843 protein-coding genes, 6 tRNA genes, 1 pseudogene and 1 riboswitch (1 of these 851 running past the window's edge) are annotated in these 905,882 nt (G+C 68.6%); of the genes and pseudogenes, 354 read left to right on the plus strand and 496 right to left on the minus strand.

All coding sequences use genetic code 11. The features are described from left to right. The 3 genes from sbcD to MRBLWH11_RS00015 all read right to left on the minus strand — a co-directional run. Positions 1-910, minus strand: a 910-nt coding sequence (gene sbcD, locus MRBLWH11_RS00005; RefSeq protein WP_341946258.1) for an exonuclease subunit SbcD, incomplete at its 3' end; no start/stop codon positions are given. 258 nt (positions 911-1,168) lie between these two features. After that, positions 1,169-1,636: a DIP1984 family protein gene (locus tag MRBLWH11_RS00010; protein WP_116634423.1), complete on the minus strand. Its 468-nt coding sequence runs from the start codon at positions 1,634-1,636 to the stop codon at positions 1,169-1,171. Between the two features lie 51 nt (positions 1,637-1,687). Further along, positions 1,688-1,996, minus strand: coding sequence for a GNAT family N-acetyltransferase (locus MRBLWH11_RS00015; RefSeq protein ID WP_116634422.1), 309 nt, complete (start codon positions 1,994-1,996; stop codon positions 1,688-1,690). Positions 1,997-2,324: 328 nt separating this feature from the next. Between MRBLWH11_RS00015 and MRBLWH11_RS00020 the strand changes: the two genes are divergently transcribed. The 3 genes from MRBLWH11_RS00020 (at position 2,325) to MRBLWH11_RS00030 (ending at position 4,316) form a co-directional block, all read left to right on the plus strand. Next, on the plus strand, positions 2,325-3,044 hold the full coding sequence (locus MRBLWH11_RS00020) for a winged helix-turn-helix domain-containing protein (RefSeq protein ID WP_116634421.1): 720 nt from the start codon (positions 2,325-2,327) through the stop codon (positions 3,042-3,044). Positions 3,045-3,120: 76 nt separating this feature from the next. Then, positions 3,121-4,080, plus strand: coding sequence for a DNA-3-methyladenine glycosylase 2 family protein (locus tag MRBLWH11_RS00025; protein ID WP_116634420.1), 960 nt, complete (start codon positions 3,121-3,123; stop codon positions 4,078-4,080). A 38-nt stretch (positions 4,081-4,118) separates the two neighbouring features. After that, positions 4,119-4,316 carry a hypothetical protein gene (locus MRBLWH11_RS00030; protein WP_116634419.1) on the plus strand — a complete coding sequence of 66 codons (198 nt, stop codon included), beginning with the start codon at positions 4,119-4,121 and terminating at the stop codon, positions 4,314-4,316. A 16-nt stretch (positions 4,317-4,332) separates the two neighbouring features. Here MRBLWH11_RS00030 and MRBLWH11_RS00035 read toward each other — a convergent pair whose 3' ends face one another. The 4 genes from MRBLWH11_RS00035 to MRBLWH11_RS00050 form a co-directional block, all read right to left on the minus strand. Further along, a complete protein-coding gene (locus tag MRBLWH11_RS00035) occupies positions 4,333-5,088 on the minus strand; it encodes an ATP-binding cassette domain-containing protein (RefSeq protein ID WP_116634418.1) in 756 nt (251 codons plus the stop codon). Next, positions 5,085-6,128 (minus strand): iron chelate uptake ABC transporter family permease subunit, encoded by a 1,044-nt coding sequence (locus tag MRBLWH11_RS00040; RefSeq protein WP_341946259.1) that lies wholly within the window; start codon positions 6,126-6,128, stop codon positions 5,085-5,087. The genes MRBLWH11_RS00035 and MRBLWH11_RS00040 overlap by 4 nt, the downstream gene beginning before the upstream one ends. Next, positions 6,121-7,107 (minus strand): iron chelate uptake ABC transporter family permease subunit, encoded by a 987-nt coding sequence (locus tag MRBLWH11_RS00045; RefSeq protein WP_341946260.1) that lies wholly within the window; start codon positions 7,105-7,107, stop codon positions 6,121-6,123. The genes MRBLWH11_RS00040 and MRBLWH11_RS00045 overlap by 8 nt, the downstream gene beginning before the upstream one ends. 90 nt (positions 7,108-7,197) lie before the next feature. After that, positions 7,198-8,187, minus strand: a complete 990-nt coding sequence (locus tag MRBLWH11_RS00050) for an ABC transporter substrate-binding protein (RefSeq protein WP_341946261.1) — start codon at positions 8,185-8,187, stop codon at positions 7,198-7,200. A 103-nt stretch (positions 8,188-8,290) separates the two neighbouring features. On the opposite strand from MRBLWH11_RS00050, the gene MRBLWH11_RS00055 reads away from it, so the two are divergent. From MRBLWH11_RS00055 to MRBLWH11_RS00065, 3 genes are all read left to right on the plus strand, one after another. Beyond that, a complete protein-coding gene (locus tag MRBLWH11_RS00055) occupies positions 8,291-9,058 on the plus strand; it encodes a siderophore-interacting protein (protein WP_341946262.1) in 768 nt (255 codons plus the stop codon). A gap of 33 nt (positions 9,059-9,091) precedes the next feature. Further along, a complete protein-coding gene (locus MRBLWH11_RS00060) occupies positions 9,092-9,496 on the plus strand; it encodes a VOC family protein (protein WP_341946263.1) in 405 nt (134 codons plus the stop codon). Positions 9,497-9,771: 275 nt separating this feature from the next. Next, a complete protein-coding gene (locus tag MRBLWH11_RS00065) occupies positions 9,772-11,001 on the plus strand; it encodes an RtcB family protein (RefSeq protein ID WP_341946264.1) in 1,230 nt (409 codons plus the stop codon). A gap of 81 nt (positions 11,002-11,082) precedes the next feature. Here MRBLWH11_RS00065 and MRBLWH11_RS00070 read toward each other — a convergent pair whose 3' ends face one another. The 3 genes from MRBLWH11_RS00070 to sigJ are packed head-to-tail and all read right to left on the minus strand — an operon-like array spanning position 11,083 to position 14,841. Beyond that, positions 11,083-12,543, minus strand: coding sequence for an MFS transporter (locus MRBLWH11_RS00070; RefSeq protein ID WP_341946265.1), 1,461 nt, complete (start codon positions 12,541-12,543; stop codon positions 11,083-11,085). Between the two features lie 50 nt (positions 12,544-12,593). Continuing rightward, positions 12,594-13,934, minus strand: coding sequence for a M20/M25/M40 family metallo-hydrolase (locus MRBLWH11_RS00075; protein WP_341946266.1), 1,341 nt, complete (start codon positions 13,932-13,934; stop codon positions 12,594-12,596). A gap of 25 nt (positions 13,935-13,959) precedes the next feature. Next, positions 13,960-14,841 (minus strand): RNA polymerase sigma factor SigJ, encoded by an 882-nt coding sequence (gene sigJ / locus MRBLWH11_RS00080; RefSeq protein WP_341946267.1) that lies wholly within the window; start codon positions 14,839-14,841, stop codon positions 13,960-13,962. Positions 14,842-14,948: 107 nt separating this feature from the next. Between sigJ and MRBLWH11_RS00085 the strand changes: the two genes are divergently transcribed. The 6 genes from MRBLWH11_RS00085 to MRBLWH11_RS00110 all read left to right on the plus strand — a co-directional run bounded on the left by MRBLWH11_RS00085 (position 14,949) and on the right by MRBLWH11_RS00110 (position 18,459). Next, positions 14,949-15,689 carry an NAD(P)H-binding protein gene (locus tag MRBLWH11_RS00085; RefSeq protein WP_341946268.1) on the plus strand — a complete coding sequence of 247 codons (741 nt, stop codon included), beginning with the start codon at positions 14,949-14,951 and terminating at the stop codon, positions 15,687-15,689. A 29-nt stretch (positions 15,690-15,718) separates the two neighbouring features. After that, a complete protein-coding gene (locus MRBLWH11_RS00090; RefSeq protein WP_341946269.1) occupies positions 15,719-16,729 on the plus strand; it encodes an FUSC family protein in 1,011 nt (336 codons plus the stop codon). Between the two features lie 107 nt (positions 16,730-16,836). Continuing rightward, a complete protein-coding gene (locus MRBLWH11_RS00095) occupies positions 16,837-17,196 on the plus strand; it encodes a hypothetical protein (RefSeq protein WP_341946270.1) in 360 nt (119 codons plus the stop codon). A gap of 2 nt (positions 17,197-17,198) precedes the next feature. Next, positions 17,199-17,597, plus strand: coding sequence for a DUF1801 domain-containing protein (locus MRBLWH11_RS00100; RefSeq protein WP_341946271.1), 399 nt, complete (start codon positions 17,199-17,201; stop codon positions 17,595-17,597). A 91-nt stretch (positions 17,598-17,688) separates the two neighbouring features. After that, positions 17,689-17,955: a thioredoxin family protein gene (locus MRBLWH11_RS00105; RefSeq protein WP_116634404.1), complete on the plus strand. Its 267-nt coding sequence runs from the start codon at positions 17,689-17,691 to the stop codon at positions 17,953-17,955. A 93-nt stretch (positions 17,956-18,048) separates the two neighbouring features. Continuing rightward, entirely contained in the window at positions 18,049-18,459 is a 411-nt protein-coding gene (locus MRBLWH11_RS00110) for a VOC family protein (protein WP_116634403.1), read from the plus strand. A gap of 24 nt (positions 18,460-18,483) precedes the next feature. On the opposite strand, the gene thrC is transcribed toward MRBLWH11_RS00110, so the two are convergent. From thrC to MRBLWH11_RS00125, 3 genes are all read right to left on the minus strand, one after another. Continuing rightward, entirely contained in the window at positions 18,484-19,887 is a 1,404-nt protein-coding gene (gene thrC / locus MRBLWH11_RS00115; RefSeq protein WP_341946272.1) for a threonine synthase, read from the minus strand. An 82-nt stretch (positions 19,888-19,969) separates the two neighbouring features. After that, positions 19,970-20,464, minus strand: a complete 495-nt coding sequence (locus MRBLWH11_RS00120) for a methylated-DNA--[protein]-cysteine S-methyltransferase (protein ID WP_341946273.1) — start codon at positions 20,462-20,464, stop codon at positions 19,970-19,972. 53 nt (positions 20,465-20,517) lie between these two features. Continuing rightward, positions 20,518-21,447 (minus strand): LysR family transcriptional regulator, encoded by a 930-nt coding sequence (locus tag MRBLWH11_RS00125; RefSeq protein ID WP_341946274.1) that lies wholly within the window; start codon positions 21,445-21,447, stop codon positions 20,518-20,520. Positions 21,448-21,539: 92 nt separating this feature from the next. Between MRBLWH11_RS00125 and MRBLWH11_RS00130 the strand changes: the two genes are divergently transcribed. Both MRBLWH11_RS00130 and MRBLWH11_RS00135 read left to right on the plus strand, forming a co-directional pair. Continuing rightward, positions 21,540-22,790, plus strand: coding sequence for a hypothetical protein (locus tag MRBLWH11_RS00130; protein ID WP_341946275.1), 1,251 nt, complete (start codon positions 21,540-21,542; stop codon positions 22,788-22,790). A gap of 19 nt (positions 22,791-22,809) precedes the next feature. Then, positions 22,810-23,622 (plus strand): alpha/beta hydrolase, encoded by an 813-nt coding sequence (locus tag MRBLWH11_RS00135; RefSeq protein ID WP_116634399.1) that lies wholly within the window; start codon positions 22,810-22,812, stop codon positions 23,620-23,622. 37 nt (positions 23,623-23,659) lie between these two features. On the opposite strand, the gene erm is transcribed toward MRBLWH11_RS00135, so the two are convergent. The 3 genes from erm to MRBLWH11_RS00150 all read right to left on the minus strand — a co-directional run bounded on the left by erm (position 23,660) and on the right by MRBLWH11_RS00150 (position 26,468). After that, positions 23,660-24,427, minus strand: coding sequence for a 23S ribosomal RNA methyltransferase Erm (erm, locus tag MRBLWH11_RS00140; RefSeq protein ID WP_116634398.1), 768 nt, complete (start codon positions 24,425-24,427; stop codon positions 23,660-23,662). Between the two features lie 239 nt (positions 24,428-24,666). Then, a complete protein-coding gene (locus MRBLWH11_RS00145; RefSeq protein ID WP_116634397.1) occupies positions 24,667-25,269 on the minus strand; it encodes a response regulator transcription factor in 603 nt (200 codons plus the stop codon). Further along, positions 25,266-26,468 (minus strand): histidine kinase, encoded by a 1,203-nt coding sequence (locus tag MRBLWH11_RS00150; protein WP_341946276.1) that lies wholly within the window; start codon positions 26,466-26,468, stop codon positions 25,266-25,268. Before MRBLWH11_RS00150 ends, MRBLWH11_RS00145 begins: the two co-directional genes overlap by 4 nt. A gap of 157 nt (positions 26,469-26,625) precedes the next feature. Between MRBLWH11_RS00150 and MRBLWH11_RS00155 the strand changes: the two genes are divergently transcribed. From MRBLWH11_RS00155 to MRBLWH11_RS00180, 6 genes are all read left to right on the plus strand, one after another. Then, complete coding sequence (locus tag MRBLWH11_RS00155) at positions 26,626-27,168, plus strand: small multidrug efflux protein (protein ID WP_341946277.1); 543 nt, start codon at positions 26,626-26,628, stop codon at positions 27,166-27,168. A gap of 297 nt (positions 27,169-27,465) precedes the next feature. Continuing rightward, positions 27,466-28,980, plus strand: coding sequence for a sigma-70 family RNA polymerase sigma factor (locus MRBLWH11_RS00160; RefSeq protein ID WP_341946278.1), 1,515 nt, complete (start codon positions 27,466-27,468; stop codon positions 28,978-28,980). Positions 28,981-29,029: 49 nt separating this feature from the next. Continuing rightward, entirely contained in the window at positions 29,030-29,365 is a 336-nt protein-coding gene (locus tag MRBLWH11_RS00165; protein ID WP_116634394.1) for a metalloregulator ArsR/SmtB family transcription factor, read from the plus strand. Further along, on the plus strand, positions 29,365-30,039 hold the full coding sequence (locus MRBLWH11_RS00170) for a cation transporter (RefSeq protein ID WP_341946279.1): 675 nt from the start codon (positions 29,365-29,367) through the stop codon (positions 30,037-30,039). Before MRBLWH11_RS00165 ends, MRBLWH11_RS00170 begins: the two co-directional genes overlap by 1 nt. A gap of 17 nt (positions 30,040-30,056) precedes the next feature. Continuing rightward, the gene (locus MRBLWH11_RS00175; RefSeq protein ID WP_341946280.1) at positions 30,057-30,962 is read left to right on the plus strand and encodes an SDR family NAD(P)-dependent oxidoreductase; all 906 of its coding nucleotides are present in this window, start codon (positions 30,057-30,059) and stop codon (positions 30,960-30,962) included. Between the two features lie 33 nt (positions 30,963-30,995). Then, positions 30,996-31,901, plus strand: coding sequence for an arginase family protein (locus tag MRBLWH11_RS00180; RefSeq protein ID WP_341946281.1), 906 nt, complete (start codon positions 30,996-30,998; stop codon positions 31,899-31,901). 148 nt (positions 31,902-32,049) lie between these two features. Here MRBLWH11_RS00180 and MRBLWH11_RS00185 read toward each other — a convergent pair whose 3' ends face one another. The 4 genes from MRBLWH11_RS00185 to MRBLWH11_RS00200 form a co-directional block, all read right to left on the minus strand. Further along, positions 32,050-33,123, minus strand: coding sequence for a TerC family protein (locus MRBLWH11_RS00185; RefSeq protein ID WP_341946282.1), 1,074 nt, complete (start codon positions 33,121-33,123; stop codon positions 32,050-32,052). Between the two features lie 225 nt (positions 33,124-33,348). Then, on the minus strand, positions 33,349-35,328 hold the full coding sequence (locus tag MRBLWH11_RS00190; protein WP_341946283.1) for an alkaline phosphatase family protein: 1,980 nt from the start codon (positions 35,326-35,328) through the stop codon (positions 33,349-33,351). Positions 35,329-35,570: 242 nt separating this feature from the next. Then, entirely contained in the window at positions 35,571-35,981 is a 411-nt protein-coding gene (locus MRBLWH11_RS00195; protein WP_341946284.1) for an arsenate reductase ArsC, read from the minus strand. Between the two features lie 59 nt (positions 35,982-36,040). Continuing rightward, complete coding sequence (locus MRBLWH11_RS00200; RefSeq protein ID WP_341946285.1) at positions 36,041-37,348, minus strand: NAD(P)-binding domain-containing protein; 1,308 nt, start codon at positions 37,346-37,348, stop codon at positions 36,041-36,043. An 83-nt stretch (positions 37,349-37,431) separates the two neighbouring features. On the opposite strand from MRBLWH11_RS00200, the gene MRBLWH11_RS00205 reads away from it, so the two are divergent. Next, positions 37,432-37,773 (plus strand): metalloregulator ArsR/SmtB family transcription factor, encoded by a 342-nt coding sequence (locus tag MRBLWH11_RS00205; protein ID WP_341946286.1) that lies wholly within the window; start codon positions 37,432-37,434, stop codon positions 37,771-37,773. Here MRBLWH11_RS00205 and MRBLWH11_RS00210 read toward each other — a convergent pair. After that, positions 37,732-38,112: a CHY zinc finger protein gene (locus MRBLWH11_RS00210; RefSeq protein ID WP_341946287.1), complete on the minus strand. Its 381-nt coding sequence runs from the start codon at positions 38,110-38,112 to the stop codon at positions 37,732-37,734. The genes MRBLWH11_RS00205 and MRBLWH11_RS00210 overlap by 42 nt on opposite strands. Further along, positions 38,105-38,878: a TetR/AcrR family transcriptional regulator gene (locus MRBLWH11_RS00215; protein ID WP_341946288.1), complete on the minus strand. Its 774-nt coding sequence runs from the start codon at positions 38,876-38,878 to the stop codon at positions 38,105-38,107. Before MRBLWH11_RS00215 ends, MRBLWH11_RS00210 begins: the two co-directional genes overlap by 8 nt. A 73-nt stretch (positions 38,879-38,951) precedes the next feature. Here MRBLWH11_RS00215 and MRBLWH11_RS00220 point away from each other — a divergent pair, with 73 nt between their 5' ends. Next, a complete protein-coding gene (locus tag MRBLWH11_RS00220; RefSeq protein WP_341946289.1) occupies positions 38,952-39,350 on the plus strand; it encodes a VOC family protein in 399 nt (132 codons plus the stop codon). 35 nt (positions 39,351-39,385) lie between these two features. Here MRBLWH11_RS00220 and MRBLWH11_RS00225 read toward each other — a convergent pair whose 3' ends face one another. Further along, complete coding sequence (locus MRBLWH11_RS00225) at positions 39,386-39,934, minus strand: VOC family protein (RefSeq protein WP_341946290.1); 549 nt, start codon at positions 39,932-39,934, stop codon at positions 39,386-39,388. Positions 39,935-39,996: 62 nt separating this feature from the next. Beyond that, the gene (locus tag MRBLWH11_RS00230) at positions 39,997-40,839 is read right to left on the minus strand and encodes a helix-turn-helix transcriptional regulator (RefSeq protein WP_116634384.1); all 843 of its coding nucleotides are present in this window, start codon (positions 40,837-40,839) and stop codon (positions 39,997-39,999) included. Positions 40,840-40,963: 124 nt separating this feature from the next. On the opposite strand from MRBLWH11_RS00230, the gene MRBLWH11_RS00235 reads away from it, so the two are divergent. From MRBLWH11_RS00235 to MRBLWH11_RS00250, 4 genes are all read left to right on the plus strand, one after another. Further along, complete coding sequence (locus MRBLWH11_RS00235; RefSeq protein WP_341946291.1) at positions 40,964-41,944, plus strand: SDR family oxidoreductase; 981 nt, start codon at positions 40,964-40,966, stop codon at positions 41,942-41,944. 9 nt (positions 41,945-41,953) lie between these two features. Further along, a complete protein-coding gene (locus MRBLWH11_RS00240) occupies positions 41,954-42,145 on the plus strand; it encodes a hypothetical protein (RefSeq protein ID WP_133192783.1) in 192 nt (63 codons plus the stop codon). A gap of 24 nt (positions 42,146-42,169) precedes the next feature. Beyond that, positions 42,170-43,258 (plus strand): acyl-CoA desaturase, encoded by a 1,089-nt coding sequence (locus tag MRBLWH11_RS00245; protein ID WP_116634381.1) that lies wholly within the window; start codon positions 42,170-42,172, stop codon positions 43,256-43,258. Positions 43,259-43,336: 78 nt separating this feature from the next. Then, positions 43,337-44,122 (plus strand): DNA/RNA non-specific endonuclease, encoded by a 786-nt coding sequence (locus MRBLWH11_RS00250; RefSeq protein WP_341946292.1) that lies wholly within the window; start codon positions 43,337-43,339, stop codon positions 44,120-44,122. 18 nt (positions 44,123-44,140) lie between these two features. Here the strand turns inward: MRBLWH11_RS00250 and ykgO are convergent, their stop codons facing one another. Further along, positions 44,141-44,263, minus strand: coding sequence for a type B 50S ribosomal protein L36 (gene ykgO / locus MRBLWH11_RS00255; protein WP_036311902.1), 123 nt, complete (start codon positions 44,261-44,263; stop codon positions 44,141-44,143). An 81-nt stretch (positions 44,264-44,344) separates the two neighbouring features. Here ykgO and MRBLWH11_RS00260 point away from each other — a divergent pair, with 81 nt between their 5' ends. Further along, positions 44,345-45,349: a GTP-binding protein gene (locus tag MRBLWH11_RS00260; RefSeq protein ID WP_341946293.1), complete on the plus strand. Its 1,005-nt coding sequence runs from the start codon at positions 44,345-44,347 to the stop codon at positions 45,347-45,349. A 40-nt stretch (positions 45,350-45,389) separates the two neighbouring features. Here MRBLWH11_RS00260 and MRBLWH11_RS00265 read toward each other — a convergent pair whose 3' ends face one another. Next, positions 45,390-46,268, minus strand: a complete 879-nt coding sequence (locus MRBLWH11_RS00265; protein ID WP_341946294.1) for a helix-turn-helix transcriptional regulator — start codon at positions 46,266-46,268, stop codon at positions 45,390-45,392. A gap of 91 nt (positions 46,269-46,359) precedes the next feature. On the opposite strand from MRBLWH11_RS00265, the gene MRBLWH11_RS00270 reads away from it, so the two are divergent. The 4 genes from MRBLWH11_RS00270 to MRBLWH11_RS00285 all read left to right on the plus strand — a co-directional run bounded on the left by MRBLWH11_RS00270 (position 46,360) and on the right by MRBLWH11_RS00285 (position 49,704). Beyond that, positions 46,360-47,232, plus strand: a complete 873-nt coding sequence (locus MRBLWH11_RS00270; RefSeq protein WP_341947868.1) for an aldo/keto reductase — start codon at positions 46,360-46,362, stop codon at positions 47,230-47,232. A gap of 129 nt (positions 47,233-47,361) precedes the next feature. Then, positions 47,362-48,030 (plus strand): sigma factor, encoded by a 669-nt coding sequence (locus MRBLWH11_RS00275; protein WP_341946295.1) that lies wholly within the window; start codon positions 47,362-47,364, stop codon positions 48,028-48,030. Between the two features lie 18 nt (positions 48,031-48,048). Next, positions 48,049-48,459, plus strand: coding sequence for an NAD(+)--rifampin ADP-ribosyltransferase (gene arr / locus MRBLWH11_RS00280; protein ID WP_341946296.1), 411 nt, complete (start codon positions 48,049-48,051; stop codon positions 48,457-48,459). A gap of 138 nt (positions 48,460-48,597) precedes the next feature. Further along, positions 48,598-49,704, plus strand: coding sequence for a GNAT family N-acetyltransferase (locus tag MRBLWH11_RS00285; protein WP_341946297.1), 1,107 nt, complete (start codon positions 48,598-48,600; stop codon positions 49,702-49,704). A 12-nt stretch (positions 49,705-49,716) separates the two neighbouring features. On the opposite strand, the gene MRBLWH11_RS00290 is transcribed toward MRBLWH11_RS00285, so the two are convergent. Together MRBLWH11_RS00290 and MRBLWH11_RS00295 are read right to left on the minus strand one after the other, a co-directional pair. Then, positions 49,717-50,268: a DUF6611 family protein gene (locus MRBLWH11_RS00290; protein ID WP_341946298.1), complete on the minus strand. Its 552-nt coding sequence runs from the start codon at positions 50,266-50,268 to the stop codon at positions 49,717-49,719. Between the two features lie 107 nt (positions 50,269-50,375). Continuing rightward, positions 50,376-51,398 (minus strand): DUF389 domain-containing protein, encoded by a 1,023-nt coding sequence (locus MRBLWH11_RS00295; RefSeq protein ID WP_341946299.1) that lies wholly within the window; start codon positions 51,396-51,398, stop codon positions 50,376-50,378. Between the two features lie 120 nt (positions 51,399-51,518). Between MRBLWH11_RS00295 and MRBLWH11_RS00300 the strand changes: the two genes are divergently transcribed. Beyond that, entirely contained in the window at positions 51,519-51,743 is a 225-nt protein-coding gene (locus MRBLWH11_RS00300; protein ID WP_341946300.1) for a hypothetical protein, read from the plus strand. A 43-nt stretch (positions 51,744-51,786) separates the two neighbouring features. Here the strand turns inward: MRBLWH11_RS00300 and MRBLWH11_RS00305 are convergent, their stop codons facing one another. Continuing rightward, complete coding sequence (locus MRBLWH11_RS00305) at positions 51,787-52,053, minus strand: hypothetical protein (RefSeq protein WP_341946301.1); 267 nt, start codon at positions 52,051-52,053, stop codon at positions 51,787-51,789. 122 nt (positions 52,054-52,175) lie between these two features. Between MRBLWH11_RS00305 and MRBLWH11_RS00310 the strand changes: the two genes are divergently transcribed. Beyond that, positions 52,176-52,769 (plus strand): XRE family transcriptional regulator, encoded by a 594-nt coding sequence (locus tag MRBLWH11_RS00310; protein WP_341946302.1) that lies wholly within the window; start codon positions 52,176-52,178, stop codon positions 52,767-52,769. Positions 52,770-52,800: 31 nt separating this feature from the next. Here the strand turns inward: MRBLWH11_RS00310 and MRBLWH11_RS00315 are convergent, their stop codons facing one another. From MRBLWH11_RS00315 to MRBLWH11_RS00325, 3 genes are read right to left on the minus strand one after another with little or no spacing between them, the layout of a single operon-like run. Continuing rightward, on the minus strand, positions 52,801-53,481 hold the full coding sequence (locus MRBLWH11_RS00315) for a response regulator transcription factor (protein ID WP_341946303.1): 681 nt from the start codon (positions 53,479-53,481) through the stop codon (positions 52,801-52,803). After that, on the minus strand, positions 53,478-54,593 hold the full coding sequence (locus tag MRBLWH11_RS00320; protein WP_341946304.1) for a histidine kinase: 1,116 nt from the start codon (positions 54,591-54,593) through the stop codon (positions 53,478-53,480). Before MRBLWH11_RS00320 ends, MRBLWH11_RS00315 begins: the two co-directional genes overlap by 4 nt. Positions 54,594-54,597: 4 nt before the next feature. Continuing rightward, positions 54,598-55,293, minus strand: a complete 696-nt coding sequence (locus MRBLWH11_RS00325) for a DUF2306 domain-containing protein (RefSeq protein ID WP_341946305.1) — start codon at positions 55,291-55,293, stop codon at positions 54,598-54,600. A gap of 131 nt (positions 55,294-55,424) precedes the next feature. Between MRBLWH11_RS00325 and MRBLWH11_RS00330 the strand changes: the two genes are divergently transcribed. Both MRBLWH11_RS00330 and MRBLWH11_RS00335 read left to right on the plus strand, forming a co-directional pair. Then, entirely contained in the window at positions 55,425-56,432 is a 1,008-nt protein-coding gene (locus MRBLWH11_RS00330) for an NAD(P)-dependent alcohol dehydrogenase (RefSeq protein ID WP_341946306.1), read from the plus strand. A gap of 25 nt (positions 56,433-56,457) precedes the next feature. Next, positions 56,458-56,949 carry a DUF6326 family protein gene (locus MRBLWH11_RS00335; RefSeq protein WP_341946307.1) on the plus strand — a complete coding sequence of 164 codons (492 nt, stop codon included), beginning with the start codon at positions 56,458-56,460 and terminating at the stop codon, positions 56,947-56,949. Positions 56,950-56,997: 48 nt separating this feature from the next. Here MRBLWH11_RS00335 and MRBLWH11_RS00340 read toward each other — a convergent pair whose 3' ends face one another. Beyond that, positions 56,998-57,342, minus strand: coding sequence for a DUF1801 domain-containing protein (locus MRBLWH11_RS00340; RefSeq protein ID WP_243408831.1), 345 nt, complete (start codon positions 57,340-57,342; stop codon positions 56,998-57,000). 121 nt (positions 57,343-57,463) lie between these two features. On the opposite strand from MRBLWH11_RS00340, the gene MRBLWH11_RS00345 reads away from it, so the two are divergent. Further along, positions 57,464-57,928 (plus strand): GNAT family N-acetyltransferase, encoded by a 465-nt coding sequence (locus MRBLWH11_RS00345; protein WP_341946308.1) that lies wholly within the window; start codon positions 57,464-57,466, stop codon positions 57,926-57,928. Positions 57,929-58,384: 456 nt separating this feature from the next. Here MRBLWH11_RS00345 and MRBLWH11_RS00350 read toward each other — a convergent pair whose 3' ends face one another. Further along, entirely contained in the window at positions 58,385-60,160 is a 1,776-nt protein-coding gene (locus MRBLWH11_RS00350) for a hypothetical protein (protein ID WP_341946309.1), read from the minus strand. Between the two features lie 427 nt (positions 60,161-60,587). Between MRBLWH11_RS00350 and MRBLWH11_RS00355 the strand changes: the two genes are divergently transcribed. Continuing rightward, positions 60,588-62,126 (plus strand): SIR2 family protein, encoded by a 1,539-nt coding sequence (locus tag MRBLWH11_RS00355; RefSeq protein WP_341946310.1) that lies wholly within the window; start codon positions 60,588-60,590, stop codon positions 62,124-62,126. Positions 62,127-62,188: 62 nt separating this feature from the next. Here the strand turns inward: MRBLWH11_RS00355 and MRBLWH11_RS00360 are convergent, their stop codons facing one another. From MRBLWH11_RS00360 to MRBLWH11_RS00370, 3 genes are all read right to left on the minus strand, one after another. Continuing rightward, entirely contained in the window at positions 62,189-62,350 is a 162-nt protein-coding gene (locus MRBLWH11_RS00360; RefSeq protein ID WP_341946311.1) for a hypothetical protein, read from the minus strand. A 108-nt stretch (positions 62,351-62,458) separates the two neighbouring features. Beyond that, complete coding sequence (locus MRBLWH11_RS00365; protein ID WP_341946312.1) at positions 62,459-63,481, minus strand: hypothetical protein; 1,023 nt, start codon at positions 63,479-63,481, stop codon at positions 62,459-62,461. Beyond that, the gene (locus MRBLWH11_RS00370; protein ID WP_341946313.1) at positions 63,481-65,595 is read right to left on the minus strand and encodes a hypothetical protein; all 2,115 of its coding nucleotides are present in this window, start codon (positions 65,593-65,595) and stop codon (positions 63,481-63,483) included. Before MRBLWH11_RS00370 ends, MRBLWH11_RS00365 begins: the two co-directional genes overlap by 1 nt. A 501-nt stretch (positions 65,596-66,096) precedes the next feature. Here MRBLWH11_RS00370 and MRBLWH11_RS00375 point away from each other — a divergent pair. The 3 genes from MRBLWH11_RS00375 (at position 66,097) to hrpB (ending at position 70,978) form a co-directional block, all read left to right on the plus strand. Continuing rightward, entirely contained in the window at positions 66,097-66,525 is a 429-nt protein-coding gene (locus MRBLWH11_RS00375; RefSeq protein WP_116634326.1) for a MarR family transcriptional regulator, read from the plus strand. A 95-nt stretch (positions 66,526-66,620) separates the two neighbouring features. Continuing rightward, complete coding sequence (locus MRBLWH11_RS00380; RefSeq protein ID WP_341946314.1) at positions 66,621-68,216, plus strand: SPFH domain-containing protein; 1,596 nt, start codon at positions 66,621-66,623, stop codon at positions 68,214-68,216. 209 nt (positions 68,217-68,425) lie between these two features. Continuing rightward, positions 68,426-70,978 carry an ATP-dependent helicase HrpB gene (hrpB, locus tag MRBLWH11_RS00385; protein WP_341946315.1) on the plus strand — a complete coding sequence of 851 codons (2,553 nt, stop codon included), beginning with the start codon at positions 68,426-68,428 and terminating at the stop codon, positions 70,976-70,978. A 112-nt stretch (positions 70,979-71,090) separates the two neighbouring features. Here hrpB and MRBLWH11_RS00390 read toward each other — a convergent pair whose 3' ends face one another. The 5 genes from MRBLWH11_RS00390 to MRBLWH11_RS00410 form a co-directional block, all read right to left on the minus strand. Beyond that, positions 71,091-71,825, minus strand: a complete 735-nt coding sequence (locus MRBLWH11_RS00390; RefSeq protein WP_207769912.1) for an ABC transporter permease — start codon at positions 71,823-71,825, stop codon at positions 71,091-71,093. Next, positions 71,822-72,604 (minus strand): ABC transporter ATP-binding protein, encoded by a 783-nt coding sequence (locus MRBLWH11_RS00395; RefSeq protein ID WP_207769911.1) that lies wholly within the window; start codon positions 72,602-72,604, stop codon positions 71,822-71,824. The genes MRBLWH11_RS00390 and MRBLWH11_RS00395 overlap by 4 nt, the downstream gene beginning before the upstream one ends. A 180-nt stretch (positions 72,605-72,784) precedes the next feature. Continuing rightward, positions 72,785-73,381, minus strand: a complete 597-nt coding sequence (locus tag MRBLWH11_RS00400; protein ID WP_341946316.1) for a TetR family transcriptional regulator — start codon at positions 73,379-73,381, stop codon at positions 72,785-72,787. A gap of 30 nt (positions 73,382-73,411) precedes the next feature. Continuing rightward, positions 73,412-74,170, minus strand: coding sequence for an AAA family ATPase (locus tag MRBLWH11_RS00405; protein ID WP_341946317.1), 759 nt, complete (start codon positions 74,168-74,170; stop codon positions 73,412-73,414). Positions 74,171-74,320: 150 nt separating this feature from the next. Beyond that, positions 74,321-75,817 carry an L-serine ammonia-lyase, iron-sulfur-dependent, subunit alpha gene (locus MRBLWH11_RS00410; protein WP_341946318.1) on the minus strand — a complete coding sequence of 499 codons (1,497 nt, stop codon included), beginning with the start codon at positions 75,815-75,817 and terminating at the stop codon, positions 74,321-74,323. Positions 75,818-75,941: 124 nt separating this feature from the next. Between MRBLWH11_RS00410 and MRBLWH11_RS00415 the strand changes: the two genes are divergently transcribed. Then, positions 75,942-76,253 (plus strand): hypothetical protein, encoded by a 312-nt coding sequence (locus MRBLWH11_RS00415; RefSeq protein WP_341946319.1) that lies wholly within the window; start codon positions 75,942-75,944, stop codon positions 76,251-76,253. Between the two features lie 112 nt (positions 76,254-76,365). Here the strand turns inward: MRBLWH11_RS00415 and MRBLWH11_RS00420 are convergent, their stop codons facing one another. After that, positions 76,366-78,096, minus strand: coding sequence for an FAD-binding protein (locus tag MRBLWH11_RS00420; protein ID WP_116634319.1), 1,731 nt, complete (start codon positions 78,094-78,096; stop codon positions 76,366-76,368). A 77-nt stretch (positions 78,097-78,173) separates the two neighbouring features. Between MRBLWH11_RS00420 and MRBLWH11_RS00425 the strand changes: the two genes are divergently transcribed. Both MRBLWH11_RS00425 and MRBLWH11_RS00430 read left to right on the plus strand, forming a co-directional pair. Next, complete coding sequence (locus MRBLWH11_RS00425) at positions 78,174-79,103, plus strand: LysR family transcriptional regulator (RefSeq protein WP_165808004.1); 930 nt, start codon at positions 78,174-78,176, stop codon at positions 79,101-79,103. A gap of 85 nt (positions 79,104-79,188) precedes the next feature. Beyond that, positions 79,189-80,529, plus strand: a complete 1,341-nt coding sequence (locus tag MRBLWH11_RS00430) for a hypothetical protein (protein ID WP_341946320.1) — start codon at positions 79,189-79,191, stop codon at positions 80,527-80,529. 102 nt (positions 80,530-80,631) lie between these two features. On the opposite strand, the gene MRBLWH11_RS00435 is transcribed toward MRBLWH11_RS00430, so the two are convergent. Together MRBLWH11_RS00435 and MRBLWH11_RS00440 are read right to left on the minus strand one after the other, a co-directional pair. After that, a tRNA-Arg gene (locus MRBLWH11_RS00435) sits at positions 80,632-80,704 on the minus strand. 77 nt (positions 80,705-80,781) lie between these two features. Next, positions 80,782-81,366 carry an asparagine synthase gene (locus MRBLWH11_RS00440; protein ID WP_116634316.1) on the minus strand — a complete coding sequence of 195 codons (585 nt, stop codon included), beginning with the start codon at positions 81,364-81,366 and terminating at the stop codon, positions 80,782-80,784. A gap of 131 nt (positions 81,367-81,497) precedes the next feature. Here MRBLWH11_RS00440 and MRBLWH11_RS00445 point away from each other — a divergent pair, with 131 nt between their 5' ends. Then, the gene (locus MRBLWH11_RS00445) at positions 81,498-82,337 is read left to right on the plus strand and encodes an SDR family oxidoreductase (protein WP_341946321.1); all 840 of its coding nucleotides are present in this window, start codon (positions 81,498-81,500) and stop codon (positions 82,335-82,337) included. Positions 82,338-82,353: 16 nt separating this feature from the next. Here the strand turns inward: MRBLWH11_RS00445 and MRBLWH11_RS00450 are convergent, their stop codons facing one another. From MRBLWH11_RS00450 to MRBLWH11_RS00475, 6 genes are all read right to left on the minus strand, one after another. Continuing rightward, positions 82,354-83,202, minus strand: a complete 849-nt coding sequence (locus tag MRBLWH11_RS00450) for a hypothetical protein (RefSeq protein ID WP_243408828.1) — start codon at positions 83,200-83,202, stop codon at positions 82,354-82,356. Positions 83,203-83,222: 20 nt separating this feature from the next. After that, positions 83,223-83,468, minus strand: coding sequence for a hypothetical protein (locus MRBLWH11_RS00455; RefSeq protein WP_116634313.1), 246 nt, complete (start codon positions 83,466-83,468; stop codon positions 83,223-83,225). 105 nt (positions 83,469-83,573) lie between these two features. Next, positions 83,574-84,233, minus strand: coding sequence for a GntR family transcriptional regulator (locus tag MRBLWH11_RS00460; protein WP_116634312.1), 660 nt, complete (start codon positions 84,231-84,233; stop codon positions 83,574-83,576). An 88-nt stretch (positions 84,234-84,321) separates the two neighbouring features. Further along, positions 84,322-84,963, minus strand: coding sequence for an NAD(P)-binding domain-containing protein (locus MRBLWH11_RS00465; RefSeq protein WP_341946322.1), 642 nt, complete (start codon positions 84,961-84,963; stop codon positions 84,322-84,324). Positions 84,964-85,033: 70 nt separating this feature from the next. Next, positions 85,034-85,468, minus strand: a complete 435-nt coding sequence (gene sufU / locus MRBLWH11_RS00470; RefSeq protein WP_341946323.1) for a Fe-S cluster assembly sulfur transfer protein SufU — start codon at positions 85,466-85,468, stop codon at positions 85,034-85,036. Continuing rightward, on the minus strand, positions 85,465-86,772 hold the full coding sequence (locus MRBLWH11_RS00475) for a SufS family cysteine desulfurase (RefSeq protein WP_341946324.1): 1,308 nt from the start codon (positions 86,770-86,772) through the stop codon (positions 85,465-85,467). The genes sufU and MRBLWH11_RS00475 overlap by 4 nt, the downstream gene beginning before the upstream one ends. 161 nt (positions 86,773-86,933) lie before the next feature. On the opposite strand from MRBLWH11_RS00475, the gene MRBLWH11_RS00480 reads away from it, so the two are divergent. The 3 genes from MRBLWH11_RS00480 (at position 86,934) to MRBLWH11_RS00490 (ending at position 89,053) form a co-directional block, all read left to right on the plus strand. Beyond that, complete coding sequence (locus tag MRBLWH11_RS00480; protein WP_116634308.1) at positions 86,934-87,824, plus strand: RNA polymerase sigma-70 factor; 891 nt, start codon at positions 86,934-86,936, stop codon at positions 87,822-87,824. After that, entirely contained in the window at positions 87,821-88,201 is a 381-nt protein-coding gene (locus MRBLWH11_RS00485; protein WP_133192778.1) for a siderophore-interacting protein, read from the plus strand. The genes MRBLWH11_RS00480 and MRBLWH11_RS00485 overlap by 4 nt, the downstream gene beginning before the upstream one ends. Positions 88,202-88,300: 99 nt before the next feature. Next, positions 88,301-89,053, plus strand: a complete 753-nt coding sequence (locus tag MRBLWH11_RS00490) for an NAD(P)H-binding protein (protein WP_116634306.1) — start codon at positions 88,301-88,303, stop codon at positions 89,051-89,053. Between the two features lie 90 nt (positions 89,054-89,143). Here MRBLWH11_RS00490 and MRBLWH11_RS00495 read toward each other — a convergent pair whose 3' ends face one another. Then, complete coding sequence (locus MRBLWH11_RS00495) at positions 89,144-89,905, minus strand: SDR family oxidoreductase (protein WP_116634305.1); 762 nt, start codon at positions 89,903-89,905, stop codon at positions 89,144-89,146. 91 nt (positions 89,906-89,996) lie between these two features. Between MRBLWH11_RS00495 and MRBLWH11_RS00500 the strand changes: the two genes are divergently transcribed. Beyond that, the gene (locus tag MRBLWH11_RS00500) at positions 89,997-90,644 is read left to right on the plus strand and encodes a LysE family translocator (protein ID WP_116634304.1); all 648 of its coding nucleotides are present in this window, start codon (positions 89,997-89,999) and stop codon (positions 90,642-90,644) included. Positions 90,645-90,657: 13 nt separating this feature from the next. Here MRBLWH11_RS00500 and MRBLWH11_RS00505 read toward each other — a convergent pair whose 3' ends face one another. The 3 genes from MRBLWH11_RS00505 to MRBLWH11_RS00515 all read right to left on the minus strand — a co-directional run bounded on the left by MRBLWH11_RS00505 (position 90,658) and on the right by MRBLWH11_RS00515 (position 93,128). Then, entirely contained in the window at positions 90,658-91,458 is an 801-nt protein-coding gene (locus MRBLWH11_RS00505; RefSeq protein ID WP_116634303.1) for a DUF1206 domain-containing protein, read from the minus strand. 61 nt (positions 91,459-91,519) lie between these two features. Then, positions 91,520-92,170 carry a GyrI-like domain-containing protein gene (locus tag MRBLWH11_RS00510; protein WP_116634302.1) on the minus strand — a complete coding sequence of 217 codons (651 nt, stop codon included), beginning with the start codon at positions 92,168-92,170 and terminating at the stop codon, positions 91,520-91,522. A 94-nt stretch (positions 92,171-92,264) separates the two neighbouring features. Beyond that, positions 92,265-93,128 (minus strand): GyrI-like domain-containing protein, encoded by an 864-nt coding sequence (locus tag MRBLWH11_RS00515; protein WP_116634301.1) that lies wholly within the window; start codon positions 93,126-93,128, stop codon positions 92,265-92,267. Positions 93,129-93,293: 165 nt separating this feature from the next. Between MRBLWH11_RS00515 and MRBLWH11_RS00520 the strand changes: the two genes are divergently transcribed. Further along, complete coding sequence (locus MRBLWH11_RS00520; RefSeq protein WP_116634300.1) at positions 93,294-93,809, plus strand: hypothetical protein; 516 nt, start codon at positions 93,294-93,296, stop codon at positions 93,807-93,809. A 7-nt stretch (positions 93,810-93,816) separates the two neighbouring features. Here MRBLWH11_RS00520 and MRBLWH11_RS00525 read toward each other — a convergent pair whose 3' ends face one another. After that, positions 93,817-95,145 (minus strand): aspartate aminotransferase family protein, encoded by a 1,329-nt coding sequence (locus MRBLWH11_RS00525; protein ID WP_116634299.1) that lies wholly within the window; start codon positions 95,143-95,145, stop codon positions 93,817-93,819. Between the two features lie 121 nt (positions 95,146-95,266). On the opposite strand from MRBLWH11_RS00525, the gene MRBLWH11_RS00530 reads away from it, so the two are divergent. After that, a complete protein-coding gene (locus tag MRBLWH11_RS00530; protein ID WP_165808003.1) occupies positions 95,267-96,793 on the plus strand; it encodes a PucR family transcriptional regulator in 1,527 nt (508 codons plus the stop codon). Between the two features lie 34 nt (positions 96,794-96,827). Here the strand turns inward: MRBLWH11_RS00530 and MRBLWH11_RS00535 are convergent, their stop codons facing one another. After that, on the minus strand, positions 96,828-98,393 hold the full coding sequence (locus MRBLWH11_RS00535; protein WP_116634297.1) for a CoA-acylating methylmalonate-semialdehyde dehydrogenase: 1,566 nt from the start codon (positions 98,391-98,393) through the stop codon (positions 96,828-96,830). 184 nt (positions 98,394-98,577) lie between these two features. On the opposite strand from MRBLWH11_RS00535, the gene MRBLWH11_RS00540 reads away from it, so the two are divergent. From MRBLWH11_RS00540 to MRBLWH11_RS00560, 5 genes are all read left to right on the plus strand, one after another. Continuing rightward, positions 98,578-98,961: a hypothetical protein gene (locus tag MRBLWH11_RS00540; RefSeq protein WP_116634296.1), complete on the plus strand. Its 384-nt coding sequence runs from the start codon at positions 98,578-98,580 to the stop codon at positions 98,959-98,961. A 53-nt stretch (positions 98,962-99,014) separates the two neighbouring features. After that, the gene (locus MRBLWH11_RS00545) at positions 99,015-100,016 is read left to right on the plus strand and encodes a LacI family DNA-binding transcriptional regulator (protein WP_116634295.1); all 1,002 of its coding nucleotides are present in this window, start codon (positions 99,015-99,017) and stop codon (positions 100,014-100,016) included. A 115-nt stretch (positions 100,017-100,131) separates the two neighbouring features. Next, positions 100,132-101,052 (plus strand): NAD(P)-dependent oxidoreductase, encoded by a 921-nt coding sequence (locus MRBLWH11_RS00550; protein ID WP_116634294.1) that lies wholly within the window; start codon positions 100,132-100,134, stop codon positions 101,050-101,052. Further along, the gene (locus MRBLWH11_RS00555; protein WP_116634293.1) at positions 101,052-101,951 is read left to right on the plus strand and encodes a 5-dehydro-4-deoxyglucarate dehydratase; all 900 of its coding nucleotides are present in this window, start codon (positions 101,052-101,054) and stop codon (positions 101,949-101,951) included. Before MRBLWH11_RS00550 ends, MRBLWH11_RS00555 begins: the two co-directional genes overlap by 1 nt. Beyond that, positions 101,948-103,018 (plus strand): mandelate racemase/muconate lactonizing enzyme family protein, encoded by a 1,071-nt coding sequence (locus MRBLWH11_RS00560; protein WP_243408827.1) that lies wholly within the window; start codon positions 101,948-101,950, stop codon positions 103,016-103,018. Before MRBLWH11_RS00555 ends, MRBLWH11_RS00560 begins: the two co-directional genes overlap by 4 nt. Positions 103,019-103,046: 28 nt before the next feature. Here MRBLWH11_RS00560 and MRBLWH11_RS00565 read toward each other — a convergent pair whose 3' ends face one another. The 5 genes from MRBLWH11_RS00565 to MRBLWH11_RS00585 all read right to left on the minus strand — a co-directional run bounded on the left by MRBLWH11_RS00565 (position 103,047) and on the right by MRBLWH11_RS00585 (position 109,257). Beyond that, positions 103,047-105,077, minus strand: coding sequence for a beta-galactosidase (locus MRBLWH11_RS00565; RefSeq protein ID WP_116634292.1), 2,031 nt, complete (start codon positions 105,075-105,077; stop codon positions 103,047-103,049). Between the two features lie 10 nt (positions 105,078-105,087). Next, positions 105,088-106,026 carry an aldo/keto reductase gene (locus MRBLWH11_RS00570; protein ID WP_116634291.1) on the minus strand — a complete coding sequence of 313 codons (939 nt, stop codon included), beginning with the start codon at positions 106,024-106,026 and terminating at the stop codon, positions 105,088-105,090. Beyond that, positions 106,023-106,940, minus strand: coding sequence for a carbohydrate ABC transporter permease (locus tag MRBLWH11_RS00575; protein ID WP_243408825.1), 918 nt, complete (start codon positions 106,938-106,940; stop codon positions 106,023-106,025). The genes MRBLWH11_RS00570 and MRBLWH11_RS00575 overlap by 4 nt, the downstream gene beginning before the upstream one ends. After that, positions 106,937-107,890 (minus strand): sugar ABC transporter permease, encoded by a 954-nt coding sequence (locus MRBLWH11_RS00580; protein WP_341946325.1) that lies wholly within the window; start codon positions 107,888-107,890, stop codon positions 106,937-106,939. Before MRBLWH11_RS00580 ends, MRBLWH11_RS00575 begins: the two co-directional genes overlap by 4 nt. A gap of 68 nt (positions 107,891-107,958) precedes the next feature. Next, entirely contained in the window at positions 107,959-109,257 is a 1,299-nt protein-coding gene (locus MRBLWH11_RS00585) for an extracellular solute-binding protein (RefSeq protein ID WP_116634289.1), read from the minus strand. A gap of 167 nt (positions 109,258-109,424) precedes the next feature. Here MRBLWH11_RS00585 and MRBLWH11_RS00590 point away from each other — a divergent pair, with 167 nt between their 5' ends. Next, positions 109,425-110,579: an ROK family transcriptional regulator gene (locus tag MRBLWH11_RS00590; protein ID WP_341946326.1), complete on the plus strand. Its 1,155-nt coding sequence runs from the start codon at positions 109,425-109,427 to the stop codon at positions 110,577-110,579. Between the two features lie 114 nt (positions 110,580-110,693). Next, positions 110,694-112,856: an alpha-galactosidase gene (locus MRBLWH11_RS00595; protein WP_341946327.1), complete on the plus strand. Its 2,163-nt coding sequence runs from the start codon at positions 110,694-110,696 to the stop codon at positions 112,854-112,856. Between the two features lie 46 nt (positions 112,857-112,902). On the opposite strand, the gene MRBLWH11_RS00600 is transcribed toward MRBLWH11_RS00595, so the two are convergent. The 7 genes from MRBLWH11_RS00600 to MRBLWH11_RS00630 all read right to left on the minus strand — a co-directional run bounded on the left by MRBLWH11_RS00600 (position 112,903) and on the right by MRBLWH11_RS00630 (position 122,735). After that, positions 112,903-114,942: a beta-galactosidase gene (locus MRBLWH11_RS00600; protein WP_341946328.1), complete on the minus strand. Its 2,040-nt coding sequence runs from the start codon at positions 114,940-114,942 to the stop codon at positions 112,903-112,905. Continuing rightward, positions 114,932-117,127 carry a glycoside hydrolase family 36 protein gene (locus MRBLWH11_RS00605; RefSeq protein WP_116634285.1) on the minus strand — a complete coding sequence of 732 codons (2,196 nt, stop codon included), beginning with the start codon at positions 117,125-117,127 and terminating at the stop codon, positions 114,932-114,934. Before MRBLWH11_RS00605 ends, MRBLWH11_RS00600 begins: the two co-directional genes overlap by 11 nt. Next, the gene (locus MRBLWH11_RS00610; RefSeq protein WP_116634284.1) at positions 117,120-118,016 is read right to left on the minus strand and encodes an ATP-binding cassette domain-containing protein; all 897 of its coding nucleotides are present in this window, start codon (positions 118,014-118,016) and stop codon (positions 117,120-117,122) included. The genes MRBLWH11_RS00605 and MRBLWH11_RS00610 overlap by 8 nt, the downstream gene beginning before the upstream one ends. Further along, positions 118,013-118,909, minus strand: coding sequence for an ABC transporter ATP-binding protein (locus tag MRBLWH11_RS00615; protein WP_116634283.1), 897 nt, complete (start codon positions 118,907-118,909; stop codon positions 118,013-118,015). Before MRBLWH11_RS00615 ends, MRBLWH11_RS00610 begins: the two co-directional genes overlap by 4 nt. Beyond that, positions 118,906-119,919 (minus strand): ABC transporter permease, encoded by a 1,014-nt coding sequence (locus MRBLWH11_RS00620; protein WP_341946329.1) that lies wholly within the window; start codon positions 119,917-119,919, stop codon positions 118,906-118,908. Before MRBLWH11_RS00620 ends, MRBLWH11_RS00615 begins: the two co-directional genes overlap by 4 nt. Before the next feature lie 61 nt (positions 119,920-119,980). Continuing rightward, a complete protein-coding gene (locus MRBLWH11_RS00625) occupies positions 119,981-120,970 on the minus strand; it encodes an ABC transporter permease (RefSeq protein ID WP_116634281.1) in 990 nt (329 codons plus the stop codon). A gap of 61 nt (positions 120,971-121,031) precedes the next feature. Then, positions 121,032-122,735 (minus strand): ABC transporter substrate-binding protein, encoded by a 1,704-nt coding sequence (locus MRBLWH11_RS00630; RefSeq protein ID WP_243408824.1) that lies wholly within the window; start codon positions 122,733-122,735, stop codon positions 121,032-121,034. A 156-nt stretch (positions 122,736-122,891) separates the two neighbouring features. On the opposite strand from MRBLWH11_RS00630, the gene MRBLWH11_RS00635 reads away from it, so the two are divergent. After that, positions 122,892-125,114 (plus strand): alpha-galactosidase, encoded by a 2,223-nt coding sequence (locus MRBLWH11_RS00635; protein ID WP_341946330.1) that lies wholly within the window; start codon positions 122,892-122,894, stop codon positions 125,112-125,114. 58 nt (positions 125,115-125,172) lie between these two features. Here the strand turns inward: MRBLWH11_RS00635 and MRBLWH11_RS00640 are convergent, their stop codons facing one another. Next, positions 125,173-126,126 (minus strand): Gfo/Idh/MocA family oxidoreductase, encoded by a 954-nt coding sequence (locus tag MRBLWH11_RS00640; RefSeq protein ID WP_341946331.1) that lies wholly within the window; start codon positions 126,124-126,126, stop codon positions 125,173-125,175. A gap of 76 nt (positions 126,127-126,202) precedes the next feature. Continuing rightward, positions 126,203-128,701, minus strand: a complete 2,499-nt coding sequence (locus MRBLWH11_RS00645; RefSeq protein ID WP_341946332.1) for a glycoside hydrolase family 2 protein — start codon at positions 128,699-128,701, stop codon at positions 126,203-126,205. Between the two features lie 127 nt (positions 128,702-128,828). On the opposite strand from MRBLWH11_RS00645, the gene MRBLWH11_RS00650 reads away from it, so the two are divergent. Beyond that, positions 128,829-129,983 carry an ROK family transcriptional regulator gene (locus MRBLWH11_RS00650; protein WP_116634276.1) on the plus strand — a complete coding sequence of 385 codons (1,155 nt, stop codon included), beginning with the start codon at positions 128,829-128,831 and terminating at the stop codon, positions 129,981-129,983. Between the two features lie 32 nt (positions 129,984-130,015). Here MRBLWH11_RS00650 and MRBLWH11_RS00655 read toward each other — a convergent pair whose 3' ends face one another. Genes MRBLWH11_RS00655 through MRBLWH11_RS00670 form a run of 4 tightly spaced genes read right to left on the minus strand, consistent with a single transcriptional unit; the run spans position 130,016 to position 135,049 of the window. Further along, entirely contained in the window at positions 130,016-130,864 is an 849-nt protein-coding gene (locus MRBLWH11_RS00655) for a carbohydrate ABC transporter permease (RefSeq protein WP_341946333.1), read from the minus strand. Further along, positions 130,861-131,784 carry a sugar ABC transporter permease gene (locus MRBLWH11_RS00660; RefSeq protein WP_341946334.1) on the minus strand — a complete coding sequence of 308 codons (924 nt, stop codon included), beginning with the start codon at positions 131,782-131,784 and terminating at the stop codon, positions 130,861-130,863. Before MRBLWH11_RS00660 ends, MRBLWH11_RS00655 begins: the two co-directional genes overlap by 4 nt. Positions 131,785-131,839: 55 nt before the next feature. Next, entirely contained in the window at positions 131,840-133,120 is a 1,281-nt protein-coding gene (locus MRBLWH11_RS00665; RefSeq protein ID WP_341946335.1) for a sugar ABC transporter substrate-binding protein, read from the minus strand. Between the two features lie 57 nt (positions 133,121-133,177). Beyond that, positions 133,178-135,049 carry a beta-L-arabinofuranosidase domain-containing protein gene (locus MRBLWH11_RS00670; RefSeq protein WP_341946336.1) on the minus strand — a complete coding sequence of 624 codons (1,872 nt, stop codon included), beginning with the start codon at positions 135,047-135,049 and terminating at the stop codon, positions 133,178-133,180. A 108-nt stretch (positions 135,050-135,157) separates the two neighbouring features. Between MRBLWH11_RS00670 and MRBLWH11_RS00675 the strand changes: the two genes are divergently transcribed. Next, positions 135,158-136,162: a LacI family DNA-binding transcriptional regulator gene (locus MRBLWH11_RS00675; protein ID WP_341946337.1), complete on the plus strand. Its 1,005-nt coding sequence runs from the start codon at positions 135,158-135,160 to the stop codon at positions 136,160-136,162. Between the two features lie 35 nt (positions 136,163-136,197). Here MRBLWH11_RS00675 and MRBLWH11_RS00680 read toward each other — a convergent pair whose 3' ends face one another. Beyond that, complete coding sequence (locus MRBLWH11_RS00680) at positions 136,198-137,193, minus strand: nitrilase family protein (RefSeq protein WP_341946338.1); 996 nt, start codon at positions 137,191-137,193, stop codon at positions 136,198-136,200. A gap of 95 nt (positions 137,194-137,288) precedes the next feature. On the opposite strand from MRBLWH11_RS00680, the gene MRBLWH11_RS00685 reads away from it, so the two are divergent. The 4 genes from MRBLWH11_RS00685 (at position 137,289) to MRBLWH11_RS00700 (ending at position 143,763) form a co-directional block, all read left to right on the plus strand. After that, positions 137,289-138,173 carry a LysR family transcriptional regulator gene (locus tag MRBLWH11_RS00685; protein ID WP_341946339.1) on the plus strand — a complete coding sequence of 295 codons (885 nt, stop codon included), beginning with the start codon at positions 137,289-137,291 and terminating at the stop codon, positions 138,171-138,173. A 194-nt stretch (positions 138,174-138,367) separates the two neighbouring features. Beyond that, positions 138,368-142,348: an Ig-like domain-containing protein gene (locus tag MRBLWH11_RS00690; RefSeq protein ID WP_341946340.1), complete on the plus strand. Its 3,981-nt coding sequence runs from the start codon at positions 138,368-138,370 to the stop codon at positions 142,346-142,348. A gap of 89 nt (positions 142,349-142,437) precedes the next feature. Further along, entirely contained in the window at positions 142,438-143,043 is a 606-nt protein-coding gene (locus MRBLWH11_RS00695) for an SGNH/GDSL hydrolase family protein (RefSeq protein ID WP_116634273.1), read from the plus strand. Between the two features lie 39 nt (positions 143,044-143,082). After that, complete coding sequence (locus tag MRBLWH11_RS00700) at positions 143,083-143,763, plus strand: GntR family transcriptional regulator (RefSeq protein WP_116634272.1); 681 nt, start codon at positions 143,083-143,085, stop codon at positions 143,761-143,763. Here the strand turns inward: MRBLWH11_RS00700 and MRBLWH11_RS00705 are convergent. From MRBLWH11_RS00705 to MRBLWH11_RS00735, 7 genes are read right to left on the minus strand one after another with little or no spacing between them, the layout of a single operon-like run. After that, positions 143,742-144,563: an amidohydrolase family protein gene (locus tag MRBLWH11_RS00705; protein ID WP_341946341.1), complete on the minus strand. Its 822-nt coding sequence runs from the start codon at positions 144,561-144,563 to the stop codon at positions 143,742-143,744. The genes MRBLWH11_RS00700 and MRBLWH11_RS00705 overlap by 22 nt on opposite strands. Further along, the gene (locus MRBLWH11_RS00710; protein WP_116634270.1) at positions 144,560-145,516 is read right to left on the minus strand and encodes an aldo/keto reductase; all 957 of its coding nucleotides are present in this window, start codon (positions 145,514-145,516) and stop codon (positions 144,560-144,562) included. Before MRBLWH11_RS00710 ends, MRBLWH11_RS00705 begins: the two co-directional genes overlap by 4 nt. Then, positions 145,495-146,277: a ribonuclease activity regulator RraA gene (locus MRBLWH11_RS00715; RefSeq protein WP_341946342.1), complete on the minus strand. Its 783-nt coding sequence runs from the start codon at positions 146,275-146,277 to the stop codon at positions 145,495-145,497. The genes MRBLWH11_RS00710 and MRBLWH11_RS00715 overlap by 22 nt, the downstream gene beginning before the upstream one ends. A gap of 50 nt (positions 146,278-146,327) precedes the next feature. Beyond that, positions 146,328-148,250, minus strand: a complete 1,923-nt coding sequence (locus MRBLWH11_RS00720) for a hypothetical protein (protein WP_116634268.1) — start codon at positions 148,248-148,250, stop codon at positions 146,328-146,330. Between the two features lie 4 nt (positions 148,251-148,254). Further along, positions 148,255-149,178 carry a carbohydrate ABC transporter permease gene (locus tag MRBLWH11_RS00725; RefSeq protein ID WP_116634756.1) on the minus strand — a complete coding sequence of 308 codons (924 nt, stop codon included), beginning with the start codon at positions 149,176-149,178 and terminating at the stop codon, positions 148,255-148,257. A gap of 29 nt (positions 149,179-149,207) precedes the next feature. Beyond that, the gene (locus tag MRBLWH11_RS00730) at positions 149,208-150,140 is read right to left on the minus strand and encodes a sugar ABC transporter permease (protein WP_116634267.1); all 933 of its coding nucleotides are present in this window, start codon (positions 150,138-150,140) and stop codon (positions 149,208-149,210) included. Between the two features lie 60 nt (positions 150,141-150,200). Continuing rightward, the gene (locus tag MRBLWH11_RS00735) at positions 150,201-151,457 is read right to left on the minus strand and encodes an extracellular solute-binding protein (protein WP_116634266.1); all 1,257 of its coding nucleotides are present in this window, start codon (positions 151,455-151,457) and stop codon (positions 150,201-150,203) included. A gap of 90 nt (positions 151,458-151,547) precedes the next feature. Here MRBLWH11_RS00735 and MRBLWH11_RS00740 point away from each other — a divergent pair, with 90 nt between their 5' ends. Continuing rightward, positions 151,548-153,926 (plus strand): glycoside hydrolase family 95 protein, encoded by a 2,379-nt coding sequence (locus MRBLWH11_RS00740; RefSeq protein ID WP_116634265.1) that lies wholly within the window; start codon positions 151,548-151,550, stop codon positions 153,924-153,926. Between the two features lie 376 nt (positions 153,927-154,302). On the opposite strand, the gene MRBLWH11_RS00745 is transcribed toward MRBLWH11_RS00740, so the two are convergent. The 9 genes from MRBLWH11_RS00745 to MRBLWH11_RS00785 form a co-directional block, all read right to left on the minus strand. Continuing rightward, entirely contained in the window at positions 154,303-155,169 is an 867-nt protein-coding gene (locus tag MRBLWH11_RS00745) for an NAD(P)-dependent oxidoreductase (RefSeq protein ID WP_341946343.1), read from the minus strand. A 4-nt stretch (positions 155,170-155,173) separates the two neighbouring features. Next, positions 155,174-156,250: a LacI family DNA-binding transcriptional regulator gene (locus MRBLWH11_RS00750; protein WP_341946344.1), complete on the minus strand. Its 1,077-nt coding sequence runs from the start codon at positions 156,248-156,250 to the stop codon at positions 155,174-155,176. Positions 156,251-156,394: 144 nt separating this feature from the next. Further along, on the minus strand, positions 156,395-157,651 hold the full coding sequence (locus MRBLWH11_RS00755) for a Xaa-Pro peptidase family protein (protein WP_341946345.1): 1,257 nt from the start codon (positions 157,649-157,651) through the stop codon (positions 156,395-156,397). 249 nt (positions 157,652-157,900) lie between these two features. Further along, positions 157,901-158,290, minus strand: coding sequence for a RidA family protein (locus tag MRBLWH11_RS00760; protein ID WP_341946346.1), 390 nt, complete (start codon positions 158,288-158,290; stop codon positions 157,901-157,903). A gap of 40 nt (positions 158,291-158,330) precedes the next feature. Continuing rightward, a complete protein-coding gene (locus MRBLWH11_RS00765) occupies positions 158,331-158,894 on the minus strand; it encodes a flavin reductase family protein (RefSeq protein WP_341946347.1) in 564 nt (187 codons plus the stop codon). 57 nt (positions 158,895-158,951) lie between these two features. Next, positions 158,952-159,635 carry an acyl-CoA dehydrogenase family protein gene (locus tag MRBLWH11_RS00770; protein ID WP_341946348.1) on the minus strand — a complete coding sequence of 228 codons (684 nt, stop codon included), beginning with the start codon at positions 159,633-159,635 and terminating at the stop codon, positions 158,952-158,954. 70 nt (positions 159,636-159,705) lie between these two features. Then, positions 159,706-160,155, minus strand: coding sequence for an acyl-CoA dehydrogenase family protein (locus tag MRBLWH11_RS00775; protein ID WP_341946349.1), 450 nt, complete (start codon positions 160,153-160,155; stop codon positions 159,706-159,708). A gap of 161 nt (positions 160,156-160,316) precedes the next feature. Beyond that, complete coding sequence (locus MRBLWH11_RS00780) at positions 160,317-160,985, minus strand: GntR family transcriptional regulator (protein ID WP_341946350.1); 669 nt, start codon at positions 160,983-160,985, stop codon at positions 160,317-160,319. Positions 160,986-160,992: 7 nt separating this feature from the next. Then, positions 160,993-161,535, minus strand: coding sequence for a VOC family protein (locus tag MRBLWH11_RS00785; protein ID WP_341946351.1), 543 nt, complete (start codon positions 161,533-161,535; stop codon positions 160,993-160,995). A 155-nt stretch (positions 161,536-161,690) separates the two neighbouring features. Here MRBLWH11_RS00785 and MRBLWH11_RS00790 point away from each other — a divergent pair, with 155 nt between their 5' ends. Genes MRBLWH11_RS00790 through MRBLWH11_RS00800 form a run of 3 tightly spaced genes read left to right on the plus strand, consistent with a single transcriptional unit; the run spans position 161,691 to position 166,595 of the window. After that, positions 161,691-163,868, plus strand: a complete 2,178-nt coding sequence (locus tag MRBLWH11_RS00790) for a thiamine pyrophosphate-dependent enzyme (protein ID WP_341946352.1) — start codon at positions 161,691-161,693, stop codon at positions 163,866-163,868. A 2-nt stretch (positions 163,869-163,870) separates the two neighbouring features. Continuing rightward, positions 163,871-165,181, plus strand: a complete 1,311-nt coding sequence (locus tag MRBLWH11_RS00795) for a dihydrolipoamide acetyltransferase family protein (protein ID WP_341946353.1) — start codon at positions 163,871-163,873, stop codon at positions 165,179-165,181. 40 nt (positions 165,182-165,221) lie between these two features. Continuing rightward, on the plus strand, positions 165,222-166,595 hold the full coding sequence (locus tag MRBLWH11_RS00800; RefSeq protein ID WP_341946354.1) for an aldehyde dehydrogenase family protein: 1,374 nt from the start codon (positions 165,222-165,224) through the stop codon (positions 166,593-166,595). Positions 166,596-166,767: 172 nt separating this feature from the next. On the opposite strand, the gene MRBLWH11_RS00805 is transcribed toward MRBLWH11_RS00800, so the two are convergent. Further along, positions 166,768-167,391 (minus strand): NADPH-dependent F420 reductase, encoded by a 624-nt coding sequence (locus MRBLWH11_RS00805; RefSeq protein WP_341946355.1) that lies wholly within the window; start codon positions 167,389-167,391, stop codon positions 166,768-166,770. Positions 167,392-167,512: 121 nt separating this feature from the next. After that, the gene (locus MRBLWH11_RS00810; protein ID WP_341946356.1) at positions 167,513-168,757 is read right to left on the minus strand and encodes an acyl-CoA dehydrogenase family protein; all 1,245 of its coding nucleotides are present in this window, start codon (positions 168,755-168,757) and stop codon (positions 167,513-167,515) included. 311 nt (positions 168,758-169,068) lie between these two features. On the opposite strand from MRBLWH11_RS00810, the gene MRBLWH11_RS00815 reads away from it, so the two are divergent. The 5 genes from MRBLWH11_RS00815 to MRBLWH11_RS00835 all read left to right on the plus strand — a co-directional run bounded on the left by MRBLWH11_RS00815 (position 169,069) and on the right by MRBLWH11_RS00835 (position 174,891). Continuing rightward, on the plus strand, positions 169,069-170,232 hold the full coding sequence (locus MRBLWH11_RS00815; RefSeq protein ID WP_341946357.1) for a sugar ABC transporter substrate-binding protein: 1,164 nt from the start codon (positions 169,069-169,071) through the stop codon (positions 170,230-170,232). 35 nt (positions 170,233-170,267) lie between these two features. Then, positions 170,268-171,779 (plus strand): sugar ABC transporter ATP-binding protein, encoded by a 1,512-nt coding sequence (locus tag MRBLWH11_RS00820; RefSeq protein ID WP_341946358.1) that lies wholly within the window; start codon positions 170,268-170,270, stop codon positions 171,777-171,779. Between the two features lie 37 nt (positions 171,780-171,816). Continuing rightward, a complete protein-coding gene (locus tag MRBLWH11_RS00825; protein WP_341946359.1) occupies positions 171,817-172,878 on the plus strand; it encodes an ABC transporter permease in 1,062 nt (353 codons plus the stop codon). Between the two features lie 200 nt (positions 172,879-173,078). Further along, positions 173,079-173,894, plus strand: coding sequence for an alpha/beta hydrolase (locus MRBLWH11_RS00830; RefSeq protein WP_341946360.1), 816 nt, complete (start codon positions 173,079-173,081; stop codon positions 173,892-173,894). Positions 173,895-173,937: 43 nt separating this feature from the next. Further along, positions 173,938-174,891: a DMT family transporter gene (locus tag MRBLWH11_RS00835; RefSeq protein WP_341940285.1), complete on the plus strand. Its 954-nt coding sequence runs from the start codon at positions 173,938-173,940 to the stop codon at positions 174,889-174,891. A 453-nt stretch (positions 174,892-175,344) separates the two neighbouring features. Here MRBLWH11_RS00835 and MRBLWH11_RS00840 read toward each other — a convergent pair whose 3' ends face one another. The 4 genes from MRBLWH11_RS00840 to MRBLWH11_RS00855 form a co-directional block, all read right to left on the minus strand. Then, on the minus strand, positions 175,345-176,727 hold the full coding sequence (locus tag MRBLWH11_RS00840; RefSeq protein WP_341946361.1) for a Xaa-Pro peptidase family protein: 1,383 nt from the start codon (positions 176,725-176,727) through the stop codon (positions 175,345-175,347). A gap of 145 nt (positions 176,728-176,872) precedes the next feature. Beyond that, positions 176,873-178,156: an acyl-CoA dehydrogenase family protein gene (locus MRBLWH11_RS00845; protein WP_341946362.1), complete on the minus strand. Its 1,284-nt coding sequence runs from the start codon at positions 178,154-178,156 to the stop codon at positions 176,873-176,875. A gap of 258 nt (positions 178,157-178,414) precedes the next feature. Then, entirely contained in the window at positions 178,415-179,008 is a 594-nt protein-coding gene (locus MRBLWH11_RS00850; protein ID WP_341940288.1) for a helix-turn-helix domain-containing protein, read from the minus strand. Positions 179,009-179,101: 93 nt separating this feature from the next. Next, on the minus strand, positions 179,102-179,437 hold the full coding sequence (locus tag MRBLWH11_RS00855; RefSeq protein WP_341940289.1) for a RidA family protein: 336 nt from the start codon (positions 179,435-179,437) through the stop codon (positions 179,102-179,104). A 182-nt stretch (positions 179,438-179,619) separates the two neighbouring features. Here MRBLWH11_RS00855 and MRBLWH11_RS00860 point away from each other — a divergent pair, with 182 nt between their 5' ends. From MRBLWH11_RS00860 to MRBLWH11_RS00870, 3 genes and pseudogenes are all read left to right on the plus strand, one after another. Further along, entirely contained in the window at positions 179,620-180,582 is a 963-nt protein-coding gene (locus tag MRBLWH11_RS00860) for an N-acyl homoserine lactonase family protein (RefSeq protein ID WP_341946363.1), read from the plus strand. Between the two features lie 134 nt (positions 180,583-180,716). After that, positions 180,717-180,923, plus strand: coding sequence for a hypothetical protein (locus MRBLWH11_RS00865; RefSeq protein WP_341942594.1), 207 nt, complete (start codon positions 180,717-180,719; stop codon positions 180,921-180,923). Between the two features lie 52 nt (positions 180,924-180,975). Next, a pseudogene (locus tag MRBLWH11_RS00870) lies at positions 180,976-181,209 on the plus strand (4-hydroxybenzoate 3-monooxygenase); the annotation flags it as partial. A 187-nt stretch (positions 181,210-181,396) separates the two neighbouring features. Here the strand turns inward: MRBLWH11_RS00870 and MRBLWH11_RS00875 are convergent. From MRBLWH11_RS00875 to MRBLWH11_RS00885, 3 genes are all read right to left on the minus strand, one after another. Next, positions 181,397-182,140, minus strand: coding sequence for an SDR family oxidoreductase (locus tag MRBLWH11_RS00875; RefSeq protein WP_341946364.1), 744 nt, complete (start codon positions 182,138-182,140; stop codon positions 181,397-181,399). Positions 182,141-182,181: 41 nt separating this feature from the next. Continuing rightward, complete coding sequence (locus MRBLWH11_RS00880; protein ID WP_341946365.1) at positions 182,182-184,317, minus strand: acetate--CoA ligase family protein; 2,136 nt, start codon at positions 184,315-184,317, stop codon at positions 182,182-182,184. 126 nt (positions 184,318-184,443) lie between these two features. Next, positions 184,444-186,093, minus strand: a complete 1,650-nt coding sequence (locus tag MRBLWH11_RS00885; protein ID WP_341946366.1) for an ABC transporter substrate-binding protein — start codon at positions 186,091-186,093, stop codon at positions 184,444-184,446. A 209-nt stretch (positions 186,094-186,302) separates the two neighbouring features. Here MRBLWH11_RS00885 and MRBLWH11_RS00890 point away from each other — a divergent pair, with 209 nt between their 5' ends. From MRBLWH11_RS00890 to MRBLWH11_RS00900, 3 genes are all read left to right on the plus strand, one after another. Then, positions 186,303-187,571 (plus strand): acyl-CoA dehydrogenase family protein, encoded by a 1,269-nt coding sequence (locus tag MRBLWH11_RS00890; RefSeq protein WP_341940294.1) that lies wholly within the window; start codon positions 186,303-186,305, stop codon positions 187,569-187,571. Continuing rightward, entirely contained in the window at positions 187,571-188,056 is a 486-nt protein-coding gene (locus tag MRBLWH11_RS00895; protein ID WP_341946367.1) for a flavin reductase family protein, read from the plus strand. The genes MRBLWH11_RS00890 and MRBLWH11_RS00895 overlap by 1 nt, the downstream gene beginning before the upstream one ends. Before the next feature lie 83 nt (positions 188,057-188,139). Beyond that, positions 188,140-188,766, plus strand: a complete 627-nt coding sequence (locus tag MRBLWH11_RS00900) for a helix-turn-helix domain-containing protein (protein WP_341946368.1) — start codon at positions 188,140-188,142, stop codon at positions 188,764-188,766. A gap of 6 nt (positions 188,767-188,772) precedes the next feature. Here MRBLWH11_RS00900 and MRBLWH11_RS00905 read toward each other — a convergent pair whose 3' ends face one another. The 11 genes from MRBLWH11_RS00905 to MRBLWH11_RS00955 all read right to left on the minus strand — a co-directional run bounded on the left by MRBLWH11_RS00905 (position 188,773) and on the right by MRBLWH11_RS00955 (position 199,548). Continuing rightward, a complete protein-coding gene (locus MRBLWH11_RS00905) occupies positions 188,773-189,573 on the minus strand; it encodes an ATP-binding cassette domain-containing protein (protein WP_341946369.1) in 801 nt (266 codons plus the stop codon). After that, positions 189,570-190,580 (minus strand): ABC transporter ATP-binding protein, encoded by a 1,011-nt coding sequence (locus tag MRBLWH11_RS00910; protein ID WP_341946370.1) that lies wholly within the window; start codon positions 190,578-190,580, stop codon positions 189,570-189,572. The genes MRBLWH11_RS00905 and MRBLWH11_RS00910 overlap by 4 nt, the downstream gene beginning before the upstream one ends. Continuing rightward, positions 190,577-191,440 (minus strand): ABC transporter permease, encoded by an 864-nt coding sequence (locus MRBLWH11_RS00915; protein WP_341946371.1) that lies wholly within the window; start codon positions 191,438-191,440, stop codon positions 190,577-190,579. The genes MRBLWH11_RS00910 and MRBLWH11_RS00915 overlap by 4 nt, the downstream gene beginning before the upstream one ends. Next, entirely contained in the window at positions 191,437-192,378 is a 942-nt protein-coding gene (locus MRBLWH11_RS00920; protein ID WP_341946372.1) for an ABC transporter permease, read from the minus strand. Before MRBLWH11_RS00920 ends, MRBLWH11_RS00915 begins: the two co-directional genes overlap by 4 nt. A gap of 74 nt (positions 192,379-192,452) precedes the next feature. Then, complete coding sequence (locus MRBLWH11_RS00925) at positions 192,453-193,880, minus strand: amidase (RefSeq protein ID WP_341947869.1); 1,428 nt, start codon at positions 193,878-193,880, stop codon at positions 192,453-192,455. Then, a complete protein-coding gene (locus tag MRBLWH11_RS00930; protein ID WP_341946373.1) occupies positions 193,880-194,362 on the minus strand; it encodes a hypothetical protein in 483 nt (160 codons plus the stop codon). The genes MRBLWH11_RS00925 and MRBLWH11_RS00930 overlap by 1 nt, the downstream gene beginning before the upstream one ends. Positions 194,363-194,455: 93 nt before the next feature. Then, positions 194,456-195,049: a TetR family transcriptional regulator C-terminal domain-containing protein gene (locus MRBLWH11_RS00935; RefSeq protein WP_341946374.1), complete on the minus strand. Its 594-nt coding sequence runs from the start codon at positions 195,047-195,049 to the stop codon at positions 194,456-194,458. A gap of 32 nt (positions 195,050-195,081) precedes the next feature. Further along, positions 195,082-195,546, minus strand: a complete 465-nt coding sequence (locus MRBLWH11_RS00940; protein ID WP_341940303.1) for a DUF3237 domain-containing protein — start codon at positions 195,544-195,546, stop codon at positions 195,082-195,084. 65 nt (positions 195,547-195,611) lie between these two features. After that, positions 195,612-197,297: an amidohydrolase family protein gene (locus MRBLWH11_RS00945; protein ID WP_341946375.1), complete on the minus strand. Its 1,686-nt coding sequence runs from the start codon at positions 197,295-197,297 to the stop codon at positions 195,612-195,614. A 38-nt stretch (positions 197,298-197,335) separates the two neighbouring features. After that, a complete protein-coding gene (locus MRBLWH11_RS00950; protein ID WP_341946376.1) occupies positions 197,336-198,949 on the minus strand; it encodes an ABC transporter substrate-binding protein in 1,614 nt (537 codons plus the stop codon). Positions 198,950-199,101: 152 nt separating this feature from the next. Then, positions 199,102-199,548, minus strand: a complete 447-nt coding sequence (locus tag MRBLWH11_RS00955) for a MarR family winged helix-turn-helix transcriptional regulator (protein ID WP_341946377.1) — start codon at positions 199,546-199,548, stop codon at positions 199,102-199,104. A gap of 121 nt (positions 199,549-199,669) precedes the next feature. Between MRBLWH11_RS00955 and MRBLWH11_RS00960 the strand changes: the two genes are divergently transcribed. From MRBLWH11_RS00960 to MRBLWH11_RS00990, 7 genes are all read left to right on the plus strand, one after another. Next, entirely contained in the window at positions 199,670-200,602 is a 933-nt protein-coding gene (locus tag MRBLWH11_RS00960) for an SDR family NAD(P)-dependent oxidoreductase (RefSeq protein ID WP_341946378.1), read from the plus strand. Continuing rightward, positions 200,602-201,495, plus strand: coding sequence for an amidohydrolase family protein (locus tag MRBLWH11_RS00965; RefSeq protein WP_341946379.1), 894 nt, complete (start codon positions 200,602-200,604; stop codon positions 201,493-201,495). Before MRBLWH11_RS00960 ends, MRBLWH11_RS00965 begins: the two co-directional genes overlap by 1 nt. A gap of 19 nt (positions 201,496-201,514) precedes the next feature. Beyond that, positions 201,515-201,967, plus strand: a complete 453-nt coding sequence (locus MRBLWH11_RS00970) for a MaoC family dehydratase (RefSeq protein WP_341940309.1) — start codon at positions 201,515-201,517, stop codon at positions 201,965-201,967. Between the two features lie 79 nt (positions 201,968-202,046). Further along, entirely contained in the window at positions 202,047-203,576 is a 1,530-nt protein-coding gene (locus MRBLWH11_RS00975) for a long-chain fatty acid--CoA ligase (protein ID WP_341946380.1), read from the plus strand. A gap of 205 nt (positions 203,577-203,781) precedes the next feature. Then, the gene (locus MRBLWH11_RS00980; RefSeq protein ID WP_341940311.1) at positions 203,782-204,795 is read left to right on the plus strand and encodes a LacI family DNA-binding transcriptional regulator; all 1,014 of its coding nucleotides are present in this window, start codon (positions 203,782-203,784) and stop codon (positions 204,793-204,795) included. A gap of 185 nt (positions 204,796-204,980) precedes the next feature. Then, entirely contained in the window at positions 204,981-207,332 is a 2,352-nt protein-coding gene (locus MRBLWH11_RS00985) for a glycoside hydrolase N-terminal domain-containing protein (protein ID WP_341946381.1), read from the plus strand. A 100-nt stretch (positions 207,333-207,432) separates the two neighbouring features. Beyond that, entirely contained in the window at positions 207,433-208,977 is a 1,545-nt protein-coding gene (locus MRBLWH11_RS00990) for an alpha-L-fucosidase (RefSeq protein WP_341940313.1), read from the plus strand. Positions 208,978-209,215: 238 nt separating this feature from the next. On the opposite strand, the gene MRBLWH11_RS00995 is transcribed toward MRBLWH11_RS00990, so the two are convergent. After that, positions 209,216-212,314, minus strand: coding sequence for a putative Ig domain-containing protein (locus MRBLWH11_RS00995; protein ID WP_341940314.1), 3,099 nt, complete (start codon positions 212,312-212,314; stop codon positions 209,216-209,218). Between the two features lie 234 nt (positions 212,315-212,548). Between MRBLWH11_RS00995 and MRBLWH11_RS01000 the strand changes: the two genes are divergently transcribed. The 6 genes from MRBLWH11_RS01000 (at position 212,549) to MRBLWH11_RS01025 (ending at position 220,573) form a co-directional block, all read left to right on the plus strand. Next, complete coding sequence (locus MRBLWH11_RS01000) at positions 212,549-213,481, plus strand: sugar ABC transporter permease (protein ID WP_341940315.1); 933 nt, start codon at positions 212,549-212,551, stop codon at positions 213,479-213,481. Continuing rightward, positions 213,478-214,359 carry a carbohydrate ABC transporter permease gene (locus MRBLWH11_RS01005; protein ID WP_341940316.1) on the plus strand — a complete coding sequence of 294 codons (882 nt, stop codon included), beginning with the start codon at positions 213,478-213,480 and terminating at the stop codon, positions 214,357-214,359. The genes MRBLWH11_RS01000 and MRBLWH11_RS01005 overlap by 4 nt, the downstream gene beginning before the upstream one ends. A 71-nt stretch (positions 214,360-214,430) precedes the next feature. Beyond that, entirely contained in the window at positions 214,431-215,771 is a 1,341-nt protein-coding gene (locus tag MRBLWH11_RS01010; protein WP_341940317.1) for a sugar ABC transporter substrate-binding protein, read from the plus strand. A 73-nt stretch (positions 215,772-215,844) separates the two neighbouring features. Further along, complete coding sequence (locus MRBLWH11_RS01015) at positions 215,845-217,605, plus strand: beta-galactosidase family protein (protein ID WP_341940318.1); 1,761 nt, start codon at positions 215,845-215,847, stop codon at positions 217,603-217,605. Beyond that, positions 217,598-219,598 carry a beta-galactosidase gene (locus MRBLWH11_RS01020; protein WP_341946382.1) on the plus strand — a complete coding sequence of 667 codons (2,001 nt, stop codon included), beginning with the start codon at positions 217,598-217,600 and terminating at the stop codon, positions 219,596-219,598. The genes MRBLWH11_RS01015 and MRBLWH11_RS01020 overlap by 8 nt, the downstream gene beginning before the upstream one ends. Then, positions 219,599-220,573: a glycoside hydrolase family 43 protein gene (locus tag MRBLWH11_RS01025; RefSeq protein ID WP_341940320.1), complete on the plus strand. Its 975-nt coding sequence runs from the start codon at positions 219,599-219,601 to the stop codon at positions 220,571-220,573. It abuts the gene before it with no gap. A gap of 225 nt (positions 220,574-220,798) precedes the next feature. Here the strand turns inward: MRBLWH11_RS01025 and MRBLWH11_RS01030 are convergent, their stop codons facing one another. Then, positions 220,799-221,740, minus strand: a complete 942-nt coding sequence (locus MRBLWH11_RS01030) for an aromatic alcohol reductase (RefSeq protein WP_341946383.1) — start codon at positions 221,738-221,740, stop codon at positions 220,799-220,801. 122 nt (positions 221,741-221,862) lie between these two features. On the opposite strand from MRBLWH11_RS01030, the gene MRBLWH11_RS01035 reads away from it, so the two are divergent. Further along, a complete protein-coding gene (locus MRBLWH11_RS01035) occupies positions 221,863-222,246 on the plus strand; it encodes a MerR family transcriptional regulator (protein WP_341946384.1) in 384 nt (127 codons plus the stop codon). Positions 222,247-222,298: 52 nt separating this feature from the next. Here the strand turns inward: MRBLWH11_RS01035 and MRBLWH11_RS01040 are convergent, their stop codons facing one another. Genes MRBLWH11_RS01040 through MRBLWH11_RS01070 form a run of 7 tightly spaced genes read right to left on the minus strand, consistent with a single transcriptional unit; the run spans position 222,299 to position 228,930 of the window. Next, positions 222,299-222,997, minus strand: coding sequence for a substrate-binding domain-containing protein (locus tag MRBLWH11_RS01040; RefSeq protein ID WP_341946385.1), 699 nt, complete (start codon positions 222,995-222,997; stop codon positions 222,299-222,301). Further along, positions 222,994-223,965, minus strand: a complete 972-nt coding sequence (locus tag MRBLWH11_RS01045) for an aldo/keto reductase (protein WP_341947870.1) — start codon at positions 223,963-223,965, stop codon at positions 222,994-222,996. The genes MRBLWH11_RS01040 and MRBLWH11_RS01045 overlap by 4 nt, the downstream gene beginning before the upstream one ends. Next, on the minus strand, positions 223,965-224,918 hold the full coding sequence (locus tag MRBLWH11_RS01050) for a Gfo/Idh/MocA family oxidoreductase (protein ID WP_341940324.1): 954 nt from the start codon (positions 224,916-224,918) through the stop codon (positions 223,965-223,967). Before MRBLWH11_RS01050 ends, MRBLWH11_RS01045 begins: the two co-directional genes overlap by 1 nt. Further along, positions 224,915-226,225 carry a protocatechuate 4,5-dioxygenase subunit alpha/beta gene (locus MRBLWH11_RS01055; protein ID WP_341940325.1) on the minus strand — a complete coding sequence of 437 codons (1,311 nt, stop codon included), beginning with the start codon at positions 226,223-226,225 and terminating at the stop codon, positions 224,915-224,917. Before MRBLWH11_RS01055 ends, MRBLWH11_RS01050 begins: the two co-directional genes overlap by 4 nt. A 2-nt stretch (positions 226,226-226,227) precedes the next feature. Further along, on the minus strand, positions 226,228-227,193 hold the full coding sequence (locus MRBLWH11_RS01060; protein ID WP_341946386.1) for an amidohydrolase family protein: 966 nt from the start codon (positions 227,191-227,193) through the stop codon (positions 226,228-226,230). 1 nt (position 227,194) lies between these two features. Continuing rightward, the gene (ligK, locus tag MRBLWH11_RS01065; RefSeq protein ID WP_341940327.1) at positions 227,195-227,887 is read right to left on the minus strand and encodes a 4-carboxy-4-hydroxy-2-oxoadipate aldolase/oxaloacetate decarboxylase; all 693 of its coding nucleotides are present in this window, start codon (positions 227,885-227,887) and stop codon (positions 227,195-227,197) included. A gap of 11 nt (positions 227,888-227,898) precedes the next feature. Continuing rightward, positions 227,899-228,930, minus strand: coding sequence for an amidohydrolase family protein (locus tag MRBLWH11_RS01070; protein ID WP_341940328.1), 1,032 nt, complete (start codon positions 228,928-228,930; stop codon positions 227,899-227,901). Positions 228,931-229,034: 104 nt separating this feature from the next. On the opposite strand from MRBLWH11_RS01070, the gene MRBLWH11_RS01075 reads away from it, so the two are divergent. After that, complete coding sequence (locus MRBLWH11_RS01075; RefSeq protein ID WP_341940329.1) at positions 229,035-229,958, plus strand: LysR family transcriptional regulator; 924 nt, start codon at positions 229,035-229,037, stop codon at positions 229,956-229,958. On the opposite strand, the gene MRBLWH11_RS01080 is transcribed toward MRBLWH11_RS01075, so the two are convergent. Continuing rightward, complete coding sequence (locus tag MRBLWH11_RS01080) at positions 229,955-230,614, minus strand: hypothetical protein (RefSeq protein WP_341940330.1); 660 nt, start codon at positions 230,612-230,614, stop codon at positions 229,955-229,957. The genes MRBLWH11_RS01075 and MRBLWH11_RS01080 overlap by 4 nt on opposite strands. Positions 230,615-230,674: 60 nt before the next feature. Between MRBLWH11_RS01080 and MRBLWH11_RS01085 the strand changes: the two genes are divergently transcribed. Further along, positions 230,675-231,421, plus strand: coding sequence for an IclR family transcriptional regulator (locus MRBLWH11_RS01085; RefSeq protein ID WP_341940331.1), 747 nt, complete (start codon positions 230,675-230,677; stop codon positions 231,419-231,421). Between the two features lie 96 nt (positions 231,422-231,517). Further along, entirely contained in the window at positions 231,518-232,696 is a 1,179-nt protein-coding gene (locus MRBLWH11_RS01090; RefSeq protein WP_341940332.1) for a 4-hydroxybenzoate 3-monooxygenase, read from the plus strand. Between the two features lie 535 nt (positions 232,697-233,231). Here MRBLWH11_RS01090 and MRBLWH11_RS01095 read toward each other — a convergent pair. After that, entirely contained in the window at positions 233,232-233,399 is a 168-nt protein-coding gene (locus MRBLWH11_RS01095) for a hypothetical protein (protein ID WP_341946387.1), read from the minus strand. Between the two features lie 971 nt (positions 233,400-234,370). Beyond that, complete coding sequence (locus tag MRBLWH11_RS01100; protein WP_341940334.1) at positions 234,371-234,688, minus strand: hypothetical protein; 318 nt, start codon at positions 234,686-234,688, stop codon at positions 234,371-234,373. Between the two features lie 280 nt (positions 234,689-234,968). On the opposite strand from MRBLWH11_RS01100, the gene MRBLWH11_RS01105 reads away from it, so the two are divergent. The 12 genes from MRBLWH11_RS01105 (at position 234,969) to MRBLWH11_RS01160 (ending at position 246,398) form a co-directional block, all read left to right on the plus strand. After that, positions 234,969-235,703: a hypothetical protein gene (locus MRBLWH11_RS01105; RefSeq protein ID WP_341940335.1), complete on the plus strand. Its 735-nt coding sequence runs from the start codon at positions 234,969-234,971 to the stop codon at positions 235,701-235,703. Between the two features lies 1 nt (position 235,704). Further along, complete coding sequence (locus MRBLWH11_RS01110) at positions 235,705-236,322, plus strand: M23 family metallopeptidase (RefSeq protein ID WP_341940336.1); 618 nt, start codon at positions 235,705-235,707, stop codon at positions 236,320-236,322. 16 nt (positions 236,323-236,338) lie between these two features. Beyond that, on the plus strand, positions 236,339-236,626 hold the full coding sequence (locus MRBLWH11_RS01115) for a hypothetical protein (protein WP_341940337.1): 288 nt from the start codon (positions 236,339-236,341) through the stop codon (positions 236,624-236,626). Further along, the gene (locus MRBLWH11_RS01120; protein WP_341940338.1) at positions 236,626-238,086 is read left to right on the plus strand and encodes a hypothetical protein; all 1,461 of its coding nucleotides are present in this window, start codon (positions 236,626-236,628) and stop codon (positions 238,084-238,086) included. The genes MRBLWH11_RS01115 and MRBLWH11_RS01120 overlap by 1 nt, the downstream gene beginning before the upstream one ends. Continuing rightward, entirely contained in the window at positions 238,083-239,576 is a 1,494-nt protein-coding gene (locus MRBLWH11_RS01125; RefSeq protein ID WP_341940339.1) for an SCO6880 family protein, read from the plus strand. Before MRBLWH11_RS01120 ends, MRBLWH11_RS01125 begins: the two co-directional genes overlap by 4 nt. Beyond that, entirely contained in the window at positions 239,576-241,156 is a 1,581-nt protein-coding gene (locus MRBLWH11_RS01130; protein WP_341946388.1) for a hypothetical protein, read from the plus strand. The genes MRBLWH11_RS01125 and MRBLWH11_RS01130 overlap by 1 nt, the downstream gene beginning before the upstream one ends. Then, positions 241,153-242,382 (plus strand): ParA family protein, encoded by a 1,230-nt coding sequence (locus tag MRBLWH11_RS01135; protein WP_341946389.1) that lies wholly within the window; start codon positions 241,153-241,155, stop codon positions 242,380-242,382. The genes MRBLWH11_RS01130 and MRBLWH11_RS01135 overlap by 4 nt, the downstream gene beginning before the upstream one ends. A gap of 18 nt (positions 242,383-242,400) precedes the next feature. Continuing rightward, complete coding sequence (locus MRBLWH11_RS01140) at positions 242,401-244,239, plus strand: TraM recognition domain-containing protein (RefSeq protein WP_341946390.1); 1,839 nt, start codon at positions 242,401-242,403, stop codon at positions 244,237-244,239. Further along, positions 244,236-244,628 carry a hypothetical protein gene (locus MRBLWH11_RS01145; protein ID WP_341946391.1) on the plus strand — a complete coding sequence of 131 codons (393 nt, stop codon included), beginning with the start codon at positions 244,236-244,238 and terminating at the stop codon, positions 244,626-244,628. Before MRBLWH11_RS01140 ends, MRBLWH11_RS01145 begins: the two co-directional genes overlap by 4 nt. Further along, complete coding sequence (locus tag MRBLWH11_RS01150; protein ID WP_341946392.1) at positions 244,625-245,143, plus strand: hypothetical protein; 519 nt, start codon at positions 244,625-244,627, stop codon at positions 245,141-245,143. The genes MRBLWH11_RS01145 and MRBLWH11_RS01150 overlap by 4 nt, the downstream gene beginning before the upstream one ends. Next, positions 245,140-245,586, plus strand: a complete 447-nt coding sequence (locus MRBLWH11_RS01155; RefSeq protein ID WP_341946393.1) for a single-stranded DNA-binding protein — start codon at positions 245,140-245,142, stop codon at positions 245,584-245,586. Before MRBLWH11_RS01150 ends, MRBLWH11_RS01155 begins: the two co-directional genes overlap by 4 nt. Before the next feature lie 107 nt (positions 245,587-245,693). After that, positions 245,694-246,398, plus strand: coding sequence for a DUF3800 domain-containing protein (locus MRBLWH11_RS01160; RefSeq protein WP_341946394.1), 705 nt, complete (start codon positions 245,694-245,696; stop codon positions 246,396-246,398). 215 nt (positions 246,399-246,613) lie between these two features. Here the strand turns inward: MRBLWH11_RS01160 and MRBLWH11_RS01165 are convergent, their stop codons facing one another. Together MRBLWH11_RS01165 and MRBLWH11_RS01170 are read right to left on the minus strand one after the other, a co-directional pair. Then, positions 246,614-247,960, minus strand: a complete 1,347-nt coding sequence (locus MRBLWH11_RS01165) for a hypothetical protein (protein WP_341946395.1) — start codon at positions 247,958-247,960, stop codon at positions 246,614-246,616. Positions 247,961-248,007: 47 nt separating this feature from the next. Further along, positions 248,008-248,727 carry a hypothetical protein gene (locus tag MRBLWH11_RS01170; RefSeq protein WP_341946396.1) on the minus strand — a complete coding sequence of 240 codons (720 nt, stop codon included), beginning with the start codon at positions 248,725-248,727 and terminating at the stop codon, positions 248,008-248,010. 914 nt (positions 248,728-249,641) lie between these two features. Here MRBLWH11_RS01170 and MRBLWH11_RS01175 point away from each other — a divergent pair. Next, on the plus strand, positions 249,642-249,905 hold the full coding sequence (locus MRBLWH11_RS01175) for a hypothetical protein (RefSeq protein ID WP_341946397.1): 264 nt from the start codon (positions 249,642-249,644) through the stop codon (positions 249,903-249,905). A gap of 14 nt (positions 249,906-249,919) precedes the next feature. On the opposite strand, the gene MRBLWH11_RS01180 is transcribed toward MRBLWH11_RS01175, so the two are convergent. Genes MRBLWH11_RS01180 through MRBLWH11_RS01190 form a run of 3 tightly spaced genes read right to left on the minus strand, consistent with a single transcriptional unit; the run spans position 249,920 to position 254,449 of the window. After that, the gene (locus MRBLWH11_RS01180; protein WP_341946398.1) at positions 249,920-251,155 is read right to left on the minus strand and encodes a hypothetical protein; all 1,236 of its coding nucleotides are present in this window, start codon (positions 251,153-251,155) and stop codon (positions 249,920-249,922) included. A gap of 4 nt (positions 251,156-251,159) precedes the next feature. Continuing rightward, positions 251,160-251,423, minus strand: a complete 264-nt coding sequence (locus MRBLWH11_RS01185) for a hypothetical protein (RefSeq protein ID WP_341946399.1) — start codon at positions 251,421-251,423, stop codon at positions 251,160-251,162. Beyond that, the gene (locus MRBLWH11_RS01190) at positions 251,420-254,449 is read right to left on the minus strand and encodes an AAA family ATPase (RefSeq protein ID WP_341946400.1); all 3,030 of its coding nucleotides are present in this window, start codon (positions 254,447-254,449) and stop codon (positions 251,420-251,422) included. Before MRBLWH11_RS01190 ends, MRBLWH11_RS01185 begins: the two co-directional genes overlap by 4 nt. 180 nt (positions 254,450-254,629) lie before the next feature. On the opposite strand from MRBLWH11_RS01190, the gene MRBLWH11_RS01195 reads away from it, so the two are divergent. Continuing rightward, a complete protein-coding gene (locus MRBLWH11_RS01195; RefSeq protein ID WP_341946401.1) occupies positions 254,630-256,765 on the plus strand; it encodes a hypothetical protein in 2,136 nt (711 codons plus the stop codon). 537 nt (positions 256,766-257,302) lie between these two features. Next, complete coding sequence (locus tag MRBLWH11_RS01200; RefSeq protein ID WP_341946402.1) at positions 257,303-258,397, plus strand: zeta toxin family protein; 1,095 nt, start codon at positions 257,303-257,305, stop codon at positions 258,395-258,397. A gap of 46 nt (positions 258,398-258,443) precedes the next feature. On the opposite strand, the gene MRBLWH11_RS01205 is transcribed toward MRBLWH11_RS01200, so the two are convergent. Continuing rightward, positions 258,444-258,698 carry a glutaredoxin family protein gene (locus MRBLWH11_RS01205; protein ID WP_341946403.1) on the minus strand — a complete coding sequence of 85 codons (255 nt, stop codon included), beginning with the start codon at positions 258,696-258,698 and terminating at the stop codon, positions 258,444-258,446. Positions 258,699-258,771: 73 nt separating this feature from the next. Between MRBLWH11_RS01205 and MRBLWH11_RS01210 the strand changes: the two genes are divergently transcribed. Beyond that, positions 258,772-259,407: a hypothetical protein gene (locus tag MRBLWH11_RS01210; protein ID WP_341946404.1), complete on the plus strand. Its 636-nt coding sequence runs from the start codon at positions 258,772-258,774 to the stop codon at positions 259,405-259,407. A gap of 246 nt (positions 259,408-259,653) precedes the next feature. Continuing rightward, positions 259,654-260,805 carry a tyrosine-type recombinase/integrase gene (locus MRBLWH11_RS01215; protein ID WP_341946405.1) on the plus strand — a complete coding sequence of 384 codons (1,152 nt, stop codon included), beginning with the start codon at positions 259,654-259,656 and terminating at the stop codon, positions 260,803-260,805. A 22-nt stretch (positions 260,806-260,827) separates the two neighbouring features. Here the strand turns inward: MRBLWH11_RS01215 and MRBLWH11_RS01220 are convergent. Both MRBLWH11_RS01220 and MRBLWH11_RS01225 read right to left on the minus strand, forming a co-directional pair. After that, positions 260,828-260,916: transfer RNA gene (locus tag MRBLWH11_RS01220), tRNA-Ser, on the minus strand. An 86-nt stretch (positions 260,917-261,002) separates the two neighbouring features. After that, positions 261,003-261,731 (minus strand): FadR/GntR family transcriptional regulator, encoded by a 729-nt coding sequence (locus MRBLWH11_RS01225; RefSeq protein ID WP_341946406.1) that lies wholly within the window; start codon positions 261,729-261,731, stop codon positions 261,003-261,005. A 122-nt stretch (positions 261,732-261,853) separates the two neighbouring features. Here MRBLWH11_RS01225 and MRBLWH11_RS01230 point away from each other — a divergent pair, with 122 nt between their 5' ends. Genes MRBLWH11_RS01230 through MRBLWH11_RS01255 form a run of 6 tightly spaced genes read left to right on the plus strand, consistent with a single transcriptional unit; the run spans position 261,854 to position 267,862 of the window. Continuing rightward, positions 261,854-263,212 (plus strand): MFS transporter, encoded by a 1,359-nt coding sequence (locus MRBLWH11_RS01230; RefSeq protein ID WP_341946407.1) that lies wholly within the window; start codon positions 261,854-261,856, stop codon positions 263,210-263,212. Beyond that, positions 263,209-264,948, plus strand: coding sequence for a dihydroxyacetone kinase family protein (locus MRBLWH11_RS01235; protein ID WP_341946408.1), 1,740 nt, complete (start codon positions 263,209-263,211; stop codon positions 264,946-264,948). The genes MRBLWH11_RS01230 and MRBLWH11_RS01235 overlap by 4 nt, the downstream gene beginning before the upstream one ends. Then, entirely contained in the window at positions 264,941-265,411 is a 471-nt protein-coding gene (locus tag MRBLWH11_RS01240; protein ID WP_116634261.1) for a ribose-5-phosphate isomerase, read from the plus strand. Before MRBLWH11_RS01235 ends, MRBLWH11_RS01240 begins: the two co-directional genes overlap by 8 nt. Beyond that, the gene (locus MRBLWH11_RS01245; protein WP_341946409.1) at positions 265,411-266,202 is read left to right on the plus strand and encodes a triose-phosphate isomerase family protein; all 792 of its coding nucleotides are present in this window, start codon (positions 265,411-265,413) and stop codon (positions 266,200-266,202) included. Before MRBLWH11_RS01240 ends, MRBLWH11_RS01245 begins: the two co-directional genes overlap by 1 nt. After that, a complete protein-coding gene (locus MRBLWH11_RS01250; protein ID WP_341946410.1) occupies positions 266,199-266,993 on the plus strand; it encodes a TIM barrel protein in 795 nt (264 codons plus the stop codon). Before MRBLWH11_RS01245 ends, MRBLWH11_RS01250 begins: the two co-directional genes overlap by 4 nt. Further along, positions 266,990-267,862: a phosphogluconate dehydrogenase C-terminal domain-containing protein gene (locus MRBLWH11_RS01255; RefSeq protein ID WP_341946411.1), complete on the plus strand. Its 873-nt coding sequence runs from the start codon at positions 266,990-266,992 to the stop codon at positions 267,860-267,862. The genes MRBLWH11_RS01250 and MRBLWH11_RS01255 overlap by 4 nt, the downstream gene beginning before the upstream one ends. Before the next feature lie 117 nt (positions 267,863-267,979). On the opposite strand, the gene MRBLWH11_RS01260 is transcribed toward MRBLWH11_RS01255, so the two are convergent. The 6 genes from MRBLWH11_RS01260 to MRBLWH11_RS01285 all read right to left on the minus strand — a co-directional run bounded on the left by MRBLWH11_RS01260 (position 267,980) and on the right by MRBLWH11_RS01285 (position 274,229). Further along, entirely contained in the window at positions 267,980-269,059 is a 1,080-nt protein-coding gene (locus MRBLWH11_RS01260) for a Gfo/Idh/MocA family oxidoreductase (protein WP_341946412.1), read from the minus strand. Further along, positions 269,056-269,844 (minus strand): ThuA domain-containing protein, encoded by a 789-nt coding sequence (locus MRBLWH11_RS01265; protein ID WP_116634256.1) that lies wholly within the window; start codon positions 269,842-269,844, stop codon positions 269,056-269,058. Before MRBLWH11_RS01265 ends, MRBLWH11_RS01260 begins: the two co-directional genes overlap by 4 nt. Before the next feature lie 59 nt (positions 269,845-269,903). Further along, a complete protein-coding gene (locus MRBLWH11_RS01270; RefSeq protein ID WP_116634255.1) occupies positions 269,904-270,764 on the minus strand; it encodes a carbohydrate ABC transporter permease in 861 nt (286 codons plus the stop codon). A gap of 12 nt (positions 270,765-270,776) precedes the next feature. Next, entirely contained in the window at positions 270,777-271,625 is an 849-nt protein-coding gene (locus MRBLWH11_RS01275) for a sugar ABC transporter permease (protein ID WP_341947871.1), read from the minus strand. Between the two features lie 167 nt (positions 271,626-271,792). Continuing rightward, the gene (locus MRBLWH11_RS01280) at positions 271,793-273,010 is read right to left on the minus strand and encodes an ABC transporter substrate-binding protein (RefSeq protein WP_341946413.1); all 1,218 of its coding nucleotides are present in this window, start codon (positions 273,008-273,010) and stop codon (positions 271,793-271,795) included. 34 nt (positions 273,011-273,044) lie between these two features. After that, positions 273,045-274,229 carry a Gfo/Idh/MocA family oxidoreductase gene (locus MRBLWH11_RS01285; RefSeq protein ID WP_341947872.1) on the minus strand — a complete coding sequence of 395 codons (1,185 nt, stop codon included), beginning with the start codon at positions 274,227-274,229 and terminating at the stop codon, positions 273,045-273,047. Positions 274,230-274,396: 167 nt separating this feature from the next. Between MRBLWH11_RS01285 and MRBLWH11_RS01290 the strand changes: the two genes are divergently transcribed. Continuing rightward, complete coding sequence (locus MRBLWH11_RS01290) at positions 274,397-275,428, plus strand: LacI family DNA-binding transcriptional regulator (protein WP_165808002.1); 1,032 nt, start codon at positions 274,397-274,399, stop codon at positions 275,426-275,428. Between the two features lie 91 nt (positions 275,429-275,519). Here MRBLWH11_RS01290 and MRBLWH11_RS01295 read toward each other — a convergent pair whose 3' ends face one another. Next, the gene (locus MRBLWH11_RS01295; RefSeq protein WP_341946414.1) at positions 275,520-277,613 is read right to left on the minus strand and encodes a beta-galactosidase; all 2,094 of its coding nucleotides are present in this window, start codon (positions 277,611-277,613) and stop codon (positions 275,520-275,522) included. 3 nt (positions 277,614-277,616) lie between these two features. Beyond that, positions 277,617-279,119: a DUF4038 domain-containing protein gene (locus MRBLWH11_RS01300; RefSeq protein ID WP_341946415.1), complete on the minus strand. Its 1,503-nt coding sequence runs from the start codon at positions 279,117-279,119 to the stop codon at positions 277,617-277,619. Between the two features lie 155 nt (positions 279,120-279,274). Here MRBLWH11_RS01300 and MRBLWH11_RS01305 point away from each other — a divergent pair, with 155 nt between their 5' ends. Then, complete coding sequence (locus MRBLWH11_RS01305; RefSeq protein WP_116634249.1) at positions 279,275-280,255, plus strand: sugar-binding domain-containing protein; 981 nt, start codon at positions 279,275-279,277, stop codon at positions 280,253-280,255. A gap of 22 nt (positions 280,256-280,277) precedes the next feature. On the opposite strand, the gene MRBLWH11_RS01310 is transcribed toward MRBLWH11_RS01305, so the two are convergent. The 4 genes from MRBLWH11_RS01310 to MRBLWH11_RS01325 form a co-directional block, all read right to left on the minus strand. After that, positions 280,278-280,940, minus strand: a complete 663-nt coding sequence (locus MRBLWH11_RS01310) for an aspartate/glutamate racemase family protein (protein WP_341946416.1) — start codon at positions 280,938-280,940, stop codon at positions 280,278-280,280. A 4-nt stretch (positions 280,941-280,944) separates the two neighbouring features. Then, complete coding sequence (locus MRBLWH11_RS01315) at positions 280,945-281,859, minus strand: carbohydrate ABC transporter permease (protein WP_116634247.1); 915 nt, start codon at positions 281,857-281,859, stop codon at positions 280,945-280,947. A 2-nt stretch (positions 281,860-281,861) separates the two neighbouring features. Then, positions 281,862-282,743: a sugar ABC transporter permease gene (locus tag MRBLWH11_RS01320; RefSeq protein ID WP_116634246.1), complete on the minus strand. Its 882-nt coding sequence runs from the start codon at positions 282,741-282,743 to the stop codon at positions 281,862-281,864. A 63-nt stretch (positions 282,744-282,806) separates the two neighbouring features. After that, the gene (locus tag MRBLWH11_RS01325) at positions 282,807-284,144 is read right to left on the minus strand and encodes an extracellular solute-binding protein (protein ID WP_116634245.1); all 1,338 of its coding nucleotides are present in this window, start codon (positions 284,142-284,144) and stop codon (positions 282,807-282,809) included. A 209-nt stretch (positions 284,145-284,353) separates the two neighbouring features. Between MRBLWH11_RS01325 and MRBLWH11_RS01330 the strand changes: the two genes are divergently transcribed. Genes MRBLWH11_RS01330 through MRBLWH11_RS01340 form a run of 3 tightly spaced genes read left to right on the plus strand, consistent with a single transcriptional unit; the run spans position 284,354 to position 288,859 of the window. Further along, complete coding sequence (locus tag MRBLWH11_RS01330; RefSeq protein ID WP_341946417.1) at positions 284,354-286,345, plus strand: beta-L-arabinofuranosidase domain-containing protein; 1,992 nt, start codon at positions 284,354-284,356, stop codon at positions 286,343-286,345. A 5-nt stretch (positions 286,346-286,350) separates the two neighbouring features. Then, complete coding sequence (locus MRBLWH11_RS01335) at positions 286,351-287,607, plus strand: RuBisCO large subunit C-terminal-like domain-containing protein (protein WP_341946418.1); 1,257 nt, start codon at positions 286,351-286,353, stop codon at positions 287,605-287,607. Continuing rightward, positions 287,600-288,859 (plus strand): four-carbon acid sugar kinase family protein, encoded by a 1,260-nt coding sequence (locus MRBLWH11_RS01340; protein ID WP_341946419.1) that lies wholly within the window; start codon positions 287,600-287,602, stop codon positions 288,857-288,859. The genes MRBLWH11_RS01335 and MRBLWH11_RS01340 overlap by 8 nt, the downstream gene beginning before the upstream one ends. 22 nt (positions 288,860-288,881) lie before the next feature. Here MRBLWH11_RS01340 and MRBLWH11_RS01345 read toward each other — a convergent pair whose 3' ends face one another. From MRBLWH11_RS01345 to MRBLWH11_RS01365, 5 genes are all read right to left on the minus strand, one after another. Continuing rightward, positions 288,882-289,163 (minus strand): helix-turn-helix domain-containing protein, encoded by a 282-nt coding sequence (locus MRBLWH11_RS01345; RefSeq protein WP_116634242.1) that lies wholly within the window; start codon positions 289,161-289,163, stop codon positions 288,882-288,884. After that, complete coding sequence (locus MRBLWH11_RS01350; protein WP_341946420.1) at positions 289,160-289,564, minus strand: VOC family protein; 405 nt, start codon at positions 289,562-289,564, stop codon at positions 289,160-289,162. Before MRBLWH11_RS01350 ends, MRBLWH11_RS01345 begins: the two co-directional genes overlap by 4 nt. Before the next feature lie 62 nt (positions 289,565-289,626). Next, the gene (locus tag MRBLWH11_RS01355) at positions 289,627-290,868 is read right to left on the minus strand and encodes a Fic family protein (protein WP_341946421.1); all 1,242 of its coding nucleotides are present in this window, start codon (positions 290,866-290,868) and stop codon (positions 289,627-289,629) included. A gap of 77 nt (positions 290,869-290,945) precedes the next feature. After that, positions 290,946-293,939 (minus strand): glycoside hydrolase family 2 TIM barrel-domain containing protein, encoded by a 2,994-nt coding sequence (locus MRBLWH11_RS01360; protein WP_341946422.1) that lies wholly within the window; start codon positions 293,937-293,939, stop codon positions 290,946-290,948. After that, a complete protein-coding gene (locus tag MRBLWH11_RS01365; RefSeq protein ID WP_341946423.1) occupies positions 293,936-294,859 on the minus strand; it encodes an aldo/keto reductase in 924 nt (307 codons plus the stop codon). Before MRBLWH11_RS01365 ends, MRBLWH11_RS01360 begins: the two co-directional genes overlap by 4 nt. Before the next feature lie 77 nt (positions 294,860-294,936). Here MRBLWH11_RS01365 and MRBLWH11_RS01370 point away from each other — a divergent pair, with 77 nt between their 5' ends. Then, on the plus strand, positions 294,937-295,821 hold the full coding sequence (locus MRBLWH11_RS01370; RefSeq protein ID WP_341946424.1) for an SMP-30/gluconolactonase/LRE family protein: 885 nt from the start codon (positions 294,937-294,939) through the stop codon (positions 295,819-295,821). Between the two features lie 3 nt (positions 295,822-295,824). Beyond that, positions 295,825-296,784 carry a DUF4862 family protein gene (locus MRBLWH11_RS01375; protein WP_116634236.1) on the plus strand — a complete coding sequence of 320 codons (960 nt, stop codon included), beginning with the start codon at positions 295,825-295,827 and terminating at the stop codon, positions 296,782-296,784. Positions 296,785-296,822: 38 nt separating this feature from the next. On the opposite strand, the gene MRBLWH11_RS01380 is transcribed toward MRBLWH11_RS01375, so the two are convergent. After that, positions 296,823-297,686: an NAD(P)-dependent oxidoreductase gene (locus MRBLWH11_RS01380; RefSeq protein WP_341946425.1), complete on the minus strand. Its 864-nt coding sequence runs from the start codon at positions 297,684-297,686 to the stop codon at positions 296,823-296,825. A gap of 92 nt (positions 297,687-297,778) precedes the next feature. On the opposite strand from MRBLWH11_RS01380, the gene MRBLWH11_RS01385 reads away from it, so the two are divergent. Then, complete coding sequence (locus tag MRBLWH11_RS01385; RefSeq protein ID WP_341946426.1) at positions 297,779-300,415, plus strand: glycoside hydrolase family 78 protein; 2,637 nt, start codon at positions 297,779-297,781, stop codon at positions 300,413-300,415. A gap of 33 nt (positions 300,416-300,448) precedes the next feature. On the opposite strand, the gene MRBLWH11_RS01390 is transcribed toward MRBLWH11_RS01385, so the two are convergent. Both MRBLWH11_RS01390 and MRBLWH11_RS01395 read right to left on the minus strand, forming a co-directional pair. Continuing rightward, complete coding sequence (locus MRBLWH11_RS01390) at positions 300,449-301,456, minus strand: LacI family DNA-binding transcriptional regulator (protein WP_341946427.1); 1,008 nt, start codon at positions 301,454-301,456, stop codon at positions 300,449-300,451. Between the two features lie 57 nt (positions 301,457-301,513). Continuing rightward, positions 301,514-304,051: a family 78 glycoside hydrolase catalytic domain gene (locus MRBLWH11_RS01395; protein ID WP_341946428.1), complete on the minus strand. Its 2,538-nt coding sequence runs from the start codon at positions 304,049-304,051 to the stop codon at positions 301,514-301,516. Between the two features lie 289 nt (positions 304,052-304,340). On the opposite strand from MRBLWH11_RS01395, the gene MRBLWH11_RS01400 reads away from it, so the two are divergent. The 3 genes from MRBLWH11_RS01400 to MRBLWH11_RS01410 all read left to right on the plus strand — a co-directional run bounded on the left by MRBLWH11_RS01400 (position 304,341) and on the right by MRBLWH11_RS01410 (position 307,549). Beyond that, positions 304,341-305,657, plus strand: coding sequence for an ABC transporter substrate-binding protein (locus tag MRBLWH11_RS01400; protein ID WP_341946429.1), 1,317 nt, complete (start codon positions 304,341-304,343; stop codon positions 305,655-305,657). Between the two features lie 72 nt (positions 305,658-305,729). Then, the gene (locus MRBLWH11_RS01405) at positions 305,730-306,641 is read left to right on the plus strand and encodes a sugar ABC transporter permease (protein ID WP_116634231.1); all 912 of its coding nucleotides are present in this window, start codon (positions 305,730-305,732) and stop codon (positions 306,639-306,641) included. Between the two features lie 68 nt (positions 306,642-306,709). Further along, a complete protein-coding gene (locus tag MRBLWH11_RS01410; RefSeq protein WP_165808027.1) occupies positions 306,710-307,549 on the plus strand; it encodes a carbohydrate ABC transporter permease in 840 nt (279 codons plus the stop codon). A gap of 6 nt (positions 307,550-307,555) precedes the next feature. Here MRBLWH11_RS01410 and MRBLWH11_RS01415 read toward each other — a convergent pair whose 3' ends face one another. Next, positions 307,556-308,338: a nucleotidyltransferase domain-containing protein gene (locus MRBLWH11_RS01415; protein ID WP_341946430.1), complete on the minus strand. Its 783-nt coding sequence runs from the start codon at positions 308,336-308,338 to the stop codon at positions 307,556-307,558. 107 nt (positions 308,339-308,445) lie between these two features. Here MRBLWH11_RS01415 and rhaI point away from each other — a divergent pair, with 107 nt between their 5' ends. The 3 genes from rhaI to MRBLWH11_RS01430 are packed head-to-tail and all read left to right on the plus strand — an operon-like array spanning position 308,446 to position 313,112. Further along, positions 308,446-309,612, plus strand: coding sequence for an L-rhamnose isomerase (gene rhaI / locus MRBLWH11_RS01420; protein WP_341946431.1), 1,167 nt, complete (start codon positions 308,446-308,448; stop codon positions 309,610-309,612). A gap of 40 nt (positions 309,613-309,652) precedes the next feature. Further along, the gene (locus MRBLWH11_RS01425; protein WP_341946432.1) at positions 309,653-311,689 is read left to right on the plus strand and encodes a bifunctional aldolase/short-chain dehydrogenase; all 2,037 of its coding nucleotides are present in this window, start codon (positions 309,653-309,655) and stop codon (positions 311,687-311,689) included. A 22-nt stretch (positions 311,690-311,711) separates the two neighbouring features. After that, positions 311,712-313,112, plus strand: coding sequence for a rhamnulokinase family protein (locus tag MRBLWH11_RS01430; RefSeq protein ID WP_341946433.1), 1,401 nt, complete (start codon positions 311,712-311,714; stop codon positions 313,110-313,112). Between the two features lie 13 nt (positions 313,113-313,125). Here MRBLWH11_RS01430 and MRBLWH11_RS01435 read toward each other — a convergent pair whose 3' ends face one another. Then, entirely contained in the window at positions 313,126-315,450 is a 2,325-nt protein-coding gene (locus MRBLWH11_RS01435; protein ID WP_341946434.1) for a glycoside hydrolase family 3 C-terminal domain-containing protein, read from the minus strand. 93 nt (positions 315,451-315,543) lie between these two features. Here MRBLWH11_RS01435 and MRBLWH11_RS01440 point away from each other — a divergent pair, with 93 nt between their 5' ends. After that, positions 315,544-316,125, plus strand: a complete 582-nt coding sequence (locus tag MRBLWH11_RS01440; protein ID WP_116634224.1) for a TetR/AcrR family transcriptional regulator — start codon at positions 315,544-315,546, stop codon at positions 316,123-316,125. Here the strand turns inward: MRBLWH11_RS01440 and MRBLWH11_RS01445 are convergent. The 14 genes from MRBLWH11_RS01445 to MRBLWH11_RS01510 all read right to left on the minus strand — a co-directional run bounded on the left by MRBLWH11_RS01445 (position 316,122) and on the right by MRBLWH11_RS01510 (position 330,758). Further along, on the minus strand, positions 316,122-317,069 hold the full coding sequence (locus MRBLWH11_RS01445; RefSeq protein ID WP_341946435.1) for a carbohydrate ABC transporter permease: 948 nt from the start codon (positions 317,067-317,069) through the stop codon (positions 316,122-316,124). The genes MRBLWH11_RS01440 and MRBLWH11_RS01445 overlap by 4 nt on opposite strands. Continuing rightward, entirely contained in the window at positions 317,066-318,031 is a 966-nt protein-coding gene (locus MRBLWH11_RS01450; RefSeq protein ID WP_341946436.1) for a sugar ABC transporter permease, read from the minus strand. The genes MRBLWH11_RS01445 and MRBLWH11_RS01450 overlap by 4 nt, the downstream gene beginning before the upstream one ends. Before the next feature lie 3 nt (positions 318,032-318,034). After that, on the minus strand, positions 318,035-319,405 hold the full coding sequence (locus MRBLWH11_RS01455) for an extracellular solute-binding protein (protein WP_341946437.1): 1,371 nt from the start codon (positions 319,403-319,405) through the stop codon (positions 318,035-318,037). Between the two features lie 43 nt (positions 319,406-319,448). Next, positions 319,449-321,113, minus strand: coding sequence for a glycoside hydrolase family 13 protein (locus MRBLWH11_RS01460; protein WP_341947873.1), 1,665 nt, complete (start codon positions 321,111-321,113; stop codon positions 319,449-319,451). A gap of 173 nt (positions 321,114-321,286) precedes the next feature. Continuing rightward, entirely contained in the window at positions 321,287-322,291 is a 1,005-nt protein-coding gene (locus tag MRBLWH11_RS01465) for a LacI family DNA-binding transcriptional regulator (protein WP_116634220.1), read from the minus strand. 60 nt (positions 322,292-322,351) lie between these two features. Continuing rightward, positions 322,352-323,575 (minus strand): LCP family protein, encoded by a 1,224-nt coding sequence (locus tag MRBLWH11_RS01470; protein ID WP_341946438.1) that lies wholly within the window; start codon positions 323,573-323,575, stop codon positions 322,352-322,354. Positions 323,576-323,600: 25 nt separating this feature from the next. Beyond that, a tRNA-Ser gene (locus tag MRBLWH11_RS01475) sits at positions 323,601-323,685 on the minus strand. A 42-nt stretch (positions 323,686-323,727) separates the two neighbouring features. Next, positions 323,728-324,549, minus strand: a complete 822-nt coding sequence (locus MRBLWH11_RS01480) for an HAD family hydrolase (protein WP_116634218.1) — start codon at positions 324,547-324,549, stop codon at positions 323,728-323,730. Next, the gene (gene serS / locus MRBLWH11_RS01485; RefSeq protein ID WP_341946439.1) at positions 324,546-325,862 is read right to left on the minus strand and encodes a serine--tRNA ligase; all 1,317 of its coding nucleotides are present in this window, start codon (positions 325,860-325,862) and stop codon (positions 324,546-324,548) included. Before serS ends, MRBLWH11_RS01480 begins: the two co-directional genes overlap by 4 nt. 30 nt (positions 325,863-325,892) lie before the next feature. Further along, positions 325,893-327,086: a PLP-dependent aminotransferase family protein gene (locus MRBLWH11_RS01490; RefSeq protein WP_341946440.1), complete on the minus strand. Its 1,194-nt coding sequence runs from the start codon at positions 327,084-327,086 to the stop codon at positions 325,893-325,895. Between the two features lie 15 nt (positions 327,087-327,101). Beyond that, a complete protein-coding gene (locus tag MRBLWH11_RS01495) occupies positions 327,102-328,064 on the minus strand; it encodes an FAD-dependent oxidoreductase (protein WP_341946441.1) in 963 nt (320 codons plus the stop codon). Continuing rightward, a complete protein-coding gene (locus tag MRBLWH11_RS01500) occupies positions 328,061-328,735 on the minus strand; it encodes a methionine ABC transporter permease (RefSeq protein ID WP_116634214.1) in 675 nt (224 codons plus the stop codon). The genes MRBLWH11_RS01495 and MRBLWH11_RS01500 overlap by 4 nt, the downstream gene beginning before the upstream one ends. Continuing rightward, positions 328,729-329,754 (minus strand): methionine ABC transporter ATP-binding protein, encoded by a 1,026-nt coding sequence (locus MRBLWH11_RS01505; protein WP_341946442.1) that lies wholly within the window; start codon positions 329,752-329,754, stop codon positions 328,729-328,731. The genes MRBLWH11_RS01500 and MRBLWH11_RS01505 overlap by 7 nt, the downstream gene beginning before the upstream one ends. Before the next feature lie 44 nt (positions 329,755-329,798). Continuing rightward, positions 329,799-330,758, minus strand: a complete 960-nt coding sequence (locus tag MRBLWH11_RS01510; RefSeq protein ID WP_341946443.1) for a MetQ/NlpA family ABC transporter substrate-binding protein — start codon at positions 330,756-330,758, stop codon at positions 329,799-329,801. Between the two features lie 205 nt (positions 330,759-330,963). Here MRBLWH11_RS01510 and MRBLWH11_RS01515 point away from each other — a divergent pair, with 205 nt between their 5' ends. Continuing rightward, on the plus strand, positions 330,964-331,962 hold the full coding sequence (locus MRBLWH11_RS01515) for a diacylglycerol kinase family protein (RefSeq protein ID WP_341946444.1): 999 nt from the start codon (positions 330,964-330,966) through the stop codon (positions 331,960-331,962). Positions 331,963-331,986: 24 nt separating this feature from the next. Here the strand turns inward: MRBLWH11_RS01515 and MRBLWH11_RS01520 are convergent, their stop codons facing one another. From MRBLWH11_RS01520 to MRBLWH11_RS01530, 3 genes are all read right to left on the minus strand, one after another. Continuing rightward, a complete protein-coding gene (locus MRBLWH11_RS01520; RefSeq protein WP_341946445.1) occupies positions 331,987-332,724 on the minus strand; it encodes a hypothetical protein in 738 nt (245 codons plus the stop codon). Between the two features lie 63 nt (positions 332,725-332,787). Continuing rightward, positions 332,788-334,248 carry a cardiolipin synthase gene (cls, locus tag MRBLWH11_RS01525; protein WP_341946446.1) on the minus strand — a complete coding sequence of 487 codons (1,461 nt, stop codon included), beginning with the start codon at positions 334,246-334,248 and terminating at the stop codon, positions 332,788-332,790. A 91-nt stretch (positions 334,249-334,339) separates the two neighbouring features. Next, on the minus strand, positions 334,340-334,513 hold the full coding sequence (locus tag MRBLWH11_RS01530) for a hypothetical protein (protein ID WP_165808000.1): 174 nt from the start codon (positions 334,511-334,513) through the stop codon (positions 334,340-334,342). A gap of 112 nt (positions 334,514-334,625) precedes the next feature. Here MRBLWH11_RS01530 and MRBLWH11_RS01535 point away from each other — a divergent pair, with 112 nt between their 5' ends. Beyond that, the gene (locus tag MRBLWH11_RS01535; protein ID WP_341946447.1) at positions 334,626-335,744 is read left to right on the plus strand and encodes a DUF4192 family protein; all 1,119 of its coding nucleotides are present in this window, start codon (positions 334,626-334,628) and stop codon (positions 335,742-335,744) included. Here the strand turns inward: MRBLWH11_RS01535 and lysS are convergent. Beyond that, a complete protein-coding gene (gene lysS / locus MRBLWH11_RS01540; RefSeq protein WP_116634206.1) occupies positions 335,737-337,269 on the minus strand; it encodes a lysine--tRNA ligase in 1,533 nt (510 codons plus the stop codon). The genes MRBLWH11_RS01535 and lysS overlap by 8 nt on opposite strands. A gap of 80 nt (positions 337,270-337,349) precedes the next feature. On the opposite strand from lysS, the gene MRBLWH11_RS01545 reads away from it, so the two are divergent. After that, complete coding sequence (locus MRBLWH11_RS01545) at positions 337,350-339,260, plus strand: DUF2207 domain-containing protein (protein ID WP_341946448.1); 1,911 nt, start codon at positions 337,350-337,352, stop codon at positions 339,258-339,260. An 18-nt stretch (positions 339,261-339,278) separates the two neighbouring features. Here MRBLWH11_RS01545 and MRBLWH11_RS01550 read toward each other — a convergent pair whose 3' ends face one another. The 10 genes from MRBLWH11_RS01550 to hpt form a co-directional block, all read right to left on the minus strand. Then, positions 339,279-339,971: a DUF2520 domain-containing protein gene (locus MRBLWH11_RS01550; RefSeq protein ID WP_116634204.1), complete on the minus strand. Its 693-nt coding sequence runs from the start codon at positions 339,969-339,971 to the stop codon at positions 339,279-339,281. A gap of 4 nt (positions 339,972-339,975) precedes the next feature. Further along, positions 339,976-341,979, minus strand: coding sequence for a PH domain-containing protein (locus tag MRBLWH11_RS01555; protein ID WP_341946449.1), 2,004 nt, complete (start codon positions 341,977-341,979; stop codon positions 339,976-339,978). Next, positions 341,976-342,557 (minus strand): PH domain-containing protein, encoded by a 582-nt coding sequence (locus tag MRBLWH11_RS01560; protein ID WP_116634202.1) that lies wholly within the window; start codon positions 342,555-342,557, stop codon positions 341,976-341,978. Before MRBLWH11_RS01560 ends, MRBLWH11_RS01555 begins: the two co-directional genes overlap by 4 nt. Beyond that, a complete protein-coding gene (locus tag MRBLWH11_RS01565) occupies positions 342,508-342,990 on the minus strand; it encodes a DUF3180 domain-containing protein (RefSeq protein ID WP_116634201.1) in 483 nt (160 codons plus the stop codon). Before MRBLWH11_RS01565 ends, MRBLWH11_RS01560 begins: the two co-directional genes overlap by 50 nt. Next, positions 342,987-343,526 (minus strand): 2-amino-4-hydroxy-6-hydroxymethyldihydropteridine diphosphokinase, encoded by a 540-nt coding sequence (gene folK / locus MRBLWH11_RS01570; protein WP_341946450.1) that lies wholly within the window; start codon positions 343,524-343,526, stop codon positions 342,987-342,989. The genes MRBLWH11_RS01565 and folK overlap by 4 nt, the downstream gene beginning before the upstream one ends. Then, on the minus strand, positions 343,523-343,918 hold the full coding sequence (gene folB, locus MRBLWH11_RS01575) for a dihydroneopterin aldolase (protein ID WP_341946451.1): 396 nt from the start codon (positions 343,916-343,918) through the stop codon (positions 343,523-343,525). The genes folK and folB overlap by 4 nt, the downstream gene beginning before the upstream one ends. A gap of 31 nt (positions 343,919-343,949) precedes the next feature. Beyond that, positions 343,950-344,759, minus strand: a complete 810-nt coding sequence (gene folP, locus MRBLWH11_RS01580; RefSeq protein ID WP_116634198.1) for a dihydropteroate synthase — start codon at positions 344,757-344,759, stop codon at positions 343,950-343,952. Next, a complete protein-coding gene (gene folE, locus MRBLWH11_RS01585) occupies positions 344,756-345,415 on the minus strand; it encodes a GTP cyclohydrolase I (protein WP_243408818.1) in 660 nt (219 codons plus the stop codon). The genes folP and folE overlap by 4 nt, the downstream gene beginning before the upstream one ends. Before the next feature lies 1 nt (position 345,416). Then, the gene (ftsH, locus tag MRBLWH11_RS01590; protein ID WP_116634197.1) at positions 345,417-347,417 is read right to left on the minus strand and encodes an ATP-dependent zinc metalloprotease FtsH; all 2,001 of its coding nucleotides are present in this window, start codon (positions 347,415-347,417) and stop codon (positions 345,417-345,419) included. Between the two features lie 128 nt (positions 347,418-347,545). Then, positions 347,546-348,097: a hypoxanthine phosphoribosyltransferase gene (gene hpt / locus MRBLWH11_RS01595; protein WP_341946452.1), complete on the minus strand. Its 552-nt coding sequence runs from the start codon at positions 348,095-348,097 to the stop codon at positions 347,546-347,548. Between the two features lie 86 nt (positions 348,098-348,183). Here hpt and MRBLWH11_RS01600 point away from each other — a divergent pair, with 86 nt between their 5' ends. Next, positions 348,184-348,777, plus strand: coding sequence for a DUF937 domain-containing protein (locus tag MRBLWH11_RS01600; protein WP_116634195.1), 594 nt, complete (start codon positions 348,184-348,186; stop codon positions 348,775-348,777). On the opposite strand, the gene tilS is transcribed toward MRBLWH11_RS01600, so the two are convergent. The 3 genes from tilS to MRBLWH11_RS01615 are packed head-to-tail and all read right to left on the minus strand — an operon-like array spanning position 348,778 to position 351,950. Next, positions 348,778-349,770 carry a tRNA lysidine(34) synthetase TilS gene (gene tilS, locus MRBLWH11_RS01605; RefSeq protein WP_341946453.1) on the minus strand — a complete coding sequence of 331 codons (993 nt, stop codon included), beginning with the start codon at positions 349,768-349,770 and terminating at the stop codon, positions 348,778-348,780. A gap of 36 nt (positions 349,771-349,806) precedes the next feature. Continuing rightward, positions 349,807-350,580 (minus strand): 3-hydroxybutyrate dehydrogenase, encoded by a 774-nt coding sequence (locus tag MRBLWH11_RS01610; RefSeq protein ID WP_341946454.1) that lies wholly within the window; start codon positions 350,578-350,580, stop codon positions 349,807-349,809. Then, on the minus strand, positions 350,577-351,950 hold the full coding sequence (locus tag MRBLWH11_RS01615; protein ID WP_341946455.1) for an MFS transporter: 1,374 nt from the start codon (positions 351,948-351,950) through the stop codon (positions 350,577-350,579). The genes MRBLWH11_RS01610 and MRBLWH11_RS01615 overlap by 4 nt, the downstream gene beginning before the upstream one ends. A 155-nt stretch (positions 351,951-352,105) precedes the next feature. On the opposite strand from MRBLWH11_RS01615, the gene MRBLWH11_RS01620 reads away from it, so the two are divergent. The 3 genes from MRBLWH11_RS01620 to MRBLWH11_RS01630 are packed head-to-tail and all read left to right on the plus strand — an operon-like array spanning position 352,106 to position 354,288. Further along, positions 352,106-353,035 (plus strand): LysR family transcriptional regulator, encoded by a 930-nt coding sequence (locus tag MRBLWH11_RS01620; RefSeq protein WP_341946456.1) that lies wholly within the window; start codon positions 352,106-352,108, stop codon positions 353,033-353,035. Positions 353,036-353,066: 31 nt separating this feature from the next. Continuing rightward, positions 353,067-353,753: a TMEM175 family protein gene (locus MRBLWH11_RS01625; RefSeq protein WP_341946457.1), complete on the plus strand. Its 687-nt coding sequence runs from the start codon at positions 353,067-353,069 to the stop codon at positions 353,751-353,753. 43 nt (positions 353,754-353,796) lie between these two features. Next, a complete protein-coding gene (locus MRBLWH11_RS01630; protein WP_116634191.1) occupies positions 353,797-354,288 on the plus strand; it encodes an inorganic diphosphatase in 492 nt (163 codons plus the stop codon). A 118-nt stretch (positions 354,289-354,406) separates the two neighbouring features. Here MRBLWH11_RS01630 and MRBLWH11_RS01635 read toward each other — a convergent pair whose 3' ends face one another. Beyond that, positions 354,407-355,756 (minus strand): M23 family metallopeptidase, encoded by a 1,350-nt coding sequence (locus MRBLWH11_RS01635; protein ID WP_341946458.1) that lies wholly within the window; start codon positions 355,754-355,756, stop codon positions 354,407-354,409. 210 nt (positions 355,757-355,966) lie between these two features. Between MRBLWH11_RS01635 and MRBLWH11_RS01640 the strand changes: the two genes are divergently transcribed. The 3 genes from MRBLWH11_RS01640 to MRBLWH11_RS01650 all read left to right on the plus strand — a co-directional run bounded on the left by MRBLWH11_RS01640 (position 355,967) and on the right by MRBLWH11_RS01650 (position 356,283). Continuing rightward, positions 355,967-356,039, plus strand: a tRNA-Glu gene (locus tag MRBLWH11_RS01640). Between the two features lie 29 nt (positions 356,040-356,068). Next, positions 356,069-356,142, plus strand: a tRNA-Asp gene (locus tag MRBLWH11_RS01645). A gap of 68 nt (positions 356,143-356,210) precedes the next feature. Then, positions 356,211-356,283, plus strand: a tRNA-Phe gene (locus tag MRBLWH11_RS01650). Positions 356,284-356,520: 237 nt separating this feature from the next. Here the strand turns inward: MRBLWH11_RS01650 and MRBLWH11_RS01655 are convergent. Then, entirely contained in the window at positions 356,521-358,119 is a 1,599-nt protein-coding gene (locus MRBLWH11_RS01655; protein WP_341946459.1) for a hypothetical protein, read from the minus strand. 573 nt (positions 358,120-358,692) lie between these two features. Between MRBLWH11_RS01655 and MRBLWH11_RS01660 the strand changes: the two genes are divergently transcribed. Next, on the plus strand, positions 358,693-360,006 hold the full coding sequence (locus tag MRBLWH11_RS01660; protein WP_341946460.1) for an SIR2 family protein: 1,314 nt from the start codon (positions 358,693-358,695) through the stop codon (positions 360,004-360,006). Positions 360,007-360,551: 545 nt separating this feature from the next. On the opposite strand, the gene MRBLWH11_RS01665 is transcribed toward MRBLWH11_RS01660, so the two are convergent. Further along, positions 360,552-361,058: a DUF5946 family protein gene (locus tag MRBLWH11_RS01665; protein WP_341946461.1), complete on the minus strand. Its 507-nt coding sequence runs from the start codon at positions 361,056-361,058 to the stop codon at positions 360,552-360,554. A 45-nt stretch (positions 361,059-361,103) separates the two neighbouring features. On the opposite strand from MRBLWH11_RS01665, the gene MRBLWH11_RS01670 reads away from it, so the two are divergent. Both MRBLWH11_RS01670 and MRBLWH11_RS01675 read left to right on the plus strand, forming a co-directional pair. After that, a complete protein-coding gene (locus tag MRBLWH11_RS01670) occupies positions 361,104-361,433 on the plus strand; it encodes a hypothetical protein (protein WP_341946462.1) in 330 nt (109 codons plus the stop codon). A 9-nt stretch (positions 361,434-361,442) separates the two neighbouring features. After that, on the plus strand, positions 361,443-361,805 hold the full coding sequence (locus MRBLWH11_RS01675; protein ID WP_341946463.1) for a bleomycin resistance protein: 363 nt from the start codon (positions 361,443-361,445) through the stop codon (positions 361,803-361,805). Here MRBLWH11_RS01675 and MRBLWH11_RS01680 read toward each other — a convergent pair. The 4 genes from MRBLWH11_RS01680 to MRBLWH11_RS01695 form a co-directional block, all read right to left on the minus strand. Continuing rightward, entirely contained in the window at positions 361,786-364,842 is a 3,057-nt protein-coding gene (locus MRBLWH11_RS01680; protein WP_341946464.1) for a hypothetical protein, read from the minus strand. The two genes, MRBLWH11_RS01675 and MRBLWH11_RS01680, sit on opposite strands and share 20 nt — an antisense overlap. 63 nt (positions 364,843-364,905) lie before the next feature. Continuing rightward, positions 364,906-365,751, minus strand: coding sequence for a transposase (locus tag MRBLWH11_RS01685; protein WP_116634188.1), 846 nt, complete (start codon positions 365,749-365,751; stop codon positions 364,906-364,908). 48 nt (positions 365,752-365,799) lie between these two features. Next, positions 365,800-367,122, minus strand: a complete 1,323-nt coding sequence (locus tag MRBLWH11_RS01690) for a VCBS repeat domain-containing M23 family metallopeptidase (RefSeq protein WP_341946465.1) — start codon at positions 367,120-367,122, stop codon at positions 365,800-365,802. A 132-nt stretch (positions 367,123-367,254) separates the two neighbouring features. Beyond that, positions 367,255-367,536 (minus strand): hypothetical protein, encoded by a 282-nt coding sequence (locus MRBLWH11_RS01695; RefSeq protein WP_341946466.1) that lies wholly within the window; start codon positions 367,534-367,536, stop codon positions 367,255-367,257. A 128-nt stretch (positions 367,537-367,664) separates the two neighbouring features. Between MRBLWH11_RS01695 and MRBLWH11_RS01700 the strand changes: the two genes are divergently transcribed. From MRBLWH11_RS01700 to MRBLWH11_RS01725, 6 genes are all read left to right on the plus strand, one after another. Further along, entirely contained in the window at positions 367,665-367,970 is a 306-nt protein-coding gene (locus MRBLWH11_RS01700) for a hypothetical protein (RefSeq protein WP_116634185.1), read from the plus strand. Positions 367,971-368,192: 222 nt separating this feature from the next. Further along, positions 368,193-369,563, plus strand: a complete 1,371-nt coding sequence (locus MRBLWH11_RS01705) for a cell division initiation protein (RefSeq protein WP_116634747.1) — start codon at positions 368,193-368,195, stop codon at positions 369,561-369,563. A 145-nt stretch (positions 369,564-369,708) separates the two neighbouring features. Beyond that, positions 369,709-370,578 carry an ABC transporter ATP-binding protein gene (locus MRBLWH11_RS01710; RefSeq protein WP_341946467.1) on the plus strand — a complete coding sequence of 290 codons (870 nt, stop codon included), beginning with the start codon at positions 369,709-369,711 and terminating at the stop codon, positions 370,576-370,578. Continuing rightward, complete coding sequence (locus MRBLWH11_RS01715) at positions 370,575-371,417, plus strand: ABC transporter permease (RefSeq protein ID WP_341946468.1); 843 nt, start codon at positions 370,575-370,577, stop codon at positions 371,415-371,417. Before MRBLWH11_RS01710 ends, MRBLWH11_RS01715 begins: the two co-directional genes overlap by 4 nt. 22 nt (positions 371,418-371,439) lie before the next feature. After that, on the plus strand, positions 371,440-372,633 hold the full coding sequence (locus MRBLWH11_RS01720) for an ATP-binding protein (protein WP_341946469.1): 1,194 nt from the start codon (positions 371,440-371,442) through the stop codon (positions 372,631-372,633). Continuing rightward, positions 372,630-373,253 (plus strand): response regulator transcription factor, encoded by a 624-nt coding sequence (locus MRBLWH11_RS01725; RefSeq protein ID WP_116634181.1) that lies wholly within the window; start codon positions 372,630-372,632, stop codon positions 373,251-373,253. The genes MRBLWH11_RS01720 and MRBLWH11_RS01725 overlap by 4 nt, the downstream gene beginning before the upstream one ends. Positions 373,254-373,281: 28 nt before the next feature. Here MRBLWH11_RS01725 and MRBLWH11_RS01730 read toward each other — a convergent pair whose 3' ends face one another. From MRBLWH11_RS01730 to MRBLWH11_RS01745, 4 genes are all read right to left on the minus strand, one after another. Continuing rightward, positions 373,282-374,400 carry an acyl-CoA desaturase gene (locus tag MRBLWH11_RS01730; RefSeq protein ID WP_207769928.1) on the minus strand — a complete coding sequence of 373 codons (1,119 nt, stop codon included), beginning with the start codon at positions 374,398-374,400 and terminating at the stop codon, positions 373,282-373,284. Positions 374,401-374,539: 139 nt separating this feature from the next. Further along, positions 374,540-374,827: a hypothetical protein gene (locus tag MRBLWH11_RS01735; protein ID WP_133192776.1), complete on the minus strand. Its 288-nt coding sequence runs from the start codon at positions 374,825-374,827 to the stop codon at positions 374,540-374,542. Positions 374,828-375,031: 204 nt separating this feature from the next. Continuing rightward, positions 375,032-376,006: an intradiol ring-cleavage dioxygenase gene (locus MRBLWH11_RS01740; RefSeq protein WP_116634179.1), complete on the minus strand. Its 975-nt coding sequence runs from the start codon at positions 376,004-376,006 to the stop codon at positions 375,032-375,034. 90 nt (positions 376,007-376,096) lie between these two features. Beyond that, positions 376,097-377,251, minus strand: a complete 1,155-nt coding sequence (locus MRBLWH11_RS01745) for a low temperature requirement protein A (RefSeq protein ID WP_116634745.1) — start codon at positions 377,249-377,251, stop codon at positions 376,097-376,099. Positions 377,252-377,586: 335 nt separating this feature from the next. Here MRBLWH11_RS01745 and MRBLWH11_RS01750 point away from each other — a divergent pair, with 335 nt between their 5' ends. The 6 genes from MRBLWH11_RS01750 (at position 377,587) to MRBLWH11_RS01775 (ending at position 386,338) form a co-directional block, all read left to right on the plus strand. Further along, the gene (locus tag MRBLWH11_RS01750) at positions 377,587-379,119 is read left to right on the plus strand and encodes a sugar transferase (protein ID WP_116634178.1); all 1,533 of its coding nucleotides are present in this window, start codon (positions 377,587-377,589) and stop codon (positions 379,117-379,119) included. A 4-nt stretch (positions 379,120-379,123) separates the two neighbouring features. After that, the gene (locus MRBLWH11_RS01755) at positions 379,124-379,885 is read left to right on the plus strand and encodes a WecB/TagA/CpsF family glycosyltransferase (protein ID WP_116634177.1); all 762 of its coding nucleotides are present in this window, start codon (positions 379,124-379,126) and stop codon (positions 379,883-379,885) included. After that, the gene (locus MRBLWH11_RS01760; RefSeq protein WP_165807998.1) at positions 379,882-381,375 is read left to right on the plus strand and encodes a polysaccharide biosynthesis C-terminal domain-containing protein; all 1,494 of its coding nucleotides are present in this window, start codon (positions 379,882-379,884) and stop codon (positions 381,373-381,375) included. Before MRBLWH11_RS01755 ends, MRBLWH11_RS01760 begins: the two co-directional genes overlap by 4 nt. A gap of 198 nt (positions 381,376-381,573) precedes the next feature. Further along, the gene (locus tag MRBLWH11_RS01765) at positions 381,574-382,137 is read left to right on the plus strand and encodes a hypothetical protein (RefSeq protein ID WP_116634175.1); all 564 of its coding nucleotides are present in this window, start codon (positions 381,574-381,576) and stop codon (positions 382,135-382,137) included. Positions 382,138-382,166: 29 nt separating this feature from the next. Further along, entirely contained in the window at positions 382,167-385,616 is a 3,450-nt protein-coding gene (locus MRBLWH11_RS01770; protein WP_341946470.1) for a fibrinogen-like YCDxxxxGGGW domain-containing protein, read from the plus strand. Positions 385,617-385,621: 5 nt separating this feature from the next. Further along, on the plus strand, positions 385,622-386,338 hold the full coding sequence (locus MRBLWH11_RS01775) for a CDP-alcohol phosphatidyltransferase family protein (protein WP_243408814.1): 717 nt from the start codon (positions 385,622-385,624) through the stop codon (positions 386,336-386,338). Between the two features lie 48 nt (positions 386,339-386,386). Here MRBLWH11_RS01775 and MRBLWH11_RS01780 read toward each other — a convergent pair whose 3' ends face one another. Then, positions 386,387-387,943 (minus strand): Wzz/FepE/Etk N-terminal domain-containing protein, encoded by a 1,557-nt coding sequence (locus MRBLWH11_RS01780; RefSeq protein WP_116634173.1) that lies wholly within the window; start codon positions 387,941-387,943, stop codon positions 386,387-386,389. Positions 387,944-388,057: 114 nt separating this feature from the next. Here MRBLWH11_RS01780 and MRBLWH11_RS01785 point away from each other — a divergent pair, with 114 nt between their 5' ends. The 5 genes from MRBLWH11_RS01785 to MRBLWH11_RS01805 all read left to right on the plus strand — a co-directional run bounded on the left by MRBLWH11_RS01785 (position 388,058) and on the right by MRBLWH11_RS01805 (position 393,302). Further along, a complete protein-coding gene (locus tag MRBLWH11_RS01785; RefSeq protein WP_243408813.1) occupies positions 388,058-389,347 on the plus strand; it encodes an O-antigen ligase family protein in 1,290 nt (429 codons plus the stop codon). A gap of 87 nt (positions 389,348-389,434) precedes the next feature. Further along, positions 389,435-390,316 (plus strand): glycosyltransferase family 2 protein, encoded by an 882-nt coding sequence (locus MRBLWH11_RS01790; protein ID WP_243408812.1) that lies wholly within the window; start codon positions 389,435-389,437, stop codon positions 390,314-390,316. Further along, positions 390,317-391,219: a glycosyltransferase gene (locus MRBLWH11_RS01795; protein WP_341946471.1), complete on the plus strand. Its 903-nt coding sequence runs from the start codon at positions 390,317-390,319 to the stop codon at positions 391,217-391,219. Continuing rightward, positions 391,216-391,728, plus strand: a complete 513-nt coding sequence (locus tag MRBLWH11_RS01800) for a serine acetyltransferase (protein ID WP_341946472.1) — start codon at positions 391,216-391,218, stop codon at positions 391,726-391,728. The genes MRBLWH11_RS01795 and MRBLWH11_RS01800 overlap by 4 nt, the downstream gene beginning before the upstream one ends. A gap of 116 nt (positions 391,729-391,844) precedes the next feature. Continuing rightward, a complete protein-coding gene (locus MRBLWH11_RS01805; RefSeq protein ID WP_341946473.1) occupies positions 391,845-393,302 on the plus strand; it encodes a family 16 glycosylhydrolase in 1,458 nt (485 codons plus the stop codon). Here the strand turns inward: MRBLWH11_RS01805 and MRBLWH11_RS01810 are convergent. Next, on the minus strand, positions 393,299-394,513 hold the full coding sequence (locus tag MRBLWH11_RS01810) for a glycosyltransferase (protein ID WP_116634170.1): 1,215 nt from the start codon (positions 394,511-394,513) through the stop codon (positions 393,299-393,301). The genes MRBLWH11_RS01805 and MRBLWH11_RS01810 overlap by 4 nt on opposite strands. A 118-nt stretch (positions 394,514-394,631) precedes the next feature. Here MRBLWH11_RS01810 and MRBLWH11_RS01815 point away from each other — a divergent pair, with 118 nt between their 5' ends. Next, a complete protein-coding gene (locus MRBLWH11_RS01815; RefSeq protein ID WP_116634169.1) occupies positions 394,632-395,087 on the plus strand; it encodes an adenylyltransferase/cytidyltransferase family protein in 456 nt (151 codons plus the stop codon). Position 395,088: 1 nt separating this feature from the next. On the opposite strand, the gene MRBLWH11_RS01820 is transcribed toward MRBLWH11_RS01815, so the two are convergent. Next, positions 395,089-395,481, minus strand: coding sequence for an SIP domain-containing protein (locus MRBLWH11_RS01820; protein WP_341946474.1), 393 nt, complete (start codon positions 395,479-395,481; stop codon positions 395,089-395,091). A gap of 125 nt (positions 395,482-395,606) precedes the next feature. Here MRBLWH11_RS01820 and MRBLWH11_RS01825 point away from each other — a divergent pair, with 125 nt between their 5' ends. Genes MRBLWH11_RS01825 through MRBLWH11_RS01845 form a run of 5 tightly spaced genes read left to right on the plus strand, consistent with a single transcriptional unit; the run spans position 395,607 to position 400,646 of the window. Next, positions 395,607-396,101, plus strand: coding sequence for a transporter substrate-binding domain-containing protein (locus tag MRBLWH11_RS01825; RefSeq protein ID WP_341946475.1), 495 nt, complete (start codon positions 395,607-395,609; stop codon positions 396,099-396,101). Beyond that, positions 396,098-397,075, plus strand: coding sequence for a cation transporter (locus tag MRBLWH11_RS01830; RefSeq protein ID WP_341946476.1), 978 nt, complete (start codon positions 396,098-396,100; stop codon positions 397,073-397,075). Before MRBLWH11_RS01825 ends, MRBLWH11_RS01830 begins: the two co-directional genes overlap by 4 nt. 51 nt (positions 397,076-397,126) lie before the next feature. Next, complete coding sequence (locus MRBLWH11_RS01835; RefSeq protein ID WP_116634166.1) at positions 397,127-397,390, plus strand: glutaredoxin domain-containing protein; 264 nt, start codon at positions 397,127-397,129, stop codon at positions 397,388-397,390. Positions 397,391-397,418: 28 nt separating this feature from the next. Further along, entirely contained in the window at positions 397,419-398,819 is a 1,401-nt protein-coding gene (locus MRBLWH11_RS01840; RefSeq protein WP_341946477.1) for an MFS transporter, read from the plus strand. A gap of 30 nt (positions 398,820-398,849) precedes the next feature. Beyond that, entirely contained in the window at positions 398,850-400,646 is a 1,797-nt protein-coding gene (locus MRBLWH11_RS01845) for an aldehyde dehydrogenase family protein (protein WP_341946478.1), read from the plus strand. 6 nt (positions 400,647-400,652) lie between these two features. Here the strand turns inward: MRBLWH11_RS01845 and pip are convergent, their stop codons facing one another. Both pip and MRBLWH11_RS01855 read right to left on the minus strand, forming a co-directional pair. Beyond that, positions 400,653-401,624: a prolyl aminopeptidase gene (gene pip / locus MRBLWH11_RS01850; RefSeq protein ID WP_207769904.1), complete on the minus strand. Its 972-nt coding sequence runs from the start codon at positions 401,622-401,624 to the stop codon at positions 400,653-400,655. Between the two features lie 20 nt (positions 401,625-401,644). Beyond that, positions 401,645-402,529, minus strand: a complete 885-nt coding sequence (locus tag MRBLWH11_RS01855; protein ID WP_116634163.1) for a neutral zinc metallopeptidase — start codon at positions 402,527-402,529, stop codon at positions 401,645-401,647. Between the two features lie 52 nt (positions 402,530-402,581). Between MRBLWH11_RS01855 and MRBLWH11_RS01860 the strand changes: the two genes are divergently transcribed. Both MRBLWH11_RS01860 and MRBLWH11_RS01865 read left to right on the plus strand, forming a co-directional pair. Then, positions 402,582-403,571, plus strand: a complete 990-nt coding sequence (locus tag MRBLWH11_RS01860; protein WP_116634162.1) for a malate dehydrogenase — start codon at positions 402,582-402,584, stop codon at positions 403,569-403,571. A gap of 54 nt (positions 403,572-403,625) precedes the next feature. After that, positions 403,626-404,096, plus strand: coding sequence for a dehydrogenase (locus tag MRBLWH11_RS01865; RefSeq protein ID WP_116634161.1), 471 nt, complete (start codon positions 403,626-403,628; stop codon positions 404,094-404,096). Between the two features lie 18 nt (positions 404,097-404,114). Here the strand turns inward: MRBLWH11_RS01865 and MRBLWH11_RS01870 are convergent, their stop codons facing one another. From MRBLWH11_RS01870 to MRBLWH11_RS02070, 41 genes are all read right to left on the minus strand, one after another. Further along, entirely contained in the window at positions 404,115-404,837 is a 723-nt protein-coding gene (locus tag MRBLWH11_RS01870; protein WP_116634741.1) for a hypothetical protein, read from the minus strand. A gap of 343 nt (positions 404,838-405,180) precedes the next feature. Beyond that, the gene (locus MRBLWH11_RS01875) at positions 405,181-405,846 is read right to left on the minus strand and encodes an ankyrin repeat domain-containing protein (protein WP_116634160.1); all 666 of its coding nucleotides are present in this window, start codon (positions 405,844-405,846) and stop codon (positions 405,181-405,183) included. A gap of 51 nt (positions 405,847-405,897) precedes the next feature. Continuing rightward, on the minus strand, positions 405,898-406,449 hold the full coding sequence (locus tag MRBLWH11_RS01880) for a GAD-like domain-containing protein (protein ID WP_116634159.1): 552 nt from the start codon (positions 406,447-406,449) through the stop codon (positions 405,898-405,900). Between the two features lie 10 nt (positions 406,450-406,459). Next, positions 406,460-407,101, minus strand: coding sequence for a polymorphic toxin type 15 domain-containing protein (locus MRBLWH11_RS01885; RefSeq protein WP_243408810.1), 642 nt, complete (start codon positions 407,099-407,101; stop codon positions 406,460-406,462). Further along, positions 407,101-407,772: a hypothetical protein gene (locus tag MRBLWH11_RS01890; protein ID WP_243408862.1), complete on the minus strand. Its 672-nt coding sequence runs from the start codon at positions 407,770-407,772 to the stop codon at positions 407,101-407,103. Before MRBLWH11_RS01890 ends, MRBLWH11_RS01885 begins: the two co-directional genes overlap by 1 nt. Before the next feature lie 143 nt (positions 407,773-407,915). After that, positions 407,916-408,308 (minus strand): T6SS immunity protein Tdi1 domain-containing protein, encoded by a 393-nt coding sequence (locus tag MRBLWH11_RS01895; RefSeq protein ID WP_341946479.1) that lies wholly within the window; start codon positions 408,306-408,308, stop codon positions 407,916-407,918. Continuing rightward, positions 408,251-408,478: a GAD-like domain-containing protein gene (locus MRBLWH11_RS01900; RefSeq protein WP_341946480.1), complete on the minus strand. Its 228-nt coding sequence runs from the start codon at positions 408,476-408,478 to the stop codon at positions 408,251-408,253. Before MRBLWH11_RS01900 ends, MRBLWH11_RS01895 begins: the two co-directional genes overlap by 58 nt. Next, on the minus strand, positions 408,475-408,894 hold the full coding sequence (locus MRBLWH11_RS01905) for a hypothetical protein (protein WP_133192775.1): 420 nt from the start codon (positions 408,892-408,894) through the stop codon (positions 408,475-408,477). Before MRBLWH11_RS01905 ends, MRBLWH11_RS01900 begins: the two co-directional genes overlap by 4 nt. Before the next feature lie 230 nt (positions 408,895-409,124). Beyond that, complete coding sequence (locus MRBLWH11_RS01910) at positions 409,125-409,586, minus strand: hypothetical protein (RefSeq protein ID WP_116634155.1); 462 nt, start codon at positions 409,584-409,586, stop codon at positions 409,125-409,127. 26 nt (positions 409,587-409,612) lie between these two features. Next, positions 409,613-410,521, minus strand: a complete 909-nt coding sequence (locus tag MRBLWH11_RS01915) for a hypothetical protein (protein ID WP_116634154.1) — start codon at positions 410,519-410,521, stop codon at positions 409,613-409,615. Positions 410,522-410,560: 39 nt separating this feature from the next. Next, the gene (locus MRBLWH11_RS01920; protein ID WP_116634153.1) at positions 410,561-411,145 is read right to left on the minus strand and encodes a hypothetical protein; all 585 of its coding nucleotides are present in this window, start codon (positions 411,143-411,145) and stop codon (positions 410,561-410,563) included. A gap of 7 nt (positions 411,146-411,152) precedes the next feature. After that, entirely contained in the window at positions 411,153-411,758 is a 606-nt protein-coding gene (locus tag MRBLWH11_RS01925; protein ID WP_116634152.1) for a hypothetical protein, read from the minus strand. Continuing rightward, positions 411,758-412,429, minus strand: a complete 672-nt coding sequence (locus MRBLWH11_RS01930) for a hypothetical protein (protein WP_243408861.1) — start codon at positions 412,427-412,429, stop codon at positions 411,758-411,760. Before MRBLWH11_RS01930 ends, MRBLWH11_RS01925 begins: the two co-directional genes overlap by 1 nt. Positions 412,430-412,543: 114 nt before the next feature. Further along, positions 412,544-413,185 carry a hypothetical protein gene (locus MRBLWH11_RS01935; RefSeq protein ID WP_116634151.1) on the minus strand — a complete coding sequence of 214 codons (642 nt, stop codon included), beginning with the start codon at positions 413,183-413,185 and terminating at the stop codon, positions 412,544-412,546. A gap of 3 nt (positions 413,186-413,188) precedes the next feature. Continuing rightward, positions 413,189-413,890, minus strand: coding sequence for a hypothetical protein (locus MRBLWH11_RS01940; RefSeq protein ID WP_116634150.1), 702 nt, complete (start codon positions 413,888-413,890; stop codon positions 413,189-413,191). A 97-nt stretch (positions 413,891-413,987) separates the two neighbouring features. After that, entirely contained in the window at positions 413,988-414,866 is an 879-nt protein-coding gene (locus MRBLWH11_RS01945) for a hypothetical protein (RefSeq protein WP_243408809.1), read from the minus strand. An 86-nt stretch (positions 414,867-414,952) separates the two neighbouring features. Continuing rightward, positions 414,953-416,131, minus strand: a complete 1,179-nt coding sequence (locus MRBLWH11_RS01950; RefSeq protein ID WP_341946481.1) for a hypothetical protein — start codon at positions 416,129-416,131, stop codon at positions 414,953-414,955. A gap of 7 nt (positions 416,132-416,138) precedes the next feature. Next, on the minus strand, positions 416,139-416,882 hold the full coding sequence (locus MRBLWH11_RS01955; protein ID WP_116634148.1) for a hypothetical protein: 744 nt from the start codon (positions 416,880-416,882) through the stop codon (positions 416,139-416,141). A gap of 13 nt (positions 416,883-416,895) precedes the next feature. Beyond that, on the minus strand, positions 416,896-417,180 hold the full coding sequence (locus MRBLWH11_RS01960) for a hypothetical protein (protein ID WP_116634147.1): 285 nt from the start codon (positions 417,178-417,180) through the stop codon (positions 416,896-416,898). Beyond that, the gene (locus tag MRBLWH11_RS01965; RefSeq protein ID WP_116634146.1) at positions 417,177-417,533 is read right to left on the minus strand and encodes a hypothetical protein; all 357 of its coding nucleotides are present in this window, start codon (positions 417,531-417,533) and stop codon (positions 417,177-417,179) included. The genes MRBLWH11_RS01960 and MRBLWH11_RS01965 overlap by 4 nt, the downstream gene beginning before the upstream one ends. A gap of 3 nt (positions 417,534-417,536) precedes the next feature. Further along, on the minus strand, positions 417,537-417,734 hold the full coding sequence (locus tag MRBLWH11_RS01970; protein ID WP_116634145.1) for a hypothetical protein: 198 nt from the start codon (positions 417,732-417,734) through the stop codon (positions 417,537-417,539). Positions 417,735-417,831: 97 nt separating this feature from the next. Next, complete coding sequence (locus tag MRBLWH11_RS01975; protein ID WP_116634144.1) at positions 417,832-418,281, minus strand: hypothetical protein; 450 nt, start codon at positions 418,279-418,281, stop codon at positions 417,832-417,834. Then, positions 418,281-418,706: a hypothetical protein gene (locus tag MRBLWH11_RS01980; RefSeq protein WP_116634143.1), complete on the minus strand. Its 426-nt coding sequence runs from the start codon at positions 418,704-418,706 to the stop codon at positions 418,281-418,283. Before MRBLWH11_RS01980 ends, MRBLWH11_RS01975 begins: the two co-directional genes overlap by 1 nt. Before the next feature lie 193 nt (positions 418,707-418,899). Next, positions 418,900-419,220: a hypothetical protein gene (locus tag MRBLWH11_RS01985; protein ID WP_133192774.1), complete on the minus strand. Its 321-nt coding sequence runs from the start codon at positions 419,218-419,220 to the stop codon at positions 418,900-418,902. A gap of 35 nt (positions 419,221-419,255) precedes the next feature. Continuing rightward, entirely contained in the window at positions 419,256-419,870 is a 615-nt protein-coding gene (locus tag MRBLWH11_RS01990) for a hypothetical protein (RefSeq protein WP_116634141.1), read from the minus strand. Continuing rightward, positions 419,870-420,541, minus strand: coding sequence for a hypothetical protein (locus MRBLWH11_RS01995; protein WP_243408860.1), 672 nt, complete (start codon positions 420,539-420,541; stop codon positions 419,870-419,872). Before MRBLWH11_RS01995 ends, MRBLWH11_RS01990 begins: the two co-directional genes overlap by 1 nt. A 112-nt stretch (positions 420,542-420,653) precedes the next feature. Continuing rightward, positions 420,654-422,363 carry an ABC transporter substrate-binding protein gene (locus tag MRBLWH11_RS02000; protein WP_116634139.1) on the minus strand — a complete coding sequence of 570 codons (1,710 nt, stop codon included), beginning with the start codon at positions 422,361-422,363 and terminating at the stop codon, positions 420,654-420,656. 10 nt (positions 422,364-422,373) lie between these two features. Further along, complete coding sequence (locus MRBLWH11_RS02005; RefSeq protein ID WP_116634138.1) at positions 422,374-422,598, minus strand: hypothetical protein; 225 nt, start codon at positions 422,596-422,598, stop codon at positions 422,374-422,376. 122 nt (positions 422,599-422,720) lie between these two features. Beyond that, positions 422,721-423,014: a WXG100 family type VII secretion target gene (locus tag MRBLWH11_RS02010; protein WP_279303202.1), complete on the minus strand. Its 294-nt coding sequence runs from the start codon at positions 423,012-423,014 to the stop codon at positions 422,721-422,723. Between the two features lie 104 nt (positions 423,015-423,118). Next, complete coding sequence (locus MRBLWH11_RS02015; protein ID WP_341946482.1) at positions 423,119-427,627, minus strand: FtsK/SpoIIIE domain-containing protein; 4,509 nt, start codon at positions 427,625-427,627, stop codon at positions 423,119-423,121. A gap of 58 nt (positions 427,628-427,685) precedes the next feature. Further along, positions 427,686-429,059, minus strand: coding sequence for an RDD family protein (locus MRBLWH11_RS02020; RefSeq protein WP_341946483.1), 1,374 nt, complete (start codon positions 429,057-429,059; stop codon positions 427,686-427,688). Between the two features lies 1 nt (position 429,060). Then, positions 429,061-430,692 carry a serine/threonine-protein kinase gene (locus tag MRBLWH11_RS02025; protein ID WP_341946484.1) on the minus strand — a complete coding sequence of 544 codons (1,632 nt, stop codon included), beginning with the start codon at positions 430,690-430,692 and terminating at the stop codon, positions 429,061-429,063. Beyond that, the gene (locus tag MRBLWH11_RS02030; RefSeq protein ID WP_341946485.1) at positions 430,689-432,080 is read right to left on the minus strand and encodes an FHA domain-containing protein; all 1,392 of its coding nucleotides are present in this window, start codon (positions 432,078-432,080) and stop codon (positions 430,689-430,691) included. Before MRBLWH11_RS02030 ends, MRBLWH11_RS02025 begins: the two co-directional genes overlap by 4 nt. Continuing rightward, the gene (locus MRBLWH11_RS02035) at positions 432,080-432,895 is read right to left on the minus strand and encodes a protein phosphatase 2C domain-containing protein (RefSeq protein WP_116634133.1); all 816 of its coding nucleotides are present in this window, start codon (positions 432,893-432,895) and stop codon (positions 432,080-432,082) included. The genes MRBLWH11_RS02030 and MRBLWH11_RS02035 overlap by 1 nt, the downstream gene beginning before the upstream one ends. Further along, positions 432,892-434,199 (minus strand): RDD family protein, encoded by a 1,308-nt coding sequence (locus tag MRBLWH11_RS02040; RefSeq protein ID WP_341946486.1) that lies wholly within the window; start codon positions 434,197-434,199, stop codon positions 432,892-432,894. Before MRBLWH11_RS02040 ends, MRBLWH11_RS02035 begins: the two co-directional genes overlap by 4 nt. Then, positions 434,196-436,598, minus strand: a complete 2,403-nt coding sequence (locus tag MRBLWH11_RS02045; protein WP_341946487.1) for a transglutaminaseTgpA domain-containing protein — start codon at positions 436,596-436,598, stop codon at positions 434,196-434,198. The genes MRBLWH11_RS02040 and MRBLWH11_RS02045 overlap by 4 nt, the downstream gene beginning before the upstream one ends. Beyond that, positions 436,595-437,857, minus strand: coding sequence for a DUF58 domain-containing protein (locus MRBLWH11_RS02050; protein WP_116634130.1), 1,263 nt, complete (start codon positions 437,855-437,857; stop codon positions 436,595-436,597). The genes MRBLWH11_RS02045 and MRBLWH11_RS02050 overlap by 4 nt, the downstream gene beginning before the upstream one ends. Beyond that, positions 437,857-438,828 (minus strand): MoxR family ATPase, encoded by a 972-nt coding sequence (locus MRBLWH11_RS02055; protein WP_116634129.1) that lies wholly within the window; start codon positions 438,826-438,828, stop codon positions 437,857-437,859. The genes MRBLWH11_RS02050 and MRBLWH11_RS02055 overlap by 1 nt, the downstream gene beginning before the upstream one ends. Positions 438,829-438,892: 64 nt before the next feature. Continuing rightward, complete coding sequence (locus tag MRBLWH11_RS02060) at positions 438,893-444,931, minus strand: Ig-like domain-containing protein (protein ID WP_341946488.1); 6,039 nt, start codon at positions 444,929-444,931, stop codon at positions 438,893-438,895. Positions 444,932-445,080: 149 nt separating this feature from the next. Then, the gene (locus MRBLWH11_RS02065; protein WP_341946489.1) at positions 445,081-445,650 is read right to left on the minus strand and encodes a DNA-3-methyladenine glycosylase I; all 570 of its coding nucleotides are present in this window, start codon (positions 445,648-445,650) and stop codon (positions 445,081-445,083) included. Positions 445,651-445,678: 28 nt separating this feature from the next. Beyond that, complete coding sequence (locus tag MRBLWH11_RS02070) at positions 445,679-446,725, minus strand: NAD(P)-dependent alcohol dehydrogenase (RefSeq protein ID WP_116634126.1); 1,047 nt, start codon at positions 446,723-446,725, stop codon at positions 445,679-445,681. 89 nt (positions 446,726-446,814) lie between these two features. Between MRBLWH11_RS02070 and MRBLWH11_RS02075 the strand changes: the two genes are divergently transcribed. After that, positions 446,815-447,768: a hypothetical protein gene (locus MRBLWH11_RS02075; protein WP_341946490.1), complete on the plus strand. Its 954-nt coding sequence runs from the start codon at positions 446,815-446,817 to the stop codon at positions 447,766-447,768. A 12-nt stretch (positions 447,769-447,780) separates the two neighbouring features. Here the strand turns inward: MRBLWH11_RS02075 and MRBLWH11_RS02080 are convergent, their stop codons facing one another. The 3 genes from MRBLWH11_RS02080 to MRBLWH11_RS02090 form a co-directional block, all read right to left on the minus strand. Then, positions 447,781-449,865, minus strand: coding sequence for an acyl-CoA dehydrogenase (locus tag MRBLWH11_RS02080; protein WP_341946491.1), 2,085 nt, complete (start codon positions 449,863-449,865; stop codon positions 447,781-447,783). A gap of 156 nt (positions 449,866-450,021) precedes the next feature. Then, positions 450,022-451,791, minus strand: coding sequence for a glycoside hydrolase family 3 N-terminal domain-containing protein (locus tag MRBLWH11_RS02085; protein ID WP_341946492.1), 1,770 nt, complete (start codon positions 451,789-451,791; stop codon positions 450,022-450,024). Continuing rightward, positions 451,788-453,086: an MFS transporter gene (locus tag MRBLWH11_RS02090; RefSeq protein WP_116634122.1), complete on the minus strand. Its 1,299-nt coding sequence runs from the start codon at positions 453,084-453,086 to the stop codon at positions 451,788-451,790. Before MRBLWH11_RS02090 ends, MRBLWH11_RS02085 begins: the two co-directional genes overlap by 4 nt. A gap of 131 nt (positions 453,087-453,217) precedes the next feature. Between MRBLWH11_RS02090 and MRBLWH11_RS02095 the strand changes: the two genes are divergently transcribed. After that, entirely contained in the window at positions 453,218-454,492 is a 1,275-nt protein-coding gene (locus MRBLWH11_RS02095) for a TetR/AcrR family transcriptional regulator (RefSeq protein WP_116634121.1), read from the plus strand. Between the two features lie 12 nt (positions 454,493-454,504). Here the strand turns inward: MRBLWH11_RS02095 and recQ are convergent, their stop codons facing one another. After that, positions 454,505-456,547: a DNA helicase RecQ gene (gene recQ / locus MRBLWH11_RS02100; protein WP_341946493.1), complete on the minus strand. Its 2,043-nt coding sequence runs from the start codon at positions 456,545-456,547 to the stop codon at positions 454,505-454,507. Positions 456,548-456,636: 89 nt separating this feature from the next. Here recQ and MRBLWH11_RS02105 point away from each other — a divergent pair, with 89 nt between their 5' ends. Next, on the plus strand, positions 456,637-456,969 hold the full coding sequence (locus MRBLWH11_RS02105; protein ID WP_116634119.1) for a GNAT family N-acetyltransferase: 333 nt from the start codon (positions 456,637-456,639) through the stop codon (positions 456,967-456,969). Then, a complete protein-coding gene (locus MRBLWH11_RS02110) occupies positions 456,966-457,901 on the plus strand; it encodes a pirin family protein (RefSeq protein WP_341946494.1) in 936 nt (311 codons plus the stop codon). The genes MRBLWH11_RS02105 and MRBLWH11_RS02110 overlap by 4 nt, the downstream gene beginning before the upstream one ends. A 41-nt stretch (positions 457,902-457,942) precedes the next feature. Here MRBLWH11_RS02110 and MRBLWH11_RS02115 read toward each other — a convergent pair whose 3' ends face one another. The 7 genes from MRBLWH11_RS02115 to MRBLWH11_RS02145 all read right to left on the minus strand — a co-directional run bounded on the left by MRBLWH11_RS02115 (position 457,943) and on the right by MRBLWH11_RS02145 (position 467,543). Then, a complete protein-coding gene (locus tag MRBLWH11_RS02115) occupies positions 457,943-459,400 on the minus strand; it encodes a cation acetate symporter (RefSeq protein ID WP_341946495.1) in 1,458 nt (485 codons plus the stop codon). Further along, positions 459,397-459,771, minus strand: coding sequence for a heavy metal transporter (locus tag MRBLWH11_RS02120; RefSeq protein ID WP_116634116.1), 375 nt, complete (start codon positions 459,769-459,771; stop codon positions 459,397-459,399). Before MRBLWH11_RS02120 ends, MRBLWH11_RS02115 begins: the two co-directional genes overlap by 4 nt. Then, complete coding sequence (locus MRBLWH11_RS02125) at positions 459,768-460,487, minus strand: LytTR family DNA-binding domain-containing protein (protein WP_341946496.1); 720 nt, start codon at positions 460,485-460,487, stop codon at positions 459,768-459,770. Before MRBLWH11_RS02125 ends, MRBLWH11_RS02120 begins: the two co-directional genes overlap by 4 nt. Further along, complete coding sequence (locus tag MRBLWH11_RS02130; protein WP_341946497.1) at positions 460,484-461,677, minus strand: histidine kinase; 1,194 nt, start codon at positions 461,675-461,677, stop codon at positions 460,484-460,486. The genes MRBLWH11_RS02125 and MRBLWH11_RS02130 overlap by 4 nt, the downstream gene beginning before the upstream one ends. A gap of 18 nt (positions 461,678-461,695) precedes the next feature. Beyond that, positions 461,696-461,893 (minus strand): YbdD/YjiX family protein, encoded by a 198-nt coding sequence (locus MRBLWH11_RS02135; RefSeq protein ID WP_341947875.1) that lies wholly within the window; start codon positions 461,891-461,893, stop codon positions 461,696-461,698. Positions 461,894-461,945: 52 nt separating this feature from the next. Beyond that, positions 461,946-464,201 carry a carbon starvation CstA family protein gene (locus tag MRBLWH11_RS02140; protein WP_341946498.1) on the minus strand — a complete coding sequence of 752 codons (2,256 nt, stop codon included), beginning with the start codon at positions 464,199-464,201 and terminating at the stop codon, positions 461,946-461,948. A gap of 177 nt (positions 464,202-464,378) precedes the next feature. Continuing rightward, positions 464,379-467,543, minus strand: coding sequence for a S8 family serine peptidase (locus MRBLWH11_RS02145; protein ID WP_341946499.1), 3,165 nt, complete (start codon positions 467,541-467,543; stop codon positions 464,379-464,381). 224 nt (positions 467,544-467,767) lie between these two features. Between MRBLWH11_RS02145 and MRBLWH11_RS02150 the strand changes: the two genes are divergently transcribed. From MRBLWH11_RS02150 to MRBLWH11_RS02170, 5 genes are all read left to right on the plus strand, one after another. Then, positions 467,768-468,310: an ECF transporter S component gene (locus MRBLWH11_RS02150; protein WP_116634111.1), complete on the plus strand. Its 543-nt coding sequence runs from the start codon at positions 467,768-467,770 to the stop codon at positions 468,308-468,310. Positions 468,311-468,408: 98 nt separating this feature from the next. Then, positions 468,409-470,103, plus strand: coding sequence for an ATP-binding cassette domain-containing protein (locus tag MRBLWH11_RS02155; protein WP_341946500.1), 1,695 nt, complete (start codon positions 468,409-468,411; stop codon positions 470,101-470,103). 44 nt (positions 470,104-470,147) lie between these two features. Then, on the plus strand, positions 470,148-470,933 hold the full coding sequence (locus MRBLWH11_RS02160; RefSeq protein ID WP_341947876.1) for an energy-coupling factor transporter transmembrane component T: 786 nt from the start codon (positions 470,148-470,150) through the stop codon (positions 470,931-470,933). A 10-nt stretch (positions 470,934-470,943) separates the two neighbouring features. Next, a complete protein-coding gene (locus MRBLWH11_RS02165) occupies positions 470,944-471,819 on the plus strand; it encodes a siderophore-interacting protein (RefSeq protein ID WP_116634109.1) in 876 nt (291 codons plus the stop codon). Beyond that, positions 471,816-472,433: an ECF transporter S component gene (locus tag MRBLWH11_RS02170; protein ID WP_341946501.1), complete on the plus strand. Its 618-nt coding sequence runs from the start codon at positions 471,816-471,818 to the stop codon at positions 472,431-472,433. The genes MRBLWH11_RS02165 and MRBLWH11_RS02170 overlap by 4 nt, the downstream gene beginning before the upstream one ends. A 53-nt stretch (positions 472,434-472,486) precedes the next feature. Here the strand turns inward: MRBLWH11_RS02170 and MRBLWH11_RS02175 are convergent, their stop codons facing one another. From MRBLWH11_RS02175 to MRBLWH11_RS02210, 8 genes are all read right to left on the minus strand, one after another. Continuing rightward, a complete protein-coding gene (locus MRBLWH11_RS02175; protein ID WP_341946502.1) occupies positions 472,487-473,827 on the minus strand; it encodes a DUF222 domain-containing protein in 1,341 nt (446 codons plus the stop codon). Between the two features lie 304 nt (positions 473,828-474,131). Continuing rightward, positions 474,132-474,755, minus strand: a complete 624-nt coding sequence (locus tag MRBLWH11_RS02180) for a hypothetical protein (RefSeq protein ID WP_341946503.1) — start codon at positions 474,753-474,755, stop codon at positions 474,132-474,134. A 72-nt stretch (positions 474,756-474,827) separates the two neighbouring features. Then, positions 474,828-475,064 carry a hypothetical protein gene (locus tag MRBLWH11_RS02185; protein WP_341946504.1) on the minus strand — a complete coding sequence of 79 codons (237 nt, stop codon included), beginning with the start codon at positions 475,062-475,064 and terminating at the stop codon, positions 474,828-474,830. Positions 475,065-475,075: 11 nt separating this feature from the next. Next, the gene (locus MRBLWH11_RS02190) at positions 475,076-475,330 is read right to left on the minus strand and encodes a hypothetical protein (protein WP_341946505.1); all 255 of its coding nucleotides are present in this window, start codon (positions 475,328-475,330) and stop codon (positions 475,076-475,078) included. Positions 475,331-475,333: 3 nt separating this feature from the next. Next, a complete protein-coding gene (locus MRBLWH11_RS02195; RefSeq protein WP_341946506.1) occupies positions 475,334-475,579 on the minus strand; it encodes a hypothetical protein in 246 nt (81 codons plus the stop codon). 28 nt (positions 475,580-475,607) lie between these two features. After that, a complete protein-coding gene (locus MRBLWH11_RS02200) occupies positions 475,608-476,177 on the minus strand; it encodes a hypothetical protein (RefSeq protein WP_341946507.1) in 570 nt (189 codons plus the stop codon). A gap of 83 nt (positions 476,178-476,260) precedes the next feature. Next, positions 476,261-477,424, minus strand: a complete 1,164-nt coding sequence (locus tag MRBLWH11_RS02205) for an acyl-CoA dehydrogenase family protein (protein WP_116634107.1) — start codon at positions 477,422-477,424, stop codon at positions 476,261-476,263. Positions 477,425-477,577: 153 nt separating this feature from the next. After that, entirely contained in the window at positions 477,578-478,510 is a 933-nt protein-coding gene (locus MRBLWH11_RS02210) for a M15 family metallopeptidase (protein WP_116634106.1), read from the minus strand. A gap of 90 nt (positions 478,511-478,600) precedes the next feature. Here MRBLWH11_RS02210 and MRBLWH11_RS02215 point away from each other — a divergent pair, with 90 nt between their 5' ends. Continuing rightward, positions 478,601-479,608: an aldo/keto reductase gene (locus MRBLWH11_RS02215; RefSeq protein WP_341946508.1), complete on the plus strand. Its 1,008-nt coding sequence runs from the start codon at positions 478,601-478,603 to the stop codon at positions 479,606-479,608. A gap of 257 nt (positions 479,609-479,865) precedes the next feature. Here the strand turns inward: MRBLWH11_RS02215 and MRBLWH11_RS02220 are convergent, their stop codons facing one another. The 8 genes from MRBLWH11_RS02220 to MRBLWH11_RS02255 form a co-directional block, all read right to left on the minus strand. Continuing rightward, positions 479,866-481,380 (minus strand): aldehyde dehydrogenase (NADP(+)), encoded by a 1,515-nt coding sequence (locus MRBLWH11_RS02220; protein ID WP_341946509.1) that lies wholly within the window; start codon positions 481,378-481,380, stop codon positions 479,866-479,868. Beyond that, the gene (locus tag MRBLWH11_RS02225; RefSeq protein WP_341946510.1) at positions 481,377-482,567 is read right to left on the minus strand and encodes a fumarylacetoacetate hydrolase family protein; all 1,191 of its coding nucleotides are present in this window, start codon (positions 482,565-482,567) and stop codon (positions 481,377-481,379) included. The genes MRBLWH11_RS02220 and MRBLWH11_RS02225 overlap by 4 nt, the downstream gene beginning before the upstream one ends. 168 nt (positions 482,568-482,735) lie before the next feature. Then, the gene (locus MRBLWH11_RS02230; protein ID WP_341946511.1) at positions 482,736-483,506 is read right to left on the minus strand and encodes an enoyl-CoA hydratase/isomerase family protein; all 771 of its coding nucleotides are present in this window, start codon (positions 483,504-483,506) and stop codon (positions 482,736-482,738) included. Next, positions 483,503-484,693, minus strand: coding sequence for a hypothetical protein (locus tag MRBLWH11_RS02235; RefSeq protein WP_341946512.1), 1,191 nt, complete (start codon positions 484,691-484,693; stop codon positions 483,503-483,505). Before MRBLWH11_RS02235 ends, MRBLWH11_RS02230 begins: the two co-directional genes overlap by 4 nt. Then, a complete protein-coding gene (locus tag MRBLWH11_RS02240) occupies positions 484,690-485,916 on the minus strand; it encodes a CoA transferase (RefSeq protein ID WP_116634101.1) in 1,227 nt (408 codons plus the stop codon). Before MRBLWH11_RS02240 ends, MRBLWH11_RS02235 begins: the two co-directional genes overlap by 4 nt. Before the next feature lie 23 nt (positions 485,917-485,939). Then, on the minus strand, positions 485,940-487,007 hold the full coding sequence (locus MRBLWH11_RS02245) for a Gfo/Idh/MocA family oxidoreductase (RefSeq protein ID WP_341946513.1): 1,068 nt from the start codon (positions 487,005-487,007) through the stop codon (positions 485,940-485,942). After that, on the minus strand, positions 487,004-487,963 hold the full coding sequence (locus tag MRBLWH11_RS02250; RefSeq protein WP_341946514.1) for an MBL fold metallo-hydrolase: 960 nt from the start codon (positions 487,961-487,963) through the stop codon (positions 487,004-487,006). The genes MRBLWH11_RS02245 and MRBLWH11_RS02250 overlap by 4 nt, the downstream gene beginning before the upstream one ends. Then, positions 487,960-489,114 carry a mandelate racemase/muconate lactonizing enzyme family protein gene (locus MRBLWH11_RS02255; RefSeq protein WP_341946515.1) on the minus strand — a complete coding sequence of 385 codons (1,155 nt, stop codon included), beginning with the start codon at positions 489,112-489,114 and terminating at the stop codon, positions 487,960-487,962. The genes MRBLWH11_RS02250 and MRBLWH11_RS02255 overlap by 4 nt, the downstream gene beginning before the upstream one ends. Positions 489,115-489,225: 111 nt before the next feature. Between MRBLWH11_RS02255 and MRBLWH11_RS02260 the strand changes: the two genes are divergently transcribed. The 7 genes from MRBLWH11_RS02260 to MRBLWH11_RS02290 all read left to right on the plus strand — a co-directional run bounded on the left by MRBLWH11_RS02260 (position 489,226) and on the right by MRBLWH11_RS02290 (position 497,090). Beyond that, on the plus strand, positions 489,226-489,972 hold the full coding sequence (locus tag MRBLWH11_RS02260) for a FadR/GntR family transcriptional regulator (protein WP_341946516.1): 747 nt from the start codon (positions 489,226-489,228) through the stop codon (positions 489,970-489,972). Positions 489,973-490,122: 150 nt separating this feature from the next. Then, positions 490,123-491,385, plus strand: coding sequence for an extracellular solute-binding protein (locus MRBLWH11_RS02265; protein WP_116634096.1), 1,263 nt, complete (start codon positions 490,123-490,125; stop codon positions 491,383-491,385). 4 nt (positions 491,386-491,389) lie between these two features. Next, complete coding sequence (locus MRBLWH11_RS02270; RefSeq protein ID WP_207769901.1) at positions 491,390-492,364, plus strand: sugar ABC transporter permease; 975 nt, start codon at positions 491,390-491,392, stop codon at positions 492,362-492,364. Next, the gene (locus MRBLWH11_RS02275; protein ID WP_341946517.1) at positions 492,364-493,191 is read left to right on the plus strand and encodes a carbohydrate ABC transporter permease; all 828 of its coding nucleotides are present in this window, start codon (positions 492,364-492,366) and stop codon (positions 493,189-493,191) included. Before MRBLWH11_RS02270 ends, MRBLWH11_RS02275 begins: the two co-directional genes overlap by 1 nt. A 4-nt stretch (positions 493,192-493,195) precedes the next feature. Next, positions 493,196-495,340 (plus strand): right-handed parallel beta-helix repeat-containing protein, encoded by a 2,145-nt coding sequence (locus MRBLWH11_RS02280; protein ID WP_341946518.1) that lies wholly within the window; start codon positions 493,196-493,198, stop codon positions 495,338-495,340. A gap of 54 nt (positions 495,341-495,394) precedes the next feature. Beyond that, on the plus strand, positions 495,395-496,513 hold the full coding sequence (locus MRBLWH11_RS02285) for an Rv2578c family radical SAM protein (RefSeq protein ID WP_341946519.1): 1,119 nt from the start codon (positions 495,395-495,397) through the stop codon (positions 496,511-496,513). A gap of 37 nt (positions 496,514-496,550) precedes the next feature. Continuing rightward, positions 496,551-497,090 carry a YaeQ family protein gene (locus MRBLWH11_RS02290; RefSeq protein WP_341946520.1) on the plus strand — a complete coding sequence of 180 codons (540 nt, stop codon included), beginning with the start codon at positions 496,551-496,553 and terminating at the stop codon, positions 497,088-497,090. Positions 497,091-497,408: 318 nt separating this feature from the next. Here MRBLWH11_RS02290 and MRBLWH11_RS02295 read toward each other — a convergent pair whose 3' ends face one another. Next, positions 497,409-499,673 (minus strand): DEAD/DEAH box helicase, encoded by a 2,265-nt coding sequence (locus tag MRBLWH11_RS02295; RefSeq protein WP_341946521.1) that lies wholly within the window; start codon positions 499,671-499,673, stop codon positions 497,409-497,411. Positions 499,674-499,949: 276 nt separating this feature from the next. On the opposite strand from MRBLWH11_RS02295, the gene MRBLWH11_RS02300 reads away from it, so the two are divergent. Further along, the gene (locus tag MRBLWH11_RS02300; protein WP_341946522.1) at positions 499,950-500,846 is read left to right on the plus strand and encodes an aldose 1-epimerase family protein; all 897 of its coding nucleotides are present in this window, start codon (positions 499,950-499,952) and stop codon (positions 500,844-500,846) included. A gap of 121 nt (positions 500,847-500,967) precedes the next feature. On the opposite strand, the gene MRBLWH11_RS02305 is transcribed toward MRBLWH11_RS02300, so the two are convergent. The 4 genes from MRBLWH11_RS02305 to MRBLWH11_RS02320 all read right to left on the minus strand — a co-directional run bounded on the left by MRBLWH11_RS02305 (position 500,968) and on the right by MRBLWH11_RS02320 (position 505,625). Further along, positions 500,968-504,186 carry an efflux RND transporter permease subunit gene (locus tag MRBLWH11_RS02305; RefSeq protein ID WP_341946523.1) on the minus strand — a complete coding sequence of 1,073 codons (3,219 nt, stop codon included), beginning with the start codon at positions 504,184-504,186 and terminating at the stop codon, positions 500,968-500,970. 15 nt (positions 504,187-504,201) lie between these two features. Next, entirely contained in the window at positions 504,202-504,801 is a 600-nt protein-coding gene (locus MRBLWH11_RS02310) for a TetR family transcriptional regulator (protein WP_341946524.1), read from the minus strand. Between the two features lie 78 nt (positions 504,802-504,879). Next, the gene (locus MRBLWH11_RS02315; protein ID WP_116634086.1) at positions 504,880-505,239 is read right to left on the minus strand and encodes a CrcB family protein; all 360 of its coding nucleotides are present in this window, start codon (positions 505,237-505,239) and stop codon (positions 504,880-504,882) included. Next, complete coding sequence (locus MRBLWH11_RS02320; RefSeq protein ID WP_341946525.1) at positions 505,236-505,625, minus strand: CrcB family protein; 390 nt, start codon at positions 505,623-505,625, stop codon at positions 505,236-505,238. The genes MRBLWH11_RS02315 and MRBLWH11_RS02320 overlap by 4 nt, the downstream gene beginning before the upstream one ends. A 77-nt stretch (positions 505,626-505,702) precedes the next feature. Between MRBLWH11_RS02320 and MRBLWH11_RS02325 the strand changes: the two genes are divergently transcribed. After that, positions 505,703-507,232, plus strand: coding sequence for an FAD-dependent oxidoreductase (locus MRBLWH11_RS02325; protein ID WP_341946526.1), 1,530 nt, complete (start codon positions 505,703-505,705; stop codon positions 507,230-507,232). Positions 507,233-507,241: 9 nt separating this feature from the next. Here MRBLWH11_RS02325 and MRBLWH11_RS02330 read toward each other — a convergent pair whose 3' ends face one another. The 3 genes from MRBLWH11_RS02330 to MRBLWH11_RS02340 form a co-directional block, all read right to left on the minus strand. Then, complete coding sequence (locus tag MRBLWH11_RS02330; protein WP_341946527.1) at positions 507,242-508,063, minus strand: nitroreductase family protein; 822 nt, start codon at positions 508,061-508,063, stop codon at positions 507,242-507,244. A gap of 4 nt (positions 508,064-508,067) precedes the next feature. Beyond that, positions 508,068-508,442, minus strand: a complete 375-nt coding sequence (locus tag MRBLWH11_RS02335; protein ID WP_341946528.1) for a hypothetical protein — start codon at positions 508,440-508,442, stop codon at positions 508,068-508,070. A 121-nt stretch (positions 508,443-508,563) separates the two neighbouring features. Beyond that, on the minus strand, positions 508,564-509,343 hold the full coding sequence (locus MRBLWH11_RS02340; RefSeq protein ID WP_116634081.1) for a MerR family transcriptional regulator: 780 nt from the start codon (positions 509,341-509,343) through the stop codon (positions 508,564-508,566). A gap of 213 nt (positions 509,344-509,556) precedes the next feature. On the opposite strand from MRBLWH11_RS02340, the gene MRBLWH11_RS02345 reads away from it, so the two are divergent. Together MRBLWH11_RS02345 and MRBLWH11_RS02350 are read left to right on the plus strand one after the other, a co-directional pair. Continuing rightward, positions 509,557-510,399 (plus strand): DUF4097 family beta strand repeat-containing protein, encoded by an 843-nt coding sequence (locus MRBLWH11_RS02345; protein WP_341946529.1) that lies wholly within the window; start codon positions 509,557-509,559, stop codon positions 510,397-510,399. Continuing rightward, entirely contained in the window at positions 510,396-511,028 is a 633-nt protein-coding gene (locus MRBLWH11_RS02350; RefSeq protein ID WP_341946530.1) for a PadR family transcriptional regulator, read from the plus strand. The genes MRBLWH11_RS02345 and MRBLWH11_RS02350 overlap by 4 nt, the downstream gene beginning before the upstream one ends. A gap of 128 nt (positions 511,029-511,156) precedes the next feature. Here MRBLWH11_RS02350 and MRBLWH11_RS02355 read toward each other — a convergent pair whose 3' ends face one another. Beyond that, positions 511,157-511,705, minus strand: a complete 549-nt coding sequence (locus tag MRBLWH11_RS02355; protein ID WP_341946531.1) for a universal stress protein — start codon at positions 511,703-511,705, stop codon at positions 511,157-511,159. 149 nt (positions 511,706-511,854) lie between these two features. Between MRBLWH11_RS02355 and MRBLWH11_RS02360 the strand changes: the two genes are divergently transcribed. Then, the gene (locus MRBLWH11_RS02360; RefSeq protein WP_116634077.1) at positions 511,855-512,040 is read left to right on the plus strand and encodes a DUF3073 domain-containing protein; all 186 of its coding nucleotides are present in this window, start codon (positions 511,855-511,857) and stop codon (positions 512,038-512,040) included. A 64-nt stretch (positions 512,041-512,104) separates the two neighbouring features. Here the strand turns inward: MRBLWH11_RS02360 and MRBLWH11_RS02365 are convergent, their stop codons facing one another. Further along, a complete protein-coding gene (locus MRBLWH11_RS02365; protein ID WP_116634076.1) occupies positions 512,105-512,440 on the minus strand; it encodes an L-rhamnose mutarotase in 336 nt (111 codons plus the stop codon). Between the two features lie 59 nt (positions 512,441-512,499). On the opposite strand from MRBLWH11_RS02365, the gene MRBLWH11_RS02370 reads away from it, so the two are divergent. From MRBLWH11_RS02370 to MRBLWH11_RS02385, 4 genes are all read left to right on the plus strand, one after another. Next, positions 512,500-513,300: an MOSC N-terminal beta barrel domain-containing protein gene (locus tag MRBLWH11_RS02370; protein WP_341946532.1), complete on the plus strand. Its 801-nt coding sequence runs from the start codon at positions 512,500-512,502 to the stop codon at positions 513,298-513,300. Positions 513,301-513,518: 218 nt separating this feature from the next. Then, entirely contained in the window at positions 513,519-514,832 is a 1,314-nt protein-coding gene (locus tag MRBLWH11_RS02375; protein WP_116634074.1) for an extracellular solute-binding protein, read from the plus strand. Between the two features lie 116 nt (positions 514,833-514,948). Then, positions 514,949-515,899 (plus strand): sugar ABC transporter permease, encoded by a 951-nt coding sequence (locus tag MRBLWH11_RS02380; RefSeq protein ID WP_341946533.1) that lies wholly within the window; start codon positions 514,949-514,951, stop codon positions 515,897-515,899. Further along, entirely contained in the window at positions 515,896-516,819 is a 924-nt protein-coding gene (locus tag MRBLWH11_RS02385; RefSeq protein ID WP_341946534.1) for a carbohydrate ABC transporter permease, read from the plus strand. Before MRBLWH11_RS02380 ends, MRBLWH11_RS02385 begins: the two co-directional genes overlap by 4 nt. A gap of 76 nt (positions 516,820-516,895) precedes the next feature. On the opposite strand, the gene MRBLWH11_RS02390 is transcribed toward MRBLWH11_RS02385, so the two are convergent. From MRBLWH11_RS02390 to MRBLWH11_RS02400, 3 genes are all read right to left on the minus strand, one after another. Next, positions 516,896-518,272 (minus strand): HNH endonuclease signature motif containing protein, encoded by a 1,377-nt coding sequence (locus MRBLWH11_RS02390; protein WP_341946535.1) that lies wholly within the window; start codon positions 518,270-518,272, stop codon positions 516,896-516,898. A 136-nt stretch (positions 518,273-518,408) separates the two neighbouring features. Further along, positions 518,409-523,598, minus strand: a complete 5,190-nt coding sequence (locus MRBLWH11_RS02395; RefSeq protein WP_341946536.1) for an endo-alpha-N-acetylgalactosaminidase family protein — start codon at positions 523,596-523,598, stop codon at positions 518,409-518,411. Between the two features lie 222 nt (positions 523,599-523,820). After that, positions 523,821-525,614 carry a beta-galactosidase family protein gene (locus MRBLWH11_RS02400; protein WP_341946537.1) on the minus strand — a complete coding sequence of 598 codons (1,794 nt, stop codon included), beginning with the start codon at positions 525,612-525,614 and terminating at the stop codon, positions 523,821-523,823. Positions 525,615-525,706: 92 nt separating this feature from the next. Here MRBLWH11_RS02400 and MRBLWH11_RS02405 point away from each other — a divergent pair, with 92 nt between their 5' ends. After that, positions 525,707-526,741 (plus strand): substrate-binding domain-containing protein, encoded by a 1,035-nt coding sequence (locus tag MRBLWH11_RS02405; RefSeq protein ID WP_116634068.1) that lies wholly within the window; start codon positions 525,707-525,709, stop codon positions 526,739-526,741. A gap of 6 nt (positions 526,742-526,747) precedes the next feature. Here the strand turns inward: MRBLWH11_RS02405 and MRBLWH11_RS02410 are convergent, their stop codons facing one another. The 3 genes from MRBLWH11_RS02410 to purM are packed head-to-tail and all read right to left on the minus strand — an operon-like array spanning position 526,748 to position 530,703. Beyond that, positions 526,748-528,049: an MFS transporter gene (locus MRBLWH11_RS02410; protein ID WP_341946538.1), complete on the minus strand. Its 1,302-nt coding sequence runs from the start codon at positions 528,047-528,049 to the stop codon at positions 526,748-526,750. After that, entirely contained in the window at positions 528,046-529,518 is a 1,473-nt protein-coding gene (gene purF, locus MRBLWH11_RS02415) for an amidophosphoribosyltransferase (protein ID WP_116634067.1), read from the minus strand. Before purF ends, MRBLWH11_RS02410 begins: the two co-directional genes overlap by 4 nt. A gap of 6 nt (positions 529,519-529,524) precedes the next feature. Continuing rightward, positions 529,525-530,703 (minus strand): phosphoribosylformylglycinamidine cyclo-ligase, encoded by a 1,179-nt coding sequence (gene purM / locus MRBLWH11_RS02420; protein ID WP_341946539.1) that lies wholly within the window; start codon positions 530,701-530,703, stop codon positions 529,525-529,527. An 86-nt stretch (positions 530,704-530,789) separates the two neighbouring features. Here purM and MRBLWH11_RS02425 point away from each other — a divergent pair, with 86 nt between their 5' ends. Next, on the plus strand, positions 530,790-531,395 hold the full coding sequence (locus tag MRBLWH11_RS02425) for a zinc-binding alcohol dehydrogenase (RefSeq protein WP_341946540.1): 606 nt from the start codon (positions 530,790-530,792) through the stop codon (positions 531,393-531,395). On the opposite strand, the gene MRBLWH11_RS02430 is transcribed toward MRBLWH11_RS02425, so the two are convergent. Both MRBLWH11_RS02430 and MRBLWH11_RS02435 read right to left on the minus strand, forming a co-directional pair. After that, complete coding sequence (locus MRBLWH11_RS02430; protein WP_116634064.1) at positions 531,392-531,721, minus strand: potassium transporter Trk; 330 nt, start codon at positions 531,719-531,721, stop codon at positions 531,392-531,394. The two genes, MRBLWH11_RS02425 and MRBLWH11_RS02430, sit on opposite strands and share 4 nt — an antisense overlap. Positions 531,722-531,872: 151 nt before the next feature. Further along, positions 531,873-536,009 carry an HtaA domain-containing protein gene (locus MRBLWH11_RS02435; protein ID WP_341946541.1) on the minus strand — a complete coding sequence of 1,379 codons (4,137 nt, stop codon included), beginning with the start codon at positions 536,007-536,009 and terminating at the stop codon, positions 531,873-531,875. A 162-nt stretch (positions 536,010-536,171) separates the two neighbouring features. On the opposite strand from MRBLWH11_RS02435, the gene MRBLWH11_RS02440 reads away from it, so the two are divergent. From MRBLWH11_RS02440 to MRBLWH11_RS02450, 3 genes are read left to right on the plus strand one after another with little or no spacing between them, the layout of a single operon-like run. Beyond that, the gene (locus MRBLWH11_RS02440; protein ID WP_341946542.1) at positions 536,172-537,278 is read left to right on the plus strand and encodes an ABC transporter substrate-binding protein; all 1,107 of its coding nucleotides are present in this window, start codon (positions 536,172-536,174) and stop codon (positions 537,276-537,278) included. Beyond that, the gene (locus MRBLWH11_RS02445; RefSeq protein WP_341946543.1) at positions 537,275-538,363 is read left to right on the plus strand and encodes an iron ABC transporter permease; all 1,089 of its coding nucleotides are present in this window, start codon (positions 537,275-537,277) and stop codon (positions 538,361-538,363) included. Before MRBLWH11_RS02440 ends, MRBLWH11_RS02445 begins: the two co-directional genes overlap by 4 nt. Next, positions 538,360-539,133 carry a heme ABC transporter ATP-binding protein gene (locus MRBLWH11_RS02450; protein WP_341946544.1) on the plus strand — a complete coding sequence of 258 codons (774 nt, stop codon included), beginning with the start codon at positions 538,360-538,362 and terminating at the stop codon, positions 539,131-539,133. Before MRBLWH11_RS02445 ends, MRBLWH11_RS02450 begins: the two co-directional genes overlap by 4 nt. A gap of 77 nt (positions 539,134-539,210) precedes the next feature. Here the strand turns inward: MRBLWH11_RS02450 and MRBLWH11_RS02455 are convergent, their stop codons facing one another. Next, complete coding sequence (locus MRBLWH11_RS02455) at positions 539,211-539,582, minus strand: sterol carrier family protein (RefSeq protein WP_116634059.1); 372 nt, start codon at positions 539,580-539,582, stop codon at positions 539,211-539,213. A 75-nt stretch (positions 539,583-539,657) separates the two neighbouring features. Between MRBLWH11_RS02455 and MRBLWH11_RS02460 the strand changes: the two genes are divergently transcribed. From MRBLWH11_RS02460 to MRBLWH11_RS02475, 4 genes are all read left to right on the plus strand, one after another. After that, complete coding sequence (locus MRBLWH11_RS02460) at positions 539,658-540,338, plus strand: CoA pyrophosphatase (protein ID WP_341946545.1); 681 nt, start codon at positions 539,658-539,660, stop codon at positions 540,336-540,338. Positions 540,339-540,512: 174 nt separating this feature from the next. After that, positions 540,513-541,790 (plus strand): phosphoribosylamine--glycine ligase, encoded by a 1,278-nt coding sequence (gene purD / locus MRBLWH11_RS02465; protein ID WP_341946546.1) that lies wholly within the window; start codon positions 540,513-540,515, stop codon positions 541,788-541,790. Positions 541,791-541,900: 110 nt separating this feature from the next. Then, the gene (locus tag MRBLWH11_RS02470; RefSeq protein WP_341946547.1) at positions 541,901-542,374 is read left to right on the plus strand and encodes a helix-turn-helix domain-containing protein; all 474 of its coding nucleotides are present in this window, start codon (positions 541,901-541,903) and stop codon (positions 542,372-542,374) included. 11 nt (positions 542,375-542,385) lie between these two features. Further along, positions 542,386-543,729, plus strand: coding sequence for an MFS transporter (locus MRBLWH11_RS02475; RefSeq protein ID WP_341947877.1), 1,344 nt, complete (start codon positions 542,386-542,388; stop codon positions 543,727-543,729). 36 nt (positions 543,730-543,765) lie between these two features. Here MRBLWH11_RS02475 and MRBLWH11_RS02480 read toward each other — a convergent pair whose 3' ends face one another. The 6 genes from MRBLWH11_RS02480 to MRBLWH11_RS02505 all read right to left on the minus strand — a co-directional run bounded on the left by MRBLWH11_RS02480 (position 543,766) and on the right by MRBLWH11_RS02505 (position 549,503). After that, positions 543,766-544,494 carry an amino acid ABC transporter ATP-binding protein gene (locus MRBLWH11_RS02480; protein WP_341946548.1) on the minus strand — a complete coding sequence of 243 codons (729 nt, stop codon included), beginning with the start codon at positions 544,492-544,494 and terminating at the stop codon, positions 543,766-543,768. Beyond that, positions 544,491-545,960, minus strand: a complete 1,470-nt coding sequence (locus tag MRBLWH11_RS02485; RefSeq protein ID WP_341946549.1) for an amino acid ABC transporter substrate-binding protein/permease — start codon at positions 545,958-545,960, stop codon at positions 544,491-544,493. Before MRBLWH11_RS02485 ends, MRBLWH11_RS02480 begins: the two co-directional genes overlap by 4 nt. A 96-nt stretch (positions 545,961-546,056) precedes the next feature. After that, the gene (locus MRBLWH11_RS02490) at positions 546,057-546,587 is read right to left on the minus strand and encodes a GNAT family N-acetyltransferase (protein ID WP_341946550.1); all 531 of its coding nucleotides are present in this window, start codon (positions 546,585-546,587) and stop codon (positions 546,057-546,059) included. A 123-nt stretch (positions 546,588-546,710) separates the two neighbouring features. Beyond that, the gene (locus MRBLWH11_RS02495) at positions 546,711-548,261 is read right to left on the minus strand and encodes a DHA2 family efflux MFS transporter permease subunit (protein ID WP_116634052.1); all 1,551 of its coding nucleotides are present in this window, start codon (positions 548,259-548,261) and stop codon (positions 546,711-546,713) included. After that, entirely contained in the window at positions 548,258-548,881 is a 624-nt protein-coding gene (locus MRBLWH11_RS02500; RefSeq protein WP_341946551.1) for a PadR family transcriptional regulator, read from the minus strand. Before MRBLWH11_RS02500 ends, MRBLWH11_RS02495 begins: the two co-directional genes overlap by 4 nt. A gap of 73 nt (positions 548,882-548,954) precedes the next feature. Beyond that, a complete protein-coding gene (locus MRBLWH11_RS02505; RefSeq protein WP_341946552.1) occupies positions 548,955-549,503 on the minus strand; it encodes a GNAT family N-acetyltransferase in 549 nt (182 codons plus the stop codon). 50 nt (positions 549,504-549,553) lie between these two features. Between MRBLWH11_RS02505 and MRBLWH11_RS02510 the strand changes: the two genes are divergently transcribed. Beyond that, the gene (locus MRBLWH11_RS02510) at positions 549,554-550,441 is read left to right on the plus strand and encodes a phosphoribosylaminoimidazolesuccinocarboxamide synthase (RefSeq protein WP_341946553.1); all 888 of its coding nucleotides are present in this window, start codon (positions 549,554-549,556) and stop codon (positions 550,439-550,441) included. Between the two features lie 149 nt (positions 550,442-550,590). Further along, the gene (locus MRBLWH11_RS02515) at positions 550,591-551,919 is read left to right on the plus strand and encodes a solute carrier family 23 protein (RefSeq protein ID WP_341946554.1); all 1,329 of its coding nucleotides are present in this window, start codon (positions 550,591-550,593) and stop codon (positions 551,917-551,919) included. A gap of 40 nt (positions 551,920-551,959) precedes the next feature. Here the strand turns inward: MRBLWH11_RS02515 and MRBLWH11_RS02520 are convergent, their stop codons facing one another. After that, positions 551,960-552,631: a TetR family transcriptional regulator gene (locus MRBLWH11_RS02520; protein WP_341946555.1), complete on the minus strand. Its 672-nt coding sequence runs from the start codon at positions 552,629-552,631 to the stop codon at positions 551,960-551,962. Between the two features lie 124 nt (positions 552,632-552,755). Between MRBLWH11_RS02520 and MRBLWH11_RS02525 the strand changes: the two genes are divergently transcribed. Both MRBLWH11_RS02525 and MRBLWH11_RS02530 read left to right on the plus strand, forming a co-directional pair. After that, positions 552,756-553,628 (plus strand): DUF1266 domain-containing protein, encoded by an 873-nt coding sequence (locus MRBLWH11_RS02525; protein ID WP_341946556.1) that lies wholly within the window; start codon positions 552,756-552,758, stop codon positions 553,626-553,628. Next, the gene (locus tag MRBLWH11_RS02530) at positions 553,601-554,665 is read left to right on the plus strand and encodes a hypothetical protein (protein ID WP_341946557.1); all 1,065 of its coding nucleotides are present in this window, start codon (positions 553,601-553,603) and stop codon (positions 554,663-554,665) included. Before MRBLWH11_RS02525 ends, MRBLWH11_RS02530 begins: the two co-directional genes overlap by 28 nt. Positions 554,666-554,755: 90 nt before the next feature. Here MRBLWH11_RS02530 and MRBLWH11_RS02535 read toward each other — a convergent pair whose 3' ends face one another. The 5 genes from MRBLWH11_RS02535 to MRBLWH11_RS02555 form a co-directional block, all read right to left on the minus strand. Continuing rightward, the gene (locus MRBLWH11_RS02535) at positions 554,756-555,754 is read right to left on the minus strand and encodes a LacI family DNA-binding transcriptional regulator (protein WP_341946558.1); all 999 of its coding nucleotides are present in this window, start codon (positions 555,752-555,754) and stop codon (positions 554,756-554,758) included. A 145-nt stretch (positions 555,755-555,899) separates the two neighbouring features. Next, entirely contained in the window at positions 555,900-557,330 is a 1,431-nt protein-coding gene (locus MRBLWH11_RS02540) for a GH1 family beta-glucosidase (RefSeq protein WP_341946559.1), read from the minus strand. Positions 557,331-557,335: 5 nt separating this feature from the next. After that, on the minus strand, positions 557,336-558,226 hold the full coding sequence (locus MRBLWH11_RS02545) for a carbohydrate ABC transporter permease (RefSeq protein WP_116634043.1): 891 nt from the start codon (positions 558,224-558,226) through the stop codon (positions 557,336-557,338). Continuing rightward, a complete protein-coding gene (locus tag MRBLWH11_RS02550; RefSeq protein WP_341946560.1) occupies positions 558,223-559,260 on the minus strand; it encodes a sugar ABC transporter permease in 1,038 nt (345 codons plus the stop codon). The genes MRBLWH11_RS02545 and MRBLWH11_RS02550 overlap by 4 nt, the downstream gene beginning before the upstream one ends. Before the next feature lie 122 nt (positions 559,261-559,382). Further along, entirely contained in the window at positions 559,383-560,693 is a 1,311-nt protein-coding gene (locus tag MRBLWH11_RS02555; RefSeq protein ID WP_341946561.1) for an ABC transporter substrate-binding protein, read from the minus strand. 135 nt (positions 560,694-560,828) lie between these two features. Here MRBLWH11_RS02555 and MRBLWH11_RS02560 point away from each other — a divergent pair, with 135 nt between their 5' ends. The 3 genes from MRBLWH11_RS02560 to purQ all read left to right on the plus strand — a co-directional run bounded on the left by MRBLWH11_RS02560 (position 560,829) and on the right by purQ (position 562,447). After that, positions 560,829-561,368, plus strand: a complete 540-nt coding sequence (locus MRBLWH11_RS02560; protein WP_116635972.1) for an adenine phosphoribosyltransferase — start codon at positions 560,829-560,831, stop codon at positions 561,366-561,368. 126 nt (positions 561,369-561,494) lie between these two features. Continuing rightward, positions 561,495-561,743 (plus strand): phosphoribosylformylglycinamidine synthase subunit PurS, encoded by a 249-nt coding sequence (purS, locus tag MRBLWH11_RS02565; protein ID WP_116635973.1) that lies wholly within the window; start codon positions 561,495-561,497, stop codon positions 561,741-561,743. Then, entirely contained in the window at positions 561,740-562,447 is a 708-nt protein-coding gene (purQ, locus tag MRBLWH11_RS02570) for a phosphoribosylformylglycinamidine synthase subunit PurQ (RefSeq protein ID WP_116635974.1), read from the plus strand. Before purS ends, purQ begins: the two co-directional genes overlap by 4 nt. A 10-nt stretch (positions 562,448-562,457) precedes the next feature. Here the strand turns inward: purQ and MRBLWH11_RS02575 are convergent, their stop codons facing one another. Together MRBLWH11_RS02575 and MRBLWH11_RS02580 are read right to left on the minus strand one after the other, a co-directional pair. After that, positions 562,458-563,717: a hypothetical protein gene (locus MRBLWH11_RS02575; RefSeq protein WP_341946562.1), complete on the minus strand. Its 1,260-nt coding sequence runs from the start codon at positions 563,715-563,717 to the stop codon at positions 562,458-562,460. A gap of 155 nt (positions 563,718-563,872) precedes the next feature. Continuing rightward, positions 563,873-564,301, minus strand: coding sequence for a DUF1761 domain-containing protein (locus MRBLWH11_RS02580; RefSeq protein WP_116635976.1), 429 nt, complete (start codon positions 564,299-564,301; stop codon positions 563,873-563,875). 150 nt (positions 564,302-564,451) lie between these two features. On the opposite strand from MRBLWH11_RS02580, the gene MRBLWH11_RS02585 reads away from it, so the two are divergent. Together MRBLWH11_RS02585 and MRBLWH11_RS02590 are read left to right on the plus strand one after the other, a co-directional pair. Beyond that, complete coding sequence (locus MRBLWH11_RS02585) at positions 564,452-566,113, plus strand: glycoside hydrolase family 13 protein (RefSeq protein WP_341946563.1); 1,662 nt, start codon at positions 564,452-564,454, stop codon at positions 566,111-566,113. Between the two features lie 92 nt (positions 566,114-566,205). After that, positions 566,206-567,213, plus strand: a complete 1,008-nt coding sequence (locus MRBLWH11_RS02590) for a LacI family DNA-binding transcriptional regulator (protein WP_116635978.1) — start codon at positions 566,206-566,208, stop codon at positions 567,211-567,213. Between the two features lie 32 nt (positions 567,214-567,245). Here the strand turns inward: MRBLWH11_RS02590 and MRBLWH11_RS02595 are convergent, their stop codons facing one another. The 10 genes from MRBLWH11_RS02595 to MRBLWH11_RS02640 all read right to left on the minus strand — a co-directional run bounded on the left by MRBLWH11_RS02595 (position 567,246) and on the right by MRBLWH11_RS02640 (position 577,992). After that, a complete protein-coding gene (locus MRBLWH11_RS02595) occupies positions 567,246-567,872 on the minus strand; it encodes a superoxide dismutase (protein ID WP_341946564.1) in 627 nt (208 codons plus the stop codon). Between the two features lie 12 nt (positions 567,873-567,884). Further along, on the minus strand, positions 567,885-568,394 hold the full coding sequence (locus MRBLWH11_RS02600; protein ID WP_116635980.1) for a flavin reductase family protein: 510 nt from the start codon (positions 568,392-568,394) through the stop codon (positions 567,885-567,887). Continuing rightward, entirely contained in the window at positions 568,391-569,755 is a 1,365-nt protein-coding gene (locus tag MRBLWH11_RS02605; protein ID WP_341946565.1) for an FAD-dependent oxidoreductase, read from the minus strand. The genes MRBLWH11_RS02600 and MRBLWH11_RS02605 overlap by 4 nt, the downstream gene beginning before the upstream one ends. Continuing rightward, positions 569,752-570,078: a ferredoxin gene (gene fdxA, locus MRBLWH11_RS02610; RefSeq protein WP_341946566.1), complete on the minus strand. Its 327-nt coding sequence runs from the start codon at positions 570,076-570,078 to the stop codon at positions 569,752-569,754. Before fdxA ends, MRBLWH11_RS02605 begins: the two co-directional genes overlap by 4 nt. A gap of 71 nt (positions 570,079-570,149) precedes the next feature. Beyond that, positions 570,150-572,396 (minus strand): glycoside hydrolase family 3 N-terminal domain-containing protein, encoded by a 2,247-nt coding sequence (locus tag MRBLWH11_RS02615; protein WP_341946567.1) that lies wholly within the window; start codon positions 572,394-572,396, stop codon positions 570,150-570,152. After that, the gene (locus tag MRBLWH11_RS02620) at positions 572,396-573,499 is read right to left on the minus strand and encodes an ABC transporter permease (protein ID WP_207769975.1); all 1,104 of its coding nucleotides are present in this window, start codon (positions 573,497-573,499) and stop codon (positions 572,396-572,398) included. The genes MRBLWH11_RS02615 and MRBLWH11_RS02620 overlap by 1 nt, the downstream gene beginning before the upstream one ends. A gap of 1 nt (position 573,500) precedes the next feature. Next, positions 573,501-574,589, minus strand: coding sequence for an ABC transporter permease (locus MRBLWH11_RS02625; protein ID WP_341946568.1), 1,089 nt, complete (start codon positions 574,587-574,589; stop codon positions 573,501-573,503). After that, the gene (locus tag MRBLWH11_RS02630) at positions 574,586-575,392 is read right to left on the minus strand and encodes an ATP-binding cassette domain-containing protein (protein WP_116635985.1); all 807 of its coding nucleotides are present in this window, start codon (positions 575,390-575,392) and stop codon (positions 574,586-574,588) included. Before MRBLWH11_RS02630 ends, MRBLWH11_RS02625 begins: the two co-directional genes overlap by 4 nt. Next, positions 575,389-576,213 carry an ABC transporter ATP-binding protein gene (locus tag MRBLWH11_RS02635; protein ID WP_341946569.1) on the minus strand — a complete coding sequence of 275 codons (825 nt, stop codon included), beginning with the start codon at positions 576,211-576,213 and terminating at the stop codon, positions 575,389-575,391. The genes MRBLWH11_RS02630 and MRBLWH11_RS02635 overlap by 4 nt, the downstream gene beginning before the upstream one ends. Positions 576,214-576,327: 114 nt before the next feature. After that, positions 576,328-577,992 carry an ABC transporter substrate-binding protein gene (locus MRBLWH11_RS02640; protein WP_116635987.1) on the minus strand — a complete coding sequence of 555 codons (1,665 nt, stop codon included), beginning with the start codon at positions 577,990-577,992 and terminating at the stop codon, positions 576,328-576,330. Positions 577,993-578,118: 126 nt separating this feature from the next. Here MRBLWH11_RS02640 and MRBLWH11_RS02645 point away from each other — a divergent pair, with 126 nt between their 5' ends. After that, positions 578,119-578,760, plus strand: a complete 642-nt coding sequence (locus MRBLWH11_RS02645; RefSeq protein ID WP_341946570.1) for a TetR/AcrR family transcriptional regulator — start codon at positions 578,119-578,121, stop codon at positions 578,758-578,760. A 58-nt stretch (positions 578,761-578,818) separates the two neighbouring features. Here the strand turns inward: MRBLWH11_RS02645 and MRBLWH11_RS02650 are convergent, their stop codons facing one another. Both MRBLWH11_RS02650 and MRBLWH11_RS02655 read right to left on the minus strand, forming a co-directional pair. Beyond that, positions 578,819-579,292 (minus strand): SRPBCC family protein, encoded by a 474-nt coding sequence (locus tag MRBLWH11_RS02650; RefSeq protein ID WP_341946571.1) that lies wholly within the window; start codon positions 579,290-579,292, stop codon positions 578,819-578,821. Next, the gene (locus MRBLWH11_RS02655; RefSeq protein WP_341946572.1) at positions 579,282-579,611 is read right to left on the minus strand and encodes a metalloregulator ArsR/SmtB family transcription factor; all 330 of its coding nucleotides are present in this window, start codon (positions 579,609-579,611) and stop codon (positions 579,282-579,284) included. The genes MRBLWH11_RS02650 and MRBLWH11_RS02655 overlap by 11 nt, the downstream gene beginning before the upstream one ends. 87 nt (positions 579,612-579,698) lie before the next feature. On the opposite strand from MRBLWH11_RS02655, the gene MRBLWH11_RS02660 reads away from it, so the two are divergent. After that, positions 579,699-580,913, plus strand: a complete 1,215-nt coding sequence (locus MRBLWH11_RS02660) for an amidohydrolase (RefSeq protein WP_341946573.1) — start codon at positions 579,699-579,701, stop codon at positions 580,911-580,913. 6 nt (positions 580,914-580,919) lie between these two features. Further along, the gene (locus MRBLWH11_RS02665; protein ID WP_341946574.1) at positions 580,920-581,900 is read left to right on the plus strand and encodes a carbohydrate kinase family protein; all 981 of its coding nucleotides are present in this window, start codon (positions 580,920-580,922) and stop codon (positions 581,898-581,900) included. Between the two features lie 12 nt (positions 581,901-581,912). Here MRBLWH11_RS02665 and MRBLWH11_RS02670 read toward each other — a convergent pair whose 3' ends face one another. Beyond that, a complete protein-coding gene (locus MRBLWH11_RS02670) occupies positions 581,913-582,179 on the minus strand; it encodes a hypothetical protein (RefSeq protein ID WP_341946575.1) in 267 nt (88 codons plus the stop codon). Between the two features lie 50 nt (positions 582,180-582,229). Then, positions 582,230-582,808 (minus strand): TetR/AcrR family transcriptional regulator, encoded by a 579-nt coding sequence (locus MRBLWH11_RS02675; RefSeq protein ID WP_341946576.1) that lies wholly within the window; start codon positions 582,806-582,808, stop codon positions 582,230-582,232. A 62-nt stretch (positions 582,809-582,870) separates the two neighbouring features. Here MRBLWH11_RS02675 and MRBLWH11_RS02680 point away from each other — a divergent pair, with 62 nt between their 5' ends. Beyond that, entirely contained in the window at positions 582,871-583,650 is a 780-nt protein-coding gene (locus tag MRBLWH11_RS02680) for an SDR family oxidoreductase (protein ID WP_341946577.1), read from the plus strand. Positions 583,651-583,672: 22 nt separating this feature from the next. Here MRBLWH11_RS02680 and moaA read toward each other — a convergent pair whose 3' ends face one another. Beyond that, entirely contained in the window at positions 583,673-584,755 is a 1,083-nt protein-coding gene (gene moaA, locus MRBLWH11_RS02685; RefSeq protein WP_341946578.1) for a GTP 3',8-cyclase MoaA, read from the minus strand. A 103-nt stretch (positions 584,756-584,858) separates the two neighbouring features. Then, complete coding sequence (locus MRBLWH11_RS02690) at positions 584,859-585,323, minus strand: MarR family transcriptional regulator (RefSeq protein ID WP_341946579.1); 465 nt, start codon at positions 585,321-585,323, stop codon at positions 584,859-584,861. Between the two features lie 59 nt (positions 585,324-585,382). Here MRBLWH11_RS02690 and MRBLWH11_RS02695 point away from each other — a divergent pair, with 59 nt between their 5' ends. Beyond that, positions 585,383-585,751 (plus strand): VOC family protein, encoded by a 369-nt coding sequence (locus MRBLWH11_RS02695; RefSeq protein WP_116635996.1) that lies wholly within the window; start codon positions 585,383-585,385, stop codon positions 585,749-585,751. Positions 585,752-585,772: 21 nt separating this feature from the next. On the opposite strand, the gene MRBLWH11_RS02700 is transcribed toward MRBLWH11_RS02695, so the two are convergent. The 6 genes from MRBLWH11_RS02700 to MRBLWH11_RS02725 form a co-directional block, all read right to left on the minus strand. Continuing rightward, positions 585,773-586,828 (minus strand): ABC transporter ATP-binding protein, encoded by a 1,056-nt coding sequence (locus tag MRBLWH11_RS02700; RefSeq protein WP_341946580.1) that lies wholly within the window; start codon positions 586,826-586,828, stop codon positions 585,773-585,775. After that, positions 586,825-587,613, minus strand: coding sequence for a molybdate ABC transporter permease subunit (gene modB, locus MRBLWH11_RS02705; protein WP_116635998.1), 789 nt, complete (start codon positions 587,611-587,613; stop codon positions 586,825-586,827). The genes MRBLWH11_RS02700 and modB overlap by 4 nt, the downstream gene beginning before the upstream one ends. Next, the gene (modA, locus tag MRBLWH11_RS02710; protein ID WP_341946581.1) at positions 587,610-588,398 is read right to left on the minus strand and encodes a molybdate ABC transporter substrate-binding protein; all 789 of its coding nucleotides are present in this window, start codon (positions 588,396-588,398) and stop codon (positions 587,610-587,612) included. Before modA ends, modB begins: the two co-directional genes overlap by 4 nt. A gap of 1 nt (position 588,399) precedes the next feature. Beyond that, positions 588,400-588,792, minus strand: a complete 393-nt coding sequence (locus MRBLWH11_RS02715; protein ID WP_116636000.1) for a TOBE domain-containing protein — start codon at positions 588,790-588,792, stop codon at positions 588,400-588,402. Between the two features lie 72 nt (positions 588,793-588,864). Next, positions 588,865-589,878, minus strand: a complete 1,014-nt coding sequence (locus MRBLWH11_RS02720) for a tellurite resistance/C4-dicarboxylate transporter family protein (RefSeq protein ID WP_341946582.1) — start codon at positions 589,876-589,878, stop codon at positions 588,865-588,867. A 3-nt stretch (positions 589,879-589,881) separates the two neighbouring features. After that, complete coding sequence (locus MRBLWH11_RS02725) at positions 589,882-591,696, minus strand: molybdopterin-dependent oxidoreductase (protein WP_341946583.1); 1,815 nt, start codon at positions 591,694-591,696, stop codon at positions 589,882-589,884. Positions 591,697-591,908: 212 nt separating this feature from the next. Here MRBLWH11_RS02725 and MRBLWH11_RS02730 point away from each other — a divergent pair, with 212 nt between their 5' ends. Genes MRBLWH11_RS02730 through MRBLWH11_RS02745 form a run of 4 tightly spaced genes read left to right on the plus strand, consistent with a single transcriptional unit; the run spans position 591,909 to position 594,656 of the window. Then, positions 591,909-592,694, plus strand: a complete 786-nt coding sequence (locus MRBLWH11_RS02730; protein WP_341946584.1) for a HesA/MoeB/ThiF family protein — start codon at positions 591,909-591,911, stop codon at positions 592,692-592,694. Beyond that, positions 592,691-593,935, plus strand: a complete 1,245-nt coding sequence (gene glp / locus MRBLWH11_RS02735; RefSeq protein ID WP_341946585.1) for a gephyrin-like molybdotransferase Glp — start codon at positions 592,691-592,693, stop codon at positions 593,933-593,935. Before MRBLWH11_RS02730 ends, glp begins: the two co-directional genes overlap by 4 nt. Then, on the plus strand, positions 593,932-594,426 hold the full coding sequence (moaC, locus tag MRBLWH11_RS02740) for a cyclic pyranopterin monophosphate synthase MoaC (RefSeq protein ID WP_341946586.1): 495 nt from the start codon (positions 593,932-593,934) through the stop codon (positions 594,424-594,426). Before glp ends, moaC begins: the two co-directional genes overlap by 4 nt. Next, positions 594,423-594,656, plus strand: coding sequence for a MoaD/ThiS family protein (locus MRBLWH11_RS02745; protein WP_116636005.1), 234 nt, complete (start codon positions 594,423-594,425; stop codon positions 594,654-594,656). Before moaC ends, MRBLWH11_RS02745 begins: the two co-directional genes overlap by 4 nt. Positions 594,657-594,670: 14 nt before the next feature. Here MRBLWH11_RS02745 and MRBLWH11_RS02750 read toward each other — a convergent pair whose 3' ends face one another. From MRBLWH11_RS02750 to MRBLWH11_RS02775, 6 genes are all read right to left on the minus strand, one after another. Continuing rightward, the gene (locus MRBLWH11_RS02750) at positions 594,671-595,099 is read right to left on the minus strand and encodes a molybdenum cofactor biosynthesis protein MoaE (protein ID WP_116636006.1); all 429 of its coding nucleotides are present in this window, start codon (positions 595,097-595,099) and stop codon (positions 594,671-594,673) included. Continuing rightward, on the minus strand, positions 595,096-595,584 hold the full coding sequence (locus MRBLWH11_RS02755; RefSeq protein ID WP_116636007.1) for a MogA/MoaB family molybdenum cofactor biosynthesis protein: 489 nt from the start codon (positions 595,582-595,584) through the stop codon (positions 595,096-595,098). The genes MRBLWH11_RS02750 and MRBLWH11_RS02755 overlap by 4 nt, the downstream gene beginning before the upstream one ends. 34 nt (positions 595,585-595,618) lie before the next feature. Further along, a complete protein-coding gene (locus MRBLWH11_RS02760; protein WP_341946587.1) occupies positions 595,619-597,208 on the minus strand; it encodes a molybdopterin-dependent oxidoreductase in 1,590 nt (529 codons plus the stop codon). A 224-nt stretch (positions 597,209-597,432) separates the two neighbouring features. Next, positions 597,433-598,341, minus strand: a complete 909-nt coding sequence (gene fdhD, locus MRBLWH11_RS02765) for a formate dehydrogenase accessory sulfurtransferase FdhD (RefSeq protein ID WP_341946588.1) — start codon at positions 598,339-598,341, stop codon at positions 597,433-597,435. Position 598,342: 1 nt separating this feature from the next. After that, on the minus strand, positions 598,343-600,769 hold the full coding sequence (locus MRBLWH11_RS02770; RefSeq protein WP_341946589.1) for an FdhF/YdeP family oxidoreductase: 2,427 nt from the start codon (positions 600,767-600,769) through the stop codon (positions 598,343-598,345). A 56-nt stretch (positions 600,770-600,825) separates the two neighbouring features. Next, complete coding sequence (locus MRBLWH11_RS02775; protein WP_341946590.1) at positions 600,826-601,524, minus strand: GTP pyrophosphokinase family protein; 699 nt, start codon at positions 601,522-601,524, stop codon at positions 600,826-600,828. Between the two features lie 321 nt (positions 601,525-601,845). Between MRBLWH11_RS02775 and MRBLWH11_RS02780 the strand changes: the two genes are divergently transcribed. Next, positions 601,846-602,070 carry a hypothetical protein gene (locus tag MRBLWH11_RS02780; RefSeq protein WP_341946591.1) on the plus strand — a complete coding sequence of 75 codons (225 nt, stop codon included), beginning with the start codon at positions 601,846-601,848 and terminating at the stop codon, positions 602,068-602,070. Here the strand turns inward: MRBLWH11_RS02780 and MRBLWH11_RS02785 are convergent. Genes MRBLWH11_RS02785 through MRBLWH11_RS02800 form a run of 4 tightly spaced genes read right to left on the minus strand, consistent with a single transcriptional unit; the run spans position 602,060 to position 605,686 of the window. Further along, entirely contained in the window at positions 602,060-603,250 is a 1,191-nt protein-coding gene (locus tag MRBLWH11_RS02785; protein WP_341946592.1) for an ABC transporter permease, read from the minus strand. The genes MRBLWH11_RS02780 and MRBLWH11_RS02785 overlap by 11 nt on opposite strands. Further along, the gene (locus MRBLWH11_RS02790) at positions 603,247-603,972 is read right to left on the minus strand and encodes an ABC transporter ATP-binding protein (RefSeq protein WP_341946593.1); all 726 of its coding nucleotides are present in this window, start codon (positions 603,970-603,972) and stop codon (positions 603,247-603,249) included. The genes MRBLWH11_RS02785 and MRBLWH11_RS02790 overlap by 4 nt, the downstream gene beginning before the upstream one ends. Next, entirely contained in the window at positions 603,969-605,150 is a 1,182-nt protein-coding gene (locus tag MRBLWH11_RS02795; RefSeq protein WP_341946594.1) for a peptidoglycan-binding domain-containing protein, read from the minus strand. The genes MRBLWH11_RS02790 and MRBLWH11_RS02795 overlap by 4 nt, the downstream gene beginning before the upstream one ends. Continuing rightward, positions 605,147-605,686 (minus strand): hypothetical protein, encoded by a 540-nt coding sequence (locus MRBLWH11_RS02800; RefSeq protein ID WP_341946595.1) that lies wholly within the window; start codon positions 605,684-605,686, stop codon positions 605,147-605,149. Before MRBLWH11_RS02800 ends, MRBLWH11_RS02795 begins: the two co-directional genes overlap by 4 nt. Positions 605,687-605,828: 142 nt before the next feature. Between MRBLWH11_RS02800 and MRBLWH11_RS02805 the strand changes: the two genes are divergently transcribed. The 5 genes from MRBLWH11_RS02805 to MRBLWH11_RS02825 all read left to right on the plus strand — a co-directional run bounded on the left by MRBLWH11_RS02805 (position 605,829) and on the right by MRBLWH11_RS02825 (position 610,841). Beyond that, on the plus strand, positions 605,829-606,494 hold the full coding sequence (locus tag MRBLWH11_RS02805) for a response regulator transcription factor (protein WP_341946596.1): 666 nt from the start codon (positions 605,829-605,831) through the stop codon (positions 606,492-606,494). A 1-nt stretch (position 606,495) separates the two neighbouring features. After that, positions 606,496-607,704 (plus strand): HAMP domain-containing sensor histidine kinase, encoded by a 1,209-nt coding sequence (locus MRBLWH11_RS02810; RefSeq protein WP_341946597.1) that lies wholly within the window; start codon positions 606,496-606,498, stop codon positions 607,702-607,704. A gap of 98 nt (positions 607,705-607,802) precedes the next feature. Beyond that, positions 607,803-609,908, plus strand: a complete 2,106-nt coding sequence (locus MRBLWH11_RS02815) for an APC family permease (protein WP_341946598.1) — start codon at positions 607,803-607,805, stop codon at positions 609,906-609,908. Between the two features lie 28 nt (positions 609,909-609,936). Continuing rightward, positions 609,937-610,644 carry a ThuA domain-containing protein gene (locus MRBLWH11_RS02820; protein WP_341946599.1) on the plus strand — a complete coding sequence of 236 codons (708 nt, stop codon included), beginning with the start codon at positions 609,937-609,939 and terminating at the stop codon, positions 610,642-610,644. A 68-nt stretch (positions 610,645-610,712) separates the two neighbouring features. Next, on the plus strand, positions 610,713-610,841 hold the full coding sequence (locus MRBLWH11_RS02825) for a hypothetical protein (RefSeq protein WP_341946600.1): 129 nt from the start codon (positions 610,713-610,715) through the stop codon (positions 610,839-610,841). A 32-nt stretch (positions 610,842-610,873) separates the two neighbouring features. Here MRBLWH11_RS02825 and MRBLWH11_RS02830 read toward each other — a convergent pair whose 3' ends face one another. Beyond that, entirely contained in the window at positions 610,874-611,062 is a 189-nt protein-coding gene (locus tag MRBLWH11_RS02830) for a hypothetical protein (protein ID WP_341946601.1), read from the minus strand. A 33-nt stretch (positions 611,063-611,095) separates the two neighbouring features. Further along, positions 611,096-612,274: an SLC13 family permease gene (locus MRBLWH11_RS02835; protein WP_341946602.1), complete on the minus strand. Its 1,179-nt coding sequence runs from the start codon at positions 612,272-612,274 to the stop codon at positions 611,096-611,098. Positions 612,275-612,409: 135 nt separating this feature from the next. On the opposite strand from MRBLWH11_RS02835, the gene MRBLWH11_RS02840 reads away from it, so the two are divergent. Together MRBLWH11_RS02840 and MRBLWH11_RS02845 are read left to right on the plus strand one after the other, a co-directional pair. Further along, positions 612,410-615,007, plus strand: a complete 2,598-nt coding sequence (locus MRBLWH11_RS02840; RefSeq protein ID WP_341946603.1) for an ATP-binding protein — start codon at positions 612,410-612,412, stop codon at positions 615,005-615,007. Next, positions 615,004-615,675, plus strand: a complete 672-nt coding sequence (locus MRBLWH11_RS02845; protein ID WP_341946604.1) for a response regulator — start codon at positions 615,004-615,006, stop codon at positions 615,673-615,675. Before MRBLWH11_RS02840 ends, MRBLWH11_RS02845 begins: the two co-directional genes overlap by 4 nt. On the opposite strand, the gene MRBLWH11_RS02850 is transcribed toward MRBLWH11_RS02845, so the two are convergent. Together MRBLWH11_RS02850 and MRBLWH11_RS02855 are read right to left on the minus strand one after the other, a co-directional pair. Continuing rightward, complete coding sequence (locus tag MRBLWH11_RS02850) at positions 615,657-616,460, minus strand: TspO/MBR family protein (protein ID WP_341946605.1); 804 nt, start codon at positions 616,458-616,460, stop codon at positions 615,657-615,659. The genes MRBLWH11_RS02845 and MRBLWH11_RS02850 overlap by 19 nt on opposite strands. 105 nt (positions 616,461-616,565) lie before the next feature. Then, the gene (locus MRBLWH11_RS02855) at positions 616,566-617,135 is read right to left on the minus strand and encodes a TetR/AcrR family transcriptional regulator (protein WP_341946606.1); all 570 of its coding nucleotides are present in this window, start codon (positions 617,133-617,135) and stop codon (positions 616,566-616,568) included. Positions 617,136-617,231: 96 nt separating this feature from the next. Between MRBLWH11_RS02855 and MRBLWH11_RS02860 the strand changes: the two genes are divergently transcribed. Further along, complete coding sequence (locus tag MRBLWH11_RS02860; protein WP_341946607.1) at positions 617,232-618,074, plus strand: alpha/beta hydrolase; 843 nt, start codon at positions 617,232-617,234, stop codon at positions 618,072-618,074. A 149-nt stretch (positions 618,075-618,223) separates the two neighbouring features. On the opposite strand, the gene MRBLWH11_RS02865 is transcribed toward MRBLWH11_RS02860, so the two are convergent. The 19 genes from MRBLWH11_RS02865 to MRBLWH11_RS02955 all read right to left on the minus strand — a co-directional run bounded on the left by MRBLWH11_RS02865 (position 618,224) and on the right by MRBLWH11_RS02955 (position 638,290). Beyond that, complete coding sequence (locus MRBLWH11_RS02865) at positions 618,224-619,183, minus strand: siderophore-interacting protein (RefSeq protein WP_341946608.1); 960 nt, start codon at positions 619,181-619,183, stop codon at positions 618,224-618,226. Beyond that, entirely contained in the window at positions 619,173-619,973 is an 801-nt protein-coding gene (locus MRBLWH11_RS02870; RefSeq protein ID WP_116636029.1) for an ABC transporter ATP-binding protein, read from the minus strand. Before MRBLWH11_RS02870 ends, MRBLWH11_RS02865 begins: the two co-directional genes overlap by 11 nt. Continuing rightward, positions 619,970-621,043, minus strand: coding sequence for an iron chelate uptake ABC transporter family permease subunit (locus tag MRBLWH11_RS02875; RefSeq protein WP_116636030.1), 1,074 nt, complete (start codon positions 621,041-621,043; stop codon positions 619,970-619,972). Before MRBLWH11_RS02875 ends, MRBLWH11_RS02870 begins: the two co-directional genes overlap by 4 nt. Then, positions 621,040-622,083, minus strand: coding sequence for an iron ABC transporter permease (locus MRBLWH11_RS02880; protein ID WP_341946609.1), 1,044 nt, complete (start codon positions 622,081-622,083; stop codon positions 621,040-621,042). Before MRBLWH11_RS02880 ends, MRBLWH11_RS02875 begins: the two co-directional genes overlap by 4 nt. A gap of 31 nt (positions 622,084-622,114) precedes the next feature. Further along, on the minus strand, positions 622,115-623,140 hold the full coding sequence (locus tag MRBLWH11_RS02885; RefSeq protein ID WP_116636032.1) for an iron-siderophore ABC transporter substrate-binding protein: 1,026 nt from the start codon (positions 623,138-623,140) through the stop codon (positions 622,115-622,117). Positions 623,141-623,327: 187 nt separating this feature from the next. Then, positions 623,328-623,531: a cold-shock protein gene (locus MRBLWH11_RS02890; protein WP_017831237.1), complete on the minus strand. Its 204-nt coding sequence runs from the start codon at positions 623,529-623,531 to the stop codon at positions 623,328-623,330. A gap of 74 nt (positions 623,532-623,605) precedes the next feature. Continuing rightward, positions 623,606-626,485 carry an AAA family ATPase gene (locus MRBLWH11_RS02895; RefSeq protein ID WP_341946610.1) on the minus strand — a complete coding sequence of 960 codons (2,880 nt, stop codon included), beginning with the start codon at positions 626,483-626,485 and terminating at the stop codon, positions 623,606-623,608. Between the two features lie 83 nt (positions 626,486-626,568). Beyond that, the gene (locus MRBLWH11_RS02900; protein WP_341946611.1) at positions 626,569-626,865 is read right to left on the minus strand and encodes a hypothetical protein; all 297 of its coding nucleotides are present in this window, start codon (positions 626,863-626,865) and stop codon (positions 626,569-626,571) included. A gap of 163 nt (positions 626,866-627,028) precedes the next feature. Beyond that, positions 627,029-627,484 (minus strand): SRPBCC family protein, encoded by a 456-nt coding sequence (locus MRBLWH11_RS02905; RefSeq protein WP_116636035.1) that lies wholly within the window; start codon positions 627,482-627,484, stop codon positions 627,029-627,031. Positions 627,485-627,573: 89 nt separating this feature from the next. Then, positions 627,574-629,121 (minus strand): hydantoinase/oxoprolinase family protein, encoded by a 1,548-nt coding sequence (locus MRBLWH11_RS02910; protein WP_341946612.1) that lies wholly within the window; start codon positions 629,119-629,121, stop codon positions 627,574-627,576. Continuing rightward, positions 629,121-630,257 (minus strand): DUF917 domain-containing protein, encoded by a 1,137-nt coding sequence (locus MRBLWH11_RS02915; RefSeq protein WP_341946613.1) that lies wholly within the window; start codon positions 630,255-630,257, stop codon positions 629,121-629,123. Before MRBLWH11_RS02915 ends, MRBLWH11_RS02910 begins: the two co-directional genes overlap by 1 nt. Further along, complete coding sequence (locus MRBLWH11_RS02920; protein WP_341946614.1) at positions 630,254-631,603, minus strand: cytosine permease; 1,350 nt, start codon at positions 631,601-631,603, stop codon at positions 630,254-630,256. The genes MRBLWH11_RS02915 and MRBLWH11_RS02920 overlap by 4 nt, the downstream gene beginning before the upstream one ends. Before the next feature lie 87 nt (positions 631,604-631,690). Next, complete coding sequence (locus tag MRBLWH11_RS02925; RefSeq protein WP_341946615.1) at positions 631,691-632,452, minus strand: aspartate/glutamate racemase family protein; 762 nt, start codon at positions 632,450-632,452, stop codon at positions 631,691-631,693. Next, a complete protein-coding gene (locus tag MRBLWH11_RS02930; RefSeq protein ID WP_116636040.1) occupies positions 632,452-633,243 on the minus strand; it encodes an aspartate/glutamate racemase family protein in 792 nt (263 codons plus the stop codon). Before MRBLWH11_RS02930 ends, MRBLWH11_RS02925 begins: the two co-directional genes overlap by 1 nt. A gap of 50 nt (positions 633,244-633,293) precedes the next feature. Beyond that, on the minus strand, positions 633,294-633,872 hold the full coding sequence (locus MRBLWH11_RS02935; protein WP_165808084.1) for a TetR/AcrR family transcriptional regulator: 579 nt from the start codon (positions 633,870-633,872) through the stop codon (positions 633,294-633,296). 85 nt (positions 633,873-633,957) lie between these two features. Beyond that, positions 633,958-635,229, minus strand: coding sequence for a Gfo/Idh/MocA family oxidoreductase (locus MRBLWH11_RS02940; protein WP_116636042.1), 1,272 nt, complete (start codon positions 635,227-635,229; stop codon positions 633,958-633,960). Then, entirely contained in the window at positions 635,226-636,044 is an 819-nt protein-coding gene (locus tag MRBLWH11_RS02945) for a carbohydrate ABC transporter permease (protein ID WP_341946616.1), read from the minus strand. Before MRBLWH11_RS02945 ends, MRBLWH11_RS02940 begins: the two co-directional genes overlap by 4 nt. Next, positions 636,041-636,964 carry a sugar ABC transporter permease gene (locus MRBLWH11_RS02950; protein WP_116636044.1) on the minus strand — a complete coding sequence of 308 codons (924 nt, stop codon included), beginning with the start codon at positions 636,962-636,964 and terminating at the stop codon, positions 636,041-636,043. Before MRBLWH11_RS02950 ends, MRBLWH11_RS02945 begins: the two co-directional genes overlap by 4 nt. Positions 636,965-636,967: 3 nt before the next feature. After that, entirely contained in the window at positions 636,968-638,290 is a 1,323-nt protein-coding gene (locus tag MRBLWH11_RS02955) for an extracellular solute-binding protein (protein ID WP_341946617.1), read from the minus strand. Positions 638,291-638,412: 122 nt separating this feature from the next. Here MRBLWH11_RS02955 and MRBLWH11_RS02960 point away from each other — a divergent pair, with 122 nt between their 5' ends. The 7 genes from MRBLWH11_RS02960 (at position 638,413) to MRBLWH11_RS02990 (ending at position 647,144) form a co-directional block, all read left to right on the plus strand. Next, positions 638,413-639,519, plus strand: a complete 1,107-nt coding sequence (locus MRBLWH11_RS02960) for an ROK family transcriptional regulator (RefSeq protein WP_116636046.1) — start codon at positions 638,413-638,415, stop codon at positions 639,517-639,519. 94 nt (positions 639,520-639,613) lie between these two features. Continuing rightward, the gene (locus MRBLWH11_RS02965) at positions 639,614-640,912 is read left to right on the plus strand and encodes a glycoside hydrolase family 16 protein (protein WP_341946618.1); all 1,299 of its coding nucleotides are present in this window, start codon (positions 639,614-639,616) and stop codon (positions 640,910-640,912) included. A 52-nt stretch (positions 640,913-640,964) separates the two neighbouring features. Continuing rightward, positions 640,965-641,606, plus strand: coding sequence for a hypothetical protein (locus MRBLWH11_RS02970; protein ID WP_341946619.1), 642 nt, complete (start codon positions 640,965-640,967; stop codon positions 641,604-641,606). 45 nt (positions 641,607-641,651) lie between these two features. Further along, positions 641,652-642,689, plus strand: coding sequence for an FUSC family protein (locus MRBLWH11_RS02975; RefSeq protein ID WP_341946620.1), 1,038 nt, complete (start codon positions 641,652-641,654; stop codon positions 642,687-642,689). A gap of 155 nt (positions 642,690-642,844) precedes the next feature. Beyond that, positions 642,845-643,513, plus strand: a complete 669-nt coding sequence (locus MRBLWH11_RS02980; RefSeq protein WP_341946621.1) for a DNA alkylation repair protein — start codon at positions 642,845-642,847, stop codon at positions 643,511-643,513. Positions 643,514-643,631: 118 nt separating this feature from the next. Then, complete coding sequence (gene deoD, locus MRBLWH11_RS02985) at positions 643,632-644,345, plus strand: purine-nucleoside phosphorylase (protein ID WP_116636050.1); 714 nt, start codon at positions 643,632-643,634, stop codon at positions 644,343-644,345. 165 nt (positions 644,346-644,510) lie between these two features. Then, entirely contained in the window at positions 644,511-647,144 is a 2,634-nt protein-coding gene (locus tag MRBLWH11_RS02990) for a DUF3516 domain-containing protein (RefSeq protein WP_341946622.1), read from the plus strand. Here the strand turns inward: MRBLWH11_RS02990 and MRBLWH11_RS02995 are convergent. Continuing rightward, a complete protein-coding gene (locus MRBLWH11_RS02995) occupies positions 647,116-648,789 on the minus strand; it encodes an ABC transporter ATP-binding protein (RefSeq protein ID WP_341946623.1) in 1,674 nt (557 codons plus the stop codon). The genes MRBLWH11_RS02990 and MRBLWH11_RS02995 overlap by 29 nt on opposite strands. Further along, positions 648,786-650,420, minus strand: a complete 1,635-nt coding sequence (locus tag MRBLWH11_RS03000; RefSeq protein ID WP_341946624.1) for an ATP-binding cassette domain-containing protein — start codon at positions 650,418-650,420, stop codon at positions 648,786-648,788. The genes MRBLWH11_RS02995 and MRBLWH11_RS03000 overlap by 4 nt, the downstream gene beginning before the upstream one ends. Positions 650,421-650,562: 142 nt before the next feature. Between MRBLWH11_RS03000 and MRBLWH11_RS03005 the strand changes: the two genes are divergently transcribed. Genes MRBLWH11_RS03005 through MRBLWH11_RS03015 form a run of 3 tightly spaced genes read left to right on the plus strand, consistent with a single transcriptional unit; the run spans position 650,563 to position 653,533 of the window. Next, entirely contained in the window at positions 650,563-651,696 is a 1,134-nt protein-coding gene (locus MRBLWH11_RS03005) for an iron ABC transporter permease (protein ID WP_341946625.1), read from the plus strand. Then, complete coding sequence (locus MRBLWH11_RS03010; protein ID WP_341946626.1) at positions 651,693-652,520, plus strand: ABC transporter ATP-binding protein; 828 nt, start codon at positions 651,693-651,695, stop codon at positions 652,518-652,520. Before MRBLWH11_RS03005 ends, MRBLWH11_RS03010 begins: the two co-directional genes overlap by 4 nt. Then, on the plus strand, positions 652,517-653,533 hold the full coding sequence (locus MRBLWH11_RS03015) for an ABC transporter substrate-binding protein (RefSeq protein ID WP_341946627.1): 1,017 nt from the start codon (positions 652,517-652,519) through the stop codon (positions 653,531-653,533). Before MRBLWH11_RS03010 ends, MRBLWH11_RS03015 begins: the two co-directional genes overlap by 4 nt. Before the next feature lie 57 nt (positions 653,534-653,590). Here MRBLWH11_RS03015 and MRBLWH11_RS03020 read toward each other — a convergent pair whose 3' ends face one another. From MRBLWH11_RS03020 to MRBLWH11_RS03080, 13 genes are all read right to left on the minus strand, one after another. After that, entirely contained in the window at positions 653,591-655,066 is a 1,476-nt protein-coding gene (locus tag MRBLWH11_RS03020; RefSeq protein ID WP_341946628.1) for an amidohydrolase family protein, read from the minus strand. 10 nt (positions 655,067-655,076) lie between these two features. Further along, a complete protein-coding gene (locus tag MRBLWH11_RS03025; RefSeq protein WP_341946629.1) occupies positions 655,077-656,105 on the minus strand; it encodes an ornithine cyclodeaminase in 1,029 nt (342 codons plus the stop codon). Next, positions 656,102-656,740 carry an FMN-binding negative transcriptional regulator gene (locus MRBLWH11_RS03030; protein ID WP_341946630.1) on the minus strand — a complete coding sequence of 213 codons (639 nt, stop codon included), beginning with the start codon at positions 656,738-656,740 and terminating at the stop codon, positions 656,102-656,104. Before MRBLWH11_RS03030 ends, MRBLWH11_RS03025 begins: the two co-directional genes overlap by 4 nt. Further along, the gene (locus MRBLWH11_RS03035) at positions 656,740-658,383 is read right to left on the minus strand and encodes an ABC transporter ATP-binding protein (protein WP_341946631.1); all 1,644 of its coding nucleotides are present in this window, start codon (positions 658,381-658,383) and stop codon (positions 656,740-656,742) included. The genes MRBLWH11_RS03030 and MRBLWH11_RS03035 overlap by 1 nt, the downstream gene beginning before the upstream one ends. Before the next feature lie 3 nt (positions 658,384-658,386). Continuing rightward, a complete protein-coding gene (locus tag MRBLWH11_RS03040; protein WP_116636056.1) occupies positions 658,387-658,899 on the minus strand; it encodes a MarR family transcriptional regulator in 513 nt (170 codons plus the stop codon). A 40-nt stretch (positions 658,900-658,939) separates the two neighbouring features. Then, positions 658,940-659,866, minus strand: a complete 927-nt coding sequence (locus MRBLWH11_RS03045) for an ABC transporter permease (RefSeq protein WP_341946632.1) — start codon at positions 659,864-659,866, stop codon at positions 658,940-658,942. Beyond that, entirely contained in the window at positions 659,859-660,791 is a 933-nt protein-coding gene (locus MRBLWH11_RS03050; protein ID WP_116636058.1) for an ABC transporter permease, read from the minus strand. Before MRBLWH11_RS03050 ends, MRBLWH11_RS03045 begins: the two co-directional genes overlap by 8 nt. Beyond that, complete coding sequence (locus MRBLWH11_RS03055) at positions 660,776-662,182, minus strand: M14 family zinc carboxypeptidase (RefSeq protein ID WP_341946633.1); 1,407 nt, start codon at positions 662,180-662,182, stop codon at positions 660,776-660,778. Before MRBLWH11_RS03055 ends, MRBLWH11_RS03050 begins: the two co-directional genes overlap by 16 nt. A gap of 25 nt (positions 662,183-662,207) precedes the next feature. Then, the gene (locus MRBLWH11_RS03060; protein WP_341946634.1) at positions 662,208-663,818 is read right to left on the minus strand and encodes an ABC transporter substrate-binding protein; all 1,611 of its coding nucleotides are present in this window, start codon (positions 663,816-663,818) and stop codon (positions 662,208-662,210) included. 221 nt (positions 663,819-664,039) lie between these two features. Further along, positions 664,040-664,591: a GNAT family N-acetyltransferase gene (locus MRBLWH11_RS03065; RefSeq protein ID WP_341946635.1), complete on the minus strand. Its 552-nt coding sequence runs from the start codon at positions 664,589-664,591 to the stop codon at positions 664,040-664,042. A 57-nt stretch (positions 664,592-664,648) separates the two neighbouring features. Further along, positions 664,649-665,608: a D-alanine--D-alanine ligase gene (locus MRBLWH11_RS03070; protein WP_341946636.1), complete on the minus strand. Its 960-nt coding sequence runs from the start codon at positions 665,606-665,608 to the stop codon at positions 664,649-664,651. Continuing rightward, positions 665,608-666,732 carry an alanine racemase gene (gene alr, locus MRBLWH11_RS03075; RefSeq protein WP_341946637.1) on the minus strand — a complete coding sequence of 375 codons (1,125 nt, stop codon included), beginning with the start codon at positions 666,730-666,732 and terminating at the stop codon, positions 665,608-665,610. The genes MRBLWH11_RS03070 and alr overlap by 1 nt, the downstream gene beginning before the upstream one ends. After that, on the minus strand, positions 666,729-667,397 hold the full coding sequence (locus tag MRBLWH11_RS03080; protein ID WP_341946638.1) for a M15 family metallopeptidase: 669 nt from the start codon (positions 667,395-667,397) through the stop codon (positions 666,729-666,731). The genes alr and MRBLWH11_RS03080 overlap by 4 nt, the downstream gene beginning before the upstream one ends. 87 nt (positions 667,398-667,484) lie before the next feature. Here MRBLWH11_RS03080 and MRBLWH11_RS03085 point away from each other — a divergent pair, with 87 nt between their 5' ends. Further along, positions 667,485-668,156 carry a response regulator transcription factor gene (locus tag MRBLWH11_RS03085; RefSeq protein ID WP_116636065.1) on the plus strand — a complete coding sequence of 224 codons (672 nt, stop codon included), beginning with the start codon at positions 667,485-667,487 and terminating at the stop codon, positions 668,154-668,156. 10 nt (positions 668,157-668,166) lie between these two features. Then, positions 668,167-669,243 (plus strand): HAMP domain-containing sensor histidine kinase, encoded by a 1,077-nt coding sequence (locus tag MRBLWH11_RS03090; protein ID WP_116636066.1) that lies wholly within the window; start codon positions 668,167-668,169, stop codon positions 669,241-669,243. A gap of 60 nt (positions 669,244-669,303) precedes the next feature. On the opposite strand, the gene MRBLWH11_RS03095 is transcribed toward MRBLWH11_RS03090, so the two are convergent. Beyond that, a complete protein-coding gene (locus MRBLWH11_RS03095) occupies positions 669,304-670,263 on the minus strand; it encodes a YafY family protein (protein WP_341946639.1) in 960 nt (319 codons plus the stop codon). 61 nt (positions 670,264-670,324) lie between these two features. Here MRBLWH11_RS03095 and MRBLWH11_RS03100 point away from each other — a divergent pair, with 61 nt between their 5' ends. Next, on the plus strand, positions 670,325-671,491 hold the full coding sequence (locus tag MRBLWH11_RS03100; protein ID WP_341946640.1) for an epoxide hydrolase: 1,167 nt from the start codon (positions 670,325-670,327) through the stop codon (positions 671,489-671,491). Positions 671,492-671,631: 140 nt separating this feature from the next. On the opposite strand, the gene MRBLWH11_RS03105 is transcribed toward MRBLWH11_RS03100, so the two are convergent. Further along, entirely contained in the window at positions 671,632-672,636 is a 1,005-nt protein-coding gene (locus MRBLWH11_RS03105; protein WP_116636067.1) for a LacI family DNA-binding transcriptional regulator, read from the minus strand. A gap of 152 nt (positions 672,637-672,788) precedes the next feature. Between MRBLWH11_RS03105 and MRBLWH11_RS03110 the strand changes: the two genes are divergently transcribed. Together MRBLWH11_RS03110 and MRBLWH11_RS03115 are read left to right on the plus strand one after the other, a co-directional pair. Next, the gene (locus MRBLWH11_RS03110) at positions 672,789-673,724 is read left to right on the plus strand and encodes a dihydrodipicolinate synthase family protein (RefSeq protein ID WP_207769977.1); all 936 of its coding nucleotides are present in this window, start codon (positions 672,789-672,791) and stop codon (positions 673,722-673,724) included. Positions 673,725-673,878: 154 nt separating this feature from the next. Next, positions 673,879-675,111: an Nramp family divalent metal transporter gene (locus MRBLWH11_RS03115; protein ID WP_116636069.1), complete on the plus strand. Its 1,233-nt coding sequence runs from the start codon at positions 673,879-673,881 to the stop codon at positions 675,109-675,111. 243 nt (positions 675,112-675,354) lie between these two features. On the opposite strand, the gene MRBLWH11_RS03120 is transcribed toward MRBLWH11_RS03115, so the two are convergent. After that, positions 675,355-676,011, minus strand: coding sequence for an NAD(P)H-dependent oxidoreductase (locus MRBLWH11_RS03120; RefSeq protein WP_116636070.1), 657 nt, complete (start codon positions 676,009-676,011; stop codon positions 675,355-675,357). A gap of 76 nt (positions 676,012-676,087) precedes the next feature. On the opposite strand from MRBLWH11_RS03120, the gene MRBLWH11_RS03125 reads away from it, so the two are divergent. Then, entirely contained in the window at positions 676,088-676,426 is a 339-nt protein-coding gene (locus MRBLWH11_RS03125; protein WP_116636071.1) for a helix-turn-helix domain-containing protein, read from the plus strand. 182 nt (positions 676,427-676,608) lie between these two features. Here MRBLWH11_RS03125 and MRBLWH11_RS03130 read toward each other — a convergent pair whose 3' ends face one another. The 6 genes from MRBLWH11_RS03130 to MRBLWH11_RS03155 all read right to left on the minus strand — a co-directional run bounded on the left by MRBLWH11_RS03130 (position 676,609) and on the right by MRBLWH11_RS03155 (position 685,553). Next, positions 676,609-678,177 carry an SDR family NAD(P)-dependent oxidoreductase gene (locus tag MRBLWH11_RS03130; RefSeq protein WP_243408945.1) on the minus strand — a complete coding sequence of 523 codons (1,569 nt, stop codon included), beginning with the start codon at positions 678,175-678,177 and terminating at the stop codon, positions 676,609-676,611. Positions 678,178-678,327: 150 nt separating this feature from the next. Continuing rightward, complete coding sequence (locus MRBLWH11_RS03135) at positions 678,328-679,086, minus strand: glucose 1-dehydrogenase (RefSeq protein ID WP_341946641.1); 759 nt, start codon at positions 679,084-679,086, stop codon at positions 678,328-678,330. Between the two features lie 20 nt (positions 679,087-679,106). Continuing rightward, positions 679,107-680,456 (minus strand): NAD(+)/NADH kinase, encoded by a 1,350-nt coding sequence (locus MRBLWH11_RS03140; RefSeq protein WP_341946642.1) that lies wholly within the window; start codon positions 680,454-680,456, stop codon positions 679,107-679,109. Further along, positions 680,453-682,066 carry an aminomethyl-transferring glycine dehydrogenase subunit GcvPB gene (gene gcvPB / locus MRBLWH11_RS03145; protein ID WP_341946643.1) on the minus strand — a complete coding sequence of 538 codons (1,614 nt, stop codon included), beginning with the start codon at positions 682,064-682,066 and terminating at the stop codon, positions 680,453-680,455. The genes MRBLWH11_RS03140 and gcvPB overlap by 4 nt, the downstream gene beginning before the upstream one ends. Then, the gene (gene gcvPA, locus MRBLWH11_RS03150) at positions 682,063-683,457 is read right to left on the minus strand and encodes an aminomethyl-transferring glycine dehydrogenase subunit GcvPA (RefSeq protein WP_341946644.1); all 1,395 of its coding nucleotides are present in this window, start codon (positions 683,455-683,457) and stop codon (positions 682,063-682,065) included. The genes gcvPB and gcvPA overlap by 4 nt, the downstream gene beginning before the upstream one ends. Then, a complete protein-coding gene (locus MRBLWH11_RS03155) occupies positions 683,454-685,553 on the minus strand; it encodes a beta-galactosidase (RefSeq protein WP_341946645.1) in 2,100 nt (699 codons plus the stop codon). Before MRBLWH11_RS03155 ends, gcvPA begins: the two co-directional genes overlap by 4 nt. 148 nt (positions 685,554-685,701) lie before the next feature. Here MRBLWH11_RS03155 and MRBLWH11_RS03160 point away from each other — a divergent pair, with 148 nt between their 5' ends. Next, complete coding sequence (locus MRBLWH11_RS03160) at positions 685,702-686,358, plus strand: GntR family transcriptional regulator (RefSeq protein ID WP_116636077.1); 657 nt, start codon at positions 685,702-685,704, stop codon at positions 686,356-686,358. A 927-nt stretch (positions 686,359-687,285) separates the two neighbouring features. Here MRBLWH11_RS03160 and MRBLWH11_RS03165 read toward each other — a convergent pair. Further along, a complete protein-coding gene (locus tag MRBLWH11_RS03165) occupies positions 687,286-687,681 on the minus strand; it encodes a hypothetical protein (protein ID WP_341946646.1) in 396 nt (131 codons plus the stop codon). Positions 687,682-688,944: 1,263 nt separating this feature from the next. Here MRBLWH11_RS03165 and chvE point away from each other — a divergent pair. From chvE to MRBLWH11_RS03200, 7 genes are all read left to right on the plus strand, one after another. Next, a complete protein-coding gene (gene chvE / locus MRBLWH11_RS03170; RefSeq protein WP_116636079.1) occupies positions 688,945-690,099 on the plus strand; it encodes a multiple monosaccharide ABC transporter substrate-binding protein in 1,155 nt (384 codons plus the stop codon). Between the two features lie 67 nt (positions 690,100-690,166). Further along, complete coding sequence (mmsA, locus tag MRBLWH11_RS03175) at positions 690,167-691,708, plus strand: multiple monosaccharide ABC transporter ATP-binding protein (RefSeq protein ID WP_341946647.1); 1,542 nt, start codon at positions 690,167-690,169, stop codon at positions 691,706-691,708. Further along, positions 691,705-692,883 carry a multiple monosaccharide ABC transporter permease gene (gene mmsB / locus MRBLWH11_RS03180; protein ID WP_116636081.1) on the plus strand — a complete coding sequence of 393 codons (1,179 nt, stop codon included), beginning with the start codon at positions 691,705-691,707 and terminating at the stop codon, positions 692,881-692,883. Before mmsA ends, mmsB begins: the two co-directional genes overlap by 4 nt. Before the next feature lie 37 nt (positions 692,884-692,920). Further along, complete coding sequence (locus MRBLWH11_RS03185; protein ID WP_116636082.1) at positions 692,921-694,099, plus strand: ROK family transcriptional regulator; 1,179 nt, start codon at positions 692,921-692,923, stop codon at positions 694,097-694,099. Next, complete coding sequence (locus MRBLWH11_RS03190; protein WP_116636083.1) at positions 694,096-694,866, plus strand: ATP-binding cassette domain-containing protein; 771 nt, start codon at positions 694,096-694,098, stop codon at positions 694,864-694,866. Before MRBLWH11_RS03185 ends, MRBLWH11_RS03190 begins: the two co-directional genes overlap by 4 nt. Before the next feature lie 37 nt (positions 694,867-694,903). Beyond that, the gene (locus MRBLWH11_RS03195; RefSeq protein WP_341946648.1) at positions 694,904-696,598 is read left to right on the plus strand and encodes an FAD-dependent oxidoreductase; all 1,695 of its coding nucleotides are present in this window, start codon (positions 694,904-694,906) and stop codon (positions 696,596-696,598) included. A gap of 10 nt (positions 696,599-696,608) precedes the next feature. Then, the gene (locus MRBLWH11_RS03200) at positions 696,609-696,953 is read left to right on the plus strand and encodes a UBP-type zinc finger domain-containing protein (protein WP_341946649.1); all 345 of its coding nucleotides are present in this window, start codon (positions 696,609-696,611) and stop codon (positions 696,951-696,953) included. A gap of 25 nt (positions 696,954-696,978) precedes the next feature. On the opposite strand, the gene MRBLWH11_RS03205 is transcribed toward MRBLWH11_RS03200, so the two are convergent. From MRBLWH11_RS03205 to MRBLWH11_RS03220, 4 genes are read right to left on the minus strand one after another with little or no spacing between them, the layout of a single operon-like run. Next, positions 696,979-698,709, minus strand: coding sequence for a hypothetical protein (locus MRBLWH11_RS03205; RefSeq protein WP_341946650.1), 1,731 nt, complete (start codon positions 698,707-698,709; stop codon positions 696,979-696,981). Further along, positions 698,709-699,653, minus strand: a complete 945-nt coding sequence (locus tag MRBLWH11_RS03210; protein WP_116636087.1) for a carbohydrate ABC transporter permease — start codon at positions 699,651-699,653, stop codon at positions 698,709-698,711. Before MRBLWH11_RS03210 ends, MRBLWH11_RS03205 begins: the two co-directional genes overlap by 1 nt. Continuing rightward, a complete protein-coding gene (locus tag MRBLWH11_RS03215; RefSeq protein ID WP_116636088.1) occupies positions 699,650-700,612 on the minus strand; it encodes a sugar ABC transporter permease in 963 nt (320 codons plus the stop codon). The genes MRBLWH11_RS03210 and MRBLWH11_RS03215 overlap by 4 nt, the downstream gene beginning before the upstream one ends. A 2-nt stretch (positions 700,613-700,614) precedes the next feature. Then, complete coding sequence (locus tag MRBLWH11_RS03220; protein WP_341946651.1) at positions 700,615-701,925, minus strand: sugar ABC transporter substrate-binding protein; 1,311 nt, start codon at positions 701,923-701,925, stop codon at positions 700,615-700,617. Positions 701,926-702,179: 254 nt separating this feature from the next. Between MRBLWH11_RS03220 and MRBLWH11_RS03225 the strand changes: the two genes are divergently transcribed. Continuing rightward, positions 702,180-702,623, plus strand: a complete 444-nt coding sequence (locus MRBLWH11_RS03225) for a hypothetical protein (protein ID WP_116636090.1) — start codon at positions 702,180-702,182, stop codon at positions 702,621-702,623. A gap of 155 nt (positions 702,624-702,778) precedes the next feature. Here MRBLWH11_RS03225 and MRBLWH11_RS03230 read toward each other — a convergent pair whose 3' ends face one another. Continuing rightward, positions 702,779-703,987 (minus strand): hypothetical protein, encoded by a 1,209-nt coding sequence (locus MRBLWH11_RS03230; protein ID WP_116636091.1) that lies wholly within the window; start codon positions 703,985-703,987, stop codon positions 702,779-702,781. Between the two features lie 51 nt (positions 703,988-704,038). After that, positions 704,039-705,268, minus strand: a complete 1,230-nt coding sequence (locus MRBLWH11_RS03235; RefSeq protein ID WP_341946652.1) for a hypothetical protein — start codon at positions 705,266-705,268, stop codon at positions 704,039-704,041. A 147-nt stretch (positions 705,269-705,415) separates the two neighbouring features. Here MRBLWH11_RS03235 and MRBLWH11_RS03240 point away from each other — a divergent pair, with 147 nt between their 5' ends. From MRBLWH11_RS03240 to MRBLWH11_RS03270, 7 genes are all read left to right on the plus strand, one after another. Then, entirely contained in the window at positions 705,416-706,486 is a 1,071-nt protein-coding gene (locus MRBLWH11_RS03240; RefSeq protein WP_341946653.1) for a M4 family metallopeptidase, read from the plus strand. After that, a complete protein-coding gene (locus tag MRBLWH11_RS03245) occupies positions 706,461-706,775 on the plus strand; it encodes a protealysin inhibitor emfourin (protein WP_116636095.1) in 315 nt (104 codons plus the stop codon). Before MRBLWH11_RS03240 ends, MRBLWH11_RS03245 begins: the two co-directional genes overlap by 26 nt. Before the next feature lie 79 nt (positions 706,776-706,854). Further along, positions 706,855-707,091 (plus strand): hypothetical protein, encoded by a 237-nt coding sequence (locus MRBLWH11_RS03250; protein WP_341946654.1) that lies wholly within the window; start codon positions 706,855-706,857, stop codon positions 707,089-707,091. Next, positions 707,081-707,770 (plus strand): hypothetical protein, encoded by a 690-nt coding sequence (locus tag MRBLWH11_RS03255; RefSeq protein ID WP_341946655.1) that lies wholly within the window; start codon positions 707,081-707,083, stop codon positions 707,768-707,770. Before MRBLWH11_RS03250 ends, MRBLWH11_RS03255 begins: the two co-directional genes overlap by 11 nt. Positions 707,771-707,812: 42 nt before the next feature. Continuing rightward, a complete protein-coding gene (locus tag MRBLWH11_RS03260) occupies positions 707,813-708,568 on the plus strand; it encodes a ribonuclease H (RefSeq protein ID WP_341946656.1) in 756 nt (251 codons plus the stop codon). Between the two features lie 30 nt (positions 708,569-708,598). Beyond that, entirely contained in the window at positions 708,599-708,988 is a 390-nt protein-coding gene (locus tag MRBLWH11_RS03265; RefSeq protein WP_341946657.1) for a DoxX family membrane protein, read from the plus strand. A 196-nt stretch (positions 708,989-709,184) separates the two neighbouring features. Next, on the plus strand, positions 709,185-709,898 hold the full coding sequence (locus MRBLWH11_RS03270) for a Pr6Pr family membrane protein (protein WP_341946658.1): 714 nt from the start codon (positions 709,185-709,187) through the stop codon (positions 709,896-709,898). Here the strand turns inward: MRBLWH11_RS03270 and MRBLWH11_RS03275 are convergent. The 9 genes from MRBLWH11_RS03275 to MRBLWH11_RS03315 all read right to left on the minus strand — a co-directional run bounded on the left by MRBLWH11_RS03275 (position 709,886) and on the right by MRBLWH11_RS03315 (position 720,590). Then, complete coding sequence (locus MRBLWH11_RS03275; protein WP_341946659.1) at positions 709,886-711,241, minus strand: FAD-dependent oxidoreductase; 1,356 nt, start codon at positions 711,239-711,241, stop codon at positions 709,886-709,888. The two genes, MRBLWH11_RS03270 and MRBLWH11_RS03275, sit on opposite strands and share 13 nt — an antisense overlap. Before the next feature lie 158 nt (positions 711,242-711,399). Then, a complete protein-coding gene (locus tag MRBLWH11_RS03280) occupies positions 711,400-712,377 on the minus strand; it encodes an SRPBCC family protein (RefSeq protein ID WP_341946660.1) in 978 nt (325 codons plus the stop codon). Positions 712,378-712,379: 2 nt separating this feature from the next. Further along, positions 712,380-712,766, minus strand: coding sequence for a metalloregulator ArsR/SmtB family transcription factor (locus MRBLWH11_RS03285; protein WP_116636102.1), 387 nt, complete (start codon positions 712,764-712,766; stop codon positions 712,380-712,382). A gap of 62 nt (positions 712,767-712,828) precedes the next feature. Then, on the minus strand, positions 712,829-713,521 hold the full coding sequence (locus MRBLWH11_RS03290; protein WP_341946661.1) for a response regulator transcription factor: 693 nt from the start codon (positions 713,519-713,521) through the stop codon (positions 712,829-712,831). Next, positions 713,518-716,034: a DUF4118 domain-containing protein gene (locus MRBLWH11_RS03295; protein WP_341947878.1), complete on the minus strand. Its 2,517-nt coding sequence runs from the start codon at positions 716,032-716,034 to the stop codon at positions 713,518-713,520. The genes MRBLWH11_RS03290 and MRBLWH11_RS03295 overlap by 4 nt, the downstream gene beginning before the upstream one ends. Positions 716,035-716,036: 2 nt before the next feature. Further along, the gene (kdpC, locus tag MRBLWH11_RS03300) at positions 716,037-716,651 is read right to left on the minus strand and encodes a potassium-transporting ATPase subunit KdpC (protein WP_341946662.1); all 615 of its coding nucleotides are present in this window, start codon (positions 716,649-716,651) and stop codon (positions 716,037-716,039) included. A 22-nt stretch (positions 716,652-716,673) separates the two neighbouring features. Further along, positions 716,674-718,821, minus strand: a complete 2,148-nt coding sequence (gene kdpB / locus MRBLWH11_RS03305) for a potassium-transporting ATPase subunit KdpB (protein WP_341946663.1) — start codon at positions 718,819-718,821, stop codon at positions 716,674-716,676. A 6-nt stretch (positions 718,822-718,827) separates the two neighbouring features. Next, positions 718,828-720,501, minus strand: coding sequence for a potassium-transporting ATPase subunit KdpA (gene kdpA, locus MRBLWH11_RS03310; RefSeq protein WP_341946664.1), 1,674 nt, complete (start codon positions 720,499-720,501; stop codon positions 718,828-718,830). Continuing rightward, on the minus strand, positions 720,501-720,590 hold the full coding sequence (locus MRBLWH11_RS03315; RefSeq protein WP_116636107.1) for a potassium-transporting ATPase subunit F: 90 nt from the start codon (positions 720,588-720,590) through the stop codon (positions 720,501-720,503). Before MRBLWH11_RS03315 ends, kdpA begins: the two co-directional genes overlap by 1 nt. A gap of 428 nt (positions 720,591-721,018) precedes the next feature. Here MRBLWH11_RS03315 and MRBLWH11_RS03320 point away from each other — a divergent pair, with 428 nt between their 5' ends. After that, complete coding sequence (locus MRBLWH11_RS03320) at positions 721,019-721,564, plus strand: hypothetical protein (RefSeq protein ID WP_341946665.1); 546 nt, start codon at positions 721,019-721,021, stop codon at positions 721,562-721,564. A gap of 36 nt (positions 721,565-721,600) precedes the next feature. Here MRBLWH11_RS03320 and MRBLWH11_RS03325 read toward each other — a convergent pair whose 3' ends face one another. Both MRBLWH11_RS03325 and hisD (MRBLWH11_RS03330) read right to left on the minus strand, forming a co-directional pair. Then, the gene (locus MRBLWH11_RS03325) at positions 721,601-722,158 is read right to left on the minus strand and encodes a DUF6611 family protein (protein ID WP_341946666.1); all 558 of its coding nucleotides are present in this window, start codon (positions 722,156-722,158) and stop codon (positions 721,601-721,603) included. Between the two features lie 121 nt (positions 722,159-722,279). After that, complete coding sequence (hisD, locus tag MRBLWH11_RS03330) at positions 722,280-723,596, minus strand: histidinol dehydrogenase (protein WP_341946667.1); 1,317 nt, start codon at positions 723,594-723,596, stop codon at positions 722,280-722,282. A gap of 76 nt (positions 723,597-723,672) precedes the next feature. On the opposite strand from hisD (MRBLWH11_RS03330), the gene MRBLWH11_RS03335 reads away from it, so the two are divergent. Next, entirely contained in the window at positions 723,673-724,599 is a 927-nt protein-coding gene (locus tag MRBLWH11_RS03335; protein ID WP_341946668.1) for a LysR family transcriptional regulator, read from the plus strand. A gap of 295 nt (positions 724,600-724,894) precedes the next feature. On the opposite strand, the gene MRBLWH11_RS03340 is transcribed toward MRBLWH11_RS03335, so the two are convergent. From MRBLWH11_RS03340 to MRBLWH11_RS03355, 4 genes are all read right to left on the minus strand, one after another. Then, positions 724,895-725,704, minus strand: a complete 810-nt coding sequence (locus MRBLWH11_RS03340) for a nitrilase-related carbon-nitrogen hydrolase (RefSeq protein ID WP_341946669.1) — start codon at positions 725,702-725,704, stop codon at positions 724,895-724,897. Between the two features lie 67 nt (positions 725,705-725,771). Continuing rightward, positions 725,772-726,941 (minus strand): cupin domain-containing protein, encoded by a 1,170-nt coding sequence (locus tag MRBLWH11_RS03345; RefSeq protein WP_116636113.1) that lies wholly within the window; start codon positions 726,939-726,941, stop codon positions 725,772-725,774. Between the two features lie 31 nt (positions 726,942-726,972). Then, on the minus strand, positions 726,973-727,953 hold the full coding sequence (locus MRBLWH11_RS03350) for an ester cyclase (protein WP_116636114.1): 981 nt from the start codon (positions 727,951-727,953) through the stop codon (positions 726,973-726,975). A gap of 134 nt (positions 727,954-728,087) precedes the next feature. After that, complete coding sequence (locus tag MRBLWH11_RS03355; RefSeq protein ID WP_165808091.1) at positions 728,088-729,092, minus strand: LacI family DNA-binding transcriptional regulator; 1,005 nt, start codon at positions 729,090-729,092, stop codon at positions 728,088-728,090. A gap of 99 nt (positions 729,093-729,191) precedes the next feature. On the opposite strand from MRBLWH11_RS03355, the gene hisD (MRBLWH11_RS03360) reads away from it, so the two are divergent. From hisD (MRBLWH11_RS03360) to MRBLWH11_RS03370, 3 genes are read left to right on the plus strand one after another with little or no spacing between them, the layout of a single operon-like run. Beyond that, entirely contained in the window at positions 729,192-730,520 is a 1,329-nt protein-coding gene (hisD, locus tag MRBLWH11_RS03360) for a histidinol dehydrogenase (protein WP_116636116.1), read from the plus strand. After that, positions 730,517-731,275, plus strand: coding sequence for an SDR family oxidoreductase (locus tag MRBLWH11_RS03365; RefSeq protein ID WP_341946670.1), 759 nt, complete (start codon positions 730,517-730,519; stop codon positions 731,273-731,275). The genes hisD (MRBLWH11_RS03360) and MRBLWH11_RS03365 overlap by 4 nt, the downstream gene beginning before the upstream one ends. Further along, positions 731,275-732,015 (plus strand): aldolase/citrate lyase family protein, encoded by a 741-nt coding sequence (locus MRBLWH11_RS03370; RefSeq protein ID WP_341946671.1) that lies wholly within the window; start codon positions 731,275-731,277, stop codon positions 732,013-732,015. The genes MRBLWH11_RS03365 and MRBLWH11_RS03370 overlap by 1 nt, the downstream gene beginning before the upstream one ends. 252 nt (positions 732,016-732,267) lie before the next feature. Here MRBLWH11_RS03370 and MRBLWH11_RS03375 read toward each other — a convergent pair whose 3' ends face one another. The 7 genes from MRBLWH11_RS03375 to MRBLWH11_RS03405 form a co-directional block, all read right to left on the minus strand. Next, the gene (locus MRBLWH11_RS03375) at positions 732,268-732,978 is read right to left on the minus strand and encodes an alpha/beta fold hydrolase (protein WP_341946672.1); all 711 of its coding nucleotides are present in this window, start codon (positions 732,976-732,978) and stop codon (positions 732,268-732,270) included. A gap of 1 nt (position 732,979) precedes the next feature. Next, positions 732,980-733,873 (minus strand): carbohydrate ABC transporter permease, encoded by an 894-nt coding sequence (locus MRBLWH11_RS03380; RefSeq protein WP_341946673.1) that lies wholly within the window; start codon positions 733,871-733,873, stop codon positions 732,980-732,982. After that, positions 733,870-734,742 (minus strand): sugar ABC transporter permease, encoded by an 873-nt coding sequence (locus MRBLWH11_RS03385; RefSeq protein WP_116636121.1) that lies wholly within the window; start codon positions 734,740-734,742, stop codon positions 733,870-733,872. Before MRBLWH11_RS03385 ends, MRBLWH11_RS03380 begins: the two co-directional genes overlap by 4 nt. Before the next feature lie 71 nt (positions 734,743-734,813). Next, positions 734,814-736,121 (minus strand): extracellular solute-binding protein, encoded by a 1,308-nt coding sequence (locus tag MRBLWH11_RS03390; protein ID WP_341946674.1) that lies wholly within the window; start codon positions 736,119-736,121, stop codon positions 734,814-734,816. A 142-nt stretch (positions 736,122-736,263) separates the two neighbouring features. Further along, positions 736,264-737,517 (minus strand): MFS transporter, encoded by a 1,254-nt coding sequence (locus MRBLWH11_RS03395; protein WP_341946675.1) that lies wholly within the window; start codon positions 737,515-737,517, stop codon positions 736,264-736,266. 51 nt (positions 737,518-737,568) lie between these two features. Next, positions 737,569-737,886, minus strand: coding sequence for a metalloregulator ArsR/SmtB family transcription factor (locus tag MRBLWH11_RS03400; protein WP_116636124.1), 318 nt, complete (start codon positions 737,884-737,886; stop codon positions 737,569-737,571). Beyond that, positions 737,883-738,371 (minus strand): SRPBCC family protein, encoded by a 489-nt coding sequence (locus MRBLWH11_RS03405; protein WP_341946676.1) that lies wholly within the window; start codon positions 738,369-738,371, stop codon positions 737,883-737,885. Before MRBLWH11_RS03405 ends, MRBLWH11_RS03400 begins: the two co-directional genes overlap by 4 nt. A gap of 182 nt (positions 738,372-738,553) precedes the next feature. Here MRBLWH11_RS03405 and MRBLWH11_RS03410 point away from each other — a divergent pair, with 182 nt between their 5' ends. Next, on the plus strand, positions 738,554-740,149 hold the full coding sequence (locus tag MRBLWH11_RS03410) for an SDR family oxidoreductase (RefSeq protein WP_341946677.1): 1,596 nt from the start codon (positions 738,554-738,556) through the stop codon (positions 740,147-740,149). A gap of 329 nt (positions 740,150-740,478) precedes the next feature. On the opposite strand, the gene MRBLWH11_RS03415 is transcribed toward MRBLWH11_RS03410, so the two are convergent. The 5 genes from MRBLWH11_RS03415 to map form a co-directional block, all read right to left on the minus strand. Further along, positions 740,479-740,934 (minus strand): nucleotidyltransferase domain-containing protein, encoded by a 456-nt coding sequence (locus MRBLWH11_RS03415; protein WP_341946678.1) that lies wholly within the window; start codon positions 740,932-740,934, stop codon positions 740,479-740,481. Between the two features lie 158 nt (positions 740,935-741,092). After that, positions 741,093-743,099: a BCCT family transporter gene (locus tag MRBLWH11_RS03420; RefSeq protein WP_341946679.1), complete on the minus strand. Its 2,007-nt coding sequence runs from the start codon at positions 743,097-743,099 to the stop codon at positions 741,093-741,095. A 300-nt stretch (positions 743,100-743,399) separates the two neighbouring features. Next, positions 743,400-745,265, minus strand: coding sequence for an AarF/UbiB family protein (locus MRBLWH11_RS03425; protein WP_341946680.1), 1,866 nt, complete (start codon positions 745,263-745,265; stop codon positions 743,400-743,402). Positions 745,266-745,349: 84 nt separating this feature from the next. Continuing rightward, complete coding sequence (locus MRBLWH11_RS03430; RefSeq protein ID WP_341946681.1) at positions 745,350-745,970, minus strand: PadR family transcriptional regulator; 621 nt, start codon at positions 745,968-745,970, stop codon at positions 745,350-745,352. Positions 745,971-746,066: 96 nt separating this feature from the next. Next, on the minus strand, positions 746,067-746,840 hold the full coding sequence (gene map / locus MRBLWH11_RS03435; protein ID WP_341946682.1) for a type I methionyl aminopeptidase: 774 nt from the start codon (positions 746,838-746,840) through the stop codon (positions 746,067-746,069). Between the two features lie 65 nt (positions 746,841-746,905). On the opposite strand from map, the gene MRBLWH11_RS03440 reads away from it, so the two are divergent. Both MRBLWH11_RS03440 and MRBLWH11_RS03445 read left to right on the plus strand, forming a co-directional pair. Continuing rightward, positions 746,906-747,187: a helix-turn-helix transcriptional regulator gene (locus tag MRBLWH11_RS03440; RefSeq protein WP_341947879.1), complete on the plus strand. Its 282-nt coding sequence runs from the start codon at positions 746,906-746,908 to the stop codon at positions 747,185-747,187. Between the two features lie 91 nt (positions 747,188-747,278). Continuing rightward, positions 747,279-747,635, plus strand: coding sequence for a type II toxin-antitoxin system VapC family toxin (locus MRBLWH11_RS03445; protein WP_341946684.1), 357 nt, complete (start codon positions 747,279-747,281; stop codon positions 747,633-747,635). Between the two features lie 65 nt (positions 747,636-747,700). Here MRBLWH11_RS03445 and MRBLWH11_RS03450 read toward each other — a convergent pair whose 3' ends face one another. Next, positions 747,701-748,006, minus strand: coding sequence for a transcriptional regulator (locus MRBLWH11_RS03450; RefSeq protein WP_341946685.1), 306 nt, complete (start codon positions 748,004-748,006; stop codon positions 747,701-747,703). 81 nt (positions 748,007-748,087) lie between these two features. Here MRBLWH11_RS03450 and MRBLWH11_RS03455 point away from each other — a divergent pair, with 81 nt between their 5' ends. Continuing rightward, entirely contained in the window at positions 748,088-749,329 is a 1,242-nt protein-coding gene (locus MRBLWH11_RS03455; protein ID WP_341946686.1) for an MFS transporter, read from the plus strand. A gap of 440 nt (positions 749,330-749,769) precedes the next feature. Here MRBLWH11_RS03455 and MRBLWH11_RS03460 read toward each other — a convergent pair whose 3' ends face one another. Both MRBLWH11_RS03460 and MRBLWH11_RS03465 read right to left on the minus strand, forming a co-directional pair. Next, positions 749,770-751,191 carry an MFS transporter gene (locus tag MRBLWH11_RS03460; RefSeq protein WP_341946687.1) on the minus strand — a complete coding sequence of 474 codons (1,422 nt, stop codon included), beginning with the start codon at positions 751,189-751,191 and terminating at the stop codon, positions 749,770-749,772. Between the two features lie 102 nt (positions 751,192-751,293). Next, entirely contained in the window at positions 751,294-751,860 is a 567-nt protein-coding gene (locus MRBLWH11_RS03465; RefSeq protein ID WP_341946688.1) for a TetR/AcrR family transcriptional regulator, read from the minus strand. A gap of 101 nt (positions 751,861-751,961) precedes the next feature. Here MRBLWH11_RS03465 and MRBLWH11_RS03470 point away from each other — a divergent pair, with 101 nt between their 5' ends. Both MRBLWH11_RS03470 and MRBLWH11_RS03475 read left to right on the plus strand, forming a co-directional pair. Further along, a complete protein-coding gene (locus tag MRBLWH11_RS03470; protein ID WP_341946690.1) occupies positions 751,962-752,450 on the plus strand; it encodes a DUF2975 domain-containing protein in 489 nt (162 codons plus the stop codon). Further along, entirely contained in the window at positions 752,450-752,677 is a 228-nt protein-coding gene (locus MRBLWH11_RS03475) for a helix-turn-helix transcriptional regulator (protein WP_341946692.1), read from the plus strand. Before MRBLWH11_RS03470 ends, MRBLWH11_RS03475 begins: the two co-directional genes overlap by 1 nt. A 177-nt stretch (positions 752,678-752,854) precedes the next feature. Here MRBLWH11_RS03475 and panB read toward each other — a convergent pair whose 3' ends face one another. The 4 genes from panB to MRBLWH11_RS03495 are packed head-to-tail and all read right to left on the minus strand — an operon-like array spanning position 752,855 to position 755,776. Further along, on the minus strand, positions 752,855-753,724 hold the full coding sequence (gene panB / locus MRBLWH11_RS03480; RefSeq protein WP_341946694.1) for a 3-methyl-2-oxobutanoate hydroxymethyltransferase: 870 nt from the start codon (positions 753,722-753,724) through the stop codon (positions 752,855-752,857). Further along, positions 753,721-754,113: an aspartate 1-decarboxylase gene (gene panD, locus MRBLWH11_RS03485; RefSeq protein ID WP_341946695.1), complete on the minus strand. Its 393-nt coding sequence runs from the start codon at positions 754,111-754,113 to the stop codon at positions 753,721-753,723. The genes panB and panD overlap by 4 nt, the downstream gene beginning before the upstream one ends. Next, positions 754,113-754,970: a pantoate--beta-alanine ligase gene (panC, locus tag MRBLWH11_RS03490; RefSeq protein WP_341946697.1), complete on the minus strand. Its 858-nt coding sequence runs from the start codon at positions 754,968-754,970 to the stop codon at positions 754,113-754,115. The genes panD and panC overlap by 1 nt, the downstream gene beginning before the upstream one ends. After that, on the minus strand, positions 754,967-755,776 hold the full coding sequence (locus tag MRBLWH11_RS03495; RefSeq protein WP_341946698.1) for a DUF2520 domain-containing protein: 810 nt from the start codon (positions 755,774-755,776) through the stop codon (positions 754,967-754,969). The genes panC and MRBLWH11_RS03495 overlap by 4 nt, the downstream gene beginning before the upstream one ends. A 214-nt stretch (positions 755,777-755,990) precedes the next feature. Here MRBLWH11_RS03495 and MRBLWH11_RS03500 point away from each other — a divergent pair, with 214 nt between their 5' ends. Next, the gene (locus MRBLWH11_RS03500) at positions 755,991-756,830 is read left to right on the plus strand and encodes a hypothetical protein (protein ID WP_341946699.1); all 840 of its coding nucleotides are present in this window, start codon (positions 755,991-755,993) and stop codon (positions 756,828-756,830) included. Positions 756,831-756,842: 12 nt separating this feature from the next. Here MRBLWH11_RS03500 and MRBLWH11_RS03505 read toward each other — a convergent pair whose 3' ends face one another. Beyond that, on the minus strand, positions 756,843-757,796 hold the full coding sequence (locus MRBLWH11_RS03505; protein ID WP_341946700.1) for a DUF1214 domain-containing protein: 954 nt from the start codon (positions 757,794-757,796) through the stop codon (positions 756,843-756,845). 204 nt (positions 757,797-758,000) lie between these two features. Between MRBLWH11_RS03505 and MRBLWH11_RS03510 the strand changes: the two genes are divergently transcribed. The 3 genes from MRBLWH11_RS03510 (at position 758,001) to MRBLWH11_RS03520 (ending at position 760,034) form a co-directional block, all read left to right on the plus strand. Beyond that, positions 758,001-758,663: a hypothetical protein gene (locus MRBLWH11_RS03510; RefSeq protein ID WP_341946701.1), complete on the plus strand. Its 663-nt coding sequence runs from the start codon at positions 758,001-758,003 to the stop codon at positions 758,661-758,663. 13 nt (positions 758,664-758,676) lie between these two features. Next, entirely contained in the window at positions 758,677-759,357 is a 681-nt protein-coding gene (locus MRBLWH11_RS03515) for a hypothetical protein (protein ID WP_341946702.1), read from the plus strand. A 107-nt stretch (positions 759,358-759,464) separates the two neighbouring features. Further along, a complete protein-coding gene (locus MRBLWH11_RS03520) occupies positions 759,465-760,034 on the plus strand; it encodes a dihydrofolate reductase family protein (RefSeq protein ID WP_341946704.1) in 570 nt (189 codons plus the stop codon). Positions 760,035-760,203: 169 nt separating this feature from the next. On the opposite strand, the gene MRBLWH11_RS03525 is transcribed toward MRBLWH11_RS03520, so the two are convergent. Continuing rightward, the gene (locus MRBLWH11_RS03525; RefSeq protein ID WP_341946705.1) at positions 760,204-761,133 is read right to left on the minus strand and encodes an NADP-dependent oxidoreductase; all 930 of its coding nucleotides are present in this window, start codon (positions 761,131-761,133) and stop codon (positions 760,204-760,206) included. Positions 761,134-761,225: 92 nt separating this feature from the next. On the opposite strand from MRBLWH11_RS03525, the gene MRBLWH11_RS03530 reads away from it, so the two are divergent. Continuing rightward, a complete protein-coding gene (locus MRBLWH11_RS03530) occupies positions 761,226-761,726 on the plus strand; it encodes a MarR family transcriptional regulator (RefSeq protein WP_341946706.1) in 501 nt (166 codons plus the stop codon). A gap of 143 nt (positions 761,727-761,869) precedes the next feature. On the opposite strand, the gene MRBLWH11_RS03535 is transcribed toward MRBLWH11_RS03530, so the two are convergent. The 3 genes from MRBLWH11_RS03535 to MRBLWH11_RS03545 are packed head-to-tail and all read right to left on the minus strand — an operon-like array spanning position 761,870 to position 763,837. Further along, the gene (locus tag MRBLWH11_RS03535; protein ID WP_341946707.1) at positions 761,870-762,466 is read right to left on the minus strand and encodes an HAD family phosphatase; all 597 of its coding nucleotides are present in this window, start codon (positions 762,464-762,466) and stop codon (positions 761,870-761,872) included. A 20-nt stretch (positions 762,467-762,486) separates the two neighbouring features. Continuing rightward, on the minus strand, positions 762,487-763,125 hold the full coding sequence (locus tag MRBLWH11_RS03540; RefSeq protein ID WP_341946708.1) for a TetR/AcrR family transcriptional regulator: 639 nt from the start codon (positions 763,123-763,125) through the stop codon (positions 762,487-762,489). A gap of 16 nt (positions 763,126-763,141) precedes the next feature. Then, positions 763,142-763,837, minus strand: coding sequence for an aspartate/glutamate racemase family protein (locus MRBLWH11_RS03545; RefSeq protein ID WP_341946710.1), 696 nt, complete (start codon positions 763,835-763,837; stop codon positions 763,142-763,144). A gap of 168 nt (positions 763,838-764,005) precedes the next feature. Here MRBLWH11_RS03545 and MRBLWH11_RS03550 point away from each other — a divergent pair, with 168 nt between their 5' ends. After that, complete coding sequence (locus MRBLWH11_RS03550) at positions 764,006-764,566, plus strand: hypothetical protein (protein ID WP_341946711.1); 561 nt, start codon at positions 764,006-764,008, stop codon at positions 764,564-764,566. Between the two features lie 160 nt (positions 764,567-764,726). After that, entirely contained in the window at positions 764,727-765,221 is a 495-nt protein-coding gene (locus MRBLWH11_RS03555) for a hypothetical protein (RefSeq protein ID WP_341946712.1), read from the plus strand. Between the two features lie 80 nt (positions 765,222-765,301). On the opposite strand, the gene MRBLWH11_RS03560 is transcribed toward MRBLWH11_RS03555, so the two are convergent. Then, positions 765,302-766,540, minus strand: coding sequence for an alpha/beta fold hydrolase (locus MRBLWH11_RS03560; protein ID WP_341946713.1), 1,239 nt, complete (start codon positions 766,538-766,540; stop codon positions 765,302-765,304). A gap of 309 nt (positions 766,541-766,849) precedes the next feature. Continuing rightward, entirely contained in the window at positions 766,850-767,359 is a 510-nt protein-coding gene (locus MRBLWH11_RS03565) for a hypothetical protein (protein ID WP_341946714.1), read from the minus strand. A gap of 295 nt (positions 767,360-767,654) precedes the next feature. On the opposite strand from MRBLWH11_RS03565, the gene MRBLWH11_RS03570 reads away from it, so the two are divergent. Then, positions 767,655-768,575, plus strand: a complete 921-nt coding sequence (locus MRBLWH11_RS03570) for a G5 domain-containing protein (protein ID WP_165808100.1) — start codon at positions 767,655-767,657, stop codon at positions 768,573-768,575. A 182-nt stretch (positions 768,576-768,757) separates the two neighbouring features. On the opposite strand, the gene MRBLWH11_RS03575 is transcribed toward MRBLWH11_RS03570, so the two are convergent. Beyond that, positions 768,758-769,015: a PLDc N-terminal domain-containing protein gene (locus MRBLWH11_RS03575; RefSeq protein ID WP_116636156.1), complete on the minus strand. Its 258-nt coding sequence runs from the start codon at positions 769,013-769,015 to the stop codon at positions 768,758-768,760. A gap of 89 nt (positions 769,016-769,104) precedes the next feature. Between MRBLWH11_RS03575 and MRBLWH11_RS03580 the strand changes: the two genes are divergently transcribed. Together MRBLWH11_RS03580 and MRBLWH11_RS03585 are read left to right on the plus strand one after the other, a co-directional pair. Continuing rightward, positions 769,105-769,755, plus strand: coding sequence for a hypothetical protein (locus MRBLWH11_RS03580; RefSeq protein WP_341946715.1), 651 nt, complete (start codon positions 769,105-769,107; stop codon positions 769,753-769,755). 125 nt (positions 769,756-769,880) lie between these two features. Next, positions 769,881-771,383, plus strand: coding sequence for a SulP family inorganic anion transporter (locus MRBLWH11_RS03585; protein ID WP_341946716.1), 1,503 nt, complete (start codon positions 769,881-769,883; stop codon positions 771,381-771,383). A gap of 70 nt (positions 771,384-771,453) precedes the next feature. Here MRBLWH11_RS03585 and MRBLWH11_RS03590 read toward each other — a convergent pair whose 3' ends face one another. The 3 genes from MRBLWH11_RS03590 to MRBLWH11_RS03600 all read right to left on the minus strand — a co-directional run bounded on the left by MRBLWH11_RS03590 (position 771,454) and on the right by MRBLWH11_RS03600 (position 775,919). Next, the gene (locus MRBLWH11_RS03590) at positions 771,454-772,293 is read right to left on the minus strand and encodes a hypothetical protein (RefSeq protein ID WP_341946717.1); all 840 of its coding nucleotides are present in this window, start codon (positions 772,291-772,293) and stop codon (positions 771,454-771,456) included. Between the two features lie 561 nt (positions 772,294-772,854). Then, positions 772,855-775,146, minus strand: a complete 2,292-nt coding sequence (locus MRBLWH11_RS03595) for a hypothetical protein (RefSeq protein ID WP_341946718.1) — start codon at positions 775,144-775,146, stop codon at positions 772,855-772,857. Further along, on the minus strand, positions 775,143-775,919 hold the full coding sequence (locus tag MRBLWH11_RS03600) for a hypothetical protein (protein ID WP_341946719.1): 777 nt from the start codon (positions 775,917-775,919) through the stop codon (positions 775,143-775,145). Before MRBLWH11_RS03600 ends, MRBLWH11_RS03595 begins: the two co-directional genes overlap by 4 nt. Positions 775,920-776,123: 204 nt before the next feature. On the opposite strand from MRBLWH11_RS03600, the gene MRBLWH11_RS03605 reads away from it, so the two are divergent. The 3 genes from MRBLWH11_RS03605 (at position 776,124) to MRBLWH11_RS03615 (ending at position 779,839) form a co-directional block, all read left to right on the plus strand. Then, positions 776,124-776,366 (plus strand): hypothetical protein, encoded by a 243-nt coding sequence (locus MRBLWH11_RS03605; protein ID WP_341946720.1) that lies wholly within the window; start codon positions 776,124-776,126, stop codon positions 776,364-776,366. A gap of 883 nt (positions 776,367-777,249) precedes the next feature. Further along, positions 777,250-778,923: a DUF262 domain-containing protein gene (locus MRBLWH11_RS03610; RefSeq protein WP_341946721.1), complete on the plus strand. Its 1,674-nt coding sequence runs from the start codon at positions 777,250-777,252 to the stop codon at positions 778,921-778,923. Position 778,924: 1 nt separating this feature from the next. Continuing rightward, entirely contained in the window at positions 778,925-779,839 is a 915-nt protein-coding gene (locus MRBLWH11_RS03615) for a GGDEF domain-containing protein (protein WP_341946722.1), read from the plus strand. A gap of 163 nt (positions 779,840-780,002) precedes the next feature. Here MRBLWH11_RS03615 and MRBLWH11_RS03620 read toward each other — a convergent pair whose 3' ends face one another. The 6 genes from MRBLWH11_RS03620 to MRBLWH11_RS03645 form a co-directional block, all read right to left on the minus strand. Beyond that, the gene (locus tag MRBLWH11_RS03620; protein WP_341946723.1) at positions 780,003-782,939 is read right to left on the minus strand and encodes an HsdR family type I site-specific deoxyribonuclease; all 2,937 of its coding nucleotides are present in this window, start codon (positions 782,937-782,939) and stop codon (positions 780,003-780,005) included. Continuing rightward, positions 782,939-784,102, minus strand: a complete 1,164-nt coding sequence (locus MRBLWH11_RS03625) for a hypothetical protein (protein ID WP_341946724.1) — start codon at positions 784,100-784,102, stop codon at positions 782,939-782,941. The genes MRBLWH11_RS03620 and MRBLWH11_RS03625 overlap by 1 nt, the downstream gene beginning before the upstream one ends. After that, positions 784,099-785,583: a class I SAM-dependent DNA methyltransferase gene (locus tag MRBLWH11_RS03630; RefSeq protein WP_341946725.1), complete on the minus strand. Its 1,485-nt coding sequence runs from the start codon at positions 785,581-785,583 to the stop codon at positions 784,099-784,101. Before MRBLWH11_RS03630 ends, MRBLWH11_RS03625 begins: the two co-directional genes overlap by 4 nt. Then, a complete protein-coding gene (locus MRBLWH11_RS03635) occupies positions 785,580-787,121 on the minus strand; it encodes a class I SAM-dependent DNA methyltransferase (RefSeq protein ID WP_341946726.1) in 1,542 nt (513 codons plus the stop codon). Before MRBLWH11_RS03635 ends, MRBLWH11_RS03630 begins: the two co-directional genes overlap by 4 nt. Further along, on the minus strand, positions 787,118-788,998 hold the full coding sequence (locus MRBLWH11_RS03640; RefSeq protein ID WP_341946727.1) for a DUF262 domain-containing protein: 1,881 nt from the start codon (positions 788,996-788,998) through the stop codon (positions 787,118-787,120). Before MRBLWH11_RS03640 ends, MRBLWH11_RS03635 begins: the two co-directional genes overlap by 4 nt. Positions 788,999-789,125: 127 nt before the next feature. Beyond that, a complete protein-coding gene (locus tag MRBLWH11_RS03645) occupies positions 789,126-789,737 on the minus strand; it encodes a MerR family transcriptional regulator (RefSeq protein ID WP_341946728.1) in 612 nt (203 codons plus the stop codon). A gap of 72 nt (positions 789,738-789,809) precedes the next feature. Here MRBLWH11_RS03645 and MRBLWH11_RS03650 point away from each other — a divergent pair, with 72 nt between their 5' ends. The 7 genes from MRBLWH11_RS03650 (at position 789,810) to MRBLWH11_RS03680 (ending at position 795,959) form a co-directional block, all read left to right on the plus strand. Then, positions 789,810-790,340 (plus strand): DUF4188 domain-containing protein, encoded by a 531-nt coding sequence (locus MRBLWH11_RS03650; RefSeq protein ID WP_341946729.1) that lies wholly within the window; start codon positions 789,810-789,812, stop codon positions 790,338-790,340. Positions 790,341-790,346: 6 nt separating this feature from the next. Continuing rightward, positions 790,347-790,454, plus strand: a riboswitch (TPP riboswitch). Next, on the plus strand, positions 790,448-791,722 hold the full coding sequence (locus MRBLWH11_RS03655) for an MFS transporter (RefSeq protein WP_341946730.1): 1,275 nt from the start codon (positions 790,448-790,450) through the stop codon (positions 791,720-791,722). It overlaps the preceding riboswitch by 7 nt. 11 nt (positions 791,723-791,733) lie before the next feature. Next, complete coding sequence (locus MRBLWH11_RS03660; RefSeq protein WP_341946731.1) at positions 791,734-792,087, plus strand: DUF4188 domain-containing protein; 354 nt, start codon at positions 791,734-791,736, stop codon at positions 792,085-792,087. Continuing rightward, complete coding sequence (locus MRBLWH11_RS03665; RefSeq protein ID WP_341946732.1) at positions 792,084-793,580, plus strand: hypothetical protein; 1,497 nt, start codon at positions 792,084-792,086, stop codon at positions 793,578-793,580. Before MRBLWH11_RS03660 ends, MRBLWH11_RS03665 begins: the two co-directional genes overlap by 4 nt. Positions 793,581-794,053: 473 nt before the next feature. After that, positions 794,054-794,284, plus strand: coding sequence for a hypothetical protein (locus tag MRBLWH11_RS03670; protein ID WP_341946733.1), 231 nt, complete (start codon positions 794,054-794,056; stop codon positions 794,282-794,284). Between the two features lie 182 nt (positions 794,285-794,466). Continuing rightward, positions 794,467-795,627 carry a Cmx/CmrA family chloramphenicol efflux MFS transporter gene (locus tag MRBLWH11_RS03675; protein WP_341946735.1) on the plus strand — a complete coding sequence of 387 codons (1,161 nt, stop codon included), beginning with the start codon at positions 794,467-794,469 and terminating at the stop codon, positions 795,625-795,627. A gap of 32 nt (positions 795,628-795,659) precedes the next feature. Next, positions 795,660-795,959 (plus strand): hypothetical protein, encoded by a 300-nt coding sequence (locus MRBLWH11_RS03680; protein ID WP_341946736.1) that lies wholly within the window; start codon positions 795,660-795,662, stop codon positions 795,957-795,959. On the opposite strand, the gene MRBLWH11_RS03685 is transcribed toward MRBLWH11_RS03680, so the two are convergent. From MRBLWH11_RS03685 to MRBLWH11_RS03695, 3 genes are all read right to left on the minus strand, one after another. Continuing rightward, entirely contained in the window at positions 795,945-796,394 is a 450-nt protein-coding gene (locus MRBLWH11_RS03685) for a hypothetical protein (RefSeq protein WP_341946738.1), read from the minus strand. The two genes, MRBLWH11_RS03680 and MRBLWH11_RS03685, sit on opposite strands and share 15 nt — an antisense overlap. A 234-nt stretch (positions 796,395-796,628) precedes the next feature. Beyond that, positions 796,629-797,816 carry a serine hydrolase domain-containing protein gene (locus tag MRBLWH11_RS03690; RefSeq protein WP_341946739.1) on the minus strand — a complete coding sequence of 396 codons (1,188 nt, stop codon included), beginning with the start codon at positions 797,814-797,816 and terminating at the stop codon, positions 796,629-796,631. A gap of 147 nt (positions 797,817-797,963) precedes the next feature. Further along, a complete protein-coding gene (locus MRBLWH11_RS03695; RefSeq protein ID WP_341946740.1) occupies positions 797,964-798,533 on the minus strand; it encodes a TetR/AcrR family transcriptional regulator in 570 nt (189 codons plus the stop codon). Positions 798,534-798,608: 75 nt separating this feature from the next. Here MRBLWH11_RS03695 and MRBLWH11_RS03700 point away from each other — a divergent pair, with 75 nt between their 5' ends. Together MRBLWH11_RS03700 and MRBLWH11_RS03705 are read left to right on the plus strand one after the other, a co-directional pair. Next, the gene (locus tag MRBLWH11_RS03700) at positions 798,609-799,610 is read left to right on the plus strand and encodes an SDR family NAD(P)-dependent oxidoreductase (RefSeq protein ID WP_341946741.1); all 1,002 of its coding nucleotides are present in this window, start codon (positions 798,609-798,611) and stop codon (positions 799,608-799,610) included. Between the two features lie 123 nt (positions 799,611-799,733). Continuing rightward, positions 799,734-800,120 carry a VOC family protein gene (locus MRBLWH11_RS03705; protein ID WP_341946742.1) on the plus strand — a complete coding sequence of 129 codons (387 nt, stop codon included), beginning with the start codon at positions 799,734-799,736 and terminating at the stop codon, positions 800,118-800,120. Positions 800,121-800,123: 3 nt separating this feature from the next. Here the strand turns inward: MRBLWH11_RS03705 and MRBLWH11_RS03710 are convergent, their stop codons facing one another. Continuing rightward, entirely contained in the window at positions 800,124-800,558 is a 435-nt protein-coding gene (locus MRBLWH11_RS03710; protein ID WP_341946743.1) for a hemerythrin domain-containing protein, read from the minus strand. Positions 800,559-800,780: 222 nt separating this feature from the next. Between MRBLWH11_RS03710 and MRBLWH11_RS03715 the strand changes: the two genes are divergently transcribed. Further along, positions 800,781-800,951, plus strand: a complete 171-nt coding sequence (locus MRBLWH11_RS03715) for a hypothetical protein (protein WP_341946744.1) — start codon at positions 800,781-800,783, stop codon at positions 800,949-800,951. On the opposite strand, the gene MRBLWH11_RS03720 is transcribed toward MRBLWH11_RS03715, so the two are convergent. The 9 genes from MRBLWH11_RS03720 to gnd all read right to left on the minus strand — a co-directional run bounded on the left by MRBLWH11_RS03720 (position 800,917) and on the right by gnd (position 807,099). After that, the gene (locus MRBLWH11_RS03720; protein WP_341946745.1) at positions 800,917-801,384 is read right to left on the minus strand and encodes a hypothetical protein; all 468 of its coding nucleotides are present in this window, start codon (positions 801,382-801,384) and stop codon (positions 800,917-800,919) included. The two genes, MRBLWH11_RS03715 and MRBLWH11_RS03720, sit on opposite strands and share 35 nt — an antisense overlap. A gap of 79 nt (positions 801,385-801,463) precedes the next feature. Then, a complete protein-coding gene (locus tag MRBLWH11_RS03725; RefSeq protein ID WP_341946747.1) occupies positions 801,464-802,261 on the minus strand; it encodes an alpha/beta hydrolase in 798 nt (265 codons plus the stop codon). Further along, a complete protein-coding gene (locus tag MRBLWH11_RS03730) occupies positions 802,216-802,740 on the minus strand; it encodes a PadR family transcriptional regulator (protein WP_341946748.1) in 525 nt (174 codons plus the stop codon). The genes MRBLWH11_RS03725 and MRBLWH11_RS03730 overlap by 46 nt, the downstream gene beginning before the upstream one ends. A gap of 76 nt (positions 802,741-802,816) precedes the next feature. After that, the gene (locus MRBLWH11_RS03735; protein ID WP_341946749.1) at positions 802,817-803,308 is read right to left on the minus strand and encodes an SRPBCC domain-containing protein; all 492 of its coding nucleotides are present in this window, start codon (positions 803,306-803,308) and stop codon (positions 802,817-802,819) included. After that, complete coding sequence (locus tag MRBLWH11_RS03740) at positions 803,305-803,640, minus strand: metalloregulator ArsR/SmtB family transcription factor (RefSeq protein ID WP_116636186.1); 336 nt, start codon at positions 803,638-803,640, stop codon at positions 803,305-803,307. Before MRBLWH11_RS03740 ends, MRBLWH11_RS03735 begins: the two co-directional genes overlap by 4 nt. 37 nt (positions 803,641-803,677) lie before the next feature. After that, positions 803,678-804,409: a 3-keto-5-aminohexanoate cleavage protein gene (locus MRBLWH11_RS03745; protein WP_341947791.1), complete on the minus strand. Its 732-nt coding sequence runs from the start codon at positions 804,407-804,409 to the stop codon at positions 803,678-803,680. A 45-nt stretch (positions 804,410-804,454) separates the two neighbouring features. After that, complete coding sequence (locus tag MRBLWH11_RS03750) at positions 804,455-804,682, minus strand: hypothetical protein (protein ID WP_341946750.1); 228 nt, start codon at positions 804,680-804,682, stop codon at positions 804,455-804,457. Positions 804,683-804,761: 79 nt separating this feature from the next. Next, a complete protein-coding gene (locus tag MRBLWH11_RS03755) occupies positions 804,762-805,952 on the minus strand; it encodes an aminotransferase class I/II-fold pyridoxal phosphate-dependent enzyme (RefSeq protein WP_341946751.1) in 1,191 nt (396 codons plus the stop codon). Positions 805,953-806,034: 82 nt separating this feature from the next. Then, positions 806,035-807,099, minus strand: coding sequence for a phosphogluconate dehydrogenase (NAD(+)-dependent, decarboxylating) (gene gnd, locus MRBLWH11_RS03760; protein ID WP_116636189.1), 1,065 nt, complete (start codon positions 807,097-807,099; stop codon positions 806,035-806,037). A gap of 203 nt (positions 807,100-807,302) precedes the next feature. Between gnd and MRBLWH11_RS03765 the strand changes: the two genes are divergently transcribed. Next, positions 807,303-808,175 (plus strand): serine/threonine-protein kinase, encoded by an 873-nt coding sequence (locus MRBLWH11_RS03765; RefSeq protein WP_341946752.1) that lies wholly within the window; start codon positions 807,303-807,305, stop codon positions 808,173-808,175. Here the strand turns inward: MRBLWH11_RS03765 and MRBLWH11_RS03770 are convergent. Further along, entirely contained in the window at positions 808,162-809,382 is a 1,221-nt protein-coding gene (locus tag MRBLWH11_RS03770) for an MFS transporter (RefSeq protein ID WP_341946753.1), read from the minus strand. The two genes, MRBLWH11_RS03765 and MRBLWH11_RS03770, sit on opposite strands and share 14 nt — an antisense overlap. A 543-nt stretch (positions 809,383-809,925) precedes the next feature. Here MRBLWH11_RS03770 and purL point away from each other — a divergent pair. The 7 genes from purL to MRBLWH11_RS03805 all read left to right on the plus strand — a co-directional run bounded on the left by purL (position 809,926) and on the right by MRBLWH11_RS03805 (position 815,345). After that, on the plus strand, positions 809,926-812,262 hold the full coding sequence (gene purL, locus MRBLWH11_RS03775; protein WP_341946754.1) for a phosphoribosylformylglycinamidine synthase subunit PurL: 2,337 nt from the start codon (positions 809,926-809,928) through the stop codon (positions 812,260-812,262). Between the two features lie 23 nt (positions 812,263-812,285). Next, on the plus strand, positions 812,286-812,432 hold the full coding sequence (locus tag MRBLWH11_RS03780) for a hypothetical protein (RefSeq protein ID WP_165808094.1): 147 nt from the start codon (positions 812,286-812,288) through the stop codon (positions 812,430-812,432). Positions 812,433-812,610: 178 nt separating this feature from the next. Next, positions 812,611-813,333: a DUF2786 domain-containing protein gene (locus tag MRBLWH11_RS03785; protein WP_341946756.1), complete on the plus strand. Its 723-nt coding sequence runs from the start codon at positions 812,611-812,613 to the stop codon at positions 813,331-813,333. Between the two features lie 63 nt (positions 813,334-813,396). Then, on the plus strand, positions 813,397-813,747 hold the full coding sequence (locus MRBLWH11_RS03790; RefSeq protein WP_341946757.1) for a TraR/DksA C4-type zinc finger protein: 351 nt from the start codon (positions 813,397-813,399) through the stop codon (positions 813,745-813,747). A 24-nt stretch (positions 813,748-813,771) separates the two neighbouring features. After that, complete coding sequence (locus MRBLWH11_RS03795) at positions 813,772-814,110, plus strand: cupin domain-containing protein (RefSeq protein ID WP_243408962.1); 339 nt, start codon at positions 813,772-813,774, stop codon at positions 814,108-814,110. Positions 814,111-814,154: 44 nt separating this feature from the next. Further along, positions 814,155-814,592, plus strand: coding sequence for a VOC family protein (locus tag MRBLWH11_RS03800; protein WP_341946758.1), 438 nt, complete (start codon positions 814,155-814,157; stop codon positions 814,590-814,592). A 129-nt stretch (positions 814,593-814,721) separates the two neighbouring features. Beyond that, on the plus strand, positions 814,722-815,345 hold the full coding sequence (locus MRBLWH11_RS03805) for a hypothetical protein (protein ID WP_341946759.1): 624 nt from the start codon (positions 814,722-814,724) through the stop codon (positions 815,343-815,345). Positions 815,346-815,461: 116 nt separating this feature from the next. On the opposite strand, the gene MRBLWH11_RS03810 is transcribed toward MRBLWH11_RS03805, so the two are convergent. The 7 genes from MRBLWH11_RS03810 to MRBLWH11_RS03840 all read right to left on the minus strand — a co-directional run bounded on the left by MRBLWH11_RS03810 (position 815,462) and on the right by MRBLWH11_RS03840 (position 824,165). Further along, positions 815,462-816,544 carry a tartrate dehydrogenase gene (locus MRBLWH11_RS03810; protein ID WP_341946760.1) on the minus strand — a complete coding sequence of 361 codons (1,083 nt, stop codon included), beginning with the start codon at positions 816,542-816,544 and terminating at the stop codon, positions 815,462-815,464. A 49-nt stretch (positions 816,545-816,593) separates the two neighbouring features. Next, positions 816,594-817,577: an oligopeptide/dipeptide ABC transporter ATP-binding protein gene (locus MRBLWH11_RS03815; RefSeq protein WP_341946761.1), complete on the minus strand. Its 984-nt coding sequence runs from the start codon at positions 817,575-817,577 to the stop codon at positions 816,594-816,596. After that, positions 817,574-818,581 (minus strand): ABC transporter ATP-binding protein, encoded by a 1,008-nt coding sequence (locus MRBLWH11_RS03820; protein ID WP_341946762.1) that lies wholly within the window; start codon positions 818,579-818,581, stop codon positions 817,574-817,576. Before MRBLWH11_RS03820 ends, MRBLWH11_RS03815 begins: the two co-directional genes overlap by 4 nt. Then, positions 818,578-819,480 carry an ABC transporter permease gene (locus MRBLWH11_RS03825; protein WP_341946763.1) on the minus strand — a complete coding sequence of 301 codons (903 nt, stop codon included), beginning with the start codon at positions 819,478-819,480 and terminating at the stop codon, positions 818,578-818,580. Before MRBLWH11_RS03825 ends, MRBLWH11_RS03820 begins: the two co-directional genes overlap by 4 nt. Continuing rightward, positions 819,477-820,442, minus strand: coding sequence for an ABC transporter permease (locus tag MRBLWH11_RS03830; protein WP_116636198.1), 966 nt, complete (start codon positions 820,440-820,442; stop codon positions 819,477-819,479). The genes MRBLWH11_RS03825 and MRBLWH11_RS03830 overlap by 4 nt, the downstream gene beginning before the upstream one ends. Positions 820,443-820,485: 43 nt before the next feature. Further along, positions 820,486-822,198 (minus strand): ABC transporter substrate-binding protein, encoded by a 1,713-nt coding sequence (locus tag MRBLWH11_RS03835; protein WP_341946764.1) that lies wholly within the window; start codon positions 822,196-822,198, stop codon positions 820,486-820,488. 107 nt (positions 822,199-822,305) lie between these two features. Next, positions 822,306-824,165 carry a prolyl oligopeptidase family serine peptidase gene (locus MRBLWH11_RS03840; RefSeq protein WP_341946765.1) on the minus strand — a complete coding sequence of 620 codons (1,860 nt, stop codon included), beginning with the start codon at positions 824,163-824,165 and terminating at the stop codon, positions 822,306-822,308. A gap of 142 nt (positions 824,166-824,307) precedes the next feature. Between MRBLWH11_RS03840 and MRBLWH11_RS03845 the strand changes: the two genes are divergently transcribed. Then, on the plus strand, positions 824,308-825,051 hold the full coding sequence (locus MRBLWH11_RS03845; RefSeq protein ID WP_341946766.1) for a helix-turn-helix domain-containing protein: 744 nt from the start codon (positions 824,308-824,310) through the stop codon (positions 825,049-825,051). A 447-nt stretch (positions 825,052-825,498) separates the two neighbouring features. Here MRBLWH11_RS03845 and MRBLWH11_RS03850 read toward each other — a convergent pair whose 3' ends face one another. The 4 genes from MRBLWH11_RS03850 to MRBLWH11_RS03865 form a co-directional block, all read right to left on the minus strand. Beyond that, complete coding sequence (locus MRBLWH11_RS03850; RefSeq protein WP_341946768.1) at positions 825,499-826,593, minus strand: M20 family metallopeptidase; 1,095 nt, start codon at positions 826,591-826,593, stop codon at positions 825,499-825,501. Then, a complete protein-coding gene (locus tag MRBLWH11_RS03855; RefSeq protein ID WP_341946769.1) occupies positions 826,590-827,465 on the minus strand; it encodes an alpha/beta hydrolase in 876 nt (291 codons plus the stop codon). Before MRBLWH11_RS03855 ends, MRBLWH11_RS03850 begins: the two co-directional genes overlap by 4 nt. A gap of 100 nt (positions 827,466-827,565) precedes the next feature. After that, on the minus strand, positions 827,566-828,114 hold the full coding sequence (locus MRBLWH11_RS03860) for a hypothetical protein (RefSeq protein ID WP_341946770.1): 549 nt from the start codon (positions 828,112-828,114) through the stop codon (positions 827,566-827,568). Between the two features lie 33 nt (positions 828,115-828,147). After that, a complete protein-coding gene (locus MRBLWH11_RS03865) occupies positions 828,148-828,657 on the minus strand; it encodes a hypothetical protein (protein ID WP_116636204.1) in 510 nt (169 codons plus the stop codon). A 93-nt stretch (positions 828,658-828,750) separates the two neighbouring features. Between MRBLWH11_RS03865 and MRBLWH11_RS03870 the strand changes: the two genes are divergently transcribed. The 6 genes from MRBLWH11_RS03870 (at position 828,751) to MRBLWH11_RS03895 (ending at position 833,604) form a co-directional block, all read left to right on the plus strand. Next, positions 828,751-829,266, plus strand: a complete 516-nt coding sequence (locus MRBLWH11_RS03870) for a gluconokinase (protein WP_341946771.1) — start codon at positions 828,751-828,753, stop codon at positions 829,264-829,266. A 12-nt stretch (positions 829,267-829,278) separates the two neighbouring features. Further along, positions 829,279-830,103: a hypothetical protein gene (locus MRBLWH11_RS03875; protein WP_341946772.1), complete on the plus strand. Its 825-nt coding sequence runs from the start codon at positions 829,279-829,281 to the stop codon at positions 830,101-830,103. Then, entirely contained in the window at positions 830,100-830,960 is an 861-nt protein-coding gene (locus MRBLWH11_RS03880) for an SDR family NAD(P)-dependent oxidoreductase (protein ID WP_341946774.1), read from the plus strand. Before MRBLWH11_RS03875 ends, MRBLWH11_RS03880 begins: the two co-directional genes overlap by 4 nt. A 4-nt stretch (positions 830,961-830,964) precedes the next feature. Further along, positions 830,965-831,453 (plus strand): hypothetical protein, encoded by a 489-nt coding sequence (locus MRBLWH11_RS03885; RefSeq protein WP_341946775.1) that lies wholly within the window; start codon positions 830,965-830,967, stop codon positions 831,451-831,453. A gap of 52 nt (positions 831,454-831,505) precedes the next feature. Then, a complete protein-coding gene (locus MRBLWH11_RS03890) occupies positions 831,506-832,300 on the plus strand; it encodes an SDR family oxidoreductase (protein WP_341946776.1) in 795 nt (264 codons plus the stop codon). 302 nt (positions 832,301-832,602) lie between these two features. Beyond that, on the plus strand, positions 832,603-833,604 hold the full coding sequence (locus MRBLWH11_RS03895) for a magnesium and cobalt transport protein CorA (protein ID WP_282215143.1): 1,002 nt from the start codon (positions 832,603-832,605) through the stop codon (positions 833,602-833,604). Positions 833,605-833,624: 20 nt separating this feature from the next. Here MRBLWH11_RS03895 and MRBLWH11_RS03900 read toward each other — a convergent pair whose 3' ends face one another. Then, positions 833,625-834,197, minus strand: a complete 573-nt coding sequence (locus MRBLWH11_RS03900) for a dihydrofolate reductase family protein (RefSeq protein ID WP_341946777.1) — start codon at positions 834,195-834,197, stop codon at positions 833,625-833,627. A gap of 140 nt (positions 834,198-834,337) precedes the next feature. On the opposite strand from MRBLWH11_RS03900, the gene MRBLWH11_RS03905 reads away from it, so the two are divergent. Beyond that, positions 834,338-835,012, plus strand: a complete 675-nt coding sequence (locus MRBLWH11_RS03905; protein WP_341946778.1) for a HEAT repeat domain-containing protein — start codon at positions 834,338-834,340, stop codon at positions 835,010-835,012. Then, positions 835,009-836,046, plus strand: a complete 1,038-nt coding sequence (locus MRBLWH11_RS03910; protein WP_341946780.1) for a HEAT repeat domain-containing protein — start codon at positions 835,009-835,011, stop codon at positions 836,044-836,046. The genes MRBLWH11_RS03905 and MRBLWH11_RS03910 overlap by 4 nt, the downstream gene beginning before the upstream one ends. A gap of 74 nt (positions 836,047-836,120) precedes the next feature. Here the strand turns inward: MRBLWH11_RS03910 and MRBLWH11_RS03915 are convergent, their stop codons facing one another. The 3 genes from MRBLWH11_RS03915 to MRBLWH11_RS03925 form a co-directional block, all read right to left on the minus strand. Beyond that, positions 836,121-836,597, minus strand: a complete 477-nt coding sequence (locus tag MRBLWH11_RS03915) for a cytochrome C5 (protein WP_116636211.1) — start codon at positions 836,595-836,597, stop codon at positions 836,121-836,123. Positions 836,598-836,666: 69 nt separating this feature from the next. Then, the gene (locus MRBLWH11_RS03920) at positions 836,667-839,177 is read right to left on the minus strand and encodes an FtsX-like permease family protein (protein WP_341946781.1); all 2,511 of its coding nucleotides are present in this window, start codon (positions 839,175-839,177) and stop codon (positions 836,667-836,669) included. Beyond that, complete coding sequence (locus MRBLWH11_RS03925; protein WP_341946782.1) at positions 839,177-839,944, minus strand: ABC transporter ATP-binding protein; 768 nt, start codon at positions 839,942-839,944, stop codon at positions 839,177-839,179. Before MRBLWH11_RS03925 ends, MRBLWH11_RS03920 begins: the two co-directional genes overlap by 1 nt. A 108-nt stretch (positions 839,945-840,052) precedes the next feature. On the opposite strand from MRBLWH11_RS03925, the gene MRBLWH11_RS03930 reads away from it, so the two are divergent. Genes MRBLWH11_RS03930 through MRBLWH11_RS03940 form a run of 3 tightly spaced genes read left to right on the plus strand, consistent with a single transcriptional unit; the run spans position 840,053 to position 842,351 of the window. Continuing rightward, positions 840,053-841,288 (plus strand): sensor histidine kinase, encoded by a 1,236-nt coding sequence (locus MRBLWH11_RS03930; RefSeq protein ID WP_341946783.1) that lies wholly within the window; start codon positions 840,053-840,055, stop codon positions 841,286-841,288. Then, positions 841,276-841,914, plus strand: coding sequence for a response regulator transcription factor (locus MRBLWH11_RS03935; RefSeq protein WP_341946784.1), 639 nt, complete (start codon positions 841,276-841,278; stop codon positions 841,912-841,914). Before MRBLWH11_RS03930 ends, MRBLWH11_RS03935 begins: the two co-directional genes overlap by 13 nt. Positions 841,915-841,958: 44 nt before the next feature. Continuing rightward, positions 841,959-842,351, plus strand: a complete 393-nt coding sequence (locus MRBLWH11_RS03940) for a VOC family protein (protein WP_341946785.1) — start codon at positions 841,959-841,961, stop codon at positions 842,349-842,351. 7 nt (positions 842,352-842,358) lie between these two features. Here MRBLWH11_RS03940 and MRBLWH11_RS03945 read toward each other — a convergent pair whose 3' ends face one another. Beyond that, on the minus strand, positions 842,359-843,324 hold the full coding sequence (locus tag MRBLWH11_RS03945) for an acetylxylan esterase (RefSeq protein ID WP_341946786.1): 966 nt from the start codon (positions 843,322-843,324) through the stop codon (positions 842,359-842,361). 33 nt (positions 843,325-843,357) lie between these two features. Next, positions 843,358-843,807, minus strand: coding sequence for a putative immunity protein (locus tag MRBLWH11_RS03950; RefSeq protein ID WP_341946787.1), 450 nt, complete (start codon positions 843,805-843,807; stop codon positions 843,358-843,360). 173 nt (positions 843,808-843,980) lie between these two features. Here MRBLWH11_RS03950 and MRBLWH11_RS03955 point away from each other — a divergent pair, with 173 nt between their 5' ends. Genes MRBLWH11_RS03955 through MRBLWH11_RS03970 form a run of 4 tightly spaced genes read left to right on the plus strand, consistent with a single transcriptional unit; the run spans position 843,981 to position 846,257 of the window. Further along, the gene (locus MRBLWH11_RS03955) at positions 843,981-844,325 is read left to right on the plus strand and encodes a PadR family transcriptional regulator (RefSeq protein ID WP_116636217.1); all 345 of its coding nucleotides are present in this window, start codon (positions 843,981-843,983) and stop codon (positions 844,323-844,325) included. 2 nt (positions 844,326-844,327) lie between these two features. Further along, complete coding sequence (locus tag MRBLWH11_RS03960; RefSeq protein WP_341946788.1) at positions 844,328-844,693, plus strand: DUF1048 domain-containing protein; 366 nt, start codon at positions 844,328-844,330, stop codon at positions 844,691-844,693. 2 nt (positions 844,694-844,695) lie between these two features. Further along, positions 844,696-845,493: an ATP-binding cassette domain-containing protein gene (locus MRBLWH11_RS03965; RefSeq protein WP_116636219.1), complete on the plus strand. Its 798-nt coding sequence runs from the start codon at positions 844,696-844,698 to the stop codon at positions 845,491-845,493. Further along, positions 845,490-846,257: an ABC transporter permease gene (locus MRBLWH11_RS03970; RefSeq protein ID WP_116636220.1), complete on the plus strand. Its 768-nt coding sequence runs from the start codon at positions 845,490-845,492 to the stop codon at positions 846,255-846,257. Before MRBLWH11_RS03965 ends, MRBLWH11_RS03970 begins: the two co-directional genes overlap by 4 nt. Positions 846,258-846,483: 226 nt before the next feature. Here MRBLWH11_RS03970 and MRBLWH11_RS03975 read toward each other — a convergent pair whose 3' ends face one another. From MRBLWH11_RS03975 to MRBLWH11_RS03990, 4 genes are read right to left on the minus strand one after another with little or no spacing between them, the layout of a single operon-like run. Continuing rightward, positions 846,484-847,692 carry an ABC transporter permease gene (locus MRBLWH11_RS03975; protein WP_341946789.1) on the minus strand — a complete coding sequence of 403 codons (1,209 nt, stop codon included), beginning with the start codon at positions 847,690-847,692 and terminating at the stop codon, positions 846,484-846,486. Continuing rightward, positions 847,689-848,399 (minus strand): ABC transporter ATP-binding protein, encoded by a 711-nt coding sequence (locus tag MRBLWH11_RS03980; protein WP_341946790.1) that lies wholly within the window; start codon positions 848,397-848,399, stop codon positions 847,689-847,691. Before MRBLWH11_RS03980 ends, MRBLWH11_RS03975 begins: the two co-directional genes overlap by 4 nt. Then, on the minus strand, positions 848,396-849,448 hold the full coding sequence (locus tag MRBLWH11_RS03985) for a peptidoglycan-binding protein (protein ID WP_341946791.1): 1,053 nt from the start codon (positions 849,446-849,448) through the stop codon (positions 848,396-848,398). Before MRBLWH11_RS03985 ends, MRBLWH11_RS03980 begins: the two co-directional genes overlap by 4 nt. Beyond that, complete coding sequence (locus MRBLWH11_RS03990) at positions 849,445-850,212, minus strand: hypothetical protein (protein WP_341946792.1); 768 nt, start codon at positions 850,210-850,212, stop codon at positions 849,445-849,447. Before MRBLWH11_RS03990 ends, MRBLWH11_RS03985 begins: the two co-directional genes overlap by 4 nt. A 137-nt stretch (positions 850,213-850,349) precedes the next feature. On the opposite strand from MRBLWH11_RS03990, the gene MRBLWH11_RS03995 reads away from it, so the two are divergent. Both MRBLWH11_RS03995 and MRBLWH11_RS04000 read left to right on the plus strand, forming a co-directional pair. Then, positions 850,350-851,015 (plus strand): response regulator transcription factor, encoded by a 666-nt coding sequence (locus MRBLWH11_RS03995; protein ID WP_341946793.1) that lies wholly within the window; start codon positions 850,350-850,352, stop codon positions 851,013-851,015. A 5-nt stretch (positions 851,016-851,020) separates the two neighbouring features. After that, complete coding sequence (locus MRBLWH11_RS04000) at positions 851,021-852,346, plus strand: ATP-binding protein (RefSeq protein WP_341946794.1); 1,326 nt, start codon at positions 851,021-851,023, stop codon at positions 852,344-852,346. On the opposite strand, the gene MRBLWH11_RS04005 is transcribed toward MRBLWH11_RS04000, so the two are convergent. From MRBLWH11_RS04005 to MRBLWH11_RS04015, 3 genes are all read right to left on the minus strand, one after another. Continuing rightward, positions 852,317-853,087: a DeoR/GlpR family DNA-binding transcription regulator gene (locus MRBLWH11_RS04005; RefSeq protein ID WP_341947793.1), complete on the minus strand. Its 771-nt coding sequence runs from the start codon at positions 853,085-853,087 to the stop codon at positions 852,317-852,319. The genes MRBLWH11_RS04000 and MRBLWH11_RS04005 overlap by 30 nt on opposite strands. A gap of 66 nt (positions 853,088-853,153) precedes the next feature. Continuing rightward, complete coding sequence (locus tag MRBLWH11_RS04010) at positions 853,154-854,461, minus strand: aminotransferase class V-fold PLP-dependent enzyme (protein ID WP_341946795.1); 1,308 nt, start codon at positions 854,459-854,461, stop codon at positions 853,154-853,156. Further along, entirely contained in the window at positions 854,458-855,729 is a 1,272-nt protein-coding gene (locus MRBLWH11_RS04015) for an ethanolamine utilization protein EutH (protein ID WP_341946796.1), read from the minus strand. Before MRBLWH11_RS04015 ends, MRBLWH11_RS04010 begins: the two co-directional genes overlap by 4 nt. 323 nt (positions 855,730-856,052) lie before the next feature. On the opposite strand from MRBLWH11_RS04015, the gene MRBLWH11_RS04020 reads away from it, so the two are divergent. The 3 genes from MRBLWH11_RS04020 (at position 856,053) to MRBLWH11_RS04030 (ending at position 857,654) form a co-directional block, all read left to right on the plus strand. Further along, on the plus strand, positions 856,053-856,952 hold the full coding sequence (locus MRBLWH11_RS04020) for an arginase family protein (protein WP_341946797.1): 900 nt from the start codon (positions 856,053-856,055) through the stop codon (positions 856,950-856,952). Positions 856,953-857,039: 87 nt separating this feature from the next. Continuing rightward, positions 857,040-857,237 carry a DUF2180 family protein gene (locus tag MRBLWH11_RS04025; protein ID WP_341946798.1) on the plus strand — a complete coding sequence of 66 codons (198 nt, stop codon included), beginning with the start codon at positions 857,040-857,042 and terminating at the stop codon, positions 857,235-857,237. Between the two features lie 39 nt (positions 857,238-857,276). After that, positions 857,277-857,654, plus strand: a complete 378-nt coding sequence (locus MRBLWH11_RS04030; RefSeq protein ID WP_341946799.1) for a RidA family protein — start codon at positions 857,277-857,279, stop codon at positions 857,652-857,654. A 111-nt stretch (positions 857,655-857,765) separates the two neighbouring features. Here MRBLWH11_RS04030 and MRBLWH11_RS04035 read toward each other — a convergent pair whose 3' ends face one another. After that, positions 857,766-860,111 carry a penicillin acylase family protein gene (locus MRBLWH11_RS04035; protein ID WP_341946800.1) on the minus strand — a complete coding sequence of 782 codons (2,346 nt, stop codon included), beginning with the start codon at positions 860,109-860,111 and terminating at the stop codon, positions 857,766-857,768. Then, positions 860,108-861,421 (minus strand): MFS transporter, encoded by a 1,314-nt coding sequence (locus tag MRBLWH11_RS04040; RefSeq protein ID WP_341946801.1) that lies wholly within the window; start codon positions 861,419-861,421, stop codon positions 860,108-860,110. Before MRBLWH11_RS04040 ends, MRBLWH11_RS04035 begins: the two co-directional genes overlap by 4 nt. Before the next feature lie 110 nt (positions 861,422-861,531). Between MRBLWH11_RS04040 and MRBLWH11_RS04045 the strand changes: the two genes are divergently transcribed. Continuing rightward, entirely contained in the window at positions 861,532-862,410 is an 879-nt protein-coding gene (locus MRBLWH11_RS04045; protein ID WP_341946803.1) for a LysR family transcriptional regulator, read from the plus strand. Here MRBLWH11_RS04045 and MRBLWH11_RS04050 read toward each other — a convergent pair. Next, positions 862,407-863,321, minus strand: coding sequence for an AraC family transcriptional regulator (locus tag MRBLWH11_RS04050; RefSeq protein ID WP_341946804.1), 915 nt, complete (start codon positions 863,319-863,321; stop codon positions 862,407-862,409). The two genes, MRBLWH11_RS04045 and MRBLWH11_RS04050, sit on opposite strands and share 4 nt — an antisense overlap. A gap of 82 nt (positions 863,322-863,403) precedes the next feature. On the opposite strand from MRBLWH11_RS04050, the gene MRBLWH11_RS04055 reads away from it, so the two are divergent. After that, positions 863,404-864,234, plus strand: coding sequence for an NAD(P)H-binding protein (locus tag MRBLWH11_RS04055; RefSeq protein ID WP_341946805.1), 831 nt, complete (start codon positions 863,404-863,406; stop codon positions 864,232-864,234). A 93-nt stretch (positions 864,235-864,327) separates the two neighbouring features. Here MRBLWH11_RS04055 and MRBLWH11_RS04060 read toward each other — a convergent pair whose 3' ends face one another. The 4 genes from MRBLWH11_RS04060 to MRBLWH11_RS04075 all read right to left on the minus strand — a co-directional run bounded on the left by MRBLWH11_RS04060 (position 864,328) and on the right by MRBLWH11_RS04075 (position 869,273). Then, a complete protein-coding gene (locus MRBLWH11_RS04060) occupies positions 864,328-865,248 on the minus strand; it encodes a glycine betaine ABC transporter substrate-binding protein (RefSeq protein ID WP_341946806.1) in 921 nt (306 codons plus the stop codon). Further along, positions 865,241-866,203: a proline/glycine betaine ABC transporter permease gene (locus tag MRBLWH11_RS04065; protein ID WP_341946807.1), complete on the minus strand. Its 963-nt coding sequence runs from the start codon at positions 866,201-866,203 to the stop codon at positions 865,241-865,243. Before MRBLWH11_RS04065 ends, MRBLWH11_RS04060 begins: the two co-directional genes overlap by 8 nt. Beyond that, the gene (locus tag MRBLWH11_RS04070; protein WP_341946808.1) at positions 866,203-867,543 is read right to left on the minus strand and encodes a glycine betaine/L-proline ABC transporter ATP-binding protein; all 1,341 of its coding nucleotides are present in this window, start codon (positions 867,541-867,543) and stop codon (positions 866,203-866,205) included. Before MRBLWH11_RS04070 ends, MRBLWH11_RS04065 begins: the two co-directional genes overlap by 1 nt. 308 nt (positions 867,544-867,851) lie before the next feature. Beyond that, positions 867,852-869,273 (minus strand): methyltransferase, encoded by a 1,422-nt coding sequence (locus MRBLWH11_RS04075; RefSeq protein WP_341946809.1) that lies wholly within the window; start codon positions 869,271-869,273, stop codon positions 867,852-867,854. An 89-nt stretch (positions 869,274-869,362) separates the two neighbouring features. Here MRBLWH11_RS04075 and MRBLWH11_RS04080 point away from each other — a divergent pair, with 89 nt between their 5' ends. The 11 genes from MRBLWH11_RS04080 to MRBLWH11_RS04130 all read left to right on the plus strand — a co-directional run bounded on the left by MRBLWH11_RS04080 (position 869,363) and on the right by MRBLWH11_RS04130 (position 879,882). Further along, positions 869,363-870,352 carry an ABC transporter ATP-binding protein gene (locus MRBLWH11_RS04080; protein WP_341946810.1) on the plus strand — a complete coding sequence of 330 codons (990 nt, stop codon included), beginning with the start codon at positions 869,363-869,365 and terminating at the stop codon, positions 870,350-870,352. Continuing rightward, positions 870,352-871,974, plus strand: a complete 1,623-nt coding sequence (locus MRBLWH11_RS04085; RefSeq protein ID WP_341947794.1) for a polyketide antibiotic transporter — start codon at positions 870,352-870,354, stop codon at positions 871,972-871,974. The genes MRBLWH11_RS04080 and MRBLWH11_RS04085 overlap by 1 nt, the downstream gene beginning before the upstream one ends. Before the next feature lie 22 nt (positions 871,975-871,996). Beyond that, positions 871,997-872,503, plus strand: coding sequence for a helix-turn-helix domain-containing protein (locus MRBLWH11_RS04090; protein WP_116636225.1), 507 nt, complete (start codon positions 871,997-871,999; stop codon positions 872,501-872,503). Between the two features lie 115 nt (positions 872,504-872,618). Beyond that, the gene (locus MRBLWH11_RS04095; RefSeq protein ID WP_341946811.1) at positions 872,619-873,398 is read left to right on the plus strand and encodes a carbon-nitrogen hydrolase family protein; all 780 of its coding nucleotides are present in this window, start codon (positions 872,619-872,621) and stop codon (positions 873,396-873,398) included. Between the two features lie 50 nt (positions 873,399-873,448). After that, entirely contained in the window at positions 873,449-874,891 is a 1,443-nt protein-coding gene (locus MRBLWH11_RS04100; RefSeq protein ID WP_341946813.1) for an APC family permease, read from the plus strand. Positions 874,892-874,924: 33 nt separating this feature from the next. Further along, a complete protein-coding gene (locus tag MRBLWH11_RS04105; RefSeq protein WP_341946814.1) occupies positions 874,925-875,635 on the plus strand; it encodes an FCD domain-containing protein in 711 nt (236 codons plus the stop codon). Positions 875,636-875,892: 257 nt separating this feature from the next. Next, complete coding sequence (locus MRBLWH11_RS04110; protein WP_341946815.1) at positions 875,893-876,300, plus strand: GntR family transcriptional regulator; 408 nt, start codon at positions 875,893-875,895, stop codon at positions 876,298-876,300. Further along, entirely contained in the window at positions 876,297-877,214 is a 918-nt protein-coding gene (locus MRBLWH11_RS04115) for an ABC transporter ATP-binding protein (protein ID WP_341946817.1), read from the plus strand. The genes MRBLWH11_RS04110 and MRBLWH11_RS04115 overlap by 4 nt, the downstream gene beginning before the upstream one ends. After that, complete coding sequence (locus tag MRBLWH11_RS04120) at positions 877,214-877,900, plus strand: hypothetical protein (protein ID WP_341946818.1); 687 nt, start codon at positions 877,214-877,216, stop codon at positions 877,898-877,900. The genes MRBLWH11_RS04115 and MRBLWH11_RS04120 overlap by 1 nt, the downstream gene beginning before the upstream one ends. A gap of 137 nt (positions 877,901-878,037) precedes the next feature. After that, a complete protein-coding gene (locus MRBLWH11_RS04125) occupies positions 878,038-879,144 on the plus strand; it encodes an aromatic acid exporter family protein (protein WP_341946819.1) in 1,107 nt (368 codons plus the stop codon). Positions 879,145-879,195: 51 nt separating this feature from the next. Then, a complete protein-coding gene (locus MRBLWH11_RS04130; RefSeq protein WP_116636233.1) occupies positions 879,196-879,882 on the plus strand; it encodes a molybdopterin-dependent oxidoreductase in 687 nt (228 codons plus the stop codon). A gap of 18 nt (positions 879,883-879,900) precedes the next feature. Here the strand turns inward: MRBLWH11_RS04130 and MRBLWH11_RS04135 are convergent, their stop codons facing one another. Beyond that, positions 879,901-880,491, minus strand: coding sequence for a helix-turn-helix domain-containing protein (locus tag MRBLWH11_RS04135; protein ID WP_341946820.1), 591 nt, complete (start codon positions 880,489-880,491; stop codon positions 879,901-879,903). 74 nt (positions 880,492-880,565) lie between these two features. On the opposite strand from MRBLWH11_RS04135, the gene MRBLWH11_RS04140 reads away from it, so the two are divergent. Then, entirely contained in the window at positions 880,566-881,870 is a 1,305-nt protein-coding gene (locus tag MRBLWH11_RS04140) for an MFS transporter (protein ID WP_341946821.1), read from the plus strand. A 21-nt stretch (positions 881,871-881,891) separates the two neighbouring features. On the opposite strand, the gene MRBLWH11_RS04145 is transcribed toward MRBLWH11_RS04140, so the two are convergent. After that, positions 881,892-882,110 carry a hypothetical protein gene (locus tag MRBLWH11_RS04145; protein ID WP_116636236.1) on the minus strand — a complete coding sequence of 73 codons (219 nt, stop codon included), beginning with the start codon at positions 882,108-882,110 and terminating at the stop codon, positions 881,892-881,894. 90 nt (positions 882,111-882,200) lie between these two features. Between MRBLWH11_RS04145 and MRBLWH11_RS04150 the strand changes: the two genes are divergently transcribed. The 4 genes from MRBLWH11_RS04150 (at position 882,201) to MRBLWH11_RS04165 (ending at position 887,503) form a co-directional block, all read left to right on the plus strand. Continuing rightward, the gene (locus MRBLWH11_RS04150) at positions 882,201-882,827 is read left to right on the plus strand and encodes a sigma-70 family RNA polymerase sigma factor (RefSeq protein ID WP_341946822.1); all 627 of its coding nucleotides are present in this window, start codon (positions 882,201-882,203) and stop codon (positions 882,825-882,827) included. Continuing rightward, a complete protein-coding gene (locus tag MRBLWH11_RS04155) occupies positions 882,824-883,279 on the plus strand; it encodes a hypothetical protein (RefSeq protein WP_341946823.1) in 456 nt (151 codons plus the stop codon). The genes MRBLWH11_RS04150 and MRBLWH11_RS04155 overlap by 4 nt, the downstream gene beginning before the upstream one ends. A gap of 57 nt (positions 883,280-883,336) precedes the next feature. Continuing rightward, a complete protein-coding gene (locus MRBLWH11_RS04160) occupies positions 883,337-884,896 on the plus strand; it encodes a S8/S53 family peptidase (protein ID WP_341946824.1) in 1,560 nt (519 codons plus the stop codon). Between the two features lie 81 nt (positions 884,897-884,977). After that, a complete protein-coding gene (locus MRBLWH11_RS04165) occupies positions 884,978-887,503 on the plus strand; it encodes a CHAT domain-containing protein (RefSeq protein WP_341946825.1) in 2,526 nt (841 codons plus the stop codon). 25 nt (positions 887,504-887,528) lie between these two features. Here the strand turns inward: MRBLWH11_RS04165 and MRBLWH11_RS04170 are convergent, their stop codons facing one another. Further along, positions 887,529-887,846: a metalloregulator ArsR/SmtB family transcription factor gene (locus MRBLWH11_RS04170; RefSeq protein ID WP_282215181.1), complete on the minus strand. Its 318-nt coding sequence runs from the start codon at positions 887,844-887,846 to the stop codon at positions 887,529-887,531. 85 nt (positions 887,847-887,931) lie between these two features. Between MRBLWH11_RS04170 and MRBLWH11_RS04175 the strand changes: the two genes are divergently transcribed. Both MRBLWH11_RS04175 and MRBLWH11_RS04180 read left to right on the plus strand, forming a co-directional pair. Next, the gene (locus MRBLWH11_RS04175; protein ID WP_341946826.1) at positions 887,932-888,981 is read left to right on the plus strand and encodes an SDR family oxidoreductase; all 1,050 of its coding nucleotides are present in this window, start codon (positions 887,932-887,934) and stop codon (positions 888,979-888,981) included. Positions 888,982-889,410: 429 nt separating this feature from the next. Further along, positions 889,411-890,094 (plus strand): CAP domain-containing protein, encoded by a 684-nt coding sequence (locus tag MRBLWH11_RS04180; protein ID WP_341946827.1) that lies wholly within the window; start codon positions 889,411-889,413, stop codon positions 890,092-890,094. Positions 890,095-890,169: 75 nt separating this feature from the next. Here MRBLWH11_RS04180 and MRBLWH11_RS04185 read toward each other — a convergent pair whose 3' ends face one another. The 5 genes from MRBLWH11_RS04185 to MRBLWH11_RS04205 are packed head-to-tail and all read right to left on the minus strand — an operon-like array spanning position 890,170 to position 894,654. Beyond that, a complete protein-coding gene (locus MRBLWH11_RS04185) occupies positions 890,170-890,946 on the minus strand; it encodes a DeoR/GlpR family DNA-binding transcription regulator (RefSeq protein ID WP_341946828.1) in 777 nt (258 codons plus the stop codon). Beyond that, a complete protein-coding gene (locus MRBLWH11_RS04190; RefSeq protein WP_341946829.1) occupies positions 890,943-891,800 on the minus strand; it encodes a class II fructose-bisphosphate aldolase in 858 nt (285 codons plus the stop codon). The genes MRBLWH11_RS04185 and MRBLWH11_RS04190 overlap by 4 nt, the downstream gene beginning before the upstream one ends. 11 nt (positions 891,801-891,811) lie before the next feature. Beyond that, positions 891,812-892,756: a 1-phosphofructokinase family hexose kinase gene (locus MRBLWH11_RS04195; protein ID WP_341946830.1), complete on the minus strand. Its 945-nt coding sequence runs from the start codon at positions 892,754-892,756 to the stop codon at positions 891,812-891,814. Next, entirely contained in the window at positions 892,753-893,745 is a 993-nt protein-coding gene (locus tag MRBLWH11_RS04200; RefSeq protein WP_341946831.1) for an ROK family protein, read from the minus strand. The genes MRBLWH11_RS04195 and MRBLWH11_RS04200 overlap by 4 nt, the downstream gene beginning before the upstream one ends. 12 nt (positions 893,746-893,757) lie before the next feature. Continuing rightward, positions 893,758-894,654 (minus strand): sugar isomerase, encoded by an 897-nt coding sequence (locus tag MRBLWH11_RS04205; protein WP_341946832.1) that lies wholly within the window; start codon positions 894,652-894,654, stop codon positions 893,758-893,760. 319 nt (positions 894,655-894,973) lie between these two features. Between MRBLWH11_RS04205 and MRBLWH11_RS04210 the strand changes: the two genes are divergently transcribed. From MRBLWH11_RS04210 to MRBLWH11_RS04220, 3 genes are read left to right on the plus strand one after another with little or no spacing between them, the layout of a single operon-like run. Next, positions 894,974-896,215, plus strand: coding sequence for an extracellular solute-binding protein (locus MRBLWH11_RS04210; RefSeq protein WP_341946833.1), 1,242 nt, complete (start codon positions 894,974-894,976; stop codon positions 896,213-896,215). A 31-nt stretch (positions 896,216-896,246) separates the two neighbouring features. Further along, positions 896,247-897,212: a sugar ABC transporter permease gene (locus MRBLWH11_RS04215; protein ID WP_116636249.1), complete on the plus strand. Its 966-nt coding sequence runs from the start codon at positions 896,247-896,249 to the stop codon at positions 897,210-897,212. A 2-nt stretch (positions 897,213-897,214) separates the two neighbouring features. Continuing rightward, positions 897,215-898,141: a carbohydrate ABC transporter permease gene (locus tag MRBLWH11_RS04220; RefSeq protein WP_341946834.1), complete on the plus strand. Its 927-nt coding sequence runs from the start codon at positions 897,215-897,217 to the stop codon at positions 898,139-898,141. Between the two features lie 25 nt (positions 898,142-898,166). Here MRBLWH11_RS04220 and MRBLWH11_RS04225 read toward each other — a convergent pair whose 3' ends face one another. Then, entirely contained in the window at positions 898,167-899,375 is a 1,209-nt protein-coding gene (locus MRBLWH11_RS04225) for an ROK family transcriptional regulator (RefSeq protein ID WP_341946835.1), read from the minus strand. A 159-nt stretch (positions 899,376-899,534) separates the two neighbouring features. Between MRBLWH11_RS04225 and MRBLWH11_RS04230 the strand changes: the two genes are divergently transcribed. Beyond that, positions 899,535-902,510 (plus strand): glycoside hydrolase domain-containing protein, encoded by a 2,976-nt coding sequence (locus tag MRBLWH11_RS04230; RefSeq protein ID WP_341946836.1) that lies wholly within the window; start codon positions 899,535-899,537, stop codon positions 902,508-902,510. Between the two features lie 62 nt (positions 902,511-902,572). Here MRBLWH11_RS04230 and MRBLWH11_RS04235 read toward each other — a convergent pair whose 3' ends face one another. Both MRBLWH11_RS04235 and MRBLWH11_RS04240 read right to left on the minus strand, forming a co-directional pair. Further along, entirely contained in the window at positions 902,573-903,409 is an 837-nt protein-coding gene (locus MRBLWH11_RS04235; protein ID WP_341946837.1) for a TIM barrel protein, read from the minus strand. After that, positions 903,406-904,239: a helix-turn-helix domain-containing protein gene (locus tag MRBLWH11_RS04240; RefSeq protein ID WP_165808096.1), complete on the minus strand. Its 834-nt coding sequence runs from the start codon at positions 904,237-904,239 to the stop codon at positions 903,406-903,408. Before MRBLWH11_RS04240 ends, MRBLWH11_RS04235 begins: the two co-directional genes overlap by 4 nt. 94 nt (positions 904,240-904,333) lie before the next feature. Between MRBLWH11_RS04240 and MRBLWH11_RS04245 the strand changes: the two genes are divergently transcribed. Beyond that, on the plus strand, positions 904,334-905,182 hold the full coding sequence (locus MRBLWH11_RS04245) for a phytanoyl-CoA dioxygenase family protein (RefSeq protein WP_341946839.1): 849 nt from the start codon (positions 904,334-904,336) through the stop codon (positions 905,180-905,182). 21 nt (positions 905,183-905,203) lie between these two features. Here MRBLWH11_RS04245 and MRBLWH11_RS04250 read toward each other — a convergent pair whose 3' ends face one another. Continuing rightward, positions 905,204-905,882: the 3' portion of an ROK family protein gene (locus MRBLWH11_RS04250; RefSeq protein ID WP_341946841.1), read on the minus strand. The gene runs 488 nt beyond the window's last position; the window shows 679 of its 1,167 coding nt (coding positions 489-1,167); the start codon falls outside the window, past its right edge; it ends in the stop codon at positions 905,204-905,206.

Here is a 905,882-nt window from a genome sequence, read left to right on the forward strand (position 1 = left end):
CGGTGTAGATCGCGCACACCCAGTCGTCGACATGCTCGGCGATGTTCGCCTCCGAGAGGATCTCCTCGAGCGGACCCGTGAGCGTGACGAGCCGTCGAGGCACCGGCAGCTCCAGCCACTCGACACCGGCGAGCCCATCGGCATCGAGGTCGACCAGCCACGAGCCACGGGGCTTGTGCTGCTCGCCGAAGCTGTAGTGCAGCGGGGCGCCCGCGTAGCGCACGCGCTCACTGATCTGCTGGCGTCCGTGGATGTGGCCGAGCGCGACGTAGTCGGGCCCGTCGAACACGCTCAGCGGCACGACGTCGAGACCGCCCTGTCGCACCTCGCGCTCGAGCCCCACCGTCGCATCGACGCCGGCGGCGAAGCAGTGCGCGATCGCGACCGAGCGACCGGAGTGCCGCCCCATGCCGATCCGCACGAGATCCATCGCATGCGCCATGGTCTGCGCCTGCGTGCGCAGCTGACGCCCCTCGGCGTCGCCCTCCGGCCAGTGCTGACGCACGATCGCCGGCTCGAGATAGGGGATGCCGAAGAAGTTGACCGGCCCGTCGGCATCGGCGATGGTGACCGGCTCGCCGACGGCGAGCGGATCGGTCAGGACGTGGATGCCGTCGCGCAGCAGCCGTGCCTGGAAACCGAGCCGGGCCGCGGAGTCGTGGTTGCCGCTGGTCACGATCACGCGAGCACCCGTCTCGTGCAGCGCGACCAGCGCATCGCCGAGCAGAGTGTAGGCGGGACCCGAGGGCGTCGCAGAGTCGAAGACGTCTCCGGCGACGACCACGACGTCGACCGCGTTCTCCCGCACCTGCTCGGTGAGCGCGGCCAGCACGTCGGCGAGCGCGTCCATGGTCGAGTGACCGTGGAACGTGCGACCGATGTGCCAGTCGGAGGTGTGCAGGATTCGCATACTCACACGCTACGAACCACCACGGACATTCGGCCCCAGGCGTGCCGCAGATGCGGAGGAGAGAGCGGAAGGTCCCCTGACCCACCCTCGTCACGACGATCGGCACGCGGTGATGCATGGTGCGCTGTGCGCTTTCACCTGTGCGGCGTGCGGGGCTGCGCGATGCGATCCGGGCTGCCCTCCGCCCTCCAGGTGTGCCGGAACTTGCCCCTCCCGGCGGGGGTTGTGCCCGCTCCGTCGTGACTACCGACTTCCGCTCTACTCCTCCAGCTCGTTCGTCCAGTTCGCCTGCTGGATCCGGTTGTCGAGTTCGCGAAGCTCCTGCGCCACCGCGTCGGCTCTGGCGCGCAGCTCGGCGACCGGGAGCGCGGAGATCTTCCGGAGCTCGGATCTCATCTGGCGCTGGAAGTGGTCGTTCGCTCCGGATGCCGCTGCCGCGGCATCCGTCAGCATGGAGTGCTGGAGACGCAGCACGTCGCGCGCGGCGAGGGCATCGGTCATGGTGCCGTCGCGGCCGAGATCGAGGCGCGAATTCGTGGCGTTGATGCGACGGATCAGGTCGCGCAGCTGGGTGAGCGCGGCGTCCGCTTCGACGATCAGGGCCCCCGCGTCCTCCGCAGGCTCCTCGCCCTCCTGGTAGCGCGCGTTCGAGGTGATGCGGGCGCGCAGCTGCTCGATGCGACGCTGCAGATCGGCTCGTGCGGTGAGGGCCTCGGCGAGTTTCATGCCTTCATCCTCGCAGGGCCGCCGCGTAACAGAACGAAATACTCGGGCGCGTCAGCGCGAGCGCAGCAGGTGGGCGTGCTCCGGGTTCGCCGAGAACCAGTCGGCGACGTACCAGCAGACGGCGTCGACCTTGCGATCGCCGCGCGACTCGATGTCGGCCACGGCGCCCTCCACGACCTTCCCCGCATAGCCGTGGCCGCGGAAAGTCGGGATGGTGAACGCCCTGGTCAGCGCGATCGTCCGACCGTCGTCACGGTAGTCGAGCACGCTCACCAGCCGTCCGTCGCGCATGAGGGTGTAACGCGATTCATCCTTCTCGTCGGTCAGGATGAAGCCGCCGACAGTGGTCGAGATCGTCATTCGAGCAACGTTACGCCCGCTTCTGCGCACGGAGCCCGTTTTGACACGAGGCGACACGATCAGACATAATCCCCCCATGACCACCAACGCACGCCCTTTGTCCGCCCAGGAGGCGAACGGGACTGCCGGGATGATGATGCCCGGTCGCGTTGGCATGTGTTGCCGAATGTGTCGCTGAACGAACAGCCACCCCGCCTGACCTGATCCTTCGCCATCTGCGAGCTCAGAGTCACCGAGCATCCACCCTTGCTCGCTTCCCGGCTCCGCCGGTCATTCATGCAACGCATCAGAGCCGCTCACCGGCTCACGTCCTGAGGACTTCATCATCATGTCGAACATCGCACTTCTCGAGCGTCCCGCCTCCTCCGCCCAGGCCCGCACCGCCCGCCCCACCTCGTCCGAGGCCGCAGCGCCGCTGAACGGCGCAGCCGCAGATCTCCCGGCCGTCCGCTCGCCCCGCGGCTTCGCCCTCTACGTCGGGCTCGACGAGATCAAGGCCGCCGAGGCCGGCGTCAGCCTCCCGCTCCTGGTCGACGCACTTCGCCGTACGCTGGCCGAGCTCGCACCGGGCGCCGAGACCCACGCGACGGTCGCCCTCGCCCCGCACGGCTCCGGAGGTCGCGACCTCGACGTCGTCCGCCTCGCCCTGCAGGAGCCGGGCGCGATCGCCCGGACCAAGGCAGCTGCCGAGGAGGACATCGCCGAGGAGGAGACGGGCGTGACCGTCGACATCTCCCGCAAGCGCGTGCTCATCGACGGCGAGTCCGCCGCGTTCACCTACAAGGAGTTCGAGCTGCTGCAGTACCTCGTCCTCCGCGAGGGTCGCACCATCGAGCGCAGCGAGCTCGTCTCCGCCCTCTGGCAGGCGCAGGACGACGAGACCCCCGGAGAGCGCACGATCGACGTGCACGTGCGTCGACTGCGCGCCAAGCTCGGCCGCTACGAGGACATCGTCCGCACTGTTCGCGGCATCGGCTACCGGTTCGACCGCCACGCCGACGTCGTCATCCGGTACGGCCACGGCACCCCGTCACCCGACCGCTTCTGACCCGCGTCGCGCAGATTCGCCGTGGTCGCACCTCAGTCGTGAGGGCGGTGTCAGCGCCGCCGCGTAGGGTGGGCGCATGACCCTGACAGCCGATCCCGCCGCGGCCGGTGCCGCGCGCGCGAGCGCGGCGCAGGAGACGGTCTATCGCCCCTCGTACGACCTCGATCTCGGTCGCACGGTCGGCGTGCTGCGCCGCGGGGGAACCGACCCGACGACCGTCGTCGAGGGCCCCGTGATCTGGCGGGCCGTGCGCACGCCGCTCGGCACGGCGACTCTCGCGCTGCGGTCGATCGGCGGCCAGGTCAGGGCCACCGCGTGGGGAGCCGGAGCCGCCGTGGCACTCGACCGAGTGCCCGAGCTGTGCGGCGCGCGCGACGATCCCACAGGCTTCGACGCGTCGCGGCATCCGCTCATCGCCGAGGTCGCCCGGCGCCATCCCGGCATCCGTCTCACGCGCACCGATGAGATCTTCGACGCGCTCGTCGGCTCGATCCTCGAGCAGAAGGTCACGGCGGTGCAGGCGTTCGGCGCCTGGCGGTTCCTGGTGTCGCGCTTCGGAGAACGCGCGCCGGGTCCCACTCCGCGCCCGATGTTCGCTCCTCCCCCGGCATCCGTCTGGCGGACCGTCCCGTCCTGGTCCTGGCATCGTGCGGGCGTGGAGCCGCCGCAGTCCCAGACGATCGTGCGATCGGCCCGACGCGGCGACAGCATCGAGCGGGCCGTCCGCGCCGCATCGACCGGACCGGACCGCGACCGCGTGCTCAGCAGCCTTCCGGGGGTCGGCGCGTGGACCTCGGCCGAGACCCGTATCCGGGCGCTCGGCGATCCGGATGCCGTGAGCGTCGGCGACTTCCATCTGGCGCACGAGGTGGGCTACGTCCTCGCCGGCGCGCGCACCGACGACGACGGGATGCTGGAGCTCCTCGCTCCGTGGGCGGGCCATCGCCAGCGCGTGATCCGGCTGATCTACGCCAGCGGGGTGAAGGAGCCGCGCCGCGGTCCGCGCCTCGCACCGGAGAACCATCGCGACCGCTGAATCGGCACCCTCCATGGGACAGGATCTAGGCTGAGGCCATGTCCCGCACCGCGCTCCGCGTCTCCGTCACCGTCGGCCTGCTGATCTTGGGCGTCGTCATCGGGCTGATCTTCCAGAACGTCTGGCTCGGCGTGCTGCTCGCCGCGATCGTCTGGCTCGGCTGGTTCCTCGGCTACGAGTCGCGGCGCGGGAACAACGCCGGTGTCAACGACGAGGACCACGGCATCGAGCTCTGAGTCGCGCTCGGGTGCGTCAGTAGTAGACGGCGAGCGGTCCGGAGGGCCCGTCGATCACGTGCACCGGTGTCTCGAAGACGCGGGTGAGCACGTCGTCGGTCATGATCTCCCCCGGAGCGCCGAACTCCACCACCGCGCCGTCCTTCATGGCGCAGATGTGATCGGCGTAGTGCCCGGCGAAGTTCACGTCATGCAGGACGATGACGATGGTCCGCCCGAGCTCCTCGGCGGCGCGCCGCAGATGCTTCATCATCTGCACCGCGTGCTTCATGTCGAGATTGTTCAGCGGCTCGTCGAGCAGCACGAACTCGGTGTCCTGCGCGAGAACCATGGCGACATACGCGCGCTGGCGCTGTCCGCCGGAGAGCTCATCGAGATAGCGCCCCTCCAGGGCAGCGAGATCCAGGAAGTCGATCGCGCGACTGATGATGTCCTCATCCGCCCGGTTCAGCCGCCCCTTCGAGTGCGGAAAGCGCCCGAAGCCGACGAGCTGACGCACCGTGAGTCGCGTGACGAAGTGGTTCTCCTGCCGGAGGATCGACACCACCTTCGCCAGGTCCTTCGACTTGGTCGAGGCGACGTCGAGACCCGCGATCTCGATGGCACCGGCATCCATCCCGTTCAGACGGCCGATCATCGTGAGCAGTGTCGACTTGCCCGCACCGTTCGGACCGATGAGGGCCGTGATCCCGCCGGCCGGGATCTGGAGGTCGACGGGGCCGATGGCGACCTCGCTGCTGTAGTCCCGGCGGACGCCGTCGAGTGCGATCACAGCCTGCCCTTTCTGAGGATGACGATGAGGAACACGGTGCCGCCGACCAGCTCGATCAGGATCGACACCATCCCCTGCGCGTAGAAGATGTTCTTCATCACGAAGTACGCCCCGGCGAGGATCGTGAACGCCGTGAGCACCGCCACGGGGAAGATCAGGCGGTGGTCGTACGTGTCGGCGAACTGGTAGGCGAGAGTGGCGACCAGGAAGCCGAGGAACGTCATCGGCCCGACCAGCGCGGTGGAGGTGGCCATCAGCACCGCGACGAGGAACAACACGATGAAGAGTTCGCGGCGGTGATCGAGACCGAGCGAGCGCGCAGCATCCGACCCCAGCGCCATCAGGTCGAGGCGTCGCGAACGCAGCCACAGCAGGACGGATGCCGCCACCACGAGCGGGATGGCCAACGGCAGGTACGAGGGGTCGGCGTTCGACACGTTGCCGAACAGCCGCGCGGTGAGCACGTCGAACTCGCTCGGAGTGAGGAGGCGCTGCATGAACGTGGACACGGCCCCGAGCCCGCCTCCGATCACGATGCCGATCAGCAGCATGATCTGCAGGTTGCCGTAGCGTCCGGAGAGCAGCCAGCCGTAGAGCGCCACCGCCAGCCCCACCATGATGGCGACCTGCATCGCGAACTGACCGACGCCCTGGATCGCGACGACTCCGGCCACCCCGAAGAGGTACACGGTCGAGGTCTGCACGACGCGGTACAGGGACTCGAAGCCCATGATCGACGGTGTGATGATGCGGTTGTTGGTGACGGTCTGGAAGCTGACCGTGGCCACCGCCTGGGCGATCGCGACGAGCACCATCACGGTGACGTCGGTCGCCCGATGCTGCGCGATGCGCCAGAACCCCTCGGAGCCCGGCGGCATCGGATTGCCCCAGGCGAGCAGGCCGAACCCGGATCCGACGGCGAGCACGGCCAGGATGGCGACCACGATCACATAGCGGCGACGCGCGCGCGGTGACGTGAAAGCTCCCGCCGATCGCGACGGAATGCCCGCCGGTGCGGTGACCACCAGGCCCTCAGCCACGTCGACGCTGCCTGAGCAGGAGGAGCACGAAGACGACAGCGCCGACGACACCGAGGATCAGGGACACCGGCACCTCGAACGGCATGATGATCGTGCGGCCGATGATGTCGCAGACCGTGACGATCGCGATGCCGAGCAGACACACCCACGGGAGGTTGCTGCGCAGATCATCGCCTCGGACCATCGAGACGACGTTCGGCACGATGAGGCCGAGGAAGGGCAGATTGCCGACGACCACCGTGACGACTCCCGTGGTGATGGCGATGAGCACCGTTCCGAGCAGGATGATCCGGTTGTAGTTCACACCGACATTCGTGGCGACCTCCTCGCCGAGTCCCGCGATCGTCAGGCGGTCCGCGACGATGAACACGATCACGCCGACGAGCGCGACGATCCACAGCATCTCGTACTGCCCGCGCATCACCGACGTGAAGCTGCCGGCGAACCAGACCCCGATGATCTGCAGCGAGTTCGTCGCGAGGGCCAGGTAGGTCGAGACGGCGCCGACCACCGCGCCGAGCATGATCCCGACGATCGGGACGATGAGCGAGGACTTCAGGGCGACGCGGCGGAGGAAGGCGAAGAACACGAGCGTGCCGACGAACGCGGCGAACACCGCGCCCGCCATGCGCAGCGGAAGCGAGGGTTGCGGCACGAGGACCATCACGGCGAGAAGGCCGAGTCCCGCCCACTCGGTGGTGCCGGTGGTGGTCGGCTCGACGAAGCGGTTCTGGGTGAGCAGCTGCATCACGAGTCCCGCCATGGCCATGGCTGCGCCGGCGAGCACGAGGGCGATCGTGCGGGGGACGCGTGTGATCTGGAACATCTCGGCACCGTCGCCGGCGCCCGCGATGTCGTAGACGCCGGTGAACAGCGAGATGACGAGCAGGACGGCGACCGCGAGAACGCCGATCAGCAGCTTCACGTCGAAGAGCCGCCCGGCGTTGCGGGGCGGCGCGGCGAGGCCGACAGAGGTCATGAGGAGGTTCCCTGGTTGTTGCCCTTCGTCTCGCTCCGCGGGTCCTGAGCGAGCGGAGCGAGACGAAGGGCGCTCGACGACCGGCGACTGCTACTTGGCGCCCTCGAGGGCGTCGGCGAGGTCGTTGAAGAACGTCGTGTACGTCTGGATACCCTCGTTCAGGTAGGTGTCCGTGGGCATGTAGACGATCTGCTCGTCCTTCACCGCGGTGACGCCGGCGAGCGCCTCGGAGCTCTCGAGGATCTCGGCCGCCTGCACGTAGTCGGGCGTCTCGGCCGCGAACACGGCGTCGCGGTCGAGGACCAGGATCCAGTCAGGGTTCGACGCGGCGATCGCCTCGACGGAGATCTCATCGCCCTGGTGGTCGTCGGTGGCATCGTCGACCTCGAGCGCGGGGGTGAGACCGAGGATGTCGTACACCGGGCCGAGCGAGCGGCCGACGGTGGGCGCGAGATAGCCGATCTCGCCGCCCGAGGTGTTGACGGCCATGACGGTGTCGGCGTCGTCATAAGCGGCCTTGGCGCGCTCCACGGCGGCGTCGAACTCGTCGACCAGCTTCTTCGCCTCGTCCTGCTTTCCGAAGATCTCGCCGAGGACGGTGATCTGCCGCTTGAGCTCCTCGTCGAAGGGCTCTCCCTCGCGCGGCTCGAGGTCGATGATGGTGGCATCCGGCACGAGGTCGGCGATCGCCGCGTTGTGCTGGGTGAAGCGCTGGCCGCTGATGATCAGGTCGGGCTCGACGGCCACGACGGCCTCGAGGTTCGGCTCGCTGTGCAGGCCGATGTCGACGATCGCGTCGTCCTTCACATAGGAGACGGTGTCCGGCATGAGCGCCACGGCACCGGCGGAGAGCTCCACTCCCCAATCGGACAGGGTCTGGAAGGTGCGGTTGTCAAGCGCGACGACGGATGCCGGCGGGGTCGCGATCTCATGCTCGCCCGTGTTGTCCTCGATCGTGACGGATGCCGGTGCGGCTTGTGTCTCCTCGGGCTCGGCGGCTGCCCCCGAGGCGCAGCCTGCGAGAGCGAGAAGGCCGACGAGGCCGAGGCTCGTGGCGGTGAGAGTTCTGGGCACGGACATGGAGAGACTCCTGTTCTGCGGGATCTGCGCGCACGCGTCGGGGCGCCGGACGGGCGAAGTTAGGGTGACCTTTCCTTCGCCGTGTTTAGGTTAGCCTTACTTTATGAGCGATACGAAATCCGGCTTCTCGATCGAGCGTCGCGGCCTCGATCTGCGCTTCCGAAACGTCACCCTGAGCGCCCGTGAGTGGCTCGCCCCGGACTTCGTGCGGGTGCGGTTGACCGGGTCCGATCTCGCGGGATTCGACTCCCCCGGCTCGGACGACCACATGCGCCTGTTCTTCCCCGCCGGCCCCACGGGCTCGGTCGAGGAGCTGCGCGCCGCCCCCAGTCGCGAGTACACCCCGCTGGCATGGGGCGAGGACTGGCTGGACGTCGAGTTCGCCGTGCACGGCGATGCGGGGGTCGCGGCGCCCTGGGCGGCGAAGGCTCCGCTCGGCTCGTCGGTCGGTGTCGGGGGTCCGCGCGGATCCGCTGTCCTGGTCGGCACGCCCGGCTCCTGGCTGCTCGTCGGCGACGAGACGGCCATCCCCGCGATCCGCCGGTTCGCGGCGCTCATCCCGGTCGGCGCTCCGGCACGCCTCGTGATCGAGACCGTCTCCGCGGGCCGCGAGGTCGAGATCGACTCGCCCGTCGACATCGAGTGGCTCCACCGCGGCGACGCCCCCTCCGGCTCGGCGCTCATCGCGTTCCTCGAGTCACTGACCGCCGAACACGCCGTCGGCGAGGATCCGTTCGTCTTCATCGCCGCCGAGCAGTCGATCGTGAAGCCGTGTCGAGCGCTCCTCGAACGGTGGGGCGTCGATGCGTCGCACGCCGTCGTGAAGGGCTACTGGAAGCGGGGCGAGGCCGAGTACCACGCCCCGCACTAGTGCGACGTCCGCGGTCCCTGGAAGACTGGCGGCATGGCTCTTCTCGATCACCTGGGCATCACCGTCGACGACCTCGAGCGCGGCCGGGCGCAGTTCCATCCGGTCCTCACGGCGCTCGGCTACCGCAGCGGCGGCGAAGACGACCACTCGATCTCGTGGAACAACGGCGACGAGACCGAGATCATCCTCTACACGTGGGATGAGGACTCCGGTCCGCACCGGCACGGTCGCGTCGGGTGGCAGCATCTCGCTTGGGCGATGGACTCGCGGGACGCGGTCGATCGCCTGCACGCCCTGGCGCTGGACGCGGGGTGGACCGCCGTGCGCGACCCCAAGGAGTACCCCCGCTACTCCGATCGCTACTACGCCTCGTTCGTCGAGGACGCCGACGGCATCCGCATCGAGTTCATGTACAACCCTCCGCGCGAGCAGGCTTGACGCCCGGGCGTGTCGCCCCCTAGTCTCGGAAAGCTGTGCCGACCGGCGCAGCACGCCAGCCGAGGAGACGACAGGATGACCGCTCTGCGGAAACTCCCCTTCGCCACGGTCGAGGCGCTTCAGCCGAAGCGCAACGACCGTCACGAGTCGTACCCTCCGGCGCGCGCCGTGTGACAGCATCCGCTCTCGCAACGCCCCGCACCGTCAGGTCCGGGGCGTTTTCTGTGGAGAGACCCCCTGACCTGTGGCTGCACACCACCACAAGGAAAGGAATCATGGAGAGGCTCTCCGCACGGCTGCTGTCGTGGGCGTCGCTGATCGACGAGAAGACACTCGCGCAGGCGCACACCACGGCACGCATGCCGTTCATCCACCCGCACCTGGCGCTGATGCCGGATGCGCACCTCGGCAAGGGGGCGACGGTCGGCTCGGTCATCCCGACGCTCGGCGCGATCATCCCTGCCGCCGTCGGTGTCGACATCGGCTGCGGCATGATCGCGGTCCGCACCCAGTTCACGAGAGGCGACCTCGAAGGTCGTGAGCTCGCGGAGCTCCGGGAGCAGATCGAACGCGCCATCCCGCTCTCGGCCGGCCGGTACAACAACAAGGTCGTCACGACCGCCGAGCCCCGCATCGCGGAGCTCGAGGCACTGGCCGAGAAGAACGGGTTCGACCCCGCGCAGTACGCCGGGAACTGGCGCCTGCAGCTGGGCACGCTCGGATCGGGCAACCACTTCATCGAGGTGTCTGTCGACGAGCGGGACCGGGTCTGGCTGTTCCTGCACTCGGGATCCCGGGGCATCGGCAACAAGATCGCCATGAAGCACATCTCGGTCGCGCAGCGGCTATGGGCGGAGCGGGCCCACGCGCCAGAGGCTCCGCGCAGCGCGCAGCGATGGGTGGAGGAGGCGTGGGGATGGTGGATCGACCTCCCCGACCCCGACCTGGCCTACCTCGTCGAGGGAACACCCGAGTTCACCCGGTACATCCGAGAGCTGCGGTGGGCCCAGCACTTCGCCCTGCTGAACCGGGAGGAGATGATGGACCGCGTCGCGCGGCAGGTGTCCGAGTTCCTCGGGACGGCTGTCGACGAGCAGGAGAGGATCAACTGCCACCACAACTTCACCGAGTCGGAGAAGCACTTCGGCAAGCAGGTGTGGGTGTCGCGGAAGGGTGCGATCCAGGCGGATGCCGGTCGGCCCGGACTCATCCCCGGCTCGATGGGCACCGCTTCGTATGTGGTCGAGGGGCTCGGCGACCCGCAGTCGCTGAACTCGTCGCCGCACGGCGCCGGGCGGGAGTTCTCCCGGTCGACGGCACGGAAGACGTTCACGCACGAACAGCTGCGGGAGGCGATGACCGGGATCGAGTTCCGTGACACGGACGCCTTCATCGACGAGATCCCGCAGGCGTACAAGCCGATCGACCAGGTGATGGCGGATGCCGCGAGCCTCGTGTCGATCCGGCACACGCTGCGGCAGCTCGTCAACGTGAAGGGCGACTGACCGGAGGGGGCGGGCGGAGCAATCTCCGTCCGCCCCTTCTCCGAATTCCGCCAGGGAGCTTCGCCTCCGGCGCGGCCGACGTCAGACCGCCGGTGCCGCCTCGGTCTCCACCGACCGATCCGTGAACGCCGCCTTCGGGACGAAGACGAGCAGCACGGCGGCCGCGAGCGCGGTGACACCGCACACGACCCAGACCGTGAAGTAGCCGGCGAGCGACCCCGCCGTTCCTTCCGTGGCACCGGCCGTGCTCGCGACCCCGTTCAGCAAGGCGATGCCGAAGACGCACGATGCGATCGCCCCACCCACCGTCTTCACCGAATTGGTCAGCCCGGTCGCGACACCGGTCTGCGACGCAGGCGCAGCGGATGCCGCGGCCGCCGGGAGCGCCGCGACCAGAGCGCCGGAACCGAGTCCGACGATCACCATGTTCGTGATCACCTGGGCGTACTCATGGTGGAAGGGCAGGAACAGCAGGAAACCGATGCCCACCAGCACGGACGCCCCCATCAGCGTGAGGCGCGGCGACATCCGTCGCGCGATCGTCGGGAAGAGCAGGGCACCGGTGATCATGGCGATGAGGTAGACGCCGATGATGAGCGACGTCGCGAATCCGGTCGTGCCGAGCCCGTAGCCGTACACCGTCGGATCGGTGCGCGCGAAGGTCGACAGCGGAGCCTGTGCACCCAGCACGCTCACCCCGAAGAGCCCGGCGGTCAGGAACACCGGGCCGAGCGCCGGCGACCGGAACATGCGCACGTCGATCAGCGGGTCATCGCACCGCAGCTCCCAGAGCACGAAGGGGATGACCAGCAGAAGCCCGGCGACGACCACGGCCCAGGACCAGGGGTTCGCGAGGCCGCCCTCGAGGCGCAGAAGGCTGAGTCCGCCGGTGAAGCACACGAGCGCCAGCGAGATGAGAACGAGACCGACGGTGTCGAAGATGCCGCCGGTCGGATCGGGCGACTCCTTCACTCCGAACAGGATCACGAAGAAGCAGACCACGATGAGCACCGCCGGAACCAGCAGCACGACGGTGAGCGGGAGCACGTCGATGAGCGCTCCACCCACGAGGGCGCCGATGATCGCGCCGCCTTCGAGAGCGGCCACGAGGAGTCCCGCGGCCTTCGCCGTGATCGACGAGCGCCCCTCCATCCGACGCGACCGCGACCAGATGAGGGCGATCTCCAGCGGGAGCCACACGACGTAGAACCCCATGAGCGCCCAGGCCGCGAGGAAGACGCCGAACGAGTCGGTGAACGGCAGCACGAGCGCCGCCGCGGCCGTGAGGGCCGTCGAGATCAACAGCATCCGCTTGTGGCCGACCATGTCGCCGAGCTTCGCGAACGCGGGGACGACGAGGGCCGACAGCATGAGCTGCGCTCCCTCGAGCCAGTTCACGTCGGCGTCGTGGATGCCCAGGTGACGGGCGATGTCGCTGAGCATCGGCGTGTAGTAGCCCTGCAGCACACCGCTGGTGAACTCCACGAAGGCGAGGAAGCCGACGACGACGGCGAGGGTTCCCAGCGTGCGGGTGCGCGTCATCGCGTCTCCTGCTTCTCTCTAGCCCCGAGCAGATCGAGGGGCGGGTGAGATCACTGTAGCTGCTCGAGGAGAGCGCGATGGAATCGCTCCCCGCGCTCCAGGGCGGCGATCTCGACGCTCTCGTCGACCCCGTGGATCGACGCCCGCTGCGCGTTCGACATCTCCAGCGGCGCGAAGCGGTAGACCGCCGGCGAGAACCGATGCAGATGCCGTGAATCCGTCGCGGCCATCATCACGTACGGCACGGCGGGGACGCCCGGGTGGGAGACCTCGAGGGCCGACGCGAGGAGCGCGAACTGCGCGTTGTCGGTCGGTGACTCCGGGGACGGCTCGCTCGCCTCGACAACCTCGACGGCGACGAGCGGGTCGCGGATGCGGCGTCGCACGCGGAACACCGTCTGACTCGTCGTCTCCCCCAGCGCGATACGGAGGTTCACGGTGGCGGATGCCTGCGACGGAAGCACGTTCGCCGCCGTGCCGCCGGACTGCATCGTCGGTGCGACGGTGGTGCGCACGAGAGCCGCAGGTTCGCCTCCGAGCGCGGCGAAGAGCCGGGCGGTCAGCAGCGGCGCCGCGCCGAGCAGACGCAGCAGGTGGCGGGCGGGGCCGGGCGTCTGCGCAGCCAGCTGCGTCAGCATCCGCCGGATCGCCGACGACGCGTGCGGCCGGAACGTGGAAGGTCCGAGTCGGTCGACGGCGCGGGCGATACGCCGAACGGCCGTCAGCGAGGGAGGCGCCGAGGCGTGCCCGCCATCGCCCCGGGCCGACAGCCGCACGGTCATCACGCCCTTCTCCCCGACGCCGATCATCGCCGCCCGCCCCGGCACGAACGGCAGCGGCGCATCCACCACCGCTCCGCCTTCGTCGACGACGAGCCAGGGGACGATCCCGCGCTCGCGCAGCACACGTGCGATCTCCTCCGCCGCCCGCCCGTACGTCTCCTCATTGCCGCCGAACGAGAGATAGACGTCGCGCGCCGGGACGAATCCATCGGCGAGGAGGTTCTCGACGGCCTCCAGCACCACGATCAGCGGACCCTTGTCGTCCAGCGCGCCGCGACCGTGGACGGAGCCGTCGGCGATCACCCCGGCGAAGGGCGGGTGCGACCAGTCGTCGCTCTCGTCGACGGGGACGACGTCGTAGTGCGCCATCAGCACGAGGGGGCCGTCGGATGCTGCGCCGCGCCCCGCCCAGTGGAACAGGAGCCCGAAGTCCGTGTGCCGCTCCAGCCGCAGCGTCTCGTGCGTGAGCGGATACAGCTCGGCGATCAGGGCGACGAAATCCTCGAACGGGCCGGAGCCGCGTTCCTCGAGCTCGGCCGACACCGTGGGCAGCCGGATCATCTGCGAGAGCCGGTCGGCGATGCCCGGGCGCACGGTCGCTGTGGTCACAGTCGCCATCGTAGCGAGCGCCCCGTCACTGCCACTGCGTGAGCTTGTCGGGGTTGCGGACGATGAAGATCTCGGTGATGCGATCGCAGGCGACGGCGAAGGACACGACCGAATCGGTGCGGCCGTTCAGCGTGGCCAGCAGCGCGATGCCGTCGGGCGTCTCCGTGGGGGTGAGCTCGATCCCCGGATTGAGATGCGGGATGCCGAGCAGGAACCGCGCGACCCGGTCCGGGCCGACCACGGGACGCCGCGCTGCGGACATCTTGCCGCCGCCGTCGGACCGCAGCACGACGTCGGGATCGAGCAGGGCGATGAGCCGCTCCAGCTCTCCGGTCGCCGATGCCTCGAGGAAAGCGCGCGCCACGGCGTCGTGCTGCTCTCGTGTGGCCATCCCGGCTCGACGATCCCGTACGCGCCGTCGCCCCTGCGAGGCGAGCTGGCGGACCGCGTCCTGGCTGCGGCCGACCGTCTCGGCGATCTCGGCGAACGGCACGCCGAACACGTCGTGCAGCACGAACGAGACCCGCTCCGCCGGCGTGAGCGACTCCAGCACCACCAGCAGCGCCATGCTCACGGACTCATCGAGCGTGACGCGCTCGAGCGGATCGAGTGGGGCGGAGGCCACGAGCGGGGAGCTGCGCGGGAGCGGTTCGGGAAGCCATGGACCGACGTAGCTCTCGCGTCGCACCCGCGCTGATCCGAGGACGTCGAGGCAGACGCGCCCGGCGACGCGCGTGAGCCAGGCCGCCGGGTTGAGGATCTCGGCGCGCTCGTCCCCGGACAGGCGGTACCAGCGCACATACGTCTCCTGCACCGCGTCCTCGGCGTCGGCCACGGTGCCGAGCATGCGGTACGCGAGGGCGAGGAGGTTGCGGCGCTCGGACTCCAGCGCGTCGATATCGTCCATCGCCCTCTATCCTGTCCCGGATCAGAGCATCCGTCGACACGGGCGCCTCACGTTTCCGGTGCCCGCGTCGTCGAAGGAGTATGAGCCCGTATCGAGGAGAGTCCGTCATGAAGATCGCCGTCGCAGGAGGAACCGGAGTCGTCGGCAGGCATACCGTCGAGGCGGTGCGGGCAGCCGGCCACGACGCCGTCGTGCTCAGCCGCTCGCACGGGGTCGATCTCGTGACCGGGAGCGGCCTGTACGCCGCCCTCACGGGTGTGGATGCGGTCATCGATGTCGCGAGCGTCGAGACGCTCAAGGCCGCGGAGGCGATCGAGTTCTTCACCGCCGCGACGGGGAATCTCGTCTCGGCCGCCGCGGACGCCGGCGTCTCGCACGTCGTGCTCCTCTCGATCGTCGGCATCGATCGCATCCCCTACGACTACTACGCGGGGAAGGTCGCGCAGGAGAAGGTGATCGAGGCGTCACGGGTGCCGTGGACGATCCAGCGTGCGACGCAGTTCCACGAGTTCGCGGCGCAGCTGTTCGCGCGGGCGAAGGTCGGCCACCTCCACATCGCCCCGAGGGCCCGCACCCAGCCCATCGCCGCTCGCGAGGTCGGCGAGCGCCTGGCCGCCCTCGCCGTCGACGAGCCACGGGGGAGGGTGGCGGACATCGCGGGTCCGCGCGAGGAGCAGCTCGCCGACATGATCCGCGCCTATGCGCGCGGACAGGGCTATCGCGGATGGATCCCGGCGCTGAACGTGCCGGGGCCGCAGATGGCCGGCATGCGCGCCGGGGCCGCCCTCCCCGGGCCGGATGCCGTTCTGGGTCGACAGACCTTCGAGGAGTGGCTCGCCGCGCGCTGACGGATGCCGGGCGCGACGACAATGGAGGGGTGAGTCTCTTCACCTTCGCGCCATCGCGCGGTCCCCGGTGGCCGCTCGCGCTGCAGGCCGCGCTGGGCATCGGGGTTCCGATCGCCGTGATGGCCCTTCTCGGTCAGCCGGCCCTCGGATACATCGCCGCGAGCGGTGCGTTCACCGTGCTGTACCTCGGCTCGGCGCCGACCGTCGATCGGGCACGAGCGCTTCCGCTGATCGCGGCCGGTCTCATGCTCAGCGCGGTGCTCGGCGTTCTCGTCGCAGAGAGCCCGTGGCTGGTGAGCGCCGGTGTCATCGTCGTGGCGGTCGCCTCCGCCGGGCTCGCCTTCGGCTTCCGTCTCGGCCCGCCGGGACCGCTGTTCTTCGTGCTGGTCTTCGGGCTCTCCGCGCACGTGGTGGCGGCCTCGGACGTGTCACCTCTCGTGTATGTCACCGCGCTCGCCGCGGGGTGCGCCTTCTCGTACGCCGTCGCCCTGACCCCGCTGCTGTCGGCGAGAGCACGCGCCAAGACCGCACGACGGCTGAACGCGCTGCTTCCCGGGCCCGCGCTCGACGCCGGATCCCGCGTGCTCCTGCTGCGCGTCGCCATCGTCGCGGTCGTCGGCGTGCTCCTCGGACTCGTGATCGACCCTGCTCGCACCTACTGGGTCGTCGGTTCGGCGGTCGCGGTCATCGGTGTCGCCGCGGCCCGAGGCGCGGCATTCCAGCGCGGGTTGCATCGTATGCTCGGCACCGTCGTCGGGGCCGGCGTCTACGCGGCTCTCGCCCTGTTGCATCCGTCCGGACTCCGGCTCGCACTCCTCCTGGCCGCGCTGCAGTTCCTGATCGAGCTCGTCGTGGTGCGCCACTACGCCCTGGCGCTGGTGTTCATCACACCGCTCGTCCTGCTCCTCACGGGAGCCGCGACCGGGGAGATCGGCGCGATGGACGTCGCCGGAGAACGCATCGTCGACACACTCGTCGGGGCGGTGCTGGGCGCGGCATCCGGCCTGCTGCATCCGCGGGTGATGCCCGAGAGCCGCTGAGAGCGTCAGTTCTCCTCCCCAGAGCCTGCGGGATACGGCTTGTCCCCAACCGCTGCCGCAACACGCAACCCCTTGGCAGGATGGCATCGTCCGAACAGAATGGGAGCGTGCCCGCCTTGACCGAACCTCAGACCTGGACCATGATCGGTGCCGTCATCGCTCTCATGTTCGGCATGCTCACGATCGTGTCGACGCTCTTCATCCGCATTCTCCGGGCGGAGATCAGCGGGTTGCGCGGAGAGGTGATCGGCCGGTTCGACGCTGTCGACTGGAAGTTCGAGTCCGTCAACTCCCGCTTCGACTCCGTCAACTCCCGATTCGACTCGGTGAACTCCCAATTCGACTCGGTGAACTCCCAATTCGACTCGGTGAACTCCCGATTCGATGCCATCGACTCCCGCATCGACGGGCTCGACCGAGACGTCCGCGCACTCGTGAAGCACACCTTCGGGCTGGACAGAGGCTGACGATGTCTCTCCCCGACGACGTACTCGATTACCACCGAAAGCTCGCGCCCGAGGATCGGGAGATCTGCGGCCTGCTGGCGGCGGAGATCGACCGAGGGCTCCCCGAAGCGGCCGCGAAGGTCTGGCATGCGCATCCCGTCTGGTTCCTCGACGGCAACCCGATCGTCGGCTACGACCGCCTGAAGGACGCCGTGCGGCTGATGTTCTGGAGCGGGCAGTCGTTCGACGTCGAGGGACTCGCACCGTCGGGTTCGTTCGAGGCCGCAGAGGTGCGTTACCGGGGCGCCGACGACATCGACGTCGAAGCACTGGGCGTCTGGCTGTCGGCGGCTCGCGAGATCCAGTGGGACTACGAGCACATCCGCACCAATCGCGGCCTCGTCAAGCGCACCGAGTTCTGAACGCGGTCGAGGCGCGCCGGCCCCTCAGGGAACAGGCGACGATCGCCGGCGGTTGCATCCGAGGAACAGGCATGGTCCCGAGGAGGTGCGGATGGAGCTGACCCTGGTCTCCTCGTCGTTCTGTGGCGCGTGTTCGCGCACCCGCTCGGTGCTCGCCGATGCCGTCCGGTTCCTTCCGGACGCCACGGTCACGGAGATCGACGTCGCTCTCGAGCCGGATGCCGCGGAAGCGCTCGACATCCGCTTCACGCCCACCGTCATCATCCGGGACGGCGCCGGCGTCGAGGTCTTCCGCGCCGAGGGCGTGCCCACGGTCCCGCAGGTTCTGACCGCGGCGGTCAAGGCGCTGCCGACCTGACACAGGACCCCTTGCGGACGACCCCGACCCGGCGCAGACTGTCGTGCATCGATGCCGATCCGGGCTCCGTCCCGCACATCCTTGGAGTCGTCCATGCCCGATCTCAACCCGTATCTGTCCTTCCGCACCGATGCGCGCGACGCGCTCGAGTTCTATCAGAGCGTCCTCGGCGGGGAGCTCGACATCAGCGTGTTCGGGGACTTCCCCGACATGGTGCAGGACCCGAGTCAGAAGGACCTGGTCATGCACGGCCAGCTGACGACACCCGAGGGGCTGGTGCTCATGGCGTCGGACACTCCCGACGGCATGACGTACGAGAAGCCGCAGGGCATATCGGTGTCGCTGAGCGGCAACACGCAGCAGGTCACGCAGCAGGTGTGGGACAGGCTGTCCGACGGCGCGACGATCACCATGCCACTGGATGTCCCGCCCTGGGGCGGCACGTTCGGCATGCTCGTCGACCGCTTCGGCATCGCCTGGATGCTGCACGGCAACCCGGAGTGACCGAGGCGCTCCGCGCCCGCCGACTCAGTGCAGCGCGTTCTCCGCGATGAAGGCGCGGAGCACGTGCTCGTCGTCCGCCATCTCGGTCACATGCTGCGGAGCATCGAGCATCTCGCGCAGCTCGGGAGCGTAGGCGAGCTCGACGCCGATGGCCTCGTGGATCGTCTCCGCGAACTTCTCGGGCTTCGCGGTCTCCAGCACGAGCATCGGCACACCGGGCTCGAGGTACTCCCGGGCGATGCGGACGCCGTCGGCCGTGTGCGGATCGATGATCTCGCCCGTGGTCTCGTAGACGGAGCGGATCGTCGCGAGCCGGTCGTCGTGGGTCGATGTGCCGCTCACGATGCCGAACTCCGAGGCGAAACGGGACAGCTCGGCGGAGAAGTCGAAGAAGCCCTGCTCCTCGAGGTCGCGCCAGGCGCCGACGACCCGTGAGGCATCACGACCGACGAGCTCGAAGATGAACCGCTCGAGGTTCGACGCCTTCGAGATGTCCATCGACGGGCTGGAGGTGGCCAGCGTCTGCTCCGCGCTGCGCGGACGGTAGATACCGGTCCGGAAGAACTCGTCGAGCACGTTGTTCTCGTTCGCGGCCAGGACGAGCCGACGGACAGGGAGCCCCATCTGCTTGGCGTAGAACCCGGAGAGGATGTTCCCGAAGTTGCCGGACGGAACCGTGAACGAGAGCTCGGTCCAGCCCCCGGCATCCGTCGCCCGCAGCCAGGCCCAGAAGTAGTACACGACCTGCGCGGCGATCCGCCCGAGGTTGATGGAGTTCACCGCGCCGAGGTGCTGAGCGCGCTTGAACACGAGGTCGCCCGCGAGGTGCTTGACGAGATTCTGGCAGTCGTCGAAGACGCCCTCGACCGCGATGTTGTGCACGTTCGCGTCGTCGAGCGAGAACATCTGCGCGCGCTGGAACGCGCTCATCCGCCCCTGCGGCGAGAGCATGAACACCGCGACGCGCTCCTTGCCGCGCAGGGCGTGCTCGGCAGCCGAGCCGGTGTCGCCGGAGGTGGCGCCGAGGATGTTGAGCACGGCGTCCTGGCGCTCCAGCGTGTACTCGAGCACCTGGCCGAGGAACTGCATCGCCATGTCCTTGAAGGCCAGCGTCGGCCCCTCGGAGAGTCCGACCAGCGTGAGGTCGCCGTCGATCGCGCGCAGCGGGACGACGCCGGCCGGGAAGTCCGCGTACGCGTCGGCCGTCATCCGGGCGAGGTCGGCACGCGGGATGTCGGTGGCGAACAGTCCCAGCACCTCGGTCGCGAGCTGCGGATACGTGAGCGCGCGCCAGCGCTCGAGCGTCTCGCCGTCGACCGTCGGGATCACCTCGGGAACGGCGAGTCCTCCGTCGGGCGCGAGGCCCTCCAGCAGCGTCTCGCTGAACGACTGCGGCTGCATGCCGCCGCGGGTGGAGATGAACTGCACGTTGGCTCCTCGGGATCGGGACTCGGCGCCTCCATTCTCTCAGGCCGCGGTGGGCCGAGATGACGGGATGACGAGGACCGGATCAGAACAGGGAGGCGGGCAGCGCGCCCTCGAGTTCCAGCAGCCATCGCTTCGTGGCGAGTCCCTCGCCCGGGTTGCCGCCCGAGTACCCGCCGAGGCCGTCGCCGGCGACGACCCGATGGCACGGCACGATGATCGGGATCGGGTTCGCTCCCATGATCGAGCCGATCCCCCGCGCGGGCACGTCGGTGCCGCTGCGCGCGGCGAGCTGACCGTACGTCACCGGCGTGCCGTAGCCGACGGTCTCGTGCAGCGCCGTGAGCACGGCGTGCGTGGTCGCCGTCTGCGCGCCGAGATCGATCGGCAGATCGAACGTCGTCAACTCGCCGGCGAAGTAGGCGCGCAACTGGGCGAGCGCTTCGCTCAGCAGCGGATCCGGTCCGGATCCGCTTCCTTCGGGAGCGGGGGCGCGCCAGCCGACGCGAGTGATCGCGGCGCCGTCGCTGACGACGCCGATCACGCCCACCGGGGTGGCGAGCGTTCCGAAAGCGACCATGAGCCGAGGCTACTCCGCGCCACGGACCTGACGTCGCACTCCCGACGTGTGGCTCACCCCGCGGATCGGCTCTCGGGCGAGGGCAGCCACGCGCCCGCCGGAACATCGAGCCACCCCCGGGTCTCCGTGAGCCGACGAGCGGCCTCGCGCAGCTCGTCGAGCCCCGGGTGGTCGAGATCACTGCGCCACGACATCGCCCAGGGGAAGAGCGGGATCGGGTCGACCACCGGAAGGAGGACGGCCCCCTCGACCGGATGCTGGGAGGCGAGAGCGAGCACGGGAGCGCTGCGCAGCCGCAGATGCTGCGCGAGCTCCTCCCCTCCCGCCACCACGGGGTGGCCGATCGCCGGGTCTATGCCGAACGGTGCCAGCAGCTGCGCGGTCGCGTCGATCCACCCCTCTGTCACGTGCCCGCCGGCACGCGAGCAGACGCGCGTGCCGCGCAGATCCTCGAAGGCGACGGCGTCCCGATCCGCCAGCGGATGCCCCTCCGGCACGAGCACCGCGAGCGGTTCGAAGCGGACCAGCTGAGACGACACCTCGGGCGACGGACGCCGCACGCGATCGAAGACGACGTCTGCCGACGAGCCTCGGCCCCCGTCCCCGCGCTGACCGAACCGGGCGATGAACTCGCTGCCCGACGCTCGGCTCCGCACGGCCTCCAGCACCAGAGCCGGGGTCAGTTCCGCGTCCACGACGTCGACCACGAGGGGTTCATCGTCACGGAGCTCGCGCAGCGCGAGGTCGTGCAGCGCCAGCATCTCCTTCGCACGCGGCAGCAGCCGTCGCCCGGCATCCGTCAGTTCGACGCTGCGGGTGGAGCGGGTGAGCAGCGGGGTGCCGACCCGATCCTCCAGCCGCCGGATGTCGCGGCTCAAGGCCTGCTGGGCGATGAACAGCCGTTCGGCGGCACGACGGAAGTGCAGCTCCTCCGCCACCGTGACGAAGTGGCGCAGCAGGCGCAGCTCGAGCTCATCGGCCATGGTCTCGTTATACCGGATTCACAACAGGAACGCGTCAATCGCGCGCAAAAGGGTGTTGGAGATGGCGGCCGGTGCCGGCGCACCCTGGAGCCATGGACATCCTCCGCTCCCGCCGCCGACTCATCACCCTCTGCCACGGGCTGACCGGTCTGATGACAGCGGTCTGGGGCGCAGGTCTCCCCGCGCTCGACGCGCGCCTCGACCTCGGACCGGCGGCCATCGGCGTCATGCTGCTCGTCGTCGCGGGCTTCGCGCTGCTGGCGATGCGGGCCGCGGGCCGCTTCTCCGGTTCGGCCGGGCGGATGCTGGCCGCGGCACTGCCATGCGCCGGCGGTGCCCTCCTGCTGGCGGGCATGGCGCCGTCCCTTCCCGTGCTGCTCCTGGCGGCCGGGATGTTCGGACTCGGCTGCGGTGCGACGAACATCGCGCTCAGCACCCAGGCGATGGCGGTGGAGACGGCGATGGGGCGGCCGGTGATCGCCCGCATGCACGGCTTCTGGACGCTCGGCGCCGCGGGCGGCGGGCTGCTGCTCGCCGCCGCTCTGCACGCGGGCCTCGACAGTCGCCTCGCGATCTCCGGAGGCGCGGGGCTCCTGGTGACGGCATCCGCTCTGGTGGGGATGCGGCTGCGCAGGCTGCCGACGGCGTCCGGTGCTGCTCCGGCGTCCGCGCTCGTCCCTTCCGTCGACGGCGATGCGGGAGATGCCGGCGCTGCACCGCTCCGGCCGGGCCATCTCGTCGCCCTGGGCATGGTGGGGGCGGCCGCCTTTCTCACCGAAGGTGCCGCGACCGACTGGGCGGGTGTGCACACGACCCGCATCCTCGGCGCGGATCCGGCGACCGGTTCTCTGGTCTACGGCGTCTTCTTCGCGGCGATGACCGTGATGCGCTTCGGCGGCGACGCGCTCCGCCGCCGGCTCGGGCCGCTGCGCACGGTCCGCCTCACCAGCGGGCTCGCCGCGATCGGCTATGCCGCCGTGCTCACCGCGGGCCTGGTGCCGGGCAGGCCCGTCGCCGTGATCGTCGCCGTCTCCGGCTGGGCGCTCGCGGGGGCCGGGACCGCCCTGATCTGGCCGATCGTGATCGGCACCCTGGCTGAGCGCGGCGAGACCGCCCAGAAGCTCTCTGTCGTCACGATGATCAGCTACGGCGGCGGGCTCCTCGGCCCCGCCCTGATCGGATTCCTCGCCGCCGCGGCCTCTCTGCCCGTCGCGATGCTGCTGCCCGCCGGGCTCGCGGTCCTCCTGGCGATCGCCGCGCCGTCCGTGATTCGCCGCTGTCGCGGCATCCGCTCGACGTCATCGTCGACGCCCCTGACCACCGCCGTACCCCAGAAGCAGTGACCGAGAGAAGGAGACACCCATGAACACCACCTCGACCCTCGACCGCCCCGACGCACGCCTCCACTACGAGGTGCGCGGGGAGGGTCCGCTCATCGCGCTGATCGGCTCCCCGATGGATGCCGACGCGTTCGCCCCTTTCGCGGACGAGCTGGGCGCCGATCACACGGTGCTCACCGCCGATCCCCGCGGGATCAAGCGCAGCACGGTGGCCGACCCGACACGCGAGTCGAGTCCTGCCGTGCGGGCGGCGGATCTCGCCGCCCTGATCGAGCATGTCGGTCGCGGACCCGCGACGGTCCTCGGATCGAGCGGAGGTGCCGTCACCGTGCTCGCCCTCGCGCAGGACCGACCGGACCTCGTCGAAGTCGTGATCGCCCATGAACCGCCCCTGCTGCGCCTGCTGCCCGATCACGAGGCCCAGCTGCAGACCGCTGAGGACCTCATCGCGCTCGCTCTCGGCGGGGATCGCCTGGGCGCGTGGCGGATGTTCTTCGCGCAGGCGAACATCGTCATGCCGGAGGAGGTGCTCGTGCAGTGGTTCGGCGGGGATGCCGATCCGCAGAGCCTCGCCGACGAGCGCTTCTGGTTCGAGCGCGAGTACCTCGGCAGCGTCGGCTGGCAGCCCGATCTCGACGCGCTGCGGCGCGCAGACGTGAGCTTCGTGCTCGGCATCGGCGAGGAGTCGGTCGGTCAGCTGTGCGAGCGCACCACGACGGCGCTCGGCGCGCACCTCGACGTCGAGCCGACGAGGTTCCCGGGCGATCACACGGGCTTCGTCGACCACCCCGCGGAGTTCGCCGCACGGCTGCGAGCAGTGCTCGAGACCCGGTGATCGGAAAGGGGGTGCGCCTCGGACGCACCCCCTTTCCTCACGCCGACCGCGCGAACCACCGCCAGAGCCCCGACCACTGCTCCGGTCCGAGATCGCGCGGGAGACGCCGGTCCGATGCGCCGGCGGCCGTCAGCGCCTGCCGTGCCTGGGCCCTCGACACGCGAGCCGCCGAGGCCACGACCGCGTCGAGGGTCGCCCCGCGCGCCGTGAACATCGACCGGACGAACCCCTCGTACGCGCGACGCTCGGCGATCGGCACGAGCGGTGAGCCGCGTCGCGTGATCGACAGCAGACCACCGTCGACGCTGGGCTGCGGCGAGAAGCCCCACGCCGGGACACGCCCTTCGAGGGAGAACTCGAACCACGGTGCCGACTGGGCGGTCATCAGGGTGCCTCCCCCGACGCCCGCCCGCTTGCGGGCGACCTCCCACTGCGTCAGCAGAACCGCGTCGCGCCACCGGCCCGTCGACAGCATCCGCCGCAGGATCGGGGTCGTCAGGTGGAAGGGGATGTTGCCGACCACGACATCGGCGTCGAGCGGATGGCGCGTCGCGTCGGCGTGCTCGACCCGCACGCTCGGCAGGCGCCCGCTCAGTCTGCGGACCCGATGCTCGTCGATGTCGATCGCCGTGAGCGGTCGTCCGAGTTCCGCCAGCGAGCGGGTGAGGGCGCCGTCGCCGGCGCCGAGTTCGAGGATCGACCCGGACGTTCGCCGGACGATCATCGTGATGCGTCCGAGGGTGGGGCGATGGGTGAGGAAGTTCTGGCCGAGTTCGTGTCGGCCGCCGTGGATCGAACGAGGCATGAGTGCGCTCCAGAGGAAGAATCGGAGCACCTCGAAGGAGGGAAGGACGCGGAGACGCGTCAGAGAGGACTGCCCGTCCCGAGGTGCGATGACATCTCGATGGACGGCGCGCAGATGCGTGCGAGCGAGCGCGCCGTCAGGCGCGGCGGTCGCGGAACACGAGGGTGCGCCCCATCACGGGCGCGAAGCATATTGTTCCCATGGCCGACAGCCTAGCGACCTCCAGGACGCGGCTCCAGTCAGATCCAGCCGCGCTCCTCGGCGATCAGCACGGCCTGCTGTCGGGTGCCGACGTGCAGCTTTCCGAGGATCACCGAGATGTGGTTGCGGACCGTGCCCGGCGCGAGCGCGAGGGCACGGGCGATCTGTCCGGTCGTCTCCCCCCGCCGTCCGGCACGCAGCACGTCCAGCTCGCGATCGGTCAGCGGCGAGCGCTCGTCGCTCAGCGCATCCGCCGCGATCTCCGGGTCGACGTAGCGCGCGCCCGCTGCCACCCGCCGGATGACGGCCGCGACCTCGTCGGCACCGCGGGACTTGGGCAGGAACCCCGCGACGCCGGATGCCAGCGCGCGACGCAGCACGCCGGGCCGCGCGTGACGGGTGACGACGACGCAGCGCGTCGCGATCGCCCGATTCAGACGCTCGGCGACCTGCACGCCGTCGAGGCCCGGCATCTCGAGGTCGAGCAGGCAGACGTCGGGCTGCAGGCGCAGCGCCTCGGCGACCGCCTGCTCGCCGTCCTCGCACTCGGCGACGACCTCGATGTCCTCCTCCAGGCGCAGCAGCGCCGCGAGCGCCGACCGGATCATCCCCTCGTCGTCGGCGAGCAGCACGCGGATCATCGAGCCTCCTCCGCGTTCGACGGCACGGTCACCACGACCACGAACTCCTCCGCGTCGGCGTGGATCTCGAGCGTGCCGTGCACGTCGTCGATCCGACGACGGACACCGTCCAGGCCGGAGCCGTCGTCGCCGAACCGGGCGCCCTGCACCGCGTCGTTGGCGATCTCGTACCGCCAGGCATCCACCGTCCGGGTCAGGGCGAGACGCGCACGGCGTCCACCGCCGTGCCGCAGCACGTTCGTCGTCGTCTCCCGGATCACCGGCCCGAGAGCGGATGCCGGTGCGGCGGCGGCATCCGGATCGATCACCGCCTCGACCTCGAGGCCGGCGGCGCGCAGGAGGTCTCGGGCGTTGGCGAGCTCATCGCTCAGCGGGACGGACCGGTACCGGGTCGCGAGGTCCCTCGTGCCCTGGCGCGCCTCGTCGACGCTGACCCGCGCGGCACGGAGCTGTTCCATGCCGGCATCCGGATCGCGCGGCAGCAGCCGCTCCGCGAGCTCCAGCTGCAGCGCGATGACCTGGAGGTGGTGCCCCTGCAGGTCGTGCACATCGGTCGCCACGCGCAGCCGTTCCTGCGTCGCCGCGAGGCGCGCCTCCGATGCACGGGCGCGGTCCAGAGTCACCATGACGTCCCAGAACCACAGCGAGCTGACCGTCATGAACGGGAGCAGCGAGATCACGATCACCGGCAGCCACCGGGGAAGGAAGGCGTCGACGGATGCCGCCGCGGAATCGACGACGCTGAGTCCCACCAGCAGTAGGGTCGCCGCGAGGACGACCCGGAAGCGCACGCCGCTGGGCCAGTTCAAGAGCACGATCGACTGCGCGAGGGGCATGACGGCGAGCTGCCAGCTGTGACCGAGCAGCCCCACGACGAGCCCGAACGCCACGGCGGCGAGCAGCGGCAGCCACAGCCGCCCCCAGGGGACCCCCGGTCGCGCGTCGAGTCGGCGCCGATAGTCCAACAGCAGCAGGAGGGTCGAGGCCAACCACAGGAGTCCGCTGACCGCGGCGATGAGCAGCGCTATGCCGCTGAGGTCCGTCGCCCCGACGAAGGCGGTCGCGGTGGCGACGACCGTGAGTTCGATGAACAGCACGGCGCCCGCCGTGTACCACCAGGTGACCGTGACGCCGCGCGTCAGCGAGACCGCCCCCGGGGTCGGAACGGCGGGGGCGAGGGGCTCGATGCGGCTGCTCACGCTCTCACGATACGGGCGTGACAGATGTCACGGATACGACGTGCGATCCACCCGTGAAGCGGTGACGGCTCGGCACTGTCGTGTGCGGCCGGAGAACGGTGGACTGGATCCATCGCAACGGACACGCCGTTCGCACCGACAACCGGGAGCACACCCCATGAACCTCATCGAGATCTTCCAGAACTGGGTCGCCCAGGTCCCCGAGCTCGTGCAGCCGCTCATCGTCGCCCTCGCCGGCGCGATCCCCTTCATCGAGGGCGAGGGTGCCGCGAGCATCGGGATCATCGGCGGCATCCACCCGGTGATTGCCGCCGTCGCAGCCATCGTCGGCAACTTCGTGTGCGTCGCCGTGCTGGTGCTGGCGAGCTCGGGTGCCCGCAGCGCGATCGTGAACCGCTCTCGTGTGAAGGAACCGGCCCTTGCAGGAGGAGGAGCGTCAGCCGCACCCGCGTCCGAGGCGCCGCACACCGATCGCAAGGCCGCCCGCCGGGAGAAGTTCCAGCGCGCGTTCGAGCGCTACGGCGTTCCCGGGGTCAGCCTTCTCGGACCGCTGCTGCTGCCGACCCACTTCACCGCCACGATGCTCGCCGCGGCCGGCGTCGGCAAGGCGCGCGTGCTGTTCTGGCAGGCGCTCGCGATCATCGGCTGGACGACGGCGGTCGCCGTGATCGTCGGCGGTGCGGTCTACGCCATCCGCTGATCCGAACGGCGCCTCCGACCGATTCGGCGGACTCGCGTCATGATTCGTCCGCCACGGGGTCTTGCCTATGACGGAGGTCCGGGCCTTTGGGGATATTGGCTCGCTCCGTCATCGGCCGCCCACCCCTCACACAGAGCGGCCAGAGGGTGGGATCCCTTCCCCGGGATCCCACCCTCTTTCTCCTGGTGCGGTGCTCGACTGTCGTCGTAACCCTGGCATGTCGGCCACCCGGTCTGCGGTAATCTCTCAATCCCCCGACGCGACACCCGGACGTCGTGCGACGGAACACGAGGTCTCATGGAAAGCTCTGGCGCAGGCACCGCCGACGAGACCGACGCCGACCTCCTCCGGCGCAGCCGCGACGGCGACCGTCGTGCGTTCTCCGAGCTCTGGCGCCGACACGCTCCGACCGCCGTGGCCTATGCCCGCAGCCTCGGCGCCGCGCCGCCCGACCCCGAGGACGTCGTCTCGGACGCGTTCCTGAGCATCCTGCAGCTGGTGCGCACCGGCCGAGGGCCGGAGGAGAGGTTCCGTCCCTATCTGCTCACCACGGTGCGCAACACGTGGCTGACGGCCGCTCGGCGCGCGCCGACGACGGTTCCGCTCGACGAGGTCGAGGAGCCCCCCTCGGGCGTCGGCACGATCGACGTCGAGGCGATGATGAACTCCACGGCCCTCGCCGAGGCCTTCTGCGCGCTTCCGGATCGTTGGCAGCATGCGCTCTGGCTCAGCGAGGTCGAACAGCTCCCCCCTCGCGAGATCGCCGATGTGCTCGGCATGAGGGCGAACGCCGTGGCCGCTCTGACGTACCGCGCCAGGGACGGGCTCCGGAAGGCGTGGATCGGCGCGCACCTCCGCCGTGCACCTGCCGGTTCCGACCATGTGCGCGTGATCGAGCTGCTCGGCGCCTACGTGCAGGGCGATCTGGGTCCGCGCCCGCAGAAGTTCGTCGCGGGGCACCTGGAATCGTGCGCCGACTGCCGCGCGGCGGCCGGTGAGGCGAGACACCTCGCGCGCGCCATCACGCTCGGCCCGCTCCTCGTCGGCGGCGCCGGACTCGTCATCGTCCCCGCGTATTTCGGGGCGGGGCAGGCCGCAGCGGCGATCGTTGCGGCCGCAGCGCCGACGGCGCCCGTGCTGTGGCCCGTCGCCGCCGCCGTGGCCGTGGCCCTCTCGGTGAGCGGCAGTCTGTTCCTGCGCACCCCGACCGAACCGGACGCGACCGCGGTGGATCTGCCGTCGGTCGCGCTGCCGGACGAGGCGGCATCCGCACCGCCTCTCGCTCCGTCTCCGGACCTCGCGCAGCCGAATCCCGCCACGTCCTCGACCGTGGGCATCCGCGAGATCGCCGCTCCGATCGCCGATGCTCCGAGCACTCCGGCACCGGTGCCGACTCCCGTTCCGGCGCCGGCACCCGACGTCGCTCCGGCGCCCGTCGAAGAACCTCCGGCGTCACCCACGACCGCCCCCGTGACGGCGCCCGTGACCGCGTCGAGCGAGCACGATCCCCCACCGACGACCTCCCTCAGCCGATCGCGCTGGTGGTGGGTCGATGTCGCCGTGACTCCGGCCGATCTCATCGGATGCCCTCCGATCGCCACCGTGACCATCGGCGGGGTCGCCGGAACGACTGTCCTGGTCGTCATCGATGATCAGCGCAGCGGAGCGGTCGTGACCCTCGATTCCGACGGCGTCTGGACAGGAGAGATCGAGCTGCCGATGGCCTCGGGGCAGCATGCGGTGTCGATCATCGATACCGGCCCCCGGGACGGAGATCCCGAGGTGCTCGCGCAGGGCACCGTCGACTATTGATCTCAATTCAGGAATTTCTGAATTCAGGTTCTGCTGTACGGTTGTCATCATGACCACGGCGACGGCATCTCTCACCCATACCGCGGCGGTGGCCCGTCTCGGCCACGCGCTGTCCGATCCGACACGTGCCGGCATCCTGCTCGCACTGCGGGCGACCGACCGCTACCCCGCCGAACTGGCCGATGATCTCGGCGTCTCCCGGCAGGTGATGTCCAACCACCTGGCCTGCCTTCGCGGATGCGGACTGATCGAGAGCGTCCCCGACGGCCGCCGGAGCAGCTATCGCCTCACGGACCCGCACCTCGCGCCGGCCCTCGACGAACTCGTGCGCGTCACCCTGATCGTCGAGCCGGACTGCTGCGACGGCGAAGGATGCAGCTGCTGATGTCGACGCTCACCGCGGACCGCCGCGCGACCCTCCATCGACGCATCCGACTCATCGTCGCGATCACGATCGCGTACAACCTCATCGAGGCGGTCGTGGCGATCGCCGCCGGGTCGATCGCCTCATCGGCGGCGCTCGTCGGGTTCGGCCTCGATTCGACCATCGAGGTCCTCTCTGCAGCGGCCGTCGCCTGGCAGTTCACGCGACGCGACCCGGAACGCTGGGAGAAGCCGACCCTGCGCGTGATCGCGATCGCCTTCTTCGCGCTCGCCGTCTACGTCACCGCGACCTCCGTGCTCGCCCTCGTCACGGCGGAACGACCGGAGCACAGCACGATCGGGATCGTCCTGACCGCCGTCAGCGTGGTGGTCATGCCCTTCCTGTCGTTCGCCGAGCGGCAAGCGGGTCGCGAGGCGGGATCCGCCACTGCCGTCGCCGACTCGAAGCAGACGCTGATCTGCACCTACCTGTCGGCCGCCGTGCTCGTCGGCCTCGTCGCGAACTCGCTGTTCGGCTGGTGGTGGGCGGATGCCGTGGCCGGGCTGGTCATCGCGGCCTTCGCGGTGCGCGAGGGCGTGGAGGCGTGGAGGGGCGACGCATGCGCGACCTCCGTCGGGATGATCTTCGACGACGAGCACGACGACCACGATCACCACGATCACCACGCGCACTGAGCATCTAGGTTGGGGAGATGGATGCTCGCCTGCCGCTGCGGCACGACCTCGACGGTCGCACGATCCTCGTCACCGGAGCCAACGCGGGAATCGGGTACTGGTGCGCCGAGCGTCTCGCCGCTCGCGGTGCGCGCGTGCTTCTGGGATGCCGATCGCCCGAGCGAGCGCAGACCGCGGTCGCGGCGATCACAGCCCGAGTCTCCGACGCGCAGCTGCGCATCGTCTCCGTCGATCTCGGCTCACTCGACAGCATCCGCAGCGCGGCAGCCGACGTCGATGAACGACTCGATGCGGTCATCTGCAACGCCGGTGTGAAGACCGCCCGCACGGATGCCCGGACGCACGACGGCTTCGACCTGATGATCGGCACCAACTTCCTCGGGCATTTCGCTCTGCTCGCCCAGCTCGCCCCGTTCTTCGCCGACGACGCCCGCGTGGTGGCGGTCGGCTCGATCGCGCATCGCTTCGCCCGGCTCGAGCCCGGCCGTCTCTCGGATCCCTGGCGCGGCTCTTCGCTGCGTCAGTACGGGCGTTCCAAGGCGGCGCTCATGGCGTTCGCCTTCGAGCTGGACCGGCGCTGGTCCGATACCGGGCGATCCGCCCTCTGCGCACACCCGGGGTACGCGGTCGATCCGCTCACCGCCCCGCGGCCCGGACTCGTCGAGGTGCCCGTGGTCGTGCGCGCTCTGGCCACCCTGAGCCGACCGTTCGTGCAGGGCAAGGACGACGGCGCCGCGCCGCTGATCCATGCGGCCACGGCCACCGAGGCAGAGAGCGGCGACTACTGGGGCCCGGGAGGGGCGCTCGAGTTCCGCGGCGCACCCACCCGCGTGCGCGCCTCGGACCAGGTCCGATCGCCTGCCACCGGCGCCGCCCTCTGGGATGCTGCGGAGCAGCTGACCGGCGTGCGCTTCCCGACCTGAGCCGATGTCGGATGCCGCGGCCAGACTGGGGTCATGATCACTCTGCTGTCCGCCCCCAGCAACCTCGGTCTGCGGCCGCCTCAGCGCGGAAGCGTGCCGGGCACGGCGAAGGCTCCGGAGGCGCTGCGCGAGGCAGGACTCCACACCCGCTTCGCCGAGCGCGGGGCGATCGACGGAGGTGTCGTGCTCTCCGCGCGCTATGTCGATGACGACGACACCAGGGCCGCCGGGCATGTCCGCAATGAAGCGGCGCTGGTCGAGCACTCCCGGCGCCTCGCCGCGCGCATCACCGACGTGCTCGCCGCGGAGAGTGCTCCGCTGGTGATCGGCGGCGACTGCGCCCTGCTGCTCGGCGCCGGCATGGCCTCGGCGCGACGAGGTCGCACCGGGCTGGTGCACGTCGACGGGCACACCGACTTCCGCCATCCGGGGAACAGCGACGAGAGTGCGAGCGTGGCCGGCGAGGCGCTGGCGGCCGCGATCGGGTACCACTGGCCCGCCATCGCGGACATCGACGGCCTCTCCCCGTACTTCGCGGCTGCCCGCACCGCACACATCGGTCATCGCGATGACGACGAGGAACAGGAAGAGGTGCGCGCGCTCCTCGGACTCGTCACCCCCGCCGCCGATGTCATCAGACGGGGTGCGGCGGCCGTGGCGGCCGACTCCGCCGCGGTGGCCGGTCCCGACGGGTACTGGCTCCAGGTCGACGTCGACGTGCTCGACGCCTCAGTGATGCCGGCGGTCGACAGCCCGGATCCCGGCGGCCTGACCGCGGCGCAGCTCGCCGATCTCCTGCGGGAACTGGCCCCTCGGGCCATCGGCGCGAGCATCACCGTGTTCGACCCCGACCTCGACCCGGACGGCCGCTACGCGCGACTGCTGGTCGACATCCTGGATGCCGGCCTGCGCGAACTCGGGTCGGGCATCCGCGGATGACGCGGCAGCCCTGATCACGAAGACGGGCACGATGTTCCAGAGCAGATCACCCCTCAGCGGAAGCTCCCGCTGAGGGGTGAGCACGCCCCGTGGGGAGCCGGGCGCTCGTGCCCTCAGGGTCCGAGGAAGGGGTGGAGCAGCGCGACGCTCACGAGTTCTCCTTGTCGATGGCGGATGTCGAGGGAACGGCGATCCCGGCGGTGTCGGTGCTCTCCAGTGGGCTCAGCGTGCCCGAGGCATCGACCGTCTCTGCGACATCCGGGGATCGCCGCGTCTTGAGGAGGCTGGCGACCGTGGCGACGGTGATCGTCGCGGCGATGAACAGCAGCGAGAACCAGATCGGGATCTCGGGAGCCCAGAGCATCGGCTCGCCGCCGTTGATGAAGGGCAGCTCGTTCACGTGGAGGGCGTGCAGCACGAGCTTCACGCCGATGAACGCGAGGATGACCGCGAGCCCCTGGGCCAGGTAGACGAGGCGCTCGAGCAGGCCGCCGATGAGGAAGTACAGCTGACGCAGACCCATGAGCGCGAACGCGTTGGCCGTGAACACGATGTAGGCCTCGTCGGTGAGCCCGTAGATCGCCGGGATCGAGTCGACCGCGAACACGAGGTCGATGAAGCCGATCGCGATGATCGTGAGCAGCATCGGGGTGACGAAGCGCTTGCCGTTGTTCACGACGGTCAGCTTGTCCTCGTTGTACTCGTCGGTCACCGGGAGGTGCCGACGGACGAACGTCATGAAGCGGCCGTTGGCCGGGTTGCTCTCGTGGTTGCTGAAGGCCTGTCGGTACGCGAGGACCAGCAGCAGCGCGCCGAACAGGTAGAAGATCCATGAGAAGTTCTCGATGAGGGTCGCGCCGACGGCGATGAAGATACCGCGCAGGATCAGCGCGATGACGATGCCGATCATCAGCACCTTCTGCTGGTAGATCTTCGGCACGGCGAAGCCGGTCATCACAATGAGGAACACGAAGAGGTTGTCGATCGACAGCGCCTTCTCGGTCAGATACCCGGCGAAGTACTCCCCGCCGAAGGTCCACCCGGAGAAGACGCCGATCCCGACGCCGAAGAGCAGAGCGAGGCTGATGTAGAAGATCGACCAGCGGGCGGATTCCGCGATCGAGGGCTCGTGAGGCTTGCGCACGTGGGCGAAGAACTCGTACACGAAGAAGGCGATCGTGACCGCGATCGTGATGATCCAGATCAGAGGGGTGATTTCCAACAGGGGCTCCAGACTCGGCGTGACAAGCAGCGCCAAAGTCTTCTCCATTCCTGAGATCAGGAACCGGTGGCCCGGGATGCGACGTGCATCCGTAATGACGACCCGACCGTATCGGAGTACTCCCCTTGGGATCTCCAGGGTACAAGGAGGCCTGGATCATCCCTGTGGATCTGCCGACAACCGCGGGGCGGCGGGCGCAGCGCATGACGCCCCGCGGAGAGGCGGTCAGTTCAGGATGAACGTCACCGTCGCGCTGTTGCCCGCGACGTCCTGGACGACCAGGGTGTTCTCCCCCTGGACGGCACCGAAGACGCCGGGCTTCACGTGGTTGATGTCGGACCACGTGTTGTTGGAGAGGTCCTTCACCACCCCGTTGAGCGAGACCTGCGAGACCTTGCCCGCGTCGAAGAGCTTGAAACTGACGAGGTCGTAGACCCCCGCGGAGCCCGCGGTGAACGATGCCCCCTCCTTGACCGTCGCGGTCGGAGCGGTGGCATCGATCGTCACCGCGAAGACGCCGGTCTGCGCGATGTTGCCCGCAAGGTCCTCCGCGTTGTACTTCACCGTATATGCGCCGTCGGGCAGGGTCTGGGTCGTCTCGTGCACACCGCTCGTCGCACCGTCGATCGCCGACTGCGTGCTCTTGACGAGCGTGCCGTCCTTGTAGATGTTCGCGACGATGCGCTTCAGACCGATGTCGTCGGTCGCGTCGACGCGCAGCGTCAGCGCGGGCATCGGGCCGGCAGTGGTCGGCGCGACGAGAGTCGCCACCGGCTTCGTGGTGTCGACCGGAGCAGCATCCTGGACGAGGGCGACGCGATCGACCGCCCAGAACGCGCTGTTGGTCCCGGTGTAGTGGAATCGGAACTGCGCGGTCTGCGCGCCGGCAGGCACGTCGAAGACCAGACGCTCCTCGGCATTCGTGTTCGCCGTGTACGCCTTGAGCGACTGCGCCTCGCCGCCGTCGAAGCTGACGAGGACCTCGGCCGACTGCGGCCCGTCGATGAAGTAGTTGGTGGCATACGCCAGAGTCGCCGTGGAAGCGCCGGTCAGCGGGTAGGCGGGGCTGACGAGCGTCGAGTCGAAGGCGCCCGCCGCGTGCGACTTGTCGTCCCACTCATCCGAGTCGGCCACGGCGAAGACGTCGCGGACGCGCACCGACGTCTCCCGACGCTGCCCCAGCTCGACGTTGGTCCAGAAGTCATCGGTGGCGAAGGACCAGCCGGCCCATTCCCTCACACCGCCGGAGGGCATGAGGGAGTTGTCGATGCTCCAGCCTTCCGGTGTCGCATGCGTCCAGCCGAGGACATCCGCTCCGGGGCGGGTCTCGTCCGCGCGGGTCTGCAGCGCTGGGCGCAGCGCGTCGAAGGCATCGGGCGCGAGGTCCGGTACGGCAGTGCCGTCGAGTGCCCAGGTCGGGTCAGCCGCGATGCCGACGGCGGAGAGGACGGTGGGGGCGACGTCGGTGATCTTGACGTCGTGACGCACACCGGGCTCGATGCCCGGTCCCGCCGCGATCACGAACACCTTGCGCTCAGCCGGGCTGCTTCCGCCGTGACCACCGGTCGGAGTGTGGCCGTGATCCGCCGTGACGACGATGGTCCACTCCTCCTCCGAGGGGCGGGCCTCGACCGCGGCGAGGATCTGGCCGATCTCGCCGTCCGCTTTCGCGAGTGCCTGTCCGTACGCGGCGCCGTTCGTGCCCGTGCTGTGCCCTGCGCCGTCGACCTCGTCGAGGTGCACGAACACGTCGTCGGCCCCGCCGGCGATCGCCTCGACCGCCTTGGCCGTCGTGCCGACATCGTTGCCGCCCTGGATGCGCGAGTCCGCGGCCGGCCCGAAGACCGTGGTCGCGATCGGAGACCACGTCGCCACGACCGCCGTGGAGCGCTCCGGCTGTGCGGCTTCGATGCGCGTCAGGTAGTCGGGGTAGAGGTCGTACCGAGGTGCCGTGAAGTTGTTGTCGACGACGTTGTGCTTGTCGGGCCAGACACCCGTGGCGATGGTCGACCACCCCGGTCCGGAGATGGTGCCGGCCAGCGGCGTGCCGTACAGGTTGCTGGACGAGACCATGCCGCGCGCCATCAGCGCGTCGAGGTTCGGCACGTCCGCATCGTCGAGGAAGTCGAACGACGCACCGTCGATCCCGATCACGAGGGTCTTGACGGCGGCCGCGTCGGCGGCCGCCAGGGCGGGTGCGGCCACCAGCGGGGACAGGAGGCATGCGGCCGCAGTTGTCAGCACAACTGCGCGCTTGCGATACGAGGGCACTTGATCTCCGAGACGTTGGTTTCACGGGCATGGTGACGTCCATGCCCGGAGACAGTCTCGAACTCGGAGACCGCGCCGCCAACGGTTCGCGCGAAGATGTCAATACACGTTGAGGTGCCGTTCACTCTCGGGCGCGCAAATAGGTATCTATGTGCGTGAACGGACGAGCGCCGCGGTCAGTCGAGCAGCTCGCCCACCAACTGTTCGATGCGGCTGCGGATGTCGTCGCGGATCGGCCGCACCGCGTCGATGCCCTGGCCGGCCGGATCATCGAGCTTCCAGTCCTCGTAGCGCTTGCCGGGGAAGAACGGGCACGCGTCACCGCACCCCATCGTGATCACGACATCGGAGGCCTGGACGGCCTCGGTCGTGAGCACCTTCGGCGCTTCCGCCGTGATGTCGATGCCGAGTTCGGCCATCGCCTCCACGGCGATCGGGTTGATCTCGTCAGCTGGCATGGACCCCGCGGAGCGGACCTCGATGCGGTCGCCGGCGATGTCGCGCAGGAATCCCGCGGCCATCTGCGAGCGGCCGGCGTTGTGGACGCACACGAACAGGACGGAGGGGGTGGGTGAGGCGTCGGGCATGGTGGCTCCTGTCTACGTTTCCAGTCTGACATTCATCGATGCGGGGGAGGCTGCTCGGATCAGCCGACCGCGACAGGGCGCGAGCCGATCTGCAGCACGGAGGGCGCAGGCGCGGCGCAGCATCCGCTCGCTCCCTCGTCGAATCCGCCCGCGCCGCCGCACACACCGGTGTCCGGCAGCACCAGCTCGTTGCGGGCCGCGGACTCGTGATCTCCGGCGAGGTGCGCGACGACGCTCCGCACCTGCTCGAAGCCTGTCAGCGCGAGGAAGGTCGGCGCGCGCCCGTAGGACTTCGCGCCGACGATGAACAGACCCTGCTCCGGCTGTGCGAGCTGACGCGCACCCGTCGCCGACACCGAACCGCACGAGTGGATGTTCGGATCGATCTCGGCGGCGATCCCCGCGACCGCCTCGAGTGCGGGATCGAGATCGATGCGCAGCTCCCGGAGCAGGTCGGAGTCGGGTCGGAATCCGGTGAGCGCGAACACGTGGGAGACGTCGGCGACCTCTCGCCCGTCGTCCGAGCGGATGCGGAGAGCGCCGTCCTGTGCCCGGAACTCGGCGACACGGAACCCGGTGACGACGTCGACCACGCCGGACTCGATCACGCGGCGAGCGCGCGCTCCGAGAGCCGCCCGCTCGGGGAGCTCGTCGCCGGCACCGCCTCCGAACACGTTCGTCGCGGTTCCCCGTCGCAGCAGCCAGGTCACCCGCGTACCCGGTGCGCGGCGTGCGAGCTCACTCAGTCGCAGCACCGCGTGCGTCGCGGAATGGCCGGCTCCGACCACGACCACGTGCGCGCCCGCGAAGGCGGCGACGTCGTCGGGGATCCGATAGGAGATGCGATCTGCCGAGGCCGGCTCGCCCAGCGCAGGGTAGCCGTCCGCACCCGCCGGATTCGGCTGCCCCCACGTGCCGCTGGCGTCGATCACCGAACGTGCGAGGAGCCGGCTCTCGGTGCCGTCGGCATCTCGCGTGTGCACCACGAACGGCTGACTCCGACGTCCGCCGTCGACGACCTTGTCACGGCCATGGCGTGCGACGCCGGTGACGGTGACCCCGTAGCGGACCCGCTCACCCAGTGCGTCGGCCAGTGGGGCGAGGTATCCCTCGATCCACTCCGCGCCCGTCGGGTACCCGGCCGGCGGAGCCGACCACCCCGACGGCTCGAGCAGGCGCCGACCGGCCGCATCGGTGAGTTCCGGCCACGAGGAGAACAGCCGCACATGCCCCCATTCCGAGACCGCGGCCGCGGCGGCATCCCCGCGTTCGAGGACGACGGCGTCCAGCCCGCTTTCGGTCGCATGCGCGGCGGCGACGAGGCCCTGCGGCCCCGCTCCGATGATCACGACGGGCAGTTCATCCATGACGTCTCCTCAAATCGAAAAACTTCAATATGAAGACCATCTCCTACCTATCGAAGAATGTCAATACGTGACAGACTAGCGGGGTGAGCCTGCCCCTGACCATCGAAGCGACCTCCTGCTGCGTCCCCCGCGTCACCTCTGCCGTCTCCGTCGAGGACGCGGAAAGGGCAGCCCGCGTGTTCAAGGCGCTCGGCGACCCGACACGCGTTCGACTGCTGTCACTGATCGCCGCGGGCGACGGCGGGGAAGCATGCATCTGCGACCTCACGGAGCCGGTCGGTCTCTCCCAGGGCACGGTCTCCCACCACATGAAGCTGCTCGCAGAGGCGGGGCTCGTCACGCGCGAGCAGCGCGGCAAGTGGGCGTACTTCGCCCTCAACGACTCAGCGCTCGACGCGGCCGCCGATGCCCTGCGGACGACCTGAGGGTCTCACCGCCGGCTCGGCCCCGAAGTAGAGGTGGGCATGCAGCGCGCACCTCTCGTTGAACCCGGCATCGCACTCCGGACATGAGGATGCCGCCAGATAGTCGGTGATCGTCAGCTCCGCACCGCAGGCTCCGCACAGCACGGCCTTCGTCGCGCGCTCGTCGAAGCCCCACTGGCGCGCGGGATGCCCGGCAGCCTCCGCATGGCAGAGATGGCACGGGTAGTACTCGCCGCAGCAGGCGAAGCGGATCGCGATGATGTCGACGGCGGTGCGATAGTGCACGCATCGGGTCATGTCGTCGACGACCGCGCCGCGGACGACCGGACGACTAGGCATGGGGCTCGCGACCTTCGATCAGGGCGGCGAGAGCGTCGAGCGTACGCGCGAGCCCGAACGCCCAGGCCTGACTCGCACCCCACGCGCCGCCCTGCGCCTCTCCGGCGGCGGCGCCGATGCGCACCGCCCGCGGAAAGGCCGCAGGGTCGAGGGCGCGGGCGAGGATCGGCTGGTTCGCCGACCACCACTGCTCATCGCTCATCGCGGTGTCGGTGACCGCTCGGACGGCGTCGTGCGCCGAGCGACAGTGCGCCTGGACGAAGCCGAGGAGGTAGGTGAGCGAGGCGTCGACATCGACATCCGAGAGCCCGGTGCCGTCGAAGGCGGCGAGCTCGTGCTCGTACTTCGCCATGACCCCGGGACCGAGCGGCGGCCTGCTGAGCGCGGCGACCTCGGTGAGCCACGGATGCCGGGTCAGCAGCTCACGGTTCGCCTGCGCGATCTCGGTCACCCGTTCGCGCCACGGCCTCTCCCCTGGATCCGGCCGCGCCATGCCGGCGTAGAGCGCGTCGACCATCAGGTCGAGGAGCTCCGGTTTCCCCGGGACGTAGGTGTACACCGACATCGGCGCGATGCCCACGCGCTCGGCCACGGCACGCACCGTGACTCCGGCGAGCCCCTGCTCATCGGCGATGGCGAGGGCCGCATCGACGAGCCGACCCACGGCGACGGAGCGCGCCGGGCCCTTCCGCGGAGCCGACGGCTCACCCCAGAGCAGAGCGAGGGTCCGGCTCGGCTCTCCTGCGCCCGTGCGATCGGCATCCATGGGAATGATCTTGCCACATCTGCGTTATACGCAGTACATTGTACGTCGTACAGTGTTACCGATAGGAGCATCCATGCAGTTCACCTCGACAGCGATCTCGCTGAATGTGCCCGACGTCGACGCCTCCGCCGAGTGGGTGCAGAAGCACCTCGGCTTCTCCGTCGCGATGGCGGCCGACGGATTCTGCTCGCTGCAGCATCCGGATGCCGGGATCAACCTGATCTACCTCCGCACGGGCCTGCCGACGTTCAAGCCCGCGTCGGCGGCTGCGGACGCGACAGGCCTCCTCGTCGTCTTCACGGTCGACGCCATCGACGACGACTACGCCCGCCTGCGCGAGGAGGGCGTCACCATCGTCACGCCGATCGAGACCGAGCCCTGGGGCGAGCGCTACTTCCAGATGACGGACCCGAACGGCATCGTCTACCAGCTCGTCCAGTGGGTCGAGCCGACGGAGGAGCACGTCGGCTGACAGCGGTGCCACGCGCTGAGCCGCCTCGACGCCGCTCAGCGCGTGGGTGCGCTCGACCGCCCCTGATCCCGACCGCTGAGCTCTGCGTCGAGCGTCTCCTGGGCGACGCGCATCTGCTCGGCATACGCCGGCTGCTGCAGGCGCTGCCAGATCAGATCCTCCGAGACTTCTTCGACGTTGCTCACCACCCACCAGATGTTGCCGAACGGGTCCTTGATGCGTCCCCCACGCTGACCGAAGGCATTGTCGTCGAGGGCGGTCACGACGACGGCTCCCGCTGCGATCGCCTGAGCGAAGGTCGCATCGGCATCCGGAACCCACACCCGCAGCAGACTCGGCATCACCGGCCACTCCGGACGGCGATCGAAGGCCAGGATGATCGTGTCCCCGACCCGGATCTCGGCATGGCCGATCAAGCCGTCCTCCGTGGCGACACGCGCGATCTCCTCGCCGTCGAACGCCGCGGCGACGAAGTCGAGCAGTGCTCCGGTGTCGTCCGTGACGACCCATGGCGCCACGGTCGTGTAGCCGGCGGGGGCGGAGTTCTTCGTGTCGGTCATCTTCTTCTCCGATCTGGATGTCATGCGATGAACCTACGAGCAGATGCGGACAGATCCTGTCCTCGTGCGCTCCAGCCGAGACCCGGTCAGTGCGCGTACCGCGGCCCCAGGACCGAGAGCAGCTTCAGCTTCTCGTGACTCTCCGACCCCGGGGCCGCGGTGTAGACCAGCAGGGCCTGCGAGGACTCCGGGTCGATCAGGCTCTGACAGGACAGATCGAGGGCACCGAGCTCCGGGTGGATGAACCGCTTGGTCTCCTGCGGCCGCAGCCCGATCTCCTGCCGCTCCCAGAGCATCCGGAATTCCTCGCTCTCATCGCGCAGCAGGCGGCAGAGCTCGGCGGCGCGCGACTCCGGGCCGTTGCGGGCCATCACCTCGCGCAGGCCGGAGACCCACAGCCGGGCGAGGAACGCGTGGTCGCGGGGGTCGTAGAGCTCACGCGAACCCGGATCCGTGAACCACCGGAACCCGATGCTGCGCTGCGGGCCGGTGAGCTGCGCGGTGTCGCCGGTGAGCGCGACGCCGAGCGCGGTCTGACGCAGCGTCTCCCCCAGCTCCGTGACGACCTCGGCCGGCGTGTCCTCGAGGCGGTCCAGGATGCGCAGCATTCCCGGTGAGACGTGGTCGCTCTCCACACCGCGAGCGGGAGGTCGGTGGCCCGCCAACCGGAACAGGTGGTCGCGTTCCTCCACCGAGAGATGAAGTCCCTGGGCGATCGACGCGATCATCTGCTCCGACGGCAGCGGGCCGCTGCCGCGCTCGAGGCGCGCGTAGTAGTCGGCCGACATGTGACTGAGCGCGGCCACCTCCTCGCGCCGGAGTCCGTCGGTGCGCCGACGCTGCCCGCGAGGCAGGCCGACGTCCTCCGGCTGGAGCACGTCGCGCCGCATCCGGAGGAACTCCGCCAGCCCTGCCCTGTCGATCCCCATGCGCACGGCATCCTCTCGTCGCCACGATCCTGACATGCCGGTGCTCCGGCATCCACTGATCGACGAGTCCTGGATAGCGCGCCGGGCACCGATGAGAGTGGAGGAGACCTGAAGGAGCACGCTCATGCCACGCACCATCGACATCACCATCCCACCGCTGCACGGTCGACGCGCCGTCGTCACCGGCGGGAGCGACGGCATCGGACTGCGAATCGCCACCCGTCTCGCCCAGGCCGGCGCAGACGTCGTGCTGCCGGTCCGCAATCTCCGCAAGGGCGAGGCGGCGGCCGCCGGGATCCGGGAGAAGGCTCCGTCCGCCGAAGTGGAACTGCTGCCCCTGGACCTTTCATCGCTCGCGTCGATCGCCGCGTTCGGCGACAGCATGCGAGAGGACGGACGGCCCATCCATCTCCTCATCAACAACGCCGGCGTGATGACGCCACCGGACCGGCAGGTCACGGCCGACGGCTTCGAGCTCCAGTTCGGCACGAATCACCTCGGCCACTTCGCGCTCGTCGGGCAGCTGCTGCCGCTGCTGCGTGCAGGCAAGGCCCGCGTCACGTCGCAGGTCAGCGTCGCCGCGAACGAGCGATCCATCCACTGGGACGATCTGAACGGGGAGCGCTCGTACAACGGCATGACCGCGTACAGCCAGTCGAAGATCGCCTTCGGTCAGTTCGCGCTCGAGCTCGACCGTCGCAGCGAAGCACAGGGCTGGGGCATCACGAGCAACCTCTCCCACCCCGGAGTCGCCCCCACCAGCCTGCTCGCCGCCCGGCCGGAGCTCGGACGCGGACAGGACACGTTCGGTGTGCGGGTGATCCGGTGGGGATCCGCCCGCGGGATCGTGTTCGGCACTCCGGAATCGGCGGCTCTCCCCGCCCTCTACGCAGCGACGTCTCCCGACGCCCGCCGCCGCGCGTTCTACGGACCGCGCGGGATCGGTCATCTCGGCGGCGCTCCTGCCGAGCAGCGGCTGTACTCCCGTCTGCGCAGCGAGGAGGAGGCGCGGCGGGTCTGGCAGGTCTCCGAGGAGCTGACCGGCATCCGATTCCCCGGCGACGGACCGATCGAGACTGTGAGCCCACCCAGCTTGGGGGCGTAACGTCCGGTCATGAACGCACAATTGAAGATCGCGGGGCACAGCCCCGAACCGCTGGGTCACGGATCTGCCCTCGTCGACGCGCTTCCGGCCGCGCTGACGACGAAGCACGTGCCTGACCACCACACCGCCGCGACGGTGACCGACGACGACGAGGCACGCATCTCGGACTGGGCCGAAGAGGGCGGTGCCGCCCGCGACTAGGGCGACACCCGCGAAGAGGTCATCATGGACGACATCCGTCCGACCGTCCGCACCCGTCCGCGCGACAGCGCGGCCCGCGCATCGAGCACCTTCACGGAGCTCGCTCAGACCGTCCGCGAGCGCGGACTGCTGCGCCGCCGTTACGGCTACTACTGGTCGAAGCTCGTGGGAGCGCCACTGGTGCTCATCGCCTGCATCCTCGTGTTCGTCTGGATCGGCGACACCTGGTGGCAGCTGTTCACCGCGGCCGTGCTCGCGATCGTGTTCACCCAGATCGCGTTCCTCGGCCACGACGCCGCCCACCGCCAGATCTTCGTCTCCGGACGCTGGAACGACTGGATCAGCCTGATCCTCGGCGACCTGCTCGTCGGCATGAGCTACGGCTGGTGGCAGCACAAGCACACCCGGCATCATGCGAATCCCAACAAGCTCGGCGCCGACCCCGACATCGAGCTGCCTGTCATCGCGGTCACAGCCGACAGCGCCGCACGGCATCACAGCCCGCTGGTGTCATGGCTGCGGGCGCACCAGGGCCTGATGTTCTTCCCGATCCTGCTCTTCGAGGGCCTGTCGCTCCACGCGTCGAGCGTTCGACGCGTGTTCACACGCGGACGCCTCGAGCGGCGATGGGTGGAGATCGTCTTCCTGGCCGTGCGGATGATCGGCTATCTCATCCTGGTCTTCCTGGTGCTGTCACCGGGCATCGCCTTCGTGTTCCTCGCCGTGCAGCTCGGACTGTTCGGCTTCTACATGGGCATCGCCTTCGCACCGAACCACAAGGGGATGCCGGTTGTCCCGCGGGACATGACGCTGGACTTCCTGCGGCGCCAGGTGCTGATGAGCCGCAACGTGAGCGGAAGCCGGTTCATCGATGTTCTCCTCGGCGGGCTGAACTACCAGGTCGAGCACCACCTCTTCCCGTCGATGCCTCGCCCGCACCTGCGTCGCGCGGCGCCCGTGGTCGAGGCGTACTGTCGCGAGCTCGGGGTGCCGTACACCCGCATCGGCCTGTTCGCCTCGTACGCGATCGTCGTCCGCTACATCAACCGCGTCGGCCTCGGCGAGCGCGACGTGTTCAGCTGCCCGCTGATCGAGCAGCGCAGTCACGTGTAGTGCGCTCCCGTGGCAGGCATGGCGGGTGTTTCGCTCGCAGACCCGCCAAAACTGCCACGGGAGCACCATGATGGACGGATGACGGACGGGTATCGGGACGACTTCCTCGCCACCGCGGTGGCGTTGCCGCAGACGGGGCGCGTCACTCGGAGGCTCGACTACCCGCGCTTCTCGGTGCTGCTCGACCCTTCGCGTCGCCTCGCGGCGGCGACGGCGGTGAACATCGACGGCGCCGAGCTCCGCGACCTCGCCAGGGAGGGCGAGTGGCGCCTCGATCCCCGGGTCGATGCCGACGAGCAGACCGGCCCCGAGGTCTACGCGCGCAACGACCTCGACCGCGGGCACCTGGTCCGCCGGCGCGATCCGGGCTGGGGCGAGCCTGCCGACGCACGGGAGGCGATGGAGGCGACCTTCTTCTACCCGAACGCCGCGCCGCAGGCCGCCGGCTTCAACCAGTCGAAGGAACTGTGGCTCGGCCTCGAAGACCATGTGCTCGCCTATGCCGAGACGACCGATCAGCGGCTGAGCGTCTTCACCGCGCCTGTCCTCGCCGACGAAGACCCGGCGTACCGCGGCATCCGGATCCCGCTGCGATTCTGGAAGGTCGCCGCCTGGCAGGATGCGACCGATCTTCGCGCCGCGGGGTTCGTCCTCGACCAGACCGAACTCGTCGACACCGGCGAAGGCCTTCTGGCGAAGCCGCCGCTCGGGGCCTTCCGCACCTTCCAGGTGCCGATCGCGGACATCACGGGCATCACGGGTGTCGACTTCGGGCCGCTCACTGACGCCGACGTGCTGGATCGCGCCGACCTGCGGGCGGGCGGCTGGCGCGCGCTGCGCTCGGCGGGCGACACGATCCTCTGAGCAGCCGCCCGCCCCGGGTCAGCCCTGACGACCCTTGAATCGGGGGTTGAGCTTGTTGATGACGAAGACGCGCCCGCGACGGCGCACGACCTGGGCGCCGGGTTGATTCTTCAGGGACTTGAGCGATGCTCGAACCTTCATGACGATCTCCTTATTGATAATCTTTCTCAATAACAAGGTAGGGTGGCGAGGACCGCCCGTCAAGAAGAGAGCAGATCGTCCATGGAGCACCCCCTCATCGTCGTCGGCGTCTGCGTGCCGGAGCGACGACGGTACGCGGCCGCGCTCGCCCGAGCGACCGGCAGGCGCCTCGTGCGGATCTCGGAGCTCCCTCCCGCGCGTCGGGAGGAACGCGATCCGATCCCGTCGCAGCGGTCTCTCGGCAGCGGCGAACTCTGGCGATTCGTGGCCGACATCGGGACCGAGATCGACCTCCCGCACGTCGACCTCGCGACGGATCCGCGGATTCCGGTCGTGTGCGTCGTGGACGCCCTGCACCTGCTGGAGGACCTCGCCGACCAGCGCCCGCTCCTCGAGACCGCAGGCCCCGGTGACGACCGCGGCGACGTCGGCGCTCGCGCCCGTCGCGCCGTGTCCTTCGTCGAAGGCGCGACGCTGATCTCCTTCGTCAACTGGGAGGCGGTCGACACGCCCCGTCTGGCCCTCGTGATGACGATCGCCTCTCACCTCAATCCCGCCGCCCGCGTGCGTCTGTCGCGCGGACCGGCGGACGACATCCGCGCCCTGAGCTCCGGGTCGCCGGAGTCGCCGCTGCTGCTGGAGAGAGCGGGCTGGGTGCACGCGCTCAACGATGAGCACGATCCGCACATGACAGATGCGCGTGTGACGACGCTCCGCTACGAGCAGCCCCGCCCGTTCCACCCCGCGAGGCTCGCCGCTGCGCTGGACGACATCGAGTCCGGTCGCCACGGCCACATCCTGCGGTCGGCGGGATTCTGTCGTCTCGCGACGCGGGCGAGCGTCCTCGCACGCTGGGATCACGTCGGTTCCGCGATCTGGATGGATCCGCTGTCGTCCGATATCGAGGCGGCGTCGACCGTGCAGGACATCGCGTTCACCGGGCTCGGCATCGATGCGCGGGCACTCCGCGACGCCCTCGACGACGCCGCCGTCACCGACGAGGAGCTCACCGCCGGTCCGGTCGCATGGCGCGAGTTCGAGGACCCGCTCCCCGCGTGGCCGTCGATCGTCGAGGAGCGCCCCTGAACGACCGCCCGTCGGTCGTCGTGTCCGGCCGCTCGCTGCCTCAGGCTTCGGCCGATGCCGCCTGGTCCGCGCTCGCCGACTCCGTCGCGACCCAGCTGGCGAGCATCTTCAGCTTCTCCTCGGATGCCGTGCCGGGCTCGGCCGTGTACGTCGACATGCGCAGTCCCGGGTCGGAGGGCAGCTCGAACGCCTCGTAGACGAGCTCGATCTCGCCGACGACCGGATGCCGGAGCCGCTTGACCCCACTGCGGTGATGGCGCACATCGTGCGCGGCCCACAGTGTGCGGAACCGATCGCTGCGCGTCGAGAGCTCGCCCACCAGGTCGCTGAAGCGACGGTCGAACGGATTGCGGCCGGCCTCACCGCGCATCGCCGCGACGATCTCACGGGTGACACGGTCCCAGTCGGGGTAGAACTCGTGCGCCGCGGGATTCAGGAAGGCGAAGCGCACGCTGTTCGGCGCGGGATCGGTGAAGTGCGGCGAATAGAGTGCCTTGCCGAGCGCGTTCGCGCCGAGATAGTCGAAAGAGCTGTTGCGCACGAGTGCCGGCGCCCCGGTCATCGCGTCGAGCAGGCGCTGGATGCTGGGGCGGATCGCCTCCGCCTTCTTCCGCGGCTTCCTGGCCACGGGTGAGGCGTTCGCGGTGCGGGCGAGGTCGAAGAGGTGCGCCGTCTCCGCGTCGTCGAGCTGCAGCGCCCTCGCGAGGGAGTCCAGCACGCTGTCGGACGCTCCAGAGAGGTCACCGCGTTCGAGGCGGGTGTAATAGTCGACGCTGACGCCCGCGAGCAGCGAGACCTCCTCGCGACGGAGCCCCGGCACGCGTCGGTTGCCCCCGAACACGGGGAGCCCTGCCTTGTCGGGGGTGAGTCGTGCGCGCCTCGTGGAGAGGAACTCACGCACCTCGCTGCGGGTGTCCATACCTCGACGGTACGCCTTGCCGGCTGCGGAAGGGAGGTACCAGCACCCCCTCCCATCCGGCCGCATCCATCCGCACACTGGAGGTATGACCATGAATCTCACCCTGAACAACGGCGTCACCATGCCGGCGCTCGGCTTCGGCGTCTTCCAGGCCGCTCCCGAGGAGACCGTCGCAGCGGTGACCGCGGCGCTCGAGACCGGCTATCGCCTGATCGACACGGCAGCGGCATACGGCAACGAGCGCGAGGTCGGACAGGCCATCCGACAGTCGGGCATCTCCCGCGACGAGATCTTCATCGAGACCAAGGTGTGGATCAGCGACTTCGGCTACGACGAGACGCTGCACGCCTTCGAGAAGTCGACCGGCAAGCTCGGCGTCGACACTCTGGACCTGCTCATCCTGCACCAGGCGCTGCCCTCGCAGTTCGACCTGACCGTCGGCGCGTACAAGGCCCTCGAGTCCCTGCTCGGCGAGGGGCGCGTGCGCGCCATCGGCGTCAGCAACTTCATGCCGTCGCACCTCGCCGACCTGGCCGCCTCGACCTCGATCGTGCCCGCGGTCAACCAGGTCGAGGTGCACCCGTACTTCCAGCAGCGCGATGTGCAGCGGGCGGATGCCGTGGCGGGCACGATCACGCAGGCCTGGTCGCCGATCGGTGGCATCACCGCATACCGCCCCAACGGCGCGTCGGCCTTCGACGACGAGACGCTGAAGGCGATCGGCGCGGAGCACGGCAAGTCGCCGGCACAGGTCATGCTGCGCTGGCACCTGCAGCAGGGCCGCTCCGCACTGCCGAAGTCGGTGCGACCCGCGCGCATCGCCGAGAACTACGACGTGTTCGACTTCGAGCTCACGGCCGAGCAGCTCGCCTCGATCGACGCGCTCGACACCGACGTGCGTCGCGGGCCCGAGCCGGAGGCCGTCACTCTCGAGGCCTTCGGTCGGGAGATCCCGGAAGCATGAGCCGTTCGGCGAGCGCCGCGGACGAAGAGCACGGGAGAAGCGGAGTCGCGCAGCCGGACCTGCAAGAATCGGCTCACGTCCGACACATCCTCAGTGAACGGGTCCGTCGGACCCGCCGTGAGGAGTGTCATGGGTCATCGACCGTCCGATGCTCAGGCATGGTTCACGACCGAAGTCGCGACGCTCGTCGACCCCGTGTATCGCTACTTTCTCCGACGGTCCGCCCGGCAGGATGCCGACGACCTGACCGCTGAAGTGTTCGAGATCGCCTGGCGTCGGTGTGACGACATCCCGTCCGAGTGGGTGCTGCCGTGGCTCTACCGCACGGCGAGTCACGTGCTTGCCAATCATCGGCGCCGCACGTCACGGCTCCCCCTGCATCTCACCGACGAACCGCCACCCACGGACGACCATGCGGCGCGGATCATGTACGCCTCCGGCCCCACCGGCGAGATCGTGTCGCTCGGCTCCTACGCCGTGGTCAGCCCCGCCGAAGCCGGAGAGAGACTCAGCGATCCGGCGTTCTCGGCCCGCATGGTGTCTTCACCCGACTACCTCTCGGTTCCCCCGGCGTCGCTGACCGCTCCACCTGAAGCTCCCCAGCCAGGTTCTGCCGTCCCGTGGAAGGTAGTCGATCGCGAGATCGTCTCTGTCCGCTTGGGCCTCGCTCTGCTCCCCGACGAAATGAATCAGCATCGCTACCTCGTACCGACCTATGAGTACACCGCCGTGGACGGCACCGTCTGGAGCGTGATCGCGCTGGACGAGGACGAGCTGGACACGACAGGCTCGGGATAGAACTCCTAGGCTGTCGGGATGAGTGACGCGCTGGACGAGGGACCGTTCTTTCACGGCACGAAGGCCGATCTGCAGGAGGGGGACCTCCTGACGGCGGGCTTCCGCTCCAACTACCGCCCCGAGATCGTGATGAACCACATCTACTTCACGGCTCTGCGGGATGGCGCAGGGCTGGCGGCCGAACTCGCGGCGGGTGACGGCGAGCCGCGCGTCTACCTCGTCGAGCCGACCGGCCCCTTCGAGAACGACCCGAATGTGACCGACAAGAAGTTCCCCGGCAACCCCACGCGCTCGTATCGCAGCACCGAGCCGATCCGGGTCGTCTCCGAGGTGCTCGACTGGACCCGGCTGACCCCCGAAGCACTCGCGACCTGGCGGGAGACGCTGGCCGCGATCCGCGCCGACGAACGCGGCGAGATCATCAACTGACCGCGGCGACGACCGGTGCCGCACCATTGCCGCCGCGGTGGCGGCATGAGAGGCTTTCCGTCGTGACCATCTGACAGCGATCCCCCTCCTCCCCACGCCGTGGGTGAGTCGAACGATCCCGCGAACCGAAGGTTCACCATGTCATCCCCTGATCACACCGGCGTCGAGCCGGCCTTCACGATCTCCGCGCTCACCGTGCCGGAGACCATCGATTCCCCTGATGCCGCGGACTTCATCGGCATGGCCGAGGTGAGAAGCACCGTCGAGGCCGAGCAGCGCGGAGCCCCGGGCGAGCTCTTCACGGCAGAGGAGATGCTGCCGAACTGGAAGGACGAGAGCACCGAGATGCTCGGGTTCGTCGCCAAGGTCGACGGCCGGGTCGTCGCGCGCGGCAGCCTGGCACTCCCGGCCGATGCGAGCGAATGCTGGGCCTCCGTCGCGGTGCTTGCCGATCACCGGAACCAGGGCGTCGGCTCAGCGCTCTACGAGCGCCTCGAGCAGACGGCCAGAGCCCGAGGTCGAACGACGGTCCAGAATCAGACGAGCTTCCTTGCGACGCCGACAGACACGGGCGACCGCATCTCCGCCCCGACCGGCTTCGGATCCGTGCCGGCAGAGCTCGCCTCGACGCGCTTCCTGCGGAACCGCGACTTCTCTCTCGAGCAGGTCGGTCGGTTGAGCGGCCTCGCCCTGCCCGTCGATGAGGAGGCCTTTTCGGCCCTGCTCGCCGAGACGACCGCAGCGGCCGCCGGCTACCGCACCGTGACGTGGCAGGGGCGGACGCCGGACGAATGGATGGAGAGCATCGCACTTCTGCGCACCAGGATGAGCACCGATGCTCCGAATGCCGGTATCGAACAGAGCGAAGACGTCTGGACGACCGAGCGTGTGCGTGCGTTCGATGACCTGTGGGAGACGAGCCCTCGCATGCTGCTCACGACCATCGTGGTCCACGACGCCACGGGAACGGTGGCGGGTTACACCGAGCTCGATGTACCGCCGGAGCCCGATCGATCCGTGGAACAGCGCGACACCCTGGTGCTGCGCGATCATCGCGGTCGCCGCCTCGGGATGCTGTTGAAACTCGCCAACATCCGCGAGCTCCGCGACGGGTTCCCCGATCACGGTCTCATCGAGACGATGAATGCCGAAGAGAATCGCCACATGCTCGACGTCAACGAAGCAGTCGGATTCGTGCCGCTGTCGTACGCCGCCCGATGGAAGAAGGTCCTCGGGCGAAGGTGACGGAAGTCGTCGTCACCCGCCCGGTGTCAGTCGTCCGCCGGCGTGCGCGTACGCCGCTCGCCATGCCCGGTCGAACTCCCGTCGACTGATCACGCCGTGTCTGCAGGCGAAGGCGGCATCCTGCAGAGCTCCGGCGATCGTGTCGAGCCTGCGCTGCTGCGCGCGCTCCTCGGCGGTCTCCTCGTGCAGGCCGGACCGGCTCGCTGCCAGCGTCACGATGCGCTGACGGATGCCGCGCGCACGGCGCGAGAGCGAGATGCCGACCGGGAGCAGTGCTGCCGTGAGCACCAGGGCGGCGAGCATCGGGGGGACGCCCCCTGCGCAGAGGCCCACCCAGACGACGACGCCCCCGCCGAGCGCGAGCGGCGTGAAGAAGCGGTTGGCCTCGGCGAGGCGCCGTTCCGCGCCGGTGGAGTCCGGCGGGTAGACGGCGAGCACGGACGCGACGGTACCGTAGTGGCTCACGGTGCGCGACACGTGACCCCAACGCGGAACCGACGAATCTGCGGGAGCGGGGACGGTGCGGGTGGTGGCAGTGAATCGAGGACGATGGACGAGGGACATGTCCCCCACATTCCTCCGCGCGGACCCCGGGAGCGCGGATGCACACGGAACCCATGCGGCCCCGCCCCGTTTCCATGCGAGAAGGCGACGCCGTCGCAGTGAGCCGACTAATCCTGACGGGGTGGGGACGGCTGCCCGTTGTCTTCGATGCTGAGCATCCGCAGCCGGGTCGTGCTCCGCCGGCGACGCGGTCGGCGTAGGCGGGCGGCTCGTCGACCCCGCCTACGTCCTGCGACGAGCTGCACGTAGAGCGTCGCGACGCCGGCGATCAGCAGACCGGCGAGATTGACGAGCAGCTGGATCGCGGAGCCGCGCGCCTCATCCCAGGCGCCGACGGCGAGCGTGAGCCCGATGGTCCCCACCGCCGGCACCGTGGTGATCGAGATGAACACTCCGACGAGGGCCGAGGACTTCGCCGTCGTGAGCGAGAGCACGCCGGCGATCCCGGCGAGGATCGCGATGACGAACGACCACGCGTCGGGAGCGACGATGAACTCCGTCGCGGGGCCGGTGGTCGCCTGCTCGTAGGTGATGACGCCGATCGAGTAGAGGATCGCCCAGATCGCCCAGGCGATGGCGGCGCACGCGGCGAAGCCCCCGAGGAGCGTTCCGAGGGCGGGACCGACGATCCCGCGGCGTCGACGGACGATCGCGTAGGAGATCGCGGCCAGCGGCGCGAATTCCGGGCCGACGACCATCGCACCGATGATGAGGATCGGCTGGTCGAGCAGACGGCCCACACCCGCGATGAGCGTCGCGAGCAGCAGGAAGACGAAGAAGGAGACCGACGGATGCGCATCTTCCTCCGCCTTGCTCGCGAGCTGCGCCCAGAGCACACCGTCGGCAGGATGTCCGGGGGCGAGAGCCTCGGCCCGGTCGGCGGCATCGGAGACCACGACCAGAGGTTCCGACACGACGATGCCGCCCTCGGCGGGGATGCCGAGGTGCCGCAGCGAGCGCATGATGTTGTTCGCGTTCTCCCTGGTCATCTCGAACAGGATCACGTCGCCGCGTCCGTCCAACGCCGCCCCGGGGAGGACGGCCAGCCCGCAGACGGTGGGGTCTCCCGAGAGAATCTCCTGCGTCTGATCGGAGAGAGCCTGGGTGACGCTGACGCGGATGGAGAGCATGCAGCTATTCTGCTCTGTTCACCGCTCCCGCCGCGCCGGCAGGAACATGCAGCTCTGTGCGCACATCATCGGTGCGGCATGCGCTCTCGGGACTGTGGAATCGGCCGATATCGTGGAGGCATGAGCCGCCCGGAACCCCGTCCCCTTCTCGGACTCGTCGGGGCATTGCTGTTCTGGGGCGGTCTCTGCTTCACCCTCCTCTTCGGAGGCGTGGCGATCTGGCTCCTCGCGACCGGATCTCAGCCGTCGTGGATGCTCCTGGCCGTCACCGCGGGGGTGTGCCTTGTGGGTCTCGGGATCGTGAAGTGGAGCGGCGTGCCCCTGAGCGAGGCGATGCTGCTCTGACGGGAGCTCCCCGAAGCGCGCCCGTGCGCGCGACGCCGCGAAGTCAGCGTCCGATGCCGGCCTGCAGCGATGCGTACAGGCGCATCAGCTGCGGGACCACCACGTAGACCGCGACGGGAACGACCACGATCGTGAGGACGAACGCGCGGAGCACGGGATTCCATCCCTCGGAGAATGGTGCGATGGCGAAGAAGCCGAGCGTCACGAGCGGGAAGATCGCGAGCCAGGTGATGACGGCGCGGACATGCACGGACGGAGGCTTCGTGATGGCGCGGTCGGCGGGGCGCGTGGCGGGCTGAGGGTTCGACATCGTCTGTCCTTCATTCGGGGTAGGAGCGCGGCTTCTCCGCGCATGGGACCACCGTCCCAGGCACCGGCACGAAAGTGGGAATTCCGTTGCTGAAACCGGGAAGGAGATGCTTGAGTGAGCGGATGAGCACGAGGCAGCGGATAGAGACGGAACTGAGCCAGATCGGGCCGCGGCTTCGACGAGTCCGTCTGGCCAAGGACACCACTCTCCTCGACCTGGCGAGCATGACGGGGATATCGAAGAGCACCCTGTCCAGGTTGGAGTCCGGTCAACGCAAACCCAGCCTCGAGCTGCTGCTGCCGATCGTCGCCGCTCTTGCCGTGCCTCTCGAGCAGATCGTCAGCCCTCCCCGCATCGGCGACCCCCGTGTGGCTCCGAAGACCTCTCGCGCCGACGGACGCATCCTCACGAGACTCTCGGCCAGAGGAGGTGAGCCGCAGGCCTTCCAGATCACGATCCCTGCGACCGAACGGGAGCCGACCCTGCGCGCCCACGACGGGTACGAATGGATCTACGTGCTGGACGGTCGCATGAGGCTCGTGCTCGGCGAGCACGACATCGTCATGCGGCCGGGCGAGGTCGCGGAGTTCGACACGAAGAACCCGCACTGGTTCGGGTCGGCCGGTGCGGGACCCGTCGAGATTCTCAGCCTATTCGGCGCACACGGACAGCGGATGCATCTCCGCGCGCGCACGACTCCCGCGAAAGCCCGCTGACGCGCTCGCACACGCAGCCGTCAGCGACGGATCACCGCTCGTCGCCATCGCCGGCTCGCCGGCGCATCCGCCCCGTCTGGTGCGCCCAGATGGCGATCTCGACGCGATTGCGGGCGCCGAGCTTCGTCATGAGGCTCGCGACGTGCGTCTTCACCGTGCTGATGGTGATGTAGAGCTCGCTCGCGATCTCACCGTTGCTCAGGCCTCCCGCGACGGTCGCGAGCACCTGCTCCTCGCGCTCGGTGAGCGGCTCGACGGGCTGCGGAGGCGGCGCGGCGGGACGCGCTCCGGCGAATGCCTCGAGCAGCCGGACCGTGACGTTGGGGGCGATCAGAGCATCCCCGCCGGCGGCAGCGCGGATCGCCTGCGCGAGAAGCTCCGGTCCGGCATCCTTGAGCAGGAAGCCCTTGGCGCCCGCCCGCAGCGCGGCGAAGACGTACTCGTCGAGATCGAAGGTCGTGATGACGACGACCGCCATCGGGTCATCCACGCCCGGACCGGCGAGCAGGCGGGTCGTCTCGATGCCGTCGAGATCGGGCATGCGGATGTCGAACAGGCAGACGTCTGGCCGCAGGCTCCGGGCCAGGGCGACGGCTTCGTTGCCGTCGACGGCCTGACCCACGACCTCGATGTCCGGCTGGGCGCCGAGGATCATGCTGAGGCCCGTGCGCACGAGCTCCTGGTCGTCGGCGACGAGCACGCGGATGGTCATGCTGACCATCCAACACGAGGGAGCACCGCGGTGACGGCCCATCCGCCGCCGGGCGCCGGTCCTGCCTGACAGGTGCCGCCGAGCAGAGCTGCGCGCTCCATCATGCCGATGATCCCGAAACCGGGCGTGGGAGACGAGGCGACCTCGCCGTCGTTCGTCACGCTCAACCGCAGTCCTCCCGCATCCGCCTCCACAAACACGTCCACAAGGTTGACCTGCCGGGCGTGACGGAGAGCGTTGGTCACGGATTCCTGGGCGAGACGGAAGACCGCGGCGGCCACGGGCGGCGGGATGCTGCCGTCGTCGCCCGCGACCTTCACGACGACCGTCGCGCCACCGGGTCGTGTTCCGGCGAGCTGCATGATGTCGCCCAAACGCGGACTCGGCGCAAGCTCGGCCGTATCGCCCTGTCGCAGCACCCGCACCATGGACCGCAGCTCGCTCAGGGTCTTGGCCGCCTCCGCCTCGATCACGCCGAGCGCGTCCTCCGCCGCTCCAGGGTCTCGCGCCGCCACCGCCAGGCCCGCCTGGGCCCGGATCGCGATGGCCGAGACGTGGTGGGCGACCGTGTCATGCAGATCACGGGCAAGATGCTCACGTTCCCGCATCCGGATGCGGTCGAGGCCACGCTGCCGGGATCCGGCGCGATAGCGGAAGGCGATGCCGAGCAGCACCACCGTCAGCAGCAGCGCGAACCCACCGATGAGCTCATCAAGGCCTTCCCCGCGGACGAACGTGAGGCCGAGGCTCGCCAGGAGGACGACCGAGCCGATCACGAGGTCGCGACCAGCCCCCCAACGGAAGACGGCGTAGACGATCACCATGGCGAAGAGGCTCGTGTAGAGGGTCGAGTCGGGCAGGAGCAGCCCGAGCGGCACCATCACGGCGATGAGCATCAGCAGCGGCTTCGTGCGGCGCCAGAGCACTGACGGCAGCACGGCGAGGAGCACGAGCACCGAGAGCAGCGGCTGTTGCAGGTCGGTTCGGAGGATGCTCTCGACCACCGCCAGCACGGCGACGACGGTCAGGAGAACCCAATCCCGCCAGACCCGGCGCGGCGGAGGGGGCACAGCGCTCGGCGCACTCCACGCGGAACGCAGAAGCCCGGTCACTCCGTCAGGATACAAGCGCAGCGCCATCCGTCACGCGGCTCATCCGCCGGCCGGTCCGTCGGCGGATGAGCAGCTCCGCCACGACGCTGTTGATGACGAAGGCCACCGCGACCAGCCAGGCCTCGCCGAGCGCGTCGACCTCGCCGAGGGGGATCGTCCACGACGCGAAGACGAGCGCCTGGGTTCCGCCGGAGATCGCGATCGCGTAGGCGCGTGTCATCCATGCACCGTGCGCGGGGAAGTCCCGGCGTCTGATCGCGATCACCGCTCGCACCAGGAACACCGTCATCGCCGTCGCGAAGACGAGGCGGATCATCGCGAGTGCGAGCTCGTCCGGAGGTCCGCCGAAGAAGACGGCGAGCCAGACGGCGGACGAGGCCGCGAGGAAGGCGGCGGGAACCAGGACGCGGCCGGCGGAGCGATGCCAGCGATGCCGTGCTCGCAGCGCCGGAGAGAACTGGAAGGCGCCGAGAACGCAGTACACGGTCATCGCCACGATGTGCACGACCAACGCGACTGTCGAGGCCGGAGGCGACGGGTCCCCGCAGCCGGCGCCCACCTCTCCGAGGCGGAGCACGCCGCCGAGCACCGGGAGCGCACTGAGCAGCAGGAGCCCGGTGATCGCCGGCCATCCGCTCTTCGGACGCGCCCGCCGTCGCACGGAGGTCGGACGGCGGGTGGCCTTCATCTGTTGCGACATGTCTCGATGCTCGTCGCCTCGGAGGGCCAGGACATCGGCCCGCGGCACAGAACGGATGCCGTACTTTCGGCCGAGCAGATCCGGACCGCCTGGCCGATGATCCGCGCGCCCGGGAAGACGAGCATCGAGGCATGACACCCGATACGACCATGACCGCGGCCGTCTACCGCCGGTTCGGCGGCCCTGAGGAGGTGCACCTCGAACAGCGCTCCATCCCCTCGCCGAAGTCCGGCGAGGTGCTCGTCCGGGTGCACGCGAGCACGGTGAGCATCGCCGACCATCGGTCCCGCGCTAGGGATGTGCCGCCCGGCCTCGGTCTGCTCGCGGCCGCCGGGATCGGCGTGTTCCGGCCGAAGCATCCGATTCTGGGCATGGATGCCGCGGGCGTCGTCGAAGCCGTCGGCCCGGGCGTCACAGCGTTCACCGCCGGCGACCGTGTCATCGCGGCGATGGGCGGAGCGTTCGGCGGTCACGCCGAGTACGTGTGCGTGCCCGCCGACGGGGCGATCACCCACGCTCCTGCGAGCATGACCCTCGAGGAGGCCGTGACCCTCGTGTTCGGCGGCATCACCGCGCAGGGCTTCTTCAGACAGGTCTCGATCGGGCCGGGCACCTCGGTGCTCGTCAACGGAGCATCCGGCGCGGTCGGCACTGCGGCGATCCAGCTGGCGAAGCAGCTCGGCGCCGACGTGACGGCCGTCACCAGCGGCGGCAACGCCTCTCTGGTCCTGTCACTCGGCGCGGACCGCGTCATCGACTACACCCGTCAAGACTTCACCGCGGGCGACGAGACGTACGACGTGATCGTCGACGGCGTGGGTAATGCCGGGTTCGGCCGCGTCGAGAGATCGATCGCTCCCGGCGGGGCGCTGCTCCTCGTCATCGCCGACCTGTGGTCGATGCTGCGCAGCCGCGGTCAGACCCGTCGATCGGGAAAGCTCGTCACCTGGAACGTCGGCAAACCCGGCGCCGACGAGCTCGCCCACGTCGTGGCTCTCGCAGACTCCGGTCGCTACCGACCCGTCATCGACCGGTCCTTCGCCCTGGCCGACATCGTCGAGGCGCACCGCTACGTCGACACCGGGCGTAAGCGAGGCAACGTCGTGCTGCGCATCGCCGACGTCGACCCTCTTTCATGATCCGCACCCGACAAAGGAGTACCTGATGAACACACGACGACCCACCACCACCGCGCTGGAAGAGCAGCGGATGCCGGTCAGAGCCAGACTCGCTGCCGCCTGGACGAGCTTCATGCTCTTCTACATCTACGTGGACATCCTCGCCTTCTACAAGCCCGGCGTCGTCGATGACATCCTCGTCGGCGTCGTCTGGCAGTTCGACATCACCCAGACCTGGGCGATCATCGCGCTGAGCCTCCTCGCGATCCCGATCCTCATGGTCGTGCTGTCGGTGGCGCTGCCGGCCCGGGCCGCCCGCATCGTGAACCTCGTCGTGGCGTCCATACAGATCCCGTTCGCGGCCTTCAACGCCGTGGGCGAGGTAGGCGGGTCGTGGCTGTTCTTCTACCTCCTGGGCGTCGCACTGGAGCTGGTCGTGCTCGCGTTCATCGTGCGGTGGGCCTGGACATGGCCGCGCGGCGCAGCCACGACGGACACGGCGGCCAGCGCAGAGCGTGCGGTGAGAGACGTGCGGTAGGCACGGATTCGACGCTCACGGATGGGGTCCCCTGGGATCCCGTCCGTGTCAGGCGGCGGCCTTCTCGACCCAGGCGCGAATCGTGGCCTCGGTCGCAGCATCCAGCGATGTGACCGTCCACGCGACAGGATGCAGATGGGCACCCTCTTCTCGTGTCGGGTTGACGACCTCGCCGAAGCCGAACGCGAGGTAGTCCTTGTCCGGCTTGATGTAGCAGATGTCCTTGCCGTCTCTCACGTAGAACACGAGTCCCCAGCGGACGACCGGCTCCAACGAGGGCGCGCTCTCCCGGACGAGCGTGTGGAGGCGCTCAGCGACCTCCCGGTACTGCGCGGGGGCTTCTCGGAGCTTTGCGAGAACGGCCTCGTCGCCCTTCTTCGCGAACAATCCCATGTTCCTGCCTCCCTGAGTCAGCCTGTGGCCACCGGTGGCGAGTCTACGTCGACGGGCTCGAGAGCGTCACTCCTACACCGCCGGCTGGCGTCTGGGATGCCGCGGCGTGCATAGTGAGAATGTGAGCGATCAGCACGTACGGAGAGCACGGCCTGAGGAGCACGAAGAGATCTCAGCTTTGGCTCTGCGCTCGAAGGCGCACTGGGGGTACTCAGCCGAGTTCCTCGAGGCATGCCGAGCAGAGCTGACCTTCGATGCGACGACCTGTGGGTCACCGCTGATGTGGATCGTGGAGCAGGACAATACCGTTCTCGGCTTCAGCCTCGTGAAAGGCGACACAGACGAAGGCGAACTATCGGCGTTGTTCGTCGATCCGTCCGCGATCGGCACCGGGTGCGGCCGAATGCTGCTCGAGCACACACTGCACTCCGCGCGGGCCGCGGGGTTCACACGCCTGGAGCTCGATGCGGATCCAGGTGCGGAGTCGTTCTATCTGCGTTTTGGTGCTCGACGCATCGGCACCTCGCCCAGTGGCTCCATTCCGGGCCGCGAGCTTCCGCGGCTAGCGATTGCGCTCACGGAGTAAGCGGAAGCCAGGACGGAGCAACCGATCGACAGTCTCCATGTCCCATCTCATGAGACTTGACAGCGCTTGAGACACGTAAACCGCGTGTATCCGCGGCCCTCATCACCACCGTTAGCCGAACTTCGTCTCACGAAGTCTGTCAGTAAGAGGCACGACGCTTCGAGCCGCACCTATCACGACTCTGAGCACTTTCCGGGGCCGATCGATCGGGGAAGAGCATGATGCGCGCATCACGGTCCGTCCGGGAGCACGCGGATGTGACTGTTCCCGAACAACGACTTTCGCGAGCAGCTTGCGACTCGATTCTCACTGACCGATCCGGAGTTGCAGCGCGTCGCGAGCGATCATCAACTTCGCAACCCGCACGGCGCCGACGGATTCGTAGGCGTTCTGGCTCGCGGCTCGACGGACTCGTCCGTCACTGTTGAAGGCAATATCAACGTCGGGAATGGAAGATTAGTCGATAGCGGAAGCATCATCTGAAGATGTTTGCTGCAGCTCGCTCGCCACGGCATCAGCACCCGCTCGCTTCGCAAAGAAGCGATGCTCGGGAATGCCGGTAATACCCCAAACTTCGGGGATGAGCGGCTGATTGGGGTCTTTCCGGCGAGAAGGGGAAAAGATGACCACTCCGCCATTGGCTTCGTTGGGCACGAAGTGAACGGTTCGAGGGGACGCAGGTTCCTCTTCGAGGGCCTTTCGATGCGCGTCCCCATCCGCGACGTGCCCATGGAACACCGCAAACGTCACCTCGTCGATGATGAGTTGTTGTCCGAGGACCTCCCACTCCCAGTCGTCGATGATGAGACCAAACGAGCCAGCCCGTTCAGTCAACCATTTACCCAGGCCGTCGTTGAGCGGCGGTTCGACGACGGCGCCGAGGTCTTCCACCCCAGGCAGGTAGTACGCGTGTCCCTCAAGAACCCCGCGGACGATACGAATCCATATACGGTCCCAGTTCTCGGGACTCTCTTCCGGGAACACGAAGTGGACGCCGAGCTCGTCCTCAATGCTTGCGAGGTCGTCGGCGAGCTCTATCAAGGCGATGTGGGGCGGAGGATTCTCCTCTTTGAACTGCAGAGAGAAAGGCCTTTCATCGCCGATTTCGAGACTCATGCGTTTGGCCTCAGCCAGCGAACTGAGGAACTTCAGCGCACGCTTGGCTTCAGTGCCCGTAAGCCCCCGAAGCGCAACCTGGAACCGAAGGCTCCCGCTCTCGGCCAGTTCTTTGTCGAACAGGAACGTGAATTCGACGCCAGGGACTACAGTCAGATTCAGTTGGGCTCCCTTGGTCCCTGTCGAGACACGCGCCTTAGCCGCATTGGGCTGAGCGATTGTCTTATCGGTCGCTGAGTGAAGCTTCACCTTCACAGGTACCCTGAGCTCCTCTCCGAGCGGAACGATTCGCAGGCCAAGTACGTTGATAACTTCCGCGAACCACTCGGGCCCATTTAGCTCGAAATGAGCGACAACGTCCGCCGGGAGTTCCAGAGATTCGAGAAGCCCATAATCCAACGCGTTTCTGAATTCCTCACCCAGCCCGGCCTTGTCCGTAAAGTCGGTCACCAGCGAGAAGCTCAAAGGTTCCTTTTCGGCGGAGTCTGCGCGGAGCGGTACGAACTCCTGCGTGAACGTGTCCGCCGTGCTGGTGAAGCTCACCCCCCAATGTGCGCTCCGTGCCGCGATGCGCTTCTGTAGCAGCTCAGCCTCGGCCCGGAGGTCAGAGGGCTTCGAGAGCAAAGCCGACTCTCTACCAACGATTTTGAGAGCCGCAAGGTGCGCATCCCGATTGATGTATTCCTCGAGCTCAGGGAAGGGTGCCAGCATAAGGTCGAGCTCCGCAACTCCAACTCGCCGCGTCCTTGGGCGAGGTTTGTGGTCTCGCAACGAGGTGACGAACTGGCGCTCCTTGGTCGTAAAATTCCGCGGGATTACCAAGTACCAGACATCGGGGTCGTGCTCGAGCGCGGACCTGAATGACTTGCGTATCTGCTCCTTGCGGGTCTTAGCCCACTCGCCCGAGAAGCCTTCCGGGAAGTGCTTGAGTTGATAGATCGCGATGAGCTTGCCCGTCTTCCTCACCCTGACATCGAGGTCAATGCCGCCGTCGCCGCCACGCCCATCTATGGCACTCACTTCAACGCCCGGGTCATTGCTTTCCACGCTCTTCTTTATGACCATCTCCGCAGCGCGGTTGAACTTCTCTTCGCCGAGCGTTCCCCAATTGAACATGTAACCTCCCGGGCCAAACTTATCGCGCGAGCGCGCAAACGCTGTGAGTCACAGTCATGACCACAAGAGGATGTCGCAGATCGATCCAGGGCTCTGCGCCGCGCCTCTCCGGATAGAACTCATAGGCACGAGCTTCATAGTAGACAGCTCGCACCCGGAACCCGTGGCTAGCAGTCGATGCCATGCGTCCGACAGATCGCCTCGAGGCGGTCGCCGGCGCCGAGAGACGCACTGCCAGCCGGCCCCATCGCTCCGGAATCACTTGCGTGATGCTCGAACGGCCGACCGACATGACATGCCGAGCGCGCACCGTCTAAGCCCGACGACGCATCCTGATTCCAGACGCGCTCGCCTAGTCACCGCACCCGAGTCAGCGCACGTGTCGCCAACCTCACTCTGTTAGCTGTATAGCGGCAGAATGGTCCTCGTGACAGAGACCCGAAGAGTTGCGGTGTTGCTCGGCGCGGGCGCGTCGTTTGACGCTGGCATACCACTCACTGCCGACCTCACGGAGCAAGTGTTGGCATCGGTGAATCAGCCATCAGAGGTCCGCGAACCTTGGGTCAAGGCGATCAACTTCGCCCACGCGGCGATGTTCAGCTACGCAGCCAGAGACGGCAGCAACCCAATCGGGGCGGTCAACATCGAGCGTCTTATCTCCGCGCTGCGCCTTCTTCGCGGACGCGAGGGCCACGAGGCGGCACCATTCGTCAGTTCGTGGCGAGACCCGGTTCTGCCGGAGGGACGAGTCCACGCGGACAAGTGGAACTCAGATCGATTCGTCCGAAACCTGTCGCAGGCGCTGGGCCTGGACGGGAGCGACCGCGGCGCAGCTAGCCGGAAAAACGCGATCGAGAACATTGGATACTTCATCGCGGAGTTCGCCGACGGAGCCAAGAGGCCCGTGCTTCGTAGCGACTATCGCACCGCTGACCTGCAAATACTGCGCCTACTCGGCACCCTGCTCCGAGTGCGAAAGCCCGTCGACTACCTCTACCCGCTTGTCGATCTCGCCCTGGCACAGCCGGAAGGGCTCGACGTCGTGACGCTCAACTACGACCTCGCGGTGGAGCAAGCCGCGAGCGAGCGTTCGGTGCCAATTGAACGCGGAGTGGGCGATTGGCCCCGCGAGCGGGTCGGGTTCGATGTCGCCGCGCAGAAACTTCGCTTGCACAAGATTCATGGTTCTCTCGACTGGGAGTTGGAAGCACACAGCCCATCATCTACGGCACTCAAGGTTTCAGACGGAGCCGTGGAGCAACCCTGGATTGTTGTCGGTGATCGGGAGAAACTTGCGACTGACGGTCCGACTCTCGAACTGCTTCACGCCGCGGAAGAAGCGATCGAGCGCGCCGACCACCTCGTGATCGTGGGCTACCGCTTCGCGGACAGGCACGTCAACCACGTCATCCGCAACTGGATGCTCCGGTCGGAGCAGCGGACTGTCGGGGTCATCGAGCCGACCTGGTCCTATCCGGGATCTGGGTCATTCTTTGGCCAGTTGGTCAGCGAGTACGGCGGCTCGTGGCGGGACAATCTCACCGATCGCCCCCAGCGGGTCTTCGGGTATCAGGGCGGCGCGAAAGCCCAGCTGCCCCATGCGCTTTCAACCGAGCCACTCGCCGCGGACACCATAGTGATAGCGGACCTCAGTGCGACAGTCGCGGACAACGGCGCAATATTCGTCGAGATCGCCCATGCCGGGCCGCAACTGTCTCACGTGGGATTCCGATCCAACACGGGACGAGTGACGCCGGAGTTCGAAGGCAGCGACTTGTCCCGCGTGACGACCTACGACGGCGTGCCATCAAGACTGAACTCATGGCCAGCCGGCGACAAGATCACGCTCCGGATCTGGCCGACCCAACGGAACGAGACACTCACGCTCGAGGTCGAGGGCCATACGTTGACCTCTGAGCTCCAGACGAAGGTGGACGTTCCGATTGCGAGGCCCACGCGGAAATGACTTGACCGCGCACCCTTCCATACGCCGCCTCCCGTTCAGATGTCATCTTCGGAGCGAAGTAGTCACACGTCCTCATCAGTGACCCGCGTCACTTCAAGGGCGATGGTGCCGCGAGGGAACAGATAGTCGACGCCACCGTTCTTATCGGCGTGGTCGAGCGTGACGCCCAGCATTTTCTCGACGGCCTTCTTCGCGCGGCGCTCGTTCGGTCTCTCCTGGTTCACAGGTTCATGCAATCGCACCGGTGACGTGGGCAGCAGTAGGCGCGTCAGGTCGCGATGGCCAAGGCGAACAGACTGCTTCGCTTGCGGCCGTGATCGGTCGCGGGTTCTCTACCCCAGCCAGTCACTGACGCTGTCCACGACCCACTTCAAAGCATTGTCGTAGACGGACTTTTCGATCCGCGCAGCGTTGCGCAGGAGGAAATTCTTCAAGGCCTGACGAGCACGAAGCCGCGCAGGCTGAGGTGCGCCGGGATCAGCGAGCTCCCGCGCGCTGGTCTCCAAGACCTCAGCGGAGTCGTCGCCGAACTGGCGGACAAGCTGGATCAGCTCCGCCGCCGGCGTACCCACCGTGACCGGGCCGTTCACGTTCTGGGCGACGATGCCTTCGACTCGTTGGATGATCTGAACGTTGACCGTAGGGGACGGTCCATCTTGACCAGCCGCCAAGCTCCTCGTCTCCGGGCTCGCTGCGAACGGCGAGGCGGGGACCAGTTGGCTCACCAGGTCTCCGAGCTCTGCCGTAGAGAGGTCAGGCAGCTCGTCGATGAGTTCCGATTCGAGCTGCTGCTGGATCTCGAGGATCATGCGTTCCCTGGCGTGCTTCGTGTCGACGAGAACCCTGCGTGCGGCCTTGGCGTACTTCGACACCAGACCGCCCGCTCGATCGGGCGTGACGCCCAGATGGAGAAGCATCTGCTCGGCGGTCGCGGAGTCTTCGATGATATTCAGAAACTGAGCGAACTCCTGGAGCTCGTCACTTACCACGTCAGCGTTCATGCCCGGCTCACCGAAGAACTCGATGACACGGCCGCTCGGGGTGCGATAGCCGGACTGCCTGACAGTCTGCTCCTTCACCGAACCCAGCCAGTCATGGAAGAGTTCCAGCACCTTGGCGAGCTCGTCCTCGTACAGCCGACCGGCCGGGACGTAGATCCGGAACAGGAGATTGTTCAGGGTGTCCTCGACGAACGCAGTCGCGAAGATGGACGCCTCAGCGTTGCGTTTGTAGGTGGTGAGAGTCAGGCCGTGCGGCTCGAACCGCCGCTGGGCGGCTTCACGGACCTCCTTCGGCAGGGTCCCGAAGTACTCGCGGGCGATGTCGTCGTTCCACTCATCCCCGTCGAGGTCCATCAACCAAGGCTACGTCCGCGACCTCCCGGGTCGGGGTGGTCCAGCAGGTCCTTTGCATGCCGGGCGAACTTTTCTTGCGCCGCCTTGTTTCCGGAAAGCAGTGTCGCCCCGACACTCAGCCAGCCGAAGCTCTGCCGGTCGTGCAGCTTGTCGATAAGGTCAACGATGCTCGTCGTCGGCATCGACGGTTTCGGTGCACGCGAGCTAACGTTGCGGGTGAGATACCACTGATCGAGCGCATCTGTCCGGCTCGTGATGAACGCCGGCATCTGCTGCCGGAAGCGACGCAGCTCACCCGTGGTGGGGTTGGGCATGAATGGGAAGGCTTCCTTAACGAGGGCCGGGTCGGGTGCCACCCACAATCCAGCTTCGTAGAAGTAGAGGAACAGGTCGAGTTCGTCAGGCGCCATGAACATCATCGTCGTCATCGGGTCGCGCCTGCGCCGCAGATAAAGGAGGAACTCTGCAGGCCGGGCCACCAGCTCCGCGATCAGCTCGAGATCGTGCAGCGAAACCGTCCATGGGACGTTCTCCAGATCGATGAGCCCGGCCTCGAGAAGATCCGCGGTCGCCGTGAACACGGCGGGGATGTCGTCAAGGCTTACAGCAATCGTATGGATCTCGCGGATGTGGGTGAGGTCCACCCATCCCTCACCCTCGACGCGTAGCCCGCCGTCTTCGACGATCCCTGATCGCACGCGCCCCGCCTGATTCGCTGCGTTCGTAATGATGCGCCGCAAATCACCGAGCTGGCGCGTTGTCTTTCCTCCCCGCGACAGGGCACTGAACGCAACCGCCTTGTCCTCGATGACGAAGGCCACGTCATCCACAAGAACCAGATGATCACACTCCACCCGTTTGGTATACGCATCAGCAGAGCCAGTCGCCTTCTCTGCCTCCGTTGCGGGGACGTAGAACTCGAACCCGTTCCGGTACGTCGCCGTCGGAAGAATCATCTTCACCGCGCGAATGACTCGCTCCTCCAGGACCTCTCCGCGGTGCTTCGCGTAAGCGTCCCATTCCACCTTCTGCGTTTTCAGGAACTCCTCAAGCCTCTCCCTCAACGCCGGTGCTGTGTGTCCGTCGTGCAGCAGCATCACCCGACCCGCATCGCCCGAAAGCAACGGGTGACGTCGCCACGGGTTGTCTCCCTGAACGAACTTCTCTGCGGCCTCCAACGCTGTCATCCCGGACGCATCAAGAGTGAAGAAGGCGACCACTCGTTCGACACGCTCCACTGGGAGGCCAGTCTCCGCGACAAGCTCATCGATACCGACCGTGCAGTCGTCCGCAGACGGTTCGAACATTGAGATCAGCACATTCATGGCCCCCTTGGCCATCGATACGACATCATCGCCGGGCGCGCCCGCAGGCTCTGACAGCGAACTCGCGAACTGCTGCCCCCGCTTGTTAAGTTTGCGTGCCTGGATCGAATGACAGGCATTCAGAACACTCAGCGCCTCAGCAGCGCTAAACCCCAAACCCTCCTCCAACGCATCGCGAACCCCCCGGTTGCTATCGAGCAGCTCGACCGCCGTTGCCTGCAACACGTCTGCGTACGAGGAGTTGCGCATCGCGACCTCTGCCCCCTGCACACTGAGCGATAGCCACCCCAGTGGTGCGTCCGGGCCAGCGGCGACCAGCGTCCGGAACCAGCCCAAGTTCGTGATCTCTTCCAGAATCGGCCAGGCGTCCTGCACCACCCCGCTCATCTCATTCGGCTCAGCAGGTGGAACATCCACTTCATCCGTACTGCGACCCGCGATCGCCAACAGCACGAGCAACTCGACCTGCCACGCGCCGCCGTCCGGGCTCGCGACAACCTGCCCCGCCTGAGATAAGGGGAAGTACGCCAGCCTGGCGGTTTCTGCCAACCTCGCCGGCGTGAAACGCGAACCCATTGCCGCAAGCTCACGTACACGGTCAGCGAACCTGGTACTCACGTTCGCCGCGAAATCGCCCTCAGCACTGAGTTCAGCAAACAGCGACTGCACCGTATCCGAGGACTGCATCACAAAATCCACATAGGGATCCGACGGCGCTGCGGCGTCCCCGTGCGGCAAATGCCGCCGCCTCTTCGCACGCGCCTTCAAACGCTTCGACTTCGATGCCATGCCTCATCGAACCACACGCCTCCGACACGCCGGCCACCTCGCAGTTGCTGTCCGCTTCGGCGATCCGACGAGGAGCGATCACCGGCACCACAGCGGGCGTCGGCCACACGAAATTCAAGAACATCATCCAAGCCCATCGACGAACAACAGTTGTGTTCGTCCGGCGGCCCAAGACGAAGTACGCGGTCGCTACGAGCAGACGTGGGCGACACGCCGCAGAGTTGTGACAGGTGGGTGAGAAAACTGACAACTCCGAAGAGCGTCACTGACAGGTACATGAGAAAGTGACAACTCTGGTGAGAAGGGACACTCCACCCACTTCACAAAGATTCCGTGACCAAACCGTTGCATTCGTTACCTCGCCGTTATACAGTGATCACACGGTGAATGTTTGCTGTGGCACTCACCGCATGTGATTGCAGGACACTCTTGGTGCAAGGGACAAGGGCCGGTCGGGAGCCTCTCCGACCGGCCCTTTACTGTTGCCAGTATTCTGTGACCATGACCGATCGCAAGCTCGCCCTGGAGGCCTGGGAGAGCCTGTTCCGCGCGCAGCACGAACTGTTCGACGAGATGGTCACCGACTTCGAGCACGGCGATCTCGCACAGGCCGAGTACGACGTGCTCCTCACGGTGACACGCTCCCCCGGCATGACCGCCCGCCTTCGCGACGTCACGAACAACATGCTGATCAGTCAGCCCAGCGTCTCGCGGCTGGTCGACCGCATGGTCACGCGCGGCCTCGTGGCGAAATGCCCCGACCCCGACGACGGCCGCGGCGCATTGATCCGAGCGACGGATGCCGGGGCCCGCACGTTCCGCGCCCTCGCCACGATCCACGGTCGTTCGATCGCCGAGCGCATGTCGCGCCTCGACGACGACGAGCTCCGCACCCTCCGCGACCTGGCCGAGAAGCTCCGCCGCGGTTGACCCTTCTCACCGCGCTCCGCCCGATCTGGCAGGGTGGAGCGTGAAGGCGCGCAGCATCGCGCGCCACCCCTTGGGGGGAAGAGGGAGGGTCATTCATGGAGATCGCCGGAATCATCGGCATCCTCGTCATCGTCGGCATCGCCGTCGTCGTCGTTGTCGTCGTCCTGCTCATCCTGCTGCTGTTCGCACGCAGCTGGATCAAGGTCGCCCGAGCCGACGAGGCTCTCGTCATCTCGGGACGCAAGCAGAAGGTGCAGCTCGCGGTTCTCGGTGCCGACGGATCGAGCCGCGACGAGATGTCGGAGTCGCCCGTCACGGTCATCGTGAACGGCAAGTCCCTCGTGAACCCGATCACCCAGCGCCACGAGATCATCTCGCTCCGCTCGCGTCAGGTCTCCCTCAACGCCGAAGCACAGTCGCTCGACAGCGTGACCCTGAACGTCGACGGCGTCGCAATAGTGAAGATCGGCTCCGACCCGCTCCTCGTGCGCCGCGCCGCCGAGCGTTTCGCCTCGCAGGACACGGCCATCGAGCAGTTCACCACCGAGCAGCTCGAGGGTGCCCTCCGCGGCATCGTCGCCACGCTGTCGGTCGTGGAGCTCATGCGAGAGCGCAAGAAGTTCTCCGATCAGATCGCCGCCGACGTCTCGCAGGAGCTCGCCGAGCAGGGCCTGATCCTCGACTCGTTCCAGATCAAGGGCATCACCGACAAGGTCGGCTACATCCAGTCGCTCGGTGCCCCCGAGATCCAGGCGAAGCGTCAGTCGGCGGAGATCTCGCAGACCAACGCCGACCGTGCGATCAACCAGAAGAACATCGCCAATCAGGAAGCCAACCTGGTCGAGCAGACCGCGCTCGACACCAACACCGCCAACGCGAACGCCGGCATCGGCCGGGCGCGCGCCGAGGCGGAGCAGGCCGAGAACCTCGCCCGCGAGCAGGCGCAGCAGGCCGTTCTGCAGCAGCAGGCCGAGAACCGGCAGGCTCAGCTCGATGCCGACGTCAAGCGCGTCGCCGACGCGCAGCGCTACGAGGCCGAGACCCGCGCGCAGGCCGAGCTCTACACCCGTGAGCGCGCCGCAGAGGCCGCGGCGATCGAGCAGGTCAAGCAGGCCGAGGCCCGCACCCGCATCGCCGAGCAGCAGGCTCAGGCCGACAAGGCCCGCGCCGACGGTGAGGCTGCCGCGGCCGTGGCGAGCGCCACGGGTGAGGCCGACGCGCTCCGCTCCAAGGCCGAGGCCGAGGCACACGCCCGTCGCCTGCAGGCCGCCGCCGAAGCCGAGGCGATCCGCGCCACCGGTGACGCCCGCGCCGCCGCACTCGAGGCAGAGGCCAAGGCCATCGCCTCCAACCAGGACGCCTTCCTCTCGCAGCGCGTGCTCGAGGTGCTGCCGTCGATCATGGCCGAGTTCGCCAAGGGATACGGGGCGATCGGCAACGTGTCGATCATCGGAAGCTCCGGCGAGGACGGCGCATCGAGCGTCGTCGGCGCCGACGGCGCGAAGGCCCTGCGCTCGGTGTTCGACAGCGTGCACTCGGCGACCGGACTCGACCTCGCCGGGATCATCCAGGGCCAGGCCGTCGGCCGCGGCATCGGCGAAGGCGTGGCTGCGGCTGCTCCTCCCGCCCCGCGCACCCCCGCGCCAACCACCCCGCCGCCGCCCGCTCCCCCGGCGTCTGCCGCGGAGTAGAGCACAGGACACAGCGGATGCCGCGACCGATTCGGTCGCGGCATCCGTCGTCTGCGGGCAGTCGCGCGTGCGCAATTCAGCAAGAACGGCGCGCAAGCGGTCGGATTCGGCCTGCGCGGCGCTGATCCGCTGCGTTCTTGCTGAATTGTGCACGGGCCGCCGAGCTGCGGACGCCTGCCAGCCGCGCGCCGACCGGGCAGACTGGGACGATGACGTCCGCCGCCTTCGACCTCGCGACGATCGGCGCGGGTCTGTCGTTCGCGGCCGCCGTCGACGAGCTCTCGACGGCCCTCGACACGAGCACATCCGTGGTCGTGAGCGCCCCTCCCGGCACGGGCAAGACCACGCTCGTGCCGCCGCTGCTCGCCTCCCGCCGCCCGGGCCGCGTGATCGTCACCCAGCCGCGTCGGGTCGCCGCCCGCGCCGCCGCGCGTCGACTGGCACAGCTCGACGGCTCGCCGCTCGGCACCCGCGTGGGGTTCACCGTCCGCGGCGAGCGCAAGGCCGGACCGGACACCCGGGTCGAGTTCGTCACGGCGGGTGTGCTCCTGCGGCGTCTGTTGGATGACCCGGGACTCGCCGGGGTGGATGCCGTGATCATCGACGAGGTGCACGAGCGCGCCCTCGAGACCGACCTCCTGATCGGCCTGCTCTCGGAGGTGCGCGAACTGCGCGACGACCTCGTGCTCATCGCGATGTCGGCGACTCTCGATGCCACGCGGATCGCCGCTGTGCTCGGCACGGACGAACAGCCCGCTCCGATCGTCGACCACGTCGTGCCCGCCTTCCCGCTCACCGAGCATTGGTCCCCTAGCCCCGCGCCACGCCTCGACGAACGGGGTGTCACCTGGGCGTTCCTCGATCACGTCGCTCGAGTCACGGCATCCGCTGCCCGGGAGCTGCACGACGACGACCCCGCTGCCGAAGTGCTGGTCTTCGCGCCGGGCGCGCGCGAGGTGTCGGAGATCGCGCGCCGCATCCGCAGCGCGACCGAGGCGTTCGACGTGCGGGAGCTGCACGGACGGATGCGCGCCGCCGATCAGGACGCCGTGATCCGCGGGCGCCGCCCCGGCGAGCTGGCCCGCATCATCGTCACGACCTCGCTCGCGGAGTCGTCGCTCACCGTGCCCGGCGTGCGGCTCGTGGTGGACACCTGCCTGGCCAGGGGCCCGCAACGCGATGCGGCCCGCGGGATGACGGGGCTCGTGACCACCGCCGCCTCCCGCTCCTCGTGCGTGCAGCGCGCCGGGCGCGCGACCCGTCAGGGGCCGGGGTCAGTGGTGCGCTGCGTCGACGAGCGCACGTATGCCGCTGCTCCCGCACGGCCGACGCCCGAGATCGCCTCGAGCGATCTCGCGGATGCCGCCCTGCTGCTCGCCTGCTGGGGTGCGCCCGGCGGAACGGGTCTGCGCCTGATCGACCCGCTGCCCGCCGAGAGCCTGGCAGACGCCGTCACGGTGCTGCACGATCTCGGCGCGATCGACGACGACGGCCGCGCGACCGCCGAGGGCCGCGCCCTCGCACGCATCCCGACCGATCCCCGGCTCGCCCGCGCCTTGCGCGACGGCAGTCCGGTCGTCGGCACTCGACTCGCCGCCGAGGTCGTCGCGCTGCTGGGTGGCGACGTGCGCACCGCCGACGCCGATGTCGCACAGGCGCTCATCGCGCTCCGTGGCGGCCGGACGCCCGATGCGCGTCGGTGGCGCAGCGATGCCGATCGCCTCGAAAGGCTGACGCCGTCAGCGCCCGGCGCGCGCTCCGATCTCGACGGCACAGGGCTCGTGATCGCGCTGGCGTTCCCCGAGCGCGTCGCCCGACGCGTGGACCACACGGCGGGCGGAGCGACGTTCCTGCTGGCGTCCGGCACGCGCGCCGGAGTGAGCGGTCCGCTCGCCGCGCTGGAATGGCTGGCCATCGCCGATGTCTCGCGTGCGTCCGGCCGCGCGGCCGCCGGCTCCGGGGCGATCGTCCGGTCCGCGGCGGCGCTCACCGAGGAGCAGATGGAGAAGGCGGCCAGCCACCTGCTCTCGGATCGAGTCGAGGCGGAGTTCGTCGGAGGTCGCATCCAGGCGCGCCGCGAGCGTCGGGTGGGCGCGGTCCTGCGGTCCTCGGCGCCGGTGCGGGCGTCGGCCGACGAGGGGAGGGATGCCGTTCGCCGAGCACTTCGGCGCGAGGGGCTGAGCCTGTTCGTCTGGTCCGAGACCGCGGTCGCGCTGCGACGCCGCCTGGCGCTGCTGCACCGAGAGCTGGGATCGCCCTGGCCGGATGTGTCGGATGCCGGACTCCTCACGGCCCTCGACTCCTGGCTCGCGCCCGAGCTCGATGCGCTGGCCGGCGGCACCCCTGTGGCCCGGCTGGACCTGACCACCGCGCTGCGCCGCCTGCTCCCCTGGCCCGAGGCCGGGCGCATCGACGAGCTCGCGCCCGAGCGTCTCGAGGTCCCCAGCGGATCCCGCATCCGCATCTCGTACCCGGACCCCGACGACACCGACACCCGCCCCGTCGTGGCCGTCAAGCTGCAGGAGTGCTTCGGATGGGCGGAGACTCCCCGGCTGGTCGATGGGCGCGTGCCGGTGCTCTTCCACCTGCTCTCCCCTGCCGGGCGCCCGCTCGCCGTCACCGACGACCTCACCTCGTTCTGGTCGGGTCCGTACGCCCAGGTGCGCGCCGAGATGCGCGGCCGCTATCCGAAGCATCCGTGGCCCGAGGATCCCTGGTCCACTGCACCGACCAGGCACACCAAGGGCCGCGCCGCGCGCTGAGCCGAGCGCGGGGCTTTCACAACTCAGCCAGTTATGCGCGCGCGCCCTGGAAACCGGTCCGTCTGGCCGCGTTCTGCGGCGTTCTTGCTGAATTGTGAACGGGCAGGGTCGATCAGCGCGTGCGCCGCCGCAGAGTCAGGGACGCGAGCACCAGCGCACCGACCGCGAAGGCGACCACGATCAGCAGCGGCCCGAACACGTCCCACCCGTCGTCACCCGCCGCGACCGCGTTGATCGTGTCGATAGCGTGGCTCAACGGCAGCCAGTCGGAGATCGCGTGCAGCACATCGGGCATCCGGTCGCGCGGCATGAACAGTCCGCCGAGGATGATCTGCGGGAACACCAGCAGGGGCATGAACTGCACGGCCTGGAACTCGGTCTGGGCGAAGGCGCTCGCGAGCAGCCCCAGGGCCGTGCCGAGCAGCGCGTCGACGACCGCCACCAGGCCCAGCTGCCAGAGCGGGCCGTCGACGTCGAGCCCGCACACGCCCACCGCGAACGACACCGTGATGACGGCCTGCAGCAGCGCCATCAGCCCGAAGGCGAGTGCGTAGCCGAGGATGAAGTCGGCTTTGCCGAGCGGCGTCGTCATCAATCGCTCCAGCGTGCCGGACCTGCGCTCGCGCAGCGTCGTGATCGACGTGACGAGGAACATCACGACGAACGGGAAGAGCGCCAGGATCGCGCCGCCGAACTGGTCGAACACCCCGTCCTGATCGCTGAAGAGCCAGGCGAAGAGTCCGACGAGAAGGCTCGGTGCGACGAGCATCAGCGCGATGGATCGTGGGTCGTGCCGCAGCTGCGCGAGCACGCGACCTGCGGTGGCCAGCATCCGACGGCCGTTCACCGCCCCGCCTCCTCGTGGTGATCGCGTGCATCCCTGCGGGATCGACGCGTGTCGCCGTACACCTCGCGGTCACGTTCGATGAGCGCCAGGAACGCGGCCTCCGGGTCGGCGGTGCCGGTGTCCTGCAGGAGGGCCGCGGGAGTCGTGTCGGCGATGATCCGGCCCTCGCGCATCAGCAGCAGACGGTCACAGCGGAGCGCCTCGTCCATGACGTGACTCGACACGATCAGGGTCACCCCCCGATCGGCGAGCTCGCGGAACAGCCCCCAGAGCTCGGCGCGCAGCACGGGATCGAGACCGACGGTCGGCTCATCGAGCACGACCACCTCCGGCGAGCCGATGAGCGCCATCGCGAGCGACACTCGAGTGGCCTGCCCGCCGCTGAGCGAATCGACCAGCTGACCGCTCTGCGGCCCCAACCCGACCTCGTCGATCACGCGGTCGACGTCGGATCTCGGCGCCTTCAGCAGGGCAGCGAAGTAGACGAGGTTCTGTCGCACGCTGAGGTCGCCGTAGACCGCGGCACCCTGGGTCCCGTATGCGACGCGTCGGCGCAGCTGGCGGGATCCACCGGGCTCACCGAGAACCATCACCTCGCCGGACGCGATCTTCTGCACGCCGACGATCGTGCGCATGAGCGTGGTCTTGCCGCACCCCGACGGCCCGAGCAGTCCGGTGATCTGCCCCCGCGGGATCGCGAGGTCGATGCCGTCGAACACGTGCGTGCTTCCCCGCCGCACACGCAGCTGTGAGATCTCGACAGCCGAGTTATTCATCATGTGATGAATTATGCGCCTCGGACCCGAGCACGTCAACGATGCCGACACCCACCGCACAGCTTCGGAGAACCGAAGCGACACACGCGCAATCCTTCGGCGACACCGGCGCGGCGGATGCTGTCTCCGAAGCTGTGCGCGGGCGCGGGGCGGGGGTGCGGCAGCGGCGGGGTGGGGCGGGGGTCAGGCGAAGAGGTAGCGCTGCACCGTGGGGCCGATGCGGGCGACGAGCTCATCGACGGATGCCGCGGCGATGGGCGCGATCTTGAGCACGTAGCGCGTGAGGAGGAGCCCGGCGATCTGCGAGGCGACGAGTGTCGCGCGCAGCTCGGCATCGTCCACTCCCAGCTGCTTCGCGATCCGACCGATCAACTCGCGCGAGAGGAAGCCCGCGAGGAGCGGCGTCGTGAGCCGACTGCCGATCGCCGTGCGCATCAGCATGACACCGCGACGGCGGATGTCGGGCTGTTCGAACGCCTCGAGAACGTAGCGGACGAGGCGCTCGCCGACCTCGTCTCTGGGCCCGCTCACGATGCCGGGGACGTCGATGTCCGGACGGAGCGGGATGCCGACGGCCTCCGCGAACAGGTCGGCCTTGGTGCCGAAGTAGTGGTGCACGAGCGCCGAATCCACGCCGGCGCGCGCGGCGATCGAGCGCACGGTCGCGCCGTCATACCCCTGCTCGCCGAACTCGTCGACGGCCGCCCCGATGATCCGCTCTCGCGAATCGGAACCACCCCGCGGGCGCCCGCGACGACGCAGCGGCTTCTGCTCGGTCATGCCCGCCAGCCTACGACGCCGCCACCACCGCTAGTCGAGGAGGTGCCGAAGGTAGCGATCGGGACTGTCGAGGAACGAGCGCCAGTGGTTCACGATCTCGAGATCGTCCCACTCGGTCGGCCGGATCCCCCAGTCTCCGACCTCGAGGATGCGGGCCCCGGGAAGCGCGGCGAGCACCGGTGAGTGCGTCGCACAGAGCACCTGCCCGCCCTCGTCGGCGATCCGGCGGAGCACCGCGATCAACGCGAGCGTCGAGTTGAACGACAGCGCCGCCTCCGGCTCGTCGAGGCAGTAGAAGCCGGGATCGTCGAAGCGGCTGTCGAGCAGCGCGAGGAAGGACTCTCCGTGGCTCATCTCGTGGAACGGGACGTCAGGCCCGCGGGTCGACGGGTTCTCCTCGAGATAGGTGTAGAACGAGTGCATCGTCTCGGCTCGCAGGAAGAAGCCCCAGCGATTCGCGCCGACGCCGCGCTGCAGACGCAGCCAGTCCGACAGGGGCGACTCCGTCGGGCGGGTGCGATGCCGAGCCTGCCGCGAACCGCCCTCCGGCGACAGACCGTAGGCGATCGCGATGCCCTCGACGATGGTCGACTTGCCGCTGCCGTTCTCTCCCACGAGGAAGGTCACCCCCGGGTCGAGCTCGAGTCCCTCTCGGAGCACCTGCGCGACCGCGGGGATGTTCGTCGGCCAGTCGGCGCCGGCCTCGGGAGCGTCATCGGCAGGCTGCACCGAGACCACGGGCTGCTGCTTTCGTCGACGCGAGGTCGGCAGCCAGAAGTCACCCGTCATGCTCACTCCCCCGGCATCCGCTCACTCAGGGAGACTATTCGCGACTCCCGACAAAGGCGACCCACCCCTTTTCATGCGAGCGGCCCCCGTGAGGGCGCGCACCGAGGTGCCGCTCGTACACAAGGGGAGCGCTCGGCGAGACGGGAGGGGTCAGCACTCGATGACGTTGACCGCGAGGCCGCCCTCGCTGGTCTCCTTGTACTTGGTCGACATATCGGCCCCGGTCTGACGCATCGTCTCGACGACGGCATCCAGCGACACGTAGTGGCTGCCGTCGCCGCGCAGCGCGAGCCGCGCGGCGGTGACCGCAGTCGAGGCGGCGATCGCGTTGCGCTCGATGCACGGGATCTGCACGAGCCCGCCGATCGGGTCGCAGGTGAGGCCGAGGTGGTGCTCCATCGCGATCTCGGCCGCGTTCTCGATCTGGCGGTTCGTGCCGCCCATCACCGCGGTGAGGCCGCCGGCCGCCATCGCGCACGCGGAGCCGACCTCGGCCTGGCATCCGCCCTCCGCCCCCGAGATCGACGCGTTCGCCTTGAAGAGCGATCCGAGAGCCGTCGCCGTCAGCAGGAAACGACGGATGCCGCGGCGGCGGTTCGCCTCCGCGAGGGCGTCGGGGTCGTCGATCGCGCCGACCGCGACCAGCGAGGCCTCCGCGCCGAAGCCGAGGAGGGCGCTGCCGACCAGCTCTCCGTAGGGGGTGACGGCATTGCCGGCTCCGAGCCCGGAGTCGGCCATGAACCGCCACCAGTACATGCCGACCGCCGGGAGGATGCCCGCGGCACCGTTGGTCGGAGCGGTGACGACGCGACCGCCGGCCGCGTTCTCCTCGTTGACGGCCAGAGCGAAGGCACCGAGCCACTCGCCCGGGAGCTCACGGTGCCCGTCGGCTTCGGACTCCTCGAGCTGCGCGCGGATCGTGCCGGCGCGACGCTTCACCTTCAGCATCCCCGGCAGGACGCCGTCGGAATGCAGCCCCGCGTCGACACAGGCGGACATCGCGTTCCAGATCGCATCGAGCCCCGCGGCGACCTCGTCCTCGCTTCGCACCGAGGACTCGTTGAGTCGCGCGAGCTCGGCGATCGACAGCCCGTTCTCGTCGCAGAGGGCGAGCAGCGACGCAGCATCCGTGTACGCGTAGGGGAAGCTGCCGGTCGTGAGCCTCGCCTCCTCACCGTCGCGGCGGATGAAGCCCCCGCCGATCGAGTAGTAGGTGTCTTCGGCGACGACGCCGCCGTCGGCGTCCCACGCGGTGATGGTCATGGCGTTCGGGTGGCCGGGGAGGCGCGTGCGCGGCGCGAAGACGATGTCCTCCTTCGCGAAGGCCACCTCGTGCACGCCGTTCAGCCTCAGCGGCTCGCCGGGCGTGTAGGCGGTCCACGCCGAGCGGACTTCGGCGGGGTCGCATGTCTCCGGCGAGAGCCCGCGGAGCCCGGCGACGACGGCATCCGGTGTGCCGTGGCCGATCCCGGTCGCGCCGAGGGAGCCGTAGAGCGTGCTGCCGATACGGGCGACGCGGTCCAGCGCGCCGCTCGCGTCCAGCCGCTGCGCGAAGGCGAGAGCCGCCCTCATCGGTCCGACCGTATGGGAGCTCGAAGGTCCCACTCCGATGGAGAAGAGGTCGAAGGCCGAGACATACGCAGTCACAGGTCCAGGCTACGCCGCATTCCCGCACTCGGTTCACCCCCGCTGACCTGACGCTCGTCAAGCCCCTTCATCGAGGAGGGGTGACGCGGCATCCTGATCGTGACGACATCGAGAAGGGACGATCATGACCGACAGCACTCCAGAGCAGGGAACGACACCGGCCGTCGACGAGGACACGGTGCACGCCCAGACGCCCGAGCAGGTGCACACGACGGATGACGCCGAATCATCCGGCGAGGCGACGACGCCTGGCGAGGCCGAATCACCCGAGCAGGCAGACCCGGAGGAGATTCCGACCACGGAGCAGCTCGAGGAGCCCAGCACCGAGAAGACCCCCGGCGAGGAGCCGAAGGCCCCGAAGCGCGATGACCCCGAACCCGACCATGAGGCGGTCGGGATCGGGGTCATCGACACGGAAGAGCCGCAGGCCGGCTGAGCCCTTCGACAGGCTCAGGGACCCAGAGGCAGGCTCTTCGACAGGCTCAGGAACCCGGGACGCAGGCTCAGGGATCCGGGGATGGGTCGCTGAGCCTGTCGAAGCGTCGAATCTACTCGACGAGCTTGCCCTCGGTGTCGACCTCGCGCATGAGCTCGGCGATCTCGGCCGGGATCTCCGGGATGGCCTCCCGGGTCACGCCGTCACGCGGGCTCCACACGAGGTTCACCTGCAGCGTCGGGTCGTTGTCGGGGAAGTCGCTGCGGTTGTGGCATCCGCGGGTCTCCCGTCGCTCCAGCGCCGCCTCGAGCGTGGCGCGAGCGGCGAGCGCCGACGCCTTGAGATCGAACGCGTGCGCGAGATCCTGGAATCCGGCGATGTCGGGGTGGATGCCGACGTCCTCCATGCGCCCCTCGATCATGTCGAGGTCGGCGAGCCCCGCGCGCAGCCCGTCCTCCGAGCGCACCACGCCGGCGTACTCGGTCATGAGGTTGCGGATCGCGCGCTGCAGCGCCCGGACGTTCTCGCGGCCGTCGGCGGCGAGGAGATCGGCGATCTCGGCGCGTGCCTGAGCGACCGCCTCCGGCGAGCGCCGCTGTGCATCGAGCCCTGCCGCGTGCGCCATGGCCGCCTGCCCGACGATGCGCCCGTAGACGAGCAGCTCGATGAGCGAGTTGCCGCCCAGGCGGTTCGCGCCGTGCAGTCCGCTCGAGGCCTCGCCGATCGCGTAGAGTCCGTCGACGTCGGTCTGGTGGTCTTCGGGCCGCACCCACACGCCGCCCATCGAGTAGTGCGCCGTGGGGGCGATCTCGATCGGATCGGTCGTGATGTCGAGCATCTGCAGCTCCATCATCGTCTGGTAGACGCGGGGCAGCCGGGTCATGATCGTCTCGCGCGGCAGGTGCGAGACGTCGAGCCAGACGCCGCCGTTCTCGGTGCCGCGTCCCTCCGCGATCTCGGTGTAGGCGGCGAGAGCGACGCGGTCACGCGTCGACAGCTCCATCCGCTCCGGGTCGTACCTCTCCATGAACCGCTCGCCGAGCGCGTTGCGCAGGATGCCGCCCTCACCGCGTGCCGCCTCGGAGATGAGCGTGCCGGCGGCGTTCTCGGGCTCGATGATGCCGGACGGGTGGAACTGCACGAGCTCCGGGTCGCGCAGCCGGGCCCCGGCGTCGACCGCGAGGCGGAACGAGTCGCCGGTGTTCTCATCGCGACGCGACGAGGTGCGACGCCAGATGCGGTTGTGCCCGCCGGCGGCGAGGATGACGGCATCCGCGTGGATCAGGTACCGGGTGCCGTCGGCCTGGTCGAAGCCGTAGGCGCCGAACACGACGTTGTCGCGCACGAGCAGACGCGTGATGTAGACGTGGTCGAGGATCGGCACCTCGAGCTGCTCGGCCTTGCGCACGAGCGTGCGCTGGATCTCGAGGCCCGTGTAGTCGCCGGCGAAGGCCGTGCGACGGAAGGTGTGGGCGCCGAAGAAACGCTGCGAGATGCGGCCGTCGTCCTCGCGCGCGAAGTCCATGCCCCAGCGCTCGAGATCGCGGATGCCGCGCTCGGCGCCCTGCGTCACGATCTCGACCGTGTGCGGATTGGCGAGGAGGTAGCTCTCCTTGATCGTGTCGGCCGCGTGCTGCTGCCAGCTGTCATCGGCATCCATGGTGCCGAGCGCGGCGTTGATGCCGCCGGCGGCGAGGGAGGTGTGGGCATCCTGTCGGGGGCGTTTGCCGACGGCGAGGACGTCGATGCCGTGTTCGGCGACCTCGATCGCCGCCCGCAGCCCGGAACCACCGGTCCCGATGACCAGGACGGTGGTGGAGATCTGACGTTCGCGTGTACTCATGCATTTCACGCTAGTTAGGCGATCCTAATAACTCCAATGCATAGTTCGACTTCGAACCATGCAGGTAGGCTATGGTCATGAACCTCGAGCAACTGCGCGGGTTCGTCGAAGTCGCCCGGCTCGGCCACTTCACCCGCGCCTCCGAGCACCTGCATCTGGCACAGCCGTCGTTGAGCCGCCAGATCTCGACGCTCGAGCGCGAGCTGGGGGCCGAGCTGTTCCATCGCGCACGCGGTCACATCGCTCTCACCTCCGCCGGAGAGACGCTGCTCCCCCGCGCTCAGCGGATGCTCGCCGAGGCCGAGGCCATCCGCGAGGAGATGGACGAGCTGCAGGGCCTGCGCCGCGGGCGCGTGCGACTGGGGGCTCCTCCGACGCTGTGCATCAGTCTCGTGGCCGAGGCGATCAGCGTCTTCCACTCCGCGCACCCCGACGTCGATCTGCACCTCATCGAGAGCGGCTCTCGCCTTCTCGTGGAGCAGCTCGCCGTCGGCGCCGTCGACATCGCGCTGATCACCGAATCGGACGGACCGCCGCCATCGGGGTTCAGTCTCACGCGCACACCGCTGCTCACCGAGGAGCTCGTCGTCGTCTCTGCGGCATCCCGGCCACCGGTGGCGGTGACACCTGCGATCGGACTCGAGCATCTCGCCACCCTCCCGCTGATCGCGCTCGACGAGACCTACGAGCTGCGCGCCACGACCGACGCCGCCTTCCGCTCCGTGGGGCTCACGCCGACGCATGTGCTGGAGGGCGCCGAGATGGACGCCGTGCTGCGCTTCGTCGAGCGCGGGCTCGGCGTCGCGGTGGTGCCGGCGATGGTGCTGCTCGACCAGCCGGCGCTGCGATCGGTGCGGCTGACGCATCCGATGATGACGCGGATCGTGAGCCTCGCCCACCGATCGGACGTGACGCCGGCCGTCGCCGTGGCCGCCATGCGGAAGGTCATCCTCTCGACCGCCGCCGAGGTCGCCCGCCGCGACCCGGCGATCACGAGCCTGCTCTGACGCGGTGCGGCTCATCCTCCCGAGGTATCGGGTTCCACCCCGAGGATGACGACCCGCGCAGGCGCCGGCTCCTAGCGTGGAATACATGCCCTGGCTCGACATCGCGGTGGCCGTCGGCCTCATCGCCACCCTCCTCACCGCGCTCACGACACGCAAGCGCTCCCTCACTCCGGTCTCGGTTGTCGGCGGTGCGGCGTTCATCCTTCTCGGCGTCGCGTGGTGGGTGGAGGGCGACCGCTGGCAGGTCATCGCTCTGACCGTCTGCGGTGCGCTCGTCGCCGGTCTCGCCGTGTGGGCGCGGTCCGGCCGGCTCACGGTGCTGTCCCGTGCGGCATCCGTCGTCGTCGTGGCCGCGCTCGTCATCGTCGCCGGTGCCGCGTGGGGACTGCCACCGCTGCGGGTGCCCGTGCCGTCCGGCCCGCAGGCCGTGGGTGTGGGGTCGACGGTGTGGATAGACGACAGCCGCGATGCGCGCGGCGGCGACGGGGGCGAAGGCGAATCCCGATCGATCCCGGCCACGGTCTGGTACCCGGCCTCCGCCTCGGGCGAGGCCGCCGCCTACCTCCCCGATCGAGGACGAGTGGATGAGCTCACCGGCGGCCTGGCCGCCCAGTACGGCATGCCCGCCCTGATGTTCGACGGCGTCGCCCGCGCTCGCGCCAACGCCACCGAGGATGCCCCTCCGACCGACGGCCGCTTCCCCGTGGTCATCGCATCACCGGGCTCGGGGAGCACCCGATGGCTGATGACCTCGTGGGCGGAGGAGCTCGCGAGCCACGGCATCATCGTCGTGGCGCTCGATCACCCCTACGACTCGGCATCCGCCGAGCTGGCCGACGGCTCGACGGCCGACAGCGAGCTCGTCGCGACCGGAGATGACGAGCATGACCAGGCCGCAGCCGACGCCGCGGCGGCGATCCGCGCGCAGGACATCAGCGCGGTCATCGACCGGATCGATCGAGGAGATGCCGGGCTCCCGGCGCTCGACCATGCGGATCCGTCGCTCATCATCGCAGCCGGGCATTCGCTCGGCGGCGCCGCTGCGGTCGAGGCCGCGCGGATGGACGATCGGATCCGGGGCGTGATCGACATCGACGGGATGCCGCGATCCCCCGCCGGCACGGACCTCGGCCGTCCCGTGGTCTTCCTCGTCGCGGGAGACAGCGACCCCAACCCGGAGTACGAGACCGCGGTGAACGGCTTCCTCGCGCACGGGGATGCGGAGCGCGTGACGCTCGACGGCGTCGCCCATCTCGGCTTCGTCGATGCGGGACTGATCCTCGCTCCGCTGCCGACCATCACCGGGATCCGGGGGCCGGAGGGTCCGCGTCTCTCGGCGCAGGCGACGCTGGCCCTGGTGGATGCCGTGACCTCGGATGCACCCCTCGACCAGAAGGCGCTCAGCGGGATCGGCGTCGTGGGCTGATGAGCGGGTCGGGAGCACCGCCCGGTCGCACGCGAGACCCCGGACGAAGCAGAGACCCCGTCGCTTTCGCGACGGGGTCTCTGTCACTGTCTCAACACAGTGTGCGCCCGAAGGGACTCGAACCCCTAACCTTCTGATCCGTAGTCAGATGCTCTATCCATTGAGCTACGGGCGCATGACTCGCGCTGCGGTGAAGCTCAGCGGGCCGACGATAAGCCTACAACAGTCCCGACGCGAAAGCGAAACGAGGCCTCACTCGGACGCAGCGTCGGCCGTCTCCTGCTTCTTGCGGCGCTTCGCCCGTGCACGCTGCTCGGACGACAGTGCCTGAAGGTCGACGAGACGGAGCGCCTGCATGCGCGCCTCGCGCATCTTGCCGTACTCCGGATCCTGGTCAGGACGCATGCCCTCCACCCGCAGTCGGCGGTCGAGGTTGTGCCGCACGTCGGCCCAGGCCGCCTCGCGCGCCTCTTCCACGATGACGCTCAGCCGCTGCCGGTCCTGCATGATCTCGCGCAGCTTCACGGCGACGCCGGTGGACTGCTTGGCCCGTCGGCGGAGGTTGCGCACATCGCGGTCGCGGTAGTCGTGGGTGCCGTGCGGATCGGAGTGACGACCGCGAGCGCGCTTGCGCAGGGCGGTCACGTTCGCGGCGGCCTCTTCGGCCTCGGCGGCCATCGCCCCGAGCGCCTCCCTGGCATCGGCGATGTACTTGTCGGTGTCGAAGACGCCGTCCTCGGCGATGGTGCCGACGAGGATGTGGTTCTTCACGGCGAGGCGCGCGGCAGCGGTCGCGATCGCAACGCCTTCGGCGATGGCATCCGCTGTTCGTCCCACCGCGACCTCCTCTCCTCGAGCGTACCGGTATGCCGCCGGAGCGGTGTGGGTGAGAATGGGTACCGGTTCAGCATCCCCCATCGGTCCGACATTCGCCCGGTGCGACCCGTGACGCGTCCGCAGGAGGCCGCATGAAGCATCTCGACCTGGTCGGCAGCACCACCGTGATCACGGGGGCGGCGAACGGCATGGGTGCAGACATCGCCCGACTCCTCGCGGCCCGCGGAGCGCATCTCGCGCTGATCGACCACGACGCGGCGGCCCTGTCGGCGCTGGCCGACGGGCTGCGCGGGTCCACGGTCACGACGCACGTCATCGACCTCCGCGACGATGACGCCGTGTTCGCCGGCGTCGCGGAGATCACGGGCGTGCACCCGCGCATCAACGCGCTGATCACCTGCGCCGGCTCGTCGATGCTGGGCACCCTCGACCAGCTCACGATGGAGGAGATGCGCTGGCTCACCGACGTCAACCTCTGGGGAACGGTCTCGGTCACCAAGGCACTGCTCCCGGCGCTGCGCGCAGCCCCCGCCGCGCACATCACCCACCTCGCCAGCGTCTACGCCCTGGCTGCTCCCGCGGGACGGATCCCCTACGCGATGAGCAAGTTCGCGGTGCGGGCGTTCTCCGAGGCGCTGCGGCACGAGCTCGAGGGCAGCACGGTCTCGGTCGGCGCGGTGTATCCCGCCGGCGTGCGCACCGGGATCATCCTGCACGGCCGCTACGCCGCGGCGATCGATCCCGATGTCGCCGCGCGAGCCGCCGCCGCGCAGGCGGCGATGTACCACACCGAGCCCACGGATGCCGCGGCCCGGATCATCCGCGCGACGGAGCGCCGCGCGGCGCGCACGATGGTCGGGCGCGAGGCCCGCCTGATCGACGTGCTGGTGCGCGCCACGCCGTCGGGCTACTGGCGGGCGATGCGCCGGCCCCTGCGCGCGGCGATCGACACGACGACGCCCGTCGCCTGACCGCGCGACAGAGCGGTCACTGGACCGCGCCGACCCAGATCCCGGATGCCCAGGCCTGCTGATCGCCGTCGCAGCCGACCGAGCCCGGATAGCCGCGGACCACGGCCATGCAGTTCGCCAGGAACTCGGGATCGGACCCGAACATCGAGTCGTACGCCGACGACGAGGTCAGGGAGCCCCAGACGCGGAACTGGTAGATGTGCGCGAGCTCGTGCGCCATCGCCCAGTTCAACCGCCCCTCGTCCCAGTCGGCGACATCGGCGCGGTACTTGATGTACCCGTTGCTGTTCGCACAGGCCGGCGCGCTCCCACCGGCGCAGGACGACGACTCGTAGAGACCCACACCCGCACCCCCGACGCGGTCGAGAGCCGCGCGCACCCTGGCGTAGCCGCCCGGACCGCTCGTCGCCCACGGGGGGCCGTCGGGGCCGGCATACTGCGCGGCCTGGACCGACTCCCAGCTCGCCACCTCGGAGCCGACCTTGGCGGTCAGTGCGTGGATCGTCGCCGTCGCCGCCACCACGGTGGCGGGATCCGCCTTCTCCGCGAGGACCGTCTGCTGTGTCGAGAGCGCCGACGCGAGATGCGTCGCGGTGTCGACCTTCCCCTGCGCCCCGTCGAGCGCCGCGCTCAACCCCGCGAGCTCGGTGACGAATGCCGGGCGCACCTCCAGCACGGCAGCACGATCCTCCGCGTCCTGCTCGGCCCGGTCGACGGCGCCTTCGAGGTAGTCGGTGCGCTGCGCGGCGGAGTGCGACTGGGCTGCCAGCGCGCGGAGCTCAGCGACGGCCTCCGCCCGCTCCTGGTCGAGTCCGGCGGCGCGCGCCGCGATGCCGGCGCAGAGCAGGATCGCGGACACGACCATGACCGCCAGCATCCGGCGCATTACTTCAGGAATCCGGTGGTGTCGGCGAGCTTGGCGTCCTGTTCGGCGATCTGAGAGCGCAACGTCGTGAGCTTCTCGGCCAGCTCGAGGTTCTCGCCGCGCGACGCATCGAGCTCCTGCTCGACCTGCTCGATCTGCGCCTTCACCTCGGCGACGGCCGAGGCGCGCTCCTGATCGGCGACCATCACGACGACGGCTCCGCCGACCAGCAGCAGGCTTCCGACGACGACAGCAAGATTCCGCATCTCGCTCCCCAGGGCAATCGCGACAGCTCCGGAACCGTTCCGATGTGCCCAATATACAACTGGGGCGCGGGCCGACCCACCCGTCGCCGCTCGCGCGTCGCCGGGTCAGATCACGACGTCGTTGTCCGCGAGCCGCAGCTGGGCCGCCAGCTGGCCGCTCGCGAGATGCTCGGGGACGATGCGGCGCAGCGCATCCGTGTCGCGGGCGCTGATGGCCTCGAGGATCGCGCGGTGCTCGGCCGCCATCGCCAGCAGATCGTCGTGCTGCCCGAACAGCCAGCGCAGACGTGTCGCGAAGACGTCGATCAGTTCGCACAGCATGTCGTTCCCGGCGAGGACGGCCGCGACCTCGTGGAACTCCCCCGCCGCCATCCGGGCGGCCTCCGCGTCACCAGCCTGCGCGGCGGCGAGCTCCCGCTCGTACACGTCTCGGAGTCGCACGATGCCGGCTTCATCATGTCGCTCGGCCGCGAACACGAAGATGAGCGTCTCGACGGACTCGCGCACCTCGGCGAAGTCCCTGATGTCGCGCTGCGTGAATTCCCGCACGACGGCCCAGCTGCGCGGTCGCGCGACGACGACACCCTCTGAGACCAGCGTGCGGATGGCCTCACGCACCGGGAGGCGCGAGACATCGAGCTCGGCCGCGATGTCCCGTTCGACGAGTCGCGATCCCGGAAGTCGTCGACCCAGGACGATGTCGTCGCGCAGAATACGCGTCACCCTCACCGACTCCAGTTCGCCGGTCGCCCCCGCCGCCGTCATGTCCGCATTCTCTCACCTGGACGACGGTTCACCAACTTTTGGTATCCCAACCGTGACGGGAGGGGACACCGAGCGGCGGGGCCGCCGTTCAGGGCAGGCGGTTCGCGATCGCGAGGTTGGCCTCGAGCTCCTCGGCGTTCTGCCGCACGACGTACGCCGGACGGTCGCGCTCGACGCGCCAGGATTCGCTGAGCGGTCCGACGTTGACGGTGTCGAACCCGGCCTGGTCGTAGAAGCGCGTGACGAAGGCCACGGCCTCGGCATCGTCACCCGCGGTGGCGAGCGCCCGGCGGTCGGGGGTGCCGGCCGGGGTCCCCTCGCTCGTGATCGCGGCGGCGTAGATGTGGTTGAACGCCTTGGCGATCCTCGAGGTGGGAAGCTGGCGCTGCAGCAGCTCCGACGTCGTCGTCTCGCCCTTGTCGAGCGCCTCGATGTGGCCGTCCCGCTCGAAGTAGTAGTTGTTGGTGTCGAGGACGATCTTGCCTGCCAGCTCCTCGACCGGCAGGCGATCGATCGCGTGCAGGGGCACCGTCACGACGACGGCATCGCCGGCCGTCGCCGCCTCTGCCGCGGTGGCCGCGGTCGCCCGCGGTCCGAGCTCTGCGACGAGGTCGGCGAGAGTCTCCGGGCCGCGCGAGTTGGCGATCACCACGTCGTAGTCGTTCGCCACCGCGACCCGCGCGACCTGGCTGCCGATGTGTCCTGCACCGATGATTCCGAGAGTTGTCATGCTCGGGGCAACGCCGCAGCGCCGGGGCTATTCCCGGACGTGACGCCGTATGACCACGTCCCGCGCGGAGTCAGCTCCGCGTCAGCGCGTCCTCGGCGGCGACCCAGGCGAGCATCGCGCACTTGACCCTGGCCACGTACTTCGAGACCCCGCCGAGCGCGGCCGCGTCGCCCAGCAGCTCCTCGTCGGGCTCGATCTTCCCCCGCGAGCGCATGGCCTCGCGGAACGCCGCGATCCGGACCTCGAGCTGCTCGACCGAGAGACCCTCCGCGAGTTCGGCGAGCAGAGAGGCGGAGGCCTGCGAGATCGCGCAGCCGTGCCCCTCCCAGGCGATCGCCTCGACGGTCCCGTCGGCGGCGCGGTGCACCTGCAGGGTCACCTCATCCCCGCACGTCGGGTTCACCTGATGCGACTGCGCGGGGATCTCGTCACGCAGCCCGTACCCGTGCGGCGTGCGGGAATGGTCGAGGATCAGCTCCTGGTACAGATTCTGCAGATCGCTCATGCGCCCCTCCGGAAGAAGTCGATCGCGCCGGCGACGCCGTCGATCACCGCGTCGACCTCGGCATCCGTCGTGTAGAGATAGGTGCTCGCCCGCGTCGACGAGGTGACGCCGAGGCGGCGATGCAGCGGCTGGGCGCAGTGGTGCCCGACGCGCACGGCGATGCCGAGGTCGTCGAGGTACTGGCCCACGTCGTGCGAGTGGATGCCGGCGACATCGAAGCTCGCGAGCCCGACCCGCGGCAGATCGATGCCGGCGCCGAGGACGCGCACGCCGTCGATCGCGGCGAGTCCGTCGACGAGTCGCCGACCGAACGCCGCCTCATGGGCCGCGATGCGCGGCATCCCGACAGCCGTCAGGTAGTCCACCGCGGCGGCGAGCGCGATCGCCTGCGAGACGCGCTGCGTTCCGGCCTCGAACCGCTGCGGCGGCGGAAGGTACTCGGCCTCGGTCGTGGTGACGGTGGTGATCATCGAGCCGCCGGTGAGGAACGGCGGCATGGCCTCCAGCAGCGCACGCCGACCGTACAGCGCGCCGATGCCCGTGGGGCCGAGCATCTTGTGGCCGGAGAGCACGGCGAAGTCGACGTCGAGCGCGCGCACGTCGAGAGGCAGATGCGGGGCCGACTGGCAGGCGTCGAGCAGAGTCAGCGCTCCGACCCCCCGGGCGAGCGCGACGAGCTGATCGACCGGATTGATCACGCCGAGCACGTTCGAGACGTGCGTGAACGCGACGAGCTTCGTGCGCTCCGTGATGAGGTCGGCCGCGACGTCGAGGCGGAGGGCGCCGTCGTCATCCAGCGGGATCACCCGGAGCGTCGCACCGGTGCGGGCGGCGAGCTCCTGCCACGGGATGAGGTTGGCGTGGTGCTCCATCTCGGTCGTGACGATCTCGTCGCCCTCGCGGAGACGCAGTCGTCCGGCCGCCGCTCCCCCGCGGCCGACGGACGCGTTCGACAGCGAGTAGGCCACCAGGTTGATCGCCTCGGTGGCATTCGAGGTCCAGACGATCTCATCGTCGTCGGCGCCCACGAAGTGCGCCACCGTGCTGCGGGCGTCCTCGAAGAGCTCGGTCGCCTCGGCGGCCAGGGTGTGAGCGCCGCGGTGCACGGCGGAGTTCATGGTCGTCGCGAACGCGCGCTCGGCATCCAGGACGGCGAGCGGCCGCTGCGAGGTCGCCCCCGAATCCAGATAGGCGAGCGGATGCCCCTGCACCTGCGTCTGCAGGATCGGGAAGTCCTCGCGGATGCGGCGGACCTCGGCCTCGCTCAGAGGGGCGATCACGTCGACTGCGGGCGAATTACTCATCGTTCCAGTTTCCCACCTGACGGCGCGGACGGGGCGATGTCACAGATCCGAGAGTTGTCCGGTCACAGCTGGTGTCACGGATCCGACCGCTGTCCGGTCGCAGCTGGAGACAGGTGCGTGCGCGACGGCGCGCGTACGATGACCACGAAGGGTGGAGCCGCATGCAGCAGGAGCCGATCACCGAGCTGGACGACGCGATCGCCGTCTTCGATGCACACAGGCGGCGACTCTTCGGCATCGCCTATCGGATGCTCGGCACCGTCTCGGATGCCGAGGACATGGTGCAGGAGACCTGGATCCGCTGGCAGAACACTGATCGCGCCGACATCCGCGAACCCGCCGCCTTCCTCGCGACGATCACCACCCGGCTCTCCATCAACGCCCTGCAGTCCGCGCACTCGCGGCGCGAGACCTACATCGGTCCGTGGCTTCCGGAACCGGTCAACACCGACGACGACCCCGCTCTCGGGGCCGAGAAGGGCGAGGCCCTGCAGTACGCGGTGCTCATCCTGCTCGAGAAGCTCACCCCCACCGAGCGCGCGGCCTACGTGCTGCGCGAGGCCTTCGACTACCCCTACCCGCGGATCGCCGAGGTCATCTCGTCGACGGCGGTCAACGCCCGGCAGCTGGTGAGCCGCGCCCGCGGTCACCTCGCCTCGGCGCGGAAGGCCGAGGCGAGCAAGAGCGAGCAGCGCCGACTGCTCGAGGCCTTCCTCTCCGCCGCACAGCGCGGCGACGTGAGCGCCCTCGAATCGATCTTCGCCGCCGACGTGGTCAGCTACACCGACGGCAACGGGGTGAAGCTCGCCGCCCGGATCCCGATGTTCGGCCGCACGCGGGTCGCGAAGTTCACCGCCGCCTTCGCCGATCACTTCTGGACGGGGAAGACCATCGGCTGGGTCGAGGTGAACGGCCAACCTGCGGCGACTCTCCTCGTCGACGGCGAGGTGACGACGCTGGTCACCGTCGTCACGGGAGAGGACGGCATCGAACAGGTGCTCTGGGTCATGGCTCCGGACAAGCTCGGCAACGCCGAGCTGGTTCGGGGATGACGACACGTCCGTCTCGGTGGTGGCGACGACGACGTGAGAGCGTGCAGGACGCGGAGCTCGTCGCTGCGCTCGCGACCGCGATGATCGTCAAGGATGCGGCCGGGATCCGGAGGCTGCTCGACGCCGAGGTGACGATGGTCGTCGACGGCGGTCCGCTCGACCTCGGCGGCGAGCTGATCGGTCGCGACGTCGCGGCGGTCGAGCTGCTGTCGTATCCGCCCGACCTCGCGGTCGTGGGCATCAACGGCGCACCGGGCATCGTGGCGCGGCGCGACGGCGAGGTCGTCGCGACCGTCAGCGCGGTCGCACGGCGCGGGCTCATCGTGACGCTGTGGTCGGTCCGCAACCCGGACAAGCTGCGGCACTGGGATTCCTGAGCAGAGTCGGCGCGCACCCGTCACAATCGCGGGTGCCGCGCGGACCTAGCTGTGGGGCGACATCACTCTCATCGCATCCGCGCCCCAGAGGGAGTCACCATGAACATCGTCGTCATCGGCGGAACAGGGCTCATCGGCGCCCGCGTCGTGCAGCAGCTCCGCATGCAGGGTCACCAGGCGCTGGCCGCGGCGCGCGCGACCGGGGTGAATTCGTTCACCGGGGAAGGCCTCGCCGACGCGCTCGAGGGTGCGGAGACGCTCATCGACGTCTCCAACTCCTCGTACACCGACCCGGCGGGAGCTCTGGAGTTCTTCTACGGCTCGACTCTGAACCTGCTGAGCTACGGTGCGGCTGCCGGCATCCGTCATCATGTCGCGCTCTCGGTGGTCGGAACCGACCGCCTCTCGCGCGCCGAGGGCGGCTACTTCCGGGCGAAGGAGCTGCAGGAGCAGCTGATCCGCGACTCCGGCCGGGAGTACTCGATCGTCCACGCCACGCAGTTCTACGAGTTCATCCGGAGCATCACGGACGCCGCGACGATCCACGACACCGCCCGCCTCGCCGACGCGCTCATCCGACCGATGGCGGCCGACGACGTCGCCGCGGCCGTGGTCGCGACGGCGCTCGACGCACCCCGCAACGGCATGATCGAGTTCGGCGGGCCGGAGGAGCACGCGATCGCCGATCTCGCACAGCGCGAGCTGCGCTTCCGACACGACGAGCGCGAGATCGTCGCCGACCCCCTGGCGACCTACTTCGGTGCTGCCCTGGCGCCGCGCGACCTCCTCCCCGGCGCCCACGCGACCCTCTCGACGCGGACCTTCCACGACTGGCAGGTCGGCAGGGGCTGACGTCCCCGCACGGGACCAGTCGAAGTGCGGGAAGCATGCAGAAGGGGCCGGGATCCATCAGGATCCCGGCCCCTTCGTCGTGGAGAGCTGTCAGCGCGTGGGCGGCGGATTCAGCGGCAGCCAGTCGGCGAAGCGCGTCTCGAAGATCTGCGCCCCGGAGCCCGGGAGCAGCATCTCGGTCGTGAGCCGCTCGCCGAAGTAGGTCGCGTCGGGGTCGACCACCACCGGTCGCGGGTCTTCGCGGAACGTCAGTCCGGTCCGCACGAAGTCCGCCAGGGTGAACTGCTCGGGACCGGCGACCTCGGTGATCCCGCCCGTCGGCGACCCGACGGTGGCGCGGGCGACGGCCGTCGCGACGTCGTCCGCGGCCATGGGCTGGATGAGAGCCGAGGAGAGGCGCACCTCGTCGCCCACGGTCGCGCTTCCGGCGATCGCGCCGACGAACTCGAAGAACTGCGTGGCATGGACGATCGAGTATGGGATCCCCGAGTCCGCGATCAGGCGCTCCTGCTCGACCTTGGCGCGCATGTATCCGCTGTCGGTCATGCGCTCCGCTCCGACCACCGAGAGCGCGACATAGTGACCGACGCCTGCCTCCGACGCGAACCGGGTGATGTTGCCCGTCGCCGTGGTGAAGAAGGCGAGAACATCGGCGTCGGCGAAGGACGGCGAGTTCGACACGTCGAGCACCGCCGATGCGCCGGCGAGAGCCTCGGCGAGCCCGGCTCCGGTGAGCGTGTCGACTCCGGTGTTGGGCGATGCGGCGACGGCCTCGTGTCCGTGTTCGGCGAGCAGTCGGACGACCTTGGATCCGATCAGACCGGTGCCTCCGATGACGACGATCTTCGACATGGGATTCCTTCCGTGAAGGGGGGCGCCGAATGCGCCCGCTCTGTCGGCTATGACCGGGCACCTCGACGATCCGTGACAGTAAGCTCGCACCATGTTCAGCGCCGAGACCCTCGTGACCTTCATCATCGCGGCCTTCGTCATGGTCGTCATCCCCGGTCCGACCGTGCTGTTCACGATCGGGCGCGCGATGGCGCTGGGGCGCCTGGGCGGCTTCCTCAGCATCCTCGGCACGGCCGTCGGCTCGATCGTGCTCGTGGTGGCCGTCGCCCTGGGTGTCGGCACCGTGGTCGCGCAGTCGGCGGTGCTGTTCACGATCGTGAAGGTCCTCGGCGCCGGGTACCTGGTGTTCCTCGGCATCCAGGCGATCAGGCACCGGAAGGACGCGGCGAGCGCGATGTCGGGTGCGCAGCCGCAGCGCTCGCGTCCGCGGCTGCTTCTCGAGGGCTTCGTGGTCGGCGTCACGAACCCGAAGTCGATCGCCTTCTTCCTGGCGATCCTCCCTCAGTTCGTCGACCTGCACGCCGGCTCCGTCCCGGCGCAGCTCTTCGTGCTCGGGGTGATCGTCGTGACGATCGGCGTCGCCTGCGATGCCGTCTGGGTGCTTCTGGCCAGCGCGGCACGCGACTGGTTCGGACGGTCCCCGCGCCGGATCGAGGCGATGGGCGCGACGGGTGGGGCCCTCATGATCGGCCTCGGCGCCTTCCTCCTCGTCTGGAGCGAGAAGCCGGCGACCACCTGATCCCCGTGTGCGACTACATCCGCGCGTAGCGCGAGCGTGCGATGCAGAAGAGCCCGTAGACGGCGAGCCCCACGCCCACCGCGCAGAGGATCGCCGGTCCGAGCGGGAGTGCGACCAGACTGCGCAGGGCACCGTCGAGACCCGCCGACTTCTCGGGGTCGTTCGTGAACGCGGCGACCACGAACAGCACGCCGGTCACCGCCACCGCGATGCCCTTGGCGATGTAGCCCACCACTCCGAAGGTCACGATGCCGCCGCGCTCGGCACCGGAGGGCAGATCGAGCAGCTTCTCGAAACCGCGCGTGAAGCCGCTCACGACGAACCCGACGCCCACCCCGCTCACGGTGAGTCCGATGATGACGAGCACGACGACGCCGGCGGGTGCCGCGAGCATCACCTCGCTGAGGGTCTGCGAGGCCTTCTCGGAGGAGACCCGGCCGCCGAACGCGACGATGAGGGCCATCCCGGCGATGACGAGATAGGCGAGGGCGATGCCGAAGAACTTGACCCGCTTGCCCCACTTCTTCGTGTCCGCCGGGTCGGAGGCGAGGAAGGCGCTCGCGATCTGCCACCCGGCGAGGCCGATGAGCCCCGCCGCGATCACACCCAGCAGCAGCCCACCGACGGGACTCAGCCGCACCTGCTCCATGGCGCCGTCCTGGTCGGCGTCGCCGCCGGCGCCCACGGCGAGCGAGACGGCGAGGCATCCGATGATGATGTGGATGACCCCGACGATGACGAAGCCGACACGAGCGATCCGGCGGAACCCGTCGGAGCGCTGGGCCGCGCGCGCGGCGTCTTTGGCGGTGGTCATCGCTGCAGACTACGCCGGTCGTGGGCGGGGTGCCGAGGGGGTTGCCTTCCTCGCCACCGGCTCACTCGCCCGCCGATCCGTCGATTCTCACCACCGGCTGCCGCAGGATCGTGCGCAGCTTCGACGGCTCGACGCGACGCATGTCGCTCAGATAGATCTCGTGATGCAGCCCGGTCATCTCCAGCCCGTTCTCGGGGATGAAGCGATGGTGCAGGTCGTCGAGCACCGGTCCCTCGTCGTCGAACGGTCCGACATGCAGCGTCTGCACGCTCAGCCCCTCGGCGAGCGTCTCGAGGCGCACCGACGGGAGCGCGGGTGACGGCTGCTCCTTCTTCTTGACCGCCTTCGTCTCGACGCTCGCGACCGCATCGGCGAACATCTCGGGGGTGACGTGGTCGGGGACCATGATCATGAGGGTCCAGAACCAGGCCGACTTGTCGCGCTGCGAGGTGAACGACTCCATGTCGGGCGCATGCCAGAGCCCTTCGAGCGGCATCACCACGGTGTCGATGCCGAGCTTCTCGCGACTCGCGAACTTCAGGGTATAGGCCAGGGGGAACAGCGCCGTCACGGCATCCCGATACGCCTGCGCCGTGTTGGGATCGCCGGTGCCGTCGACCATCAGATACTGCAGGGGCGGCACCTCGACCAGGCGGATCACGCCGCGCTTCGCCTGATACGCGTCGAGTGTCTTCTTGGGATCGATCGCCATGGCACGCCTCCGTGTTCGTGCCACCAGTGTGGCAGGGCCCGCCGACATCGGGCCGGGGACCGCGGTGATCGCGCTCCCCGGCCCGGCCGGGTGCTCAGCCCTGCTCGACCGGCAGCCAGAGCTCGCAGGACGCGGTCGTCCCGGTGAACTCCAGATACCGGACGATCGACGGACCGGGCCGCAGCCGCCAGGGGTTCGACGGGAACCACTCGGTCGCCGTCGCCGCCCACAGGTTCTGCAGCGTCTCGGGGAACGGGCCGCTCGACGCGAAGACCGCCCACGCACCCGCCTCGAGGCGGATGGCGTCGAGGTCGTCGGGCACCGGCGTCGACGCCTGCAGGGCGACCCCGTGCAGGTACGTGAGCATGCTGCCCTCCGGCGCGTCGGGCTCGACATCGGCGGTCACCGCCAGGATGCCGCTCGGCTCGGCGTCGCCGAGCGCCTTGAGGCGAGCGTGCTCGCTCGGCGGGATGGCGGCGATGTGCTGCTGGATGTGAGGGTTGACGCCCTCGTGGATGAGCGGGACCTCGGCCGAATGACCGGCGAGGACGAGCTCGGGCTGCTGCGTGATGGTGACATCCATCGGGGTTCTCCCTTCGACGCTCAGGCGGAACCGGAGCGTGGGTTGTGTGCGGAGAGGACCCCCGTCTCGACGCGCATCGGTCGGGCCGATCCCGTGCACGGCGCGGAACGCGCGGCCGAACGCCTCGATCGAGCCGTAGCCGTGGCGCACCGCCACATCCAGGATGTTCGCGGCGCCGGCCACGAGTTCGGCGCCGGCCAGCGTCATCCGCCGCCGACGCACGTACTCCGAGAGCGGCATCCCCGCCAGTGCCGAGAACATCCGACGCAGGTGGTACTCGGTCGTGCCGTGCTCGCGGGCGAACCCGACGACGTCGATCTCCTCGCTCGCATCGGCGTCGACGAGATCGATCAGGGCATTGAGCGTGCCGATCATGAGGTCCTCCTTTCCTCACCATCGTCGGTGCCGGACGCACCTCGTCACCCGATCATTCTGGTCGGATCCGATCGGCCAGGGCATTCATCACACTCGATCAGCCAACTGTGAACAAGGGACGGCTAATGTTGATGTTCCTGGGGAAAACGGCGAAGGCGAAGCAACATGAAGGTGAACGATGTGCTCGCCGGCGTCCCCTTCCGGGCACCCGACCTCGACGATGCCGAGAACCCGTTCCTGCACACCGAGCTCTTCGTCGACGCGCAGGTCACCCGCATCCTCGTCGACGTCATGACCGGCACCGTCGGCATCCTGTTCGAGCTGCGGCAGGCCGAGCGCCTGCGTGCGAACACCGCGCTGCTGCGCGTGACCGGCGTGGCGCAGCAGAACTGGATCTGCACCGCGATGGCCAACGAGTTCACCGCCTGGTCGATCACGGGAGCCACGATCCACCAGCGACTCGGCGAGTTCCAGTTCGTCGCGCAGTGCCTTCCCGCGGGCGCCCTGCGGGTGGTGGGCTCCTCAGCGGAGTTCATCCTGCTGGAGGCCTCCGCTCTCGCGACCGCGCCGCCCGACTACCGGACGGACTCCCACGACCTGATCCGTTTCGGCGTCGCGAACGAGACCACCGAGTGCGAGGCGGTCGGCATCGCCCGCTCGGTGCAGACCGAGAAGGTCTGACGCGGGGTTAGCGCGAGAAGGCGGCGAGCGCTTCGTCGACGATGTCGAGGCCCCGTGTCGCATCCTCCGCGGTGATCACGCACGGCGGAACGACGTGGAGGCGGTTGTCGGCGAAGAACGGCAGCAGACCGCGCGCGAGCAGATCGCTCTTGAGCGCACCGATCGAGGCCGCCGGCAGCGGGGCCCGCGTCTCCCGGTCCTCGACGAGCTCGACGGCCCAGAAGACGCCGCTGCCGCGGACCTCGCCGATGACGTCGTGCTTCTCCGCGAGCTGCTCGAGGCGCGGTCCGATGACCTCGGCGCCGATGCGCTTCGCGTTGTCGACGACGCCTTCCTCGCGCATGGCCTCGATCGTCGCGACGACGCTGGCGGCCGCGAGCGGGTGGCCGGAGTAGGTGAGCCCTCCGGGGAAGACGCGCTCATCGAAGTGGTGTGCGATCTCACCGGGGATGATGACGCCGCCGATCGGCACGTAGCCGGAGTTGACGCCCTTCGCGAAGGTGATGAGGTCGGGGCGCACGCCGAAGGCGTCGAGCGCGAGCCACTCGCCGGTGCGGCCGAAGCCCGCCATGACCTCGTCGAGGATCAGCAGGATGCCGTAGCGGTCGGCGATCTCGCGCACGCCTTCGAGGTAGCCGGGCGGCGGAGTGAGGATGCCGGCCGTCCCGGGCACGGTCTCGAGCAGGATCGCGGCGATGCTGTCGGGGCCCTCGGCCTGCACGACGCGCTCGAGGTGGTGCAGCGCGCGGGCGGACTCCTCCTCGGGCGTCGTCGCCCAGAACTCCGAGCGGTACAGGTACGGCCCGAAGAAGTGCACGTGCCCGCGGGAGTACTCGTTGGGGATGCGGCGCCAGTCGCCGGTCGCGACGACGGCGGCTCCCGTGTTGCCGTGGTACGAGCGGTAGGCCGAGAGCACCTTGTCGCGCCCGGTGAACAGGCGGGCCATCCGGATCGCGTTCTCGTTCGCGTCGGCACCGCCGTTGGTGAAGAACACCTTCTCGAATCCCTCGGGAGCGATGTCGACGATCAGCCGCGCGGCCTCGGCGCGCACGGCGTTGGCGTGTGCGGGAGCGACGGTCGTCAGCACCTCCGCCTGCGCCTGGATGGCCGCGACGACCTTCGGATGCTGGTGCCCGATGTTCACGTTGACGAGCTGGCTCGAGAAGTCGAGGAACTGATTGCCGTCGGCATCCCACACCGTGGTGCCCGAGCCACCGGCGATCGCCATCGGCGCGAGCGAACCCTGGGCCGACCACGAGTGGAACACCCGCGAGCGGTCGGCGTTCGACACCTCGGCGTTGGTGAGGGTCGAGGCGGAGGGGGTGCTGGTCGTCATGGAGAGCCCTTCGAAGTCGGCGGCACCCCGATCATCTCAGGTGGGCGCGCGGAGAACTCGCGACAATCCGTCTACCAACCGACCACTTGACGGACAGAACGGCATCGGACAGGATGCGGGAGTGCCCGCCACCCTCCGCGCCCTGCTGAACGAGTCGCGCTTCGACCTGCGTCCGGTCAGCGGCGTCGACGACGCCCTGCTCGCGCAGGCCGTTCTGTGGGCGCACAACTCGGACCTCCCCGATCCGACCCCCTGGCTCGACTCGGGGGGTCTCCTGCTGACCGACGGCGTGCAGTTCGACGCACCCGACCCCGAGCCGGCGCACCCCTATGTGCAGCGGCTCGTCGATCACGGCGTGCTCGCGCTGGGATTCGCCACCGGGATCGTGCACGAGCGCATCCCGAGCGAGCTGACCGAGGCCGCCGCGGCCCGGGGCCTCCCTCTGCTCGAGGTCCCGAGGGACACCCCGTTCATGGGGATCATCCGCTTCATCTCCGACGCGGTGGCCGACGACGACCGGCAGATGCTGGAGCGATCGCTGCGCGCGCAGCGCTCGGTCGCCCGCGCGGCCCTGCGGCCCGACGGACTCGCCGAGATCCTCCGCGAGCTCGAGCGCAACCTGGACTGCTGGGTGGCCCTCTTCGACGCCTCCGGCGCGCGCGTGAAGGTGCCGACGCTGCGGGAGATCCCGTCGTCGATGGCACCCGAGATCCAGGATGCCGTGGCGAGCATGCTCGCGCGCAGCCGCACGGCGGCCGTGCGGCTCAGCGTCACCGGAGCGGACGAGGTCACGCTGCAGACGCTCGGTCAGCGCGGAGATCTGCGCGGCATCCTGGCCGTCGGCACGGGCACAGGGGCTCTCGATCGGGCACGCGCCGACCTCGTCGATGCGGTGATCGCGCTCGCCAGCATCGCTCTCGAACAGAGCCGCACGCTCGACGACGCGCGGCGGCGCCTGCGCTCCGGCGTGCTCGAGCTGCTCATGGCCGGCATCACCGCGGTAGCGCAGCGCACCGTGGCGCACCTGTGGGGGCCGCTCCCCGACGGCCCTCTCCGGGTCGGCGGCATCGCCCTGCCGGACGACGCGGAGGGCGGCGCGCAGGCCCTGCGTTCCGCCCTGGAGCTGCTCGCCGTCGAGAGCCGTGGAGCGGTGTTCTTCGCGGAGCGCGGCGACCGTGTCGTGACGGTCACGCCCGACGACGGCAGAGCCGGATTGCTCGCGCTGCTGAATCGCCACGGCGTCGCCGCGGGTTTCTCGGCGGCCGCGAGCTGGGACCGGCTGACCGAGGCGATGGCCGAATCCGAGCGGGCGCTGGCCCGGACGACGCCGCACGAGCCGATCGCCGAGTTCGACGACATCGCCGGGGCCGGACTGCTCGGACACCTGGAGCACACGCAGGCGCACGACATCGCGAGACGGATGCTGCTGCCGCTCGAGAGCGCCAACGACCCGGCTGACCTGCGGCGCACCCTCGAGGTCTGGCTGGAGCACAACGGCGCGTGGGATCCCGCGGCCAAGGCGCTCGGCATCCATCGGCACACCCTGCGCGCCAGGGTCGATGCCGCCGGCGCGCTGCTCGCGCTCGACCTCGACACGTTCGCGGCGCGCGCCGAGCTCTGGGGCGCCCTGCAGCTCACGCAGCGCTGATCCCCCCTCCTCCTCTCTCGCCGAGAAGAAGGGCTCAGTTGTTCTGGGGGAAGCCGAGGTTGATGCCGGTGTGGGCGGAGTCGTTGCGGGTGGCGGGGTCGATCCACCGGGCGGTGACGGCCTTCTCGCGGGTGAAGAAGTCGAAGCCGTGCACACCGTAGGCCTTCGCGTCACCGAACAGCGACTTCTTCCAGCCGCCGAACGAGTGGTACGCGACCGGGACGGGGATCGGGACGTTGATGCCGATCATCCCGACCTGCACCTCGTTCTGGAACCGGCGGGCCGCGCCCCCGTCGTTCGTGAAGATCGCCGTCCCGTTGCCGAACTCGCCCGAGTTGATCAGGGCGAGGCCCTCGTCGTACGAGGCGACCCGGACGACGGAGAGCACCGGCCCGAAGATCTCCTCCGTGTACGCGCGCGACGTCGTGGGGAGGCCGTCGATCAGCGTCGGGCCGAAGAAGAAGCCGTCCTCGTGACCGTCGACCGTGAACCCGCGGCCGTCGACGACGATCCTCGCCCCGTCGGCCTCGGCGATGTCGACGTAGGAGGAGACCTTGTCGCGGTGCACGTCGGTGATCAGCGGGCCCATGTCGGGCTCGACGCCGTCGACGCCGGCGCCGTTCCCGATCTTCAGAGCCGCGATGCGGTCCGTGATCTTCGCGATCAGATCATCCGCGACCGGCTCCACGGCCAGGACCACGCTGATCGCCATGCAGCGCTCGCCCGCCGCGCCGTAGCCGGCGTTCACGGCGTTGTCGGCCACCAGGTCGAGGTCGGCATCCGGCAGCACGAGCATGTGGTTCTTCGCCCCACCGAGGGCCTGCACCCGCTTGCCGTGCTTCGACGCGGTCTCGTAGATGTACTGCGCGATCGGCGTCGACCCCACGAAGCTGATCGACTGCACGACGGGAGAGGTGAGCAGCCCGTCGACCGCGAGCTTGTCCCCCTGCAGCACCGTGAAGACGCCATCGGGAAGCCCGGCCTCCTGCCAGACCCGTGCGAGCCACAGGGCGGCGGACGGGTCCTTCTCGGACGGCTTCAACACCACCGCGTTGCCGGCCGCGATCGCGATCGGCACGAACCACAGCGGCACCATCACCGGGAAGTTGAACGGCGAGATCACCCCCACCACGCCCAAGGGCTGCTTGAGGGAGTACACGTCGATGCCCGACGACGCGTTCTCACTGAACGCGCCCTTGATCAGGTGCGGGAATCCCGTCGCGAGCTCCACGACCTCCTGCCCACGCAGGATCTCCCCCATCGCATCCGACACGACCTTCCCGTGCTCGGAAGTGATCAGCTCCGCCAGCTCCTGCTTGCGGGCGTTCAGGATCTCCCGGAACGCGAACAGCACCGACTGCCGCTTCGCGATCGAGAACCCCGACCACACCCGGAATCCCGCCTCCGCCGACGCGATCGCCTCATCGATCTCGGCCTGATCCGCCAGCGCCACATGCGCCTGCACCGCACCGGTCGCCGGGTTGAAGACCGGAGCGGTCCGCCCCGACTCCGACGGCCGCAGCGCGCCATCGATCCAATGCGCGATCACAGGAACGGAGGATGCCGTCGTCGAGGCGGCGGACGTGTCAGTGATGGTCATTCTTCACCTCGGGGTCGTCGGGGGTGGTCGACCTCAGTGAAGCAGGACACGCGCAGGCGGAGACGTGCCACTACGTCCTGACACCACGAATCTCATCGACAGTCAGGCAGCACCGCGGCCCCGACGTCCGCCGCGAACGAGATTGGCTACTGTCGATCGGGAGAGCGAACCGGGAGGCGTCCGCATGGAGAAGCGACGATGGAGCGGCGCCGTCGTCCCCGCGCTGGGACTGATCGCCGCGTCGACCGCCATCGCCTGGACCGTGACCATCGGGCTTCCGGTCACCGTCCGCACGGAGTCCGGGTTCGCCGATGTCGCCTTCGGCTGGCCGCTTCCCTGGTACCACCAGGATCTGTCGCGCTTCGGGTACACCGACCTGCCCGTCGACGTCACCGTCGTGGGAGACCGCGTCGAGCCGGTGCCGACCCAGGTGGACTGGCTCGCGTTCACCGGCGACGTGGCGCTGACCGCGCTGGTGCTCTGGGCCGCCGTCGCCCTTCTCGTCGGAGGTCTCGCCCGGCTCCGCTCGCGATCTCAGCCGAAGCCGCCGCTGGACAGCCCTCGCTAGGATGGCCTGGTTCGCCGCCCGGTGACGATTCGCGGGCGCGCAGAGGGAGAGAGATGCCACGGTCGAGCCGGAGGACTCGGATCACCGACGTCGCCCGGCTCGCGGGAGTCTCCCTGTCGACCGTGTCGCGGGCGATGAACGACAACCCCACGGTCGACCCCGCCCTGGTCGCGCGCGTCAAGGCCGCAGCCGCCGAGCTCGGGTACACCGCGAATCCCGTCGCGCGCAGCCTCGTGCTGGGGCGCACGCAGACGGTCGCCGTGGTCGTCCCCGACCTCGAGAATCCCACCTTCCAGGCGATCCTGCGCGGACTCAGCCATGCCGCGGCATCCGACGGCTATCACGTGCTGATCGCCGACTCGGTCGAGGATCTCGACAGCGAGCGCGCCCTCGCCCGGACCACACGGCTGCGCACCGACGGCCTGGTGCTGTGCTCGCCGCGGATGCCCGCGGACGAGCTGACCGACCTGCTCGCCGATGTCTCCCCCGCCGTCGTCATCAATCGCGAGGAGCTCCCCGACATCCCGGTGATCGCCGCCGACTACGGCGCGGCACTCGGCGAGCAGATCGAGCACCTGCGCGCGCTCGGTCACACGCGCCTCGCGTATCTCGCCGGCAGCACCCGCAGCGCGTCGCACCACGCGCGGCGAGAGGCCATCGCCCGCGCTCGGGTCGACCATCCGCAGATCGAGGTTCTCGAGATCCCGACCGGCGTCGACTTCGAGAGCGGTCGCGCGGCGGCGGATGCCGTCGTCGATTCGCGGGCGACGGGCGTTCTGGCCTTCAACGACCTGGTCGCGATGGGGCTGCTCACCGCGCTCGCCGATCGCGGCATCCTGGTCCCTGCCGACATCTCGGTCGTCGGCTTCGACGACATCCCCTTCGCCGCACACGCCCACCCTCCGCTGACCACGTCCGCCGTGCCGGCGCACGAACTCGGAGCGCGTGCGTGGCAGGCGATGCACGAGCAGCTCGAAGGGCATGCCGCCCCCGGCAGGCAGACGCTCGTGCCGCGGATGGTCGTCCGCGCGAGCACCGCTCACGTCGCGCACTGACCGCAGCGACTTCCTTGCCACCCGGCCAGACCGCTGTGTTAGCGTGAGATGAGAAAACGTTTCCTGGAGGTCCTGCGATGGCGAAGAGCTCTCCCCCGTCGATCGGCGCATCGTCATGAGGATCGTCGTCACCGGCGGCTCCGGACGACTCGGGCGTTCCCTCGTCTCCGATCTCGCGGGTGCCGGGCACGAGCTGGTCTCGCTCGATCGCACCCCGACGTCGTCGCTCGACCGCGACGGCGTGGAGCAGGTCGCCGTCGATCTCGTCGACGCCGGCGCCACGGTCGATGTCCTCGCCGCCGCTCGCGCCGATGCCGTGATCCACCTCGCCGCGATCGCGGTGCCGTTCAGCGCACCGGAGGACGAGATCCTGCGCACCAACGCCGCCCTGGCCATGTCGGTGCTGGGTGGCGCCGTGACGGCCGGTGTCCCGCGGATCGTGGCGGCGTCCAGCCCGACGGTGATCGGCTACGGCGCGCCGGCCGGGTGGGCGCCCGAACGGCTCCCGCTCGACGAGGAATCGCCGACCCTGCCCTGGAACGCCTACGGCCTCTCGAAGCTGGTGATCGAGCACACGATCGGGATGCTGCGGCGTCAGACCGGCGACAGCACCCGGTTCGCGGCGTTCCGCCCCTGCTACGTCATCGCGCCAGAGGAATGGGCCGGTGCTCCGACCCAGCAGGGGCACACGGTGCGGGAGCGGCTCGATGACCCGGCGCTCGCCGCACCCGCCCTGTTCAACTACGTCGACGCGCGCGACGTCGCGACCTTCGCCGACACGCTGGTGCGAGGACTCGACGACATCCCGAACGGCGAGGTCTTCTTCGTCGGGGCCGACGACGCTCTCGCCCGCCAGCCGCTCCGCGAGCTGATCCCCCGGTTCCACCCCGGAGCCGCGCCGGCCGCTGAAGCCCTCGACGGCACGGCATCCGCCTTCAGCTCGGCGAAGGCCCACCGGCTGCTGGGCTGGTGGCCGACGCGCACGTGGCGCAGCGAGCTCGCCCCCTCGACATCCCTCCCCACGAAAGGTCTCTGATGGACTTCCGCGGCATCCTCTTCTTCCCGGTCACCCCCTTCGACGCCGGCGGTGCCGTCGACCACGATCTGCTCCGCGCGCACGTCGACGCGGGCGTCGCCGCCGGAGCGGGCGGGGTGTTCCCGGCATGCGGCACCGGAGAGTTCCACGCGCTGTCGGCGTCCGAGGCCGCGTCGGTCACGCGGACGTCCGTCGAGGCGGTGCAGCGACGGGTGCCGGTGATCGCCGGTTCCGGCGGCCCTCTGGGCCACGCGCTCGAGGTCGCTCGCGCGGCGGCGGATGCCGGCGCCGACGGACTGCTCGTGCTGCCGCCGTATCTCGTCGGGGGCACCCAGCAGGGCCTCGTCTCCTACGTCGAGCAGATCGCCGCGGCATCCGCGCTCCCCGTCATCGTCTACCACCGCGCCACGGCGCAGTTCACCGTGGACGGCATCCGCCGGCTCACGCAGAACCCGAAGGTCGTCGGGTTCAAGGACGGCACCGGAGACATCGGCACGACGCAGCTCATCGTGCGCGCGATCGCCGAATCCGGGCGCACGGACTTCGCCCTCTTCAACGGGCTGCTCACCGCCGAGCTCACGCAGGCCGCCTATCGGGGCATCGGCGTTCCGCTGTACTCCTCGGCCGCGTTCGCGATGATCCCCGAGGTCGCGAACGCCTACTACCGGGCCTACGTCGACGGCGACGAGGAGCGCAGACTCCGCATCCTCGACGGGTTCTACCGTCCGCTCGTCGCGCTGCGGGACGAGACTCCCGGTTTCGGAGTCTCCCTGATCAAGGCGGGTCTGCGTCTCTCCGGCGTTCCGGTCGGCTCGGTGCGGGCTCCGCTCGTCGACCCGACACCGGATCAGGAGGCGCGGCTCGGCGAGATCCTGGCGGCAGGACGCGCGCTCCTGTGACCACGATCGAGCGGTTCGAGACACGCCTTCAGCGCATCCCCCTGACCCGACCCTGGGGAGCCGACGTGACCTCGGTCGGGGTGATCGCCACGCACATGGTCCGCTCCGACGGCGCCGAGGGCTGGGGGTTCTCGTGGACCCCGCAGATCGGGGCCTCGGCCGTGCACTCTCTGCTCGCGGACGACATCACCGCGTTCGCCCTCGGACGCTCGGCGGGCCCCGGCGAAATCTGGCAGAGCGCCTGGGAGCATCTGCACGAAGCGGGCGGGGGCGGGATCACGACGATCGCGCTCGCCGGACTGGACCTCGCACTCTGGGATGCCGCCGCCCGCGCCGACGACGTGACGGTCTCCGCACGGATCGGCCGGCGGCGGGACCGGGTACGGGCGTACGGGTCAGGCGTGAACCTGCACTACTCGCAGGACGAGCTGCTCGCGCAGGTGCAGCGCTGGATCGATGCCGGCTTCCCGGCCGTGAAGATCAAGGTGGGAGGGCCCGATCTCGCCGAGGATGTGGACCGTGTGGCCGGTGTGCGCGAGCTGCTCGGCCCCGACCGCGCGCTGATGATCGATGCGAACCAGCGGTGGGATCTCGCGCGTGCGACGACGGCGATCGAGGCGCTGTCGGCCTTCGACCCCGCCTGGATCGAGGAACCGCTGCGGGCCGACGACCTCGCTGCGCACTCCGAACTGGCGCGCCGTATCGACGTTCCCGTCGCCGTCGGGGAGAACATCCACACCGCGCACCGCTTCGCCGACTTCCTCCGTGCGGACGCCGCGCAGATCCTTCAGCCGAACATCGTCCGCGTCGGCGGCATCACGCCTTTCCTGCGCATCGCGGAACTCGCCGCGGAGCACGGCGTCGCGGTGCACCCGCACCTGCTCCCCGAGCTCTCCGGGCAGCTCGCGATCACGCTGGACGGAGACCCCTGGGCGGAGGATGTGGAGGATGCCGGGTTCGGCGCGCTCGGTGCCCTGGCCGACCCCGCGCCCGTGCGGATCGCCGACGGCTACCTGACCGAGGCGCCGCATTCCGGGCTCGGCATCCGTTTCGCGCCGGTGCTCTGACCGCGAGGCGACACAGGGACGCGACGCGTCAGCTGCTCGACGCCGGACTGATCGACCAGGAGCGCGAACGCTCCCGGATGACCGCGACCCCGCCCGGCTCCAGCACGATGCTGTCGGACGCGCCCGTGAGCAGATCCGTGCCCTCGCCGACGACGCGGGCGGGGTGCTCTCCGTGGTGCAGCAGGAACAGATAGTCCCCGGCTGCACCACGGCGGCGGACCGCCTCGACACCGAGCTCACGCGCCTCGGGGAACAGCTGCTCGACCCCCGATCGTGCGGCGATCTCGGCCAGGAACCCGTCCAGCGACTCCTGCTCGAGCTTCGTCGAGACGTACGTCACGGCGCCCTCTCCGTGCGCGCGTCGAGTGATCGCAGGCATGCCGGCGAGCGGCCCGGTCTCGTAGCGTGCGACGACGTCGGCTGTCTCGGTCCGCAGCAGCTCCGTCCAGGAACCGCCTGTCATGCCGTTGCTGAGCGACACGTGATCGCCGTCGGCGCGCGGGAAGATCTGCTCGCCGCGGACGCCGAGCAGCGACCGCAGCATCCCGGGGTAGCCCCCGGTCACGATTCTCTGATTCTCGTCCGCCAGTCCGGTCGCGAACGTCACGACCAGGTGCCCGCCCGCGTGCACATACTCCTCGAGCCACTCCGCGGTCGCAGAGGTGATCGCGTACAGCGCGGGGACCACGAGCATCCGGTATGCGGACACGTCGGCTCCGGGGCGCACGAAGTCGACGGAATGCCCGCCGCGCCACAGCGCCCGGTGCGCCGCGCGCACCTCGTCCGAGTAGGTGATCGCGTCGTTCGGGAGGTGCGGGGTCTCGAGCGACCACCAGCCCTCGGCATCCCACACGATCGCCGCCTGCGATTCGGTCACGGGGCCGTCCTCCGGCGGAGCCGCCACCTCGGCGATCTTCTCCAGGATGTCGCCGAGTTCGACGACCGCCTCGAAGGCCCGGGAATCGGCCCCCGCATGCGGCACGAGCGCGCCGTGCCAGAGCTCGGACCCGCCGGCGGATGCCCGCCACTGGAAGAACAGGGAGCTCTGCGATCCCCTCGCGATGTATCCCAGGGAGTTGCGGATCATCCGATCGGGCTGCTTGGTGAGCGTCTGCTCGCCGACGCGGATGCCGGTCGCGTTCTGCTCCATCAGCACCCACGGCCCGCCCGCCCACGACCGGGTGAGGTCGGATCCGTAGGCGACATGCGCCTCTCCGTCGGGGCCGTCGGTGTCGAGGTAGTGGTCGATCGACACGACCTCCTGCTCCGAGCTCCACGACCATTGATCGAGGAAGTTCCACGTCGGCAGCATGAAGTTCGTCGTCATCGGCGCCGTCGAACCCGTGGCGCGGATCTCCGCCCGCTGCTCGCGGTAGGCCGCGAGCATCTCGTCGGAGTTGAAGCGACGGAAGTCCACGAGGTGCGCCGGGTTGTGCAGGTACTGCGTCTGGAGCGGGGGAAGGATCTGCTCCCAGTCGCCGTACCGCTGCGACCAGAAGGCGGTGTACCACGCGGCGTTGAGGGCGTCGAGCGAGCCGTACTTCGCCCGCAACCATTCGCGGAAAGCGCGAGCGGCGTGCGGCCCGTAGTCGACGGTGCCGTACTCGTTGTGGATGTGCCAGCCCTGCAGGCCACGGTGCGCGCCGTACCGCTCGCCGAGGAACCGGGCGATGCGACGAGCCGCCTCGCGATAGGCCGGGGCGCTGATCGCGTACGTGTCGCGCGAGCCGTGGAGGACCGCGGTGCCGTCGGCGCGGATCGGCAGCGCATCAGGGTGCGCGACCGTGAACCACGGGGGCGGCGAGGCCGTCGGCGTGGCCAGGAAGAACCCGATGCCGGCGGCGTCGAGGCCGGCGATCACCTCGTCGAGCCAGGCGGCGTCGAATTCGCCCTCGCGCGGCTCGAGCATGGCCCAGGAGAAGACGCCGATGGTGACCGTGTTCACCTTGGCGCGCCGCATCAGCTCGATGTCCTCGGCCCAGGTCTCGCGCGACCACTGCTCGGGGTTGTAGTCGCCCCCGAACAGGAACCGCCCTGGTGAGTACTGCGTGTTCGGCATCCGTCGTCCTTCAGGTGGAGAGATGGGAGAGGTCGGTGTCGATGATGTCCGCGACCTCGTTCCAGAGATCCGCAGGCACGCGGATGCGGTCGTTCTCGACGAGTTCGTCGACGCGCTGTGGCGCGGAGACGCCGACCACCGTGGAGGCGATGCGCGTGTCCCGCGTGGAGAACTGCAGCGCCACGGCCGGCAGCGGCACGTCGTGGCGCGCGCAGGCCTCTCGCAGCCGCGCCGTCGTCGCGACGATCTCGTAGCTGGGTGGCCGGTAACGGTACGTGGGTCGAGCGGCAGCAGGACGCGCGAGGATGCCGCTCGCGTACGGGGCCGCGTTCACGAACGCGACCCCGCTCTCGATCGCGTGGTCGATGAGCGATCCCGCCGACCGATCCAGCAGCGTGTAGCGGTTGTGGTTGAGCACGACGTCGAAGACTCCGAGATCGACGTACCGTCGCATCTCCCCGAGGTCGCCGCCCGCGACGCCGATCGCGTCGACGAGACCCTCCCGCTTGAGGTCGACCATCGCCTCGACGGCGCTGCCGGGGCCGACCATCGTGTCGAAGTCGAACCACTCGGGGTCGTGCAGGTAGAAGACGCCGAAGCGGGCACCGCCCAGCCTCGCCGTGCTCTCCAGGAAGGAGCGGCGCACGCGTTCGCCCGAGAAGCTGGTGTCGCCGGGAAGCGGGTCGGCTTTCGTGGCGAGCACGAAGTCGTCCGGAAGCCCCCCGGATGCCTCGATGGCACGGCCGATGCGCCGTTCGCTCTCTCCGCCGGAATACTGATTGGAGGTGTCGATGGAACGGACGGGGCTCGCGAGGAGGTGCTGCACGGTGCGGATCGCGACGGTCTCCTCGACGTCGTAGCCGTAGGTCGTCGCGGCTCCGCCGAGCGGGCTCGCTCCGACGCTGAGCGGAGGCAGGACGCGCGCGGGTATCGCCTCGGGCACTGTCATCCCTTGATCCCTCCCGACACGAGATCCAGACGCCAGTACCGCTGGAGCGACAGCACGAGGGCGACGAGCGGGATGATCGAGATCGCTGCGCCGGTGATCGCGACCGAGTACAGCGCCGGACTGCCCGATCCTTTGGAGAGGAGCGTGAACAGACCCACGGTCAGCGGGTAGAGGTCCTGATCGGAGAGCATGATGTAGGGCAGCAGGAAGTTGTTCCACGTGCCGATGAAGTGCAGGAGGAACACGGTCACCATGCCGGGCACCATCAGCGGCAGCACGATCATCCGGAAGATGCGCCATTCACCGGCGCCGTCGATGCGGGCGGCCTCGAGGGTCTCCTGCGGGACGGCCGACATCGCATAGACCCGGCAGAGATAGATCCCGAACGGGCTGACGATGCTCGGCAGCAGCACCGACCACTGCGTCCCGGTGATCCCCACCGTGGACATCAGCAGGTACTGCGGCACCGCCAGCACGATGCCCGGGATGAGGATGCCGACGAGGAAGCCGAAGAAGATCGCGTTCCGTCCGCGGAAGCTGTACTTCGCCAGAGCGAAGCCCGCCATCGCCGAGACGAAGACGGAGAGGACCGAGGCGACGCCCGAGTAGAGCAGGGAGTTGAGGCACCAGAGGAGGTACTGGCCGTCCTCATAGGTGAACACCTCGACCAGGTTCTCCCAGAGGCCGCTTCCCGGCGCGAAGGTGAACGTGGTGAAGAGCTCGCTGCGGGACTTGGTCGCCGCGGTGAAGACCCACGCCACCGGGATCAGGCAGTAGATCGCGCCGACGATCAGCACGATCGTCGGGAGCACGCCCCAGCCGCCCTGACGGCTGCGCTCGCCGGCTCGCCGGGAGCGCGCGGAGCGGTTCTTCTCGTCGCCGAGCACGATCGATCGCGTCATCGTCGAGGTCATGATTCCACTCCGTTCCGTCGGCGGTTCACGAGCCGGAGGACGAGCGCCGACACGAGCACCGTGCCGACCGCGAGAAGAGTGGACGCTGCCGCTGCCTGCGGCAGATTGTCCGTGCCGAACGCATCGCGGTAGATGGCCATCAGGGGCACCCAGCTCGCCGAGATCGTGCTGGTCATCGGCCGCAGGGTCGCCGGCTCGCTGTAGAGCTGGATGGTTCCGATGAGGGAGAAGAACCCGGTGAGCACGAGCGCCGGCATCACCAGCGGGATCTTGATCCGCCACGCGATCTGCAGCTCGTTCGCGCCGTCGAGCCGCGCCGACTCGTAGATGTCGGCGGGGATGCCGCGCAGCGAGGTGTAGATGATGATCATGTTGAAGCCGACGCCGCCCCAGATCGCGATGTTCGCGAGGGAACCGAAGATGCCCGACTCCTCGAGGAACGGGATGGGGCCGAGGCCGGCCGCCTTGGTCAGGAAGGAGAACGGGCTCGTGCTCGGCAGGTACATGAAGCCCCAGAGGAGCGCCGCGACGACGCCGGGAACCGCATAGGGGATGAAGATCGCCGTCCGGCTGAATCGCTTGGCGCGCACCGCCGGCGCGTCGAGCAGGAGAGCGAAGAGCAGCGCGAGGCCGAGCGTCAGCGGGATCGCGATGACCCCGTAGATCAGCAGCCTTCCGAACCCGGCGAGGAACGTCTCGTCCTGCAGCACGGCGAGATAGTTCTCGAACCAGACGAACACGTCCTGCTTGCGGCCGAGCGCCCCTCCCGTCACCCGGTAGGCACGCAGGCTCAGCCAGATCGCATACGCGACCGGGATCACCGTGAAGACGATGTAGAGCACGATCGCGGGCGTCGTGAACAGATAGGGCGCGAGTCGATTCGACCTCGCCCGTCTGGGCTTCGACGATGCGGCCGCCGTCGCGGCTCGTCGCGGGGTTGCGGTGGTCATTCCTGCCTCGCTTCTGTCTGCGGTCGGCCGGCGGGAGGGGTGCCGAGAATGTCGGCACCCCTCACCGGTCAGTCGTTCGTGACGGTGAAACCGCTCTTGACCATGTCGTCGATCACGGCCTTCTGAGTGGCGATGAACGCGTCACGCCAGGGAGTGCCGTTGTCGATGGCCTTCTGCAGCTCGTCGGCGAACACCGTGCGTGCGAGATTGACGTTCGGGCCCCAGGTGACCGGGATCGTGTCGGCCGAGATCTCGGCCGCGACGCTGTAGAAGTCGGTCTGCTGCGGCATCAGGGCCGGAGGATCGTTGCTCTCGGTCATCTCCTGGCCGGCGATCGCCGCCGGATACAGGGACTGCGTGTTGATCATGAGGTCGTTGCCCTCTTCCGAAGCGTTCAGCCACTTGGCGAACTTCGCGGCCTCCTCGGGGTGGTCGCTGCTCGTGGTGACCACGAGAGCGGATCCGCCCTGGTACGGCACGGCCGCATCGCCTTCCGTCCACTGCGGGAGCGGAGCCATCTCCCAGCCGCCGCTCGTGTCGGCCGCGACGTTCTCGATCACGCTGGGCGCCCAGACCGCCGAGGGCCAGGAGAGCATCGTGCCGTTGTTCAGCGCGGCGTTGTACTCGGGCGTCAGCAGCGGGTCCGTGCTCACCAGCCCGTCCTCGACGAGCGCCTGGAAGAAGTCGGCGACTTCGAGAGACGGTTCGTCGGCGATGCCGACGGTCCACTCGTCACCCTCGCTCGACCACCACTGGGCACCGGCCTGGGTCGACACGCCCGCCCAGAATCCGAACTCGGCAGGCGGGAGGGTCGCGATCACCGTCGCGGGATCGGCGGCCTTGATGGCTTCGGCGGCCGTCCGGAACTCGGCCCAGGTCTTCGGCGGCGTGACGCCGAGCTCCGCGAAGCGATCGGCGCGGTAGACGTTCGCCATCGGCCCGACGTCCTGCGGGATGCCGTACACGACGCCGCCGAAGGTGGTCTGCGCCCAGGTCCCCTCGGTGAAGGCGTCCTCGACGTCGCTCACGTACTCGGTGATGTCGGCGGGAACGTCGGCCACGATCATGGCGGGGAGGGTCGTGTACTCGACGAGCGCGACGTCCGGTGCGTTCCCCGCGCGATTGGCGGTGAGCAGCTTCGCCGAGGAGTCGGTCCCGCCGCCGGCATCGGTGTACTTGACCTGGATGTCGGGGTTCTCCTTGTTCCACTGGTCGACGACGTCCTGCGAGTTCGAGGCCCACGCCCAGTACTCGAGCTGCACCGGGCCGTCGCTGTTCGCGTCGGAACCCGAGCAGCCGGCCAGGCCGGCGACACCGATGATGGCAAGTCCCGCCACGGCGGCGGCAAGCGGTCGATGAGTGCGCATCAACATCTCCTTTGATTGCTGTGTGCGCCGGATTCTCTCCGGCATCGGGACCGGTCACAATGCCGGCTCACCTAGATTGCCGTCGCCCGCCGCGTTTGTCAACAAGTGAAACTAACTTCGCGAATTCTCCGTACGGCATGATGGGGGTGAACGAAGAGAGAACCGTCATGCCGAAGAGTTCCGCACCCGCAAACGTCGAGGCCCCCGCCTGGCCGAAACTGAATCACGGCGAGCGTGAGACGCTGCGCGAGGTCCTCATCCACGGGCCGCTCCCCCGCGCCGAGATCGCCCGTCGCCTGGGTGTCTCCCGTGCCAGCCTCACCCGCATCACCCGCAACCTCCTCGACCACGGTCTGATCATCGAGGGGGCGACCGAGCAGCGCGCATGGACGGGCCGCCCGAGCGAGCTGTTCGACATCGCACCGGAAGCCCGACACTTCTTCGGCGTCAAGCTCACCGGCGACGCGATCTTCGCCGCCGTCGTCGATCTCGGCGCGCACGAGGTCGCGACCGCCGAGGAGGCGCTCGAGTCGCGAGACGTGGCCGACGTCGTGGCCAGGATCGCGGAGATCTTCACCGGCTTCTCGGAGCAGTTCGACGACATCGTCGCCGGCGGGGTGTGCGTCGCCGGCGATCTGACCCAGGACCGGCAGCTCGTCGTCGACTCGCCGTTCCTCGGGTGGAAGGATGTCCCGCTCGCCGAGATTCTCACTTCCGAACTGGGCATTCCGATGGCCACGGAGAACGACGTCCGTGCGCTCACCGCCACCGAGCACTGGTTCGGCGCCGGGGCTGGATGCCCGTCGCTGGCGCTCATCACGGTGGGCGCCGGCATCGGTCTCGGCCTCGTGATCGACGATCGCCTCGTCGCCGGATTCCATGGCCGAGCGGGTCGCCTCGACCATCTGAAGATCGACGGCGCCGGCCCCTTCTGCCCCGAAGGCCACCGTGGGTGCGCGTCGGTCTACCTCACCAACGAGTGGATCGTCCGATCGCTGCAGGGAGCCGCCGCCGACTACCCGGAGGCGGTCGCGCATGCCCGCCACGGGCATCCCGCAGCTCTGCAGGCCTTCCGCGACGCCGGCACCGCACTGGGCGTACTTATCGCGACCGTCGCCAACGGCATCGATCCGCAGAAGATCATCCTGACCGGCGACGGGCTGCCGGTGTGGGAGCTGGCGGAGCCCGAGATCCGTGCCGCGATCGACGGGGTCCTCAGCGCGGGATCCGAGCCGCTCGAGCTCGACGTGCAGCCCTTCCAGTTCAACGAATGGGCGCGCGCGGCCGCGGTTCTCGGCATCCGCACGGTCCTGCGCTTCTAGACCGCGTTAGTTTCGTTTGTTGACAAACGCGCCGATTCCCAGCAAGCTGTGACGCCGGGGGCCTTCGCCTCCGAGCCGTCGAAGCACGGCCTCTCCGAGGAAAGCGCAGCGCCCATGACATCGACCGACCTGCGATCGGCTGACACGCGGGCGGACCTGCCCGGTACTCGGCACCACGCCCTCCGCGGCGGCGGCGTGGAGGTGGCCGTGGTGTCCCGAGACGACGGTCTTCCGGAGGTCCTGCACTGGGGCGGCCCCCTCGGCCCTGCCGACAGGCAGGAGCTGGTGCTCGCCTCGCGTCGTCAGGTCTCGCCGAGCGCACTAGATGCGGAATGGCCGATCACCCTCCTCCCGAGCGAGCACGACGGCTGGGAGGGACGCCCGGGATTCGCCGCTCATCGAGCGGGACGCATCTGCGTGCCGCGATGGCACAGCGTTGAGACCCGAGGTGACGAGACCGGTCTGCGCGTCACGGCGCACGCCGACGGCCTCGAGCTGCACACGGACATGCATCTCGACGACGTGGGCGTGCTCCGTGTGACTCACGAGGTCGTCAACACCGGTGACGACGACCTGGAGCTGCTCGCGCTCGAGGCGACCATGCCGGTCGGCGACCTCGCCGCCGATGCGCTCGACTTCTCGGGCCGGTGGACCAGGGAGCGCAGCCCCCAGCGCACGCGTCTCCTCGAGGGCAGCCGCGTGCGCGAATCCCGCCGCGGCCGCACCGGGCACGATTCGCCGATGCTGCTGACGCTCGGCACCGCCGGCTTCGGCGACCGCACCGGTGAGGCGTGGGCCGTCCACCTCGCCTGGAGCGCCGACTCCGTCTACCGCCATGACGCCCTCCCCGAGGCTCCGACTCTGCTCGGCGCGGGACCGCTGCTGCGCGCCGGCGAGATGGTCCTCGCACCCGGAGACCGATTCCGGGCCCCCACGGCGGCGTTCGTCTGGAGCGACCGCGGGCTCGACGGGCTCGGTGCGCGCCTGCACGCCTCGCTCCGCGCGCGCGTCGGCCATCCGTCCACGCGGCCGGTCACCCTGAACACCTGGGAGGCCGTGTACTTCCACCACGACATCGAGCGGCTGCGCACCCTCGCCAAGACGGCGGCCGACATCGGCGTGGAGCGCTTCGTGCTCGACGACGGATGGTTCCTCGGCCGACGCAGCGACGTCGCCGGCCTCGGCGACTGGAGCGTCGACCTCGAGATGTGGCCGGAGGGGCTGCATCCGCTCGCCGACGAGGTGCGCCGCCTCGGTATGCAGTTCGGGCTCTGGTTCGAACCCGAGATGGTCAACGTCGACTCGGACCTCGCGCGGGCGCACCCCGATTGGCTGCTGCAGGATCCGGAGGCGGGCGTGCGCACCTGGCGGAACCAGTACGTGCTCGACGTCGCGAACCCCGCCGTGTTCGAATATCTCGTCGAGTCCATCTCGCGGGTGGTGTCCGAGTACGGGCTCGACTACATCAAGTGGGATCAGAACCGCGACCTCATCGAGGCGGTGCACGACGGCCGTGCTGGCGTGCACCGCCACACCCTCGCGGTGTACGCCCTGCTCGACGCCGTGCGCAGGCGGCATCCGGGTCTGGAGATCGAGTCCTGCGCCTCCGGCGGAGCACGTGTCGATCTCGGCGTGCTGGAGCGCACCGATCGGGTCTGGGCGTCGGACACCAACGATCCGATCGAGCGCCTCGACATCCAGCGATGGACCGAGCTGCTCCTCCCCCTCGAGCTCATCGGCTCGCACGTGGGACCCCCGGTGACCCACACCACTCGTCGTGAGACGAGCCTGGGCCTGCGCATCGCCGTCGCCCTGTTCGGCTCCTTCGGGATCGAGTGGGACATCACCGAGTGCACGCCGGACGAGCTCGACCAGCTCCGTGACGCGATCGCCGCGTACCGGCGACTGCGCGGCCTGCTGCACACCGGCCTGCTCGCCCACCCCGCCGGCGGCGACGACGGGCTGCGCGTGACCTCGGTCACGGCACCGGATGCGAGTCGCGCCGTGGTCAGGGTCGCGCGGGTGACGAGTTCCGACCGGGCGCTTCCGCGCCTGCTCCGACTCGTCGACCTCGATCCGGACGCGCAGTACCTCGTGCGGCCGGTGGCGGAGCTGCGGATGCCGCGAGCGATCGAACCCTCCCCGCCCCCGTGGCTGGAACGCGGACACGTGGTGCTGACGGGCGCGTCCCTCGCGCAGCGCGGCATCCGTCTGCCACTCCTCGGACCGGGACAGGCGCTCGTGCTCGAGGCGGAGCGGCTTCCCGCGGAGGGCTGACCGCGCCGAGGGCGGCGACCCGGAGTCCGGTTCGCCGCCCCGCCCGTCACTCCCGGATGACCGCGACCGCTCCTGCCGGGACGGAGACGCGACCGGTGTGCGCGTTCCCGGTGAGCAGATCGGTGCCGGATGCCTCGACCCAGCCGTCGTCGTCGGTGTGGTTGATGAGGAAGAGGTAGGAGGAGTCGTCCGAGCTCCGGCGCACCGCCTCGACGCCGCGCGAGACGACAGCCGTCGGCGCGACCCCGGCCTCGTCGAGCAGACGCTCTGCGAGCGCGGCCAGGCCCGCCTCATCGAGATCGGTGGACAGGTACCACGCCGTCCCGGCGCCCACCCGGCGGCGGGTGAGCGCGGGGTGACCGGCGAGCGGGCCCTCGGCGTACCCCGCGACGACCTCGACGCCGTCCTCCGGCCGTGGATGCCGCAGCCGCTCCGACCACCGGCGCCCGGTCCAGCCGTTGTCCAGGGCGAACGACCGTTCGCTCTCGAGCGGGAAGAACTCCTCGCTCGTCACGCCGACCAGCGAGCGGAACGCGCCGGGATACCCGCCGATGTGCACGGTGCCCGCCTCGTCGACGATGCCGGAGAACCAGGTCACCAGCGCGATTCCGCCGGCCTCGACGTACTCGTGCACCGCGCGCGCGTTCTCCTCCGACACCAGGTACAGCCCGGCGACGATCACGAGCCGGTAGTCGTCCAGCCGCGACCAGGGCGGCACCACATCCGTGGTGACGGCGCGCTCGAACAGGACGTTGTGGACGGCCCGCGCGGTGTCGGCGTAGCGGAGGTTGTTGGCGGGCTTGAGGCCCGACCGCAGCGCCCATCCGGCCTCGTTGTCGTGCAGCAGGGCCACCTCCGCGGGGGCGACCACCGTGTCCCGCACCTCGGCGAGCGCAGCCATCTGCGAGCCCAGCGCGACCACATCACGGAAGACCCGGCTGTCACGACCCGCGTGGGGCAGCATCGCGGAGTGGAACTGCTCGGTCCCGGACTTCGAGGCTCGCCACTGGAAGAACATCGCGCTGTTGGAGCCGCGGGCGATGTGTGCGAGCGCGTGGCGGCTGATCTCGCCCGGAGCCTTGGGCTGATTGATCGGATGCCAGCTCGACGCGCCCGTCGCATGCTCCATCAGCATCCAGGGTCGGCCGCCGGACATGCCGCGCATGCGGTCGCCGCTGAAGGCCAGGTCCTGGTGCTTGAGAGGGTCGGGGCCGAACGTGTAGTGGTCGTTCGCCACGATGTCCACCTCGTCGGCCCACCGCGTGTAGTCGACCACGTCGGGACCGAGTCCGACCATGAAGTTCGTGGTGATCGGGAGTTCCGGGGTGAAACGCCGCAGCGCCTCCTTCTCTGCACGGTACTGCGCGAGGAGCTCGTCGGACGAGAAGCGCTCGTAGTCGAGCAGATGTCCCGGGTTGTGCGCGGTGACACCCCAGGGCGTCGTCACCTCCTCGAAGGAGGAGTAGCTATTTCCCCAGAACGACATGCCCCAGGCCGCATTCAGCGCGTCGACCGTGACGTACTTCTCGGCCACCCACCCGCGGAATCGGGCGTTCGAGACCGGGCAGTGGCAGCGTGCGTTCCCGCCGCCGAGCTCGTTGCTCACGTGCCACATCAGCACGGCGGGGTGTCCGGCGACGTGCTCGGCGAGGCGCTCCACTATGCGTACGGCGTATTCCCGGAACACGGTCGACGACGGGCACCAGCCGAGTCGTCCACCCGGCGCGAGGGGGTGTCCGTGGATGTCCTGCGGCAGGATCTCGGGGTGCAGGCGGTGCAGCCACATCGGCACCGCGGCCGTGGGGGTGGCGAGGTCGACGGCGATCCCGTTCTCATGCAGCAGATCGAGCATCCGATCGAGCCACGAGAAGTCGAAGACGCCCTCGCGCGGTTCGTGGATCACCCAGGAGAACACGCCGAGGGTCACGAGGTTCACCCCCGCCTCGCGCATCAGCTCCATGTCCTCGAGCACGACGTCCCACGACCACTGCTCCGGGCTGTAGTCGCCGCCGAAGGAGAGACCGTCGGTCGGCCAGTCGACATGTCGACGAGGGGCGTCGTTCAGGATCTCGGTGCTACTGGTCATCGGGGTTCCTCTCAGGGGAAGGGGTGGGGGGTCTCCGGGTCACCCGCAGCACGCGTGCGGTGGGCGCCGGCACGTCGACGGTGACGGCGAGTTCTCCGGCCGTCGCATCCCAGCGCCAGGACCAGCCGTCGGGGGCATCCGGGAAGAACGCCTCGACGGTGATCTGAACGTCACGGAATGAGGGCAGGGGGACGATGACGGTGCCGGTCGCCCCGGGGCGACGCCACAGGCTGAGGAACGCCGACCCATCGCCCGGGTCTCCCAGACCCAGGGCGACCCAGGGGTCCTCCCAGGCGGGGAGGCCCAACGGCCAGAACGGCATCGCCTGCTCGATCATGCGCAGCACCACCCGGTGCGCGTCCAGCGCGGCGCGGACGAGTGCGCGCTCGTCGGCTGCCATGCGATTGAGATAGCCCGAGAGGTAGAGCCGCCCGAGCACGCCGTTGACGAGTGCGAAGACCATCTCCTCGCGCGTGCTCCCCGCCACCGGATACGCCCAGTTGCCCGCCTGTTCCGGGAGCATCGCGGCGGGAGCCGCGGCCGCGATCGTCGCATACATCACGGGATCCTGCTGGTCGGAGGTGGACTGCAGGTGGAGCCGCGAGAGCATCGCCTGATCGATGCGCATCGCCCCGGACGCGCAGCTCTCGATCAGCAGATCCGGATGCCGCGCCTGCCAGCCGTCGATCACCTCGAGGAGAGCGCGGTTGTGCGCGAGGAGTCCGGCGCCGGGAGCGAGGCCCCCGGCATCCGTCCCCGGTCCGGTCATGGTGTTGTCATCCATCTTGATGAACCCGATGCCGTAGTCGGCGACCAGCCGATCCACGACCTCGTCGACATGCGCGCGTGCGGCCGGGTCGCGCAGATCGAGCAGGTGACGGCCGTGCTCGGCGAGACGCACGCCTCCGCGTGAGAAGAAGGCCGAGTCGGGAAGGGCTCGACCGGAGGATGCGACCGCGAGCGGGGAACGCACGCCGATGACCTCGGGCTCGAGCCAGAGACCGGCGATCATGCCGTGGGCGCGGATGCGGTCGATGACCTCCTCGATGCCGTCGGGGAATCGCCGTGCAGCGGGCTTCCACTCACCGACGGAGTCCCACCAGCTCCCCTCCGCGTACCACCCGGCGTCGATGCAGAAGACGTCGGCGCCGATCGCGGCGGCCGCGTCGATGAGCGGAAGCAGCTTCTCGGTGGTCGGGTCGCCCATGAGCGTGTTCATGTAGTCGTTGAACACGATCGGAAGCCGCCGGTCCGCAGACCTCACATGACGCAGCGCACGGCGCTGCGAGGTCAGGGCGGCGAGCACCTCGTCCACCCCGCCGGCCGCGAAGGCGATCGACGCCGGCACGGTCGTGAACGACTCCCCGGCACCCAGGCGTGTACTCCACTGATTGTCCTGATCGGTCGGGCCGGTGAGCAGCAGATAGGCGCCATGCCGCGTCTCGCCGATCTCGTAGCCCCACGGACCGTTGTGCTCCACCTGCCAGGCGAGGGCGTGGTCGCCGGTCCGGGCGAGCAGCATCGCGGTCGGCACCTGCTCCCCGCTCGACCAGGATCCCCGGTCGGCGACATGGATCCGGCTGCGCGGCGGCTGATGCTGCAGGTCGCGATCGATCCGGGCGAGACCGCTCTCGCGCAGCGAGCGCGTGGCCCAGCGGCTCTCCGCGACCCAGTCGTTCGCCGCCGTCGCCAGCAGGAAGCCGTCGACATCGGGAGCGGCGGTGAGGAACGCGCCGGTGACGAAGGTCGAGACGAAGTCGAGCACGATCTCCGCGGCGGCATCGATCTCCGAGGACGGCTCGAACGAGACCTCCGACCAGGTGCGGAAGCCGCCGATGCCCGGCGTCCGTTCGAAGACGCTCATGACCTCGATCCCCGTCTCGTCATCGCGCTGCCGCAGGCGCAGCATCCGCTCGTCGAGGATGTGGGAGGCGTGGCGGAGCCGCGCTCCGATGACCGTGTCGACGTGGCGGAAGCTGCCGGGGAAGCGGCCGTGGCCGAACCCGGAGAGCTCGACGAGCGGCTGCCGGAGAGAAGGGGGCAGCACCGGGATGCCCGCGCCCGACGTCGCGGGAGTCCCGAGGCCGACGAGCGACACCGGCGCATCCTGGCCGATCGCGAAGACGAGCTCCAGCGCGTCGTCGCCCCAGCGGAGGACGTCGTCGCCCTGACGCGCCTCAGGCACGCGCCGGTTCCCGCTCCGCGCTCTCCCAGGTCTGCGTGAAGTGGTTGTAGCAGACCGAGTTGTCCAGCGATGCGCGGTCGGGCGCCGCCTCGCTCGACACGACCTTCCCGATCTTCTCCGGGTCGGGCGCGGCGATCGCGAGCAGACGGGTGTAGTCGTGCTGCGGGTTGAGGATGACGTCGTCGGCGGGACCGCGCTCGACCACTCGTCCGTGGTAGAGCACGAGGATCTCGTCCGAGAAGTGCCGCGCGGTGGCGAGGTCGTGGGTGATGTAGAGCAGCGCCAGGTTGTCCTCGCGCTGCAGCCGCCCCAGCAGGTTCAGCACACCGAGGCGGATCGACACGTCGAGCATCGACACCGGCTCGTCGGCGATGAGCACCTCGGCGCCGGGAGCGAGAGCGCGGGCGATCGCGACGCGCTGCCGCTGGCCGCCGGACAGTTCGTGCGGACGACGGATCGCGACGTCCTCCGCCGGCGTGAGGTTCACGCGGTCCAGCATGCTCAGCACCTTCTCGTGCACGGCGGCGGCGCCGGTCGCCCGACGGTGGATGCGGATGGGCCGCGCGATGTGGTGCTCGATGCTGTGGAACGGATTCAGCGACGCGAACGGATCCTGGAACACCATCTGCACGTGTCGGCGGTAGAGCGAGCGCGGCATCGCCGTGCCGTCGTCGAGCGTGACGTCGATCTGTCCCGACGTCGGCCTCTCGAGTCTGGCCAGCATCCGCGCGATCGTGGACTTCCCCGACCCGGACTCTCCGACGAGCGCGATCGTCCGTCCGGGGACGAGGTCGAACGAGACTCCGTCCACTGCCCGGAACGCGCCGCGGCGCAGTCCCTTCCTGATCGTGTAGTCCTTCGTCAGATCGGACACCCTGATGGTCGTCATGAGCGCTGTACCTGCCCCTCGTCTGTGCCGGTTCGGATGAAGGCGCCGCGCGAACCGCTCAGGCTCGGGAACGACGACAGCAACTGCTGCGTGTACTCGTGCTCGGGTGAGCGGTAGATGCGATCGGCCGTGCCGAGTTCGACGATCTCGCCCTGCAGCATGATGGCGATGCGGTCGCTGATCTCCAGCAGCAGCGGCAGATCGTGGGTGATGAAGATGACCGCGAAGTCGAGCTCGTCCCGCAGACGGACGATCTCCCGCAGGATGTCGCGCTGCACGACCACATCGAGGGCCGTGGTCGGCTCGTCCATGATCATGACCTGCGGCTCGAGCAGCATCGCCATCGCGATCATCACCCGCTGCCGCATGCCTCCGGAGAGCTCGTGCGGGTAGGAGTGCAGGCGACGCCGGTCGACGCCGACCCGCTCGAGCACGTCGCCCGCGCGCTGGATGCGCTCGCGCTTCGACATCTCGGGGCGGTGGGTCAGCAGCACGTCCTGCAGCTGCGCGCTCACGGTGGTCACCGGGTTCAGAGCGTTCATCGCGCCCTGGAACACCATCGACAGCTTCGTCCAGCGGAACGCCCGGAGCTGATCCTCCTCGAGGGCCAGCAGGTCGAGATCGCTGCCGTCCCGGTCGTGGAAGATGATGCTGCCCGACGAGATGCGTGCGGGCGGCTTGTGCAGCCGGTTGATCGCATAGGCGAGCGTCGTCTTCCCGCATCCGGATTCCCCGGCGAGGCCGAGGATCTCGCCGGGCGCGAGCGTGAACGAGGCGTTCTTCACCGCCGTCACCGGGTGATCGACCTCGTAGACGACCGACAGGTCCTCGACGCTGATCACCGCCGGCCGAGCGGAACCGGTCCGGGTGCGGATCTCCTCCGAGATCGTCATGCTGCGGCCTTCCTCTCCCTGGTCGCACGAGAGCGCTCGAGGCGGGCGGCGACCCTGGCGCGCTTGCGGTGCAGCCGGACGTTCTTGAGCTTGGGGTTGATGATCTCGTCGATCGAGAAGTTGATGAGCGAGAGGCCCATGCCGAACAGCGCGATGATGAGGCCGGGCGGCACGAACCACCACCACGCGCCCAGCGAGAGCGCGAAGCCGTTCTGGGCGTAGAACAGCATGGTGCCGAGGGTGGACGAGTTCGACGCCCCGAGTCCGAGGAACGACAGTCCTGCCTCCCCGAGGATCGCGGCGATCACAGCGAAGACGAACTGCGACGCGAGCACGGGGAGCAGGTTCGGCAGGATCTCGACGGCGATCACACGTCCGGCGCGCTCTCCGGCCACCCGGGATGCCGCGACATAGTCGCGATTGCGGATGGACAGCGTCTGCGCGCGCAGCACTCGGCTGGACGCCGCCCATCCGGTGATGGCGAGCACGACCGCGATCGTCCAGAGGCCGCGCTGCGCCTGCGGGACGAACCCCGAGATCACGATCACGAGCGGCAGTCCGGGGATCACCAGGAAGACGTTCGAGAAGAGGGAGAACGCCTCATCCGCGAACCCGCCGATGTACGCCCCCAGGATGCCGAAGAAGGCGGACAGGATCGTCGCGAGCACGCCGACGATGAGGCCGATCTGCAGGGAGCCTGCCGTCGCGTGGGCGAGCTGGGCGAACACGTCCTGGCCTGTCTGCGTCGTGCCCAGGATGTGCTCGGCGCTGGGTGGCTGAAGCCCCGAGTCCCGGATCGTGGTCGGATCCTGCACCAGGAGGGGACCGATGATGCCGAACAGCGTGATGCCGCCGACGAGCACGAGACCGAAGGCGAGCCACGGCGTCATGGTGGGCAGCATCATCAACCACGGCGAGCGCGGCTTCCTGCCGCGTTCGGCCGCCGCGGTGGCGAGGGCCATCGTCGCGTCGGAGACGTTGGGCTCGGTGCGGGGAGCGAGGTTCGTCATCGGCTGAGTCCTTCCGGGAAGAGCAGCACGCGCAGGGGCGTCGACATCGTCGCCGCCGACATCACGCGTTCACCCGCGTGCGGGGGTCGATGAGCCCGTAGAACAGATCGACGATGAGGTTGGCGACGAGCACAGCGAGGGTGATGAACAGGAACAGACCCTGCATCAGCGCATAGTCGTTGTTGGTGACGGCCGAGAGCAGCTTGGACCCGATCCCGGGGTAGGAGAACACCTGCTCGGTGACGATGGAGCCGGAGACCACGAAGCCGAGCGAGATCGCGAATCCGGCGATCGACGGCAGCACCGCGTTCCTCGCGGCGTACTGGCGCAGGATTCGTCCCGGGGTGAGGCCCTTCGCCTGCGCGGTGAGGATGTAGTCCTCCGAGAGTGTCGAGACCATCATGTTGCGCATGCCGAGCAGCCATCCCCCGACCGAGGCGATGACGATCGTCAGCGCGGGGAGGAACCCGTACTGGATCGCCGACCCGATGAACTCCCACGAGAACCCGGGGTCCAGGATCACGTCGTATCCGCCCTGCGCGGGGAAGAGCTTGAGCGTCGAGGCGAAGAAGTAGACCAGCAGCAGTGCCAGCCAGAAGTACGGCACGGCGGCCAGCAGGGTGGTCGCGGGGATCAGCGAGTCGAGCCAGGTTCCCGGCTTCCAGCCGACGATGGCTCCGAGCACCACCCCGATGACCGTGGCGAGCACGGTCGAGACTCCCACGAGCACGATCGTCCACGGCAGGGAGGTGTTGATCACCTCGATGACGGGCGTCGGGAAGTAGCTGACCGAGACGCCGAGATCGCCCCGGAAGATGTTGACGAGGTAGTTCCCGTACTGGACGAGGAGTGGCTCGGAGGAATCGCCACCGAGAAGGAGTTCATAGGCCTTGCGGGTGTCCGGGGTGACGATGCCGCCCCGTTGCTGCAGCTTGGCCAGCAGGATGTCGACGGGGTTCCCCGGCAGCAGACGCGGAATCAGGAAGTTGAGGGTCAGCGCCGCCCAGAGGGCGATGAGGTAGAACCCCAGCTTTCGGACGAAATAGTTCACGACGTCCTTCCCTGCACCCGCTCAGCCGGCTCGACGTTCTCCTTCTCGGTGGCGATCACGATCACTCCCCCGTCGGCTTCAGCGACTTGAAGATCTGCGCGTTGTCGGGCGATGCCCACACCGCCGGGAACGCGTAGAGGTCGTCCTGCGTCGGCCATCCGGTGAACTTGTCGGCGTTGAACTCGCTGGTCGTGCCACCCGTCAGGACGGGGATGTACGGCATCGCGGCGACGATCTTCTCCTGGATGATGTCGAACTGCACCTGCCGCGCCGCGGTGTCCTCCGGGTTCGTGGCCTTGAGCACCTCGAGCGCGGCATCCACCTCGGGGTCGCTGAACCGCGCGACGTTCTGCGGTGCGACCTCGCCGACCGGAGCGGTGAACGCGGTGTTGAAGTACTTGTCGTACAGGTAGTACGGGTCGGATGCGGCGCCCTGACCCAGCGAGTCGATCGCGAGCTGGTACGTGCCCTTGCCCTTCTTGTCGGTCCACTCGTTCCACGACGACTGCGAGACGCGGAGCTCGATGCCGGCGGCCTTGAGCTGCTGCGCCATGGTGTCGATCGCCGTGATGTAGTCGGTCCAGCCGGTCACGACCTCGACGGTGAGCGAGAGCTTCTCGCCGCCCTTCGCATAGATGCCGTCCGACCCCTTCGACCAGCCGGCGCCCTCGAGGATCCCGGCCGCCGTGTCGGGATCGGCGGCACCCGGCGCGACGGGCTCGGCGACAGCAGACGAGATCAGGTCCTTCTGCGTCGTGGTGAGCGCGAACGTCGGCGAGATCTCACTCGCCGTGTTCTGGAACGCGAGCGAGTTGATCTGGTCGCGGTTGAGGGCGGCGTAGACCGCCTGGCGCACGGCCGGATCGGTCTGCGGACCGGTGCAGCCGAGCTCGGCGCTCGAGCAGGTCAGCAGAGCGACCTGGTTCTGCGGGATCGTGATCGCGTCGTAGCCGGGGTAGGTCGTGGACACGTTCTCGATGTCCGGCACCGGACCCGTCTGCCAGTCGATGGTCCCCGCCTTGAGCGCGTCGACGCCGGCGGTGTTCCCGGACAGCGAGAGGTAGCGGATGCCCTTCACGGCGGGGGCGCCGTCCCAGTAGTCCTCGTTGGCGGTGAGCGTGAACGCCTGCGGCTTGAAGTTGTCGAGCGTGTAGGGGCCGGTTCCGACGGGCTTCTCCATCACGTCGGTGGTGGGGTCGATCCCCGACCAGATGTGCTCGGGCACGATCGGAGTGCGACCGAGCAGCGTCGGTCCGCTCACGAACGCCGGGTGGTCCCAGGTGAAGACGACGTGCGTGTCGTCTGTGGCCTCGACGGTTCCGTCGAACCCGCCGTTGTTCAGCGAGGGGGTGTCGAGCAGCAGCTGGAACGTGAACGCCACGTCGTCGGCGGTGAAGTCCTCACCGTCCGACCAGGTCACGCCCTCGCGGAGCGTGACCGAGAGCTGTGTGCCGTCCTCGCTCCAGGTGTACTCGGTGCCGAGCAGCGGGGTGTACGGGTCGGTGTTGACGTTCGTGACGAAGAACAGGGACTCGAAGATGGTGCCGATGCCGCCGATCTGCGACGGCGAGTAGGGGTTGAAGTTGATCTGGTAATCGCCGGCCTGCCCCGTGTACGCGATCAGGGTGTCCGCCGATCCGGAGGCGGAACCGCCGGATGCCGGGGCGCAGCCGGCGAGCAGCAGGGTGGTGGCGACGGCGGCCGAGGCTCCTGTCAGAGCCATCCGGATGCCGGCGCGTGGGCGCTTCGTGCTGAGGAACATCATCGTCCTTTCCCAGGCGCGCTCACCCGAGAGGTGTCCGCGCCGACTGTGTGAATGGAAGGGAATCTCCATCTACCGCCCTCATTGTTACGTAGGTAAACTAAGTCCGTCAAGCACTTCCAGGAATCGACCGGACGGATCCCGTCCTCAGAGGGCACCATGACTGATCTCGCACTTCCGGATGTCCGCGGCGAAGTGGCCGCGCATCCTGCACCCGCCCCGCGACTCGCGCATCTGCGCGGCGACGGGGTGTCACTCGTCATCGACTCGGCGACGGGTCCCGGCACGGCGGGTGCCCCGGCGTCCATGCCCCAGGTGCTCTACTGGGGAGCCGACCTCGGCGACCTCGACGATCTCGACCCCGAGGAGATCGTCGCCGCGATGAGTCGGCAGGTTGCCGCGGGCACGCTCGACGCCGCCTGGCAGGTGTCCCTGCTCCCCCTCGAAGGGGAGGGCTGGGGCGGGCGGCCGGGTTTGAGCGCCGGGATCGCAGGCGTCCCCGTCCACCCGCGCTGGGCGCGCGTGGACGGCGCGACCGATCCCGACGGCCGCCGGTTCTCGGCGACCGCGGAGGACGTCGTCAACGGACTGCGAGTGGACTCCGCCGTCGCCATCGAGGCGGGCGGCATCGTGACCGTGACGCACACCGTCACGCGAACGGGGGTAGGCGCCCCTGCGCTCACGATCGAATGGCTGGAAGCCACGCTGCCGGCTCCGAAGGCGGTCGATCACCTGACGACCTTCGCCGGCCGATGGACGCGCGAGAAGGTGCCCACGACCGGCACGATCCCCCGCGGCTCCACCACGCGGCAGACCCGGCGCGGGCGTGGCGGCCATGACGCTCCCACGCTCTCGATCGTCTCGATCGATCCTCCCCGCGATCGCAGCGGCGAGCTCTGGGCCGTCCACCTCGGCTGGAGCGCCGACTGCACCTACCGCAACGACCGGATGCCGGACTCCATCGATCTGCTCGGCGCCGGAGAGCTGCTGCGCACCGGCGAGATCACGCTCGGCCTCGGCGAGTCGTACACGACCCCCACGGCCTACTTCGCGTGGTCGGGGGCGGGCCTCGACGGTCTGTCCGAGCGGTTCCACCGGTTCGAACGCGCGCGCCCGAACCATCCGCGGTCGCCGCGGCCGCTCGTTCTGAACACCTGGGAGGCCGTGTACTTCGATCACGACCCCGCCTTCCTCCTGTCGCTCGCCGAGCTCGCCGCGACGGTCGGCGTCGAGCGGTTCGTGCTCGACGACGGCTGGTTCCTCGGCCGCCGCAGCGACATCAGAGGACTCGGCGACTGGTCCGTCGACCCTTCCGTCTGGCCCGACGGCCTGGGCCCGCTCGCCGACCGCGTGCACGCCCTGGGGATGGAGTTCGGCCTGTGGTTCGAGCCGGAGATGATCAATCTCGACTCCGAGCTCGCGCGTCGGCATCCCGAGTGGCTCCTGCATCCCGGCGATCACCTCCCGACTCCCGCGCACCTCTCGTGGCGCACGCAGTATGTGCTCGACATCGCGCGCGCAGACGCCTACGAGCATGTCCTCGGGCGCCTCGACGCTCTCGTGACCGAGCTCGGGATCGACTTCATCAAGTGGGACCACAATCGGGATCTCGTCGAGGCCGTCCACGACGGCCGACCGGGCACCCACCTCCAGACCCGCGCGGTGTATCGGATGATGGCGGAGCTCAAGTCCCGCCATCCGCGTCTCGAGATCGAGTCCTGCTCGTCCGGCGGCGCGCGCAGCGATCTGGGCATCCTCGAGGTCGCCGACCGGGTCTGGGCGAGTGACTCGAACGATCCGATCGAGCGGCAGGACATCCAGCGATGGACGCAGCTGCTGCTCGCCCCAGAGCTCGTCGGAGGTCACGTCGGCCCGACGACGGCGCACTCGACCGGGCGCACGACGCCCCTCTCGTTCCGACTGGCCACGAGCCTGATGGGCTCGGCGGGCTTCGAGTGGAACATCGCGGAGTGCACCCCCGAGGAGCGCGAGGTGATCACCCGGTGGGCCGCGCTCTACAAGGAGCTGCGCTCGGTGATCCACACCGGCACGGCCGTGCACGCCGACGTGCGCGACCCGGCCCTCCGCGTCGTCGGCGCGGTCTCGCCCGACCGCGCGGAGGCCGTCTTCACGATCGCGAGCGTCGCGACGCTCGAGGACTCGCTCCCGGAGCGGATCCGACTGCACGGCCTGGAGGAGCACGCGACCTACGACGTGCGCGTGCGGGACGAGATCGGCGCCTCCCGGCACGGCTTCGCGACGCCTGCCTGGCTGTCGAGCGGCGCCGTCACTCTGACGGGCGCGTTCCTCGGCACGGTCGGTCTGCAGATCCCGCCGCTCTGGCCGGCGCAGGCGATCATCCTCCACCTCACGCGCCGCTGATGCACGTGGGGGGGCGAGCGCCGAGGTCGATCCGTCGTCCTGATCGACCTCGGCGCCGCTACCGGCTGCCGATCTGGCGCCGCACCTCGTCGAGGGCGCGCATCACCGCGACGGAATCGTCGAGGGAGTGCAGCGGAGACTGCATTCTGCCCTCGGCGATGTACGAGGCGACGGCCGAAGCCTGCCATGCCAGCCCGTCTCGCCTGACCAGGCCGCTCTCGTCGCGCCAGCGGCGCTCGTCGCCGCCCCGGACGATGCGAAGCGCGGCGGGGAACACGAAGCTCGTGTCGAAGTGGACGCTCCCCGATGACCCGTGGATCGCTGCGAGCCCTGGCGTCGTCACCGTGCTGGACGCGCTGACCGCCGCGTGCACTCCCTCCGCGTTCTCGAGGAGGACCACCGCTTCGGTCTCGACGCCGGTGGGGGCCAGCGTGCCGCGCGCCACGACCGAGTTCGCCGCGCCGAGTACCGAGTGCGCGAACCAGAGGCTGTAGACCCCGGCATCGAGCATCACCCCTCCGCCGACCGCCGGATCGAAGTTGCGATCCGCGGGGTCGTACCGCCAACGCCAGCCGAGGTGCGCGGTGACCAGCCGCACGTCGCCGAGCTCCCCTTCCGCCAGGAGTCGGGCGATGAGCTGCGACTGCGGCAGGTACCGCGACCACATCGCCTCCATCGCGAAGACGCCGGCGGAACGGGCCGCGTCCGCGATCTCCGCCGCTTGCGCGGCGTCGAGAGCGAGGGGCTTCTCGATGAGGACATGCTTGCCCGCAGCGATCGCCGCGAGCGCCAGCGGATGGTGCTGCGCATGCGGCGCCGCGATGTAGACGACATCCACGTCGGGGTCCTGCAGAAGAGCCTCATGGCCCTCGTACGGACGCGGGATGCCGTGCCGCACGGCGAACGCGCGGGAGCGATCGGCGGATCGCGACGCGACAGCGAGCACACGCTGATCGGTGTGCCGGTGCAGCGCGCTCACCCAGTCCTCGGCGATCCCCCCGGGTCCGAGCACGCCCCAGCGGGCGACGGGTCCGCCCCGCAGGGGGGTGACGGTCGTCGTCGGAAGGCTTCTCGCCCGCGCGCCCCTCTCAACCGACCTGATCGTCGAGAACGCTGCGGCCGCGGTGCAGGGAGTTGGCGTGCCGCAGCACGTCCGCCGCCAGCAGGCCCGAGCGATCGAGCCCGGACCCGGTCGTCACCCGGAACACCGCTCGCTCCCCCGCGAGCAGGGTCACCATGCCCCGATCCACGCGCGCACCGATGTCGAAGCGATCCACGAGCAGCGTGATGTCGCGGGCGTAGGAGCGCGCGGTGACGACGACGGTCGCCGCGCCGGTCTCGGCATCCGCTTCTCCGATCTCCGCGACGAGCGGGTCCGGGTCGAGCGCCTGGTCCAGGATCTCGACCGGATTGTGGATCGCCGTCGCGAAGCCGTCCAGCCGTGCGGTGAGGATCTCGCGGGAGCTGTCGCCGAAGGCGGCGAGCTCCGTCGGGATCGCCACCGTCGACTCTCCCCGGGCGGGGACGGATGCCGACGCTGAGGACTCCGCGAGCACCGTGCCGTCGAAGAGCGTCCGCTGCAGACGGATGTCGCCGTTCCACGGCTCGTCGGAGTCGTTGAGCACCACGAGCGCCAGACCCTCGTCACGGGGCTGGAACGTCGCGAGCCGCGGCTCGTAGACGTCGCGCAGTGTGTACCAGAGCGGCTTCCGGTGCTCGGCGAAGTCGACAGCCGCCCACGAGACGACCGGCCAGTTGTCGTTGAGCTGCCAGACGATCGCGCCGGTGTTGCGGGGCGACAGCGAGCGGAAGTGCTCGATGCCGAACCGCACGGCGGCGGCCTGATTGAGCTGCGTCGCCCAGTGCCACTCCTCGATCGAACGGGGCTCGGGCAGGTGCCCCTGCATGCCGCGCTCGAGCTTCAGGTTGCCGTCGTTCGCCTTCTGATGCACGAGCATCTGCGCGCCGTAGGGTTCGAGGGGCTCATCGTGCACGACATCCACCAGCGTCGACCAGGCGGGAGGACCCTGGAAGCCGAACTCCGAGACGAACCGAGGGCGGTAGTGCCGGTACACGGAGTAGTCGACGGTGTTCCACACGTCCCAGATGTGCATCGTGCCGTGAGCGTCGTCATTGGGATGGAGGGCTTCGTCGAAGGAGTACGGGCTCGCGGGCGAGTAGAAGCGGCTCGGGTCGAGCTCGGCGACGAGTCCCGGGAGGAGCGAGAGGTAGTAGCCGAGCCCCCAGGTGCGGCCCTCGAGCCTCTCCTGCCAGCCCCAGTCGTGGTAGCCCCAGATGTTCTCGTTGTTCCCGTTCCAGATGACCAGAGAGGGGTGCGGGCTGAGTCGCGTGATCGCCTCGCGCACCTCCGCCTCGACCTCGACGGCGAGCCACTCCTCCTCCGCGTACGCGGCGCAGGCGAAGAGGAAGTCCTGCCACACCAGGATGCCGGCCTCGTCGCAGGCCGCGTAGAAGTCGTCGGACTCGTAGATTCCGCCGCCCCAGACGCGGAGGAGGTTCATGTTCGCCTCCGAGGCGTCGCGCACCCTGCGGCGATAGCGGTCGGCGTCGATCTCGGTGAGGAAGGCATGATCGGGGATCCAGTTCGCCCCGCGCACCTGGATGACCTCGCCGTTCACGCGCAGCACGAAGGGGGAGCCGTCGGCGTCGGGCGCCGTGTCGACGTGCACGCTGCGGAATCCGATCCGCGACAACCAGTGCGCGACCGGGGCGGACGAGTGTGCCACCTGGACGTCGACGTCGTGGAGCGGCTGGTCGCCATGCCCGATCGGCCACCACAGCGGGACATCGGGAACGTCGAGCTGCAGCCGGATCTCGGAGGTTCCCGGCTCGACGTGCTGGGTGGCGGAGACCCCGGCGACGGATGCCGAGACCTCCCAGCCGGCCTCCGCTGAGCCGTCAGCCCATTCGAGCGCGACGCGCGCGTCCAGTCTCCCGTCGACACCGTCGGCGCGGTGCGAGAGATCGACCAGGGGCCGAACCGACGCGATGCGCACGCCCGACCAGCTGTCGAGGCCGATCGCCTTCCAGATGCCGCTGGTGGCGACGTCGATGCCCCAGTCCCAGCCGAAGTTGGATGCCGTCTTCCGCAGAGCGTTGTACGGGTGGTGGTTGGCGTGCGGCCGGGGGCCGTGGGCCGCGCTGCGCGCCTCGGCTTCGGCGACCGGCGAGGCGAAGGTGATCGCAAGCGTGTTCTCGCCGTCGATGAGGAGCGGGCGCACATCGAAGCGATAGCTGCGGTGCTGATTCTCGGTGCGGCCGACCAGCGAGCCGTTGAGCTCGATGGTGGCGACCGTATCGAGACCGTGAGCCACGAGGTCGTGGCGATGCGACCCGTCGTCGTGCCAGTCGAATCGGGTCTCATAGCGCCAGGCGGTGCTCCCGATCCACTGCTGCTCCGCCTCGTTGTCTCCGTCGAAGGGCGGGGCGATGACGCCGGCCGCGAGGAGGTCGGTATGCACGCAGCCGGGAACCGTGGCAGGGATCGAGATGCCGAGGACGGCGTCGGGAACAGGCCCCTCCACAGCCGAGAGGGTCCAGTCTTCGTGGAGGGTACGGAATGCCATGAGCGTCCTTGCGTCGGGGGCCGAATCGGGAGGGGTGGTGCGCCTGCTACTTTATTACAGAGCGTAACAAAGTCGTTAGTGTCCCCGAGGGATATGATCCGGGTGTCGATGAGCGAAAGCAGGACAGGTGGACGACGAACGAGGCGGTTCGGCATTCGATGCCTGGCCCTACCTGACCGGCGTGGAACGCGGCGCGCTCCGGGAGCTGCTCATCCACGGCGCACTCCCCCGAGCCGAGATCGCACGTCGGATCAATGTGTCCAGAGCCAGTCTGACGCGCGCCTCTCGTGTCCTCATGGAGCACTCGCTCGTGGCCGAGGACGAGATCGCGCTGCGTGGGGCGATGGGACGGCCGAGCGAGATGCTCGTCGTCCGCGAGGACACCCACCACCTCCTCGGCATCAAGCTCACGGGTGATTCGGTCTTCGCGGTCGTGACCGACCTGCGCGCACGCAGCGTCGCCGAGGTCGAGGAGCGCCTCGTCTCGACCTCCGTGGAAGACACCGTCGACCAGATCGTCCGCATCCATGAGCGCTTCTCCCGAACCTTCCGTGATATCCGCGCGGCCGGAGTCTGCCTCGCCGGCGATCTCGCTCAGATCGACGGGCGGCAGATCGTCGTGGCCTCGTTCTTCCTCCGCTGGCACGACGTGCCGCTGGCCGAGCTCCTCCAGCAGCGGCTCGGCATCCCGGTCACGGCCGACAACGACGTCCGAGCGCTCACCGCCGCGGAGCACTGGTTCGGCGCCGGAGCGGGCTGTGACTCCCTGGCACTGGTCACCGTCGGCGCAGGCATCGGATTCGGACTGGTCATCGAAGGACGCGTCGTCACCGGGCACAACGGCCGTGCGGGACAGCTCGACCACCTCATCGTCGACTCGAACGGCCCGCCCTGCGGACTCGGCCACCGCGGCTGTGCGAGCGCCTATCTTCCGAGCGCGAGCATCGTGACGGCGATCGGCGTCGAGGGCCTCGACTACCCCGGTGCGGTCGAGCTCGCCAGAGCAGGCGACCCGGCGGCCAGGCGCGCATTCGAGGATGCCGCGCGCGCCCTCGGTGTGATGATCGGGACGATCATCAACGGTCTCGACCCGGAGAAGATCGTCCTCACCGGCGACGGCCTCGCCGTGATGGAGATCGCGGGCGGCGAGGTGATGCGGTCGATCGAGGCCGTGCGGCTCCCGAGCGAACAGCCGGTCCCCCTCGACGTGCAGCCCTTCGAGTTCACGGAGTGGGCGCGCGCCGGCGCCGTCGTCGCCCTCAGGAGTCTGCTGCGGTTCTAGGGCGCTGCTCACGGTCGATCCATCGACTCGTCCTACTTCAGCGCGCCGTTGAGGAGACCGGCCACGTAGTACTTCTGCAGCACCAGATAGACGATCACGCAGGGGATGACGGTGATGGCGACGCCCGTCTGCATGAGGCCGAAGTCGAGTTGGAAGTTCGCATCGGCCGACAGGATGCCGATGCTGACGGGGAGCGTGTAGAGCTTCTGATCCGTGATGAGGATGAGGGCCGCGAAGAACTCGTTCCATGCACCGAAGAAGGAAAGGAGCGCGGTCGAGACGACGCCGGGCAGAGCGACGGGGAGCATGACCCGCCACATCGCGCTGAACGCCGTGGCGCCGTCGATCTGCGCCGCTTCTTCGAGCGATGACGGGATCGCCGCGAAAGAGTTCCGCATCAGGAAGATGCCGAGCGGCAGGTTGAACGTCGCGATCACCAGGGCGACCCCCACGAGGTTGTTCTGCAGACCGATGTCGCGCAGCACGAGGTAGAGCGGGGTGATGATCGCCTGGAACGGGATCATGAACGTCACGAGCGTCACGAAGAACGCGATCGTGCTGCCACGGTACGGCAGCTTGGCGAACGCGTACCCCGCACAGGTGCTGACGACGACCGCCACACCCGTGGCCAGTAGAGCCACGAGGGCCGAGTTGCCGGCGCTCTGCCAGACGCTCAGGCCAGGGCTCGAGTCGAAGATCTGAGCCAGGTCGTCGGGCCCGACCTGCGACAGCATCACACCGATCGGGTAGAGGAACAGCACCGCGAGGCAGATGCTGACGACCCACCACGCGAACCGAGGAAGCAGGCGCTGTCGCTGACGGGGGCGCTGCGTGGCACGGGGCAGCACGACGAGGGTCGTGGAGGAGAGTGTGGCGGTCATGAGTTGTCCGAGTTCCGAAGAAGCAGCATCTGCACGGCGCTGACGACGCCGAGCGCGAGCATGAGCAGGATGGAGAGGGCGGAGGCGTAGCCGACATCGAACTTCACGAAGCCCGAGCGGTAGATCTCGAAGACCGCCGTGATCGTCGATCCGGCAGGCCCACCGGTGGTCATGATGTAGAACTGGTCGAACGCGAGCAGGGACCCGGCGACGGAGAACACCAGCACCAGCGCGAGCGTCGGACGCAGCAGCGGCACCGTGATGTGCCAGAAGCTCTGCCACGGACCCGCCCCGTCGATGCGGGCGGCCTCGTTGACGTCTTCCGGCACTCCCTGGATCCCGGCGAGCACGAGGAGCATCTGCAGCCCGACAACCTTCCAGGTCACCATCGCGACGACGATGGCGAAGGCGGAGCCGAACTCGGCGAAGAAGTTGCGGGTGGGGTCGATGAGCCCGAGGTCGCCGAGCAGGACCGTCGTCGGTCCGATGTCGGACTGCCACATGAACAGCCAGATGTAGCTCCCGGAGGCGAGCCCGATCACGACCGGTAGGAAGTAGATGGTCTGGAAGAAGCGATGCGCTCGCGTCCCGCCGCGCACGAGGAAGGCGAGGAGGAAGGCCAGGACGATGAGGATCGGCGTCGTGACGACGGTGTAGAGCAGCGTGAAGCCGGCGGCGCGGAGGAAGCCGGCATCCTGGAACGCCTTGACGTAGTTCTCCACTCCGGTGAACTCGGGAACGCCGAGCAGAGGCCAGTCGTGCAAGGACATCACGACGGTGCGGATGAGCGGCCAGACGAAGAAGAGGGCGAGGAGGACGAAAGCCGGAAGGCTGAGCACGAGGCCGAGCCGACCGCGGCGTCGGGCGATCCGGTCCGTGCGGATGCGCGTCGGTGGGGCGGCTTGCGGGAGTGCAGTCATGTGTCTCTCCGGAAAGGCCGGGGCGGCCGACAGCGGCCGCCCCGGCGAAGGGGTGTCAGCTGTTGGCGTCGTCGAGGAGAGCCTGCGCGGCCTCCTGGGCTTTCGCCTGAGCATCGGCGACGCTGCCAGGACCGAACACGGACTCCTGGATCATGGTCGACCAGACGCCATTCGGGTCGTTGATGATCTCGTTCTCGATCACGCTGTACGGAACGCGCCCGACTTCGAGGGCATCCGCGAACACCTGGAACCGCGGGTCCTGCGAGATGTAGAGGTCTTCCAGCAGATCGAGGCGCGTCGGCATCACACCGTTCTCCGCGATGATCGCCTGAGCATCCTCACCGGTCGCCCACTCCAAGAACTCCCAGGCGCCCTCGGCGTTCTTCGCGCCCGCGGGGATGGCGAGGTTGTCACCGCCCGCGAACGAGCCGATGTCCCCTTTTTCGACACCCGGGATCGGCGCGACGCCCCAATCGAAGTCGGCCTCTTCTTCGAGCGAGCTGAGGAAGAACGTGCCCCAGTTGTAGATGCCGACCTTGCCCTGATTGAAGGCGTCGCCGGCGTTGGATCCACCGTCGGACTGCAGGAGCGCTGGCATGGCGCCCGCGTCCCACATGTCACGGTAGAGCTCGAGGGTCGAGGTGACCTCGGAGCTGTCGAACTTGGCGTCGGCACCGTCCGCGGAGAGCACATCGCCGTCCTGCGCCCACACGTACGGCCCCATCGAGAAGATGTTGCATCCGCCACAGGCGCCCGAGAAGGCGAATCCGTAGTTGCCGTCGCCCGTCGCGGTGATGGCTTCGGCCGCAGCCTGCACCTCGGCCATGGTCGTGGGCGGCGCTTCGGGGTCGAGGCCGGCGGCGGCGAAGAGGTCCTTGTTGTAGAACATCGCCGAGACGTCGGCCGTGAACGGCACCGAGTAAACGCCGTCCTCGTAGACGCCCTGCGCGACGTGGCCGGGACTCATGTCGTCCTTGTACTCGAGCCCGTTCCACTGCTCGCTGATGTCGCTGAGCGCGCCGACGGATGCGAAGTAGGGCACGTACACGAGGTCGATCGACGCGATGTCAGGCGCGTCGCCACCGGCGGCGGCGGTGCCGAACTTCTGCACGTAGTCGCCCGAGGTGATCAGGGTGATCTCCACCTGGGTGTCGTGGCTCTCGTTGAACGCGTCGGCGAGCTGCTGCATGAATCGGGACTGCGAGTCACGCACCCACATGGTGACGGTGCCGCCGCCGTCGGATCCTCCTGTCGCCGATGTCGAGCACCCGGTCAGGCCGATGCCGATGGCCGACACGGCGGCCAAGGCGATGAAAGGCTTGATGTGACGCCTCATTGCGTGGTTCCTCTCTCTGTGGTGAAGGGTGGCCGTCGAACGGCCGCGTGGGAAGTGTCAGACCGTCGGCACCCACACACGCATGGCTCCGGGGGCGCGGTTCGCCCACCGGAAGTAGGGGATGGCTCGGACGTCGCCGAGTTCGGTCGTGGACGCCGACGCTTCCGCCGAGTAGAGGTCGCGGTCCACAGCTCGGCGGCGACCTCCGGAGATCGTCAGCGCGGGAGCGCGGAGGGCGGCGTCGTATCCGGCCTCTTCCGCGACGGGCTGAGCGGGGATGACGACGTCCTCGAGCCGGACACCGTCGGCGAGATCCGCCTCCTCGATGCAGTACAGCACCGGTCCGCGGCGCAGCGCCAGCGCTCCCCGCGCACCGTCGACCCAAGGATGCGCCCGCTCGAACACGGGCTCGACGGGCAGGTTCAACGCGATCGCTCGCACTCCCGCGGGCACGTTCGCGTAGCCGGCTTCGACCGATGTGGTCGGCTCCCCGTCGACGGAGATCGTCGCACTCTGCGCCCACGCGGGGATGCGCAGCTGCGTGGTGCGGACGGTGGGTACGTCGAAGGCGATCTCGATGCTCGCGTCCCACGGGAAGGACGTCGAGACCTGGGCCGTGACCCCGTCGCCGATCTCGTAGCGTCCGGCCGCGTAGAGGTGGAACTGCACGGCGTCATCGGATTCCGTGAGCAGGTAGGCGCTGATGGAGGAGAGCAGACGCGCCAGGTTGGGCGGGCAGCAGGCGCAGAAGTACCAGTCGAGGCGGGTCGACGGGGCATCCTCCTCGTGCGTATGCCCGCTGCGCAGCTGCAGGGGATTGGAGTAGAAGTAGGACTTCCCGTCGATCGCGGTCGATACCGCGATGGCGTTGTAGAGACCGCGCTCCATCTCGTCCGCGTACTTCGTGTCGCCGTCCAGCAGCAGCATCCGCCAGTTCCACTGGAGGTTCGCGATGGCCGCGCACGTCTCCGAATAGGCGCGGTCGGCGGGCAGTTCGTACGGGTCTCCGAACGACTCCCCACGGTGGCGCGAGCCCAGGCCGCCCGTGACGTACATCTTGTGCGCATGCACGCTGGTCCAGAGCGCATACAGCGCCGGCCGATACCCGGCATCCGCGTCATCGAGCTCGACATCCGTCGCCCCAGCGAGCAGATACAGCTGACGGACCGCGTGTCCCGTCGCCTCACGGGACTCCTTGACCGGCGTGTAGTCCTGGTAGTACGCGCCGCCGAACTGACCCTCGCCTATGGTGCGGTATCCCCGCAGGTCGAGCATCCGCTTCGCCAGCTCACGGTGACGCGGGTCGCCGGTGAGCCGGGAGAGCTCGACGAGCGCCGTCTCGATCTCGGGGTGCCCGTCGATGTCGTTGCGCCCACCCGCACCGAAGGTCTCGTGCACGAGTTCGACATAGCGGAGGGCGATCTCGAGGAGATCGGTCCGGCCGGCGTGCGCCCACGCGACGGCCGCCTGGACGAGGTGGCCGAGCTTGTACATCTCGTGCCCCTGCGACAGATCGGTGAACCGCTCCCCCGCATGCGGGCCCTGGTAATAGCTGTCGAGGTAGCCGTCGTCTTCCTGCACCGCTGCGAGGAGTCGGACGGACTCATCGACGAACGGGAGGAACTCGGTCACCTCACCGCGGGTCGCCTCCCAGCCGATCGCCTCGAGCGCCTTGTACAGGTCGGAATCCGCGAAAAGAGGGCCGCGGAAGGATGCGTCGCTCTCCCCCACCAGACGGCGCAGGTTGTCGAGCACGCCGGTCGACTCGAGACGCTCGATCACGTGCGGGATTGTCCCGTCGCGGTTCACACGCTGCCAGTCCCCGAGGAAGCCCTCGTCCAGCTGCACGCGGCGCAGATCGACGGGGCGAAGGGCGGTTGCCCGCGCCGGAGCTGCGGGGGTGACGGGCGAGTCAGAGACGCGGACCATGGTTCTCCTCGTTGAGCGGATGGAGTGCGATAGTACACCGGTGCACTAAGAGGGATAGTACACCGATGTACTAGACTCGCAACAGCGCTACGCAGGAAAGTGGGATCCATGAGCAGCTCACCGACGATGGCAGATGTCGCCCGCCTCGCCGGCGTATCGAAGAAGACCGTCTCCAACTACTTCAACGGCTACCGCTATCTGCGGGACGAGACGAAGACACGGATCGCCGACGCCGTGCAGCAGCTCAACTACAAGGTGAACATCTCGGCTCGGAACCTCAGCTCGGGGCGCACCGGCGCCATCGGTCTCGCCATCCCCGAACTCGCCCATCCGTATTTCTCCGAGTTCGCCCAGGCGGTGGTCGCCGCCGCTCAGCGACGGAGTGTGAACGTCCTGGTCGAGGTCACGGGCGGAGACCGCGAGCACGAGCTCGACGTGCTCAGCGGCGGCAATGGGCGAGCCGTGGACGGCATCATCTTCGGCCCCCTCGCCCTGGGAGCCGACGACATCGCCGCTGCGACCGTCGACGTGCCGATCGTGCTCATCGGCGACCGTGCCGACTCCCGCCGGTTCGATTTCGTGACCGTGGACAACGAGCGAGGTGCGTACGATGCGACCTCGCACCTGATCGCCTCGGGAAGACGACGGATCGTCGGCCTGGGCGGCGAGGAGAGCGAGGCCCCGGCCGCGGCGTCCTTGCGCTCCCAGGGCTTTCGCGCCGCCCTCCGCGAGCACGGCATCAGCATGGACGCCGACCTGCTCACCGGACCGATTCCGTGGACGCGCGCATCCGGAGCCGCCGCGGTTCAGGGGCTGCTCGACGCCGGAGTCGAGTTCGACGCCGTCTTCGGACTGAACGACGCACTTGCCCTGGGCGCATTGAGCGCGTTGCTCACGAGAGGAATCGCCGTACCCGCCGAGGTCGCGGTGATCGGCTTCGACAACGTCGAGGAGGCGCAGTTCGCGAGTCCCGCACTCACGACCGTCGACTCGGGATTGAACTGGGTCGCCGAACGCGCCGTCGAGCTCCTGCTCTCACGCATCTCCGGAGAGATCAGCGGCCCGACGTCCGAGATCGCCGACCACCGCGTCGTCGTGCGTGCGACGGCCTGATCGCGGGTCGGTCTGCCGGCGTCGACACGGCCCGGTCAGCCCTCGATCCGGAAGTCGTCCGGGACGGGGACATCGGAGTGGCGCGCGGTGCGCGCGTCGCGTTCCAGACCGGAGCGCTGCGTGAGGACGCCGTAGAGCTCCGGGCGGCGGCCCAGGAGCCACCGGCGACCGGTCGACAGCGGAAGGAGATCCATGTCGAGGTCGGCGGTCACCACCGCTTCGTCGGCGACGGGCGTCTCGGCGACGATCCGCCCGTACGGGTCGAGGATCATCGCGTTCCCCGTGCGGATCTCGTCGTCGTCAGGGCCGATGCCGTTGCTGAAGAGCAGGAAGATCCCGTTGTCGTGTGCGCGGGCAGGGAGCCAGCGCAGGAGCCAGCCTCGCCCGTTCGGACCGTCGACCGCCTCCCGCAGAGCCTCGGGGTTCTCGAACCGGTCGCGCCAGAGCTCGGACGGAATCACCTTCATGCCGTGCGGGCTGCGCGAGCTCGTGCCGCCGGTCTGGTGGGGAGCGATGAGCACCGTTGCTCCGAGCAGCGCGACCGCTCGCACGTTCTCGACGAGGTTGTTGTCCCAGCAGATCAGGATCGCCATGCGCACGCCCCAGGGCGTGTCGAACACCGTGTAGTCGCTGCCGCTCGAGATCGCCTCGTGCTCGAAGGCGTGGAGCTTGCGATGGATGTGTACGGTGCCGTCGGGGAAGCAGACGGCGTAGGAGTTGAACAGCTCGTCGCCGTCGGACTCCAGGAAGCCCGCCCCGATGCCCACGCCGAGGTCAGCGGCGATCTCCTTCAGGGCCCGGACCAGCGGCCCATCAGCCGGCTCTGCGAGTTCACGCAGGCGCTCGGTGGTCGACGTGGTGAGGTGCCAATACGCCACCAGGCACATCTCCGGGAACACGACCAGGCGCGATCCGTCCTCGGCCGCAGACATGGCGAGGCGCCGCACCGTCGCGAGGTTGCCGGCCTTGTCCGCCGGAGCGGCTTCGAACTGCACCACGGACACGCGGAGGTCGGCTGCGGATGCGGTCATCGGGTCTCTTCCCTTCGTCGAGGACTGCTTCCACTCAACTCGATTCATTGCATGACATCCAATGAATTCTCACTAATCAAATATATCCTCTGGGAATGGATATCCGATTGCTGCGCGCGTTCGTCGAGGCCGCCGATCGGCAGACCTTCAGCGAAGCCGCGACAGCACTCTCCATCACCCAACCCGCGTTCACCAAGCAGATCCAGCAGCTCGAATCCCTGGTGGGAACACCCCTGTTCCACCGCGGGCGTCACGGCGCCGTGCTCACCGCCGCGGGCGCAGAACTTGTGGGCGAGGCCCGCGCGATCGTCGACCTCGCCACTCGTTTCGAGGCACGGGCGAAGCGCGTCGGCGACGGAGAAGAGGGTCATCTCACCATCGGCTTCGGGCTCTCCAGCATCGGGGTCGCACCCCGGGCGGTCGCGGCCTTCCGCGTGAGCTCCCCCGGGGTCTCCGTGCGCTTGGAGGACATGTCGTCATCGGCTCAGGTCGACGGTGTACGACGTGAGGAGCTGGATATCGGGTTCACCCGTCTTCCGGTTCCGCGCGACCTCCGGGCCGTCTCCGTCCTCTCGGATCATCTGGCGATCGCTCATCCCGCCCACTGGGTGCCTCCCGCAGACGACACGGCGCTTCCGCACTGGCTCGACGAGCATCCGCTCGTCCGGCTGTCCGTCGGCCGCGGCCCGGGACTCGCTGCGCAGGCCGCCCGCTATGTCGCGGATGTCGGAGCCCAGCCGACCATCGTCCAAGAGGCCGACGACCTCCAGACGGTCCTCGCGCTGGTCGCCGCAGGAATCGGCATCGGGATCGTGCCGGAGAGCGCGCGCAACATCGCGCCCCGGCACGTGGGCATGCGGCGCCTGCGCGGGGCGAGCGCCTCCTGGAAGGTCGGAGTGGTCTGGAACCCGCGGAACGAGACGCCGGTCGTCCGCTCGTTCCTCGACGCTCTCGCGACGCTGCCCCCCGTCGAGGCCTGACGCGGTCGGACGACGACCTCGGCGCTCCGCTCGCCTCGCAGCGTCACGGCGACGAGAGCCTGATCCGTGAGCTCCTCCGGGTGGTGCGTCTTACCCCTTTTCGTTTTCTCGATTATCGATTATTGTCGGATCTCACGCATGGTCCGCAGCTGCCCGCGCAGCGCGTGCCGAACTCACCGAGGAGAAACGACGCAATGAAGCGCATGCCCATCGCCCTCTGCACCGCCTTCCTTCTGGCCGTCGGCCTCGCCCTGGCACCCGCAGGCGCGCAACCCGCATCTGCGGCCGGTCCCTTCGAGGTCTACGTCTCCCCCGACGGCGATGACTCCGCCGCCGGCACGGAGGATGCGCCGCTCAAGTCACTCGAGGCCGCGCGCGACGCGCTTCGAGTCGAGCGTGCGGCGAACGGCCTCGACGAAGGCGCGACCGTCTACCTCCGCGGCGGCTCGTATCCACGCTCCGAGTCGTTCGAACTCACCGCGGAGGACTCGGGGACCGCTGATGCCCCGATCACGTACCGCTCCTACCCGGGCGAGACCGCGCGTCTGACAGGGGGCGTCGAGCTCGACAAGAACGCCTTCGTGCCCGTGGACGATCCCGCGGTGCTCGACCGGATCATCGACGACTCCGCCCACAGCCGCGTCCTCCAGCTCGACCTCGGAGCGCTCGGCATCACGGATTACGGCCAGGTCAGCCGCCACGGATACTGGAAGGCCAACGACGTCAGCGAGACGCCGCCCATGGAGCTCTACGTCGGCGGAGAGGGCCAGACGCTCGCGCGCTGGCCCAACACGGACACCGTGCAGATGGGCGAGATCCTCGATGCCGGCCCGGTGCAGGGCGACGCGGACCTCCAGGAGCGCGGCGGCACCTTCACGTACACCTACGACCGCCCGCAGTATTGGACGGAAGCCGAGGACATCTGGCTCGACGGGATCTTCGGATACAGCTGGGAGTGGTCGTACAACCGCATCGAATCGATCGACACCGAAGCCAAGACGATCAGCCTCGCCTACGGCGAGATGTCGGGCCTCATGAAGACGTGGTTCGAGGACTTCCATTTCGCGGAGAACCTCCTCGAAGAGCTGGATGCCCCCGGCGAGTACTACATCGACCGCGATGCCGGCATCCTCTATCACCTGCCGAACGCCGCGTTCTCGACCACGGACGCCGAAGCCACGGTCACGATGCTCGACGAGCCGATGATCTGGACCGATGAGACATCGCACGTGCGCTTCGACGAGCTCGTCCTCGAATACGGACGCGCGACGGCAGCCGTCATCCTCGGCGGAGCCGATGTGCAGATCACGAACAGCGACATCCAGAACTTCGCCGACGGCGGCGTGCTGTTCAACACCCCGGGTCGCTACACCTACGACGAGATCCCGGTGAACCGAGGCGGCGTCGATCACGCGATCGTGTCATCCGAGCTGCGCCACATCGGCGGAGTGGCCGCCGTGCTCCAGGGCGGCGATGCCGAGACGCTGACGCCCGGCAACATCCGGGTGGAGAACTCGCACATCCACGACTTCGCCTACTACCACAAGGCCTACAACCCGGCGCTGATGTTCGTCGGGGTCGGCAACATCGGGCGCGGGAACGAGATCCACGATGCGCCTCACCCCGGGATCATCGTGCACGGCAACAATCATCTGATCGAGTACAACGAGATCTACGATATATGCAAGCTGTTCCAGGATCTCGGCGCGATCTACATGAACGCCGGCGCCACTCCCCAGCAGCGCGGCACGGTCATCTCGAGGAACTACTTCCATGACACCGGAATCGGCCGCCTGGGAGTGGAGGGCATCTATCCCGACAACCTCACCCGCGATCTCCTCATCGAGGAGAACGTGTTCTACCGGATGGGCAACGACGCGATCAAGAACGGCTCGGGCGACTACATCACCGCCAGGAACAACGTCTTCGTCGACACGCACATCCCCTACAACAACTACGAGATGTGGATGGGGGACGAACCGGGCAACAAGGTCGACACCGACTACATGCCGGGATGGATCGAGCTGTTCGAGGAGAACAACGGATTCGTCGACACTCCGTACGCCGCGCAGCACCCCGAGCTGCTGACGTTCTTCGAGGAGGACCATCACTTCCCCGCGCACAACGTCTTCGAGCGCAACGTCACCTGGAACCCGACGATGCCTCGCAGCGGTGATGTCAACGCGCATGGCGCCCGTGATGTCGTGGAGCTCATGAGCTACGCGGACAACTGGGTGACCGACTCCGATCCCGGTTTCGTGGACTGGCAGGGGGAGGACTTCCGGCTCGCCGAGGATGCAGCCGTCTTCGACGCGGTGCCCGGCTTCGCCGCCATCCCGTTCGAGCAGATCGGCCTGCAGGGTTCGGTCGGTGTCAGCGACGGCATCGACTCCATCCCGCTCCAGTCGATCCACCTCCCCGCCGATGAGGCGGCCGTGCCCCTCGGCCAATCCCTGTCCCTCGCGGCCGAGGCGGTGCCGTGGAATGCGGACGACACCTCGGTGACCTACACGAGCAGCGACCCGGCGGTGGCGTCCATCGATGCCGGTGGCGTGCTCACCGCTCTCGCTCCCGGCTCGGTGACGGTCACGGCGACCTCGGTCGCCGACCCCGGCCTCACCGATCAGATGGTCGTGGTCGTGCTCGACGGAGACGGCGTGCTGCACTTCACCGACTTCGAATCCGGCGGCAACGGGTGGCCGGTCGACGGCAACCTCACGCTCGTCGAGGACGAGAGCGGCGACCACTGGTACCGCGTGCGCGGAGGGGCGAACGGACAGCTGGATCGTCAGTTCGGCGAATACGTGCTCCAGTTCCAGATGCGCACCCCGGAGGAGCTCACCGAGGGCGGGCAGATGCTGATCTACGACCGCAGCGGAGCGACCACCGCGGGATACGTGCGCTATCAGCACCTCGCCGCCGGTTCGGAGTGGATCATCTTCGACGGCGCGTGGGGAACGGTCGAATCCGTCGTGCTGCCTGCGGGCGAGGGCCTCGCTCCCGACACCGTCTACGACATCGAGCTGGTGGTGACGGCATCCGGGATCCGAGTCAGCGTCGATGGCGAACTCGTGATCGACGGCGAGAACCCGGCGCCCGAGGTACGCGGGAAGGTCGGGTTCTACGTGCAGGATCTCGCACACGTCGAGTTCGACGACGTGCGCCTGTCGCTCGTTCCCGTGGAAGTGACGGGCCTGACCCTCTCGCACGAGTCGGTCGGGCTGGCGGCGGGCGAGCGCCTCACCCTCACCGCGTCCGTCACCCCGCCGGATGCGCGTGCCGATGTCACCTGGACGAGCGCCGACCCGGCCATCGCCTCGGTGGCGGAGGACGGGACCGTCGCCGGCGTCGCCGCCGGAGAAGTGGTGATCACGGCGACCTCCGTGGTGAACCCCTCGGTCACGGCTGCCGCGACCGTGTCCGTCACCGATCCGGAGTACGCCGTGATCGATCTCGGCGATCGACTCACCGATGCGGAGGGATGGCCGGCGTCGGAGGCCGTCTCGGTGGGCGACGCGGGCGTCTCGGTGACCGCCGAGGGTGTGGTCGGCTACGCGGCGGAGACGTTCGGCGACGGGCTCCTCAGGTTCGATGCCACCGTCGACGCCTTCGAGGACGGCTGGTTCGGTTTCGCGGTGCGCTCCGACCGTCCCGGCGATCCCCCGTGGGTCGACGGGAACAAGGGATACCTGGTCGTCATCAAGGAGGACGTCATCGAGTTCCAGAGCTGGAAGCCGGGCCAGACGATGATCGACGTCATCCCGAACTCGACGATCTCGGCCGGCACGCCCCACACCATCGAGTTCGGCGTCGTCGCCGCCGGAGCCGAGGCCACCGCCGGTTCCCGGCTGGTGCTGCGCGTCGACGGCGTCACGGTGTGGAGCCGGGTCGATGCGGACGCGGCGAACACGATCGCCTCGGAGGGCTACCTGAACGTCTTCCATTACGTCGAGGGCAACGGGCTGCTGCTCGCCCCGACGGTGGGCTCGTCGGAACCCGGAGAGCCCGGAGAGCCGGGCGGCCCGAGCGGGCCCGGGAACCCGACCGGGCCTTCCGCATCCGGCGGCGGTCTCGCGCTCACGGGCGGCTCTGTCGGCTGGGCCGCCGGAGCGCTCGCGGCGGTGCTGCTCATCCTGGGCACGGCGTTCGTCCTGCGTCGACGGTCGCGCGTCTGATCCGACGGAAGGGGCGGTCGCATCGGCGACCGCCCCTTCCGCATGTTTCTAGCGATTATCGATAGAGTGGTGGCAAGGAAAGGAAGCGGATGTCAGCACACGAGATCCTCATGTTCGTCGGCGACTCGATCACCGACGCGGGTCGCGATAGGAGCCGGCCGGATTCCCTGGGTGACGGGTATGTCTCCCTGGTGGCCCCCGAGCTGCCGGGTTCCCGGATCATCAATGCCGGCATCGCCGGCGACCGCGTCCGCGACCTGTCCGCCAGATGGGAGCGCGACGTCCTGTCCCACTCCCCCTCCACACTCACCGTGTATGTCGGCGTCAATGACACCTGGCGCCGGTTCGACGACGGAGATCCGACGACCTCGCAGGAATTCGAGGACGCCCTGGGCGACCTCCTCGACGTCTGGCCGCGCGACCATGCTCCCCGCCTGATCCTCATGGAGCCCTTCCTGCTTCCCGTGCGATCGGAGCAGCGCGAGTGGCTCGACGACCTTGCAGGGAAGAGGCGCGCGGTCGCCGCCATCGCTGCAGAGCTCGACGCATCGTTCGTCCCGCTGCACGGCATCCTCTCCGAGGCCGCGGCGGGTGTCGGCGGCGAAGCCCTCGCCCCCGACGGCGTGCACCCGACAGCCACGGGATCCCGCATCATCGCGGACGCCTGGCTCGACGCGTACAGCGGTCGGGCGTGACGCTGTGAACGATTGTCATAGAGAGGTTATGGTGTGCACATGAGCGATGTGTTCAGCTCGGTCACCGGTCTGCAGAAAGGCCTGCTCTCCGACCAGATCTATGTGCTGATCAAGGCCATGATCAAGGATGCGACCCTGCACCCGGGAGAACAGCTCGTCGAGTCTCAGCTGGCCCGCAAGCTCGAGGTCAGTCAGGCCCCGGTCCGCGATGCGCTCAAGCGGCTCTCGCACGAGGGTCTGGTGACGCACATCCGTCACCAGGGCAACTTCGTCGCCAGGTACTCCGACGAAGAGGTGGAGCAGGCGAAGGTCGCTCGAGCCGCTCTCGAATCGCTCGCCGGCTCGCTCACCTGCGGTCGTCTGGATGACGCGACGCGGCGCCGCCTCAGCGGCCTCATCGACGAGATGCACACCGCCGCCCACGACCTGCGCCTCGGTGAGTTCCGCGAGCTCGACTTCGCGTTCCACCGGGCGGTCATCGAGGCGAGCGGCAACGGCTATCTCCCTCGGATGTGGGACATCATCGAGCCGAGCCTGCGATCGATGCACGTGCTCGGCGACCCGCATTTCCCGGGAGACTGGGTGCAGGTGGCGGATTGGCACCGCAGCCTCCTCGATGTGCTCGAAGGATCCGATCCGGCCGCCGCCGCAGAGCTCTTCCGCGCCCACGCCGCCGGAACGCTGCTCGTCCCGACCGATCAGGACGAGGCGAGCGAGTAGGTCCGCGCGGCGGTACCCGACCAGAATGCTCGCGCACCGACAGCGTCCAGCTCTCCGACGGCTTCGGCCGTCAGACGGATGAGGTCTCGGTAGGGCAGCACCCGAGACGACATCGGCCAATCGCTGCCGAACATCAGCCGGTCCACTCCGACCGCGGCCTCGGCATCGGCGAAGAGCGAACGCAGTCGCCGCCCATCGCCCGGCGTCCGTGCGACGCCGGAGAACTTCGCCACGACCGCGGGCACGTCGACGAGCGACCGCAGATCATCACGCCATCGCCGGGTCGGCTCCGCCATCCCGAGACCGAGGTGGCACACGACGATGGCGAGGGACGGATGCCGTTCGGCGAGCCCTCGCACCGCGGGGAGCTGCTCGGCCCGGATGAGCACCTCCATGACCCTTCCCGTCTCCGCGAGTCCCTCCGCGAGCCTTTCGAGGTGCGGCACGTCGGCGAGATCCGCCCGAGCGGCGGGTGCAGCCACGCGCATGCCGGCCACGCGGCCGCCGGATTCCTCGATCGCGGCACCCGTCGCGCCGCTCCACTCCTGATCGTGCGGCTCGTATTGCAGCACGACGCGGGATGCCGGCAGCGACGAGACCTCGCTGAGCAGCCATCGCGCCTCGCCGAGGGTGTCCGCCGCCTGCACGGCGAGGACCGAGCGCACGTCCGTTCCCGCCAACGCCCCGCGCAGCTCGGATGCCGTCACCGATCGCGGCAGCCGGAGGCCGTCACGGAACCAGGGGATCGACATCCGCTCGACGTCCCACAGGTGCACGTGCGCATCGACGATGGGAGTCATCGAGCGATGCCGGATGCCGCCTCGTCCAGCTCCTCCCAGAGCTCACCGGGGAGCTCGGCCTCGAGTCCGTCGGCGAAATCGTCCACCTCGTGCGCCGTGCGAGCACCGACGACGATCCCCTCCACCTCTGCGTATCGCAGCGGAAAGCGCGCCGCCGCCCAGGCGAGCGGAACACCCCACCGGCGGCACACCTCCGCGAAGGCATCCGTCTGCTCGCGGTGCCGATCGGAGGCGGCGTGATAGTCGAAGTAGGGCGAGCCCACCGGGTCGGCGAGGATCCCGGAGTTGAACACTCCAGCCCCGATGATCCCGACGCCGCGCTCACGGGCGAGCGGCAGCAGCTGCTCCTCGGCTGACCGATCGAGGAGGGTCAACCGGCCCGCGGGCATGACGACATCGACCTCCGCTTCCGCGACGAAGCGCACCAGCGGAGCGGTGCGGACCATACCGATTCCGATCGCGCGCACGACGCCCTGGTCCCGCAGATCGTGAAGAACGGGCATCACCTCGGCGAGTGCGAGATCGACGTCCTCCGGATCATGCAGGTGCAGCAGATCGATCCGATCGGTGCGCAGGCGACGCAGACTGCCCTCGAGGCTCCTCAGGACTCCGTCGCGGGTGAGGTCGCCTGTGGTGTCGACGCCGATGCCGCCGGTCTCCACGGTCGCCCCGTCGGCGGCGACGATCCTCCGCCCGATCTTGGTCGCGATGACGACGTCGTCGCGCGGCACCCCGGCGAGAGCGGCGCCCAGGCGTCGCTCGCTCTCCCCCGCCCCGTAGTGCGGGGCGGTGTCGAAGAAGCGGATGCCGCGCTCGAGGGCGCGCGCGATGGTCGCCGTCGCGGCGTCATCGGGGACGGGTGTGTAGAGGTTCCCGATGGGCGCGCACCCCAACCCCGCCAGCAGCGAACCCGATCGGCCGCTCGCCGGCCTCAGGCTCGGGCGGAGAGCCACGACTCGTACTCCTGCCGAGCGTCGGGCGACAGCGGGTAGTAGTCGCTCAGGACCGCTCCCTCCTCCAGCCGCTGCCTGCTGAAGACCTCCCACTGCTCGTGATCCTGCGCCGCATCGACGACGTCATGAGCCAGCCGCTGCGGAACGATGACGGGGCCGTCGTCGTCTGCCACGACGAGGTCACCGGGCATGCAGAGGGTACCGCCGACGGCGACGGGCACATCGTACGCCCACGGGAAGAGCTCGGATTGCGAGGCGTAGTGCGGCGTGGTGCCTGTGGACCAGACGGGGATGCCGAGGTCGCGGATGCGACCGGCATCGCGGATGCGTCCGTCGACGACGATGCCCGCCCCGCCCTTGCGGGCGAAGTAGCTGGCGAGTATGTCTCCGATGCAGCCGGAGAATCGGCTGCCGTAGGCCTGGATGACGAGCACGTCTCCGGGTTGCACCGTCTCGAGCAGCTCCCACAGCGCCGTGTGACGTTCGACGTACTCCTGCCCGAGCCCGGAGGCCATGTCCTCCCGCTGCGGCATGAACTGCAGGGTGAGGGCGGAGCCGACGACGCGCTGTCCCGGTGAGAGCGCCTGCGGTCCGTCGACGAACGAGCGGGTGATCCCCATCCCGTGCAGCTTGGCGCACGCCGTCGCCGACGACACCGTCCCCATTCTCGCGATCGACTCGACGTCGGCGCGTTCGAATCGTCCGCCGCGCACGGGAAGGTCGAAGTCTGGTCGAGCGAGCTCGATCGGGGAATCGGACATGGGTGGAGCTCCTTGTGCTCTGGATGGCGTACTGCCGGCGATGTCGTCGGTCATGAGGTTGCCCTGCCGGGGCGCTTGTGGGTGGGACGATCGGATGCCGCCACCGTGGTGAGCGTGAGCCGTGCACCGTGGGCGGGAGGCAGCACGACGACGACGTCCGGGACGTCGAGGTCGCGGTGTTCGGAGAAGCGCTCACCGGGAACCGAGGCGAAGGTCGTGGACGCGCCGGGATGCACGCCCCCGCGTTCGCCCTCGCTCGTGACGCCGCTGATCCGCTTCTCGCCGAATCTCGACGGCCGAACCCGTACGCGGCGCGTTCGGGTGTGGGAGGTGTTGACGAGTTCGAGCTCGATCTCGGCTCCGTCGAGTCGGTGCACGAGGGCCGCGACATCCGGCGGCAGACCGGGTCGGGCCGCATCGACATCCTCATAGGCGACGGCCATGAACGGGAGTCCGCCGTTGTAGAGGATCTGCGGCGTCCCGCTGATCAGCTGACCGAGCACCTCGGTGACGACCGGGTTCACGCGCTGCCAGAAATGGAGGTGATCGCCGTCGGGATCGAGTTCGTCCGAGTCCATGATCGCGACGCGGCGCGCGATCTGACCGAGCGCCATCGACAGTGCCTGCTCGGGGTAGTCGGGGAGCCTGCCGGCGAGGAACTCGAGCCACGGCGCCTCATGTCCCGCCTCCAGCTTGTCCCGGAACGGCATCACCGGGTGCTCCGTGCGCGGGTAGCCGTCGATGACGCGGATGAGCCTCTCGAGGTCGGCGGCGTCTCTCGACCACCACCACAACCACGTCGGGAGGTCGAGGGAGAGCGGGCCGTAGTCGAACCAGCCGTCGCGGCCGTAGCGGTAGGGGACGAGAGTCATCGGCTCTGACGCGGCCGAGCCGAGTTTCGCGAGCCAGCTGCCGCGCATGCTGAAGGGCGTCTCGGCGACGGATGCCGTGATCGAGTGGTCGAGCACGGTGTCGAGCGCTGTGCGGGCGAGGTCGAGATATCGGTCGTCGCCGGTGACGAACGACGCGTTGATGCCGCCGATGAGGGCGACCATCCCGACCGAATGCAGACCGTGCGGCCATCCCCAGCCGTAGTGACCGCCGTACCAGCGACCGTCGTGGCGCCCTCCGGTGATCCCCTCCGGCGACACGTTGTCGGGGATGAGCCCGCCGTGATCCGCGGCCCGTCCGATCCAGCCGTCCACGTATCGCTGCACCCAGGACGCGGCCGCCGGGTCTCCGTCGTAGAGCCACCGGTTGACGACCAGGCTCGTCGATGCGAGATTCACGGGGACATCGCCGATCGCGAGCTCCTGCATCGCACGCCCCATGGTCTCGGCGTTGGCGGGACTCGCGAGATCGTCCCACGTGCGGATCCCGTCGAGGTGCTCGAGCGGCAGCCCGTACGGTCGCATCTCGGGCTGGCTCGCCGAGTACGCCTGCCATTGCCTGCCGAGCCCGGTGAGTGCGCCGAGTGCTCCGTTGTGGGGAGCCCGGATGATGTTCGCGGTCGGGTCGTAGTTGCCGTGCGCGGCATCCGTGTAGAGCTCCGCGAATCGCCGGGCTCGATCCGCGAATCGCACGTCGTCGGGGTCGGCAGCGCACAGCGCGTAGAAGAACAGCAGCGACTCCCCCTGATGGAACCAGTCGTATCCGTTCTCGAACTCCTCCGTGAGCATGCCTGCCTCGGTGAGCTGCGCGGTCACGCCCTCCCAGTGCCGCTTCGCGGCGATGAGGATGTCGTCGCTGCCGCCGAGCGCATGGAAGGTCGGCCAGTTGAAGAACGGCTCGTAGAAGTCGTCCACACCGTCTCGACTGTCGAACGAGCCCGACCAGTTCAGCCGGCCGTCACCGCCCGTGTACCTGTCGGAGAAGCTCCTCCAGGCGACCTCGATCTCGTCGAAGACGCGGCGCTGGAGGACGGCCCAGGCCGGGATGGCACGGAGCGGCGTCGAGGGGATGTCGATCGTCACGGGGTCAGCCCTTCGTCGCGCCGGCGACGAGGCCGCCGATGATGTGGCGCTGCATGACGATGAAGAACAGGACCGCGGGCGCGACAGCGAGTAGAAGGGTCGGGAAGACCGTCGTGTAGCTCGTCGAGAACTCGCCCACCGCGGCGTAGACCCCGGTGGTGACCGTGTAGATGCCGGAGCTCGGTCCCAGGATGATCTGGGGACTGGCGAAGTCGTTCCACACGCTGATCGAGTTGAGCACGACGACCGTTGCCACCACCGGCTTCATGATCGGGAAGATGCACGACCAGAAGGCCCGGATGCGACCCGCTCCGTCGAGGGAGGCGGCCTCGTCGATGTCCCTCGGCACGGTGCGGAGATAGGCCGCGAAGAGGAAGATCGTCACGGGCAGCGTCGCCGCCGTCTCGAAGAGGAGGAACCCCGGGATCGTGTTGATCAGTCCGAGCAGTCGGAGCACGAAGACGACCGGGATGAGCGTCACCTGCCCGGGGATGAACAGCCCCGAGACGAAGACCAGGAGCAGCCCCAGATGCCATCGGGAGCGACCTCTCGCGATCACGTAGGCGACGGGGGCGGCGAGCGCGATGCCGAAGACGTTGACCAGCACCACGAAGAGCAGCGTGATGCCGTAGGCGCCGATGACGTTGAACTTCTCGCTCGTTATCGCCTCGGCGAGGTACTCGAGAGTGAAGATGCTCGGATCGATCGCGAGAGGCGAGCGGATGATCGCCTCCTGCGGCTTGAACGCGCTGATGATCATGATGTACAGCGGCACGAGCATCACGAGCGCTCCCGAGCCGAGCAGCACCCATTTGAGGGTGGCGCCCACACGAGCGAGTGGACCGCGGGATCGGATCCGACGGGGACGGCGTCGACGCGGTCCCTCCAGCGGCTCGATCTCCTCGATGATGCCAGCGGATACCGTCATGATCGTCCTCGTCTGCGTGGTGGTCATCATCAGTCCGTCACCTTCTTCTCGGAGCCGCGCCTGGCGAGCGTCACGGCCAGACCGAGGACCGCGGTGACGACGAGGAGGATCACCGACTGGGCTGCGCCGAACCCGAGCTCGGCCTGGGCGAACGAGTCCTTCAGCACCTGGTAGACGATCGTCTGCGTCGATCCGGCTGGACCGCCGTCGGTCAGCGCGAGCACGATGTCGTAGACCTTGAGCAGGCCGACGAGCGTCAGGACGAGGTTGACGGTGACGACCGGAGCGATGAGCGGGATGGTGACGTGCCGGAACTGCTGCCAGCGGGACGCGCCGTCCACCGTCGCCGCCTCGTAGAACTCCGCGGGGACGGACTTGATGCCGGCGATGTAGAGGATCATGTTGAAGCCGAAGTGCGACCACACCACCGTGAAGATGACGCTCGCCTTGGCCCATCCCGTGTCGGTGAGGAACGGCAGCGCCGAGATCCCCAGCTGCTCGAGCAGCCCGTTGGTCGCGCCCTGGGGCGCGAGTATCGCCGACCAGAGGAAGCCGATGATGAGCGCGCTGATGATGTACGGGTAGAAGAAGATCGTCCGCATCACGGTGTTGGCACGGCCGGGTCCGGCGATCAGAGCGCCGACCGCGAGCCCGGCGACGTTGCAGAGCACCGTGCCGATGAGGGCGATGGTCGCCGTGAAGATCGCGGCATCCACCGTTCGCGGATTGCGGAAGGCGGAGAGGTAGTTCTCCACCCCGACGAACGTGAAGTTGAGGCTGTAGCCGTTCCAGTCGGTGAAGCTGAGCACGACGGCGAGGATCATCGGGATGATGAACATCGCGATGAACACCAGCAGTGCGGGGCCGCCCATGATGATGCCGGGCAGCCGGTGGCGCCAGACCTGCGCGGCGCTCCGCGACGCGCGAGCCGCAGTCGGGCGGAATGTGGCACTCACTGCCATCAGGGACCTCCGTCGTCGAGGGGGGGACCGGGGGTGCTGCAGCACCCCCGGAGTGGATTGCTAGCGGTTGGCGTCGAACCAGGCGTCCATGGCGGTGAGCACATCCGCAGCCGGCACACCGCCCAGCAGAGCCTGCGTCTGAGCGTTGATCTCGGTCGAGTACCCGCCGGGCAGAACGCGCTCGCCGTAGCCTTCACCGGTCGGGGTGTAGTCGGCGGCAGGCGTGTCCGCGACGATCGCGAAGAGCTCCTCGCCCAGCGCGGTCATGTCGTACTCGTAGCCGTCGCGGAAGTTGCCGTCGACCACGAGCTGATCCATGACCGCGGTCTCATCCGTGGTGAGGTACTCGATCAGCTTCGCCGCGGCGTCCTGATGCTCCGATGACTTCATGATGAGGTACGGGCTCGCGATGTTGGCACCCATCGCGGGGTTGTCCACGCCCGCGACGGCGGGTGCGCGGAAGACGCCGATCTCGGGAGCGTCCTCGGTCTTGGCCTCGGTGCCCGCGAACCAGCTGCCCATCGGGTAGATCGCGCTGCTGCCCGCGAGGAAGGCCTGTTCCGCATCGGGATACTTGACCCCGAGCGCATCCTGGGGGATGTAGCCGGCCTTCACCCAGTCGGCATACTGCTCGACGGCATCCGCGTACGTGTCGCTGAAGGTGAGCTCACCGCCGTCCATCTCGGCGAACCAGTCCGGGTGCTCCGCGATGATCGAGGGAAGCCCGATCGCCTGGAGCAGGTGGCTGGACATCCAATCGCCGCCGGTCTGGAGGGGAACCCACCCCGCTGCGGACAGCTTGCCCAGTGCGGTGTCGAGCTCCTCGAGGGTGGTCGGGACCTCGGCGATGCCGGCTTCTTCGAACGCGGCCTTGTTGTAGAACATGAGGCTCTGCAACTGGACGCCGATGCCGGCCATATAATAGGCGCCGTCGATCGAGTACTGGTCGGCGAGAGGGCCTTCCGACGCCCATTCGTACTTCGAGAGGTCGACGAGCTCCGGGGCGAGCTCGAGCGACGGAGGGATGCTCTGCACGATGTCTGGCACGTCGCCGGACGCCAGCAGTCGCGGCACCGCCGCTGTGACTCCCTCGGCACCGGGGTTCTGGATGACGACGTCGATGTCGGGGTTGGCCTCTTCGAAGGGGGCGACGAGATCGTTCCACCACTCCTCGGTGAGATTGGGGGTCACGTTCACGAGCATGCGGATCTCGGTCGCGCTCCCGTCGCCCTGACCTCCGCCCGTGGCACACCCGGCGAGGGCGGCCGTGGTCGCGGTGAGGGCAGCGGCAAGCGCGAGTTTCCGTCGTCTGAGCATCGTCGATCCTTTCAAGAACACATCGTTGTGGAAGAACAGTCATAACATACAGTAATCGATAATCGTTTGTCACCTCGAAGAAGACAGGTCATGGTTCACAGCCTCGAATACTCCCATCCCGCAGAGACCTTCGACGAGGCCCTGCCGCTCGGCAACGGCCGCCTCGGCGCGATGTGCTCAGGCGACCTCCTTTCCCCTCGCCTGCAGATCAATGACGACACCGCGTGGTCAGGCGGACCGGGCTCCGAACTGCTCGCACCGGTCGCGGCCGATATCGCGTCCGAAGCGCTCCGTCGCGCGAGAACCGCGGTCTCCGAACAGCGATACGCCGATGCCGAGCACGCACTGCGCGCGCTCCAGCATCGCCACAGCCAGGCCTACCTCCCGTTCGCCGACGTGGAGATCCGCGTCGATCCGCCTCCCCACGCATCGACCGACACGGTCGACCATTACCATCGAGAACTGCACCTGCCGACGGCGACTCACACGGCGTCCGGGCGCGTCCGCGGCGTCGACCTCACCCACGTCACACGGGTGAGCGCGCCGGACGGCGTCCTGATCCACGACATCACGGCGAGCGAACCGGTCGACATACGCGTCCGCATGACCAGCGCGCTCAGAGTCCTCGCGAACCGGCGCGGAACGGGAGTCCTCGAGATGCTGCTCCGCATGCCGGTCGACGTCTTCCCACCCCACACGGATGCCGACCGGCCGGTCCGCTACTCCGATGACGTCAGCGAGTCTCTGCAGGGCGCCGCGGTGATCGCCGTGGAGCACGACGGCGTCACGGATGAGTCGATCACAGAGGCGATCGGGGTGCGATCTGCGACGAGACTGACTCTCGTCCTCGCCACCGCGACGACCTACGCCGACGACGGCCGCGCCCTGCGCGGCGATGCCGAGTCGGCGTCGCGCGAGGCGGGTCGCCGGGTCCGCTCCGCACGGGACCGCGGGCTCGATCTCGTGCGGGCCGATCAGGTGGCGGATCACGCCGCGCTCTACGAGAGGACCGTGCTCCACCTCGGCTCCGGGGCCACCGCGGGCGACACCGGGAGGCGCCTGGAGAACCTCGACGTCGGAGGTGTGCGACTGGAACGCGATCCCGCGCTCGCTGCCCTGCTCTTCAACTACGGTCGGTACCTGCTCATCTGCTCGTCGCGGCCCGGCACGCTCCCCGCCAATCTCCAGGGCATCTGGAACGACAGCATCCGTCCGCCGTGGAGCTGCAACTACACGCTCAACATCAACCTGCAGATGAACTACTGGGCGGCGGATGCCGTCAACCTGGCCGAGACGGCCGAGCCTCTCGATCGCCTCATCGGACGGCTCGCGGAACGGGGCACGGAGACCGCTCGCCGACTGTACGGCACCGACGGGTGGGTGGCGCATCACAACACCGACGCCTGGGCGTACACGCAGATGATCGGGCACGGCACGCACGATGCCAAGTCGGCGTTCTGGCCCATGGGCGGCCTCTGGCTCGCCCGCCGCTTCATCGATCACGCCTCCTACGGCGATTCCCGCGCGGTGCTCGAGCGACGATTCGGCATCCTGGCGTCCGCGGCACGGTTCGCGCTCGCCATTCTCCGGGCGGCGCCGGACGGACAGCTCGGGACGTCCCCCTCGACGTCCCCCGAGAACGACTTCGTGACCGCTGAGGGTGTGGGTGCCGTCGCGGCATCCGCGGCTCTGGATCTGGACCTGGTGCGCGACCATCTCCGCGCTCTGATCGACGCAGGGCGCGTTCTCGGACGCGCGGACGACGAGGTGGTGCTCGCCGCGATCGACGCCCTCCCCCGCATCCCGGGACCGCGCATCTCGAGCTCCGGCAGCATCGCCGAGTGGGCCGGCGATCTCACGCCGACCGACCCGCATCATCGTCACCTGTCCCCGCTCTACTTCCTCTATCCGGGCCCGGGCTCGAGCGATGCTGCACTCCTCGCCGCGGCCAGTCGATTCCTCGACGAGCGAGGCGACGAATCCACCGGGTGGTCTCTGGCGTGGAAGCTCGCGTTGCGAGCGCGGCTGCGGCAGACGGAGCAGATCGATCGACTGCTGCAGCTGATGTTCCGCGACATGTCGGTCGATCGCGGAACATGGGTGGGCGGCCTCTACCCCAACCTCTTCTCGGCGCATCCGCCGTTCCAGATCGACGGCAACCTCGGCTACCTCGCCGCGGTCGTGGAGATGCTTGTGCAGTCCCACGAGGGCGCGCTCGATCTGCTCCCGGCAGTCCCCCGCTCGTTCGGGCCGGGGCGGGTCACAGGGCTGATCGCGAGACCGGGGATCTCCATCGACATGGAGTGGACTTTCGATGCGTCGGGGACGGCGCAGCTCATCGCTGCCGAACTGGAGTGCCGTGCGACGGACGCGCTCGGGCCGCGCATCGTGCTGGCACCCGGCATCACGACCGAGGTCGTCTTCAGACGCATCGGAGATCGGGTGCGACTCGGAGGAGGGATCGTCTGAACGATCCAGGTGCGGAGACGAGGGGATTTGAACCCCTGGTCCCCGTGAGGGGACTCCACCTTAGCAGGGTGGTGCTCCCTCCATGGCTGGCTTCTCGCCCGTCTGCGCGCTTGGCCCCGGATCGCCTTGGGCACCGCATGACAATGCGGATCTACAACCGTTCAACATTGGCTCTCGTGGTTCTCGCCACACTCGCATTGCGCTCTGAGATCGCTGTGCTCGGGACACTCCGGACACTTCCCGGACACTCGTCGAGGCCCAGCATCACACGCGCACCGTCGCGGAGCGGCTCTTCGGGGCCATGTCCCGAAGAGAGCTCACGATCGTCGATGCCACGCTCGAACATCCGATATGCAACGCTACAGCTACTCCGCCCTCAGTTCTGTCGGCGCGTGATCTCAGCCATCGCCGACCAGTCCAGCTGCGAAAGTTCGCCGTCCTCAAGAGTCTGCTCGAAAATGTCGGCGAGGACATCCGCCGTAGGAAGGGCAGCCCGATATTCCTGTGCGGCAGACTGCGCCAGAGTGAGATCTTTGAGACCCAGCGCAGCGGAGAATCCGACTGGCCTGTAGCCGCGCTCGGCGATCATCTTGCCGTATCCGGTGTACGCAGTGCCCGTGTAGGCTGCGTCGGTCAGGATCTCGACGAAGACTGAACCGTCCACACCGCCCCGCTCGACGAGGTTGACGGATTCGGCCAGGGCCTGCAAGGTATGGATGAGGTTGTAGTTGACCCCGATCTTGACAAGATTCGCTCGCTCGGGTTCCTCTCCGAGCCGCCAGGTCCGCTTCCCAAGCACAGAAAGGAATTCCTCGGCGCGATTCAGGGCGTCCGACGGCCCAGCCGCGACGATGTTCAGCCCGCCGCTCGCAGCGAGGTGGGGGCGTCCGAGTACAGGGGCAGCGACGTACGCCACGCCGGCCTCGCGGTGCCGCACGACCAGCTCCCGCACGGTGGCGAGGCTCAACGTGGACATGTTGACGTGCACCGCACCGGACGCAGACCGAAGCGCATCGGGAGTGAAGACGGCACTGGCCGCGGCGTCGTTGGCGAGCATGGAGATGGCCACACCCGCACGGAGGGCTTCCGCCGGATATTCCACCGATCGAGCGCCGGCCGCGACTAGCGGCTCTGCCGCTGCACTCGACCTGTTCCAGACGAGCACGGTGTGGCCAGCATCGATGAGGCGGCCCGCCATCGCCGCCCCCATCGTGCCGAGACCGATGAATCCTACGGTAGTCATTAGTTCATCCGTTCGTTGTTCGAGTGTGATCTGGACTGAGAGGGCGCGTGGAGCGGCGCTCGATGAACTCAGGGGCGAGTATGAGTCGGGATTGTGCAGGTCTCACCCCTTCCAGGAGATCGAAAGCGAGGCGAGCGCTTCGTCGCCCGAGTTCGAAACCGGGAAGACGCACTGTCGTCAGCGGCGGATCGATGTGATCGATGAGCGGTGCATCATTGAATCCGACCACGGAGATGTCTTCGGGACACCGCAGGTCGATTGCGCGGATCGCGTCGATCACCCCGACTGCCATCAGGTCGTTATGCGCGAAGATGGCTGTCGGTCGCTCTTCCGGGCGCCTTTGCAGAAGCGCATGCGCGAGCCGTCGCCCCTCGTCGACGGTGCTTTCCGTGGCGCGCACGCCGGTCGAGACGTCGACGACATCGGGATGTTCTTCAACGGCAGCGGTGAAACCCCGCTCCCGGTCGATGAACGACGAGATCTGCGACGTTCCGGGAATCTGCGCGAGACGGCGGTGGCCCAACGCGATCAGATGCTCCGCCGCGAGGCGAGCACCCGCGAAGTCATCCGGAAGCGCTTCCAGGTGGTGGGTGGGGCTGTCGGGCTCGGCAGCGCCGAACCCTCGCACAGCGAGAACGACGGGCACCTGACGCTCGAGGTCGGCGACGAAGTCCCCATCATCAATCTGGGCAGCGCTCAAGATGATGCAGTCCACCTGATTGCGGAGCAGCCGGGTCACGACGCTGCGCAGCGTCTCCGGGTCGTCATGAGTCTCGACGACGAGCGGGGTGTAGGTGCCCCCGCGCGACTCGAACTCGATCCCGCGTAACAGCGAGACCACGAATGAGTTTCCCAGATCTGCGACGACGACGCCGACCGTTCCCGTGCGCCCCGTACGCAGACTCTGCGCAACCGCGTTCGTCCTATAACCGAGCTTTTCGGCGATAGCGCGAACCCGCTCCTTCGTCGCCTCGCTCACGAGGTGCGACTGATCGACGCTCAGCGCACGAGATGCTGTCGCGACGTGGACTCCAGCCTCATGTGCGACGTCTTTCAGATTGGGAGTGCGCGAATCTGCCATGCTCGCACTGTAACGTCGATTCATGTGCTCGTTGGGGACCGACGCCGCGGCGCCGCTGGGGCGATCGACCCCGACTGGGGTGCAGATCCCCCCTCCGCGTACGTCGCGACGCATCGGAGCTGCTGGTCTTCTCTGCTTCTCATGTCAGTAGGGGTTGGCGACCATGAGCTCGTCGGCCGGATACTTCGTGAGAATGACTGGACCGTCCTCGGTCACCACGACCTCTTCCTCGATTCGCGCAGCGGAATAGCCGTCGCTTGCCGGGCAATAGGTCTCGACCGCGAACACCATGCCGGTCTTGATCTCGACTGGTTCGCGATAACTGTTCAGCCGCGAGATCACCGGGCGTTCGTGGAGGCCGAGTCCAAGTCCATGGCAGAACTGCAGACCGAACGCCGAGAGCTCGTCGTCGAATCCCAAGGACTCCGCCGTCGGGAACAACGAAGCAATCTCGTCTGAGCCCACCCCTGGTTTGATCGCTGCGATCGCGTTGTCCATCCACTCTCTGGCACGCGAGTAGGCCGCCTTCTGAGGCCCCGTTGCGCGACCGACACTAAACGTGCGGTAGTAGCACGTCCGGTAGCCGTTGAACGAGTGGATGATGTCGAAGAACGCCTGATCTCCGGGACGGATGATCCGGTCGGTGAAGTTGTGCGGATGCGGGTTGCAGCGCTCTCCCGAGATGGCGTTGATCGCCTCCACCTGATCGGAACCATACTCATAGAGCTTCTTTGCAGCCAGGGCGACTATGTCACTCTCGCGCACGCCGGGCTTCAGCGCCTCGACGATATCGGTGTAGACGCCGTCGACCATCGCCGCCGCCTGATTCAGGAGCATAATCTCATCCGCGCTCTTGATCTCGCGGGCGTCCAACATGTGCTGCTGGGCGTCGACCACTGTGAGTCCCTGTCGCTGCATCTCGAACAGGAATGGCGGCTCGACGATGTCGACCCCGACAGGAGCGTTGTGCAGTCCGAGGTCCTTGAGTATCCCCTTGATCTCGGTCACCGCATCGACCATGAGACCCGCGGTGGGAGCCACCGCTCCACGGAATCCAAGAAAGCCGGGGTGATTGTGCTCCTGCTTCAGCCACGGCGAGTAGAGCTGATGGTGCTTCACGGCAGAACCGAAGTCCCACAGGTGCGGCTCGCCCCCGCGCGTGAGCAGGGCGTACCGGATCATCTTGTCCCCCAGCGCGCCCCCCACCCATGACGAAGTGGTGTAGCGGATGTTGTAGAAGTCGAACAACAGGAAGGCCCCGCATTCGCTCGCCTCGAGGGCTGCTTGGGCACGCTGAAGTCGATAGTCGCGCAGACGGGAGAAGTCGACTCGCATCTCGTAGTCGACTCCCATGTGTCCGGGCGTCAGAAGCGGTCGGGGGGTGTTGGCGGCCTCAGCCATCGGTGACGGCCTCTCTGTTGGGACGGTGGTCGAGATCGACGTTACCGCAAATTCAATCGATTGCATTAAGTCGGAGTCTGATCTCTAAGGGGATCGCAGCCGTTTCCCCACCACGATGGCGAGGAGGCCATCGGAGGGCACAAGACGAGCCCCGAATGGGCGGTGAAGATTCCGCCCAGATTCAGAGCGCCGACAGCGCCGGACGAGTGGGTGGCCGCTCACACCGAGAGGCCACCCACTCTCTCCGTCCTATCGGGCGGCGGCGATGCCGTCGATCTCGATCGTGGCGCCGTTGTAGAGGGAATGCACGCCGATGACGGTGCTCGCGGACGGCGTCGTCGTCTTGATGATCCCGTTGCGCGTTTCGCGCCACGTGAATAGCTTCTCCTGGTCGAGCTCCGTGATGTAGACGTTCACGCGCACCAGGTCGTCGTACGTGACGCCGGCAGCGTGCAGGGCACGCTCGAACTCGCCGTAGGTGAGCTCGATCGCGCGCTTGAAGTCGGTGGGGACCGAGCCATCCTCTTCGAATCCGACCTGCCCCGAGATGAAGACGAGCTCGCCCGCGGTGACTCGGGTGCTGTCCGAGATACCGGGAACCACGGGAGCCGGGATGCGAGAGATGCGTTCGTTGGTCATGGTGACTACTCCTTGTTGTATGCGGTTGATTGATCGGGTCTTACTCGTCTCGTCCGTAGACGACGCAGAACGGAACGGACGATGTGGGAAGCGTCGATCGATCCGAGAGCGTGTGCCAACGCCGGTTGTGGTACACAAGCGGCACCGGCTCCTGGTCCACGTCGTCACCGTGCTGCTTGGATTCGATCGCCTCGACGACGATCAGAGTCGATCCGTTCGCGTCTACGCGCTGGACGACTCTGCCGCGCAGCCAGTGCGCACCCGGGTAATAGGGTTCGCCGGAGGGGAGCCGACTCCATTCGATGTCCGGGCCGAATCGGTCGACTCCGCGCTGCGCCCCCAGCTTGGCCAGCGCCACCTGGTCGGCGGCGAGCATGTGCACCACGACCGTCTCCGCTTTGAGGATGGTCGGCGTGCTCGACGAAAGGGCGGAAGCCGAGAAGACGAGAGTCGGCGGGTCGATCGACACGGATGCGACAGAGCTGACGGTCATCGCGACCGGGCCGTCTCCGGCATCGGCGGTGACGATCGCGACGCCCGCCGGGTGCGACCGAAAGGCGAAGCGGAAATCATCGGCGGAAATAGCGGAATGCGTATCAGTCATGGTCATCTTCTCACCGTTCAGTTGGTTGGGTTCGGAATCGGGGTCGACACTCGGGACTCACACAACAGGCAGGACGAAGCGGGCATCGCTTTCACGGCCCACCATCACCCGCCCGAGAGCCTCATAGCCGCTCGCCGAGAGGGTGTGCCCGTGTCGGGCTGCTGCTGCCTGGTCGCGCCAGATCCGCTGGAGCGTCGACGAATCGGCGAACCCGGCGGAACCGTGCGCCGTCACCAAATCGCCGATGAGCTGAGTGATCGTGTCGATGATCCAGCCGACCTTCGCGCGCAGCGCGATCCGGTCGGCATACGGTGCGTAGTCGCCCCGCTCTGCCGTGAGGTAGATCTCGTCGGCGACCTGCTCGGCCAGCGCCTCGGCCGCGGCGAGCTGCACGGCAGACTTCGCGAGCGCGTACTGGAAGATCGTCGAATCCGCCTGACGGTCATATCCCGTGAAGGCGATCGACTTGGTCTCTGCCGCCGCGACCACGAAGTCCAACGCCGCGCGCCCCATCCCGAGATGGGGTCCCACCAGATTCATGAAGAGAGAAGGCACGAACATCGTGCGGTACGACGTCCCCCGGTTGCTGCCGGTGTATTCACCCTCTATCGCCGCGGTCAGCCGGAAGATGCGGTGACTCGGCACGAAGACATCGGTCGCGAGCTGAGTTACGCTCGCCGTCGACTTCATTCCGGCGACGAACCAGTCGTCTTCGAAAGTGAGGTTCTCGCGGGGGATCAACGCGACACCGGCGTCGATGATCTCGCCCGTACCGTCTTTGAGCGGGATACCGAGGAGCGACCAGTCCGCCTCACGGCTGCCCGTGCCGTACGTCCAACGACCAGTGATGCGGTATCCCCCGTCGACGGCGACAGCCCTCTGACGTGGTGGCCAGAACGATGGAGACGAGAGCGCCCACCTTTCCTCGCTCGCCCCAGGCGTCTTCCTGGGCCTGATCGCTCATGAGGCTCAGCACCCAGGCGCCGGTGTTGTAGATGCCGGCCATCCAGGCGAGGCTGCCGTCGCCGGCGCCGATCGCACTGGTCACGGCCTGCACGTCGCGGGAGTTGGCCGCGAGCCCGCCGAACTTCTCCGGCGCCGACACGTTGAAGGCACCTGTGGCCTGAACTGCCTTGAAGACGCGCTCCGGAACACGCCGGGAGAGATCTCCTTCGCGTCCCCCTTCCGCGAGCTCGGGGCGAAGCATCGTGAGCTGATCGATGATCTCGGTGATCGATGGTCGAACAAGCGTGTCAAACATAGGTGTTCCTCCTCGGGGCGTCTGATCGTTCGAAGCGAAAGGATGATTGCAAACGATTGCTTGCGTCTGATGCTAGGTCGAGATTGTTGCCGCGATGTTTCCAGGTCGTGATAAGTCGGATTCGCCTGCGTCGTGTGCGCGGAGGCGTCACCTTCCGCGAGTCAGGCATCAAAGACCTCGGGATGTCGAACCAGTTCAAGTCGACTGCGGCGGATATGCCGACGGAGCACCTGCTCGGCCTCTTCGGCGTCTCGACGACGAAGAGCCGTGACGAGGAGGTGGTGATCATGATGAACGGCATCATCGCCCTCACGATAGAAGAGACGCGTTGCGGCTCGACGGTAGTGCTGCGTGCGATTCCACAGACGGAAGACCGTCTCAGCGAGAACAGTGGTCTGCACCGCCTGAAGGCTCGAGTGATGGAACTCGCGGTCTAGGAGCAGGAAACGCTCGACGTCGGAGGTGCTCTCCATCGCGTCAGCGAGGGCGCTCATGTCGTCGATCACAGATTCCGGCAGCACAGACACGTTCAGACCGAGGAGAAGCGGCTCCAGACATTCCCTCATGCGATACATCTCTTCGCAGTCCGATGCCGTGAGCTTCGACACCCAGGCTCCGGTGTTCGCGACGATCGTCACGAGACCTTCGGCCTCAAGCATCCGCAGCGCCTCCCGCACGGGCAGGCGGCTGGCGCCGAGCTGGTCGGCAAGCTGGCCTTGGCGAATGCGCTCACCTGGCGCGTACTCGCCCAAGAGGATGGCGTCGCGCAGCGTCGCCGCGATGCGAGCGCCGGTCGCGCCATGGATGGTCGAATTGTTCACCATCGACATGACTGTCTCACCGCCCCGGGTGCGCCGGGTGCCACAACAGGCGGTCGGCTGACTGCTCGTACGCCTTACCCTGGGGGAAGCTCACGAGTTCGAACTGCAGACCCCACGGACTGATGAAGTAGACCCAGCGCTGGCCTTCGGCTGCTTGGGCACTCGACGTCGGTGAGCCCATGACTTCGACGCCTTTGTCTTTCAGGTAGCGCACCGCTTCGTCGAGGTCATCGACGTAAAACGCGATGTGATAACCGCCGAGATCGCTGTTGCGAGGATGGGGCGCCTGACCGTCGGCGGCCTCGTACAGGAACACTTCGAAGTTGGCTCCGTTGCCGAGCCGGAAGAAGCGGATCTCGCTGATGACAGTACGCGGATCCACTCCGAGATGCGTCTGCATCCAGTCGTCGTCGGACTGCTTCGAACCGAGGGTGTAGACGCGATCGCAGCCGAGGATGTCGACGAGGAAGCGCTCAGCTTCTTCCAGATCCGGGACGGTGAATCCGATGTGGTCGGTTCCGCGGATTCCCGGGATGCCAGGTCGCACGGCGTCAGCCATGGTGGACTCCTCTGTCACTGCCAAATTGGATACATCGTACCCACATTGGGAGTCTACGACGAGAAACCCGCATATGCAAACGTTTGAATTGTATCCGATACTCCGCTACCGTCGTTTCAGCGGTCTAGGTGATCGCGCGAGAGGAATGGGCGAAGATGCCGAAGAAGAAGCGACTCCAGACCGGCGCCGACTGGTTCCAGTTGACCACTACGGACGCGGACTGGAATGCAGCCGATCCCGCACTCCTGGGAACGATGCTGAGCCAACTGCATCTGATCCGGGCCTTCGAGGAGACCGTCCTCGAGATCGCCGGCGAGGGACTGGTGCACGGCCCCGCGCACTCGAGCATCGGACAGGAAGGCGGGGCGGTCGGTTCGATCGTGGGGCTCCGCTCGACGGACGGTGTCAACGGCTCTCATCGTGGTCACCATCAGTTCCTCGCCAAGGCGCTCACCCACGTCAGCGCAGGAAGGATCGACCCGACCCAGCCTGTGAGCGAAGACATCCAGACCGTCCTGCAGCGCACTCTGGCCGAGATCCTCGGCCTCGCGCAGGGATACTGCCGCGGTCGCGGTGGATCGATGCACCTCCAGTGGTTCGAAGCCGGAGCTCTCGGCACCAATGCGATCGTCGGCGGCGGCGCGCCGATGGCCACCGGCAACGCCTGGGCACAGAAGCACTCAGGAACGACAGATCTGTCGATCAACTACTTCGGCGACGGTGCCGCGCAGATCGGATCCGTCCTGGAATCCATGAATCTCGCCGCAGCGTGGAAGCTGCCGGTCTGCTTCTTCGTCGAAAACAACCTCTATGCGGTATCGACGCGTGCCGACGAGATCACCGCCGATCCCCGATTCTCGGTTCGCGGCCAGGGCTTCGGTATCCCGTCCTGGCGCGTGGACGGCATGGACCCGCTTGCGGTGCACCTGGCCACCCTTGAGGCATCCGAGCGGATGCGTTCGGGCGAAGGTCCGACCATTATCGAGGCCGAGGTGTATCGGTTCTTCCACCAGAACGGCGCCTACCCGGGTAGCGCGTTCGGGTACCGCACGAAGGAGGAAGAGGCGCACTGGGTCGCCCGCGACCCCCTGGATCTCGTGGCGCGGCACATGATCCGCCGTGGACTCATCGACGTCGCAGGCGTCGCCGCCCTCCGCGAGCGCGTGCAGCGCGCGATGACCGAGGCCTCGGCGCAGCTCCTCGAATCCGACCCGGACCGTCCAGGCAAGCGCCGTATCCGTCCGGAATTGTGGCCGGAGACGGGCTTCGTCAACGTGGGCGTCCGCGGCGACGGCAGCGAGTTGCACGGCCTCCCCGCACTTGACGAGGCCGCTCCGCTCCGACCGGTGAAGTTCATCGACGCGGTGGCTCAGGTGATGGACCGCCGTATGGAGACGGACCCGCGCATCGTCGTGATGGGCGAAGACGTGCACCGCCTCAACGGTGGGACGAACGGAGCCACGAAGGGCCTGTCGAAGAAGTACGGCGACGAACGCGTCCTCGGCACACCGATCAGTGAGAACGCGTTCGTCGGGCTTGCTGGCGGTCTCGCACTGGACGGTCGCTTTCGTCCGGTCGTCGAGTTCATGTACCCCGACTTCATGTGGGTGGCCGCAGACCAGGTCTTCAACCAGATCGGCAAGGCCCGGCACATGTTCGGCGGCGACAACGACGTGCCGCTCGTGCTGCGCACCAAGGTCGCGATGGGTTCCGGCTACGGCTCGCAGCATCTGATGGACCCCGCGGGAATCTTTGCGACCAGCCCCGGATGGCGCATCGTCGCCCCCTCCAATGCGAGGGACTACGTCGGTCTGATGAACTCGGCACTCGCACTACAGGACCCCGTGCTCGTGATCGAGCACGTCGACCTCTACAGCACCGCCGACGAGATCCCCGAGGGCGATCTCGACTACATCATCGAACCCGGCTCGGCGGCGGTCCTTCGCGAAGGTTCTGATGTCACAGTCCTCACATACCTGTCCATGGTCGCCCACTCCAAGGAGGCGATCGAGCAGACCGGGATCGATGCCGAACTCATCGACCTGCGCTGGCTCGACCGCGCATCCATCGATTGGGACACGATCGGCGAGAGCATCCGCAAGACGAATGCCGTGCTGATCGTCGAACAGGGCTCGCAGGGAACGTCTTACGGCGCGTGGCTGGCGGACGAGATCCAGCGGCGATTCTTCGACTGGCTCGACCAGCCCGTCGCCCGCGTCACCGGCGAAGAAGCATCCCCCAGCATTTCTCGCGTATTGGAGCGGGCTGCCATCGCCCGCACGGAAGAAGTGGTCGCGGGGCTCGAAGCTGTCCGCGCCGGATTCGGATCCTGATCATGGTGGAAATCATCCGTATGCCCGCGATCCTCGCCGGCGCAGAGGAAGCAGCCGTCCAGTCGTGGCTCGTCGCGCCGGGCGACACCATCGCACAGAATCAGCCGATCGCCGAGATCGAGACCGACAAGGCGAGCGTGGAGATGCTCTCGGAGGTCGCCGGAGTGGTCGGACGCCTCCTGGTGCCCCAGGGCGACAGCGTCGCAGTGGGCGATCCGATCTTCGTGATGCTCGCCCCCGGCGACGCCGAGAAGGACATCGACGGCGCTCTCGCCGCGATCGGACTGGGGGCGCCGACAACGCCCCCGCTGTCAGAGCCGGAACCGGCGAGCGCCACCCTGGCGGCTGCGCCGACGACCTCGTCGGATACGACGGCTACACACGTCGCGGAGCAGAGCGACGATGGCCAGACGCGGCGGCTCTTCGCGACCCCTATCGTTCGGCGCCTCGCCGCTCAGCACGGTGTGGCGTTGAGCGACGTTCAGGGAACTGGACCGCACGGCCGGATCGTGCGTCGCGACTTCGAGACGCACCTTGCACAGCTGACGGTGGCCCCGACCGCCACCTCGCCCGCTCCGGCACAGGAACCGTCGGGTGCGGACCCTGCTGCGGCCGCGCCGAGCAGCGCCGCAGCCTACGAGGACATCCCCCTCGATCGAATGCGCAAGGCGATCGCCCGACGACTGACCGAGAGCAAGTCCACGGTGCCGCACTTCTACCTGGTGGCCGACTGCCGCGTGGACGAACTGATGGACCTGCGCACGACGGTGAATCAGACGGCGAGCCGAAAGATCTCTGTCAACGACTTCGTCGTGAAGGCCGTCGGTGCAGCGCTCATGGAAGTCTCGCAGGCGAACGCGACGTGGAATGGCGACAGCATCCGGCAGTTCTCGTCCGCGGATGTCTCCGTCGCCGTCGCCACGGCAGGCGGACTGACCACACCGGTCCTGCGCGGCATCGAGCGCATGTCGCTCACGGAGGTGAGCGCCACGATCGCCGAGATGGCGGATCGTGCTCGCTCAGGGCGGCTCAAACAGCACGAGCTCGAGGGAGGCAGCTTCTCGGTGTCGAACCTCGGCATGTACGGCACGTCGCAGTTCAGCGCCATCCTCAACCCTCCCCAGGCGGGAATCCTCGCGGTCGGCGCCGCACGCTCCGTTCCAGCGATCGACTCCGACGGAGCGCTCTCGGTCGGGAAGGTCATGACCGTGACGCTCTCGGCCGACCACCGCGTGCTGGACGGAGCGGTCGCAGCCCAGTGGCTCGCCGCCTTCCAGCGACGCATCGAGAACCCCCTCACCATCCTGATCTGACCTGACCTGACCTGACGAAAGAAAAGCAACCATGGCAATCATGCGAAGTGTCAATCCCACCACCGGTGAGGAGCTGGCGACGTTCGAGCAGGACAGCGAGGATGTCGTCGAACAGAAGCTGGCCGCTGCCAGTGCCGCCGTGCCGCAGCTCAAGGCCGCAGGGTGGGCTCGCCGAGCCGAGCTCATGAACGCCGCTGCCGATCTGCTGGAGGCCGACCTCGAGCAGGTCGCGGCGATGATCACCGACGAGATGGGCAAGCCCATCGCACAGTCACGTGGCGAGGTGGCGAAGTCCGTCTACGCGATGCGCTACTACGCGGAGAATGCCGAAGGCTTCCTCAGCGGACGCTCGCTCGATGACCCCTCCGCCGTCGGAGCGAGCCAGGCCGGCACACGCTTCGACCCGCTCGGGGTCGTCCTTGCCGTCATGCCGTGGAACTACCCCATCTGGCAGGTCATCCGCTTCGCCGCACCCGCGCTGATGGCGGGAAACGCCGGCGTCTTGAAGCACGCATCGAACGTGCCGCAGGCAGCGGTCTATCTCGGCCGCCTCTTCACACGCGCGGGTTTCCCGGAGGGCTCATTCTCGGCCCTCCTCATCGGCGCCGGACGCGTCGAGGGCGTCATCCGCGATTCGCGTGTGTCGGCCGTCACGCTGACCGGTTCCGAGCCGGCCGGGCGATCGGTCGCGTCGATCGCGGGAGATGTGCTGAAGAAGGTCGTGCTCGAGCTCGGCGGATCAGACCCGTTCATCGTCATGCCCTCGGCTGACCTCGACGCCGCCGCAGAGATGGCGGTGAAGGCCCGCACCAGCAACAACGGCCAGGCCTGCATCAACGCGAAGCGCTTCATCGTGCACACCGATGCCTACGCGACCTTCGCCGCGAAGTTCGCCGAGAAGATGGCACAGCTGCAGATCGGCGATCCGCACGACGAGAGCACTGACATCGGGCCCCTGGCCACCGCCTCCGGTCGCAACGACATCGTCGAACTCGTCGACGATGCTCGGGAGAAGGGCGCGGACATCATCGTGGGCGGGTCCCTCGACGATGGCGCCGAAGGATGGTTCTATCCGCCGACCGTGATCGCGGGGATCACCCCCGAGATGCGCCTGTATGCGGAAGAGGCCTTCGGGCCGGTCGCGGGTCTGTACGAAGCGGCGTCGCTCGAAGACGCTCTGACGATCGCCAACGGTCTCGATTTCGGCCTGGGATCGGCATTCTGGAGCTCGGACGAAGCAGAGATCGGGCACGCGATCAAGACGATCGAGTCAGGCGCCGTCTTCGTCAACGGCATGACCATCTCGTACCCCGAGCTGCCCTTCGGAGGCATCAAGAGATCCGGTTACGGACGTGAGCTCTCGGCCGAGGGCATCCGGGAGTTCTGCAACCTCAAGACGGTGTGGGTCGCCTGAGAGCTCCTTCTCGGAAGGAACGCGTGACATTTCGGCCGATGCGTCTCAAAGCAGAAGCAGACCACAGGGGATGTCCGTGAGGAACTCGAATGCCTCGGGCTGGTGAGTGCGATCACCAGCCCGAGGCATTCGCCCTTCTAGCGGAGCGTTCGAACGGGCGCAGGGAGCAGACCTACTTCCTCAGGGCGAATCCGCCGTCCCATCCGACGATCTCCTGAGCGGCAAGGGTGATCTGGAGGAAGGCGAACGCTTCCAGCTCCCTCGCTCGCTTGAGCGATCCGATCACGGCCGCCTCGACGCCGCCGGCCGTGACGAGGTCGACTAGGGCCCGTGTCGCGTTCTCGTCATCCCCGGCGACGAGAACAGTGGTGGGGACGTCCCCGACCAGCCCCGTCGATATCGTGCCCGCGAAGTTCGTGTTGAAGGCCTTGAGCACTCGCGCGTTCGGGAGCCGCTTCTGAAGCTCCGCAGCCGCCGATGAGTCGGAGGGCACCAGCAGCTCATCGAACGTCGAGAAGTCGACCGGGTTGGTCACATCGACCACCACCTTGCCGTCGAGCTGGTCCGCGTACTGCTCCGCAAGTTCCTCCAGCGCCTCGTAGGGCACGGCGAGCACCACGATGTCGCCCAGGATCGGGTCGCCCACCTTGCCTGCTTCAGCGCCCGACTCGGCGACGACACTGCTGGCCTTCACGGCGTCTCGGCCTAGAAGCTGCACGCGAGCGCCCGCCTTTCCCGCTACCGAAGCCACCGCTGATCCGATACTGCCTGTTCCGATCACTGTCACGTTCGTCATTGTCTTCGCCTTTGGTTGAGGGGGGGGAACATCTGGTCTTCTGCCTTCGCTGCGCCGCGAGCACCGATGACATGGAGCCCTCGAGGCAGCGATGCCGTCCCGAGGGCCCCGTCACACACGATCAGAAGGGCTGAACGTTGTCTTCGATGCCGAAGAGGAACTTGCCGTAGACCTCGGCGCCGATTTCCGGGTGCACCAGAGCGTGGCGGCTGGCGGTCTCGCTATTGCGCCAGAAGCGCTGCAACGGGTTGATCTCCGCGAAGCTGAACGCACCGGCGATGCTGAGGCAGCGGTTGATCGACTTGCGCACCAGTGCCGCGGCCTGACCGTTGTCCATGCGAGTCCTGGCGCGCTCTTCCACGGTCATCGGGCGACGGTCACGGGCGGCGGAGTCGATGGCCGCAACGCTGCGGATCACGAGGAGGTAGGCCTGGTCCGCCTCGGACTGAGCCTTGGCCAGCTCGATCTGGTGCACGACCGAATCCTTCGCGTGCTGGTACACCGAGTAGGTGATCGGCTTCTCGCCGACGCGGCGGGCCAGCTCGATGGCGCCGCGCGCCATACCGAGCTGCGCGGCGCTCAGAACGATCTCCGCGACCGGCACGAAGGAGGCGTTGTAGTTGTCCTCCTCAGCCCACTCACGCGGGTACTGCTCGGTCGCAAAGTCGCCGATCGGCACGATCCGGTGCTCGGGGATGAAGACGTCATCGACGACGACGGTGTTCGAACCCGTCGCACGCATGCCTGCGACATACCAGGTGTCCTTGATGCTCGAGTCGGCCCTCGGAATGAGTACGAGCGAGTTCACGGGAAGACCATTCTCGTCCCCCCCCGTGCGCACCGGCACGATGGACCAGTCCGCGTGAAGCGAACCTGTGGAGTAGCCCCATTCGCCGGTGAGGCGAATGCCGCCCTCGACGTGCTCGATCTTCTTGGTGGAGTTCGCCTGCATGAAGGGGCCGCCTGGCGAGAGCACAGCGGCGACGGACGCGCGGGGGTTCGCTCCGAAGACGTCTTCTTGGGCCTGATCGGGGAACAGGGTGGCGAACCATGTGGACGAGTTCAGGAGTGCGGAAACCCAGCCGGTCGCACCGTCGGCCTGGCCCACCGCCGCGACGGTGTCGATGAAAGTGCGGAAGTTTCCGCCGAGACCGCCCCAGCGTCTCGGGATTGAGACATGCAGGAGTCCTGCATCCCGCATCGCCGTGATGACCTCTTCCGAGACGCGACGGTTCTCCTCGCCCTGTTGGGCGTACTCGCGGATCAGAGGCTGCAGTGCCTCCGCCTTCGCAACGATGTCCTGGTCGGGACCGGGAGCGCCGAAGAAGGCGTCCATGGTCGATGTCGCTTGTACTGAACTGCTCACTGTCGCTCTCCTTAGGTGACGCTGGCGTGGAGCCTGCGTGTGATTGCAATCGTTTGCTTCTCCTCCTGATGCTATATGCCCTCAGGTCACTTTTGTGTTTCGGTTGTGAAAACTTCCCCTCGTGCGACCTGCCCCCTACCGTCGCGCGCGACACCGACGGACTCCTGAGGATCCGGTAGCTGCATTCCCGACCACGCGCGCTCGCCAGTCGCGTTCTCCATCCCGATCAGCGCCGCAGGTTTTAACTTCCACGTAACGAATCGGACACAAGCAAACGATTGTATAGACGCATCGTTCAGTATCAACGTACATTGGCGCAACACGTCAAAGGTCGGCTCACGGTCACTCCACCCGAACGCGAAGGACTCGCCGCCCCTGTGTCACGCGTCACAAAGTTGTGCCAGCCTGTCGAGCAGCCCGCTCGAGCCCCAGATGCACTGGCCCGTCCAACGGATCGAGGAAAGCCCATGCAATCGTTCTCCAAGTCGCGTCGTCTCGCGACCGTGACCGCAACCATCATCGCCGTCGCCCTGGTCTCAACAGCCTGTTCGCCTGGTGGTTCAGGCAACTCCGCCAACGCCTCGTGCGAAGAGGAGTACACCATCGGCTTCAGTCACCCCGCAAGCGAGGCATCAGCCGTCAAGGTCGTCAAGGAGGCTGCTGCGGCGCATGCGGAAGAGCTCGGCTGCATCACGGTCCTGCTCGATAACACCAGCGGAATGAACCTCGAAACCCAGCGCTCCACACTCGAGAGCTGGGTCACCCAGAAGGTCGACGCGATCGTCGTCCTGCCCGTGGACCCCGCAGCGCTGGAGAACCTGCGGGAGAAGGCGCAATCGCAAGGCACGAAGTGGCTGACCTACGTGGCCTCCAACCCCGAAGAGGACGGAACCGTCGGATTCGACAACGAGACGGCCGGCAAAGACATGGCAGCCTACCTCGGCGAGTGGGTCGCCGAGAAGCACCCGGACGGTGACATCACGGCCGCCGTGACCACCGCAACGCCGCTTCCGTCGATCCAGCCGCGTGTGCTCCCGGCCATCAGCCTTCTCGAGTCCTCCGGCATCGATGTCGTCTCGCAGCAGGACTGCGCTGCGCAGGACTGCGGCCTGCAGCTCGCTGAGGACGCACTCCGCGCACACCCGAATCTGCGCGTGTTTATCGGCCTCAACGATGATGCAGCGCTCGGAGCGCTGCGAGCCTTCCAGAACGCCAAGGTGGATCTCGACGAGGTGTTCGTCGCCGGGTTCGACGGTGCTGAAGAGGCGCTCGTCTCACTGCGGGACAAGACCGGATACACCGCATCGTCGGCGATTCCGACGATCGAACTCGGTGCGTCGGTCGTCGACAACGCCATCGCTACGATCACCGGCGATGGGGATGCGAGCAAGCAGACGCCGATGTTCCTCGTCAACCCGTCCGACAGCGAGAAGATCGCTGAGCTGCTCAAGGCATACACCACGTTCGCCAAGTGAGAGTCGTACCGAGGAAGAGGCGAGAGGAGCGGCCGATGGTCGTCGCGCTGGAGACGAAGGGCCTGGAGAAGAGCTTCGGCTCGAACCGAGTACTGAAAGGCATCAGCCTGGAGTTTCGCTCCGGCGAGGTGACGGCGCTCCTCGGAGCGAACGGAGCAGGGAAGTCCACTTTCCTCGGATGCATAAGCGGTGCCGAAGCACCGTCATCCGGTCAGATCCTGATACACGGCGAGGAACACTCGGGGTCCAGCCCCAGGGAGTCGATCGAAGCCGGGATCGGAATGATCTACCAGCATTTCCAGCTGATCTCCTCGCTCAGCATCGCCGACAACGTCTTCCTCGGTTCCGAAGTACGCACAGTCCTGGGCGCGACCGACCGTCGCGCCCAGGAGCGCGAGACCCTGAGCCTGCTGCTGCCGCTGGGACTGACGCTGAATCCTGCCGCAACGGTCGGGAGCCTCAGCGTCGGTCAGCAGCAGGTGGTCGAGATCGTGCGTGCACTGCGACGCGACCCGAAGGTGTTGATCCTGGACGAGCCAACGGCGGCACTGAGCCACAGCGAAGTGTCGGCGTTGCTGGAGTTGGTCTCGATGCTCGCGCGCACACGGGACATCGCAGTGATCTACGTCAGCCACATCTTGTCGGAGATCGTTCACGTTGCCGATCGCGCGATCGTGTTGCGAGACGGCGTCCTATATGAGGACCGGAGACGCGGAGAGTTCGAGATCTCAGACCTCGTCGACTTCATCTCCCCGAACAAACGACTGCCGTCGGTGCGGGACACGAGGGACGCGAGCGCCGAGATCGCGCTGGGGCTCTCGTCATTCAGCGGCTCGGCCAGCGGCCCCGTCGACCTCGGCGTGCGCGAGGGGGAGATCATCGGAGTCTTCGGACTGCTGGGATCCGGGCGGACGAACCTGGTCGAGACGCTGGCAGGCGTTCGTCCCACCCACGCAGGCACGGCAAGAGTGGGCGGCACTGTGCTGAACGCCCGGACTCCGCGCGATGCGGCGGCGCGAGGGATCGTCCTGGTGCCCGCCGACCGCAAACTCCAAGCCCTGTTCCCCGACATGACGGCCGTTGACAACGTCGTGCTCCCGCATATGCGGAAACTGGGGAAGTTCGGCATTCGCTCGAGGCGTTCGGAACGAGCTGCCTTCGACACGATCGCCGATGCGCTCGCCCTGCACCCGCGTGAGCCCGATCAGGCAGGCGGCGCGTTCTCCGGGGGGAACGCGCAGAAGCTCATGATCGGACGATGGACCAACCCGGCCAGCGACGCGAAGGTGCTCCTGTTCGACGAGCCGACCCAGGGAGTGGATGTCGGCGCTCGAGAAGACATCTACGCCTTCGTCAGAGCATTCGTGTCCGAGCCCGGCCGGTGCGCGATATTCACGACCAGCGACTACGAAGAGGCAGTCAGCCTCGCCGATCGAATCGTCGTGCTGCATGAGGGCGAGGTCCAGGCGATCATCGACTCCTCTGCTAGCGAGGCAGAGCTCATGTCGCTGGCCTTCGGCGAAGACACGACACTCAGCACCCAATGAACCTTCACGCTTCACGTTTCACCAGAGGATCCCTCACATGATGTCGACGAAAACAGCACACACACCGACCGCACCGTCCACGACACCTCGCAAGAGCGTGCTGCTGCGGTTCCGCCAAGCCATGGATCTCCAGCTGGTGATCCTCGTCATTGCCACCGTCCTGCTCATGGGTGGCTTCACCGCAGCCTCTCCAATGTTCTTCACGGCGGACAATCTGCTCAACATCGCGAACCAGAATGCGTCGACGTTCATCGTCGCTGCCGCGGCCGGGATGCTTCTTATGGCGGGATACGTCGACATGTCTGTGGGGTCGGTCATGGCACTGGCCGGCGTCTGCGCCGCGTTCGCATCGATCGAGTACGGAATGATCGCCGGCATCGTGTGCGCCGTGCTGGTCGGAACGCTGGTGGGCACGCTGAACGGAGTGCTAATCGGCCAGATCGGCATGTCGCCCATCGTCGTGACGCTCGGTGTGCTCGCGGCCGCGCGCGGACTCGCGCAGTTGCTCTCTCCCGGCTCGCTCTATGGTCTGCCCGTTGACCTCATCGGAATGGGATCAGGTGTGTTCCTCGGCATACCCATCCTGGTCTGGATCGCCGGAGTGATCTGTGCGATCTTCTGGTTCGTGTCCGCGAGGATGCCCGCGGGCAAGCACACACTCGCAGTAGGAGCGAACCCGCGCGCAGCGTTCCTGACCGGCATCCCGGTCAAGTCGTTCGTCATGGTGCTGTACATCGTCGTGGGCATCAGTGTCGGAATCGCCGCGATCATGCAGGTCGCGCGACTCGGCAGCGCACCGTCCGGCACGCTCGGTCTGGGGTTCGAAGTCGCCGTCCTGACCGCTGTCCTTCTGGGAGGCGTGCCATTCACAGGTGGACGAGGCAGCGTCATCGGAGTTCTTATCGGTGTGTGGCTGATCGCAGTCCTCGGCAATGGACTCACGCTGCTGAACGTGCCGACCGAGATCTCCGGGATCGTCACGGGTGTCGTTCTCGTCCTCGCCGCTGCGAGCTCGCTGAGCGGTTTCCAGCGGCGAAGAAGGCGTCCGCGTCGAGTGCAGCTGAGCGCGCGCACCGCTGCCGTTCGCGTCTCCAAGTAAGCCCCCCACCCACCGACGGACGCGGGTCGTTCGTCATACCAGAGGAGAACCACATGAGCTCACAGGCACCAGTGGCCGCAGACGCAGGCGAGTTCCTCGCCGTCGTGAAGGACGCACCACCCCTCGACACTCAGAGCGCGGAGCAGAACCGGCTGGATCTCGAGCAGGCGATCCCGCTGACGGGAGTCGGGGCAGATGTCATGCTCGTCGAGGACACAGAGATCGCAGGAGTCAGGGTCCGTGTCCACGCATACTCCAACCAGCCCGACCAACCCTGCATCGTGTATTTCCACGGTGGCGGCTGGGTCATCGGCGATCCAGATCTCGCCGACTCCACCACCCGCGATCTCGCTCTTCATGCCCAGGCGACCGTCGTCAGCGTCGACTACCGTCGCGCACCGGAGAACCAGTTCCCTGCGGCTCACGAAGACGCTGTCGCCGTGACGAAGGCGCTGCTCTCCGGCAGCGCTGGACTGTCGATCAACCCGGATGCCGTCGCGGTCGCCGGGGACAGCGCGGGCGGCAATCTTGCGGCCGGGGTGGCGCTGGCCCTCCGGCACGCCGAGCGCCAGCCGGTTCACCAGGTGCTGATCTACCCGAACCTGGATTGGGACATGATCCGCGAGTCCGAGGCGTGGCGCACCTACGGCGAAGGGCACTTCCTCACGGCTCGTGATCTGAGGTACTTCTACGCCGCCTACGCCCCGAATGCTGACGGTTCGGATGCAGATGACCTACGTCTGAATCCGGGGAAGGCGACCGACCTCAGCGGACTCCCGAAGGCGCTCGTCCTCACCGCCGAATGCGATCCGATCCGCGACAGCGGAGAAGACTATGCGCGACGGCTGAGCGAGGCCGGTGTCGACACGACATGCGTGAGATTCCAGGGGCAGGTTCACCCGTTCTTCTACATGGGCGGAATCATCAAGGACGCCCTCGCTGCACGGCGATTCGTCGGTGCAGAGCTTCGAGCCACGTTCACTGAGGTTGCAGCCAGTACGGCAGCGAAGAATTGAGTGCCCACCGCGGCGAGGACCGCCGCTGCGGGCGAGGTCGGCGATGAGCAGTGACGGCCGGACGTTCCCCGCCTGGTTCGCGCTCTTCGGTTCCGGGATCGCCGGCGTTCTCGTCGCAGTGCAGTCGCAGTCCAACGCAGCGCTGAGCGGGGAGATCGGCGACGGGTACCTGGCGTCGGCGATCTCCTTCGGCTCGGGACTACTCGTGATGCTGGTGGTCCTGCTCTTCTCCTCGCGCGGCCGACAGGGCCTGCGGCGCGTTCACACGCAGGTGAGGGCAGGGACGCTCCCTGTCTGGGCTCTTACCGGCGGGGCATGTGGCGCATTCTTCGTTCTCGGACAGGGACTCGCTGCGTCGGCGACAGGCGTGGCGCTCTTCACTGTCGGCATCGTCGGCGGCCAGGTACTCGGCGGTCTGCTGATCGACAGGATCGGCGTCGGTCCGAGCGGCGTCGTCAGGCCGAGCGTTCAGCGGGTCGTCGGAATGATCCTCGCCGTGGGGGCCGTGGCCATCGCCGTGCTATCCGATCAGAGTTCCTTCATCGCCGTCGGCCGACAGTTCTGGTTGATACTGATCCCGGTCGTCGCGGGGATCGCCGTCGCTTGGCAGTCTGCAGTCAACGGTCTTGTGCGCGTCGCTGCCGACAGCGCCGCGTCGGCGACGACCGTGAACTTCATCATCGGAACATCCGTACTGTTCATCGCAGCCGTCGTCTCGGTCAGCATCCAGGGTTGGCCGCACCATTGGCCGAGCAATCCCGGCTACTACATCGGTGGCTTCGTCGGCACCCTCTTCATCGGCCTCGCGGCCGTCTTCGTGCGCACAGTCGGCGTGCTGTTGCTGAGCATGTCGAACGTTGCAGGGCAGCTCCTGGCCGCCGTGGCGCTCGAGTCTGCCCTCCCCCTGGCAGAGGGATCGACGCCAGGACTTCTCGCTGGAGTCGCCGTTGCTCTCTGCGCGGTCACGATCGCGGCGCTCCCCCGCCGTACCCGGTGAGGCGCCAGCTGGCGGGGAGAGCGATGCGCATGATGGCAGGGATCCTGGTCAGCTGACGATCGATCGAGTCAGGATCCCCGGGACGATTCCTCGCAGGGCCGCCTCGGCGGTGGAGAGTGAACCAGTTCGCGGTGCCCATCGCGAAGTGATTTGACCGGCGCACCGAGCCGGGCGGCCGTCTCTCGCCTTCACCCATCGAGCATCCCGCCCCGATGACTGGCGGCGTTCGGCTTATTAGCGAGCGAGATCAGACCACCGTCACGGCGGCCGTGTCGATCGATGCTCGCTGCCTCGCGCGCTGACAGTCCACGGCGGCGACATCGAAGAGGGATGCTCACGCCTCGCGTCGGGCTTCCTTCACGATGATCTTGACCTCACCTGCGACGGGGAGTCCTTGCACACGGACGGGTGACCTGGCGCGGCTCCGCTCCTCGGAGCGGAGCCGCGCGGGTCTCAGGCCTGTCCTTGCCCCCAGATCGTGTTCAGGTGCGACTGCGAGTCGCGCTCGTTCTTCAACGGACCGCCGACGGCGATGTAGCGCGGGCCTGCGATAAGCAGCTCTTCCGCCGGGAACTTGGTGATGACCTCGCACCCGGTCGCCGTGACGACGACTTCCTCTTCGATCCGTGCGGCGCCCCATCCATCGGCAGACGGCCAGTAAGTCTCGAGCGCGAAGACCATGCCCTCTTTGAGCTCTTCCGGGTGATCAAAGGACGTGAGGCGCGAGAAGATCGGCTTCTCCCAGATCGACAGCCCGACGCCGTGACCGTACTGTAGAGCAAACGCCGCTTCCTCGTCGGCGAATCCGAACTCCTGAGCTGTCGGCCACACCGCGCAGATGTCGGCTGTCGTCGCGCCCGGCCTCACGAGAGCGATCGCACGGTCCATGTACTCCCGAGCGCGCGTATACGCATCCTTCTGCTGCCTCGATGCCGATCCCACCGCGAACGTCCGGTAGTAGCAGGTGCGATACCCGTTCCAGCTGTGCAGGATGTCGAAGAACGCCGGATCACCCGGGCGGATGAGGCGATCGCTGAACACGTGAGGGTGCGGTGAGCATCGTTCTCCGGAGATCGCATTCACACCCTCGACGTACTCGGAGCCGAGGTCGTACAGGGTCTTGGCAACAAGACCGACGGCTTCGTTCTCACGCACCCCCGGCCGCAGGAAGCGATAGAGCTCCTCATACGCGGCATCCACCATCGAGGCGGCCTGCGTGAGCAACCGGATCTCGTCATGCGTCTTGATCCGTCGAGCCTCCATGAACACCTGCTGGCCGTCGACGACCGTGATCCCCTCCTTCTGCAGTGCGAAGAGGATGGGGAGCTCGATGACGTCGACGCCCAACGGCTCGTGCGCGACCCCGAACTTCTCCAGCTCGCGCTTGATCTTGCGCGCGACCTCCTCCGCGACACCCGCGTCAGGCGGGAACGCTCCGCGAAGCGTCGAGATACCCGCCCGTGCGCCCGACTCCAGACGCGGACGTTTCGTGCCCTCGTGCGGCGCATGCGGATCAGCATCCATCTCCGACGAGGTCACGTCGAGCCACGGGTTGTAGAGCGCATGGTGCTTCGCTGCCGAGCCGAAATCCCACGAGATCGGATCGGTGTTGCGGGTGAGCAGACTGAATCGGATCAGTTTGTCCATGGCCCACGTGCCGATGTGAGTCGACGTCATGTATCGGATGTTCGAGAAGTCGAACGCCAGAACAGCTCCGAGATCCGACGAAGCCAGTTCGCTCTTCAACCGGCTGAGGCGCTCGTCGCGCAGGCGGTCGAAGTCGACGCGCGCCTCCCAGTCGACACCGTTGGTGCCTGTCGTGCCCGTGCTCTTCATTGCTTTCCTCCAGGTCGGACGCGACGGCGCGCCACGATGCGGGTTGGGTGTGAGTAAACGGTCGAGGCTGTCACGGCGCCGGTCGACCGAGGGGCCGCCTGCGGCGCACTGGCACACGCAGACGACCGCCGGCGCTGCGGGCGGATCAGACGATGGGCAGGACGAAGCGCGCGTCTTCTTCCCGGCCGAAGATCACCTTTCCGAATGCCTCGTAGCCACTCGCTCCGAGCGTGTGGCCATGGCGCGATGCCGTGGCCTGGTCGCGCCAGATCCGCTGGAGCGGCGACACGTCTGCGAAACCTCCCGATCCGTGGGCGGTCATGAGGTCGTGGATCATGTTCGTGATGGTCTCGACCACCCACGCGGCCTTCGCCCGCATCTCGATGCGCTCGCTGTAAGGCGCGTAATACCCCGTCTCCGTCCCGGCGTAGATCTCGTCGGCGACCTGTGCCGCGACGAGCTCCGCGGCCGTGAGGTCGACGGTCGCCTTGGCTATCGCGGTCTGGAAGAGGACGGAGTCCGCCTGCTTCGCATAGCCGGTGTAGGCGATCGGCTTGGATTCGGCCTTCTCGATCACGAAGTCGAGAGCCGCGCGTCCCATTCCCAGGTGCGGTCCGACGAGCTTCATGAACAGCGACGGCACGAAGATCGTCTTATAGGCGGCCTCCGGGTTGTCGCCGAGATATCCGCCCTCCACGGCGGCAGTCAGCGGGAGGACCCGATATGCGGGAACGAAGACGTCCTCGGCGATCTGCATGACGCTCGCCGTCGACTTCATCCCTGCGACGAACCAGTTGTCGTCATAAGTGAGGTCAGCCGTCGGGATCAGGGCGAGGCCCGCGTCGACGACCTCTCCGGCGTCGTTCTTCAGCGGAATGCCGAGAAGCGACCACGTGGCATGCATGCTGCCGGTGCCATAGCCCCACTTGCCGGTGACACGGTATCCGCCTTCGACGGGCTCCGCTTCAGAGGTGGTTGCGAGCACGATCGAGATGAACGAGTCGAGGCCATCGCCCCAGACGTCCTGCTGTGCGCGCTCATCCATAAGGCTGAGTACCCAGGCGCCGGAATCGAGGATGCCGTCCACCCACGCCAGGCTGCCGTCACCGCGACCGATGGCTCGTGCCACAGCATGGGCTTCGCGCGTGTTGGCCGCAAGCCCGCCGAACTTCGTCGGAGCGGAGATGCTGAAGGCGCCCGTCGCAGCGACCGCCTCGAAGACCTCGCGCGAGATACGACGGTTCTGATCGGCTTCGCGTCCGCCCGCAATGAGCTGAGGGCGCAACTGGTCGATCTTCTCGACGATCGCTGCGATTTCGGGCCGAATTCCTGTCATTGCCATGGCACTCTCCTCGTGGCGGCGCGGTCGGCTGTTCCGGCCGTGTCTCGCGTGTTCAACAACAATGACGGAGCATCCCCATTGTGTCAAGTGCCACTGTACATCTGCCGTGGGGGCGCTGCAGAAGGAGCTTCTCTCCCCAGGCCCAGCGCGCCAAACCTCGTGGAGACTTTCGCGGCCTGGAAACGCCGCAGGGATCGACCATCGTCGACGTCGACGACAAGGAGAGAAGCGACGGATCGGAGGACGGCGTGCCTCTGACTCTCCTCCGGAGCACGAATCGTGCATCACACAGGACGACGTGCCATGCCGGAGAGCCGTCGGCTTCAGACGCTGGAGGGGTGGGCTTCAGACGTTCGGGGTGTCGTGTCTGCCGATGACAAACCACACCCCACGGGCAGGGACCGCCCCCCTGTTGGCCAGCAGATGCGGCCGCGACGATTCGAAATGGAGCGAATCGCCGGGCGACAGCTCGTAGGTGTCGAAATCAAGCTGGAGCGTCAGCACACCCTCCAGCATGTACCCGTACTCGATCCCAGCGTGACGCATGAGCCGCCCGTCCACCGAACTGGAGGCGCCGGGATCGTATGTGATGAGCAACGCCTCGACCGCACCGCCCTGCGACATCGCGAGCCGCTCCCATCGGACGCCGTTCTCCATCTCGATCACAGGGCCATCGCCCGCGCGCTGGACATCGGACCGCGCAACGGCCGCAGAGGAGCCTCTCGAATGGTCGGATCCCATGCCGAGCAGGTCGTCAGCCGATACCTCGAGGAGATTCGCGAGGGCATAGAGGGTGGACACGGAAGGCTGGGACTTTCCTGTCTCGACCTGCGATATGAGGCTGGGCGACACGCCGAGCGACTGCGCGACGCTACGGAGGCTCAGGCTTCGCGACTGCCGAGCTTGTCGCAGGCGCGTTCCCAGTTCATCAGCGGCCACAATATGATCTCCGTTGCCTCAATCATGCGATTCGGCAAGACTATCGTGCCAGGCTCAAAGTCCGTGCAACGCGACTACACAGAGCGATGGGTGTCAGATCGCGGCGATCGCGTCGATCTCGATCACCGCATCGTTGTAGAGCGAGTGCACGCCAACGGCCGTGCTCGCCGGCAGCTGATCCGGATCGAGGATCGAGTCGCGGACGCGGCGGTACGCCTGAAGCTTCTCCTCGTCGAGATGCTTGATGTAAACGTTGACCCGAATCAGGTCTGCAAAGGTCGCGCCGCCTCTGTGCAACGCCTCTTCCAATGCTCCGAAGGTCAGCCTGATCGAGTGCTCGTCGTCTTCGGGGTAGGGAGCGTAGACGCCTGATACGTACAGGAGCCCCGTGGCAGTGTCCAGGACACTGTCCGCGATTCCCGGGACCACCGGAGCGGGAAAGCGTACGAGTCGATCACCGGGCATCTCCGTCTACTTTCCTCAAGCTGTCAGGCGGCGCAGGTGCACAGCCATCCGCCGCAGCCTTGTTGTCCGCGCTCTGACGTTACCGTCTGATTAAAAGTATTGCAATCGTTTGTGAAGAGATGTACATGTAGGTGTACTGCACACCCGTGCAGCAACGTCAGCTCTCATACAAGACCAGGCCCGCAACCCGAACCCGAGAAAGCGCCATCATGAGCGAACGCAAGACCGACTACTCGATCTATTCACTTGAGTTCTGTCAGGGCACCATGCCCCATGACTTCTTCGGAGGTTCAGGCCTCTACAGCAATGCAGGAACGGTGCGCATACCGATGCTTTACACCCTCCTGATCGGTGGAGAAGTGGGAGGCAAGCAGCATGTCGCACTCGTGGACTGTGGCTTCCGCAACGACTACTGGCTCGATCGATACCCGTTCCAGAGTTGGGAGAGCCCGGTAGAGGTTCTCGCGAAGGTCGACCTCACCCCGGAGGACATCGACGTCATCCTCGTCTCCCACATGCATTTCGACCACATGGGCAACTTCGAGGCATTCCCCAACGCCCAGCTGTATGTGCAGTTCGACGAGTACGTCGGGTGGTCCGAAGCGGTGGATCTGGCGAACCAGATGCCGAGCGATGCCGACCGCGCATGGATCTTCTCATCGTTCGACCCCACCGACCTGGCCCGTGCGGCCAAGGGCATCGCGGACGGCCGTATCCGCTTCGTCAACGGCGACGAGGAACTGCTCCCGGGAGTGACGGCTCGTCTGGCCCGCGACTCCCACACGTTCGGGTCGCAATGGTTCAAGATCGAGACGCAGAGCGGCCCGTTCGTCGTCGCCGGTGACACCGTGTACTGGTATTCGAACGTCGAGAAGATGTGGACCCCCGGCTATGGTCAGGGCAACGACTTCAACCTCATCAGGCTCTACAAGACGCTCAAGGAAGAACTCAAAGACGAGACGAGCCGGATCATTCCCGGCCACGACATCGACATCGTGCAGCGCTACAAGTCCTGGACGACCGACAGCGGCAACTACGTCATCGAGGTCAACCGACGTGAGAACGAGGCCTCCAGGGCACCTGCGAACGCAGGCGTGCTCCTGACCTGATCGACAACAGACGGCGCCTGTAAGAAGAGCTCACGTGCAGGCGCCGTCTTCGGCGGATGCGGGGAGCATCGCCGCCGACGCGACGATAGGAATCGAACGAGGAGACGGCGACATCGAAGAATAAGACGATCCTGATCGTCGGCGGATCACGCGGCATCGGCCTCGAACTCGCAAAGGCTCTCATTGGCTCAGGCAACGACGTCATCATCACGAGCCGCTCGCGGCGCACAGGATCACGCGCTGGACGTGGCCGAGCCGGAGGGCATCGACGGCTGGTCGTGGACTGCTCACTGCCACCGCCATCACTCCTCTCACGTCGAACGTCGCCTTCTCCGCGCTGACTCGCGGTGGCGACGCAGCTGATCGTGAAACACTCGCTGCGCTAGGGGGAGCGCGCTGCGACCGCTGCTACTTCGGAACGATGAGCGCCTCATCGACGCTTACACGGAGACTGCACTGAACCACATCTGGAAAGCTCAGCACTCCTCATGGTGGATGCTGCACGCCGCTCCGGGCGCGTCGGACTTCGACCGCCGCCGGCAACTCGGCGAGCTGCGTTCGTTGGTCGGCTCCGAGGCCGGGCGCACATTCCTCGCCGAGGCTTACTCTGGCTGGCTCCTCGCCTGACGCCGTTCTTCACGGTCTGAACCTGTGACGCTGCGGCGCACATCCTGCACAACACCGCGGCTGGCAGAGCACCTCCTCCATCACGGCCAGCCCCCTCACCGCCACCGATCGGGCCAGACGCGCGCGAAGACGTTCCCAGAGCAGGCGAATACCGTTCTCGAGCTCCGGGCGACGACGAAGCCGCCGATCAACTCGCATGGAGCTCGGTCAGCACCATTTCCAAGGGAGCGATGGGACGCGACCAGAGCTCGGCGAAGGCCTCCCCAAGCGCCTCCTCGACGCCGTCGAGGGACCGGACTCGAAACACGGCTGCGAATGACCTCGCCCCGCCGCCCCCAATCGCCCCGTGTGTTCGAAGGCCGTGGTCGACAGCGCGCATCCATGTCTCGCCTGCTGCTTTGAGGGTGGCGTAGTTCGCAGAGCCGTCGGTCGGGCGGGAAGCTACGACGGACGAGACGATCGCGGTACGGCCGGCCGACGACTGTCTTAGATCACGGTCGAACGCGCGCGACACGTGCCGCAGGGCTGACAGACCGGTTTCCAACAGACGGAATGCCTCCTCCGTCTGCGCGGCGAGGCCGCCACCCCCGCTCCATCCGCCGACCAGATGGAACACCCCATCGACCGGCCCCCACATGTCGTCTACTCGCGCCTTCAGTTCTGCGACCGACTCCTCGCTCGCAAGGTCCGCGCGCTGAACATACACGTGCGGCAGCTCCCTTCGACACCGAGCGAGCTTCTCTTCATTCCGTCCGGCGATGATCACTCGGGCGCCGCGGGCGAGAAGCGCCTTCGCGGCGGCAAGTCCCGAAGCGGATGTCCCCCCGGCGAGCAGCACTAGCCTGCCCCCGATGGGATGCGCGGGGGTGGTCTCCATCTGAATCTCTCTTCGTACGGTCAATGCGGCCCTTCTCTCGTTGATGTTCTCCACTGCAGCAGCCGTCACCCTGACGACCCGTGCAGGATGCCGTCTCAGTTCCGGGCGCGAGCGACGAGGAGCGCATCGACCACGAATGTGGTGCCTCCGATCGGGTCGATGATCACCGGGTTCAGGTCACCTTCGGCCAAGAGATCCTTCATGTCCTCCGCCAGCCACGAGAGCTTCACGAGGACGTCGAGAAGAGGTTCGACATCGACGACAGGATGCAGATTTCGGAACCCGCTCAACAGACGAGCGAGACGGGTCCGGTCGAGCAGCTGCCGCGCTGTATCCGCCGAGAATGGTGCGATCGCGTACTCCACATCGCCGAGAAGCTCGACCAGCACTCCACCGACACCGATACCGACCGCCACGCCGATGTCGGGGTCCGAGACGAAGCCAACGAAGGCTTCGATCCCCGAGAGTATCTGCCTCTGCACCTCGATGCCGCGCACAACGGCATCAGGGCGATGGCGATGTGCTGATTCGAGAATCGACTTCCATGCATCGCGCAACTGGCCCTCGTCCTGCAAGTCGAGCGCCACCCCGCCTACATCGGAACGATGGGTGATGTCCGGAGAATCGATCTTCGCCACGACGGGGTATCCATTGCGCTCACACCATCGAACCGCCTCATCCACATCGCCGAAGGAACGCGATCCGACGGCGTTGATGCCATACGCATCGAAAACCCGTCGCATGGTGTCTCGGTCCAGCACGCCCGATGTGCGCGCGAGAGAGTCGCGGATCTCGCCCACGATCGATGTGCCGGGAACCGACGATGGGCGGGCGGGCAGTCCCGCGCCCGAGCCCGCGACAAGAGAGGCCGCACGCACTGCTGTCAACGCGTTGCGGAGTCCGCGGAGCACCGGGATGTCCGTGGGGGTCGTGGGCACCCGGGCAGGGTGGACGGTCATCGAGGAGCTGGAAGCGAAGAGCACGGGGATCTCGGTCTCAGTGTTCAGATGCGTGAAGGCATCGACGATATCGTCTTCGTATTCCAATTCGATCGAAGACAGACTCGACTGTGCATCGATGACACCTAGTACGACATCCACGCCCTCGTCCTCGCTGACGATCTGCAGAGTGCGACGGAAGGTATCGTCGTCGGCATCCGCGCTTCCCCATGCGTCGAGCGGGTTGATCGCGTGCATGTCGGGGAGTACCTCCTCGAGGCGCCGTTGGGTCTCCTGCGAGAAGCGCGCCAGCGTCGCCCCCACCTGTTCGGCCAGGTCCGCAGCCAGAGCTGCTTGGCCCCCGGAGAGAGTGACGATCGCGGTACGCCCCGCTCCGACGGCTCGTGCGTCGACGCGGGCGAGCAGGTCGATCGCAGCCGCCAACTCGTCGTAGTCCGACAGAAGAGGCACGCCGATCTGCTCCATGTACGCGTCGATGACCGTTCGATTGCTGAGCATCGCTCCGGTGTGCGCGAGAGTCGCCGCCCGCCCGGAATCAGAAGCTCCCACCTTCAGCGCCACGACCGGCTTGCCGGCCTTCCGAGCGGCGTCGACCGCGCGAGCCAGACCCTCGGAGTCGTACACCGACTCCAGGATGAGCGCGATGACTCCCGTCCTGGAATCCTCCGCGAGGTATCGCACATAGTCGGCGGTCGTCAGCACCGCTTCGTTGCCCGTCGACACGATGTGGGAGAAGCCGACACCACTCGTCGATCGCGCCACGAAGATCGCGCCAGACCCCGACTGCGAGACGATGGCGACATTGCCGGCGGGCAGGTCGGCGAGGATCCCCTCGTCCGCCCACAACATGGTGCGGTCGTGGACGTTGATCAGCCCCATGCAGTTCGGTCCGTGGATATGCATGCCCGAGCTGCGAGAGAAGTCGCTGATCGCCTGGATCTCGTCGGAGGTGAATCCCACGCTCATCACGAGCCCCGTCTTGACGCCGACAGCCGCGAGGTCACGCAGCGCGGGGAGCACGGCTCCTGCTCGAAGGGTCACGACGGCGAGGTCGACGTCGGCCGCCTCGCTCACGTCGGCCAGCGGCACGATGCCCTCGATCGTGCCATCGCCCCGGCTGAGAACATCGATCCGGCCGGTGAAACCGCCGCCGCGGAGATTGCGGAGCACTTGGTTCCCGGTGGCATCGGGTCTGGTCGAGGAAGCGCCCACGACGACGACTCGCCTCGGGGAAACGAGCGTGATCAGCGGGACGAGCTTGGCGAGCGACATAGGGACTCCTTATTATGTAGCAGTTATTATATAAAAAGCGGAGTGCCACGTCCAGCCCGATCCTGCAGCGGAACGGCGGCCAGCCCGGCTGCATCCGGGCTGGCCGCCGTTCCGATCAGGCCGTCGCTATTCGGCGCTCCCGATGAAGGAGAGCGACGGAAGGTTGACGTAGACCGAAGAGGCGATCACCCCGCCCAGACGATCGCTGACGAAGTTGACCTGGTAGGGGTTGACGATGGAGATCGTCGCGGCGCGCTCCTCAAAGCGATCCTGGATGTCGAGGGTGATCTCGGTGCGGCGCTTCTCGTCGAGTTCGCCGACGGCCTCACCGAACAGTCCCGCGAGCCTCTCGTCCACGTAGCCATCCCAGTTGTAGAGGCCGTCGGGCAGGTAGTAGTAGCGGATCGAGGCGAGCGGCTCCTGCACGATGTCGCCGCTGCTGCTCAGAAGCAAGTCGCTGTCCCCACGCACGGACGGGTCGTACATCGCCTGGGCGTACTCGAGCGGCTGGAGCGCCCTGATCGAGACGCGAAGGCCCGCGGCCTCCGCCTGGGCCTGAACGAGCTGGCCGAGCTGAGAAGCCGTCTCGTCTCCGCTCGCCACGATCAGCTCGATCTTCCGCCCCTCGGCTCCGGCCTCTTCCACCAACTGCTTCGCCTTCTCCGGGTCGTAGCCGCGGACGTCCGCGATCGCGGACGTCCGCTTCTGCGTGCTCTCACGCACGGAGGCCGGCCACGAGTTGGGGCTGATCGCGGTGCTCCACGACCGGGCGGCACCATGGAAGACCGTCTTCGCGATCGCGTCCCTGTCGATCATCTGCTGGAAGGCCTGCCGCAGCGTGGCGTCGGTCGCGAGGATGCTGTCGGGGCTCGCGACACGGAGAGACCAGATCGTCGTGGTGTTGCCGTAGTACAGAGACCCGGTGTCGACGGCCTCCAAAGCCGGGATCGACGACGCGGGAATCTCCCATCCGCCATCGACTTCACCGGTCGCCATCGCCTGAGTGAGCGCACTCGTGTCGGTGATGAAGGTGAGGCGGACGTCGCCCACCTTCGCCGCTCGTTCTTCGTTCCAGTAGTTCTTGTTCTTGACGAGGCGGATGTCGGTGCCGACGTTCCACTGGGAGATCTCGAACGGGCCAGAACACATCAAACCGCCCGCGGGGGCGCCGAGCGCTTCCCCGGCCTTCTCGCTGAACGCCTTCTCCATGACGACACCCCCGACGCCGACCATCGTCGGCAGGAAGGTGGCATCGGGGGCGCTGAAGTCGATCGCGACCTCCGTGTCCGAGATGGCCGAGATCGACGCCACGTTGGCGAACGTCGGCGCGAGGTAGGACGACGGCGACGCGGCCCGGTTGAGGCTGTAAACGATGTCCTCGGTCGTCAGCGGCGCCCCATCCCAGAACGTCGCGTCCGCACGGAGGGTGAACACCGCCCTCAGCGGGGACTCCTGGGTCACGGACGCAAGACCGGGCACGATCGCCCCCGACTCGTCCACGGAGAGCAGGGAGTCGCAGACGCTGGTGACGACGGCCATCGCCGAATAGGTCGGGACGTTCGGCGGGTCCAGAGTGGCGGGCTCTCCGGACCCGAGGTTCCAGGTGATCGAGTCGACAGGCCCGTCCCCTCCCGGGGATCTGAGCACCGTCTTCACAGCGGCGTCCGGCGTCGTGTCCGGCGTCACCGCCGTGCATCCGACCACCGAGCTCGCGGTCGCGATGCTGACGGCGGCGACGAGTGCGGCCCTGCGCAGGGTCCGGCGCGATCGGTTCATATCGTGCTTCCTCTCGACGTTCATCGCAGAGCCCTAGGGACGGACTCCGGTTCCGTCATTGAACCGCAGATCGACCTTAATGTGGTGACTTTTATATAACGATCGCTCCATCACGCACATCCGGAAGAAGCCTGAAAGATCTTCTTGCAAATGTCTATCTATTGATACACACTGTGACTTGTCGTACTAATTATGTGACAGGAGATGCCGTGAACACCGCCACAACCACTGCCGAGGCCACGCTTCTCGAGCGCGTGACCGAGATCTTCCCCCTTGTTCGCGATGCCGAGGAGATCATCGAGAACGAGCGGAGGATGCCTGAAGAGATCACCGACGCCCTCTACGAGTGCGGGATGTACCGCGCGTTCCTCCCGAAAGAGCTGGGTGGGCTGGAAGCGCACCCCGTCGAATGGCTCGAAGCCGTCGAGGCGCTCTCCCACGTGAACGGCTCCGCAGGCTGGCTCTGCATGCTGCACACGGGGCAGACCTGGGCCGGAAAGGACGCGATGCGACGCATCCTCGAAGACGAGCGATGGATCATCGCAGGCAACGGAGGCCGCGCCGGCGGAGTCGCGCGCGCCGTGGAGGGAGGCTACTGGGTATCAGGACGCTGGCCGTTCTCGAGTGGATCCCCGGAGGCGACCCATCTTTTCGGCCTGTGCGTGCTCCACGACGACAATGGCGAGGTCGTGCTCTCTCCGAAGGACGGCACTCCGTGGTTCGTCGTTCCCTATTTCCGCCGGGAGGACGTGACTCTCCACGACACCTGGGACGGTCTGGGTCTGCGCGGAACAGGAAGTGGCGACTTCTCGGTCGACGAAGAGGTGTTCGTTCCTGCCGACATGGTGGACGAGCGCGGTATCTGGGGGATCACCTACGGCACGCCGCACGAGAAGGGGCCATTCATCCAGGCCGCACACTCTGCTCATGCGCTCGGGCTGGCAACCGCCGCGCTGGAGGAGCTGATCAAGCAGACACACCTCAAAGCCCGTCGCGGCTCTTATCGTCAGCTTCGCTTCGCGACCGACGAGAACCTGCACATCGCTATCGCTCGGTCGGACGCGCGGATCCGCGCATCGCGGCTGCTGCAGAACGATGTGATCTCCCGCGCGTTCGAGAGTGCGCAGAACAACCGCTTCATCGACTACGAGCTGCGTGTGCTCATGGCGGAGATCAACACGTTCATCGTTCACGAGTGCCGAGACATCGTGAACACCCTGTTCGTCGAGAGCGGCGTGGGCGGTGTCGGGGCCAAGTCCCGTCTCGCACGGATCTTCCGCGACATGGCGGTGGCAGCGAACCACATCATCATCGCCCAGAACCAACTTCCCTCCGTCGGCGCCTACTGGATGACTCGCGACATGGAAGGCGGTCCCTTCATCGACAATATCGAGATGTCCGCCATCTACCCGCCCCACCCGCAGTTCGCCGACCGGGCGAGCATCCGCGTCGACCTTCCCACCCGCAAGCGGTCATGATGAACACGTCGACACTGCGGACCCCGTCCCTGCTCGATGCACAGGCGCTGCGTGGCGCGTTCTCGCGTTTCGCCACCGGCGTCACGATCGTCGGCTTCGAGAACCATGACGGCATCCACGGGCTCACCGTCAACGCCTTCACCTCTGTGTCGCTGGACCCCCCGCTGCTTCTCGTATCGATCCAGAAGACGTCCCGATCGCACGAACCGCTCATGCAGCAGCCGTTCTCCGTGAGCATCCTCGCGGACACGCACGCGGCGGCTGCGCGGTCCTTCGCCTCGAAAGACCGCGCAGGGGCACCGGACTGGGATCGCTCCGGTCGAGTGCCGCGAATCGCTGACGCGATCGGATGGTTCGAATGCGAGCACTGGGCGCAGCATGATGCGGGCGATCACACCTTGGTGGTCGGAAGGATCACGGACTTCGGGAGGACCGACGGAGAGCCGTTGCTATTCTTCAATGGTGCGCTCTCCGGACTCAGCTGACCCCCATGGCGATGCCGGCCTTTTTCGTCATGTCCCACAGAAACCGGCGAGCTGAGTTGGCGACGTCCGATTCCTCGACGACGGTGGAACGATCGATCGCCCTGCTCTGGGAGCTCTATGCGAACCCGGAGGGACTATCCGCATCCGACCTCGCGCGTCGACTCGACACGCAGCGCACGGCTCTCTACCGCCTCTTGCGACCGTTCCTGCGCACGCAGTTCATCCGCAGGGACGATCGTAAGCGCTACTATCTCGGATTCGGTATCACGGCGCTCGCTCGAGCGGTCGCCGAGCCCATCGAGAACCTCGTCCGAGGTTCGCTCCAGAAGCTCGCTGATGACACGGACTGCTCGGCGATGATCATCGCCGACACGGACGGCATCCTGGTCACCGTCGCGAGCGCCGGCCCGCAGCGTCCCGGCATGCATGTCGCCGCGCCGCCAGGATTCGTGCATGAGAACAACGACGTCGCTCTCAGAGCGATCGACGCAGGCAGGGGGGCTGCGGCGACCGATCCGCTCGCGGATGCCGCAGGATTCAGCAATGCGATCGGTGGACTGGCGACGACGATCGCGCTGCCCCTTTACGTGCCGATCATCGGATCGGACGCGTGCATACTACTGGCCTCCGTCACTCCGTTCCGGCTCGACGACGTGCTCCCCCTCCTCTCACGAGCCGTCGACGAGGTCGCTCGCTCACAGCATTCGTGATCTCTCTCACCGACGTTTGCGCTGCGGCGGTGTCCAGCCCGGTACCGGCACGGCCTCTATGAGCCTGCGGGTATAGGCAGCCTGAGGATCGTCCAGCACCTGGTCGATGGGACCTTCCTCGACAACGGTTCCGTCTCGCATCACCAGAACGCGATCGCAGATCTGACGGACGACGGCCAGGTCGTGCGAGACGAACAGATACGCCAGCTGCGTCTCCTCGCGGAGGTCGCTGAGCAATCTGAGCACCTGCGCCTGGACGCTGACGTCGAGCGCCGACACCGCTTCGTCGAGGATCAGCAGGTGCGGCTGCGGCGCCAAAGCCCGCGCGATGGCGAATCGCTGCCGCTGACCTCCGGACAAATGCCGGGGATAGGAATCGGCGTGGTGCGCCTCCAGTCCGACACGCTTCAGCAGCGTGCGGGCGAACTCGTTCGTCGATTGACCGGCCGGCGTGCCATGGATGGCGAAGATCTCCGCGAGACACGCTCCGAGCTTCTGGCGAGGGTCCAAGGATCCGAACGGGTCCTGGAAGACCATCTGCACTCGTCGGGCCTGGGCGCGGCGAGCGACCGCTGTCCGGGCGGGTCTCGTCTGCTCGCCCCAGAAGGTGATCCGCCCCTCTGTGGTCCGCTCGAGCCCCGCGATCATTCGTGCGGTGGTCGATTTCCCCGAACCCGACTCACCGACGATCCCGACGGACTCGCCTGGCATCAGATCGAAGCTCACATCGTCGACGGCTCGGAAATCTCCGCCGGGAGAAGCGAAGACCTTCGTCACGTGTTCCAGTGATACAAGAGATGCGCTCACTGTGCGATCCTCTCCAGCCGGTTTCGGATCTCGTGAGTTCTCACGCATGCGGACACACTGTCGTCGCCCACTGGCCGCAGCCGCGGTTCGCTCTCGACGCATTCGGGCTCGACGAAGCGGCATCGATCCGCGAAAGCGCAGCGATCGTGCACGGACGACGCGAGCGTCGGGACTCCCGGGATGCTGGCGGGAAGCTCGCGTCTCGTCAGAGAAGGGCGCGCGGCCAGCAACGCAGAGGTGTAGGGGTGCGTCGGGGTGCTCGTCACTGAGCGAGCCGGCCCCGCCTCGATGATGCGCCCCGCGTACATCACCACCAGCCGATCGGTCGTGGCCGCGGCGAGATCGAGATCATGGGTCACGAAGAGGAGCCCGACATCGTGAGCCCGAATCACGTCTCCGAAGATCGACATGACCTCCGCCTGAACGGTGACGTCGAGCGCGGTGGTCGGCTCGTCGGCGAGCAGGAGCTGAGGTTCGGGCATCAGGGCGGCGACGATCATCACGCGCTGCAGCAGACCCCCCGAGAGCTGGCCGGGGTACTGCTTCATCTGCCGCACAGGATCGCGGAACCCCACCTCTTCGAGCAGCCGCCCGGCGCGATCCCGCGCTTCGCGGCGGGACAGACGGCGATCGGCCACGACCGCCTCTGTGAGGAAGTCGCCGATGGTCCACAGTGGGTTGATGTGCGCTCGAGGATCCTGGTAGATCATCCCCACCCGACGAGATCGAAACCTCGCGAGGTGCGAAGGTCGCATCGAGAGGACGTCCTCACCGTCGAACTCAATGCTGCCCTTACTGCTGAAGCCCTTGGGCAACTGCCCCATCACCGCGCGCAACGTCATCGACTTGCCCGAGCCGGACTCCCCTACGACGCCGACGGCTTCGCCAGGGCGCACGTCGAGGTCGACTCCGCTGAGGACCGGCACGAGCTCGCGCCCGATCCGATTGCGTACGTGCAGGCCCCGGATCGAAAGAAGCGGGGGACGAGGGTCTTCTGTGTGTGTCATCGACTCGCTCCCAGCATCCTCTGCAGACGTTCCCCCAGGAGGGTGAAAGAGATCACGGTGAGGACGATCATGACTCCGGCCGCCGTCGTCTGTTGGGGATTCCCGGCGAGGAGCTCGGTGCGGCCGGCGATGACCATGGCCCCCCATTCCGCGGTCGGCGGCTGGACTCCGAGTCCGATGAACGACAGCGCACCGAACTCGAGCAGCGCGACGCTGAAGCCGAAAGTCGCCTGAGCGAGCACGATCGGCATGACACCGCGCAAAATATGCGCATTGATTCGCACGGTCGACACTCCAGAGAGTGCGAGCGCCTCGACGTAGGGGCGGTGACGCTCCTGCAGCGCAGTTCCCCTGATCACGCGCGCCACGTAAGGCGAACTCGCGAATGCCATGGCCAGCACGGGCGCCCAGAACCCGGCACCGAGAACCGTGACCGCGATGATGGCCACGATCATCCCGGGTATGGCGATGAACACGTTGAGAACCGAGGACGTCGCACTGTCCACGAACCCGCCGTACCAGGACGACAGCAGAGCGAGGAGGGTGCCGATGATGACGCTGATGCAGACGATGAGCAAAGCCGCCGCGTAGCTGATCTGCGCGCCCCAGAGGATCCGGGAGAGAAGGTCTCGTCCGAGCGAATCCGTGCCGAGGAGGTGCGCCGGACTCGGGCCTTGGTTAGCGGCGAGGAGATCAGTGGAATCCGGGGCATACGGCGCGACCAACGGCCCGATCGCGGCCATCACGATAAGCGCCCCGCAGAGGACGATGAGGAAGATCGTGTACGGATCCAGGGCAGGCAGGCGTCTCCGGCCCCACCGAGGAATGCGCAGAGCTGAGGTGATGCCGGCGAGTGTCATGCTCTCTCCTTTCGGGACCGGAGCGACGGATCCAGGAGCACGTGGATCACATCGACCAGTGCCATGACGATCACGTACACGGCGACGACGATCACGGACACCGCCGCGACCACAGGGACATCCTTGGTTCCCACGCTGCGGACGAGCAAGGATCCGATCCCGTCGAGGGTGAAGGCGGTCTCGACGATCACGCTGCCCGCCACGAGTGCGGCGAGAGTGAGACCTGTCGCTGTGACGATCGGGACCCCGGCATTGCGCAGCACATGCTTCCCGATCACCAGATGCCGCGGCAGTCCCCTGCCGATCGCCGTACGGACATGCTCCTTCGACCGCTGATCGTCGATGGACGCCATCGAGATCTGCGCCATGTAAGCGATCCACGACACCGAGAGCGCGATCGCCGGGAGGGTCAGATGCCAGAACCGATCCACGCCGGGCGCGCCCGCGCCGAAGCTCGGAAACCACCGCAGGTTCACTGCGAAGAGCCCGAGGAGCGCCGTCGCCGCAACATAGCTCGGTATCGAGATCAGCAGGGCGATCAGTCCCGCGATCGCAGGTCTGATGCGCTCGGTGAGCCCGCCGATCAGACCGAGCGCGATACCGAGCAGCACGATCAGGACGGCGGCGTAGAGGACCAGTTGCAGAGTGACCTCTGCGCGAGGCGCGAGCACGGAGATGACAGAGTCCCGGTAGGTGTACGAGGTGCCGAGGTCTCCACGCAGCAGACCTCCGATCCACTCGACGTAGCGCACGATCAGCGGCCTGTCCAGGCCCAGCTGCTCTCGCATGGCCGCGCGGGCCTCTTCGGTCGCCTTCCCTCCGAGGATCTGAGCGATCGGGTCTCCCGGCGTGAGGGACAACGCCGAGAAGACGAGGAACGACGTCACGAGTATCGTCGCCACGGGGAGCACGATCCAGCGCACGAGCCGTTGGCGCACTCTGGTCGCCGCAGAGGCGCGCCTTCCGATCGCCCGCACGCTCACGGTCGATGGCCCCAGATCGATCCCCGCTGTCACAGCCGGAACTCCGGGCGCAGGTGGGCCCACGGTTGCAGCGTCTCCCAGACGGCGGCCATCTGCAGAAGCCGAGCGTCCTGATGCTGAGGCATGTGCAGCTGCATGCCGACAGGCATCCCGTCGGAATCGAACCCCGCCGGCACCGTGATCGCGGGGATCCCGGCATGAGATGCGGGTTCGGTGTACCGATGAAAGTCGATCGCCGGGTGCGCGACGGGCACCCCGTCTATCTCGGTGTTGCCCCCTGCTGCGCCCGGATGCGGGAACGCCGCCACCGGGCTCGTGGGAGTGATGAGCAGATCGAACTCCTCGAACACGCGGTTGTAGGTCCGGGTGATCTCGGCTCGAGTCTCGGAAGCCGTGTGAAGGTGTCTCTCCAATGTGACCCGCTGCGCCGCCTCGCTGACGCTGCGCATGGCGGGATGCGGCAGCGGGGCGTTCGGATCGAGGAAGGCGGGACCCCAGAAATCGATGAAGTACTCCACCGGGTCCGGCAGAGGCAGGTCGATGAGATTGACCTCGGCTCCTGCGCCCACCAGCACGTCGATGGCCCGACGGACGACGGCAGCCACCTCAGCACTCGGGGCCGCACCGGACGGGCTCTGCGCGTAGGCGATGCGGACACCGGCGAGGTCGGCGGGAAGGGCGCGCACGGCGCTGACGAAGTCGCGGGCGGGCAACGGCGTCGAGAACGGAGCCAATGGGTGATGCCCCGCCGTGACCTCCAACAGAAGAGCCTGATCGACGACGGTACGGGTGAGCGGACCGTCGGTCACCGCCGAGTCCCAAGGGTGCTCACCCGGGATCCAACGCAGCGAGGCTTTGAGCCCGACCACACCGCAGTAGGACGCGGGGATGCGCACCGACCCGCCGCCGTCTGAGCCCCAGGCGAGCTGTCCCATGCCGGATGCGCTCGCCACTGCTGCACCGCCGCTGGATCCGCCGGCGGTGCGCGACAGCCGCCAAGGGTTGTTGGTGACTCCGGTGAGTGCGCTCTCGGTGACTCCGAGCATCCCGAACTCCGGGGTGGTCGTCTTGCCGATGAGGATAGCCCCAGCGCCTCGAAGACGGCCCACTGCGAGAGAATCCGCATCGGGGACGTGCTCGGCGAACTGCGTGCTGCCGAAGGTCGTTCTGATCCCCGCTGTGGCCGAGAGGTCCTTGACGGTGAGCGGCACGCCGAACAGCGGAGGCAGGTCTGCTGGATCTGCTCGCATCACCTCCTCGTCCGCACGCGCCGCCTGATCCATTGCCTGCTCGGCGAGGACCGTGACGAAGGCGTTCGTCTGCGCTTCGTGCTCATCGATCTGCTGAAGCGCGGCGGCCACCGCCTCCGACGGCTTGACGCTGCGCGAGCGGATGAGGGACGCCACGTCTGCACCGGACATCCAGGCGAGCTCGTCGGAGCGCGGAGTCGTCGACATCACGCCTCGTCCTCCTCGTCCACGCTCCACAGCGCCTTCCACGTCGCGACCATCGCCGGTCGCTCGGATCCCTCGATCTCCATGACGCAGTCGTAGGTGACGAGGTAGCCGCCGGCTCGAGGCTGCAACTGCGTGATCTCACCCGCGACTCGCACACGGTCGGAGATGGTCACCGGAGACGTGAACCGGACTCGATCGAGACCGTAGTTCCACCCCGTCCACGCGTCCGCCTCCACGTACGACACCTGGCCGACGAGGTGATCCAGGAGCGCCAGCAGGTGGAATCCTTCCACCAGGCCCTCCGGATAGCCTGCAGGATCGAAAGGGCTCTCGGCCTGATCCAGGTAGGACGCCTTCTCGAAATGGATTCTGGCGTCGTCTGATATCTCGAGCCATTCGCTGACGAACCGTCGTCCGACGAGACTCTCGATCTCGCTCCAAGGGGCCACGGCGCGCTCTGCGCTGGTTGGGATAGTGCTCACGGTGCTCCTCGGGTACTCGCACTCAAGGTCGGGTGAAAGCACTCTACGAAAAAACTCGCCGTTTGTATAGAGCTCGTCACAAAATAATAATCGTCAGCCGTTCGCGCTCTGCACGCCCACCAAGCCGAGCGCCGCCAAGCCGCGCTCCACCACCGCTCGCTGACGCTCTTCCGTCCAGTACTGCGGGTGTTCGACCGCGGAGAGCACAGCTCCGTTGACGAGCGTGCGAAGGAAGTCGATCGCCTCCCCCATCGCATCCTCATCAATCAGACCGTTGAGCCTCGCCCGGAATGCCGAGCGGGCCCTGCCCTCCATCGAGTCGAAGAAGCTCGCTATCGCACTGTTGTCCGCGGAGTGGACGAGCGCGACTCTGCAGCGCTCGATATCGATCTCCTCAGGTGTCAGCGGAACCATCCACAGCAGGTACGCACGCAGGTCCTCGACGCGGTCGCCGGTCAGGGGCAGCGATGCGACATCATCGTCGTAGTTTGTGGACAGCTCATCGATGATGCCGGCCAGGAGCGTCTGCCTGTCCGCGTAGAAGTGCGTCACCAGCGTGATGGAGCCCTTGAGTTCGCGGGCCAGCGCACGCAACGTCAGCCCGTCGGGGCCGCTGCGGGCGAGCACGCGCATCGCCGCCACGCTGATCTCATGCCTGCGCGCCGCATGGTCGACGATCTTCGGCATGATCCCTCCTCCGTCTGTAACACCCCGCCCGGTCAGAGCAGCTGGAATACGCGGATTCGGATCCGCTGGCCTTCATCGCTCGCCACCCCGATGAACTGATTCTCCGCCAACCATCGGTACGTGGGCGAATCCGTGCGGAAAGTGAAGGCCGTACGGAAATAGTACGAGCCTTCCTCGACGGGTTGCCCTGCCTCGAGAAGCTCCTCGACCTCGAGCGTCGCACGGAAGTAGCCCACATTGGTGACGTCCACCACGACGCCATCGCTCGTCTTGATGAGATACCGGGCCTCGACACGCGTCGTGTCCTGCCGCTTCACCGACCAGTCGCCGCCGCCCGACAGCACCTCGCCCGAGAGGCGTGGCCCTTCGAAACTCCCCCCCGTGATCGGAGTGAACCACAACTTCTCGTCTTCTCCGACACCGATGTGCCACCCCTCGGCGATGTCCACGAGGATGTCGAAGGCGAACTCGAAGGTCGGCATGGTCAGGTCGGGCATGGGGTTCCTCTTGTCGTGGTCTTTCAGGTGTGTTCCTCGGCGGTCATGCGCAGACCCGAGCGGAATCATCGGGGCGCCGGCAGACGTCCCGACACGACCGCACCCCGGTAGACGACCGCGGTCGGATGTACGGCGGCGAGGTCGTAACCGGGAGTCGTGAACGGGTCGACGTTGAGCACGACGAGGTTTGCGAGCTTTCCCGGCGATACGCTGCCGTAGTCCTTCTCGATGCGCAGCTGCACCGAGGCATCGATCGTGTACCCCCGAAGCAGCCTGGACAGCGAGAGCGATGCTGCGGCGGCAGGTCGCCTGCTCTCGACGAATCGTTCAGCATCCAGAGGCACCTCCGGATCGATCCGGGTGACGGCGATCTGCATGCCGAAGAAGGGTGCCGCCCGGTGCAGTTCAGCGGCCGACACCACATCACTCGAGAACGTGACCCGCGCACCGGCGTCGGCGATCGCGGCCACGTCGTACATACGCTCCCAGCGATGCGGACCGAGGTGGCGTGCGGCCTCCTCCCCGAAGTATCCGCCGGACCAATGATTGGTCCAGTTGACGATCACTCCGAGCTCAGCGGGCCGAGCCAGATCGGCCGGATCCACGAGCTCGCAGTGAGCGAACGTAACCTGGACGTTCCATGCGGTGCCCTCTGCCTCCACCTGAGACCGTGCACGCTCTACCGCGTCGCATGCCGTGCGGAAGGCCCGGTCGCCGACCATGTGGATGTGAAGGTCCACGGCTGCTCCGTTGCACAGACGCAGGCACTCCACGAGATCGTCGAGCTCCATCTGGATCGCCCCCAGCGGGCCCGCATTGTCTTCGCTGAGCAGCGGATCGATGACGGCTCCGCTGCCGAGCTCGTTCGTGCCGTCGAGGAACAGCTTGACGGTGCGCACCCGCACCTTGCTCGAGTCGGAGTCGTCGTCGAGCGCAGCCACCGTCTCGAGCGCCTCTGGCAGATCGGCCAGGGTGCGGAACCGAATCGCTCCTTCGTAGTGCATGTGGAGGTCTCCACGGCTGTCGAGCTCTCGCATCGCAGTGATGACCTCCGGCGACTCGATGAGCGCGTCGAATACGGCCACCACTCCGGTGCTCCCGAGGAAGTCCAGGACCGGCCGGATGATCTCCGGCGTCGGCCGCTCCGGCGGAGTCCAGCCCAGCGCCTCATACATTCGCGGAAGGAACCCCGCGTGCGCGTTCTCGAAGATGTACCCGGTCGGGCGTCCACCGGCATCCCTCGCGAATCGCTCAAGTCCTGGCACAGGGTCCGGAGTGTTCTCGTCGACACCGAGGAGCTCGAGCATCCGGGTGTTGACCCAGCTCGCATGATCGCCGGAGTCCTGTACGAGCACCGGACGATCGGAGATAGCGCTATCGAGCAGCTCCTTCGTCGCGCCGGCTTCGCCGAGGAGAGCAGTCGGGAAGTACTCGAAATACAGGTACGGCGCCTCCTCTTTCGGATGCGCTGCGCCGTGGTCGCGAATGGCATCGAGGACCTCGTCCACGCTGTGCGTCTCCGGCAGCTGCACATGCCATCCGCTCATCGCCACCAGGGCGGGGTGGGAGTGGGCATCGATCAGACCAGGGATCACCGTCCTCCCATCGAGATCCACCGTCGGGAGATCGTGATCCGCGGGGAGATCGGAGGCATGACCCACCCACTCGAAGCGGCCGTCTTGGATCACGACGGTGTCCGCCACGGGACACTGGTCGTCGGAGGTGTGGATCACCGCATTCGTCAGGATCATCCCGGACATCACCCTTTCGCGGGGCAGGACTCCCCGGTTCATTCGCCACCACCGGTGCCGCCGAGGTAGGCGACGGAGGGCATCGACATGTACGCGAACGACGTGATCGCGCCGCCGAGGCGGCTGTTCAGAAACGTCGTGGTGTGCAGGCTCAACAGCGGGATCGCGGCCGACGTGGCCTCCCCGATCTCCTGCGCCTCGATCACGAGGCGCGCACGGTCCTCCGGATCGACGGCCGCTCGCGCCCGCTCGAGGAGAGTGGCGAGCTCGGGATCGGCGATCTGCGTGTAGTTGTAAGGGGCGCCTTCAGTCAGGGTGAACCCGAGGGGCTCCAGCGGCTCCGCCGTCGCGTTGAAAGACTCGCCGAGCAGCAGGTCCAAGCCGAAGCGCTCCCTGGTCACCGAGTCGTAGGAGGCGGTCGCATAGTCGAGGGGCTGGAGATCCTTGATCTCGATCTGCACACCGACCGCCTCTGCCTGCTGCTGCACCAGCTGCGCCACCCGCGAGAGGGTGGCCTGCCCCGCGGGCACGCCCAGCACCAGCGTCTCGCCGCCATAGCCTGAGCCTTCGACGAGCTTCTTCGCGGCCTCGGGATCGAACGTCCGCGCAGCCGCCCACTTGTCATAGGCGTCCTCGTACAGCTCGTGCTGCGCGGTCGGCCACGTGCGCGGGGTCACCGTGGCGTAGAGAGGGGCCGCCGCTCCGGAGTAGACGGTCGTCGCGAGCGCTTCTCTGTCGATGGCCTTCTGCAGGGCATCCCGGAGGGCGACGTCGGCCAGCGGCCCGTCCGCCCTGGCCACATACAGCTGCAGGCTCTCCATCGACGGACCGAAGAAGAGCTGCCCGTTCGAGGCTGCTCCGAGAGTCGGCACTGCGGAGGGATCGATGCGGTATGCGCCGTCGATCTCGCCGGTCGACAGCGCTTGGGATGCGGCCGTGCTGTCCGTGATGAAGGTGAACTTCGCGCGCTCGACGAGCAGAGGGAGCTCCTTGTTCCAGTAGTCGGGGTTGCGCTCGATGGTGATGTCGCTTCCCGGGCGCCACTGGTCGAGCGTGTACGGCCCGCTGCACATGATCCCTCCTGCCGCAGTTCCGAACGACGCACCGGCTGTCTCGGCGAAGGAGCGTTCCACGACGGCACCGGCGAACGTCGCCATCTGCGCATTGAACATCGCATCCGGCTGGGCGAACCGAACCGTCACCGTGGCATCGTCCGTCTTCTCGACGTCGGCGACGTTCGCGAACAGGAACGCGGTGATCGCAGCCGGGTCCGCCGCTCGGTCCAGACTGTAGACGATGTCGTCTGCGGTGACGGGCCGACCGTCCCAGAACGTCGCCTTCGCTTCGATGGTGTAGACGAGCGTCAGCGGGTCCGGCGCCTCGAAGCTGACGAGGTTCGCATGCAGGGTGTAGTCCTCGTCGATTGCCAGGAGCGGGTCGCAGAGGTTCGCGACCACCGTCGCGCTCGAGTACGTCGCGGAGTCCCTGGGATCAAGCGTCGCCGGCTCGCCATCCGGCAGGTTCCACGTGATCTCCGACACCGACTCTGTAACCGATGGTGCGCGATCGGTCAGTTCGACCTCGATCTCGTCGGATCCCGTCGGGGTCGAGCATGCGGTGATGGACAGGAGACCCGCGGCGATGGTCGCCATCGTCAAAACCCTGCGGTATCGAAGGGACGTGCGTTCGGCCATGGAGTCCTCCGGATGGGCGGCTGTTCAGACTTTTATAGAACACTTGCTATTAAAAAAGCAAGAGGCTTCCCGTTGCAGAACGACCGCTCCGGGCTCCGCGAACACGCGCCTCAGCCGCGCGAAGAGAAGGCGATCTCCCGCAGGATCGCAGCGAGGCGATCCTGCGTCTCCTCGTCGAGCACCGAGTACAACCGCTTCTCCGCAGCGCGCGCCGCGTGGTGGGCGACACGGTGCAGGCGCACTCCGGCATCCGTCGCGACGACGACGTTCGCCCGACGATCTCGAGGGTCGGGCTGCCGCTCGACAAGGCCATCGGCCTGCAGCTCGTCGATGAGCGCCACGACCTGACTGGGGTCGAGCCGGAGGAAGTCAGCGAGCTCGCGCTGCGACGGACGCTCGCCGGAGACGGCGAGCGCGAGCACCGAATAGGACCTCACTCGCAGCCCGTGCGCCGCGAGCGCCACGTTCCCCGCAGCGAGCGACAGCGCATTCGTCCGGGCGAGCAGGAAACTGAGCTCGTCGGCGAGACCACTCTCGCACAGCCGGTCCACAGCCACGCTCACATCATCAGTCGGAATCGGGGAGGTCACGACGCAACGATAACAAATGATGAGCGAACACAATGATTGACTTTCTCAATCATTGTGTGGTTCGATCATCGTGATTCGAAAGGACATCATGTCTCTCAACGGAAAAGCCGCCATCGTCACAGGCTCCGGCCGCGGGCTGGGCCTCGCCTACGCGCAGGAACTCGCACGCCAGGGAGCCTCCGTCGTGATCAACGACATCGACGCCGCCATCGCCGACTCAGCGGTCGAGAGCATCCGCTCAACGGGCGGAAACGCCACCGCCGTCGCGGCGCCGGTCGGGTCTGCGGACACCGCACAGGCTCTGGTCGATGCCGCCGTCTCCCACTTCGGACGACTCGACATCCTCGTGACGAATGCCGGAGTCCTACGCGACACCGTGCTGTGGAAGATGAGTGACGACGACTTCGACACCGTGATCGACGTTCACCTGCGTGGAACATTCACCACCGTCCGCGCCGCTGCCTCCTATATGCGTGAGAACGAGATCGCCGGCCGCATCATCTGCATCGGATCGCCTACCGGCCAGCGCGGCAACTTCGGGCAGACGAACTATGCGGCGGCGAAGGCGGGGATCGTCGGGATGGTGCGCACCTGGGCGCTCGAGCTCCGGCGGGCGGGGATCACTGCGAACGCGATCATTCCCGTCGCCGCCACGGCGATGACCGCGACGGTGCCGTACTTCGCCGCCGCCGTCGAGGCGGATGCCGCAGGCCGACCGATGCCCGACTTCTTCCGGCACGACCTCGGCTTCGGCACCGCTGCCGACGTCAGCGGACTCATCGCCTACCTGGCCTCGGACGACGCGGCCGGCGTGACAGGACAGGCGATCGGCATCGGCGGCGACCGCATCCAGTTGTGGTCCCATCCCGAGCCCGTGGTCACGGAGTACCGTGACGGAGGCTGGACGACCGCCGCGCTCGAAGAGCTCTTCCCTACACTGATCGGCGAGCGGCTGCAGGACGTCGGCGAGAAGTTCCCGCCTCTTCCCGCCGAACTCCAGCGTCCTGCTCCTCAGGCCTGATGACCGTGGCCCGCTACGAGTCGGCCATCGACCTCGCCTCGATCACCGCCGTCGACATGCATGTGCACATCGAGGTCGATGAACACGGGCACACCTCGCTGCCACCCGACCTCGCCGACGCCGCCTCCGCCTACTTCTCGACAGAGGGGCCGCGCCCCGATCTCGACTCGGTGGCGTCCTACTATCGCGATCACCGCATGGCCGCAGTCGTCTTCACCGTCGACGCGACGACGCAATTGGGCCACAGGGGCCTCGCGAGCGAGGAGATCGCCGAGGGTGCAGCGCGCAACAACGACGTGCTGATCCCGTTCGGCTCGGTGGACCCGCGCCTCGGCATCGAGGCCGTCGACCGCGCACGGCGTCTCATCGACGAGCACGGCGTTCGCGGATTCAAGTTCCACCCCACTGTCCAGGGGTTCGATCCCAGCAATACGACGAACTACGCGCTCTACGGCGTCCTGCAGGACGCGGGAGTGGTCGCCCTGTTCCACACCGGGCAGACAGGCATCGGCGCAGGACTCCCCGGTGGGCGTGGCCTTCGTCTCGGGCTGTCGAACCCGATCCTGCTCGACCCGGTTGCCGCGGACTTCCCCGACCTGCAGATCGTCATGGCGCACCCGTCGGTGCCCTGGCAGGACGAGGCGCTGTCGGTGGCGACCCACAAGCACAACACCTGGATCGACCTGTCGGGCTGGAGCCCGAAGTACTTCCCGGAGAACCTCGTCAGGCACGCGAACACGCTTCTCCGGTACCGCGTGCTCTTCGGCTCCGACTTCCCCCTCCTCACCCCCGAACGCTGGATGCGCGACGTCGACAAGACCTCGCTCAGACCAGAGGTGATGCCGGGGATCCTCAAGGACAACGCCGCACGCCTGCTCGGCCTCGCACACTGACCCCATCGAAAGGAACATCATGACCACCACCGTCGCCTATGCCGACGTCGACGGACTCGCCGGAACAGATCTCGGCTGGTCCGAATGGCTGGAGGTCACGCAGGACCGCGTGAACCTCTTCGCCGACGCCACCGACGACCACCAGTGGATCCACACCGACCCGGAGCGTGCGAAGGACGGCCCCTTCGGAGGACCGATCGCGCACGGCTTCCTGTCCCTCTCGCTCGTCATCAAGTTCTGGACCGAGCTGTTCGACGTCGACGGCGTCTCCACTAAGGTCAACTACGGTCTCGACAAGGTCCGCTTCATCTCCCCCGTCACCGTCGGCGCTCAGGTGCGCGGCAACGCCGTGATCGCCGAGGTCGCCGAGATACCGGGCGGCTACCAGCTCGCCGTCGACCACACCATCGAGATCCAGGGCGCCGCCAAGCCCGCCGTCGCCGCGCGGAGCCTGTACCGCTTCTACGCGTGACACCTCTCGGCGCCCGGCACACGGCGGGCGCAGACAACGCTTCGGCGCAAGGACGCGCCCCACCTCGAAGAAGAGAACGATGCACACACAAGGACTCGGAGCCTGGCTCCCTCGACGCCGACTGCGAAACCCCCGCAAGGCGGCGATCACCTTCGGAGACGGGCAGCAGCTCTCCTATGCGCAGCTCGCGCACTCGGCGGAGCGCATGTCCGCGGTCCTCGTCGAACGCGGCGTGCGCCAGGGCGACAGGGTCGCCTATCTCGGCGAGAACAGCCCGGACTTCCTCATCACGCTGTTCGCAACGGTGCGGATCGGCGCCGTGTTCGTCCCCGTCAACACCCGCCTCGCGGTACCCGAGATCGCGCACGTCCTCACGGACAGCGGCGCTCGCATCCTGATCCACGATCCGGAGTTCGCCCATCGGCTCGAGCGCATGCTCGCCGCGCCCGGAGCCCCGGCCCATGCCATCCGCACCGGATCGTCGGGGCGCGACGGCTCCCTCGGGCTCGCCCGTCTGATCGATCAGGCCACGGAGGTCCCGCCATTGCACGCGGCCGACGACGACACTCCTGCGGCCATCGTCTACACCTCGGGGACCACGGGTCGGGCCAAGGGCGCCGTCCTCACGCACGCGAACCTGACCGCGGTGGCCGTCAACAACCTCATCGACTATGACATCTGCTCCGACGACATCGCACTGATGATCTCGCCGCTGTTCCACGTCGCGGCTTTGGGCATGGGGGCACTGCCGGTGCTCCTCAAGGGCGGCACCCTCGTTCTCGAGAGAAGCTTCGATGCGGGCACGGCGCTGGATCTGATCGAACGTCACCGCGTCACCATGCTCTCCGGCGTCCCCACCACGTTCCAGCTGCTGGCCGATCACCCGGCTTGGGGCTCGACCGACCTGTCGAGTCTCAGCAAACTGACCTGCGGAGGGTCCGCGGTGCCCTCGCGCATCCTTACCGCCTATGAGGAACGCGGGATGTCGTTCTCCCAGGGGTATGGGATGACCGAAACCTCGCCTGGTGCGACCTCGCTAGCCCCCGAGATGGCCGTGCACAAGCACGGCAGCGTCGGTCTTCCGCACTTCTTCACCGATGTCCGCGTGGTCGATGAGCGCGGCACGGAGGTCACGGCGGGAACCGTCGGCGAGATCCAGATCACGGGGCCCAACGTCTTCGCGGGCTATCACGGCCTTCCCGATGCGACGGCCGCTTCGCTCACTTCGGATGGCTGGTTCCGCTCGGGTGACCTCGGATACATCGACGACCACGGCTACCTATACGTCGCCGACCGGTTGAAGGACATGATCATCTCCGGCGGGGAGAACATCTATCCCGCTGAGGTCGAGTCACTCATCGCAGACATCGACGGGGTGACGGGAGCCGCCGTGATCGGGGTCCCCGACGAGAGATGGGGCGAGGCGCCGATCGCGGTTCTCACGGTTGGCGATGGTTTCGACATCACGCTCGACACCGTTCGAGGAGCGTTGGAAGGTCGCGTCGCCCGGTACAAGCTGCCCACCCGCATCGAGATCGTCGACTCGCTGCCTCGAACCGCCTCGGGCAAAGTGCGCAAGAACGAGGTTCGAGCACTGTTCTCGCGGTGAGGGCGCTCGTCTCGCCGGCTTCCGGGTGCAGGACGCTCGAGGCCGGCGCCTCGCCCGCGAGCCGCCCTGCCCCTCGAGCGGAGACGCGCCCGAGGAAAAGCATGCCGGCTCGTCGATCGATCTTGTACTACCTTGGCGTCAACAACGGTGATCAACGCTCGAGAGGTACGACTGCATGCCGGAGGATCGCGCTCGGTCGGCGTCTATGCGCGACGTGGCCGAGCTCGCGGGCGTATCCGGACAAACCGTCTCTCGCGTGGCGAACAATCTGGGCAACGTGACGGAGCGGACACGCCGTCGCGTCGAACTGGCGATGAAGGAGCTCGGCTATCGTCCGAACATCGCGGCGCGTGCCCTCCGAAACGGCGAGTTCCGATCGATAGCCGTCGTGGTGTTCGGCCTCGAGACTCTGGGCAACGTGCGGACAGTGAGCGCGATAGCCGAGGAGGCGGCGAGACGGAGCTATGCCGTCGAACTGATATCGGTGCAGCATTCGCCCGAAGAAGCGGGCACGGCCGACTTCTCATGGGCCATACGTAGACTCGGGCAGGATGCCGTCGACGGCATCATACTGATCCTGGAGACGAGCAACTCCGCCGGAGCGGCAGTGCGCCTACCTCCTGGCGTTCCCGCGGTGATCGTCGATGCGGGCGCCGCTTTCGAGCATCCGTCGGTCGACGCGAACCAGGAGCAGGGCGCCCGCCTCGCCGTGGATCACCTTCTTGAGCTCGGACATCCGACCGTCTGGCATATCGCCGGGCCGCCCGAATCGAACGCGGCGGCTGCACGTGCACGAGCATGGCGGACTCAGCTCGAACAAGCCGGTCGACTCGTTCCCGAGATGCTCATCGGCGACTGGACCCCTGAGTCCGGCTACAACGCAGCGCTGGAACTGGCCGCCCGCCAGGAAGTGACGGCGGTCTTTGCAGCAAACGATCAGATGGCACTCGGCGCCCTCCGCGCGTTTCACGAGAACGGGGTCCCTGTACCTGAGGGCATCAGCGTCGTGGGATTCGACGACATGGTCGAGTCATCGCAGTTCTGGCCCCCGCTCACGACGGTGCGGCAACGCTTCAAGGCAGCGGGTGCCACCGCCGTATCCCTGCTCGTCGACCAGATCGAGCATGGTGAAGCCCCGGCAGGACGGCGCGTGATCGATACAGAGCTCGTGGTGCGCGCGTCGACCGGCCCCTTCGGCGAGCGATCTTCCCGCCGATAGGCGATCGCCCGACTCACGCCGTTGACATCAGCGTTTCCGAGCATGTATCTTTGGCTCGAATGTTTACGTAACCATTCGTATTTTCGCGGGACCACACCGACATGAAGCTCCCCTCAGAGTTCGGACCCACGATCGTCGAAACTCATCCCTATCCCCCTCCGTTCGTGAGCGAAAGGCCGCTGTCCGTGACATTCACGCAGACCGATCAGACCGGGCCCACCGGGCGCACGACTGAGACCCGTTCCGGGCGGGAATCCTTCATCAGCACGAGCACCGCGCCGCACTGGTTCGATGGCGTCGTCACGGGAAGCGGAGTCGTCGGTGCGATCGTATGGGGCGCTCCGCACGAGCACGTGGTCTCCCTCTCACATGAGCGGTTCTTCGTGCCCGCGAACTCGATCATGCCGCCTCCCGACACCGGCGCGCGGATCGAGGACATTCGACGAGAGCTCCTCTCCGCGAACCCGTCCGCCGCAGCGGCTCTGGTCGCAGACAGCGTCGCGGAAGCTGCAATGGACGATCTCATCTGGACAGACCCGCTTGGCCCCACGTCGGAGCTGCGCATCGAGTGCGCGACGGTCGAACCGCACACGTATCGCCGATCCGTGGACTTCGCCACCGGCGAGGTCCACATCCGCTGGATGGACGACGCCGGCGCGACCGAACTTCGCGTATCCGCCCGCCGCGGCGACTCGAACGTCACCGTGCGGTACCGCTCCGACAGCCCCGGGCCCGTGACGGCGCACCTCGGCATGCCTCGCAACAGAGAGGCACTGCGCGGCGAATCACCCGACTACGCCGACGACGTCGAGTGCCGCGTATGGGAGGAGAGCCCCACGACGGCGAGCCTGGAGCTGCGTGCGACGCACCCCGAGAGTGGACGCATCGTCTCCGCCACGACCCGCATCCAGGCGCCCCTCGCCTCGCAGGTGCGCATCCACGACGGCGACATCATCGCCCGCATCGACACCCTCGCCGGCGAATGGGCGCAGGTCGATATCACCGTGGACGTGAACGACGGCGCTGCGCACTCGTCATCCGATCCCCACGCGCATGACGCGTTGCAGAGAGCCTCCACCCTCTCTCTCGCTTCGCTCGTTCCCGCGGACATCACGACGGAGGAGCTGCTCGGCCGGGCCCCCGACGACACGGACCACGCACTCGCGCTCATCGAGCTGGCCTACGCGGCAGGCCGATACAACATCATCTCGTCGACAGGCGAGCTCCCCGCCACCCTCCAGGGAGTCTGGCAAGGCACATGGTCACCCCCGTGGTCGGCGGACTACACCCTGAACGGGAACGTGCAGAACGGGTCGATCGCCTCGCTCGTGTCTACGGGCACCCCCGAGCTCATTCGATCGGTCACGCGACTGGTCGTCCCTCGCCTCGAAGACTTCCGCACCAACGCGAGACGCGTCTTCGGAGTCGAGGGCGCCCTGCTTCCGTCTCGCATGAGCAGCCACGGCCTCGCCAATCACTTCTCCGCTGACTACCCTCTCCAGTTCTGGACAGGATGCGGCGGCTGGATCCTCCGTATGCTCGCAGACGCCGTCCTGGCGACGGGCGACCGCGAGCTCGTCGACGACAGCACATGGCACCTCGTGGAGGAAGTGCTGCGCTTCTACCAGGAGGTCGGCTCCCAGGTTCCGCTTGCGCCCGCCTACTCGCCGGAGAACACCCCGTTGGGCGCCCCCACCCCCATCTCCGTCGACCCGACGATGGACATCGCGATCCTCCGGGACCTTGCCCGGTCTGCTACCGTGCTCGCCGAGGCCAGAGGAGTGCCGACTCCGGAACTGCCCACGGTCGCTGCACGGTACCGCGTGGAAGACGGGCGTCTCGCCGAGTGGTCATCCCCAGGACAACCCGATGACGTCGCCCATCGTCACGTAAGTCAGCTGTACGGCCTCTGGTACGAGCCCGATGATGCCTTCGACGACCCGCAGCTGCGCAGCGCCGCGGCAAAGCTGATTCACGACAAGATCGCCTGGCGGGCCGAGAACCCAGGACCACCTCCTGGCAACATGGAGATGGCGTTCGGGCTCACACAGCTCGGTCTGGCCGCGGCCACGTTGGGAGACTCCGACGCCCTGCAGCAGTGCATCGAATGGCTCACACAGCTGCACTTCACGACGGCGATGACGACCACTCACGATGCCGGAAGGATGTTCAACGTCGACGCGAGCGGTGGACTGCCCGCTGTGATCGCTTCCGCTCTCGTGCAGTCGACCCGCCAGACGATCCATCTGCTGCCTGCGCTGCCCGGGCCCTGGACGAACGGATCCGTGACGGGGCTCACCACCCGAACCGGCCTGCGGGTGGACGAGCTGAGTTGGGACGAGCACGGCATGACCGTCGCACTGTCCGGCGATCCGGCCTCACGCTGGGTGCGTCGCGAGGGCGTGACTGTTCAGCTCCCCCGGCCTGCGTCCCTGCGCAGCGGATCCGACCCTGCCACGCGCTTCCGTCTTGCGGAGGCCGACTCGCACACCTTGAACTTCCGGTGGGTCGAGGAGACGACTCCCTCGAGATCATGACCAGGTCTCGCCTCCACGCGCCACCACCGGAACCCGCATGCCCGCCGACCCACCCCGAGGCGACCCCCGTCTTCCGCCTCAGAACAGGAATCAGGACCCGATGAACAGACCACTCTCACCCCTCGATCCGTCCACTCTCCCTGCCCCCGTGGACGTCTCCGACAACTCCGCCGCACTTGCGGCAGTGGATGCGGTGATCGAGGCGGGTCCGTACGCGGCGGACTGGGAATCGCTTCGCGCGTACGAACCGCCCCGCTGGTATCTCGATGCCAAACTCGGCATCTTCATCCACTGGGGCGTCTATTCTGTACCTGCTTTCCACAACGAGTGGTACTCGCGAAACATGTACCGCGAGGCGAGCGAAGACTTCGCTCATCATCGGGAGACCTATGGTGAGCATCGCGACTTCGGATACAAGGACTTCATCCCTCACTTCACGATGCGCGACTTCGATCCTGACGAGTGGGCGGCTGTGTTCAAGCGCGCAGGAGCGCAGTTCGTGGTTCCCGTCGCCGAGCACCACGACGGCTTCGCGATGTACGACACGGAGCGATCGCGGTGGAACGCGGCGGCGATGGGACCGCAGCGGGATGTCTTCGGCGATCTGACCGCGGCTGTCGACCGCGCCTGGATGGTACCGGGGGCGTCATCGCATCGGGCCGAGCACTGGTTCTTCATGAACGGCGGTTCCCGTTTCGACTCCGATGTGCGCGACCCTGCGTACGCGGACTTCTACGGACCGGCCCAGCGGGAAGAGGTGGCGCCGAACGAGCGGTTCCTCGAAGACTGGCTGCTGCGGACCGTCGAGGTCATCGACAAGTACCGCCCCCAGGTCCTGTGGTTCGACTGGTGGATCGAGCAGCCGGCCTTCGAGCCCTACCTGCGCCGGCTGGCCGCGTACTACTACAACCGCGCTGCCGAGTGGGGGCGCGAGGTCGCCATCAATTACAAATGGAAGGCGTTCGCCGAGGGCAGCGCCGTGTACGACATCGAACGCGGGACGATGGGCGGGATCCGTCCGGCCGTATGGCAGAACGACTCGGCCATCTCGAAGAACTCGTGGAGCTGGATCGAGGGTCACGAGTACAAGACGGTCGATGCGCTCGTCGCCGAGCTCGCGGACACGGTGTCGAAGAACGGCCTGCTCCTGCTCAACGTCGGCCCCACCCCGGAGGGAACCATTCCGGATGCCGAGAAGCGTGTTCTCGAAGGCATCGGGGACTGGCTGACCCGCAACGGCGAGGCGATCTACGGCACCCGCCCCTGGCGGATCGCCCAGGAGGGCCCGACGCAGCTGACCGTCGGGTCATTCGTCGACGCCGCGACCCCGGAGTACGGCTCTGCAGACATCCGTTTCACCACTCGGCACGATGTCACGGGCGACTACCTGTACGCGATCCTCCTCGCCGAGCCCGACGATGGCGTGGCGCGGATCCGCTCCTTCGGCACGGGATCCGGTCTGCTCGACCGCGGTATCCGCGAGGTGACGGTGCTCGGCGTCGCCGAAGCCGTGGCCTGGGAGCAGACGGCCTCTGAGCTGAGCGTGACGCTGCCCCCGCAGAGCCCGCTCGCGTGCGGTCCCGTCGTCAAGGTGTTCCTCGAAGAGGCCGTCACGCCGCCGCGCCAGGACTTCCTCCACGGCTGAGCCGAACGAAGAGGTGCCAACGGGCCGCTCGATCCACACCGCGGATCGAGCGGCCCGTGTCTTGCGGGACAGTCGCATACTCGCGGTGTGATCGACGAGTGCGGCATCCCGAACATGGAGTACGACGATTGACCCCTCGACATGTGCCGCCGAGTCCCTCGGGCTCGAATGCACAGAAGGAGCGCACGTCCCCAGGTCGAGGACGTGCGCTCCTTGTCTGTGCGATGCGGCCGCCGGGTCAGACGCCGATGACGCGGCGACTCTTAGCGGCCGCGAAGACTCCACCCGCGGTCAGCAGGACGAGCGCGAGCAGCGCCACCGCGATGGGCAGTTCGGCTCCCGTGATTGCCAGGTGTCCGGTCGTCGATCCGCCGACAGATCCGCCGACTATCCCGCCGCCCGCGCCGGGCGTCGTGCCCGGGCCTGCGCCGCCTCCGGGAACGGTCGCGGCGCGCACCGCGGCGGTGGGATCGCTCGTCACCGAACCGTCTCGGAAGCCCTCGAGAGAACCCGTGACGGTGACAGTGATGCGGGAGCCCACGGCATCCGCGGGAATCACGAACTGATCGCCCGTCTGTGCCGCCGCCGCCGAGAGAAGGATAGACGCGGGGACAGTATCGTCGCTCCTGGCTCCGACGGGGACGCCGTCGACGGCCCACTCGTACGTCAGCGACGTGCCCTCGGGCCAGCCCTCCGACTCCGCGGCGAGAGTCTCTCCGACCACGGCCTGGCCCGAGATCGACGGACGCTCCGACGGAGCGACCTCGTCGACGACCGTCGGTGCGGCGAACGTCAGGGTCAGGCGCGGTGCCAGGCCCTCCGCGTTGGGGTTACGGGCGCCGCCCTCTCTCGAGACGAAGAGAAGATCCTGCCTCTTCGTCTCGTTCACGGCGAAGGAGACCGCGGAGGCGTCCGCGGCGAGCCGCGTGACAAGAGGAAGGACGTCGATCGTCGCCTTGGAGCCCACCGGCTTCTGCGTCGCGGAGTACGACGCGTCCGATCCGACCTTGTTCGGTGATGTGACGTCGAAGGGTGCCGACGTGGCGGTCACCGTGGTGTCGATCGCCGGCTTGGTCAGCCAGGTCACGGCACCGTCCACGGTGTTCGTGCGCGCCGGAGGCGTGCTCTTGCCGTCCCCTTCGATCCACCCGGGGGTCGCGAGCGCCGCGACCAGGCTGTTGGAGCCGCTGAGTCCACCCTTGGCGGGCCCCGCGTACGTCATGGTGAGCTCGGCGGACAGCAGTTCCCCTGCCGCGATGCGCTCGCCCAGGTCTCCCAGCTCGAACGAGAGCAGGCTGAGCTTGGAGTCACGATTCGACTGGTTACCCGCGTACTTCTCGCCGAGGACGCCGCCGAGGTTCGCGTCGTTGAAGTTCAACATCCGCAGCAGTTCGCCGTCACCGTAGTTCAGGGTCTGCTCCGCGTTCCACGTCTGTACGTTCGTGTCCGCCGCGACCGGGATCTCGATCCTCTCCGCATCGGGATCGATGACCTTGACCGTCGCCGATCCCGTCGCGGTCGCACCGTGGGAGTCGGTCGCGAGGAGGGGGATGCTGGTGGTGCCGGCCTGAGCGCTGGTGGGCGTCCAGTGCAGGGCGTTGTCCGTGATGGTCGCGCCCTCCGGCAGCGACGGGGACGATACCTGCACGGTGTCGCCGTCGCCGTCGCTCACCGGAATCGGGAGGACGAGCTCGGTGCCGACCTCGATCTCCGACGTCGGGATCGTTCCGAAGACGGGCGCGACATCCTCGATGAAGTCGAAGTCGCGGTTCACGACGTTCGTGAGCTTCAGGGCGAACTGCGTCAGTCTCGTGACCGGCGTTCCGGCGACCGAGAGGTCGTGGATGCGCAGATCAGTGGTGTTCGAGATGTTGATGGGCAGATTGTGCGAGAACCAGACGTCGTCCAGGATGAGGGAGCCGAAACGGTCGGATGCGGAGCTCCCTCGCCCGCCGATGGACGCATTGGTGGTGACCTTGGAGGTGTCGAACGTCGCGTCGGTGAACTTCACCTTCGTGTCCGCGGTGAAGTTGGACAGCGTGATCCCGAGGTTCTTGAATCCGACGTAGTTGACGTTCTCGAAGGTGAAGTCCTTCTGCGTGTAACCGCCGCCACCGCCGATGCGCACGCCGTTTCCTGCACCTGCGGTCCAGCCGAGGTGGTTCTTGACCGAGATGCCGAACGTGTCCGCGGTGTCCCACGACAGCCGGTCGGGGTCGGGGGTGAACTTGTCGTTCGGGTTGTAGTGACCGCTCGCGAAGGTGTCGTCGTTGCCCAGGGAGAGCGCTCCGTTCACCGTGACGTTCTGGCCGCTGGCCAGGTTGATCCCGTCGACCCAGGGCTGTGCGTAGGGGGTCAGGCCCTTGATGTTGTTGAACGTGATGTTCTTCGCGGTGTGCGTCTCCCAGTTCCACTGCTTCGCATCGCGGGCGAGGGTGTCGTTGAACGTGATGTTCTGCGAGTGGAGGATCATGACGCCACCCTGGTGCTGGGACGTCGCCGCATCGTGGCGCCAGCCTCCGTTGCCCGTGTCGTAGTTCGCGAATCCGTTGCCGTCGAACACGCCACGTCCGTAGAACGTGATGTTGGCCGAGTTCCAGATCCCGATGGTCGGCTCCATGGCCTCCATGGTCGGCTGGATGCGGTTCTTCAGCAGAGCGCCTTCCGCGGTGTAGATCGTGACGGGCTTCGTTCTATTGCGCAGATCGAGACCGGCATATGTGTACCATCCGTCGGGGAAGTACAGCGTGTCCTTCGAGTCGTCCGAGTAGAGCTCGTCGATAGCTGCCCGGATCTGAGTCGTCTGATCGGTAGCGCCCGTCGCGTCGGTGACGAAGTCCATGACGTTCACCACGTTGTCGGCGCTGGGGTCGGGGATGGTGGCCGGGTCCTCGAGCGGGTCGTTGACGATGGCGAGTCCCGGCTGCGCTCCGTTGATCTCCACGATGACGTAGCGCAGTTCGCTCGACATCGTGAAGGTCAGTGTCGTGCCGGACACCGCGACGGCCGAAGCGGGATAGTCCTTCTCGGGGTAGATCTTCCACGAGGTGATCGGCTCATTCGCCGTCACTGTGAGGACGGGCGTCGAATCGTCCGACGCGAACCGTGCGACAGCCATCCGGTTGTTGAATCGGTTCGAGTACTTCGCGACGAACACGTCCGTACCGTTCGCCTCGAGCGTGAAGCGATCGGACCGGGCATCTCCCGGGGTGTCGCGATACGTGTGCACGGATGCAGCCGCCTCAGCGGCGGCGGGAGGTGGGGCCGAGATCAGGGGGCTGATCAGAATGGCAGCGATCAGTGCCGCAGTGACCGCCCGGGGTGACTTCTTCGTCATGACTTCCTCGCTCGTAGATTGATCGGGTCAAAACGAAGATAGATCTGATCCTTGTTCACGTCAACAACGGGATGGCTGGAGCCCGTCGACGCGCGTTCCCCCAGAGAACTAGCTCGAAAACAAGCGGTGAGGCGGCCTCATCTCCTGCCGGCCTTGACATATGGCGACGTCAACACATTATGATGAAACATCGGATGATCACGTCACCATTCGACACCGAAGGATTGGACATAGATGTCAACCATGGCAAGGCCGACGGCTCTCGCCCCGCGCAGACCACAACCTGGCCGACCACGTCGTCGTCGCCACAGGTGGGCAGGGCTGGCTTTTCTGACGCCCTTCCTCTGCGTGTTCGCCGTCACGGTCCTGGCGCCCGTCATCTACGCGATCGTCCTGAGCGTGTTCCGTGAGCGACTGGTCGGAGGCAACTCTTTCGTAGGGTTCGACAACTATCTCGCCGCGTTCGCAGACCCCAAGTTCCTCGAGGGACTCCTCCGTGTGTCCGGTTTCCTCGTCGTCCAGGTCCCCATCATGCTGGTGCTGGCTCTTCTCGCGGCCATGGCGATCGATTCCCGACGGCTCGCGAAGCCCGGCTTCTACCGCATCGCACTGTTCCTGCCCTACGCGGTTCCCGGCATCGTGGCGGTGCTCATGTGGGGGTTCCTCTACTCCGACCGCGTCGGCATGGCGGGGAACATCAACTCCCTCCTCGGCTTCGAGCTGATCACGCCCTTCGCATCCCAGTGGATCCTCTTCGCCATCGGAAACATCGTCACGTGGCAGTTCGTGGGCTACAACATGGTCATCTTCTACGCAGCCCTGCGAACCATCCCCGAGGAGCTGTACGAGGCGGCAGCCATCGATGGGGCCGGGGCCTGGCGCGTCGTGGCGAGTGTCAAACTCCCCGCCCTGCGTGGTGCCATCGTCATCGCGACGATCTTCTCCATCATCGGAAGCTTCCAGCTCTTCAACGAACCGAACATCCTCCGCGCGAACGCCCCAGGCCTCATCACGACGTTCTACACACCCAACATGTATGCGTACAACTTGAGCTTCATCGGGCAGCAGGCCAACTACGCGGCAACCTTGGCGATCATCATGGGCGTCATCACGGGAGTGATCGCCTACATCGTCCAGGTCCGCGGTACCCGTCAGGAGATCCAATGAGTCGCGCAGTGGCGGATCGCCGTCGATTCCTCAGCAGCCCGCGACGGTCTGTTGCCCTGACCATCGTCATGGTCGTGTTCGTGCTCTACTCACTCGTTCCGCTGGCCTGGCTCATCATCAGTGCCACCAAGACGCAGCAGTCGCTCTCCGGATCCTTCGGCCTGTGGTTCTCAGGGCCGTTCGCTCTCTTCGATAACATCTGGCAGACGCTGACCCACGACAACGGCATCTTCGTGCAGTGGCTGGGCAACACGCTTCTGTACGTCGTCGCCGGGGCGGGCGGAGCCACGCTCCTGGCCACCCTCGGCGGCTATGGGCTGGCACGGTTCGAGTTCCCTGGCAAGCGCGTCATCTTCACTGTGATCCTGGCTGCGATTGCGATCCCCGGAACCGCGCTCGCCGTGCCAACCTTCCTGCTGTTCAGCCAGATGGGTCTGACGAACACGGTGTGGGCCGTGATCATCCCCTCACTCGTGTCTCCGTTCGGTCTCTACCTGGTCTGGGTGTACGCGCAAGAGGCAATCCCTGCAGAACTCCTCGAAGCTGCTCGGGTGGACGGATCCGGAGAGCTTCGCACGTTCTTCACCATCTCACTTCGGCTGCTGGCGCCCGGCGTGGCGACGGTGGGCCTGTTCTCGATCGTCGCCTCATGGAACAACTACTTTCTCCCGCTCATCATGCTCAGCGACCCTGAGCTCTATCCCCTGACCATCGGTCTGAACCTCTGGAACCAGCAAGGCCAGGGAATCGGCGCCGATCCGATCTTCAACCTCGTCATCACGGGATCGCTCCTGACGATCATTCCCATCGTCGGCGCATTCCTGCTCATGCAGCGGTACTGGCAGTCCGGCCTCGCGGCCGGCAGCGTCAAGCAGTGACCGCTGCATCCGATGACGCCACCCCATCCCCTGGGGCCCGCATCACCACCACCCACAGAAAGGAACACAGCATGAACCGTCGTCTTATCGTGCGCAGCGTCGCCGCGAGCGTCGCCACCGCTCTGGTCGGCCTGAGCCTGGCAGCGTGTGCCAGCACCGGCACGCCCGACTCCGGAGAGAAGGGAGCGGACGCCGTCGAGAAGGCCCTGGAAAAGGGAGGCGAGATCACCTTCTGGAGCTGGAGCCCGTCCGCCGAGAAGCAGGTCGACGCCTTCGAGAAGGCCTACCCGAACGTCAAGGTCGACTTCGTCAACTCCGGCGGCGCGAACGACAGCAACCTGAAGCTGCAGAACGCGCTGGCCGCGGGCAAGGGCGCACCCGATGTCGTCCAGCTCGAGTACATGTCGGTGCCGCAGTTCGTCCTCGCGGACGCCTTCGTCGATCTCACCGACTACGGCTTCGCCGACTTGAAGGATCAGTACTCCGAGTCCTCCTGGACCAACATCAGCCAGGGCGGCATCTGGGGCCTTCCCCAGGACTCCGGCCCCATGGCGCTGTTCTACAACAAGGCGACGTTCGACAAGTTCGGCCTCACCGTTCCCACGACCTGGGACGAGTACATCGACGCAGCCCGCAAGCTCCACGCCGCCGACCCGGAGTACTACATCACCAACGACTCCGGACTCGACGGCGGATTCGGCTCCGCGATGCTCTGGCAGGCAGGCTCCAACGCCTTCCAGGTCGACGGAGACAAGGTCACCATCGACCTGCAGGACGAAGGCGCCCAGCGCTATGCCGAGAAGTGGGGGACGCTCGTCAAGGAGGGCCTCCTCGACGGCATCGGCGGATGGAGCGACGAGTGGTTCGACGGTCTCTCCAGCGGGAAGATCGCCACTCTGGCAGCCGGCGCCTGGATGCCCGGCGTCCTGGAGTCGGGTGCCTCCGACAGCGCCGGCGACTGGCGCGTCGCGCCCATGCCGACCTACGACGGCGGGGCCCCCGCGACGGCGGAGAACGGTGGCAGCACGGAGGCCGTCACGAAGCAGTCCAAGAACCCTGCGCTGGCCGCCGGCTTCCTGAAGTGGCTGAACTCTTCGGATGAGTCGATCGGCATCTTCGTGGACGGCGGCGGCTTCCCCGCCACCGTCGCGCAGCTCGAGTCGTCCGAGTTCCTCAACGCGGAGCCCGAGTTCTTCGGCGGGCAGCAGATCAACAAGGTGCTCGTGGACGCGTCCAAGTCCGTCGTGCCCGACTGGCAGTACCTGCCGTGGCAGGCCTACGCGAACAGCATCTACGGCGACGCCATGGGTCCGATCTACACGAGCAACGGTGACGTCGCCGACGGCCTGAAGGCCTGGCAGGACGCGAACATCAAGTACGGCGAGACGCAGGGCTTCACCCTCGGAAAGTGACATCCGAGAGAGGGTGTGGGCTGCTCGCCACGAGCGGCCCACACCCTCTCTTCGGTAGAAGGAGGACACAACAATGACCGCCGCACGCTTCTCGTACGACGACGAGACGTTCCGCCTCGATGGCGAACCCTTCCGCATCGTCTCCGGCGCCCTGCACTACTTCCGTGTGCATCCCGACCAGTGGGCCGAGCGGATCGCGATGGGTCGCCTCATGGGGTTGAACACCATCGAGACCTACATCCCGTGGAACGCGCACAGCCCGATGCGCGGAAGCTTCGACACCGAGGGCGGCCTCGACCTCGGGCGATTCCTCGACCTCATCGCCGAAGCCGGAATGCATGCCATCGTCAGGCCCGGTCCCTACATCTGCGCCGAATGGGACAACGGAGGGCTTCCGCACTGGCTCATGGCGATCCCCGGGATCCGCGTGCGCTCCTCCGAGCACCACTACCTCGAGGCTGTCACCGAGTACCTCGAGTCTGCTCTCGCCGTCGTCGCCCCGCGTCAGATCGACGCCGGGGGCCCCGTGGTGCTGATGCAGGTGGAGAATGAGTACGGCGCCTACGGCGACGACTCCGACTACCTTCGCACGCTCGTGGACATCTACCGACGCAACGGCATCACCGTTCCCCTCACGACGGTGGACCAGCCGCGCGACGGCATGCTCGAGCGCGGGAACGTGCCTGGCCTGCTGGCGACGGGATCTTTCGGCTCCCGTGTGCACGAACGCCTCGCCGCGCTGCGCACCCACCAGCCGACCGGGCCGCTCATGTGCTCGGAGTTCTGGTGCGGGTGGTTCGATCACTGGGGCGGCTTCCACCACGTGACGGATGCGGAGGAATCCGCGCGGAGTCTCGACAGCATTCTCGAGGCCGGCGCCTCCGTGAACATCTACATGCTGCACGGCGGCACGAACTTCGGCCTCACCAACGGCGCGAACGACAAAGGGGTGTATCAGCCGACGGTGACGTCGTACGACTACGACGCCCCGCTCGATGAAGCGGGCCGACCCACCGCCAAGTTCTGGCGCTTCCGGGAAGTGATCGCCCGCCACGAACCCGTCCCTCCCCTTCCCTCGGATGCACTCGGCTCTTCGGACTTCGTGGTCCCCGCATCCGTCTCCCTGCAGGGGGTGGGAGCACTCGATCAGGTCGCCCCCGCCGAATGGAGCGTCTTCGGCGACCTCCCGACGCTGGACGATCTCGGCTCGGCCAATGGCTTCATCCGCTATCGCGCCTCACTCTCCGCCGGCGATGAGCCGACTGTGCTGCAGTTCGCCGACGTGCGTGATCGCGCGTGGGTGTCCCTCGACGGAACGGCTGTCGGCGTGCTCTCCCGATCGGCGGGCGAACGTTCGATCACGCTCCCCCGAGGAACAGGCGTGCTCGAGGTTCTCGTCGAAGACGAGGGGCGGGTCAACTACGGTCCTCGGATCGGCGAGCCGAAGGGCCTCATCGGTCCGGCCGTGCTGGCCGGGCGGGAGATCACCGGATGGGAGGCGTCCGTCGTCCCCCTGACGGACCTGCCGACCCTGGCGGAGCGCTCGACCTCGACCCTCTTCCCGCTGAAGGCGGGGCTCATCCGGGCTGAGTTCGAACTGGATGCGCCGACGGATCTCGCTCTGCACACCGGCGATCTCGGATGGGGCGTGGCGTGGATGAACGGGTTCAACCTCGGAAGGTTCCGTCCCCGCGGCCCCCAGCGGACGCTCTACGCGCCCCGCCCCGTCACTCGACAGGGCACCAACACCGTCCTCCTGTTCACGCAGGAGCCACCCCGATCACGCCAGCTGACATTTCGTCCGACTCTCGACCTAGGGCCCGTGGATGACTGATCCCTCTCCTCGCGTCATGTACGGCGGTGACTACAATCCCGAGCAGTGGCCCGCCGCCATCTGGGACGAGGACGTGCGTCTCATGAAACTCGCCCGGGTGTCGACGGTGACCCTCGCGGTCTTCGCATGGGCCCAGCTCGAGCCCGAGCCCGGTCGCTACGACTTCGCCTGGCTCGACGATGTGCTCGATCGTATGCACCGCGGCGGCATCCGGGTGATCCTCGCGACGGCGACCGCGTCACCGCCCGCCTGGCTCGCCCACCGGTACCCGGAGTCGCTGCCCGTCTCGATCGACGGCGTCAGGCTCGCTTTCGGCTCTCGTCAGCAGTTCAGTCCGAGTTCGGCGGCGTACCGCCACCATGCGATGCGACTGGTGACCGAGCTCGCCGCACGGTACGCTCAGCATCCGTCCCTAGTGGGATGGCACGTCGGAAACGAGTACGGCAATCATGTGACCCGCAGCTACGACCCCGAGTCGGCGGAGGCGTTTCGGGGGTGGCTGCAGGATCGCTACGGCAGCATCGAATCCCTGAACGCCGCGTGGGGGACGACGTTCTGGTCGCAGACCTACCAGAGCTTCGCCGAGGTCGGCGTCCCCTCCGCAGCTCCGATGATCCGCAATCCCACGCAGGTGCTCGATTTCGATCGCTTCAGTTCCGATGCCTTGCTCGACCTGTACCGCGCCGAGGCGGAGATCATCCGCTCCTACGCGGGGGACCGGGCTGATACGCCGATCACGACCAACTTCATGGGCTTCTTCAAGGACGTCGACTACTGGTCCTGGGCCCCGCACGTCGACGTCGTCTCGGACGATCTCTACCCGGATCCCGCCGATCCGCGCAGTCATGTGCTGTCTGCGGCGGCACGAGACCTGATGCGGTCTTTGGGTGGAGGCAGACCGTGGCTGCTGATGGAGCAGGCGACCTCCGCCGTCAACTGGCGTCCGCCGAACGTGCCACTGGCCGACGGACGCCACCGTCTGAACTCGCTCCAGGCCGTTGCCCGGGGCGCTGATGCCGTCCTGCACTTCCAATGGCGTCAGTCGGCCGCCGGCGCCGAGAAGTTCCATTCCGCGATGCTCCCGCACGCGGGCGAGGACACCCGTGTGCATCGCGGTGTCCGTGCTCTCGGCGCAGAGCTGAGCGAGCTCGGTGATCTCGTCGGCGAGGGCGTCTCCAGCAACGTCGCACTGTGCTTCGACTGGGACTCATGGAGAGCGATCGAACAGGACGGCACCCCGGTGAGGGTGGACTACCTGGACACCGTCCTGCGCTTCTACGAGGGTTTCCTCCGTCGCGGGGTCACGGTCGACTTCATTCATCCGGAAGCCGATTCGACAGGCTATTCGCTCGTCGTCGCGCCCGCGACGCACGTTCTCTCCGATGACGCAGCGCGAGCGCTGGCGGAGGTGCCGGGTCGTGGGGACACGCTCGTCGTCACATATCTCAGCGGTGTCGTCGACGAACGGCTCCATATCCACCTCGGCGGATATCTGGGAGGCGACGGCCCCCTGCGCAGCGCCCTCGGCGTGCGTGTCGAGGAGTTCGCGCCGGCCGCCGACGGGTCCCCCTTCACGCTCACGGGAGATCTGGCGGGCAGATCAGACTTCTGGCAGGAGCTCATCAGGACCGAGGATCCGCGGGTCGAGGTGGTGGCCTCCTTCGCGGACGGATTCGCAGACGGTTCGCCGGCCGTCACCGTCAACCGCAGGAGCGGACAGGGAGCAGCGTGGTACGTGGGCACCCGGCCCTCGACCGCGCTCATGGACGACCTGGTGGCGGCCTGGCTCGACGACGCCGGCATCAAGGCGCCTCTCGCCGAGAGCATCGCCGGTGTGGAGACCGTCGTGCGCGGCGGGCGGCGTCTGATCGCCAACCACACACCGGATGTCGTGACCGTCGTCGTGTCAGGGCACCGCATCGACCTTCCCGGGTACGGCGCCGAGTGGATCTGCGTCGCCCCCGAGGACCAGACTCACACGATTGGCAGCTGAATGGCACGTCTCGACGACACGGAGGACCGCGCCACGGGCGCGGGCTATCTCTATGTGCATTTCAAGCGCGAGAGCGAAGACGGGGAGCAGATCTACTTCGCTCTGAGCGACGGCGATGACCCGCTCCACTTCGATGACCTGAACGGTGGTGAGCCCGTTCTGCGCTCGACGCTCGGTCAACGCGGAGTCAGGGATCCGCATATCGTCCGGTCGCCGTCCGGCGACCGGTTCTACCTGGTCGCCACAGACCTGCGCGTGTACGCCAACGACGACTGGGATCAGCTCGAACGGCACGGCAGCCGCTCGATCATGGTGTGGGAGTCCGCGGATCTCGTGCACTGGGGGGAAGGCAGACTCGTCGAGGTCGCCCCCCAGGAGGCCGGGAACGCGTGGGCTCCGGAGTCCATCTGGGACCCCGAGCAGAACGCATTCCTCGTGCACTGGTCTTCGAAGCTCTACGACGATGCCGAACACGAGGGAGAGAGCTATCACCGCATCCTCTACGCGACCACTCGCGATTTCCGCACCTTCTCCGCGCCGCGGGTGTGGATCGACAGAGGATGGCAGACGATCGATGCCACGGTGATCGAGCACGGCGGACTCTACTACCGATTCGTGAAGGACGAGCGGCATCGGACGGCGACCAGCCCCCACGGCAAGTCCGTCTTCTCGGAGACCTCCTCGTCGCTGACCGGGGACGAGTGGACGCCCCTGACTGAGGGCATCGGACTCGACGCCATCCGTCAGGGCGAGGGTCCGCTCGTGTACAAGTCGCAGACCGAGGATCGGTGGTTCCTCTGGATCGACGAGTTCACCGCCGAGCGACGATACGTCCCGTTCGAGACGGCTGATCTGACCAGCGGGAGATGGGCGCTCGCCGACGATGTGCGGCTGCCGCGGGATGCCTGCCACGGGGTCGTGCTGCCGGTGACCTCGGAGGAGTACGCGCGTCTTCGCGAGGCGTGGAAGCCATAGCCTCCACAGCAGGAAGAACTCGTTGCTCTCATCCTTGCGCTCACCAGGGACCTGCTGTCGCCGCTGTCCTCCTCCGAGCAGCACGTCCTCATCGGCCTGTTGGGGAAGGTGGCCGCGGCGAGCGCCTGAGCCCTCACTGCTCGCCGTCGGAGCCGGCGTCGGAAGCGGGCGGATGTTGCGCCCGAGTTTCTCTCGCGACTCGGGCGCAACATCGGCGCGAGCGTTTCAGGCGACGAGATTCTCTCCTATCCATTCGCGGAGGGTGGTGGTCGGGATCCCGTGGCGCGCGTTGAAGGTCGCCGCCTTGTCCCAGGCCACACCACGCCCCTGCGCGAAAGCCGCCCGATACTTGCGGGTCATGTCGTCGGGGTCTGCGGCGAGTTCGTCCATGAGGAGCGGCTCCGACCACACCCGCAGCTCGAACGGGCGGCCGAGCATCTCCTCCAGCGTCGTCGCAAGCTGGGCGTAGGTGATCGTGTCTCCGGCGACGTAGACGATCTCATCGCGGATCCTCGGCTCGGCGAAGAGGATCTCGGCGGTGAGCGCGCCGATGTCTTCGGGGGTGGTCACGGTGACGGCCGTGTCGGCGGTCCCGAGCGCGTTCACCGCGTCGTTCGAAAGGTCCACCATTCCCGACCCCGGCTCGAAGAGGTAGTTCATGAACATGCCCGTGGAGATGATCACCCACTCGGTGCCGTCCTGCGATCGGAGCAGGTCCCGTACGTCGAGCTGCGAGTCGAAGATGTCCTGGGGGCTGCCGCGACCGATGACGTCGAAGTCGACGCCGAACTGCCACGGGAAGTATCGGGGGAGCTTCGCCTGCAGCGCCGCCCGCGCGACCTTCATGGGAGCGTCGAGCCCGGCGGTGATCCCCGTGCACCCGATGACCGTGTCGTAGCCCGAGAAGATCTGAGCGAGGTCGTCGACCGTGCTCTCCACCAGGTCGCCGGGGACGACCCCTATACCGAGGCTGCGGATCTCGGCGACATCGCGCTGCTTCGCGGTCACGGTCGACTCGATGGTGCGAGGACGCAGCAGCACGTCTACCGACGAACCCGGCACGGCGGCCGCTCTTCGGGCGACGTTGCGCAGGACGGGCATCCCCAGCTCACCCGCCCCGATGACGAGGATCCTCCGCGACGTTCCTGTCCAGTCGCTCATCGACATGTGTCTTCCTTTCTTCGGCGGCCCGCAGTTCGGGACACGGCGCACGAACACCAATGTAAACTTTGACATCACTGTCAAGGTCAAATTCATCTCCATCGAGGGTCGAAGAAGGGCGCGCCACCATGAGGATCAGCGAGGCTGCCGAAGAGATCGGGGCTCCCGCGCGGATGCTGCGCTACTACGAGCAGCAGGGGCTCATCGAGGCGTCGAGGTCGGGGAACGGATATCGCGACTACACGGAGGAGCAGATAGAGAACGCCCGCCATGTGCGAGCCCTCGTCGAGGCAGGGCTGTCCACGCGAATGATCAAGATCGTGCTGAACATCGAGGCGTCCTCGCCGGAGCACCAGACGGGAGCACACAACCGAACCTCGGCTGAGGAGCTGGCGAGGGAGTTGCGTGTGGTGGAGAACCGCATCGTATGCCTGGAGAAGAGTCGCGAGGCTGTCATCGACTACCTTCGGCGTACCGGCCACACCGATCTGCTCTCGGCGACCACGCCCTGACCAGCGCAGGCGGAGAGCTCTCGGAGAGCGGGCAGGCATCCGCGCACTCCCTCTAAACGGTGCCGAATGCGTGCGCCAGCTTGATCGGCACGACGACTTCCGATGCGAGGAAGGCGAGAAGTGACGCAGCGCGCGACGGGTCAGCGGATGCTGTCGCCACGACGCCCCCGAAGACGGTGTCGATCGCGGCATCGTCGGGCATCACCCCGAGGATGCGCACGCCGATCTGCCCGACCAGCTCGCTGAGCTGCTGGAACCCCAGATCGACCTCCCCGTCTGCGAGGAGCGCCGCGACCGGAACGCCTGGGCGCGCCTGCACGAGGCGGTCGCCGAACTCGTCGGCGAAGCCCCATTCATCGATCATGCGCAGCAGCGCCGTCCCGCTCGGGCCGGTCGAGTAGCCGATCCGTTCCGCCGCGCGCAGCGCCTCGCGCAGGCCGGCCGCGTCGTCGAAGGCCGGTCCGAGCGGGAGCTCCGCAGGACCGGTCGAGCCGGACCGCACCGCCACCGCGACCTGCGACACGACGAGCGGCATCACCGTGCTGGCGTCCACGTGCCCGCCGACGGCGAGTCGGCGCAGGGCGCTCTCGGCGAGGAACACCAGGTCGAACCCCTCCCCTGCCGCGACGCGTCGCTCGGCGTCGACGCCGCCGACGGATTCGACGATGACCTCCGCGCATCCCGCCGAGGCGGCCGAAGCGACGAGGTCGGCGAGCAGATGCCGGGTCGCCATGGACGAGATCGCCTTCACCCTGCCTCCTCGAACGCTTCGGTGTCGACATCGGCTGCGGGGCCCGAGGCGTAGCGAGGGCCGGAGATCGTCGCGGTGCAGATGAGGTCGCCGGCCCGAGCCAGCAGAACCGGGTCGATCACGAGATCCATCGCCGCGCGGTCGTCGCGGAGGTGGTCGGGGTTCGTGGTGCCCGGAATCGGAATGACGTGATCACCGCGCGACATCACCCACGCGAGGGCGAGCTGTGCCGGCGTGCATCCTGCCTCTGCGGCGAGCGCACGCCAGCGCGGCAGCAGCGCGGCGTTCGCCGGCCAGTGCTCGGGGCGGAAACGGGGCATGGTGCGGCGGATGTCGTTCTGCGCCAACGTCGACGGATCAGCGACGCTGTCGCTGAGGAATCCGCGAGCCACCGGGGAGAACGCGACCAGTGCGATGCCTGCGTCACGCGTCGCGTCCAGCATCCCGAGCTCCGGGTTGCGACTCCACAACGAGTACTCGTTCTGCACCGCGGCGATCGGTGCGACCCGCTGCGCCTCGCGCAGCCTCGCGACCGACACCTCCGAAAGGCCGATCGCGCCGATCTTGCCTGCGTCGATGAGCGCGGCGAGCGCGCCGACGCTCTCACCGATGGGGACCGAGCGATCCCACCGGTGCAGGTAGTAGAGGTCGATGCGGTCGACGCCGAGCCGCGCGAGCGAGGCGTCCACCTGAGCCCGCAGCGTCTCCGGCCGCCCGTCGATGGTGCGGATGCCGTCGATGAGCGCCATGCCGCCTTTGCTGGCCAGCACGACGTCGTCCCGGCGCCCCGCGATCGCCCGTCCCACGAGCTCCTCGTTACGACCTCCGCCGTACAGCGTGGCGGTGTCGAGCATTCCGACTCCCTCATCGAGAGCGACTCGAAGCAGGCGGATCCCTTCCTCCTCCGAGGGTGGGACCCCGTAGGCGTGGCTGAGGTTCATGCAGCCGAGGCCGAACCGCGGCAGCATCACGCGAGCTGCGCCTCGAGCGCCCCGAGCACGCGGTAGCAGTCGATGACCTGGCGCAGCGAGGAATTCGGCTCCCGCCCGTCGCGGATAGCCGCGACGAACTCACGATCCTGCAGCTCGATGCCGTTCATGCTCACAGCCACCGTCGAGACGTCGATCTGCTCCTCCGCACCCGTGAACAGGTCGTCGTATCGCGCGACGTACGTCGCGGTGTCGCCGATGTAGCGGAAGAACGTACCGAACGGCCCCTCGTTGTTGAACGACAGCGAAAGCGTGCAGATCGCCCCGGTCTCGCTCTTGAGCTGGATCGAGAGGTCCATCGCGATGCCGAGCACGGGGTGGATCGGGCCCTGCATGGCATGCGCGTCGACGATCCGTCCGGACTGATAAGCGAAGAGATCGACCGTGTGCGCCGCGTGGTGCCACAGCAGATGATCGGTCCACGAGCGCTTCTCGCCTCTGGCGTTCGTATTCGTGCGCCGGAAGAAGTACGTCTGCACGTCGAGCTGCTGCACCGCGAACTCGCCGGATCGGATCCGCTCGTGCACGAACTGGTGCGAGGGGTTGAAGCGGCGGGTGTGGCCGACCATCGCGACGCGATCGGACGCGTCGGCGACGGCCAACGTCGTCTCCGCGTCGGCCAGCGAATCTGCGAGGGGTATCTCCACCTGCACGTGCTTCCCCGCGGCGAGCACGGCCTGCGTCTGCGCTGCGTGCAGACCGGTGGGCGTCGCGAGAATCACCGCTTCGACGTCGTCGCGGCGGAGCACCGCGTCGAGACCCACGACAGCGTGTGCGACGCCGTACTGTGCGGCGACCGCATCCGCCTTCTCCTGCGAGGTCGCGCTGACGACCGTCACCTCGGCGTCGTGGATGTTCGCGAGGCCGTCGAGGTGCTTCATGCCGAAAGCGCCGTTGGCGCCGACGACGGCGACGCGGATCTTGTCGTTCATGCGGAGTCCTCACGTGCAGGGTTGCTCATCACGAGATGGCCGACCGCGGTGTTGGATGCAGGAACATGGTAGAACCTGTGGTCGGTCGAGGGCTCTCCGCCGCCGAACTGATCGTCCATCGCACCGCGGGCGATGAGCCAGTCGACCAGTTCGATGCCCTCCGACCCCGCCTCGTCGACGTACTCCATGTGCGGCCATTCGGTGAGCCCGAGCGGGTCGGCGATCAGGTGGTCGAGGAACGCGTTGTCCCACTCCTTGTTGATGAGCCCGGCACGCGGACCCTGCAATTGGTGGCTCATGCCTCCGGTGCCCCAGATCTGGACGTTCAGCTCCTCGCCATCCCATTTGTCGATCGCGCGGCGCAGGGCCTTGCCGAGCTCGTAGCACCGGCGACCGGACGGCACCGGGTACTGCACGACGTTGACGGCGAGGGGGATGACGCGCACCGGCCACTCCTCGACGTCGCCGTACACGAGCGACAGCGGTACGGTCAGACCGTGGTCGACGACCATCTCGTTGACGAGGGTGAGGTCGAAGTCGTCCTGGATGATCGACTGCGCGAGATGCGCGGCGAACTCCGGAAATCCCTTCACAGCCGGGACCGGTCGCGGTCCGTAGCCCTCGTCGGCGACCGGGTACTCGGCTCCGGTGCCGAGCACGAAGGTCGGGATGATCGAGGCGTCGAACGCAGTGGCATGGTCGTTGTAGACGAGGATGACGACGTCTGGAGTGTTCTCCTCCGCCCACCTCCTGGTCCAGCGGTATCCGTCGAAGACCTTCTTCCAATACGGCTCCTCGGTCTTGCCGAGGTCCATCGCGGCGCCGATCGCCGGGACGTGGGAGGTGAACAGCGCCGAGGTGTAATGGGCCGGCGCATCGGGCCGCATGGTCGTGGCCTTCTCCGCGGACGGGGGCGTCCACCCGTCGAGGTCCTTCAGGCGGTTGCCCTCGGGGCGCCGTCCGCCGCCGATCATCATGTCGCGGTACGCCGCCTCGCTCATGCCCGTCATGGACCCGGCCATCTGCTGGAAGCTCAGACCGTGCGTGGCGCCGATCTTGCTGAGGAAGTAGATGTTGCCGCCCTCGGCGATCATGGTGTTCAGATCCATGTCGAGCACGGCCTGACGCTGCACCGGGTTCAACGGCCACTCATCGAGGTATCCCGCCTGGTCGGCGAGGAAGCGCTGACGGTTCTCCGGCTTCATGAGCGACATCGAGAACTGGTTGAGGTGATAGCCCTTGCGGGCCTGCTCCGCGTCGTAGATCGTCGTGCCGGGGACGTCCTTGTACGGCTTGTCGAGTGCCATGGTCATGCTCCTTCGTCGCTCGCGGACTCGCCCCAGTAGAGACGGCGCGGGTTGTCGACCAGGAGCCTCCGCTGGAGCTCGGGGGTCGTCGCGATCTGCGGGATGTAGTCGACCAGCAGCCCGTCGTCGGGCATGTGGTCCTTGAGGTTGGGATGGGGCCAGTCGGTGCCCCAGAGCACACGATCGGGGAACTCCTCGACCACGCGTCGGGCGAACGGCACGACGTCTGTGTACGCGTGCTGCTCGCCGTCGAGAGCGCGCGGACCGCTGATGCTGAGCCGCTCTGGGCACGACACCTTGGTCCACACGTTGTCGTTCTCGCGCAGGAAGCGGAGGAAGAGCTCGAACTCGGGCCCATCCGGGTCCTTCGAGACATCCGGGCGCCCCATGTGGTCGACGACGATGTCCGTCGGGATGCGGGAGAAGAAGTTGTAGAGCTCGGGAAGGTCTTCGGCCTCGAAGTAGATGACGACGTGCCAGCCGAGAGGGGCGATCTTCGCGACGATGTCCTCGAGGGCGTCGGTGGGAACCCGGTCGACGAGCCGCTTGACGAAGTTGAAGCGCACTCCGCGCACACCCGCCTCATGCAGCTCCGCGAGCTGCTCGTCGGACACGTCGCGGCGGGCGGTTGCGACGCCACGCGCGCGCCCCTCACTGCGAAGCAGCGCATCGACAAGGGCGCTGTTGTCGGCGCCATGGCACGTCGCCTGCACGATCACGTTGCGGTCGAAGCCGAGCCGGTCGCGCAGCGCGAAGAGCTGGTCGGCGGACGCGTCGCACGGGGTGTACTTGCGCTCGGGCGCGTACGGGAACTCGGCTCCCGGGCCGAAGACATGGCAGTGCGCGTCGACCGCGCCGTCCGGCATCCGGAAGCGCGGAGCAGAGGGCCCGTCGTACCAGTCGAGCCATCCTGGAGTCTTGTCGAACCCGCCCGTCGTCTCTCCGTGTGTAGTGTCGTCGTGCGCCATCTCAGTCCTCCACGTACTCCAGGCCGGCTGTCGCGAGCGGAGCGCGCATCCCGTAGAGATCGAGACCGAGGACGCCCTCGCGGAACTGTCGGCGCTTCGACTCTTCGTTGTCCTCACGTGCACGGCTCGCGTCTGCCACTGCCCCGACGAGCGCGCGCGGCACGACGACCACCCCGTCGACGTCGGCGACGACCACGTCGCCGGGGTTCACGAGCGCGTTGGCCGCGACGACCGGCACGTTGACCGAGCCGAGCGTCGCCTTGACCGTGCCCTTGGAGTTGATCGCGCGCGAGAAGACCGGGAAGTCCATGCGCTCGAGGTCGGCGACGTCACGCACACCGCCATCGATCACGAGGCCCTTGCAGCCGCGGGCGGTGAGCGAGGTCGCCAGCAGCTCGCCGAAGAAGCCGTCCTCGCTCTCAGTCGTGCAGCCCGCGACGATCACGTCTCCCTCTTGCACCTGCTCCGCTGCGACGTGGAACATCCAGTTGTCGCCCGGCTGCAACAGCACGGTGACGGCCGGACCGCACAGCGTCGCGCCGTGGTATGCGGGGCGGATGTAGGGACGCATGAGCCCCACTCGGCCCATGGCCTCGTGGATGGTCGCGACGCCGAACTCCGACAGCCTGGCGACGTCGTCGGGGTCGGGGCGCTCGATACGGGTGCGGACGATGCCGAGGTCGTTGAGTCGCATGGTGATTCCTTTCACAGCCCGCGTGCGGTCAGGGCACGGTCGAGGCGCGGGTACACGCGGCGCGCGTTGCCCTCGAAGACCGCGAAGCGTTCGACGTCGGTGAGGTTCGGGGTCGCGTCGACGTACCGCTTGGTGTCGTCGAAATGGTGGCCGGTGCGCGGATCCGTGTCGCGTACCGCGCCGATCATCTCGCTCGCGAAGAGGATGTTGCGCGCGGGGACCACCTGCGTCAGGAGGTCGATGCCCGGCTGGTGGTAGACACACGTGTCGAAGAAGACGTTGTCCAACAGGTGCTCCTCGAGCTCGGGCTTGCCCAGCGCCATCGCGAGCCCGCGGAAGCGACCCCAGTGGTACGGGACCGCACCTCCGCCATGAGGGATGACGAGCTTGAGGTCGGGGAAGTCGCGGAACAGGTCGCCCCTGATGAGCTGCATCACCGCGGTGGTGTCGGCACCGAGGTAGTGGTCACCCGTGGTGTGGAACACGTCTGGCCGACAGGTGGTGCTCACATGCACCATCGCCGGGATCTCGTACTCCACGAGCTTCTCGTAGACCGGGTACCAGGAGCGATCGGTCAGCGCTGGCGCCGACCATCTCCCTCCCGACGGGTCGGGGTTGATGTTGACGGTGACCGCGCCGAGATCCTCGACAGCACGGGTGAGTTCGGCGACGGTCGTGCGGGGGTCGACGCCGGGCGACTGCGGCAGCATCGCGCCGGGAAGGAACCGGTCGGGGAAGAGCTGGGCGACCCTGGCGACGAGGTCGTTGCAGATGCGGGCCCAGGTCTCGCTCACGGCGAGGTCGCCGATATGGTGCGCCATGAATGAGGCACGAGGGCTGAAGACGGTGATGTCGCTCCCGCGGTCGTTCATGAGGCGCAGCTGATTCGCCTGGATCGTCTCGCGGATCTCGTCATCGGTGATCCGGAGAGCGGCGGGATCCGGAGCCTCGCCCTCTCTCTCGGCGAAGGTTATCTGCAGCTCGCGCCACGCCCCCAGCGCGGTAGGGGCGGTCGTGTAATGGCCGTGGATGTCGATGATCACCGCGGGGCGTCCTTGTCGCTGGAGGGCTTTCCTCCGACGGTAGGGCGGTCATGATCTGCAGTCCAATAGATGATGGAGAAGCCTTGTATCGATAGCATCTATTCGTGGGAACCGTCGATCTGAACCAGTTGCGCACGTTCGTCGTGCTCTACGAGTTGCGCAGCGTGACGGGAACGGCCGAGAGGCTGCACGTCACCCAGCCCACCGTGAGTTATACGCTGCGACGGCTGCGCGAGCGATTCGGCGACGACCTCTTCCGGCGCGAGGGGCACGACATGGTGCCCACCGCCCGCGCCACAGCTCTGTTCGGGCCGCTGCACGAAGCGCTCGCCCAGATCGACTCGACAGTCGACTCCGACGCCGACTTCGAGCCGACCGGCTTCACCGGAGCGCTCGCCTTGGGGCTCACGTCGATCGGCGAGCAGACCTTCCTCCCCCCGATCATGGCGGCACTGACGCGCGAGGACGCCCGCCCCCGCATCACGGTCGAGAGACTCGACGCCGACCAGGTGGAGGACGGCCTCACCCGAGGAAGCATCGATCTCGCGATGACGGTGTCAATGATCGGCAGCCCCCGGCTGTGGCGCACGCACGTCCGTGCTGTCGAGTACGTCGCGCTCTCCTCTACGGCTCATCCGCTGCCTCCGACCGCACCGGACATGTTCGACGGCCGGCACTTCGTGCGCGTGTCGGCTCGGGGCGGACACGTGTTCCCGCATCAGGCCCTCATCGAGCACGGTCTCATGCCGCAGGTCGTGCTCACCGTCGAGGAGTACGCCACGGTGCCGTCGGTGGTGCAGACGACCGACCTCGTCGTGCTCCTGCCCCGCCATGTCGCGGAGGTCTTCTGCGGGTGGTTCGACGGCCTGGCTATCAGCGACCTCCCCTGGCCCGCGCAGAGCACACCGGTCTCGCTCTACACCCGCCGCGGGGCCGCGCTCTCGCCGGCGCAGCGGTGGTTCCGCGGCCTCGTGCACGATGCCGTCAGCACCGAGGAGTACCACGCGGCGAGAGAGACGCGCGACTAGGAGTGCATCGTGCGGTTCCAGCTCGCCTTCGCCGGGGCGAACGGGCTGCGAATGCGGATCGACCACGTCGAATGCGGATGGATCGAGAGGATCGCACCCTCGTACCAGGAGCGCGCCTCGTCGTCGAGGGTCGCGATCACGGCATCCTTGTCGACCTCGTCCTCCGGGCGCGGACGGAGGGCCTTCCACACGAGCTGGACCTCGGGGGCGCCGGTCGGCACGCCGTCGAGGTCGAGCACGGCCCGATCCCACGGCAGGGACAGCCGCGGATCTCGCTTGTAAACCCAGGCGCGGGGGGAGCCGTCCTCGACATTGACCTGCAGCACCCAGACTCCGCGTTCCTCGTCCTGGAGCAGCACGGGGTGCGGATCGGCGTCGGCAGGCGCCGTGTCGAGCGGGACGACGCACCCCTCGACGTCGGAGAGCGTCCACGCGGTGACTCGCGCAGGCAGGGCATCGACGAGCGCGGACAGGTCGACGGCGGCGACGCTCACATCGGTGTTCGGGCGCGTCCGGATCTCACGCCCCAGCCAGCGATCGAGCGCGGCTCCACCGGAGAGCCACCAGCGTACGGGCACCCCGCCGAGCAGGCCCGCGATCGAGTCGACGTCCGCTGGCATCCAGGGCGTCGAAGACGCGAGCACGGGAGCGGTCATGCACCGAGGCTACCGCTCACAGGTCGCCGAGCGACACGGGAGGCGTGCAAGACTGCCGGAATGGCGAACTCCCCCTCCGGCGACTCGATGACGGATCGCATCGTGCGGGTCCTCGACACGTTCGCGGCCGACCGGACGACGCAGACGGCGACGCAGATCGCGCGTCGTGCGAATCTGCCGCCGGCGACCGCGCACCGCATCGTGGGAGATCTCATCGCGGCCGGGCTGCTCGAGCGCGATGAGGAGATGCGGGTGCGGCTGGGCATGAGGCTGTGGGAGCTCGCGCTGCGCGGATCGCACGCGCTCCGGCTGCGTCAGGTCGCACTGCCGCACATGGAGCGCCTGCAGGACATGATCCGCGAGCACACCCAGCTCGCCGTGCTGGAGCAGGAGGAGGCGCTGTTCCTCGAACGGCTGTCTCATCCGGACGCCGGCGCCAACATCACCCGGATCGCGGGACGCCTCCCCCTGCACGCATCGTCTTCGGGACTCGTCCTCCTCGCCTTCGCTGCCCCTGAGCTCCGTGAGCGTGTGCTCCGGGGCCCCCTGCGCGCCGTGTCACGTGAGACGATCACCGATCCGTCGGTGCTGCGCGGCGTGCTCGCGACGGTCCGCCGCCAGGGGGTCGTGATCGCGGTGGGATCAATCGAGGCCGTGTCGACCGGCGTCGCGGTGCCAGTGCGGGAGCGCGGTCAAGTGGTGGCCGCCCTTTCCGTCGTGCTGCCCCGCGATTCCCGGAGCGACCCCGCCGTGGCGGTCCTGAAAAACGCAGCGGCAGCCATCGAGAAAGACCTGCACCCCGGCTAGATCTCATTCAATGGGATTCTTCGGTGCGCGCGGCAGGTGGTCGCGCACACTGATCGGCAGAGCGGACGCACCGGCGCCGCCGTCGAAGGAGACACCATGATCACCTCGATCCGAACCCGCGTCGCGATCGTCGGAGCCGGGCCGGCCGGCCTCATCCTGTCCCATCTCCTCGCCGAGGGCGGGATCGACTCGGTCGTGATCGACCAGCGCTCACGCGAGGAGATCGAGTCGACCATCCGGGCCGGCATCCTCGAGCAGGGCACCGTCGACCTGCTGACCCGCATCGACCCCGGCACCCGTGTGCACACCGTGGGTCATCGCCACGACGGGATCGAGCTGCGCTTCCAGGGCGAGGGGCATCGCATCGACTTCCCCGGCCTTGTCGGTCGCAGCGTCTGGCTCTACCCGCAGCACGAGGTTCTCAAGGATCTGCTCGAACTGCGCGTGCACGCAGGTCAGGATCTTCGACTAGGCGTCACGGCGACGCGCATCGAGGGAGCTGGGACCGACGCACCACGCCTCATCGCGACCGATGCGGACGGGTCCGCGGTCGAGATCGACGCCGACTTCGTGGTCGGGGCCGACGGCTCCCGCTCGGTCGTGCGCCCGGCGGTCACGGGCGGGACGACAAACGGCTACTTCCGCGAGTACCCCTTCGCGTGGTTCGGCATCCTCTGCGAGGCGCCGCCGAGCGCAGACGAGCTGATCTACAGCAACTCCGACAATGGTTTCGCGCTGATCAGCCAGCGCAGCCCGCTCGTGCAGCGCATGTACTTCCAATGCGCTCCGGACGCCGACGCCCAGGCTCTCAGTGATGCCGAGATCTGGAGCACGCTGCAGTCCCGCGTCCCCGGCACCACCCTGCAGGAGGGGCGCATCTTCCAGCGAGACGTGCTGCGTTTCCGGAGCTTCGTCGCGAGCGAGCTGCGGCGCGGACGTGTGGCCCTCGTCGGCGACGCTGCGCACACCGTGCCTCCCACCGGAGCGAAGGGCATGAACCTCGCCGTCGCCGACGTGGTGCTCCTTGCCGAGGCTCTGACGTCGTTCCTCGGGCGGCGCGACGAGAGCCTCATCGACGGCTACGCGGAGCGGGCGCTCCAGCGCATCTGGAAGGCGCAGCATTTCTCATGGTGGATGACGAGCATGCTCCACACCGCGACGGATGCCGACGGATTCGATCGCCGCCGCCAACTCGGCGAGCTCCGCTCAGTCGTCGACTCCGAGGCGGGGCGCGCCTACCTCGCCGAGGCGTACACAGGATGGCCGGCGTCCTGATCGCGGCCCCGACGGCGATCATGCGCGCCGCAAAACGTGCCGGACATCCGCTCACACCGGTTATGACGGGCCCGCGAGCGCGTACGGCGATGCTGAGCTCCGGCTCGACTTGGCGACCATATGCGGGCGGGTGCGGACTCCGACGCTCTGGAACCCACCGATCGGAGGTCAGCATCGCCGAGCACGGTGCAACACCTGTCGCGCTTGTCGAGCGCGAGCAGAGTCCGGCCCTCCACGACCTTCTGAGCGGTGCTCTGGTCGCTTCGGGCCAGGGCTTGATCCACGGTATCCCCTTCACCGGGGTGGAGTCGACGTTCGCCGAGATGGCGACGCATCCGATCCCGATGTGGCCCCCGATCTTCGGCTACGAGGCAGAACATGCGTACGACGACATCCGCGTTCTGGCGATCGAGCCTGCCCTCACCATCCCGGTTCATGTCGTGGCAGGGCCCATGTCGGCGAGGAGATCACGGAGACGATGCTCCGCTCATGCCAAGGCTCGGATATCTAGTGGTGCAGCCCTCGAGGCAGGACTTCAGACGGATCCGCTGAGCATCTGTGCGTACCCTTCCCGGAACGATGGGTAGCGGAGTGCACCGACGAAGTCGTGCATCAGATTGCCGTGGAGCACCGTTCCACCACCGCTCTCGCCCTCGGCGTGCGGCGGGGGCTCTATGCCGAGGCTTTCAGCGATGAAGGTCACGACTTCGCCCATCGCGATGGGCTCTCGATCGACCGCATGGACAAGCGGGGGGCGCGTTCTCGGCTCGGAGCATCGTGTACAAGAGCCCGACGAGATCGTCCTCGTGGATGCGATTCGTGCGTCTGGAGTAGTCGACCGGGGCGTGCGCGCGGACGCGACGGATCACGGAGTCCCGGCCCGGCCCATAGATGCCCGCTGGGCGGACGATGCATGCTCCGAACAGCCGAGACGCAAGCTGCTCTCCCTCCAAGAGAGCTCGTGACCGACTGCCGGCTAGGACTGGCGCGTCCGATTCGGTGAGCGGGCGAGGCCCTGCCACCCTTCGAGTACCCGAGTCGAAGAGACGAAGATCACGCGTGACGGGCGCGACGACAGCCCTCCGGCAAGGTTGGCGAGCGCCGCTGCGTAGACGTCACCGTCGGCTCTGTCCTCCGAGTCCGGAGGCAGGCTGACGACGACCGACTCACAACTGGGAAGGTCGCGCGGCGGGGCGGCACGCAGATCTTGAGTGATCGATCGGAAACCGGAAGGAAGCGGCCCCGCCGTTCGACGGAGCGCGAGCACCTCGTGTCCGTCTGCGACCAGCCGCTCACCGAGTCGCAATCCGAGCTTCCCGCAACCCGCAAGCAGGGTGCGCCCCGGCGACCGCCGGCCGTGCCCCCATGCATGCTCTCACGTCTCCATGCGCTTCCTTCTCTGCTGACCCGCAACCGACCCTGCCACACATCCACGCTGCGAATGCGTGCGTTACGGAGACGCCAGCCGGTCGTGTGCGACGCGCACTGGTCGCTACCCCGGGCGGAAAGCGCATCCTGAGAATGCCGACACCGACAACGGCGAAGGATCGCGGTAAAACTGTGGCTATGAACCCATCTTGGCGCGTTATACGCTGACCCACCTGTGAGTTATTGAGAGGCGCACTACGAGGTTGCGCTATGCGTAGTGCAACGAGGTTGCGAGCCGTTGCGAGTCTAAATTTCTCCGATCTCCTGCCCGAGTCGGAGATACATCTCGGTGACGGCTTCGTCGTTGACGCGGTAGACGACCCACTCGCCCCGCTTGCGCTCCCCGCGCGGGGGGTCTGCGAACAGGAGACCTACGCTTTCGAGTTCGCCGAGGTACGGGATGATCGTCGATGCCGGCAGCTGCAGCGCCTCGACGAGGTCCTTGCGCCCCACGTCCGGGGTCTTGCGTAGCTGCCGGATGATGCTGGTCTTGGCCCGGTTGCCGAGGATCGCGAGGAGGCTCTCGGCAGCTTCGCCATCGGCAGGTCGGGCGTACTTGGGCATGGCTCCATTGTCGTCCCTATAATCCACGCGATCCAGATGCAGACCGAACTATTTACCCATTTACTTCCGAAGTGAGTGGGTGTACCGTTCACTTCATGATTAAGGCATCGCAGCTATACAGCCCCGCGAACCAGCGGGAAGCCGTGGCGCGTTTCCCCCAAAAGGCCTATAGACGGGGCGATCTGACCGGAGTATTGTCCACTGGGTCACTGCGGCGTATGCCGGACCAGTGCAGCCCGCGCATCGTCGCCGTCCTGGAGCTTCGGGAGGGCTGACCATCGTGGCCAGGGAGCGGAACGGCAAGCGCGGTATCGCGTGGGCATGGATCGGCGCGGTCATCCTAGCCGCGGGTATCATCGCCATCATCTTCGGCGCGCTCCTGAACCAGCAGACCCCGATTCCTAGTCCGTCCGCATCCCCCGAGCCTCCCGACTCCCCTTCGGCCCTACCGACGGTGGTTCCCGGTGCCGTGGTGGATCCCAGCGTCACCGACAAGGGCTGGGTGCCCGAGCCGATCACGACGGACGCCAACTTCTACATCCAGCGGGCCCTCGAGGCGGCATCGACGTTCGACACACAACTGAGCTCGCGGGAAGAATGGCTTGCGTATCTCGAAACCTGGTTCACACCAGATACCCGGTACACGTCCGAGCCTGACCGTGACTCAGCATTGGATGCTGCGCTGCTCGAACTCCGGCAATCTGTGGTGCTCACGGAAGCGGACTGGGATTCCCTCGCCTCTGCGAAGGGGCGGGTGGTTGCGGCGCTCACCGGCGCGATTGAGGATGTTGCGGTGTCCGAGGATCCGTCAGGCGACATGCGGATCGGCACGGCCGACGTGGCCCTCTCCTACACCCGTGTCGATGGCGATGGGGCCGAGTACGGCTACGAGGACCGGGTGCGGGTCAGCGTGCAGGTGCTCTGCGGTGAGGGGTCCGTCCCGGCGCCCGGAAGCGCGCAGCAGTCGGGGGATTGCAAGGTCGTCCGGTTCTTTGCGGAGCCGATGGAGCCCTGACATGGGCATCCCGGTCCTGGCCGCTGCGGCCCTCGCGAAGTCGAGGACCGCGAGCCGGATCGTGACCGCGGTTCTCGCGGCCGGCGTGTTGCTCATGTTGCTCGTGCTTGCGCCACTCGCAGTGATCCCGTTCGCCGCGTCGGGGTCGCTCGTTGTGACGGGGACGTCGACTGGGACGACGGACGGTCCGGCGGTCAACGGTCAGTGGGGGTACCCGCTGAAGGGTGCGTACAGCACCGGGCGGGGGTTCGGATACAACCCGGTATCGGGCTGCAGTTACTGCTCCACGAATCACAAAGGCTATGACATGTCGCAGGCGTGCAAGAGCACCGTCTACGCGGCCGGTCCCGGGACGGTCGTCGTCGCCGGCTCCTACTTTGGGTGGGGGAACGCCGTGATGATCGACCACGGCGACGGCATCCAGACCCTGTACGGCCACATGCTGTGGGATTCGCTCCGGGTCGAGATCGGCGACGACGTGGCCGCCGGAACCCCGTTGGGCGCGGAGGGAGACACCGGGCAATCGTTCGGATGCCATCTGCATTTCGAGGTCCGTAGGGCCGGTGTCGCGATCGACCCGGAACCTTTCATGGCCGCTCTTGGCCTGCCGCTCAGATGAGAACAAGGAGTTCATCGTGATACTGCCGTTCGACGTCGACGTCCCCCCGATCAATCCGGACTTCTCCGCCCCGTTCTTCGGTGGACTGCAAGTCCTCGCCTCCTATGTGCTGGCCGGCGCGATGCTGGCCGTGTTCATCATGTTGGTCATCGCCGGCGCCGCCCTCGCCTTCCCCAACATGGCCACCCACAAGGTGCAGTCCTGGGCGGGCGACAACATCACCCGCATCTTCATCGCCGCCGCCATTCTGGGAGCGGCGAACGGACTGTTCGGCTGGTTCGTGAACTTCGACTTCGGCTTCTGATGTCCACTGCGCGCACCGTCCTGATCGGAGCTCTTCTCGGACTCCTCTCAATGCTTTGCGCGCTCGCACCCGCATCGGCCACGACCGAATCGACTCCGCGGTCGATGTCGGTAGAGGCAGGGCCGGGCGAACCTCTGATCGTCGTGGAGGGCGAGAGCTGGTCATCGCCGGCGTATCCCGTGTTCTGCCGGTACTCCTCCGGACAGGTCGCCTGCACACCGACGACCGCGAGCGAGGTGAAGCCTCAGCAGTGCTTTGTCGACGTGTTAATGAACGGCGCGTCCACAACGGTGTGTACGACATATGAAGGCCACGCCGCCGCGCTGCAGCAAGCGGGAGGGAAGAACTTGATCGTGAAATACGGCTGCAGCGTCGGCGATGTCGTGTGTACGACGTTCGAGAACGCCGGCCGCGGGATGGCGATCGCCTCCACAACCGCGATGCTGCTCGTCGCGTCGAGCCTGCGCTTCGACACCAGTACGGTGCTGTGGACCGCTGCGGCGACCGAGTGGTCGTTCTGGCAGTGGGCGGTCCTCGTGATCACGTTTGCCGCCATGGCCTGGTCCGTCGCCGCCGCGGTCATCTCCGGCGAACGCGACGAGCTGGTCAGCGCCGTGGTGCGCACGTTCCTCGCGATTCCCGCGGTGCCGCTGACGCTGTGGATGACCGGTCACCTTCTGAACGCTGTCGATGACCTCACCTGGTACATCCTGAACCGGGACGGGCCGGCGACGTTGTTCACGACTCTGCAGAAGGTAACCTGGGCGGGCGGGGAGGCGAACTACTTCTTCGCGTTCCTCATCCACGGGCTCCTGCTGTTGTCGATGCTGCTGCTCGTCCTCGTGTTCACGTTCCGCAACATCGCCCTGGCCGCATTGGTCACCGCGGGACCCGTCGCCTGGATGCTGTTTCCGCTGCGCACGATCGGCCCGCAATGGGTGGTCCGGTATGTGTCCGCTGTCGTGTCGCTGCTGCTCGCCGGGCCGCTGACGATCGGGTTCCTCACCCTCATCGTCAACGGGCTCGCCGAGGTGGAGACGATCTGGGACCCGCAGGCCTGGCCGCTCCTCATCGGGCTCGTGCTCGCGGCGTTCGCGCCGTTCGCGGTGTTCGGGCTGTTCACGTTCCTCGGCGGCGTCGCCGCGGACCGCATCGGATCGAGGATAGGCGGCCACGCCGCCCGCGCCGGATCGAACGCCGCCCGCTCCGCCGCCCGCATGCCTTCCCGGCTCGGTGCGCACCCCGCCGGCGTCCCCCGCGGCCCCGCACGCTCGACACCGACCACGCCCCGCACCGGGACGGGCGGACCGGGGGGTCCGCGGAAGCCCGCCTCCACACCGCCACCCAGATCCACGTCGGGCTCGACACCGCCACGCAGCCAAGCCACCTCGGCACCGCCTCCCCCACCATCCTCAACATCACCGGCATCTCCGCCGCGACCGGAAAGGAGCAGGCAATGACCGCTGAAGCTTCCCCAGACCGGCCGGTACGGCTACCTGGGCGGTCCCGTCAGGGAATCGTGCTGGGCATGGACCCCTGGCAGCTCGGATTCGTCACAGCCGCTGCCCTCGTGATCCTCGTGTTCATCAACCGCTTCGGACCCTTCGGGCTGCTGTACGCCGCACCTGTATATGTGCCCTTGGCGCTGACGGCGGTGGTGACCGTGCACGGCCTGTCCGCGCCGAAGATGGCCGGCTTGTGGCTGATGAAGCAGGTCCGGCACGTCGCCGGTGCGACGACGCAGACATTCCGTCCTGAGCGGATCCAGCTCGCCGGCACCCTCAATCTCCCCGGCACCCGAGCATCCGTGCAACTGTGGGACGTCGACGGGGTCGCCTGTGTGTATGACCCGCGCCGCCGCACGGTATCGGTCACCGCCGAGCTCGAGGTGCAGGGGTTCCTCATGCACGACATCCCGGAACGGCTGGACCTGGCCGAGCAGTGGTCACGGGTGCTCGCCTCCTTCACCCAACGGCCGGGGATGAAACGCGTCACGCTGCAGGAGCGCACCCTGCCGACCACGATCCGCGCCGCCCGCACGCACTACGACGCGGTCGTCGAGCACCGCGGGCAGGATCGAAGTTCACCTGTGGCCGTCAACTACGAGCAAGTCATGGACGACTCGGAGCGGTTCGCCGTAGCCCACCGCAACTACCTCACCTTCAGCCTCGATCTTTTCGCCCTCGGCGCCCAAGTCAAAGCGCTCGGCGGAGGGAAGACCGGAGCGCAGACCCTCGCGTTCATGGAAACCCGGACCCTCGCTGATGCGCTCACCGCGGCGAGCATCAAAGTCCGCGCCTGGCTCTCGCCGCGGCAGATCGCGGCGCTCGCGAGGGTCGCATTCGACCCGGAGTCCGCATCCCACATCCAGAATCGCGACGACGACCACGCCGGGGTCGATCCGGCCGCGATCGGCCCGATGTATTTGGAAGAACCCCGCGGATCCAACCACCTCGTCCGCACCGACTCCGGCGTGCACACCACCCTGTGGATTCACGAATGGCCGCGCTCAGACGCCTACGTCGGTTTCGTGTCGCCGATCGTGTTCGCCCGCCACCCGCACACCGGGGAAGCCGTCACACACATCTTCTCGATCGTCCTCACCCCGGTGCCGTTGAAGCGGGCGTTGAAGCGGGTCCGCGATGACAAGAAGATCTGGCGCGGTAACGAGCGCATGCGCGCCCGACGCGGCGCGGACGGATCCGCCGCCGACAAGGCCGACTGGGACGCGCTCGAGAAAGAGGAAGAAGAGCTCGTCGCCGGGAACGGCGAGTTCCGGTACGGCGCCTACCTGACCATCAGCGCCCGCGACGAAGAACAACTCGATCAAGCCGTCGCCGGGATGCGCAACGCGCTCGTGCAGGCAGAGATGGAAGCGCAGGTCCTCTACTGTCAGCAGGCCGAAGCGCTCCTGGTCAACGCCTTGCCCCTCGGATTGGGGATGAGCTGATGACCCGCCACCGCATCCTCTTCGAACCCTCCGAATTGTCGCGCCGGGAACGGCGCACACTGCGCCGCACCACCGCCGCCCCACCCGACCGGCCGCCTGCACGGTCGCGGCGCGAGCTCGCGTTGCCGGAGGCCGCGGTGCCGGGCCCGTTCGGCCCGGGGCTCACCCAGTCCGGGTACTGGAACCTCGCGGCGGCGACGATCCCGCCGCACCAGGCGACATCGCAGCACCTCGCCGGGATCTACCCGTTCGTCGCCGACGCCGGCCTCGGCCACAAGGGACCGATACTCGGCGTCGACCTCAACGCGGACGCACTCTGGCACTTCTCCCCCTGGGAGACCTACGCAGACAGCACCGACCGGGGCACGTTCTCCACCAACATCCTCGTCCTCGGCGCATACCGCGCCGGCAAGAGCGCCATCATCAAGACCCTCGTCACCCGCTCGTTGCCCTTCGGGCACCAGGCCGTGGTCCCCTCCGACCCCAAAGGCGAATGGGTCACAATGGCCGAGGCGATCCCGGGCGGGAACGTGATCCGACTCGGCGGGGCGCTCGACACGCGCCTGAACCCGCTGGATCGGGGTCCTCGGCGCACCGGGGTCAGCGACAGCCAGCACGAGCTCATGGTGAAACAGCGCCGCGTCACCGTCCTCACCTCCCTCGTCGAAGCCGCCCTCCCCGGTACCCGCCTCACCGCCGTCGAACACGCAGCCCTCCACGAAGCCCTCACCCGCTGCATCCGCCGCACCGACGACACTCCGACACTGCGCGGCGTCTACGCCGACCTCACCGCCCTCGCCGGAGACACCACCGCCGACCGGCACCTCGCCGACGGTGCCGTGCAGCCCAGCTACGTGCTGCGCCGCTTCGTCGACGGCGACCTCTCCGGTCTGTTCGAAGACGAGTCCACCGTCGTGTTCGACCAGGACGCGCCGATCGTCGTCGTCGACACCTCCGAACTGTTCGCCCGCGGCGACCTCGTCGCACAGATGTCGCAGATCTGCACCACCGCCTGGATCCAGGCCGTGATCTCCGACCGCACCGCCCGCCGCACCCGATACGTCATCCGCGAAGAAGGCTGGCGAGACATGACCTCCATCTCATCCCTGTTTATGTACCAGCAATGGTTGAAGCTATCCCGCCACTACGGCATCAGCAACATCGTCATCCTGCACAAGATAGGCGACGTCGATGCCGTCGGCGACGCCGACTCCCAAGAACGCAACCTCGCCTACTCGATCATCGGAGACATCGAGAACAAATTCATCTTCCGCGTCAACCAGCAAGAAGGCGACGCCCTCCAGCGACGCCTCAGCATCCCGACCGCGCACGTCGCCATGGCCCGCCAGCTCCGCAAAGGCGTCTTTCTCGCCTATGTCGGCCAGTACCCGTATCTCGTCGACGCGTTCAGCACCTCCACCGACTGGGAATACGACCTGTTCCAGACCGACGACGCCCTCGAACTCGACGACCCCTATACCAGGCCCTTCGCGGACCTGGATCTCCGCGATATCGACGTCGCCTGGCCGACCGACACCGCCGTCGATGGGTGGCTCACCACGGACAAGGAGCTGACATGAGCATCGGCACCACACCCCGCGCCTATGCGACCGTCACCGGCGCCACGGCGACATTCACCTCAACTGACGGGCACCGCGAGCCGATCACCGCTGCCCCTGGTGAGGACATCCGCCACCTCGTCGTGCAGCGTGCCGCCGCCGAAGCGATCCGCAGCGGGATGACGCTCGAGCTCGTCACCTGCGGAGACCGCGGCGATCACCGCCTCCTCGTCACCGCTGCGGGCGACATCTCGCCCGCCCCATCCAGGGAAGCACCCGAAGAGCACGCCGCTTCCGCAGCCTCCGCGACCGGTGATCCTGCTGAACCCGCCACCGCACGCCGCTCATTCATCGACACCACGCGGACGGACACCCCGTCGACCGGATGGCGAGCAGTCGCCGCCCGCGCAGGCATTCGCGTGTCCGAGTCACCGATGCAGAAGCTGAAGCGGGACGCGGTGGCGTGCGTCTCCCGGCACTGGGCGGGTTCCCGTCTGCTCGCGGTCGTGAACGGGAAAGGTGGAATCGGGAAGACCATGTCGACCGCGATGATCTCCGCCGTGTTCGCCCGCTACGGTGGCGGTAGCGTGCTCGCCTGGGACAACAACGACACCCGCGGCACACTCGGCTGGCGCACCGAACACGGCCTCTACGACACCACCATCCGCGACCTGCTACCCGCGGCCCCCGAGCTCCTCGATCCCGCGGCATCGGTGTCAGACATCGCCCGGTTCGTGCACCACCAGCCCGCCGACCGGTACGACGTCCTTCGCTCCAACCCCGAACTGCTCGCCGCCGACCAGCGCATAGCGACTGCCGAGTTCGACCTACTGACCCGCGTCGCGACGCACTACTACCGTCTCGTGATCTTCGATTCCGGCAATGACGAATCCGCCGACCGGTGGCTGCGGATGATCGACTACTCCCACCAGCTGATCATCCCCACTCTCCCGTCCGCCGACTCTGCCGAATCCGCCGCGCTCCTCCTCGAAGCCCTGAAGAACCGCGATGAGCACTCTGCCGACCTCGCCGCGAACGCGGTCGTCGTCGTCACCCAACCCGAACCCGGCTCCCGGCGAGAATCAGTACGGATCGCCCACGCGTTCGCCGGGCAAGTGCGGGTAGTAGGAGTCATCCCCTTCGACCCCGCCCTCAAAAGCGGCGCCCTGCGCTTCGATGCCCTCCGCACCCGCACCCGCGACGCGTGGATCCTCGTCGCCGCCAACGCCGCCATCGGACTCGACTGAGCAGAACGGGAGCCGATCATGAACAACCGGTGGGCCGGAAAGGGTGTCGCGGGGGTCCTCGCCGCGATCTTCCTGCTCAGCCTCCTGTTCGCGATCGTCGCCGAGGCGGTGACGCACACCGTCTGCGGCGCCCGCCCTGCGCCGGCCAGCATATTCGCCGGCATCGCCCTCGCTGTCACCGGCGACCCCGGTGGGTATGCGGCACTGGCCGGCTGCGCGATACCTGTCACCGCCATCCGGGTTCTGGATCTCGTCGCCGTGCTCCTGGTGCTTGCGGTCATCGCGGGTGGGGTGATCGGGTACCGGTGGTACCGGGAATCGGATCGGGCGTTCATCGCCGACCTGCGCTCCCGTCCCGGGTTCGCCCCTGCCTCCGAGATCCGCCAGCACCTATCCTCGGCGGCCGTCCTGCGACGCGCCGCGCAGCTGCGCCCGGACCTCGAGCACCCGCAGCCGGCGGACGTGGGGTGGCGGGTCGGGCGCTCCCGCGGCCGCGACGTGTACGTGTCGATCGAAGACTCCGTCGCCCTCGAAGGCCCACCTCGCTCCGGCAAGGGGTACCGGGTGCTGATCTCCGCGATCCTCGATTGGTCCGGGCCCCTCATCACTACCTCCACGACGAACGACAACCTCACCGCGACCATGCGACCCCGCACCCGCCGCGGCGCCGTGCACGTCTTCGACCCGCAAGGCCTCTCCGGCATCCGCCACCCGCTAAAAGTCAGCCCACTCCCCGGCTGCGAAGACCCCCTGGTTGCGATGCAACGCGGCACAGCGATCATCACCGGCACCGCGCTGGGCGCGTCGACAACGAACGGGGAATGGGCGCACGCCTCCGGAGTCGTCCTCGGCCGGCTCTTGCACGCAGCCGCTGTCGGCGAGCGGACCATCGAAGACGTCTATGACTGGGGTTCCAGCCCCGCCCTTGCCCGTACCGCGGTCGACATCCTCCGCTCCGATGGCGCCCCCGGGTGGGGCGACAACTTGGAGGCGACGATCAGCGGGGACGAGAAACTCGTCTCCTCCATCTGGTTCGGTGTCCAAGGTGCCGTCGCGCCCCTCGCCGTCCCTCAGATCCGCGACGCACTCATGCCTCGTCCCGGCGACAACATCTTCGACGCCCGCGCGTTCCTCGACGACGCGAACACTCTCTACCTCCTTGGCTCTTCCTCCGGCGCCGCCGCGATGGGAGGATTCCTCGGCTCGCTCCTCGACGACATCGTCGAAGTCGCCCGTGCCCGCGCTCTCTCATCCCCCGGCTCCAGGCTCACCCGGCCGCTCGGGTTGATCCTCGACGAGATCGTGAACATGTTCCGCTGGGGCGGGCTCCCCCGGGTGATGGCGGACGGCGGCGGACGCGGAATCTGCACCTTCGTCGTCCTGCAAGCCCTCTCCCAGGCCGAGACGGCCTGGTCGCGCGCCGAAGCGGACACGATCTGGGCCGCCGCAACCGCGAAAGTCCTCCTCGGCGGCGCCAGTCATGTCGCCCACCTCCGCGACATCGAGACGCTCCTCGGCACGAGAGATGCCCGCCGCACAGAGCGATCCTGGGACACGAACCAAGCTGGGCACCACACCGCCGAACGGCAGGATCGGCTGCCGTTGATGTCCGCTGACGAGATCCGCCGGATGCCGGAGACCCTGGGGCTGCTCGCCTACCGCAACCGCCGCGGCGTGCTCCTGGACCTCGCTGGCTGGGACGAGCGCCGCGACGCCGCCGACGTCACCCGCGGGAAGCAGCAGACCGAAGCCGAACAACGCAGCGTCTTCCACGACATCCACCACCGCGACGCGGTGAACGGCCCGGAGGAACCCGTCGCGGCGGAGGATGTCTCGGAGGCGGTGAGAGACGAATGAGCAACCAGCGCCGCACCGGCCTGAAGAACCTCTACCGGCAGGAGTTCCTCCGCTCCCCCGCCTGGCACGCCCGCCGCGACCGCTGGTTCCGCCAGCACACCCGCGCCGGCCGCGTCCCGTGTGCCGCGTGCGGCATCGCCGACACCGCCGACCACCTCGAACTGCATCACCGCGACTACGCAGGCGTCGGCATCGTGCACGGCGTCTGGCAGGCCTGGGAAGACGACGTCGACCTCATGCCCCTGCACCCGTACTGTCACGAACTGTTGCACCGGCTCATCGACCGCGACATCATCCTCGCCCACCACCGCACCCGCCGGCAAGCATCCGACCACGCCCTCACCGCCCTCCAGCAGCGGCTCCCGCAACTGCAGGAGGAGGCATCATGAACAGTCGCGACCGTGAGGACGTCGAGGCACTGCTCGCACAAGAACTCGCAGGCCTCGACCCTCTCAACCGCTACGGCACGTCCGCACCCATCGGCGGGATCGTGACGAACTGGCATGAGCTCGCCGACGACGATGCGTCCGAACGGTGGGAAGCATTGCGGGACTGGGTGGAATGGATGACCGTTCGCTACAACGTCCCAGTCAGCGTAATCCCCGCCTGCTGGTGGAAACACGACAGGCTCGTCGAAGAACTTTCCGCTCTCCACACCGCCCACCTCGCCGCCTTCGATCCCAGCGACGCCGGCTTCGGCCCCATCGGTTGGCACGAACGCCTCGCCATCGCCTGGCCCCGCCTCAGCCACGCCTACGGCGGCGGATGCTCCACCGGACACCGCCCCACCAAACCCCGCACCTGGGACGGCGCTACCGATGAGGAGGATTGGACCGCGTGGGCCAGCCAGGCCCGCGCCCACCCGGGGACGACCCCGTCCCCTGACGAAAGGAAAGAAGAATGACCACCAAGATCCCGGTGACGTTGGAAGGCAACCTCACCGCCGACCCCGAACACGGTTCCGGAGAATCCGGCACCGAATACACGCGGTTCTCCCTCGCCGTCAACGATCGGCGCCTCAACGAGGACACTGGCCGGTGGGAAGACGCAGGCACCGTGTTCCACCGCGTCGTCGTGTTCAACCAGCAGGCCCGACACGTCACCAACTCGCTCCACAAGGGCGACACGGCGATCGTCGTCGGCGACCTCCGCTTCGGCTCCTACACCGACAAGGAGACCGGGCAGGTCCGAGAGACCCGCGACATCCTCGCCGACACCATCGGCGCCTCACTCAAGTTCGCAGACGCCACCATCAGCCGCGCCCCAAAAGCTAACGGCCCCGCAGCAGACGCTTCGGGGCCGGTAGCAGCACCGGCCTCGTACGCCGGCGCAGACGTCGCGCGCTGAACCACCAGAACGGACGGGAGTGATGTTACTCCCGTCCGCTCTTCCACGACAGAGGAACCCTGAGCGCTGAGCGTCGCAGCGCTGCGTGGCGCTGCGAGGATAGGATGATGCCCGATACCCTGGACCGCCTGATCTACGTCGACGACTCCGGGCACCCGCAGTCCGGGCTCGTCGTCTACGGATGGGTCGAGTTCGCCCCGCACCAATGGGCCGGCATCCTGCGAACCTGGCTCGACATGCGCAAGCGGCTCTGGCGCGAATTAGGCATTCCCGTAACGCAGGAGCTGCACACGACCGACTACGTTAACGGCCGCGGACGGATCTCACAGCGCTTCCCCGATCGGCACCGCCACAACGGCGTCGAATACTGGAAAGACGTCGGCCGAGAGATCGCCACCGCGTGCCTCGAGACGCTGCGAAGCACCGAAGGCCTTACTGTCGGTTCGGTCTTCCGGCATGGTGCACCGCAAGACCTCGCCCGAACCCGCCAAGAAGCGTACTCAGCCCTCGTCGCGCACATCGAGCAGGAGCTCTCACGCTCCAGATCGCTGGCGATGGTGTTCATGGACGGCGACGGCACGGATCCGACCTACCGCTCCACCCATCGTGCCCTCAGGCTCGACCTGCGGCGAGTCATCGAGGACGCCATCCATCTCGACTCTCGGCACTCACAGCTCGAGCAGATGGCGGATCTCGTCGCCTGGAGCGCCTGCGCCTCCCTCGATCGCCACCCTGGCAACGAGTTCGCCTGGAACTGGTACCGCGACCACCTCGCCGAACGGGATCTCCGCCGGAGCCCGCAGCAGATCTGACGGCACGGAGATACAGCGAGACCCCCTTGATCCGCATGTACGGAGGGGGTCTGCGAGAACCATCATACGCCAGTTTGTCCGCGCATGATGGATTCAATTAAGTAGCTGCGCGGCGTCCTAGTCACTCCATGACCGGAGTCCCTTGTCGCAGAGACGCCCATCTCAGCGGCGACAGGAAGCCACGCCAACATCGTCCCCTCGCTTGACACGCTGGATTACTCCCCGGGGTCTTCAGGGGGCGAAGTCCTCATGCCCCAGAGCAACGCCGGACGGCGCTCGATGATTGCGCCGGGATTCGTCACGTAGGCCACATCCGCCGCTCCGAAGTGAATTGCAACATTGTGGCTCGAGAACCGTCGTAACGCCCTCAGAGTTCGCCGCACATCCAGGTAGGCGGACGTCGAACCAGGTCCGCTTTCGTGCTCGACTCGGAGATGAAGGCTCCCCGCTCTAGCACTGCTTGAGTCGTCCAACGACGAAATGTGCAGAGTCTCATCAGCAAACACGAAACGCACTCTCCAGTCGTTCGTTCCTACCTTTCCTGACCCTGCCAACCGATCGGCCTCGGTGAGAAACCGGTGCAGGTTTCTTCGGGCAACGACGACACTCGTGCGATCGGTGTCGACTAGCGGAGTGAATCGCTTCCGCCAGCTGCCAACACCCGTGGTCCAGGCCGTCCAGGTGCCGTTTGCGAGCATCAGGACATCGGTACCGTTCTCCTGGGTCACTCCGATCCGTGCCGGCCCCGGCCGGAAGAGGTTCCCCACTCGCTTGAGCCAGGAAGAATCGACGAACACATCGAAGCTTTGCGATTCGTGCGTCGCGGGAATAGTCGCCTCAGCCGCCGCATACCGGTCCGTTCCATCGAGAGTGAGAAACCCGTCCGACGCGCGGAATCCGATTCGATCGGTTCGAAGGACGTCGGCGCTGCCTTTCTCGTCCGCCGCCGCCGCGACGTGAAGAATTGCGCGCCCGAGCGCCGGGCCGTCGGCCACCAACACTTCGATTTCCGCCGTCGGCGGCACCGTTGGAGCATCGGAAGACCTGCGGAACGTAGCGACGCGGTGGGAACGGCCATGAGCGGAAAGTCGGAGGTGCGAATCTTCGGTCGTGACGGTGAGCGTTGCGTTCCTCCGTACCGATGCCGGCATCCCCTTCCGAAGCGCTTCCGTGAGGAGACGGACGTCTCGGGCGTCGACCAGAGTACGCCCGTATCCGAAGACCTCGGCGTCGATCACCGCCCTATGGGCGTCTTTATTGTTCGAGGTGATGACTTGAAGCTGAGATTCTCTGACTTCGATCCAGATACCGCCATACCAGTGGCCTGGAACCTCACATGGAGAAATCTGCGCGAGCGCGATGGCTGACTCCCAGTCCGCAAACGAGACGCAGAACGATACCGGGTCACTATCGAGTTCGGTCGGATCTGATCGCAAGGCTCGGTCGCGCCAACCGGGGATATCCACATCGGCTGCTGCGACTACGGTGATTAGGTCTTCGTACTGCTCCCGAGTGAGGTTGTCGACAAGTCGAGCGAACTCGGCTTTCGAAGGGATAGACACGTTACAGCTCTTTCGGGGGTTGACGACTCCGTTCCGCCGACGGAAATCTATTCTTCATCGGACGCGAGAAGTGGTCGCGTCGCCACCGCTAGCCGACCCCGCTCGGTGGCAGTGATGGTCCGCCTGCGGCCGTCGGTCTCGTCTGCCGCATAGTCGACAAGGCCGAGCTGCGAGAGCGCCTGAACGTGAGGTTGAAGCGACCCCAGGGACTTGTATCCGAAATCGCTGAAGTTCGCAGAGGTGGAGAAGCCATCAAGGCTCTTCACGAGAGTGGTGAGGACTTTCCAACGAGCCTCCGTGAGCTTACTTGAGACTTGCTCGATCACCTTCTCACCCTCGCGAACTTGCCAATCCCAGAACCTCGCGTCACGCGCCTCCGGAGACATCCAAGCCATGTCCCCGGGTTCGGTCCTCATCGAGAATCGCTCCGCTAGGCCAAGCGTCATTCTCAAATTCCGACCGGTCGCTATGTATGCATCCTCGAAGGCCGTCGCTGACACGGGCAGCTTCGCATCGCTTCGCGTCCGGAAAGCTTCCTCTCGACGCAAGATCACCTGAGATACAAGATCGTGTGGCAGAGGGGTGATCTCGATCGGCTCGGGGAAGACGCCGCTCATCTTCGGCGTGCTGAGGGCTGCACGCACGGTACCTTCGGCTCCACTGATGATCCATCGAAGTCCCTGCCGCTTGAACAGACGGTCGCGCAGGGACTCAAAGACTTGCACCCCCTTAGGGAAGTTGCCAAGGACTTCGAGATTGTCAAGCATCAGAATCACACCGCCGCCGGCGGGAGAGGTCGAGATCTCCGACAGCCAGGAATCGATCAGAGTTACAACGCCGATCTCATTGAAGCCAGGGCTCGTGTTCGGGCTCTTGTTCCTTCCTCCGGAGAGATTGGCACCGATGACATTCGGGAAGCTGACGCCGATGCCTGCTGACCACCCGCCACCGGATGACGTCGTAAGCCATCGGCGAAACTCGCCGATCTGCGGGAGCCTGAGCCCCTCTCTGACGAGCCGGTTTTCGTTCGCGAGGATTGACCCTGCTACTTGGTAATAGGCCCGCTTTCGAGCGATGCGGCTGTATCGCTCTCGTCTAGTTCAAGGGGCCGGCCAGGCGCCAGAAAGAGAGGTGCGATGCTTCGCGTATCCTGGCGCCACCTGGATGCCATCGAAGCAGCTACCGCTGCGAGACTCGATTTTCCCACCCCGTAATCGCCTTCTAGGGCGACCATCTGAGTGCCGCTCATCAGGTCGCGGAGAACGAGCCCAAGTTCATCGTCCCGGCCGACAAGCAGACTCTCATCGGCATCGTCGACTCGCAACGCTGACGTCGAGTACGGAGATGACCGGAACCCGTAGTGTCCCCAAACGCCCACCGGAAAATCCATGCGCACATGCTATCGGTCGCGCTCGGCACAGGCAGTGATACCCCTGGTCTCCCGACGCTCCGATCAATTTCATTCGCGGTCGTCGCCCCTGACAGCGCTGCCCCACACCCAGTACCGGTAGGTGTTCCCTCCTGCCCGGAACTCGATCCCGGGTGCCGCCGGCGTCGACGGTGACACCGCCGCGCACGCGGAGGCGTGGGCGTGGGCTCGGGCTTCGCGTTGCCAGTACGCCTTCCTCCGACCACTATAAGTGGTAGCAAGTATCGAACATTCGTTCTACACTCTTAACTCATGAGCGCCGCAACTGTAGAACAGCACGCGACGCTATGGTTGGCAAACGACATCCCCGCCCGCATGGTCTACGCCGGCCAGCGGTGGCGCGTCTCGGACATCCCGACCCGGTTGCGGCATTCGAACTGGACGGTGCCGCTCAGCGAACCGCATACCGGCCTGTGCGGGTGGAGGTTCCAAGGCACGAACGACGATGGCCTCTCACTTGTCTTCGATGTGTACAAGGCCGAGGACGGCTGGCACGTCCACCGCACTTACTACTGATCGGACACCGGACGCTACCTGGCAATGGACGGCCCTGACCCACTGCCCCTCACGCCGGGGCTGGTGCCGTGAGGCGCGGCTCGGTCGTACTTGTCGAGAACCCCATCGACTCTCCTCAGGGTGCGATCACGAACCTCACCGAGCCGTGTGCGCAGAGTCTCCGCGACTTCCGCGTCCAATCGTTCTTGTGTTTCCCGGTCGAGGTCGTAGGGTGGCAGTCCTCGTTGCGCTCGCGCGATCGAGTCCATGCGCACTTCTTCGCGAACCTTCGCCTGACGTCGCCGGCGGTGTCCTTCGTAGATCGCGGGTCGGGAGTCCAGGATCTTCTGGCGAGCGGCCTCGTGTGATTCCCTGACGCGCTGCAGGTCGCGGGCACGGCGTGCTCTGAGCGTCTCCGCGCGACGCACGTCTTGCCAGTCTTGGAGTCGCTGCCGGTACTCTGGTTCACGGACCGTCCGTCGAACTCGTTCGATGGCAGGAATCGACGGCGATCCTCGGAGGAGTTGCCGGCGACGTGTGTCGACCCGGTCGGGTACGGCGAGGGCATCCGGGTGGGATGCTTCCAGGGTGATCGCGGAGCGGATGTCAAGCGATCGTTGCCGTCGGAAGAACTCGTCCGCGTCGGCGGTGTGCGCGCGCTTGTCCGCCGCGTAGGTGCGGTGAACGTGCCGGGGCGGCAAGCCGAGCGCCTTCAGGCGGGCTCGTCGTCGTGACGCGTTGCGACCGCGTTCACGTTGCTTCTCGATGTTGCGCGCGTACTGCTCCTTGTATGCGTCGGGGTTGGCCCGTCGGCGCTCTGCGGCTGCGAGGCGTTGCCGTTCGCGGATCTCGTCCGCGTGTGCGTCGCGGTATCGTTGCGCGGTTGCGGCGGCGTTCGCGCGATGCCGCTCCGGGTGTCGTTCCTTGTAGCGGCGCTGGTACTCACACACCTTGTCCGGATGCTCCCGCCGAAAACGTCGTCCGCGTTCGATCTGCTGGTCGCGGATCTCAGGGTACCGTTCACGTGCACGGGCGTTGCGGGCCTGCTGCTGCCGGAGCCGCGCTGATCGTCGGCGTTCGGAGTCGCGGTTGTGTTGCCGTGCGCGCTCAAGATTCGCCTCGCGCCAGGCACGGGCCCGCTCAGCGAGATATTCGGAGTTCTTCTCCCTGTAGCGGCGCCGATAGTCGCGGAGGTGCTCGGCGTTCGCTTCCCGCCAACGACGGTCTACCTCACGCCGGTGCTCTGCATAGTCTTTCTCATCGGCGGACATGATCTCATCCGTCGGCCTCAGCGCCCTCGGGAACCAGTCCGTAGACCAGCTCGGTGAGAGCTTCCCGGTGCCCTGTCGGGTCGACGATGGTCCGTCCGACCAGCTCCCGCAGCTCCGCCGTCGTGACGTGTCCGTCGATGCCCTCGAGGCACCAGTCGATGTCGTCGTTCAGACGGTACTCGGGTGAATCTGCCGGCATGTCCGGGTAGTACATGATCGCGATCGTTCCCACCTTCTGCAGGAGCAGATCCGCATCCTCCAGTTTCATGTGATTCCTCTTTCTCTTCCTTCCGGCGCTCTGACGCCGGCCGTCATAAGTTCTCGGTCGCCGCGATCAGCAACGGGCGGGCTGTCCGCGGTGCGGATGTACCGTTCGAACGCGCCAGCTTCCGCCACTTCCGCAGCACGGATCCGCGAACGCAATGTCCCACGGGCTTCCTCCGACAGCTCGTCGCGCAGCGGTCGCGCATCGGGATGGCGGGTTCGCGCGTGGCCGCGGGCGTTGGTGTTCGCGAAGAGGGCGTCTGCCCGCCGCAGAACATTGCGGGCCGTAGTCAGCCACGCACCGACTGCGCTCGCGAGCTGCGTCGTGGCGGCACGCTCTTCGTCGGCGGGGTCTCGGGCCGCACGGGCGAGATCATGGGCGGCGCCGTGGATGGCGTCGTCATGTTCTGTTTCGGGCAGTCCTCGCATCATCTCTTCCGCGAGGCGTTGGCGGGCGTCGCTGTCGGTGCGGGCGATCACGACCGCTTCGTTGAGGTGGCGCCCGCGGGTGAGTCCGACGTAGCGGCCGGCCGCGGTGACGTCCGGACCGACCAGTGCGACATCGGTGGTCTCGCCCTGGATGCCGTGGACGGTGGTCGCGTACGCGAGTTGCACGTACTCCGCCGCGTAGTCGCTGGTAATCGTCCGGCGGTCGGTGGCGTCGTCGTGACGTTGCAGGTCGATCGAGGACGGGCCGACGCGAGCGACCGTCCACAGGGCGCGATTCTCGATCCCTGTCGCACGTTCGTTACGACGGGTCTGCACTATGTCGCCTTCCAACAGCCGCTGCTCCCCCGCTCCGACGCCGACCCGCTCCAGGGTCAGCTCACCGCGCGCGAGCCGTTCATCTTGGATGGCCTCGTTGATCTCCCGCGCTTCCTCGTTGCTGCCCGTCACGATCGCCACGCTCCGCGACTTCCCATGGTGGTGAAAGTATCCGGAGACGAGCACCTGACGCGCATCGAGACGGTCGTGAGCTCGGCGGACGTGACCACCGTCCTGCAGGTCCGCTGCAACGGCGAGCGCCTGTTCGAGCGTGCCAGGGGCGCGCAGCCGCAGCGTGAGGGTGGCGTAGTCCGGGTCAGCGAACCGATGCACCTCAGCGAGTTCCACCGCCCGTCCGGCCCGGTGCGCAGCGAGTTCCATCGCACCGGCATGGCCCACGGGACTCGCCTGCAACGGATCCCCGATCATCGCAATCCCGGCGCCCGTCTCAAGCGCGAGCTGGATCAGCGCGTCCGCCGCGTCCAGATTCAGCATCCCCGCCTCATCGACCACGATCCGCGTCGAGCCATCCACCTGCAACAGGCGCGGGCCAAGGTAACGGACGTGGGTGACCGGGTCGACAGCTCCCGGTCGCAGTTGCCACCACATCTCCGCTCCCGCGTCGTCGGTCCGCCACCGCCATCCGTAGTCAGCCAGCAGCGCGTGGATACTCGTGCTCGGCACTCCCACCTCTCGACCTGCGACCGCAGCCGCCTTACGGGTGGGCGCGACCACCACCAGATCCCGATGCTGCACGGCCAGGACGGCGCGAGCGAGACGCAGAAGCGTCGTCTTCCCGGTACCCGCCGGACCCGTGACAGTCACCAAGCTCTCGCCACTCGCGATCGCGTCCGCTGCCGCCCGCTGCGTCCCGTCCAGCATCCACTCCCCCGCGGCGAACTCACCGACCCCCACCTTGGAAGTCTCGGGCCCAGAGTGCGGACGCTCCGCGAGCGCGAGGAGGTGCGCGGCGAGCTCCGTCTTACGGTGCGCGAATGCCCGCGTGACGAGAGCCTTCACATGCTGCGGCCTGTCCGGGTTCTCAGGGAGGAGGTCTCTCGTGTAGGTCAAGGCCCGGGCAGTGACATCGTCGAGCAGCGACTGCAGCGCGTCGCGATCAGCGACCAGCTCCGCGGAGGCAACCGCGCGCGCCGCCCCCGCGCGCAGATCCAGAACGCTGAAGCGGCCATTGCTGGATCTCGACCGTTCATCCGCATCCCGGACCGCGCACCGTGCCAGGAAGTCCCGATCAACGATCGTCACTCCGGGCGCAGGGGCCCGTGGAGGCCGTCGCCTCTCGAGGAGGCGCGGATCCAGATGCTCGAGTTCGCTCAAGATCAGCGTTGTCCACTCCTGCTCATCGATCACGTCGGGTTTGTCGGGGCGATGCTGCGCCCACGCGTAACGGTCGATCTGCCGCCGCACATCGAAGTCCGGATGATGCCCAGGATGCCCTTCCTGCCAGTTCGCGAGCAGTACCGCCCGGTTCGCCTCGATCTGATTCGACCGCCGCGACAGAGGCCGCACCACATGCTTCAGCTCCGCGATCTCCCCATCCGCATCCAACGTGTACCCGTGCGCCGCAAGCGCGCGCAGCCACTGCGGATCCGTGCGCGCGGCAAGCTCCCCCTCCGCATTCACGAGAGTCTGCATCCGCATCGCCACCCGAGAATCGACGTTCGACCACTTCCCGTCCCCGCCCTGCACCTTGACGCTCAACCACAGATGCCGATGCACATGCGGATCCAACGCCCGGGATCGCCGATGCTGCAACTCGACCACCTCGATCCGTGCCAGTGATTCGCGCACTCGACCGCCGGCGCCGCGCCGGGCGTTCAACTCCGACTGCCAAAGAACAAGGACGCGATCACGCAACCGGTCCTGCAGCGCCTCGTACTCGGTCGCAAGATCAGGATGCAGCAACGCGGCGATGCTGAACGACTTCGCCGCATTCAGGATGCTGTCCAGAACCAGGTCCGCATCCGGTGACGACAACAGCCGGCCACGTCGCTCCTCCGTCAACGGATCACACCCGTCAACCCACAAGGCCAACTGCTCCGCGTCCAGCTCATCACGGTCGATCGCCCCGGCAGCGACGGTGAACCGTGCGACCGTCGCGTCGCCGATCTCGCTGTACCGGGCAAGCGCATCCCCGCCGGATGCTCGCAGGTGCGAATCACACGTCCCACGGAACGCATAGCTCATCGCCTGGCGAACCCCCTGGGAGCCCGCGCCACGCTTCCAGCGCTCGAGACCGCCTCGCACGTCGCCAGGCTACTCCCTTTTTGCCTATCACGCCAGAGTATTCACAGAAAGTGCCTGCGTGCATCTCAACTGGGTGATGTGGGACGGGTCAGATCAGCAGGTCCGCACGCGCATGTTGTCCGCTGGCATGGTCGTGAACCTCGATAGTCTGGGGCGCGAGAGGGAGAGAAGAGAATAGACATGCCTGGGGACATCGCTGAAGAAACCTCCGCGACGAACGGAGACGAACTCCTTGCCGGCGGATACGCATTCGTTGGCGCCGTACACAGCCTCGTACGCGCGGACCGATCGCCCACAAAGTTCGACCTGATCCTCGCTGCGGCTTGCCATTCCCTTCGAGACGGCGACAAGTCGGTCGAGGAACTTCACGGCCTCGTCAGCCGGGTCTGGCCAGGAGCACGAGTGGACGCCAAGGATGTCGAATCGGCGCTTGTGATGGGAGAAGAACTCGGCCTTGCGCACCCCGTCATCACCGCTGATGAAGCGCGTCTCTGGCAGCTGACTCCGCGGGGTGTCGATGATGTTCAGCGGCAAGCCGACTGGGTGAGCAAGGTACGCAAGCGAACCGGAACCGCTCTTGAGGGCAGGGCTCTTAAGGACCTCGGGCTGACGATCACGCCTCATCAGGCGGAACTCTGGTTGGAGCGAATCGTCAGTGCTCTGGTCACCGGGATCACCGCCTCCCAGGATGCCTATTTGGGCAAGGTCGATCACCTCGTCGGGCGCCGTCTCTCTCCACGCAAGGTAGATCGAAGACTGGTTCTATCCCATCTTGACGAGATCGAATCCGACCCAAGCATCGTAGAATTCTTGAAAGCATGCACGTTGGCCGCACTCGATCCGCTGGATCCTTTCGGCGATGAGTTGGTGTCGCACATCACCACCGGCTGTGTTCTACACTCCTATGTCGCTGGACGGGAGTCGGCGCCCGTCCTCGACGCACTCGGCACTCCCGCCGGGCAGCGCGCACTTATCGACACGCCGGTTCTCCTCGATCTGATCGGCCCTACTCGTGTAAGCAGAACAGTTGCGTTGACGATCAAGGCCGCTGTCTCCGCCGGCTGGGACGTGATCGTGTGCGAGCATTCGATCGACGAACTCATCCGGGTGGTGGATGTCGAGCTGCCTCAGATCCGCCAGCAGTTCCAACAAGCGCACGCACGCGGCATAAAGGAGGAGTGGTACGCGAGCCTTTCCGCGGACCAGCTTGCCTCCTACGCGATCGAAGTCCTCCGCGATGGCACATACAGGTCTCTAGATCAGATGCTCGGCGCCGCGCGGGCGGTCTCGTCGCGACTCGAGGAGCTCGGCGTGACCGTTCGCGACCACTTCAACGACAACGATCGGGCTAACGTCGACCGCTGCAGGGCGGCGCTCGACATTGAGCTCGCAGGATCGCATCGCTCCACCAACGCCATCCAGCGTGATGCGGAATCTATGGCAATCATCTGGCGCCGACGACGCCGTCAAGGATCAGCAAATCGGTGGCCTGGCGGATGGATCATTACGCCGGACCGCCACTTGTCCGCACCATACGCGTCGCTCGAGCGCTCCGACAAAGTAGCCATCAGTCTGAGTTTGGCGCAATGGAGCACCTTGCTATCGGTAACCGTTCCCCCTGCAGACGTAGTTTCGCTCGCCGAAGCGGCAGCGACGCAACTCGTCGAGGAAGCGATGTGGCTTCTCCCCTCACGATTCCCAAGCGAAGTTGCTCTCGAGCTCGCAGAACGTCTCTCTCCCCAACGTGGTGGTTCCGAGACCGACATCCGCTACGCGCAGATGACGCTAGACCTCGCGCTGGATGCCGACAAGAACGAACGAAGCGCGAACGCGATCGCTGCGGACGTGCTCGAGGCTCGCACCAAACGACAAGAACGCATCACGCGACTTGAACTCGAGACCACAAACGCCGCCCTGGCAACAGCAGAAGCATCCCGAGTCACCGCACAATCGCTTGCGAGCGCCCGGGAGAACGAAGCACGCTCGGCGCGGGCTGAAGTGGAGTCGTCGAACCTAGAGATTTCAGCGCTGAAAGACAGGGTCAATTGGCAGCGCGATCAACTGAAGCGCGTCCTCTGGTCGGTTGCCATGGGATTGACCGGGCTAACAGCGATTGCGATTGCTATCGCGATCGACGCCTGGACTTGGATCGTTGTGGGTATGGCAATAGCGTTCTTCGGCGGGGTATGGGTCCTCTACCGTTGGTGCTCATCTCCTGAGGCGAAGCTCTCGAAGCTTGTGTGGGCGGCGACAGCTCAAGCCATCGGTCTCGCATCCGCATGTGTCGGTCTGATCGTTGACCTTTCCGGGGCATAACCCCTGCGCCGAATCCGCGTGAGCATGTCCGACGAGCGGCGGACAGTACAGGTCGCCTCGCTTTACAGCACCGTGAAGTATGCGGTCTGCTCCGGCCCAGGTGTCCCAGCGCCACCTATGTGGCCGGTCGTTGTGTGGTGATGTCGGACATTGTTCTGTCTGCGTCTGGATTCGGTGAACCAGGCGAGGAACCGGAGCCGTGTGGTCGCGTCCCTCGCTCGAGTGCCTTTCGGCCCTTGCTGAATCACGGGGGGAGGGGGAATCGTCAAGGCCGGCGAGCGAAAGGTTCTCGGCCGAAATAAGCGCAGCGCGGCCGAGAAGCTTTCGCGTGCCTTGACGAGGAGGAATGCGCCCGTACACTCTGCAGCCGAAAGTCAATCCCGCAGGGATTGCCCCCTCCGCGATGTGCCCTCGTTTTCAACGAGCGGCTCGCACAGGCGTGAGCCCGTACGCAGCAGACGCGACACCGCCCGACTCCGCTTCGCTGTCGTGTTCGTCCATAACCTAGAAACTAAACTTCGCAGTGAAGGAGTCATCGTGTCGAAGCAGTCCTCACCGTGGCGAGCAGGTCCGGTCTCGACGTTCAACGCGCAACGCGAGGCCGAGCTCCGGTTGCGCGCCGAAGCGATGAAGGCATCGCTGGCGGGACTCACAGGCGACGCGTTAGACACGGCGATCATGCAGACGCTCTTCGCCGGCCAGGCGGAGCAACCGGAGCCGTCGTTCATCCTGCTCGCCGGACAGGTCGGTTCCGGTGCAGGGCGTTGGATCCCCCGGCTCTTGCAGGCGCATGATGTCGGTGCGGTGCAGCTCTCGGCGGAAGAGCTGCAGGCGTTCCATCCGCGCTTTCTCGACGCCTCGTTCCGGTCATCCCCGGACGGGCAGCGCGAGCTCCCAGAGTCCGCAGCCCGCTGGCTGCAGGCCGCGCTGCGGCACGGTCGCGAGCATCGGTACTCGATGTTGCTCGAAGGTGCTTTCGCGTCACCGGATGCCGCGTTGGCTGTGTCGCACCGATTCGCGCAGTCGGGCTACACCGTGCACGTCGCAGCCGTCGCCGCTCGCGCTGACGAGAGCCTACTCGCCAGCACCTCCACTGCACTGAGGCAGATGCGGGAACTTCAGGCCCCGCGCATCGTCTCTCCCCGCGAGCACGCAGCCACCCTCGAGGGAACCCGCGCCTTGATCGCAGCGTCCGAGATCGACCCGGCGGTGCATCGCGTGTCGGTGCTGGGACGCGATGGAGGCTTTGCGTTCAACGAGCAGCGCTCACCGAACGGTCAAGCGCTCGCGGGAGCGACTCGAGCATGGGAACTCGCCCAAGCTGAACGGATGACCACTCTGGAGTCCGCCCAGTGGCTGGGAGAGCTGCGCCGGATTACCGAATTCGCGCAGGCGCTGCGCCATCTGCCGACGCCCATCCGCGAGGCACTGATCGACCTGCACGAGATGGCGCTGCGCCGGGTAGTTCCCGAACTTCCTGTGCCGACGGGGTCGGAGGTTCAACGGCTCCAGGCGGGGCGGCACCGTGAAGCTCTTGCCGAGCTGACCCGCGGGTTCAATCGGCAACCGGGCCCGGACTCCGCGGCGCCGTCGATGCAGCCGACACCATCGACAGGGACTCTCGAACGCTGAGTACCCACCGCCCACCGGAGATGAAATCAATCCCGACAGCACGCTTCTACAATCCCAGTCGTCGTCCGAGAGCATCGATGAGGTCCGCCCTGAACCCCGCCCATCGGATCTGCCCGTTCTCCGCCTCGACGATAGGGGCTTCGCAGTAACCGAGCTCGTCGACGAGGAACGCACGCACGACCGCGTTGTGCGCCTCATGCAACTCCACAAGGTCGTAGCGGATGCCAAGCTCATCGAGCCGTTGACAGGTGAGTCGGCACCGTTGGCACGACGGCCATGTCGAGTAGACCGTCACGATCATGATCCATCTTCCAATCTGCGCATCAGGAACAGTTATTGACATATGTAGATGTCTTAGACGTACACTTGTCTCAGTGGTTCTGCGAATCTCCAGTGCGGTAAGGCAAACTGAGGGGGTGAAGGTCGACGTGAAGAATCTCGATGGCACGATGATGACGTGGCGATCCGCTACGCAGCCGGTCGGGTCCGCACTGCGCATCGCTCCGAAGTTCGTCGCATCCACCCGCGACGAGGCCACAGGGGTGCAGACCACGATCGAGGCACATTACAGCCATGACGAGGGACGCTACATCGTCGCCGCGATCACCAACCGCGCGTTCCGCGACGACTTCGATCAGCAGGCTCTGCGCCGCACAGCATCCGTGGCAATCCTGCAAGCAGCAGTCCCCCAGTGCATCGCCGTCCGCCTCACTGACGAGGACGAGACGGGCTGGACCTCGATCGCAGATCTCACCTCGAGCGAGGGCAGGATCATCCCTCCATGGATGGCCGCAGCGGCGGTGAAGCGCGGCGGGAAGGACGAGCGCATGGAGGTCATCGAGATCATCTACGGCGCATCTGCCCTCGCCGGCATCCCGCCTGTGCGCGCGGTGCAGCTCGAGCTCGACATCCCGCACCGCACTGCCTCGGACTGGATCAAGAAGGCTCGCGACAACGGGCGCCTGGACGGGATGACATACAACGTCGGCCGCCAGGCAGATGGTCAATAGGCAGCGCACATCCCTCGTTGACATAGCGGATACCGACACCCTCGGGCAGGCTGGATCAGAACGCCGTTCTGCATTGCCTCCCCTCTTCTATTCCGAAGAGGAAGCGGCACAACTTCTAGGCATCCATCGGACCACGCTCCGAACTCTCGCGGTCCATGGTTGCTCCCCGGTTCCCCCGGTTCAGATCACAGAGCATAAGCGGATCTACCGCCGCATTGACGTCGAGCGCCTCGCAGGAGTCGCGCCATGAGCATCGAGACGCGGCGAACGAAAGCAGGCAAGCCACGGTATCTAGCACGCGTCAAAGTCGGCGAAGTTCAGGTCGCCACGAAGACCTTCAGGCGAAAGAGCGATGCTGAGGCCTGGGAACGCGAGCAGAAGCACCTTCTGGCCACCGGGCGTCCCCTGCCGTCCACTAAGACGGTGACACTCAGCGAGCTCGTCGCCATGTTCAAGAAGGCGCGTGCGAAGGGCAACCCACACACCATCGATACCGACAACAACAACCTTGCGGCGCTGCCGAAGCGTCTGCTCGTGCGCCCCGTCTCGTCGATCCAGCCTGATGAGATCCGTGAGCACCTCATCTCCGAGCTTCGATCTGGCAAAGCGCCATCGACCGTCGCGCGAGCTAGAACGACATTCGGTGCGCTGTTCACCTACGCAGCAGAGCAAGATCTCCTTCGACAAGCGCACCCTGTGCGATCGATGAAGAAGATCCCTGAGCTCGGTACGGCCGCTCAACGGTCACTGAGCCTCAGCGAGATACCGACGCCGAAGCAAGTCAAGTCGGCAATCGACGCACTGCGTGAACGCCGCTCGGACATCGCCGATGTGTTCGAGTTCATGGCGTTGACGGGCGTCCGCTGGGGAGAAGCACGAGCGATCCGCGTGAGCTGGCTCAGCGATCACGGCCTTCCTCAGCTGGACGTGACCCGATCGCACTCCGACAGGTACGACGAGAAGTCCCCGAAGTCTTGGCGCGGAACCCGATCAGTCCCTCTGTCACCGCGCGGACTCGAGATCTTCCAGGCCCACGCGGCAGGAAAGGCAAGGACCGACTATCTCTTCACGAACCAATTCGGCGGCCAGCTTAAGGTTGGGGTCGCACGTAAGTTCCCACTCGGCTTCCGCCGCCATGCCCTCCGTCACTACGCCGCGTCGACGTGGTTGCGCCTCGGCACCCCCATCAACGAAGTCGCCGAGTACCTCGGCGATGATCCGCGCACTGTCTTGACGACGTACGCACATGTCCTCGGCGAGGGCCAGCGACGAGATTTCGCTAGCCGACTCGCCACCGCCGAGACCGAATCTCCTCGGCCCGTACACTCCACGTACACATTCGGCTCAGAATCGCCAGCAATGCACCCGAATCGCGATGGATCAGGGTTCGGAATCTAGCCCCTGATCAGGACTTCTACTGCGGAGACGAGGGGATTTGAACCCCTGGTCCCCGTGAGGGGACTCCACCTTAGCAGGGTGGTGCACTCGGCCGGACTATGCGACGTCTCCAGGCATCCGACCCGAAAGCACGGATGCACCTAGCCATCATAACGGGTCGGATGGGCAGGCACGAACCGAGCGGATGAGCGCCGCCGTCAGGCGCCGAGGAGACGCGTGGTCGCGGTCGACATGTGGATCGCCATGGCCGATGCCGCGGCATCCGGATCGCCGGCGCGGACGGCATCCAGCACGGCGCCGTGCTCGGCGACGGCCTGCTCGGCGTGCGCGGGGTCGTGCACGGCACGGTCGGCGTAGACCTGCAGCAGCGATCGCACGACGTGCACGTGATCGGTCAGCGTCTCGTTCCCCGCCGCCTCGGCGAGCGCGTGGTGGAAGTCGAGGTCGGCGCGGGCGAAGGTGGCGAGGTCGTCGATGCTCGCCCGCATCCGCTCGACGCTCTTCTCGAGTCGCTCGATGATCGCGGCGTCGGCTCGGGCCGCGGCCAGGCGCGCGACGAAGATCTCGAGGCCCTCGCGCAGCTCCAGCAGCTGGGCGGTGTTGCGCTCGCCGATCAGCAGGCCCCAGCGCAGAGTCTGCGGCAGCAGCTCGCTCGCCGCTCCCCGGAGGTAGGTGCCGGAGCCGGGGCGGACATCGACGATCCCCAGCAATTCCAGGGCGGCGAGCGCCTCGCGCACGGCGGATCGACCGACGCCGAGCGATGCCGACAGCTGGCGCTCCGGAGGCAGGCGCGTGCCAGGGGCGATGGATCCGCCGGTGAAGAGATCGAGCAGCCGACGGGCCACCTCCGACACCGGCGTGCCCGAGGGGATCGCGGTCAGCGCAGCGGCGATGTCGTCGACGGGTTCACCGGGAAACGCGGGCATGCTTGCCAACCTACCGTCACCGAAATACCACGAGCGACTTGAAATTGGTCAACCGGTTGTGCAGTATGGATGATGCGCACCGGACGAAACCCTGCGCGATCACCGTCGATACAGGAGTCACCGTGGACACCACCCAGACCGAAACGCCTGTCGCGAAGTCCGCGATCCGCAAGGTCTCGATACGCCTCGTACCGTTCGTGGCACTGATGTTCTTCATCAACTACCTCGACCGGACGGCGATCGGATTCGCCTCTCCCAACGGGATGAACGACGACCTCGCCCTGAGCGCCGCGCAGTTCGGCTTCGCCTCGGGGGTCTTCTTCATCGGCTACATCCTGCTGGAGGTGCCGTCGAACCTCGCTCTGCACAAGTTCGGGGCGCGCCGCTGGCTCGCCCGCATCATGGTCAGCTGGGGCATCGTCGCCCTCCTCTTCACCTGGGTGCAGAACTTCGAGCAGCTCGTCGTGCTCCGCTTCCTCCTCGGCGTCGCCGAGGCCGGCTTCTTCCCGGGCGCGATCCTCTTCCTCAGCCTCTGGGTGCCGTCGCAGTACCGCGGTCGCATCCTCATGCTCTTCTACCTGGCTCAGCCGCTGACGACCGTCATCGGCGCCCCGCTCGCCGGAGCCCTCATCCAGCAGCACGGGGTCTTCTTCGGCCTCGAGGGCTGGCGCTTCATGTTCATGGGCGTCGCGATCCCCGCGATCGTCGTCGGCGTCATCGCCTGGTTCTACCTGAAGGACAAGCCCTCCGACGCGAAGTGGCTCACCCTCGAGGAGCAGACCTGGCTCACCTCGGCCCTCGAGGCCGAGCGCAAGACGACCGCCGCGAGCCAGAAGCACGTCTCCGTGCGCTTCGCCTTCTCCAGCGGACGCGTCTGGATGCTGTCGTTCATCTACTTCGGCTTCATCTACGGCCTCTACGCGCTGGCGTTCTTCCTGCCCACGATCATCGAGGGCTTCCAGACGGCGACCGGCGGCACGTTCGACGTGCTGCAGAAGGGCCTCATCACCGCGATCCCGTACCTCCCCGCCGCCATCGTGATGTACTTCTGGTCGCGTGACGCCGGCAAGCGCGGCCTGAAGACCTGGCACATCGCGATCCCCGCGGTCGCCGGTGCGGTCTCCATCCCGCTGGCGCTGTTCACCGGATCCCCCGTGGCGACCATCGCGGTCATCACGGTCACCGCCTGCGCGATCTTCGCGGCCCTGCCGAACTTCTGGACGCTCCCGACGCAGTTCCTCACCGGCGTCGCGGCGGCCGCAGGCGTGGCGCTGATCAACACGATCGGCAACCTCGCCGGCTTCAGCGCCCCGTACATCACCGGCGCCGTGCACGACTGGACCGGCGGCTACCAGGTGCCGATGTTCATCGTCGGCGGGTTCATGCTGCTCTCGGCCGTGCTGATGGTGATCCTCGCCCGTCGGAGCCGCGTGCTCCCCGGCGCCACCGCCCCCGCACCCGCCGTGGAGGAGACGCGATGACCAGGCTCTGGAACGACCCCGCCGACTTCGCGGACGAGATGATCGCGGGCTTCATCGCCGCGAACGAGCGCTCGGTGCGCGGGGTCCCCGGCGGAGTCGTACGCAGCACGGTCGTCCCCGAGGGCCAGGTCGCCGTCGTGATCGGCGGCGGCTCCGGCCACTACCCTGCCTTCGGCGGACTCGTCGGCCAGGGTCTCGCCCACGGCGCCGTGATGGGCAACCTGTTCGCGTCGCCCTCCGCCCAGCAGGTGCACACGGTGGCGAAGGCCGCGAACCGCGGTGCGGGAGTCTTCCTCAGCTACGGCAACTACGCCGGGGACGTGCTGAACTTCGACGCCGCACAGGAGAAACTCCGCGCTGAGGGGATCGCCTGCGAGACGGTCACCGTCACGGATGACATCTTCAGCGCCTCGGTCGACGAGAAGCACAAGCGCCGTGGCATCGCCGGCGACCTGACGGTGTTCCGCACCGCGGCCGCCGCCGCCGAGGCCGGCTACGACCTCGCCGGCGTCACCCGCGTCGCGACTCTCGCGAACGAGCGCACACGCTCCTTCGGCGTCGCCTTCTCCGGATGCACGCTCCCCGGTGCCCCCGAGCCGCTGTTCACGGTCCCCGCCGGGCGGATGGCGATCGGCCTCGGCATCCACGGCGAGCCCGGCATCGAGGAGACCGACATCCCGTCGGCCGACGGCCTGGCCGAGCTCCTCGTCAGCCGACTGCTCGACGAGGTTCCCGCGGGTGTCGAGACCTCCGGCGCGCGCGTCGTCCCGATCCTCAACGGCCTGGGTTCGCTCAAGTACGAGGAGATGTTCGTCGTCTACCGGCGCATCGCGCAGCTGCTCGCGGATGCCGGTCTCGTCCTGGTCGACCCGCACGTCGGCGAGTACTGCACGAGCTTCGACATGGCCGGCACCTCGCTCACCCTGTTCTGGCTGGACGACGAGCTCGAGCAGCTCTGGGACACCCCCGTCGACACCCCCGCCTATCGCCGGGGCTCGGTGATCGCCGCCGCGCGCGCTGAGATCGTCGAAGCGGATGCCGTCGCCGCCGTCGCCGTCGAACCCGGCGACGAGGAGTCCGTGGCCGTCGCCTCCGTCGTGCAGGCCGCCGTGCAGCGCATCGCGGACACGGTCGACGAGCACGTCGAGGAGTTCGGCCGCATCGACTCCATCGCCGGCGACGGTGACCACGGCATCGGCATGCAGCGCGGCTCGCACGCGGCCCTCGCCGCCGCCACGGCCGCCGCTCGGGCGGGGGCGGGTGCGGCGACGACGCTCTCGCAGGCCGCCGATGCCTGGGCCGACCGGGCGGGTGGCACCTCCGGCGCACTGTGGGGCGTCATCCTGAACGCGATCGCGGCACGCCTCGGCGATGCCGGACGACCGGATGCCGCCGCGGTCGCGACCGGCGTCGCCGCGGGCGCCCGCGGAGTGATGGAGTACGGCAAGGCGGAGGTCGGCGACAAGACGCTCGTCGATGCCCTCGTCCCCTTCAGCAGCACCCTCACCTCTGCGACCGACGGAGGAGCCTCCTTCGTCGACGCGTGGCGGACCGCCGCGGATGCCGCCACGCGCGCGGCCGCCGCCACGGCCGACCTGCTCCCCCGCATGGGCCGCGCCCGCACCCACGGTCAGAACAGCGTGGGAACCCCCGACCCCGGCGCGCACTCGCTCGCGCTGATCGTGACGGCCGTCGGCGACGTGTTCGCCGACCTCGAAAGGAACCGCAATGACTGACACCCTCCGCCTCGTGATCGGCAGCGACGACGCCGGTTTCGACTACAAGGAGATCCTCAAGAAGGACCTCGAGGAGAACGGCATCGTCGCGAGCGTCGTCGACGTGGGAGTGGATGCCGACGGGCACACCGCGTATCCGCGCGTCGCGATCGCCGCCGCCGAGCTCGTCGCTGCGGGCGAGGCCGACCGCGCCCTCCTGATCTGCGGCACCGGTCTCGGCGTCGCGATCGCCGCCAACAAGGTCCCCGGCATCCGCGCCGTCACCGCCCACGACTCGTTCTCGGTCGAGCGCGGCGTGCTCTCCAACGACGCGCAGATCCTCACGATGGGTCAGCGCGTCGTCGGCATCGAGCTCGCCCGCCGTCTCGTGCGCGAGTGGCTGACCTACCGCTTCGACCCGAGCAGCGCCTCGGCCGAGAAGGTCGCGGTCATCGGCGAATACGAGTCCACCGGATCCTGCTGATGACGAAGGTGACGGTCGGTGTGAGCCTGAAGATGTACTTCGGTCATCAGCAGGCGGCGACATGGTTCGACGCGGTCGCCGCGCGAGTCCGCGCGCACGAGGCCGTGCGATCGGCCACGGTCGAGCTCTTCATCACGCCGACATTCCTCCAGGTGCTCCCGGCGATCGCCGCCTTCGACGGAACCCCGGTGCGGATCGGCGGACAGGACGTCGCCGCGGCAGACGGGGGCGCCTACACCGGAGAGGTGGCGGCGTCCGAGCTCGCCGACGTCGGCGCGACGATCGCCGAGATCGGGCACGCCGAGCGCCGCCGGCTGTTCGCGGAGACCGACGAGATTGTGGCACAGAAGACCGCCGCCGCCCTGCGCGCAGGCCTCACCCCTCTCCTGTGCATCGGCGAGACCTCGCATCAGGATCCTGCGGATGCCGCCGAGGTCGCCGTCGCCCAGCTGCGCGCCGCCCTCGCCGATGCCCCGGCCGGCGCCGTGATCGTCGCGTACGAGCCCGTCTGGGCCATCGGCGCACCCGAGCCGGCTCCGCACTCCCACATCCGTGTCGTCGCGGCCGCCCTGCGCGCCGCGCTCGATGGCGATGCCGATCGCGCGGACTCCACCGTCATCTACGGCGGAGCGGCCGGCCCCGGCCTTCTCACCGCGCTCGGCGACGACGTCGACGGTGTCTTCCTCGGCCGGTTCGCCCACGATCCCGACGCCCTCGTCGCCGTGCTCGATGAGGCGGCGGAGTTGGCGGCCCTTCGACAGGCTCAGGGACCCACGGGAGGTGCGGCGTGATCGGCCTCGGCACCTACGCCTATTTCTGGCAGCACTCCGAGCGCGCGCCCGAGCCGCTGCCCCTGGTCGGCGCGTTCGAGGACACCCGCGCCCAGGGCGTCGACCTCTTCCAGATCTGCGACTACGCCCCGCTCGAGCAGATGAGCGACGACGAGGTGCGAGACGCCGCCGCGGCCGCCCGTGACCTCGGCCTCACGATCGAGCTCGGCACGAAGGGCATCGTCCCCGCGCACCTCGAGCGCTTCCTCGAGCTCGCCGCGATCTTCGACGCCCGGCTCGTACGCAGCATGCTCTACGGACCGGATTCCCGCCCCTCGGACGACGAGGCGGAGTCCTGGCTTCGCGACAGCATCCGCTCCTACGAGGCCGCCGGAGTGACCCTCGCCCTCGAGACGTACGAACAGGTGCCCACCGCCGACCTCCTCGGGATCATCGAGCGCGTCGGCAGCTCGAACCTCGGCGTCTGCCTCGACCCGGCCAATGTCGTCGCCCAGCTGGAGAGCCCGCGGACCTGCGTCGAGCAGACCGCGGCCCTCACCAGGAACATCCACGTGAAGGACTTCGCCTTCGCCCGCCAGCCGGGCTGGGTCGGCTTCACATACTCCGGCTGCGCGATGGGAACCGGTCTGCACGACTACGCCCATCTGCTCGCCACGGTCCGGCCGCGCGAGCGCGGCATCAACGAGATCGTCGAGCACTGGCTGCCCTGGCAGGACGACGCCGAGACCACCATCCGAACCGAGCGGGAATGGACCCGCCTCACCCTGGAAGAACTGAGGAGCACATCATGACCGACACGTCGACGAGCACCGCCACCTACAAGATCGCCGTCATCGGCGCCGGCGGCAAGATGGGCATGCGCGTGTCCAACAACCTCGTGAAGACCGACCACGCCGTCTGGTACGTGGAGAACTCCCCCGCCGGCCAGCAGCGCACGGTCGACGCCGGGCGCGAGCTCACCGACGCCTCCACGGCCGTCGCCGACGCCGACATCGTGGTGCTCGCCGTTCCCGACCTGGCCCTCGGCCCGGTCACCGCGGACCTCGTCCCCCAGCTGCGCTCGGGTGCGATCCTGCTGACGCTCGACCCCGCCGCCGCGTACGCCGGTCTGCTCACCACGCGCGACGACGTGATCCAGGCCGTGGCGCACCCGTGCCACCCGTCGATCTTCCTGCAGCGCGAGACCCCGGAGCAGTGGGCCGACACGTTCGGCGGCATCGCCGCCCCGCAGGACGCGATCGCGGCGATCGAGAGCGACGACGAGGCGAAGAAGGCGATCGTCGAGGCGACCGTCCGCGCGATCTACGCTCCCGTCATCGACGTGCACTGGGTCACGATCAAGCAGCTCGCCCAGCTCGAGCCCACCCTCGTCGAGACCGTCGCCTGCATGATCGGCGACCTGCTCAACGAGGCCCTGCAGGAGACCGTCAACACCATGGGGGTTCCGGAGGCCGCTGCCCGCAGCATCCTCTACGGCCACACGCAGGTGGCTCTCGCCAACGGTCTGCGCGGCGACAACCCGTTCTCCGACGCGTGCCTGATCGCGATGGACTACGGCCGCGAGAGCATCATCAAGGACGACTGGAAGAAGATCTTCCGCGACGACGAGCTCGACAAGAACCTCGCGCGGATGCTCCACCTCGACAAGATCGAGCGCTGACGCCCGAGGGGGATCGCTGTCCCGGCGGTCCCCCTTCCCCGTCTCGGGCTGGATCGAGAACGCATCTGCGACGGGGCCGCTGGCGGCACTTCTGATCCACGCTGCGCCTCGCCCTCCTCAGGGCGCGACCGGCACCCCCCGGAGCCACTCCCGCACGTCCTCTCGGCGAGTCTGCGCGATCGCGGTCTCCCGCGCCCGCTCCAGGACGTCGTCGATCCGCACCCTGACGCCGGTCTCCGCCGACGCGACGGCCGCCTCGACCATCGCCAGGCTCCGGAGGTTCTCTCGGATGCCGTTCTCCGGCTCGGCTCCGGTGCGGAGCGCGTGCACGAAAGCCTCGAGCGACCCGGAGATCTCCTCACGGATCGGAGCCGCCGCTACCGTGACCGGCTCGCCCGCATCCGGTCGCTGCACGAGCGGATGCCCCGCACCGTCCCAGGTCGCGGTTCCTCCGGCCGCACTCACCCGCCAGCTCCCGTTCCACGACGTCTCCTGCCCGGGTGAGCACCAGCTGCCGTTGTATACGTACCGCGTGCCGCCCTCGAACTCGAACACCGCGGCGGCGTTCGCCGCACCGGCGTACCAGCTCCACGTCGGGTTGTACTCCTCGCAGTACACCGAGACGGGTTCTGCGCCGATGACGAAGCGCGCGGCGTCGAAGGCGTGGATCGCCATGTCCACCAGCAGCACGTGCGGCATCTCCTCGCGGAAGCCGCCGAAGTGCGGGGCCTTGAAGAACTCCGTGGTGACCGTGCCGATCGCGCCGAGCCCCTCGACCTGCCGGCGCAGCTCCCTGAGGGCGGCGAAGTAGCGCCGAGACTGGCTGATCATGAGCAGTCGGCCCGACAGCGCGGCCATCCCCGCCTGGACCATCGCCGCCGCGACGGTCGGCGCCGCCGGCTTCTCGCAGAGCACGGGGTAGCCCGCACCGAGGGCCTCCTCGTTCACGATGAGGTGCGCCTCGGGCACCGTCACGTTCACGACGGCATCTGCCCCGACCGCATCCGCGACCTCCGCCGTGCTCCTGCCCACCTCGACACCGTGCAGTCCGGCATCCGCCAACGCGGCGCGGGCGACGTCGAGGTCGAGGTCGACGAGACCCGCCAACTCGACCTCCGGGCTCTCGGCGATCGTGCGCAGCCACGCGCGCCCCATGCCGCCGGCGCCGACCTGCACCAGGCGCAGCGGGCCCGTCATCGCTCCATCGCCCCCTCGTACCCGCGCCCGTTGTAGAAGTCCTCGGTCTCGTAGCGCAGAAGCACGGGGATCTCGCGGTTCGGACGCAGCGTCTTGGCCCACTCCACACCGTTCGCGATCACCTTCCGCACCTCGGCCTGGTGATAGACCGGGTAGTCCTGATCGCCGGGGCTGAAGTAGAAGATCTTCCCGAAACCGCGCCGATAGGTCATGCCGCTGCGGAACACCTCTCCGCCCGAGAACGTCGAGAGGAAGACGAGCTCATCCGGTGCCGGCACATCGAAGAACTCCCCGTACATCTCCTGCGCCGGGATGAGGAACGGATGCGGGATGCCGCGCGCGATCGGATGCGTCGGGTCGACCGTCCACACGATCTCGCGGTCGTCCTTGGACCGCCAGCGGAGGGTGCAGGTCGTGCCCATGAGTCGCCCGAAGATGCGCGACCAGTGCCCGGAGTGCAGGACGAGGAGCCCCATCCCCTCGAGCACGTGACGCTGCACGCGATCGACGACCTCATCCGAGACCTCCCCGTGCGCCGCGTGCCCCCACCAGACGAGCACGTCCGTGGCCGCGAGGACCTCTTCGGTCAGACCGTGCTCCGGATCGTCGAGAGTGACCGTCGTGACGACGGCGCGCTCACCGAGGTTCTCCTCGATGCCCTCCTTGATGGTCGTGTGCATGCCGGACGGGTAGATGTCGCGCACCTTCTGTTCGACCTGTTCATGCCGGTTCTCCCCCCAGACGACGACGCGGATGGGGTACTCGGGCGTGGTGGTGCCGCTCATTTCGTTCCTGCTTTCTGCTCTGGGGATGCGGGGATCGCCTGGGGTCTCGGTCATCGGGGCTACTTCACGGCTCCGCCGGTGGCACCGGCCGCGATGTACCGCTGCGCGATGACGAGCAGCACGATCGCCGGGATCGAGGAGAGCACCGCGGTCGCCATGACCGCGCTCCAGTTCGCGACCTGCGTGCCGAGGTACTGGTAGATGCCGAGCGTGACCGGGGTGATGTCGTCGGTGGTCGTGAGGGTCAGCGCGAAGAGGAAGTCGCTCCACGAGAACAGGAAGGCGAAGAGGCCTGCGGTGATGAGCGAGTTCTTCGCGACGGGGAGGACGATCGACCAGAACGCCCGCAGGTGTCCGGCGCCGTCGACGCGGGCCGCTTCGATGATCGAGGGCGGCACGCTCATCATGAACGCCCGCAGGATCATGATCGAGAACGGGATCGCATGGGTCGCGTCGGCGAGGATGAGGCCCGGGATCGAGTTGAGCATGCCGATGTCGTTGTACGCGGCGTAGAGGGCGTTCGCGATCACCACCCCGGGGATCATCTGGGCGATCAGCACGGCGAGCAGGGCGACGTTGATCCAGCGATAGCGGAACTGCGCGAGCGCGTAGGCGGCGGGCGCCGCGATCGCCAGGCTGAACACGACCGTCCCCACCGAGATGATGAGGCTCGTCACGAGATTCGGCCCCTGGTCGGCGAACGCCTTCTCGTACCCCGCGAAGCTGGGGTTCAGGGGCAGGAGCGAGGCGGTGAGGGTGTTGCCCGAGGGCTGCAGCGAGGCGTTGAACATCCAGTAGACGGGGAACAGCATGATCGCGAGGAACGCGACGCCGAGCGCGGTGAACAGGATGTCGCGCCCGGAGCGCCGGGTCGCCCGCCGGTTCGCAGCGCCGTCGGTGACGATGGCCATGGTGGTCATTGCTCTGCCTTCCTACTCGTCCACCTGCTTGCGGTTCCCGCGAAGGTAGAAGATCGCGAACACCAGCGAGATGAGGATGAGGATGTTGCTGAACGCCGCGCCCACGCCGAATTCGAAGTCGACGAACGACGACTGATACGAGCGGATGGCGATGGTCTGCGTCGCGTTGGCGGGCCCGCCGTTCGTCAGCCCGAGGATGATGTCGATCACCTTCAGCGTGTAGACCACGCCGAGCACGAGCACCACGTTGATCACGGGGCGGAGGTTCGGCAGCGTGATGTGCCAGAACGACTTCCAACCGGTCGCGCCGTCGAGGGATGCCGCCTCGTAGAGCTCCTCCGGGATGTCCTGGAGACCGCCGTAGAGGATCGTCACGTTGAACGGGATGCCGATCCAGATGTTCACGAGGATGACCGCGATCAGCGCCACATCCGGGCTGTTCAGCCACGGCACGGCGCTGAGCCCCACCGATGTGAGGAACTCGTTGAGGATGCCGCTGTCCTGATCGAGGATGGACCGCCAGGTCGCGCTCGCGACGATGAGTGGGAGCAGCCAGGGCAGCAGGAGCATCGCCCGGAGGAAGCCGCTGAGCGGGAACTTCCGGCGGAAGAACACCGCCAGCGCGAGCCCGATCACGAACTGCCCCGCGATCGAGCCGACCGTGAAGAGCGCCGTGTTGAGCATCGCGGGCCAGAAGAGACCGCTGTTCACGACGGTCAGGTAGTTCGCGAGCCCCACCCACGGGGCCTCCCCCGTGAAGAACGTCTTGGTCGTGTACTCCTGGAAGCTCATCACCAGGTTCTTCACGACCGGGTAGCCGAAGAAGAGCAGGATGTAGAGCGCGGCCGGGGCGAGGAACATCGCCTTGACCAGGCCCTCCCGCCGGAAGCGGCGGACGGGGCGCTGCGGAGGCGTCCGCGCGGATGTCTCGGCTGGGACCTGCGCTGCGGATGTCGCTGTCGTCATCATCACGATTCCCTTCGAGGTGCCCCGCGGTCGGCCGCGGGGCACCTGCGGACCTCGATGGGTCAGCCCTGAGCCGCCTGCTCGAAGGCCTCGTCCGGGGTGGCCTTGCCGGTGAGGGCGAGCTGGATCGCGTTGTAGATGACCGTGGCCTGCTCGGGCCATTCCTCGCCGAGCTGTCCCGTGCGGGAACGCGCGTTGACGACCTGCTCGGCGAAGGCCTCCATCGATGGCACCTTCTCGACGTACTCCGGGATCAGGTCGGTCCTGGTCGGGACCGTGAACCGCGACTCCGCCGCCGATAGCTCGATGTCGTCGCCGGCCATGCACTCGACGAACTCGGCCGCCTTGGCCTGCTTCGCCTTGTCGCCGGTCTGCGGCACGGTCCACACCTCGCCGCCGAGGGGCGCCACGGGGGTCTGGCCGGGCTTGTTCACCGGCACCTGGACCGAGGCCCAGTTCACGTCGGTCTCGTTGAGGGCCGGGATGTTCCAGGGACCGTTCACCATCATGGCGGCCTTGCCCGCCACGAACTGGTCCTTCACGTCGCCCTGGCTCCAGTTGATCACGCTCTCGGAGGCGGACCCGCTGCCGACGAGGTCGACCCAGAGCTGCAGCGCCTCGGCGTTCTCCGGGCTCTGCAGATCCGTCTCGTCTCCGCCGTTGGTCCACATGAACGGAAGGAACTGCCAGCTGCCCTCGTAGGTCGCGATCGCCGAGAACGCGATGCCGTACTGGTCGCCGCTCGTCAGGGTCTTCGCCGTCGACTTCAGCTCGTCCCAGGTCGTCGGCGGCTCCAGGCCCGCCTGCTCGAAGAGGTCGACGTTGTAGAAGAGGCCGAGGGTGTTGACCACGGGCGCGAGTCCGTAGACCTCGCCGTCGTAGGTGGCGGCATCGAGGATCCCCTGCGCGAAACCCGAGGTGTCGACGTCGAAGTCGCTCAGCGGCGCGAGCCCGCCGGTCGCGGCGATCTCCTGCACGTCGGGGTTGTCGAGCATGAGCACGTCGGGCAGGGTCTTCGAGGAGGACCGCTGCAGGACCTTCTGGATGAGGTCCTTGCCGGGGACCGACTCGCGCTCGATGGTCACGTCGACGTCGGCGGCGCACTGGTCGAGCAGGTCCTGGACCAGGGTCTTGTCCGGCTCGTTGTTGTAGTAGTCGAGGATGGTGAGGGTGTCGGGGTCGCCGCTCGATGCGGAGCCTCCGCCGCCGCAGCCGGCGAGGGCGAGTGGCAGGACGGCGGCTCCCGCCACCAGCGTGATCAGTGTCTTGCGTGTGCGCATCGTCTACTCCTTCGTGGGTGATGCAGGATGTGGTTCAGGGTCGATCCGCGTCGACCGGCGTCCAGCCGGCGTCGGATGCCGCGCTGCGCTCGACGGCGTCGAGCACGCGCTGCACGTAGAGGCCGTCCTCGAAGGAGGGCTCCGGCGTGCGTCTTTCCGCGATCGCACGGACGAAGTCGACGACCTCGTGCACGAACGCGTGGTCGTAGCCGAGTCCGTGACCGGCCGGCCACCAGGCGCCGGCGTACGGATGCGATGGTTCCGTCATGTGGATCCGACGGAACCCCGCCTCCGACGCATCGACGGTGTGGTCGTGGAACCACAGCTCGTCCGCGCTCTCGAAATCGAAGGAGACGGAGCCGAGCGAGCCGTTGACCTCGAGCCGCATCGCGTTCTTGCGCCCCGCCGCGAAGCGGGTCGCCTCGAAGGTCGCGAGGGCGCCGCCGTCGGTGCGCCCGATGAACACGGCGGCGTCATCGACGGTGACCCGGCCGTATCCGGTGCCGGCCGTCGCGGCGAGCGCACCCGTCGCCGCCGGAAGCGGGCGCTCTCGCACGAACGTCTCGGTGAGTGCGCTCACCCCGGTGAGCCGCTGGCCGGTGACGAAGACGGCCGCGTCGACGATGTGCGCTCCGATGTCGCCGAGCGCACCCGAGCCCGCCCGCTCGCGGTCGAGACGCCAGACCAGCGGGAAGTGCTCGTCGACGATCCAGTCCTGCAGGTACTGGGCCCTGACATGGTGGATCGTCCCGAGCCGCCCGGCTCCGACCAGGGCTCTGGCGTGCGCGAGCGCCGGCACGAAGCGGTAGCTGTAGCCGACCATCGACTGGATCCCGCGCTCGCGCGCCGACCGGGCGGCCGCGACCATGGATTCGGCCTCGGCGAGCGAGTTGGACAGCGGCTTCTCGCACAGCACATGCTTGCCGGCGGCGAGCGCCTCCTCGGCGATGACCGCATGGAGGTCACCGGGCACGCAGATGTCGACGACGTCGACGCGGGGGTCGTCGAGCAGCTGCCGCCAGTCGGTGGATGCCCTGGCGATGTCGTTGCGCGCGGCGAACGCGGTCGTCCGCTCCGGATCCTGGCCCGCCACGGCGACGACGCGAGGGGTGAGCGCGAGGTCGAAGGCACGCGGTGCGAGGGTCCAGGCCTGTGCATGCACGCGGCCCATGAACGACGTGCCGACGAGGCCGACTCCGAGCTCGTCGCCGTCCGACATCCCTGTCATCACCACTCCTGTTCGTCTTCGCACGAGAGTTCCGGTTAAGCGTTTAAACTCACCGTTGTCCGAGTATGCAGACATATGTTGGACTTGTCAACATATTCATCCGCGATGATGGACGCACCCGTATCCCCGCGGGGTCGCCTCGCTCGAGAGGAACGCTCATGGTCACCATGCACGACGTCGCCGCCCGCGCGAACGTCTCGGTGGCGACGGTCTCGTTCGTCGTGAACGGCACCAAGTCGATCTCCTCCGCCACCACCGCGCGCGTCGAGCAGGCCATGCGGGAGCTCGGGTACCGTCGCAACCCGGTCGGAGCCGCGCTGGCCCGGGGACGCACGAAGATCATCGGCATGCTGTACCCCGCGCTGCAGCGTCCGCTCAGCGGCACCGTCGGAGGCTTCTTCACGAGCGCCACCGCCCGCGCGCGCGAGCGCGGCTACCAGCTCGTGCTCTGGCCGATCAGCAACGAGTCCGATGAGGCGATGGCACTGGCCGACACCGGGCTCGTCGACGGCGTGCTGCTGATGGAGGTCCAGCTGAACGACCATCGCGTGCCCGCGCTGATCGCGGGCCGCACGCCGTTCGCCCTCATCGGACGCACCGCCGAGCCGGAGGGGCTCGCCTACGTCGACGTCGACTTCGGCGCCACCGTGTCGACGGCCGTCGAGACCCTCGCGGCTCTCGGACACCGTGACTTCTGCCTGGTGACGGGCGGCTCCCGCGCCGGCCGCTTCGAGGAGCACGGGCCCGCCGAGCGCTCGCGCGCCGCCTTCCTCGCCGACATGGAGAGCGCCGGACTGACGGGCACCGTGCGGTACTGCCTGGAGGACTCGCGCGAGGGCAGGGCCTTCGGACGCGCGTTCCGCGACGAGCTCCCCGATGCGACGGCCCTGCTGCTGTTGAACGAGCACGCGGCACCGGGCATCGTGATCGGCCTGCGGGAGGCCGGGGTGCGCGTGCCCGACGACCTCTCCATCATCTCGCTGGGCTCCTCAGCCCACATGGCGAACATGGTCGATCCCACCCTGACGTTCCTGCGCTCACCGGCCGACGAGCTGGGACGCCTCGGGGTCGACACCATCATCGACCGCATCGAGAATCCCGACGCGGAGCTGCCCGCGGTGCTCATCCCCTGCGAGATGGTGCCGGGCGACTCGGTCGCGGCAGCGCCGCCTCGGACCTCGTCGAGGTGAAGGACCTCTCTGTCTCGGGCTGGATAGAAAACGCATCCGCGACGGGGCCGCTGCCGGCAATTCTGATCCACGCTGCACCTCGCCGAGCAGGTCAGAGCTCGCGCCAGACCCGCACATCCCAGGGGGCGAGCACGACGTCGTGGCCCACCGCGTGCACGACGCCATCGATCACGGATGCCACGGCGCGGGAGAGCCGGATCTCCCGGGGCTCGCCGGACCAGTTGTGCAGCACCCAAACGCGACCTCGCGCGCCGCTGAGGGAGTGCACCGTCACCGGCAGCGGCCGATCGATGACGAGACCGGATGCCGGATCGGCACCCGCTGCTCCCGCGATCACGGCTGCGAGAGAGCCTCGATCGGGCAGCGTCCCGACGACCGTGATCTCGCCTTCGCCGACCGGCCTCCGGGTGACGGCCGCCCATCGACCGTAGTGCGGATGCCGGTACCCGAGCAGCACCTCCGCCTCCCCCGGTTCCAGCGCGTCGATCCAGCCGTGCGCCTCGCCGACGACGGTGCCGTCGCGTTCGAGCGGGACCGGCGTCGGGGGCGCCGCGAACTCGCGATTCGCGACACCGGCGAGAGGCCCGAGGACCGCCGGTGCCGTGACCGACCGCATCCGCCCCTGGTCGTCGGCGTATCCGGTGCGCGGACCGACGACGAGACGACCGCCGAGCCGTGCATACTCGGCGAGGATCTCGAGTGTGCGATCGGATGCCGCGACGAGCCCGGCCACGATCAGGGTCGGATACCGCGACAGCAGCTCTGCGGCATCCGTCACCTGCCGCTCGTTCACGTACCCGACCTGCAGGCCCGCGTCGATCGCGGCACGGCCGAAGGCACCGACGATCCGCGCATAGGACCCGCGGTCTGGAGCCCCGCCGGACGGGGACAGCGGCGGCTCGAAGGTCATCATCCACTCGCTGTCGCGCGCGTACACGATGCCGATGTCGGCATCCGGTACGGCATCCGCCAGCCATTCCGACGCGGCGGCGAACTGCCGCCCGATCGCGGCGATCTCGTCGTACACCCGGCCCGGCCGGAGGTCGTGCCCGAGGATGCCGCCCCAGTGCACCTCCGCGCCCGAATGCAGGGTGTGCCAGTGCCAGGAGGAGACGAGGCGCGCGCCCCGCGCGACGAGCAGCCACGCGGCCTGCGCGAGCTGGCCGTCGTAGGGAGGTCTCGTCAGCGACGCCGCGCCGATCGACGCCGCGCCGGTCTCGGTGACGAGGAAGGACGCCTGCTTCGTCGCGCGCATCCGATCGGCGCTGAGGATCAGCTGCGGCACGTCATCGGCATACCACTGGCCGCCGGCACCCTCGCGCTCGTAGTCGAGCGAGTCCTGCGCGAGGTAGTACGCGTTGCCGCTGGCGATGTCGAGGTGCTCGCCGACGGCGACGTCGTCCATGGCCGGCCGCTGGTACGCGATGCAGGTGGTGAGCACGGTGTCTTCCGCGACGTACTCGCGCGCGATCCCGGCCTGCCAGCCGATGAACTCGGCGGTGAGCTCGGCCTGGAAGCGGCGCCAGGCGAGGTCGTACGCCGGGGTCGTGTTGCCTGCCGGAGCCCACAGCTCGTCCCACGCGGAGATCCGATGCGACCAGTAGGCCAGCCCCCATTCGCGATTGAGGGTCTCGACGTCGCGATACCGCTCCGCGACCCAGCGGCGGAAGCGCTCGACCACGTGCGCGTTGTGGATGAGGTGCAGGCCCGCCTCGTTATCGAGCTGCACCCCGATGACGGCCGGGTGCCGGCCGTAGCGTCCGAGCACCGCACGGATCACACGCTCGGCGTACCCGCGGAAGACCTCGGATGCGAAGTCCACCTCCTGCCGGCCGCCCCACGGCACGGAAGACCCGTCCTTGCGGACGACCGCGAGCTCGGGATGCCGGTGACTGAGCCACGGCGGCACGGCGTAGGTCGGGGTGCCGAGGATCACATCGATCCCGTGCTCCGCCGCGCCGTCGAGGACGCGCGCCAGCCACTCGAGGTCGAACTCCCCGTCGCGCGGCTCCCAGGTCGACCAGACCGACTCCCCGACCCGGATGCAGGTGATCCCCGCCTCGACCATGAGTCGGAGATCCGTCGACAGCCGGGCAGGGTCGGGCAGGTACTCGTTGTAGTACGCCGTGCCGAGCCGCGGGCCCTCCGCCCATGCGGACCGGCCACGCGACGTGGTCCCGGGCACCGCTCAGGCCTCGACGCGGGTGATGCGGAGTGCGACCCGCTTCCCCGCGGGCAGATCCACCGGCGCGGAGGCACGATCGAAGGCCTCGTTGCGTGTGACCTCCGTGAGCGTGAACCGACGCCCGACCGGGGTGACGGTCATGCTCCAGGTGTCGATGACGTCGACCTCGAAGACATCGCCGACTACCGGGCTCTCGCCGGGCTGCCCGACCGGGATCCGGAACGACCACGACGCCGGGGCGGAGCGCCCGAGATACTGCACGTACTGCTGTCGATGCCAGCCCGCGACATATGCGGGGTCGTCCCATTTGTCGATCGGATCGAGCCCCGGCACGACGAGGTCGTCGAGGATGCCGCGCAGGAACGCGATCCGCGCCGGGGACTCGCCGCGCAGCACGCCGCCCTCGACCATGTGCAGACTGCCGCTCTCGGTGCGGAAGCTCTCGCCGTGCGAGGCATAGCAGCCCGCCACGGTCGTGATCCAGAAACGGTGGACGAGCTCCGGGCCGTCGAGGTGCCCCCAGCGGTCGGGGATATCGCCCTCGTACTTGATCTCGTCGAGGACGACCGGCTTCTTCCAGACCTCTCGATAGAGGTTGGCTCGACCGAAGTCCTCCGTCGCCGATCCGTTCTGGATCGAGGCGTGGGTCACCCAGGGCTGGTTGTTGTCGTAGATCTCGATCCAGTTGTGGATCGAGCGCAGGTGATCGTGGGGGTCGACCGAGGCGAGGAGCGCCCCGACCCGGTCCCACCGATCGTCCGCCCGCTCGAGCTGGTCGAACTCGTTGCACAGCGACCACCACACGTGCGCGTACCCCGACAGCCGCGCGACGAGGTACCGCAGGTAGACGGCATCCTCCTCCTCGCTCAGCGCGTCGAGTCCGAACTGGCCGCGGTCGTATGCGTCGAAGATGAGCACGTCGGCCTGGATGCCGCGCGCGCCGAGTATCTCGACGGCACGGTCGAGGCGCTGGAAGAACTCCGGCACCGGGCGGCCGACGTCCCAGCGACCCTCGATCTTCTCGAACGGCATCAGCGCGGGAACGTGCTCGATGTAGCCGCCGCCCTGCGGGAAGACCATGAACCGCAGCTTGTTGAAGCCGATCTCGGCGATGTCCTCGACCGTCTGCGTGAACAGCGGCTCCTCCTGGTGCAGCCAGTTGTAGGCGGTCGTCCCCACCGGGCGGTAGGGCGTGCCGTCGGCGTGTGCGAAGTGGAAGCGGTGCGCGACCCGCACCGGGCCGTGCGCGGTGCGCGGCCCGACGTCGAAGCTGCCGCTCGTTCGGTCGAGCGCGGTCCGCGCCCCCTCGACCTCCCACGTCCAGGTGCCCTCGGTCTCGGGGCCGATGCGCACGCGATACGTCGTCCCACCGTCCCAGAACGCGGGGACCACGAGCTCATCCCCGCCGTTGCGCAGGCGCACCGAGAAGGGCGGCTCTGCACCGATCGGCAGACGATCCGCGCCCTCGAAGGCGAGCTCGACGGTGTCGTACCTGGGGAACATCATCATCCTCCTGCGTCGGCGGCCACCCGTCGTCGGGCGTCGATGATCTCCAGTTTTGCATAATCCTTGCTCTATGAATCTCTATTCAAAGCGAATCTGCGAGAATATACTTTCATCAGCGAATCTCCATCCGTTCCCGCTGAAGCAGGAGGACCACCGTGTCGTCGACCCCCTTCGCCGCCCCCGTCGACGGCCAGCTGCGCCTGCTCACCAAGGTGGCGCGAATGTACCACGAACGCGGCATCCGCCAGTCGGAGATCGCCGCAGCCCTCAGCATCTCCCAGGCCAAGGTCTCCCGTCTGCTCAAGCGCGCGGAGACCGCGGGGATCGTGCGCACCATCGTCACGGTCGCTCCCGGCGTGCACGCCGAGCTCGAGGAGCGCCTCGAGCTCGGGTACGGGATCTCCGAGGCGGTCATCGTCGACGTGGAGCCGGATGCCGACGAGGCCGAGCTGCTCGCCGCCATCGGCGCCGGAGCCGCCGGCTACCTCGAGGCGTCGCTGTCGGGCGCCGACCGGATCGGCGTCTCCTCGTGGAGTCGTTCCGTGCTCGCGATGACCGACCGCATGCGCCCCCTTCCGACGCGAGGGGCGACGGAGGTCGTGCAGCTGCTGGGCGGCACAGGTGCCCCCGAGGTGCAGAGCCACTCGCACCGACTGCTCAGCTCGCTCGCGCGGATGCTCGGCGCCGACCCCGTCTACGTGCAGGCCCCGGGCATCGTGGCGGACCCCGCCGTGCGCGACAGCCTGCTCAAGGACCCGTCGATGCAGGAGACCATGCGCCACTGGGAGTCGCTGACGATGACCATCATGGGCATCGGCAGCATCGACCCATCCGATGTGCTGTCCACGAGCGGGAACGCGTTCGCCGATGACGAGCGTGCTCAGCTGCTCGCCGAGGGCGCCGTGGGCGACATCTGCCACCATGTCTTCCGTGTCGACGGATCACCGGTGACCGGCGAGATCGACGACCGCGTGATCGCCATCCCGGTCGACAAGCTCCTGCGCATCCCGCGGCGCGTGGGGATCGCCGGCGGCGAGCGCAAGCTCGACGCCATCCGGGGCGCGATCGCCGGCGGCTGGGTGACGGCCCTGGTGACCGACCTGCACACGGCCGAGCGCCTCGCCGAGACGATCTGACGGTCGTCGCCGGGCGCCGAGACTACAGCGCCGCGACCGCCTCGCTCAGACGTCGGATGCCGGGGTCGAGGCTCGTGAGCACGCGGGCCGTCACGTCGACGCCCTGCGCCGCGCTGGCCATCGACGCCTGCGCGAGCACGACGACGTCGGCACCCGCCGCCAGACGCTCGATCGCGGCGCCGACCAGCCGGTCGTGCGTGGCCCTGTCGCCGCCGGCGACGGCCTCGAAGGCCCCGGCGACGACCTCGCTGACGAACTCCGGTGCGCGTCCTGCGAGTTCCGCGCGCTCGCGGAGCAGGGCGAGCGTCGGGGTGAGGGTCGTCGGGAGAGTCGCCAGGACGGCGATCCGCTCCCCCGCGGCGACCGCGTCGTCGGCCATGGCCTCGTCGATCCGCAGCACGGGGATGCCCACGGCATCCGCCGTCGGACCGGCCAGGTGGGAGATCGACGAGCACGTGAACATGACGACATCCGCCCCGCCGGCGCGCGCCGCCTGTGCCAGGTCGATCAGGCGCTCCGGCACGGATGCCGCCCGCTCGGGGTCTCCGAGGTCGGCGACGATCTTGTCGTCGAGGTAGTTCACGGTCGTGGCCCCGGCGAGGTGCTCGCGCGCGAGGTCGGCGACGGGCGGGATCACGACGGCTCCGGTGTGGATGAAGGCGACGCGCGGGGCGGAGGAGGTCATCGGATCATCCTTTCAGGGCACCGCCGGCCATGCCGGCCATGATCTTCTTGTTGAGCGCCAGGAACACGATCATCAGGACGACGATGTTGAGGCTCACGGCCGCGAACAGCGGACCGTACTGCGTGGAGCCGTACTCGTCGCTCAGACTGAGCAGGCCGACCTGGATCGTCGCGAGTTCCGGCTTCGTGGTGAACGTCAGCGCGATCAGGAGGTCGTTCCAGACGCTGAAGAACTGCACGAGACCGACGGTGAGGATGGCGTTCTTCATCATCGGCATGCCGATCAGGAAGAACGACCGCAGCGGACCCGATCCGTCGACGGTCGCGGCCTCGAAGATCTCCCGCGGGACGGCACGGAAGTACGTCGCCATGAGGAACGTCGTCAGCGGCAGCCCCATCACGGTGTAGGTGATGATCATCGGCAGCATGGTGTTCGTGAGGCCGAGTCGGAAGTAGACGATGAACAGCGGGACGAGGATCATCTGCCCCGGCACCATGATGCCCGCGAGCACGTAGAGCAGGACCGCGTTGCGGCCCTTCCAGATCATGACCTCGAGCGCGTACCCGGCGGCGACGCCGATGAAGACGATCAGCAGGACCGACGGGATCGTCACGATGATGCTGTTGAGGTAGTTGCGGGCGACATCGCCGTTCGTGAGGGCGGCGACGTAGTTGTCGAACTGCCAGGTCTTCGGCAGTGAGAGCGCGGGGTCGGAGAGGAACTCCGACTGCGTCTTGAAGGAGCCGAGCAGCATCCAGACCTGCGGATAGAGCACGACCACCATGAGGAGCGCGACCAGGATCCAGACCGGGATGCGGCGGACGGCGCGCATCGCGGCGCGGCGGCCCTGACCCGGGCGGGGCCGCTGCACCGTGGGGGTGGCGACGGTGGGCTGTGTCTGCGTCTGCAGCGTCGTCATGATCAGACCTCCGCCTTGCGTCGCTGCGATCGGAAGATCGCGAGGGTGAAGACCAGGCACAGGATCGTGAGCACGAGGGCGATGGTCGAGCCGTATCCGTACTCGGCGTACTCGAACGCCGTGCGGTACATGTACAGGGTCAGCGGGGCCGTCGATGTGCCGGGCTGGCCGTTGTTCAGCGCCAGGAGGCTGTCGAAGACCTTGAGCGTCGAGTTCAGGCTGAAGATGATCGACGACAGCAGGATCGGGAGGGACAGCGGCAGGATGATGTTCTTCACCAGTCGCAGGCCGTTCGCGCCGTCGAGCCGCGCCGACTCGATGATCTCCTCGGGGATGTCGAGCAGGCCGGCGTAGAGCAGCACCGCGTAGAAGCCCATCGAGCTCCAGAGCGTCATGACGATCGCCGTCGACATCGTGCCCGCCGTCGACGCGAGCACCTCGACGCTCTCACCGCCGAAGAAGTTGATGATGTCGTTGACCGGCCCCTGGTTGTCTCCCACCGCCACGAAGCTCTTGAAGAGCAGCGCCACCGCGACCGTGGGGAGGATGGCCGGGAAGAACACGATCGTGCGCACGAGGGACGAGCCCTTGCGCAGCACGAAGACGTAGAGGAGCGCGAGCCCGTATCCGAGGGCGACCTGGCCGATCGTCGCGACGATGGCGAAGAACACGCTGACGCCGAGGGACTGCAGCGCGGCCTTGTCGGTGAAGAACGTCGTGAAGTTCTCGATGCCGACCCAGTCGAAGCCGCGCAGGGTGTTCCCCTCGAAGAACGACAGGCCGAACGACCACAGCACCGGCACGATCTTCAGCAGCGTGTACAGCAGAAGGGCGGGGCCGAGGAGGATGAAGATCGTCTTGCGATCTCCGAAGATCGAGTTCATTCGCTCGGTCCTTTCTCGGAAGAAGCCGACTCCTCACCTGTGCGGCGAGGAGTCGGCTTCAGGTCAGCGGTTGGCGTCGATGCTGTCCTGCAGCGCCGCCATGTAGTCCTCCGGAGACATCTGACCGGTGGTGAGGAGGGTGCCGTTGGTGGACGCGAGCGAGTTGCTCTTCGGGTCCATCAAGGCCTCGAACCACAGTACGGTCTCGTCGATGCCGGCGATGCGCTCCTGGATGTCGAGCGTGTTCGGGCTGATGTCGCTGACCTCGCCGTTCACCGCGAAGCCCGAGATCGAGCCGGTGTCCTGGAGGGCCTGCTGGCCGTAGTTCTCGGAGATGCAGGCGACCCAGTCCTTGACCTTCGGGCCGAACTGCCCGGCGTCGATGATCATCGGCGCTCCGGCGTTCGCCGGGTACTGGTCGATCGAGCCCTTGCCGCCGTCGACCGCGGGGAACGGCATGAAGCCGACGTTCTCGCCGCCGATCTGGTTGCGCTCCGGGTCGTTGATGGCGCTCAGCAGCCAGGTGCCGTCGTAGGCCATGCCGGCCTTGCCGGTCAGGAACAGGTTCGACGTGGCATCGGGGTCGCGGGTCGAGAAGCCCTCGCCGAAGTAGCCCTTCTCCGCGTACGCGGCGAGCGCCTCGGCGCCGGCGACGTACTCCGGGTCGGTCAGCTTCGCGTCTCCGTCGGCGACGGCCTGCATCGCCTCGGGACCGACGTTGCGGAAGATGTACATGCCCAGCAGACGCGTGAGCGGGAAGCCCGCGGCACCGGCCTGGGCCATCGCCGTGTAGCCCGCGTCCTGCAGCTCCTGCGAGACCTCGGCGAGCTCGTCCCAGGTCTTCGGCTCCTCGAGGCCGAGCTCTTCGAAGATCTGCTTGTTGTAGAAGATGCCCTCGATGTTGTACTGGTACGGCAGCGAGACGAAGCCGCCGTAGACCTGCTCGACGGTGGATGCCGCGGCGGGGAGCACGTTGTCCCACGCGTCCTTCTCCTCCAGCGCCGCCTTCAGGTCGCCGACCAGACCGGCGGCGCCGAGGTCGCCGTCGGGGCGGATGAGCGCCGTACCGGCGATCGTGTGGGTCGGGAGGGCGTTCTGACTGGCCAGCAGCGTGATGCGCTGCACGGTGTCGGCCTGCGCGATCTTCTGGTGCTCGATGGGGAGCGCCTCGTTCTCGGCCTTGCACTGGTCGGCGGCGAGGGCGTCGAGCGTCGGGCCGATGACCGTGTTCTCGTTCGCCGTCATGACCGTGAAGGCCTCGGGGTCGGTGCCGCCGTCGGACGAGCCACCACCACCGCCGCCGTTGTCACCGGAGCCGCCGCATGCCGCGAGGGGCAGCGCCGCGGCGACGACGATTCCGAGCGCGAGCCACTTGCGGCCGCGGGTGCTGTGGATGTTCATGACGTCCTCCTTGACGAAGTGCAGGGCGATGCGGGTACGACACGAGAATAGAATCGTTTCAACGGTGTGTCAACAATCAGTATTGAAAATATATTCACATCGACCCCGATTCCGCGCTAGCATGCATGATCATGCAGTCCTGTGATCTCTTGCACGGCGTGGGACCTGACTGCGGGAACTGATGGCAGCAGCCTCGGAAGGAACACGTCATGTCGACGACGAAGACTCTGCGCGAAACGGGCCCTCTGCGGCCGCTCGGCGCGGAGAGCGCCCGCTGGACCCATGGCTTCTGGGGCGGCATCCACGCTCGCACCCGTGACGTCACGGTCCCGCAGATCTGGTCGTCGCTCAGCGACCCGGCGGTGAGCCCGGGACTGGCGAACTTCCGCATCGCGGCGGGTCTCGAAGAGGGCGAGCACCTCGGCCCCTCCTTCATGGACGGCGACTTCTACAAGTGGCTGGAGGCGGCCATCGCCAGCCTCGAGACCGACCCGGACGACGAGCTCGCCCGGCGCATCGAGGACATCGCCGCGCTGATCGCCTCGGTGCAGCGCCCCGACGGCTACCTCCACACTCCGACCATCATCGCGGACCGCAACGACGTCGATGTCGCCGCCCTCGCCGACCGTTTCCACTTCGAGACCTACAACCTCGGCCACCTGATCACCGCGGGTGTGCGGCACCACGAGGTCACCGGATCCGACACGCTGCTCGACGCGGCACGCAAGGCCGCCGGCTTCCTCGAGGACCTCGCCACGAACAAGCCCCTGGAGCTCGCCCGCAGCGCCATCTGCCCCTCGCACTACATGGCCGTCATCGAGCTCTACCGGGTGACCCACGAGGAGCGCTACCTGCGTCTCGCCGAGGCGTTCGTCCGCGTGCGCGACGACTTCGAGGGCGGCGACGACAACCAGGACCGCGTGCCGATCCGCGATCAGACGGTCGTCGCCGGGCACGCCGTCCGCGCCAACTACCTCTACGCGGGCCTCGCCGACCTGGTGATCGAGACCGGAGACGCGGAGCTGGAGGGCGTGCTGGAGCGGCTCTGGCAGGACGTGGTCGACACCAAGCTCTACATCACCGGCGGATGCGGCGCCCTCTACGACGGCGCCTCGCCGGACGCCTCCCCGTGGCAGCGCGACATCAGCCGCGTGCACCAGGCGTACGGCCGCGCCTACCAGCTCCCCCACACCACCGCCCACAACGAATCGTGCGCCAACATCGGCATGATCTTCTGGAGCGAGCGGATGCTCGCCCTCACCGGCGATGCGAAGTACGCGGATGTGATCGAGCAGGTCGCGTACAACAGCCTGCTGGCGAGCATCAGCCTGGGCGGCTCCGAGTACTTCTACACGAACGCCCTGCGCCAGGTCCGCGACCTCCCCTATCCGCTGCGCCGTCCGGGCGACACCGCGATCCACCCGACTCCGCCGCCACCGCCCTCCGACGAGCGGCTGCGCGAGGGCTATCTCGCCTGCTTCTGCTGCCCGCCGAACATCGCCCGCACGCTCGCGCGGTTCCATGAGCGCGCCGCCGCCCTCGGTGACGACGGCCTGTACGTGCACCAGTACGGCGGCAGCGAGCTGACCGTGTCGACGGACGACGGCCGGTCGCTCGCCCTCCGCGAGGACAGCGACTACCCCTGGAGCGAGACGCTCACGTTCACCGTGACCGCGGCATCCGGCGGCGGCCTCCCCCTGCACCTGCGCATCCCCGGCTGGAGCGAGGGGGCGACGGCGACCGTCAACGGTGTCGAGGTCGAGGTGTCGGCACCGGGCACCTACACCCGGATCGACCGCGCCTGGACAGCGGGCGACGTGGTCGTGCTGACGCTGCCGATGCCGGTGCGGATCCTGCGGGGTCACCGGCTCGCCGAGGAGACGGCCAACCAGGTCGCGGTGCGACGCGGGCCGGTGGTCTACGCCCTGGAGAGCGCCGATCTGCCCGACGGCGTCGTGCTCGAGCAGGCCGCGCTCCGGCGCGGGATCGAACTGACCCCGGTGCCGACCGAGATCGACGGCCACCGCGTCGTCGCCCTCGACACCGAGATCGCCGTGCTGCCGACCACGGCGGAGGACTCGCTCTACGACCTGATCGGCGACGCCGAGGTCACCACGGCTCCCGCCCGGCTCGTGCCGTACTACACGTGGGGCAACCGGGGCGCGGGCGAGATGTCCGTGTGGCTCCCCCTGGTGTGGTGACACGCATGAGCACGCACCACGTCATCGCGACGTATGTCATCGAGACCTCTCTTCCGCTGCAGCACGCGGCCGAGGTGCTGGCCGGCGAGCAGTCCACCGGCACGTTCGTCCGCGTGCAGCGGGAGTCCGACGACCTCCGGGCCCGGTTCGCCGCCCAGGTCGAGTCCCTTCAGGAGATCCCTCTCACCGGATCCTCCCCGCTGCCCGGCGCGGTCGGCGATCCCGCGGGGCGGCGCAGGGCCGTGCTGCGGCTGCGCTTCCCGCTCGACAACTTCGGGCCGTCGCTCCCGAACCTGCTCGCGGCCGTCGCCGGAAACCTCTTCGAGATCAAGGAGCTCTCCGCGGTGCGCCTGATCGACCTCGATCTGCCTGCCGCCTTCGCGGAGCGCTACCACGGCCCCCGCTTCGGCGTGGAGGGCACGCGTCGGCTGATGGGTGCATCCGACGGCGCGATGATCGGCACGATCATCAAGCCCAGTATCGGACTCGCCCCGACCGAGCTCGCCGAAGTCGTCGGAGAGCTCGCCGAGGCGGGCATCGACTTCATCAAGGACGACGAGCTGCAGGGGAACGGTCCGTCCTCGCCGCTGTCCGCACGCGTGGCCGCGGTCATGCCGGTGCTGCACCGATACGCCGACCGCACCGGCCGCATGCCGATGTACGCGTTCAACATCACCGACGACATCTCACGCCTCGAGGCGAACCACGATCTGGTGGTCGCCGCCGGCGGCACCTGCGTCATGGCGTGCGTCAACCTCGTCGGCCTCACGGGTCTCGAGTTCCTCAGCGCGCACACGGCGGTCCCCATCCACGGGCACCGCACGATGTTCGGGGCGATCGGCCGGTCGGAGCAGGTCGGGATAGGCTTTCGCGCGTGGCAGAAGATCGCCCGCCTCTCGGGTGCGGATCATCTGCACACCAACGGCATCAGCAACAAGTTCTATGAGACGGACGACGAGGTGCTCGACTCCATCGCCGCGGTCCGCGAACCGCTTCTGGGCATCGCCCCGACCGTTCCCGTGCTCTCGAGCGGCCAGTGGGGCGGGCTCGCGCACGCCACGTACCGCGCGGTCGGCACGACGGATCTGCTGGTCCTCGCCGGCGGCGGCATCCACGGCCACCCCGACGGCGCGGCGGCCGGCGTGAGCAGCATGCGCGACGCCTGGGCATCCGCCGCGAGGGGCGAGTCGGCGCAGGAGGCCGTCGAGCGGTCCGGCGCCCTGCGGCGGGCGACCGAGGTGTTCGGCCCCGTCCGTGTCTGAGATCCGCGCGGCGTTCTACGGCGACGACTTCACCGGGAGCGTCGACGCGCTGCTGCAGTTCGCGCGGCGCGGATGGTCGGGCCGACTCTTCACCACGCTCCCGACGCCCGCAGCGCTGCACGCGGCTGCGCGCGAGGTCGACGTGGTCGGGATCGCGGGCATCGCGCGTTCGCTCCCGCCGGAGCGGATGGATGCCGAGGTCACCCCCGCGCTTCAGGCGCTGGTCGCGACCGGCGCTCCGATCGTGCAGTACAAGGCCTGCTCCACCGCGGACTCCGCGCCGGAGGTGGGCAGCCTCGGACGCGTGATCGAGATCGGGCGCGAGATCGTCGCACCGCGCCCGGTGCCGATGCTGTTCGCCCAGCCGGACTTCGGGCGCTTCACCCTGTTCGGCACGCACTTCGCGTCGGAGAACGGCGTCGTCCATCGTCTCGACCGCCAGCCGACCATGTCGACCCACCCGTCGACCCCGATGACCGAGGCCGACCTGGCGATCCACATCGGCCGGCAGACCGCCCTGCCCGTGGGAGCCCTGCCGCTGACCGCGTACGCGGACCTCGCCCAGCGCCTGCGCGACGCAGACGTGGCCGGAGTCGTGCTGGATGCCGTGACCGACGCCGACCTCGTCACTGTCGGCACCGCCCTGCGCGACCTCTCCGCACCCGTGTTCGCGATCGGCTCCGGCGGTCTCTCGCAGGGCATCGCCGCAGCCGCCCCCGGCATGAGCGCGGCGGTTCCCGTCGCGACGCCCGCCGCGGGAGCGGTGCTGGTCGTCTCGGGCAGCCGCTCGCCGCAGACGCGCCGTCAGGCCGAGGCCGCCGCGGCGGCCGGGTGGCTGGTGCGGCCGCTGCCCCTCGACCTCGCCGGCGCCGCCGAGGCCGCCCAGGATGCCGTGGCTGCGCTCACGTCCGGCCGCGGGGTGGTCTTCACGTCCGCCGACGCCGAGGTGTCGGCGGTCGGCGACCGTCCGATCCTCGAGGCGATCGCGGAGGCATCGGCGATCATCGTCCATGCCGCTGCACAGGCGCGGGCCTCCCGCCGCGTGATCGTGTGCGGCGGTGACACGTCCAGTCGCATCACTCGATTGCTCGGCATCGAGGCGCTCTCCATCGCCGCGAATCCGTGGGGCAATGTCGTGCTGCTGCGGCCGCACGCCGCGGACCCCGCGATCGACCGGCTGGAACTGCTGCTCAAGGGCGGCCAGGTCGGTGCCGACACGCTGTTCCTCGACGTGGCCGCGCTCGACGGCTGAGCCCGAAGGGGCACTCGATTCGCTAGTCGTCCCCCGCGCCCCAGCGTCCCAGAGCGGTGATCGCCTCGCTCAGGGCCAGGCCGCGCTCGGTCAGCGCGTAGGCGCGGGTGTTGTGCCGGAGAGGCAGCCGCGTCAGCACGCCGGCCGCTTCGAGTTCGCGCAGACGCGTCGCGAGCATGTTCGTCGGCGCACCGAGGTCGCGCTGCAGGTCGCCGTAGCGCTGCGGGCCGTCGAGCAGCCGCTCCACGATGAGCAGCGCCCACCGCGCGCCGACGATGTCGAGGGCCGCGGCGAGATCGCTCACGCCGCGGGTTCGTCCGCCGGCTTCATCCAGAACGGGGAGTAGTGGTAGCCGTCGGGATCGTCGAACTGGCGCTGGTACATGAAGGGGTAGTCGTCGGTGTCGCCGATGCGTCCACCGGCGGCACCGGCGCGCTCGACGAACTCGTCGACCGCCTCGCGGCTGCCGAGGTCGAACGAGACCGTGACCTTGGAGGGGGTGTCGGGGCCGCCGATGAGCTCCTCGACTCCTCCGACGCTCGCGTACATCTCGCGGCTGCCGAGCATGACGTACTGCTCGGGCGCGATCGCGAAGCACGACACGTTGTGATCCGACATCTCGGCATTGAGGGTCCAGCCGAGGGCGGTGTAGAAGGCGGTCGCGCGTTCGACGCTCTCGACCGGGCAGGTGATGAAGAGGCTCATGCGCTCATACTTGCAAAATACAAGTACGGCGTCAAGAGGGGGTCAGCGTCGAGCGAGCGGATCTACCTGACGGGCGTCATCCGGCGGATCTTCGTGGCGTATCCGTCGAGGACACGGAGTATCCCTCGGTGCTGCCACACACGATTGCGCCCCCTGCCGGTCGTCTCGACGAGCACTCCTCGGTCGGCGAGCGCGCCCAGCGCGCGCAGAGCTGCCATCTCGCCGAAGCCGAGCGTGTCCACGAGGTACTGCGTGTTCACAGCAGGCTGGCCGACCAGTGCGGGCAGCAGCCTCCACGCTGCGGCGTCGGCGCGGAGGCCCTGCATCCGGCTGCGCGATCCGTCCAGCTCGGCGACGAGATCATCGACGAGCTGCGTTCCCGTCGTCGCAGCGATACGGCTCGCGGCGGCGAACGCCCGGATGATCGGCCCCGCATCCCCCTCACGAAAAGAGGTGAGGGCTGCGAAGTAGCTTCCCGTGTCCAGGAGGAGGCCTGCGGAGATCGGCACCGCTGTCGAGCCGACCAGCCCCTTGTTCCGCAGGATCGACTGCGCCAGTGCACGGCCGGTTCGGCCGTTGCCGTCGACGAACGGATGAATGGTCTCGAATTGTGCGTGCGCGACGGCGACCTGGACCAGGATGGAGAGGTCCTGCCGCTGGACGAATCGGATGAGGTCGGCCATCGCGGCGGGAATCCGCTGCTGGTGAGGCGCGACGAACTCGGCCAGGCGCGGACCTGCATCCCCCACCCCGATCCAGACCTGCTCCTGGCGGTACTGGCCGGCGTCCTGCTCGGATCCGACCTGATGCCGAAGGAGCGCTGCGTGCATCTGGAGGATGGCGTCTTCCGTGATGTCTGCAGAGAGCGCCAGAGCCGCTTCCATTGCACGGACATTGCCGATGACAGTGAGCGCGTTGCTCTTCCCCCCTTCGTCGATCTCGGCGAGGGCGAGTTGCTTTGCGGATGTCGTCAGCTGCTCGATCTGCGAGCTCGACGCGGATTCGGTGCGCAGCAGGATCGCCGCCATCGGCCCGAGGACAGGACTGCCCATGCCGAGCCTGCGCTGGGCGTGGTCGTCGAAGGCGACCAGGCGACGGGTCGCATCCTCGATGTCCGCCGCGTCTTCGGCGGATATCCGAGGGCGCCACTCCGCGAGCCGTGCAGTGATCGTCGCTTCATACGACCCCGTCTGCCGTTCGACCTCGGCTCGCGAGTACATCTCGGGCGCGCGCGGCGTCCAGTGAAGACTCTCGTGCGCGACAGCGTCGACGGAGATTCGCATGGTCGGGGAAGCCGTGGGCATACCAGCGATATTACCAACACTTAGAGCCGTAAGTGTTGGTATGCGCCGTCCGCGCCAACACTTGGCCTCTGGGGGTGTCACACGACGGACAGCCGCACGCTCCACGCGGTGCGCTCTCGCGGAACGCGGTACCGTTCGGGGAGAGCCGGGCCGACGGATGCCGAGCCGATCCCCTGCTGCCCATGGTCGAGGTTCAGCCACACCCGGTCGCCCGCGACGAGTTCGCTCGGGCGACGCGCAGCCTCGAGCTGCTCCGAGGTCCATCGTCGCGCCGTGAAGTCGAAGGGCTCGCCGTCGACGCGCAGCGTGGGCATGCCTTCTGCCGAGAGTTCCAGCCACCGCGTCTGCGTGTGGTTGCCGTTCTCCTGTGGGATCGGATACGGCGTCTGCAGGGCGTCGATCGTGCGCTCGAAGCGGCCGACGCGAGCGCCGTCGACCGAGTCGACATAGGTCTCCTCCGGCCCGCGGCCGAACCACGCGACCCGGTCGGCCGCGGCGGGCAGGGCGAAGCGCAGGCCGAGCCGCGGCGCCCAGATGTCCCGGTGCTTGAAGGGCGTGTCCGCCCAGGGGCCCACGAAGTCGACAGTGGTGTCCAGGCGCACGCCCTCACCGTCCGGCACCCACGTCATCGTCCAGGCGATGCCGTGCGGGTGCGTGCGCGGCGCGGTCCGCCCACGCACGACGAGGCGTTCGCCGTCGAGTGCGACGTCATCGACGCGGTGCAGCAGGCGATGCAGGCCGGTGGCGTGCCACACGGCCGCCAGGTTGTTGTTGTCGCCCTGTCCTCGGTCGTTCTCGGTGGGCGCCCGGTACAGGTCGATCCAGGGGCCGTCGATCGGCAGGTCGCCGAGCCTGATCAGGCGGCCGGTGGCGGCATCGAACGACGCCTCCCCGACGCGGATGACGTCACCGTCGCGGGAGGCCACCGCCGCGATGCCCCGCCCGGGCCGCGCGGCCTCCTCGACCGGCTCCGCGACCTTCTGCCCCCAGGCGATCACATGGCCTTCCGGCGCCCACAGCGTCTCCGCCGCGAGCGCCGCCTCGACCGTCAGCACGGCATCCGTCGCACGAAGAGCGGATGCCGCGGCATCCGGGATCGCGGTCTCGACGCGCTCCCCTCGCGCGATCGGCGGCACATCGAGCACTCCGCTCGCGACGACGCGCCCGTCGGCCTCGACGGACCAGCGGAACCCGAGGTCGGAGGTGTCGGCCGCGTGCCGCTCGTTCGCGATGCGCACCCGCTCGCCGACCTCGATGTCGATCACCTCGTGCGCCTTCGCGAGCTCGGCGAGGGCCGGCTTCGGGGTGCGGTCGCTCAGCACCAGCCCGTCGAGGCTGAAGCGGCCGCCGCGCGGCTCGTAGTCGATGTCCTCGCTCTGCAGGACGAACGCGTGTCCGTCGGCGTCGACCGCATTGATGCCGTGGTCGATCCACTCCCACACGAAGCCGCCGCAGAGCCGGTCGTACGCGCGGAGCACCCGCCAGTAATCCTGCAGGCCGCCGGGTCCGTTGCCCATCGCGTGGGCGTACTCGACCAGCAGGAACGGCAGCCCGCGGCGGCGCTCCTCCTCGGCCTCGGTCACGCCGGCGGGAAGCGGCTCGTCAGGGTCGTCGAACACCATGCCGTGCATGCTGAGCTTGCCGCCGCGCGGCTCCTCGCGCCGTCCGATGCTCTCGAGCAGCTCCAGCGACGGGTACATCAGCGCGTAGAAGTCCGAGTCGCGATAGCTCGGGTCGCGCTCGTACAGCACGACCCGCGACGGATCGCGCTCGTACAGCCAGCGGCGCATCTCGGTGAAGCCGTCTCCCGACATGCTCTCGTTCGCGAGCGACCAGACCACGATGCTCGGGTGGTTCTTGTCGCGCTCGACCGTGCGGCGGAGGCGATCCACGATCGCCTCGCGCCACTCCGGCAGCGCCGGTGGATTGTGCTCCCAGCCCTCGTAGATGAAGCCGTGGGTCTCCAGGTCGACCTCGAGGACCACCCACAGCCCGTACACGTCGCACAGGCGCAGGAACTCGGGGTGCGGCGGGTAGTGGCTCGTGCGGACGGAGTCGATGTTCGCGCGCTTCATCATCACGATGTCCTGGATCATCGTCTCGCGATCGAGCGTTCGCCCGGTGTCCGGGTGGTGCTCGTGGCGGTTCACTCCCCGGAACGTGAGCGCGCTCCCGTTCGCGCGCAGCACGCCGTCGACGATCTCGACGCGACGGAATCCGACAGCGAGCTCGACCGTCTCTCCCGCCGCCCGCAGGGTGCCACGGTAGAGACGGGGGATGTCGGCGCTCCAGGGCTCCACGGAGACGGTCGCGGTCTCCCCCGCCGGCATCTCGATCCCCAGCTCGGGGATCACGACGACCGCATCGATCGAGGCGTCGACGCGCAGGGTGCCGAGGCCGGTGACGTGGTCGTAGTCGGCGTGCACGAAGTGGTCATCGATCGCGCCCGTCGGCCGCGAGATCAGCTCGACGTCGCGGAAGATGCCGGGCAGCCACCACATGTCCTGGTCCTCGAGGTAGGTGCCAGCCGACCAGCGGTGCACCCGCACCGCGAGCACGTTCCGGCCGGCGCGCACGGGGGCGTCGAACTCGAACGGCAGCCGGCTGCCCGTCGACCAGCCCAGCTCCTCGCCGTTCAGCCAGACCTTCGCGCACGAGTCCACGCCCTGGAACCGCAGCACCGCAGGGCCGAAGTCGGCGGGGACGTCGAAGACCAGGCGGTAGTCGCCCGTCGGGTTCTCGGTCGACACGTACGGCGGATCGAGCGGGATCGGGTAGGCCGTGTTCGTGTAGAGCGGCCCCTCCTCCGTGCCGAGCATGCGGCGCGCGGGGCCGCCGACGAGCGGGGTGAAGGCCTCGAGGACCCAGTGCGAGGGGACGCGCATCTCGTCCCAGTCGGTGTCGTCGAAGTCCGTCGCGACGAAGCCGTGACCCGTCCCGGCGGCGGTCGGGGACAGCCGGAAGCGCCAGGTGCCGTTGAGGCTGAGGACCGCGGCGTCGCTCACGGCATCCGCGCGCGGCGCACGCCGACCGGCACCGGGCAGAGTGCTCTCCCAGTAGCGACCGGTCATTCGTCGGCTCCGTACCCGCTGTCGTCGATGGGCGACGGCGCGGGTCCGAGAGCGGCGAGCTCATCCCACACCGCGTCGGGGATGGACGTGGCCGCGAGCCGCAGGAGGGCGTCGAGTCGCTCGGGCGAGGAGACGCCGACAACCGTGCCGTCGATCATCTCCTCGCGCAGGGAGAGGGCGAGGGCGACGGCCGGCAGGGAGACCGCATGACGGGCGCACACGAGGTCCGCCTGCGCGGTCCAGTCGCGAAGAGCATCGGATGCCGGCCGGTAGTGGTACCGCGCACCCTCTCTCGGCCCTCGTGCCAGCAGATCGCCGCCGAACGGCGCCGCGTTGAAGACGCGCCGGCCGCGCTCGTGCGCGTCGCGGAACATCGATGCGGCGCTGCGATCGACGAGCGTGTAGCGGTTGTGGCAGAGCACCGCGTCGAACAGCTCGCTGTCGAGATAGCGCTGCAGCAGGGGAACGGGGCCGGCGGCGATGCCGATCGCGGCCGCCACGCCCTCGTCGCGCAGTCGCACGAGCGCGGAGACCGCTCCGCCGGGCGCGAGAGCATCACGGACCGTGACGACGTACGGATCGTGCAGGTGCAGCAGTGGCACCGCGTCGACGCCGAGTCGCCCTAGACTCTCCTCCACCGAGCGCAGCACGCGGTCGGCGTCGAAGCGACCGGTCTCCGGATCGCGATCGACCTTCGTGAGGATCCGGCGGGCTGCCGAGGTGCGCTCCTCGGGAGTCATGGCCGCGAGCGCCCGTCCGAGGATGCGCTCGGATGATCCGCCGGAGTAGTTGTTGGAGGTGTCGATGAGGTGTCCGCTGCGCAGCAGCACCAGGGCGGTCTCGACCGCGGCCTCCTCGTCGCCGGAGCCGAGCCCCGAGGTGCCGAGCACCAGAACAGTCGGCCGCTGCCGGGACGTCATCGTGGGATCTCCTCGCCGCGAGTGCTACGGTCGGTTCTGAACCGTTTCAGCGCAAGTTTATTCATAGGAGAATTCACATGTCAACGGCATCCGCACCGAGTCTGATCGCGTCAGGAGCCGAACTCGAGCGCCTCGCCGACGGCGCCGAGTGGAGCGAAGGCCCGATCTGGCTGCCCGCGATCCGACGACTGCGCTGGAGCGACATCCCGAACGATCGCATCCTCGAGTGGGATGCGGCCACCGGCGAGGTCTCGACCTTCCGCCAGCCCGCCGAGTACACGAACGGGCGCGCACTGGACCACGAGGGCCGGGTCGTGCAGTGCAGCCACGGCCGACGCGCGATCGAGCGCGAGGGAGCGGCAGGACCCGAGGTGATCGTCGACCGCTGGAGCGGCGGCCGGTTCAACTCCCCGAACGATCTCGCCGTGGCAGCCGACGGGGCGATCTGGTTCACGGATCCGCCGTACGGCATCCACCCCAGCGGTCGCGAAGGACACCCGGGCACCTCCGAGTACGACGCCTGCTTCGTGTTCCGCTGGGATCCCATCACCGGCGAGGCGGAACCGGTCGTCTCGACCATGGTGCATCCCAACGGCATCGCGTTCTCCCCCGACGGCTCCCGGCTCTACGTCGCCGACACGGGGTTCTACGCCGACCACCCGGAGGCCCAGCAGGTCCTCGTGTTCGAGGTCGACGGGGCGACGGTCGTCGGCGACGGACGGGAGTTCGCGAAGCCGCCGATCGGTGCCTCCGACGGGTTCGCGGTCGACCGCGAGGGCCGGCTCTGGAGCTCGGCCGGCGACGGGATCTACGTCTACGCACCGGACGGCGAGCTGCTCCACCACGTCGCCGTACCCGAGACCGTCTCGAACTGCACGTTCGGCGGCGACGACGGCCAGGACCTCTTCATCACGGCCTCGACGAGCCTCTACCGGATCCGCACCACGACGACCGCGGTCTGAGCGATGTTCACCTACGCCGCCTACAACGCCGCTCCGGCCGAGCTCGCCGCTTCCGCGCAGGAGGAAGGCGAGTGGTACCGCCTCCTCCGCGCGGAACCGCTCATCGGCGGGCTCGAACTCGGATTCCTGCACGGCCTGCATCCGCGCGGCGTCGAGCGACTCCGCTCCCTGCTCGATCCCGGATGGCGGAACATCGTCACCGCGATGCCGCACACGCTCGCGATCGTCGCCGAGGACCGCTCCTATGGACTCGCCTCCGCCGACGCGGGCGGTCGCCGTCGCGCCGTCGACGACGTGGCACGGCTGCACGACGAGGTCTTCGCGCTGCGTGCGGCGCTCGGTCCGCTCGCCGTGACCGCGGTCGAGCTGCAGTCCGCTCCCCTGGCCGCGACCGGAGCAGCGGGCGGCACGCACCTCGCCGCGTCGCTCACCGAGATCGCCGGCTGGGACTGGGCCGACGTGCGGCTTCTGGTCGAGCACTCGGATGCGTCGACGTCGACCCACCCTCCGGCCAAGGGGTGGCTGTCGCTGGACGACGAGATCGACGCCGTGCGCACGGCCACCGAGCGCAGCGGCGCCGCCATCGGCCAGGCCGTCAACTGGGGCCGCTCGGTCATCGAGACGCGCATGCCGCGCGGTGCCGTCGAGCACCTCGAGCGGCTGCGTGCGGCGGGGACGCTCTGGGGCTTCACCGTGTCCGGCGTGTCGGACCAGGCCACTTCGCGCAGCCTTCCGTGGGAGGACGTTCATCTGGCCGTCGCCGACGTCGACCCGGAGTCGCTCCTCACCGCGGCGGCTCTCGCCGATGCCGTGGCCGTCGCGAAGCCGGCGAGCCTCCGACAGGTGGGGGTGAAGGTCGGGGCGCCGGCGGCACCGACGAACCTCGCCGAGAGACTGGCACCCGGCCTCGGCACGCTGCGGACTCTGGCCGGAGCCTGGTCGCACGTCGCCCCGAGCCCATGACGGGCCTCGATAGGCGAAGGCGCGGCTCCGGGAGCCGCCTAGGGGGCCGAGTGCTGTGCCGCCGCGTACTCCTCGCGCCACAGGTGGGCGGGCTCGAATCCGAGCCGGTCGCGCGCCTTGTCGATCGACATCAGGGTCTCGAACTCGCCGAGCCCTTCCCGCAGCGGGACCCCCGGGTAGTTGCGCGCCGCGTACTCGGCGGTCGGCATCGACGCCCCGGAGTCGGACGCCGCGACGTTGTAGACCTCGAAGCCGGGGGACGCGTGCTCGAGCGCGAGGGCGACGGCGGTGGCCGCATCGCGCGCGTCGACGTAGGTGCCGAGCAGGTCGCGGCGGTAGTCGGCGGCACCGGCCCGCTCGAACGTCGCGTACTCCCCTTCCGCGACGACGTTGGTGAACCGCAGCGCGGTGATGCTCGTCCCCTCGACCCAGTGCACGAGCTGTGCGGCGATCGCCTCCTCGGCGACCTTGCCCAGCGCGTACGTGTTGTTCGCCTCGACGTACCCCTCGTCCACCGGAAGCGACGTCAGATTCGCGAAGTCGGGGAAGCCCATCGCCGTGATGCTCGATGCCTGCACGATGGTGCGGATGCCGGCGCGGAGGGCGCCGTGGAGCACATGGAACGTGGCGTTCATGTTGTTCGTGAACGTGGCGGCATCAGGGACGAGTCCGTTCACGGGCAGCGCGGCGAGATGCACGAGGGCGTCGAAGCCGTCGTGGCGGGCCGTGACGCCGAGCAGCGCGTCGAGCACCTGCCCGTAGTCCTGCAGATCCACCCGGACGAAGCCGAACCCCGGCTCGCCGACGATGTCGAATCCCACGACCTCGTGGCCGTCGGCGCGCAGCCGCTCCACGGTGGCACGCCCGAGCTTTCCCGAACTGCCGGTGACGACGACGCGCATGGGGATCCTTTCGTTCCCCCTATCCTCCCGCCTACACTTGAAACGTGTCAATTCATCCGCGATGATCGAGACACACCCCGATCTGGAGACTCATGAGCATCGTCGTCGCTGCGCCCACGTTCGAGCACCACCGCCACGCCCTCGGCATCGGCGAATCCGCTCCCCGCATCTCCTGGAAGACGCAGGCGCCGGCGGGATGGAGGCAGGCGTCATACGAACTCGAGGTGACACGCGGCGACGAGGTGTCCACCACCTCCGCCACCGACGACGACTCGGTCCTGCGCGCGTGGCCGTCGCATCCGCTCGCCTCGCGGGAACGCGCGGTCGTGCGCGTCCGTGTCTCGGGCGACGACGGCTCGATCTCGGACTGGAGCGAACCCGCCGCGGTCGAGACGGGGCTGCTCGAGCCCGGGGACTGGTCGGCGATGGCCGTCGGCGCGAACTGGAACGAGAACCCGCTCAGCGACGAGCGCCGTCCATCCGTGCTGCGGCGGGACTTCGCCGCGCGAGGAGGGCTCGTGTCGGCCCGCCTCTACGTCACCGCGCACGGCGTCTACGAGGTCGAGATCAACGGCAACCGTGTCGGCGACGATGCGATGTCCCCCGGCTGGACGCCGTACCGGCAGAAGCTCCGCTACTACACCTACGACGTGACCGACGCGATCGACGAGGGGCCCAACGCCATCGGGGCCTGGCTCGGCGACGGCTGGTACCGCGGACGCATGGGCTGGCGCGGAGGCTTCCGCAACGTCTTCGGCACCGACCTCTCGCTGCTGGCGCAGCTGGAGCTGCGCTACAGCGACGGCTCGACCGAGACGATCGTGACGGACGGCGACTGGCGTGCGGCGCCGAGCCCGATCCTGCACACCGGGAACTACGACGGCGAGACCTACGACGCGCGCGTCGCCGCCGAGATCGCGGGCTGGTCGCGTCCGGGCTTCGACGCCGCCGGCTGGTCCCGGGTCGTCGCGGCCCATCGCGACCCCGCGACCCTCACCGCCCCGGAGGGCCCGCCCGTCCGCTGCACGCAGGAGGTGGCCCCGATCGAGCTGCTCACGACACCCAGCGGCCGGCGCGTGCTCGACTTCGGTCAGAACCTCGTCGGGCGTCCGCGCTTCCGCGTCACCGGGCAGGCGGGCGACGTCGTGCGCTTCCGCACCGCCGAGGTGCTGCAGCAGGGCGAGATCTACACGCGCCCGCTCCGCGACGCGAAGTCGACGGACGAGTACGTCCTCGCCGGAGACGGCGTCGAGGAGTGGGAGCCGCGATTCACATTCCACGGCTTCCGGTACGCCGAGATCGAGTGGCCCGGAGACGCGGACGCTCTCGATGCCGCGGTCGCGGCAGGAGACATCGTCGCCCGGGTCTACCACACCGACATGGAGCGCACGGGGTGGTTCGAGTCGTCGAACGCCCGGGTCGACCGACTGCACGAGAACGTCGTCTGGAGCATGCGGGGCAACTTCCTCGACATCCCCACGGACTGCCCGCAGCGCGACGAGCGGATCGGCTGGACCGGCGACCTGCAGGTGTTCGCTCCGACCGCATCCTTCCTGTACGACGTCTCGGGGATGCTCTCGAGCTGGCTGAAGGATGTCGCGATCGAGCAGCTGCCCGACGGCACGGTTCCCTGGTACGTCCCGGTGATCCCCGCCGACAAGCAGTGGACGCCGATCCGCCCCGGCGCGGCGTGGGGCGACGTCGCGACCTTCACGCCGTGGACCCTCTACGAGCGATTCGGGGACACCCGCATCCTCCGCGACCAGTACGAGAGTGCGAAGAAGTGGGTCGATCTGCTCGAACGGCTCGCCGGCGAGGATCGGCTCTGGGACGAGGGCTTCCAGCTGGGCGACTGGCTCGACCCCGCGGCCCCGCCCGAGGACCCGGCGGATGCGACGACCGACCGCTACCTGGTCGCGACGGCGTACTTCGCCCGCTCCGCCGACCGCGTCGCCCGCATGGCCGAGGTGCTGGGTCACGACGACGACCGGGCGCGATACGCGGAGCTCGCAGCCGAGGTGCGCGCGGCGTTCACGGCGACCTACGTACGCGAGGACGGCCGGATGACCAGCGATGCGCAGACCGCCTACTCGCTCGCGATCGCCTTCGAGCTGGTGTCGGATGAGCATCTCGCGACGGCGGGGGCCCGTCTGGCCGAGCTCGTGGAGGAGGCGGGGCACCGCATCGCCACCGGCTTCGTCGGCACACCCCTCGTCTCCGACGCCCTCACCGTCACCGGCCACGCGGATGCCGCATACGACCTGCTCCTGGAGACCGAGGCGCCGTCGTGGCTCTACGCGGTCCTGCAGGGCGGGACGACGATCTGGGAGCGCTGGGACAGCCTCCGCCCCGACGGCACCGTGAACCCCGGCACGATGACGTCGTTCAACCACTACGCCCTGGGTGCGGTGGCCGACTGGCTGCACCGGACCGTCGCCGGGCTCGCGCCCGCAGCCCCGGGCTACCGGTCGATCCGCTTCGCCCCGAAGCCGGGCGGCGGGTTCACGCACGCGCGCGCCGCACACGAGACGCCCTACGGACGGGCCGAGATCGCCTGGCGCGTCGACGGCGGATCACTGCGGGTCGATGTCACCGTGCCGACGGGCACGACTGCGACCGTGGAGCTCCCCGGCGGCGAGCGCCACGAGGTGGGCAGCGGCAGCCACAGCATCGAAAGTGCCTGGAGCGCTCGCACCCTGTCGGCATCCGGCGACGAATCGCGGAGCTGACGACGGCGAGACCGTCGTTCATCGGACGGCGGGTCAGCCGGCGGTCGAGGCGCGCACGACGAGCTCGGGGCGGAATCGCACGTTTCGCTCGTACTCGCCATCGGGATCGTCGATCGACCGCAGCAGGAGATCGACCGCCGTCTGTCCGATGAGCCGCGCCGGCTGCCGGATCGACGTCAGCGGCACGACCGTGGCCGACGCGAAGTCGATGTCGTCGTAGCCGATCAGCGCGATCTCCTCGGGCACGCGCACGCTCCCGAGGATCGTGAGCGCCTGCAGCAGCCCCACCGCGAGGAGGTCGTTCGCCGCGAACACCGCGTCGGGACGGTGGGCCCCGGCCCTCGCGACGATCGACTCGCCGGCCTCCCGTCCGTGCAGGACGGTCAGCGCCGGAACCTCGATCACCTCGAGCTCGGCCTCGGGCACCTCGGCGACCGCCCGGCGCGCGCCCGCGAGACGGTTGGCGACTTGGGTGAGCGAACCGGGGCCGGCGAGGAAGGCGATGCGTCGGCGGCCGATGTCGAGCAGATGCCTCGTGGCCAGGTACCCGCCCTCGACGTCGTCGACGGAGACGGAGCAGAACCCGCTCCCGGGGATCTCGTGGTCGACCAGGACCACCGGGGTGCCGGCATCGGCGAGCCTCCGGATCCCGGCGACATCGTCGGAGGACGGCGTGATCAGTACCCCGTTCACCCGCTGCTCGCGGAAGAGATCGAGGTAGCCGTTCTCCCGCGCGGCATCCTCGTCGCTGTTGCCGAGCAGGACCGAGAGGTGGTCCTCGTCCGCGCGAGCCTCGGCGCCGCGGGCGACGTCGGCGAAGAACGGGTTGCCCGCGTCGAGCACGATGAGCCCGATGCTCCGGCTGCGACCGGCGCGCAGCTGACGCGCAGCGTCGTTGCGCACGAAGCCGAGCTTCTCGATCGCGTCGCGCACGCGCTGTACGGTGCCCTCGGCGACCTTGTCCGGCCGGTTCAGGACGTTGGAGACGGTGCCGACGGAGACGCCGGCGGCCGCGGCCACCTCGCGCACGCTCACTGCCAACGGGTGCCCCTTCCTGTCGTGCACTGTCCGCGAGTGTACGGCACGCCGCAGCCCCGCCTACTCCTTGTCCTCGGCTCGCCGCGCGCTCACCGCGGTCGAGACCCAACGGTGACTCCCGGAGCCGACGACGTGCCGTCGGCCATCCGGCAGCACGACATCCGCCTCGGTGTTCGCCGGAACCTGCGCGTCGATCACGACGCCGCCGTCGGAACGCTCCCATCGCACGCGCGCCTCTCCGTACGGGGTCAGGTGCACGGCCTCGGCGAAGTCGAACCCGTCCAGCGGATGGGGCTCGATCGCGAGACGCGCGTATCCCGGCTCCGCGGGCGCGAGTCCCGCGAGGGTGCGGTGCAGCCAGTCCGCGATCGCCCCGAGCGCGTAGTGGTTGAACGAGGTCATCTCGCCGGGGTTGATCGTGCCGTCCGGCAGCATCGAGTCCCAGCGCTCCCAGATCGTCGTCGCCCCCATCGTCACCGGGTACAGCCAGGACGGGTTCTCGGTCTGCGTGAGCAGCCGCTGCGCGACATCGATGTGCCCCGTGCGGGTGAGGGCGTCCGCGATGATGGGCGTCCCGACGAACCCGGTGCCGATCCGGTGGTCACCCTGCGCGGTGAGCTCCGCCAGCCGGTCGCCCAGAGCCTGCCGCCGCCCGGGATCCACGATGTCGAACACGATGGCGAGGGAGTAGGCGGTCTGCGCATCGGATGTCATCCGCCCCTCTGCCGAGACGTACGCCTCGAGGAAGGCGAGCCGCACCTCTTCCGCGATCCGCGCGTACTCCGCCGCGTCGTCGTCTCTGCCGAGCAGCGCGGCCGTCCGCGCGGTGAGGTCGGCGGAGCGGAACACGTAGGCGGTCGCGACGATGTCGGCCGACGTCTTCGCGTCTGCCGGCCGCTCCGGCGGAGCATCCGGGTCCAGCCAGTCCCCGAACTGGAACATCCCCTCCCACAGCCGCCGCTCGCCGGACAGCCCGACGACGGCATCGGTCCAGCCCTTCATGCTGTCGTACTGCCGTTCGAGCGTCTCGAGGTCGTCGAACCGCTCATGCAGGACCCAGGGCACGACGGTCGCGGCGTCGCCCCAGGCCGCAGCCGGCTGCGCCGGCCCGAGCACGTTCGGGACGACGAACGGCACGACGCCGTCGACCTGGTCGATCGCGAGATCACGCAGCCAGGAGTCGAGGAATCCGCGTACGTCGTAGAGGAAGCTCGCGGTGGGCGTGAACACCTGGATGTCGCCGGTCCACCCGAGTCGCTCGTCACGCTGCGGGCAGTCGGTCGGCACCGACAGGAAGTTGCCGCGAAGACCCCACACGACGTTCTCGTGCAGCCGTCGGACGAGCGGATGCGAGGTGTCGAACCACCCGGTGCGCTCCATGTCGCTGTGGATCACGACGGCCGTGACGTCGGACGGATCGAAGGCACCCGGCCAGCCGTCGATCTCGGCGTAGCGGAATCCGTGGAAGGTGAACTCGGGCTCCCACACCTCGACACCCCCTCCGGCCAGCGTGTACCGGTCGGTGGCGGCGGCGGCGCGCAGCGGACGCGTGCCGAGCTCACCGTGCTCCAGCACCTCCGCATGCCGCAGGGTGACCACCTGTCCCGCCTCGCCGTCGACCCGGATGCGCAGCCGCCCGACGAGGTTCTGCCCGAAGTCCACCACCGTCCTCCCGGAGGGTGTCGTGATGACCTCGACGACCGGGAGCTCCTCGATCCGCCGGACGAACGGCGAGACGCGGGCGCCCGGCACCGGCACGTCCTCGACCACCGCGACCGGCGCCCACGCCGACGCGGCGAGGCGGGCGTCGTGCTCCTCCCCGGCATACAGGCCGCTGGCCGTGATCGGGCCGGGGGCGCTCTGCCAGTCGGCATCCGTCACGATCGTCTCGGTGCGCCCGTCGGCGTATTCGATGACGAGCTGCGCGGCGAAACGGGGCTGATCGCCGTAGACCGTGGCCGCCTCGTCGCGGAAGCCGTAGCGTTCCGTCGCCCACGCTCCCGCGAGTCGCACCGCGATGGTGTTCTCGCCCGCAGAGAGCAGTCCGGTGACGTCGGTCGTCTCGTGCACCGTGCGGGCCTGGAACGGCGTCCATCCCGGCTTCAGCAGCTGGTCGTCGACATCGACGCCGTTGATCGACACCTGATAGACGCCGACCGCCGTCGCATACAGCGTGGCGCGACGCACGTCACCGTCGAGCGCGACCACGCGTCGCAGCTCGGCCGGCTCCGCCGAGGATGCGGGGGCCGCGACGCCGACGCTCTTCGCCTGCCACTCCCCGCCGGCGAGGAAGCCCGCGACGATGCGCCGCGGGGCGCTCCACTCCGACACCGCACCGTCGGCACCGGTCACGCGCACGCGCAGCTGCACCTCCTCGCGCGGACGCAGCGGGCGGAACGGCCAGCGGATGCGGACCGACTCCCGTCCGCTGACGACGTGCGTCTGCACGCCGTCGCCGGTGAGTTCGAGCTCCGCGGCATCCTGCGTCCATCCCGGCACGGAGGCCTCGGTCGCCCAGCTGATCGCCGGAGCGGCCACGGCGACCGCATCGCTGCGGTACGGCGCGTCCACGTCGACGCGCGCCACTGTCAGAGTCATTCTTCCCGCCTTCATCTCAGGTCACGGTCATCATTCCCCGCGTGCGCTTCATCGCGGCACACGAGTCGATCCTGAAACGATTCATGATCCGATGTCAAGGTCCGGATGCCGAGCGACGCCGCAGCGCCCGTCCGGAGCCGGAGGCAGGTTCTGACGATTCGGTGACAATCGTTGACTCTCACTCCGGATCGTCGTACGGTACCGACGTTGAATGGTTTCAACCCTTCGACGCCGAACGCTCTCAGTGCAGAGATCGTCACAAGAGTCAGCTTTTACATGGAGGTAAAGGATGGACAACACCCGTAGTCGAAGGGTTCTCCTCGCCGCAGCAGGCGTCGCAGCCCTCGCCGTCCCGCTCGCCGCCTGCAGCACGGGCGGAGGAGGCGAGAGCGCCGACGGCAGCGTCGAGATCACCTTCCTCGTCCCGAACGCGGGGACGAACGTCGAATCCGCCGAGGCCATGATCGCGGCCTTCGAGGAGGAGAACGCCGACATCACCGTCAAGGTGGAGTCCCAGCCGGCCGGCACCGAGGGCGACAACCTCATGAAGACCAAGCTCGCCACGGGCGAGATGGCCGACGTGTTCTGGTACAACTCCGGTTCGCTGTTCCAGGCGCTGAACCCGGACCAGAACCTCGCCCCGCTCACCGACGAATCCTGGGTCGGCGACATGCAGGACACCATGAAGGCCGTGGTCGAGACCGAGAACGGCGTCTACGGCGCACCGTTCGGCGCGACCCAGGCCGGTGCCGTCGTCTACAACAAGAAGATCTACGCCGATCTCGGCCTCGAGGTCCCGACGTCGTGGGACGAGTTCGCGTCCAACAACGCCGCGATCAAGGCGGCAGGCATCACCCCGGTCATCCAGACGTACGGCGACACGTGGACCAGCCAGCTGTTCGTGCTCGGCGACTTCGGCAACGTGCTCGCGCAGGATGCCGATTGGGGCAGCGAGTACACGGCCGGCGAGCGCAAGTACGTCGACGAGCCCGCGCTGGCCGGCTTCGCCAACCAGCAGGAGGGATTCGAAGAGGGCTGGTGGAACGAGGACTTCGCGTCCGCCCTTTACGACGACGGAGCGCGGATGGTGGCGACCGGCGAGGGCGCGCACTACCCGATCCTCACCGGGATCGTCTCGACGTTCCAGCAGAACTTCCCCGACCAGATCGAGGATGTCGGCGTCTTCCCGCTGCCGGCGCAGAAGGCCGAGGACACCAAGCTGACCGTCTGGCTCCCGAACGCGGTGTACGTGCCGAAGACCACCGAGGGCGCACAGCTCGAGGCGGCGAAGAAGTTCGTCGCGTTCATCAACTCGCCGGCCGGCTGCGACGTGCAGAACACCGCGATGGTCCCCTCCGGACCCTACGCGATCAGCACCTGCGAGCTCGGCGACGACGTGCCCGGCCTGCTGAAGGACATGCAGGTGTACTTCGACGAGGACAACACGAACCCCGCCCTCGAGTTCCTCTCCCCCATCAAGGGACCGAACCTCGAGAACATCACGGTCGAGGTCGGCAGCGGCATCCGCTCCGCCGAGGACGGCGCCGCACTCTACGACGAGGACGTGAAGAAGCAGGCCCAGCAGCTGGGTCTCGACGGCTGGTGATCGCCGACTGATCCCGGGGTGCGGGCCCTGCACGGGGCCCGCACCCGCCGACCTCACTCGACGGAGAGACCCATGACCGCCATCGCGACGCCACCCGCCGCCAAGACCTCGCCCCGGGGGCGAAAGGGAATCAGGAGCTCCTACCCGACGTGGTTCTATATCCCGTCGGCGGTGCTCTACATCGTCCTGTTCGCCATCCCGACCTTCGCCTCGTTCTACTTCAGCCTCACCCGCTGGTCGCTGTTCGACATCCAGTTCATCGGCTTCGACAACTACGTCCAGTTCTTCACCGAGCCCATGCTCGTGCAGGGCTTCGTCAACACGTTCGTCTACGGGTTCGTGACCTCCGCCCTGAAGGTGGTCCTCGGGCTCGGACTCGCGCTGCTGCTGACGGGCTCCATCCTCGGCCGCGGCTACCTGCGGTCGACGATCTTCTTCCCGGTCCTGGTCTCCACCGTCGGGATCGGCATCACGTTCAAGGTGCTGATGGATCCGTTCGACGGTCTCATCAACCAGAGCCTGTCGCTCATCGGCGTCGAGGGGCCCGGGTGGCTCACCGATCCGGCCTGGGCGCTCATGTCCGTCGCGCTCGTCGATGTCTGGAAGGGCGTGGGCATCGCGACGCTCATCTTCATCGCCGGCCTCGTCGCGATCCCGCAGGAGTACTTCGAGGCGGCCAAGGTCGACGGCGCCGGAGCCTGGCAGCGATTCAAGAACATCACGCTCCCGCTCGTGCAGCCCGCGACCGCGACCGTCATCCTGCTGTCGCTGATCGGCGGACTGCGGTCCTTCGAGCTCATCTGGGCCATGACCAAGGGCGGCCCCGGCTTCACCAGCGACGTGATCGCCTCGGTCATCTACAAGCAGTACCAGGCGGGCTTCTACGGTCTGTCCACCGCGGGCAACGTGGTGCTCTTCCTGGTGGTCACCGCGATCATCGTGCCGATCCAGTACATCCTCAACAAGAGGCAGGTGGAGCAATGACCCTCACCCGCACCATCACGACGGCCGGTGCGTCGAAGGCGAGGATCCGTCGCCAGGACCGCCGTCCGATGACCCCACGGCGGTTCCTCAGCCGCTACGTGGTGGGGATCATCGCGATCATCGCGTCGATCATCGTCTTCATCGTCCCGTTCGCGTTCATCGTGCTCACGGCGGCGAAGAACCCGGCAGAGGCCTCGCTGTTCGAGTTCTCGCTGCCGGCGCAGGGCTGGTACCTGTGGGAGAACGTCGTCACGGTCCTCGAGACCCGCGACTGGATGCTCGTGCGCGCGTTCATCAACTCGACGGTTCTCACCGTGGCGAGCGTCGCGATCATGGTGGTCTTCGCCGCCATGGTCGGGTACATCCTGCAGCGCCGCAAGTCGCGCTGGAACCACGTGATCAACGTCTTCGTGCTGGCCGGCCTCATCGTCCCGCCCGCCGTGGTGCCGACGATCTGGGTTCTGCAGGGCATCGGGCTCTTCAAGACCATGCCGGGCATGATCCTCATCGAGGCGACGTTCGGCCTGAGCTTCTGCATCCTGCTGTTCCGCGCGTTCATCTCGACGATCCCGCGCGAGCTCGACGAGGCGGCGGTGATCGACGGCGCAGGTCCCCTGCGACTCTTCTTCACGGTCGTGATGCCGCTGCTCAAGCCCGTCGCGATCACGGTGATCGTGGTGCAGTCCGTCGCGGTGTTCAACGACTTCACCGGACCGCTCTACTTCCTGCCCGGCGATGCGAACGCCACCGTGCAGCTGACGCTCTACAACTTCCAGAGCCAGAGTCTGAGCCAGTGGAACCTGCTGTTCATGAACATCCTGCTCATCACCATCCCGCCGCTGGTCATGTACATCTTCTTCAACCGGCAGATCGTGGCGGGCATGACGAGCGGCGCCGTCAAGGGCTGACCGGTGTCAGAAGTACTCCGCCGGCGTCGTGCCGCGCAGCCACGCGAGCTCGTTGTCGCGGATGAAGATCGAGAGGGATTCATCGCGCGTCTGGCCGCCGCCCAGCCAGTCGTCCAGGATCGTCGTCAGCGCCTCCGCGGATGCCGTGGACGGCTCGGCGACCAGGCGGTCCCAGGCCGCGACGAATCCGTCGACGCTGGGCACCTCCCGGACCAGTCGGTGGATGTACTTCGGCCCCGGCATCAGCCGGTGGTCGGCCGCGATCGCGGCGCGCGCCGCCGCGAACGCCAGGTGCACGGCCGCGTGCTGGAGCAGGAAGGGGTCGTCGCGCTCCTCGGCCTGCCGGAGGAAGTATCCGCCGTGCAGGTGCGCCTGGGCGATGTGCGAGCTGACGCGGCCCGCCCAGACCTCGTCGTCGAGGGCGCTGACCGCCTGGACGAGGGGCTCCAGCTCATCGGTGCGGGTGAACGCGACGCGCGCTCCGGCGAACGACGCCCTGGTGGGGTCGTCGGCACGATCGACCGCCGTGCGCAGATAGGCGAGGTCGGCGAGCTTCACGTCGATGTACGAACCCGGGTAGTCCACGCCATGGCGATCGATCCACGCCCATCGGTCTTCGGCGCCGGCATGGGCGAACGCCTCCTCGGTGACGACGAGGTAGACGTCGACATCCGAGTCGTCCCGCTCCGTCCCCCGCGCCAGCGAGCCGATGAGGACCACGCCGAGGACCTGCGGGTCGGCGGCCACCTGCGCGACGTACGCGGACAGCGCGCGTTCCTGATGTTCCATAGCGACACCGTATCGCCGCAGTTGCGGAGTCCTTTCATCCGTCCTATTGTTGAAACGATTCATTACGCGGTCGACGTCGACCGCGCCGACACCGAAGGCAGCGCCTCATGAGCATCCTCTCGACCGACAATCTCGCCGCTCTCGAGCAGCAGGGCATCGAGCTCCCCAGCTGGGCGTTCGGCAACTCCGGCACCCGCTTCAAGGTGTTCGGCACGCCGGGCACGCCGCGCGATCCGTGGGAGAAGATCGCGGATGCCGCGCAGGTGAACGCCTACACCGCCCTCGCTCCCTCGGTCGCGCTGCACATCCCGTGGGACCTCGTCGACTCCTTCGACGACCTGCGCAAGCACGCGGAGGACCACGGCGTCGCGCTCGGCACCATCAACTCCAACACGTTCCAGGACGACGACTACAAGTTCGGCGCCCTCACGCACGAGGACGCGGCGATCCGGCAGAAGGCGATCGACCACCACCTCGCCTGCATCGACGTCATGGACGCCACCGGCAGCCGCGACCTCAAGATCTGGCTCGCCGAGGGGTCGAACTACCCGGGTCAGGCCGACCTCCGCGGACGCCAGGACCGCCTGCAGGAGTCGCTGCAGAAGATCTACGACCGCCTCGGCGACGACCAGCGCCTCGTGCTGGAGTACAAGTTCTTCGAGCCGGCTTTCTACCACACCGACGTCCCCGACTGGGGCACGTCCTACGCCCAGGTGAGCGCGCTCGGCGACAAGGCCATGGTCTGCCTCGACACCGGGCACCACGCGCCCGGCACCAACATCGAGTTCATCGTGATGCAGCTGCTGCGCCTCGGCAAGCTCGGGTCGTTCGACTTCAACTCCCGCTTCTACGCCGACGACGACCTGATCGTCGGCGCGGCCGATCCGTTCCAGCTGTTCCGCATCCTCTTCGAGGTCATCCGCGGCGGCGGGTTGAACAACCCGGATGTCGCGTTCATGCTCGACCAGTGCCACAACGTCGAGGACAAGATCCCCGGCCAGATCCGCTCGGTGCTGAACGTGCAGGAGATGACGGCCCGCGCGCTGCTCGTCGACCGCGACGCTCTGACCTCGGCGCAGAAGTCCGGCGACGTCCTCGCCGCGAACGCCGTCTTCATGGACGCGTTCTACACCGACGTGCGTCCGGCCCTGGCCGAGTGGCGCGAGTCGCGCGGCCTCGCCGGCGACCCGATGGCCGCGTACGCGGCATCCGGCTACCAGCAGAAGATCGCCGCCGATCGCGTGGGCGGCGTGCAGGCCGGCTGGGGCGCCTGAGCGCCCCGCCCATCGACCCTTCGAACCGAGGAAAAGACTGATGACGAACCCGACCTCCGCCGCTCTCATCGCGCGGTCGAACCGCCTGGGCGCCGACCCGAAGAACACGAACTACGCCGGCGGCAACACCTCCGCGAAGGGCGCGGCGACCGATCCGGTCACCGGCCGGCCGGTCGAGCTGCTCTGGGTCAAGGGATCCGGCGGAGACCTCGGCACGCTGAAGGAGTCCGGACTCGCCGTGCTGCGGCTCGACCGTCTGCTCGCGCTCACGGACGTCTACCCCGGGCTCGAGCGCGAGGACGAGATGGTCGCGGCCTTCGACTACTGCCTGCACGGCAAGGGCGGCGCGGCTCCCTCGATCGACACGGCGATGCACGGCCTCGTGGATGCCGCGCACGTCGACCACCTGCACCCCGACTCCGGCATCGCGATCGCGACCGCCGCCGACGGCGAAGCGCTGACGTCCACCATCTTCGGCGACAAGGTCGTCTGGGTGCCGTGGCGGCGCCCCGGTTTCCAGCTCGGACTCGACATCGCGGCGATCAAGGCCGAGAACCCGCAGGCGATCGGCTGCATCCTGGGCGGTCATGGGATCACCGCGTGGGCCGAGACCTCCGAAGAGGTCGAGGCGAACTCCCTCTGGATCATCGACACGGCCGCCGCGTACATCGCCGCGCACGGCAAGGCGGAGCCCTTCGGCGGCGTCCGCGCCGGTTACGAGGCCCTGGCTGAGAGCGAGCGTCGCGAGCGCGCCGCCGCCCTCGCCCCGACCGTCCGCGGCATCGCCTCGCACGACCGCCCCCAGATCGGCCACTTCACCGACGCCGACGTCGTGCTCGACTTCCTGGCGTCCGAGAAGGCGCCGGCTCTCGCCGCCCTCGGCACCAGCTGCCCCGATCACTTCCTGCGCACCAAGGTCAAGCCGCTGATCCTCGACCTGCCCCCGACGGCATCCCTCGAGGAGCAGACTGCGCGTCTGCACGAGCTCCACGAGGAGTACCGCGCCGACTACCAGGCCTACTACGACGCGCACGCGTCGACGGACTCCCCCGCGATCCGGGGCGCCGACCCGCTCATCGTCCTGATCCCCGGCGTCGGCATGTTCTCCTACGGCGCCAACAAGCAGACCGCCCGCGTGGCCGGCGAGTTCTACGTCAACGCCATCAACGTGATGCGCGGCGCAGAGGCGCTGTCCACCTACTCCCCCATCTCCGACGCCGAGAAGTTCCGCATCGAGTACTGGGCGCTGGAGGAGGCGAAGCTGCAGCGGATGCCGAAGCCCCAGAGCCACCAGGGCCGTATCGCGTTCGTCACGGGTGCGGCATCCGGGATCGGGAAGGCCATCGCCACCCGTCTCGCGGCGGAGGGCGCCTGCGTCGTCATCGCCGACCTCGACCTCGAGAAGGCGCAGGCCGCCGCGGCGGAGCTCGGGAACACCGACGTCGCGATCGGCGTCGCGGCGAACGTGGCGGATGCCGACGCGATCCAGGCCGCGCTGAACCAGGCGCTGCTCGCGTTCGGCGGCGTCGACCTCGTCGTGAACAACGCGGGGCTCTCCCTCTCGAAGCCGCTGCTGGAGACCACCGAGAAGGACTGGGACCTGCAGCATGACGTGATGGCGAAGGGCTCGTTCCTCGTCTCGAAGGCTGCGGCCCGGGCGCTCATCGACCAGAAGCTCGGCGGTGACATCATCTACATCTCGTCGAAGAACTCGGTCTTCGCGGGCCCGAACAACATCGCCTACTCGGCGACCAAGGCCGACCAGGCGCACCAGGTGCGGCTGCTGGCCGTGGAGCTCGGGGAGTACGGCATCCGTGTGAACGGCATCAACCCCGACGGCGTCGTGCGCGGCTCCGGCATCTTCGCCTCGGGCTGGGGCGCCAACCGCGCCGCGACCTACGGCGTGGCCGAAGAGGACCTGGGCCAGTACTACGCGAACCGCACGATCCTGAAGCGAGAGGTCGTGCCCGAGAACGTGGCGGATGCCGTCTTCGTGCTCACCGGACCCGAGCTCAGCCGCACGACCGGACTCCACATCCCCGTCGACTCCGGCGTCGCCGCGGCCTTCCTGCGATGACCTCCTCGGTCGGGAGGACGTCATGACCCTGCGCGCCGTCGCGGCCGTCGATCTCGGGGCGACCAGCGGTCGGGTCATGATCGGGCGCGTCGGCGACGGCGTGCTCGAGCTCGAGCTCGTCTCCCGCTTCCCCAACGGCCCCGTCGAACGCGAGGACGGCCTGCACTGGGACTTCGCGGCGCTGTACGAGCACGTGGTCGAGGGGCTGGCGCAGGCGGTCCGACGGGAGCCGGCGATCGAGAGCATCGGCATCGACTCGTGGGCCGTCGACTACGGACTCCTCGCGCACGGCGAGCTGCTCGCCGAGCCCTTCCACTACCGGGATGAGCGGACGAGGCGCGGCGTCGAGGAGGTGCACGCGATCGCCCCCTTCGCCGAGCTCTACGGTCGCAACGGCCTGCAGTTCCTGCCGTTCAACACCCTGTACCAGTACCGCGTCGACACGCGCCTCGACGACGCCGACACGGCGCTGCTCATCCCGGATCTCCTCGCCTTCCTCCTCACCGGCGCGCGCGTCGCCGAGCGCACCAACGCCTCGACGACAGGGTTGCTGCGCGTCGGGAGCGGGGAGTGGGACACCGAGCTCGCAGATCGGCTGGGCATCCCCGCCGCCCTGCTGCCGGATCTCGTCGACCCCGGCACGGTGGTCGGCGAACTCCGCCCCGAGCTGGTCGAGCGCATCGGCGCCCGACTGCCGGTCATCGCCGTCGGCTCGCACGACACCGCCTCCGCGGTCGCAGCGGTGCCGATGGCCACGCCCTCGGCGGCGTACATCTCGTGCGGCACCTGGGGCCTCGTGGGTCTGGAGCTGACCGACCCGGTGCTGACGGATGCCGCGCGCGACGCGAACTTCACGCACGAGCTCGGCGTCGATGGCCGCTACCGGTTCCTGCACAACGTCACCGGGCTCTGGCTGCTCAGCGAGACGGTGCGCGCCTGGGAGGCCGAGGACGGCACACCCGTCGACCTGCCGGAGCTGCTGGCCGCGGCATCCGCCGTCGACGAGGACGTGCCGCTGTTCGATGCGAACGACCCGTCGCTCAGCGCGCCGGGCGACATGCCGACCCGTATCGCGGCCCTTCTGGGCGCGGACGCTCCGTCGTCGAGAGCGGGCTTCGCGCGGAGCATCGTCGAGTCGATCGCGGCGGCGTTCGCGGAGGCCGTGCAGACGGCATCCGCTCTCGCCGGACGCGAGATCGACAGCATCCACCTCGTCGGCGGCGGGTCGCTCAACCGCCTGCTCTGCCAGGCGACGGCCGACCGCACGGGCCTCCCCGTGCTGGCCGGCCCCGTCGAGGCGACCGCTCTCGGCAACGTACTGGTGCAGGCGCGCGCGCTCGACGCCGCACCTTCGACGCTGGAGGATCTGCGCGCGCTGGTCGCGGCGACCCACGCCCCCACGCGCTTCGAACCGCGCGGGTAGCGGGAGCCATCGGTCACGCCGGGACGGAACCACCCGCGTTCGCGGCCGCGAGCAGCTGCTCGACCTGCTCGTGCGAGACGTCGACGCCGGGGAAGCCGATGAGTCGGCCGATCGGGAACGAGGCCATCATCTTCTCCATCGCCTCGTCGTTCGGCATCATCGACGCCGCCGAGGAGTCGGCACCGGACAGCTCGCCGAGGAAGCCGCCGAGGGCGCCCATGACGATCGGCCCGGCGATCGGGTGCGCCAGGACGTCTCCGACCGAGGAGTTCAGCGTGAGCGGGAGGAGGATCTCGTCCCCCTCGACCTGCGCCGAGACCGTCGCGCGGATGTCGCGGCTGGATGCGGCGACATCGACGGTGTACTCGCCGCCCTCGACGATCCACCGATCCACGCGCACGTCCCAGTACGCGAGGTCCTGGCGGCGCACCACGAGCTCGACGGTCCTGGTCTCTCCGGCGGCGAGCTCCACAGAGGCGAAGGCCTTGAGCTCGCGCGGCGCGCGCTGCACGATCGACCGGACCGGCGCGACGTACACCTGCACGACCTCGCGTCCGTCGCGGGCACCCGTGTTCGTCACCTCGAGGTGCACGACGATGTCGCCGTCGGGGCCGACCTCGGCGGTCGTGCTGCCGTAGGCGAAGGTCGTGTAGGACAGCCCGTGACCGAAGGGGAACGTCACGTCGAGCCCCTTCGCGTCATACCAGCGGTAGCCGACGAGCAGGCCCTCGCCGTAGCGGACGTGCCCGAACTCACCGGGGAAGTTGCCGAAGGAGGGGTTGTCCGCCAGGCGCACCGGAATCGTCTCGGTGAGCTTCCCCGAGGGGTTGACGGCACCGTAGAGCACGTCGGCGACGGCGCTGCCTCCCGCCTGGCCGAGCAGCCAGCTCTCCACGATCGCGGGCACGCGGTCGGCGAAGGGCAGGGCGACCACGCCGCCGTTGGACAGGACGACCACCGTGTGCGGGTTCGCCTCGACCACGGCATCGAGCAGGACGAGCTGGTCGGCGGGAAGGTCGATGTGCTCGCGATCGAAGCCCTCGGATTCCTCCGCTGCGGGCAGGCCGAGGAAGACCACGGCCACCTCGGCGGCGGCAGCCACCGCGACGGCCTCGGCCCGCAGCTCGTCCGCCGGACGACCGGATGCCGCGATCGCACCGCCCTCGACGGCGAAGCCCGGAGCGTAGGACACGAGGTCGCCGCCGACGGCTCGCAGCGCGTCGAGCGCCGTGTCGACGCGGGTGGGGTTGATCAGCGAGGAACCGGCGCCCTGGAAGCGGGGCTCCGTCGCGAAGGCGCCGATGACCGCGATCCGCTGCGTCGGCGCGAGCGGCAGGATGGGCCCCTGCCCTTCGACAGGCTCGGCAACCGCGCGAAGGGCCTCGTTCTTGAGGAGCACGATCGACCGACCGGCCGCCTCGCGGGCGAGAGCATGATGGGCGTCGACGTCGAGCGGACCATCGACGACGGGGCGCTCACCCGCCTTGCGCACGAGGTCGACGATGCGGGCGGCGGCGGTGTCGAGCACGCTCTCATCGAGCGTCCCGGCGCGCACGGCCGCGACGAGCTGCGCGTCGGTGCGTCCGCCGGATGCCGGCATCTCGAGGTCGAGCCCCGCGGCGACGCCGGCGACGCGGTCGTTGACGGCGCCCCAGTCCGAGACGACGAGCCCGTCGAAGCCCCAGTCCTCGCGCAGCACGCTCGTGAGCAGCCACGGGTCCTCCGAGGTCCAGACGCCGTTGAGCTTGTTGTACGAGCACATGACCGTCCACGGCGCGGCATCCTTCACGACCCGCTCGAAGCCGCGCAGGTAGATCTCGCGCAGCGGACGAGGATCGACGTCGGAGCTCGCACGCATCCGGTCGAACTCCTGGTTGTTCGCGGCGAAGTGCTTGAGCGACGTGCCGACGCCCTGCGACTGCACGCCGCGCACGGAGGCGGCGCCGAGCACGCCCGAGACGATCGGATCCTCGGAGAAGTACTCGAAGTTGCGCCCGCACAGCGGCGACCGCTTGATGTTGATCCCGGGTCCGAGCACGACCGCGACGTCTTCGATCGCGGCCTCGACGCCGATCGCCGCGCCGACCCGCTCGATGAGCTCCGGATCCCACGACGAACCGATGCCGACGGCGGGCGGGAAGCAGGTCGCCGGAACGCTGCTGGCGAGACCCAGGTGATCCGTGCCGCCCATCTGCTTGCGGAGGCCGTGCGGGCCGTCGGTCATCATCACCGAGCGGATGCCGGCCCGATCGACCGCTTTCGTGGTCCAGAAGTCCGCGCCGCTGGTCAGCGACGCCTTCTCCTCGAGGGTCAGGTCGGAGGCCGAGATCTCGGTCATGGTCTTCCTTTCGCAGCGACGGCGGTGTCCGTGCGAAAACTATATGCGCTTCAGTATTAGATTCCAAACGTCATTCAGGATTAGTCTCGACTCATGGCTGTCCGAGGTTCTTACGCGAAGGGCGTCGCGCGACGCGAGGAGATCCTCGAGAGCGCGCTCGACGTCATCGGCCGGAAGGGATACCAGAACGCGTCTCTCAAGGAGATCGCCGAAGTCGTCGGTGTGACTCCCGCCGCCCTCCTGCACTACTTCGGCTCGAAGGAGGAGCTCTTCACCGCGGTGCTGCGCAAGCGCGACGAGCACGACGGCCTCGATCCCGCCTTCCTCGACGCGGAGGGGGCGAGGGACGGCTTCCTCGAGGTCATCCGCCACAACACGCAGGTGCCCGGCCTGGTCGCCCTGTTCTCACGACTCGCGGTGGATGCCGCCGACCCCGCTCATCCTGCGCACGACTACTTCCTCGAGCGCAGCGAGCGGCTGCGCTCGAGCATCGCCGAGAGCTTCACGAACGACGACCAGCGTCCGGCCCTCGACCCCGACACCCTGGCGCGGATCATCCAGGCGGCATCGGACGGCCTGCAGCTGCAGTGGATGATCGACCCGACGGTCGACATGCCCGGCATCATGGCCGCGCTGATCGACGCGCTGGCCCCGTCGCCCGCGCGCGGCGACTAGCCCTTCACCGCTCCCCCGAGTCCTGCCGAGCGCAGGAACACGGACTGGAAGATCAGGAACATCGCGATCGGGATGAGCGTGGCGATCGCGAGCGCGGCGAGGAAGACGTCGAGCTCGGTCTGCGACTGCACGGCGGGAAGCCGCACCGACAGCGGCTGCACGGCGGGGTCGGGCAGCACCAGCATCGGCCAGAGGTAGTCCTTCCACGCGGCGATGATCGCGAACACCGACACGACGCCGAGGATCGGCTTCGACATCGGCAGCACGATCGACCAGAACAGGCGGAACGGGCCCGCGCCGTCCGTGCGGGCGGCCTCGAAGACCTCGCGAGGCAGCGAGTCGAAGAACCGCTTCACGAGCAGGATGTTGAAGGCGTTCGCCCCCATCGGCAGCCACACCGCGAGGTAGTTGTTGAGCAGGCTCACGTCGCCCAGCAGCGGCGGATGCACGATCGTCAGGTACAGCGGCACCAGCAGCACGATGCCGGGGATGAACAGCGTGGCGAGCACGAGCGCGTTCAGCAGCGGCGCGTACCGCGGCTGCAGCACGGACAGCGCGTAGCCCGCGGTCGTCGCGATGAACAGCTGCACGAACCAGGCGCCGAGCGCGATGACGACCGTGTTCAGGAAGTACTGGTCGATGTGGATGTCGTTCCACGCCGCCTGAAGGTTCGCCCAGTCGATGCCGTTCGGCCAGAGCGCGAAGGGCTGCTGCAGGGTGTCCTGCGTGGGCGTCACCGCCGACTTCGCGAGCCACAGGATCGGCCCGAGTCCGGCGACCACCAGCCCGACTGCGAGGAACACGTGCGTGATCGACATCCCGACGCGGATGCCGGGGCGCCGGCGCTCCGAGTCGGAGATCACGGTGCGATCCCCCACCCGGTCGGCGGCGCGTTCGGCGGCTCGCTCCGCCGCGCGCGTCGAGAGGCGGGTCGTGAGGCTCATGTCGTGCTCCATCGGTCGGTCAGCTTGAAGTACAGCCAGGAGAGGACGGCCAGCACGATCGCGAGCAGCACCGAGACCGCGGTCGCCTCGCCGTAGTCGCCGCCCAGGCTGTTCCGGAAGGCCTTGTCGTAGATGTACAGCAGCACGGTCTTCGTCGCGCCGGCAGGACCGCCGCCGGTGAACAGGAACGGCTCGAGGAACACCTGCGCGGTCGCGATGACCTGCAGGATCAGCATGATGAAGAGGATGCCGCGCAGCTGCGGCAGCGTGACGTGCCAGACCTTCTTCCAGATGCCGGCGCCGTCGACCTCAGCCGCGTCGTAGAGCTCGGGTGGGACGCCCAGCAGAGCGGCGAGGTAGATGATGATCGAGCCGCCGGCCCCGGCCCAGGTGGCTTCGAGCACGAGGGACGGCATCGCCTGCACGGCATCCTGGATCCACGGCTGCGGCGGGATGCCCACCCAGCCGAGCACGGTGTTGAAGACGCCCGACGGATCGGCGCTGTAGAAGAACTTCCACAGCAGCACGGCGACGACCGGCGGGATGACGACCGGGAGATAAGCGAGGGCGGAGTAGAGACCCTTGCCGCGGCGGACCTCGCTCATCAGCACCGCAATCAGCAGCGGCAGCGGGAACCCGAAGAGCAGCGCGAGCACCGCGAACCAGAGCGTGTTGATCACGGCCCGACCGAGCTCGGGGTCGCCGATCACCGCGAGGTAGTTGTCGAAGCCGACCCATTCCGCGACGATCAGGTTCGTCTTCTGCAGGCTCATGATCACGGACTGCACGATCGGCGACCAGGAGAAGAACACGAACACGAACAGCATCGGCAGGACGAACACGAGGTTCGCCAGCCCGCCGCCGCGATACCAGGTGAGCGGTGAGCGGCGGCGGGGTCGGCGCGCAGCGGGCGGCGGAGAATCCTCCACCGCCGCCCGCTGTTCGGAGAGCGTCATCGTCATCGACTACTCGTCGAGCTTCGCCTGCGCCTCGGTCTGCACCTGAGCGAGGAGAGCGTCGATGTCGGCGTTCTGGTCCGTGAGCACGGTCTGTACGACCGAGTCGAGAAGCGAGTAGACCTCCTGGGTCTTCACCTTCGGCTCGCCGACCGGCGTCTGGTCCCAGATCCGCTCGCTGAACGGCTTCATCTGGTCGACGGGGACGTTGATGTAGTCCGCGATCCATTCCTGCGACTCGTCATAGAGCTCACGACTGAGCACCGGCAGCAGCGGCGTGCCGACCGCCTGACCCGACTCGTCGAGCGTCTTGGCGTCGAGCACCGCGGCGTCCTTGTCCATGAGCTTCTGCATGTAGTACCAGTCGATCCACTCGACGCCGGCCGCCTTGGTCGTCTCGTCGATGGTCGGGCTCATCACGGCGATGTCCCCACCGCCGAGGGTGCCGGGGTCGTCGCCCTCGAGGGGGACCACCGTCATGCCGTAGATCGCGGAGTCCATGCCGAAGTCGCGCACCAGGGCCGTGTAGATGTCGGAGCCCGACGTGTACATGCCGATGTTGCCGGCGGCGAACTCCTGGTTGATCGTGCCCCAGTCGAGGTCGACCTTCGATCCGAAGGAGCCGTCCGTCCACTTCAGGTCATGCAGGAACTGGAGCGCTGCCTTCGTCGCATCGTTGTCGATGGTCGACTCCGCCGTGCCGTCGCCGTTGTCGGTCTGCGTGCGTCCGCCGCGGGCGACGGTCTGCGAGGTGAGCTGCCAGCCGCCGGTGTTGTTGATCGCCATCTGCGCGTAGCCGGCCTTGCCGGTGGCGTCCGTGATCGCCTTCGCGGCCTCGCGGATCTCGTCCCACGTCTGCGGCGGGTTGTCGGGGTCGAGACCCGCCTGCTCGAACAGATCGCGGTTGTAGTGGAGTGCCGCGGCGTAGGCCTGGCGCGGGAACCCGTAGAGCTTGCCGTCGTCGCCCGTGACGCCGTCGAGGATGATCGGGTTGAACCGATCGGTGTACCCGAGCTCGTCGATGGCATCGGTGACGTCCATGAGCTGCCCGTTCTCGAGGAGCGTCTTGGAGTCGGTGAACGGCACGGTGAAGACGTCGGGCAGGCTGCCGCCGGCGAGCTGCACGGCGAAGGTCGGACCCTCCCACTCGTACTCGACCCCGATGATGTCGATGTCGGGGTGCTCCTTCTCGAACTGCTTCTCCTGTGCCGCGAACGCGTCGTAGGCCGCGGCATCGGCGCCGGGCGGGAACGTCGCGACGCGCAGCTCGGTCTTGCCGCTCGCGCTGCCCTCGTCTCCGCCTGCGGAGCAGCCGGCGAGAGCGGTGACCGTGGCCAGCACGGCGACGCCGGCGACCAGGGTCCTCTTCGGTGACTTCATCGTCTTTCCTTCCATGTGATTTGCTGATCGGGTCGTGCAGGGTTCAGTGGTGCGCTCCGCCGGCGCGCTCCGGCAGCGGGCGCAGGGCGAGCCAGGCCGTGGAGTCTGGCGGCAGCGCGCCGTCGAGCGGCGTGCTGGCGAGGAGGACCTCGTGGTGCGCGGGCAGCGGCACCGGCGTCGGACCGAGGTTCGTGATGCTGAGCACCCCGTCGCCCCGCCGGAAGGCCAGCACGTCGGCGCCGAGCTCCAGCCACGAGAAGCCGCCTTCGGCGAGGTCCTCGACGTCGCGGCGCAGCGCGATCGCGGCGCGGTACAGATTCAGCGTGGATGCCGGGTCGTGCTCCTGCGCGTCGACGCTGAGGGGCGCCCAGTCCCCCGGTTGCGGGAGCCAGGGCGTCCCGCCGAACCCGTAGGGGGTCGCGGTGCCGGACCAGGGCAGCGGCACGCGGCATCCGTCCCGACCCGGGTCGACCCCGCCGGAGCGGAAGTGCATGGGATCCTCGATCGCGTCGAGCGGCAGCTCCACCTCCGGAAGTCCCAGCTCATCGCCCTGATAGATGTAGAGGCTGCCGGGGAGGGCTGCCACGAGCAGCGCGGCGGCGCGCGCCCGCTCCCGCCCGCGCGCGGCATCGGTCGGAGTCCCGAAGCGCTTGCGATCGAAGGCGAACGAGGAGTCGGCCCGGCCGTAGCGCGTCGCCGGGCGGGTGACGTCGTGGTTGGACAGCACCCAGGTGGCCGGGGCGCCCACGGGCGCATGCTCGGCGAGCGTGCGGGTGATCGAGTCGCGCATGGCCTGCGCGCTCCACGGCTGCGTCATGAAGCCGAAGTTGAAAGCGGTGTGCATCTCGCCGGGGCGCAGGTAGCGGGCGAAGCGCTCGGCGTCTTCGAGCCACACCTCCCCCACGAGCACCCGCTCGCCCTCGTACTCGTCGGCGACGGCGCGCCAGTCCCGGTAGATGTCGTGCAGCTCGTCGCGATCGATGTGCGGATGCCCGATCGCCGGCGCGCTCCCGGGAGGCAGATCCGGGAGGGCCGCGTCCTTGACCGGCAGCGCGGCGGAGTCGATGCGCACGCCGGCGACCCCGCGGTCGAACCAGAAGCGCAGGATGTCCTCGTGCTCGCGCCTCACGTCGGGGTGGTTCCAGTTGAGGTCCGGCTGCTCGGGCGTGAACAGGTGCAGGTACCACTCACCGGGCGTGCCGTCGGGGTTCCGCGTGCGCGTCCAGGTCTCGCCCTGGAAACTGGAGACCCAGTTGGTGGGGATGCCGTCGCCGTTCTCCCCACGCCCGGGATGGAACCAGAAGCGCTCCCGCTCGGGACTCCCCGGGCCCGCGGCCAGTGCACGCTGGAACCACTCGTGCTGATCGGAGATGTGATTGGGGACGATGTCGATGATCGTGCGGATGCCGAGCGCGAGGGCCTCGGCGATGAGCTGCTCCGCCTCCTCCAGCGTGCCGAACCGCGGGTCGATGTCGCGGTAGTCCTGCACGTCGTATCCGCCGTCGGCCAGCGGGCTCCGGTACCAGGGGTTGAACCAGAGAGCATCGACGCCGAGGCTCTTGAGGTACCCGAGGCGCGCGCGGACTCCGGCGAGGTCGCCGACACCGTCGCCGTTCCCGTCCGCGAAGCTGCGCACGTAGACCTGGTAGATCACGGCCGTGCGCCACCATCCCTCATCCGCCGGCAGGGTGGCGGTGCGTGCAGGCACGGGGGCGGTGCTGCGCAGAACATCGGTGTCCACGGAACTCCTCGTCGTCGGTGGCGATGTCCCGAATGTAGCTTTACCTCACGTTTGACGCAAGAACTAAACAATTTGTCGCAATTTTGCGATTCTTGCGGACCGCATGAAAGTCGGCGGCGGGCCGACCGGATCCCGAAGGGTCAGGCCAGAGGCCCCGTCGACGCCCGGAGGACGAGCTCGGGCTCGAAGAGGAGCTCGTCGATCGGCTGAGCCGTGCCGGCGATCTGCGCGAGGAGGAGGGCGATCACCGCCCGCCCCATGGACTCGATCGGCTGACGCACCGTCGTCAGGGGCGGTTCGGTGCAGCTCATCAGGGCGGAGTCGTCGAAGCCGACCACGCTCACATCTCCGGGGACCGAGAAGCCCGCGCGGCGGGCCGCGCGCACGGCACCGAGCGCCATCGGATCACTCGCGCAGACGATCGCGGTCGCCCCGGCCTCGAGGAGGCGTGCAGCCCCGGCCTGCCCCGATTCGAGGGAGTACATGCCGCGGACGACGAGGTCGTCGGAGAGCGGGGTGCCGAGTCGCTCGAGCAGTCGGCGCGCGGCGTCGAGCTTCCGCTGCGACGGCACATGATCGCCCGGGCCGAGCAGGAGGCCGATCCGCCGGTGCCCCAGCTGGTGCACGTGGAGCACGGCCTGCTCGGCGGCGGCGGCATCATCGGTGGAGACCGTAGCGAACTGCAGCTCGGGGACGCGGGCGTTGACCAGCACGGTCGGCAGGTTGACCTGACGCAGCCTCTCGTAGTGCTGGTGCGCGGCATCCGCCTGCGTGTAGTTGCCGCCGAGGAAGATCACTCCGGACACCTGCTGGGCGAGGAGCAGGTCGATGTAGTCCGACTCGGTGACGCCGCCCGCGTTCTGCGTGCACAGCAGGGGCGTGTACCCGTTCTGCGTCAGGGCGCCGCCGACGATCTCGGCGAAAGCCGGGAAGATCGGATTCTGCAGCTCGGGCAGCACGAGGCCGACCAGTCGCGCACGCTCGCCCCGCAGCTTCGTCGGCCGCTCGTAGCCGAGCACGTCGAGAGCGGTCAGCACCGCCTGGCGCGTCGCACTCGAGACGCCCGGCTTGTCGTTCAGCACGCGGCTGACCGTGGCCTCGCTCACACCGACCTTGCGCGCCACCTCGGCGAGTCGCTTCGACATGGGGTCAGTGTACGCAAGTTCTTGCAGGATCGCGCAAACGCGCTGCAAGCGCGGAGGATGCTATTCGCGGACGTTGCCGTTCGAGCAGGTCTGCTGCGCGGCGGAGTTGCCCTTGATCGTGTCGGGGAGCTGGACCACCGTCGGGTCCGGTGTCGCGCCTTCGACCGGGACCGCCGGGTCCTGCACGACCACACCGTCGTTGCTGGTGTTCTGGTGCGTGATCTGCAGCTGCGCGTTCGCCGCGATGGCTTCCCACATGACGCTCGCCGCCTGCTCGTTCGGCACGACCTTGTTCGGATCGTCGCTGTCGCCGACGGTCGGGTACTGCAGGAAGACGATGTCCTCGAACGGCACCGACTTCACGGCCAGGGCGATCTGCACGATCTTCATCGGGTCGGCGAGCGAGGTGCTGGTCTCGAGGTTGTTGAGACCGATGTTCGCGAGCTTCAGCATGACCGGCACGTTGCCGAGCGTCTCGCCGCTGATCAGCGCGCGAGCAAGGCTCGACATGTACTGCTGCTGGTTGCCGATGCGTCCGAGGTCGCTGCCGTCGCCGACGCCGTGGCGGGTGCGGAGGAACTGCAGCGCCTGCAGGCCCTGCAGGTAGTGCGTTCCCGCCTCCATGTCGAGGCCGGTGTAGACGTCGTCGATCGGGCTGGCGAGGCAGACCTCGACGCCGCCGATCGCGTTCGTGATCTCGATCACGCCGCCGAAGGTGACCGAGGCAGCGAACTGGATCTCCTGCCCGGTGAGCGCGGAGATCGTCTTGGCGACGCAGTTCAGCCCGGCGTCGGTGTAGGCGACGTTGAGCGGCTGCTTGCTCATGCCCGAGTGCACTTCACCCTCGGGGTCGGTGCACTCCGGGATCGGGACCATCAGGTCGCGGGGGAAGCTGACGACGGTGATGCGACGAGGCTCCTGCGAGACGTGGACCAGGAGGTTCACGTCGTTGAGCGTGCCTTCGGAATCCGCACCGGTGCAGCGATCGCCGAAGAGGTCCTTGTACTTCTCCTCGCACGTGTCGACACCGGTGAGGACGAGGTTGAACCCCTCTTTGTACTCTCCGATGTCCGGCGGGAGCTGCTCCTGCCCCTCGAGGTCGACCGCGTTGGCGGAGACCGTGCTGGAGAAGTCGTAGAGGATGTACGCGCCGACGCCGAAACCGCTGACGAGCACCACGGCGAGGCCGATGGCGAGGAACTTCAACAGCTGCCCGACTGCCCCCGGGGTGCGCTGCTGACCGTGTCGCGCGATGGTGCGACGCCGTCGGGAGTTCTCGCTCACTCGTGGCCTTTCGGGGTTCAGTATGCGGAGGGTGTGGGATTCGAACCCACGAGACATCTCTGCCCACTGGTTTTCAAGACCAGCTCCATCGGCCGCTCGGACAACCCTCCCGACAGACGAATCTGCCGACAACGCGTGAGTCTAGCCGAGTTCTATTCTGACGCGTCGACCTGGGCGGGTGCTGGAAGCGTGTCGAGAGCCGTCGCCAGGCCGCCATCGGCCACGTCGTCCGTGACCTCGCTCGCGGCATCCTTCACCTCGTCCGGAGCCTGCCCCATCGCCACCGCACGGCCTCCGTGGGACCGCGCCCAGCCGAACATGCCGATGTCGTTGCGGCCGTCGCCGGCCACGAGCACGCGACTGCCGTCGACGCCGAGCGCGGTGCGCACCTGCTCCAGGGCGGTGCCCTTGTCGACGCCCTGCGGGGCGATGTCGAGCCACGCGGTCCAGCCGATCGCGTAGGAGACCTCGTTGAGCCCGGCATCCGCCACCAGCCGGTGGAAGTCCTCCTCGTCGTGGCCCGGCGAGACGACGACGATGCGCGAGACCGGCTCGGCTCCCAGCTCGTCGAAGTCGACCTGGCGGCCGCCGTCGAGGGTCCAGTCGTCGAGCTGCGCGGTGTAGAGACGCTGCGCGGAGGCGAGCTCGACCATGTATCGCGCGTCCGGCAGGCGCTCCTGCAGCAGCGCGAGGACCGGCCGCGGATCGAAGGTCTCGATCTTCCAGCGCTCCCACTCCCCGTCGACGCGGCGCATGGTCACGGCGCCGTTCGAGCAGACCACGTACTCCGCCGTCAGGCCGAGCTCCTCGACATAGCGTCGCGTCGCCATCCAGCTGCGGCCGGTGGCGATGGTGACCTCGTGCCCCGCCTCCCGCACACGGGCGACCGCCTCGGGCACACCGGGACTCATCGTCTCGTCCTGCAGCAGGATCGTGCCGTCGACGTCGAGGCCGACGAGCCAGGGTTCGCTCATGAGGTGGATCCCTGCGGGCGGATCACGTCGAGTCCGCCGAGGTACGGGCGCAGCACCTCGGGCACGCGCACCGATCCGTCGGCCTGCTGGTGGGTCTCGAGCAAAGCGACGATCCAGCGCGTGGTGGCGAGGGTGCCGTTGAGCGTGGCCACGTGCTGCGTCTTCGCAGCCCCCTCCGCTGCACCCTGGGTCCCCGAGCCCGTCGAAGGGGCGGGCCGGTGACGCACGTCCAGCCGGCGCGCCTGGAAGGTCGTGCAGTTCGAGGTCGACGTGAGCTCGCGGAACGCCCCCTGGGTCGGAACCCAGGCCTCGATGTCGTACTTGCGTGCGGCGCTCGACCCCAGATCGCCGGCCGCGACGTCGATCACGCGGTAGGCGAGGCCGAGCGAGGTGAGCATCTCCTCCTGCAGCGCGACGAGGCGGAGGTGCTCGGCCTCCGCGTCGTCGGGGTTCGTGTAGACGAACATCTCGAGCTTGTTGAACTGGTGGACCCGGATGATGCCGCGGGTGTCCTTGCCGTGCGAGCCGGCCTCGCGGCGGTAGCAGGTGGACCAGCCGGCGTAGCGGAGGGCGCCGTCCGTCAGATCGACGATCTCGTCCTTGTGGTACCCGGCGAGCGCGACCTCGCTGGTGCCGACGAGGTACAGGTCGTCGTCCTTGTCGAGGTGGTAGACCTCGTCGGCGTGCTCGCCGAGGAAGCCGGTTCCCTGCATGATCTCCGGCCGCACGAGGGTCGGCGTGATCAGCGGCACGAAGCCGTTCTGCAGCGCCTTGTCGAGGGCGAGGTTCATGAGGGCGATCTCGAGGCGCGCGCCGATGCCGCGGAGGAAGTAGAAGCGCGCACCCGACACCTTCGCGCCGCGTTCCATGTCGATCGCCCCGAGGAGCTCGCCGAGCTCGAGGTGATCACGGGGCTCGAAGTCGAAGGCGGGCACGTCGCCGACGCGGCGCAGCTCGACGAAGTCGGCCTCGCCGCCCGCCGGGACGCCGTCGATCACGACGTTCTCGATCCGGGCGAGCGCCGCCGCCGCCGCCTCCGATGCCTCGTTCGCCGCCTGCTGCGCCTGCTTGACGCGGTCGGCGAGCTCCTTGGCCTGGGCGACGAGAGCCGCCTTCTCGTCCTTCGGCGCCTTCGCGACCTGCTTGCCGAACGCGTTCTGCTCGGCGCGCAGCTCCTCGAACGTCGTCAACGCGGCACGACGCGATCGGTCGGCCTCGAGTGCGATGTCGACGGTGCCCTGGTCGTTTCCACGGGCGGCCTGCGAACGGCGGACGATCTCCGGCTGGTCGCGGAGGAGTGCGAGGTCGATCATCCACCAAGTCTAGAGCGCGTGCCGGGGGCGTCAGCCGCGCCCGGTGAGCTCCCGCCACGCCTGAGCGAGACGTGCCACGCCCTCGGTCAGGTCCTGCTCGCTCACCTCCGAGAACGACAGACGAGCGAACCCACGGAAGCCCTCACCCTCAGCCGCGAACCACTCGCCCCGCTGGTAAGTGACGCCGCGGTCCTGTGCGGCCTCGAAGAGCTGCGCGAAGTCGAGGTCACAGCCGAGACGCGCCCACGCGAAGAACCCGCCCTGCGGCTCCGCCACCTCGACCGCGTCGCCGAACTCCGTCCGCAGCGCCGTGACCAGCACCTGGGCCTTGCGGGCGTACCCCGCGCCCGCCGCGGTGATCGAAGCGTCCAGTCGCTCGTCGCCCAGCATCCGCTCGACGACGGCCTGAAGGATGCCGCTGGTCTGGCCGTCGAGCCGGTTGCGCAGGCGGGTGACGCGCTCCGAAAGCCCGGCCGCGAGCACGATCCAGCCGAGACGCAGTCCGGGCCCGAGCGTCTTCGAGAACGTGTTCACCGCGATCACCCGATCGGACGCGCGGAACGCGCGACGGTCGGGCACCGCGACGCCGGGGAACGAGATGGCACGGTAGGGGTCGTCGGCGATGATCGTGAACCCGTACTTCTCGGCGAGGGCGACGAGTGCGGCTTCCTTCTCGGCGCTCAGCGTGACTCCGGACGGGTTCTGGAACGTCGGGACGGTGAACAGCGCCTTGGGGCGGAGCCCGGCACGGAGGCGCCGCTCGAGCTCGTCCACGTCGATGCCGTCCGGTCCCACCGCGACGGGGGCGACCTCGACGCCGATCAGGTCGAGCACACGGAGGAAGAGCGGATACACCGGGTCGTCGACGACGATCAGGTCTCCCGGATCGAGCGTGCTGAGCACGGCGAGGGCGAGGCCGTGCGCTCCGCCGTTCGTCACGAGGATCCGGTCGGCGGACACGCCCTCGCGCGCGGCGATCGCCGCGCGCAGCTGCGGCAGGCCCGGGGCGGGCGTGTACTTGAGGAGCGGCGCGAAATCCGCGCTCTCGGTCACGGCGCGGAACGCGTCGCGATAGATGTCCAGGGGAAGCAGATCCGTGGCCGGGTTTCCGCCGCCGAGATCGATCGAGCCCGGTGCGAGCCGGATGAGCGTCGCATCGCCGAAGCCCTGGCGCGCAGGGAGCCCGGCCAGCAGGGCGCTCGGAGTCGGGGCGAGGTCGGTCATGGGGGTCCGATCGGTTCAGGGGCGGAAGGGGACGAGCCGGGGATCGGCGTCGCCGTCGAGGTCTCGAGCGATCAGCTCGCCGAGCAGGGGGGCGAGCGTGACGCCGCTGTGCGTGAGGGCCACATACACATCATCCGCGACGGCGCCGACGAGCGGCATCCCGTCGGCGGCGTGCGGGCGCGCCGCGTGGTCGACGCGCACGCGCGCCGCGGCGGGGAGTCGCCACCCGAGCGCGTGCTCGATCTCGTCGCGCAGGGCCGGCCAGACCGTGTCGACGGATGCCGTGACGCCGGCATCCCGCAGATCGGCTTCGATGCGCAGGCTCTGCGCGGCGATCCGCCCGTCGCCGTCGGGGCGCACCTGGAGCCCGGCCACGGAGCGGATGCGGTCGATCGGATGCCCATCGACCTCGATCCGTGCAAGGAAGCCGTCGTCGCCGGCCGAGGACGACAGCCGCTGCACCCGCGGAGACACCGCCGCGACCAGCGCAGCGGTGCCGGTGCCGGCCGCCACGACGATCAGGTCCGCCGGGCCGACGAGGCCGCGCAGGTGCTCCAGCGAGGCCACAGGCGTCGCATCACGCACCGTGCCGCCGGCGCTGCGAAGATCGGCGAGCTGCGCCGCGAGGAATGCCTCCGTGTCGACGTAGCCGTCATCGGGATACACGACGCCGTCGATCTCGGCTCCCGTGCGGATGAACCACGGGATGTCGTGTGCGGCGGAGCGCTCGGCGTGCCGACGCCGACCGTCGGCATTCAACCGCCGGTACGACGCCGGTTCCTTGCCGTGGTCGTTCACCCAGGCGAAGCTCGCTCGTGAGGCTTCCGTGCTCCCGGCCGGCTCGGCGGCGAGCAGGACGACATCCGCTCCGCGCTCGGCGATCCGCGCCGCGACGCACGCGCCGACCACGCCCGCCCCCACGACGACGACACGTAGGCGTGCGAGGGCGGCGTGATCACGGCGCGCGGTCGACGTCATCCGTCGATGAAGTGCCGGGCGATCCGGTTGCCGATGAACTGCACCAGCTGCACCAGGGCGATCAGCACGATGATGATGAGGATCATGACGGCGTAGTCGAAGCGCTGGTATCCGTACGTGAGGGCGAGGTTTCCGAGTCCGCCGCCGCCGACCGCTCCGGCGACGGCTGTCGCGTCGATCAGCGCGACGAAGATGAACGTCAGCGACAGGAGCAGCGGCCCGAACGCCTCGCGCACCACGAACCCGAAGAGGATGTGCAGGGGCGAGGCTCCGAAGGCCTTGGCCGCCTCGATGACACCGGGATCGACCGCGACGAGATTCGACTCGGCGACGCGCGCGATGCCGACGGAAGCCGCGATCGTCAGCGGCAGGATCGCGGCAGCCGGCCCGATGCTGGTGCCGATGAGGGCGCGGGTGAGCGGCGTCAGGGCGATGAGCAGGATGATGAACGGGATCGGGCGCAGCGTGTTCACGACGATGTTCAGGGTCGTGTGCACGATGCGGCTGTGCAGCAGCTGTCCCGGGCGCGTGGCGTAGAGGAAGATCCCGAGGATCAGGCCGATCACCGAGGCGAGGAAGAACGCGACCGAGACCATGAAGAGCGTCTCGCCGAGCGCGCGGGCGACCTTCGGGATCACCACGTCGAGGTCGAGGACGTCGAGGCTCACCATGTCGTCACCTCCGTCCGGGTCGAGAGCGCAGCCACGAACCGGTCGACGGCGGCGTCCTCACCATGGAGCGCGAGGCTGAGCTGCCCGTACGGCAGGTTCTTCACGCGCGCGACGCCGCCCTGGATGATCGAGAAGTCGACCTCGTGGATGCGGGCGAGCGACGAGAGCAGCGGCCCTTCCGCGACCGCGCCGTCCATCGCCACCGAGATGCGGCGACCGGCGAAGCTCGATGCCAGCTCGGCGCGCTCCGCGTCGCTGAGGAACGTGCGCGTGTACGAGCCGACCAGGTTCGCGGTGACCGGATGCTGCGGCCGGGCGAGGATCTGGTGGATGTCTCCCGATTCGACGACGTCGCCGTCGCTGAGGATCGAGACGCGGTCGGCCAGCTGGCTCATCACGTCCATCTCGTGCGTCACCACGACGATCGTGATCCCGAACTCCTGATTCACCGAGCGGAGCAGGTCGACGATCTCGGTCGTCGTCTGCGGATCGAGCGCGCTCGTCGCCTCGTCGGCCAACAGCACCGACGGCTTCGCCGCGATCGCGCGGGCGATCCCCACACGCTGCTTCTGACCGCCGGAGAGCTGCCGCGGACGCGCGAAGGCCTTGCCGCCGAGCCCCACGAAGTCGAGCAGCTCGGCCACGCGCCGCGAGATCTCGTCGTCCTTCCAGCCCGCGAGCTTGAGGGGCGTGGCGATGTTGCTGAAGACCGTGCGCGAGTTCCAGAGGTTGAACTGCTGGAACACCATCCCGATGCCGTGCCGCAGCGTGCGCAGCTCGGCGGGCGGCAGTGCGTGCACATCGACACCGTCAACCAGCACGCGCCCCTCGGTGGGAGCCTCGAGACCGTTGATCATGCGCAGCAGCGTGGACTTGCCCGCTCCGGAACGCCCGATCAGTCCGTAGACCTCTCCGGCATGCACCGTGATGTCGACATCGCGGAGCACGCGGACGGGCTCGCCCTTCCCTCGGGCGGGGTAGTCCTTCGACACCCCGGAGAGCTGGATGCGCTCTGTCATTCGATCCTCGGTCTGGTCGTGCGGCTGCTCCGCACCGTGGCGGACTACTGGGCGACGAGCTCGGCGAGCGCCTTGCGGAGGTCGTCGACGGGGAGTTCGACGATGGTGGCCTCGCCGCGCTTCTCCTCTTCGAGGGCCGCGACCACGCGCTTGTCGCGGTAGGTCTTCTCCAGCAGCGCCCAGGCCGGGTCGTCGGCGCGGTCTGCGGTCGTCGCGACCACGATCACGTACGGGCTCGACGTGGTGGCCGAGGAGTCCTCGAGCACGAGGGCGTCGTCGCTGGTGATCTCGAGCGCGGGGTCGAAGTCGTCGGTCGCGATCACGACGGCGGAGATGGTCGGGTCGCTGTAGCTGGTCTGCACCGATTCGTGGGCGATGCGCACGAGCTCGATGCCGCGCGGGTTCGAGGTGATGTCCTCCTCGGTCGGGAAGACGCCGGCGTTCTCGTCGACCTCGATGACACCGGCCGTCTGCAGGATGAAGAGGGCGCGGGAGAAGTTCGCCGGGTCGTCGGGCACGGCGACCTTGGCACCCGCCGGGATGTCGTCGGCGGAGTCGAGATCGTCCGAGAACAGTCCCCATGCCGAGATCACGGTCGAGAAGACCGGCGTGATGTCCGACCCGTTCTCCTTGTTGAACTGGCTGAGCCAGGCGACGTGCTGGAAGGAGTTACCGTCGACCTCGCCTTCGACGAGGGCGGTGTTCGGCAGGTAGGGGTCGTCGAAGTTCACGAAGGTGAGGTCGAGCCCGTTCTCCTTGCCGACCTCGATGATGGCGTCCTGGAAGTCGCTCTGCGCGGTGTCGGCGATCGTGAGGGGGATCAGCTCCTCCGCGCCGTCGCCGGAGGCCTCGGGGGCGGAGTTCTGCACGACGATCGGGATCACGAACGCGGCGGCGATCGCGACGACCGCGACGGCCCCGCCGATCAGCCACAGGCGCGTGCGCGACTTCTGCTTCGAGAGGTGCGCGTCGATCTCGTTCTGGGTCTGGTTCTGCTCTGACATGTCGTGCTCCTGCGAGGTGGGCCGGTCGTCGGGAGTGCGTCCATCGTCCGCGCCGGCCGATCGGGACGGCGGCGCGGGGAGATGCGGGATGGCTTCCGACGTTAGCCGCGGGGCGAGGGAGCGCACGATCCCGGAGGTAACGCACGGAAACACGGGGCCTGCGTCGCCGGAGAGAGGGGGCCGATGCCGGGATTAGAGTAGCGCCATGACCACGAGCGATTCCGCCCGACGACAGGCGGCGCTCGTCTACAACCCGATCAAGGTCGACGGCAAGCGACTCCGCGCCGCGGTGCGCGATCTGTCGAGGGAGGCCGGGTGGGAGCATCCGGCCTTCTATCCGACGACCGTCGAGGACGCCGGCCAGGCGGCGACCGCGCAGGCGTTGGCCCGCGGCGTCGACGTCGTGCTCGTGGCGGGCGGTGACGGCACCGTGCGCGCGGTCTCCGAGGCGATCGCGAACACGGGTGTGCCGCTGGCCATCCTGCCGAGCGGCACCGGCAACCTGCTGGCGCGCAACCTCGGACTCCCGCTCGGCGATCCCGCGGAGATGATCCGCGCGGCGCTCGGCGACTTCCGGCATCCGATCGACATCGGCTGGGCGCGCGTGAGCCGCGCGAACGGTGAGGAGTCGGAGCACGCCTTCGTGGTGCTGGCCGGCATCGGCCTGGATGCCGACATGATCGCGAACACGCGCTCCGACCTCAAGAAGTCCGTGGGCTGGATCGCCTACGTCGACGGTGCGGCGCGGTCGCTCCCGCGGGCCAGGCCCTTCCGGGCCGTGTACCAGATCGACGACGGACGCCTGCACTCCACGAAGGTGCACAGCATCCTCTTCGCGAACTGCGGCACGCTCCCGGCCGGCATCGCGCTGATCCCCGATGCCTCCATCACCGACGCCACGCTCGACGTCGCCGTCATCCAGCCCACCGGCGTGCTCGGCTGGCTCGGCGTCTGGCGGAAGATCTGGTGGGACAACTCGGTCCTGCGACGCTTCCGGGCCGGACGCCGCGTGCTGGAGCGTCGCGGCAGAGACGCCTCGGTGCACTACTTCCGAGGAGCGGCGGCGGAGGCCGCGGCTCCCGGTCCGACTCCTGTCGAGCTCGACGGCGACGAGTTCGGCGAGGCGGTGCGCATCACCTGCCGGGCCGACCCCGGCGCTCTGCTGCTCGCGCTGCCCGCCGGGCACCCGGTGTCGATGCTCTGAGCCCGGCGGAGCGCCGGGCACCGGTCAGCTGCTGAGCACCTTCACGGTGCCCTCGAGGCCGCCGCCGGTGAGCGTCAGCGTGAAGTCGTCGTCGTCCACGTCATCGTCGGGGAAGGCGATGATCGTCGCCCGCGGCGCCATGTCCATGGTGCACACCTGGTCGGCATCCGTGACGAACGTGGCCGTGCCCGCGTTGCCGGACCCCTCGACGGCCTCGACGACCGGAGCGCACGAGGAGGAGCCCCACGTGAGCAGCACCAGGCTGCCGTCGTCGAACCAGCCGGCCGACGGCTGATACTCGGTCGAGCTCCCGGGCTTCCCGGTGAAAGCGGCATCGCCGTCGAGCTCGACATCGTCGACGATGTCCCCGTAGGTGACCTGCAGGGTGATCTCGGCGGTGGGATCCACTCCCTCGGGGAGGGCTCCGATGCTCGCGCGCGGCGCGAAGTCGGCCGTGCACACCTTCTCCTTGCCGTCCTCGGCGTCGAGATCCACGAGGTTCACGGTGACCGTCTGGCCCTCTGCCGAGACCTCGTCGACCTGCGGGATGCACCCGGACGACCCCCAGGTGACCACGGCGAACATGCGTCCCTCGTCGAGGAGAACGCCCTCGATGTCGCCGGCATCGTCACCGGTCGTCGAGCTCGGTGCGGGCGAGTTCGTCGGCGTCACGGCACCGGGCGTCGCCGTGCAGCCCGCACCGAGGAGCGCGATCGCGGCGAGGGACGAGAGGACGGCTGCGAGACGCGTGCGTGTGGCCATGGTCACAGGGTACCCGCCCGATATTCCGGTTTCATCCCCCAGACCGACCGGGATCGCGCCGGATCACTGCAGAGCGGAGGTGAGGCGGGCCAGGTTGTCGAGCACGGTCGACCGGAGGGGCTGCTGCATCCACTCCTCCAGGGTCAGCTCCCGGCTCAGGGAGCGGTACTTGTCCTCGACGGCCCGCATCTCGGTGACGAACTCCTCGCCGCGCACGAGCATCGACACCTCCAGGTTCAGACCGAAGGAGCGCATGTCCATGTTGCTCGAGCCGATGACCGCGACCTCGTCGTCGATCGTGAGGCTCTTGGTGTGGAGGATGTAGGGCTTGCGGTACATCCAGATGCGCACGCCCGCCTTGAGCAGCACCTCGTAGTAGCTGCGCTGGGCGTGATAGACCATCGCCTGATCGCCCTCTTCCGAGACGAAGAGCTCGACCTCGACGCCGCGGTCGACGGCTGCCGTGACGGCGAGCAGCAGCGCCTCGTCGGGGACGAAGTAGGGGCTGACGATCATGATGCGGTTCTTCGCCGCGTAGAGCAGACCGAGGAACAGGCGCAGGTTGTTCTCGACCTCGAAGCCCGGTCCCGACGGCACCACCTGGCAGTCCAGGTCGCCCGATCCGATGTTCGCGTGGGAGATGTCGATCTCCTCGAGCACCTCGTCGGTCTCGCTGTACCAGTCGCTGAGGAAGATCGCGTTCACGCTGAGGACGACCGGCCCGTCGATGCGCACCATCAGGTCGACCCAGTTGAGACCCCGCTTGATGTTCTTCGGGAGGTTGTACGTCGACGCCGTGACGTTCTGCGAGCCGAGGAAGGCGACCTTGCCGTCGACGACGAGGAGCTTGCGGTGATTGCGCAGGTCGGGCCGCTGCATCCTGCCCTTCAGCGGCTGCACCGGGAGCATGAGCTGCCAGTCGGCGCCCATGGCGTTCAGCCGCTTGATGGTGGCCCGGTAGCGCGGCTTCCAGCGGTTCGCCCAGTGATCGAGGAGCACGCGGACCTCGACGCCGCGGGCTGCGATCTCCTCCATGGCCCGGAAGAAGTTGTCGGTCGAGTCGTCGGACTGGAGGATGTAGAACTCGATGTGGACGTAGTCCTGCGCCTCGCGGATCGCGTCGGCCATCGCGTCGAGCGATTCCTGATAGTCCGAGATCAGGTGCGCGCCGTTGTCGCCGGAGAGGGGGAGGGCGCCGAGCCTCTGGTTCATCTCGACGATGGGGCCGAACCACGCCGGAGCGTGCGGCCGCAGGGTTCCGAAGTGGAGGTGCTCGCTCGTCTGCGCGATGTACTCGTTGATCTGGTCCTGCTTGCGGCGGCGGGCGCGCGGGAGGCGCGGGTTCCCGATCAGCAGGAAGAGGAAGACGCCGATGAAGGGGATGAAGAACACGGCGAGGAGCCAGGCCATCGCCGCCGTGGGACGGCGATTGCGTGGGATCACGATGATCGCCGTCGTGCGGATGACGAGGTCGAGCAGCAGCAGGAACGCGGCGGTCCACCAGGCCACGGTCTCCGGCGTCATCGTCTCCCCTTGCTCCGCCGGCGTCGATCACCGAGGGCTCGCGCGGTCGCCCGCGCATTGGCTACACAGTAGCCGATGGCTCGGACGTCTCTCAGGCGCGAGGAGGGAGGCCGCGCGCGGCGCGCTCCTCGGCCTCGATGCGCGCGTGCACCTTGCGCTCGGTGCGGTCGGAGCGGATGATCCCGCGGAGCACGAAGAAGAAGACGGCGCTCACTCCGATGGTCGGCAGGATCGACCATGCCGCAGCGAGCCAGAAGTTCTCCATGTGTCCATCGTACGCGAGCGACTCTTCGTCCACATTCCTCGCCTTTCGCCCGAACACTCCACAGGGGGCGCTATCGCCCCCTGACCGGTCGGGGTTCGATCACACTCCTGGAATGACCACCGTGCTTCGCGCCTCCGACTCCACCGACTTCCTCCGCGTCGTCCCCGCTCTCGCCGGGTTCACGCCTCGACAGAGCATCGTGCTCCTCCCCTTCCGCGGTACGCGCACCTACGGTGCGATGCGCCTCGACCTCCCCGATGACGGCATCTCCCTCGAGGAGTACGCCGACGCGGCGGTCGGGCTGGTGTCGCGCGTGGAAGGGACGGATGCCGTGGCCCTGGTCGTCTACACCGACGCCGAGGCGCACCCGACGCGCGACGGTCTCGTCCTGCCCTTCGCGGTCGAGGTCGACGAGCTGCTCGGCTGCGCGGAGGACGCGGGTCTCCGGGTCGTCGACGCCCTGTGCGTGACCCCGGCCGGCTGGTCGAGCTACCTCGTCGACGAGCCCGTGATCGGCCTGCTCTCCGACATCGGGACCTCGCCCGCCCTGCCGTCCGAGGGCGACGTGTCCGGAGACCAGTTCGCCGGCGTCGACCTTCCACCCTCCGACCTCGCCGAGAAGGAGCGGGTGGGACGGGCGCTCCTCGAGCTCACCGAGATGCTCTGCCTCGACAGGTGCGGCGCACTCACCGGGCGGGAGAACCCGATGGCGATCGCCGCCCTCGTGATGCTGGAAGACGTGCCGGCGTTCTTCGAATCGGTCCTCCGAACGCCGGAGGACCTGCCGCCTTTCGCCACGGCTGCGCTGCTGTGGAGCCTGAACCGGCCGCTGCTCCGCGACGTCGCCATCGCGCAGTGGGCGACGGACCTGGCCGGCGGCATGCGCACGCTCGCGGCACAGCTCGCCTTCGCCGGCTCCGGCACGACGGTCCCCGACGATCTGGGTCAGGTCTTCCTGGGCCGCGGCCCCGCTCCCGATCTCGACCGTCTCCGGCTCGCGCTGTCGGTGGTCCGCCGGGCCGCGGCGCAGGCGCCCCGCGCGTACCGACCGGCGCCGCTCACGGCAGCGGCGTGGTTGTCGTGGGCGCTCGGCAGGTCGACCCACGCGGGCCGGTATCTCGAGATGGTGCGCGACATCGATCCGCAGTACGGCCTCGCGGCGCTGCTCGAGACCATGATCGGCGGTGCGCTGCTGCCGGAGTGGGCGTTCCGACGCGGCCCAGCTACTTGACCAGCGGGAAGAGGATCGTCTCGCGGATGCCGAGCCCGGTGATCGCCATCAGCAGACGATCGATGCCCATTCCCATGCCACCGGACGGCGGCATGCCGTGCTCCAGCGCCCGCAGGAACTCCTCGTCGATGGGCATCGCCTCGACATCACCGCGCGCGGCGAGCTTCGACTGCTCGACGAAGCGCTCGCGCTGGATCACGGGGTCGACGAGCTCGGAGTACCCCGTCGCCAGCTCGAAGCCGCGGATGTACAGGTCCCACTTCTCCACGACGCCGTCGATCGAGCGGTGCTCGCGCACCAGGGGCGACGTGTCGACCGGGAAGTCCATCACGAAGGTCGGGCGCACGAGGTCGCCCTTCACGAAGTGCTCCCAGAGCTCCTCGACGAGCTTGCCGTGCGTGGCCTGCGGCGGCAGATCGACTCCGCTCTGCTCGGCGAAGGCGATCAGGTCGTCGACCGAGTCCTGCGGGGTGACCGTGCGACCGGATGCCGCGGAGAGCGATTCGTACATCGAGATGCGGTCCCACTCGCCGCCGAGATCGTACTCGGTGCCGTCGGCCCAGGTCACGGTGGTCGAGCCGGTCACCGCGATCGCGGCCTGCTGCACCAGCTCCTGCGTGAGTGCGGCCATCTGGTTGTAGTCGCCGTAGGCCTGATAGGCCTCGAGCATCGCGAACTCCGGGCTGTGCGTCGAGTCGGCGCCCTCGTTGCGGAAGTTGCGGTTGATCTCGAAGACCCGCTCGATGCCGCCGACGACGGCGCGCTTCAGGTAGAGCTCCGGCGCGATGCGCAGGTAGAGCTCGGTGTCGAAGGCGTTCGAGCGGGTGATGAACGGGCGAGCGGATGCTCCGCCGTGCTGCACCTGCAGCATCGGCGTCTCGACCTCGAGGTAGTCGTGCCCGGTGAAGGTCGCGCGAAGGCTCGCGTTCACCGCGGCGCGGGCGCGGACCGTGGTGCGTGCCTGCTCGCGCACGATGAGGTCGAGGTAGCGGCTGCGGACCCGCCCCTCCTCGCTGAGCTCGGAGTAGGCGTTGGGCAGCGGGAGGATCGCCTTGGAGGCGATCGCCCAGTCGTCGGCCATGATCGACAGCTCGCCGCGGCGGCTGGAGATCACCTCGCCGTGCACGAAGACGTGGTCGCCCAGGTCGACGTACTCCTTCCAGTCCGCGAGGGACTCCTCGCCGACGTTCGCGAGCGAGATCATCGCCTGGATGCGGGTGCCGTCGCCGGCCTGCAGCGTCGCGAAGCAGAGCTTGCCGGTGTTGCGGCTGAACACGACGCGACCGGCCACTCCGACCACGACGCCGGTCTCGGCGCCCGCCTCGAGCTCTCCGTACTCCGCGCGGAGCGTCGGGATGGTGTGCGTCACCGGGACGCCGACCGGGAAGGCGCCGCCCGCGGCATCCGCCCGCTTCTCGATCAGGCGCGCGCGCTTGGCGAGACGGACGGTCTTCTGCTCGTGGGCGTCCTCTTCGTTCGAAGGGTCGGACGAGGCCGAATCGGGCGCGGCGGACGCGTCAGTCATGTGCGGGGCTCCTTGAAGTCCTCCCCAGTTTACCGAGACGGCGTGCCGACTCCTTCGCGCAGGCTGGGTAGCCTCGAAGCATGACCGCCACCCGGATCATCCGCGCGTTCGCCGCGATCGCCCTCGCCGTCGCCGCGGTCGCCACCCCGACGTCGGCGATCGCCGCATCCGAGCCGGCCGACGCGCGATCGACGGGCGCGCCCGCGAGCACCGTGGCGGACGCGGACGTCGACGACTTCTCCTACGCCTCCTGGGACGCGCTCTACGAGGTCGGGCTCGATGAAGAGGGCCGCGCGCGGATGCACGTCGTCGAGACGCTCGTCGCCCGCTTCCCCGAGTACGACCAGAACCGCGGCATCGTCCGCGGGCTGCCCACCGCGTACGAGGGGGCCGGCATCGACACCCGTGTGCTGTCGGTCACGGACGAGAACGGCGCCGACGTGCCGTACGAGACCGAGGAGGAAGACGGTCTGCTGCTCGTCCTCACCGGGAACGACGACTTCGTGCAGGGACTGACCACCTACGTGATCGAGTACGAGATGCGCGACGTCATCCTCGCGGCCGACGCATCGACCGGCTCCTCGACCCGCCAGAGCGTGCGCGGACAGGGCGAGGGGAACCCCGCGGTGGACGAGTTCTACTGGGACCTCCTCCCCCTCGACAGCACCCAGGCGATCGAGCGGTTCCGCGCCGACATCGTCTTCGACGCGGCGATGAGCGACCGCCTCACGGGAGCCGCGAGCTGCTACACCGGATACTCGGGATCGACCGACGAGTGCGACCTGCAGGGTCCGGCGGTCGACGGCGACGTCGCCACGTTCCGCGTCGAGTCGGGGGAACGCGCGGCAGGCGACGGGGTGACTGTCGCGATCGGATTCGCGCAGGGCACGGCCGTGCAGCCGTCCGCGCGCACGCCGAACCCGGTCACCGACACGGTTCCTCTGGCCGCCGCGATCGGCGCGGGAGGACTGTCGGTCGGCGCCTGGATCGCCGTGTCCGCCTTCAAGCGCCGCCGCCGCACCGCCACCGGCGTCATCGTCGCGCAGTACGACGTTCCCGACTCGATGCCCCCGCTGCTCGCCGCCGCCCTCCTGCCGAGCGCGAAGGATGTGATCCCCGCCGAGATCGTGCATCTCGCCGTGCGGGGAACGCTGCGCATCGAGGAGGGCGGCTCGCCCGAGCATCCGCGGCTGCGCCGCATCGCCGGGACGCGCATCCCCGATCAACTCGACGTCGAGGCGCTCGACGCCCTCTTCCTGAAGGCGAACGACGGCGGCGTCGTCGACGTGCCGAGCGCCAGCGAGGCCTTCGCCATGCGCATGGTCGCTCTCCAGGAGGCGGGGAAGACCGCAGCGAAGACCCGCGGTCTCACGACCACGGCGCGCAGTCGCGGCGCGGCGATCGTGCAGTGGTGCGCGATCGCGATCGCGGCCGTCGGCATGGGACTGAGCGTGTGGGGCGTGGCCTCCGGCCGGCTCTCCGCCGTCCCCGCTCTCGTCGCGATCTCCTTCGGACTCGTGCTCGTGCTCATCGCGAGCTTCTTCTCCTTCGCGAAGCACACGGTGCTCACCCCCGAGGGCGCCAGGGAATTCGAGTACCTGAAGGGCGTCGAGGAGTTCATCCGGGTCGCCGATGCCGACCGTCTGCGCATGCTGCAGTCCTACACGGGGGCGGAGCGCCGGCAGGACGGGACCGCCGACGTCATCCACGTGTACGAGCGCCTCCTCCCCTACGCGATGCTCTTCGGGATGGAGAAGGAGTGGGGCGACGTGCTCGAGACCGCCTACTCCCGCGAGCAGCGGGGACCCGGGTGGATCGGCGACCCGACCACCCCGTACCTCGGCGTCTACCTCTCGGCCTTCACCTCATCGTCGCATGCCGCCGCGACCTACACCTCGCCGTCGTCGGGCAGCTCGTCGAGTTCGGGCGGGTCGTTCGGCGGCGGCTTCTCCGGCGGCGGAGGCGGCGGAGGGTTCTCGGGCGGACGCTGATGCTGCCCGTCGTGTGGGTCAGATCAGCGGCGGAGGATCGGATGCCTCGCGCAGGGCGCGCTCGACCGTCGACTGCACGAGCGCCGAGAGGTAGCCGCCGGGGTTCTCGACGCCGATCTCGCGCAGCCGCGCCGTGGACTGGCCGATGATCGACCGGGAGAACTCCGTCGCGGTCTGGATGGCGTCCGCGTAGGCGGGGCGATCCTCTTCGGCGATCACGATCGGCTCGCATCCCATCTCGACGGCGAGCGCCTGCGCGATGGGCAGCACCGGGGCAGGGGCCGTGACCGCGGCGAAGCCCGCCTGCAGCTGTCGCAGGTCGATCGAGGTCCCCGTGAACGTGATCGCGGGATGCACGGCGAGCGGGATCGCGCCGCGCTCGGCAGCGGGCCGCAGCACCTCGGTGCCGTGGCCGGGATCGGTGTGCAGCACGAGCTGACCGATCTGCCACCCGCCGACCTCGGCGATTCCCGCCACGAGAGAGGCGAGCTGGTCCGTCGGCACGGCGAGGATCACGAGCTCCGCCCTGCGCACGACCTCGAGGGCGTCGAGCACGGGCACCTCCGGCAGGACGGCCGACGCGCGCTCGTCATCCGATCCGCTCGTGATGCCGACGATCGCGTGGCCGGCGCCGCCGAGCGCGGCGCCGATCACCGGTCCGACGCGGCCCGCGCCGATAATGCCGACGCCGAGACGCCCGTCGCGCACCACGGCGTCACTCCCCGTTCGTGGGCGGCGCGGGCGGCGGCACGACCGGAGGTGCAGGCGGCGGCATCACCGGAGGCGCAGGAGGCGGTGCGACCGGAGGCGCAGGTGGGGGCGTCACCGGAGGCGCGTACGTCGGCGGTGCGACCGGAGGCGCAGGCGGCGGCATCACCGGAGGCGCGTACGTCGGCGGCGTCACCGGAGGCGCGTAAGAGGGCGGTGCAGGTGGCGCGATCGGAGGCGGCGTCACGCCTGGCGCGGGGAGCGCGACCGGTGGTCCCGCAGGCGCCGGGAGGTTCGCGTACGCCGGAGGAGCCGGGGGCGCCGCCGGAGCGTGCTCGCTCCAGCGATGGCTGGTGTCTCGCGACGCGGCTTCGGCCGCGGCGCGGCTGACATCGCCGAGCAGCGCCAGCGCATCCTCGCGCTCGAGTCCGGAGAGGTACCCCGTGATCGGTCCCGGTGCCGTGTGCACCTGGGCGCCCGAGACGCGCTGCGCCCGGTCGATGGGACCCTGCGAGAGCGAGACGCCCTGCAGACGGGCGAGCGGGAAGACCGCGAGCTTGCGCCACACGAATCCACGGCGCAGCAGGAGCCCGAAGTCGGCGATCGCATACCCGTGCCGCTTCCAGGACAGCGGACGACGCCACCAGGCACGTCGCGGCATCCGCCGGAACGGATCGCCGTCGGCAGGCCCGACGATGCCCTGCTCCCAGAGGAACGGGATGCTCGCCGCCGGCACGTCCGGCAGCACGAGGCCGAGCACGCGCTCCACATCGGCGCGCTTGCCCACCGGCAGCACCACGTTGAACTGCTGCGCGTTGCCGGACTGCTGCGCCGCCGCGCTCTTGCCGCTCATCCGGTTGATCTTGATCGTCCACCAGCCGAAGGGGCGCCACAGGAGCGACTGCGACACCTCGACCGCGAAGATGCGTCCGGGCGGCAGCGTCTCGGTCACCGTGGTGAGCAGACCGTACGTGATGCGCACCCCGTCGGGCGTCGGCGCGATCGAATAGCGCAGCGACTTGGAGATCTGCGCCCAGGTGATGCCGACCACGGCGATGAGCATGGGGATGCCCATGGCGAGGCCGATGCCGAGCAGCACCACGCCGCCGCCGGTGTCGCCGTCGGCGACCAGGCCGATGATCGTGCTGCCGAGCGCGATCGCGAAGATGATGCCGAAGAAGAACAGCCACAGCAGCCCCGAGATGAGCTGCGACCCGATCAGACGACCGGCCGGGATCTTCACGACGCTCTCCGGAGCGACATCGGCGAGGTCGACTCCGGCGATCAGGCTCGTGACGCCCTCGTTGACCGAGCCGCGCAGCTGCGCCCGCGTCGTCGCGGGGACCGCAGCGGCATCCGGGTCGGCCGACGGGGCCTGCGGGTTGAGGGCCGCGTGACGCGCGGCCCGTGCCCCGGAGGCGAGGCGCAGGATGTCGGCGCGCACCGACTCCGCCCGAGTCGTCGCGAGGTACTCCAGGTCGACGTTGGCGTCGTTGCCCGCGCCGACCACTTCGAGCTTGGCGAGTCCGATGATCCGGGCGGGGAACGGACGCGTGAGGTTGACGCCCTGCACGCGATCGAGGGGCGCGCGCCGGTGCGAGCGGAAGATGATGCCCTTGCGCACCTCGACGTGATCACCGGTGATGCGGAACTGGTGGAAGCGCCAGAGCATCCAGAAGACGAGCACCAGCACGACCACGAGCCCCAGGACTCCGAGGAGCACCAGCAGGATCAGGTTGTTCTCGAACACCCAGTCGACCGGGTCGCGGCCGGCGTAGTCGCCGTAGTGCGCCTCCTCGGGCGTGAAGAGCGTCACCAGCCAGGTGATGATCCGGTCCCGCATGTTCGCGATCAGGATGCCGGCGACGATGATCAGCACCAGCCCGCCCTTGAACAGGGGCGTCAGCGGATGCATCCGATGCCATTCGCCGTCCGCAAGAGTCGTCGACGCGTCGCCGACCTGCGTGGGCGCCGGTGCGTGCGGGGTGGCGGGGAACTGCTGCTCGCTCACAGGCCGGTCCGGCGGGTCTCGGCCACTTCGATGAGGGTGTCGCGCAGCGCTTCGGACGCGGGCTGGGTGAGGCCGGGGATCTGCACGCCGGTGGTGGCGGCGGCGGTCACCATCTTCAGCTGCGAGATTCCGAAGGCGCGGTCGAGCGGACCCTGCGTGATGTCCACGAGCTGCATGCGCCCATAGGGCACGGCGATCATCCGCTGCCACAGGATCCCCTTGCGGAAGACGATGTCGTCGGCGCGGAGCATGTAGCCGATGGCCCTGGCCTGTCGCGGCAGGATGATGAGCGCGATCACCGTGAGGAGCAGGATCACGCCGGCGGGGATCCACACCCAGTCCTGCTCCAGGAAGATGTTGAGCACCACGGCTGCCACGACCACCACGACGATGAAGATCACGTTCTGCACGATCTGCGAGACGACATAGCGGGGCGAGATCTGGTGCCAGGTGCCGTCCAGTTCCAGCCGCGCCTCGTTCCGCGCGGTGCGCAGCCGCGTGTAGGTGCCCTGGTCGAGGGCGTCGAGGTCAGTGCCCTCCGCCGGGTTCAGGGGCGCGGTCTCTGGGTTCTGAGTCATCAGGATCCTTCGGCAGGGTGCAGAACTGTTCGGCGACGAGCGCGGCGATCACGAGGACGATCGCGCTCCCGATCAGGGCCAGCATGGCCACAGTCGACCCTACCGGCGGATCGATGGGGCGGGTGAGGAGGAACACGAGGAGACCGGCTCCGAGGCCCGCCATGATCGCGCCGAGCAGACTCGAGGCGCGGGCGAGGGTCGCCGCCCTGAGTGCCCGGAAGGGATCGATCCGGATGCCGGAGCGCACGCTGTTCCGCACCGGCCAGGCCACGCCGAGAGCAGCGGCCGCGATCAGCAGGAGAAGCACCGGCAGCAGCAGCGACGGGGTGAAGGTCGCGCGACCGCTCGCGGTGAGCAGGTGATCGACCAGGTACCCGAGCCCGACCCCGAGGAGGGCCAGAACGGCGAGGAGGCCGACGGACGTGCGCCTCATCCATCGCCCCGATCGCGCAGCTCCGCCGCGAGGTCGGCCACCCTGCCGTGCCCGATGAGCTCGGCGTCGGCATCGAGATCGAGCCACGGATCCAGCACGAAGAGGCGCTCTGCCGCGCGCGGATGCGGGAGCTGCAGGTGCGGCTCGTCCGAGACGACGTCGCCGTACGCGATGAGGTCGAGGTCCAGCGTCCTGTCCCCCCAGCGCTCGCGGCGCTCCCGGCCGTTCTCGTCTTCGATGGCATGCAGCATCCCGAGCAGGATCTCGGGAGCGAGCCGGGTCGTGACCAGGGCGACGGCGTTGACGTAGCCGGGCGCCTCGAGGTTGGGCCCGTCCACACGCAGCGCGACGGTCTCGAACAGCGGGGACAGGCGCACCTCCCCGACGAGCGGCAGTCGCGCGATCCGCTCCGCGGCGGCGCGGATGGTCGCGTGACGTTCGCCGAGGTTCGCGCCGAGGGCGACGACGGCCACGGTTTCCGGACGACCCGGACGGCGCTCGGGGGCGTCCATGGGCTGGGCGAGATTCCGACTCATGCGGTGATGTCCTCCAGGCCGGGGGTGGGGCGGCTGCGATGAACCGTGACGGCCACGTCGGCGAACGTGAGCGGGATCGGGGCGTGCGGCTTGTGCACGGTCACGGTGACGCCCTGCACCCGGAGGTCTTCGAGGGCGGTGACGGCGATGCGTTCGGCGAGGGTCTCGATGAGGTTCAGGGGTTCCCCGGCGACCACGGCCGCGACCTTCTCGGCGAGCTCTCCGTAGTGCACGGTGTCGCTCACGTCGTCGGATGCCGCGGCCTGGTCCAGCGCCAGCCGCAGGCGGAGGTCGACCGTGAACTCCTGCCCGTCCTCCCGCTCGTGGTCGTAGACGCCGTGGCGTCCGAACACGGTCAGCCCGGTGAGGGAGATCTCGTCGAGGAAGTCCATGTCCCTAGCGTACGGCGGCGGTCGAGCCGCCTCACCCCGTCCAGGCGTGGGCGATGGCGAGCGCATCGCGGGTCGCGGCGACGTCGTGCACCCGGACGGCCCACACGCCGGCGCGCGCGGCCAACGCGCTGGTCACGGCGGTGGCGAGGTCACGGCGGGCCTCCGAGATCCCGCCGGTCTCCCCCGCCTCGGACGGCAGCGTCTCGGCGAGGAACCGCTTGCGGGAGGTGCCGATGAGCACCCGGGGTCCGAGCGCCACGATCTCGTCGAGCCCGCGCAGCACGTCCCAGTTCTGGGCGCCCGCCTTGGCGAAGCCGATGCCGGGATCCACGATCAGTCGCGAGGGGGCGATACCGGCCGCTGCGGCCTCTCCGATGCGCTCCTGCAGCTCTCCGGCGACCTCCCTGGCCGCTCGGCGGTACTCGGCGTTGGCGTACATGTCGGCCGAGAATCCGCGCCAGTGCCCGACCGCGTAGTCCGCACCGGATTCGGCGACCGCCGCCCGCATGTCGGGGTCGGCGAGACCGCCCGAGACGTCGTTGACGATCCGGGCGCCGGCGCGCACGGCCGCCGCGGCGGTGGCCGCGCTGAGCGTGTCGACGCTGATCGGAACGCCCGCCGCGGCGAGCTGCTCGATCACGGGGATCACGCGCTGCTGCTCGACATCCGTGCCGACGCGCTCCGCGCCGGGCCTGGTCGACTCGCCGCCGACGTCGAGCACGCTCGCGCCGTCGGCACGCAGTCGCAGGCCGTGGGCGACCGCCCTGTCGACATCGAGATAGCGCCCGCCGTCGCTGAACGAATCGGGAGTGACGTTGACGATCCCCCAGATCCCGGTCATGCGTCGGATCCTGAACCCGTCGGACGATGGGGCGCTTCGTCTCGCTGCGGTCGCTCGACGACCGGAGCGGCGCCCGAAGCGCCGATCAGCGTGATGAGCTCGGCCCGCGCCGCGGCATCCGTGTACTCGCCGCGCGCGGCGATCGTCAGCGTCGACGCCTCGGTCTGCCGACCGCCGCGCATGGTGACGCAGCCGTGGCTGGCGTCGAGCACGACGAGGACGCCGCGGGTGTCGAGGTGCTCCGCGATCGTGTCGGCGATCTGCTCGCCGAGACGCTCCTGCACCTGCGGGCGGGCGGCGAGGATCTCGACGACGCGCACGAGCGCGCCGAGTCCGACGACCTGCTCGCCCGGCAGATACGCGAGGTGCGCGTGGCCGGCGAACGGCAGGAGGTGGTGCTCGCAGACGGAGCGGAAGCGGATGTCGCGCAGGAGCACTGCCCCGGACGGGAGGGTGTCGGGCGCCGGCCCGCGGGTCACGCTGATCGTGCGCGCCAGCGGCTCCGCGGCATCCGCGCCGACGCCGTCGAAGAACTCCGAGTACAGCTCGGCCATGCGGGTCGGGGTCTGCTTCAGGCCGGGCCGGTCCGGGTCTTCGCCGATCGCCTCGAGCAGCTCTCTGGTGAGCCGTTCGACGCGCTGCCTGTCGACGGTCACGTCACGCCGTCGCGGGACGGGGGTTGCTCACTCCGGCGGATCCCTGCTGGGCACGCGGCGTCGCGGAGGGCGCCTCGACGGATGCCGCGAGCGACACGTCCTTCTTCGGCACCTCGATCGGGGGGCGCTCGGAGACCGGGCGGTCCTCGCTCGACAGCCACAGCGGACGCTCGGGGAGCTTCTTGATCTCGGTGAAGATCTCGGCGATCTGGTTGTGGTCGAGGGTCTCCTCCTCGAGCAGCGCGAGGGCGAGCTTGTCGAGGATGTCGCGGTTCGCGCTGATCACCTCGTAGGCCTCGTTGTGCGCCTGCTCGATCAGGGCGCGCACCTCGGCGTCGACCCGCTCGGCGACCCGCTCGGAGTATTCACGGCCGCGACCCATGTCACGACCGGCGAAGGGCTCGCCGCCCTCGGTGCCGAGCTTGACGGGACCGACCTGCGTGGTCATGCCGTACTCGAGCACCATCTTGCGGGCGATCGAGGTCGCCTTCTCGATGTCGTTCGAGGCGCCGGTGGTCGGGTCGTGGAAGATGATCTCCTCGGCGACGCGGCCGCCCATGGCGTAGGTCAGCTGGTCCTGCAGCTCATTGCGGGTGACCGAGTACTTGTCGTCCAGCGGCAGCACCATCGTGTATCCGAGCGCCTTGCCTCGCGGCAGGATCGTGATCTTGGTGACCGGGTCGGTGTAGTTCATCGCCGCCGCCGCGAGTGCGTGTCCGCCCTCGTGGTACGCCGTGATCAGCTTCTCCTTGTCCCGCATCACGCGGGTACGGCGCTGCGGACCGGCGATCACGCGGTCGATGGCCTCGTCGAGGGCGCGGTTGTCGACCAGCTGCGCGTTCGAGCGCGCGGTCAGGAGCGCCGCCTCGTTCAGCACGTTGGCGAGATCCGCACCGGTGAACCCGGGGGTCTTGCGGGCGACGACCTCGAGGTCGACGCTCTTCGACAGGGGCTTGCCCTTGCTGTGCACCTCGAGGATCTTCTGGCGGCCCTTGAGGTCGGGGGCGTCCACGCCGATCTGACGGTCGAAGCGACCGGGGCGCAGCAGCGCGGGGTCGAGGATGTCGGGGCGGTTCGTCGCCGCGATCACGATCACGTTCGCGTTCGGGTCGAAGCCGTCCATCTCGACCAGCATCTGGTTGAGGGTCTGCTCGCGCTCGTCGTTGCCGCCGCCCATGCCGGCACCGCGGTGACGGCCGACGGCGTCGATCTCGTCGATGAAGATGATGGCGGGGGCGTTCTCCTTGGCCTGGCCGAAGAGGTCGCGCACACGCGAGGCGCCGACGCCGACGAACATCTCGACGAAGTCCGAGCCGGAGATCGAGTAGAACGGAGCACCGGCCTCACCGGCGACCGCGCGGGCGAGCAGCGTCTTCCCGGTTCCGGGAGGGCCGTACAGCAGCACGCCCTTCGGGATGCGGGCGCCGATCGCCTGGAACTTGGCCGGGTCCTGCAGGAACTCCTTGATCTCGTGGAGCTCCTCGATCGCCTCGTCGGCACCGGCGACGTCGGCGAAGGTGACCGTCGGGGTCTCCTTGTTGACGAGCTTGGCCTTCGACTTGCCGAACTGCATGACCTTGCCGCCGCCGCCCTGCATGGACGAGAGCAGCCACCAGAACAGGAGGCCGAGCAGCACGAGCGGCAGGAGGAGCGAGAGGAAGCCGTCGAACCACGTCGCACGCGGCACCGCGTCGTTGAAGCCGTCCTTCGGGGCTGCCTCGTTGATCGCGGAGACCACCTCGTCGGCGCGGGCGTCGACGTAGTAGAACTGCACGTTCTCGGAACCCTCGAACGGCTTCGACAGGGTCATGTCGACCCGCTGGTCGCCGTCGGTGTTCACGACCTCGGTGACCGACGAGCCCGAGAGCAGCTTCAGCCCCTCCTGGGTCGTGATCTGCTTGGGCGCCCCGAGGTTCGAGATCAGGAGGAAGCCGCCGAAGAGCAGCACGCCGATCAGCGCGACGTAGATCAGCGGATTCCGGGTGAGCTTCTTCACATCCATGATCGGATCAGCGTATCGCGCGAGAACTAGGCACCCGCTGTGCGTTCACCCACGGCGTACCCTTCGTCAGGCTCAGGGACCCATGCACCGCTGGGCGCCCCACCTGGGTCGCTGAGCCTGTCGAAGCGTCAGCTGTAGACGTGCGGCGCGAGGACGGCCACGTCGCGCAGGTTGCGGTACCGCTCGGCGTAGTCGAGGCCGTAGCCGACGACGAAGTCGGTGGGGATGTCGAATCCGACGTACTTGCAGTCGATGACGACCTTCGCGGCTTCGGGCTTGCGCAGCAGCGCCAGCACCTCGATCGACTCGGCTCCGCGCGACTCGAAGTTCTCGAGCAACCAGCTCAGGGTCAGCCCGGAGTCGATGATGTCCTCCACGATCAGGACGTGCTTGCCGTTGAGGTCGGTGTCGAGGTCCTTGCGGATCTGCACCACGCCGCTGGACTTCGTGCTCGCACCGTAGCTCGACACCGCCATCCAGTCCATCGGGGCGTGGAACGGCAGTGCCCGTGCGAAGTCCGCCATCACCATCACCGCACCCTTGAGCACGCCGACCAGGACGAGCTGCTTGCCCGCGTAGTCGACGGCGACCTGGGCCGCGAGCTCGTCGAGCTTCGCGAGGATCTGCTCCTCGGTGACGAGGATCTGGGCAAGGTCGTCCTGGATTTCCGCGGCGCGCATGGATCGATTTTAGACTCCCTCCGACCCGGCATCCGCACTACTGTGAGCGGTGAGACGGGCGGATGCCCACCGACGGAAGGATTCACATGGCCCTGGACGACATCCTCAAGCAGGTGCCGATCGACGACATCGCCGAGAAGCTCGGAGTCTCGCGCGACGAGGCGAAGGTCGCGATCGAGCAGGGCGGTGCGGTGCTGCTCGGCGGGCTCGCCAAGAACGCCGAGACCGCGGAGGGCTCTGCCGCCATCCAGAAGGCGCTGCAGAAGCACGAGGGCTCCACCGGAGCCGGGAAGGTCGACGACGTCGATCAGGCCGACGGCGGCAAGATCGTCGCGCACATCCTCGGCGGGAACGAGAAGGAGGTCACCACGAAGCTCACGGAGTCGAAGGCGACCCCGGGCATCGACTTCGGCAAGCTCCTGCCGATCCTCGCGCCGATCGTGATGGGCCTCATCGCGAACGCGAACAAGGACAAGAAGGCGGATGCCGGCGCGCCGGAGTCCGGCGGCGGCATCGGCGACCTCATCGGCGGTCTGCTCGGCGGAGGCAACAGCGGCGGCGGCGCGGGCGGCGGGGGCATCGGCGACGTGCTGGGCGGCCTGCTCGGCGGCGGGTCGGGCGGATCCGGTGGCGGCGGGATCGGCGACCTCCTGGGCGGCCTGCTCGGCGGCAAGAAGTAGTCAGCGACCGGATGCCGTGAAGACGATCTGCCCGCCTCGGCGCACGGCCGAGCAGCCGGGCAGATCGATCGGCCCCTGACCCGCCCAGTCCGTCACGAGTCTCGCGACCTCGACGGTCTGGGCGCGGGTCAGGCTGACGCCGAACTCGCTGTCGACCACGAGGCGGATGATCCGGTTCCGCAGCGCGGCGGGGTTGGCCGCGAGTGCGGCGACGCTGACCGAGATGCCCGCCTCCGCATGCTCGACGATGTCCTCGATCGTCTCGTGGATCATCTCGTCGAAAGCTTCGGCGTCCTCGCGGAGCTGCTCCGCGGTGCGGGCGAGCGCCTCCGCGATACCCGGCCCGAGCTCTGCCTCGAGCACCGGGAGCACCCTCTCGCGCACGCGCACCCGGGCGAACCGGTCGTCGAGATTGTGGGGGTCGTCCCACGGGTCCAGATCGGATGCCGTGCAGAACGCACGCGTCGTCTCGCGACGCACCCCGAGCAGCGGCCGCAGCCAGCGCACCCCGTCCTCGTCCTCCCGCGCCGGCGCCATGCCTTGAAGGCTCGCCGCCCCGGAACCGCGCGCGAGCCCGAGCAGCACCGTCTCGGCCTGGTCGTCGAGCGTGTGCCCGAGGAGCACGGCAGAAGCGCCGATCTCGTCTGCGGCATCCCGCAGCACCCGGTAGCGCGCCTCGCGCGCCGCCGCCTCGGGGCCTCCTTCGCCGTCGACGTCGACACGCACCACGATCGCTTCGAGACCGAGTCCGGTGGCGATGCTCGCCGCACGCGCCGCGACCTCCGAGGAGTCGACCTGCAGACCGTGATCGACGGTGACGGATGTCGCCCGTATCCCCCTCTTCGAGGCCTCGAAGGCGGTGGCCGCGGCGAGCGCGAGCGAGTCGGCGCCCCCGGAGAGGGCGACGATCGCCGTAGAGCCCTCGGGGATGTCGGCGAGCGCGGTGCGCACGGCGAGGCGGATCTCGGCGACGGCGGGGTTGAGCGAGGGCACGACTCCACGCTAGCGGGGTGTGCCGCCGCCGTCGCCTCAGCGGGCCGACCAGCCGCCGTCCATCGTGTAGCTCGCCCCGGTGACCATCGCCGCCTCGTCGCTCGCGAGCCATGCCACGAGACCTGCGACCTCGGCCGGCTCGACCAGCCGCTTGATCGCGCTCTCGGTGAGCATGATCCGGTCCAGCACCTCCGCCTCCGGGATGCCGTGCACGCGGGCCTGGTCGGCCAGCTGCTTCTCGACCAGCGGCGTCCGGACGTACCCGGGATTGACGCAGTTGCTGGTGACCAGATGCGCTCCGCCCTCCAGCGCGGTGACCTTCGACAGCCCTTCGAGCCCGTGCTTGGCCGCGACGTACGCCGACTTGTACGGAGACGCCCGCAGCCCGTGCACCGAGGAGACGTTGACGATCCGCCCGAAGCGCTGCGCGTACATCGCCGGAAGAGCGGCGCGGATCAGCAGGAACGGCACCTCCAGCATGAGGGTCATGATCCTCCGGAACTCGCGGGGATCGAAATCCTGGATGGGGCTGACGTGCTGGATCCCCGCGTTGTTCACCAGGATGTCGACTCCGTCGAGCGCATCCGCCAGCCGGTCGTCCGCGAGTGCTGCCGGGTCCAGCAGGTCGACGGCCCAGGCCGAGCCGCCCACCGCCTCCGCGGCCGCCGCGCACCCCTCGGCATCCCGGTCGGCGACGACGACGTGCGCGCCGCGAGCCGCCAGCTCCTGCACGACGGCCAGCCCGATGCCGCTCGCCCCGCCGGTCACGAGTGCCCGGCGGCCGGCGAGCGGCTGCGGCGCGGCGTTCACCGGGCGGCCCTGGCCAGGCCGTGCGTGCGGGCGTCGGCCTCGTCCACGGCGAGCAGGGAGATCCCGCGGGTCTCCTTCATCGTGATCACCGCGAAGGCGGTGACGGCGCAGGCCGCGGCCACGTAGACCGCCACCGGCATCCACGACCGGTACTGCTGCAGCAGCGCGGTCGCGATGATCGGCGCCAGGGAGCCGGCGACGATCGAGGTGACCTGGTAGCCGAGCGAGACACCGGAGTAGCGCATGCGCGTGGGGAACATCTCGGCCATGATCGCCGGCTGGCCGGCGTACATCAGCGCGTGGAAGCAGAGTCCGATGGTGACCGCCGCGATGATCAGGAACGGGTTCAGGGTGTCGAACATCGGGAAGGCGAAGAACGCCCACGTGGCGCCGAGCACCGCACCGGCCAGGTACACCGGCCGACGGCCGAGGGCGTCGGAGAGGCGCCCGACCTGCGGGATCACCAGGAAGTGGATGACATGGGCGATCAGGAGCGCCAGCAGCAGCTGGCTGGTGTCGTACTGGTGCACGGTCTTCAGATACACGATCGTGAAGGACACGATGATGTAGTAGAGGATGTTCTCCGCGAACCGCAGCCCCATCGCCCCGAAGATGCCCCGCGGGTACTTCTTCACGACCTCCAGCACGCCGTAGCCGGCGGCCTTGTCGGCCTCCACCTGCGCACGGGCCTCGAGGAAGATCGGCGCCTCGCTGACGTGGGTGCGGATGTAGTAGCCGATGATGACGACGATCGCGGACAGCCAGAAGGCCACACGCCAGCCCCAGCCGAGGAACTGATCGGACGGCAGGATCCACGACATCCCGAGCAGCACCAGGGTCGCCAGGAGGTTGCCGACGGGGACAGCGGCCTGCGGCCAGCTCGACCAGAAGCCTCGCGACCGGTCCGGGCTGTGCTCGGCGACGAGCAGCACGGCGCCGCCCCACTCGCCGCCCACCGCGAAGCCCTGGATGAAGCGGAGCGCCACGAGCAGCGCGGGCGCCCAGTAGCCGATGGTGTCGAAGCCCGGCAGGCAGCCCATCAGGAACGTGGCGACGCCCACCAGGATGATCGTGATCTGCAGGGTGTGCTTGCGGCCCAGGCGATCGCCGATCTGGCCGAACACGATGCCGCCGAGCGGCCGGGCGACGAAGCCCACCGCGTAGGTCAGGAAGGCGGCGATGATCCCGTCGAGCTCGGTGCCGGCATCCGGGAAGAAGAAGGTGCCGAAGACCAGCGAGGCCGCGGTGGCGTAGAGGAAGAACTCGTACCACTCCACGACGGTGCCCACCATCGATGCGGCCACGATCCTCTTCAGCCCGGATGTCCGCGGCTCCGTCTCCGGGACGGTCGTCGTCTTCTTGACGCTCATGGGTGCACTCCTTCGTGTTCTGCAGTGTCCGCATCGACAGCTGCTGCCCTGGGCCCCGCGCTCCCTCGGGAGGGGGAAGCCCCAGCCAGTATGGGCACGACGGATGCTGTGCACCAATGACCAGTCGAGCAGAGGCGTGGTGCAGAATTGCAGATATGAACGCATCGCCCGGAAGCTCCGCCAGCCCTGACGATCTGCTGATCCTGCTCGCCGTGTCGCGGACCGGGCGCTTCACGACCGCCGGAGAGAGCCTCGGGCTGAACCACACGACCGTCTCGCGTCGGATCGCCGCACTGGAGGCCGGCCTCGGCGGTCGGGCGCTGGCCCGCACCCCGGGCGGGTGGGAGCTGACCGACCTGGGGCGTCGCGCCGTGCGGGCCGCCGAAGACGTGGAGACCGCGATGGCGAGCATCCACGAAGACGGCGAACAGGCCGACCAGATCACCGGCGTCGTGCGCATCTCCGCCACCGACGGGTTCAGCGCGTTCATCATCGCCCCCGCGCTCGCACAGCTGCACCGGAGGCATCCGCGTCTCAGCGTCGAGATCGTCAACGTCACCCGCCGCGCTCTCCAGCACCGCTCCGGTCTGGACATGGAGGTCGTGGTCGGCGAGCCGCAGGTGCACCGCGCCGAGGCGATCCTGCTCGGTCACTACACGCTGGGCATGTACGCCGCGCGCAGCTATCTGGATGAGTTCGGCACGCCCGCCGGCATCACCGAGTTGAGCGCGCATCCGCTGGTCTACTTCGTCGACTCGATGCTGCAGGTCGACGTCCTCGACGCGCCGCGGCGCCTCGTCCCCGGCATGCGGGATTCACTCAGCTCCACGAACGTCTTCGTGCACGTCGAGGCCACCAGGGCCGGGGCGGGGATCGGCTTCCTGCCGTGCTTCCTCGCCGACCGGCATCCGGACCTGGTGCGCCTCCTCCCGCAGGAGTTCGCCGAGCGCCTGCCGTACTGGCTCGTGCTGCGGCCCGACTCGCTGCGCCAGCCGGCCGTGGCCGCGGTCGCCGATGCGCTGCGGCGCCGCACGGCCGCCATGCAGGACGCGCTCCTGGGTGCGGTGGCGGACGTCGATGCCTGACAGGTCCGCGCGAGCGGTCTAGTCTGGCGCCGTGACCGATCGCACGAGCCTCCGCTTCTCGACCGAGCGCTTCAAGGCGTTCGCCGACGCCGTCGTCGCGATCGCGATGACGCTGCTGATCCTCCCGCTGCTGGAGGCGGTGTCGGATGCCGGCACGAAGGGCCTCGCCACCGGAGAGTTCTTCGCCGAGAACGGCGGGCAGCTGTTCAGCTTCGCGCTCAGCTTCCTGCTCATCGCGAACTTCTGGATGGAGCATCACCGGCAGTACACCGAGGTCACGGCGATCACGCCTGCGCTGCTCTGGATCAACATCGCGTGGATGGCGACGATCGTCTGGCTGCCGGTGCCGACCGCGATGCTCGGGCAGATGGACACGGACCCACTGCAGGAGACGGTCTACATCGGCACGCTGATCCTCACCCAGGTCGCGACCCTCGCGGCGAAGCTGTACCTGCTGCGGCATCCCGACCTCACGAGCGCGCCGATCGCACGCGTGCGGCAGGACGTGGCCGGCGACGTCGCGGCGATCATCCTCTTCGGCCTGGCGCTCGGGATCGCCGTCGCTATCGGCGACCAGGGCTACTTCGCACTGTTCCTGCTGCTTCTCACGGGCATCCTGGCCCACGCGCTGAACCGGCTCTGGACCCGGCGGGCTCCGGGACGCACGGATGAGACCGTCGGAGACGACGGACCCGGCGCTCCCCGCGCACGCGGGTAGGCTGGTCCGCGGCATCCAACCGTCTTTTCTGAGGAGCACACGCATGGGCGCACACGACGCCGTCATCGAGATCCCGCGCGGCAGCCGCGTGAAGTACGAGGTCGACCACGAGACCGGACGAGTGCACCTCGACCGCGTGCTCTACACGACCTTCGGGTACCCGGCCGACTACGGCTACTTCGACAACACCCTGGGCGAGGACGGCGACCCGCTCGACGTGCTCGTGCTCCTCGACCACGCCATCTACCCCGGCGTCGTCGTCGAGGTGCGTCCCGTGGCCGTGCTCAAGATGAGCGACGAGGCCGGCGGCGACGACAAGCTGGTGGCCGTGCTGTCCAAGGACCCGCGCTGGGCGCACATCCAGGACATCGGCGACATCGCCGAGTTCACGAAGAAGGAGATCGCGCACTTCTTCGAGCACTACAAGGACCTCGAGCCCAACAAGTGGGTCAAGGTCGACGAGTGGGGCGACGCCGCTGAGGCGCAGCGCATCCTCGACGAGGCGATCGTCCGTTTCGGCGAGCAGGGTCACTGACCCGCTGACGCACGGATGGGTCGCTGAGCCTGTCACTGATGGGTCGCTGAGCCTGTCGAAGCGAAGACCCCCGGCCGCTCAGCGGCCGGGGGTCTTCTGGCGTCGAGGACGACGACGCTCAGATCCAGATGTTCCGGTCAGCCATGAAGTCGGCGGGGTTCGTGTAGCGGCCGTCGATGTAGACCTCGAAGTGCAGGTGGCATCCGAAGGAGCCGCCGGTGTTGCCCGCATAGGCGATGACCTGTCCGGCCTCGACCCAGTCGCCGTTGCTGACCGCGAATCCGCCCGGCTTGATGTGCGCATAGCCCGTGGCCACCCCGTAGCCGTGCTGGATGCGGACGTAGTTGCCGTAGCCGCCGTTGTAGAACGCGGCATCGACGGTCCCGGAGTATGCCGCGTAGATCGCCGCGCCGCATCCGTTCGCCAGATCGATGCCGTAGTGCCAGCTCGACGAGCATCCGTTGGAGTTGCACTGCTGCGAACGGGGGCCGTAGCCCGAGCTGCGCTCGCCGCCGTGCGGGCGCACCCAGCCTCCGGTGCCCGGGGTGCCTCCTCCGCCGCTGTTGCCGCCGGCGTTGGCCGCAGCCTCGGCCGCTTCTCGTTCCCGCCGCGCCTGAGCCTCGGCCTCGACTCCGGCCTGGTACCCGGCGACCGTCGTGGCGGTGGTGTCCTTGAGAGCGGCGAGCTGCGCCTGCATGGTCGCGAGGTAGGTCGACTGCTCCTCGAGCGCGGCCTTCGCGGCATCCGCAGCCTGCTGCGCCGCCTGCATCTTCTCCTCGGCGACCTTCTGCAGACGGTCCCGCTCGTTGCGGGCGACGACGGCCTGGTCGCTGAGGGACTGCGCGGAGTTGCGGGCGGCGACGGCGTCGTCGTAGACCGACTGGTTGTACTCGAGGAGCTTGTCCATCGTGCCGAGACGGGCGAGGAGCTCGTCGGCGTTGTCGGCGGATCCGGCGAAGAACAGCTCGAGCGACGTGTCGTCTCCGCCGTTGCGGTAGAGCTGGGCAGCGACCTGTCCGGCCTTGCGCGCGGACTCGACGGCGATGGCGGACTGCTCATCGGCCTTGGCCTGCAGCGTGTCGGCCTCCGCGATCGCGGCGAAGTAGGCCTGCTGCGCGGCATAGAACTCGTCGGATGCCAGCTTGGCGGCGGCCTGCGTCTCGGCGACCTTCTGGGTCAGCGCCTGGATGAGGCCCTCGATACGGGTGACCTCCGCGGCAGCGGCGGCCTCGTTCTGCTTCGCGGCCTGCACGTCGTCCCAGCTGGGGTACGAGGCGGCGTACGCGGCGGAGACCCCGGACGAGACACCGAAAGCACTGAGCGCGACGACGCTGAGCACGCCGATGCTGAGCGCACCGCGACGGCTGATCCCGGGCTTCGAGAAGGCGCGCTGTTCTGTCGGGCTGGGTGCGCAGCCGCATTCCGCGGATGCAGCCTCAGCAGCATCCAGCGTGTTCCTGTCGTTCACCAGGCCCCTTCCGCCGGTTTCACACATGTCACACTAACAACAACCTTCACTTCCGCAACAGGGTGTGGATACGGATGCCGTGACACATCTGACGTGTCCATCGTCCTCCTGATCCGTCCATCGAGGAAGCCGCCGCGCCCTCGATTCGCGATTTGCCCGAAACATCCCTTATGCTTGAGCGTCGGCAAGGAAGTCCCCCGGGACTGACTCGGCCCCATCGTTTAGCGGCCTAGGACGCCGCCCTTTCACGGCGGTAGCACGGGTTCGAATCCCGTTGGGGTCACTCCATCCGATATAATTGAAAACAAGTATGGCCCTGTAGCGCAGTTGGTTAGCGTGCCGCCCTGTCACGGCGGAGGTCGCGGGTTCAAGTCCCGTCAGGGTCGCTCTAAGCGTCGAGCTCTTTCTTCGGAGGGGGCTCTTCGTCTAGGAAGCGACAGCATCGCCGTCGCTCGGCTCTGTAGCTCAGTTGGTAGAGCGCACGACTGAAAATCGTGAGGTCACGGGATCGACGCCCGTCGGAGCCACAGGGTGATCATTACAATCACCTTAGAAACCCTCGCCTAGCTTCTACATGGCGGGGGTTTTGCTTTGCCCTGGCGGAGTCGATCTCCGAGCCGCTCCCCTGGGCTGTTGCGGCCCGTCCGGTGAGCGCTCCGACCTCCCTGGTCGTTGAGCGAGCGAAGTGAGACGAAAGGCCCCGCCGATAGGTGTGGTGGGGATGTGCAGGGAGGCGCGATCAATCAGCGGATCCGCAAGGTCCACTAGGCGTTTGGCCGGACATTCTTGATCCAGTTCGTGACCGTATCCGGGAGGTCATCCCACCAGTTGAACCCAGGGTTCTGCTGGGATTGCCGCCGGGCGGAGTCCGCGACCACGTCGATGCATTCTGCAACCTGGGCGTCGGAGAGGTCGGGAAAGAGCTTCCGTCGCATCTGATCGTCTCGCACCAGCCGTTCGAATGCCGGATAGGCATGCCGCTGTTCAAAGGCAGCGCTACTCGGGAAGAAGTCATGGCTCTGCCGATCGACGGAGAACGCCACCGCGCACCACAACACGTCAAACTCGCAAAGCGCGTCCAGCATCAGACTGTCGTCGACTCCGGTAGGAGACGCGGGCGTTGCGGGAGCGAGGTCCGGGATGAGCTCGGGTGTCTCCGCCGCGAGATCGAGAGCGCGGGAAATGATCGCGGCCGTCTGCGTAGATGAATCGTCACCCTTGTCGAGCACATTGGCGCGCGAAGCGCTGGTGATGGCGTGCCGGATCCACGAGGAATATCGATAGGAGTCCGTGACTGGGTACGGGTGGAGCGTAAGAACTCGGAGATGCGACCACTTCGCTCTGCGCACACCCTCGGCCCCGAGAACATAGATCCGCACGGTCACATCGCGCCATGCAGCGGCGCTTCGCTGCTCACGAGGAGAGGTGTTGCTCGTCGCATCAGGGATCCCCGGAATCGAGTAGTAATACTCGGCGATCACCTGCATCGTCCGTGCAAACTGCTCATCTGTGCCGTAGAGCATGGCCGCGAGGGCGACCGCGAAAAGTCGGTCCAAGGAGTCTTCCGCTCCTTCGCTGCCGTCGTTGGCAACAGACGCCCGAAGCTGTCGACCACCGTCGGCGAGGACAGCGTCCAGGCGTGACGGGCTACGAGACTCAATCAGCGCATTTGCGGCTGTGGAAAAAGTAGCTATATCCATTCCGAGATCAATCGGTGTGGCCCGACCTCCACCACGCTCCGCTTCCTCCAGGAGGGAGACAACCCTGCTCACGAGCGCATCGACATCGCGTCTCGTATCTGCCTTCACTTGGTCGGTATAGCGCGCAAGCAACCGCGGCCAGTGACGAGGAGTCACCGCGGTGGTAGTTGTGCCCTCTCGGATGATCAGCTGACCTTCCCGGAACACGACTTTCTGGCCACCACCGTCGGCTGTGTACTCGCCATGGCGTTTCACGATCATCGGGAAAAGTTCGGGCGGTGGACCAGCGTAGATCAGGGCGACGTTCCAGGAGCCCTTGCCCGCGCTGATGCGGTGGACCGCGCTGCGGATGTCTATCGGGGCGTCGACGTAGGCGGCGATCTTCTGATGCAGCGCAGCCTGGTCAAAATGCACTTCCACGATCGGCTTTTGATCGACCGCTGGAGTCCCGTCGTTTCTCACGCCAACGATGAGATACCCGCCGGCAGTCAACGACATCAGCGCCAAGAGATCCTTGACGTGCTCGACCCTGTGCTTGGGGTTCGAGAAGTCGACAGATGATTTAAAGTCGAGTGCTTCTTGCTCTGCGCCCAGTGAGAGCAGCTCGGCGAGCTTTTCACGATCGACGCGTCCGTCAGCGACGACATCTCCAAGTTGCGGCATCTCTGAACGGTACAGCCACGGCTCGAGGTTCACAGTCGTCAGAGCAGAAAGGATGCCCGCCGCAGAACCGGTCCGTTGCCATCTCCGCAACGGAACCGCAGCTGTGAGAACTTTCTCTACTCATTCAAGGCCGGCCTCCGGCCGGCTGTGCCGTCTGCGGTGCGTCCGGTCCTCGCTCCGCTGCGGTCCGGGCACTCCTCAGCGGCGCGACACACCTCGTTGCCCGCCTCCCGGAATGTTTCTGCGTCGTCCTGCCAAGATGATTGAGTGCGAAGTAGCATCCCATTCTTTGATTCGGCGCCCGCGACGTCTCTCATTCGCGAGCTTGCCGCCTGCGATCAACCCCTGGTGATCTACTGCGGCGCCGGAGTGAGCATCGATCGAACAGGCTTGAGTTGGTCGGCTCTCGTGAGGTCTTGCTTTCCTACACGGCATAGTAAGCACTACCAAACTGGGCCGACTTCGCTGCAGCTAGATGAGGCGCCAGCGCTGCCTCCGGATCAGCTTGCGTCGAGTCTCGTGCACACTCTGCGAGCAGTAGCGAATGGCTCCAGTTCTTCCCTTCGAGACACTTTGCGAACCCGAATCAAGCGCTCACTATACGGCGACAAGGCGGTCTGGCAGTCCGGGGAGCTCGTCCCGAACCTGATCAATCTGGCTGTAATCCGTAGTTTTGCTGGCCGCGAAACAAACATCGTGACGACCAATTACGATGACCATATCGAAGCTGAGTACGAAGTGCTCCGTCGCGACATCGAGGCGCTCCCGACGGCGACGACCTTCCCTGGCTTGCGAGTGCAGGTCCTCTCCCCTGAGATGGCTCCGGATGATGCGTCTCCGGTGAAGATCGTCGCCAATCATCCACCGATAAACATGCCAAACGGTCTAAACGACTCGGTCTCGCTGACTTACCTACACGGACGAGTCCCCCGCAGTGGCGAGGTCAGCTGGCCCATCGTCCTCGATGAGAATAGTTACGCGTCCACTGCGAAGAGTGTTGGCACCGTCCTCAGGCGTCTCTTGAACGAATGCCCAATGACCATAATCGTTGGAAGCAGCCTTCAGGATGCGCCCCTCGTCCGCGCGTTGAGCGATACACGCAAGGCGGGACGCCGCGTGGCAATCCTCACCAAGCAGGGATTCCCAACCTCGTTCGACAACCAAGGCAATGCGCTTGCTGTCGACCTCGCGACGCATCGCGCGTCAGAGCTGGGCGTGCGTACGGTGTTCGCAGATTTCCATGGCCAGGTAGCTCAGTTCTTCCATGAGGTATTCGTCCGGACGGCATTCAGCAGCCCTCACCCCAATCAAGAGTGGACGAGTGACTACATGACCCGGCTTTCCCGGTGGTGGGAACGCTGGATAGTCACGGCCGGCATTGATTCGGGTCTTCCGGAAGCTTTGAGGGCCGCCCTGGACGATGCGCTGCCTGTCATAGGCGTCTCAGCGAATCACGACCCGCTCAGTCGGTCCTCAGAGCAGTTCCGTCTTGAACTCTGGGTTCGTTGCTATCCACAACGCCCAGACCGACACCTGGTGCGTTGGGCTTCCTCGGACGGGTCCAACATCGAAGGCATGAACGGAAAACAGGGTCGAATCGAGTCCCCCAGCTATCTCGCTGCTGTGCGCTCGTTCACCGAGGGACGCCCAAGCTCCTTTGACATCACAAGCTTGGAGCAAGGCAGAGCCTCAGCGGCTCGGTATACATCAAAGTCATTCCTCGCGATCCCGATTCGCATGGACAACGTGATTGTTGGGATCCTCACCCTTGCATCGACAGCACACCTCAAGGACAGCCTGATGATGAGTTCAAAGGAATCAACTGCCGAACTCGTTGCGCTCCTTGCGGAGGCGGGACGAGCTCTGCTTAGCGTCAGTGGGCGTTGACGTACGCGACGTAGCGGGTTTGGTTCTCCGCACGCTCGCGCTGACGCGCCATCTGCCGGGCTTCCTCAACGCGACGTCGAGCCTGATCGCGTTCACTCTGTGTCGGGCGGGGCTGACTGCTCTCTCTTGCCATGAGACGTCCTCCAATACACCAAAGATACTCGTTGCGGGGCCCTCGCGATACCCTGTCTGCTAGACCCATAGCACAGCGGCAGGTCGATCGTATCGCAAGTATGTTGTGCCGGTCCCGTGCCGGTAACTCCGCCGAAACCACCCTCAACCAGCAGCGACAAACAATGAAGACTTCCGCGGATTCACGCGGCAAACGGCGACCAACGAGCACCCACTACCCACGGAATCCAACTGAAAATCGTGAGGTCACGGGATCGACGCCCGTCGGAGCCACAGGGTGATCATTACAATCACCTGAGAAACCCTCGCCTAGCTTCTACATGGCGGGGGTTTTGCTTTGCCCTGGCGGACCTTCCGGTCGTCGAGCAGCGAAGCGAGACGCAACGTCCAGTCGCAGCCCGACGGTTCCTCCGCTAGCCCTGGAGCCACGCTCTGATCGTCGCATCGATCATTCCGTCGATCCGGCGAGCGTACTCGTCCACGCCGTCACCGAGGAAGCTCTGGTCGGATGCGGGGAGATCCTGGATCGTCGAATCGAACGCCGTCGGCGCGGGACGCGAAGGAAGTGCGAGATACGGCGCGAGAGGCTCCACGTCGTAGCCGCGAGTGCTGCGGTGGTTGTTCCGGGCACGTTGATGGCGGACGAACCCCTGCAGGGCGTCCATGCCGCGGTCATGGTACAGCTGAAGGATGCGGAACTGTGCGTCGCGATGGCGATCCGAAGCCGTGGACGGATGCTGCAGCAGATAGGCCGACACGGAGACGGCGTGCCACGCATACATCGTGGGTTGTTCGAGTTCGCGAAGCTGCTGCGCCTCGAACACTGCCGTGCAATCCCCCAGCGGCCCCTCACGACCCCCGCACTCCGGGCAGAGAGGTCCTGGCTGACTCACCACCGCACCAGCATAGGGTGAAGGCATGAACCTGGTCTCGCCCGAAACCCGCCCGGCCGCCGCCCTGCACGCATGACCGAGAGTCCGCAGTCCATCCGGGCGAGCCGCCGCATCGAGCTGACCATGCACAAGCCGTGGTTCGCGCTGTATGCCGGCATCCGCCCCACCCTCGTGCTCGCCGGACGAGGGCAGCCGACCCAGTGGGGACTCGGGACCTGGCAGGTCCCGACCGACGAGACCGTGACCGTCGGCGTCTTCCTGTTCAACCGGCTCTGGCGGTTCGGTCAGGCGGAATACGCCCTCGCCCCCGACGACACCGCGCTCGAGTACCGGGCGCCGGCGCTGCCCTTCCTTCCCGGCCGGATCCACTCGGCACCCCACTCCCGGGCGCCTCGCGCCTAGGCTGCCGACATGGCCCCGGACCGCGCACTCCCCAACCTCCCGTCGAGCGACTTCGACGTCACGCAGCGCTTCTACGAGACCTTCGGCTTCCGCCCGACGTTCCGCGACGACGGCTGGATGATCCTGCGGCGGGGTGCCGTCGAGATCGAATTCTTCCCGCATCCCGACGTCGATCCGCTGACGAGCAGCCATCAGTGCACGATCCGCGTGGACGACCTGGACGAGCTGTGGCAGGCGATCCACGCGACGGGCGTGCCCGTGGCCGTCACCGGGCATCCGCGCCTGCACGAACCCCGCGTCGAGACCTCCGGACTCCGGATCGGCTATCTGATCGACACCGACGGCACGCAGCTCACGCTGATCCAGAACTAGGCACGGCGTCCCTGCGCCCCGGCACCCGTCGGCCGATGAAGAGCAGACCGAGGCCGATCGCCGCCAGCACGACACCCGCGCCGGCGGCGACCCACGCCGTCGAGGCGGGGATGTCGAGGTACACCGTGATCCCGAGGATCCGCGACAGCCCCCACGGGAGCAGACCCATCTGGTCGTTCCACGCGGTGAGCGCTCGCTCGAGCCCGACCATCGCGATGACCGCAGCCGGCACCGCGAGACCCGCGCCGACGGCGGCGAGCATCGCGCCCGTCGCGCGCCGCGCGCCGATGCGGGCGGCCAGCGCCCAGCCGACGGCGACGAACAGCCAGACGAAGAGCGCGAACGCCACGGCGATGTAGAGCGAGCGGCGCACAGGATCGGTCCAGAACGCGAACCAGTAGCCCCCCGGACCGCTGAACGACAGCGCCGCGAGCACGAGCGCGCAGCGCAGCACGACGACTCCGCCGATCGTGGCGAGCACCGCCCACCCCCACCGTCCGCGGAACAGCACGAGCAGCAGGGCGACGAACACGGCCCACGCTCCGAGCGTCACCGCGAGATGCACCCAGGACAGGAAGGACGTCTGCACCGCCCTCGTCGCGACGAGGAGCGCACCCGGCACGAGGACCAGCAGCACATGGTCGGCCCGCAGCATCCCGAGCGTCGACTCCCCCGCCCGCCACGGACGGGTCGAGCTGACCCAGGTCGCGCGCGCCGCCATCGCCCCCGGACGCCGGACCAGTCGCGTCCGCGCGGACAGGATGCCGATCAGCACCCATGCCGCGGTGAGCACCAGCAGCACCCGAGCCATCCACGCCATCGCGAGATCGCGGTCGCCGCGTTCGATCCCGAGCTCGGCGGCCGTGAGGTTGAACGCCGGGTGGTCGACGTCGCCCTCGTACGCGGCGAGGTGGGCGGCGGCCTGCGCCGTGTAGGCGTCACGGGCCGTCTGCCATGCGGCGTACGAGTCGGCGGAGAGCGTGTCGTGCCACGCTGCCTGATGCAGGATCATCGCCCGGTAGGACCCGAGCAGGTCGAGCGTGTCCTGCTCGTAGTCGAGGCTGCCGAGGAACGCCTCGCGCAGCCCGGCGTCGCGCCAGGTCGATGGGTCGGTCCCCTCGATCAGCGCGCGCATCCGCTCCACGGCGTCGGATGCGATATCGCCGCCCTGCACAGCCTCGTCGAGTCGGTCGCGGGAGATCGTGTAGATCACGTCGAGCACCGCGGAGTCGCCGGTGAGGATGTCCCACTCGAAGATCCACATCATGGGCGGGGGCTCCAGCCCGATCGCCGAGACGCGCTGCTCCGCGAACGGCGGGATGTACAGCCCCTGCTCGATGGCGGTGCGCGACAGCGCCATGGCATCCGTGATCGCCCGGACGGTGGCCGGGTCGTCGGAGAACCACTCCCGAGCCCACCCCTCCGTGATCTCGGCAGGGTCCGCGTCCGGATCGCGCGCGAGCTGCACGGCCAGCTGCGAGTTCAGGTCCGCGAGCTGCCAGAAGCCCGCCTTGTCGTAGAGGATCATCGGTCCCGCGCGCCACGGGCCGCCGTCCTGCGCCCACGCCCAGATGCCCTCGATGCGATCGTTCGACGCGAGCAGCTCCTGCAGCGCCCAGGCGTACTCCGCACCGAGGTCGTTGGGGAACGCCCCGTTGTTCTCGAACTCGCGACGACTCTGGAACTCGACGATCCGCCGCTGCTCGCCCTGCTGCAGGGTGTCGTTCAACGGCAGCCAGCTGTAGAAGTCCCCGAGCGTGTACTTCGTCGACACGATCAGCGCCGGCGAGTCGACCCCGCCGAGCACGGCCTCGTACGACGCGGCGTTCGTGTGCATGTCGCCGACGGCGCCGACGCCGACGCTCCAGGTGCGGAAGATCACCTCGCGTCCGGAATCCTCGGCCTGACCGGTGAGCGCGGTGAGCATCGCGCGCACCGCCTCGGGCGTGGTCACGGCCAGCGCCGAGTAGTAGTCCCAGCCCTCCACGTCGTACACGCGCCCCGCCTCGCCGATGCGGATGAGCACGCCGTCGAGCGCGGGCTCGGCGGCGTAGAGCTCGTCGAGCCCCGCAGCATAGACATCCCAGAGCTCGGGTGACGTGGTGTCGAGGGTGCCGAAGCGGTCGGTGAGATAGGCCTCGAGCGGCGAGGTGAGGGTGAGCATGTCGGTGCGCAGGAACACCTTCATCCCGAGCTCCTCGGCGCGGTCCCAGAACGGCCCGAAGGCCTCGCGCAGCGCGAGCGCCTTGGCCACGTGCTCGTCGCCGTCCGCATAGACCCCGTCGACCTCGTCGAAGGTCGCGAACTCGACGAAGCCGGGGAAGGAGATGGCGTTGTACCCGTCGGCGATGACGCGGCGGAGGTATCCGTCGTAGTCGTCGTAGGCCGCGGCGAGCGCCTGCTCGTCGATGTAGGGCGCCTCGGGGAGGAACACATCCGCGAACGCCTTCGACGCGTGGGAGTAGTCGGTTCCCGGCAGCCATTCCGCCGGGTCCGCAGCGACGCCGACGGCACCGAGATCGACCATGCGGAACGGGAGTCGCGACGTCACCGGGGTTCCGATGCCGGCGGTGATGTCCTTCCCCTGCCGGATCGCGGCCGCCAGGTCGTAGATGCCGCGCGCCGCCCCCGCCTCCCCGGCCTCGATGCGCAGCGCATCGGGCGTGCCCGCCAGCAGATAGCCCTCGTCATCGACCGCACCCACGTGGGGTTGCACGAGCACGACGGTCAGGGTCGCGCTGCCCGCGGTCTCGACCCCCGCCAGCGCGGCATCGAGCTCGTCGACGGCGACGCGCATCCGCTCGGACCCGCCGGCACCGACCACGGTGATCTGCGGAGGCGGGACGGATGCCGACACCGTCTCGACCGCGCGAGACTCCCCGCCCATCCGCTCGGCGGGCTGGGCCCGGATCCCGAGGGCGTCGCCGACCACCAGCCCGACGCCGGCCCCCGCGGCCAGGAGCACGGCGACGACGATCAGCGCGAGGATACCGCGGGCGCGCGCCGACTTCTCGGGCACGGCCGTCTTCGCTCGCATGGAGGAACTCTATCGACGTCCGGGGACGGTTCTCGCCACGGTGTCCCGCGTCGGAGCGCCCCGCTACAGCTCCTCGACCGCGCGTCGCGCCTCGGCGACCTCGTCAGCGGCGGCATCCGCCTGCTCCTGAGCCTTCGCCTGCGTCGCCTCGGCCTCGGGCGTCTCCCGCTGCACGCGGTCGCTCTCCTTCCGCACCTTCGCGAGTCGGGCCTCGAGGTCGGCCTCTTCCTCGGACAGCTCGGCGGCGCGCGAGCGGAGCGCCTCCAGCGCCGTGGTCTGCTTCGCCAGCGCACGCTCGGCTGTGGTGAGCTCCTTCTCCGCAGCGGCGACCCGTCGCTCGGCATCGCGGCGCACCCGCCGGGCCTGCAGCTCATCCGCGGGGCGCGCGGGAGCGGCCGGGAGCGCGGTGACCTCGCCGGCCACCGCGTCGCGCACGTCATCCGCGCTTCCGGTGGGCTCCAGGGCGCGGGTCAGCCGCCCCGAGGCGACCGCCGCCGCGGCACCGGGGTCGAAGAACGCGGCCGAGATGGTCTGCTCCACGGCCTCGAGCGTCGCCGGGGTGATGCGCTCGCCACGGGAACCCGCGAGTTCCGCCGCGGTCTCGGCCAGCCGTCGCGTGAGCGTGCGCCGTTCCCTGCCGAGCTTCGCCAGCGTCGCGGCATCCAGATCGTCCTGTGCCTCACGGAGCTCGGCGGCGAGCTGCAGCGCCTGGTCCAGCTGCCCCGCGCGCTCCTGGGCGAACAGGTTCACGACCCAGGCCGCGATCGACGGCTTGCGGAGCGCGCGGATCTGCGCGGACAGGGCGGCGTCGCCCACTTCCTTGGCACGGGCGTTGCGTGCGGACACGAAGTCCTCCGGTGGGCCGGCGCAGAGCCCGGCCGCGATCTCCTCGAGAGTCGGATCGGCCATGCGCCCACGATACGCGGACGACCCCGTCCGCCCGGGAGATCGGGAACGCTACTCGATGGACAGGTAGTCGGCGGCGTCTGCGGCCACGAGCGTGCGGGCGTTGAAGCCGCCCTTGCCATTGCCCGGATAGAGGAAGAGCTCTCCCGCGGGAGTGCGTCCCAGCAGATCGGCGCGCTCGTCGCCGTTGTAGTCGACGCCGCCGGTGAGGGCGGTGAACTCCAGCCATCCGGCACCGGCCGTGCGGCGTGCGCCGAACCCGTTGACGCCGCCGGGATAGAAGTAGAGCGTGCCCGTGTCGTCGATCCCGATGATGTCACCGCGCCCGTCGTTGTCGAAGTCTCCGCCGACGAGGAAATGGAACCCTTCCCAGCCGCCGCCGAGCGTCACGTAGGGCGTCGCGAAACCTCCCCACCCGGAGCCGCGGAAGATGGTCATGACTCCGGCGGCCGAGACGCCGATGACATCCTGCTTGCCGTCTCCGGTGTAGTCCGCGCCCGATGTCACGTGCAGCATGTCGTACCAGCCGTTGCCCACGACCGCGACCGCCTGGAACCCTCCGTTGCCCACGCCGGCGAAGTACTCCAGCGCCCCATCGGATCGCGCCGCGATGATGTCGGCCTTGTCGTCCCCGTTGAGGTCGGTGTGCGTGAAGTGGCGCCGGACGGTGCCCAACCCGACGTACGTGGCGGTCTTCTGGAACCCGCCGGCGCCGTTGCCGGCGCGGAGCTGGACGTCCCCGTTGCCCGCGACCGTCAGCAGGTCGGCCTTGTCGTCGCCGGTGTAGTCGGCCGAGGCGACCACGGAGCCGTTGTCGCTGCCGAGGCCGGGGAAGAACAGCGGGATCGGGTCACCGCGCCGCACGTCGCTCAGGCAGGTGAAGCCGCCGTTGATCGCCGTGTAGACCGCTCCGTTCAACCGCACCTCGAAGTGCAGGTGATTGGCGGTGGTCGCCCCGGTCTTGCCCACCACTCCGATCTGCTGGCCCCGCACGACCGCGGTGCCCGGCGGGTACCATCCGGGGGCGACCATGTGGGCGTAGCGCGTCACATAGCCGCCGGGGTGCTCGATGTCGGTGTAGTTCCCGTAGCCGTTGTTGGCCGTGCGGGTCTTGATCACTCCGTCGTACGCGGCGAGGATCGGATCTCCTCCGCGCCCGGTGATGTCGATCCCCTCGTGCGGACGGTAGTCGCCGAGGCATCCGTCCCAGACGATCGACTGGATGTTGCCCGAGGCGGGGAAGATCATCTGCCCGTCGGTGGCCGCTGCGGCCGGGGCTCCACCGGAGAGGGAGGGCACGAGTGCTCCGACGACCAGCACCATCGCGGTGACCGCGCTCACGCGCACGAGACGCCAACGGGATGCTCGCTTCATCTCGACGTTCTCTCTGCTCGGTCGGCCCCAGGGACGCAGTGTCCTCCGCCGTCACCGTACCAGGGCAGGTGCGGCCGATCGGCGAGCCTCGGCCGGGGACCGCGGGTGTCGCCCTGACGCGCATCGCCTCGGTCAGAGCAGGTCGAACGTGCCCCCGAACGGCGCGCTGTCATCGCCGTTGTCGCGGTGGTCGTACTCGACGGTGTCGACCGAGATCACCACCTGGGTCGCGGCGGAGACCAGCACGCTCACCGAGCGGTTCCCGACCACGATGAACTCGACGAAGCGCGGACCGGCCCGCACGGCCGACTCGATCTCCCCCTTCAGGTCGTCGACGTCCTGTCCCTGCGCCAGGAAGTACCCGACGTCGTTGACCGTGACCTGGGTGCGCACCATGGTCCGCATCTCACTCATTCCACTCGCCTCCCCGTTCTCCGTCATCCGGCGACACTAGACCGCCGGCGGTCGCCGCAGAAGGGGATTGCGCGCAGGACCATTCCCGGGCATGCACCGACGGACCTGCTCGGGTGTACGGTTCATGAATGGGCAGACTCCGGTACGACGGCACCTCGGATCCGATCCTCATCGAGGACAAGACCCTGGCGCATCTGAAGATCGTGATCGCGACCAAGCTCCGCCGCCAGGAGAGCTTCATGATGACGTGGCGCCCGGTCAACGGCGGCGAGGACCAGCGCGCGACCGTATGGATCCACCCGGCGATCCCGTTGCAGTTCGGATTCGACAGCGCCGACCCGCCCGCGGTCGACCCGCACCTGATCGCCGACATGATGAAGGCCCTCAACGCCACGGGAGAACTGGTCCTGGACCACCTCGTCGACCCTCGCTGACGACACGGCGGAGGTCGCCGCCCTCACCGCCCGGAAAACCGAGCGCGCACGATGCGGAAGACGGAACTAGGCTGTATGCGCGCCCGCGCACGGCCTGACCTCCGCCAGGTCTCGGCCGCGGCGTGAGCCCATACGACCTCCCCCCACGGTCCACGTGTTCCCCGCTCGGCGGGACGGAGCTGCAGCTCCGCGACGTGGCCTCGCCAGAAAGGCTTGCAGCTCATGAGCGAATCCTCCGGAAGCACCGATCGCGACGAGCGGTCCCCCGACTTCTTCGATCAGCTGATCGAGACCAACCCGCGTGAGCCGCAGGCGGCCTTCACCGTGGGATTCCGCGGCTACGACAAGGGCGAGGTCGATGCTGCGCTCAGCACCCTCCGCACCCAGATCGAGCAGCTGACGACCGACCTCGCCGCGACCAAGGCCGCCCAGGCCGAGGCCGTCGAGGCCATCCGCGACGAGGAGCGCGCGGCCCGTGAGGCGCTCGAGGGCGAGCTCAGCGCCGCGGCGGCGAAGGCCTCCGACGCCGAGCAGCAGATCGCGACCCTCACCTCGGAACTCGTCGACGCCCCGCAGCCGGATGGCAAGGAAGCGCCGTCCCGCCAGCAGTTCGAGGCGATCCTCCGCGTGGCCGAGGAGCAGGCGAACGTCCTGATCCAGAACGCCGCCGTCCAGGCCGATCGCCTGATGACCTCGGCTCGTGAAGAGGTCACGGCGCAGCGCGCCGAGGCCGAGGCCGACGCCGAGCGCATCACCGCGCAGGCGCAGCGCGACGCCGATCAGGTGCGCCTGAAGATGGACACCGAGTACACGGCGCACGAGGCGCGCATCGAGCGCGAGGCCGCGCACGCCGCCGAGAAGGTGAACCAGGCCGCGCAGGAGGCGACCGCGATCCGCACCGAGGCGGAGAAGGGCGCAGCCGCGCTCCGCTCCCTCGTCACCCGCGAGACGACCCAGCTGCGCGCGGATGCCGAGCGCGAGGTGCGCGACATGAACGCGCGCGTCCTCGAGTTCGAGGAGACGCTGAGCCGCCGCCAGGATGACGCGCAGCAGGAGTTCCTCGTGCTGCACAACCAGGCCGTGGCCCACGCGGAGCGCATCACGAACGATGCCAACGAGCAGGTGGCGGCATCGCTCGAGCACGCCCAGCGCATCTCGTCCAGGGCCGAGGACTACGAGCACCTGACGCGCTCGCAGGCGCAGGCGATCGAAGCCGACGCGAAGGTGCGGGCCCGCGAGATCCTCGATCGCTCCCGTGTGAAGTCGCAGAAGATCGTCGAGTCGGTCACCGGTCACACCACGGCCGTGCTGCGCGATGCGGAAGACCGCGCCCGTCAGCTGCGCTGGCAGCAGCAGCAGCTGACGAGCTTCATGGCCGAGGTGCGCGAGCTCATCCGCCCCGACGGCATCTTCTCCGACGAGGCCCTCCCCGCGGAGATCGCCGAGAGCGCTCCGGCAGAGAACGCGGACGATGAGGTGGCCGACGACGAGTTCCTCGGAGACGAGTTGCTCGAGGACGAGCTCGACGACGACCGCCCGCTCGAGAAGATCACGATCGACGTGGTCGACGCCGAGGAGAGCAGCAAGCGCTGACGCCGTCGAACGATCGGAAAGAGGTGCGCGCGGGTGACCGCGCGCACCTCTTCTTCGTCCTGTCGGCATCCACCGATCGGTGGATGCCGTGATCCGCCGGTCCACCGCTACCGCCCACGGCTGCGCACCCGGCAGTCTGGGATGCATGACAGAGAGCGTGATCGAGGTCCGCGACCTCCGCAAGGACTACGGCGACTTCACGGCGGTGGACGGCATCAGCTTCGACATCGAGCGCGGCGAGACATTCGCGCTCCTCGGCCCCAACGGCGCGGGGAAGTCGACGACGATCGAGATCCTCGAGGGCTACCGCCACCGCAGCTCCGGCGACGTGAGCGTGCTCGGCGTCGACCCGCAGCACGGCGGCCTGGACTGGAAGGCGCGGCTCGGCATCGTGCTGCAGTCCACCGGGGAGGCCGGCTCGTTCACGGTGCGGGAGCTCCTCAAGGAGTTCGCGGGCTACTACCCGCGGCCGCGCGACGTCGACGAGGTGATCGCCGCCGTCGGCCTGGAGGAGAAGCAGCGCACGCGGGCCGCACGACTGTCGGGCGGTCAGCAGCGTCGGCTCGACGTGGCCCTCGGCATCATCGGCCGGCCGGAGCTCCTGTTCCTCGACGAGCCGACCACCGGGTTCGATCCCGAAGCCCGCCGCCAGTTCTGGGAGCTCATCCGCTCGCTCAAGGCCGAGGGCACGAGCATCCTGCTCACGACGCATTACCTCGACGAGGCCGCGCAGCTCGGCGACCGCGCCGCGGTCATCGCCGGAGGGACCATCGCCGCGATGGGACGCATCGACGAGCTCGGCGGAGCGGAGTCGCGCATCCCGCTCGTGCGCTGGACCGACCCCACGGGGGCACGGCGCGAGGAGCGCACCGGCGAACCCGGGGCGCTCGTCGCCGCTCTGCAGCGCGACGGCGGCGAGCCCCGAGACCTCGAGGTCGTCCGCCCCACTCTCGAGGACATCTATCTCGACCTGATCCGCGCGTTCGACTCGCGCATCGAGGAGACGGCAGCATGACCACCACCACGACGAGCACGACGCCGACACGGTTCGGTCCGGGCCGCACGATCCGCCTGGGAGTCCGGCGCATCCCGTTCGAGCTGCGCCAGTACTTCCGGGCCGGAGATCAGGTCTTCTTCACGTTCCTCTTCCCGACGCTCATGTACGTCGTCTTCGCCACCATCTTCACGGGCGACATCGGCGAGGGACCGGATCAGGTCAGCATGGCGACCTACTACCTGCCGGGACTCATCGCCGGTGGCATCCTGCTGTCCGGAGTGCAGGCGCCCGCGCTCGAGATCGCGGCCGAGAAGAGCGACGGCACCCTGAAGCGCCTCGGCGGGACACCGATCTCGCCCGTCACCTACTTCATCGGCAAGATCGGCGAGGTGTTCGTCACGGCGATCCTGCAGATCGCCCTGCTGATCGTCGTCGCCGTCGTCGTCTACCGTGTCGAGCTGCCGACGGACGCGGCGATCTGGGGCCGCTTCGCCTGGATCTTCGCTCTCGGGCTGATCGCCTGCACCCTCCTCGGGATCGCGCTGTCGTCCGTCCCCCGTTCGGGCAAGTCCTCGGCAGCGGTGGTGATCCCGATCGTGCTGCTGATCCAGTTCGTCTCCGGTGTCTACATCGCATTCTCGATGCTCCCCGAATGGCTGCAGAACGCGGCAGGCGTCCTTCCCGTGAAGTGGATCGCCCAGGGGATGCGGTCCGTGTTCCTCCCCGATTCCTTCCGCGTGGCCGAGACGAGCGGCTCGTGGGACATCGGGCTCATCGCCCTGATGCTGGTGGTCTGGCTGGCCGTGGGGCTGGTGCTCAGCCGGCTCACGTTCCGCTGGATCCGTCGCGATCGCTGACATCGATGGAAGAGTGGTCGGCATGAGGACGACCTTCACGGAGCGCGTGGGATGGGACCTCGCATCGGCGGCCCTGTTCGTCGTGACGCTCATCCTCGCCTTCACCCTGCCGCCGCGCTTCCCGGGCTCGTCCTGGCTGCTCGTCGCCACCGCCTGCGGCGTCGCCGCCGTCTACGCGTTCGGCGCCCGACGCTATGTGAGCTTCCGCGAGGGCCCGGAGCCCTCTCCCCTGGTCTCGGGACTGCTGCAGGCCGCCCTCGTCGTCCTGCTGGCGCTCGGCACCTCGATCGAGCCGACCATGATGCTGCTGCAGACGCTCGTGCTGCCGCTGATCTGGATGACGTCGCGCTCCACCCGGCAGTCCATCATCGTCACCCTGCTGAACGCCGTGGTGCTCGCGATCGCCTACGCCGCGTCCGACGGCTTCCGCCCGGGGATGCTGCTCGCCGGAGTCGTCACCTCCGGCCTGTCCGCGGCCTTCAGCGTCGCGCTCGGTCTCTGGATCACGCGGATCGCCGAGTGGGGCACGGAGCGTCAGCGCCTGCTCGCCGATCTCACCGCGGCGCAGCACGGGCTGGAGGCCGCGAGTCGGGAGGCCGGTGCCGCCGCCGAGCGCGCCCGCCTCGCCCGGGAGGTGCACGACACGATCGCGCAGAGCCTCACCAGCATCGTGATGCTCGCCGAGCGCAGCCGCCGGGACGGCTCCCCGGAGGCGATCGCCCTCATCGAGGATGCCGCGCGCGAGGCGCTGCGCGAAGCGAGGGCCCTCGTCGTCGTCGAGTCCTCGGCGGCCGATCCCTCGGGGTCGCTCGCCGAGGCGCTGCGGCGGCTCGGCGAGAGGTTCAGCCGCGAGACCGGCCTTCCGGTCTCGGTCGACGCCTCGCCGCTCGTCGTCCCGAGAGACCTCCAGGTCGTCCTCCTGCGCTGCGCGCAGGAGGGCCTCGCGAACGTGCGCAAGCACGCGGCCGCCGGAGCGGCGTCGCTCGTGCTGACCGTGGACGACGATGCCGTCCTGGTCGTGACCGACGACGGTCGCGGCCTGCGCGGCGCCCGTCCTGACGGCGGAGACATCGGTGAAGGCGGCGGGTTCGGCCTCGCCGGCATGCGCGATCGGGTCGCCCTCGTGGGCGGCACGCTCGAGGCGCGCGACGGCGAGACCTCCGGGACGACGCTCACCGTGCGCATCCCGCTCGCCGTCGGGCAGGAGACGGCATGATCCGCGTCATCGTCGTGGACGACCATCCGATCGTCCGGTCCGGCATCGTCGGCCTGCTCTCGCTGGACGACGAGATCGATGTGGTCGGCGAGGCCGCCGACGGCGCCGAAGCCATCGAGCTGGCCTCGGCCCTGCGCCCCGACGTCGTGCTCATGGACCTGCGCATGCCGAACGTGTCCGGCGCAGACGCCACCGCGCGGATCACCTCGGGACTCCCGGGGGTGCGGGTGCTCGTGCTCACGACGCACGAGGGAGACGACGACATCCTCGGCGCGATCGAGGCGGGCGCGAGCGGCTATCTGCTCAAGGCCGCGCCCCAGGCCGAGATCGTCGCCGGCATCCGATCCGTCGCCGAGGGGCACACCGTCCTGGCGCCCAGCATCGCGGCGACGCTCGTCACCCGCATGCGTCGGGAGGAGTCGACGCGCCCGTCGCTCAGCCCTCGAGAGCTCGAGGTGCTGCGCCTCGTGTCACGCGGCCGGAGCAACCCGGAGATCGCCCGCGAGCTCTTCATCGGCGAGGCGACGGTGAAGACGCATCTGCTGCATGTCTTCGAGAAGCTCGAGGTCTCGGACCGGACCCGAGCGGTCACGCTGGCGCTGGAGCTCGGTCTGCTCTGAGACCGCGCCCCGGCGCCCGGCGCTGCGGCTACGCGCGGCCGAACTGCGCGACGGCCGGGCAGTCGAACGGGTCGGCGCCGGCGGAGAGCCCCACACGGTTGAGATAGTCGATCACGATCTTGTACGACCGCAGAAGGCTCGTCTCCGTGTACGGCACGTTGTTCGCCGCGCAGTAGTCGCGGACGATCTCGCGCGCCTTGGCCAGGTGCGGCCGCGGCATGCTCGGGAACAGGTGGTGCTCCACCTGGTAGTTCAGGCCGCCCATGAGCCAGGTCGTCCACCATCCGCCGCTGATGTTGCGGGAGGTGCGGACCTGCTTGGTGAAGAAGTCGAGGCGGGCCTTGGGATCGATGATCGGCATGCCCTTGTGGTTGGGGGCGAACGCGGCCCCCATGTAGACGCCGAAGACGGCGAACTGCACGCCCATGAAGGCGAACGCCATTCCGAGGGGGAGCATCATGAACACGGGCACGAGGATGAGGGCGAACCGCAGGGCGATGATGCTGAGCTCGGTCCAGCGGCCCTTCACGTTCTTCGTCGTCGTGAGGTACTTCAGACCGAGGAAGTGGAGGTTCAGCCCCTCGAGCGTGAGCAGGGGGAAGAAGAGCCAGCCCTGCTTGCGGGTGATCAGCTTGATCAGGCCCTTCGCCTTCGCGGCGTCCTCTTCGAGGAACGAGATCGTATCGACCTCGATGTCGGGGTCCTTGCCGACCTGGTTCGGGTTTCCGTGGTGCTTGGTGTGCTTCGAGTCCCACCACGAGTAGCTCATGCCGATGCTGGCGATCACGATGCGGGCCAGCTTGAAGTTCGCCGGCCCCGTGGTCAGGATCTGGCGGTGCGCCGCCTCGTGTCCGAGGAACGCGATCTGGGTGAGCACGATGCCGAGACCTGCGGCGATGAGCAGCTGGAACCAGCTGTCGCCGAGCAGGATGAAGCCCGTGATCAGTCCGCCGAGGGCGACGGCGATGCCGGCCGCGACGGCGACGTAGAACCACTGCGCGCGACGCAGGAGACCCGTCTCCTTCACGACCTGCGAGACCTGCTTGTAGGCCTGGGCCATCGGAGGGAACTCCGCGTTGCCGGCGTAGGTCTGACGGATCGGACCCAGCGTTGCCGCGGTCGTTTCGATCTGTGTGATGGAGATGATGCTCTCCCGTCGATCGGAGCCCTTGAGCTGTGAAAGCCCAAGGCGACTGCCCAACGCTTACCTCACGATAGCCCGACCCACATACGGCTCCGGGAATACATCCGGGGCCCTTGACGCGCCGCTTTCCGTGTGCTCGGCGTCAGGCGCGAGCGCGTCGCGGACGACGGCGGAACGCACGGGGAAGCACGAGTGCACGGCCCTGCGCGATCGGGGCCTTGGCGTGCTGGCGGCGCTCGAGAGCGGAGCGCGCGTCATCGAGGGAGTCGAAGGCGCCGAGCTCGGTGCCGTGGTTGTCGCGCACGAGGTGCGCGGTGCCGTCGAACTCGACGAAACCGGCGAATTCGCCGTTCCGGGTCGCGACGTGCACGTCGGCGTCGGCCTGCTTCCAGGTCAACGGATCGGATGGGGGGAAGGTGGTGGTGCTCATGGTGATGCTCATTGCTGTGTGGCGGGCACGCGTGGGCGCTCCGCAAGATGTGAGATTCAGAGCGGATGCCGCGCGCATCGATGTGCGTGGTCCGTGATGGCCCTGATCAGTGGCGACGTGGCGGCCGAGAGGGGCACAGCACACACGTTGCATGAACAGTGTAGCAGACCCTGCCGCACCCTCCTCCGCCTCCGTCTCACCGACTCAGTTCGAGGGCGGCTGGCCGCCTCCTCCCGGACCCCCCGCACCGCCGCCCGGTGCACCACCGGCGGCCGGCGTGGTGCTCGTGTCGACGCCGACCACGAGCGTCGCCGTGTACCCCTTCGTCGCATCGCCGCTGAGGGTGGCGAGCTGCGCGGCGCCCGCGTCGTCGCCGAACACGTTGTCGCCCGCGAGCGTGACCTGGGCCAGGTTCTGCGCGGACCCCGCATACGCGGACTGCGCATAGACGGCCGAGCAGGCTGCCTCGGGAAGCGCCATCTGCGAGGTCGCGATCGCGTTGGCGGCGTCGGTGATCGACGCGGCGTCGGGGAACACCTCGAAGTGGATGTGCGGCCATCGACCCGAGTAGCAGCCGGGGAAGATCGAGGTGAACGACACCCTGCCGTCGGCATCCGCCACCTGCACGCCGCGCAGATAGGTGACGTCCTCCAGGCCTGAGGAGTAGAGGGAGTACTCGCCCTGCGCCGTGCAGTGCCACGCGTAGACGGCGACGCCGGCGAAGGGGACGCCGCCGTTCGCCAGATCGACGATCTGGAAGGCGATGGTGAGCGGCACGCCGTCGGCCGTCGCCGCCCCGTCGATCGACGAGCGGATGTCGCGGCGGATGATGCCGGAGTCCTCGAGGACGTCCGGCCCGTTGGAGCCGTCGCCGGGATAGGGCCCCGCGGTCTCGTCGGGGATCTCCCCCGTCACGACCGCGTCCCCGGCGGTGGGCGTCGGCGTCACGGTCGGCGTGGGCGTCGCGGTCGCCCCGCCGGAGGCGGCCGGCGCGCAGGCGGCCAGCACGACGGCGCCGACACCGAGCCCGGCGAGGCCGAGGATGCCGCGGCGGCTCATCAGCGTGCCGATGTCGAAGACCACGCCCTGGTCGACGACCTCCTCGTCGGCCCGATCGAGCAGCCGCCCCTCGTAGGCGGGACCGTCGGGTGTCTGGATGGGTTCGGGGATACGGCTCATGGTCGGGCTCCTCTCGAGTGAACCGATGGTGGGTCGTCACCATGGTCCTCAACCACTCGATCAGGATGCTCTGCCCGGGCTATGGGCTTCCTATGTCTCGGAGCGCGGCGCGGTGACGGAGTCGCGCGGCACCGGAGGACGGAGGACCAGCACCACGACGACGATCACCAGGATCAGTGCGGAGAGCGTCACCGGGATCGGAAGCACGGGGTCGAGCAGCACGAGGAGAGCGCCGACCGGGACGACCGTGTTCACGACACGGTCGGCGTTCTCCCGGATCGCGATCCACCAGATGCCGATCAGGAACACGGCGATCGGGATCGTGACGGTGAACGAGGCGGCGATGTTGGAGATGTGGCTCTCGTGCGTCAGCACGTCGAGCTCCACCTCGATGCCGGCGGAGAACGCGGCCGCGGCCGCGAAGACGAAGTAGTGCGTGTACCCGTACCGCAGGGAGTTGCGGAAGCTGCTGATCGCGCGGTGATGCGGCGGCCAGAAGTAGATCCACCAGAGGGATGCCGTCACCACGAGCGTCAGCACCGAGATCGCGATCAGCGGACCGAGGGTCTCGACCTCGTCGAGCGCGTCGATGATCGCGTTCGCCGAGGCCAGCAGGCTCTCGCCGAGCACGATCAGCGTGAACAGACCGTAGCGCTCGGTGATGTGATGCGGATGCCACGGCGTCTGCTGCCGGTACTCGGCGAAGACCGGCACGCCGATCTCGATCAGCAGGAACACCACGAAGGCAACGATCTGCAAGGGACCGACCGGCACCAGCAGGAAAAGCACCCACAGCACCTGGACGGCGGCGATGCCGACGGCGTAGCGTATCGTCGCCGCACGCAGCGGTCCCGCCGAACGGGAGGCGCGCAGCCACTGCGCGACCATCGCGATGCGCATCACGACGTAGCCGAGCACCACGACCGTGAAGTCCCCCTCGTTGAACGCCCGCGGGATCCCCGCCGCGAAGACGAGGACGCCGCCCATCTGCACGAACGTCGTGACGCGGTACAGCCAGTCGTCGGTGTCGAACGAGGTCGCGAACCAGGTGAAGTTCATCCACGCCCACCAGATCGCGAAGAACAGCATGGCGTAGGAGGTGATGCCGTGCAGGAAGTCGCCGTGGCTGAGGGCGTGATGCAGCTGCGCCGAGGCGATGCTGACGGCGACGACGAAGACGAGGTCGAAGAACAGCTCCAGCGTGCTCGCGGTGCGGTGCGGCTGGGCGGGATCGCGCGGCAGCATGGTGCGAAGCTGGAAGCGCGAGGCGGCGGAGTTCACGGTCACCGCGCCAGGATAGCCCCCTCCGGAATATTGATACGTCCATTCGGCGGAGATATCTTCCGCTCACGCCATCCATCCGCTACAGTGTTCAAAGTCTGCTGTGCCTGCTGCTAGCGACCGCCGTGTGGGACGGCGAAATGCACTCCGTGAGTGGGATCACCGAGTTCCAGCAGGACCCGAGGGGTCGGGACGCAGACGATTGCCGTGAACGTGGGGTTCATGGTCTGGGGAAATCTGGGGAATCACATGTCGCACTGGGGATTTTTGCGTACATTCACGGCTCAAGGGGCCTCGGCATGACTTCCGTCGAGGATGCTCTGAGCATCTCTCGTCCGGGCTCGGTCTTCCTGCCGATCGCCGCTCCGAGAGCGACCAAGTCGGTGACGCGCACGGTGGTCACACCTCGCGCCTCCGCGACTCTGGAAAGACGTCGCCAGTGGGAGCGCCGCTATCGGATGCGACTGCGGATCACGGATGCGGCCGTCATCCTGTTCGCCGTCGTCCTGACCGCGACGGTCCAGCTGAGCGCCGGCATCACCGGGTTCGAGGTCCTTCGAGACGGCGTCCCCCTCGCCGCTCTCTGGTACTTCATGCTCAGTGCTCTGCACACGCGGGACGCCGCGTTGTTCCGTGCGAGTGCCACCGAGTACCGCGGCGTGGTCCACGCCAGCGGGCTCGCCTTCGGGATCATCGCCATCGTGGCGGTGCTGCTCGCATGGGAGTCGATGCAACTGACGCTGCTGCTGGGGCTGCCCGTCGGTGTGCTGACTCTTCTGGTGACCCGGTGGTTGTGGCGCCACTGGCTCCAGGCCCAACGCACGCAGGGGAGGTTCGCCTCGCGGACCCTCGTCGTGGGCAACAGGGATGACGTCGAGTACGTGGTGCGCACCCTGCACCCGATCGGCGCGTCCGGCTACCAGGTGGTCGGCGCGACGCTCCTCGACGGCAATGCCCGCGAGGTGGAGATCGACGGCGCGGTGTTCCCCGTTCTGGGGAACGTGAACACCGTGTCGTCGGTCGCCGCCGAGCTGGGAGCCGACACGATCATCGTGGCCAGCCGTCCCGAGGGCGAGCCCGAGTTCGTGAAGCAGCTGAGCTGGCAGCTCGAGGGGACCGCTGCCGAGCTCGTGCTGTCGAGCCGTCTCACCGACGTCGCAGGCCCCCGGATCTCGTTCGCGCCCGTCGAGGGGCTGCCGCTCATCCAGGTCAAGATCCCGACGTACGAAGGCGGGGTGCACGTGCTCAAGCGCGCGCTCGACATCGCCGTCGCCACGGTCGCGCTGATCCCGATCGGACTGCTGACTCCGGTCCTCGCCGCGCTCATCAAGCTCGACTCTCCCGGACCCGTGTTCTTCTTCCAGGAGCGCGTGGGCCGCGACGGCCGCACGTTCAAGATCGTCAAGTTCCGCTCGATGAAGACCGACGCCGAGCAGCAGCTCGCCGCCCTCAAAGAGGCGAACGAGGGCGCGGGACTCCTGTTCAAGATGAAGGACGACCCTCGGGTGACCCGCGTCGGCAGGATCCTGCGCAAGCTCTCTCTCGACGAACTGCCGCAGTTCTGGAACGTCCTCGTCGGCGACATGAGCGTGGTGGGTCCGCGTCCGCCGCTTCCGAGCGAGGTCACCGCCTACGACGGCACCATCTTCCGCCGCCTGTACATCAAGCCCGGCATCACGGGTCTGTGGCAGGTGTCCGGCCGCAGCGATCTCTCGTGGGACGAGAGCGTCCGCCTCGACCTCCGCTACGTGGAGAACTGGTCCGTGATGAACGACCTGCAGATCATGTGGCGCACCGCCAAGGCGATGGTGCAGCCGAGCGGTGCATACTGAACGGATGAGTCCAGGGAACACGGCACCCGTCGCTGAGTCCGTCGACATCGCCGGCGTCCGCGTCGACTCGTTCACCGAGGCCTCGCTGGTCGACCACGTGCTCGAGATGGCGAAGAGCGACGGCGTCGACGTGGCGGTCGGCGTCAACGCGCACGTGTGCAACCTGGCTCGCAAGGACCCGCGGTTCCGTCGCCTCGTGGACGACGGCTCCACGTACGCCGACGGCCAGTCCGTCGTGTGGGCCGCGAAGCTGCTCGGCGGGCATCTCCCCGGGCGGCTCGCGACCACCGACATCGCCGAGCCTGTGCTGCGCGCGGCAGCGGATGCCGACATCCCGGTCTACTTCTTCGGTGCTGCAGAGGGCGTTGCCGAGCGTGCCGCGGCGATCCTCCGGGCGAAGATCCCCGGGCTGCGGCTGCGTACGCACCACGGCTACGTGGCTGCCGACCGGATCGACGAGGTCCTCGACGACATGCGGTCGCACGGCACCGGCATCCTCTTCGTCGGTATGGGGGATCCGGCGCAGCAGCTCTGGATCGACGCTCACCGCGATCGCCTGCCTCCCGCTGTCCTCACCTGCGGCGGCCTCTTCGACTGGCTCAGCGGATCGAACAAGCGCGCGCCCGCGTGGATGATCCGCGGGGGTCTGGAATGGCTGTGGCGCCTCATCATCGAGCCCCGACGACTCGCGAAGCGGTACCTTCTGGGCAATCCGTCGTTCATGGCCGCCGTCGCGACGCAGAGACTCCGCGGGTCCAGGGCATGAGCGGTGCCGCGAGCTCGCCGCGCGGCGAGCTCGCCCGCGGCGGTGCGCTGAGCTTCGCGGGGTCGGCGGTGAGCGCCGTCATGGGGCTCGTGCTGATCGTGATCCTCGGCCGGCTGCTCGGCGACGCGGGCTCCGGAGTCGTGCTGCAGGCGGTGGGCATCTTCACGATCGCCCTCGGGGTCGCGCGTTTCGGGATGGACTCGGCGGCGATCTGGATCCTTCCGCGTCAGTTGGAGGACCAGCGGCAGCTGCTGCGGCCGACCGGGGCGTTCCTGCTGATCACATCCGCCGTCGTCGGACTGGTCTGCTCCGCCGTGCTCTTCGTCGGCGTCCTGATCGTCGAGGCGCAGGCCCCGGGAGACGAGGTCGCCGCGGCGCTCCGGACGATCGTCTGGTTCCTGCCGGTCGCCTCCGTCATGCTCACCGCGCTCTCGGCGACGCGGGCGCTCGGCAAGGTGAACGCCTACGTCCTGGTCGGCAACGTGGCACTCCCGACCCTGCGCCCGATCGCCATCGCCGTCGCGGTCGGGCTGGGAGCCGGAGCGGTCGCCGCCTCCTTCGCCTGGGCGCTGCCGCTGCTCCCCGCCGCGATCGCCGCGATCGCGGTGATGCTCGTGCAGCTCCGACGGCTGGGGCGGACGAGCGAGCCCGGATTCCTGCGATCCGACGTGCCCAAGCGCACCCTGCAGTACGCACTCCCCCGCGTCGTCTCCTCGGCGCTCGAGCAGCTGCTGATCTGGCTGGCGGTGATCATCGTCGGCGCGATCGCCGGCCCCGCCGCCGCAGGCGTGTACGGCTCCGCGAGTCGCTTCGTCGCCGCCGGGATGATCGTCGACACCGCGCTCCGCGTGGTCGTCTCGCCGATGTTCAGCCGGATGCTGCACCGCAAGGACACCGGCGAGCTCGAATCCGTCTATCGGACGGCCACCGTGTGGCTGGTGCTGTTCAGCACGCCCGTGTACATCCTCCTCGCCGTCTTCGCCCCGGTCGCGCTGTCCCTGCTCGGAGAGTCGTTCGCCGACGGCCAGAGCGTCCTGATCGTGATGTCCGTCGGCTCGATCGTGACCTTCCTCGCCGGCAACATCCATTCCGTGCTGCTGATGAGCGGCCGCAGCGGATTGGCCGCGCTGAACAAGGCCGTCGCCGTCGCCGTCAACGTGGCGCTCATCTATCTCTTCGTGCCCCTCTGGGGCATCACGGGCGCCGCCGTCGCGTGGGCGGTCGCCTGCGCGCTCGACGCAGCACTCGCCTCCCTGCAGGTGCGCTTCGTCCTCGGGCTGCGGGTGTCGCCGCTCGCCGGTCTCTACCCGCTCGTCGTCGCCATCGTCACGATCGGCGTCCCCGCCGCGGGCTTCCGACTGCTCTTCGGCGCGACGTGGCTCGGCCTGATCGCCACAGCCATGGTCGGCGCCGCGCTGTTCCTCACGTGGTGCCGTCTCGATCGCCGGCGTCTCCACCTGGATCAGCTGCGCCTCCCGGGCGCACGATAGATCTGAAGACAGGTCTGGTGCGGAATACACCGGCATGCTAGAGTGCCGCCTGGGGAATCTTCTCGTCTCTACGTATGAGAAGCCGCTCGGTGGGACGAGCAAATCAGAATCTGGGGAAAACAGGGGATGTCTAACGACGTTTTGGGGACGCCTGCTGCGAGAAAACGCAGCACGGCACTATGGATAGCGATCGCGGCAGTGGTACTCGCCGTCGTCGGGACGATCAGCGCGTTCGCGCTCACCGCCAACCGCGACGACCAGGCTGCGACAGGCTCAGGACCTTCGCCGACGCCGAGCGTGACGGCGACGCCCGCTCCGGCAGCGCCGCCGACCGTCGCCGGTGAGATCGACGCCGACGAGGCGCAGCTCACCATCCAGACCGCGCTGGCCGCGCCGATCGGCACCGCCGGTACGTCGGCTGATCTGGCCGCCGTACTGAAGGACGTCGCGGTCGACGCCTATGCGGCCGAGGTCGAGGCGCAGTGGCAGGAACTCATCTCGCAGGGCTGGAGCATCGACGGCTCGCCCACGCTGGTGTCGACCGAGGTCACGAGCCTCTCCGCCGACGCCGAACCTCCGACGGCGGAGATCACCGCCTGCGTCGACTCGTCCGCGGTGACGATGCTCGACGCGAACGGCGATCCGATCGGCGACGACTCGGCGAAGACGCCCCGAGCGCTCCACCTCTTCACACTCATCCAGGGAACCGATGACATCTGGCGGATCTCCGCCCACGGCTTCCCCAACGACCCGACATGCTGAACACGGCTGCTGACGAAAGGCGCCCTGCAATGACTCGCTCCACCTCACGTCGCTCCGGCCGCATCGCGGTCGCCGCGGCGACCGCTGCCCTCACGATCGCCGCGCTGTTCACTCCGGTGTCGGCTGCGACGGCGGCAGAGCCCACGCTCCCGACGGCCGACGGCCTGACCGAGATCACCGCCGCCGCGTCGTGCTGGGAGATCAAGCAGCGCAACCCGCAGTCGCAGAACGGCGTCTACTGGCTCAAGACGCAGGCCATGGTCGCCGCCGACCAGTTCTACTGCGACCAGACGTCGAACGGCGGCGGATGGCTGCTCGTCGGACGAGGCCGCGAGGCATGGTCGACGTCGACCAACGGCTCGGGCTCGCCCGAGCAGGTGCGCACCGACATCACCGGCGAAGCGGCGTTCAAGCCGCGCCAGCTGTCCGGTGAGCTGATCGATCAGCTGGCCAACAACCAGCCGATCAAGAACCTCGCCGACGGCGTCCGTCTGGTCCGTGCGACGAACACGGCCGGCACGACCTGGCAGGACTTCACGTTCACGTTTTCCAGCCCGCGTGACAAGTGGACCTGGATGTTCAACAACGAGCAGCGCGTCAATCAGTACAAGGTGGGCGGTGTGACCCGCAGCGGCGGCAACACCTCGAACTTCGGCAACGACAACAACTACGTCCGCGTCCGCACCATCACCGGTGCGACCGAGGGCTGGGCGATGGGCTTCGGCTTCGGCAGCAACATCCGCGGCAACCCCGCGAGCTCGAGCTACCTCTGGTCGAAGGACACCAACACCGGCTACGCCCGACCGTTCACCCAGGTGTTCATCCGTCCGCAGCTGTCCACCGCGTCGTTCGAGAGCATCCCCGCGACCGGCACCGCCGCGATCGCGAACCAGGCCGTCGTCGACAGCTTCGCCCAGACGCAGAACTGGGGAGTCGCCGGCCTCGGCGCCGGCGCCGCCTCGACCGAGGGCAGCAACGAGGTCTCGGCGTTCACCGAGGTCGGGAGCACGGTCTTCGTCGGAGGAAACTTCACCACCGTGCAGAAGACCGCAGGCGGTGGCAGCGCGCAGTCGCAGGCCTACCTCGCGGCCTTCCAGCGCGATACGGCCGAGTTCATCCCGACCTTCCGGCCGACCTTCAACAACCAGGTCAAGGCGCTCGCGCCGCTCCCCGGCAACCGGGTCGCGGTCGGCGGGTTCTTCACCCAGGTGAACGGCCAGAACGCTGCGGGCCTCGTGGTCCTCAACGCGACCACGGGTGCGATCGACACGGCATTCACCGGCCGCCTCATCAACGCGCTCAGCGGCGGCATCCCCGTCGTGCGCACGCTCGACGTGCAGGGCGGATGGCTCTACGCGGCCGGCGTCTTCACCCACTCCACCGGGGGCACCTCCACCACGCAGAGCTACACGCGTGGAGCCGTGCGCTTCAACGTCTCCAACGGCACGCCCGACGGCACGTGGAACCCCGAGTTCAACGGCACCGTCATGAGCGTGGACGCATCCGCACAGGGTGACCGCGCCTACTTCGCCGGCTTCTTCACGATGTCGAAGTCCCGCCCGGCCGACAAGGCGGCGGCGATGTCGACGGCGAACACCGACCTGTTCCCGTGGGCCGTCGTCTTCTCGAACCGCAACAGCGGCAGGACCGGCTACCAGCAGGCGGTCCTCGAAGTCGGCAACCGCGTCTGGCTGGGGGGATCCGAGCACTCGCTGTTCAGCTACTCCCGTGACGGTCTCACGCTGCAGAGCTCGTCCGTCGGCAACGCCGGCGGCGACTTCCAGGCGATCGCGACGGACGGCAACGCCGTGTACGGCGGTTGCCACTGCTTCGAGACGCAGTACGACGGCTCGACGACATGGAACCCGGTCGGCACGGCCTGGACCGCTGCGGATGCCGTCTACGGCTCCGGCGCATGGAGCGCCTCGACGGGTGCGCGCATCCCGAGCTTCAACGGCGACTTCGACACCAACCGCGGCGCCGGCTCCTGGGCCCTGTTCGTCGACTCGACCGGCACTCTGTGGCAGGGCGGTGACTGGACCTACTCCACGCAGCCCGGCTACGTGCGGCAGTGGTCGGGCGGCTTCGTCCGCCACGGTCAGCGCGACATCGTCGCGCCGACGACGCCGACGAACCTCGTCGTGAACACGAAGCCCGACGGCGTGGCCCTCACGTGGGGCGCCTCGACGGACAACCGCGGCGTCACGGCCTACCAGGTGCTCCGCAAGGATCGGGTCGTCGCCACGGTGACCGGCACCACGGCGACGCTCCCCGCCGCACCTGCCGACACGCTCTACTTCGTCCGCGCCATCGACGCACGGGGCAACGCCTCAGCATCGACGGCCGGGGTGACGGCGGTGGCGCCTCCGGCGCAGCCGACCACGGCCACGCTCGTCGCGGCGGGATCCAACTGGTCCTACCTCTACAACGCGACCGGTCCGACCGGCGCCTGGACGACCCCGGGCTACGACAGCACGTCGTGGCAGACCGGCGCCGCTCCGCTCGGCTGGGGACAGACGACCCTCGGCACGACGCTGACGACCAGCGTCACGCCGAAGCCGCTCGCCTCCTTCTACCGGCAGACGTTCCAGGTGGCGAACGCCGCGGTGGTCGAGTCGGTGAAGATCACGACTCGCGCGGATGACGGCATCGTCCTCTACGTCAACGGCACCGAGGTCCTGCGCAAGAACGTCGACGCCGGGACGGCGGGTGTCGGCACCTATGCCAACGTCGCCGTCGGCGCTGCCGCCGCGCTCGCGAACCCCGTGACGATCACCGTGCCGGGCAACCTGTTCACCACCGGCACCAACGTGATCTCGGCCTCGGTCCACTCGAACTACCGGACCACGCCGAGCCACAGCTTCGAACTCGAGGCCGTGGCGACGATCGGCACCCAGCCGGCCCCGCCGGCAGAGCCCGAGCCCGAGCCCGAGCCGGAGCCCGAGCCCGAGCCGGAGCCCGAGCCGGAGCCCGCCGTCACCACGGTCGTGGCGGCAGGTTCGGCCTGGTCGTACCTGTTCTCGAACGACGCGACGCCCGCGAACTGGGCGGCGACGGACTTCGACGCCTCGACCTGGACCTCCGGCACCGGCGCGTTCGGCTGGGGGCACACCGAGCTCGCGACTCCGCTCGACACCACGCTGAGCCCGCGTCCGATCACGAGCTACTACCGGCACCCGATCACGCTCTCGTCGGTCGACTTCACGAAGCTGACCGTGACGACGCGAGCCGATGACGGTGTCGTGGTCTACGTCAACGGCGTCGAGGTCGCACGGAAGAACCTGAACGCGGGTGCCGTCACGCAGGGCACCTATGCGAACGCCGCGGTGTCTGCTGCCGCCGCCGTCAGCACGCCGTTCGTGTTCGATGTCCCGGCCTCGGCCTTCGTGGCGGGTGCCAACGTGATCGCGGTCGAGGTGCACTCGAACTACCGCTCGACTCCGAGCCATAGTTTCGAGCTGTCCGCCGTGACATCATGACGGGAGTGATCTCACAGAGTCGGCCCGGTTTCCGCGAGTACCTCGCAGACCTCAACCGCGCCCAGAAGAGCGGCGCGGGGGTGCCCGCGTACACCCGCTGGGTGAACCGTCGGCTGGCCCGTGGGATCGCTGCCGGATCCTCGGCGCTGGGGCTCACCCCCAACGCGGTCACCACGATCAGCGCGATCCTGTCGGCGGCCGGGCTGGCTCTGATGATCGTCGTAGGTCCGACGTGGTGGTCGGCGCTGCTGACGGCCGCGCTCCTGGCCCTGGGCTATGTCTTCGACTCCGCCGACGGCCAGGTCGCCCGCCTCACCGGGACATCGAGCCCGGCCGGCGAGTGGCTCGACCACGTGGTCGATGCGATCCGCACGCCGGCGATCCACCTGACCGTGGCGGTCGCGGTCGTGCTCCACCGCCCGGAGCTCGTCTGGGTCGCGATCATCGCGCTGCTGTTCACCGTGATGAGCGTCGGGCAGTTCATGAGTCAGATCCTGGCCGAGCAGCTGGTGCGCAACTCCGGCGGCGAGGCCGAGGAGGGCAGCGGGCTGCGCAAGTCGCTCTTCCTCCTGCCGACCGACACCGGGGTGCTCTGCTGGAGCTTCGCGCTCTGGGCGTTCCCGCCCGCTTTCGCCGTGGTCTACGCACTCCTGTTCGCGATCAACCTCGTGCACACGGCGGCGTCGATGCGGCGCAAGTACCGCAAGCTCGTCGCACGCTGATCCCCCGCGCCGGTCGCGTCCATCGGACGGCCGGCGCGTCGGCGTGTGTCAGGAGTCCGCTGCCACCGGGTTGCGCGCCTCGTGGCGCAGGGTCGCCGCCCGCTCGCTGCGTGCGGGGAACGGCCAGGCGATGCCCGACTCCTTGCGCTGCGCGCGCGGCAGGCCGCGCTCCGCGATCGCCCCGAGGATCCGCGTGTCGATCCCGTCGGCCTCTTCCCTGATCCAGCGGATCTCGGAAGTGGTCGTGTCACGCTCGCGCGTGACGACCACGACCGACTGCGCGACCCGCAGACCGGCGAGGATGCTCGCGGGATGAGCGGCCGACGAGAGCACGAGGAACGTGATCTCGTCGCTGCCGGCGTTCTCGATCGCCGCGTAGGTCTGATCGGTGAGCAGCAGGTCTCCCTGGTACTCGTCACCCTCGTCGGTCGCCGAGAACACGCGCAGAGAGGGGATGGTCGCGGAGGTCGCCGTGCCGGCTTCCTCCTCCTCGAGCGCGAGTGCCGCGCGCAGGTGCTCGTGGAACTCGTCCGTGCCCTCCGGGACGATGAACTGCACGTCGTGTCCTGCCTGCGCGGTCACGACCGCGAGGTTGACCGCGGTCGGCGACGTCTCCGTGCGGTGCGTCGCGTCGATGACCAGGACCGTCGTGCCCAGATAGATGTCGACGAGGAGACGCTCGCGGGTGACGCGCAGCGAATCGGCCGCGGCACCGCGCGCCGGCACGTCTTCACGCCGCGCATCGACCGTCGCGAACACCGGGGCCCGGAGCGCCCGTGACATCTCCTTGGCGTTGCGCAGCCGGCGATCGAAGGGATTCCAGACGAACGCGGCGATGAGCCCGAGGACGAGTCCTGCGGCGATGCCCGTGAGCAGGGTCACGGTGCGTCCCGGCGCGAAACCGAGTTCGTTGTCCTCGGCGGCCGAGAGGACGATGCCGCCAGTCGTGTCGACGCTCTGCAGACCGTTGCGCTGCGAGAGCAGTCCGTCGAGCTCGGTGAGGATCTGCTGGCGCTGCGTCGTCGCCTGCGCGTAGGCGGCGCTGGTCACATCGGCGCTGACGAGCGCCTGGTTGGCCTCGCCGAGAGTCGTGTTGAGCGCATCGATGCGCTCGGTGAGATTGGTCACCATCACCGTGATGCGCTCCTGCGCCTGATCGCTGCGGAAGGACAGGTACGCGGAGGCGACGGCATCCGCCCCCTTGATGGCCTCCGCAGAGCTGTCCGCATCGAAGTCGACCGTGACGACAGCCGCACCCGACGAGGTCGTCACCGTGGAAGCGGCGCGGATCTCACTCGGGCTGAGATCGCCGTCGAGAAGATCGGACGCGCGCGAGGCGACCACGTGCGAACGGGCGATGGCCGTCTCGGTCGCATCGTCGAGCAGACCGGACGCCGCCTTCTGCGCACTGAACGGCTCGGTCGTGATCACGTTGAGGTTGATCGTCGTGGTGGCCGTGACGGTCTGCTGCGCGACCACGAGATATCCCGCTGCCGCGATGCCCCCGAGCACCGTCGCGGCGAGGATCACCCGCCACTGCCGCTTGAGCACGAAAACGTACTGCTCGAATCCGAGCGTCGTCGTGCTTCCCTGATCCTCGTCCATCAACGATCTTCCCCTCGACTGCGAGCGCGCCTGTGTCGACCCCCGGGCTCCCAGCCCTCTTCAGTGTCCGTGGGCCTATCCTAGGGGCGGAGCCTGAGTGAAAACGGAGGACGCGTGCGTACGGATCTCGCCGTCGTCGGTGCGACGCCCCCGTCGACGGTCGCCCGCGCCGCCCTGCCTCGGTGGCCCTTCACGGCGATGCTCGCACTGTTCCCCCTCTGGTGGGGTCTCGGGGTCGCCGAGATGGCCTGGATCCCGCTGGCCGGATGCATGGTCGTGCTCATGGTCAGACGCGGCGGCATCCGGGTCCCCCGCGGCTTCGCGATCTGGCTGCTGTTCATGGTCCTCATGTGCGCGTCGGTCATCGGCATCGACACGTCGGGCCGCCTCATCGGGTTCGTCTACCGTGCCCTGCTGTATGCGACCATCACCGTCGTCTTCGTCTACGTGTACAACGCGAAGGAGACGCTCACCCTGCGCTACGTGCTCGGGCTGATGACGCTCTTCTGGCTGTGGGCGGTCCTCGGCGGCTTCGCGGGTGTCATGGCACCCGAGTTCGCCTTTCGCACGCCGCTGTCGTACATCCTGCCGCAGGGTCTCCAGGCCAACGAGCTCATCAGCGAGATGGTGGTGCGGCGGCTGACGCAGTTCAACCCCGAGAGCTGGCTCGCGCTCGATCCGCGACCCTCTGCACCGTTCCTCTATACGAACGGCTGGGGCAACGTCTACTCGGTGACTCTCCCGATGGTGGTCGCTTACATGACCCTCATCCGCCGCGGCAAGGTCTTCTGGCTGCTGCTGCTCGCCATCCCGCTCTCGCTCATCCCGGCCTTCCTCACCCTCAACCGCGGCATGTTCATCGGACTCGCGGTGGCCGCCGCCTACCTGTTCTTCCGCTTCGCGATGGCCGGCCGACTCCGGCAGGTGCTGCTGCTCACCGTCATCGGCGTGGTGGCGGCCGTCGCCGCGATCGCCCTCGACGTGGGCAGCAAGCTCACCGATCGCGTCGAGACGAGCTCCTCGACGGAGGATCGCGCGAACCTCTACGAGGAGACGTTCGTCCGCACCCTGCAGTCGCCGCTCTTCGGCTACGGGGCACCGCGCCCCTCGTTCACCGACGGGGCGCCGTCGGCCGGGACGCAGGGCCATCTGTGGATGGTGATGTTCTCGCACGGCTTCCCCGCACTGATCTGCTTCGTCGGCGCCCTGGTGTGGATGTACTTCGCCACGATCCGCGGCCGCAGCACCGCGATGCTGGTGCTGCACACCGTGCAGCTCGTGATCCTCGTCGAGGTTTTCTTCTACGGCGTGCTGCCCAACGGCCTGATCCTCACCTTCCCCGCCGCGGCGCTGGCCATGCGGGAGCTGAGAACGACGTTGTCGCCGCCCTCGTCGAACCGGTAGGATGTAGCCCGTCACGCCTGAAGGGGAGCGCGTGGCATCGACCAAGACTTTGGGGAGTCAATGGTGCAACCGATCGTTAGCGTCGTCATGGCGACGCGAGACCGTCCGCAGCTGCTTCGTCGCGCCGTGGCATCCGTCTTCGCGCAGGAACACGTCCACCCGATCGAGGTGGTCCTCGTCTATGACGGCACGCCGATAGACGAGCTCGACGACCTCGAGCGCGGCCCGCACGTCCTGCGCGCCGTCAACAACGCGAGGACTCCGGGCCTCGCGGGTGCCCGCAACACGGGCATCCTGGAGGCGAGTGCGCCTCTCATCGCGTTCTGCGATGACGACGACGAGTGGAAGCCGGGCAAGCTGAGCGCGCAGCTGCCGCTGTTCGACGACCCCGAGGTCGTGCTCGCCGCGACCGGTATCGAGATCCACTCCGCGGGCGGAAAGCACGAGCGCCACTCCCCCGCGTCGGTGGATCTGGACGACCTGCTGCGATCGCGCATCACCGAGCTGCATCCGTCGTCCTTCGTGATCCGCGCCGAGGTGCTCAAGGGCGCACTGGGGCTGGTCGACGAGGAGCTTCCCGCGTCATACGGCGAGGACTACGATCTGCTGCTCCGCGCCGCCAAGGTCGGCCGCGTGCGGGCGGTGCCCGAGGCGCTCACGATCATCCACTGGGACCGCACCTCGTACTTCAGCGAGAAGTGGCAGGGGATCGCCGACGGTCTGAGCTACCTGCTGGCCAAGCACCCCGAGTTCACACGGAGCGGAGAGGGCCAGGCGCGCATCGAGGGCCAGATCGCCTTCGCGCACGGTGCCCTGGGCGACCGGCCGCAGGCGCGCTCCTGGGCCCGACGGGCCATCGGCCACGACGCCCGCCAGCCGCGCGCGTACCTGGCGATGCTGGTCGGCATGGGAGTCGTGTCGGGAGAGCGGGTCGTCTCCGCGCTCAACAAGCGCGGACGGGGCATGTAGATGCCTCGCCTCTCGGTGATCGTCCCGGCCTACAACGCCGCCGGCACGATCGCCTCCGCTCTCCGATCGACCCTGAGGGCGCTGCCTCGCGACGCCGAGATCGTCGTGCTCGACGACGGGAGCACCGACGACACCGCCGGCGCCGCGCGGGGCACGGGAGACCGCAGGGTTCGCGTGCTGTCACGCCCGAACCGCGGCGTCTCCGCGACGCTCACCGATCTGCTCGATGCGACGGACAGCGAGCTCGTCGCCCGCATGGATGCCGATGACCTGGTCCTGCCCGGTCGATTCCGCCGGCAGCTCACGGCGCTCGACGGCGGTGCCGATGCGGTGTTCACCACGGTCGTCACGTGGGGCTCCGGGCTGCCCGGCGTGCCGCGCCCCACGGGGATCGACGCCGAGGACTTCGGCCTGCATCTGCTGCTGACGAACCCGGTCGCCCACTCCACGCTCGTCGCCCGGCGCTCAGCCATCGTCGATGCCGGGGGCTACCGCTCACTGCCCACCGAGGACTACGATCTCTGGCTGCGCATGGTCGAGCACGGCGCGCGGATCCGACGGCTCGCGCTTCCGGGGCTGGCCTATCGCGTGCACCCGGGCCAGGTGACGGCATCCGAGACATGGCGACGCTCCTCGTGGGAGAACACGGAGATCGCCGAGTCGTACTCGACTCTCGCCGAGCGTCTGATCGGAGCGCCCGCGACGCGCATCACCTCGCTCTCGATCGACGACTCCCTGAGCGCGAAGGAGAAGCTCGCCGAGGTGGACCGCTTCTCGGCGCTGTTCCGGCGCGCCCTCGACGGGCATCGACCGTCGGCGCAGCGCGCGCTGCGCCGCAAGCTCGCGGAACGACGGGCCTGGCTCGCCGCACGGGTCGACGACGCGGCGGTGGCGGCGCGATGACCGCGCAGAGCCCGCGCCAGCGGTACCGGACCGCGTGGGCGGCCGATCGGCGGGCGAACGCCTCCTACCCGAAGAGCAGATTCGTTCTGCGGTGGTTCCGCAGCGCGCAGCGGTGGCGCGCAGGCCGTGGCCCGCTCGCCCGCCTCGTCTTCGTCGTGGTCGGCGGCTCCTACAAGCTCGTCACCGAGGGCTTCATGGGGATCGAGCTGCCGGTCAGCACGGAGGTCGGCCCCGGGTTGCGCCTCCGCCACGGCGTCGGGGTCGTCGTGAATCCGGCCAGCAGGATCGGCGCGAACGTCATGATCCGCCAGGGTGTGACCCTCGGCAACCGGAAGCTCCCGAACGACTGCCCGACCATCGAGGACGGCGTCGAGATCGGTGTGGGAGCGGTCGTGATCGGCGCGGTGACGGTCGGCGCCGGTGCGCGGATCGGTCCGAACGCCGTCGTGTTCCGCGACGTCCCTCCCGGTGCGGTCGTCGCCTCACCGGCGAGCGAGATCCGCGGCTGACGCCGGTCGGGCGAACGCCGGATCGTGTCATGCGATTTGACCTCGGTACTCGAACGTGCTGTGATGAAAGCGTTATTTTCCGCGGAGGGGGTCCGACGGAATGAGTCTCCCGAATCATGCGAACCTCTCGAAGAACGTCTTTTGCTGCGCTCGGCGCCGCAGTTCTCACCTTCTCCCTCCTCAGCGGAGCTCCAGCTCTCGCCGCTGATGAGGACCTCCCTGGATGGACATTCCAGGAAGATGTCGACCTGTCCGATTCGAGCCGCTGGACGCTCGAGACCGGCCAGGCGTCGAACACGTCGTCGTACGACCTCCCGAGCAACGTCTCGTTCGGCAGCGACGGCCTGACGGTCGTCGGCGCCGAGGAGAAGCGCTCCTCGGCGGCCTACACCTCCGGTGATGCGAAGGGGCTCGACATCACGATCCCCAACTACTCGCGCGTCGAGGTGGTCGGCTCCGTCCCGTTCGGCCCCGGTCTGTGGCCGGCTCTCATGTGGCTGCGTCCGCTGGACAGCGCACACGGCGAGATCGACCTCATGGAGGTCTTCGGCGATGATGCGCGCCCCGCGGCGACGATCCACAACGAGTACGGCTCCACGCACCGCAGCCTGCAGGGTTCCGTCCGGTGGGAGAACCTGCCGAATTCCGACCCGACCGGTGTGCACACCTACGTGATGGAGAAGACGCCGAATCGCATCGTGATCAGCGTCGACGGTCACGTGATGCTCGATGCGGGGCCGGAGGACGTGCGTCCCGGATTCGACTGGAACGCCATCTTCGAGCGCCCGGGAGCCACCTGGTACCCCCGCGTGACTCTGCAGATCGGATGCCCGCCGCTCGATCTGCTGTGCGGCATCGGTCTTCCCCTCACCGGCTGGCAGGGCGGTGCGATCAACCTGCAGAGCCTGAAGATCTGGCGCATGGCCGACCCCGGCGAGCAGCCGCCCGTCGTGGAACCGCCCGTCGTCGAACCTCCCATCGTCGAGCCGCCCGTCGTGGTTCCGCCGGTCGTCGAACCCCCCGTCGTCGAACCGCCCGTCGTGGAACCGCCCGTCGTCGAGAACCCGGTCGAGGCCGGCACGTTCGCGCTCTGGCCGGGCAAGGAGGTGCGCCACGAGTACGACGCCGGCGCAGCCGACGGCTCGGAGGCGCAGGTCGCCTTCACCGTGCCGAAGAACATCGGCACCGGGGTGATGTACCACTCGCTGCAGGTCGCGTCGTCCGATGACGGTCGCAGCGGCTACCGCGCGACGGTCACCCTCAAGGCATCCGGCAGCATCCGGCTGACCCTGGCGAGCGTCACCGGCAACAGGAGCACGGTGCTCGAGGACGTGACGGTCGCCAAGCGCGGCACCTACGCCCCGGGTGACGACGTCCAGGTCGCGCTCAGCGTGAAGGACGGCACGGTCTCCGCCAAGTCGTGGGTGGCCGGTGCGGAAGAGCCGGACTGGCAGCTGACCGCCGACGGAGCGAAGCCCGCCGGCGACGGCGTGCTCCTCCTCGGCTACCTCTCCAAGCGAGCACCGAGCGCGGTCATGGCGCCCTGGTCCGACCTCGGCGTGACCGCTCCCTAGAGCTCGCCCGGTCTCATCGCTTCGGCGTCGATCGCGCGTATCACGCGCTGCGCGGCGGTATCCGGCTTCGGCTCGGATGCCGCCGCGTCGGTCTTGCGGCGCCGCTGCGGCGCGTAGACGACGAGCGAGTGGAAGAGGAACCGCGCGAAGAAGGCGACGATCAGCGAGAGCGCCGTCGCCAGCACGCTCGAGATGTGCCAGCTCTCCACCATCAGCGCCATCACGGGGATCCGCAGCGCGGCCTCGACGTTGTTGAAGGCGAACGAGCTGGCGAAGCGGATGCCGAGGGCACGGGCGTCCGTGCGCATGTCGGCGAACACGAATCGTTCCTGCAGCAGGAAGTTGCCGATGATCGTGACCTCGGCTCCGATGATCGCGGCCCAGATGTAGGGCACGCCCGCCGCGGTCAGCCCCCACATGATCGCGAGGTTCGCCACCGCCCCGATCGCGCCGATCAGGGCGAACAGCGACATCTTGCCGAAGCGCAGCCGCGCGAGATGCGCGAGGAACGTCGCCCCCTGGCGCAGGCTGGCCTTGGAGCTGCCGTGGCGCCTCTCGGCGAACTCCATGGGCATCTCGGCGATCCGCAGGTCGGTGCGCGCGAGGATCTCCAGCAGGATCTTGAATCCCTGCGGCCGGAGCGATGCGAGGTCGAGCCGGCTGCGGTCGACGAGGAAGAAGCCCGTCATCGGGTCGGTGCTGCGTGCCAGACGGATCGGGAACATCGCCCGCGTCAGCCAGGTCGCGGTGCGCGAGACGCCGAACCGGACGGCCGTGCCGAGTCCGCTGGTGTCTCCGCCGCCGATGTAGCGGGACGCGGCGACGACGTCGGCGTCGCCCTGCGCGAACCGGTCGAGGAGCACGGGCAGCAGCTCCGGCGGATGCTGCAGATCTCCGTCCATCACGATGCAGATGTCGGATGCCGCGGACACGAGTCCCACGACGACGGCGCCACCGAGACCACCGCTGTTCTCGTCTCGCCGGATCACCCGCACGGGGATCGGTGCATCCGCGGCGACCCTGGCGACCTCCACCGCCGTGTCGTCGGTGCTGTCGTCGACGAACAGGATCTCGGCGTCGCGCCCGGCGAGCGCGGCGGCGGTGCGCGCGACGAGCTCCGCGACGTTGTCGCGTTCGTTGAACGTCGGCACGATGACCGTGACGGCTGCCCCCACGTGCTCCCCCATCTCCACCTGATCTGCGGGCTCCATCGTTTCACGGGTTCCTATGGGTCGGGAAACCGGTTCTGCTAGACTCGGCACGGCGGCTGTGGGAGTCGTCAAGCGGGTGGGGATCCGCTTACTGGGGAATTACTGATCTGGGGAGATCATGGGGACGCGTATCGGCTACGCCGTTGGTGCTTTCGACCTGTTTCACGTCGGGCATCTCAACCTTCTTCGTCACGCCAAGCAGCAGTGCGACATCCTGATCGCCGGCGTCGTGAGCGACGAGATGCTGCGCCAGGTGAAGGGCATCGAGCCCGTCATCCCGACGGCGGAGCGTGCGGAGATCGTCAAGCACATCTCGTTCGTCGACGATGTCTACGTCGAGACCACGCCGTCGAAGATGGACTCCTGGCGAGACGTGCAGTTCACGCACTTCTTCAAGGGCGACGACTGGCGCGGCACCGAGAAGGGCCTGCGCCTCGAGCGGGAGTTCGCGGAGGTCGGCGTGGAGGTCGTGTACTTCCCGTACACCGCCCACACCTCGAGCTCGTCGCTGCGGCGAGCGCTCGACGCGATCACGGCGGGCGCGAACACCCCGACGGCGGCGATCTCGCGCTGACTCAGTTCGCGACGCCCAGCAGGCTCCGCGCCATCCGGGCGACGTGCGGCGGCGTGTGCGGACCGAGCCAGACGGTCCACTGCGCCGGCGGCTCCGTGCAGGTCCACTCGACGCACCAGGCGTGCACCGCGCTCGCGAGCCGCTCACCCTTGGTGTGCGCCCGGATTCCGTCGCCGCGCACGAGCCATCGCACCGACACGCCCTCCGGCACGTCGATATGGCGGAACTGGATGCGGGCCGCGGCCTCCAGGATGATGACGCCCTGCGCATCCCACGGCAGCCGGGCGGCGACGCGGGCGATGACAGCGGCATCCGCCGCATCGCCGGCGATGAGCACGGCTCCGTCGATGTTCTCCCAGTCGGGATCGTCCAGGTGCTCGCACGCGCTGCTCATGCCAGAAGTATAGGTAAGGATAGCCTTACCTGGCAAGAAGAAGTGTGAGGACTTCCGCCTACTCCTCCCGCTCATCGCCCGTCAACGCACTTGTCCGCGCCAGGAGCGGAGAGCACGCTGAGCCGGTGAACACATCGTCGCGCTTCCGGCGTCGCCCCCGCTCGGCGGGCATCATCGCCGTTCTCGCACTGTCCGGCACCCTCACCGGATGCGGACTGACGATCCCGGCCGACCCGAACGGCACACTGGATGCCGTGACGGGCGGCGAGCTGCGGGTCGGGACCTCACCGGACAGCACTCTCGTGGAAGTCCGCGACGGCGTGCCGTCGGGCAGCATCGTCGAGCTCGTCGACGACTACGCGCAGAGCATCGACGCCGAACCCGACTGGACCGTCGCCTCCGAGGAGAGCCTCGTGACCATGCTCGAGGACGGGGAGCTGGATCTCGTCGCGGGTGGCATCACTGCGAAGACCCCGTGGCTCGAGCGCGCCGGGGTCAGTCGGGGATACACCGGGATCGAGGGAGCAGACGGGCGCGAGATCGTCATGCTGGTGCCGCTCGGCGAGAACGCGTTCCTCTCCTCGCTCGAGACCTTCCTCGACGCGGAGGTCGGCTCATGAGCGAGACCGGCCAGTTCGGCCGGATCACGCTCCCTCCCGAGCAGCAGCGGGCGATCCGCCGGGCGGTGAAGTGGGAGGTCTTCACGATCGTCTACACCTCCATCACGATCGCCGTGATCGCGCTCGTGGTGGGCAACTCCCAGGCCATGCGGACGGCATGGATCGAGGACATGCTCTCCCTCATCCCGCAGATCGCGTTCCTCACGGCCCTGATCTTCGTCCGGCGCCGCCCGACGCTCACGCACCCGTACGGGCTGCATCGGGCCATGGGGGTCGGCCATCTCGTGGCCGGCGTCGCCCTGCTCGCGGTCGGACTCAACCTCGCGTTCGAGTCGGCCGTCGGACTCGTCGCCGGCGAGCATCCGACGATCGGGACCGTCGTGCTGTGGGGCCACACGATCTGGCTCGGCTGGCTGATGGTGGCCGTGATGGCGGTGGTCATCATCGGACCGGTCTTCTTCTACGGTCCGGCGAAGGCCAAGCTCGCCCCCGTGCTCCACAACAAGCTGCTGTATGCCGACGCCGACATGGCGAAGGCCGACTGGCAGACCACGGTCGCCTCGATCGTCGGCGTGCTCGGCGTGGGCGCCGGCGTGTGGTGGCTCGACGGCGCGGCCGCCGTGTTCATCTCGCTCGGCATCATCTGGGACGGCTTCCGCAACACCCGGGCCGCGATCGTCGACCTCATGGATCAGCGGGCCCGCACCTATGACAGCAAGGAGGCCCATCCCCTCGCCGCCGACATCGTCGCGTATCTGCGCGACCTCCCCTGGGTATCGGATGCCGCGGTGCGGATGCGCGACCAGGGGCAGGTCTTCCACATCGAGGCTTTCGTCGTGCCGCGCCGACGCAAGGTCACGGTGCACGACCTGACCCGGACCGCCGAGGGCGTCGCCGCGCTCGACTGGAAGGTGCAGGACGTCGTGATCGTGCCGGCGGAGCACCTGCCGGACGAGGCGGACACCGGACGATGAGCGCGCGTCACACCCGGAGCCCACCCAGCCAGGCGGCCGTAGGCTGGATGCATGACCTCTCCCGCTTCTGACACCCTCACGATGTTCGGCGCCGAGTGGTGCAGCGACTGCCGCCGCACCAAGAAGCAGCTCGATGAGCTGGGCGTCGCCTACACCTACGTCGACCTCGAGGCCGACCCCTCGGCGGCAGACGTCGCCAAGGAGATCTCCGGGCGCATGAACATCCCCGTGGTGCTGTACCCCGATTCCTCGCACCACGTCGAGCCGTCGAACGCCGACGTCGAGTCGAAGCTGCGCGAACTCGCACTGATCTGACCCGTCGCCGCGCCGATACACTGGCGCGATGAGCACCGAGGCTCGATCCGAACGAGCATCCGTCCGCCTGTCCCCGCGAACCGTCGTGCTGTACGCGATCGGCTCCCTCGGGACCGGCGGCTACGCCACCCTGCCCGGCCTGGTGCTGACGTACTTCCTGACCGACAACCTCGGCGTCGCCGCGCTGGCGGCCGGACTCATCGTCACCGCGGCGAAGATCTGGGACGTCATCATCGACCCGCTGATCGGCGCGGCCTCGGACCGCCAACTCGCGCGGACGGGATCGCGACGAGGGTTCATGGTCGTGGGCGCCCTCACGCTTCCGCTCTTCTTCGCCCTCACGTTCGCGGTTCCCCCGTCGTGGGGTCCGGCCGCCGGCGCCGTGTGCGTTCTTCTCGCCTTCCTCGCCACGGCGACGTCCTTCAGCCTGTTCCAGGTGCCGTACGTCGCGCTGCCCGCCGAACTCACCGACGGCTACGACGAGCGCACCCGGCTGCTCGGCTGGCGCGTGGTCGTGCTCACCGCCGCGATCCTGCTGTTCGGTGCGGGCGGCCCCGCCCTGCGCAACGCCGGCTCCGACCCGGTCCTCGGCTACCTCGTGATGGGCATCGCCGCGGGACTCGTGATCGGCATCGGCATGCTCATCGCCGCACGGACAGCCGGCCCTTCGACAAGGTCAGGGACCCCGGACGGAGTCTCAGGGAGTCCGGTGCCGGCCTCCCCCTGGCGCGATCAGTATCTCTCCGGCTTCCGGGCGCTGCGGCGCAGCCAGCCGTTCCGCGCACTGCTCGGCACGTTCCTGCTGCAGGCCCTCGCGACCGGCACGATGCTCGCCGGAGCCCAGTACGTCGCGACCTGGGTGCTGCGCTCCGAGGATGCCGTGACGTTCGTCTTCGTCGCCCTCGTCGCTCCTGCGCTCCTCGCCACCCCCGTGTGGACCGCGATCGCACGTCGGATCGGCAAGGAGCGGGCATTCGCGATCGCGAGCGCGCTCTTCACCGTGGCCGCGCTCACCGTCACCGCCGCGGTCTGGGCACCCGGTGCGTGGATCTACGGCTCCGTCGCGGTCGCCGGCATCGCCTACGCCGGGCTGCAGTCGCTGCCCATGGCCATGCTGCCCGACGTCATCTCGCATGACGAGCGCACGAGCGGTCCCGGTCAGGCCGGCACGTTCACGGGTATCTGGACGGCCGGCGAGACGGTCGGCTTCGCCCTCGGCGCGACGGCCGTATCGCTGACCCTCGCGGCGACGGGCTACATCTCGACGGTCGCCGGCGCGGTCGTCGAGCAGCCGGATGCCGCGATCACCGGGATCGTGCTGAGCTTCAGCATCCTCCCCGCCGTGCTCATGGCTGCAAGCCTCCTGGCACTGCGCCACTACCGCCTGCGGCGTCACGACATCGACGTCGCCGCCGAACCCGGCGCATAAGCTGGGATCCCGTCCGAGAAGGAGACGCCGATGACCTCTGCGACCACGCCGGCCACCCCGTCCGCTCCCGCGAAACGCGCACCGAAGACCGTGACGCCCGCACTCGGCGAAGGCGTGCGGGAGCGGCTCGACGTGGCGATCACGGATCTGCACGACGGCGCCCGCACCTGGTCGGCCCTCACGGTCGCGCAGCGGGTGACGCTGCTGCGCGCGGTGCGCACGAGTGTCGCCGCCGCCGCAGAGGACTGGGCGAACACGGCCGCCGCGTCCAAGGGGCTCGACGGCCGGCATCCGCTCCGTGGCGAGGAGTGGCTCAGCGGTCCCTACAGCGTGCTGGGCGCCCTCGACGCGTACATCGAGACGCTCTCGCGTCTGGCCGCCGGCACGAACCCGCTCGACGGCGTGCGCGTCACCCGAGCACCGGGAGGCCGCACACGCGTGCACTCCTTCCCGTTGACCGGCATCGATCGATTCCTGCTCTCCGGCTACACCGGCGAGGTCTGGCTGGAACCGGGCGTCACGCCGAACGCCGCGCGCGCCGCCGCCGGCCTGGCTCAGCGCACGCCGGCCGAATCCGGGGGCGTCGGACTCGTGCTCGGCGCGGGGAACATCACCTCGATCCCGGTGCTCGACGTGATGTACGAGCTGCTCGCGCACAACCGCACCGCCCTTCTCAAGGTGAACCCCACGCAGGATGCGCTGGTGCCCGTGTACAAGCGCGCCTTCGCCCCGCTCATCGAGCCGGGATTCCTGCGCATCGTCCGCGGCGGGCCGGAGGTCGGCGCCTACCTCACCGGTCATCGCGACCTCGCGCACGTGCACATCACCGGCTCGGCGGCCACCTTCGACGCGATCGTCTGGGGTCCGTCGAAGGGCGCCGGGGCCGCGGCGACCGCACGACGGCGGCGCGAGAACCGTCCGCAGCTGAAGAAGCCGATCACGGCGGAGCTCGGCGGCGTCTCTCCGATCATCATCGTGCCCGGTGCGTGGACGGATGCCGACATCACCTACCACGCGGAGCACGTCGCTACCATGCGTCTGCAGAACGCCGGCCACAACTGCATCGCCGGCCAGGTCGTCATCCTCTCGTCCGACTGGGATCAGGCGGATGCCTTCCGCGCGGCGCTCCGCCGCGCGTACGCGAACGCGCCGGAACGCCCGGTCTGGTACCCCGGGTCCCCCTCGCGCATGCACCTCGCGACGGAGGAGTACCCCGATGCCCTCGTGCTCGGCGACCGTCTCCTCGTCGAGATCGACGGCGACGACGACCCCGCGGCGCTCCAGAGCACCGAGTACTTCGCCCCGGTCCTCGGCGTCGTCACGGTGCCGGGCACGGGTCAGGCGTTCCTCGATGCGGCCGTGGCCCACGCGAACGAGAAGCTGCAGGGCACCCTGGGCGCCAACCTGCTGATCGATCCGGTCACCGAGAGATCGCTCGGCGCCGGCTTCGAGCGGGCGATCACCGCGCTGCGCTACGGATCGATCGCGATCAACGGCTGGACCGCCTTCGGGTTCATCACCCCGACGCTCACGTGGGGGGCCTTCCCCGGCAACACGATCGACGAGGTCGGCAGCGGCATCGGTGTCGTGCACAACGCGCTGCTCCTCGACCGGGTCGAGCGCTCCGTGATCCGCGGGCCCTTCCGGCCACTGCCGCGTTCCCTGCCGCTGCTCAACGGCGGCGGACGCCTGACCATCCTGCCCAAGCCGCCGTGGTTCGTCTCGGCGCGCACGGGAGCAGAGGTGAGCGAGGGCCTCACGCGGTTCCGCGCGAGCGGCGACACGCTCGGGCTCGTGAAGACGCTGCTCCGCGCGATGCGCGCCTGAGCGCGGTCAGTAAGCGGCGAACCGGTCTGTCGCGGCGCGCAGAGCCTTCTGGATGCCGGGCTCCGCGGCCGAGTGACCGGCGTCGTCGACCACGACGAACTCCGCCTCCGGCCAGGCCCTGTGCAGGTCCCACGCGGTCATCATCGGCGTGCAGACGTCGTGACGCCCCTGCACGATGACGGCGGGGATGTGCCGGATGCCGGCCACCCCGGCGATCAGCTGCCCTTCGACCCACCAGCCGCGGTTGACGAAGAAGTGGTTCTCGATGCGGGCGAACGCGGTGGCGGTGCGCGGGTCCGACATCGCGGCGATCTGGTCGGCATCCGGTCGCAGGGTGACGGTCGACGCCTCCCAGGTCGACCAGGCGATCGCGGCCGGCTCATGCACGGCGGGGTCGGGGTCGAACAGGCGGCGATGGTACGCCTCGATCATGCGCGAGCGCTCGAGCACCGGGATGGGAGCGATGAAGTCCTCCCAGAGATCGGGGAACAGCGCCGCGGCACCGCCCTCGTAGAACCACTCGAGCTCTTCGCGCCGCAGCGTGAAGATGCCGCGGAGCACGAGCTCACTGACGGCATGCGGGTGCGCCTGCGCGTAGGCGAGCGCGAGCGCACTCCCCCAGGAGCCTCCGAAGACCTGCCACCTGGCGATGCCGAGGTTCTTGCGCAGCAGCTCGATGTCGGCGATCAGATGCGCGGTCGTGAGGAACCGCAGGTCGGCGTCGGGGGCGCTGGCGTGCGGGGTGCTGCGACCGCAGCCGCGCTGATCGAGGAGCACGATCCGGTAGACCGCGGGGTCGAAGAACCGTCGCTGCCACGGAGAGGTTCCGCTGCCCGGGCCGCCGTGCAGGAAAACCACCGGCTTGCCCTCGGGATTGCCGCTCACCTCCCAGTACATGCGGTGGCCGTCGCCGACGAGCAGCTCACCCGTCTCGAACGGCTCGATCGGCGGATACAGCGCATCCAGGTTCATCGTCATCGATCCCCGGTCTCCGGTGTCTACAGGTCGCCCTCGGCGAGGGTGAAGGTCTGCGCGCAGACGCCGAGTCCGTTCTGGTACCCCTCGGCGAACCAGCGCTGACGCGACTCGCTCGAGCCGTGCGTCCAGCTCTCGGGATTGACGGTTCCGGACGACTGCTCCTGGATGTGGTCATCGCCGACGGTGGATGCGGCGTTCAGCGCATCCCTGATCTCCGCCTCGGTCGGCGCGATCAGGTACGGGTCGCCGTCGGCATCCTTCTGCTCCGTCATCCGGCCGATCCAGGCGCCGGCGTAGCAGTCGGCCTGCAGCTCCATCCGCACGCCGTTGCTGCCGGGACCGGTGCCGTTGTTGGGGTACCGCTCCATGTCGCCGGTGATGTTCTGAATATGGTGGCCCCACTCGTGACCGACGATGTACAGCTGGGCGAGGTTGCCGGCGGATGCTCCGAACTGCTGCTGCATGAGTCCGAAGAAGGCGGGATCGATGTACACGCCCTGCTCGGGCGGGCAGTAGAACGGTCCGACCGCATTCGACGCGGTGCCGCACTGCGTCGAGGTCGCGCCGTCGACGACGATCATCTGCGGCGGGGTGTATCCCTCCACGTTCTCGCTCCAGAAGGCGTCGAGCGCGACCTGCGCACCCGCCATCCGGCAGTCGACGTCGGCGTTCGCATCCTCGCCGGTGGCGCAGTTCTCGATCACCGACCCGCCGGCGGGCTCATTCCCGCCGCTCGGAGCGGCACCGCCGCCCAGCAGTCCGGTCAGATCGATGCCGAGGAGGGGGCCGGCGATCAGCGCGATGATGCCGAGCACACCCACGACGCCGCCTCCGGCGATGGCGGCGTTGCGTCCGCGTCGACGTGTGGTGTTGCCCGAGATGTCGGCGTCGGGATTGAAGGTCATGCGACGAGGGTACTCCGCGCGGCGGACGAGCAACGGACGTAGGCTCGAAGTCATGACGACGACGATCACCATCACGGGCGCGGGCGGGCAGATCGGCTACGCGCTCCTGTTCCGCATCGCGGCCGGCGACCTGCTCGGTCCGGACGAGAAGGTGCGGCTCCGGCTGCTCGAGATCCCGCAGGGACTCGCCGCCGCGGAGGGCGCGGCGCTCGAGCTGCAGGACGGCGCGTTCGGCCTGCTGCAGCACGTCGAGGTGACCGACGACCCTGCCGTGGGCTTCGACGGAGCCGACCTCGCGCTGCTCGTCGGCGCGCGCCCGCGCGGGCCGGGAATGGAGCGCGCCGACCTCCTCGCGGCCAACGCCGGCATCTTCGGACCACAGGGTGCGGCGATCGCGGCGAACGCGGCATCCGGCGTGAGGGTCACGGTCGTCGGCAACCCCGCCAACACGAATGCGCTGATCGCCGCAGCATCCGCCGACGGCCTGCCCGCCGAGCGGTTCACCGCGCTCACGCGTCTCGACGAGAACCGCGCGCGGGCGCAGCTGGCCCTGGCTCTCGGCACTCCGGTCGACACCGTGCGGCGCGTGCCGATCTGGGGCAACCACTCGGCGACGCAGTTCCCCGACATCTCGCACGCCACCGTCGGCGGACAGCCGGTGCACGAGGCGCTCGAGCAGATCGTGGGCGACGTCCCGACCTGGCTCGACGAGACCTTCATCCCCCGCGTCGCGAAGCGCGGCGCCGAGATCATCCAGGTGCGCGGGTCGTCTTCTGTCGCGTCCGCCGCGAACGCGACGATCGACCATGTGCGCGACTGGGTGCGCGGCACCGACGACTGGACGTCGGCCGGCGTCGTCTCGCACGGCGAGTACGGCGTGCCGGAGGGCCTGATCTCATCGTTCCCCGTGCGATCCGTCGACGGTGAATGGCAGATCGTGGAGGGGCTGGAGCTGAGCGACTGGGCTCGCGCCCGCGTCGACGCCTCGGTCACCGAGCTCGTCGAGGAGCGCGAGGCGGTGCGGTCTCTCGGATTGCTCTGAGTGTGGTCACCGCGCGGAGCCGGTTCAGTGCAGAATGGACCCAGGAGGTGCGCGATGAGCGAGACGATCGATCCCACGAAGGCTGCGGCATCCGTCGACGAAGCCCTCACCAGCCCGCTGCACCTGCCGCACGCCGCGGCCGAATGCCCGAAGTGCTTCACCGAGCTGCAGCAGAACCGCGACTGGTGGCTCGCCCGCCCGGTCGGCTCACGCCTGGTCGGCCTGGTCGTGTCCCGTGAGGGGATGCCGTCGGTCGTCGAGCAGCGCGACGATCTCACCCGCTTCGGCGTGCCGATCGAAGGGTTCCGTCACCCGGCGCCCGACATCCTCGAGAGCTGGGGCGACCGGCTCGGCCGTCTCATCGCGACGCTCAACGTCGGCGACGTGCTGGTCGTCGCGAACATCAACGCCCTCGGCCGCGACGCCGAAGAGGGCAGGCGCACGGCCGCAGAGCTGCGCCGGCACGGGATCATCGTGAAGGTCCTCAACCACAACGCGCGCCACCTCGCCGACGCCACGCGCTGAGCGCTGCCACGGCGGGACTCAGTCGCCGTCGGAGTCGCTCTGGTTCCTCAGCGCCTCGTCGTCGAGCAGCGGCAAGTCTGCGCGCGTGACCACCTGCGATGTCACGGCGTACTCGACCAGGCGGGCACGACGGTTGGTCGCCAGCTTTCCGGCGCCGCCACGGAGACCCTGCACGCCCATGCGGTCGAGCTTGTCGCACACGTTGTCGAGCTTGCGGTTGAACTTGCTCATGGTCCAGCCGAGGCGCTTGGCGGCGTCGCTCGACGACGGCAGTTCGTTCATGCTCACGCCTTCGCGGCGCAGCATGGGCTCGGCGAGTGCGACGATGAGCTGCTTCTGCAGTGGCGTGAAGCTGGCCGGCATGACCGTGGTCTCGCCGCTCATCGACATCTCCACCTGACGCGAGACCTCGTAGGGGGCCTGCTCGGTGTGCAGGCTCAGCTCATAGGTGAAGGGCCCCGCGGTGAACACGATCACGCTGCGCTCGAAGACGAGCGGCATGCGGGCTCCGGGCGAGAGCCAGGACTGGACGGCACCGCCGGCACTGGAGATCGTGGCGGCGAGGCGCACACCCACGTTCGCGAGCCACCACAGCCCATCCCGGTTCTGCAGCTCCAGGAAATGGCGATGAAGATAGGGGTTGTCGTCGATCTCGAGGTCGCCCTCTCGGCCGATGATGAACGGCCGGTCGTGCGGCAGGTCGTGCCACTCCCCGGCGAACTCCAACCGCAGTGGCACGATCTGCTTCCCCTCGGCCACCTTCGTGCCCGCGCCGAGCTCCGTCGCATTCCGATCAGTCACGTGACTACCCCCCGGGGTACATCCTGCCACGCTCGGACTCGGGCGGTGGTAGAGGGCGACTGCCGGATTTCCAGGATCCGCTCGGTCAGGACGCGGGATCGGGCTGCGCCTCGCCGGCGAGGAGCTTCCCGACCAGGCGGTGCGCGTAGTACTGAGTGAGACTCATGTCGAGCTGGGACTCTTCGGCGACCTGCTTCGCACTGTCACGGCCCTCGGCGTAGCGACGAACATCGGTGATCTCGGCGTTGAGCGCTCGTCCGACGGCGGGAGGATGCGCGAAAGGTCAGGAGCGCTTCAGGAACCGCCCGACAGGCTCGGCTCCGTAGAACGCGTCGAGAGGATGCTCGAGATGCGGGTCGATCTTCGAGGGATCGGCCCCGCGGGCGTAGAGCGCACCGAAGACCCGATCGAGATCTGCGACGAGTTCGTCGTTCAGCGGCTTGGGGTCGACCCAGTCGGGCTCGTTGTGCCGGTGCTTGGGCAGGACCTGACGCGCTGTCACGACCGCACGGCCGAGCGCCGAGTTGCCGTACGAGTCGAGGGCGTGGACGTCGGCACCCTTCTCGAGCAGCAGCTCGAGCACCGCGAAGGCCTCGTCGGACTGATCCTTCGACTGCGCGAGGTGCCACTCCGGAGGATTGGCCGAACGGTCGCCGGGACGAAGCCAGCGCGACCGCATCACCGCGGCGACCACCGCATCATGCAGCACGGGTGCCGACCACCCGTTCGGGCTGTCTGTGTCGACGAAGTCCACGTCGGCCCCGTGCTCGACGAGCAACGAAGCGATCGCGAACTGCCCGGAGCGAACAGCGACCTGCAGCGGCGACTGCCCGCCGTACTTCTTCGGAGGAGCGGTCGCCGTCAGCGCGACGATACCGGAATCCCGTTCGAGCCGCTCGACGACCTTCTCGGTTTCTCCGTCGATGATCTCCTTGAACAGAGCCTGCATGTCAGCTTCCTTCAGGCAGGCGGACGCCCTGCCGCTCGATGGAGAACAGGCTCAGTGCCCGATGACACCCTGCAGGTCTACCGCGACCTGGATCGATGCGATGGTCTCCCTCTTATGCAGGTTCTCCACCTTCTCCTGACCGCCCAACGACAGCAAGGGCACGAAGATGAACGACTGGTCGTACGGAAGCTCACCGTGGGCCTCGACCGCCTTCGGGAAGATCTCTGCTCTCAGCCGGCTCAGGATCAGGCCGTCTTCGACGAGACGGAACACGCTGCGCACCCGCGAGCCGAGCCCGTACACGGTGCCGAGACGATACTGGATGGCGACGATGCCCAGGCTCGGCTCCCAGGTGATCAGGTCGCCGAGGCCGGTGACCATGATCGGGATCGCGATACCGTCGCCCTGCGTCTTGCCGATGCAGTCGCCCACCTCGGCCTCGTAGAGCTTCGGGTCGATGAGCCGCAGGAATCCGCCGCCGAACGTCCCGTACCCGTACTGCTCCCAGATCTCCACGAGCTCGTCCGGAACCCGCCCTCGGAACTCCTCGATGATCTCCGCCGGAACCGGCGCGTGCACCACAAAGTCAGCGATCTCAACCATGCTTCACAACCTATCGGAGGATGACGTTGATGTTCACGTCGTTGAGATCGACGCCCGGATTGGCGTTCACGTAGTCGATGATGGCCGTGTCGATGTCGCCCACGCGAGTCCTCCACTGCGACCCGAGCGAGGAGTTGATCCGGGTGTCTCCGACGCGGGAGATGTCTGTGACGTCTCCACCGGCGATTCCGTCGAGTCGATGCAGAGCAGCCTGGCCTTTGAGCCACTCCGCGGCGGCCTGCTGCGCCTGCTCGACGCTGAGTCCTTCATCACGCAGCTCGTCGTACTTGTCGTTGAGCGCCGCATCACGCGCAGCCTGCTGGGCGCGAAGCGAGTCGGACGTGCGGCCGTTGTCCAGGTATTCGATGCGGTTACGCAGCCAATCCGCGGCCGACATGTTCTGTAGAGTGTCCATCTGCTCGTTGTACTGGCTGTTGTACTCCGCCGAGTCGTGCTTCGGATTCCTCTTGAAGCGCTTGAGGCTCACGTCGATCGCGTTGTCGAACCGATCGTTGTCCCTGACTTGCCGGACCACACTGTCGAGGTGGTCGTTCATGTTGTCGGTGAGCTGGTGCAGCCTGTCCCTGGCGTGCACGCCACCTTTGAGAGCGGCCTGCTTCAACTCGCGGATGATTGGCTTGACCGCGCTCATCAGTCATCTCCTCCAAAGTCCAGCGCCGAGAACTCCGAGAAGAAGTTCGACGTCAGTGTCTGGATGTCCGCGCCGTGCACCTTCATGGTGGACTGCGCCTCTTCCAGTGCCTGCAGGTCGGTGTAGAACTCATCCGAGTCCCCGATGTTCCCCTCCACCATCGGCGCATCCAGGATCGCGTCGATCACGGCGGGAAGCTGCTCCGCCAGCGGCTCGATCGCCATCGGCGCCAACTGGTTGATCAGCTGCTCGACCGCGATGTCGACAGCGGCGTTGAGCAGCTTCTTCTTGATCAGCAGCATCGGTCCGGCGCCGGCCGCCGTGATCGGGTTCGTGAGCATCGCGACCAGGGTGATCAACGTCGACGACACATCGACGATCACCTTCATCTTCAACGCGAAGATCGCATCCGCACCCACATCCATCGCCGTCGCCGCCGGCGGCATGATGTCGATCAGCTTCTGCAGGTTCTGCGAACGATTGGCGTTCCAGGCGCTCATCGTGGCGGGCCCGGTCTGGCCCCGCATCGCTCCGGCGAGGTCGCCGTTGACCTTGCGATCGACGGCCTGGATCACATCCTCCAGATCCGACCCGAAATTCCGCACCAGGGTCGCCCCCTTACGAACCTCGTCCTCATCGATATCCGGCCACTCGAAACCCAGCTTCTCCATCACCCAGACAAGCTCATTCGGCAACATCATCCCCACAGCGACACCTCCTGCACAGACTGTACGTGGCAGTCACTCGCCCACACCATGGGTAGCACTCCCCCTGGGCGCGCGACGATGGATCGGACTCTTCCCTCAGGCGTGGCTCAGTGGCCGATGACGCCCTGGAATTCCACCATCACCTGGATCGCGGCGATCGTCTCCCGCTTCTTCAGGTTCTCCACCTTCTCCGGACCGCCCAGAGAACGCAGAGGCACGAAGGTGAACGACTGCTCGTAGGGCAGTTCGCCGTGGGCCTCGACCGCCCGGGCGAAGATGTCCCAGTTCAGCGTCCGCGACAGATAGAAGTCTCGCGCCCTGTTCAGCATGTCCAGGAAGTGGCTCAGTTCGCTGTTGAGTCCTGCAGCCCGACCGTCTCGATACCTGATCGCGATGAATCCGTTCAGACTCGGCTCCCACGTGATGAGGTCCGCGAGCCCCGTCACCATGATCGGGATCGCGATGCCGTCGCCCTGGGTCTTGCCGATGCAATCCGCCAACTCCGCCTCGTACACGGCGGGTTGATCACACGCAGGAAGCCCGACGCGAACGATCCGTACCCGTAGGTCTCCCACAGTTCGATCACCTCGTCGGGAACACGGCCCCGAAAGGCCTCGACGACCTCGGGCTCGACCGTCCCATGGTGCACGAAATCTGAGATCTCGATCATGTTCTTCGCCCTTCGTCGAGCACCTCGTCCTCTTGCGGACCGCCGACGAAGGACGGGTCCAGTTCGCGGAAGACGAACGGCTCTGCGAGGGTGCCAGTCTCGTAATATTGCGTGAAGACCGCGGCCGCGTCGTCGGCGGAGAAGACTTCGTCGGCGAAGACCCTCACCGCCCGTTCGTCGTTGATCGGAATGAGGATCGTGGCTTCACCGGTTGCGGCACCTCGACCGACTGTATAAAGACGGCCCTTGCCGTCAGGGCCGGGCTTCCGGATCTCTAGCGTCATGGCCGAAGCAGAACCAGCCGCCTGCAGAAACGTGTCGCCGGTATCCTTCCGCGTCACGATGATGCTCTCCGGATTCGTCGCCCGCCAGATGCTGTAGGTGTACTTGCCTACGCCGTCCAGGTGGCCGAGCATGAGCCGGAGATGCTCGGGCACAGGGCGGCGTGCCCCGTCGAGCCAGCCCGTCTGCCCGCGAGGGGTGGTCTCGGCGTAGGGTCCGTACCGCGTCATGGTTCCTCCCGAACGATCACTCGTGTGACCAGAATGTCCTGATCCGGCGACTCGAAGCCCAGCTTCTCCGCCATGAGGTTACCCCCAGCCGGGACGGCGCAGCGCGATGGGTAGATCAACCCACCGTCATCGGGTCAGATGGAGTTCGCGGAGGTGTACGACTCGGGGACCTCGTCGGTCTGGAAGTAGACGTAGAAGACGTCGGCCGCCTCGTCGGCGGTGAACATCTCGTTCGGGTACACGGTCGTGCTGTGACGTCCGTCCTCCCAGTGGATCACCTCGGTCGGGGCTCCGGCTGGTCGATCGCCCGGCTTCCCGATCACGTATTGGTGCGCAGCGCCGTTCGCGTCCAGCACGCGCACCTCGACGGTCATGACCTGCGCGGTTCCCGCACTCTGCACGTACTCGTCGGACAGCGGGATGTCCTTCAGGAAGTCGGTGCCCGCGGGAGCGCGCCACAGGCTGTATGCCCAGAACGACGTGCCGTTCAGCCGGTTCAGGGCGAAGCGGATCGCGTCCGGATACGGACGCACGCTGTCGATGAGCGGGCCCCGACTGTATCCGTTGGACTCCACCACATGGGTGTGACGGCTCATGGATCTCCTGGTCCGGTGCTCGGGTCTCACGCCTCGGCGCCGGGCAGCACGACGGTGACGGCCGTGCTCAGTCCCGCATCGAAGTCGAAGCGCAGATAGCGGTCATCCACCAGGTAGAGATCCATCTGCTGACTCGTCTGTCGCGGGGTCCCGAAATGCGCCCCGATGGTGTCGCGGCTCGCCGGCAGGGCCAGTCCGGCGATCAAGAGCTCGGGGGTCGGGTAACCGGACTTGCCGTCCTCCGCTCGGAGCTTGATGAGCGCGCCCACCAGCACGTCCTGCCTGAACTGGAGCGTGACACCGGTTCTGGCCGAATCCTCGTACTGCCACATCGCACCGCCGCGCTCCTCGTCGTAGGACTCGGTCGCCGGACCGGCGAGCCCGATCACCGCCATGTGCGTCGGCGAGAACATCGAGTGGCCGACAGCGCGCATGAAGACGGCGAGGTCGCCATCGACGGTCTTCGCCCCCTCGACCTCATCGGCCGCGGCCTGCGGAGCGTCGCCGCCGACCACCTCCCGCATGACGACGAGCATCTTGAGCGCGTCCCCGTCGAAGTCGAACTGCACGAATCCGGGGTCTATCCGATACCGCACGAATGACTCCGTCGAGCGAAGCGGTGCGCCGAGCGCCTGCACGACATCGTCCGGTGACGCCTCGGGGGAGACCCCGCCGACGAGGCTCGCCCATCCGCCGTAGGTGCTCTGATCGGGTGTGTCGGTCGCGTAGACGAAGACCGTACTGAGCACGCCGTCCTTCAGCAGGAAGTCGACCCCGCGATCCGTCATGACGAGGTACTTCTCCTGCACGCCGCCTTCGTCGAACACCTCGACCTCGTGCGGGCCGTCGACGAACGCGAGAGCATGCTCCAGGCGCGGATCGCCTTCCCGCGCTCCGAGAGCGTTCAGGAAGGTGAAGACGTCACCCTGGAGCATCCGGTGTCTGGTCTCCTCGCGCGTCAGGGTTCCTACCGGTCACTTCTGAGTCTCGGGGTGGAAGAAGGCACCCCAGTCACCGAAGTCCGGGATTCTGGTCCAGTTGGCGGTCACGTCGACGTTGCGGAACTCGCGCGTCTCCACGTCCGCGGGCTCGCCGAAACCCCGTTTCGTGACCCGTTCTTCCTTGCCGTAACCGTCGGGGCCGAATGTCATCGACACGTTGCCCACGGACGCGTTCCTCAGATAGAAGCGCAACTCGTCCGGATAGGTGTACCACGTGATCGCGCTCAAGAAGACCCGGCTGTCATCGCCGTCGTAGTGCGCTGAATCGGACGGGGTGTAATAAGCGCGCCAGGTGTAGGCGACGTCGACGCTTCCCTGCGCGTTCAGCTTGTGCATCTCCACCCCATTGGCCCTCGGGCACATCTGCAGGTAGGCGTGCGGCCGCTGATCGTCGGACTGGAGCACCACTCCGAACCAGTCCTCGCGACGTGCGGCATCGAGGTCGTAGCGAGCGACGGCCTCATCCGTCGTCAACTCCTTGCTGAAGAGTCCCCATTGCTTCTTCGGGTGCTCCGGACCTGCTCCGACTTTGTCTGTGTAGATGTATCGCTCCGTCATGGTGATCCTAGTTATACACGTTTCCGAGGACGTCCCGTATCTGCACGGGCGGCTCCTTGCCATTGGCGTGGTCGATCACGGATTGCGGTATGGGGTCGGTCTGTACGGGTACCTCGAGAACGGGCTGCCCGCTAAGCACATCGGGGGAGCCCGCGATGGGGGTACCGGGTGGGTACTTGTTCAGCAACTCATCGATGTACGAGTTGGCCGTCTCGGGTCGTACGCTGTCGAGCTGAGTGTTCTTGCGCGACACGATCTCCTCACCCGGCAGATACGAGTCCAGGCGCTTACCGTTCCCCAAGGTGACCTCGTTCTGGGGATAACGATGGTGGTTCTGGTAGTTGAACTGGTCCCCCTCTGCCATGCGGCGACGCCAGAATGGAAGGTCGTCGCGGTCCAGACGTTCGTTCAACCAGTCAGGATTCCGGTCCCGCACGATCGGCGGGTTCCCCGGCGCGCCGTCGAACCGGTCCTGGCCCCGCACGCGGACGCCGACGTCATCGACGTGCTTGACGATGTTGTCGGCGAGCTGGTGCAGCTTGTCCTTCGCGTGGGCGAAACCCTTCAACACCGACTGCTTCACCTCACGGATGATCGGCTTGATCGCACTCATCAGTCATCACCCCCGAAGTCCAACGCCTCGAACTCCGCGAAGAAATTCGACGTCAACGACTGGATATCCGACCCATGCAGCTTCATCGTCGACTGCGCATCATCCAACGCCTGCAGATCCGCATAGAACTCATCCGAATCCCCGATGTTCCCCTCCACCATCGGCGCATCCAGGATCGCATCGATCACCGCCGGCAGCTTCTCCGCCATCGGCTCGATCAACATCGGCGCCAACTGATTCAACAACTGCTCCACCGCGATATCCACCGCCGCATTCAACAGCTTCTTCTTGATCAACAGCATCGGCCCCGCACCCGCCGCCGTGATCGGGTTCGTGAGCATCGCCACCAACGTGATCAACGTCGACGACACATCGACGATCACCTTCATCTTCAACGCGAAGATCGCATCCGCACCCACATCCATCGCCGTCGCCGCCGGCGGCATGATGTCGATCAGCTGCTGCAGATTCTGCGAACGGTTCGCGTTCCACGCAGACATCGTCGCCGGACCCGTCTGCCCCCGCAGCGCCCCACCCAGGTCCCCGTTCACCTGACGATCCACCGCCTGGATCACATCCTCCAGATCCGACCCGAAGTTCCGCACCAGGGTCGCCCCCTTACGAACCTCGTCCTCATCGATATCCGGCCACTCGAAACCCAGCTTCTCCATCACCCAGACAAGCTCATTCGGCAACATCATCCCCACAGCGACACCTCCTGCACAGACTGTACGTGGCAGTCACTCGTCCACACCATGGGTAGCGCTCCCCCGACCAGGGAAGGATCATCTCCCGTCGGGACGCTCGATCTCGACGCTCATGAAGCGCGAGCCGGGGATCGACGTGACCTCGAGGGTCGCCCCGTCGAGGGAACCCGGCGCCAGCCCGAACCGCGCCTCCAGCTCGCCGTTGCTCAGACCACGCAGGTCGCCTGCCTCGCTCGCAGGTGCGAGGAAGCGCATGTCTCCCTGCGCCGTCTCGCCGTACTTGTCGGGGCTGTCCTGACCGATCGCGTCCTCGTACAGCTCCTCCAGCAGCTGTTTCGGCGCTTTCTTCGGCACGCCCTTCACCTCGTCGAGCACCTCGCCGGGAAGCCCTCGGACGTCCTTGCCCAGCGAGGTTCCCAGATCGCGGGCGGCGTCGTAGTCGGGGTCCGCGTGCTTCGGCACGTACCCGAGCGTCTCGAGACCGCGCCGCACATCCTCCCGGATGTCGTAGTCCTTCGCATGCGACGTCGGCGGCTTGCCGTCTCCGCGATGCCGCGGCTCGTCGTCGACGTTCCGCCGATCCCACCCGCGGATGATGTCGGCATCCGCACGATGCTTGCCGCCGCGTTTGCGGAAGGCGCTCGAGAACCCCTGCTTGAACTCGTGCCCTGCACCGTCCACCGCGTCGACGAGGTCATGCATCAGCTTCTTCAAGGTCATGGGTCAGCTCCCCGAGATCTGCAGGTTGGCGATGTCGGCGAGCAGCCGATCGGTGAGGTCCTCCACATCGGCCGCGTGCGCGTCCATGTCAGATGCTGCCTGGTCGAGCGCATCGAGGTCGGCGAAGAACTCGTCGACGTCTCCGATCGTCCCCTCGACCACGGGCGCGTCCATGAGTGCCATGACCAACGTGGGGACCTGCTCGGCGAGGGGTTCGATCGCCAGCGGGAGCACCTCGTCGATGACCTTCTCGAGCGTGATCTCCATCGCCATCGAGAAAAGCTTCTTCCGCGCGATGATCAGCAGCGCAGCCCCGCCCGCCCCGAAGGGGCCGGCGGCGAGCAGCGGGATCAGTTGGGCGAGGGTGACCGTGACGTCGACGATCACCTTCACCTTCAGCGCGAGCACGATGTCGGCGGCGATGTCGATGCCCACGGCCGCAGGCCCCAGGATGTCGAGCAGCTGCTGCACGTTCTCGGAGCGGTTGCGGTTCCAGCCGGTCACGTGCGCCGTGCCTGCCTCGCCGCGCATCGCAGACGCCAGCTCGCCGTTGATCCGACGATCGGCGGTCTGCACGAGCGACTCCATGTCGTCGCGGTAGGCGCGCACGTAGACGGCGGCCTTGTGCACCTCGTCCTCATCGATGTCGGGCCATTCGAGGCCCAGCTTGTCCATCACCCAGATGAGCTCGTCCGGCAGCATCATTCCCACGGCGACCACCTCCGGCCCCGACGCTACCCAGGGGCGGATGCCGACGCGATGGGGAGATCAGCCCATCGCGCCTCAGCCCATCGGCCGCCCCTCAGGAGGTGCGGGGCGCCTCGCCCGGCACGAAGTACCGCAGCGGAGACAGGCCTGTGCGGACGATGGCATCGCCACCGGCCTCGAGGAACTGCGCCATCGTGGCCACGCTGAGTTGCGTGCCTTCGCCGGAGCTGTCCGCGATGATCACGTTGTCGACCACGGGAAGCAGCGACGCGACGCCCTTCGGCCACGCGGCGAACGTCGTCGTCACGCCCGTGTCGAGCACACGGATCTTCGGGTCGATGTAGCGCACGTCCGGACGCTGCAGAGCCGCCGTCTGGGCTTCGTACACGCGCACGCTGAACAGACGGAGCACGCGTTCGAACCGCATCTCGAGCGCCGGGAACCTCTCGCGCCACGGGAACGGCGCCCAGCCCTCGTCGGTGAGCGCGATCGGGTGCGCACTGACGAGGGGAGTGCCTGCGTCGTAGAGCTCCTCGGCGAGATCGAGCACGCGCACAGCGGCCGACTCATCGTCCGTCCCGACGATCGCGAAGCGATCGCGCGCGAGCCCGAAGACGACCGGCGCGCCCGCGATCCGGGCTCCTTCGAGCCGCGACGGATCGATCAGAACGGCGGATGCCGTCGCCTCGTCGTCGATGACGATGAGGCCTTCGGCGGCCTCCGGGAGGGCGCCTGCTGCGGCGACCGCCGACGCCACGACGTCGGGGAACGGCCGCGACCACCCTTCGGCCTCGCCCTCAGTGACCGCGGTGCGGTCTCCCGCCCGGTCGAGCCCCACGAAGAGCTCGCCGCCGGCGTACTGGACACGAGGGTGCGCATCCCCCGGCGCGGTGACCGCGAGGACCCCGAGCTCGTTCGCGCCGTAGACACGCGGGACGACGTTCACGTCCGCTCCCTCGAATGCCATCGACATGCGTTGCGGTCCTCTCCTCGGGTTCTCATCAGACTATCCGGCGCCGGTCACGTGCCGAGCCGGCCGCCGACCGGCTCACGCGTCGCTCACCAGGACGATGCCAGGGACACGACGTCCGCCCAGGACCAGGCGACGTCGATCGGCTCGTCGAGCGGTCGTTCCAGAGCGTCGGGCGATGCCACCCATCCGCTCGGCACGATGTGGAGCGCATGGGTGAGAGTGCCGGCATCCGGGTCTCCCGAGACGACGAGGACCACCGCGAGACCCGGCTCCGGCCGCCAGGCGCCCGCACGCGTCGCCCCGGCCGTCACCAGCTGCGATCGATACGAACGCTCCCCCGACGGCGGCGCGTCCGCGAGGTCCAGGCTCACCCGGCTCCCTGCGCGGTGCTCGATCGCCCACCGGACGCTGTTCGACAGCTCCACCAGCTCGGCACGCACATCCGCCTGATACTCCAGGGCCGCGCCCTGCGCACCGAGCGGGACGATGGTCGCCGCCCCGCGCTGCAGCACCGGAACCCGAGATTCCATGACCCCGTCGGTGGCTCTGCCGCGATGCAGGATCCCGTCGACGACGTCCATGATCTGGCGGGCCGAGGCGAGCACGACGGCTCCTGTGCGCAGCGACGCCTCCCCGAACACGTCCTCGGTCGTGAGCGGTGCCGCGCCGCGGGCACGGCTGCGCGCGTAGAGCTCGGCGGCTTCCCGAGGGCCGAGACCCGCGAAAGCCGCAGCGTCGAGATCGTCGGAGTCCCGCAGGTCGAGAACAGTGTCGACAGTGGGGGCCGGCCGCTCGATCCGCGCTTCTGGAGCGGATCGGAAACCGGTCACCTGGTCGTCCTCGCTGCGCGGAGCGATGGTCTCGATCCGCATCGCCCCGCCGGGATACGCGTCCCACTCGACCTGATAAGCCGTCGGGCCCTGATCGCCGTCCTGTTCGAACCGCGCCTCACCGCCGGCCATCCGCACCCGATCGCCGTCCTGCACCCAACGCTCGCTCCGCACGCGGCGACCGTCTGCGGCGTACTCGTTGACGACGTAGTCCCGACCGCGCCGGGCCGTGAGCGACCAGGGCACGACGTCTCCCGCGTCGTGCGCGGGGAGCAGGTGAATCTCCTCCCCGGTTGCCCATCGCATCTCGGCATCCTGGGCGCTGATCTGCGGCACCCCCGCTGTCCGGCCGAGCCGGTCATCGAACGGATGCAGCACGACCGTGCCGTCCGGAAGGCCCGCGTCAGCCGGGTTCTGCTTCTTGCGGAAGATCATGGCGCGGTCACCGCAACTCGTAGTTGCCGCCGAACGTTCCCGGCCAGGATGCCGGGCCGCCGCCGCCGTTGCGCGATCCGGTGGCGGTGTCCGGCATGGTGATCACGCCTTCGGGCACACCCGTCGGAAGATAGCCGCCGGGCAGCCAGTTCTCGTTCGCGCCGTTCTCGCGACCCGACGGAACGGTGAGTCCGTTGAGCTCATCCGGCGAGAAGTGGCGGATCTCGATCTGGAGCGGGTTGCCGTCCTCGTCGCGCAGCGATCCCCGATCGAAACCGAGCAGATCCTCGAGCTTGTCGGTGTCGTGACCCGCCTCGTTGAGAACCCGGTCGAGGTCTTCGGTCGGGAAGACGAAGGCATCGTGGTCGGCCTGCGCCGGCCCGTAGTTGTTGAGGGAGTCGGACACGTAGATGCGGCTCGCGCCGTTGTCGAACCGAGCGAGGTGCCGGTCGATGTAGTCCTTGCTCAGGTAGTCCTCGGGGTCAGGACGGTCGCTCTTGTGATCGTGGTCGAACCGTCCGCCGGGGGTGTAGTCGCCCGGCTGGGTCGACGAGTTCCGGTCCCATCCCCCGCGCAGCGCCCACGGCGCGTCCCTGCCCTCGAACTTGTCCTGGCCGCGCACCCGCTTCGCGACGTCGTCGACGTGGTTGAGCATGTTGTCGGTCAGCTGGTGCAGCTTGTCCTTCGAGTGGGCCATGCCCGAGAGGACCGCCTGCCTCACCTCGCGCATGATCGGCTTGATCGCGCTCATCGGTCGTTTCCCCTCATTTGACCTGATACGTGTAGTAGTTGCCGAGTTTCCTGATCGCGGCATCCGACAGCTCCGGATGCCTCTCACGCATCACGCGTTCGAGCTCGTCACCGATCTCGCTGAGGGACATGCCCGCCCAGTCGATCCGGGTGCTGATCGTCTCGTCCAGCATCGCACGTACCTGCTCACGGACCCCAGTCGAGCCGTATCGTGCCTCGAAAGCGGCCTCGTTCTTCCCCGGATAGTTCGTGAGGTGCACCACGATGGCTTCGCTCAGATCTGTGTTCTGGTCCGTCACGGCCGGGTTCCTCTCGCACCGTACGCGGCGTCGTAGGCCGCGAGATAGTCGCTCCCCAGCCGCAACCGCACGTACTCGTCGATGGCCTTCAGCGCTTCCCGAACCTGGTCCCGAGTGCCGCGGATCGACAGCCGCTGCCCGAGGATCTCGGACACCGATGCATCTCCGCCCAAGAGGATGCCGAATCCCCAGTTGCCGCTGCCGTAGTCATCGTATGAGCCGCGCACGGCGAAGGCGTCGTACAGGACGAAGGTCAGTTCGACATCCGACCTCTTGTACCGCTTCGTCGCAGCGGGGAGATGCGCGCGAACGAGGTCGAGCACATCGTCCACCGTCATGTCGTCATGCGGCATCTCTCACTCCTCCGTCGCAGCCGGGTTCGGGAAGTCGATACCCAGCGCCTGCTCGAGATCATCGAGGTCAGGAAGCTCGCGTCGTGCCTGGTCGCGGGAGATGACCCGGGGGTAGCTGAAGGCGCCGACCTCCCAGTAGGTGCCGCAGGAGCGGCAGCGACGCACCTCTGCCATGAATTCTTCGCTCTCGCCGATCGTCACGGCGCGCGCCTCCGGCGCGTATGTCGCCCAATACCCCGAACAGACCTCGCAGGCACCCGGGTACGTCGAGTCGACGTGCGCTGTCACGAGTCCACTCTCATGGTCGGCGTCTGTCGGTCTGGCCTGATCGGCGTAACGGCTCCATACGTTCTCGTTGCGCCGCCATCTGCTCGGCGAAGGTCACGATCTCGTCGAGCGCCGCGGCCGCGAAGGTCACCACCGGCTCCGGTTGCGCATCTTCCAGCGATTCCGGGTGCCTGTACACCATGAGGGCGCCCGCCTCGCCCTGCATTCCGCTGGGAAAGCAACGCACCGATGCGCCCTGGACCGCGACCCTCCACCCCAGAGGCTCATACTGTTCACGCGCTCTCTCGAAAGCCCAGAACGCGTCCGCGCCCAGGCCCGTGAACACGTGCTGATCGAACTCGACGGAGACCGCGTACTCCCTGCCGTTGGGGCGATCGAAGTCCTGCACTACGGCAACCGTCGCGGGGACAGAGACATTTCCCGCAGCAGCGATGATGCCGCCGTAGGTCAGATTCTTCATCAGTCCTCATCCGTTCGCGCCCGATGTCGAATCGCCTCGTACAGCCGCTCGGTCTCCGCCCGCTGCACGGCCACCGTGGTCACCGACGCGGGATCCACCGGCGCGAACGTGTCCACGAGATCCCCCACGCTCTCGGACGTCATCCGATACGCGCGCAGACCGCCGCCCTGATCACGAGCCATGCCGCTGGGCCAGACGTCGATCTGCGCACCCGCTACGCCGATCCGCCAGCCGAATGGCTCGAGCTCTTCCCGCACGAGACAGAGCGCCTCGAAGGCGTCGTCCGCGCGTGCTTCGGCCGTTCCGAATCCGGAACCGCGTACCTCCACGACCCAGGAGAAGGGCTCCTCGAACCGCCACGACACAGCGGCGTCTCGCACGATCCCTTCGCGCATCACCTGGATCCCGAGCGACCCTGCCGTCATGCTTTCAGGATATCTGCGGGGTTCCTTGTCCATATCCAGTTCGCTCAATTCCCGCCACTGTCGTGCGGACTCGGCGTCGATTCACTCAGTGCCGGCCTCGCTCTCCGCGGAGGCGCATGGGTCCTTTCACAGAGCGACTCTCCACGGCGCACAGGATTCCGTCACGATCGGGCTAGTCTTCGACGCGATGGCATCAGCTGCCGTAAGCAGCCTCGTGCGCGGCGAGATACTCGGGCCCGAGCCTCAGACGCGCGTACTCGTCGACGGCTTCGAGAGCCGATCGCACTTCGTCCCGAGTGCCGCGAATACCCAGGCGCCGCCCGAGAACAGTGGACACGACGGCGTCTCCGCCCAAAGCAATACTGAATCCCCAGTTGCCGCTGCCGTAGTCGTCGTACAATCCGCGGACACTGAACGCGTCGTAGATGACGAAGCCGAGTTCGACATCCGACTTCCTCACCAACTGATTCGCAGCGGGGCGTAGTTCGCCGACCAGGGCGAGGACGTCATCCACGGTCAGAACCTCGTGTGCCATTGTCATTCCTCAGGTCAGGGACGATACGCCTGCATCGTCGTCGGATCGAACACGTACCCGTTCCTCTGCAGGAAATCGAGTTCAAAGTACAGTGCGCTGCCTGGGAAGTCCTGCGGGTTGTGGGAGAATCCGATCGGTTTCCCTTCGGCCATCATACGTTCCAGGAAAGGAACGTTGAACGCATCGAACATGTCGTCGTCTGACAGGCCATTCGCATCCTTGATGCTGTCCCACTGGTCGCCGAGGCTGAAGTACGTGGCCGGGGGGTGCCGCCCCTCGGCCACATCGACGTAGCTCGAGGTGCCGGGGACGTAGTATTTGCCGAGGATCGCTTCGAGACCGTTCGGGTTGTGCACACTCTCGTCGAGGAGGTCGAGGTAGTCCTCATCGCTCATCCCCTCGGGCTTGCGGTTCCGGTTCGGCTGCCACGGGTGCGTCGAAGGACCGTTTCCGGAACCGCTGTTGCCGTTGGGGTTGTCGAACCGGTCCTGGCCGCGCACCTGCACGCCCACGTCATCGACGTGCTTGACGATGTTGTCGGCAACCCCATGCAGCTTGTCCTTCGCGTGGGCGAAGCCCTTCAACACCGACTGCTTCACCTCACGGATGATCGGCTTGATCGCACTCATCAGTCATCACCCCCGAAGTCCAACGCCTCGAACTCCGCGAAGAAATTCGACGTCAACGACTGGATATCCGACCCATGCAGCTTCATCGTCGACTGCGCATCATCCAACGCCTGCAGATCCGCATAGAACTCATCCGAATCCCCGATGTTCCCCTCCACCATCGGCGCATCCAGGATCGCATCGATCACCGCCGGCAGCTTCTCCGCCATCGGCTCGATCAGCATCGGCGCCAACTGATTCAACAACTGCTCCACCGCGATATCCACCGCCGCGTTCAACAGCTTCTTCTTGATCAACAGCATCGGCCCCGCACCCGCCGCCGTGATCGGGTTCGTGAGCATCGCCACCAACGTGATCAACGTCGACGACACATCGACGATCACCTTCATCTTCAACGCGAAGATCGCATCCGCGCCGACATCCATCGCCGTCGCCGCCGGCGGCATGATGTCGATCAGCTGCTGCAGGTTCTGCGACCGGTTCGTGTTCCAAGCGGACATCGTCGCCGGACCCGTCTGCCCCCGCAGCGCCCCACCCAGGTCCCCGTTCACCTGACGGTCCACCGCCTGGATCACATCCTCCAGATCCGACCCGAAGTTCCGCACCAGGGTCGCCCCCTTACGAACCTCGTCCTCATCGATATCCGGCCACTCGAAACCCAGCTTCTCCATCACCCAGACAAGCTCATTCGGCAACATCATTCCCACAGCGACACCTCCACAGACGACCTTACGAGTCGCGACCGCACGGTCGCGATGGGGAGAACAACCCATGAGACCGCGATCACGGAACCACTTCCCACTGCGAGACGCCGTAGGTGAGGGGGGCCGCGACACCGGTGCGCGGGGCGATACCCGTCACCGAGCGATCGATGATCGTTGCCCGGGGGTTCATCGCGATGGGCAGCGCGACAGCGGCGCGGACGATCGTCGACTCGATCTGCGCGAGAAGATCTCTCGCCTCGTACACGTCGGTGGTCTGCGCGTACTGCGCGACCAGTGCATCGCGTTCCGGATCCGTGCTCCCGGTGATGGATGCCGAGCCGTGGCCGCCCCACTGGTCGAGGATCTGCTCAGGGGTCTGCGGCACCGGCACACGGGCGATCACGGCATCCCACGCGCCGGCCGCGAGCGCAGCCTCGAAGTCCGCGCTGCCGCAGTCGGCGATGCTCCAGCCCGCTTCCGCGGCGACTTCGCCCAGGGCGACGAAGGCCCCGGTCGCGAACTCGCTCCCGGTGTCGTACAACACGCACACAGACGATCCCGCGGCGATCCCGGCGCTCTCCCGCTCCAGGGCTGCGTCGTCGGCGGGCGTGCCGAGAGCAGCAGTGAACCCGGAGTCCTCGTTGACGATGTCGTAGGCACGCGAACCCGGTGCCGAGAGCATCGACGTGGTTCCCGTGTAGGCGGTCGCCCATACTCCCGAGCCGCGCTCCGTCAGCGCCGTCGCCGGTATCGCACGGAGGAACGCGGCCCGCGCCTGCGGCTCGGTGAAGATCCCGGTCGGGTCGAGCATCAGCGCCCAGAGGGTGCCGTCGTGCCGCGTGTCGACCGTGAAGTCCTCGCGCTCGAGCTGACGGATGATCTCGCGGTTGGCTGTGGTGGGGGCCACCTGTGCGACATTCAGTCGCTCGCCGACCTCGGCCTCGGGCAGGTCGCCGGCCGGAACGAGCTCGATGCGCGCGACCTTGGGCGTCACGAGACCCCGGTAGGAGGGATTCGGCACGAGCGCGACGCTCTGCCCGTCGCCGTCGTCACTGATGCTGTCGACCCGGAAGGGCCCGCTCGAGAGCAGCAGGTCCGCCGCGAGCTTCCCGTCCTTCCCGACCTCGAAGTCGTCGTTCCACACCGCCGCGATCTTCGCGAGGGCGTCGTCGTCGCCGTCCTGGATCGCGCGGATGACGGCCTGCTTCGCCTCCATGGGATCGTCGGTGCCGAACGCCCGGTGCCCGACGACGTGAGCGGGCACGGGTGCGGTGACGGCCTGCTGCCAGCCAATGATCGGCTGCGGGTAGGTCACCTCGATGGCACGGGCGAATTCATCGAGCGCGGGCACCGCCGTCTCGACGGGCTCCGCATCGGCCGAGGCGTCGTCGCCGTCGGCATCCTCTGCGTCGAAGTAGCCGGCCGCGCCCGCCCACCCCAGCAGCAGGTCGGCGGCGTCGAGGGGGATGTCGTCCGACCAGACCGGCTCGGCGAGGTCGTACCGCACGGTGAACGGATCGTCGGAGACGATCGTGACCGAGCCGAAGCCCTCGTCCGCCACGAACTCGCCGTCCACCAGGTCGCCGAAGTCACCGCGGATCGTCTCGGCGATGTCGACGTTGCCCGGTGCAGGAGATGCCGCCGCATTCGCCGAGGTGAACGCGCCCGTCCAGCCGACGGTGATCTGCGTGTCGGGCACGACCGTCTCCGGCAGTGCCGGCGTGCAGGCGGCCAGGCCCACCGCGAGCAGCACGGCGATCGGTGCCGCGACGCGGCGCACCCCCCTCATGAGCCGACCGTCACGCGAGGTCGGTGCCGTCTTCTTCTTCGACCAGCGCGCGGAACGGCTCGCTCTCCTCGCTCTCGAGCCAGGCGCGGGCATGCTCGAGCAGCATCGCCGGCGACTCCTCCGCCTCCTCCGGCGAGCCGAACGGCCCGATGACGTCCTCCGAGGGACGCTCGTCCGCGCGCACCACCGACTGCGAGGTCAGGTTGTACCAGTAGTAGCTCTGTGTTCCGGTCATCGCTCGTGTTCCCCTCGTCTTCCCGACTGATTCTATTCGGGGCGATCCGCACACACCCCTGCACAGAGAGAGGTCGTGGGGTCGATCTTCCGATCAACCCCACGACCTCTGTGCGCGATGGTTCAGGCGCCGCCGGCCATGCTCGAGTCGGTGTCGCGGATCTGGTCCGCCATCCGGTCGAGGGCCTGGGCCATGTCGTTCACGGCCTCGGCTGCGTCGTCGAGCGACGTCGTGAGCTCCTCGTACGCCGTGGCGTAGGCGTCGGACGCGTTCTCGGTCTTGAAGCCGTCCTGCACGAGGTCGTCGATGACGCCCTGCAGCTCCTTGAGCGTGTCGGTCACAGAGCTGCGTCCGTCACGAAGTCGCGCCGCGGCGCTTTCCATCTCGCTGTACGTTGCGCCAAAATCATGGGCCATGAGAACCGCCTCCAGTATCTTCTCGTTCAGGCCGCTCGGCCTCTTACGTCGAGGTTAGCCAACGATCCCCGATGGACAAATGGGGAGCGGTGCCCATCTCGGCTCTACCCGTTCGCCGGGGCGTCGGGAACGAACGGGATCTGCATCGTGACCGTTCGCCCCGCCTGCACGAAGATGCCGCGACCGACCGGGAAGTCGGTGCGCTTGACCCGGCCGAACGGCGCCTTGAAGATCGCGTCGCCATCGTAGGTGTCGGGCTTGAGAACGATGCCCTGACGACCGGTCTTCCACTCGCCGAGCACGCCGATGCTCCCGCTGGCGCGGCTGATCTCCGCATCGGCGATCAGCATGTGGTCGCTGTTGTTCATCGCCTGCAGGAGCGCGCGCATCGGGCGGTCTGCGGGACCGTCGGCGAGGTGCGGGATGTCCTCGATCACGATCAGGATGCGACCGCCAGAGATGTCGCTGACGACGAGCTCCGTGAGCTCGGTCGCGAGATCCTTCTCCTCCTCCGGCCGGACGGCGCTCTTCACCCACGGACGGAAGTCCTTGAGCTCGGAACGGCGCGTGCCGAAGTGGTACAACCGGATGCTCGGATCGAACCGCTCCATCGCGACGACGAGGGCCTTCAGCGTGTTCGTCTTCCCCGAGGCCGGGGGACCGGAGATCACGAACGATCCGATCGGCTCGAAGCCGTGCGCGGACAGGGTGTCGTCCGCGACGCCGAACACCGGCATCCCGTCCATCTTCGTCGGCATCTCGCTCGACAGGACCATCGTCGGCAGGGCGCCGATCTCGGGAAGATCCCGCACGCCGCTCGCGCGGAGCTTCTCGCCCAGCGCGGTGAGCGCCTTGGTCTGCTCGACCACGTTCAGCGTTCCGCCGAGCACGGCGATCTGCGCCTCGTGGCCGTCGACGATCGCGCGCCCCGGTGCCGACTGCTCGTCGAGCACGTCGCGCGGGGCTCCGAGCAGCATGTACTGGCTCGGGTCCCCCATGCGGAGCACGATGCGACGCGAGATGTTCGCGGCGACCGCGCTGGGCACGGCGTTGCCGCGGTCGGCGGTGATGACCGTGTGCACGCCCAGCGTGCGGCCCTCGCCCAGGATGCGCATGAACATGCGGTAGAACGCGTTGCGACCCGCCGTGACCTCCCAGTCCTTCTTGAACTCGGGGTAGTTGTCGATCAGGAGCAGGATGCGCGGCATCCGCGGATCCCGCAGCTCGCGATACTCCTGCACGGACGCGGCACTGGCCGCCGAGAACGCGGCGGCACGTCGGTCCATCTCGCCGTCGAGCGTGCGCAGCAGACGCTGGATGCGCTCGACATCGGCGCCGTCGACGACCGATCCGACGTGCGGAAGCGACGCGAGCGCACCGAGTGCACCGGAGGCGAAATCGAGGCAGTAGACCTGCACGCGCCCGAGGTCCGGTCGCATGCCGGCCGCCGTCGCGATCGTCTTGAGCACGGTCGATTTGCCCGACCCCGATGTCCCGTAGATCACAAGCGAGCCGTCGCGGTCGGGGGCGAACACCGCCGACTGCTGCAGCTGCTTCTCCGGCACGTCGACGAGCGCGAGCGGGATGCGCGTGTCGCCCTCGTTCGGCAGGTCGTGCAGATCCACGAGCGGCGCCAGGTCGTCGAGCCACGGACGGCGCGGGCGCGGCAGGGCCGCGGCCTCGCTCGCCCGGATCAGCGTCGACACGATCCGCTTCTGGTCGTTGGGACCGAGGTCGGCCTCGTGGGCGTCGGAGTCGGCCGGAACATCCGGCTCCCACTCCGCGGCGGAGCCGAAGCGCAGCGGCGCCACACGCACCTCGGCAGCGGCACCGTCGTCCTCCGTGGTCCAGCCGCCCGCGTACGCCGACTGGAACGGCACGAGGCGTCCCGGTCCGGTCTTCGCGATCGCGCGGCCGGGGATGGTCGCGGGGAAGGTCGCGGCGACGCCGTCGTCGACGACGTCTCGCGAGTCCGCCTCGTCGGCCATGCGGAGGGCGATGCGGAGGTTGGTGTTGGCGCGCAGATTGTCCTTGATGACGCCGGCCGGTCGCTGGGTCGCCATGATCAGATGGATGCCGAGCGAACGGCCGCGCTGGGCGATGTCGACGACACCGTCGACGAACTCCGGCATCTCGGATGCCAGGGCGGCGAACTCGTCGATCACCAGGACGAGCGCCGGCGGGACCTCGGGATCCTGCCGCTTCTCGAGTTCGAGCAGGTCCTTCGCCTTCTTGCGGTTCAGCAGGTGCTCGCGGTGCTGCAGCTCGGCCCGGAGGCTCGTCAGGGCGCGCCGGACGAGGTGCGGGCTCAGGTCGGTCACGAGTCCGACGCAGTGGGGCAGCTCGACGCAGTCGGCGAACGCCGACCCGCCCTTGTAGTCGACGAACAGGAAGGTGACGCGGTCGGGGCTGTGCGCAGCCGCCATGCCGAGTACCCAGGCCTGCAGGAACTCGGACTTTCCGGCACCCGTCGTTCCGCCGACGAGCGCGTGCGGTCCCTGGGTGCGCAGGTCGAGCGCCATGGCGTCGCTCGCGCCCTGCCCGATGATCGCGCGCAGCGTGCTCGCCTTCTTCAGGCGCGGCCTCGGGTTCGTCGAGCGGTCGACGATCGTGTTGTTCTGCCGCCAGCGCTCGATCACGACGTTCGGATCCTCGGCGATCGCCGGGTCGACGAGCTGCAGGAACATCACGGCGCCCGGGATGTCGGACGAGTCGTGCACGGCCGTGCTGGCATCCAGCACGGGTGCCAGGCGTCGCGCGAGCATGTGCATGTAGGCGTTGGACACACCCTCGACCCGCACGTGCTCGAAGTACTCGCCGTTGCGGACGAGGCCGACCCGCGCGTCCTCGAGACCCGTGGTGACGTCGATGTAGCTGCGGCACACGGCCGGCAGGGACTCCACGGTCGGCGACACGAAGACGGCGTGCACGCCGTGATCCGCGCCCCGCTCGAGGACATCGGTGAGCCGGCCGCGATCGACCGGAGCGTCGCCGCTCACGAACACGATGACGGACAGCGGCGGTGTGCCCTGGTGGTCACCGGCCGCACGCGAGACGTCGGTGCCGTAGAGGAGCGGATTCCACTCCTCCTTGAACGGTCCGCGCGGCTCGCCGCGCCCTTCGCCGGCTCGCTGCACGTACTCCTCGAGGCTGCTCAGCAGGGCGGCGCTCGTCGGAGCGGAATCGGCGAGCGCCATGTCGCGGAACGGGCTCTTCTCGCTGGAGGTGTGCGGCATCCACTTGAGCCAGTCCAGCTCGGGTGTCCAGGCCGAATCGGCGAACGCCACGGCCACCACGTCGTTCGGTGCGTGCAGCCCGAGCAGCTGCACGGCGACGCCGCGCATCGTGTCGGCTACGGGACCCTGCGGGCCCGCGATGCCGATGGATCCGGCATCCGCCATCGTGTCGAACACCGGCACGTCGTCGACGAACTCGTAGCGCTCGCGCAGCCGGTCGACGCGATCGATGAACTCCGGCAGACCGTCGGGCACCTCGGCATCGTCGATCTTGTTGCGCGCAGGGAGCCGGCAGCTGCCGAGCCGCAGGCCGAGGAAGTTCCAGTGCTCCGGCCGCCGCGTCCACAGCATCGGTCCGAGCCGCATCGCGTGGTCGTAGATCTCCGCGACGGGCGGGGCCTCGGCGTTGCGGGCCTGCTCCTCCTCGGGCTTGCCCCGGAAGAAGTCCTCTTCGAGCTGCTCGTACTGCCGCTCGAAGAGCAGCACCTCGTGATTCTCGCTCTTCTTGCTCTGCGCCGCCTGGTTGATGATGTTGCCGAAGGCCATCAGCGGCGTCATCACGATCATCAGCAGGGATCGCGGGTTCTCGTTGAGCGCGTAGAGCGCCAAACCCATCAGGATCGGGGCGATCATGATCGGCCACGGGAACAGCTTGCCGATCTTCTCGGTGGGCAGCCGCGGCACCTTGAAGAGCGTTCCCGGGAAGCGCACCTCGACGCGAGGGCTGCGGTTGAAGAGCAGACCGCCGCCGCGCTCGATGATCGGCTCCTCGGTCGCCGAGCCGTCGAAGGAGCGTGCGAGGCGCAGCACGAGGGTCGTGCCGCCGATGATGAAGGGCTCGCCCTCCTCGATCCGCACGCGCTGCACCGCGACGCCGTCGACGAGCACGCCGTTGGCGGAGTTCAGGTCCACGACCTCGATGTGCGTGCCGACCTCGAGTCGCGCATGGCGCTTGGAGACCATCGGATCCGCGAGGACGACGTCGTTGCCCGCGTCGCGACCGAGGAAGACATGGCCGGAGGAGATCGGGAACTCCTGGCCCGCGAGCGCCCCCGACGTCGCGAGCAGCACCCCGGCGACATCGCGCTGTCCCGCGAAGGAGTAGTCGGGACCGTAGTTGACGATGGATGCCGCGAAGCCGGAGCCGATCGGCGCCTCGCCGATCGGGACGTCGGGCTGCAGGGGCACGAGCCGCTCGGCGTTCGGAGGCGCGACCGCGAGAGTGAGCACATCGCCCTCGGCCACGGGGACCGACCGGGTCGGGTCCGCCGCGGCGACGTGACGGGCCACGTCAGCGGCGGTGGCGGTGGAGTCCGTCGTGATCACGATGTCGACGGGCTCGCCCTCCTGACGGTGCAGGGTCAGCTTCAGCCTCATTCGTCTCCCCCAATGCCGCTGGACTCGCCGGCGACCATCATCGTTCGTCCATGCTCGCTCACGCGCGGACCACCGCGGCCACGCGATCGCCGAGGCGGATCATGTCGCCGTCCACCGTCTGCACGGGTGTGCCGGCGGCGACGCCGTACTCGGTGCCGCCGCGGATCAGGCCCGACCCGTTCGTCGACCGGCAGTCGACGATCTCGAGGCCGCCGTCGATCGGGCGCACCAGCATGTGCGTCTTGGACAGCGACCGGCTGTCGTCGACCAGCGCGATCGGACGAGCGCCGGGATGCTCCGTCGCATCCGGGTTGCGTCCGAGGAGCACGGGTTCGGTGATCAGGATGCTCTCGCCCGTGTCGAAGCGCAGTCCGTAGCGGGCGGCGGGCGCGGGGACGGCCGGCGCGGGCGGCGCGGCCGGCGTGGCGGGCGGCGTCGCAGCGACGGGCGGCGCCGGAGCGGCGACCGGCTCGGGTGCCGGCTGCGGCACGGGCGCAGGAGCCGGCGCCGGAGCAGGCACAGGAGCCGGCTGCGGCGCCGGCGCCGCGCTCGAGAGGTCCGCGCGGACCACGCGGTCCCCCTCGGGGATGCGGTATCCACCGAGCACCGGCTTTCCCGCCTCACCGGGGCCGACGTCGACGACGGGCGCAGCGGGCAGGCCGACAGACGGACGCTCGTGGGCCTCGTACGGGCGCGCGACGCCGAGCACGCCCGCGCTGACCCGGCTTCCGGGCCGGTACGAGGGCTGAGCGGCCGGGTCGATCGGCGTGGCGAGAGACGGCAGGGCGGAGCGCTCCGGTGTCGGCTCGGCCTTCACGACCTTGCGGGCGACGCGCATCCGCTTCTCATCGAAGGGGTTGAGACCCTTGCGCACGTCGACGAGCCAGATCTTCAAGGCCTTGTCGTGCAGTCCGCGACCGCGGCCCTCGGGGTCGAACGTCGGGGAGGCGAGGATGACCGCGGGGCCCAGCACCGGAACGATGCCGGCGACCACGACGAGGAGGAACCGCAGCAGGACCGCGCCGACCTTCGGTCGCTCCAGCGTCACCACGTTGATGCTGCGCAGGCCCATGAACCCCTTGCCGATGGTCCGCCCCTTGAGCCCGTGCAGGATCAGCTGGACGATGAGGAAGATCAGACTGAGCAGCGTCGACGCCGCCGCCATGACCACGGCACGGACGAAGTCGGGGTGGTTGACGAACCCGTACGACGAGATCGCCCCGCTCGCGAGCTTGAGCACCAGCGGGATCGCTCCGATCCAGAGGGGCAGCTGCAGCAGCATCCAGATCGCGACGTCGATCACGGCCGCGAGAGCGCGCCGCCCGAAGGGAGCGCGCAGAAGGCCGAGCGCCGCGGCGTACGCGGGGTCGGGGCGTCCCTGAGCGTCGAGTCCCTCGATCGTCTGCTTCTGCTCGTCGATTTCCCAGATCATGTCAGTCGACGCACCCCCGCGCCGGCTCGGACACCCGTCCGTCGTCGCGGCGCAGCATGACGTCGATGCAGACCGTACCCGCGGTCGCCGGCACCTGTGCGGCCGGCGTCTCGGACTGCTGCGGATCGACCTGACCGGAGACGTCGACGAGGCTCCAGATGAACGTGTCGCCGTCCTGCGGATCCTTGTTGACCCACGTGAACGCGATGAGATCGCCCTGACGCGTGCCGCTCAGCTCCGCGACCTTCGGGACGAAGTCCGACACGACGTCCTGCGGCTCGGCGGTCTCCGTCGTCTCCACCGGAGTCTCGATGCCGGCGACCAGCACGTTCAGTCCGACGATGGTCCCCACGACGACCAGGACGGCGGCGGCGGCCGACAGCGCGATCCACAGTCCGCGCCGACTGCGCGGCGTCGCCGGGGTCGGAGCATCGCCGACGGGAGCGGCGGGAGCGGCAGCCTGCGGCGCCGGGGCAGCGGATGCCGCGGGCAGCGGCGCGACCACCATCGGCGGGCGGGCGATCGTCCGATCGTCCGGCTCGGGCTGCGCGCTCGCGGTCGGGACCCGCATCTGGGTCGCCTCGTCGACGGCGTCCACCCGGGGCGGCGAGTCGAAGCGCGGCACCTCGGGAAGGCCCGGCAGGGCGCTCTTCGGCTGCGTGGCCGCGGAGGGGCGCGTGAAGGCTGCGACATCCGGATCGATGCTGACGATCTCCCGCACGCGGGTGAGACCGTCGCCGTCGTCGTCCAGATCCTCCGCGGTCGGGTGGTCGTCGACGATGTCGATCGGCGTCACCGAGTGCGAGAGCTCGATCTGCACCTTCTGCAGCGCGCGCGCGAAGGCGACCGCGCTGGGGTAGCGGTCATCGGGGTTCTTCGCCATCGCGCGCTCGAGCACGCGCTGCAGGCTCTCCGGGGAGTCCGGACGCCCGAGCGACGTGAGGGCCGCGCGCTCGATCCGCTCGATGAGGTCGGCGCTGGAGTTGCGCTCACCGGGCCGCTCGAAGGGCGAGCGTCCGGCGAGCAGGGTGTAGATCGTCGCGCCGAGAGCCCACACGTCGGTGCGCGGGCCGCTCGACGGCGACTCGGCGAACGACTCGGGCGGCGACCACGGGATCGACATGCCGGATGCCTCGCCGGTGGCGCCGGTCGTCGAGGCGATGCCGAAGTCGGTCAGCGCCGGTCGGTTGTACGCCGTGACGAGGATGTTGGCCGGCTTGATGTCGCGGTGCAGCACGCCGGCGCGGTGCGCGGTCTCGACCGCACCGGCGACCTGCACGCCGACGCGCAGCGCCTCGGCCACCGAGAACGACTCGCGGCGCGCGCGCAGCTGGAGGTTCGGCCGGGGGCAGTACTCCATGACGAGGTACGGCCGACCGTCGCCCGCGACGCCCGCCTGATAGATCGTGACGATCGCGGGATGCGTCGACAGCATCGCCATGACGTTCGCCTCATCGGCGAACTCCTGCGCGGCGCCGCTCGAGATCCGATCGGCGAGCAGCACCTTGACCGCCACCTGGCGACGCGGCATCTCCTGCTCGTACAGGAAGACGTCGGCGAAGCCGCCCGTGCCGAGCGGTTCGAGGTAGCGGAACCCGGGGAGCTGGGGAGGTGGAGAGGGAGGACGACTCACGGCAGGTCCTCGAACGCGACTTTCACGCCGTCGCCGAGATCCACCACGTCGCCGGACAGCACGAGCGTCTGCTCCCCGGGGTGCAGGCGGATCGGGTCGGCGCCGGGCCGCAGCAGGGTCGACCCGTTCGTGGTGTGCAGGTCGATGACGACGACGGTGTCGCCCTCCGGCCTGATCTCGAGGTGGCTGCGGGAGATGTCCTGCTGCGGGCTCTCGACGGCGATGAGATGCGGGAGGTTCGCGCCGCTGGCCCGCGTCGAGCGCGGACGGCGACCGATGATGACCGTGCGATCGAGCGCGACGACCTGGCCCGTGGACACGCGGATCCGACCGGTCGCCCCTGCCGCGACGCTCTCCACCGGGATCACCGCGGTCGCCACGTCGTCGGCGACCGGAGGCTGCTGACGCATGGCTCGCAGCTCCGCCGCGGAGATGGTCGCCCCGTCGTGGTCGCCCTGGATCGCGGCCGGGATCACCGGGGCTGCGGCGGCCGGCGCGGAGTGCACCGTGGCACCCCAGAGCTGGTCGAAGTCCTCGGTGGACGGCGCGAGCGTGACCTCGGTCGGCACGATCGTGGCGCCGTCGACCGCCGGTGCCGCTTCCGGCTCGGCGACCGGCTCGCTCGGCTCGTCGCCGGGTGCCTCGGGGACACCCTCCACGACCGGCTCTGCCTCGGCATCCGGCTCTGACTCGGCCTCTTCCTCGACCGGCGACTCCGCCTCGACGGGTGCGGGCGGAGCATCCGTCACCAGGGGCTCGACGTCGATCGGCGCGGGCGCGGGGAGCGCGTCCGGCGCGGAGTCGACGGATGCCGCCGCCGGAACGGCCGCGGCGAAGTTCGCGATCGACGGACCCGGGGTGCCGGTCAGGGCGGCGGCGGACGCGCCCGCCTCCTCGATCTCGATGATCGGGACCGGTCCGAGGACGCCCGTGAGCGGACGGTCGTCGCCGGACTCGAGCTCCGCGCTCACGGCCGCGGCGCGCACGACGCCGCTCTGCACGGGAAGCGCGGCCTCGCTCTCCACGGCCTCGACCGTGACCTCGACGCGCGATGCGCCGCCCACGAAGCGCTCGCTCCACGTCGTGACCTCGGCGCCGGAGAACTCGCGCGACTCGGTGCCCGAGCTCACGCGGGCGCTGACGCCACCGCGCAGCGCGATGCGGATGTCGGTCCCTTCGGCCACGGCGGCCACGAACGGAGGAAGCGAGGTGAAGTCCCCGCCGGCACGCGCGGTGAGGACGTCGACGACCGTCGCGAGCGTCTTGCTCTCCGGCATCCGCTCCCACAGCCGCGCCACGACATCTCCCGGCACATCCGGCGGCAGCGCCACGAGGGCGCCCGGCATCACGATCAGGTACCACTGTCCCGGTCGGTAGATCGTCTGCATCAGCGAACCCCTCCTGCTGCGGCCTCACGCGGACGCGTGTCCATGTCGATGTCCGAGTCCGTCTCCAGGAGCGTCCCCGGTCGCGAGGCGACCGAGACCGCATCCACGACGACCACGGTGATGTTGTCCCTGCCTCCGGCGGTGACGGCGTCGTCGACGAGCATGTCGGCCGCCTTCTGCGGGTCGGGGGTGTTCTGCAGCACCTCGCGGATCCGGGCGTCGGAGACCTCGGACGTGAGCCCGTCGGAGCAGACCATGATCCGGTCGCCGAGCTCGGCGGGGAACAGCCAGTAGTCGGCGTCTCCCGTGCTGCTGGCCCCGATGGCCCGGGTGATGATGTTGCGCCGCCGATCGGTCGCGGCATCCTCGACGGTGATCTCGCCCGCCTCGATCAGCTCCTGCACGACCGAGTGGTCCACGCTGATCTGCTCGAGCTCTCCGTCGGCCAGGCGATAGGTGCGCGAGTCGCCGATGTTGACGGCCAGCCAGTAGCCCATGCCGTCGACCGAGGCGATCACGACGCCGCTGAGCGTGGTGCCGGCGCGGCCGTTGCCCGAGGTCGACAGCTCCTCGACGCTCGCCCTGGCCCGTGACAGGGCCAGCCGCACGTCGTCGAGCTCGAGCGACGCGCGTCCGACGGAGCTCGAGAACTCCGCGATGACCGCCGCGCTCGCGCGCTCCCCCGCCTCGTGACCGCCCATGCCGTCGGCGACCACGAACACCGGGGCGCTCGCGAGGTGCGCGTCCTCGTTCAGGGCTCGGCGAAGACCGGGGTGCGTCGCCGACCCCGTCGAGACGATGAGCGCGGGCCTCACGCGTAGCCGCCGATCGTGACGATGCGGTCGCCGATCTCGATGGCGTCGCCCAGGCGCACCGGGACGCGCTGTCCGGCGGGGCACGCGATCCGCTGCCCGTCGCGGACGAGCGTCATCCCGTTCGTGGAGTGCCGATCCAGCACCCAGCCGCCGGACGACTCCGCCGCCGCCTCGAAATGCGTCTTCGAGAGCGAGAGGGTCTCGTCGCGCACGGGCACGACGACCGCGCCGTCCTCGGCTGCGGGGTTCCGACCGAAGATCGTGCGCCGCGACACCGAGACGCGGGTCCCGTCGTCCCAGGTGAACACGAGACGGTGCCCGGGGATGCTGATCCGGGTGTCCTCGATGTCCTCGGGCTCGGCGACGAGCGCGGGCGCGGGCACGGGCGGCACGACGGGCGCGGGCGGTGCCGGCGGGACCTCCGCCACGGACGGGGCCGGCGGCACGGGCGGTGCGGCTGCGGGCGGCACCGCGGGAGCCGGCGGTGCGACGGGTCGCGCCGGGGAGTAGCCCTGCACGGTCGCGTCGAGCTCGGACACGGCCTCCGGCTGCGGGGCGGGCGTCACGCGAGGCGGCGGAGCATCCTGGGTGATGCCCGGGACGAAGGCGATCAGCGAGCCGTCATCGGATGCCGGGGCCGCAGGACGCGACACCGACGCCGGGATCACGGGCTGCACGGGGAACGCCGGCGCCGCGGGAAGCGACGGGGCGACCACCGGCTGCGCGGGAGCCGGTGTCACGGGCTGCGCCGTCGGATGCGGGATGCCGGGGATCGCCGGGGCGGCGGGGCGCGGCGGCTCCGCCGAGAGCCCGGGCGCGATGGCAGCGGCAGCGGAGCCAGCGGTCGGTGCCGATGCTCGTGCATCGAGCATCAGGGAGCCGGCGACCTTGTCGTGCCAGCCCTGGAAGCGGCCGGACCCGTCGAACAGCGGCGTGAAGTAGCCCACCACGATCGAGCCGGCCAGGCCGAAGATGATGTTGCGCAGCAGCGTGCGACCGAAGCCCAGCGGGCCCTGATCCTTGGCGGAGACGAGGCGCAGACCCTGCGCGCGCATGCCGATGGATCCGTTGCCCGCCTGCATGAGCGTGTAGACGACGAACCAGCCGAGCAGCAGCAGCGAGACGATCGGTCCGCCGATGAGCAGCGTGGTCAGCATGCCCTCGAGGCCGCCCGCGAGGCTGGCGGTGATGAGCAGCGCGCCGCCGAGCACCACGGAGAGGCCTGCCGCGATGAGCGCGTCGATGAGATAGCCGATCGCGCGGCGGGAGATCGGCGCGATCTGTGCGAACGCGGGCTGCGTCATGGTGTCTCGCTCTCGGGTGCGGCGGGCGTGCTGGTGCTGCTGCTCTCGATCGTGCCAGGTTCGCGCCGCACGCGCGCGGTCGCCGCCTCACGGAGTCCCTGGAGACCGGTCGAGAGGGCACTGCCGCCCAGCAGCGACCGGAGGCTCAGCCGGGCCTTCGTGCGCTTCCAGAACCCGGCGTCCTCCCCCAGGCCGCCGACGATCGTGTCGACCTCGCTCCAGAACGCCTCGACGTCCTCGGGCGTCGGGTCGGTGGGTCCGAAGACGTCGGCGTCGGCACGGTGCGCGAGGTCCGCGACACGCGGCACGGCGAGCGTCGCCACCACGGCGGCGGCCTCCTCCGGCCGCGTCCCGCCCGGTGTCAGGCGTGCGCCGTAGTCGACGGCGCGGTCCGTGAGCTCGTCCCAACCGCCGCTGATCCGGTCGGCGGTGCGAGCGGCGGCGCGGCGCGAGCGGCGCTTGGCGGCCTTCCACGCCCCGATCACGATGAACGGCGACATCAGCAGCGCGATGATCCCGAGCGAGATCCCGCCGATCAGCAGAATCGCGCCGATGATGCCGGCGAGGTTGAGGTTCTCATCCTCCGACTCGCGGTCATCCGGCAGTGTCGGGGGCAGGTCGACGGGCTCCTGCGGAGGAGGCGGCGGCTGCAGCACCTGCGGCTTCGGGTCGACGCGCGGCTTGGTGTTCTGGTCGTTGGGGACCTGGTCCTCGGGCGGCGTCGGATTGAACGGAAGCCAGCCGAACCCCTTGAAGTTGACCTCGACCCAGGCGTGCACGTTGTCGCCGGTCGCGGTGAAGACGGGCTCGCCGTCCTGCTCGTCGTCGGGGTAGTAGCCCATGACGACGCGGACGGGGATGCCGATCTCACCGGCGAGGAGCGCCATGGCGACGGCGTACTGCTCGTCGTCGCCGATCATCTGGTCGCCGCCGATGAGCGTGGTGATGCGTTCGGACGTGTGGCCAGCGCGGGACAGCACCTCGCCCTCGAGCCCGTGACTGAAGAAGCCGCCCTCCGCGAGGAAGGTCTCGAGCGCGCGCACCTGCTCGATCGGCGACTCCGCGCTCGACACCGTCTCCGCCGCGAGCGCGGTGAGCTCCTCCGGCACGTTGCTCTGCTTCGGCAGCGTGACCGTTCCGAAGTCCACGTCGGCCAGCCGGTCGTCATCGGGCATGTTCGGGATGACGGCGTCGACCGAGTACTCGTCGCCCTTGCGCAGCTTCGGGGTCGCGACGGCGGTCCCGGTCGCGGTGTTGACGTAGGTTCCGCGGCGCAGCTCCTCGGCGCGGTCGCCGGTGAAGCGGATCTCGGACAGCACCCCGGCCGTCGGCATCCACACGGCGTCGTAGTCGTCGACCGCGATGTTGAGCGTCACGGGCACGCCCTCGGCGTCCGGGGACATGTTGGAGCGCAGCGGCGAGAAGGCACTCGAAGAGGTCGGTCCGCCGTCGGTGACGTTGTAGACCATGCCGTCGTACTGGTCCATGACGGCGGTGCGGATGCGCGCTCCCTTGGGGAGCCCCTGCACCGTGAAGAGCGTCTCGTCGACCTCGTCGCGCACGTTCTTGCGGAACGCCTGGAGCGGGCTCGGGTAGTCGCGGATGTTGAACGGCGGGATGATCACGTCGCGGAACACGTGCCGGGGCTCGGTCGGAGCGGCGATCGCGCTGGTCGCGACGCCCGCGCCGCCGGCCACGGCGAGCACCGCGACGCCGGCGAGCAGTCGACGCAGGCGCATGTGCGCGGCGCGCGAGGGATCGACCTCGCTGACCGAGACGGCCATGTTCTGCGGGGCCCAGATCTGACGGAGGGCGAGCCAGGCGATGCTGACGATCGCGAAGACGAGACCCTGCACGATCGGGAACGCCGGCTGCGGGGTGCCGAGCGCGATGACGAGCATCAGCGCCGCGCCGGCGGGCAGCAGCGCCCATGCCACCTGCGGCAGCCGCAGGGCGAGGGATGCCGTGACGGTCGTGACCACGAGCGCCAGCAGGAACGGGACGATCAGATGTCCGTCGGCCGCGGCGACGGGCGCCACGGTCGTGAGGAGCTGCTTCCAGGCCGTGACCGTTCCCACGGCCAGTCGCTGCAGCGTGTCGAGGGTCGGGATGACGCCGACGATCGCGGTGTGCGGGAGGGCGAATGCGCCGCCGAACACGAAGTAGGCGGCCACGGTGAGACCGGCGATGAGGAGGATGCCCCAGCGACGCCAGGCCGCGACGCCCGCGATCGCGAGGCCGATGACGATGCCGCCGACGACGGCGGGGATGAACGACGGGCCCGCGAACGTCGGCCAGAAGCCGACGAGCGCGACGGCGACGAGCAGAGCGGTCGCACCGAGGTCGAGGCCCCAGCGGCGCACGGAGATCGCAGCGGGTTCGGTGGCTGGCGCTGTCATGCGAGGACCTTCTGCAGGGCGAGCGGGATCTGGTCGAGCGCGCCGATCGTGACGACGTCGGCGTCGCCGATGCGGCGCAGAGCCGGGGCCTGAGCGGACGTGTCGGCGACGACCGCGAGCGCGCGAGCCCCGAACGGCAGACGTGAGCAGGCCAACCGCAGGTCGTCGGAGCGTACCTTCGATCCGCACACCAGCACCACGACGCTCGCCAGCGGCATCGTGGCGGAGAGGACACCGGCGAGTTCGGCGATGCCGCCGTCGCGCGGCTTGCTGTTCTCGACCGCCGACAACGAGTCGAGCAGCTGCTTGCCGGTTCCGGCGGGCAGCTCGCGTCCCTGCACGCGCATGTCCACGCGCTGCGAGTCGCGGAGCGCGCGGAGGCCGATCGAACCCGCCGCCGAGATCGCGAGCTCGAAGTCGTCGGCCGAGGCGTAGTCGCCACTCGATCGCGACAGGCCGATCACGAAGTGCGACCGGCGGGTCTCCTCGTACTGACGGACCATCATCGTGCCGGTGCGGGCCGTGGACTTCCAGTGCACGTGGCGCAGGTCGTCACCCGGCTGGTACTCGAGGAGGGCGTGGAACGACACGTCGTCGCGGGACAGGTCGGCGGCGGGCATGCCCTCGAGGTCGCGCAGGTAGCCGAGCGACTGCCCGTCGAACAGCACGGTGCGCGGGTGGACGAACAGATCGACCGGCTCGTCGCGCCGATGCGCACGCTCGAACAGGCCGAGCGGATCGCCGCGCACGACGCTGACCGGACCGACCTTCACCACGCCGCGCTTCTGCGTGGGGATCGCGAAGAGCTCCTCCGCCTCCTCGCCGGGGGCGAGACGCTGGATGCCGAACTCGCCGCGCCCGGAGCCGACCGGGAGCACGATGCGCGACGGGAGGATGGCTCGCGTGCCGCGGTTGGCCAGGGTCAGCGCGCCGACCGCGCGCTCGCCCACGACCACGCGCGTGCGCGCGAGGTCGAGCGACACGTCGTAGGCGGTGCGCCCGATCAGGAAGAGGGCGCAGAGCGCCACCGTGATCGCGATGACGATCGCGGCGACCGTGAACTCCGACCAGCCGGCGATGCGCCCGAGGATCCAGAAGCCGACGGCGAGGGCCATCAGCACCCAGGCGAGCGGACGGATGGCCGAGGCGATGATGCGGAGACGTGTCAGGACGCGCGCGCCGATGACGGCCGCGACGTCACGCCAGCCGGCGTCGCGATCCGTCTGCGCCGCCGGCGCCGAGAGTGCCTCCGTGGTCATCAGGCCGCCGTTCGCGCCTGGGGTGCGGCGATCCCGTCGAGCACGCGGGCGATCACGGTGTCGCTGCTGGTACCGGCGAACTCGGCCTCGGCGTCGAGGAGCAGACGGTGCTGCCACACCGGCCGTGCGAGGGCCTTGATGTCGTCGGGCAGCACGAAGTGACGGCCGTGCGCTGCCGCCCAGACCTTCGCGATGCGGATCATGGCGATCGCGCCGCGCACCGAGACGCCCAGGCGGATCGCGGAGTCGTTGCGGGTGGCCTCGGAGAGCTCCGCCACGTAGCGGAGCACGGCGGGCTCGACGTGCACGGATGCCGCGAGGTCGGCCATGTCGGCGACCGCGCTCGTCGTGATGATCGCGCCCAGGCCGGCCGACGGGTTGCGATCGGATGCTCCGGCCAGGATGCTCTCGGTCACCGCGAGGTCGGGGTAGCCGATCGACGTCTTGATGAGGAAGCGGTCGAGCTGCGCCTCGGGCAGCTTGTACGTTCCGGCCTGCTCGATCGGGTTCTGCGTCGCGATCACGAGGAACGGGCGTCCGGTCTCGTGCGTGACGCCGTCGACCGTGACCCGGGATTCCTCCATGACCTCGAGCAGCGCGGACTGCGTCTTCGGCGAGGCGCGGTTGATCTCGTCGGCGAGCACGATCGACGCGAAGATCGGCCCCTTGTGGAACTCGAAGCGGTGCGACTGCTGGTCGTAGATCGTGACGCCGGTGACGTCGGACGGCAGCAGGTCGGGCGTGAACTGGATGCGGGCGCTCGTGCCCTGCACGGTCGCGGCCAGCGCCTTGGCGAGGCTGGTCTTCCCTGTTCCGGGGGCGTCCTCGAGGAGGACGTGCCCCTCGGCGAGCATCGACGCCAGCACGAGGCCGACGATCTCGCGCTTGCCCTGCACGGCCTTGTCGATGTTGTCCACGAGGCGCGTGAAGGTTCCCTGGAACCAGGCGGCCTGTTCGGGGGTCATGCTCATGTGGGTTCTGCTTCCTCTGGGGGTGACGATTTCCTCTGGGGGCGACGATGGGTCGAGCGGGGCACTACCAGGCCCGGCGTTCGTAGTCGGTTCCGCCGATGGTGACCCAGACGTCGGTGCGGCCGCCGTAGCCGTGGTAGCAGCCGAGGTCGAATGTCCCGTTGGCGGGAACGGACACCGATCTGTAAGTGGAGAAGGACCTGGTCACTCCGCTGTTGCAGGTCACCGTGTAGGTGCCTGCCGGGAAGTCCTTGGTGGTGACCCGGAACGTCGCGCAGGTGCCGTCGTTGCAGTTCGCGTTGCTGACAGGTGTTCCGCGCGTCACCCACGCCCGCGGCGGCGGCGGATCACTCGTGCGCGCGGATGCCGAGGCGACCGGCGACCAGGTCCCGTTCGAGTCCTGCGCTCGGACGTCGATGCTGTGGTTCTGCTGGTACCCGTTGCCCACCGTGCGGGAGCCGCTGGCCCCGACGTCCTGCCAGCCGCCGCCGTCGATCCGGATCTGCGTGGTCTGGATCGGACGACCGTTGTAGGAGCGGTCGGAGTTCCAGCTGACCTCGACGCTCGTGCCGAGGTTCCTGGCGTTGGCCGCCGGAGCCTGGGGTGGGCCGAACGGGGTCTGCGCGACGCCGTTGGATGCCGCGCCGACGTACTGCACGCCGTCGACGTTCGCGACGCCGCGCACCTCGACCGTGTAGGACGTGCCGTTGTTCAGCCCGCCGATCCTGTTGTTCCCCGGCATCCCGGCCCAGCCGCCGCCGTTGAGCCGGTACTGGTAGCTCACCTCGGTCGTCTTGGCGCCGTTGCGGTTGCCCGCCGACCACACGACGTCCACGAACCCGTCGCCCGCGTTGACCGCACTGATGGACGGGGCGGACGGGGCGATGACGCCGCGTCGTGGCGCCGACATCGCGCTCCACTCGCCCCAGCCGGCCTTGTTGTGGCCGCGGATGCGGTAGGTGTAGCCGTTCTCCGAGGTCGGGACCACGACCGCCTGGCTGAAGGATCCCGGACTGGGCGTCAGCGTCCTCTGCAGACTGGACCCCTCCCAGACCTCGAGCTGCAGCGCATCGATCGCGTCGCCGTTCGCCGGCACCGTCCCCCAGTTGACCTGCATCTGCGCCTGGTTGCCCACGGGCTGCAGTTCCGCCGTCGTCGGCGCACCGGCCGCCAGCGGGGGCCCGGCGGGCACCTCGGATGCCGACCATGCGCTCCAGCTGGAGGGATCGGGCGCGCGGTTGTGCGCCTGCACGCGCACCTGGTAGTTGCCGCCGTTCTCCAGGCCCTCCCACGTGAGCGAGTTGCCGGTCACCTCTTTCTGGGTGATGCCGGACGGCGGGGCGGGCGAGATCTGCAGCGTGTACCGCTCGACGGGCGAACCCGGTGTCGTCGGCGTGGTCCAGGAGACCTGGAGCGACTTGTCGCCGAACTTCAGGGTCGGGGGGTTGGGCGTGTCGGGACGCGCGTCCGGGCGGGCGACGGCCGACGAGCCGGACGGCTCGGACTCGCCCACGCGGTTCGTCGCGGTGACCTGGAAGACGTACTCGACGTTGTTCGTGAGCCCGTCCAGGGTGCAGGTCGTCGACTGGCACTCCTTCGAGTACGAGCCGCCCTGCACCGACTTCACCGTGTACTTGGTGATCTCGGCCCCGTTGTTCGACGGAGCGCCGTATGTCACCACCACGGTGCGGTCCTGCACGCTCGTCACGGTCGGCGCGCCCGGCGCGTTCGGGACGCCCTGCACCGTGAGCACGACCTGGCCGGTCGCCTGACGATCGGCGTCCTCCGTCGCATCCTGGATCGTGTAGCGCACCACCATGGTGCCGACGAAGTCCTTCGACGGCGTCGCGACGACGTCGTCTCCCTTGATGCTCACCTGACCGGAGCCGGTCTCGACGTTCGCCGTCAACAGCTTGAGCGGCGTCTCCGGGAAGGGGTTGAAGTCGTTCGCGAGCACCGGAACGGTGACGCTCTTGCCCTGATCGGCTTCGGCGACGGTGTCGGTGTTGGCAGCGGGCATCGCGCGGTTCGAGGCGGTGACCTGCACGAGGACGGAGCCCTCGACGGGTTCGGTCTCGCCGTCGCTGACGCGCAGCGTCAGCGTGGTCGCCGTGCCCTTCTTCGCGTTCGACGATGCCTCGACGAGCAGCTTGTCGCCGTCGATCTTCGCGGTGATCCCCTTGCCCTCGCCGCCGACGAGCGTGTACTTGTGCTTGCCCTTGTCCTCGGGATCGGGGTCGACCGTGAGCGCGGCGAGGTCGAGGACGCTCGCCTTCTCGCCGGGGGCCACGTTCATCTGACCGCCCACGAACTTCGGCGGCTGGTTGTCGGGCGGGAGCACGTTGATCGGGATGCTGAGCGTGGCCTTGCGACCCTCGGGGTCGTCGGGTCCCGTGCCGTCGGTGACCTCGAACGTCAGCGAATCCTGACCGAAGTATCCGGGCGCCGAGGTGTACACCAGTGTGCGCTCGTCCTTCACGAGGTCGGAGCCGTCGGCCTTGAGAGCGCTGACCTTCGCGTGCTCGGTGATGACGACGTCGCCGCCACCGGCCACGGTGACGTACTTGTCGAGCGGCACGTCCTTGGTCTCGCCGCTCTTCACCTCGAGCGGCTTGGTCGAGGTCAGCGTCGGGCGCAGGCCGTCCTGCGACGGGACGAAGATGAACGCCGAGGACTGCAGCTCGTCCTGATCCGTGAGCGTGTACCGGATCAGCTGCAGCTCGTCGGTGACGGTGACACGCACCTTTCCGTTCTCCAGCACCGTCGCGCCGGGCCCGACGTCGAGCGCGAGGCGCTCGGTCGTGCCGTCGGGATCCTCGTCGTTGTCGAGGATGTCGAGGTCGGCGGTGAGACCGCCGTCTTCGAGGTCGACGGGACGCAGCCGGTCGTCTCTCGCGACCGGTGCCTGCAGCGGCACGTTCTCATCGACCGTGACCTGCAGCACGGCCGTCGCGGTCGCGCCGCGCGCGTCGCTGACCGTGTACTGCAGAGACGACTCGAGTGCGCGGTCGGGCGCCTGCACGAGCACGCGGTCTCCGGAGACGCGGGCCTCCAGCTCGCCGGGGATCTCGAGCCCCTCCTTCACGAGCGAGATCTTGTCGCCCTCGGGGTCGGAGTCGTTGAGCATGACGGGCACGGCGATCTCACGACCGGGACGCACCACGACGGCATCCTTCACCGCATACGGCGCCTGGTTGACCTCTTCGGCCGGGGCGATGCCCACGCGGATCGTGGCGGTGCCCTCCTTGCCGAGACGGTCGCGCACCCGGTACTTGAAGACGTCGACACCCGTCGCTCCGTCGAGCGCCTCGTAGGTGAAGTAGTCCTGCGCGACCTCGGTGATGCGCCCCTTCGTCGGATTCGACGCGATGTCCAGGAGCTCGACCGAGTCGCCGTCGGCGTCGATCCCGTCGAGCGGCACGGCGATGTTGGTCTCGGTGCCCGCGAGCGTGCGGGCCACGAGATCGCGTGGCCGCGGTGCCGCGTTCGTCTCCTCGTCGATCGGCAGGATCTGCACGGTCACGTACCCGGCGGCCTTCTGCTGGCGGGAGTCCACGGCCTCGTAGGTCAGGTAGACGGTCTTGGCGACGTCGCCGGCCTTGAACCGCACCTCGTCCTGCGAAACGAAGGCCTCGCCGTCCTCCGGGTCGACGAAGGGCTCGATGAGCTCGGGGGCGAGGTGCAGCGCGTCGTCGCTCGGATGCGTGTCGTTGTCGAGCACCGGGATCGTCACCACATCGCCGGCGCGGACGTACACCGAGTCGGGGTTGGCGACCGGCTGCAGGATCTCCTCGGGCGCCGGGATCGGCACCACGACGACCTCGCCCTCGGCGGACTGCTCGCCGTTGGAGATCCGATACGCGATGCGGACCTGCTCGTCGAGGGTGCCCTGGTCGGTGATGCGGAGAGTCTCGTGGTTGAGCACCGACACCGAGACGCCGGTGCCGGGCTCGACCGAGACGGACTGCACGACGAGGATGCCGCCGGACGGGTCGGTGTCGTTGTTGAGCACGCCGATGAGCGCGTCGCCGCCGGTGGGCAGCAGCGCCACATCGCGCACGGCGACCGGCGGCAGGGTCACCTCGGCGGCCTCGGTCACGTCGATGCGGACGAGTCCCTCGCCGTTCTCCGGGCCGGCGGTCGCGAGGTACTGCACGTAGTACACGCCGACGGTCGGCGCGGTGAAGCTGAAGGTGTTGTTGGTGATGTCGGGCAGCACGGTGGCACCCGGGACCTCGTCGACGCGGCCGAGACGCAGGCGCTCCCGACCGGAGCTGGTGTCGTTCGCCAGCGGAGCGACCGTGATCTGCTCGCCGACACGCGTGACCACGTGGTCGGCGTTCGTCTTCGGCTTGGTGGTGCCCTGCGGTCGCACATCGAGGGTGACCGTGGCCGTGGCGTACTCGCCGAAGCCGTCGGCGACCGTGACCTGGATGTCCTTGCGGCCCTGCAGGCTGGCCGTCGCCTTATAGGTCAACTGGCCGTCGGTGCTGAAGTCGACCTCGTCGCCGGGGGCCGCGACGACGTCCTTGAGGTAGATGTCGTCGCCGTCGGGGTCGATCCAGTCCGGGAGGATGTTGTACGACACCGTGCCGCCGGTCTCGACCGTGAGCGAGGTCTTGCGCTTGGGCGTAGGTGCGCCGTTCGTGCCCTCGTCGTGCACCGACAGCGTGACCGTCGCGGTGTCCTTGCCGCCGCGGCCGTCGTCGACCTCGTACTGGAAGGTGGACGTGCCCGAAGCGTCTTCGGCGACGGCGATCTGCAGCGAGGCGCCGTTGTAGATCGGCTGGACCGTGCCGATCGACGGCTGCTCCTGTGCCATCGCGGCGACCAGGACGTCGCCGTCCGGATCGTTGTCGTTGTCGATCACCGGGAGCAGCGCCGAGGCGCCGGGCCGCACGCCGAACGAGTCATCCTCGGCGATCGGCACGGTGTTGATCTCGCTGCGCTCCGGGAGCGTGGTCTCGACCGTCTCCTCTGTCGAGTCGTCCTCGTTCTCGGTCTCGCCCTCGGGCGGGGTGAGGTCGTTCCAGTTGTCGACGCGCTGGAGGCTCTCGTTGGCCAGCCACGCCGCGCCGCCGACGGCGTCGTTCAGGATGATCACGTCGCGGTTCACACGGAAGACGAGGCTCTTCGACTCCTGCGCCTCTTCGATCGTGGCCGAGACGTCGTTCGCCGACCCTGCGCACTCGCGCACGAACGCGCCGGTGCCTCCCCAGGCGCCGTAGGTGCAGCCCTGCAGCCACACGGGAGCCGCCGGGGAGCCCTTGCCGCCGGCATCCGTCGTCGTCACCTCGGAGCCGTCGAGCGGAACGCGCACCAGCGCGGATGCCGTCGCTACCGCGACCGCATCCGTCTCGGCCGAGGCCTGCTGGATCACGGCGCCGTCGGCGTCGGGGATCTCGGTGCGGAATCCGCCGGGTGTCAGCACCGCACCGGATGCCGTCTCCAGGACCACCGGGGTTCGACCGACGGCGGTGATGGTCACCGGCTTCGACGCATCGAGCGCGCCGACCGAGGCGGTGGACGACTCGAGGGGCTCGCCCTCGTTGTCGACGGGGACCGTGACGACCTCGCCGTTCGCGCTCGACAGGGCGAAGACCGTGCCGTCTTCGGCGACGACGACGTCCGCGCCCTCGCCGAGCTCTGCGACCGGGTCGGCGGCCTCGATCTCGAACGAGGCGATGCCCTTGACCGGAACGACCCACAGGTCGCCGGACTTCTTGTCGAGGATGGCGGCGGTCTGAAGGCCCATCGCCACCTTGGCGGAGCTCGGGATCCCGGCGGAGTCCCCCAGCGAGACCCGAGCCGGGTCGACCGCCGTGACGGTCGAGGCTCCCTCGTCGACCACGAGCACGTTCGCGGCGTCCTGGACGATGTCGTAGTCCTCGCCGGCGGTGCGCAGACCTCCGTCGAGGACGGTCGACTCGTGGTTGAAGTGCCCGACGAGCAGGCCCGACGTCTTGGTGATCCAGACGCCGCCGTCGTTCAGATCGACCTTGGTGGTCGGAAAGCCCTCATACGTGAGCGCCATCGTCGTGATGGCGATCACGCCGACGGTGACACCGGCGGCAGACGCCAGCATCTTCGGCCGCGCCCTCATCCACGACAACGCCTTCATACCCGGTTCCCCCCAGGGTCGACACACTTCGACACTTCCGTGCAGGGCACGACAGCCCCACAACGCACCCGTTCATCCTAACCGCGCGCCGGAACATCGTTCGATGGGCTGATCTGCCCATCCTGCAGGCGTCAGGCGCGCCAGCAGCCCGCCAGGTGATCGTCGACCATTCCCGCCGACTGCATGAGCGCGTACATGGTCGTGGGGCCGACGAACCGGAACCCCCGGCGGCGCAGCTCCTTGCTCAACGCGGTCGACTCCGGCGTGACGGCCGGGACGTCGGCCATCGTCGCCGGACGGACCCCGGATGCCGGCGGCGCGAACGACCACATCAGCTCGTCGAGCTCGCCGTCGGCCATGCCGCGGACGATCCGCGCATTGCCGATCGTGGCCTCGATCTTCGCCCGGTTGCGGATGATCCCGGCATCCGTCATGAGCCGCTCGATGTCTTCATCGCCGAACTCGGCGACGACCTCGGGCTCGAAACCGGCGAACACCTCGCGGAATCGCGGTCTCTTGCGCAGGATCGTGATCCACGAGAGACCGGCCTGGAACCCCTCCAGCGCCATCTTCTCGAACAGGGCCCGGTCGCCGTGCAGCGCCGTGCCCCATTCCTCGTCGTGATAGCGCCGGTACTCGTCGTCGTCGCCGACCCACGCGCAGCGGGCGCGGGAGTCGGGGCCCGCGAGGAGGGAGGTCATGCGGCGAGGCTACCCGCGACGACCGACATCACTCGCTGAACGTCGCGGCGTCGATCACGAACCGGTAGCGGACGTCGGACGCCAGCACCCGCTCGTAGGCGGCGTTGATCTCGGATGCCGGGATCACCTCGATCTCCGCGGCGATGCCGTGCGCGGCGCAGAAGTCGAGCATCTCCTGGGTCTCGGCGATGCCGCCGATGTTCGATCCCGCCAGCGAGCGCCGACCGCCGATCAGCGACATGACCTGCACGGGCAGCGGTTCCGCCGGCGCGCCGACGCACACCATGGTGCCGCCGACGTCGAGCAGGCTCAGGTACGAGCGCATGTCGATCACGGCGCTCACCGTGTTGAGGATGACATCGAAGGAGCTGCGCAGCTCGCGGAAGGTCTGCCGATCGCTCGTCGCCCGGTAGTCGTCGGCGCCGAGCCGGAGGCCGTCGTCCTTCTTGCTCAGCGTCTGCGAGAGCACGGTCACCTCGGCGCCGAGGGCGTGCGCGATCTGCACCCCCATGTGGCCGAGTCCGCCGAGCCCCACCACCGCGACACGGGTGCCGGGGCCGACGTTCCAGTGCTTCAGCGGCGAGTACGTCGTGATGCCCGCGCACAGCAGGGGTGCTGCCACGTCGAGCGCCAACCCGTCGGGGATGCGGAGCACGAACGACTCCGTCACGACGACCTGCTCGGAGTAGCCGCCCTGGGTGACGGTGCCGTCGCGGTCGGTCGCGCCGTACGTGAAGATCGCGCCCTCGGTGCAGAACTGCTCGTCACCGCGCAGGCAGTTGCGGCATTCTCCGCACGAGTTCACCAGGCAGCCCACGCCGACCCGGTCGCCCACGGCGTGCTTCGTCACCTCGGCGCCGACGGCCGCGACGGTGCCGGTGATCTCGTGTCCGGGAGCGAGCGGGTACTGCTGCGGCCCCCAGTCGCCCTGCACGGTGTGGATGTCGGAGTGGCAGATGCCGGCGAACGCGATGTCGATCAGCACATCGTGCGGGCCGAGCTCACGGCGCTCGATGACGGTCTTCTCGAGCGGGGCGGCTTCGCTGGGGGCGGCGTAGGCGTGGACGCGGGTCATGCGGGCTCCTCGGGTGTGCGGTCCTTCGAGACTACCCACCGCACGCGGAGTCGATACGGTTGACCGAGACTCCGGAGGGGGAAGTCATCATGCGCGGATCCCGCACGCTCGCTCGTCTGATCACCGTCGTCATCGCGGTGATCGTCACACCGGTCGCCGTGGGGCTGCTCTCCAGCGGCGGCACGTCATGGCTCATGACCTACTTCCAGTACGGCGGCGCCCGCGACGGCTTCGGCTCGCTGATGATGCCGACGCTCCTTCAGGCGCTCGGCATCCTGCTCCTGATCGCCGTGGTGCTGACCGGCATCTGGAGCTCGGCTGGCCTGATCGCCGCGGGGGTGATGGCCGTCGTGCCGCTCCTGCTCGCGCTCCTGCCGGCGCTGCTGCTGGAGTCGTATCGGATGCTGGGGCCGATCCTCCCGCGCGAGTGGCTCGACGGCCTCACCTACGGCATCCCGCTGGTCCTGCTCCCGGCGCTCGGAGCGATGGGCATCGTGCTCGCGATCGTGCGCCACCGGCCCGAGCGGACCGCGACCGGTCTCTCGATCATCGGCCTCGTGGCCGCGCCGGTCCTCCTCGCGGCGGGGATCTGGCTGCTGTCGTGGGGCATCGCCCGCGGTCAGTTCACCGCGCTCCAGCAGTTCCGGTTCGACTTCCTGCCGGATGCCGCTGCCGCCGTGCTGCTCGGGACGCTGCTCTCCGTCGCCGGGGTGTTCGCCACGCGCTGGTCGACGTTCGCGCTGGTGCTGCCGGCAGCGGTCCTGCTGCTGCTCGGTCTGCTCGTGCTCGTCCCCGACGCGGTCTTCATGATGGTCGGGCGGATCCCGATGGTCGGCCGAACGCTTCCTCAGCTGCTGATCCTCGGAGTGGGGACGGCGGTCGCGCTGGTCTATCTCGCCTTCACCGCGGTGCTGCTGCGCGTCCGGAAGCAGGCGATGTCGACGGCGGCGGGAACGGGCGAGTCGCCGTTCCCGGCCGCCGGCTATCCGCCCGTTCCTGCGCCGCCGTACCCACCGCAGTACCCGCCGGCCGCGGGTATCTGACGCCCGGCGCGATCAGCGCTGCTTGAGGTCGCCCAGCGGCTCTCGCTTGACCTTCTTCTCGCGCACCGGAGCCTGGCCCGACGCCTCGAGGTCGGCGTAGTACGCGCGCGCCTCGTCCTGACGCTGCTTCTCGATGCCGCTCGCGATGGGCGCACGCACGTGCTCGGGCTCGTACCCGAACGCATCGACGAGGTCGAGGGCGTAGGGGCGCAGTCGCGCGCACAGGCGGTCGATGTAGCTCGATACGGCGGCGGCGCGCTGGGTCGACAGGCGGCCGTTGATCAGGTGCCAGGCGAGGTGCTTCTCGATCAGCTGCAGGCCGAAGAGGTCGCGCAGCCAGGTGAGCACCTTCTTGGTGTCGGCATCCTCGATCTCGTGCACGGCGTCGGTGAAGGCCTCCCACTGGAGCAGCTCTCCGTGCGCGCGGGCCGCCTCGATGAGCTCGGCCTGGTTCTCGTTGAAGAGGCGGGCGCCGAGCGCCTTGTCCTTCGCTCCGGGACGCAGCCGGCTCGCGATGTCCGCCACCATCTGCTGCACGCGACCGGCGAGCAGATCGTGCTGCTGCTCCTCGCGGAGGCCGCGCTCGACCGACCGCGACACCTGGCCGAAGTCGGACACGGCCTGACCGAGCTGACGGAGGCCTGCGCCGTGGAAGACCTTGCCGGCGGTCATGCCGACGGCGAACTTCGCCAGCGCCGCGGCATCCTTGCCCTGGAACTGCTGGGCGTAGTCGGTGAGCAGACGCTTGCCGACCAGCTGCAGCAGGACGTTGTTGTCGCCCTCGAAGGTGACGTAGATGTCGAGGTCGGCGCGGAGTCCGACGAGGCGGTTCTCGAACATGAAGCCCGCGCCGCCGCAGGCCTCGCGCGCCTCCTGCAGGGTGTCGAGCGCGTGCCAGGTCGACAGCGGCTTGAGGGCCGCCGCGAGCGTCTCGAGGTCTTCCCGGTCGGCCGGGGTGTCGATGCGACCCGAGAAGACGCCGTCGAACTTCTGCAGGAACTCGTCGTGCGCGAAGATCTGCGCGTACGTGGTGGCGAGACGCGGAAGCAGCCGGCGCTGGTGCTTGCCGTAGTCGAGCAGCACGACCTCCTGCCCGTCGGCGCCGTCGAACTGGCGGCGCTGGGTCGCGTACGTGATCGCGATCTTCAGTGCGAGGGCGGATGCCCAGCTGGCCGCGCCGTCGAGCGAGACCCGTCCCTGCACGAGCGTGCCGAGCATCGTGAAGAAACGACGGCCGGGACTGTCGATCGCGCTGGAGTAGGTGCCGTCGGCGGCGACGTCGCCGTAGCGGTTCAGCAGATTGGTGCGCGGGATGCGGACCTGGTCGAACGAGAGCCGGCCGTTGTCGATGCCGTTGAGCCCGCCCTTGAGGCCGTCGTCCTCACGGCCGATGCCGGGAAGATCGTTGCCGTCCTCGCCGCGCAGCGGCACGTAGAAGCAGTGCACGCCGTGATTGACGCCGTTCGTGATGAGCTGCGCGAACACGGTCGCCGCGATGCCGTGCAGTGCGGCGTTGCCGAGGTACTCCTTCGTCGCCGCGCGGAACGGCGTGTGGATGACGAACTCCTCGGTCGCAGGATCGTACGTCGCGGTCGTGCCGACGGCCGCGACATCGGAGCCGTGGCCGATCTCGGTCATCGCGAAGGCCCCGGGGATCGACAGGTCCATGACGCCGGGCAACCACTTCTCGTGGTGCTCGGTCGTGCCGAGCTGCAGGATCGCCGACCCGAACAGCCCCCACTGGACGCCCGACTTGATCTGCAGGCTCGGGTCGGCGACCACGAGCTCCTCGAACCCGGCGATGTTGGCGCCGTTGTTCTCCTCGCCGCCGAGCGACTTCGGGAATGCCCGGTGCACGGCCTTGTTCTCGACCAGCAGGTGCAGCTGGCTGAGGACGCGCTCGCGGTGCTCGTCCTTGCCGAGCTCGTCCTTGCGCCAGAAGGCGGAGTCCTTGATCATCTCGCGCGCCTCGCGGCGCGTGTCGGCCCAGGTGCCCATCAGCGCGTCATTGACGGCGGCGACATCGATCTGCGGGGTGTGCGCCGCATCCTGCGGCTCGGCGGGTGTCGTCGAAGGACGGACGGCGGCGTCGACCATGGCATTCCTCCAGGGAGAAGTAGGGATGCTCCCATGGTAGGTCTGCGACAAATCTCCGTGAAGTCGACTGTACCGATCCTCTAACGAAGCGCCGGGACGCCGGGTCCGCGGATTGTCGGCTCCGGACAGGAACCGGCAATCCGCGGAAGCCTCGCGTCAGAGCGCGAGGCCGTGCCCGAAGCGGAACAGCGGATCGGCGGTGTCGAACGGCACGTCGGGACGCGAGGCCTCGACGGCTGCCATCGACCGCGGGAGATCGAAGGGGAGCTTCCCCCGCGCGGCGACGGCACCGCTCAGCACGTCGAGGAGAGCAGCTGCCGAAGCGCCCCAGTTCACGGTGACCGCCGCGACGGCATCCGTGATCGGGGTGAGGACGGGCGGGCGGTCGGCGAGCACATCGACCACCGTCGGAACGACGGATGCGACCTCGCGCACGTGGGCGACCGCATCGTCGGCGAAGTCGAGCGACCCGGCGTGGAAGAAGTTCTCGAACATCGTCTCCCGCTCCTCGAACGGGGCCTGCAGGCGGATGATCGCGAGATCGGCCTCGGCCGGCGTCGCGACGACCTCGCCGAAGGATGCCGCGACCTCGGCGTCGATCCCCTCGACGTACAGCTTCAGACCTCGCGCGAACGGCAGGGCCCCGTCGTTCGTGAGCACCGTGATCGACGCGCGCTGCGCCTCTTCTCCTGCGGCACGGAAGTCCGCGCGGCCGACGACCTCATCGGCGGCATCCTCGTCGACGAAGGGATTCTCGAAGAGCCCCAGCTCGAACTTCTCCCGGAGGATCCGGCGGGCGGAGACGTCGATCCGTTCCTCGGTGATCTCGCCGTCGGCGACGAGTTCGAGCAGCAGCTCGGGGTTCGCCTCTCCGCCGAACTGGTCGGCTCCGGCATCCAGCACCTTCTTCATCCGCTGACGCGGTGTCAGATCCTCGACGCCCCAGGCGCGGGCGGGGAACGGCTGGCCGAAGATCTCGGAGTCGCTGATCAGCCCCCAGTCGGTGCAGACGAGACCGTCGAAGCCGTAGCGCTCGCGCAGGAGTCCGGTGATGACCGACTTGTTGAAGCCGAAGCCGACCTCCTCATACTCGGTGCCGACCGGCATCCCGTAGTACGGCATCATCTGGCGGGTGCCGGCGGCGAGCGCGTCTTCGAACGGCTTCAGGTGCAGCTCGAACTCCCCGCCAGGGTAGACCTGCTCGCGGCCGTACGGGAAGTGCGGGTCCTCGCCGTCCTTCTGCGGTCCGCCTCCGGGGAAGTGCTTCGTCATGGTCGAGACCGAGCCAGGCCCGAAGGCCTCCCCCTGGAACCCGCGGATGTAGGCGGCGCCGAGCCTGCCCGACAGCTCGGCATCCTCTCCGAACGTCGCCGTCTGGCGTGCCCAGCGCGGCTCGGTCGCGAGGTCGACCTGCGGGTGCAGCGCGACGCGCAGTCCGACCGCCGTGTACTCCTGGCGGGCGATGTCGGCGAACCGCTCGACCAGCGCCTCGTCGCCGATCGCCGCGAGACCGAGGGTCTCGGGCCACTGCGAGAAGGGCCCGGCGAGGATCGAGGCGCCCGGGTTCTCGCTGAACGAGTGGCGCGGATCGGTCGACAGCGTCACCGGGATGCCGAGGCGTGTGGATGCCGCGAGCCGCTGCAGCGCGTTCTGCCAGGCCGCGATCTCCCGGCCGGTGGGCGCGGCGCCGAGCAGGTTGAAGTGCGTCATCTGCTTCGTCTCGAGGAACTCGCGCGCAGAGGGCGTCGCGAAGACGGGGTTCGGCTCCTCGAGATCGCCGATCGCGATCATCGTGTGGAAGAAGAGTCCCGCCTTCTCCTCGATGGTCATCTCGTCGAGAAGCAGCTGCACCCTCTCGTCGACCGGCAGATCGGCATCGAGCCAGGGGCGGACGGTGGTCGTGGTGGTGGTGCCCGAGATGGTCACTTGACTCCCTTGATGCGGTAGACGAGAACGGCACCCGCGAGCGCGACGAGCGCGCCGAACAGGTACCAGGTGGTGTATCCGCCGAGCGGCGTCGCCGCACCCAGCGCGATGATCCCGGGGGCGATGGCCGGGGCGATCGACTGCGGCAGCGCGTTGGCGATGTTCAGCACGCCGAGGTCCTTCGCGACGTCGTCGGGGTTCGGCAGCACTTCGGTGGCGAGCGCGAGGTCGACGGAGAGGAACGACCCGGCCCCGAGGCCGATGATCGCCTGCGCCACGATCACGGTCGTGATGTCGGGGGCGACGGCGAGGATGACGAGGCCGACGACCATGATGAGTCCGGCGACGGCGACGAACGGGCGACGCTTGCCGATCTTGTCGGAGAGGAACCCGCCCAGCGGCGAGGAGATCGCCATCGCGGCCATCGAGGCGAGGTTCGCGGCGAGGATGATGCCGACCGCGCCCTGCTCGTCGAGGCCGAACTTGGTCACGAGGTACAGCGGCAGGAAGGTGGCGATGCCGGCGTAGCCGAACATGACGAAGAACTTGGTGAGCCAGGTCCAGCCGAAGTCCGGGTGTTTGCGCGGGTTGAAGACGAACGACCCGAAGAAGGTGCCGACGGTGAAGCGGTCGGCGGGCTTCTCGGCAAGGCGGCGGTCCTTGAGCAGCAGGACGAAGACGATCACGAGGACGAGAGCGATCGCGCCGGGCACGAAGAAACGCTCGAAGTCACCCGGAAGGAAGTTCACGAGGAAGCTGCCGGCGAGGATGCCGATCGGCGTGGTGATGCCGATGATGCCCGAGACCTTGCCGCGGCTCGAGACCGGGACCTGGTCGGGCAGCGTGGCGTTGGCGGCGGCGAGGACCGCGTTCATCGAGGCCTGCACCAGGCACCAGGCGATCAGCACCACGAGCACGGAGCTCGCGACGCCGATCAGGGCGAAACCGCCGAGTCCGACGATCGCGCCGCCGAGGATCCACGGGCGGCGCATGCCCCAGCGCGAGGTCGTGCGGTCGGAGAGTCGGCCGACGAGAGGATTCGCGATGAGAGCGAACGCCGCGCCGACGCCCATGACGAGGCCGAGGCTGCCCTCGGTGTTGGTCGGGTCGATGTGCTGGATCTTGAACGCCATCGACACCATCACCGGGGTGAGGAGGGCGAGGTAGACGCCGAAGTTCACGGCGGCGAGGCCGGGCGTGTAGCCGCGCGGCGTCTTCGGCGGGGTGGTCCCGGGTGCCTTGAAGCCGGTGGTGCCGACCGCGGCCGCGTTCGCGGCGGATGACAGCTCTGTCATGACAGTCCTTTCGATGCGCCGCACGTCTTCGGGCGAGGCGGCTCTGGGAAGAAGATACACCAATCTCGACCGTTTGGTAAGTGAATATCGACCGGTCGGTAATGAGGGAGGATGGGGGTGGAGAGGAAGCGATGACGATCACGACGCCCCGGGGCTCACGGCACGCGCGCGCCGCGGAGACGCGGCAGCGGATCATCGCCGCCGCCCGCGAGCTGTTCATCGGCCACGGCTACCGCTCCACGTCGCTGCGCGACATCGCGGCGGCGGCATCCGTCAGTCATCCCGGCCTGCTCGGGCACTTCTCCTCCAAAGACGCGCTGCTCGTGGAGGTCGTCGGCGAGTTCGAGGCCGAGAACGAGGACGTGTTCAGCACGATCGCCGCGGCATCCGAACCCGGCGAGCTGATCTTCGCCCGGCTCGCCGAGCGGAACTCCCGAACCGAGGGATACCTCGAGCTCTTCGCCGCTCTCACGGGCGAGGCGTCCTCACCCGGACACCCCGCCCACGAGCGGATGCGCGAGCGCTACGCGCGGCTGCGCGAACTCAGCCGTGACGTGCTGGCCGACGCGCAGCATCTGGGCGCCATCGACCCGGAACGCGACGTCGACGGCGAGGTCACGCGCCACACCGCCGGCTGGGACGGCCTGCAGCTTCTGGCGCAGTACCTGCCCGACCAGGTCGACGTCGTCGAGATGCTCGAGGAGCGCGAGGCGCTGTGGGTGCTGCCGACCGGATGGCGCGATCCCGACGACGGAGAACCTTCACCCGAGGCGTCGGGTCCGCTGCCTGCTCCGTTCGGCGTCAAGCCGGCCGACGTCGATCCGGGTTACGCGGTGGGACGACGGCGACGGACGCAGATCGTCGCCGACGCCATGCGCCTCTTCTCGCACGACGGCTACGGCGACACCAGCCTGCGCGACATCGCCGAAGCCGTCGGGGTCTCGAAGTCGACCCTGCTGCACCACTACCCCTCGAAGGAGCTGCTGCTGAGCGCGGTGCTCGCCGAACGCGACAGCGCCATCCGGGAGAGGGGCGTCATCCGCACCTCGGATCGCGCCGGCGACCTGCTCCGCGGCATCGCCGACGGCGCCCGCGTGAACGCGCTCGAGGAGCCGGGCCTGATCCAGGTCTACGCCGTGCTCTCCTGCGAGGCGGTGCCGGCGTCGCATCCGGCCCACGACTACTTCACCGAGCGCTTCTCGAGCGCGATCGCCTACTTCACCGAGCTGTTCCGACTGGCCCAGCTCGACGGCGATCTTCCCTCGCACCGCGACCCCGCGCGCGAGGCGATCTGGCTCATCGCGATGTGGGACGGCCTGCAGTATCAATGGCTCTACGATCGGGACGCCGTCGACGTCGCCGCGCACCTGCGCGCGCACATGGACGATGTGCTGCCGGTGCGCTGACCGAGGTGCCGGTCAGGCGGCGGCGATGACCGCGAGCACGCCCTCGCCGTAGGCCTCGCGCTTCTTCGCGCCGATACCCGTGATGCCGTCGAGATCGCCGAGGGATGCCGGGCGATGCTCGGCCAGAGCGCGCAGCGTCGCATCGCCGAACACGATGTACGCGGGCACGCCCTGCTCGCGGGCGGTCTCGGCGCGCCAGGCCCGCAGGGCCTCGAACAAGCCGCGGTCACCGGCATCCAGAGCATCGGCGGCGCTGGCCTTGCGGGCACGGGTCTGTGACGTCGGGCGCCCGATCGTGTCCTTGCGCAGCGGCACGGGCGTCTCGCCGCGGAGCACGGCGGCCGCCGCCTCGCCGGGAGCGAGCGTGCCGTAGTCGCCCTGTGCGACGAGGATGCCGCGGGCGAGCAGCTGCCGCACGACGCTGCGCCAGTCCTGGTCGGAGAGGTCGGCGCCGATGCCGTAGGTCGCGAGCTTGTCGTGCCCCTGCTGACGGATGCGCTCGGTCGAGGCTCCGCGCAGGATGTCGACGAGGTGTCCGGCGCCGAACGCCTGGTTGCGCTCGCGCTTCAGCCGCACGATCGTCGAGAGCAGCTTCTGCGCCGGGACGAGACCGTCGAACGTCTCGGTGTCGTCGAGGCAGGTGTCGCAGTTGCCGCACGGCTGCGACTCCTGGCCGAAGTACCCGAGCAGATTCTGGCGACGGCACTCGACCGTCTCGCAGAGCGCGAGCATCGCGTCGAGGTGCTGCCCGAGCCGCATCTTGAAGGTGCGGTCGCCCGGGCTCTGGTCGATCATGCGGCGCTGCTGCACGACGTCGCCGAGGCCGTACGCCATCCAGGCCACCGACGGCTCGCCGTCGCGGCCGGCACGACCGGTCTCCTGGTAGTACCCCTCGACGGACTTCGGCAGGTCGATGTGCGCGACGAAGCGGACATCGGGCTTGTCGATGCCCATGCCGAACGCGATGGTCGCGACCATGACCACGCCGTCTTCCCGGAGGAAGCGCGACTGGTTCGCGGCGCGCACCTCGGCCGGGAGACCCGCGTGGTACGGCAGCGCGTCGAGCCCCTGGGCGGCCAGGTAGGTCGCGGTCTGCTCGACCGACTTGCGGCTGAGCGCGTAGACGATGCCGGCGGGCGGGGTCCCTGCGTCTGTCGAAGGGGTCTGCGAGCGGATGAACGCGACGAGCTGCTTGCGCGGATCGACCTTCGGCACGATCCGGTACTGGATGTTCGGGCGGTCGAAGCTGGCGACGAAGTGCTTCGCCGTGTCGAGGCGGAGCCGCTCGGTGAGCTCCTTGTGCGTCGCCGCGGTCGCCGTGGCGGTGAGCGCCATGCGCGGCACACCGGGGAACCGCTCGCCGAGGTCACCCAGGGCGAGGTAGTCGGGGCGGAAGTCGTGCCCCCACTGCGACACGCAGTGCGCCTCGTCGATCGCGATGACGCTGAGCGTGCCACGCTGCAGCAGCGCCGTGGTCTGCGCGCTCGACAGGCGCTCGGGCGCGACGTAGATGAGGTCGAGCTCTCCGGCCACGTAGGCCCGCTCGACCTCACGCCGCTCGTCGATGGCCTGGGTGGAGTTCAGATACGCGGCCTTGACGCCGTTGGCGCGCAGCGCGTCGACCTGGTCGTGCATGAGCGCGATGAGCGGGCTGATGACGAGACCCGTGCCCTCGCGCACGAGCGCCGGCACCTGGTAGGTGATGCTCTTGCCGCCACCGGTCGGCATCAGCACGACCGCGTCGCCGCCCGCGATCACCTGCTCGACGATGGCCGCCTGATCGCCGCGGAACTCGTCGTAGCCGAAGACGGTGTGCAGCGCCTCGCGCGCGGTCGGGTACCTGCTCGGCGTCGCCTTGCGGACGGCCGGGGCGACCTTGGTGACCGGCCCGGGACCCCAGTCGAGCGGCGGTTCGAAGCCCGCGCCCTGCGGCTCCCAGTCCATCGGCTCGGGCGGAGCGGACGACTCCCAGCCGTCGTCGTAGGGCTCGTCGGCGTACCCCTCGACAGGCTCAGGGACCCAACCTTCGTACGGGTCACGGGGAGTCTGCGGCATCCCTCCAGCGTAACGATCCCCGCCGACGTCGACGGCGCCTGTCCACAGATCCGGGCGTAGGTTGGATGCAGACGCATGAAGGAGCCCCCATGACCGACATCACCGTCACCCGCAACGACGAGGAATCGCGCTACGAGATCCGCTCGGGCGACGTGCTCGCGGGCTTCGCCGCGTTCGATCTGCGGCCCGGCTCCATCCGCTTCCTCCATACCGAGATCGACGACGAGTTCCAGGGTCAGGGTCTCGCGGGGAAGCTCGCTTCGGCGGCGCTGACGGATGCCGCGGGTCGCGGCGAGGCGATCGTGCCGCTGTGCCCCTACATCGCGAAGTACCTCGAGACGCATGAGATCGAGGGCGCCGAGATCCGCTGGCCCCGCCCTTCGACAAGCTCAGGGACCCAGAGGGCTCAGGGGTCCGAATGATCGGGCAGCGCCGCCTCGTCCTGGAACCGCGCGAGGTTCCGCTCGGCGGGGTGCGCGGCATGAGCGTGCTGCGCGCGCTTCCGCATCGCAACCTGCCCACGATCGGCGCCTGGTGCTTCCTCGACCGGTTCGGCCCCGCCGATACGAGGATGCGGGTGGAGCCGCATCCGCACATCGGCCTGCAGACCGTGACCTGGCCGCTCGTCGGCGAGATCCGGCACCGCGACTCGCTCGGCAGCGACGCCGACCTGCGCCGTGGCCAGCTGAACCTGATGACGGCCGGGAACGGCATCTCGCACTCGGAGTACTCGATCGGCGACGACCCGATCCCCCTCGACGCCCTGCAGTTCTGGGTCGTGCTGCCGGAGTCCACCCGCCACGGCGCTGCCGGATTCGAGCGGCACACCGAGTTGCCGGGCGTGGCCCTCACGGCGGATGCCGGGGCCGACGCCACCGCGACGGTCGTGCTCGGCGAGTTCGCCGGCGTCCGCTCGCCGGCGACCGTGCACACCCCGATCGTCGGCACCGAGATCGTGCTCGCCCCCGGCTCCCGCGTCCGCCTGCCGCTCCACCCCGACTGGGAGCACGCGCTCATGCTCGTCGAGGGCGACGCGGTCGTGTCCGCGCATCCGATGGAGCGCAATGATCTGCTCTACCTCGGCGACTCCCGCGATGAGGTGGAGGTGTCATCGACCGAGGGCTCCCTGCTGTTCCTGCTCGGCGGCGAGCCGTTCGAGGACGACATCGTGATGTGGTGGAACTTCGCCGGCCGCACGCACGACGAGATCGTCGCGGCCCGCGAGGCGTGGGAGGCGGAGTCATCCCCCGACGCCGCGACGCCGCGGTTCGGTGCGGTGGATGGTCACGATGTGCGCATCCCCGCCCCGCCGCTGCCCGACGTGCGGCTGATGCCGCGCGGCCGCCGGATCTGACGGCGCCGTTCGTCTCACTCCGCTCGCCCAGGAACCAGGGCTCAGCCGGGCTCCGGCGTGTGCACCCGCGCGAGGAAGCGCTCGGTGCGCGGCGACGGCCCGCGCGGGTCGAGCAGCGACACCACGACCGTGACCACCGCAGCGAGCGGGATCGTCCACGCCGCCGGCTGCGCCAGATACGGGGCAGCCGCTCCGACTCCCCCGATCACGGCATGCACCAGCAGGGCGAGCCCCGCCGCGACCCCGCCCGACAGCATCCCCGCCACCGCGCCGCGGGCGGTGAGCCCGCGCCACCACACCCCGAGCAGCACGACCGGCGACAGCGTCGACGCGGCCACGACGAACACCACCCCGACGCTCGACCCGAGGCCCGCGGGGGCGGTGAGCAGCGCCACCGCGAGCGGCACGACCGCGCACAGCACGGCGGAAAGCCGGAACGAGCGCACCGAGCCGGAGAACACGTCCTGGCTGATCACGCCGGCGAGCGACACCACGAGCCCCGCCGATGTCGCCAGGAACGCAGCGAACGCGCCCGCCACGATGAGCGCGGTGAGCAGTTCGCCGAACACCCCGGGGAAGACGCGCGAGGGCAGCAGCAGCACGACCGTGTCGGCGATGCCGGGCACGGCGAGATCGGGGGCGGCGATGCGTGCCAGCAGACCCATGGTGCTCGACACCGCGTAGAAGGCGCTCACCATGGCGATCACGATGACGGTCGTGCGCCGGGCCGACACCCCCGTCGGACTCGTATAGAACCGCACGAGCACGTGCGGGAGCCCCATGGTCCCCAGCAGCAGGGCGAGCAGGAGGGATGCCGTCTCGTACGCGTCGAACCCCGACGGCCCCGCCTCGGCGGGGAAGACGAGCGCCGGATCGAAGTCGTGCGGTCCGCCGCTCAGCGCGAAGGCGATGCACACGACCGGGACCAGCAGCGCCGTGAGCTTAAGCCAGTACTGGAACGCCTGCACATAGGTGATCGCGCGCATGCCGCCGGCGGCCACTGCGGCGGCCACCAATACCGCGACGGTCACGGCGCCCACCCACTCCGGCACACCGGCGACCACGAGCAGGGTGATCCCCGCGCCGTGCAGCTGCGGCACGATGTAGAGCCACCCGATGATGAGCACCGCGATGCTGGTGACCCGCCGCGCGGCGCCCGAGTCCAGCCGCGCCTCGATGAAGTCGGGGATCGTGTACGCGCCGCTGCGGCGGAGCGGAGCCGCGACGAACGCCAGCACGAGCAGATACCCGGCCGCGTAGCCGATCGGGAACCAGAATCCCCTCGCACCGTCGAGCAGCACGAGCCCCGACAGGCCGAGGAAGGTGCCGGCCGACAGGTACTCCCCGCTGATCGCGGAGGCGTTCCAGACCGGCCGAACCGTGCGGGAGGCGACGAAGAAGTCTCCGGTGGTGCGCGAGATCCGCAGTCCGTACACGCCGATGAGCAGCGTCGCGACGATGACCAGCGCGACGCCGACGAGGTCGAGGACCGCGTTCACTCGCGGTCCCGCAGCGCCCGGTAGCGCCGCTCGTTGCGCGCGGCGGTGCGCACGTAGAGCACCGCGAACACGAGGATGATCGGGTAGAACGCGTAGGCCTGCAGCAGCCACGACAGCGGCAGCCCCCAGATGAGGACCCGGCCGATCTCGGGGATCAGCGCGATCGCCAGCGTCAGCGCGACCACCACGAGCACGAAGCCGGCAACGGTGCCGAGCGCGAGGCGGAGCTGGCTGCGCATGAGGGCCCTGGCGTACACGGCATCCGCTTCGTCTACCGGTGAACCGGGCAGGGCGATGCCGCGGGTCGAGGTGGACGGCCGCCGTGCGGGGAGGTCGGCCGTCACCCGCACGCGCTTCGGGATCTCGCTCATCCGATTCCCTCGCCGCGCACCAGGGCTTCGCGCACGGCCGGCACGAGGCGCCGGCTCACGGGCAGCGACAGCTCGCCGATCGACACCGCGGGGTCCGAACCCGACAGGCGCGCCTCGGTCACCGCTGCGGTGCGGACCAGCGACGAGCGATGGATGCGGAGGAATCCGGCATCCGCCCACCGCACCTCCAGCTCCGAGATGGGGATGCGCACGAGATGTCCGGCGCCGTCGCCGGTGTGCAGCCGCGAGTAGTCGCCCTGCGCCTGCACCCAGCGCACGTCGCTCCGGCGCACGAAGCGCACCGCCGAGCCGACCGTGACCGGCAGCATCTCGTCGTCTCCCGGTCGCGCCGTGTCGGCCAGTTCGATGACGCGATCGATCGCCTGTCGCAGCCGCTCGGCGCGGACCGGCTTGAGCAGATAGTCCGCCGCGCGCAGCTCGAAGGCCTCGACGGCACGGGCGTCGTCTGCCGTGACGAACACGACGGCCGGCGGCTGGGCGAGGGCGAGCAGCGCCCGCGCGAGCTCGGTGCCGGTCAGCCCGGGCATGTGGATGTCGAGGAAGGCGATCCGCACGGCCCGCTCGGAGAGCTGCCGCAGCGCATCCGCCCCGCTGCCCGCGGTGAGGATCTCGCCGATCCGATCGTCGGTGCGCAGCAGGTGGACGAGCTCGTCCAGCGCGGGTCTCTCGTCGTCGGCGACCAGCACGTCGATCATGGGCTCACCTGGTCGCGCAGCGGATCGTGCAGCGGCTGGGATTTCGGGACCCGCATGCGCACCAGGGTACCGGCGCCGGTGTTGGTCTCGACGACCAGTCCACCCTCGGCGCCGTAGAGCTGGCGCAGGCGTGTGTCGACGTTGCGGAGTCCCACGTGCAAGCCGTCGTCACCGGCGGTGAGCGTGGTGCGCAGCCCCTCCGGATCCATCCCCACGCCGTCGTCCTCGACCGCGATCTCGGTGTGCGTGCCGTCGTCGCGGGAGAGGATGCGGATCTCCCCGCCTCCTTCCCCCGGCTCCAACCCATGCCGCACGGCGTTCTCGACGAGCGGCTGCACCGACAGGAACGGGATGACCGTGGCCAGGGTCTCCGGCGCGATCTGCAGGGTGACCCGCAACCGGTCGCCGAAGCGCGCGCGCTCGAGCTCGAGATACGAGTGGATGCTGCCGAGCTCCTCGGCGAGCGTGGTGAACTCGCCCTGCCGGCGGAACGAGTAGCGGGTGAAGTCGGCGAACTCGAGCACCAGCTCCCTGGCGCGGGCGGGGTCGGTGAGGACGAACGACGCGATGGCGGTGAGGGCGTTGTAGATGAAGTGCGGGGAGATCTGCGCGCGCAGCGACCGCAGCTCGGCCTCAGCCAGCTGCGTGCGCGAGGCATCGAGGCCGCCGAGCTCGACCTGCGCCGCGCACCAGTCCGCGACCTCCTCCGCCGCGCGCACGAGCGCCGCGCGCGCCGGAGCCGCGAACGCCACGACGACGCCGATCACGCGGCCGTCGACGAGGATCGGCGCCCCGACGGCCTCGAGATCGTCGTCGGGGCCGGGCGACGGGAAGACCTGCCGACGACCCGACTCCTCGACCTGCCTCGCGATGCGGAGCGCCGCCGACTCCAGCCCGTCGGACGGGCCGTCGAACGACACGGTGCCGTCGGCGCTCACGATCGCGACGGCCGCGCTGCCGAGCAGCACGCGCAGATGCCGCACCGCCTTCACGACGTCGGGCGCCGACAGCCCGGCACGCAGGTGCGGGGCGGCGAGGCTCGCATGGTGCAGGGCGTTGAGCGCCGCCTGCTCGGCGTCGCTGCCGAGGTCGGCCGCCCCGCGCGCGAGGCGACGAGCGAGCAGCAGCAGCACCGTCAGGACGATCCCGCCGAGCACGCCCAGCACAGCGGCGAGAACGACGTCGGTCATGCGTTCAGCCTAGGGACGTCAGCAGCACCGGGCACCGGGGTTGCGATCCTGGTCATCCATCTTCTGCCGCCAGAACTGCCGCTCCGTCATCGGCTCCTCGCCCGGATGCTCACGACGATGGTGCGTGACATACGTCGCGTACGCGGTGTCGCCCATCAGGGTCGTCATGTACCACCGGATGCCGCGGCCGACCCGCCCCAGGGCACGCGCGAGCATGCGCAGGGGGTGGGTGGTCGCGGCATCCGCGTGATTCGTCATGGTGACCATCTCAGTGGGTCGACGCCTTGCGGTCGTCGGCCAGGATCGGCTCCCACTGCTTCTCGAGCTCGCGCTCCGCGGAGTTGGGCAGGAAGCCGGCCGGGGCGAAGCGCCGCGAGGCCACGGGCTCCTCCTCGGTGTTCTCACCGCCGCCGTTGCGGATCGCCTTGATCGTCACGATCACGGCCGCGACCATGACGATGATCGCCAGCATGACGAAGATGATCGACAGCGTGCCCTGCACCGCGGTGTTGCGGATGACCGCCTCGAGCACCTCGGGAGCGCCGAGCGAGTCGTCGCCCGAGTCGCGGGCTGCCACGTACTTGAAGTGGTTCGCCCAGTATCCGATCCCCGGGACCGGCGAGAGGATCTTGTACAGCGAGGCCGTGATCGTGACGACCGCGGTGAACGCGAGCGGCAGCCCGATGATCCACAGCCACTTGAAGTAGCTCTTCCCGCGCTTGGCGACGATGGCCAGCACCACGGCGAGCGCGATCGCGGCGAGCAGCTGGTTCGCGATGCCGAACAGCGGGAAGAAGGTGTTGATGCCGCCGAGCGGGTCGGTGACACCGAGGATGAGGATCGCTCCCCAGCCGGCCACCATGATCGCGGTGCAGATCCAGACACCGGGACGCCACGAGACGTCACGGAACTTCGGGAACCAGGCGCCGATGGAGTCCTGCAGCATGAAGCGGGCCACGCGGGTTCCGGCATCCACCGCGGTGAGGATGAACAGCGCCTCGAACATGATCGCGAAGTGGTACCAGAAGGCCATGAGCGCCTGCCCGCCGAGTGCCTGCTGCATGATGTGGGCGAGTCCGAGCGCGAGCGTCGGGGCGCCGCCGGTCCGGGAGACGATCGATTCCTCGCCGACCAGGGTGGCCGTGCCGGTGAGCATCTCGGGCGTGAGGTTCACCCCCGTCAGCCCCAGCGAGTTCACGAATGCGACCGCCCCTTCGACCGTGCCTCCTGTGGCCGCGGTCGGCGCGTTCATCGCGAAGTAGATGCCCTGGTCGATCGAGATCGCGGCGACGAGCGCCATGATCGCGACGAAGGACTCCATGAGCATGCCGCCGTACCCGATGAAGCGCGTCTGGCGCTCCTTCTCGATGAGCTTCGGCGTGGTGCCGGAGGCGATCAGGGCGTGGAAGCCCGACAGCGCTCCGCAGGCGATCGTCACGAACAGGAAGGGGAAGAGCGGACCGGCGAACACCGGCCCCATGCCGTTCTCGCCGAAGATGCTGATCGCGGGGACGGTGATCTCCGGGCGGACGAGGATGATCGCGCCGGCGAGCATGACGATCACGCCGATCTTCATGAAGGTGGACAGGTAGTCGCGCGGGGCGAGCAGGAGCCAGACCGGGAGCACCGCGGCGATGAAGCCGTAGATGATGATGCCCCAGGCGATCGTGGTGCGGTCGAGGTGGAAGATCGCCTGACCCCAGTCGGTCGCCGCGACCTGACCGCCGCCGATGATCGCGGCCATCAGCAGCACGAATCCGATGATCGAGACCTCGGTGACCTTGCCCGGGCGCAGGAACCGCAGGTAGATGCCCATGAAGATCGCGATCGGGATGGTCATCGCGACGGAGAAGACGCCCCACGGGCTCTCACCCAGGGCGTTCACGACCACGAGCGCGAGGATCGCGACGATGATCAGCATGATCAGCAGGGAGGCGATGATCGCCGCCGTGCCGCCGATGCGGCCGAGCTCCTGCCGGGCCATCTGGCCGATCGTGCGACCACCGCGGCGCATCGAGAAGAAGAGCACCGTGTAGTCCTGCACCGCGCCGGCGAGCACGACGCCGACGATGATCCAGATCGTGCCGGGGAGGTAGCCCATCTGCGCGGCCAGCACGGGGCCGACGAGCGGGCCGGCGCCGGCGATCGCGGCGAAGTGGTGGCCGTAGAGCACGCGGCGGTCGGTGGGGACGTAGTCCTTGCCGTCCTGCTTGACCTCGGCAGGGGTGGCGCGGCGGTCGTCGGGGCGGGTGATGTACTTCTCGATCACCTTCGAGTAGAAGCGGTAGCCGATCAGGTACGTGCAGACCGCCGCGAACACGAACCAGATCGCGTTCACGGTCTCGCCACGGACGATCGCGAGCATGGTCCAGGCGACGGCCCCCAGCAGCGCGATCGCCGCCCAGAGGACGATCTTCGGCAGGGTCCATCGGTTCGCCTTCTCGTGATGCTCGTCGGAGAGAGCGGTGGAAGGGAGTTTCGGGTCGGTGACGATGACGGGTTCGGTGCTGCCCGGTGCGGTCATGGGGGTCTCCTCGGGGTACGCGTCGTTGCGTTCCCCCACGCTAGGAAAGCCCCGGCACCGACGGACGGCCGCCGGACGGATGCTGCGACGAGCGGCGCCGATCGCGCGACGAGCGGGTGCCCGGACGCACACAGCGCCCCGCGGTCCGTCGACCGCGGGGCGCTGTGCTGTGGGGGCTTACTCCGGCTTCGGCGTCTCCGGCGCCTCGGTCGGCGGAGCTTCCGACGGCGGAGCTTCCGTCGGCGGAGCTTCCGTCGGCGGAGCCTCGGTCTCCGGCGCCTCCGTCGGCGGGGCCTCCTTCTCCGGGGCCTCGGCGGCCGGGGCGTCGACCGTCAGGATCGTGCGGACCGCCGAGTCGCCGTACTGCACGAGCCCGAGGTAGCGGGCGCCGGCGGTGAGGCCGGTCCAGCCGAGCTGGTAGCTCGTCTTCACACCGCGGACCACCGGGAGCGGGTTCGGCGTCGCCGTGAACGCTCCCTCGCCGCCGGGCACCACGTTGGCGTAGGACATGTCCCACGTCATCGGCCCGGTCGTCGAGTAGATGTTCGCCACCACGAGGTAGGTGCCGGCGGTGGGCGCGGGGATCGTGACCCTCTCGTCCGCCGAACCGGTCGCCGACTGCCAGCGCTCGTAGTAGCGCAGATCGTCGGCGCTCACCACGCGGTAGACGGTGAGGTCGAGATCGCTGCCGTCGTCATCCGACGAGTCGAGGTCGAACCGCGAGAGCGTCGTCCCCGCCGGCACGTCCACGATCCAGGACACGTCCTTGTTCGCGTCGCCCGAGTTCTCGTCGCCCGAGTGCCCCTCGACCGGGTTGTCCGGGTCGGCGAGCAGCTCGAACGGGGTGAGCCCGGAGAGGTTCAGCGGCAGATCGCCGTCGAGACCGGGGGTGATCTCCACGGTGGTGCTGCCGTCGACGCCGGTGCCGGAGACCTCGGCCGGAGCATCCGCCGTCACCGGGAACACCGCGATCGGAGAGCGGACCGTGTTCTTGGTGCTCGTCCAGACGAGCGACCCGGTGGTCCACTGCTCGACCGGGGCGTCGGCGTTGTCGAACGTCACCGTGAACGTCTTCGTCTGCCCCGCCTTGTCGAACGTCAGCTGCTGCGGCGAGACCTTCACGTTCAGGCCGGGGACCGACGCCTGTGCCGTGAAGACGCCCTTCTCGGTCGAGGTGACGGAACGGGTCACGGTCTGCTCGCTGGCCAGGGAGCCGATCGAGATCGACGCCTGGTTCAGATCGCTGCCGTCGATGGGCTCGATCCCTGGGAAGTCCGAGAGACCCTTCCCATCGAGGAAGGCGGCCCAGTCCTTGACGCCGTTGAGGTAGAGCAGGCCGGGGTTGAAGTAGCGCCGCGGGTCGACGTGACCCGCCCCCTGTTCGAACGGATTCGTATTCGGCGATCCGTCGGCCAGCACGGTGTCGTAGGCGGTGGTCATCATCGCCGACTTGACCTCGGCGGGCGTCGCCTTCGGGCGCTCCCCGAGGTACAGGGCGCCGAGGCCCGCGACGTGGGGCGAGGCCATGGACGTGCCGGAGAGGATGCCGAAGCTCGGCTCCTCACCCGGTGCGTTGTGGGTCGCCGCGAGGATCGCGACGCCGGGAGCCGAGACATCCGGCTTCAGCACGTCGCTGCCGTCGGCGAGCATCGGGCCGCGGCTCGAGAAGCCGGCGATCTGCGGCGTCGGCGTGGTCACGCCGGTCGTGTTCTCCCCGACCAGCGTGATGGGCAGGTCGGTGCCGCTCTGCACGTAGGCGAGAACGGCTTCACGATGCACGGATGCGAGGTGCACGGTCGGCACCGCGTGGAAGTCGTTGTCGAGGGAGTCGGCGCCACCGGGCACGTTCACCAGGACCATGCCGATGCCACCGGCATCCTTCACGACCTGCGACTTCTCGGCGCGCGCGTTGTTGCCGCGATCGCAGACCACGATGTGACCCGCGACCTTTGCGGGGTCGAGGGTGCCCGGCAGGCAGACCTGCGCGTCGACGGCGCCGTCGGCGGCGGCATCCGCTGCGGCGATCGACGGACCGGTCACGGTCGTGCCGAACGGCACGCTCACCGAGGCGCCCGCCTGTGCGAACCCGTCGAACTGCACCGTGCCCTCCCAGGTCGGGATGGTGGATGCCGCGACGGTCGTGTACCACGGCGAGGCGTGGTCGGCCGTGACGGGGTCGGGGCCGTCGTTGCCGGCGCTGGTCGCGACGAAGACGCCCGCGGCAGCCGCATTGAAGAACGCGAGGTCCTCGGGCGCGAGCACGGTGCTGGCTGCGCCTCCGCCGATCGAGTAGTTGATCACGTCGACGCCGTCGGCGACGGCCTGGTCGATCGCGGCGACGAGGTCGCTGAGTGCGCAGATGTCATCGGTCGTGACGGTCGTGTCGGGCCCGACGTAGCAGGCCTTGTAGGCAGCGACCTTCGCGCCGGGGGCGACGCCCGAGATCGTGCCGAACTCCACATCCTCGATCTGGGCCTTGACCTTGAAGTTCCCGGCTGCCGTGCTCGCGGTGTGCGAGCCGTGGCCGTCGCCGTCGCGCGGCGAGAGGTAGTCGTACTGGAAGTCGAAGCCTGCCGCCTCTGCACCGGCGTAGAAGTACTGGCCGCCGATGAGCTTGGACGAGTAGTCGCGCTTGTCCCAGTCGTGGCCCTCGACGATCGCGGACTGGAACTGCCCGCCGTCGGACTTGTCGAAGTAGACATACGTGCCGTCGGTGTACGGCTGGCTGCCCTTGTGGCGGTTCTGCTGCTTGTTCTGCTTCTTGAGCTTCTTGCCCTCGAACGACGGATGCTCGGGCGCGATGCCCGTGTCGATCACGCCCACCACGACGCCTTCTCCCGCCTTGTCGACGCCGCCGGTCTGCTGCCAGACGCCGCCGCGGCCCTTGCGGTCGTCGCCGAGTCCGAGGAAGTCGGTCGAGGTCTGCGCGTCGGGGTGCCGGATCTCATCCGGGTAGACGCCGAAGACGTCCTTCGAGGCGCGGAGCTCGTCGACCTGCGCGCCCGTGAGGTCGGCGCTGAAGCCGTTGAGCACGACCTGGTAGGTGGTGTCGGGCGTGACCCCGACCTGCGTGGCGAGGTCGGTCTGCTCGGTCTGAAGATGCTTGACATAGCGCTGGGAATCCTGCGACTGGGTCTCGAGCTGCTCGCCTTCGGCGGGCTTGGTCGCCTTCAGGCCATCGACGTCGCCTTCGTAGCTGGCGAGCGGATCGGACTTCATCACGACGATGTAGTGCCCGGGGGTGCCGGCGACGGGGACGGGGTGCGTCACCTCCTCCGCCGCGTAGCCTGCGGTTGCCGTCGATGCGATGAACAGCGTGGCCAGGGTGGTGGCTGCTGCCATCCGGAGGGGTGTTCGACCCATGTGCTTCTCCCGATGATCTCGGAGCGGCGTCGTTGCCGCACCGCGGCTCAAGGTAGTCCGGGGTCGGCGACCGCGCCAGGTGCATGCCGGAAACATAGACGAAGGGCCACAGGGGGGACTTTGGTCGAAGGGGAGACGGTCGCGCGTCGTTTTCCCGGCCCTCCCGCGGCGCTCCTCGGCGGCGGCGCAACTAGGCTGGGAGGGTGGCCCGAACACCCGTCCTCTCGACCAGATTGCTGCTGGTCTGCGCGGCGATCGGCGTCGCCACGGGCATCATCGGAGGGATCGCCGGTCTGCTGACACCGGTCGTGCTGCTCGCCGCCCCGTTCGCCTACGGGCTGCTTCTCGGGTCGCATGTGCTGCCCGGCATCATCGCGCAGGAGGTGCTGCGTCGCCCGCTCGTGGCATTGATCACCCATGTGATCGCGGCTCTCGTCGCCAGCGCGTTCAACCCGGCATGGGCTCTGCGCTTCCTCGGTACGGCACTGCTGTTCGGCGCGATCCAGGAGGGAGTCGCGGCGCTCACCCGTTACCGCGCCTGGGGCGCCTGGCGCTTCTTCGTCTCTGCCGTCGTGATCGGCGTGCTCGTCGCGGTGGTCGTCTTCTTCGCCGCGCATCTCGGGGCTCTGCCGCTGTGGGCCCAGGTCCTGTACCTCGTGATCTCGGTGCTCGGGCCGATCGCGTGGACGGCGGTCGGACTCGCGATCGGGGCGGCTCTGCGACGGGCCGGGGTCGCGCAGCGCTGAGCCCTCGCCGTGCTGGCCGCGGGATTCGGCCCGATAGCGGATCAGGTAAGGCTCAGCTAAGTTAGAAGCGTTCGATCCGCCGACTCCGGGACTCCGCCGTGCGCTCATCCGCGCCTCTGCTCCGCGTGCGTGAGCTCTCTCTCACCCACGCCGATGCCGCGCACCCGTCGCCGCGCGACGTGACGTTCGACATCGCCGCCGGGGAGGTCGTGCTGTTGCTCGGCCCGTCGGGTTCGGGCAAGTCGACGCTCACGCTCGCCTTGAACGGGCTCATCCCCCACGCCGTGCCGGCGACCATGACGGGCACGGTCGAGGCGGGCGGGCTCGACACGGCTGCGGCGCACACGGCGACGCTGAGCACCCGGGTCGCGATGGTGTTCCAGGACCCGGATGCGCAGATCGTCACGGGCACGGTCTACGACGAGGTCGCCTTCGGTCCGGAGAATCTGCTGCTCCCGCTGGAGGCGGTACGCGCCAGGGTCGAGGACGCGCTGCGCCGCGTGGGGCTGTGGGAGCGCCGCGACGACAACCCCGACCATCTCTCCGGCGGCGGACGGCAGCGTCTCGCGATCGCCTGTGCGCTGGCGATGGGATCGCCGCTGATCGTGCTCGACGAGCCCACGGCCAATCTCGACCCGCAGGGCATCGACGACGTGTACGCGGCGCTCGCCGATGTGGTGGCGGCGGGCGATCGCGCGATCCTGCTCGTCGAGCACAACCTCGACGCGGCGATGGCCTTCGTGACACGCACGATCGTGCTCGACCGCGACGGACGCGTGGTGTTCGACGGACCGGCGTCCGAGATCATCCGCACGCACGCCGAGGAACTCGTCGCGATGGGCGTGTGGCTGCCCACGGCGACGCTGGCCGCGCTGCGGCTGCGTGAGGAGGGGTACCGATTCGATCCGCTGCCCCTGTCGCCGGAGGAGCTGGCGCGTTCGCTGCCCGCGACTGACGTCTCGTCTCGCCCTGCTCGCTCGATTCGCGCGACGACCGAGGATGCCGCTCCGGCGATCATCCGCGCTCGAGGCCTGACGGTGCGGCGGCGCCGGACCGAGATCCTGCACGGGATCGATCTGGATCTCGCGGAGGGGAGCCTCACCGCGATCGTCGGCGCGAACGGCGCCGGGAAGACGACGCTGATCCAGGCGCTGGCGGGGGTCGTGCCGCCGCCGAAGGGCGAGGTCAGCGTCGACGGCATGGATCCGGGGTCGGCATCTCCGCGGGATCTCGCTTCGCGCATCGGCTTCGTGTTCCAGAATCCGGAGCATCAGTTCATCGCGCACACCGTGTTCGACGAGTTGGCGCACGGACTGACCCTTCGACACGCTCAGGGGCCCAGGGATCAGAGGATCTCGGACGCGGAGATCACGACGCGCGTGGAGGAGATGCTCGCCCGGTTCGGACTCGAGCACAAGGCGGGCGTGCATCCGTTCCTGCTGTCGGGCGGCGAGAAGCGGCGCCTGTCGGTGGGAACCGCGCTGATCACGCGCCCTCGGGTGCTGGCGCTGGACGAGCCGACGTTCGGTCAGGATCGAGCGAGGGCATCCGAGCTGCTGGCACTGCTGCAGAGTCTGCGCGCCGAGGGCACGACGATCGTGATCGTCACGCACGACCTGCAGCTGGTCGCCGAGCACACGACGCACACGGTGGTGCTGAAGGACGGACGCGTTCATGCGGCGGGTCCCACATCGACGCTCTTCCGGGACGAGCAGCTCTTCGCCGAGGCCGGCCTGCGCCTGCCCGCGCTGCAGGGGGTTCTGGCATCCGCCGGTCTGGAGGTGGCCTCGTGACCGCCACGAGTCCCACGACAACGGCGTTCGATCCGTATGCGACGATGACGGGGAGCTCGCGCCACCAGTTCCTGTACGCCCTGAATCCGCTCGCGAAGGTCGTGGGTTTCGCTCCGGCGATGGTGCTGCTCATCTTCGTGCGGGATCTCGCGACGCCGGCGGCGTTCCTCGTGCTGGCTTACGCGGTGATCCTCATCGGTGCGCGGCTGACGGGGAGGCTGCTCGCGCTGATGCTGCTCGCCCTGCCGGTCGGGATGCTCGCGATCGGCGTCGGATTCTCGCTGTGGGTGGATGCCGGGCTCGTCGCGGACACCGCCCCGTTCCTGCGCATCGGCGAGTGGACGCTCTACGCCGGCGCCCTCGAGATCGGCTTCGCGACCGCACTGCGTCTCGGCGCGATCATCGCTCTCGCGCTGATCGGCGGACTCACGACGACGGGTCCGGATCTGGTGCGGGCGAGCGTGCAGCAGCTGCGCGTGCCGTATCGGATCGGATACACGGCTCTGGCGGCCTTCCGGTTCGTGCCGCGGTTCGGTCATGAGCTGGCGGTCATCCGGGCGGCGCATCGCGTGCGCGGGCATCACGGCGGACGGGGTCCGTTCGCCCGGATCGCTCGCGGGTGGGGGTACATCGTGCCGTTGCTCGCGGGAGCGATCCGGCATGCGGAGCGGGTGGCGCTCGCGATGGATTCGCGCGCGTTCGGCGCCCACTCAACGCGGACGGAGCGGCATCTGGTGCCGTTCCGTGTGCGCGACATCATCTTCACGGTTGCGAGTCTCGCGGCATCCGCGGCGATCTTCGTCGTGTTCTTCCCCTGGCAGCTTTCCTGAAAGGCGTCGTATGGCATACAGCAAGCTGGTCAAGCCCGAGTCGGCCGAGCTCATCCACCTCACGGTGCTGCGCAGCGAACAGCTGTCGGCGCATTGGATCAGGGTGACGCTCGGCGGCGGCGAGATCGAGAAGTTCCGGCCGATGGGCTTCGACCAGTGGTTCCGGCTGTTCCTGCCGATCGGAGGCGATGCGGGCCTCGATCGTGTGCCGGCGAAGGCGAACAAGATGTTCGGGTATCTGAAGTTCCTTCGGATCCCCGATGGCGAGCGGCCTGTCATGCGCAACTACAGCGTGCGGGCGTATCGCGCGGCGACCGCGGATGCCGGGGCGGAGATCGATGTGGACTTCGTGCTGCACGGCTCCGCGGCGGAGGGCACGGCCGGTCCCGCGTCGCGCTGGGCAGAGACGTGCCGGCCGGGTGAGCATGTGCTGATCATCGACGAGGGGCTGACGTTCAATCCGCAGCGGGGGACGGATCGTGTTCTGCTGGTCGGCGACGAGACGGCTCTGCCGGCGATCGCCTCGATCAGCGCCTCGCTGCCGGAGGATGCCGCCGGCCTCGCGATCATCGAGGTGCCGACGCGGGAGGACGCACTGTCGTTCCCCCATCCGGCGGGCGTCGAGGTCGTCTGGATCGTGCGACCGCATGAGGCCGCACCGGGTTCTCTGGCCCTGGAGACACTCGGCAGGACGGCACTGCCGGATGCTCCGTTCCACGCGTATGCGGCAGGTGAGCAGGCTCTCGCCTCGGGGGTGCGCAAGCATCTGGTGGGTGAGCGCGGTGTCGACAAGAATGCGGTGAGCTTCTGCGGATACTGGAAGATCGGTGCGGCATCGCCAGCGTCGAAGGCCGCGCGCGAGGCAGCTGCGGAGCCCCTCGCATGAGCGGGACGAAGGCGAGCACACCCCGGTCGCGCGGGCGCTTCCGCTTCCCGACCGCGATCCTGTTGACGTGCGCGGCGCTGGGTGTCGCGGGCGGTCTGCTGCTGGCTCCGGCGAACTGGATCTCGACGATCCTCTTCCCCGGCCTGCCGTTCGTGAGCGTCGCACTGGCGGGGCTCTGGCTGCTGCCGTCTGTCATCGCGCTGCGACTGTTGCGCCGGCCGCTGGTCGGATTGCTGGTCGGTCTGCTCGCCGGGCTCGTGATCGTGCCGTTCTCGGGCTATGGATTCGGCAGCGTCGCGACGAACCTGTGGTGGGCGGCCTTCACCGAGCTGCCCTTCCTCTTCGTGATCTGGCGGTACTGGGGAACGTGGCTGCACTATGTCGGCGCGGTGGTCGTCGGCGTCGTGTATCCGCTGCTGGCGTGGGCCTCGTTCAACCTCGAGACCATGCCCGTGGGTGTGCGCATCGCGTTCTTCGCCATCACACTGGCGAGTTGCGTCGGGGCGACGGCTCTCGGCATCCTGATCGCGGATCGCCTGCGCCGCGCCGGCGTCGGCGGGCGGCTTCCGCTGCCTCGTTCCGCACGCACGCCAGCCGCGAAGCCGGAGGCCTGAGAGCTCGACACGCAGAGATTCCGAAGTGCCGTTCTTGCGGCCTGACTCGTCGTTCATGCGGCGATGTCGAAGCGATAGCGGCCGCCGGTGCGAGGTGTGCGGGCGGGGTCGACGTACGCGGGCGGGATGAACCACACTCTCGCGGCGACGCCCGTTCCGTCGATGCGGATGTCCCATCCGTTGTCATGGATCCGGTGGTGGCACGTCTCACACAACAGCACTCCGTTGTCGAGGTCGGTGGGGCCGTGGTCTCTCGTCCACCATCGGATGTGGTGCGCTTTCGTCATCCCCGGTGGCAGGCCGCACATCGCGCACCCGCCGTCGCGTTCGGCCAGGGCGAGGCGTTGGGCGCGGGTGAACAATCGTTTCTCCCGCCCCCAGTCCAGGATCTCGCTCCCACCACCACACACCCACGGGATGATCCCCCCACTGCCGGCCATGCGTCTCGCGGCGCCGATGTTCACCGGGTGATCCATCCCGTCGATCGTCGCTGACCCCGACCCGGACTGCAGGTCGTCAAGCGTCAACCGGACCACGACCGTGGCACCGGCGAGCGGGACCCGAGACTCACACCCGAGAACATGCGCACAGAACACCGCCAGCGCATCCGCCTGCAGCATCGCCACGGTGCGTCGGTCGGCATCCGGAGCATCCGGGTCTGGCGCATCGTTGCGGGCAGCGAACGCCGCAGACACGTAGCCACGGATCGCAGTCACGATCGGGGCGGCGGTCTCCGCATCGAGGACCGCGTTCAGGTGCACCATCCCTTCCCGCTCGACCATCGTCAACGACCGTCTCGCCCGGCGTTCCTCATCCTTCGGTTCCACACCGTCGGGGTCCATCCAGGCTTCCGCCCGGGCGATCAGCTTGCGGACATCCTCCAACGCCAACCCGGCACACCGCTTCGCCAGCAGCCGCTCCGCCAGGCCGATCCGCTCCGCCCCGGCCACCACCCGACACCGGTCCAACAGCGCGACGATGAGTGCGGCCGCTTGCACGCTGAGTTCTCCCGACGCGAGCGCCCCACGCAACAGTGCATACCGGGCGGGCAGCTTCGTCCCCAGCAGGTCCGTCCGGGGCGCGGTCGCTTCCCCGACCTTCACCAGGCGTTTCGCATCCCCGGTCGACACCCCGCCGGTCGCGGCGAGCAGTTTCGCCGCCGTCCGATAGCCCTGCTCCTTCGCGAGACTCCCCGCCCCGAGCTCACGCCGCGACTCGTGCGCGATCCGCGCGGCGACATCCGCATGCGCGGCATCCGCCTGGCGTCGCAGCACCCCGATCGCGTCGTTGACGGCGATCAGCTGTTCCCGCGACAGCCCTGTCGCGTCATCCGCATCGGCCCACAACTGATCGAGGCGGGTGACCGCCTCGATCAAGCCAGGGAGCTTCGACATACCCGCAGTTTACCCGCGAAACACCCGACATTCGAAGCTATGTTCGATTCAATATCGGCATTTCACGGGAAGCGTGAAGAGGCAACGACAGGCGGGAGAGAAGGAGGCACGCCGTGGATACGCACGATCGCATCTTCCGGCAGATCATCAGCCGTGACGACCTCCACCCGTCCGTCAGGCGAGCCGCTGACGCCGATGGCACCCGGGACCGCGCCGCGCGAGACATGGTCTTCGAGGATCGACAGGAGCGAGGAGGGCAATGCAGTCGATCCACGCGCGGGACGGACGGACACTGTCCATGGGCTCAGCTCACCAGCCAGGTGCGCAGCTCCGCGATCGCGCCCTCCGTCTCCTCGTCGCTCGGGCCGCGCAGGCCCGACCCGCTCCTCGGTGCCAGGGTGAAGAGGATCTCCTCACCGGAGATCAGCAGGATGGCGAGCTTCCGGTACGACATGCTGGTCGCCTCGCGCGCGAAGACATCGCTGATCTCATCGAAGCGGATGCTGCGCCGCTCGCGCGGGGCCCCGGCGCCGAGCGATTCCCGGCGAAGGTCGATCTCGAGGCGATCGTCCCAGACGAGGACGAAACCGGGAGCCGACGAGTCGCCCGCACGACGGGCATCGCCGGGGAACTGCGCCTGCAGGAATGCGAAGCTGCTCCGGGCGCCTCCGGCCGCTGCCGCCTTGTCTGCGCGCCTGACCAGAGGCACCCGTCGGAAGGCCATGACCATCGATCCGGTGATCAGCGCCGTGCCCAGGAGGAGAGGGAGGAGAGCGTTCGGCATCGGCGCCCAGCCGAGCGGAAGGACGAGCAGGCAGAAGATTCCGAGGACGGCATATGTCCCGATGGCGAAGTTACGAGCAATCGTCAGGATCGGAGCGAGGGGTGCGCTGAAGCCAGCGTTCAGCGGCCCCGGGTCAGGACTCATCCGCGCTCCTCCGTTCGTAGCTCGGACGAATGAACAGAAACAAGAGCAGCCCGAGGCCGCTGAGAGACTTCTTCACGCGTCATCCTCCGGACCCGAGACGACCCGCTTCGCTTCGTCTACGCGCTCCGAATAGTCGGGGGCGAACACCACGTCGATCTTCGTCTCCAACTGCGACTCCAGATCCCAGAGGACCCGGTGCTCCGCGTCATCCGCCGAGAGAACATCGGAGTCGTTCGCGCGCGCCAGCCAGTCGAAGAACACGAGCGCCTCGGCACTCGTCAACTCCAGCGTCACGACTTCGTCAGCCATCTCGATTCCTCTCACCGCGCACTGAACAGCCCCACCAGGACGAGCGCCGCACCGAACGCGACGAACCCCGACCCGACGATCACGACCGCGGCCATCTTCGGGAATCGACCGGCGATCTCCGTTTCCGGAACACCGTCTTCCCGGTAGACACTCGCGAACCGCTGACGCACGAAGCTCAGCGCGCGGCCACGCAGCGAGAGAAGGAGCACTCCGAAGACCAGGACGACGATCCCCGTCACGAGGCTCGTGAGAGCAAAACCACTCACTGCCTACAACTCCCGCGCGAAGATGCCGGCGAAGAACGCGACGACGCCGATGAACGTGAGCCCCGCGCCCGTGAAGCCGACCCAGAACGGGCTCGACCCCTTGACAGCGGCGCGCCCCGGCGCAGCGCTGAGTTCGCGAAGGGTGACCGAGAAGAAATCGAAGATCTTCACCCGGTTCCGAATGATCAGCGGTCCACAGATGAGCGCGATGATCCCGACAGCGATCACGATGTAGTTCTCGTAGGTCATCTCATCATCCCCGCGTTCGCGCGCACATTCATGCCATCGCTCCCAGGACCGTGACGACACCGCCCACCAACACCACGACCCCGATCACAAGCACGACGACGCCCGCGAGTCCGATCCAGAACGGCCGATGCTCACGCGCGAACTCGTTCACCTCGCTCACTCCCCGCACCGCCCGCGCCCGCCGGTCGACGAAGTCGTAGACGCCGCGACGGAATCTCCACAGTGCGAAACCCGCCGTGGTCGCGATCACACCGACGAGGGAGAACGGCACCATCGTCGCGAATGCCGGGTTGCTCGTCGAAACCGGCTCCGGCCCGGAGCTCTGCCCCGGGAAGACGCCGTCCCGAATGATCGCGACGATCGCACCCGACACCATGATCACGCCCATCAGCATCACGACCGACCCGACGACGCCCAGTACCCAAGGCTGCTGCCTTCCGGCGGACATCTGCGCCATCCGGCGACCGAGCATCGCTTCCTGCTGCCGGAAGACGAGGGCGTTCAATGGCTTGCGGAACCGGACGATCAGGATGCCGCCGACGAAGGCGAGAGGACCGACGATGAGGTTCGCGAGAATGCTCGTCGCGACTTCCGACATCCGCCTAGTCCGGCATCGTCGACGAGGGCGTGATCATGCCCACACATTAGCGCGCCGTCGACGCGGCGCGATCAGCGCACTCCTTACCGCTTCCCCGCGATCTGCCGCCCGACGATCTCGCGCATGATCTCGTTCGTGCCGCCGTAGATGCGGTGCACGCGGGCGTCGAGGAAGGCGCGGGCGATCGGGTACTCCGTGATGTAGCCGTAGCCGCCGTGCAGCTGCACACCGGTGTCGAGGACCTCCCACTCGCGCTCGGTCGCCCAGAACTTGACCTTCGCGGCCTCTTCGGCCGAGAGCTTGCCCTTCGAGTAGGCGAGCAGCGCGCGGTCGACGTAGGCCCAGAGCGCGTCGACCGTGGTCGCCATGTCGGCGATCTTGAAGCGGGTGTTCTGGAAGTCGATGATCCGCTCTCCGAAGGCCTCGCGGTCCTTGGTGTAGGCGACCGTCCAGTCGAGCGCGGCCTGCGCCGCTGCGGCTCCGGCGACGCCGATCGACAGACGCTCGAGCGGCAGGTTCATCATGAGCTGCACGAAGCCCTTGCCCTCGACGCCGCCGATGAGGTTCTCCTCAGGCACGAACACGTCGGTGAACGAGAGCTCCGCGGTGTCGTGACCCTGGAAGCCCATCTTGTGCAGCTTCTTGCCGTGCTCGAAGCCCTCCATGCCGTCCTCGAGCAGCACGAGGCTGAACGCGTCGGGACGGTTGCCCTCGCCGGTCTTCACGAACGTGACGACGAGGTCGGCGGTGGCGCCGGAGGAGATGAACGTCTTCGCGCCGTTGACGATGTAGCCGCCGTCGACCTTCTTCGCGGTGGTCTTGATGCCGCGCAGGTCGGATCCGGCGCCGGGCTCGGTCATGGCGAGAGCGCCGACGACCTCACCGGTGGCCATGCGGGGCAGCCACTTCTCCTTCTGCTCCTGCGTGCCCATGTGCACGAGGTACGGCACGGCCAGGTCGTCCTGGATGCCGAACGCGCCGGCGAGCGAACCCGCCCCGGCCGCGATGACCTCTTCGTTCACGACAGCCCGGAAACGGTAGTCCTGCAGCATCCCTGCGCCGCCGAACTCCTCGGGAACCGACAGGCCGATGATCCCGGCCTCACCCGCCGCCAGCATCGTGGCCCGGTCGACCTCGCCGTCGGCGTCCCACTTCTCGATCGTCGCGTTGGTGACGTAGCGCTTGACGAAATCCTTGACGAGGTCGCGGAATGCCTCGTGATCCTCTTCGTAGATGTCGCGTTCCATGCGATCCTCCTGAACGTGTCGTGCCTCATTGCTCCGGCGATTCTATGTCCGGATGCCGACGCGCGCAGCAGGTCATTGTGAGAATGCATCCCACAGATGGTGGCACTGGGTACCGCACTTGTGGGATGCCGCAAAGTCGGCCGTCCCGCCGGTTCAGTAGAGGTAGTCGGGCGCCGCCGGCAGCCCGAAGAACTCCTCGAGCGTGTGGTATCCGCCCGCGTGATAGGCGGCTGCGAGGTCGACGCCGACATAGCGGAGGTGCCACGGCTCCGGCGTGTACCCGGTCACCGGAGTGCCCACGCCCTCATAGCGGACGATGAACCCGTACTCCCACGCGTGCGCCGCCACCCAGTCGCTCTGCGCCGTCGCGCCGAAGTCGTCGAGCCCTCCGCACCCCCCGCCGCACGCGACCACATCGAGTGCGAGCCCCGTCTGGTGCTCGCTGTGCCCGGGTCTCGCCGATCCGGCATCCGCCCCCTCCTGGCCCTCGGCGCGGACGTGCGCATCGTACGTCGACACCTGCAGTCCGTAGGAGCGGTAGCCGTTGTTCGCTCCGATGACTCCGACGCCGGCCGCCGAGGCCGCCTCCGCCATCTGACCGACCGCGACCGCGACATCCGACCGCACCAGCCCGGAGAGCGTCGTCATCTGCAGCGGCACCGAGTCCAGCCCCGCGGGTTCGAACTCGACCGGATCCAGCGGTCGCGTCTTGTTGACGACCACCCAGAGGCGCGACGGATCGCTGAGAGAGATGCACGGCGCGTTCCCGGCGACGACCGCGGCACGGAAGTTCGCGCCTCCGCCGAAACCGGCGATGGTCGCCGCGTCGTCGCCGCTCGCGAGAGACTCCAGCACCGAGGGCTCGGCGCACGGATCGGCCGCGACGGTCGCCCCGACCTTCACCGTCGGCACCTGCACCACCGCGACCGGCTCCGGCATCGACGAGGGCTCGACCGTCGTGTCCATCGGTGCGGACGCGATCGAGAACAGCATCCCGATCGCCGTCACGGCGACACCGATGGGCAGAGCGGGACCGCGGATCGGGGAGCGCGGAGCCGCGTGCTGGGCGTGCGGCGAGGAGAGCATCGCATCCATTGTCCCCCGTCCGGACCGTCGCGCGAGCACGGGTTGCGGGAGCCATTGGTAATTCATCATACGTCTGGGTACGCTGGCATCGTGCGAGAAGAAGAGCCATCAGAGCGGATGCCGACGGTGCGGCTGCGTACCGGAACCCCCCTCACCCGCTTCGGTCTGGGTGGCGCCCAACTGGGGAACCTCGGCCGCGTCACGACCGACGAGCAGGCGCGCTCCGCCGTCGACACGGCCTGGGAAGGCGGCTCGCGGCTGTTCGACACCGCCCCGCACTACGGGCTCGGCTACTCGGAACGCCGTCTGGGCGAGCTGCTCGCCGAGCATCCGCGCGACGAGTACGTGCTGTCGACCAAAGCCGGGCGCACACTGGTGCCGCAGGACCATGCCGAAGGACAGCTCGACGACGGGGGCTTCGCGGTACCCGCCGCCTACCGCCGCGCGTTCGACTTCTCGCGCGACGCGATCCTCCGCGGCGTCGAGTCCAGCCTGGAGCGGCTCGGCGTCGACCGCCTCGACATCGTCTACCTGCACGACCCCGACGACCACTGGGCTGTGGCTTCGACGGAGGGCATCGGCGCGCTGATCGAGCTGCGCGACCAGGGCGTCGTCCGATCGGTCGGCGTCGGCATGAACCAGTCCGCCCTGCCTGCCCGCTTCGTGCGCGAGACCGACATCGACGTCGTCATGCTCGCCGGACGCTACACGCTGCTCGAGCAGCCCGCGCTCGCCGACCTCCTACCCGCCGCGCTCGCGCACGGAGTCGGCATCGTGAACGTCGGCATCTACAACTCCGGACTGCTCGCGCGGCCACGCGTCGCCCCGGATGCGACCTACGACTACATCCCGGCTCCGCCCGCGCTCATCGCCCGAGCCAACGCGATCGCCGACGTCTGCGAGGAGTTCGGCACGGACCTGCCGACCGCGGCCATGCAGTTCAGCCTGCGGCATCCGGCCGTCTCGTCGGTGGTGCTCGGATGCCGCGACGGACGCCAGGTCGCCGAGGGGATCGAGCGTCTCGAGGTCGACGTCGACGGCGCGCTCTGGGACGCTCTCATCGCGCGCGGGCTGCTGCCGGAGGGCGTCTTCGGCTGAGCTCGCGCGCTACGCCCGCCTACCCGCCCGCACGTCCGCACGACATGAAGGAGATCTCTTGACATGAAGGAGGCCTGGCGGCATTCACTCCTTCATATCGAGAGATCTCCTTCGTTGCGCGAGGTCGCGCCTGGCCCTTCGACAAGCTCAGGGACCCAACGACCGCAGCTTCAGGGATCCAGCGACCGTGGGGTCGCTGAGCCAGCACCCGCGGGTCGCTGAGCCAGCACCCGTGGGTCGCCGAGCCAGTCGAAGCGTCAGGAACCCGCGAGCCGCAGCACCCCGTCGACCCGGCGCGGCACGTCGACCGGGCCATCGCGGAGCTCGTCCGGGAGGACATCCACCGGAGCATCCTGCCACGCGAGCGGACGCAGGAACCGTCGGATCGCCGTGACGCCGACCGAGGTGTGCTGCGTGTTGGTCGCCGGCCAGGGACCGCCGTGGTTCATGCCCCACGACACGCGCACGCCGGTCGGGTAGCCGTCGTAGACGATGCGGCCGACCAGGTCGCGGGCGGCATCCGTCAGCTCTCCGCGCACGGCGCTCTCATCCGACGCCGAGTGGATCGTCGCGGTGAGCGAGTGCGGCACGGCCTGGAGCGCGTCGCGCACCTCCGACACCGTCGAGTACCGCATCACGACCACGAGCGGCCCGAACGCCTCTTCCGCCACTGCGGGAGTGACATCCTTCGCATCGATCTCCAGCACGGCCGGCGTCAGCGAGAACCCGTCCTCACCCGCTCGGGGGGCGACGAGGCTGCGCGCTCCGCCCTCTGCGATCAGGCGCGTGCGGATCTCGTCGAACGCCCCGTGGATGCGGGAGTTCAGCAGGGTCTGCGCCGCAGCATCCGTCGCCCGGGCGACCACGTCGGCGACGAGTGCGTCGCCCGCCGCGCCCACGGGCACGAACGCGACACCCGGCTTCGTGCAGAGCTGCCCCGCCGAACCCGTCACCGAGGTGAAGAGTCCCTCTCCGATCGCGGCGGTGCGCTCCGCCGCCGCACCCGGCGTGATCACGAGCGGGTTGAGGCTCGACAGCTCGCCGTAGAACGGGATGGGCGTCTCGCGCTCGTCGATGATGCTCTGCAGGATCTTTCCGGTCGAGAGCGAACCGGTGAAGCCGACCGCCGTGATGCGCGGGTCGGCGACGAGCTGCGATCCGGCCTGCTGGCCGTAGACGATCCCCAGCGTGCCCGCGGGCGCACCGTAGGCGGATGCCGTCCGCGACAGCGAGTCGAACGAACGCTGCGAGGTGACCAGGTGCGAGCTGTGCGCCTTGATCACGACGGGGCAGCCCGCGGCGAGCGCCGACGCGGTGTCGCCGCCGACCACCGAGAACGCGAACGGGAAGTTGCTGGCGCCGAACACCGCCACGGGGCCGATGGGCACGAGCATCCGCCGCACATCGGGACCGGGCCCGAGCGGGGTGTCCCCCGCGTGATCGATCACGGCTTCGAGGTAGCCGCCCTCGTCGACGGCATCCGCGAACAGCCGGAACTGGAACGCGCTGCGCGACAGCTCGCCGTTCAGCCGCGCCTCGGGCAGCCCGGTCTCGGCCAGCGCCGCTCCCACGAGCGAGGCGCGGTCGGCCTCGAGCCCGTCGGCGAGCGCCCGGAGCAGCCCCGCCCGCCACGCGCGCGGCCGGGACCGCAGCTCCGTGAACGCGGATGCCGCCGCCTGGGCGAGAGCCGCGACGCCCGCGGCATCTGTGGGCTCGATGTCGGTGGCCGACGTGGCCCCGGTGCGGGGATCGGTCGTGGTGAGGGTGGTCATGCACTCGTCCTTCCGAGCAGGCCCCGCTGCGCGAGGTTGGCCATGAGGGCGCCGATGCCGAAGCTCCACGGCGCGAGTTCTTCGCTGTGCTGCACGCGGTTCACCAGGGCACCGAGGCGCGGGGAGGCGATGCGCACGACGTCGCCGACATGGTGCGTGAAGCCGTGGCCCGGCTCGTCGCGGTCGTCTGTGGGGGCGAACATCGTTCCCAAGTACAGCACGAAGCCATCGGGGTAGGCGTGGTGCGCGCCACTGGCCTGCCGCGCGAGATCGGCGGGGTCGCGGCTGATCTGCGCCATGTGCGACGACGCCTCCATGCGGAAGCCGTCGTCGCCGTCGACCGAGAGGGTGACGGTCTCGGAGCGCACGTCGTCGAGCCCGAAGCGGTCGTCGAACAGCCGGATGAAGGGACCGACGGATGCCGATGCGTTGTTGTCCTTCGCCCGCCCGAGCAGCAGGGCGGAGCGCCCCTCGATGTCGCGGAGGTTGACGTCGTTGCCGAGGGTCGCGCCGACGATGGCCCCGTTCGACGCGACCACGAGCACGACCTCGGGCTCGGGGTTGTTCCACTTCGATTCGGCGAGCACGCCGACGTCGGAGCCCGCGCCGACCGTGGCGAGCACCGGGGCCTTGGTGAAGATCTCGGCATCCGGTCCGATGCCGACCTCGAGGTACTGGCTCCACAGGCCTGCGGCGATGAGCACCTGCTTGAGGCGCGCGGCCTCGGGCGACCCCGGCACGAGGTCGCGGATGTCGCCGCCCAGCGCGTCGAGGATCGTGGCGCGGATGCCGTCGGCCGACTCGGCCTCGCCACGGGCGCGCTCCTCGATGATGCGCTCGAGCATCGACACGGGGAACGTGACCCCGGATGCCTTGACGACCTGCAGGTCGATCGGCGACAGCAGCCACGGAAGCGCGTCGTCGCGGGCATCCGGTGCGGTGTTCGCCCAGACCTCGTCGAACGATCCGATGACGGGACCGTCGGCGGCGCGCACGGCGGATGCCGGGTCGGCCGTCTCGGTCAGCGAGGCCATGGTCGGGAACGTCGCCGACAGGTCATGCAGTCGGCCGTCGCGGAGCACGACCACGGTCGGGCCCTCGGGCAGCTGGACGCGTCCGACGAGCAGCGCGTCCGCGGCATCCGCCGGCAGCACGTCTGCGGCATTCCCGGTCCAGTTCTCGGTCATCTGATCCTCGTCTCCCACATTCGGGCGGTCGGTGTTCGCGGGTCGGTGTTCACAATTCAGCAAGAATCTGCGCGAAGGAGCGGTTTCGGCCGCGGTTCGCCCGAACGGGCCGAGGTTTGGCTGAATTGTGACCGGGGGTTCCCGCAGCCGCGCCTCGACAGATGCGCATCAGCGCCGCCGGAAGACGCCGGGGCGCTTCTCTGCGAACGCCGCGCGGCCCTCGGCGGCATCCTCGGTCGCGAACGTGATGCCCTGCATCTCGCGCTCGTACGCGATGGCCTGGTCCTGCGGCAGGTTGAACGCCGCGCGGAGGTTCGCCTTGGCCGTCTCGGCGGCGATCGGCGGGCGGGACGCGATCGTCGCCGCGAGTTCCTGCGCGCGCTCGATCAGCGCGTCGGCCGGGACCACCTCGCTGATCAGGCCCCAGGCCAGTGCGCGCTGCGCGTCGATCGGGTCGCCGGTGAGCAGCATCAGCGCCGCGTTGCTCGCGCCGATCGAGTTCGCGAGCAGCACCGACATCCCGCCGCCGCCGATCCAGCCGAGCTTGATCTCGGGCGCGGCGAAGCTCGCGGTGTCGGCGGCGATGCGGATGTCGCAGGTGAGCGACGCCTCGAGCCCTCCGCCGAACGCGTATCCGTTGACGGCCGCGATCACGGGCTTGCGGAGCTCCCTCAGGGCATCGCAGTAGTCGCGCCTGTTGCGGAAGTCCCACGGCGTCTCGTACTGGTCGAGCGTCGAGATGTCGCTGCCCGCGCTGAACGCACGGCCGGTTCCGGTGTAGACGACGGCTCGCACCTCCGGGTCGTCGTTCAGGTCGCGGACGATGCGCACGAGCGCGTCGCTCATCTCCTGCGTGACGGCGTTCAGCTTCTGCGGCCGGTTGAGCCGCACGGTCGCGACGTGCCCCTGATGCTCGACGACGATGAGTTCCTCGGTCATGGTCGTACCTCCTGGAGGGATGTCGAAGCGCCGGCCCCCTGGGTCGCTGAGCCTGTCGAAGCGCCGGCCCCCTGGGTCGCTGAGCCTGTCGAAGCGCCGGCGAGCGGAGCGAACCGCTCCTCGAGCTCGCCGAGCGCGCCGTCCGCGGACCGCTCCCCCGCGACGACAGCGCGGACGACGGCGGATGCCGCGGACTGGAACGGGATGTACCCCGCGACGCGCGGTCGCACCCACGAGGCCTCGATGGTCGAGAGGGTCTGCGAGTAGAACCCGTGCGCTGCCGCGTCGACCGCGGCATCCGTCCAGGCTGCCCGCAGGCCCGGCTGTCCGTCGTGCTGCGGGATGAATCCCGTCTGCACCTCGCCGCTCAGCAGGTGCCGCAGATGCGCGAGCAGCGCGGACGACGGCTCGGACCGCCGGGTGACCGCGATGCCGGTGCCGCCGATCGTCGAGCCGATCCTGCCCGCGAACGCCGGTGCGGGGCCGAACGCGAGCGTCGGCGAGCTGTGGGTCACGTACCCGTAGACGAGGGGGATGTACCCGATGTCCCCGCGATCGCGCAGACGGTCCAGCAGACCGATCGGATTCAGCAGCTCCGTGCCCTCCGGCGCGTTGGCGGAGAGCCGGGTGAGCAGGTCGAGGGCGCGCAGCGCGATGTCGTGGTCGAAGAGCGCCGACCCGCGACCCGGATCGTCGCCGAGCGACACCGCGATCGAGCACAGTGAGAGGAACGCGTGCGGGCCGGCGAGGCTCGTGGCCACGAGGCCGCGCTCGGCCAGCACCAGAGCGTCGTCCCAGGTCTGCGGCGCGTCGACGACGAGGTCGCGCCGGCGAGCGGACACCTGCGTCGCGGCATCCAGCGGCAATGCCCAGAGTCGCCCGTCCATCCGGTACGAGGCGATGCTCGGCCCGACGGCGGCATCCGCCCAGGCACGCAGCTGATCCTCGTCGAAGAGCTCGTCGAGCGGACGGATGCCGTCGCTCGCGAGCGCATCGCCGAGATGCGGATGATCGAGCACGAGCAGGTCGTAGTGCCGCGCCAGCTCATCGATCGGCGCGGACTCGAATCCCTCCAGCGACTGCACCTCCCAGCGCAGGGTGTCGCCGTCGCGGAGATCTCCGGATGCCGCGTCGAGGGCGTTCCGCCCGCGCGGGTGATCCCAGGTGAGGCCGACGTAGTCGGTCACGACGACACCGCCACCGGCACCGCGGTCTGCGCCACGGCACCGGAATCCAGCAGCTCCTGCGTGCGCTCCGGCGTGACGCCGAGCTCGGCGAGGATCTCGGCTGTGTGCTCGCCGGTCAGCGGCGCGCCGCGATCGATGCGCGCGGGGGTCTTCGCGAACCGGTACGGGAATCCGGGCGTCTTGATGTGCCCCTCGGTCGGGTGCTCGTACTCGACGAAGGTGCCGTTGTGGATGATCTGGGGATCGTTCACCAGGTCCTCATAGCCGTAGACCGGTCCGACCCACATGCCCGCAGGGAGCAGGGTGTCGAGCCAGTGCTGCGTCGGCTGCTCGCGCAGATGCTTCGCGACCGTCGCGTAGAGCTCATCGCGGTGCGTCCAGCCGTGCACCTCGGCGTCGAGGCCGCGGAACGACGGCTCGTCGAGCACCTCGCCCAGCTTCTCCAGATCGGCGAACCCGAGCGCGAGGTAGCCGTCGGTGGTGGCGAAGATGCCGTAGGGCGCACGGATGTAGACGTGCGCGTTCGGCTCGGTGCCGCGCTGCTGCGGCACCCCGCCGACCGTGTACACGCTGAGCTCCTGCATCTGCAGGGTCGTGAGCGCGTCGAGCATGTTCACCGTCACGAGCTGCCCCTCGCCGGTGCGCTCCCGGTGCAGCAGCGCGGCGAGCACCGCTTCGAACGCGGTCGACGCCGTCACGGCATCCGCCAGGTACTGGCCGGCAGGAGACGGCGGCTCGCCTTCGCGTCCGGCGGACAGCATCGCGCCGCTCATGGCCTGCAGGATGAGGTCCTGTCCCGGACGGTCCTTGTACGGGCCGTCCTCGCCGTAGCCCGACATCGAGACGTAGACCAGCGAGGGGTTGATCGCGGAGAGCGATTCGTAGTCGAGACCGAGGCGCGCGGCGACCCCCGGACGGTAGTTCTGCAGGAAGACGTCGGCTCCGGCGATGAGGTCGCGGACGACCTCGCGTCCGGCATCCGATTTGAGGTCGACGGCCAGCGAGCGCTTGTTGCGGTTGAGGGAGAGGAACGAGACGTTGATCTCGTTGCCCTTCGCTCCGCCGGCCGCGGCGAAGCGCTGCCACTCGCCGGCGGTCGGCTCGACCTTGATCACGTCGGCGCCGAGATCGCCGAGCCGCTGGGCGGCGAAGGGACCGGCCATCGCGATCGAGCAGTCGATGACACGATAGCCGTCGAGGATGCTGCGGGGAGTTTCGGACATGACCTACCTCGGGTGCGGGGGTTTCAGACGGGGGTGTCGACGCCGCCGGCGGCGGACGACCGCAGCAGCGCGTCGATGAGCTCGACGGAGCGCGCGGCGACCGTGACATCGGAGTTGTTCTCGGTGCTCGCACCCGTGATCAGCTCGATGAAGCGCGCCGGCGGGATCAGGCACTCATACTCGCCCTCGCCCTCCGCGATCGCGACCTCTTCGCGGCGACCGTCGTAGCGGCTGAGCGTGACGCGCTCGCGCTCGACGTCGATCATGAGCACGCCCTCGGTGCCGAACAGGCGGATGTCGACCTGGTACTTGTCGCCGTCGGCGAGCGTGGCGGCGCCCGACAGCGAGCCGATCGCGCCGCCTGCGAAGCGGATGACGCCGGCGTCGAACAGGTCGACCGGCGCACCGGCGGTGATCACCCGACCGGCGACCGAGGCCGCCCGGAGACCCGTGAGCCAGAAAAGCAGGGCCGAGGAATGCGTGATCTGCCCGTGCGCGTACCCGCCACCCTTCTCGGGGCTCGACCAGGTGCGCGGGTCGGGTGCGGTGTCGGAGTTCCAGCGCTCGAGCATGTGCGACGGGTCGGTGCCGAAGAGCCCGCGCGTCGGCGAGGCCATGTGGCACATCGCGTACTGGATCTCGCCGATCGCCCCCGACTCGAGGATCCGCCTGGCGGCGACCGTGAACGGCTTGTAGTTCCAGCCGTAGGGGACGAGGAAGACGGTGCCTGCCCGCTCGGCCCGCGCCGCCAGGTCCCAGGCTTCGTCGGCGTGCAGCGTCATCGGCTTCTCGCACAGCACGTGCAGCCCGCGGTCGAGCGCCTGAGCGGCGAGAGGATGGTGCAGATCGTGCGGGGTCGAGATCACGACCGCGTCGATGTCGGCATCCAGCAGTTCGGTCGCGTCCTCGGTCGCGAAGGCGAAGCCGAATCTCTCGCGGATGGACTCGAGGCCGTCGCCCTTGCCGCAGACGCCGACGAGCTCGACGTCGTCGCGTGCTGCGAACAGCGGGAAGTGGTTGCTGGTCGCCCACCAGCCGGCGCCGATCGCGCCGAGACGGACCTTCCTGCCGACCACCGTCGACGTGCTCACGCGATCCACCGCCATGTGCGGATGCCGTCTCTCTCACCCTCGACGACCCGTCCCCGGGCGACGAGTCGCTCGAGGTTGCCGGTCATCGGGAAGATGAGGTACTCGGCCGCGGCCTCCGGCCACGGACCGAGATCGGGGGCGGCGCGGTGGATGAGGTCGAGCGAGGTGAGCTCCACCCCCGAGGCCAGCACCTGCTCGATCACCCGGTCGACGCGCTCGGTGTAGGCGAGGGAGTCATCGAGGAACTCCCCGACGGCTGCCCCCTCGTACACGGGATAGTGCGCGGTCAGGAGAAGGTCGGCGTCGAGAGCCCGCAGACGGCGGATGCTGTCGACATACGCGACCGTGTCGCGGTAGGTCGGCGGGAACGCGGCGCGACCGTCGGCTGTCGGCACGGTCTCGCCCAGCACGGCGTCGGAGATGAGGAGCGTGTCGTTCTCGGCATCGCGGAGCGCCAGGTGACCCGGCGAGTGCCCGGGCACCGACAGCACTTCGATCAGGCGGTCGCCGAGGTCGAAGGTCTCGCCGCCGTCGAGAGACCGGTGCACGGGGACCAGCCCCGTCGAACGACGCACCTCGGCCGTGGTCTCGGGCGGGTCGTCGAAACGGTCACGGGCGGCGAACTCGCCGTAGCGGCCGGAGATGAGCAGCTCGACGTCTTCGGTCATCGGCACATCGGCGCGGCCGGCGAGGAACTCGGCGCCCGGAGCGATCGCGGCCAACGCGGCGTTGCCGCCGGTGTGGTCGAAGTCGCAGTGCGAGCTGATCACCCAGCGGATGTCGGTCGGATCGAACCCGATCTCGTCGAGGTACGGCAGCAGGGTGCCGGGCACGGAGTCGGCGACGCCGGTGTCGAACAGCAGCGCGCCGTCGGGACCGGTGAGCAGGTACATCGCGATGAACCGCTCGCCGAGGGGCGCCACGATGCGATGGATGCCGGGACGGAGCTGCATCATTCGCCCCAGGCGCCGTTGTCGACCAGGCGCAGACCGGCGCGCGGAGAGCGCACGTGGGGTCCCGCCGGCTCCTGCCAGTCGGCGTCGCTGCGCGCCTTGAGGATCAGCGCCTCGTCGACGTCGATGCCGACGCCGGGTCGGTCGCCCAGCACGATGCCGCCGCTCTCGAACTCCTGGTCGAGCGTGAGCCCGAACGGGGATCCGAGATCCTGCACCTCGGCGGAGAGATGGTTCGGCACGGCCGCGGCGGCCGCGGTGACCGTGTGGTTCGCAGTGAGGCCCACCGGGCTCACCGGCAGGTCGCGGCTATGCGCGGTGACGGCGACGCGGAGGAAGTGGGTGATGCCCCAGACCGCTCCGGCCTGCACGATGTCGGCGCCACCGGCGTCGAGCAGCGGCCGGTACTGCTCGAGGCCGGTGAGGTTCTCGCCGGTCGCGACCGACGCCTTGATGGCCGCGCTCAGTCGTGCGTGGCCCGCGGCATCCCATCGACGGAGCGGCTCCTCGACCCAGGTGACGTCGAGATGCTCCTCGAGGGCGCCGACGTGGCGGACGGCCTGCTTGAGGTTCCACGACTCGTTGGCGTCGAGCATGAGCGCCGGCGGCGCGCCGTTCGCGGTGAGGAGGTCGGTGAGGATGCCGAAGCGACGCAGATCCGCCTCGACGTTGCGACCGCCCTTGAGCTTGGCGGCGGTGTAGCCGCGATCGGCGAAACGGCGGTAGAGCTCGGCGAGCTGCTCGTCGGTCAAGGCAGCGTCGAGGCCGGAGGCGTAGCCGGGCACGAAGCGGTCGCCCGCGCCGAGCAGACGCCAGAGCGGCTCGCCGGCGAGCTTGGCCTTGATGTCCCAGAGCGCGGTGTCGAAGGCGCCGATGCCGCCGAAGGTCGCACCGCCGTGCGACGACTTGAAGACCCGCGCGAGCATCGCGTCGTAGAGAGTGGTGACGGCCCGGGGGTCCTGCCCCTCGATGGCCGGGAAGAGCCGGTCGAGATCGGCGTGCGATCCCATGCCGACGCCCTCGACGCCCTCGTCGGTCTCGAGGATCACCAGAGGGACGTCGGTGACGCCGGATGCGATGAATCCGTTGACGTCGCCGACGGGCCGCCCCCAGTCGTGGACGGTGCGCAGTGTGCGGTAGCCGGTGATCTTCATGTCGCCCTTGAGTGTGAGAGATCGAGCAGTACTAAACACCATACATCATATGTCTGGGGTTTCGCGAGTGTCCGGTGTCGAGCGGGCAGGGACGTGAATAGAGTGTCTGGCATGACCCTGCCCGCAGATCCCGCCACCGCCGGTCGCGCACGCACCCCGATCGACCGCATCGGCGCGACCGTCCTGAAGGAGCTCGTCCAGTCGATCGTGACCGGCGAGTTCGGCCCCGGCGACCTGCTCCCCCCGGAGAGCGTCATCAGCGTGCAGTTCGGCGTGAGCCGCACCGTCATCCGCGAGACCATGAAGCGTCTGCAGGAGAAGGGCATGGTGACCGTCGCCCAGGGCCGCGGCACGCACGTGAATCCGTCGACGAGCTGGAACGTGCTCGACCCCCTGGTGCTGTCGACGATGATCACGAACGACTCCACCCTCGGCGTCCTCGACGACCTCAGCGTCGTCCGGGGCGCGCTCGAGGCCGCGATGGCGGCGGCAGCAGCGACCGCCGTCGATGACGAGGCGCGGACCCGGCTCCAGGACGACCTGGCCGCGATGGCCGAGTGCGTCGACGACTCCGCCGCATTCCGCGAGGCCGACCTGCGATTCCACCGCTCCGTCATGGAGCTCTCCGACAACGCGCTGGCCGAGAACATCGCCCGCGTGCTGATCACGCACGCCGTGTGCAGCGATCGCTTCACGGGCATCGACCCCGCGCACGCGTTCGAGCTCACCCTCGCCGAGCACGAGAAGATCGTCGAGGCGATATCCGCCGGCGACGCGGAGGGCGCCAGGGTCGCGATGAGCGCGCACATCCTCGGGTCGTGGTCCCGCCGGCGCCTGCCGTCCGAGAAGCGCGCCTGACGGCATCCGTCCGGCCTACGCGAGAAACCCCTGAACATCAGTCATGTGACCTTTGCTTGCTCGTTTTCATAAGACGTAGTATGTTTCCATCAGAGACCTGCACCCTCGGGTCCTGCAGCAAACTTCTTCATCAACGTTGAGAGGATCGCAATGAAGCGAAGGATCGCCATCCCCGCCGCCATCGGAGTGGCGGCACTTGCACTCACCGGCTGCGGAGGTGCATCGCCCAGCGGCACGACCGGAGGCTCCGGCAGCGACGACAAGCTCGTCATCTGGAACTGGGGCGACGCCGACGAGGCCGCGGCCGCGTACACCGAAGACGTCAAGGCCGCATTCGCGGAGAAGCACCCCGACGTCGAGGTCGAGATCGTCAACCAGCCGTTCGACCAGTACTACACGCTGCTCGGCAGCGCGGTCGAAGCCGGCACCGGTCCCGACCTCGCCCTCTTCAACGGCGGCACGCAGCTCAAGAGCCGCGCCGACACCCTCGTCCCCGTCACCGACGAGCTCGCCGACCTCGAGGACACGCTCGCCGGATGGCCCGCGTTCCAGGCCGACGGCGAGACGTACTCGGCGCCGATGTTCCTTCAGGGCTTCCCGATCTACTACAACAAGGCGCTCTTCACGGCCGCCGGCCTCGACGCCGACACCCCGCCGGCGACCTGGGACGAGCTCGCCGAGGCCTGCACCGCGATCACCGAGAAGACGGATGCCTCGTGCTTCGCGCTCGGCAACAAGGAGGGCCTCGGCATCGAGTTCTTCCTCTCGGGCTTCGCCTCGGGCATCTTCACGCCCGAGGAGTACGACGCCTGGATCGACGGCGAGCGCGACTGGACCGGGGAGCACGCCACGCAGGTCCTGCAGATGTGGGCCGACTCGGCAGCCAACGGCTGGTACAACGAGGGCGCGAACTCCACCGCCATGTTCAACGACTCCTTCGACCTCTTCTCCGGCGGCAAGTCGGCGATGGTCGTCGGCCTCATGAGCGGCACGGCGCACTGGAAGCAGTTCGACGAGTTCCTCGGCGAGGACCTCGGGTTCATGATGCCGGTCAGCACCAACGACGGCACGACGCTGGCCCTCCCCGCCGAGGGCGGCATCGGCTACGCCGTGCTGAACGAGGACAAGAAGGAGCTCGGCGTCGACTGGATCAAGGCCACCGTCGACCACGATGCACTCTCGGCCTACTCCCTCGCGGGTGGCCAGATCACGTCGGACACGACGATCGAGCTCGACACCGACATCGCGTCGGCGAACGACATCGTCGGGGAGCTGCCGGGCAGCAAGCCGCTGCTGCACACGGCGCTCGAGGCCGACACGCTCGACCTTCTGCACCGCCTCGGTCAGCAGCTGCTCGGCGGCGAGGTCACCGTGCAGGACGCCGCAGCCCAGCTGGCAGCGTCGGAGGGCTGATCCCTTGTCGACCGACACCACCTCGACCCGGAGCCTTGTTCTCGAGAACAGGGCTCCGGGCCGCGGCCGCACGAAGCGCGGGGGCCGCGCCGATCTGGGCGTGCCGCTGCGCAAGAAGCCGTGGACGTCCGAGCGCATCGCGCCCTACCTCATGGTGCTGCCGGTCATCCTCATCCTCGCCGTCTTCCGGCTCTACCCGCTCCTGCTCGGCGTGAACTACTCGTTCACCGGCGACAAGGAGCTCAACGGACAGTTCATCGGACTGGACAACTACTTCACCCTCCTCGGCGACGCGCGCTTCCAGGCATCCGCCCGCAACGTGCTGGTCGTGCTGCTGTTCGTGCCGATCCAGGTCTTCGTCGCCGGCATCCTCGCGACGTTCGTCTTCCTCAAGATCCCCGGCCACCGCTTCTACCGCAGCGTGTACTTCCTGCCGGTGGTGCTGTCGCCGATCATCATCGGCGCGATCTTCAACATCCTGCTCGCCGCCAACGGCCCGATCAACGGCGCCCTCGGCGCGGTGAACATCCCCGCCGTCGACTTCCTGGGCCTGCCCGGCACCGCGCTCCCCTCCGTGCTCGTCGTGCACATCTGGGCCACGTTCGGCATGGCCTTCACGATCTTCCTCGCCGGCTTCGCGACCCTCGACGCCGAGCTGCTCGACGCCGCGAAGATCGACGGCGCGAACCTGTGGCAGCAGATCGTGCACGTCATCATCCCGAGCCTCAGCCAGACCATCCAGTTCGTGTTCGTCACGACCACGATCGGCATGCTCACCGGCCTGTTCGGCCTGCTCTACACGATGACCGCCGGAGGGCCGGGAGCCGCGAGCTACCTGCCCGAGTTCCTCATCTGGAAGCTCAACGGCGAGGCCCGACCGGCGCTGGCGTCGGCGGCATCCGTCTTCCTGCTGCTCATCGTCCTCGTGATCGGCCTGATCCAGATCCGCGTGCTCCGCCGCGCCACCAAGGAGGCATGATGCGCCGGGAACGCCTGGGCAAGTGGCTCATCGCCATCCCCATGATGCTGCTGGCCATCGCCACCATCGCGCCCATGCTCTACGGGCTGAACATCTCGCTCAAGACGCGCAAGGACTACGTGCTCGACCGCCTGGGCGTCACGCAGACGTTCAACGTGCAGAACTTCATCGACGCGTGGACCAACGCCGACATGGGCCGCTACTTCATGAACACGATCATCGTGACCGTGTTCTCGGTCGCGATCCTGCTCGTGCTCGCCTCGATGTGCGGCTACGCGCTCAGCCACCTGACGTTCCGCGGCAGCAAGGTCGCGTTCCTGATCATCCTGGCGATGATGATGATCCCGTTCCAGGTGATCATGGTCCCGACCATCAAGGTGCTCAGCGACATGGGGCTGATCAACTCGTTCCCGGGGCTGATCATCGCCTACGTCGCACAGTTCCTGCCGTTCACCGTGTTCTTCATGACCTCGTACTACTCCGGCATCCCGAAGGAGCTCACCGAGGCGGCGCGCGTCGACGGCAACGGGCTGTTCGGCGTGTGGGCGCGCATCATGATCCCGGTGGGCAAGCCCGCGCTGATCTCGATGGGCATCCTGAACGCGCTGTTCGTCTGGAACGACATCCTCATCGCGCTCCTGATCATGCAGTCGCCGCAGAACCGCACCGTCATGGTCGGAGTCAGCGCGCTGCGCGGCCAGTACCCCGACAACGTGCCGACGTACATCGCCGGCGTGCTGCTCGCGGTGCTGCCGATCATCGTCGTGTACCTGATCTTCCAGCGGCAGATCTCGGCCGGAGTCACCGCCGGCGCCACGAAGGGCTGACTCCATGAGCACGGACCGGATCGAGGTGTACGCCGCTCCGGACGGATCGCCCTACGCGGACGGCTCGCACGGGTACCCCGCGAACGACCTCGCGCACGCGCTCGCGCTCGTGCGGAAGCGACGAGAGCCGGGGCAGCGCGCCGTGATCTGGATGGCCGGCGGCGAGTACGCCCACACCGCCCCGGTGTCATTCACGGCGGCCGACTCGTTCACCTCGGTGGTGGCTGTCGACCCGTCGAATCCGCCCGTGCTCCGAGGATCCGCACGCATCACCGGATGGCGTCCGGTCACGGTCAACGGCGTCGACGCGTTCGCCGCCCCCTCCCCCCGCGCGGTCGCCCGCCGCCTGTACGTCGACGGCGTCGCGGCATCCCGCCCCCGCTACCCGCGCGAAGGATTCCTGCGTGTCGAGGAGCAGACCGGGCTCGACCCTGCCGGGAGCTTCGTGGGCACGCTGTTCGACGGCGCAGCATCCTTCCGGTTCGCCGAGGGCGACATCCCCTCGCTCGCTCAGGAGGAGGCGGTCGAGATCGTCGTGCCGCACTACTGGGTGCAGGAGCGGATGCCGATCACCGCGATCGACCGCGAGAACCACACGATCACGAGCTCGCTGCGGAGCATCTTCGCCCTGCGCGACGATGCCGCCGCGCTCTTCGCGCGGTACTACCTCGACAACGTCGCCGAGAGCTTCGGCGAGGTCGCGGGCGAGTGGTACCTCGACCCGACGGGCGAGCTGGTCGGCGCATCCGGCCCGCACGTGCTGTACCTGCCCGCGCCGGGTGTCGACATCGCGGACCTCGACGTGCGGATGCCGGTGGTCGAGGCGTTCACGACGCTCGACGGCACGGCCGAGGCCCCGGTGCGCGAGGTGCGGTTCGAGGGCATCCGCTTCGCCGAGGCCGACTTCGAGGCCGTGCCTGCGGCCGTTCCGCCGTTCGGCGTGCGGGAGGACCCGCAGCTTCCGGCGGACGGGCGATACGCCGCCGACGTGCAGGCGGCGAGCAGCGTGCCGGCGGCTCTGCAGTTCTCGTTCGCGCGATCGTGCGCAGTCGTCGGCGGGGCGATCGAGCGCGTCGGCGGATACGGCGTCAGCCTGGATGCCGGAACGCGCGGCACGCTGATCAGCGGCGTCGAGTTCCGCGATCTGGGTGCGGGCGCGGTGCGCTCGGGCGGCGGGATCGACGCGCTGGCCGCCGACTACAACCAGGCCAACGAGATCTCGGACTGCCTGATCGAGCGGGGCGGACAGGTCTATCCGAACGCCGTCGCGGTGCTGTTCCAGCACGGGTCGCACAACGTCATCGCACACAACGAGATCCGCGAGTTCCTCTATTCGGGGATCTCGGTCGGCTGGATGTGGGACTACCTGCACAACCCGTCCGAGGGCAACCGCATCGAGGGCAACCACATCCACCACCTGGGCGGCGGACTGCTCAACGACATGGGCGGCGTCTATCTGCTGGGCATCGCGCCCGGCACCGTGATCCGCGGCAACCGCATCCACGATGTCGAGTGCGCGAACTACGGCGGGTGGGGCATCTACCTCGACGAGGGGTCTTCGCACGTGGTCATCGAGCAGAACGTCGTGCACGACGTCTCGAGCCAGGCGTACCACCAGCACTACGGCCGCGAGGTGATCATCCGCGACAACGTCTGGGCCTTCGGCCGCAACGGGCAGATCTCGATCACGCGCCCGGAGGACCACGTCTCGTTCACGTTCCACCGCAACATCGTGGTCGGCGACGGGATGCCGGCGTTCGTCGGATATCCGGACCACCGTGACATCCGGAACTTCGGCATCGACAGCGACCTCAACCTGTTCTGGGACGCGGCGCCGATCGACGGCGCCGCGCGTGCGGCGAACGCGGCGCGCGCGACCGGCGCGGACGGACGGGTCGGCTTCGAGATCGTCGAGCCGCTCGACGACGAATGGGCCCGGCTCGGGCACGACCGGCATTCGATCACGGCGGATCCGCTGTTCGTGGATGCGGAGGCGCGCGACCTGCGGGTGCGATCAGGGTCTCCGGCGGAAGAACTGGGCATCCGGGTTCCGGACGTGCGCGGAGCGGGGCCCCGGCCTGTCGCCGAGCGGCGGCATCCGCTGGCCTCGGAGACGCGCGTCGATCCGTTCCTCCCCACGCAGGGATAGTCCTTTTCTTCGAATCTCGCTTGCGTTAACTTCGATCACATGTTCGAATGAAGCATGCGCTGGCAGGGACAGAAGCTCGGAGAGAAGGATGCGGCGGCGCTCCCCGGTCTCGAAGACCGGTCGAGCGTGCTGCGGTCGGTGACGACCCCCGATTTCGCGGGGATGACGTTCCACGAGGTGCTGTCGAAGTCCGCGCTGAACCATGTTCCGGGCGCTTCGCGCATGCCCTTCGCGTGGACGATCAACCCGTACCGCGGATGCAGTCATGCCTGCCTTTACTGTTTCGCTCGCGGCACCCATGAGTACCTCGACCTCGACGGAGGAGCCGACTTCGACTCGCAGATCGTCGTGAAGGTCAACGTCGTGGACGTGCTCGAGAAGGAGCTGCGCAAGGGCAGCTGGCAGCACGAGACCGTCGCGCTCGGCACGAACACCGATCCGTACCAGCGTGCCGAGGGCCGCTACAAGCTCATGCCGGGGATCATCGAGACACTCGCGGCATCCGGCACTCCCCTGTCGATCCTCACGAAGGGCACGCTGATCCGGCGCGACATCCCACTCCTCGTCAGGGCCGCCGGGCGCGTTCCGGTCGACGTGCAGATGTCGATCGCCATGTATGACGACGAGCTGCAGAAGTCGATCGAACCGGGGGCTCCGACGACCCAGGCGCGGCTCGACACCGTGCGCGCTCTCGCAGATGCCGGGTTCCGGGTGACGGTCTTCCTGATGCCGATCATGCCGCACATGACGGACTCGGTCGAAGCGATCGACGACGCGCTCACGCGCATCGAGGCAACCGGTGCGCGCAGCGTGATCTACGGCGCACTGCACCTGCGCCCCGGGGTGAAGCCGTGGTTCTTCCAGTGGCTCGAGATGGCCCGCCCCGACCTCGTGTCGTCGTACCGCGGACTGTATCCCGGTGCCTCCGCCGAGGCCCCGAAGGCATACCGGCAGTGGCTCGCCAAGCGCGCGCGTCCGCTCATCCGTGCCCACGGACTCGACGGACGGCACGAAGACGACTATCCGCAACGCGGAGTCCGTCCCGGGCAGGGGCACGTCGAGTCGATCTGGCGTCAGGGAAGTGTGCAGAGCACCGGCCGCCCGGGCGCACCCGTCACGTTCCGGACGACAGGCTCGGCCTCGGCATCCCCCGCGCAGCCGATGCTCTTCTGAACGGGCGCACCGCGTCAGCCGCGTAGGCTCGACAGTTATGGCTACCGGCTCCACGATGCACACGTTCGACGTCCAGCTGGCCGACACCGATCGGGGCGTCTACGAGGACTACGCGCTGCGCGTGGCGCGGCATCCGTCCGAGACCGACGCCTACATGATCACGCGCGTCCTGGCCCACGGACTGGAGCACACCGAGGGGATCGCGTTCGGCGACGGCATCTCGTCGACGGAGGAACCCGCCGTGATCGTGCGCGACATGACCGGTGCCATCATGGCCTGGATCGAGATCGGCGCCCCCGATGCCGAGCGCCTGCACTACGGCAGCCGACTCGCCGAGCGCACCGTCGTCTACACGCACCGCGACCCCGCCAAGGTCATGGCGCCGTGGGCGGGGAAGAAGATCCACCGGTCGGATGAGATCCGCGTGTACAGCTTCGACCCGGGCTTCATCGACTCGGCTGCGGCGCTGATCGAGCGCCGCAACACCCTCACCCTCACGGTGACCGAGCAGGTGCTCTACCTCGACCTGAACGGCACGAGCCTCACCTCGAGCATCCACGAGCACGAGCTGGCCTGACGGCACCTCGCCCTCGGGCGGAGATCTCTCCGTCGGGAGGAGCCCTCGGCGCGGAATCTCAGCCCGACACTGCGATCTCAGCCCGACACTGCGATCTCAGCCCGACGCGGTGTTCTCAGCCCGACGCGGTGTTCTCAGCCCGACGCGGTGTTCTCAGCCCGACACTGCGATCTCAGCCCGACGCGGTGTTCTCAGCCCTGTGCGGTCGTTCACAACTCAGCAAGAACAGTGCCGAAAGGGCCCAAGACATGTCGTCCCGGGCCCTTTCGAGCGAATATTGCTGAGTTGTGAACGCGTCGACCTCTCGGCCCGGGCGACTCAGCTCGTGAGAGCCGCCGCGGTCGGCATGCGACCGGTGATCTCCTCGATGATGTCGTCATCGAGACGCGCGTTCTCGAACGGGGCGTCGATCTCGGCGCGGTCGAGCAGCTCGGTCATACGGCGCTGACGCTGACGCGTGATGAGCGTGACCACGCGACCCGAGCGACCGGCGCGGCCGGTGCGGCCGGAGCGGTGCAGGTACGTCTTGTACTCGTCGGGGGCATCGGCCTGGACGACCAGGTCGATGTCGTCGACGTGGATGCCGCGGGCCGCGACATCCGTCGCGACCAGCACGTTCACGCGACCCGAGGTCAGACGCTCCAGGTTGCGCGTGCGCTTGGCCTGGTTCAGGTCGCCGTGCAGCGAGACGGCCGGGATGCCGGCGTCGTCGAACTGCTCGGCGAGCATGTCGGCGTAGGCACGGGTGCGGGCGAACACGAGAGTCTTGCCCTCGCGGTCGACGAGCGAGGTGAGGATGTCGGCCTTGTCACGGTGCTCGATCACGAGCACGCGGTGCTCGATCGTGCTCGAGCCCTGGTCCTCACCGGCGACCTCGAAGACCGCGGGATCGATCAGGAACTCGTCGACGAGAGCCGCGACCTCACGGTCGAGCGTCGCCGAGAAGAGGAGCTTCTGGCTGCCGTCCGCCGTGTGCCGCAGGATGCGCTGCACGGGCTCGACGAATCCGAGCTCGCACATGTGGTCGGCCTCGTCGAGCACCGCGATGCGGCAGTCGGAGAGGTCGAGCTTGCCCTGGTTGATCAGGTCCTCGATGCGACCGGGGGTGCCGATCACGATGTCGACGCCCTTCTTGAGCGCACCGACCTGACGACCCTGGGGCACGCCACCGTAGATCTGCGTGGTGAAGAGTCCGACGCTGCGCGCGATCGGCTGGATCGTGCGGTCGATCTGCAGCGCGAGCTCGCGCGTCGGAGCGAGGATGATCGCGCGCGGCGACCGGCCGAACTCACGGCGCTTGCCGGCCTGCGACTTCAGCACGTTCTCGACGAGCGGAGCGCCGAAGGCGATGGTCTTGCCGGAGCCGGTGCGGCCGCGGGCGAGGACGTCGCGGCCCTCGAGCACTGCGGGGATGCTGGCGGCCTGGATGGCGAACGGCGATGCCGCTCCCAGACCGGCCAGAGTCTCGACGATGTTCGAGCCCAGCCCGAGATCGCTGAAGCTCACGCCGTCGACCTCGACCGCCTCGACGGACTTCGCCTCGAGGCGCTCGTGAACGACGTCGGCGCCCGGCTCGAACTTCGCCGCCGCAGGTGCGGGGCGGCTCGTCGCATTCCAGTCGTTGCGGCTCGGACGCTCGTTGCGGGCCGGACGCCCGCGGGTGTCCGAGGTCAGCGGACGCACGCGCTCGGTGCGGTACGCGCCGCCGGTCGACGGACGGGTCCGCTCGCCGCCGCGGGAATCGCGCGCGTCGCGGTCGTACCGCGGGCGCTCGGTGCGGTCGGACGAGGTGCGGTCGTCGCGGCGGGGACGATCGTCGCGCGGCGCGTCGAACGAACGCTGCGTGCGATCGCGGTCGAAGGCGCGGCGCGCGCGATCCGCATCGTACGAGCGCTCCGGGCGCTCGGCACCTCCGCGGTTCGGGCGGTCGTAGCCACGACCCTGCGGCGCGGCACCCCGATCGTCACGACGCGGACGCTCGTCACGATCGAAACGCTGGCCACCGCGCTCGTCGCGGTAGCTGCCGGGACCGGTGGGACGCTGGCCGCGGCGGTCGTCACGGACCGGACGTCCGCCGTCGCGGTGATCGTTGTCGCGGAAGCCCCGACGCTCGGTCGATGCCCCGCGGTCATCGCGGCGCGCACGGTCGTCGCGATCGAAGCGCTGACCCCCGCGGTCATCGCGGTAGGTGCCGGGGCCCGTGGGCCGACGGTCGTCACCGCGGTGGTGCGGCGCCTCGCGACGGCCGGACTCGGCGCGGTTGCGGATGCTGCGGGCCTCGTCGCGCCCGGCGCGCTCCTGCGCGTTCCAGCGCTGCTTCGGGGCGCCCGACTCGGCCTCGGCCGGACGATAGCCGCGGTGACCGGCGCTGCGGCTGCCCGGTCGACGGTCGTAGCCGCCGGCGGCGGGAGCGGTGCGGCGTTCGCCGGCATCCGCACGTCCGCCGCGCTCAGGGCGGGCGCCGTCACGGGCGGCGTCGCGGCCACCCGCGTGACGGTCGTGGAACGAGGTCTTCTTGGCGCCGTAGCGCGGCTCGAAGTTGGCGGAGGGTCGTCCGCCGCGGGGCTTCTTGTTCTTGGGCAAAGCAGGTGTCCTTCTGAGTTCTCGCACGAGAACAGCGCTGCGCGCACGCGCGAGCACCCGGTGCTTCCTCGCAGAGGAGATGAAGCGGGGTTCCGGACTGTCAGCGGCCGGGGCCATTCATGTGATGGTTGATTTGCGTCGATCGACGCTCACCATCGGCCCCTGGACTCACACTTCTTACACAAAAACGTCCGCGCCATGCGCGGGCGTCCGAAGCCGACCGGACGAGTCTAGCGGTCGCACCTGAGAGAGTCATCCGCGCCATACGATGGCGAGGTGAGTTCCGCATCCCCCACCGGCACCCAGGTGCACCTCCAGTCCGGCGACGTCTCGGCCCAGATCGCCCAGGTCGGAGCCTCTCTCCGTTCCCTCCGCGTCGACGGGATCGACCTCGTGACGCCGTATCCGCTCGACATCCCGACGCCGTCGTGCTCGGGCGTCGTCCTCACGCCCTGGCCGAATCGCGTGCGCGACGGGCTCTGGGACGACCGGGGGACCGCGCGCCAGCTCGCCCTCACCGAGCCCAAGTTCCGCAACGCCAGTCACGGGCTGCTGCGCTTCTCGGCCTACGAGATCGAGCAGACGGATGCCGCCGCCACCCTCAGCGCGACGATCGTGCCGCAGACCGGATACCCGTATCTGATCGAGACCTCGGTCACCTATCTGCTGACGGATGCCGGCATCGAGGTCGTCCACGTCCTGACGAACCGGTCGGCCGAACCGGCGCCGGTCGCGCTCGGCACCCACCCTTTCGTCACGATCGGCGATGTCGACCCCCGCGACCTCGTGCTGCGGGTTCCGGCCCAGACCGCGTTCGTGACCGACGAGCGGATGCTCCCCACCGGCACACGTCCGGCCGATGCCGCTCTGCGGGACGGCATCCGCCTGGGCGACACGACCCTCGACACCGGCTTCACCGATCTCGCGCGCGACGAGGACGGGCTGGTCCGCACCACACTCACGGCCCCCGACGGCCGCCGACTGACTCTCTGGCAGGGCGAGGGCTTCGACTTCGTGCAGGTCTACACCGCGACGAACTACCCGGGTCAGGACCTCGCTGTCGCGATCGAGCCCATGACGGCGCCGGCCGACGCGCTCAACAGCGGCCTCGGCATCCGCCGTCTCGCCTCCGACGAGTCCTGGACCCTGCGCTGGGGCATCACGCTCGGCTGATTCGCCGCGGTCTCGTCCCTGGGCCGTTCATAACTCCGCAAGAACGGAGGCCACCGGGGCGGGAATGGTCGATTCCGCCCCGGCGGTCCGGACTCTTGCTGAATTGTGAACGCCGTGGCGGCTAGACGAGCCCGCGGTCGCGCAGCTCGCGGCGCGTCAGGTGCGACAGATCGGGCAGACCGCTCGCATCCACGGTGACCGAGTCCGTCGATGCGTCCGCAGACGCGGGCGCCTTGGGATCGACTGGCGCGTCCGGATCGGAACCCGCGCCCGCGGCATCCGATCCGCCGCCCTTGCGGGCGCGGCGCCGCTCCTTCGCACCCTCGACGAGGTTGTAGAGCGTCGGCAGCACGATCAGGGTCAGCACGGTCGAGGAGAGCAGTCCGCCGATCACCACGATCGCGAGCGGCTGCGAGATGAAGCCGCCATGCCCCGTGATGCCGAGAGCCATCGGGGTCAGCGCCAGGATCGTCGCGAGCGCCGTCATGAGGATCGGCCGCAGTCGCTTCTCGCCACCGGCCTTCACCGCCTCGACGGTCGACAGACCCTTCTCCCGATACTGGTTCACGAGGTCGATGAGCACGATCGCGTTCGTCACCACGATGCCGATCAGCATCAGCACGCCGATCAGCGACGCCACGCCGAGCGGCACGCCCGTGATGATCTGCAGCAGGATCGCGCCGGTCGCCGCGAACGGCACCGACACGAGCAGCAGCAGCGGCTGACGCAGCGACTTGAACGTCGCCACCATCACGACGTACACGATGAGGATCGCGGCCAGCATCGCCAGACCCAGCTGCGAGAACGAGTCGGCCTGCTGCGAGGCGACACCGCCGACCTCGGCGGAGGCGCCGTCTGGCAGCTCCGCGGCGGCGAGCGCCTCATTCACCGACGCCGTCGCGGTCGCGAGGTTGTCGGATGCCGGCGGCACGGTGATCGTCGCGGTGCGGCGGCCCTGCTCCGTGGTGATGGAGGTGGGGCCGTTGCGCTCCTCGACGGTCGCGATGTCCTGCAGCTGCACGATGCCGAGCGGGGTCGGGATCGCGAGGGCCTTCAGGGCGTCGATGGTGGTCGGCGGCTCCGGTGTGACGATGTAGATCGTCAGCGCGGTGTCGTCGATCTCGACGGTGCCGGCCTGCTGCGGGCGCATGGTGCTCGACACGATCGACCCGACCGCGACCTCGGACAGCCCGCGCTGGGCGGCCGCCGCACGATCGACCACGACGGCGATGTAGGGCAGCGATGCCGCCAGGTTGTCGGTCACCTGGCCGACTCCGGCACGACCGTCGAGCTCGTCCATCACAGACGTCGTCGCGGTCTGCAGGTCATCGGCGTTCGACGCCGAGACGGCGATCTCGATGTCGCTCGAGCCGAAGCCGGCGGATGCCGCCACCGACACGTCGCCGACCTCGTCGCCGAGTCCGTCGATCGCGTCCTGCACGTCGGCGCGCAGCTTCTCCTGATCGGCGTCACCGTCGGTCAGCACCGAGTAGGTGACCCCGGCCCCACCCGAGAAGGCGTCGCGCAGCGCCGAGCCGCTCGACCCGATCGATGCCTGCACGTGCTCGATGCCGTCGATGCCCAGCAGAGCGTCCTCGACCTGGACGGCGGCCTCCGACTTCGCCTCGAGGCTCGCGGTCGGACCGAGGTCCTGCGTGACCGTCATCGTGTTCTGGCCCGAGTCGCCGAGGAAGTTGACCTTCATCAGCGGCGCGGCGGCGAGCGTGCCGCCCAGCACCACCACGGCGAGGATCACCGTGACGACCGAGTGCTTCAGGGTCCAGCCGAGGATGGGCCGGTACCGGCGCTGCAGCCATGTGGGCGGAGCATCGGGGTGCTCGGGGTCGATCGCCACGCCGTTCTCGTCGAGCAGCGGCTTGCCGGGGCGGAGGAACCAGTATGCGAGCACCGGCACGATCGTCAGCGAGACGAGCAGGGACGCGATCATGGCGATCGCCACGGTCATCGCGAACGGACGGAAGAGCTCGCCGACCATGTCTCCGACGAACACGATCGGGAGGAACACCGCGACGGTCGTGATCGTGGATGCCGTGACGGCCATCGCGACCTCGCGCACCGCGAGCCTGATCGCATCGCCCTTGTCGGCGTCGCCGACATAGTGACGTTTGATGTTCTCGATCACGACGATGGAGTCGTCGACCACGCGGCCGATCGCGATCGTGAGCGCGCCGAGCGTCAGGATGTTCAGGGAGTAGCCGAAGGCCTGCAGCCCGATGAAGGTGATGAGCACCGAGGTCGGGATCGAGATCGCCGTCACCAGGGTCGAGCGGATCGACAGCAGGAAGACCAGGATGACGATCACCGCGAACGCGAGTCCGAGAAGGCCCTCCGTCGCGAGGCTCTCGATGGACTGCACGATGAACGGCGCCTGGTCGAAGATGACCGTGAACTCGGCATCCGGGAACGCCTTGCCGATCTCGTCCAGCGCGGCGAGCACGCCCTGCGAGACCTCGACGGTGTTCGCGGCAGGGAGCTTGGTGATCGAGATGGAGAGCGCGTCCTTGCCGTCGACGCGCGAGATCGAGCTGATCGGGTCGGACTCCTGCGCGACCGTCGCCACATCGCCGATCGTCAGCGCGCTGCCGACGAGCGGAAGAGCGGCGATCTCGTCGACGGACGTGATCTTCGCGCCCGTCTGGACGGTGAGGGTCTGGCCGTTCTCGGTGATGTCGCCGCCCGGGAAGAGCGTGCCGTTCTGCTGCAGCGCCGACGTGATCGCCTGCGTGCTCTGCCCCTCGGCGGCCAGCAGCGCGAAGTCGGGGGTGATGGTGATCCGCTGGCCGACGCCGCCGATCAGCTGCGCGGCGTTGACGCCGTCGACGTCTTCGAGGTCGGGGATCGCGACGCTCTGGAGCTCTGCCTGTGCGTTGTCGGCATCCTCGAATCCGGTCACCGCCACCTGGATCACCGGGAAGTCGTCGATCGAGACCGCGAGCACCTGCGGGCTCACGTCTTCGGGGAGCTGGCCCGAGATGCGGTTGATCGCCTGCTGGATCTTCTGCTCCGCGGTCGCGAGGTTCGTGCCGTAGGCGAAGGTCGCCTGCACGATCGACGCGTTCGTGGTGCTCGTCGCCGTCGTCCCCTCGAGGCCGGGCACACCCTGGATGGCGGATTCGACCGGCGTCGAGACGTCGTTCTCGACGACCTCGGGCGACGCTCCGGGGTACGTCGTCATGACCATGAGGTTGGGCAGCTCGAGCGAGGGGATGAGCTCCTGCTTGAGGTTGGTCAGCGCCAGACCGCCGAACACCGCGGCGACGATCGTGATGAGGGCGATGAGCGCCCGGTTCTTCAGGCTCAGGACGGCGAGATTCGACACGGCGGATTCCTCGGTTCAGGGTGCGGACGGCGCAGCGGTGCGACCGGGATTGTCATCATTCTCGGGCATGCCGAGGAGCTGGGTGAGTGCGGTCTCGATGAAGGCGTGATCCGGGGTAGTCTCCCGGATCTGGGTGCTCCACATGACCCCGTCGATGAAGATCATCGCGGCTGTCGCCCTGTCGTACCCGTAGGCAGGCTCGAGCAGGGCGACCAGCTGCTCGGACAGGTGCTGCGCGAGCTTGCGCAGGCGGGGGTCGTGGATGGCGGCGGTGACGACGGCCCGATCGGCTTTCACGGCCCGGGCGTCGTCGAGGCCCTCGGTGATCAGATCGGCGATCACGGCCGGGCTGACCCCGCGCTCGGCGAGGGCGATGCGCACGCCGTCGAGTCGCGCGTCGACCTCGTCCGCGAGGGCGCGGAGAGCGGCGGAGCGGAGGTCGTCGAGCGTGTCGAAGTACTGGGTGGTCGCGCCGAGCGGAACGCCGGCGCGGGCGGCGACCATGCGGTGGGTGAGGCCGTCGGCGCCGACCTCGACGATCAGCTCCGCCGCGGCGGTGACGATCTCCCGACGGCGCGCTTCAGGGTCACGTCGACGACGCGCGCTCTCCCCCATCGGGCACCCCCTGGACTTCCGTACATGTACGTTTGTACATTTTCGGATTGTGAGGATGCTGGGAGCCGTGCTCGCGCCTCAGAGCGCAGCGCCGAGCATGAGCCCGAGCCCCGCCGCGGCGAGCCCCAGCACCAGCATCCCGATCGCGTTGACAGCGGATGCCGGGCGCTCGCCGTCGCGCCAGAGCGCGACCGTGTCGAGCATCGCGGTGCTGAAGGTCGTGTAGCCGCCGAGCAGACCCGCGCCGAGGAGGAACGCCGCATCGGGCAGCGCGGTGGTCACGAGGCCGAGCGCGAAGGACCCGGTGACGTTCACGATGAGGATGCCCCACGGGAGACGGCGGCCGGCGAGACGCGCGACGCCGAGGTCGGCGAGGTAGCGCAGCACGGCGCCGATCCCGCCGGCGAGGGCAGCCGCGACGAAGAGCAGCGGATTCACGACGCGGCCTCCGTCGTCCGGCGAGGGCGGCCGAGTCGCAGGCCGAGAGACGCGGCGGCGACGCCCAGCATGAGACTTCCGAGGGCGTAGGCCCCGGCCAGCAGCGGCGCGTCCGTCCACAGCGCCAGCGTGCCGGTCATGAACGCGCTGTATGTCGTGAACCCGCCGAGCACGCCGGTGCCGAGCAGCAGTCGAAGATCGGTGGATGCCGCAAGGCGCGCGGCGACGACGCCGATCAGGAACGCCCCGAGGATGTTCGCGACGAGGACCGCGACCGGGAATCCGCCCTGGTCGGGGATCGCGAGCCCCAGCCCCAGCCGGGCCGCCGTGCCGACCGTGCCGCCGAGGGCGACGAGCAGGACGCGGCGGAAGTTCACTTTCGTCACTGTAGTCGCCTGTGGCAGCGCGGCGCCCCGATGTCAAGGCAGTGGGTCCTGAGCCGCCGAGGGCGTTGACTGAGCGCATGAATCCGCTCTGGAAGACCGGCACGCTCCCGTCCCTCGGCTCGCCGTTCGAGCCGGGTGCCTCGCACGATGTCGTCATCGTGGGAGCGGGGCTCACCGGCCTGAGCACCGCGGTGATGCTGACCCGCGCCGGTCTCGATGTGGCCGTGATCGAGTCGGGCGACATCGCCGAGCTCGCGACCGGAGGGAACACCGGCAAGCTCTCGCTGCTGCAGGGCAAGCGGCTCGCCGAGATCCGCCGCCACCACCCCGCTGCGCTCGTGCGCGCCTACGTCGACGCGAACCGCGAGGGCATGGAGTGGCTGATCGCGTTCGCCGACAGCGCGGGAGTCCCGTACACGTGGCGCACGGACCACTCCTACGCGCAGACGCCCGACGGACTCGAGACGGTGCGGGCGCAGCATGCCGCCGCACGCGAGGCGGGACTCGCGACGAGGATGCTGACTCCGAGCGACCTGGATGCGACCCCGTTCCCGGTCGCCGGGGCCGTCGCGCTCGACGACCAGGTGACGATCGACCCCGTGGTGATCACGCGCGCCCTCGCAGGGGAGTTCCTCGAGGAGGGCGGGACCCTGCACACCGGCATCCGCGCCACCGGCGTTCACGCCCTCCCCTCGGCGCGTGTCGAGACGGCGGAAGGACCGCTCTTCGCCGACCACATCGTGCTCGCCACCGGAAGCCCCCTCCTCGACCGCGGCCTGTACTTCACCAAGACCAGCGGGATGCGGTCGTACTGCGTCTCGTTCCGCGTGCCCGGCGAGGCACCGACCGGCACCTTCCTCTCGGTCGATGCGTCGACCCGCTCGATCCGCCCGGTGACGGAGACCGACGGCCCCGCCGGCACGGCGCAGCTCGTCGTCGGCGGGAACGGCCACCCGGTCGGACGCTCGGACAGCGAGGCCGCGGCGATCGAGGACCTGGTGTCGTGGACCGCGCAGCACTTCCCGGGCGCGGAGGAGACGCACCGCTGGTCGGCGCAGGACTACACCTCGCACAACCAGATCCCGTTCGTCGGAGCGATGCCGCGCGGACTCGGCGCGATCCGATTCGCCACCGGCTACGCGAAGTGGGGGCTCTCGAATGCTCCGGCCGCGGCACTGCGCCTCACCGCCGAGATCCTCGGCACCGGGTGGCGCGACCGGCCCCGCTGGATGAACGCGCTGGCCACACGGCTGACCGTGCCTGCCGATCTCGCGACGGGCGCGGTCGAGGGCGCCAAGGTCGCGGCGGCCGCCGCCTCCGGGTGGGCGGGCGCCGAATCGCGACAGATTCCAGTCCCCCGCCCCGAGGAGGGCAGCGGCGTGCGGGCCAACAGAGCGGGGCTCCCGGTCGGGATCTCGACCGTCGACGGCGTCACACGGGCGGTCTCGGCCGTGTGCACGCATCTCGGCGGGGTGCTCGAATGGAACGACGCGGAGTGCACCTGGGACTGCCCGCTGCACGCCTCCCGCTTCGCTCCCGACGGCACGCGCATCGAAGGCCCGGCACTCAAGGACCTCCCGGAGCTGCCGCGGGTCGGCCGCCCCTGACGCCCGGGCTCACGATTCGTGCGTGAGCCTTCCGGTCGGCGCGTCATCCCAGCCCTGCTGCGGAGAGTCGCAGGTCTCGCGGAACACGTACTGGGACGCGAGCTTGCGCTGGCTGCTCGACCAGTCGATCGCCGGACGGCGCTGCTCGGGCGGCAGGTAGCCGAGCCGGTACACGGCCATCAGCTCGAGATCGTCCGGCACCTTCAGCAGGCGGATGATCTCCTCCCACCGACCGGGCACCTCCATCGGGAAGGAGATGAACTGGATGCCCATGCCGAGCTCGACCGTGGTGAGCCAGATGTTCTCCATGGCCGCGCCCATGCTGAACACCGAGTAGAACGACGAGAGCTGACCGGGGCGGTACTCGCTGCGATCCAGCATGACCCCGAGCAGCAGCGGGGATCCCGCGACGAGCTTCCGGTTCTCGGAGCCCAGGGTCTTCGGCACGCCGAACGTGTTCATCAGCGTCTGGCCGCGCTTGGTGAACACCTGGCTCGTGAACGGCCGGAGCGCGGCAGGGAGCTTGTCGAACAGCATCCCGCTGCGCTTCTCCTCCATCTCGGCCTCGCTGAAGCGGAAGTACGGCTTGTACCGCTCGAAGAAGGTGCCGTTCGACATCGCCTCGGTCATGCTCTCGCCCGAGATGCGCGCGATCTCCTCGATGGTGTCGCGGCTCTCGATCACGACGAACCGCCAGGGCTGACTGTTCAGCTGGGAGGGAGCGCGTCCCGCCGCTTCGAGCAGCAGAAGCTGGTGCTCCTCGGAGACCGGATCCGGCAGAAGCGGCCCGTTCGTGGTCTTGCGGCGGCGGATGGCGTCGAGCAGTTCCATGCGTTCACTTCCGGTCGGCTCGGAGCGAGCACACGAGGCCCGCGAGGAGGAAAGGGGCGGCGGCGAGCGCGGTGAGCGGATGCCGGCGACCGTGGGTCCCGAGATACGGGATGGCCGCGAGAGGCGCGGCGGCGGGGAGGAGCAGGAGGGCCGCACGGCGGCTCGCTTCGCGCGGCGCCGACCGGAACAGGCCCACGACCACAGCGGCCGCGGTCGTCGCGCAGGTCGCGATGTAGATCGCGTGGTGCACCCACCGGAAGTTCGTGGTGTCGACGACTCTCGTCGCGACGGCCGTGCCGAGGGCGACGTTGGCGGTGTACGCGGCGGCGGCAGCCACGAACAGCGGCGCAGCGGCGCTGCGTCGGGGTGGCTGCCTCATGCCCCGACCCTACGCCTCACCGCCGGATGCCGAACCACCCCTTGCGCGCGAGCGGCCCCCTTGAGTGCGACCACGAAGGGGTGGCTCGTACGCAAAGGGGCCGCTCGGGTGCGGTGCGACGCTAGAGGTTGCCGTCCGCGTAGATGCGGAGCGCATCGCGGACGAACTCCGCGCCCTGCGTGCCGCCGGATGCGGTCGCGTAGTTCGCGCCGAAGCGCGGGTCGGCGACATACATCTCGCCGAGCCCGATCACGTAGCCCTTGACGTCGCCGCCCGGGACGGATGCAGGAGTGCCGGGCACACCGGTCAGCCACTCGACGTGGCGACGGGCGACGGCCTGAGCCTCAGCGGATGCCGGATCGACACCGCTCTCGGCGGCGGCGATCCAGTCGCGTGCGAGATCGGACACGCGCTGCTGCCAGTCGGCACGCTCGGCATCCGTCATCCCGCGCCACCAGCGGTCGCTGTCGGCGTAGGCCTTCTTGCCCCAACGGTCCTCGACCTCCTCCTTGTACCGGGTGTGGTCGAAGCCGTCGAACATGTTCTCTGCCATGAGTTCTTCACCTCCTCTCAATGCGTCGATGGTGGATTCGACCGACGCGATCTGTCGCGCCAGCCGGGTCTGCTCCTCGCGCAGCAGCGCGAGATGGGTCTGCAGGGCGGATGCCTCCTCACTCTCCTTCGCGAGGATCTCGGCGATCTGCGGTAGCCCGAGCCCGAGTTCCCTCAGCAGCAGGATGCGCTGCAGACGCACGAGAGCCTGTCCGTCGTAGTGGCGATAGCCGTTGGTCGCGATGCGCGACGGCGGGAGCAGCCCGACGTCGTCGTAGTGACGCAGCGTGCGGCTGGTGGTTCCCGCGAGCCGCGCGATCTCCTGAATGGACCAGTCCTTCTGCTCCATCTGCAGCCTCCTTCCGTTGTCGATGTCTCGACTCTAGAAGTTGACGTTACGTCAAGGTCAAGCCGGCATCGGGATTCGGAACAAGGCGCTGCCCTGACGCGGGCGGCGCCTTTTCTGTGAAGTCAGCCGGCCCTCTTGACATGATCGAGATATATCGTGTTACTCTCAATCCACACGATATATCTCGATCCCCCGAAACCAGGAGAAGCAGACATGACCGAGAAGTGGCTCATCGCCCCCGGCGAGGAACGCGTCATCGACATCGAATCCATCAGCCGGCTCAAGGTCGGTCTCGTCGGCGGCCAGGTCGACATCGTCGCGCACGACGAACCCGGCATCCGCATCGAGGTGCACGGCGTCACCACCAAGGACCTCCGCATCGAATCCCACGACGGCGAGGTCGAGATCGACCACCCGCAGCTCGGCTGGGACAACTTCCTCGAGGTGTTCCGCAACTTCGGCTCCGGCGGCCCCCGCGCCGAGGTGAGCGTGGCCGTTCCGCGGTCGATCGCCCTGAACCTCGGCGTCGTCAGCGCCGGCGCCCTGGTGTCCGGCATCCGCAACGACGCCCGGCTCAACACCGTCTCCGGCGACATCATCGTCGACACCCTCATCGGCGATCTCAACGTGAACTCCGTCTCGGGCGATGTCCAGGTGCGCGGACTCACCGGCTCGATCACCGCCAACAGCGTCTCGGGAGACGTCGCCGTGACGGGCACGGTCCGCAAGGCCACCGTCGATATCGTCTCCGGCTCGACCCTGGTGGATGCCGCGGGCGACGTGAACACCATCAACGTCAACTCCGTCTCGGGCGGGACCACCGTGCGCCTCGACGAGTCGCTCGCCGCGAACTACGTCATCCGCTCGCTCAGCGGACGCCTGCTCATCGACGGCGTCGAGCGCAGCTCCTCCGGCCCCAGCAACTACACCGGCACCACCGGCGAGCTCGCCGGACGCTTCGTCGACCTCCGGGCGAACTCCGTCTCCGGCGGCGTCACGGTGCTCCGCCGCGCTCCCGAATCGATCACGAACGACGCGGAGTGGGAGGAATCATGAGCCCCGCCGTCTTCTCCCACGGCGACCTTCGCCTGTACCTGCTGTCGCTTCTCGCCGAAGCGCCGCAGCACGGCTACGGCATCATCCAGTCGCTCACCGATCGCACCGGGGGCACCTACACTCCCAGCGCCGGCACCATCTACCCGCGACTCGCGAAGCTCGAGGAGGAGGGCCTGGTCTCCAAGACCGTCGACGGCCGCACCACCATCTACGCGATCACCGATGCCGGCCGCGCCGAACTCGCGTCGCGCGAGGGCGACCTCGCCGGCATCGAGGCGGGCCTCACGGACTCCGTGCGACTCATCGCGAACGAGGTGCGCCAGAGCGTGAAAGAGGCCATGAAGAGCCTCCGGGCCGACCTCGCCTCGGCAGAGCACGACGAGCGCTCGGCCGCGAAGAGCCGACCGCGCGCCGCGTCGGATGACGCCCGCATCATCAGTCGCGAAGAACTGCACCGTGCGGATGCCGTGGTCAATGCCTTCCGCGCACGGGTGCGGACCGATCTGCGCACCCACGTCGCGAAGGGCGGCGTGCTCCCGGCATCCGTCGTCAGCGAGCTCGAGGACGGGCTGGATGCCGCCGCGCACGCGGTGACCCGCGCGCTCGGAGCGCTCGGCTCCGGCCGCTGACGGGGTGGTCACGAGAGGCCCGGTGTCCGTCGAGGACACCGGGCCTCTCGTGCGTCCAGTCCGCCGAGGCGCCATACCCTGACGGCATGAGGGTTGACCGGACGAAGGGTTCCCCGAGCGGAAGGAACCTACGCGTTCTCCGGCCAGATCTCCTTCTGCGAATCCGGCACGGACTCCCCGAGCGGGACGACCAGCACGGACCGATGCTGACGATGCGTGAGCCGCGCGGCCACCGAGCCGGTGAAGAACTCCCGGATCGACTCGCCGATCCCGCGCTTGCGCGTGCCGACCACGATCAGCGACGCGTCGAGCTTGTTCGCGAGCTGCTTTATCGCCAGGGCGGGATCCCCGACCAGCTGCCGCGCGGTCCAGGTGAGACCGGTCCCGTCGAGGAGAGACGCGGCCGCCGCCTGCACGGCTTCGAACTCGGCCACCCCCGCGTCGAAGTTGATGTCGATGGGGGCGGAGTGCACGTAGCCGTCGGGGTCCTCGTAGGTGACGAAGCGGGTGACGTCCACGTGCGCGACGACGAGCGGCGCACTGAGCAAACGGGCGAAGCGGACGGCCTCGTCGATCACATGCCGATCCTGATCGGGCTGCATGCCCACGATGACGGCTTTCTGCAGCGCTGCGTTCTGTGCGGCCTCGTCGGACGGGGTGGAGGTGCTGTCAGTCATGAGAATCGCTCCGTTCACCTGCCTGGCGTCGGCCAGAGGGTCTTACCCGCGTGCTATTCTGAATGCTACTCTTACCGGCTTCGAGCCGGTGTCGTGAAATGCATCGGGCTCCTGTCGCCCGCAGCTGAAATCGTGAGGGGGTCTGGCGTATGGGCCGTGGCCGTCAGAAGGCGAAGCACACAAAGATCGCCCGCGAACTCAAGGCGTACAGTCCGTCGGTGAACTACTCCGCGCTCGAGCGCGAGCTGGGTCATCCGACAGACGAAGACGCCTACGTCGACAAGTGGGCCGACGAGTACGCAGACGAAGACGAGGACGAGCTGGAAAAGGCCTGACCGCCTGCTCCGTCGTTCCGCCCCCGTGCGACCCACGGGGGCTTCGTCGTGCCCGCGGATCGGGTCAGGACGCGCTCGACCGCTGATCTTCCAGCGACCAGACCTGCTCGATCGGCAGGAACCCCTCTTCGCCGTCGGGTCCGTGGAAGCCGTCGACGAATCGACCGATATCGGCCTGCCATGCGGCATTCGCCGGCGCGGCGTCGACGATGCGCATCGCCCGGTCGAAGTCGTCGCACTCGACCAGGTGGAACAGGTTCCTGCCCGACCGCCAGATGATCCAGTCATGGATGCCGGCTTCGGCGAACAGGTCGCGCAGGTCGTCGGGGATCCGTGCGTGATGCGATCGGTACTGGTCGACAGCTCCGTCCACGATGACCGAGTGCAGGGCGATACGCATGTTTCCTCCTAGCCGGTGACCCCCGGCGACAGTGTGACGTGACCTGCGAGAATCATTTCATGGCCCGTGTCGTCGCTCTCTACCGTCACCCGATCAAGGGGCTCACCCCCGAATCCCTCGAATCGCTCACGGTGCAGGCGGACGGCAGGGTCGCGGGCGACCGGGTGCTCGCATTCCGCTTCGCCGATGCGGTCACCCCGGAGGACGACGGCGGGCTCGACTACTGGCCCAAGTCGAAGGGGCTCGCCCTGCAGGACTTCCCGGCACTGGCCGCGCTGCGCACGAGCTACGACGACGCGTCACGGCGCCTGCGGATCGAACACGACGGCCGCGTGCTCGCCGAGGCGGGGATCGACGACGCCGGACGGGCCGAACTCGTGGCGGCGGTCACCGACTTCACCCTCTCGACGCGGGAAGGTCGCCGGCTGCAGCGTCCCGGTCGCCTCCCCCTCGCCCTCGTCGGCGACGGGGAGACGTCGAGGTTCCAGGATCGCGCGCGCGGGTACGTGTCGGTGCACAGCCGCGGCAGCACCCTGGCCCTGAGCGACGCGCTCGACCTTCCCGTCGATGACCGCCGCTTCCGTTCCAACATCGTCATCGACGGCGTCGCCCCGTGGTCGGAACTCGACTGGGAGGGCGAGGTGCGCATCGGCACCGTCGCGTTCCGGACGGCCGGTCCCATCGTGCGCTGCCTGGCGACGCACGCGAACCCCGACACGGGCGTGCGCGATGCCAAGGTGCTCACCACCCTCACCGGAGCGCTCGCACAGGGCGAGCCGACGCTCGGGCGCCTCCTGCTCCCCGCCGACGAGACCGCGGAGGGCATCGTGCGCCTCGGCGACGAGGTGCTGACCGCCTGAGGCACTGTCGGGTCATCCGCTCGGAATGCCCCGCTCTCCTCGCTCGTCAAGCAATGTCAGCGCTATCCTCATGCGCGCGGCAATCGGCATGAACAGTTACGTTCGCGGGCTTGTGAACGCAAACATTCTGATGTTTAATGTCCATGATCAGTACCGCGGTGAAGCGACCCGGCATCCCGGCGATCCTGTAAGAACCTGACCTCGAAGAGGAGAACAGCATGGCTTCCACATCCCCTGCCACACGGGCGGCCGCGATCATCGCGGTCGGCGCCGTGTCCGCCTTCGGCCTCGCGGCCTGCTCCTCGGGCGACGCCCCTGCCGGAGACGGTGGCGGTGAGCCGATCACGATCGAGTACATCCACCGTCTCCCCGACGGCGAGGGGATGACCAGCGTCGCCGAGATCGTCGACCGCTGGAACGCCGAGCACCCCGACATCCAGGTCGAGCCGACCAAGTTCGACGGCAAGGCCGCGGATCTCGTCCTCAAGCTCGAGACCGACATCAAGGCGAAGAACGGCCCGTGCCTCGCCCAGGTCGGGTACGCCGAGGTTCCGCAGCTCTACGTGAAGGGCATGCTGGAGGACGTCGCGTCCGAGGCGAAGAAGTACGAGGACGACTTCTCGGCCGGGGCGTTCAGCGGCATGAGGGTCGGCGACGCCGTCGTCGGCCTTCCGACGGACACCGGGCCCCTCGTGTACTTCTACAACGAGACGGCGTTCGCGGCTCTCGGCGTCGAGGCACCCGCGACGCTCGACGACCTCGCAGCCACGTCGGCGACCGCTGCCGCCGCCGGCAAGTTCGCGACCGCCTTCACGCCCGACGAGGCCCAGTACTGGCTCTCGGCGCAGGCCGCCGCCGCGGGCGACACCTGGTTCTCCACCGAGGGCGACGAGTGGCGGGTGGATGCCGAGGGCAAGGGCGCTGAGCGCGTCGCCGCCTTCTGGCAGGGCCTGCTCGACGACAAGCAGACCCTCGCCACCGAGCGCTGGGGCGAGGGCTTCACGGCGGCGCTCAACGACGGCAGCCTGATCGGGCACGTCGGTGCGGCCTGGGAGGCCGGCTTCCTGCTCGACTCCCTCGACGGCACCCCCGCCGAGGGACAGTGGCGCGTCGCACAGCTGCCGGACTTCGGTGCCGGCGCTCAGAGCGGCCCCGACGGAGGCTCCGGCATCGGAGTGATGAAGGGCTGCGAGCACCCCGCCGAGGCGATGGAGTTCAACGACTGGTTCAACACCCAGGTGGACGACCTGTCTTCGCAGGGTCTCGTCGTCGCCGCCAAGGGCAGCGTGAAGACCCCCGAGAAGATGCTGCGCCAATTCGGCGGACAGGACGTCCTCGCCGAGCTGGGCACGGCCACGGGGAACCTGAATCCCGACTTCCCCTACGCTCCCGGATTCTCGACACTGTCGAAGATGAACGAGACCGCGGCGGCAGCCGTGGCCGGCACAGCCACCGTCGCCGACATCTTCACGACAGCACAGGAGACGGCTGTCGCGTCGCTGAAGGACCTCGGTCTGCCGGTCGCCGAGTAGGCGCGCGGCAGAGCATCATCGGATGATCGGCGGCGGGGCACACGAACGGTCGTGCACCCCGCCGCCGTCACCAATCGAGAGGCAGCACAATGGTCATAGCGACCGAGGATCGGCGCATGTCACCGGCATCCGTTCCCCCGACCCGTCCTGAGCCCGACCGCCGACGCGGCCGTGGAACCCGTCGGGAGGGCCTCACGGGCTGGCTGTTCATGGCCCCCTTCGCCGTCCTGTTCGCGGTGGTCTTCCTGGTGCCGATCATCGTGTCGGTGCGCTCGTCCTTCTTCGCGCAGGTCCCGTCGGGTGGCGGACTGTACGGCGGCGGCGAGCTGGTCGATGCCTTCGTCGGCCTGGACAACTTCGCGGCTGCGGCGACCAACGGCGCGTTCTGGGCCGGCATGGGCCGCGTGGTCCTGTACGCGGGGCTGCAGATCCCGGTGATGATCATCGTCGCACTCGCGCTCGCCCTCCTGCTCGACTCGTACATCCTCCGTCGCCCGGCGCTCTTCCGCCTCGCGTTCTTCCTCCCGTATGCGGTGCCCGGCATCATCGCCGCGATGATGTGGCTGTATCTGTACACGCCGGAGGTTTCGCCGCTGCTCCCCTACCTGCCCGAGGGCACCGACTTCATGTCGCCGCAGACGATCCTCTTCTCGATGGCGAACATGACGACATGGACCTACACCGGCTACAACATGCTCATCTTCCTGTCGGCGTTGCAGGCTGTGCCTCGTGATCTGTACGAGGCCGCACGCCTCGACGGGGCGTCAGGATTCCAGGTCGCGATGCGGATCAAGGTGCCGCTGGTGCGCGGCGCGGCGCTCCTCGCGGTCCTGCTCTCGATCATCGGCACGATCCAACTCTTCAACGAGCCGGTGATCATGGAGGCCTCCAACACGTGGATGGGCAAGGACTTCACTCCGATGATGCTCACCTACAACACGATGATGGGCGAGATCTCTCCGTCGGGCAGCGGGCCCGCATCCGCGTACTCCCTCCTCATGGCCCTGATCGCGGGCGTGCTCGCGATCGTCTACGCGCTGCTGCAGCGCCGGAAGGGGGACTCATGACCACCACTTCCCTCCTGACCACGTTCGACCCGTCCGCGAAGCGGGGCCGCCGCCGCGCGCAGGCCCCCGATGCCCCACCCCCGTCCATGGCGCCGGGACCGGTCGCTCGGACGTTCGGCATCATCACGCTGGTCATCGCGACGCTGTACTTCCTCGTTCCGGTGTACTGGCTCATCGTCGCCTCGACGAAGAACAACACGGATCTGACGTCGACGTTCGGCTTCTGGTTCGCCGAGTGGAACCTGGAGACGAACTACGACAGCCTCATGGGCTGGACGCAGGGGCTCTTCTGGCGCTGGGTCGGGAACTCGCTCTTCTACTCGGTGAGCGCGGGCATCATCGGCACCCTGTTCGCCGTGATGGCGGGTTACGCGATCGCCAAGTTCGCCTTCCCCGGCAAGAAGATCGCCGTGGGCGTGATCATGGCCGGCCTCCTGCTGCCGGTGGCGCTGCTCACCGTGCCGCTGTACATCGAGTTCCATGCTCTGGGACTGACGAACACGGCGTGGGCGATCATCATCCCGTCCGCGGTCTCACCGTTCGGCGTGTTCCTGGGCATGGTCTACGCCCAGTCATCGGTGCCGACCGAGCTCCTGGAGGCCGCCCGCATCGACGGCGCCGGCGAAGCGCGGATCTTCTTCACCATCGTGCTGCGACTGCTCGGGCCTGCGATGGTGACGATCTTTCTCTTCATCTTCGTGGCCACGTGGAACAACTTCCTGCTGCCCCTGATGATGATCTCCAGCGCCGACCTGAAGCCGGTGACGCAGGGCCTGTACGGCATGATGACCTACTTCTCGCCGGACAAGGGAGCGGTGATGCTCGGCGCCCTGCTGGGTGTGATCCCGCTCATCATCCTGTTCTTCAGCCTGCAGCGCTACTGGCGGTCAGGCCTCGCGGCCGGCGCCGTCAAGGGCTGAGCGCCGGCGTCGCGTCTCGCGTCTCGGAGCGCGTGTCGGAGCGCGTCTCGCGACACTGTCGGTCAGGTCCTTCGTGTCAGGTGAACATGACGCGGTGGGTGGGGCGGTCGGTGTAGGTGCGGCCGAGGGGGCTGTGCCAGGTGATGGTGCCGTCGCGTTCTTGTCGGGCTGTCCACCGGTGTGTGTCGGGGATGTCGGGATGTTTGAGGGTGTGGTGGGCGCGGCAGAGGTGGGCGAGGTTGTCGAGCCTGGTCTTGCCGCCTCGGGCGTGGTCGTGGGTGTGGTCGATGTCGCATCGGTGCACGGGCATGCGGCAGCCGGGGAATCGGCAGTGCTGGTCCCGGGCGCGCAGGAACCTCCGCATCCCCTCCGTCGGGGTGTACGTGTCGGTCTGCCGGACCATGCCGTCGGGGTTGAGGAACAGGCGTGACCACCCGGTGTTGCGTCCGGCGAGGTCGCGGGCGATGTCGGGGTGGAGGGGGCCGTGCCCGTCGAGGTCCGCCGGCCGATCATCCGCCCCGGCGAGCGTGGTCCCGGCGATCGTCACCTGGATGCGGCCCTGGATGTTGTCCAGCCCGTCACCATGGACGGCGCTCGGGTCGGCGGTGAGCAGCAGGTCGGCGAGCAGGTCCGCCTGCACCTGATCCCAGGTGCGCGTGTCGGCGGCGACATTCTCGGTCTCGCAGCCGGCGCCGGTGTCGGTGTCGGGATCCATCGCGAACGTGTCGTCGCTGACGATCACCCTTCCGTCGTCGCGTGCACTCTCGGCATCGTCGCGGGCATGCGCACGGTTCCGGATCACCTGCCGGGTCATCTGGCGGAGCCGGTCCGCGATCGCGACAGCGACCCACTCCGGCAGCACCGCCGTCAACAAAGCCAGCCCGTCGCCGACGGAGCGCACCTTCACGCACCGCTCACCCGCTGCCCGCTTATGCCGGTCCGTGACCGTCTCCCCGACCAGAGCCGCCGCGACCTGCGCCGCATGCGCCTTCGTCCGCGCCGCGGTCTCCCGTTCGGCGAACACCAGCACCGCCGCCTCGTACAACCCCATCACGTCGGCATCCACCCGCTTGTTCCGGATCGCCTCCGCCACGATCGCACTCTCCCGCACGATCTCCCGCACATGCCCCGCACACACCCGGCCCGCGGCGAACGCCGCCCGCACCTCCGGCAGGGACGTCGACACCACCAGGGCATCCGTGAACGCATACTCCACAGACCCGGTCGGGATCCGAGCGGCAGCGGAGAACTCCGCAACCATCGACCGATAGATCGCATCCCGATGGAACCCGTTCCCCGCGACATCCGCCTCATGGAACCCGATCTGCTCGACCATCACCTCCATCGCCTCGCACTCCAGCACCGCGATCTGCCGCTTCTTCTCCACCCACGCCTCCAGCACACGACGACGCTTATCGAGGTCGAGGTGAAGATCCGTCTGCCGCTGTGCCATACCCCCAGATTAGAACATACATTCGAATATGGCAGTATATTCCGCGGCAGGAATCCTCCCTGGCGATCGCGCGAGACGGCCCGGAGGGAACTCCCTCCGGGCCGTCTCGCCGCGCCTCAGCGGCGAAGCGAACCGCTCAGCCGACCCGACGTCGGCGCGTCCACAGCACCCCGCCGAGGAGTATCAGCGCCAGCGCCGACAGGCCGACTGCCGCCCACAGCGCTCCATCCGCTCCGGTCTCCGAGAGGCTGCCACCGGCACCCCCGGGTGCGGCCGTCACTGCGAGACCCGTGCGGGCGAGTTCCGCGCCTTCGGCATCCGTCACGACGATCGAATGCTGTCCGGCCGGAGTCGCCGCGGGGATCACGACCCGCGCCAGAGCATTCCCGTCCGCGTCGACCGTCACATCGCCCAGCTTCACCGGCTCGGAGTGCAGCCAGACCTGCACGGCATCGCCGGGCTCGAAGCTGCGCAGCTGCACATCGACGCTGGATCCGCCTCGAACCGTCTCGACAGACACCGTCACCGTCGCGTCCTTCGCCGGCTTCGCCTTCTTCACCTTCAGCGGCGCACTGGCGACCGGTTCGCCCGAGGCGTCCTTGACGATCACCTCGTGCTTCCCGACTTCGGTCGCCAGCGGGATGAGCAGCCGACTCGTCAGCGCCCCCTCGCCATCGACCGCGGCATCGGTGATCTTCACCTCGCCGAGCCAGAAGGACACCGCGGAGCTCGGCTCGAAGCCCGTGAGCTCCGCCCCGACCGTCTCGCCGGCGCGGACCGATGTGGCATCGAGACTCAGCTCCGGATCGGTGACGGGGGTGCATTCGTCGATGTCGTCGGCCGGACGCTCCTTCGGTGCATGTCCGCTCTGCGGTGCGGCCGTGCCGTAGATCGCGATCTCGGCGACGGCGGAGAACTGCGACCCCGAGATCGACGACGTCGCGGTCACTCGCACGTACCGGGCCGTCGTCTCCTCGAAGCTCACGTCCTGCCACTCGGCGACGTTCTTCCACTCTCCTGTGGTCACGGGGGTGAACGTCTGCCCGTCGGCCGAGACGGCGACCTCGTAGCCCTTGATCGGACCGTTCGTGTTCGCCGTCCGGCGCAGGTACGAGATGCCGTCGACCTGTTCGGCAGCGCCGAGGTCGAACGTCAGCACGTGCGGATAGGCCGTGGCATCGGCGGCCCAGCGGCTGACCCAGAAGGTCCCGGCTTCGCCGTCGAGCATGTTCGCCGCCTTGCCGTCTTCGTTCACCGTCTCCTCGGAGTTCGCCGAGGCCGTGATCTGCTCGTTCGGGATCCGCGCCCGCGTCGCGACCGTCGCCTGCACCGAGGTCGCGACCGACCGCACGTCGCAGTCGGCGAGGTAGGTCGCCTCGATGCCGATGCCGACCGATGCGCCGGCCGCTTCCGCCGGGGCGGTGATCAGCCAGGTCGTCTCGACGCTGTCGCCCGCATCGACGGTCTCGAACAGGTTCGAGGAGCCGTCTGCAACCTCGACCGCATACCCCTCCGGCACAGCGAGCTCCACTCCGATGTTCTCGACGGCGATGTCCTCGCTGTTCGTGAACGTCGAGGTGAACGTCGACTGCCCGCCCGGGCTCAGGACCGCGGCTCCGCCCGAGACCGTGGCGCACGGCGTGCCGCCCGTCGTCGGTCCGAGGTCCGTCACCGTGAAGTCGTCGAGCACGAAGTCGACCTCCGGGCCGCCGACGCGTTCGAGTCCCACCCAGGTGTAGTCGCCGCATCCGACCTTCACGTCCTGGACGAACGACGTCGTCTCCAGAGCCTGGGCGAGATCGGTTCGTCCGAGGGTCGTCGAGGTCGCCTCGCCGGCGGCGAGGGCATCCGTCCCCGTCACCCAGCGATAGGCCCCGCTCGCTCCGACCTGGTAGTTGAATCCGACACGGTAGGTGTGTCCGGCCTGCAGCGAGACGAGCGTCGGGTCGGTGCGGTAGACGACGCCGCTGAGCTCCGAGTGCGACAGCAGCGAGTGATCGCCGTGCAGGGTCGAGTCGACCGCGAGACCGGCCTGCGCACCACCCGGGGCGAACGGACGCGCGGTGTTGCGCCAGTCGCTGCCCGTGTACGGGTCGTGACGGCGGGAGATGCTGGTGCGGATGCCGCCCGGATCGCCCGAGTAGACGAACGGACCCCAGCCGGGCTGGTTGCCCTCGAAGTCGCTCGAGTACACCGTGCCTTGCGTCGGCGCCGTCGTGGTGTCGACCATGACCCGCGCATTGTCGACGCGGACCTTCGCCTCGCCCGCGGGTGCGGCGATCGAGACGGTCACCTCGCCGGATGCCGGGGCCAGGAACGAGACCGTGCCGCGCTGGTAATGCTGTCCCGCCTTCGAATCCGGGAGCATGAGGTTGAGCGTCGGAGACAGGTTCCAGGTGCGGGTGATCGCGCCGGCAGGGGTGTCGACCGCGACGACGACGTCGCGAGCCGCGGTCTGGTCGATCTGCACCTGCGCCGAGAAGGAGTACCGCTGTCCGGGAGCGAGCCCGGTGACCGTCTGCGAGATCGACGACGCGGCCGCACCCAGCACGGCGACGTTGTCGCCACGCGACTGGTTCTTCTGCGCGCCGAGGTCGGTGCGCTCGATCGAGACGTCGCCCTGCGGGTGCCAGCCGTCGAGAGTTCCGGCGTTGAAGCCGGGGTCGTCGAGTCCTGCGTCGTGGTAGTCGATGGGGGCGCGCACGGCTCCGCCCTGCGGCACCACGACGTAGGCGGTGTTCTCGTCGCCGCTGAGCGTGAGCTCGCCGTTCATGGCGCTGACGGTCGAGACCTTCTGACGACCCTGGTCGCTCAGCTCGAACACGTCGAAGGCGGTGTTGCCGCTGAACGCGTCGGTCACCCCGAACGTGTGGGAGCCGCCGGATGCCGAGAAGAAGTACATCTTGTCGGCATCGACCGGCGAACCGGCGTCGGCGCTCGATTCGAGGGTCTGCCACGGCAGCAGGTAGGAATCGCCGCGGAGGACGGTCACGCCGTCCATGGTGATGACCCTGTCGCCGTCGTCGATGGTGATGCCCACGTCATCCGTGAGCGTCGCCGAGGTTCCCGCCTCGTACGTGAGGAGATCGAACTGCTGGATGAACTTCGTCGGGAGGCTCTGCGTCCAGATGTTGCCGATGAAGCCGTCCCAGTTGCGGTTGCCGCTCCACCCCTCGGCATCGATGAGCCGCTGCTGGCCGAGGAGCGCGTCGTCGTTCCAGATGTCCGCCTGACCGTTCTGGATGAACCGGACCATCGTCGAATTGATGCCCTTGTTCTCCTTGCCGCCGTAGGCGAGATCGTTCGGCCAATGCGCCCAGACGGAGTCGTCGACGAACTTGTCGCCCCACTCGGTCGCGACCTCGAGGTCCATCGCATGCAGCTCGTCCGCCAGCTCTTCGGCGACCCACCCGTTCGAGTAGTAGACGTCGATGTACACGCCGCTGAGGCCAGGGACCTCGTCGCGCAGCTGCTGGAAGCGGTCGAGCACGCGTCCGGTGCCGAGGTCGGTCTGCTGGTTGATGTAGTAGGACTGATCGAGCCAGTTCCACCCGGGCTTGTACGGGGCGGCACCGTCGAGGATCGCCGGATCGAACGAGTTCGCCTGCGGGTAGATCTCGGTCGCGTTGACGTGCACGCTCATGTCGGCGTTGAGCTTCGCTCCCTCGTCGACCAGGCGGTTGAGGTCGTCGACACCACCGGCGCGCTCATTGGGGTTTCCACCGTAGTCGGTGTTCGCCGAGTCGTGCCCCTCGCTGCCGAAGCCCTTGTTGAGCACCCACTGGCCGAGGCCGTCGGTCTGATTCGCGATGCGCTTGGTGTTGTCGAGCGTGAGGTCGAAGTAGTTGGTCGCGGTCGAGGCGAAGTTGAACGGGATGCGACTGACCACGCGCTCCGCGACCCGGTCGGCGCCGAGGCGCACGGTGTCGACCTCGCGATAGCGGATGCCGGCGTCCTGCCAGTCGACGGCGGCGTCGCCGTTGCGGTCGGACGTGAGGAACACGGTCACCTTCGGCAGCTCGTACGTCGTCACCCGCGCATCGACGGCGGTCGTCGGGTGGATCAGCCAGGCGCTCGATCCGATCTCGGCCGTGCGTCCGCCGGCGGTCGTCACGCGAGTGAGAAGGCGGGTGTTCCACGACGGCGTCCCGCCCGACGCCTGCGTCGTCGCGTTCGTGAGCACACTGCCGACGAGTGCGCCGTCGCCGAGGAAGGCGAAGGCCGCCCCCTTCTGACCGGTGGCGGTCGCGTCGTTCACCACGATGTGCTCATCGGCGTTCGTCGTGCTGTTCGGATCGATGACCGTGCGGTCGAGGACGGAGCCGGGATCGTTCGTGGAGAGGAAGGCGTTGTCCGGCAGGCCCAGCGTGTTCACCGCTGCCCCGCCGCCGACCTCAGTCACCTCGAACTCGACGGCGCCCTCCGCCGTGACACGGATGCTGCTGCTCACCGTCACGTCGATGCCCGTGAGCGTCGACACGTAGTCGACTCCGGTCGCGGTGGCCGTCGAGGTGGTCGACGCGGCGTAGGAGGTGCCGTCGACCGACCAGGTGTTCGCCGACGCGCGCTGGCCGTCGAACGCGGCTCCGCCGACCAGGTAGCCCGTGATCTGCGGGAAGCCCTTCGCGACGGTGGCGGTGGTGCCGCCGTTCGCGATCTCGACCGTCTCGATGTCGACGGGGACCTCGGGCTCCTCGGGCTCTTCGACGATGGGAGGGAGCTCCTCGTCCGAGAGCACCTCGATCTCGCCGGCACCGGCGCCGTTGCCCGCCATGTCCTGCGCGTCGATGATCAGCAGCGCGACGTAACGGCCGTCCTTCGCGGTGTCGAGCGTGATGCGCTGCTTCTCGTCGTTCGCCGTCGGCGCGTGCAGCGTCGCCGTGGCGGCCGCGTCGCCCCAGCCGCCCTCCGCGGGCGAGGTCGCAGCCGTCTGCGCGTCGTCGGTGACGTACACCTCGACGGTCTTCGCATCGATCCGCTGGCCGACCTTGCCCGAGTAGTCGAGCGCCTTCACCGAGAGCGACCGCTGCAGATCGATCGAGACCCAGTGCGGGAAGGGAGCCAGCTCCGCGTAGCGGGAGACCCACTGCGTCGCGAAGTCACCGTCGAAGGCGGCGAGCGCCGTGCCGTCGAGCGCGGGCGGCGCGGGGTAGGGATCCGCAGCGCTCGACACCCCGGTCAGGCGATAGTCGGTCTTGGGCACGGGAACCAGATCGGCGGCCAGCGCCGGCGACGCCTGCGCGGCGACACCGCCGAAGACGAGCGCGGTGACCAGGAGGGAGCTGAGGGTTCGTGCAGTGCGGGGACGTCGGGGACTCTTCGACACGTGGTGCCTCTCGAACGTAGCGTCGCACGGGAGTCGAGACGCCCCGATGCGCCGCAGATGGAAGCCATCAGCAGAAGCTGATGTTTGCGCTATCACCCTACAGTCGCTCTATTCGCATGACAAGGATTCTTCTTGATATCTGCGCAAACATCCTCCATGTCGCGACCGGACACGCAGAGCCGCCCGGCCTTCACGGCCGAGCGGCTCTGCGACCATCCCCGGTCAGGACCCCACGAACTCCTCGGTGTCGCCGAAGACCGGCTCCTCGCAGATCTCGACGGTCGCGCCGACACCGTCGAGATCCAGGACGCGGATCTCGTTGCGCCCGCACCGCCAGAGCGGGGCGGGCGCATAGAGGGTCTGCTGCGGGCCCACCTTCCAGTACCGGCCGAGCAGGAAGCCGTTCAACCACACCATCCCCTTGCCGCCGCCGGGGAAGGCGAGCCAGGCGTCCAGCGCCTCGTCGACGTCGATGTGCGCGACGGCGAGCCCGTCGCGCACGCCGAACGCGTTCTCGGCATCCGGCGCCTCCTGCGGCACGACACGGTGCGTCCAGGCGTTGACGAAGCGGCGGCCGATCATCACGCCCCGCATGACCCCCTTGCCCTCGCCGGTGTACGGGCCGTAGTTGATGCGGCCGAGGCTCTCGACGACGATCGTGAGGAGCCCCGTGCGCGCGGAACCGGGAAGGACCATCGAGGTCGTGCCGTCGCGCTCCAGCGTGCCGATCCGCTCATCGTCGAGGAAGACGGTCGCGCGGTCATGCAGACCCTCGATCGTGAGCGTGGCGCCCTCGGGGAACGACACCGAGGTCTCGTACGCGACGAGCCCGTCCTCCGCGCCGAGCTGCTCGAACGTCTGCGGACGAGGGGTCGGCGCGCCCACGGGAGGTGCCGCGCGGACGACGTCGAGCAGCGATGCCTGCGGCACCAGGGCGACGGATGCCGCCGCCTGCCGCCGCGGCGGGAGCGGGATCGCCGGCAGCTCTTCTCGATGGAAGGGGGCGAAGAGCTCACGCAGCGCGTGGAACTTGGCGCCGAGCGACCCGTCCTCGCCGATCGGGGCATCGGAGTCGTAGCTGGTCGTCGTGGGCTGGAGCACACGGTCGTGGTTGGCCCCGTTCCAGAGACCGAAGTTCGTGCCGCCGTGCGCCATGTAGAGGCTCACCGAGCCTCCGGCCTCGAGAAGCTCGCCGAGGGTGCCGCCCATGCTCGCGACGGAGCGCACATGGTGCCGCTCCCCCCAGTGGTCGAACCAGCCGCCCCACAGCTCGCTGCACATGAGCGCCTCGCCGTCCCGGCGCAGCTTCAGGGCCTCGCCGACACCGGTGCCGAAGGTGAAGGTGGTCATCGCGCCGGGGATGCTGCCGTGGGCGACCATGTCGCCCGTGATCCCGTCGGCCGTCGTGAGCATCTCGACCATCCCGCGCGACCGGAGCCCGTCGCGGAGGTGGGCGAGATACTCCTCGTCGCTCCCGAAGGATCCGTACTCGTTCTCCACCTGCACCGCGACGATGGGCCCGCCGTGCGCCGCCTGCAGCGGCACGAGTCGCGGGATGAGCTCGTCGTACCAGGCGTCGACGGCCGCGAGGAAGGCGGGATCGCTGGTGCGCAGTGCGGTGACGCGTCCGGAGAGCCAGTGCGGGATGCCGCCGTTGGACCACTCGGCGCAGATGTAGGGACTCGGCCGGATGAAGACATCGAGCCCGACCTCGCCCGCGATCCGGACGAATCGCTCGACATCACGCCAGTCGTCGAAACGGCGGTCGCCCTCGACCCGCTCGTGGAAGTTCCATGCCACGTACGTGTCGACCGTGTTCGCCCCCATCGCCGCGAGGCGGCGGAGCCGGTCCTCCCACTGGTCAGGGTGCACGCGGAAATAGTGGATCGCGCCGGAGAGGATGCGGTGCTTCTCTCCGTGACGGAGGATCTCGCCGTCACGCCAGGTCAGAGCGGGCGACCGCGCGTCGAGCGCGGCGGGGGCGACGCCGGCAGGCGATGCGAGAAGGTCAGACATGGGGCTCCCAAGAAAGTGTTTGCGCTCACATTATCGCATGCACACGCTCATTGCTCCCCGGAAACCAGCCGTTTGATCGCTATCATTGCTCCATGTCCCCACGCCGCCCTCGAGAGGATCGAGCCCCGAGCCAGGTCGACGTGGCGCGCCTCGCCGGCGTCTCGACGCAGACCGTCTCCCGCGTCATGTCCGCACAGGACAACGTCCGCCCCGACACCGCGCGACGGGTTCTCGCGGCCGTCGAGGAGCTGGGCTACCGCGTGCACGCGGCCGCCGCGTCGCTCGCCTCCGGCCGCTCACGGATCCTCGGCGTCATCGTCGTCTCCACCGACCGGTACTCCTCGGCAGCCCTCGGCGTCGGCATCGAGCAGGCGGCCGCGGCGAACGGATACACGGTCACGACCGCAGCGGTTCCGGACCACGCATCGACCGAGTCGTTCCTCGAGGCCTTCGACCGCCTGGAGCGGCAGGGGGCGGAGGGGATCATCCTCGGCATCCCGGTCGAACTCGACAGCCCGGCCATGAGAGCGCGAACAGAGCGCACGCCGTCGACGCGCAGCGAGCGCGCCTCTCTCGACGAGGACGCACCCCTCGCCGTCGACCAGCGCGCGATCGCCCGCCTCGCCGTGGAGCACCTTCTCGATCTCGGTCACTCCACGGTCTGGCACGTCTCGGGCGACGACTACTGGGCCGAGACGCAGCAGCGCAGCGAGGCGTGGGAGCAGACGCTCCGCGACCGCGGCATCGTGCCGCCTCCGGTGATCCCCGCCGACTGGACCCCCGAGTCGGGATACCGCGCCGGCCGCACGATCGCGGCGATCCCCGAGGTGACCGCTGTCTTCGTCAGCAGCGATGAGATGGCGTTCGGCCTGATCCGCGCCCTGCACGAGGCCGGGCGCAGCGTACCGGAGGACGTCTCGGTCGTGAGCGTCGACGACATCGCCCTCGCAGCCTACGCGTCGCCGGCGCTCACGACGGTGCGTCAGCCGTTCGAGGCGATGGGGCGCGCGGCGGCACTCCGGGTGATCGGGCAGATCGAGGGCCATGAGGCCGTCGGCGACGTGCCGTCGACCGATCCGGAGCTCATCGTGCGCTCCTCGACCGCGCCGCCGAGATCGGCGCGCTGACCCGCGTCACCAGCGACCGCGCCGACGCTCCCACTCGTCTTCGATCGTGCGCCGTCGGCCGGCGACGATCCCGGCGGGGATCGAGAGCACGAGCACGGCAGCGACGACGAAGATCGGAACCTGCCACCCGGCTGTCGTCTCGTGGAGCATCCCGATCAACAGGGGGAAGACGGCGGCGATCGCATAGCCGATGCTCTGCACGAAGCCGCTCAGCGCGACAGCGCTCTCGGGCGTGCGTGCGCGGATGCTGAGCAGTACGAGGCTCAGTGGGAACATGATCGCCGAGAGCCCGAAGATGCCGACCCACAACGGCAGCGCCACGGTCGGCGCGAACAGGAACCCGGCCAGACCCACCAGACCGCCGACGACGCCGACGAAGAAGAGCGGACGCGTCGCCTGGTACTTCACCACGAGGACCGGCACGATCATCGAGCACGGCAGACCGACGAGCGCGAACAGGGAGAGCAGCAGACCGGCGGTCGCCGGAGTGACGCCGCCGATGTCGACCAGCATCGTCGGCATCCAGGCGAACGAGACGTAGGCCATGGTCGACGATGTGCCGAAGACGAGCGCGAGCGCCCAGGCGAGCGGCAGGCGCCAGAGCCGGGCGAAGTACCGTGGGTTCGCCGGAGCGGTCGAGATCGGACCGGTCGCGACGGCCACGGCATCCTGCACGTCATGGCGTCCGTCAGTGGGGTCGATGTCGTCGTACTCGACCGGCGCGACCATCGGTGCGCGGCGCTCACGGAGGGCCAGCGTCACCCACGGCAGCAGGGAGAGGGCTGCGACGACACCCCACATGCCGAGCGACAGACGCCAGCCGAGCGAGTCGGCCACCGGCACGGCGACCAGCGGCGGCAGGAAGGTCGAGATCGCCAGCGTCGTCGAGTAGACCGTCATCATGAGGCCGATGCGGTCGGGGAAGTACTTCTTCACCAGGGGCGGCAGCAGCACGTTCCCGGAGCCGACACCCGCGAAGACGAGGGCGGTCGACGCCAGAAGGGTCACGGAGTCGACAGCGAAGCCGCGCAGCAGCATCCCCGCCGCCATCAGCGCGATGGCGGTCACCGCGACGCGCTCCAGACCGAACCGCCGCTCGAACAGCGGAGTGAGCAGGCCGAAGATCGCGAAGCACACCGGCGGCGCGGCCCCGATCAGGCCGATGACGACCGGCGAGACGGGGAAGTCCTCGGCCACGTGGTCGATCACCGGCGACAGCGAGGCGACAGCCGATCGCAGCGAGAACGCGACCAGCACGATCCCGACGAGCGCGAGAGCCCTCCCCTGCCAGAGCGGCCTCGGCGTCACGAGGTCTGCGACCCCTCCACCCAGGCGAGGTATTCGTCGGAGACGGTGCCGGTCACGTAGCGGCCGTCGAAGCAGCTCATGTCGAGATCCGTCAGGACGGAGCCCTCGATGATCGCGGCCTTGAGGTCTTCGACCTCCTGGTAGACCAGGTGGTCGCAGCCGAGCTCCTCCGCGATCTCGGGAATGGTCCTCCCGTGTGCGATGAGCTCGTGACGCGACGGCATGTTGATGCCGTAGACGTGCGGATGCCGAACGGGCGGGGCCGCGGATGCGAAGGTCACCGAGGCGGCGCCGGCATCCCGCGCCATCTGGATGATCTCCTTCGACGTGGTGCCGCGCACGATCGAGTCGTCGATCAGGAGCACGTTCTTGCCCTGGAACTCGGTCGACATCGCGTTGAGCTTCTGCCGCACGCTCTTCTTGCGGACCGCCTGCCCCGGCATGATGAAGGTCCGGCCGACGTAGCGGTTCTTGTAGAAGCCCTCGCGGTATTCGATGCCGAGCTTGCGGGCGACCTCCATCGCGGCGGGGCGCGACGAGTCGGGGATCGGCATGACCACGTCGATCTTGTCCATCGGCACGTGCTTGGCGATCGTGTCGGCCAGGCGGTCGCCCATGCGCAGGCGCGACTCGTAGACCGAGACGCCGTTCATGACCGAGTCGGGGCGGGCGAGGTAGACGTACTCGAAGGCGCACGGCGCGAGATGCACGTCCGATGCGCACCGTTTGCTGAACATCTCGCCGTCGTTCGTGATGAACACGGCCTCACCCGGCTCGACCTCGCGGACGACCTCGTAGTCGCCGTTCTCGAGCACGAGCGATTCGCTCGCGACGACCCACTCGTCTCGTCCCTCCGCGCCCTCGACGGTCGACGGACGGCGCCCGAGGATGAGCGGACGGATGCCGAACGGGTCGCGGAACGCGAGGAGGCCGTAGCCGGCGATCACGGCGATCACGGCGTAGGCGCCCTCGATGCGCGCCTGCGTGCGGGTGACGGCCTCGAACACGCGCTCGGAGTCGAGGTCGACGGTCGAGGTGGTCGCCTGCAGCTCACCGGCGAGCACGTTCAGCAGCAGCTCGGTGTCACTGGACGAGTTGAGGTGGCGACGGTCGCGCTTCGCCATGTCGGCGGTGAGCTCACGCGTGTTGGTGAGATTGCCGTTGTGGATGAGGATGATGCCGTACGGCGCGTTCACGTAGAACGGCTGCATCTCCTCCTCGTTCGACGCGGTGCCCTTCGTGGCATAGCGCACGTGTCCGAGGCCGACGTTGCCGAGCAGCGCGCGCATGTCGCGCGTGCGGAACGCCTCGCGCACCATGCCCTGCGCCTTCGCGTTGTGCATGACGCCGTTGGCTTCCGCCGTGGCGATGCCCGTCGCATCCTGGCCGCGATGCTGCAGCAGCAGGAGTGCGTCGTAGATGTCCTGATTGACCGGGGCGGACCCCACCATTCCGACGATGCCGCACATGGGCTTTTACTTCGCTCCGTCCGCGTAGGCGCCCACCAGGCGCACCGCTCCACCGTCGACGCCCTTGGCGCCCTGTTCGAACTCGCCTGCCGGACGCGCGCCGAAGCCGACGGTCCCGACCTGCCACGAGGGCATGCCCTCGGCGGCGAGCGCCGCGATCGCGGCATCCTTCTTGTCTGCGGCGATGACCGCGAGGAACCCGATGCCGAGGTTCCAGGTACCCTCGGCCGACTCCAGCGTGGAGCCGGCGATGTCGCTGAGCACGCGGAAGACCGGGCTCGGCGACCACGTGCTGCGATCGACCTCGGCCCAGCTGCCCTGCGGGAGCACGCGCGCGAGGTTCGCCGCGATGCCGCCTCCCGTGACGTGGCTGAGCGCATGCACGGCCTGCGTCCCCGACCTCACGGCCTGGGTCCCCGACCCCACGGCCTGGGTCCCTGAGCCTGTCGAAGGGCCAAGCTCGTCGATCAGACGGAGCAGCGGAAGCGTGTACAGGCGGGTCGGCTCGAGGAGCGCCTCGCCCCAGGTCGTGCCGAAGTCGGCGGCGTTGTCGCCGTAGGAGATGCCGGCGTTCGTGATGATGTGGCGCACGAGCGAGTAGCCGTTGGAGTGCAGTCCGCTGGAGGCGATGGCGATGACCGCGTCGCCGTCCTGCACGCGCTCGGACCCCAGGATCGCGTCGGCCTCGACGACACCGGTGGCGGCACCGGCCACGTCGTAGTCACGCGGGCCGAGAAGCCCGGGGTGCTCAGCGGTCTCGCCGCCGACCAGCGCGGTGCCCGTCGCGGAGCACGCCTCGGCGATGCCGCGCACGATGTCGGCGATGCGCTGCGGGAAGACCTTGCCGCACGCGATGTAGTCGGTCATGAAGAGGGGCTTGGCGCCCACCACGACGATGTCGTCGACGACCATGCCGACCAGGTCCTGGCCGATCGTGTCGTGCTTGTCGATCGCCTGAGCGATCGCGACCTTGGTGCCGACGCCGTCGGTGCTCGTCGCCAGCAGCGGGCGACGGAAGTCGCGCAGTGCGCTGGCGTCGAACAGGCCGGCGAATCCGCCGACACCGCCGAGCACTTCGGGGCCGTGCGTCGCGCGCACGGAAGACTTCATCAGCTCGACGGCGAGATCACCTGCAGCGGTGTCGACGCCGGCTTCGGAATAGGGATTGGTGGGGGAGGCAGCCACACCTCCAGCCTACCGCCCGCGGGCACCCCGACTCTCCGCCGGAACAGAGCTCGGACGGCGGCCCCGCTCCCGCCTACGATGGGGCCATGGCCGACAAGCCGCAGTGGCTCATCCGCGAAGACGCGAGCGTTCCGGTGCTCGTCGCGCTCACGCTGCGCCAGACGCTCGGGATCCGGGCGCCGGAGGACCTCCCGAGCCTTCGCGACCTCGCGGTGCGGGCGCCGGATGCCACCGAGGCGTCGGCCGCCGTCGAGGGGCAGTGGCGGGACTACTGGGACATGACGGTCGAGCCGCGCGCTCACCCGTCGGGGGTGCCGCTCGAGCTCGTCGACGGCTTCGACACCCTCGTCGCACTGCCGGCCACCGGTGCGGAGGAGCTCGCCGCGGCCGTCGCTCCGCACGGGGAATCCGCGCTCCGCTACGCGCGCGCCGCGCACGACCGCTACGTGAACTCGATGAAGAGCAGCACCGGTGGTGACGCGTATCGCGCCTACGCGAGTGCCATCGCCGAGTTCGAGCGCGAGGTCGGACGCCGTGCACATTCGTTCGAGCTGAACGTGCAGGTGCTGCCGTTCTCGCAGCGCGGCATCTGGTGGATCGGCGCCCTCACGGTCGCGGTGACCGACGGGCTCCGGCGCGACGTCGTGGCGTTCGACGCCGCGATCCGTCCGGTGATCGCCGAGCTGGCCTAGTCGGCGGCCGGTCGGTCCGTCTCGACGACGGTCTCCCGGTCGACCGTGACGACGCGGTCGTGACGGCGCGCGATGCGCTCCATGATGATGCCGACGACACCGCCGAGCGCGAGTCCGATCGGCACGGTCCACAGCAACAGGAAGCCGAAGACCTGACCGGGCGGGTAGACGACGTCGAGAGCCTGCGACTCCTCGAAACTGCCGCTCCAGGTCAGGATGGCGGCCGCGATGATCCCGACCACGACGCCGATGCCCATGAGCACGCCGTAGCGAGGCACGCGACGCACGGTCGCCTCGACGGTCTGGTGGGAATCGGTGGGAGCCATGCCTCCATTGTCCCACCGTTCGGGCACACCTTGCAGCCGGTGTGCGCGTCCCGCTTTGCAGGTCGAGATCACGAATGCAGGTCGAGATCGTCGATCTCGACCTGCATTCGTGATCTGAGCCTGCAAACCGTGCCGTCGCGGGCCCGAAGCGTCAGACCTCCGTCGTCACCTCGGCCGCCCCGGCGCGGTTGCGGCGCGCGATGAGCACCCCGCCCGCCGCGGCGAGAGCGACGACGACGAGGCCGCCGACGATCCACGGCCACACCGGAGCGCCCTCCGTGATCGCCGGTGTCGTCGCGGCGGTGACCGCGGCGGTCGCCTCGGAGTCGGACCCGTCCTCGACCGGTGCCGCGACGCCGCAGTCGGCGTCGACCGGGATCACCGCGGTGACCGGGTCGAGCGCCTCGCCCGCGGCGTAGGTGCCGAACGCGGCGGCACCGGCCTCGGTGAGAGCTGTCGGCACGGCATCCAGCGACAGGACCCCGTCGACCACGGCCGCGTCGCGCGCCGCGAACTCCGCGAGACGCACGCCCTTCTGGTCGACGCTCGCGCCGTCCTGCGTGGTGCCGGTCACGTCGAACACGAGATAGCCGGTGTCGCCGGCGAGCTCGATCCGCGCGTTCGCCAACGTCGTGTTCAGCGCGCCCTCGTGACCGGTGAAGGCGATGCTGCCTCCGAAGGCGACGAGCCCGGCGAGGGAGGTGTCGTCGAACGATCCGGTGCCGCTCTCCCAGACATAGTCCGGGTACCGGTACTCCACGCCGGTGAGCGTCCAGCCGCCCTTCGCGATGCCCTCGATGTACGTGCGGAACGACTCCTTGTAGCCCCACTTCAGCGTCGCGCCCTCGACCGTGCAGGCGCCGATCACGGCCGCCGCTCGGTTCAGGGTGAAGGCGAGACCGCGGTCGACGGATCCCTGCAGCGTCAGGGTGTGCGCGCCGTCCTCGAGGCTGGCGGGCAGCGTGCCCGACCAGGTCGCGACGCCCGTGGCATCCGCCTGCACGGTCTCGAGCAGCACCGGCGTCGAGTAGACGACGACCTGGATGCCCTCCTCGTTCGGCTGGAAGCCCGCGGCGGAGACGGTCGCCGCCTTGCCTGCTTCGAGTGCGGCGAGGTTCTTCTCGTCGATCACGATGCCGTCGGTCGCGGGAGGCGTGTCGGGCAGCGCCGCCTTCTTCGTCACGGATGCCGCCGCGACCATGCCCGTCGTTCCCTGCGGGGCCGCTGCCGGCGAGCCGATCGTGAAGGTGACCGGGTTGAGCACGGTCGAGTTGCCCGACAGGACCGTGTCGCGCCCGGCAGCCGTCAGAGCGGCGGGAGCAGCGGTGTAGCTCACCGCGCCGTTCGCGGTCGTGCGCACGGCGCTGCCGAGGTCGAGCGTCGCGAAAGCCACCTGCGACCCGCCGCTCGACACGAAGAGCGTCGCGCTGTTCGAGGACGTGACGCGGATCACCGGGTCGGAGAGCGTGATGTCGAGCACCCCGTGATGGCCGGTGAAGCGCACCGAGCCGCGGTAGACGACGCTGCCGACGCCGGTCGCGACGTCGAAATCACCCCCGACCGACTGGCCGAACTGGAACTGTCCGCCCGAGCGCGTCGCTCCTCCGGAGACGGAGATCGACCCCTGTGCGATCGGACCGGTGACGTAGTCGGCGAAGGACGAGGAGATGGCCCAGCGCAGGGAGCCGCCGGGGACGTTCGCCGGCGGGGTCACCGGGGTCACCGGTGGCTTCGGCTCTTCGGGCTTCGTGCCGAGCAGCGCGTCCCACTGCGCCTCGGTGATCGTGACGGTCGAGCGCGCGAGCATCGTGTCGGCGTTCGGCATCGTGTGCTGCTTCCAGACGATCACCTCGTACGACTTCGTCCGGTCGAGCTTGGCGACGGCCGTCGTGAGGTCGACGGAGAACGCCTCGAAGGTGATCCGGGGGACGTACTTCATGGCGAGGAAGCCGCCGCCGGCAGTCACGCCCGACTCGGTGCCGGCCTCGATCAGCGCGACGTACGCGCCGACGTTCGTGCCCATCTCCGAGCCGGATGCCGTGACGGTGAGGCCGTCCGCAGCCGTGGCTGTCTTGACGCTCGTCGCGACCACCGGTTCGTCGACCGGGAACAGCGTGTCCCAGTCCGCGTCGCTGATCTCGACGGCGCCGCGAGCGAGGATCGTGTCGGCGTTCGGGAGGGTGTGCTGTTTCCAGACGATCACCTCATACGTCTTCGTGCGGTCGAGCTTGTCGGCGGCAGCGGTCAGATCGACCGTGAACGCACCACCCGGGATCCCGCGCACGTACTGCATCGCGAGGAACCCGCCACCCGCGGTCACATCCGCCTCGGTGCCCGCCTCGATCAGCGCCACGTAGGCACCGGTGATCTCGCCGAGCTTCGAACCGGATGCCGTCACGGTCAGTCCTTCATCAGCGCTCGCGGCCGTGACCGCCGTCGCGACCGTGGGGACATCCACGGGGAACAGCGTGTCCCAGTCCGCGTCGCTGATCTCGACGGCGCCGCGAGCGAGGATCGTGTCGGCGTTCGGGAGGGTGTGCTGTTTCCAGACGATCACCTCATACGTCTTCGTGCGGTCGAGCTTGTCGGCGGCAGCGGTCAGATCGACCGTGAACGCACCACCCGGGATCCCGCGCACGTACTGCATCGCGAGGAACCCGCCACCCGCGGTCACATCCGCCTCGGTTCCCGTCTCGATGAGCGCCGCGTACACGCCGGTGATCTCGCCGAGCTTCGAACCGGTTGCCGTCACGGTCAGTCCTTCATCAGCGCTCGCGGCCGTGACCGCCGTCGCGACCGTGGGGACCTCCACGGGGAACAGCGTGTCCCAGTCCGCATCGCTGATCGCGACCGCTCCACGGCTCAGGATCGTGTCGGCGTTCGGCATCGTGTGCTGCTTCCAGACGATCACCTCATACGTCTTCGTGCGGTCGAGCGTGTCGGCGGCAGCGGTCAGATCGACCGTGAACGCACCACCCGAGATCCCGCGCACGTACTGCATCGCGAGGAACCCGCCACCCGCGGTCACATCCGCCTCGGTTCCCGCCTCGATCAGCGCCGCGTACACGCCGGTCGTGGCGCCGAAGCCCGTACCCGTGACGGACGCGGTGATGCCGGGCTCGGCCGTCGCGAGGGACGCCGAGATCACGATCTTCGGGGGAACGGCGTAGTCCAGGGCGACGCTGCGCTCCTGGTCGGCGTTCACGACGCCACCGGCCCCGTAGGTGTAGACGCCGTAGGAACCGGGGGATGCCGCGGCATCCTTCAGCGTGAGAGTGGCCTGGAACGTGCCGTCATCGGCGAGGTCGACCCACTGCGCGCGGACCGCACCCTGGTACTGCGCAGGGACCTGGTTCAGCACGGACTCCGAGAGAGCCCAGGCCTGCGTGCCGACCGAGCGTGCGGCCGACGTCGCGCCGGCGGAAGGCTGCCAGTTCGCGGCGAAGTTGCCGAACACGACGTAGGTCCCCTGCGAGAGGTTCGCGGGGATCGGCACACCGCGTCCGCCGACGTTGGCCGTCGGGTCGTAGCCCGAGCCCTTCACGACGATCGTGTCGCCGGCCCGGAGCGCGGTGCCCGCGGCCGGGGTGGTGCCGTCGGCGAGAAAGACCTCGATCGCCGCGGATGCCGGGGGCGTGGTTCCCGGGTCGGTGCCGGGATCCGTGCCCGGGTCCGTGCCGGGGTCCGTTCCCGGATCGGTACCCGGATCGGTGCCCGGGTCGGTGCCGGGGTCCGTGCCCGGGTCGGTGCCGGGGTCCGTGCCCGGATCGGTGCCGGGGTCCGTGCCCGGATCGGTACCCGGATCGGTTCCCGGCTCCGCGCCGAACACGGCATCCCACTGCTCCGCAGTGACCTCCACGTCCCCCCGGGCGTAGATCGTCGTCGCGTCCGGGTTCGAGTGCTGCTGCCACATCAGCACCTCGTAGGCCTGCGTACGGTCGAGCGATCCGGCCGGAGCCGTGAGCGTGAACGAGCTCGCTCCGCCGCTGACCGCGGGGAAGGGCATGGCGAACGCCGCGTATCCGCCGCCCGCCGAGATCGACCCTTCGGTGCCCTTCACGATGAGCGCGGCATAGGCGCCGGCGACGTCCGGCAAGCCGGATGCCTGCACCTGCACCGTCACACCCGACGTCGACGCAGCGGTGACGCTCGCGTCGACCGAGCCGTCGGCGGCGTGGGCAGGAGGCACGACCACCGCTCCCGCGGCGAGGAGAAGGAAGGAGACGAAGGCGGCGATGAGCACGCGGAGGCGGCTGCTCGCTCGAAGGGGGATGGCTGTGTCGTTCACGGGTTCTCTCCGGACCCCGGGGCACGCGGACACGCGCGCCGGCGGTGCCGCAATGCAGTCGGGCGAATGGATGAGGTTTGGTTAGGCTCAGCTAAGAAGCCCACGGCCCCGAGCGTAGGGGGCGACCTCGGAGCGCGTCAAGTTTTAGGATAGCCTTGCCTAATGCGTCGCGCCTTTGCCCTCCTCATCGCCGCGGCTCTCGCCGTCGGACTCACCGCGTGCGCCGAGCCGGGTGCGACCGCGGCAGCCCCTTCCGAGTCCGCAGACACCTGCCCCTCGGCATCCGCTCCGCTCTCCTCGCTGGACCTGGTCGACGACGTCCGCGCGGTCACGGGCGGGTCGACGGCCTGCCTGTCGAGCCGCGCGATCGAGGCGGTCGACGACGACACCGCGCCGAAGCTGCCCGTGACCGTGACCGACAGCGAAGGTCGCGAGGTCGAGATCACCGACATCGATCGCATCCTTCCCATCGACATCTCCGGCACGATCGCCGCCACGGTGTTCGCGCTCGGCCTCGGCGACCAGGTGGTCGGCCGCGACTCGTCGACCGCCTTCGCCGGCACCGAGGAGCTTCCCGTCGTGACCAGGACCGGGCACACCCTCAACGCGGAGGCGATCCTCGAGCTCGCGCCGACCGTGATCCTGACCGACACCTCGATCGGGCCGAAGGAGATCCGTCAGCAGCTGCGCGACGCCGGCATCGCCGTGATCGTCGTCTCCAGCGACCGCCGCATCGACACGACCGACGAGCTCGTCACCGGGATCGCCACCGCGCTCGGCGTGCCGACCCGCGGCGACGCACTCATCGAGCGGCTGGATGTCGCCCTCGACGCCTCTCTCGCCGAGATCGCCGAGGTGGTCCCGGCCGCCGAGGAGGACCGCGCCCGGATGCTCTTCCTCTACGTGCGCGGCAACGCGAACGTGTACTACATCTTCGGCGAGGACTCCGGCGCCGATTCGCTCATCGACGCCGTGGGCGGTGTCGATGTCGCCGGCGAGATCGGCTGGGAGGGCATGAAGCCGATGACGGCCGAGGCGCTCGTCGCCGCACGCCCCGATGTGCTCGTGATGATGACGGACGGCCTGGAATCGGTCGGCGGCATCGACGGGCTCATCGAGCGGATCCCCGCGGTCGCCGAGACCCCCGCCGGTGCCAACCGTCGCGTGATCGACATGGCCGACAGCGAGATCCTCAGCTTCGGGCCGCGCTCCGCCGACGTCATCGGCGCTCTCGCCCGCGCCCTGTACGCCCCCGAGCCCCAGCAGTGACCTCGACGGCAGCGACCTCCGAGGTCGTCACCTCGACGCCGGGTGCGCATCGGGGGCTGCGCTTCGTCCTGGTCCTGGTCGGCCTGATCGTCGCGCTCGCGATCACCTGCATCGCCTCGATCACGAGCGGGCAGTACGACCTGTCCCCCACGGCCCTCGTCGGCGTGCTGCTGCGCGGCATAGGCATCGACACCGCGTGGGCCCCGTCCGCCTCGACGGACTACGGGGTGATCTTCAACCTGCGGATGCCGCGCCTCGTGCTCGGACTGCTCGTGGGCGCTGCCCTGGCCGTCTCGGGCGTGCTCATGCAGGCGATCTTCGGCAACCCGCTGGCGGATGCCGGCGTCGTCGGCGTCTCCTCGGGCGCTGCTCTCGGTGCCGCGGGAAGCATCACCCTCGGCCTCGCCACGTTCGGGATGTGGACCACACCGGCATTCGCCTTCCTCGGCGGCCTCGCGGCGGTGCTCGCCGTGTACTTCATCAGCCGTTCCGGCGGGCGCACCGAGGTCGTGACGCTGCTGCTCACCGGCATCGCGATCAACGCGATCGCGGGCGCGGGCATGGCGTTCTTCACCTTCCTGGGCACGACGTCGACCCGCGAGCAGATCGTGTTCTGGCAGCTCGGTTCGCTCAACGGCGCCCTCTGGTCGAACATCCAGCTGATCGCCCCGCTCGTGGGGATCGGCATCGTGATCGCCCTCATCGTGGCCCCGACGCTCGACCTCTTCTCCCTCGGCGAGCGCACCGCTCGGCACCTCGGCGTGAACGTCGAGCTGCTGCGGATGGTCGTGATCGTGACCGTCGCGATCCTGGTCTGCGCGGCCGTCGCCTTCGCGGGCATCATCGGCTTCGCGGGTCTCGTCGTGCCGCACCTGATGCGCATGGTGATCGGTCCCGCGCATCTGCCGCTCGTGATCGCGTCCGCGGTCGGCGGAGCGCTGCTCATCGCCGTCGCGGATCTCGTCGCGCGCACCGCGGTGCCGCTGGCCGACCTGCCGATCGGCATGATCACCTCGCTCGTGGGCGGGCCGTTCTTCCTCTGGCTGCTCGTGCGCACGCGGCGGCGCTCTGGAGGGTGGGCATGAGCGTGCGGCTGCGCGGCGCCGACCTCACGGTGCGCGTCGGCGAGGGACGCGCGATCCTCGAAGACGCATCGATCACGATCCATGCCGGCGAGATCCACGCACTCGTGGGACCCAACGGCGCCGGCAAGACCACGCTCTTCGGCGTCCTCGCGGGCGATGTCCCCGCGCAGTCCGGTGAGGTCGTCCTCGACGATCAGCCGATCGGAGACGTGCGCGCCCGGGCCCTGGCTCGGCAGCGCGCGGTGCTCCTGCAGGAGAACACCGTGACGTTCCCGTTCCGCGCCGAGCAGGTCGTGCGGATGGGACGGGCGCCCTGGGCCCGCACCCCCGCCGCGGACGACGACGAGCTCGTGGTCGCCTCGGCGATGGACCTGACCGAGGTGACGGCGCTGCGCGCACGTGCGGTGACCTCGCTCTCCGGCGGCGAGCGCGCCCGCGTCGCCCTCGCCCGCGTGATCGCCCAGAGCACCGGCATCCTGCTGCTCGACGAGCCCACGGCCGCACTCGACCTCAAGCACCATGAGGACGTGATGCGGCTGATCCGCGCACGAGCGGATGCCGGAGTCGCCGTCGCGATCGTGCTGCACGATCTGAACGCCGCCCTCGCGCACGCCGACCGGGTCACGCTGCTCTCGGAGGGCCGCGTCGTCGCCTCCGGCCCGCCCGCCGAGGTGCTCACGGCCGCGCGCATCGAGGAGGTCTACGGCCAGCCCGTCGACGTCTTCCCGCACCCCGTCACGGCCGTGCCCCTGGTCGTCGCGCGGCGCTGAGGGCACGTGACCGTCCCGCGCGACGATGCTTCGACACACCCTGGGTCCCTGAGGCTGTCGAAGGGTCCCGATGCAGACTAGGGACGGAGCGGCAGCACGTCCACAAGGCTGGCCCGAGTTCCGGAGGCCGCGATGCGCCCTGCTGTCTCGGCATCCGTCCAGATCTCGGCACCCGTGGCGACGGCGATCCAGGTCGCGGCATCCATCTCGACGACGTTCGGCGGGGTGCCACGCGTGTGCCGCGGCCCCTGGATGACCTGCACGGCCCCGAAGGGCGGCACGCGCACCTCGACGCTGTTGCCCGGGGCCTTCTCGTCGAGCAGCTGCAGCAGGTAGCGCACGGCGGTGGCGAGATCGGTGCGCTGCGGCGTCGAGCCGGCGGCATCCGCGGCGCGCACGGCGTCGAGGGCCGCGCGTCCGTCGATGATGTCGATCCTGCGGGAGGGCATGAGAACGAGGGTACGCGCCCGAAACCTCCTCGGGCGCCCGCCCCGAACGCCTCCGACAGGCATAGGCTCGAATCGATGAGCCCCGACCCCGACACCCTGCATGGCGCCCGCGCCGAGCTGCTCGCGACAGCACAGCGCAGCGACGGGTGGGCGAAGGGCTTCCCTGCGGTGTTCGACGGCGCGCAACCGGCATCCGTGCTGGTGCTCTTCGGCCGGCTCGACAGCATCCCGGCGCAGACGGACGAGCGCACCGTGGCCGCCGACCTCGATGTCCTGCTGCAGCGGCGCGCCGCCACCCTCTCGTCGCACCCCGGGCAGGTCTCGTTCCCCGGCGGACGCCGCGAGAAGACGGATGCCGATGCCATCGCCACCGCGCTCCGCGAGGCGCAGGAGGAGACCGGCCTCGACCCCGCGGGCGTCGAGGTCCTGGCCACTCTGCCGGAGATCCCGCTCGCGGCCAGCAACCACCTGGTCACGCCGGTGCTGGGCTGGTGGCGGTCCCCGTCGCGCGTCGTCGCCGTGGACCACGCCGAGACCGTGGACGTCTTCCGCGTGCCGGTCGCGCAGCTGCTCGACCCCGAGACCCGCTTCACCTCGACGCTTCATCGGCTGGGGCAGACGTTCCGCGGGCCCGCGTTCGACGTCGACGGCACGATCGTCTGGGGCTTCACGGCGATGGTGCTCGACGCGCTCTTCGACGCCGCCGGCTGGACCCTGCCCTGGGACCGCACGGTCGAGCGCCCGATCGAGCTCTGACACGCGCCGCGGCGCGAGGCGAGAGCGCGCCCGTCTGCGTTCACAATTCAGCAAGAACTCGCCCGGAACGCCCTGAAACTCCCCGGACACGCACCTTCCATCGCGATTCGACTGAATCGTGAACGCCGCACGCGCACACCGAAACGCGACGGCCGCGCTCGGTAGGCTGGACCGGTGAAGATTCTCGTCCTCGGTTCCGGTGCTCGTGAGCACGCGATCATCCTCGCTCTGCGGGCAGAGCACGCGGAGCACGAGATCTTCGTCTCCCCCGGCAACGCCGGCATCGCGCAGGACGCGACCCCCGTCACGGTCGATCCGCTCGACGGTGCCGCAGTCACCGCGTTCGCGAACGAGCACGCGATCAACCTCGTCGTGGTCGGCCCCGAGGCCCCTCTGGTCGCTGGTGTCGCCGACGCCCTGCGCGCCCACGGTGTTCCGGTGTTCGGACCGGGCAAGGCGGCGGCCCAGCTCGAGGGCTCGAAGTCGTTCGCGAAGCGCGTGATGGATGCCGCCGGCGTGCCGACCGGACGTGCCGTGCGCGCCTCGACCCCGGCCGGCGTCGAGGACGCGTTCGACCAGCTCGGCGCACCGTACGTGGTCAAGGCCGACGGGCTCGCGGCGGGCAAGGGCGTCATCGTGACGTCCGACCGCGCCGAGGCGCTCGCGCACGCCGAGCACTATCTCCCCTCGGGCCCGGTGCTCGTGGAGGAGTTCCTGTCCGGCCCCGAGGTCTCACTCTTCTTCCTGAGCGACGGCGACACGGTGCGCGCGCTCAGCCCGGCGCAGGACTTCAAGCGTGCGCTCGACGGCGACGCCGGCCCCAACACGGGCGGCATGGGCGCCTACTCGCCGCTGCCGTGGCTCGCCGAGCAGTTCGGCAGCGAGAAGGCCTTCGTCGACGAGGTCACCCGCGACGTCGCACTCCCCGTCATCCGCCAGCTCGACGCCGAGGGCACCCCGTTCATCGGCCTGCTCTACGCGGGGCTCATCCTCACTCCCGCGGGCGTCCGGGTGATCGAGTTCAACGCGCGCTTCGGCGATCCCGAGACGCAGATCGTGCTGCCCCGACTCGTCACCCCGCTCTCGGAGCTGCTGTTCGCCGCGGCATCCGGCACCCTCGAGGACCAGCCGCAGCCGGTCTTCAGCGAGGACGTCGCGATCACGGTCGTGCTCGCCAGCGAGGGCTACCCCGAGGCACCCCAGACCGGACGCCCGATCGAGGGACTCGAGGATGCGGCCGCCGTCGAGGGCGTGCGACTCGTGCACGCCGCGACCGCGAGCCCGGACGCACCGGGCGGATCGCTGGTCGCGACCGGCGGCCGGGTGCTGAACGTCGTCGCCGTGGCATCCGACTTCCGCACCGCGCGCGATCGCGCCTACGAGGCGATCGGACGCATCCGTCTCGACGGATCGCACTACCGCACCGACATCGCGGCCCGCGTCGCGGACTAGAGGCGCTCCGATCGGAGGATTCCTGCCGAATCGTCCGAGATTCCTGCCAACCTCCGATCTCCGGCCTCACCCGTCTTGACAGCGCTCGCTTTCTTCAAGAAAGTGGGCGGATGCCGCTCCGCTCCGACTGGTCGACCACGACCTGCCCGATAGCCCGTTCCGCCGATGTGCTCGCCGACCCCTGGGTGCTGCTCATCCTGCGCGAGCTGTTCTCGGGCCGGAACCGCTTCGACCAGCTGCGCGACGCCACCGGGGCCGCCGACTCAGTGCTCTCCCGGCGGCTGAGCTCGATGGTCGACGCCGGTCTGCTCGTCCGCGACGACGACCCGCGATCGGGCTACCGCATGACGGATGCCGGCCGCGAGACGCTCCCGATCCTGCACGCGTACGCGCGCTTCGCGCACATCACCGACCCCGAGGGCGAGTGGGGGCTGACGGTGACCTGCGGACGCTGCGGCGAGGTCGCGGCATCCGCCGACTGGTGCGCGCCCTGCGCCGCGCCGCTCGACGCCGACAGCACGCGATGGGCGCGACGCAGCATGGGCGATGTCCCGTTCGCCCTCCTCGCGGGAGTCGTGGCGTGACCGCCGAATCGGTGGAGGAGCCCACCAGCACCCCGACCGGCCGCACCGACGGCAGGCCGCGGCGCTTCCACCCGGCGTGGACGGTCGCACTGGTCGCGCTCATCGCCCTCATCGGCGCCGCCGGGTTCCGCGCCGCGCCGGGTGTGCTGATGGTGCCGCTGGAGGAGGAGTTCGGATGGACGACCGCGGAGCTGTCGCTCGCCGTGTCGATCAACCTCCTGCTCTACGGGCTCATCGCCCCTTTCGCGGCCGCACTGATGCAGCGCTTCGGCATCCGCGCCGTGACCGTCGTCGCGCTGTTCGTGATCGGGGCCGGGGCGGCGCTCAGCGTCTTCGTCGCGACGCCGGGGCAGCTGATCCTCACCTGGGGCGTGCTGATCGGGCTCGGCACCGGATCGATGGCGCTCGTCTTCGCCGCCACCATCACCGACACCTGGTTCGCCACCCGGCGAGGGCTCGTGTCCGGCGTGCTCACGGCCGGCAGTGCCACCGGACAGCTGATCTTCCTGCCGGTGATCGCCGCTGCCGCCGAGGACGTCGGCTGGCGAGGAGCATCCCTCATCATCGCGGGAGGAGCGCTCGCAGTCGCGCCCCTCGTCTGGATCTTCCTCCGCAACCGACCGAGCGACCTCGGTGTCACACGCTACGGAGAGACCGAGCCCTACGCCGCACCCGCGCCCGCGCCGCGCGGCTCGGCATGGGGCGCGGCTCGCCTCGCGCTCACCACGCTGCGGGATGCCGCACGCACGAAGACCTTCTGGGCACTCGCCATCGGCTTCGCGATCTGCGGCGCGACGACCAACGGCCTGATCGGCACCCACTTCATCCCCAGCGCCCATGACCACGGGATGGCGACGACGACGGCCGCCGGGCTGCTTGCGGTGGTGGGCATCTTCGACATCGTCGGAACGGTGTTCTCGGGCTGGCTGACCGACCGCGTGAACCCCCGCATCCTCCTCGCCGCCTACTACGCGCTGCGCGGCGTGAGCCTGCTGTTCCTGCCGAGCCTGCTCTCGGCCGAGGTGCAGCCGAGCATCGTGGTGTTCATCGTGATCTACGGGCTCGACTGGGTCGCGACCGTCCCGCCGACGATCGCCCTCTGCCGCGAGGTCTTCGGCACCAAGGGCCCGCTCGTGTTCGGCTGGGTGTTCGCGGCGCACCAGATCGGCGCCGGCATCGCGTCGATCCTCGCCGGGATCGTGCGCGACCACACTGGTCAGTACACGTTCGCGTGGTTCGCGGCCGCCGGCCTGTGCGCGGTGGCGGCCCTGGTCAGTGCGACGATCCGTCGGCACAGGCCCGCCGCACCGGCATCCGATCCCGCCGTCGCGCCCGCGCAGCCCCTCGCCGACTAGGTCGGCGCGGGGTCCGGGCGCGCTCCACCCAGGGGGTCAGAGCACCTTCGAGAGGAAGTCCTTCAGGCGATCGTTCTTCGGGGCGCCGAACAGCTCGGCAGGCGGGGCCTCCTCCACCACGACGCCGCCGTCCATGAAGACCGTGCGACCGGAGACCTCGCGGGCGAAGCCCATCTCGTGGGTCACCAGCACCATGGTCATACCACCCGATGCGAGGTCGCGGATGACCTGCAGCACCTCGCCCACCATCTCGGGGTCGAGCGCGCTCGTCGCCTCGTCGAACAGCATGATCTCGGGGTCCATCGCGAGCGCGCGGGCGATCGCCACGCGCTGCTTCTGACCGCCGGAGAGAGATGCCGGCTTCGCATCGGCCTTCTCGGCCAGACCCACACGCTCGAGCAATGACATCGCCCGCTCGCGGGCCTGCACCTTCGACAGCTTCCCGAGCTCGGTCGGCGCGAGGGTGATGTTCTCGAGCACCGTCATGTGCGGGAACAGGTTGAAGTGCTGGAACACCATGCCGATGCGCTGCCGCACCTCGTCGAGCTTGACGCTCTTGTCGGTGAGGTCGACGCCGTCGATGACGACGTGCCCGGACGTGGGCTCCTCGAGCTTGTTCAGGCACCGCAGCAGCGTCGACTTGCCGGACCCCGAGGGGCCGATGACCGCGACGACCTCGCCGTCTTCGACCGTCAGGTCGATGCCCTTGAGCACCTGGTTGTCGCCGAACGACTTGTGCAGATCCTTGACCTCGATCTTGCTCATGCGTTGAACTTCCTCTCCAGGCGGTTCGCGAGCAGCGTCAGCAGCGTGATCACGACGAAGTAGATGATGGCGACGATGGTCAGCACCTGTGCCGACAGGTACGTGGAGGCGATGATCTGGCGCGACACGAACGTGAGCTCGGCCAGACCGATGACGCTGATCAGCGACGTGTCCTTCAGGGTGATGATGCCCTGATTGACGAAGGACGGGATCATGATGCGGAACGCCTGCGGGAGCACGACCTTCTGCATCGTCTTCCAGTGCCCGAGACCCAGCGAGCGGGAGGCCTCGGCCTGACCGGGATCGACCGCCTGGATGCCGCCGCGGATGATCTCGGTCATGTACGCGCCCGTGTTGAGCGACAGAGTGATCGCGCCCGCGACGAACGGGTTGAACGTCAGACCCGGGAACAGCTGCGGGATGGCGAAGAACACGAAGAACGCCTGCACGAGGATCGGCGTGCCGCGGAACACGAACACGTAGGCCGTCGCGAGCCAGCGGAACGGCGCGAACTTCGAGATGCGTCCGAAGCCGAACACCAGTCCGAGGATGAAGGCGGCCACGAGCGCGACCAGCGTGGCGAGGATCGTGAGCCAGAGGCCCTGCATGAGCGCCGGCCAGTACTGCACCGCGACCGAGAAGATGTCGGTCGCCTGCGCCGACTTCTCGCCGCCCGCGAGATACGTGTCGACGATCTTGTCGTACTCGCCGGATTCCTGCAGGTTCGCGAGACCTTCGTTGAACATCTCGATCAGCTCGGGGTTCATGCCCTTGTTGACCGCGAAGCCGTACTCGCCGCCGAGCTCGGGCTCGCCGACCAGGCGGAATCCGGAGCCCTGCTGGATGCCGTAGGCCAGCACCGGGAAGTCCTCGAAGTAGCCGACGGCCTGGCCGGCCTTCACGGCGTCGACCATGTCGGTCGTGTCGGAGTAGGGGGTGACGGTGAAGCCGTACTCGTCCTGGTTCTCCTCGGCGAAGGTCTGCCCCTGCGTGCCGGTCTTGACCGCCACGGCCTCGCCGTCGAGGTCGTCGAGGGACTGGATGTCGCTGGACTCGAGAACGCCGAGCTGGATGCCGCTGGTGAAGTACGGCTCACTGAAGTCGAACGTCTGCTCGCGCTCCTCGGTGATCGACATGCCGGCCATGACGGCATCCACCTGGTTCGCCTGCAGCGCCTGCACGGCCGCGTCGAACCCGAGCTGTCGGATCTCGACCTCGAAGCCCTGATCCGCAGCGATCGCGCGAAGCAGATCCATGTCGATGCCGACGAGGTCGCCGCTCGCATCGGTGAACTCGAAGGGCGCGAACGTCGTGTCGGTGCCGATGACGTAGGTCTCGCCGTCTTCGGCGGCGACGGCGCTCGACGCCCCGCCGAGAAGGGCGCCGGCGGCGACGAACGCGGTCAGCGCGGTCGCGACGGCGGTGCGGCCGAAGCGGCGCAGGCGCGCGGAGGGAGTGCGGATCACGACGGATGCTCCTCGGGATCGGATGATGCGACCGGACAGCCGCCGATCATCCACCCTAACGGGCGGCCGCTCACACCTCCGGTTCGCCGGCGCCTGTCAGAGAGCGATCCAGTACCGGCGCAGCATCCCCTGCCCGCGCTCGGACTGGTCGCTCACGTCCTGCAGGACGCCACCCGCCTTCTCGATCGTGCGGGCGGAGGCGACGTTGTCGACGTCGCAGGTGAGGAACACCCGCTCGAGCCCCAAGGCACGGGCACGGTCGAGCCCGAGGGCGAGGGCAGCCGACGCGTGACCCTGACGTCGCCGCGACGCACGGACCGCGTAGCCGATGTGGCCGCCCGCCTCACGGAGCCAGTCGTTGAGCTCGTGCCGGAACGAGAGGAAGCCGATGACCTCACCCTCGTCGACCATCCAGTAGAGATCGTTGTGCACGAGACCGTCCGGCAGCTCCGCGGAGGTGTCGGCGTGCAGCGTCGCCTTCTCGATGAGGGCCTCGAGCGTCTCACGGTCCGGCGTGACAGGCGCCGACAGACCCGATCCATCGACGTGCCCGTCACCGAACTCGGAGACCGCCTCGGCCCAGCTGTCGAAGAGGTCGGTGGTCGGTCGGATGAGGTCGATCGTCATCCGCCGATGACATCACGATCGTCGGCAGAGACGCAAAACGGCTCAGCGACGAATCCGGCGCCCGCTCAAGTCGCGAAAAGGCACCCATCCGCGACCGGGATGGGTGCCTTCTCGCGACGGGAGCTACTCGATCGGAGCGGATGCCGTGACGTCGGGCTGTGCGGCGGGCGCACCCTTCGGAGCTCCACGCAGGAACAGCGAGGCGACGAGCGCGACGAGGATCACGACGGCGGGAAGCAGGATCGCCTGCGACATGCCGGCGGAGAAGCCTTCGGCGACGGCATCCGGCAGCGCTCCGCCCGAACCGATCGAACCCGCGGCATCTCCCATGCCGGGGAGGTTCGCCTCGAGCCGCGCCTGCATGAAGGTCGCGATCGCGGCGGAGCCCACGACCGAGCCGATCGTGCGCGTGGTGTTGTAGATGCCGGCACCGGCGCCCGCCTGGCGCATCGGCAGCATCCGGGTGGCGGTCGTCGCGAGCGGTCCCCACATGCCCGCGCTGCCGATGCCGAGGAGCGCCGACGGGAACAGGAACATCCAGATCGGCGTGTCCATGTTCACGAGCGACGAGTACCAGAACAGCGCGGCGGCGAAGGCGAGAAGACCGGGGATGAGGATGAACCGCGGGTCGGTCCGGTCGAGGATCCGTCCGGCGAGCGGGGCGAGCACGCCGGACAGCACGGCCATCGGGATCATCAGCAGGGCGGCCTGAGTCGGGGCGAGCCCGCGGGCGATCTGCAGGAAGAACATCAGCGGCAGCGACATGCTCGTCACCGCGAATCCCACGGCGGCGATCGCGACGTTGGCGCCGGAGAAGTTGCGGTCGCGGAACAGGTCGAGCGGCACGAGCGCCTCGCTCTTGGTCTTCCACTGCTGCAGGATGAACAGCGCGAGCACGACGATGCCGGCGATGATCAGGCCCCACACCGAGATCGGGCCCCAGATGACGCCCCAGTCGTACTTCTCCCCCTCCTGCAGGCCGAAGACCACGAGGAAGATGGCGAGCGCGCTGAGCACGACGCCGAGGATGTCGAAGCGGTGCGGGTGCGTCTTCAGACGCGGTACGAGGATCCACGCGGCGACGAAGGCGATCACGCCGACCGGCAGGTTGACGAAGAAGATCCACTCCCAGCCGAGGCCGTCGACCAGCACGCCTCCGAGCAGCGGACCGACGAGGGTCGCCACACCGGCGGTCGCACCCCACAGCCCCATCGCCGCGCCGCGGCGGTTCGGCGGGAAGGTGCGGGTGATGACGGCCATGGTCTGCGGAGTCATGAACGCCGCACCGAGACCCTGGACCGCGCGGGCGACGATCAGTCCTTCGAGCGAGGTCGACAGGCCGCACCAGAGCGAGGCGAGCGTGAAGATGGCGAGACCGATGAGATAGATGTTCTTCGGTCCGAAGCGGTCGCCGAGGCGTCCGGTGATGAGGAGGGGGACGGCGTACGTCAGCAGGTACGCGCTCGTCACCCACACCACGTTGTCGAGGTTGTTCGTGTTCGGGTCGAGCGCGGCCTTGATGGCCGGGTTCGCCACCGAGACGATCGTCGTGTCGACGAGGATCATGAAGAACCCGATGACGAGCGCCCAGAGGGCGGGCCACGGGCTCTTCGGCGCGTTCCCCGCGGCGAACGGCCCGGTCTCGGGGCCGGCGGCCTGTCGTGATTCGGTCATTGCTGTGCAGCCTTTCGCTGAGCGAGGTAGCGGTCGGAGTGGGGGAACTTCGTCGGACCCCAGGGGATGCTGTCGGCGTCGAGGCGGGCGAGCAGGGAGTCGAGCCAGCGCAGCTCGGCCGCGAGGAGGGCCTCCTGGCGTTCGATCTCGACGAGGACCTGCTCGGGGACGGAGTTCGCCCTGGCCTTGGACAGGCCGTCACGGTGCATGACGTGATCGTCGACGAGAGCGTCGCGACGCTCCTCCAGCAGCTCGACGACGTCGGCGCGCTCGAGGTTGTGCGCCTCGGCGAGAGCCACGCGGAACTCGGCAGGACGATCGACCTTGGGCAGCTCCCGCCGCACCCAGGCGATGACCGCGTCGCGCCCGGCATCCGTCAGCGTGTAGGTCGTGCGCTCGGGACGGTTGCCGTCCCGGTCGATGCCGACCTCGTCGATCAGTCCGGCCCGCTGCAGCCGCGCCACCGTGTGGTACAGCGTGCCGTTCGTGATGGTGAGCAGCCGGTCGTCGTGACGCACGCGCATGAGCCGCACCATCTCATAGGGGTGCATGTCGGCCTCGCGCAGCAGCGCGAGCACCATCACCCCCATGGGCGTGAGCCGATCCACGGCATCCTTCATGTACCACCTCGATTAGTCCACGTGGACTATACGCCTTTCGGCGCGGTGGGACAAGACGCGACCGTGCGTCGTCTCAGCGCAACGCGGCATCGAGCTGCGCTGGGCTCAACGGTCGATCCGCGTAGACGAGGCGCATCACGGACGCATCGGGGTTCCCGGCATCAGGGGCCCGGTGGACGACAGCGAGGCCGAGCTTCTCGGCGACGTGCGCCGACGCCGTGTTGTGCTCGACCAGGTACGCGACCAGAGGACGGTCGGGATCGATCGCGCGCGCCCGTTCCATGCCGGCCCGCGCCAGCTCGGTCGCGAGTCCCCGCCCGTGATGGTCCGCCGAGATCCGGTAGCCGACGTTCCACACCCGGCCGCCCAGCAGCGTGCATCCGCCGTTGCCGACGACCTCGTCGGTATCGCGCAGACGCGCGACCCACGAACCGAGCCCCGCCTCGGCCCAGCTCCCCCTCCACCTCTCGATCATCTCGAGGGTCTGCGCCGGGTCGGTGTGCCGGAGACTCGGATAGTGCGCCCACACGCGTGGATCGGTCTGGATCGGGAACAGCGCGTCGACGTCGCCGAGGACGGGACGGGACAGACGAAGCCGCTCGGTGAAGGTGTCGTCGCTCACGCCTCCAGGCTAGGCACCCGCGCCGACACCAGGCGCGACGAACCGGGATAATGGGGCGGGTGAGCACCTCATCAGAAGGCACGGCACGGACCATCCCCGGCTGGCGGCACATCTACTCGGGCAAGGTCCGCGACCTGCATGCATCCGAGGACCCGGAGGACACGCGCATCCTCGTCGTCGCCTCGGATCGCGTGAGCGCCTTCGACTTCGTGCTGTCCCCCGGCATCCCCGAGAAGGGCGCCCTGCTCACCCGGCTCAGCCGCTGGTGGTTCGCGCAGCTCTCCGACGTGCCCAACCATCTCGCCGACGGCGAGATCCCGGCATCCGTCGCCGACCGTGCGATGCTCGCGCAGTCGCTCGAGATGCTGCCGATCGAGTGCGTCGTCCGCGGCTACATCACCGGCTCCGGATGGGCGGAGTACCAGGAGAGCGGCACCGTCTGCGGCATCCCGCTGCCCGCCGGCCTGCAGAACGGCGACCGGCTGCCTGCACCCCTGTTCACCCCCGCCTACAAGGCGCCGATGGGCGAGCACGACGAGAACATCACCTTCGAGAAGGTCGTCGAGCTCGTCGGCGCCGACCGCGCCGCCGAGCTGCGCGATGCCTCGCTCGCGATCTACGCCCGCGCCGCCGCGATCGCCGAGGAGAAGGGGCTGATCCTCGCCGACACCAAGTTCGAGTTCGGAACAGACCCCGATGGCGTCCTGCGCCTGGCCGACGAGGTGCTCACGAGCGATTCCTCGCGGTACTGGGATGCCGAGGCCTGGAAGAACGGCACCACCCCGAGCGAGCGGATGGCGAGCTTCGACAAGCAGATCGTGCGCGACTGGCTCGCCGCGAACTGGGACAAGCAGGGCGAGCCGCCGCTGCTCCCCGACGACATCGTCGAGCGCACGGCCGACCGCTACCGCGAGCTGATCGAGCGCCTCGGCGCCTGACCCCGCGGGTGACTCACCCGACGCACATCGGTGTGGAGGAAGCCGTCGCCTTCGGTCGGGGCACCCAGCCAACACTCAGGAATCGGTAGTGTGGCTCCAGCACGGTCGCGATCCCCCGCGCGACCATCCCCTGAACCTGAGGAGACCGCATGGCCCTGTGGAAGCTGCATGGAGACGGCCGCACCCTCGAGCCCGGCGCCGTCGTGCGCCCAGACGAGCGCCTGAACTGGCCCGCCACGATCGCGATCGGCCTCCAGCACGTGATCGCGATGTTCGGCGCCACGTTCCTCGTGCCGATCATCACGGGCTTCCCGGTCGCCACGACCCTGCTCTTCAGCGGTGTCGGAACGATCCTGTTCCTCCTCGTCACGCGCAACAAGCTGCCCAGCTACCTCGGCTCGTCGTTCGCCTTCATCGCGCCGGTGACCGCGGCGACGGCATCCGCGAACATGGGCACCGCGCTCGCCGGCATCGTCGCGGTGGGCGTGCTGCTCGCGATCATCGGCGTCGTCGTGCACACCGTCGGCGTCAAGTGGGTCGATCGCTTCCTGCCGCCGGTGCTCGCCGGCACGATCGTCGCGCTCATCGGGTTCAACCTCGCCGGCGCCGCGCACAACAACTACGCCGCGGCGCCGATCACCGCGACGTTCACGCTCGCCATCACGATCATCTTCGCCGTGGTCTTCCGCGGGTTCCTCGGACGCATCTCGATCTTCCTCGGCGTGATCGCGGGATACATCTTCGCGGCGTTCCGCGGGGAGTTGAACTTCGAGGCCGTCGAGAAGGCGGACTGGATCGGCCTGCCGACCTTCACCCTGCCGAACTTCACCGAGCCCGGCACGCTGACCGCGCTCGCCATGTTCCTCCCCGTCGTGCTCGTGCTCATCGCCGAGAACGTCGGACACGTGCGCGGCGTCGCCACCATGACCGGTGACAGCACCATCAACGAGCAGACCGGGAAGGCCTTGATCGCCGACGGCGTCTCGACCACCCTGGCCGGCTTCTTCGGCGGCTCCGGCACGACGACCTACGGCGAGAACATCGGCGTCATGGCGTCGACACGGGTCTACTCCACCGCCGCCTACTGGGTCGCGGGCGCCGCAGCAATCCTGCTGAGCCTGTCACCGAAGTTCGGCGAGGTCATCAACTCGGTCCCGGCCGGCGTTCTCGGCGGCGTCACCACCGCTCTCTACGGCCTGATCGGCGTCATCGGCATCAAGATCTGGGTCGACAACCGCGTCGACTTCTCCCGGCCGGTGAACCAGTACACGGCTGCCGTCGCGCTCATCATGGCCGTCGGCGGGTTCATGATCAAGGACGAGGCATCGGGCTTCGAGCTCGGCGGCATCGTCATCGCGACGGTGGCGGCGATCCTCATCTACCACCTCGGCAACCTCATCGCCCGTCTCCGCAAGACCGGCGCCGACGACCCCAAGCCGCTCGAGGCGGTCGGCCCCCTCGGCGGCGACCCGGCCTGACGGCCGGGCGGTCCGGGCGTCTCGTCTCGGCGCGTCTCGCTCAGGAATCGCCTGGGCAGACAGCTCCGCTCGCTCGCGGGCGGGGCTGTCCGTCGCGCACGACGACGGGCGCCATGGGCATCGGCGCGGCGGGCTCGGGCAGGCCGTAGCGCCGGTGCATCCATCGCCGCGCGTCCTCCAGCGGATAGGTCTCGCCGAACACCGCGTACTTCACGAAGATCCCCTCGAGCGTGCTCCGCAGCATGACCTCCTCGAGCGCCGGGTCGTCGGCGCCGCGGGCGCGGAACAGATCGCGCACGGCATCCTCCGCCGCCGTCGCGGCCGCCTCGTGCCGCGCTTCGGACTCGGCGAAGAGACGGTGCGTCGCAGGCTGCTGCTGCATGGCGAGCACGGCCCTCTGCAGCGGAAGCGCGTAGGCCGTCGCCATGAGGGCCCCGTCGATGACCGCGGCGAGCGCCTCGTCCGGCGTCCCTTCGACGCGGGCGAAACCGAGGACGGTCTCGAACCAGCGGTCGATCACCGCGGCGACCAGATGATCCTTGCCCCCGAAGTGATAGTTCACGAGCCCCTGGGCGACGCCGGCGCGGGAGGTGATCTCGGCGATGCTGGCCCCCGAGACGCCCCGCTCGCTGAAGACCTCGATCGCCGCCTGGAGCAGCGCCTCGCGCGAGCGTTCCCGCGCGACTCTGTTCCGTTCGTCGGAGCGCGCCATGCGGCATCCACCTCCTGAGTTCGCGACCGCAGCTTTCGAAATCCTCCCCGTGCCGTATAGATTACTCACTGAATGTTCGTTCAATCTGTGAACGACGACGGATTCATCCCTGCCAGGAGTAGCAATGCACCCTTTCGCGCGCGTCGACTTCAATGACCTCGGCTCGATCATCGGCTGGCTCATCGAGCAGTGGTGGGTGTGGGCGATCGTCGGCGTCATCGTGCTGTTCTTCATCGTCGTCTGGCTGCTGCCCGACGCGAAGGTGAAGCCCTCGGAGCAGTTCTCCACGGCCGACGCCGAGGCCAACGAGATCGCACTCGGGTTCCTGCAGATCACGAACCTCCCCTCCGGTCCGTGGAACGACCCGACCGCCTCGGGGCTCGGTGCGCGGGAGAAGTCCGTGCTCGTCGACCAGTGGGGCGTGCACTCGCGTCAGGACTGGCTCGACAACATCGAGCGCCTCACCAGCGACCGTCGCCGCCGCGAAATGTGGACGCTCTACCTCGCCGTCCGCACCGCGGTCGCCGAACGTCTCGGCCGCACGCCGAAGGCCAAGGAATGGCTCGCGGCGATCGTGGAGGAAGGCGGCGACAAGCGCGATGCGCGCAGCTTCGTCACCGCGATCGAGTACATCGAGTCGGAGGTGCGCAAGCGCGTCGGCAAGGACATCGTGTCGCCCGGGGTCTTCGTGAAGACGCTCGACGGGTACGCCCTGGGCCAGGCCGTCGCGATGACGACCTGGGGTGTCGCGCTGGGTCACGGCGACGTCGCGGAGGCGCGGGAGATCATCCGTCGGATCAACGCCGACGCGCGCCCCGGCTTCGCCTCGTGGGCCGACTTCGGCCTGAGCTACATCGCGGGGCGCGTCATGCACTGGAGCGACGGCAACGTCGACGAGAAGTCGTTCGAGAAGTTCGGCGACGGCTGGTCGGACTTCAAGGCCGCCGCGACCGAGAAGCGCAACGGCCCGTGGGCGACGCTGTCGTGGAGCCGCTGACCGTCGACCTGGAACCGCTGCGACGCAGCGCCGGATTCCGCGACATCCTCGCCTACGAGCGCATCTGCCGGATGCCGCCGCACCGCCGCTTCGTGGTGATCCTCATCGCCGTGCTGCTGTTCGCCGCGGCGATGCTCGTGGGACTGTGGTTCCTCGGGCGCACCGACATCCTCGCGGTCGCGCCGATCCTCGGGGTATTCGTCATCGGGTACACCGTGCTCGCCGCGGTCGGATTCGTCTGGTACTCCGTCGGGCTGAGCCGCAGGGTCAAGATCGCCGCGTTCGCCTGGCAGAACGGATGGGCCTACGCCGACACGCTCGAGCACACCCGCCGACCGGGAGCGGCTTTCACCCGCGTCCTGCGCGGGCAGGAGCGCGCGATCGTCGCGTGCGACGACGAGCGGATGCCGTTCGAGCTCGGCGTGCACCACTCGGTATCCCGCGGGCAGGAGCGGGCGACCGTGCAGCGCCCGTTCGCATTCATCGAGCTGCCGCTGCCGGCATCCGTGCCGCACATCGTGCTCGCCAACAAGCGACGCAGCATCATCCCCACGCTGGGGCTCGGCCGGGGAGCGGCCCGGATGGATCTCGAGGGCGACTTCGCCTCGACCTTCCGCCTGATCGTGCCCGAGGGCTACCAGCAGGACGCGCTGTACATCTTCACGCCCGATCTCATGGCCCGGGTGCTGGACCTCGGCGCAGGTGCCGAGATCGAGCTCGTCTCCGACCGGCTCTACGTCTATCTGCCCGCGAGCACCCGATTCGATCGCGCCGGGACCATGGCCGCCGCGATCACGCTCGCCGAGGAGTTCCACCGCCGCTTCGCCGCGCGCACCGCGCTGTACCGCGACGACGACGCCGGCGAGATCGCCGCGCGGGCCGGCGTCTCCGTCGGGCTCCGCGGGCAGCGGCTCGGCGGCCGCGGGATCTCCGTCCTCGCCGTCGCGGGGACCGCCGGCGTGCTGCTGCTGTCAGCCGGAGTGACGGCGTTCTCGCTGTTCGGCGGCGGCCTGCTGCGAACGCTCGGCCTCGGCTGAGCTCCTAGACCCACGGCTGTGGGCCTGGCCCGGAGGGGGCGCCAGGGCCACAGCCGTGTTCACCTCTCCCGTGCCGCGAACTCGAGCCCGCTACGCCGAAGCCCGCACCACGAGCTCGGTCGGCAGGATCGTCGTGTGCGCCGGATCCTCGCCCGCGAGCCGCGCCAGCAGCACGCCCGCCATGGCCTCTCCCTGGGCGTACATCGGCTGGCGCATCGTGGTCAGCGCGGGCTCGGTCGACGTCGCGACCGAGGAGTCATCGAAGCCGACGAGCGCCACATCCTCCGGAACGCGCAGTCCTGCCGAGCGCAGGGCCGTGAGCGCGCCCCGCGCCATCAGGTCGCTCGCGACGAACACCGCGTCGGGCGCGCCCGCCGCGAGGATGCGGCGCATGGCATCGGCTCCGCTGGCCTCGCTGTAGTCGCCGGCCTCCTCCGCGAACGGCTGCAGCCCGGCATCCGCGAGGGCCCGCCGGAATCCCTGCATGCGGTCGATCGACGACACCATGGTCGGCGTGCCGGAGACCGTCGCGATGCGGGTCCGACCGATGTCGACCAGTCGGCGGGTGGCGTTCTCCGCCCCGGCGACGTTATCCACGTCGACGACGTAGTCGGTCTCGCGTCGGCGCACGGGGCGTCCGCCGTAGACGACGGGCACGGCATCCGCGATCCGATCGATGAACGCGTCACTGGTGTGGTGCGACACGATCAGCGCGCCGTCGACACCGCCGTTGCGCACGAAGCTCGTCATCTTGTCGCCGGGGTCGTCGCTGGCGATCAGCAGGTTGAGCAGGTAGTCCGAGCCGCCGAGTCTGCCGGTGATGCCGGCGACGATCGCGGCGAAGAACGGGTCGCCGAAGAAGCGGTTCGTGTCCTCCGGGACGATCAGGGCGATCGCGTGGGTCTGCCGTGATGCCAGCGACCGGGCGGCACGGTTGGGCACGTAGCTCAGCTCGTCGATGGCGGCACGCACCGCGGCGAGCGCCTCGGGACTCACCGCCGTCGAGCCGTTCACCACCCGCGACACCGTCGACCGGGACACCCCGGCAGCGGATGCCACCTCCTCGATGGTCGCCCGTGACGACATCACCGCACGCTCTCTTCCATCGCCCTATTCTGTCTGCTCCGCGTGCATCTCCGGCGTCGACCGGCCCCGGAGCCCTGTTCGAATCGGCTGACTGGTCCCTTTTCCGGCCCGCAGGCGACCATTCGCGCGATTCGAACGGCGGATCGGCTCAGAGGCTGCGGGCGGCGATGATGCGCGCGTACTCCCTGCCGGAGTCCTTCAGGCTCCGCTCCAGCGTGTCGTAGTCCACGCGCACGATGCCGAACCGCTTGTCGTAGCCCCAGGCCCACTCGTAGTTGTCGAACATCGACCAGTAGAAGTAGCCGCGCACGTCGACGCCCGCATCCGCGGCATCCAGGACGGCGCCGAGGTGCAGTCGCAGGAACTCGGTGCGCTCGGCGTCGTGCACCCGGGTCTCGCCGTCTTCGACCACGGCGACGTCGTCATAGGCGGCACCGTTCTCGGTCATGTAGAGCACGGTTCCCGCAGGCTCCGCGTACTCGGTCCACACGCGCTGGAGGAGGCGGGTGAGCCCCTCCGGCTGCACCTCCCAGTTCTGCGCGGTGCGCGGGAGACCCCGCTCGACCGAATGGATGCCGTCGCTCGAGGGGTACGGGCTGCGCCCCTTCCGCTCGGTCGCGGGACCGCCCGAGACCGGCGGCTCGGCGGGAGCCGCGCCCGCCACGAAGTCGCCGTGGTAGTAGTTCACGCCCTGGGTGTCGATGTGCTGCGAGATCGTCTCGAGGTCGCCGTCGTGGACCGCAGCCTCGAACAGGGCGACGGCATCCGCATCGACCGCCCTGATGTCCTCGACGATGTCGGCCGGGTAGGCCCCGCGGTAGATCGGGTCGAGGAACCAGCGGTTGAACTGCCCGTCGACACGGCGCGCGGCATCGACATCCGCGGGGTTCTGCGGGTCGGCCGGGTCGGCGACTGTGTGGTTCAGCGTGATGCCGAGATTGAGCGACGCGTCGCGGCCGCGCAGCTCGCGGACCGTGGCGCCGTGCGCGAGCAGCAGGTGGTGCGAGGCCAGCAGCCCCTCGGCGATGCTCGTGTGCCCCGGCGCGTGCTCACCGCCGGTGTACGAGAGGAACGACGAGCACCACGGCTCGTTCAGCGTGGTCCAGACGTTGACCCGGTCGCCCAGGGCGTCGTGCATGGAGCCGGCGTACTCCAGGAAGCGGTCGACGGTGTCCCGGTTGGTCCAGCCCCCGGCATCCTGCAGCGCCTGCGGCATGTCCCAGTGGTACAGCGTGAGCCAGGGCAGGATGTCGGCGGCGAGCAGCTCGTCGACCAGGCGCTCGTAGAAGTCGACGCCCTTCGGGTTCACGGCGCCGCCGTCGGGGCGCACCCGCGACCATGACGTGGAGAACCGGTACGTCTGCAGCCCGATCTCGCGCATGAGTGCGACATCGTCGGCGTAGCGGTGATAGTGGTCGCACGCGACCTCGCCGTCGTCGCCGCCGATCACCGCACCCGGCACCTTCGAGAACGCGTCCCAGATCGAGGCGGTGCGTCCGTCCTCGAAGGCCGCTCCTTCGATCTGATACGCCGCCGTCGCGGCGCCGAAGAGGAAGTCCGAAGGGAAGGGGCGCGTCATAGAGGTCATCCTTTCACCGCGCCCGCCATGATGCCACTGACCAGCTGCCGCCCCGCGACCACGAAGAGCACGAGCAGCGGAAGGGTCGCGAGCACCGCGCCGGCGAGCACGATCGAGTAGTCGATGTAGTACCCGGACTGCAGCTGGCTGAGCGCCGTCTGCAGGGTCGGGTTCTGGGGGGAGAGCACGATCAGCGGCCACAGGTAGTCGGTCCACGCGGTCATGAACGTGAAGAGGCCGAGGATCGCCATGGCGGGGCGGGCAGCCGGGAGACCGACGGTGAGGAAGGTGCGGAACTGGTTCGCGCCGTCCATCCGCGCTGCCTCGATCAGCTCGTCCGGGATCACGTCGACGAGGTACTGCCGCATGAAGAACACCCCGAACGCCGTGACGAGCGTCGGCACGATGACCGCGCCGATCGACCCGGTCCAGCCGAGCTCGCGCATCAGCATGAACAGCGGGATGATGCCGAGCTGGGTGGGGATCGCCATGGTCGCGATCACGAAGATCATCAGTCCGTCGCGCCCCTTGAAGCGCAGCTTCGCGAAGGCGTAGCCGGCGAGCGTCGAGAAGGTCACGACCGAGATCGTGATGATGCCCGAGATGAGGAAGGAGTTGCCGAGGGCCAGCCAGAACGGGATCGCGTCGAACACCTTGGCGGCGTTGACGAGGAAGTTGCCGCCGGGGATGAGAGGCAGCGTCTCGCCGCGGGTGGCGTTGGTGCCGCTCGCCACGACCACGGACCACCACAGCGGGTACACGCTGCCGATGATGAAGGCCGCGAGCAGGCCGTAGGTGAGGAAGCCGGGACGGCTGCCGATGCCGGCGTTCCCTCCGGTCGCGCTGCGGCGGCGGCGGATCTTCTCCGGCACGCTGAGGGCCTGGGTGGCGGTCATCGCGCCTCCTCCTTGGCCGAGCGGACGCGGCGGCGCGCAGCCCGGTTCTTCGGATCGCTGCCCGTGGAGATGCGACGGGAGATCAGGAAGTTGATCACGCCGATGCCCACGATGAGCAGGAACAGCAGGATGGCGACGGCGGATGCCTCACCGAGGTCGCGGCGGAAGAAGGCGAGCTCCCAGAGGAAGAGCACGGTCGTCTGGAACTGACGATCGCTGCCGCCGATGCCGCCCGCCGTCGACACGTCGAAGAGACGCGGCTCGGCGAAGATCTGCAGCCCGCCGATCGTGGCGGTGATGATCACGAAGATCAGCGTCGGCCGGATCGTGGGGATGGTGATGGAGAAGAAGCGGCGTGCGGCCCCGGCGCCGTCGAGCGCGGCGGACTCGTAGAGGTCGCGCGGGACGGCCTGCATCGCGGCGAGGAGGATGAGCGCGTTGTAGCCGGTCCAGCGGAAGTTGACCATCACCGCGATGGCGATGTGCGACAGCGCCGTGTTGTGCTTCCACTCCTGGTCGGCGATGCCGATGAGGTTCAGGAGGTTGTTGGCGAGACCGTCGGCCTCGTTGAAGATGCTCGAGAAGATGATCGCGACCGCGACCGGCGTGACGACGAAGGGGATGAGCACGCTCATGCGCCAGAACGTCGGAGCGCGCAGCCCCCGGTCGAGGAGGTAGGCGATCACCAGGGCGACCGCGAGCTGCGGGATCGCGGAGAGCAGGAAGATGCTCAGGGTGTTGCCGATCGAGTTCCAGAACATCGAGTCGCCGAGGATCTCGACGAAGTTGCCGACGCCGACGAAGTCGCCCTCGCCCTTGAGCAGGTCCCACTCGTGCACGGCCACCCACACGGTGTAGAGCAGCGGGAACAGTCCGACGAGCCCGAAGAGCAGGAAGAACGGGGAGATGTAGAAGTACGGAGACGCGTTCTGGTCGAAGCGCGAGACGCGATGGCGCCACGGCCGCTTCGGCACGGCATCCGTCTTCTGCGGGGGCGCGGATGCCGTCGCCCGGCGCTCATCGGTGAGAGTCATGGGTCTTCCTTGTCGGATGCGAGCAGTGGGCGTTTCGTCTCGCTGCGCTCGCTCAACGACCGGATGGTGTCGGTCGTTGAGCGAGCACGGCGGAGCCGAGCGAGACGAAACGCCCGAGGGTGTCAGTCGACGAGCTCGTTCAGGAGCTTGATCGCGGCATCCCAGGCACCCTGGGTGTCGGTGTCACCGCGGTCGAGTCCGCTGAGAGCCGGGCCGAAGACGTTCTCCTGGATGACGGAGTCGTCGGCGCCCTTGAACTGCGCCACGACGCCCTTCGCGCGCTCGGCCAGGATCGCGCCGGTGGGTGCGTCGTTGAAGAACGCGTTCGGCGTCGCCTCGGAGGCGAGAGTCTCCTGCGCCTTGACGGTCGAGGGGAAGTTGCCCGCGGCGGCGGACTGCTTCACCTGCTGCTCGGGCTGCGTCAGCCAGTCGGCGAGCTCAGCGGCCGCCTCCTGGTGCTGCGAGCTCTCCGGGATCGACAGGAAGGCGCCGCCCCAGTTGGCCGCCCCTCCGGGGAAGACGTCGGCGAAGTCCCAGCCGGTCGCCGCGTCTCCGCCGCCGGCCTCGACCTGGCCCTGGACGACGCCCAGCATCCAGCCCGGGCACACGAAGGTCGCGAAGGTGCCGTCGACGAACGACTTTCCGCCGTTCCAGTCCCAGGCGGTCTGCGCGGCGGACTGGCCGCCCTCGGTCGCGGCTCCCAGCAGCTCGAAGCGCTCCTTCAGCTCGGCGTTGTCCTCGACGTTCACCTTGCCGTCGGCGGTGTAGTAGCCCTCGTCGAGCTGGTTGACCATGGCGTTCCAGACGAAGCCGGAGTGGTCGTACCAGGCCTTGCCGGTCTTGGCCGTGTAGTCGGCGCCGACGGCGAAGTAGTTCTCCCAATCGCCGTCGAGCAGCTGGGCCACGGACTCGCGGTCGCTGGGCAGGCCAGCGGCCTCGAACGCGGCGCCGTTGTAGCAGATGCCGCTCGGGCCGATGTCGGTGCCGTAGCCGATGACCCGGCCCTCGGCATCCGTCGCCTGGCCGTACTTCCAGTCGACCCAGTCGGCCTTGCGGTCCTCGATGCCGAAGTCGCGCAGGTCGACGAAGGTGTCGGAGACGTCCATGATGGCGCCGAGCCACCCCTCCTCGATCGCGACGATGTCGCTGAGGCCGGAGCCGGCGGCGATCTTGGTGAAGGCATCGGTACGGGCGTTGCCGCCGGTGTCGATGTTGGTCGCCTCGATCGTGACGTTCGGGTGCTCCTTCTCGTACTCGTCGTAGAGGTCTTCGTAGCCGAAGGTGCCGAACGTGGTGACGGTCAGCGTGACGTCCTCGTCGCCACTGCCGCCGGCGTCGCCGCCGGTGGCGCCGGAGCAGCCGGCCAGGGCGAGGGCGGAGACGGATGCCACGGCGGCTGCCGTCAGGATCCGGGTGCGGGCACGTGTGTTCACAGGTCACTCCTTTGTGGTGGGGGTCGCGCAGTGTGGTGCTCAGGGTGTCGTGGGAGCGCTCCCACGAACTGAGACGTCACTCTATGGGAGCGCTCCCACGAAAGTCAAGCGCGACGGAGGAGGTAGCCTTGCCCGGTGCCCGAAGCCGCTCTCTCCCCCGCCCTCACCCGCGCCGCATCGCTGATCCGCAGCATCCCGGACTACCCGGAACCCGGCATCGTCTTCCGCGACATCACCCCGCTGCTCGCCGACGCCGAAGCACTTCGCGTCACCACCGAGGCGATCATCGAGCCCTTCGCCGGACAGTTCGACGTGGTCGCCGGCATCGAGGCGCGCGGCTTCATCCTCGCCGGAGCGGCCGCGATCGCGGCAGGGGTCGGCCTGATCCCGATCCGCAAGGCGGGCAAGCTGCCGCGGCCCGCGGCATCCGTCGACTACGCCCTCGAGTACGGCACCGCGACGATCGAGATGCACGACGACCTGCCCGCCGGATCCCGCGTGCTGCTCATCGACGACGTGCTCGCCACGGGCGGCACGCTCGCCGCCGGACGGGAGCTCGTCGAGCGCCTCGGCAGCCACGTCGCGGGCATCTCGGTGCTGTTCGAGATCGACGGGCTCGGCGGCCGTGCAGCCATCGGCGATCTGCACACGGTCTTCCACTCCGACCCCGCGTAGGACGAGGTGCCGGGGCCGGTAGACTGAGGGCGCCAGCCTTCCCGCGACTTCCGGCGTTTCGACTCCTCGCTAGCGCTCGTCGCTCAACGACCATAGCTACGGCCTGCGGCCGCCTGGAGGATCACGATGCCCACCATCGTCGTCGACGTCATGCCCAAGTCCGAACTCCTCGACCCGCAGGGGAAGGCCGTCTCGGGCGCGTTCGCCCGCCTGGGCGTCGAGGGCTTCGCCGACGTCCGCATCGGCAAGCGCTTCGAGCTCACGGTCGAGGGCGAGGTCACCGACGAGCTGCTCGCCGAGGCGAAGCGCGTCGCCGACGAGGTGCTCTCGAACTCCGTGATCGAGGACGTGGTGGGCGTCGAGGTCGTCGAATGACCGTGCGCATCGGCGTCGTCACCTTCCCCGGCTCGCTCGACGACCGCGACGCGCAGCGCGCCGTCCGCATCGCCGGCGCCGAGCCCGTCGCCCTCTGGCACGGCTCGCACGACCTCGAGGGCGTCGACGCCCTCGTGCTGCCCGGCGGCTTCAGCTACGGCGACTACCTGCGCGCCGGAGCCATCGCCGCGCTCTCGCCGATCATGGCCGAGGTGAAGGATGCCGCGGCCAAGGGCATGCCCATCCTCGGAATCTGCAACGGCTTCCAGATGCTCGTCGAGGCGCACCTGCTGCCCGGCGGCCTGATCCGCAACGACCACCAGCACTTCGTGCGCCGCGACCAGAAGCTGGTCGTCGAGAACTCCGACACGGCCTGGACGAACGCGTTCCGCACGGGCCAGGAGATCGTCATCCCGCTGAAGAACGGCGACGGCGGCTACATCGCCGACGACGCGACGCTCGACCGCCTCGAGGGCGAGGGCCTGGTCGCCTTCCGCTACGCCGGCGTCAACCCGAACGGCTCCCTGCGCGACATCGCCGGGCTCACCAACGAGGCGGGCAACGTCGTGGGCCTCATGCCGCACCCCGAGCACGCGGTCGAGCCGGGCTTCGGCCCGGACACGGCGGTCGCGATGCGCAGCGGCATCGACGGCATCGGCTTCTTCGCGAGCGCGGTCGCCGCGGTCGCACGCGTCGCGGCGTAGAACCGCCAGGTCAGCCGGGCGGAAGGCGGAAGGGGTTGTCCCCGGCCTCCGCGAGCAGGTACCAGGCGGTCGCACCCGTGTGCAGGCTCGCGTAGTACAGGTCGCCGAAGCCGGAGTCGAGGCCGTCGCTCGACGTCGCCACGATCCCCTTGCCGTCTCCATTGAGGGCGTCGCGCTGCACCAGACGGATGCTGCTCAACAACGCCTCTGCGCGATCCGCATCACCCTGCCCACCGCGCAGCCGGAGCCCGAGCGCGAGGTTCCCCGCGCCCTCGAACCACACCTTCGAGACGTCGGTGTCGCTGATCGACGGTCCCGCGTAGGGGCCGTCGTTCGCGATCAGGTGGGCGAGCGTCCAGTCCAGCGCCGCGCCGTAGCGCGGGTCGCCGGTGCCGAGGTAGCTCCACGTCTGGGCATCCAGGGGCACGGGTCGGGTGTTGATCGTCGATCCGTCGAGGCCCGTGCCGGTGTCGACATGGCCGTCCGCGCTCTGCATCGCGGCGACGAAACCGGCGGCGACCGCTGCCCGATCCGCCCACACGGCCTCGCCGGTGAGCTGGGCCAGCTGCGTGAAGAACCCGGAGATGTCGCTGTTGTGCTCGGTCGACTTCCACGTCAGCGAGGTGCCGTCGTCCAGCTGGCCGCCCGTGTATCCGAAGGGAGCGCGGACCATGTCGGCGGTGTTCGCCTGGATCCACTCGGCGATCCGCAGCGCCCCGTCGAGGTACTTCGTCTCGCCCGTCGCGTGGAACAGCCTCGCGAGGCTCATCCCGACCCAGGCCTGGTTCCCGGTGAAGGTACCGGGGCCGGTGATCTCCACCCGCCCCTGACGGATGCCGTGGGGCTCGTACGACGTGCGCACGCGCCCGTCGCCGATCGGATCCTCCTCCTGCACGAACAGCAGCGTGTCGCCGATCGCCTGCGCACGGCGGAGGTCGGCGGGCAGGCCTCGGGCCGTGTAGGCGATCACGACGAGCGCGTCGTCGTAGACGAACGACGGCGTGAAGTCCCAGCTCGGGGTGGTGAAGAATCCACCCTGATAGCTGCGGGGCAGACAGCGCCCGGCCCCGTCGCAGAACTCGTCGACACGGGCGTCGAGGAACTCGTAGGCCCGCTCCATCGACGCCGCGGCATCCGGAGCGCTCACGCCGGGCACGGGATCATCCGCCGGTTCGATGACCCCCGAGGCGGCAGGAGCCGCTCCCGCGAGCACGGCCGCGACGACGAGCGCAGCGATGACCGCCCACGGCGAGCGCGGTGAACCGGACATGCGGGCCCCTCCGTCGACATCCCGGGCCGAGTGCGCGACCCGCGGGCGACCGAGAGGTCACCAGGAAGAGCCTGACCGGTTCGTCGCGCTCCGGGAAGCGGCGAAAGTCCACTGTTCCCGTGCCATTCGGCGAACATCGCGATCAGGGATCGCTCCTATCCCAGCGCGGGCGGCCAGACGCCGATGATGATCGCCATGACCACGACCGTGACCAGCTCGTGCGCGATGTTCAGGGTCGTGAGCCTGGTCGAGCGCCCTTCGAAGGCGTCGTGCGTGATGAAGCGGGCGGCCGTGAATCCGGCCCAGAGCGTCACGCCCGTCACGATCGTGCCCCAGAAGAACGGGCCGCCGTAGAAGTGCCAGGCGATGGCGGATGCTCCGGCGAGCACCCATGCCGTGAGGAAGCTCACGATGACCGTGGTGATGATGGGCCACATCGCCGTCGCGGCCGGCCGATCCATGTCGACGTTCGCGAGCTTCGACCAGCGCGTGCCGAACACTTTCGGCGCGTACCAGACCGAGCCGACGAGCATGCTCGACGCGGTTGCCAGCAGCACCGCCCAGTAGTTGATCTCGGGAACCATCATTGCCTCCTCGAATCGGATGCCGTCAGGCTACTCCCCTGTGGTCTCGCGGCCTGCAAGCGGCGCCGGGAGCGCGCATCCGCCCCGCCCTCCGAACCGATTCGATCGCCGGTCTGGCGGGAATGTAAGCGTTTGCACTAGTCTCGTCCCATGGCACAGCTTGAACAGATCGCAGCCCCCGGTTCCGAGTGGTGGCGCAGCGCCGTCATCTACCAGATCTACCCGCGCTCCTTCGCCGACGCGTCGGGCGACGGCATCGGCGACCTGCCGGGCATCACAGCACGGCTCGACTCGCTGAAGGATCTCGGCGTCGACGCGATCTGGCTGAGTCCGTTCATGACCAGCCCCCAGCGCGATGCCGGCTACGACGTCGCCGACTACCGCGACGTCGACCCGCTCTTCGGCACCCTCGCCGACTTCGACGAGATGCTGGCCGAGGCCCATGCCCGCGGCATCCGCGTGGTCGTCGATCTCGTCCCGAACCACTCCTCGGCGCAGCACGCCTGGTTCCAGGAGGCGCTCAAGGCCGCCCCCGGAAGCCCCGAGCGTGCGCGCTACATCTTCCGCGACGGCAAGGGCGAGAACGGCGAGCTCCCGCCGAACAACTGGGAGTCCGTGTTCGGCGGCGGCATGTGGGAGCGCATCGTCGAAGCCGACGGCACTCCCGGCCAGTGGTACCTGCACATCTTCGACCCCACGCAGCCCGACTTCGACTGGAACAACGAAGAGGTGCGCGAGGAGTTCCGCTCGATCCTGCGCTTCTGGCTCGACCGCGGTGTCGACGGGTTCCGCGTCGACGTCGCGCACGGCATGATCAAGGCCGACGGCCTGCCCGACTACACGCCCCCGGCCGACGCCGACTCCATGGGCGGCGGCGAGGCGAACGTGCCGTACTGGGGCCAGGACGGCGTGCACGACATCTACCGCGACTGGCACGAGGTGCTCGCCGAGTACGACGGCGACCGCGCACTCTGCGGCGAGGCCTGGATGCCGACGCTGAAGCAGACCGCTCTCTGGGTGCGCCCCGACGAGATGCACCAGACGTTCAACTTCCCGTATCTCATGACCCCGTGGGACGCGAAGGAGCTCGCGGACGTCATCCGCGAGTCGCTCGACGCGTTCGGCGCGGTCGGCGCCCCCAGCACCTGGGTGCTCTCTAACCACGACGTCGTGCGTCACGCGAGCCGGCTCGCGCTGACGGCCGACAACCCGCAGGGCGAGGGCATCGGACCGAACACGCCCGACAAGCCCGACACGGCGATCGGACTGGCACGCGCCCGCGCGGCGACCACCCTGATGCTGGCCCTCCCCGGCTCCGCGTATCTCTACCAGGGCGAGGAGCTCGGTCTCCCCGAGGCGATGGAGATCCCCGACGCGTTCCGGCAGGACCCGACCTGGTTCCGCACGAACGGCGAGCGCTACGGACGCGACGGATGCCGCGTGCCGCTGCCCTGGACCGCAGAGGGCACCGCCTTCGGGTTCAACGACACCGGGGCATCCTGGCTGCCGCAGCCGGCCGACTGGGCGACCTACGCGCGGGATGTCGAAGAGGCCGATCCGACGTCGACGCTGTCGCTGTACAAGCAGCTGCTGACGGCACGACGCGAGCACGGCTTCGGCAGCGGCTCGCTCGTGTGGGAGGACGCGGGAACGGATGCCGTGGCCTTCCGCCGCGGCGACGTGCACGTGGTCGCGAACCTCGGCACCGCCCCGCTCGAACTGCCCGCCGGCGCGAAGGTCGTGCTGTCGAGCCGGCCGTTCGACGGCACCTCGCTGCCCGTCGACACGGCCGCCTGGTACACGACGGCCTGACCACCCTTCCGTTCCGGTCGCGATTTCTCACCGAGAACCACCCGCCGAGGGTGAGAAGCTGCGACCGGAACAGGATCCGACGGAGGAACCGCATGGCGAGCATCGATGAGGTGGCCCGGCTCGCCGGGGTCTCCACGGCGACCGTCTCACGCGCTCTGAGCGGCCGCGGGCAGGTCTCCGCGTCCGCCAGGGAGCGTGTGCAGGCGGCAGCGCAGACGCTCGGCTACGTCGTCTCCTCGCGGGCCTCGAGCCTCGCCTCGGGGCGCACGCGGAACATCGGCGTCGTGGTGCCGTTCCTCGACCGCTGGTTCTTCAGCACCGTGCTGTCCGGGGTCTCGGCCGCTCTGATGCGCGAGGGTTACGACATCACGCTCTACAACATCACCGCCGACAAGGACGTGCGTCGGCACGTGTTCGACACGTTCCTGCGCCGTCAGCGGGTGGATGCCGTGATCGCGGTGTCGATCGAGCTCGACGAGGACGAGACGCAGTACCTGCTCGAGCTCGGACTCCCGGTCATCGCGATCGGCGGACCGAACCCGAAGCTCGACACCCTGACGGTCGACGACGTCGCCGTGGCGCAGCTGGCCACCGAGCACCTCATCGGACTCGGCCACACCGACATCGCGCACATCGGGGCGAACCCCGAGTTCGACCTCGACTTCCACATCCCGACCAACCGACGACTGGGTTTCGAGCGGGCGCTGGCGAAGGCCGGCATCCCGCTCAACCCCGCCTTCCTGGAGCCCGCGGACTTCACGGTCGAGGGTGGCTATCGGGCGGCCAAGCAGCTGCTCGGCCGCCCGGGGCCCCGCCCGACCGCCGTGTTCGCCGCATCCGACGAGATGGCGATCGGTGCGCTTCTCGCTGCCCGCGACCTGGGCTTCGGCGTGCCGGACGACCTGTCGATCGTGGGCATCGACGGGCATGAGCTCGGGGAGTTCTTCCGACTCACGACCGTCGACCAGTTCCCGCTCGGCCAGGGGGAGCGAGCGGCGGATGCCGTGCTCGCAAAGCTCTCCGAGCCGGATGCCGTGCGCATCCCGGCCGCCCTGCCGTACGAGCTGAACGTGCGCGGGACGACCGCCCGACTCGTCTGAGCTGTTCCGCCGACCCGGCAGAAGCGGTCAGGTCATGATGCGACGATGAGGCCCTTCGCGGCGCGGGCGGTCTCGAAGCGGCGCTGCACGTCGGGCCAGTTCACGAGCTCCCAGAACGCCTTCACGTAGTCGGCGCGCACGTTGAGGTAGTCGAGGTAGTAGGCGTGCTCCCACACGTCGAGCTGCAGAAGCGGCGTCACGCCGAGCGGGGCATTGCCCTGCTGGTCGAACAGCTGGAAGATCACCGGTCGTGCTCCCACGGAATCCCAGGCGAGAACGGCCCAGCCCGAGCCCTGCACGCCGAGCGCGGTGGCGGTGAAGTGCGCGCGGAAGGCATCGATCGACCCGAACGCGTCGACGAGCGCGGCCTCGAGCTCGCCCTCGGGAGCCCCGCCGCCCTCGGGCGAGAGGTTCTGCCAGAACACCGAGTGGTTGATGTGGCCGCCGAGGTTGAACGCGAGGTCCTTCTCGAGCTTGTTCACGTTCGCGAGGTCGCCGGCGCTGCGTGCCGCCGCGAGCTGCTCGAGCGCGGTGTTCGCGCCGGTGACGTAGGCCTGGTGGTGCTTCGAGTGGTGCAGCTCCATGATCTTGCCGGAGATGTGCGGCTCGAGAGCGGAGTAGTCGTACGGGAGCTCGGGGAGCGTGTAGAGAGCGGACATGATGTCTTCCTTTCAGAGGTGGGTGTCGTGCGGCAGCGGATGGAAGCGGCGGTCGAGGTAGACGAGCGGCCGCCCGGCGGTTCCGGGAAGCACCTCGAGCACCTCGGCGATGACCACGGTCGACGAGCCGACCGGGACGGTCTGGATGGGGCGGCAGCGCAGCGCGACGCGGGCTCCGGCGAGGTGCGGCTCACCGGTCGGGAGCGTCGCCCATCCCTGCTCCGTCGTGAAGCGCTCGGAGCCGCTGACCGCGAACGTCTGCGCGAGAGCGGAGTGCTCGTCGTCGATGAGGTGCACGACGAAGGAGTCGGCTGCGAGGATCGCGCCGGCGGAGCCGGTCGCCCGGGTCACCGAGAAGACGATCGCGGCGGGGTCGACGGCCACCGAGGCGACGCTCGACGCCGTGAGCCCGACCGGCCCCGCCGGGGTGCTCGCCGTGATGATCGCCACACCCGCGGGATGTGTGCGGAAGGCCGCCTTGAGCCCGTCGCCGACCGGCGTGGGCACGGGTGCCGTGCTCATCGAGCGACCTCCATCCGCTGCCCCTGCCCGGCGTGCGCGAGCATCTCCGAGCGATCGACGATCTTGGTGCGCTCGCGTCCTCGTTCGGCTCCGGCACCGCGCTCCGCGGCGTCGATCCGCAGCCAGCCGTCGAGATCGACGGCGCGCGCGAGGTGAGCGATCGGGTCGTCGTCGCGGTCCTCGCGTGCGACGTCGGCGACCGCGAGATCGTCCACGAGGTGGGAGACCGTCTGCGCGGCATCCGATTTGGTCGAGCCGATGAGACCGACCGGACCCCGCTTGATCCAGCCGGTGGCGTAGAGCCGCGGAACGGGTGACCCGTCGACATCCACGACGCGGCCCTCGACATGCGGCACGACGCCCGGATCTGCGGCGAACGGCACCCCGGGAACCGGCGACGACCGATATCCCACAGCACGGTAGACGGCCCCGACGTCGTAGCGCAGCAGCTTCCCGGTGCCGACCAAGCGGCCCAGCTCGTCGGATGCCGTGCGCTCCATCTCGATCCCGGTGACCCGGTCGCTGCCGAGCAGCCGGACCGGACGCTGCCGCAGATGCAGGTGGATGCGGCGTGAGCCGGTGCGGCTCGCGGGATCGAGCGCGGCCCACTCGGTCAGGGTGCGCACGATGATGCGACGCTGCGTGAACTGCGCCATCATCCGCTCGGCGTGCGCGTCGAGCGCGAGCTCATCGGGGTCGACGATCACATCGACGTCCTCCTGATCGGCGAGCTCGCGCAGCTCCATCGCGGAGAAGCGCACGTCGGCGGGACCGCGTCGGGCGAAGAGGTGGACGTCGCGCAACGGGCTCGCAGCGAGCCCGTCGAGCACCGCGTCCGGGGTATCGGTGCGCATCAGCGCCGATGCGGGCTTGGCGAGGATCCTCGTCACATCGAGCGCGACATTGCCGGCGCCGAGCACGGCGACCGACTCGGCCGTGAGCGGCCAGGTGCGTGTCGTGTCCGGGTGCCCGTCGTACCAGGCGACGAACTCCGCGGCACCGAACGATCCCGGCAGGTCGATGCCGGGGATGTCGAGGGCGACGTCGAGGTCGGCGCCCGTCGCGATGATCACACCGTCGTAGGCTGCGCGGAGTGCGTCGACGGTGACGTCGACACCGATCTCGACGTTGCACCGCAGCCGGATCCGGGGGTTCACGAGCACGTCGTGCAGCGCATCGGTGATCCTGCGGATGCGCGGGTGGTCGGGGGCGACGCCGTACCGGACCAGGCCGTACGGTGCGGGGAGCTTCTCGAAGAGGTCGATCGAGGCGTGCGGCACGCGCCCGAGCAGGATGTCGGCGGCGTAGATGCCCGCGGGTCCCGCCCCGACGATGGCGATGCGCGGTTCGGTGATGGTCATGCGTGCGCCTCCTGGGGTGGGAGGACGGCGACGACGGGGTGGTCGAACGACAGCATCCCCGTCTTGGCGGCGCCTCCCGGCGATCCGATCTCGTCGAAGAACTCGACGTTGGCCTTGTAGTAGTCCTGCCATTCGCCGGGCAGGTCGTCCTCGTAGTAGATCGCCTCGACCGGGCACACCGGCTCGCAGGCACCGCAGTCGACGCACTCGTCCGGATGGATGTACAGCGAACGTTCACCCTCGTAGATGCAGTCGACGGGGCACTCGTCGATGCAGGCCTTGTCCTTCACATCGACGCACGGCAGGGCGATGACATAGGTCATCGGGTGGTCTTCGTCCGGGTCACAGTGCCACCGTAAAACCTCAACTGCACTTGAGGTCAAATCGGCGCGACTCAGGCCACCTCGAACCCGGCGGTCAGCAGCACCTCGTCCCGCGACGACGGTCCCACCAGCAGCTCGAACGCCCCCGGCTCGACGACGCGGATGCCGGCGGCATCCACGATCGTGCAGTCGGCGACCGGCAGCTCCAGCCGCACCCGCACCGACTCGCCCGGCTCGATGTCGACCTGGCGGTAGGTCTTGAGCTCCTTGTCGGTCCAGCTCACGCTGGTCACGGCATCCCGCACGTACACCTGCACGGTCTCGCGCACCGGACGCTCCCCCGTGTTCGTCACGGTGATGTGCCCGACGATCGTGTCGTCCACCGCCAGCGCTGGCGACTCGAGCGCGAGGTCGGAGTACTCGACCGTCGTGTACGACCGCCCTTCCCCGAACGCCCACGCGGGCGACTGGGTGAGGTCGGCGTAGCGGTCGCCGTGCTGGCCGCGGATCTGGTTGTAGTAGGTCGGCTGCTGGCCCACATGCCGCGCGAACGAGATCGGCAGGCGTCCCGAGGGCTCGACGGCTCCGGAGATGATCTCGGCGAGCGCGCGCCCGCCCTGCATCCCCGGGTTCGCCGCCCAGATCACGGCGGCCGCCTGCTGCACGGATGCCGGCAGCACGAGCGGCTTCGACGCGAGAAGCACCACGACCACGGGCTTGCCCGTCGCGATCACCGCGTCGAGCAGGGCGTTCTGCCCGCCGATGAGCTCGAGCGTCGCGGTCGATCGCCCTTCGCCGACGAGCTCGATGCGGTCGCCCACGACGGCGACGACCACATCGGACGCGGATGCCGCCGCGACGGCCTCAGCGATCAGAGCCTCATCCGGCGCGCACGGCTTCACCACCGGCGGTCGCGGCTGGTGGTCCGGGAAGAACGCGCCCTGCGGGTCCTCCTCCAGGGTGAGGATGTCGGCGCCGCGGGCGTAGGAGACGTTCCAGCCGTCGATGCCCTCCAGTCCGTCGCGGACGGTCGCGATCATGTCGCGCGGCTGCCCGTCGAGCCAGCCGGCCTGTCCCGACCCTCCCGCCCAGTCGCCGAGCTGCGTCTGCGCGTCGTCGGCGAGCGGGCCGACGACCGCGACCCGGAGCGAAGCGGTGGCGTCGAGCGGCAGCACGCCGTCGTTCTCGAGCAGCACGATCGAGCGGCGGGCCGTCTCGAGATTCAGCTCCGCGTGCGCAGCGCTGCCGACGACGGCATCCAGTTCCGCTCCCGGGAGCCGCGGGTCCTCGAAGAGCCCCAGCTCGAACTTCAGCGTGAGGATCCGCGCGGCCGCGGCGTCGAAGGCGTCCTCCGCGAGAAGCCCCTGCGCCACGGCATCCAGAGCACCCTCGAAGAATCCGGGTGTCGTCATGATCATGTCGTTCCCGGCCCGCACCGCCGCCGCGGCGGCGTGCGCGATGTCGGGCTGGATGCGCTGCTCCCAGACCATCCGCCCGACGTTGTCCCAGTCGGTGATGAGCGTCCCGGTGTAGCCCCACTCGCCGCGCAGCACATCGCTGAGCAGCCACTCGTTGGTCGTGATCGGCACCCCGTCCATGGTCTGGTACCCGAGCATGAACGACCGGCAGCCCTCACGGGCGACCCGCTCGAACGGCGGGAGGAACCAGGACCGGAGCTTCCGTCGGGAGATGTCCGCCTCGCTCGCGTCCCGCCCGCCCTGCGTCTCGGAGTAGCCGGCGAAGTGCTTGGCCGTCGCGAGGATCGCGGTGGGATCGTCGAGACCGTCGCCCTGATAGCCGCGCACCATGGCACTGGCGAGCTCGCCGATGAGGAACGGGTCCTCGCCGAAGGTCTCGCTCACCCGCCCCCAGCGCAGATCGCGCGAGATGCAGAGCACCGGCGAGAACGTCCAGTGGATGCCGGTGACGGCGACCTCCTCCGCCGTGGCGCGGGCGACGCGCTCGAGCAGACCGGCATCCCACGACGCCGCCATGCCGAGCTGCGTGGGATAGATCGTCGCACCGGGCCAGAACGAGTGGCCGTGGATGCAGTCCTCGGCGACGAGCAGCGGGATCCGCAAGCGGGTCTCGGCGGTCAGCTCGTTCGCCCGCAGGATGCGCTCCGGCGAGGTGTGCAGGATGGACCCTGCCCGTCGGCGCAGGATGTGGTCGTCGAGATCGTCGCGTGCGTCGAGCTGCAGCATCTGCCCGATCTTCTCCTCCAGCGTCATCCGGTCGAGGAGATCGGCGACGCGCTCGGGGATCGGCAGTGCGGGGTCGCGGTACGGGAGGGTGGTCGTCAGCGTGGGAGAGGTCATCACTTCGTGTTCTGTGTCTTCGTCATGTTCGTCGTGTTCGGAGACGACGCGGTCTTCGGGGAGGTCGGGATGCTGCGCACGGCGGTGACCGCGTCGTTCACGTTCAGGCCCTTCTTCTTCATGGCCCTGGCCCGCTCGCCGGCCGAGCGCAGGCGCGGGTTGACGTACTCGTCGATCCCGAAGTTGATGAGCGAGAGCGCGACGCCGATGATGGCGATGCAGAGACCTGCGGGAACGTACCACCACCACAGCCGGGGGAACGCGCCGTTCTGCTGGGCCCAGAACAGGATCGTGCCCCAGTTCAGGTTGCTCACCGGGATCACGCCGATGAAGGCGAGCGTGGTGAGGCCCAGGATCGCAGCGGTCACGGTTCCGACGAAGCTCGACGCGATGAGCGCCATGAGGTTCGGCAGCATCTCGACGGTGATGATGCGGCGCAGGGGCTCGCCGTTCGCGCGCGCCGCCTGGATGAAGTCGCGATTGCGCAGCGACATCGTCTGCGCGCGCAGCACTCTCGCGCCCCACGCCCATCCGGTCAGGCCGAGGACGGCGGCGATCACGATCAGCGGCGGGTTCTCGAACTGCGACGCGATGATGATGATCAGCGGGATGCCGGGGATCACCAGGAACACGTTGGTCAGCGCCGAGAGAGACTCGCTCTTCCAGCCGCGCACGTAGCCGGAGATGACCCCGATCGTGATCGCGATGACCGTGGCGATGGCGGCGGAGAGGAAGCCGACGACGATCACGCCGCGGGTGCCGAAGATGATCTGGCTGAGCACGTCCTCGCCCATGTGGGTGGTGCCGAGCCAGTGCTCGAACGACGGCGGCTGCCGCAGCGCCGAGCGGTCCTTCTCGGTCGCGCCGTAGGGGGCGATCCAGTCGGCGAGGATCGCGACGAGGACGAACACGCCGAGGATGATGAGCCCGGCGATCGACTTGCGGTTGCGGAACATCGCGAACGCCTGCGCGAGCTGCGAGCGGAAGGTGCGCTGCTCCGGAGGGACGGATGCCGGCGCACGCAGGGTCGCTGTCTCCGGCATCCCCGAGACGACCGGCGATCCGTCAGGGGCGGTGGTTCCGGCGGTGGTGGGAACGGTCATCTCAGGCCTCCGTCTGACGAGTGCGCGGGTCGAGGTAGGCGTACACGACATCGGCGAGGATGTTCGCGACGAGCACCGAGAGCGTGATCACGAGGAACACGCCCTGCATGAGCGCATAGTCCTTGGCGTTGGTGGCGTCGAGCAGCAGCTTGCCGACACCGGGGTAGCTGAAGACCATCTCCATCACGATCGTGCCACCGACGATGAAGCCGATCGAGAGGGCGAAGCTCTGGATCTGCGGCAGCACGGCGTTGCGGGCGGCGTAGGCCCACAGCACGCGGCGGTTCGGCATGCCCTTCGCCTGCGCGACGGTGATGTAGTCCTCGTCGAGCACGGTCAGCATCATGTTGCGCATGCCGAGCATCCATCCGCCCAGCGAGGCGATGATGATGGTCAGCGCCGGGAGGGTTCCGTGCATGATCACCTGGCCGATGAAGTCGAGGCTCCACTCCGGCGACTGCCCCTTGTCGTAGGCGTGCGAGGAGGGGAACCACTTCAGCGTCGAGGAGAAGATCGCGATCGCGATGAGGCCGAGCCAGAAGTACGGGATGGTGTTGAAGAACGTGGTGATGGGGATCAGCGCGTCGAGCCTGCTGCCGCGCCGCCAGCCGACGATGGCACCGCCGATCGTGCCGATCGCGAACGAGATGATCGTGGCGAGTCCGACCAGGCCGAGCGTCCACGGCAGCGCCGCCGACAGCACCTCGCCGACCGGGCGCAGACCGTGCAGGGTCGAGATGCCCAGATCGCCGCGGAACAGCATGCCCCAGTACTCGAGGTACTGCTGCCAGATCGACTTGTCGGTGTCGATGCCGAGCAGGATGCGGAGCGAGTCGGCGGCCTCCGGGCTCACGTTGCGGTTGCGCGCGAGGTACGAGCTCACCGCGTCGCCCTTCATGAAGCGCGGCAGGAAGAAGTTGATCGTGAGCGCCGCCCAGAGGGTGAAGAGGTAGAAGACGGCGCGCCCGGCGAAGAACCGCCAGGGCACCGGTCGGCGGGTGCGCTCGGCGGTCGTCGCCGTCGTGCCGACCTCGAGGGCGTCCTTCGCGACGAGATCGTCGTCGTCGAGCTGGGGGAATGCCGTGCTCACAGTGCACCTCCGGTCGATGCGGCCGAGGCGAAGTGCTTCTCCGGGTCGGGGGATGCCGCGCGCAGCTCGCGGGTGTACGGATTCTGGGGGTTGAGGATGACGTCGTCGGCGGTGCCGTACTCCACGACCCGCCCCTGGTTGAGCACCATGATCTCGTCGCTGAAGTGCCGGGCGGTGGCGAGATCGTGGGTGATGTAGAGCACGCCGAGCCCCTCCTCGCGCTGCAGGTCGGCGAGCAGGGTCAGCACGCCGAGACGGATGGAGACGTCGAGCATCGACACCGGCTCGTCGGCGACGAGAAGCGACGGGCGCGAGGCGAGCGCGCGGGCGATGGCGACGCGCTGGCGCTGGCCGCCGGAGAGCTCGTGCGGGCGGCGGTCGATCACGGCATCCGCATCGAGGCGCACCCGGGCGAGCAGACGACGGACCTCGGCGTCGGTGTCCTTCTTCGGCACGACGGCGTCGAGTCTGATGGGCCGCTCGAGGTGATAGCGGATCGAGTGGTACGGGTTGAGCGAGGCGAAGGGATCCTGGAAGACCATGCGCAGCTGCTGCCGGTAGCGCCGCAATCCCCTGCCACGACGCGGGATCGGCTGCCCGTCGAGCAGCACCTCGCCGCTGGTGGGCGTCTCGAGCTGCGTGAGGATCTTCGCGATGGTCGACTTGCCGCTGCCGGACTGGCCGACGAGGCCGATCGTCCGCCCCGAGGTCAGCGTGAAGCTGACGTCGTCGAGCGCCTTGATGCGTCCGGCACCGCGGACGTTGTAGCTCTTCGTGACGCCGCGGAACTCGAGCGTGGTCATCGGACCAGCACCCCTCTCTCCCCGGTCAGCCGGGGGAACGACGACAGCAGGGTCCTCGTGTACTCGTGCTGCGGTCGCAGCCAGATCTCCTCGGCGCTCGCGAGCTCGATGATGCGCCCCTCGCGCATGATCGCGATCCGGTCGCTGATCTCGAGGAGCAGGGGAAGGTCGTGGGTGATGAAGATCACCGAGAAGCCGAACTCATGACGCAGCTGGGAGATCTGCTTGATGATCTCGCGCTGCACCAGCACATCGAGCGCGGTGGTCGGCTCGTCCATCACCATGAGCTGGGGCCGCAGCGCGAGGGCCATGGCGATCATCACGCGCTGGCGCATGCCGCCGGAGAGCTCGTGCGGGAACGACCTCATGCGCTGTCGTCCGACCTTCACGATCTCGAGCAGCTCCTCGGCCTCGGCCCGGCGCTGGCGGCGGTTCATCCCCGGGCGATGGATCTCGAAGACGTCCTCGAGCTGGGAGCCGATCGTGTCGACCGGGTTGAGGGCGTTCATCGCCCCCTGGAACACCATCGAGACCTTGTCCCAGCGAAAGCGCTGCATCGCGTCGGCGCCGAGGGCGTTGATGTCGACGTCGTCGCCGGAGACATCGTGGAAGATGACGTCTCCGCCGGTGATGACGGCCGGCGCGCGTAGCAGGCGCTGCACGCCGTACGCGAGCGTGGTCTTGCCGCATCCGCTCTCGCCGGCGAGTCCGAGGATCTCGCCGCGCTGCAGTTCGAGGGTGACATCGGTCACCGCCTCGACCGGAGGATCGACGTCGTACACGACCGAGAAGTCGCGCACGGAGAGGAGGGGGTCTGACATGGGTGTGTGTCCTTCATCGATCAGAGGGGGAGGCGCCGACCCTTCGACAGGCTCAGGGACCCATTGCTGGGTGGCTGAGCCTGTCGAAGCCGCCGACGCTCCCCGTCGGATGCGTTACTCGGCGGGCTTCAGCTTCGTGAGGATCTGCACGATGTTCTGCTGCGTCGGGTCGGCCGACGCGTACGGGTCCTCCTCCGACGGCCAGCCCACGTAGTTCCGCGTGTTGAACTCGCCGAGCAGCGGGTGCGCACCCAGCGGGATCGCCGGAACCTGCTCGACGAAGATCTTCTGCATGGTGTCGAGGGCCGCCGTGCGCTCCTCATCGGATGCCGCGTTCGCGTAGGTGTTCAGCGCCTCCGTCGCGGCCGGGTCCTCGAAGCGTCCGAAGTTGAAGCCGGCGATGCCGTCGGGCGAGATCCAGCGCGGGTCCATCGTCGAGGTGTACAGACCGTAGGCGGTGCCGCTGTCCTCGAGCCAGTGGATGATCGCCGAGAACGAGCCGTCGTCGCGCGGGCCCTGCCAGCCGCCCCAGTCGGGCATGTCGATCTTCACCTCGGCGCCGATGGACTCGGAGACGTCTTCGGCGATCAGCTCCTGCGCGGTGTTCCAGTCGCTCCATCCGGAGGGAACCGAGAGCGTGAACGAGACGGGCGTGCCGTCGGGATCGATGAGCGCGTCGCCGCTCCACGTGTAGCCGGCTGCTTCGAGCACGCCGCGGGCCTTCTCGGCATCCACCGAGTAGTCCTTGCCCTGGAACTCGGGCTGGATCTCGTCCTCGAGGATCGAGGAGAGTCCGGTGACCGACCAGACCGGCTCGCTCGCACCCTCGCGGGCGATGTCGACGTAGGCGTCGCGGTCGATCACCCAGGCGAGGGCCTGACGGAACGCGGGGTCGTCGAACGGCTTCTGGTGCAGGTTCATGAAGAGCGTCGCGGATCCGGTCGTCGGCGCGGCCCAGAACTTGTTGTGCTCGGGGTCGGCGGAGAGGAACTGCTCCTCGATCTGCGGGATGAACGCCTGCGCCCAGTCCGCTTCGCCCTGGGCGAGCGCGGTGGTCAGCGCGGTGTTGTCGCCGTACGAGACGTAGTGCAGCTCGGGCACGGCCAGGTCGCCGCCCCAGTAGTCGTCGCGCGCCTCGAGGGTGACCGACTCGGTCGACCAGTTCGACAGCGCGTACGGGCCGGTGCCGACCAGGTCGTCGCCCTTGACGGGGTTCGTTGCCGGATCGTCGAGGTTCTCCCAGATGTGCTTGGGGACGATCGGCACGTGCAGCACGCGGGCCTGGTTGACGAACTTCGACTGGCCGAAGGTCAGGGTGACGGCGTCGCCCTCGACCGTCGCACCCTCGAACTGCAGGCCGGCGGTGTCGAGCGCCGGGGTCGAGACGAGCTCGTACGTGAAGACGATGTCGTCGGCGGTGAACGGCTCGCCATCGCTCCAGGTGACGTCCTTGCGCGGGACCACGGTGACCGCGGTGTAGTCGTCGTTCCATTCGATGCTCTCGGCCAGCCACGGGGTGACCTCGCGGTCGCCGGTCTGGTTGACGAGGCCGAGCGTCTCGAAGATGACCTTGCCGTAGCCGTACTTCGAGGCGGACGAGTCGCCGACGAACGGGTTGTTCGACTCGGTGGTGATCGCGCCGTCGGGCTTCGCGATGGTGAGGGAGGCCGAATCGCCGGAGCCGGCGTCGTCGTTTCCGCCGGCGGAGCAGCCCGCGAGGGCTGAGATTCCGAGGGCGGTGATCGCCGTGACGGCGATCAGGGATTTCCTGAGCTTCATTGCTTCTCCTTGGGCACGGTCGTTGTGCTGCGTGGGGGACATTCACTTACTGGCGAGAAAGTAAGTGATTGCGAGGTTACCCACTGGTAAGTTCATTGGCAAGTACGAGTCGGAGAGGAGCACCGCGTGGCAGACGAGAAGTCGCGAGTGCGTCCGTCGACCCTCGCGAAGCGTGAGCAGATCCTCACCGCAGCGGTCGAGATCTTCGGCAACAAGGGGTCGACGAACGGCACGCTGGCGGACGTGGCCGAGCAGGTCGGCCTCACCCACGCCGGCGTGCTCCACCACTTCGGCTCCAAGCAGAAGCTGCTGCTCGAGGTGCTCTCCTACCGTGACCAGGCGGATGTGGCGGCACTCGAGAAGAAGCACATCCCCGGCGGGCCCGAGCTCTTCCTGCACCTCGTGCGCACGGCCTTCGCCAACGAGAAGCGCCCGGGCATCGTGCAGGCGTACACCGTGCTCTCCTCCGAGTCCGTCACCGACGACCACCCCGGGCGGGAGTACTTCGAGGAGCGGTACACGACGCTGCGCCGCGAGGTGACGGCGGCGTTCCACGAGCTCTGCGCCCAGGAGGGCGTGGACGACCCGCAGAGCATCGCCGCAGCATCCGCCGGCATCCTGGCCGTCATGGACGGGCTGCAGCTGCAGTGGCTCCTGCACCCCGGCGTCATCGAACTCGGAGAGGCGAGCGAGTTCGCGATCCGCGCGATCGTGAACGGCGTCCTGCATCCGGGACCGGAGCTGGGGACCTACGCCCGCGAGGCGTGACACGTCCGCCCGCTCGACGCCTCAATCCCGGCGAGCAGGCGCGGCCGCGGTCCGGACGTTACGCGAGTTCGGCTCGATAGTGGGCGATCTTGGCTTCGTCGACTCCCGACCGTTCCGCGCCCGCCTCGCCGTCGAGCAGGGCCCGCAGATCCTCGAGACACGTGTCCCAGCCGGCCGCCGTCCGCGGCACAGAGTCGGGGTCGACGATGGTGTTGCTCAGGCGCAGGATGCACCCGTCACCATCGGCTTCGACCGTCCAGCGCAGATGTTCGCCGGACCATTCGTAGGCGAGCGCATGCGGGGGATCGAACTCGCTCACGTGAGAGATCTCGGGAGCTTCGCCATCGAAGATGAAGGAGATGACGCCGCCTTCGCGCGGCTCGATCTCCACTCGACAGGGGAACCAGCGACTCGCCTCCTCCGAATCGATGAGCGATCTCCAGACGCGCTCGACCGAATGCGGCAGGTGCCGGGTGAGCAGCAGCACCGGCCGTCTCGGGTCGGTGCGGTCGACACTCGCTTCAGTGACCATGGTCGGTCCTTTCCGGGGTCTCATCCAGGTGGCGAGCGAGGGATTCGATCGCATCGGTCCACTTGCGCCGATACGGCGCCAGCCACTCTTCGATCGGCGCAAGCGCGCTCGGTTCGATCCGATACCGACGGGCCTTGCCCTCCGGGATGCCGTAGACGAGGTTTCCCTGCCGGAGGACACCCAGATGCTTCGAGACGTTCGACTGCGAGAGCCCGGTCGCCTCGACGATGTCCCCCACGAGCAATCCGTCAGTCGCGGAGAGTTCGTCGAGGATGCGTCGCCGAGAGGGTTCGGCGACGAGGGCGAAGACATCGGTCATCACGATAGTATGACCCTTCATTCATATGACTGTCAAGTGATATGAATAGCGGATCCGTCGGCAGCACCCAGGGATAGGCTCGGGGCCATGACGATCGACCTCGAAGCGCTCTACATCGACCTGCACCAGCACCCCGAGCTCTCGTTCCAGGAGACGCGCACCGCCGGCATCGCCGCCGCCCACCTGCGCGATCTGGGTCTCGAGGTCGAAGAGGGCGTCGGAGTCACCGGAGTCGTCGGAATCCTTCAGAACGGTGACGGCCCGGTCGTGTGGGTGCGGGCGGACATGGATGCGCTGCCCGTCGAGGAGCAGACCGGGCGGGCATACGCGAGCACGGCGAAGGGCGTCGATCCCTCGGGCAACACCGTCCCGGTCATGCACGCGTGCGGGCACGACATGCACGTGACCGCGATGATCGGCGCGGTCGAGAAGCTGGTCGCCGAGCGGGCCGACTGGTCGGGCACGCTCGTGGTGCTGATCCAGCCGGCCGAGGAGTACGGCGCCGGCGCGCGGGCGATGCTCGACGACGGCCTCCTCGACCGCTACCCGAAGCCCGACATCGTGCTCGGACAGCACGTCACCCCGCTGCCCGCCGGGATCATCGGCGTGCGCAGCGGTACACAGATGGCGGCATCCGACGGTCTCACCGTGGTCCTGCACGGCCGGGGCGGGCACGGCTCGCGCCCGCACTCCACGATCGATCCGGTGGTCATGGCCGCCGCGACCGTCATGCGACTGCAGACCATCGCCTCCCGCGAGATCGACCCGCAGGGCGTGGGCGTCGTGACGGTCGGCTCGATCCACGCCGGCCTGAAGAACAACATCATCCCGGCCGAGGCGACGCTCGAGCTGAGCCTGCGCTACCCGAACGAGCAGGCCCGCGAGAAGGTGCTCGCGAGCGTCGAGCGCATCGTGCGCGCCGAGGCCCTCGCCTCCGGCGCGGAGCGCGAGCCCGAGATCCGCACGCTGCACACCCTGCCTGCCACCATCAACGACGACGATGCCACGGCGCGCGTGACCGCGGCCCTGCAGCGCGCACTGGGCGAGGAATCCGTCATCGATCCCGGCATGTTCACCGGCAGCGAGGACGTCTCGTGGTTCGCGCGGGACGCCGGTGTGCCGCTGGTCTTCTGGTTCTGGGGCGGCGTCGACCCCGCGCGCTTCGCCGAGGCCGTCGAGGCCGGCCGACTGGACAAGGACATCCCGACCAACCACTCGCCGTTCTTCGCCCCGGAGATCCACCCGACCATCGAGGTCGGCGTGACCGCGCTGTCGTCGGCGGCCCGCGAATTCCTCGGCTAGCCGCACGTGACCGGGCACGAACCGAGAGGCCGTCTGCTCGTCGTCGGCGAGCTCTGCGTCGACCTGATCATCGAGGTGGATGACGAGATCCGCTTCGGGCAGCACGAGCAGATCGTTCCCCGCACGACGTTGACGATGGGCAGCTCGTCGGCGATCACGGCGTGCGGAGCCGCCGCCCTCGGCGTCGACACCCGACTGATCAGCGTGCGCGGTGACGACACGTTCGGGCGCTTCCTCGACACCGAGCTGCGCGAGCGCCGGGTCGACACCGCCGGCGTTCGCGTCGACGCCGCGCTCCCCACCGGCGCATCCACGCATCTCACGCGGCCGAACGGCGATCGCGCCATCCTCACATCGATGGGCTCGATCGGCACCGTCCGGGCCGCCGACGTCACGGCCGACGACCTCGCCTCCGCCGCGCACCTGCATGTGGGCAGCTACTTCCTCCAGCACGACCTGCACGCCGAGGCACCCGCGCTCTTCCGCGCCGCTCGGGCGGCCGGGGTGACCACGTCACTCGACGGCAACTTCGACCCGGACGAGCGGTGGGGCTCCGGCATCCTCGACCTGATGCCGCACGTCGATGTCTTCTTCGGGAACGAGGAGGAATTGACCGGCATCACCCGAGCGGACGACATCGACGCGGCGATCGCCCAGCTCCTCGCGGCCATGCCGGAGAGCGCGGTCGTCGTCGCGAAGCTCGGTGCCGACGGCGCGGTCGCCGCCTGGCGCTCGGCCGAGGACATCGAGCGGATTCGCGCGAGCGTTCCGCCGCTCGACTCCGACCTCGTGGACACCGTCGGCGCAGGCGACACGCTCGCGGCCGGCTTCCTCACCGCCCGCCTGCTCGACATGCCGGTCGACGACGCGATCGCGTTCGCCGTCGCCTGCGGAACGGCGTCCACGCGGGGCCCCGGCGGGGTCGGCGCGCAGCCGGATCGCGTGACGGCCTTCGCGCTTGCGGCGCAGACCGCCGTCGTCCGCTGAGACAGGTGGTCGTCAGAGGTGGCGGACGGTGATCGCCTCGCGTCCGTAGGTCTGCCGCGCGGTGCGCATGCAGCGTGAGCAGAGGATCTCGACGCGCCGCGGATGCCCCTCTCCGCAGATGCAGTCGATCGTGACCCGCCACTTGGCCTTGCGCCCGCACGCCTGGTAGGCCTCCTCGCCCCCGTGGTCGCATTCGCAGAGCTGACGTCCTCGGTCCATGCCGGGGAGTTCGCCGACGTCGACGACGCCCTCGGTCTCGACACCCGCGGAACTCACCACCAGGTGATGCTCCCAGGAGTCCCCCGTCGACCGCAAGAGCACTCGACGCCTCAGCGGGTCAGATACTCCAGGTGGAGTGCGAGCGAGGCCTCGAGCGTGTCGGTCTCGCCCGTGGATCGCAGGACCTGCACCCCTCCCTGGATGCCGGCGATGACGGATGCCGCGACCCGCGCGGCATCCGCGTCGGCCCGCGCCTCTCCGGCCCCCTGCATCGCGCGGATGCCGCGGGCGAGGCGCTCCCGCCAGTCGAGGAGCAGCGTGGAGATGACCTCGGCGGCACCGGGAGTCGACGCCTGGTCCATCAGCGCGGCAAGTGGGCAGTTGGCTCCCAGCGCGCGATAGCGGGAGACGACCGCCGTGCTCCACTGCTCCCAGCCGCTCCGGCTGGTGAGGTCGTCGAGCTGCGGCTGCTGATCGTCGATCACCCGATCGGCCTCGCGCCGGATGGCGGCGAGCAGCAGCTCCTCCTTGCCCGCGGGGAAATAGTGGAACAACTGCCCCTTGCTGGTCCCGGTCACCGCCCGGATGTCATCGAGGGTGATCTCGCCGGGGGCGTCGCTGCGCAGGTAGGCACCGGTCGCCTCCAGGATGCGCTCTCGAGTGGCACGGCCTTTCGCGGTGAGGGTCATGCTCCCATCCTGCCCGCTTTCTGGACTCGCGAGTCCAGAATCTTCGGCGTACCGTCACCGGCATGACAGACAGACTGCAGAACAAGACCGCTCTCGTCACGGGCTCGACGAGCAACATCGGACGCGCCATCGCGACCGCGTTGGCCGCAGAGGGCGCCCACGTCATCGTCTCGGGGCGCGACGCCGATCGCGGTGCCGAAGTCGTCCAGGAGATCCGCGACACCGGCGGGCGAGCCGACTTCGTGCGCGCCGATCTCACCGGGGATCCGGCGGCCAGCGCCTCCCTCGCCACCGAGACGCTCGCGCTCACCGGCGGTCGTCTCGACATCCTCGTCAACAACGCCGGCGTCTACCCGCGGCACTCCACGGAGGATGCCGGCGACGACCTGTTCGACCTGATCTACGGTGTGAACGTGAAGGCGCCGTTCCATCTGGTGCAGGCTCTCGTCGCGCCGCTCACGAAGAGCCACGGCGTCATCCTCAACCTCGGTTCCTGGGTCGCGCGGCTCGCGGTGCCGTCGAGCCCGCTCTATTCGTCGTCGAAGGCGGCGATGGAGGCGCTGACGCGGGCCTGGTCGTCGGAGCTCGGGCCCCGTGGCATCCGAGTGGTGGGCGTCTCCCCCGGCGTGATCCGGCCGCTCGGCTCCGATCCGGATGCTCCGCACAGCGCCGACACGATGATGGCCGATGCTCCCGCGGGCCGCGCGGGCGAGGCGTCCGACATCGCCGCGGCAGCCGTCTACCTCGTCTCGGACGAATCGGTGTTCGTGCACGGCACGACGCTCGATGTCGACGGCGGACGTGCGAACGTCGCGATGTCGGCGGAGCGAGACGCGGCCTGACACCGACGGTCCCTCGGTCGGATCAGCCGCCGATGGCGTTCATGCCGCGCGCCGGCTGCAGGAACGAGGGGTCGTCGATCGCGTGGCCGGGCAGCTTGCCGTGCACGCACGAGCGCAGCATCCCGGCGATCGCGTCGGCCCGCTGACCGGGGACGGCCCCTTCGCCGCGCATCACGGCGGTGAGGTCGTACTCGGCGTTCGAGAACAGGCAGTTTCGCAGCTGGCCGTCGGCCGTCAGCCGCAGCCGGTCGCAGGCGCCGCAGAACGGCGCAGTCACCGAGGCGATCACGCCGACCTCGTGCGGACCGCCGTCGATGCGCCACTTCTCGGCCGGTGCCCCACCGCGTCCGGGGACGGGGTCGAGCTGCCACCGCTCACCGAGCCTCTCGAGGATCTCCTCACGCGTCACCATCGTGGAGCGATCCCAGGTGTGCCCGGCGTCCAGCGGCATCTGCTCGATGAAGCGCAGCTGCGCGCCGACCTCCATCGCGAACGCCACGAGATCGGTGAGCTCGTCGTCGTTCACGCCGCGCATCGCGACGGCGTTGAGCTTGAGAGGACGGAGTTCGGATGCCGCAGCGGCGGCGATGCCCTCGAACACGTCCTCGAGCCGGTCGCGACGGGTGAGGTCGGCGAAGCGCTGTCGGTCGACGGTGTCGATGCTGATGTTCAGACGCGTGAGGCCCGCGTCGATCAGGTCGGGGAGCTTCTTCGCGAGGCTGATGCCGTTCGTGGTCATCGCGACCTCGACCGGGCCGTCCTCTCCCTCGATGCGGGCGATCCGGCGCACGACGTCGACGATGTCGGCGCGCAGGAGCGGCTCGCCCCCGGTGAGCCGGAACGTGCGGATGCCGAGAGCGGCAGCCACCTCGGCCACTTCGACGATCTCGTCGGTGGAGAGGATGCTGGTGCGCGCGAGCCACTCGTTGCCCTGCTCGGGCATGCAGTAGGTGCAGCGCAGGGAGCAGCGGTCGGTCAGCGAGATGCGCAGATCGCGATGCACACGGCCGTGCGTGTCGACGAGCGCGCCGCTCGTCGGGGCGGTTCCCGGCGCCGTGATGACCTCGGGCGCGCGGACGCCGATGACGACGGGCACGGCCGTCATCGCTTCACCTCGCTCGTAGTCATCTTCCGAGACTAACCCGCGTCACGCCCTCGAGGGTAGGCGAGACCGCGACGACCGGCACATTGCCAGCGTCGCCGAGGGGTCAGGACGACGCCGTTTCGCCGGAGTCGCGCAGCGAGTGGATCATGCTGCGGAGGATCCTGCGCGCCTCCGCCTGTTCCCGCACGGACATCCCGCCCAGCATCCGGACCTCCACCGCTCGGACCGCAGAGCTCGCCGCCGCGAGCCGCTCCCGACCGACGGGCGTGAGCCGCGCGGGAAGCACCTTGCCCACGGGCGCCTCGGCGGGGCGCGTCACCGACCCGTCACGCTCCAGCGCCTGCAGCAGGACGTTCATCGACTGCCGGGTCACGAACGTGCCCCGTGCGAGTTCGGAACTCGAGAGCCCAGGGCGCTGCGCCAGCAGCTCGAGGCAGGCGTAATGGGTGACGGTCATGCCGAGCGGCCGCAGAACCGCCTCCATCTCGAAGCGCAGGGCGCTCGCGGCTTCCTTCAGCAGGTAGCCCAGGGAGGTCGCGAGGTCGACGCCCGCACGGTCTTGATTCATGTCAGTATTCTGACATAGACTGACGTGTCAGATAACTGACACAACGAAAGGATACGCTCATGCCCGTCACCGGCCCCGATTTCCTCTCTCTCCAGGCTCGCGATCTCGCCGCTTCTCAGGCGTTCTACGAGAAGTACCTCGGTCTCGTGCGCTCCCCCGCGGGGCCGCCGCACGCGGTCGTGTTCGAGACGACCCCGATCGCCTTCGCACTGCGCGACGTGGTCCCCGGCACGGATCTGTCGTCCGGCGAGCACCCCGGCATCGGCGCGGCGATCTGGCTGCACGCCACCGACGTCCAGACGATCCACGACGCCCTCGTCGCCGACGGGCACACCATCGCCTCGGCGCCGATCGACGGGCCGTTCGGCCGCACGTTCACGTTCGCCGACCCGGACGGCTACCGGATCACGCTGCACGACCGCGCGTAGCGCCCGCGGCTCGGATCGCTGTCAGCCGCCCGCCACGAACCGCACATCGGCGGGGTCGATGCGCAGCCGCAGCGGATCCCCCGGGGCGAGTCCCACGGCATCGGCGAGCGGCACGTCGACCTGGCAGTACGGCGTGTGCACCCGGATGCCGGCCAGCGTCGACTCGAGCCGGGTGACCTGCGTGCGCCACGCGGCGGCATCCGTCACCGCGTGATCGACGAGGCGCACATCCTGCGGGCGGAACACCGCTACCAGCGCTGCTCCGTCCGACGCGGCCAGCGCGCGCGACGCGGCATCCGCGCTCTCGAGGCGGAGCCCGTCGCTCGACCACCCGCCGTCCTGTGCGATGCCGACGACGCGATTGACGCCGGCGATGGAGGCGACGAAACCGGATGCCGGTGCCGCCAGCACCTCGCGCACGGGTCCGCTCTGCGTCACGCGACCGGACTCGATCACGACGAGGCGCTCGGCGAGCGCGACGGCATCCGCCGCATCGTGCGTCACCGCGATCGTCGTGGTCCCCGCGAGCTGGTCGCGGAGCATCCGCCGGATCTCCCCTGCCGTCTCGGGATCGAGCGCGACGAGCGGCTCGTCCAGGAGCACCGCACGCGGAGACGCGGCGAGCGCACGGGCGACGGCGACGCGTTGGCCCTCGCCGCCGGAGAGCTCTCGAGGCATGCGGTCCCCTGCTCCCGGAAGACCGACACGGATGAGCCAGTCGTCCGCGGAGTCGCGCGCCGCGCGGGCGTCGACACCACCCGCACGCGGTCCGAAGGCCACGTTCTCGCGCACCGACAGGTGCGGGAACAGCCGCGCGTCCTGCCCGAGCAGCACGATGCCGCGACTCATGGGCTCCGTGCGCACACGCGGAGTCTCGACGCGATCGACGACCCTGCCTCCGACCGCGATCTCGCCGGCGGTCAGTGGCTCGAGCCCGGCGAGCGCCTGGAGGAGCGTCGACTTGCCCGCCCCACTCGGCCCCATCACCGCGACGGTCTCACCGGGGGCGACCTCCAGGGCGACATCGACGGCGAAGTACTCACGAGCGACGACCACGTGCGCACGCAGCCCGCTCATCGCGCCGCCCCCGGCCGCCAGCCGCGCACCAGCAGCAGCACCGCGATGGCGGTGGCGAGGAGCAGCAGCGCGAGCGCGACCGCCGCCCCCTGCGACACCCCGGCGCCGTTGAACGCGGTGTAGATCGCGAGCGGCATGGTCTGGGTGACGCCCGGGCGGTTGCCGGCGAACAGCGCCGTCGCCCCGAACTCGCCGATGGCGCGGGCGAAGCACAGCACGATGCCCGCCACGATGCCGGGCGCCGCGAGCGGCAGGGTGATGCGGCGGAGGATCGTCCACCGCCCCGCACCGAGCGCCGCGGCCGTGCGCTCGTAGTCGACGCCGGAGGTGCGCACGGCGCCCTCGACGGCGAGCACCAGGAACGGCAGGGCGACGAAGGTCTGCGCGAGCACGACAGCGGGGGTGCTGAACGACAGCCCGAGGCCGCCGAGCCATCCGGCACGTCCGAACAGGTACAGCAGTGCGACGCCGCCGACCATCGGGGGAAGGACGAGCGGAACCGTCACCGCGGCGCGGAGCACGGCCGCCAGGCGAGGGCCCGAGCGGGCGATGTACAGGGCGAGCGGCACGCCCACGACGACACACAGCAGCGTGGCGACGAGTCCGGTGACGAGCGACAGCGTGAGCGCCGAGAGCGCGGCCTCCGAGGTGACGTCCGCGATGAACGTCGACCACTGCACGCGGGCGACGAGCGCGGCGAGCGGAACGATCAGGAGAGCCAGTCCGACGAAGGCGGGGACGGCGAGCGCGCGGGGCGCGTAGCCCTGCGCGCCGGCCGGACTCATGGCTTGCCGAATCCGAAGTCCGCCAGGATCTTCTGACCCGCGTCCGAGAGCACGAACGCGACGAACGCCTCGGCGGCATCCGGGTTCGCTGCATCGGCGAGCGCGGCGATCGGATAGTGGTTCACGACGTCCTCGGCGCCCTCGGGCACGATCACCTCGACGTCGTCGCGACCGACCACATCCGTCGCGTACACGAGACCGGCGTCGGCTTCGGATGCCGCGACCTTCGTGAGCACGGCGGTCACGTTCTGCTCGAGGCTCGCCGCCTGGACCGTGACACCGGCGGCGGTGAGGAGCTTCGCGGATGCCGCGCCGCACGGGACCTCGGGGGCGCAGAGCACTGTGGTGACCTCGGCGAGGTCGGCGAGCGATTTCACGTCTCCGGGGTTGCCTGCGGGAACCGCGATCACGAGGGTGTTGGAGGCGAAGAGCGCCGGGTCGATCGCGGCATCCTTCGCCTTGTCCATGTTCGCCTCGTCGGCGGAGGCGAAGACGTCGGCCGGGGCACCCTCGAGGATCTGGGTGACGAGCGTCGACGAGCCGTCGTAGACCGGGCTGACCGTCACGTCGGGGTTCTCGGCGGTGAACTCCTCGGCGATCGCGTCGAAGGCACCCGAGAGCGATGCGGCGGCGTACACGTTCAGCTCACCGCTCAGGGTGCTCTCCGCGGTCGTCTCGGAGGGCGAGGCCGACGGAGTGGATCCGGCCGCGCCCGCACACCCGGTGAGGGCGAGGACGGCGGCAGCGAGGAGCGCGGTGGCGGAGCGGCGGAGTGCGCGGTTCATGTCAGTCCTTCGGGAGTTCGACGACGACCTGCGTCGCCTTGACGGATGCGGTGGCGAGAGAGCCGACCTCGAGATGCAGTTCGCGCGCGGCCTCCGCTGACATCAGCGACACGACCCGGTGCGGGCCCGCCTGGAGATCGACCTGGGCCATCAGCCCGTCGATCTGCACGCGCGTGACGATGCCGACGAAGCGGTTGCGGGCGCTGGACAGCAGGTGGTCCGCGGCCTTCGCCTCCTCGGCGAGCGCGACCGCGCGGGCGGCGAGCGCGTCGCCCGGGATCTCCGCCGGGACGGCATCCGTCACGGGCAGGAGTCCGTGATCGATCCAGCGCCGGACGGTGTCGTCGCTCACGCCGAGGAGCTGCGCGGCGCGTGCGATGCGGTAGGTCTGCATGGGGCGAATCTACCGCAGATGCGGAACCTGCAACCATATTCGTCCGATTCTGCGTAACTAAGGCGCGATTCGTCAGGGACTCCGCGAAATGTCGCCTCTCACCGCGAGGACCACGGCCAGTCCGCTGACCAGCATCCAGGCCAGACCACCGCACCAGACCGCGATCGTCCCGATCACCACGAGCTCGCCGACGTCGACAGCCCTGCCGAGCGCGATCGTCGCGGTCGCGTACATGCCGATCGGGAAGACGATGCTCCACCATCCGACAGTGAAGCTCCGGGCGGCGGGCCTGGTGCGCAGGTCGCGGATGCCGAGTCCGACGAGGAAAGGGATGAGGAACGTCCCGAACGACCACAGCACCATCGAGACGACGGTCACGGCGCCCTCGGTTCCGGGGAGTGCGACGGTGTCGGCGGTGAGGACACGCGACGCGGCGAGCGTCGAAATCGCCGTCGCGCCCGTGAGCACCCAGGCCGTCGGCGCCACGTCGATCCGATCGCGTGTCTCCGAGAGCAGTCGCACCACGACGGCCGCCATGAGCAGCAGATACACGACGATGCCCAGGCACCACAGCGCGAAGGCCACGAGCGACAGCGCGTGGTGATCACCGGCTGTCGCGCTCGTGAGCACCGACAGCGACTGGGTGGCGACGACGACGAGGAACCATCCGCCGTCGACGGTCGGCAGCAGCGGTCGCACCGCGGCGTGCGTGACGAGCCAGGGCAGCATCCCGTAGACCAGGAGCAGCCAGAGCAGCGCCTCGACGACGAGGGCGCCGGGCAGCATCCCCGCGGCTCCGAGCGACGCTCCGAGCGTCGCGGTCACCCCCGTCGCGGCGACGATCGTGAAGAAGCCGAACGCGCGGGCGGGGTCGCGCGCATCGCGGAGCACCTCCCCCGGCGCGACGATCAGGCGCCCGACGGTGGCGACGAGCAGAAGGACGTAGCCGACCGCCGCGAGGACCAGTGCGACGACCCCCACGGGACGGATGCCGATGGCGACGAACGACGTGCCGACGATCCCCGTCGCCATGACGAACGAGAACCCCGCGGGCGGGACCCGCTCGATCACCGTGCGCAGCGACATCGCTCAGATCGACTGCCGGTAGCCGAAGAACTCGTGATCGTTGTTGTATCCGCCGAGACCGCCGCCGACGTCTTCGAAGCGCTCGACGAACTCGATCCCCTGGATCCACTTCACCATCTTGAAGCCCAGCTGCGCCTCGTTGCGGAGCCGCAGCGGCGCACCGTGCGAGAAGGTGAGGGGCTCGTCGTTCATGTCGTACGCGAGCATCGTCAGGTGGTACCGCATCTGATCGATGTCCTGCGCGTCGTAGTAGAGACCGCCCTCCGCTCCCTCGGCGAACGAGTAGAAGACGACCCACTTCGCCTCGGGTGTCGGCCGCACGAGATCGAGAACCGACGACATCGAGACCCCGCCCCACTTGGCGACGCCCGACCATCCCTGGATGCAGAAGTGCTGGGTGATCTGGTCGTGGTGCGCCATCGCCCGGAGGTCGTCGACGCTCAGTGACACCGGATTCTCGACGAGCCCGCCGACGCGGAGACGATAGTCGCGGAACCCTCCCTCCTCCAGGCGCTTGTACTCGTCACTGTCGGGAACCCGGCCGTTCGACCAGAAGTACGGGGAGATGTCGTCCTCGGTGTACTCGCCCGGCTTCGAGTCCACGTGCTCGAAGAGCCGCTGCACGGGACCGATCAGCGCGAGACCCATCCGGCGGATCGCGCGCGGATACCGGTACGTGACCGGAGTGGCGGCGACCCAGACGACGGCGAGCACCGCGCTCGTCGCGAGGAAGATCCAGAACCCCGTCCAGGAGTTCGTGTCGTTGCCCGCGTACATGTGGTTGAGGTTGCGCAGCGCCCCCGTCGCGAAGACGAGAGCGACGTGCACGAGGACGAACATCACGTACCAGCACAGCACGAGGAAGTGCAGCGATCGGGCGAACTGGATGTTGAACACCCGGCTGATGCGACGGAACCGGGTCGACAGCGCCGGCGACATGCCGAGCCCGGTGAGCAGCGCCAGGGGAGCGGCCACGAAGACCGTGATGAAGTACGCGAGAAGCTGCAGGGCGTTGTAGTTCACCCAGCCGTTCTCGGTCGGCCAGTCGAGCGACAGGTACTGGATCGCGGTGCTGATCGCGTTCGGTATGACATCCCAGCTCGTCGGCACGATCCGCGCCCAGTGACCCGTCACGAACAGCAGCACGACGAACACGATCCCGTTCACCAGCCACAGCACGTCGATGCTCAGGTGCCACCAGCGGGCCAGCCCGATCGAGTGGCGGCGCCCGGGCAGGCCGACTCCATCCGGAAGGGTGAGGGAGTCGCCCTTCGCGGTGTACGTCGGGTCGTCCGGTACCGGACGCTGCATCCGGAACCACTCCCTGCCGGGCGTGGAGTGCCGCGTCCAGTAGAGCCGCGGATGGTCGGCGAGGATGCTGAGCCCGGAACGGATCATGAAGAACATGAAGAAGATGTTGAGCCAGTGCTGCCATTGCATCCACACCGGGAAGCCCTCCGGCGTGCCTTCGGGGAGAGCGGATGCCCCGGGGTAGGTCTGCAGGAAGTCGCGCACGACAGGGAGGTCGACGATCCCTCGCGCGATCGAGATGCCCAGGATCATGACGGCGACCCCGATAGGCACGAGCCAGAGCAGGTTGAACCACTTCGTGCGACCGACCCGGACGCGCGGTGCGACCCCGTACTGCGCGGGAAGGCCGCCGGCCCAGTCCGCTCCGACCCGGTCGTGCCGCCGCGAGTCGAGCGCCTCACGGAACGAGGGCGACACCTCGCGCAGCTGCTGCGACCGCTGCTCTTTCGGCGTGCGGGCGAGCGTCTCCTGCTCGGCCGCGGCTGCCGCATCTCCGCTGTCGACCATGCTGCCCCCTCAGTCCGCGTCGTTCCCGCCGGGCCGAACACCGGCGAAGGCCTCGTGCCCCCGAGGATGGCAGAGCCGGAGCCGGAACGCGAGACCCGCGCCGCGAAGCGCGCGAGCTCAGGAGCGACGGTACTCCGCGACGATCGCCCCCGCATGTTCGCCTGCGACATACTCCCTCGTGCCGTGCCTGCGACGAGGCATACGCTGAAGCCATGCAACCTCTCGTCGCCCCCGCATCCGCTCTGGAGCCGACCGAGCTCGTCCGCACCGCCCGGCACGCGGTGCTCGCGGGCATCGGCGAAGAGGGCCAGCGTCGCCTGAACGCCGCTCGTGTCACCGTCGTGGGTGCGGGCGGACTCGGCTCACCCGTGCTTCTCGCTCTCGCCGCCGCCGGCATCGGGGCCATCACCGTGATCGACGACGACGTCGTGGAGCTGACGAACCTGCAGCGTCAGCTGGCGCACCGGGTCGAGGACATCGGCACGCGCAAGACCGCGTCCGCGGAGCGGGCGATCAGCGCTCTCGCCCCGCAGACCGTCATCACGCAGTTCCCGGAGCGACTCGACGCCGCGAACGCCGCACGACTGCTCGCCGGCGCCGACGTCGTCGTCGACACGAGCGACTCGTTCGCGACCCGCCGCGATGTCGCCGCCGCGACGCAGGAACTCGGCGTCCCCCTGGTGTGGGGCGCCGTGCAGGAGTGGCATGCGCAGGCCACGGTCTTCTGGTCGAACCCGCCGGAGGGCGAGCCGGTGGTGCTCGCCGACCTCTTCCCGCTCGGCACCGAGGGCGAGCCGCCGAGCTGTGCCCAGGTCGGCGTGCTCGGCGCTCTCTGCGTGCAGGTCGGCGGGATGCTGGCCGGCGAGGTGATCAAGCTCGTCACGGGAGCCGGGATGCCCCTGCTGGGCAGGCTCGCGATGATCGATGCGCTGACATCCCGCCAGCACGAGATCGCGATCCGCCCCGCGTCCAGGCAGACCGCGGCGGTGTCCGCGTGAGCGGCGCGACCGGGCGGCGCTCCGTCGAGGAGCAGCTCGCCGTCGTCCTCGACGCCGTGCACGTTCTCGAGGCCGAGACCCGTGCGGTGCAGGATGCCGCGGGGCGCACGCTCGCCGATCCTGCTGTCGCCGCCCACGACATCCCGCTGTTCGACAACTCCGCGATGGACGGCTTCGCGGTACGCGGTGCCGACGTCGAGGCGGCATCCGCGGCGAACCCGGTCACCCTCCGCGTCGTCGCGGACCTGCCGGCCGGGGTGTCTCTCGACCCGCCGCTGGGCCCCGGCGAGGCCGCACGCATCATGACCGGCTCGCCTTCTCCGGCCGACGCCGACACGATCGTGCCGTTCGAGGACACCGCGGGCGGCCTCGCGGACTCCCTGGGAGAGGTGCAGGTTCTGCGGGCACCCGCGAAGCCGGGCGCGTTCGTGCGTCGGCGCGGGGCGGACCTGCGGGCCGGCGACGACGTCGTGCTCGCGGGCGAGCGCCTGGGCGCGTTCCAGATCGCCGCCGCGGTCGCCGCCGGGATCGCCGAGGTGACCGTGACCCGCGCGCCGCGCGTGGCCGTGGTGTCGACCGGCAGCGAGCTGCTCGCGCCCGGAGAGCCCGCGGCACGGGGACGCATCCCCGATTCCAACGGGCCGCTGCTCGCACAGCTGGTGGCGGATGCCGATGCCGAGGTCGTGCTCGTCGCACGCGTGCCCGACGAGGCCGATGCCGTCCGCGCGGTCACGGCAGAGGCCACTGCTCTCGGCGCCGATGTGATCGTGTTCTCGGGCGGTGTGAGCGCCGGAGCGTACGAGCCCGTGCGCGGCGCGTTCGACGGGAAGGGCGAGGTCGAGTTCGTCGGCGTCGCGATGCAGCCCGGCAAGCCGCAGGCGTTCGGGGTGCTGGATGCGGGGGCACTCGTCTTCGGCCTCCCCGGCAACCCGGTCAGCGTCGCCGTGTCGTTCGAGGTATTCGTGCGCCCCGCTCTGCTCGCGATGCAGGGGCGCACCGGCATCCATCGCCCGCACGCGACGTTCACCGCCGACGCCGCCTGGACCACTCCCCCCGGTCGCCGCCAGTACCTCCCTGCCGTGGTCGATCTGATCGCCCGCACCGTGCGCCCCGCGACGTCCGGCGGCTCGGGGTCGCACCTGGCGGGCGGGCTGGCCCGCGCGCAGGCGTTCGCGATCGTCCCCGCCGAGGTGGAGGCCGTTTCCGTGGGCGACGCGATCGATGTCATGCTGGTCGGATGAGCTTCCCTCACCTTGACGCGGCCGGCCGCGCGCACATGGTCGATGTGACCGCGAAGCAGCCGACCGTCCGCACGGCGTCCGCACGCGGCTTCGTCCGCTGCAGCCCCGAAGTGATCGCGGCCCTCCGTGACGGCACCGCCCCGAAGGGCGACGTGCTCGCCGTCGCGCGCATCGCCGGCATCCAGGCCGCCAAGTCCACGCCCGCGCTGCTCCCGCTGGCGCACGTCATCGGCGTGCACCGCGCGAGCATCGAGCTCGACATCATCGACGACGGCGTGCTCATCGAGGCGACCGTCGGCACGGCCGACCGCACCGGCGTCGAGATGGAGGCCCTCACGGCCGTGTCGGTGACGGCCCTCGCCATCGTCGACATGATCAAGGGCATCGATCGCGCGGTCGTGATCGAGAACGTGCGCATCGTCGCGAAGTCGGGCGGGCGCTCCGGTGACTGGGTCCGCCCCGGCGAAGACGCACCGGGAGACGCACGATGACCCGCGTACGCTACTTCGCCGCCGCCGCAGAGGCCGCCGGAACGGATGCCGAGGAACGGGACGAGCCCACGCTGCTCGCGTTCCGCGCCGCGGTCGTGGCGCAGCATCCGGCCCTCACCGACATCCTGCCGCGCTGCGCGGTTCTCGTCGACGGCGTCCGCGCGGATGACGACCGTCCGCTCGACGATGCCGAGCTGATCGACGTCCTGCCGCCCTTCGCCGGGGGCTGAGACGGCCCGGCGGCTCAGCCGCCGATGCCCTTCCACGACGTGGTGCCGTCGGACTCGAGCTGGCGCTTCCACACCGGCAGATCGCGCTTGATGTCCTCGATCACCGCACGGCACACCTCGAAGGCCTCGGCGCGGTGCTCGGAGGCGACCGCGATCACGACGGCCGCGTCGCCGACCGCGAGACGTCCGACGCGATGACTGACGGCCACCACCGCGGAGGCATCACCGCCGGCCTGCTCGGCGATGCGGCGCAGCGTCGCCTCGGCATCCGGATGGGAGCTGTACTCGAGCCCGACCACCGGCGTCTGCGCGTCGGGGTCGTTGTCGCGCACCCGCCCGACGAAGGTGGTCACGCCGCCGAGGCGCGGGTCCTCCACGGCCCGGAGATGCGCGTCGAGGTCGAGGAGCTCCTCGCTCATCGCGGCCAGTCGTACATCGTTCATGAGTGGTCTCCGCCCTCTACCTGATCCACGATATGCCCGGCGACGCCGAGAATCACGGGCACACCGGATGCCACGGCACGCGTGGACCCGGGAAGATTCACGACCAGCGCCCCGGAGGGATCGATGATGCCGGCGAGTCCGCGCGACAGCACCGACAGCGGGGTGTCGGCGAGTCCGCTGCGGCGCAGCTCCTCCGCGATGCCCGGGAGTTCGCGGGTGATCACGCGGCGCGTGCCCTCGGGCGTCTGGTCGCGCGGTGCGACGCCGGTCCCGCCGGTCGTGACGATCAGCCGGATGCCGCGCGCGACGGCCCTGCGCAGAGCATCCGCCACCGAGTCGGCGCCGTCCGGGATGATCTCGGCATCCGGGCAGTGCCAGCCGGCATCCCGCAGGAGGCCGACCGCGATCGGTCCCCCGCGGTCCTCCCGCTCTCCTCGCGACGACCGATCGGAGACGGTGATCACGAGGGCAGGCAGCGACGTCATGGGTCCACCCTACGGGCCGGCGCCGCGCGCGGGATCACGTGACCCGGATCAGCGAACGCTGCCACCCGGTCGAGCCGTCGGGAGCGATCGGTGCACGTTCCTCGATCTGCAGATCGCCGTTCTTGTTGACCGCGCGGACGGCGACGTAGTGCGTGCCGGGCGTCGCGTCCCACTCCATGAACCACTGCACCCAGGTGTCGTCGTTGATGGGGGTCGACATCGTGGCCGGCATCCAATCGCCCTCGTCGATCTTCACCTCGACCCGTTCTATGCCGACCGACTGCGCCCAGGCCACGCCCGCGATCGGGATCCTCCCCGCCGGCACGGCCTCGCCGATGCTGGGGGTGTCGAGCCGCGACGAGAACTTGATCGGCGCCTCGGCGCTGTAGCCGCGCGGGGTCCAGTAGGCCTCGTCGTCAGCGAAGGTCGTGACCTTGAGCTCGGTCAGCCACTTCGTCGCCGACACGTAGCCGTAGAGCCCCGGAACGACCATGCGCACCGGGAATCCGTGCTCGAGCGGCAGCGGCTCGCCGTTCATCCCGACCGCGAGGATCGCATCGAGGTTGTCGTCGGTCAGCGCGGACAGCGGCGTGCTCGCGGTGTACCCGTCGACGCTCTTGGAGAGCACCATGTCGGCGCCGGACTTGACGCCGGCCTTCTTCAGCACATCGCGCAGCGGGACACCGAGCCACATCGCGTTGCCGACGAGCTCGCCGCCGACCTCGTTCGAGACGCAGGTGAGCGTGATCGCGTACTCGTCGAGGCCCATGTCGAGGATGTCCTGGAACGACATCTCCACGCGCTGGTCGACCATGCCGTCGATCACGAGACGCCAGGTCTCGGGGTCGATCGTGGGAACCGTGAGCGCGGTGTCGACGCGGTAGAAGTCCTTGTTCGGCGTGAACAGCTCGCTCAGACCCTTGATGTCGAGCTCCGCACCCTGCGGCACGGTCACGGTCGACTTCGGCGCGGGGAGCTTGAGGGCGTTGCGGATCGACTCGACCGAGCCGACGGCCATGGTCACGGCACGCGAGGCGACGCCCACGACGACGGCGGAGACACCGGCGATGGCGGCGAGGGCGAAGAAGCGACGACGGTCGATGCCCTTGGGGGCGGCCGGGTTCTCGGGCACCTCGCCTGTCGCGGGAGCATGTGGCTGCACGACGGCTGCACGCCAGGCGCGCAGCCGCCGCACGAGCAGGACGAGGATCAGGGATCCGACGACCGTGCCGATCACGGGCGGGAGGAAGGCGAGCGGAGTGACGCCGGCGCGCGTCACGATGGCGGCCGTGGAGAGCACGCCGGCGATGACCAGCGCGATGACGCCCAACGGTGCCTTCACGAGCTGCAGGATGCCGGCGATCGCCGAGGCGATGACCACCGCGAGGCCCAGTCCCGCGAGGAGCGCGATCTTGTCGTACTCGCCGAACGTAGCGATCGCGAACTCCTTGAACGGCTGCGGGACGATGTCGATCACGAAACCGCCGACCGCGAGGATAGGGCTGGCCGCGCGCGCGAAGATGAGCGCGAACAGTTCGGCGGTCGCGAGGAACACCGCGCCGCTGATCACGCCCGCGAGGGCGGCCCACGCGATGAATCGTTTCCCGCTGCGTCGCTCGGCCATGATCGTCTCCTGTTCCACCGGTGAAGGTGCTCGCAGGTAGTTCGGAGGCAGAGCGGAAACGGATCGGAGCGACGTTCCGGCGCGCGCTCCGTGTTCTCGCGTTCACAATTCAGGAGAAACGCGCGGGCATGGCCCGAAAAGGGTCCCTCTGGGGCAGTTTCCGGAAGAATCTGCTGAGTTGTGAACGCCTCGAGTCGGTGCCGCGTCGCGAACCGCGGGCCGGATCAGGCCATGACGCGCTCCGGCCGCGCGTAGACGTTCATCGAGCTCCCCCGCACGAACCCCGCGAGAGTGAGCCCCGACGCGGCCGCGAGCTCGACGGCGAGCGATGACGGCGCGGACACGGCGGAGAGGATCGGGATGCCGGCCATCACGGCCTTCTGAACCAGCTCGAAACTCGCCCGCCCCGACACCTGCAGCACGGTTCCGCTCAGCGGCAGGCGGTCGTCGAGGGCGGCCCAGCCGATCACCTTGTCGACGGCGTTGTGCCTGCCGACGTCCTCCCGCAGCACCAGCAGCTCGCCGGTCGCGGCGTCGAAGAGCGCCGCGGCGTGGAGGCCGCCGGTCTTCTCGAACACCGCCTGGCCGGCGCGCAGCCTGTCGGGGAGCGCGAGCAGCAGCGCGGCATCCACGGTCACGGCATCCGCTGCCACATCGAAACGCGAGGTCTTCTCGATCGCCTCGATCGACGCGGCACCGCAGACTCCGCAGGAGCTCGTCGTGTAGAAATTGCGGGCGATGTCGGTCAGCAGCGGCTCGAGACCTGGGCGCAGGGTGACGTCGAGCACGTTGTACGTGTTGCCCGAGGCGAGGACGGATGCCGGCGGCTCGGAGCCGATCGTCAACAACGGGGCGACGGTGCCGGGCGCCCCGCCGCCTGTGCCCGGACCACCGCAGTGGATCGCGGAGAGGAAGTCGCCACCGGCCCCGATCACGCCCTCCGACACGAGGAACCCGGCCGCGAGCTCGACATCGTGGCCGGGGGTGCGCATCGTCACGGTCAGCGGGGCTCCCGCGACGCGGATCTCGAGCGGCTCCTCCACCGCGAGGGTGTCGGCGCGGCGGCGGACCGTGACCTCGTCATCGACGACCGCGATGCGGGTGACCGGTGAGCGGGCGGTGAGGCGGCCCACGTCAGCCGCCCGACACGGTGGCGCGGTGCTCGAGACGCACGATCACGGCCTTCGAGGTCGGCGTGCCGCTGACGTCGGCGACGGAGTCGAGGGGCACGAGCACGTTCGTCTCCGGATAGTAGGCCGCCGCGTTGCCGCGCGGCGTGGAGTACGGCACGACGCGGAACTCCTCGGCGCGACGTTCCTCGATGGAGCCGTCGGCGCGCGTCCACTCCGAGACCAGGTCGACGATCTCTCCCTCGGCGAATCCGAGCTCGGTGATGTCCTCCGCGTGGACGAGCACCACCCGGCGTCCGCCGTGGATGCCGCGGTAGCGGTCGTCCTTGCCGTAGATCGTCGTGTTGTACTGATCGTGCGAGCGCAGAGTCTGCAGCAGGAGGCGGCCCGGCGGGATCACCGGGAACTCGAGGGGGTTGGCCGTGAACCGGGCCTTGCCGTCCACCGTCGCGAATCGGCGCTCGTCGCGGGGCCCGTTCGGGAGGAAGAAGGTGCGCCCCTTCTCGATGCGCGTCTCGAAGTCGTCGAACCCCGGGATCACGCGCTCGATGTGGGAGCGGATGAGCGCGTAGTCGGCCTCGAGGGCTTCCCAGTCGGCTCGCGGCACGTTCCCCGTCGAAACCGGCGAGCGCCGCTCGCCCTCGATCTCACCGTGCTCGGGGAGGCCTCGCTCAGGGTCGCCGTCGTGAGATACGGGCGCCTGCGCGGGTGACGCTCCCTCGTCGAAGAGGTGCGCGCAGAGCCGGGCGACGATCGCGACCTCGCTGAGAAGATCGTCGGCAGGAGGCGCCAGACGGCCGCGGGACGCGTGGACGGCGCCCATCGAGTCCTCGACCGTGACCCGCTGCTCGGAACCGCCGCGGCGGTCGCGGTCGGTGCGCCCGAGCGTCGGCAGGATGATGGCGCGACGGCCGGTCACGACGTGCGAGCGGTTGAGCTTGGTCGAGACGTGCACCGTGAGGCCGACCCGAGCCATCGCCGTCTCGACGACCGCCGTGTCGGGCGTGGCCGAGACGAAGTTGCCGCCCATGCCCATGAAGACGCGTACCCGGCCGTCACGCATCGCGCGGATCGCCTCGACGGTGTCGAAGCCGTGTTCCCGAGGTGCCGTGAAGGCGAACTCTCGATCGAGCGCTGCGAGAAACGCCTCAGACGGCTTCTCGTAGATGCCCACCGTGCGATCGCCCTGCACGTTCGAGTGCCCGCGCACGGGGCAGACTCCGGCGCCCGGGCGGCCGATGCTGCCCTGCAGCAGGAGCACGTTGACGACGTCACGCAGGGTCGGAACCGAGTGCTTGTGCTGCGTGAGGCCCATCGCCCAGCAGACGATCGTCGCCTTCGAGGTGCGCACCTCCTCGGCGATCTCGCGCAGCACCTCTTCGGTCATGCCGGTCGCCTCGGTCAGCGACGCCCAGTCGGCGCGGGCCATCGCGTCGCGGTACGCATCGATCCCGCTGGTGTGCGCGTCGATGAAGGCGTGGTCGAGCACGCCGCCGTCGCGTTTCTCGACCTCGAGCAGGTGTTTCCCTATGGCCTGGAACAGCGCCTGATCCCCGCCGGAGCGGATCTGCACGAACCGGTCGGCGATCTTCGTGCCGCCGAAGGCCACGCCTCGCGGGGTCTGCGGGTTCTCGAAGCGCATGAGGCCGGCTTCGGGCAGCGGATTCACCGCGATCACCCGGGCGCCGCGCTGCTTGGCCTTCTCGAGTGCCGACAGCATCCGCGGATGATTCGTGCCGGGGTTCTGCCCTGCGACGATGAGCAGGTCGGCGTCGTGCACGTCCTCGATAGAGACTGTGCCCTTGCCGATGCCGATGGTCTCGGTGAGCGCGGATCCGCTGGACTCATGGCACATGTTCGAGCAGTCCGGCAGGTTGTTGGTGCCGACGCCGCGCACGAGCAGCTGGTAGAGGAACGCGGCCTCGTTCGACGTGCGACCGGAGGTGTAGAAGACGGTCTCGTCAGGGTCGTCGACCGCGGCGATCTCGTCGGCGATGGCCCGCAGCGCGTCGTCCCACGTCAGCGGCCGGTAGTGGGTCGCGCCCTCGTCGAGGATCATCGGATGCGTCAGTCGCCCCTGCTGACCGAGCCACCAGTCATCGTGGTCGCGGAGATCTTCGAGAGAGTGCTGCTGGAAGAACGCGGGGCCCACGGTGCGGAGAGTCGCCTCCTCGGCGACCGCCTTGGCCCCGTTCTCGCAGAACTCCGCGACGTGGCGCTTGTCCTCCTCCGGCCACGCGCAGCCGGGGCAGTCGAACCCGTCCTTCTGGTTGACCCGCGCGAGCGTCTGCACCGAGCGCACGATGCCCATCTGCTCGTTCGCGATCTGCAGCGCATGCAGCACAGCGGGCACTCCCACAGCGACCTTCTTGGGCTCGGAGACCCGGACGCGAGCCTCATCGATGTCGGTCTTCGGTGCCTTCGTCGCCATGCCGCCATGTTAGGTCAGCATCCTCGGATCGGGGCTCGAGCCCGCGGCATCCTCGCTCAGACTCCGACGATGCGCGGGGGCGGCGGCGGGGCCAGCTGCCGACGCGGCACGCCGTGGGCCTCGCGGTGCAGGCGCTCCATGCGGGTGTCGAGCTCGGCGGCGGCCGCCGCGGCATCCGTCAGGCTGTCGACGAGGTGCGACGGGACCTGATTCGAGAACTTGTAGTAGATCTTGTGCTCGAGGCTGGCCCAGAAGTCCATCGCGATGGTGCGGAACTGCACCTCGACCGGCACCGACAACGCCCCGGTCGACAGGAACACCGGGACCTCGATGATCGCGTGCAGGCTCTTGTAGCCGTTCTCCTTCGGCTGCGCGATGTAGTCCTTCACCACGCGGACGGTGACGTCGTCCTGCTGGGTGAGGAGGTCGAAGAGCTGGTAGACGTCGGCGACGAAGCTGCAGGTGACGCGCACACCCGCGATGTCGGTGATCTCGGAGCGGATGCGGTCGAAGTCGGGCTCATCGATGCCCTTGCGAGCGATCTTCTCGACGATGCTGTCCGGGGTCTTCAGCCGGCTCTTCACGTGCTCGATCGGGTTGTACGCGTGGTCGTGCGTGAACTCGTCGCGCAGGATCGAGATCTTCGTCTCCACCTCGCGCATCCCGAACTCGTACTCGCGCAGGAAACGCTGGAACTCGTCACGCAGCTCGCGTGTCTTGCGGATGGAGTCTTCGGTGACCTGAAGGGTCGTCATGTCCTCGACGTTACGGGTTCGTGATCGGAAACCGCTGTGGATCGACGTCATGTCGCCCTCCGCAGAGACGACAGCGCGAGCGCCTCGCCGGCGCTTACGCTGTGGCAACCCCGCCCGCTGCACAGTGAGAGCTGCAGCACGGAAGGGGCATCCATTGGCACCTGCATCCCCCGGTTCCCGACACCGGATCGCGCGGAGCACACCGCCCGGAGAGTCGACCGCACCCGTCGGCGCGTACGCGGCCTACCTGGCATGGCTCTCTCTTCAGGAGCTCCGGCAGTCGCAGCGCCCCGCGCGTCCCACCACATCGGAGCGCACCTCATGATCGGCGACCTCTCGACCCTCCTCGCCGGATTCGGGGTGCTCGTGGCCACCGAGATGGTCCTGTCGACGATTCTGGCGTTCTGCATGATCGCCTTCCTCTGCGCTCTCTTCGCCGTCATCCTGGCGACTCTCGCAGTCCGATGGTTCGTGGGCCTGTTCCGCGTCCGCGGAACGGCGGACGGGTCGCTCCCGTCAGGGAACGACCCGTCTGTCAGGCGCTGAGCGCGGCGGTCGGTGAGGTCCGAGCGGCGCGGATGGCGGGTATGGATCCCGCGACCGCTCCGACGAGCATCGTGACGACGACGCCGGCGACGAGCACCAGGGGAGGGATGGACACGAGCCACCCGTTGCCCGTTGCGACGATCCAGGTGATCAGCCACCCGATGAGCGAGCCTCCGAGCCCGCCGAGCGAGGCGAGCAGAACGGCTTCCACGAGGAACTGCGATCGGATGTGCCCGCGGGTCGCTCCGATCGCTCGCCGGAGGCCGATCTCGCGGCGGCGCTCGAGGACCGTGATCACCATGGTGTTCGCGACGCCGATACCGCCGACCAGAAGAGCGATGGAGCCGACGCCCACCAGGAGTCCGGTGAAGGCCTGATCGATCGTGTTCTTCGCGGCGAGCGCATCGGACGGGCGACTGACCTTGACCTCGTTGGGAGCCTCCGGATCGACCGTGCGTGGGAGGAGCTCGCGCGCCTCGTCCACCGCGTCGTCCGCAGAGCGCTCATAGATGGTCGTCGGCGAGCCGTCGAATCCGAAGAGCTCCTCGGCGATGCCCGCGCCGATCAGGGCGGCGGTGTCGAGCTCGGGCGCGAGCGGCGCCCGCTCGAGGATCCCGACGACGGTGAAGTACCGTCCGCCCAGCCAGACCTGGCTCCCGACCGTGGTGATGCCGAGCCTCTCGGCCGCCTTGAACCCGAGCACGACCGTCGGGAGCTTGTCCGTCACCTCGTTCATCCACGCGCCCGCCTGCAGGTCGGAGCCGGTCGCCTCGAGCAGATCGTCGCCGGCGGCAGCGACCGTCAGCCCTCCGGTCTCACCCTTGTCGATCGATGCGCTCCGATAGACGTGCACGTCTTTGAGTGTCGATATCCAGGTCGCCGTCTCGACACCGGGGAGGTTCCGTACGCGGATGATCGCGTCTGCGGGGAGCTTGGTGTCTCCCCCGAAGACGTCGCTGCCTGCCGTGACCGTCAGGAGGTTGGTCCCCAGCGAGGCCAGGCGCTGCTTCACGAGCGCCTCGCTCGACGTGGAGATCCCGATCACGGCGATCATCGCGGCGATGCCGATCGCGATGCCCAGCGCCGACAGGACGGCCCGCAGCGGGTGCGCGCGAAGGCCGTGGAAGCCGAGCCCGAGCAGGTCGGATGTGCGCAGTCTCGCCTGCAGCCGCACGCTCATGCCGTCACCTCCAGACTCGGTGCCGACGAGACGGCGACGTCGGACGGACGCCCCGTGTCTGCGACGATCTGGCCGTCGCGGATGCGGATCTGCCGCGGCATCCGATCGGCGAGCTCCTGGTCGTGAGTGATGACCACGACCGTGGTGCCCGCCCGGTTGAGCTCCTTCAGGATCTCGACGACGGCGGCGCCCGACGTGCTGTCGAGGCTTCCCGTGGGTTCATCGGCGAGCAGCAGGGCGGGCTCACCCACGACGGCACGGGCGATCGCGACACGCTGTCGCTCCCCGCCCGAGAGCTGTCGCGGCTGATGGCGCAGCCGATGCCCCAGCCCCACGCGCTCGAGCGCGACCGCCGCGCGCTTGCGACGCGCCGCCGTCGGCGTACCGGTGTAGAGCAGCCCGGTCGCGACGTTGTCGAGAGCGGTGACGCCGTCGGAGAGATGGAACTGCTGGAACACGAAGCCGATGGTGTGGGCGCGCAGAGCGGAGAGCTGCGAGTCGCCCAGGTCGGCGACGTCGTACCCTGCGATCCGGGTGAGACCCGAGCTCGCTCGATCGAGCGTGCCCATGAGGTTCAGGAGCGTCGATTTCCCCGAGCCGCTCGGGCCCACGATCGCCACCATCTCGCCCCGGTCGATGCGAAGATCCACCCCGCGAAGGGCGAGGGTCGGGGGCGACCCGTAGGAACGGGTCACCCCCGAGAGCTCGATCACGGCGCTCATCTCGCCACCGCCACGACGTCGCCTTCGGCGAGGTCGCCTCCGACGACCTCCACCATCCCGTCCGCGAACTTGCCGAGCTCGACCGTGACGAGCTCGGTCTTCTTGTTCACGACGCGCTCGACCGCCGACCCTCCACCCGGCTGCGCGAGCAGGGCGGTCACGGGGACCAGCAGCACGTCCTCGGCGATGACATGGACCAGCGTCACACTCACGCTGACCGTGTCGAAGGCCGCTGCGACCGTCGGGTCGTCGAGCACGATCGTGATCGGCAGCTTCAGCGTCTTGCCGCCGTTGTCGTTGTCCCGTTCGACGGGCGCGCCCACGGCGGTGACCGTGCCGGGTGCGACGGTGCCATCGGGCAGTCGCACATCGACCTTGGCGCCCACCGGCGCGTTCGCCGCCAGGTTCGGGTCGATGTCGACGGCCGCCTCCTTGGTGCTGTCGGAGACCTTCAGCACCGCTCCGCCCGCCGGGCTGCCGACCTTCGCGGCGGCATCCTGAACCCGCACCTCTCCGGGAGCGAAGACGATCCGTCCCATCTCGATGCGGCCCGTCTCCTCGAGACCGAGGGCTTTCTGCCACTCCTTGATCGCTTCGATCGTCGCCCACCGGAACTCGTCGTCCGGCTCGCCGTCGAAGAAGCCGAGGGCCTGGAGGTTGGCCTCGAGCTGTCGGATGTCCTCGCCGTCGGCCATGCCCTCGGCGAACTCGCGCCACACGGGCAGCACCCCGAACATCAGGATGACCGGGGTGTCGTCCACGCGGAAGAGCTCGTAGCCGCGTCCGACGACGCTCCCCGGTGCGGGCACGCCCGTGACGGTGCCGGCGAGCGGAGATCCGAGATCGCGGACATTCTTGAACTCGAGCTTGCCCGTCACGCGGACCTGCTCGGTCAGATTCCCGCGGGTCACCTCCGTGGTCTCGGCGGGCGGCTTCTTCTGCTCGTCGTCTGCCTCGGCCGGGGGCCGGGTCAGCAGGATCGTCGCGGCGACCGCCGCCACCACGACGAATGCGGTCGCCGCGATGATCCAGCCGCGGCGACCGCGGCCCGAGGAGGAGTGCTGCTCCTCCTCGTCGCCGTCGCCGCCGTCATCTCCGCCGCCGCCGATCGCGAGAACGGTGTCCAGATCGTCGGCGTCAGGATCTCTCTTCCTCAGGATGCCGAATGAGGGCCTCATCCTTCTGCTCCGGGGAAGCCCGCCTCGGTCATGCACGCGTCCATGTCGGCCGGGTCGTAGTCGCCCATGGGCATGGCGGCCGTGGTTCCGGCAGGGCCGGGCTCGGGGTCGGGGAAGTCGTATCCCGCGTCGCGCATGCACTGGGCGAAGGTGAGCATCATCTCGTTCATCTCGTCGTCGGAGGGCATGTCGTCGCGGGTGGGCGGATCTCCGAGCTTCTCGTCGCAGACCTCGCGGGCGTCCTCCATCGCGGCGATGTCGGCGTCGCTCGGCGGCTCCGGTGCCTCCGGAACCTCTTGTTCGACCTCGTCCCCGTCGCGGCTGGCCTTGACCATAAACTGCGACATGTCGACGCCCTCGTCCTTCATGCACTTCTCCCAGGCGAGCTGCCAGTCCTCGAACTCCTGTTCCTGACTGGCGCTGTCCAGGTCCGGAGACTCGTCTGCGGCGTCGGGCGTGGGGGCGCAGGCGGCGAGGCCGCCCACGAGCATCAGGCCTGCCAGGAAGATCAGGCCGCGGTTGCGTGTGATTCGCATGGGGTGTCCTTTCGGTGTTCCCTCGCGCTGAGGGGTGAGGACAGTCCACGGGGCGGCCGGTCGCACGAGGGTAAAGAGAACCCTTTACCTTCCGCGAACCTGCATAGTGATTGCATGTGATCTGGAGTGAGGAGAACTCGAGATGCGAGTCCTGATTGTCGAAGATGAGCGGTACCTGGCCGAGGCCGTGCACACGAAGCTGGGCCTGGAGGCGATCTCTGCGGACATCGCCGATGACGGCGCGGCCGCGCTCGAGGCCGTCGCGCACACCGAGTACGACGTCGTGCTCCTGGACCGCGACATTCCCGTGATCCACGGCGACGAGGTGTGCCGGCGACTCGCACTCGACCCCGATCGACCGGCGATCCTGATGCTCACCGCGGCTCGCCTGCTCGACGACAAGGTCGACGGCCTCACGCTCGGAGCGGACGACTACCTCGCGAAGCCTTTCCAGTTCCCAGAGCTGATCGCTCGACTGCGCGCCCTGAGCCGGCGCCGGTTCAGCGCGCTGCCGCCGATCCTGGAGGCGGCGGATGTGCGCCTGAACCCGATCCGTCGAGAGGTGACCCGCTCCGGGAGATACGTGAACCTCACCCGCAAGGAGTTCGCCGTCCTGGAGGTGCTGATGCGTGAGCCCGGCACGGTCGTGAGCGCCGAGAGACTGCTCGAGAAGGCCTGGGACGAGAACGCGAACCCCTTCACGAACTCGGTCAAGGTCACCATCAGCACGCTGCGCCGGAAGCTGGGCGAGCCCCGCGTCATCGAGACGCTGCCGGGTGCCGGATACGTCATCGGCCGGACGGGCTGACGTGTCCGCCACACGACCGACGGGCGCCACCGAGCCGAACCGTCTGAGGCTGAGCATCGAGGGCTTCCGATTCACGCTGAGGACCCGCCTCGCCCTCACATACGCCGGGCTCCTCACGCTGGCGGGCGCGCTGATGATGCTGATCGTCTACATCGTGGTGGGCTACCTTCCCACCTACGCCTTCGCGGTTCCGGCGACGACCGCGGAACCTCTGCAGACCACGCCGACCGAACCGCTCTACGACACCGGCATCGCCTCGACCGACGCCCTGCTCGTCTCGTCCCGGGGCGATGTGCAGACGCTGATCCTGATCATCGCCGCGGTGCTCCTCGTCCTCCTCGCCGCTGGCGGAGGATGGGCCGGATGGGCCCTGGCAGGGCGGATGCTCCGGCCGCTGCAGGAGGTCAACGCCGCGGCGCACCGCGCAGCACGCGGACACCTCGACCATCGGATCGCCCTCGCCGGCCCGCGCGACGAGCTCACCGACCTGGCCGACACCTTCGACGAGATGCTCGAAGGGCTCGAGCGCTCTTTCGGGACCTACCGTCGCTTCGCGGCCAATGCCTCGCACGAGCTGCGGACGCCGTTGGCGACGACCCGCGCGATGCTCGACGTCGCCCTCAGCGGGGCGGATGCGCACGAGCGCCCTCTGCTCGAGCGCCTGCGCGAGACCAACGAGCGCAGCATCGACACGGTGGAGTCACTGCTCGACCTGACCGAGGTCGACGCTTCGAGCGCCGACCATGGCACCGTCCACTTGGAGCAGCTGGCGACGTTCGTACTGGCCGAGGTCTCCGACGAGGCGGAGGCCGCGGGAGTGCGGATCGACTACCGCCTGTCGACGTCGCCGGTGTCCGGCGACACCTCGCTGCTCCGCCAGCTGCTCTTCAATCTCATCCAGAACGGCATCCGGCACAACGAGCCCGGCGGGTGGGTGCGGGTGACGACCGTCGCGCACCCGCGAACCGGGGTCGAGCTGCGGGTCGAGAACTCGGGAGCGATCGTGGCGGATGCCGACCTCGAGTCCCTCACCGACCCGTTCTTCCGCGTGCGTGGCCGGTCCACGGAGTCGACCTCGAAGGGCCGGGGTCTCGGCCTGTCGATCGTGAAGGCCATCACGGATCGCCACGACGCCACTCTTCGATTCACGGCGAGGGAGGACGGCGGCCTCATCGCCACGGTGGTCTTCCCGCCGGACAGCGCATACTGAGTCCCGTCGCGTCCGCACCAGGACGGAGACGCGACCCCGTAAGGATTCCGTGAGGGTCGCCCGACACGCCGTAGGGATTCCGTGAGGATGTCGTGAGGATGCCGTCGGCAGGCGTAGTGTCGCCGGACGTGTCAGACGAAATCAAGGACGGCGCGGATGCACCTCCGCGCGCCAAGCGCATCCTCATCGGCGACCCGCTGACGAGCGAGCAGGTCGAGGACCAGCTGCTCCCGAAGAAGATGGCGCTGCCGATCTTCGCGTCGGACGCGCTGAGCTCCGTGGCCTACGCGCCGCAGGAGCTCGTGATGATCCTCCTGATCGGCGGGCTCACGTTCCTGTCGTTCACGCCGCTGGTCGCCGCCGCGGTCGTCCTGCTGCTGATCGTCGTTGTGCTCAGCTACCGGCAGCTCATCAAGGCCTACCCGTCGGGAGGTGGCGACTACGAGGTCGCCTCGAAGAACCTCGGCGAGATCCCCGGCGTGATCGTCGCGGCCGCTCTTCTCGTCGACTACGTGCTCACGGTGGCCGTCTCGGTCGCCTCGGGCGTGGACAACATCATCTCGGCCGTCCCTGGTCTCGATCCCCTGCGCGTGGAGCTGGCGGTCGGATTCGTGATCCTGATCATCATCGTGAACCTCCGCGGCGTGCGCGAGGCGTCTCTGGTCTTCGCCATCCCGACCTACGTGTTCATCGGCTCGGTCGGCTTCATGATCGTGACCGGTCTGGTGCGCACGTTCCTCGGTGACGCCCCCATCGCCTCGAGCGCCGAGTTCTCGGTGCAGGCCGAGAACCTCAGCCAAGCCGCGGTCATCCTGCTCATCCTCCGCGCGTTCTCGAGCGGATGCTCCGCCCTCACGGGCGTGGAGGCCGTGTCGAACGGCGTTCCCGCGTTCCGCACTCCCAAGGTGCGCAACGCGCAGTCGACCCTCGTGCTGATGGGCTCGATCGCCGCCTGCCTGTTCGCCGGGCTCACCGCTCTGGCCCTGATCACCGGCGTGCACTACGCCGAGAACCCGTGCGACCTCATCGGCTTCGACTGCACAAATCCGCAGCCCAGCCTGATGGCGCAGATCGCCAGCGCGACGTTCGGCGGCGGCAGCATCCTGTTCTTCATCGTCCAGGCGGCGACCGCCTGCGTGCTGCTGCTCGCGGCGAACACGGCGTTCAACGGCTTCCCTCTGCTGGGTGCGGTGCTCGCCCGCGACGGCTACGCGCCGAAGTCACTGAACACCCGCGGCGACCGCCTGGTGTTCTCGAACGGCATGATCCTGCTCGGCATCGGCGCCATCATCGTCCTCGTGGTGTTCCAGGCGCGGCTGACGACGCTGATCCAGCTGTACATCATCGGCGTCTTCGTGTCGTTCTCTCTCGGCCAGATCGGCATGGTGCGGCACTGGCGGCGGGTTCTGCGCGGACCCGCCGAACACCACCCCGGTGACGCGGTCGACGGGGCCGCGGCATCCGATCGCCGCTCCGCCAAGGTGGGACTCATCATCAACTCCGCCGGCGCCGTGATGACGGTGGCGGTGCTGCTGATCGTGACGATCACCAAGTTCACCCACGGCGCGTACCTGGTGTTCTTCGCGATCCCGATCCTCGCCTTCCTGATGATGGGCGTGAAGCGCTACTACCGCGACGTCGATCACGAGATCGCGATCGACGACACCACCCGCTTCGGGGCGACGGGCGACGTCGCGATCGTGATGGTCAGCAAGCTGCAGAAGCCCGTCGCGAAGGCCGTCGACTACGCCGTCGCCGCGAAGCACGGCAAGACGATCGCGGTCCACGTCGCCGTCGATGCGGATGCCGCCACCGAGCTGCAGAAGCAGTGGGCGGATCACCTGATGCCGATCCCGCTCGTGATCCTCGAATCGCCGTACCGGTCGTTCGCGCAGCCGGTCACGCAGTTCATCAAGCAGTACCGGGCGAAGCACGGCTCCTCGGTCGTGACCGTCTACCTGCCGCAGTACATCGTGGGGCACTGGTGGGAGTCGTTCCTGCACAACCGCCGCGCCCGGCGACTCGCCAACCAGCTCATGCTCGTCCACGGGGTGTCGATCACCCTCGTGCCCTGGCTGCTGGATTCGTCCGAGCTCATCTACGGCCGACGCTCCCGCCCCCTGCCGGGCCAGGAGCGCGCCGGTCGCCCGGTCGTGGTGTCGGGCCGTCGCGCACATCGCCCGGAGGGCCCGCCGCAGACGTGAGGCGGCGCGGCATCCGTAGGCTGAGGGCATGACCTCACGCAGAGCCTTGATCGTGCGCGGCGGCTGGGCCGGGCATCAGCCGGTGGAGACGACGGATGTGTTCCTCCCGTTCCTCGAGGGCAACGGCTACGACGTCAGGATCGAGGAGTCGAGCGAGATCTATGCGGATGCCGCCGCCATGGCGGAGATCGACCTGATCGTGCAGTCGGTGACCATGTCGGAGATCTCCGGCGCCGCTGTGAGGGGTCTGCGCGATGCCGTTCTCGCCGGAACCGGATTCGCGGGCTGGCACGGCGGCATCGTCGATTCGTACCGTGCCAACTCGGACTACCTGCAGCTGGTCGGCGGGCAGTTCGTGAAGCACCCGGCGAAGGCGCAGGATCAGATCCTCGGCGACGGCGCCGACAGCTTCCTGCCGCACACGATCGACATCACCGATCTCGGCCGCGATCACGAGATCACGCGCGGCATCGACGACTTCGCACTCACCACCGAGCAGTACTGGGTGCTGCACGACGACCTCAACGACGTGCTGGCCACGACGACGCATCCCGCCCGACCCGATCAGCCCTGGCACCGGCCGGTCACCTCACCGGCGATCTGGACGCGGCTCTGGGGCGCCGGCCGCGTCTTCGTCGCCACCCCCGGCCACGATCCGGAGGTGCTCCGCGACGCCAACGTGCGCACGGTCGTGGAACGCGGCCTGCTGTGGGCGAGTCGCGGGACTTCGACGTAACGGCGACCGATCCCGGCCCCTTTCCGAGTACCCGTGAACCTTTCTCCAGGGATCGGGCAATAGCTTGTATGACCATTCATGATTCGCACGCCGTCGACCCGGCATCCGTCTTCCTCCCGCAGACCGTTCAGGTCGACCTCAGCTGGCTCTTCGCCGACCTGCATGCGGGTAACTCGACGCCGACGCGGTCGGCGTAGCTGCGGAGCGATGAGCGTCTGACGATTCGGCGTCAGACGTCGTCGACCGGCCCGAAGACGAACCGCTCCGCCTCATCGACACGCTCTGAGCAGTCCGGAGCGAAAGCCTCGTCGATCAGAGTCTCGAGTTGCGGCGAGTGACCATCGGCTGTGGTGTCATCCCACGCGGCGTCGTATCCCTCTGAGAACGCCGCGTCGTACGCCTCCTCCAGATTCGTCATGGCCAAATGCTAGCCAACCACCTCGACGTCGAGTCACGCCGCGACGAGGACCAGCGCCAGCGCGGCGACCACGACCGTCGGCACGGCCACGACGACGCCCCAGAGCATGAAGCGCGGCCAGCTGATCGTGACGCCGAGCGCGACGACGCGGTGATGCCACAGGAGCGTCGCGAGGGAAGCCCAGGGGGTGATGAGCGGCCCCAGATTCACGCCGATCAGGAGCGCCATCAGCGCGACGGGATCGCCGGCGGCGGGCTCGAGGATGAGATAGGCGGGGAGGTTGTTCACGCCGTTGGCGGTGAGGGCGCCCATCGCGGCGAGCTGGAGGAGCGCCGCCACCCCGTGACCGTCCGGCGCGACGTCCGTCAGGAAGTCCAGGATGCCGTTGGCGTGGGCTGTCTCGACAAGCACGAACAGCGCGGCCGCCAGTCCCAGGGCTTGCCATGGCACCAGCCCGAGCCGCAGGACGTGCCGCCGACGCACGGCGAACAGCGCGAGCATCGACAGCGCCGCCACCGTTGCGGGGATCCAGACGTCATGCGTGAAGGTCAGCAGAGGCAGCAGTACCACCAGCACGCCGACCGCACCCCAGAACAGCACACGGTCGGAAGGCGTGCCCGGCTGCGGCACCCGATAGGCGCCGAACAGCGTGCGGCGGTGGGCGACCGTGAGGATCGCGACCGGGATGAGCACTCCGACCAGCGTCGGAGCCCAGCTGAGCGCGAGGAACGCGGCGGGGTCGGCACCGATCGCGGGAGCAGCGAGCAGATTCGTGAGGTTCGACACGGGCAGTGCGAGGGATGCCGTGTTCGCGAGCCACACCGTCGCGAGCGCGAACGGCAGCGGGGAGACGCCGATGCTCTGCGCGAGCACCACCACGACCGGCGTCACGATCACGGCCGTGGTGTCGAGCGACAGGAACACCGTACTGACCACGGCGAGCGCGACCACCGAGGCCCACAGTGCGATGACGCGACCGCGCCCCCAGCGGGCGAGCCGCTGCGCGAGCACATCGAACACGCCGGCATCACGAGCGAGCTCGGCGACGATCGTGATGGCCACCACGAATCCCAGCACCGGGGCGACGCGGAGGCCGAGGGCGCCGGCATCCGCTCTCGGAAGGATGCCGGCGACGAGCGCGACCGCTGCCACGGCGACGAGCGCGAGGACGATCACCGTCCCCGCCCCGATCCGCCGCCTGGTCGTACCCACTCCGCGAGCTTAGGACCGCAGGCCCTGATTCCGGTCGCAGTACCGCATCGATCCGAGCGGACGATCGCTGCGAATGTGCGACCGGAGCGGGTGTGCGGCTCATAGGATTCAAAAGGCGGGATGACGGGAGGGCGCATGAGCGGAGAGCAGGCCCTTCGACAAGCTCCGGGACCCACGAGGGAGCAGAGACCACGAGGTCGCCTCCGCGTGCTCCTCGGCGCCGCGCCTGGTGTGGGGAAGACGTTCGAGATGCTCGCCGAAGGGCGGCGCCTGCACGACGAGGGCCACGACGTCGTCATCGCCCTCGTCGAGACGCACGAGCGCGCCGCGACGATCGCGCAGGCCGTCGGCCTCGAAGAGGTCGCCCGTCGCGTCGACCAGCATCGCGGCGTCCCGCTGACCGAGCTCGACCTCGACGCGGTCCTGGCCCGCGCCCCCGAGATCGCCCTCGTCGACGAGCTCGCGCACACGAACAGCCCCGGCTCGCAGCATCCGAAGCGCTGGCAGGACGTCGAGAGCCTCCTCGCCGCCGGCATCGACGTGATCACGACCGTGAACGTGCAGCACATCGAGTCGCTGAACGCCGTGGTCGAGAAGATCACGGGCATCGCCCAGCAGGAGACGATCCCGGATGCCGTGGTGCGCGCAGCCGACGAGATCGAGGTCGTCGACCTCGCACCGCAGTCGCTGCGGGACCGGCTCTCCGCGGGTCTCGTCTACCCGGCCGAGCGCATCGACGCCGCCCTGTCGAACTACTTCCGCCTCGGCAACCTCACCGCGCTCCGCGAGCTCGCTCTCCTGTGGCTCGCCGACGAGGTCGACAGCGCGCTGCGCACCTACCGCGCGGAGCAGGGCATCGAGGGCACCTGGCAGGCGCGCGAGCGCGTGGTCGTCGCGCTCACCGGCGGGCCGGAGGGCGAGACCCTGCTGCGCCGCGGCGCGAGGATCGCCGCGCGGTCCGCCGGCGGAGAGCTGCTGGCCGTGCACGTATCCGCCCAGGACGGGCTCCGCGACGAGACGCCCGGCGCCCTCGCCGCCCAGCGCACCCTCGTCGAGTCGCTCGGCGGCAGCTACCACCAGATCGTCGGCGACGACATCCCCGCGACCCTCGTCGAGTTCGCACAGGGCGCCGACGCCACGCAGCTCGTCATCGGCGTCAGCCGCCGTGGACGCCTCACCGCGGCACTGACCGGACCGGGCATCGGCTCCGAGGTGATCCGGCGCTCCGGCGACATCGACGTGCACATCGTCACGCACGCGGCCGCCGGAGGGCGACTCGCGCTCCCCCGCATCACCGGCGGGGCACTCGGCTGGCGGCGGCAGGTGCTCGGGTTCGCGGTCGCCCTGCTGTTCGGCCCGCTGCTCTCCTGGGTGATGTTCACGTTCCGCTCCCCCGAGTCCATCACGGCCGAGGTGCTCGCCTATCAGCTGCTGGTCGTGGTGGTCGCCCTGATCGGCGGCATCCGTCCTGCGGTCTTCGCGGCGGTGCTCTCGGGCATCACGCTCGACTTCCTCTTCGTCGCGCCCCTGTTCACGATCACGGTCGCGCATCCGCTGCACGCGCTCGCTCTCTCGCTCTACGTCGTCATCGCGATCCTCGTCAGCATCATCGTCGACCAGGCCGCCCGTCGCGCTCGCACAGCGCAGCGCGCCGCAGCCGAGGCCGAGCTGCTCGCTGCCGTCGCGGGCAACGTCCTCCGCGGCGACAACGCCGTGCTGGCCCTCGTGAGCCGCACCCGAGAGGCCTTCGGGCTCAGCGGCGTGCGACTGCTCTCACCCGACGGCGAGGTGCTCGCGAGCGACGGCGAGCCCGTGGCCGACGGCCGCGCCACGACGATCCCGGTCGGCATCGGCGCCGACGGAGCTGCCCGTGCCGTGCTCGAGCTGAACGGGGAGCCGCTCGCCGGCCCCGAACGCCGCCTGCTCGATGCGATCGTGGCGCAGCTGTCGGCGGCGATCGAGCACACCGATCTGCGCGCGACCGCCCTCGAGGCCGAGGCGCTGGCCGAGACCGATCAGGTGCGCAGCGCCCTGCTCTCGGCGGTCAGCCACGACATCCGCCGTCCGCTGGCATCGGCGGTCGCCGCGATCGGAGGGTTGCGCGGTGCCCAGGAGCTGTCGGCATCCGATCGCGCCGAGCTGCTCGCCACCGCCGACGAGAGTCTCGCGACGCTGTCGACCCTCGTCACCGATCTGCTCGACGTGAGCCGCGTGCAGGCGGGGGTCCTGGCGGTCTCGGCGACACGGCTGGACGCGACGGCTCCGATCCTCGCCGCGGTCGACGAGCTCGGTCTCGGTCCCGCCGACGTCGACCTGGCCCTCGATCCGGCGCTGCCCGCGCTGCAGGCCGACCCGGTGCTGCTGCAGCGGGTGCTCGTGAACGTGCTCGCCAACGCGCACCGTCACGCGCCCGAAGGCAGCCGGGTACTCGTGTCGACCAGCGCACTCGGCGACCGCGCCGAGATCCGCGTGATCGATCGCGGCGCCGGCGTCGCCCCCGAGAGACGCGACCGCATCTTCCAGCCCTTCCAGCGGTTCGGCGACACCGACAACACCACGGGACTCGGTCTGGGACTCGCCCTGTCGCGCGGATTCACCGAGGGCATGGGCGGTACTCTGACACCCGAGGACACGCCGGGTGGCGGCCTCACGATGGTCATCTCCCTGCCGCTGGTCGCAGGGTCCACCGACCTTCGACAGGCTCAGGACCCGCGAGAGACAGAGGCACAGTGAAGCTCCTCATCGCCGACGACGACCCGCAGATGGTGCGGGCTCTACGGATCACCCTCGCGGCCCACGGCTACGAGGTCGTCGTCGCAGCGGACGGAGCGGCAGCGATCGCGGCCGCGGCGCAGACGCATCCCGACCTCATCATGCTCGACCTCGGGATGCCGCAGCTCGACGGCATCGAGGTGATCCAGGCCCTGCGCGGCTGGACGAACGTGCCGATCATCGTGGTGTCGGGCCGCACCGGCTCCGCCGACAAGGTCGAGGCGCTGGATGCCGGAGCCGACGACTTCGTCACCAAGCCGTTCCAGGTGGACGAGCTACTGGCACGGCTGCGGGCGCTCTCCCGCCGATCCGCTCCCGCCGGGGGCGAGTCGGTGGTGATGTTCGCCGACGTCGTCGTGGATCTCTCGACGAAGACCGTCACACGGGCCGGCGCCCGCGTGCACCTGACCCCGACCGAGTGGCGGATGCTGGAGCATCTGTCGCGGCATCCGGGCGCTCTCGTCACGCGTCAGGACCTGCTGAAGGAGATCTGGGGCAGCGAGCAGGTGTCGGATTCCGGATACCTGCGGCTCTACATGTCGCAGCTGCGCAAGAAGCTCGAACACGAGCCGGGCGCGCCCGTGCACCTGCTCACCGAGTCGGGGATGGGCTACCGGCTCGTGCTCTGAGCGACCGCCCGGCGGCGACGGAGCGAAGCGACGACGCCGGCCAGGACCAACAGCACGGTCACGATGATCGCCGTGACCGCGGTCGTGGTGCTCTCCGGCTCACCCGTCAGGCGCCCGACGGCCAGCCAGGCGAGACCCCACGCGGTCGCGAGTGCCGGGGCGATACGGCCGGTGAACCAGGCGGATGCCGCGCCGATCACGAGCACGACGACCAGCACGGCGACGGCCCAGACCTCGGCCTGATCCGCCCAGCCCTCGGGGGCGATCTGCGTGAGCCACGCGGCGATGTTGGCGACGGTCGCGATCGTCACCCAGCCGAAATGGAGGCCGTTCGCGCCGTCGGTGAGGATGCGGTCGGCGAGATTCTTCGCCGGGAAACGCCCCAGCAGCACGATCACCCGTGCGATCGTCGCCAGCAGCAGCACGATGACGATCCAGGTGAGGACGAGCGTGAGGAACTGGGCCGTCACGAGCCACAGCCCGTTCAGCACCATCGTCGCCGCGACCCATCCGCCGACGGCGCGCTGGCGCTCGTCCGCGCGCTGCGCCGGGAGTGCCTGCCACACCGTGTACGCGATCAGTCCGAGGTAGATCAGGGACCAGATCGAGAAGGCGGGGCCGGCCGGGGCGAGGTACGACCCCTGCGCTGAGAGCGCGCCGTCCTGCAGCTCGTCCACCGAGGTTCCGCCGAAGGCACCGGATCCCACGGCGGCGGCGATCAGCATGAAGGATGCCGAGGCGATGATCACGGTCTGGCGGATGATGTCCTGCGTCCGGGATTCCATGGCTGCGACACTAGCCTCCCTCTGCGCGCCCGGCAGGAGGATTGACAACCGGCATCCAACTCGCTAACCAGGTAAGACACACACGAGGTTCGCGACCGGTGCCCGTCAGACGGTCGTCGCGACGGCCGCGTCGATCAACACCTCGGCGGCACTGCGCGCCTGCACCGCGACCTGCGGGTCGGCCGAGATCGCGGCGGTGCTCTGGGCGCCCTCGGCGAGGATGGACAGCTGCGCCGCCAGGAGCGGAGAGGCCCCGGTTCCAGCGACCAGTCCGGCCATGTACTGCTGGAACTCGGCCTTGTGCGAGCGGACGATCTCGGCGACCTCGGGGTTGGTGCCGCCGAGCTCACCGAACGCGTTGATGAAGGCGCAGCCCCGGAAGTCGTCGGTGCAGAACCAGTCCTCGAGGTAGCCGTAGACGGCGAGGAGACGGGAGCGAGGCTCGTCACCGGCATCCGTCACCGCGGCCGTCAGGCCAGACTCCCACTGCGCATGCTTGCGCGCCAGGACGGCGGCGACGATGTCGTTCTTGGCGGGGAACAGTCCATACAGCCGACGCAGCGACACGCCGGCGGCAGCGCGCAGCTCGTCCATGCCCACAGCCGCGTATCCCTTGCGGTAGTAGAGCTCGTCGGCCGCCGCAAGGATCTGTTCACGCACCGTTTCCTCGGTCATGATCTCAGTGTACTTGACATGAGAACGAACGTTCTCTATGTTGGACACATCGAGCGAGAACGACCGTTCTCACCGGAACCGAAAAGGATCAGCATCATGGGTTACATCACCGTCGGAAACGAGAACAGCACCCCGATCGAGCTGTACTACGAAGACCAGGGAGCCGGCCAGCCCGTCGTCCTGATCCACGGCTACCCGCTCGACGGCCACAGCTGGGAGCGCCAGACCCGCGAGCTCCTCGCCCAGGGCTACCGCGTCATCACCTACGACCGCCGCGGCTTCGGTCAGTCGTCCAAGGTGAACGCCGGCTACGACTACGACACCTTCGCCGCCGACCTCAACACCGTGCTCGAAACCCTCGATCTGCGCGACGTCGTGCTCGTCGGCTTCTCGATGGGCACCGGAGAGCTCGCCCGCTACGTCGCGAAGTACGGCCACGACCGGGTCGCCAAGCTCGCCTTCCTCGCCTCGCTCGAGCCCTTCCTCGTGCAGCGCGACGACAACCCCGAGGGCGTTCCGCAGGAGGTCTTCGACGGCATCGAGGCAGCCGCCAAGGGCGACCGCTTCGCCTGGTTCACCGACTTCTACAAGAACTTCTACAACCTCGACGAGAACCTCGGCTCGCGCATCAGCGAGCAGGCCGTCACCGGCAGCTGGAACGTCGCCGTCGGCAGCGCGCCCGTCGCGGCCTACGCGGTCGTCTCCTCCTGGATCGAGGACTTCCGCGGCGACGTGGAAGCCGTCCGCGCGGCCGCCAAGCCCACGCTGATCCTGCACGGCACGAAGGACAACATCCTCCCGATCGACGCGACCGCCCGCCGCTTCCACCAGGCGGTGCCGGATGCCGACTACGTCGAGGTCGAGGGCGCCCCGCACGGCCTGCTCTGGACGCACGCCGACGAGGTCAACGCCGCGCTGAAGGACTTCCTCGCGAAGTAGCATCCGCCCGCGTTCGGTCGAGCGCTGTACGCCTCACCAGGTCTTGTGCGCCTGCCAAGGTCGGAATCCTCGGATCCCGCCTTGTCAGGCGCACTTGTCCGTGCCACGCGCACGCACGACGGACGCGCAGATGCGACCGTGGCGGTCGCTCAGCCGCGCATCGCGACGCCGCGGCGCCAGTAGCCCATGAAGGCGACCTGCGAGCGGTCGATGCCGAGGTCCTTCACCAGGTGGCGACGAAGAGTCGTGACGACGCCGCTCTCTCCCGCGATCCAGAAGTACCGCTCCGCCGGAGCATCCGCCACCGTGATGTCCTCGCCGAGACCCGAGTAGTCCGGCGTCTCCCAGAGCAGCTCCTCGGTGTCGATGTCCTTCACGCGGATCTCCTCGGCGGCATCCGCGTCACCCAGGTAGCCGAGCACGGCGGGGATGAGCGTCAGTCCGTGCAGCTCACCGGCATCGCGCGGAAGCCAGTGCACCTCGACGTCCGACGGCGCGTCGATCGCCAGGATGTCGGCCGGCGTCGGCACCTCGATGAAGGCGACGCCGCGCAGATCGCGCGGAGCGTCCTCGAGGATGCGGGCGATGGCCGGGGCCGCCGTCTCGTCGCCGACGAGCACGACGGAGCGGGCGCTGCCCGGTTCGTACTCGGCGCCGCCGTGCGCATCGGCATCCACACCGCGGCGCGGCCCGACCAGGAACAGCTCCTGCCCGACGGCGGCCCGGCTCGCCCACAGCGAGGCGGGGCCGGTCAGCCCCGGCTCCAGATGCAGCACGAAGTCCACGACGACCTCGGTGCCGGCCTCGGTCACCCGCAGCTCGCGCACGGAGTAGGTGCGCATCGAACCGCGCTCCTCCTCCGGAACGGCGAGGTACGAGCCCCACCAGTCGTGCGAGGACCGATCGATCGGAGGCAGGATGCCGGATGCCGGCGGGAAGACGAGCTTGATGCGGGAGTCGAAGACCTCGCCCGGCGTGCCGAACTCGGACAGCTCGTCGCCCCCGAACGTCACCCGGACGAAGGAGGGCGAGACGCGATCGACCGCGCGCACCTCGGCGCGGGTGAGGATGTAGGTGGGGCGGTCGGTGATGGTCGTCTCAGCGGACATGATGCCTCCCGATAGGTGTGACCATCGGCTTTCCGGAAACCGGGTCGGTCGTGATCTGGTTGGCGAGGCCGAAGACCTCTTCCACGATGTCGGCGGTGATGACCTCGTGCGGGGCGCCGGTGGCATGCACCCGCCCGGCCTTCATCGCGACGAGCTCGTCGGCGTACCGCGCGGCCATGTTGAGGTCGTGCAGCACCATGACGATCGTCGTGCCGCGCGAGACGCTCAGGTCGGTGAGCAGGTCGAGCACCTCGATCTGGTGCGCCACGTCGAGGAACGTCGTCGGCTCGTCGAGCAGCAGGATGTCGGTCTCCTGCGCGAGCGCCATCGCGATCCACACACGCTGGCGCTGTCCGCCCGAGAGCTCGTCGACGCTGCGGTCGGCGAGGTCGGAGACCCCGGTCGCCTCGAGCGCATCCGCCACGACCTCGTAGTCGTGGGCGCTCCACCGGGCGAGTGCCTTCTGATGCGGGTGGCGTCCCCGTCCGACGAGGTCGGCGACGGCGATGCCCTCCGGCGCGATCGGCGACTGCGGCAGCAGACCGAGGATGCGCGCGACCTCTTTGGTGGGACGCGCGTGCACCGAGGTGCCGTCGAGCACGATCTGCCCCGCCGTGGGAGAGAGCAGACGCGCGAGCGAACGCAGCAGCGTCGACTTGCCGCATCCGTTCGCTCCGACGATGGTCGTGATCTTGCCGGGCGCGATCTGCAGGTCGAGGCCGTCGATGATGGTGCGATCGCCGTAGGCGAGGGTCACCCCCTCCGCCGACAGAGTGTGCGAGACGGTCATAGCGAACCCCCGGAGCGGTTGGTGCGGATGAGGAGATAGATCAGGTACGGAGCGCCCAGCACGCCGGTGACGACGCCCACCGGGTAACGCGTGCCGAGCGCGAACTGCGCGATGAGGTCGCCGCCGAGCACGAGCACCGCGCCGACGAACGCGCTCGGCAGGAGGAGATTCGCGCCGGGGCCGGTGAGGCGTGCGGCGATCGGACCGGCCATGAACGACACGAAGGCGATCGGACCGGTCGCCGCGGTCGCGAAGGCGAGCAGGGCGACGGCGCTGAGGATGAACAGCAGCCGCGTGGAGTTCACGCGCACCCCGAGGCCCGCCGCCGAGTCGTCTCCCAGCTGCATCGCCCCGAGCGCGCGTCCCTGCAGCAGCAGGAAGGGCACGATCAGCGCCGAGGCGATCGCGATCGGCAGGACGCGCTCCCAGGAGGCGTTGTTCAGGCTGCCGGTGAGCCACTGCATCGCGACCTGGATGTCCCAGTTCGGTGCACGCGACAGCAGATACGAGATGACGCTCTGCAGCATCAGCGCCACGCCGATCCCGATCAGGATGAGGCGCGTGCCGGCGAAGCCGCCCTTGATCGACAGCAGGTAGATCGTGAGAGCGGTGACGAGGGCGCCGCCGAGCGCGAGCAGCGAGACCACGGGGCCGCCTGCCGAGAGGACGATGATGCCGAAGACCGCGGCTGCGCTGGCGCCGTTCGAGATGCCGATGATGTCGGGGGACGCCAGCGGGTTGCGCAGCAGCGTCTGGAAGGCGACTCCCGCGATGCCGAAGCCGATCCCGGTGAGGACCGCCAGGATCGCGCGGGGCAGACGCAGGTCGCCCACCGTGAACGATGCGCCGGGGACGGTCTCGCCGAGGATCACGCGGATCACTTCGTCGGGCGTGTAGAACGTGTTGCCGACCATGAGCGCCGTGGCGAACAGCGCGAAGAGCACGGCGCCGAGCACGATCGTCGCCGTCGCATGGCGGCGGTGACGGGCTCGACGGCCCGCCACCACACGCGCGGTGCGGTGCGCAGCCGACTCGTCGGAGCGGTGCAGGGTGTGCTCGGTCGTGCTCACAGCTCACGCACCTTCTGACGACGGACGATCCAGATGAAGAACGGGGCTCCGATGATCGCCGTGATGATGCCGACCTGGATCTCCTCGAATGACGGCGCGATCACCCGGCCGACGATGTCGCTCGCGGTCAGCAGCGCGGCTCCCGCGAGGGCCGAGAACGGCAGCAGCCAGCGGTGGTCGGTGCCGATCAGCATCCGGCAGATGTGCGGGACGACGAGCCCGACGAAGCCGATCGGTCCGGCGATCGCGGTGGCGGCACCCGCGAGGATGACGGCCCCCAGAGCCGACATCAGCCGGGTGCGGAAGACGTGCTCACCGAGTCCCTTGGCCATGTCGTCGCCGAGAGCGAGCGAGTTCATCCCACGCGAGCAGAGGAGGCAGATGAGCGCACCGACCGCGAGGACCGGCGCGGTGAGCGCGATGCGCGGCCACTCCGCACCGCCGACGCCGCCGATCTGCCAGGACTGGAAGGTCTGCAGCAGGTCGACGCGCGGGAGCATCACGGCGCTGATGAGGGAGGCGAACGCGGCCGAGGTGGCAGCCCCGGCGAGCGCGAGTTTGAGGGGCGTGGCGCCGCCGCGACCGAGCGAGCCGACGGTGTAGACGAAGACCGCAGCGACCGCCGCGCCGACGATGGCGAAGCCCATCTGCCCGAACGGGTTGCTGAGGCCGAAGAAGGCGATCCCCACCACGACCGCGAGCGAGGCGCCGTTCGAGACGCCGAGGATGCCGGGATCGGCGACGGGGTTGCGCGTCACGGCCTGCATGGTCGCCCCCGAGAGGGCGAGGGCCGCCCCCACGAGGAGCGCGAGCACCGTGCGCGGGATGCGCTTGACGATCGCGGCCTGCTCGATGGTGTCGGTCCGGCCGCCGAGGGCCGCGACGATGTCGTCGAACGTCACGGCGCGCACACCGAAGGAGATCGACAGGATGCTGAGGACGAGCAGGAGTCCGACCCCGGCGAGAAGCCAGAGGGTGCGCACCGGCGCCGGACGCCGCAGATCTGCGGCGTCCGGCGCGATGGCTGTTGCTGAGGTCACTGAAACTCACTCCGCGGATGCGGACGTGGGATTACGGGGCCAGCGGAGCCGCCAGCAGGGCGAGGTAGTCGCCGAGACCCCACGGGATCGACAGCGGGGACGGGTTGGCGGATGCCGCGATCGGCGAGGAGTCGGGGAGCACCGCGATGCGTCCTTCGGCGATGGCGGGGATCTTCGACAGCAGCGGGTCGGCCTGCAGCAGCGGGATGATCGAATCGTCGCCATAGGTGATGAAGAGGTCGACGTCGTCGAACTTCGCGGCCTCTTCCGAGCTGACCGTGAGGTAGAACTGATCGCTGTCGGCGTTGTCCTCGACGATCGAGGGGAACGGCAGGCCGAGCTCGTGGATGTAGCCCGGGCGCGTGTCGATCGCGGTGTAGTAGCCGACCTGGCTGAGGTCGGTCGGGTCGATGTATGAGAACAGGACCTTCTTGTCCAACAGCGCGCTGTTCGCCTCGAGCGCGGCATCCGCGTCGGCGTGCAGGTCTTCGATCAGCGCCTCGCCCTCGGCCTCGAGGCCGAGTGCCTTCGCGTTCATCTCGATCATCTCGTCGACCGGCGTGCCCCAGGCGACCTCGGGGTAGGCGATGACGGGAGCGATCTTGGAGAGGGTGTCGTACTCCTCCTGGGTGAGTCCGGAGTACGAGGCGAGGATCACGTCGGGAGCGGTGTCGGCCACGGCCTCGTAGTCGATGCCGTCGGTCTCGTCGAAGAGCACGGGCTCCTCACCGCCGAGCTCGTCGAGCTTCTCCTCGACCCAGGGGAGGATGCCGTTGTCGTCATCGTCGCCCCAGGCGGCCTTGCTCATGCCGACGGGCACGATGCCGAGGGCGAGGGGCACCTCGTGGTTGGCCCAGGCGACCGTCGCGACGCGCTCGGGCTTCTTCTCGATGGTGGTCTCGCCGTAGACGTGCTCCACCGTGACGGGGAACGCATCGTCGGATGCCGGGTTGCCGCCGGCGGAGGCGGTCGACTCCGGGGCGTTGGACGAGCACGCGGCGAGGCCGACGGCGAGTGCGGCCGCGGCGCCGATGGCGAGGAGACGGGAGGTGCGCACAGGCGTTCCCTTCGGGTTCGGGATGAGGGGGGTCCGGCGCGGGATCCGCGCCGAGGCTTTGGTAAGCCTGGCCTAATCTAACAGAAAGTTAGGCAAGCCTCAGTCCCGAGGCCGACGTTTGAAGCCGGCGCACGAAAAACCGGCCGGGCCCCGAAGGACCCGACCGGTTCAGGAAGTCAGCGCGCGCTCAGAGAGCGCGGATGTTCGCCGCCTGCATGCCCTTGGGGCCACGCTCAGCGTCGAATTCGACCTTCTGGTTCTCGCGGAGCTCCTTGAAACCGGAGCCGGCGATAGCCGAGTAGTGGGCGAAAAGGTCGTCCGAGCCGTCATCGGGAGCGATGAAGCCGAAGCCCTTTTCCGCGTTGAACCATTTCACAGTGCCAGTGGCCATGTGTTTCTACTTTCTGTTGACTTAGCCGTTCTCACGGCCTACGCCGAGTCGGAACATCCGACACGCGCGCTTGCTCAAGGTACCACGGCTGGCTGACGCGCAGCAGTGAACCTCGGATTCTGTTGGATCAGGGCCGCTTCCGTGCGCGTGCTCACGCCGAGTTTGCGCAGCACCGCCGACACGTGGACGCTCACGGTCTTGACGCTGATGAACAGCCGCTCGCCGATCTGACGGTTGCTCAGCCCCTCGGCGATCAGCTCGAGCACCTGGCGTTCCCGGGCGGTGAGGAGGTCGGCATCCGTCGCGGAGGGAGAGGTGCTGAGCCCCGCAGCGTCGGCGAAGGTCGCGACGGACCGCTGCAGCTGCACGTGCCCGAGGCGATCGGCGATGTCGGCGGCCTCGGCGAGCACCCGTGCGGCCCCGGTGCGGTCTCCCTCGCTCACGCGAAGGCGAGCGAGCTCGAGCCGCGCCGCGGCACGGAAGACGACCGGCACGTCGTCGCCGTCGGCGAGCGCGACCGCCGCGGCGAGCGCCTCGCCCGTGGGCTCCAGGAATGCGTGCAGGATGTCGGACCAGACCGAGACCCGCAGCTCCGAGGTCTGGGCGGCCCACGCCGCGCGGATCGTCTCGACCGCGGCTCCGACGTCTTCGCCGGCGGCACGCAGCTCGGCGATGATCCACCCGGACTGGAGCAGGATCCGACGCTGGTGGAGCAGTGCCGGCCCCTCGTCGGCCAGCATCGCGAGGATCACGTCGAGAGCACCGTCCAGGTCTCCGGCGCTCTCAGCCACGGAGACCTGCATCACGGTGATGTCGTACCAGATCTGCCGTTCGACGGTGCCCGTCTCGCGGAAGGCCGGCAGGGATTCGATGAGCAGCTCGGCGGCTTCCTCGTGTCGTCCGCGCCACGACAGCACACGCACTCGCGTCATCGTGGTGTACATGCGGAACACGCGCAGCGTGCTCTGCGCGAGCTCGCGGGCGAGCATCTCCTCGACGCGCTCGATCTCACCGAGCTCCAGCAGCGGCACGGCCATGTTCTGCGTCATCACCGAGCCGGAGGTGCGTTCGACCCCGTAGGTGCGCGAGCGGGCCAGCCCTTCCTCGGCCAGCTGCACGGCCTCACGGTAGCGACCGAGCAGCGTGAGCAGGTCGGAGTAGTTCACCCGGTACTTCAGTTCGGCGGTCGATCCGCGGCCGAGGGTCCTGGCGAGCTCGTACTCTCGGGAGCCCTCCTCGATGCGGCCCTGGTGCGACAGCGACGCTCCCCGGACGTTCGCCGCGATCGACGCCTCGTCGTCCGACTCCGCACGTCGGGCGATCTCACCGGCCTCGACACCGAGCCGGAAGCTCAGATCGAGGTGACCGGCGATCATGTGCCGACTCGCGAGCGTGTTCAGTATCGTCGCCCGAAGGCGGTCGTCGTCGGCACGGTCGCCGAGCACGGCCAGCGACTCCTGCAGCAGCGGGATCGCCCCTGGACGGCCCAGATTCATCGTGTAGTACGCCTTGTCGCGCAGCAGACGCGCGTGCAGGCGCTGGTCGACGGTCATCGGGTCGAGCTCGCCCAGCGCCAGGTTCACGACCGAGAGCGCGCGCTCGCCGTCGCCCGCGTTGCGGAGGATCGAGCCGAGCATCAGCAGGAGCTCGAGGCGCTCGATGCCCGCGGCATCCGGAGCATCCGCCACCTGAGGCCACAGCTCCAAGACCAGTTCACCGAAGCGGGCGGCGCTCGCGAAGGCGTACCGGGCCTTCGCATGGCGCATCGCGTGCGCAGCGGCGATGAGCGCGCGACGGTCGTCCTGCGCGAGCTGCCAGTGATACGCCAGGGCCGCGGCGTCGCCGCTGTCGGTGCCCGCACACGCGGCCTCGAGCGTCTCGGCATAGGCGCGGTGCAGCCGGGCCCGCTCGCCCGGGAGCAGATCGTCGTGCACGGCCTCGCGCAGCAGCGCGTGCCGGAACCGGTAGTCGTCGTCGACGACCACGAGGATGCCGCTGCGCGTGGCTTCGCGCAGGGCGTCTTCCAGCCGCAGCTCGGGCAGATCGGCGAGGCGGACGACCAGCGGATGCGACAGGGGCCGCTCGGCGCCGGAGACGACCTGCACGACGTGCCGTGCGTCGTCGCCCAGGCGGTCGAACCGCGCGAGCAGCAGGTCGCGGAGACTGTCGGGCAGCGACCCCTTCGCGCATCCGGCGATCTCCTCGATGAAGAAGGGGACCCCTTCCGCGCGCTCCTGCATGCGCTCGAGGGCGGTCTCGCTGATCGCATGCCCGGTGATCTGCTCGGCGAGCAGGCGCGTGGCGTCTTCGTCGAGCCGGGTCAGGGGCAGCCGCTCGAGCAGGCGCGAACGCGTGGCCTCGCCGACGAAACGGCTCACGGCATCGCCGCGGCGCACGTCGTCGGTGCGGCAGGTGATCAGCAGCAGGATGCGCCCGCGGCTCAGGGCGCGCAGGAGGAAGGAGAGGATGGCGAGCGTGGACTCGTCGGCCCAGTGCAGGTCTTCCACGACGAGCACCTGCGGAGCGGCTTCCGCGGCCGCTTCGATGAGCGAGGCGATCGCGTCGCGAAGGCGCTCCGGACTCGTGCGCTCGCGATCGGTCGGACCCGACGCGAGCTCGGGGAGCAGCATGCCGAGTGCCTCGACGCCCACGCCGACCGCGTCGCGGACGCGCTCGACTCCCATGCGGGTCACGATAGAACGGAGGATGCCCGTGAGCGGGCCGTACGGCGTGCGAGAGGCGCCGAGGTCGAGGCACCAGCCGACGTGCACATCGGCGGTGCGGTCGATCTCGACCCCGAACTCGCGGAGCAGCCGTGACTTGCCGATGCCGGCCTCGCCCTCGACCAGGAGGGCGGCGGGGACGCCGTCGCGCGCGATGTCGAACAGACGGCGCACCTCGGCCAGGTCGGCGTCGCGGCCGACCATCACGACGCTCGGAGCGGACGAGGGCATGGGAACATCGTGCCACTCCCCGGGGACATCCGGGGTCGCGTCCGCTCCCGGCAGAGACGGTGCGCTGACGTCCACCGGAACGGTCACCGCGCTGTCGCGGTCGCCGTCTCGCATCCGACGCGGACGCAGTCCTCGACGGCGCGGGCCTTCGGGGCGCGGGCGCTCCCCGATCGGACGCTCGTGGCCGGCTGCGCCGCGCGCGGCGCCGCATCGGTCCGCCCGGCGACGATCCGGTGCAGCATCCGACGGATCGCGCCCGCCGGACGCGGCACGATCTGGTCGGCGTGCTCCTGCAGGAAGAGACGCCGCTCGGCGGCGCGTACGACCTGCTCCTGCTCGAAGGTGGTGACCTGGTGGCTGAGATACGGGTGCTCGAACATGATTTCTCCTCGGCGGTTCGCTGTATCCCTACACTCCGCTCTGAGGTGCACCGGCCGGATCGGGCGGATGCCCTATCTTTCGGATGCCGATGCCTAGGTGCGCGCACAGAAGAGGCCCGGATGCAGCAGGAAGCTGCAGCCGGGCCCCGATACCGCCGGGCGGTCAGGCCTCGACGTCACCGCGCCAGGCGCCGGTCTCGGCGCCTCGGCCCTCGATGAACTCCTTGAAGTTCTTCAGGTCCTTCTTCACCGCGTGCGAGCCCGCTCCCACCAGGGAGCCGAGCTTCTCGAGAAGCCCCTCGGGCTCCCAGTCGATCTGCACGGTCACGCGCGTGGACGTCTCGGTGAGCTTGTGGAACGTCACCGCTCCCGCGTGCTCGGTCTCGCCACCGGTGCTGGTCCACGCAACGCGCTCGTCGGGGTGCTGCTCGGTGATCTCGGCGTCGAACTCGCGCTCGATGCCACCCACCTTGACCTTCCAGTGGGTGTGGGTGTCGCCGGTCTGCGTGATCGACTCGACCTCGTCGAGGAACTTCGGGAAGCTCTCGAACTGGGTCCACTGGTTGTATGCGACGTCGACGGGAACGTCGACGTCGATGGTCTCGATGATCTGCACCATGTGATGCTCCTCACTGCTCGTCTCTCGTGTCCTGCCATTCAGCAGCACACGAGAAGGAAGGGCGATGGGGTTGACACTGCGGTGAGCGATCAGGCTGCCAGCCGCCCCACCGCTCGCGCGCGGATGAGCACCGCGGTCCCGTCGGAGTAGGCGACCGGAAGCTCCTCGACCGCCACCACCTCGATCGTCGCGGGGTCGGCACCGGCGAGCCTCGCCCGCTCGGTCGCCTCGGCGGCGGCATCCGCTCGCGAGGCACGACGGTCCGAAGGATCCGCGCGGTAGATCTTCTCGATCTGGCCCGCGACCTCGCCCAGCGCGGCACCGACCGCGTTCGCCGCGCCGAAGTGATCCGGGCGGATCAGGGTCGAGACCCCCTCGAGCTCGGCGGGCGCGATGATGCCTCCACCGCCGACGAGGATCACCGGCACCGGGGCGGCGTTCGGCTTCATGCGGTCGATCGAGTCCTCGAGGATCGCGCGCATCGCCGCCCAGGCCACCGAGCCGAGACCTGCCTCGACGTCCGGAGCGGTCAGCCCCTCGATCTCCGCGCCGCCGACGGCGAGCGCGATGTCGGTCGCGGTGAGAGTGGAGCCGCCGAAGGCGAGCCCCTCCTCCGGGAGACGGTAGCCGACGCTGTCAGGGCCGACTGTGACGCTGTTGCCGTCCGTGCGGACGATCGTGCCGCCGCCGAGTCCGACCGAGAGCACATCCGGCATCCGGAAGTTCGTGCGGATGCCGCCGATCTCCACCGCGTGCGCCGACTGACGAGGGAAGCCGTCGACGAGCACTCCGATGTCGGTCGTGGTGCCGCCGATGTCGACGACGAGCGCGTCCGTCGCCCCCGAGAGATGTGCCGCCCCGCGGATGGAATTCGTCGGCCCGCAGCCGATCGTCAGCACCGGGAACTCCAGCGCGTACTCGAGCTGCATGAGCGTGCCGTCGTTCTGGCCGAAGTACGGCGTCGCCGGGATGCCGCGCGCACGCAGCGCCGCCACGAAACCGCCGGCCATCCGGGTGAGCGTCTGCATGAGCGCCGCGTTGAGCACGGTCGCGTTCTCGCGCTCGAGGAGTCCGAGCGAGCCGATGCGCGCCGAACGCGAGACCGGCACTCGCAGTTCCTCCGCGACGATCTCGGCGACGCGCTCCTCCTGGCTCTCGTCGATGGGCGAGAACACCCCGACGACCGCCACGGCGTCGACCTCACCGCGCATGCGAGCGCACGCCTCGCGAACCGCCCGCTCGTCGAGCGGAGCCAACAGGCGGCCGTCGACCTCGAACCCGCCGGGCAGCAGGTACGCGTGGTCGCCGATCGCCTCTCGCAGGTCGGCGGGCCAGCCCTCGAGCGGCGGTACGGCGGTCGTCGCCGGGGCGCCGAGACGCAGGATGCCGACGCGACCGAGTCCGCGGCGCTCGACGATGGCGTTGGTGCAGTGCGTGGTGCCGAGCATCGCGTGCGCCACGAGGGCGGGGTCGACGCCGGATGCCGCCAGCACGGCGTCGATCGCGTCGGCGACCCCTTCGCCGGTGTCGCGGGTCGTCGGACGCTTGACCGAGGCCACGACGGCGAGGCGGTCGTCGAGGATCACGGCATCCGTGTTTGTTCCGCCGACGTCGATCCCGATCCGGTACCCGACCATCAGGCGGCCTTCCCTTCGGCGTCCCGCCCCTTGCCGGGGCGGAGGATGTCCTCGACCGGGATCCAGTCGACGTCATATCCGAAGTGCGCAGGCCCTGCGGTGAGGAGCCCCATCGGCGTGCGCCACTTCTCGTGGCACGGGATCGCGATCACCGCGACGCGGGCGCCGTAGCGCAGCGACTCGGTGGTGATGGGCATTCCGGTGGCGAGGTCCAGCACCGCGATGAGGTCGGGGGTGACCGCGGCGAGCGCACCGTCGCGACGCGCGAGCAGCATCTCGTTCTGGAAGTCGAGACGGAGCGCGCTGCCCCGGTCTGCTCCCACGCCGTCGAGCTCGGCGGCGCCGCGGGTGAACCCGCCGTCCACCGCGCGCTGCAGGTCGGCGACCTTGCCTTCGAAGAGGCGCACCGCGTCGAGATCAGCGCAGAGGGCGTCGATGCGCTCGTCGTCGCGGAGCTCGTCGCCCCCGGCATCCCGTCCGCGCAGGATGCGGCCGATGCGCTTCGCCAGGGTGAGCGTGCCGGGGATCGCGCACTCCCGCACGACGTCGCCTCCGTAGGCGTAGTCGATCATCGTCGCTCCTCCCCCCATCTCGACCGTCACAGCGCGGGCGATGCGCTCGGACCACGCGCCGTCGACAGGCCGGCTGACGACCTCGTTGCCGTGATGATCGACCATGACGGTGGCGCCGGGTCCGTATCCCGCGAGATGGAAGGTCACCATCTGCGCCTCGGGGAACGCCCGGCCCATCGCGTCGCCGTCGACGACGGGAAGACCGGCGAGCGCGGCCGTCGCGATGGGGATCATCGAGTTGCCGCCGCCGACCTCGATCGGCATCACCGCGGTGGGGCGGCGGCCGACGGCACGCTCGATCGCGGAGAGCGCCGCGAGCAGTTCCGACTCCGCCTGGATCCGCTCCACGCTCACCGACGGCGCGCCGATGCCGCCGATCGGAATCACGAAGTCGTCATCGGTGAGGTCGTCGACCGCGCGGAGGGCGACCGGTCCGTGCAGACGGATCAGGCGCTTCGCCATGAGCGACCCGACGTGCGGGTCTCCTCCGCCACCTGTGCCCAGCACCGCGGCGCCGAGGGCGATCTCGTCGATGTCCGCTTCGGTGATCTGCGCGCCCGTCATGCGCTCACCCCGCCGTCGAGGCGGGCGGGCTGTTCCTCGCTCGCGACCGGGGCGGATGCCGCGGCATCCGGCTCCACCTTCCGACGCAGCGGGACCAGCGCGAGGTAGACCAGGAAGCCGACGATCAGGCCGTCGAGAGCCGGGACCGCCGTCAACGTGAACCAGCCGAAACCCGGGCCGTGGCTCGGATCCGTCGTCGCCACCGCGACGAGGATGCCGACGAGCCACGCTGCGATCGACCAGACGTCGACCGTGGGGACGGCCGCGCCATGTGCCCAGCGAGGCCCCTTGCGGCCGGAGGCGAACGCTGCGACGTAGACACCCCCGAACGGCGCGATGACGATGCCGATCACGAGGATGAATTCGACGAAATAGTCCGCGGCACCGATCACGCCGACGGCTATGCCGATGATGCCGAGTACGACGGTGGCGGTACGGCGGTCGATTCGGGCGCTGATGGCCGCGAACGCGAGACCCGCCGAGTACAGGTTCGTCGTGTTCGTGGTCCACTGGGCGAGGATCAGCACGACCACAGCGACGGCGCCGAGGCCGAGCGCGAAGAAGATCGCCATGAGCTCGGTGCCGTCCATGATCCGCGCGAGCACGACCGAGACGACGATGATGATCGAGTTGCCGAAGAAGAAGCCGACGAACCCGGAGAGCATGGCGTGCTTCGGGGTCTTCGCCCAGCGCGCCATATCGGGGGCGGTGGCCACGCCGAGGATGAAGAGGCTCATCACCAGGGAGATCGCGCCGCCGAAGCTGTACAGGCTCTCGACCGGGGCGTCGAGAGCCGCCGTACCGTTCATGGAGAAGGCGACGACGATGCTCACGAGCAGAAGCAGGAGGAGCAGCGGAACGGCGAGCATGCTGAGCTTGTTGATCGAGCGGTAGCCCCAGAACGCCGTGACCGCCATCAGCACACCGCCGATTCCGGTGAAGATCGGCACGGGGATGTCCATGCCCGTGAACTCGGTGAAGGCAATCTGGGCATTCGTGCCGAAGAAGCCGGCCTGCACCGCGAACCAACCGAGCAGGCTGATCGACATCGCGAAGGCCAGGATGCCGCCTCCCACCTTGCCGAACACGGCGCGCGAGATCATCGCACTCGACAGCCCTGTCACAGCGCCGACGTATGACGTCGCGATCGCGATGAGTCCGAGGAGGAGCGAACCGGCGATCGTCGCCCAGATGGCCGGCCAGAACGCCATGCCGGAAGCGAGCGCGACGCCGAGGAAGGCGCCGGAGAGATCGATGCCGATGGCGATCCAGATGGTCGCGATCGAGAGCCAACCCTTGCGCTGGTCCTGGGGCACGACACCGTGCTCGTAGTCGTCAGTGGTCATTGTCTTTCCTTCGAGAGGGGCTCTGCGCGGCGCCCGGGACTTCGGGTTCCTTCGGGCGACGCGCAGAGCGGATCAGGGTCCTGCTTCTCACACCATCGGCCGGGCGTCGCCGGCTCCTGCTGGTTCCGGCCAGGAGCTCGTGGCTCCGGGGCGGCGGGCGAAAGTACGGCGACTGCTGCGCAAGCCCATCTCGACGATCGACTCGAGCATCCGCAAGGCCGTGACCGACGGATCGATGACAGGCACGTCGATTCCGTCCTGGGCGAGTCGAGCGGTTACAGCGGGGGCGTGGCCGCCGACGCCAGTCAGCCCGAGAACGATGACCTCGGCCCCGTCGAGCTCGACGGTTGCGCGGGCGCACCGCACCATCGATGCGAGGGCCGCCTCGGGATCGCGGCCGATCTCCGCGGTCGGGATGTCGAGCGAACGGGTCGATGTCAACTTCGGCGCTACGCCGAAACGTCGCGCGTGCTCGATCACCGGATCGCAGGTGCTCCTGGTGGCGGTGATCACTGCGAATCGGTGCCCGAGCGTGGCGGCCAGGTGCATCGACGCCTCTGCCGAGCCGAGGACGGGCACATCGACGACCTCCCGGGCCGCGTGCACGCCGGGATCGAGCATGTCGTCGACCAGAATCGCGTCGCATCGGTCGGCCTCCGCCTCCCGCGCCGCGCGCAGGACCCACGGAGTGACGAGCGCGTCGTCTCGCCGCGATTCGATGGACGCGACGCCGGCGGGCAGAGTCGCCGCGGACACCCGGGTGCCGGATGCGGCCGCTCCCGTGAGCAAGGCGAGAGTCGTGGCCTCGCGCTCGGTGCTGACGGTCGGATTGATCACACGCAGGTGCATCAGCTGTCACCCCTCTCGAAGCCGGCGACGCCGAACCGCATCTCCGGCCCGGGCCAGACGATGGGTGTCGGCGGGGGCGCTGGGTAGGAGACCGCACTGTGCGAGAGGCCGAGACGCACCAGCATCCGCGCGTGGTGGGCGGCAGCTTGCCGAGGGTCGATCACGGGAACGTCGAGGCCCACGTCCACCAGATGCTCGGACAGCCGGTCGATGAGATCGGAGAGGAGGGTGCAGCCGGCGATGATCGCCTCGGCCCCGTCCTCGCGGACGGCGATGGTGGCGACCTCAGCGAATCGCCGGAACGTCTTCTCGGGATCCTCGTGCAACTGCAGCGGGGAGATTCCGATGCCTCGGATCGACGCGCTGCGATGCTCGAGACGATTGCGCTCGACGATCTCACGGACGACGGGGATGTCCTCGTCTGCGGTCGTCAGAATCGTGAACCGGCCGGCGAGGCACAACGCGAGGTGCATCGAAGCCTCGGCCGGGCCGACCACCGGGATGCGGACGACCTCGCGCACGGTATCCAGGCCGGGGTCGTCCATGCAGTCGATGATCACGGCCTCGGCCCCGGCGCCCTCGGCGCGCATAGCGGCGTCGATGATTCCGGGAACGGAGAACTGATCATCCCATCGGCTCTCGATCGAGTCCGTCCCGGCCGCGAGTGACCGGTGATCGAAGACGACGCCTTCGACGACAGGGAAGAAGTCATCGCTGTCCTCCGGCAGCACCACCGGTGCGATGACCGTGATGCGCACGGGCTCATCGACGGGACGGAGGGAGGGGATCATGAGGTTCCTTCACGAGGTGTCGGGCGCCGCATCGTCACGGCACCGCGGGCTCAAGCGGAGATGACGGTGGACAGGTGTCGCCACGCCTGCTCGAAGCGCTGACGGTAGACCTCGGGCGTGTAGTGGGTCAGCTGCAGGAAGAGGCCGTCCATGATGACGAACACGAGGGCGATGAAGCCCTCCGCGTCGCCTGCGCCGAACCCTCCCGAGGCGACACCGGCTTCGTAGGTCTGACGAACAGCGGTGGCGAGTCCGGACTCCGCGTCCAGGAAGATCTCGCGCAGGTGCTGACCGCCTGGGCCGTACTCGGTCACCGCCGCGCGCAGACTGAACTCGGCGAGGTCAGGGCGGTCGCGGTAGTAGGCCTCGATGCCGCCGAGGATGTGCCGCAGGCGGGCCAGCGGTTCGAGCTCGCCGCTGCTGCGGGCCAGATCGTCGAAGAACGCCGTGTGCTCGATGGCGACCTCGGCGTACACCGTCTCGTACAGCTCCTCCTTGCTCGAGAAGTGCGCATAGAGAGAGGGCGTCTTGATCCCGACGGCTTCGGCGATCTCGCGCAGGCTCGTCTCGGCGTACCCCTGGCGCGCGAAGATCGTGCGGGCCTCGGAGAGGATCGTTGCTCGGGTCATCATCCACCTAACGACTATTAGTTAGGCAGAGAGTAGCCCCGTTTGCCGGACTTGCACAAGACCCGAGAGGCCGCGGCCCCACTGATCAGTGCGTCGGGGAGGGAATCGGCACCACTGCGTTGCGCGTCCGCGCCTCCTCGGCGAGCCAGACGATCCGGTGCGTCGCCAGGCTCTCCTGCGGCCCTGACAGCAGCCCCGACCGGTCGCCGGTGCGGACCGCGTCGAGGAACGCCTGGACGAGCGCGTCGTCGGCGCCGCCGTGTCCGTCCGCCGCGCTCGCGTTGCCCCGGGACTCGGGGACGACGTCGTACTTCTCGTCCCGAGCGAAGTCGTGCACCACCAGCGTGCGTCCATCGCCCTCGATGCTTCCGTCCGTTCCGAAGAGGCGGGTCTTGCGGAAGTCGAGCTCCGTGAAGGCGGTGACGGTGAAGGATGCCGTCACCCCGCCCTGATACTCGATGTTGACGACCTGGTGATCGACCACGTCGTTCTGGCCGTCGAAGACGCAGCGCCCGTACGGCCCTTCACGCAGAGCGCGGTCGACGCCCTCCGCGGAGACGTCTGTCGTGAGCACTGCGAGCGGCCAGCGCTCGAACGTCTCGTCGCCGAGGAAGCCGCGGTAGATCCGTGTCGCGGAGTACGCGCAGGTGTTCTGCAGCGGGCAGTCAAGGCAGCGGTCGGTGGCGCCGACCGGCTTGCTCTCCGGTCGGAAGTGCAGGAGGCTCCCGAAGGACGAGACGCGCTCGGCCGGGAGGCCGATGATGTAGGAGAGCCAGTCGATGTCGTGGCTGCTCTTGGTGAGCAACATCGGGCCGGATTCCGCCTCTCGCGCCCAGTTTCCGCGGACATACGAGTGAGCGAAGTGCCACCACCCGATCGGCTCCAGGTGCTCGACCGAGACCAGACGACCGATCACGCCGTCGTCCAGCAGGCGCTTGAGCGTGCGCGAGTAGCTCGAGTACCGCATGACGTGACACACCGCGAGCATCACACCCGCGGCTTCGGCGGCCTCGACGATCCGGGCGGACTCCTCCTCGGTCGGCGCGATCGGCTTCTCCAACAGCAGGTGATAGCCGGCGCGGGCGAGACCGATCGCGGGTTCGGCATGCAGACGATCGGGAGTGGACACGACCGCCGCGTCGGCGACTCGCTCGCCTCGCGCGACGATGTCCTCCCACGTCGCGAAGCACTCTATGCGCTGTCCGGCGAACTCGGCCAGGAAGGCGTCCCGTCGTGCGCTGTCGGGCTCGACGACCGCGGTGATGGCCGCGCCCTGTGCCACCGCGCGCCGCGCGTAGCCGGTCCCCCGCGATCCGGCCCCGATCACAGCGAGGCGGACGGGATTCGAGAGGATCATTTGAGGGCTCCTTGGACGAGGCCGGCGACGAACTTGCGCTGGAAGATGAAGTAGAGGATCACGATCGGAGCGATCACGATGATCGTTCCTGCCGCCAGGAGGGGGATGTTCTCGCCGTACTGCTGCACGAACGTCCCCAGACCGGACGGTGCCGTGCGCCGGGAGGGATCACGGATGAGGATGAGCGCGAGCAGGAACTGGTTCCACGCCCACATGAACGTCAGCAGCGCGTAGGTGATGATCGCGGGCTTCGCCCCCGGAACCAGGATCTGCACCAGGGTGCGGAACCGGCCGGCGCCGTCGAGTTGGGCGGCTTCGATCATCTCCGCCGGGACGGACTCGAAGTGCGTGCGCATCCAGAAGATCCCGAAGGGCATGAACGCGCCGGCCAGCGGGAGGATGACCGCCCAGTAGGTGTCGATCAGGCCCGTCGACCGCATGGCGAAGTAGAGCGGGATGACGATCGCCTCGTAGGGGAGCGTGAGTCCCGCCAGGAAGAACGCGAAGAGGAACCCCTTCGCCGGCATCCGCATCGTGCCCATCGCGTAGCCCGCGAGCGTCGCGCACACCACGGAGACGGGCACGACGACGAGGGCGATGATCGCGCTGGAGGCCAGCAGCGAGCCGAATCCGGCCATGCTCCAGGCGCTCGCGAAGTTGCCCCACTGCGGGTCGGTCGGCCAGGTGAGCGTCGGCGCGAGAGTGTCCGCCGGCTGCAGCGCAGCCGAGACGAGCGCGAGGAAAGGCACGATGACGCTGAGCACCGCGACCAGAAGGAACGCGATGGACAGGATGCGGGAGCCGGCGGATCTCATGCGCCTCGCCTTCCGATTCGGCCGATCACGGCGACGAAGACGAGGATGATCGCGCTCAGCACGGTGGCCAGCGCACATGCGAGCCCGACTTCGTTCGAGGTGAAGACGAGCTTGTAGATCAGCACGCCGGGGACGATGGTCTGGTAGCCGGGACCGCCGCCGGTCGTCACGTAGACGATGTCGAAGCTCGCGAGTGCCGAGATGAGGGTGACGGTGACGGCCACGACGATCTCCGCCCGCACCCCGGGAACCGTGACATGCCAGAACTGGCGCACCGGGCCGCAGCGGTCGAGGCGTGCGGCTTCGTAGAGCGAGGGATCGATCTTCTGGATGCCGGCGAGCAGGAGCATCATGCACAGCCCGGTCGTCACCCAGGTGCCGATCACGCCGACCGCGGGATACGCCCAGGTGAAGTCGCCGAGCCACGCCCTGGCCACATCCCCCAACCCGACCGCTCGCAGCATCTGATTGATGGGGCCGTCTGCCGCATACAGGTAGCGCCACACGACGCCGACGGCGACGAGAGGCAGGATCTGCGGAAGGAAGAGCACGGTCCGCACGAACCCCGATCCGCGGCGCGGACGCGCCGCGATCACCGCGGCGATGAGAAGCCCGAGGATGACCGGGAAGACCGTGTAGAACACGATGAAGCCGAGACCGTTGCGCAGCGCCACGACGAGCCGTTCGTCGGTGGCGACCTTGATGTAGTTCTCGAACCCGGCCCAGGTCGCGGCCCCGATGCCGTCCCACTCCCAGAAGGAGAGCCAGACGCTCTGGACCCACGGCGCGATCGTGAAGGTCCCGTAGAAGACGAAGGCGGGAACCAGGTAGAGCAGTGAGCTCCAGCCCCGTCGCGTCCGCCGGGAGGAGCCGGTCACACGACCGGACTCCCCCCGTGTGCGGGTCAGCGGTTCGGTCATGGATCAGCCGGCGTGCGCTGCGGCCCAGTCGGCCTGGATCGAAGCGATGAAGTCGCCCACCGACATCTGCCCGGCGATGAGCTGCTGCGTGCCCGCCTTGAGGGCATCGTTCATCGTCGCTGTCGCGTTGTTGTTGAATGCGACGAGACCGTCGGCTTCGGCGATCTCCGCCCAGGCGGCGACGATGTCGCCCTGGAGGGTCCCTTCCTCTGCGACGGCGACCGTCGGGTCGTCGGGCATGAACCCCTGCGCGAACTGCTGCTCACTCGCCTCCGGCGAGCGGAGGAAGTCGAGGAAGGCCGCGGCCTCGTTCGGGTGCTCGCTCTGCGTCGAGATCGCATAGGCGACCGACGTGCCGATCCCGGTGGTGTTCTCGCCCGGGAAGGGGAGGAAGCCCGCGTCCTCACCCAACCCCTCACCGATCTTGCCGGCATCCCAGATGCCGTCCACCAGGAACAGGCCCTTGCCGCCGATGAAGTTGTCCACCGCGCCCTGGAGGTCGGTGCCGTTCACGGTCGTCGGGTCGCCCAGGTAGCCGGCCTTCTGCCAGTCCGTGAGAGTCTGGGCGGCGGCGTGGTTCGCCTCCGTGTCGAAAGTCGCACCCTCATGCCCGAAGGCCCACGCATTGGCCGTGTCGGCTCCCGACATGCCCTGTCCCAGCAGCTGGACGACGAACGCCGCGTGCCCTTCGGCATTGCCGAGCTGCACGGGGAGCGCACCGGCCGCCTTCGCGGTCTTCAGAGCCGCCTCGAACTCGGCCAGCGACGTCGGCGCCTCGATGCCCAGCTCGGCGGCGATCGCCTTGTTGTAATAGGTGCCGACGAGCGAGAAACCGGCGGGGGCCGCGTAGAGCGCTCCCCCGTCGCCGAGGGTCGTCCCGTCATCGGCGACGCGCCACTGGTTGAGCTGGTTGGCAGGGAAGAAGTCGTTCCAGCCGTAGAGGTCGGCGTAGTCGTCGAGCGGCAGGACGAGCTTGTTCTTGACCGTGTTGGCGACCGCGTTCAGGAGCACGATGTCGGGCGACTGATCGCCGGAGAGGTTGAGATTGACGCTCTGGTTGTAGTCCTCGTAGTTGGTCTGCGAGTACTCGATGGTGATGTTGGGATGCTCGGTCTCGAACGCGGCGATCGTCGCTTCGGTGGCTGCACCGGATTCCGGCGTGGACATCAGGGTGAGCGTGATGTCGTCGGTCGTCAGCTCGGTGCTGGCGTCGGTGCCGGCGCCGGCGCCGGTCGTGGTCGCGCCGGGCGCGCAGGCCGTGAGACCAAGGCCGAGGAGGGCGCCCGCCGCCAGAGGGGCGAGGACGAGTCGCGTGCGTCTTTGCATGGAGTGTCGCTTTCGGTGGAGGAGAGATTCTATTTTGCAACTCTCCGGGGTAATTCCCAAAGATAGGTCAGCTGTCCGATCGTGTCAAGCCGCACTGTCAGCGGATGTGGTAGTCAGGACACGTGACCTCACCCGCACTCGGAACCGATCTCGCCGCCATGCGGCGACTCAACGGTCAGGCCGTGTTGACCACGCTCTGGGATGAGGGCGGCCCACTCACCGCGAGCCGCCTCGCCGCGTCGACCGAGCTCTCCCGCACCACGGTCGAAGCCGTCCTCGCCGAGCTGCTCGACGCTGACCTGATCCGCTCCGAGCAGCTGCGTCCACGAGGGGCGGGGCGACCCGCACGCGGATACCGGCTGGCTGCCGACCGGGGCGTATCCGTCGGGATCGACATCGGCCCGCACGGGATCGCCGGGATCGCGGGCGACCTGCGAGGCACGGTCGCCGCACCGCACAGACGCATCGAACAGGATCTCTCCGGCGGCGCAGACGCCGTCACGGCCATCACCGAGATCGTCGAATCACTGCTCGAGGAGTCGACAGCGTCGACCCGCGAACTGGCGGCGCTCACCGTCGGGATCCCCGGCATCGTCGACGCCGACGGTCACCCCGTGAAGACGACGGTGGTTCCCGACTGGCTGGCTGTCGACATCGATGCGCACCTGCGGCGGATGTTCCCCGGCGCCACGATCGCCTTCGACAACGACACCAAGCTCGCCGCCTTCGCCGAGATCGAGAACGGTACGATCGGCGCCGACGAGACGGCCGTGCTGCTGCGCATCGGGAATCGGATCTCCGCCGCGTCGGTCGTCGAGGGAAGGGTGGCTCGAGGGGCGCACGGAGCCGCCGGTGAGATCGGCGCTCTGCAACGGGTGGCCTGGCCACAGGCGCAGCAGCGCCTGTCCGCCCGAGCCGAGGACGGCCTGGAGCTCCTGTTCCGCCGGCACGGCGGCAGCGACGAGGCGATCGCCGAGTTCGCCGCCGGTATCGCCGACGGTCTGGGTGCGCTCGTGCTCGCCATCGACCCGCACGCGGTCGTCGTGAGCAGCAGCATTCCCGAGGCATCCGATCGACTCGCCGATGCCCTGCGCTCCGAACTCGCCGGACGGGCGCTCTTCGTGCCCGAGCTCCGCACCTCGTCGCTCGGAGCAGCCGCCCCCTGCCTCGGCGCCCTGGCCGTCAGCAGCGTCGCAGCGCGAGAGCGGTTGTTCTCGCAAGAGTATTGACAATTACGTCAGAGTCCGGGTTAATTGTCCTCGCTGGTCGATGAGTGTTCTTCGCGACCAGATCCACGATCAGAGTCGATCCCGAGGAGCCCCCGTGACCCGCCGAAACCCTGCCCGTATCCGCACCCGCAGACTCGCCGCATCCGCGATCATCGCGACGACCGTGGGCGCGCTGGTCCTGTCCGGACCGGCCGCCTGGGCGGCGGACACGCCACCGAACCCGGACTCGAAGCCGGGCTACACCCTGGACTTCGCCGAGGAGTTCTCCGGGACGACCCTGAACACCGACAAGTGGATGCCGAACTACCTGCCGCACTGGGTCCCCGCCGAAGACTTCGCAGACACCGCCGCGCGCTACACGATCTCCGACGGCACCATCAAGCTGCGCGTCGAGCAGAACCAGCCGCCGTGGAACCCGGATCAGGACGGAACGGTGGTCTCGTCGGCCATCCAGACCTATAACCAGAACAACTGGCACCCTTTCAACTCCTCGGCGGTCAACCGCAACAACCTGCCGACGTTCAACGGCTACTCCACCAAGTACGGGTACGTCGAGGTCAGGGCGAAGAACTCGAACGCCGGCGGCGGCGGCCACCAGGCGCTCTGGCTGGTCGGGACCAACACGACCGGCGGGCAGTCCGAGATCGACATGATCGAGACGTTCTTCAGCACGCCGAACAGCTGGCGCATCGCCGCGTATGGCTGGGGAGACCCCAACTTCCTCGGTTCCTGGTCCCTCGACACGGTGCCGGTGTCCGGATCGCCCACGACCGAGTTCCATGTCTACGCGATGAACTGGACGCCCACCGAGCTGAAGTTCTACTACGACGGCCAACTCGTGAAGACGCTCAACGATGCTCCGAACACCGCGATGGGCATCATCATGAACATCTACACCGGCGCGGGCTCCGGCCAGCCGAACAGCGTCTGGCCGAAGCAGTGGGAGGTCGACTACCTGCGGGTGTTCAAGGACAACGCCGGATACTCCGAGGCCGTGTCGCCGACGTGGAAGCTCATCAACAACCGCCACCGCTCCGGCGCGGTCAACGTCGAGCCGAACGACGGCCTCGTCCGATTCGGCGACGTTCCGAGCACGTACTGGAGCGCACAGTGGGTGCCCGAGACGACCTCGTCCGGCGCGACCAAGTACCGCAACCGGTGGACGAACCAGTACCTGTACACGAGCGGATCGACGGTGCGACACGGCACAGCGGCGACGGCCGGAACCGCCGCGGAATGGTCGACGCCGTCGGCGGGCAGCGGGTACGTCCGCATCCAGAACGCCTCCGGAGCACTGCACGTGGAGAACGGCACCGGAAAGGTCGAGTTCGGCAACGTGTCGAGCTCCTGGTGGTCTTCTCACTGGCAGTTGAACGCGGCGCCCGCCAACTGAGACGACGCCCGTGGGAGGGGCGCTTCGGACCCCTCCCACGAAAGGAGAAGTGATGAATCCCACCCGTCGCCGCACCACGGCCGCCCTGTCCTTGGCGTTGGCGCTCATCGTGTCGGCCGCGCTCACCGGCTGCACGGAACCCGCGGCGACCGAGGCGGCGAGTGCTGCACCGAGCGCCTCAGCGACACCGCGATTCGACCCCGACGCGACCCTCTGGAGCGTCTCATCGACCGAGGAGGCCCTGGGTCTCGACGACCCGGACGTCCAGGCGCTCCAACAGGTCGTCGCGCTGCACTCCGGCGCATCCGACAACCGCTCCCCCGCGACGGTCGCGGAGTCGGTGGCCGCAGAGGAGACGTACTTCACGCCGCTGTTCAGCGAGAAGCTCGCCGCGCAGGGATACCGCGATGCCGTGGTCGCGATGTACGACGACGCCGACCTGACGATCGAGCAGACCGGGGTGGCGTGGCTGCGATCGACGATCGACGCCGATCGCCTGCACGCGACCGTGGGCTTCGAGTCGCTCTTCGCCATCGTCGAGGCCTCGGAGGGATACCTGCACGAGCTCGACGTCGACCCCGGCGCGGAGTTCGCCCAACCGCGTGAGTACTCGCTGACGAAAGTGGACGGCGTCTGGCTCATCGACGACATCTCGAAGGGACCGCTCCGCAAGTCTGCGGAACCCACCCCCTGACGACGCAGCGACGGCGAGCGGCGGCGCAGGACTACCGTGGACGACATGCGCATCCCCGCCGCCATCCGCGCCTCGCAGCGCTCCCCGCTGCTGCAGGTCGTGAAGTCGGCGGCGGCGACCATCGGAGCCTGGATCATCGCGGGCTGGGTCTTCCCGGCGCAGCTGCCGGTGTTCGCCGCGATCGCCGCACTCCTGGTGGTGCAGCCGAGCGTCAACCAGTCGCTGTCGAAGGCGCTCGAGCGCAGCATCGGGGTGATCGCCGGCGTGCTGGTCGCCGTGGCGCTCGGCCTGTTCCTCGGGTCGTCGAGCTGGGTCGTGCTGCTGGCGATCGTCGTCGCGATGCTCGTGGCCTGGCTGCTCCGGACCTCCCCCGGCACCGGCAACCAGATCGCCATCTCGGCGATGCTCGTGCTGGCGCTCGGCTCCTCCAGCCCCGAGTACGCGTTGGCCCGCATCGTCGAGACCCTGATCGGCGTCGCGATCGGGCTCGTGGTCAACGCCCTCATCGTGCCACCCGTGCTCGTCACGCCAGCGCGCCGCGACCTCGGACTGCTCGGGCACGAGCTGGCCGCGAGCCTCGACCGCCTGGCCGACGCGCTGCCCGAGCCGCAGACGCCCGCCCGGCTGCAGGAGCTGATGCTCGAGGTCCGTCTGCTGCGGCCGATGAAGAACGTCGCCGAAGCATCCATCGCCGCCGGCGAGGAGTCGCTCACCCTGAATCCGCGCCGCTCCACGCACCGGGCCGAGCTGCGCGAGATGCGGCAGCTCCTCGACCGACTGTCGCCGATCGTCACCCAGACGATCGGCATGACCCGCGCGTACTTCGACCACTACGACGACTCGATCGGCGAAGAGCCCGTGGTCGCGGCCATCGCGGATCAGCTGCGTCGGGCAGGGCACGACGTGCGCCTCGCGGTGCAGATCGCCGACGTCGCCCCGGAGCCCGAAGCCCTCACCTCGGCGATCCCCGCGTTGACCGCTCCGCTGGTGGTGCGTCCGCCGTCGTCGCAGCACTGGATCCTCATCGGCTCGCTCATGGAGGACCTGCGCCGCATCCACGGCGGGCTGCTCGACGAGGACTGACTCCGGCTGCCTTCGCCGACGGGGTTGGATGCCGCGAGTCGGGCGTTCACAATTCAGCCATTTCTCGCCGGATCGCCCGATGCATCCGCTTACATCGGACTGGGCGCCAAGTTCTTGCTGAGTTGCGCACGGGGTGGCGGCCTACTCTGGACCTCATGCACGACATGACGCTCGCGGAAGCCCTCGGGGAACTCGCTGCGCTCGAAGACCCGAAGATGCGCGCGGCCAACGAGAAGCGCGGCGACGACCACGGCATCAACCTCAGCCGGATGCGCGCTGTGGCGAAGAAGATCAAGACCGATCAGCCGCTCGCGCAGGAGCTGTGGTCGACCGGAGAGACCGCCGCCCGACTGCTCGCTCTGCTGATCTGCCGTCCGCGCGACTTCACCGCCGACGAGCTCGACGCGATGCTCCGCGAGACGCGCCCACCCAAGGTCAACGACTGGTTCGTGAACTACGTCGCGAAGAAGACCCCGCTCGCCGAGGAGATGCGGCTGCGCTGGTTCGACGACCCCGACCCGACCGTCGCCGCGGCTTCCTGGTCGTTGACCTCCGTCCGCGTCGCGAAAGACCCCGCCGGGCTCGACCTCCCGCACCTTCTCGACCTCATCGAGCGGGACATGAAGGATGCCGCGCCGCGACCGCAGTGGTCGATGAACGAGACCCTCGCCACCATCGGCATCCACCATCCGTCGCTGCGCGCGCGGGCACTGGAGATCGGCGAACGCCTGCAGGTGCTCGCCGACTACCCCACCGCTCCCGGATGCACCTCCCCCTTCGCCCCGATCTGGATCACCGAGATCGTGCGCCGGCGCGAGGGCTGATTCGCCTCGCACGCCGAACCACCCCCTTCTGTGCGAGCCACCCCCTTCTGAGCGTGCTCACAGGGGTGGGCGGCAGAGAAAGGGGCCGGTCGGCGCGAGGGCTGATTACGCTGAGTGCATGAGCACGCACATCGCCGCAGAGCCCGGCCAGATCGCCCCCGTCGTCCTGTTCCCCGGCGACCCGCTGCGGGCGAAGTGGATCGCCGAGACCTTCCTCGACGACGCCGAGCTCTACACCGAGACCCGCGGGATGCTGGGATACACCGGCACCTGGAACGGACACCGCGTCTCGGTGCAGGGCTCGGGCATGGGTCAGCCGTCGATGGCGATCTACGCCAACGAGCTGTTCGACTCGTACGGCGTCGAGACGATCGTGCGAGTCGGATCCTGCGGCGCGCTGACCGAGAAGCTCGCGGTGCGCGACATCATCATCGCGAACGGCGCGTGCACCGACTCGGGCATCAACCGGGTGCGGTTCCACGGCCTGGACTACGCGCCCGTCGCCGACTTCTCGCTGCTGCGCGCGGCCGTCGAGGCGAGTGAGGCCGAGCCCCCGGCATCCGCTGTGCACGTGGGCCTGCTGCTGTCGAGCGACCAGTTCTACAGCACCCGCCCCGAACTCAACCAGCCGTTCGTGCAGCACGGAGTTCTCGGCGTCGAGATGGAGACGAGCGGCCTCTACACGCTCGCCGCCTACTACGGACGGCGGGCGCTCAGCATCTGCACCGTCTCCGATCACATCGTCACGGGCGAGGAGACCAGCGCGCAGGAGCGGGAGCAGACCTTCGCCGACATGATCCGCATCGCGCTGCGCGCGGCGACTGCGGGCTGACGGGGCCGCGACGCGTCAGCGCGACCGGACTCCGCGTTCACAATTCAGCACATCCGCGCGGTTCCCGCCCGATCGGGGCCGAATCTCGCGGTTCAGCGCAGTTCTTGCTGAATTGTGAACGGCGGTCGGCGATGACGGGCGCGCCCGGTAGGGGATGATCGAAGGATGCTCCTCGACTCCCTGCCGGACAGCGCCGACCCGGATGCCGTCTACCTGGCGTTCGTCGAGTGGGCGGAGTCGACCGGCATCCGCCTGTACCCCGCCCAGGACGAGGCGGTCATCGAGATCGTCTCGGGCAACAACCTGATCCTCTCGACGCCGACCGGGACCGGGAAGTCGCTCGTCGCGGTCGGTGCGCATTTCTCGGCCCTCGTATCGGGACGCCGCAGCTTCTACACCGCGCCGATCAAGGCCCTCGTGAGCGAGAAGTTCTTCGCCCTCGTCGACGTCTTCGGCGCCGAGAACGTGGGCATGATCACCGGCGACTCCTCGGTGAACGCGGATGCCCCGATCATCTGCTGCACCGCCGAGATCCTGGCGAACCTCGCGCTGCGTCAGGGCTCAGACATGAACGTCGGCCAGGTCGTGATGGACGAGTTCCACTTCTACGCCGACCCGGAGCGCGGCTGGGCGTGGCAGGTTCCGCTGTTGGATCTTCCGCAGGCGCAGTTCATCCTGATGTCGGCCACTCTCGGAGATGTGACCACGCTCGCCGCCGACCTCACCCGGCGCACCCACCGCGAGACGGCATCCGTCACGGGCGTCGAGCGGCCCGTCCCGTTGCACTTCTTCTACGAGACCACGCCGATCCACGAGACGATCGACGATCTGCTGAACACCGGCCAGGCGCCGATCTACGTCGTGCACTTCTCGCAGGCGGCCGCGATGGAGCGCGCGCAGGCCCTGTCGAGCACCAAGGTCGCGACGCGCGAGCAGCGCGATCGGATCGCCGACCTCATCGGAGAGTTCCGGTTCACGACCGCATTCGGCAAGACTCTGTCGCGGTTCCTCCGCGCGGGAATCGGCGTGCACCACGCCGGAATGCTGCCGAAGTACCGGCGCCTCGTCGAGCAGCTCGCCCAGCGCGGGCTCCTCCGCGTCATCTGCGGCACCGACACCCTCGGTGTCGGCATCAACGTGCCGATCCGCACCGTGCTGCTCACGGCGCTGACGAAGTTCGACGGCACCCGGATGCGGCAGTTGAACGCCCGCGAGTTCCACCAGATCGCCGGCCGAGCAGGGCGAGCGGGCTTCGACACCGCCGGCACCGTCGTCGCACAGGCACCCGAGCACGAGAGCGAGAACGTCGCGGCGGTCAAGAAGGCCGGCGACGATCCGAAGAAGAAGCGGAAGATCGTCCGCAAGAAGGCGCCGGACGGCTTCGTGTCGTGGGGCGAGCCGTCGTTCCGGAAGCTCATCGACGCCGTCCCCGAGACGCTGACATCGCACATGCAGATCACGAGCGCCATGATGCTCAACGTGATCGCCCGTGGCGGCGACGTGTTCGCCAATATGCGCTCGCTGGTATATGACAACCACGAGCCGCGATCTCGCCAGCGAGAACTGGCGATACGCGCGATCGGCATCTACCGCACCCTCCGCGAATCGGGCATCGTCGAGACGTTCGACGCTCCGACGGGCTCCGCGTCCCAGGGCGGCTCGAAGGGCGTCAGGCTCACGGTCGACCTGCAGCCGAACTTCGCCCTGAACCAGCCACTGTCGCCCTTCGCGCTGGCGGCGTTCGAGCTGCTCGACCCGGACGCTTCGACAGGCTCAGCGACCCAGGGAACGAGCACAGGCTCAGCGACCCAGGGAACGGGCGCAGGCTCAGCGACCCAGGGGACCGTGGGAACGGGGAACTACGCCCTCGACATGATCTCGATCGTCGAGTCGACGCTCGACGATCCACGGGCCGTGCTGAGTCAGCAGGAGTTCCTCGCTCGCGGCGAGGCGGTGGCCGCGATGAAGTCCGAGGGCATCGAGTACGACGAGCGGATGGAGCTGCTCGAGCAGATCACGTATCCGAAGCCCCTCGACGAGCTCCTCACCGCCGCCTTCGAGACGTTCAGCGCGGCACAGCCCTGGATCCGCGACTTCGAGCTGCACCCGAAGTCCGTGGTCCGCGACATGTACGAGCGAGCCATGTCGTTCGGGGAATATGTCGCGTACTACAAGATCGCCCGTTCCGAGGGCGTCGTGCTCCGGTACCTCTCCGACGCGTATCGCGCCGCCTCGCAGACCATCCCGGAGGAGCTGAAGGACGAGGATCTCCGCGACCTCATCGAGTGGCTGGGAGAGCTCGTGCGCCAGGTCGACTCGAGCCTGCTCGACGAGTGGGAGGAGCTGCGCGCCGGCATCGACAACGGACGCTTCGACGACGGTTCTCCGAGCCTGTCGAAGGGTGACGAGCCGATCGTGCCGCCCGCGCCCAAGCGCCTCACGAGCAACGTGCGCGCCTTCCGCATCCTGGTGCGCAACGAGCTGTTCCGGCGCGTGCAGCTGGCAGCTCGCGAAGACGTGGATGCTCTCGCCGAGCTCGATCCGGCGTTCGGCGCCGACGCCTGGTCGGCTGCGCTCGACGGCTACTTCGACGACCACGACGAGATCCTCACCGGCGCGGACGCCCGCAGCTCGAAGCTCCTGATCCTCGAGCAGGGCAGAGAGCAGTGGACCGCGCGTCAGATCCTCGACGACCCTGCCGGCGACCACGACTGGGGCATCTCCGCGACCGTCGACCTCGCGGCATCCGACGAGGCCGGCGAGGCCGTGCTCACCGTGACCGGGGTGGACCGGCTGTAGTCGCGACCTCCTCCCTCTCCACACCGACGACCCGGCCGAATCGCGACAGCGTCTCTCGCCGATGCGAGGCGGCGATGACCGTTCCCTGGAACCGTTCGAGCACGTCGGAGATGATGCGCTCCGACTCGGCATCCAGGCTCGCGGTGATCTCGTCGACGATGAGCACCCGCGGCTCGCGACACAGCGCCCGCCCCAGGGCCAGCCGTGCGCGCTGGCCGCCGGAGAGGCGCACCCCGTGCTCCCCGAGATCGTCGTCCAGGGTGATCCAGCCCTCGGCGCCGACCCGTGTGAGCGCGTCGCGGAGCTCCGCGTCGGTGCGGGTTCCGGCACCCCGCACGAGGTTGTCCCGCACGGTGCCGTGGAAGAGCCGGGCATCCTGCTCCACCACTGCCACGGTCCGGCGAAGGTCGTCATCGCGGATGCGGTCGAGGGGGTAGGCGACGCCCTCGGCGTCGACGAGAGCCACCGCCCCCGCCGAGGGGTCCCACAGCCGGGCGGCGAGTGCGATGACCGTGCTCTTGCCCGCTCCGGACGGCCCTGCCAGTCCGATGTGCTCGCCAGGATCGACGTCGATCGACCAGCCGCGCAGCACCTCCGTCCGGTCGTCGTAGGAGAACACGACGTTCTCGAAACGCACCCCGAGCGGACCGGTCGGCAGCGGAAGCGGACGATCGACCGGCGCGACGACCGGTGGACGGTGCAGCCCCGCGACCACGCGATCCGCGCTGGCGATCAGGGGGTGCAGCTCCGATACCGTGTGCGCGGCGTCCGCCACGGCGGCGACTCCCGCGACGGCGAGTGCGATCGCGGCGGGCAGCGATGCCGCCTGGGCGCCGCCGATCTCGCCGCCGAGGAGCGAAGCGGCGATCACCCCGATCACGACGGCGGTGAGGATCAGCTCGCGCGTCCCGTCGACGAGATGGGCGATCCCTTCCCGGCGGCGGGCGATGAGCGAAGAGCGCCGGGTCCCGGCGACCGCCTCGCGCACGACCCGGCTCTGCAGCCCGTAGGCGAGGACCTCGCGCAGCGCCCCGAGCGCGTCGACCAGCCGTTCGGACTGCTCTTCGCGCTCCCGCTGCTCGCGCGCACCGATGCGCCGTGCCGGTCCCGCTCCTGCCCAGGCGGTGAGCGTGACCGCGATCGCGCCCCCGAGCATCACGAACCCGGCCACGGGCAAGACGAGGAACGCGCAGACCACGGCTCCGACGAACAGCGTGAGCGCAGCGCCGATCTGCGCCACGGTGTGCGCGTAGAAGAACTCCAGCTTCTCGATGTCGGTCATCGCGACGGATGCCGCACGCCCGGAATGCTCGCGACGGCGCCCGGGAACGCTGCGCGAGTACGCATCGAAGAGCGCCATCCGCAGTCGGGCGAGCACGCGATAGGCGAGGGCGTGCGACACGTCCATCTCGCGCCAGGTGAGGAACGTCCGCAGCAGCACGAGCGCTCCGAGGGCGATCCACCAGACGGTCGGCGGCCACTCGCCGTGCACGACGGCCCCGCCGACGCCGAGCGCGGTGAGCACACCGATGGCGGCGAGAGCGCACAGGCTCGTGGTGGCGATGAGGTAGCTGCCGATGATGCGCCGCCATTCGGGTCGCAGCGGAGGAAGCAACCGGGCGAGGATGGCTCCGGACGAAGTCATGCGGCCTCCTTCACGAGCACTCCGTCGCGCAGCACCCGCACATCGGCGACTCTCGCGAGAGCTTCGGGGCGGTGGCTGATCATGAGCACGATCCTCTCGGCGGCGACGCGTTCGAGCGTCTCGGCGACGGTCAGCGCACTGCGGTCGTCGAGGGCGCTGGTCGGCTCGTCGACGAGCAGCACGGGACGGCCGGCGAGCAGCGCTCTGGCGAGGGCGAGGCGCTGCCGTTGCCCGCCGGAGAGACTCGTCCCCGCCTCCGCCACCATCGCGTCGAAGCCTCCGGGGATCGCCCGGATCTCGTCGAGCACGCCAGCCGCGGCGCACGCATCCTCCATCGCCTCCTGCCCGGCATCGAACAGATCGACGTTCTCCCTGATGGTGCCGGCGAACAGGACGGGGCGCTGGGAGACGACGGCGACATCGCTCGGGCGGAGGGGGCGCCCATCGAGCTCCACCGTCCCCCCTGTCGGCGGGAGGAAGCCGAGGATCAGGTCGAAGAGCGTCGATTTTCCCGCGCCCGACGGCCCGGCGATCGCGAGCACCTCGCCGCGCTCGACGTGGAGGTCGACACCGCGCAGGACGTCGTCATCGGCGCCCGGGTAGCGATACGACAGGCTCGAGATGCGGAGCACGTCGCCATCGGTCGCCGACAGCGTGCCGAGGTCCGCCGCGGCCGGGGCGGACCGACGGAACGCGCCGAGTGCCGCCAAACCGGGAACGGCCGTGAGCCCGAGGAATCCGGCATGCCAGTGACGCGAGAGCTCGCGGACCGGCCGGAACGCCTCCGAGGAGAGCAGGAGCAGCGCGTAGACCTCGACGACCGGCGGCTGCCCGGTCATGACGGAGACGACCGCGAGTCCGGCCGCGATCACGACCCCCGCCTGGACGGCGAAGTCGGCGATCGCCGTCTCCGCGAGCGACGACCGCATCACGCGTTCGGTGGCCATGCGCAGGGCCTCTGACCGCGCCTGCAGGCGCGAACGCGTCGCGGGGACATCGCCCAGCGCACGCAGCGTCGACATCCCGCGGAGCGACTCGAGCAGGTCGCCGCTGAGGGTCTCATAGCTGTCCCAATGCGTGAACCCGCGCCGAGCGAGCATCCGCTTCCAGGCCAGCGGACCCAGCACCGCGAGCAGGATCCCCGCCGCGACGCACAGCGCAATCAGGGGAGACAGCACCGCGAGGAGCCACACCGCGATCGCGCTCCCGATGACGAGCTGCGCCACCGCGGGAACGTACTTCGACACGTAGGCGTCGGTGCCGTCGATGCCGTCGCCGAGCACGAGCTGGGTCGAGCCATCGCGGAGGCGGGCGTCGTGCAGCCGTTCGGGCACGAGTGCCGCGGTGAGGGCCGCACCCCTCAGGTCTTCGCGAACCTGCCCCCCGAGGCGTGCGGCGGCATCACCCTGCACCAGCGTCAGGAGCACCCGCGTCAGCCCGATCGCGAGGATCGCGCCGATACCGGCCACTGCGCCCGCCTTGTCGGCGCGCACGAAGGCGGCGAGCGACCAGGCGAGAGCGAATGCCTGAAGCAGGTGCGTCGCGAACACGAGAAGAAGAAGGAGGATGCTCAGGGCCAGGAGCCAGGGATGCCGTCGCGCTTCGCGCCACAGCTCGGGGACGATCATCATCGTGAACCTCCGGGAGAGTCGAGGAAGGCGACCGCCAGAGGCGGCGCCTCCTTAAATGATAATGATTCTCAATATCTACTACGATCTTCAGCATGCCCACTCCTCTGGATCACCCCACCGAGGTCTCGGCCGGATGCTCCCTGTGAGCCGATCGATCGAAGCCCTGCGCGGACGACCCTCACACAGCAACCGGTTCGTCCGCCCTCGCACCAGCCGCCACAGCCGCTCCCGACGGATGCTGCCCGTCGGCCCGACGGTGACGGCGATCGCCGTGATCGCGGTTCTCGTGCTCGTGGTCTCCGCCTCCACCGGACCCGTCGGAGTCTCACCCATCGACGCCGCGAGGATCGTGATCGGCCACCTCCTCCCCGGCATGCCCTGGATGTCCGACGGCACGCTCACCCCGCTGCAGGACCAGGCGGTGTGGCAGTTCCGGGTGCCGAGGTCGCTCCTCGCCGCACTCTCCGGCGCGGGACTCGCCCTCGCCGGCGCGATGATGCAGGCCGTCGTGCGCAATCCGCTCGCCGAGCCGTACATCCTCGGCGTCTCCTCGGGCGCCAGCGTCGGCGCCGCGCTCGTGATCGTCTCCGGCGGCGCCACATTCCTCGGTCTCACGATGAGCGGCGCGGCGTTCATCGGCGCAATGGTCGCCTGTCTCCTCGTCGCGATGCTCGCGCGCATCCGCGGAGAGCTCTCGCCGACCAGGATGATCCTCGCCGGGGTCGCGCTGGGCGCTCTGCTGAGCGCCGTGACCAGCTATCTCACCCTCACCACGGATGCCCAGAACGTCGTCAGTGTGATGTTCTTCCTGCTCGGCAGCGTGTCGGCGGCCGACATGTCGTCGCTGCTCATCCCCGCAGTGGCGCTCGCGATCGCGTGCACAGCGGTCTTCGGGCTCTCGCGGTCGATGAACGCGCTGCTCTCGGGCGACGAGTCGGCCATGGCCGTCGGCGTGCGCACGAGCCGGCTGCGCGGTCTGCTCCTCGTGCTCGCCTCTCTCCTGACCGGCGCGATCGTCGCGGTGAGCGGAGGCATCGGCTTCGTCGGCCTCGTCGTCCCGCACATCGCCCGGCTCCTCGTCGGCTCGGATCATCGGCGGATGCTGCCGGTGACGGTCCTCGGCGGAGCACTGTTCCTCATGATCGCCGACCTGCTCGCCCGCACGGTCGCGATGCCGACCGAGATCCCCCTCGGCATCCTCACCGCGTTCGTCGGCGCACCCTTCTTCCTCTGGCTGATGCGCAGCGGTGGCGAGCGCGCGGGGTTCGACCGATGAGCGTGCAGTTCGACGGCGTGAGCGTCGTGCGCGGCGGTCGCACCGTGCTGCACGGAATCGACCTCCAGGTAGCCTCCGGGCGCATCGTCGGACTCCTCGGGCCGAACGGCAGCGGGAAGTCGACCCTCCTGCGCACGCTGTTCACGGGTCAGCGCCCGCACCGCGGGCGCGTCCTGATCGACGGGTCGGATGCCTCGCTGCTGACACCGCGCGCGCTCGCCCGCACCGTGTCGGTGATGCTGCAGGACGCACCCTCGAAGTTCGATCTGACCGTGCGGGAGACGGTCCTCGTCGGCCGCACGCCGCACCGTCCGCCGTTCAGCAGGGACACCAGGGAGGATCGGCGCATCGTCGACGAGGCGCTGCGGACCGCCGACGTGCACGACCTCGGCGACCGCCTGGTGCGACGGCTCTCGGGCGGTCAGCGTCAGCGGGTGATGCTCGCGCGTGCTCTCGCGCAGGACGGGAGGATCCTCGTCCTCGACGAGCCGACGAACCACCTCGACATCGCCCACCAGCTCGACCTGATGCGCGTCGTGAGCGGACTCGGGACGACCGTGATCGCCGCCCTCCACGACCTCAACATCGCCGCGACGTTCTGCGACGACGTCGCCGTGCTCGACGAGGGCAGGCTCGTGGCCTTCGGCCCGCCCGACGTCGTGCTCACACCGGCGCTGGTCGACGAGGTCTTCGCCGTCACCGCACGCATCGCGATCGAGGTCGACACCGGCGCGAGGGCGATGACGTTCCACCCCCGTCGGCGCTCCGACCACCGAGGCACCGATATCCCGAACCACCCGACCAACCGAGGAGAAGAAGAATGACACCCCGCACCCGAACCACCCGCGTGCTCGCCGCCGTCACCGTCGGAATGGGCGCGCTCGCCCTCTCGGCCTGCGGAAGCGGCGTCACCACCGCCACAGGACCCGCCTCGTCCGAGCAGGCGATCACGATCGAGAACTGCGGTCGCACGATCGAGATCCCGGCCACCCCGACCGCCGTCGTCGGAATGCACCCGTCGCAGACCGAGCTGCTGCTGCGCCTGGGCCTCGCCGACTCGCTCGTCGGCCAGGCCCAGGCCACGGCGCAGGAGCTCCCTGCCGACATCGCGGAGCTCGCGGACGATGTGCCCGTGGTCGGCGGGGACACCCCTCCGAGCCGGGAGGAGCTCCTCGCCGTCGAGCCCGACTTCGTGTACTCGCCCACCACGTACGAGTTCACCGCCGAGCAGGGCTTCGCGAGCATCGAGCAGTTGGACGAAGCCGGAGTCGCCGCCTACACGGCCACCGGAGGATGCTTCGACCGCCGCATGGAGGGCACCGTCACGGACCTCTTCACCGATCTGGAGAATCTCGGCGCGATCTTCCAGGTCTCGGACGAGGCGGACGCCCTCATCGAGTCCGCGGAGGCCGAGCTCGACTCCGTCGCCGCCGCGATCGAGGGTCGGGATCGGCCGCGCGTCGCGCAGGTCTTCGTCGAAGGCACGACGCTGACGGCCATCGGTGCGGGCATCGAGTTCGACATCCTGCAGCGCGCCGGCGCGGACAACGTGTTCAGCCCGGAGGACCCGATGTTCGCGGACTTCTTCGCCGCCGAGATCACCCCGGAGTCCCTCGCAGCAGAGGCCCCCGACGTGCTCGTCTTCGCGGTGTCCGACCCGGCGCACGAGGCGGCGGTCCGCGATCACCTGGCGAAGACCTTCCCGGAGATGCCGGCGGTGCGCGACGACCGCCTCATCGCCGTGTCCTCCACCGACATGTTCCCCGGCACCCTCGGCAACGTCTCCGTGGTCCGTCAGATCGCCGAGGCGCTCTACCCCGACGCCGTGTTCGACTGACCTGCATCATCGTGACGGGGCGCCGGCCGGCGCCCCGTCATCGTGATCGAGGACCCGTCAGAGCGCACGCCAGGTGAAGCGCCCGCCGAGCAGGGTGGCCGCGACCGGCATGTCGCGCAGCCCATCGCGGTCGCTCGCGTACGGGTCGCGATCGACGATCACGAGATCCGCCGGCTGTCCGACGGCGACCGACGAGCGGACGGATGCCGCCAGCGCCACGTCCAGCGGCAGACGCTGCTCCGGATGCCAGGCGTCGCGGTCGCCCCGGCTGCGCGACGTCGCCGCGCTGAGCGAGATCCACGGGTCAAGCGGCGCGACCGGAGCATCCGATCCCAGCCGCAGGGACGCCCCGGCACGATGCAGCGACCCGAACGCGAACGCGCGGCCTGTGCGCCCCGCCCAGTGGTGGTCGGCGACGTCACGGTCGTCCATCGCGTGCTCCGGCTGCACGCTCGCGATCAGCCCCAGCCGCGCGAACCGCGCGAAGTCCTCCTCGCGCACGAGCTGCGCGTGCTCGATCACACCCTTCATGCCGAGCGCCTCGAACGTGTCGAGCACCTCGGTGTTCGCCCGGTCACCGATGGCATGAACGGCGGCCCCGACTCCCGCGCCCCGCGCGCGCTCCAGCAGACGCCGAAGCTCCGCGATCGGCACGCTCTCCAGACCGCACGCGTGCGGATGCGCGGGGTCCATGGTCGGGTACGGATCCCAGCACCAGGCCGTGCGGGTGTTCAACGACCCGTCCACGATCACCTTGAGGCGTCCGAACCGCACGAGGCCGGCCGTGTCGACGATGTCGCCGGTGCGCAGCCCGCCCGCGATCACGCCCTCCAGCCGGTCGGCCCACACGGCGATGTCCACGCGCAGTGCGTCGACGCCCTGAGCGGTCCGGTCCCGCCAGTCCGTGACATTGTCGGCGTTCTCGTAGTCGACCACGCCGACCACGCCGCGCGCGGCCGCGGCGTCGGCGGCCGCACGATACGCCGAGAGCGGGAGATCACCGGCCTGATCGAACGAGTGCAGCAGATCGATCCACGGCCCCTCGCGCAAGAGCCCGGTCTCGTCGAGGGCCAGGCCGAAGCGGGCTGCGGCCGCGCGGTTCATCCACCCGCAGTGCAGATCGCCGCTGACGAGCACGACGGGAACGTCGGAGACCGCCGCGTCGAGCGCGTCGAGCGAGGCCGGCACGGGCCACAGTCCGTCGCGGAAGCCGTAGCCCATCAGCATCCCGTCGCTGAGCGGGGCCCCGTCGGCGCGGGCGCCGCGTACGGCGTCGAGCACGTCGGCGGCGCTGCGGGTCTCGGTCAGGTCGATGCGGCTGCGCCGGATGACGTGCTGGGTGAAGTGCACATGCGCGTCCCACAGCCCCGGCCCGACCCAGCGGCCTGCGCCGTCGACCGTCTCGCCTTCGGCATCCGTCGTTCCGGCGGGGGTGATCCTCGCGATGACGCCGTCGCGCACGACGAGGTCGATCGGCTCACCGCCGTCGTAGGGGCGGACGTTCTGGAGAGTGAGTGCGGGGGCGTCGGTCATGGTGCTCCGGTCAGGCGACGGGGACGGGGACGGTGGTGAAGCCGAACAGATCCTTGGGATCGTCCGGTGCGGCGACGAGGTCGATCTCGCGACCCAGGTCGGTTCCGGCGATGCTCGCGCGCAGGTGCCGCAGAGCCGAGAAGTCCTCGATCGCGAACCCGACGGAGTCGAAGATCGTGATCTGCTCCCGCGATGTGCGGCCCGGCGCTGTGCCGGTGAGCACGCGCCAGAACTCGGTCACGGGGAAGTCGGGAGCGACGTTCTGGATCTCGCCCTCGACGCGCGTCTGCGGGGTGTATTCCACGAAGACCGGTCCGCGCTCCAGGATCCGCGGGTCGAGCTCGGTCTTGCCCGGGCAGTCGCCGCCGATCGTGTTGATGTGCACGCCGGGTGCGACGTCGGCATCCGTCAGCACCTGTGCGACCGCTTTGTCCGCCGTGCAGGTCGTGATGACGTCGGCACCCGCAGCCGCCTCGGAGGCCGATGCGCAGACCGTGATCTCGAAGCCGTGCGGGGTGAGATTCCGCACGAGCTTGGCGGAGGCCGCCTCGTCGACGTCGAAGACGCGGAGCGTGCGGATGCCGAGGACGGCCCGGAACGCGAGCGCCTGGAACTCGGCCTGACTGCCGGCGCCGATCATGGCCATGACCTGCGAGTCGGAGCGGGCCAGGGTTCGGGCGACCATCGCGGACGTCGCGGCGGTGCGGAGTGCGGTGAGCACGGTCATCTCGGCGAGGAACACCGGATACCCGTTGTGCACGTCGGCGAGCACGCCGAACGCGGTCACCGTCTGATAGCCGCGCCCCGGATTGAACGGGTGCCCGTTGACGTACTTGAACGCGTAGAGGTCGGGATCGCTGATCGGCATCAGCTCGATCACGCCGAACGGGGTGTGGTCGGCGACCCGGGGGCTCTTGTGGAACGACTCCCAGCGGCGGAAGTCCTCCTCGATCGTGTCGGCCATCTCGGCCATGATCCGCTCGGCGCCGTGGCGTCCGATCCAGGCCACCATGTCGGCCACTCCCACGAACGCGGTCATGCGCCCTGCTCCCTTCCGTGCACGCGCGACATCCGCGCCGCCAGGGCGGGGTTCCGATAGGGGCCCGGTTCGCCGAGCGCATCGATCACGCGGTCGACGACCTCGGCCGGCTTGTCCTGACTCATCTTCTCTTTCGCCTCGAATCGCTCGACGCGCAGTCGGAAGCCGACCGTGCCGTGCACGATGCGCTCCGCGTATGCCGCGTTCTCCAGGGTCTGCCGCATCAGGTACGGCTCGGGCAGCACGTTCTCGAAGTGCGCGACGAGCCGGTCGAGCACCCGCAGGTTCTCGTCGTCCGACAGGATCTCGGGTGTGCCGTGCAGGTGCGCCACGGCGAAGTTCCACGTCGGCACGGCGGGCGCGGTGCCGTACCACCCCGGCGAGACGTATCCCTGGGGGCCGTAGACGATCACCATCAGCTCGTGCGCGCCGAGCTCGTGCAGGCGCTCGTCGGGACGGCCGACATGGCTCACGAGCACGATGCCCTCGGCATCCTCCTCGAGCAGCAGCGGGTAGTGCGAGGCGACGAGACCCCTGCCGGGCACGAAGCTGACGATCGTGCCCCACGGGTTCTCCCGCACGAGCGTGCGCACGGTCTCGACGTCATCGAGGACGTAGTCGGGCGTGTGCCGCATCAGGCACCCGCGATCGCGGCGAGTCGTGCGGCCCGGCGTGCCTGCTGCACGTCGGGGTCCGGCACGGGAGCTGCGGCGAGGAGACGGCGCGTGTACGGATCCTCCGGATGCTCCAGCACCCGCGTGCGTGACCCCGCCTCGACCACGCGGCCGGTGTTGAGCACCATGACGCTGTCGCACAGCTCGTCGATCACCGCGAGATCGTGGCTGATGAACACGCACGCGAACTCGAGCCTCGCCTGCAGCTCGCGGAACACCTCCAGCACCTGCGCCTGCACCGAGACGTCGAGGGCGCTGGTCGGCTCGTCGGCGATGAGCAGCACGGGGTCGAGCGACACCGCGCGGGCGATCGCGACCCGCTGCCTCTGGCCGCCGGACAGCTCGTGCGGGTAGCGGTCGGCGCGATCGGAGAGCCCGACGGCGTCGAGAAGCTCCTCCACTCGCTCGCTCAGCGCGCGCCCGCGCAGCCCTCGGATGCTCTGCAGGGGCTCCTCGACGCTCTGGCGAGCGGTGTACCTCGGGTTGAGCGACAGGGCCGGATTCTGGAAGACGACCCCCACGCGTCGGCGGGTGCGCCGGCGCTCGGCCCGCGACGCGGTGCGCATGTCGACGCCCTCGATCCGGATGGTGCCCTCGGTCACGGGAGCCGCGCCGATCACCGCGCGCCCGATCGTGGACTTGCCGCTGCCGGACTCGCCGACCAGCCCGAGGATCTCGCCCTTCTGCACCCGCACGCTCACGCCGTCGACCGCGCGGAACGCGCCCCGCAGACGATTGCCGTAGCTGACCACGAGGTCGTCGATCTCGAGCACTGCGGGGGCCGCGTCCAGCGAGGCGCCCGCGCCACGGGTGCCGATCCTCGGCACGGCGTCGAGCAGCTCGCGGGTGTACCCGGCCGACGGTGTGAGCAGCACGCTGCGGGCGGTGCCCTCCTCGACGCGTTCGCCGTGCCGCATCACCACGACACGGTCGGCGAGCTCCGCCACCACACCCATGTCGTGCGTGATCAGCAGGATCGCGCGGCCCTCCCGTCGCCCGAGCCGGGCGAGCACGTCGAGCACCTCCGCCTGCACCGTCACGTCGAGCGCCGTGGTCGGCTCGTCGGCGATGAGCAGCTGCGGGTCGGAGGCCAGGGCCATCGCGATCCCGACCCGCTGGCACTGCCCGCCGGAGAGCTCATGGGGATACTGCTTCATGCGTCGGGCGGGGTCAGGGATGTCGACCAGCTCGAGCAGCTCGATCGCCCGCCGACGCGCGGCGCGCGTGCTCAGCGACCGATCGTGCGAGCGCACCGCCTCGACCACCTGGAATCCGATCGTGAAGACCGGGTTGAGCGAGGCGACGGGGTCCTGCGAGATCAGGGCGATCTCCGCACCGCGCACCTGCCTCAGCTCGCGCGGGGACAGCCCCAGCAGCTCGCGCCCGTGGAGCTTCACCGATCCGGTGGCCCGCGCTCCGTCGGGCAGCAGGCCGATCACGGACAGCGCGGTGACCGACTTGCCCGAGCCCGACTCCCCCACGACGGCGACGACCTCGCCGGGGGCGACGTCCAGATCGAGACCGTGCACGACCTCGATGGGTGCGCGCGTGCCGAAGGACACCCGCAGGTCGCGCACGCGCAGAACGGCTTCAGTGGAATCCATCGATCACGCTTCGTCCTCGCCCGCGTCGCGGGCGCGCTTGTGCTCATGCCAGTCGGCGAGCATCTTGTGGTGGTAGTCCTGCACCCATTCGAGGTAGTCGCGACCGTTGCGCAGACGCACGGCGGCGTCGGTCTCGGTCGGGCTCAGCCACCGCAGGGCGGTGTCGAGCGAGCGGATCTCCCTGTCGAAGTAGCGGCGCTCGTTGGCGAGGAAGCTGCCCCAGGGGTCCTCCTCGGCCATGAAGTAGTGGTTCCGGTCGCCTGGCAGCGAGTGACGCCGGATGAAGTTCGTGTCGATCAGCCGCCGGGTCGCCATCGACACCGCTCCGGTGCTGGCTCCCAGCGCAGCGGCGAGGTCGGCAGAGGAGATGAAGGGGCGATCCATGATCATCAGGTAGCCGAGCACACGTCCGTCCATGCGAGACGTTCCGGCCATCTCCCAGATGAGCGAGATCTCCTCGGCGAACTGTCGACGGTACTGCTCGCGCTCGGCGGCTGCGGCGTTGTCCTCGGTCATGTGCTCTTCCCTTCCGGCGGCGTCCCGATCAGCATGCCACTCACCGTCGTTCCCTCGGATCGAAGACGCTGCGCAGCTCCTCGCCGATCGCCACCACGGCGAGCACGGTCAGCGCCAGGAGCACGCTCGGCAGCACGAGCACATGCGGCGACGCCTGGAAGACCCGCGATCCGGCCGCGATCTGCAGGCCCCAGGAGATCGCCGGCGACGACAGCCCGACACCGAGGTAGGTGAGGGTGCTCTCGGCGACGATCACGGCACCGATCGTCAGCGTGGCGAGCAGCAGCACCGGCTGCACGGCGTTGGGCAGCACGTAGCGCCCCACGATGCGTCCGGTGCTCAGCCCCATGGTCCGCGCGGCGAGCACGTGGTCGGCCTTCGCGACCGACCGCACCGACCCGCGCATCAGCCGTGCCATCATGGGCCACCCGAAGATCCCGAGCACCAGCCCGACCGTCAGCACGTTGCGGGCGCCGAGCATGTTGAGCACCACGATCGCGGCGAGCAGGAACGGGAAGCCGAGGAAGACCTCGGTCAGGCGGGAGATGATCCAGTCGGCGATCGAGCCGCCCATCCCGGCGAGCGTGCCGAGCAGCAGCGCGATCGCGAGGGCGATCGCCGTGGCGAGGAAGCCCACCGAGAGCGAGCTCTGCGCGCCGTAGACGGCGTTCGCCCAGATGTCGCAGCCCTGCACGTCGAAACCGAACGGATGCCCGGCGATCGCGGTTCCCGCGCTGTCGGCGAGGTCGCAGGCCCGGGGGTCGCCATTGCCGAAGAGCCAGGCGAACGGCGACGGAGCCACGGCGAACGCCACGACCACGAGCAGCACGACGGCGGCCATCCAGAAGAGCGGGCGGCGCACCAGCATCCGCCACGCGCCCTCCCGTCGCGCGACGATCGCGATCGCGGTGGTCTTCGGCATCGTGATCTTCGCGGTGCCCGGAGTCGGGTTCTGGGGATCAGGCACGACGGATCCTCGGGTCGAGCATCGCATGGAGGGCGTCCACGATCAGCGAGGTGAGCAGGAAGATGATGATCAGCGCGGTCGAGATGCCGACGACCAACGTCGCCTCGTGGTCCCGGATCGCCAGGAACAGCAGGTTGCCGACGCCGGGGAGGTTGAAGATCCCCTCGATCACCACGGCACCGCCGAGCAGGAACCCGAGGTCCGTCGCGAGGAAGGTGGCGGTGGGGATGAGCGAGTTGCGCATGACGTGGAGTCCGATGACCCGGGACTCGCTGATGCCCTTCGAGCGGGCGGTGCGCACGTAGTCGGCGTCGAGGTTCTCGATCATCGACCCGCGCACCAGGCGCGAGACGGATGCCAGCCCGAACAGCGCGATCACGAGCGCCGGCAGCAGGTACGCGAGCGGCCACCCCTCGCGGATGCCGGCGACCGGCAGCCAGTCCAGTCGCACCCCGAACACGATCTGCGCCGTGATGCCGAGCACGAACACCGGGATGCAGCTGAGGCCGATCGAGATCACCAGGAGGCCGCGGTCGATGACCGTGCCGCGCTTGAGCGCCGACACGATGCCGACCGTGAGCCCGAGGACGATCTGGATCGTCCAGGCGGTGAGCGCGAGCGTGATCGTGACCGGCCATCGGGAGGCGAGCTGATCGGCGACGGCCCGTCCGCGCAGATCCACCCCGAGATCGCCGGTGAGCAGGTTGCCGATGTAGTTCGCGTACTGCACGAGCAGGGGCTGATCGAGCAGGTAGCGCGCGTTCAGGGCGTCGATGACGGACTGCGGCAGCTGGCGATCGCCGGCCAGGGCACGGATGGGATCGCCCGGCAGGCTGAAGACCGTGAAGTAGATGATGAACGTCACTCCGAAGAAGACGATCGCGAATCCGACCAGTCTCTGCAGCAGCTTCAGTCCGAGGCCCACCGGCTCGCCCCTTCGAGCTGTGCGTGCGCGGCCAGGATCGCGCCGTACTGCACGCCGACCACGGCGCTCAGCGGCAGCGGTCGGGAGCTCCCCGCCTGGAGGGCGCCCTCGAGCCAGCCGTCGAACAGGTCCTGGGCCTCGACGGCCGCGCGGCGCAGCTCGGGCGCCGCGGTCCCCGCCTCGACCTCGGCGCGCAGCGCCCGCACCAGCATCCCGCCCCAGCGCAGGCGATGCAGGCGCACGAGGCCGGACAGCGCCTCGACCTCGGAGACGGTCGCGACCCGGTCGGACTCCTGGGCGGCGCGGGCGACGTTCTCCTCCCCGGCGGCGGTCGCGGCGGGGGCGAACACGCGGGCGGCGCGCAGCAGCGGGGTGTCCAGGCGCAGGAAGGGCGTGACCAGGTCGACGAGCGCCGTGAGCCGAGCACCGGTCTCCTGCAGCGCCTCACCGGACTCGCGCAGCACGTCGCGGTAGAGCGTCTCGGTCGGGGTGGTGTCGTCGGCGAGCGGGTCGCTGAACTGCGGCAGCTCGGCGATCAGCGAGAGCGTGCCGTACTTCTGCGCATACGAGGTCGAGGCGTCGCCGGCGGAACCCGGCGGGTAGGGATCGAGTCCGTAGGCCTCGGTCCAGTCGTACGCGTCCTGCAGCGTGCCCATCTCGTAGATGGCCGGCGCGAGGACGGTGAAGTGCGCGCCCTCGGCCTCGCCCGTGTGCAGCGGCACGCCGAGGGCTGCGGGCAGCGCGTGCAGCAGCGGATACAGGGCGGGAACCGCACGCGAGAGATAGAAGTACGCGCCCCCGCCCTCGCTGTTGTGCAGCGGGACGTACAGGTCGGGCTTGGCGGTGTCGATCGCGCGGGCGAGGGCCTGGGTCTCGGGCATCATCGCGTCGAAGTACGCCTTCTTGTACGAGAACGGGAAGGTCCACTCGACCTGCTCGTCCGGCGCCGGGCGGTAGAACTCCCGCGCGTACCGCTCGCGGTCCGAGGGGTCGGCGAACCAGCCCTCGTTGAGCCGCATGCCGTCGGGGTCCGCGCACGGCACGATGTGCCAGGTGGTGTCGAGCTGCGCGCGGAACGCGGCATCCGACGTCAGCTGTTCGGTCAGGTGCAGGATCGTCAGCGAGCCGATCGGCTCGTTCGGGTGCACACCGCCCACGATGAGCGCCGAGCGCGCGCCGTCGCCGATCGAGTAGAGCGAGATCGGCTCGCCGAGGCGGCTGGTGCCGATCCGCTGCACGCTGATCAGAGCGGGATGCTGCGCGCGGAGCGACTCCATCTGCTCGTTGAGCGCGTCGACGGTGGGGAAGGACGTGTGGTCCGGTGCCGCGCCGGCACGACGGAGGATGTCCTCCGTCGTGCCGGCGGTCGGTGCCGCTGCGGAATCGTGCACGGGGTGTGGTTCTCTCTGGATCGGATCAGGATGCCGCGGAGGCGGTGACGACCTTGGTCAGGTCGACGCTTCCGGACACCGTGTACAGCTCGGAGATGCGATCCGAGGTGACGTACAGGTAGCGGTTGCCGAAGAGCGGCACCGTGGGGAAGTCCTGGAGGATGCGCTCCTGCACCTTCACGTACCCCTCGGAGGACTTCTCGAACGTGTCGGCCGCGTTGGCCTCCGCGAGGAGGGCGTCGACCTCGGGGTTCGAGTAGCCGCCGGATCCGAAGTTGCCTTCGCCTGTCGCCGTGTACACGGCCGTCAGCGTGTTCTGCTGGCTCGGGTACAGCGCACCCCAGCGGGCACGGAACGGCCCGTTGACCTCATGGGCGCCGACGCTGTCGACGAACGCGGCGAAGTCGACCGACGGGGTCGCGACGACGCTCTCGATGCCGAGGTTCTGGCGCAGCTGGTTCGCGATCGCCTCGAACAGGTCGTCCTGACCCCAGTTCGCGATGTAGTGCACGGCCAGCTCGCCGTCGAAGCCGCCGGCCTCCTCGAGCAGCGCCTGCGCGGCCTCGGGGTCGAACTCGCAGTACTCGCCGCAGACGCCCTCCGGATCGCCGGGCATGCTCGGCGCGGTGAGCGAGGTCGCGGGAACCTGGGAGCCGCCGAAGATCGCGTCGTTGATCGCCTCGCGGTCGATGGCCATCGAGATCGCCTGACGGATGCGCGGATCGGCGAAGCGCGGGTCCGTCAGATCGAAGCCGAGGAAGTCGACACCGGGTGCGTCGAGTTCGTAGACGTGCTCGCCGAAGTCGGTGCGCGCCTGGGCGACCTGCGATCCGGCGATGGCGACGATGTCGACCTCGCCGGCCAGGGCGTCGGTGTAGGCGGTCGCGGTGTCGAGATAGGGCACGAAGGTCACGGCGCCGATGTTCGGCTCCGTACCCGCGTAGTCCTCGTAGGCGACGGCCTCGATCGGGTCGGTGTCCGACCAGCCGTCGACGAGGGCGAACGGACCGTTCCCGACGGGTGCCTCCTCCCAGGCGGCGATGTCGGCGAGCGCCTCGGACGGGAGCGGGTAGAGGCCGGTCTGTCCCGCGGTGAGCTGCAGCGGGAACTGACGGTCCGGTGCGTCGAGCTCGACGGTGAACGTGAGGTCGTCGACGACGGTGAGACCTGCGAGTTCGGTCGCGGTCGGCTCAGCTCCCTCGGCGGGGTTGAGGTCGGCGTACCCGACGACCCCGGCGAGCTGTGCGCCGTTCACCCAGGCGTTCGGGCCGTAAGCGGCATGGTTCCAGGTGTCGACATAGTCCTGAGCGGTGACCGGAGTCCCGTCGTGGAACGTCCAGCCGTCGCGAAGCGTGATCGTCCACAGCTTCGCGTCGTCCGACTCGACGGACTCGGCCGCGACGTAGGTGATCTCTCCCGCGTCGTCGATCGCCGTGAGCGGGGAGAACATCGCGATGACGATGTTGTACGACGTGAACTGGTTGGCCGGGACGAGGCTGTCGGGCTTCTCGACCGCGAAGCGGACCGGATCGGCGTCACCGCTGTCGTCCGCGTCCGGCGACGACGCGGAGCAACCCGCGAGCGACAGAGCCAGGACCGCGGAAGCGGCGATCATCAGTCTTGCAGTGCTGTGCATAACTCCTCCTTGAGCCACACCTGACGGGTGCCGCATCGAGTGTGGGCTGGCTCGTTCCTGCGGGATTTCGCAGGGCTTTCCAGCACCGTAGATCGCGGCACTTCAACAATCAATGAAACTTCAGTAGAAATTGAAAGTTGTAATAGGAGTGAAACAGGAGGGACTCACGCACGCAACAGAGGGAGCGCTCCGTTACCGAAACGTGACAGCCGATGAGGAGCTCAGATCACCGGCCGGTCGATCCGCGAGACCACGTGCAGGGGCTCGTCGATCGGGTTGTCCGGCTCCATGTCGCCCTCGCCCACGCGGCGGAATCCCGCCTTCTCCAGCGCGCGCCACGACCCGACATTCCCGGCGACGACCGGCACGATGATGGCCGGAGCCTCCGGGTACGAGAGCCAGGTCTCGGCGACGACGGCGCGGATGAGAGCTGTACCGAGGCCGCGCCCGGTGTTCCCGAGATCCGCGATCAGGTAGTCGATCGTCACCGCGTGCTCGGGGACGTCGACGATCGCCGAGAGCTCCTCGAGATCCTCGGCGTAGTCCGCGATTCGCGAGCGCTGCACCAGCGCCGCGGGCACGCCGTCGAACGATACGAGCAGATCCTCCCCGGCCTCCTCGCCCCGCGTGCCAGGGCCGAAGTCGCGCGCCACACCCTCCGGCGAGAAGTCGTGATGCCAGTACCGGTGCACGTGCGGCCGCGACAGCCAGTCCGCGATCAGCCCGAAGTCGCTCTCGACGACGGGGCGCCAGGTGATCTGCGGGGTGACCATGCGCCCATGATCCCAGGGGAACGCCGGGTGCGGGCGTTTCGTCTCGCCGAGACCCGCTCAACGACCGGGGTCGAGCGCCGCCCGCACCATGCGCGAGACGAGGTCGGTGTACTCGACGCCGGCGACCGCGAACATCCGCGGCACCTGCGACGCCGCGGTCAGCCCCGGCATGGTGTTGACCTCGTTGAGCACGGGACCGTCGTCGGTGAGGAAGAAGTCCATCCGCGCCACCCCGGCGCATCCGATGGCGTCGAACACGGCGATGGCCGCCCGCTTCAGCGCCGACATCTGCGCCGCGTCGAGCTGCGCCGGAACCGTGAACCGCGCACTGCCGTCGTACTTCGTCGCGGTGTCGAACGGTCCCGTCGTGTGGATCTCCAGCGGCGGAGCCGCCCAGCGGATGCCGCCCGCCTCGCGGAGCACGGCGACGTCGATCTCCCGCGCCCGCACGACCTCCTCCACGAGGATGCGCCGATCGAACCGCGCCGCGGTGCGCAGTGCCTCGAGCAGCTCGGACTCCTCCGTGACGAGGCTCACTCCGAAGCTCGACCCGGCCGACACCGGCTTGACGACCACTTCGCCCTCGAACTCGGCATCCCCGATGTCCTCGACTGCGATGACCTTCCCCCGCGCGGTGCGCACGCCGACGGCATCCGCCACCAGCTTCGTCGCCCACTTGTCCATGCCGATCGCTCCTGCGCGCAGGTCGGAACCCACGACCTTCGCGCCGGCGAGCGCCCCCAGTGCGGCGAGGGCTCCGTCCTCGCCGAGCGCTCCATGCACGGCGGGGAATATGACGTCGGTGTCGGCGATCAGCGGCAGCGCGAGACCGAGGGATTCGACCGGAGACGCCGTCGCCGGCAGGCCGTCCGCACGCCAGATCCCGTCGCGGTCGATGGTCACCGTGCGCACGGCGTGGCCGCTGAGCCGGAGGGCGGCGGCGACCGCGGCGGCCGACGCCAGCGAGACCTCGTGCTCGGCGTTCTGCCCTCCCCCGATGACCAGCACGTGCGGCATCATTCGATGCCCCGCTGCACCCGTGCGCCGATGCCGGTCACGATGGTGTGCGGGATCGTGCCCGCCCACCGTGCCCACTCCTGCGCCGACGGGACCGCGCCGCCCTCCGGCCCGAACACGGTCGCCGTCGTGCCGCGCGGGAAGAGCACGTCCCCTGTGTCGACGACGATCTGGTCCATCGACACCCTCCCGACCAGCGGATGCCGTACTCCGCCGATCTCGACGGACGCCCCCTCGCCGAGCTCCCGGGGGATGCCGTCGGCGTACCCCGCACCGATGACGGCGAGACAGGTCGACCGCGTCGTGACGTGCGTCGCGCCGTACCCGACGGGTGTGCCCGCCGGCACCGTCGAGCTGTGCACGACCGACGCGGTGAACCGGGACGCACCCGTCAGCGCGATCGAATCCGAGGGGTCGATGCCGACGAGCCCCGCACCGATGCGCACCATGTCGAAGTGGGTCGCCGGATCGGTCAGCGCGCCCGCGGTCGCGGCCAGGTGCACGAGCAGGGGCCCGAACCCGGCCCGCAGCACCGCATCGCGGGCCTGCCGCATCCGCAGCACCGCCGCCTCGTTCGCCCGGGGGTCGCCCTCGTCGGCGCGCGGCAGATGCCCCATGACGCCCACGACCTCGACCCGCCCGCGCCCCTGCCTCGCGACCCGCAGCAGCTCGGTCCACTGGTCGATCGGGCACCCCTCCCGCGCCATGCCGGTGTCCATGTGCAGGTGCACCCGCAGCGGAGACTGCGCGTCCGCGATGAGTCTTCGCAGCTCGTCGACCGAGCCGACCGCGATGTCGACGCCCCGCAGCGCCGCCTCGGCCGCGTCCACCCCCGCGGGGTTCAGCCACGACAGGATCGGCGCCGTGAGTCCGCCGACGCGCAGCGTCGCGGCCTCGGCGACGTCGGTGACACCGAGCCATTCCGCTCCCGCGGCGACCGCCGCCCTGGCGACCGAGACCGCTCCGTGTCCGTAGCCGTCGGCCTTCACCACGGCCATGATGCGGGCGTCCGTCCCGGACCGCACCCGGTGCACGTTCTGAGCGACGGCATCCGGCAGCGTGCGGAGCAGGGGAGCGGGGAGAAGGGAGACCGCGGCGCGCTCCGTGGCGACCAGGACGGTCACGGCGTCATCCTCGGGTCTTCGGTGGGGTCGGAGTACATCTCGGGGCACCCCTCCGTGACGGCATCCGGACGCAGCTCGTAGTGCCAGGACTCGTTGGCGTAGGTCTGGCAGAGACCGTAGTCCGCGCCGTGCTGGGCGAGCCAGTCGAGGGTGGGGAGCGGGCCCATGTCGACGGCGTCACCCGACACGTGGGCCGAGGTCTGCGGGGTGGCGACCCAGCGCGCCGCCTCGGTCTCCGAGCCGTATTGGACGATCGCGTCCTGCAGCATCCGCTCCTGCAGCACCGCCGATCGCCACCCGCTGTTCACGCGGAACTCCAGGCCGTCGGCGGCGGCATCGTTCGCGGCGCGCTGCAGCGCATCGAGCAGGGCCAGATCGAGGTTGGCGATCGCGACCCGGTCGGTGTCGAAGACGGTGGGCTCGTCGCCGTCGCGGATCACGCCGTCGGCGTCGCTCGGGGCGAGGACCGAGCCGGTGAGGGCCTGCGGTGGCAGTCCGCCGGACTCGTCCGTCGGCGTCTCCTGCGAGGAGACGGAGGCGGATGCCGCGACCAGCGACTGCTGCACGGCGAACGCGAGGATCAGGACGGCGACGAGCGCGATGGCCGTGACGAGGAGCCGTCGGCGGCGGATGCTGCGGCGGAGAGGGCGAGTGCGGGTGTTCATGTCTCCAGTGAAGAAGGGCGGCTGTTGCCCGGTCGTATGAGCTTTTCCATACGCTCCCGATATACGCGGGTGCGTAGGATCGCAGCCATGCGTGTGCTGATCGTCGAGGACGAGCCCTACCTCGCCGAGGCGGTTCGCGATGGGCTGCGCCTGGAGGCGATCGCCGCCGACATCGCGGGCGACGGCGACACGGCCCTCGAGCTGCTGAGCATCAACGCCTACGACATCGCCGTCCTGGATCGCGACGTGCCCGGCCCTTCCGGCGACGACATCGCGCGGTGGATCGTGGCATCGGGCAGCGGCATCCCGATCCTCATGCTGACCGCCGCCGATCGGCTCGACGACAAGGCCTCCGGGTTCGAGATCGGCGCCGACGACTACCTCACGAAGCCCTTCGAGCTGCGGGAGCTGGTGCTGCGCCTGCGGGCACTCGACCGTCGACGGCAGCGCGCCCGCCCGCCGGTGCTCGAGGTCGCGGGGCTCCGCCTCGATCCGTTCCGCCGCGAGGTGTACCGGGACGATCGCTACGTCGCCCTGACCCGCAAGCAGTTCGCAGTGCTCGAGGTGCTCGTCGACGCCGACGGCGGAGTGGTGAGCGCGGAGGAGCTGCTCGAGCGCGCCTGGGACGAGAACGCCGACCCCTTCACGAACGCCGTGCGCATCACGGTGTCGTCGCTGCGCAAGCGCCTCGGCGAGCCCTGGCTGATCCTCACCGTGCCCGGTGTCGGGTACCGGATCGGGACGGATGCCGATGCCTAGGCGGGCCGGGATGAGCGCCCGCCTCAAGCTCACGCTGAGCTACGCCGGGATCGTCGTGTTCTCCGGCATCCTGCTCCTCGCCGCCGTCGGCCTCTTCCTGCTGCGGTATGTGCCGGACGCGCAGATCGTGGCCGACATCTTCGTTCCGAACCGCTCGGATCTGCTGCGGGCCTTCGTGCCCGTCGCCGGTGTCGTGATGGTCGTGTTGATCGCCCTGGGGCTCGGCGGCGGCTGGCTCCTCGCCGGACGGATGCTGGCACCGCTCGACCGGATCAGCGACGCGGCGAAGCTCGCGACGCAGGGCTCGCTGTCGCATCGCGTCGCGCTCGAAGGGCCGCGTGACGAGTTCCGTGACCTCGCCGACGTCTTCGACTCGATGCTCGAGCAGCTCGAGGCGCAGGTCGCCGAGCAGCAGCGGTTCGCCGCGAACGCCTCGCACGAGCTGCGCACTCCGCTGGCGATCTCGCAGACCCTGCTGGAGGTCGCCCGCACCGATCCCGAGCGCGATGTCGATGCGCTGATCACCCGACTGCAGGAGGTCAACGCCCGCGCGATCGAGCTCACCGAGGCGCTGCTCCTACTCAGCCGCGCCGAGCGCCGGTCGTTCACCCGCGAGGTCGTCGACCTGTCGCTCCTGGCCGAGGAGGCGGTCGAAGCCCTCCTCCCGCTCGCGGATCGACGCGGTGTCGCCGTCGAGGTGGGAGGCGTCGCCGCTCCGGTGTTGGGGTCGTCGGCTCTGCTGCAGCAGCTCGTCACGAACCTCGTGCTCAACGCCGTCGTGCACAATCTGCCCTCCGGAGGCGCCGTGGCGGTGCGCACGCACGCGACGCCGCACGCCGTGGCGCTGGTGGTCGAGAACACCGGCGAGGTGCTGCCCGCCTATCGCGTGGCGACGCTCACCGAGCCGTTCCAGCGGGGTGCCGAGCGCACGCGCGATGAGGATCATGCCGGGGTAGGGCTCGGACTCGCGATCGCACAGCGCATCACCCAGGCCCACGGCGGTTCCCTCGTGCTCACCCCGCGGGCGGACGGCGGTCTGATCGTGACGGTGTGGCTGCCGCATCCGTACCCGTCGCCGCTCGGCTGAGGGCGCCGGCTGTTGGCGGGCGGGGAGCCCGCGGATGCCGGTGCAGAGCCCGGTCGAGGCTCAGTCCGCTCCGGCTCCGCGCACGAGCCGCGCCGCGATCTCGATCATCGCCTGCCGCACCTCGTCGCCGTCGAGCAGTTCGAACGCGATGCCGCAGATGCCGATGTAGAGGGCGAACTCCTCCGGTGAATCGGAACCGGCGGTGAGGATGCTGGTGCCGTCGCCCTGGTCGACGACCTGCGCGACCGTGGCGTCGAAGTGCCGTGTGACGACATCCGCGGGAGCGTGCATGCGGAACCTCGCACGATGGCGATACGGAGCGGTGGTGATGCTGCGAGCGGTGAACTGCCGAAGGGCGTCGTCGGGGATGTCCCTGCGCGGGAACTCCTCGCGAAGGATGAGCGGATGCTGCATCCGATCCACGCGCAGCGTGCGCCACGCCTCGCGCTCCGGGTCCCACGCGACGAGGTACCAGCGCTCAGCGGTGTGCACGACGCGGTGCGACTCGACGACCCGACGCACCTCCTCTCCGTCGTGCCTCGTGTAGTCCACCTGCATCCGCCGACGCTCCGCGATCGCGGTGGCGATCGTCGTGACGACCGAGACGTCGACGTCATCGTGCCGTGTGGACAGCGGCACCATCGCCTGTTCGACCTCGACGATCTGGCGCCGGGTCGCCGCCGAGAGTGATTGCTCGAGCTTCGCGAGCGCTCGGGCCGACGCCTCCTCGATCCCGGTGACGACACCCGTGGCCGCGGCGCGGAGGCCGACCGCGATCGCGACGGATTCGTCGACCGAGAGCGTGAGCGGCGGCACGGCCGCACCCGCTCCGAGCCGGTAGCCGCCGTGTCGTCCACGCGTCGCCTCGATGCCGTAGCCGAGTTCGCGCAGGTCGTCGATGTCGCGGCGCAGCGTGCGCGCGCTCACCTCCAGCCGTTCCCGCAGTTCGGCGCCGCTCCATTCTCGACGGGCCTGCAGCAGACCGAGGAGTTCGAGGGTGCGTCCGGTGGTGCGGGTCATAATCCGATCCTCTTGCTCTCTCAGGTCATATTGTGACCGCTTTGGTCGAGAGAGTGAAGTCATGAACACGACACAGATCGACCCCCGCGTCCACTCCTTCCGCGTCGATGTCTCCGATGCCGCCGTGCACGATCTCCGCGCGCGGCTGCGGAATGCTCGATTCCCGCAGCCCCTGCCGGTCGACGACCGGCGCACCGGCATCCCGTCCGCCGAACTGCCGGACCTCGTCGCGCGCTGGGCCGAACACGACTGGCGAGGGACCGAAGAGCGCCTGAATGCTCTGCCGCACATCATCACCGACATCGAGGGTCAGAGCATCCACGCCGTACACGTGCGATCTGCCCACCCGGATGCGACGCCGCTGCTGCTTCTGCACGGCTGGCCGGGTTCGTTCCTGGAGTTCGAAGGGCTGATCGACCCGCTCACCGATCCCGTCGCGCACGGGGGAGATGCGGGCGACGCGTTCGACGTGATCGTCCCCTCGCTCCCCGGATTCGGATTCTCGATGCCGCTCGTCGGCACTGCCTGGGGCACCCGCGAGATCGCCGGAGCGATGCTCGAGTTGATGACCCGCCTCGGATACGACCGCTTCGCCGTGCAGGGCGGCGACGTCGGCGCCGGGGTCGCTCCCGAGATCGGCCGGCTCGCACCGGAACGCGTGATCGGCGTGCATGTGAACGGGTCGCTCGGGAACTTCGTCGGCGACCTCGACGAGGAGACCACCGCGTCTCTCACACCCCTCGAGCAGGATCGTCTGCGCCGTATCTCCGAGTTCATGCAGAACGAGTTCGGCTATATCTCGATGCAGTCCACGCGTCCCGGCCTCGTCGGACAGGTGCTCGCCGACAGCCCGGTCGGGCAGTTCGCCTGGATCCTCGACAAGCTCCAGGCGTGGACGCATCCGGTCGAGACACCCGCCATCGACATCCTCGGCGAGCGCTTCGTCTTCGAGAACGCAGCTCTCTACTGGTTCACGGCATCCGCCGGCACGTCGGCGTTCGTCGGATACGCGCAGGGAGGCGACTGGGGCGAGGTCCCCGAAAGCTCCGGTGTCCCGACGGCGGTCATCGTGTTCGCGCACGACGTCGGGCTGCGTTTCGCCGAGGAGAAGTCCCACCACATCGTGCGCTGGACCGACGTGGTGGGCCAGGGCGGCCACTTCGCCGCCATGGAGGAGCCGGACATGCTCGTCGCCGACGTGCGGGAGTTCTTCCGGGCACTGCGGTAGCCGGCCCGTCGGGGCGGCAGCACACCTGCAGGCCGATTTCACGGATGCAGGTCCGGACTACCTTTTCCGGACCTGCATCCGTCATTTCTCCCGACAAAGTGTGCCGAGCGGATGCCGGGAGACGGCGGATGCCGCTGCGGTCAGCGGCCGAGCGCGGCTGTCGACGCCCGGGGGATGAGGGTCGGCAGGGCGCGGGTGATGGCCCCCGGGCCACCGAGCAGGTCGAGCGCGCTGGCGGCGATCTGATCGAAGGCCGTGCGCACCGACGTCAGCGGCACGGGGAGCCTGGCTGCCAGCGGGATGTCGTTGTATCCGACGACCGACACGTCGCGCCCGACGGTCAATCCGGCGGCGGATGCGGCGGCGACGACCCCGATCGCGAGGTTGTCGTTGGCCGCGAAGATCGCGGTCGGGCGGGATGCCGCAGCGAGAAGCTCACGCCCCGCGATGTGGCCCGACTCGATGCCGTACCCGGTCGAGATGACGCGCTCCTCCGCGAGCTCGATCCCGCCCTCGGCGAGCGCCCGTCGAGCCCCGGAGAGGCGATCGCGCGCGCTCGAGGTGAACCACGGCCCGGTGATGACGGCGATCTCCCGGTGTCCGAGGTCGACGAGATGCCGGGCGGCGAAGTAGCCGCCGGCCTCGTCGTCGCCGAGCGCCGACGGACTGACGCCGTCGGTGCGGAGGACGAGCGAGTGCGCGACTCCACGCTCGCGCAGCGACGCCGGAAGGGTGTCATCCAGCCGCGCGGTCGCGAGGATCAGGCCGTCGACGTTCCGGTCGAGCAGGGTCTCGGTCGCCCGCCGCTCCTCGACCGGGTCGTCGCCGCAGGTCGCCACCACGGCGAACGAGCCGCGGGAACGGGCAGTGCGTTCGATCGCCTCGAACATCAGCGCCATGACGTGGTCGGTGAGCCGGGGGACGAGCACGCCGATGGTTCCGGTCGCACCGCGGCGCAGCCCGGACGCGAACATGTTGCGGCGGTAGCCCAGCTCGTCGGCGATCCGGCGCACCTTCTCGGCCGTCGAGGAGCGCGACGGCGGCGTGCGATCGTCGAGCACGCGGCTGACGGTGGAGATGCTGACGCCGGATGCCGCGGCCACGTCCTTCAGCGTGACGACATGTCGCTCCTGCTGCTCGTCCACGGCGTCCCCCTCGACTGATTCCGGATCCGGGTGTTGACATCCCCCGTGCCTCCGATCATACTTGCAATCGTTCCTGCAAACGTTCCCGCGAACGTTCCCACAATCTCGAAGCCGAGAACATCAGCGAAGAAGCTCCAAGGAAAGGACCGATTATGACTCTCGACCTCCGCGGCCTCAACCCCGCCCCTGTCACCCCGTTCACCGAGGACGGAGCCGTCGACTACGACGCCATCCAGCGCCTCGGCTCCTGGCTCGGCTCGATCGACGGCGTCAAGAGCCTCGTCGTGCTCGGCCACGCCGGCGAGGGCACGTTCCTCACCGAGGAGGAGCAGCTCGACGTCATCCGCGCGTTCGTCGCCTCGACAGACGGCCGCGTCCCGGTCATCGCCGGCATCACCAAGGAGGGCAACAAGACCGCTGCTCTCGAGGCCAAGGCCGCCGTCGACGCCGGCGCGACCGCCGGTCTCGTGTACCCGTCGCACGGCTGGCTGCGCTTCGGCTACCAGCAGGGCGCCCCGCAGTCCCGGTACCGCGAGATCTACGAGGAGTCGGGCCTGCCCCTCATCCTCTTCCAGTACCCCGACAACACCAAGGCGACGTACGACCTCGACACGCAGCTCGAGATCGCCGGGCAAGAGGGCGTGTTCGCCACGAAGAACGGCGTCCGCAACATGCGCCGCTGGTACACCGAGATCCCCGCGCTGCGCGCCGCCTACCCCGACCTGCAGATCCTGTCCTGCCACGACGAGTACCTGCTGCCGACGATGTTCGACGTCGACGGCCTGCTGGTCGGCTACGGCAACGTCGCTCCCGAGCCGCTCATCGAGCTCATCGCCGCAGGCAAGGCGCGCGACTATGAGGCAGCGCACGCGATCCACGAGCGCCTGCTCCCGGTGACGCAGAACGTGTACCACCGCGGCTCGCACATGGAGGGCACCGTCGCCCTGAAGTGGGGCCTCGTGCAGCGCGGCATCCTCGATCACGCGACCGTCCGCACGCCGCTCCTCCCCCTGCCGGACGGGGCGGATGCCGAGATCGCCGCCGCCTTCGCTCTCGCCGGACTCGGCAAGGTCACCGTCTCCGCGTGACGACCAGGGCGGGGCGGTCGCCCGAGACCGCCCCGCCCATCACCCCCCTGCAGTCAACGACGACTCGAAGGACACGAACATGAACGAACGCACGAAAACGCGTCACGCCTCGCCCACACCCGGCACTGGCTATGGGCGGGTCTCCACTGAGACGATGAAGAACATCGTCACCTCACGCAAGCAACGGCGCCCGTTCTGGCAGCACCTGGCCCTCATCGGCCCGGCGTTCGTCGCGGGCGCCTGGCAGTTCGGCCCCGGCAACCTGACCACCGCGGTCCAGGCCGGCAGCGGCTACCAGTACGCCCTCATCTGGGTGATCGTGGTCTCGACGATCCTGATGATCTTCCTCACCGACATGGCCGTGCGCCTCGGCATCAAGTCGCCCACGTCGCTCATCTCCTCTATCAAGGAGCACCTCGGCGGTTGGGTGGGCGTGCTCGCCGGCATCGGCGTCTTCCTCATCACGCTGTGCTTCTCGGTCGGCAACGCCGTCGGCTCCGGCCTCGGCCTGTCGATGCTCTTCGGCGGCAGCCCGATCATGTGGACGGTCATCTGCACCGCCGCGGTCGCCGCGCTGCTGCTGCTCCGCAACGTCTACCGCGTCGTCGAGAAGGTCCTCATCGTGATCGTCGCGCTGATGGCGATCGCGTTCATCGCCTCGGCGTTCATCTCGAACCCCGACTGGGCCGCGGCCGGAGCAGGACTCCTCCCCACGTTCCCGGGCGGCGCGTGGCTTCTCATCGTCGCGCTCGTCGGCACGAACTTCTCCATCAACGCCGCGTTCTACACGGCCTACGGCACCAAGGAGCGCGGTCGCACAGAGGCCGACTACCGCGACGTGACGATCGTCGACACGATCCCCGGCATCGTCGCGCCCGGCATCATGACCGCGCTGGTCATCGTCGTCGCGGCATCCGTCCTGGGCAAGACCGGAGAGGCGGCGCCGACCGTGGTCGCCCTCGCCGGGATCTTCGAGCCGCTGGCCGGTCCCGTCGGCTCGACGGTGTTCGCGCTCGGATTCTTCGGCGCGGCGTTCTCGTCGATGATCGCGAATGCGACGGCCGGAGGCACGATGCTGTCCGACGGACTGGGTCGTGGCGCGTCGTCGAGCTCGCTCACCGCGAAGCTCGTGAGCGCCGGCATCCTCGTCTTCGGCATCGCCGTGACGGTGATCTTCCAGGAGTCGCCGGTGCAGCTGATCGTGATCGCGCAGGCGCTGACCGTCTTCGTCGCGCCGGTGCTCGCCGCGCTGATCATCGTCATGGCGAACCGCGTGAAGCTCATGGGCGACATGCGCAACACCTGGTGGCAGAACGCGGCAGGCATCATCGGCCTGGTGGCCGTGCTCGCCCTCTCTGTGCGGCTGTTCCTGACCCTGATCGGGTAGCCCCCACCACAGTCGTCGGGACATTTCACGGATGCAGGTCCAGAACGCGCTTTCTGGACCTGCATCCGTGTTCTCGACCTGCAAAGTGCGCCGAACGGATGCCGGGACCGGGCGGATCCGGAGCCCAGGGGCAGCCTTCCGCCTCAGGTTCTGCGGCCGATAAGAACTTCTGCGGCCCGAATCCCCCGATCCGGGCCGCAGAAGTCGCGGATGGCCGCAGAAGTTGCGGCCGGATGCCGTGACTCAGGCGACCTGCGAGCCCCGCAGCGCGGCGACCTCGCGGCCGTACGTGACCGCGTCGGTCTCGGCGGCCTCCTTGAGCTCCTGCGCGGTGTCGGCGAACGCGTCAAGCGCCGGGTTCACGCCCACGAGGGTGAACGGACGCTGCACGACGCGCAGGTCGAGGCCCCAGACATCCTCGAGCACGCGACGCAGCCATCCGGTCGAGTGGTCCCAGCCGTCCTTGGGCGTGCCGGGGGCGTAGTTTCCGCCGAGCACCGTGACGAGGGTCGCGGGCTTGCCGTTCAGGGCCGTGCCCGTCGGGTCGATCCGCGGATCGGTGTAGGCGAGGTCGAACCAGGTCTTGAAGTGCTGCGAGACGCCGTAGTTGTAGAGCGGCACGGCGAACAGCAGCGCATCGGCGCCGATCAACTCGTCGGCGAAGCTCGTGGCGAGCGCGCGGGCCTCGTTCTGCGCGGGGGTGCGCTGGGCTGCGTCGACGAAACCGCCGGTGACGGCATCCGCCCACGCCGTCGCGGGAACGGGGTCGGCCGCGAGGTCGCGGCGCGTGACCGTCGAGTCGGGGTGTGATGCCGTCCACTCGGCCTCGACGAGGTCGGCGAGTGCGCGGCTGGCGGACGACGCGGGAAGGATGCTGGCATCCAGGCGGAACAGGGACATGTCAAACCTCTCGTTTTCGTAGTCGCTAGGTTTTTCTTAGCGGCAGTGGTTAACGTAGCACGAGTAGGATGGAGGCATGCCCGAGCTCGAGGAGGCAGTGCAACGGTGTGACGCCGCCGTCACACTGGCCTTCAGCGTGCTCGGAAAGCGATGGAACGGCATGATCGTCGCCTCGCTCGGCGCCGGGCCCTCGACCTTCGTCGCGCTGCGCCGCGCTGTGGCCGGGATCAGCGACACCGTCCTCTCCGACCGGCTCGCCGAACTCGCCGAGACCGGGCTCGTGGCCCGCACCGTCGACGCGGGCCCTCCGGTCACCGTGTCATACGCCCTGACCGCGAGCGGGCAGGGTCTGCTGCCGATCCTCGATCAGCTCGGCGCGTGGGCCTCGGCGAACCTCGAGCGTCGCGAGGCCTGAGACCCTGATCAGATCCGGCATCCGTCCCCGGCATCCGTCCCCGGCAGGCCCACTCCCGGCATCCATCCCCGGTTTGCAGGTCGAGATCACATTTGCAGGTCGAGATCCTCGATTCTGACCTGCAAAGTGCGATCTCGACCGACATCCTGCCCCAGATCGGACAACACCGGGCCGGCCGCGGCTCACCAGGGGCTGGGCTCGTAGTCCTTCAGGAACACGCCGTGCACGTCTTCGCCGGCCTCGCCGCGCACGATCGGGTCGTACACGCGGGCGGCGCCGTCGACCAGGTCGAGCGGAGCGTGGAAGCCCTCCTCGGCCAGGCGCACCTTCGTGTAGTGCGGGCGTTCGTCGGTGATCCAGCCGGTGTCGACGGCGGTCATCAGGATGCCGTCGGTCTCGAGCATCTCCCCGGCACTCGTGCGCGTGAGCATGTTCAGCGCGGCCTTCGCCATGTTCGTGTGCGGATGCCCCGGGCCCTTGTACCGGCGGGAGAACTGCCCCTCCATCGCCGACACGTTGACGACGTACTTGCGGTGGGAATCGGATGCCGCCATCGACGCGCGCAGGCGGCTGATCAGCAGGAACGGCGCCGTGGTGTTGGCGAGCTGCACCTCGAGCATCTCGAGCGGATCGACCTGGTCGATCGACTGCACCCAGCTGTTCACGCGGTTGACGTCGGGCACGAGTCCGCCCGCGTCGATCGCGGTGCCGTCGGCGTGCTTCTCGAGCGACGACGACCCGGGTGCCATCGCCAGCCTTGCGAGGTCTTCCGCCGTGAGCGCCTGGCCACCCTGCTCGGCGACCGTTCCGCCGAGGGCGGCGACCGACAGCAGCGGGTGCGAGTCGACCGACGCCTGCAGCGCCTGGGGGTGCGGGTCGACGGTGTGCCCGAAGGTCTCCATCTCGGGGAGCGGACCGTCGGGGAGCGGCTGCAGCTCGGCATCCGCCAGCAGCGAGTAGGCACCGGGCGAGCGGCGCACGGTCTGCGCGGCGTTGTTGATGAGGATGTCGAGGGGTCCCTGCGCAGCGACCGAATCGGCCAGCCCGATCACCTGGGCGGGATCGCGCAGGTCGATGCCGACGACGCGAAGGCGGTGCAGCCAGTCGGCCGAGTCGGGCAGGGCCGAGAAACGGCGCACGGCGTCCCGCGGGAAGCGCGTCGTGATCGTGGTGTGCGCACCGTCGCGCAGCAGCCGCAGCGCGATGTGCATGCCGATCTTGGCGCGGCCTCCGGTGAGCAGTGCGCGCTTGCCGGTGAGGTCGGTGCGGGCGTTGCGCTTGCCGTGGCTGAAGCGCGCGCAGTCGGGGCACAGCTGGTGGTAGAACGCGTCCACGAGGGTGTACGGCTGCTTGCAGATGTAGCAGTTGCGGGGCTTCAGCAGCTCCCCCGCGATCGGGGCATCCACCACGCTCGTCGCGAGGTCATGACCGCGGGTCTCGTCGTCGATGCGATCGGGAGCACCCGTGGCCGTGCGGGCGACGACGGCCTTGTCGGCCTCGGCGATCGCATCGCGGATCTCCTTGCGGCGCACGCGCTTGACGGCCTTGAACATCGCGGCGGTCGCGTGGCGCACGGCGACGAAGTCCGGATGCTCGTTGTCGATCTCGTGCAGGTGCGCGAGCACGCGGAGGGTCGTGGCCAGATCGTCGGGGTCGATGCCGGCGCCCAGCACGTCGCGCAGCCGATCGCTCGCGGTGACCTCGCCCGCGGGGTCTCCGAGCTCGTCGAAGGGTCCAGGCGCGTCGGTCATTGTGCCGATTTTACGCGAGTGTCCTGGGGGTTCGGTGCGGCCGGGTGCGCGTGCACAATTCAGCAAGAACGCGCGCGATCCGGCCGGTTCGGCTCCCAGCGCCGCGATCGGACGGATTCTTGCTGAATCGTGCACGCCCTCCACGAGTCGTCAGGCGATCCCGCCCCCGTCGACCACGAGCGCCGAACCCGTCACGTACGACGAGTCGTCGCTCGCGAGCCAGACCACGGCCTGCGCGACCTCGTGCGGCTCGCCCATCCGGCGCAGCGGCCGGTCGGCGGCCTCGGCGAGGAACGCGTTCGTGTCCTGCGCGAGCTGGCGAGCCTCTTCGCGCAGCATCCCGGTGTTCACATCGCCCGGGTTGACCGAGTTCACCCGGATGCCGGCCGGCCCGTGGTCGATCGCCAGCGCACGGGTCATGTTCACCACGGCGCCCTTCGAGGCGCAGTACGAGATGGCCTGCCCGCCGCCCTTGAGGCCCCAGCCGGAGCCCGTGTTGATGATCGAACCGCCACCCGCAGCCTCCATGATCGGCACGATGTGCTTGCACATGAGGAAGATCGAGCGCACGTTCACGCCGAAGACGCGGTCCCACTCCTCGACGGTCGTCTCGACCGCGGTCGTGCGGCGGATGATGCCGGCGTTGTTGAAGACGACGTCCACCCCGCCGAACTCCGCGACCGCGGTCGCGACGACCCGCTCGATGTCGGGCTCGCTCGCGACATCGGCCGCGATCGCCAGGGCCGTGCCGCCCGCCTCGCGGATCTCGACGGCGACCGCCTCGGCGGCCTCGACGTTCAGGTCGACGACGGCGACCGCGGCGCCTTCCGCCGCGAGCGCGATCGACGTGGCACGGCCGATGCCGCCGGCGCCACCGGTGACGATGGCCTTCTTGTTCTCGAGTCGCATGGGATTCCTTTCGGGTTCGTTCAGACGGGGGTGAGTTCGGGGGCCGTCACGGCGTACTGGCTGCTCGCGCCGACCCCGGTGACGATGCGGACGTGCCCGGCGAGCCGCGCATCGAGCTCGAGATCGCCGGTGTCGACCAGCAGGGGACGGCCATGCAGGTCGATGAGCTTCTGCTCGGGCGCGACGACGAGCAGCGGATCGTCTCCGAGGGCACGGAGCACGGATGCCGAGAGCTGCTGGTTGCCCCGGCCGAGCAGAAAGCCCTGCCCGCCGATGACCGTGACCACGGCCTGAGCGGGCCCCCGGGCGATCTCGGCGAGGAGCTGCTGCTCGCTCGCGCCGCGCACGACGACTGCGCCGTCGAGGATCACGTCGACGCCGAGCGGACTGCCCTGCACGCCGAGCTGCCGGGCGACTTCGCCGGTGGTGCCACCGGGACCGAGCAGATAGCGGATGCCGGGCCGCATCCGCGCCACTGCTCCGCGCGCGGCGGACGTGACGGCCGCGGCTTCGGACGCCGGCGTCGCGGCCTTCCGCGCCTGGGTGCGCCCCGGAAGATAGGGCACCCGGAGCATCGCGTGAAGAGTGGGCTCGACGCGCGCCCGGCGCATCGCGGCCTCGTCGATGTCGAGCACCTCGCGGTCGTCGGTGGGCAGTCCACCGCGGGTCACCCAGTCCGCGGCGAGCGCTCCCGCCGCCCGCGGGCTCACGGCGAACACGGGCGAGTACATCTTCACGCCGGCCGGGATGCCGAGGATCGCCGGCATCCGGGCGTCGGGCTCCCGGTCGCTCGGTTCGCAATTCAGCAAGGATTCGCCGGAACCGGTCTCCAACCTCCCCGAACCACTCGGCACCGGGAATTCTGACTGAATTGCGAACGCGGCACCGGCCGCACCGAGTCCGGCCGCCGCATCCCGCAACGTGCCGTCGCCGCCCACGACGAGCAGGAGGTCTGCTCCGGCAGCAGCGACTGCCGCGACAGCACGAGAGGTGTCCACCCCCTCGGTCGTTGAGCGAGCCGCAGGCGAGACGAAACGCGTGCCTCCGAGGTCGACCGCGGCAGACGGCGTTTCGTCTCGGTCGCCAAGGGCTCTCTCGCTCAACGACCGGGATGAGCGCGGCGCATACACGACGCACGGCACGAGACCCGCGGCGCGCACGGCATCCGCGCCCATCTCGCCGACTGCGGTGGCCACGACGAGACCCGGATGCTGCGCCGCCAGCACCGTCAAAGCCAGGGCCGCCCGCTCCTGCACGCGCGAACGCGCACCTCGCGAGACCGCGAGACGCTGCACGTCCGCGCCGTCGGAGCCGGCCAGGCCCGCAGGCCCGCCGACTCCGGCGACAGGGTTGACGACCAGTCCGATCACGAGGCGATGGACTCCTCGAGGATCGACTCGACAGCATCCGTAGGCACGTCATTGAGATACTTCCGCCGGTACGCGCGCCAGGTGACGGCCCAGAGCGCCGGGTCGTCCAGGGAATCGTGATGCGTGTGGTGCACGGTCTGGTTGTGTGGGGCCGTGCGGACCAGCTCCGGGTCCTCGCGCGCCTCCTGGGCCACACGGGCGAGCGCCGTGACGTACTCGTCGATCTCGGCCTTCGAGTAGCACTCGGTCGGCTCGAGCGTGAACGGCTGCGGCACCACGTAGGGGTGGTGACTCGTCCAGTAGTGGAAGCCGTAGTCGGCCATGCGGATGCCGATCTCCTCCGACGTGATGCCGGTGTCCTCGAACAGCTCCTGCCAGGAATACCGCACCTGCTCGATGCGGCGTCGTCCGGTCGCGTAGGGCGCCGAGGCTCCGGGGATCTCGAGCACCTTCTTCAGCAGGTAGTTGTTGTTCAGCACGGCGATCTGCGACGCGGTCAGCAGGCCTTCCGCGCCGAGCGCCATGATCCACGCGTACGCACGCACCACGTGCAGGATGACTCCGTGCGCCGGCGCGACGTGCCCGATCGACAGCTCGCCGGGTTCGCGCACCACGAAGCGACCGTCGACCTTCTCGACCCGCGGTCCGGGGAGGAACGGCGCCAGCGCCGCAGAGACCGCGTTGGCCGCAGCTCCCGGGCCGCCGCTGCCGTGCGGGGCTGAGAACGTCTTGTGCAGGTTGAACTGGCAGACGTCGAAGCCGGCGTCGCGCGCACGGGTGATGCCGAGGATGCCGGCGGCGTTGGCCTGGTCGTATGAGGCGAGGGCTCCGACCGCGTGCGCGGCGTCGACCCACTCCCGGATGGCCGGGTTGTAGATGCCGGTGTCCTCGGGGTTCGTCACCATGATCGCCGCGGTCCGCTCGGACAGCGCGGCCTTCAGCGCATCGAGGTCCGGGTAGCCGTCGGCATCCGGGTAGATCGTGATGATCTTGTACCCCGCGACCTTGGCGGCGGCGGCGTTGGACGGGTGGCTGAAGATCGTCGTGATGACCTCGTCGCGCTGATCCCCCTCGCCGCGGGACTCGTGGTACGCCCGGATCATCGCGATGTTCGTCCAGATGCCGGCCGATCCGCCGGGAGAGGCGAGCGAGACGGCATCCATCCCGGAGATCTCCTGCATCATCTGCTCGAGTCGCCAGATCAGCTCCAGTGCGCCCTGCGTGTCGGCCGGGTCCTGCGCCGGGTGCAGCGCCCGCAGCTGCGGCACCTCGATGAGCTGGTCGTTGATCTTCGGCGAGTACTTGATGGTGCAGGTGCCCTGGCCGATGTCGATGTTGAGGTCGGAGCCGAGATTCTCCTGCGACAGCCGCAGGTAGTGCTTGAGCACGCGCATCTGCGCGATCTCGGGCAGCGCGGGCGGCGCGGACCGCCGCATCCCCTCGGGCAGATCGGCGAGCACATCGCCGACCGCGTCGCGCACGTTCGGCTCGACGGGCGTGATCGACACGCCCCGCTCGCCCGGGGTGGACAGCTCGAAGATGATCGGCTCGTTCCAGCTGGCCTGGTGGAAGCGGCGCGGGCCGGTGGTGGGGGCGATGGGGAGGCTCATGCGCCGTGCTCCTTCGTCGTGTCGGAAGATCCGGTGTCGGAGGTGAAGGCCGCGATCGCGTCGGCCAGGCGGTCGATGTCGGCGGCCGAGGTGGCCTCGGTCACGCACACCAGCAGCGTCCGCTCGTCGAGCGCGATCCCGGGTTCGATGCCCTGGGCGCGGAGCGCCGTGACGACGTCGGCGGCACGCGCGGCGACGAACCTGACCGTGAACTCGCGCAGGTGCAGCGCGGTGTCGCCGAGCTCCACACCCGGGATCGCCGCGAGCTTCTGCTGCGCATAGCGCGTGCGGGCCAGCAGCAGCTCGCCCAGCTCGGCCATGCCCGCGGGGCCCATCAGCGAGAGGTAGACGCCGGTGGCGATGCCCCACAGCGCGGCTGCCGTACCGACCCACTCCTTACCCTCTTCGCGCTGCGCGAACGAGGTGCGCTCGTAGGCGACGTCGCCGAAGCCGTACTCTCCTGGCACATCGGTGGATTCGAGCCCGAACAGGCGCGAGGGCATCTCCATGACGAAGCGCTCGTCGTCGTGCACGGCGATGAAACCGGCGTGCGCCCCGCCGAACCACTGGTGCAGCCCCAGCGACTGGATGTCGCCGGTGACGATGTCGGCGCCCTGCATCGACGGCGGCGTCAACACCCCGTAGCCGATCGGGTCGGTGCCGACCACGACGATCGCGCCGACCGCGTGCGCGGCCTCGGCGATCGCGGCCAGGCGGGTCTCGACGGCGCCGGTGGCGCTGGGCGTCTCGATCCAGACGGCGGCGACGTCGTCGCCCAGCAAGCCCTTCAGGGCGTCGAGGTCGGCGGTGCCGTCGGAGGGCGCGACCTGCTCGATCGCGAGGCTCGTGCGGATGTAGTCGTGCACCTTCGAGAGCTTCTCCGGCAGCACGTCGCTCAGCGCCAGCACGCGGCCGCGGCCGGTGAGGCGTCCGGCCATCGCCAGCCCCGTGGCCGTGGCCTGGTATCCGTCGTAGGTCGGCACGTTCACGACATCCATCGCGAGCAGCTCGGCCATCAGCGACTGGTACTCGAACAGCGCCTGGAAGCGCCCGTGATCTTCGTAGGGCTCGCCGGCGTACGCGGTGAGGAACTCGCTGCGGCGGATCACCTCGTCGACGACGGCGGGCACATAGTGGTTGTAGGTGCCGGCGCCGAGGAAGCTCAGACGCTCCTCGGTCGAGCGGTTCGTCGCGAGGATGCCGCGCACGTGGCGCGCGAGATCCTGCTCGGCGATCAGGGGGGCCGGCAGGTCGAGCGGGCGGTTCAGACGGAGCGACGCCGGGACGTCGGCGTAGAACTCCTCGACGGACTCGGCGCCGACGGCCTCGAGCATCGCCGCGCGCGATTCGGGTGCCGTGTTGGGGATGTACGGATGCACGAACGTCGTCATGCTTCCTCCTTCGGATCGTGGTCGTGCAGAGGCGGGGCCAGAGTGGCGAACGGGATGGCGTCGGACCGGGGCGACGCGAGGACAGCGACGCCGTAGCGGTCGAGATCCAGACGCCCGGAATGACGGATGCCGGTGAGCAGATCGGTGCCCGCACCGGCGATGTCGACCGAGACCGGAGCGCGTCCGTGGTTCAGGTAGAACGTGTAGTCGGTGTCGCTGTCGGCGCGGGTGACGACCTCGACGTCGACGTCGGTGCGGTCGCGGGCCGGGAGTCCGGCCGTGAGCAGCACATCCCGGAAGATCGGCAGCATGCCCTCGGGCTCGACGATCGCGCTGAGGTACCAGGCGGAGCCGGTGCCGACCGCATGCCGCGTGACGGCGGGGAGGCCGTCGAGCTCGCCGCCGACATACGTCCCGCGCACCTCGACGTCGCCGTCGGCCTCGAGCCACTCGCTCCACTGCGGCACGGTGAGGCTCTCACCCGCGTAGTCGATGAGCGAGGTCAGTCCGTCGGCGATCGGCCACTGCTCGTCGACCTCGATGCCGAGCAGGTCGCGCAGCAGACCGGGCGCTCCGCCCTCGTGCACCTTCTCGGTCGCGTCCACGACACCCGAGAACGGCCCGACCACCAGATGCCCGCCGCGCTCGACGAACGCACGGAGCGCATCGGCCTGCGGCTGCTCGACGATGTAGAGGTTCGGCACCACGACCACGTCGTACGCGTCGAACGGACCCGTGGCGCGCACGGCATCCGTCGGCTGACCCAGCGTGTACAGGGCCCGGTGCCAGGCGCGGGCCTGCTGCGCCCACTGCAGTCGCTGCGAGGGGAGCGACTCGACCGCGCTGATGCCCCACCAGGAATCCCAGTCGACGACCAACGCCACCCGCGAGCGCACCCGGGTGCCGCGCACCGGCTCGAGCTTCTTCAGCTCGAGCCCGAGGGCCTTGGTCTCTCGGAAACTGCGCGACCGCTCGCCGCGGTGGCCGAGCATCGACGAGTGGAACTTCTCCTGCCCGTACCGGGCCTGACGCCACTGGAAGAACATCACGGCATCCGATCCGTTCGCGACGGCCTGCAGGCTCTCGACGCGGATCTTGCCCGGGGCCTTCGGCACGTTCACGTCTCGCCAGCTCGTGGCGCTGGCCGACGATTCGAGCAGCAGCCAGGGCTGCCCGCCCTTGAGCGAGCGCATGAGTCCGTAGTTGAGGGCGGCGCCGACGTGCGAGGTCGGGTCGGCGGGCTCGGGGTAGGCGTCATCGGTGACCACGTCTTCGACGGCCGCGAAGTCCCAGTAGTCGAGGTCGCGGAACATGCTCATGAAGTTCGTGGTCACCGCGATGTCGGGCGTGACCTCGCGGAGCACGTCGATCTCGAGCTGGAACAGCTCGAGCAGCGCATCGGACGAGAACCGCTCGAAGTCGAGGAGCTTGGTCGGATTGACCGGACCGGGCGCCTTCTTCGGCGTCTCGATGTGCTCCCACGACGTGTAGCGCTGGCCCCACACGTTGACGCCCCAGGCCTCGTTGAGTCCGTCGAGGTCGCCGTAGCGATCGCGCAGCCAGCGGCGGAAGTGGCGTGCCGACTCGGGGCACCAGCAGCGGGACGTGTGGTCGCCGTACTCGTTCGAGATGTGCCACATCGCGAGCCCCGGGTGTGCGCCGTAGCGCTCGGCCATGGCGCGGGCCATGCGTGCGACGTTCTCGCGCCAGACCGGCGACGACGGGCAGTAGGTCTGCCGGGATCCGAACTCGAGGCGGTGGCCGTCAGCATCCCACGGCGCCATCTCGGGGTGCGCGCGCAACAGCCACGAAGGAGGGGTCGCAGTGGCGGTGGCGAGGTCGATCGCGATGCCGGCATCCCAGAGCAGGTCGATGATGCGGTCGAGCCAGGCCCAGTCGTAGACGCCGGGTTCGGGTTCGAGTTGCGGCCAGCTGAAGATCGGCAGGCTAACCATGTTCACGCCCGCCTCGCGCATCAGGCGGATGTCTTCGTGCCAGGTCTCCTCCGACCACTGGTCGGGGTTGTAGTCGCCGCCGTAGGCGAGCGCGTCGAGGCGGACGCGCCGGATCGGCTGGTCGGCTGCGGATGCGGGCACGACGGCTCCTCTCTGAGTTCTCCCCTGCAGTCACGGTCTCGCTCTGGCGCTTTTCCGGAACCGGTTGTATTCTGTATACACAGACTAGGACGTCGTTCAGAGGCCGTCAACCCATAGGCTGACGGGCAGGCGGCAGAACGGGAGAGGCATGGCGATCGAACGCAGGAACCTGCGCTCGCAGGTGCGTGCGGAGCTTCTGGAGCGGATGCGAGCCGGCCTCGTGCAGCCCGGCGAGGGCATCAACGAGGTGCAGCTGGCTACCGAGCTCGGTGTCAGCCGCACACCGCTGCGCGAAGCACTCATCGCCCTGGAATCCGAGGGCCAGATCGAGAGCGAGAACGGCAAGGGCTTCCGGTTCGTGCCGCTCAGCGCCTCGGAATTCCGCGACCTCGCTCCCGTCATGGCCGCCCTGGAGAGCCTCGCGCTCGAGCTCAGCCCGCCCGACGAGCTGCGCGAGATCGGCATCCGTCTGAAAGAGATGGCGGATGCCTTCGCCGACGAGCTCGTCGAGCACCAGCTCGTCATCACCAAGGACGACGAGTGGCACAGCGTCATGCTGTCGGCCTGCCCGAACACGCGTCTACTCGCGGTCATCGAGAGTGTGCGCAGCTCCTTCCACCGCTACGAGTCGCTGCTCGTCCCGGAAGACGTGAAGGTCGAGCGCGTGGCCGCCGAGCACGCCGAGATCGCCCGCCGCCTGGCCGCGGGCGACATCCCCGGCGCCGTCGAGGCGCTGAAGCTCAACTGGCTGCACGGCATGCAGCGCATCCTCGACAACGCGACGAGCAGCTACTTCACCGCGTAGCGATCGCCGCCCGAATGTCGGCGATCGCCGCATCGATCTCTTCTTCGCGAGACCCGCGCAGTCCCGATCCGTTACGTGGCACCAGAGTCAGCACTTCGGGAAATACGAGAGGCGGCGTCTATGCTCTCTCGACGCGTCATGCCGACCCGCCATGATGGTCCCCGAGGTTTGAGGGGACGAATCGTCAGCCTCCGCGAGTCAGCCAAGTCGATGATAATCACTGCGTAGCAGAAGAATCTGTAGGCGTGCGTGCTGTGTGCGACGACGAAACTCTCCTTCGAGTACGCAGCGACCGGGGTTTCTCCATGCCCCTCCCAAACGCTGATCTCGCCACTTGGATCGACGCATATCGATCCATTCCTGAACTCCCGGTGAGGAACTCCGCCGCTGTTCTGCAGTTGCGCTTCGTCGAAAGCGATTGCCCACCCGTCGCGTCGCTCCGCGACCTTTCGTGCCAGCCGGCGGAGTCCGTGACCGCGCATCAAGATCATGACGAGCGAACCAACCGCAGTCACGCCAATGATCAGGGTCGCAACACAGCTGCCGAGAGTCACGTGGCCCAGCGTCAAGAAAGGAAGTGGGGTTGCTAGTAGTACTACGAGAAATACGACCCACGACCCGTAGTCGACCATGTACAGCTGCGGTATCAGAGGCCTCAAATCCGCGACCTCTCTCCGGTAGGGACGAACTGCCGCGCCGCAGATTGCGCGAAGGAGAACATCGCTCCGCCCACTCCGGCCGCGTTGCCAGCCTTGGTCGGTCCGCCGAGATGGAACAAGGTCGTCACCATCACCTGTCGATGAGCATACCGAGTTGCCGGGTCGTCGTGACTGTCCGCGCGGCAACCACAAAGCTGAGCTTCCGGCCCGGGCGGCACCCGGGAATCCTTCGCCCAGGGTGGCGATTCTGCACTCGACTTCAGCATCATCAGCCTCCGCCCGCCGCTCCCCTCATCGCGCAGGGCTCGTCCTCGATGCTGCCCGATGGGTACAGCCACCGATCTTGAAGGTCGGATGGGTGGTCTATGCGGTAGATCGCCCGAATCCCGTCGAGTTCATCTTCTGACGAACCCGCGCGCAGGAACAGCTGCAACGCATTCTCGGACACCGGGATCTGGCTCTGAACGCTGGGCACGACCCCGGACGGTGGCGACGATACCGTGAACTCATCCCCGGCATTGAGCGAGAAGAGTCCTGCTCCCCGAAAGGCGTCACCGTCCACTCGATCCGGCGCATATTCTGCGAACTTGATCTGGAGGTATTTGTACTCTTCGGTCGCGTCACCACACCAATGAAGTACGTATTCTCCGTCTCGCAGCGTCACCGAGATCGGTTCCTCATTCCCTGACCCCATGAAGCACCCACTCAGGACGAAGATCGGGAGCAAGAGGATCACAGACACTGCCCTGAGGGGCCTATCTCGCATATCGCCTCACTCCATCGAGTGGATTTTATTCCGAATTGTGGGTGCCTCGTGCATTAGCCAGAGATTTGATTTCCCGCAACCTGGTTTGGATCAGACCCCGGTCATATCCTCAATTGCGATGAGTTACTTTCCAGGTTACTTAGCGTTCGCCCCATTCGTCCCACTCTGTGTGAGACTGCGCTCATATCTACCAGCCTGACATGACGCATACCTCGACCGTACCTATCCATGCGGGCTCCAACTAATCCGGTCACGAGAAGCACAAAGATATTCCAGTCGTACCAACCCAAACACGCGCCATAACTAGATTTCTGCCACCACGCGTGGACGAAGATCCATCCAAGGAAGGTTACGGGTATCAACACCAACAAATATAGCGACCTGAATGCAAAGAGAGCGAACAAGACAATGCAATCAAAAACCATGATCATGGAATGCTTCATCGGGCTCACCACCCCAACGCTCGACATCCTCGTTTGACCGCTGGCCGTTCTCGGGGATGTCGCGGTTCTCGATCGGTGCGGATGCCGGGGGCCCTGAACTCATCCTCTACGCGATCATCGCGTCGGCCACCGCCGCCGAATCCGGGGCGATCACAACGAGCGCAGCGACAAGGCAGCGAGGCGAGGATGCCTCGAACAACACCGACCACACGCGGACCCTTCGAAGGACGAGCTGCGGAGGTACTGCGGCCGCATAGCTAAGAAATAGCGGATGCCGAGATTCCAGCGCGACGAGAAGTCGATAACAAGTTCGTAACTACACAGATCCCGGGTCTCCCGGTGAAAGCGATCTGCACTCCAGGCTCGGCCCTTCTCAGGGTGGAAGCGGTCTCCTCAGCAGGCACTCCCATTTCCGGCTCGCCACCTCAACGGATGAGCGTCGCGCTCGCTCCACATGTCGACGTCAACATACGATGGCGGGGAAGACGTGCCTGCACGCGGTACGACGAACCGCCTGTCTTCACGTCTCGAACTCTGCACGAACAAGCCTTTCCCGAGATTTCAACGTTCGATGGATGATCTCGCGACTGTAACGAAACCATCACAGCGGCTTGACTTCGAGTCTCGAACTCAAGAAAGTTGCTCAAGCGAACCATCACCGAAGCGGGTTCGCACGGCGTCGAGAACGACGCCGCCGTTCACAGCGAAGGAGCTCGGAATGAAGAAGAAGTATGCACTGGCCGCACTCGGCCTGGTGGGGGCGCTCGCCCTCGCGGGATGCGGTGGCGGCGGCGCCGGCTCAGCGGGCGGCGGCGACGACAAGGGCTCGGTCGACAAGGGCGACCTGCTGATCGGCGTGTCCATGCCCACGCAGACCTCCGAGCGCTGGATCGCCGACGGCAGCGCCGTCGAGGCGGGCCTCGAGGACTCGGGCTACCAGGTCGACCTGCAGTACGCCGGCGACGACATCCCCACCCAGGGTCAGCAGATCGACCAGATGATCACCAAGGGCGCCGATCTCCTGATCATCGCCGCCATCGACGGCACGGCGCTCTCTTCGCAGCTCGACGCCGCAGCGGCCGCGAACATCCCGGTCATCTCCTACGACCGACTGATCCGCGACAGCGAGAACGTCGACTTCTACGTCACCTTCGACAACTACAAGGTCGGGGTCCAGCAGGCGACCTCGCTGCTCGTGGGCCTCGGCGTGCTCGACGCGGACGGCAAGGAGACCGACGTCAAGGGCCCGTTCAACATCGAGCTCTTCGCCGGATCCCTCGACGACAACAACGCGCACTTCTTCTGGCAGGGCGCGATCGACACCCTGCAGCCGTTCATCGACGACGGCGTGCTGGCAGTGCCGTCGGGTCAGACCGACATCGAGCAGGCCGCGATCCTGCGCTGGCAGCAGGAGACGGCGCAAAAGCGCATGGAAGACCTGCTGACCTCGACGTACGGCAACGGCACGAAGCTCGACGGAGTGCTCTCGCCCTACGACGGTCTCTCCCGAGGCATCATCACGGCGCTGCAGGGCACCGGTGGACTCGGCGCGAACATCGAGGCCGGACTCCCGATCGTGACCGGTCAGGATGCCGAGATCGGCTCGGTCAGCCTGATCAATCAGGGCGTGCAGTTCGCCTCGATCTTCAAGGACACGCGCAAGCTCGCCGAGCAGTCGGTCGTGGTCGCCGAGGCCATGCTCCAGGGTGACGAGCCCGAGGCCAACGACACGAAGACCTACGACAACGGCGTGAAGATCGTCCCGTCGTACCTGCTCCAGTCGGACATCGTCTACAAGGACAACATCACGTCGCTCCTCATCGACTCCGGTTACTGGACCCAGGCCGAGGTCGACGCAGGCGTCGCCGAATAGTCCCTGACCGTGGGGCGCGCGGCCGGACGGCCGCGCGCCCCACAGCTCGATCGGAAGGACACCGTCCATGACGACAGCCATCCTGGAGATGCGCAACATCGAGAAGAGCTTCCCGGGGGTGAAGGCCCTCCAAGGCGTCGACCTCGATGTGAAGCCCGGCGAGATCCTCGCGATCTGCGGAGAGAACGGCGCGGGGAAGTCCACGCTCATGAAGGTGCTCTCGGGCGTCTACCCCCACGGCAGCTACGAGGGGGAGATCGTCTACGAGGGCGAAGAGGCGACGTTCGGCTCCATCAACGATTCCGAGAGCGTCGGCATCGTGATCATCCATCAGGAGCTCGCCCTCATCCCGCACCTCAGCGTCGCCGAGAACATCTTCCTCGGCAATGAGCGCCGGGGCCGAGGCGGACTGATCGACTGGGACCGCGCCAACGCGGAGGCCTCCCGTCTGATGGCCCAGGTCGGCCTCGACGAGGACCCGACGGCGCCGGTGTCACAGCTCGGCGTCGGCAAGCAGCAGCTCATCGAGATCGCGAAGGCTCTCTCGAAGAACGTGCGCCTGCTCATCCTCGACGAGCCCACGGCGGCGCTGAACGACACCGACTCCGCTCATCTGCTCGATCTGCTCCGGCGCCTGCGCGACGAGGGGATGACGTCGATCATCATCTCGCACAAGCTCAACGAGATCGCCGCGATCGCCGACCGCACGACCGTCATCCGCGACGGCAAGACGATCGTGACGCTCGACATGAGCGATCCGGAGTCGACGCAGGAGACGATCATCCGCGCGATGGTCGGCCGCGACCTCGCCAACCGCTACCCCGAGCGCACGCCGGACATCGGCGACGAGGTCCTCCGCATCGAGCACTGGACCGTGCATCACCCCACGCAGCCCGGCCGCGTCATGGTCGACGACGCGTCGCTGACGGTGCGCGCCGGCGAGGTCGTCGGCATCGCCGGCCTCATGGGCGCCGGGCGCACCGAGCTGGCGATGAGCGTCTTCGGCCGCACCTACGGACGCAACGCCAGCGGCAAGGTGTTCGTGCGCGGCAAGCAGGTCGACACGTCGACGACGAGCGCGGCGATCCGCGCCGGCATCGCCTACGCCACGGAGGACCGTAAGAAGTTCGGTCTCAACCTCATCGACGACATCCGTCACAACATCACGATGGCGTCGCTGCGCATGATCAGCCCCGGCGGCTGGATCGACGCGAACCGCGAGCTCAAGGTCGCTGAGCAGTACAAGGCCGAGCTCAACATCAAGTCGCCCACGGTCCTGCAGATGGTCGGCAACCTCTCGGGCGGCAACCAGCAGAAGGTCGTGCTGAGCAAATGGATCCAGACCGGACCCGACGTCCTCATCCTCGATGAGCCGACCCGCGGGATCGATGTCGGGGCGAAGTACGAGATCTACACGATCATCAATCGACTGGTCGCCGAAGGAAAGGGCGTGCTGGTCATCTCGTCCGAGCTGCCGGAGCTCCTCGGCATCTGCGACCGCATCTACACACTGGCTTTCGGCAGGATCACCGGCGAAGTGCCGATCGCCCAGGCAACCCAGGAGAACCTCATGCACCTCATGACTGTCGAAAGGACGGCCGCATCATGAACGGCGTCAGCAACCTGATGAGTCTCGCGACGCGGAATCTGCGTCAGAGCGGCATCCTCGTCGCGTTCGTCGCGATCGTCGCCTTCTTCGCGATCCTGAACCCGACGTTCCTCTCCCCCGGCAACATCACCAACATCATCCTGCAGTACTCCTACATCCTGATCCTCGCGATCGGCATGGTGATCATCATCATCGCCGGGCACATCGACCTCTCGGTCGGCTCGGTCGTGGCGCTCACCGGCGCCGTCGCCGCGGTCGTCGTGATCCGCGGGCAGTACCCGTGGTGGGTCGGCGTGATCGCGGCGATCGCGGTCGGTCTGCTCGTCGGAGCCTGGCAGGGCTTCTGGGTCGCGTTCGTCGGCATCCCGGCGTTCATCGTGACGCTCGCCGGCATGCTGCTCTTCCGCGGGCTCACGTTCCTCGTGCTCCAGAACGTCTCGCTCTCGCCCTTCGGCGGCACCTACTACCAGATCGCGAACGGATTCATCAACGGACTCTTCGGCGGCTACGGCGTCGACGTGTTCACGCTCGCCATCTTCGCGTTCGGTGTCGTGGGGTACGCGGTCTGGCAGGTGCGCTCACGCCGTTCCAAGATCGCGCATCAGCAGACGATCGAGGCACTGCCCTGGTTCATCGTCAAGATCGCCCTCGTCGCCGCCGTCGTGATGTGGTTCGGCTACCAGCTGTCGATCAGCCGTGGTCTGCCCTTCGTGCTGATCATCCTGGCCGTGCTGATCATCGCGTACTCGGTCATCACGCAGAAGAGCGTGTTCGGCCGCCACGTGTACGCCATCGGCGGCAACCTGCACGCGGCGCTGCTCAGCGGTGTGAACGTGCGGAAGATCAACTTCTGGATCTTCGTCAACATGGGCATGCTCGCCGGTGTCGCGGGTGTTGTCTTCTCGTCTCGCACCAACGGCGCGCAGCCGGGCGCCGGCAACATGTTCGAGCTCGATGCGATCGCGGCCTGCTTCATCGGCGGCGCCGCGGTGACCGGTGGCGTCGGCCGCGTGGGCGGAGCCATCATCGGTGGCCTGATCATGGCCGTGATGAGCAACGGCATGCAGCTCATGGGCCTCGACCAGGCGACCCAGCAGGTCGTGAAGGGTCTCGTGCTGCTGATCGCCGTGGCGTTCGACGTCTGGAACAAGCGTCGCGCCGGAGCCGCGCGCTGACCTCGGCGACGACGGCACTGCGCGGTAGGCTCCCGCTATGAGCAGATGGCCCGGCGGTTCCCAGTCGGGACTGCGCGAGGCCAACACCGCGAAGATCGTCGATGCGGTCAAGCGCTTCGGCGGGCTCACTCAGGTCGAGCTCGCCGAAGCGACGCGCCTGTCGACGGCCACGGTGTCGGCGATCGTGAAGGAGCTCTCGCAGACGGGTCTGGTGGAGACGCACCCCACCTCGCGGAGCGGGCGGCGAGCCCAGCTCGTCACGATCGCCCGCCGGGCGGGGCTCGTGGCGGCCGTGCAGATCGGCAGCCGCAGCATGCGCGTGCGACTCAGCGACGTCGGCCAAGACGTCCTCGCCGATCGCTCGATGCCGCTTCCGGCCGACCACGCCGAAGACACGGTGCTCGATCGCATCACTCTGCTCCTCATCGACATGCTCGCCATGATCGCGGCGGATGCCGACGACCTGGTGGGCGTCTGCATCGCGGTTCCCGCACCGATCGACCCCGAATCCGGACTCATCGCCTACCGCGGCGTGATGCGCCGGTGGGAGGATCAGCCGGTCGCCGAGGTCGTGCAGCAGCGTCTCGGCTGCCCGGTGCTCGTCGAGAAGGATGCGAACCTCGCCGCTCTCGCCGAGGCCACCCTCGGCACGGCCCGCGACGTCGAGGACAGCCTGTTCGTGCATGCCTCGTACACGACGAGCGCCGGCATCGTGCTGGGCTCTCGCCTCTACCGCGGAGGCTCGGGCACCGCGGGCGAGATCGGACACGTGCAGGTCGATCCGTCCGGATCCATCTGCGCCTGCGGGCAGCGCGGCTGCCTCGAGACGCTCGTCGGCGCCGAGGCCATCACCGCACCCCTGCGTGCCACGTACGGCCAGGTCACCTTCCGGGATGTGATCGCGCAGGCGGCATCCGGAGACCCCGGCTGCGCGCGCGTGATCGCGGATGCCGCCACGCTGCTCGGTCGAGTCGTCGCCGGCGTCTGCCAGTCGGTCGCCCCCGAGGTCATCACCGTCGGCGGAGAGCTGGTGGATGCCGGACCGATCTTCCTCCTGCCCTTCGCCTCGGCTGTCCGCGATCACGCACCCCAGAGCCGAGCCGCTCGCCGCGACCCGGTCCCCACCTCCTTCGGCAAGGACGCGGTGCTCGTCGGCGCGACGATCCACATCCTCCAGGCGACCGATCCGTCGCAGCTGCTCGAGGACCGCACATGAGCATCACCGCATCGCAGGCGGAACCGCTGCTCGCCATGAACGGCATCACGAAGCGCTTCGGCGCCGTGGAAGCCCTCGTCGACGTCGACTTCACGGTGAACGCGCGCGAGGTCGTGGGCCTCATCGGCGACAACGCCGCCGGAAAGTCCACGCTCGCGAAGATCATCTCCGGGGCGCTGGACCCGACCGACGGCGAGATCCGAATCGCCGGAGAGACGGTCGACATCGGCTCGCCCGCCGACGCGCACGCGCTGGGCATCGCCACCGTCTTCCAGGACCTGGCGGTCTGCGAGAACCTCGACGTGACGGCCAACGTCTTCCTCGGCCGCGAGCTGCGCACCTCGAAGGGCATGCTGCGCGAGGCGGACATGGAGTCGGCGACACGTCAGGCCATCGACGACCTCGGCGCGAGCATCCCCTCCATCCGGGCGCCGCTCAGCACGCTGTCGGGCGGGCAGCGGCAGGCGGTCGCGATCGCGCGCACGCTGATCAGCCAGCCGCGCCTGGTCGTGCTGGACGAGCCCACCGCCTCGCTGAGCGTGGCGCAGACCGCTGACGTGCTCACCCACATCGAGCGCCTGCGCGACCTGGGCCTCGGCGTGATCTTCATCAGTCACAACCTGGGCGACATCCAGGCGGTCTCCGACCGCGTCGAGGTGCTCCGCCACGGCAGGAACAACGGCTCGTTCAGCGGGCCCGAGGTGAAGCACTCCGACCTGATCGCGGCGATCATCGGAACGTCGCGGGGTACACGCCCGGCGGTCTGAGCCGAACACTGGAGTCCGTGCCCTCGGAACGGCTACCGTGGACGCCACGACGATCGGAGGCACGGCGGTGGGCGGATTCGAAGAGCAGACCGAGCCGGTCGAGATGGATCCGATCATGTCGCCGACACTGACCGACGACCAGTGGCTGCGTCTCGTCGCCTCCGGCACCCCGCAGGATGTCGCCGTCGGCGACTACGTCTTCCGCACGGGCGATTCCCGGTACGACCTGATCGCGATCGAATCCGGTGAGGTCGAGGTGCTCCGCGACGCTCTGCCGTGGATGGGCGAGGTCATCATCACGACGATGGGTCCGCGGACCTTCGCCGGCGAGCTGGGACTGCTGAACGGGCAGGGCGCGTTCCTCTCAGCCCGCGTGACGAAGCCGGGCCGGGTGCACCGCGTGACGCGAGCGTCGCTGCGGACGCTGATGAACGAGGACGACGAGCTGTGCGACGTCATCCTGCACGCCCTCTGGGCGCGCCGCGAATCCCTCCGCACGGGACCTGCGGCCATGACGCTGAAGTTCCTGGGCACGACGACGTCGAGCGACTTCCTGGCGCTGCGCCGCTTCGCCGAGCGTCTCGATCTGGTGCACAAGGCAGTGGCTCTGACGCCGGCAGAACTCGGCGATCTGGGCGCTCTCGACACGCACCGTTTCACGATGGACGATCTCCCGGTCGCCTTCATCCAGGGCGAGCCGCTCACGCGCGCGACGCCGGGGCTCGTCGCCGAGCGACTGGGACTCAGCTATCAGGCGCAGGCTGACGAGATCGTCGATCTGGTCGTGGTGGGCGGCGGTCCCGCCGGGCTCGCCGCCGCGATCTACGGCGCCTCCGAGGGGCTGAGCACGGTGCTGCTGGATGCCGTGGCCCCCGGCGGTCAGGCTGCGGCCACGTCGCGCATCGAGAACTTCCTCGGATTCCCGTTCGGCGTCAGCGGCGGCGACCTGATCGGCCAGGCCATCCTGCAGGCGCTGAAGTTCGGCGTGCGGGTCTATGCGCCGTGCGAGGCCGTCGGGCTGTCGCGCGTCGGACCCGATCTGCTCGACGTGGCGCTGTCCGACGGCCGCCTGATCCGCACGCGCAGCACGATCGTCACCTCGGGAGCGGCGTACCGCCGGCTGGAGCTCGACCGCTGGGAGGACTTCGAGCGATCCGGCGTGTACTACGCCGCGACACCGCTCGAACTGCGCCAGGTGCAGGGGAAGCCCGTCGTGGTCGTCGGCGGCGCGAACTCCGCGGGCCAGGCGGCGCTCTACCTCGCGGCCCACGGCTCGCCGGTGCATCTCGTCGTACGAGGGGCCGATCTGAGCACGCGGATGTCGAGCTACCTGGCCGACCGGCTCGCCGACGACCCGCGCGTGCGCGTGCACACCTCGTCGAACGTCGTCGGCCTCGACGGGAGCGACACCCTCGAGTCCGTGCGCATCGACACCGTCGGCGACGTCGACGCCCGCGGGCTGTTCTGCTTCATCGGCGCGACACCCGCGACGTCCTGGCTCCCGACGCTCGACCGCGACGCGGAGGGGTTCATCCGCACGGGAACCGACGTGGGCGTGCAGACCCTGGAGCTGTGGCAGGGTCTCGGTCGCGAGCCGCTACCGTTCGAGACGTCCGCTCCGAGGGTGTTCGCCGCCGGAGACGTGCGACGCGGGTCGATGAAGCGGGTCGCGGCCGCCGTCGGCGAAGGTTCGAGCGCGGTGGCATCCGTCCATCGCGCACTGGCGTTCTGAAGGGAAAGACATGACCTCCGACATCGACACGAATGCAGCACCGTCCGGCACCGGATGCCGGGAGTGCGACGACCAGAGCGGGTTCTGGGTGCACCTGCGCCGCTGCGCGGCCTGCGGCCACGTGGGCTGCTGCGACACCTCCCCCGGCCAGCACGCCACCGCCCACTACCGCGAGACCGGTCACCGACTCATCCAGAGCTTCGAGCCGGGCGAGGACTGGTTCTGGGATTTCGTCGACGAGGCGACCTTCGAAGGACCGGAGCTGGCCGCGCCGACCAGCCATCCGGCCGATCAGCCCGCGCCGGGCCCGAAGGGACGTGTGCCGGTGAACTGGCGCGACTTCATCCACGCCTGATCGAGGCTCACCCTCCCCCGCCGCGTCACTCCGACAGCGTCACCGCGAGGTCGATGAACAGGGCGGCCGACCAGCCGAATGCCGTCGTCGCGGTGCGGGCCTTCTGCCCCGTGCGCGGGTTGAAGTACTCGTGCGGGCCGCCGCCGTGGATCACGAGCGCGACGGTCTGCTCGCGGAGCTCCTGTGCGCGATCGGCGTATCCGGACGCTTCGAGCCCCTCGGCGACGAGCATGCTCGTGTTGACCCAGATCGGTCCGCGCCACATCCGCTCGTCCGAGAAGTCGGGATCGGATGCCGCGACAGTCGGCAGACCCCACTCGAGGCCGAAGCGCTCGGGGTCATCGACGGCCGCCGCCAGGTACTCGGCGATCGGCTCGGGCAGGGTGCCGGTGAGCAACGGCATCAGCCCGACGACGGTGTCGCTCAGCTGCGCCTCACCCCCGCCGAAGGCGAGGAACCTGCCGCGCTCGGCATCCCACATGTCCAGCAGCAGGGCCCGCGTGGCGGCGGCCCGCTCGTCGAACCGGGACGCATCGACGCCGGGTTCGTATCGCGCGAGCAGGTCGGCGATCTCGAGGTCCTGCCGCACGAGGTACGCCCCGAGGTCAGGCGCCGCCGTCGGCAGCGGCCCATCGAAGATCGGGCTGTCGTCGAGACCCGAGGAGTACGGATGCCCGTACTCCGGCATCCCGTCGTGATCGAGGTCGCTGCCCGCGAACCACCAGTCCTGCGAGCGGATGACCCTGGCCAGCTGCTCTCGCGCCCAGTCCGGTGCGTCCTCGACCTCGAGCACCTTGCGCAGCGCCCAGGCAGCGAGCGGCGGCTTCGTCAGCGGCACCGGGGCGCTCGGGTCGGCGATCTGCGAGCCGGCTCGACGCAGGTTCGCACGGTCGCTCTCGGGCAGGTCGTCGCTCGTGGCGAGCACACCCTCTTCATGCACGACATCCGGCAGCTGACCGTCGGGCTGCGGGAATCGGAACGCGATCTCCAGCTGCTCGCGGGCGAGCTCGGGGTCGCCGTGACGCAGCCCCACAGCGATGAAGTACGCGTCCCACTGCCAGAGTCCGACGTAGCCGATCTTCGACGGGACGATCGCCCGCGCGTCGCCGAGCGAGGGCAGCTCGACGATGTTCGCGCCCAGGACCCACCAGCAGAAGGCCGTCATCTCCTGCAGGTCGTCGCGCACGGTCGGGCACTTCGCGAACCACTCCGCCCAGATGCGCTCGGTCGCGGCGAGCGCGGCCGCATGGTCGCCCGGCTCGACCGTCGCGGAGCGATCGGCCGCGATGTGGAGGCGGATGCCGTCGCCGAGCGGATGCCGCTGCACGCTGCCGTCCGGGAGCTCGAGGTGCACGGTCAGCCCGGTCGCGCCCTCGGCAGCGCCGAGACTCAGCGTCGAGGGATCGGCGAACGTGAGCGTCGCGGTCGGCCGGGACGCTTCGACAAGCTCAGCGACCCAACCGTCCTGGGTCCCTGAGCCTGTCGACGGACCCAGCCCCTGGGTCCCTGAGCCTGTCGAAGGGCCGCCGAATGTGACCCGCCCCGGCAGCACCTCCGCCACCGGCAACGCGACACCCGCGGCATCCGTCAGCGTCAGCAGGTCGAGCACCCGGCACTCCGCCAGCCGTCGCTCGTACTCCGAGGTGTGCACGCGCACGCCGTCGCCCTCGCGGAACACCAGCACGCGCGACCGCGGCAGGGTGAACGGCGCCGAGACCAGGTCGAGGTGGCGTCCGGCCAGAGCCGCGGCATCCATCAACGCCCTCCCAGCCCCGAGGCGGCCATGCTGTTGAGGATCTTGCGCTGGCCGATCACGAACACGATCAGCATCGGCACGGTCGCGATGGCGGATGCCGCCATGACGAGGCCGTAGTTGATCGATCCGAACTGCCCCTGGAACGAGGTCAGCAGCAGCGGCACCGTGAACAGGTCCGGGGTGTTCAGCAGCACGAGCGGGAATAGGAACGCGTTCCAGACGCCGAGCGCGGTGATGATGCTGAGCGCGGCGAGTCCGGGCTTGAGGTTCGGGAGCACGATGCTCCAGAAGATGCGCCAGCGGCCGGCGCCGTCGACCAGCGCCGCCTCCTCGAGCTCGCGCGGCAGGGCCAGCACGAACTGGCGCATGAGGAACACCGCGAACGGGTTCGCGATCATTCCGGGCACGATCAGCGCGAGGTGCGAGTCGACCCAGCCGAGCTGCGACATCAGCAGGTAGAAGGGGATCAGCGTGACCTGCGCCGGGATCATCTGCGTCGCGAGGAACACGATGAACAGCACCTTGCTGCCCTTGAAGCGGATGCGCGCGAACGCGTAGCCGGCCATCGATGCGGTGATGAGCGTGCCGACCACGACGAGCACCGCGATATACGCGCTGTTCAGGTACGCCTGGCCGAACGGCACGGCGTTCCAGGCCTCGGTGTAGTTGTCGACGGTCCACGGATTCGGCAGGAACTCGAGCGGGTTCTTGAGCAGCTGCGGCAGCGTCTTGAACGAGGTCAGCAGCATCCACACGAATGGGAACACCATCGAGATGCCGCCGATGACGAGAACGACGTGCAGCGCGGTGGCGCCGACGCGACGACGTGCCCGATCGGCCCCGGGGCCGCCACGGCCGCGCCGACGGTAGCCGGGGGCGGTGAGCGCGATGGTCGAGTCGGTCGCGGGCGCGGGGGCCGCGAGGGGAGGCGTCTGGATGCTCATGCGGGGTCATCCTCGTAGTGGACGAACTTCTTCTGCGCGCCGAACTGGATCGCCGTGATGACGAGGGTGAGCACGAGCAGGATGATGCTGGCCGCGCTGGACAGCCCGAACTCGAACCGCCCGAAGCCCAGATCGAAGATGTGATAGACGATCGTGCGGGTCGCGTTGTCGGGGCCTCCGCCGGAGACGAGCACGTAGACCGTGTCGAAGGTCTGCAGCGAAGAGATGAAGGCGATCACCGAGGAGAAGAACACGATCGGCGAGAGCAGCGGCAGACGGATGCTGGTGAACAGCCGCCACGCGCCGGCACCGTCGATGCGGGCGGCCTCGATCACCGAGGGCGAGATGTTCTGGAGACCGGCGAGGAAGATCACGACGTTCAGGCCCATGGACGACCAGATCGTGACGATGCAGACCGCGAGGAGCGCGAGCTTCGGGTCCTGCAGCCAATCCGGCGGAGTGACCCCGAACACCTTCGAGATCGTCACCGAGAGCAGGCCGTCTGCACGGAACATCTGCTGCCAGATCATCGCCACCGCGACGGTGGAGGTGACGACCGGCGCGAAGAAGAGGATCAGGTAGAGCGTGCGGGTCTTCAGCTTCTCCAGTGCGACCGCCACGATCACCGAGAGCGTGAGGCCGATCGGAACGGTCACGAGCGCGATCAGCAGCGTGTTGATGATCGAGCGACCGAGCAGCGGGTCCTGCAGCTGGTCGACGAAGTTCGCCAGCCCCACCCACTTCAGGTCGCTCAGCCCGTCCCACTCCGCGAACGCGAGCACGAGGCTCGCACCGAACGGCAGCACCACGAAGAGCGCCATGCCCAACAGCTGCGGGGCGACGAACACGTACCCCCACCGTCGGTCGCGGCGGCGCCAGGCCGCCTCCTTCCGCAGGGGCAGGGCGGATGCCGCAGGCGCGGCCTGCGGCATCCGTCCGTTCTCGGTGAGGGTGGTCACTCTTACTTCTCCGACCGTTCCTTGATCACGTCGGCGATGGTGTCGAGCGTGGCCTGCGCGTCGGTCTTGCCCTCGTAGAGCTTCTGGAACTCCTCCGCGATCGCGGTCGGCAGACCCGGGACGCGCGCCTCGGCGGGGTAGTCCTCGAATCCGATGTCGCGCATGTCGAGGAAGGTCTGCGCGTGAGCGGGGTAGTCGCCCTCGAGCACGACGTCGTCGGCGCCCTTGATCGACGGGACCGCGTTGCCGCCGCCCTCGAGACGGAACGTCTGTCCCTCGGCCGAGAGGAACTCGGTCCAGAACGTGAACGCCGCGTCCTTCACCTTGGTCTTGCCGTTGATGGCGAGGAAGCTCGTCGCGACGCCCGTGGGCGCGGCCTCGCCGTCGGGCGTCGGCCACGGCACGATGTCGTAGCTGTCCTGCTCGCCGGTCGCGTCGACCGTGCCGATCGTGTAGCGGCCCTGCACGAAGAACCCGGCCTTGTGCGTGACGAAGACGCTGTCGGCACCGGCGCCGTCGGGGAGCGTGTCGGCGACCACGAAGGTGCCGTCCTGGAACAGGTCGCCGAACTGCTGCACGGCCTCGACCGCATCGGCATCCTCGTTCGCGACGAAGGCGCCCGAGTCGTCGTAGGGAGCGTCGATGCCCTGGGACGAGAGCCAGCTCCAGTGCGTGGCCCAGTAGTTCCAGTACATGGTGCCGGTGAGTCCCGCGTCGTGCAGCTTCGCGTTCATCTCGAGGAAGGTGTCGGTCGTCCACTCGCCGTTCTCGGCCAGGGTCGCGGGGTCCTCGGTGATCCCGGCCGCGGCGAGCGCCTGCTTGTCGTACCAGAACACGTCGGGGTTCGAGTCGTTCGGGGCGGCGAAGACCTCCCCGTCGTGCTCGGCCGCGCCGAACAGACCGGGGAAGAAGTCATCCTTCTTCGTCTTGCTCTCCTTCGAGGCCATCAGGTCGTCGAGCGGCATGAGGCGGTTCGAGTCGACGAACTGGCCGATCATGTCGTCACCCACGTAGAAGACGTCGGGGGCGGTGTTGCTCGTGAGCTGGGCGAGCAGCTTGGAGTGGTAGTCGCCGTAGCTGGCGACCGGCTGCAGCTTGACCTTGATGTCGGGGTGGCGCTCCATGAAGTCCTTGTTGAACTCCTCGTAGCGGGTGAGCTCGTCGGGCGTGCCCCAGGTCGACCAGATGACCGTCGCCGTGCCGTCCGCACCGACGCCGCCTCCTCCGCCCCCGCCGCTGCACGCGGCGAGTCCCAGTGCCAGAGCGCCGGCGGCACCCAGTGCCAGATACCGCGTCACGTTCGCACGTGCCATCTCGCTACCTCTTTCATCATCGGAAGATCGTGTCGGGAATGCCCTGAGGGCTCTCTCGTATTCTGTATACAGAACGCAATCCTGTCAAGATGCGGCAGTCAAGATGCGGCAGCGAAGCGGCTCCCCATCGATCGGCGCACACAACTCAGCCAGAACTCGGCGCAGCGGCGACGACCACCCCTCTTTCGGGGTCTCCGGCGACGTTCTTGATGAATTGTGCACGGGGACCTGTCGCGAAGACGGAGAATGGCGGGATGGACGCCACCGACCCGCACCTCCTCGGCCCCGGACTCCTCCCGACGCCGTTCACCGCCGATGAGATCCGCGACGCCACCGGATCCGGCAAGGTGATCCGGCTGCTCCTCGAAGGACCGGACGGCCCCCTGGGCGAGCACGTCAACCGATTCAGCGACACGGATGCCGAGGGCGCGACGCTCGACCGGTGGGACGCCGCCGACCCCAAGGCGATCGTCTCGCACCGGGTGACCTGGGCGGAGCTGCAGGGTCACGCGGCCTTCGACGCCGACACGACGAGCGTGTCGACGGTCTCGCTGTCCTCCCCGCTCGGCGAGCTGACCTGCCGCAAGTACGACACCGAGGACGGCGTGTTCTGGTTCTCGATCGCGCACCCCGGGATGCCCGTGCTGTACGAGTCCGACGGCATGCGCACGACCGTGCTGGGCATCGAACAGGACTGACCGGGGCAGCCACCCGGCACGATCTGCGGACCGGCTCACGATTCGCGGACGTTCTGCGGCAGAACATCCGCAGAACGTGACACCGTCCGCAGAACGTGCCGGCACAGACGCCGAGGGGCAGGCCCGCCGCCACGGACCCGCCCTTCGGACTTCTCTCAGTGGCCGGCCGCGCCGACCACGACGAACTCGTTCGGCACGACATCGAGGACGGCGGATGCCGCCACCTCGCCGGAGTGCAGATCGATCGCCAGGATCTTGTCCGACGCCGGCTCCGTCACGTAGGCGATGTCGCCCACGACGCGCAGGCCCGGGTGCGGCTGCTGCCACTCGGTCGGGCTCTCCCACGGCTCGATGACGCTCCACTGGTCGATGACCTCGCCGGCCTCGTCGAGCAGGTACAGGCTGCCGTCGGCGCTCAGCACCACGACGTTGTCGTGACCGTCACGGCCGACCCCGCGCCAGGTGTACTCGACGCCGTCGGGCAGGTCGATGACCGAGAGCTCCTGCGTGTCGGTGTCGATGCGCACGAGCTTCGAGAGCAGGTAGCCCTCGGCATCCGGATCGGTCTTGTAGTCGCCGAAGGCGATCGCGCTGGTGTCGGTGACGTACGCGTTGCCGGTGCGGCCGAACTCGTCCGGAGCATCGAGCTTGGTGAAGGCTCCGTCGGAGAACAGCAGCACACCGTCCTCGCAGCCGAACATGACCGTCTCGCCCTTCAGCGCACCCTCGCCGTGCACGCTCGGGCACTCCTCGTTGCGGGCGAGCTCCGTGCCGTCGGCTGCGAGATGCCGCACTCCTGTGCGAGCCTCCTCGGTGCCGATCGTGGCCAGCGCTGTGCCGTCGGACAGCTCGATCGCGACGCCGTGGTGCGCGGCCTCCGAGGTGATCGTGTCGACCTCCGGGAGCGTGCCGGTGCCGACCGCGTCGGTGTCGAAGACCCGGATCTCTCCGGTGCCGTCGTCGAACAGGGCGGTGCGCCCGGCGTGCGGGGTGGCGTGGCCGGCGGCCACGGCCTCGAAGACCTCGCCGGTGAACTCGACGGTGTCGGAGGCGAGTCCAGTGTCGAGCACGTGGAAGCCGTCCTCCGCCGTGACGAAGACGTGGCCGTCATGGTCGCCGGCGCCGTTGACGCGCAGGAATCCGCCGAGCTCGACCTGGTCGATCTGCTCGAGGGTTTCGCCGTCGAGCACGACGACCCCTCCGTCGTAGGTGACGGCGACGCGGGTGTCGGCCTCGTGCTTCTCTTCGGGGGCGGCGGAACCGCCGGATGCCGTGGGCGATGCGGTCGCGCATCCGGCGAGCGCGACGACCGCGAAGGCGGCGAATGCGCCGGCCGCGAGGCGGCTGCGGACGGGTCGGGACATGGTGTCTCTCTTTCTTCGGTGTGGTGCTGAGGGGTTGCGTACGGGGCCGGGTCAGCCGACCTGGCTGAGGAAGCGGGGATCGAGGTCGGCGAACGTGCGGGTGACGATGCCGTCGGTGTGGTCGATCTCGTGCACGACGCCGGCCGCCGGATCGGAGAGGTAGGCGTGTTCCGCGTCGACGACGAGCTGCACAGGGGCGAGGAGTGCGGGATCGGCGACGGATGCCGCGAGCAGAGGCTCGGTGCGGACGAGCACCGTGCCGTCGGCCGCGAGCACGCGCACCCGCCCCTCGGCGTCGAGCGCGACCGTGCGGCTGTCGTCGTCGCCGACCGCGACCGCCCGCAGGAGCGGCACGTCGGAGGAGAGCAGGGTCCACTGCCGGGTGCGCACATCCAGCAGCCATGCGCCCTGGTCGCCTGCGACGCCCGCGAGGTCGGGGCGGTCCGCGCGCCCGGAGAGCTCCGTGGCCGCCGCCGCTCCGGCGGGAAGCGGCAGGGGCTCCGCGGCGATCGTGCCGCCCACCTCCCGGGTGAAGAGCACCGCCCCCTCCGTGCACGCGAAGACGACGCCGACGCGGGTCATGTCGGCATCTGCCGCCGCAGCGCAGGGAATCGCCCCGCCGGCGACGGGAGCGCCGTCGGCATCGAAGACCGCCACGGTGCCCTCCGCCGTCGCGGCGAGGAGATGCGAGGCGAAGGAGACGACGGGGCCGTCGGCCGCGATCGTCACGCGCGGTGCGTCGTCGAGAACCTCGGCGAGGTCGTCGTGCGGAAGCTCCACGACCTCGCCGCTCGAGAAGTGCACGGTCGCCCGCTGCGCGCCGGCGGTCACGCGGACCTCCCCCGTGCCGTCGACGGATCCGCGCAGCTGCGGCTCCCCGAGGAAGGAGTGCGTGTGATCGCCGTGCGGCACCGTCCAGCGGGCCGTGTCGATGACGTCGACACGCACGCGATCGCCGTCGCGATGGGTGACGAAGACGAGGCGGCCGTCGGCGTCGATCCTCTCGACATCGGATGCCGCGGGCGAGATCACCGAGCGCTCCTCCGAGTCGAGATCGAGCATCACGACCTCGCCCTCGGCATCCGCGACGATCAGCGCGCGCGCCGGCGACGCGACCTCGGCGGCCGCGCCGGCCGGGATGCCGTGATCGTCGGATGCCGAGGTCGGCGCGGCATCCAGAGTCGACGACGCGGGCGCGGCGCAGGCGGGGAGAGCGAGCAGGGCGAGCGCCAGCGCGGCCAGCGGCGCGGCGCGGCGGGTGCGAAGGGTGGGCGGAGTCATAGGGTTCACACCCTATTGATAACGATTCTCAATCTCAAATCATGGTTGGTGTGATGCGGGGGAGCGTGTCGCATCCGGCACCATCCGGACGCGGCTGTGGCCGAACGTCCGATGCTGAACGTCGGCGCCCCGGCGTAGGGTCGCACCATGAGCAGCACAGCATCCTTCGAACGCCACGGGGTCGTCCCCTCCTATCTGCTCGCGCGCCTGGCCGAGTCGGGCCGCTTCCCCAAGGCCGCCGCCGCAGCGCGGCAGACGCTCACCGCCGGACGGCCGCCGTTCCGTGCGCGCATCGACCTCTCGATCGACGAGAACGGAGCCCTGGTCGCCCAGCTCTCCGACGCCCCGAACCGCACCATCAGCGACGCGGGCAACACCCAGCAGCTCCCCGGCGCCGTCGTGCGCACGGAAGACGACGGCCCCGTCGACGACACCGCCGTGAACGAAGCCTTCGACGGCCTCGGCGCGACGTTCGAGATGCTGCTCTCCGCGTTCGGCCGCAACTCGCTCGACGACGCCGGCGCTCCGCTCGATGCGACCGTGCACTACGGCGTCGACTACGACAACGCGTTCTGGGACGGCGAGCGCATGGTCTTCGGCGACGGCGACGGCGAGGTGTTCCAGGACTTCACCGGCTCCACGACGGTCATCGGGCACGAGCTCGCCCATGGCGTCGTGCAGCACACCGCGAACCTCGAGTACCAGGGGCAGCCCGGTGCGCTCAACGAATCCATCGCCGACGTGTTCGGCGCCCTGACCGAGCAGTACTCCCTGGGGCAGACGGCCGCGAAGGCGACCTGGCTCATCGGCGCCGAGATCTTCACGGATGCCGTCGAGGGCAAGGCGCTGCGCTCGATGCTCGAGCCCGGCACCGCCTATGACGACGACGAGCTGGGCAAAGACCCGCAGCCGGCGCACATGAGCGACTTCGTCCGCACCACCGAAGACAACGGCGGGGTCCACATCAACTCCGGCATCCCCAACCGGGCGTTCGCGCTGTTCGCGATCGATCTCGGTGGCAACGCGTGGGAGACCGCGGGCACCGTCTGGTACCGCGCGCTCACCGGCGGGCTCTCGAGCACCGCGACCTTCACCGAGTTCGCCGACGCGACCGTCGCCGCGGCGACCGAGCTGGGCGACGAGACGGCAACAGCCGCTCGACGCGCGTGGAGCACCGTGGGAGTCTATGAGGATGAGCGAGTCCCGTCCTCCGACTGACGTCCGCGTCGTGATCGCGGTCGTGCGCTCCGGCGGCATCGCCGGCATCCGTCGTCAGTGGCGCGTGGAGGCGGAGGAACCCGACGCCGGTGAATGGATCACCCTCATCGACCGGTGCCCCTGGGACCAGGAGGCACCTGCCGCACCCGGCGCCGATCGCTTCGTGTGGACCATCCGCGCCCGCACCCCCTCCGAGCACCGCGAACGCGACCTGAGCGACGCCGAGGTCGACGGGCCGTGGCGGGCTCTGGTCGACGCCGTGCGGGAGGCGTCGAAGCGCTCCGAGTGACACCCGGCGCGTCGCGGCATCCGATCAATCCGGTGTGAATCGGTGCTCGACACCGACGGCCGGCATCAGAATGGGACACATGGGACTGTTCCAGCACCGCAAGGATGACGAAGAGAACCAGTGGACGCTTCCGTCCGAGCCGCTCGTTCGCGAGGGCGCCGACGTCCTCGATGAGGCACCGTCGGTCGATCCGATGGCGCTCGGCCTCGGAGCCGATGTGAGTTCGATCGTGTTCCCGGTCGCGCCCGTGCCGTCCACCACCGTCTCGATCGAGAGCCGCGAACCGGACGACCATCCCGCATCCGATGGCGACTGACCCGATCGAGGCCCTTCTGGCTCAGCTCGGGCCCGACGCCGATCACCGCGACGCGGAGCGGCTGTTCGGCGATGCCGGCTGGCAGCCGTGCGGCGCGGGGGCCTGGGCCAGGGCGCTGCGCTCCCCCGAGGGCAAGGTTGTCGCGCGGATCAGCTTCTTCGATCCGACGGGACCGTACACGGCAGAGCTGTACCGGGACGCGGCAGGAACCGGTCAGGTCCCGAGGCTGTTCGCACACCGGCGCCTCGCGGGCGGCGGCGACCTGCAGATCATGGAGTGGCTGCGCGAGGCCGACGAAGCCGACGCCGTCGCCTTCCACGCGTTGATCGCCGACGGTGCGTCCGAGGTCGCGACGCTGGTCGACAGCATCCGTCGCATCCACGCGCGGGCGCAGGCCGAGCTGCCCTGGTGCGGTCCGCTGGATGAGAACCCGTCGAACGTGATGCGCGGCGGCGACGGCCGCCTGGTGCTGACCGACCCCTATTACGCCGACGGCCCGGCTCTCTACGAGACGGCCGCCTCGGATCCGGATGCCGTGGCGGCGAGCATCCCTGCCGAGGAGAGACGGTTCATGACCGAGATCCCCCTCGCCTGCTCGGGTCCGTGGGCGGACGAATCCCGGGCGGAGATGAAGCGCGGGCTCGATGCCGCCGATGCCCGGCGCGCTGCGCAGGGCTGAGGCTCGTCCGGCGGCGTCACCGCCCACGGCTACGGTGGAGGGATGACGATCACCGCCGCCGCAGACGGCTCCGCCCTGGGCAATCCCGGCCCCAACGGGTGGGCCTGGTACATCGACGACGACAACTGGGCGGCCGGCGGATCACCGCACGGCACGAACAATCAGGGCGAGCTGCAGGCGGTGCTCGAACTGCTGAAGGCGACGGCCGGCACCGACGAGAAGCTGCACATCTGGTGCGACAGCCGGTACGTGATCGACTCGGTGACGAAGTGGATGCCCGGGTGGAAGCGCAAGGGATGGCGCAAGTCCGACGGCGGACCCGTCCTCAACCGCGACCTCCTCGAGGGCATCGACGAGGCCATGCGCGGACGCGACGTGCAGTTCTCCTGGGTGAAGGGGCACGCGGGCGACGACCTCAACGAGGCCGCCGACGAGCGGGCGAACGCCGCGGCGACAGCGTACAAGAACAAGCAGGAGCCGCGCCGTGGCCCGGGCTTCACCCGCGGATCGGATGCCGGGGCCGCCGTCGCCGCCTCCGCGCCGATCGCGGCGAGCGCCGTCCCCGCGGCTGCGCCTGCTGCCGCCCCGGCACCCGCTGCCGCGCCGGCGAGGTCCGAGCCGGCGACGGCCGAGCCGCTGTGGGCAGAGGCATCCGATCTGCTCGACGGCCTCGATGCGCCGGTCGACGACCCGATCGAGGTGCGCCTCGCACTGTCCGGTGACGAGCACGCGCGCCTGCGCGATCGCGCCGAGGCACAGGGCGTCTCGCTCGAAGAGGCCCTCCGCCGCCTCATCTGACCAGCGGATGCCGCGGCGTACACTCGCACCATGTCGACTCCCGCTCGCACCATCGGCCGCATCTTCCTGGGTTCCTCGCTCGTCTTCGCCGGGGTCTCGCACCTCACGGTCGCTCGTGAGGAGTTCCAGGCGCAGGTGCCGGAGTCGCTGCCGCTCGATCCCGATGTGACCGTGGTGGCCTCGGGGGTCGTCGAGATCGCGCTGGGCTCGGCGCTCCTGCTCGCGCGCCGCCGCCGCGGCCTGGTCGGCGTCATCGCGGCCCTGTTCTTCGTCGCCGTGTTCCCGGGCAACCTCGCGCAGTGGATGCATCACCGCGACGGCTTCGGGCTCGACACCGAGATGAAGCGCTTCGTGCGTCTGTTCTTCCAGCCTGTGCTCGTCGCGCTGGCCCTCTGGTCGACGCGCAGCCCGCGACGCTGACTCAGCTCTCGACGCTGACGCGGCTCTCGTCGCTGACGCGGCGACCTCACCGCGTGGAACCAGGCCGGCGCGCGGAATCAAGCCGTTTCACGACCGATCCGCCTGAACCCGCGTGATCGCCTGAACCGACGTGGGTCAGCGAGGCCAGGGGTGCCGATCCGTAGACTCGGCTGATGGGAGAGAGGGTGACGCAGAGGTGAAGGCGCGCACCGTCTTCGGCCTGCTCCGTCTCGGCGCGGCGACCATCTGCCTCGTGGCGCTCATCCATCGACTGAGCTGGGGTCTGGCGTCGAACACCATCGCCAGTCAGAACTTCTTCGCGTACCTCACCAACCAGTCGAACATCGCGTTCGTGGTGCTGCTGGCCGTCGCGGGCGTCATCGCGCTGCGTCGCCCGGCGGATCCGCGCTGGCTGACCGTCGCCCTCGCGCTCGTGCTCTCCTGGACGATCACCGCGGGGATCGTCTTCGCCGTGATGGTGTGGCAGGGCGGCGAGCGCGGCATCCGGATCGACGTGCCATGGTCGGATCAGGTGCTGCACTTCTGGCTGCCGGCGTGCACGATCGCGGCGTGGGCACTCGCGCCGGGCCACCGCCGGGTGCCGTGGCGGGTGGTGCCGATCACCCTGGCCTATCCCCTCGTCTGGGGCGCGTTCACGCTGTGGCGGGGCCCGCTCATCGGCTGGTATCCGTACTACTTCCTCGACCCGCGCCAAGTGAGCGGCCCGCTGGAGTTCCTCACCTTCTCCGCGATCGCCCTCGCCGTCTTCGCCCTTGTGGCCACGGGGCTCGTGCTGATCAGTCGGATGCCGACGCGCAGGCAGTGGCGTTCACCCGCGGCATCCGATGACGCGGAGATCGAACCCGCCGACCGCGCGGACACGCGCGAGTCCGTGGGTCAGGACGCGTAGACGGCGAGCGACTCCATCGCCGACTCGAGAGCCTCGGTGTCATCGAGGTCGGCGAACTCCTCCGCCGCCGCGCCCCCGACGATCCCGACGAGGATGTTCTCGCCGGTCGCGGGTCGCAGGTTGATCCAGGTGCGGATGCCGACGTCGGCGCCCACGGTGTGCCAGATCGCCGCCTGCGAGTCCCAGAACGCCTCGTCGAAACGCAGCCAGATGGTCTCGATGCGCCCCATCCCGAGGGCGCCGATCGCGGTGCGGTTGACGAACGGCAGCGGCGGATCGAACTCGAGGTCCTGCTCCTGCAGCACACCGAGCGGCACGGTGACGACCACGCGATCGAAGGACAGCGCCTCCCCCGTCCCGAGCCGCACGCTGACCCCGGAGTCGTCGTAGGCGAGCCTGCTGATCGGGGAGGACAGGGAGACCTCGACACCGTCGAGTGCGTCTTCGACGAGCGGCGTGAGATCGTCGCGCGCGCCGGTGAGAGCAGCGGCCGGGAGGGCCGGCGGGAACCAGCTGGACAGCTGCGCGGCATCCGCTCCCGCCGTCGTCGCGAGCGCGGCGAGCAGGGCCGCGGTCGACGGATCCTCGGGATCGCCGCCCGCCTCGATCAGGGCGTCCGCGAGAGAGATGTCGGCCGGAGCCGCCTGCGCCGCGGTGATGGCGGCCTGCAGCGGCGCGCTGTCGACCGGCTCGATATCGCCCTCGGGTCCGTGCCATTGCGCGTCGGGGAGATCGACGACGCCGATCTCCCATGCCTCCATGCGCTGCCGCAGGTCTTCGTCTCCTTCGCCGAAGAGCCAGGCGCCGAGCTGCACGGGCATGGGCCAGGAGTCGTCGACGACCGAATGGACCCGGCCGCCGATGCGATCCCGCGCCTCGAAGACCGTGACCTGCATGTCGGCCGCCGCGAGGCGCGCCGCCACCGTGGCGCCCGCGAGCCCCGCGCCGATGACGGCGATCCGCTCGCCTGCCTCCGCCAGGTCTTCGACCTCATCCGCCGCCCGCGCACCTGAGCGGATCGCGCCGCGCATGGTGCCCGGTTCGTCGGCATCCGTGGCCTCGCCCGCGAAGAACACACGATCGACGACCGGACGGGCCAGCTGCGACCGGGTCTCGGCGAGCACGCCGACCGGGGTGAAGCTCACGGCGCCGTATGAGAAGGGGTCGGTCGTCCACGAGCTCCGCAGGCGATCGGCCGGCTCGGGGACACCCGGCTGCGGCTGCGGCTCGCGGGTCGGCGTCGGGCTCGCGGTCGGCTCCGGGTCGGGTGTGCACGACGCCAGCAGCACCGAGACGGCACCGACTCCGGCGCCCATGAGCAGAGTGCGGCGCGTGATCCTCATCGTGTCGCCACTTTATCCCGCCCCGCTGGTGTGAGCGACAGCATCCGCCCGGGTCGTGCGCCGCGGTCCCCGTTCACAATTCAGCAAGAACGTCGCCCAGACAGCAGAAACCGGCCGATCCGCCGCGGATCGACCGGTTCTTGCTGAATTGTGAACGCTCAGACGGCGAGCAGCTCCTTCTCGAGTCGGGCGTACGACGCCTCCATGCCGTCGGCCATGCCGGTGGCGAGGATCATGTCGCGCGTCTCCTTGTCGGGGTACTCGATGAAGAGCGTGATGAGGGTCGCGCCGTCCTCCTCGTACAGGTTGAGGTCGTTGAGCGTCTCGACCGGCATCCCGATCATCCGCTCGGTCTGCACGGAGCGGCGCGGGGCGTCGACCAGGAGTGCCTCGCCCTCGAAGCCGAACGGCTGCCCCTCGGTGTCGCCGACCGGCGCCCACGAGGTGCGGTAGGTCTGACCGACCTCGGTGGCGACGACGCACTCCGTCATCTCCCAGCCGTCGGGTCCGAGCAGCCACTGCTTCATGAGCTCCGGCTCGTTGTGCGCACGCCAGACGAGCTCGCGCGGACCCTCGACGAGGCGGGTGATGCGCACGTGCGTGTCGTCGAGCAGTTCGACGCTCGTGCCCTTGCCCTGCGCGTAGTCGCGGAGGTCCTGCAGCACGGCGTCGAGCTGCGACATCGCCATCTTGATGCCCTCGACCTGGCCCATCGAGACGACCTGCTCGATGGCCTCGACCGAGGCGAAGTGGCTCGTCGTCACCATGCGCGTGCCGTCGGCGGTGGGCTCGAAGGCGAACGTCATCCGCTGCGCGGGGAAGCCCTCCAGCGGCTTGCCGTCTTCGTCGACGAACGAGTCGAGCACCTCGAAGCGGTGCGGCGCCTCGATCGCGAGGAACTCCCACGATCCCGATGAACGTTCACCCCGGGGGCCGTTCATCGTGTAGACGGCGTGCCCGCCGACCGTGTGGTCCCAGGCGCTGAAGGTCGCCGGCCATCCGGGAGGGCCCCAGAAGCGCTCGAGCTGACGCGGGTCGCTGTAGGCGCTCCACACCCGGTCGACGGGAGCGGCGAAATCGGCCACGACCGTCATGGTCAGGTTCTCGGTGTCGGTGATGACGTCGGTGACAGGCATTGTCAGTCCTCTTCCTTGGTTTCGTTATCTTCTCGCTGGGTCCCTGAGCTTGTCGAAGGGCCGGCCAGCAGGTCGTCGAGTCGGGCGATGCGCGACCGCCACAGCTCTTCGTATCGGGCGAGGAGCGCCCTGGCGCGGGCGATCATCTCGGGGTTCGCGCGGACGAGCCGCTCGCGTCCCTCGGCGCGCTTGACGATGAGGTTCGCGGCTTCGAGCACGGCCACATGCTTCTGCACCGCGGCGAACGACATCTCGTATTCGGAGGCGAGGGTCGAGACGGACTGCTCACGCTCGATCGTCCGACGCAGGATGTCGCGCCGGGTCGACGTCGCCAATGCGTGGAACACACGGTCGACCTCCGCTTCGCTCAGTTCTCTTTGTGCAACCATTTGGTTGTACGTTATGCCTGAGTGAAGGCGATGTCAAGAGGTCGGCGCAGAAAGACCCCGCGTCACCCCACCATGCCCTCCAGCCGATACCCCATCCCCGGCTCGGTGAGGATGTGGACCGGATGCGACGGATCGGCCTCGAGCTTCCTGCGGAGCTGCGACACGTAGAGCCGCAGGTAGCCCGTGTCCTCCGCGTGCTCGGTGCCCCAGATGCTCGTGAGCAGCGTCTTCCGGGTGACCAGCTTGCCCGGGTTGCGGATGAGGAGCTCGATCATCTGCCACTCGGTGGGCGTGAGGCGGATGTGCTCTTCACCCTCCGCTCCGGCGCGGACGACGCTGTGCGCGGAGAGGGAGATGGTCACGTCCCCCAGGTGCGCGATCGGCGCCGTGGTGTCCTGCGGGACTCGCCGCGTCAGCGCCCGGATCCGCGCGAGCAGCTCCTGCACGGCGAACGGCTTCGTGATGTAGTCGTCGGCTCCGGCGTCGAGCGCCTCGACCTTGTCCGCGGCGCCCGCGCGTCCGGACACGACCAGGATCGGCGCCTGCGACCATCCGCGGATGCCCTCGATCACCTCGATGCCGTCGAGCCGCGGCATGCCCAGGTCCAGGAGGAAGATGTCCGGCTGATGGTCGATCCCGGCAGCGATCGCCTGCGCGCCGTCGGGGGCGGTGACGACCTCGTACCCCTTCGCGCTGAGGGTGATCCGCAGGGCGCGGACGATCTGGGGATCGTCGTCGGCGATCAGGATCTTCATGGTGCGTCCTCCACGGTCTCGGATGCGGATGCGTCTGCCGGCGCGGTCGGCAGCGAGATGACCATCGTGAGTCCCCCGCCCGGCGAATCCTCGGGGATGAGCGTGCCGTGCATGGCCTCGACGAATCCGCGAGACAGGGCGAGCCCGAGTCCGAGACCGGTCGAGTTGTCGGTGTCGCCCAGGCGCTGGAAGGGCAGGAAGATGTCGTCCTTCTTCTCTGCGGGGACGCCCGGTCCGTGGTCGATGATCCTGATCTCGAGCTGACCGCCGAACGTGCTGGTGCTGATGTGCACCGGAGGTCCGTCCGGGTTGTACCGGTGGGCGTTGGCGAGCAGGTTCACGAGAACGCGCTGCAGCAGCACCGGGTCGGCGTGCGCGAGGGCGTCTCCGTGGTTCAGGGCCAGCGAGACGTCGGTGGGACCGAGGTGGAGTTCGTCGAGGGCGGGCGCGATGACCTCTGCAGGGTCGGTCGGCATGTCGGCGATCGACAGCACGCCCGTCTGCAGACGACTCACGTCGAGAAGATCGGTGACGAGCGTCGCGAGAGCCGTGAGGCTCTCATCCGCGGTCTCGAGGAGTTCCTGCTTGTCCGCGGTCGCGAGCTCGGGGCCGGCCGCGCGCAGGCCGCCCACCGCCGCGGATGCCGCCGCGAGAGGACGACGGAGGTCGTGGCTGAGCGCCGAGAGGAGCGCGCCGCGGACGCGATCGGATGCCGCGATCGGCTCGATCTGCTTCGCGGTGTGCTCGAGCTGCTGATGCTCGAGGGCCGCGGCGAGCTGCGCCGTCACGACCGCGAGGAGGCGCCGCTCGGATGCCGCGATGTCGGCGCCGTGCAGTTCGAGGACCGCATCGTCGCCGATCCGCACCTCGGTGTGGCGATTGTCCGGGAGCGGTTCTCCGGCACGCGCGAGGACGTCCTCTCCCCGGACGAGACGGACGCCGGGCAGCTGGAACGCCTCGCGGGTGCGGTCGACGAGCGCCTGCACCGCGTTGTCTCCACGGAGCACGCTGCCCGCGATCGTCTGGATGAGCTCGGATTCGGCCGCCGATCGACGCGCGGCTCGGGTGTACCGGGCGGCACGATCCACGATGAAGCTCACGAGGCTCGCGATGACCACGTACAGGCACAGCGCGAGCAGGTGATGCGGCTCGTGGATGTGGATCGTGAAGAGCGGTTCGATGAAGAGGTAGTCGAGCGTCAGACCGGAGAGCACGGCGGCGAACAGCGCCGGCCAGATGCCTCCGACGAGAGCCACCACGACGACCAGGAGCTGGAAGCTCAGCACGTCGGTGGTGATCGACTCCGGACTCCGGAACACGCTGAGGAGCGCGGTGAGCAGCGGCCCGCCCAGGAGAGCGACGACGAGACCGAGGATCCGGCGCTTGCGGGTGAGCGCGCCCGTCAGCGGAGGAAGCGCGAAGCGTCGTCCGGCCGCGCCGTGGTTGACCATGTGCACGTCGATGTCGCCCGACTCCCGGACCACCGTCGCGCCGATCCCCGGGCCGGTGAAGGCCGCGGCGAGGCGTCCGCGACGGCTGGCGCCGAGGACGAGCTGCGTCGCGTTCACGGAGCGGGCGAACTCCACGAGCGAGGTCGGGATGTCGTCGCCGATGACCTGGTGATACGTGCCGTTGAGCTTCTCGACGAGCGTCCGCTGCTCCGCGAGGGCGACGGGGTTGCTCGACCGCAGACCGTCCTGGCTCGTCACATGCACGGCGAGCAGCTCGCCGCCGGCCGAGCGCGACGCGATGCGCGCCCCGCGCCGGAGCAGCGTCTCCCCCTCGATGCCGCCGGTGAGGGCGACGACGACGCGCTCGCGCGCCTCCCAGGTCGAGTCGATGCCCTGCTCCTGCCGGTAGCCCTTCAGTGCCTGGTCGACCTCGTCGGCGAGCCAGATCAGGGCCAGCTCGCGGAGCGCCGTCAGGTTGCCGAGCCGGAAGTAGTTGGACAGCGCCGCGTCGATGCGCTCCGCCGGGTAGACGAACCCGCCGCTGAGGCGGTCGCGCAGCGCCTGCGGGGCCAGGTCGACGACCTCGATCTGATCCGCGCTGCGCAGGAAGCTGTCGGGCACCGTCTCGCGCTGGGGCACGCGCGTGATCTGCTCGACGACGTCGTTCAGGGATTCGATGTGCTGGATGTTCAGGGTCGAGATCACGCTGATGCCGGCATCGAGGAGGACCTCGACATCCTGCCAGCGCTTCTCGTTCTCCGAACCCGTGGCGTTGGTGTGCGCCAGTTCGTCGACCAGCGCGATCTGGGGTCGGCGCGCCAGCACGGCGGCCAGATCCATCTCCTCGAGGTCGACCCCGCGGTGGGCGAATCGGGCGCGCGGCACCGCGGGTATCCCGTCGGTCATCGCGGCCGTCGCCGCACGTCCGTGCGTCTCGACGATCCCGATGACGACGTCCTTGCCCTCGGCCAGCAGGCGCCGACCCTCCTCGAGCATGGTGAAGGTCTTGCCGACGCCGGGGGCGGCGCCGAGCAGGACGCTGAGCCGCCCCCGTTTCGACATCGTCATCCCTCCCGTTCGTCCAGGGCGAGGTTGAGCTCGAGCACGTTGACCGTGGAGGCGCCGAGATAGCCGAGGTCGGGACCGTTCGTGTGCGCGGCAACGAGCGCTCGCACGTCATCGACCGAGAGGCCGCGTTCCTCGGCGACACGGGCGACCTGGATCGCCGCGTACTCCGGGCTGATGTGCGGATCGAGGCCAGACGACGATGCGGTCACCGCGTCGACCGGCACATCCTCCTCTGCGACGCCGTTGAACTCGGCGACCTGCATCTTGCGCTCGGTGATCGCGGCGATGAGATCCGCGTTCTCCGGCCCGTAGTTCGAGCCCGATGACGCACCCCCGTCGTAGCCGTCGCCCGCGGCGGACGGACGCGGCTGGAAGTACTCCGGGAGCGGCTCGCCCTCGGCATCCGCGAAGGACTGGCCGATCAGCGAGGAGCCGACAGGGGAGCCCTGAGTGTCGGTCACCACGGATCCGTTGGCCTGAGCCGGAAGCGCCAGCTGGCCGACGAGGGTGATCACGAGCGTGTAGACGACGCCCAGGACGATGGTGAAGAGCGCCATCGCGCGGGTGGCGACCCAGATCGTCCGTCCCGCTTGGCGGGTTGAGGTGTTCATTTCTTTCCTTCTTTCGCGGCTGTCAGAAGCCGGGGATGAGACGCACGAGGAGGTCGATCAGCCAGATGCCGATGAACGGGGTGATCACGCCGCCGAGGCCGTAGACCGCGAGGTTGCGTCCGAGGATGCTCGAGGCGTCGCCGGGCCGGTACTTCACGCCCCGCAGCGCGAGCGGGATGAGGAAGACGATCACGATCGCGTTGAAGATGATCGCCGACAGCACGGCGGATGCCGGGGAGTGCAGCCCCATGATGTTCAGCGCTCCGAGCTGCGGGAACACCCCCATGAACATCGCCGGGATGATCGCGAAGTACTTCGCGATGTCGTTGGCGATCGAGAACGTGGTCAGCGCGCCGCGCGTGATGAGCAGCTGCTTGCCGATCCGGACGATGTCGATGAGCTTCGACGGGTCGGAGTCGAGGTCGACCATGTTGCCGGCCTCCTTCGCCGCCGACGTGCCGGAGTTCATCGCCACGCCCACATCCGCCTGCGCGAGTGCGGGAGCGTCGTTCGTGCCGTCACCGGTCATCGCGACGAGGTTGCCGCCGTCCTGCTCCTTGCGGATGTAGGCGAGCTTGTCCTCGGGGGTCGCTTCGGCGAGGAAGTCGTCGACTCCGGCCTCCTTGGCGATCGCCGCAGCCGTCAGCGGGTTGTCGCCCGTGATCATGACGGTGCGGATGCCCATGGCGCGCATCTCCGCGAACTTCGCGGGGAGCCCTTCCTTGACGACGTCCTTCAGATGCACGACGCCCAGGAGACGGCCTTCGCCCGCACGGTTCTTCGTCGCCACGACGAGCGGGGTGCCACCCGACTGCGAGATCGCCTCCACGGCATCCTCGATCTCGGCCAGCGCGCTGCTGGGCAGGCGATCGCCCTCGGCTTCGAGCCAGGCGACGACCGCCGACGTGGCGCCCTTGCGGATGCTGACCCCGTCCGGGGTGTCGAGCCCCGACATGCGGGTCTGCGCGGTGAACGGGACGATCTCGCCCTCCGCACTCGATCCGACGACCGCGCCCTTCTCTCTGGCGAGCTCGACGATCGAGGCGCCCTCCGGCGTGGGGTCCGCCAGCGAGGACAGCGCGGCCGTCAGGATCAGCTCCTCCTGCGGCACGCCGCTGACGGGCACGAAGGCACTCGCGCGGCGGTTGCCGTAGGTGATGGTCCCCGTCTTGTCGAGAAGCAGGGTGGTCACGTCGCCGGCCGCCTCGACGGCACGGCCGGACATCGCCAGGACGTTCCGCTGGACGAGCCGGTCCATGCCCGCGATGCCGATGGCACTGAGCAGCGCACCGATCGTCGTGGGGATGAGGCAGACGAGAAGCGCGATCAGCACCGTGACGCTCACCGGTGCGGCGGCGTACGACGCGATCGGGTTCAGGGTCAGGGCGACGACGACGAAGATGATCGACAGCGAGGCGAGCAGGATGTTCAGCGCGATCTCGTTCGGCGTCTTCTGACGCGACGCCCCCTCGACCAGGGCGATCATCCGATCGACGAAGGTCTCACCCGGCTTGGAGGTGATGCGCACGACGATGCGGTCGGACAGCACGCGGGTGCCGCCGGTCACCGCAGAGCGGTCGCCACCGGACTCGCGCACGACCGGGGCGGACTCGCCCGTGATGGCGGATTCATCGACCGAGGCGATGCCCCAGACGATGTCTCCGTCGCCCGGGATCAGCTCGCCCGCCGAGACGACCACGACATCTCCCAGCGACAGCTCGGCAGACGACACGTCGGACGACGGCGTGCGCTCGGCCGGAGCATCGCCGAGTGCGTCGTACTCGGCGACGCGATGGGCCATCGTGCTGGTGCGGGTCTTGCGCAGGGTCTCGGCCTGGGCCTTGCCCCGTCCCTCGGCGATGGACTCCGCGAGGTTCGCGAAGAGGACCGTGAGCCACAGCCACACGGCGATCGCGCCGGTGAACGACCAGGGCACGGTCGTGCCGCCCGAGTCCGCCGCGCCGCCGATGAAGGGCTCCGCGACGGCGAGAACCGTCGTCAGAGCGGCGCCGAGCCAGACCAGGAGCATGACGGGGTTGCGCCACTGCTCGCGCGGGTCGAGCTTGCGGACTGCGCCGGGGAGCGCGGCTCGGACCTGCTCCCAGGTGAACCCTCCGCGTTGCGCGGGTTTCGCCGCCGTTGCCGGACGGGTTTCGGTTGTCGTCGACATGATGTTTTACATCAGCCCTTCTGCCAGGGGACCCAGCGCGAGAACGGGGAAGAACGTGAGTGCGGTCACCAGGACGGTGACGGCGGTGAGCAGCCCCACGAACATCGGTCGATGCGTGGGCAGGGTGCCCGAGGTGGTCGGGACCTTGTCCTGAGCTGCGAAGGAGCCGGCGAGCGCGAGCACGAAGACGATCGGCACGAATCGTCCGAGCAGGATCACCACGCCGAGCGCGGTGTTCAGCCACGGAGTGTTCGCCGTGAGACCGGCGAAAGCCGATCCGTTGTTGTTCGCCGCCGATGTGAACGCGTACAGGACCTCCGACATCCCGTGGATGCCCGGGTTCCAGATCGAGGTGCTCTCGAGCTCCTCCCGCACACCGGGGATCGCGAAGCTGAGCGCGGTCCCGCCCAGCACGAGCGTCGGCATCACCAGGATGTAGAGGGCGGCGAGCTTGATCTCCTTCGGACCGATCTTCTTCCCGAGGTACTCGGGGGTGCGACCGATCAACAGACCGGAGATGAAGACGGCGATCACGGCGAGGATCAGCATCGCGTAGAGACCGGAGCCGACACCACCCGGCGAGACCTCGCCGAGCATCATGTTGAGCATCGGCATCATGCCGCCGAGCGCCGTGTAGGAGTCGTGCATGGAGTTCACGGCACCCGTCGAGGTGCCGGTGCTCGTGGTCGCGAACAGCGTGGATCCGATGATCCCGAATCGCTGCTCCTTGCCCTCCATCGCGCCGCCGGCGAGCTCGGGCGCCGTGCCCTTGCCGACCGACTCGAGTGCGGTGAGGATCACGAACGACACCGTGTACAGGGTGGCCATGACTCCGAGGATCGCGTAGCCCTGACGGTTGTCGGAGACGATCCTGCCGAACGTGCGCGGCAGGGAGAACGGGATCAGCAGCATCAGGATGACCTGGAAGACGTTCGTCCACGCCGTGGGGTTCTCGAACGGGTGCGAGGAGTTCGCGTTGAAGAAGCCGCCGCCGTTCGTGCCGAGGAGCTTGATCGCCTCCTGCGAGGCGACCGGGCCGCCCGGGATGGACTGCTCACCCCCGGTGAGGGTCGAGACGGTGGTGAAGCCGTTGAAGTTCTGGATGACTCCGCCGACCAGGAGGACGATCGCTCCGATCACCGCGATCGGGAGCAGCAGACGCAGCGTCCCCCGCGTCAGGTCCACCCAGAAGTTGCCGATCGTGCCGGAGCGACGGTAGGCGAAGCCGCGGACGAGCGCGATCGCGACGGCGATGCCGACGGCCGCGGAGACGAAGTTCTGCACGGCGAGGCCGGCGAACTGGACGGTGTAGCCCACCGTCAGCTCCGGCGAGTACGACTGCCAGTTCGTGTTGCCGACGAACGACGCCGCCGTGTTGAACGACAGGTGCTCCGACGGCGCCCCGAGACCCAGGGAGTACGGCAGCCACTGCTGCGTGCGCTGCAGGACGTAGACGATGAGCAGTCCGACCGCCGAGAACGCGAGCACTCCGCGCAGGTAGGCCTGCCAGGTCTGCCCGGCCTGGGAGTCGACGCCGATGATCTTGTAGATCCCGCGTTCGACCCTCCAGTCCTTGCGCGAGGTGTAGACCCACGCCATGTAGTCGCCGACGGGCCGGTAGAGGACGCCGATGACGAGCGCGACCGAGGCGAAGGCGAGAAGTGCGTACCACCACGTCATCAGAATCGCTCCGGTTTCACGAGGGCGACGACGAGATAGACGATCGCCGAGATGCCGAGGACGGCCGCAAGGAGCTCGAACACGATCACAGCTTCTCCACCGCCTTCCCCAGGAATCCGACAACCACGAACAGGACGATCACGCCCAGCACGTAGACGATGTCAAGCACAACAAGCTCCATTCGAAGGACCACGTCAGCCCACGCTGACCGGACTGCCCACTGCGGGCGCAATCACCGATCAAACACCCGGCGGCGACCCGGGAATGGCGTTCTAACGGAACGCATACGCCGACCCCGACGACTCTCATGGGTCCCTAACGAATCCGGGATGAGACGCTGAAGTCCGGCCCGGGATCCCCCTTCCGCAGCTGCTGCGCGTTCTCTCCGACGACCCGCATGAGTTCCGTAGAGACGCGTTCCCCGCGGCGGGAAGGCGCCGTAGGACTGAGGCATGAACTCCATGGAGATCCCTCCCACCCGACGACCCGGCAGTCCCGCAGCTCGGACGGATGCGTCGTGAGCATGCTGCACAGCATCTTCGCCACGTCGCTGCTGATCCGACAGCAGGCGCAGCGCCGTCGCATCTCGGCCTGGCCGGCGGAGACGACGGTGAGCCCGCGAGACATCGCCGTCGCGGGGAGGTCGCTGACCGACCTCGCCCGCACTCGCGGCACACCCTGCGTCCTCATCGCCCGCGCGGGCGACGCCGACCGCGGGGACGGACACCGCACGGTCGTCCTGGCGACCGTCCTGGGACGCACGGAGGGTGATCACCGCCGGCCCGCGGAGATCACCGTGGACTGCGATCTGCGCATCATCGGCCCCCGACTCCTCGATGCGCTGCTGCTCAACGGTCCCCGTACGCGAGAGCGCACCCGGCTCCTCGTGCAGCAGCGGGACCGCCAGGCGCCCCCGCTGCAGGTCTTCCTGCCCGCCGACACCTCACCGGGAGACCTCCTGACCTTCGTGTGCGAGGGCACCATCGCCGCAAGTCAGGTCAGATCGCACGACCGTGATCCCGGCGCGGCCGATGACGGCTGGCCCGGGCGCTGCATGAAGTGAGCGGAGACGACGCCCGAGGAGTTCGTGCGGGCGGCCTCAGCGCGACGGCAGGGAAGCACCGTCCGCGAACCGGGCGCGGCGAGCATCCGCGTAGACCGAAGCCCAGATGCGCTCGAAGGTCTCCCGCGTGATCAGTCCTCGCCGCAGGTCATCGCAGGCGTTCTCCATCACCGAGGAGTACAGCGCGAGCATCTCCTCACGCCGTTCGTCCGCAGGATCCGATCGGAACCCCGCCCGGTTCGACCACAGCGAGATCGTTCGACTCCGCACCGGTCGAGCTCGCCGCCACAGATGGATGCCGACGGGAGCGATGAGGCAGAGGAGCGCGAGCGCGGAGTATTCCGGGGAGACGCCGAGTGCGATCAGGAGCAGCCAGCACGAGGTACCCGCGCCCACGGCGATCGGGGCGAAGTCGTGGAGACGATGCGCCCAGCGCCGCTCGGCATCCGAGGCATCCGGCGGGTACACGACCAGCCGCGTGGTCACGACGCCATGACGAGCCACCGCCTGCTGCAGATGGCCCCACCGCACGGGTCGGGACTTGCGGCCCTGCGTGCGGGTCAGGCGATCATCAGGAGCTTGTTCGAGAGGCATGCAGAGAAGGATCGGACATCCCGCTCCGCGGCACCAGCACTCCACACGGAACCCATACGCGACACGACGAAGTGCCCGCCACCTGACGGCGACGGGCACTTCCGGGTTGATCGCACGGGGCTCACTCGTAGGTCGCGAGCCTCATCGTCGCGGTCGCGCTGTGTGCCGCCATGCCCTCGGAGTCGGAGATGACCTGCACGGCGTTCGCGAGCTCGGGCGTCGCCTCGCGTGCGATGCGCTGGTAGGTCAGCGGCTTGAGGAAGCGCGAGACCGAGAGTCCGGCACTGTGCTTGGCCCCGCCCGCCGTCGGCAGCACGTGGTTCGTGCCCGCCATGCCCTTGTCGGAGTACGCGACCGTGCTCCACGGGCCGATGAAGAGCGAGCCGTAGTTGCGCAGATTCGCGTGGTACCAGTCGTCGTCGGCCGTGATGAGCTCGAGGTGCTCGGGGGCCAGGTCGTCCATGAGGGCCGCGGCGGTCTCGCGGTCCTTCGCCACCGTGACGACACCGTAGTCGCGCCAGGCCGGACCGCAGATCTCGGCGGTGGCCAGGGTCTCGAGCTGACGCTCGACGGCGGCGATCACCGCGCGGCCATGCTCTTCGGATGTCGTGACGAGAGCTGCCGGAGAGTTCGGGCCGTGCTCGGCCTGACCCAGCAGGTCGGCGGCCACGATCTCGGGGTCGGCCGTCTCGTCGGAGATGACGGCGACCTCGCTCGGGCCCGCCAGCAGGTCGATCGCGACCGTGCCGAACAGCTGCCGCTTGGCCTCGGCGACGAACGCGTTCCCGGCGCCCACGAGCATGTCGACGGGCAGTTCGCCGAGCAGTCCGTATGCCATGGCGGCGAGCGCCTGCACGCCGCCGATGACGAACACGCGGTCGACACCGGAGAGGTGCGCGGCGTAGACGACCGCGTCGTTCGCGTTTCCGTCGGGCTGCGGGGGCGTGCAGGCGACGACCGTGGGGACGCCGGCGGCCTTCGCGACGCCGACCGTCATGAAGGCGCTCGCGGTGAGGGGGAAGCGCCCGGCGGGGAGGTAGGCGCCGACGCGCGAGACCGGGATGTACTTGGCACCGGTCACGATGCCGGGGACGAGCTCGGTCTCGAAGTCGGAGAGGTGCGCGCGGGACTCCTTGGCGAAAGCCTGGGTCCGGGCGGCGCCCAGTTCGATCGCGGCACGGAGGTCGGGCGCGAGGCGGTCGCCGCTGGTCGCGATCTGCTCGGCGGTGAGCTCGATGTCGGCGCCCTGGTAGTTGTCCAGCTTGCGGGCGTAGTCGAGCACGGCGTCGAGACCGCGCTCGCGGATGTCGGCGAGCATGTTCGTCACGGTCTCGATCACGGCGGGATCGCGCTGCGCGGCCGGTGCGTCGATGAGCGGGGTCTTGAGGTGGTGGAACGCTCCGTCGAGGCGGGCGAGCACGGGTGAGGAGTAACGCATGCTGGAAGGCTAGATCGATACCAACCATCCGACAAGCCTGATGGTCCGAGGCCTTGCATCGGGTTTACCATTGGCTGTGACCATCACCCAGTTGACCGCCTTCCTCGCCGCCCTGGAGCACGGCTCCTTCACCGCGGCCGCCGCGAGCCTCGCCATGACCCAGGCGTCGGTGTCGGAGCTCGTCGCCCGCCTCGAGCGCGAGCTCGGCGTCACCCTGTTCACCCGCGGCAGCCGACGACTCGTGCCCACGGCGGCCGCGCTCGAGCTGCGTCCGCACGCCACCCAGGCGGTGAGCGCGGTGCAGAACGGCATCGACACGATCCAGGCACTGACCTCTCTCGACCGCGGCACCTGCACGTTCGGCGTGCTCCGCAACGCCGCGTACTACGCTCTCGCGGACCTCGCCGAGACCTTCCACCACCGGCATCCGAACGTGCGGCTCCGCCTGGTCGGCATCAACTCGGCCCACGTCGCGCGCTCGATCGCGAGCGGCGAGCTCGAGGCCGGACTGCTCGTGCTTCCCATCGATGAAGATGGCCTCGAGGTGCGCCCGCTCTTCCGCGACGAGGTGCTCTACGCCTCGGCCACCCGCCCTGCCGACGCCGGACCCGTCACGATCGACGAGGTCGCCGAGGCGAAGCTCGTGCTCTACGACGCGTTCGCCGGGTGGGACGATCCGACGAGGCGCCAGCTGCTCGAGCGCGCACGACTGCACGGCCTGTCGATCGAGCCCGCGGTCGAGGTCGAGAACGTCGAGACGGCGCTGAGCCTGGTCGCCGCGGGCGCCGCCGACACCATCGTGTCGCGGTCCATCACCGAGGCGGAGGGCTTCGCCGCCGGCATCCGCACCTTCCCGTTCGCGGAGCCGATGCACGACACGATCGCACTCGTGAAGCGCGAGGGGATGCTGCTGTCGCCCGCGACCCAGCGGCTCGCCGAGCTGGCGGAGCGGATGCTGCGCGAGAGGCTCCCCGAGCACCAGGGCCGCACCCCGCTCGACTGACCCTTCGACAGGCTCAGGGACCCACCTAGGCTCAGGGTTCCCCTCTCGCCCGGGAGGACTTCGCACCCATGGGCGGAGCCTCGGACGCCGATGCTCCTCCCCACGCAGAGTTCTCCTCCCGACGGCGCGCCGTTCGACAGGATCAGGGACCCACCTAGGCTCAGGGTCCCCCGCTCGCCCGGGGGGACTTCGCACCCATGGGCGGAGCCTCGGACGCGGATGCTCCTCCCCACGCAGAGTTCTCCTCCCGACGACGCACCCCGGTCGTTGAGCGAAGCGAGACGAAACGCCTGCCTCAGTACAGGTCGCCCCGACGGTCGTCGAACAGGTGGTTGTGCGGCGGCAGCGACTTCTCGCGCACGGCCGCGAGCGAGAGCACGGCGGTCGCGCCCATCACCGCGCGGAACGCGACGATCCAGCCCTGCTCGTCGATGATCGCGGTGCCGTCGGTCCAGTCGACTCCGCGCTCGGAGCCCCAGCGGTCGGCGACGACCACCGGCAGGCGCGAGGAGCGGGCGGATGCCATGGCCTGGATCAGCTCAGGGGCGTGCTCGCCCTCGGGACGCGGCACCAGCGGCCAGTTGACCGGCAGCGCGAGCACGTCGGCCCCGGCGAGCGCCAGGCGGCGCGGCACCTCGGGGAACTCGTTGTCGTAGCAGATCGCGACGCCGAGGCGCCCGAACGAGGTGTCCACGACGAGGCCCGCCTCGGCGCCGACGTCGAAGACCATCTTCTCGGCGCCCCAGAGGTGCGACTTGCGGTAGTCGGCCAGGTGGGCGTCATGGGTGAGGACGGCGGCGGTGTTGTACAGCCGCTCGCCGTCGATCTCGGCATAGCCCACCACCACGACGGCATCCGCGGGGATGACCTCCTGGATTGACGCCCAGCGCGCGTCATCCGCCGTCATGCCCGCCCTCTCGGCCTCGGCGCGATCCTCGAACACGTACCCGCTCGTGGCGAGCTCGGGCAGCACGATCAGTCGCGCGTCACGGCGGGCCGCGGCCGAGACGGCATCGCGGATGCGGCCGAGGTTCGCGTCGACGTCGCCGATCACGATCTCGGGCGACAGCGCGGCGACGCGCAGGTCATCGATGTCTGCAGGCATACCCTCATCCTCCCCTCGGAGACGACGAAGCGCGAGGAGCCGTCGGCCCCTCGCGCTCCTTCGATTCTCAGTCGTCTTCCGTGGCGGTGACCATCACTCCGAGCGGAGCGAGGTAGCCGTTCGGGTCGATCGTCCAGTCGGCCGCGGCGGCCGCCTCGACGACCTCCGGTGCCCACTCGAGGTAGACGCGGTCGTCGCCGCCGTTGATCACGAGCACCGTGCCGGAGCCGGTCTCGTCGCCCTCGACGCAGCGATATTCGCGCCAGGCTCCCTCGGGAACGGAGAACGTGTCTCCGGCGCCGAGGTTCACGGTCGTCGACGGATCGCCGTTGAGCGTGACCTCCCAGCGCCCCGTCTTGAACAGCAGCGCCTGCGTCTTGTCGTGACGGTGACGCAGCACGCCCTGACCCGGCTCGGCCTTCACCCACGCGAGGTTGAACGAATGCGGCTCGGTCACGTTCGGCACCTGGCGGCGGTTCTCGCTCATGCCGTAGCCGATCGCGGTCGCGAGCTCGACGCGTCCGCCGTCGACGGCCGCGCACAGCAGCGCCGCCGCAGAGTACCTGCGGTCGCCCGGCTGGATCACGCGCGAGCGCATGTCCTCGACCGTGTAGGTCGTGAGCTCGTCGATGTAGTGCTGCTTCATCGGCGTGATGAGCGGCACGTCATCGGGGAGCACGTCGCCGGCGACCGTGTCGATCAACTTGTTGTCGGCCGTGAGGTGCAGCCCGTAGGACTCGGCCTCGCGCAGGACCGAGGGGCCCCAGATGATGCCGCCGTTGTCGTCGCGACCGAGCACGGTGTAGAGGATGCCGTCGTCCGGACCCTCGTTCGTGAAGCCGCGGAAGATCCACGTGGGGATCGTGACGATGTCGCCGTCATGGCTGATGTACTCGCCCTGCTTGCCGTCGACACCCCAGCGGAGGCGGAACTCGCCGCCGAGGTTGATGAACACCTCGGCCGTGAAGTGCAGGTGCAGGTTGTTCGAGATGCCGTTCGGCATGCCGGCGGCCCCGGTGTTGAACCCGTGGTTGACCTCGAGGTTCACGTACTGGCTCGCGTTCTGCGAGACGCCGGCACCGATGAAGGAGTAGTTCTCCTTGCGGTCGGAGCCCGGGGTGCGGCAGTCGATGAACGCCGAGTTGCACGGCACCCAGTCGGAGCGACGGATGGTCCGGCGTTCGATCTCGTTCGCGTCGACGATGACGTCGGTCGCGTCGACGATGGCGTTGCTCATTTCTTCTTCTCCTTGGTGATCGGGGGATCGATCAGTAGATGTTGGCGAAGGCCACGGGCTCGTCGCCGCGCTGGCCTTGGATCTGCGCGCGAAGCGCGATGTCGTCCCACAGACGGACCTCTTTCACGAGGGCGCCGTTGTGGAAGGTGAACTGCGAGATGCCCAGCACGTCGACCGGCTTGCCCGTGAGCGGTCCGTAGTTCGGGACGCCGTTGTAGTCGCCGACGAACTTCCACACGACGGCCACGCGGAGACCCGCGTACCGCACGTCGTAGTTGGTCTGGATGTCGCGGATCTCGAACTGACCGCCGGGGAACGACTCGAGCAAGCGCAGCAGTGCGCGACGGTACCCCTCCGGACGGATGACGAGGCGGTTGCCGACGGTCAGGAGCACGAGGTCGCGCTCGAAGAACTTCTCGACCTTCTGCAGATCGCGATCGTTCCAGACGGTCTTGATCAGGTCGATGACCTTCTCGACCTCTGCGCGGTACTCGTCGGGGCGCTCTCCGGAGTCGCCCTTCGCGATGGGGTCGGCGGGTGCCGGCTCGTTCCAGGATCCGGAGAAGCCGCGGAAGGTCTGCGCGCTGGCGACCTCGTCGAGGTCCTCGCCGCGTGCGAGGGGCCCCGCGAGCGTGTCGCGGACGACCCACTCCTCGACCATGCGACCGCGCCGATAGAGGCAGTTGGCGATCGTGCGGCTGAACTCGGAGGTCTGCAGGTGACCGGAGAGCACGAGGTGCGAGCTGAGGAACGCGTCGTCGCCGCGCGCCTCCCAGATGACGTCTTCGGCCTGCCCGGTGCGGTCGGGGGTCGCCGAGATGCGCATGAGCGAACCCTCGATGACCTCGTCACGGTTCGAGGAGGTGCCGAGACCGCCGTGCACGATCGAGTCGGGCTCGTAGTTCTCGCGGATGTAGTGGATCGACCGATCGACCCAGATCAGGTCGGTGACCTCACGGATGAAGTCATCGGGGTCCTTGTACGGCAGATAGGCGACCGGATCGAGAGGCACGCTGTTTCACTCCTTAGACAGATGAGTCCGCGTTTCGTCGGTGATCGCGGGCTTCTTTCGTCAGTGTATGCGTATGCACAAACGAGTGCAAGAGAGACTTTCCTGACACACGGGTGTCAGCGGCGGATGCCGCGTCAGCCGGCCGCGGCGGCGGCGAGGGTGCGACGGGGCACGAACGAGGACGCGAAGCGCACGTTCTCGATCGGCGCCTCGCGGTTCTCGATGCGGCGCACGATGAGGTCGGCCGCGGCCTCGGCCATGCCGATGATGTCGTAGCGGACCGTGGCGAGATCGACGATGGGCCAGGCGGCCTCCGGCAGGTCGTCGAAGCCGACCACCGAGAGATCCTCGGGAACGCGGAGGCCCGCGCGATGCGCGGCATTCAGCACGCCGTAGGCGACCACGTCGTTGCCGCAGAAGAGGACAGTCGGACGATCATCGCCGCTCAGCAGCGAGGCGGCCGCCGCCTCGCCCTCGTCCGCGCTGAACCGGGAGACCTTCCGGGTGTCCGCCTCGGCGAGGGTCAGCCCGTGCGAGAGGACGGCGTCGCGCAGCGCGGATTCCCGCGCCTGCGCCGTGCTGGTGTTGGTGGGACCGAGCACCGCGCCGATGCGGCGGTGTCCCAGCTCGACGGCTCGATCGACGGCCTGCTTGTAGCCGTCCACCGGATCGACCACCGTGGCATCCGCCTCGATCAGAGAGCCGATCCGGTTGAAGTACACGAAGGGGAGACCGCGGTCCTTGAGACGCAGCGGCGCCGCGGACTCCACCGTGGTGGTCGCGAGGATCAGGCCGTCGAGCCCGTTCGCCAGCAGGCGCTCGACGATCGTGTCGTTGTCGGCGGTCTCGGTGTGCAGCATGAGCTGATACCCGAGGGCTTCGAGCTCCCGGTGCACCGGCGCGATGATGTGCGAGTAGAACTGGTTGTCGAGGTCGGTCAGCAGCAGGCCGATGCGCCGGGTGCGACCCGAGGAGAGAGCGCGACCCGCCTCGCTGGGCACGTAGCCGAGCAGCTGGGCGGCCTCGCGCACGCGCACCTTGGTGGCTTCCGACACCCGGGAGTCGTCCCGCAGAGCCCGCGAGACGGTCGGCTGCGACACCCCCGCCAACCGCGCGACATCGCGACTCGTCACGACCATGTGATGCCTCCCCCTCAACGCGGGAAATTCTAGCGCCTTGACGCGTCCGTGCATACGCGGTCATAATCAGAGCATACGTATGCAACGAAAGGATGGGCCATGCCCCTGCATCTGAAGTCCGCGCCGACGAAGACGTTCGCGGACACCGCGCAGCAGGATGTCGCCGAACGCGTCCGCGCGATCATCGGCGACATCCGCGAGAACGGCGACGTCGCCGTTCGGCGGTATGCCGAGCAGTTCGACAACTGGAGCCCGGAGTCGTATCGCCTCTCGGATGCCGAGATCGAGCAGATCATCGGCACCCTCCCCCCGCAGGTGATCCAGGACATCGAGTTCGTGCAGAACCAGGTGCGCCGCTTCGCCCAGGCGCAGCGCGACTCGCTCGTCGACATCGAGGTCGAGACCCTCCCCGGCGTCTTCCTCGGCCAGAAGCACGTTCCGGTGCAGGCGGCCGGTGCCTACATCCCCGGCGGCAAGTACCCGCTCACGGCATCCGCCCACATGACGATCATCACGGCCAAGGTCGCCGGCGTCCCCCGTGTCGTCGCGTGCACCCCGCCGATCCGCGGCGAGATCCCCGCCGCCACGGTCGCCGCCATGAAGATGGCCGGCGCCGACGAGATCTACATCCTCGGCGGCGTGCAGGCGGTCGCGGCGATGGCCGTGGGCACCGACACGATCGAGCCGGTCAACATGATCGCCGGTCCCGGCAACGCGTATGTCGCCGAGGCGAAGCGTCAGCTGTTCGGCGAGGTCGGCATCGACCTGTTCGCCGGACCGACCGAGATCCTCATCGTCGCCGACGAGCACGCCGATCCGTTCTTCACCGCCGTCGACCTGCTCTCCCAGGCCGAGCACGGCCCCGACTCCCCCGCGGTGCTGGTGACGACGTCTCAGACGCTCGCGGAAGAGGTCATGGACTGGATCGAGAAGATCCTCCCCGGCATGCCGACGCGCGACTACGCCGGTCCGGCCTGGCGCGACTGGGGGCAGGTCATCGTGGCCGACGACCTCGACGAGGCCTACCGCATCGCCGACGCCTTCGCTTTCGAGCACGTGCAGATCTTCACCGAGAACCCGCGCGAGGCCCTCACGAAGATGCACGACTACGGCGCGCTCTTCCTCGGCGAGAACACCTGCGTCTCGTACGGCGACAAGGTCATCGGCACCAACCACGTGCTGCCGACGCTCGGCGCCGCCCGCTACACGGGTGGTCTCTGGGTGGGCAAGTACCTGCGCACCGTCACGTACCAGGAGGTGCAGAACACGGAGTCGTCGGCCGAGCTCGGCGCCGTCTGCGGTCGCGCCGCGCGCGTGGAGCTCTTCGAGGGCCACGCCCGCTCGGGTGACGCCCGCGCCTGGCGTCACGCCGGCACGGAGTTCGCCTGGATCGAAGAAAGCCAGGCGGCCGCAGCGAGCTCGCGATGACCGATCTCACAGGCCGCACGGCCGTGGTGACCGGCGGTGGCAGCGGACTCGGGGCGGCCATCGCCCGCTCGCTGCACGCCGCCGGCGCCGAGGTCGTGCTCGTCGGCCGCGACGAGACGAAGCTCGCCGCCACGGCATCCGCTCTCGGGGAGCGCGCCCGCGGGATCGCGTGCGATGTGTCGGATGCCGCATCCGTGGATGCCCTGCGCGACGCGCTGTCGGGCACCGAGGTGTCGATCCTCGTGAACAACGCCGGGATCCCCGGTCCGGTCGCGGCGCTGACCGACATCGGCGTCGACGACTGGGACGAGGTGTTCGCCGTGAACGTGCGCGGCACGTTCCTCGTCTGCAAGGCGCTGCTGCCCGGCATGATCGCGCGCGGCGACGGCGACGTGATCAACATCGCGTCGGTGTCGGGCAAGCGTCCGCTCGCGCATCGCACTCCGTACTGCGCGTCGAAGATGGCCGTGATCGGACTCACCTCGACGCTCGCGTTCGAGGTCGGCCCCGCGGGCGTGCGCGTGAACTCGCTCTCGCCCGGGCCGGTGCAGGGACCGCGGATGGAGCGCAACTTCCGGCTCGAGGCCGAGCGCTCAGGCACCACTGTCGACGATGCCGAGCAGGTGTTCGTCTCGCGCGCCGCGCTCGGACGCATGGTCACCGAGGAAGAGGTCGGCGCCGCGGTCCTCGCGATGCTGGCGATGCCGGGCATGTGCGGGGCCGACGTCGACCTGTCCGCGGGGATGGTCGCCTGATGACATCCTTGCGTGCACGGGCTCTGGCAGGGGAGAAGCTCCTCGGCGCTCTGTTGCGGATGCCGTCGGAGGAGCTCGTCGAGATGCTCGCGGTCGCGGAGTTCGACTTCGTGCTCATCGACTGCGAGCACGGACCTGCCGACATCACCGCCCTCCGCAACCACATCGCCCTCGCTGCCGTGCACGGCGTCCCCGTGATCGTGCGGGTCGGCGAGAACGACCGCGGTCAGATCCTGCGGGTGCTCGATCAGGGCGCCGAGGGCATCCTGGCGCCGCACCTCGACACCGTCGCCGACGCGGCCGCTCTCGTCGACGCCTCGCTCTATCCGCCGGTCGGCACCCGCGGCTTCGCGACGTACAGCCGCGCCGGTCGCTTCGGCGAGGTCGACCCGGGGGACCACCTGGAGTGGTACCTCGAGAACACACTCGTGCTCGGCATGATCGAGTCGCCGGACGGCGTGCGCAACGTCGGAGACATCGTCGCGACGCCGCGGCTCGACGGCATCCTGGTCGGTCCCGCCGATCTCGCGGCGTCCACCGGCCCCGACGACCAGCCCGTTCCGGAGGCCATCGCCGCCGTGCACGCGGAGCTCGCTCGCGCGGGCTCGCTGCGCATGGACATCGTCGGCACTCGTGCCGCGGCCGAAGCATCCTTCGCCGGCGGCGCCGACCTCGTCATCTACAACCTGGCGTCGTCGCTCATGCGGCATCTGCGCGACCTGGCCTCGCCGGAGCGCTGAGCCGCCGGCATCCGCTCGCGCGGAATGCAGGAGATCTCCCAGAACGAAGGATGCTGTCGCGGCATCCGCCCCTTCATCCCGCGAGTTCTCCTGCATGACGTGCGGGTGCGACACCGTGACGGGCGGAGTTCTCCCCGACGAGCGGATGCCGACACCACAAGCGCTCCGCCCATCACAGAGTTCTCCGCCCCAAGAAGCGCAGCACGCACAGGAGACGCGCGGCGCTAGGAGGACACGCGAAGGCCGGAACCCTCAGCGCCGCCCGGCGCCCGCGGCGGCATCCGCCAGCTGGGTCTGCCACGAGCGCAGCAATGAGCCGAAGGCCTGCGGGCGCTCGATCGGCAGCAGGTGCCCGGCGTCGAGGGTGACGAGCCGGGCGTCGGGCATCCGCGTGACGATCTCGGTGTGTAAGTGCGGCGGCGTGATCACGTCGTCGAGCCCCGAGACGACCAGCGTCGGCACAGACAAGCCCGGCAGTCGCCCGAGCAGGTCGCCCCGGCTGAGCTGCAACTGCAGCTGCGCCCGCAGCCGCGCCTCGCCCGTGACCGTGCCCATCGCGAGGGTCCGCTCCACCAGGTCCGGTCGATCGCGCACGGCCTCGGCGCCCAGCAGCGCGGGAAGGATGCTCTCCTGCAGCTCACGCGCATCCGCGCCGGCATCCATGCGCCCGAGCCAGTCGCGCCACCCCTCGCGTTGCGTCTCGGTCGGCGCCTTCGCATTCGTCGAGACCAGGCACAGTCCGGCCACCCGCTCGGGAGCGGCCAACGCGACCGACATCGCGACGATGGCCCCGAGCGAGTGCCCGACGAGCACGAACCGCTCCGGAAGCGAGTCCAGCAGCGCCTCGACCTGGTCGGGGATGGAGGGGCGATCCAGCACCGGCTGGATCGCCCCGTCTGGTCCGGCATCCGCCCACAGATCGGCGGTGCAGTTCATGCCGGCAAGCAGCACCAGCGACGACACGTCAGCCCTTGACGGCGCCGTCGCTGAGTCCCGCGACGAGATATTTCTGCGCGATGAATGCGATCACGAACACCGGGATCGTGAGGAGCATGGATGCCGCTCCCGCCTGTTGCAGCATCGGCAGGGTCTGCCCGAGCTGCGTGGCGATGAACACGGGCACCGTCTTCGACGACGTGTCGGTGAGCACGAGCGCGGTGAGGTACTCCTGGAACGCGAAGAGGAACACGAAGATGCCGGCGGTGAGGATGCCGGGTCCCATCAGCGGGATCATGACGCGGCGCAGCATCCCGATCCTCGTGCAGCCGTCGATCATCGCGGCCTCGTCGAGTTCCTTGGGGATCTCGGCGAAGAAGTTGCGCAGCAGCCAGATCGTGAACGGCTGGTTGATCGCGACCAGGGCGATCGCCAGCGCGAACGTCGTGTCGTAGATCCCCAGCGCGCGGCTGATGTCGTACATCGGCAGCACCACTGCGAAGCGCGGCAGCGCACGGAAGATCAGGGCGAGCACCAGCAGGATCGCCGAGACGTAGCTCGGGAACCGCGACAGCGCATAGGCGGCCGGGATGCCGATGACCAGCGCGATCACGGTCGACACGGTCGCGACGACCACGGTGTTCACGAGGTAGTCCGCGAAGTACGTGGTCTGCCACAGATCGACGAACGCCTGCAGCGTCGGCTGGTAGTCCCAGAGCACCGGCGGGTTGGAGAACGCGACGTCGGTCGGCTTGGTCACCGACAGCGTCATCCAGATGAACGGACTGAGCACGACGACGCAGAGGATGCCGAGCAGCAGACCGGTGATGTACGGCGGGCGGTTCTGACCGCGGCGCTTGCGCTGCGGTGCGCCCTTGGTGACGATGGCCCTCGTCGAGAGCTCTGCGGAGGTGAGACTCATCGTTCGGCCTTCGCTTCCTTGAAGATGCCCCGGATGAACGGGATCAGCATGATGAGGATCAGGAGGATGGTGAGGACGTTGATCGCACTGCCCAGCCCGAGGTTCTCGGCGCCGTCGGCGAACGCCACCGAGTAGACGTAGAGCATGATCGACTCGTTCCCGATGTTCTGCGCCTGCGGCGACAGCGGGATCAGGTTGTCGAACATGCGCAGCACGTCCATGATCGTGATCAGGGTCACGAAGCCGAGCACCCCGCGGATGGTCGGGATGATCACGTTGATGTGCGTCTGGAAGCCGTTGGCGCCGTCGATCTTGGCGGCCTCCTTCAGCTCGTTGGGCACGCCCTGGAGCCCCGCCAGGATGATGAGCATCGCGAACGGCAGCATGTGCCAGACGGTGTTCGCGATCACGAGGATCGCGTTCGGCACCTGGTCGGTGAACCACAGCACCTGCGAGCCGCCGAAGAACCCGATCAGCCTGTTCACGACGCCGCCGAAGTTGTCGTCGAACAGCCACGAGAACGCGACGGCGCCGACGAGGTTCGGCAGCACGTACGAGACGAGCATGATGCCGAGGACGAGCGGGCGGGACGTGGTGATGCGGTTGATGCCGGTGGCGATGATGTATCCGAACACCAGCAGGATCGCGGTGGTGACGACCGTGACGGCGACGGTGAAGAGCACCGCCTTGTGGAACCGGGGATCTGTCAGAGCGTCGGTGAAGTTCTCCAACCCGACGAATGTTCCCGGTGTGCCGTAGCGGACCTGCTCGAAACTCCACTGCACCGTGCGCACCAGCGGGAGCACGAGGAGTGCACCCATCACCAGCAGGCTCGGAGCGAAGAGCAGCCAGAATTCGCGTGCCTTCATGTGCGTCCTCCCTTGGACGGACTGTGGCCTGAACTCGCGCTCAGGCCACAGTCATGGACGTCGGTCCGTGGTCAGCCGGCGACCTTCTCGCCGGCGGCCTGCATCTGGGCGAGTCCGTCGTCGACGGACACCTGGCCGTTGAGGATCGAGACCAGGATCGGACGGATCTCGTTCGTGATGTCGGCGATGACCGGCGACACGATCGGCGGCATCGCGCTGGCGATCGAGTCGTTCGCCGCCGCGCCGTAGGGAGAGTTCTTCTCCGTCACCATTCCCTCGCGGGCCGGGTAGGCCGCGGGGACGGATGCCTTCGAGGCGTCTTCGCTGACGGCCGAGGCCATCATCTGGAACAGCATGTCATGGTCGAGCTTCGTGTTGAACGGGATCGACCAGCCGTCGATCGAGAGGCGGTTGTACGAGTACTCCGCGTCATCGCTGACCTTCGGCGCACCGGCGAAGCCGAACGAGTCGGACAGCTTCGAGTTGGCCGGGAGCGTCAGGTCGAACATGCGGCCGGAGAACATGATCGACATGGCCGCCGTCCCGTTGAACATCTGCTGCTGCACCTTGGGCTGGTCGAAGGTCGTGACCTGCGGGTCCATGTAGGGCTTCAGCGAGAGCATCGCCTCGACGGCCTGCTTGGCCTCGGGGGTGTCGAGCGTGACCTCGCCGTTCGCGGTGACGAAGTCGGCGCCGAGGGAGTTCATCGCGCCCTCGAAGCCGGTGGTGACGTCGGCCGTGGCGAGCCACGGCAGCGCGATCGGGTACTCCATGAGCCCTGCGCCCTTGATGGCTTCGGCGGCGTCGATCATCTCGTCGAACGTGGTCGGGACCTCGAGGCCGAGGTCTTCGAAGACGTCGGTGCGGTAGGCCATCACGAACATCTGCGCCTGCATCGGGATCGCGTAGATGTCGCCGTCGTACGACATCCCCTCGACCATCGACTCGCTGATCTCGTCGAGGCCGTAGTCGGCGGCGTACTTGTCCCAGAGGTCGTTCAGCGGAACGAGCTTCTCCTCTTCGCCGAATCCGGGGATGACGAAGCCGTACGTCTCGATGATGTCGTAGGTGCCCGTGTCACCCGCGAGGGTGGCCGTGGTCTTTGTGACCTGACCGCCGAAGTCGATCGGGTCGTGCTTGAGCGTCACGTCGTCGGTCGAGCAGCTCGACACCATCGTGTCGGTGAAGGGGTCGATCGCCGAGGAGTTGTAGGCGAGGACGTTGACCGTCGTCTTGCCCTCGGGTGCCGTGTAGTCACATGACACCGTGGTCGAGTTTTCGTTGTCGGTGCGGGAGCCCGCGCCGCAGCTGGTGAGGGCGACGATGCCCACGGCTGCGAGAGCGAGAACCGGCAATGCCCGATGCTTGTTGAGTCCCATAGGGCTGATGGTATACGTATGCAGTCAACTTAGGGAAGCCTATTTTTCGGGAATGTATTCCCGCTGAATACGTATACGTAACGATTGCCCGCAGGCTCTTGCGGGCGACGCGCGGAATGCCGGCCGAAACGCCCGGGCGGCGTCACTCCGAGCGAGGTCGCCGCTTCTCCAGAGCCCCGGAGAGCAGGACGGCCACCACCCCCGCCACCGGCGCGATCAGGAGTCCGGCGCGCAGGCTCTCGGTGTCGGCGATGAAGCCGACGAACGGCGGTGCGAGCAGGAATCCGACACGGAGGAGCCACGAGACGATCGTGAGCCCGGCGCCGTGCCGCAGGCCGGGCAGCTCGTCCGCCGCATGCATCGCTGCGGGGATGAGCGTGGCGATGCCGAAGCCGAGCGCAGCGAAGCCGACGATCGTCCCCGGGATGCGGGGGAAGGCGAGGGCGAGCCCCATCCCCGTGGCCGCGATCAGTCCGCCGGCACCCGCGACGAGGCGCTGACCGAACCGGTCGGTCAGCCGGTCGCCGAGGATGCGGCCGACGAACTGCGCGAGCATGAGGGCGATGAAGCCGAGCGGTGCGATCGCGGCGGCCGCGTCGAGCGAGTCGGCGAGGTAGAGCGTCGCCCAGGAGTTGCCGGCATCCTCACCCACCGCCCCGGCCATCGCGATGAGCGTGAGCGCCGCGAGCAGGAGGACCGTGCGCAGGCTCGGGCCACGGCGCCCGGCTGGGCGGATCCCGGGGCTGTCTGCGACGGCATCCGCATCTTCTGCCGCATCCGCCGACTCCTCGTCGCGCCCGGGCAGGCAGAAGCGCAGCGCACCGAGGGCGACGGCGGCGAACACCGTGGTGGAGATCGCGAGGTGGATGCCGACGGGCAGGCCGACCGCGATCGCGACGGCGGCCATCGCGCCGCCGAGCACCGCGCCGATCGACCAGATCGCGTGGAAGGAGTTGATGATCGAGCGACCGTACCGGCGCTGCACCCGCAGACCGTGAGCGTTCTGCGCGACGTCCGTGATCGCGTCGCACGCGCCGGTGAGGAACAGTGCGCCGGCGAACAGCAGCGCCGACGGCGACAGCCCGGCGAGGAGGTAGCCGATGCTGGTGAGCGCGGTGCCCAGCACCGCGAGGCGGCCCGAGCCGAACCGGCGGATCAGCACGGCGGCGGCGAGACCGGCCACGATGGCCCCGGCCGGGAGCGCGGCGATCGACAGACCGTAGGCGGTGTTGTCGAGACCCAGCGTCGCCTTGATCTCGGGGTAGCGCGGCAGGATGTTGGCGAACAGGGCGCCGTTGGTCAGGAAGAGCGCGGACACGGCGATGCGCGCGCGGCGGGCCGCGGCATCCGGGCCGGGGCGGGCGGCCGTCGCCGTCTTGTCGCTCGGATCGTCCATCGCGCCCATCCTTCCACGAGCGCCCTGCGTCCCGTCGCAGAGGCGCCGCGGTCAGAGGCCCTCGGCGATCTCCTTGATCGCGGCGAGCCGGCGATCCCAGGCGCGTCCGATCGCGTCGAGTTGCGCGGCCGTGGCGGCGAGCTCGGTGCCGATCACGCGGTAGCGCAGTTCGCGGCCGACGGGCACGGGCTCGACGAGCCCGACCTCCTGCAGCACCGCGAGGTGCTTGGCGATGGCCTGACGACTCACAGGCAGACGCCCGGCGAGAGCGGATGCCGAGGCATCGCCCTCGCCGAGAGCCGTCAGGATGCTCCACCGCGTCTCGTCTGCCAGCGCCGAGAACATCGGGATCAGCGTGCCTGTGGTCATGCGTCGCCCTCGACGGCATCCGCTTCGACGAGCGCGACCAGCTTGTCGAGCTCGAGGTCCCAGCCGGTGCGGTGGCTCTCGAGGTTCTTCAGCGGCGCGGACGTGCGCTCGAAGCCGCTCTCGACGACGGTGAGCTGGGTGCCGCCGTCGATCTCATCGAGGGTGAAGGTGAAGACGGTCGAGGTGCTCTCGTCGACCGCGTCGGGGAGCCGACCGAGCGCGTCGTCGTTGTTCCATCGGTAGCTGATGAGATGGGGCTCGTCAGAGGCCTCGACCCGCAGCGGGATCACGTCGTAGTCGGGGAAGGTCATCGTGCCGGTCGCGCCGACACCCGTGCCGTCGAGCACCGTGCGGCCGAACCAGCGCGAGATGTGCTCCGGCTCGGCGACCGCCCGCCAGACCTTGTCGATGGATGCCGCGATGCTGATCGTGCGTCGGACCGAGAAGGTGTCTTCGTCGACCACGGAAGCGGTGTTCTCCGTCATGTTCACCATGATGCGTCCTTTCTTCGCGGAGCAGCGGGATCGCCACTCACCTGCAATTACAGAGTTGCACATTTTGACGGATACTGCAACCCCTGGGTTGCACTACGATAGCGCCCTTACATGCCCGCCCCGCCGCGCGCCACCCGCTTCTCCGCATCTCCGCCGCGGCCTACGCTCGAGCCATGACCGAGCTCACCCAGCCCACCGGACAGGAAGAGGCGCTGCGCGCCGTCCCGCGCGAAGACGGCACGGCACCCCGCGCCCTCGTGCTCGGAGCGACCGGATACATCGGGGGCCGCCTGACCCCCCGTCTCCTCAACGCCGGCTACCGGGTGCGGGTCCTGGCGCGCGACGCCGTGCGCGCGGCATCCTTCCCCTGGGGTCCCGACTGCGAGATCGTCGAGGGATCGGCCGATGACGCGGATGCCGTGGCCGAGGCCATGGACGACGTCGACGTCGTCTACTACCTGATCCACTCGATGACCGCGGGCAAGGGGTTCGAGGAGAGCGATCAGCGCGCCGCGACGACGGTGGCGGATGCCGCGGCCCGAGCCGGCGTGCGCCGCATCGTGTACCTCGGCGGGCTGCACCCCGACGACGTGAAGCTGTCGCCGCATCTGCGCTCGCGCGTGGAGGTCGGCGAGACGTTCCTGCACTCCGGGGTGCCGACGCTCGTGCTCCAGGCGGGCGTCGTGATCGGCTCGGGATCGGCGTCGTTCGAGATGATCCGACACCTGACCGATGTGCTGCCCTACATGCCCGCTCCGAAGTGGGTGCGCAACCGCATCCAGCCGATCGCCGTGCGCGATGTGCTGCACTACCTGCTCGGGGCCGCCCGGGTCGACGCGGACGTGAATCGCGCCGTCGACATCGGCGGACCCGATGTGCTGCGCTACGGGCAGATGATGAACGGCTATGCGGTCGAGGCGGGCCTGCCGCAGCGGGCGATCGCCGCACTGCCCGTGCTCACCCCGGGGCTCGCCTCGCACTGGGTGAACCTCGTCACGCCCGTGCCGCGGTCGATCGCGCGGCCGCTCGTCGCCTCGCTGCAGAACGAGTGCGTCGTGAAGGACCGCACCGTCGACGAGCTCATCCCGCCGCCCGCCGACGGCCTGACCCCGTACCGCCGAGCCGTCGCGCTGGCTCTCGGACGCCTCGACGCCGACACGATCGAGACGAGCTGGCAGGACGCCGAGGTGAGCGGAGCCCCGAGCGATCCTCTGCCGAGCGACCCCGACTGGGCGGGGCGCACGGTCTTCACCGACGCGCGGTCGCTCGAGACGAAGGCATCCGTCGACGACCTGTGGCGCGTGATCATCGGGATCGGCGGAGAGAACGGCTGGTACTCGTCGCCGTTCCTCTGGGCGGTGCGCGGCGTGATGGACCGCCTGGTCGGCGGGGTCGGGCTCCGCCGCGGACGCCGGAGCCGCACGGCCGCGCGCATCGGCGACGCGATCGACTTCTGGCGCGTCGAGGCGGTGTCGCAGCCGCATTCGGGCGAGGAGGATGCCGGGCTGCTGCGCCTGCGCGCCGAGATGAAGGTTCCCGGTGAGGCATGGCTCGAACTGCGGGCGATCGCCGAGGGCCCGGGTGCCCGCTACGAGCAGCGCGCGGTGTTCTTCCCGCGGGGCCTGGGCGGACGGCTGTACTGGCTCGCCGTGCTGCCCTTCCACGGCTTCATCTTCGCGGGCATGGCGGCGCGGATCACGGCCGCAGCCGAGACGGGCGGTACGAGTGGCGCTGGCGAGGGGAGATCCCGTTCAGACGTGACCGCCTGATCCGATCTCCGCCTGCACCCGAGCCGCAAGCTCCGGAAAGGCCGTGATCACCGTGCGCCAGAGCAGATCTCTGTCCACGCGGTCATAGTGATGGACGACGAAGTCTCGGTTGCGGGCCGCCTGACGCCAGACCAGGTGAGAGAACCGTGCCTCGTCGGCGTGCACGAGCCGCTTCGAGAGATCACCGATGCGATTCGAGAGCGCCTCGAATGCCAGAGGCAGAGCAGGGTCTACGTCGAAGGCATCTCGACCGCGATCAGCGAGATCCGCGGCTCGGGCGAGGGTGTCTCGAAGATCGCCGAGCCATCGGTCCACTCGATCATCGGGATTCACAGCCGAACGGCTTCCCGCAGGATCGTCGCATCGTGCTCGGGATTCAGCGCCGCCGTGCTCACGACGGATACCGGCACCCCGAGCAGAGCCTCCATGTCGATCTCGAACTGGGCGACGTCGAACAGCGTGGCTTCCGCGTGCGGCGTCACCAGCAGGTCGACGTCACTGAGCTCGTTCTGGTCTCCACGTGCGATGGATCCGTAGACCTGCACGTCACCGAGATGCGAGAGCGCGGCCAGGCGTTCGATGAGTGTGCGCTGCGCACGCAGCCGATCCAGCCCGATCTTCGTCGACCTCCCCTCGGTCAACGCGAGAAACCGGTCGTACGGGAGGAGCGCTGCTTGCGGCCGACGGTGAGATCCGATGATCACCGGCTCATCGGATCCCTCGCGAAAAGACCCGATGATGCGCGAGAGGCCGGCCCGCGCATCCGAGACCGAGGTCACATCCATCACAGCTCCTTCACATTCTGTACAGAAGATTGTACAGAACGAGCATCCGAATGACGAGGAAGTGGCGTTGCGACGGCGGGCGAGCGCGCGGAATCAGGCGAACAGCTTCTGGTTCCGCGTGATCGCCTGATTCGGCCCGGCGCTTTGCGGGCGGCTCCTCAGTCGACCGGACGCTCCTCCGCCCGCGGATGCTCTCCCTGCACCGCGCCCTGGGCGCCGGCCGACTCCGCCGTCTCCTCGGCGAGTCCGTCGAGCGCCGCTCCTGCGTCGGCATCCGGTCCGGCATCCGGTCCGGCATCCGCTGTCGGGACGATGTCGATCGCCTCGGTGGCAGCCTCGTAGACCTCGGCGAGGGTGTCGTCTACCGTGTCTTCGTCGATCCAGGCGAGGTCGTCTTCGGAGTGGTCGTACTCGACCGGGACGAGCGCGAAGTCGTCGCCGTACTCCTCGAGCCCGGCCATGACGCTGTGCCGCACGGCCATCCGCGCATAGCGGTCGCGGAGGATCAGCGGATCGCGCCGCAGGTCCTTCATGAACGCGACCATCATGAACGCCATGATCACCGCGAACGGCAGCGCGGCGATGATGGTCACGTTCTGCAGCGAGCGGAGTCCGCTCCCCTCCTCGCCCGAGATGAGCAGCACTGCGGCGATCACGCCGACCAACACCCCCCAGATGACCGTCACCCAGCGCGCGGGCTCGGGACGGCCCTGCTGCGACAGCGTGCCCATCACGAGCGAGGCGGAGTCCGCGCCGGTGATGAAGAAGATCGAGATCAGCAGGATGAGCAGGATGCTGGTGACCAGCGGGAACGGGAGATTCCCGAGCACGCCGAAGAGCACCTCCTCCGGCGGGTCGACGTTCAGTCCGGCACCGTCCATCTGCTGCTGAATGGCAGTCGTGCCGAAGATCGAGAACCAGACGAGCGAGATGGCCGAGGGCACGACGATGACGACCGACACGAACTGACGGAGGGAGCGGCCGCGCGAGATCTTCGCGATGAACATGCCGACGAACGGCGACCACGAGATCCACCACGCCCAGTAGAAGATCGTCCAGGTCGACAGGAAGGTCTGGGCCTCGTCACCCTGCGAGGCCGAGCGGGCGATCATCGTCGGCAGGTCGCCGAGGAACTGCACCGCGACCGACGGGATCACGTTGAGGATGAGCAGCGTCGGACCGACGAAGAACACGAAGAAGGCCAGGACGAGAGCCGCGACCGCGTTGATGTTCGACAGCGCGCGGATCCCCTTGGAGACGCCCGAGACGGCGGAGGCGATGAAGCAGGCGGTGAGCACGGCGATCGCCGCGATGAGGATGCCGTTGCCGAGCTCGCCGATGCCCGTGACGATCTCGACGCCGTGCCCGATCTGCAGGGCGCCGAGCCCGAGGGATGCCGCCGTGCCGAACAGCGTGACGATGATGGAGAAGACGTCGATCGTGCGTCCGAGGGGTCCGGTGGTGCGGTGCTCGCCGAGCAGCGGCGCGAAGATCGAGGAGATGAGCGGGGTGCGGCCGCGGCGGAATGCGCCGTAGGCGATGGCCCCGCCGACGAGCGCGTAGAACGCCCAGGCCTGCGGACCCCAGTGGTAGAGCACCTGCGCCTGCGCGGTGTGCATCGCCTCGAGGGTGTTCGCCTCGACGGTCCCGGGCGGCGGGTTCTCGAAGAAGGTGAGGGGCTCAGCCGCACCCCAGAACACGAGTCCGATGCCCATGCCGGCCGCGAACAGCATCGAGATCCACGAGAACATCGAGAACTCGGGCTCTTCGTCGTCGCGGCCGAGCGGGATGCGACCGTAGCGGCTGAACCCGATGAAGAGCATGAACACCAGGATGACCGTGGCGATCGTCGTGAAGAAGAAGCCGGTGTACTCGACGACCGCGTCGAGGACGGTCCGCGTGGTTCCGGCGAGGTTGTCGCCCGCGAACACACCCCAGGCGATGAAGGCGACGGTCAGTGCGACCGCGATGCCGAAGACGAGCGGATCGGTGCGGTACGACCGGCCCGTCTCCTCGACCGAGACGCCGGGCACGAGCGCCGGATGCACGCTGCGCGGCGGCACCGCGGCGATGTCGCGGACGATCTTCTTCGCGGTCGGGACGATGCCCGTTCCCGGCGGTGGTCCTTCAGAGCGTGCGGCGGGCTTCTCGTCAGGGGTCTCCATGGAAGACCATCCTCCCACGGCCCTTCGACAGGCTCAGGGACCCAGCCGTGGATTCGGGAACCGCCCTGAGTGCGGGGCCCAGCCATGAGTGCGGAACCCGGTCCTGGGTTGCTGAGCCTGTCGAAGCGCGTCAGCGCGGCATCCGCTGTACGCCTCGCGAGGAGAATCGCGCTTCCGAAGGCCCGAATCCCGGATTCCATCCTTCTGAAGCGCACATTCCCTTGTCGGATGCCCGAGTGCCGCGTACCCCGATGCCGGATGCCGGATGCCGGATCTCGGATGCCGCGCGCCGGAAGCGCGTCAGCGCGGCCCGCGCCGCCCCATCCCCGCGAAGACCGCGTGCAGCAGCGGCAGCGCCGAGACGCAGATCAGCGTGATGCCGAGCGGGGGCAGCGGCGTCACGAGCAGCGCGCCTCCGACGAGCATCGCGGCGAAGAGCACGCCCGAGGCGATTCGGCGCGCGAGACCCTCCAGACGATCGAGTCGACGCTCGAGACGCGAGGTGTCGAAGGACACGTTGCCGTCGTCGATGCGCGTGATGATGTTGTCGATGCGCTGCGGCAGCCGCATGGTCACGGCGGCGGTCGCCATGGCCCGCTTCGCCACGTCCTGGATCAGGTTGCCCGACTCGTCGCGCAACAGGCGGCCGGCGTACGGCTCCGCGGCATCCCATACGTTGAAGGCGGGGTTGAGGCCGCTGCACATGCCCGACGTCAGCGAGACGGCGCGGATCAGCAGCAGCATGTTCTCGGGCAGCTGCAGCGGAAGCGACCGCACCATGTCGCCGAACTCATCGGCGAAGGCGGTGAACTCGCGCGGGTCGACGGTGCTGAGCTCGGCGAATCCCATGCCGCCGAATCTCGCGAACAAGGCGGTGAGCGCCCGTTCGAGCTCGTTGGTGTCGGCCGACGGCAGCAGCACGCCGATCTCCTTCGCGGCCGCGACGAGTCCTCGGCTGTCGCGCCCGGCGACGGCGATGAGGAGGGTGCGCAGACCGTTGCGGAGGTTGTCCGGCACCTCGGCCATCATCCCGAAGTCGATGAAGGTCAGCCGGAAGTTCCGCGCCTGCGTCCCTGCGCCCTCCCCCTGGCTTTCTGCGCCCTCACCCTGCGCCCCTGAACCCGCGCCGTGGGTCCCTGAGCCTGTCGAAGGGCCTGTCGAAGGGCCCGCCTCAAGCACCGGCGTCACGAAGATGTTCCCCGGATGCGGGTCGGCGTGCACGAAGCTGTGCGTGAACACCTGGTCGAACATGACCTCGGCGAACACGTCGGCGACCTGCGAGGGGTCGATGCCGGCGGCGCGCAGCGCGTCGATGTCGTTGATCTTGATCGCCGTGACATCCGAGAGCGTCAGTACGCGACGGGTCGACCGCTCCCACACGATCTCGGGGGTGTCGACGCGCGGGTCGTCGGCGAAGTTCTCCCGGAACCGCTCGGCGCTCGCGGCCTCGTGCAGGTAGTCGATCTCCTCGAGGCTCGTCTCGGCGAACTCCTCGACGAGCGCGGGGGCGTCGACCCGATCCGAGACGAGCCGCACGCGCATCGCCCAGCGCGCCACCCGGCGGAGGGCGGCGAGGTCGACCGCGACGATCTCGTCGATGCCCGGACGCTGCACCTTCACGACCACCGTGTCGAGTCCCGTGTCGGCGGCGTCCTGCTCCGAGAGCCGGGCGCGATGCGCCTGACCGAGGGATGCCGCGGCCACCGGAGTCTCGTCGAAGCAGGCGTACGCGCGGGTCAGCGGCATACCCAGCTCAGCCTCGGCGACGACGCGGAGGTCGGCGAACGGCACCGCGGGCACCTCGTCCTGCAGCCCCTCGAGCTCGGCGGTGATCTCGGGCGGGAGCACGTCGAGGCGCGACGACATGAACTGTCCGACCTTGATCATGAGCCCGCCGAGGTCGACCGCGAGCACGTGGAATCGCCGGGCGAACCTCTGCATCCGCGGTCCACGCGTGCGCTCCGCGACCGATGACATCCCGAGGCGCGGCAGCACGAGCTCGTACCACCAGACCTTCAGGAACTCGCGTGCCGCGAAGTTGAGGATCCGTCGGTAACGGGCACGGTGCCCCGGTGCCGGCCGTGGATCGCGGGCCGCTGCGCTGCGGCCGCCCGTCCCCGGAATCGTCGGTGGCGCTGCGAAGCGCCCCTCGCCGGCATCCGTCATTCCGTCATCCTCTCGAACCGCGTCGACACGCTGTGACCATGTCAGCCCTCCCCCGACCGCTGAGCCGCGGACCGCGGCATCCGATCAGTCCTGCGCGAGGATGGAGTAGAGCTTACGGCGCGCGTCGTCGAGGACGTCGATCGCGGCCTGCACCTGCTCGGGCGAACCGCTGCGACCCACCGCGGCGGCGGCACCGGCGAGGTCGACGCCCGCCTTCGGGAGCGCGGTGAAGCGCGGGTCGTTGCGGTGGCCGTCCTTGTCGGACGACTCCCACGGAGCCTTCGTCTCCGACGACTCGTCGGCGACGGCGCGACCCGCCTCGGTCAGCGAGTAGGTCTTGCGACCGTTCTGCTCCTCGGCCGAGATGAGACCCTCGTCGGCGAGCAGCTGCAGGGTCGGGTAGACCGATCCGGCGCTGGGCTTCCAGGTTCCGCCACTGCGCTCGGCGATCTCGTTGATGATCTGGTAGCCGTGCATCGGCTTCTCGGCGAGCAGCGAGAGCACCGCCGTGCGCACGTCGCCGCGGGCCATGCGCGAGCCGCCGGACGGGCGCTGCTCGAACGACTTGCGGAACTGGTCGAACGCGTCGAACAGAGCGCCGGCCGGGCCGTTCGCGCCGCCGAGGCCGCCGGTGCCGAAGAGGCCGCCGAGCGGGTTGTCGGCGTTGCTGCTGCCGGATGCGCCGAAGGGGAATGCGTTGTTCATGATGACCTCCAGATGGGGTGGTGAACGATAGTCAACGATATATCGTTCAGCCTGGAGGTTGGGTGGGAGTTTCGGATGCCGTGGCAGGCGGCGACCTCAGCTGCGCGGCAGGGTGAGGATCTCGGCGCCCTCCGCCGTGACCGCGATCGTGTGCTCGGTGTGGGCGGTGCGGCATCCGGTCGCGCTGCGCAGCGTCCAGCCGTCGGCGTCGGTGACGAGCTCGTCGGTGTCAGCCATGACCCACGGCTCGAGCGCGAGCAGCAGCCCGGGGCGCAGGATGTAGCCGCGACCGGGTCGACCGTCGTTCGCGACATGCGGGTCCTGGTGCATGGTCGAGCCGATGCCGTGCCCGCCGAACTCGAGGTTGACCGTGTAGCCGGAGCCACGCAGCACGGTGCCGATCGCGCGCGACAGGTCGCCGATGCGGGCGCCGGGCCGCACAGCCGCGATACCGGCGGCGAGCGCGCGTTCGGTCGCGTCGATCAGGGCCAGATCCTCGGGCGCCTGCGTCTCTCCGACGATGAAGCTGATCGCCGCGTCGGCCGAGATGCCCCGGAGAGTGACGGCGAGGTCGAGCGTGAGCAGATCGCCGTCGGCGAGGGAGTAGTCGTGCGGCATGCCGTGGAGCACGGCGTCGTTCACCGCGGTGCAGACGTAGTGGCCGAAAGGTCCGCGTCCGAAGGAGGGCGCGTAGTCGACGTAGCAGGATTCGGCTCCGGCATCCTCGATCATCTGCTTCGTCCAGCGGTCGAGATCGAGCAGGTTCACGCCGACGGCCGTTCGCTTCTTCAGCGCCTGCAGGATGCCGCCGACGAGGGCGCCGGCGTCACGCGCTCGGGCGAGTTCGTCGTCGTTCAGGATCTCGATCATGGTTCTCTTTCCGGTTCCGATAACTATCCCGGTAATACTATCCCGGGATTAGTATGGGCATCATGATGGTCCGGATGCCGCTCACCCCCGCCGAGGTCGAACGCGGCGAGCGCCTCGGCGCCCTGCTGCGCCGGGCGCGCGGCGAAAGGTCGATGCTCGCCGTCGCTCTGGACGCCGGAGTCTCCCCCGAGACGCTGCGCAAGATCGAGTCCGGCCGCGTCGCGACGCCCGCCTTCTCGACGATCGCGGCGATCAGCGGCGTGCTCGGCCTCTCGCTCGACGCCGTCTGGTCCGAGATCGGGACGGATGCCGAGCGCCGCACCACCGCGGCACGCATCGCCTCCTGACCACTCCTGCACAGTCGGGGTCCGCGAGAATCCGCCCACGGATCGCGCCTCACGTCTCGGACCGCGGTGGCGCATCCCCGAGGGTGGACGCATGACCACGACGGGCGAGCCGTCGCGGCTCCACGAACGGCTGGTCACCGAGCATCTGATCGCGCCCGAGATCCTTCCGATCGAAGCCGCCTCCGCCCTGCGCGGATTGAACCGCGGCGGCATACTCAGCGACGAACGCCTCGCCCGCGCGGCATCCGACCTCCCTCGACTTCGGGTCGAGCTGTATCCGCCACTGCCACTCGTGCCGCGCGTGCTCGACATGAGGCAGAACCTCAGCGCCTACGACGCCGCGTACGTCGTCCTCGCCGAGGTCACGCGATCGGCGCTGCTCACTCTCGACCAGCGTCTGGCTCGCTCAGCCGCGGCGCACTGCGCCGTGGAGGTACCGTCGCGCTGAGCGTTCGCGAGCGGTCGGGCGCGCGAGCGCGTCGGGCACCCTGAGCGGTCGGGCGCGCTCCGCTCTCAGCCCCGGAGCACGGAGTCGAGCAGCCCGGGGAAGAGCGTGTCGAGATCGTCGCGTCGGAGCGTCAGCATCCGTCGCCGCCCGTTGGGTTCGTTGCGGATGACGCCGGCCTCACGCAGCACCTTCATGAAGTGCGACTTGGTCGACTTCGGCAGATTCGGGTCGGTCGCGTGGCAGGCGGCCATGTCGAGCGGACCGTCGGCGAGCTGACGCGCGATGGCCAGACGCTCGGGGTCGCTGAGCGCGAAGAGCACGTCGGTGATCTGGATCTCGGAGCGCTCCGGGTGCGGAAGGTCGCCTGGCATAGTTCGAGAATAGTTGAACAATCACGGAATGGCGAGTACGCTCCGATAGTTCGATTATTCTCGAACCCTTGAGGAGCACGCATGACCACCACCCAGCCGATCGTCCGGCCGTCGGCCGAGGCCGCCGCCCTTCCGCAGGCGCAGGGACCCACGATCCCCCGCGCCCGGTTCGGATTCGCACTCGCGATCGTCGCCCAGGTCGCGATGATGATCGCCGCGAGCGCGCCCTCGCCGTTCTACCCGGTGCTCGCACAGGACATCGGCTTCGATGCGATCGTGATCGCGGCGGTCTTCGCCGTCTACGCCGTCTCCCTGCTGCTGACCCTCCTGACCGCCGGCTCGCTCTCCGACCACGTCGGCCGTCGGCCGGTGGTCATCGCGGGCCTGCTGCTCCTGGCGGGCAGCATGTTCCTCTTCTGGCACGCGGATGCCGTGGCGACGCTGTTCTTCGCCCGGATCCTGCAGGGCATCGCGAGCGGTCTGCTCATCTCCGCGCTCTCGGCGACCGCGCTCGACTTCGCGCCGGGCGGGCGCGCGGGCGTCGCAGCCCTGTGGAACGCACTGAGCCCCGGCATCGGTCTGGCGCTCGGGGCGCTCGCCTCCGGCGTGGTGCTCGATCTGAGCGGGGAAGCGCTGCTCGACGTGTTCGCCCCGCTCAGCACCGCCTACCTCGTGCTGGCCGTGCTGTTCTTCCTCATCCCGGAGACCGCACCGCGCAAGCCCGGCGTCTGGGCATCGCTCAGCTTCCGCCTCTCGATCCCCGCGGCGATCCGGGCGGACTTCTGGCGCGGCGCTCCGGCCGTGGTCGCGGGCTGGGCCACCGGCGGCCTGTTCCTGTCGCTCGGTGCGAACATCGTGCACAACGAGCTCGGCGGCTCCGCCCACGTCTGGCAGGGGCTCGCGGTCGCGATGCTCGCCGGCGTCGGGGCGATCACCGCGTTCCTGATGCGCCGCCGCCCGCCGCGCACCTCGGTCGTGTTCGGCACCACGGCGCTGGCCGTCGGAACCGCCCTGTCGCTCGCGGCGCTCGGACTCGGATCGCTCCCCTTCTATCTCGCCGCGACCGCCGTGACCGGCATGGGCTTCGGCACCGCGTTCTCGGGAGTCGTCGCCTCTCTCGCCCCGCGCATCCCCGCGACGCAGCGCGCCGACACCTTCGCCGTGATCTACCTGCTGGCCTACCTCGCATTCGGGGTGCCCGCGGTGATCGCCGGATCGCTCGTCGGCATCGTCGGGCTCGGAACCGTGTGCGTCGGATACGGCATCGTGGTGATCGCGCTCGCCCTCGTGGCCTTGGTGTCGCGGCTGCGCCGCGCGGACTGACCACCGCGCTCGAGCACCGAGCGCCCGAGCCGCTCCAGCGCCGAGACCCTCGGGCCGCAGCAGCGCCGAGACCCTCGGGCCGCAACAGCGCCGAGACCCTCGAGCCGCAGCAGCGCCGAGAGCCCGGAGCCGCAGCGCGTCGGGAGGAGAACTCGCGCGTGGGCGGAGGAATCCGTGAGGATCCTCCGCCCGACGACGAGTTCTCCGCCCATTACTGAGGCTCGGCGCCGCGCCGCACCCTCAGCCGCTGCGCCACACCGCGACGACACTCGCACCGAGCACGGCCAGCGCCGAGACCCTCGGGCCGCAGCAGCGCCGAGAGCGCGGAGCCGCAGCGCGTCGGGAGGAGAACTCGCGCGTGGGCGGAGGAATCCGTGAGGATCCTCCGCCCGACGACGAGTTCTCCGCCCATTACTGAGGCTCGGCGCCGCGCCGCACCCTCACCCGCGCCGCCAGACCACGACGACCCCCGCACCGAGCACGGCCAGCGCCGCCGCACCGAGGAAGAGCCAGGCGAAGCCGCCGGTGAGGGCATCCGCTGTCGACGCGCCGCCGGCCTCGAGCGACGCCGTGCGCAGCCCGGCGATCGTCCCGAGCACGGCCAGCCCGACCGCGCCGCCGATCTGCTGGCTCGTGTTGATGAGTCCTCCGGCGAGTCCCGCCTCGCCGCCCTCGACGCCGTCGACCGCGAGCTGGGTCGTGGCGACGAACGCTCCGCCGAGGCCGACGCCGATCAGCAGCGTCGGGCCGAGCAGCTGCGCCACGAACTCGGCATCCGAGGGTGCCGCCGCGAGCCAGGCCAGCCCGCCGGCGAGCACGAGCAGCGAGCCGATGAGCACGGAGCGCACACCGAGCCGTCCGATCAGGCTCGGCACCGCTCCGGCCACGAGCACGAGAGCACCGGCGAGCGGAAGCTGCGAGAGCCCGGCGGCGAGGGCGTCGTAGCCGAGCACCGCCTGCATGTAGACCGACAGCGCGAAGAACAGCGCGACCATCGCAGCGCCACCCAGCACCATCACGACGTTGCCGAGCGCGAGGCTGCGGTTGCGGAACACCGACAGCGGCACGAGCGGCTCAGCACTCCGACGCTCGATCACGAGGAAGGCGGCTCCCAGCACCAGCGCGCCCGCGAAGAGCACGAGAGGGAGCGGATGCAGGAACCCGAGCTGCTCGACGGCACTGAAGCCTCCGACCAGGGCGACGAGCGCGGCCGTCACGGTGACGGCGCCGGCCACGTCCAGGCGTCCCGATGCGCGGGCACCGTCGCGGGTGATGAGCAGCGGGATCGCGATGAGCACGATCGCCCCGACCGGAACGTTCACGAAGAACACCGACTGCCATCCGAGGGTCGCGGTGAGCACACCGCCGAGCAGCACGCCGGCCGCGGAGCCGATGCCGGCGACTCCTCCCCACACGCCGAGTGCCGTGGTGCGCTCCTTCGCATCCGGGAAGAGGTGCGTGAGCAGCGCCAGTGCCGCCGGGGCGAGGAGCGCGGCCGACGCGCCCTGCAGGGCGCGAGCCGCCAGGAGCATCTCGGCCGAGAACGAGAGGCCGGCCAGGGCGGATGCCGCGACGAACCCGGCCGCCCCGACGAGGAACACCCGGCGGTGGCCGTAGCGGTCGGCCAGTCGTCCGCCGAGGAGCAGCAGCCCGCCGAAGGCGAGGACGTAGGCGGTGATCACCCAGGCGAGGGCGGCGGTGTCCATACCGAGCTGCTGCCCGAGCACCGGGAGCGCGATGTTCACGATCGAGGCGTCGAGCACGACGAGGAACTGCGCGAGCGCGAGGATGCCCAGTGCGAGCCAGCGGCGCGAACTGCGCGGGGCCGCCTGCGTGATCGGCGGGGTGGTGAGAGCGGTCATGATCTTCTCCTTCTCGGTGGTGCGATGTCGGTGGATCGATGGATGAGTGATTGCTCACTCACTCTTGAGGACAAGCGAAACCGGCGCGAGCCGGGTGGCGGTTCAGTCGGGGTGGCGGATGCCGCGGGTCAGCACGGTCGCCCACTTCTCGGGGCGCCCGTCGAGCTGCGTGGTGACGATGAGGTGGCACAGCTGACCGAACGCGATGAAGGTCTGCACGTCTTCGTCGGAGCCCCCGGAGCGGCTCTGCGCGTACGTCGTCACGCGGCCGAGTCCCGCTCGGAGCGCGGCGCCGATCTCGGGGATCTCGGCAACGGACTGCGCGTGCACCTGCAGCATCAGCAGCTTCCGGTCCGAGATGAGGTGCGCGTAGGCATCGCCCATCGCGTCGAGGATGGCCTCCGGGGTCTGCGCCGAGGCGGCATCCGCTCCTTCTTCGAGGGCGACGATGATGGCCTCGAAGCAGGCCTCGAGCGCCGCGATGAACAGCGCCTCCTTGCCGGCGTAGAGCTTGAAGACGTAGGCCGGGGAGATCTTGGCCTCGCGGGCGACATCCGCGACGGTCGTGCCGTGATACCCGCCGCGTGCGAACTCCGCGAGCGCCGCCGCGGCCACGAGGGGCCGGCGGGCGTCTGCCGTGGAGAGGATGGAGCTACGCGAGGTGGGCATATGAGTGACTGTACACTCACTCTTCGCCCGCGGCAACGCGTGGTTGCAGAATCTGTCGATAAACGATAGATTCCTGTTGTTCTTCGACGAGAGGTGAAGCCATGCGAAAAGCGACGATCGTCGTGCTGCAGGTCGTGATCGCGATCGCCCTGGTGGGATCGGTGGCCGTTCAGGCCCTGATCGCCCCCCTGCTCTGGCTCGACCTCGGCGAGGGCGAGCTGCTCGGGCGCATCTTCCTGGTCGGCATCGTCGTTCTGGGCGTCGGCACGCTGCAGGTGTTCGGCATCTGCGTGTGGCTGCTGCTGAACAAGGTGCGTCGGGGATCGATCTTCTCGGAGTCGTCGTTCCTCTACGTCGACGTGATCATCGGCGCGATCCTCGTCGCCGCGATCCTGGCCCTGTCGCTCGCGATCGCTCTCGCCCCGGGCGATGCGGCCCCCGGAGTCGTGGGGCTGATCTGCGGTGCCTCGCTCGTCCTCGGCGGGATGGCGCTGCTCGTCGTCGTGATGAAGGCGCTGCTGCGTCAGGCGATCGCCAGCGAGGCCGAGGCGCAGACGCTCCGCGCAGAGCTCGACAACGAGGTGATCTGATGCCCGTCGTCGTCGACATCGACGTGATGATGGCCCGCCGCAAGATGAGCGTCGGCGAGCTGGCCGAGCGCATCGGCATCACGCCCACCAACCTCGCGGTGCTCAAGAACGGACGCGCGAAGGCCGTGCGCTTCACGACCCTCGACGCGCTGTGCGAGGTGCTCGAGTGCCAGCCCGGAGATCTGCTGCGGTGGGAGGCCGAGGGCGCCGAAGGGGCCGACTCGTAGGGGTCGGCACCCGGCACCCGGCAGCCGGCACCCGGCACCCGGCATCTGACCCCGCACCACCCGACCCCTGACACCCAGACAAGGCAATGTGCGTCTCCGGAGGACGGAACCCGGAAGTCCGCCCTTCCGGAGCGCACATCTCCTCGAGAGACGCACAGCGGATGCCGCGGCGCGGGACTACCGCCGCGCCAGCAGCTCCCCCAGCCGTGCGGCCTCGTCCGCCGGCATCGCGTATCCGTGCTCGGCGCCCGGGTACACCCCGCCGCGCACCTCGGCCGCGTACTCGGAGACGCCGGCGACGGCCGCATCGCGCAGGGCCGCGTAGCGCTTCACGAACTTGGCCGCGCCGCCGTCGTACAGGCCGAGCAGGTCGTGGAAGACGAGCACCTGGCCGTCGGCATCCGCTCCCGCTCCGATCCCGATGACCGGGATGTCGAGCAGGGGCATGAGCGCCGCGGTGACCTCAGACGGCACGGCTTCGATCACGAGCATCGAGCAGCCGGCATCCTGCAGCGCGAGGGCGTCGTCGATCACGGCGAGCGCGGCCTCGGCGGTGCGTCCCTGCGCGCGGTAGCCGCCGAGTGCCGTGGCGGTCTGCGGGGTGAGGCCGACATGACCGACCACCGGGATTCCGGCGCGCACGAGGGCCCGCGCCCTGTCGACCGTCGATCCGCCGCGCTCGATCTTGACGAGGTCCACTCCGGCCTCCTTGACGAAGCGCTGGGCGGTCGCGATCGCGAGCGCGTCCGACGCCTCATAGGAGCCGAACGGCAGGTCGCCGACGAGCAGCGGAATGGTGAGCCCTCTCCGCACGGCCTTGGTCAGCATGAGCATCTCGTCGACCGTCACCGGCACCGTGCTCTCGTAGCCGAGCACGGTCATCGCGGCGGAGTCGCCGACGAGCACCATGTCGACGCCGGCATCCTCCACGATCTGCGCGCTCGGGTGGTCGTAGGCGGTGACCATGACGATCGGGTCGCCGGCCTCCTTCTTCGTGGCAAGACTCGCGAGCGTGACCCGCTTGCGGGGTGCCGCGTGCGCGCTCACAGCGCTGCCTCCGTCAGCAGGCGGTCGACGGCGTCGTCGACCTGGATGATGCTGTTCGCCCGATCGACGTGCACGACCGTCGGCGAGTACTCCGCGAGGTCTTCCGCGGAATAGTCCGCGTAGGAGATGACGATGATCGTGTCGCCGGTGTGCACGAGGCGAGCGGCGGCGCCGTTGACCTGGATGACACCGGATCCGCGCTCACCCACGAGCGTGTAGGTTTCGAAGCGCGCGCCGTTGTCGACGTCGACGACGTGCACCTGCTCGTGCGGGAGGATATCGGCGGCCTCGAGCAGGTCGGGGTCGATGGTGATCGAACCGACGTAGTGGAGGTCGCTCGCGGTGATGGTCGCGCGGTGGATCTTCGACTTCAGCATGGTGCGTCGCATCAGGCATCCTTCGTTGCGGAGAGAGTGTGGTTGTCGATCAGCCGGGCGGCGCCCACACGGGCCGCGACGGCGAGGAGCGCGTCGCCCTCCACGCGGTCGACGGATTCCAGCGTCGATGCGTCGCGGAGTTCGAGGTAGTCGGGCGTGATCCCGGCATCCGCGAGCACGCGTCGGGCAGCGGAGAGGATGCCGTCGGCGTCGCGCTCCCCCGCCTCGAAGACGGATGCCGCGGCGTCGAGCGCCCGGTTCAACGCGGTCGCTCGCGCGCGAGCATCCGCGTCGAGGTAGACGTTGCGCGAGCTCATGGCGAGTCCGTCGGCCTCGCGCACGATCGGACACGCCTCGATGCGCACGTCGAGGTCGAGGTCGCGCACGACGCGGCGGACGACGAGGACCTGCTGCGCATCCTTCTGCCCGAAGTAGGCGACGTCGGGGCGGACGATGCCGAACAGCTTGGTGACCACGGTGGCGACGCCGTCGAAGTGGTGGGCTCCGCGGGCGGCTCCGTCGAGCACGTCGGTGAGCCCTGCGACGTGGATGTTCGTCGCGAAGCCGTCGGGGTAGATCTCGGATGCCGCGGGAGCGAAGAGGATGTCGACGCCCTCGGTCTCGGCGAGCGCGGCGTCGCGGGCTTCGTCGCGCGGGTAGGCGCCGAGGTCTTCGTTCGCGCCGAACTGGGTCGGGTTGACGAAGAGCGAGACGACGACGAGGTCGTTCTGCGCACGGGCGCGGCGCATGAGGGAGAGGTGCCCCTCGTGGAAGGCGCCCATGGTGGGGACGAGGCCGACGCTCTGGTTCTCGCGCCGGGCCGCGCTGACGGCGGCGCGGACCTCGACGATCGTGCGGAGGATCTTCATTCGCCCGCCGCCTCCGGTTCGGGGATCACGGTCGGCGGGGTGCCGGAATCGACCGTGGGGATTCTGGTCGCACGGCGGGCGACGGCACGCGTCGCGGTGGCGAGTTCGGTGAAGAGCGGCGCGAGGTGCGGAGCATCCGCGTCGATCGCGTCGCGCTGCCGCTCGATCGTGAGCACATCACCGCGGGCGATGGGGCCCGTGAGCGCATCCGGGGCCCCGACATCCGCCCAGTTGTCGACGCTGCGGCGGACCAGCGGGGCGATCAGCTCACGCGCGTCGTCGGCGGGGATGCCGGCCTCGGCGGCGAGCTGCTCGGCCGCGTCGAGCACGGCGAGCACGAAGTTCGAGGAGAAGGATGCTGCCGCGTGATAGGTCGCGCGGTGATCGTTATCGACGGTGAACGGGCGGGCGCCGAGGGCACGCGCGAGCTGCTCGGCGATGGCTCGGGCTTCGTCGGTGCGGCCGGCGATCGCGGCGCCGATGCCGCGGAAGACGTCGGGCGTCTCGGACCCGGTGAACGTCTGCAGCGGATGGATGCTGAAATCGACGTCGTCGAGCCCGGTCGCACCGGAGACGTGCCCGACGAGTCGCACGTGCGCGCGGGCGACGAACGCGACCGCCGGGATCGCGGCATCCGGAACGCAGAGCAACGCGATGTCGGCGGACGGCATCGACTGGTCGCGGCGGAGCGGCCCGAGTACGTCGAACCCCGCCGTGCGGAGCGACCGAGCGAGAACGCCGCCGAGACGTCCGGCGCCGATCACGGCGATGGTCGTCTCAGGCGCGAGAGCAGAGGCAGGATTCATGATGAGAGCCGGTCGAACAGGGCGACGCGGATGCCATGAGTATCCGCCGTCAGCGGCATCCGCTCCAAATCGGAGAGCAATATGACATCAAGAGGTCATCCAAGCATTGTCATATTTGCGGCCATTTCCATCATCAGATTTACATATTGATCTCACGCATTCGATGAGCGCGTACGAGGAGTGTGACGAGCACCTCGCCGACTAGGCTCCCTCCATGCCCCACCGGACCATCGAGCTCCACGTCGATCGCGACAGCGTCGCCATGGGCGATGACGTCGTCTCGCACGCCGGCGTCCTGTCGGCCCCCCGGGGAACGCTGCTCAGCGCGGCACTCGAGCTGGCCTCGCCCGAGATCCGCTCGCCAGGGTGGTCGTGGGTCGCGGTCGTCGATGGCGCGACCACTGCCGTGTGGTCCGTCGACCACGGCGTGCAGCTCCTCGTCGCCGACCGGAAGCTCACGCGCGGACCGGTCGACGTCTTCTTCCGCTACTTCGTCCAGATCGACCCGGCATGGCTCTTCGACCGCCTCGCGCACGGCGTCCGTGCTGATCGACGCGCGCTCGAGGAGGAGTATGCCCCGATCGCGCGCGAGAAGTACCGGGCGGAGCTGCGCCGTCGCGAGCGCGAGCTCGACGGCCGGTTCCTGAGCACGGAGTGCGTCGATACCCTCCAGCACTTCGGCGCCGAGATCACCCTGCACGCCGACGTCGCCTGCGACTTCACTCATGACGGCGATGCCTGGTCGGTGAGACGCGCAGACACCATGTTCCAGGTCTTCCGGGGTGGTGGTGGACCGATCGCCTCGATCCGGCCGCATGCCCTCGGCGAGGCCTGGCTGGTCGGCATGCTCGGCGCCTCGGCGCGCACCGCGGCAGGGCGTGCCGACCTGCCCGATGCCGAGCCCCTCCCGGGCCTGGAGCTCACGGCATCCGGTGGTCGGTGGATGTCCCGCGGGGCGACGGTCGTCCAGGTGCGATCCGAACTCGCCGCGCGAGTCGCGCAGCTCGCGTACGGACGTTCCGTCGCCGACCTGCGCGCGTTGCTCGACGCCTGACTCCGACTCCGCTCAGACGGTCGGGCTCTGCTCCGCGAGCCGGGGGAAGCTCCAGCGGCCAGCGGCGATCTCGGGCCGGGGCCGATACAGCCGGACGAGGTAGTTCCAGCCCTCGACGACAGGAATCGCGTTCGGCACATCGTCGGGATAACTGCCGAACCGGACGGTGATGCTGCCGTCGTCGTTGCGGACTCCGGTGATGTTGTTGACCGTGTACGAGTCGCGGTCGTTCGGTTCGAAGTATCCGGCGGCGTTGTAGACCGAGATCGACCAGAATCCGTCGACGGGAACGTCGCCGACGGTCAGCTCGTACTGGCCGACGGGGAGGCGCGGGTCGACTCCGATGTAACTCGCCTCATACGACGGGAGCCCGCCCCAGCCGGCCGCAGTCCCGATGAGGTGGCGCACCGGGTCGACCTGTTCCTTCGTGCCGAACATGTGGTCGAACCCGGTGAGGTTGCGGGCGAGCGCGAGCAGCGCGTCGCGGGTCTCATCGAGGCTCGTCGTGTCGTAGTCGGGCATCTCGAACGGGATGGCCGAGGCGCTGTCGAGCCGGATCTGATCCTGCAGCGCCGCGACCTGGGCGAGGTCAACCTCGTCCGCGGGGTCAACCAGCGTGCGGATCGCCAGCACCACATGAGGCGTGCCGAACTGCTCGACGGTGAGGCGATGCTCGCCCGCGTCATGGAAGATCGCGTCGATGTAGTGGTGCTCGTTGACGACCATCGCCGACACGTAGCGATCGCCGTGCTCGGGGATGGTGAACGTCGCACCGGCGCTGATGTCGACGACGGCGAAGCTGTACAGGGTGTCTCTGTTCAGCCGGATGACGGTCTGATTGTCGATCGCCGCGGGTTCGCGGTTGTGCAGGAAGAGATTCACGCCGCCGGCATTGGCCTGGAGGTCGTGCATCATGCGGTGAGTCTCGGCGAGGGCGAAGTTATCGGCATTGACGAAGACGGTCATGGCTCGATCATGCCCATACCCGCGCCCGATCGGAAGCGCCTTCGTGCTTCCGTCCGGGAAACCGCGTCGCGCATCGAAGGAGAGCGCATCCGCCGTCAGCGGCTCCCCCGCGAGACACTGTCACGGAATGAGGTGACACCGGTCACACCTTCTCATGACACGGGGACACTGTGCACGCCACCGACGATGGAGTGCGATGGAAGGATGTCCACTCAGCAGATCTCCATCGCTCATCCCGAGCCCGTCCGCTTCTGGCGGAGGCCCTTCCGGGTCGTGCGCGAGAACATGCGCGTCTACCTCATCCTCAACGCTGCTGCCTATGGGCTCGCTCTCCTCGGCTTCGCGATCGGGATCATCTTCCCCGATCTCGTCGCCGCCCGAGCCGCAGGGCTGGAGGAAGACGGAACGGGCGAGCTCGTGCGCTGGCTCGTCAACACACCTCCGCTGTTCGCGCTGACGACCCTCGGCGTCAACCTGTTCCGCCTCAGCGCTCTGACCATCGTGCTGCCGTCGCTCATCGTGCCGTTCGCGGGACTCGCGTTCTTCGGGTACTGGTCCTTGACCACGGGGATCACTCTCGTCCCGACCTCGGACACGGGGTGGGTCGCGCTCATCCCGCACTCGCTGACGTTCCTCATCGAACTGCAGGCCTACGTGCTGTTCCTGCTGGGAGCGTTCCTGATCGGCAAGTACTGGCTCTTCCCGCGCACAGCCGGGGCGAAGAACCGGCGCCAGGGTTACGTGCGGGGCCTCCGTCAGCTGGGCCTGCTCGCACTCCCGGCGCTCGTGCTGCTCATCATCGGAGCCGTCTGGGAGGCGTATTCACTGCGCTACCTGGTGCATCCGCTCGCGCAGCTGCTGCTCTGAGAGGAGCACCTCCATGTTCGATGAAGACGATGCCGACGCGCTCGGCATGCTCGGCGATGCCGACGACGGCCCCATGCCCCGCCGCCAGAAGCGCGGAGACGGGCGCGCCCTTGAACCTTTCCGCTGGTGGCATCTGGTGTCCGGTCGAAAGCTGTTCGCGTTGACCGTTCCGCGGCCGGGCGCGCCGGACGTGACCTATGCCGTGGATGTGCGATCCCATGAGGACGGCGACCCTCGCGCCTACCTCTATCGCGACGGGGCACAGGCCGTCGTGTCGAAGCTGCCGGCGAGGTTCGCCGTCGAGGGCGGCGTGATCCAGGTGGCGGCGGGCTCGTACGGTCTCCGGCGGATGCACTACGTCACGCCTGACGGGTCCGAGCGCCGACTCACCCCGCATCCGAGATCGGCGGTCGGCCGCCGTCTGCGACTCGAGCAGACGCATCCGGTCGCGAGCCGGTGGATCGCCGCCACAGCGATCGTCATCCTGATCGTCGGTGTGGGAGTGAATGTCCCGCAACTGGTGCAGGTGATCTCCGAGATCCAACCGATCGCGGAGCGCTTCGGCACGTTCGTCTCGCCCATCCATCTCCCGCTGTGGCTCAACATCGCCCTCGGCGCCGGTGCGGCGCTGGCCAGCATGGAGCGCGGCCTCCGCCTCCGCTATCACTGGATGCTCGACGGCCTCGGCAACTGAGCGATCGGCCACCCGGTCGTTGAGCGAGCGAAGCGAGACGAAACGCTCGCGATCAGCATCTGGTACCGTCCGGGAGAGTCCGCTGCGCATCGAAGGAGAGCGACGAGATGAGACCACTGCGGTACGCGATCAACGTCACGCTCGACGGCAGCGTGCATCACGAGGCGGGGCTCACTCCCGATGAGGAGTTCATGGACTTCTGGACCGCCGAGATGGATCGGTCCGACGCCGAGATCTATGGCCGGGTGACCTACGAGATGATGGAGTCCGCCTGGCGGCGGCCGGCGGATGGCGTGTGGCCCGACTGGATGGATGAGTCGGAGGTCCGCTTCGCCGAGCGCATCGACCGGGCGAAGAAGTACGTCGTGTCGAGCAGCCTCGCCTCGGTGGACTGGAATGCCGAGCTGGTCGAGGGCGACCTGGAAGCGGCGATCCGCACGCTGAAGCAGGAACCCGGCAAGGGCCTCTCCGTCGGCGGCGTGACGCTCACCCTCGCGCTTGCAGATCTCGGCCTGATCGACGAGTACACGTTCGCCGTGCATCCGGTGCTCGCCGGAAGCGGGCCGAGACTCTTCGACGGGCTGCGTGAACGCATCGAACTCGAACTCGTGGAGCGGCAGGAGTTCCGGTCGGGGGTCGTCGTGCAGAGGTACAGGCCGCGGGCCCTCGGTCGTTGAGCGACACTTCGACTCGCTTCGCTCGCTCAGTGCGGGTCTCTGCGAGACGAAACGTCGCACTGGCGCGGTGCGCTTCCGCAGGAGAAGTGCGCTTCGCGAGGACGGATGCCGGTGCATCGACCTCGCGAAGCGCACGTCCCCTTCCGGCGTGCACATCAGTCGCGGGCGATCACGGCACCACGATGACCTTGCCCGCGATCCGCCCCGCGGCCGCCTCCGCGTGCAGCGCCGGAAGCTCCTCGAGCGGGATGCGCCGCGTGACCTCGAGGCGGAGAGCCCCGCTGTCGACCAGCGACACGAGCTCGGCCAGTTTCTCGGCATCGCTGCGGACGAAGACGACGACGGACCGCACATTCCGCTCGGCGTCGTCGGGTGCGGGCATCCAGGCGGTGGTGCTGACGACGACTCCCCCGTCGCGGACCAGCCGCACGAGCGCGGTGAACTCGTCCGGTTCGATCGGCGCGAGGTTGAGGAGCAGGTCGACGGGCTCGGACACCGCGTCGAGCACGGCGGTCTCAGTGTGGTCGATGATCGCGTCGGCGCCTGCGGCGCGCACAGCATCCGCACTCCGAGGGCTCGCCGTGGCGATGACGTAGGCGCCTGCGCGCTTGGCCAGGGCGATCGCGTACTTGCCGACGACGCCGCCGGCGCCGACGATGAGCACGCGCTGTCCGGCTTCGAGGTGGCCGTCGTCGAAGAGCGCCTGACGGGCGGTCAGGGCGACCGACGGGAACGCCGCAGCGTCCGCGAGCGGCACTGAGGTGGGCGCTGCGACGAGCGCCTCCGCCGGAGCGACGACGTATTCGGCCGCTCCGCCGTCTTCGGCCATCGGCAGGAAGCCGATCACGGCGTCGCCCACCGCGAAGCCTTCGACGCCGTCGCCGATCGCGTCGATCGTGCCCGAGACGTCGTACCCCGGCACGTGCGGGAGCACGATCGGGATCGGGAGGAATCCGGCGCGCATGCCGTTGTCGGCGGCATTGAAAGCGGATGCCGCGACGCGCAGCCGCACCTGGCCCGCGCCCGGGACGGGCCGCTCGATCTCGCCGTACTGCAGAACCTCGGGGCCGCCCACTTCGTGGAACCGTACTGCCTTCATGATCTTTCTCTCTTTCGTAGGTGCTTCGAATTCGAAGCAATAGGAAGACAATAGCACTGCTTCGAATTCGAAGCAACACGTATACTGGGTGCATGAGCACACAACCTCCTCGGCTCTCTCCCACGGAGCTCGCGGCCTACTTCGCCTTCACCGAGGTGAGCAGCCTGCTCCGGCATGCAGTCGAGAAGCAGCTGAAGGATGTCGGGCAGCTCAGCTACGTGCAGTTCCAGCTGCTGGCGCGGCTCGGCGATGCGCCCGGCGGCAGTCAGCGGATGACGGATCTCGCGGACGGCGTCGTCTACAGCCGCAGCGGACTGACGTACCAGGCGCAATCCCTCGAGGAGCGCGGTCTGGTCACGCGTGCGCCGTCACCCGAGGACGAGCGGAGCACGATCGTCGCGATCACGGCCGAGGGCCGCGAGGTGCTGGCCGCGGTGTTCCCGGGACACATCGAGGCCGTGAAGAGTCTGCTGTTCGAGTCGCTGACGGACGCCGACGTCGAGGCGCTCTCGCGGATGATGACGCAGGTCAGCGGACACCTGCGGGCGAATCCCCCGCGGTCCGCCGGCCGACGCAAGGCGAAGGCCGACTGACACCCCTGGGTCGCTGAGCTTCCCCCACCCTTCGGTCGTTGAGCGAGCGAAGCGAGACGAAACGCCCCCGGGGTCGCTGACCTTGACCCGTTGGGTCGCTGAGCTTGTCGAAGCGTCCCCACCCCCGCGCCCCGTAACGCGCTTCAGACCCCGACCCCCGCCGCCCGCAGCGCGACACGAAGCCCGTCCGCTGACGTGAAGCGATGTGTCGGCATCCCGAGTTCTTCCGCGCCGACGAGCTTCGAGGCAGAGTCATCCGTGAAGAAGACCTCCGCACCCGCGAGCCCGAGGGCGTCGAGCACGTGCTGGAACGCCCGGATGTCGGGCTTCGCCCAGCCGATCTCCGCGGAGTTGAAGATGGCGTCGAAGTGCGCGGTGAGGCCGAGCGCCGCGGTCTCGGCGGGGATCGTGTCGGTGCCGTTGGTGAGGATGGCCGTGCGGATGCCGGCGGCACGAAGCGCGTCCGCGATCGCGAGCACCTCGGGGTCGACCTCAGATGGCTGTCGCCCCCACTCTTCTGCCGCCGCCACCGAGCCGAGCGATGCGCCGACCCGGTCGACCCACAGGCGACGGGAGATCGCGCCGGTCGTCACCTGTTCGAGCAGATCCGGCTCGAAAGCCGTCTGCAGGACAGCGCCGGGTGCGAGCCCATGTCTGGTCTCGATGTCGGCGGTGAAGTCCGCATCGAAATGGCGGACGACACCGTCGAGGTCGAAGAGGACTGCGCGAATCGGAGGCATGCGTTCAGGGTGCCGAAAAGTCACCGCCCCCTGTCGCCGACCGACCCGAGGATCGCGGTGAAGCCGGCCTCGAGCGATCCCGCTAGCGCCGGCGCGTCGCCGAGGTAGCCGTTGACCATCGCGCCGTCACGCAGGATCATGAGCTGGTTCGCGACGGACGCCACGTCGCGCGCCCCCGCCTGTCCGGCGATCCCGGCGAAGAAGTCGATCAGCCAGGCGCGGTGCGCGTCGACGGCCACGCGGACCGGATCCGCGGGGTCGGGGTACTCCGCGGCCGCGTTGATGAACGCGCATCCGCGGAATCCCGGGCTGCAGCTGGCCGCGCCGATACCGGCGGCGATCGTGCGCGCCGTCGCGAGCGCGTCCCCCTCGTGGACCGTGCTCGTCATCCACGCCTGCTCGGCGGCGGACTGCTGCTCGAGGTAGGCGACGACGAGGTCGCTCTTCGCGCGGAAGTGCCGGTAGAACGTGACCTTGGTGATGCCGACCTGCTCGATGATGCGGTCGGCACTCGTCGCGCGGATGCCGTGGTGGTAGAACAGCTCGTTGGCGGCGTCGAGGATCCGCTGCCGCGTGTTCGCGCCGCTCGACGGCTTCGCCGCGGGGGCGGGCGTCTCATCGTGCACGTCGGACTCCGGTCTGGTTCGGGCGGATGGCATCAGCGCCTCCAGGATTTCATGGTTCCTGCAGGGCCGCGGCGAGCGCAGCGTCGACATGCAGTGCGGTGGTCGGGAAGACGGGCACCGGCGAATCCTCCGCAGACACCAGCAGTTCGATCTCGGTGCAGCCCAGGATGACGCCCTCGGCACCCTGCGCGGCGAGGTCTTCGATGACCTCGCGGTAGAACGCGCGGGACTCGGGGTGGATGACACCGTGCACGAGCTCGTCGTAGATGACGGCGTGCACTCCGGCGCGCTGCTCCGCGTTCGGCACGAGAACCTCGATCCCCCGGGCCTCGAGCCGTTCGCGGTAGAACGGCTTCTCCATCGTGAAGGCTGTGCCGAGGAGACCCACTCTGCGGATGCCGGCGCCGAGCACGGCCGCGGCGGTGGTGTCGGCGATGTGGAGGAACGGGATGCCGATCGCGGCTTCGATCCGGTCGGCGACGAGGTGCATGGTGTTGGTGCAGAGCACGATGAGGTCGGCGCCTGCGCGCTCGAGGCCACGAGCATGGTCGGCGAGCAGGGTGCCCGCGGCATCCCAGTCGTCGCGCGCCTGCAGGCCTTCGATCTCGGCGAAGTCCAGCGAGTCGAGGATGATGCGCGCGGAGTGATGGCCGCCGAGTTGCTCCCGCACGCGTTCGTTCGCGAGGCGATACCACTCGAGCGAGGACTCCCAGCTCATCCCGCCGAGCACGCCGATCGTCTTCATCGGCGTCGCGCGATCTGTTCGTGGGCGGGGAGAAAGGTCGGTCGCATGCACTGAATGTATCCCTGGAGCTGATGTGGTCGCTTGCGCTCGATGTCTAGGCAGACTAGCGTCCATGTAGACGTACTAGTAACTCTACTAGCCGATCTCCATCAGAAGGAACTGCTGAACATGTCTGAAACCCCCTCCTCCACCTTGCGCAGCGCCCTGCGCCGCCTCTACTTCGTCCGCTTCGGGTTCACACTCGTCTGGGCGGCGCTGCTGTTCCTGATCGGCGGCGCCATGGGTCCGTTCCTCACGATCCTGCTGATCGTGTATCCGCTGTTCGATGCGGCATCCGTCTACTGGCAGATCCGCGCGGAGGGCGATGATCGCCGGGCGAAGGTCTCGGAGTGGATCAACGTCATCGTCAGCGTGCTGGTCGCGATCACGCTGGGCTGGGCGTCGACGGTGTCCACGTCCGTCGCACTGACCGTGTGGGGCGTGTGGGCGATCGGCGCCGGACTTCCGCAGCTGATCACCGCCATCCGCAACCGCCGCTCCGGCGGGCAGGTTCCGCAGATGCTGTCGGGCGGCATCTCGCTCTTCGCGGGCGGGGCGTTCGTCGCGCAGGGATTGTCGGGCAGCGGGATGATCGTCGGGGTCGCCGGGTATGCGCTGGTTGGTGCGGTGTTCTTCCTGGTGTCGGCGATCCGGCTGTCGGTGGTGCTGCGGAGGAAGGTCGAGGCGTGACCGGGGAACGGCCTGATCGTCATCGGCGCCGGCGCATCGGACCTCTTCCAGAAGCTGGTCGGCACCGAAGTACCGTAAGTTCGCGGAGTGGCCCGGACATGCGGACCGCGTCGCCCCGGCTCTGGGAGGATGAGGGCGAAACGAAACGGGAGCAGCCCACATGGATTTCATCTGGACTCTGGTGGCCACCTTCGTCGGCGCGGCACTCGCGCTCGGCGCCGATCGCCTCGGCAAGTGGAGCGATGCCAAGCGCACGGAGCGAGCAGCCATAGACAATCTGCTGATCGACCTGGCTGCGAAGCGGGCGTTCGCGTCCGACACGCTCGATGAGCCGTGGTCGGAGGGGTCGCCGGAGCGCATCCTCGCGTCGGTGAATCATGTTCGTTCGCAGATCCGAGAGGCTCGGATGCAGCTGCGCCCGGGGTCGAAGTACCTCGATCCCGTGCGGCGGATGACGCGGGCGTGCGCGACCTTCATGTCGCAGTCAGAGCAGCGCGCCGGCATCCCGAGCAAAGAGGATCTGCGCGAGCTCGCCGCAGCGATGAGCCATGAGGCGAGGCGCATCCGCAAGATCGGAGGCGCCGGCATCATTCAGGATGCCCCGGGTGCCTTCAGCCTGGCCCGACCGCTCGAGCGCGGCCCTCGCGATGAGTAGCCTTCTGCTGGTCATCGAGCGGCACTTCGACCCGCTTGGTCGATGAGCGAGCGCCAGCCAGACGAAACGCTTCCCGCTTCTCAGCGCCCCAGTCGCTCGTCGAGCCAGTCCAGCATCCGCTCTGCCGTCAATCTGCGGGCCAGCGGCTGACAGTGCAGGTCGGCGCCCTCGGCGGCGGTGAACCGGATGAGGGTCGACAGGTCGGGGGCGAGCGCGGCGAGCTGCTCGGACTGACCGGGCCAGAACTGCTCGCCTTCGGGCGAGAGGATCGCGAGCGGGGTGACGATCTGCTTCGCGACGTCGACGACCGTGTACTTCTGGACCTCCTTGATCGTCTCGCCGTAGCCGGTGGTGCCGTAGGGCCGTGCGCGGAACCGCCAGGTGCGGGCGGTCTCGGGCGAGAACTTCATGGCCAGCGCCATCTCCTTGTCGAACTTCTCGAGGTCTCCCTCGTCGAGCAGTTTCGTCAGGCTCTTCGGCAGGTGGCTGGTCCACGAGGTGGAGACGTCGACGACACCCGGATCGGTGATCGCGGCGGCGAACCGGTGCTCGAAGGCGAGGGCGCGGGCCACCCAGTAGCCGCCCTGGCTGATGCCGTAGACCGCGATCGACATGGCATCGACGCCGTCGAGGCCGGCGACGAAGTCGAAGACCGGGGTGAGCACGTGCTCCCAGTCGGGGCGGAAGGACACGCTGCGCTCGAACAGCTCGGACTGCTGGCCGGGCCCGTCGAAGACCAGCACGTTGTAGCCGCGGTCGAGGGCCGGTGCGACGCACGACGCCCACAGCGCGGCGAGCGAGCCGTCGCTGCCGTTGACCGCGACGATGGTCGGTGCTCCGCTGGCCTCGGACCGGCGGAAGAACCAGCCGGGAAGCGTCCCGCCCTCATACGGGATGCTGACCTCGTCGACGTCCGCAGAGGTGTGGGCGATGAAGCCCTTCCACGCGGTCTGCTGCTTGGCGAAGGTGGGAGCGAGGTCGTCGGTGTTCTCGAGGGCGCTGATCGCGTTGACGGCGACGCCGTAATAGGTGGAGGCACGCAGGAACGCGCCCGCGGCCGTGGCCTTGCGCCCTGCGGCGACGGCGGTCTGCGCCGTGGCGAGGCTGCGCTCGGCGAGGTCGAGCCAAGCCTTGTACCAGCCGTCGTGGTCGTTCTTCTTGATGCCGACTGTGGCGGCGAGCACCTCGCCGGGCTCGCCTGCTCCGTACACGCCCTGCCCGATGACACCGCGGATCTCGTAGTCGAAGTCCAGGTTGTCCGAGAACGGACGGATGCCGGTCGGCGCGTGGTGGAACGGATTCTCGAGGTGCGCGTTCATGGGTTTCGCCTTTCCGTGGGGAGGGGACGCGAGGCGCAGATGGCGGTAGTCAAGCAGATTCGTGTGAAGCGGTGGGGGTGACTTTTCGCGCGAAAGGCGGGATCGTGGTCTGGCGGGACAACCGAGGTCGACGGGAACGCCGAGTTGGTGCACGGCGACGGGGGCGATGGGGTGGGGAGGCGTTCGCCGCGGCGGCCCCGATCGTCGGCGAACTCACCATCGATGGTCCGCCGCAGTGATTCGCATCTACGAGGCGCACACCGCTCTCGTGGCTCGCACATGCGCGGAGCAGCCCAAAGCCCCCGGGTGCTAGCTGCGCGCGAGCAGCCCTTCGACGTCGCGAACCCAGGTGAGATTCGAGCTGTCGCGGAATGACATCCCGACGATGCGGCGCTTGCGCGACTTGGTCACCGGGCGGATCTCGTCGTCGAAGGAACGCAGCCGCGACGCGAACTCCCACGCGTAGGCCTCGTCGCTCTCGCCGAGGTAGTAGGCGCCGGGAGGAAGGATCGTGAGCTGGATCGGACGCCGTTCACTCTCGTACGCATCGGTGACGCGCACCTCGACGTCGTAGATCGCCTGCTCGGAGGAGTTCACCACCACGACTCCGTAGGTCGTCTGCTCCTCGCCGATGCGGGACGCGACCCAGGCGAACACCTTGCTCGCCTGCGACTGCATCTCGCGCGCGGTCGCGGCTTCGTCTCGCTTGGCTTCGATGCCGAAGAGACGACCTGCGTGTTTCGCGCCGAGGATCGCGGCGAAGAGCGCGCCGATGGCGGTCAGGGCAGTGATGACGTCTGCGACGGAGCCGAGTTGCATGCGGCCACTGTACGAGCGGCATCCGGCGTCTCGCGGGCGACCGGCCGGGGAGAGCACGGCGGCATACCGGTGTACCCGTCGGCCCCGCTTCCGTCACGTTGGCCGCGACCCGACGGATCGTCCAGCCGCAACTGCTCCTTTGCATCATAAGTACCGGACGATCTCCGGCACTTCATGTATCAGGAGTTCGCAACAGTGCTCCTGATACATGGAGTGGGCGCTGACCAAATCGCGACATCGCCGACCCCGATATATCGATAGTGTTCGCCCATACCCGAACAGAGAGCCGGCAACGATGCCTCAGACATCTCAGGGCTGGTACGCCGACCCGAATCAGTCCGCCCAGCAGCGTTGGTGGGATGGGACGCAGTGGACGGAGCACACCGCTCCGCTCGGCCAGGCCCCGGTTGTCGCGGCGGACCCGCCGGCGAAGTCGTCGAAGCGCACGGTGGCGCTGATCGTCGGCGGCGTCATTCTGGTGATCCTGCTGGTGACGCGCAGCCTCGGAGCGATCCTCCTTCTCGCCGGAGCCGTCCTGTTCTTCGTCGCGATCTATGGAATCGTGCGCGGCTCGGCCAGGTTCTTCCGGGTGCGGTCGCGGGGAGCCGCCTGGGCGGCCCTCGGTATCGCCCTTGTGCTGATGTTCGTCGGGACCGGAGCCAACGCTGCCCTGGGAGGCCCCGGGTCGAACCCCGGGAACGCGGGCAGCGACGCGGAGGCCAAGCCGTTCGCGTCGACACCTACCGAGAAGCCATCCCCCTCACCGAAGCCGACCACCTACAAGAACGTCGAGGAATCCACCTCGATCCCGTTCGAACGCGCCGCCGTGGAGGATCCGAACATCGATGTCGGACAGACCGTCATCACGACAGAGGGGGTCAACGGAACGAAGGTGACGACCTACCGCGTGACGTACGTGGACGGCAAAGAGGTCTCGCGTGAAGTCTCGGGCGTGGTCGTGACCGTCCCGCCGGTGAACGAGGTGACGTCCACAGGCACACGGCAGCCGGCTCCGCCACCCGCGCCTGTGCCGTTCGTGCAGCCAGCCGGGGATTGCCACTCGAATTACGCAGGTGTCTGCGTTCCGATCGATTCCGATGTCGACTGTGAGGGTGGAGGCGGCAACGGTCCGTCGTACATCAGCGGACCGTTGACCGTCGTGGGGCCGGATGTGTATGAGCTCGATCGTGACGGAGATGGCATCGCCTGCGACTAGCCATTCGTCAGTGACGCTCGTGCGGTGCTGAGCCTTCGCGGCAGACGCCCTTCCCCGGAGCTCCCACGTCTGCAACGACGATCAGTGATCGAACCCGGTATCGGGCGAATCCCACGGTGCTTCAGGCGCTGAAGAACCCGCGGATCTGAGCGACGATCAACCCAGGTTGATCGTCGCTCAGGTCACGCCGCGTCCGAACCCGCGGCGGCGGCTTTCCTCCGCGCTTCGGCACGTCTCAGGCGTCGACTTGCGATCAACCACACCGATGCACCGATGACCGGAATCAGGATGATCCCGAGCGCCCAGAGTGTTGCTGCAGCCGCGCCGACCGCTGCCTTCGTTCGGTACAGCGTGATCAGGGCGACCACCGCAAGGGCCACGGCCGCAATCCAGGCCACGGACCAGGCCACGTCCCAGGGTCCTGGAATCAACGGGTTCATGAATCTCCTTCGCGCGGCAGCCGGCCCCGACCAGACTACGACCCGTCGCGAACCCCCAGATGGAGCGCGGGTCCGCCATGATCGATGACATGCCGGCCACGATCCAGGACCTGTCCCGACGCTATGACATCCCTGCCGCAGAGATCCGGCAGGCGCTTCGCGAGAAGTATGGACCGCCCGGGCGGGGCAGCGCGACGCTCGAACTCGACGATGATCGGGTCGCATACCTGCGCGGCAGGTTCCCCGAGGCGACCGCTCGTCCCTTGGAAGCCGTGCCAACCCCTGAGCTGCTCGGGCGCTACGCCCTCATCCTCGCGGAGCTGCGGGCGCGTGATGTCGTGCGGACCGCGAACGCACCGATCGGCGATTACGCCGAGTACCTCGCGCAACGGGTCTACGGCGGGATGCTCGCGAGCAACTCGGTCAAGTCCTACGACCTACTGACCGTCGACAACCGGCACATTCAGGTGAAGGCCCGGGCTGTCGGTCGGAGCGTCAAACGCACCACGAAGTTCTCCGCGTTCCGGTCGTTCGACTTCGATGTCGCCAGCTTCCTCCTCTTCGACGCCCGCAGCTACGCGTTGCTCTGGGCGCGGGAGATGACGTCCGAGCAGGCCAAAGCGGCCGCTAGACACTCCGACCATGTGAATGCGGACTTCCTGACGCGATCGGTGGTCGAGCGCGATGGCGTGGACGTGACAGAGCGATTCCGGACTGCGATCGAGTCAGACGGGGCGTAGGACGGCGACGATCCGAATCGCGTCGTTGCCCGGTGGCTGAGCGGCAACGAGTCCTTCGGCGTTCAGCATCCGCTCTACGCTGGAACGTCTGCCTCTTCCCGCAGACGCCCTTCCCTGGAGCTCCCATGTCTGCAACGACGGTCGACGATCGTGCCCGTTATCGGGCGAATCCCACGGTGCTTCAGGCGCTGAAGAATCCGCGGATGCTGACGCGCGAGGTCCTGGCCGGACTCGTCGTCGGGCTCGCGCTCATCCCCGAGGCGATCGCGTTCTCGGTGATCGCCGGAGTCGACCCGAAGGTAGGGCTGTTCTCGTCGTTCATCATGGCGGTGTCGATCGCGTTCCTCGGCGGACGTCCGGCGATGGTGACCGCGGCGACCGGAGCCGTGGCGCTGGTGATCGCTCCGGTCGCGCCGACGTACGGGCTGGACTACTTCATCGCGACGGTGATCCTCGCGGGGGTGTTCCAGGTGATCCTCGGAGTGCTCGGCGTCGCGAAGCTGATGCGGTTCATCCCCCGCAGCGTCATGGTCGGGTTCGTGAACGCGCTGGCGATCTTCGTGTTCAGCTCGCAGTTCCCGCAGCTGATCGATGTGCCGTGGCTGGTGTATCCGCTGGTGGCGCTCGGGATCATCGTGATGATCGTGATGCCGAAGATCACCAAGATCGTGCCGGCTCCGCTCGTGTCGGTCGTGATCGTGACGGGCGTCGTGCTGGCGTTCGCGATCACCGTGCCGACCGTCGGCGATCAGGGAGAGCTGCCTCGCAGCCTTCCGTCGCTGTTCATCCCGAACGTGCCGCTGACGTGGGAGACGTTCACGATCATCGCCCCGTTCGCGCTCGGGGTGGCGCTGGTCGGGCTGATGGAGTCGCTGCTCACCGCGAAGCTCGTCGACGAGATCACCGACACGCACTCGCGCAAGGGACGCGAGGCATGGGCACAGGGAGTGTCGAACGTGCTGTCGGGCATCCTCGGCGGCATGGGCGGCTGCGCGGTGATCGGTCAGACGATGATCAACGTGAAGGCGTCAGGGGCGCGGACCCGCATCTCGACGTTCTGCGCCGGTCTGTTCTTGTTCGTCTTGGTCGTGGTGTTCGGCGACTTCGTCGGGACGATACCGATGGCAGCTCTCGTGGCCGTGATGATCATGGTCGCGATCGGAGCGTTCGACTGGCACAGCGTGCGTCCGTCGACGTTGAAGCGGATGCCGAAGAGCGAGACCTTCGTGATGATCTCCACTGTGTTGTTGGTCTTGGTGACCCACAATCTGGCGGTTGGGGTCGTGGGTGGGGTGCTGGTCGCGTCGGTGCTGTTCGTGCGGCGGGTGGCGCACTTCGTCACGATTCGTCGGACGGTGTCGGATGCCGGGGACGTCGCAACATACGTCGTGGAGGGCGAATTGTTCTTCGCATCGAGCAATGATCTGACGACGTTGTTCTCGTACTCCGACGACCCCTCGCGGGTGGTAGTCGATCTGTCGGGATCGCATGTGTGGGACGCGTCGACCGTCGCCGCGCTGGATGCGATCGAGACGAAGTACGCGGCACTGGGGAAGACCGCGGAGATCGTCGGGATGAACGAAAGCAGTCAGCGGATGCGGGGGCGGCTGACGGGTGGGTTCGAGTAACTCCGGTCGTTGAGCGACACTGCGACTCGCTTCGCTCGCTCAGTGCGAGTCTCCGCGAGTCGAACCGCGCTCACACCTCCAGGAGCGCCCGCACTTCGTCGAGCGACCGGCCGAAGACGAACTCCGCCACCCGCGCGGCGCGTTCCGTACCGACCTGAATGACGTTCCTTCCCTGCGACATCCAGCGCCCGCCGCGCTGAGCGAGCTCGAGAACCGGCACCGGTTCGACGTCGGGCAGCTCGGGGAGGCCCGCAGCGTTCCGCGTGGAGGCGCCGAGGATGCCGACGAGCCACGCCTCCCCGAGGGCGTGCGGTCGGATCGACGCGATCGGTCCTCCGCTGCCGACGAACACCTGGAGCATGGTGTCGGCGCGGCGCACCACCCACGCATCGCCTCCCTGGGTGAACTCGCACACGATGTCGGCGTGCAGCGTCACGTCGGCCTCGAAGTGCCGCATGGCCTCGACGCACTCGGCGCTCAGCAGTCGCGTGTCGATCTCCCGCTCGCGACGACGCAGCTCGGCCCGGTACTTCTCCCGTGCGATGGGCGCGTACTCGCGTGAGAGCTCCTCGCGATGCGCGCGGGCGCCCTGCCCCAGGCGTTCGAAGAGCCATTCGGGATCGATCTGCAGAAAGTAGCGGAAGTGGATGTCGACCGGCCCCCGCGTGAGCCGCCGATCTGCGACCAGCAGGCGAGCGCCGTGATCGACGGACCAGACCGCGGCGACCTCCCCATCCACCACCACGATCCACGACCAGCCGCGGGATCTGATCTCGGGCGAGCACTTCTCGATCGCGGCGCTGAGCATGGTGCCGCGGGGCACAGTCATCACCCGCGCATGGGACTCCATGTCGTCACCCATGGCGACGCTGTCGCGATCGACGCGGAGTTCGACGGTTCTCCAGGGCACGGGACGAGCCTAGTTCGCGGGATGGCGGCGGCGGTTTGTCCCATAGGCGGCCTGCTCATCCTCACCTTCAGGCTCTCCCAATGCACCTGCGGCTCCTCGATTTGCTTCCCGACACGGCGAGTGCCCGACGCCGTGCGCCTCGTGTTCGCGTTCGCGCTCGCGCTCGTCGGATCAGACCACCGCCACTCTGCCGTGCAAACGTGCAGGGGCGGGCGTTGTCGCGCTCCCGGCGTCGGTAATGGCGGCGTGCACCAGCCTGAACACCCGGTCGTACACTCGCCTGACGTAGCGAAGCGGCGACGCAAGTTGAACCGACTATCGAGAGCGGGACCATCGCCACAGTCCGTCTCGGCCCGCGCCGGATGATCCGTCGCGCCAGTCTGCCGCGTGCCTTCGGCGTCGATGCTTGACAGACGGTTCAGTCAAACTGGCCCCAGGCGGTTGGTCACGAGGTGCAATCGATGACCTCGAAAGCGTCGACGCATCGAGAACTGGAGCCCCCCTACGTCAAGTGCCACATACCGGTAGCGACAAGCCCCCGAGTCTCGCCGCCGGGCGCCGTTACCCGCTGGCCTGAAGCGCACGCCAGACCTTGCCGTGTACGTCGTCTGTGCCCTCTCCCGCGAGGAAGTCGTCGAGGCTGACGGTTAGCGCCCAGGCACTATGGTTGCCCGAACCTCGCCATTTCCGACTGGCCACGACTCCGTACTTGATCAGGAGTGGCAGTAGCTCATTGTCGAGAATCACCGAGTCAGCGCCAAATCGTGTGCGAAGGATCTCATCGGAGACGATGGTCGTGCGGTGAAACACCCGCAGCAGCTTCCGCAGCATACGTACGTTCGTCGAGTCGGCGACGTCGTCTATGGCTTCGATCGGGAGTTCCTCGTCTACGAGTGTGAGGCCGCTCCTCTCCAGTTCTCGGCGGATTCGTATAGGGGCATACTCTCGCAGTTCGTCCTCGTCGTGGCTCTGCACGCGGACGCCCTCGACTGTGCAGCGAACAAGACTGACATCGACGAAGCCTGAGGTCCGGTCGAGTTGCAACTCGCCTAGCGTCATGGCCTCGAGGGTGACTTCGCGCCAATCAACGCCTCGCAGCGAAGCATTCACAAAGGTTCCATCTTTGAAGGTGAAGTTGCGGATACGCGTGTTTTCGAGCACAAGGCTGGAGTAGATCACCTTTCCCGCGAACGATGTGGGAGAGGCGAACTCCACTCCGTCGATCATGAACGGGATGAGTGTGCCGAGGTTCTGTTGAAGGTATGTGGGCTTCCACTCCTTCTTTAATGCTTCCTCCATTGAGGACAGAAAAGTGGTGACGCCGAGTGGCGTCCGGTCAAGCATCGAACACACATACCGTGCCGTCGAGTCGCTCAACTGCGAGATGCTGAGGAAGCGGATTAGATCATTCGTTCCCGCGCCCGCGATGACTGCGGCGACTCGCTCCTTGAGCGCATACGCGACGAAGTAGTCTCGGAACTCCGGGTGGTCGAACATTCTCTGGGACTGGTTGCTCGACGGCGGCGCAACCAATAGGACGTGCATCCGGACCATCTCGATGATCTGTTGGCGCAGAGCCCCATCGATCTCCCATTGATCTAGTAGGAGAGTAGCGATCGTCTCGATGACCTCTATGTGCAGCCGATCCTTTTGGCTCCGGTGCATCTCTTCTGCGACGTCGGCCAGGAATGCGAAATGCTGCTCCTCGGACAAATATGGCTCACCGGTTTCGCGCACCTTCCATTTCTCGGCCACTTCGCGGGTGACAAATGCCGATACGACCGAGGCAACGCCACTATACGGATCATCGGGCGCCCGAAGGAACTCCTCGGGTGAGGCATCGTAAAGTACCGATGCTCGTGCAATTTGACTTACTAGGAAGGGGCGGGTGACAAGAGGATGAGTCTTGTCACCTCCAAGTGCCGCCACAATTCTCGCGTACATATCCTGCGGGTTTTGCATACGCTTGCCATCGAACTCGGCTCGCTCGAAGAACGCTAGAGCGTCACGCTCCGTCCAAGCTTCAAGCTCCATCTGGTCGAACTGGCACGGGTCGGGCACTCCGCGCCGTACCATACCGCCGCGTCTCAGATAGTCGTCCGTGTTGAAGAATGTACGTCGCGAGGCTGCAACTACCACCCCATGACCGCCCAGCTGGGACACTAGAGAAGCGAGGGCGCCGAGCGCGTCCACGCCGCCCTGTTCCGCGGCGAGTTCGTCAAAGCCGTCGATTCCGACGATGAGCACACCGCGCCGCATGAGGCGTACGACTGCGGGCATCCAGAGTCCGGAAAGGCGCAACTCGGCCAGATCTCCCATCAAGGCCTCTGAGAGCCTGAGAAGCTGTCGGCCCTGCAGATCGAGGTGCCAGAACAGGTAATGAGACTGGCCCTTCAGGAATCCATTCGCTTGATTGAATTGGTGCTCCCGCAAGAGTGCGGTCTTACCGTGCCCGGCATCAGCGGTCACAAAGAGAACGCGCGAGGCGAACGGTGACACGCGCGCGCACCGGGCGTCAAGAAGACCCAATCCGTCGCCGCGGGTAACATTCTCAGCGGCCCGCTGCAGCGTGGCGGCCGCATTGACGAAGCCTGGGACGGGCGCGCGTCTCTCAATCAGTCGTTGCGCCAGCACATCAAGGCGCGCGAGATTGTGCGTCAGGAAGCGTCGATAGGGGATTCTCTCACCATCAAGGTCCACCCAGATCTGACCATCGGAGCCCTGGCTAAGCGAGCCACTGAGCTCCTCTCCGTTGCGCTGCAGAATAAAGATCCCGTCGGCATCCACAGCGGCGCCTGACTCATCGTCTGCGAATGCCGACAAGTCGGCGGCGACTTCCTCGAACTCGTTCACGAACTCATTCCCATGATCTCGACGCCAACACCGGAAAGTATTGCAGAGGCGTAATCGGACGCTTCTTCCGCACGCGGCACGAGCTGTACCAGCGTAACCCCGCCATCGACACTAGCTACCAACAGAGGGGGCAAGAAGTCGCTGTCTCCGGACACTACGACGACCATCGCGTAGCCGGATTGACGGCGTCCCGCCACGAGGATGTCCGTCGAAAGAAGCGTATCGACCATCTTCTGTTCGTGAACTTCGAACGCTTCGCTTGAAACAATCGAACACGTGTTGACAGGGCATTCGCGGCGCGAATGCTTAGTAAAGGATCTCAGAATGGCGGCAGGACACGTCGCGTCCGGCTGGACGCAGGCATCGGGATGAGGCTGTCGCGGACGGATGCGCGGGAGCGAACCGCGCCGACGATAGGTGCCGTAGAGCGGCGTGCTGGATGCAGATCCGATCGGGTTTACGGCCAAAGTGATGGCGCCGCGAACCACTCGCCTGTTCGACAGAATCATCGGGAAGTCCGGCATTGATGCGAGGACTCGGGCGACATTGCTGCCGTGACGGCTGAGGTCGTTGTCGTCGTACCATCCGCCGTAAAGACGAACCTCGAACGCTCCCAGCTGTGGGTGGCGTGCTGCAAGTTCTTGGAGCCAGCGTGCGACCTCGACGGCGATCTCGCCGTCCGACATGTCACGGTTGGGCGGGAACGCGTTGTCGTAGTCGACGAGTACCAGACAGGTCCCGTCCTCACTAGGTCTCGCCGCGAAGGAGGTCACACCTCAGGATAGTCAATCCTCATTCCGCAAGCCGACGGCGCACCATTGGCGTCGCGGGAACGCGACGGCAAGACGATCGCCCCTGCATTGGAGGGCCAAGTCGTCGCGCGTCGACAACGCCGAGCTTGACAAGATCTTCCACGAGACCTTCCAACCGATACGAAGAAGAAGTCGTGGGGTACTGGAAAGAAGCCGGTCATCGACTTGCTGCTGCTGCAGGCGGAAATCGCGCTCACCGCAGACGAGAATATCAACTTCGAGAACAAGATCGTGCTGCCGATCGCGCCCCGCATTGTCGCCGAGCAGCACATGTTGGCCGTCCTTGCTGCCCTGACGCTCACGGAGGGGATCATTGGCAACCAAACCCAGGCGCTCTTCCGGGCGTACAAAGCCGGGGCCACGGGACCGACGCGCCGGTCCGCACACTCGACGGCGACGTACTCATGACTCCGGAGAACACCCACGCAAATCGTTCTTGTACGAACCGATCATCGACCTCCGATGCGGCTCTGCGCGAGCTTTCCACTCGGGTGAAGAGACTCTAAGCACGCAAACGCCCGCAGCGGCTTCCAACGGCGACGGCGCGCCAGGGGCTTGCCCGAGCGTTGGCCAAACGCTGCCGATCCAGCACCACTACTTCCCGATCTCGCGCCCCGCGCCCGCGCGGATGTCGAAGATGCTGAACCTCCCACCGCATCATGTGGACCGTTTGTCCCCGTCGACAACCGCCTGTGCAGGGAGCAGATCCAGATCGACGGCGCGCGCGTCCGTCGCAGCGGTCGAAACGGGTGCGGGGGGTGGTCAGACTCGGATCGATCGCTGCGATCTCGTCGCGGGTGCGCGCCTCCCCCGACGCCTCGTCGAGATCGGCCAGCTTGTTCGGACGCGAAACCGCCCACGCGCGCCGATCGATCTGCTGCAGCCCTCCACGCCCGGCGCGGCTACTCCGTGCACTGCCGATCACTCCGCCATGAGGCACCCGCGGTTGGCTTCGATTTACGCCGATCGACGAAAGAGGGGGACGGCACCAGCGAGCTCGGCGATCTCGTAGCTGTAGCAAAGCGGTATGAAACGGCGTCGCCCACCGTGGGTGCCTCCGTGCATTGCGTGGTCGTGTCTCGAAGGACGGCCCATCTCTCGTCCCTTGGTACCTTTCGAACTTGTGCAGGATGGGTAGCAGTACTTCGCAAGGAGCGTGCCCGCTCCACACCGCGGAACACGGGTGCACCCGCCGTGTCCGCAAATGCTCCGCGCCACGAGGCCGCAACCCGTAGATTTGGTCGAGAACATCTGCCGAGAGGCGAGATCGCTGCGGTTACTAGGGGGAAGAATGGCTGGCACAGGGCTTGAGATTGAGGCGAATCTCCGAGGTATCGGTCACGTACTACGCGACATGACGTTGAGTGTCCCGCCGTTCCAGCGCAACTATTCATGGACCGAGGAACAAGTCTCCGATTACTGGTACGACCTACGCGCAGCGATCTCCGCAGCGCAGCCGTACTACTTCATGGGCACGGTTGTCGTAAGCCGCGACGGCGGGCCGGGAGCGATAGTCATCGATGGGCAGCAACGCCTCGCAACCACATCATTGCTGCTTGCAGCTATACGCGATCGATTGTCCGACGGCAATGAGGCGAATCGGGCGAGAACCTTGCAAAGTCGATACCTAACGGGGTGGTCGCTCGAAAATAATGTTGACGAGCCGCGGCTCGACCTCAATGAGGCGGATAGACCCTACTTTCGATCAGCGGTCCTGCACCAGCTGGGCAACGCGGCTACGCCACACCGTCCGCTCTTGTCAGCAGCGTTCGATCGACTGAGGGGATTTGTCGCTGCGGAGTCCGAGGCTGCCGGTCCGCATTGGGTGGAGCGACTTCTGCAGTGGGTCGAGTACCTCGATCGACGTGCTCAGGTCATCCTGATGGAGACCGCGAATGACGGCGATGCCTTCATGGTCTTTGAGACTCTCAACGATCGAGGACTACCGCTTGCGGTTGCCGATGTCATCAAGAACTACCTCTTGAGCCTTTCGAGATCGAGGCTGGAGGACGCGTCTGCGCTCTGGCTCGCCGCGGTCGACGCCATCGAAGCGTCCGGACCGCGCGATAGTTTGACTGACTTCATACGTCATTGGTGGAACGCGCGCAGTGGCGCCACCCGCGAGCGCGACCTGTACGCATTCATCCGGTCGGCGATCCGCTCAGGGGATCAGTCCATGAGCGCTCTCAAAGACCTGGCGAGGGAAGCTCCCATGTATGCCTCATTGACAGATGTGGGTCACCTTCTCTGGGAAGAACAGCAAGGACCTGCACGGAGCGCAGCCTCCGTTCTGATCGATCTTGGTCTGGAGCAGTACCGGCCGCTCGCTCTCGCTGTCCTCAGCCAACTACCACCCTCGGCCGTCACTCAAATCCTCCTGGCTGCCGTGGGGTGGTCCGTTCGAGCTCTTATCGTTGGCGGCTCGGGTGGTGGCACAGCCGAGCGTCTATACGCGGAAGCGGCCGTGCGGGTTATGAACGGGCGGTCCGACAACGCTGAAGCTGTGTTCTCCGACGTCAGCACCCTCATCGCACGAGATAAGGAGTTTGAAGCGGCGTTCGCGGCTCGTAGGATCCACCGTTCGGCAACACTCCGGTACTTGCTTCGCGCGCTCTGTGCCGAGCAAGCACTCCCCGACGGATCAGACGGGCTCGTACCTGTACCGATGTTTCCCAGGACTGACCCCAATCAGCTATGGACTCGCATCGCGAGCGCTGACCAACTCGCAGATGTGACTGGCCGTCTCGGCAACTTTGTCCTAATCAATCGGGAGGACGTCGGCGACGCACCGCTGGAGCCGCTCGCCCGCTACGCCTACTTGACTGCACGCGCCGAGCAGGCAGGCGGAGTGCTAGTCCCGTGGAACGAATTGGCGCTCGACGAGGTTGGCAGACGTCAGTCCGTAATGGCAGAGCGAGCTGTGCGCATCTGGCCCCTCCTTCCCGACCCCCAGGAAGGAGCCTGAGATGGATGCTGTCGAACTCGAAGAGAATTGGAAGCGGGCCTGCCGCACAGACGAACTGACCCGCCGCTTCCCTGAGCCAGTCGATCAGCTCGGTCTTGTACAACACGTACTCAACCGTGTGCGCGGTGGCGGTCAGCCGCCAGACCCCATCGTTGTGGGCGCCGCCACTGGGTTCGCAAGCTCTGACTACGAGTCGAGCGGAGAGGCAAGATATCTCCAACTGGCGATGCTCGTAAAGGAAGCTGCGAAAGATGCAAGTGCGGACCATCGAGCCGCGATCGACATCCTCGCTCTCGTCGGGCAGGCTGCGGTTGGGCTCCTCGTAAGCACCTGGCGCGGGGAGGCGGAGGTGGACGAGCTAACCCGCCTCGGAAACCGGCGAAAGATGGAAGCGCTAGTCGGCGCCTTCGTGATTGCTGGCACCCGGTTCGCGTATGCCTCGATCGATGCCGACGGTCTCAAGCAGATCAACGACAACGAGGGCCACGCCGCGGGAGATGACTTTCTTCGCGATCTTGGGGAAGAGCTCCGTCGAAGCGCACTCGAGGTGTCCGGTCAAGCGTTCCGATACGGCGGCGACGAGTTCGGAGTCGTTGTAGCCCTTCAAGCTGAGGATGACGTATTGAGCCAAGTGATCGTGGACGCCCAAGGTCGATTTGCGACATCGGGGCGCTCGTTTAGTGCTGGGATTGCCATCTGGCCCGATGTAGATGACGATCACACGTCGGTTATAGGCACTGCGGATCGTCGGATGTACGACCAGAAGCAGGCGAAGAAGGCGCAGTCGACGAACGCGACAGACGCGGGCATGCCCAGTGTGCAACCGACCGATTTGGTCGGCACGTCGGAGTCATCATCAGGTTCCCCGCCCGATCCTGTTGCGACCACTGAGGCAGCTGACGAGACCACCCGGTGAGCCGAGCACCGACGTGGTGCCTGCCTCCGCACCACCGGGCATCCAGGGCCTTGATCTCCGAGACGGTGGATTGACGAGCTTCACAGCGAGACTAGCGAACAAGGCTCTTATGTCAACGCCGCTCGATACCCCGAAGTAGACCGCGTTCTCAACATTTCACTGCTCAGTAGTACTCCCGCACGTATCCAAGCGCCTTCTCGAACACATCATTGTCGCGGATCTTGAACTGTACGTAGAGCGTCTGCCGCAGCGCCTTGCGCACCTCCTGGTCACCCGCGATCGTTGACTGCCAGCCGTCAAAACGAACCGCCCGAACAACCTCGTCGATGCGGTCGACCACATTCGACACGATGATCGGCGTCTCGTCGCCCTTGAGCGCCTCGAACAGCTCAGTGAGCGCTGCCTTTCCCCTCTCCTCGCGCGGGACCTCGTTCTCCGCCTTCTCCGCCGCGACCGTATCCTTGGCGAGCTCGAGCAGGTCGCGGAGGAAGTCGAGGCTGGACTGTTGGATGTCGGCGTACTTCTCGCGGAGCGTGTTGAGACGCTGTCCTAGCTCGATAAAGACCGGGTTGTTGAGATGGCGTGCGATACGCGCGGTGATCTGTTTCTCGATCTCCTCGGGAGAGACGTCCTTGCGTCTGCCGGTCATCAGATCATCGATGGTCTGCGCGTCGAGGACGATCGTCTCATCACCCTGCGGGATCTCGACGTGGATGCTTTCGTTGATCAGCTCGATCGTCTTCGCCCCCAGCGCATGCCAGACAAGCCGACCGGTGATGTCAGCCGGCCGAACCGACTCGTAGACATCGGTGAGCCACCTGTAGTCGTCGCGGAACTCCTTGAGCATCGGGTCGGGGCTGAGCGCTTCCCATAGTTGCGATACGACGCTGTAGGCCAGGCCGAACGCGTCCCTAACCCCGTCTGCGGCGAGCGCGGCCTGCGCCTGGATGAGACCCTCATAGCCGCCGACTGAACGATCGACGCCAGGGAAGAATGAACGCGCCGCTGTCATCGCCGGCGCGAGCTCCGCCTTCAGCTCCTCGATGTTCGAGATCACCTGCTGAACCGCGGTCTCGTCGAACGCGAGCGACTTGGCGACGTCATCGAAGATGCCGAGGTAGTCGATGATCAGCCCGTGCGTCTTGCTCGGCGGGTACACCCGGTTGGTTCGAGTGATCGCCTGCAGCAGGGTGTGCTCCTTGAGCGGCTTGTCGAGGTACTGAGCCTGCAGTATCGGAGCATCGAACCCGGTGAGCAGCTTCGCAGTGACAATGAGGATCTTCAGCGGATCTGCCGGGTCGTTGAACCGTGCGACGATCTGCTCGAGCTCGTCCGCGCCCGGCGTCCAGGGGGCCCACGAGACAGGGTCGGTGCGCGATTTGGACATGACGATGGTGGACGCCTCGGGCGGAAGCATCGTGTCGAGCGCCTGCTTGTAGGCGACACAGGATGCCTTGTCGTAGGCCACCAGCTGAGCCTTGAAGCCCTCCGGCTCGACCTTCGTTGTGAAGTGCGTGACAACGTCGTCGGCGATCTGCCGGATGCGATCGGGCGCCTTGATGAGCACCTCGATCGACGCTGCCTTCTTCGACAGCGTGATCTTCTCGCCCTCAGTCAGATTGCGCTCCGCCGCCAGCTCTTCAAAGGCGGAGTCAATCTTCTCCTGGTCGAGGTGGATCTCGCTCAACCGCGGCTCGAAGTGCAGCGGCAGGGTAGCGCCGTCGCGGATCGAATCCTGGAACGAGTACCGCGAGAGGTATCCGCCCTCGTCTTCGGCTGCGCCGAACCACATGAACGTGTTGTGGTCGCGCTTGTTGATGGGTGTGCCGGTAAGGCCGAACAGGAAGGCCTTTGGCAGGGCCTCGCGCATCCGCTGTCCGTAGTCGCCCTCCTGCGATCGATGGGCCTCGTCGACCATCGCGATGATGTTGTGTCGATCATCAAGCACACCGTCGATCTCGCCGAACTTGTGGATCGTCGTAATGATGATCTTCCGTACACCCTGACTGAGCAGGGTCTGTAATTCCTTGCGCGAGTCTGTCGAGACCAGTCCAGAAACATCCGAGGCGTTGAACGTGCCGGTGATCTGTGTGTCGAGATCGATCCGATCGACGACGATCAGGATCGTCGGGTTCGTCAGCTCGGCCATCGCGCGCAACTTCAGCGCCGAGAACACCATCAGCAGTGACTTGCCCGACCCCTGGAAGTGCCAGATGAGCCCCTGCTTGATACGACCGTGCAGCACACGGTCCACGATGAGATTCGCCGCCTGCAACTGCTGGTATCGCGCGATCACCTTGATCTTGCGGTGCTTCGCATCGGTCGCGAATACGGTGAAGAATCGCAGGAAGTCGAGGACGGATGCTGGCGCCAGCACGCCGTTCACGGCGTCCTTGACCACCTCGAGGCCGACCTTCGCTGGCGCGTTCGGATCGGTCTCATCTTCGCGCCACGGACCCCACAGCTCGACCGGCATGCCGACGGAACCGTAGCGGAAGTCTTTGCCCTCGGTCGCGAAGGACAGCACGTTTGGCACGAAGAACTGAGGAACGCTTGCCTCGTAGTCGTCGTGGATCTGCGCGGCCGCGTCGATCCAGGAGTAGGCCGCCCGGATCGGCGTCTTCGCCTCGCCGACGACGAGCGGGAAGCCGTTGCACCACAGCACAACGTCCAATCGCTTGCCTAGCCGCCCCAGCTGGAACGTCACCTCGGTGGATACGATCCACTGGTTCGACGAGTCATCGTCCGGGTAGTCGAAGTCGATCAGGCGGACGGAGGTGTGCTCGCCGTTCGGACCGAACGGCATCGACTTCTGCCCCGTCACCCACGCCATGAACTCTTCGTTCGCGACCACCGGATGTGGGCTGTTGCGGGCCGAGATCAGGATCGCCCGCAGCACATGGATGACCTCATCAGCCTTGCGCGGATCAGCTGCGATCTCGGGATTCAGGCGGATCAGCGCGGCAGCGACGAGCCCTTCAAGCAACACTTCATCGGGGCGGCGCGGAAGTTGGCTTCCCGGCAGGAATTGCACGTCCGGAGACGTGATCAGATCGCGGACGAAGTCGCGGACCGTGTTCGCTTCATTGAACTGCGCCATCAGTTGCCTCCAAAGATCGCGGCCTGAAGTGATCCCCAAAGGCGGTCCAATGCCGACGCCTCGCGTGCGAGCGCGAGCGTGGCCTTCTCCGCCAGGCGCATCATTTCGTCGAGACTCGCGGCGATCGGACGGGTTGGCAAGCCGAACTGGAATGACGCGACGTCGCTTCCACGAACGGCGGGATAAGCGCTTCCCGTGCTCTTGCTGATCATGTCGTTCGTGAAGCGGTCCGAACACACCAGCTGCCACAGAAACGACGGCGATATCTCCGGCCCGGGCCGGAGCACGGCGAATCCCGTTGACGCAAGCTGGCCGTGCAGCGTAGGAGGTATTCGAGCAACAGATCGAAGCCCGGGTCGCACTGTGCTCACCAGGATGTCGCCCGCTCGAACTATCCGCCTCGCTCGTCCCGGGGCTTCGCCAAACGCCATTGACTTCACCGCTGCCTCGTCAAGGCCCTGGGCATCCGGCATCACCGAGGCGATGTCGATGTAGTCAATGGAAGCGGTCGGATCCCAACGCGACGCTTGTTCGGGATTTATCTCCGCCACATCGCCGATCGACACCATTCGCCCAGCCGACCGGATGGCCAGCTCGACCTCGTGCTCCACCGCTCTCCGCGTGGCAGCGAGCTCCTCTCGAAGTCGGTGCCGATGACGTTCGACGGCCCACATAAGATCGGCGATCCGACGTTGCTCTTCAAGCGGAGGTAGTGCGAACTCGTACTTCTGCATCGGCCCCCACAAAAGCCGTGGATTCATCGAACCGGTGGCTGCACCCGATGCGTAGCTCACAAAGACATCGGAAGACAGCACGAGCGGCAGAAACGCCTGCAGTAGCCCCCCGCCGGGAGTGGCGTCCAACACATAGGTCTTGTCGGCGACCACGCCGGAGAAGTTCACAAGCCCTGTCTTGCGCAGATACGGCCGCGCTGATACGAACAGAACCTGTCCAGGCTCGAAGACGAACCGAAACGTCGAACCCATGTGCCCGTCGCTGGGGTCACCCCAACGATCGACCGTCAATGAGTCGCCGTCTATGTGGCCCCCGCCGACGTATCGCTGCACCTCTGCCGTTATTGGGTCCACCTGCTTGCGCGAACGGTCGACGACATGACCGAGCCTCACCCTGCTCCAAGCGGAAGGTTGCAGATCGAGCATCACTTCGCCAACTCCTTTAGAAGCTGCGTTCCCAGCGCCTCGGCCGCCTGCGCCGCAGATCTCCACAGCCGCACGTCGACCGAAGGGTCGCTGGGAGCGTCGTCCCTGAGATTCCCCGAGCCGCCACCGACATACTCGGGAATAGAAAGCGCCCAGCCTTTCGCCTCAATATCATCGACTGTTGCAACGCGGGCGAAGCCTGGCTCGGAAGAGAAACTCGCATAGCTGTTGAGGATCCTCATCTGATGCACAGGGGCAAGAAACGACTGGACGCCCTCACGGAAATACTCGCTCTTGCCGTCGATGAACAACACGCGCCCTCGGCGCTCGAGAGGCTTGTTCGCCCGAAGGACGAGAACGATTGCCTCCATGCTGGAGTTGTAGAAAAGTCCATGCGCGAGGCCGATCACTGCCTCGACCAGGTCAGACTTGATCATTTCTGCACGCATTCGAGCCTCTGCCACTCGATGCAGAACGCCGTGCGGGAGTAGTACCGCAGCACGCCCGGTCTCGGGGTGCAGACTCCGTGCGATGTGCTGAACAAATGCATAGTCCGCGGCATTCTGCGGCGGCACACCCCACATCTGACGGCCGAACGGATCCCTGGTGAAGGCATCCCGATTCCAGGCCTTGATCGAGTACGGCGGGTTTGCGAGCACGACGTCGAACGTTCGCAGCCCCCCCTTGCTGTTCAGGAACGCAGGCCTTGCGAGGGTGTCGCCGTGCGCGATCTGGCCGTCGGTGATGCCATGCAGAAAGAGGTTCATGCGGGCGATGGCCGAGGTTCCGTAGTTGAGCTCTTGGCCGTACAGCTTGAGGTTGCGCCACTCCCTGCCCTGGCGCTTCACCTCGGCCGCCGTCGAGATGAGCATTCCGCCGGTGCCACACGTCGGGTCGTAGACCGACTCTCCTGGCCGGGGCTCGAGCATGAGGGCCATCAGGTGCACGAGCGTGCGGTTCGTGTAGAACTCCTGCGCGGTGTGGCCCGAGTCGTCGGCGAACTTCTTGATGAGGTATTCGTACCCGTTGCCGAGCTCGTCCTCGGGCAGGTTCGCGATCGACAGCGTCTGAGTCGAGAAGTGCTCGATCAGGTCGGCGAGAGTCGAGTCCGGCAGCAGGTTCTTGTTTCCCCAGTCCCCATCGCCGAACACTCCGGTCAGCGTGTCGGGGTTGGCGGACTCGATCGCCCGCATGGCCCGCAAGGCGGTCGCGCCGATGTTCTCGGTCACCGCGCGAACGTCGCGCCAGTGACATCCGTTCGGGATCGCGAAGCGGTGGTTCTCGGGCAGGTCGGCGAGTTCTTCGTCGCCGTAGGTTTCGATAGCCGCCGCGCGCTCTTCGTCGTAGACATCCGAGATGCGCTTGAGGAAAACCAGCGGGAAGATGTACTGCTTGTAGTCGCCGGCGTCGATGAGTCCGCGCAGAATGACGGCGGCGCCCCACAGGTAGTTCTCCAGCTCATGCTGGCTGATCTTCCCAGTCATGCGCCGAGCCCCCACTCCGCCAGCTCCGCTTCGAGGGTCGCTCGAGTTTCCCTCGCACGCTCGTGTGCCGCTTCGAGGTTCGCCAGGGCATCGGCGATGCTGATCTTCTCGCCGGTGTCAGCGGGTGCGACGTATAGCGGGATGTTGAGGTTGAACTCGTTGCCCTCGATCTCGGCCAGGTCGGCGACGTGGGCACGCCCCTCGATGCCTGCGAATCCGCGGTACGCGTCGAACAGTTCCTTCGCATGCTCAGGTTCGAGGGTGTTTTGGTTGCGTCCCTTCTTCATCAGGCCCTCACCGTTGATAAACAGCACCTTGTCCTGTTGGTCGAGGGGTCGCTGGTGACGCAGGATCAGCACACAGGCTGCGAGGCCCGTGCCGTAGAACAGGTTCGGGGCAAGACCGATGACGGCTTCGACCTTCTTCGCCTTCAGGATATGGGTGCGGATGCGCGCCTCTGCGCCCTGGCGGAACAGCGCACCCTGAGGCAGCACGACCGCTACCCGGCCCGTGTTCGGGTCGGCCGAGGTGAGCATGTGCTGCACCCATGCCCAGTCGGCGTATCCCTTGGGCGGGACTCCGCCGAGCTGGTTCCGTCCCCACCGGTCGGATGCCCACTCGACGTCACCCCACGCCTTGAGGGAGAACGGCGGATTCGCTACGACATTGTCGAACCGCGCGAGCCTATTGCCTGTGTAGAAGGCGGGGTTGCGCAGGGTGTCCTCTCTCACGACCTTGAAGTCCTCTACCCCGTGAAGGAGCAGGTTCATGCGCGCGATCGCCGAGGTCGCGAGCACCTTCTCCTGACCGTAGAGCTTCCCCCACAACGTCTTGGGGCTGCCGCCGGCATCCTTCACGTGCTCGATGACCTCGATCAGCATGCCACCCGTCCCGCATGCGGGATCGTAGACGCTCTCACCCTCCTGCGGATCGAGGATGTTCACGAGCAGACCGACGACTGAGCGCGGGGTGTAGTACTCGCCGGCCTTCTTGTTCGACTGGTCGGCGAACCGCTTGATGAGGTACTCATACGCGTTGCCGAAGACATCCGGTGCGACATTCGCGTTACTCAGAGTCTTCGTCGAGAAGTGCTCGATGAGGTCGGCGAGCTTGCGGTCGGGGAGCTTGTCCTTATTGGTCCAGTTCGCGTTGCCGAAGATGCCGTACAGCGTCTCGGGGTTAGCTTTCTCGATCTCGCGGAACGCGATCTGCAGGGCGGGGCCGATGTTCTCGGTCTTCTCGCGAACGTCCGACCAAAGGTTGCCGTCGGGGACGGCGAAGCGGTGGTTCTCGGCGAACGAGGCGAACTCGTGGTCGCCGCCGGACTCCTCGAGTGCCCGCTCGAACTCTTCGAGGTACACGTCGCTGATCCGCTTGAAGAACATGAGCGGAAAGATGTAGGCCTTGAAGTCGGCTTGGTCAATGCTGCCGCGTAGGAGGTCAGCGGCACGGGCAAGGTACTGCTCCAGCTCGGCGAGCGACATGGAATCAATCCGCGCGGGTCGCTGGCCCGACGAGAGCGGGACATCCGTGCTCACGCGTGTTCCTCCGAGGTGGCGGCATCGACGATGTTGTGGAGACTTGGCTGGCGTCCTTCGGTCAGCTCGGTAGCGGCCCTGCTGACCAGCTGGGCGCGAGCGGCCAAGAAATCGTCGAAGTGCGGTCTCACCAGCTGCGCGAGCTCGGCGCCCTCCACATCGAGCGGATATGGCCCAGCCGCGACAAGAAGCGAATATGGGACGAGGTGCGTCGTGAGACGCGCACGCACATCGCTGGGGTCTGGCGCCTTCTGCGCCCGGTCTTCCAAGTACTGGATGGGATCCAGCCGGCCGATCGTACGATTGGTCTTCCAGGTAATGAGCGCGCAGTTGAGGGCGAGGTACGAGTTGATCCCCGCAGCACGGAGGAGGGCGTCGGGGAAGAGGTGGTGATACTCGCGGCGACCGATGTTGTCCGCCGAAAGTTTTGTATCGTCGGCGAAGTCGCGTGCACCGAAATAGGTCGACGTTGCGAGGACCGCTCGTCCGAGTCGATCGGCCTTCTTCGACCAGTCCGCCGCAAGCAGATCTCGGTGCGTCGGCAGCGGGTACAGCTCGCGGTCGAAGACGGGCACGCTGTCCAGCTCGCCCGCACCATCCAGATACGCCCGCAGAGGTGCGTGGTCGGCGGCAGCTCGCGTAGCGGCTGCACCGACATAGCGAGTGGTGAAGAACGCTGACCAAAGATACCTACGCACGAGCTGGTCGACGCGGGCCCGCTCGTCGCCATCCGCCGCTGAATTCGCGAGGAGAGCGGCAGCGACGGGCAACGGGGGCCCACTCGGGATCTGCGACGACGCGAAGATCCCTTCGCCGGCGAGAAGTTCGGTGAGGCGCTCGAGCCCTGCCGACATCGTGTCCCAGTCGGCTACGAACTTGGCGTAGTCGAGCTCGTAGTAGCCCTTCTGGTTGGGCTGCTTGCCCTGCATCAGCGCGGAGACTTGCAAAACCGCGTCACCAACATCGCCGAAGTATCGAGCCAGCGCAGGCTGGGCCTCGTTCAATGCTCGCAGCCACTCCCGCAGGCGCACCCCCGTGGCGTTCTCGAGCTCGGCGACGACGATGTCGTACGCCCGCAATGGCTTGGCGTTTGTGTTCATGTTGATGAACACGCGCAGCGCAACGTCCTTATGCGTGGCAGCCGGGAGCCTGAGGTACGGCAGGTTGTAGTGCCTCACCCGCTCGCGGAGCGGGCCAATCCATTGTTCTTTCAGGACGCTCCTACTTGCACTGACTGCGCGCTCCGCAAGAAGTACCTGTACTTGTTCCTCGGCGCTCGCTGCTGCATCGATGGTCGGCGCAGGGTACGCGGCATCCACCCAGCGGTCGATCTGATCTCCGCTGGGGTCGAGAAGGCGAACGGGAACCAATCCGCGTCGTCGACACTCGGCCGGGTCATCAGCCCACAACGGCTTGACACCGCGGCGATCGCGCCAGCGGACGACTGCTCTAACTGACAGACCGTGATCGTCGTTGTCGGGATCTTCGTCCAGCTCTGGCACGTGAATGAAATACGTCGCGTCAGAGCTCGTCGCCTTGAGCGCCTGCCACAGGGCCGTCAATCGCTGCTGACCATCGAGGAGGTGCTCGGTGACCTTCGAGCTCGGCTCCGGCGCGGTCGCAAGCGGGCGAGAGTGGAACTTCTCCTCGTCGCCAACGTCCAAGATCAGCGTGATGCCCAAGGGGAGATCCTGGATGATCGTGGTGAGCATGGATGCAACTCGACCCCGGTCCCAGGCGACACCCCTTTGGAAACTCGGAAGCCGGAGCTGACCGCTGCTGATTCGATGCAGCCAATCGTCGATCGGGCGATTCAGGGCCTCGCTACGGTTACGCTCGTCGCTCACTGCGCAACTCTTCTCTTCTCTACTCACCACGTTGGCAACTTCTCCAGACTAGTGATGAGGGCCGGTACCTGACGCTCGTATACACGCAGTCGTCGCTTTTTGACTACATACCGGCTTACAGATGGCACCGCTACCGGACCCGGTCGCCGGAAGAGACTCAAGACATAGAACTGAACCGCTCCCCCGAGCTCACCTGCTGCGCCACTCGCCGCAGCGCCAGCAGCAACGGCTCCACCAGCACCGACCCGAGCACCACGTACCGCACCGCGGCCTCGGCTGATTCCTCCGGCACCCCGGCGATCTCGGCATCCGCGATCCTCCGAATGCTCGCGAGGTACTCCGCCATCACGGCATCCGGCACGACAAAACCCGCGCGCTCCAACCTCTGGAGCGCCCGCGCTACCGCGTGGAGCACCGCGGGGTCGCACATCCCCGGCTGCCACCCGAGCCCAGCAACCAAGGCCTCGGCCTCCGCCCGATCCAGCTCCTCATCCGCTGGCGGAGTGATCGCCGCATGAGCCTCGCCCAGCAGCAGGTGCGGACTCTCCGGCGGATCGTCCAGCGCCCCGAGCACCCGCCGCGTCTCGGCGATGCTCACCCCCGCATCGAGCAGCGCCCGGATCACCCGCAGCCGCTCCACGTGCTTCTCGCCATAGGCGGCCTGCGTCGGCGCGCTGCGCTCACCCTCGGGCAGCAGACCCTCGCGCAGGTAGTACTTGATCGTCGGCACGGTCACACCCGTCCGGGCTGACAGTTCGGAAATTCTCATGGCCACCTCTTGACTTCGATAGTAGCGCTATCCATTATGGATAGTGACACTATCGAATCAAGAGGAGTCATCATGTCGAAAGTCATCACGGGCCGCATGACCCACCGCCACGAGGGCGAGCTCGTCGTGTTCCACATCGGGATGCAGATCAACCGCTGGTGGCGACCCGACCTGTGGCTGCCCACCTTCTTCGCCATGCCGCCGATGCTGCGCGAACTCTCCATGGATCCCGACTCGGGCATGCTCGGCTACCAGTTGCTGTTCGGATCCGGCGGTCCCTACGTCGTGCAGTACTGGTCATCCGTCGACAAGCTGTACGCTTACGCGTCCAGCCCCTCGCAGGAGCACCGCCCCGCCTGGACCCGCTTCAACAAGATGGCGCGCAAAGCTCCGGGCGCAGTCGGCATCTGGCACGAGACCTTCCTCGTCGACCGCGCCGAGAGCGTGTACGTGTCGACGAAGCCGATGGGGCTGCCGAAGGCGACGGAGATGGTCGAGGTGGGGAAGCGGCAGGACCGGGCTCAGGCGCGGTTCGCGGAAGGGCGGACGGTGTCTGGCCAGGCGCAGTCCCCGGAGATCTTGAGCGAACCGCGCCTCCCCTAGACTTCCTTCCAACCACAGGGGAGTCCCGGCAGGGGCTGAGAGGGCGCTGACGCAGCGCCGACCCTCACACCTGATGCGGGTCATGCCGCCGTAGGAAGTCGAGTCATATGTCGCGCCTCATCACCGAGCCCGAAACGTCCTCCCGAGCACGAAAGGCCGTTCGCGGCGGATTGCTCGGCAACTTCGTCGACCAGGTCGATATCTTCCTGCCGGTGATCGCGCTCGCCCCCGCAGCCGCGGTCGTGCTGGGCCCCGACCCCGCTCAGACCGGCCTGATCTTCGTCGCCACCCTTCTCGGACGCCCGCTCGGAGCCGCCGTCTTCGGAAGCCTCGCCGACCGCTACGGTCGCACGAGCACCACCAAGATCGCGATCGCCGGCATCGCGATCACAACGCTCCTGATCGCCCTGATCCCGAACCACGACCTCGGTGGTGCAGCGACGCTCTGGGCGTTCGTCGCCCTCCGCTTCGTCGGCGGCATCTTCCTCGGCGGCGAATACTCCGCGGCGATCCCGCTCGCCATGGAATGGTCCGCCCCACGCCGGCGCGGCCTGCTCAGCGGCGGCATCATGGCCATGTCCCCGCTCGCGAACTCCTTCATCGCCGCGCTCACCCTGACGCTCCTGCAGGTGCTCGGAGCCGACGACTACGCAATGTGGGGATGGCGGATGCCGTTCATCGCCGGCGCCCTGCTCGCGGTGGCGCTGTTCTTCTACTACTCCGCCGGGGTCCACGATTCCCCGGTCTCGACGAGCGCCCGACACCCCCGCACTCGACCTCTGGCCGACATTCTGGTCGGACCGTTCCGCCACCAGCTCTGGCAGGTGTTCACGCTGATGACCGGCCTCTGGCTGTTCACGCAGATGGCGATCCCCGTGCTCACCGGCCTGTTGAGCAAAGCACCCCAGATCGGCCCGACCACCGTGCCGCTCATCATGCTGGTCGCCACCCTCGTCTCGGCCGCGGCGATGATCGCCAGCGGTGCAATCTCGCAGCGGATCGGACGGCGACGCTTCTTCGTCGTCTTCGGAGGCCTCGCGATCATCGCCGCTCCGCTGGCCCTCATGTGGGCGATGTCCTCTCAGGGAGCTGGCGCCGTGCTGGCCGTCACCGTCGTGCAGATCGTCACCGTGTCGGCCTACGGCCCGGTCGGCGCCTACCTCGCCGAGCGCTTTCCCGCTGCCGTGCGATCGAGCGGATACGGGGTCGGCTACTCGCTCTCCATGGTGATCCCCGCGCTCTACCCGTTCTGGCTGCCCGGATTCCAGAGCTCGCTCGGCGCTGGCCCTGCGGTGGCCGTCGTGCTCGCCGCGGCGGCTGCGCTGCTCGTCATCGGCGCGCTCCTCGGCCCTGATCCCGACCGTGCTTCGCCATTGGAGTGAAGGGCGGTGGGATGTGGCCGCGATACGCTTACGCGTCCAGCCCGTCGCAGGAGCACCGCCCCGCCTGGACCTGCTTCAACAGGATGGCGCGCAAGGCTCCGGGAGCGGTCGGCATCTGGCACGAGACCTTCCTCGTCGACCGCGCCGAGACCGTTTATGTGTCGATCAAGCCGATGGGGCTACCGAAAGCGACGGAGTTGGTCGAGGTCGGGAAGCGACAGGACCGGGCGCAGGCGCGGTTTGCGGAAAGGCAGACGGCGGTAGTGAACAGCACCACGTCACATCGCTCGGGAGAGTTGCGCATCGGCGAGGCTCACCTATACTGCGGTCAGCATCCAGCGCAGAGAGGCGTGGCAACGCGATGACCGATTTCGAACCGAAGTACGTGGAGTACGCGGAGTGGCATGACGCGGCGAAGCGAAGTTACTTGGAACCGGCGAGGTTGACGGCCGTCCGATTGCTAGAAGAGCTGCTCGACGATCGCGTTGATTCAGTCGATCGGAATCGCTTTCGCATATCAACTAGCCGCGTCAAGACAGCCCAACGGTCCTTCGCAAAACTCGGTCGCGCTAAGTACAGCGGTCAAGTGAACGATTACGAAGATGTGCCGCAGGTTCTGGACGACCTCGTGGGCCTTCGACTTATCTGCAACAATCTCTCCGATATCAACACGTTTCAGGAACTGGTGGGTGAGCTGCCGATCGACGCCGACGAGCAATCGAGCCTGGCCGTCGAGCGCGATTCACATCGGGACTACTTTACGAATCCGAAGGCGTCCGGCTATCGGGCCTACCACGTGAACTTCGTCGTTCCGGTTCCTCAGATGAACGGAACCAGGCGCGTTTGCGTCGAGGTGCAGGCTAGAACACTGCTCCAGGACGGTTGGGGCGAGCTCACGCATGAGGACACATACAAGCCGGGATCGACGGTTCCTGAGTGGATTGTTGGCATGTCGCTCCGCATGGCGGAACTACTTGCGGCGGTTGACAACATCGCTCAAGACCTTCGAACTGGACTAGACGTCGAGACGCAGCGATCAGTTTTGGCGGTAGACGACGGCAAGAAGTCTCCGGAGGTCGCATTTGTCGCGGGCACCGCAGAATCAGCTACTCCGACCTCGATAAGCATCGCTGCGGGATTGGAACCCAGCGCTCCGAAGACCAGCTCGGAAGCTCAGCGACGCGACGCCGAAGAACTCGAGGCAGCCCTCGTGGACGAGACTCTTCGAATCACTCGGGGATTGACGAAGCCGGTCGCTCTAGCCGCGCTATCGCAGCAGCTTAACCTCATCTTCGGCACCGAAATCACGCGCACCTGGGCCAAACGCGGAGGTTTTAAGAAGTTCTTGGAGGCAACGGTCCCGGAGTCGCGACTTTCTGGACCTCCACCCGGGTATATCCACCCCCCGAACACTCCTGTCCCAGATGGATGGATTACGGAAGACGCAGGCAAAGGGGCTGTGCCGTCAATCGTGCGCGAGTTGCGAACCTACGACAAGGCGATTCCATTGCTTGGGGCCGAAAGGCTGGAGCAGGTAGTTACCTCAGTGACCAACGTGCTTCAAGAGGCTGAGCTAGAACTCCAGGGCAGCAACGCCACACTTTCGCAACTCGAAGGTCTGGCCAAACAAGCTCGCTCGGATGCAGAAACTCGCGGAACCTTGGTTGTGCGCCCTCATGCCGCCTACGTTCTTCAGGCGGTCAATCGCAGGAGCCGGATTTCGCGGGACATCACCGCCAGTGAAGTCCGAGGCATCCTCTTTGATCGGATCATCACGATGGCCGAAGCGAACGACCTAGTCGAGGACCGCGCAGTCGCGGGCCACGAGCTATGCGAGTGGCTCGGAATCGACGTCTAGAACGTTGTACCTCTGTTTCGGACGCCGGCCGAACAGCTCGCCTTTCGGACAACCATCGATGCTGGGCACATTCAACCGTCGCCCCTCAGAACATCCACGCAACTCCCCACCACTACTTCCGGCTGCTCGAACGACGCGAAGTGCCCGCCGCGCTCCAGTTCATGCCACTGGCGAGTTTCCGCGAACTTCCGTTCGCTCCCGCCGTGACGGACGCGATCACCGGGCGACAGCAACACTCGGGCGCGAATCACTGAGAGAAGGTGCGCCCGCGAGGCGCTCGAGGAGTAGCTCGAGCTGGGACGCTTCGTCTCCTCGCTGCGCTTCCGGCGATGCTCGTCGGTGCAGCCGGCCTCTTCGTCGCATGGATGCCGTATCTATCTGGCGTCGCCATCGGCGCTACCGTGTTGTCGACCCTCGTGCTTCAGCGGCGTTCGAGCAGGACTGTCTGAGAGCCATCGGATTCAGGAGAGATCATGACCAACCCCATCGACACTGAGCAGTCCTGGTTCCGGACCATCACCCGACCGGCCTCACGGATGATCTTCACGGTCCTCGCGCTCGTCGCGTTCGTCGCCGGCATCGCGCTCGGCGTAGCCCTCCCGGAGTACCAACTCTGGTTCCAGGTGCCCGCCGTGGTGATTCTGATGGTCTGGTTCCTCGTCATGACGCTGCACTACCGCCGAGCGCGGACCCGGCGCGCGTAATAGAGTCGTCCCCATGTCGAGTCCTGAGTCAGACAGGTCAGGGGCTGCCGGTCACACCGCCAGCCCCCGGATCCGCTGAACCCGACGCCCGCTGTCTGTGCGGGCGCCGATCCGTCGTCTCCGGGCGATGGCCGTGGTGACCAAGAAGCTCCCTTTCTTGATCTCTCACCTCGGAGTACTCGATGCCTTTCTCTCTCTATCTGCTTGCCCTGGCGGTCTTCGTCATGGGCACCTCGGAATTCATGCTCGCGGGACTGCTGCCCGCCATCGCGAGTGACCTCGACGTCTCGGTCGGCACCGCCGGCCTGCTGACATCGGCCTTCGCTGTCGGCATGGTCGTCGGCGCACCCCCCATGGCAGCCTTCGCCCGCCGGTGGCCGCCACGACTCACCCTGATCGCCTGCCTGCTCGTCTTCGCCGGATGCCACGTCGTCGGAGCCCTCACCCCGACGTTCGCGGTCCTGCTGATCACGCGCATCCTGAGCGCTGTCGCGAACGCGGGATTCCTGGCCGTCGCGCTGACCACGGCGACCGCACTCGTCCCCGCCGACCGGAAGGGACGCGCCCTCGCGGTGCTGCTCTCGGGCACGACCATCGCCACCGTCGCGGGGGTCCCCGCGGGGGCGCTGTTCGGGACCGCGCTCGGATGGAGGTCGACCTTCTGGGCGATCGCCGTCCTCTGCCTGCCGGCCGTGCTCGGTGTGCTGCGCGGCATCCCGAAGACGGCAGGACACGACGCACCGTCGTCACTTCGACGGGAGCTGCGTGAGCTCGCCGCGACGCGCCTCCTCCTCGCGATGGCGCTCGGAGCTCTGATCAACGGCGGCACGTTCGCGGCGTTCACCTTCCTCGCGCCGGTCGTCACCGACATCGCCGGGCTGGATGCCGGATGGGTCTCGGTCGCGCTGGTGCTGTTCGGCGTCGGATCGTTCCTCGGCGTCACGATCGCGGGACGACTGTCTGACCGTCACCCCGGACTCGTGCTCGGCATCGGCGGGCCGCTCCTGCTCGCCGGCTGGGTCGCGATGGCCCTGGTCGCCGAGCATCCGGTGCTGCTGCTCGCGCTGGTGCTCCTGCAGGGGATGCTGTCGTTCAGCGTGGGCAGCACTCTCATCGCGCGGGTGCTCTATGCGGCATCCGGAGCTCCGACGATGGGCGGGTCGTACGCGACCGCCGCACTGAACGTCGGGGCGGCGGTCGGGCCAGTGCTCGGCGGAGTCGCGCTCAGCGCGGGAGTGGTCGCGCCGATGTGGGTGGCCGCAGGGCTGACGGCGCTGGCACTCGTCGTCGCGGTGGTGTCGCGGCGGTCGATCGCACCTGCCTCCGCGGGCGCGGCGGGCTGACACCCCGGCGGAAACCCTGCGAGGATCGCACAGTGAGCGCGACCGTGACGATCCCCGCAGGGATCACCGTCATCGTCGACGACGGCAGCCGCCACGACCTCGCCCCCGGGACCTATCCCGTCCACGCCACCACCGCGACCGGACAGCAGGTGCCCACCGGCGACCGCCCCCACTTCCTCGAGGTCGATCTGCCGACCGGCGGCACGACCGGCATCGGCATCATCCTCGTCCGCATCCCGGCAAACGACGACGAGTTCCCCGTGCAGACCGCGGGCGGCATTGTGCGGTTCGCGATCAACAACCACCTGACCGCCAACTCAGGCGCGCGCTGACGGCACCCGCCAAGCCCTCACCTTCCGCCGCCTGTGGACGTACGACATGATCGTGTACCAGACGAGCATCGGCGCCAGCGCCACGGCGATGATCGTCGGCTGCCAGTCAGGGCGAGAATCAGAGAGGGCCCAGCCCGCCGCGCCGATCGTGTTCACCGCGGTGGTCCCCACGAGGTGGCTCGTGGGACGCGTCAGAATGCCGAACCAAGACACCTTCTCGGGAAATGACTCTTCGTACCTCGCCATCATGAGGAGGTGCCAGGTGACGACCCCGAGCACAGCGGGCCCGTTGAACCACCAGCGATGTTCGGGCATCGATACGCCCGCGGTGATGAGCGCGGCGAAGCCGACCAGCACAATGCAGGTCACCCATCGGGGAACCCCAGGCTCGAAGATCGTCGCGAACCACGATCGCGGGTGTGAAGCATCAGACATCGTCGTCCCTTCTCATCCGAGCGCGCGGACTACCTCTAGAGAAGTACACATATGAGGACGGTTGCAATATATTTGCGGGGTTTGATGTCTTCTGCCGTTGGGTAACCATGCGTTGCTGGATCAGCGACGGCGGCGGCTCGTCTGCAGGCTCAGTCATCGACAGTGCCTGGCGTCGGAGTGACCTGCGAGCACGAACGCCCCGAGAAGACCCGGGGCGTTCGCACGGACGACCGATCAGCCCAGCTCGAAGAGCGCCTCCGGAGTGAGGAGCTGCGTCACCGGACCCACCAGCCCCGAACCCAGGGAGGACTTCCCGGCGGCATCCGAGTTCACGAAGGCGACGATCGTCATGTCCTTCTCGGGGAGATAGATCGTCACGGTCTTGTACCCCGGGAGGCTTCCGTTGTGGCCGATCCAGCCGTTGAGATTGAAGAGGCCGAGACCGTATCCCCATTCGGGGTGCTGAGGGTCTTCGGGAGTGACGGTGAGCCGTTCCTTCTGAAGCTCGGGCGACAGCAGCTCGCCCGTGGCGAGAGCCGGCACCCAGATCTTCAGGTCGTCGAGCGTCGAGATCATCGCTCCGGCCGCCCATCCCCACGACGGGTTCCAGTCGGTCGCGTTCGTGAGCGATCCGTCGTCGCTCTGCTGCGCCGTGTATCCCTGCGCGTGCGGCTCCGGGTATTCGTTGCCCTCCGGCAGGAAGGTGTGTTCCATCCCCAGGGGCTTCGCGACCTCGTCCTGCAAGACCTCGGCGAGCGTCTTCCCGGTGATCTTCTCGATCGCCATCCCGACGAGCACCGTGCTGGTGTTCGAGTACGACATCTCGGCCCCCGGCTCATCGGTCAACGGCTGCCCGCTCACGACGTCGATCAGGCTCTGTGGAGTCAGCGGAGCGTAGGGGTCGCTGAGCAGCGACATCTGCCACTCCGGGTTCTCGGAGTAGTCGGGGAGACCCGATGTCATCGCGGCGAGCTGCCGCAATGTGATCTCGTCGCCTCGCGTGACCCCGTCGACGTACTCGGAGATGTGGTCGTCGAGCGATGCCTTGCCCTGATCGACGAGGCGCAGCAGAGCCGTGATCGTGAAGGTCTTGGTGACGCTGCCGATGCGGTGGTTGAGCTCGGGCGTCATCTTCGTCTTCTTCTCGGCATCCGCATACCCGGCCGACGAGACGTAGTCGCCCCCGGGGCTCCAGACCGCGAGTGTGACGCCGGGCATCTCGTGCTCGGTGACAGCTGCTTCGAGGATCGCATCGAGCTTCTTGACCGTCTCGGCATCGAAGGCCTTCGATGCCGGCGCCTGCGAAGACGACGGGGGATCGGCGGGGGCGGGCGCTGCGCAGCCCGCCAGAACGACCGTCGCGACGACGATCCCTCCGAAGACGGCGAGAGCAGGACGGGGGAAACGGATGCGTGAGATCACGACGAACCTTCCATAGGGGATATGTGTCTCTCATGCTCCGCGGAGCCGCGGAGACGCCACATCCTTCGGCGGTATATCGGCTGTCGTACCCCGGTCGGAACCCCGAGCCGACGAGGTCGTCGCGCGGTGTGATACCACTCGGGGTGGTCAGGCCGCGATCCCCCGCAGCAGCACGCTCACCGTCGCATCGACCCGCTCGTCCCCCAGCGGCCGCCCGAGCAGCGCGGCGTAGCTGGCCATCGCGACGAACTGGTCCGCGATCGCGGCAGCATCCGCATCCGCTCGCACGTCTCCGGCTTCGACAGCCAGCGCGACCCGCGCCGACACCCACTCGCGGATCGGCGCCGCGAGCTTCTCGTTCAGCGCGAGCCCGAGCTCGGGATCGGATGCCGTGATCACGATCAGAGCTCGCGCGATCGCGACGCCATCGGCATCCGCGAGGGCGGTGCTCATCGCCGAGAACCAGGCCCGGAGGTCGGCGGCGAGGTCGGCGGTGAACGGCACGGCGACGTCGGATCCGGGAAGCCCACCCTCGAGCAGCGCCTCGCCGAGGATCGCGGCCTTCGACGGCCACCACCGGTAGATGGTCTGCTTCGAGACGCCCGCGGCATCCGCCAGTCCCTCGATCGTCACAGCCTCGTACGCGTGGCTCGTCAGCGCGGCACGCATGGCGTCGAGCACCGACTGGCGGGCTTTCTCACTGCGAGGACGAGGCACCATCCGAGCGTACTCAGGCGTACACTGAAACATAAGTAGACGCACCGTTGCGAAACTCGAACAAGGAGAACGAGCATGGCCCTCACCGCACACTCCACCATCGGCGACTGGATGAACGACCCGACCGGCGGGCCGCTCATCCGCGCACTGTTCGAGAAGACGGGCGCCGACCCCTCGCTGCTGACCCCGGTGCTCGGACTCCCGCTGCAGCAGCTCGTCGCGATGAGCCAGGGCGCCATGCCGCAGTCGATCGTCGATGACCTCGTGCGCGCGGCCAACGGCGGCGAGATCCCCGCCGACGACGAGTCCGCGGGCTGGACCGAGAAGCCCACCTCCGGACGCTTCGCCGACAAGACCGTGATCGTGACCGGCGCGGCATCCGGCATCGGCAAGGCCACGGCATCCCGCATCGCGCGCGAAGGCGGACGCGTGATCGCCAGCGACATCGCCGCCGAGAAGCTCGACGCACTGAAGGCGGAACTGCCGGATGCCGACATCGTCACGGTCCCCGGTGACCTCACGAAGCAGGACGCGATCGACGCCGTCCTCGCCGCCGCGGGAGACCGCATCGACGGCCTCGCGAACGTCGCCGGCATCAACGACGACTTCTCCCCCGCCGGTGAGACGACGGATGCCGTCTGGGACAGGGTCATCGCGATCAACCTCACCGCGCCGTTCAAGCTCATGCGCGCGGTGCTCCCGGTCATGGAGGCTGCGGGTCGCGGGGCGATCCTCAACGTCTCGAGCGAAGCGGGTCTGCGCGGCAACGCGTCGGGCAACGCCTACACGGCCAGCAAGCACGGCATCATCGGCGTCACGAAGTCGGCGGCGTTCATGTACGGGCCGAAGGGCATCCGCGTGAACTCGGTCGCTCCGGGCGGCGTGGCCACCGGCATCCCGATGCCCCCGAACATGTCGGAGTACGGCTCCGGCCGTCTCGGTCCGTTCCAGCAGGCGATCCCGACCGTCGCGACCGCCGAGCACCTCGCGGCGTCGATCACGTTCCTGCTGTCGGATGACGCGGTGAACATCAACGGCGCGATCCTCGCGAGCGATGGTGGTTGGTCGGTGCAGTAAGCCGGATGCTGGATCAGAGATGCCTCTCCGTGGCACGTGGGAGAGGCATTTCTGATCCACGCTGACGCAAGGGGGTGGCGCAAGGGGGTGGCTCGACGCGCGGGCCCTGCTTAGGCTCGCGGCATGCTCGCCATCGCCTCGATCGTCATCCGTGTGAACGACCTGCCTTCTCAACTCGAGTTCTGGAAGGCCGCCCTCGACTACATCGAGCGCGATGCGCCCAGCGACGATTGGGCCGTGCTCAAGCCGCGCTATGCGGATGCCCCGTGCATCGCGCTCGACGCGCATCATTCCGAACGCGTGCTGCCCCCGCGCATCCACCTCGACATCTATGCCGAGGATCAGGCCACTGAGGTCCAGCGACTCGTTGAGCTCGGCGCGCGCGAGGTGCCGTGGGACGGACGACCCGACGACGCCGACTACATCATTCTGGAAGACCCCGAGGGCAACCGGTTCTGCATCGTCGACCGCCCTCACTGGCCCGGCTGGCAGCGCATCCCCGCGCGCTGAGCGTCACAACGGCCCGAGCACCCGCCCCACCTCGGCATCCAGCTCCAGCGTCTCGAGGACCGTCAGCAGCTGCCGCTCCTCGAACCGGAAGTGGCTCTCCATGATCGCCGCGATGCCCTCGAGGTGCCGCGACAGCTCCTCGGGCGAGGCCGCCGAATCGACCGCGGCCTGCAGTCCGCCGAGCAGGTGCCCGATCATCGAGTGATCCTGCTCGAGCTTGCGCAGCGTGTCCCGCAATTCCGGATGCTCCGCGGCGATCGCCGGGAACAGCTCCCGATCCTCGCCCTCGTGGTGCCCCGTCAGCGCCGCACAGAAGCCATGGCAGAACAGCAGCAGATCGCGAGTCGCCGATCCGCCCGGTGGTCCGCCGGAAGCGAGAGCCTCCTGCGCGATCGACAGTGCTGTGCGCAGCCGTTCGTGGACGCTGCGCAGTTCCATGCTCCAGGCGACGAGCCTGGTCTTCTCGCCCTCAGTCACGTGAGGGCGAAGGGGTCGACGTGTTCATCGTCGTGCTCCTTCGGATCCCACGCCTCCATGTCTGACACAGCCTGCCACCGACACGCGACGCTTCCGACACGCTAACAGGCCGACATCCGTCGCGGCCACCGGGTCCGCCGCACGGGGGATGCGCCCCGAAACGGCCGACCGCATACTCGGAGCATGAGCGAGAGCATCTTCACCCCCGGAGTCGAGGTCGTCACCGCCCGCGGACGAGGCAATGTCGTCGACGTCCGCGCCACCCCAACCGGCAAGTTCGTCTTCGGCGTCGAGGACCCCGACGGCGAAGTGACCTACTTCACTGAGAAGGGCGTTCGACTCGCACAGAGCTAGGCTCGCTCGACTCGTCGTCGACGTCCGCGTAGGCACCCTCGTCCCGCCCGCGCGCTCCGACAGCACGGAAGTAGGCCTTCGACGAGGAGTGGAACATCAGGAGCACGGCGACGAGCGCCATCCCCGCTGCCAGGAACATCAGCGCGAAGAACCCCACCCCGCCCGACAACACGGCGAGGTAGCCCAGTGCGGCCGGGAGCAGGAGCATCCCGAACCGTGCCCACGACCGGCCGAGCATGACCAACACCGTCAGCACGGCGATCACGAGCCACACGGCGGTTCCGATCCACCCGACAGGCGACCCCCAGACGATGGCGAACAGGGCGACCGGGGCGAACGCCACGGCCACCGCCAACAGGATGACGCTCACCACCGTGAGAGCCACGATGAGGATGGGTGGCATCGAGTTGCGGTTCTGCTCAGCGGTCGGCATCCATCCAGTATCGCCCGCGCCCCTCGACGATCCCGCGCACCCACGCGTGCCGGCGCTCGCTCAACGACCGGGGTCGGCGTCAGGGGACCACATCGCGGTCCACGAAGTCGACGATGGTGCGCGTGAACAGATCGGGATCCTGGATGCTCCAGATATGACGCATCCCGGGCGCCACCCAGGTGCGCGTCTGCGGCATCGCCCGCGTCAGCGCCGTGAACGCCACCCGCACGTCCCTCGACTCGCGCTCTCCCGCGATCGCGAGGAGGGGCCCGGCGTAGTCGAACCGGCCGGCGGGCATCGAGCCCGCGAAGATCTCGCCGTACATGCCGTGCGCCGTCTCCGCGCTCACCCCTCGCCCGGCGGCGATGAACTGCTCGCGTGCATCCGCGGGAATCCGGAACATCGCCGCCTGCATGCGCCAGAACCACCGTCGGTCCCACGCGCGCAGCTGCCACTCCGCCAGACGCCGCTGGGTACCTCGGATGCCGGTCATCATCGCCCCGGTCACCATGCACGAGCGGATGACGTCCGGAAGCCGCGCCGCCAGGTGCACGGCGATCACACCGCCCATCGACAGCCCCACCACATGGGCCTTTCCGTCGACCGCCCGCTCCCGGATGATAGCGGCGACATCATCCGCCGCCCCATCCAGCCCCGGCCAGCGCTCGGCGGCCCGCGTGTTGAAGCCGACCACGTCGGGCGTGATCAGGTGTCTTCCGGCGAGGCGCTCGACCTGCGGCTCCCACATCCAGTTGCCGACGTTGCCGCCGTGCAGCAGGATGATCGACTCGCCTGCCCGCTCACCATGCTCGATCGGATATGCCGCGTTCATCACGAGCCCTCCGCGGCGACGGCACGCCTGGTCGACGCGAGCCATTGCAGCTCGGCCTCACCCTGCCGGATACCCGCGTCGAGAGTCGCCATCCGAAGCACGGCACCGAGATCTCCGCTCGCCGAGGGAAGAGCGCGCAGCTGTTCCAGCCCTTCGCGGATCGCGGCCTCGCGCTCGTCGAGCAGGGCGAGGATGCCGTCGACGCCGAGCGATGCGGCGAAGAACAGCCGTGCGAGGAAGGGCTCCTTCGGCTGCAGATCCTCGAGCGGCGAGCCGAGCCATGCCTCGAGCTCGTGCCGTCCGGCATCCGTCAGAGAATGCACCCGACGGTCGGGCCTCCCCTGCTGCGGGATCGTCTCGGTCGCGATGGCCCCGTCGGTCTCGAGGCGGTCGAGCGTGCGGTAGATCTGCGACTGATCGGCATGCCAGAAATGGGCGACCGATCGCTCGAACGCGCGACCGAGGTCGTACCCGCTCTGCGGGGCCACGTCGAGGAGGCCGAGGATCGCGTGTCGGAGCTGCATGACGATATAGGACCACACATATATAGGACTGCGCAAGTATGTTCGTGCGCCGACGATTCAGTCTCGACGTCGGGCTTCACGCCGACGCCTCCTGCTCGACCAGCTCCGCGAGCGCGGCGGTGACAGAACCCCAACCGTCGAAGAAGCCCAGCTCCTCGTGGTGCGCACGCGCCGCGGGGGTGCCGTGCCGCACGATGACGCGGTAGTCCGTGCCCTCGGGGTGGTCATCGAGGATGATCTCCGCGGTCATGGCGACCGGCTCCGGGTCGGCAGGGCGCCAAGCGCTCGTCACCGCATTGGTGAACACGAGCCGGCGTCCTTCCTCCACGACGAGGAAGATCGAGTCGACGTGCGGCACGAACTCCTCCCCGTCCTCACTCATCCGCGTGACGAACCCGCCGCCCGGGGTGACGTCGAGTCGGTCGACCCGGGTGACCATGGGGGCCGGGATCCACCACTTCTCGAGCCGCGCGGGCTCCGTCCACGCTCGCCACACGTCGGACGGCGATGCGCGGATCACACGCTGCAGGCTGAGATCGTGCTCGGGGTCGATGGTCACGTCGGTCATGATGTCTCCTGAGGATCGGTGAGGAAGTTCTCGAGGCGGTCGGTGCGCTCTTCCCAGAGGCTCCGCTGCTCGGCGAGCCAGTCGTCGACGACTGCCAGCCGCTCGCGGTTGAGCGTGCAGGTGCGCACCCTCCCCGACTTGGCCGTGCGGATGAGCCCGCTCGCCTCGAGCGCCCGCACGTGCTTCATGAACGACGGCAGGGTGATGGGGAACGGACGCGCCAGGTCTCCGACGCTCACCGGCCCACGCCCGAGACGCCGAACGACCTCTCGTCGGGTCGGGTCCGCGAGGGCGAGGAACACCTCGTCCAGAGGCTGCGAATGGTTAGCCATGCGGAACAGTATTACGGAAACTATGCCTCAAGGCAAACTATTTGTCCGAGCGCACCGGCATCCGCCCCACGGCGGCGCGCACCATGGCGGCGTTGGTCGAGGCCGGCATCCCGTCGGGGAGCGTCAGCACGTCTTCGAGACCGATCCGCGTATCCAGACCCAGTTCGACGGCGAGGTCGAAGGCCGCCCAGGCGGAATCCTCCTCGCCGTGCAGGAGGATCGGGATGCCCGGCTCCTCGGCGGTCACGTGGGCGATCAATCCCTCGGCGTGGCCGCGCACGACGTCGGCCGCCTCGTCGGGCAGCTCGATCAGCACGCGCAGGCAGTCGCCGCGCACGGGCGAGCGCCGCCACGCCGCAAGTCCCGACGAATCCCAGACCCCCGCCTCGACGCCGACGCCGCGGCTGAGCAGCAGCGCGGCCACGTCGTCGGCGCCCGCCTCATGCCAGTTCACCGAGGCGAAGTCGGGGAGCTCGGTCCATCCGGCGATCGCCGCGAGCCGGAGCTCGACGTCGGGCTCGGCCCATGCGCCTGTCGTCACGCCCACGGGGACACCGGTGCACGCCGCCCGCACCGCGCGGAGCCATTGCGCGACATCGCCGGCCTCGAGGCTGTCGCGACCTCGTTCATTCTTCGGGTGCACGTGGATGGCACCGGCTCCTGCGGCCACCGCCTGCGCCGCATCACCTGCCACGACGCTCGCGTCGGTGCTCAACCACGGATGCTGAGCCACATCTCGCGCGCCGTTGACGCATGCCTGCAGCAGCATCCGTCGGCCGGGACGGTCATCGACATGCGCCTCGGGCAGCACCCGTCAGCCGATCAGGTCGCGCGGGTGGACGGCATGGACGCCGCTGTCGGGAGAGGGTCCCTCTTCGGTGCGCACGGTGTGCGTGACCTGACGCGCGACGGCCGCACCCCGCCCGACCTTGATGGCCTCGGCCTCGGTCAGGAAGCTCGCACCCAAGGTGCGCGACTCCCCCTCGATGCGGTTGAACCAGATCCCGTCGCGCCGAAATGTCTCGATGTCGCCTGCGGCCATGCCGTATCCCTTCTCTCGCATTCCTTTCTACGATGCGGCGCCGACATGCGAGAGCCCCTTGACAGAGAAATCTGCCTCGTCAGAGCGCGCGAGTCTCCAGCGCTTCGCGCATGGCGGAGAACGCCTCGGCGAGGATCGGGCGGGGCGTCGCGAACACCACCCGCACGAAGCCTTCGTATCCGTGGCCGAGCAGACGGCCCTCGGTGAGCACGACCCCGGCCTGCTCGCGGAAGAACGCCGCGGGCGGGCCCTCGATGTCGAGCGCGCGCGTGTCGATCCAACCGATGTATGTCGCTTCGGGGATGCGATACACGGCGCCGGGAAGGCGCGTCGCCACGAGGTCGCCGAGAACGCGACGCGATCCGTCGAGGTAGTCGACGACGTCCGTCAGCCAGGGGCGACCGTGTCGGTAGGCGGCCGTCGACGCGACGACGCCGAGGGTCGCTGCACCGTGCTGCACCGCGAACCCGAACTGCCGGTAGCGCTCCTGGTCGGCGTCGTTCGAGGTGATCAGCTGCGCGGTCTTGAGACCGGGGATGTTCCAGGCCTTCGAGGCGCTCGTGCCGGTCACGGTATGCGCGGCGGTCGCCTCCGACACCGAGGCGTAGGGGACGAACGGCCTGGCGTCGTAGCGCAGCGGGGCGTGGATCTCGTCGGCGAACACACGGCCGCCGTGCCGCTCCACGATCTCGGCGATCGCCTCGAGCTCGGCCCGATCGGCGATCGTGCCGGTGGGGTTGTGCGGGTTGCACAGCACGAGCGTGCGGGCGCCGGCGGCGAAGGCCTCGTCGATGCGCTGCAGGTCGTGCCGCCACCGTCCGTCGACCTCCACACCGGGAACCTCGATGACCGGATGCCCGATCGCCGGAAGATATGTCAGGAACGGCATGTAGGCCGGCGTCGGCACGATCACGGCCGATCCGGCGGGGGCGTACTCCTGCACCGCGACGCCGAGAACAGCCATCACGTCGGAGACCGGATGCACGCGCTCCGGGTCGACGGCCCAGTCGTACTCCTCGCGCATCCAGTCGGCCGTCGCCACTCCGAGGTCCGCGGCCAGCGGCGGCGACAGGTACCCCAGGTTCTCCTCGTCGATCGCCCGATGCATCGCCTCCGCGATCTCGGGAGCGACGCCGAAGTCCATCTCGGCCACCCACGCGCCGATCCGGCCCGGATGAAGGCTCCACTTGCGGCTGTGCGGCCGGTCGAGGTGCAGGCGCGTGCGCGCGTCGAACGGGTGCGACGGGAGGGGCGGACAGTCCTCGCTCATCTGCCCCAACATACGGACGATCCCGCCCCGACGCATGCCGCGTTTCCGTGCATGACGGCTCCGCGAGCCGACCCCGCGCCGTTCAACTGCCCTTGCCGGACTCCGCCCGGCGGCTGCCTGCTTCGAGCACGTCGCCGGCCGGGAGCTCCTGGTGCCCGCCGAACTGCAGTCGCATGGCCGACAGCACCTGGTTGGCGAAGCGGTCCTCGTCGCGCGACGCGAAGCGCTCGAAGAGGGATGCCGCGAGCACGGGGACCGGAACGCCCACGTCGACCGCTGCCTTGACCGTCCATCGCCCCTCTCCGGAGTCCGACACGCGCCCGGCGAGGCCGTCGAGCGTCGGGTTCTGGTTCAGCGCCGCCGCCGTCAGGTCGAGCAGCCACGACGACACCACGGATCCGCGACGCCAGAGCTCGGAGACCTTCGCGGTGTCGATCGGGAACTGGTAGAACTCGGGCTCCTCGAGCGGGGCGATCTCGGCGGAATGCTGAGCCTCGCGGATGCCGGCATCCGCGTTCTCGAGGAGATTGAGCCCCTCGGCGAGCGCGGCCATGATCCCGTACTCGATGCCGTTGTGCACCATCTTCACGAAGTGCCCGGCCCCCGAGGGGCCGCAGTGCAGGAAGCCCTGCTCCTCCGGAGCGAACTCGCCGGTGCGGCCGGGCGTGCGCTCGATCTCACCCGGACCCGGCGCGATCGTGCGGAAGATCGGCTCGAGGCGCTGCACCGCGGCATCCGGCCCGCCGACCATCAGGCAGTAGCCGCGCTCCAGCCCGAAGACGCCGCCGCTGGTGCCGACGTCGATGTAGTCGATGCCGCTCTCGCGGAACGCGGCCGCGCGACGCACGTCGTCGCGGTAGTTCGAGTTGCCGCCGTCGATGAGGGCGTCGCCGGGTTCGAGCACCGCGGCCACCTCGTCGGCCACCTGGCCGGTGAGCGAGGCGGGCACCATCATCCAGACGGCACGCGGCACCTGCAGCTTCGACACCAGGTCGGGGATGCTGTCGGCGCCGACGGCCCCCTCGGCGACCAGCGCCTGCACGGCATCCGCGTTCACGTCGTAGACGACGCAGTCGTGGCCTGCGCGCATCAGCCTGCGAACGATGTTCGCACCCATCCGTCCGAGTCCGATCATCGCCAGCTGCATGGGATTCCCCTCCGAGTACGTGTGCGATCGTCGGCGCGCCATGCGCGCCTGGTGGCGATGCTACGCCTCCGCGGTGTCGGCATCCGGTCGGGATCGGCTCTCACCCACTGTTTTCGCGGCGCGTCAAGGCAGGAGATGCCCAGGATGGCGCGGGATACTGTCAGTGGAATACAAGACCCGGATGCCGGAACGAGGAGTGCGTGATGACGCTGGAGGTTCTCTCTCCTTCGTCCGCCCTGCTCGACGGACGCTATGTCCTGCAGGATCGGGTCGGACAGGGCGGCACTGCCACCGTCTATCGCGCCGAGGACACCTACGTCGGACGGACCGTCGCGATCAAGATGCTCCACCGTGGCGAGGGTGCGCTGCGCAACGCCGATCGCGCGCGGACCGAGGAGGCCCTTCTCGCCTCGCTGAGCCACCCCTCTCTCGTCGCGCTGTTCGACGCGCAGCTGCGGCGACGGCGTCCGCAGTACCTGGTCATGGAGTTCGTGGACGGTCCGACCCTCGCCGAACGCATGGCTGCGGGACCGGTGCCCGCCCGCCAGCTCGCGCACCTGACGCGCGATCTCGCCGAGGGCCTGGCCGCGGTGCACGCCGCCGGCATCGTCCACCGCGACGTGAAGCCCTCGAACGTGCTCCTCGCGCCCCGTCGCACCCGCCGCGGAGGACAGTGGGCCGCGAAGCTCGCCGACTTCGGCATCGCCTGCGAGCTCGACGATGCGCGGATGACCTCGTCGGGACACGTGCTCGGCACACTCACCTACATGGCGCCGGAGCAGCTGCGCGATGCCGACCCCGGCACCGCGGTCGACATCTTCGCCCTCGGGCTCGTCATGCTCGAAGCTCTCACCGGTGAGGCCGGATACGCCGCGCTCGGGACGGGCCGCGTCGCCGCGATCCGACGCCTGACCACGAAGCCGTTCATCCCGGCTTCGGTCGATCCCGACTGGCGACGGCTGCTCGAGCACATGACGCGCCTCGACCCGCGCGAGCGCCCCACAGCCGTCGAGGTGGCCCGTGCCGCTCGCGCCCTGGTGCGCGGGGACCGGCGCGTGGAGCTCAACGCCGCCTGACCCCTGCGGATCCTGCCTCGACAGGTCGTCCCGACGCCGCGGGAGCCTGCAGGAAGCTCGTCCCCCACGCGACCACGATCGCCACGACCGCGATGCCCATCCCGACGATCACCGCGAACGCCACTCCCCACTGCTCAAGTGCGATCCCGCCGGCGAGAGATCCGAAGGCGATCCCGACGTTCACCGCGGACGCCGGGAGGGACGCAGCGAGGGGCGCCCCGGGACCGGCGAGAGCCACGACGCGATGCTGGATCGACGGGGCTGTGCCCATCCCCAGCATCCCGATCCCGAGCACGGAGAGTCCCACGATCCACGGGTTTCCGCCGAACAGCAGCAGGGCGCCCAACGAGATCAGCACACCGAGGGCCCCGACGATCAGCATCCGTGCGGCGTTCGCATCGGCGAAACGCCCGCCGATCGCCGATCCGAGAGTGGTCGAGATCCCGTAGACGAGCAGGTAGACCGTGACGAGCGGGCCGGTGAGTCCGGTCAACTCGGCGAGGAACGGAACGAGATACGTGATCGCCGCGAGCATCGCCGCGAAGGTGAGGAAACTCACGCTCAGCACGGCGAGCACACGGGGAGCGAAGGCATGCCGCGCCTGTCCGACGGCGCCGCTGCCCGCGTCCGTCGGGACCGACGGCAGCACGACGAACAGCACGACGAGCACCGCGGCCGCGACGATGACGACCGCGACGAACGATCCTCTCCAGCCGACCGACTGCCCGAGCAGGGTCCCGATCGGAAGGCCGAGCGCGCTCGATGTCGCGAACCCCGAGATGACCACCGACATCGCGCGGCCGGTGCGCTCCGGCGGCACGATCGACGTGGCAGTCACCATCGCCGCGGCGATGAACAGGCCCTGCGCGGCACCGATCACGACGCGTGCGACGAGGAACATCGGGTAGTCCGCGAACAGCGCGGGCAGCAGATTCGCCGCCAGGAAGACGGATGCCGTCGCCAGCAGCACCTGCCGCCGGTCGAAGCGCGTGGTGAGGAAGGTGAGCAGTGGCCCACCGATCGCGAGCCCGAGCGCATTGGCGGTCACGAGCGCTCCCGCAGCAGCGAGCGAGACCGACAGATCGGCGGCGATGAGGTCGATCATCCCGACGACGAGCATCTCGGCGCAGCCCATGACGAATGCTCCGGCGAACAGCGCCGCCAATACGGCTGCCGGGCGGACGCGCTTCCGGGTGGTCGCGATCATGATCTCTCCTCGCTGTCTGCAACTCCACAGTTGCACAAAGAGTGACCTAGTGCAACCCCCAAGTTGCAGTTTGATGCTCCGGCGACGTCGAAGCCGGCGAGCGGCTCGACGATCTCGGCACCGTCGGCGAGGCCATCCCAGGAGCGCGTGAGCTCGTCGAGCGACTCGGCTCGCGCCGACTGGAAGAACGTGCGGTCGGTGACCGTGGTGTCGTTCTCGCGTCGGGTCGAGCCGGCGGTGGCGGCGGCATCCGGATCGTCGGCCCGGAGGAGCTGCGTGCGGCCACCTCGGCTCTGGCCTCCCGTTTCGCCGCGGCATCCAGCTACGCCTGACCGGGCGGGCGGTGTGCACGATTCAGTAAGAATGCGCTCGAAGCGCGAGCACCGTCGCGGATTCACTCGGAAGCCGGTTCTCGCCGCGGAGATTTTTGCTGAATTGTGCACGCGGTGGGACCCGCGTCCGGTCCCACACGCCCCGAATCCGGCCGCACCCGACCGCCGGTAGACTGGAACCGCCCCGCCGGCCCCTTCCTTTGGAGTGCGCGTGACCACCGCCCCTGCACCTGTCCACAAGCACGTCCCCGACTCCGTCGAGAACGCGATCGCGACGCCCGAGAAGGAGCAGCCGTACGGCGCCCTCGGCCTCAAGGATGACGAGTACGCGCGCATCAAGGAGATCCTCGGCCGCCGCCCCACATCGGGCGAGCTGGCGATGTACTCCGTCATGTGGTCGGAGCACTGCTCCTACAAGTCGTCGAAGAACTACCTGCGCCGCTTCGGCCAGAAGGTCTCCGACGAGATGAAGGAACGCCTCATGGTCGGCATGGGCCAGAACGCGGGCGTCATCGACGTCGGCGAGGGCTGGGCCGTCACCTTCAAGGCCGAGAGCCACAACCACCCCAGCTTCATCGAGCCCTTCCAGGGTGCGGCAACCGGCGTCGGCGGCATCGTCCGCGACATCATCTCGATGGGCGCCCGCCCGGTCGCGGTCATGGACGCCCTCCGCTTCGGCGCGATCGACCACCCCGACACCGCCCGCGTCGTGCACGGCGTGACGAGCGGCATCAGCTTCTACGGCAACTGCCTGGGACTGCCGAACATCGGCGGCGAGACCGTCTTCGACTCGGTCTACCAGGCCAACCCGCTCGTGAACGCGCTCGCGGTGGGCGTGCTCCGCCACGAAGACCTCAAGCTCGCCAACGCGACCGGCGTCGGCAACAAGGTGGTGCTCTTCGGCGCCCGCACGGGTGGCGACGGCATCGGCGGCGCCAGCATCCTGGCATCCGACTCGTTCGACTCCACCGGCCCGACCAAGCGTCCCGCAGTGCAGGTCGGCGACCCGTTCGCCGAGAAGGTGCTCATCGAGTGCTGCCTCGAGCTGTACCGCGGCGAGCTCGTCGAGGCGATCCAGGACCTCGGCGCGGCAGGCATCTCCTGCGCGACCAGCGAGCTGGCCGCCAACGGCAACAGCGGCATGAAGGTCTCGCTCGACAACGTGCTGCTGCGTGACCCCACGCTCACCGCTGAGGAGATCCTCATGTCGGAGTCGCAGGAGCGCATGATGGCGATCGTCGCGCCCGAGAAGCTCGACGCCTTCCTCGAGGTCGTGAACAAGTGGGAGGTCGAGACCTCCGTGCTCGGCGAGGTCACCGGCGACGGACGCCTCATCATCGACTGGCAGGGCGAGCGCATCGTCGATGTCGACCCCTCGACCGTCGCGGTCGACGGCCCGGTCTACGACCGCCCGGTCGCGTACCCGACGTGGATCGACGCGCTGCAGGCGGATGCCGCGGAGAACCTGCCCCGCTCCAACGACCCGGAGGTGCTGCGCGAGCAGTTCCTGAACCTGGTCGCGTCGCCGAACCTGGCCGACACGAGCTGGATCACCAACCAGTACGACTACTACGTGCTCGGCAACACCGCTCTCAGCTTCCCCGATGACGCCGGCATGATCCGCGTCGACGAGGAGTCCGGCCTCGGGTTCGCGATCTCCACCGACGCGAACGGCCGCTACTGCCAGCTCGACCCGTACGCCGGCGCGCAGCTCGCGCTGGCCGAGGCGTACCGCAACGTCGCCGTCACCGGCGCGGTGCCCACCGCCATCACCGACTGCCTGAACTTCGGATCCCCGGAGAACCCCGAGGTCATGTGGCAGTTCGGTCAGACGGTCGACGGCCTCGCCGACGGATGCTACGAGCTCGGCACCCCGGTCACCGGAGGCAACGTCTCGTTCTACAACCAGACCGGCGACGTGCCGATCCACCCGACCCCGCTCGTCGGCGTGCTCGGCATCATCGACGACGTCTCGCGCCGCATCCCCTCGGGGTGGCAGGACATCGGTCAGAACATCTACCTGCTCGGCACGACCTCGACCGAGCTCTCCGGTTCGGCCTGGGCCGACGTCGTGCACCAGCACCTCGGCGGACTGCCCCCGAAGGTCGATCTCGCGGGCGAGAAGCGCCTCGCCGGCCTGCTGTCGGCTGCCCGCGACGAATGGCTGATCTCCTCGGCGCACGACGTCTCCGAGGGCGGCCTCGGCCAGGCCCTCGCCGAGGGCGTCTCGCGCTTCGGCGTCGGCGCCCGCGTCTGGCTCAACGAGATCATCGAGAGCTGTGGTGTGGATGCCGCGTCGGCGCTGTTCTCGGAGTCGACCGGCCGCGTCATCGTGACGGTGCCCCGCGAGGACGACGTGAAGTTCCGCGGCCTGTGCGAGGGTCGCAACTACCCGGTGCTGCGCATCGGCGTGACCGACAGCGAGCCGCAGCTCGAGGTGCAGGACGTCTTCACGGTCTCGGTCGACGAGCTGCGCGAGCGCTCGAAGGCCACGCTGCCGTCGTACTTCGGCCCGACCGTCGCGGAGCCGGCCGACGCCGGTCGTTGAGCGACAGAGGCGAGACGAAACGCATGAGCGAACTGAGCAAGCCCGACGACGACTACGGCGACCTGGGCGAGCCGCGCAACCGCCGCATTCGGATCATCGCCTGGACGGTCATCGTCGCGCTGATCCTCGGCGGCGGCGGCGCGACCGTGCTGACGCTGATCTTCGGCTGACCCGCGGCTCCGCCGCACTCACCCCGGTCGCGCGGCTCGTCGACGCGCGCAGCACGACGGGTCGACTTCTCGTCCACAGCGAGCCGCTGAACGACCTTCTTCACCGAACGCGGCGAAGGGCGCCGGAATGGGAGACCCCCCTCGGAGGATGCAGAGCATCACGAGCAAAGGGGACCCCATGACCGAAGCGAAACTGGACCTGATCGCCCAGCTGCTGGCGAAGGCCGAGAGCACGACGCCCGAGGAGGCAGAGGCGCTCACCGAGCACGCCGAGCGGCTGATGGTGAAATACGGCATCGAGCAGGCGCGCCTCGACGAGCGCCGCGCCCGATCCGGTCAGTCCGGTGAGGAGATCGTCCAGGAGCGGATCGTCTTCACCGGGGTCTACGCGCGCGACATGCGCGAGCTCGGCACCCGGGTGGCGCTGGCGCTCGACACGGTGCGCCCGTTGCACGCCGACCAGGCGGCCGGGTCGGTCCTCTACCTCGTGGGCTACGCCTCCGACGCGCAGCAGGCGCGCGTGCTCACCGCGAGTCTCGAGGTGCAGGCGATGGTGGCGATGCGGGCGTGGTGGGCCGCGCAGCGCGACAGTTACCGGTGGGGCACGGAAGGCGACAGGCGGCGCGCGCGCAGCGGGTTCATCCGGGGGTTCGCGGCCGGCGCGGCCGAGCGCATCGACGACAGCCGGCGCCGCATCATCGAGGAATCCGGCAGCGGCACCGACCTCGTGCTCGCCTCCCGCCGCGAAAGGGTGGACGCCGTGATCGACCGGATGCCGACCCGCCGGGCACGCGGGCGTCAGGGAGCGGATGCCGGGGCCTTTGTGCACGGGCACCGCTCGGGTCGCGAGGCGCGAACCGGCGAGCGTGCCGTGACGCCCGGCCGCGGCGTCGCACGATGAGCCACCGATGGGCACCGACGACTCGCACCGCGGCGTGTCGGTGCCTCTGTCTAGGGTGAGGGGATGACGGCCGACCTGCGCACACTCCTGCAGGAGCTGCGCGCGCAGGCGGCGGAACGGGTCAGCACCACGGCCGCGACCCTCGACGAACTCACGCATGATCGCGAGGGCTCGAACGACGACGACGAGCATGACCCCGAGGGCGTCACCCTGTCATCCGAATGGTCGCGTCTGACGGGTCTGGCCGAGGCCGCGGCATCCGAACTGCGGCAGGTCGACGAGGCGATCGCTCGGATGGATGCCGGAACGTACGGCGTCTGCGCGAACTGCGGTCGGCCGATCCCGCCGGCGCGCCTCGAGGTGCGGCCGTTCGCCGTCCACTGCGTCGCCTGCGCCGAGAAGCTCGGCCGCTGAGAGCGATCGGCGTACCCTGAGGGCGTGAACGGAGGAGCCGTGACCATCCACCCCAGAGACGTGAGCCGCGACGAAGACATCGAGGGTCGTCTGCTCGGCTCGCCCGTGAGCATCATGCGCGAGTACATCACCACTCCGGGCCGCGGGCCTCGACTGCACCGGCATCCGTACGCCGAGACATTCGTGATCCACCACGGCCGCGCGCTGTTCACGGTCGGCGAGGAGCAGGTCGTGGGCGTGGGCGGGCAGATCCTCGTCGTCCCCTCGCTCGTCACCCATCGCTTCGAAGTGCTCGACGGCGGCACCTACGAGGCCACCCACGTGCATGCGAGCGACCGCTTCATCACGGAGTGGCTCGAGTAGATCCGGCCGAACCCGACGTCGGCGTGCGCGAGTAGCATCCCCTCATGGCAATCAGACTTGAGAACGTCGGCATCGCCGTGCGCGACCTCGACGAGACGATCTCCTTCTTCTCCGACCTCGGGCTCTCCGTGCTCGGCCGCGACGAGGTCAGCGGAGAATGGGCCGACACGGCCGTCGGCCTCGACGGCAACCACGCCAGGATCGCGGTGCTCCAGACGCCGGACGGCCAAGGCCAGATCGAGCTCTTCGAGTACATCCACCCCGACGCGATCGAGACCGAGCCCACGCTGCCCAACGAGATCGGGATGCACCGCATCGCCTTCGCGGTCGACGACATCGACGAGTCGCTGGCGATCGCCGCCCGGCACGGCTACCACCCGCTCCGTGGCGTCGCGAACTACCAGGACGTCTACAAGCTCACGTATCTCCGCGGCCCCAGCGGCATCCTGGTGATGTTCGCGCAGGACCTCACGAAGAGCTGACCATCCCGCGCCAGATCAGCTCGGTCGCTGCCCGGAGGCGCGCGACCACCACCGGCTCGCTGATCCGATCCCCGCGCACGACCAGCCGTCCCAGCGGATGGGGCGCCGCGGTCTGGCTACGATTCCTGTGTGGACAAGCAGACGACGACCGCCCTCCTTCGCGCGCACTTCTTCCCGCTCCTGAAGGCGCAGGGGTTCGCGCGCAACGGGGACGTGCTGCGCCGCGCCGACGACCCGGTCGTGCACGTCGTCGAGGTCGTGCACCAGCCGCGGCGCGGCGTCTTCCGCATCGACGTGGGCGTGCATCTGACTCTGTTGGGCGACATCTCCGGTCACGTCATCGATCCGACGAAGATCCGCGAAGCGGACTGCGCCTGGCGGTCGTCGATCATCCCCGGGTTCCGCAACAATCACGACCCCGACTTCGTCTACGGTTCGACCGCCGAGGAGGCGCAGGAGTCGGTGTCGTTCCTCGTCTCGGAGTGGGACCGGCAGTCCAGCGCCTTCTTCGGCCGGCTCGCCACCTGGCCGCAGGACTTCCACGAGGCGGCGCGCGCGGCAGTGGTCGATCCTCCGCATCCGGCCCACCTGCTCACCTGGGCGCGGGTCGCGGCGCTGGCCGGTGACCTCGAGCTCGCCCGTCGCTGCGCCGAGATCTCCCTGCCGAGCGTGCCCGAGCGCGCGACCGGGCTTCGTGCCGACCTCGAGGCGATCGTGAACGACCCGAGCACGGCGGTGCCGCAACTGCGCTGATGGTCCTCGGCGGTACGCGTCGTCGGGAGGAGTTCGCCGCGTCGGGCGGAGGTTTTCCGTGCGCACGTCCGCCCGACGGCGGGAACTCCTCCCGAACGAGTGGGCCGAGGCGATCCCTACCCCGCGACGGCCTCCGCGATCGCGGCACCGAGCTCGACCGTGGTCGCCGTGCCGCCGAGGTCGGGGGTGAAGGGCGCGACATCCGCTCCGCGGGCGAGCACGTCCTCGATCGCGGCGAGCACGGCGGCTCCGGCATCCGGGTGGCCCAGGTGCTCGAGCATCATGGCGCCGCACCAGATCTGCCCGATCGGGTTCGCGATGCCGCGCCCGGCGATGTCGGGAGCCGAGCCGTGCACAGGCTCGAACAGGCTGGGGAAGTCACCTTCGGGGTTGATATTGGCGCTCGGCGCGATGCCGATCGTCCCGGTGCAGGCGGGACCGAGATCGGAGAGGATGTCGCCGAACAGGTTGCTCGCCACGACCACGTCGAACCAGTCGGGGTGCAGCACGAAGTTCGCCGTGAGGATGTCGATGTGGAACTGGTCGCGGCGCACCTCTGGGTAGTCGGCGCCGACCGCGGCGACGCGCTCATCCCAGTAGGGCATCGAGATCGAGATGCCGTTGCTCTTGGTCGCCGACGTCAGGTGCTTGGCCTCGCGGCGCTGCGCCAGGTCGTACGCGTAGCGCAGCACCCGGTCGACGCCGGTGCGCGTCATCACGGTCTCCTGCAGCACGAACTCGCGGTCGGTGCCCTCGAACATCCGGCCGCCGATCGAGGAGTACTCCCCCTCGGTGTTCTCGCGCACCACGTAGAAGTCGATGTCGCCCGGCTCACGACCGGCGAGCGGCGAGACCACGCCGGGCATGAGCCGCACCGGCCGCAGGTTCACGTACTGGTCGAACGCGCGCCGGAACTGGATGAGGCTCCCCCACAGGCTCACGTGATCGGGCACGACGTCGGGCCAGCCGACCGCCCCGAAGTAGATCGCATCGAAGCCGCGCAGCGTCTCGAACCAGTCGTCCGGCAGCATCCGCCCGTGCTGCTGCCAGTACGTCGCGCTCGCGAAGTCGAACTCCGTGAACTCGAGGTCGATGTCGAATCGGGACGCCGCGGCGCGCAGCACCCGCAGCCCTTCCGGCATCACCTCGGTGCCGATGCCGTCTCCGGCGATCACGGCGATGCGGTGGGTGGTCGTCATGGGGTTCCTTCCGGTTGCAGCAGGGCGATCGTTCCGGTCGAGGCGGGGGTCAGAGAACGTCGAGCTCGTCGGGGTGATGGCAGGCGACCCGGTGGGTGCCGCCGTGGTCTTCGAGCTCGGGCACCACCTCGGCGCACACCTCGGTGGCCTTCCAGCAGCGGGTGCGGAAGCGGCATCCGCTCGGCGGTGACACCGGACTCGGCACGTCGCCGGTCAGCACGATGCGCTCGCGCGCCCGCTCGGCCCGCGGGTCGGGAACCGGGATCGCCGACAGCAGCGCCTGCGTGTACGGATGCCGGGGCCGCTCGTACAGGTCGTCGACGGGTCCTTCCTCCACGAGCTTGCCGAGGTACATGACTCCGACGCGGTCGCTGAGGTGTCGCACCACGGACAGGTCGTGCGCGATGAACAGGTACGTGAGCCCGAGGTCGCGCTGCAGGTCGTCGAGCAGGTTCAGCACTCCGGCCTGCACGCTCACATCGAGGGCGCTGACGGGCTCGTCGAGCACGATCACCTCGGGCTCCACGGCGAGAGCCCTGGCGATGCCGAGCCGCTGCCGCTGACCTCCGGAGAACTCGTGCGGGAAGCGGTCGGCGTGCGCGGGGTTGAGCCCGACCTGCGCGAGCAGCTCCTCGACCCGGCGCTCGTGCTGACCGCGGTGCAGCCCGTGGATCGCGAGCGGCTCGGTCAGCGTCGCCCGCACGGACTTGCGCGGGTTGAGCGAGGCGTACGGGTCCTGGAACACGAACTGCACGCGCCGGCGCAGCGCCCGCAGCCGTCCGCCCTCGACGCCGGTGATGTCATCGGCGCCGAGCCGGATGGAGCCCCCGTCGCTGGTCTGCAGGCGGGCGACGCTGCGGCCGAGCGACGACTTGCCGCATCCGCTCTCGCCCACGAGGCCGAAGGTCTGTCCGCCGTCGATCGAGAGGCTGACGTCCGACACGGCCTGCACGACGTCGCGGGTCCGGCCGAAGAGACCGCCACCGACCTTGTACTCCTTGACGAGGTTCTGCACGGTCAGGCTCGTGCTCATGACGCCGCCTCCTTCTGCCATTCGTCCACGCGCACGCAGGCCGCTGTATGCCCGGAACCCACCGGCACCGCGGGCGGAACCGCGACATCGCACAGCCCCGCGACCGCGTGCGCGCAGCGCGGAGCGAAGCGGCACCCGGCAGGCCATGCGGTCGCCACCGGCGGCTGACCCGCGATCTGGTACAGCCTCTCGTCGCGCGACGCGCGCCGGTCGATCCGCGGCAGCGACGCCAGGAGCCCTGCCGTGTAGGGGTGCGCGGTCTCGTAGAAGAGCGGATCGACGTCGGCCGTCTCGACCAGCCCGCCCGCGTACATGACCATGACCCGGTCGGCGGTGCCGGCGACGACGCCGAGGTCGTGGGTGATGAGCAGCACCGTCGTGCCGGTGCGGCGCTGCACCTCGCGCAGCACCTCGAGCACCTGCGCCTGCACGGTCACGTCGAGCGCGGTCGTCGGCTCGTCGGCGATCAGCAGGTCGGGTTCGTTGGCGATGCTCATCGCGATCATCACGCGCTGGCGCATGCCACCCGAGAACTCGTGCGGGTAGCGGTCGACGCGCAGTTCGGGCGAGGGGATGCCGACGACGTCCAGCAGCTCGACCGCCCGCGCCTTCCGCTCGGCCGGGGTGGTGTCGGGACGGTGCACGCGCACGGCCTCGATCAGCTGCTCGCCGACGCGCATGACCGGGTTGAGAGCGGTGAGCGCGTCCTGGAAGACCACGGCGATGTCCTTGCCGCGCACCTCGCGCAGCGCGGCATCCGACATCCCCACCAGCTCGGTGCCCCGGAATCTGATCGACCCGGTGACGACCGCCTTCTTCGGCAGCAGCCCCATGATCGCCATCGCGGTCATCGACTTGCCGGATCCCGACTCCCCGACGATCCCGACCGTCTCTCCCTCGCGCAGCACGAACGACACGCCCTCGATGGCCCTGGCGAGTCCGGCATCCGTCGGGAAGCTGACCGACAGATCCTCGACCTCCAGCAGCACCTCGCCGCCGCTCACAGGTTCTTCCCCTGCGGGTCGAGCGCATCGCGCAGTCCGTCGCCGATGAAGTTCACGCACAGCACGGTCACGAGGATGAAGAGTCCGGGGAAGTACAGCAGGTACACCTGCGGGGTGCCGACGTAGCCTGCGGCCTGGCTGAGCATCGAGCCCCAGCTGGTCTGCGGCGGCTGCACCCCGAACCCGAGGAAGCTCAGCGTCGACTCCGCGATGATCGAGGATGCCACGGCCAGGCTCATCGCGACCACGATCACCCCGGCGAGGTTCGGCAGCAGGTGCGAGACGACGATGCGGATGCCGGATGCTCCGATGCCGCGTGCCGCGTCGATGAAGTCCTTCTCGCGGAGGGACAGCACCTGCGCCCGCACGACCCGGGCGATGTAGGTCCAGCCGAGCGCCGTGAGCGCGAGGACGATGGTCGTCGGCGAGGGCCCGAGCCCCTGCAGGATCACCGCGAGCAGGGCGATCGCGGGGACGATGAGGAAGAGGTCGGTGATGCGCATGATGAGCTCGCCGATCCAGCCGCCGACGTAGCCCGAGATCGCGCCGAGGGCCGTGCCGACGACGGTCGCGAGCAGGGCGACGGCGAGGCCGATCGCGAGCGAGATCTGGCCGGAGAAGAGGATCTCGCTGAGGTAGTCGCGGCCGAGCTCGTCGGTTCCGAGCCAGTGCGCCCCCGAGGGCGGGGTGGGCCCGGTGAGGAGGTCCTGCTGCCCCTGCGGATAAGGAGCGATCCAGCCGGCGCCGAAGCACGCGATCAGCAGGATCACCAGCACGATCAGGCTCACCACGCCGAGTCGGTGCCGCAGGAAGCCCTTCAACAGCTGACGGGTGGGCGCCTTCTGCGGCTCCTGCTCGGCGAGCAGCTCCTCGCGCCCCGCGATGCCGGCACCGCTCATGACAGTCTCACTCTCGGGTCGAGCACCGCGTAGGCGATGTCGGCGACCAGGTTGCAGATCACGACCGCCACGGCGACCACGATCATCCAGGGCAGCAGCACGAACACGTCGCCCGCGACGAGCGACTGCAGGAACAGACGCCCCATGCCGGGGATCGCGAAGATCTGCTCGGTGACCACGAGCCCGCCGATGAGGATCGCCGCATCGAGCGCGACGACCGTGACGAACGGGGCGAGCGAGTTGCGCACCGCGTGCCGCCAGATCACCTGGCGGCGCGGCACGCCCTTCGCCCGGGCCGTGCGCACGTAGTCGCTCGAGAGCGCATCGAGCATCGCGGCACGGCCGAACCGGCTCCACGACGCGATGAGGGCGATCATGAGCGCGGCGACGGGCAGGATCAGATGGCGGATGTAGTCGAGCACGCCGGTCTGCCCCGGCGAGTTGAGCCCGATGAAGTACAGCGGCGGCTCGCTGAGCCCGAACGCCTCCTTCGGCCAGACCGCGAACGTCTGGATGAGGATGAGGCCGAACCAGAACGCCGGCATCGCGATGCCGAGGTACGAGGCACCCGTGAGCAGATTGTCGCCCAGGGAGTACTGCCGCACCGCCGAGTAGACGCTCACGCCGCCCGCGATGAGGACCGCGATCAGCAGCCCCCAGAACGCCAGCTGCAGCGTGGGCCACAGCGCCTCGCCGATCAGCGGGAGCACCGGGGTGCCGGTGCGGGTGCTCAGACCCCAGTCCCCGACGACCATCGACCGCAGCCAGAGGAAGTACTGCTCGGGGATCGAGCGATCCAGGCCCAGCCGCTCGATCTCGCGGGAGAGAGCGGTCGGATCCTGCGCCAGGCGGAGCTTGGCGAGGGGGTCGAACGTCGCTCGCACCGCCCAGAACAGCACGAAGGAGGCGACGAGGATCACCGGGATCGAGTAAAGCACCCGTCGTGTGATGAACGTGATCATGACGTCGCCTCCTTCCTGTCCGCGTCCGTGTCCGACCGCGGGCTCAGCCCGCGAGTCCCCACTCGGCGAGGTTCCAGAACGGACCCTCCATGGGGTTGATCTGCAGCGGACCGCCGATCTTCTCGTCCCACAGCAGCACGTTCGGCACGGTGTCGAGCGGGAGAGACGGCACGTTCTCGGCGATCAGCGCGTCGGCCTCGTGCGAGACCTCGATGCGGGCATCCGTGTCGATCTCGTTGTCGACCTGGCTGAGCAGATCGTCGAGTCCGGGGATGTTCGTGCGATAGAAGTTGATGCCGGAGAAGCCGTTCGCCTCGCTGGGGATGTTGACCGACGAGAAGGTCGCGCTGAGCGTGGGGTCGGCGAAGGTGTCGACGAGCGCCCAGATGCCGGCCTGGAAATCGCCCTCGGGAGCGATCGTGCCGAACAGGTCGGCAGGGGTGACCTGGTCGATCGTCATCTCGAATCCGGCATCCGCCAGCTGCGACTGCAGCACCTGCACCGTGAGGTCGCGGCGCTTGTTGCCGGCGAGAGTCTTGATCGAGAAGGTCGCGGTCTCGCCGCCCTTTGCCCAGACGCCGTCGCCGTTCTTCTTCCAGCCGTCGCCCTCCATCAGCTCGTCGACCTTGTCGAGATCGAGCGAGTACTGCGAGAAGTCGTCGGATGCGAACGGCGCGACCATGGGCGAGTTGAAGCTCTGCTGCGCCTCATCGATGCCGAGGCTGCCGAACAGGCGCTTCACGATGGCGTCGCGGTCGATCGAGTAGGCGAGCGCCTGGCGCACGGCGACCGAGTCGAAGGGGGCGGCGGCGTTGTTCAGCCAGATCGCCTCGAGGTTGCCGCTGCGGGCGTCGACCTGGGACTTGATGCCGGGGAGCCCCGCCTCGATCTGCGTGAGGGCGTCGAGCTGCGGCGACGGGTAGAGGGCGCTGACCTGTCCGCTCTTGAGGGCCTGGAACGCGGCGGTCGTGTCGGGGAGGAAGAGGAACGTGACCTTGTCGAGGTGCGGCTTCTCGCCCCAGTAGTTCTCGTTCGGCACGAGCGTGACCGAGGTGCCCCTGGTCCACTTCTCGATCTTCCAGGGCCCGCCGCTGAAGTCGTAGCCCTCGGCCATGATCGCCGCGCGATCCTGACCCTCGAGCAGGTGCGAGGGCATCACGCCGTACACGCTGAAGAGCGTGCGCCATCCCGCATACGTGGAGTTCAGCGTGACGACGACGGTCTTCGGATCGCTCGCGTCGATCGCGGTGATGCGGTCGTAGCCGGTCTTGTCGAAGATGTCGTCGCCGTCGCGGATCTGCAGCGCGGTGTACTCGAAGTCGGCCGAGGTGATGGGCTCGCCGTCGGACCACACCGCGTCGGGGTTGATCTCGTAGGTGATGGTCTGCGTGCCGTCGGCGGCGACCTCGGTGGTGGGCTCGCCCGTGACGAGATCCGAGGCCACCGGCTGCCACTCGTCGTCGACGAGGCGGGTCTGGAAGACACCGGGCATGGTCGGGATCTGCATGATGTACGAGCCCCAGATGGAGCCGCCGCAGGTGGCGATCCAGTCGGTGCAGTCCGGCTCCTGCTCGGCGCCGATGACGATCTCGCCGCCGTCGACGACGGCGACCTCCTCGTTCGTCTCGGTCGGGGCGGGCGACGGGCTGCAGGCGGCCAGGGAGCCGATGAGCGCGGCCGCGGTCAGAGCAGCGAGGATGCCGCGACGGGAAGGCCGGGAAGAGGGTACAGCGGTGCGAAGCAGTGATTTCGACATGGACGGATCTCCAGTGAGCGTGCGACGAAGGAACAGTGCAAGAGGTGCTGTGGTGCGGGTGGTGGTCTGACTCTAGAGCCGACCGGAAGAGATAGCAAGCACTTTAGTCAATGTTCATGACTAGGAGCGATGCCAGTGGCGTCCCAGCGCTCTCCGGCAAGGGTGCGGAGGGCCAGTTCCTGCATGCGGCGCTGGTCGTGAGCGGCGCCTTCGAGCCCGGTGGGCTCATGCCCGCCCTCGAAGATGTCGAGCACGGCGTCCCCGCCGCCGGCGCGCAGCCGGTCGACGTAACCCTGCACGCCCACCACCGGGGTGCGGGTGTCGATCGAGCCCTGATTGATCCAGACCGAGGCGCGCACGTCATCGAGGTACGAGATCGCCGAGAAGCGGGAGACGAGCTCGGGCGGGACCCACGAGCTCCAGACCGAGCGCACGGCCGGATTCATGGCCTGGATGGTCACCGACCAGTCGGCGACCGCCACGTGGGCGAGGCCGCCGGCGAACAGCTCCGGAAGCCGGCCGACGCTCAGCAGCGTCATGTGACCGCCATACGAGGCACCGGTGATGAAGGTCGATGCGGGGTCGGCGAGACCCTGCTCGCGGAGCCAGGCGATCGCTGCGGCGACGTCCTCGATCTCGCGGTCGCCGCCGACGTTCCAGAATCCCTCGCGGAAGTCGCGGCCGAAGGTCACGGAGCCGCGGTAGTTGAGCGACGCGAAGGCGAAGCCGGCCTCCAGCCACGCCTGCGCGGCCGGGTCGTACCGATCGACCGTGACCAGGTTCGGCCCGCCGTGGATCTCGAGGATCGTGCCGATCGGCTCGCGATCGGCGGGGCGCCCCGACCACAGCTGCACCCGGGTGCCGTCGGCGCTCGTGACCAGGGTCGAGGCGAGCGGCCGCCCCGGCGGCACGGGCGCGGGGGCGATCAGCGTCGTCTCGGTGCCATCGTCGGCGATCTCCGTGACGTGCAGCGGCACCGCCCAGCTCGAGCGCAGGGCGCGGACGGCGCCGCTCGGCGCGTAATACGACGTCCAGTAGTGCGGATGCAGGTTCGCGACGTCGGGCTCCACGAAGCTGCCGCCTTCGCGCACGATCCGCACCGAGCCGTCCGCCTCGTCGATCTCGAGCAGACGATGGATGCCGGCGTCGACGTGCACCGCGAGGAGGCGCCCGCTCGGCGCATGCCAGTCGAGCGCGATCACCTCTCCGGCGAGCGCGGGCAGGTCGAAGTCCTGACGGGCGCCGGTACGGACGTTCCAGATCGCGGGACGCGAGAAGCCGCTCCGCTCGGTGTTGAGCAGCAGGCGCTCGTCGCCGGGGAGGGACGAGAACCGCACCGCGCGGACCGGGCCGTCGGGGAGGTCGTCGAGCGTCGCGACGGTCCCGCCGGTCGCGGCATCCACCACCGTGATGCGAGGACGACGGATGCCGGGATTGTGATCGGTCGTGTCGATCGACACCAGCGTCGCGTCGGACGAGGGCTTCCCGAACCAGGCCTCGATCGGGTTCGAGTACACGACCGTCGGCTCGCCCCAGGGGGCAGCCGGGATCGTCAGCACATGGAAGCCCTCCTCGTCGACGACCGTGGCGATGAGCGCGGAGCCGTCGAACGAGAACTCCAGCCCGCGGAGGACATAGGGCTCGCGTCCGGGCGTGAGCGCGATGCGCTCGGATCCGTCGACGGATGTCGCGACGAGAGCACCGACCTCGGAGCCGCCGCCGTCGTCGAGGTCGACGACCCAGCGCCCGTCCGGCGCGACGATCGCCCCCATGCTCACCGCGAACGGCAGCAGCTCCCCCGGGGCATCCGGCGCATGCCAGAGGCGTCCGCGCGCGCCGTCGGGGTGGTTCTCGACCACGAGAGCCGCGTCGGACCCGCCCGCGGCGGGGCGCACGGTCATGAGGTACGGCACGGCGAAGCGCTGATCGATCGTCGCTGCCGTCGAGTCTTCCGGGGTGTGCAGCATCCTTGCTTCTCCTCGTCGTCGCCAATGCCGTTGACTATAGCATTGGCTACGTCATCGGACCAGGGATCCCGGCATTGTCGACGAGCATGACAGGAGCCGTGACCAGCGTGGGGTACCGTGATCTCTGCGCGAACGATGCGCGATGACGACAGCGGAACGGAGCATCTCGATGGCGACTCGGAAGGCCGCAGGTCCGGCGAAGGCGCCGACCCGCACGAGCGGCAGCCCCGCACGTCCTCGCCGCGCACGCGACTCGCTCAGCCGCGAGATCATCGTGGCCGCCGCGGACCGCGTCGTGGAGCGCGACGGCCTCGATCGCCTGACCTTCCAGGCCATCGGCGAAGAGCTCGGCGCGCACCCGACATCGATCTACCGGCACTTCCGCGACAAGGACGAGCTGCTCCTCGCGCTCATCGACACGCTCCGCGCCCGCTCCTACAGCGGGGGAATGGTCGAGACCGACGACTGGATGGCCGATCTGCGCACCCAGGCGCACCTCATCCACGGCCACTACATGCGCTACCCCGAGTTCGCGCTGCAGATGGCGCTGCGCCGCCCGACGGACTTCTCGTCGATGGAGTTCTCGATCGGAGCCCTCCGCCGCGGGGGCTACGACAAGGAGCAGGCGGCGCTGTACGCCCGCGCGCTCGGACAGCTGATCCGCTCGGCATCCAGCATCCAGGCCGCGCTCACGGCGCTCCCCGCCGACGTGCAGGACGCCGACGAGCTCACCTGGCAGATGGACTACCGTCGGCTCGATCCCGAGGAGTTCCCGAACATCGTCTGGGCCGGCGACAGCCTTCCGGGCGTGCGCGACCCGCGGGCCTGGGAGTCGGCGCTCGAGCTGCTGCTGGAGAGCATCGAGCGGCACGCACCCGGCGCCTGAGCCTCAGGTGCTCTGCGGTCGGGCAGCGGTGGCGATCAGGCATCCGTTCCGAGCATGCACACGTTGTGAGCACTCACCGCGAAGGAGATCTCACGCTTGGGAGGAGCATCCGCTCCCAAACCGCCTTCATTGCGTGAGATCTCCTCCCGAACTTGCGCCGCGGATGCCGCCACGGCAGGCGCCTGCGCTCCGGATGCCACCGCCGGGGAGAGCACCCACTACGGAGGAGATCTCACGCTTGGGAGGAGCATCCGGGCTCAAACCTCCTCCGTATCGTGAGATCTCCTCCCGAACGTGCGCTGCGGATGCCGCCGCGGCAGGCGCCTGCGCTCCGGATGCCACCGCCGGGGAGAGCACCCACTACGGAGGAGATCTCACGCTTGGGAGGAGCATCCGGGCTCAAACCTCCTCCGTACCGTGAGATCTCCTCCCGAACGTGCGCCGCGATCAGCCGCCGGCCGTGAGCTCGTCGAGCATGCCGGTGAGCAGCTCGATCCGCTCCATCATCGAGTCGATCGACACCCACTCGTGGTCGGCGTGCGCGCCCGCGCCGCGTGGCCCGAGGCCGTCGAGCGTGCGCGCCCCGACCGCCGCCGTGAAGTTGCCATCGGATGCTCCACCGGCCGAGACCGCCTCGACGTCCGGATGCCCGAGACGCGCGGCGACCCGTCGGGCGCAGTCGAGCAGCTCGGCCGAGGAGCTCTCCTCCATCGGCGGACGGTTGATGCCGCCCGAGACCGCGACGCTGACGCCGTCGGTGTGCGCCCCGAGCCGCTGCATCTCGACGTCGACGCGCTCGAGCTCGCCCAGCGTCCAGGCGCGTACGTCGACGCGCACCTCGGCGTGCTCGGGGATCACGTTGGTCACCGTCCCCGCCTGGGCGACCGTCGGACTCACGGTCGTGCCGGCCTCGGCATCCGCCAGCTCCGGCAGGGCCAGCACGTGATGGGCGAGCTCGGCGAGAGCACTCCGGCCCTTCCACGGCTCGAGCCCCGCGTGCGCCGCGCGCCCGGTGAAGGCGATCCGATAGATGCTGCCGCCGCGGCGGGCGATCTTGAGCGCTCCGTCGAGACTCGGCTCGAGCACCAAGACGGTGCCCGCACGGGCCGCCTCCCGTTCGATCAGGGCGCGCGAGGTCAGCGAGCCGACCTCCTCGTCGCTCGTCAGCAGGACGGCGACCGCCCCCGGCCGCGCCACCTGTGCGAGCGCCGCCGCCATGATCACGATGCCGGCCTTCATGTCGAAGACCCCCGGTCCCGTGGCGCGGTCGCCGTCGATCCGGAACGGCCGGTCGACGATCGTCCCCTTCGGGAACACGGTGTCGAGGTGACCGATCAGCAGCACCGCGGGCGCCTCGCCTCCCGGCCAGCGCAGGTGCGAGATGCCGTCGACGGTCTCGATGATCCCCGGCTCGCCCATCACCGGATCGAGCCAGGATCGCACGAGCTGCTGCGCGGTCGCGAGGCCGACTGCGTCGCCCGTGGGCGTCTCGATCGACACGAGCTCGGCCAGGCGCTCGACCGCGAGCGACCGCGCGCTCATGCCGCGGCCTCGGTCGCCGCGAAGAACTCCCTGAGCGCGGCGGCGGTGACCGCCGGTGCCTCTTCGGCCAGGTAGTGGTCGGCCTCGACCGCCGCACCCGTGACCCCGGGGGCGTAGGGCGCCCAGGTCGCGAGCACGTCGAAGTTCCGACCCACATAACTGTGCGCACCCCAGAGCGCGACCGTCGGACAGTCGACGGTGCGGCCGGCTTCCCGATCCGCGCGGTCGTGGTCGAGGTCGATGGTCGCCGCGGCCCGGTAGTCCGCCCCCGAGGCGAACACGGTGTCGACGTCGAAGCATCGCAGGTACTCGTCGTACGCATCCGGGAGCCGGTCGCCGTCGTGCCGCCTGCCGGTGAACCTGCTGCGCAGCCAGGTCTCACGATCCGCGCCGATCAGCGCCTCCGGCATCCCGTCGTCCCGCGCGAGGAAGAACCAGTGGAAGTACGCCGTCGCCATCGCCCGGTCGACGTTCTCGAACATGTGCAGTGTCGGCACGATGTCGAGCACGGCCAGCGCCGACACGGCATCCGTGTGATCCAGCGCCATCCGATGCGCGACGCGTCCGCCCCGGTCGTGGCCGACCACGGCGAAGCGGGGAAAGCCGAGCTCGCGCATCAGGATCACCTGGTCGCGGGCCATCTCGCGCTTGGAGTAGTGCGCGCCACGGGGCTTCGCCGAATCGCCGTAGCCGCGCAGATCAGCCGCGACGACCGTGTGGTCCACGGCCAGGGCCTCGGCGACGTCGTCCCACATGGCCTTCGTCTCGGGGTAGCCGTGCAGCAGCAGCACCGCAGGACCGGCGCCACGCACCTCGGCCGCGATCCTGATGCCGTCGCAGTCCACCGCGACCTGCGTGCGGGGTGTGGTCATCGTCGTCCCACTCTCGGAGAAGTCCAGTCAACAAGTCAATCTCGTTGACTATAGCAATGACCAGAGCGCCGGGATAGCCCGGGATCCGACGAACCCGACGTCAGAGTGCGGCGAACCCCGCGGCGGCGCACGCGATGCCGACGCCGAGCAGGACGGGAGCTGCGAGGATGCCGCACCAGAAGCTCCGCGCCGCGGGCTCATCTTTCACGACCGCAGCGACCACGGCATCCGTGACCAGCAGCACTCCGACGAGGAAGTAGATCGGCTGCGCGAAGACCCACGCCAGCGGGAGGAAGTGGATGCCGACGACGCCCAGCACGAGCGGCGCGATGAGGTCCTGCCGCTTGCGCCTCGCCGCCCAGATCGCCAGCACCACGATCGCGATCACCTCGAGCCAGAAGATCACGATGTACCAGATGAACGCCGGTCCGCCCACGACGATGGCGGTCGGCGACGACCAGTTGCGGATCACGGCCGGCACGCTGACCCCGGCGAGCGCCGCACCGCCGAGACTCAGCACACCGAGCACGACGCGCCATGCCCCGTGCTTCGGCGGTCGCTCCTGGCCCCACCCCGCCCACACGAATGCGGCGACCCCGAAGATCGCGCCGGTCATCAGCAGGTCGCGCGGGAACTCGGTGATGATCATGCGGCCCAGGCTAGTCGGGTGCGCGGTCGCCGGTCAGGAGGGATTCCGGTCGCCGACCGCGGCGACGAGCCGCGACATCCCGGGTGCCGACGTGTCGACCCTCAGCGTCGTGCCGGCGGAGGAGCGCACCACCAGCATCCGTCTTCCCCACCGATCGACCGTGCGGTGCGACACGATGTCGCGGTAGCGGATGCTGCGCTCCGCGCCGAGGACCGTGCGGAAGGCGATCGCGTCGACACCGGGCAGCACGTACCGGTTGCGGTACGCGAGCAGCACCAGCAGACCGACGACGAGCAGCACGACCGACGCGATGCGGAACGGCATCGGGTCGCGCATGTCCCCGCTGCCGAATCCCAGCAGCGAGGCGACGACCGCGAGGGCGAGCAGCACCCCGGCGGTGATGGCGACGAAGCGGGGCAGACGGATGCGGGCGTCCGGGGCCTTCCCGCGCTTCGAGCGACCGAAGAACGAGCGCACGAGCACGATGACGAAGACGAGCGCCGACGCGAAGAGGACGATCTTCAGCACGAAGGCGGGGATCATCCTCCGACGGTATCAAGCGCCGGGGCGGTGGCGGCATCCGCTGCGCCTCTCATGGTTCGATAGAAGGGTCCGTCCCGCACACGAGGAGCACCGATGACGCCGCACAGCCCGATCGTCGTGATGGGTGTCTCGGGCGTCGGCAAGACGACCATCGGCGAGGAGCTGGCGCGACGCCGAGGCACCCGGTTCCTCGATGCCGACGACCTGCACAGCCCGGCGAACATCGCCAAGATGAGCGCCGGCATCCCGCTGGTCGACGACGATCGCTGGCCCTGGCTCGACCTCGTCGGCGCCGCGCTCATCGCCGAACCCGGCGTCGTCGTCGCGTGCTCGGCGCTGCGGCGCGTCTACCGTGACCGCCTGCGGGCGACGGCTCCCGCGACCCTGTTCGTGCACCTCGCCGCCGCACCCGAGAGAGTCGCCGCACAGGCGGAGGCGCGCGAGGACCACTTCATGCCGCCGGCCCTGCTGCGCTCGCAGATCGCCACGCTCGAGCCGCTCGGCGATGACGAGCACGGTGTCACCGTCATCGTGGATGCCGACCCCGATGAGCTCGTCGACCGCATCCTGGGTCTTCTGGCAGGTGAGCGGGAGCAGTCCGAGAAGTAGGCTGATCCCATCATGCAAGAGTTCTGGCAGTGGGCGGGCAGCTACTGGTGGCTCATCTTCCCCATCATGGGGATGGCCGGTGGCGCCGCGAAGGCCTGGGAGCAGAGCGCGAAGCGCCGTCATGAACGGCGCCTCGAGACCCTGAAGATGAAGGCCCAGCTGAAGACCGCCGAGATCGAGGCGAGGGCACTGACCCAGCAGGCGAAGCGCCGCGGGCCGTCGGTCGTCGACACCACGGCGTCCGTCGCTCCGAACGATCTGCTCGTGCGCCTGTTCGCCGAGCACGACGAGATCACCGCCCGCTGGCTGGACTACGAGCTCGACGTCGCGAAGCTGATCGCGTTCCCCGCCATGAGCGACGGCCGTCAGCCGCTGACCGCCGCGTTCCTGCGGGCCAAGAAGACGGCGGATGCGCTGCGCCCGGCATCCGCGGAGGCGAAGGTCACCGAGCATCAGGTGGCCGAGTACCTGCAGGCCGTGGGCGACTACGCGGTCGCGTTCGAGATCGCCGAGAAGGACGCCCGGCGCCTGCGCGACTCGACGTTCACCGAGCCGGAGCGCAAGCGGCTCGAGCGCGCACAGCAGCTGCTGAAGGTCGCGGTCGACGAATCGGCGACGCAGGCCGAGCGCAATGTCGCCTACAAGCGCGTGCGCGAAGAGCTCGACGGTCTCATCCTGCTCTCCGACGATGCGGTCACGGTGCTCGAGAAGCAGGTGGCGAAGGAGCTGTCGGCACCGGTCGTCACGCCGGAGCCTCCCGCCGCCCCCGAGCCCGAGCGGATGCCGGTCGCCGAGCCCCTGCGCCCCGCCCCGCCCGCGCGCCGAGAAGGCGCATGAGTCCCGACGGCGCTGCGCGCCGCCGGACGGTCGTCATCACCGGTGCATCCGACGGGATCGGCGCGGCCGCTGCCCGGCAACTCGCGGCATCCGGAGATCGTCTGCTGCTCGTCGGCCGGTCGCCCGAGAAGACCGCGGCGATCGCGCGCGAGACGGGAGCCGAGCACCTCACCGCCGACTTCGCCCGCCTCGACGATGTGCGGGCACTGGCGGAGGAGATCGCGGGCCTGGTCGGAGACGACGGCATCGACGTGCTGGCGAACAACGCCGGCGGGATCTTCGGAGATCAGACGCCGACCGTCGACGGTTTCGAGAAGACCATCCAGGTGAACCATCTGTCGCCGTTTCTGCTGACGAACCTGCTGCTGCCGCAGCTGCGGAAGGCGGATGCCGCGGTCATCAACACCTCGAGCGTCGGCCACCGCCTGTTCGGCCACATCGACGTCGACGACCTCGACAACCGGAAGAAGTACAGCGCCAACAAGGCATACGGCGACGCGAAGCTCGCGAACGTCCTGTTCACGAAGAGCCTGCACACGAAGTTCCACGCCGAGGGCCTGAGCGCGGTGGCCTTCCACCCTGGCGTCGTACGGACGAACTTCGCGGCCGAGTCGTCGAGCGTGATGCGACTGATCTACCGCACGCCCCTCAAGCACCTGCTCACGATCGGCACCGACAAGGGCGGCGAGACGCTGCGCTGGTTCATCGAGGGCACGCCTGATGAGACCTGGTTCTCCGGCGCGTACTACGACGAGCGCACGCTGAGCACCCGGGTGAATCCCCAGGTCGACGACGCCGAGCTCGCCGAGGCGCTCTGGCAGAAGAGCGCGGAGCTCGTGGGTATCCCAACGATCTGACGCGATGACGCGTACACCTGGAGGGCGAGTGCGAAGGTACCGCTGGCTGCTCATCACGATTCTCTCGGTCGTCGTCGTGGCCGTCGTCACGACCCTGGCCCTCATGTTCCCGGTGCGGAAGCAGGGCCAAGCACGCGTGGAAGCCGAAGCGAGCCTCCCCCTCCTCCTGATCCCGGAGAAGTACAGCGATCCCGCAGGTATCGGGGAGATGCGGCTCGAACCGGACGGCGTCGCACAGCTCACGGACTTTCCCGTCGGTGATGTCGATGTCGTCGAGAACTGCATCGAATGGGACAGCGCGAAGCCCTTCACGGGAACAGCCGAATGGTCGGCCGATCGAAAACTGAACATCACGATCACCAGCGAAGACGGCTCGGTCATCATCGGCCCCTACAGTCCGAGTTTCGGGGATATCGTCTGGTATCGCTTCGGCATGTCGTTGTGCGATGACGATCGTGTGGTCTGGTACTCGTCGACACCCGCGACTCCGTAGACGACGTCTTCTGTCGCACCAACCGTCAGCATCCATCCACGGAGGGAACATCATGCTCATCGATCTCACCGGCAAGACCGCACTCGTGACCGGCTCGACCCAGGGCATCGGGCGGGCGATCGCCACCGCGCTGGCGGATGCCGGAGCGCGCGTCGCCGTCAACGGACGCAGCGCCGACACCGTGGCATCTGTCATCTCCGACCTTCAGGGCGAGCGGTCCGAGCGCGACCTGCTCGCCGCGCCCGGCGACGTGACCGACGAGGCCGGTGCAGACGCCGTGCTCGCCGCGACCGGCGACATCGACGTCCTCGTCAACAACCTCGGCATCTTCGGCGCGACACCCGCGCTCGACATCACCGATGACGAATGGCGCCGCTACTTCGACGTGAACGTGCTCGCGGCGGTGCGCCTGATCCGCTCGACCCTGCCCGGCATGAAGGAGCGCAGCTGGGGTCGGGTGCTCAACATCGCGAGCGACTCGGCGGTCGTGATCCCGGCCGAGATGATCCACTACGGCATGTCGAAGACCGCGCTGCTGGCCGTCTCGCGCGGGTTCGCGAAGGATGCCGCCGGCACCGGCGTCACCGTCAACTCAGTGCTCGCCGGCCCGACCCACACCGGCGGCGTCGAGGACTTCGTCTACGAGCTGGTCGACAAGGCGCTCCCGTGGGACGAGGCGCAGCGCGAGTTCATGAAGCTGCACCGGCCGCAGTCCCTGCTGCAGCGACTCATCGAGCCCGAGGAGATCGCGAACATGGTCGCATACCTGTCCTCGCCGCTCGCCTCCGCGACGACCGGGGCCGCGGTGCGCGTCGACGGCGGCTACATCGACTCGATCGTGCCGTAGCCGGTTCGCATCCGGTCGTCGAGCGAGCCGCACGCGAGACGAAACGCCTCTTCCGGTTTCGAGGAGTAACATGGCCCCTCGGGTCGTCCGACCCGAAGAGAGTCCGAAAGGCGGTGATGGCGATGTCCGGTGATAGTTACGACGCCGCCACCGCTGCGTCGCGACTCCCTGCGCTTTCGCGTTGAGCATCCGCTCCGCGTTCTCGCACGTCCTTCCGCAGCGTCGGCGGCGTCTCCCGCCCCTTGACGAATCTGCGCACGGAGCTCTCTGCTGCCGTGCGCCTGCTGGAACGGAGCCGCATCATGGCCCTCATCGACAACGGCGTGTACGTCCACGGACGTCGCGTGGAGACCCCGAAGAACCTGGACGAGACGTACCGGATGCTGGATGCCGCCGGCGGCACCGCCTGGATCGGTCTCTACCGTCCGAGCCCGGAGGAAGTCGCGTCGGTCGCGCGCGAGTTCGACCTGCATCCGCTCGCCGTCGAGGATGCCCTGTCGGGCCACCAGCGGTCGAAGGTGGAGCGCTACGGCGACACGCTCTTCGCGGTGCTGCGCCCCGCGCGCTACCGCGACAAGGAGGAGTCGATCGAGTTCGGCGAGCTGCACCTGTTCGTCGGCCCCGACTTCGTGGTGACGATCCGCCATGCCGAGTCGCCGGACCTCGCCGCCGTGCGCCGGCGCATGGAGGCCAACCCCGACCTGCTCGCCATGGGTCCCGAGGCCGTGCTCTACGCGATCCTCGACGAGGTCGTCGACGGGTACGAGCCGATCGTCGCCGGTCTGCTGAACGACATCGACGAGATCGAGGACCAGCTCTTCGGCGACAGCGACGACGACCAGCTCTCCCGCCGCATCTACGAGCTCTCGCGCGAGGTCATCAACTTCCAGCGGGCCGTGCACCCCCTCAGCGGGATGCTGGAGTGGCTGCGCCGCGGGTCCGAGAAGTACCGCATCGACGAGGAGCTGCAGCGGTCGCTGCGCGACGTGCTCGACCACACGATCCGGGTGAACGAGCGGGTCGACTCGTTCCGCGCGATCCTCGAGAACGCGCTGACCGTGCACTCCGCGCTCGTCGCCCGCCGCCAGACCGAGGCCGGGCTCGCGCAGAACGACGAGATCAAGAAGATCTCCTCGTGGGCGGCCATCATCTTCGCGCCGACGCTCGTGGGCACGGTGTACGGCATGAACTTCGAGGTCATGCCCGAGCTGCACTGGGCCTTCGGCTACCCGATGGCGATCGGGGCCATGGCCGCGTTCGCCGTCGCGCTGTACGGGGTGTTCAAGTACAAGAAGTGGCTCTGAGCCGGGCGCCCCGGCATCCGTCAGTGCGTCACGTCGTAGACGACCTTCACGACTCCGTTCGCGTACGCGGCGGACTCACGGAGCGAGAGCTCCTGGCCGCGCGGGCCGGACGGGAAGATCGTCTTGCCGGAACCCAGCAGCACGGGGAACACCAGCAGGTTGTAGCGGTCGATGAGGTCGGCCTCGGCGAGGCGCAGGGCGAGCTCGGCGCTGCCGTGGATGAAGATGCCTCCTCCTTCGCCGTCACGCAGCCTCGCGACCTCGTCGGTCGAACGGAGGATGCTCGTCTCACCCCAGCCGTCGACCAGATCCTCTTCGGCGAGCGTGGTCGACACCACGTACTTGGGCAGATCCCGATACGCGGCGTGGTCCTCTGAGTCCCGCCAGAACGGTGCGAAGGCCTCGTAGCTGCGGCGCCCGAACAGCAGCGCCGTGGTGTCGGCCAGCTCCTCGCCCTTCAGCGAGTAGGCGTCGGCGTCGAACGGTGTGCGGAACACCCACCCGCCGTTCGGGTGACCTTCGACCGCGCCGCCGGGGGAGTCGACGATGCCGTCAGCGGTGATGAATCCGGTGTAGACGAGTTCGCGGGTCATGCTCTTCCTCCTGGTCGGGGTCGCCGTTCGACCCTCTCATCATGACGTCGAACGGAGACCGCCGAAATCGACATCCCGCATCCGAAGGACTTGACCTTGACACCGTGACAAGGTGTGAGATGGCTGATGGAGGTGGTCCCATGACCGACGACGACCGCGAATCCGCTGCGGTGGGGCAGCTCAGCGCTGCCCTGACGGCCGAGTCCGCATCGACGCGCCTGCAGGCGGCGATGACGGCCGGCACGCACCCGCGCACCGCCTACGTGCCCGTGCTCATCGCGCAGTGCCGCACGGAACCGGACTTCTCCGTGCGGGAGACGCTCACGTGGGCGCTGACCCGTCACGATCGTCAGGTCACCGTCGAGCTCCTGCTGCCCGAGCTCGACTCGACCACGGCACAGGCGCGCAGTCAGGCGCTGCACTCGCTGTCGAAGATCGGCGACCCGCGCGCCTGGCCGGCGATCACGACGACGCTACTCACCGACGACGACACCGAGGTCGCGCGAGCCGCGTGGCGCACGGCCGCCGGTCTCGCCCCCGACGACGAGAAGGAGCGGCTCGCCGAGGTCCTCTCCACGCAGTTCGCCCGCGGCGACCGCGACCTGCAGCGCAGTCTGAGTCGGGCCTTCGCGGTGCTCGGCGCGCCGGCGGCGGCAGCGGTCGAGAAGGCGGCGACGTACCCCGCACCGGAGGTGCGCATCCACGCGATCGCGACCGCGCACGTGATGGAGAATCCCGACGACGGCTTCGACGCCGCCGTCGCCGAGGCCCAGCGCATCGTCGCACTGCGCGCGGCGCCGCGGACCGAGGAATGAGCATGCTGATCGGCGAGGTGGCGCAGCAGACCGGCATCAGTGCACGGATGCTGCGCCACTACGACCGCATCGGGCTCGTCTCGCCGACGGAGCGCACGGCCGCCGGGTACCGCCGCTACTCGGATGCCGACGTGCAGCGCCTCTTCCGGGTGGAGGGTCTGCGGTCGCTGGGGCTGGGTCTCGCCGAGATACCGGCGGCCCTCACCGACGAGCACTTCACCACGCGCGGCATGATCGATCGGCTCCTCGAGCGCTCGCGCGACCGCCTCGCCCGGGCGCAGGAACTGGTCTCCCGGCTGGAGCAGGTGCACGCGTCGGAACCCGAGGCCTGGCCCGACGTGATGCGCACGATCGGGCTCATGCGAGGCTTCGAGGCGCAGGATGCGTCCACCCGCCAGCGACACGCGCTCTCCCTGCCGGACGGTGACGGGCGCGATGTCGGCGTGCTGGTCGAAGCCGTTCTCCGCGAACAGGATCCCAACGCCGCCGGCGCTATGGCCTGGGCCGTGGCACGCGCGGGCGACACGGCGATCCCTCTGCTCACGGTCGCTCTCGACTCACCGGACGACGACCGGCGACATCGGGCCCTCCGGGCGCTCGAGAAGATCGGCTCCCCTGCCGCTCTGCAGGTGCTGACCGGCCTCGCCGAGCACCACGATCCGCTCCTCCGCGCCCGCGCGCACCTGGCCCGCGGGCGCTCGGGCGACGCCGAGTCCATCGACGCGATCGTCGAGCTGATCGTCCTCGGCACCGGGGACATCGAGGCCCTCGAGGTCCTCGAGGGCCTGGCGGCGTCGGACGACCTCGCGCCCCGGATCGCACATGCCCTGGCGGCCGCCGCGGCATCCGACGACCCGGCGGTTCGACGTCGCCTCGCCGGCGCACTCGGATCCCTCCCCGGCGACGGCGCGTTCACCGCGCTCCGCGAACTCGCGGAGGATCTGGAGCCGTCGGTCGCCCTGACGGCGAGGGCACTGCTGCACGCCGCGCCGTCACAGCGCGCGACCCGCGCCGGGCGACCCGCGCCCGGCTGAGCGCACCGCGGCTGCCCGCACCCGGGCCGAGCGCACCCGTGCGGGTATGCGCGGCCCGGGTGCGCGCGGCCGCCTCACTGCGGGGCGGAGCCGTCCCGATCCCTGACCTCGATGTTGGCGATCTCGAGCTCGTCGTCGAGCTGCACCAGGATCCGCGAGTCGGGGAACTGCTTCGGCGCATCGAAGGCGAGCAGCACGGCATCCGCGAAGACGACGACCGAGGTCGCCTCGAGGTCGTCGCGCAGGTCGACCTGCTCGATCACCGGCTCGTCGTCGACCGCCTCGTCGATGTCGTCGGCGACCTCGTCGATCACGGCCCGCCAGCGGGTCTCGTTCACGGACAGGATGCGGGCGAGGGCGGCGACGAGCTCCTCGCCGTCGAGCGCGTCGTCATCGTCGTCGAGCTCGGGGTCGACGTTGACCGTCACGACGGTGCCGGCGGCGTCGATGCTCGCACGCCCGTAGATGAGGCCGTTCTCGGCGACCGGTTCATCGAGCAGTCCACTGTCGACGATACGGGCGAGGAGGTTGTCGAGAAGCGGGGAGGTCATGAGACCAGTCTTTCGCATCCGGCCGCCGTGCGGGCGGCCGGATGCGGAGACGCGCGATCCGGGATCCGGCTACTGCCGCGAGCCGATCTCCTCGATCGGCCGCGTTCGCATCGCGGCGATCGTCGCCACCCAGAGCGACAGCAGCGCGAGCGCGCCCATCGACCCGATGATCGCCAGCGACGGGAGCACCGGCAGCGCCGGGATCGGCTGACCGGAGATCCCGATGCTCATCCCGATCAGCGGCGGCACGGCCACCAGCACTCCGAAGACGACGGCGATGGTCGCGACCATCATCGCCTCGACGCGCATCATCGCCCGCACCTGTCGCCGCGAGGAGCCGATCAGCTGCAGCAGCGCGAGCTCGCGCGACCGCTCCCCTGTGGCCATGACGAGCGTGTTGATGACGGCGATCGCGATGTACCCCAGGATCACGATCAGCGCCACGAGATTCACCCAGCCCTGCTGGGACTGCGCGTCGGCACCCGCGGCCTTCTGCCCGCGCGCATCGGCCGTCAGCAGCCCCGCGTCGACGAGAGCCGCGCGCACCTGGTCGAGAGCGCCGTCGTCGACGGCCACGAGGGCGAAGGCGTCCAGCCCGGTCGTGGTGTGCTCGCGCACCGCTTCGACATCCATCGTGAGGTCGCCGAAGCCCAGACCGCGCTCGTAGATCGCCACGACAGTCGCCTCGAGCGGCATCCCGTCGCCGAAGCGGCCGGTGACCGTGTCGCCGATCCCGACGCCGAGGGTCTGCACAGCATCCGTGCTCACCGCCACGGTCGATCCGTCGTCGAGCCCACCCAGCGTGCCCTCCTGCACCTGCAGGTCGAGTGCCGTGTCGACCGACGCCGGGTCGACGCCCTGGAGCACGTGCTCCCCGCGCTGCACCTTGCCCTCGAAGTCGAGGGAATCGATGATCGCACTGCTGATCGCGATCCCGGAGGCGCCCGACACCCCGGGGATCGAGCTGATCATCTCGATGGATGCCGGGCTGAGGCCCGCGGATGCCGTGACGCGGAGGTCGGCCGTGACACCGGCCTGCGCCTGCGCGGCGGCCTCGCTCGCGATGACCGCGGGGGCGCCGATCTGCACCAGCCCCAGGCCGATGCCCAGGGCGATCGGGAGGATCGCGCTGGCGAGCCGACGGCTGTTCGCCGCCGCGTTCGCCGCCGCCAGGAACCCGGCCGCGGACAGCCGCCGCAGCACGGAGCCGATCAGGCGCACACTGAGCGACACCAGCCACGGCCCCAGCAGCGCGAGCGCGACGATCAGCATCATCGCCGCTCCCGCCGAGGCGCCGGCCGCGTATTCGCCGCGCACGACCAGCGGCACGGTCGACACGGAGATCCCGGCGGTCGCGAACACGATGCCGGTGATGATCCGCGGCAGTCCGCTCGCCGCGGGGCCCGTGGCCGATTCCCGCAGCGCCTCGATCGGGTCGAGCTTCGCGGGTCGCCGAGCCGCGATGCGCGCCGCACCCCACGCGGCGCCGAGCACGAGCAGCACGGCGCCGACCGCGGGGATCGGACCGATCGCCAGAGCGAAGTCGCCGGGGATCACGCCGCCCGACACGAAGGCTCCCTGCAGCACGGTCGAGAGCAGGTAGCCGGGAGCGATACCCGCGAGCGCGGCGATCACTGCGACGGACAGCACCTCGCGGGCGACCAGTGCATGGACCTGCTTCGAGCTCGCGCCGACCGCGCGGAGCAGGGCGTAATCCCGACGGCGCGACTGCACCGAGAGCGAGAGCGTGCCGGCGACGATGAACATCGCCACGAGGATGCATGTGCCGACGAAGGCGCTGCCGATCGCGATGAGCGTCGACCGTGCGGCCCCGGAGTCGAGGAACTCGATGTCGCCTCGGCCGTCTCCTGTCTGCGCGGCGACGCCGGGGAGCGCCTCGCGGATCGCGGCGGCGGCGCGGTCGGCCTCGCCGGGAGCGGTGAACACTCCCAGCACCTGCGCGGCGCCGCCGTGCGGGTCGAGCTGGCCGATGCGCTCCTCGGTGAGGAAGACGTGGCTCGCGCGCTCGGGCACGACCGGACCGTCGACGACGCCGACGACCCGGTACTCGGCCGTGACGCCGCCGTGCGAGAGGGTCACGGCGTCGCCCACGGCCTCGCCGGTGACGGCCGTGACGACGACCTCGTCGGCGGAGGCCGGCTCCCTGCCTTCGCGCAGGACGAACCCGGTCAGGGTCGTCGAGGCCCAGGAGTGCGCCTCGACGGGTGCCGCATCCTCACCCGCGGTGAGCGGGACCGTGACGTCGGAGACGACGCTCTCGACACCGTCGATCGCGGCGATCTCCTGCGCGGCATCCGTGGGAAGCGGAGCGCGCTCGCGGAGCGGGAGCGGCATGTCTTCCGGGACGTCGACGTACTGCGAGGAGCCGACGACCACGTCGACCTGGGTGTAGCGCTCGGGGGCGAGCCCACCGCGGATGCCGGATTCGACGAGCACGCCGAGCCCCGTGACCAGGATGCTCGCGACGAAGATCGCCACCGCCACCCCGGCGAAGCTGGCGCGGTTGTGGCGCAGATCGGCGCGCACGAGGCCGCCGAAGCTCAGACGCTGACCGGTCATCACCACTCCCCGAGCGAGCTCATGCGATCGGTGATCTGCGCGGGGCTCGCCCCATCGAGGTGCCCGGCGAACGAGCCGTCCGCGAGGAAGATCACGCGGTCGGCGTGCGAGGCCACGACCGGGTCGTGCGTCACGACGACGACGGTCTGGTCGAGCTCCTTCGCCGTGTGCGCGAGCAGGTCGAGCACCTGCTTGCCGGACCGGGAGTCCAGCGCTCCCGTCGGCTCGTCGCCGAAGACCACGTAGGGGCGGGTGATCAGCGCGCGGGCGATCGCGACGCGCTGCTGCTGGCCGCCGGAGAGCTCGGCCGGACGACGCAGCCGCCGATCGCGGAGCCCGACCGCGTCGAGCAGGAAGTCGAGCCACCCCGGGTCGAGCCGGCGACCGGACAGCCGCAGCGGGAGCGTGATGTTCTCCTCGACGTTCAGGGCGGGGAGCAGGTTGTACGCCTGGAAGACGAAGCCGACGTGGTCGCGACGGAACGCCGTGAGCTGCGCGGGGCGCAGACCCGAGATCTCGGTGCCGCCGAGCCGCACGGTGCCGCTGGTGGGCTTGTCGAGGCCGGCCGCGCTGTGCAGCAGCGTGCTCTTGCCCGAGCCGGACGGGCCCATGATCGCGGTGAACGAGCCCTTCGCCAGGACGAGATCGACGCCGCGGAGCGCCGACACCGCGCCGACACCGGCGCCGTAGGTCTTGACGACGGATTGCAGGCGCAGCGCCTCGGCCGGACGAGCGTCGACGGCGGATGCGAGTGATGTGGAGGTCATGCTTCGACGCTACGAACAGCGGCGGCGCGGTCCCATCCCGCTGTCCACCGGAACGATGGTGGTGCTGGCTATACCGCGCCGGCATCCGCTCTCCGGCAGACTTGCAGAGTGAAGGACGGACGGATGCGGCGCTGGCTGCGGGACTGGCGGTTCCTGGCGGTCGAGTTCGCGGCATCCGTCGTCTCCCTCGTGCTGTTCTGCGTCGGGCTGGTGCTGCTGCCGCTGATGATCATCACCGGTGGCGTGCTGATCCTGCCGCAGGCCGTGCGCGTGCTGCATGCGTGGAGCGACCGCAACCGCCGGCGCATCGGCTCCTTCCGCGGGGTGGATCTGCCCCCGATCTCGCGCGCGCTCCCGCCGGGGGCCACGATCGACGACCGGCTGCGCTTCGCGTTCTCGCGGGCGACCGGGCGCGACGCGCTGTGGCTCGCGGTGCACGCCCTGCCGGTGATGTGGGTGTCGGTGATCACGGTCACGCTTCCGCTGGCCGCGGTCAACACGCTCGCCGTGACGTACTACTGGCAGTTCGCGCCGGCCGATGACCCGGTCGGATCCCCCTATCCGGTCACTTCCTGGGAGCTCGCGGCCACGATGCCGCTGGTCGCCGTCGCCTACGCGCTGATCTCCTGGTGGCTCATCCCCGCCGTCGCACGCCTGCTGTCCTGGACGTCGGCGCGGCTGCTGGCGACGCCCGAGAAGTCCCGTCTCGCGGCGCGCGTGGATGCTCTGACGCTCAGCCGCGCCGCCGCCCTCGACGCCCACGGCGCAGAGCTCCGCCGCATCGAACGCGACCTGCACGACGGCGCGCAGAACCGTCTCGTGAACGTCGTGATGATGCTCGGTATCGCGGAGCGCGCGCTCGAGACCGATCCGAGCGGCGTGCTCGAACCGCTCCGTCGGGCGCAGGATGCCGCGACCGACGCGCTCGCCGGCCTGCGCCGCACGGTGCACGACATCTATCCGCCGATCCTCGACGAACTCGGCCTGGAGGGGGCGCTGGCCTCGCTCGCCGGCCGCAGCGCCGTGCCCTGCACGATCGAGGCCGCCGAGGTCGGGCGCGTGCCGGCCGCGGTCGAGTCCGCCAGCTACTTCGTCGTCGCCGAGGCCCTCACGAACGTGAACAAGTACAGCGACGCGGCGCGCGCGACCGTGCAGGTGAGCCGCGAGGGAGAACGCCTGATCATCACCGTCGAGGACGACGGAGCGGGCGGTGCCGTGGAGCGTCCGGGCGGGGGGCTCGCCGGCATCCGACGCCGCGTCGAGGCCTTCGAGGGCACGACGGAGCTGACCAGCCCGGTCGGCGGACCCACCACCCTGAGAGCGGAGCTGCCATGCGGATCGTGATCGCCGAAGACGACACCCTGCTGAGGGAGGGGCTCGCGCTGCTGCTGCGCAGCGAGGGCTTCGACGTCGTCGCCGCGGTCGACAACGCCGACGACTTCCTGCTCCGGCTCGACGATGCGGATGCCGCGGTCGTCGATGTGCGGATGCCGCCGACGTACACGAGCGAGGGCCTGAAGGCCGCGGCGGAGGCACGGGCGCGTCGCCCCGGCTTCCCCGTGCTGGTGCTGTCCGCCTACGTCGAGGACCGCTACGCCGGGGAGCTGCTCGCCGCGGGCGCCGACGGGCTCGGGTACCTCCTCAAGGAGCGCGTCGGCAAGGTCGCCTCGTTCATCGACGCCCTCCACCGTGTGGCAGCGGGCGGCACCGTCATGGACCCCGAGGTCATCTCGCAGCTCATGAGCAGGCGTCGGGCCGACGACCCGGTGCAGTCGCTCACGCCGCGCGAGCGCGAGGTGCTCGGCCTCATGGCGGAAGGCCTCGACAACGCCACGATCGCCGCACGGCTCTTCGTGACGGAGACCGCGGTGAGCAAGCACATCGGCAACATCTTCGCCAAGCTCGGGCTCGCGACGAGCGACAGCGGGCACCGCCGGGTGCTCGCGGTGCTCGCCTACCTCCGCGACTGAGCGGGCCTCTGGACACGTCGCCCGGACGAGCGCATGCTGAGACCATGACCGCCTTCCAGACCACACACGCGTTCAGCGGGTTCAGCGTCGACGACATCGACGCGGCTCGCTCCTTCTACCGCGACACGCTCGGCATGGACGTCACCGACAACGCCATGGGCTTCCTCGACATCGCCCTGCCGCAGGGCGGGTCGATCCTCGTCTACGGCAAGCCCGACCACACGCCGGCGAGCTACACGATCCTGAACTTCCCGGTCGACGACGTCGAGGCCGCCGTCGACGAGCTCAATGCGAAGGGCGTCGTGACGAAGATCTACACCGACCCCGACCTCGGCACCGATGCGAAGGGCATCTCGCACGGCGCCCCGGGCAAGGGCCCGGACATCGCCTGGTTCACGGACCCCGCGGGGAACGTGCTCTCGGTGCTCGCCGACTGACGCGGAGTCAGAGCCGGTCCGCGAGCCACGCGGTCTGCCGGTGCCACTGCACGATCTGCCCGCCCTCGTGGCCGTTGAACTCGTAGACGGCGATCTCGGCATCCGCAGAGCCGCAGTGGTTGAACGCCGCGAACACGCTCGACGGCAGCACGACGGCATCCATCAGGGCGACGGAGAACAGCACCGGCGCCGTGATGCGGCGGGCGAAGTTCACACCGTCGAAGTACGACAGCGTCTCGAAGACGTCATCGGCCCGCGCGCGGTGCACGGCGAGATAGCGGCCGATCTCGGTGAAGGGGAGCTCGGGCGTGAGCTGCACCGACCGCCGGAAGTGGCAGAGGAAGGGCACATCCGGCATCGCCGCCGAGACGTCGGGGTGCAGGGCTGCGGCCGCGAGGCTGATGCCGCCGCCCTGGCTGCCGCCGGTCACGCTGATGCGGCCGGCGTCGACGGCATCCAGCTGCTTCACGGCGTCGATCAGCAGCACCGCGTCGGTGAACACGCGACGGTAGAAGTACGTCTCGGGATGCTGGATGCCGCGGGTCATGAAGCCGGGGATCGATCCCTCCGACCCGTGCGGGTCGGGGGTGTCGCCGCCTGAACCCCACCCGCTGCCCTGGCCGCGGGTGTCCATCAGCACGTGCACGTAGCCGGCGGCCGCCCACTGCAGCCGCTCGCCGGGGATGCCGCGACCGCCGTTGTACCCGATGTACTCGACGACGGTCGGCAACGGCCCCTCCGCCTGCGGACGGGTGATCCACGCGCGGATCGGCTCGCCGCCGAATCCGCTGAACGTCAGATCCTCCACGATCAGCTGCGTGATCGGGGACGCGACAGGCTGGACCACGGGCGCGGTCGCGAGTGCCCGTGATTCGGCGAGCGTGCGCGCCCAGAAGTCGTCGAAGTCCGCGGGCTCGGCCACGTCGGGCCGGAAGGAGCGGAGCTGGTCCAGGGGGAGATCGGTGAGAGCCATCGGCGACAGGTTAGCCGATGACGAGGCGGGGGATCATCGTCCCCGCGGGAAGCCGATCGTGCGCAGCTCCGGTGCCAGCCTCTCCCACTGCCAGTCGCGTTCAGCAGCCCGGCCCGCGTCGCCGCGGTGGAGTCCGACAGCCTTGGCCGCGTAGGTCGCGGCGTGCGGCGAGTGATCGAACATGTGGGCCACGGCGACCGCCTGTCCGGCGGCGCGTGCGGCAGCGACGGCTGCCGGGGCATCCGCCGCCTCCCGTGCCGCAGCGTGCGCGGCGAAGGCGGCCGTGCGGCACTCCGTCATCGGGATCTCGCCGCGCATCCAGGCGCGCAGGGTGGCGATCGCGGCGCGCGGCCTGTCGTCACCAGGACGCAGCTCGTCGAAGATCGGCAGCGCGCGCTCGGCGCAGGCGGCAGCCCACTCCGCGATCGCGTGATGAACCGGCAGTTCAGGGTTCGCCCACTTCTCCTTCTGATCGTCACTCACCCGATGATCGTGTCAGGAACCTCCGACGCCCGCCGGATCCCGGTCGCCGGAACGTCGCAGGACCTCCCCCGAAAAGATTTCAGTATTCGGTGTTGCTAAGTACCGGTACTCAGTGTTACTTTGTACCGGTACCCAGCAACACTGAGTACCGACAGAAACGAAAGGAGGACCTGATGGGCAAGCAGATGACCGAGATGCTCAAGGGCACTCTGGAGGGCATCGTCCTGGCCCTCCTGGCCGAGCAGCCGGCTTACGGGTACGAGATCACCGCGCGAGTGCGCGAACACGGGTTCACCGACATCGCCGAGGGCACGATCTACGCACTGCTGGTGCGGATCGAGCAGAAGAGTCTCGTCGACGTCGAGAAGGTCCCGAGCGAGAAGGGCCCGCCGCGCAAGGTGTACAGCCTCAACGCCGCCGGCACGCAGGAACTCGAGGACTTCTGGAACACCTGGAGCTTCCTCAAGAAGCACATCGAACAGCTGAACACGAACAACACCGAGAACAAGGAGAACTGATCATGGCCGCGAAGTGGATCGAAGCACTCACCGGATCGCTCGAGGAGAAGAAGCAGTACAAGCAGGCGCAGGCCCGCATCAACGCCCTCCCGGAGCCGTACCGCGAGATGGCGAAGGCCCAGCAGCGCTACAACATGTACTACGGCGGCGTCACCGACGGCAACATCATCGTGCAGATGTTCCTCGACATCGCGGATCTGTGGGAGCGCGCCGCGATCGACGGCACCCCGGTCAGCGCCATCGTCGGCGACGACCCGGTCGAGTTCGCAGAGAACTACGCCGCCGCGTACGGCGGACGGCAGTGGATCGACAAGGAGCGCGCGCGCCTCATCAAGGCGTTCGACGACGCGAAGAAGAAGGAGAACTGATCATGAGCACCGCAGCCATCAGCGTGAAGGGCGTGCAGAAGTCCTACAAGGACCTGCATGTGCTGCGCGGCGTCGACTTCGAGGTCGAGAAGGGCAGCATCTTCGCCCTGCTCGGCTCGAACGGCGCCGGCAAGACCACCATGGTGCGCATCCTCTCGACCCTGCTGAAGGCGGATGCCGGCACGGCATCCGTGCAGGGCGTCGATGTCGCGACCGATCCGCTCGGCGTCCGCGAGAGGATCAGCCTCACCGGGCAGTTCGCCGCGGTCGATGAGATCCTCACCGGACGCGAGAACCTCGTGCTGGTCGCGAAGCTGCGCCACCTCGCCGACGCCGGGAAGGTCGCCGACGATCTGCTGGCGAAATTCCGTCTGACGGATGCCGGTGGACGCAAGGTCGGCACCTACTCGGGCGGCATGCGCCGCCGGCTCGACATCGCGATGAGCCTGGTCGGACACCCCGAGGTCATCTACCTCGACGAGCCGACCACGGGCCTCGACCCCGAAGCCCGCATCGAGGTGTGGGACGTGGTCAAGGAACTCGCGAACACCGGAACCACCGTGCTGCTCACCACGCAGTATCTCGACGAGGCGGAGCAGCTGGCCGACCGCATCGCGATCCTGCACGAGGGCCGCATCATCGCCAATGGCACCCTCGCCGAGCTGAAGAAGCTGCTCCCGGCCGCCAAGGTCGAGTACGTCGAGAAGCAGCCCACCCTCGAGGAGATCTTCCTCACCCTCATCGGCCCGTCGCCTTCGACAGGCTCAGGCACCCAGGTTCAGAAAGGACACGCAGCATGACCACGCACTTCGCGGCGGACACCGCGACGCTCACCGGCCGCTCCATGCGGCACATCTTCCGCAGTCCCGACACGATCATCACCACGGCGGTCACCCCGATCGCGCTGATGCTCCTGTTCGTGTACGTCTTCGGCGGCGCTCTGAAGACGAGCACCGGCGCCGAGAACTACGTGAACTACCTGCTCCCCGGCATCCTGCTCATCGCGATCGCCTCCGGTATCGCCTACACGGCGTTCCGGCTGTTCACCGACATGCAGAGCGGCATCTTCGAGCGGTTCCACTCCATGCCGATCGCCCGATCGAGCGTGCTCTGGGCGCACGTGCTCACGTCACTCACCGCCAACGCGATCACCCTGGCGATCATCTTCGGCGTCGGCTTCCTGATGGGCTTCCGCACCGGGGCGAGCCCGCTCGCATGGCTCGCCGTGATCGGCATCCTCATGCTGTTCACGCTGGCCCTCACCTGGCTGGCGATCATCGCGGGCCTGAACGCCAAGACGGTCGACGGTGCGAGTGCGTTCTCGTACCCGCTGATCTTCCTGCCGTTCATCAGCTCGGCCTTCGTGCCCACCGACACGATGCCGGGTCCGGTGCAGTGGTTCGCCGACAACCAGCCGGTCACCTCGATCGTCAACACCATCCAGGCGCTGTTCGCCGAGAAGCCCGTCGGGAACGACATCTGGGTCGCTCTCGCCTGGTGCGTCGGCATCCTCGTGGTCGCCTACGTGTTCGCGATCATCTCCTACCGGAAGAAGGTCAGTTGACCTCTTCGAGCGGGACGGAACGCTCCGTCCGGGGTTCATACCCCGGCCGGGGCGTTTCGCTGCGCTCGGGGTGCGGCGCGCGGGGCGCTGCGGCCGCGCGGAACGGAGGAGATCTCGCGGAATGAAGGAGCTTTCACGAGGATTCGCCCTTCGTTCCGCGTGATCTCCTCCGCAACGGGTGGGCTGAGGGATGCTGCACTCGACGCGGCTGCATCCTCCCTGTCCCTCAGACCGTCCGCAGCGCGGTCGTCGGCGACAACCGCGCCGCGCTGACCGCGGGGTAGAGACCCGCGATCACGCCGACCGCGAGCGCCACCATCGGTCCCCCCACGAGAACCAGCACGGGAATCGTCGCCGACTGCCCCTGGATCGCGGCGTATGCGACCACTGCGAGCGCCCCGCACACCACTCCGGCGATGCCTCCCAGCCCTCCGAGCACGATGGCCTCGGCCACGAACTGGCCGGCGATCTGACCGGGGCGGGCACCGAGCGCGCGCCGGAGCCCGATCTCCCCACGTCGCTCCAGCACGGCGACGACCATGGTGTTGGCGATGCCGATGCCGCCGACGAGCAGGGCGATGGCGGCGAGACCCACGGCGAGACCCGAGAGTGAGTCGTCCGCGGTCTCCCGCGCTCCGGCCAGGTCGCCGAGCCCGGTCACCTGCACGTACGGCGAGCCGGGGTTCGCGGCTCGAGCGATCGCCTCGCGGACCTTCTCGCCCGTGCCGCCGTCGGCCATGCGCACGTAGATCGAGGCGATGGTGTCGTCACCCTTCGCCGACACGTGCTCGGCGGCCCAGCGGTCGCCGAGGAACGCGCTCGCATCGATCGACTCGGCAAGGCCGGCGGAGTCGAGGATGCCGATCACGGTGTACCACCGCTCCCCGATCCAGACGCGCACGCCTGTCTCCGTGATGCCCATCCGCGCCGCGGCGGCGGCACCGAGCACGGTCACCGGCAGCGAGCGATCCGTCTCGTCGAACCAGCTTCCCTTCGCGACCGAGCCCTCGACCGACGACAGGAACTCCGGGCTCGCCGCGTACGCGGTCAAGCCGTTGCCCTGACTCTTCGGCATGAGGTCGTTGCGGTACACGCCGGTGCCGTCCGGCACCTTCTCGAGCACGCCGACCTGCTCGACCCCCTTCACACGCTCGATCATCCCGGCCGCGGTGTCGGGCAGCGCCACCGGCTTGCTGTCCGGCCCGTATCCGGGCTGGACCATGATCATGTTCGCACCGAGCTCATCGAGCTCCGCCAGGAGCTGGGCCTGATTCGACGCGGCGATGCCGGTGATGGCGGTGAGCGCCGCGATCCCGACCGCGACCCCGAGCGCCGACAGCGCGGTGCGCATCTTGCGACTGCGCGGTCCGATCAGCGCGGTCCGGATGCTGTCGCCGATGCTGAGCCGCGGCATCCGCTCACCCCGGCGCTTCATGCCGCGACCTCTTCCCGCTCGCGGGGACCGGTGTCGCTGACGATGCGGCCGTCGTGGATGCTCACTTGTCGCTCGGCACGCTCGGCGATGTGAGCGTCATGCGTGATGATCACGACGGCAGTGCCCGATCCGGCGATCGAGGTGAGCAGTTCGAGGATGCGCTCCCCCGTCGTCGAGTCGAGCGCCCCCGTCGGCTCATCGGCGAACAGCACCGACGGCTCCCCGACGATCGCTCTCGCGATGGCGACCCGCTGCTGCTCCCCACCGGAGAGCTGCCCTGGTCGGTGCGTCATGCGGGCGCCGAGGCCCACGCGCTCCAGAGCCGCCGCCGCGCGGACGGCGCGCTCTGCGACGGGGACGCCCGAGTACAGGAGACCGAGCGCGACGTTGTCGATCGCGCTGAGTGCCGGCAGCAGGAAGAACTGCTGGAAGACGAAGCCGATGCGGCGAGCGCGCAGCACCGCACGATCGCGCTCGGCGAGCGCCGCGGCATCCGTCCCGTCGATGAGCACCGTGCCGCTCGTGGGGTCGTCGAGCGTACCCATGATCGAGAGCATCGTGCTCTTCCCCGATCCGGATGCTCCGACGACGGCCACCAGCTCGCCACGCTCGATGGCGAGACTCATGCCGTGCAGCACTCGCAGCGGCGGGCTGCCGGGATACTCCTTGACCACATCGACGAGCTCCACCACGGTTCCGGGGTTCACTGCGCCACCACCACCGCGTCGCCTGCGGCGAGGTCTCCGCCGACGACCTGCACCCGGGTGTCGGCGATGAGGCCGACTTCCACCGACACCCGCTCGACCTCGCCGTTCTTGCGCAGCACGTCCACCGCGTAGCCGCCGTCCGTCGTCGCCACGAGGGCGGTGACCGGCACGACGAGGGCGTCCTTCACCTCCGACGCCGCGAAGACGACCTTGACCGCGCGCAGTCCGATGCCCTCCGCGACGGCGGGGTCGGCGAACTCGATGTTCGCGGTGGCGGGGGTGGTCTCGCCCTCCTTCTCCGTGGGCTGACCACCCGGATCGACCGCGGTCACCGTGGCCGGAACCTCGGTGCCGTCGGGCAGGACCACGATCACGGGCGTCGCCGGCAGGATCTCGCGCGCCTGCCCATCGGTGAGCTTCGCGACGACCCGCAGCGCGGTGCTCGTGTAGGTCAGCGGACTGGCACTCGCCGAATCACCCAGCTGCGCCTTGACCGATTCGACGCGAACGGATGCCGCGGCGATCGCGACGACGTCGCCCAGCTTCACGACGCCGTCCTTCGTCACCCCGAGAGCCTTCTGCCACGCCTTGACGTTCGCCTCCGTGACCGCGGTGAACTCGTCGTCCACCGTCATGTCCTCGCCGAAGCCGAGGTCGGCGAGCGCCTGCTCCAGCTGTCGGACGTCGGGACCGTTCTCGACCCCGATACCCAGGTCGCGCCAGAACGGCCGGTCGCCGCGCATCGCGATCACAGGCTTGCCGTCGACTTCGTAGAGGGCCTCGCCCACACCGATCACGTCGCCGGCGCCGGGCAGACGTGTGATGGTGCCGCCGCGACCCGGAAGGGCGATGGATGCCCCGTAGCTGAGGTTCCCGTTGATCCGGAGATCGGAGGTCAGCGTGGTGAGCTCGGCGTCGACCGTCACCGGCTTCTTCACGTCCGGCGCCTCGGCGACCGAGCTCCACGGCTGCAGCACCGCCAGCGTCACGGCGGCCGCGATGAGCAGCACGCCGACGGGCACGAGCACCCGGGTCAGTCGACGGCTCATTCGTCGCCGCCGGAAGGCAGCACGGTCGCCGCGGAGAAGGCGCCCTCGAAGTACTCGCCGATCAGGGCGAACCAGTCGAAGTCGGCCGACTCGACGCTCTTCGGCGTGAACATGGGCGGCATGTCGCCCACGGCATCCGCGCACGCCTCGAGGAGTGTGCGGGCCTCGTCCTCCGTGATGCCGACCGGCAGCTCGAGCATGCCGTCGGCATCGGGGTCAGCGAAGTCGGTGAACCCGTTCTCTCTGGCGCAGGCGGCGAAGGCGAGCCCCGCCTCGATGATCTCCTCGGACGAGATCATCTTCGTCTCCGCTCCTTCGCCGGAGATGTCGGGCTCGGGCTGCTCGAACTCAGGGACCTCTTCCTCGCACTTCTCCCAGGCGGCGCGCTGGCCGCCCTCCTCCGGGTACCCGGCAGCGGAGGTCGACGCGAGCCAGGTGCCCTCGTCGTCCGAGAAGATCATCGTCATCGGCATGTCCTCGCCGTCACCGCCGTCGAGCGATACCGAGCCGCCGCCGCTCAGCGTTCCTAGCTCGCCCTCTCCCGGAGCATCCGGCATGAGCACGCCCACCTGTCCGCCGTCGACGATCTTCGCGGTCTGACCCTCTCCCGTGAGGCAGGTCACGAACCGAGTCGCGGCCGCGTCGTTCGCCGCGTCGTCCTTCGCTCTGTCGTCTGCGGACGGCGCAGAGCATGCGGCGAGCACGGCCACAGCGAGGATCGCCGGCACCACCGCCAAGGAACGGCGGATCTTCACATCGAACATGACATTCCCCTTCATCCGGTCGCAGGTCGTCTGCGACTCTGCAGTCAGTTCTATGGAGGCGGTGGTTTGCTGTCGGTATGACGGCGCCTAACCGGAAACTAACCTCGGACCGCGCATCCTCGGATGCAGGAGGTTCCATGCGTCTGCTGCTGGTCGAGGACGAGGCCGATCTGGCCGACACGCTGGCCGACGGCCTGCGGCGCGAGGGATACCACGTCGACGTCGCGCGCGACGGCTCGAGCGCGCTCGCGGTCGCGGCGGGATCCGACGTCGACGTGATCGTGCTCGACCGGGACCTGCCGGTGCTCAGCGGTGACGCCGTATGCCGCACGCTCGTCGCGCAGCAGTATCCGGCCCGCATCCTGATGCTCACGGCAGCCGGTACGCTCAGCGACCGGGTCACCGGCCTCGATCTCGGCGCCGACGACTACCTCGCGAAGCCGTTCGCCTATGTCGAGCTGCTCGCGCGCATCCGCGCGCTCGGCCGCCGTGTGATGTCCGGCCGGCTGAACACGGTGCTCGAGTTCTCAGGCATCCGTCTCGACACGGTGCGACGCGTCGTCGAGCGCAACGGCGTACCGGTGCGACTCACCCTGAAGGAATTCGGGGTGCTCGAAGCGCTCCTCGCCGCAGAAGGAGGCTTCGTGAGCTCGGACGACCTGCTCGACGAGGTCTGGGACGAGCCGCTGGAGCGCACCCGCGGCGTGGTCAAGATCGTGGTGCACACCCTGCGCCGCAAACTCGGGGCGCCCGCGGTGATCCAGTCCGCGGCCGGCCATGGCTACCGGATGGGGACGGCATGAGACGGATGAGCTTCCACAGGCGACTGGTGATCATCATCGCGTGCGCGTTCATCGCGGTCGGCGCAGCCCTGCTCACGGTGCAGTACCTGGTGGTGCAGCAGCTGTTCGCCTCCGCCATCTCCGTGACGGCCGCGAGCTGCGTTCCGGTCTCCGGGCTGGTGAACGTCGCGGAGGGGACGACCGCGCCCGAGGGGACGGATTTCACCGAGGTCGCACCTCTCACGGACGGCACGCTCCTGACAGGGACCTCCGGCACCGGGTGCACCTCCTTCACCGACACCGCCGAGTTCCAGATGGCCGCGCCGATGGACACGGTGTCCGTGGACACCGTCGGCATCGCCGTGCTGCAGCAGTCCACGTTCCTGGCCGACGAGGTCGGCGGAGGACTGCTGCTGTGGTCGGTGGTGGTGCTCGTCGCGTTCACCGGCGTCGCCGCTGCCATCGCGTTCTGGCTCGCCCGCCGCTCGCTCGATCGCATCGGCGAGGTCACCGCGACCGCCCGCGACATCTCGGAACGCGATCTCGGCCGTCGCCTCGACCTGCCGGGTCCCGACGACGAGATCAAGGAGCTGGGCGACACGATCGACGGCATGCTCGACCGCCTGCAGTCGGCCTTCGCCGCCCAGGATCGATTCGTCGCGAATGCCTCGCACGAGCTGCGCACGCCCCTCACGACGACCCGCACCGCGCTGGAGATCCCGCTCGAGCAGGGAAGCGTCCCCGTCGACCTCGAGCCGAACATGCGGCGGGCGCTGCGTGCCACCGAGCAGAGCGAGCGTCTCATCACCGCGCTGCTCGCACTGGCCCGATCGCGCACGGGTCTCGAGCACGTCGAGCCCGTGGCGCTCGACGAGGTCGTCGAGGAAGAGGTCGAGGAGCTCGATCCGCACGACGTGACGCTGCATACCCGCATCGACGGAGTCGACATCGAGGGCGACGGGATGCTGGCGGCCAGGGCTGTGCGCAACCTGCTCGAGAACGGCATCCGACACAACGTGCCCGGCGGAGACCTGTGGGTGCGCTGCCGTCGCGAAGGCGAGCACGCCGTCATCGAAGTGGAGAACACGGGGAGACGGATCCCGGCGGAGACTCTCGCCCTGCTCACCGAGCCGTTCTATCGTGGCGACGAGAGTCGCACGTCGGCGGGCCCCGACGGCACCGGCCTGGGACTCGCCATCGTGCAGAGCGTGGCGACGAGCCACGGCGGAGACCTGCGTCTGGTCGCACGGAGGGGCGGTGGGCTGGTGGCGACGCTGCGGCTTCCGGTGCGACCATCGGTGCTGGGCAGGTCGGATGCGCGCTCAGGACGACGAGATGATCTGCGCGCCTGACTGCTGAAGGGCTTTCGCCAGCGGCTCGTCTGGCGCCTCGTCGACGACGACACCGGTGAAGTCGGCGAGCCCTGCCACCCGGTACTGAGCGATCTTCTCGAATTTCGTGCCGTCGCAGAGGATGTAGGAGCGCGCGCTCCTGGCGATGATCGCGCGCCGCGCCTGGGCCTCGTCGTAGTAGTAGTCGGTGAGCCCCGCTTCGGAGTGCAGTCCGCCCGAGCCCAGGAGCGCCACATCGAAGTGCATCTCAGCCAGAGTCGCCGTCGCGAGCATCCCGGACAGCGCCAACTCGCCCTTTCGCAGCCGCCCGCCGGTGACGAGCACGTCGAGGCCCGGCCGGTCCGACAGTTCGACCGCGACACGCAGAGATGCGGTCACGATCGTTGCCGCGAGGGCATGCGGGAGGGCTTTGGCTGCGAGAAGCGCAGTCGTGCCGACATCGATGAAGGCCAGGCTGCCCGAGGGGATCAATCCGGCAGCGAGCGAGGCGATCCGCTGCTTGCGTTGGAGCTCCTCCTCGCTGCGCACGTCGAAGGGGGGTTCGGAGACGGCGACCGACGATCCAGCGATCGTCGCCCCACCATGGACCTTCTGCAGCACACCTTGCTCTTCCAGGACGAGGAGATCACGGCGGATCGTCTCCGAAGAGACGTCGAGTTCCGATGCGAGCGCCTCCGTGCTGACGACGCCCGCCGAGCGCACGAGATCCGCGACCTTCGTCCGTCTCTCAGCAGGAAGCATCGCGGGAGCCGTGTGTGGAAAACTGTGGAAACATGTGGTCCACACTGTCTGACGGTGCTCGGGGTGTCAACTCTCGCCGTCAGCCTGAGCGACAGCCCTGGCCACAACGTCGATCGCCTGTTCGATCTCGCGTTCGGAGTTGAAGTAGTGAGGTGAGAGACGCACGAGCGGGTGCACCGCGGGGCCCCTCGCGTCGAACTGGTTGTGCTCGGGAACGGTCAGCGAGACGTTGATGCGGTTGTCCTTGAGGACCCGGGCCAGAACCGGAGCAGGCACCCCATCTGCCGACACCGTGACGATCGCGCCGTTCCGCACCCCGAGGTCGTGCGTGCGAACGCCTCGGATCGTGGCCAGTCCGTCCCGCAGCAGAGACGAGAGCGCCAGCGCACGACTGCTGATCGTGTCGATTCCGAGTTCGAGTGCCTCATCCACGGCAGCGCCGAGACCCAGCACGTTCGAGTAGCTCTTCTCCCATGTCTCGAAGCGTCGCGCCCCGGTGTGCCATGCGTAGCCGTCTGCGCCATCCCAGGTGGATGCCTCGATCTCGTTGACGAAGGGCTCCAGCCGATCGAGCGAGGCCTCCCGCGCCCAGAGGAATCCCGTGCCGCGGGGCCCGCGCAAGAACTTGCGGCCCGTCCCGATGACGAGATCCGCTCCGATCGACTCCACATCGACGGGGATCTGCCCGAGCGACTGGGTCGCGTCGAGGAGATACAGTGCACCGGTGCCACGCACCAGCCGGCCGATGTCCTGCGCGGGGTTGATGAGCCCGCCCGACGTCGGGATATGGGAGATCGACACCAGCCTGGTGCGGTCGCAGAGAAGCGCGCGGAGTGCGGCGACGTCCACCTGTCCGCTCTCGTCGCTGGGTGCGATGTCGATCTCGACACCGTAGCGCTGGCGGAGCTGCAGGAACGCCAGGATGCTGGAACCGTACTCCGCATGCGTCGTGAGGATGCGATCACCGGCGCGCAAGGGAATCGAATAGACCGCCGCGTTGAATGCGTGCGTGGAGTTGTCGAAGAGTGCGATCTCGCTTCGCCGACCGTTGACGAGCCGGCCGAGCGACTCATACGTCCCCTCGATCTCCGCCTGCCGGGCGGCCGCTGCCTCGTATCCGCCGATCCGCGCTTCCAGGGTCAGATGACCGACGACGACTTCCAGCGTGCGTGTGCTCATCAGCGAAGCACCGGCGCTGTTCAGATGAACCACATCGCGTGTCGCTGGGGTCGCGCGGCGAATGAGATCGAGATCGAGCATCGTGAGAGTACCTCCGAGAATTGGTCTTCGAAGCACGGACGTCTTCGAGGGATGCGGATTCCGTTCCGGGCTGGCGCTGAGCGCACGCTCTGCACCAGCCCGGGTCGGGCTCATACGGCGGGTTCGGCCTCGATACGTCTGCGGCGGACGACCGGCGCATACTCGTCCGCACCGATCACACCGTCCGCGATGTCCTTGGCTTCGAGCAGCCGCGCCTGCGGCATGGACAGCCACAGGGCGAGGAACATCGCGAGAACACCGCCCGCGAGCTTTCCGATGATGAGCGGACCCACCATGTTCGGCTGGAAGTTCGCGATGAACGCCAGGTGGTCTCCCAGCGCGAACGCGGCGCAGACGCTGAAGGCCGTGGTGAGCACCTTGTCACGGGGCGGCATCGCCCGCACGAGACGGAACAGCGCCTGGATGTTGACAGCGCCGGCGATAACGCCTGCAGCCCCGACCTCGGAGAATCCGAAGCGCGCCCCCGCCGCCGCCAGCGGCTTCGCGAGCCAGGTCGTGATCGCGTAGATCAGAGGGAACGCGCCGGCGAGCATCACGCCCACGTATCCGGCGATCTCAAGAGCACGGAACTGGTCCTTCTCGTCGGCGATGAAGGGATCGAACCCCAGACCGCCGAACAGCGTGGTGAAGATTCCGGTGAAGTACTCGACGATGGCGAGTGCGACGGCGATCTTGATGACGGCGTCGATGACCCGGCCGAAGACGATGAAGACCTTCACCATGACCGACGTGAGGAATCGCAGGCACAGCGCGATCACCAGCAGGAAGGCGGTCAGCGGAACGAGGTTGATCAGCACCTCGTTCCAGGGCAGGTCGAACGGCCGAACGGATTCGGAGGTGTTCGAGACGTCCACGCGCAGCGGCGTACCGGTGACCTGCAGGACGACGATCGTGATGAAGACCGAGATCGGGATCGTGAGCAGCCCCGCGAGGAACCCGAGAGCCATGTACTTGTGGTCGCGCTTGTCGAGCATCGCCAGCCCCACCGGGATGCTGTACATGATGGTGGCTCCGGCGGTCAGCCCGACGGCGAACGCCATGATCCACGCGCCATGGCTGGATGCCGTCGCCGCAGCAAGCTGATAGCCCCCGAGATCACTGGGGATGATCGTCGTGGCAGCGAGCGACGGATCGGCATGCAACCAGGCGTAGACAGGGCCCAGGTTGTTGGACACGAATGCCGTGAGGTACGGCATGAGGACCATGATCCCCGCGAGTGGGAGGAAGACGACGCCGATCATGTTCAGGCCTTCTTTGAACTCCCGTCCGAGGCCCTTCTCATCATTGATCACGGCCGCGACGGCCCCGATGATGACGAACGCCATCATCAGGTAGATGATGCCCTGTCCGATCAGTTCCATGAACGTGCTCCTTCGTTGGCGTGAGGGCGCACGCGGCGTTCCGTTCCCGCAGCCCTTTTCGGGTGAACCGCGTCCGCCGTGCGTGCCCAGCTGATTCCTCGCTGCATCGGCGCATCGAGGATCTTTGTGGCTTTCAGAGGTATAACGAGCTTTAGTGTGACCGTTGAGGAGCGAAGCTGTCAATAGTCGGCGAAGAACAAGGTATTGACACAAGCTCGGTCAGGAATCCAAGATAGTCAACACAGATGCACGATGAGGTGTGCGCGAGATGAACGCGAGCCACCCGTGCCAGTGACACCCGATCGAAGTTAGGAAGCCCACGCATGCGTGATTTCGCCATCATCGAAGCACCCTCGGTGCTCGGACACATCCCCACCCATCTCGCCGTCGCCGACATGCCGAACGCGATGCTGGATGCCGGCCTGCAGGAACGTCTGAAAGCTCGGCATGCGGGGAGAGTCGAGTCTCCCCAGTGGCGGCCCGAGCGCGATCCCGAGACCCAGCTGATGAACGCGCAGGAGATCCACGACTATTCGATCGCCCTGGCTGACGCCGTGACCGAAGTGATCAACCGCGGCGAGTTCCCGGTCGTGCTGGGCGGCGATTGCTCGATCGTCCTCGGTTCGATGCTGAGCCTGCGACGACGAGGGCGATACGGCGTCCTCTACATCGACGGGCACACCGATTTCTACCAGCCTGAGGCGAACCCGATTCAGGGTGCCGCGTCGGCGAGTGACCTCGCGCTGGCCACCGGGCGAGGCCCGGAGATCGTGTCGAACATCCAAGGACTGGGTCCGCTCGTCCGCGATGACGACGCCGTCCCGTTCGCATACCGCGATGGTGCGACTCAGAACTACAACCGCAGCCAGCTGCTCCCCGCAGACATGCTGGCGTTCGATCGCAACGCGGTGCGGGTTCTCGGCGTAGAGACTGCCGCAGAAGAGGCCGTAGCCCATCTGACGCGCGACGATGGACCCGAAGGCTTCTGGGTTCACGTGGACGTCGACGTGCTCGACCAGTCGATCATGTGGGCCGTCGACGCTCCTCAGCCCGACGGGCTCTCCTGGGACGAGCTGGCGACCGTGCTGAGGGTCGCGCTCAGCTCTCCGAAGGCGATCGGGTTCGAGATCACGATCTACAACCCGGACATGGATCCGGGAGGACTCAGCGGACGCGGTCTCACCGCGACGATCGGCAAGGCCCTGGGGCAGTTCGCCCGCTAGAGGGCAGCACAGGGGCTCTGCCGACACCCGATCGGGGAGCCCCTGCGCTGCTGCTGCAGTACTCCTTCACAGGCGAAAGGGAACGACATGCATTGCTTCAGTCACTCCAGGAACGGCGAGGGCGTCCCCGCCGTCGCGATCTGTACCCAGTGCGGGGTGGGTGTGTGCGTCGCCCATGCGCACGTCGCCACGATCAGCAGCCGCGACAACGTGATGTCGCTCGGGAACCCGAGTGAGCGGCGTCACCAGCGGATCCGATGTCTCGAATGCGCCGAAGCGGCGTGAGCTCACCCCTCACACCTGATCAAGAAACAGAGGAACGAAATGAAGGAACGACAGAACATCGCATCCGGCTCCCCGCGCGAGCCGATTCTCGGGTACTCCCGAGCGGTGAGGGTGGGCGACCTCGTCTTCGTCGCCGGCACCACGTCCGGCGGAGTGGGATCGACCGCTGCCGAGCAGGCCAGGGAGATCTTCTCCCGCATCGAGACTGCCTTGGCGACTGCCGGAGCCACGCTGAAAGACGTGGTGCGCACACGCATCTTCCTCACCGACATGGCGGACTTCGATGCAGTCGGCGAAGTCCATGGAGAGCTCTTCCGTGAGATCCTTCCGGTCACTTCGACGATCGGCACCACGGCGCTGGCCGCCGCAGACCTCCTGGTCGAGATCGAGGTGGATGCCGTGCTGGCGGCGGTCTGAGCGGACGCAGAAGGGGGATGCGACATGTCGCATCCCCCTTCTCTGTGTCCGAGGCTGAACCGGCGAGGGCGTGCGGCGTGGGAGTCCTGGCGCACCCGGGATATCGCTAGGTCATTCGACGACACCGTCATCCGCCCCGATCGGCAGGAGGAGATACGTCGTCTCCGCGAGGTCGTCGATGCACGATTGCGTGTAGGCGAGTCGTCGATACTCGCCTTTTCGCCAAGACTCCAGATGGTCGTCGTAGTGCGGGTCGCCCGGGCGACCGCTCTGTCCAGGAGCGTTGATGTAGACCGAGTCGTCCCACTCGCCGACATCGGCGATGAAGCGGAAGCTCGCACCCGCGGACTGCGTGCCGTCGCTCCTTCTCGACGAGACGGCGACCGTGTCGGGGCTCCCACTCTTCGGAACCGCGTCGAGCGACCACCCGGGATTTGCGGCGCCGGCCGGATGAGTGAAGGGCATCCGATGGAAATGCCCCCATCGCCATTTCGTCACGTCCGAACCGAACCGTCGGCAAAGGTCTTCGAAAGCATCGGCGAGCGTCACGTGGACCACCTCGTGGAGGTACTCGCCACGTGACGCGGCCGACTCGAACAGGTTGAGATCCACCTGCGGATCTCCAGCCGATTCCTCGCGCTCCGCCGGATCGATCACGCCGAGAGCGATCTGCGCGTCCTCGATGTTCAACCCCGCGAGGGCGTCGGCGAGCAGGCGACGACGAAGCGGCCCGCGGAACCAGGTCTCGAACAGCAGCGCGGCGGCCGAGTCTTCGGTCATTCGGCGATCCCAATTGAGAAGAAGATCGATCGCAAGGCTTGCACGGATGCCCGGGCTCCTCCGTGCGAGATCATCGACGATCTCGCAGATGCGCACGGCGGGCACGCTCAGGACGTCGGTCTGCAGTTGCGCTGTCGACTCGACGGTCCACTCCCGCTCGGCGCTCAGTCGCGCGCTGATTCGCTCGTAACGGAACGGAGCGAGCCACTCATGGCCGACAGGGTTCGCACTGACAGGGGAGTCGAGCGGGATGTTGTGCTCGTTGGCAGTAGCCAGCCATCCTGCGGACGGGTCCACGACGCCCGGCAGATCCGCCGTGCCTCTCAGCTCGGTCCAGCCCCTGCTCGTCTCGGCGGAGATCGGGGTGAGACCGTCTGCTTCCGTTCGCAGCGGAGTCCTTCCGCTCGCCTGCCAACCGATGCGGCCGTCGACGTCGGCGAACACCTGATTCGTGGTCGGGGAGCCCCAATGCTCGAGACCCGCTCGGAGCTCCCCCGCATCGCGCGCGTCCAGATTCCTCAGACTGGCCAGGTACGGAGCCATTCCCGGTTCGAGCCATGCTGCTCTGACCACCACTGCGGTGTTCTCGACCACGTCGCGGTGCACGACAGGTCCGTGGACCGTGAACCTGTTGACACGGTCGACCTCGTCACCGCCATGGACCGAGATTCGCTCCTCGAGCCGGTCGAACCGCTCCCATCGTCCGTCGAGCCAGTAGCGCTCCGGATCGTCGGGATCGGTGCGGTAGTGGTACACGTCTTCGAGGTCTGTCGGGAAATAGGTGAGGCCGAAGGCCACGCGTTCGTTGTGACCGATGCTGACCCCCGGAAGAAAGGGTTCGCCGGCGCCGATCACGTCGAATTCGGGGCACGTGAGATGGACCACGTACCTCAGCGAAGGCAGGGTCATCGCGCGGTGCGGATCACTGGCGAGGAGCGGTCTGCCCGACGATGTGCGATCGCCGGAGACGACCCAGTTGTTGCTGCCGTCCACGCTCGGCTCGGATGACCGTCTGGCTCTCGGAGCATCGATCGACAACGGGCCGAAGGCCAGGGCGTAGAAGTCGAGTGCGCGCGAGCCGAGGCCTGCCGAGGGACGCGATCCCAGATCGACGGGCGGCTGCAGCGTCCGACGGAGTTGCTCGACATCCGCCCCCCATCGCGCGAGCACCTCATCGCGTTCCACTTCCTGAAGGGCATTCTCGAACAGTCCGTGAACGCGGATGCGGCTGATGTCCTCTCCCTTCCACGTCAGCGGACGATATCCGTACGCGACGAACTCCGGGGGCAGGTCGTCACGAAACACCGCGTCGGCGACGTACGCGTTCACGCCCTCGGCGAAGCGGTCGAGAGCTTCTTCCGCCCGGGGACCGTACGCAGCGCGATCGACTCGCAGATCACCGCGGAACAGGAACGCTCGACTCGCCTGATCTCGGTCCACCCATTCGGGACCGAACACCTCCGCAAGCCGTCCGAGCCCCCGGCGCATCCACAGGTCCATCTGGAACAAGCGGTCGCGAGCGGCGACAAAGCCCTGCGCGAAGAAGACATCCGCCGACGACTCCGCCCGGATGTGCGAGACGCCTGTGCGGTCCACGACGACCGTCACCGGGGCGGCAAGACCGCCGAGATGCGTGTCCGACGACGTGGATGCCGATGAGGTGGACGATGTCTTCACGACCGCGCCGCCGGGACAGCGAGAGGGGACTCGACCGCATGACGGCGACGCACGACGATGTGGAGCCCGATGGCGCCGCCGATCGTGACGATGACGAGGGACGCGTAGAAGACGGCGACCGCCCAGGGATTGTTCCCGGTGGAGTTCAGGATCCACTGGGCGATGAATGCGGTCGGTCCGCCGATCAGCGACGAGCAGAGCTGGTACGAGATCGAGATTCCCGAGAATCGGATCTTCGCGGGGAAGGCATATGCGAGGAAGCTGGCGAGCACGGCGAAGTAGGCGCAGATGCTCCCGAACGACACGTACATCGCCAGAGTGATCAGCAGCAGGTCACCGCTCGAGATCGCGGCGAAGTACGGGACGGTGAAGACGAGCGCGGTCGTGAGACTGACGAGGATCACTCGCGTGCGTCCCCATCGTTGCGCTGCGTGGCCGGCCAGGAGCTGCGTGAAGAACTGCACGACCGCGGCGCCGACCAGGATGTTCAGAATGACCTGACGATCGAACCCGAGCGGACCGGTCGCCCAGGCCAGAAGGAACGTGTTGGTGAAGTAGGAGTTCGCGATCGCCATGACGGACACGGCGATACCGAGCAGGAGGATGACCGGCGCCTTCGTGAAGACCGCGAGCGCCGGGACCTTCACGACATCTCCGGTTCGCTTCGACTCGAGGAACTCCTCGGACTCGGAGAGCCGCAGTCGGAGGACGATGCCGACGACCACCAGGAGAATCGAGCACAGGAACGGCAGCCGCCAGCCCCAGCTGAAGAACGCGTCATCCGGGAGCAGGCCGACGAGGAGGAACGAACCGGTTGCGAGGATCGATCCGACCGGAGACCCCTGCTGCACCCAGGCTCCGGCGATCGTCTTGCGCGTGTCGGATGCGTGTTCGGTGGCGATGAGGACCGCACCGCCCCACTCGCCGCCGACAGCCAGTCCTTGCGCGGCGCGCAGAACGACCAGAAGCACCGGTGCGGCGAGGCCGACCTGCGCATAGGTGGGGAGCAATCCGATCGCCACGGTCGCGCTCCCCATCAGCACCAGGGTGACAAGGAGCACGTTCTTGCGCCCGATCCGATCGCCGAAGTGCCCGAAGACGAAGGCGCCGAGCGGGCGAGTCAGGAATCCCACCCAGAGGGTCGCGAACGCGGCGAGCAGGCCGGCACCGGAGTCCAACTCGGGGAAGAAGACCTGACCGAAGACGAGCGCGCTCGCGGTCCCGTAGACGAAGAAGTCGAACCATTCGAGCGAGTTGCCGATGAAGGCCCCGATCACCGCAGTTCGTTCTCGTTTCGTGCTGCTCGCCATGAGCTGTCTCCTTCTTCATCGAGGATCGCGGATTCCCGCTTCGACAACTATCCATAGGCCGCAATATTCTGTCTAATGACTTATTGCGCCGTAGCCAATAACATTTGGGAATGGACAGGCGCGCGCTCACCGTCTTCACCGCCGTTGCCAGCCTCGGATCGGTCAGCGCAGCGGCGAAGCATCTGCACCTGACCCAACCAGCGGTGTCGAAGCAGGTGGGTCGACTGGAAGCCGACCTCGGTCTGCTCGTCTTCCATCGCACGTCGAGCGGCATGGTTCCCACAGCAGCGGGGTTGTCGCTGCTCTCGATGGCGTCCGACGTACTCGCCCGGTTCGATCAGGTCGAAGCGGTGCTCGAATCTCGATTCCGGGGAAGGCCGTCTTTCCGGGTGGCATGTCCGCACGCCACGACCGAGAGCGTGTTGGCGCCCTTTCTCGCAGAGATCGACGTACCGATCGTGGATCTCGAGATCGTGCCCGCGGCAGAAGTCGATGCCCTTCTGGGCGGCCGCGCCGACCTGGCCGTGAGCTCACTCGTACCGCCAGCGCATCGCCGCCAGATCGCGATCGCGACGGTACCGATCATGATCCAGGCCCGTGACGTCCGCACACGATTCCCGGGGGCCGAGTACGGCGATCTCGAATCGATGACGCATGAATCTCTGGTGGTGCCGAGGAGCGGCGTCGGCGCGGCCGTGATGAGCGCTGTGGCGCATCTGGCATTCCTGATGCCCGTGCGAGATGTGGCTGCCGGATCGGTCGCGCAGGCCTTTGCCGCGAACGGTCAAGGCTACGCCCTGACGACGGAACCGCTGCGCTTCGGCCTCGACGCCATCCCCGCGCGCGCGAACGGCGTCCCGCTGACGATCACGCTGTACGCATCGTGGGATGCGACGCACTATGCGACTGACGCACTCGAAGACGTGGCTGCCGACCTCCGATCCTGGCTGCAGGCGCACCCGACCTGGCCGGACTCCGCGGAGGTCTAGACCTCTCTGCCTGCGGTGCCCCGGCGCTCCTGCCGCCAGCGCCCAGGGGAGCATCCACGGTTGCGTCGAAATGCCGTGGAGAAAGCGTACTCGTTGCTGTATCCGACCTCGGCCGCGATGGCTGCCAGGGTGCTGTCGGTCCGGATGAGGGCGTCTTCCGCGCGCGTCATCCGGAGCTGCGTGAGGAATCGGACGGGCGGCGTTCCGACCACAGCGCGGAACTGCGCAGCCAGCGCCGCCCGGGAGATTCCCGCACGCTGCGCCATGCTCTCGAGCGTCCACGGGTGACTGGGGTCGGCGTAGAGCCCTTCGAGGACGCGGCGAAGAGTCGGGAGGCGGAGGGCGCTGTACCAGCCGGGCGCGGAGTCCGACACCTGCCACCACGCGCGCAGCGTGAATACGAGATTGACGTCCAGCAGCCGATCGAGCAGCGCTCTCTGCCCTTCCGCCGCCCGGTCGACTTCAGCGACGAGCAGGCCGACGGCCATCCGTTGCGACGGCTCCTGATCATCCGCGCGGACCAGGGCGAACGGGGGAAGGCCGCGCAGCAGCGACTCACCGACACTGCCGTTCAGCGTGTACGCCCCGCACATGACCACAGCGGCTCGTTCGGGGTCCTGCACGGGAGACGAGGGTCGCTGACGGGCCTCCTCGATCGGGACGACCGACGCGCCCTGTTCGCTGACCAGTGCGTACGCCGGTCCCGCGGTCGCCAGGACGACGTCACCGGCGCGGATCTCGACGGGGTCCTCGCCGGCGCGCTCGATCCAGGCGGAGCCCTCGAGGATGATGTGCACGGTCAGCGGCCGGGTGCCGCTGAAGCCCAGACCCCACGGCGGCAGGCACTGCAGAACGGAGAACAGTGCGCCCTCGGCCCGTGCGCGAGCCAGTTCGTCGCTCAGGATGTCCACGACAGCCAATCTAGACGATCACGAATCTTCTGGAGTGATTCAGACATTGTTCCGTTATCGACAGGTTCGTAGCATCGTGGTCATGCCCGCATACGTCATCCTCGGCGGCACCGGAAAAGTCGGTCGCCGCCTCACCCGCCTGCTCGAACGCGATGGACACCGCGCACGTGCCGTCAGTCGACGAACGCCGATCCGTTTCGACTGGAGCGACGACTCCACATGGTCATCCGCCCTCGAGGGCGCGGACGGCATCTTCATCGTCGGCCCCGGCTCCGCCACCGACTGGAGCGAGCTCCTCCACCGCCTTCTCGATGTCGCCGCAGAGGCGGGAGTCACGCACGCCGTGCTGCTCTCCGCCCGGGGAGTCGAGTTCCACCCGGGCGGCGCCGTCGATATGGCCGAACGCACGCTCCGATCCGGCCCGCTGATGTGGACGATCCTGCGGCCGGCGCACTTCGCGCAGAACTTCACCGAGGCCATGTTCGCACCGGTGGACGGACGCATCGTCGCCCCGGTCGGCGACGGCGCCGAGCCGTTCATCGATGTCGACGACCTCGCGGAGGTCGCGGCCGTCGTGCTCACCGATCGAGGCCACGACAACAAGACGCTTGCGCTCTCCGGGCCCGAAGCGATCACCTTCGCAGACGCAGCGGACACGCTCCGTGAGATCAGCAGCGCCCCCGTGCTGTTCGTCGATGAAGCCGACGATGCGCACGTCGACCGCCTTCGCGCGGCAGGGACACCCGAGGGCTACATCCGCTGGCGCATGGCGATGCTCCGCGGCATCCGCTCCGGCGCGGACGCGTACACCTCCGACGGCGTGGCCCACGTTCTCGGCCGACCGGCCACCACGTTCAGAGCATGGGCGATCCGAGAGGCGACCCACCTCGGGGTCGCGCACCGCACGGAATGAAGGAGATCTCGCGATCTGAAGGAGCACCTTCGCGAGCAGGCCCTTCAGACAGCGAGATCTCCTTCAGAACGCGAGCGGATGCTGCGCCTCAGGTCAGCTGCTGACGACCCAGTCGAACTGGTCGCCGTTCTCCTCGAGCCAGGCGTCGACGGCTTCGGCCTCGCGACCCTCGCCGTACTCGTTCACGACCAGGTCCTCCAGCGAGCCGTACTGCTCGTCATCCAGCACGATCTTCGAGATCAGGTCGGCGGCCTCGGGGAACTCCTCCGCGAAGCCCTTCGTGCCGAGGAAGTGCAGGCCCTCGGCCTCGCCCATCGCCCCCTTCGGGTCTTCGAGGTCCTTCACGGGGAAGGCGTCGTTGGCCCAGAACGGACGCCAGAGCGTGACCGCGATGTCCTGCTTCTTCTCGGTCGCCGACTTCAGCTCGGTGAGCATCGCCGCGGTCGAGGAGGTGACGAGCTCGTACTGGCTGTCGAGGCCATACTCCGGCAGCATCTTCTGCGTCTGCGCGGTGAGGCCGGCACCCGGCTCGATGCCGTAGATCTTGCCGCCGAGGTCAGCTCCCGCGAGGTCGTCGATCGTCTCGAGCTCGGAGTACTCCGGCACCGCGATCGTGAGCCGCGCGTTGTCGTAGTACGTGCCGAGGTCCTCGATCGATTCGCCGTAGGTCTTCATGTACTCGGCGTGCGTGACCTCGGGCCAGGCCGACGGGAACAGGTCGACGTCGCCCTGCGCGAGCCCGGTGTAGAGCGGGCCCGCCTCGGTGAGCGTCTTGAGCTCGACGTCGTAGCCGATCTTCTCGAGCTGGTCCTGCAGCAGGTACGCGGTACTGAGGCCGTCGGTCCACGACGGGAGGAACCCGAGCGTGATGGTGCCCTTGTCGCCTCCGCCGCCGGCGCTGCCGCCTCCGCCGAGCTCGATCGTGCCGCCCGCGCCGTCGCTCGCGCAGCCGCTGAGGGCGAGTGCTCCCGCGGCGCCGATGGCCGCGATGGTGATGATCCTGCGCTTACGCATTCTGGAGCTCCTTCTCTTCGACGGGCTTCTCCGGCGCCTCGGCGACGGGGGCGGATGCCGTGGCGACGGCATCCGACTGACGCTGCGCGCCACGACGGCGGATGACCGCCAGCAGGGATGCCGGGTTCTGCCCGAGCGTGCCGAGCGCGGCGGTGACGCGGTCGAGGAAGACCGCGATCAGCACGACGCCGAGGCCGGCCTCCACGCCCTTGGCGATGTTCACGGTCGAGATCGCCTCGACGACCATCTTCCCGAGGCCGTCGGCGCCCGCCATCCCGGCGATGACCGCCATGGAGAGGGCGAGCATGATGACCTGGTTGATGCCGGCGAGGATCGTCGGCATGGCGAGCGGAAGCTGGATGCCGCGCAGGATCTGCCCCGGCTTCGCGCCGAAGGCCTGCCCGGCCTCGACGGTCTCGGAGTCGACACCGCGGATGCCGAGCTCGGTCAGTCGCACGCCCGGAGGCAGCGCGAAGATGACCGTGGCGACGAGTCCGGGGACGACGCCGATGCTGAAGAACACGATCGCGGGGATCAGGTACACGAACGCGGGCATGGTCTGCATGAAGTCGAGCACGGGCTTGAGCACCGCGCGGACCGTGGCGTTGCGCGCCGACCAGATGCCGAGCGGCACGGCGATCACGACGGCGACGAGTGCGGCGACCAGCACGAGGCCGAGCGTCTGCATCGCGGGGACCCACAGGCCCATTGCCACGATCAGCGTGAACGAGACGATCGTGCCGATCGCCAGCTGCCACGAGCGCACCGTCCACGCGATGAGCGCGGCGAGCGCGATCACGACGAAGAAGTAGGGGAGCAGGAGCAGCGAGGTGAGTCCGTCGACGAGGAACGTCACCACGAACGAGACGACGTCGAGCAGGCCGTCGAGGTTGACCTTGACCCAGTCGACTCCGGCTTCGACCCAGCTGCCGAGGGGGATGCGGAAACCATCCATCAGCGCACCTCCTCGATCGTGTTCTGCGTGTGCGTGTGCGTTTCGTCTCGCTCCGCTCGCTCAACGACCGGGGATTCGTCCGTCCATCCGTCGTCGAGCACGGCGTCGATCTCCGCCTGCGGCATGGGCATCAGCGGGAGGATGATCTCCTCGGTGGCGCCCGGCCCGGGACCGAGGGCGGCGAGCAGGGTCACGCGCGGGATGACGCCGACGAGCCGGCCCTCGGCATCCGTCACCGCCAGCGGCAGCGGCGACTCGACCGCCGGAACGAACAGGTTCATCAGGACCTCGTCCTCGCGGACGCTCTGCAGCACGGGCTTGAGCACCGAGTCGAGCCTCGTCGCACCGGAGCGTACGAGCTTCACGGCATCCCGGTCGGTCACGACGCCGAGCAGCTGCCGGTCGCGGCCGACGACGTACGTCGCCGACATGTAGGCGTCGCGCATCTGGCGGAGCGCGGTGCGGGGGCCGGCCGTCTCGGGGACCACGGGGCGCGGACGCTCCATGACGTTCGCGGCGGTGAGCACGCGAGCGCGGTCGACGTCCTGCACGAACTGCTCGACGTAGTCGTTCGCCGGGTCCATCAGGATGTCCTCCGGCGTGCCGATCTGCACGATGCGGCCGTCGCGCATCACGGCGATGCGGTCGCCGAGGAACATGGCCTCATTCAGGTCATGGGTGATGAAGACGATCGTCTTCTGGAGCTTCTCCTGCAGTTCGAGCAGCTGCTCCTGCATCTCGCGGCGGATGAGCGGGTCGAGCGCGCTGAACGCCTCGTCCATGAGCAGGATGTCGCTGTCGGCGGCGAGCGCACGGGCGATGCCGACGCGCTGCTGCATGCCGCCGGAGAGCTCGGACGGCATCTTGTCGCCCTGGCCTTCGAGCCCGACGAGCGCGAGGATCTCCTCGGCCTTCGCGAGACGCTCGGCCTTGCCCACGCCCTTCAGCTCGAGCGGGTAGGCCACATTCGCGGCGACCGTGCGGTGCGGCAGCAGCGCGAAGTGCTGGAACACCATCGAGATGCGATCACGACGGATCTCGCGCAGCTGCGATCCCGGGATGCCGGTGATCGGTTCGCCGCTCACCGTGACGGTGCCGGAGGTCGCGTCATGCAGACCGTTGAGCATCCGGATGATGGTGGACTTACCGGAACCGGACAGGCCCATGATGACGAAGATCTCACCGCGGTTGACGGTGAAGCTCGCGTCGATGACGGCTGCCGTGCCCGCGTCATCGACGGCGGTGCGGCTCTCACCGGCCTTCAGACGACGGACAGCCTGGCTCGGATTCTTCCCGAACACTTTGAACAGATTGCGCGCTTCAAGAGCGATTTCGGACACGTTTCCCCCGCGGCTCGGCCTCGGGTGGCTGAGCCTGCTTCGGTTACGCCCGGGTGATCCTCACGAGGCCGTTCGACATGACTGCTGTGGCGGCACGGGCAGCGGATTTCGGATCCGCCGCAGAGAGCATCGACCGTACGTCCACGCCTCTTCGCAGCACAGCTCATCGAAAGAAGGACGTGGTCGCGGACTGGTCTTTCGGGCCAGAAGACCCACAGACCAACGTAACGAAATGGCTGATCAGGGGCAAATCCGCGGCCGCAGGACCGCCCGGGTTTCCCCTGCTGACCGGGGGATTGGTCATATGTTCAGCGACGGATGCTGCGCGTCACGGTGAACTTGGACGTGCGGTGCAGCTGCTCGGTCGGCCCGATGATCCGGGCGAGCTCGGCACGGTATCCGAGCGAGGAGTTGAACACCGTGAAGAGCTCCGCGCCCGGGCGGAGGATGCGCGCGGCAGCCTCGAACAGACGGGTCGCCGCACCGGTGTGGACGCTGGTTCCGAGGTGGAACGGCGGGTTGAGCAGCACGACGTCGGCACTCGCATCTGCGAGCTCGGATCCGGCGTCGTCGTGCATGACGATGACGCGGTCGGCGACGCCGTTCGCGAAGGCGGTCGCGCGAGCGGAGGCCACGGCCGCCGCCGACCGGTCGGTCGCGACGACCCGGTCCTGGGGGTGCGCGAGCGCCCACGACGCGGCGAGCGCACCGGTGCCGCACCCGAGGTCGATCACAGTCCGCGACGCTTCGACGGGCTCAGCGACCCATCCCGCGGGCCCCTGAGCTTTGGGTCCCTGAGCGCTGGGCCCCTGAGCTTTGGGTCCCTGAACTTTGGGCCCCTGAGCGCTGGGTCCCTGAGCTTGTCGAAGGGCCGCACCCCCGTGCACAACTCCGCCAGAACTGTCGTGCTCGGCCCCGTTCGGCCGCTTTTCCGACCGAGCCCCGTCGTTCTTGCTGAGTTGTGCACCACTGAGTCCGAGCACCTCCAGCAGCGCCCGCGTGCCGATGTCGAGGCGCGGACCGGCGAACGCGCCGCCGTGGGCGACGAGGGTCAGTCCGTCGTGCGCGGCGGTCACCGGGAACGGCGGCTCGACCGGCACAGGAAGGGCCTCGGAGGCGACCACGAGCCGCGACTTCCGCTCGGCTCGCTCGGCCTGCACGTGCGCGAAACGGCGGCCGAGCACCTCGTTCTGCCCGAGGGTCATGTGCTTCACGCGACCCCCGGCGACGAGCACGACGTCGGGCGCGGCCCAGCGGGCGACGGCATCCGCGATCTCCTCGAGCTCGGCGAGCGACTTCGGCAGCTGCAGCAGCACGAGCCGCGCACCGGTGAGCAGTTCGGGGCCGAGCTCGTGCGAGGCGAAGAGCGCCGGAGAACCCAGATCATTCGGAGCGGTGGCGGCGCGTCCGGCATCGACACCCCGAGGGGATGCGGATTCGTCTGCGTTTCCCGCGGCGAACCCCGAGAGTCCGAGTTCCTCGGCATTGCGCGCGAGCGCCCGGCGCCCGGTCGCGAGGTCCTGATGCACGCGGATGCCGTGGCGCCCGGCATCCGCCAGAGCCAGGGTGATCGCGCCGTAGTCGTCACCGATCACCGCGATCTCGGAGCCGGGAAGCCCGAGCGCGAGCGCCCGTTCGACGAGCAGGATGTCAGTGACGTCGTGCGCCTGGAGGTTCTCCGCTTCGACATCCGGCCGGCGGCGCAGGCGACTGTAGGGGAACTCCGGCACCAGCCCACTGTACGCGGCGCCCGTAAGGATTCCGCATGCGTTTTTTCGCACTATTCACAACTTTGTGAAACGGGCGTAGCGTCGCCGCCATGACCACAGTCATCGACACCCGGAGCCTCACCAAGCACTACGGTCACGTCCACGCCCTCGACGGACTCGACCTCACCGTCGAGCACGGGCAGGTGCACGGCTTCCTCGGCCCGAACGGCGCGGGGAAGTCGACGACGATCCGCATCCTCCTCGGTCTCGCACGGCGTACGAGCGGCGAAGCGGCCGTGTTCGGCGAGGACCCGTGGAACCGCGCCGTCGACCTGCACCGCCGTATCGCCTACGTCCCCGGCGACGTCAGCGTGTGGCCTACGCTCTCGGGCGGTGAAGCCGTCGATCTGCTCGCCCGACTGCGCGGTGCGCACACGAAGGATGCCGCGTACCAGCACGAGAAGACGCGGCTCATGGACGCGTTCCAGTTCGATCCGCGCAAGAAGGGCCGCGCGTACTCGAAGGGCAACCGGCAGAAGGTCGCCCTCATCGCCGCGTTCGCGGTGCCCGCCGATCTCTACATCCTCGACGAGCCGACCAGCGGCCTGGATCCTCTCATGGCGGTGATCTTCCAGCGCGAGGTCGCCCGAGCCCACGCGAACGGCGCGACCGTGCTGCTGTCGAGCCACATCATGAGCGAGGTCGAGCAGCTGTGCGACCGGGTGTCGATCATCCGCGCCGGCCGCATCGTCGAGAGCGGCACCCTCTCTGAGCTTCGGCATCTCACCCGCAGCGACGTGTCGTTCACGGCATCCGGCATCTCGCTCGACCAGGTCGCCGGGATCCCCGACGTCCACGATCCGACGGTGCAGAACGACCGCATCCGCGTCACGGTCGACAGCGATCGCACCGCGGCCGTTCTTCCCGCGCTCGCGGCGCTCGGGATCAGCGACCTCCGCGTCGCGCCGCCGTCGCTCGAGGAGCTGTTCCTGCGCCACTACGGCGACGACCTCGCGGCGCTCGAAGCCGCAGAGGAGGGCCCGACGGACGACGCCCGGCCGCAGACCCGCCGTGCGCGCCGCGCGAAGGAGCAGGCGTGATGTCGACCTTCGGCGTGCTGCTGCGGCAGCGCATCCGGCGCGACTGGCTCCAGCTCACCCTGTGGATCCTCGGCACCGCGGCGATGGCGGGCGCCGGATACGCCGGTGTCACCCAGTCGTACTCGACCCTCGAGGACCGGCAGAACATCCTGGCCGCGGCGCTCGCGAACCCGGTGATCCTGATGTTCCGCGGGCTGCCGTCGGGCACGTCGGAGGGAGCGTTCCTGGCGTTCGAGATCCTGCCCTGGCTCGCGCTGCTCGCGGCGCTGATGAGCACGTTCCTCGCCGTCCGGCACACGCGCGGAGACGAGGAGGCGGGACGCTCGGAGCTCGTCTGGGCGACCCCGGCCGGACGACGCCTTCCGACGATCGTGACCATCGTGCACGGCATCCTCGCCAATCTCGTGCTCGCCGTGCTCACCGCTCTGGCACTGCTCGCGACCGGCCTGCCGGCAGCGGGGTCGCTGCTCTCCGGAGCCGCGGCCGGCGCCACCGGCATCGCGTTCCTCGGCATCGGGCTGCTGGCGGCGCAGCTGATGCGCACCTCCCGTGGCGCGAACTCCCTGACCGTGTGGGTGCTCGTGGCGACGTTCCTCATCCGCGGCCTCGGCAACGCCGCCGGCACGCCGGACGACGACCTCTCCGGGTTGACGAGCGCCTGGTTCGCGTGGATCTCTCCCTTCGCCTGGGCCGAGCAGACCCGGCCGTACGACGCGGACCTCGTGGGACCGGTCTTCCTCGGCCTCGGCCTCGGTCTCGTGCTCGCCACGGCATCCGTCGTGCTGCAGTCGATGCGCGACATCGATGCGAGCTTCGTGGCCGAGCGTCCCGGTCGGATCTCGGCCCGATCCGGCCTCGCCTCTCCGCACGCGCTGGTCTGGCGGCTCACGTCGGGCGCGATCGTCGGTTGGGCGGTCGGCGGAGCGGTCACCGGCATCCTCGCCACCACTCTCAGCGGTCTCGTCGACCAGATCTCGGGCGAGAACCCGGCCGTCGCCGACATCCTGACGAAGATCGGCGGCGCCACCGGCGGACTCGACGAGGTCGTGATCACGGTGTTCTTCACGCTCCTCGGCATCCTCGCCGCGTGCTGCGCCGTGCAGACGGTCGTGCGCGCGCGGCAGGAGGAGGCCCGCGGCACGGCGGAAGCCGTGCTGGCCACTCCCGTCGGTCGCGTGCGCTGGCTCGCCGACTACGTGATCGTCGGCACGATCGCCGTGCTGATCGTCGTCGCCGCGGCCGTCCTGGCTGGCTGGGCCGGGATCCGGGCGACGGATGCCGACGACTCGCTCTACCGGATCGTCGCGGTCGCGGGACTCGGGCAGGCGATCGCCGCGTCGGTGTTCACCGTGCTCACCGCGCTGGTGTTCGTGCTCGTGCCGCGCGCCACGATCGGCGTGGCCTGGACCCTCGTGCTCGTCGCGACCATGCTCGGGATGTTCGGCCCCCTGTTCGGCCTCCCGGAGTGGACCGCGAACATCTCCCCGTTCGCCGTGACCCCGGTGGTCGACGGCGAGGGCGTCGATGTGCGCGGACTCTGGTGGCTCGTGCTGGCCGTGGGCGCGGGACTCTCAGCATCCCTCTCGCTCATGCGACGCCGCGAGCTCGCGACGGGCGGCTGAGCATGCGGACGAGGGGAGCGTGATGGCCGACGACGAGCGGGCGGATGCGGCGGCGTCCGCGACGGGTGTGCACCGCGCGATCGGTCCCGCCGAGCAGGCCGCGGCGATGCTGACGGCCGCGGGGATGTCGCGCATGCCGGCCCGCGTGATGATGGCTCTCGTCGCCGCCCCCGACGGCGGCTACACGGCCGCCCAGATCGGCGACCGGCTCGGGGTCTCGGCAGCAGCGGTGTCGGGTGCCGTCCGCTACCTGCAGCGGCTGCACTTCATCCAGCGCCGCTCCTCGCCGGGCGATCGCCGCGACCGCTACGAGTTCGTGCACGACACCTTCGCGAGCTCGATGGCCGGGAACGTGCCCGTCTACACGAGCCTCGCCGGGTACATCGACGACATCGCCGCCGAACACGACGACGACCCGGGCGCTCAGGACCGGGCCGTCGAGCTCGCCGAGTTCTTCCGGTACCTCTCCGCCCGGATGCCGCAGATCGTCGAGGAGTGGCGCGCGCTGCGCCGCGACATCACGGACTGAGCGACCCGTTCTGCGTTCAGGCCCTTGCGGATGACACGCGAACGAAACACAATGGACATCAAATAGATCAGTTTGAGCTGTTTGATAGGTGCATCGACGCACGAGGAGCATCCGCATGACCCTGACCATCGCCGGACTTCAGCACCACGGCACGCCCGGCGACGTCGATGCCAACCTCGCCGTCGTCGCCGCGGCCGCCGGCGAAGCGGCTGCGAGAGGCGCGCGCATCCTCGTCACCCCCGAGATGTTCGTCACGGGCTACAACATCGGCGATCGCCTGGCACCGCTGGCGACGCCGGGCCTCGTCGACCGGATCACCCGCATCGCCCTGGACAGCGGGATCGCCATCGTCGCCGGCCTCCCGGAGACGCTCCCGGATGGCAGCATCACGAATTCCCTGGTGATGGTCGACCGCGACGGCACCGAGCTGCTGCGCTACCGCAAGACCCACCTCTTCGGCGCGCTCGACCGCAGCCTGTTCACGCAGGGCGACACGCTCCCCGGCATCGTCGAGATCGATGGCGCGCGGGTGTCGGTGCTGATCTGCTACGACGTCGAGTTCCCCGAGACCGTGCGTCGGGCCGCCATCGGCGGCGCGGATGCCGTCATCGTGCCGACCGCGCAGATGGAGCCCTTCGCGCACATCGCCGAGCGGCTCATCCCGGTGCGTGCGTGGGAGAACCAGATCCACGTGATCTATGTCAACCGCGTCGGCGTCGAAGGCGATCTCACCTACGTCGGACGCAGCAGCATCGTCGCTCCCGACGGCGAGGCGCTCGCCTCCCTCGGCGCGACGGACATCGGCCTCATGATCGCCACGATCGATCCCGATGCGACCCGGCGAGCCCGGCAGGAGAACCCGTACCTCGCCGACCGTCGACCCGAGCTCTACTGAACGCCCTCCCCTTCCGCGTCCGCCACCGGACCCTCTGCGAAAGCGACACCATGACCGTCTCCCCTCTCGTCGAGCCGCGACAGCGCCTCGACGGCCAGCTCGGCACCGGCGCCATCGTCTTCATGGTCATCGCCGCGGCCGCTCCCCTCACCGTCATCGGCGGCAACGTCCCCATCGCCATCGGCGCGGGCAACGGACCAGGGGCGCCGATCGGCTTCGCGCTCGCCGCCGTCATCCTGCTCGTCTTCTCCGTGGGCTTCGTCACCATGACGCCCTTCGTGAAGGAGGCCGGCGCGTTCTTCTCGTACGTGACCGCGGGCCTCGGCTCGCGACTCGGACTGGGCTCCGCCTTCACCGCCCTGGTCGCCTACACCGCGATCCAGGTCGGCATCTACGGATACATGGGCTGGGCGGTCGACGATCTCGTCACGTTCTTCGGCGGCCCGAGCCTGCCGTGGTGGCTGTACTCCTTCGCGACGATGGCGATCGTCGCCGTGCTCGGGTATCGCCACATCGATCTGAGCGCCAAGGTCCTCGGGGTTGCGCTCGCGCTCGAGATCCTGGTGGTCGTCGTGCTCGACGTGGTCATCTTCGCGACCGGCGGCGCCGAGGGCATCGCGCTGGAGACCTTCGACCCGTCGTACGTCTTCTCGGGCGGCATCGGGGTCGCCGTGCTCTTCGCCCTCACCGGGTTCATCGGCTTCGAGGCCACGGCCGTCTTCCGCGACGAGGCCCGCAACCCGGAGAAGACCATCCCGCGTGCGACCTATCTCGCCGTGATCATCATCGGCGTGTTCTACGCCATCTCCTGCTGGGCACTCGTGACCGGCGTCGGAGCGAGCAACGCGGTCGCGGTCGCACAGCAGACGCTCGCCGGCGAGGGCAACCTGCTGCTCGACACCACGACGCAGTACCTCGGCCCGATCCTGCGTGACGTCGTGCAGGTGCTGCTCATCACGAGCCTGTTCGCGTGCGTGCTGTCGTTCCACAACGTGATCGCCCGCTACCAGTTCACGCTCGCGCAGAAGGCCGTGCTCCCCGCGAGACTCGGCCGCCGCCACGCCTCGCACCACTCGCCGGCGTTCTCGTCGGTCGTGCAGACGATCACCGCTGCGGTCCTGCTCGCGGTCCTCGCACTCCTCGGGCTCGATCCGCTGGTCGGCGTGTTCGGCTCGATGGCCGGCGTCGCCACTGTGGGCATGGTGCTGCTCATGCTGACGACGTCGATCGCGGTGCTGGTGTTCTTCGTCCGCCGTCCGGAACTCGTCGCCGGACGCTCCCTGGGCGCGAGGGTCTTCCCGATCCTCTCGGTCGTCGGACTCGCCTTCGCACTCTGGCTGGTGCTGTCGAACTTCACGCTCGTGACCGGCGGGAGCGTCGCCGTGAGCGTCGCACTCGCGCTCATTCCCGTCGCGGCCATGGTCATCGGTATCGTGTTGGGCAGGCGCTTCCGACTCGACACCCAGCCGGTCGAGGAGACCACGGCGGACTGAGACGCGCCGACCGACACGAGACGGGGGAGTGCGATGGACCTGGCCTCCCCCGCCCTCGGCTCGATCCGCCGCACGACCGCTGTCGACACGGTTCGGGCGCGGATCTCACTCGCCGTCGAGCTCGGCATGCTCTCCCCGGGGCAGCGCCTCCCCGGACCGGAAGACACGGCACGGGCGTTCGAGGTCAGCGAGATGACGGTGCGGCGCGCCTATCGACTGCTCAGCGACGAGGGCGTCGTGGTGCGACGTCCGGGTCACGCCGGCGGCACGTTCATCGCAGACGCCCCCACCGTCGGCACCGTGGTCGAGATCGACGCGTACCGAGCGGATGCCGCGCACGTTCACGCGCTCATCGATCAGCGCGCCACGATCGAGGCGGGGCTCGCAGCCCTCGTGAGCACGCGTCCGGATGAGGTCTCGCTGGCGCGCATGGACGCGCTGGTCGAGGACATGCGGAGCGCGGCGGACTGGACCGGCTTCCGTACCGCGGACAGCGCCTTCCACGCCGCCCTCGCCGAAGCATCCGGTGTCAGCGGCGCGGCCGAGCTCCACCACCGGGTGTCCCACGAGCTCTACGCGTACTTCATCCCGTACCGGATCGACTACCTCCGCGCCTCGAACGATGAGCACGCCCGCCTGCTCGCAGCCCTTCGGGCGCAGGATGCCGCGACTGCGAGCCGCCTCGCCTTCGACCACGTCGCCGAGCTGCACGCCTCGATGTACGTCGGCCTCCCCCGCACCTGACGCCCCACCTCCGGCATCCGCCGGCCCTCGCCCCCGGCATCCGCCGGCCGTGCACGACTTCGGAGTCCGGACGCGACACGCCGACCGACCGGTCGCCGTGTCGGCGCGCCGCGGGGAATCTCCGAAGTCGTGCAGTCGCCTGCTCCGAAGTCGTGCCCGGCCGACGACATGATCCGCGACGCGGAAGGGGTTGACACCTCGTCGGGTTCTATGGTTAGTTACTCATGTAAGTAACCCACCAACCCCGCGGAGGACTCGTGATCGAAGAAGGCAAGCCGCTCTTCCTCCAGATCGCCGAACAGATCGAGGACTCGATCGTCGACGGTTCCCTCGCCGAGGAGGCCCAGGCGCCGTCGACCAACGAGCTGGCCTCGTTCTACCGGATCAACCCCGCCACCGCAGCGAAGGGAGTCGCCATGCTCACCGACAAGGGAGTGCTCTACAAGCGCCGAGGCATCGGCATGTTCGTCGCCGACGGAGCGAGGGAGCTGCTCCTCGGCGAGCGCCGTTCGGCATTCGCCGACCGCTACATCGACCCGCTCCTCGCTGAGGCCCGCACGCTCGGCCTCAGCCCCGACGACCTCGCGGCCCTGCTCCGGCAGCGCGCCGCACAGACGACCCGGGAGACCCCGGCCACCACCGCAGAAGGGAAGACCCCCGCATGACCGCCGTCATCGAGGTGCAGAACCTCAGCAAGCGCTACAAGGAGAAGCGAGCGCTCGACAACGTCTCGCTCAGCATCGAGGGAAACGCCATCTACGGCCTGCTCGGCCGCAACGGCGCCGGCAAGACCACGCTCATGTCGATCCTCACCGCGCAGAACTTCGAGTCCTCCGGCACCGTCAAGGTCTTCGGCGAGCACCCGTACGAGAACGCGCACGTCCTCGGCCGGATCTGCTTCGTCCGCGAGAGCCAGAAGTACCCCGACGACGCCTACCCGAAGCACGCGTTCAAGGCGGCGCGCCTGTTCTTCCCGAACTGGGACCAGGCGTTCGCCGACGAACTCGTCTCCGAGTTCCAGCTGCCCATGAAGCAGACGATCAAGAAGCTGTCCCGCGGTCAGCTCTCCGCGGTCGGCGTGATCATCGGTCTCGCCTCCCGCGCCGAGATCACCTTCTTCGACGAGCCGTATCTCGGGCTCGACGCCGTCGCCCGGCAGATCTTCTACGACCGCCTCGTCGAGGACTATGCCGAGCACCCGCGCACGATCATCCTGTCGTCGCACCTCATCGACGAGGTCTCGAACCTCATCGAGAAGGTCATCGTGATCGACAACGGCCAGATCCTCCTGAACGAGGACACGGATGCCGTCCGCGAGCGCGCCGTCACCGTCGTGGGCGACGCCGCCAAGGTCGACGCCTGGGTCTCCGGCCGCGAGGTGCTGCACCGCGAGGCTCTCGGCCGCGTGGCATCCGTCACCGTGCTCGGGCGGCTCTCCGCCGAGGAGCGGGCCGAGGTCACGGCATCCGGGCTGGACCTCGCTCCGGTCTCGCTGCAGCAGCTGGTCGTCCGACTCACCCAGAAGGCCGAGTCCCGCTCCGCAACCACAGACACCACCACGAAAGAGGAGGTCCGCTGATGCGACGCACGATCAACGTCATCCGCCTGCAGCTGATCAACAAGGGCACCTTCGTCTGGTACCCGTTGATGATCCTCGCGGCGGCGACCCTGATCTCGATCCTGATCTACGCGATGATCCCGGTCGACACCCCGAAGTACGGCGGCGGAGGCCAGGCTCCGCTCTGGTACTTCTTCGCGATCGGGATGTCGGCGATGACCCTGACCTTCCCGTTCTCGCAGGCGATGAGCATCACCCGTCGGGAGTTCTTCTTCGGCACGCTGCTCACCGCGATCCTCGCCAGTGCGCTCATGGGCGTGCTGTTCCTGATCGGCGGCGGCATCGAGGTCGCCACGAACGGCTACGGCGTCAACGGCTACCTGTTCTACCTGCCGTGGCTGTGGAATGCAGGTCCGGGCGGGGCCTTCATCGTCTTCTTCACCCTCGCGCTCTTCTTCTTCGTGCTCGGCTTCACCGGTGCGACGATCTACAAGAGCTGGGGACAGCTCGTCCTCATCATCGTGAGCGTCGCGCTCTCTCTCGCGCTGATCGGCCTGGTGTTCCTGGTGACGCGACTGGACCTGTGGAACCACGTGGGCGCGGGGATCATGGACCTCGGCGCGCTCGGGCTCGCGCTCTGGGGTCTCGTCGTCACCGCGGTGCTCACGGCGGTCTCGTTCCTCGCCTTCCGGCGGACGATCCCCTGATCCGCATCGATCCGTCCGACGCCGGTCTCCCCTCGAGGCGGCCGGCGTCGGCGTGTCAGGCGGCACGCGCTACCTGCCATCGGCTCGTGATGCAACCGGGTGTCCGCGGCGGATGCCGACGACTAGTGTCGCTGCACGTGAAGACCTCCCCGCTGCGCACGCGCCGATCCGGCATCGCGCGCTCCCTCCGCGAGGCCGTGCTCCCGGCGCGGCTGCTGTTCGTCGCGAAGACGACGCTCGCCGTCGGGCTCGCCTGGACGATCGCGCCGCACATGCCCGGAGTGACCGACGAGTACCCCTATTACGCTCCCCTCGGCGCGCTGGTGAGCATGTACCCCACCCTGATGGGTTCGGCGAAGACGAGCCTGCAGACGCTGCTCGGACTCGCGACCGGGATCGGCCTCGCGACGCTCGTGATCCTCACGATCGGCCCGACCTGGTGGACAGTCCCGCTCGTCATCGGCGTCGGCGTGCTGCTCTCGGGCACCGGCTGGTTCGGCGCCGGACGCGAGTACGTCCCGATCGCGGCGCTGTTCGTGCTGGTCGTCGGCGGACAGGATGCCGACGACTACTCCCTCGGCTACCTCACGCAGATGGCGGTCGGCGTGGTGATCGGGCTCCTGGTGAACGTGCTGATCGCGCCCGCTCCCCTCACGAAGGCGGCGGAGGCACGGGTGGATGCGTTCCGCGCACAGCTGGGATCGCACCTGCACGACATCGGCTCCGCGGTGTCGGAGTCATGGCCACCAGAGCACCAGCAGTGGGCCGACGATGCCGCCTCCCTCGCGGACACCGCCGCCGAGCTGCGCTCCGAGCTCGCGGAGGCCGACGAGAGCCGCCGTGGCAACCCCCGGGCGTGGGGTCGGCGCGGTGACACGCAGCACATCCACGATGAGCTGGCGACCCTCGACCGGGTCGCGCACCTCATCCGCGACATCTCGGATGCCACGGCCGACACGATCTGGGACCGGCCGGCCGCCCTGCCGCTCGACCCCACCCTGCCGGAGCCCCTGTCAGCCGCGTGTCACGCGGTCGCGGAGGTGATCGCGCAGGAGGATCCCTCGTCGAGCGAGAGTCATCGGGAGCGCGGCGAGGCGGCGCGCGCCATCCGCCTGCTGCTCGAGCAGGTCGACGACCGCACCTTCGACGTGCGCAGCTCCATGGGTCCCGGTGTGCTGACGGCGATGCACCTGCGCCGGATCCTCATCCTCAGCGGAGGCGAAGCGAGGAACCACGACGACTGACCGATGTGTCGGTGTTGAATGGACGCACGACAGAGGGAAGGGAGCGCTCGGATGCCACAGCCGACGAAGCTGCCGCCGGGACAGCGCGCCGTCATCGGCTTTCCCCGGTTCGGCATCGACCTGCATTCGCCTCCTCCGGTGACGGCATCCGAGATCGACATCGAGATCACCGGCGCTGTGACGGGAGCAGCCGCCGTCTCCGATGCCACCCTCGGATCGCTGCCTCGCGCATCGATCGACGCCGACTTCCACTGCGTCGCGGGCTGGTCCGCGACGGGCCTGAGGTGGGAGGGATGGCGCTTCGAAGACGTGCTGAACCAGCTCATCCTTCCGCAGGCCGCCGACGGCGGACGCATCGCCTTCCTCGTCTTCGTCGGAGCGGACGGGTACCGCTCCATCGTGCGGCGGGAGGATGCCGTCGGCGCGAACGTGCTCCTCGCCGATCGGCTCGACGGTGAGCCGCTCGCACCGGAGCACGGCGCCCCCGTCCGACTGGTCAGCCCCGACCAGTACGGGTACATCAACACGAAGCACCTGACACGCATCGAACTGCATGTCGACGAACCCGAAGCCGTGTTCCACCCGCGGCGGAGCGTGCAGCGTGCGCTTCGGGCGGTCCACCCGCATGACAGGGCTCGCGTCTGGCAGGAGGAGCGGCATCGCCACCTTCCGTCGTGGCTCACCCGACCGCTGTACCGCCTCGTGGCGCGGCTTCCTGCTCCGCGTGCCGAACGCTAGGGAGGCAGCGAGAAGCCGCTAGATCGTGTCGTCTGCCGCGATCAGGTCCATCTGCCAGAACCGCCCGTTCGGATCCTCGTCGTCGTGCGCCTCGTCGGCGGCCGACAGTACCTCGTGGATCTTCACCATGACGTCGTCGAACTCAGCCTCGGTGAGTCGGATCGTGCGCTGTGTGAACGCGGCATGGATCTCGGTCGTCCGGCCGGCGACATACTCGGGCGTCCAGGCGATCACGCGCCGGATCAGCTCCTGATGATCGTCGGCGAGCGCCGCGATCACCGCGGCGCCCAGGGCTTCGTCGGCGACGGGGCTCTCCGGGCCGCCGACGTTGAGCGCCCCCTTCCGAGCGGTCCACACCCGGTCGCGGCGGTCGCGCGCCTTCTCCGGCGCCTCCTCGATGAGGCCGGCATCCGCGAGGGTGCGCAGGTGGAAGCTCACGCTGTTCGCCGGAACAGCGAGCTCGGCCGCGGCATCGGCCGCGCGGATGAACTCGCGGCGGGCGATCAGTCGCAGGATGCGGCGCCGCAGCGGATGGGAGTACGCCTTCAGCATCGCCGAGGTCATCCACTGCGGATCCTCGTCCGATCCCGTCACCGCATCCGCCGCCATGTCCCGATCATACCTGCACTCAAACTTGCGCAATTAAACTTGCGCAAGTGTTCTTGCACATCTATCCTCGGATCATGAGCACGACGAGCGCCCCGCACCGCCTCTGGCGCAACCGCCGCTATCTCACGTGGCTCGTGAGCGATACGAGCAAGGGCCTCGCCGCGTCCCTCTTCGGCTTCGCGATCCCCCTGCTCGCGCTCATCGTGACGAACGACCCCGCGCAGGCCGGCATCATCGGCGGAGCGGGCATGGTCGCCCGGCTCCTCATGACCCTCGCCGGCGGCATCCTCGCCGACCGTCACCGCCGCATCGCCCTCATGATCCTCGGGTCGCTGATCGGCATCGTGCTCGCCGGCGGCTTCACGCTCCTCGCCCTCGGCGATGCGCTCACCTTCGGCTCCCTGCTGGTCATCGACATCCTGCTCGCCGCGCGCAGCGGGCTGTTCGACGTCGCCGGCGAGAGCGCGATCAAGGAGATCGTGCCGGACGAGGCGATGGGACGCGCGCAGGCCGCGAATCAGGGCCGGGATGCCGCGCTGCAACTGGCCGGCGGCCCGATCGGCGGACTCCTGCTCGGCGTCGGCGGGTGGCTGGTCGGGGTCGCGATGACCCTCTGTCACCTGGTCGCCGCCGTCACCGCCTGGATGCTCGGCCGCGAGGCGCGCCGCGCCGGGATCGTGGATGCCGGAGCCGAGAGCGATCCCTCCGCGAGCGCGGAAACGGCGAAGGCGAAACCGAACGCCTGGGCCGAGCTGCGCGAGGGCTTCGGGTGGCTGATGTCCCGCCCCGACCTCGGCGGCGTGCTGCTCATCATCACGATCATCAACCTCGGATTCAACGCGGCGACCACGACGGTCATCTACTCCCTGCAGCAGGAGGGATACCCGGAGATCCTGATCGGCGGGATGACCGCGGCAATCGGCGCGGTCATGCTCGCCGGCGCTGTCGTCGCCCCGCTGCTCGTGCCCCGGGTGCGGGCCGGGGTCCTGGCGATCATCGGGCTGTCGTCCGCGGCAGCAGGTTCCGTCGTCCTCTCGATGGTCACCGAACCCTGGGCGATCGTCGTGGTGCTGGGAGCGGCGGTGCTGATGCTCCCCGCCCTGAACGCCGGGATGATGGGCTACTTCATGGTCGCGACGCCGACCCACCTGCTCGGGCGGGCGAACAGCGCCGCCGGCGTGCTCGGCATGGGCGCCCTGCCGCTCGCGCCGCTCATCGCCGGCTTCGGCCTCAGCTGGCTCGGGCGGGAGTGGACGCTCCTCATCTGCGCAGGGCTCTGCCTCGTCGCGGTCGCCCTCGCCCTGGGCAACCGGGCGCTGCGCGCGCTGCCCGTCGAGTCGCAGTGGGCCGCGCACGCGAAGCAGTACGAATCGGCCTGACGGGCCTCGGTCGCGATCCGGTCAGAGCGCGCCGGTGAGGGCCGCGATGCCGAGCAGCACCGAGACCAGCGCGAGCACGAGGGCGATCGAGATGAGCACGACGTGCACCGTGAGGAACGTCGTCGCCTTGCCGTTCTCGTCGCGCGCACGCGGATCTCTCGCGACCCGCTTGTAGAACTGCGGCCACACGATCGCGTTGAAGGCGGCATTGAGGAAGAGCACGATGGCGAGGGGGATCACTCCTCCACCGTAGCGACGGAATTCTTGGACGCGGACATGTATCAGGATGCTCTTGCCGTGCTCCTGGTAGGTGTGATCACAATGGGCTTCATGATCGACGGTGCACCCGGCGCCGCTCTCGATCCTGCATCGGGCGGCGGCCCTGCACGCTGGGAGCGAGCCGCAGACCTGTTCGACGCATGGCGCGAGGGCGACGGTCACGCGATGGACGAGCTCGTGCGTCTGATGACGCCCGTGCTCTGGCACGTCGTGCGCGCCTACGGGCTCGAGCGCACGCTCGCCGAAGACGCCGTGCAGACCACCTGGCTGCAGCTGGTGCGCGGGCACGGCTCGATCGCGGACCCGCGGGCGGTGTCGGCCTGGCTCACCACCACGGCGCGACGCGAGGCCTGGAAGGTCGGCAAGGCGCACGGCCGCGTGGACACGACGGATGCCGATGACCTCGATGCCCTGCTCCCCGAGCAGACGTCCGCCGAGGAGCACGCGGCCACCGGCGACGAGAACCGCCGGCTCTGGTCGGCGGTGCAGCGCCTCGCGGAACGCTGCCAGCGGCTGTTGCGCGTGATCGCGTTCGACGAGCGGCCTGACTACGCACGGATCGCGGCGGACCTCGGGATGCCGGTCGGCAGCATCGGACCGACCCGCAACCGCTGCCTCGCCAAGCTGCGCGCCCTGCTGGACGCACCTCCGACGCCGAAGACGGGAGGACTCCCATGAGCGACCACGAGGACGCCGAGGTCTTCGCCCGCCTGCGCACGCTCTGGCGCGAGGTCGACCCGGTGCCCGCCGATCTGATCGACCGCATGGTGGCCGCGGTCGCCGCCGACGGCCTCACGCGGGAGTACGCCCTGCTCACCCTGGTCGAGGGTGAGCTCGGCGCCGTGCGCGGAGACGCGGATGCCCTCACCCTGCAGTTCAGCGACGGCACCACCAGCATCCTGCTGCACGTCACGACGACGGCGACGGGGCGACGGAGGGTCGACGGCTGGGTCGATACGGCCACCGCCGAGATCGTCCTGACCCAGGGGGAGAGGTCGGCGTCGACGTCACCCGCCGAGACCGGGCGCTTCGTGTTCGACGAGGTGCCGCCCGGTCTCACCCGCGTGCGACTGACGACGGGCGAGGGCGACGCGGCGCGCACGCTGGCGACCCCGCAGTTCGAGCTGTGAGCACGGGCGCTGCCCGTCGATGACACCGCGGGGCGACCCGCACGGAGAGGATGATCCATGGAGCAGCCCAAGGGATGGACCTGGCAGGACCGCGCGGAGGGGTCGGTGCGTCGCGGCACGGCCCTCGATCCGAGCCTCGAGCCCGTCGACGGCATCCGCGCGTTCCCCACCGCCTATCTGCCGCAGCGGCTGCTGATCACGCGGACCGATGACGATCAGGAGGCGTACGACCAGGAGGTGCGCACGCTCCGCGATGCCGCCGACACGTTCGGCTGGCAGCTCGAGATCGAATCCGAGGCGCGGAGGACCGTCGATCTCGTCCCCGGCGTACCCGGATTCCGGCGCGCGTACCTGACGACACCCGACGAGCCGGGCCGAGGTGAATCGCCCGTCGCACCCGACGCCTGGCGGGTGCTGCAGCGCGCGCGACGCATGTCGCGCTCGACGATGCCGCGCACGAGCCTCGAGCACGTGCTGTCGATCGACCCGGTCGGGCTCAACCCCTTCACGCGCACCAACCCGTTCACGCGGACGAACCCGTTCACGCGCACCAACCCGATCCGCGGCGCCGGAGCGGGCGGCAGCGACGACTACCTCGAGCCCGGTCGCGGCGCCCGGCAGCCGGTCAGCTGGCTGGGACCGGCTCCGCAGCGCGGGCCCGACCCGAAGCGCGGTCGGCGACCTGTCGTCGCGGTGCTCGACACCGGCTGCGGTGAGCACGCCTGGCTGCCCGCCGACATCGTCACCCGTCAGGTCGAGCTCGACGGCGTGCCCGTCGGCCTGACCGATGACGCCGATCCGGAGCGCTACCCCGATCTGTACGGTCAGCTCGACGGCGAGATCGATGCCGTCTCGGGTCACGGCACGTTCATCGCGGGCATCGTCCGGCAGGCGGCGCCGGATGCCGACATCCTCTCGGTGCGCGTCGCCGGCGCCCTCGGCGTGATCGACGAGAGCGCCCTGCTGATCGCCGTCTCCCAGGTCGTCGAGCTGCTGCGCCGGCATCGCGCGGATCCGAGCACGGGCTTCCCGATCGACGTGCTCAACCTCTCGCTCGGGTACTACCACGAGACCCCGACCGACGGACTCTTCAGCATGACGCTGTACGCGCTGCTGGCGACAGCCCGCGCGCTCGGCTGCGTGGTCGTGTGCTCGGCGGGCAACGACGCGATCGACCGTCCGTCGTTCCCCGCGTCCCTCTGGCCGTGGCCCGGATCCGACAACGGCATCCGTCCCGACGACGCGGCGCCGCACGTCTCGGTCGGCGCGCTCAACCCGTCGGCGCAGTCGGTCGCCCTGTTCTCCAACGTCGGCCCGTGGGTGCAGACCTATGCCCCGGGGGCGGCCGTGGTGAGCACGTCCCCCGCCTTCGTCGGCGGCGAACAGGCGACCTCGAGGGCCGACCTCGACGGTCTCCGCCGCGAGACTCTCGATCCGGACGACTACCGCGGGGGCTTCGCGGTGTGGAGCGGCACCTCGTTCGCCGCCCCGTACGTCGCCGGGCGCATCGCAGCGCAGCTCGGCACCGTGCCCGTCGAAGGAGTGAAGACGGATGCCGCCGCCGCGGCCGTGGCGGCCGTGCTCAAGAGCCTCCCCGCCCCGGTCGATCGGGACTGACGCCGCGGCATCCGCTCGGCGTGGGGTACGCAGGGCGCCCGCGCTCTTCCGCCGAACCTCGGCGCACGGCATCCTGGACGGATGCCCCTGTCCGCGAGCGAGCTGCACCGGCGCGGCGTCGAAGCGGCGAACGCCCGACGGTTCACGCAGGCGCGGCGTGCGCTCGACGCGGCCTCCGCGCGCACGGACGACCCCGATCTGCGGGCCCGGATCGACGGGACGATCGCGTACGTGCTCGGCCAGACCGGTGAGCCGGCCGCGGCCGAGCAGCTGTGTCGCGCGGCGCTCGCCCGCCCGGGCCTGACCACCGGGACGATCACGGTGCTCAGCGGTCAGCTCGGCACCCTCCTCTCGCACGCCGGTCGGCTGGAAGAGGCCGAGACGATGCTCACGCAGGCGATCGACGCACTCACGGCCGTCGGCGCCGAGACGATCGAGCTCGCCAACTGCCTGATGAACCGCTCGGTGGTGCGGATGCAGCGGCACGAGCTGGACGCGTGCACCGCCGACCTCCGACGCGCGGTCGCCGTGTACGAAGCCGCCGATGCGGAGGAGCCCCTCGCCGAAGCGCGACACAACCTCGGCTATGCGGCCCTGCTCGGCGGAGACCTCGTCACCGCGCTGAGCCTGATGACACGCTCCCGTCCGACCCTCGCTGCGACCAGCGATCTCGCCGCGGCGATCAGCGACCTCGACCGCGCCGAGGTGCTCCGAGACGCCGGTCTCACGACCGAGGCCGAGACGCTGCTCGCGCAGGTCGCCCGCGAGTTCGGGGCGCAGCGCATGCGCCAGGCGCGCGGAGAGGCGGAGTTCCATCGCGCGCGGTCGCTCCTGCGCCACGACCCGGCCGCCGCGGAGCGGGCCGCGCGCACGGCCCTGCGACGCTTCACGGCGCTGGACAACCACGCGTGGGCCGCGCGCGCCGAGGCCGTGCGTCTCGAGGCGCAGCAGCGGGCACGGCCGCGGAAGCCTCCCGGCGCCGCGGAGTTCGTGCGCGTCGCGAAGACGCTGGAGCGCAGCGGATTCCGCACCGAGGCGGCCGGACTCCGACTCAGCGCGCGACGGGACGGGACAGGACGGATGCCGCGGGTCGACCCCGCGGCACCGACCCCCCTGCGCCTGCACGCCCACGAGGTGCGGGCGGCTCGGGCCGCCGCAGCGGGACGCGACCGGGATGCGCTCCGTGCCGCGGCCGAGGGTCTCGACCTGCTCACGGCATGGCAGCGGTCGTTCGGCGCGCTCGACCTGCAGGCATCGATCGCGATGCACGGGAGCGACCTGATGTTCGCGGGGCTCTCCGCCGCCGCACGCCTCGGCGATCCAGCGGTGCTGTTCGAGTGGTCGGAGCGGGCGCGGCACCTCAGCCAACAGGTCGCGCCGGTGCGCCCGCCGCACGAGGAGGACCTCGCGGTCGACCTCGCGGAACTGCGGATGCTGCGCGCCGAGCTCGCCGGCCAGGACTGGACGACCGACGCCAGAGTGCGGAGTCTGCGCGATCGCGTGCGCGAGCGGCAATGGGCGACGACGGGGTCCGGCGGCACCCGCGACCGGCTCGGGTTGGCCGAGGCGACGGCCTCGCTCTCCGGCGACACCGCCGTGCTCTCGTACGTGTTCACGGGCACCGATCTGCTCGCCGTCGTGGTGACGGCATCCGGGGCGACGGTCGTCGGCCTCTCCTGGCCGCGCGTACGCGCCGCGCTCGACGGGCTGCGCGCCGACCTCGACATGGCCGCACTCACGCGCGGCGGCGTGATGGGTCCGGTGACCGAACGGGCGCTCGCGGCACGGCTGCGGCTGCTCGACGCCGAGCTCCTCGCCCCCGCGCGCGGTGCCGCCGTGGACGCCGACAAGCTCGTGATCACGGTACCCGGCGCGCTGGGCGGCGTGCCCTGGGCGATGCTGCCCGGCATGGCCGGCGTCGCCTTCACGCTGGCGACGTCGGTGTCACGCTGGCGGGCCGTTCACGATTCAGTCCGAACTCGCGTCCGACTCCCGGAATCCGCCCCGACGGGCGATGGCGAGCAAGTTCTTGCTGAATTGCGTGCGCTCGGTCGCGGTGCCCGCTCGGCGCAGGTCGGCTTCGCGGCGGGTCCGCGGGTTCCTCGTGCGGGCGAGGAGGTGCGTCGGGCGGCGGCCGCCTGGCCTGCGGACGCCACGCGGATCATCGAGGGACCCGACGCGACGGTCGCCGCCGTGACAGCCCTCGCCGCCGAGGTCGACCTGCTGCACATCGCCGCCCACGGTCGGCACGCCGTCGACAACCCGCTGTTCTCCGGCTTCGAGCTGACCGACGGAACGCTGTTCGGCTACGACGTCGACCTCATCCCCCGCGTGCCGGGCACGGTCATCCTCTCGGCGTGCGAGCTCGGCCGCTCATCGATCCGGTGGGGCGAGGAAGCCCTCGGGATGACGCGGGTCTGGCTGCACGCGGGGGCGGAGTGCGTGATCGCCGCCCCGGTGGCCGTGCCCGACGACGTCGCCTGCGAGCTGCTCGGCGCCGTGCATGCCGGGATCGCCGCGGGCGATGCTCCCGCGGTCGCACTGGCCACGGCATCCGACTTCACCGGCCTGCGAGCGCCGTTCCAGTGCCACGGGAACGGATTCTGACCTCCATCGAGCGAGATGACGCGACTCAGATCGAGGTTCCCACCGCCCGAGCGAGGCGGGCGATCTGCTCCTCGTTGCGCTGGTAGTGCGACCACTGCCCCACTCGGGTGCATGTCACGAGGTCCGCGCGCTGCAGCGTCGCCATGAATTGTGAAGCGGTCGACTGAGACACGTTCGCTCTGGCCTGGATGTGCTTGAGGCACACACCGACGTCCTCCGCGGGCTGATCCTGCGGAGGAAACGAGGTGGGTTCCTTCAGCCAGCCGAGGATGGCCAGACGCGTCGGATGAGCGAGCGCCTTGAAGACCGTGACCAGCTCATCCCCCGCATGCTCATCGACCATGCGTCGATCATATCGCAGTATCGCGATTTAACGATTATGTGGTAGTCCTTAGATCGTAAAAACGCGATTTACCGATGGGAGCGTCATGGACAGGACAGCGTTGGTGGTGGGAGCGCGGGGAGTGATCGGCGGGAACCTGATCGCGCACCTCGAGAAAGAGGGCGGATGGAAGGTCGTGGGGCTCTCGCGTCGCGGCGGACCTGATGGCGGCGCGGTCCGCCATATCGCCGTCGACCTGCTCGATCGCGACGACACCGTTGCTCGGCTGTCCGGTCTGACCGATGTCACGCACCTGTTCTACGCCGCCTACCAGGATCGACCGAGCTGGACCGAACTGGTGCCGCCCAACCTGGCCATGCTCGTCAACGTCGTGGACGCGATCGAACCGGTCGCGCCGCGGCTGGAGCACATCAGTCTCATGCAGGGATACAAGGTGTACGGCGCGCACCTGGGTCCGTTCGCCACCCCGGCCAAGGAGAGCGATCCCCCGCACATGCCGCCGGAGTTCAACGTGGATCAGCAGCAGTTCCTCGAAGGGCGACAAGCGGGCGCATCGTGGTCGTGGTCTGCGCTCCGCCCCTCCGTCGTCGCCGGCGTGGGGCTCGGGAATCCGATGAACCTCGCGATGGTGATCGCGATCTACGCTTCCATCAGCAAGGAACTCGGGATTCCGCTGCGCTTCCCTGGAAAGCCCGGCGCGTACACGAGCCTGATCGAGATGACGGACGCCGACGTGTTGGCTGCAGCGACCGTCTGGGCGGCCACCTCGCCGGGCAGCCGCAACGAGGCCTACAACATCACGAACGGCGACATGTTCCGCTGGTCGAGCATGTGGCCGAAGATCGCGGCCTTCTTCGAACTCGACACGGCACCGCCGCTACCGATGCGGCTGAGCGAGATCATGGCCGACAAGGCGTCCCTGTGGGAGACGATGGTGGAGCGCCACGGGCTGCGCCGCACACCGTACAGCGACGTGTCCTCGTGGGAGTTCGGAGACTTCGTCTTCGCCTGGGACTACGACGTCATCGCCGACACATCCAAATCACGTCGAGCGGGTTTCCACGGCTACGTGGACACCGAGCAGATGTTCCTCCGGATCTTCCAGGACCTCCGCGATCGGCGACTCATTCCCTGAAGGCCGCGAATCTTTTTCTCCATTCGATGTATCAGAACAGATGCGGGGCGCTCCTGTCTTTCAGAAGGTGCCATGCGAAGGACCTCGAAGGTGTGAGGTGCGAGGAGGCGCAGTCGGCTGGGGACATCCGCTCGCTGGGGAGCGCGGATCCGACACGACACCCTCTGCTCTGGGAGCGCCGCGGCTGGGAGGCCGCGGCGCTCTCGCAGGGCCTCGGCGATCTGGGGACGCCGAGGCCCTCTGGGTGCGCCCCGGAAACTTCACAGTTCTTCGTCACGCGCGTTGTTGCACCTAGGGTAAAAAGGTCGGCGCACCCCCGGACACATATCCCCGCCTACGTCTATACGCATACTGCGCCGGCATGGAGGTTCCATGTTTTTCCAACGACTGACGGATCATGCTCGTCGTCACAGCACGTGGTGGAGCGTCGTGAGCGCTCTCCTCGTGATCACCACCTTCTGCGGTCACTACTCCCTGACCCAGAGCGTCGCGACGCCGGCAGCGGCGCACTCCGCCGAACCGACGCCGACGGCTCAGCCCTCACCCGCGCCGACGCCGACGCAGAAGCCGAAGCCGAAGCCCACGCCGACGCCGGTACCCACCGCTGAACCGGAGCCTGTGCCTGCACCGGCACCTGCCCCCGAGCCGGCACCCGCACCGGCCCCTGCACCAGCACCGGCACCCGCTCCGGCACCCGCACCCGCACCCGCACCCGCGCCGACGGATGACGATGCCGCCGCGGCGGCCGAGGTGCTGCGCCTGGTCAACGTCGAACGCGCCGCGGCCGGCTGCGCGCCGGTCACGGCCAACCCCGTCCTCGGGGAGGTCGCGCGCGCACACAGCCAGGACATGGCGGATCAGGGGTACTTCAGTCACACGTCGCTCGACGGCCGCTCGCCGTGGGATCGCCTCGCGGCGGCCGGCTACTCCGACGGCAGCGGTGAGAACATCGCGGCCGGTCAGAGCACGGCGCAGGACGTGATGTCGAGCTGGATGAACAGCGAAGGGCACCGGTCCAACATCCTGAACTGCGGCAGCACGACGATGGGTGTCGGCATCGGCCACGGCGGCCCGTACGGCATCTACTGGACGCAGGTGTTCGGCCGCTCCTGACGGTCGCAGCTCTTCTCAGGAATGCGCGACGAGGGTCCGGGGCCACGCGGCCTCGGGCCTTTGTCGCGCGAGGGCTCAGGCGAGCAGGACCTCGTGACCCGCTTCTCGAAGGGCCTCGACGACGTCGGCATCCGCTCCGGCATCGGTGATCACGGTGGGGAACAGATCCACCCCGCCCACGGCGGCGAAGGCCACGATGCCGAGCTTGCTGCCGTCGGTGACGACGACGGCGCGGCGCGCGCGCTCGGCCATCATCCGGTTCACGGCGGCCTCGCGCTCATCCTGCGTGGTGGCTCCGGCGTCGGCATCCATCCCGTTGACCCCGATGAAGGCGATGTCGAGGCGCACACCCCGCAGCAGCTGTTCGACGAAGGGACCGACGAGCTCGTAGCTGCGCGAGTGGATCACCCCGCCGGTCACCACGACCTTGATGTCGGGGCGGGTGGCGAGCTGCGCGGCGATGTTCACGGCATTCGTGACGACGGTGATGCCGCCGTTCGCCGCGAGATCGTCACGGGCGGCGAGAGCCGCCGCAATCGCGGTGGTCGTGGTGCCGCCCGACAACCCGACGACGGTTCCCGGTGCGACGAGCGCGGCGGCGGCCTGTGCGATGCTCGCCTTCTCATGGGCGCGCAGGTGGCTCTTGTAGCGGATGGGCAGCTCGTACGCGACGGTCTGCGCGACCGCACCGCCGTGCGTGCGGGTGAGCAGCCGCTGCTCGGCGAGACTGTCGAGGTCGCGCCGCGTGGTCGCTGCCGACGCCCCGAACCGGTCCACGAGCTCATCGATCGTGACCTCGCCGGCTTCGGCGAGCAGATCGAGGATCGCGTTGAGCCGCGCCGCCCTCTTCATCCCGCCACCGTATCGCTCCCGGTCAGCGCGAAGAGACGCAGCATCCGCGCGGCCTCGGCGGCGAGGGCGTCGCGCGCAGGCGCGAGGTACTTCCGCGAGTCGACCAGCCGCTCGTCGGCGGCCAGCTTCTCGCGGATCGCGCGCGTGAAGAATCCGTTGAGATGCGTGGAGACGTTGATCTTCGTCATCCCCGCGCGCACCGCGGCGGCGATCACGGCATCCGCCACCCCCGACGACCCGTGCAGCACCAGCGGCACGGGCAGAGCGGCGCGCAGCCGGGCGATCAGATCGAGATCGAGCGAGGCGGTGCGGTCGGTCATGGCGTGCGAGGAGCCCACAGCGACGGCCAGGGCGTCGACGCTGGTCGCGGCGACGAAGGCCTGCGCCTCGTCGGGGTCGGTCCGGACACCGGGCGCATGCGCTCCATCCTTGCCCCCGACCTCGCCGAGCTCGCCCTCCACGTAGACGCCGGCCGCATGCGCCCGGGCCGCGACCTCCGCCGTGAGCGCCACGTTCTCGTCGTAGGGGAGCGCACCGCCGTCGAACATCACGGAGCCGAACCCGAGGGCGATCGCCTCGTCGACGAGCTCCGGACGCTCGGCGTGATCCAGATGCACCGCGACCGGCGTCTGCGCGCGCCGGGCGATCGCGAGCGCGGCCAGCGCGACCGGCTCGAGCCCGCCGTGGTAGTCGGCGCAGTTCTGCGAGATCTGCAGGATCACCGGAAGCTGCGCGAGCGCCGACGCGCGAACGAGACCTTCGGCGGTCTCGAGGTGGATGACGTTGAACGCACCGATGCCGGTGCCGGCGGCGGATGCCGCGGAGACGAGATCGCGGGCGGAGACGAGGGTCACGAAGGGTCCTTTCAGGACGATGCGGGCCGGAACGACGAGGGATCGGGGCGGGAGATGCGGAGCTGCTGCTCGAGCGCGGTCCAGTACGGGGAGATGTCGCCGGCGAGGGGCATCAGGACGGCCGCGGCCGACCACGCCGTGGCCCGGCGGAGGATCTGCTCGGGGTCGCGGACCCCGCCCGCGTACAGCACGGCGCAGGCTGCCACCCCGGCATCGCCGGCACCCGTGGGGTTGCCGGCCAGCGGCTCGTCGAGACGGGCGTGCACGAGCTCGGATGCCGTGACGGCGAGCATCCCGTCGGCACCGAGAGACAGCAGCACCAGTTCGGCGCCGCGGTCGATCAGCGATCGCGCGCCCTCGACCGGGTCGGCGATGCCGGTGGCCTCCGCGAGCTCGGCCGCGTTCGGCTTGAGCACGGTCGCGCCGGCGTCCGCGGCGCGCAGGAGCGCAGGACCGGACGTGTCGGCGATCACCGGCACACCGGCATCCTTCCCGACCGCAATCAGCATGGGGAGCAGCGGGTCGGGTGCGCCGGGCGGCAGGCTTCCGGAGACCACGAGCACTCGCGCGCTGGGCAGCCGCTCGACGACCTCGGCGAGCACCGCCGCCCACTCGACGTCGGTCGGGTTCACGCCGCGCTCGTTGACGATGGTCGTGTCGCCGAGCGTCTCGTCGACCACCGCGATGCTGCGGCGGGTCTCGGCGGCGACCGGGACGAGCGCATGCGGGACGCCGCTCGCGCCGAGCTCGGCAGCGAACTCGTCGCCGACGCGCCCGCCGATCGTCGTGACCGCGAGCACCTGCTCGCCTTCCGCGTGCGCGACCCGCGCCACGTTCAGGCCCTTGCCGCCCGCCCGGGCGATGCCGGCATCCGCGCGATGCGTGCCGCCCTCGACGAGCCGATCGACGCGCCAGGTGAGGTCGAGCGCCGGGTTCGGGGTCACCGTCAGGATCACGTGAGCTCCCTCGCACGCAGCGCGGCGCCGAGGAGCCCCGCGTTGCCCGAGAGCTCGGCCGGAACCAGTTCCGGGATGCGGTGGAAGCTCAATCGCGCCGCGAGCCGACCGCGCAGCTCGTCGAACAGCGCGCCGCCGGCGCGGGAGAGCCCCCCGCCGATGACGACGGCCTCGGGGGCGACGACGGCCGTGAGCTGTGCGAGCGACATGGTCAGCGCGTCGAGCGCCGAGTTCCAGATCTCGGCGGCGACCTCGTCACCGGCGGCGGCACGGGCGATGACGTCCTTCGCACCGTCGGGAACCACACCCGTCGCATCGCGGTACCGTCGCGCGATCGCTCCGGCAGAGGCCACCGCCTCGAGGCAGCCGCGGGCCCCGCACGCGCAGATCGGCCCGTCGGCGATCGGCGAGTGGCCGATCTCGCCCGCGTACCCGCCGGCGGTGTAGGGCACCCCGCCGACGAGCAGAGCGCCGGCGATCCCCGTTCCGATCACGAGCACGACCGCGTCGGCGTAGTCGCGGGCACCGCCGAGCCGGCGTTCGGCCCAGCTCGCGGCACGCACGTCATGGTCGAAGGCGACCGGCAGCCCGAGTCGGGCGGTGGCGAGATCACGCAGCGGGGAGTCGTGCCACCCCAGGTTGCTGGCGAACACGCCGAGTCCGGCATCCGCATCCACGATCCCCGGAACGACCAGACCCGCCGCCATCGGCACGACATCGGGGTGCGCGGCGCGGAGTTCGCCCGCCAGCACCTCGAGGCGCTCGAGGAGCACGTCGGTGCGGTCTCCCTCGGCGACGGGGGTCGGCGTGCGCCGCAGCCCGAGCGCGTTTCCCTCCGCATCGAACAGCGCGGACTTGATGTCGGTGCCGCCGACGTCGAACGCCAGCACGGGAGAACCCGCGCCCAGCGTCCGCACGGCGGCGAGTCTCTCGCCCGCAGTGTCGCGCTCGACGTCGGCGACGGGTGCTGCGCCGTCAGGTCCGGTCATGGATGGATCCGCTCATGCATCCAGGATGACGGATCGGGTGAGGTTGCGGGGCTGATCGGGGTCGAGGCCGCGGGCGACGGCCCGGTCGAGAGCGAGGCGGTGCAGACGCACGAGGTCGGCCATGGGGTCGATCGCACGGTGCTCGAACCGTGCCCCGGTCGCCGTCACCTGTGCGGCGAGTCCCTCAGGAGCAGCGCCGAAGTGCCAGGTCACGCGGCCGGGAGCGGCGATCGCGATCGGACCGTGACGGTAGTCCATCGAGGGGTAGGACTCGGTCCACGACTGCGAGGATTCCCGCAGCTTCAGCGCGGCCTCGTGCGCGAGACCGGTCGCCCAGCCGCGACCGAGGAACGTGTACTGCTCGGCATCGCGGAGAGCTTCGTCGTCGGTGTCGGCCAGCACCGAGGCCGCGTCGGCGATCGCCGCGGTGAGGTCTTCGCCGAGAGAGGCGCGGAACAGGGCGAGCGCCGTGGTCGCGAAGCGGGTCTGCACGACCGAGGTCTCGTCGGCGAACGGCAGCAGGACGGCCTCGTCGACCATCGAGACGAGCGGCGAAGTCGGGTCGCCGATCACGCCGATGGTCGGGATGCGCCCCTTGATGCGCTCGACGAGCTCGAGCACCTCGGTGGTGGTGCCGGAGCGGGTGAGGGCGACGACGGCGTCGTACCCCCGATCGACGAAGGCCTCGGAGGCGGCGAAGGCGTCGGTCTCGCCCTGACCGGAGGTCTCGCGCAGGGCGGCGTAGGACTGCGCCATGAACCACGAGGTGCCGCATCCGACGACGGCGACGCGGGCCCCGGAGGCGGGAAGCAGACCCTGCTCGGCCTTGAGGTCGGCGGCGGTCGCCCAGGTCTGGGGCTGCGAGTGGAGCTCTTCGCGCATGTGTGCGCCGGGCAGCGATTCGGTCATCGGGGTGCCTTTCTCGGGCGGTTGTTGCATAGTTGTGATTGTTTAAGGATTGATTCGATCATAGTATGACGATCAGGAACATCAAGATCAGGTTTCTCTTGATTTGTTTGTTCCCTTGACAAATAATCGAACAAGTTCCACCACCCTGACGGCGATCCTGCCGTCGAACTCCGAGCCTCGGCTTGAACGATCGCAGCTGCCCCGGCGAAGCGATCACCACGCACTGTCGCGTGATCGTGCTTGCGACTGTGCACCACACCCCGTCCGGACACGGCCTCCGCATCCGGAGCGGACACTCACAGTGAGGAATGCAATACACATGAAGAAGTCACTGCGGTTCGGCGCCGCCGCCATTGCGGCCGTCGCCACGCTCTCGCTCGCTTCGTGCGGGTTCGGCGGTTCGGCCGGAGACGGCGGCGGAGAGGACGCGAACACCATCGATCTCCTCGTCCCCAGCTACTCCGACGGGACGAAGGCGAACTGGGAGACCGTGATCGAGGGGTTCGAGAAGGCCAACCCCGACATCAAGGTCAAGCTCGAGCTCCAGTCGTGGGACAACCTCGAGAAGGTCGTCTCGACGAAGATCCAGGCCGGCGAGGCGCCGGACATCTACAACGGCGGTCCGTTCGCCGGCTTCGTCGGCGATGAGCTGCTGTACCCGGTCGAGGACGTGGTGTCCGAGGACACCTTCGCCGACTTCCAGGACTCGTTCATCAAGAACGCCGAGGTCGACGGCACCGCGTACGCCCTGCCGCTGATCGCCTCGGCTCGCGCCCTGTTCGTCAACAACACGCTGCTCGCACAGGCCGGCGCGACGGCGCCGACCGACTGGGACTCGCTGCTCGACGCCGCGACCAAGGTCTCCGCCCTCGGCGGCGGTGTCGCCGGCTACGGCATGCCGCTCGGATCCGAAGAGGCGCAGGCCGAGGCGGCCGTGTGGCTGTGGGGCGGCGGCGGCTCGTTCGGCGACGCGTCCGAGATCACGATCGACACCCCGGAGAACCTCGTCGGTGCCGAGCAGATCAAGAAGATGATCGACGCCGGTGCGACGCAGGCCGACCCCGGCTCGACGCAGCGCTCGCCGCTGATGGACATCTTCATCCAGGGCAAGATCGGCATGCAGGTCGGCCTGCCGCCGACGGTCGGCCAGATCGAAGAGGGCAACCCCGACCTGGACTACTCCATCGTCCCGATCCCGACCAAGGACGGCTCGCCGTTCACGCTCGGAGTCATGGACCAGCTGATGGCGTTCCAGAACGACGGCGACAAGGCCGAGGCGATCACGAAGTTCTTCGACTACTTCTACTCCGCTGACGTCTACGTGCCGTGGGTGCAGGCCGAGGGCTTCCTGCCCGTCACGAAGTCCGGCTCCGAGCAGCTGTCCGGCGAGGAGGCCCTCAAGCCGTTCCTCGACGTGCTGCCCGACGCCAAGTTCTACCCGTCGACGAACGCCCAGTGGTCCGCTGCCGACGGCGCTTTCAAGTCGCTGTTCGGTCAGCTGCAGTCCAAGCCGGCTCAGGACGTCCTGACCGAGATCCAGGCGCAGGTCGACGCGGGCTGAGCCCGCTGAACGGAGAGGTTCGGGTATTCCCATGAGCCAGACAACAGAGTCCTCGAACCTCGCGGGGGCGGCCACCGGTCGCCCCCGCACTCCGGGCGCCGTCTCACGGCGCACGTCGCGCGGCAAGGACCTCGTCCAGGCGCTGCCCTGGATCGCGCCCGCGCTGCTGCTGATCGTCGGCGTGGTGTTCTTCCCCGCCGGGGTGATGTTCTTCAACTCGACGCGCGACATCTCCCTCTCGGGCCTCGACAAGGGCTCAGTCGGGTTCGACAACTTCGCGACCGTGTTCGCGTTCGCGGAGTTCTGGCCGATCCTCGGCCGCACGATCATCTGGGTCGTCTCGGTCGTCGCGTTCACCGTCGTGATCTCGCTCGGCCTCGCGCAGATCCTGAACAAGGCGTTCCCGGGACGTCAGATCGTCCGCATGGCCGTGATCGTTCCCTGGGCGGCATCCGTCGTGATGACGACCATGGTGTTCTACTACAGCCTCGAGCCGTACTTCGGGGTGTTCAACAAGTTCCTCTACGACATCGGCCTCTCGGACGACGCGGTCGGATACGGGTGGACCAAGAACCCCGCCACCGCGTTCGCCTGGTCGATCGTGATCGCGATCTTCGTGTCGTTGCCGTTCACGACGTACACGATCCTCGCCGGGCTCCAGTCCGTGCCCGCCGACGCGATCGAGGCCGCGAAGATGGACGGCGCCGGTCCCGTCCGCACGTACTGGTCGATCATCCTCCCGCAGCTGCGCAGCGCCCTCGCGGTCGCGATCCTCATCAACATCATCAACGTGTTCAACTCGCTGCCGATCCTCAAGGTGATGACCGGGTCCATCCCCGGCTACGGGGCCGACACGATCATGACGATGATCTTCAAGTACATCGAGCTGCAGAAGAAGGTCGACGTCGCCAGCGCCCTGTCCGTCGTCGCGTTCCTGATCGTGATCGTGATCGTCGCGATCTACGTGAAGGTCGTCAAGCCCATGAAGGAGGTCTGATCATGACCGTGACCGAGACCGAACTCGTCACCACCACCGGCCGCGGCGGACGCCCCCTTCCGCCGCTGAACGGTCGCAAGCGCCGCTACACCGAAGACCAGGTCACCCTCCCGCGCGTCATCCTCCGCACCGCCGCCGGGTTCCTCGTCCTCGCGATCTTCGTCCTCCCGTACCTGATCATGTTCGCAGGCTCCGTGAAGACGAAGCCCCAGATCCGCTCCGTCGACCCCACCTACCTCCCGACCGAATGGCACTGGGAGAACTACCTCACGATGTGGTCGACACCCGAGACGCCACTGCCGTACAACCTCATCTCGACGATCATCATCGCCGTGTTCGCGACCCTGCTCGTGCTGCTCGTCTCCCTCCCCGCCGCGTACTACACGGCACGGTTCAAGTTCCCCGGCCGCATGGTGTTCCTGTTCCTCGTGATCGTGACCCAGATGCTGCAGCCGGCCGTGCTGACCTCGGGCCTGTTCCGCCAGTTCACGACCCTCGGACTCGGCGACACCTGGGCGGCGATGATCTTCATCAACGCCGCATTCAACCTCTCGTTCGCCGTGTGGATCATGCACTCCTTCTTCGCCGGCATCCCCAAAGAGGTCGACGAAGCCGCGCAGATCGACGGCGCGGGACGCTTCACCGTCCTGTTCAAGATCAACTTGCCGCTCGTCTGGCCCGGCATCGTCACGGCGATCGTGTTCACGTTCGTCGCCTGCTGGAACGAGTTCGCGGCCTCGCTGGTGATCCTGTCCACCGACAAGAACCAGCCGCTCTCCGTCGCACTGACGAAGTTCGTCGGTCAGTACGAGACCAGCTGGCAGTACGTGTTCGGCGTCTCCATCGTCGCCATCCTCCCCGTCGTCATCCTCTTCATGCTCATCGAGAAGCGCCTCGTCGGCGGCCTCACCGCCGGCAGCGTCAAATAGGGCGCTCGGGGGCGGACGCCGCCGCTCAGTCGGATGCCGGGCGCGCCGACGGGCGCATGAGCGAGACGCCGAGCACGCTGCCGAGCACGTGCCGACCCGGCCCCAGGGCCGGGTCGGAGTCGTGCGCGAAACGGATCGGCGGGGATGCCGTCCCCTTGGGCCGGTTCTGCTCGAAGCCGGAGCGCACGGCCGTCAGGAAAGGCTCCCCGAGCAGCGGCGCGCGGCCGACGATGACGATCTCGTGCGGGTCGGTGAGACCCGAGAGGATGCGCAGGGCGGCGGCGACGGACTCGGCGCCCAGCTGCATCCGCTCCTCGGCGCCGTCGGCCTGCAGCAGCGCACGGACACCCTCCGGCTCCAGCTCGTCGTGGAAGTCGGGGCCGAGGATGGCCGTCAGCGAGGCGACGGCCTCGATGCACCCGTAGCCGCCGCATCGGCAGCGAACGCGGGAGCCGTTGCCGCCGAACGCGACGTGGCCGATCTCGCCCGCACGATTCGTCGCGCCGGGGAGCACGCGTCCGTCGATCGTCACGGCGGCGCCGATGCCCTCGCCCATACGCAGCACGAGCCGCTGCACGCCCGCCGCCTCGTCGAACACCGATTCGGTGAGCGCCTCGCCGTCGGCGTCGTTGAGGATGACGATGGGGAGCTCGGCCTCCGCGCGGACGAGCTCGGCCAGAGGCACGTCGCGCCACCCCAGGAGCACGCTCTCTCGCACGACGGCTCCGTCGGTGACCCCGGGGGACTGCAGGCACACGGCGAGCACGCGATCAGGGAAGTCGCGCACGAGCTCGCCGGTCACCCGGGCGACGTCGGCGGGCTGCACACCGGAGGCGTATGTCGTCACGCGGGTGAGGACGCGGGCGCCGCTCAGATCGAGCAGGACGGCCTCCACGCTCTGCGCGCGGACGATCACGACGCACACGAGGTAGTACGCGCGGTTGAGCTCGACGCGCGTGCCCGGCTTGCCACCGGTGCTCTCGGCCTGCTCGCCCTCGACGACGAGGCCGAGCGCGATCAGCTCGTTGACGAGAGATGACGTGGTGGCGGTCGTCAGGCCGGTCAAGCGGGCGAGGCTCGCACGGGTCACCGAGTCGTCGGAGCCGATGAGCGCGAGCGCACGACGAAGGTGATCGCGACGGATCTTCCCCTTGCCGTCAAGGAGGCCCTCCGCACCGCCGCCGAAGACGGATCGCTCGAGCCGCGCCCTCGTCCCTTGCACCTCTGCCAGCATCGACGTCCTGCTCCCCTTCGCGCCTGTTCGCGCCCGATCGCCGCGGAACCTTGACACGCGGCCGCTCCAAACTCTACGCTAGCCCCACTTCGCTTACTCACTAAGTAAAGTCCCACACCCGAGTTCCCCGCTTTCTCGATGCCGACAAGACAGGACCCGATGAACGTGCCTGAGACATTGCTGCCCCCGCGCCGCTCGCGCGCCCGATCCCTCCGCAGAAGCGGCGCGGCGATCGTGGCCCTCGCGCTCGCGCTCCCCCTCCTCCCGATGCTGTCCGCGCCCGCGGCGGCAGAGGAGACCACCGTGATCGTCGACGACGCCGTCACCTCCACGACCGAGGGTTTCGACTTCCCCGCCAAATGGGTCGGCGACGCCGATCTCGATCCCACGAAGTGGATGAACGGAACCGAGCACTGGGTCCGCGCCGGCGACACCCCCAGCATGACCTTCCGCTTCACCGGCGTGCAGGCCGAGCTCCTCGGCAACACGGACCCGGCCCACGGCACCTACGCGTTCTCCGTGGACGGCGGGCCGGAGACGATCGTCGACGCCTACTCGGCCACGCGCCAGTACCAGCAGCTCCTCTTCTCCACCGGCGTGCTGCCGTCCGGACCGCACACCGTGGTCCTGCGCGTGACCGGGCAGAAGAACCCCGCCGCCTCCCGCGCCGGCGCCCAGATCGACTTCGCCCGCGTGACGAAGGAGCTCGTCGCCGCCACCGGCGTCTCGCTGGACCAGACGCCGCTGACGCTCGAGGCCACCAGCACGGCGAAGCTCGAGGCGACGGTCGCTCCTGCCGACGCGACCGACACAACGGTCGCGTGGTCCTCGGATGACGAGGGCGTGGCCACGGTCGCCGCCGACGGAACGGTCACCGCGGTCGCGGCGGGCGAGGCGACCATCACCGCCACCACGCGCGACGGGGGCTTCACCGCTCACCGCACCGTCACCGTGACCGCGGCGCGCACCGAGCTCTCCGGATCCGTGGCGGACACCAACTTCCACTACGTGACCGCGAAGTCCTTCGACGACTACCGCCGCAAGTACTACTCCGATGTCGTGACGATGAACACGACGGCGTGGCAGGGCACCGCCTGGCAGCGCGACCGCGTCAACGCGCAGTTCGTGCTCTGGACCGCCGGTGAAGCCAAGACCGGCGTCCGCGTGGAGAGCGCGCACCTCCAGAGCGCCGACGGCGCATCCCTCGACGACGGCATCACCGCCACGCTGATCTCGACCGTCATGGCCGGACGCGGACGCCCGTCGCTCGGAAGGCCGCAGGAGCCGATCCCGGACGTCCTCAAGCCTGTGGCTTCTGTCGAGATGGCGCCGCGCTCGGTGCAGCCCGTCTGGATGACGGTCGATGTGCCGGCCGATGCCGCGCCCGGCGTGTACGACGGCACGGTCGTCGTGGTCAGCGACCAGGGCGATCGCATCGAGCTGACCCTCGCTCTCGAGGTCCTCGACCTCCGTCTCCCGGCCGCGGGCGACTGGGAGCAGTTCGTCGACCTGTGGCAGAACCCCTACGCGGTCGCCCGCACCGAGGGCATCCCGCAGGACCAGCTCTGGAGCGAGGCGCATCTCGCGGCCATGCTGCCGCACTACCAGCGCCTCCGCGACGCCGGCCAGGACGTCATCACCACGACCGTGGTCAAGGACCCCTGGGCGTCGCAGACCTACGACCCGTACGACTCCATGGTCGAGTGGACGAAGAACGCCGACGGCACCTGGTCGTTCGACTTCAGCGTCTTCGACCGATGGGTCGAGTTCATGATGGACGACGTCGGGATCGACGGCCAGATCGATGCGTACTCGATGGTGAACTGGGCGAGCAAGGTCGAGTACTTCGACGTCGCTCAGAACCGCCGGATCACGGCGTCGGTGCCGGTCGGCACGCCCATCTGGCGCGAGATGTGGACCGCGTTCCTGGAGAAGTTCGGTCCGCACCTCAAGGAGAAGGGCTGGTTCGACATCACCTACATGGCGATGGACGAGCGGGCGCTCGACGACATCCTCAAGGCGGTCGATCTCATCGACGAGGCAGCACCCGGGCTCAAGGTCGGCGCCGCGATGAACTACAACAGCCTGCACGACCCGCGCCTCGACCGCATCGACAAGATCTCGGTCTCGGCCGACAACGTGCTCATCGGCGACGAGGAGTTCGAGACCGTCGCCGCGCACCGCCGCGAGCTCGGACTGATCACGAGCATCTACTACTGCGTCGGCATCTACCCGAACACCTTCGTGCGGTCGAACCTCGCCGAAGCGGTGTGGGGCCAGTGGAAGACGACGGCGACGGCATCCGACGGCTACCTGCGGTGGGCGTACGACAGCTTCGTCGAGGATCCGTTCGCGACGGTCGACTTCAAGACCTGGGAGTCGGGAGACGCGGCGCAGGTGTATCCGCACGACATCTCGTCGGTCCGCTGGGAGCACATGAACGAGGGGATCCGCGACGCCGAGAAGGTCCGCTGGCTCTCCGCACGATCGACGGATGCCGCGACCGCTCTGAGCGCCGCGATGGCGGAGATGGCGAACCCGGGCTTCAAGAAGGATCCCTACGGCGGCGTCATCGATCCGGGTGACGTCGACATCCCCGCCGAGGTCGACCGGCTCCAGGCCGCCCTCGATGCCGCGACCCGCACGTATCTCGCCGACCGCGAAGCAGCCTTCGACGTGTCGATCTCGGACACCGCCCTCACGGTCGGGTCGGAGGCCACGGCGACGGTCGCCGGGCTGGAACCCGGCAGCACCGCGACGTTCGAACTGCACTCCGACCCGGTGCTGCTCGGCACGGCTGTGGCGGATGCCGACGGCACGGCACGCCTCGCGTTCACGGTGCCGGTCGTCCCCGCCGGGGCGCACGACCTCGTGGTGAGCGCACGCGACGCGGCAGGCACGCCGGGCAGCATGTCGCTCGCCGTCACCGTGAGTGCCGCCCCGAGCCCCGGCGGCGGTGACGGGTCCGCCGGTCCCGGAACCGGAACCGGAACCGGCGCCGGCTCGTCGAACGGCAGCGCTCTGGCCACCACCGGCCAGGACCCCACCCTGATCACGATGGCCATCCTGCTGGCAGTGCTCCTCCTCGCAGGTGGCGCCGTCGCCGTCCGACGCAGGCGTTCCCCCCGCGCCTGATCGGGCTTCCCCACAGGGCCGTCACCGCCTCCCCTCAGCGCGGTGACGGCCCTTCTTCGCGCTCACACGCTCGCGGCCTCCGGGCGATAGCGGTCGCGGAGGACGCGCTGCATCCAGCGATTCGATGATTCGGGATCGCGGAGCGGGCGGCGCGACCCCGGCGTGCTGGGGGCGTAGTCGACGGGGCCGAACTCCGCGAGGAACGTGACGGGGCGGCCTTCGCCGCGCAGCCTGTGCACGATGAGATCCCACCATCGCAGGTGCTGCTCGACGACGTCGCGCCACTCCTCGGCTTCCGGATCGTTCACCTGCGGCCCTTGAGGATGACCGATGCGCGCATGGACGTGGTCCGCGCGAGCGATCGCGAGCTCGACCGCCGCCGGCTGATCCGCGAGCATCGACTCCGCGACCACCAGCCAGTGCGAGACGTCGAAAGTCACCCGGAGACCGGGGTGGCGTTCGAGGATGCGTCGCGCGGCGTGCGCCGCGTACAGCATCCGTGATCGGTGCAGCTCGACGAGGACGTCGAGCCCGGTGGCGGCGCGACTCTCCACGACCCGCTCCGCGAGGCGGTCCTGATCGGCGTCGCTCCAGTGATCCCGACCCGCGTGCAGCGTGACGTGCAGCGGGGTGAGTCCGCTCTGCGAGATCTCCTGCAGCTGTCGCTCGATCTCGGCGATGTGGGCCGTCGGCTCGGGATGCGCGCTGCCGACGAGGAGGGAGAGCTCGGCACCGGCGCCCGCGACGGCCGCGCCGAGACGTCGCTGCCCCTCGAGGTCGTGCGGCCACCAGACCTCGACACCGTCGTAGCCCTGCTCGATGGCGCGGGCGACGAGGACATCGGCCGGGGCGGCGAACACCCAGTCGGTCATGAGCACCAGCGGCGCTGCGGCCCTCACAGCCGGTCATCCGTCAGCGTGGGCATCCGGCGCTGCTCGCGGCGGAACAGACTCGGCGAGCTCCCCCGGCGCTGTGTGAACTGCCGCGAGAAGTAGGAGGGATCGTCGAATCCGACCTGCTGTGCGATCACGCTCACCTCGAGGTCGGTCTCGACGAGCAGCGACTGGGCGCGCGCGAGCCGCGATTCGATGAGCAGCTGCAGCGGAGTCAGACCGGTCGCCGCCACTGTGGCGGACCGCAGCTGGGAGACCCCCATCCCCAGTTCGTGCGCGCGGGTCTCCATCGAGATCTGACGGGTGGCACCGCGCGTGAACGCATCGATGAGGTCGGGGGCGGCGTCCCGCATCGTCGAGGTCGCGAGTGCGACGATCCAGGCGTAGCTCACCGCCGATGCCCGGAGCGCGCCGATCGAGCCGCTGTCCGCGAGCTCGTCCCGCAGACGATCGAACGTCGTCGTCAGGTCGTCGGGTGTGCGGTCGAGCGCCACCACGGGGACCGCGCGCCGCCACGCCCCCAGCTCGTCGAGCGCACGGGTGGCGGCGCCGGAGAACAGGATCCAGTGCTCCGTCCATCCGGAGCGATGCGGCCCGTAGCCGTGCGCGACACCGGGGAACAGCCAGATGAGGGCGGGAGCCTCGACCCTGACATCTCCCGTGAGCGGACTCGAGTACCAGCCGCTCCCCTCGCTGATCACGACGACCGCATGGGAGCGCAGACGACGACCGCGGAAGCCCTCGTGACTTCCGCCGTACTCCCCCGCGCCGAGGCAGGCGACCGTGACGTCGGTGAGCCCGCGGGCGGGATTCGCGTAGATCGCCCAGTTGTCCATGATCGTCCAAGTGTGTCCGGGAGGGCGCGAAAATACAAGCGTTGAGAAGGGAAGTCCATGGACGGATCGTCCTAGCCGCGGCGAGAATGGGGTCATGATCACCTCCAACGGCTATGTGCTCGACGAGAGACCGGAGCGATTGGGTCGCCTCGAGGCCGTGCCGACGGCGCTGCGCGACGACAAGGATGCCCTGTGGGAGCGCCTCCGCCGCGACGGGTACCTCTACCTCAGCGATCACCTCGATCCCGAGCTCGTCCGCGACTTCCGGGCCTACTACTTCGGAAAGCTCGCACCGACCGGTCTCGTGCGGCCCGGGGGTGATCGTGACGGGATCGATTCGCACGACGACGTCGACCTCGCCCTGACCCGCCGCGTGCTCTTCGAGGACGTCGTTCCCGGCGACCGCTATGCCGCGCTCACCGCGCATCCGACGATCCGCGGATGGTTCCAGTGGTTCCTGGGCGACGACGTGCATCTCCACAAGCGTCGCATCATCCGCCACACCCGGCCCGGCGAGACGGGCATCGGCACCGCCACCCAGGCGCACTACGACCTCGTCTACCTGCGCGAGGGCACCGACCGCGTGCTGTCGATGTGGATCCCGCTCGGTGACTGCACGGTCGCGAACGGCGGTCTCGCCTACCTCGAGGGAAGCCACCATCGTGTGATGGCGCAGGAGCGCGCCGGAACGCTGAAGATGCCGGCCGCCTCGATCACGGCCGACCTGCCGGGCCTGGCCGACGAGTACGAAGCCCGATGGCTGATCAACGACTATCGTGCGGGCGACGTCATGGTGCACTCGGCCCACATCGTGCATGCCTCGACGGACAACGTCGATCCGGATCACCGCATCCGCCTGTCGACCGACATCCGCTACCAGCGCGTCTCCGACCCCATCGACTGGCGGTGGCAGGAGCACTGGTCCGACGACGACGGTCTTTGACCAGACGTCGGCGGTCGCGCGTCAGGACGCGGGAGCGGATGCCGCGAGCAGCTGCTCCGGACTCCAGCGCACCCCGAGCGCCGCGGTCAGCGCGGCCTGGGCCGCGCCGGCGGAGAGCGCGACGCGCGGATCGGCGTAGCGGATGGGGACCTGCGCGGTTCCTCGTGACGAATAGTCCGTCTCGCTGCGGACGCGCTCGAGGAATCGCGGCCCGAGGACGGTGGCGGGCCCCCCGATCACCACTTCCGTCGGATCGAGGAGTGCGCTGATGAGCTTGACGGCGCGAGCGAGGGCGCGAGCGCCGTCGTCCAGCTGCCGCGCATCGGCGCGGGCAGCGAGCACCGCGATCTCCGCCGCATCCATGGCGTCGGAGAAGCCCTCGCCGAGCATCGCCCCCATGGCTGATGCCGACTCGAGGCACCCGCGTCGGCCGCAGCTGCAGTCGCGCGCCGCGTCACCGAACACCACCTGCACATGGCCGATCTCACCGGCCCGGTCGCGCGGCCCCGGAGCGAGCTCGCCGTCGAGGGTCACCGCGGCGCCGATCCCCCCGCCGATGTGGATGAAGAGCCGGTAGCCCGCGGGGGACTCCTCGCGCCCCGCCTCGGCGATGGCCTCGGCATCGACGTCGTTGACCAGCAGGACCGGAGCCTTCAGAAGGCGCTCGAATCGGTCGGCCAGCGGCACGTCCTGCCACTTC

It is taken from the genome of Microbacterium sp. LWH11-1.2, assembly GCF_038397745.1.
Classification (GTDB): domain Bacteria; phylum Actinomycetota; class Actinomycetes; order Actinomycetales; family Microbacteriaceae; genus Microbacterium.

Excerpts from the sequence above, each read along its gene's own strand:
- MRBLWH11_RS00010 (WP_116634423.1), bottom strand. The coding sequence starts at position 1,636 with ATGAAACTCGCCGAGGCCCTCACCGCACGAGCCGATCTGCAGCGTCGC.
- MRBLWH11_RS00015 (WP_116634422.1), bottom strand. The coding sequence starts at position 1,996 with ATGACGATCTCGACCACTGTCGGCGGCTTCATCCTGACCGACGAGAAG.
- MRBLWH11_RS00020 (WP_116634421.1), top strand. The coding sequence starts at position 2,325 with ATGTCGAACATCGCACTTCTCGAGCGTCCCGCCTCCTCCGCCCAGGCC.
- MRBLWH11_RS00025 (WP_116634420.1), top strand. The coding sequence starts at position 3,121 with ATGACCCTGACAGCCGATCCCGCCGCGGCCGGTGCCGCGCGCGCGAGC.
- MRBLWH11_RS00030 (WP_116634419.1), top strand. The coding sequence starts at position 4,119 with ATGTCCCGCACCGCGCTCCGCGTCTCCGTCACCGTCGGCCTGCTGATC.
- MRBLWH11_RS00045 (WP_341946260.1), bottom strand. The coding sequence starts at position 7,107 with ATGACCTCTGTCGGCCTCGCCGCGCCGCCCCGCAACGCCGGGCGGCTC.
- MRBLWH11_RS00050 (WP_341946261.1), bottom strand. The coding sequence starts at position 8,187 with ATGTCCGTGCCCAGAACTCTCACCGCCACGAGCCTCGGCCTCGTCGGC.
- MRBLWH11_RS00055 (WP_341946262.1), top strand. The coding sequence starts at position 8,291 with ATGAGCGATACGAAATCCGGCTTCTCGATCGAGCGTCGCGGCCTCGAT.
- MRBLWH11_RS00060 (WP_341946263.1), top strand. The coding sequence starts at position 9,092 with ATGGCTCTTCTCGATCACCTGGGCATCACCGTCGACGACCTCGAGCGC.
- MRBLWH11_RS00065 (WP_341946264.1), top strand. The coding sequence starts at position 9,772 with ATGGAGAGGCTCTCCGCACGGCTGCTGTCGTGGGCGTCGCTGATCGAC.
- MRBLWH11_RS00070 (WP_341946265.1), bottom strand. The coding sequence starts at position 12,543 with ATGACGCGCACCCGCACGCTGGGAACCCTCGCCGTCGTCGTCGGCTTC.
- sigJ (WP_341946267.1), bottom strand. The coding sequence starts at position 14,841 with ATGGACGATATCGACGCGCTGGAGTCCGAGCGCCGCAACCTCCTCGCC.
- MRBLWH11_RS00085 (WP_341946268.1), top strand. The coding sequence starts at position 14,949 with ATGAAGATCGCCGTCGCAGGAGGAACCGGAGTCGTCGGCAGGCATACC.
- MRBLWH11_RS00100 (WP_341946271.1), top strand. The coding sequence starts at position 17,199 with ATGTCTCTCCCCGACGACGTACTCGATTACCACCGAAAGCTCGCGCCC.
- MRBLWH11_RS00105 (WP_116634404.1), top strand. The coding sequence starts at position 17,689 with ATGGAGCTGACCCTGGTCTCCTCGTCGTTCTGTGGCGCGTGTTCGCGC.
- MRBLWH11_RS00110 (WP_116634403.1), top strand. The coding sequence starts at position 18,049 with ATGCCCGATCTCAACCCGTATCTGTCCTTCCGCACCGATGCGCGCGAC.
- MRBLWH11_RS00120 (WP_341946273.1), bottom strand. The coding sequence starts at position 20,464 with ATGGTCGCTTTCGGAACGCTCGCCACCCCGGTGGGCGTGATCGGCGTC.
- MRBLWH11_RS00125 (WP_341946274.1), bottom strand. The coding sequence starts at position 21,447 with ATGGCCGATGAGCTCGAGCTGCGCCTGCTGCGCCACTTCGTCACGGTG.
- MRBLWH11_RS00130 (WP_341946275.1), top strand. The coding sequence starts at position 21,540 with ATGGACATCCTCCGCTCCCGCCGCCGACTCATCACCCTCTGCCACGGG.
- MRBLWH11_RS00135 (WP_116634399.1), top strand. The coding sequence starts at position 22,810 with ATGAACACCACCTCGACCCTCGACCGCCCCGACGCACGCCTCCACTAC.
- erm (WP_116634398.1), bottom strand. The coding sequence starts at position 24,427 with ATGCCTCGTTCGATCCACGGCGGCCGACACGAACTCGGCCAGAACTTC.
- MRBLWH11_RS00145 (WP_116634397.1), bottom strand. The coding sequence starts at position 25,269 with ATGATCCGCGTGCTGCTCGCCGACGACGAGGGGATGATCCGGTCGGCG.
- MRBLWH11_RS00155 (WP_341946277.1), top strand. The coding sequence starts at position 26,626 with ATGAACCTCATCGAGATCTTCCAGAACTGGGTCGCCCAGGTCCCCGAG.
- MRBLWH11_RS00160 (WP_341946278.1), top strand. The coding sequence starts at position 27,466 with ATGGAAAGCTCTGGCGCAGGCACCGCCGACGAGACCGACGCCGACCTC.
- MRBLWH11_RS00165 (WP_116634394.1), top strand. The coding sequence starts at position 29,030 with ATGACCACGGCGACGGCATCTCTCACCCATACCGCGGCGGTGGCCCGT.
- MRBLWH11_RS00170 (WP_341946279.1), top strand. The coding sequence starts at position 29,365 with ATGTCGACGCTCACCGCGGACCGCCGCGCGACCCTCCATCGACGCATC.
- MRBLWH11_RS00175 (WP_341946280.1), top strand. The coding sequence starts at position 30,057 with ATGGATGCTCGCCTGCCGCTGCGGCACGACCTCGACGGTCGCACGATC.
- MRBLWH11_RS00180 (WP_341946281.1), top strand. The coding sequence starts at position 30,996 with ATGATCACTCTGCTGTCCGCCCCCAGCAACCTCGGTCTGCGGCCGCCT.
- MRBLWH11_RS00195 (WP_341946284.1), bottom strand. The coding sequence starts at position 35,981 with ATGCCCGACGCCTCACCCACCCCCTCCGTCCTGTTCGTGTGCGTCCAC.
- MRBLWH11_RS00200 (WP_341946285.1), bottom strand. The coding sequence starts at position 37,348 with ATGGATGAACTGCCCGTCGTGATCATCGGAGCGGGGCCGCAGGGCCTC.
- MRBLWH11_RS00210 (WP_341946287.1), bottom strand. The coding sequence starts at position 38,112 with ATGCCTAGTCGTCCGGTCGTCCGCGGCGCGGTCGTCGACGACATGACC.
- MRBLWH11_RS00215 (WP_341946288.1), bottom strand. The coding sequence starts at position 38,878 with ATGGATGCCGATCGCACGGGCGCAGGAGAGCCGAGCCGGACCCTCGCT.
- MRBLWH11_RS00220 (WP_341946289.1), top strand. The coding sequence starts at position 38,952 with ATGCAGTTCACCTCGACAGCGATCTCGCTGAATGTGCCCGACGTCGAC.
- MRBLWH11_RS00225 (WP_341946290.1), bottom strand. The coding sequence starts at position 39,934 with ATGACATCCAGATCGGAGAAGAAGATGACCGACACGAAGAACTCCGCC.
- MRBLWH11_RS00230 (WP_116634384.1), bottom strand. The coding sequence starts at position 40,839 with ATGGGGATCGACAGGGCAGGGCTGGCGGAGTTCCTCCGGATGCGGCGC.
- MRBLWH11_RS00235 (WP_341946291.1), top strand. The coding sequence starts at position 40,964 with ATGCCACGCACCATCGACATCACCATCCCACCGCTGCACGGTCGACGC.
- MRBLWH11_RS00240 (WP_133192783.1), top strand. The coding sequence starts at position 41,954 with ATGAACGCACAATTGAAGATCGCGGGGCACAGCCCCGAACCGCTGGGT.
- MRBLWH11_RS00245 (WP_116634381.1), top strand. The coding sequence starts at position 42,170 with ATGGACGACATCCGTCCGACCGTCCGCACCCGTCCGCGCGACAGCGCG.
- MRBLWH11_RS00250 (WP_341946292.1), top strand. The coding sequence starts at position 43,337 with ATGACGGACGGGTATCGGGACGACTTCCTCGCCACCGCGGTGGCGTTG.
- ykgO (WP_036311902.1), bottom strand. The coding sequence starts at position 44,263 with ATGAAGGTTCGAGCATCGCTCAAGTCCCTGAAGAATCAACCCGGCGCC.
- MRBLWH11_RS00260 (WP_341946293.1), top strand. The coding sequence starts at position 44,345 with ATGGAGCACCCCCTCATCGTCGTCGGCGTCTGCGTGCCGGAGCGACGA.
- MRBLWH11_RS00265 (WP_341946294.1), bottom strand. The coding sequence starts at position 46,268 with ATGGACACCCGCAGCGAGGTGCGTGAGTTCCTCTCCACGAGGCGCGCA.
- MRBLWH11_RS00270 (WP_341947868.1), top strand. The coding sequence starts at position 46,360 with ATGAATCTCACCCTGAACAACGGCGTCACCATGCCGGCGCTCGGCTTC.
- MRBLWH11_RS00275 (WP_341946295.1), top strand. The coding sequence starts at position 47,362 with ATGGGTCATCGACCGTCCGATGCTCAGGCATGGTTCACGACCGAAGTC.
- arr (WP_341946296.1), top strand. The coding sequence starts at position 48,049 with ATGAGTGACGCGCTGGACGAGGGACCGTTCTTTCACGGCACGAAGGCC.
- MRBLWH11_RS00285 (WP_341946297.1), top strand. The coding sequence starts at position 48,598 with ATGTCATCCCCTGATCACACCGGCGTCGAGCCGGCCTTCACGATCTCC.
- MRBLWH11_RS00290 (WP_341946298.1), bottom strand. The coding sequence starts at position 50,268 with ATGTCCCTCGTCCATCGTCCTCGATTCACTGCCACCACCCGCACCGTC.
- MRBLWH11_RS00295 (WP_341946299.1), bottom strand. The coding sequence starts at position 51,398 with ATGCTCTCCATCCGCGTCAGCGTCACCCAGGCTCTCTCCGATCAGACG.
- MRBLWH11_RS00300 (WP_341946300.1), top strand. The coding sequence starts at position 51,519 with ATGAGCCGCCCGGAACCCCGTCCCCTTCTCGGACTCGTCGGGGCATTG.
- MRBLWH11_RS00305 (WP_341946301.1), bottom strand. The coding sequence starts at position 52,053 with ATGTCGAACCCTCAGCCCGCCACGCGCCCCGCCGACCGCGCCATCACG.
- MRBLWH11_RS00310 (WP_341946302.1), top strand. The coding sequence starts at position 52,176 with ATGAGCACGAGGCAGCGGATAGAGACGGAACTGAGCCAGATCGGGCCG.
- MRBLWH11_RS00315 (WP_341946303.1), bottom strand. The coding sequence starts at position 53,481 with ATGACCATCCGCGTGCTCGTCGCCGACGACCAGGAGCTCGTGCGCACG.
- MRBLWH11_RS00325 (WP_341946305.1), bottom strand. The coding sequence starts at position 55,293 with ATGTCGCAACAGATGAAGGCCACCCGCCGTCCGACCTCCGTGCGACGG.
- MRBLWH11_RS00330 (WP_341946306.1), top strand. The coding sequence starts at position 55,425 with ATGACACCCGATACGACCATGACCGCGGCCGTCTACCGCCGGTTCGGC.
- MRBLWH11_RS00335 (WP_341946307.1), top strand. The coding sequence starts at position 56,458 with ATGAACACACGACGACCCACCACCACCGCGCTGGAAGAGCAGCGGATG.
- MRBLWH11_RS00340 (WP_243408831.1), bottom strand. The coding sequence starts at position 57,342 with ATGGGATTGTTCGCGAAGAAGGGCGACGAGGCCGTTCTCGCAAAGCTC.
- MRBLWH11_RS00350 (WP_341946309.1), bottom strand. The coding sequence starts at position 60,160 with ATGTTCAATTGGGGAACGCTCGGCGAAGAGAAGTTCAACCGCGCTGCG.
- MRBLWH11_RS00365 (WP_341946312.1), bottom strand. The coding sequence starts at position 63,481 with ATGGACCTCGACGGGGATGAGTGGAACGACGACATCGCCCGCGAGTAC.
- MRBLWH11_RS00370 (WP_341946313.1), bottom strand. The coding sequence starts at position 65,595 with ATGGCATCGAAGTCGAAGCGTTTGAAGGCGCGTGCGAAGAGGCGGCGG.
- MRBLWH11_RS00375 (WP_116634326.1), top strand. The coding sequence starts at position 66,097 with ATGACCGATCGCAAGCTCGCCCTGGAGGCCTGGGAGAGCCTGTTCCGC.
- MRBLWH11_RS00380 (WP_341946314.1), top strand. The coding sequence starts at position 66,621 with ATGGAGATCGCCGGAATCATCGGCATCCTCGTCATCGTCGGCATCGCC.
- hrpB (WP_341946315.1), top strand. The coding sequence starts at position 68,426 with ATGACGTCCGCCGCCTTCGACCTCGCGACGATCGGCGCGGGTCTGTCG.
- MRBLWH11_RS00395 (WP_207769911.1), bottom strand. The coding sequence starts at position 72,604 with ATGATGAATAACTCGGCTGTCGAGATCTCACAGCTGCGTGTGCGGCGG.
- MRBLWH11_RS00400 (WP_341946316.1), bottom strand. The coding sequence starts at position 73,381 with ATGACCGAGCAGAAGCCGCTGCGTCGTCGCGGGCGCCCGCGGGGTGGT.
- MRBLWH11_RS00405 (WP_341946317.1), bottom strand. The coding sequence starts at position 74,170 with ATGACGGGTGACTTCTGGCTGCCGACCTCGCGTCGACGAAAGCAGCAG.
- MRBLWH11_RS00415 (WP_341946319.1), top strand. The coding sequence starts at position 75,942 with ATGACCGACAGCACTCCAGAGCAGGGAACGACACCGGCCGTCGACGAG.
- MRBLWH11_RS00420 (WP_116634319.1), bottom strand. The coding sequence starts at position 78,096 with ATGAGTACACGCGAACGTCAGATCTCCACCACCGTCCTGGTCATCGGG.
- MRBLWH11_RS00425 (WP_165808004.1), top strand. The coding sequence starts at position 78,174 with ATGAACCTCGAGCAACTGCGCGGGTTCGTCGAAGTCGCCCGGCTCGGC.
- MRBLWH11_RS00430 (WP_341946320.1), top strand. The coding sequence starts at position 79,189 with ATGCCCTGGCTCGACATCGCGGTGGCCGTCGGCCTCATCGCCACCCTC.
- MRBLWH11_RS00445 (WP_341946321.1), top strand. The coding sequence starts at position 81,498 with ATGAAGCATCTCGACCTGGTCGGCAGCACCACCGTGATCACGGGGGCG.
- MRBLWH11_RS00450 (WP_243408828.1), bottom strand. The coding sequence starts at position 83,202 with ATGGTCGTGTCCGCGATCCTGCTCTGCGCCGGCATCGCGGCGCGCGCC.
- MRBLWH11_RS00455 (WP_116634313.1), bottom strand. The coding sequence starts at position 83,468 with ATGCGGAATCTTGCTGTCGTCGTCGGAAGCCTGCTGCTGGTCGGCGGA.
- MRBLWH11_RS00460 (WP_116634312.1), bottom strand. The coding sequence starts at position 84,233 with ATGACGGCGGCGGGGGCGACCGGCGAACTGGAGTCGGTGAGGGTGACG.
- MRBLWH11_RS00465 (WP_341946322.1), bottom strand. The coding sequence starts at position 84,963 with ATGACAACTCTCGGAATCATCGGTGCAGGACACATCGGCAGCCAGGTC.
- sufU (WP_341946323.1), bottom strand. The coding sequence starts at position 85,468 with ATGAGCGATCTGCAGAATCTGTACCAGGAGCTGATCCTCGACCATTCC.
- MRBLWH11_RS00475 (WP_341946324.1), bottom strand. The coding sequence starts at position 86,772 with ATGAGTAATTCGCCCGCAGTCGACGTGATCGCCCCTCTGAGCGAGGCC.
- MRBLWH11_RS00480 (WP_116634308.1), top strand. The coding sequence starts at position 86,934 with ATGCAGCAGGAGCCGATCACCGAGCTGGACGACGCGATCGCCGTCTTC.
- MRBLWH11_RS00485 (WP_133192778.1), top strand. The coding sequence starts at position 87,821 with ATGACGACACGTCCGTCTCGGTGGTGGCGACGACGACGTGAGAGCGTG.
- MRBLWH11_RS00490 (WP_116634306.1), top strand. The coding sequence starts at position 88,301 with ATGAACATCGTCGTCATCGGCGGAACAGGGCTCATCGGCGCCCGCGTC.
- MRBLWH11_RS00495 (WP_116634305.1), bottom strand. The coding sequence starts at position 89,905 with ATGTCGAAGATCGTCGTCATCGGAGGCACCGGTCTGATCGGATCCAAG.
- MRBLWH11_RS00500 (WP_116634304.1), top strand. The coding sequence starts at position 89,997 with ATGTTCAGCGCCGAGACCCTCGTGACCTTCATCATCGCGGCCTTCGTC.
- MRBLWH11_RS00505 (WP_116634303.1), bottom strand. The coding sequence starts at position 91,458 with ATGACCACCGCCAAAGACGCCGCGCGCGCGGCCCAGCGCTCCGACGGG.
- MRBLWH11_RS00510 (WP_116634302.1), bottom strand. The coding sequence starts at position 92,170 with ATGGCGATCGATCCCAAGAAGACACTCGACGCGTATCAGGCGAAGCGC.
- MRBLWH11_RS00515 (WP_116634301.1), bottom strand. The coding sequence starts at position 93,128 with ATGATCGGCACGCTCAATGCCCTGATCGATCTCGTCGACGCCGATGCG.
- MRBLWH11_RS00520 (WP_116634300.1), top strand. The coding sequence starts at position 93,294 with ATGAAGGTGAACGATGTGCTCGCCGGCGTCCCCTTCCGGGCACCCGAC.
- MRBLWH11_RS00525 (WP_116634299.1), bottom strand. The coding sequence starts at position 95,145 with ATGACGACCAGCACCCCCTCCGCCTCGACCCTCACCAACGCCGAGGTG.
- MRBLWH11_RS00535 (WP_116634297.1), bottom strand. The coding sequence starts at position 98,393 with ATGACCATCACTGACACGTCCGCCGCCTCGACGACGGCATCCTCCGTT.
- MRBLWH11_RS00540 (WP_116634296.1), top strand. The coding sequence starts at position 98,578 with ATGGAGAAGCGACGATGGAGCGGCGCCGTCGTCCCCGCGCTGGGACTG.
- MRBLWH11_RS00545 (WP_116634295.1), top strand. The coding sequence starts at position 99,015 with ATGCCACGGTCGAGCCGGAGGACTCGGATCACCGACGTCGCCCGGCTC.
- MRBLWH11_RS00550 (WP_116634294.1), top strand. The coding sequence starts at position 100,132 with ATGAGGATCGTCGTCACCGGCGGCTCCGGACGACTCGGGCGTTCCCTC.
- MRBLWH11_RS00555 (WP_116634293.1), top strand. The coding sequence starts at position 101,052 with ATGGACTTCCGCGGCATCCTCTTCTTCCCGGTCACCCCCTTCGACGCC.
- MRBLWH11_RS00565 (WP_116634292.1), bottom strand. The coding sequence starts at position 105,077 with ATGCCGAACACGCAGTACTCACCAGGGCGGTTCCTGTTCGGGGGCGAC.
- MRBLWH11_RS00570 (WP_116634291.1), bottom strand. The coding sequence starts at position 106,026 with ATGACAGTGCCCGAGGCGATACCCGCGCGCGTCCTGCCTCCGCTCAGC.
- MRBLWH11_RS00575 (WP_243408825.1), bottom strand. The coding sequence starts at position 106,940 with ATGACCTCGACGATGACGCGATCGATCGTGCTCGGCGACGAGAAGAAC.
- MRBLWH11_RS00580 (WP_341946325.1), bottom strand. The coding sequence starts at position 107,890 with ATGACCACCGCAACCCCGCGACGAGCCGCGACGGCGGCCGCATCGTCG.
- MRBLWH11_RS00585 (WP_116634289.1), bottom strand. The coding sequence starts at position 109,257 with ATGCGCACTCATCGACCGCTTGCCGCCGCCGTGGCGGGACTTGCCATC.
- MRBLWH11_RS00590 (WP_341946326.1), top strand. The coding sequence starts at position 109,425 with ATGCCGAAGAGTTCCGCACCCGCAAACGTCGAGGCCCCCGCCTGGCCG.
- MRBLWH11_RS00595 (WP_341946327.1), top strand. The coding sequence starts at position 110,694 with ATGACATCGACCGACCTGCGATCGGCTGACACGCGGGCGGACCTGCCC.
- MRBLWH11_RS00600 (WP_341946328.1), bottom strand. The coding sequence starts at position 114,942 with ATGACCAGTAGCACCGAGATCCTGAACGACGCCCCTCGTCGACATGTC.
- MRBLWH11_RS00610 (WP_116634284.1), bottom strand. The coding sequence starts at position 118,016 with ATGACGACCATCAGGGTGTCCGATCTGACGAAGGACTACACGATCAGG.
- MRBLWH11_RS00615 (WP_116634283.1), bottom strand. The coding sequence starts at position 118,909 with ATGACGATCTCGGAGGAGATCCGCACCCGGACCGGTTCCGCTCGGCCG.
- MRBLWH11_RS00620 (WP_341946329.1), bottom strand. The coding sequence starts at position 119,919 with ATGACGAACCTCGCTCCCCGCACCGAGCCCAACGTCTCCGACGCGACG.
- MRBLWH11_RS00630 (WP_243408824.1), bottom strand. The coding sequence starts at position 122,735 with ATGATGTTCCTCAGCACGAAGCGCCCACGCGCCGGCATCCGGATGGCT.
- MRBLWH11_RS00635 (WP_341946330.1), top strand. The coding sequence starts at position 122,892 with ATGACTGATCTCGCACTTCCGGATGTCCGCGGCGAAGTGGCCGCGCAT.
- MRBLWH11_RS00645 (WP_341946332.1), bottom strand. The coding sequence starts at position 128,701 with ATGGCATTCCGTACCCTCCACGAAGACTGGACCCTCTCGGCTGTGGAG.
- MRBLWH11_RS00655 (WP_341946333.1), bottom strand. The coding sequence starts at position 130,864 with ATGACCGCCACACTCTCCTCCACGACCCTCGTCGTGCTGCCCCGTGCC.
- MRBLWH11_RS00660 (WP_341946334.1), bottom strand. The coding sequence starts at position 131,784 with ATGACTGCACTCCCGCAAGCCGCCCCACCGACGCGCATCCGCACGGAC.
- MRBLWH11_RS00665 (WP_341946335.1), bottom strand. The coding sequence starts at position 133,120 with ATGAGGCGTCACATCAAGCCTTTCATCGCCTTGGCCGCCGTGTCGGCC.
- MRBLWH11_RS00670 (WP_341946336.1), bottom strand. The coding sequence starts at position 135,049 with ATGGTCCGCGTCTCTGACTCGCCCGTCACCCCCGCAGCTCCGGCGCGG.
- MRBLWH11_RS00675 (WP_341946337.1), top strand. The coding sequence starts at position 135,158 with ATGAGCAGCTCACCGACGATGGCAGATGTCGCCCGCCTCGCCGGCGTA.
- MRBLWH11_RS00680 (WP_341946338.1), bottom strand. The coding sequence starts at position 137,193 with ATGACCGCATCCGCAGCCGACCTCCGCGTGTCCGTGGTGCAGTTCGAA.
- MRBLWH11_RS00685 (WP_341946339.1), top strand. The coding sequence starts at position 137,289 with ATGGATATCCGATTGCTGCGCGCGTTCGTCGAGGCCGCCGATCGGCAG.
- MRBLWH11_RS00690 (WP_341946340.1), top strand. The coding sequence starts at position 138,368 with ATGAAGCGCATGCCCATCGCCCTCTGCACCGCCTTCCTTCTGGCCGTC.
- MRBLWH11_RS00695 (WP_116634273.1), top strand. The coding sequence starts at position 142,438 with ATGTCAGCACACGAGATCCTCATGTTCGTCGGCGACTCGATCACCGAC.
- MRBLWH11_RS00700 (WP_116634272.1), top strand. The coding sequence starts at position 143,083 with ATGAGCGATGTGTTCAGCTCGGTCACCGGTCTGCAGAAAGGCCTGCTC.
- MRBLWH11_RS00705 (WP_341946341.1), bottom strand. The coding sequence starts at position 144,563 with ATGACTCCCATCGTCGATGCGCACGTGCACCTGTGGGACGTCGAGCGG.
- MRBLWH11_RS00715 (WP_341946342.1), bottom strand. The coding sequence starts at position 146,277 with ATGTCCGATTCCCCGATCGAGCTCGCTCGACCAGACTTCGACCTTCCC.
- MRBLWH11_RS00725 (WP_116634756.1), bottom strand. The coding sequence starts at position 149,178 with ATGACGGTATCCGCTGGCATCATCGAGGAGATCGAGCCGCTGGAGGGA.
- MRBLWH11_RS00730 (WP_116634267.1), bottom strand. The coding sequence starts at position 150,140 with ATGGCAGTGAGTGCCACATTCCGCCCGACTGCGGCTCGCGCGTCGCGG.
- MRBLWH11_RS00735 (WP_116634266.1), bottom strand. The coding sequence starts at position 151,457 with ATGCTCAGACGACGGAAACTCGCGCTTGCCGCTGCCCTCACCGCGACC.
- MRBLWH11_RS00740 (WP_116634265.1), top strand. The coding sequence starts at position 151,548 with ATGGTTCACAGCCTCGAATACTCCCATCCCGCAGAGACCTTCGACGAG.
- MRBLWH11_RS00745 (WP_341946343.1), bottom strand. The coding sequence starts at position 155,169 with ATGACTACCGTAGGATTCATCGGTCTCGGCACGATGGGGGCGGCGATG.
- MRBLWH11_RS00750 (WP_341946344.1), bottom strand. The coding sequence starts at position 156,250 with ATGGCAGATTCGCGCACTCCCAATCTGAAAGACGTCGCACATGAGGCT.
- MRBLWH11_RS00755 (WP_341946345.1), bottom strand. The coding sequence starts at position 157,651 with ATGGCTGAGGCCGCCAACACCCCCCGACCGCTTCTGACGCCCGGACAC.
- MRBLWH11_RS00760 (WP_341946346.1), bottom strand. The coding sequence starts at position 158,290 with ATGACCAACGAACGCATCTCTCGCATCCCGGCTCCCGTGGTTCCCGGT.
- MRBLWH11_RS00765 (WP_341946347.1), bottom strand. The coding sequence starts at position 158,894 with ATGACTGATACGCATTCCGCTATTTCCGCCGATGATTTCCGCTTCGCC.
- MRBLWH11_RS00775 (WP_341946349.1), bottom strand. The coding sequence starts at position 160,155 with ATGTTTGACACGCTTGTTCGACCATCGATCACCGAGATCATCGATCAG.
- MRBLWH11_RS00780 (WP_341946350.1), bottom strand. The coding sequence starts at position 160,985 with ATGTCGATGGTGAACAATTCGACCATCCATGGCGCGACCGGCGCTCGC.
- MRBLWH11_RS00785 (WP_341946351.1), bottom strand. The coding sequence starts at position 161,535 with ATGGCTGACGCCGTGCGACCTGGCATCCCGGGAATCCGCGGAACCGAC.
- MRBLWH11_RS00790 (WP_341946352.1), top strand. The coding sequence starts at position 161,691 with ATGCCGAAGAAGAAGCGACTCCAGACCGGCGCCGACTGGTTCCAGTTG.
- MRBLWH11_RS00795 (WP_341946353.1), top strand. The coding sequence starts at position 163,871 with ATGGTGGAAATCATCCGTATGCCCGCGATCCTCGCCGGCGCAGAGGAA.
- MRBLWH11_RS00800 (WP_341946354.1), top strand. The coding sequence starts at position 165,222 with ATGCGAAGTGTCAATCCCACCACCGGTGAGGAGCTGGCGACGTTCGAG.
- MRBLWH11_RS00805 (WP_341946355.1), bottom strand. The coding sequence starts at position 167,391 with ATGACGAACGTGACAGTGATCGGAACAGGCAGTATCGGATCAGCGGTG.
- MRBLWH11_RS00820 (WP_341946358.1), top strand. The coding sequence starts at position 170,268 with ATGGTCGTCGCGCTGGAGACGAAGGGCCTGGAGAAGAGCTTCGGCTCG.
- MRBLWH11_RS00825 (WP_341946359.1), top strand. The coding sequence starts at position 171,817 with ATGATGTCGACGAAAACAGCACACACACCGACCGCACCGTCCACGACA.
- MRBLWH11_RS00830 (WP_341946360.1), top strand. The coding sequence starts at position 173,079 with ATGCTCGTCGAGGACACAGAGATCGCAGGAGTCAGGGTCCGTGTCCAC.
- MRBLWH11_RS00835 (WP_341940285.1), top strand. The coding sequence starts at position 173,938 with ATGAGCAGTGACGGCCGGACGTTCCCCGCCTGGTTCGCGCTCTTCGGT.
- MRBLWH11_RS00840 (WP_341946361.1), bottom strand. The coding sequence starts at position 176,727 with ATGAAGAGCACGGGCACGACAGGCACCAACGGTGTCGACTGGGAGGCG.
- MRBLWH11_RS00880 (WP_341946365.1), bottom strand. The coding sequence starts at position 184,317 with ATGTCGCTCGCCAAGCTCGTCCCGCTGATCACGCTCGTTTCCCCGAGG.
- MRBLWH11_RS00885 (WP_341946366.1), bottom strand. The coding sequence starts at position 186,093 with ATGAACCGATCGCGCCGGACCCTGCGCAGGGCCGCACTCGTCGCCGCC.
- MRBLWH11_RS00895 (WP_341946367.1), top strand. The coding sequence starts at position 187,571 with ATGAACACGTCGACACTGCGGACCCCGTCCCTGCTCGATGCACAGGCG.
- MRBLWH11_RS00910 (WP_341946370.1), bottom strand. The coding sequence starts at position 190,580 with ATGACACACACAGAAGACCCTCGTCCCCCGCTTCTTTCGATCCGGGGC.
- MRBLWH11_RS00915 (WP_341946371.1), bottom strand. The coding sequence starts at position 191,440 with ATGACACTCGCCGGCATCACCTCAGCTCTGCGCATTCCTCGGTGGGGC.
- MRBLWH11_RS00925 (WP_341947869.1), bottom strand. The coding sequence starts at position 193,880 with ATGTCGACGACTCCGCGCTCCGACGAGCTCGCCTGGATGTCCGGTGCA.
- MRBLWH11_RS00935 (WP_341946374.1), bottom strand. The coding sequence starts at position 195,049 with ATGCCGAAGATCGTCGACCATGCGGCGCGCAGGCATGAGATCAGCGTG.
- MRBLWH11_RS00940 (WP_341940303.1), bottom strand. The coding sequence starts at position 195,546 with ATGCCCGACCTGACCATGCCGACCTTCGAGTTCGCCTTCGACATCCTC.
- MRBLWH11_RS00945 (WP_341946375.1), bottom strand. The coding sequence starts at position 197,297 with ATGATCCTGACGAATGCGGTGATCCACACCTCCGACGACCAGTGTCCC.
- MRBLWH11_RS00950 (WP_341946376.1), bottom strand. The coding sequence starts at position 198,949 with ATGGCGACCATCGCCGCGGGTCTCCTGTCCATCACCGCATGCTCGACC.
- MRBLWH11_RS00960 (WP_341946378.1), top strand. The coding sequence starts at position 199,670 with ATGTCTCTCAACGGAAAAGCCGCCATCGTCACAGGCTCCGGCCGCGGG.
- MRBLWH11_RS00965 (WP_341946379.1), top strand. The coding sequence starts at position 200,602 with ATGACCGTGGCCCGCTACGAGTCGGCCATCGACCTCGCCTCGATCACC.
- MRBLWH11_RS00970 (WP_341940309.1), top strand. The coding sequence starts at position 201,515 with ATGACCACCACCGTCGCCTATGCCGACGTCGACGGACTCGCCGGAACA.
- MRBLWH11_RS00975 (WP_341946380.1), top strand. The coding sequence starts at position 202,047 with ATGCACACACAAGGACTCGGAGCCTGGCTCCCTCGACGCCGACTGCGA.
- MRBLWH11_RS00980 (WP_341940311.1), top strand. The coding sequence starts at position 203,782 with ATGCGCGACGTGGCCGAGCTCGCGGGCGTATCCGGACAAACCGTCTCT.
- MRBLWH11_RS00990 (WP_341940313.1), top strand. The coding sequence starts at position 207,433 with ATGAACAGACCACTCTCACCCCTCGATCCGTCCACTCTCCCTGCCCCC.
- MRBLWH11_RS00995 (WP_341940314.1), bottom strand. The coding sequence starts at position 212,314 with ATGACGAAGAAGTCACCCCGGGCGGTCACTGCGGCACTGATCGCTGCC.
- MRBLWH11_RS01000 (WP_341940315.1), top strand. The coding sequence starts at position 212,549 with ATGTCAACCATGGCAAGGCCGACGGCTCTCGCCCCGCGCAGACCACAA.
- MRBLWH11_RS01005 (WP_341940316.1), top strand. The coding sequence starts at position 213,478 with ATGAGTCGCGCAGTGGCGGATCGCCGTCGATTCCTCAGCAGCCCGCGA.
- MRBLWH11_RS01010 (WP_341940317.1), top strand. The coding sequence starts at position 214,431 with ATGAACCGTCGTCTTATCGTGCGCAGCGTCGCCGCGAGCGTCGCCACC.
- MRBLWH11_RS01015 (WP_341940318.1), top strand. The coding sequence starts at position 215,845 with ATGACCGCCGCACGCTTCTCGTACGACGACGAGACGTTCCGCCTCGAT.
- MRBLWH11_RS01020 (WP_341946382.1), top strand. The coding sequence starts at position 217,598 with ATGACTGATCCCTCTCCTCGCGTCATGTACGGCGGTGACTACAATCCC.
- MRBLWH11_RS01025 (WP_341940320.1), top strand. The coding sequence starts at position 219,599 with ATGGCACGTCTCGACGACACGGAGGACCGCGCCACGGGCGCGGGCTAT.
- MRBLWH11_RS01030 (WP_341946383.1), bottom strand. The coding sequence starts at position 221,740 with ATGTCGATGAGCGACTGGACAGGAACGTCGCGGAGGATCCTCGTCATC.
- MRBLWH11_RS01035 (WP_341946384.1), top strand. The coding sequence starts at position 221,863 with ATGAGGATCAGCGAGGCTGCCGAAGAGATCGGGGCTCCCGCGCGGATG.
- MRBLWH11_RS01045 (WP_341947870.1), bottom strand. The coding sequence starts at position 223,965 with ATGCTGCCGCGGTTCGGCCTCGGCTGCATGAACCTCAGCCACGCCTAC.
- MRBLWH11_RS01050 (WP_341940324.1), bottom strand. The coding sequence starts at position 224,918 with ATGAACGACAAGATCCGCGTCGCCGTCGTCGGCGCCAACGGCGCTTTC.
- MRBLWH11_RS01055 (WP_341940325.1), bottom strand. The coding sequence starts at position 226,225 with ATGGCACTCGACAAGCCGTACAAGGACGTCCCCGGCACGACGATCTAC.
- MRBLWH11_RS01060 (WP_341946386.1), bottom strand. The coding sequence starts at position 227,193 with ATGGCGCACGACGACACTACACACGGAGAGACGACGGGCGGGTTCGAC.
- ligK (WP_341940327.1), bottom strand. The coding sequence starts at position 227,887 with ATGCGACTCAACGACCTCGGCATCGTCCGCACCCGTATCGAGCGCCCC.
- MRBLWH11_RS01080 (WP_341940330.1), bottom strand. The coding sequence starts at position 230,614 with ATGACCGCTCCCGTGCTCGCGTCTTCGACGCCCTGGATGCCAGCGGAC.
- MRBLWH11_RS01085 (WP_341940331.1), top strand. The coding sequence starts at position 230,675 with ATGGCGAACTCCCCCTCCGGCGACTCGATGACGGATCGCATCGTGCGG.
- MRBLWH11_RS01090 (WP_341940332.1), top strand. The coding sequence starts at position 231,518 with ATGATCACCTCGATCCGAACCCGCGTCGCGATCGTCGGAGCCGGGCCG.
- MRBLWH11_RS01100 (WP_341940334.1), bottom strand. The coding sequence starts at position 234,688 with ATGCCCAAGTACGCCCGACCTGCCGATGGCGAAGCTGCCGAGAGCCTC.
- MRBLWH11_RS01110 (WP_341940336.1), top strand. The coding sequence starts at position 235,705 with ATGGGCATCCCGGTCCTGGCCGCTGCGGCCCTCGCGAAGTCGAGGACC.
- MRBLWH11_RS01120 (WP_341940338.1), top strand. The coding sequence starts at position 236,626 with ATGTCCACTGCGCGCACCGTCCTGATCGGAGCTCTTCTCGGACTCCTC.
- MRBLWH11_RS01125 (WP_341940339.1), top strand. The coding sequence starts at position 238,083 with ATGACCGCTGAAGCTTCCCCAGACCGGCCGGTACGGCTACCTGGGCGG.
- MRBLWH11_RS01130 (WP_341946388.1), top strand. The coding sequence starts at position 239,576 with ATGACCCGCCACCGCATCCTCTTCGAACCCTCCGAATTGTCGCGCCGG.
- MRBLWH11_RS01135 (WP_341946389.1), top strand. The coding sequence starts at position 241,153 with ATGAGCATCGGCACCACACCCCGCGCCTATGCGACCGTCACCGGCGCC.
- MRBLWH11_RS01140 (WP_341946390.1), top strand. The coding sequence starts at position 242,401 with ATGAACAACCGGTGGGCCGGAAAGGGTGTCGCGGGGGTCCTCGCCGCG.
- MRBLWH11_RS01145 (WP_341946391.1), top strand. The coding sequence starts at position 244,236 with ATGAGCAACCAGCGCCGCACCGGCCTGAAGAACCTCTACCGGCAGGAG.
- MRBLWH11_RS01150 (WP_341946392.1), top strand. The coding sequence starts at position 244,625 with ATGAACAGTCGCGACCGTGAGGACGTCGAGGCACTGCTCGCACAAGAA.
- MRBLWH11_RS01155 (WP_341946393.1), top strand. The coding sequence starts at position 245,140 with ATGACCACCAAGATCCCGGTGACGTTGGAAGGCAACCTCACCGCCGAC.
- MRBLWH11_RS01160 (WP_341946394.1), top strand. The coding sequence starts at position 245,694 with ATGCCCGATACCCTGGACCGCCTGATCTACGTCGACGACTCCGGGCAC.
- MRBLWH11_RS01170 (WP_341946396.1), bottom strand. The coding sequence starts at position 248,727 with ATGCTTGACAATCTCGAAGTCCTTGGCAACTTCCCTAAGGGGGTGCAA.
- MRBLWH11_RS01175 (WP_341946397.1), top strand. The coding sequence starts at position 249,642 with ATGAGCGCCGCAACTGTAGAACAGCACGCGACGCTATGGTTGGCAAAC.
- MRBLWH11_RS01180 (WP_341946398.1), bottom strand. The coding sequence starts at position 251,155 with ATGTCCGCCGATGAGAAAGACTATGCAGAGCACCGGCGTGAGGTAGAC.
- MRBLWH11_RS01185 (WP_341946399.1), bottom strand. The coding sequence starts at position 251,423 with ATGAAACTGGAGGATGCGGATCTGCTCCTGCAGAAGGTGGGAACGATC.
- MRBLWH11_RS01195 (WP_341946401.1), top strand. The coding sequence starts at position 254,630 with ATGCCTGGGGACATCGCTGAAGAAACCTCCGCGACGAACGGAGACGAA.
- MRBLWH11_RS01205 (WP_341946403.1), bottom strand. The coding sequence starts at position 258,698 with ATGATCGTGACGGTCTACTCGACATGGCCGTCGTGCCAACGGTGCCGA.
- MRBLWH11_RS01215 (WP_341946405.1), top strand. The coding sequence starts at position 259,654 with ATGAGCATCGAGACGCGGCGAACGAAAGCAGGCAAGCCACGGTATCTA.
- MRBLWH11_RS01225 (WP_341946406.1), bottom strand. The coding sequence starts at position 261,731 with ATGCCCGCGTTTCCCGGTGAACCCGTCGACGACATCGCCGCTGCGCTG.
- MRBLWH11_RS01235 (WP_341946408.1), top strand. The coding sequence starts at position 263,209 with ATGACCAGGCTCTGGAACGACCCCGCCGACTTCGCGGACGAGATGATC.
- MRBLWH11_RS01240 (WP_116634261.1), top strand. The coding sequence starts at position 264,941 with ATGACTGACACCCTCCGCCTCGTGATCGGCAGCGACGACGCCGGTTTC.
- MRBLWH11_RS01245 (WP_341946409.1), top strand. The coding sequence starts at position 265,411 with ATGACGAAGGTGACGGTCGGTGTGAGCCTGAAGATGTACTTCGGTCAT.
- MRBLWH11_RS01255 (WP_341946411.1), top strand. The coding sequence starts at position 266,990 with ATGACCGACACGTCGACGAGCACCGCCACCTACAAGATCGCCGTCATC.
- MRBLWH11_RS01260 (WP_341946412.1), bottom strand. The coding sequence starts at position 269,059 with ATGACGGGCCCGCTGCGCCTGGTGCAGGTCGGCGCCGGCGGCATGGGG.
- MRBLWH11_RS01265 (WP_116634256.1), bottom strand. The coding sequence starts at position 269,844 with ATGAGCGGCACCACCACGCCCGAGTACCCCATCCGCGTCGTCGTCTGG.
- MRBLWH11_RS01270 (WP_116634255.1), bottom strand. The coding sequence starts at position 270,764 with ATGACCACCATGGCCATCGTCACCGACGGCGCTGCGAACCGGCGGGCG.
- MRBLWH11_RS01275 (WP_341947871.1), bottom strand. The coding sequence starts at position 271,625 with ATGTTCCTCGCCCCGGCCGCGCTCTACATCCTGCTCTTCTTCGGCTAC.
- MRBLWH11_RS01280 (WP_341946413.1), bottom strand. The coding sequence starts at position 273,010 with ATGCGCACACGCAAGACACTGATCACGCTGGTGGCGGGAGCCGCCGTC.
- MRBLWH11_RS01285 (WP_341947872.1), bottom strand. The coding sequence starts at position 274,229 with ATGTCGGACGGCGACGAGCTCGGAGTCGGCCTCGTCGGCACGTCGTTC.
- MRBLWH11_RS01290 (WP_165808002.1), top strand. The coding sequence starts at position 274,397 with ATGGTCACCATGCACGACGTCGCCGCCCGCGCGAACGTCTCGGTGGCG.
- MRBLWH11_RS01300 (WP_341946415.1), bottom strand. The coding sequence starts at position 279,119 with ATGATGTTCCCCAGGTACGACACCGTCGAGCTCGCCTTCGAGGGCGCG.
- MRBLWH11_RS01310 (WP_341946416.1), bottom strand. The coding sequence starts at position 280,940 with ATGACCTCCTCCGCCCCGCGCGTCGCCTTCATCCACACCGGAGCCGTC.
- MRBLWH11_RS01315 (WP_116634247.1), bottom strand. The coding sequence starts at position 281,859 with ATGACGACGCTGCAGACGCAGACACAGCCCACCGTCGCCACCCCCACG.
- MRBLWH11_RS01320 (WP_116634246.1), bottom strand. The coding sequence starts at position 282,743 with ATGAACTCGATCTTCGGAGATCGCAAGACGATCTTCATCCTCCTCGGC.
- MRBLWH11_RS01325 (WP_116634245.1), bottom strand. The coding sequence starts at position 284,144 with ATGAACATCCACAGCACCCGCGGCCGCAAGTGGCTCGCGCTCGGAATC.
- MRBLWH11_RS01330 (WP_341946417.1), top strand. The coding sequence starts at position 284,354 with ATGTCGACGACGAAGACTCTGCGCGAAACGGGCCCTCTGCGGCCGCTC.
- MRBLWH11_RS01335 (WP_341946418.1), top strand. The coding sequence starts at position 286,351 with ATGAGCACGCACCACGTCATCGCGACGTATGTCATCGAGACCTCTCTT.
- MRBLWH11_RS01350 (WP_341946420.1), bottom strand. The coding sequence starts at position 289,564 with ATGAGCCTCTTCATCACCTGCCCGGTCGAGAGCGTCGAACGCGCGACC.
- MRBLWH11_RS01355 (WP_341946421.1), bottom strand. The coding sequence starts at position 290,868 with ATGCCCACGGCTTCCCCGACCATGCGAATCTCCGTCGACGCTGTCGCG.
- MRBLWH11_RS01360 (WP_341946422.1), bottom strand. The coding sequence starts at position 293,939 with ATGACCGGTCGCTACTGGGAGAGCACTCTGCCCGGTGCCGGTCGGCGT.
- MRBLWH11_RS01365 (WP_341946423.1), bottom strand. The coding sequence starts at position 294,859 with ATGACGTCCCGGCAGCGGCCGACTGTTCTGGTGCTCGGCACCTCGGGG.
- MRBLWH11_RS01370 (WP_341946424.1), top strand. The coding sequence starts at position 294,937 with ATGTCAACGGCATCCGCACCGAGTCTGATCGCGTCAGGAGCCGAACTC.
- MRBLWH11_RS01375 (WP_116634236.1), top strand. The coding sequence starts at position 295,825 with ATGTTCACCTACGCCGCCTACAACGCCGCTCCGGCCGAGCTCGCCGCT.
- MRBLWH11_RS01380 (WP_341946425.1), bottom strand. The coding sequence starts at position 297,686 with ATGCGCGTCGTCGTCACCGGCAGTTCGGGAAAGCTCGGGCGTGCCACC.
- MRBLWH11_RS01385 (WP_341946426.1), top strand. The coding sequence starts at position 297,779 with ATGAGCATCGTCGTCGCTGCGCCCACGTTCGAGCACCACCGCCACGCC.
- MRBLWH11_RS01395 (WP_341946428.1), bottom strand. The coding sequence starts at position 304,051 with ATGACTCTGACAGTGGCGCGCGTCGACGTGGACGCGCCGTACCGCAGC.
- MRBLWH11_RS01400 (WP_341946429.1), top strand. The coding sequence starts at position 304,341 with ATGGACAACACCCGTAGTCGAAGGGTTCTCCTCGCCGCAGCAGGCGTC.
- MRBLWH11_RS01405 (WP_116634231.1), top strand. The coding sequence starts at position 305,730 with ATGACCGCCATCGCGACGCCACCCGCCGCCAAGACCTCGCCCCGGGGG.
- MRBLWH11_RS01410 (WP_165808027.1), top strand. The coding sequence starts at position 306,710 with ATGACCCCACGGCGGTTCCTCAGCCGCTACGTGGTGGGGATCATCGCG.
- MRBLWH11_RS01415 (WP_341946430.1), bottom strand. The coding sequence starts at position 308,338 with ATGGAACATCAGGAACGCGCGCTGTCCGCGTACGTCGCGCAGGTGGCC.
- rhaI (WP_341946431.1), top strand. The coding sequence starts at position 308,446 with ATGAGCATCCTCTCGACCGACAATCTCGCCGCTCTCGAGCAGCAGGGC.
- MRBLWH11_RS01425 (WP_341946432.1), top strand. The coding sequence starts at position 309,653 with ATGACGAACCCGACCTCCGCCGCTCTCATCGCGCGGTCGAACCGCCTG.
- MRBLWH11_RS01430 (WP_341946433.1), top strand. The coding sequence starts at position 311,712 with ATGACCCTGCGCGCCGTCGCGGCCGTCGATCTCGGGGCGACCAGCGGT.
- MRBLWH11_RS01435 (WP_341946434.1), bottom strand. The coding sequence starts at position 315,450 with ATGACCGAGATCTCGGCCTCCGACCTGACCCTCGAGGAGAAGGCGTCG.
- MRBLWH11_RS01440 (WP_116634224.1), top strand. The coding sequence starts at position 315,544 with ATGGCTGTCCGAGGTTCTTACGCGAAGGGCGTCGCGCGACGCGAGGAG.
- MRBLWH11_RS01445 (WP_341946435.1), bottom strand. The coding sequence starts at position 317,069 with ATGAGCCTCACGACCCGCCTCTCGACGCGCGCGGCGGAGCGAGCCGCC.
- MRBLWH11_RS01450 (WP_341946436.1), bottom strand. The coding sequence starts at position 318,031 with ATGACGATGACGCTCTCCGAACAGCGGGCGGCGGTGGAGGATTCTCCG.
- MRBLWH11_RS01455 (WP_341946437.1), bottom strand. The coding sequence starts at position 319,405 with ATGAAGTCACCGAAGAGGACCCTGGTCGCCGGCGTCGCCGTGCTGGCC.
- MRBLWH11_RS01465 (WP_116634220.1), bottom strand. The coding sequence starts at position 322,291 with ATGTCGAAGCGACTCGCCGAGGTGGCGCGCAAGGTCGGTGTGAGCGAG.
- MRBLWH11_RS01480 (WP_116634218.1), bottom strand. The coding sequence starts at position 324,549 with ATGAGCGAACCCTGGCTCGTCGGCCTCGACGTCGACGGCACGATCCTG.
- serS (WP_341946439.1), bottom strand. The coding sequence starts at position 325,862 with ATGATCGACCTCGCACTCCTCCGCGACCAGCCGGAGATCGTCCGCCGT.
- MRBLWH11_RS01490 (WP_341946440.1), bottom strand. The coding sequence starts at position 327,086 with ATGACCGACCTCGCCCCGACTCCGAGCGCCCTGCTGGCCGGGCTCCCT.
- MRBLWH11_RS01495 (WP_341946441.1), bottom strand. The coding sequence starts at position 328,064 with ATGACGTCGACCGCGCGCCGTGATCACGCCGCCCTCGCACGCCTACGT.
- MRBLWH11_RS01500 (WP_116634214.1), bottom strand. The coding sequence starts at position 328,735 with ATGGTGAGCCTCGACGTCCTCGACCTCGACGTGGTGATCCCGAAGGTC.
- MRBLWH11_RS01505 (WP_341946442.1), bottom strand. The coding sequence starts at position 329,754 with ATGACAGAGCGCATCCAGCTCTCCGGGGTGTCGAAGGACTACCCCGCC.
- MRBLWH11_RS01510 (WP_341946443.1), bottom strand. The coding sequence starts at position 330,758 with ATGTCAGAGCAGAACCAGACCCAGAACGAGATCGACGCGCACCTCTCG.
- MRBLWH11_RS01515 (WP_341946444.1), top strand. The coding sequence starts at position 330,964 with ATGACCACGAGCGATTCCGCCCGACGACAGGCGGCGCTCGTCTACAAC.
- MRBLWH11_RS01520 (WP_341946445.1), bottom strand. The coding sequence starts at position 332,724 with ATGGCCACACGCACGCGTCTCGCAGCCGTCCTCTCGTCCCTCGCCGCG.
- cls (WP_341946446.1), bottom strand. The coding sequence starts at position 334,248 with ATGACGCCGGAGACCGTGGCCTGGTGGACCGCCGCGTTCCTGCTGCTG.
- MRBLWH11_RS01530 (WP_165808000.1), bottom strand. The coding sequence starts at position 334,513 with ATGGAGAACTTCTGGCTCGCTGCGGCATGGTCGATCCTGCCGACCATC.
- MRBLWH11_RS01535 (WP_341946447.1), top strand. The coding sequence starts at position 334,626 with ATGACCACCGTGCTTCGCGCCTCCGACTCCACCGACTTCCTCCGCGTC.
- lysS (WP_116634206.1), bottom strand. The coding sequence starts at position 337,269 with ATGACTGACGCGTCCGCCGCGCCCGATTCGGCCTCGTCCGACCCTTCG.
- MRBLWH11_RS01545 (WP_341946448.1), top strand. The coding sequence starts at position 337,350 with ATGACCGCCACCCGGATCATCCGCGCGTTCGCCGCGATCGCCCTCGCC.
- MRBLWH11_RS01560 (WP_116634202.1), bottom strand. The coding sequence starts at position 342,557 with ATGACTCAGAACCCAGAGACCGCGCCCCTGAACCCGGCGGAGGGCACT.
- MRBLWH11_RS01565 (WP_116634201.1), bottom strand. The coding sequence starts at position 342,990 with ATGAGGCGCACGTCCGTCGGCCTCCTCGCCGTTCTGGCCCTCCTCGGG.
- folK (WP_341946450.1), bottom strand. The coding sequence starts at position 343,526 with ATGAGTCGGAATCTCGCCCAGCCCATGGACGCCCCCGAGCGCCGTCCG.
- folB (WP_341946451.1), bottom strand. The coding sequence starts at position 343,918 with ATGGACTTCCTCGACGAGATCTCCCTCACCGGGCTGACCGTGTTCGGA.
- folP (WP_116634198.1), bottom strand. The coding sequence starts at position 344,759 with ATGACCGGGATCTGGGGGATCGTCAACGTCACTCCCGATTCGTTCAGC.
- ftsH (WP_116634197.1), bottom strand. The coding sequence starts at position 347,417 with ATGGATGTGAAGAAGCTCACCCGGAATCCGCTGATCTACGTCGCGCTG.
- hpt (WP_341946452.1), bottom strand. The coding sequence starts at position 348,097 with ATGCGCGCCGCGGAAATCCAGGACGACCTTGCCCAGATCCTCGTCACC.
- MRBLWH11_RS01600 (WP_116634195.1), top strand. The coding sequence starts at position 348,184 with ATGGCCCTGGACGACATCCTCAAGCAGGTGCCGATCGACGACATCGCC.
- MRBLWH11_RS01615 (WP_341946455.1), bottom strand. The coding sequence starts at position 351,950 with ATGAGCGTCAAGAAGACGACGACCGTCCCGGAGACGGAGCCGCGGACA.
- MRBLWH11_RS01620 (WP_341946456.1), top strand. The coding sequence starts at position 352,106 with ATGAACGCATCGCCCGGAAGCTCCGCCAGCCCTGACGATCTGCTGATC.
- MRBLWH11_RS01630 (WP_116634191.1), top strand. The coding sequence starts at position 353,797 with ATGGGCGCACACGACGCCGTCATCGAGATCCCGCGCGGCAGCCGCGTG.
- MRBLWH11_RS01655 (WP_341946459.1), bottom strand. The coding sequence starts at position 358,119 with ATGCCGCAACTTGGAGATGTCGTCGCTGACGGACGCGTCGATCGTGAA.
- MRBLWH11_RS01665 (WP_341946461.1), bottom strand. The coding sequence starts at position 361,058 with ATGCCTTCACCCTATGCTGGTGCGGTGGTGAGTCAGCCAGGACCTCTC.
- MRBLWH11_RS01670 (WP_341946462.1), top strand. The coding sequence starts at position 361,104 with ATGACCGAGAGTCCGCAGTCCATCCGGGCGAGCCGCCGCATCGAGCTG.
- MRBLWH11_RS01675 (WP_341946463.1), top strand. The coding sequence starts at position 361,443 with ATGGCCCCGGACCGCGCACTCCCCAACCTCCCGTCGAGCGACTTCGAC.
- MRBLWH11_RS01680 (WP_341946464.1), bottom strand. The coding sequence starts at position 364,842 with ATGCGAGCGAAGACGGCCGTGCCCGAGAAGTCGGCGCGCGCCCGCGGT.
- MRBLWH11_RS01685 (WP_116634188.1), bottom strand. The coding sequence starts at position 365,751 with ATGGCCGATCCGACTCTCGAGGAGATCGCGGCCGGGCTCTGCGCCGGC.
- MRBLWH11_RS01690 (WP_341946465.1), bottom strand. The coding sequence starts at position 367,122 with ATGAAGCGAGCATCCCGTTGGCGTCTCGTGCGCGTGAGCGCGGTCACC.
- MRBLWH11_RS01695 (WP_341946466.1), bottom strand. The coding sequence starts at position 367,536 with ATGAGTGAGATGCGGACCATGGTGCGCACCCAGGTCACGGTCAACGAC.
- MRBLWH11_RS01700 (WP_116634185.1), top strand. The coding sequence starts at position 367,665 with ATGGGCAGACTCCGGTACGACGGCACCTCGGATCCGATCCTCATCGAG.
- MRBLWH11_RS01705 (WP_116634747.1), top strand. The coding sequence starts at position 368,193 with ATGAGCGAATCCTCCGGAAGCACCGATCGCGACGAGCGGTCCCCCGAC.
- MRBLWH11_RS01710 (WP_341946467.1), top strand. The coding sequence starts at position 369,709 with ATGACAGAGAGCGTGATCGAGGTCCGCGACCTCCGCAAGGACTACGGC.
- MRBLWH11_RS01715 (WP_341946468.1), top strand. The coding sequence starts at position 370,575 with ATGACCACCACCACGACGAGCACGACGCCGACACGGTTCGGTCCGGGC.
- MRBLWH11_RS01720 (WP_341946469.1), top strand. The coding sequence starts at position 371,440 with ATGAGGACGACCTTCACGGAGCGCGTGGGATGGGACCTCGCATCGGCG.
- MRBLWH11_RS01725 (WP_116634181.1), top strand. The coding sequence starts at position 372,630 with ATGATCCGCGTCATCGTCGTGGACGACCATCCGATCGTCCGGTCCGGC.
- MRBLWH11_RS01735 (WP_133192776.1), bottom strand. The coding sequence starts at position 374,827 with ATGAGCACCACCACCTTCCCCCCATCCGATCCGTTGACCTGGAAGCAG.
- MRBLWH11_RS01740 (WP_116634179.1), bottom strand. The coding sequence starts at position 376,006 with ATGAGCCGTATCCCCGAACCCATCCAGACACCCGACGGTCCCGCCTAC.
- MRBLWH11_RS01745 (WP_116634745.1), bottom strand. The coding sequence starts at position 377,251 with ATGCTGCCGCGCGATCCCGCCCAGCCGCACCGCACCGCGAGCACGCTG.
- MRBLWH11_RS01750 (WP_116634178.1), top strand. The coding sequence starts at position 377,587 with ATGACTTCCGTCGAGGATGCTCTGAGCATCTCTCGTCCGGGCTCGGTC.
- MRBLWH11_RS01755 (WP_116634177.1), top strand. The coding sequence starts at position 379,124 with ATGAGTCCAGGGAACACGGCACCCGTCGCTGAGTCCGTCGACATCGCC.
- MRBLWH11_RS01760 (WP_165807998.1), top strand. The coding sequence starts at position 379,882 with ATGAGCGGTGCCGCGAGCTCGCCGCGCGGCGAGCTCGCCCGCGGCGGT.
- MRBLWH11_RS01770 (WP_341946470.1), top strand. The coding sequence starts at position 382,167 with ATGACTCGCTCCACCTCACGTCGCTCCGGCCGCATCGCGGTCGCCGCG.
- MRBLWH11_RS01780 (WP_116634173.1), bottom strand. The coding sequence starts at position 387,943 with ATGGACGAGGATCAGGGAAGCACGACGACGCTCGGATTCGAGCAGTAC.
- MRBLWH11_RS01790 (WP_243408812.1), top strand. The coding sequence starts at position 389,435 with ATGGCGACGCGAGACCGTCCGCAGCTGCTTCGTCGCGCCGTGGCATCC.
- MRBLWH11_RS01795 (WP_341946471.1), top strand. The coding sequence starts at position 390,317 with ATGCCTCGCCTCTCGGTGATCGTCCCGGCCTACAACGCCGCCGGCACG.
- MRBLWH11_RS01800 (WP_341946472.1), top strand. The coding sequence starts at position 391,216 with ATGACCGCGCAGAGCCCGCGCCAGCGGTACCGGACCGCGTGGGCGGCC.
- MRBLWH11_RS01805 (WP_341946473.1), top strand. The coding sequence starts at position 391,845 with ATGCGAACCTCTCGAAGAACGTCTTTTGCTGCGCTCGGCGCCGCAGTT.
- MRBLWH11_RS01810 (WP_116634170.1), bottom strand. The coding sequence starts at position 394,513 with ATGGAGCCCGCAGATCAGGTGGAGATGGGGGAGCACGTGGGGGCAGCC.
- MRBLWH11_RS01815 (WP_116634169.1), top strand. The coding sequence starts at position 394,632 with ATGGGGACGCGTATCGGCTACGCCGTTGGTGCTTTCGACCTGTTTCAC.
- MRBLWH11_RS01820 (WP_341946474.1), bottom strand. The coding sequence starts at position 395,481 with ATGAGCAGCGCGTGCGAGCACCTGGACGATCCCGACTGGGAGAACATC.
- MRBLWH11_RS01830 (WP_341946476.1), top strand. The coding sequence starts at position 396,098 with ATGAGCGAGACCGGCCAGTTCGGCCGGATCACGCTCCCTCCCGAGCAG.
- MRBLWH11_RS01835 (WP_116634166.1), top strand. The coding sequence starts at position 397,127 with ATGACCTCTCCCGCTTCTGACACCCTCACGATGTTCGGCGCCGAGTGG.
- MRBLWH11_RS01840 (WP_341946477.1), top strand. The coding sequence starts at position 397,419 with ATGAGCACCGAGGCTCGATCCGAACGAGCATCCGTCCGCCTGTCCCCG.
- MRBLWH11_RS01845 (WP_341946478.1), top strand. The coding sequence starts at position 398,850 with ATGACCTCTGCGACCACGCCGGCCACCCCGTCCGCTCCCGCGAAACGC.
- pip (WP_207769904.1), bottom strand. The coding sequence starts at position 401,624 with ATGACGATGAACCTGGATGCGCTGTATCCGCCGATCGAGCCGTTCGAG.
- MRBLWH11_RS01855 (WP_116634163.1), bottom strand. The coding sequence starts at position 402,529 with ATGACCTTCAATCCCGACGCCGACATCTCGGGCAACACCACACGTCGA.
- MRBLWH11_RS01860 (WP_116634162.1), top strand. The coding sequence starts at position 402,582 with ATGACGACGACGATCACCATCACGGGCGCGGGCGGGCAGATCGGCTAC.
- MRBLWH11_RS01865 (WP_116634161.1), top strand. The coding sequence starts at position 403,626 with ATGAGCGAGACGATCGATCCCACGAAGGCTGCGGCATCCGTCGACGAA.
- MRBLWH11_RS01875 (WP_116634160.1), bottom strand. The coding sequence starts at position 405,846 with ATGCAGGCTCTGTTCAAGGAGATCATCGACGGAGAAACCGAGAAGGTC.
- MRBLWH11_RS01880 (WP_116634159.1), bottom strand. The coding sequence starts at position 406,449 with ATGGTTGAGATCGCTGACTTTGTGGTGCACGCGCCGGTTCCGGCGGAG.
- MRBLWH11_RS01885 (WP_243408810.1), bottom strand. The coding sequence starts at position 407,101 with ATGAGCGCGGTCAAGCCAATCATCCGCGAGTTGAAGCAGGCCGCTCTC.
- MRBLWH11_RS01890 (WP_243408862.1), bottom strand. The coding sequence starts at position 407,772 with ATGGAGAAGCTGGGTTTCGAGTGGCCGGATATCGATGAGGACGAGGTT.
- MRBLWH11_RS01900 (WP_341946480.1), bottom strand. The coding sequence starts at position 408,478 with ATGATCGAGATCTCAGATTTCGTGCACCATGGGACGGTCGAGCCCGAG.
- MRBLWH11_RS01905 (WP_133192775.1), bottom strand. The coding sequence starts at position 408,894 with ATGCTCGGCCACCTGGACGGCGTAGGCAAGTACACCTACAGCATCTGG.
- MRBLWH11_RS01910 (WP_116634155.1), bottom strand. The coding sequence starts at position 409,586 with ATGAGCCGTCACACCCATGTGGTGGAGTCCAACGGATACAGTCGGGGC.
- MRBLWH11_RS01915 (WP_116634154.1), bottom strand. The coding sequence starts at position 410,521 with ATGCTCCAGGGTGACGTCTTCACCTTCCTGAACGCTCTCGGAGCGCGG.
- MRBLWH11_RS01920 (WP_116634153.1), bottom strand. The coding sequence starts at position 411,145 with ATGACGGAGCGATACATCTACACAGACAAAGTCGGAGCAGGTCCGGAG.
- MRBLWH11_RS01925 (WP_116634152.1), bottom strand. The coding sequence starts at position 411,758 with ATGAGTGCGATCAAGCCGATCATCCGTGAGGTGAAGCAGTCGGTGTTG.
- MRBLWH11_RS01930 (WP_243408861.1), bottom strand. The coding sequence starts at position 412,429 with ATGGAGAAGCTGGGTTTCGAGTGGCCGGATATCGATGAGGACGAGGTT.
- MRBLWH11_RS01935 (WP_116634151.1), bottom strand. The coding sequence starts at position 413,185 with ATGACCTTGAAGAAGCTGATGCATGACCTCGTCGACGCGGTGGACGGT.
- MRBLWH11_RS01940 (WP_116634150.1), bottom strand. The coding sequence starts at position 413,890 with ATGATGCTGCCGGACGAGCTCATCTGGGTGATGGACAAGCTGGGCCTC.
- MRBLWH11_RS01945 (WP_243408809.1), bottom strand. The coding sequence starts at position 414,866 with ATGTCGATGGCATTCGAGGGAGCGGACGTGAACGTCGTCCCGCGTGTC.
- MRBLWH11_RS01950 (WP_341946481.1), bottom strand. The coding sequence starts at position 416,131 with ATGATCTTCCGCAAGAAGCAGAACCCGGCTGACGCGGGCCTTCCGGAC.
- MRBLWH11_RS01955 (WP_116634148.1), bottom strand. The coding sequence starts at position 416,882 with ATGAGCGCGATCAAGCCGATCATGCGCGAGGTGAGGCAGGCGGTCCTC.
- MRBLWH11_RS01965 (WP_116634146.1), bottom strand. The coding sequence starts at position 417,533 with ATGCCGCATGACGACATGACGGTGGACGATGTGCTCGACCTCGTTCGC.
- MRBLWH11_RS01975 (WP_116634144.1), bottom strand. The coding sequence starts at position 418,281 with ATGAAGAATCTGACCTACGGCGGCATCATCGCTGCTGCGGGAAATGTC.
- MRBLWH11_RS01980 (WP_116634143.1), bottom strand. The coding sequence starts at position 418,706 with ATGACGGCAGGGTCGCTCGGGATCCAGGTGATGCGCGAAGGGATCGTG.
- MRBLWH11_RS01990 (WP_116634141.1), bottom strand. The coding sequence starts at position 419,870 with ATGAGTGCGATCAAGCCGATCATCCGTGAGGTGAAGCAGTCGGTGTTG.
- MRBLWH11_RS01995 (WP_243408860.1), bottom strand. The coding sequence starts at position 420,541 with ATGGAGAAGCTGGGTTTCGAGTGGCCGGATATCGATGAGGACGAGGTT.
- MRBLWH11_RS02000 (WP_116634139.1), bottom strand. The coding sequence starts at position 422,363 with ATGAGGGGGGTGCGCCGCGTCGCGGCACCGATCGCCGTGCTGCTCGCG.
- MRBLWH11_RS02005 (WP_116634138.1), bottom strand. The coding sequence starts at position 422,598 with ATGACCGGAACACAGAGCTACTACTGGTACAACCTGACCTCGCAGTCG.
- MRBLWH11_RS02010 (WP_279303202.1), bottom strand. The coding sequence starts at position 423,014 with ATGGCCCATGATTTTGGCGCAACGTACAGCGAGATGGAAAGCGCCGCG.
- MRBLWH11_RS02015 (WP_341946482.1), bottom strand. The coding sequence starts at position 427,627 with ATGAGGCTGAAGCTGACCCTGCACCGTCAGGAGGGCGAGCCCGTCGAC.
- MRBLWH11_RS02020 (WP_341946483.1), bottom strand. The coding sequence starts at position 429,059 with ATGATCTGGGAAATCGACGAGCAGAAGCAGACGATCGAGGGACTCGAC.
- MRBLWH11_RS02030 (WP_341946485.1), bottom strand. The coding sequence starts at position 432,080 with ATGCAGACGATCTACCGACCGGGACAGTGGTACCTGATCGTGATGCCG.
- MRBLWH11_RS02040 (WP_341946486.1), bottom strand. The coding sequence starts at position 434,199 with ATGACGCAGCCCGCGTTCGCACAGATCGCGCCGATCTCCCGCCGCGCG.
- MRBLWH11_RS02045 (WP_341946487.1), bottom strand. The coding sequence starts at position 436,598 with ATGACAGCGCCAGCCACCGAACCCGCTGCGATCTCCGTGCGCCGCTGG.
- MRBLWH11_RS02050 (WP_116634130.1), bottom strand. The coding sequence starts at position 437,857 with ATGACCACGGAGGCACTCTCGGCGCCGGCGGCGCAGACGGATCGCGAC.
- MRBLWH11_RS02055 (WP_116634129.1), bottom strand. The coding sequence starts at position 438,828 with ATGAGCATGACCCCCGAACAGGCCGCCTGGTTCCAGGGAACCTTCACG.
- MRBLWH11_RS02060 (WP_341946488.1), bottom strand. The coding sequence starts at position 444,931 with ATGAGGGCGCGGCCGAAGATGCTGGCGTCTGCCGCCGGTGTCACCGTC.
- MRBLWH11_RS02065 (WP_341946489.1), bottom strand. The coding sequence starts at position 445,650 with ATGACCTCCCTCCTCGCGGGCCCCGACTCCCGCGCCCGCTGCGCGTGG.
- MRBLWH11_RS02070 (WP_116634126.1), bottom strand. The coding sequence starts at position 446,725 with ATGACCCGCGTCCACGCCTACGCCGCCCCCAGCGAAGCCGCCCCGCTC.
- MRBLWH11_RS02075 (WP_341946490.1), top strand. The coding sequence starts at position 446,815 with ATGCGCGGATCCCGCACGCTCGCTCGTCTGATCACCGTCGTCATCGCG.
- MRBLWH11_RS02080 (WP_341946491.1), bottom strand. The coding sequence starts at position 449,865 with ATGGTCGACGCCGCCGTCCGTCCTTCGACGACACCCGCCGAGCCGCAG.
- MRBLWH11_RS02090 (WP_116634122.1), bottom strand. The coding sequence starts at position 453,086 with ATGACAGAGCTGTCATCCGCCGCGAACGCGGCCGCGGTCGGCACCACC.
- MRBLWH11_RS02095 (WP_116634121.1), top strand. The coding sequence starts at position 453,218 with ATGACGATCACGACGCCCCGGGGCTCACGGCACGCGCGCGCCGCGGAG.
- recQ (WP_341946493.1), bottom strand. The coding sequence starts at position 456,547 with ATGCCGCAGACTCCCCGTGACCCGTACGAAGGTTGGGTCCCTGAGCCT.
- MRBLWH11_RS02105 (WP_116634119.1), top strand. The coding sequence starts at position 456,637 with ATGACCGACATCACCGTCACCCGCAACGACGAGGAATCGCGCTACGAG.
- MRBLWH11_RS02110 (WP_341946494.1), top strand. The coding sequence starts at position 456,966 with ATGATCGGGCAGCGCCGCCTCGTCCTGGAACCGCGCGAGGTTCCGCTC.
- MRBLWH11_RS02120 (WP_116634116.1), bottom strand. The coding sequence starts at position 459,771 with ATGAGCGAGATCCCGAAGCGCGTGCGGGTGACGGCCGACCTCCCCGCA.
- MRBLWH11_RS02125 (WP_341946496.1), bottom strand. The coding sequence starts at position 460,487 with ATGATCGACGTGCTGGTCGCCGACGACGAGAGACCCGCGCTGGACGAG.
- MRBLWH11_RS02130 (WP_341946497.1), bottom strand. The coding sequence starts at position 461,677 with ATGACCGACGTCGTTCTCGCCGCTGTGCTGGGCGTGCTCGGCGGGATC.
- MRBLWH11_RS02135 (WP_341947875.1), bottom strand. The coding sequence starts at position 461,893 with ATGCTCGCGCGTGCCCTGGGGCGGGTCGGCCGCGGCATCCGGTGGTAC.
- MRBLWH11_RS02140 (WP_341946498.1), bottom strand. The coding sequence starts at position 464,201 with ATGACCGCACCGGGCAGCACCGAACCCGTCATCGTCACCGACCCGAAA.
- MRBLWH11_RS02145 (WP_341946499.1), bottom strand. The coding sequence starts at position 467,543 with ATGGCAGCAGCCACCACCCTGGCCACGCTGTTCATCGCATCGACGGCA.
- MRBLWH11_RS02160 (WP_341947876.1), top strand. The coding sequence starts at position 470,148 with ATGACGGGGAGCTCGCGCCACCAGTTCCTGTACGCCCTGAATCCGCTC.
- MRBLWH11_RS02165 (WP_116634109.1), top strand. The coding sequence starts at position 470,944 with ATGGCATACAGCAAGCTGGTCAAGCCCGAGTCGGCCGAGCTCATCCAC.
- MRBLWH11_RS02170 (WP_341946501.1), top strand. The coding sequence starts at position 471,816 with ATGAGCGGGACGAAGGCGAGCACACCCCGGTCGCGCGGGCGCTTCCGC.
- MRBLWH11_RS02175 (WP_341946502.1), bottom strand. The coding sequence starts at position 473,827 with ATGTCGAAGCTCCCTGGCTTGATCGAGGCGGTCACCCGCCTCGATCAG.
- MRBLWH11_RS02180 (WP_341946503.1), bottom strand. The coding sequence starts at position 474,755 with ATGAGTCCTGACCCGGGGCCGCTGAACGCTGGCTTCAGCGCACCCCTC.
- MRBLWH11_RS02185 (WP_341946504.1), bottom strand. The coding sequence starts at position 475,064 with ATGGCTGACGAAGTCGTGACGCTGGAGTTGACGAGTGCCGAGGCGCTC.
- MRBLWH11_RS02195 (WP_341946506.1), bottom strand. The coding sequence starts at position 475,579 with ATGACCTACGAGAACTACATCGTGATCGCTGTCGGGATCATCGCGCTC.
- MRBLWH11_RS02200 (WP_341946507.1), bottom strand. The coding sequence starts at position 476,177 with ATGTCGGAAGTCGCGACGAGCATTCTCGCGAACCTCATCGTCGGTCCT.
- MRBLWH11_RS02205 (WP_116634107.1), bottom strand. The coding sequence starts at position 477,424 with ATGGAACGCGACATCTACGAAGAGGATCACGAGGCATTCCGCGACCTC.
- MRBLWH11_RS02210 (WP_116634106.1), bottom strand. The coding sequence starts at position 478,510 with ATGCTCTCCTCGCCGCACGCCCAGCACGCGGCTCCGCGCTCCCCGATC.
- MRBLWH11_RS02220 (WP_341946509.1), bottom strand. The coding sequence starts at position 481,380 with ATGACCACCCTCACCACGACCGATCCCCGCACCGGGGCCACGTCGGCC.
- MRBLWH11_RS02225 (WP_341946510.1), bottom strand. The coding sequence starts at position 482,567 with ATGACCGAGAACTGGACCGGGAATGCCGCAGACGTGCTGCCGGCGGAT.
- MRBLWH11_RS02230 (WP_341946511.1), bottom strand. The coding sequence starts at position 483,506 with ATGACCGAGGAACTCATCGTCGTCGAGCATCAGGGGCACGTCGCGACC.
- MRBLWH11_RS02240 (WP_116634101.1), bottom strand. The coding sequence starts at position 485,916 with ATGTCCGAAACTCCCCGCAGCATCCTCGACGGCTATCGTGTCATCGAC.
- MRBLWH11_RS02250 (WP_341946514.1), bottom strand. The coding sequence starts at position 487,963 with ATGATGCAGCTCCGTCCCGGCATCCATCGCATCGTGGCGCCCCTCGGC.
- MRBLWH11_RS02255 (WP_341946515.1), bottom strand. The coding sequence starts at position 489,114 with ATGAAGATCACCGGCTACCGCACACTGCGCACCGTCCACGACTGGGGG.
- MRBLWH11_RS02260 (WP_341946516.1), top strand. The coding sequence starts at position 489,226 with ATGACCCTGCCCGCAGATCCCGCCACCGCCGGTCGCGCACGCACCCCG.
- MRBLWH11_RS02265 (WP_116634096.1), top strand. The coding sequence starts at position 490,123 with ATGAAGCGAAGGATCGCCATCCCCGCCGCCATCGGAGTGGCGGCACTT.
- MRBLWH11_RS02275 (WP_341946517.1), top strand. The coding sequence starts at position 492,364 with ATGCGCCGGGAACGCCTGGGCAAGTGGCTCATCGCCATCCCCATGATG.
- MRBLWH11_RS02280 (WP_341946518.1), top strand. The coding sequence starts at position 493,196 with ATGAGCACGGACCGGATCGAGGTGTACGCCGCTCCGGACGGATCGCCC.
- MRBLWH11_RS02285 (WP_341946519.1), top strand. The coding sequence starts at position 495,395 with ATGCGCTGGCAGGGACAGAAGCTCGGAGAGAAGGATGCGGCGGCGCTC.
- MRBLWH11_RS02290 (WP_341946520.1), top strand. The coding sequence starts at position 496,551 with ATGGCTACCGGCTCCACGATGCACACGTTCGACGTCCAGCTGGCCGAC.
- MRBLWH11_RS02310 (WP_341946524.1), bottom strand. The coding sequence starts at position 504,801 with ATGGGGGAGAGCGCGCGTCGTCGACGTGACCCTGAAGCGCGCCGTCGG.
- MRBLWH11_RS02325 (WP_341946526.1), top strand. The coding sequence starts at position 505,703 with ATGAATCCGCTCTGGAAGACCGGCACGCTCCCGTCCCTCGGCTCGCCG.
- MRBLWH11_RS02330 (WP_341946527.1), bottom strand. The coding sequence starts at position 508,063 with ATGGAACTGCTCGACGCCATCCGCCGCCGCAAGACCACGAACGGGCCG.
- MRBLWH11_RS02335 (WP_341946528.1), bottom strand. The coding sequence starts at position 508,442 with ATGAGGCAGCCACCCCGACGCAGCGCCGCTGCGCCGCTGTTCGTGGCT.
- MRBLWH11_RS02340 (WP_116634081.1), bottom strand. The coding sequence starts at position 509,343 with ATGGAGCAGAAGGACTGGTCCATTCAGGAGATCGCGCGGCTCGCGGGA.
- MRBLWH11_RS02345 (WP_341946529.1), top strand. The coding sequence starts at position 509,557 with ATGACCGAGAAGTGGCTCATCGCCCCCGGCGAGGAACGCGTCATCGAC.
- MRBLWH11_RS02350 (WP_341946530.1), top strand. The coding sequence starts at position 510,396 with ATGAGCCCCGCCGTCTTCTCCCACGGCGACCTTCGCCTGTACCTGCTG.
- MRBLWH11_RS02355 (WP_341946531.1), bottom strand. The coding sequence starts at position 511,705 with ATGACTGACAGCACCTCCACCCCGTCCGACGAGGCCGCACAGAACGCA.
- MRBLWH11_RS02360 (WP_116634077.1), top strand. The coding sequence starts at position 511,855 with ATGGGCCGTGGCCGTCAGAAGGCGAAGCACACAAAGATCGCCCGCGAA.
- MRBLWH11_RS02365 (WP_116634076.1), bottom strand. The coding sequence starts at position 512,440 with ATGCGTATCGCCCTGCACTCGGTCATCGTGGACGGAGCTGTCGACCAG.
- MRBLWH11_RS02370 (WP_341946532.1), top strand. The coding sequence starts at position 512,500 with ATGGCCCGTGTCGTCGCTCTCTACCGTCACCCGATCAAGGGGCTCACC.
- MRBLWH11_RS02375 (WP_116634074.1), top strand. The coding sequence starts at position 513,519 with ATGGCTTCCACATCCCCTGCCACACGGGCGGCCGCGATCATCGCGGTC.
- MRBLWH11_RS02380 (WP_341946533.1), top strand. The coding sequence starts at position 514,949 with ATGTCACCGGCATCCGTTCCCCCGACCCGTCCTGAGCCCGACCGCCGA.
- MRBLWH11_RS02385 (WP_341946534.1), top strand. The coding sequence starts at position 515,896 with ATGACCACCACTTCCCTCCTGACCACGTTCGACCCGTCCGCGAAGCGG.
- MRBLWH11_RS02390 (WP_341946535.1), bottom strand. The coding sequence starts at position 518,272 with ATGGCACAGCGGCAGACGGATCTTCACCTCGACCTCGATAAGCGTCGT.
- MRBLWH11_RS02400 (WP_341946537.1), bottom strand. The coding sequence starts at position 525,614 with ATGTCTGACCTTCTCGCATCGCCTGCCGGCGTCGCCCCCGCCGCGCTC.
- MRBLWH11_RS02405 (WP_116634068.1), top strand. The coding sequence starts at position 525,707 with ATGTCCCCACGCCGCCCTCGAGAGGATCGAGCCCCGAGCCAGGTCGAC.
- purF (WP_116634067.1), bottom strand. The coding sequence starts at position 529,518 with ATGTGCGGCATCGTCGGAATGGTGGGGTCCGCCCCGGTCAATCAGGAC.
- MRBLWH11_RS02425 (WP_341946540.1), top strand. The coding sequence starts at position 530,790 with ATGGCCGACAAGCCGCAGTGGCTCATCCGCGAAGACGCGAGCGTTCCG.
- MRBLWH11_RS02430 (WP_116634064.1), bottom strand. The coding sequence starts at position 531,721 with ATGGCTCCCACCGATTCCCACCAGACCGTCGAGGCGACCGTGCGTCGC.
- MRBLWH11_RS02440 (WP_341946542.1), top strand. The coding sequence starts at position 536,172 with ATGCGTCGCGCCTTTGCCCTCCTCATCGCCGCGGCTCTCGCCGTCGGA.
- MRBLWH11_RS02450 (WP_341946544.1), top strand. The coding sequence starts at position 538,360 with ATGAGCGTGCGGCTGCGCGGCGCCGACCTCACGGTGCGCGTCGGCGAG.
- MRBLWH11_RS02455 (WP_116634059.1), bottom strand. The coding sequence starts at position 539,582 with ATGCCCTCCCGCAGGATCGACATCATCGACGGACGCGCGGCCCTCGAC.
- MRBLWH11_RS02460 (WP_341946545.1), top strand. The coding sequence starts at position 539,658 with ATGAGCCCCGACCCCGACACCCTGCATGGCGCCCGCGCCGAGCTGCTC.
- MRBLWH11_RS02470 (WP_341946547.1), top strand. The coding sequence starts at position 541,901 with ATGCCGCTCCGCTCCGACTGGTCGACCACGACCTGCCCGATAGCCCGT.
- MRBLWH11_RS02480 (WP_341946548.1), bottom strand. The coding sequence starts at position 544,494 with ATGAGCAAGATCGAGGTCAAGGATCTGCACAAGTCGTTCGGCGACAAC.
- MRBLWH11_RS02490 (WP_341946550.1), bottom strand. The coding sequence starts at position 546,587 with ATGACGATCGACCTCATCCGACCGACCACCGACCTCTTCGACAGCTGG.
- MRBLWH11_RS02495 (WP_116634052.1), bottom strand. The coding sequence starts at position 548,261 with ATGACCGAATCACGACAGGCCGCCGGCCCCGAGACCGGGCCGTTCGCC.
- MRBLWH11_RS02500 (WP_341946551.1), bottom strand. The coding sequence starts at position 548,881 with ATGAAGGATGCCGTGGATCGGCTCACGCCCATGGGGGTGATGGTGCTC.
- MRBLWH11_RS02510 (WP_341946553.1), top strand. The coding sequence starts at position 549,554 with ATGGGGCGGGTGAGCACCTCATCAGAAGGCACGGCACGGACCATCCCC.
- MRBLWH11_RS02515 (WP_341946554.1), top strand. The coding sequence starts at position 550,591 with ATGGCCCTGTGGAAGCTGCATGGAGACGGCCGCACCCTCGAGCCCGGC.
- MRBLWH11_RS02520 (WP_341946555.1), bottom strand. The coding sequence starts at position 552,631 with ATGGCGCGCTCCGACGAACGGAACAGAGTCGCGCGGGAACGCTCGCGC.
- MRBLWH11_RS02525 (WP_341946556.1), top strand. The coding sequence starts at position 552,756 with ATGCACCCTTTCGCGCGCGTCGACTTCAATGACCTCGGCTCGATCATC.
- MRBLWH11_RS02540 (WP_341946559.1), bottom strand. The coding sequence starts at position 557,330 with ATGACGCGCCCCTTCCCTTCGGACTTCCTCTTCGGCGCCGCGACGGCG.
- MRBLWH11_RS02545 (WP_116634043.1), bottom strand. The coding sequence starts at position 558,226 with ATGACCGCCACCCAGGCCCTCAGCGTGCCGGAGAAGATCCGCCGCCGC.
- MRBLWH11_RS02550 (WP_341946560.1), bottom strand. The coding sequence starts at position 559,260 with ATGACTCTCACCGATGAGCGCCGGGCGACGGCATCCGCGCCCCCGCAG.
- purS (WP_116635973.1), top strand. The coding sequence starts at position 561,495 with ATGCCCACCATCGTCGTCGACGTCATGCCCAAGTCCGAACTCCTCGAC.
- purQ (WP_116635974.1), top strand. The coding sequence starts at position 561,740 with ATGACCGTGCGCATCGGCGTCGTCACCTTCCCCGGCTCGCTCGACGAC.
- MRBLWH11_RS02575 (WP_341946562.1), bottom strand. The coding sequence starts at position 563,717 with ATGTCCGGTTCACCGCGCTCGCCGTGGGCGGTCATCGCTGCGCTCGTC.
- MRBLWH11_RS02580 (WP_116635976.1), bottom strand. The coding sequence starts at position 564,301 with ATGGTTCCCGAGATCAACTACTGGGCGGTGCTGCTGGCAACCGCGTCG.
- MRBLWH11_RS02585 (WP_341946563.1), top strand. The coding sequence starts at position 564,452 with ATGGCACAGCTTGAACAGATCGCAGCCCCCGGTTCCGAGTGGTGGCGC.
- MRBLWH11_RS02590 (WP_116635978.1), top strand. The coding sequence starts at position 566,206 with ATGGCGAGCATCGATGAGGTGGCCCGGCTCGCCGGGGTCTCCACGGCG.
- MRBLWH11_RS02595 (WP_341946564.1), bottom strand. The coding sequence starts at position 567,872 with ATGTCCGCTCTCTACACGCTCCCCGAGCTCCCGTACGACTACTCCGCT.
- MRBLWH11_RS02600 (WP_116635980.1), bottom strand. The coding sequence starts at position 568,394 with ATGAGCACGGCACCCGTGCCCACGCCGGTCGGCGACGGGCTCAAGGCG.
- MRBLWH11_RS02605 (WP_341946565.1), bottom strand. The coding sequence starts at position 569,755 with ATGACCATCACCGAACCGCGCATCGCCATCGTCGGGGCGGGACCCGCG.
- fdxA (WP_341946566.1), bottom strand. The coding sequence starts at position 570,078 with ATGACCTATGTCATCGCCCTGCCGTGCGTCGATGTGAAGGACAAGGCC.
- MRBLWH11_RS02615 (WP_341946567.1), bottom strand. The coding sequence starts at position 572,396 with ATGACCTCTCCCACGCTGACGACCACCCTCCCGTACCGCGACCCCGCA.
- MRBLWH11_RS02620 (WP_207769975.1), bottom strand. The coding sequence starts at position 573,499 with ATGACCGTTCCCACCACCGCCGGAACCACCGCCCCTGACGGATCGCCG.
- MRBLWH11_RS02630 (WP_116635985.1), bottom strand. The coding sequence starts at position 575,392 with ATGACCACGCTCGAGTTCCGCGGCGTCACGAAGAGCTACAACGTCCGC.
- MRBLWH11_RS02635 (WP_341946569.1), bottom strand. The coding sequence starts at position 576,213 with ATGTCAGACCCCCTCCTCTCCGTGCGCGACTTCTCGGTCGTGTACGAC.
- MRBLWH11_RS02640 (WP_116635987.1), bottom strand. The coding sequence starts at position 577,992 with ATGAAGCTCAGGAAATCCCTGATCGCCGTCACGGCGATCACCGCCCTC.
- MRBLWH11_RS02650 (WP_341946571.1), bottom strand. The coding sequence starts at position 579,292 with ATGGTCACTGAAGCGAGTGTCGACCGCACCGACCCGAGACGGCCGGTG.
- MRBLWH11_RS02655 (WP_341946572.1), bottom strand. The coding sequence starts at position 579,611 with ATGACCGATGTCTTCGCCCTCGTCGCCGAACCCTCTCGGCGACGCATC.
- MRBLWH11_RS02660 (WP_341946573.1), top strand. The coding sequence starts at position 579,699 with ATGACGATCGACCTCGAAGCGCTCTACATCGACCTGCACCAGCACCCC.
- MRBLWH11_RS02675 (WP_341946576.1), bottom strand. The coding sequence starts at position 582,808 with ATGACCCTCACCGCGAAAGGCCGTGCCACTCGAGAGCGCATCCTGGAG.
- MRBLWH11_RS02680 (WP_341946577.1), top strand. The coding sequence starts at position 582,871 with ATGACAGACAGACTGCAGAACAAGACCGCTCTCGTCACGGGCTCGACG.
- moaA (WP_341946578.1), bottom strand. The coding sequence starts at position 584,755 with ATGACGGCCGTGCCCGTCGTCATCGGCGTCCGCGCGCCCGAGGTCATC.
- MRBLWH11_RS02690 (WP_341946579.1), bottom strand. The coding sequence starts at position 585,323 with ATGAATCAAGACCGTGCGGGCGTCGACCTCGCGACCTCCCTGGGCTAC.
- MRBLWH11_RS02695 (WP_116635996.1), top strand. The coding sequence starts at position 585,383 with ATGCCCGTCACCGGCCCCGATTTCCTCTCTCTCCAGGCTCGCGATCTC.
- MRBLWH11_RS02700 (WP_341946580.1), bottom strand. The coding sequence starts at position 586,828 with ATGAGCGGGCTGCGTGCGCACGTGGTCGTCGCTCGTGAGTACTTCGCC.
- modB (WP_116635998.1), bottom strand. The coding sequence starts at position 587,613 with ATGAGTCCGGCCGGCGCGCAGGGCTACGCGCCCCGCGCGCTCGCCGTC.
- modA (WP_341946581.1), bottom strand. The coding sequence starts at position 588,398 with ATGAACCGCGCACTCCGCCGCTCCGCCACCGCGCTCCTCGCTGCCGCC.
- MRBLWH11_RS02715 (WP_116636000.1), bottom strand. The coding sequence starts at position 588,792 with ATGCAGACCTACCGCATCGCACGCGCCGCGCAGCTCCTCGGCGTGAGC.
- MRBLWH11_RS02720 (WP_341946582.1), bottom strand. The coding sequence starts at position 589,878 with ATGTCGCTGCGCACGGTGATCGAGCGGGTCCCGCCCGCGGGGTTCTCG.
- MRBLWH11_RS02725 (WP_341946583.1), bottom strand. The coding sequence starts at position 591,696 with ATGGTCGACAGCGGAGATGCGGCAGCCGCGGCCGAGCAGGAGACGCTC.
- MRBLWH11_RS02730 (WP_341946584.1), top strand. The coding sequence starts at position 591,909 with ATGCAACCTCTCGTCGCCCCCGCATCCGCTCTGGAGCCGACCGAGCTC.
- moaC (WP_341946586.1), top strand. The coding sequence starts at position 593,932 with ATGAGCTTCCCTCACCTTGACGCGGCCGGCCGCGCGCACATGGTCGAT.
- MRBLWH11_RS02745 (WP_116636005.1), top strand. The coding sequence starts at position 594,423 with ATGACCCGCGTACGCTACTTCGCCGCCGCCGCAGAGGCCGCCGGAACG.
- MRBLWH11_RS02750 (WP_116636006.1), bottom strand. The coding sequence starts at position 595,099 with ATGAACGATGTACGACTGGCCGCGATGAGCGAGGAGCTCCTCGACCTC.
- MRBLWH11_RS02755 (WP_116636007.1), bottom strand. The coding sequence starts at position 595,584 with ATGACGTCGCTGCCTGCCCTCGTGATCACCGTCTCCGATCGGTCGTCG.
- MRBLWH11_RS02760 (WP_341946587.1), bottom strand. The coding sequence starts at position 597,208 with ATGGCCGAGCGACGCAGCGGGAAACGATTCATCGCGTGGGCCGCCCTC.
- MRBLWH11_RS02770 (WP_341946589.1), bottom strand. The coding sequence starts at position 600,769 with ATGGCGACGAAGGCACCGAAGACCGACATCGATGAGGCTCGCGTCCGG.
- MRBLWH11_RS02775 (WP_341946590.1), bottom strand. The coding sequence starts at position 601,524 with ATGACGACCCTTCAGGTCACCGAAGACTCCATCCGCAAGACACGCGAG.
- MRBLWH11_RS02780 (WP_341946591.1), top strand. The coding sequence starts at position 601,846 with ATGATCGGCGACCTCTCGACCCTCCTCGCCGGATTCGGGGTGCTCGTG.
- MRBLWH11_RS02785 (WP_341946592.1), bottom strand. The coding sequence starts at position 603,250 with ATGAGCGTGCGGCTGCAGGCGAGACTGCGCACATCCGACCTGCTCGGG.
- MRBLWH11_RS02790 (WP_341946593.1), bottom strand. The coding sequence starts at position 603,972 with ATGAGCGCCGTGATCGAGCTCTCGGGGGTGACCCGTTCCTACGGGTCG.
- MRBLWH11_RS02795 (WP_341946594.1), bottom strand. The coding sequence starts at position 605,150 with ATGAGGCCCTCATTCGGCATCCTGAGGAAGAGAGATCCTGACGCCGAC.
- MRBLWH11_RS02800 (WP_341946595.1), bottom strand. The coding sequence starts at position 605,686 with ATGCGAATCACACGCAACCGCGGCCTGATCTTCCTGGCAGGCCTGATG.
- MRBLWH11_RS02805 (WP_341946596.1), top strand. The coding sequence starts at position 605,829 with ATGCGAGTCCTGATTGTCGAAGATGAGCGGTACCTGGCCGAGGCCGTG.
- MRBLWH11_RS02815 (WP_341946598.1), top strand. The coding sequence starts at position 607,803 with ATGCCGTCGGCAGGCGTAGTGTCGCCGGACGTGTCAGACGAAATCAAG.
- MRBLWH11_RS02820 (WP_341946599.1), top strand. The coding sequence starts at position 609,937 with ATGACCTCACGCAGAGCCTTGATCGTGCGCGGCGGCTGGGCCGGGCAT.
- MRBLWH11_RS02825 (WP_341946600.1), top strand. The coding sequence starts at position 610,713 with ATGACCATTCATGATTCGCACGCCGTCGACCCGGCATCCGTCTTCCTC.
- MRBLWH11_RS02830 (WP_341946601.1), bottom strand. The coding sequence starts at position 611,062 with ATGACGAATCTGGAGGAGGCGTACGACGCGGCGTTCTCAGAGGGATAC.
- MRBLWH11_RS02840 (WP_341946603.1), top strand. The coding sequence starts at position 612,410 with ATGAGCGGAGAGCAGGCCCTTCGACAAGCTCCGGGACCCACGAGGGAG.
- MRBLWH11_RS02850 (WP_341946605.1), bottom strand. The coding sequence starts at position 616,460 with ATGGAATCCCGGACGCAGGACATCATCCGCCAGACCGTGATCATCGCC.
- MRBLWH11_RS02855 (WP_341946606.1), bottom strand. The coding sequence starts at position 617,135 with ATGACCGAGGAAACGGTGCGTGAACAGATCCTTGCGGCGGCCGACGAG.
- MRBLWH11_RS02860 (WP_341946607.1), top strand. The coding sequence starts at position 617,232 with ATGGGTTACATCACCGTCGGAAACGAGAACAGCACCCCGATCGAGCTG.
- MRBLWH11_RS02865 (WP_341946608.1), bottom strand. The coding sequence starts at position 619,183 with ATGTCCGCTGAGACGACCATCACCGACCGCCCCACCTACATCCTCACC.
- MRBLWH11_RS02870 (WP_116636029.1), bottom strand. The coding sequence starts at position 619,973 with ATGACCGTCTCGCACACTCTGTCGGCGGAGGGGGTGACCCTCGCCTAC.
- MRBLWH11_RS02890 (WP_017831237.1), bottom strand. The coding sequence starts at position 623,531 with ATGGCCACTGGCACTGTGAAATGGTTCAACGCGGAAAAGGGCTTCGGC.
- MRBLWH11_RS02895 (WP_341946610.1), bottom strand. The coding sequence starts at position 626,485 with ATGCCCTCGTCCGCTCCGAGCGTCGTGATGGTCGGCCGCGACGCCGAC.
- MRBLWH11_RS02900 (WP_341946611.1), bottom strand. The coding sequence starts at position 626,865 with ATGTTCGAGCACCCGTATCTCAGCCACCAGGTCACCACCTTCGAGCAG.
- MRBLWH11_RS02905 (WP_116636035.1), bottom strand. The coding sequence starts at position 627,484 with ATGGTGCAGATCATCGAGACCATCGACGTCGACGTTCCCGTCGACGTC.
- MRBLWH11_RS02910 (WP_341946612.1), bottom strand. The coding sequence starts at position 629,121 with ATGGTCGGGTACCGGATCGGGATCGACGTCGGCGGAACAAACACGGAT.
- MRBLWH11_RS02915 (WP_341946613.1), bottom strand. The coding sequence starts at position 630,257 with ATGACGGGCGCGCAGATCACCGAAGCGGACATCGACGAGATCGCCCTC.
- MRBLWH11_RS02920 (WP_341946614.1), bottom strand. The coding sequence starts at position 631,603 with ATGACCACTGACGACTACGAGCACGGTGTCGTGCCCCAGGACCAGCGC.
- MRBLWH11_RS02925 (WP_341946615.1), bottom strand. The coding sequence starts at position 632,452 with ATGCACCTGCGTGTGATCAATCCGACCGTCAGCACCGAGCGCGAGGCC.
- MRBLWH11_RS02930 (WP_116636040.1), bottom strand. The coding sequence starts at position 633,243 with ATGATCCCCTCCCTCCGTCCCGTCGATGAGCCCGTGCGCATCACGGTC.
- MRBLWH11_RS02935 (WP_165808084.1), bottom strand. The coding sequence starts at position 633,872 with ATGACCCGAGCAACGATCCTCTCCGAGGCCCGCACGATCTTCGCGCGC.
- MRBLWH11_RS02940 (WP_116636042.1), bottom strand. The coding sequence starts at position 635,229 with ATGATCCTCTCGAATCCCGTCCGCCTCGCTGTGATCGGGGCCGGATCG.
- MRBLWH11_RS02945 (WP_341946616.1), bottom strand. The coding sequence starts at position 636,044 with ATGAGATCCGCCGGCTCCCGCATCCTGTCCATCGCGTTCCTTCTGGTC.
- MRBLWH11_RS02950 (WP_116636044.1), bottom strand. The coding sequence starts at position 636,964 with ATGACCGAACCGCTGACCCGCACACGGGGGGAGTCCGGTCGTGTGACC.
- MRBLWH11_RS02955 (WP_341946617.1), bottom strand. The coding sequence starts at position 638,290 with ATGCAAAGACGCACGCGACTCGTCCTCGCCCCTCTGGCGGCGGGCGCC.
- MRBLWH11_RS02970 (WP_341946619.1), top strand. The coding sequence starts at position 640,965 with ATGAATCCCACCCGTCGCCGCACCACGGCCGCCCTGTCCTTGGCGTTG.
- MRBLWH11_RS02975 (WP_341946620.1), top strand. The coding sequence starts at position 641,652 with ATGCGCATCCCCGCCGCCATCCGCGCCTCGCAGCGCTCCCCGCTGCTG.
- MRBLWH11_RS02980 (WP_341946621.1), top strand. The coding sequence starts at position 642,845 with ATGCACGACATGACGCTCGCGGAAGCCCTCGGGGAACTCGCTGCGCTC.
- deoD (WP_116636050.1), top strand. The coding sequence starts at position 643,632 with ATGAGCACGCACATCGCCGCAGAGCCCGGCCAGATCGCCCCCGTCGTC.
- MRBLWH11_RS02990 (WP_341946622.1), top strand. The coding sequence starts at position 644,511 with ATGCTCCTCGACTCCCTGCCGGACAGCGCCGACCCGGATGCCGTCTAC.
- MRBLWH11_RS02995 (WP_341946623.1), bottom strand. The coding sequence starts at position 648,789 with ATGACTTCGTCCGGAGCCATCCTCGCCCGGTTGCTTCCTCCGCTGCGA.
- MRBLWH11_RS03000 (WP_341946624.1), bottom strand. The coding sequence starts at position 650,420 with ATGATGATCGTCCCCGAGCTGTGGCGCGAAGCGCGACGGCATCCCTGG.
- MRBLWH11_RS03010 (WP_341946626.1), top strand. The coding sequence starts at position 651,693 with ATGAGCGTGCAGTTCGACGGCGTGAGCGTCGTGCGCGGCGGTCGCACC.
- MRBLWH11_RS03015 (WP_341946627.1), top strand. The coding sequence starts at position 652,517 with ATGACACCCCGCACCCGAACCACCCGCGTGCTCGCCGCCGTCACCGTC.
- MRBLWH11_RS03020 (WP_341946628.1), bottom strand. The coding sequence starts at position 655,066 with ATGACCGACGCCCCCGCACTCACTCTCCAGAACGTCCGCCCCTACGAC.
- MRBLWH11_RS03025 (WP_341946629.1), bottom strand. The coding sequence starts at position 656,105 with ATGACCGCGTTCGTGGGAGTGGCCGACATGGTGGCCTGGATCGGACGC.
- MRBLWH11_RS03030 (WP_341946630.1), bottom strand. The coding sequence starts at position 656,740 with ATGCGGCACACGCCCGACTACGTCCTCGATGACGTCGAGACCGTGCGC.
- MRBLWH11_RS03035 (WP_341946631.1), bottom strand. The coding sequence starts at position 658,383 with ATGGATTCCACTGAAGCCGTTCTGCGCGTGCGCGACCTGCGGGTGTCC.
- MRBLWH11_RS03040 (WP_116636056.1), bottom strand. The coding sequence starts at position 658,899 with ATGACCGAGGACAACGCCGCAGCCGCCGAGCGCGAGCAGTACCGTCGA.
- MRBLWH11_RS03060 (WP_341946634.1), bottom strand. The coding sequence starts at position 663,818 with ATGCACAGCACTGCAAGACTGATGATCGCCGCTTCCGCGGTCCTGGCT.
- MRBLWH11_RS03065 (WP_341946635.1), bottom strand. The coding sequence starts at position 664,591 with ATGGTCACCCCGCAGATCACCTGGCGCCCCGTCGTCGAGAGCGACTTC.
- MRBLWH11_RS03070 (WP_341946636.1), bottom strand. The coding sequence starts at position 665,608 with ATGCCGCACGTGCTGGTCATCGGGGGAGGGCAGAACGCCGAGCACGAG.
- MRBLWH11_RS03080 (WP_341946638.1), bottom strand. The coding sequence starts at position 667,397 with ATGAACACCCGCACTCGCCCTCTCCGCCGCAGCATCCGCCGCCGACGG.
- MRBLWH11_RS03085 (WP_116636065.1), top strand. The coding sequence starts at position 667,485 with ATGCGTGTGCTGATCGTCGAGGACGAGCCCTACCTCGCCGAGGCGGTT.
- MRBLWH11_RS03090 (WP_116636066.1), top strand. The coding sequence starts at position 668,167 with ATGAGCGCCCGCCTCAAGCTCACGCTGAGCTACGCCGGGATCGTCGTG.
- MRBLWH11_RS03095 (WP_341946639.1), bottom strand. The coding sequence starts at position 670,263 with ATGACCCGCACCACCGGACGCACCCTCGAACTCCTCGGTCTGCTGCAG.
- MRBLWH11_RS03100 (WP_341946640.1), top strand. The coding sequence starts at position 670,325 with ATGAACACGACACAGATCGACCCCCGCGTCCACTCCTTCCGCGTCGAT.
- MRBLWH11_RS03110 (WP_207769977.1), top strand. The coding sequence starts at position 672,789 with ATGACTCTCGACCTCCGCGGCCTCAACCCCGCCCCTGTCACCCCGTTC.
- MRBLWH11_RS03115 (WP_116636069.1), top strand. The coding sequence starts at position 673,879 with ATGAAGAACATCGTCACCTCACGCAAGCAACGGCGCCCGTTCTGGCAG.
- MRBLWH11_RS03120 (WP_116636070.1), bottom strand. The coding sequence starts at position 676,011 with ATGTCCCTGTTCCGCCTGGATGCCAGCATCCTTCCCGCGTCGTCCGCC.
- MRBLWH11_RS03125 (WP_116636071.1), top strand. The coding sequence starts at position 676,088 with ATGCCCGAGCTCGAGGAGGCAGTGCAACGGTGTGACGCCGCCGTCACA.
- MRBLWH11_RS03130 (WP_243408945.1), bottom strand. The coding sequence starts at position 678,177 with ATGACCGACGCGCCTGGACCCTTCGACGAGCTCGGAGACCCCGCGGGC.
- MRBLWH11_RS03135 (WP_341946641.1), bottom strand. The coding sequence starts at position 679,086 with ATGCGACTCGAGAACAAGAAGGCCATCGTCACCGGTGGCGCCGGCGGC.
- gcvPB (WP_341946643.1), bottom strand. The coding sequence starts at position 682,066 with ATGAGCCTCCCCATCGCCCCCACCACCGGCCCGCGCCGCTTCCACCAG.
- gcvPA (WP_341946644.1), bottom strand. The coding sequence starts at position 683,457 with ATGACGACGTTCGTGCATCCGTACATCCCCAACACGGCACCCGAATCG.
- MRBLWH11_RS03160 (WP_116636077.1), top strand. The coding sequence starts at position 685,702 with ATGGCGATCGAACGCAGGAACCTGCGCTCGCAGGTGCGTGCGGAGCTT.
- chvE (WP_116636079.1), top strand. The coding sequence starts at position 688,945 with ATGAAGAAGAAGTATGCACTGGCCGCACTCGGCCTGGTGGGGGCGCTC.
- mmsA (WP_341946647.1), top strand. The coding sequence starts at position 690,167 with ATGACGACAGCCATCCTGGAGATGCGCAACATCGAGAAGAGCTTCCCG.
- mmsB (WP_116636081.1), top strand. The coding sequence starts at position 691,705 with ATGAACGGCGTCAGCAACCTGATGAGTCTCGCGACGCGGAATCTGCGT.
- MRBLWH11_RS03185 (WP_116636082.1), top strand. The coding sequence starts at position 692,921 with ATGAGCAGATGGCCCGGCGGTTCCCAGTCGGGACTGCGCGAGGCCAAC.
- MRBLWH11_RS03190 (WP_116636083.1), top strand. The coding sequence starts at position 694,096 with ATGAGCATCACCGCATCGCAGGCGGAACCGCTGCTCGCCATGAACGGC.
- MRBLWH11_RS03200 (WP_341946649.1), top strand. The coding sequence starts at position 696,609 with ATGACCTCCGACATCGACACGAATGCAGCACCGTCCGGCACCGGATGC.
- MRBLWH11_RS03205 (WP_341946650.1), bottom strand. The coding sequence starts at position 698,709 with ATGGATGCCGCGGCTCTGGCCGGACGCCACCTCGACCTGGTCTCGGCG.
- MRBLWH11_RS03210 (WP_116636087.1), bottom strand. The coding sequence starts at position 699,653 with ATGAGCATCCAGACGCCTCCCCTCGCGGCCCCCGCGCCCGCGACCGAC.
- MRBLWH11_RS03220 (WP_341946651.1), bottom strand. The coding sequence starts at position 701,925 with ATGGCACGTGCGAACGTGACGCGGTATCTGGCACTGGGTGCCGCCGGC.
- MRBLWH11_RS03225 (WP_116636090.1), top strand. The coding sequence starts at position 702,180 with ATGGACGCCACCGACCCGCACCTCCTCGGCCCCGGACTCCTCCCGACG.
- MRBLWH11_RS03230 (WP_116636091.1), bottom strand. The coding sequence starts at position 703,987 with ATGTCCCGACCCGTCCGCAGCCGCCTCGCGGCCGGCGCATTCGCCGCC.
- MRBLWH11_RS03235 (WP_341946652.1), bottom strand. The coding sequence starts at position 705,268 with ATGACTCCGCCCACCCTTCGCACCCGCCGCGCCGCGCCGCTGGCCGCG.
- MRBLWH11_RS03240 (WP_341946653.1), top strand. The coding sequence starts at position 705,416 with ATGAGCAGCACAGCATCCTTCGAACGCCACGGGGTCGTCCCCTCCTAT.
- MRBLWH11_RS03245 (WP_116636095.1), top strand. The coding sequence starts at position 706,461 with ATGAGCGAGTCCCGTCCTCCGACTGACGTCCGCGTCGTGATCGCGGTC.
- MRBLWH11_RS03250 (WP_341946654.1), top strand. The coding sequence starts at position 706,855 with ATGGGACTGTTCCAGCACCGCAAGGATGACGAAGAGAACCAGTGGACG.
- MRBLWH11_RS03255 (WP_341946655.1), top strand. The coding sequence starts at position 707,081 with ATGGCGACTGACCCGATCGAGGCCCTTCTGGCTCAGCTCGGGCCCGAC.
- MRBLWH11_RS03260 (WP_341946656.1), top strand. The coding sequence starts at position 707,813 with ATGACGATCACCGCCGCCGCAGACGGCTCCGCCCTGGGCAATCCCGGC.
- MRBLWH11_RS03265 (WP_341946657.1), top strand. The coding sequence starts at position 708,599 with ATGTCGACTCCCGCTCGCACCATCGGCCGCATCTTCCTGGGTTCCTCG.
- MRBLWH11_RS03275 (WP_341946659.1), bottom strand. The coding sequence starts at position 711,241 with ATGAGGATCACGCGCCGCACTCTGCTCATGGGCGCCGGAGTCGGTGCC.
- MRBLWH11_RS03280 (WP_341946660.1), bottom strand. The coding sequence starts at position 712,377 with ATGCCTGTCACCGACGTCATCACCGACACCGAGAACCTGACCATGACG.
- MRBLWH11_RS03285 (WP_116636102.1), bottom strand. The coding sequence starts at position 712,766 with ATGGTTGCACAAAGAGAACTGAGCGAAGCGGAGGTCGACCGTGTGTTC.
- MRBLWH11_RS03290 (WP_341946661.1), bottom strand. The coding sequence starts at position 713,521 with ATGAAGATCCTGATCGCCGACGACGATCCCCAGATCGTCCGCGCCCTG.
- MRBLWH11_RS03295 (WP_341947878.1), bottom strand. The coding sequence starts at position 716,034 with ATGTCGAAACGGGGGCGGCTCAGCGTCCTGCTCGGCGCCGCCCCCGGC.
- kdpC (WP_341946662.1), bottom strand. The coding sequence starts at position 716,651 with ATGAACACCTCAACCCGCCAAGCGGGACGGACGATCTGGGTCGCCACC.
- kdpB (WP_341946663.1), bottom strand. The coding sequence starts at position 718,821 with ATGTCGACGACAACCGAAACCCGTCCGGCAACGGCGGCGAAACCCGCG.
- kdpA (WP_341946664.1), bottom strand. The coding sequence starts at position 720,501 with ATGACGTGGTGGTACGCACTTCTCGCCTTCGCCTCGGTCGCGCTCGTC.
- MRBLWH11_RS03325 (WP_341946666.1), bottom strand. The coding sequence starts at position 722,158 with ATGCCTCTCGAACAAGCTCCTGATGATCGCCTGACCCGCACGCAGGGC.
- hisD (WP_341946667.1), bottom strand. The coding sequence starts at position 723,596 with ATGCGTTACTCCTCACCCGTGCTCGCCCGCCTCGACGGAGCGTTCCAC.
- MRBLWH11_RS03340 (WP_341946669.1), bottom strand. The coding sequence starts at position 725,704 with ATGCCTGCAGACATCGATGACCTGCGCGTCGCCGCGCTGTCGCCCGAG.
- MRBLWH11_RS03345 (WP_116636113.1), bottom strand. The coding sequence starts at position 726,941 with ATGAGCAACGCCATCGTCGACGCGACCGACGTCATCGTCGACGCGAAC.
- MRBLWH11_RS03355 (WP_165808091.1), bottom strand. The coding sequence starts at position 729,092 with ATGGTCGTGACGAGTCGCGATGTCGCGCGGTTGGCGGGGGTGTCGCAG.
- hisD (WP_116636116.1), top strand. The coding sequence starts at position 729,192 with ATGCCCCTGCATCTGAAGTCCGCGCCGACGAAGACGTTCGCGGACACC.
- MRBLWH11_RS03365 (WP_341946670.1), top strand. The coding sequence starts at position 730,517 with ATGACCGATCTCACAGGCCGCACGGCCGTGGTGACCGGCGGTGGCAGC.
- MRBLWH11_RS03370 (WP_341946671.1), top strand. The coding sequence starts at position 731,275 with ATGACATCCTTGCGTGCACGGGCTCTGGCAGGGGAGAAGCTCCTCGGC.
- MRBLWH11_RS03380 (WP_341946673.1), bottom strand. The coding sequence starts at position 733,873 with ATGAGTCTCACCTCCGCAGAGCTCTCGACGAGGGCCATCGTCACCAAG.
- MRBLWH11_RS03385 (WP_116636121.1), bottom strand. The coding sequence starts at position 734,742 with ATGAAGGCACGCGAATTCTGGCTGCTCTTCGCTCCGAGCCTGCTGGTG.
- MRBLWH11_RS03390 (WP_341946674.1), bottom strand. The coding sequence starts at position 736,121 with ATGGGACTCAACAAGCATCGGGCATTGCCGGTTCTCGCTCTCGCAGCC.
- MRBLWH11_RS03395 (WP_341946675.1), bottom strand. The coding sequence starts at position 737,517 with ATGGACGATCCGAGCGACAAGACGGCGACGGCCGCCCGCCCCGGCCCG.
- MRBLWH11_RS03400 (WP_116636124.1), bottom strand. The coding sequence starts at position 737,886 with ATGACCACAGGCACGCTGATCCCGATGTTCTCGGCGCTGGCAGACGAG.
- MRBLWH11_RS03405 (WP_341946676.1), bottom strand. The coding sequence starts at position 738,371 with ATGACGGAGAACACCGCTTCCGTGGTCGACGAAGACACCTTCTCGGTC.
- MRBLWH11_RS03410 (WP_341946677.1), top strand. The coding sequence starts at position 738,554 with ATGACCGAGCTCACCCAGCCCACCGGACAGGAAGAGGCGCTGCGCGCC.
- MRBLWH11_RS03415 (WP_341946678.1), bottom strand. The coding sequence starts at position 740,934 with ATGGATGTGACCTCGGTCTCGGATGCGCGGGCCGGCCTCTCGCGCATC.
- MRBLWH11_RS03420 (WP_341946679.1), bottom strand. The coding sequence starts at position 743,099 with ATGGAGACCCCTGACGAGAAGCCCGCCGCACGCTCTGAAGGACCACCG.
- MRBLWH11_RS03425 (WP_341946680.1), bottom strand. The coding sequence starts at position 745,265 with ATGACGGATGCCGGCGAGGGGCGCTTCGCAGCGCCACCGACGATTCCG.
- MRBLWH11_RS03430 (WP_341946681.1), bottom strand. The coding sequence starts at position 745,970 with ATGAACAACGCATTCCCCTTCGGCGCATCCGGCAGCAGCAACGCCGAC.
- map (WP_341946682.1), bottom strand. The coding sequence starts at position 746,840 with ATGATCGAGATCCTGAACGACGACGAACTCGCCCGAGCGCGTGACGCC.
- MRBLWH11_RS03440 (WP_341947879.1), top strand. The coding sequence starts at position 746,906 with ATGGTCCGGATGCCGCTCACCCCCGCCGAGGTCGAACGCGGCGAGCGC.
- MRBLWH11_RS03445 (WP_341946684.1), top strand. The coding sequence starts at position 747,279 with ATGACCACGACGGGCGAGCCGTCGCGGCTCCACGAACGGCTGGTCACC.
- MRBLWH11_RS03450 (WP_341946685.1), bottom strand. The coding sequence starts at position 748,006 with ATGCCAGGCGACCTTCCGCACCCGGAGCGCTCCGAGATCCAGATCACC.
- MRBLWH11_RS03455 (WP_341946686.1), top strand. The coding sequence starts at position 748,088 with ATGACCACCACCCAGCCGATCGTCCGGCCGTCGGCCGAGGCCGCCGCC.
- MRBLWH11_RS03460 (WP_341946687.1), bottom strand. The coding sequence starts at position 751,191 with ATGACCGCTCTCACCACCCCGCCGATCACGCAGGCGGCCCCGCGCAGT.
- MRBLWH11_RS03465 (WP_341946688.1), bottom strand. The coding sequence starts at position 751,860 with ATGCCCACCTCGCGTAGCTCCATCCTCTCCACGGCAGACGCCCGCCGG.
- MRBLWH11_RS03470 (WP_341946690.1), top strand. The coding sequence starts at position 751,962 with ATGCGAAAAGCGACGATCGTCGTGCTGCAGGTCGTGATCGCGATCGCC.
- MRBLWH11_RS03475 (WP_341946692.1), top strand. The coding sequence starts at position 752,450 with ATGCCCGTCGTCGTCGACATCGACGTGATGATGGCCCGCCGCAAGATG.
- panD (WP_341946695.1), bottom strand. The coding sequence starts at position 754,113 with ATGCGACGCACCATGCTGAAGTCGAAGATCCACCGCGCGACCATCACC.
- panC (WP_341946697.1), bottom strand. The coding sequence starts at position 754,970 with ATGAAGATCCTCCGCACGATCGTCGAGGTCCGCGCCGCCGTCAGCGCG.
- MRBLWH11_RS03495 (WP_341946698.1), bottom strand. The coding sequence starts at position 755,776 with ATGAATCCTGCCTCTGCTCTCGCGCCTGAGACGACCATCGCCGTGATC.
- MRBLWH11_RS03500 (WP_341946699.1), top strand. The coding sequence starts at position 755,991 with ATGCCCCACCGGACCATCGAGCTCCACGTCGATCGCGACAGCGTCGCC.
- MRBLWH11_RS03505 (WP_341946700.1), bottom strand. The coding sequence starts at position 757,796 with ATGACCGTCTTCGTCAATGCCGATAACTTCGCCCTCGCCGAGACTCAC.
- MRBLWH11_RS03510 (WP_341946701.1), top strand. The coding sequence starts at position 758,001 with ATGTCCACTCAGCAGATCTCCATCGCTCATCCCGAGCCCGTCCGCTTC.
- MRBLWH11_RS03515 (WP_341946702.1), top strand. The coding sequence starts at position 758,677 with ATGTTCGATGAAGACGATGCCGACGCGCTCGGCATGCTCGGCGATGCC.
- MRBLWH11_RS03520 (WP_341946704.1), top strand. The coding sequence starts at position 759,465 with ATGAGACCACTGCGGTACGCGATCAACGTCACGCTCGACGGCAGCGTG.
- MRBLWH11_RS03525 (WP_341946705.1), bottom strand. The coding sequence starts at position 761,133 with ATGAAGGCAGTACGGTTCCACGAAGTGGGCGGCCCCGAGGTTCTGCAG.
- MRBLWH11_RS03530 (WP_341946706.1), top strand. The coding sequence starts at position 761,226 with ATGAGCACACAACCTCCTCGGCTCTCTCCCACGGAGCTCGCGGCCTAC.
- MRBLWH11_RS03535 (WP_341946707.1), bottom strand. The coding sequence starts at position 762,466 with ATGCCTCCGATTCGCGCAGTCCTCTTCGACCTCGACGGTGTCGTCCGC.
- MRBLWH11_RS03540 (WP_341946708.1), bottom strand. The coding sequence starts at position 763,125 with ATGCCATCCGCCCGAACCAGACCGGAGTCCGACGTGCACGATGAGACG.
- MRBLWH11_RS03545 (WP_341946710.1), bottom strand. The coding sequence starts at position 763,837 with ATGAAGACGATCGGCGTGCTCGGCGGGATGAGCTGGGAGTCCTCGCTC.
- MRBLWH11_RS03550 (WP_341946711.1), top strand. The coding sequence starts at position 764,006 with ATGTCTGAAACCCCCTCCTCCACCTTGCGCAGCGCCCTGCGCCGCCTC.
- MRBLWH11_RS03555 (WP_341946712.1), top strand. The coding sequence starts at position 764,727 with ATGGATTTCATCTGGACTCTGGTGGCCACCTTCGTCGGCGCGGCACTC.
- MRBLWH11_RS03560 (WP_341946713.1), bottom strand. The coding sequence starts at position 766,540 with ATGAACGCGCACCTCGAGAATCCGTTCCACCACGCGCCGACCGGCATC.
- MRBLWH11_RS03565 (WP_341946714.1), bottom strand. The coding sequence starts at position 767,359 with ATGCAACTCGGCTCCGTCGCAGACGTCATCACTGCCCTGACCGCCATC.
- MRBLWH11_RS03570 (WP_165808100.1), top strand. The coding sequence starts at position 767,655 with ATGCCTCAGACATCTCAGGGCTGGTACGCCGACCCGAATCAGTCCGCC.
- MRBLWH11_RS03575 (WP_116636156.1), bottom strand. The coding sequence starts at position 769,015 with ATGAACCCGTTGATTCCAGGACCCTGGGACGTGGCCTGGTCCGTGGCC.
- MRBLWH11_RS03580 (WP_341946715.1), top strand. The coding sequence starts at position 769,105 with ATGCCGGCCACGATCCAGGACCTGTCCCGACGCTATGACATCCCTGCC.
- MRBLWH11_RS03585 (WP_341946716.1), top strand. The coding sequence starts at position 769,881 with ATGTCTGCAACGACGGTCGACGATCGTGCCCGTTATCGGGCGAATCCC.
- MRBLWH11_RS03610 (WP_341946721.1), top strand. The coding sequence starts at position 777,250 with ATGGCTGGCACAGGGCTTGAGATTGAGGCGAATCTCCGAGGTATCGGT.
- MRBLWH11_RS03615 (WP_341946722.1), top strand. The coding sequence starts at position 778,925 with ATGGATGCTGTCGAACTCGAAGAGAATTGGAAGCGGGCCTGCCGCACA.
- MRBLWH11_RS03620 (WP_341946723.1), bottom strand. The coding sequence starts at position 782,939 with ATGGCGCAGTTCAATGAAGCGAACACGGTCCGCGACTTCGTCCGCGAT.
- MRBLWH11_RS03630 (WP_341946725.1), bottom strand. The coding sequence starts at position 785,583 with ATGACTGGGAAGATCAGCCAGCATGAGCTGGAGAACTACCTGTGGGGC.
- MRBLWH11_RS03645 (WP_341946728.1), bottom strand. The coding sequence starts at position 789,737 with ATGAGAATTTCCGAACTGTCAGCCCGGACGGGTGTGACCGTGCCGACG.
- MRBLWH11_RS03650 (WP_341946729.1), top strand. The coding sequence starts at position 789,810 with ATGTCGAAAGTCATCACGGGCCGCATGACCCACCGCCACGAGGGCGAG.
- MRBLWH11_RS03655 (WP_341946730.1), top strand. The coding sequence starts at position 790,448 with ATGTCGCGCCTCATCACCGAGCCCGAAACGTCCTCCCGAGCACGAAAG.
- MRBLWH11_RS03660 (WP_341946731.1), top strand. The coding sequence starts at position 791,734 with ATGTGGCCGCGATACGCTTACGCGTCCAGCCCGTCGCAGGAGCACCGC.
- MRBLWH11_RS03665 (WP_341946732.1), top strand. The coding sequence starts at position 792,084 with ATGACCGATTTCGAACCGAAGTACGTGGAGTACGCGGAGTGGCATGAC.
- MRBLWH11_RS03670 (WP_341946733.1), top strand. The coding sequence starts at position 794,054 with ATGACCAACCCCATCGACACTGAGCAGTCCTGGTTCCGGACCATCACC.
- MRBLWH11_RS03675 (WP_341946735.1), top strand. The coding sequence starts at position 794,467 with ATGCCTTTCTCTCTCTATCTGCTTGCCCTGGCGGTCTTCGTCATGGGC.
- MRBLWH11_RS03685 (WP_341946738.1), bottom strand. The coding sequence starts at position 796,394 with ATGTCTGATGCTTCACACCCGCGATCGTGGTTCGCGACGATCTTCGAG.
- MRBLWH11_RS03700 (WP_341946741.1), top strand. The coding sequence starts at position 798,609 with ATGGCCCTCACCGCACACTCCACCATCGGCGACTGGATGAACGACCCG.
- MRBLWH11_RS03705 (WP_341946742.1), top strand. The coding sequence starts at position 799,734 with ATGCTCGCCATCGCCTCGATCGTCATCCGTGTGAACGACCTGCCTTCT.
- MRBLWH11_RS03710 (WP_341946743.1), bottom strand. The coding sequence starts at position 800,558 with ATGGAACTGCGCAGCGTCCACGAACGGCTGCGCACAGCACTGTCGATC.
- MRBLWH11_RS03715 (WP_341946744.1), top strand. The coding sequence starts at position 800,781 with ATGAGCGAGAGCATCTTCACCCCCGGAGTCGAGGTCGTCACCGCCCGC.
- MRBLWH11_RS03720 (WP_341946745.1), bottom strand. The coding sequence starts at position 801,384 with ATGCCGACCGCTGAGCAGAACCGCAACTCGATGCCACCCATCCTCATC.
- MRBLWH11_RS03725 (WP_341946747.1), bottom strand. The coding sequence starts at position 802,261 with ATGGCTCGCGTCGACCAGGCGTGCCGTCGCCGCGGAGGGCTCGTGATG.
- MRBLWH11_RS03730 (WP_341946748.1), bottom strand. The coding sequence starts at position 802,740 with ATGCAGCTCCGACACGCGATCCTCGGCCTCCTCGACGTGGCCCCGCAG.
- MRBLWH11_RS03735 (WP_341946749.1), bottom strand. The coding sequence starts at position 803,308 with ATGACCGACGTGACCATCGACCCCGAGCACGATCTCAGCCTGCAGCGT.
- MRBLWH11_RS03740 (WP_116636186.1), bottom strand. The coding sequence starts at position 803,640 with ATGGCTAACCATTCGCAGCCTCTGGACGAGGTGTTCCTCGCCCTCGCG.
- MRBLWH11_RS03745 (WP_341947791.1), bottom strand. The coding sequence starts at position 804,409 with ATGCTGCTGCAGGCATGCGTCAACGGCGCGCGAGATGTGGCTCAGCAT.
- MRBLWH11_RS03750 (WP_341946750.1), bottom strand. The coding sequence starts at position 804,682 with ATGGCCGCAGGCGACATCGAGACATTTCGGCGCGACGGGATCTGGTTC.
- MRBLWH11_RS03755 (WP_341946751.1), bottom strand. The coding sequence starts at position 805,952 with ATGAGCGAGGACTGTCCGCCCCTCCCGTCGCACCCGTTCGACGCGCGC.
- gnd (WP_116636189.1), bottom strand. The coding sequence starts at position 807,099 with ATGCAGCTGGCGATGATCGGACTCGGACGGATGGGTGCGAACATCGTT.
- MRBLWH11_RS03765 (WP_341946752.1), top strand. The coding sequence starts at position 807,303 with ATGACGCTGGAGGTTCTCTCTCCTTCGTCCGCCCTGCTCGACGGACGC.
- MRBLWH11_RS03770 (WP_341946753.1), bottom strand. The coding sequence starts at position 809,382 with ATGATCGCGACCACCCGGAAGCGCGTCCGCCCGGCAGCCGTATTGGCG.
- MRBLWH11_RS03780 (WP_165808094.1), top strand. The coding sequence starts at position 812,286 with ATGAGCGAACTGAGCAAGCCCGACGACGACTACGGCGACCTGGGCGAG.
- MRBLWH11_RS03785 (WP_341946756.1), top strand. The coding sequence starts at position 812,611 with ATGACCGAAGCGAAACTGGACCTGATCGCCCAGCTGCTGGCGAAGGCC.
- MRBLWH11_RS03790 (WP_341946757.1), top strand. The coding sequence starts at position 813,397 with ATGACGGCCGACCTGCGCACACTCCTGCAGGAGCTGCGCGCGCAGGCG.
- MRBLWH11_RS03800 (WP_341946758.1), top strand. The coding sequence starts at position 814,155 with ATGGCAATCAGACTTGAGAACGTCGGCATCGCCGTGCGCGACCTCGAC.
- MRBLWH11_RS03810 (WP_341946760.1), bottom strand. The coding sequence starts at position 816,544 with ATGACGACCACCCACCGCATCGCCGTGATCGCCGGAGACGGCATCGGC.
- MRBLWH11_RS03815 (WP_341946761.1), bottom strand. The coding sequence starts at position 817,577 with ATGAGCACGAGCCTGACCGTGCAGAACCTCGTCAAGGAGTACAAGGTC.
- MRBLWH11_RS03825 (WP_341946763.1), bottom strand. The coding sequence starts at position 819,480 with ATGAGCGGTGCCGGCATCGCGGGGCGCGAGGAGCTGCTCGCCGAGCAG.
- MRBLWH11_RS03830 (WP_116636198.1), bottom strand. The coding sequence starts at position 820,442 with ATGATCACGTTCATCACACGACGGGTGCTTTACTCGATCCCGGTGATC.
- MRBLWH11_RS03835 (WP_341946764.1), bottom strand. The coding sequence starts at position 822,198 with ATGTCGAAATCACTGCTTCGCACCGCTGTACCCTCTTCCCGGCCTTCC.
- MRBLWH11_RS03840 (WP_341946765.1), bottom strand. The coding sequence starts at position 824,165 with ATGCTGCACACCCCGGAAGACTCGACGGCAGCGACGATCGATCAGCGC.
- MRBLWH11_RS03845 (WP_341946766.1), top strand. The coding sequence starts at position 824,308 with ATGACGACAGCGGAACGGAGCATCTCGATGGCGACTCGGAAGGCCGCA.
- MRBLWH11_RS03850 (WP_341946768.1), bottom strand. The coding sequence starts at position 826,593 with ATGAGCGCGCGGTCGCTCGCGGTCGAGCGCCTGGCCGAGCTCGTGTCG.
- MRBLWH11_RS03855 (WP_341946769.1), bottom strand. The coding sequence starts at position 827,465 with ATGACCACACCCCGCACGCAGGTCGCGGTGGACTGCGACGGCATCAGG.
- MRBLWH11_RS03860 (WP_341946770.1), bottom strand. The coding sequence starts at position 828,114 with ATGATCATCACCGAGTTCCCGCGCGACCTGCTGATGACCGGCGCGATC.
- MRBLWH11_RS03865 (WP_116636204.1), bottom strand. The coding sequence starts at position 828,657 with ATGATCCCCGCCTTCGTGCTGAAGATCGTCCTCTTCGCGTCGGCGCTC.
- MRBLWH11_RS03870 (WP_341946771.1), top strand. The coding sequence starts at position 828,751 with ATGACGCCGCACAGCCCGATCGTCGTGATGGGTGTCTCGGGCGTCGGC.
- MRBLWH11_RS03875 (WP_341946772.1), top strand. The coding sequence starts at position 829,279 with ATGCAAGAGTTCTGGCAGTGGGCGGGCAGCTACTGGTGGCTCATCTTC.
- MRBLWH11_RS03880 (WP_341946774.1), top strand. The coding sequence starts at position 830,100 with ATGAGTCCCGACGGCGCTGCGCGCCGCCGGACGGTCGTCATCACCGGT.
- MRBLWH11_RS03885 (WP_341946775.1), top strand. The coding sequence starts at position 830,965 with ATGACGCGTACACCTGGAGGGCGAGTGCGAAGGTACCGCTGGCTGCTC.
- MRBLWH11_RS03890 (WP_341946776.1), top strand. The coding sequence starts at position 831,506 with ATGCTCATCGATCTCACCGGCAAGACCGCACTCGTGACCGGCTCGACC.
- MRBLWH11_RS03895 (WP_282215143.1), top strand. The coding sequence starts at position 832,603 with ATGGCCCTCATCGACAACGGCGTGTACGTCCACGGACGTCGCGTGGAG.
- MRBLWH11_RS03900 (WP_341946777.1), bottom strand. The coding sequence starts at position 834,197 with ATGACCCGCGAACTCGTCTACACCGGATTCATCACCGCTGACGGCATC.
- MRBLWH11_RS03905 (WP_341946778.1), top strand. The coding sequence starts at position 834,338 with ATGACCGACGACGACCGCGAATCCGCTGCGGTGGGGCAGCTCAGCGCT.
- MRBLWH11_RS03910 (WP_341946780.1), top strand. The coding sequence starts at position 835,009 with ATGAGCATGCTGATCGGCGAGGTGGCGCAGCAGACCGGCATCAGTGCA.
- MRBLWH11_RS03915 (WP_116636211.1), bottom strand. The coding sequence starts at position 836,597 with ATGACCTCCCCGCTTCTCGACAACCTCCTCGCCCGTATCGTCGACAGT.
- MRBLWH11_RS03920 (WP_341946781.1), bottom strand. The coding sequence starts at position 839,177 with ATGACCGGTCAGCGTCTGAGCTTCGGCGGCCTCGTGCGCGCCGATCTG.
- MRBLWH11_RS03925 (WP_341946782.1), bottom strand. The coding sequence starts at position 839,944 with ATGACCTCCACATCACTCGCATCCGCCGTCGACGCTCGTCCGGCCGAG.
- MRBLWH11_RS03935 (WP_341946784.1), top strand. The coding sequence starts at position 841,276 with ATGCGGATCGTGATCGCCGAAGACGACACCCTGCTGAGGGAGGGGCTC.
- MRBLWH11_RS03940 (WP_341946785.1), top strand. The coding sequence starts at position 841,959 with ATGACCGCCTTCCAGACCACACACGCGTTCAGCGGGTTCAGCGTCGAC.
- MRBLWH11_RS03945 (WP_341946786.1), bottom strand. The coding sequence starts at position 843,324 with ATGGCTCTCACCGATCTCCCCCTGGACCAGCTCCGCTCCTTCCGGCCC.
- MRBLWH11_RS03955 (WP_116636217.1), top strand. The coding sequence starts at position 843,981 with ATGGGCAAGCAGATGACCGAGATGCTCAAGGGCACTCTGGAGGGCATC.
- MRBLWH11_RS03960 (WP_341946788.1), top strand. The coding sequence starts at position 844,328 with ATGGCCGCGAAGTGGATCGAAGCACTCACCGGATCGCTCGAGGAGAAG.
- MRBLWH11_RS03965 (WP_116636219.1), top strand. The coding sequence starts at position 844,696 with ATGAGCACCGCAGCCATCAGCGTGAAGGGCGTGCAGAAGTCCTACAAG.
- MRBLWH11_RS03970 (WP_116636220.1), top strand. The coding sequence starts at position 845,490 with ATGACCACGCACTTCGCGGCGGACACCGCGACGCTCACCGGCCGCTCC.
- MRBLWH11_RS03975 (WP_341946789.1), bottom strand. The coding sequence starts at position 847,692 with ATGAAGCGCCGGGGTGAGCGGATGCCGCGGCTCAGCATCGGCGACAGC.
- MRBLWH11_RS03985 (WP_341946791.1), bottom strand. The coding sequence starts at position 849,448 with ATGAGCCGTCGACTGACCCGGGTGCTCGTGCCCGTCGGCGTGCTGCTC.
- MRBLWH11_RS03990 (WP_341946792.1), bottom strand. The coding sequence starts at position 850,212 with ATGTTCGATGTGAAGATCCGCCGTTCCTTGGCGGTGGTGCCGGCGATC.
- MRBLWH11_RS03995 (WP_341946793.1), top strand. The coding sequence starts at position 850,350 with ATGCGTCTGCTGCTGGTCGAGGACGAGGCCGATCTGGCCGACACGCTG.
- MRBLWH11_RS04000 (WP_341946794.1), top strand. The coding sequence starts at position 851,021 with ATGAGCTTCCACAGGCGACTGGTGATCATCATCGCGTGCGCGTTCATC.
- MRBLWH11_RS04005 (WP_341947793.1), bottom strand. The coding sequence starts at position 853,087 with ATGCTTCCTGCTGAGAGACGGACGAAGGTCGCGGATCTCGTGCGCTCG.
- MRBLWH11_RS04010 (WP_341946795.1), bottom strand. The coding sequence starts at position 854,461 with ATGAGCCCGACCCGGGCTGGTGCAGAGCGTGCGCTCAGCGCCAGCCCG.
- MRBLWH11_RS04015 (WP_341946796.1), bottom strand. The coding sequence starts at position 855,729 with ATGGAACTGATCGGACAGGGCATCATCTACCTGATGATGGCGTTCGTC.
- MRBLWH11_RS04020 (WP_341946797.1), top strand. The coding sequence starts at position 856,053 with ATGCGTGATTTCGCCATCATCGAAGCACCCTCGGTGCTCGGACACATC.
- MRBLWH11_RS04025 (WP_341946798.1), top strand. The coding sequence starts at position 857,040 with ATGCATTGCTTCAGTCACTCCAGGAACGGCGAGGGCGTCCCCGCCGTC.
- MRBLWH11_RS04030 (WP_341946799.1), top strand. The coding sequence starts at position 857,277 with ATGAAGGAACGACAGAACATCGCATCCGGCTCCCCGCGCGAGCCGATT.
- MRBLWH11_RS04040 (WP_341946801.1), bottom strand. The coding sequence starts at position 861,421 with ATGGCGAGCAGCACGAAACGAGAACGAACTGCGGTGATCGGGGCCTTC.
- MRBLWH11_RS04045 (WP_341946803.1), top strand. The coding sequence starts at position 861,532 with ATGGACAGGCGCGCGCTCACCGTCTTCACCGCCGTTGCCAGCCTCGGA.
- MRBLWH11_RS04055 (WP_341946805.1), top strand. The coding sequence starts at position 863,404 with ATGCCCGCATACGTCATCCTCGGCGGCACCGGAAAAGTCGGTCGCCGC.
- MRBLWH11_RS04060 (WP_341946806.1), bottom strand. The coding sequence starts at position 865,248 with ATGCGTAAGCGCAGGATCATCACCATCGCGGCCATCGGCGCCGCGGGA.
- MRBLWH11_RS04065 (WP_341946807.1), bottom strand. The coding sequence starts at position 866,203 with ATGGATGGTTTCCGCATCCCCCTCGGCAGCTGGGTCGAAGCCGGAGTC.
- MRBLWH11_RS04080 (WP_341946810.1), top strand. The coding sequence starts at position 869,363 with ATGACCACAGTCATCGACACCCGGAGCCTCACCAAGCACTACGGTCAC.
- MRBLWH11_RS04085 (WP_341947794.1), top strand. The coding sequence starts at position 870,352 with ATGTCGACCTTCGGCGTGCTGCTGCGGCAGCGCATCCGGCGCGACTGG.
- MRBLWH11_RS04090 (WP_116636225.1), top strand. The coding sequence starts at position 871,997 with ATGGCCGACGACGAGCGGGCGGATGCGGCGGCGTCCGCGACGGGTGTG.
- MRBLWH11_RS04095 (WP_341946811.1), top strand. The coding sequence starts at position 872,619 with ATGACCCTGACCATCGCCGGACTTCAGCACCACGGCACGCCCGGCGAC.
- MRBLWH11_RS04100 (WP_341946813.1), top strand. The coding sequence starts at position 873,449 with ATGACCGTCTCCCCTCTCGTCGAGCCGCGACAGCGCCTCGACGGCCAG.
- MRBLWH11_RS04105 (WP_341946814.1), top strand. The coding sequence starts at position 874,925 with ATGGACCTGGCCTCCCCCGCCCTCGGCTCGATCCGCCGCACGACCGCT.
- MRBLWH11_RS04115 (WP_341946817.1), top strand. The coding sequence starts at position 876,297 with ATGACCGCCGTCATCGAGGTGCAGAACCTCAGCAAGCGCTACAAGGAG.
- MRBLWH11_RS04120 (WP_341946818.1), top strand. The coding sequence starts at position 877,214 with ATGCGACGCACGATCAACGTCATCCGCCTGCAGCTGATCAACAAGGGC.
- MRBLWH11_RS04130 (WP_116636233.1), top strand. The coding sequence starts at position 879,196 with ATGCCACAGCCGACGAAGCTGCCGCCGGGACAGCGCGCCGTCATCGGC.
- MRBLWH11_RS04135 (WP_341946820.1), bottom strand. The coding sequence starts at position 880,491 with ATGGCGGCGGATGCGGTGACGGGATCGGACGAGGATCCGCAGTGGATG.
- MRBLWH11_RS04140 (WP_341946821.1), top strand. The coding sequence starts at position 880,566 with ATGAGCACGACGAGCGCCCCGCACCGCCTCTGGCGCAACCGCCGCTAT.
- MRBLWH11_RS04150 (WP_341946822.1), top strand. The coding sequence starts at position 882,201 with ATGATCGACGGTGCACCCGGCGCCGCTCTCGATCCTGCATCGGGCGGC.
- MRBLWH11_RS04155 (WP_341946823.1), top strand. The coding sequence starts at position 882,824 with ATGAGCGACCACGAGGACGCCGAGGTCTTCGCCCGCCTGCGCACGCTC.
- MRBLWH11_RS04160 (WP_341946824.1), top strand. The coding sequence starts at position 883,337 with ATGGAGCAGCCCAAGGGATGGACCTGGCAGGACCGCGCGGAGGGGTCG.
- MRBLWH11_RS04165 (WP_341946825.1), top strand. The coding sequence starts at position 884,978 with ATGCCCCTGTCCGCGAGCGAGCTGCACCGGCGCGGCGTCGAAGCGGCG.
- MRBLWH11_RS04170 (WP_282215181.1), bottom strand. The coding sequence starts at position 887,846 with ATGGTCGATGAGCATGCGGGGGATGAGCTGGTCACGGTCTTCAAGGCG.
- MRBLWH11_RS04175 (WP_341946826.1), top strand. The coding sequence starts at position 887,932 with ATGGACAGGACAGCGTTGGTGGTGGGAGCGCGGGGAGTGATCGGCGGG.
- MRBLWH11_RS04185 (WP_341946828.1), bottom strand. The coding sequence starts at position 890,946 with ATGAAGAGGGCGGCGCGGCTCAACGCGATCCTCGATCTGCTCGCCGAA.
- MRBLWH11_RS04200 (WP_341946831.1), bottom strand. The coding sequence starts at position 893,745 with ATGACCGGACCTGACGGCGCAGCACCCGTCGCCGACGTCGAGCGCGAC.
- MRBLWH11_RS04205 (WP_341946832.1), bottom strand. The coding sequence starts at position 894,654 with ATGACCGAATCGCTGCCCGGCGCACACATGCGCGAAGAGCTCCACTCG.
- MRBLWH11_RS04210 (WP_341946833.1), top strand. The coding sequence starts at position 894,974 with ATGAAGAAGTCACTGCGGTTCGGCGCCGCCGCCATTGCGGCCGTCGCC.
- MRBLWH11_RS04215 (WP_116636249.1), top strand. The coding sequence starts at position 896,247 with ATGAGCCAGACAACAGAGTCCTCGAACCTCGCGGGGGCGGCCACCGGT.
- MRBLWH11_RS04220 (WP_341946834.1), top strand. The coding sequence starts at position 897,215 with ATGACCGTGACCGAGACCGAACTCGTCACCACCACCGGCCGCGGCGGA.
- MRBLWH11_RS04225 (WP_341946835.1), bottom strand. The coding sequence starts at position 899,375 with ATGCTGGCAGAGGTGCAAGGGACGAGGGCGCGGCTCGAGCGATCCGTC.
- MRBLWH11_RS04230 (WP_341946836.1), top strand. The coding sequence starts at position 899,535 with ATGAACGTGCCTGAGACATTGCTGCCCCCGCGCCGCTCGCGCGCCCGA.
- MRBLWH11_RS04240 (WP_165808096.1), bottom strand. The coding sequence starts at position 904,239 with ATGGACAACTGGGCGATCTACGCGAATCCCGCCCGCGGGCTCACCGAC.
- MRBLWH11_RS04245 (WP_341946839.1), top strand. The coding sequence starts at position 904,334 with ATGATCACCTCCAACGGCTATGTGCTCGACGAGAGACCGGAGCGATTG.